General features: G+C 44.8%; 823 protein-coding genes, 30 tRNA genes, 1 other RNA gene, 6 pseudogenes and 5 riboswitches (2 of these 865 running past the window's edge). Of the genes and pseudogenes, 467 read left to right on the top strand and 393 right to left on the bottom strand.

Annotated elements, in window-relative coordinates; genetic code table 11:
- The 13 genes from ftsW to CTT30_RS12195 form a co-directional block, all read left to right on the top strand.
- A protein-coding gene (gene ftsW, locus CTT30_RS12255) for a cell division protein FtsW (protein WP_239865120.1) crosses the window boundary here: on the top strand, positions 1-471 show its 3' portion. It extends 729 nt beyond the left edge of the window; the window shows 471 of its 1200 coding nt (coding positions 730-1200); its start codon lies beyond the left edge, outside the window; the stop codon is at positions 469-471.
- Entirely contained in the window at positions 458-1519 is a 1062-nt protein-coding gene (murG, locus tag CTT30_RS12250; protein WP_252035274.1) for an undecaprenyldiphospho-muramoylpentapeptide beta-N-acetylglucosaminyltransferase, read from the top strand. The genes ftsW and murG overlap by 14 nt, the downstream gene beginning before the upstream one ends.
- Before the next feature lie 12 nt (positions 1520-1531).
- Complete coding sequence (murC, locus tag CTT30_RS12245; RefSeq protein WP_239865117.1) at positions 1532-2992, top strand: UDP-N-acetylmuramate--L-alanine ligase; 1461 nt, start codon at positions 1532-1534, stop codon at positions 2990-2992.
- Between the two features lie 182 nt (positions 2993-3174).
- Positions 3175-3957 (top strand): cell division protein FtsQ/DivIB, encoded by a 783-nt coding sequence (locus CTT30_RS12240; RefSeq protein ID WP_252035273.1) that lies wholly within the window; start codon positions 3175-3177, stop codon positions 3955-3957.
- The gene (gene ftsA, locus CTT30_RS12235; protein WP_239837707.1) at positions 3950-5212 is read left to right on the top strand and encodes a cell division protein FtsA; all 1263 of its coding nucleotides are present in this window, start codon (positions 3950-3952) and stop codon (positions 5210-5212) included. Before CTT30_RS12240 ends, ftsA begins: the two co-directional genes overlap by 8 nt.
- Positions 5213-5242: 30 nt before the next feature.
- Complete coding sequence (ftsZ, locus tag CTT30_RS12230) at positions 5243-6478, top strand: cell division protein FtsZ (RefSeq protein WP_239837706.1); 1236 nt, start codon at positions 5243-5245, stop codon at positions 6476-6478.
- Between the two features lie 100 nt (positions 6479-6578).
- Positions 6579-7496 carry a UDP-3-O-acyl-N-acetylglucosamine deacetylase gene (gene lpxC, locus CTT30_RS12225; RefSeq protein WP_239837705.1) on the top strand — a complete coding sequence of 306 codons (918 nt, stop codon included), beginning with the start codon at positions 6579-6581 and terminating at the stop codon, positions 7494-7496.
- Between the two features lie 385 nt (positions 7497-7881).
- The gene (gene secA / locus CTT30_RS12220; protein ID WP_239865111.1) at positions 7882-10608 is read left to right on the top strand and encodes a preprotein translocase subunit SecA; all 2727 of its coding nucleotides are present in this window, start codon (positions 7882-7884) and stop codon (positions 10606-10608) included.
- 61 nt (positions 10609-10669) lie between these two features.
- A complete protein-coding gene (mutT, locus tag CTT30_RS12215; protein WP_239865108.1) occupies positions 10670-11068 on the top strand; it encodes an 8-oxo-dGTP diphosphatase MutT in 399 nt (132 codons plus the stop codon).
- 128 nt (positions 11069-11196) lie between these two features.
- Complete coding sequence (gene dapB, locus CTT30_RS12210; protein WP_252035272.1) at positions 11197-12006, top strand: 4-hydroxy-tetrahydrodipicolinate reductase; 810 nt, start codon at positions 11197-11199, stop codon at positions 12004-12006.
- A 532-nt stretch (positions 12007-12538) separates the two neighbouring features.
- Positions 12539-13678, top strand: a complete 1140-nt coding sequence (gene carA / locus CTT30_RS12205; protein ID WP_239837701.1) for a glutamine-hydrolyzing carbamoyl-phosphate synthase small subunit — start codon at positions 12539-12541, stop codon at positions 13676-13678.
- Between the two features lie 16 nt (positions 13679-13694).
- Positions 13695-16925, top strand: coding sequence for a carbamoyl-phosphate synthase large subunit (gene carB / locus CTT30_RS12200; RefSeq protein WP_252035271.1), 3231 nt, complete (start codon positions 13695-13697; stop codon positions 16923-16925).
- A 182-nt stretch (positions 16926-17107) separates the two neighbouring features.
- Complete coding sequence (locus tag CTT30_RS12195) at positions 17108-17890, top strand: TSUP family transporter (protein ID WP_252035270.1); 783 nt, start codon at positions 17108-17110, stop codon at positions 17888-17890.
- A gap of 6 nt (positions 17891-17896) precedes the next feature.
- Here CTT30_RS12195 and CTT30_RS12190 read toward each other — a convergent pair whose 3' ends face one another.
- Entirely contained in the window at positions 17897-18748 is an 852-nt protein-coding gene (locus CTT30_RS12190) for a LysR family transcriptional regulator (protein WP_252035269.1), read from the bottom strand.
- Positions 18749-18846: 98 nt separating this feature from the next.
- Entirely contained in the window at positions 18847-19224 is a 378-nt protein-coding gene (gene grcA / locus CTT30_RS12185) for an autonomous glycyl radical cofactor GrcA (protein ID WP_006957983.1), read from the bottom strand.
- A gap of 320 nt (positions 19225-19544) precedes the next feature.
- On the opposite strand from grcA, the gene nfo reads away from it, so the two are divergent.
- The 3 genes from nfo (at position 19545) to CTT30_RS12170 (ending at position 22010) form a co-directional block, all read left to right on the top strand.
- A complete protein-coding gene (gene nfo / locus CTT30_RS12180; protein ID WP_239865100.1) occupies positions 19545-20429 on the top strand; it encodes a deoxyribonuclease IV in 885 nt (294 codons plus the stop codon).
- A 243-nt stretch (positions 20430-20672) separates the two neighbouring features.
- Positions 20673-21359, top strand: a complete 687-nt coding sequence (gene ung / locus CTT30_RS12175) for a uracil-DNA glycosylase (protein WP_239837695.1) — start codon at positions 20673-20675, stop codon at positions 21357-21359.
- A gap of 99 nt (positions 21360-21458) precedes the next feature.
- The gene (locus CTT30_RS12170) at positions 21459-22010 is read left to right on the top strand and encodes a hemerythrin domain-containing protein (RefSeq protein ID WP_239837694.1); all 552 of its coding nucleotides are present in this window, start codon (positions 21459-21461) and stop codon (positions 22008-22010) included.
- 56 nt (positions 22011-22066) lie between these two features.
- Here CTT30_RS12170 and CTT30_RS12165 read toward each other — a convergent pair whose 3' ends face one another.
- Positions 22067-22249 carry a DUF3545 family protein gene (locus CTT30_RS12165; protein WP_239837693.1) on the bottom strand — a complete coding sequence of 61 codons (183 nt, stop codon included), beginning with the start codon at positions 22247-22249 and terminating at the stop codon, positions 22067-22069.
- A 705-nt stretch (positions 22250-22954) separates the two neighbouring features.
- Here CTT30_RS12165 and CTT30_RS12160 point away from each other — a divergent pair.
- From CTT30_RS12160 to deoD, 10 genes are all read left to right on the top strand, one after another.
- Complete coding sequence (locus tag CTT30_RS12160) at positions 22955-24385, top strand: alanine/glycine:cation symporter family protein (protein WP_252035268.1); 1431 nt, start codon at positions 22955-22957, stop codon at positions 24383-24385.
- A 104-nt stretch (positions 24386-24489) separates the two neighbouring features.
- Positions 24490-25263 carry a peroxide stress protein YaaA gene (yaaA, locus tag CTT30_RS12155; protein ID WP_252035267.1) on the top strand — a complete coding sequence of 258 codons (774 nt, stop codon included), beginning with the start codon at positions 24490-24492 and terminating at the stop codon, positions 25261-25263.
- 12 nt (positions 25264-25275) lie between these two features.
- Positions 25276-25425, top strand: coding sequence for a DUF5363 family protein (locus CTT30_RS12150; protein WP_252035266.1), 150 nt, complete (start codon positions 25276-25278; stop codon positions 25423-25425).
- The gene (locus tag CTT30_RS12145; RefSeq protein WP_252035265.1) at positions 25425-26198 is read left to right on the top strand and encodes a TatD family hydrolase; all 774 of its coding nucleotides are present in this window, start codon (positions 25425-25427) and stop codon (positions 26196-26198) included. Before CTT30_RS12150 ends, CTT30_RS12145 begins: the two co-directional genes overlap by 1 nt.
- Before the next feature lie 204 nt (positions 26199-26402).
- Positions 26403-27665, top strand: coding sequence for a NupC/NupG family nucleoside CNT transporter (locus tag CTT30_RS12140; RefSeq protein WP_252035264.1), 1263 nt, complete (start codon positions 26403-26405; stop codon positions 27663-27665).
- A gap of 352 nt (positions 27666-28017) precedes the next feature.
- On the top strand, positions 28018-28188 hold the full coding sequence (locus CTT30_RS12135) for a XapX domain-containing protein (protein ID WP_239865089.1): 171 nt from the start codon (positions 28018-28020) through the stop codon (positions 28186-28188).
- A gap of 264 nt (positions 28189-28452) precedes the next feature.
- Positions 28453-29229, top strand: coding sequence for a deoxyribose-phosphate aldolase (gene deoC / locus CTT30_RS12130; RefSeq protein ID WP_239875206.1), 777 nt, complete (start codon positions 28453-28455; stop codon positions 29227-29229).
- A gap of 82 nt (positions 29230-29311) precedes the next feature.
- Complete coding sequence (gene deoA, locus CTT30_RS12125) at positions 29312-30640, top strand: thymidine phosphorylase (RefSeq protein WP_252035263.1); 1329 nt, start codon at positions 29312-29314, stop codon at positions 30638-30640.
- Positions 30641-30698: 58 nt separating this feature from the next.
- Positions 30699-31919, top strand: a complete 1221-nt coding sequence (locus CTT30_RS12120) for a phosphopentomutase (protein ID WP_252035262.1) — start codon at positions 30699-30701, stop codon at positions 31917-31919.
- Positions 31920-31986: 67 nt separating this feature from the next.
- Positions 31987-32706, top strand: coding sequence for a purine-nucleoside phosphorylase (gene deoD / locus CTT30_RS12115; protein ID WP_252035261.1), 720 nt, complete (start codon positions 31987-31989; stop codon positions 32704-32706).
- Between the two features lie 67 nt (positions 32707-32773).
- Here deoD and CTT30_RS12110 read toward each other — a convergent pair whose 3' ends face one another.
- Positions 32774-33379 (bottom strand): YtjB family periplasmic protein, encoded by a 606-nt coding sequence (locus CTT30_RS12110; RefSeq protein WP_252035260.1) that lies wholly within the window; start codon positions 33377-33379, stop codon positions 32774-32776.
- A gap of 103 nt (positions 33380-33482) precedes the next feature.
- On the opposite strand from CTT30_RS12110, the gene serB reads away from it, so the two are divergent.
- On the top strand, positions 33483-34463 hold the full coding sequence (gene serB, locus CTT30_RS12105; protein WP_252035259.1) for a phosphoserine phosphatase: 981 nt from the start codon (positions 33483-33485) through the stop codon (positions 34461-34463).
- A gap of 43 nt (positions 34464-34506) precedes the next feature.
- Here the strand turns inward: serB and CTT30_RS12100 are convergent, their stop codons facing one another.
- On the bottom strand, positions 34507-36852 hold the full coding sequence (locus CTT30_RS12100) for a PilZ domain-containing protein (RefSeq protein ID WP_252035258.1): 2346 nt from the start codon (positions 36850-36852) through the stop codon (positions 34507-34509).
- A 134-nt stretch (positions 36853-36986) separates the two neighbouring features.
- On the opposite strand from CTT30_RS12100, the gene radA reads away from it, so the two are divergent.
- Complete coding sequence (gene radA, locus CTT30_RS12095; RefSeq protein WP_239865412.1) at positions 36987-38366, top strand: DNA repair protein RadA; 1380 nt, start codon at positions 36987-36989, stop codon at positions 38364-38366.
- Positions 38367-38443: 77 nt separating this feature from the next.
- On the opposite strand, the gene csdA is transcribed toward radA, so the two are convergent.
- The 4 genes from csdA to CTT30_RS12075 all read right to left on the bottom strand — a co-directional run bounded on the left by csdA (position 38444) and on the right by CTT30_RS12075 (position 42077).
- Complete coding sequence (gene csdA, locus CTT30_RS12090; RefSeq protein ID WP_252035257.1) at positions 38444-39655, bottom strand: cysteine desulfurase CsdA; 1212 nt, start codon at positions 39653-39655, stop codon at positions 38444-38446.
- A complete protein-coding gene (locus CTT30_RS12085) occupies positions 39649-40257 on the bottom strand; it encodes a DJ-1 family glyoxalase III (RefSeq protein ID WP_252035256.1) in 609 nt (202 codons plus the stop codon). The genes csdA and CTT30_RS12085 overlap by 7 nt, the downstream gene beginning before the upstream one ends.
- Complete coding sequence (gene panE / locus CTT30_RS12080) at positions 40257-41144, bottom strand: 2-dehydropantoate 2-reductase (protein WP_252035255.1); 888 nt, start codon at positions 41142-41144, stop codon at positions 40257-40259. The genes CTT30_RS12085 and panE overlap by 1 nt, the downstream gene beginning before the upstream one ends.
- A 114-nt stretch (positions 41145-41258) precedes the next feature.
- Positions 41259-42077 carry a nucleoside-specific channel-forming Tsx family protein gene (locus CTT30_RS12075; protein ID WP_239865062.1) on the bottom strand — a complete coding sequence of 273 codons (819 nt, stop codon included), beginning with the start codon at positions 42075-42077 and terminating at the stop codon, positions 41259-41261.
- Positions 42078-42421: 344 nt separating this feature from the next.
- Between CTT30_RS12075 and CTT30_RS12070 the strand changes: the two genes are divergently transcribed.
- The 3 genes from CTT30_RS12070 to CTT30_RS12060 all read left to right on the top strand — a co-directional run bounded on the left by CTT30_RS12070 (position 42422) and on the right by CTT30_RS12060 (position 44302).
- Positions 42422-42991, top strand: a complete 570-nt coding sequence (locus CTT30_RS12070; RefSeq protein WP_239875432.1) for an LON peptidase substrate-binding domain-containing protein — start codon at positions 42422-42424, stop codon at positions 42989-42991.
- A 67-nt stretch (positions 42992-43058) separates the two neighbouring features.
- A complete protein-coding gene (locus tag CTT30_RS12065) occupies positions 43059-43643 on the top strand; it encodes an RNA polymerase sigma factor (RefSeq protein WP_239837670.1) in 585 nt (194 codons plus the stop codon).
- On the top strand, positions 43640-44302 hold the full coding sequence (locus CTT30_RS12060; protein WP_239865058.1) for a ChrR family anti-sigma-E factor: 663 nt from the start codon (positions 43640-43642) through the stop codon (positions 44300-44302). Before CTT30_RS12065 ends, CTT30_RS12060 begins: the two co-directional genes overlap by 4 nt.
- A gap of 59 nt (positions 44303-44361) precedes the next feature.
- On the opposite strand, the pseudogene CTT30_RS12055 reads toward CTT30_RS12060, so the two are convergent.
- The 5 genes and pseudogenes from CTT30_RS12055 to CTT30_RS12035 all read right to left on the bottom strand — a co-directional run.
- Positions 44362-45381: pseudogene (locus CTT30_RS12055) on the bottom strand (MFS transporter); the annotation flags it as partial.
- 486 nt (positions 45382-45867) lie between these two features.
- Positions 45868-46215, bottom strand: a pseudogene (locus CTT30_RS12050) (AmpG family muropeptide MFS transporter); the annotation flags it as partial.
- 95 nt (positions 46216-46310) lie between these two features.
- Positions 46311-46856: a peptidylprolyl isomerase gene (locus tag CTT30_RS12045; protein WP_252035254.1), complete on the bottom strand. Its 546-nt coding sequence runs from the start codon at positions 46854-46856 to the stop codon at positions 46311-46313.
- Positions 46856-47425 carry a YajG family lipoprotein gene (locus CTT30_RS12040; protein ID WP_239865054.1) on the bottom strand — a complete coding sequence of 190 codons (570 nt, stop codon included), beginning with the start codon at positions 47423-47425 and terminating at the stop codon, positions 46856-46858. Before CTT30_RS12040 ends, CTT30_RS12045 begins: the two co-directional genes overlap by 1 nt.
- Before the next feature lie 51 nt (positions 47426-47476).
- Positions 47477-48607, bottom strand: coding sequence for a methyltransferase (locus tag CTT30_RS12035; RefSeq protein WP_252035253.1), 1131 nt, complete (start codon positions 48605-48607; stop codon positions 47477-47479).
- A gap of 138 nt (positions 48608-48745) precedes the next feature.
- Between CTT30_RS12035 and bolA the strand changes: the two genes are divergently transcribed.
- The 9 genes from bolA (at position 48746) to nqrM (ending at position 56758) form a co-directional block, all read left to right on the top strand.
- Positions 48746-49054: a transcriptional regulator BolA gene (bolA, locus tag CTT30_RS12030; protein ID WP_252035252.1), complete on the top strand. Its 309-nt coding sequence runs from the start codon at positions 48746-48748 to the stop codon at positions 49052-49054.
- 435 nt (positions 49055-49489) lie between these two features.
- Complete coding sequence (locus tag CTT30_RS12025; RefSeq protein WP_239865050.1) at positions 49490-50830, top strand: Na(+)-translocating NADH-quinone reductase subunit A; 1341 nt, start codon at positions 49490-49492, stop codon at positions 50828-50830.
- Between the two features lie 5 nt (positions 50831-50835).
- The gene (locus CTT30_RS12020; protein WP_239865048.1) at positions 50836-52080 is read left to right on the top strand and encodes an NADH:ubiquinone reductase (Na(+)-transporting) subunit B; all 1245 of its coding nucleotides are present in this window, start codon (positions 50836-50838) and stop codon (positions 52078-52080) included.
- Complete coding sequence (locus CTT30_RS12015) at positions 52070-52840, top strand: Na(+)-translocating NADH-quinone reductase subunit C (protein WP_239865046.1); 771 nt, start codon at positions 52070-52072, stop codon at positions 52838-52840. The genes CTT30_RS12020 and CTT30_RS12015 overlap by 11 nt, the downstream gene beginning before the upstream one ends.
- On the top strand, positions 52840-53472 hold the full coding sequence (locus tag CTT30_RS12010; RefSeq protein ID WP_239837660.1) for an NADH:ubiquinone reductase (Na(+)-transporting) subunit D: 633 nt from the start codon (positions 52840-52842) through the stop codon (positions 53470-53472). The genes CTT30_RS12015 and CTT30_RS12010 overlap by 1 nt, the downstream gene beginning before the upstream one ends.
- Before the next feature lie 7 nt (positions 53473-53479).
- Positions 53480-54076 carry an NADH:ubiquinone reductase (Na(+)-transporting) subunit E gene (nqrE, locus tag CTT30_RS12005; protein WP_239837659.1) on the top strand — a complete coding sequence of 199 codons (597 nt, stop codon included), beginning with the start codon at positions 53480-53482 and terminating at the stop codon, positions 54074-54076.
- 33 nt (positions 54077-54109) lie between these two features.
- Positions 54110-55333 (top strand): NADH:ubiquinone reductase (Na(+)-transporting) subunit F, encoded by a 1224-nt coding sequence (gene nqrF, locus CTT30_RS12000; RefSeq protein WP_239865044.1) that lies wholly within the window; start codon positions 54110-54112, stop codon positions 55331-55333.
- Positions 55334-55478: 145 nt separating this feature from the next.
- The gene (locus CTT30_RS11995; RefSeq protein WP_239875221.1) at positions 55479-56483 is read left to right on the top strand and encodes an FAD:protein FMN transferase; all 1005 of its coding nucleotides are present in this window, start codon (positions 55479-55481) and stop codon (positions 56481-56483) included.
- Positions 56484-56503: 20 nt separating this feature from the next.
- Positions 56504-56758 carry a (Na+)-NQR maturation NqrM gene (gene nqrM / locus CTT30_RS11990; RefSeq protein WP_239837656.1) on the top strand — a complete coding sequence of 85 codons (255 nt, stop codon included), beginning with the start codon at positions 56504-56506 and terminating at the stop codon, positions 56756-56758.
- A 33-nt stretch (positions 56759-56791) separates the two neighbouring features.
- Here the strand turns inward: nqrM and CTT30_RS11985 are convergent, their stop codons facing one another.
- Positions 56792-58009 carry a GGDEF domain-containing response regulator gene (locus CTT30_RS11985; RefSeq protein WP_252035251.1) on the bottom strand — a complete coding sequence of 406 codons (1218 nt, stop codon included), beginning with the start codon at positions 58007-58009 and terminating at the stop codon, positions 56792-56794.
- Between the two features lie 156 nt (positions 58010-58165).
- On the opposite strand from CTT30_RS11985, the gene dinB reads away from it, so the two are divergent.
- On the top strand, positions 58166-59233 hold the full coding sequence (gene dinB / locus CTT30_RS11980; protein WP_252035250.1) for a DNA polymerase IV: 1068 nt from the start codon (positions 58166-58168) through the stop codon (positions 59231-59233).
- 3 nt (positions 59234-59236) lie between these two features.
- Here the strand turns inward: dinB and CTT30_RS11975 are convergent, their stop codons facing one another.
- On the bottom strand, positions 59237-61174 hold the full coding sequence (locus CTT30_RS11975; protein WP_252035249.1) for a RecQ family ATP-dependent DNA helicase: 1938 nt from the start codon (positions 61172-61174) through the stop codon (positions 59237-59239).
- Between the two features lie 77 nt (positions 61175-61251).
- On the opposite strand from CTT30_RS11975, the gene CTT30_RS11970 reads away from it, so the two are divergent.
- Together CTT30_RS11970 and CTT30_RS11965 are read left to right on the top strand one after the other, a co-directional pair.
- Complete coding sequence (locus tag CTT30_RS11970; RefSeq protein WP_252035248.1) at positions 61252-61728, top strand: GreA/GreB family elongation factor; 477 nt, start codon at positions 61252-61254, stop codon at positions 61726-61728.
- 56 nt (positions 61729-61784) lie between these two features.
- On the top strand, positions 61785-62528 hold the full coding sequence (locus CTT30_RS11965; protein WP_252035247.1) for a YggN family protein: 744 nt from the start codon (positions 61785-61787) through the stop codon (positions 62526-62528).
- 40 nt (positions 62529-62568) lie between these two features.
- On the opposite strand, the gene CTT30_RS11960 is transcribed toward CTT30_RS11965, so the two are convergent.
- Positions 62569-65112, bottom strand: a complete 2544-nt coding sequence (locus CTT30_RS11960; protein WP_252035246.1) for an Ig-like domain-containing protein — start codon at positions 65110-65112, stop codon at positions 62569-62571.
- A gap of 332 nt (positions 65113-65444) precedes the next feature.
- On the opposite strand from CTT30_RS11960, the gene CTT30_RS11955 reads away from it, so the two are divergent.
- On the top strand, positions 65445-66809 hold the full coding sequence (locus CTT30_RS11955) for a sodium-dependent transporter (protein WP_252035245.1): 1365 nt from the start codon (positions 65445-65447) through the stop codon (positions 66807-66809).
- A 67-nt stretch (positions 66810-66876) separates the two neighbouring features.
- On the opposite strand, the gene CTT30_RS11950 is transcribed toward CTT30_RS11955, so the two are convergent.
- The 4 genes from CTT30_RS11950 to CTT30_RS11935 all read right to left on the bottom strand — a co-directional run bounded on the left by CTT30_RS11950 (position 66877) and on the right by CTT30_RS11935 (position 71016).
- Entirely contained in the window at positions 66877-67941 is a 1065-nt protein-coding gene (locus tag CTT30_RS11950) for a succinylglutamate desuccinylase/aspartoacylase family protein (protein WP_370689704.1), read from the bottom strand.
- On the bottom strand, positions 67928-68833 hold the full coding sequence (gene rimK / locus CTT30_RS11945; RefSeq protein WP_239838425.1) for a 30S ribosomal protein S6--L-glutamate ligase: 906 nt from the start codon (positions 68831-68833) through the stop codon (positions 67928-67930). The genes CTT30_RS11950 and rimK overlap by 14 nt, the downstream gene beginning before the upstream one ends.
- The gene (locus CTT30_RS11940) at positions 68830-69273 is read right to left on the bottom strand and encodes an ATP-dependent zinc protease family protein (protein WP_239838424.1); all 444 of its coding nucleotides are present in this window, start codon (positions 69271-69273) and stop codon (positions 68830-68832) included. The genes rimK and CTT30_RS11940 overlap by 4 nt, the downstream gene beginning before the upstream one ends.
- A gap of 270 nt (positions 69274-69543) precedes the next feature.
- Positions 69544-71016 (bottom strand): aminoacyl-histidine dipeptidase, encoded by a 1473-nt coding sequence (locus CTT30_RS11935; RefSeq protein ID WP_252035244.1) that lies wholly within the window; start codon positions 71014-71016, stop codon positions 69544-69546.
- 464 nt (positions 71017-71480) lie between these two features.
- Here CTT30_RS11935 and vcdP point away from each other — a divergent pair, with 464 nt between their 5' ends.
- The 15 genes from vcdP (at position 71481) to pgpA (ending at position 84715) form a co-directional block, all read left to right on the top strand.
- Positions 71481-71567, top strand: coding sequence for a small protein VcdP (vcdP, locus tag CTT30_RS23475; RefSeq protein WP_503042215.1), 87 nt, complete (start codon positions 71481-71483; stop codon positions 71565-71567).
- 463 nt (positions 71568-72030) lie between these two features.
- Positions 72031-73320 carry an NCS2 family permease gene (locus tag CTT30_RS11930; protein WP_252035243.1) on the top strand — a complete coding sequence of 430 codons (1290 nt, stop codon included), beginning with the start codon at positions 72031-72033 and terminating at the stop codon, positions 73318-73320.
- Between the two features lie 79 nt (positions 73321-73399).
- A complete protein-coding gene (gpt, locus tag CTT30_RS11925) occupies positions 73400-73864 on the top strand; it encodes a xanthine phosphoribosyltransferase (protein ID WP_239838421.1) in 465 nt (154 codons plus the stop codon).
- Positions 73865-74070: 206 nt separating this feature from the next.
- Complete coding sequence (gene frsA / locus CTT30_RS11920; RefSeq protein WP_239838420.1) at positions 74071-75318, top strand: esterase FrsA; 1248 nt, start codon at positions 74071-74073, stop codon at positions 75316-75318.
- A gap of 121 nt (positions 75319-75439) precedes the next feature.
- Entirely contained in the window at positions 75440-75829 is a 390-nt protein-coding gene (gene crl, locus CTT30_RS11915) for a sigma factor-binding protein Crl (protein WP_239838419.1), read from the top strand.
- Between the two features lie 178 nt (positions 75830-76007).
- On the top strand, positions 76008-77141 hold the full coding sequence (gene proB / locus CTT30_RS11910) for a glutamate 5-kinase (protein WP_239875230.1): 1134 nt from the start codon (positions 76008-76010) through the stop codon (positions 77139-77141).
- A gap of 14 nt (positions 77142-77155) precedes the next feature.
- Positions 77156-78406 carry a glutamate-5-semialdehyde dehydrogenase gene (locus tag CTT30_RS11905; protein WP_252035242.1) on the top strand — a complete coding sequence of 417 codons (1251 nt, stop codon included), beginning with the start codon at positions 77156-77158 and terminating at the stop codon, positions 78404-78406.
- Positions 78407-78634: 228 nt separating this feature from the next.
- Positions 78635-79084, top strand: a complete 450-nt coding sequence (nrdR, locus tag CTT30_RS11900) for a transcriptional regulator NrdR (RefSeq protein ID WP_239838416.1) — start codon at positions 78635-78637, stop codon at positions 79082-79084.
- A 14-nt stretch (positions 79085-79098) separates the two neighbouring features.
- On the top strand, positions 79099-80205 hold the full coding sequence (ribD, locus tag CTT30_RS11895) for a bifunctional diaminohydroxyphosphoribosylaminopyrimidine deaminase/5-amino-6-(5-phosphoribosylamino)uracil reductase RibD (RefSeq protein WP_252035241.1): 1107 nt from the start codon (positions 79099-79101) through the stop codon (positions 80203-80205).
- Positions 80206-80207: 2 nt separating this feature from the next.
- Positions 80208-80858, top strand: a complete 651-nt coding sequence (locus CTT30_RS11890; RefSeq protein ID WP_239865016.1) for a riboflavin synthase — start codon at positions 80208-80210, stop codon at positions 80856-80858.
- 80 nt (positions 80859-80938) lie between these two features.
- On the top strand, positions 80939-82048 hold the full coding sequence (gene ribBA / locus CTT30_RS11885; RefSeq protein WP_252035240.1) for a bifunctional 3,4-dihydroxy-2-butanone-4-phosphate synthase/GTP cyclohydrolase II: 1110 nt from the start codon (positions 80939-80941) through the stop codon (positions 82046-82048).
- Between the two features lie 177 nt (positions 82049-82225).
- Positions 82226-82696: a 6,7-dimethyl-8-ribityllumazine synthase gene (gene ribH / locus CTT30_RS11880; protein ID WP_006957919.1), complete on the top strand. Its 471-nt coding sequence runs from the start codon at positions 82226-82228 to the stop codon at positions 82694-82696.
- A complete protein-coding gene (gene nusB / locus CTT30_RS11875) occupies positions 82696-83163 on the top strand; it encodes a transcription antitermination factor NusB (RefSeq protein ID WP_006957918.1) in 468 nt (155 codons plus the stop codon). Before ribH ends, nusB begins: the two co-directional genes overlap by 1 nt.
- 66 nt (positions 83164-83229) lie before the next feature.
- Positions 83230-84204 carry a thiamine-phosphate kinase gene (thiL, locus tag CTT30_RS11870; protein ID WP_252035239.1) on the top strand — a complete coding sequence of 325 codons (975 nt, stop codon included), beginning with the start codon at positions 83230-83232 and terminating at the stop codon, positions 84202-84204.
- A 4-nt stretch (positions 84205-84208) separates the two neighbouring features.
- Entirely contained in the window at positions 84209-84715 is a 507-nt protein-coding gene (pgpA, locus tag CTT30_RS11865; RefSeq protein ID WP_252035238.1) for a phosphatidylglycerophosphatase A, read from the top strand.
- 88 nt (positions 84716-84803) lie between these two features.
- Here the strand turns inward: pgpA and CTT30_RS11860 are convergent, their stop codons facing one another.
- From CTT30_RS11860 to map, 3 genes are all read right to left on the bottom strand, one after another.
- Positions 84804-85187 (bottom strand): DUF3461 family protein, encoded by a 384-nt coding sequence (locus CTT30_RS11860; protein WP_239865010.1) that lies wholly within the window; start codon positions 85185-85187, stop codon positions 84804-84806.
- Between the two features lie 146 nt (positions 85188-85333).
- Complete coding sequence (gene glnD, locus CTT30_RS11855) at positions 85334-87955, bottom strand: bifunctional uridylyltransferase/uridylyl-removing protein GlnD (protein ID WP_252035237.1); 2622 nt, start codon at positions 87953-87955, stop codon at positions 85334-85336.
- Positions 87956-88065: 110 nt separating this feature from the next.
- Entirely contained in the window at positions 88066-88944 is an 879-nt protein-coding gene (gene map, locus CTT30_RS11850) for a type I methionyl aminopeptidase (RefSeq protein ID WP_239838408.1), read from the bottom strand.
- Between the two features lie 362 nt (positions 88945-89306).
- On the opposite strand from map, the gene rpsB reads away from it, so the two are divergent.
- The 21 genes from rpsB (at position 89307) to CTT30_RS11745 (ending at position 111843) form a co-directional block, all read left to right on the top strand.
- Positions 89307-90035, top strand: coding sequence for a 30S ribosomal protein S2 (gene rpsB, locus CTT30_RS11845; RefSeq protein WP_006957912.1), 729 nt, complete (start codon positions 89307-89309; stop codon positions 90033-90035).
- A gap of 131 nt (positions 90036-90166) precedes the next feature.
- Positions 90167-91009: a translation elongation factor Ts gene (gene tsf / locus CTT30_RS11840; protein WP_239875235.1), complete on the top strand. Its 843-nt coding sequence runs from the start codon at positions 90167-90169 to the stop codon at positions 91007-91009.
- 176 nt (positions 91010-91185) lie between these two features.
- A complete protein-coding gene (gene pyrH / locus CTT30_RS11835) occupies positions 91186-91917 on the top strand; it encodes a UMP kinase (protein WP_239838406.1) in 732 nt (243 codons plus the stop codon).
- A 101-nt stretch (positions 91918-92018) separates the two neighbouring features.
- On the top strand, positions 92019-92576 hold the full coding sequence (gene frr, locus CTT30_RS11830) for a ribosome recycling factor (protein ID WP_239838405.1): 558 nt from the start codon (positions 92019-92021) through the stop codon (positions 92574-92576).
- Positions 92577-92672: 96 nt separating this feature from the next.
- Positions 92673-93428 (top strand): undecaprenyl pyrophosphate synthase, encoded by a 756-nt coding sequence (gene uppS, locus CTT30_RS11825; protein ID WP_239838404.1) that lies wholly within the window; start codon positions 92673-92675, stop codon positions 93426-93428.
- An 11-nt stretch (positions 93429-93439) separates the two neighbouring features.
- A complete protein-coding gene (locus tag CTT30_RS11820; protein ID WP_252035236.1) occupies positions 93440-94282 on the top strand; it encodes a phosphatidate cytidylyltransferase in 843 nt (280 codons plus the stop codon).
- A gap of 48 nt (positions 94283-94330) precedes the next feature.
- Entirely contained in the window at positions 94331-95539 is a 1209-nt protein-coding gene (gene ispC / locus CTT30_RS11815; RefSeq protein ID WP_252035235.1) for a 1-deoxy-D-xylulose-5-phosphate reductoisomerase, read from the top strand.
- Positions 95536-96894, top strand: a complete 1359-nt coding sequence (gene rseP, locus CTT30_RS11810; RefSeq protein WP_252035234.1) for a sigma E protease regulator RseP — start codon at positions 95536-95538, stop codon at positions 96892-96894. Before ispC ends, rseP begins: the two co-directional genes overlap by 4 nt.
- 38 nt (positions 96895-96932) lie before the next feature.
- The gene (bamA, locus tag CTT30_RS11805) at positions 96933-99335 is read left to right on the top strand and encodes an outer membrane protein assembly factor BamA (RefSeq protein ID WP_252035233.1); all 2403 of its coding nucleotides are present in this window, start codon (positions 96933-96935) and stop codon (positions 99333-99335) included.
- Between the two features lie 30 nt (positions 99336-99365).
- Positions 99366-99866 carry an OmpH family outer membrane protein gene (locus CTT30_RS11800; protein WP_239838454.1) on the top strand — a complete coding sequence of 167 codons (501 nt, stop codon included), beginning with the start codon at positions 99366-99368 and terminating at the stop codon, positions 99864-99866.
- Between the two features lie 6 nt (positions 99867-99872).
- Complete coding sequence (gene lpxD / locus CTT30_RS11795; protein WP_239864996.1) at positions 99873-100904, top strand: UDP-3-O-(3-hydroxymyristoyl)glucosamine N-acyltransferase; 1032 nt, start codon at positions 99873-99875, stop codon at positions 100902-100904.
- A gap of 158 nt (positions 100905-101062) precedes the next feature.
- Positions 101063-101515, top strand: a complete 453-nt coding sequence (fabZ, locus tag CTT30_RS11790) for a 3-hydroxyacyl-ACP dehydratase FabZ (RefSeq protein WP_239838398.1) — start codon at positions 101063-101065, stop codon at positions 101513-101515.
- A 1-nt stretch (position 101516) separates the two neighbouring features.
- Positions 101517-102305 carry an acyl-ACP--UDP-N-acetylglucosamine O-acyltransferase gene (gene lpxA / locus CTT30_RS11785; RefSeq protein WP_252035232.1) on the top strand — a complete coding sequence of 263 codons (789 nt, stop codon included), beginning with the start codon at positions 101517-101519 and terminating at the stop codon, positions 102303-102305.
- A gap of 70 nt (positions 102306-102375) precedes the next feature.
- Positions 102376-103521, top strand: coding sequence for a lipid-A-disaccharide synthase (gene lpxB, locus CTT30_RS11780; RefSeq protein ID WP_252035231.1), 1146 nt, complete (start codon positions 102376-102378; stop codon positions 103519-103521).
- A 5-nt stretch (positions 103522-103526) separates the two neighbouring features.
- Entirely contained in the window at positions 103527-104144 is a 618-nt protein-coding gene (gene rnhB / locus CTT30_RS11775; RefSeq protein WP_252035230.1) for a ribonuclease HII, read from the top strand.
- A 90-nt stretch (positions 104145-104234) separates the two neighbouring features.
- Complete coding sequence (gene dnaE / locus CTT30_RS11770; RefSeq protein ID WP_252035229.1) at positions 104235-107714, top strand: DNA polymerase III subunit alpha; 3480 nt, start codon at positions 104235-104237, stop codon at positions 107712-107714.
- Positions 107715-107752: 38 nt separating this feature from the next.
- Positions 107753-108712 (top strand): acetyl-CoA carboxylase carboxyl transferase subunit alpha, encoded by a 960-nt coding sequence (accA, locus tag CTT30_RS11765; RefSeq protein WP_239864987.1) that lies wholly within the window; start codon positions 107753-107755, stop codon positions 108710-108712.
- A 94-nt stretch (positions 108713-108806) separates the two neighbouring features.
- Complete coding sequence (gene tilS, locus CTT30_RS11760; RefSeq protein WP_252035228.1) at positions 108807-110141, top strand: tRNA lysidine(34) synthetase TilS; 1335 nt, start codon at positions 108807-108809, stop codon at positions 110139-110141.
- A 36-nt stretch (positions 110142-110177) separates the two neighbouring features.
- Complete coding sequence (locus tag CTT30_RS11755; protein WP_239864983.1) at positions 110178-110492, top strand: c-type cytochrome; 315 nt, start codon at positions 110178-110180, stop codon at positions 110490-110492.
- A gap of 103 nt (positions 110493-110595) precedes the next feature.
- Positions 110596-110934, top strand: coding sequence for a nitrogen regulatory protein P-II (glnB, locus tag CTT30_RS11750; RefSeq protein ID WP_239838390.1), 339 nt, complete (start codon positions 110596-110598; stop codon positions 110932-110934).
- Positions 110935-110985: 51 nt separating this feature from the next.
- Entirely contained in the window at positions 110986-111843 is an 858-nt protein-coding gene (locus CTT30_RS11745) for an endonuclease/exonuclease/phosphatase family protein (RefSeq protein WP_252035227.1), read from the top strand.
- On the opposite strand, the gene CTT30_RS11740 is transcribed toward CTT30_RS11745, so the two are convergent.
- From CTT30_RS11740 to gloB, 3 genes are all read right to left on the bottom strand, one after another.
- The gene (locus CTT30_RS11740) at positions 111823-112509 is read right to left on the bottom strand and encodes a YIP1 family protein (protein WP_239838388.1); all 687 of its coding nucleotides are present in this window, start codon (positions 112507-112509) and stop codon (positions 111823-111825) included. The genes CTT30_RS11745 and CTT30_RS11740 overlap by 21 nt on opposite strands.
- The gene (locus CTT30_RS11735) at positions 112506-114071 is read right to left on the bottom strand and encodes a lytic transglycosylase (protein ID WP_239864981.1); all 1566 of its coding nucleotides are present in this window, start codon (positions 114069-114071) and stop codon (positions 112506-112508) included. Before CTT30_RS11735 ends, CTT30_RS11740 begins: the two co-directional genes overlap by 4 nt.
- Positions 114072-114141: 70 nt before the next feature.
- Positions 114142-114900, bottom strand: a complete 759-nt coding sequence (gene gloB, locus CTT30_RS11730; RefSeq protein ID WP_239864980.1) for a hydroxyacylglutathione hydrolase — start codon at positions 114898-114900, stop codon at positions 114142-114144.
- Positions 114901-114939: 39 nt separating this feature from the next.
- Between gloB and CTT30_RS11725 the strand changes: the two genes are divergently transcribed.
- Entirely contained in the window at positions 114940-115680 is a 741-nt protein-coding gene (locus tag CTT30_RS11725) for a methyltransferase domain-containing protein (protein WP_239838385.1), read from the top strand.
- On the opposite strand, the gene rnhA is transcribed toward CTT30_RS11725, so the two are convergent.
- Complete coding sequence (gene rnhA / locus CTT30_RS11720) at positions 115677-116141, bottom strand: ribonuclease HI (protein WP_239838384.1); 465 nt, start codon at positions 116139-116141, stop codon at positions 115677-115679. The two genes, CTT30_RS11725 and rnhA, sit on opposite strands and share 4 nt — an antisense overlap.
- 56 nt (positions 116142-116197) lie before the next feature.
- Between rnhA and dnaQ the strand changes: the two genes are divergently transcribed.
- Both dnaQ and CTT30_RS11710 read left to right on the top strand, forming a co-directional pair.
- Complete coding sequence (gene dnaQ, locus CTT30_RS11715; RefSeq protein WP_239838383.1) at positions 116198-116938, top strand: DNA polymerase III subunit epsilon; 741 nt, start codon at positions 116198-116200, stop codon at positions 116936-116938.
- Positions 116939-116946: 8 nt separating this feature from the next.
- On the top strand, positions 116947-118194 hold the full coding sequence (locus tag CTT30_RS11710; RefSeq protein ID WP_252035226.1) for a TIGR03503 family protein: 1248 nt from the start codon (positions 116947-116949) through the stop codon (positions 118192-118194).
- A gap of 63 nt (positions 118195-118257) precedes the next feature.
- Here CTT30_RS11710 and fadE read toward each other — a convergent pair whose 3' ends face one another.
- Positions 118258-120708, bottom strand: coding sequence for an acyl-CoA dehydrogenase FadE (gene fadE / locus CTT30_RS11705; RefSeq protein WP_252035225.1), 2451 nt, complete (start codon positions 120706-120708; stop codon positions 118258-118260).
- 308 nt (positions 120709-121016) lie between these two features.
- Between fadE and lpcA the strand changes: the two genes are divergently transcribed.
- Positions 121017-121595 (top strand): D-sedoheptulose 7-phosphate isomerase, encoded by a 579-nt coding sequence (gene lpcA, locus CTT30_RS11700; protein ID WP_239838380.1) that lies wholly within the window; start codon positions 121017-121019, stop codon positions 121593-121595.
- A 69-nt stretch (positions 121596-121664) separates the two neighbouring features.
- Positions 121665-122510, top strand: coding sequence for a class II glutamine amidotransferase (locus CTT30_RS11695; protein ID WP_239838379.1), 846 nt, complete (start codon positions 121665-121667; stop codon positions 122508-122510).
- A gap of 80 nt (positions 122511-122590) precedes the next feature.
- Here the strand turns inward: CTT30_RS11695 and CTT30_RS11690 are convergent, their stop codons facing one another.
- Positions 122591-124306, bottom strand: a complete 1716-nt coding sequence (locus CTT30_RS11690; RefSeq protein WP_239864975.1) for a proline--tRNA ligase — start codon at positions 124304-124306, stop codon at positions 122591-122593.
- Positions 124307-124416: 110 nt separating this feature from the next.
- Positions 124417-125112 (bottom strand): tRNA (N6-threonylcarbamoyladenosine(37)-N6)-methyltransferase TrmO, encoded by a 696-nt coding sequence (gene tsaA, locus CTT30_RS11685; RefSeq protein WP_252035224.1) that lies wholly within the window; start codon positions 125110-125112, stop codon positions 124417-124419.
- A 116-nt stretch (positions 125113-125228) separates the two neighbouring features.
- On the opposite strand from tsaA, the gene CTT30_RS11680 reads away from it, so the two are divergent.
- The 3 genes from CTT30_RS11680 (at position 125229) to CTT30_RS11670 (ending at position 127429) form a co-directional block, all read left to right on the top strand.
- Complete coding sequence (locus CTT30_RS11680) at positions 125229-125489, top strand: type B 50S ribosomal protein L31 (protein ID WP_239864973.1); 261 nt, start codon at positions 125229-125231, stop codon at positions 125487-125489.
- Positions 125490-125615: a type B 50S ribosomal protein L36 gene (gene ykgO, locus CTT30_RS11675; protein WP_005380299.1), complete on the top strand. Its 126-nt coding sequence runs from the start codon at positions 125490-125492 to the stop codon at positions 125613-125615.
- A gap of 227 nt (positions 125616-125842) precedes the next feature.
- Positions 125843-127429: an AbgT family transporter gene (locus CTT30_RS11670; RefSeq protein ID WP_239864972.1), complete on the top strand. Its 1587-nt coding sequence runs from the start codon at positions 125843-125845 to the stop codon at positions 127427-127429.
- Positions 127430-127896: 467 nt separating this feature from the next.
- On the opposite strand, the gene metQ is transcribed toward CTT30_RS11670, so the two are convergent.
- The 3 genes from metQ to metN are packed head-to-tail and all read right to left on the bottom strand — an operon-like array spanning position 127897 to position 130440.
- Positions 127897-128706, bottom strand: a complete 810-nt coding sequence (metQ, locus tag CTT30_RS11665) for a MetQ/NlpA family lipoprotein (protein WP_239864971.1) — start codon at positions 128704-128706, stop codon at positions 127897-127899.
- A gap of 32 nt (positions 128707-128738) precedes the next feature.
- Positions 128739-129416 (bottom strand): methionine ABC transporter permease, encoded by a 678-nt coding sequence (locus CTT30_RS11660; protein WP_006957863.1) that lies wholly within the window; start codon positions 129414-129416, stop codon positions 128739-128741.
- Complete coding sequence (metN, locus tag CTT30_RS11655; RefSeq protein WP_239875251.1) at positions 129406-130440, bottom strand: methionine ABC transporter ATP-binding protein MetN; 1035 nt, start codon at positions 130438-130440, stop codon at positions 129406-129408. Before metN ends, CTT30_RS11660 begins: the two co-directional genes overlap by 11 nt.
- A 224-nt stretch (positions 130441-130664) precedes the next feature.
- On the opposite strand from metN, the gene gmhB reads away from it, so the two are divergent.
- The 5 genes from gmhB (at position 130665) to treC (ending at position 135992) form a co-directional block, all read left to right on the top strand.
- Positions 130665-131216 carry a D-glycero-beta-D-manno-heptose 1,7-bisphosphate 7-phosphatase gene (gene gmhB / locus CTT30_RS11650; protein ID WP_252035223.1) on the top strand — a complete coding sequence of 184 codons (552 nt, stop codon included), beginning with the start codon at positions 130665-130667 and terminating at the stop codon, positions 131214-131216.
- A gap of 58 nt (positions 131217-131274) precedes the next feature.
- Positions 131275-131613 (top strand): MliC family protein, encoded by a 339-nt coding sequence (locus tag CTT30_RS11645; RefSeq protein ID WP_370689717.1) that lies wholly within the window; start codon positions 131275-131277, stop codon positions 131611-131613.
- Between the two features lie 48 nt (positions 131614-131661).
- A complete protein-coding gene (gene treR / locus CTT30_RS11640; protein WP_064487924.1) occupies positions 131662-132609 on the top strand; it encodes a trehalose operon repressor TreR in 948 nt (315 codons plus the stop codon).
- Positions 132610-132802: 193 nt separating this feature from the next.
- The gene (treB, locus tag CTT30_RS11635; protein ID WP_252035222.1) at positions 132803-134227 is read left to right on the top strand and encodes a PTS trehalose transporter subunit IIBC; all 1425 of its coding nucleotides are present in this window, start codon (positions 132803-132805) and stop codon (positions 134225-134227) included.
- 85 nt (positions 134228-134312) lie between these two features.
- Positions 134313-135992, top strand: coding sequence for an alpha,alpha-phosphotrehalase (gene treC, locus CTT30_RS11630; protein WP_252035221.1), 1680 nt, complete (start codon positions 134313-134315; stop codon positions 135990-135992).
- A gap of 112 nt (positions 135993-136104) precedes the next feature.
- On the opposite strand, the gene CTT30_RS11625 is transcribed toward treC, so the two are convergent.
- From CTT30_RS11625 to CTT30_RS11610, 4 genes are all read right to left on the bottom strand, one after another.
- Positions 136105-136189: transfer RNA gene (locus CTT30_RS11625), tRNA-Tyr, on the bottom strand.
- Positions 136190-136245: 56 nt separating this feature from the next.
- A tRNA-Tyr gene (locus tag CTT30_RS11620) sits at positions 136246-136330 on the bottom strand.
- Positions 136331-136386: 56 nt separating this feature from the next.
- Positions 136387-136471, bottom strand: a tRNA-Tyr gene (locus CTT30_RS11615).
- A 55-nt stretch (positions 136472-136526) separates the two neighbouring features.
- Positions 136527-136611, bottom strand: a tRNA-Tyr gene (locus CTT30_RS11610).
- A gap of 269 nt (positions 136612-136880) precedes the next feature.
- On the opposite strand from CTT30_RS11610, the gene CTT30_RS11605 reads away from it, so the two are divergent.
- Positions 136881-137945 carry an efflux RND transporter periplasmic adaptor subunit gene (locus CTT30_RS11605; RefSeq protein WP_252035220.1) on the top strand — a complete coding sequence of 355 codons (1065 nt, stop codon included), beginning with the start codon at positions 136881-136883 and terminating at the stop codon, positions 137943-137945.
- Entirely contained in the window at positions 137945-141055 is a 3111-nt protein-coding gene (gene vexH, locus CTT30_RS11600) for a vibriobactin export RND transporter permease subunit VexH (protein ID WP_252035219.1), read from the top strand. Before CTT30_RS11605 ends, vexH begins: the two co-directional genes overlap by 1 nt.
- A 60-nt stretch (positions 141056-141115) precedes the next feature.
- Here vexH and CTT30_RS11595 read toward each other — a convergent pair whose 3' ends face one another.
- A complete protein-coding gene (locus CTT30_RS11595; RefSeq protein ID WP_252035218.1) occupies positions 141116-141715 on the bottom strand; it encodes a YitT family protein in 600 nt (199 codons plus the stop codon).
- A 366-nt stretch (positions 141716-142081) separates the two neighbouring features.
- Here CTT30_RS11595 and glyA point away from each other — a divergent pair, with 366 nt between their 5' ends.
- Entirely contained in the window at positions 142082-143332 is a 1251-nt protein-coding gene (gene glyA, locus CTT30_RS11590) for a serine hydroxymethyltransferase (RefSeq protein WP_252035217.1), read from the top strand.
- A 248-nt stretch (positions 143333-143580) separates the two neighbouring features.
- On the top strand, positions 143581-144147 hold the full coding sequence (locus CTT30_RS11585) for a hypothetical protein (protein ID WP_239864959.1): 567 nt from the start codon (positions 143581-143583) through the stop codon (positions 144145-144147).
- 73 nt (positions 144148-144220) lie between these two features.
- On the opposite strand, the gene CTT30_RS11580 is transcribed toward CTT30_RS11585, so the two are convergent.
- From CTT30_RS11580 to leuS, 13 genes are all read right to left on the bottom strand, one after another.
- On the bottom strand, positions 144221-144547 hold the full coding sequence (locus CTT30_RS11580) for a hypothetical protein (RefSeq protein ID WP_239838359.1): 327 nt from the start codon (positions 144545-144547) through the stop codon (positions 144221-144223).
- A 132-nt stretch (positions 144548-144679) separates the two neighbouring features.
- On the bottom strand, positions 144680-145645 hold the full coding sequence (lipA, locus tag CTT30_RS11575) for a lipoyl synthase (protein ID WP_239864957.1): 966 nt from the start codon (positions 145643-145645) through the stop codon (positions 144680-144682).
- Positions 145646-145669: 24 nt separating this feature from the next.
- Positions 145670-146323, bottom strand: coding sequence for a lipoyl(octanoyl) transferase LipB (lipB, locus tag CTT30_RS11570; RefSeq protein ID WP_239838357.1), 654 nt, complete (start codon positions 146321-146323; stop codon positions 145670-145672).
- Positions 146324-146501: 178 nt separating this feature from the next.
- Positions 146502-146780 carry a DUF493 family protein YbeD gene (gene ybeD / locus CTT30_RS11565; protein ID WP_114786547.1) on the bottom strand — a complete coding sequence of 93 codons (279 nt, stop codon included), beginning with the start codon at positions 146778-146780 and terminating at the stop codon, positions 146502-146504.
- Between the two features lie 141 nt (positions 146781-146921).
- Complete coding sequence (locus CTT30_RS11560) at positions 146922-148100, bottom strand: serine hydrolase (protein WP_239838356.1); 1179 nt, start codon at positions 148098-148100, stop codon at positions 146922-146924.
- Between the two features lie 89 nt (positions 148101-148189).
- Positions 148190-148972, bottom strand: coding sequence for a septal ring lytic transglycosylase RlpA family protein (locus CTT30_RS11555; protein ID WP_252035216.1), 783 nt, complete (start codon positions 148970-148972; stop codon positions 148190-148192).
- Entirely contained in the window at positions 148973-150094 is a 1122-nt protein-coding gene (gene rodA / locus CTT30_RS11550) for a rod shape-determining protein RodA (RefSeq protein WP_239864955.1), read from the bottom strand.
- Positions 150094-151977, bottom strand: coding sequence for a penicillin-binding protein 2 (mrdA, locus tag CTT30_RS11545; RefSeq protein ID WP_239864953.1), 1884 nt, complete (start codon positions 151975-151977; stop codon positions 150094-150096). Before mrdA ends, rodA begins: the two co-directional genes overlap by 1 nt.
- Positions 151978-151984: 7 nt before the next feature.
- Positions 151985-152455: a 23S rRNA (pseudouridine(1915)-N(3))-methyltransferase RlmH gene (gene rlmH, locus CTT30_RS11540; protein ID WP_239875258.1), complete on the bottom strand. Its 471-nt coding sequence runs from the start codon at positions 152453-152455 to the stop codon at positions 151985-151987.
- A 4-nt stretch (positions 152456-152459) separates the two neighbouring features.
- Positions 152460-152777 carry a ribosome silencing factor gene (gene rsfS / locus CTT30_RS11535; RefSeq protein ID WP_239838351.1) on the bottom strand — a complete coding sequence of 106 codons (318 nt, stop codon included), beginning with the start codon at positions 152775-152777 and terminating at the stop codon, positions 152460-152462.
- Positions 152778-152837: 60 nt separating this feature from the next.
- Entirely contained in the window at positions 152838-153851 is a 1014-nt protein-coding gene (gene holA, locus CTT30_RS11530) for a DNA polymerase III subunit delta (protein WP_252035215.1), read from the bottom strand.
- Positions 153852-153859: 8 nt separating this feature from the next.
- The gene (locus tag CTT30_RS11525) at positions 153860-154492 is read right to left on the bottom strand and encodes an LPS-assembly lipoprotein LptE (RefSeq protein WP_239864947.1); all 633 of its coding nucleotides are present in this window, start codon (positions 154490-154492) and stop codon (positions 153860-153862) included.
- Positions 154493-154626: 134 nt separating this feature from the next.
- Complete coding sequence (leuS, locus tag CTT30_RS11520; RefSeq protein WP_252035214.1) at positions 154627-157200, bottom strand: leucine--tRNA ligase; 2574 nt, start codon at positions 157198-157200, stop codon at positions 154627-154629.
- 139 nt (positions 157201-157339) lie between these two features.
- Between leuS and CTT30_RS11515 the strand changes: the two genes are divergently transcribed.
- Complete coding sequence (locus CTT30_RS11515) at positions 157340-157810, top strand: zinc ribbon-containing protein (RefSeq protein ID WP_239838347.1); 471 nt, start codon at positions 157340-157342, stop codon at positions 157808-157810.
- A 90-nt stretch (positions 157811-157900) separates the two neighbouring features.
- Here CTT30_RS11515 and lnt read toward each other — a convergent pair whose 3' ends face one another.
- From lnt to miaB, 5 genes are all read right to left on the bottom strand, one after another.
- A complete protein-coding gene (gene lnt, locus CTT30_RS11510; RefSeq protein ID WP_252035213.1) occupies positions 157901-159409 on the bottom strand; it encodes an apolipoprotein N-acyltransferase in 1509 nt (502 codons plus the stop codon).
- 40 nt (positions 159410-159449) lie between these two features.
- Complete coding sequence (corC, locus tag CTT30_RS11505) at positions 159450-160349, bottom strand: CNNM family magnesium/cobalt transport protein CorC (RefSeq protein ID WP_239838345.1); 900 nt, start codon at positions 160347-160349, stop codon at positions 159450-159452.
- 100 nt (positions 160350-160449) lie between these two features.
- On the bottom strand, positions 160450-160920 hold the full coding sequence (gene ybeY, locus CTT30_RS11500; RefSeq protein ID WP_252035212.1) for an rRNA maturation RNase YbeY: 471 nt from the start codon (positions 160918-160920) through the stop codon (positions 160450-160452).
- Positions 160917-162014 (bottom strand): PhoH family protein, encoded by a 1098-nt coding sequence (locus CTT30_RS11495; RefSeq protein WP_239864935.1) that lies wholly within the window; start codon positions 162012-162014, stop codon positions 160917-160919. Before CTT30_RS11495 ends, ybeY begins: the two co-directional genes overlap by 4 nt.
- Positions 162015-162133: 119 nt before the next feature.
- Positions 162134-163558 (bottom strand): tRNA (N6-isopentenyl adenosine(37)-C2)-methylthiotransferase MiaB, encoded by a 1425-nt coding sequence (gene miaB, locus CTT30_RS11490; RefSeq protein WP_239864932.1) that lies wholly within the window; start codon positions 163556-163558, stop codon positions 162134-162136.
- 289 nt (positions 163559-163847) lie between these two features.
- On the opposite strand from miaB, the gene CTT30_RS11485 reads away from it, so the two are divergent.
- Entirely contained in the window at positions 163848-165002 is a 1155-nt protein-coding gene (locus CTT30_RS11485; RefSeq protein ID WP_252035211.1) for a 2-octaprenyl-3-methyl-6-methoxy-1,4-benzoquinol hydroxylase, read from the top strand.
- Positions 165003-165067: 65 nt separating this feature from the next.
- Here CTT30_RS11485 and crr read toward each other — a convergent pair whose 3' ends face one another.
- From crr to cysZ, 5 genes are all read right to left on the bottom strand, one after another.
- A complete protein-coding gene (gene crr / locus CTT30_RS11480) occupies positions 165068-165577 on the bottom strand; it encodes a PTS glucose transporter subunit IIA (RefSeq protein WP_239838340.1) in 510 nt (169 codons plus the stop codon).
- Positions 165578-165682: 105 nt separating this feature from the next.
- Positions 165683-167407, bottom strand: coding sequence for a phosphoenolpyruvate-protein phosphotransferase PtsI (ptsI, locus tag CTT30_RS11475; protein WP_239864928.1), 1725 nt, complete (start codon positions 167405-167407; stop codon positions 165683-165685).
- 139 nt (positions 167408-167546) lie between these two features.
- The gene (locus tag CTT30_RS11470) at positions 167547-167804 is read right to left on the bottom strand and encodes an HPr family phosphocarrier protein (RefSeq protein ID WP_006957371.1); all 258 of its coding nucleotides are present in this window, start codon (positions 167802-167804) and stop codon (positions 167547-167549) included.
- Positions 167805-168104: 300 nt separating this feature from the next.
- Positions 168105-169073, bottom strand: coding sequence for a cysteine synthase A (cysK, locus tag CTT30_RS11465; RefSeq protein WP_252035210.1), 969 nt, complete (start codon positions 169071-169073; stop codon positions 168105-168107).
- 194 nt (positions 169074-169267) lie between these two features.
- Positions 169268-170005, bottom strand: a complete 738-nt coding sequence (gene cysZ, locus CTT30_RS11460) for a sulfate transporter CysZ (protein WP_239838337.1) — start codon at positions 170003-170005, stop codon at positions 169268-169270.
- A 209-nt stretch (positions 170006-170214) separates the two neighbouring features.
- Between cysZ and zipA the strand changes: the two genes are divergently transcribed.
- Both zipA and ligA read left to right on the top strand, forming a co-directional pair.
- Entirely contained in the window at positions 170215-171111 is an 897-nt protein-coding gene (gene zipA, locus CTT30_RS11455) for a cell division protein ZipA (RefSeq protein ID WP_252035209.1), read from the top strand.
- A gap of 156 nt (positions 171112-171267) precedes the next feature.
- Complete coding sequence (ligA, locus tag CTT30_RS11450; RefSeq protein ID WP_252035208.1) at positions 171268-173277, top strand: NAD-dependent DNA ligase LigA; 2010 nt, start codon at positions 171268-171270, stop codon at positions 173275-173277.
- An 87-nt stretch (positions 173278-173364) separates the two neighbouring features.
- On the opposite strand, the gene fldA is transcribed toward ligA, so the two are convergent.
- From fldA to CTT30_RS11435, 3 genes are all read right to left on the bottom strand, one after another.
- Positions 173365-173898 carry a flavodoxin FldA gene (gene fldA / locus CTT30_RS11445; RefSeq protein WP_239838334.1) on the bottom strand — a complete coding sequence of 178 codons (534 nt, stop codon included), beginning with the start codon at positions 173896-173898 and terminating at the stop codon, positions 173365-173367.
- Between the two features lie 45 nt (positions 173899-173943).
- On the bottom strand, positions 173944-174165 hold the full coding sequence (locus tag CTT30_RS11440) for a DUF2788 domain-containing protein (protein ID WP_239838333.1): 222 nt from the start codon (positions 174163-174165) through the stop codon (positions 173944-173946).
- A 94-nt stretch (positions 174166-174259) separates the two neighbouring features.
- Positions 174260-175024 (bottom strand): alpha/beta fold hydrolase, encoded by a 765-nt coding sequence (locus tag CTT30_RS11435; protein ID WP_239875270.1) that lies wholly within the window; start codon positions 175022-175024, stop codon positions 174260-174262.
- A 141-nt stretch (positions 175025-175165) separates the two neighbouring features.
- Between CTT30_RS11435 and seqA the strand changes: the two genes are divergently transcribed.
- Both seqA and pgm read left to right on the top strand, forming a co-directional pair.
- Positions 175166-175708, top strand: a complete 543-nt coding sequence (seqA, locus tag CTT30_RS11430; protein ID WP_252035207.1) for a replication initiation negative regulator SeqA — start codon at positions 175166-175168, stop codon at positions 175706-175708.
- A gap of 90 nt (positions 175709-175798) precedes the next feature.
- Complete coding sequence (gene pgm / locus CTT30_RS11425) at positions 175799-177445, top strand: phosphoglucomutase (alpha-D-glucose-1,6-bisphosphate-dependent) (protein ID WP_252035206.1); 1647 nt, start codon at positions 175799-175801, stop codon at positions 177443-177445.
- 90 nt (positions 177446-177535) lie between these two features.
- On the opposite strand, the gene CTT30_RS11420 is transcribed toward pgm, so the two are convergent.
- Positions 177536-178288: a DUF1853 family protein gene (locus CTT30_RS11420; protein ID WP_252035205.1), complete on the bottom strand. Its 753-nt coding sequence runs from the start codon at positions 178286-178288 to the stop codon at positions 177536-177538.
- Positions 178289-178402: 114 nt separating this feature from the next.
- Between CTT30_RS11420 and CTT30_RS11415 the strand changes: the two genes are divergently transcribed.
- Complete coding sequence (locus tag CTT30_RS11415) at positions 178403-179161, top strand: Nif3-like dinuclear metal center hexameric protein (RefSeq protein ID WP_252035204.1); 759 nt, start codon at positions 178403-178405, stop codon at positions 179159-179161.
- Between the two features lie 71 nt (positions 179162-179232).
- On the opposite strand, the gene CTT30_RS11410 is transcribed toward CTT30_RS11415, so the two are convergent.
- Complete coding sequence (locus CTT30_RS11410) at positions 179233-180522, bottom strand: citrate synthase (RefSeq protein WP_239838327.1); 1290 nt, start codon at positions 180520-180522, stop codon at positions 179233-179235.
- A 396-nt stretch (positions 180523-180918) separates the two neighbouring features.
- On the opposite strand from CTT30_RS11410, the gene sdhC reads away from it, so the two are divergent.
- The 8 genes from sdhC to sucD all read left to right on the top strand — a co-directional run bounded on the left by sdhC (position 180919) and on the right by sucD (position 190551).
- Positions 180919-181311: a succinate dehydrogenase cytochrome b556 subunit gene (gene sdhC, locus CTT30_RS11405; RefSeq protein WP_006959581.1), complete on the top strand. Its 393-nt coding sequence runs from the start codon at positions 180919-180921 to the stop codon at positions 181309-181311.
- Positions 181305-181649: a succinate dehydrogenase, hydrophobic membrane anchor protein gene (gene sdhD / locus CTT30_RS11400; protein WP_239838326.1), complete on the top strand. Its 345-nt coding sequence runs from the start codon at positions 181305-181307 to the stop codon at positions 181647-181649. The genes sdhC and sdhD overlap by 7 nt, the downstream gene beginning before the upstream one ends.
- Positions 181650-183416: a succinate dehydrogenase flavoprotein subunit gene (gene sdhA / locus CTT30_RS11395; RefSeq protein ID WP_239838325.1), complete on the top strand. Its 1767-nt coding sequence runs from the start codon at positions 181650-181652 to the stop codon at positions 183414-183416.
- Between the two features lie 14 nt (positions 183417-183430).
- Positions 183431-184141 (top strand): succinate dehydrogenase iron-sulfur subunit, encoded by a 711-nt coding sequence (locus CTT30_RS11390; RefSeq protein WP_239838324.1) that lies wholly within the window; start codon positions 183431-183433, stop codon positions 184139-184141.
- A 93-nt stretch (positions 184142-184234) separates the two neighbouring features.
- Complete coding sequence (sucA, locus tag CTT30_RS11385; protein WP_239864916.1) at positions 184235-187075, top strand: 2-oxoglutarate dehydrogenase E1 component; 2841 nt, start codon at positions 184235-184237, stop codon at positions 187073-187075.
- Between the two features lie 28 nt (positions 187076-187103).
- Positions 187104-188312, top strand: coding sequence for a 2-oxoglutarate dehydrogenase complex dihydrolipoyllysine-residue succinyltransferase (gene odhB / locus CTT30_RS11380; protein WP_239875611.1), 1209 nt, complete (start codon positions 187104-187106; stop codon positions 188310-188312).
- Positions 188313-188512: 200 nt separating this feature from the next.
- The gene (gene sucC / locus CTT30_RS11375; protein WP_252035203.1) at positions 188513-189679 is read left to right on the top strand and encodes an ADP-forming succinate--CoA ligase subunit beta; all 1167 of its coding nucleotides are present in this window, start codon (positions 188513-188515) and stop codon (positions 189677-189679) included.
- Positions 189679-190551: a succinate--CoA ligase subunit alpha gene (gene sucD / locus CTT30_RS11370; protein ID WP_006881309.1), complete on the top strand. Its 873-nt coding sequence runs from the start codon at positions 189679-189681 to the stop codon at positions 190549-190551. Before sucC ends, sucD begins: the two co-directional genes overlap by 1 nt.
- Before the next feature lie 75 nt (positions 190552-190626).
- Here the strand turns inward: sucD and CTT30_RS11365 are convergent, their stop codons facing one another.
- Positions 190627-190917, bottom strand: a complete 291-nt coding sequence (locus CTT30_RS11365; RefSeq protein ID WP_252035202.1) for a hypothetical protein — start codon at positions 190915-190917, stop codon at positions 190627-190629.
- Between the two features lie 554 nt (positions 190918-191471).
- On the opposite strand from CTT30_RS11365, the gene CTT30_RS11360 reads away from it, so the two are divergent.
- Positions 191472-191990, top strand: a complete 519-nt coding sequence (locus CTT30_RS11360; protein WP_239838320.1) for a GNAT family N-acetyltransferase — start codon at positions 191472-191474, stop codon at positions 191988-191990.
- On the opposite strand, the gene CTT30_RS11355 is transcribed toward CTT30_RS11360, so the two are convergent.
- Positions 191938-192237, bottom strand: a complete 300-nt coding sequence (locus tag CTT30_RS11355) for a DUF3301 domain-containing protein (protein ID WP_239838319.1) — start codon at positions 192235-192237, stop codon at positions 191938-191940. The genes CTT30_RS11360 and CTT30_RS11355 overlap by 53 nt on opposite strands.
- Positions 192238-192240: 3 nt before the next feature.
- Entirely contained in the window at positions 192241-193278 is a 1038-nt protein-coding gene (locus CTT30_RS11350) for a DUF3549 family protein (RefSeq protein ID WP_252035201.1), read from the bottom strand.
- 75 nt (positions 193279-193353) lie between these two features.
- Here CTT30_RS11350 and CTT30_RS11345 point away from each other — a divergent pair, with 75 nt between their 5' ends.
- Together CTT30_RS11345 and truC are read left to right on the top strand one after the other, a co-directional pair.
- Positions 193354-193668, top strand: a complete 315-nt coding sequence (locus CTT30_RS11345; protein WP_239838317.1) for a YqcC family protein — start codon at positions 193354-193356, stop codon at positions 193666-193668.
- Positions 193668-194390 carry a tRNA pseudouridine(65) synthase TruC gene (gene truC / locus CTT30_RS11340; RefSeq protein ID WP_252035200.1) on the top strand — a complete coding sequence of 241 codons (723 nt, stop codon included), beginning with the start codon at positions 193668-193670 and terminating at the stop codon, positions 194388-194390. Before CTT30_RS11345 ends, truC begins: the two co-directional genes overlap by 1 nt.
- A 76-nt stretch (positions 194391-194466) precedes the next feature.
- Here the strand turns inward: truC and dxs are convergent, their stop codons facing one another.
- The 3 genes from dxs to xseB are packed head-to-tail and all read right to left on the bottom strand — an operon-like array spanning position 194467 to position 197501.
- A complete protein-coding gene (dxs, locus tag CTT30_RS11335) occupies positions 194467-196332 on the bottom strand; it encodes a 1-deoxy-D-xylulose-5-phosphate synthase (protein WP_252035199.1) in 1866 nt (621 codons plus the stop codon).
- A gap of 19 nt (positions 196333-196351) precedes the next feature.
- Positions 196352-197236 carry a (2E,6E)-farnesyl diphosphate synthase gene (gene ispA / locus CTT30_RS11330; protein WP_252035198.1) on the bottom strand — a complete coding sequence of 295 codons (885 nt, stop codon included), beginning with the start codon at positions 197234-197236 and terminating at the stop codon, positions 196352-196354.
- A 22-nt stretch (positions 197237-197258) separates the two neighbouring features.
- A complete protein-coding gene (xseB, locus tag CTT30_RS11325) occupies positions 197259-197501 on the bottom strand; it encodes an exodeoxyribonuclease VII small subunit (RefSeq protein ID WP_239838313.1) in 243 nt (80 codons plus the stop codon).
- 262 nt (positions 197502-197763) lie between these two features.
- Here xseB and pomA point away from each other — a divergent pair, with 262 nt between their 5' ends.
- The 7 genes from pomA (at position 197764) to rlmM (ending at position 204481) form a co-directional block, all read left to right on the top strand.
- Positions 197764-198528: a flagellar motor protein PomA gene (pomA, locus tag CTT30_RS11320; protein ID WP_045974729.1), complete on the top strand. Its 765-nt coding sequence runs from the start codon at positions 197764-197766 to the stop codon at positions 198526-198528.
- A gap of 10 nt (positions 198529-198538) precedes the next feature.
- Positions 198539-199489 carry a flagellar motor protein MotB gene (locus tag CTT30_RS11315; protein WP_239838312.1) on the top strand — a complete coding sequence of 317 codons (951 nt, stop codon included), beginning with the start codon at positions 198539-198541 and terminating at the stop codon, positions 199487-199489.
- A gap of 146 nt (positions 199490-199635) precedes the next feature.
- Complete coding sequence (gene thiI, locus CTT30_RS11310; protein WP_252035197.1) at positions 199636-201084, top strand: tRNA uracil 4-sulfurtransferase ThiI; 1449 nt, start codon at positions 199636-199638, stop codon at positions 201082-201084.
- 396 nt (positions 201085-201480) lie between these two features.
- A complete protein-coding gene (gcvA, locus tag CTT30_RS11305; protein WP_239864907.1) occupies positions 201481-202389 on the top strand; it encodes a transcriptional regulator GcvA in 909 nt (302 codons plus the stop codon).
- Complete coding sequence (locus tag CTT30_RS11300) at positions 202382-203005, top strand: alpha/beta fold hydrolase (protein ID WP_252035196.1); 624 nt, start codon at positions 202382-202384, stop codon at positions 203003-203005. The genes gcvA and CTT30_RS11300 overlap by 8 nt, the downstream gene beginning before the upstream one ends.
- A complete protein-coding gene (locus tag CTT30_RS11295; RefSeq protein WP_239838453.1) occupies positions 202995-203393 on the top strand; it encodes a DUF423 domain-containing protein in 399 nt (132 codons plus the stop codon). The genes CTT30_RS11300 and CTT30_RS11295 overlap by 11 nt, the downstream gene beginning before the upstream one ends.
- Positions 203390-204481: a 23S rRNA (cytidine(2498)-2'-O)-methyltransferase RlmM gene (gene rlmM, locus CTT30_RS11290; protein ID WP_252035195.1), complete on the top strand. Its 1092-nt coding sequence runs from the start codon at positions 203390-203392 to the stop codon at positions 204479-204481. Before CTT30_RS11295 ends, rlmM begins: the two co-directional genes overlap by 4 nt.
- Before the next feature lie 142 nt (positions 204482-204623).
- Here the strand turns inward: rlmM and CTT30_RS11285 are convergent, their stop codons facing one another.
- Together CTT30_RS11285 and CTT30_RS11280 are read right to left on the bottom strand one after the other, a co-directional pair.
- Complete coding sequence (locus CTT30_RS11285; RefSeq protein ID WP_252035194.1) at positions 204624-205067, bottom strand: DUF411 domain-containing protein; 444 nt, start codon at positions 205065-205067, stop codon at positions 204624-204626.
- A gap of 8 nt (positions 205068-205075) precedes the next feature.
- Entirely contained in the window at positions 205076-207772 is a 2697-nt protein-coding gene (locus CTT30_RS11280; protein ID WP_252035193.1) for a cation transporter, read from the bottom strand.
- Positions 207773-208095: 323 nt separating this feature from the next.
- On the opposite strand from CTT30_RS11280, the gene gltX reads away from it, so the two are divergent.
- The 3 genes from gltX (at position 208096) to CTT30_RS11265 (ending at position 211999) form a co-directional block, all read left to right on the top strand.
- Positions 208096-209523 (top strand): glutamate--tRNA ligase, encoded by a 1428-nt coding sequence (gene gltX / locus CTT30_RS11275; RefSeq protein ID WP_252035192.1) that lies wholly within the window; start codon positions 208096-208098, stop codon positions 209521-209523.
- Positions 209524-209840: 317 nt separating this feature from the next.
- The gene (locus tag CTT30_RS11270; RefSeq protein ID WP_252035191.1) at positions 209841-210806 is read left to right on the top strand and encodes an OmpA family protein; all 966 of its coding nucleotides are present in this window, start codon (positions 209841-209843) and stop codon (positions 210804-210806) included.
- A gap of 230 nt (positions 210807-211036) precedes the next feature.
- On the top strand, positions 211037-211999 hold the full coding sequence (locus CTT30_RS11265) for an OmpA family protein (protein ID WP_252035190.1): 963 nt from the start codon (positions 211037-211039) through the stop codon (positions 211997-211999).
- A gap of 51 nt (positions 212000-212050) precedes the next feature.
- On the opposite strand, the gene CTT30_RS11260 is transcribed toward CTT30_RS11265, so the two are convergent.
- The gene (locus CTT30_RS11260) at positions 212051-212557 is read right to left on the bottom strand and encodes a Fe3+-citrate ABC transporter substrate-binding protein (RefSeq protein ID WP_239864897.1); all 507 of its coding nucleotides are present in this window, start codon (positions 212555-212557) and stop codon (positions 212051-212053) included.
- 284 nt (positions 212558-212841) lie between these two features.
- Between CTT30_RS11260 and CTT30_RS11255 the strand changes: the two genes are divergently transcribed.
- The gene (locus CTT30_RS11255; RefSeq protein ID WP_252035189.1) at positions 212842-213615 is read left to right on the top strand and encodes a class I SAM-dependent methyltransferase; all 774 of its coding nucleotides are present in this window, start codon (positions 212842-212844) and stop codon (positions 213613-213615) included.
- 216 nt (positions 213616-213831) lie between these two features.
- Here CTT30_RS11255 and CTT30_RS11250 read toward each other — a convergent pair.
- Together CTT30_RS11250 and flgT are read right to left on the bottom strand one after the other, a co-directional pair.
- Positions 213832-213908: transfer RNA gene (locus CTT30_RS11250), tRNA-Arg, on the bottom strand.
- Positions 213909-213960: 52 nt separating this feature from the next.
- A complete protein-coding gene (gene flgT / locus CTT30_RS11245) occupies positions 213961-215085 on the bottom strand; it encodes a flagellar assembly protein FlgT (RefSeq protein WP_370689716.1) in 1125 nt (374 codons plus the stop codon).
- Positions 215086-215258: 173 nt separating this feature from the next.
- On the opposite strand from flgT, the gene CTT30_RS11240 reads away from it, so the two are divergent.
- Positions 215259-215894 carry a FlgO family outer membrane protein gene (locus CTT30_RS11240; RefSeq protein WP_239838297.1) on the top strand — a complete coding sequence of 212 codons (636 nt, stop codon included), beginning with the start codon at positions 215259-215261 and terminating at the stop codon, positions 215892-215894.
- 9 nt (positions 215895-215903) lie between these two features.
- On the top strand, positions 215904-216335 hold the full coding sequence (gene flgP, locus CTT30_RS11235) for a flagellar assembly lipoprotein FlgP (RefSeq protein ID WP_239838296.1): 432 nt from the start codon (positions 215904-215906) through the stop codon (positions 216333-216335).
- A 62-nt stretch (positions 216336-216397) separates the two neighbouring features.
- Here the strand turns inward: flgP and CTT30_RS11230 are convergent, their stop codons facing one another.
- From CTT30_RS11230 to flgA (CTT30_RS11220), 3 genes are all read right to left on the bottom strand, one after another.
- Positions 216398-216823, bottom strand: a complete 426-nt coding sequence (locus tag CTT30_RS11230; protein ID WP_239864895.1) for a flagellar protein FlgN — start codon at positions 216821-216823, stop codon at positions 216398-216400.
- Between the two features lie 12 nt (positions 216824-216835).
- A complete protein-coding gene (flgM, locus tag CTT30_RS11225; RefSeq protein WP_239838294.1) occupies positions 216836-217153 on the bottom strand; it encodes a flagellar biosynthesis anti-sigma factor FlgM in 318 nt (105 codons plus the stop codon).
- Positions 217154-217235: 82 nt separating this feature from the next.
- The gene (flgA, locus tag CTT30_RS11220) at positions 217236-217982 is read right to left on the bottom strand and encodes a flagellar basal body P-ring formation chaperone FlgA (RefSeq protein WP_252035188.1); all 747 of its coding nucleotides are present in this window, start codon (positions 217980-217982) and stop codon (positions 217236-217238) included.
- A gap of 80 nt (positions 217983-218062) precedes the next feature.
- Between flgA (CTT30_RS11220) and CTT30_RS11215 the strand changes: the two genes are divergently transcribed.
- The 15 genes from CTT30_RS11215 (at position 218063) to CTT30_RS11145 (ending at position 234043) form a co-directional block, all read left to right on the top strand.
- Entirely contained in the window at positions 218063-218989 is a 927-nt protein-coding gene (locus CTT30_RS11215) for a chemotaxis protein CheV (RefSeq protein ID WP_239838292.1), read from the top strand.
- A gap of 10 nt (positions 218990-218999) precedes the next feature.
- Positions 219000-219827, top strand: a complete 828-nt coding sequence (locus CTT30_RS11210; RefSeq protein ID WP_006957416.1) for a protein-glutamate O-methyltransferase — start codon at positions 219000-219002, stop codon at positions 219825-219827.
- Positions 219828-220047: 220 nt separating this feature from the next.
- On the top strand, positions 220048-220446 hold the full coding sequence (flgB, locus tag CTT30_RS11205) for a flagellar basal body rod protein FlgB (RefSeq protein WP_252035187.1): 399 nt from the start codon (positions 220048-220050) through the stop codon (positions 220444-220446).
- Positions 220447-220863 carry a flagellar basal body rod protein FlgC gene (gene flgC / locus CTT30_RS11200; RefSeq protein ID WP_239864891.1) on the top strand — a complete coding sequence of 139 codons (417 nt, stop codon included), beginning with the start codon at positions 220447-220449 and terminating at the stop codon, positions 220861-220863.
- Positions 220864-220879: 16 nt separating this feature from the next.
- Complete coding sequence (gene flgD, locus CTT30_RS11195) at positions 220880-221593, top strand: flagellar hook assembly protein FlgD (protein WP_239838289.1); 714 nt, start codon at positions 220880-220882, stop codon at positions 221591-221593.
- Between the two features lie 27 nt (positions 221594-221620).
- Positions 221621-222925 carry a flagellar hook protein FlgE gene (gene flgE / locus CTT30_RS11190; RefSeq protein WP_252035186.1) on the top strand — a complete coding sequence of 435 codons (1305 nt, stop codon included), beginning with the start codon at positions 221621-221623 and terminating at the stop codon, positions 222923-222925.
- Positions 222926-223138: 213 nt separating this feature from the next.
- Positions 223139-223888, top strand: coding sequence for a flagellar basal-body rod protein FlgF (locus tag CTT30_RS11185; RefSeq protein ID WP_239838287.1), 750 nt, complete (start codon positions 223139-223141; stop codon positions 223886-223888).
- Between the two features lie 21 nt (positions 223889-223909).
- The gene (flgG, locus tag CTT30_RS11180) at positions 223910-224698 is read left to right on the top strand and encodes a flagellar basal-body rod protein FlgG (protein ID WP_239838286.1); all 789 of its coding nucleotides are present in this window, start codon (positions 223910-223912) and stop codon (positions 224696-224698) included.
- A gap of 23 nt (positions 224699-224721) precedes the next feature.
- The gene (flgH, locus tag CTT30_RS11175; RefSeq protein ID WP_252035185.1) at positions 224722-225501 is read left to right on the top strand and encodes a flagellar basal body L-ring protein FlgH; all 780 of its coding nucleotides are present in this window, start codon (positions 224722-224724) and stop codon (positions 225499-225501) included.
- A gap of 51 nt (positions 225502-225552) precedes the next feature.
- Positions 225553-226644, top strand: coding sequence for a flagellar basal body P-ring protein FlgI (locus CTT30_RS11170; RefSeq protein WP_239864889.1), 1092 nt, complete (start codon positions 225553-225555; stop codon positions 226642-226644).
- A 9-nt stretch (positions 226645-226653) separates the two neighbouring features.
- The gene (flgJ, locus tag CTT30_RS11165; protein ID WP_252035184.1) at positions 226654-227568 is read left to right on the top strand and encodes a flagellar assembly peptidoglycan hydrolase FlgJ; all 915 of its coding nucleotides are present in this window, start codon (positions 226654-226656) and stop codon (positions 227566-227568) included.
- Positions 227569-227835: 267 nt separating this feature from the next.
- Positions 227836-229710: a flagellar hook-associated protein FlgK gene (flgK, locus tag CTT30_RS11160; RefSeq protein ID WP_239864887.1), complete on the top strand. Its 1875-nt coding sequence runs from the start codon at positions 227836-227838 to the stop codon at positions 229708-229710.
- A gap of 12 nt (positions 229711-229722) precedes the next feature.
- Positions 229723-230916, top strand: coding sequence for a flagellar hook-associated protein FlgL (flgL, locus tag CTT30_RS11155; RefSeq protein ID WP_239864885.1), 1194 nt, complete (start codon positions 229723-229725; stop codon positions 230914-230916).
- 371 nt (positions 230917-231287) lie between these two features.
- Complete coding sequence (locus CTT30_RS11150) at positions 231288-232433, top strand: flagellin (protein ID WP_239838280.1); 1146 nt, start codon at positions 231288-231290, stop codon at positions 232431-232433.
- 476 nt (positions 232434-232909) lie between these two features.
- The gene (locus CTT30_RS11145; RefSeq protein ID WP_239838279.1) at positions 232910-234043 is read left to right on the top strand and encodes a flagellin; all 1134 of its coding nucleotides are present in this window, start codon (positions 232910-232912) and stop codon (positions 234041-234043) included.
- Between the two features lie 129 nt (positions 234044-234172).
- Here CTT30_RS11145 and CTT30_RS11140 read toward each other — a convergent pair.
- From CTT30_RS11140 to lolB, 25 genes are all read right to left on the bottom strand, one after another.
- Positions 234173-234257, bottom strand: a tRNA-Leu gene (locus CTT30_RS11140).
- Positions 234258-234311: 54 nt separating this feature from the next.
- Positions 234312-234388 (bottom strand) — tRNA-Met (locus tag CTT30_RS11135).
- 12 nt (positions 234389-234400) lie between these two features.
- Positions 234401-234485, bottom strand: a tRNA-Leu gene (locus tag CTT30_RS11130).
- Between the two features lie 53 nt (positions 234486-234538).
- Positions 234539-234613 (bottom strand) — tRNA-Gln (locus CTT30_RS11125).
- A gap of 33 nt (positions 234614-234646) precedes the next feature.
- A tRNA-Leu gene (locus CTT30_RS11120) sits at positions 234647-234731 on the bottom strand.
- Between the two features lie 54 nt (positions 234732-234785).
- Positions 234786-234862, bottom strand: a tRNA-Met gene (locus tag CTT30_RS11115).
- Between the two features lie 13 nt (positions 234863-234875).
- Positions 234876-234960 (bottom strand) — tRNA-Leu (locus tag CTT30_RS11110).
- A gap of 53 nt (positions 234961-235013) precedes the next feature.
- Positions 235014-235088 (bottom strand) — tRNA-Gln (locus tag CTT30_RS11105).
- 33 nt (positions 235089-235121) lie between these two features.
- Positions 235122-235206 (bottom strand) — tRNA-Leu (locus CTT30_RS11100).
- Between the two features lie 53 nt (positions 235207-235259).
- A tRNA-Gln gene (locus tag CTT30_RS11095) sits at positions 235260-235334 on the bottom strand.
- Between the two features lie 33 nt (positions 235335-235367).
- A tRNA-Leu gene (locus CTT30_RS11090) sits at positions 235368-235452 on the bottom strand.
- Positions 235453-235505: 53 nt separating this feature from the next.
- Positions 235506-235580: transfer RNA gene (locus tag CTT30_RS11085), tRNA-Gln, on the bottom strand.
- Positions 235581-235613: 33 nt separating this feature from the next.
- Positions 235614-235698, bottom strand: a tRNA-Leu gene (locus CTT30_RS11080).
- A gap of 53 nt (positions 235699-235751) precedes the next feature.
- Positions 235752-235826 (bottom strand) — tRNA-Gln (locus CTT30_RS11075).
- A gap of 30 nt (positions 235827-235856) precedes the next feature.
- Positions 235857-235941, bottom strand: a tRNA-Leu gene (locus CTT30_RS11070).
- A 30-nt stretch (positions 235942-235971) separates the two neighbouring features.
- A tRNA-Leu gene (locus CTT30_RS11065) sits at positions 235972-236056 on the bottom strand.
- Between the two features lie 48 nt (positions 236057-236104).
- Positions 236105-236181 (bottom strand) — tRNA-Met (locus CTT30_RS11060).
- A 78-nt stretch (positions 236182-236259) separates the two neighbouring features.
- A tRNA-Gln gene (locus tag CTT30_RS11055) sits at positions 236260-236334 on the bottom strand.
- A 30-nt stretch (positions 236335-236364) separates the two neighbouring features.
- Positions 236365-236449, bottom strand: a tRNA-Leu gene (locus tag CTT30_RS11050).
- A gap of 39 nt (positions 236450-236488) precedes the next feature.
- Positions 236489-236565, bottom strand: a tRNA-Met gene (locus tag CTT30_RS11045).
- Between the two features lie 269 nt (positions 236566-236834).
- Positions 236835-237926, bottom strand: coding sequence for a redox-regulated ATPase YchF (gene ychF, locus CTT30_RS11040; protein ID WP_239838085.1), 1092 nt, complete (start codon positions 237924-237926; stop codon positions 236835-236837).
- A 10-nt stretch (positions 237927-237936) separates the two neighbouring features.
- Positions 237937-238527 carry an aminoacyl-tRNA hydrolase gene (gene pth / locus CTT30_RS11035; RefSeq protein WP_239875592.1) on the bottom strand — a complete coding sequence of 197 codons (591 nt, stop codon included), beginning with the start codon at positions 238525-238527 and terminating at the stop codon, positions 237937-237939.
- 144 nt (positions 238528-238671) lie between these two features.
- Positions 238672-239616 (bottom strand): ribose-phosphate pyrophosphokinase, encoded by a 945-nt coding sequence (locus tag CTT30_RS11030; protein ID WP_239838087.1) that lies wholly within the window; start codon positions 239614-239616, stop codon positions 238672-238674.
- Between the two features lie 29 nt (positions 239617-239645).
- The gene (gene ispE / locus CTT30_RS11025) at positions 239646-240518 is read right to left on the bottom strand and encodes a 4-(cytidine 5'-diphospho)-2-C-methyl-D-erythritol kinase (protein ID WP_252035183.1); all 873 of its coding nucleotides are present in this window, start codon (positions 240516-240518) and stop codon (positions 239646-239648) included.
- Positions 240515-241132, bottom strand: a complete 618-nt coding sequence (gene lolB, locus CTT30_RS11020) for a lipoprotein insertase outer membrane protein LolB (protein WP_252035182.1) — start codon at positions 241130-241132, stop codon at positions 240515-240517. Before lolB ends, ispE begins: the two co-directional genes overlap by 4 nt.
- Before the next feature lie 162 nt (positions 241133-241294).
- On the opposite strand from lolB, the gene hemA reads away from it, so the two are divergent.
- From hemA to ybaK, 8 genes are all read left to right on the top strand, one after another.
- Positions 241295-242551 carry a glutamyl-tRNA reductase gene (gene hemA, locus CTT30_RS11015; protein ID WP_252035181.1) on the top strand — a complete coding sequence of 419 codons (1257 nt, stop codon included), beginning with the start codon at positions 241295-241297 and terminating at the stop codon, positions 242549-242551.
- Positions 242552-242604: 53 nt separating this feature from the next.
- A complete protein-coding gene (prfA, locus tag CTT30_RS11010) occupies positions 242605-243693 on the top strand; it encodes a peptide chain release factor 1 (protein WP_252035180.1) in 1089 nt (362 codons plus the stop codon).
- 3 nt (positions 243694-243696) lie between these two features.
- Positions 243697-244566, top strand: a complete 870-nt coding sequence (gene prmC / locus CTT30_RS11005) for a peptide chain release factor N(5)-glutamine methyltransferase (protein WP_252035179.1) — start codon at positions 243697-243699, stop codon at positions 244564-244566.
- Positions 244567-244568: 2 nt separating this feature from the next.
- Entirely contained in the window at positions 244569-244952 is a 384-nt protein-coding gene (locus CTT30_RS11000; protein WP_239864866.1) for a SirB2 family protein, read from the top strand.
- Positions 244953-244971: 19 nt separating this feature from the next.
- A complete protein-coding gene (locus CTT30_RS10995; RefSeq protein WP_239838094.1) occupies positions 244972-245781 on the top strand; it encodes a SirB1 family protein in 810 nt (269 codons plus the stop codon).
- A gap of 43 nt (positions 245782-245824) precedes the next feature.
- Positions 245825-246676 (top strand): 3-deoxy-8-phosphooctulonate synthase, encoded by an 852-nt coding sequence (gene kdsA / locus CTT30_RS10990; RefSeq protein ID WP_239864864.1) that lies wholly within the window; start codon positions 245825-245827, stop codon positions 246674-246676.
- Positions 246677-247076: 400 nt separating this feature from the next.
- Entirely contained in the window at positions 247077-248738 is a 1662-nt protein-coding gene (gene ushA, locus CTT30_RS10985) for a bifunctional UDP-sugar hydrolase/5'-nucleotidase UshA (protein ID WP_239864862.1), read from the top strand.
- Positions 248739-248824: 86 nt separating this feature from the next.
- Positions 248825-249298: a Cys-tRNA(Pro) deacylase gene (gene ybaK, locus CTT30_RS10980; protein ID WP_239838097.1), complete on the top strand. Its 474-nt coding sequence runs from the start codon at positions 248825-248827 to the stop codon at positions 249296-249298.
- Positions 249299-249359: 61 nt separating this feature from the next.
- Here the strand turns inward: ybaK and CTT30_RS10975 are convergent, their stop codons facing one another.
- Positions 249360-250607, bottom strand: coding sequence for a uracil-xanthine permease family protein (locus tag CTT30_RS10975; RefSeq protein WP_239838098.1), 1248 nt, complete (start codon positions 250605-250607; stop codon positions 249360-249362).
- A gap of 244 nt (positions 250608-250851) precedes the next feature.
- On the opposite strand from CTT30_RS10975, the gene CTT30_RS10970 reads away from it, so the two are divergent.
- Positions 250852-252075 (top strand): DUF2066 domain-containing protein, encoded by a 1224-nt coding sequence (locus tag CTT30_RS10970; RefSeq protein ID WP_252035178.1) that lies wholly within the window; start codon positions 250852-250854, stop codon positions 252073-252075.
- Positions 252076-252104: 29 nt separating this feature from the next.
- Here CTT30_RS10970 and CTT30_RS10965 read toward each other — a convergent pair whose 3' ends face one another.
- Genes CTT30_RS10965 through bepA form a run of 4 tightly spaced genes read right to left on the bottom strand, consistent with a single transcriptional unit; the run spans position 252105 to position 254943 of the window.
- Entirely contained in the window at positions 252105-252524 is a 420-nt protein-coding gene (locus tag CTT30_RS10965) for a DUF2069 domain-containing protein (protein WP_252035177.1), read from the bottom strand.
- 3 nt (positions 252525-252527) lie between these two features.
- A complete protein-coding gene (gene wrbA, locus CTT30_RS10960) occupies positions 252528-253097 on the bottom strand; it encodes an NAD(P)H:quinone oxidoreductase (RefSeq protein ID WP_252035176.1) in 570 nt (189 codons plus the stop codon).
- The gene (arsC, locus tag CTT30_RS10955) at positions 253094-253438 is read right to left on the bottom strand and encodes an arsenate reductase (glutaredoxin) (RefSeq protein WP_252035175.1); all 345 of its coding nucleotides are present in this window, start codon (positions 253436-253438) and stop codon (positions 253094-253096) included. Before arsC ends, wrbA begins: the two co-directional genes overlap by 4 nt.
- Positions 253439-253488: 50 nt before the next feature.
- Positions 253489-254943: a beta-barrel assembly-enhancing protease gene (gene bepA / locus CTT30_RS10950; RefSeq protein WP_252035174.1), complete on the bottom strand. Its 1455-nt coding sequence runs from the start codon at positions 254941-254943 to the stop codon at positions 253489-253491.
- Positions 254944-255245: 302 nt separating this feature from the next.
- On the opposite strand from bepA, the gene CTT30_RS10945 reads away from it, so the two are divergent.
- From CTT30_RS10945 to CTT30_RS10935, 3 genes are all read left to right on the top strand, one after another.
- Positions 255246-255482, top strand: coding sequence for a sulfurtransferase TusA family protein (locus CTT30_RS10945; protein WP_239838104.1), 237 nt, complete (start codon positions 255246-255248; stop codon positions 255480-255482).
- Entirely contained in the window at positions 255475-256548 is a 1074-nt protein-coding gene (locus CTT30_RS10940; RefSeq protein ID WP_239838105.1) for an AI-2E family transporter, read from the top strand. Before CTT30_RS10945 ends, CTT30_RS10940 begins: the two co-directional genes overlap by 8 nt.
- A gap of 206 nt (positions 256549-256754) precedes the next feature.
- Positions 256755-258626 (top strand): methyl-accepting chemotaxis protein, encoded by a 1872-nt coding sequence (locus tag CTT30_RS10935; RefSeq protein ID WP_252035173.1) that lies wholly within the window; start codon positions 256755-256757, stop codon positions 258624-258626.
- 51 nt (positions 258627-258677) lie between these two features.
- Here the strand turns inward: CTT30_RS10935 and bcp are convergent, their stop codons facing one another.
- Entirely contained in the window at positions 258678-259148 is a 471-nt protein-coding gene (bcp, locus tag CTT30_RS10930) for a thioredoxin-dependent thiol peroxidase (protein WP_239875578.1), read from the bottom strand.
- 12 nt (positions 259149-259160) lie between these two features.
- Positions 259161-259703 (bottom strand): glycine cleavage system transcriptional repressor, encoded by a 543-nt coding sequence (locus CTT30_RS10925; protein WP_239865453.1) that lies wholly within the window; start codon positions 259701-259703, stop codon positions 259161-259163.
- A gap of 300 nt (positions 259704-260003) precedes the next feature.
- Between CTT30_RS10925 and dapA the strand changes: the two genes are divergently transcribed.
- Positions 260004-260882 carry a 4-hydroxy-tetrahydrodipicolinate synthase gene (gene dapA, locus CTT30_RS10920; protein ID WP_239865454.1) on the top strand — a complete coding sequence of 293 codons (879 nt, stop codon included), beginning with the start codon at positions 260004-260006 and terminating at the stop codon, positions 260880-260882.
- A 55-nt stretch (positions 260883-260937) separates the two neighbouring features.
- A complete protein-coding gene (bamC, locus tag CTT30_RS10915; protein WP_252035172.1) occupies positions 260938-261963 on the top strand; it encodes an outer membrane protein assembly factor BamC in 1026 nt (341 codons plus the stop codon).
- Positions 261964-262042: 79 nt separating this feature from the next.
- Here bamC and CTT30_RS10910 read toward each other — a convergent pair whose 3' ends face one another.
- Positions 262043-263368: a Na+/H+ antiporter family protein gene (locus tag CTT30_RS10910; protein ID WP_252035171.1), complete on the bottom strand. Its 1326-nt coding sequence runs from the start codon at positions 263366-263368 to the stop codon at positions 262043-262045.
- A gap of 28 nt (positions 263369-263396) precedes the next feature.
- Complete coding sequence (gene rnt, locus CTT30_RS10905; protein WP_239838112.1) at positions 263397-264056, bottom strand: ribonuclease T; 660 nt, start codon at positions 264054-264056, stop codon at positions 263397-263399.
- 205 nt (positions 264057-264261) lie between these two features.
- Here rnt and motY point away from each other — a divergent pair, with 205 nt between their 5' ends.
- The gene (gene motY / locus CTT30_RS10900) at positions 264262-265143 is read left to right on the top strand and encodes a flagellar protein MotY (RefSeq protein ID WP_239865459.1); all 882 of its coding nucleotides are present in this window, start codon (positions 264262-264264) and stop codon (positions 265141-265143) included.
- On the opposite strand, the gene CTT30_RS10895 is transcribed toward motY, so the two are convergent.
- The 13 genes from CTT30_RS10895 to flgA (CTT30_RS10835) all read right to left on the bottom strand — a co-directional run bounded on the left by CTT30_RS10895 (position 265140) and on the right by flgA (CTT30_RS10835) (position 275428).
- Positions 265140-265577, bottom strand: coding sequence for a DUF2753 domain-containing protein (locus tag CTT30_RS10895; RefSeq protein WP_239865461.1), 438 nt, complete (start codon positions 265575-265577; stop codon positions 265140-265142). The genes motY and CTT30_RS10895 overlap by 4 nt on opposite strands.
- 117 nt (positions 265578-265694) lie before the next feature.
- Entirely contained in the window at positions 265695-266111 is a 417-nt protein-coding gene (gloA, locus tag CTT30_RS10890; protein WP_252035170.1) for a lactoylglutathione lyase, read from the bottom strand.
- A 12-nt stretch (positions 266112-266123) separates the two neighbouring features.
- On the bottom strand, positions 266124-266765 hold the full coding sequence (nth, locus tag CTT30_RS10885) for an endonuclease III (protein ID WP_239865463.1): 642 nt from the start codon (positions 266763-266765) through the stop codon (positions 266124-266126).
- A 33-nt stretch (positions 266766-266798) separates the two neighbouring features.
- Positions 266799-267491: an electron transport complex subunit E gene (gene rsxE, locus CTT30_RS10880; protein WP_239838116.1), complete on the bottom strand. Its 693-nt coding sequence runs from the start codon at positions 267489-267491 to the stop codon at positions 266799-266801.
- On the bottom strand, positions 267484-268119 hold the full coding sequence (rsxG, locus tag CTT30_RS10875; protein WP_252035169.1) for an electron transport complex subunit RsxG: 636 nt from the start codon (positions 268117-268119) through the stop codon (positions 267484-267486). The genes rsxE and rsxG overlap by 8 nt, the downstream gene beginning before the upstream one ends.
- 8 nt (positions 268120-268127) lie before the next feature.
- Positions 268128-269174, bottom strand: a complete 1047-nt coding sequence (rsxD, locus tag CTT30_RS10870; protein ID WP_252035168.1) for an electron transport complex subunit RsxD — start codon at positions 269172-269174, stop codon at positions 268128-268130.
- Complete coding sequence (gene rsxC, locus CTT30_RS10865; RefSeq protein ID WP_252035167.1) at positions 269174-271606, bottom strand: electron transport complex subunit RsxC; 2433 nt, start codon at positions 271604-271606, stop codon at positions 269174-269176. The genes rsxD and rsxC overlap by 1 nt, the downstream gene beginning before the upstream one ends.
- An 8-nt stretch (positions 271607-271614) precedes the next feature.
- Positions 271615-272199 carry an electron transport complex subunit RsxB gene (gene rsxB, locus CTT30_RS10860; protein WP_239865472.1) on the bottom strand — a complete coding sequence of 195 codons (585 nt, stop codon included), beginning with the start codon at positions 272197-272199 and terminating at the stop codon, positions 271615-271617.
- Complete coding sequence (rsxA, locus tag CTT30_RS10855; RefSeq protein WP_006963066.1) at positions 272199-272780, bottom strand: electron transport complex subunit RsxA; 582 nt, start codon at positions 272778-272780, stop codon at positions 272199-272201. The genes rsxB and rsxA overlap by 1 nt, the downstream gene beginning before the upstream one ends.
- Before the next feature lie 267 nt (positions 272781-273047).
- Complete coding sequence (locus tag CTT30_RS10850) at positions 273048-273740, bottom strand: lytic transglycosylase domain-containing protein (protein ID WP_252035166.1); 693 nt, start codon at positions 273738-273740, stop codon at positions 273048-273050.
- On the bottom strand, positions 273737-274180 hold the full coding sequence (flgN, locus tag CTT30_RS10845) for a flagellar protein FlgN (protein WP_252035165.1): 444 nt from the start codon (positions 274178-274180) through the stop codon (positions 273737-273739). The genes CTT30_RS10850 and flgN overlap by 4 nt, the downstream gene beginning before the upstream one ends.
- 18 nt (positions 274181-274198) lie before the next feature.
- Complete coding sequence (gene flgM / locus CTT30_RS10840; protein ID WP_252035164.1) at positions 274199-274480, bottom strand: flagellar biosynthesis anti-sigma factor FlgM; 282 nt, start codon at positions 274478-274480, stop codon at positions 274199-274201.
- 150 nt (positions 274481-274630) lie between these two features.
- On the bottom strand, positions 274631-275428 hold the full coding sequence (gene flgA / locus CTT30_RS10835) for a flagellar basal body P-ring formation chaperone FlgA (protein WP_252035163.1): 798 nt from the start codon (positions 275426-275428) through the stop codon (positions 274631-274633).
- 78 nt (positions 275429-275506) lie between these two features.
- Between flgA (CTT30_RS10835) and flgB (CTT30_RS10830) the strand changes: the two genes are divergently transcribed.
- From flgB (CTT30_RS10830) to CTT30_RS10775, 12 genes are all read left to right on the top strand, one after another.
- Entirely contained in the window at positions 275507-275869 is a 363-nt protein-coding gene (gene flgB, locus CTT30_RS10830; RefSeq protein ID WP_239838125.1) for a flagellar basal body rod protein FlgB, read from the top strand.
- 2 nt (positions 275870-275871) lie between these two features.
- Positions 275872-276306 carry a flagellar basal body rod protein FlgC gene (gene flgC / locus CTT30_RS10825; protein WP_239838126.1) on the top strand — a complete coding sequence of 145 codons (435 nt, stop codon included), beginning with the start codon at positions 275872-275874 and terminating at the stop codon, positions 276304-276306.
- Positions 276306-276986, top strand: coding sequence for a flagellar hook assembly protein FlgD (flgD, locus tag CTT30_RS10820; RefSeq protein WP_239865494.1), 681 nt, complete (start codon positions 276306-276308; stop codon positions 276984-276986). The genes flgC (CTT30_RS10825) and flgD (CTT30_RS10820) overlap by 1 nt, the downstream gene beginning before the upstream one ends.
- A 26-nt stretch (positions 276987-277012) precedes the next feature.
- Positions 277013-278209 carry a flagellar hook protein FlgE gene (flgE, locus tag CTT30_RS10815; RefSeq protein WP_252035162.1) on the top strand — a complete coding sequence of 399 codons (1197 nt, stop codon included), beginning with the start codon at positions 277013-277015 and terminating at the stop codon, positions 278207-278209.
- A gap of 11 nt (positions 278210-278220) precedes the next feature.
- Entirely contained in the window at positions 278221-278952 is a 732-nt protein-coding gene (locus CTT30_RS10810) for a flagellar basal-body rod protein FlgF (protein ID WP_252035161.1), read from the top strand.
- 21 nt (positions 278953-278973) lie between these two features.
- Positions 278974-279759 carry a flagellar basal-body rod protein FlgG gene (gene flgG / locus CTT30_RS10805; protein WP_252035160.1) on the top strand — a complete coding sequence of 262 codons (786 nt, stop codon included), beginning with the start codon at positions 278974-278976 and terminating at the stop codon, positions 279757-279759.
- 25 nt (positions 279760-279784) lie between these two features.
- Complete coding sequence (gene flgH / locus CTT30_RS10800) at positions 279785-280456, top strand: flagellar basal body L-ring protein FlgH (RefSeq protein ID WP_239838131.1); 672 nt, start codon at positions 279785-279787, stop codon at positions 280454-280456.
- Between the two features lie 104 nt (positions 280457-280560).
- A complete protein-coding gene (locus CTT30_RS10795) occupies positions 280561-281658 on the top strand; it encodes a flagellar basal body P-ring protein FlgI (RefSeq protein ID WP_275666164.1) in 1098 nt (365 codons plus the stop codon).
- Positions 281659-281667: 9 nt separating this feature from the next.
- Positions 281668-282213: a rod-binding protein gene (locus CTT30_RS10790; RefSeq protein WP_239865500.1), complete on the top strand. Its 546-nt coding sequence runs from the start codon at positions 281668-281670 to the stop codon at positions 282211-282213.
- The gene (gene flgK / locus CTT30_RS10785; protein ID WP_252035159.1) at positions 282214-283587 is read left to right on the top strand and encodes a flagellar hook-associated protein FlgK; all 1374 of its coding nucleotides are present in this window, start codon (positions 282214-282216) and stop codon (positions 283585-283587) included.
- 15 nt (positions 283588-283602) lie between these two features.
- Positions 283603-284499 (top strand): flagellar hook-associated protein FlgL, encoded by an 897-nt coding sequence (gene flgL / locus CTT30_RS10780; RefSeq protein WP_239865509.1) that lies wholly within the window; start codon positions 283603-283605, stop codon positions 284497-284499.
- A 17-nt stretch (positions 284500-284516) separates the two neighbouring features.
- Complete coding sequence (locus CTT30_RS10775; protein ID WP_252035158.1) at positions 284517-285560, top strand: flagellin; 1044 nt, start codon at positions 284517-284519, stop codon at positions 285558-285560.
- A gap of 95 nt (positions 285561-285655) precedes the next feature.
- Here the strand turns inward: CTT30_RS10775 and CTT30_RS10770 are convergent, their stop codons facing one another.
- The 18 genes from CTT30_RS10770 to CTT30_RS10685 form a co-directional block, all read right to left on the bottom strand.
- Positions 285656-285943 carry a hypothetical protein gene (locus tag CTT30_RS10770; RefSeq protein ID WP_239838136.1) on the bottom strand — a complete coding sequence of 96 codons (288 nt, stop codon included), beginning with the start codon at positions 285941-285943 and terminating at the stop codon, positions 285656-285658.
- Positions 285944-285991: 48 nt separating this feature from the next.
- On the bottom strand, positions 285992-286984 hold the full coding sequence (locus CTT30_RS10765) for a flagellar motor protein MotB (protein WP_239838137.1): 993 nt from the start codon (positions 286982-286984) through the stop codon (positions 285992-285994).
- On the bottom strand, positions 286984-287841 hold the full coding sequence (gene motA, locus CTT30_RS10760; RefSeq protein ID WP_239865511.1) for a flagellar motor stator protein MotA: 858 nt from the start codon (positions 287839-287841) through the stop codon (positions 286984-286986). The genes CTT30_RS10765 and motA overlap by 1 nt, the downstream gene beginning before the upstream one ends.
- A 9-nt stretch (positions 287842-287850) precedes the next feature.
- The gene (locus CTT30_RS10755; protein WP_239865512.1) at positions 287851-288579 is read right to left on the bottom strand and encodes a FliA/WhiG family RNA polymerase sigma factor; all 729 of its coding nucleotides are present in this window, start codon (positions 288577-288579) and stop codon (positions 287851-287853) included.
- A 12-nt stretch (positions 288580-288591) separates the two neighbouring features.
- A complete protein-coding gene (locus tag CTT30_RS10750) occupies positions 288592-289089 on the bottom strand; it encodes a flagellar basal body-associated FliL family protein (RefSeq protein ID WP_252035157.1) in 498 nt (165 codons plus the stop codon).
- A 14-nt stretch (positions 289090-289103) separates the two neighbouring features.
- A complete protein-coding gene (locus tag CTT30_RS10745) occupies positions 289104-290102 on the bottom strand; it encodes a flagellar hook-length control protein FliK (protein ID WP_252035156.1) in 999 nt (332 codons plus the stop codon).
- A 2-nt stretch (positions 290103-290104) separates the two neighbouring features.
- Positions 290105-290419, bottom strand: a complete 315-nt coding sequence (locus CTT30_RS10740; protein WP_239838142.1) for a LafD — start codon at positions 290417-290419, stop codon at positions 290105-290107.
- A complete protein-coding gene (gene fliS / locus CTT30_RS10735; protein WP_239838143.1) occupies positions 290403-290789 on the bottom strand; it encodes a flagellar export chaperone FliS in 387 nt (128 codons plus the stop codon). The genes CTT30_RS10740 and fliS overlap by 17 nt, the downstream gene beginning before the upstream one ends.
- Before the next feature lie 21 nt (positions 290790-290810).
- A complete protein-coding gene (gene fliD, locus CTT30_RS10730) occupies positions 290811-292148 on the bottom strand; it encodes a flagellar filament capping protein FliD (RefSeq protein ID WP_252035155.1) in 1338 nt (445 codons plus the stop codon).
- A 343-nt stretch (positions 292149-292491) separates the two neighbouring features.
- A complete protein-coding gene (gene lafA / locus CTT30_RS10725; RefSeq protein ID WP_239838145.1) occupies positions 292492-293319 on the bottom strand; it encodes a lateral flagellin LafA in 828 nt (275 codons plus the stop codon).
- A 192-nt stretch (positions 293320-293511) separates the two neighbouring features.
- On the bottom strand, positions 293512-294318 hold the full coding sequence (locus CTT30_RS10720; protein ID WP_252035154.1) for a diguanylate phosphodiesterase: 807 nt from the start codon (positions 294316-294318) through the stop codon (positions 293512-293514).
- The gene (gene flhA / locus CTT30_RS10715) at positions 294311-296401 is read right to left on the bottom strand and encodes a flagellar biosynthesis protein FlhA (RefSeq protein WP_252035153.1); all 2091 of its coding nucleotides are present in this window, start codon (positions 296399-296401) and stop codon (positions 294311-294313) included. Before flhA ends, CTT30_RS10720 begins: the two co-directional genes overlap by 8 nt.
- 30 nt (positions 296402-296431) lie before the next feature.
- Entirely contained in the window at positions 296432-297559 is a 1128-nt protein-coding gene (gene flhB, locus CTT30_RS10710) for a flagellar biosynthesis protein FlhB (RefSeq protein WP_252035152.1), read from the bottom strand.
- Positions 297556-298332 (bottom strand): flagellar biosynthetic protein FliR, encoded by a 777-nt coding sequence (gene fliR / locus CTT30_RS10705; protein WP_038156254.1) that lies wholly within the window; start codon positions 298330-298332, stop codon positions 297556-297558. The genes flhB and fliR overlap by 4 nt, the downstream gene beginning before the upstream one ends.
- Complete coding sequence (gene fliQ, locus CTT30_RS10700) at positions 298332-298601, bottom strand: flagellar biosynthesis protein FliQ (protein WP_006963035.1); 270 nt, start codon at positions 298599-298601, stop codon at positions 298332-298334. Before fliQ ends, fliR begins: the two co-directional genes overlap by 1 nt.
- Before the next feature lie 12 nt (positions 298602-298613).
- The gene (gene fliP, locus CTT30_RS10695; protein ID WP_239838150.1) at positions 298614-299372 is read right to left on the bottom strand and encodes a flagellar type III secretion system pore protein FliP; all 759 of its coding nucleotides are present in this window, start codon (positions 299370-299372) and stop codon (positions 298614-298616) included.
- Between the two features lie 14 nt (positions 299373-299386).
- The gene (gene fliN, locus CTT30_RS10690) at positions 299387-299755 is read right to left on the bottom strand and encodes a flagellar motor switch protein FliN (protein ID WP_239875547.1); all 369 of its coding nucleotides are present in this window, start codon (positions 299753-299755) and stop codon (positions 299387-299389) included.
- Positions 299755-300570 (bottom strand): FliM/FliN family flagellar motor switch protein, encoded by an 816-nt coding sequence (locus tag CTT30_RS10685; protein WP_252035151.1) that lies wholly within the window; start codon positions 300568-300570, stop codon positions 299755-299757. Before CTT30_RS10685 ends, fliN begins: the two co-directional genes overlap by 1 nt.
- Before the next feature lie 413 nt (positions 300571-300983).
- Between CTT30_RS10685 and CTT30_RS10680 the strand changes: the two genes are divergently transcribed.
- The 14 genes and pseudogenes from CTT30_RS10680 to CTT30_RS10615 all read left to right on the top strand — a co-directional run bounded on the left by CTT30_RS10680 (position 300984) and on the right by CTT30_RS10615 (position 315284).
- Positions 300984-301892 carry a MotY family protein gene (locus CTT30_RS10680; RefSeq protein ID WP_252035150.1) on the top strand — a complete coding sequence of 303 codons (909 nt, stop codon included), beginning with the start codon at positions 300984-300986 and terminating at the stop codon, positions 301890-301892.
- 2 nt (positions 301893-301894) lie between these two features.
- Positions 301895-303226: a sigma-54 dependent transcriptional regulator gene (locus CTT30_RS10675; RefSeq protein ID WP_239865543.1), complete on the top strand. Its 1332-nt coding sequence runs from the start codon at positions 301895-301897 to the stop codon at positions 303224-303226.
- Between the two features lie 12 nt (positions 303227-303238).
- On the top strand, positions 303239-303595 hold the full coding sequence (gene fliE / locus CTT30_RS10670; RefSeq protein ID WP_239838155.1) for a flagellar hook-basal body complex protein FliE: 357 nt from the start codon (positions 303239-303241) through the stop codon (positions 303593-303595).
- A 3-nt stretch (positions 303596-303598) separates the two neighbouring features.
- Positions 303599-305347, top strand: coding sequence for a flagellar basal-body MS-ring/collar protein FliF (gene fliF, locus CTT30_RS10665; protein ID WP_252035149.1), 1749 nt, complete (start codon positions 303599-303601; stop codon positions 305345-305347).
- Entirely contained in the window at positions 305310-306329 is a 1020-nt protein-coding gene (locus CTT30_RS10660) for a flagellar motor switch protein FliG (RefSeq protein ID WP_019275543.1), read from the top strand. The genes fliF and CTT30_RS10660 overlap by 38 nt, the downstream gene beginning before the upstream one ends.
- Positions 306330-306332: 3 nt before the next feature.
- On the top strand, positions 306333-307082 hold the full coding sequence (gene fliH, locus CTT30_RS10655) for a flagellar assembly protein FliH (RefSeq protein WP_019275542.1): 750 nt from the start codon (positions 306333-306335) through the stop codon (positions 307080-307082).
- The gene (locus CTT30_RS10650; protein ID WP_252035148.1) at positions 307075-308421 is read left to right on the top strand and encodes a FliI/YscN family ATPase; all 1347 of its coding nucleotides are present in this window, start codon (positions 307075-307077) and stop codon (positions 308419-308421) included. Before fliH ends, CTT30_RS10650 begins: the two co-directional genes overlap by 8 nt.
- A 10-nt stretch (positions 308422-308431) precedes the next feature.
- Positions 308432-308872, top strand: a complete 441-nt coding sequence (locus CTT30_RS10645; protein ID WP_252035147.1) for a flagellar export protein FliJ — start codon at positions 308432-308434, stop codon at positions 308870-308872.
- Positions 308873-308948: 76 nt separating this feature from the next.
- Positions 308949-310319, top strand: coding sequence for a response regulator (locus CTT30_RS10640; protein ID WP_039952584.1), 1371 nt, complete (start codon positions 308949-308951; stop codon positions 310317-310319).
- 179 nt (positions 310320-310498) lie between these two features.
- A complete protein-coding gene (locus CTT30_RS10635) occupies positions 310499-311467 on the top strand; it encodes a M23 family metallopeptidase (protein ID WP_021458195.1) in 969 nt (322 codons plus the stop codon).
- A complete protein-coding gene (locus CTT30_RS10630) occupies positions 311353-311793 on the top strand; it encodes a bactofilin family protein (RefSeq protein WP_252035146.1) in 441 nt (146 codons plus the stop codon). Before CTT30_RS10635 ends, CTT30_RS10630 begins: the two co-directional genes overlap by 115 nt.
- A gap of 163 nt (positions 311794-311956) precedes the next feature.
- Positions 311957-312289, top strand: a complete 333-nt coding sequence (locus CTT30_RS10625; RefSeq protein WP_239865565.1) for a YagK/YfjJ domain-containing protein — start codon at positions 311957-311959, stop codon at positions 312287-312289.
- Between the two features lie 281 nt (positions 312290-312570).
- Positions 312571-314954: pseudogene (locus tag CTT30_RS10620) on the top strand (LysM peptidoglycan-binding domain-containing protein).
- Between the two features lie 9 nt (positions 314955-314963).
- Positions 314964-315284 (top strand): hypothetical protein, encoded by a 321-nt coding sequence (locus tag CTT30_RS10615; RefSeq protein WP_255905716.1) that lies wholly within the window; start codon positions 314964-314966, stop codon positions 315282-315284.
- A 1037-nt stretch (positions 315285-316321) separates the two neighbouring features.
- On the opposite strand, the gene CTT30_RS10610 is transcribed toward CTT30_RS10615, so the two are convergent.
- A tRNA-Asn gene (locus tag CTT30_RS10610) sits at positions 316322-316397 on the bottom strand.
- Between the two features lie 551 nt (positions 316398-316948).
- Between CTT30_RS10610 and uvrB the strand changes: the two genes are divergently transcribed.
- From uvrB to luxU, 3 genes are all read left to right on the top strand, one after another.
- Positions 316949-318979 carry an excinuclease ABC subunit UvrB gene (gene uvrB / locus CTT30_RS10605; RefSeq protein ID WP_239838169.1) on the top strand — a complete coding sequence of 677 codons (2031 nt, stop codon included), beginning with the start codon at positions 316949-316951 and terminating at the stop codon, positions 318977-318979.
- A gap of 258 nt (positions 318980-319237) precedes the next feature.
- Entirely contained in the window at positions 319238-320632 is a 1395-nt protein-coding gene (gene luxO, locus CTT30_RS10600) for a quorum-sensing sigma-54 dependent transcriptional regulator LuxO (RefSeq protein WP_239838170.1), read from the top strand.
- 3 nt (positions 320633-320635) lie between these two features.
- Positions 320636-320980 (top strand): quorum-sensing phosphorelay protein LuxU, encoded by a 345-nt coding sequence (gene luxU / locus CTT30_RS10595; RefSeq protein ID WP_252036641.1) that lies wholly within the window; start codon positions 320636-320638, stop codon positions 320978-320980.
- Here luxU and yvcK read toward each other — a convergent pair.
- Positions 320966-321853: a uridine diphosphate-N-acetylglucosamine-binding protein YvcK gene (yvcK, locus tag CTT30_RS10590; RefSeq protein ID WP_252035145.1), complete on the bottom strand. Its 888-nt coding sequence runs from the start codon at positions 321851-321853 to the stop codon at positions 320966-320968. The genes luxU and yvcK overlap by 15 nt on opposite strands.
- Before the next feature lie 178 nt (positions 321854-322031).
- Positions 322032-322169: riboswitch (molybdenum cofactor riboswitch) on the top strand.
- Here yvcK and moaA point away from each other — a divergent pair.
- The 5 genes from moaA to moaE all read left to right on the top strand — a co-directional run bounded on the left by moaA (position 322158) and on the right by moaE (position 324933).
- Positions 322158-323147 carry a GTP 3',8-cyclase MoaA gene (gene moaA / locus CTT30_RS10585; protein WP_239838172.1) on the top strand — a complete coding sequence of 330 codons (990 nt, stop codon included), beginning with the start codon at positions 322158-322160 and terminating at the stop codon, positions 323145-323147. Its footprint overlaps the riboswitch before it by 12 nt.
- Positions 323148-323235: 88 nt before the next feature.
- On the top strand, positions 323236-323748 hold the full coding sequence (gene moaB / locus CTT30_RS10580) for a molybdenum cofactor biosynthesis protein B (protein ID WP_239865573.1): 513 nt from the start codon (positions 323236-323238) through the stop codon (positions 323746-323748).
- 11 nt (positions 323749-323759) lie between these two features.
- The gene (gene moaC / locus CTT30_RS10575) at positions 323760-324239 is read left to right on the top strand and encodes a cyclic pyranopterin monophosphate synthase MoaC (protein ID WP_252035144.1); all 480 of its coding nucleotides are present in this window, start codon (positions 323760-323762) and stop codon (positions 324237-324239) included.
- Positions 324236-324481 (top strand): molybdopterin synthase sulfur carrier subunit, encoded by a 246-nt coding sequence (gene moaD / locus CTT30_RS10570; protein WP_239838175.1) that lies wholly within the window; start codon positions 324236-324238, stop codon positions 324479-324481. Before moaC ends, moaD begins: the two co-directional genes overlap by 4 nt.
- Complete coding sequence (gene moaE / locus CTT30_RS10565; protein WP_252036640.1) at positions 324481-324933, top strand: molybdopterin synthase catalytic subunit MoaE; 453 nt, start codon at positions 324481-324483, stop codon at positions 324931-324933. Before moaD ends, moaE begins: the two co-directional genes overlap by 1 nt.
- Positions 324934-324990: 57 nt before the next feature.
- On the opposite strand, the gene CTT30_RS10560 is transcribed toward moaE, so the two are convergent.
- Entirely contained in the window at positions 324991-325944 is a 954-nt protein-coding gene (locus CTT30_RS10560; RefSeq protein WP_252035143.1) for a sensor domain-containing diguanylate cyclase, read from the bottom strand.
- Positions 325945-326029: 85 nt separating this feature from the next.
- On the opposite strand from CTT30_RS10560, the gene nrtS reads away from it, so the two are divergent.
- The 5 genes from nrtS to udp all read left to right on the top strand — a co-directional run bounded on the left by nrtS (position 326030) and on the right by udp (position 331708).
- Positions 326030-326239 (top strand): nitrate/nitrite transporter NrtS, encoded by a 210-nt coding sequence (gene nrtS / locus CTT30_RS10555; RefSeq protein ID WP_252036639.1) that lies wholly within the window; start codon positions 326030-326032, stop codon positions 326237-326239.
- A 114-nt stretch (positions 326240-326353) separates the two neighbouring features.
- Positions 326354-326770, top strand: a complete 417-nt coding sequence (locus tag CTT30_RS10550; RefSeq protein WP_239838177.1) for a CBS domain-containing protein — start codon at positions 326354-326356, stop codon at positions 326768-326770.
- A gap of 80 nt (positions 326771-326850) precedes the next feature.
- Positions 326851-328317: an MATE family efflux transporter gene (locus CTT30_RS10545; protein ID WP_252035142.1), complete on the top strand. Its 1467-nt coding sequence runs from the start codon at positions 326851-326853 to the stop codon at positions 328315-328317.
- Between the two features lie 57 nt (positions 328318-328374).
- Positions 328375-330681: a zinc/cadmium/mercury/lead-transporting ATPase gene (locus CTT30_RS10540; RefSeq protein ID WP_252035141.1), complete on the top strand. Its 2307-nt coding sequence runs from the start codon at positions 328375-328377 to the stop codon at positions 330679-330681.
- A gap of 268 nt (positions 330682-330949) precedes the next feature.
- Positions 330950-331708, top strand: a complete 759-nt coding sequence (gene udp, locus CTT30_RS10535; protein ID WP_239838180.1) for a uridine phosphorylase — start codon at positions 330950-330952, stop codon at positions 331706-331708.
- 80 nt (positions 331709-331788) lie between these two features.
- Here udp and CTT30_RS10530 read toward each other — a convergent pair whose 3' ends face one another.
- The 3 genes from CTT30_RS10530 to metG all read right to left on the bottom strand — a co-directional run bounded on the left by CTT30_RS10530 (position 331789) and on the right by metG (position 336384).
- Complete coding sequence (locus CTT30_RS10530; RefSeq protein ID WP_252035140.1) at positions 331789-332988, bottom strand: type III PLP-dependent enzyme; 1200 nt, start codon at positions 332986-332988, stop codon at positions 331789-331791.
- A gap of 315 nt (positions 332989-333303) precedes the next feature.
- Positions 333304-334116, bottom strand: coding sequence for a hypothetical protein (locus CTT30_RS10525; protein WP_252035139.1), 813 nt, complete (start codon positions 334114-334116; stop codon positions 333304-333306).
- Positions 334117-334323: 207 nt separating this feature from the next.
- Entirely contained in the window at positions 334324-336384 is a 2061-nt protein-coding gene (metG, locus tag CTT30_RS10520; RefSeq protein WP_252035137.1) for a methionine--tRNA ligase, read from the bottom strand.
- A gap of 157 nt (positions 336385-336541) precedes the next feature.
- On the opposite strand from metG, the gene apbC reads away from it, so the two are divergent.
- The 3 genes from apbC (at position 336542) to CTT30_RS10505 (ending at position 340804) form a co-directional block, all read left to right on the top strand.
- A complete protein-coding gene (apbC, locus tag CTT30_RS10515; protein WP_252035135.1) occupies positions 336542-337615 on the top strand; it encodes an iron-sulfur cluster carrier protein ApbC in 1074 nt (357 codons plus the stop codon).
- Between the two features lie 233 nt (positions 337616-337848).
- A complete protein-coding gene (gene udk / locus CTT30_RS10510; RefSeq protein ID WP_239838185.1) occupies positions 337849-338490 on the top strand; it encodes a uridine kinase in 642 nt (213 codons plus the stop codon).
- Positions 338491-338647: 157 nt separating this feature from the next.
- Positions 338648-340804: an AsmA family protein gene (locus CTT30_RS10505; protein ID WP_252035133.1), complete on the top strand. Its 2157-nt coding sequence runs from the start codon at positions 338648-338650 to the stop codon at positions 340802-340804.
- Positions 340805-340901: 97 nt separating this feature from the next.
- Here the strand turns inward: CTT30_RS10505 and CTT30_RS10500 are convergent, their stop codons facing one another.
- Both CTT30_RS10500 and CTT30_RS10495 read right to left on the bottom strand, forming a co-directional pair.
- Positions 340902-341816 (bottom strand): ROK family protein, encoded by a 915-nt coding sequence (locus tag CTT30_RS10500; RefSeq protein WP_252035131.1) that lies wholly within the window; start codon positions 341814-341816, stop codon positions 340902-340904.
- Positions 341817-341826: 10 nt separating this feature from the next.
- Positions 341827-342837 carry a hypothetical protein gene (locus CTT30_RS10495; protein WP_239865599.1) on the bottom strand — a complete coding sequence of 337 codons (1011 nt, stop codon included), beginning with the start codon at positions 342835-342837 and terminating at the stop codon, positions 341827-341829.
- A 476-nt stretch (positions 342838-343313) separates the two neighbouring features.
- Between CTT30_RS10495 and CTT30_RS10490 the strand changes: the two genes are divergently transcribed.
- The 9 genes from CTT30_RS10490 to CTT30_RS10450 all read left to right on the top strand — a co-directional run bounded on the left by CTT30_RS10490 (position 343314) and on the right by CTT30_RS10450 (position 355355).
- Positions 343314-344048: an N-acetylmannosamine-6-phosphate 2-epimerase gene (locus CTT30_RS10490; protein ID WP_252035130.1), complete on the top strand. Its 735-nt coding sequence runs from the start codon at positions 343314-343316 to the stop codon at positions 344046-344048.
- Positions 344048-344983 carry an ROK family protein gene (locus CTT30_RS10485; RefSeq protein ID WP_239865603.1) on the top strand — a complete coding sequence of 312 codons (936 nt, stop codon included), beginning with the start codon at positions 344048-344050 and terminating at the stop codon, positions 344981-344983. Before CTT30_RS10490 ends, CTT30_RS10485 begins: the two co-directional genes overlap by 1 nt.
- Before the next feature lie 29 nt (positions 344984-345012).
- Complete coding sequence (locus CTT30_RS10480) at positions 345013-347541, top strand: glycoside hydrolase family 38 N-terminal domain-containing protein (RefSeq protein WP_252035128.1); 2529 nt, start codon at positions 345013-345015, stop codon at positions 347539-347541.
- 76 nt (positions 347542-347617) lie between these two features.
- A complete protein-coding gene (locus CTT30_RS10475) occupies positions 347618-348988 on the top strand; it encodes a V-type ATP synthase subunit I domain-containing protein (protein WP_239865608.1) in 1371 nt (456 codons plus the stop codon).
- A gap of 57 nt (positions 348989-349045) precedes the next feature.
- Positions 349046-351172, top strand: coding sequence for a hydantoinase/oxoprolinase family protein (locus CTT30_RS10470; protein ID WP_239865610.1), 2127 nt, complete (start codon positions 349046-349048; stop codon positions 351170-351172).
- A 13-nt stretch (positions 351173-351185) separates the two neighbouring features.
- A complete protein-coding gene (locus CTT30_RS10465) occupies positions 351186-351770 on the top strand; it encodes a hypothetical protein (protein ID WP_239875522.1) in 585 nt (194 codons plus the stop codon).
- Positions 351757-353097: an FAD-dependent oxidoreductase gene (locus CTT30_RS10460; protein ID WP_239875521.1), complete on the top strand. Its 1341-nt coding sequence runs from the start codon at positions 351757-351759 to the stop codon at positions 353095-353097. Before CTT30_RS10465 ends, CTT30_RS10460 begins: the two co-directional genes overlap by 14 nt.
- 1 nt (position 353098) lies before the next feature.
- Entirely contained in the window at positions 353099-354613 is a 1515-nt protein-coding gene (locus tag CTT30_RS10455; RefSeq protein WP_252035127.1) for a DUF4127 family protein, read from the top strand.
- Positions 354606-355355, top strand: coding sequence for a MurR/RpiR family transcriptional regulator (locus tag CTT30_RS10450; protein WP_252035125.1), 750 nt, complete (start codon positions 354606-354608; stop codon positions 355353-355355). Before CTT30_RS10455 ends, CTT30_RS10450 begins: the two co-directional genes overlap by 8 nt.
- A gap of 88 nt (positions 355356-355443) precedes the next feature.
- Here the strand turns inward: CTT30_RS10450 and CTT30_RS10445 are convergent, their stop codons facing one another.
- Complete coding sequence (locus CTT30_RS10445; protein WP_252035123.1) at positions 355444-357471, bottom strand: family 10 glycosylhydrolase; 2028 nt, start codon at positions 357469-357471, stop codon at positions 355444-355446.
- Between the two features lie 312 nt (positions 357472-357783).
- The gene (cobO, locus tag CTT30_RS10440; RefSeq protein WP_252035121.1) at positions 357784-358389 is read right to left on the bottom strand and encodes a cob(I)yrinic acid a,c-diamide adenosyltransferase; all 606 of its coding nucleotides are present in this window, start codon (positions 358387-358389) and stop codon (positions 357784-357786) included.
- Between the two features lie 98 nt (positions 358390-358487).
- Between cobO and CTT30_RS10435 the strand changes: the two genes are divergently transcribed.
- On the top strand, positions 358488-358940 hold the full coding sequence (locus tag CTT30_RS10435; protein ID WP_252035119.1) for a low molecular weight protein-tyrosine-phosphatase: 453 nt from the start codon (positions 358488-358490) through the stop codon (positions 358938-358940).
- Between the two features lies 1 nt (position 358941).
- Here the strand turns inward: CTT30_RS10435 and CTT30_RS10430 are convergent, their stop codons facing one another.
- The 3 genes from CTT30_RS10430 to sodB form a co-directional block, all read right to left on the bottom strand.
- A complete protein-coding gene (locus CTT30_RS10430; RefSeq protein WP_252035117.1) occupies positions 358942-359604 on the bottom strand; it encodes an SDR family oxidoreductase in 663 nt (220 codons plus the stop codon).
- Positions 359605-359802: 198 nt separating this feature from the next.
- Positions 359803-360312 (bottom strand): VC2046/SO_2500 family protein, encoded by a 510-nt coding sequence (locus tag CTT30_RS10425; RefSeq protein ID WP_239865629.1) that lies wholly within the window; start codon positions 360310-360312, stop codon positions 359803-359805.
- A 131-nt stretch (positions 360313-360443) separates the two neighbouring features.
- The gene (gene sodB, locus CTT30_RS10420; protein WP_005439697.1) at positions 360444-361028 is read right to left on the bottom strand and encodes a superoxide dismutase [Fe]; all 585 of its coding nucleotides are present in this window, start codon (positions 361026-361028) and stop codon (positions 360444-360446) included.
- 268 nt (positions 361029-361296) lie between these two features.
- On the opposite strand from sodB, the gene CTT30_RS10415 reads away from it, so the two are divergent.
- Positions 361297-361632: a Grx4 family monothiol glutaredoxin gene (locus tag CTT30_RS10415; protein WP_045974984.1), complete on the top strand. Its 336-nt coding sequence runs from the start codon at positions 361297-361299 to the stop codon at positions 361630-361632.
- A 93-nt stretch (positions 361633-361725) separates the two neighbouring features.
- Complete coding sequence (locus CTT30_RS10410) at positions 361726-363690, top strand: DNA topoisomerase III (RefSeq protein WP_252035115.1); 1965 nt, start codon at positions 361726-361728, stop codon at positions 363688-363690.
- Here CTT30_RS10410 and CTT30_RS10405 read toward each other — a convergent pair.
- The 3 genes from CTT30_RS10405 to CTT30_RS10395 form a co-directional block, all read right to left on the bottom strand.
- A complete protein-coding gene (locus CTT30_RS10405; RefSeq protein WP_252035113.1) occupies positions 363687-364472 on the bottom strand; it encodes a helix-turn-helix transcriptional regulator in 786 nt (261 codons plus the stop codon). The two genes, CTT30_RS10410 and CTT30_RS10405, sit on opposite strands and share 4 nt — an antisense overlap.
- A gap of 14 nt (positions 364473-364486) precedes the next feature.
- On the bottom strand, positions 364487-365020 hold the full coding sequence (locus tag CTT30_RS10400) for a YbhB/YbcL family Raf kinase inhibitor-like protein (protein ID WP_252035111.1): 534 nt from the start codon (positions 365018-365020) through the stop codon (positions 364487-364489).
- A 121-nt stretch (positions 365021-365141) separates the two neighbouring features.
- The gene (locus tag CTT30_RS10395; protein WP_252035109.1) at positions 365142-365822 is read right to left on the bottom strand and encodes an SDR family oxidoreductase; all 681 of its coding nucleotides are present in this window, start codon (positions 365820-365822) and stop codon (positions 365142-365144) included.
- A gap of 149 nt (positions 365823-365971) precedes the next feature.
- On the opposite strand from CTT30_RS10395, the gene CTT30_RS10390 reads away from it, so the two are divergent.
- Together CTT30_RS10390 and CTT30_RS10385 are read left to right on the top strand one after the other, a co-directional pair.
- Positions 365972-366898 (top strand): histone deacetylase family protein, encoded by a 927-nt coding sequence (locus CTT30_RS10390; RefSeq protein WP_252035107.1) that lies wholly within the window; start codon positions 365972-365974, stop codon positions 366896-366898.
- Between the two features lie 8 nt (positions 366899-366906).
- Positions 366907-367389 (top strand): NUDIX domain-containing protein, encoded by a 483-nt coding sequence (locus tag CTT30_RS10385; RefSeq protein WP_252035105.1) that lies wholly within the window; start codon positions 366907-366909, stop codon positions 367387-367389.
- An 83-nt stretch (positions 367390-367472) separates the two neighbouring features.
- Here the strand turns inward: CTT30_RS10385 and CTT30_RS10380 are convergent.
- From CTT30_RS10380 to CTT30_RS10360, 5 genes are all read right to left on the bottom strand, one after another.
- Positions 367473-367563, bottom strand: a tRNA-Ser gene (locus CTT30_RS10380).
- Positions 367564-367721: 158 nt separating this feature from the next.
- Positions 367722-368471: a putative quinol monooxygenase gene (locus CTT30_RS10375; protein WP_252035104.1), complete on the bottom strand. Its 750-nt coding sequence runs from the start codon at positions 368469-368471 to the stop codon at positions 367722-367724.
- A gap of 199 nt (positions 368472-368670) precedes the next feature.
- A tRNA-Pro gene (locus CTT30_RS10370) sits at positions 368671-368747 on the bottom strand.
- A 53-nt stretch (positions 368748-368800) separates the two neighbouring features.
- Positions 368801-370609 (bottom strand): DUF3413 domain-containing protein, encoded by a 1809-nt coding sequence (locus CTT30_RS10365; RefSeq protein WP_252035102.1) that lies wholly within the window; start codon positions 370607-370609, stop codon positions 368801-368803.
- 38 nt (positions 370610-370647) lie between these two features.
- Positions 370648-370872, bottom strand: a complete 225-nt coding sequence (locus tag CTT30_RS10360) for a YejL family protein (protein WP_239838202.1) — start codon at positions 370870-370872, stop codon at positions 370648-370650.
- An 85-nt stretch (positions 370873-370957) separates the two neighbouring features.
- Between CTT30_RS10360 and yejK the strand changes: the two genes are divergently transcribed.
- Together yejK and CTT30_RS10350 are read left to right on the top strand one after the other, a co-directional pair.
- Positions 370958-371959 carry a nucleoid-associated protein YejK gene (gene yejK / locus CTT30_RS10355; RefSeq protein WP_252035100.1) on the top strand — a complete coding sequence of 334 codons (1002 nt, stop codon included), beginning with the start codon at positions 370958-370960 and terminating at the stop codon, positions 371957-371959.
- Between the two features lie 119 nt (positions 371960-372078).
- The gene (locus tag CTT30_RS10350) at positions 372079-373317 is read left to right on the top strand and encodes an Hpt domain-containing protein (protein ID WP_252035098.1); all 1239 of its coding nucleotides are present in this window, start codon (positions 372079-372081) and stop codon (positions 373315-373317) included.
- 172 nt (positions 373318-373489) lie between these two features.
- Here CTT30_RS10350 and CTT30_RS10345 read toward each other — a convergent pair whose 3' ends face one another.
- The 4 genes from CTT30_RS10345 to nhaC form a co-directional block, all read right to left on the bottom strand.
- Positions 373490-374944, bottom strand: coding sequence for a sucrose-6-phosphate hydrolase (locus CTT30_RS10345; RefSeq protein ID WP_252035097.1), 1455 nt, complete (start codon positions 374942-374944; stop codon positions 373490-373492).
- A gap of 68 nt (positions 374945-375012) precedes the next feature.
- Positions 375013-376392, bottom strand: a complete 1380-nt coding sequence (locus CTT30_RS10340; RefSeq protein ID WP_252035095.1) for a PTS transporter subunit EIIC — start codon at positions 376390-376392, stop codon at positions 375013-375015.
- Between the two features lie 207 nt (positions 376393-376599).
- Positions 376600-377328: a GntR family transcriptional regulator gene (locus CTT30_RS10335; protein ID WP_252035093.1), complete on the bottom strand. Its 729-nt coding sequence runs from the start codon at positions 377326-377328 to the stop codon at positions 376600-376602.
- 215 nt (positions 377329-377543) lie between these two features.
- Positions 377544-378977 carry a Na+/H+ antiporter NhaC gene (gene nhaC / locus CTT30_RS10330; protein ID WP_252035092.1) on the bottom strand — a complete coding sequence of 478 codons (1434 nt, stop codon included), beginning with the start codon at positions 378975-378977 and terminating at the stop codon, positions 377544-377546.
- A 446-nt stretch (positions 378978-379423) separates the two neighbouring features.
- Between nhaC and asd the strand changes: the two genes are divergently transcribed.
- Positions 379424-380539: an aspartate-semialdehyde dehydrogenase gene (gene asd / locus CTT30_RS10325; protein WP_239838207.1), complete on the top strand. Its 1116-nt coding sequence runs from the start codon at positions 379424-379426 to the stop codon at positions 380537-380539.
- Between the two features lie 93 nt (positions 380540-380632).
- On the opposite strand, the gene CTT30_RS10320 is transcribed toward asd, so the two are convergent.
- Positions 380633-381472 (bottom strand): ion transporter, encoded by an 840-nt coding sequence (locus CTT30_RS10320; protein WP_239865663.1) that lies wholly within the window; start codon positions 381470-381472, stop codon positions 380633-380635.
- Positions 381473-381522: 50 nt separating this feature from the next.
- Positions 381523-382161: a YchE family NAAT transporter gene (locus CTT30_RS10315; RefSeq protein WP_239838209.1), complete on the bottom strand. Its 639-nt coding sequence runs from the start codon at positions 382159-382161 to the stop codon at positions 381523-381525.
- A gap of 638 nt (positions 382162-382799) precedes the next feature.
- Here CTT30_RS10315 and adhE point away from each other — a divergent pair.
- Positions 382800-385502, top strand: coding sequence for a bifunctional acetaldehyde-CoA/alcohol dehydrogenase (gene adhE / locus CTT30_RS10310; protein WP_252035090.1), 2703 nt, complete (start codon positions 382800-382802; stop codon positions 385500-385502).
- A 228-nt stretch (positions 385503-385730) separates the two neighbouring features.
- On the opposite strand, the gene minE is transcribed toward adhE, so the two are convergent.
- The 3 genes from minE to minC are packed head-to-tail and all read right to left on the bottom strand — an operon-like array spanning position 385731 to position 387488.
- A complete protein-coding gene (minE, locus tag CTT30_RS10305; RefSeq protein ID WP_239838211.1) occupies positions 385731-385994 on the bottom strand; it encodes a cell division topological specificity factor MinE in 264 nt (87 codons plus the stop codon).
- Complete coding sequence (gene minD / locus CTT30_RS10300; RefSeq protein ID WP_239838212.1) at positions 385995-386807, bottom strand: septum site-determining protein MinD; 813 nt, start codon at positions 386805-386807, stop codon at positions 385995-385997.
- Positions 386808-386825: 18 nt separating this feature from the next.
- On the bottom strand, positions 386826-387488 hold the full coding sequence (gene minC, locus CTT30_RS10295; RefSeq protein WP_239875612.1) for a septum site-determining protein MinC: 663 nt from the start codon (positions 387486-387488) through the stop codon (positions 386826-386828).
- Positions 387489-387649: 161 nt separating this feature from the next.
- Between minC and CTT30_RS10290 the strand changes: the two genes are divergently transcribed.
- Both CTT30_RS10290 and CTT30_RS10285 read left to right on the top strand, forming a co-directional pair.
- Entirely contained in the window at positions 387650-387931 is a 282-nt protein-coding gene (locus tag CTT30_RS10290; RefSeq protein WP_239838213.1) for a YcgL domain-containing protein, read from the top strand.
- A 61-nt stretch (positions 387932-387992) separates the two neighbouring features.
- Entirely contained in the window at positions 387993-388964 is a 972-nt protein-coding gene (locus CTT30_RS10285) for a lytic murein transglycosylase (RefSeq protein WP_252035088.1), read from the top strand.
- Between the two features lie 76 nt (positions 388965-389040).
- Here the strand turns inward: CTT30_RS10285 and CTT30_RS10280 are convergent, their stop codons facing one another.
- Positions 389041-389289, bottom strand: a complete 249-nt coding sequence (locus CTT30_RS10280) for a YkgJ family cysteine cluster protein (protein WP_239865666.1) — start codon at positions 389287-389289, stop codon at positions 389041-389043.
- 289 nt (positions 389290-389578) lie between these two features.
- On the opposite strand from CTT30_RS10280, the gene CTT30_RS10275 reads away from it, so the two are divergent.
- Both CTT30_RS10275 and CTT30_RS10270 read left to right on the top strand, forming a co-directional pair.
- On the top strand, positions 389579-389986 hold the full coding sequence (locus tag CTT30_RS10275; protein WP_252035087.1) for a DUF2850 domain-containing protein: 408 nt from the start codon (positions 389579-389581) through the stop codon (positions 389984-389986).
- A 145-nt stretch (positions 389987-390131) separates the two neighbouring features.
- Entirely contained in the window at positions 390132-390581 is a 450-nt protein-coding gene (locus CTT30_RS10270) for a YcgN family cysteine cluster protein (protein ID WP_239838217.1), read from the top strand.
- A gap of 128 nt (positions 390582-390709) precedes the next feature.
- Here the strand turns inward: CTT30_RS10270 and CTT30_RS10265 are convergent, their stop codons facing one another.
- The 11 genes from CTT30_RS10265 to gap form a co-directional block, all read right to left on the bottom strand.
- Positions 390710-391390 (bottom strand): hypothetical protein, encoded by a 681-nt coding sequence (locus CTT30_RS10265; RefSeq protein WP_239865673.1) that lies wholly within the window; start codon positions 391388-391390, stop codon positions 390710-390712.
- Positions 391391-391398: 8 nt separating this feature from the next.
- Complete coding sequence (locus CTT30_RS10260; RefSeq protein ID WP_252035085.1) at positions 391399-392148, bottom strand: SDR family NAD(P)-dependent oxidoreductase; 750 nt, start codon at positions 392146-392148, stop codon at positions 391399-391401.
- A 1-nt stretch (position 392149) separates the two neighbouring features.
- Positions 392150-393307, bottom strand: a complete 1158-nt coding sequence (locus CTT30_RS10255; protein ID WP_252035083.1) for an MFS transporter — start codon at positions 393305-393307, stop codon at positions 392150-392152.
- A 54-nt stretch (positions 393308-393361) separates the two neighbouring features.
- Positions 393362-393580: a hypothetical protein gene (locus tag CTT30_RS10250; RefSeq protein WP_252035081.1), complete on the bottom strand. Its 219-nt coding sequence runs from the start codon at positions 393578-393580 to the stop codon at positions 393362-393364.
- Between the two features lie 414 nt (positions 393581-393994).
- Positions 393995-394657, bottom strand: a complete 663-nt coding sequence (locus tag CTT30_RS10245; RefSeq protein ID WP_252035079.1) for a helix-turn-helix transcriptional regulator — start codon at positions 394655-394657, stop codon at positions 393995-393997.
- Positions 394658-395154: 497 nt separating this feature from the next.
- Positions 395155-396732, bottom strand: coding sequence for an alkaline phosphatase (locus CTT30_RS10240; RefSeq protein WP_252035077.1), 1578 nt, complete (start codon positions 396730-396732; stop codon positions 395155-395157).
- Positions 396733-397165: 433 nt separating this feature from the next.
- Complete coding sequence (locus CTT30_RS10235; RefSeq protein WP_006962936.1) at positions 397166-397522, bottom strand: hypothetical protein; 357 nt, start codon at positions 397520-397522, stop codon at positions 397166-397168.
- 201 nt (positions 397523-397723) lie between these two features.
- Positions 397724-398650, bottom strand: coding sequence for a ChaN family lipoprotein (locus tag CTT30_RS10230; protein ID WP_252035075.1), 927 nt, complete (start codon positions 398648-398650; stop codon positions 397724-397726).
- Positions 398651-398721: 71 nt separating this feature from the next.
- A complete protein-coding gene (gene rlmA / locus CTT30_RS10225) occupies positions 398722-399552 on the bottom strand; it encodes a 23S rRNA (guanine(745)-N(1))-methyltransferase (protein ID WP_252035073.1) in 831 nt (276 codons plus the stop codon).
- A 116-nt stretch (positions 399553-399668) separates the two neighbouring features.
- On the bottom strand, positions 399669-400553 hold the full coding sequence (locus tag CTT30_RS10220) for a D-hexose-6-phosphate mutarotase (RefSeq protein ID WP_252035071.1): 885 nt from the start codon (positions 400551-400553) through the stop codon (positions 399669-399671).
- A gap of 156 nt (positions 400554-400709) precedes the next feature.
- Entirely contained in the window at positions 400710-401705 is a 996-nt protein-coding gene (gene gap / locus CTT30_RS10215) for a type I glyceraldehyde-3-phosphate dehydrogenase (protein ID WP_006962931.1), read from the bottom strand.
- Between the two features lie 335 nt (positions 401706-402040).
- Between gap and msrB the strand changes: the two genes are divergently transcribed.
- Positions 402041-402445: a peptide-methionine (R)-S-oxide reductase MsrB gene (gene msrB, locus CTT30_RS10210; protein WP_239875447.1), complete on the top strand. Its 405-nt coding sequence runs from the start codon at positions 402041-402043 to the stop codon at positions 402443-402445.
- Between the two features lie 54 nt (positions 402446-402499).
- On the opposite strand, the gene CTT30_RS10205 is transcribed toward msrB, so the two are convergent.
- A complete protein-coding gene (locus CTT30_RS10205; protein ID WP_252035069.1) occupies positions 402500-403321 on the bottom strand; it encodes a DUF2989 domain-containing protein in 822 nt (273 codons plus the stop codon).
- A gap of 107 nt (positions 403322-403428) precedes the next feature.
- On the opposite strand from CTT30_RS10205, the gene CTT30_RS10200 reads away from it, so the two are divergent.
- Entirely contained in the window at positions 403429-403716 is a 288-nt protein-coding gene (locus tag CTT30_RS10200) for a YeaC family protein (protein WP_239838228.1), read from the top strand.
- A 63-nt stretch (positions 403717-403779) separates the two neighbouring features.
- Here CTT30_RS10200 and CTT30_RS10195 read toward each other — a convergent pair whose 3' ends face one another.
- From CTT30_RS10195 to CTT30_RS10180, 4 genes are all read right to left on the bottom strand, one after another.
- A complete protein-coding gene (locus tag CTT30_RS10195) occupies positions 403780-404274 on the bottom strand; it encodes a YchJ family protein (protein ID WP_252035067.1) in 495 nt (164 codons plus the stop codon).
- Positions 404275-404292: 18 nt separating this feature from the next.
- Positions 404293-405510, bottom strand: a complete 1218-nt coding sequence (locus CTT30_RS10190; protein WP_252035065.1) for an EAL and HDOD domain-containing protein — start codon at positions 405508-405510, stop codon at positions 404293-404295.
- 64 nt (positions 405511-405574) lie between these two features.
- Positions 405575-406321, bottom strand: coding sequence for a UDP-2,3-diacylglucosamine diphosphatase (gene lpxH, locus CTT30_RS10185; protein ID WP_252035063.1), 747 nt, complete (start codon positions 406319-406321; stop codon positions 405575-405577).
- A 56-nt stretch (positions 406322-406377) separates the two neighbouring features.
- Positions 406378-406872, bottom strand: a complete 495-nt coding sequence (locus CTT30_RS10180; protein ID WP_006962924.1) for a peptidylprolyl isomerase — start codon at positions 406870-406872, stop codon at positions 406378-406380.
- A gap of 203 nt (positions 406873-407075) precedes the next feature.
- Here CTT30_RS10180 and cysS point away from each other — a divergent pair, with 203 nt between their 5' ends.
- Both cysS and CTT30_RS10170 read left to right on the top strand, forming a co-directional pair.
- Positions 407076-408458 (top strand): cysteine--tRNA ligase, encoded by a 1383-nt coding sequence (gene cysS / locus CTT30_RS10175; RefSeq protein ID WP_239838232.1) that lies wholly within the window; start codon positions 407076-407078, stop codon positions 408456-408458.
- Positions 408459-408526: 68 nt separating this feature from the next.
- The gene (locus tag CTT30_RS10170) at positions 408527-409105 is read left to right on the top strand and encodes a thymidine kinase (protein ID WP_239838233.1); all 579 of its coding nucleotides are present in this window, start codon (positions 408527-408529) and stop codon (positions 409103-409105) included.
- An 84-nt stretch (positions 409106-409189) separates the two neighbouring features.
- Here CTT30_RS10170 and infA read toward each other — a convergent pair whose 3' ends face one another.
- From infA to aat, 3 genes are all read right to left on the bottom strand, one after another.
- Positions 409190-409408, bottom strand: coding sequence for a translation initiation factor IF-1 (infA, locus tag CTT30_RS10165; RefSeq protein ID WP_001040192.1), 219 nt, complete (start codon positions 409406-409408; stop codon positions 409190-409192).
- A gap of 80 nt (positions 409409-409488) precedes the next feature.
- A complete protein-coding gene (locus CTT30_RS10160) occupies positions 409489-410187 on the bottom strand; it encodes an arginyltransferase (protein ID WP_239875444.1) in 699 nt (232 codons plus the stop codon).
- A complete protein-coding gene (aat, locus tag CTT30_RS10155) occupies positions 410184-410906 on the bottom strand; it encodes a leucyl/phenylalanyl-tRNA--protein transferase (RefSeq protein WP_252035061.1) in 723 nt (240 codons plus the stop codon). The genes CTT30_RS10160 and aat overlap by 4 nt, the downstream gene beginning before the upstream one ends.
- 17 nt (positions 410907-410923) lie before the next feature.
- Between aat and CTT30_RS10150 the strand changes: the two genes are divergently transcribed.
- Both CTT30_RS10150 and aroA read left to right on the top strand, forming a co-directional pair.
- Positions 410924-411379, top strand: coding sequence for an outer membrane lipoprotein (locus tag CTT30_RS10150; protein WP_239838277.1), 456 nt, complete (start codon positions 410924-410926; stop codon positions 411377-411379).
- A 159-nt stretch (positions 411380-411538) separates the two neighbouring features.
- Positions 411539-412819, top strand: a complete 1281-nt coding sequence (gene aroA, locus CTT30_RS10145; RefSeq protein WP_239865702.1) for a 3-phosphoshikimate 1-carboxyvinyltransferase — start codon at positions 411539-411541, stop codon at positions 412817-412819.
- Between the two features lie 39 nt (positions 412820-412858).
- Here aroA and CTT30_RS10140 read toward each other — a convergent pair whose 3' ends face one another.
- The gene (locus tag CTT30_RS10140; protein ID WP_239875441.1) at positions 412859-413107 is read right to left on the bottom strand and encodes a YciN family protein; all 249 of its coding nucleotides are present in this window, start codon (positions 413105-413107) and stop codon (positions 412859-412861) included.
- Positions 413108-413462: 355 nt separating this feature from the next.
- On the opposite strand from CTT30_RS10140, the gene topA reads away from it, so the two are divergent.
- The 4 genes from topA (at position 413463) to CTT30_RS10120 (ending at position 420232) form a co-directional block, all read left to right on the top strand.
- Positions 413463-416090 (top strand): type I DNA topoisomerase, encoded by a 2628-nt coding sequence (gene topA, locus CTT30_RS10135; RefSeq protein WP_252035060.1) that lies wholly within the window; start codon positions 413463-413465, stop codon positions 416088-416090.
- 508 nt (positions 416091-416598) lie between these two features.
- Positions 416599-417816, top strand: coding sequence for a glucose-1-phosphate adenylyltransferase (gene glgC / locus CTT30_RS10130; RefSeq protein WP_239865705.1), 1218 nt, complete (start codon positions 416599-416601; stop codon positions 417814-417816).
- Positions 417806-419263, top strand: a complete 1458-nt coding sequence (gene glgA, locus CTT30_RS10125) for a glycogen synthase GlgA (protein ID WP_239865706.1) — start codon at positions 417806-417808, stop codon at positions 419261-419263. Before glgC ends, glgA begins: the two co-directional genes overlap by 11 nt.
- Before the next feature lie 165 nt (positions 419264-419428).
- Positions 419429-420232, top strand: coding sequence for an alpha/beta fold hydrolase (locus tag CTT30_RS10120; protein WP_239865707.1), 804 nt, complete (start codon positions 419429-419431; stop codon positions 420230-420232).
- On the opposite strand, the gene CTT30_RS10115 is transcribed toward CTT30_RS10120, so the two are convergent.
- From CTT30_RS10115 to torD, 6 genes are all read right to left on the bottom strand, one after another.
- Positions 420229-420540: a putative signal transducing protein gene (locus CTT30_RS10115; RefSeq protein ID WP_252035058.1), complete on the bottom strand. Its 312-nt coding sequence runs from the start codon at positions 420538-420540 to the stop codon at positions 420229-420231. The two genes, CTT30_RS10120 and CTT30_RS10115, sit on opposite strands and share 4 nt — an antisense overlap.
- Positions 420537-421232 (bottom strand): TVP38/TMEM64 family protein, encoded by a 696-nt coding sequence (locus CTT30_RS10110; protein WP_239838243.1) that lies wholly within the window; start codon positions 421230-421232, stop codon positions 420537-420539. Before CTT30_RS10110 ends, CTT30_RS10115 begins: the two co-directional genes overlap by 4 nt.
- 136 nt (positions 421233-421368) lie before the next feature.
- Positions 421369-422691 (bottom strand): IS4 family transposase, encoded by a 1323-nt coding sequence (locus CTT30_RS10105; protein ID WP_252034657.1) that lies wholly within the window; start codon positions 422689-422691, stop codon positions 421369-421371.
- A gap of 114 nt (positions 422692-422805) precedes the next feature.
- Positions 422806-423399: a TfoX/Sxy family DNA transformation protein gene (locus tag CTT30_RS10100; protein ID WP_252035056.1), complete on the bottom strand. Its 594-nt coding sequence runs from the start codon at positions 423397-423399 to the stop codon at positions 422806-422808.
- A 184-nt stretch (positions 423400-423583) separates the two neighbouring features.
- A riboswitch (cyclic di-GMP riboswitch) is annotated at positions 423584-423670 on the bottom strand.
- A 145-nt stretch (positions 423671-423815) separates the two neighbouring features.
- Positions 423816-424823, bottom strand: a complete 1008-nt coding sequence (gene purR, locus CTT30_RS10095; RefSeq protein WP_239865720.1) for an HTH-type transcriptional repressor PurR — start codon at positions 424821-424823, stop codon at positions 423816-423818.
- Between the two features lie 216 nt (positions 424824-425039).
- A complete protein-coding gene (gene torD / locus CTT30_RS10090) occupies positions 425040-425687 on the bottom strand; it encodes a molecular chaperone TorD (protein WP_252035054.1) in 648 nt (215 codons plus the stop codon).
- Positions 425688-425924: 237 nt separating this feature from the next.
- On the opposite strand from torD, the gene torR reads away from it, so the two are divergent.
- Positions 425925-426638: a two-component system response regulator TorR gene (gene torR, locus CTT30_RS10085; protein ID WP_252035052.1), complete on the top strand. Its 714-nt coding sequence runs from the start codon at positions 425925-425927 to the stop codon at positions 426636-426638.
- Positions 426639-426692: 54 nt separating this feature from the next.
- On the opposite strand, the gene elyC is transcribed toward torR, so the two are convergent.
- The gene (elyC, locus tag CTT30_RS10080) at positions 426693-427496 is read right to left on the bottom strand and encodes an envelope biogenesis factor ElyC (protein ID WP_239838248.1); all 804 of its coding nucleotides are present in this window, start codon (positions 427494-427496) and stop codon (positions 426693-426695) included.
- Positions 427497-427610: 114 nt separating this feature from the next.
- Here elyC and cmoM point away from each other — a divergent pair, with 114 nt between their 5' ends.
- Genes cmoM through mukB form a run of 4 tightly spaced genes read left to right on the top strand, consistent with a single transcriptional unit; the run spans position 427611 to position 434908 of the window.
- A complete protein-coding gene (gene cmoM, locus CTT30_RS10075; RefSeq protein ID WP_252035051.1) occupies positions 427611-428402 on the top strand; it encodes a tRNA uridine 5-oxyacetic acid(34) methyltransferase CmoM in 792 nt (263 codons plus the stop codon).
- A 2-nt stretch (positions 428403-428404) separates the two neighbouring features.
- Positions 428405-429742 carry a chromosome partition protein MukF gene (gene mukF, locus CTT30_RS10070; protein ID WP_252035049.1) on the top strand — a complete coding sequence of 446 codons (1338 nt, stop codon included), beginning with the start codon at positions 428405-428407 and terminating at the stop codon, positions 429740-429742.
- A complete protein-coding gene (mukE, locus tag CTT30_RS10065) occupies positions 429723-430451 on the top strand; it encodes a chromosome partition protein MukE (RefSeq protein ID WP_006962903.1) in 729 nt (242 codons plus the stop codon). The genes mukF and mukE overlap by 20 nt, the downstream gene beginning before the upstream one ends.
- Positions 430448-434908, top strand: a complete 4461-nt coding sequence (mukB, locus tag CTT30_RS10060; protein ID WP_252035047.1) for a chromosome partition protein MukB — start codon at positions 430448-430450, stop codon at positions 434906-434908. Before mukE ends, mukB begins: the two co-directional genes overlap by 4 nt.
- A gap of 113 nt (positions 434909-435021) precedes the next feature.
- On the opposite strand, the gene CTT30_RS10055 is transcribed toward mukB, so the two are convergent.
- The 6 genes from CTT30_RS10055 to CTT30_RS10030 all read right to left on the bottom strand — a co-directional run bounded on the left by CTT30_RS10055 (position 435022) and on the right by CTT30_RS10030 (position 441229).
- On the bottom strand, positions 435022-436002 hold the full coding sequence (locus tag CTT30_RS10055; RefSeq protein ID WP_252035044.1) for an alpha-L-glutamate ligase-like protein: 981 nt from the start codon (positions 436000-436002) through the stop codon (positions 435022-435024).
- 4 nt (positions 436003-436006) lie between these two features.
- The gene (locus tag CTT30_RS10050) at positions 436007-437512 is read right to left on the bottom strand and encodes an inactive transglutaminase family protein (protein WP_252035042.1); all 1506 of its coding nucleotides are present in this window, start codon (positions 437510-437512) and stop codon (positions 436007-436009) included.
- An 8-nt stretch (positions 437513-437520) separates the two neighbouring features.
- A complete protein-coding gene (locus tag CTT30_RS10045) occupies positions 437521-438267 on the bottom strand; it encodes an ATP-dependent zinc protease family protein (RefSeq protein ID WP_252035040.1) in 747 nt (248 codons plus the stop codon).
- 225 nt (positions 438268-438492) lie between these two features.
- Positions 438493-439467 (bottom strand): tRNA 5-methoxyuridine(34)/uridine 5-oxyacetic acid(34) synthase CmoB, encoded by a 975-nt coding sequence (gene cmoB / locus CTT30_RS10040; RefSeq protein ID WP_239865728.1) that lies wholly within the window; start codon positions 439465-439467, stop codon positions 438493-438495.
- Between the two features lie 64 nt (positions 439468-439531).
- A complete protein-coding gene (gene cmoA, locus CTT30_RS10035; protein WP_239865730.1) occupies positions 439532-440269 on the bottom strand; it encodes a carboxy-S-adenosyl-L-methionine synthase CmoA in 738 nt (245 codons plus the stop codon).
- 93 nt (positions 440270-440362) lie between these two features.
- The gene (locus CTT30_RS10030; protein ID WP_038156034.1) at positions 440363-441229 is read right to left on the bottom strand and encodes a DUF72 domain-containing protein; all 867 of its coding nucleotides are present in this window, start codon (positions 441227-441229) and stop codon (positions 440363-440365) included.
- 276 nt (positions 441230-441505) lie between these two features.
- On the opposite strand from CTT30_RS10030, the gene aspS reads away from it, so the two are divergent.
- Positions 441506-443284 (top strand): aspartate--tRNA ligase, encoded by a 1779-nt coding sequence (gene aspS / locus CTT30_RS10025; protein ID WP_252035038.1) that lies wholly within the window; start codon positions 441506-441508, stop codon positions 443282-443284.
- An 80-nt stretch (positions 443285-443364) separates the two neighbouring features.
- Here aspS and CTT30_RS10020 read toward each other — a convergent pair whose 3' ends face one another.
- Entirely contained in the window at positions 443365-444057 is a 693-nt protein-coding gene (locus CTT30_RS10020) for a pseudouridine synthase (RefSeq protein WP_252035037.1), read from the bottom strand.
- Positions 444058-444364: 307 nt separating this feature from the next.
- Here CTT30_RS10020 and CTT30_RS10015 point away from each other — a divergent pair, with 307 nt between their 5' ends.
- A complete protein-coding gene (locus CTT30_RS10015; RefSeq protein WP_252035035.1) occupies positions 444365-446590 on the top strand; it encodes an NADP-dependent isocitrate dehydrogenase in 2226 nt (741 codons plus the stop codon).
- A gap of 94 nt (positions 446591-446684) precedes the next feature.
- Here the strand turns inward: CTT30_RS10015 and cspD are convergent, their stop codons facing one another.
- The gene (gene cspD, locus CTT30_RS10010) at positions 446685-446906 is read right to left on the bottom strand and encodes a cold shock domain-containing protein CspD (RefSeq protein WP_006962882.1); all 222 of its coding nucleotides are present in this window, start codon (positions 446904-446906) and stop codon (positions 446685-446687) included.
- Between the two features lie 465 nt (positions 446907-447371).
- Here cspD and clpS point away from each other — a divergent pair, with 465 nt between their 5' ends.
- Both clpS and clpA read left to right on the top strand, forming a co-directional pair.
- Positions 447372-447692 carry an ATP-dependent Clp protease adapter ClpS gene (gene clpS / locus CTT30_RS10005; protein WP_239838261.1) on the top strand — a complete coding sequence of 107 codons (321 nt, stop codon included), beginning with the start codon at positions 447372-447374 and terminating at the stop codon, positions 447690-447692.
- Between the two features lie 42 nt (positions 447693-447734).
- Positions 447735-450008, top strand: coding sequence for an ATP-dependent Clp protease ATP-binding subunit ClpA (gene clpA, locus CTT30_RS10000; RefSeq protein ID WP_239865740.1), 2274 nt, complete (start codon positions 447735-447737; stop codon positions 450006-450008).
- 49 nt (positions 450009-450057) lie between these two features.
- Here clpA and CTT30_RS09995 read toward each other — a convergent pair whose 3' ends face one another.
- Together CTT30_RS09995 and CTT30_RS09990 are read right to left on the bottom strand one after the other, a co-directional pair.
- Positions 450058-450690 carry a YdcF family protein gene (locus CTT30_RS09995; protein ID WP_252035033.1) on the bottom strand — a complete coding sequence of 211 codons (633 nt, stop codon included), beginning with the start codon at positions 450688-450690 and terminating at the stop codon, positions 450058-450060.
- Between the two features lie 14 nt (positions 450691-450704).
- Entirely contained in the window at positions 450705-451526 is an 822-nt protein-coding gene (locus CTT30_RS09990; protein WP_239876318.1) for an NAD(P)H-binding protein, read from the bottom strand.
- A 183-nt stretch (positions 451527-451709) separates the two neighbouring features.
- Here CTT30_RS09990 and CTT30_RS09985 point away from each other — a divergent pair, with 183 nt between their 5' ends.
- The gene (locus CTT30_RS09985) at positions 451710-452444 is read left to right on the top strand and encodes a substrate-binding periplasmic protein (protein ID WP_239876317.1); all 735 of its coding nucleotides are present in this window, start codon (positions 451710-451712) and stop codon (positions 452442-452444) included.
- A 40-nt stretch (positions 452445-452484) separates the two neighbouring features.
- Here CTT30_RS09985 and CTT30_RS09980 read toward each other — a convergent pair whose 3' ends face one another.
- Positions 452485-452718, bottom strand: coding sequence for a TIGR02647 family protein (locus tag CTT30_RS09980; protein ID WP_239838266.1), 234 nt, complete (start codon positions 452716-452718; stop codon positions 452485-452487).
- 454 nt (positions 452719-453172) lie between these two features.
- On the opposite strand from CTT30_RS09980, the gene focA reads away from it, so the two are divergent.
- A complete protein-coding gene (gene focA, locus CTT30_RS09975) occupies positions 453173-454015 on the top strand; it encodes a formate transporter FocA (RefSeq protein ID WP_239838278.1) in 843 nt (280 codons plus the stop codon).
- Between the two features lie 64 nt (positions 454016-454079).
- On the opposite strand, the gene CTT30_RS09970 is transcribed toward focA, so the two are convergent.
- Together CTT30_RS09970 and CTT30_RS09965 are read right to left on the bottom strand one after the other, a co-directional pair.
- A complete protein-coding gene (locus tag CTT30_RS09970; protein WP_239838267.1) occupies positions 454080-454220 on the bottom strand; it encodes a hypothetical protein in 141 nt (46 codons plus the stop codon).
- A 222-nt stretch (positions 454221-454442) separates the two neighbouring features.
- On the bottom strand, positions 454443-455234 hold the full coding sequence (locus CTT30_RS09965) for an ABC transporter permease (RefSeq protein WP_252035031.1): 792 nt from the start codon (positions 455232-455234) through the stop codon (positions 454443-454445).
- Positions 455235-455715: 481 nt separating this feature from the next.
- On the opposite strand from CTT30_RS09965, the gene torE reads away from it, so the two are divergent.
- The 4 genes from torE (at position 455716) to CTT30_RS09945 (ending at position 461853) form a co-directional block, all read left to right on the top strand.
- Positions 455716-455895 (top strand): trimethylamine N-oxide reductase system protein TorE, encoded by a 180-nt coding sequence (torE, locus tag CTT30_RS09960; protein ID WP_239865747.1) that lies wholly within the window; start codon positions 455716-455718, stop codon positions 455893-455895.
- A gap of 47 nt (positions 455896-455942) precedes the next feature.
- On the top strand, positions 455943-457127 hold the full coding sequence (gene torC / locus CTT30_RS09955; protein ID WP_252035029.1) for a pentaheme c-type cytochrome TorC: 1185 nt from the start codon (positions 455943-455945) through the stop codon (positions 457125-457127).
- A 24-nt stretch (positions 457128-457151) separates the two neighbouring features.
- Positions 457152-459614, top strand: a complete 2463-nt coding sequence (gene torA, locus CTT30_RS09950) for a trimethylamine-N-oxide reductase TorA (RefSeq protein ID WP_252035027.1) — start codon at positions 457152-457154, stop codon at positions 459612-459614.
- Positions 459615-459912: 298 nt separating this feature from the next.
- A complete protein-coding gene (locus CTT30_RS09945) occupies positions 459913-461853 on the top strand; it encodes a metallophosphoesterase family protein (protein ID WP_252035025.1) in 1941 nt (646 codons plus the stop codon).
- Between the two features lie 106 nt (positions 461854-461959).
- On the opposite strand, the gene CTT30_RS09940 is transcribed toward CTT30_RS09945, so the two are convergent.
- From CTT30_RS09940 to mlc, 3 genes are all read right to left on the bottom strand, one after another.
- Positions 461960-463663 (bottom strand): protein adenylyltransferase SelO family protein, encoded by a 1704-nt coding sequence (locus CTT30_RS09940; protein WP_252035022.1) that lies wholly within the window; start codon positions 463661-463663, stop codon positions 461960-461962.
- A gap of 237 nt (positions 463664-463900) precedes the next feature.
- Positions 463901-464848: a chemotaxis protein CheV gene (locus CTT30_RS09935; RefSeq protein WP_239837364.1), complete on the bottom strand. Its 948-nt coding sequence runs from the start codon at positions 464846-464848 to the stop codon at positions 463901-463903.
- A 124-nt stretch (positions 464849-464972) separates the two neighbouring features.
- The gene (gene mlc / locus CTT30_RS09930) at positions 464973-466190 is read right to left on the bottom strand and encodes a sugar metabolism global transcriptional regulator Mlc (protein WP_252035020.1); all 1218 of its coding nucleotides are present in this window, start codon (positions 466188-466190) and stop codon (positions 464973-464975) included.
- A 299-nt stretch (positions 466191-466489) separates the two neighbouring features.
- Between mlc and pyk the strand changes: the two genes are divergently transcribed.
- Complete coding sequence (pyk, locus tag CTT30_RS09925; protein ID WP_239837362.1) at positions 466490-467932, top strand: pyruvate kinase; 1443 nt, start codon at positions 466490-466492, stop codon at positions 467930-467932.
- Between the two features lie 79 nt (positions 467933-468011).
- On the opposite strand, the gene CTT30_RS09920 is transcribed toward pyk, so the two are convergent.
- The gene (locus CTT30_RS09920; protein ID WP_252035018.1) at positions 468012-468755 is read right to left on the bottom strand and encodes a YciK family oxidoreductase; all 744 of its coding nucleotides are present in this window, start codon (positions 468753-468755) and stop codon (positions 468012-468014) included.
- An 88-nt stretch (positions 468756-468843) separates the two neighbouring features.
- Here CTT30_RS09920 and sohB point away from each other — a divergent pair, with 88 nt between their 5' ends.
- Complete coding sequence (sohB, locus tag CTT30_RS09915; RefSeq protein WP_239865762.1) at positions 468844-469905, top strand: protease SohB; 1062 nt, start codon at positions 468844-468846, stop codon at positions 469903-469905.
- Positions 469906-470033: 128 nt separating this feature from the next.
- Complete coding sequence (locus tag CTT30_RS09910; RefSeq protein ID WP_252046601.1) at positions 470034-471371, top strand: IS4 family transposase; 1338 nt, start codon at positions 470034-470036, stop codon at positions 471369-471371.
- A 37-nt stretch (positions 471372-471408) separates the two neighbouring features.
- Here the strand turns inward: CTT30_RS09910 and CTT30_RS09905 are convergent, their stop codons facing one another.
- Both CTT30_RS09905 and rrtA read right to left on the bottom strand, forming a co-directional pair.
- Positions 471409-472860, bottom strand: coding sequence for a DEAD/DEAH box helicase (locus CTT30_RS09905; RefSeq protein WP_252035014.1), 1452 nt, complete (start codon positions 472858-472860; stop codon positions 471409-471411).
- 101 nt (positions 472861-472961) lie between these two features.
- Positions 472962-473528, bottom strand: a complete 567-nt coding sequence (gene rrtA / locus CTT30_RS09900; protein WP_252035012.1) for a rhombosortase — start codon at positions 473526-473528, stop codon at positions 472962-472964.
- Between the two features lie 3 nt (positions 473529-473531).
- On the opposite strand from rrtA, the gene CTT30_RS09895 reads away from it, so the two are divergent.
- Positions 473532-474137: a tRNA-uridine aminocarboxypropyltransferase gene (locus CTT30_RS09895; protein WP_252035010.1), complete on the top strand. Its 606-nt coding sequence runs from the start codon at positions 473532-473534 to the stop codon at positions 474135-474137.
- 104 nt (positions 474138-474241) lie between these two features.
- Positions 474242-474341, top strand: a riboswitch (purine riboswitch).
- Positions 474342-474423: 82 nt separating this feature from the next.
- Positions 474424-475434 (top strand): adenosine deaminase, encoded by a 1011-nt coding sequence (locus CTT30_RS09890; protein ID WP_252035008.1) that lies wholly within the window; start codon positions 474424-474426, stop codon positions 475432-475434.
- 30 nt (positions 475435-475464) lie between these two features.
- Here CTT30_RS09890 and CTT30_RS09885 read toward each other — a convergent pair whose 3' ends face one another.
- The 3 genes from CTT30_RS09885 to CTT30_RS09875 all read right to left on the bottom strand — a co-directional run bounded on the left by CTT30_RS09885 (position 475465) and on the right by CTT30_RS09875 (position 478717).
- A complete protein-coding gene (locus tag CTT30_RS09885; RefSeq protein ID WP_239876304.1) occupies positions 475465-476781 on the bottom strand; it encodes an anti-phage deoxyguanosine triphosphatase in 1317 nt (438 codons plus the stop codon).
- Positions 476782-476826: 45 nt separating this feature from the next.
- A complete protein-coding gene (yfbR, locus tag CTT30_RS09880) occupies positions 476827-477426 on the bottom strand; it encodes a 5'-deoxynucleotidase (protein WP_239865768.1) in 600 nt (199 codons plus the stop codon).
- A gap of 76 nt (positions 477427-477502) precedes the next feature.
- Positions 477503-478717, bottom strand: coding sequence for a pyridoxal phosphate-dependent aminotransferase (locus CTT30_RS09875; RefSeq protein WP_239837342.1), 1215 nt, complete (start codon positions 478715-478717; stop codon positions 477503-477505).
- A gap of 219 nt (positions 478718-478936) precedes the next feature.
- On the opposite strand from CTT30_RS09875, the gene CTT30_RS09870 reads away from it, so the two are divergent.
- From CTT30_RS09870 to CTT30_RS09840, 7 genes are all read left to right on the top strand, one after another.
- Complete coding sequence (locus CTT30_RS09870; RefSeq protein ID WP_252035006.1) at positions 478937-480244, top strand: isochorismate synthase; 1308 nt, start codon at positions 478937-478939, stop codon at positions 480242-480244.
- Positions 480245-481954, top strand: a complete 1710-nt coding sequence (menD, locus tag CTT30_RS09865) for a 2-succinyl-5-enolpyruvyl-6-hydroxy-3-cyclohexene-1-carboxylic-acid synthase (protein WP_252035004.1) — start codon at positions 480245-480247, stop codon at positions 481952-481954.
- Positions 481944-482729 carry a 2-succinyl-6-hydroxy-2,4-cyclohexadiene-1-carboxylate synthase gene (menH, locus tag CTT30_RS09860; protein ID WP_252035002.1) on the top strand — a complete coding sequence of 262 codons (786 nt, stop codon included), beginning with the start codon at positions 481944-481946 and terminating at the stop codon, positions 482727-482729. The genes menD and menH overlap by 11 nt, the downstream gene beginning before the upstream one ends.
- 29 nt (positions 482730-482758) lie before the next feature.
- Positions 482759-483625, top strand: coding sequence for a 1,4-dihydroxy-2-naphthoyl-CoA synthase (gene menB, locus CTT30_RS09855; RefSeq protein ID WP_252035001.1), 867 nt, complete (start codon positions 482759-482761; stop codon positions 483623-483625).
- A 124-nt stretch (positions 483626-483749) separates the two neighbouring features.
- Complete coding sequence (gene menC, locus CTT30_RS09850) at positions 483750-484736, top strand: o-succinylbenzoate synthase (protein ID WP_252034999.1); 987 nt, start codon at positions 483750-483752, stop codon at positions 484734-484736.
- A complete protein-coding gene (gene menE, locus CTT30_RS09845) occupies positions 484736-486109 on the top strand; it encodes an o-succinylbenzoate--CoA ligase (RefSeq protein ID WP_252034997.1) in 1374 nt (457 codons plus the stop codon). Before menC ends, menE begins: the two co-directional genes overlap by 1 nt.
- A 160-nt stretch (positions 486110-486269) precedes the next feature.
- Positions 486270-486443, top strand: a complete 174-nt coding sequence (locus CTT30_RS09840) for a hypothetical protein (RefSeq protein WP_006959233.1) — start codon at positions 486270-486272, stop codon at positions 486441-486443.
- On the opposite strand, the gene CTT30_RS09835 is transcribed toward CTT30_RS09840, so the two are convergent.
- From CTT30_RS09835 to CTT30_RS09825, 3 genes are all read right to left on the bottom strand, one after another.
- Complete coding sequence (locus CTT30_RS09835; RefSeq protein ID WP_252034995.1) at positions 486440-487363, bottom strand: YeiH family protein; 924 nt, start codon at positions 487361-487363, stop codon at positions 486440-486442. The two genes, CTT30_RS09840 and CTT30_RS09835, sit on opposite strands and share 4 nt — an antisense overlap.
- A 110-nt stretch (positions 487364-487473) precedes the next feature.
- On the bottom strand, positions 487474-489345 hold the full coding sequence (locus CTT30_RS09830; protein ID WP_252034993.1) for an MFS transporter: 1872 nt from the start codon (positions 489343-489345) through the stop codon (positions 487474-487476).
- A 27-nt stretch (positions 489346-489372) separates the two neighbouring features.
- On the bottom strand, positions 489373-489963 hold the full coding sequence (locus tag CTT30_RS09825; RefSeq protein ID WP_252034992.1) for a TetR/AcrR family transcriptional regulator: 591 nt from the start codon (positions 489961-489963) through the stop codon (positions 489373-489375).
- Positions 489964-490155: 192 nt separating this feature from the next.
- Between CTT30_RS09825 and CTT30_RS09820 the strand changes: the two genes are divergently transcribed.
- Together CTT30_RS09820 and CTT30_RS09815 are read left to right on the top strand one after the other, a co-directional pair.
- Positions 490156-491034: a Tim44 domain-containing protein gene (locus CTT30_RS09820; protein WP_252034990.1), complete on the top strand. Its 879-nt coding sequence runs from the start codon at positions 490156-490158 to the stop codon at positions 491032-491034.
- Between the two features lie 101 nt (positions 491035-491135).
- Positions 491136-491456: a DUF1244 domain-containing protein gene (locus CTT30_RS09815; RefSeq protein WP_239837330.1), complete on the top strand. Its 321-nt coding sequence runs from the start codon at positions 491136-491138 to the stop codon at positions 491454-491456.
- Between the two features lie 74 nt (positions 491457-491530).
- Here the strand turns inward: CTT30_RS09815 and CTT30_RS09810 are convergent, their stop codons facing one another.
- Positions 491531-492595 carry a PLP-dependent cysteine synthase family protein gene (locus CTT30_RS09810; RefSeq protein ID WP_252034988.1) on the bottom strand — a complete coding sequence of 355 codons (1065 nt, stop codon included), beginning with the start codon at positions 492593-492595 and terminating at the stop codon, positions 491531-491533.
- A 120-nt stretch (positions 492596-492715) separates the two neighbouring features.
- Here CTT30_RS09810 and CTT30_RS09805 point away from each other — a divergent pair, with 120 nt between their 5' ends.
- The gene (locus tag CTT30_RS09805; RefSeq protein ID WP_252034986.1) at positions 492716-493183 is read left to right on the top strand and encodes an Lrp/AsnC family transcriptional regulator; all 468 of its coding nucleotides are present in this window, start codon (positions 492716-492718) and stop codon (positions 493181-493183) included.
- A gap of 122 nt (positions 493184-493305) precedes the next feature.
- Here the strand turns inward: CTT30_RS09805 and tesB are convergent, their stop codons facing one another.
- Positions 493306-494166 carry an acyl-CoA thioesterase II gene (gene tesB, locus CTT30_RS09800; protein ID WP_239876293.1) on the bottom strand — a complete coding sequence of 287 codons (861 nt, stop codon included), beginning with the start codon at positions 494164-494166 and terminating at the stop codon, positions 493306-493308.
- Between the two features lie 191 nt (positions 494167-494357).
- On the opposite strand from tesB, the gene CTT30_RS09795 reads away from it, so the two are divergent.
- The gene (locus tag CTT30_RS09795) at positions 494358-494786 is read left to right on the top strand and encodes a YbaY family lipoprotein (RefSeq protein WP_239876292.1); all 429 of its coding nucleotides are present in this window, start codon (positions 494358-494360) and stop codon (positions 494784-494786) included.
- Here CTT30_RS09795 and CTT30_RS09790 read toward each other — a convergent pair.
- The gene (locus tag CTT30_RS09790) at positions 494766-495089 is read right to left on the bottom strand and encodes an MGMT family protein (RefSeq protein WP_252034984.1); all 324 of its coding nucleotides are present in this window, start codon (positions 495087-495089) and stop codon (positions 494766-494768) included. The two genes, CTT30_RS09795 and CTT30_RS09790, sit on opposite strands and share 21 nt — an antisense overlap.
- 50 nt (positions 495090-495139) lie before the next feature.
- Here CTT30_RS09790 and CTT30_RS09785 point away from each other — a divergent pair, with 50 nt between their 5' ends.
- From CTT30_RS09785 to ffs, 3 genes are all read left to right on the top strand, one after another.
- On the top strand, positions 495140-495880 hold the full coding sequence (locus CTT30_RS09785) for a VP0952 family biofilm-associated protein (RefSeq protein WP_252034982.1): 741 nt from the start codon (positions 495140-495142) through the stop codon (positions 495878-495880).
- A gap of 129 nt (positions 495881-496009) precedes the next feature.
- Positions 496010-498049, top strand: a complete 2040-nt coding sequence (locus CTT30_RS09780; protein WP_370689702.1) for a diguanylate cyclase — start codon at positions 496010-496012, stop codon at positions 498047-498049.
- Between the two features lie 120 nt (positions 498050-498169).
- Positions 498170-498266: signal recognition particle sRNA small type (gene ffs, locus CTT30_RS09775), an RNA gene on the top strand.
- Positions 498267-498344: 78 nt separating this feature from the next.
- Here the strand turns inward: ffs and CTT30_RS09770 are convergent.
- On the bottom strand, positions 498345-498764 hold the full coding sequence (locus tag CTT30_RS09770) for a VOC family protein (RefSeq protein ID WP_252034980.1): 420 nt from the start codon (positions 498762-498764) through the stop codon (positions 498345-498347).
- A 266-nt stretch (positions 498765-499030) separates the two neighbouring features.
- Here CTT30_RS09770 and CTT30_RS09765 point away from each other — a divergent pair, with 266 nt between their 5' ends.
- Positions 499031-499426: a DUF2391 family protein gene (locus CTT30_RS09765; protein ID WP_252034979.1), complete on the top strand. Its 396-nt coding sequence runs from the start codon at positions 499031-499033 to the stop codon at positions 499424-499426.
- Here CTT30_RS09765 and CTT30_RS09760 read toward each other — a convergent pair whose 3' ends face one another.
- The 14 genes from CTT30_RS09760 to CTT30_RS09695 all read right to left on the bottom strand — a co-directional run bounded on the left by CTT30_RS09760 (position 499427) and on the right by CTT30_RS09695 (position 514169).
- Positions 499427-499966 (bottom strand): mechanosensitive ion channel family protein, encoded by a 540-nt coding sequence (locus CTT30_RS09760; RefSeq protein ID WP_252034977.1) that lies wholly within the window; start codon positions 499964-499966, stop codon positions 499427-499429.
- Complete coding sequence (locus CTT30_RS09755) at positions 499966-500901, bottom strand: CorA family divalent cation transporter (RefSeq protein ID WP_252034976.1); 936 nt, start codon at positions 500899-500901, stop codon at positions 499966-499968. Before CTT30_RS09755 ends, CTT30_RS09760 begins: the two co-directional genes overlap by 1 nt.
- A gap of 234 nt (positions 500902-501135) precedes the next feature.
- Positions 501136-501492, bottom strand: a complete 357-nt coding sequence (locus CTT30_RS09750) for a hypothetical protein (RefSeq protein WP_252034975.1) — start codon at positions 501490-501492, stop codon at positions 501136-501138.
- On the bottom strand, positions 501489-502046 hold the full coding sequence (locus tag CTT30_RS09745; RefSeq protein WP_252034974.1) for an imm11 family protein: 558 nt from the start codon (positions 502044-502046) through the stop codon (positions 501489-501491). Before CTT30_RS09745 ends, CTT30_RS09750 begins: the two co-directional genes overlap by 4 nt.
- 769 nt (positions 502047-502815) lie before the next feature.
- Positions 502816-503307: a hypothetical protein gene (locus CTT30_RS09740; RefSeq protein ID WP_252034973.1), complete on the bottom strand. Its 492-nt coding sequence runs from the start codon at positions 503305-503307 to the stop codon at positions 502816-502818.
- A 9-nt stretch (positions 503308-503316) separates the two neighbouring features.
- Entirely contained in the window at positions 503317-503889 is a 573-nt protein-coding gene (locus tag CTT30_RS09735; RefSeq protein ID WP_252034972.1) for a hypothetical protein, read from the bottom strand.
- Positions 503890-504054: 165 nt separating this feature from the next.
- Positions 504055-504546 (bottom strand): hypothetical protein, encoded by a 492-nt coding sequence (locus CTT30_RS09730; protein ID WP_252034971.1) that lies wholly within the window; start codon positions 504544-504546, stop codon positions 504055-504057.
- A gap of 1 nt (position 504547) precedes the next feature.
- Entirely contained in the window at positions 504548-505156 is a 609-nt protein-coding gene (locus CTT30_RS09725; RefSeq protein WP_252034970.1) for an imm11 family protein, read from the bottom strand.
- Positions 505153-506040 carry an AHH domain-containing protein gene (locus CTT30_RS09720; RefSeq protein ID WP_252034969.1) on the bottom strand — a complete coding sequence of 296 codons (888 nt, stop codon included), beginning with the start codon at positions 506038-506040 and terminating at the stop codon, positions 505153-505155. The genes CTT30_RS09725 and CTT30_RS09720 overlap by 4 nt, the downstream gene beginning before the upstream one ends.
- The gene (locus CTT30_RS09715; protein WP_252034968.1) at positions 506037-507563 is read right to left on the bottom strand and encodes a PAAR-like domain-containing protein; all 1527 of its coding nucleotides are present in this window, start codon (positions 507561-507563) and stop codon (positions 506037-506039) included. The genes CTT30_RS09720 and CTT30_RS09715 overlap by 4 nt, the downstream gene beginning before the upstream one ends.
- A gap of 359 nt (positions 507564-507922) precedes the next feature.
- Complete coding sequence (locus tag CTT30_RS09710; protein ID WP_252034966.1) at positions 507923-508960, bottom strand: HlyD family secretion protein; 1038 nt, start codon at positions 508958-508960, stop codon at positions 507923-507925.
- Position 508961: 1 nt separating this feature from the next.
- Complete coding sequence (locus tag CTT30_RS09705; protein ID WP_252034964.1) at positions 508962-510278, bottom strand: glycosyltransferase family 2 protein; 1317 nt, start codon at positions 510276-510278, stop codon at positions 508962-508964.
- Positions 510268-511623: a TackOD1 domain-containing metal-binding protein gene (locus tag CTT30_RS09700; protein WP_252034962.1), complete on the bottom strand. Its 1356-nt coding sequence runs from the start codon at positions 511621-511623 to the stop codon at positions 510268-510270. The genes CTT30_RS09705 and CTT30_RS09700 overlap by 11 nt, the downstream gene beginning before the upstream one ends.
- A 587-nt stretch (positions 511624-512210) precedes the next feature.
- On the bottom strand, positions 512211-514169 hold the full coding sequence (locus tag CTT30_RS09695; protein ID WP_252034960.1) for a chitin-binding protein: 1959 nt from the start codon (positions 514167-514169) through the stop codon (positions 512211-512213).
- Between the two features lie 569 nt (positions 514170-514738).
- Here CTT30_RS09695 and CTT30_RS09690 point away from each other — a divergent pair.
- Positions 514739-516904 carry a S9 family peptidase gene (locus CTT30_RS09690; RefSeq protein WP_252034958.1) on the top strand — a complete coding sequence of 722 codons (2166 nt, stop codon included), beginning with the start codon at positions 514739-514741 and terminating at the stop codon, positions 516902-516904.
- 284 nt (positions 516905-517188) lie between these two features.
- Complete coding sequence (locus CTT30_RS09685; protein WP_252034956.1) at positions 517189-519003, top strand: ricin-type beta-trefoil lectin domain protein; 1815 nt, start codon at positions 517189-517191, stop codon at positions 519001-519003.
- Between the two features lie 66 nt (positions 519004-519069).
- On the opposite strand, the gene CTT30_RS09680 is transcribed toward CTT30_RS09685, so the two are convergent.
- Positions 519070-521073, bottom strand: a complete 2004-nt coding sequence (locus CTT30_RS09680; RefSeq protein ID WP_252034954.1) for a M4 family metallopeptidase — start codon at positions 521071-521073, stop codon at positions 519070-519072.
- A gap of 485 nt (positions 521074-521558) precedes the next feature.
- Between CTT30_RS09680 and CTT30_RS09675 the strand changes: the two genes are divergently transcribed.
- The 5 genes from CTT30_RS09675 to CTT30_RS09655 are packed head-to-tail and all read left to right on the top strand — an operon-like array spanning position 521559 to position 527184.
- Positions 521559-522692, top strand: coding sequence for an efflux RND transporter periplasmic adaptor subunit (locus CTT30_RS09675; protein ID WP_239876272.1), 1134 nt, complete (start codon positions 521559-521561; stop codon positions 522690-522692).
- The gene (locus CTT30_RS09670; RefSeq protein ID WP_252034952.1) at positions 522685-523956 is read left to right on the top strand and encodes a TolC family protein; all 1272 of its coding nucleotides are present in this window, start codon (positions 522685-522687) and stop codon (positions 523954-523956) included. The genes CTT30_RS09675 and CTT30_RS09670 overlap by 8 nt, the downstream gene beginning before the upstream one ends.
- Positions 523953-525167 (top strand): ABC transporter permease, encoded by a 1215-nt coding sequence (locus tag CTT30_RS09665; RefSeq protein WP_252034950.1) that lies wholly within the window; start codon positions 523953-523955, stop codon positions 525165-525167. Before CTT30_RS09670 ends, CTT30_RS09665 begins: the two co-directional genes overlap by 4 nt.
- Before the next feature lie 3 nt (positions 525168-525170).
- A complete protein-coding gene (locus CTT30_RS09660; RefSeq protein WP_252034948.1) occupies positions 525171-526454 on the top strand; it encodes an ABC transporter permease in 1284 nt (427 codons plus the stop codon).
- A 25-nt stretch (positions 526455-526479) separates the two neighbouring features.
- Positions 526480-527184, top strand: coding sequence for an ABC transporter ATP-binding protein (locus tag CTT30_RS09655; RefSeq protein WP_252034947.1), 705 nt, complete (start codon positions 526480-526482; stop codon positions 527182-527184).
- On the opposite strand, the gene CTT30_RS09650 is transcribed toward CTT30_RS09655, so the two are convergent.
- The 4 genes from CTT30_RS09650 to CTT30_RS09635 form a co-directional block, all read right to left on the bottom strand.
- On the bottom strand, positions 527185-527748 hold the full coding sequence (locus tag CTT30_RS09650; protein ID WP_252034945.1) for a hypothetical protein: 564 nt from the start codon (positions 527746-527748) through the stop codon (positions 527185-527187).
- Positions 527749-527824: 76 nt separating this feature from the next.
- Positions 527825-528058: a hypothetical protein gene (locus CTT30_RS09645; protein ID WP_252034942.1), complete on the bottom strand. Its 234-nt coding sequence runs from the start codon at positions 528056-528058 to the stop codon at positions 527825-527827.
- A gap of 10 nt (positions 528059-528068) precedes the next feature.
- Positions 528069-530111: an NHL repeat-containing protein gene (locus tag CTT30_RS09640; protein WP_252034940.1), complete on the bottom strand. Its 2043-nt coding sequence runs from the start codon at positions 530109-530111 to the stop codon at positions 528069-528071.
- Positions 530112-530355: 244 nt separating this feature from the next.
- A complete protein-coding gene (locus tag CTT30_RS09635; RefSeq protein WP_252034938.1) occupies positions 530356-531537 on the bottom strand; it encodes a lytic polysaccharide monooxygenase in 1182 nt (393 codons plus the stop codon).
- 436 nt (positions 531538-531973) lie between these two features.
- On the opposite strand from CTT30_RS09635, the gene CTT30_RS09630 reads away from it, so the two are divergent.
- The 5 genes from CTT30_RS09630 (at position 531974) to CTT30_RS09610 (ending at position 541081) form a co-directional block, all read left to right on the top strand.
- A complete protein-coding gene (locus CTT30_RS09630) occupies positions 531974-533857 on the top strand; it encodes a methyl-accepting chemotaxis protein (RefSeq protein ID WP_252034936.1) in 1884 nt (627 codons plus the stop codon).
- 177 nt (positions 533858-534034) lie between these two features.
- Positions 534035-535477 (top strand): serine protease, encoded by a 1443-nt coding sequence (locus tag CTT30_RS09625; protein ID WP_252034934.1) that lies wholly within the window; start codon positions 534035-534037, stop codon positions 535475-535477.
- 163 nt (positions 535478-535640) lie between these two features.
- Complete coding sequence (locus CTT30_RS09620) at positions 535641-537155, top strand: M28 family metallopeptidase (RefSeq protein ID WP_524900740.1); 1515 nt, start codon at positions 535641-535643, stop codon at positions 537153-537155.
- 330 nt (positions 537156-537485) lie between these two features.
- Positions 537486-539381, top strand: a complete 1896-nt coding sequence (locus CTT30_RS09615) for a methyl-accepting chemotaxis protein (RefSeq protein WP_252034933.1) — start codon at positions 537486-537488, stop codon at positions 539379-539381.
- A gap of 26 nt (positions 539382-539407) precedes the next feature.
- Positions 539408-541081, top strand: a complete 1674-nt coding sequence (locus CTT30_RS09610; protein WP_252034931.1) for a pyridoxal phosphate-dependent decarboxylase family protein — start codon at positions 539408-539410, stop codon at positions 541079-541081.
- A 68-nt stretch (positions 541082-541149) separates the two neighbouring features.
- Here the strand turns inward: CTT30_RS09610 and CTT30_RS09605 are convergent, their stop codons facing one another.
- Positions 541150-542346, bottom strand: coding sequence for an outer membrane protein transport protein (locus CTT30_RS09605; RefSeq protein ID WP_252034929.1), 1197 nt, complete (start codon positions 542344-542346; stop codon positions 541150-541152).
- A gap of 3 nt (positions 542347-542349) precedes the next feature.
- The gene (locus tag CTT30_RS09600) at positions 542350-544626 is read right to left on the bottom strand and encodes an Ig-like domain-containing protein (protein ID WP_239865846.1); all 2277 of its coding nucleotides are present in this window, start codon (positions 544624-544626) and stop codon (positions 542350-542352) included.
- A 626-nt stretch (positions 544627-545252) separates the two neighbouring features.
- Between CTT30_RS09600 and CTT30_RS09595 the strand changes: the two genes are divergently transcribed.
- From CTT30_RS09595 to CTT30_RS09570, 6 genes are all read left to right on the top strand, one after another.
- Entirely contained in the window at positions 545253-546884 is a 1632-nt protein-coding gene (locus CTT30_RS09595; protein WP_252034927.1) for an ABC transporter substrate-binding protein, read from the top strand.
- Between the two features lie 137 nt (positions 546885-547021).
- The gene (oppB, locus tag CTT30_RS09590; protein ID WP_239837289.1) at positions 547022-547942 is read left to right on the top strand and encodes an oligopeptide ABC transporter permease OppB; all 921 of its coding nucleotides are present in this window, start codon (positions 547022-547024) and stop codon (positions 547940-547942) included.
- A 14-nt stretch (positions 547943-547956) separates the two neighbouring features.
- Positions 547957-548859 (top strand): oligopeptide ABC transporter permease OppC, encoded by a 903-nt coding sequence (gene oppC, locus CTT30_RS09585; protein ID WP_239837288.1) that lies wholly within the window; start codon positions 547957-547959, stop codon positions 548857-548859.
- A 50-nt stretch (positions 548860-548909) separates the two neighbouring features.
- The gene (locus tag CTT30_RS09580; protein ID WP_239837381.1) at positions 548910-549881 is read left to right on the top strand and encodes an ABC transporter ATP-binding protein; all 972 of its coding nucleotides are present in this window, start codon (positions 548910-548912) and stop codon (positions 549879-549881) included.
- Positions 549878-550870, top strand: coding sequence for a murein tripeptide/oligopeptide ABC transporter ATP binding protein OppF (gene oppF, locus CTT30_RS09575; RefSeq protein ID WP_286037045.1), 993 nt, complete (start codon positions 549878-549880; stop codon positions 550868-550870). Before CTT30_RS09580 ends, oppF begins: the two co-directional genes overlap by 4 nt.
- A gap of 158 nt (positions 550871-551028) precedes the next feature.
- The gene (locus tag CTT30_RS09570; RefSeq protein ID WP_252034925.1) at positions 551029-551973 is read left to right on the top strand and encodes a glutathione S-transferase family protein; all 945 of its coding nucleotides are present in this window, start codon (positions 551029-551031) and stop codon (positions 551971-551973) included.
- 101 nt (positions 551974-552074) lie between these two features.
- On the opposite strand, the gene pta is transcribed toward CTT30_RS09570, so the two are convergent.
- Complete coding sequence (gene pta / locus CTT30_RS09565; protein WP_239865855.1) at positions 552075-554240, bottom strand: phosphate acetyltransferase; 2166 nt, start codon at positions 554238-554240, stop codon at positions 552075-552077.
- A gap of 118 nt (positions 554241-554358) precedes the next feature.
- Positions 554359-555555 (bottom strand): acetate kinase, encoded by a 1197-nt coding sequence (locus tag CTT30_RS09560; RefSeq protein WP_252034924.1) that lies wholly within the window; start codon positions 555553-555555, stop codon positions 554359-554361.
- Positions 555556-555900: 345 nt separating this feature from the next.
- On the opposite strand from CTT30_RS09560, the gene yfbV reads away from it, so the two are divergent.
- Positions 555901-556353 carry a terminus macrodomain insulation protein YfbV gene (gene yfbV / locus CTT30_RS09555; protein WP_239837284.1) on the top strand — a complete coding sequence of 151 codons (453 nt, stop codon included), beginning with the start codon at positions 555901-555903 and terminating at the stop codon, positions 556351-556353.
- 111 nt (positions 556354-556464) lie between these two features.
- On the opposite strand, the gene ald is transcribed toward yfbV, so the two are convergent.
- A complete protein-coding gene (ald, locus tag CTT30_RS09550; RefSeq protein ID WP_239837283.1) occupies positions 556465-557589 on the bottom strand; it encodes an alanine dehydrogenase in 1125 nt (374 codons plus the stop codon).
- 174 nt (positions 557590-557763) lie between these two features.
- On the opposite strand from ald, the gene lrp reads away from it, so the two are divergent.
- Both lrp and CTT30_RS09540 read left to right on the top strand, forming a co-directional pair.
- Complete coding sequence (gene lrp / locus CTT30_RS09545) at positions 557764-558258, top strand: leucine-responsive transcriptional regulator Lrp (RefSeq protein WP_006959094.1); 495 nt, start codon at positions 557764-557766, stop codon at positions 558256-558258.
- 196 nt (positions 558259-558454) lie between these two features.
- Complete coding sequence (locus CTT30_RS09540; protein ID WP_252036635.1) at positions 558455-561364, top strand: DNA translocase FtsK; 2910 nt, start codon at positions 558455-558457, stop codon at positions 561362-561364.
- Between the two features lie 147 nt (positions 561365-561511).
- Here the strand turns inward: CTT30_RS09540 and dsbB are convergent, their stop codons facing one another.
- Complete coding sequence (gene dsbB / locus CTT30_RS09535) at positions 561512-562033, bottom strand: disulfide bond formation protein DsbB (RefSeq protein WP_252034922.1); 522 nt, start codon at positions 562031-562033, stop codon at positions 561512-561514.
- Positions 562034-562125: 92 nt separating this feature from the next.
- Entirely contained in the window at positions 562126-563715 is a 1590-nt protein-coding gene (gene nhaB, locus CTT30_RS09530; RefSeq protein ID WP_252034920.1) for a Na(+)/H(+) antiporter NhaB, read from the bottom strand.
- A gap of 692 nt (positions 563716-564407) precedes the next feature.
- Between nhaB and fadR the strand changes: the two genes are divergently transcribed.
- Positions 564408-565247 (top strand): fatty acid metabolism transcriptional regulator FadR, encoded by an 840-nt coding sequence (gene fadR / locus CTT30_RS09525; protein ID WP_239865861.1) that lies wholly within the window; start codon positions 564408-564410, stop codon positions 565245-565247.
- A gap of 74 nt (positions 565248-565321) precedes the next feature.
- Here the strand turns inward: fadR and CTT30_RS09520 are convergent, their stop codons facing one another.
- Both CTT30_RS09520 and CTT30_RS09515 read right to left on the bottom strand, forming a co-directional pair.
- On the bottom strand, positions 565322-566491 hold the full coding sequence (locus CTT30_RS09520) for a DUF1887 family protein (RefSeq protein WP_239865863.1): 1170 nt from the start codon (positions 566489-566491) through the stop codon (positions 565322-565324).
- A gap of 147 nt (positions 566492-566638) precedes the next feature.
- On the bottom strand, positions 566639-568630 hold the full coding sequence (locus CTT30_RS09515) for a methyl-accepting chemotaxis protein (RefSeq protein ID WP_252034918.1): 1992 nt from the start codon (positions 568628-568630) through the stop codon (positions 566639-566641).
- Positions 568631-568855: 225 nt separating this feature from the next.
- Here CTT30_RS09515 and hinT point away from each other — a divergent pair, with 225 nt between their 5' ends.
- The 7 genes from hinT (at position 568856) to CTT30_RS09480 (ending at position 574975) form a co-directional block, all read left to right on the top strand.
- Positions 568856-569206, top strand: a complete 351-nt coding sequence (gene hinT, locus CTT30_RS09510) for a purine nucleoside phosphoramidase (protein WP_239837277.1) — start codon at positions 568856-568858, stop codon at positions 569204-569206.
- Between the two features lie 106 nt (positions 569207-569312).
- Positions 569313-570707, top strand: a complete 1395-nt coding sequence (locus CTT30_RS09505; protein WP_252034916.1) for a COG3014 family protein — start codon at positions 569313-569315, stop codon at positions 570705-570707.
- A complete protein-coding gene (locus tag CTT30_RS09500; protein WP_239837275.1) occupies positions 570704-571093 on the top strand; it encodes a YcfL family putative periplasmic lipoprotein in 390 nt (129 codons plus the stop codon). The genes CTT30_RS09505 and CTT30_RS09500 overlap by 4 nt, the downstream gene beginning before the upstream one ends.
- Positions 571094-571166: 73 nt before the next feature.
- A complete protein-coding gene (lpoB, locus tag CTT30_RS09495) occupies positions 571167-571757 on the top strand; it encodes a penicillin-binding protein activator LpoB (protein ID WP_239865869.1) in 591 nt (196 codons plus the stop codon).
- A gap of 18 nt (positions 571758-571775) precedes the next feature.
- Entirely contained in the window at positions 571776-572630 is an 855-nt protein-coding gene (locus tag CTT30_RS09490; protein WP_252034914.1) for a phosphotransferase, read from the top strand.
- A 99-nt stretch (positions 572631-572729) separates the two neighbouring features.
- Positions 572730-573272, top strand: a complete 543-nt coding sequence (gene ycfP, locus CTT30_RS09485; protein ID WP_239876249.1) for an alpha/beta hydrolase YcfP — start codon at positions 572730-572732, stop codon at positions 573270-573272.
- 413 nt (positions 573273-573685) lie between these two features.
- The gene (locus CTT30_RS09480; RefSeq protein WP_239865876.1) at positions 573686-574975 is read left to right on the top strand and encodes an NAD(P)/FAD-dependent oxidoreductase; all 1290 of its coding nucleotides are present in this window, start codon (positions 573686-573688) and stop codon (positions 574973-574975) included.
- Positions 574976-575073: 98 nt separating this feature from the next.
- Here CTT30_RS09480 and CTT30_RS09475 read toward each other — a convergent pair whose 3' ends face one another.
- From CTT30_RS09475 to CTT30_RS09460, 4 genes are all read right to left on the bottom strand, one after another.
- Positions 575074-575619 (bottom strand): GNAT family N-acetyltransferase, encoded by a 546-nt coding sequence (locus tag CTT30_RS09475; protein WP_239837270.1) that lies wholly within the window; start codon positions 575617-575619, stop codon positions 575074-575076.
- Between the two features lie 61 nt (positions 575620-575680).
- Positions 575681-576451, bottom strand: a complete 771-nt coding sequence (locus CTT30_RS09470; protein ID WP_239865878.1) for a peptidoglycan binding protein CsiV — start codon at positions 576449-576451, stop codon at positions 575681-575683.
- Between the two features lie 54 nt (positions 576452-576505).
- Positions 576506-579967, bottom strand: a complete 3462-nt coding sequence (mfd, locus tag CTT30_RS09465) for a transcription-repair coupling factor (protein ID WP_252034912.1) — start codon at positions 579965-579967, stop codon at positions 576506-576508.
- A 7-nt stretch (positions 579968-579974) separates the two neighbouring features.
- Positions 579975-580544, bottom strand: a complete 570-nt coding sequence (locus CTT30_RS09460) for a PilZ domain-containing protein (RefSeq protein ID WP_239876244.1) — start codon at positions 580542-580544, stop codon at positions 579975-579977.
- A 165-nt stretch (positions 580545-580709) separates the two neighbouring features.
- On the opposite strand from CTT30_RS09460, the gene lolC reads away from it, so the two are divergent.
- The 3 genes from lolC to lolE are packed head-to-tail and all read left to right on the top strand — an operon-like array spanning position 580710 to position 583843.
- The gene (lolC, locus tag CTT30_RS09455) at positions 580710-581918 is read left to right on the top strand and encodes a lipoprotein-releasing ABC transporter permease subunit LolC (protein ID WP_252034911.1); all 1209 of its coding nucleotides are present in this window, start codon (positions 580710-580712) and stop codon (positions 581916-581918) included.
- The gene (gene lolD / locus CTT30_RS09450; protein WP_239837265.1) at positions 581911-582597 is read left to right on the top strand and encodes a lipoprotein-releasing ABC transporter ATP-binding protein LolD; all 687 of its coding nucleotides are present in this window, start codon (positions 581911-581913) and stop codon (positions 582595-582597) included. Before lolC ends, lolD begins: the two co-directional genes overlap by 8 nt.
- A 1-nt stretch (position 582598) precedes the next feature.
- Positions 582599-583843: a lipoprotein-releasing ABC transporter permease subunit LolE gene (gene lolE, locus CTT30_RS09445; protein WP_239865887.1), complete on the top strand. Its 1245-nt coding sequence runs from the start codon at positions 582599-582601 to the stop codon at positions 583841-583843.
- Positions 583844-583946: 103 nt separating this feature from the next.
- Here the strand turns inward: lolE and CTT30_RS09440 are convergent, their stop codons facing one another.
- Positions 583947-584477 (bottom strand): DUF2062 domain-containing protein, encoded by a 531-nt coding sequence (locus CTT30_RS09440; protein ID WP_239837263.1) that lies wholly within the window; start codon positions 584475-584477, stop codon positions 583947-583949.
- Between the two features lie 8 nt (positions 584478-584485).
- Between CTT30_RS09440 and CTT30_RS09435 the strand changes: the two genes are divergently transcribed.
- The 5 genes from CTT30_RS09435 to kdsB are packed head-to-tail and all read left to right on the top strand — an operon-like array spanning position 584486 to position 590420.
- Positions 584486-586717 (top strand): DNA internalization-related competence protein ComEC/Rec2, encoded by a 2232-nt coding sequence (locus CTT30_RS09435; protein ID WP_252034909.1) that lies wholly within the window; start codon positions 584486-584488, stop codon positions 586715-586717.
- A gap of 31 nt (positions 586718-586748) precedes the next feature.
- Positions 586749-588497 (top strand): lipid A ABC transporter ATP-binding protein/permease MsbA, encoded by a 1749-nt coding sequence (msbA, locus tag CTT30_RS09430; RefSeq protein WP_239837261.1) that lies wholly within the window; start codon positions 586749-586751, stop codon positions 588495-588497.
- A 3-nt stretch (positions 588498-588500) separates the two neighbouring features.
- Positions 588501-589508, top strand: coding sequence for a tetraacyldisaccharide 4'-kinase (lpxK, locus tag CTT30_RS09425; RefSeq protein ID WP_252034907.1), 1008 nt, complete (start codon positions 588501-588503; stop codon positions 589506-589508).
- Positions 589489-589668, top strand: a complete 180-nt coding sequence (locus CTT30_RS09420) for a Trm112 family protein (protein WP_239837259.1) — start codon at positions 589489-589491, stop codon at positions 589666-589668. The genes lpxK and CTT30_RS09420 overlap by 20 nt, the downstream gene beginning before the upstream one ends.
- The gene (gene kdsB / locus CTT30_RS09415; protein ID WP_252034905.1) at positions 589668-590420 is read left to right on the top strand and encodes a 3-deoxy-manno-octulosonate cytidylyltransferase; all 753 of its coding nucleotides are present in this window, start codon (positions 589668-589670) and stop codon (positions 590418-590420) included. The genes CTT30_RS09420 and kdsB overlap by 1 nt, the downstream gene beginning before the upstream one ends.
- Before the next feature lie 30 nt (positions 590421-590450).
- Here the strand turns inward: kdsB and CTT30_RS09410 are convergent, their stop codons facing one another.
- The 6 genes from CTT30_RS09410 to pflA form a co-directional block, all read right to left on the bottom strand.
- Positions 590451-591989: a SpoVR family protein gene (locus CTT30_RS09410; RefSeq protein ID WP_252034903.1), complete on the bottom strand. Its 1539-nt coding sequence runs from the start codon at positions 591987-591989 to the stop codon at positions 590451-590453.
- 10 nt (positions 591990-591999) lie between these two features.
- Positions 592000-593271, bottom strand: a complete 1272-nt coding sequence (locus tag CTT30_RS09405; RefSeq protein WP_252034901.1) for a YeaH/YhbH family protein — start codon at positions 593269-593271, stop codon at positions 592000-592002.
- Positions 593272-593408: 137 nt separating this feature from the next.
- Positions 593409-595343: a PrkA family serine protein kinase gene (locus tag CTT30_RS09400; protein ID WP_239837255.1), complete on the bottom strand. Its 1935-nt coding sequence runs from the start codon at positions 595341-595343 to the stop codon at positions 593409-593411.
- A gap of 507 nt (positions 595344-595850) precedes the next feature.
- The gene (locus CTT30_RS09395; RefSeq protein ID WP_252034899.1) at positions 595851-596351 is read right to left on the bottom strand and encodes a YfbU family protein; all 501 of its coding nucleotides are present in this window, start codon (positions 596349-596351) and stop codon (positions 595851-595853) included.
- 124 nt (positions 596352-596475) lie between these two features.
- Positions 596476-597096 carry an energy-coupling factor ABC transporter permease gene (locus CTT30_RS09390; protein ID WP_370689715.1) on the bottom strand — a complete coding sequence of 207 codons (621 nt, stop codon included), beginning with the start codon at positions 597094-597096 and terminating at the stop codon, positions 596476-596478.
- Between the two features lie 109 nt (positions 597097-597205).
- Positions 597206-597946, bottom strand: a complete 741-nt coding sequence (pflA, locus tag CTT30_RS09385) for a pyruvate formate lyase 1-activating protein (protein ID WP_252034895.1) — start codon at positions 597944-597946, stop codon at positions 597206-597208.
- Between the two features lie 226 nt (positions 597947-598172).
- Between pflA and CTT30_RS09380 the strand changes: the two genes are divergently transcribed.
- Positions 598173-600053 carry a methyl-accepting chemotaxis protein gene (locus tag CTT30_RS09380; protein ID WP_239865897.1) on the top strand — a complete coding sequence of 627 codons (1881 nt, stop codon included), beginning with the start codon at positions 598173-598175 and terminating at the stop codon, positions 600051-600053.
- On the opposite strand, the gene CTT30_RS09375 is transcribed toward CTT30_RS09380, so the two are convergent.
- From CTT30_RS09375 to CTT30_RS09365, 3 genes are all read right to left on the bottom strand, one after another.
- On the bottom strand, positions 600050-601051 hold the full coding sequence (locus CTT30_RS09375; RefSeq protein WP_252034893.1) for a lipid A deacylase LpxR family protein: 1002 nt from the start codon (positions 601049-601051) through the stop codon (positions 600050-600052). The two genes, CTT30_RS09380 and CTT30_RS09375, sit on opposite strands and share 4 nt — an antisense overlap.
- A 173-nt stretch (positions 601052-601224) precedes the next feature.
- Positions 601225-603501: a formate C-acetyltransferase gene (gene pflB / locus CTT30_RS09370; protein ID WP_239865899.1), complete on the bottom strand. Its 2277-nt coding sequence runs from the start codon at positions 603499-603501 to the stop codon at positions 601225-601227.
- Positions 603502-603799: 298 nt separating this feature from the next.
- Positions 603800-605347: a DUF3360 family protein gene (locus CTT30_RS09365; protein ID WP_252034891.1), complete on the bottom strand. Its 1548-nt coding sequence runs from the start codon at positions 605345-605347 to the stop codon at positions 603800-603802.
- Between the two features lie 676 nt (positions 605348-606023).
- Between CTT30_RS09365 and CTT30_RS09360 the strand changes: the two genes are divergently transcribed.
- The 4 genes from CTT30_RS09360 to CTT30_RS09345 all read left to right on the top strand — a co-directional run bounded on the left by CTT30_RS09360 (position 606024) and on the right by CTT30_RS09345 (position 609177).
- Positions 606024-606794: an ABC transporter ATP-binding protein gene (locus CTT30_RS09360; protein ID WP_239865901.1), complete on the top strand. Its 771-nt coding sequence runs from the start codon at positions 606024-606026 to the stop codon at positions 606792-606794.
- A 69-nt stretch (positions 606795-606863) separates the two neighbouring features.
- The gene (gene aotJ, locus CTT30_RS09355) at positions 606864-607634 is read left to right on the top strand and encodes an L-arginine-binding protein AotJ (protein ID WP_239865902.1); all 771 of its coding nucleotides are present in this window, start codon (positions 606864-606866) and stop codon (positions 607632-607634) included.
- A gap of 121 nt (positions 607635-607755) precedes the next feature.
- Positions 607756-608496 carry an ABC transporter permease gene (locus tag CTT30_RS09350; RefSeq protein WP_045974540.1) on the top strand — a complete coding sequence of 247 codons (741 nt, stop codon included), beginning with the start codon at positions 607756-607758 and terminating at the stop codon, positions 608494-608496.
- A gap of 3 nt (positions 608497-608499) precedes the next feature.
- On the top strand, positions 608500-609177 hold the full coding sequence (locus CTT30_RS09345; protein ID WP_239865903.1) for an ABC transporter permease: 678 nt from the start codon (positions 608500-608502) through the stop codon (positions 609175-609177).
- A gap of 55 nt (positions 609178-609232) precedes the next feature.
- Here the strand turns inward: CTT30_RS09345 and CTT30_RS09340 are convergent, their stop codons facing one another.
- Together CTT30_RS09340 and CTT30_RS09335 are read right to left on the bottom strand one after the other, a co-directional pair.
- Positions 609233-610915, bottom strand: coding sequence for an aspartate:alanine antiporter (locus CTT30_RS09340; protein ID WP_239865904.1), 1683 nt, complete (start codon positions 610913-610915; stop codon positions 609233-609235).
- Between the two features lie 181 nt (positions 610916-611096).
- Positions 611097-611363 carry a GrxA family glutaredoxin gene (locus CTT30_RS09335; protein WP_006959039.1) on the bottom strand — a complete coding sequence of 89 codons (267 nt, stop codon included), beginning with the start codon at positions 611361-611363 and terminating at the stop codon, positions 611097-611099.
- 282 nt (positions 611364-611645) lie between these two features.
- On the opposite strand from CTT30_RS09335, the gene CTT30_RS09330 reads away from it, so the two are divergent.
- Entirely contained in the window at positions 611646-612899 is a 1254-nt protein-coding gene (locus CTT30_RS09330) for an iron-containing alcohol dehydrogenase (protein ID WP_252034889.1), read from the top strand.
- Between the two features lie 49 nt (positions 612900-612948).
- Here CTT30_RS09330 and CTT30_RS09325 read toward each other — a convergent pair whose 3' ends face one another.
- The 5 genes from CTT30_RS09325 to CTT30_RS09305 all read right to left on the bottom strand — a co-directional run bounded on the left by CTT30_RS09325 (position 612949) and on the right by CTT30_RS09305 (position 618351).
- Positions 612949-613803, bottom strand: a complete 855-nt coding sequence (locus CTT30_RS09325; protein WP_019276064.1) for a MurR/RpiR family transcriptional regulator — start codon at positions 613801-613803, stop codon at positions 612949-612951.
- 277 nt (positions 613804-614080) lie between these two features.
- Complete coding sequence (gene panP, locus CTT30_RS09320) at positions 614081-615727, bottom strand: pyridoxal-dependent aspartate 1-decarboxylase PanP (protein WP_252036634.1); 1647 nt, start codon at positions 615725-615727, stop codon at positions 614081-614083.
- Between the two features lie 140 nt (positions 615728-615867).
- Positions 615868-616383 carry a hypothetical protein gene (locus tag CTT30_RS09315; protein WP_239865909.1) on the bottom strand — a complete coding sequence of 172 codons (516 nt, stop codon included), beginning with the start codon at positions 616381-616383 and terminating at the stop codon, positions 615868-615870.
- Between the two features lie 111 nt (positions 616384-616494).
- A complete protein-coding gene (locus CTT30_RS09310; RefSeq protein WP_252034887.1) occupies positions 616495-617400 on the bottom strand; it encodes a LysO family transporter in 906 nt (301 codons plus the stop codon).
- A 30-nt stretch (positions 617401-617430) separates the two neighbouring features.
- Positions 617431-618351, bottom strand: a complete 921-nt coding sequence (locus tag CTT30_RS09305) for an HDOD domain-containing protein (protein ID WP_252034885.1) — start codon at positions 618349-618351, stop codon at positions 617431-617433.
- A gap of 346 nt (positions 618352-618697) precedes the next feature.
- Here CTT30_RS09305 and CTT30_RS09300 point away from each other — a divergent pair, with 346 nt between their 5' ends.
- Positions 618698-619285 (top strand): TfoX/Sxy family DNA transformation protein, encoded by a 588-nt coding sequence (locus CTT30_RS09300; RefSeq protein WP_239876232.1) that lies wholly within the window; start codon positions 618698-618700, stop codon positions 619283-619285.
- A gap of 77 nt (positions 619286-619362) precedes the next feature.
- On the opposite strand, the gene CTT30_RS09295 is transcribed toward CTT30_RS09300, so the two are convergent.
- The 3 genes from CTT30_RS09295 to CTT30_RS09285 all read right to left on the bottom strand — a co-directional run bounded on the left by CTT30_RS09295 (position 619363) and on the right by CTT30_RS09285 (position 622533).
- Positions 619363-619917 (bottom strand): hypothetical protein, encoded by a 555-nt coding sequence (locus tag CTT30_RS09295; protein ID WP_252034883.1) that lies wholly within the window; start codon positions 619915-619917, stop codon positions 619363-619365.
- 171 nt (positions 619918-620088) lie between these two features.
- A complete protein-coding gene (locus tag CTT30_RS09290) occupies positions 620089-620586 on the bottom strand; it encodes a response regulator (RefSeq protein ID WP_252034882.1) in 498 nt (165 codons plus the stop codon).
- 12 nt (positions 620587-620598) lie between these two features.
- Entirely contained in the window at positions 620599-622533 is a 1935-nt protein-coding gene (locus tag CTT30_RS09285) for an ATP-binding protein (protein ID WP_252034879.1), read from the bottom strand.
- 179 nt (positions 622534-622712) lie between these two features.
- Between CTT30_RS09285 and CTT30_RS09280 the strand changes: the two genes are divergently transcribed.
- A complete protein-coding gene (locus tag CTT30_RS09280) occupies positions 622713-623981 on the top strand; it encodes a DUF945 family protein (RefSeq protein ID WP_252034877.1) in 1269 nt (422 codons plus the stop codon).
- Between the two features lie 145 nt (positions 623982-624126).
- On the opposite strand, the gene CTT30_RS09275 is transcribed toward CTT30_RS09280, so the two are convergent.
- Positions 624127-625191, bottom strand: coding sequence for a PQQ-dependent sugar dehydrogenase (locus CTT30_RS09275; protein ID WP_239876321.1), 1065 nt, complete (start codon positions 625189-625191; stop codon positions 624127-624129).
- A 255-nt stretch (positions 625192-625446) separates the two neighbouring features.
- Between CTT30_RS09275 and CTT30_RS09270 the strand changes: the two genes are divergently transcribed.
- The 6 genes from CTT30_RS09270 (at position 625447) to pheT (ending at position 634588) form a co-directional block, all read left to right on the top strand.
- On the top strand, positions 625447-626235 hold the full coding sequence (locus CTT30_RS09270; protein ID WP_252034876.1) for a TetR/AcrR family transcriptional regulator: 789 nt from the start codon (positions 625447-625449) through the stop codon (positions 626233-626235).
- A gap of 179 nt (positions 626236-626414) precedes the next feature.
- Positions 626415-628805: an efflux RND transporter permease subunit gene (locus CTT30_RS09265; RefSeq protein ID WP_252034874.1), complete on the top strand. Its 2391-nt coding sequence runs from the start codon at positions 626415-626417 to the stop codon at positions 628803-628805.
- 11 nt (positions 628806-628816) lie between these two features.
- Complete coding sequence (locus tag CTT30_RS09260) at positions 628817-629617, top strand: outer membrane lipoprotein-sorting protein (protein ID WP_252034872.1); 801 nt, start codon at positions 628817-628819, stop codon at positions 629615-629617.
- Between the two features lie 8 nt (positions 629618-629625).
- Positions 629626-630807: a hypothetical protein gene (locus CTT30_RS09255; RefSeq protein WP_370689701.1), complete on the top strand. Its 1182-nt coding sequence runs from the start codon at positions 629626-629628 to the stop codon at positions 630805-630807.
- A 373-nt stretch (positions 630808-631180) separates the two neighbouring features.
- Positions 631181-632164: a phenylalanine--tRNA ligase subunit alpha gene (gene pheS, locus CTT30_RS09250; RefSeq protein ID WP_004413586.1), complete on the top strand. Its 984-nt coding sequence runs from the start codon at positions 631181-631183 to the stop codon at positions 632162-632164.
- An 18-nt stretch (positions 632165-632182) separates the two neighbouring features.
- Entirely contained in the window at positions 632183-634588 is a 2406-nt protein-coding gene (gene pheT / locus CTT30_RS09245; protein ID WP_252034871.1) for a phenylalanine--tRNA ligase subunit beta, read from the top strand.
- Positions 634589-634856: 268 nt separating this feature from the next.
- Here pheT and CTT30_RS09240 read toward each other — a convergent pair whose 3' ends face one another.
- From CTT30_RS09240 to cscK, 8 genes and pseudogenes are all read right to left on the bottom strand, one after another.
- Positions 634857-637022 carry a hypothetical protein gene (locus tag CTT30_RS09240; RefSeq protein ID WP_252034869.1) on the bottom strand — a complete coding sequence of 722 codons (2166 nt, stop codon included), beginning with the start codon at positions 637020-637022 and terminating at the stop codon, positions 634857-634859.
- A 423-nt stretch (positions 637023-637445) separates the two neighbouring features.
- Positions 637446-637851: pseudogene (locus CTT30_RS09235) on the bottom strand (DUF3360 family protein); the annotation flags it as partial.
- Positions 637852-637885: 34 nt separating this feature from the next.
- Positions 637886-638392, bottom strand: coding sequence for a DUF2165 family protein (locus tag CTT30_RS09230; RefSeq protein ID WP_019277034.1), 507 nt, complete (start codon positions 638390-638392; stop codon positions 637886-637888).
- Positions 638389-639117 (bottom strand): metallophosphoesterase family protein, encoded by a 729-nt coding sequence (locus CTT30_RS09225; RefSeq protein ID WP_252034867.1) that lies wholly within the window; start codon positions 639115-639117, stop codon positions 638389-638391. The genes CTT30_RS09230 and CTT30_RS09225 overlap by 4 nt, the downstream gene beginning before the upstream one ends.
- Positions 639095-639727 carry a VUT family protein gene (locus tag CTT30_RS09220; protein ID WP_252034865.1) on the bottom strand — a complete coding sequence of 211 codons (633 nt, stop codon included), beginning with the start codon at positions 639725-639727 and terminating at the stop codon, positions 639095-639097. Before CTT30_RS09220 ends, CTT30_RS09225 begins: the two co-directional genes overlap by 23 nt.
- Positions 639728-639730: 3 nt before the next feature.
- On the bottom strand, positions 639731-640051 hold the full coding sequence (locus CTT30_RS09215; protein ID WP_252034863.1) for a hypothetical protein: 321 nt from the start codon (positions 640049-640051) through the stop codon (positions 639731-639733).
- Entirely contained in the window at positions 640038-640544 is a 507-nt protein-coding gene (locus CTT30_RS09210; protein ID WP_239876094.1) for a helix-turn-helix domain-containing protein, read from the bottom strand. Before CTT30_RS09210 ends, CTT30_RS09215 begins: the two co-directional genes overlap by 14 nt.
- A gap of 594 nt (positions 640545-641138) precedes the next feature.
- A complete protein-coding gene (gene cscK / locus CTT30_RS09205) occupies positions 641139-642068 on the bottom strand; it encodes a fructokinase (protein ID WP_252034861.1) in 930 nt (309 codons plus the stop codon).
- A 194-nt stretch (positions 642069-642262) separates the two neighbouring features.
- Here cscK and CTT30_RS09200 point away from each other — a divergent pair, with 194 nt between their 5' ends.
- Entirely contained in the window at positions 642263-643261 is a 999-nt protein-coding gene (locus CTT30_RS09200) for a LacI family DNA-binding transcriptional regulator (protein ID WP_252034859.1), read from the top strand.
- Here CTT30_RS09200 and CTT30_RS09195 read toward each other — a convergent pair.
- The gene (locus CTT30_RS09195; protein ID WP_252034856.1) at positions 643258-643719 is read right to left on the bottom strand and encodes a hypothetical protein; all 462 of its coding nucleotides are present in this window, start codon (positions 643717-643719) and stop codon (positions 643258-643260) included. The two genes, CTT30_RS09200 and CTT30_RS09195, sit on opposite strands and share 4 nt — an antisense overlap.
- Positions 643720-643755: 36 nt before the next feature.
- Positions 643756-645096, bottom strand: a complete 1341-nt coding sequence (locus CTT30_RS09190) for an MATE family efflux transporter (RefSeq protein ID WP_252034855.1) — start codon at positions 645094-645096, stop codon at positions 643756-643758.
- Between the two features lie 104 nt (positions 645097-645200).
- Here CTT30_RS09190 and CTT30_RS09185 point away from each other — a divergent pair, with 104 nt between their 5' ends.
- Positions 645201-646157: a LysR family transcriptional regulator gene (locus CTT30_RS09185; RefSeq protein ID WP_252034852.1), complete on the top strand. Its 957-nt coding sequence runs from the start codon at positions 645201-645203 to the stop codon at positions 646155-646157.
- A gap of 88 nt (positions 646158-646245) precedes the next feature.
- On the opposite strand, the gene dld is transcribed toward CTT30_RS09185, so the two are convergent.
- Entirely contained in the window at positions 646246-647955 is a 1710-nt protein-coding gene (dld, locus tag CTT30_RS09180; protein ID WP_252034851.1) for a D-lactate dehydrogenase, read from the bottom strand.
- Between the two features lie 368 nt (positions 647956-648323).
- On the bottom strand, positions 648324-648524 hold the full coding sequence (locus CTT30_RS09175; RefSeq protein WP_239876083.1) for a hypothetical protein: 201 nt from the start codon (positions 648522-648524) through the stop codon (positions 648324-648326).
- Positions 648525-648636: 112 nt separating this feature from the next.
- Between CTT30_RS09175 and CTT30_RS09170 the strand changes: the two genes are divergently transcribed.
- Positions 648637-649176, top strand: coding sequence for a TetR/AcrR family transcriptional regulator (locus CTT30_RS09170; RefSeq protein WP_239865952.1), 540 nt, complete (start codon positions 648637-648639; stop codon positions 649174-649176).
- A 115-nt stretch (positions 649177-649291) separates the two neighbouring features.
- Positions 649292-649834 carry an outer membrane protein gene (locus CTT30_RS09165; RefSeq protein WP_239865954.1) on the top strand — a complete coding sequence of 181 codons (543 nt, stop codon included), beginning with the start codon at positions 649292-649294 and terminating at the stop codon, positions 649832-649834.
- A 68-nt stretch (positions 649835-649902) separates the two neighbouring features.
- Here CTT30_RS09165 and CTT30_RS09160 read toward each other — a convergent pair whose 3' ends face one another.
- Positions 649903-652263: an ATP-binding protein gene (locus CTT30_RS09160; RefSeq protein ID WP_239876081.1), complete on the bottom strand. Its 2361-nt coding sequence runs from the start codon at positions 652261-652263 to the stop codon at positions 649903-649905.
- A complete protein-coding gene (locus CTT30_RS09155) occupies positions 652256-653317 on the bottom strand; it encodes a cytochrome-c peroxidase (protein WP_252034848.1) in 1062 nt (353 codons plus the stop codon). The genes CTT30_RS09160 and CTT30_RS09155 overlap by 8 nt, the downstream gene beginning before the upstream one ends.
- 194 nt (positions 653318-653511) lie before the next feature.
- On the opposite strand from CTT30_RS09155, the pseudogene CTT30_RS23420 reads away from it, so the two are divergent.
- From CTT30_RS23420 to CTT30_RS09115, 9 genes and pseudogenes are all read left to right on the top strand, one after another.
- Positions 653512-654783, top strand: a pseudogene (locus CTT30_RS23420) (TolC family protein); the annotation flags it as partial.
- Positions 654784-654867: 84 nt separating this feature from the next.
- On the top strand, positions 654868-655782 hold the full coding sequence (locus tag CTT30_RS23415) for a sensor histidine kinase (RefSeq protein WP_353505749.1): 915 nt from the start codon (positions 654868-654870) through the stop codon (positions 655780-655782).
- A gap of 308 nt (positions 655783-656090) precedes the next feature.
- The gene (locus CTT30_RS09145) at positions 656091-656549 is read left to right on the top strand and encodes a hypothetical protein (RefSeq protein ID WP_239837193.1); all 459 of its coding nucleotides are present in this window, start codon (positions 656091-656093) and stop codon (positions 656547-656549) included.
- Positions 656550-656578: 29 nt separating this feature from the next.
- Positions 656579-659401, top strand: a complete 2823-nt coding sequence (locus CTT30_RS09140; RefSeq protein ID WP_252034844.1) for a PAAR-like domain-containing protein — start codon at positions 656579-656581, stop codon at positions 659399-659401.
- Between the two features lie 24 nt (positions 659402-659425).
- Positions 659426-660157 (top strand): AHH domain-containing protein, encoded by a 732-nt coding sequence (locus CTT30_RS09135; RefSeq protein ID WP_252034842.1) that lies wholly within the window; start codon positions 659426-659428, stop codon positions 660155-660157.
- On the top strand, positions 660154-660774 hold the full coding sequence (locus tag CTT30_RS09130) for an imm11 family protein (protein WP_252034841.1): 621 nt from the start codon (positions 660154-660156) through the stop codon (positions 660772-660774). Before CTT30_RS09135 ends, CTT30_RS09130 begins: the two co-directional genes overlap by 4 nt.
- Before the next feature lie 323 nt (positions 660775-661097).
- A complete protein-coding gene (gene cspE / locus CTT30_RS09125) occupies positions 661098-661310 on the top strand; it encodes a transcription antiterminator/RNA stability regulator CspE (RefSeq protein ID WP_239837186.1) in 213 nt (70 codons plus the stop codon).
- Between the two features lie 380 nt (positions 661311-661690).
- Positions 661691-661837, top strand: a complete 147-nt coding sequence (locus CTT30_RS09120; protein ID WP_239837185.1) for a hypothetical protein — start codon at positions 661691-661693, stop codon at positions 661835-661837.
- 1 nt (position 661838) lies between these two features.
- Complete coding sequence (locus tag CTT30_RS09115) at positions 661839-662003, top strand: hypothetical protein (RefSeq protein WP_370689700.1); 165 nt, start codon at positions 661839-661841, stop codon at positions 662001-662003.
- A gap of 173 nt (positions 662004-662176) precedes the next feature.
- Here the strand turns inward: CTT30_RS09115 and CTT30_RS09110 are convergent, their stop codons facing one another.
- From CTT30_RS09110 to CTT30_RS09070, 9 genes are all read right to left on the bottom strand, one after another.
- Complete coding sequence (locus CTT30_RS09110; protein WP_252034839.1) at positions 662177-663187, bottom strand: LacI family DNA-binding transcriptional regulator; 1011 nt, start codon at positions 663185-663187, stop codon at positions 662177-662179.
- 139 nt (positions 663188-663326) lie between these two features.
- Positions 663327-665066 carry a sodium:solute symporter family transporter gene (locus tag CTT30_RS09105; RefSeq protein WP_252034837.1) on the bottom strand — a complete coding sequence of 580 codons (1740 nt, stop codon included), beginning with the start codon at positions 665064-665066 and terminating at the stop codon, positions 663327-663329.
- Entirely contained in the window at positions 665059-666054 is a 996-nt protein-coding gene (locus CTT30_RS09100; RefSeq protein ID WP_252034835.1) for a nuclear transport factor 2 family protein, read from the bottom strand. The genes CTT30_RS09105 and CTT30_RS09100 overlap by 8 nt, the downstream gene beginning before the upstream one ends.
- Before the next feature lie 39 nt (positions 666055-666093).
- Positions 666094-667068, bottom strand: coding sequence for a nuclear transport factor 2 family protein (locus tag CTT30_RS09095; RefSeq protein WP_252034833.1), 975 nt, complete (start codon positions 667066-667068; stop codon positions 666094-666096).
- Between the two features lie 438 nt (positions 667069-667506).
- Complete coding sequence (locus CTT30_RS09090; RefSeq protein WP_252034831.1) at positions 667507-668787, bottom strand: TRAP transporter large permease; 1281 nt, start codon at positions 668785-668787, stop codon at positions 667507-667509.
- Complete coding sequence (locus CTT30_RS09085) at positions 668784-669347, bottom strand: TRAP transporter small permease (RefSeq protein ID WP_252034830.1); 564 nt, start codon at positions 669345-669347, stop codon at positions 668784-668786. Before CTT30_RS09085 ends, CTT30_RS09090 begins: the two co-directional genes overlap by 4 nt.
- Before the next feature lie 65 nt (positions 669348-669412).
- Positions 669413-670408, bottom strand: a complete 996-nt coding sequence (locus CTT30_RS09080) for a TRAP transporter substrate-binding protein (protein WP_252034829.1) — start codon at positions 670406-670408, stop codon at positions 669413-669415.
- Positions 670409-670659: 251 nt separating this feature from the next.
- The gene (locus tag CTT30_RS09075; RefSeq protein WP_239865995.1) at positions 670660-671619 is read right to left on the bottom strand and encodes a LacI family DNA-binding transcriptional regulator; all 960 of its coding nucleotides are present in this window, start codon (positions 671617-671619) and stop codon (positions 670660-670662) included.
- A 148-nt stretch (positions 671620-671767) separates the two neighbouring features.
- Positions 671768-672517 (bottom strand): HpcH/HpaI aldolase family protein, encoded by a 750-nt coding sequence (locus CTT30_RS09070; protein ID WP_252034827.1) that lies wholly within the window; start codon positions 672515-672517, stop codon positions 671768-671770.
- Between the two features lie 289 nt (positions 672518-672806).
- Between CTT30_RS09070 and hisD the strand changes: the two genes are divergently transcribed.
- The 4 genes from hisD to CTT30_RS09050 are packed head-to-tail and all read left to right on the top strand — an operon-like array spanning position 672807 to position 676612.
- Positions 672807-674099 (top strand): histidinol dehydrogenase, encoded by a 1293-nt coding sequence (gene hisD, locus CTT30_RS09065; protein ID WP_019277691.1) that lies wholly within the window; start codon positions 672807-672809, stop codon positions 674097-674099.
- Positions 674100-674101: 2 nt separating this feature from the next.
- Positions 674102-674836: an SDR family NAD(P)-dependent oxidoreductase gene (locus CTT30_RS09060; protein WP_252034826.1), complete on the top strand. Its 735-nt coding sequence runs from the start codon at positions 674102-674104 to the stop codon at positions 674834-674836.
- 47 nt (positions 674837-674883) lie between these two features.
- Entirely contained in the window at positions 674884-675879 is a 996-nt protein-coding gene (locus tag CTT30_RS09055) for a cupin domain-containing protein (RefSeq protein ID WP_239876063.1), read from the top strand.
- A gap of 10 nt (positions 675880-675889) precedes the next feature.
- Positions 675890-676612 (top strand): alpha/beta fold hydrolase, encoded by a 723-nt coding sequence (locus CTT30_RS09050; protein ID WP_252034824.1) that lies wholly within the window; start codon positions 675890-675892, stop codon positions 676610-676612.
- 47 nt (positions 676613-676659) lie between these two features.
- On the opposite strand, the gene CTT30_RS09045 is transcribed toward CTT30_RS09050, so the two are convergent.
- Positions 676660-677556: a LysR family transcriptional regulator gene (locus CTT30_RS09045; protein WP_252034822.1), complete on the bottom strand. Its 897-nt coding sequence runs from the start codon at positions 677554-677556 to the stop codon at positions 676660-676662.
- Positions 677557-677711: 155 nt separating this feature from the next.
- On the opposite strand from CTT30_RS09045, the gene CTT30_RS09040 reads away from it, so the two are divergent.
- The 7 genes from CTT30_RS09040 (at position 677712) to CTT30_RS09010 (ending at position 685749) form a co-directional block, all read left to right on the top strand.
- The gene (locus tag CTT30_RS09040; protein ID WP_021456840.1) at positions 677712-678110 is read left to right on the top strand and encodes a RidA family protein; all 399 of its coding nucleotides are present in this window, start codon (positions 677712-677714) and stop codon (positions 678108-678110) included.
- A 64-nt stretch (positions 678111-678174) separates the two neighbouring features.
- The gene (locus tag CTT30_RS09035; protein WP_252034819.1) at positions 678175-679635 is read left to right on the top strand and encodes an aldehyde dehydrogenase family protein; all 1461 of its coding nucleotides are present in this window, start codon (positions 678175-678177) and stop codon (positions 679633-679635) included.
- A 66-nt stretch (positions 679636-679701) separates the two neighbouring features.
- Positions 679702-680691, top strand: coding sequence for a membrane dipeptidase (locus tag CTT30_RS09030; protein ID WP_252034818.1), 990 nt, complete (start codon positions 679702-679704; stop codon positions 680689-680691).
- A 114-nt stretch (positions 680692-680805) separates the two neighbouring features.
- Positions 680806-682455, top strand: coding sequence for a BCCT family transporter (locus CTT30_RS09025; RefSeq protein ID WP_252034816.1), 1650 nt, complete (start codon positions 680806-680808; stop codon positions 682453-682455).
- 93 nt (positions 682456-682548) lie between these two features.
- Complete coding sequence (locus CTT30_RS09020; protein ID WP_252034814.1) at positions 682549-684285, top strand: hypothetical protein; 1737 nt, start codon at positions 682549-682551, stop codon at positions 684283-684285.
- A complete protein-coding gene (locus tag CTT30_RS09015; protein ID WP_252034812.1) occupies positions 684282-685013 on the top strand; it encodes a DUF3726 domain-containing protein in 732 nt (243 codons plus the stop codon). Before CTT30_RS09020 ends, CTT30_RS09015 begins: the two co-directional genes overlap by 4 nt.
- Positions 685014-685191: 178 nt before the next feature.
- Positions 685192-685749 (top strand): thiamine phosphate synthase, encoded by a 558-nt coding sequence (locus tag CTT30_RS09010; protein WP_252034809.1) that lies wholly within the window; start codon positions 685192-685194, stop codon positions 685747-685749.
- A gap of 30 nt (positions 685750-685779) precedes the next feature.
- On the opposite strand, the gene CTT30_RS09005 is transcribed toward CTT30_RS09010, so the two are convergent.
- Entirely contained in the window at positions 685780-687264 is a 1485-nt protein-coding gene (locus tag CTT30_RS09005; protein ID WP_252034807.1) for a carboxypeptidase M32, read from the bottom strand.
- A 266-nt stretch (positions 687265-687530) separates the two neighbouring features.
- On the opposite strand from CTT30_RS09005, the gene CTT30_RS09000 reads away from it, so the two are divergent.
- Positions 687531-688145, top strand: a complete 615-nt coding sequence (locus CTT30_RS09000; protein WP_252036632.1) for a LysE family translocator — start codon at positions 687531-687533, stop codon at positions 688143-688145.
- A 36-nt stretch (positions 688146-688181) separates the two neighbouring features.
- Here the strand turns inward: CTT30_RS09000 and CTT30_RS08995 are convergent, their stop codons facing one another.
- Complete coding sequence (locus CTT30_RS08995; protein WP_252034805.1) at positions 688182-689555, bottom strand: alanine/glycine:cation symporter family protein; 1374 nt, start codon at positions 689553-689555, stop codon at positions 688182-688184.
- Positions 689556-689664: 109 nt separating this feature from the next.
- Positions 689665-689769: riboswitch (glycine riboswitch) on the bottom strand.
- A gap of 293 nt (positions 689770-690062) precedes the next feature.
- Positions 690063-691616, bottom strand: coding sequence for a YncE family protein (locus tag CTT30_RS08990; RefSeq protein ID WP_252034804.1), 1554 nt, complete (start codon positions 691614-691616; stop codon positions 690063-690065).
- 449 nt (positions 691617-692065) lie between these two features.
- Here CTT30_RS08990 and CTT30_RS08985 point away from each other — a divergent pair, with 449 nt between their 5' ends.
- Entirely contained in the window at positions 692066-692308 is a 243-nt protein-coding gene (locus CTT30_RS08985; RefSeq protein ID WP_252034802.1) for a hypothetical protein, read from the top strand.
- 45 nt (positions 692309-692353) lie between these two features.
- Here CTT30_RS08985 and CTT30_RS08980 read toward each other — a convergent pair whose 3' ends face one another.
- Positions 692354-692692, bottom strand: coding sequence for a YggL 50S ribosome-binding family protein (locus CTT30_RS08980; protein WP_252034800.1), 339 nt, complete (start codon positions 692690-692692; stop codon positions 692354-692356).
- 282 nt (positions 692693-692974) lie between these two features.
- On the opposite strand from CTT30_RS08980, the gene CTT30_RS08975 reads away from it, so the two are divergent.
- The 4 genes from CTT30_RS08975 (at position 692975) to CTT30_RS08960 (ending at position 696228) form a co-directional block, all read left to right on the top strand.
- Positions 692975-693133, top strand: coding sequence for a hypothetical protein (locus CTT30_RS08975; RefSeq protein ID WP_171360678.1), 159 nt, complete (start codon positions 692975-692977; stop codon positions 693131-693133).
- Between the two features lie 18 nt (positions 693134-693151).
- Positions 693152-693883 carry a chromosome partitioning protein ParA gene (locus CTT30_RS08970; protein WP_239866023.1) on the top strand — a complete coding sequence of 244 codons (732 nt, stop codon included), beginning with the start codon at positions 693152-693154 and terminating at the stop codon, positions 693881-693883.
- 133 nt (positions 693884-694016) lie between these two features.
- On the top strand, positions 694017-695789 hold the full coding sequence (locus tag CTT30_RS08965; RefSeq protein ID WP_239876050.1) for a putative bifunctional diguanylate cyclase/phosphodiesterase: 1773 nt from the start codon (positions 694017-694019) through the stop codon (positions 695787-695789).
- A gap of 49 nt (positions 695790-695838) precedes the next feature.
- Entirely contained in the window at positions 695839-696228 is a 390-nt protein-coding gene (locus CTT30_RS08960) for a ribosome recycling factor family protein (protein WP_252034798.1), read from the top strand.
- Positions 696229-696233: 5 nt separating this feature from the next.
- On the opposite strand, the gene CTT30_RS08955 is transcribed toward CTT30_RS08960, so the two are convergent.
- A complete protein-coding gene (locus CTT30_RS08955) occupies positions 696234-697196 on the bottom strand; it encodes an integron integrase (RefSeq protein WP_252034796.1) in 963 nt (320 codons plus the stop codon).
- Positions 697197-697476: 280 nt separating this feature from the next.
- On the opposite strand from CTT30_RS08955, the gene CTT30_RS08950 reads away from it, so the two are divergent.
- The 12 genes and pseudogenes from CTT30_RS08950 to CTT30_RS08895 all read left to right on the top strand — a co-directional run bounded on the left by CTT30_RS08950 (position 697477) and on the right by CTT30_RS08895 (position 704849).
- Entirely contained in the window at positions 697477-697995 is a 519-nt protein-coding gene (locus CTT30_RS08950; RefSeq protein ID WP_239866027.1) for a hypothetical protein, read from the top strand.
- Between the two features lie 165 nt (positions 697996-698160).
- Positions 698161-698559 (top strand): VOC family protein, encoded by a 399-nt coding sequence (locus CTT30_RS08945; protein WP_252034794.1) that lies wholly within the window; start codon positions 698161-698163, stop codon positions 698557-698559.
- A 145-nt stretch (positions 698560-698704) separates the two neighbouring features.
- Positions 698705-699040, top strand: a complete 336-nt coding sequence (locus CTT30_RS08940) for a zinc ribbon domain-containing protein YjdM (protein WP_252034792.1) — start codon at positions 698705-698707, stop codon at positions 699038-699040.
- Between the two features lie 128 nt (positions 699041-699168).
- Positions 699169-699594: a hypothetical protein gene (locus tag CTT30_RS08935; protein WP_239866033.1), complete on the top strand. Its 426-nt coding sequence runs from the start codon at positions 699169-699171 to the stop codon at positions 699592-699594.
- A 99-nt stretch (positions 699595-699693) separates the two neighbouring features.
- Complete coding sequence (locus CTT30_RS08930) at positions 699694-700209, top strand: lipocalin family protein (protein WP_252036631.1); 516 nt, start codon at positions 699694-699696, stop codon at positions 700207-700209.
- 316 nt (positions 700210-700525) lie between these two features.
- Positions 700526-701728: a maltoporin LamB gene (locus CTT30_RS08925; RefSeq protein WP_252034790.1), complete on the top strand. Its 1203-nt coding sequence runs from the start codon at positions 700526-700528 to the stop codon at positions 701726-701728.
- 259 nt (positions 701729-701987) lie between these two features.
- Positions 701988-702361: pseudogene (locus tag CTT30_RS08920) on the top strand (MmcQ/YjbR family DNA-binding protein).
- A gap of 105 nt (positions 702362-702466) precedes the next feature.
- Positions 702467-702898: a GNAT family N-acetyltransferase gene (locus CTT30_RS08915; protein WP_021458371.1), complete on the top strand. Its 432-nt coding sequence runs from the start codon at positions 702467-702469 to the stop codon at positions 702896-702898.
- 148 nt (positions 702899-703046) lie between these two features.
- Positions 703047-703553, top strand: coding sequence for a peptide deformylase (gene def, locus CTT30_RS08910; RefSeq protein WP_006962566.1), 507 nt, complete (start codon positions 703047-703049; stop codon positions 703551-703553).
- A gap of 35 nt (positions 703554-703588) precedes the next feature.
- Positions 703589-703984, top strand: a complete 396-nt coding sequence (locus CTT30_RS08905; RefSeq protein WP_252034788.1) for an NUDIX domain-containing protein — start codon at positions 703589-703591, stop codon at positions 703982-703984.
- A gap of 144 nt (positions 703985-704128) precedes the next feature.
- Positions 704129-704512, top strand: a complete 384-nt coding sequence (locus tag CTT30_RS08900) for a DUF4345 domain-containing protein (RefSeq protein WP_252034786.1) — start codon at positions 704129-704131, stop codon at positions 704510-704512.
- Between the two features lies 1 nt (position 704513).
- Positions 704514-704849 carry a hypothetical protein gene (locus CTT30_RS08895; protein ID WP_252034784.1) on the top strand — a complete coding sequence of 112 codons (336 nt, stop codon included), beginning with the start codon at positions 704514-704516 and terminating at the stop codon, positions 704847-704849.
- 33 nt (positions 704850-704882) lie between these two features.
- Here CTT30_RS08895 and CTT30_RS08890 read toward each other — a convergent pair whose 3' ends face one another.
- Entirely contained in the window at positions 704883-706433 is a 1551-nt protein-coding gene (locus CTT30_RS08890) for a DHA2 family efflux MFS transporter permease subunit (RefSeq protein ID WP_252034782.1), read from the bottom strand.
- A gap of 3 nt (positions 706434-706436) precedes the next feature.
- Positions 706437-707492 (bottom strand): HlyD family secretion protein, encoded by a 1056-nt coding sequence (locus CTT30_RS08885; protein ID WP_171347752.1) that lies wholly within the window; start codon positions 707490-707492, stop codon positions 706437-706439.
- A 132-nt stretch (positions 707493-707624) separates the two neighbouring features.
- Between CTT30_RS08885 and CTT30_RS08880 the strand changes: the two genes are divergently transcribed.
- Positions 707625-708533, top strand: coding sequence for a LysR family transcriptional regulator (locus tag CTT30_RS08880; protein ID WP_252034780.1), 909 nt, complete (start codon positions 707625-707627; stop codon positions 708531-708533).
- A gap of 115 nt (positions 708534-708648) precedes the next feature.
- Entirely contained in the window at positions 708649-709368 is a 720-nt protein-coding gene (locus tag CTT30_RS08875; RefSeq protein ID WP_252034778.1) for a substrate-binding periplasmic protein, read from the top strand.
- A 35-nt stretch (positions 709369-709403) separates the two neighbouring features.
- Here CTT30_RS08875 and CTT30_RS08870 read toward each other — a convergent pair whose 3' ends face one another.
- The 3 genes from CTT30_RS08870 to ribB form a co-directional block, all read right to left on the bottom strand.
- Positions 709404-710369, bottom strand: coding sequence for a hypothetical protein (locus tag CTT30_RS08870; protein WP_252034776.1), 966 nt, complete (start codon positions 710367-710369; stop codon positions 709404-709406).
- 270 nt (positions 710370-710639) lie between these two features.
- Positions 710640-710789 carry a hypothetical protein gene (locus CTT30_RS08865; protein WP_239866047.1) on the bottom strand — a complete coding sequence of 50 codons (150 nt, stop codon included), beginning with the start codon at positions 710787-710789 and terminating at the stop codon, positions 710640-710642.
- Positions 710790-710807: 18 nt separating this feature from the next.
- Positions 710808-711467 (bottom strand): 3,4-dihydroxy-2-butanone-4-phosphate synthase, encoded by a 660-nt coding sequence (ribB, locus tag CTT30_RS08860; RefSeq protein ID WP_252034774.1) that lies wholly within the window; start codon positions 711465-711467, stop codon positions 710808-710810.
- 93 nt (positions 711468-711560) lie between these two features.
- Positions 711561-711703: riboswitch (FMN riboswitch) on the bottom strand.
- Positions 711704-711952: 249 nt separating this feature from the next.
- On the opposite strand from ribB, the gene CTT30_RS08855 reads away from it, so the two are divergent.
- Positions 711953-712351 (top strand): VOC family protein, encoded by a 399-nt coding sequence (locus tag CTT30_RS08855; protein ID WP_252034772.1) that lies wholly within the window; start codon positions 711953-711955, stop codon positions 712349-712351.
- Entirely contained in the window at positions 712351-712923 is a 573-nt protein-coding gene (locus tag CTT30_RS08850; RefSeq protein WP_252034770.1) for a flavodoxin family protein, read from the top strand. Before CTT30_RS08855 ends, CTT30_RS08850 begins: the two co-directional genes overlap by 1 nt.
- A 66-nt stretch (positions 712924-712989) precedes the next feature.
- Here the strand turns inward: CTT30_RS08850 and CTT30_RS08845 are convergent, their stop codons facing one another.
- From CTT30_RS08845 to rplY, 8 genes are all read right to left on the bottom strand, one after another.
- Positions 712990-713262, bottom strand: a complete 273-nt coding sequence (locus CTT30_RS08845) for a DNRLRE domain-containing protein (protein ID WP_252034768.1) — start codon at positions 713260-713262, stop codon at positions 712990-712992.
- Positions 713228-715351 (bottom strand): DNRLRE domain-containing protein, encoded by a 2124-nt coding sequence (locus CTT30_RS08840; RefSeq protein ID WP_252034766.1) that lies wholly within the window; start codon positions 715349-715351, stop codon positions 713228-713230. The genes CTT30_RS08845 and CTT30_RS08840 overlap by 35 nt, the downstream gene beginning before the upstream one ends.
- A gap of 56 nt (positions 715352-715407) precedes the next feature.
- The gene (locus CTT30_RS08835; protein ID WP_252034764.1) at positions 715408-716025 is read right to left on the bottom strand and encodes an Lcl C-terminal domain-containing protein; all 618 of its coding nucleotides are present in this window, start codon (positions 716023-716025) and stop codon (positions 715408-715410) included.
- The gene (locus CTT30_RS08830) at positions 716022-717581 is read right to left on the bottom strand and encodes an ethylbenzene dehydrogenase-related protein (protein ID WP_252034762.1); all 1560 of its coding nucleotides are present in this window, start codon (positions 717579-717581) and stop codon (positions 716022-716024) included. The genes CTT30_RS08835 and CTT30_RS08830 overlap by 4 nt, the downstream gene beginning before the upstream one ends.
- A gap of 365 nt (positions 717582-717946) precedes the next feature.
- On the bottom strand, positions 717947-718969 hold the full coding sequence (gene trpS / locus CTT30_RS08825) for a tryptophan--tRNA ligase (RefSeq protein WP_239837137.1): 1023 nt from the start codon (positions 718967-718969) through the stop codon (positions 717947-717949).
- A 421-nt stretch (positions 718970-719390) separates the two neighbouring features.
- Positions 719391-720650, bottom strand: coding sequence for a Y-family DNA polymerase (locus CTT30_RS08820; protein WP_252034761.1), 1260 nt, complete (start codon positions 720648-720650; stop codon positions 719391-719393).
- A 1-nt stretch (position 720651) separates the two neighbouring features.
- Entirely contained in the window at positions 720652-721053 is a 402-nt protein-coding gene (locus tag CTT30_RS08815; protein WP_239837135.1) for a LexA family protein, read from the bottom strand.
- Between the two features lie 404 nt (positions 721054-721457).
- Positions 721458-721736, bottom strand: a complete 279-nt coding sequence (rplY, locus tag CTT30_RS08810) for a 50S ribosomal protein L25 (RefSeq protein ID WP_239837134.1) — start codon at positions 721734-721736, stop codon at positions 721458-721460.
- Positions 721737-722075: 339 nt separating this feature from the next.
- On the opposite strand from rplY, the gene CTT30_RS08805 reads away from it, so the two are divergent.
- The 7 genes from CTT30_RS08805 to CTT30_RS08775 all read left to right on the top strand — a co-directional run bounded on the left by CTT30_RS08805 (position 722076) and on the right by CTT30_RS08775 (position 729728).
- The gene (locus tag CTT30_RS08805) at positions 722076-722804 is read left to right on the top strand and encodes a glycosyltransferase family 2 protein (RefSeq protein WP_252034759.1); all 729 of its coding nucleotides are present in this window, start codon (positions 722076-722078) and stop codon (positions 722802-722804) included.
- 191 nt (positions 722805-722995) lie between these two features.
- Entirely contained in the window at positions 722996-723655 is a 660-nt protein-coding gene (locus CTT30_RS08800) for a winged helix-turn-helix domain-containing protein (RefSeq protein WP_252034757.1), read from the top strand.
- The gene (locus tag CTT30_RS08795; protein ID WP_252034755.1) at positions 723648-724097 is read left to right on the top strand and encodes a hypothetical protein; all 450 of its coding nucleotides are present in this window, start codon (positions 723648-723650) and stop codon (positions 724095-724097) included. The genes CTT30_RS08800 and CTT30_RS08795 overlap by 8 nt, the downstream gene beginning before the upstream one ends.
- 190 nt (positions 724098-724287) lie before the next feature.
- A complete protein-coding gene (locus CTT30_RS08790) occupies positions 724288-725529 on the top strand; it encodes an efflux RND transporter periplasmic adaptor subunit (protein WP_239866155.1) in 1242 nt (413 codons plus the stop codon).
- Positions 725516-728587 carry an efflux RND transporter permease subunit gene (locus CTT30_RS08785; protein ID WP_252034753.1) on the top strand — a complete coding sequence of 1024 codons (3072 nt, stop codon included), beginning with the start codon at positions 725516-725518 and terminating at the stop codon, positions 728585-728587. The genes CTT30_RS08790 and CTT30_RS08785 overlap by 14 nt, the downstream gene beginning before the upstream one ends.
- A gap of 3 nt (positions 728588-728590) precedes the next feature.
- Positions 728591-729283, top strand: coding sequence for a winged helix-turn-helix domain-containing protein (locus CTT30_RS08780; protein ID WP_239866159.1), 693 nt, complete (start codon positions 728591-728593; stop codon positions 729281-729283).
- The gene (locus tag CTT30_RS08775; protein WP_252034751.1) at positions 729276-729728 is read left to right on the top strand and encodes a hypothetical protein; all 453 of its coding nucleotides are present in this window, start codon (positions 729276-729278) and stop codon (positions 729726-729728) included. The genes CTT30_RS08780 and CTT30_RS08775 overlap by 8 nt, the downstream gene beginning before the upstream one ends.
- A gap of 50 nt (positions 729729-729778) precedes the next feature.
- On the opposite strand, the gene CTT30_RS08770 is transcribed toward CTT30_RS08775, so the two are convergent.
- The 6 genes from CTT30_RS08770 to radD all read right to left on the bottom strand — a co-directional run bounded on the left by CTT30_RS08770 (position 729779) and on the right by radD (position 735862).
- A complete protein-coding gene (locus CTT30_RS08770; protein ID WP_239876008.1) occupies positions 729779-730582 on the bottom strand; it encodes an N-acetylmuramoyl-L-alanine amidase-like domain-containing protein in 804 nt (267 codons plus the stop codon).
- A 99-nt stretch (positions 730583-730681) separates the two neighbouring features.
- Complete coding sequence (locus tag CTT30_RS08765; protein WP_252034749.1) at positions 730682-731425, bottom strand: DUF481 domain-containing protein; 744 nt, start codon at positions 731423-731425, stop codon at positions 730682-730684.
- 218 nt (positions 731426-731643) lie between these two features.
- Positions 731644-732987: an ATP-binding protein gene (locus tag CTT30_RS08760; protein ID WP_252034747.1), complete on the bottom strand. Its 1344-nt coding sequence runs from the start codon at positions 732985-732987 to the stop codon at positions 731644-731646.
- On the bottom strand, positions 732977-733636 hold the full coding sequence (locus CTT30_RS08755) for a response regulator transcription factor (protein ID WP_239876003.1): 660 nt from the start codon (positions 733634-733636) through the stop codon (positions 732977-732979). The genes CTT30_RS08760 and CTT30_RS08755 overlap by 11 nt, the downstream gene beginning before the upstream one ends.
- A 12-nt stretch (positions 733637-733648) precedes the next feature.
- Positions 733649-734041 carry a PepSY domain-containing protein gene (locus tag CTT30_RS08750; protein ID WP_239837122.1) on the bottom strand — a complete coding sequence of 131 codons (393 nt, stop codon included), beginning with the start codon at positions 734039-734041 and terminating at the stop codon, positions 733649-733651.
- An 81-nt stretch (positions 734042-734122) separates the two neighbouring features.
- Positions 734123-735862 carry a DNA repair helicase RadD gene (radD, locus tag CTT30_RS08745; RefSeq protein WP_252034745.1) on the bottom strand — a complete coding sequence of 580 codons (1740 nt, stop codon included), beginning with the start codon at positions 735860-735862 and terminating at the stop codon, positions 734123-734125.
- A 73-nt stretch (positions 735863-735935) separates the two neighbouring features.
- Here radD and rsuA point away from each other — a divergent pair, with 73 nt between their 5' ends.
- The 3 genes from rsuA to CTT30_RS08730 all read left to right on the top strand — a co-directional run bounded on the left by rsuA (position 735936) and on the right by CTT30_RS08730 (position 738662).
- Positions 735936-736637, top strand: a complete 702-nt coding sequence (gene rsuA, locus CTT30_RS08740) for a 16S rRNA pseudouridine(516) synthase RsuA (RefSeq protein ID WP_252034743.1) — start codon at positions 735936-735938, stop codon at positions 736635-736637.
- A 160-nt stretch (positions 736638-736797) separates the two neighbouring features.
- Complete coding sequence (locus CTT30_RS08735; RefSeq protein WP_239866172.1) at positions 736798-738003, top strand: Bcr/CflA family multidrug efflux MFS transporter; 1206 nt, start codon at positions 736798-736800, stop codon at positions 738001-738003.
- Positions 738003-738662 (top strand): DUF2913 family protein, encoded by a 660-nt coding sequence (locus tag CTT30_RS08730; RefSeq protein ID WP_252034741.1) that lies wholly within the window; start codon positions 738003-738005, stop codon positions 738660-738662. The genes CTT30_RS08735 and CTT30_RS08730 overlap by 1 nt, the downstream gene beginning before the upstream one ends.
- Before the next feature lie 34 nt (positions 738663-738696).
- Here CTT30_RS08730 and CTT30_RS23455 read toward each other — a convergent pair whose 3' ends face one another.
- A complete protein-coding gene (locus CTT30_RS23455) occupies positions 738697-740130 on the bottom strand; it encodes a DUF2867 domain-containing protein (protein ID WP_252034739.1) in 1434 nt (477 codons plus the stop codon).
- Between the two features lie 102 nt (positions 740131-740232).
- On the opposite strand from CTT30_RS23455, the gene CTT30_RS08720 reads away from it, so the two are divergent.
- The 5 genes from CTT30_RS08720 to nhaA all read left to right on the top strand — a co-directional run bounded on the left by CTT30_RS08720 (position 740233) and on the right by nhaA (position 747395).
- Positions 740233-741609, top strand: a complete 1377-nt coding sequence (locus CTT30_RS08720) for an MATE family efflux transporter (protein WP_239837116.1) — start codon at positions 740233-740235, stop codon at positions 741607-741609.
- A gap of 123 nt (positions 741610-741732) precedes the next feature.
- Positions 741733-742404 carry an ABC transporter ATP-binding protein gene (locus CTT30_RS08715; RefSeq protein WP_239837115.1) on the top strand — a complete coding sequence of 224 codons (672 nt, stop codon included), beginning with the start codon at positions 741733-741735 and terminating at the stop codon, positions 742402-742404.
- On the top strand, positions 742385-744838 hold the full coding sequence (locus CTT30_RS08710; RefSeq protein WP_252034738.1) for an ABC transporter permease: 2454 nt from the start codon (positions 742385-742387) through the stop codon (positions 744836-744838). The genes CTT30_RS08715 and CTT30_RS08710 overlap by 20 nt, the downstream gene beginning before the upstream one ends.
- Entirely contained in the window at positions 744839-745960 is a 1122-nt protein-coding gene (locus CTT30_RS08705; RefSeq protein WP_370689699.1) for a lipocalin-like domain-containing protein, read from the top strand.
- Positions 745961-746213: 253 nt separating this feature from the next.
- Positions 746214-747395, top strand: coding sequence for a Na+/H+ antiporter NhaA (gene nhaA, locus CTT30_RS08700; protein ID WP_252034736.1), 1182 nt, complete (start codon positions 746214-746216; stop codon positions 747393-747395).
- 64 nt (positions 747396-747459) lie between these two features.
- Here the strand turns inward: nhaA and CTT30_RS08695 are convergent, their stop codons facing one another.
- On the bottom strand, positions 747460-748077 hold the full coding sequence (locus CTT30_RS08695) for an OmpA family protein (protein ID WP_252034734.1): 618 nt from the start codon (positions 748075-748077) through the stop codon (positions 747460-747462).
- Positions 748078-748079: 2 nt separating this feature from the next.
- Positions 748080-749372 carry a TolC family outer membrane protein gene (locus CTT30_RS08690; RefSeq protein ID WP_239876102.1) on the bottom strand — a complete coding sequence of 431 codons (1293 nt, stop codon included), beginning with the start codon at positions 749370-749372 and terminating at the stop codon, positions 748080-748082.
- A 749-nt stretch (positions 749373-750121) separates the two neighbouring features.
- On the opposite strand from CTT30_RS08690, the gene CTT30_RS08685 reads away from it, so the two are divergent.
- From CTT30_RS08685 to nspC, 3 genes are all read left to right on the top strand, one after another.
- Positions 750122-753019, top strand: a complete 2898-nt coding sequence (locus CTT30_RS08685) for a pyridoxal phosphate-dependent class III aminotransferase (protein ID WP_252034732.1) — start codon at positions 750122-750124, stop codon at positions 753017-753019.
- Positions 753020-753037: 18 nt separating this feature from the next.
- Positions 753038-754282 (top strand): carboxynorspermidine synthase, encoded by a 1245-nt coding sequence (locus CTT30_RS08680; protein WP_006962502.1) that lies wholly within the window; start codon positions 753038-753040, stop codon positions 754280-754282.
- 97 nt (positions 754283-754379) lie between these two features.
- Positions 754380-755513, top strand: a complete 1134-nt coding sequence (gene nspC / locus CTT30_RS08675; protein ID WP_252034730.1) for a carboxynorspermidine decarboxylase — start codon at positions 754380-754382, stop codon at positions 755511-755513.
- A 37-nt stretch (positions 755514-755550) separates the two neighbouring features.
- Here nspC and CTT30_RS08670 read toward each other — a convergent pair whose 3' ends face one another.
- The gene (locus CTT30_RS08670) at positions 755551-756063 is read right to left on the bottom strand and encodes a glycine cleavage system transcriptional repressor (protein WP_239837106.1); all 513 of its coding nucleotides are present in this window, start codon (positions 756061-756063) and stop codon (positions 755551-755553) included.
- A gap of 186 nt (positions 756064-756249) precedes the next feature.
- On the bottom strand, positions 756250-757146 hold the full coding sequence (locus CTT30_RS08665) for a DUF3943 domain-containing protein (RefSeq protein ID WP_239875987.1): 897 nt from the start codon (positions 757144-757146) through the stop codon (positions 756250-756252).
- A gap of 193 nt (positions 757147-757339) precedes the next feature.
- Here CTT30_RS08665 and CTT30_RS08660 point away from each other — a divergent pair, with 193 nt between their 5' ends.
- The gene (locus CTT30_RS08660; protein WP_252034728.1) at positions 757340-758581 is read left to right on the top strand and encodes a CinA family nicotinamide mononucleotide deamidase-related protein; all 1242 of its coding nucleotides are present in this window, start codon (positions 757340-757342) and stop codon (positions 758579-758581) included.
- 232 nt (positions 758582-758813) lie between these two features.
- Positions 758814-759065: a hypothetical protein gene (locus CTT30_RS08655; protein WP_045973853.1), complete on the top strand. Its 252-nt coding sequence runs from the start codon at positions 758814-758816 to the stop codon at positions 759063-759065.
- Positions 759066-759117: 52 nt separating this feature from the next.
- Here the strand turns inward: CTT30_RS08655 and yfaE are convergent, their stop codons facing one another.
- The 4 genes from yfaE to ubiG form a co-directional block, all read right to left on the bottom strand.
- A complete protein-coding gene (yfaE, locus tag CTT30_RS08650) occupies positions 759118-759396 on the bottom strand; it encodes a class I ribonucleotide reductase maintenance protein YfaE (protein ID WP_239837103.1) in 279 nt (92 codons plus the stop codon).
- Positions 759396-760529 (bottom strand): class Ia ribonucleoside-diphosphate reductase subunit beta, encoded by a 1134-nt coding sequence (gene nrdB / locus CTT30_RS08645; RefSeq protein ID WP_239875985.1) that lies wholly within the window; start codon positions 760527-760529, stop codon positions 759396-759398. Before nrdB ends, yfaE begins: the two co-directional genes overlap by 1 nt.
- Positions 760530-760610: 81 nt before the next feature.
- Positions 760611-762893 (bottom strand): class 1a ribonucleoside-diphosphate reductase subunit alpha, encoded by a 2283-nt coding sequence (gene nrdA, locus CTT30_RS08640; RefSeq protein WP_239866208.1) that lies wholly within the window; start codon positions 762891-762893, stop codon positions 760611-760613.
- Positions 762894-763360: 467 nt separating this feature from the next.
- A complete protein-coding gene (gene ubiG, locus CTT30_RS08635) occupies positions 763361-764068 on the bottom strand; it encodes a bifunctional 2-polyprenyl-6-hydroxyphenol methylase/3-demethylubiquinol 3-O-methyltransferase UbiG (RefSeq protein WP_239875984.1) in 708 nt (235 codons plus the stop codon).
- Positions 764069-764355: 287 nt separating this feature from the next.
- On the opposite strand from ubiG, the gene gyrA reads away from it, so the two are divergent.
- The 4 genes from gyrA (at position 764356) to CTT30_RS08615 (ending at position 771750) form a co-directional block, all read left to right on the top strand.
- Positions 764356-766986: a DNA topoisomerase (ATP-hydrolyzing) subunit A gene (gene gyrA, locus CTT30_RS08630; protein ID WP_239866211.1), complete on the top strand. Its 2631-nt coding sequence runs from the start codon at positions 764356-764358 to the stop codon at positions 766984-766986.
- Between the two features lie 308 nt (positions 766987-767294).
- On the top strand, positions 767295-769178 hold the full coding sequence (locus CTT30_RS08625; protein WP_252034726.1) for a methyl-accepting chemotaxis protein: 1884 nt from the start codon (positions 767295-767297) through the stop codon (positions 769176-769178).
- A gap of 151 nt (positions 769179-769329) precedes the next feature.
- A complete protein-coding gene (locus tag CTT30_RS08620; RefSeq protein ID WP_252034724.1) occupies positions 769330-770871 on the top strand; it encodes a YjjI family glycine radical enzyme in 1542 nt (513 codons plus the stop codon).
- Positions 770872-770880: 9 nt separating this feature from the next.
- A complete protein-coding gene (locus tag CTT30_RS08615) occupies positions 770881-771750 on the top strand; it encodes a YjjW family glycine radical enzyme activase (RefSeq protein WP_252034722.1) in 870 nt (289 codons plus the stop codon).
- Here CTT30_RS08615 and CTT30_RS08610 read toward each other — a convergent pair.
- The 3 genes from CTT30_RS08610 to CTT30_RS08600 form a co-directional block, all read right to left on the bottom strand.
- Entirely contained in the window at positions 771747-772658 is a 912-nt protein-coding gene (locus CTT30_RS08610; RefSeq protein ID WP_252034720.1) for a LysR family transcriptional regulator, read from the bottom strand. The two genes, CTT30_RS08615 and CTT30_RS08610, sit on opposite strands and share 4 nt — an antisense overlap.
- 186 nt (positions 772659-772844) lie before the next feature.
- A complete protein-coding gene (locus CTT30_RS08605) occupies positions 772845-773948 on the bottom strand; it encodes a phosphoribosylaminoimidazolesuccinocarboxamide synthase (protein WP_252034718.1) in 1104 nt (367 codons plus the stop codon).
- Positions 773949-774142: 194 nt separating this feature from the next.
- Complete coding sequence (locus CTT30_RS08600; RefSeq protein WP_252034716.1) at positions 774143-774538, bottom strand: ImuA family protein; 396 nt, start codon at positions 774536-774538, stop codon at positions 774143-774145.
- A 470-nt stretch (positions 774539-775008) separates the two neighbouring features.
- Here CTT30_RS08600 and CTT30_RS08595 point away from each other — a divergent pair, with 470 nt between their 5' ends.
- From CTT30_RS08595 to CTT30_RS08560, 8 genes are all read left to right on the top strand, one after another.
- Positions 775009-775881 carry a DMT family transporter gene (locus CTT30_RS08595; RefSeq protein ID WP_252036629.1) on the top strand — a complete coding sequence of 291 codons (873 nt, stop codon included), beginning with the start codon at positions 775009-775011 and terminating at the stop codon, positions 775879-775881.
- 114 nt (positions 775882-775995) lie between these two features.
- A complete protein-coding gene (locus CTT30_RS08590; RefSeq protein ID WP_252034714.1) occupies positions 775996-776772 on the top strand; it encodes an MBL fold metallo-hydrolase in 777 nt (258 codons plus the stop codon).
- Between the two features lie 162 nt (positions 776773-776934).
- Positions 776935-777699 carry a DUF3450 domain-containing protein gene (locus tag CTT30_RS08585; RefSeq protein ID WP_239866228.1) on the top strand — a complete coding sequence of 255 codons (765 nt, stop codon included), beginning with the start codon at positions 776935-776937 and terminating at the stop codon, positions 777697-777699.
- Positions 777700-779058, top strand: a complete 1359-nt coding sequence (locus tag CTT30_RS08580) for a MotA/TolQ/ExbB proton channel family protein (RefSeq protein ID WP_252034713.1) — start codon at positions 777700-777702, stop codon at positions 779056-779058.
- Entirely contained in the window at positions 779058-779615 is a 558-nt protein-coding gene (locus CTT30_RS08575; protein WP_252034711.1) for a MotA/TolQ/ExbB proton channel family protein, read from the top strand. The genes CTT30_RS08580 and CTT30_RS08575 overlap by 1 nt, the downstream gene beginning before the upstream one ends.
- The gene (locus tag CTT30_RS08570) at positions 779612-780016 is read left to right on the top strand and encodes an ExbD/TolR family protein (RefSeq protein ID WP_239875964.1); all 405 of its coding nucleotides are present in this window, start codon (positions 779612-779614) and stop codon (positions 780014-780016) included. The genes CTT30_RS08575 and CTT30_RS08570 overlap by 4 nt, the downstream gene beginning before the upstream one ends.
- A complete protein-coding gene (locus CTT30_RS08565) occupies positions 780016-780633 on the top strand; it encodes an energy transducer TonB (RefSeq protein ID WP_252034709.1) in 618 nt (205 codons plus the stop codon). Before CTT30_RS08570 ends, CTT30_RS08565 begins: the two co-directional genes overlap by 1 nt.
- On the top strand, positions 780630-781808 hold the full coding sequence (locus CTT30_RS08560) for a tetratricopeptide repeat protein (RefSeq protein ID WP_239866237.1): 1179 nt from the start codon (positions 780630-780632) through the stop codon (positions 781806-781808). Before CTT30_RS08565 ends, CTT30_RS08560 begins: the two co-directional genes overlap by 4 nt.
- A 50-nt stretch (positions 781809-781858) precedes the next feature.
- On the opposite strand, the gene CTT30_RS08555 is transcribed toward CTT30_RS08560, so the two are convergent.
- Positions 781859-782083 carry a hypothetical protein gene (locus CTT30_RS08555; RefSeq protein WP_239837083.1) on the bottom strand — a complete coding sequence of 75 codons (225 nt, stop codon included), beginning with the start codon at positions 782081-782083 and terminating at the stop codon, positions 781859-781861.
- Positions 782084-782429: 346 nt separating this feature from the next.
- Here CTT30_RS08555 and CTT30_RS08550 point away from each other — a divergent pair, with 346 nt between their 5' ends.
- From CTT30_RS08550 to CTT30_RS08530, 5 genes are all read left to right on the top strand, one after another.
- Positions 782430-784049 (top strand): ATP-binding protein, encoded by a 1620-nt coding sequence (locus CTT30_RS08550; RefSeq protein WP_252034707.1) that lies wholly within the window; start codon positions 782430-782432, stop codon positions 784047-784049.
- A complete protein-coding gene (locus CTT30_RS08545) occupies positions 784046-784732 on the top strand; it encodes a response regulator (protein ID WP_252034705.1) in 687 nt (228 codons plus the stop codon). The genes CTT30_RS08550 and CTT30_RS08545 overlap by 4 nt, the downstream gene beginning before the upstream one ends.
- A gap of 88 nt (positions 784733-784820) precedes the next feature.
- Complete coding sequence (locus CTT30_RS08540; protein WP_252034703.1) at positions 784821-785582, top strand: substrate-binding periplasmic protein; 762 nt, start codon at positions 784821-784823, stop codon at positions 785580-785582.
- A 36-nt stretch (positions 785583-785618) separates the two neighbouring features.
- Positions 785619-786425 carry a hypothetical protein gene (locus CTT30_RS08535; RefSeq protein WP_252034701.1) on the top strand — a complete coding sequence of 269 codons (807 nt, stop codon included), beginning with the start codon at positions 785619-785621 and terminating at the stop codon, positions 786423-786425.
- Between the two features lie 98 nt (positions 786426-786523).
- The gene (locus tag CTT30_RS08530; RefSeq protein WP_239866256.1) at positions 786524-787189 is read left to right on the top strand and encodes a DUF2726 domain-containing protein; all 666 of its coding nucleotides are present in this window, start codon (positions 786524-786526) and stop codon (positions 787187-787189) included.
- 99 nt (positions 787190-787288) lie between these two features.
- On the opposite strand, the gene CTT30_RS08525 is transcribed toward CTT30_RS08530, so the two are convergent.
- The gene (locus tag CTT30_RS08525) at positions 787289-787810 is read right to left on the bottom strand and encodes a DUF2058 domain-containing protein (protein ID WP_252034699.1); all 522 of its coding nucleotides are present in this window, start codon (positions 787808-787810) and stop codon (positions 787289-787291) included.
- Between the two features lie 173 nt (positions 787811-787983).
- Between CTT30_RS08525 and CTT30_RS08520 the strand changes: the two genes are divergently transcribed.
- The 13 genes from CTT30_RS08520 to CTT30_RS08460 all read left to right on the top strand — a co-directional run bounded on the left by CTT30_RS08520 (position 787984) and on the right by CTT30_RS08460 (position 795114).
- Positions 787984-788376 carry a nuclear transport factor 2 family protein gene (locus CTT30_RS08520; RefSeq protein WP_252036628.1) on the top strand — a complete coding sequence of 131 codons (393 nt, stop codon included), beginning with the start codon at positions 787984-787986 and terminating at the stop codon, positions 788374-788376.
- The gene (locus CTT30_RS08515; protein ID WP_252034697.1) at positions 788376-788870 is read left to right on the top strand and encodes a GNAT family N-acetyltransferase; all 495 of its coding nucleotides are present in this window, start codon (positions 788376-788378) and stop codon (positions 788868-788870) included. Before CTT30_RS08520 ends, CTT30_RS08515 begins: the two co-directional genes overlap by 1 nt.
- A 2-nt stretch (positions 788871-788872) precedes the next feature.
- Complete coding sequence (locus CTT30_RS08510; protein WP_252034695.1) at positions 788873-789355, top strand: GNAT family N-acetyltransferase; 483 nt, start codon at positions 788873-788875, stop codon at positions 789353-789355.
- A gap of 9 nt (positions 789356-789364) precedes the next feature.
- A complete protein-coding gene (locus CTT30_RS08505; RefSeq protein ID WP_252034693.1) occupies positions 789365-789841 on the top strand; it encodes a GNAT family N-acetyltransferase in 477 nt (158 codons plus the stop codon).
- Between the two features lie 14 nt (positions 789842-789855).
- On the top strand, positions 789856-790416 hold the full coding sequence (locus tag CTT30_RS08500; RefSeq protein WP_252034691.1) for a DUF6817 domain-containing protein: 561 nt from the start codon (positions 789856-789858) through the stop codon (positions 790414-790416).
- Between the two features lie 23 nt (positions 790417-790439).
- Positions 790440-790841: a putative signal transducing protein gene (locus tag CTT30_RS08495; RefSeq protein WP_252034689.1), complete on the top strand. Its 402-nt coding sequence runs from the start codon at positions 790440-790442 to the stop codon at positions 790839-790841.
- A 24-nt stretch (positions 790842-790865) separates the two neighbouring features.
- Positions 790866-791384, top strand: coding sequence for a flavodoxin family protein (locus tag CTT30_RS08490; protein ID WP_252034687.1), 519 nt, complete (start codon positions 790866-790868; stop codon positions 791382-791384).
- Between the two features lie 157 nt (positions 791385-791541).
- The gene (locus tag CTT30_RS08485) at positions 791542-791964 is read left to right on the top strand and encodes a DUF6232 family protein (RefSeq protein ID WP_006961989.1); all 423 of its coding nucleotides are present in this window, start codon (positions 791542-791544) and stop codon (positions 791962-791964) included.
- 72 nt (positions 791965-792036) lie between these two features.
- Positions 792037-792501 carry a GNAT family N-acetyltransferase gene (locus CTT30_RS08480; protein ID WP_252034685.1) on the top strand — a complete coding sequence of 155 codons (465 nt, stop codon included), beginning with the start codon at positions 792037-792039 and terminating at the stop codon, positions 792499-792501.
- A 9-nt stretch (positions 792502-792510) separates the two neighbouring features.
- Positions 792511-793065 (top strand): GNAT family N-acetyltransferase, encoded by a 555-nt coding sequence (locus CTT30_RS08475; RefSeq protein WP_252034683.1) that lies wholly within the window; start codon positions 792511-792513, stop codon positions 793063-793065.
- The gene (locus CTT30_RS08470) at positions 793058-793828 is read left to right on the top strand and encodes a nucleotidyltransferase domain-containing protein (protein ID WP_252034681.1); all 771 of its coding nucleotides are present in this window, start codon (positions 793058-793060) and stop codon (positions 793826-793828) included. Before CTT30_RS08475 ends, CTT30_RS08470 begins: the two co-directional genes overlap by 8 nt.
- 249 nt (positions 793829-794077) lie before the next feature.
- Entirely contained in the window at positions 794078-794587 is a 510-nt protein-coding gene (locus CTT30_RS08465) for a GNAT family N-acetyltransferase (RefSeq protein WP_252034679.1), read from the top strand.
- A 5-nt stretch (positions 794588-794592) separates the two neighbouring features.
- Complete coding sequence (locus CTT30_RS08460; protein WP_252034677.1) at positions 794593-795114, top strand: GNAT family N-acetyltransferase; 522 nt, start codon at positions 794593-794595, stop codon at positions 795112-795114.
- Between the two features lie 230 nt (positions 795115-795344).
- Here CTT30_RS08460 and CTT30_RS08455 read toward each other — a convergent pair whose 3' ends face one another.
- From CTT30_RS08455 to CTT30_RS08445, 3 genes are all read right to left on the bottom strand, one after another.
- On the bottom strand, positions 795345-795866 hold the full coding sequence (locus tag CTT30_RS08455) for a hypothetical protein (protein ID WP_252034675.1): 522 nt from the start codon (positions 795864-795866) through the stop codon (positions 795345-795347).
- Between the two features lie 197 nt (positions 795867-796063).
- Positions 796064-797170 (bottom strand): M20/M25/M40 family metallo-hydrolase, encoded by a 1107-nt coding sequence (locus CTT30_RS08450; RefSeq protein ID WP_252034673.1) that lies wholly within the window; start codon positions 797168-797170, stop codon positions 796064-796066.
- A 195-nt stretch (positions 797171-797365) separates the two neighbouring features.
- A complete protein-coding gene (locus CTT30_RS08445; RefSeq protein ID WP_252034671.1) occupies positions 797366-798409 on the bottom strand; it encodes a GGDEF domain-containing protein in 1044 nt (347 codons plus the stop codon).
- 673 nt (positions 798410-799082) lie between these two features.
- On the opposite strand from CTT30_RS08445, the gene nirB reads away from it, so the two are divergent.
- The 5 genes from nirB to CTT30_RS08420 all read left to right on the top strand — a co-directional run bounded on the left by nirB (position 799083) and on the right by CTT30_RS08420 (position 804395).
- Positions 799083-801638 carry a nitrite reductase large subunit NirB gene (gene nirB / locus CTT30_RS08440; RefSeq protein ID WP_252034669.1) on the top strand — a complete coding sequence of 852 codons (2556 nt, stop codon included), beginning with the start codon at positions 799083-799085 and terminating at the stop codon, positions 801636-801638.
- A 13-nt stretch (positions 801639-801651) separates the two neighbouring features.
- Positions 801652-801975, top strand: a complete 324-nt coding sequence (nirD, locus tag CTT30_RS08435) for a nitrite reductase small subunit NirD (RefSeq protein ID WP_252034667.1) — start codon at positions 801652-801654, stop codon at positions 801973-801975.
- A 118-nt stretch (positions 801976-802093) separates the two neighbouring features.
- A complete protein-coding gene (locus CTT30_RS08430; RefSeq protein ID WP_252034665.1) occupies positions 802094-802942 on the top strand; it encodes a formate/nitrite transporter family protein in 849 nt (282 codons plus the stop codon).
- A 114-nt stretch (positions 802943-803056) separates the two neighbouring features.
- Positions 803057-803815 (top strand): uroporphyrinogen-III C-methyltransferase, encoded by a 759-nt coding sequence (gene cobA / locus CTT30_RS08425; RefSeq protein WP_252034663.1) that lies wholly within the window; start codon positions 803057-803059, stop codon positions 803813-803815.
- A gap of 97 nt (positions 803816-803912) precedes the next feature.
- Positions 803913-804395 carry a LabA-like NYN domain-containing protein gene (locus tag CTT30_RS08420; RefSeq protein ID WP_006962420.1) on the top strand — a complete coding sequence of 161 codons (483 nt, stop codon included), beginning with the start codon at positions 803913-803915 and terminating at the stop codon, positions 804393-804395.
- Here CTT30_RS08420 and CTT30_RS08415 read toward each other — a convergent pair.
- Positions 804375-804572 (bottom strand): DUF2986 domain-containing protein, encoded by a 198-nt coding sequence (locus tag CTT30_RS08415; RefSeq protein ID WP_239866294.1) that lies wholly within the window; start codon positions 804570-804572, stop codon positions 804375-804377. The genes CTT30_RS08420 and CTT30_RS08415 overlap by 21 nt on opposite strands.
- Positions 804573-805170: 598 nt before the next feature.
- On the opposite strand from CTT30_RS08415, the gene CTT30_RS08410 reads away from it, so the two are divergent.
- The 3 genes from CTT30_RS08410 to ompV all read left to right on the top strand — a co-directional run bounded on the left by CTT30_RS08410 (position 805171) and on the right by ompV (position 808075).
- Positions 805171-805890: a response regulator gene (locus tag CTT30_RS08410; RefSeq protein ID WP_252034661.1), complete on the top strand. Its 720-nt coding sequence runs from the start codon at positions 805171-805173 to the stop codon at positions 805888-805890.
- Positions 805891-805908: 18 nt separating this feature from the next.
- Positions 805909-807216: an ATP-binding protein gene (locus tag CTT30_RS08405; protein WP_252034659.1), complete on the top strand. Its 1308-nt coding sequence runs from the start codon at positions 805909-805911 to the stop codon at positions 807214-807216.
- A gap of 82 nt (positions 807217-807298) precedes the next feature.
- The gene (gene ompV, locus CTT30_RS08400) at positions 807299-808075 is read left to right on the top strand and encodes an outer membrane protein OmpV (RefSeq protein ID WP_252036627.1); all 777 of its coding nucleotides are present in this window, start codon (positions 807299-807301) and stop codon (positions 808073-808075) included.
- A gap of 55 nt (positions 808076-808130) precedes the next feature.
- Here ompV and CTT30_RS08395 read toward each other — a convergent pair whose 3' ends face one another.
- Complete coding sequence (locus CTT30_RS08395) at positions 808131-809453, bottom strand: IS4 family transposase (RefSeq protein WP_252034657.1); 1323 nt, start codon at positions 809451-809453, stop codon at positions 808131-808133.
- 152 nt (positions 809454-809605) lie between these two features.
- Between CTT30_RS08395 and CTT30_RS08390 the strand changes: the two genes are divergently transcribed.
- The 4 genes from CTT30_RS08390 (at position 809606) to CTT30_RS08375 (ending at position 814119) form a co-directional block, all read left to right on the top strand.
- On the top strand, positions 809606-810514 hold the full coding sequence (locus CTT30_RS08390) for a VirK/YbjX family protein (RefSeq protein WP_370689714.1): 909 nt from the start codon (positions 809606-809608) through the stop codon (positions 810512-810514).
- 165 nt (positions 810515-810679) lie between these two features.
- A complete protein-coding gene (locus tag CTT30_RS08385; protein WP_252034651.1) occupies positions 810680-811612 on the top strand; it encodes a LysR family transcriptional regulator in 933 nt (310 codons plus the stop codon).
- 146 nt (positions 811613-811758) lie between these two features.
- On the top strand, positions 811759-812862 hold the full coding sequence (locus tag CTT30_RS08380; protein ID WP_239866306.1) for a sugar diacid recognition domain-containing protein: 1104 nt from the start codon (positions 811759-811761) through the stop codon (positions 812860-812862).
- A gap of 120 nt (positions 812863-812982) precedes the next feature.
- Entirely contained in the window at positions 812983-814119 is a 1137-nt protein-coding gene (locus tag CTT30_RS08375) for a glycerate kinase (RefSeq protein WP_252034649.1), read from the top strand.
- A 36-nt stretch (positions 814120-814155) separates the two neighbouring features.
- Here the strand turns inward: CTT30_RS08375 and CTT30_RS08370 are convergent, their stop codons facing one another.
- A complete protein-coding gene (locus tag CTT30_RS08370; protein ID WP_252034647.1) occupies positions 814156-814869 on the bottom strand; it encodes a 4'-phosphopantetheinyl transferase family protein in 714 nt (237 codons plus the stop codon).
- 177 nt (positions 814870-815046) lie between these two features.
- On the opposite strand from CTT30_RS08370, the gene CTT30_RS08365 reads away from it, so the two are divergent.
- The 13 genes from CTT30_RS08365 to CTT30_RS08305 all read left to right on the top strand — a co-directional run bounded on the left by CTT30_RS08365 (position 815047) and on the right by CTT30_RS08305 (position 843893).
- Positions 815047-815811: an ABC transporter ATP-binding protein gene (locus CTT30_RS08365; RefSeq protein ID WP_252034645.1), complete on the top strand. Its 765-nt coding sequence runs from the start codon at positions 815047-815049 to the stop codon at positions 815809-815811.
- Positions 815805-816686: an ABC transporter substrate-binding protein gene (locus tag CTT30_RS08360; protein ID WP_252034643.1), complete on the top strand. Its 882-nt coding sequence runs from the start codon at positions 815805-815807 to the stop codon at positions 816684-816686. Before CTT30_RS08365 ends, CTT30_RS08360 begins: the two co-directional genes overlap by 7 nt.
- A 41-nt stretch (positions 816687-816727) precedes the next feature.
- Positions 816728-818659: a Fe(3+)-hydroxamate ABC transporter permease FhuB gene (gene fhuB, locus CTT30_RS08355; protein WP_370689713.1), complete on the top strand. Its 1932-nt coding sequence runs from the start codon at positions 816728-816730 to the stop codon at positions 818657-818659.
- Between the two features lie 100 nt (positions 818660-818759).
- Positions 818760-820415: a multidrug ABC transporter permease/ATP-binding protein gene (locus CTT30_RS08350; RefSeq protein ID WP_252034639.1), complete on the top strand. Its 1656-nt coding sequence runs from the start codon at positions 818760-818762 to the stop codon at positions 820413-820415.
- 57 nt (positions 820416-820472) lie between these two features.
- Positions 820473-820676, top strand: coding sequence for an MbtH family protein (locus CTT30_RS08345; RefSeq protein WP_006962378.1), 204 nt, complete (start codon positions 820473-820475; stop codon positions 820674-820676).
- A 73-nt stretch (positions 820677-820749) separates the two neighbouring features.
- Entirely contained in the window at positions 820750-831630 is a 10881-nt protein-coding gene (locus CTT30_RS08340; RefSeq protein WP_252034637.1) for a non-ribosomal peptide synthetase, read from the top strand.
- Positions 831627-837047, top strand: a complete 5421-nt coding sequence (locus tag CTT30_RS08335) for a non-ribosomal peptide synthetase (RefSeq protein ID WP_252034635.1) — start codon at positions 831627-831629, stop codon at positions 837045-837047. The genes CTT30_RS08340 and CTT30_RS08335 overlap by 4 nt, the downstream gene beginning before the upstream one ends.
- 137 nt (positions 837048-837184) lie before the next feature.
- Positions 837185-839422 (top strand): TonB-dependent siderophore receptor, encoded by a 2238-nt coding sequence (locus tag CTT30_RS08330; RefSeq protein ID WP_252034633.1) that lies wholly within the window; start codon positions 837185-837187, stop codon positions 839420-839422.
- Positions 839412-840380, top strand: coding sequence for a GNAT family N-acetyltransferase (locus CTT30_RS08325; RefSeq protein WP_252034631.1), 969 nt, complete (start codon positions 839412-839414; stop codon positions 840378-840380). Before CTT30_RS08330 ends, CTT30_RS08325 begins: the two co-directional genes overlap by 11 nt.
- A 74-nt stretch (positions 840381-840454) precedes the next feature.
- Complete coding sequence (locus CTT30_RS08320) at positions 840455-841747, top strand: lysine N(6)-hydroxylase/L-ornithine N(5)-oxygenase family protein (protein ID WP_252034628.1); 1293 nt, start codon at positions 840455-840457, stop codon at positions 841745-841747.
- A 112-nt stretch (positions 841748-841859) separates the two neighbouring features.
- Complete coding sequence (locus CTT30_RS08315) at positions 841860-842063, top strand: DUF2127 domain-containing protein (RefSeq protein ID WP_252034625.1); 204 nt, start codon at positions 841860-841862, stop codon at positions 842061-842063.
- Positions 842064-842203: 140 nt separating this feature from the next.
- Complete coding sequence (locus CTT30_RS08310; protein ID WP_143696923.1) at positions 842204-842422, top strand: hypothetical protein; 219 nt, start codon at positions 842204-842206, stop codon at positions 842420-842422.
- A gap of 133 nt (positions 842423-842555) precedes the next feature.
- Entirely contained in the window at positions 842556-843893 is a 1338-nt protein-coding gene (locus CTT30_RS08305) for an IS4 family transposase (RefSeq protein WP_252046590.1), read from the top strand.
- A 121-nt stretch (positions 843894-844014) separates the two neighbouring features.
- On the opposite strand, the gene CTT30_RS08300 is transcribed toward CTT30_RS08305, so the two are convergent.
- Positions 844015-844776, bottom strand: coding sequence for an IS5 family transposase (locus tag CTT30_RS08300; protein ID WP_012126577.1), 762 nt, complete (start codon positions 844774-844776; stop codon positions 844015-844017).
- 401 nt (positions 844777-845177) lie between these two features.
- Between CTT30_RS08300 and CTT30_RS08295 the strand changes: the two genes are divergently transcribed.
- The 13 genes from CTT30_RS08295 (at position 845178) to CTT30_RS08235 (ending at position 871849) form a co-directional block, all read left to right on the top strand.
- Positions 845178-846953 carry a hypothetical protein gene (locus tag CTT30_RS08295; RefSeq protein ID WP_252034620.1) on the top strand — a complete coding sequence of 592 codons (1776 nt, stop codon included), beginning with the start codon at positions 845178-845180 and terminating at the stop codon, positions 846951-846953.
- A 2-nt stretch (positions 846954-846955) separates the two neighbouring features.
- A complete protein-coding gene (locus tag CTT30_RS08290) occupies positions 846956-847663 on the top strand; it encodes an OmpA/MotB family protein (protein ID WP_252034618.1) in 708 nt (235 codons plus the stop codon).
- Positions 847663-848799, top strand: coding sequence for an HNH endonuclease (locus CTT30_RS08285; RefSeq protein WP_252034616.1), 1137 nt, complete (start codon positions 847663-847665; stop codon positions 848797-848799). Before CTT30_RS08290 ends, CTT30_RS08285 begins: the two co-directional genes overlap by 1 nt.
- A gap of 3 nt (positions 848800-848802) precedes the next feature.
- Entirely contained in the window at positions 848803-849144 is a 342-nt protein-coding gene (locus tag CTT30_RS08280) for a hypothetical protein (RefSeq protein WP_252034615.1), read from the top strand.
- Between the two features lie 7 nt (positions 849145-849151).
- Positions 849152-851230 carry a chemotaxis protein gene (locus tag CTT30_RS08275; protein WP_252034614.1) on the top strand — a complete coding sequence of 693 codons (2079 nt, stop codon included), beginning with the start codon at positions 849152-849154 and terminating at the stop codon, positions 851228-851230.
- Entirely contained in the window at positions 851230-851886 is a 657-nt protein-coding gene (locus tag CTT30_RS08270; RefSeq protein WP_252034611.1) for an OmpA family protein, read from the top strand. Before CTT30_RS08275 ends, CTT30_RS08270 begins: the two co-directional genes overlap by 1 nt.
- Positions 851876-853924, top strand: a complete 2049-nt coding sequence (locus CTT30_RS08265) for an EH signature domain-containing protein (protein ID WP_252034609.1) — start codon at positions 851876-851878, stop codon at positions 853922-853924. Before CTT30_RS08270 ends, CTT30_RS08265 begins: the two co-directional genes overlap by 11 nt.
- A gap of 40 nt (positions 853925-853964) precedes the next feature.
- Entirely contained in the window at positions 853965-855086 is a 1122-nt protein-coding gene (csm6, locus tag CTT30_RS08260) for a CRISPR-associated ring nuclease Csm6 (RefSeq protein WP_252034607.1), read from the top strand.
- 35 nt (positions 855087-855121) lie between these two features.
- A complete protein-coding gene (hsdR, locus tag CTT30_RS08255) occupies positions 855122-858676 on the top strand; it encodes a type I restriction-modification system endonuclease (protein WP_252034605.1) in 3555 nt (1184 codons plus the stop codon).
- Positions 858677-858757: 81 nt separating this feature from the next.
- On the top strand, positions 858758-860344 hold the full coding sequence (locus CTT30_RS08250) for an N-6 DNA methylase (protein ID WP_252034603.1): 1587 nt from the start codon (positions 858758-858760) through the stop codon (positions 860342-860344).
- A complete protein-coding gene (locus tag CTT30_RS08245; RefSeq protein WP_252034602.1) occupies positions 860344-861744 on the top strand; it encodes a restriction endonuclease subunit S in 1401 nt (466 codons plus the stop codon). The genes CTT30_RS08250 and CTT30_RS08245 overlap by 1 nt, the downstream gene beginning before the upstream one ends.
- Positions 861745-862186: 442 nt before the next feature.
- The gene (locus tag CTT30_RS08240; protein WP_252034600.1) at positions 862187-865561 is read left to right on the top strand and encodes an STY4851/ECs_5259 family protein; all 3375 of its coding nucleotides are present in this window, start codon (positions 862187-862189) and stop codon (positions 865559-865561) included.
- A 9-nt stretch (positions 865562-865570) separates the two neighbouring features.
- On the top strand, positions 865571-871849 hold the full coding sequence (locus CTT30_RS08235; RefSeq protein WP_252034598.1) for a DEAD/DEAH box helicase: 6279 nt from the start codon (positions 865571-865573) through the stop codon (positions 871847-871849).
- Positions 871850-872097: 248 nt separating this feature from the next.
- Here the strand turns inward: CTT30_RS08235 and CTT30_RS08230 are convergent.
- From CTT30_RS08230 to CTT30_RS08135, 20 genes are all read right to left on the bottom strand, one after another.
- Positions 872098-872174 (bottom strand) — tRNA-Val (locus CTT30_RS08230).
- Positions 872175-872207: 33 nt separating this feature from the next.
- A tRNA-Val gene (locus CTT30_RS08225) sits at positions 872208-872284 on the bottom strand.
- A gap of 158 nt (positions 872285-872442) precedes the next feature.
- On the bottom strand, positions 872443-873081 hold the full coding sequence (locus tag CTT30_RS08220; protein WP_006962371.1) for a sugar transferase: 639 nt from the start codon (positions 873079-873081) through the stop codon (positions 872443-872445).
- Positions 873082-873094: 13 nt separating this feature from the next.
- Entirely contained in the window at positions 873095-874279 is a 1185-nt protein-coding gene (locus tag CTT30_RS08215) for a glycosyltransferase family 2 protein (RefSeq protein ID WP_252034596.1), read from the bottom strand.
- The gene (locus CTT30_RS08210) at positions 874276-875367 is read right to left on the bottom strand and encodes a glycosyltransferase (protein ID WP_252034594.1); all 1092 of its coding nucleotides are present in this window, start codon (positions 875365-875367) and stop codon (positions 874276-874278) included. Before CTT30_RS08210 ends, CTT30_RS08215 begins: the two co-directional genes overlap by 4 nt.
- A gap of 118 nt (positions 875368-875485) precedes the next feature.
- A complete protein-coding gene (locus CTT30_RS08205) occupies positions 875486-876922 on the bottom strand; it encodes a GumC family protein (protein WP_006962368.1) in 1437 nt (478 codons plus the stop codon).
- Positions 876919-878034, bottom strand: coding sequence for a glycosyltransferase (locus CTT30_RS08200; protein ID WP_252034592.1), 1116 nt, complete (start codon positions 878032-878034; stop codon positions 876919-876921). Before CTT30_RS08200 ends, CTT30_RS08205 begins: the two co-directional genes overlap by 4 nt.
- Positions 878034-878759: an acyltransferase gene (locus CTT30_RS08195; RefSeq protein ID WP_006962366.1), complete on the bottom strand. Its 726-nt coding sequence runs from the start codon at positions 878757-878759 to the stop codon at positions 878034-878036. The genes CTT30_RS08200 and CTT30_RS08195 overlap by 1 nt, the downstream gene beginning before the upstream one ends.
- Before the next feature lie 80 nt (positions 878760-878839).
- The gene (locus CTT30_RS08190) at positions 878840-880231 is read right to left on the bottom strand and encodes an O-antigen ligase family protein (RefSeq protein ID WP_252034590.1); all 1392 of its coding nucleotides are present in this window, start codon (positions 880229-880231) and stop codon (positions 878840-878842) included.
- Positions 880228-881679: a lipopolysaccharide biosynthesis protein gene (locus CTT30_RS08185; RefSeq protein ID WP_252034588.1), complete on the bottom strand. Its 1452-nt coding sequence runs from the start codon at positions 881677-881679 to the stop codon at positions 880228-880230. The genes CTT30_RS08190 and CTT30_RS08185 overlap by 4 nt, the downstream gene beginning before the upstream one ends.
- 10 nt (positions 881680-881689) lie before the next feature.
- Positions 881690-882886, bottom strand: coding sequence for a glycosyltransferase (locus CTT30_RS08180; protein WP_252034586.1), 1197 nt, complete (start codon positions 882884-882886; stop codon positions 881690-881692).
- Positions 882879-884081 carry a glycosyltransferase gene (locus tag CTT30_RS08175; RefSeq protein ID WP_252034584.1) on the bottom strand — a complete coding sequence of 401 codons (1203 nt, stop codon included), beginning with the start codon at positions 884079-884081 and terminating at the stop codon, positions 882879-882881. The genes CTT30_RS08180 and CTT30_RS08175 overlap by 8 nt, the downstream gene beginning before the upstream one ends.
- Positions 884082-884180: 99 nt before the next feature.
- Positions 884181-885248 (bottom strand): glycosyltransferase family 4 protein, encoded by a 1068-nt coding sequence (locus CTT30_RS08170; protein ID WP_252034582.1) that lies wholly within the window; start codon positions 885246-885248, stop codon positions 884181-884183.
- A complete protein-coding gene (locus CTT30_RS08165) occupies positions 885226-886713 on the bottom strand; it encodes a sigma-54-dependent transcriptional regulator (protein WP_252034580.1) in 1488 nt (495 codons plus the stop codon). The genes CTT30_RS08170 and CTT30_RS08165 overlap by 23 nt, the downstream gene beginning before the upstream one ends.
- 19 nt (positions 886714-886732) lie before the next feature.
- Positions 886733-889027 (bottom strand): response regulator, encoded by a 2295-nt coding sequence (locus CTT30_RS08160; protein ID WP_252034578.1) that lies wholly within the window; start codon positions 889025-889027, stop codon positions 886733-886735.
- 22 nt (positions 889028-889049) lie between these two features.
- On the bottom strand, positions 889050-889850 hold the full coding sequence (locus CTT30_RS08155) for a phosphate/phosphite/phosphonate ABC transporter substrate-binding protein (RefSeq protein WP_252034576.1): 801 nt from the start codon (positions 889848-889850) through the stop codon (positions 889050-889052).
- A gap of 9 nt (positions 889851-889859) precedes the next feature.
- Positions 889860-890555, bottom strand: a complete 696-nt coding sequence (locus CTT30_RS08150) for a P-loop NTPase family protein (RefSeq protein ID WP_252034574.1) — start codon at positions 890553-890555, stop codon at positions 889860-889862.
- Positions 890555-892645, bottom strand: coding sequence for an SLBB domain-containing protein (locus CTT30_RS08145; protein ID WP_370689698.1), 2091 nt, complete (start codon positions 892643-892645; stop codon positions 890555-890557). Before CTT30_RS08145 ends, CTT30_RS08150 begins: the two co-directional genes overlap by 1 nt.
- The gene (locus CTT30_RS08140; RefSeq protein ID WP_252034570.1) at positions 892635-893474 is read right to left on the bottom strand and encodes an OmpA family protein; all 840 of its coding nucleotides are present in this window, start codon (positions 893472-893474) and stop codon (positions 892635-892637) included. The genes CTT30_RS08145 and CTT30_RS08140 overlap by 11 nt, the downstream gene beginning before the upstream one ends.
- 41 nt (positions 893475-893515) lie before the next feature.
- The gene (locus tag CTT30_RS08135) at positions 893516-893833 is read right to left on the bottom strand and encodes an STAS domain-containing protein (RefSeq protein ID WP_239837009.1); all 318 of its coding nucleotides are present in this window, start codon (positions 893831-893833) and stop codon (positions 893516-893518) included.
- Positions 893834-894123: 290 nt separating this feature from the next.
- On the opposite strand from CTT30_RS08135, the gene CTT30_RS08130 reads away from it, so the two are divergent.
- A complete protein-coding gene (locus tag CTT30_RS08130; protein ID WP_252034568.1) occupies positions 894124-894984 on the top strand; it encodes a DNA ligase in 861 nt (286 codons plus the stop codon).
- Here the strand turns inward: CTT30_RS08130 and CTT30_RS08125 are convergent.
- Positions 894974-895969, bottom strand: coding sequence for a DUF3080 domain-containing protein (locus tag CTT30_RS08125; RefSeq protein WP_252034566.1), 996 nt, complete (start codon positions 895967-895969; stop codon positions 894974-894976). The two genes, CTT30_RS08130 and CTT30_RS08125, sit on opposite strands and share 11 nt — an antisense overlap.
- 88 nt (positions 895970-896057) lie before the next feature.
- A complete protein-coding gene (locus CTT30_RS08120) occupies positions 896058-897428 on the bottom strand; it encodes an MATE family efflux transporter (protein ID WP_252034564.1) in 1371 nt (456 codons plus the stop codon).
- Between the two features lie 178 nt (positions 897429-897606).
- On the opposite strand from CTT30_RS08120, the gene CTT30_RS08115 reads away from it, so the two are divergent.
- Positions 897607-898221, top strand: a complete 615-nt coding sequence (locus CTT30_RS08115) for a riboflavin synthase subunit alpha (protein ID WP_252034562.1) — start codon at positions 897607-897609, stop codon at positions 898219-898221.
- A 35-nt stretch (positions 898222-898256) separates the two neighbouring features.
- Here CTT30_RS08115 and CTT30_RS08110 read toward each other — a convergent pair whose 3' ends face one another.
- On the bottom strand, positions 898257-898460 hold the full coding sequence (locus tag CTT30_RS08110; RefSeq protein WP_019276122.1) for a CPXCG motif-containing cysteine-rich protein: 204 nt from the start codon (positions 898458-898460) through the stop codon (positions 898257-898259).
- Between the two features lie 280 nt (positions 898461-898740).
- Positions 898741-899607: a fructosamine kinase family protein gene (locus CTT30_RS08105; protein ID WP_239866368.1), complete on the bottom strand. Its 867-nt coding sequence runs from the start codon at positions 899605-899607 to the stop codon at positions 898741-898743.
- 353 nt (positions 899608-899960) lie between these two features.
- Between CTT30_RS08105 and CTT30_RS08100 the strand changes: the two genes are divergently transcribed.
- The gene (locus CTT30_RS08100) at positions 899961-900305 is read left to right on the top strand and encodes a DUF3802 family protein (RefSeq protein ID WP_239837000.1); all 345 of its coding nucleotides are present in this window, start codon (positions 899961-899963) and stop codon (positions 900303-900305) included.
- A 2-nt stretch (positions 900306-900307) separates the two neighbouring features.
- On the opposite strand, the gene CTT30_RS08095 is transcribed toward CTT30_RS08100, so the two are convergent.
- Positions 900308-900820: an NlpC/P60 family protein gene (locus CTT30_RS08095; protein ID WP_239866370.1), complete on the bottom strand. Its 513-nt coding sequence runs from the start codon at positions 900818-900820 to the stop codon at positions 900308-900310.
- A gap of 95 nt (positions 900821-900915) precedes the next feature.
- Here CTT30_RS08095 and CTT30_RS08090 point away from each other — a divergent pair, with 95 nt between their 5' ends.
- Positions 900916-902943, top strand: a complete 2028-nt coding sequence (locus CTT30_RS08090) for a methyl-accepting chemotaxis protein (RefSeq protein ID WP_252034560.1) — start codon at positions 900916-900918, stop codon at positions 902941-902943.
- Between the two features lie 22 nt (positions 902944-902965).
- Here the strand turns inward: CTT30_RS08090 and CTT30_RS08085 are convergent, their stop codons facing one another.
- Complete coding sequence (locus CTT30_RS08085; RefSeq protein WP_252034558.1) at positions 902966-903754, bottom strand: sterol desaturase family protein; 789 nt, start codon at positions 903752-903754, stop codon at positions 902966-902968.
- An 84-nt stretch (positions 903755-903838) separates the two neighbouring features.
- Between CTT30_RS08085 and CTT30_RS08080 the strand changes: the two genes are divergently transcribed.
- From CTT30_RS08080 to CTT30_RS08070, 3 genes are all read left to right on the top strand, one after another.
- The gene (locus CTT30_RS08080; protein WP_239875879.1) at positions 903839-904579 is read left to right on the top strand and encodes a tRNA-uridine aminocarboxypropyltransferase; all 741 of its coding nucleotides are present in this window, start codon (positions 903839-903841) and stop codon (positions 904577-904579) included.
- Between the two features lie 142 nt (positions 904580-904721).
- Positions 904722-905630: an N-acetylglucosamine kinase gene (gene nagK, locus CTT30_RS08075; protein ID WP_019276128.1), complete on the top strand. Its 909-nt coding sequence runs from the start codon at positions 904722-904724 to the stop codon at positions 905628-905630.
- A gap of 63 nt (positions 905631-905693) precedes the next feature.
- Complete coding sequence (locus CTT30_RS08070) at positions 905694-905834, top strand: hypothetical protein (RefSeq protein ID WP_252034556.1); 141 nt, start codon at positions 905694-905696, stop codon at positions 905832-905834.
- A gap of 83 nt (positions 905835-905917) precedes the next feature.
- On the opposite strand, the gene CTT30_RS08065 is transcribed toward CTT30_RS08070, so the two are convergent.
- The 6 genes from CTT30_RS08065 to mobA form a co-directional block, all read right to left on the bottom strand.
- The gene (locus CTT30_RS08065; RefSeq protein WP_252034554.1) at positions 905918-907309 is read right to left on the bottom strand and encodes a vWA domain-containing protein; all 1392 of its coding nucleotides are present in this window, start codon (positions 907307-907309) and stop codon (positions 905918-905920) included.
- Positions 907310-907319: 10 nt separating this feature from the next.
- Positions 907320-907868: a TadE/TadG family type IV pilus assembly protein gene (locus CTT30_RS08060; RefSeq protein WP_252034552.1), complete on the bottom strand. Its 549-nt coding sequence runs from the start codon at positions 907866-907868 to the stop codon at positions 907320-907322.
- A gap of 2 nt (positions 907869-907870) precedes the next feature.
- A complete protein-coding gene (locus CTT30_RS08055; protein WP_252034550.1) occupies positions 907871-908419 on the bottom strand; it encodes a TadE/TadG family type IV pilus assembly protein in 549 nt (182 codons plus the stop codon).
- A 409-nt stretch (positions 908420-908828) separates the two neighbouring features.
- A complete protein-coding gene (locus CTT30_RS08050; RefSeq protein WP_252034548.1) occupies positions 908829-909092 on the bottom strand; it encodes a DUF2960 domain-containing protein in 264 nt (87 codons plus the stop codon).
- Positions 909093-909142: 50 nt separating this feature from the next.
- Positions 909143-910624 carry a molybdopterin-guanine dinucleotide biosynthesis protein B gene (gene mobB, locus CTT30_RS08045; protein ID WP_252034547.1) on the bottom strand — a complete coding sequence of 494 codons (1482 nt, stop codon included), beginning with the start codon at positions 910622-910624 and terminating at the stop codon, positions 909143-909145.
- Positions 910621-911208: a molybdenum cofactor guanylyltransferase MobA gene (mobA, locus tag CTT30_RS08040; RefSeq protein ID WP_239836983.1), complete on the bottom strand. Its 588-nt coding sequence runs from the start codon at positions 911206-911208 to the stop codon at positions 910621-910623. Before mobA ends, mobB begins: the two co-directional genes overlap by 4 nt.
- A gap of 305 nt (positions 911209-911513) precedes the next feature.
- Here mobA and CTT30_RS08035 point away from each other — a divergent pair, with 305 nt between their 5' ends.
- The 5 genes from CTT30_RS08035 to CTT30_RS08015 all read left to right on the top strand — a co-directional run bounded on the left by CTT30_RS08035 (position 911514) and on the right by CTT30_RS08015 (position 916152).
- Complete coding sequence (locus CTT30_RS08035; RefSeq protein ID WP_252034546.1) at positions 911514-912311, top strand: substrate-binding domain-containing protein; 798 nt, start codon at positions 911514-911516, stop codon at positions 912309-912311.
- Positions 912312-912325: 14 nt separating this feature from the next.
- Positions 912326-913042, top strand: a complete 717-nt coding sequence (locus CTT30_RS08030) for a hypothetical protein (protein ID WP_252034545.1) — start codon at positions 912326-912328, stop codon at positions 913040-913042.
- 7 nt (positions 913043-913049) lie between these two features.
- Positions 913050-913571, top strand: coding sequence for an RNA polymerase sigma factor (locus CTT30_RS08025; RefSeq protein ID WP_239836977.1), 522 nt, complete (start codon positions 913050-913052; stop codon positions 913569-913571).
- Positions 913556-914308: a hypothetical protein gene (locus CTT30_RS08020; RefSeq protein WP_252034543.1), complete on the top strand. Its 753-nt coding sequence runs from the start codon at positions 913556-913558 to the stop codon at positions 914306-914308. Before CTT30_RS08025 ends, CTT30_RS08020 begins: the two co-directional genes overlap by 16 nt.
- Positions 914309-914559: 251 nt before the next feature.
- On the top strand, positions 914560-916152 hold the full coding sequence (locus CTT30_RS08015) for an ABC-F family ATPase (protein WP_252036626.1): 1593 nt from the start codon (positions 914560-914562) through the stop codon (positions 916150-916152).
- Between the two features lie 67 nt (positions 916153-916219).
- Here the strand turns inward: CTT30_RS08015 and CTT30_RS08010 are convergent, their stop codons facing one another.
- Together CTT30_RS08010 and CTT30_RS08005 are read right to left on the bottom strand one after the other, a co-directional pair.
- Positions 916220-916675 (bottom strand): hypothetical protein, encoded by a 456-nt coding sequence (locus CTT30_RS08010; protein ID WP_252034541.1) that lies wholly within the window; start codon positions 916673-916675, stop codon positions 916220-916222.
- Positions 916656-916994, bottom strand: coding sequence for a hypothetical protein (locus CTT30_RS08005; RefSeq protein WP_252034539.1), 339 nt, complete (start codon positions 916992-916994; stop codon positions 916656-916658). The genes CTT30_RS08010 and CTT30_RS08005 overlap by 20 nt, the downstream gene beginning before the upstream one ends.
- A 963-nt stretch (positions 916995-917957) precedes the next feature.
- On the opposite strand from CTT30_RS08005, the gene CTT30_RS08000 reads away from it, so the two are divergent.
- The 3 genes from CTT30_RS08000 (at position 917958) to CTT30_RS07990 (ending at position 920522) form a co-directional block, all read left to right on the top strand.
- Positions 917958-918089: a hypothetical protein gene (locus CTT30_RS08000; protein ID WP_255905706.1), complete on the top strand. Its 132-nt coding sequence runs from the start codon at positions 917958-917960 to the stop codon at positions 918087-918089.
- A 277-nt stretch (positions 918090-918366) separates the two neighbouring features.
- Positions 918367-919950, top strand: a complete 1584-nt coding sequence (locus CTT30_RS07995) for an FAD-binding oxidoreductase (protein ID WP_252034537.1) — start codon at positions 918367-918369, stop codon at positions 919948-919950.
- Positions 919947-920522: a hypothetical protein gene (locus tag CTT30_RS07990; protein ID WP_252034535.1), complete on the top strand. Its 576-nt coding sequence runs from the start codon at positions 919947-919949 to the stop codon at positions 920520-920522. Before CTT30_RS07995 ends, CTT30_RS07990 begins: the two co-directional genes overlap by 4 nt.
- A 47-nt stretch (positions 920523-920569) precedes the next feature.
- On the opposite strand, the gene CTT30_RS07985 is transcribed toward CTT30_RS07990, so the two are convergent.
- The 4 genes from CTT30_RS07985 to CTT30_RS07970 form a co-directional block, all read right to left on the bottom strand.
- Positions 920570-920878 (bottom strand): branched-chain amino acid transport AzlD family protein, encoded by a 309-nt coding sequence (locus CTT30_RS07985; protein ID WP_239836969.1) that lies wholly within the window; start codon positions 920876-920878, stop codon positions 920570-920572.
- The gene (locus CTT30_RS07980; RefSeq protein WP_239836967.1) at positions 920868-921581 is read right to left on the bottom strand and encodes an AzlC family ABC transporter permease; all 714 of its coding nucleotides are present in this window, start codon (positions 921579-921581) and stop codon (positions 920868-920870) included. The genes CTT30_RS07985 and CTT30_RS07980 overlap by 11 nt, the downstream gene beginning before the upstream one ends.
- A gap of 284 nt (positions 921582-921865) precedes the next feature.
- The gene (locus CTT30_RS07975) at positions 921866-922501 is read right to left on the bottom strand and encodes a DsbA family protein (RefSeq protein ID WP_252034533.1); all 636 of its coding nucleotides are present in this window, start codon (positions 922499-922501) and stop codon (positions 921866-921868) included.
- Positions 922495-922746 carry the 3' end of an MBL fold metallo-hydrolase gene (locus tag CTT30_RS07970; protein ID WP_252036625.1) on the bottom strand. 618 nt of this gene lie beyond the right edge of the window, so 252 of the gene's 870 nt are visible here — the last part of the coding sequence; the start codon falls outside the window, past its right edge — the gene reads right to left on this strand; its stop codon occupies positions 922495-922497. Before CTT30_RS07970 ends, CTT30_RS07975 begins: the two co-directional genes overlap by 7 nt.

Below are 922746 nucleotides of genomic sequence, written 5' to 3'. Positions count from 1 at the left end.
CTGACTCAGTCTTTAATGGCCTTTGGCCGAGGTGAGTGGTTTGGCCAAGGTTTAGGAAACTCTATTCAAAAATTAGAATATTTACCTGAAGCGCATACGGATTTTGTATTTGCAGTATTAGCTGAAGAGCTAGGCTTTATTGGTGTAGTTCTGGTGTTAATGTTGATTTTTAGTCTCGTTGTCAAAGCGATACTGATTGGTCGTAGAGCTTTCGATAGTGATTTATTGTTTGGTGGGTATCTCGCGTTCGGTATTGGGATCTGGTTTGCTTTTCAGACATTAGTTAATGTTGGGGCAGCAGCTGGTATGGTGCCAACGAAAGGGCTGACACTGCCTTTGATCAGTTATGGTGGTTCGAGCTTGATAGTTATGTCGACTGCGGTAGCAATATTACTTCGCATTGATCATGAATGTCGGCTTATTGCTTTGAATAGCGAGCCGAAACAGAAAGAAGAAAATGAAAAAGAATAAAAGATTGATGGTGATGGCTGGAGGCACTGGCGGTCATGTTTTTCCAGGTCTAGCGGTTGCCAAAAAACTACAGCTGCAAGGGTGGGAGATTCGTTGGCTCGGAACCTCTGATCGTATGGAAGCGGAATTGGTACCTAAGCACGGAATTGATATTGACTTTATTAAAGTCAAGGGGCTACGAGGTCAGGGACTGTCACGTATGATTAAAGCCCCTTTTCAAATCTTGAATGCCATACTGCAAGCCAAAAAACACATGCAACGCTGGCAGCCTGACGTTGTACTTGGTATGGGGGGGTATGTCAGTGGCCCAGGTGGTGTTGCTGCGAAGATGTTAGGTATTCCGGTCGTTTTACATGAGCAGAACGCTGTTGCTGGGTTAACTAACCAGTGGCTATCACGCATTGCGTCTAAAGTATTCCAAGCTTTTCCCGGAGCTTTCCCCAATGCCGAAGTTGTGGGTAACCCCGTTCGCCAAGACGTAGTGGCATTACCTAGCCCAGAGCATAGGATGTCAGAGCGAAGTGGTAAAATCCGGATTCTGGTTATGGGAGGCAGCCAAGGCGCGCAAATTCTCAATCGCACTATGCCTGAAGTGATGTCAAAACTTGGGGCTGAGTACGAAATTCGCCACCAAGCGGGTAAAAATAATCAGGTAGAAGTGGCAACGGCCTATGAGGCGCTTAACGTCACAGACGTACAAGCAACGGAGTTTATTGATGACGTTGCTGAAGCTTATGCATGGGCTGACTTGTTAGTATGTCGCTCTGGCGCTTTAACTGTCTCCGAAGTCTCGGCTGCTGGTGTTGGGGCTGTGTTTATTCCGTTTATGCACAAAGACAGGCAGCAAGCACTAAACGCTGATCATTTGGTTGAATGTGGTGCTGCAAAAATGATTGAGCAACCTGAACTTACCGTCGAGAAATTAACCGAACAGATCCAGCGATTGGATCGCCAACAACTGCTTGATATGGCCAAAAGTGCCCGAGAAGCTGCCAAGCTGGATGCAGATACCAAAGTGGCTGATGCCATTATTGCGCTAACGAATTAACGAGAAATATTCATGACAGTTCAACATACTCAAGATTTAGCGCAAATTCGCGCCATGGTGCCAGAAATGCGTCGTGTGAAATCTATCCACTTCATTGGTATTGGTGGAGCGGGAATGAGCGGCATTGCTGAAGTGTTGCTCAATGAAGGTTATCAGATCACGGGGTCAGACTTAGCTGAAAACCCAGTGACAGAGCGTTTGACCAATAAAGGCGCCAAGATCTTCATTGGCCATGCTGAAGAAAATGTTCAACAAGCCAGTGTGGTTGTCGTCTCTACGGCGATTAATGAAGAAAACCCAGAAATTAAAGCAGCACGTGCGGCAAGAATTCCGGTGGTACGCCGTGCTGAGATGCTAGCGGAGCTGATGCGTTTTCGCCATGGTATCGCAGTGGCAGGGACTCACGGAAAAACTACGACCACGGCTTTGGTAACCCAGATATACTCGGAAGCGGGTTTAGATCCGACATTTGTGAATGGTGGTTTGGTTAAGAGCGCCGGGACGAATGCTCGTCTTGGTTCTAGCCGTATTCTCATTGCGGAAGCTGATGAAAGTGATGCGTCCTTCCTTCATCTTCAGCCTATGGTGAGCATTGTCACGAATATCGAAGCAGATCACATGGATACTTACGGTGGAGACTTTGAAACCCTGAAGCAGACGTTCATTGATTTTCTCCACAACCTTCCTTTCTACGGGCAAGCGATTGTATGTATCGATGATCCAGTCGTGAGAGCATTGATTCCGAGGATCAGCCGCCAAGTGATCACCTACGGTTTTTCTGAAGATGCGGATGTACGTATTGAAAATTATCATCAGGAAGGCCAACAAGGTAAGTTTACTGTCGTGCGTCAGGGGCGTGCCAACCTAGATATTACATTGAACATTCCTGGTCGCCACAACGCACTCAACGCCTCTGCTGCGATTGCTGTGGCAACTGAAGATGATATTGACGATGAAGCCATCTTACGTGCCATGGCTGGAACGCAAGGCACAGGGCGTCGTTTTGATCACCTTGGTGAGTTTGATACTGGTAATGGTAGCGCAATGTTGGTCGATGATTATGGCCATCACCCGACGGAAGTCGATGTCACGATTCATGCGGCTCGTAATGGATGGAAAGAGAAGCGTTTGGTAATGATTTTCCAGCCACATCGCTACAGTCGTACTCGTGATTTATACGATGACTTTGCTAATGTCTTAGAACAAGTTGATGTGCTTTTGATGTTGGATGTTTACTCTGCTGGCGAGAAGCCAATTGCGGGCGCTGATGGGCGTGCTTTATGTCGAACGATTCGTAGTCGAGGAAAAATCGATCCGATTTTTGTTTCCGATAGTAATACCTTACCTGCTGTTTTAGCGAATGTTTTGCAAGATGGTGACCTGGTTCTAACGCAAGGTGCAGGAGATATTGGCAAAGTAGCGAAACAATTGGCGGCTTTTGAGTTAAATATCGATAAGATGCATATGGTGTGATTGGAAACATGAGATTTCGATTAATTCGACTAATTAATGCAATTAAAGTGCGATTTCTCAATTTCAGTATTTGATACTTTCAATGACGCCAGTATAATCCGGAAGTTAAAGTCATTGCTTTTGCCTTTTTAATAAATTGAGATAGGGGTTAAAGTTGCGAACTGATAGCAGGGACAGCGGTCTTGATTGAGAGCACTTTAGATGAAGGCCGTCGTTTTACTGATTCTCCACTAGTGAAAAAACATGCTTTTGGTAGCATATTTTTGCTAGTGGTTTTGCTATTGATAAGCTCTATCCTTTATTCCACGATATCTTGGATGTGGGATGATAAGCGTTTGCCTTTATCGAAAATAGTCTTGGAGGGAGATCTGAAATACGTTTCTTCCCTTGATGTGCAGCGTGCGTTTGCTACTTTGCAACATGTGGGTACCTTTATGTCTCAAGACGTGAAAGTACTCCAGAAGACTGTAGAGGCTATCCCTTGGGTTTCTCATGCATCGATTCGTAAACAATGGCCTGACACGGTCAAAGTTTTTCTGACTGAGTATGAAGCGGCTGCTATTTGGAATGGTAGTGAACTCCTTAATAGTCAAGGGCTTGTTTTTAATGGCGACATTGGCAAGCTAGAAGGAGAGCGTGTCAAGCTTTATGGTCCCGCAGGTACGAGCCAAGAAGTATTGGACGTATGGCGGCAAATTAACCCTAAGTTTGCAGTGCTGAATCTGAACATTTCCTCGTTATTACTGAATGATCGCCGTGCATGGCAGATTATCCTTGATAACGGTATCCGGCTTGAGCTGGGTAAAGAATCTTTAGAAGAGAGGGTGGAAAGATTCCTCTCTTTATACAAAAACTTAGGTAGCGACTCACAAAGAGTTAGCTATATTGACCTCAGGTATGATACGGGAGCCTCCGTCGGTTGGTTCCCTGAGCAAGAGTTAGAACAAGAGAGCACAGATGACTAAGACCGCTGATGACAACATTATTGTTGGTCTTGATATTGGTACTGCAACCGTATCAGCTCTGGTTGGAGAAGTACTGCCTGATGGTCAGATAAACATAATTGGCGCAGGAAGTAGTCCATCACGAGGCATGGATAAAGGTGGTGTCAACGACCTGGAATCTGTTGTCAAATCTGTTCAGAGAGCTGTTGACCAAGCTGAGCTAATGGCGGAATGTCAGATCAGTAATGTCTTTATTTCTATCTCTGGTAGACACATAGCTAGCCGAATAGAGAAAGGCATGGGGACCATTTCTGATGAAGAGGTTTCTCAGGAAGATATGGATCGTGCGATTCATACTGCCAAATCTATCAAAATAGGTGACGAACAACGCATTCTGCATGTAATTCCACAAGAATTTACGATTGATTACCAAGAAGGGATAAAAAATCCGCTAGGTTTATCAGGAGTAAGAATGGAAGTCAGCGTGCATTTAATCTCTTGTCACAATGATATGGCAAGAAACATTATTAAAGCCGTTGAGCGATGCGGTTTGAAGGTTGAGCACTTAGTTTACTCCGGTTTGGCTTCGAGTAATGCGGTGATCACTGAAGATGAACGTGAGCTCGGTGTTTGTGTTGTCGACATCGGTGCTGGCACTATGGATGTATCGATTTGGACTGGCGGAGCACTGAGACATACGGAAGTTTTTTCCTATGCAGGTAATGCGGTAACAAGTGATATTGCTTTCGCCTTTGGTACTCCAGTGAGTGATGCCGAAGAAATAAAAGTGAAATATGGCTGTGCTCTGAGTGAGCTAGTCAGCAAGGATGACACGGTTAACGTTCCTAGTGTAGGAGGTCGACCATCACGCAGTTTACAAAGACAAACTTTGTCTGAGGTGATTGAACCTCGTTATACTGAGTTAATGGGGCTGGTTAATCAAACTATCGATACTGTTCAGGAGAAGCTGCGCGAAGAAGGGATAAAACATCACCTTGCGGCTGGTGTAGTACTGACTGGTGGTGCTGCACAGATTGAAGGATTGGTAGAGTGTGCGGAACGTGTATTCCGCAATCAAGTACGAGTTGGTAAGCCACTAGAAGTGAGTGGGCTAACAGACTATGTAAAAGAGCCGTATCACTCGACGGCAGTGGGTTTACTTCATTATGCAAGAGATAGTCAAATTAACGACGATACAGAGTACAATGAGCCTAAGCGCCAATCTGTAACGACATTATTTGGGCGTTTGCGTAACTGGATACAAAAAGAATTTTAACCTGAGCAGCAGGATAAACGGAGATAACACATGTTTGAACCGATGATGGAAATGTCTGACGACGCAGTAATAAAAGTCGTTGGGGTTGGTGGCGGTGGTGGTAATGCCGTTGAACACATGGTACGTGAATCCATCGAAGGCGTGGAGTTCATTAGCATCAACACTGATGCGCAAGCGCTTCGTAAAACAAGCGTTAATAGCGTAATCCAGATTGGTGGTGACATTACCAAAGGTCTGGGTGCAGGCGCTAACCCTCAGGTTGGGCGTGATGCTGCTCTCGAAGATCGAGATAGAATTAAAGAAGAGCTCGATGGTGCCGATATGGTATTTATCGCAGCTGGCATGGGTGGTGGTACAGGTACAGGTGCTGCTCCAGTGATTGCAGAAGTCGCAAAAGAACTGGGCATACTTACTGTGGCTGTAGTAACTAAGCCATTTAGCTTTGAAGGCAAAAAGCGTTTAGCGTTTGCTGAGCAAGGAATTGAAGAGCTATCTAAACAGGTAGACTCATTAATTACGATTCCAAACGAAAAGCTACTAAAAGTACTGGGTCGTGGTATCACTCTACTTGAAGCTTTTGCTAGTGCGAATGACGTACTTAAGAATGCAGTACAAGGTATTGCAGAGCTTATTACTCGTCCTGGTATGATTAACGTCGACTTTGCGGATGTTCGTACCGTGATGTCGGAGATGGGTCATGCAATGATGGGTAGCGGCGTAGCCAAAGGTGAAGACCGTGCTGAAGAAGCGGCTGAGATGGCTATCTCAAGCCCACTTCTTGAAGATATCGATCTCGCAGGTGCTCGTGGTGTTCTGGTTAACATTACAGCTGGCCTTGATATGCGTCTGGATGAGTTTGAAACGGTGGGTAATACGGTTAAAGCATTTGCTTCAGATAATGCTACAGTTGTTATCGGTACTTCATTGGATCCTGATATGGCTGATGAAATCCGAGTGACCGTTGTTGCTACTGGTATCGGTACAGAGAAAAAACCTGATATCACTTTAGTTGCGGGCGGGAAGACGAAAGTAGCTTCTGTTTCTCAACCACAAACTCAGCCAGCGGCTCCAACTCAGCAGCCAGCTGTCAATAAAGTGGAAGAGAAACCGGCACCAAGTTTGCAAGAGAAACCTCAGGTGACTCCTCAGCCGACAAGTTCTGCTCCTTCAAGCTCAGGTGCTGGTCAACAAAGTGCTGCACCGAAAGCGGATAAGGACACTGGTTATCTTGATATACCAGCATTCTTGCGTCGTCAGGCTGACTAAAATTAAATCATAATTTGACACTGTTCAAAATTATGGTACGATTCGCGGTCAATATTGCTTATTGACCGTGTTTTGTAGCAATTAGTACTGAGGCAAGCAGATGATCAGACAACGTACTCTGAAAGAAATAGTGAAAACAACTGGTGTGGGTCTCCACTCTGGTCGTAAAGTCACACTTACTCTTCGCCCAGCGGCTGCAAATACAGGTATCATTTACCGCCGTACGGATGTAAATCCTCCTGTTGATTTTCCTGCAGACCCAGCTTCAGTTCGTGACACCATGCTTTGTACGGCATTGGTGAACGATGAAGGCGTGCGTATCTCAACCGTTGAGCACCTCAATGCAGCTCTTGCTGGTATGGGTATAGACAACATTGTGGTTGAGGTCGATGCTCCAGAAATTCCAATTATGGATGGCAGTGCTAGCCCTTTTGTATTCCTCCTTCAACAAGCTGGCATTGAAGAGCAAAACGTACCAAAACGCTTTATTCGTATTAAAAAGCCTGTTCGCTTTGAAGACGGTGATAAGTGGGCTGAATTTGTCCCTTTCAATGGCTTCCGTATGGACTTTGAAATCGAGTTCAACCATCCCGCGATTGAATCTGATGAACAGCATCTATTATTTGATTTTTCATCGCAAGGCTTTGTAAAAGATATCTCTCGTGCTCGAACTTTTGGTTTTATGCGAGATATCGAACATTTACAGTCTCAGAATCTATGTCTAGGTGGTAGCTTTGACTGTGCCATTGTACTGGATGAATATCGAATTCTAAACGAAGAAGGCCTTCGCTTTGATAATGAGTTTGTCACTCATAAAGTGTTGGATGCGATTGGCGATCTTTACATGTGTGGTCATCCAATCATTGGTGAGTTCCGTGCGTTTAAGTCGGGACATGGCTTAAACAACCAACTGCTGCGTTCTGTTCTAGCAGATCAAGAAGCGTGGGAGTGGGTAACGTTCGAAGAAGAAGCGACTTCTCCAGTTGCCTTCGCTGAGCCTAATGTGGTTGTTGCATAATAAATTTGAAGTTTTGAAAAGCCAGACGAAAGTCTGGCTTTTTTGTTTGCCGCACGGCAAAAATCTGCCTGCTGAGAAAGAAGAATCGCGTGGCCGACTTTAGAGTACGGTAAGCCGCGAAAATTGAAGAGAAGCCTTATCAACGTATAAACATCCATCATATAACCTCAAAAAATAAAGAATGCTTCAAACAAATAACCTTGTTATTGGTTGTTAGAGGCAAAATTCCTTAAACTAAGCGCCACTTAAGCCTTGAAATATATAGTTCTCATCGCAATATCTGGGTAAAGTGATTTATCTCAGTATTCTTAGTTCAAAACTGTTAGAGACTGAAGGCACAGAATGTAGATCGGGCCCGATCTAAGTAAAGAGAGATGCATAGCAAATGATAACTAAGCTACTGACAAAGGTAATTGGCAGTCGCAACGACCGCACGTTACGCCGCCTTAGAAAGATTGTAAAAGAAATTAATAATTATGAACCTACGTTTGAAGCGCTTTCTGACGAAGAGTTGAAAGCGAAAACAGTTGAATTCCGCCAGCGTCTTGAACAGGGTGAAACATTAGACAAACTTCTACCTGAAGCGTTTGCGACAGTTCGCGAAGCATCAAAGCGTGTATATGGTATGCGTCACTTCGACGTCCAGCTTATTGGCGGTATGGTGTTAAATGCTGGTCAGATTGCTGAGATGCGAACTGGTGAAGGTAAAACTCTGACAGCAACGCTACCTGCCTATTTGAATGCATTGAAAGGCGCTGTTCATGTTGTGACAGTCAATGACTACTTAGCAAAACGTGATGCTGAGACTAACCGTTCTCTGTTCGAGTTCCTTGGAATGACGGTTGGTGTCAACGTACCGAACATGCCTCCCCAAGAGAAAAAAGAGGCATATCAAACTGACATCTTGTATGGCACAAATAACGAGTTTGGCTTTGACTACCTGCGTGACAATATGGCCTTCCGCGCTGAAGATCGTGTTCAACGTGAGCGCTTCTTTGCGATTGTTGACGAAGTGGACTCTATCCTAATTGATGAAGCGCGTACGCCTCTGATTATTTCTGGCCCAGCAGAAGACAGCTCCGAGCTTTACACTCGTATTAATACTTTGATTCCTCACTTACAAAAGCAGGATCAAGAAGATTCGGAAGAGTATCGTGGTGATGGACATTACACGGTAGATGAAAAGTCGAAGCAAGTTCATCTGACAGAAACGGGTCAAGAGTTTGTAGAAGAGCTGATGATCAAAAATGGTCTGATGGAAGAGGGAGATACTCTGTATTCGCCTGCAAACATCAGTCTGCTACATCACGTAAATGCAGCACTGCGTGCGCATGTGTTGTTTGAAAAGAACGTTGATTACATCGTCAACGAAAATGGCGAAGTGGTTATTGTCGACGAGCATACCGGTCGTACTATGCCAGGTCGTCGTTGGTCTGAAGGTCTTCACCAAGCAGTTGAAGCGAAGGAAGGCGTTAAGATCCAAAACGAGAACCAAACCTTAGCTTCGATTACATTCCAGAACTATTTCCGCTTGTATGAAAAATTGTCAGGTATGACTGGTACTGCGGATACGGAAGCATTCGAATTCCAATCGATTTATGGCCTAGAAACGGTCGTTATTCCAACGAATAAACCTATGATTCGTAACGATATGCCAGATGTGGTTTATCGTACTGAGGCAGAAAAGTTTGCTGCCATCATTGAAGACATTAAAGAGCGAGTAGAGAAAGGCCAGCCTTCGCTAGTGGGTACGGTTTCTATTGAGAAGTCAGAGCTTCTATCTAATGCGCTTAAGAAAGCTAAGATTAAGCACAACGTACTTAATGCTAAATTCCATGAAAAAGAAGCTGAAATTGTTGCAGAAGCAGGGACACCGGGTGCTGTAACAATCGCAACCAACATGGCTGGTCGTGGTACGGATATTGTGCTAGGTGGTAGTTGGCAAGCTCAAGTTGAAAAACTAGACAATCCGACTCAAGAGCAAATAGACAAGATTAAAGCGGATTGGAAAGAAGTTCACGATAAAGTCCTGGAAGCGGGCGGCCTTCATATTATCGGTACCGAGCGTCATGAATCACGCCGTATTGATAACCAGTTACGTGGTCGTTCTGGTCGACAAGGTGATGCGGGTTCTTCACGTTTCTACCTATCTATGGAAGATTCACTGCTACGCATCTTTACTTCTGACCGTATGGCAAGTTTGATTCAAAGCGGTATGGAAGAAGGTGAAGCGATTGAATCTAAGATGTTGTCTCGTTCCATCGAAAAAGCACAACGTAAAGTGGAAGGGCGTAACTTCGATATCCGTAAACAGCTGCTTGAATACGATGACGTTGCTAACGACCAGCGTAAGGTTGTTTATGAACTTCGTGATGAGTTGATGGTTGTTGAAGACATCAGCGAGATGATCGAGCAAAACCGTGCTGATGTGCTCACTGCTGTGATCGATGAATACATTCCGCCGCAGTCTTTAGAAGATATGTGGGATGTTGAAGGTTTACAAGAACGTTTGAAAAACGACTTTGATCTCGATGCACCCGTCAAGCAATGGTTGGAAGAAGACGATAAGTTATACGAAGAAGCACTTCGTGAGAAGATCCTGGAAACAGCGGTTACTGTCTATAAAGAGAAAGAAGCGGTGGTTGGTGAGCAGGTTCTGCGCAACTTTGAAAAATCTGTCATGCTGCAAACACTGGATACACTTTGGAAAGAGCACTTGGCGGCAATGGATCATCTTCGTCAAGGTATTCACTTACGCGGCTATGCACAGAAGAACCCGAAACAAGAGTACAAGCGTGAGTCATTTGAACTGTTTGAGGGGCTATTAGATTCTCTGAAGTCAGATGTGATCACGATTCTGTCGAAAGTTCGCGTCCAGCAGCAAGAAGAAGTGGAGCGTATGGAAGCACAGCGTCGTGCGCAAGCGGAAGAAGCGGCTAGACGAGCTCAAGCACAGCACGCATCAGCTGAAAATCAGCTTGCTGATAGTGAAAAAGCCGAAGACATTCATCAACCAATGGTTCGTGAAGAACGTAAAGTTGGTCGAAATGAACCTTGCCCATGTGGTAGCGGTAAGAAATACAAACAGTGTCATGGTCAAATTAGCAGTTGATCCTGTTCTAAGGTAAATATAAAGAGTCGCTTAGGCGGCTCTTTTTTTGAGGAAAAATACAATGAAACGTACGCATATTGTTGCTGCCATTATCTTTAACCGAGATAAGTCAGAGGTTTTTATTACGAAACGACCAGATGAAAAGCATAAAGGTGGCTTTTGGGAGTTCCCAGGTGGAAAAGTCGAGTCTGGGGAGACGATCGAACAAGCCATTGTTCGTGAATTAGACGAAGAGGTAGGAATTCGAGCGACAGAGCTGAGTTTATTCGAACATCTCGAGTTCGATTATCCAGACAAGTCGCTTAAGTTCGATTTTATCTGTGTGATGGAATTTGAACACTCCCCTTACGGTAAAGAAGGGCAGCAAGGCGCTTGGGTTCCCGTTGCGGAATTAAGTCGTTACGCTTTTCCTGAAGCAAACATGCCAATCTTGCAGCGAGTCATGAAGGAATTTTCTTGATAGCCTATAGGTGGTTGATCATTTTTTAAAATTTAATCAGGAAAGATCAACACACTCTAGCCAGCTGCACTTAATGTTGGTAGTTTTAATCCACTACGCAAAAGTAATGAGAATAATGGAGAGGTGCAATGGTACGTATTGCAATTGCAGGAGCGGCTGGCCGTATGGGCCGAAACTTAGTTAAAGCGACTTATCTGAATCCACAGTCTCAGGTAGGGGCTGGCTCTGAGAGACCTGAGTCATCTTTAGTTGGTGTCGATATTGGTGAGTTATGTGGTGAAGGAAAGTTTGATGTCGTATTGACGGATGATCTGACAAAAGATATTGCTAACTTTGATGTCATCATTGATTTTACTGCGCCTTCGAGCACACTTGCTAATCTCGAATTATGTAAGCAGCATAATAAAAGTATTGTTATCGGAACGACCGGATTTACGGAGTTGGAACGTGAGCAAATAGATGAGTTCGCCAAGCATGTACCTATCGTAATGGCACCTAACTACTCAGTGGGCGTTAACCTAGTATTTAAGCTGTTGGAAAAAGCCGCCAAGGTAATGGGTGATTACTGCGATATCGAAATTGTTGAAGCGCATCACCGTCATAAGGTTGATGCACCGTCTGGCACAGCTATCGGCATGGGCGAAGCGATAGCTGACGCTATGGGCAACAAGCTCAATGACGTTGCTGTCTATGCTCGTGAAGGCATCACAGGTGAACGTACTAAAGATGAAATTGGTTTTGCGACCATTCGTGCTGGTGACATCATCGGTGAGCACACCGCTATGTTTGCTGATATTGGTGAACGTGTGGAGATTTCCCATAAAGCGACTGACCGTATGACTTTTGCTAATGGTGCTGTTAAAGCCGCCGTTTGGCTAGATGAGAAGCCTGTGGGCTTTTATACAATGACTGATGTACTAGGTCTGAATGAACTGTGAGTTTAATTACTTGTTTGTCTCTTAGATTTAAAATTAGCTAAATCACTTAAAATAAATAATTATGCGCTGGGCTTGCCCGGCGCTTTTTGTATTAAGCGAACGCAACCTAGTTCATCAACAAGTTACAGTGCTCTTTTTTAGTTATGTTTGTTGTTTGTTTTGTGTCTTATGTTATCTAATTGGCATTTAGGTCTTAAAAGTTGCATTCTTTTTTGTTTGTTCATCGTTTGCGCAGTTTTTAAGATAAAAACTGTGATCCATGATGATGGAAAAATAAGATGTTTCATAAAACCTTCATCTGTTAGCAGGTAAATAACAACTAAAGTGATGTTTTTGGGCATCTTGAAAGGTTTTTTCTTTTAAGCGCCCTAAATGTTTAATTTATTTTTATGTCTCTGTTGACACATTCATATCGCCTCATTAGAATACCGCCAATTTGTCTAAATAACCTAAAAACGCTTTTTTACAGCGTGAAGGAAGGCAGATTTGCAGTTTAATTTATTATTTTTGCATTTTTATTCTGGAGGTTGTCTTGAGTAAATCAGCACTGTTAGTCCTAGAAGATGGGACAGTGTTCCACGGTGTTTCCATTGGAGCAGATGGTTCGTCCGTTGGTGAAGTTGTTTTTAATACCTCGATGACGGGGTACCAAGAAATCCTCACTGATCCTTCCTATTCCCAACAAATCGTCACACTCACTTATCCTCACATAGGCAATACCGGAACCAATTCCGAAGACGAAGAATCCTCTTCCATTCATGCACAAGGCCTTGTGATTCGCGATCTCCCTCTAATCGCTTCTAACTTCCGCAGTGAACAATCCCTTTCTGATTACCTTAAATCGCAAAATATCGTCGGCATTGCTGATATCGATACTCGTAAGCTTACGCGCATTTTGCGAGAGAAAGGTGCGCAGAACGGTTGTATCGTTGCGGGTAACAATTTAGACGAGGCTCTAGCGCTAGCTAAAGCGAAAGAATTCCCTGGCCTAAAAGGTATGGACCTTGCGAAAGAAGTTACAACAAAAGAAGCGTATCAATGGAAACAAGGTTCGTGGACGCTCGAGGGTGGACTTCCTGAGGCGCAAGACGACAGTGAGTTGCCATATCACGTTGTTGCCTATGACTTCGGTGCAAAGCGAAACATCCTGCGTATGCTTGTTGACCGAGGCTGCCGCTTAACAGTCGTTCCAGCTGAAACCAGTGCAGAAGAAGTGTTGGCGCTAAACCCAGATGGCGTATTCCTATCGAATGGTCCTGGTGACCCAGAGCCATGTACTTACGCTATTGAAGCAACCAAAGTATTCCTAGAAAAAGGTCTACCAATTTTTGGTATCTGCTTAGGTCACCAAATACTAGCTTTGGCATCTGGTGCTAAGACAGTGAAGATGAAATTTGGTCACCATGGTGCTAACCACCCAGTTAAAGACCTAGATCGTAACGTTGTAATGATTACTTCTCAGAACCATGGTTTCGCTGCGGATGAAGCAACACTACCTGAGAATCTACGTGCAACTCACGTGTCACTATTTGATGGCTCTCTACAAGGTATCCACCGTACAGACAAGCCAGCATTTAGCTTCCAAGGCCACCCTGAGGCAAGCCCTGGTCCACACGACGCAGCACCACTATTTGACCACTTTATCGAACTAATCAAACAACACAGCGCTTAATTCGGAGTAGTAGAGAATGCCAAAACGTACTGACTTAAAAAGTATTCTAATTCTAGGTGCAGGCCCAATTGTTATCGGTCAGGCATGTGAGTTTGACTACTCTGGTGCTCAAGCATGTAAAGCACTGCGTGAAGAGGGTTACCGAGTTATCCTTGTAAACTCTAACCCTGCAACCATCATGACTGACCCAGACATGGCGGATGCAACTTACATTGAACCAATCCAGTGGGAAGTGGTTCGCAAGATCATCGAAAAAGAGCGCCCAGACGCAGTACTACCAACAATGGGTGGCCAAACGGCGCTTAACTGTGCACTAGACCTTGAGAAACACGGCGTACTTGCAGAGTTCGGCGTAGACATGATTGGTGCGACAGCTGACGCTATCGATAAAGCAGAAGACCGTTCTCGTTTCGATAAAGCGATGAAGTCTATTGGCCTTGAGTGTCCTCGTGCAGATACCGCGAAGAGTATGGAAGAAGCTTACCAAGTTCTCGATATGGTTGGCTTCCCATGTATTATTCGTCCTTCGTTCACTATGGGTGGTACTGGTGGTGGTATCGCTTATAACAAAGAAGAGTTCGAAGAGATTTGTCGTCGTGGTTTGGACCTGTCGCCAACTAATGAACTGTTAATCGATGAATCGCTGATCGGTTGGAAAGAGTATGAGATGGAAGTGGTTCGTGATAAAGCGGACAACTGTATCATCGTATGTTCTATCGAAAACTTTGACCCAATGGGTATCCACACAGGTGACTCAATCACGGTTGCACCGGCCCAGACTCTGACGGACAAAGAATATCAGTTGATGCGTAATGCATCTCTAGCAGTACTGCGCGAAATCGGTGTTGAGACTGGTGGTTCAAACGTACAGTTTGGTATCAACCCGAAAGATGGCCGTATGGTTATCATCGAGATGAACCCACGTGTATCTCGCTCTTCTGCTCTAGCATCGAAAGCGACTGGTTTCCCAATCGCTAAGATTGCAGCGAAACTGGCCGTTGGCTTTACTCTTGATGAGCTACAGAACGACATCACGGGGGGCGCGACTCCAGCGTCATTCGAACCAACAATCGACTACGTAGTAACTAAGATCCCTCGCTTTAACTTCGAGAAATTTGCAGGTGCTAACGACCGTCTGACCACTCAGATGAAGTCCGTTGGTGAGGTTATGGCTATCGGCCGTAACCAACAAGAATCTCTACAAAAAGCGCTTCGTGGCCTTGAAGTTGGTGTGAATGGCTTTGACGAGATGGTTGATCTCGATGCGCCTGACGCACTAACCACAATTCGTCATGAACTAAAAGAAGCTGGCGCAGAGCGTATTTGGTACATCGCGGATGCATTCCGTGCTGGTATGTCAGTAGATGGCGTGTTCAATCTAACGGCAATTGATCGTTGGTTCCTAGTTCAAATCGAAGAGCTGGTTAACTTAGAGAACCAAGTTAAAGCCGGCGGCTTTGCTGGCTTGACTGAAGATGTGCTTCGTAAGATGAAGCGTAAAGGCTTCTCTGATGCACGTCTATCTTCAATTCTTGGCGTGTCTGAAAGTGAGATTCGTCGACTACGTGACCAGTACGATATCCACCCTGTATACAAACGCGTGGATACTTGTGCGGCAGAGTTCTCTTCTGATACTGCTTACATGTACTCATCTTACGATGAAGAGTGTGAAGCTCAGCCTACAGATAAAGACAAGATCATGGTTTTGGGTGGTGGTCCAAACCGTATCGGTCAAGGTATCGAATTTGATTACTGTTGTGTACACGCTTCACTTGCTCTACGTGAAGATGGTTTTGAGACCATCATGGTTAACTGTAACCCTGAGACAGTATCTACCGACTACGACACTTCAGACCGTCTCTACTTCGAACCTGTCACACTTGAAGATGTACTCTCTATCGTACGTGTTGAAAAGCCAAAAGGCGTTATCGTTCAGTACGGTGGTCAAACACCACTGAAACTGGCTCGTGCACTAGAAGCTGCAGGTGTACCAATCATAGGTACTAGCCCTGACGCAATTGATCGTGCGGAAGACCGTGAGCGTTTCCAAGCAGCGGTTGACCGTCTGGGCCTTCTACAGCCTGAAAACGCGACAGTAACGACTATCGAGCAAGCGGTTGATAAGTCAAAAGAGATTGGCTTCCCACTGGTTGTACGCCCATCTTATGTACTTGGCGGTCGTGCGATGGAAATCGTATACGATGAGCAAGACCTACGCCGCTATTTCAACGAAGCGGTGAGCGTGTCGAATGAATCGCCAGTGCTTCTGGACCGTTTCCTAGATGACGCAACTGAAGTGGATATCGATGCTATCTGTGACGGTGAGCGTGTGGTGATCGGCGGTATCATGGAGCATATCGAGCAAGCGGGTGTTCACTCTGGTGACTCAGCATGTTCACTACCTGCTTACACGCTAAGTCAGGAAATTCAGGATAAGATGCGTGAGCAAGTAGAGAAGCTAGCATTTGAGCTTGGTGTACGTGGTCTGATGAACACCCAGTTTGCCGTGAAAGACAACGAAGTTTACCTAATCGAAGTGAACCCTCGTGCTGCACGTACTGTACCGTTTGTTTCTAAAGCAACAGGTGCGCCACTAGCGAAGATCGCTGCACGTGTCATGGCTGGTCAATCTCTAGAATCTCAGGGCTTTACCAAAGAGATCATCCCGCCTTACTACTCAGTGAAAGAGGTAGTACTACCGTTCAATAAGTTCCCAGGTGTTGACCCACTGTTAGGCCCAGAAATGCGTTCTACTGGTGAAGTTATGGGGGTGGGTGCGACCTTCGCAGAAGCTTACGCTAAAGCTGAACTAGGTTGTGGCAATGTTTACCCAGAAGGCGGCCGCGCATTACTGTCTGTTCGCGAAGGCGACAAGCAGCGCGTCGTTGACCTAGCATCTAAGCTAACCAAGCTTGGTTATCAGCTAGACGCAACACACGGTACAGCGGTAATCCTAGGTGAAGCGGGCATCAACCCTCGTCTTGTTAACAAGGTACACGAAGGTCGTCCACACATCCTAGACCGCATCAAGAACAACGAGTACACCTATATCGTGAATACGACTGCAGGCCGTCAGTCGATTGAAGATTCAAAAGTTCTTCGTCGCGGCGCACTGGCTGAGAAAGTGAACTACACAACCACACTTAACGCAGCGTTTGCCGTATGTATGGCTCACACAGCAGATGCAAAAACGTCGGTTACATCAGTTCAAGAGCTGCACGCTAAAGTGGCACAGAACGAAGCGTAATAACAATCAGTAGGCTCGCAACGGAGCCTATATGACAACCTCATTGCCCGCTCTTTTGAGCGGGCTTTTTTGTCTGTTTACTGTTGAAAAATAGGAATGAGTTAAAGTCTAATCTTTCTCTAAGAGAATTATTAACTTAGTGATATTTTGAGTGAAAGATATAGATAACCAATTGATAGACAATGGAACTCACACTCGAAATACTGACGATACTTTTCTTTGTAGCTACGGTTGCAGGCTTTATTGATGCTATGGCTGGTGGCGGTGGTTTGTTAACTCTACCAGCGCTTCTGGCCGCTGGTGTGTTGCCGACACAGGCGCTTGCGACCAATAAGCTGCAAAGCTCATTTGGCAGCTTTTCAGCCAGTTGGTATTTCGTTCGGAACGGCATCGTCAGTATTAAAGAGATGCGTCTTGCTATTGTCTGTACGTTTATTGGTTCGGCGGTTGGTGCTGAAGCTGTACAGTATATAGATACGGGTGTACTGACGAGTCTGATTCCGATTTTACTGGTCGCTATTTCGCTCTACTTTCTGCTGATGCCTAAAACCAAACAGCACTCCGGTGAAGCGAACATCTCAGAAGCCATGTTTGCTTTCAGTGTTGGAGGCGGAGTGGGCTTTTATGACGGTTTTTTTGGGCCGGGAACAGGCTCCATCTTTACGGTTTGCTTTGTTGCTTTAGGTCATTTTTCTCTGGTAGATGCCACTGCTCGTACTAAGGTTCTTAACTTCACGTCTAATATTGCCGCACTATTGTTCTTTATTTTTGCTGGACTGCCTATTTGGGAATTAGGTCTTGTGATGGCTATGGGAGGGTTTATTGGTGCTCAACTAGGGGCAAAAGTAGTGGTAGCGAAAGGACAGAAATGGATTCGCCCTTTAGTGATAACAATGTCGATGCTGATGGCTGCAAAGTTGTTGTGGCAAGAACACTCGGATTGGTTGTTCGCTTTATTGGCTTAAAACCGATTACTCTAGCGCCGATTTCGCAACGGAAGTCACGACATTATCGACTAAGTTTTTGATTCGTTGGTTCTTATAGGAAGAAGCTCGTAAGCAGACATGCAGAGGTCGATAGAGCGGCTGTAACTGAGCGAAATGATGGCAGTGACACTGGTCGATCTTAAGGGTTTTGATAACTGAGAGAGGAACCAAAGCAGGTGCAATCCCAGCAAGTGCCAGTTGAGCCGCCGCAGCATAGGAATCCATTTCCATCACAGGTGTCATATTCAGCCTTTTGAGAATCTTTAACTGATACGTATTGGCGGTATTAGCAAGATCATTAGTAATGATGGTGTTTGGTAATTGCTCTAGTGGACGATCAGAAACAATAAAGAAAGGTTCATCGAGAAGGTGAAATGTTTTTAATCCATGTTGAGGTGGAAGTAAGCCTGCACAAATACCGAGGTGAGCTTTACCGGACTGAACATGTTCCACGATTCTTGGTGTGTGATTGGTGGTGATGCGAATGTAAGGATCCGATTTAAAGTGCTGGCCAAGGATATCCGCAAGGTAACTGGCTACTAGAGTTTCAGAGCAATCAATGGTGATTAGGCTCTTTTCTGCCATCGATTGTTGCTCATAGATGCGTCCTCTCAGCTCATTGAACGTCGGGCCAATACTCTCGATAAGGTCGATCGCCTCTTGAGTAAGCTGAACATTCCTTCCATCCGGTACAATCAGTTTTTTCCCCAGCTTTTTCTCTAGGTTAGCAATGCGTTTACTGACGGCGGATTGGCTTATATAGAGCTGGCTTCCGGTTCGGCTCATTGTTTTTGCTTTACTTAGTGCTAACAGTGTTTCGATACCTTCCAGCAGCATTGAATTGTGTCCAAGAGAGTCTGAGAGAGGTACTGTACCTAATAAAAAAGCGGCGCTCAATGAACGCCGCTTTACAAATTAAATTCAAAATCTAAGAATTATAGAGACTCAGTAAATGTACGTGCGATGACATCGCGTTGCTGCTCAGTTGTCAGTGAGTTGAAACGAACTGCGTAGCCAGAAACACGGATAGTTAGCTGAGGGTACTTCTCAGGGTTAGCGACAGCGTCTTCTAGAGTTTCACGCTTAAGAACGTTCACGTTTAAGTGCTGGCCACCTTCGATGCGTGGTGCTTTCTCGATCGCAACTTCGCGGCTTTCGTATTCGCCAAGTTCGTTGATTGCTACAACTTGGTCAGTTTCAAAACCTGAGTTTGCAGCAACACATCGTGCTTCATTCTTTTCACTATCTAGTAGCCAGATAGAGTTTAATAGTGCGTCATTTGCCGCTTTAGTAATTTGAATACCTTGAATCATTACCATCTCCTATCCACATTTGTGGTGTTAATTTCCGAGTTTTATTGAGCTACGTATTGTATAGCTCAAAAGGAGTATTTTAGTTTTGATTTAAGTCAAATAACCACCAAAAACATTACTCTTAAAAAGGTTATTGTTTTGATGCGAGTCAATAATTTGTTTTATAATAATGACATTTTATTATATTTTAATGTTTAAAATAATTTTTAATCTTATATTTGTTGTAAATTTACTACATTTAAGTGTTTGGTATTGAGCGAATACCAATAAGTTGTTGTAATTCATGCAGCATAGTGAAAGTCAAAAGTGATAAAACAACAATGTTAGACAATTTGTACGGTAATAAGTTTATCGGGGCCCATGTTTCTGCCGCTGGTGGTGTTGATCAGGCTCCACTAAGAGCTAAAGAAATCGGAGCTAATGCCTTTGCTCTGTTTACAAAAAATCAACGTCAATGGGCGGCTAAGCCACTTGAAGAAAAAACGATTCACGCCTTTAAATCTAACTGCTTGAAGTTAGGGTTTAAGCCCGATCAAATCCTTCCTCATGATTCATACTTGATAAACTTAGGTGCTCCTGAAGAAGAAAAACTAGAGAAATCTCGAGCGGCGTTTATTGACGAGATGAAACGATGCCATCAATTAGGGCTAACTTTGCTTAATTTCCATCCTGGCAGTCATTTAAAGATGATTTCGGAACAAGAGTGCCTAGAAAGAATCGCTGACTCGATCAACCTCGCTCATCAAGCCGTCCCTGATGTTATAGCTGTGATTGAGAATACCGCAGGTCAAGGAACTAACCTTGGTTGGCAATTTGAGCACATTGCACAAATTATAGATAAGGTGAAAGATAAGCAGAGGGTTGGAGTTTGTATAGATACTTGCCACCTGTTTGCCGCCGGCTATGATCTTCGGAGTTATGAAGCGTGTGAGTCGACCTTTGCTGAGTTTGATCGAGTTGTTGGCATGCACTACCTCAGAGCAATGCACATTAATGACTCAAAGGCAGAGCATGCCAGCCGGGTCGATCGCCACCATGCTCTAGGTAAAGGAGAAATTGGATGGTCATGTTTTGAATACATAGCCAGAGATCCACGATTTGATCATATTCCTTTGATTTTAGAAACAATTGAGCCGGAACGTTGGCCTGAAGAAATCGAATTTATTCGTCAGCATCACTTAGCATGGCTCAAAGAAATCGCCTGACCTAACAAAAGTGGCATCAAATTTTCATAGTGAGTGTAGGTACTCAGACAAATAAGGATGCCACTATGCCTTACACTTCTTTCTATACCATCGCTCGCTCAACACGTCTTCCTACACCCAACCGCCATGTCACGGGTCAAGGGCATTACAGGATCCCACAAAAAACTAGCTGACTTTATCACTTTGTTCCTTCATAACTTTTTGCGACAATTATTGTAGCGCAAACAGTAGAAGGAACAGAGCATGACCCCGTCATTGACATGGCATGATGTCATTGGAGCAGAAAAGCAGCAGGATTATTTTCAGCAAACATTGAATTTTGTTGAGTCGGAAAGAGCGGCCGGCAAAGTCGTTTTCCCTCCCGCTAAAGACGTATTTAATGCGTTTCGGGCGACAGAGTTCAATGATGTGAAAGTGGTGATTCTAGGCCAGGACCCTTATCACGGTCCGAAACAAGCGCATGGTTTGTGTTTTTCGGTACTCCCTGGTGTCAAGACACCACCTTCATTGGTAAATATGTACAAAGAGTTGGTTCAGGATATTGATGGTTTTCAAATCCCATCTCATGGCTACCTTCAAAGTTGGGCTGAGCAAGGTGTTCTGTTACTCAATACTGTTCTAACGGTAGAGCAGGGTAAAGCGCACTCTCATTCTAAAACAGGATGGGAAATGTTTACCGATAAGGTCATTGAAGCGATCAATCAACATCAATCTGGTGTTGTGTTTCTATTGTGGGGCTCCCATGCGCAAAAGAAAGGACGCTTTATCGATCGTAATAAGCATCATGTATTAGCTGCGCCGCATCCTTCGCCATTATCCGCGCATCGAGGTTTCTTTGGTTGCCGTCATTTTTCTCAAGCAAATCAAATTCTTGAATCTCAAGGCAAACAAACCATAGATTGGCATCTTCCAATGCAAGTGAATGTATAGCCATTACATTGCCTAATTGCTTAACTTTCGAGCAATATCAATACTTGAACTGTGCTTCTCTTATACACTTACTAAAAATAGGTGTTAAGGAGAAGCACTATGATGATTGAAAGGATAAGGCGCGAACATGGTTACATGGTTCGGCTATTAGCAGTATTGAGGCAAAAAATTGCCTTGTTGAGACAAGAGCAGGCCATAAACTACAGTTTGGTTAAAGAAATTGTCGATTATTTGGCCCATCACTCTGAGCGTGTCCACCATCCTAAAGAAGATATCCTCTATCACTATTATTTGGAACATTATGGCCACCATCAAGATATTGAGAATCTAGAGATCGAGCACCAAACATTGTCGCTCAAGACGCATGCCTTTCTTGATACGGTAGATATGATTCTGCAGGATGCAGTAGTGCCTCAAGATATGTTTGTGCAGCAACTGGAAGGTTTTATATTGGATCAGAAGCGACATTTAGATCTAGAGGAGCAGTCAATACTGCCACTCATTAATCAGAGATTTACTTTGCACGATTGGCAAGCCGTCGAAAAGCTGTGGAGTATTAATGAAGATGACCCAGTATTTGGCGACACTATTGCAGAGCAATATCAGCAACTTGCCAGTCGTGTTAGGCAGGGTGATCAAGAGTGTATATAGTTAGCAGAGATATACCGTAATAAAAAGAGGCGCTACCAAGCGCCTCTTTTTAAATGTTAGTAATCTAGGTCTTCAATGTCATCAAAACCGATGTCCATATCTTTTAATTCACGCTGAAGCCTTTGCCTATCCTTAATTGCTTCAATTTCACGCCACTTACGCTTCGCAGGTTTGGAGCGTGTTGCCCGAGTTTTTGGAAAATCCATTTCCATGATTTCTTCAAAGTTTAAGCCTTCCATAAGCTACCTCTTTTTAATGATTACTCTTTGAAGGGGTACTGTTTAAATATCATTCTGTTTGGAGAGTAACTTTGATTCGTTTCTCATTTGTTACGATTCCATGAAGTTTTCATGCCATTTTAGACTTGGCTTCACAGAAATACGGCTTATGTCTGATGGTTTTTTGTTCGAACAACCGATAGAAAACGATTAAATTCTCAAAAAACGTATGTTAACGCAGTGTGTAAAAAAACAGCGTTTTTCCTTGGTATGCAATTGGGTGTATTTAGTACGGTTGAGTAATAGAATTTACAGATCGAATTGTTTCCTGAACTCTTCTCTGAGTCCTTGGTGATAAAGGAGTGTCAATTATTTGCGGCTATCGTATTTCGTATGGAGTTGTGTGTTCTTTATTGTTGTTAAATTTTAATGTTAATGTTCTGTTTTTGTGGTTTTTATGTTCTTTTTTGTGTTAATTATTGGTGATTTTATAGTGAAAAATAACACGAATAAGTGCTTGTTTGCATATTGATTTTTGATACCCTTGACTGCATTATCCGCCCGTCAAAAAATACGCTGATACGTAAAATGGAAGCATGAGGCGCGTTTTACATATCTAGGTTGCACAATAATTAAACCACAATACTGAGCAGAATTGACACTTGGTTTGCAACTGGATGGAAGGCAGGGAAGCAGGGATCAGCGAAAACTCACTACGAGGATCTTATGACAGATTTAATTAATTTGATGAATGACCTACTTTGGGGTTCTATTCTGGTTTATCTCCTAGTCGGTGTTGGTGTGTATTTCACTGTTAGATTGGGGTTTATCCAATTCCGCCATTTTGGTCACATGTTCTCAGTACTAAAGAACAGCCGTAAAGCGGATAAAGCTGGCATCTCATCATTCCAGGCATTGTGTACTAGCTTAGCGGCACGTGTTGGTACGGGTAATATGGCTGGTGTTGCTGTTGCGCTAACAGCTGGTGGTCCAGGTGCGATTTTCTGGATGTGGCTAATCGCTATGCTGGGTATGGCCACGTCGTTCGCTGAAAGCACCTTGGCGCAGTTATACAAAACCAAAGATGATGACGGTAACTACCGCGGTGGTCCGGCATACTACATGGAGAAAGGTTTGGGTATGCGCTGGATGGGCGTACTGTTCTCTATCTTCCTGATCATCGCTTTTGGTTTGGTATTTAACGCGGTTCAGGCGAACTCAATCGCAGGTGCAATGAACACAGCATTTGGTTGGGATGAAACCTATGTCGGCATTGCTGTCGTCCTGCTATCCGCTGTGGTCATCTTCGGTGGTATCAAGCGTATTGCTCGTGTAGCAGAAATGATTGTTCCAGCGATGGCATTGCTGTATCTACTGCTGGCGCTGTTTGTTATGTTTACAAACATCGATAAGTTGCCTGCTGTACTGAGCTTAATTTTCAAGAGTGCTTTCGGTCTACAAGAAGCCGCTGCAGGTGGTTTGGGCTACGCGATTGCACAAGCGATGATTAATGGCATCAAACGCGGTTTGTTCTCAAACGAAGCGGGTATGGGTTCTGCGCCAAACGCAGCAGCATCAGCAACACCTTATCCTCCGCATCCAGCCTCTCAAGGTTACGTTCAGATGCTTGGTGTTTTCATGGATACCATAGTGATCTGTTCAGCGACCGTGGCGATTATTCTGATGTCAGGTGAGTATGTACCGCATGGCGAGATCACGGGTATTGAACTGACTCAGGCTGCGTTGAGTTCTCAAGTGGGCTCGTGGGGTGGCATCTTTGTTGCCGTGGCGATTTTCTTCTTCGCTTTCACGTCTATCATTGCTAACTACTCATACGCGGAAACAAACCTTATTTTCCTTGAGCATAACCATAAAGCCGGCCTAGGTGTGTTCCGTCTGGTTGTATTGGCAATGGTGATGTTTGGTGCTGTAGCATCTCTACCTATCGTTTGGGCATTGGCAGATGTGTCAATGGGTATGATGGCGATTGTCAACCTAGTGGCGATCCTGCTTCTTTCAGGCATCGTGATTAAACTAGCAAAAGACTACAACCGCCAGTTAGGTGAAGGTAAAGTGCCGACATTTGATTCTAACGATTTTCCTGAGCTGAAATCTCAGTTGGAAGATGGTATCTGGGATCAGAGCAAAAAAGATTAATAGCCAATCTCTATTAAAACGATTCAAAAAGCCATGCAGACATTGCATGGCTTTTTTTGTAACCTATATCTAACCACATACAATTAAACAGATAGAGTAAAGTCATGTTAATCGTCGTTTCACCAGCGAAAACCTTAGATTACGAATCTCCACTGGCGACAAAGAAATTTACTCAGCCAGAACTGATCGAGTATTCAAAACAACTGATTGATGTGTGCCGCAAGCTAACGCCTGCCGATGTCGCGAGTTTGATGAAAGTTAGTGATAAGATCGCTGACTTGAACGTTGGCCGTTTTCAGGAGTGGAGTGAGACGTTTACCACAGAGAACTCACGCCAAGCGATTCTGGCTTTTAAAGGCGATGTATACACTGGTTTAGACGCGCAAAGCTTGTCAGACGATGACTTTGATTATGCCCAAAAGCACTTACGCATGCTATCTGGCTTATACGGTCTACTAAAGCCACTCGATCTGATGCAGCCTTACCGTCTGGAAATGGGGACGAAACTTGCCAATGAGAGAGGCAGTAACCTCTATCAATTCTGGGGTAATGTGATTACTGATAGGCTTAATCAAGCCATTACAGAACAAGGTGATAATGTTCTGATTAACCTTGCTTCAAACGAATATTTTAAAGCGGTAAAACCCAAAGCTCTAGATGCTCAGGTGATTACGCCAATTTTCAAAGATTGCAAAAACGGTCAGTACAAGGTGATCAGTTTCTATGCGAAGAAAGCGCGCGGCATGATGGCGCGGTACATTATTGAGAATCGCATTGAGAGCGTTGCGGATCTGACTAAGTTTGATACGGCAGGCTATTATTTTGTTGAGGATGAGTCTTCACCAACCGAATTGGTCTTTAAACGCGAAGAGCAATAAAGGATTCAACTGATGATGTCTTGGTTTAAACAATGGGTTGCGCAATACGACGCGTGGTGTCAGTCGATGGGGCTAACACCAGAGAATAAACGCAGTTGTGTTCCTTATCGTACAGACCCAGTTCACCAAACTTCAGAACCCAACAAAAAGGCGCAAGGATAATGCGCCTTTTTGATACTCATTGCCATTTAGACTTTAAGGTATTTGAGAACGATTTCGCTGAACATATTGAGTCAGCAAATCTAGCAGGCGTAGAACGCTTTGTCGTTCCCTCTATTGGCCCATCAAACTGGAATCGACTTGAGCAACTCGCAGCCCAATATCCATCGATATATTATGCGCTAGGCTTACACCCTTATTTTCTCGATACTGATAGCCACACCCTCCAAAATCAACTGGCGGAGCTGATCAGTCAACAACCTGACAAATGCATTGCTGTAGGTGAGTGTGGCTTGGATGCAGTAGTGGCTGTTGATAGACAGATTCAGGAACGCGTTTTGATGCAGCAGATTGAATTGGCGAAAACTTATAAGCTGCCACTTATCCTTCACTCCCGCAAAACACACAATCGCCTCCTACAACTGCTTAAGCAGTCTCGTTTTTCGTATGGAGGAGTTCTGCATGGTTTTTCTGGGAGTTATCAGCAAGCGATGCAGTTTGTTGAGTTAGGTTTTTACATAGGTGTGGGAGGGGTAATCACATACCCAAGAGCACAAAAAACGCGTAAAGCTGTTATTGATCTCCCGATTGACTGTCTTGTTCTCGAAACGGATGCGCCGGATATGCCGCTTTTAGGGCATCAGGGTAAGCCTAACCATCCAGCCATGTTAACTCAAACCTTGTCTTGTCTCGCAGAACTACGGAATGTCAGTAAGCAAACGGTTGCTGAAAACGTTTGGAAAAATAGCAATCAGGCGTTCGGTATTTGTGAATAGTTTCTAAATAAAATGTTCTTTTTATGATTTGTAGTTCGGTTAATGGTGATCTTGTTCACGTAATTAGGTGAATGAATGATGAATCTTATTAGAAACTGTGAAGACAGCATTACTTTATAGATGGACGGATGAGTATAATTGCCTCCGCTTTAGAGCTCCATTTTGTAACACGCCAACAAACAACATATAAGGAAGTCATAAACTATGAGCCTGTTTATGAGCCTAGTCGGTATGGCAGTATTGCTAGGAATTGCATTACTACTGTCTGATAACCGCAAAGCTATCAATCTAAGAACTGTGGGTGGCGCATTTGCTATCCAATTTATCATCGGTGGTTTCGTTCTTTACGTACCTTGGGGTCGTGACCTTCTAGCTGGCTTCTCTGCTGGTGTTCAGAATGTTATTGACTACGGTAAAGACGGTACTGGTTTTCTATTTGGCAGCCTAGTTAACTTCTCAGTTGACGGTATTGGCTTCATTTTCGCGTTCCAAGTACTTCCAACACTAATCTTCTTCTCTGCACTTATCTCTGTACTTTACTACATTGGTGTAATGCAATGGGTTATCAAGATTCTTGGTGGTGGTCTACAAAAGGCGCTTGGTACTTCACGTGCAGAATCAATGTCTGCAGCAGCGAACATTTTCGTTGGTCAAACTGAAGCACCTCTAGTGGTTCGTCCGTTTGTTCCTAAAATGACACAATCTGAACTATTCGCTGTAATGTGTGGTGGTCTAGCTTCTGTTGCTGGTGGTGTTCTAGCTGGTTACGCTTCTATGGGTGTTCCTCTAGAGTACCTAGTTGCTGCATCATTCATGGCTGCACCTGGTGGTCTACTATTCGCTAAGATCATCAAGCCAGAAACTGACGCTCCAGATGAAGAGCTAGGCGCTGACATCGACGGTGGTGACGACAAGCCTGCTAACGTTATCGACGCAGCGGCTGGTGGTGCTTCTGTTGGTCTACAGCTTGCTCTAAACGTTGGTGCAATGCTACTAGCGTTTATCGGTCTAATCGCACTTATCAACGGTATCCTAGGTGGCATCGGTGGTTGGGTTGGTTTCGAAGGCCTAACTCTTGAGTGGATCCTTGGTAAAGTATTCTCTCCACTAGCATTCATTATTGGTGTGCCATGGGCTGAAGCAGATATCGCTGGTTCATTCATCGGTCAGAAGATCGTAGTTAACGAATTCGTTGCCTACCTAAACTTCGTACCGTACGTTGGTGATGCTGCACAAGTGGTGCCAGCAACGGGTGAAGTAATGTCTACTAAGACTCAAGCAATTATCTCGTTCGCTCTATGTGGTTTCGCAAACCTTTCTTCTATCGCGATTCTACTAGGTGGTCTAGGTGGTCTAGCTCCAAACCGTCGTCACGACATCGCTCGTATGGGTGTTAAAGCGGTTGTTGCTGGTACTCTATCTAACCTGATGGCAGCGACAATTGCTGGCTTCTTCCTATCTTTCTAATTAAGTAAGCGAAAGATTATATAGACGCCGTTTTAAAAAGCCCCGTAGACACACACTGTGTGCTACGGGGCTTTTTTGTTTTTCTTTCCCTTATTATTGCTTCCTAAGCCTGTTAGTAGGCTCTTGTCAGGGAAAGACTCGAATACAAGCTTTATTGAGTGTTTGGCTTGATTCGAGATAAGTCTGGAGTGGATTCAGACAACTGGATTCATAGCGTTTGTTGGTCATGAAGATTGAACAAACGTTGAACAGAATCTTTTTTGAGATACAAACCGTTTGCGCTCTATGAGCCACTACAGTTCTGCGACGAATATCTATAATGTATGTAAATATAGAGAGTAGGGTAAAACTCATGAATGATGTTTTCCTCGCAGCCCTCGCGGGCTTTGTCGTTGGAGTCCTGTTTTCTGCCATTAAGTTGCCCATTCCTGCACCGCCTGCATTAGCTGGTGTAATGGGAATCGTTGGGGTTTATCTTGGTGGCGTGACTTATCAATGGATTATTGAGAAGTTTTTTAGCTAGCGCTTGTTAATACAAGGAGTATGATCGGCGCTGGTTGTAACTATGTCTGGGCATCAGACAAAGGTTACAGATACCGTTAGACACCGCAATCGTAGATTGTTGTGCCATAGACCAAACTGGTACTGTGCGGTGACAAGGATAGCAATTGGGGGCAAATTCGCTGTTTACCCCTAAGTCTTCAGGGAACCAAGTCCGTTCATTAATGACTGTAAAACTGACATGAGGTTGAGCAGACACTTTTATGAATATTGATCGGAGATAGAAATGAGCGATTTAAAAGCAGCAGCACTACGTGCACTTAAACTTATGGATCTTACAACGCTAAATGACGATGACACTGATGCTAAAGTGATTTCACTATGTCATGACGCAAAATCAGCGGTGGGTAATACCGCTGCGATCTGTATTTACCCTCGCTTTATTCCTATTGCTAAGAAGACACTTCGCGAGCAAGGCACACCAGACGTTCGTATTGCGACAGTCACGAACTTCCCACACGGTAATGACGATATTGATATCGCTGTTGCCGAAACGAAAGCGGCCGTTGCTTACGGTGCAGATGAAGTGGATGTGGTATTCCCATATCGTGCTCTTATGGCGGGTAACGAGGAAGTGGGTTTCGAGCTCGTTAAGCAATGTAAAGCAGCGTGTGGCGATATTCTTCTAAAAGTCATCATCGAAACGGGTGAGCTGAAAGAAGAAGCACTAATTAAGAAAGCCTCTGAAATTTCAATCAAAGCAGGCGCTGACTTCATTAAAACTTCAACGGGTAAAGTGCCAGTCAATGCCACACCTGAATATGCACGCATGATGCTAGAAGTTATTCGTGATATGGGTGTTGCAGAATCTGTTGGTTTCAAGCCAGCAGGTGGCGTGCGCACTGCTGAAGATGCGGCAGCATATCTAGCGATGGCTGATGAAATTTTGGGCGACAACTGGGTAGATGCTCGTCATTACCGTTTTGGTGCGTCAAGCCTGCTAACTAACCTACTGAATACATTAGAAGTAACAGACGAGACTGCAGACCCTGCAGCGTACTAATTAAAAGTCTGAATGTGGTGAGCGAAAGCTCACCACATTACCTTTTACTCTACTAACCACCTTATTTGTGTGGGAGGCCCTAATGTATTTACCTCAAGAAATCATTCGTAAAAAGCGTGATGGCGAAGCCCTGACTGCCGACGAAATTAATTTTTTCATCCAAGGTGTGGCGAAAAACACCGTCTCTGAAGGTCAAATCGCCGCCTTTGCGATGGCTATCTTTTTCAATGAAATGACAATGCCTGAGCGTATTGCACTGACTTGTGCGATGCGTGATTCCGGTATGGTTATCGACTGGAGCCATAAAGAATTTGGCGGCCCAATCGTTGATAAGCATTCAACAGGTGGTGTTGGTGACGTGACGTCATTGATGCTTGGCCCAATGGTCGCGGCATGTGGCGGTTTTGTTCCGATGATCTCTGGACGAGGTCTTGGGCATACTGGCGGTACGCTAGATAAGTTGGAGTCGATTCCTGGCTACAACATCACGCCAACCAATGAAGTGTTCGGTGATGTCACGAAAGACGCAGGTGTTGCCATCATTGGTCAAACCGGCGACTTAGCGCCAGCCGATAAGCGTGTTTACGCAACCCGCGATATTACCGCAACGGTGGACAACATTTCACTGATCACGGCTTCAATCCTGTCTAAGAAACTCGCTGCTGGCCTTGAGTCATTGGTTATGGATGTGAAAGTGGGTTCTGGCGCATTCATGCCAACCTATCAAGCATCTGAAGAGCTCGCTAAATCTATCGTAGCAGTCGCAAACGGTGCAGGCACGAAGACGACAGCTATCCTGACAGACATGAACCAAGTATTGGCGTCTTCAGCGGGTAATGCTGTTGAAGTACGTGAAGCGGTTCAGTTCCTGACTGGCGAATATCGTAACCCTCGTTTACTCGAAGTGACCATGGCATCGTGTGCGGAAATGTTGGTGCTTGGCAAGCTTGCTGAGAATACGGAAGAGGCACGCGCGAAGTTGATGGAAGTACTGGACAACGGTAAAGCGGCTCAGTGTTTTGGCAAGATGGTTGCGGGCTTAGGTGGCCCTGCTGATTTTGTTGAAAACTACGAAAACTATCTGGAAAAAGCAGAAATCATCAAACCAGTCTTTGCTGATGAAGACGGTATTGTATCGGCAATGGATACGCGTGCAATCGGTATGGCGGTTGTCTCCATGGGTGGCGGTCGCCGTGTTGCTACAGACGAAATTGACTACGCGGTCGGCTTTGACGGGTTTATCCGCCTTGGTGAAAAAGCATCGAGTGACAAACCACTAGCCGTGATTCATGCACGTAGTGAAGAGCAATGGCTTGAAGCGGCGGAAGCGCTTAAACAGGCTATTACTATCGGTGGTGACTATACGCCTACGCCTGAGGTTTATCGTCAGATCCGCGCAGAAGACGTTTAATCAAAAATTACACTAAGGCCTCCATATAAAAAGATTAACGGAGGCCTGAGGAAGAGCAATGAAAAGAGCATTTATTTTAGTACTGGATTCATTTGGAATTGGTGCGACAGCTGACGCTGAAAAATTTGGTGATGTTGGTTCAGATACGTTAGGCCATATCGCTGAGCAGTGTGAGAAAGGTCTAGCAGACAACGCTGATCGTCAAGGGCCACTGACGTTGCCTAATCTGTCAAAGCTTGGTTTAGCCATGGCTCACAAAGAGTCAAAAGGTCACTTTGCGCCTGGCTTAGATACAGAGGCGGACATTATTGGTGCTTACGGCCATGCTGCTGAGCTATCTTCAGGTAAAGACACACCGTCAGGCCACTGGGAAATTGCTGGTGTGCCAGTTCTGTTTGACTGGGGCTATTTTACCGACAAAACAAACAGTTTCCCGAAAGAACTCACCGATCGCATTCTTGAGCGTGCTGGTCTAGACGGTTTCCTTGGTAACTGCCATGCATCGGGCACTCAGGTTCTGGATGATCTTGGTGAAGAGCATATGAAGACAGGGCAACCTATCTTCTATACGTCGGCGGATTCGGTATTCCAGATTGCTTGCCATGAAAAAACTTTTGGTTTAGAGCGCTTGCTTGAGCTTTGTCAGATCGCACGTGAAGAGCTTGAAGACTACAACATCGGCCGTGTTATTGCTCGTCCATTCGTTGGACCGGGTAAAGGCCAGTTTGAGCGTACTGGTAATCGCCGTGATCTGTCTGTTGAACCACCTTCAGCGACGATTCTACAGAAACTTGTTGACGAGAAGGGCGGTGAAGTTCACTCGATTGGTAAGATTTCTGACATTTACGCTGGCTGTGGTATCACCAAGAAGACCAAAGCAACCGGCATTCCGGCACTTTTTGAAGCAACCAAAGAGGCTATCAAAGAAGCGGGTGATAATACTATCGTCTTCACCAACTTTGTTGATTTTGATTCTGCCTATGGTCACCGTCGTGACGTAGCTGGCTATGCTGCTGCGCTTGAGTACTTCGATGGTCGTATCCATGAAGTGATGGAGATGATGGAAGAGGACGATCTTCTGATCCTGACTGCCGACCACGGCTGTGACCCAACTTGGCCAGGTACTGACCACACGCGTGAGCACATTCCTGTGATTGTTTACGGCCAGAAAGTCCCAGCAGGTTCGTTAGGTTTACGCGATTCTTTTGCTGACATTGGCCAAACACTGGCGACGTATTTTGGTACATCACCAATGGATTACGGTAAGAACTTTTTATAATTTGAGATGGTTAGGGAGGTATCTTACCTCTCTAACAACGTTTAACTGAGTTAAGGAATTAACAGACATGGCAACTCCACATATTAATGCTGAAATGGGTGCATTCGCAGACGTTGTTCTTATGCCGGGTGACCCGCTACGCGCGAAGTACATTGCAGAAACATTCCTCGAAGATGTCGTTCAGGTCTGTGATGTGCGTAATATGTTCGGTTTCACTGGCACTTACAAAGGTCGTAAAGTATCAGTGATGGGCCACGGCATGGGTATCCCATCTTGTTCAATCTATGCGACTGAGCTAGTCAAAGATTACGGCGTGAAGAAAATCATCCGTGTCGGTAGCTGTGGTGCAGTAAGTGAAGATATCAAGGTACGTGATGTTGTGATTGGTATGGGCGCTTGTACTGACTCTAAAGTGAACCGCATTCGCTTTAAAGGTCATGACTTTGCTGCAATTGCTGATTATAAAATGGTTCGCGCAGCCGAAGAGGCAGCGAAAGCACGTGGTATTGAAGTGAAAGTCGGTAACCTGTTTTCCGCGGAATTGTTCTATACGCCAGATCCAGAGATGTTCGATGTGATGGACAAGTACGGTATTGTCGGTGTTGAGATGGAAGCGGCAGGCATCTACGGTGTTTGTGCTGAGTACGGTGCGAAAGCTTTGACTATCTGTACTGTGTCTGATCACATCAAAACGGGCGAGCAGACAACGTCAGATGAGCGTCAGACGACTTTCAATGACATGATGATTATTGCGCTAGATTCAGTTCTATTAGGTGATGAAGCGTAAACCTGACTTCGCCAGATGAAGAGTCAAAAGGGAGGACATGCTGTCACTCCCTTTTTTATGTTATTCGTTAACCCATCTCTTTGAGCAGTAGGTTTTCACTTTTACGTTTGGGCTTTCTTCGAATCACAATCGCTAGTAGCAACCCTGCAATAAAGCTCATTCCAACCATGGTGTACATATAACGATCACTTTTACGGTAGTAGTGATCAGAAAAGGCAGTTACTTTACCGGTTTCAAAAGTGATACGCACAAAACCAATCACAGCGCTATCATGCATGATTGGCTCAACAAGCTGCTGTTTGCCAATTCGAGCGGTTTCTAACGGTGTATCTAAGCCCAGAATCTCACGCACACTTTTCCCTTTGTCACTTGAGGCCAAACGAATGCCTTCAGCGTCATAAATGGTGGCATCAAATACGAGATTGTCTTTAGCCAGTTGGTTAGTTAACTTCAGTAGGCGCTCCTGATCTTGATTAACGATCATCTCACCTGCTGATAAAGAAGCCTGAGACACCAACACCTTTGTGAGTGTTTCCAATTGGTTTTTTTGGATTTGCTCGTTGCCTTTGGTAATTTTTACGCTGTTAACACCAATCACACCGACCATCGCAATCAAGGACAGGATAGCGAGCGCTCTTAAAGCCATGCGAAATGAGAACAGAGAGGATTCCATACTCACCTAATCTGAGGTTAATTTTGCTATAGAGCATATTGATACTTGCGCAGCTAAATTGCAATAGGTTAACGTGTGAGGAGGTTTTTTAGGAATGATTTACATGGAAACGTTTAAGACCCTTTCTATTCAAAAACATACTTCACTGTTTAACCGAATTCCAGAGGTGCGTTTATCCAGCCAATTTGATAAAGCGAAAGCCAATTGGATTGTTTTTGCGGAGTATTTGTCTCCTCAACACTTCGAAGATATCGATTTTTTTACCGGTAAATATAATGCTGTCGTGGATGTGTGGAAAGTTGGCCGCTATGAAGTCGCTTTAATGCAAGGTGAGTTGACCCCAGAACATGAAAAGATTTTGCAAGGGATTGAGCTCGATTATGCACCGCTGAATGAATTGCCTGATTTGTCAAAACCGGGCCTTATCGTAATGGATATGGACTCCACGGCTATTCAAATTGAGTGCATTGATGAGATAGCTAAACTGGCTGGAGTAGGTGAGGAAGTGGCGGAGGTCACTGAACGAGCCATGCAGGGTGAGCTGGATTTTGAACAGAGCTTACGTCAGCGTGTCGGAGCACTCACTGGGGCTGATGAGAGTATTTTGTCTAGCGTTAGAAGCGAACTCCCTTTGATGCCAGACCTTCCTGAATTGGTACATACCTTACGTCGATTTGGCTGGAAAACAGCGATTGCTTCTGGCGGCTTTACCTATTTTTCAGATTTTCTGAAAGACACGTTGAAATTAGATCATGCTCAGTCTAACCAGCTGGAAATTATTGATGGAAAGCTGACTGGTAAGGTGCTGGGTGATGTGGTTTCAGCCCAAACCAAAGCGGATATTCTCGAAGAGTTAGCGGAACAATATGACATAGAGACGCACAATACGATTGCTGTTGGTGATGGGGCTAATGATTTGGTGATGATGGCCGCTGCCGGCTTAGGTATCGCATTTCATGCTAAGCCAAAAGTGGAACAGCAAGCACAAACTGCAGTGCGTTATGTCGGGCTTGGAGGCGTGCTGTGTATTTTATCGGCGGCGTTGGCTAAGCAGAAAAAGATCAGTTTTAAGCCTGCTCCGTAATGCAAGTTGCGAGGGGGAACCCTCGCTTCTGTCTGCTCAGTGTTTATTGGCTCAATTCAAGGCGAATAAGCACTTCTTCTGTAATATCCGTTATTTCACTATAGCCGACGATACCATTAATCTCTTTTTCTAAGCTTCTGGCTTGATGCATACTGATCGGCGCAAGTTCTTTGATATCTTCTTGAAGAAGGGCACTCATGGGATCAAACACCGGCGCACTACAAACTCGAAGGGCGTAGAATTCACCGATTGCTTGAGCGTTTTTAATAAAAGAAATACGCTCTTTAACTGCGCTGAACTCGCTCACCAGTTTGGATTCATACGACTGAATTCGTGTACCAAACTGTGTGATAGACAAGTATATTTCTTGGAATTGTGGCTGCGCCCCATCAATATGTCGCATCGGTTGGGCAAGCAGAGTATTAGTATGACCTTTGTAGATAGGTTCGACGGAAAAGTTTTCTCCCTGCCCTAATTTTGCCAATACCACTAACGGCGGTGAAAGCGGGTAGTTAACACCAATGACACGAGGTTTAAGATTTCTCCCTCGTTTTTCTACGAAGATAGGCGTACTCACAACTTTGTCGAGTAAGATATCATGCAATCCTTCAAGTAGCTGGTTACTTGGCAAAAGCTCTTTTTTGGCGACGAGCTTATCTTGGTTATGCTCAATCAGCCGGCCAAAAAAAGCAATGGTGCGCATTGTGTTACTGTCTTCAAGCATGACGAGCTGGAGACGTTTTCCACCCGGCGAAATGCGAATAACTTTGTAAGGAACGCTGTCGAGGGGCAGCTTCTTGTCATAAAGGCTGAGTTCTTTAAAGTTAACAGAACATGTGTCCCCAGCTTTAAGTTTACTTGGAGTGGTCAAAGCCACACTGATACCGCGCTTCGAAATATCCAATGTTACGCCTGCATGCACCACACTTGTATCGCAAGTCATTTCTATTGGTGAGCGAAACTGAAAGCGAGGTTCCTTACGACGAGATTTTGCATCAAAATAAAGGCAAACCGGATTATTTTCTGGGTTACGCGCGTGGCAGAAGCGATTGAGGCTACTACTAGGGATTCTGGGTTTAGAAGTCAGCAAGTAATCCTGATGGGTGGACTGAGTGGAAAGCTCCTGAAGAATACCGCAATGAGTGAGCAAGTGAGTTTGGAAATCCAGCTCAGTAGAATGTTTAGAAAGTTCGGTACGCTCTTCATCAGACAGTTCGAAGACATGCAAGCGAAATGCTCTCCAGCTCTCTTTTTTTGCACCGACATGCCAGAATAATTGACGCACTTCTCGTGTTGCTTCAGGCATCATCATTGAGAAGAACAAAGTCTTACCTTGATGCTCATGAGTGAAGGAGTAAAACACGTTGTTACTGCCACGCATACCGGGCTTGGTTAACTGTTCAATGCGCTCTTTATTAAACAAGCTGGTTAATGTTTGTTGATTGCGCTCGTCTTGCCAGTATTGCCAAATAGGTTGATTGTTCTCTGTCATTAATGCCAGTTTGAGTTCGCTGCCACTAAAGAACACGGGTAAATTACAGGTATGCTTGAGAAATGTATGCTCATAGCCTCGAGAACGAGCACGAATGACTTTGTCTTGATTGTCATGCCGGCTGCGTTGGTTATCATTTTTTAGCTTATCTTCTATGACTTGCTCAACAACATTTGACTCATCAAGCTTCAACAGTCGTAGATACTTGACCGCATCATTTTCATATGAGTCATCAATACCGACAATCCGATAACTAATGGGGGTATCTAGCCCTTCGACTTCGCTGTCTTTTATCAATTCAACGAAACGAACAGCTATGACTTCGCCAAGTTTATAATTGAATGCAGAGGGAGCTTTAAACTTGGCTCCGGATGGAGAAATATCGACGGTTGTCGCGTGAACCAGTTGATCTCTGTTGATTTGAAACTCTATCTGTGTGGAAAGCTTGAGGCGATTTTCACGGCGTTTGAGATCATAGCCCAAGTTGATGGCTTCCACATCGTATGCCGTGCTCTTTTCAGAAAACTCGATACCTTGTGGTTTGCCTCGCTTTTGCATCACCCTAAAGTTGTTGTGAGTGTTGCATAACGCTTCCCAAACACCTTCGGTATAGCCACCAAACTTACGGGTATTTTTGTGGTAGGCATTGAAAGCGACATCATCGAGCCAATGCTTCACGCCGTCGAGTTCATATTCTCGACATTCCCCTTTTACCCGACCACGAAGGTCTACCGGTTTAGTGCAAGGGGCCATGACTCGATTAAGTTCCATCTTGACCAGAATTTTAACCGATGGGGGCTCTCCTTCAGTCATTTGCTCGAGAAGGTATTCAAAATCATCGGAATTGTAAGCAGGAATCAATCGTTCTGCTAAAGATAAAATCTCTGGCTGCTGCATATATTTTTGTTAGCTTGTCCCTTACGCTAAATATCGGCCTTGATATAAAGATCTTTAATGATATGTTACACCGAATCAAGGTGAATAGGTGACGAATGATAACGGCATTGTCACAAATACAGGTCAGAGGTGATATGGCGAAGGCAAAAAGAGCATACGTGTGTAATGACTGCGGTGCGGATTTCCCGCGTTGGCAGGGGCAGTGTAATGCTTGTGGTTCGTGGAATACGATTAGTGAAGTCCGATTGGCAGCATCACCAGCCGCAGCACGAAATGAGCGTTTAGCAGGCTATGCTGGAAACACTGGGGAAACACAAGTTCAAACCTTATCTGACATTGATTTGCAAGAAGTACCACGCTTTACCAGTGGCTTTAAAGAGTTTGACCGAGTGCTTGGTGGTGGCGTAGTTCCGGGGGCTGCGATTCTGATTGGTGGTAACCCAGGGGCGGGTAAATCTACGCTGCTTTTGCAGACGATGTGCTATCTCGCTTCGCAGATGCCTACATTATACGTGACGGGGGAAGAGTCGTTGCAGCAGGTTGCGATGCGAGCGTCACGATTGGGGTTACCTAAAGATAACCTCAAGATGCTTTCTGAGACTAATGTTGACCGGATCTGCCAGATTGCAGAAAAAGAGCAGCCAAAAATCATGGTTATCGACTCAATTCAGGTGATGCATGTGGCAGATGTGCAATCATCACCCGGTAGTGTGGCGCAAGTACGTGAGTCTGCAACGGCATTAACACGATATGCAAAACAGAACAATGTCTCGGTATTTATTGTTGGCCATGTAACGAAAGATGGCACCTTGGCTGGGCCGAAAGTCCTTGAGCATATTATTGACTGCTCAGTGTTACTGGACGGCGGTACCGATAACCGTTTCAGAACGATGCGCAGTCACAAAAACCGTTTTGGCGCTGTCAACGAGTTGGGGGTGTTTGCGATGACAGGGCAGGGGTTAAAAGAAGTCAGTAACCCGTCAGCGATTTTTCTCTCTCGTGGTGAGGAAGAAACGTCTGGTAGCTCAGTGATGGTGGTATGGGAAGGCACACGCCCTCTATTAGTCGAAATTCAGGCCTTGGTTGATTATTCTCAGTTGGCAAACCCAAGACGTGTTGCTGTCGGGCTGGAGCAGAACCGATTGTCGCTTTTACTGGCCGTTTTACACAAGCATGGTGGACTACAGATGGCGGATCAAGACGTCTTCGTTAATGTGGTCGGTGGCGTTAAGGTCACTGAAACCAGCGCGGATTTAGCTTTAGTGATGGCATTACTATCAAGCTTTCGTGATCGTGTTATGCCAAAAGATGTGGTTATTTTTGGTGAAGTTGGCCTAGCGGGAGAGATTCGCCCGGTACCTAGTGGACAGGAAAGACTCAATGAGGCTTTCAAGCATGGCTTTAAGAAGGCCATTGTACCTGCGGCTAATATGCCAAAAGGCGGCATTGCAGGTATGCAGATCCATGGTGTGAAGAAGTTGTCAGAGGCAATTGAGGCATTTGATGAGCTATAGATCTTAGGCTTGAGCTGTTAACGACGAAATTGAAAGCGAAGGGTTGGCATGTTATGTCAACCCTTCGTCCTTTGTATCTAAAGCATGTCCAGTGCTTTCTCGACGGCGCAGATCAATCGATCTACGTCTTGTTGGGTGTTGTAAATGGCAAAAGATACTCGAACTGTACCTTTTACGTTAAGAGCATCCATTAATGGGTGAGCACAATGGTGGCCAGCGCGAACAGCAATCCCTTGTTGGTCAAGTAATGTTGCAATATCTTGATGGTGGACACCCTCAATCACAAAAGACACTACAGATGCATTTGGTTGGTAACCAATGACTCTGACATCTTCAAGAGCAGAAAGCCTTCGGTATGTATCTTTTACTAAATGATGAATGTGTTGCTCGACCACACTATGTGTGAAGCTTTGGTACCAGTGGATCGCGGTAGCTAATGCAAGAGCTCCGGCTACGTTAGGGGTACCCGCTTCAAATTTACCGGGTAACTGGCTGAATGTGGTGCCAGAAAACGAGACTTTCTCGACCATTTTCCCGCCACCATGCCATGGAGGCATGGCCTCCAGTAGTGGCAGTTTGCCGTACAGAGCGCCTATTCCTGCGGGTGCATAAAGCTTGTGCCCAGAAAAAACGTAAAAATCGGCGTTTAAACGTTTTACATCGACTTTTTCGTGGACGATCCCCTGAGCTCCGTCAATGACCACTTTAGCGCCAACTTTATGCGCGTGAGCAATCACATCTTCAATTGGCAGGCGGCTACCTGTTACGTTAGTCATATGAGCGAGAGCGACGAGTCTGGTTTTATTGGATAACAAGTCTATAAAGGCGTTCATGTCCCATTGGCAACCTTCAGTCATTGGAACTTTCACAACTTTTGCCCCTGTTTGCTCAGCGACAATTTGCCACGGAACAATGTTCGCGTGGTGTTCCATTTCACCAACCAGAATTTCGTCATTCGGTTTAAGTGTACTTCTTGCGTAGGTTTGAGCAATGAGGTTCAATGCTTCGGTCGCGCCACGTGTCCAGATAATTTCCTTACTAGTCGCTGCGCCGATAAAATCTGCCACGGTCTGACGAGCTGATTCAAATTGGCTGGTGGCTTGTGCTGTGAGGCTGTGACTACCACGATGGACATTGGCGTTTTGCGAACGGTAGTAGTCAGTAATAGTGCTGATAACACACTCAGGTTTCTGAGTGGTCGCGGCACTATCAAGGTAGACCAGATCTTCACCGTTAATGCTCTGTTGAAGGGCAGGGAATTGTGACCTGATAGATTGGACATCTAGCATGATTCAAGACCACCTAGTTTGTGATATTGCAATGTGGGAATGGTTACCATCGGCTCTGCAACTGTCCATGCGTGCTCTTTCCCCGATAAGTTAATGATGATTTCCATGGCAAACTCAAGGGCAGTCCCTGGGCCTTGGCTGGTCAATAAGTTGTGATTGATGTCGTAAGTGACTCGTTTAACACGCCAGTTCTTTTCATTGATATAAGATTCAAAATGAGGGTGGCAAGTCATGAGAGCATCTGAATACAGCTTGTGATGAGCGAGCACTAAAGCTGGGGCTGCACATATCGCTGCGACTAACTTGCCTTCATACATTTGCTGTCGAACAATCTCAACCAGTACGGTGCTGTCACGGAAGTTTTCAGCGCCCTCTACACCGCCCGGTAAGATAACAGCATCAAACTCATCATCAGCGATATCGATTAGTTTACAATCAGCAGTGAGTGTCACCCCTCTAGAGGCTTTCATTGTGAGCTGACCTTCGAAATCTGCGCTAGCGACAGTCACGTCATACCCTGCGCGAACCATCATGTCGATAATCGTGACGGCTTCCATTTCTTCTGTGCCCGGTGCAATCGGGATCAGTACATTTTTGCTCATTAAGATTCCCAGCTTTGTTCAATATGTTTGATTTGCGTGTAGAGCGCTTGATTTTCAGGGGTTTGAATATTGTGAATTTTAGCCTGTTTCAGCAAGTAACCAGTAATAAAATCAATTTCACTTTTACGTTTATAGTAAATGTCTTGTTGCATGGAAGAAAAGTTTTCTGCTGTGGTATTGATGACTTGGTAAACCGTCGATTCTAGTATGGGTAGCTCGATGGGAATCGAGCTCGCTGACATGACTTGAAAGACTTCTTGGATGATAGCAGTGAGTTGGTTTTTATACTGCATAGCTGCCAAATCACCATTTCTGATATGTAAGGTGGCTGTTAGGGGGTTAATCGCACAGTTAATAGCCAGCTTGAGCCACAAAGCGTGTTCTATATTGTCACACCATGTAACTTCGGGAAGTGCATGCTGCATTACTTCTTGGAGGAAGTGACATTGTTTCCCTAAATGATTAATGCCGCCTATCTGAGTTATTCCTGCGCCTGTGTGTATGGCGCGGTGTTGGGTTGGCTTATAAGCACCGTGTGTGGTGGTAGCAAGGAGTAAAGGATTGTCAGGAAAAGTGCTGTGAAGCCATTCATCGGTCCCCATGCCATTATGCATGAGAGCGATCATGGTTTCAGGAGCAATATGCTTTTTTAATGGCGTCAGTGCTTGTTCAACCTGCCACGCCTTTACCGTGACTAATAGTAAATCTGCCAGTTTGAGAGAATCAATATTTTGATTATCAAATCGAATTGCCGATTGTTCACCAAGTTGTAGATTCAGGTGAGATTTATTTGAAGTCGACCAAACAGCAACATGATGGCCTGAAATGGAAAGTTTAGTCGCCCACAGCGTACCAATAGCACCGGGACCAATAATAACGATATTCACACTGATTTGCCGAACCGATAATTTCCCACAAGGATAATCACCGTTTAAGCGAAAGCCAATAAAAAATGGTACCCGAAGGTACCATTTTTAAGGCAGTGAACTTCAATTAGTGGCTTAGAACTTGTAAGTCACGGCTACGTAGTGCCCAACACCTGATGATTCTGGTTTGTGACCCCAAGGTAGTGCTTCACCATCTTTAAAGCCATAAACATCTTTATATAGTTTTAGACCGTAACCTACTGCAAATCGATCTGAGTGCCAGTAGATACCATTAAACATAGCACCACCGTTAGATGCTGTAGTGTTGAATTTGTTGCCTTCGGAATCGTCCATACCAAATTGGTAATCAATGTAACCTTGGTAAGAGATAAATGAGCCATTTTCGAAGAAGTAGAAAGGCTTAAACCAGTTTGTTGATAGCTGGAAGCCGTTCCAGTCTTTATTATTGCCATCGTAAGTTCCATATAGATTTAGACCAATTTTGCCTAACCACGGAACATTTACATCAGAACCTACACCTATCTTTTGAGAGTTAACATCAGATTTTCCTCCCCACTCCATAAGAGTGGCAACGTATAGTTCTTGAACGGGACCAAAAGATAAGTCTTTACCCGTTAGTGCGTCTAAAGACATACGTGGTGCGAATTTCATGAAAATTTTCTCGCCGCCAGCTTTGTCACTACCTGGATCTGAAGCTAGGTTAAATACATCAACGTATCCGTATAGGTCGAATAGACCTGAGCGACCACCAAATTCCATTTCTAGGTAATCGTGAGAAGACTCAGCATAGCCTTTCTCATCGAACGCACCCATTAGGTTGAACTGCATCCATTTGTAGTCGTTCTTGTGGATATCGCCGTCAGAATAATCGGCAGCCATTGCCGGTGCAGACATTGCAGCTACGACACCAAGAGCTAAAAGTGATTTACGCATAGTGGGACTCTCTATGTTTATTCAATATCAAAATCTATTCATATAGCCATCGTTGCACAATCTATGTTGTGCTTTTACTGGAGCGCATATTAACGATAAAAATCTCAATTAATAGTGATACGGAGTGTAAAAATACATAAAACTAGTGATTGAGATCTCATTAATGATTATTTTTTTAGGATGTAACGGGTGTGTAATTGTTTTGCACAAAAAGTGATATAGGTATCGTTTACGCAAGCGCTTGCGCTAATTTTAATGCCTGTCAAACAATCAACATATTTAGTGATTGATCCCTGTCTCATCTTTTTCGTAAGTACTGATAAAGTGATTAAGGATGATTAATGTTGTCAGAAATTATGCTGTTCCCTCTAGGCTCAATGCTTCTTCCTGAAGGAAAAATGAAGCTTCGTATTTTCGAACCTAGATACAAAAGATTAATCAAAGAGGCGAGTCAATCTGATGGTACCTTTGGCATTTGCTTAGTTGAACAAGATGAGCTTTCGGCATCATCCCGACTCTCATCGTTTGGGTCGTTGGCGAAAATTGTTGACTTTGAACTGCTCGAAGATGGGTTATTGGGGGTAACAGTGGTTGGCCTCAGATGCTTCGAAATCAAAAGGATCAGAATCGAGTTTGATGGCTTGCGTAAAGCACGCATCGAGTGGCGTACAAGCTGGGAGTTTTCTCAACTTTCTCAACAGCACGAATATCTGAGTGAACAACTTCGTAATGTGTATGAGCAATTCCCTCAGCTCGGTGATTTGTATGACCAATGTTTCTTTGACGATGCAAGTTGGGTCAGCCAGCGCTGGCTCGAGCTCCTTCCTGTACCTCAGAAGCAATTTGACTTTCTATTACGCCAAAAAGATTGCACCAAAGCGTTAGAGTTTCTCTCCCGCTCTATTGAAAGCTAAACTTATTGAGTGATCCACCCACTTCTTTCTGACGTAAAACAGTAAAAGTGCAGATAAGGACTTGAACATGGCAGTTAAGGACACTGAATCTTTCGTTAAAAAAGATTGGCTCCTCTGTATGGAGAGAGTGAAAGAAAAAGACAAAGCCTCATATGCGTTGGTCTTCAAGCACTTTGCGCCTAGGTTAAAACAATTTACTTACAAGCACATGGGCAATGAACAAGTGGCTGTCGAACTGGTTCAGGAGACGATGACAACCGTGTGGCAGAAAAGTCATCTATTTGATGGCTCTAAAAGCTCGTTATCAACGTGGATTTATACGATAGCGAGGAACCTTTGTTTCGATACACTGAGGAAACAACGAGGAAGAGATCTTCATATTCATTCAGAAGACATTTGGCCTAACGATTATTGCCCACCAGATATGGTGGAGCATTACACCCCAGAGCACGAGATGCTGAAAGAGCAAGTTGTGAAGTTCTTAGATATTCTTCCAGAAGCACAAAAAAAAGTCGTGCAAGCTGTGTATCTTGAAGAACTACCCCATCAGCAAGTTGCTGATATGTACGACATACCTGTCGGTACCGTCAAGTCTCGGTTAAGGCTCGCTGTAGAGAAATTACGTTATTCAATAGAGGTAGAAAGATTATGAGCTATCATCCGAATCAGCCTATGTTACAAGCTTATGTTGAAGGCAGTCTGGATGCAGTCGACGGGTTTACTGTCGCTACTCATTTGGAAAGCTGCCCCATTTGTCAGAAACAAGTCCAACAGCTAGAGAATCAACTTGGTGAAGCTTTAATGGATCTTAGCGGTTTTGACGATAACGGCTTTGATACTATGCTAAACGACATCCTAGAAAGTGACCCAGACTCAAACCTATCGAGGCCGATCAGGAAACCTTCTAGCATTGAAGTGAATGGCAAAACGTTCCAGCTACCTCTTTCTCTATCACGCTTCCGAGATAGGGTCGGGGAGTGGAAAAGCTATGGTGGCAAGGTTTTTAGTGCACCGATTGATATCGGTGACAGCGTGCGGGTCAATTTGATGTATATTGCGGAAGGCGTGAAGATACCTCAGCATACACATAAAGGTATTGAGTCTACCTTGGTTCTGCACGGCGGGTTTAGTGATGAAGATGGTCATTACGAAGCTGGAGATTATTTAGTCAAAGATGCTTCTATCAAGCACAGTCCATGTACAAAACAAGGCGAAGACTGTCTTTGTCTAACGGTGCTCACTGAGCCGATGATATTTACTCAAGGGGTCGCGCGGATATTTAATAGATTTGGAAAGGGCTTGTATCCGTAAAGGGAAGTGAAAGCGTAATCAAGGCAGGCTTGGGAGCATCCAAGCCTGCTTTTTTATCTTCACTCAACACTTGGTGATTTCGACGGCTGAATATCTCTTTTTTGTGCCTTATTTAACATATCTGTGAAATAGTGGCGCAATGAATAAAGCATGATCAAGCTCGGAATTACCATCAACGCGGTCAGGATAAAGAACATCGACCAATCGTTGAGATAATCAACCAACTCTCCAGAAAATGAGGCTAATGTTGTGCGGCCGAAGTTGCCCAATGAAGCCAGTAAGGCATACTGGGTTGCCGAAAATGCCTGACCAGTTACTACGGTCAAGAATGAGACAAAAGCAACGGTGGAAAAGGCAGAAGTAAAGTTATCGACAACTAACGTTGCGAGGAATAACTGTTCACTCGGGCCTACTTTGGCAATCCAAGCAAACATTAAGTTACTTGAAGCCATTGCGATTCCCCCAATCATCAGGCCACGCACAATGCCGAACTTTACGTTAACCATACTGCCAATTAAGGTGAAAAGAATGGTTAAGCCCCAACCGACAAGTTTCGAATAATGGCCAATTTGCTCATTACTGAAGCCGACCTCCTTATAAAAGGTAATTGACATACGACCTAAGAAGGCTTCACCGATTTTAAAGAGAAAAACAAACAGCAGTAGTGTTAGCGCAACTCTAAAGCCATTGCTTCTGAAAAAGTCGAGAAATGGCTCTGCCACGGTCACGGTAAACCATGCAACGATACGATTCTTGACTACCCTGCTATGCCGTTGCTCAGCTTGAGCTTGCAGCTCATCTCGCTGGGTTTTCGGTTCACCAACGAGTAAGGTGAAAATCATGAGTAGACCGACTACGGCCGCCATTCCGTAATAGACACCATTCCAACCTATTGAATCGGCGTTGATAAACGCTAAATAACCTGGCACTGAGTAGCCAGTCCACCAACCAATAACCGACATCGCCGAGGCTTGGGGGAGTTTAGAAGATTCAGACTTAGGAAAGGTATCGATACGAAAAGCATCGATGGCAATATCCTGAGTGGCCGATGCTATAGCGAGACCGAGGGCGATAAAGGAGAGTGTAAGAATAATAGAATTATTAACGTATATAGAAGCTGGAGTTTCTGTTTGTAGAAATGCTTTTTGCTTCTCAGTACTAGGGTTTGATAGATTTTTTTTAGTGATAGGTAAGTAAGTAGTTGTTTGTTCGTCTAAATGCTTTAAATGAATGTCTTTGATTTGTGTTTGACCAGAGCCGAGGAAAGTAAGTTGTATTGAGTCAATACTCGCACCAGCAATAGGCTGTAAGGGGAGTGTAATAGTTTGTCCTGATGGCTGTAGGTTAATCTGCTCTGTATATACTTCTTGAACACCATTCTTAAAAATTACGACAAGGCTTCTAAAGCTATTACTGTCAGTCGAAAGTGCTAAATATTTATAGTCTTCTAGACTGAATACTTTGCCTTCTGGTGCTGACCAAAAAATTGTTGCGTCTTGATGTTGCCAGTGTTCCCTGTTCGTTAATGAAATCGTAGAGTCTGATTTTGATGTGCTGTAGCTAACACTAGGTCCAACGATAGCCATTGCGATGGTAGAGAGCAACATTATTAGCTGCATAGATAAAATCCAACTGCGGCGCTGGCCTAGGGTAGCATGCAAAATAGGCAGCTTGACTCGGTCAACAAGCGGCGCCCATAAGAAGTTAATCGCGTAGACAACAAAGACACTACCGAAATAGCCAATAGCAGCGCGAGTTAAGCCTGCGTCTTTAAGCCAACCGGACATGTTAGAGCCGATCAAAACCCATGGAAAGCCGCTAGAGCAGCCTAACATAAACACCCAGAGTAGGCGTTTGTCAAAATAACTGCGAATGGTTGCTAGCCAAGACATAGAAGAGGAACTGGCAGACATAAACCTTTCCTTGTTTGTTTTATAGTGATTGCTAAGTTATGGAAAATGAGCGGAATTGAAAAGGCTCCAACCGGATATGTTGGAGCCTTTATAGATTATGGAAGCAAGGTTACATTGGTGACAATAATCGGCGTCGCGGGCACGTCACGGTAACGACCGACCGTTTTAGTCCGTTTTTTGGACATTTGCTTTACAACATCAAAGCCTTGCGTGACTTTACCAAAAACTGCATAGCCCGGTGGGCGTTGGTCGTAATCAAGAAAGCTGTTGTCGGCATAGTTAATGAAAAACTGACGTGTTGCGGAGTTCGGGTTATTTGTCCTTGCCATAGCAACAGTCGCGGTTTCATTCTTCAAACCGTTAGAGGCTTCATTTTTTATTGGAGCGTAAGTTGATAGCTGCTTCATGTCTTTATCAAAACCGCCACCTTGCGCCATGAAACCTGGGATCACGCGGTGAAACTGAGTGCCGACATAGCTGCCATCTTTAACATATTTGAGAAAGTTCTCTACAGTGAGTGGTGCTTTCTCTTGATTCAGTTCAATGGTGAACGCGCCAAGTGTGGTTTCGAATTCAACTTTAGGGCCTGCAAAAACCAGATTACTGACTAGAGCCAGAGAGGCTATCGCAACTTTCCACATTAGAAGCGCTCCTGCATGTAGTTTTTCAGTTCTTGGTCGCTTGCGATTTCTTTGAATACTAGGTTGATGACGTCGTTAAGTACAACTTCGATTTCTTCATTAGAAGCACTCAGCGCACCAGTGCGTTTAGCTGTACCTGTGTAGGTTTTCACTAATTTGCCTTGAGGGGTTTCGGCGGTGATCTCGAGTACGACTTTACCGTCCATCTCATTTTCCATCACAGAATGTTTGACAGAAACGAGAGCTTCTTGGACTTCTACTTTTATTGAGTTTTCGCTGTTAACCGTGCTACGGAAACCTTGAGATTGGAACTGCTCCAGCAGAGCATTCTCGATCGCAATACGTACATTTTGCTTAGAGTGAATTGGTTCAATGTTTGAACGACCACTGTCAATCAGTGCCACATATTGTGCTGAACGTACGTCTTTACTTGTCAGGGTGAAACTTGCGTCTTTTACGATGTCGCTATTGCTCAAAACTGGTTGAGGCATGAAGTTAAGCTGATCTTGTTGCGGGGCGGCACACGCAGTAAGTAAGGCCATTGACGCGGCTAGAACCAATTTTCTCATTGTAATTTCCTTTAATCGTAACTCTAAACGTATTAGAGACATGATAGTGAACTATTTAGTCGCTTGTAAAATAACAAATTTCTTATTTGAAGCGACGAGTTTTACGTTCTGTTTTCCAAATAGCTTAGATAGCTTCACATCGTAGCTGAGGTGGCGGTTGCCGATAACTAATAATTGCCCACCGTTGCTGAGAACATGCTTTGTGTCACAGAACATCTGCCATGCAATATGATCGGTAATCGCTTGTTGTTGATGGAAAGGAGGATTACACACCACCAAATCTGCGCTTGCAAACGCGAAACCGTCCAGACAGTTGTTTGTTAAGCATTGAAAATTGCGCTCTTTTCCTAGGGTATTGGATAAGTTTCTTCTTGCTGACTCTGTCGCCATAAAACTCTCATCAATACAGGTTATCTGGATCTGTGGATTCAATAATCCCATTTTTACGGACAACACACCGTTGCCACAACCGAGGTCGATGACCCTCTTATCGGATAAGTTTGTTGGGAGATGCTCAAGCATAAAGCGCGCTCCCTGATCGAGTTTTTCACCTGAGTACACATTCGGTAAGTTTTCTAACTCAAATCCATGCTGTTCGACACTCCAACAGGTTGATGGTTCGATAGGAACTGGGTGAAGGCTATTGGCTCGGGAGAAGACCAAGCGATGCTTTTTCCATGCTAACGAGGTGGTCGTGGTGCCGAGATATTTCTCAAATAACTTCAGTGTGGAAGTATGAATTTCTTTCGCTTTATTGACCGCAATGACAGGTACAGAGTTAGGGATGTATTGTCTTAATTGGCTGAGTAACCAGACTAGATGGCGATTGTTTCTCGGAATTTGCATCAAAACATAGTCAACGTCTGATGGAATTAACTCCATGGTGTTTTCTAACACAATATTCGGACAATGATTGTATTGAAGGTTTTGCTGTGTTGCTTGATGCGCAATATAGGAATCGCTCATCATAGTTACTTGGTGTTGTTCGGAAAACCAGCAGCTTAGCGCACCAAAATTATCATTGATAATGAGAATGTTCTTGCCAGTACCAATGTTTAATTCTTCCATATAATTAATGAGATACTCATCGCCAGCGTCCCACGCTTGGAGGGTTTCATTGTGTCGTTTTGGGAATCGATGAAGGGTTAAAGTACGCCCATGAAGCGCAAGTTCAGTTTTCATAGTTGAAACGCATGGTCAAATTCATAGTTTAAATTGTCGCAGAAGGTGAAGGTTGTGAAAACTAAAACCTTTAGCTTTGCTATTAAGAAGACTATTATCTTTCTTTTAATACTGTTCATATTTCAAGGGTGATGCGCAATGCTGCAAGAAGTGATAGAAACCAAGCTCCAAGACTACTTTGCACCCGTTCATCTTAATGTGCTGAATGAAAGTTATATGCACAACGTTCCTCCGGGTTCGGAAAGCCATTTTAAAGTGGTGATTGTCAGTGATAAATTTGACGGTCAGCGTTTGATTGGTCGTCATCGCCAAGTGAATCAGGTGCTTGCTGATGAGCTGGCGAACCATATTCATGCGTTATCTATTCATACTTACACGCAAGATGAATGGAAAGAGCAAAACGAATTAGCGCCGGATAGCCCGATGTGCTTGGGGGGCTCCAAGTAATTGAAAAGAAATGAGGTAGCATAGGCTGCCTTTTTTATCGCCTGCAATTAAGGTGAACGTTAACAATGTAGAAACAAATACACAGCTTAATTAGTTTTAATTAGAAATGATTTGTAATGTGAATATTGAAAGGCGTTGTTGATAATGTGGTTATTGATGTTTGTGCGATGGTTCAAACTTATGACCAATACTTCGCCTTTTAAACTTAAATCCTTCGAAATATCTATCTGATTCCCTTCATTGGTCATGGCATAGACTTCTAAAAAGATGATAGACTACCGCACCTGATAAATCTCGACTAAATTTGTAGCGAGGTTTTTAATAGGATGTTGCGATTTTGGTGTTTTAAACTGCGCCAAAACCGGACACTAGTGTCGTGTCTAAAAGTTACGCAATCAAAGAATCTTTTTCCCGATAAAAGTAGTGCAAGTGCGTATGATTACAATAAAGAAGGGTTTGGACCTTCCTATCGCAGGAACTCCTACCCAGGTGATTAATGATGGTAAGACCATCAAGAAAGTCGCCTTGCTTGGCGAAGAGTACGTCGGCATGCGTCCTACTATGCATGTTCGCGTAGGCGATGAAGTAAAGAAAGCCCAAGTTCTTTTTGAAGATAAAAAGAACCCTGGTGTCAAATTTACTTCACCAGCAAGCGGTAAAGTGATCGAGGTTAACCGTGGTGCCAAACGTGTCCTTCAATCTGTTGTGATTGAAGTGTCAGGTGAGGAACAGGTAACGTTCGATAAGTTTGAAGCCAGCCAACTAGCAAGTCTTGACCGTAATGCGGTTAAAACTCAACTGGTTGACTCTGGTCTTTGGACAGCTTTACGTACTCGTCCGTTTAGCAAGGTTCCAGCAATCGAGTCTTCTACACAGGCTATTTTTGTGACTGCAATGGATACGAATCCGTTGGCAGCCCAGCCTGAGCTGATCATCAATGAGCAGCAAGACGCTTTCGTTGCCGGTTTGGATGTGCTTTCAACTCTGACTGACGGTAAAGTTTTCGTTTGTAAAGCTGGTACCAGTCTTCCTCGTTCTTCTCAGTCAAATGTTGAAGAGCATGTTTTTGATGGCCCTCACCCAGCAGGTCTTGCTGGCACCCACATGCATTTCCTATACCCAGTAAATGCAGAAAACGTGGCGTGGAGCATCAACTATCAAGACGTTATTGCGTTTGGTAAGTTGTTCCTTACAGGTGAACTTTATACTGATCGTGTTGTTTCTCTGGCGGGTCCAGTGGTGAATAACCCTCGTTTGGTTCGTACAACTCAAGGTGCAAGTCTTGATGATTTAACTGACAGCGAGCTAATGCCAGGTGAAGTTCGTGTGATTTCTGGTTCTGTCCTTACTGGGACACATGCAACTGGACCTCATGCTTACCTAGGTCGTTACCACGTACAGGTTTCTGTATTACGTGAAGGCCGTGATAAAGAGCTGTTTGGCTGGGCGATGCCTGGTAAAAACAAGTTCTCTGTTACTCGCTCATTCCTTGGTCATATCTTTAAAGGTCAGTTGTTCAACATGACAACCACCACTAACGGTAGTGATCGTTCAATGGTTCCAATCGGCAACTACGAACGTGTAATGCCTCTAGATATGGAACCTACTCTGCTACTTCGTGACTTATGTGCTGGTGATACTGATAGTGCTCAAGCTCTTGGTGCTCTAGAACTAGACGAAGAAGACGTAGCATTGTGTACCTTTGTTTGTCCTGGTAAATACGAGTACGGTGAACTACTTCGTGAGTGCCTAGATAAGATCGAGAAGGAAGGGTAATTTTCATGGCTCTTAAAAAGTTTCTTGAAGACATCGAGCATCACTTTGAGCCTGGTGGCAAACATGAGAAATGGTTTGCTTTGTATGAAGCTGTAGCAACAGTTTTCTACACTCCAGGTCTTATTACAAAGAAAAGCTCACACGTTCGTGATAGCGTTGATTTAAAACGTATCATGATCATGGTTTGGTTCGCGGTATTCCCAGCAATGTTCTGGGGTATGTACAACGCGGGTGGCCAAGCGATTGCAGCACTTAACCATATGTATGCTGGTGATCAGCTAGCAGCAATAGTGGCAGGTAACTGGCATTATTGGCTGACAGAAATGTTAGGCGGCACTATTGCCCCTGATGCAGGTGTCGGCAGCAAAATGATCTTAGGTGCGACTTACTTCCTACCTATCTACGCAACAGTGTTCATTGTTGGTGGTTTCTGGGAAGTACTGTTCTGTATGGTGCGTAAGCACGAAGTTAATGAAGGTTTCTTTGTTACTTCTATCCTATTTGCACTGATTGTTCCACCAACCCTTCCTCTATGGCAAGCCGCACTAGGTATTACCTTTGGTGTTGTGGTTGCAAAAGAGATCTTCGGTGGTACAGGTCGTAACTTCCTTAACCCTGCACTGGCTGGCCGTGCTTTCCTATTCTTCGCTTACCCAGCGCAAATCTCGGGTGACGTGGTTTGGACAGCAGCTGACGGTTTCTCTGGTGCAACGGCGCTTAGCCAATGGGCACAAGGTGGTAACGGTGCACTAGTCAATACAGTGACAGGCGCTCCTATCACTTGGATGGATGCATTCATCGGTAACATCCCAGGATCAATTGGTGAAGTATCGACACTGGCTCTAATGATCGGTGCAGCGATGATCGTATATATGCGAATTGCATCGTGGCGCATCATTGCTGGTGTGATGATCGGTATGATTGCAACAGCAACGCTGTTCAACGTTATCGGTTCTGATACCAATCCAATGTTCAACATGCCATGGCATTGGCACTTAGTGTTAGGTGGTTTTGCATTCGGTATGTTCTTTATGGCGACAGACCCAGTATCTGCTTCATTTACTAATAAGGGTAAATGGTGGTACGGCGCGTTAATCGGCGTAATGTGTGTACTTATTCGTGTAGTGAACCCAGCGTACCCAGAAGGTATGATGCTGGCGATTCTATTCGCGAACCTGTTTGCACCTCTGTTCGACCACTTAGTTATCGAGAAGAACATCAAGCGGAGACAAGCACGCTATGGCAAGTAATAACGACAGCATTAAAAAGACGCTGGGTGTTGTTATCGGGTTGAGCCTTGTTTGTTCAATCATCGTATCAACAGCAGCTGTAGGTCTACGTGACAAACAAAAAGCGAACGCTGTACTAGATAAGCAAACCAAGATCGTTGAAGTAGCAGGTGTTGATGCTGCTGGTAAGAAAGTACCTGAGCTCTTTGCAGAGTACATTGAACCTCGCTTAGTCGACTTCAGCACTGGTGACTTTGTTGAGGGTGATGCAGCAACTTACGATCAGCGTAAAGCTGCGAAAGATCCAGCTGAGTCAATCAAGCTAACGGCTGAAGAAGACAAAGCAAAGATCATTCGTCGAGCTAACACAGGTGTTGTTTACCTAGTGAAAGAAGGCGATGCCGTTTCTAAGATCATCCTTCCAGTACACGGTACAGGTCTATGGTCTATGATGTACGCATTCGTTGCGGTTGAAACTGACGGCAACACAGTGTCAGGTATCACTTACTACGAGCAAGGTGAAACACCTGGACTGGGTGGTGAAGTTGAGAACCCATCATGGCGTGCTCAGTGGGTCGGCAAGAAACTGTTTGACGACAACCACAAGCCAGCAATTAAGATTGTTAAAGGTGGCGCTCCAGAAGGTTCAGAGCATGGTATCGATGGCCTTTCAGGTGCAACACTAACTGGTAACGGTGTTCAAGGTACATTCGACTTCTGGTTAGGCGATATGGGCTTTGGTCCGTTCCTAGCAAAAGTTCGTGACGGAGGTCTGAACTAATGTCTAGCGCACAAAACATTAAAAAGAGCATTTTAGCGCCGGTGTTGGATAACAACCCGATTGCGCTTCAGGTTCTTGGTGTCTGTTCTGCATTGGCAGTAACAACTAAACTAGAGACAGCATTTGTAATGACGCTGGCAGTAACATTCGTTACGGCCTTGTCTAACTTCTCTGTTTCTCTAATCCGTAACCACATTCCTAACAGTGTGCGTATCATCGTTCAGATGGCGATCATCGCATCTCTAGTAATTGTGGTAGACCAAGTGCTAAAAGCATACCTATACGATATCTCTAAGCAGTTATCGGTATTCGTAGGTCTGATCATTACGAACTGTATCGTAATGGGTCGTGCTGAAGCATTCGCTATGAAATCAGCGCCTATGCCGTCTCTTATTGATGGTATTGGTAACGGTCTTGGTTACGGTTTCGTTCTTATCACTGTGGGTTTCTTCCGCGAACTGTTTGGCTCCGGCAAACTGTTTGGCCTAGAAGTTCTACCTCTAGTGAGCAATGGTGGTTGGTATCAGCCTAACGGTTTGATGCTGCTTGCCCCATCTGCATTCTTCCTAATCGGCTTCCTAATCTGGGCAATCCGTATTCTGAAACCAGAGCAAGTAGAAGCGAAGGAGTAAGGACGTCATGGAACATTACATTAGTCTATTAGTTAAATCGATTTTCATCGAAAACATGGCTCTGTCTTTCTTCTTAGGTATGTGTACATTCCTTGCGGTATCTAAGAAAGTTAAGACGTCTTTCGGCCTTGGTGTTGCTGTTGTTGTGGTACTGACTATCGCAGTACCTGTGAACAACTTGGTATACAACCTGGTTCTGAGAGAAAACGCTTTGCTTGAAGGTGTTGATCTTAGCTTCCTAAACTTCATCACCTTTATCGGTGTCATTGCAGCACTTGTACAGATCCTAGAAATGGTCCTTGACCGCTTCTTCCCTCCTCTGTACAACGCGTTAGGTATCTTCCTACCGCTGATCACAGTAAACTGTGCGATCTTCGGTGGTGTATCTTTCATGGTGCAACGTGACTACAGCTTTGCTGAATCAGTCGTTTACGGCTTCGGCTCTGGCGTGGGCTGGATGCTGGCTATCGTTGCTCTTGCAGGTATCCGTGAGAAGATGAAGTACTCAGATGTGCCTCCGGGTCTACGTGGTCTTGGTATCACGTTCATCACTGTAGGTCTTATGGCGTTGGGCTTTATGTCTTTCTCTGGTGTTCAACTGTAAGTCGGGTAAACCGCAACAATTAAGGAATAGTCAATGGACATTATTCTTGGTGTAGTGATGTTTACTCTGATCGTACTTGCGCTAGTACTAGTGATTCTTTTCGCTAAGTCTAAGCTTGTACCAACAGGTGACATTACAATTTCTGTGAACGACGACCCTAATCTGGCGATCGTTACACAACCGGGCGGTAAGCTGCTGAGTGCTCTAGCTGGTGCTGGCGTATTCGTATCTTCTGCTTGTGGTGGCGGTGGCTCATGTGGCCAGTGTCGCGTAAAAGTTAAATCAGGTGGTGGTGACATTCTACCTACCGAGCTTGACCATATTACTAAAGGTGAAGCGCGTGAAGGTGAGCGTCTAGCGTGTCAGGTTGCGATGAAAACTGACATGGACATCGAGCTTCCTGAAGAAATCTTCGGCGTTAAAAAGTGGGAATGTACGGTTATCTCTAATGATAACAAGGCAACATTCATCAAAGAACTTAAGCTACAAATCCCAGATGGCGAATCAGTACCTTTCCGTGCTGGTGGCTACATCCAGATTGAAGCGCCAGTTCACCACGTGAAATACGCAGACTACGATATCCCTGAGGAATACCGTGAAGACTGGGACAAGTTCAACCTGTTCCGTTATGAGTCTAAGGTCAATGAAGAGACGATCCGTGCGTACTCAATGGCGAACTACCCGGAAGAAGAAGGCATTATCATGCTGAACGTCCGTATCGCTACGCCGCCGCCAAATAACCCAGACGTACCACCTGGTATTATGTCTTCGTACATTTGGTCTTTGAAAGAAGGTGATAAGTGTACGATTTCTGGTCCATTCGGTGAGTTCTTCGCGAAAGACACTGACAACGAAATGGTTTTCGTTGGTGGTGGTGCAGGTATGGCGCCGATGCGTTCTCATATCTTCGATCAGCTTAAGCGTCTGAAGTCTTCTCGTAAGATGTCTTTCTGGTACGGTGCTCGTTCTAAGCGTGAAATGTTCTATGTAGAAGATTTTGATATGCTTCAAGAAGAGAACGATAACTTCGTATGGCATTGTGCTCTATCGGATCCTATGCCAGAAGATAACTGGGATGGCTACACTGGTTTCATCCACAACGTATTGTATGAAAACTACCTGAAGGATCACGAAGCGCCTGAAGATTGTGAGTACTACATGTGTGGTCCACCGATGATGAACGCTGCTGTTATCGGCATGCTAAAAGATCTTGGTGTTGAGGATGAAAACATCCTACTCGATGACTTTGGTGGTTAACCCCCTAAGTGATTGAAATATATGGCTGGCTCGCAAGAGTCAGCCATTGTTTTTTCCTGCTAATAGTTTTTTAAATGGCCATAGTCGATGCGCTCTTAAACAGAGTCATGTGCTATTTCCGTTTCTCTTATAAGGAGTCAAACAAGTGAAGAAGTGGCTTGTTGTATTTGCTTCTCTTTTAGTGCTTGCTGGCTGTGAAAAGCCCGTTGAGCAAGTTCATCTCAGTGGTCCTACAATGGGCACGACTTACAATATTAAGTACATTTCAGAGGAAGGCGTGCCTTCACCGCAAGCACTGCAGACAGAGGTTGACCGTTTACTTGAGGAAGTGAACGAGCAAATGTCGACCTACCGGCCTGATTCTGAGTTGAGTCGTTTTAATCAAGATCGTACTTCAGAGCCATTTACAGTATCGCCTCAAACAGCCACGGTGGTGAAAGAAGCGATCCGTTTAAACGGTCTTACTTTAGGTGCGCTTGACGTCACTGTTGGTCCATTAGTCAACTTATGGGGATTTGGCCCCGAAGCTCGTCCTGAAGTGGTACCTACTGATGAAGAGTTGGCTGCGCGTAAAGCTAATACAGGGATTCAACATTTAACGGTTGAAGGGAATACTCTCACTAAAGATATTCCTGACTTGTACGTTGACCTATCAACCATTGCTAAAGGTTGGGGGGTTGATGTCGTTGCTGACTATATTCAATCACAGGGTATTCAAAATTATATGGTTGAAGTCGGTGGTGAAATGCGACTTAAAGGGGTAAATCGAGAAGGGGTGAAATGGCGCATTGCGATAGAAAAACCTTCTGCTGATGAGCGAGCGGTGCAAGAGATTATTGAACCAGGCGATATGGCGATTGCCACGTCAGGTGATTACCGTATCTATTTTGAGCGTGATGGTGTACGTTATTCGCATATCATCAACCCTAAAACGGGCAAACCTATCCGTCATAAAGTCGTCTCTGTGACTGTACTGGACGAATCTTCGATGACTGCTGATGGTTTGGCTACAGGCTTGATGGTTCTTGGTGAAGAGCAGGGAATGAAGATAGCCAACGAGAATAATATCCCTGTATTTATGATCGTGAAAACCAAAGATGGATTTAAAGAAATGGCATCGGAAGCGTATAAGCCATTTATGAACAAATAATACCGAGTGAGCATGTCATTATGAGTACATTTCTGATTACTTTCGGCATTTTCGTTGCCGTGATCGCAGCCATGTCTGTTGGCTATATTTTCCAGAAGAAAGTGGTGAAAGGCAGTTGTGGCGGTTTAGGTGCGGTTGGAGTCGATAAGGTGTGTAACTGTCCTGAACCCTGTGATGCGCGTAAAAAACGCGAAGCTCGTGAAGCCGTGAGAGCAGAAAAGCTCGCTGCTCGTGAGGAAAAGCTGGCAGCATGGGAAAAAGACCGTATTGCCTAGAGACGAGAAGCCCGGAGTGCGTTCCGGGTTTGATCATTCTGTGGCTATGATCTGATTTCGTCCTTGTCTTTTGGCGACATACAGACAGTCATCAGCGATCTTTATTTGCTGTTCTAGCGTTCCTTCTACACTGCATAGCCCGATACTGATAGTCAACGTAATGTCCTGTCCATTATGCTGAATGATGGACTGTTCAATGCTTTGGCGCATTTTTTCCAGCCGGGTTATAAACTCATCCAAAGTGGAATACGACTGAACGCAGAACTCTTCCCCACCAAATCGAACTACGACATCCTGTGGAAAATAAGCCTTTAGGGTGTGTGCAATGCTTTTCAAGGCGGCATCGCCACCATCGTGACCATAGGTATCATTAACCGCTTTGAAATGGTCAATGTCAATCATGGCTATATATCTAGCACTCCCTTCAGTACAGGATTGACTAAACAAAAAGCGTCTATTCCATAGACCCGTTAAAGTATCTTGATTCGCAAGCTTATACAGCTCATCAGTCGCTTCCTTCATATCCAGCAACTGGTTTACTCGGCAGAAGAATTCTTCCTGATTAAATGGCTTATGTAAAAAATCATTAGCTCCAGCTTTAAGAAACCTTGCGGTTAAGGTTCTATCTTCACTCCCAGATAAACCGAGAATCGCCAAGCTGTTTTTGTCGTACATTTGCCTGATCTCTCGCGTCATTACGATGCCGTCTTTACTGGGCATATCATGGTCAGTAATGATGAAAGTGATATCGGGTGTTTCTGCGAGCTTATGTAGCGCTTCTGATCCATTTTGTGCTTGAGTTGTGCGTATGTATTGATGCTCAAGTAGCTGTGTTACATGTCTTCGCACGGTGAGGGAGTCGTCCACGACTAACGCATGATGATGAATGTTATTCATTAGACGCTGAGCAAGTGGAAGAAGATAGGAAACCGACGCCATGCTGTCCTTTAGCAGGTAATCCATCACGCCTTTAGCGATAAAACGCTCACGAACACTCTCGTTAAAGGTGGCGGTTAATACGATAACCTTTTGCTGATTGTCTAGGACAAGATCGATTACTTCGCCATCTTGTGCGTCTGGTAAGCAGTAATCGAGTACGGCAAAATGAAAACTGCGATGTTCATTCAGTGCTTGCTGAGTCTCTGCGTAGGATTTACATCCGATGACATCACAACCTATGGCGCTCAACTGCTGGGTTAAATAGTTGCGATAAGCACGACTGTCTTCGACAACTAACACTTTATGGCTCACCTGTTTCCCTTTTTATCGCAGTGTATGAATTAATCATAACGGTATATATTGATACTTCTATTATAGAAAAGGAAAAGTGCTTCTTTCATTTTAGAGGTTGGTGATTGATCTAATAATTGTTTATACTGTTTTTATGTACAGTATTGGCGTTTTTCTATGGTCGCTGAAAAAGTAAGAAAGATCATCCATGTTGATATGGACTGCTTCTATGCCGCAGTGGAAATGCGTGATAACCCTAGCTATCAAGGGCATCCTTTAGCCGTGGGGGGGCATGAGAAACAACGTGGTGTTCTGAGTACTTGCAACTATGAAGCGAGAAAGTTTGGTGTACGCAGTGCCATGCCGACAGGGCAAGCATTAAAGCTGTGCCCGCATTTATTAGTTGTTCCGGGAAGGATGCAGGTATATAAACAGGCTTCTCAGCATATCCGAGAGATTTTCTCTCGCTATACCGAGATCATTGAGCCTTTGTCTTTGGATGAGGCGTTCTTGGATGTGACGGATTCAATGCAATGCCACGGGTCGGCGACTTTGATTGCAGAAGCCATTCGCCGCGATATCTTTAATGAGCTTCAGTTGACTGCGTCAGCAGGAGTGGCTCCGGTAAAATTTCTGGCCAAGGTGGCATCGGATATGAATAAACCTAATGGTCAGTATGTCATTCCACCGGATAAAGTTCAGCAGGAAGTTGACAAACTGCCGTTGGAAAAAATTCCCGGAGTAGGGAAGGTGAGTGTCGAGAAACTCCATCAAGCGGGTTTTTATACTTGTGAAGACATTAAAAACGGTGATTATCGAGAGCTTTTATTACGTTTTGGTCGCTTAGGGGCGTCTTTGTGGAAAAAGAGCCATGGTATTGATCAACGTGAGGTGGTGGTCGAGCGAGAGCGTAAATCCGTTGGTGTCGAGCGGACTTTTAGCGAAAATATCATTACTTACGACGAGTGTTGGCAAGTGATTGAAAATAAACTTTTTCCAGAGCTAGAAACACGATTGACCAAAGCCTCTCCCGAAAAGGCGATTATTAAGCAAGGGATTAAACTCAAATTTGCTGACTTTCAGCTGACCACGATTGAACATATTCATCCCGAGTTAGAGTTGAACTATTTCAAAGAGTTATTACGTGACATTCTTAAGCGCCAAAACGGTCGCGAGATTCGCTTACTGGGCTTAAACGTGATGCTTAAGCCCGAGGAACAGAGCAAACAGTTGAGTTTCTTCTGATGGTTATTTGTTATAGCTAGAGATTGCGTCCATGACCTGTTGATAAGGGTGAGAGGAAAGTTGGCCAAACCCTTCCATATTGCGAGCTTTGATTTTTGTAAACCAAGGTGTGGCGATACCACATAGAAATTTCGCTTTGAGGTTATCAGATAATGTGGACGATGATTTTTGTTGTAAAGGCTTTAACCAGTTGGTGATGTCCTGACTTTTGATCTTAGGTCTAATACTGGCTGGCCATTCTTGGTGCTCTTTTCTGCATACGCTGCAATGCCCACACTTATGTGGAGCTTGATTATCAGAGAAATAACTGGCTAAAGCGTGACTTAAACAGGATTCAGATTTAAATAAACTTAACAGGTTATGGATACGTTCAACGTCACTGGTTTCTTTTGCTTTAAACAAATTGAAAAGCTGTTCACTTATTTGTTCTAACGACTGTTCGAGCGAGTTGACACGATAAACTTCCGTCATCAATTTACTTTCAAGCTCAATCCATCCGTTTTGGTGAAAATAATCCAATGCGGCGACTGCACGAGCGCGTTCTCCATTGTAGCTTTGCCATAATGCCTCAAAGTCGACTTGGCACCAAGTTCTCGCTTGAATTGAACAGTTGAACAAAGCCTCGGTAAACTGGCGTCTCTCTCCCTCAAAACGAGCAATGATGTCTTGCTTGGTCATAATGAATTTAAAGCGATAGTCGGCAAAATAACTGTATTGTGCCGTGATGATGTTTGCCATTTCCATATACACCAGCAAGGTTTTTAGTGGTAGTTGGCGAATGTTGCTCTCTGAAGATAAGCGAGATATCACCACTTCCCAGTTCGGTGTGGACGAAATGGTTTGTTGGATGACGTTGTGGATCTCTGTGTGTTCTGGTGTGTCACCATAAACAAAGTTTTCCAGAGTCGACACGCCATCTTCATTGGCGAGGAGAATGCACTGTGAGGATTTACCGTCTCGTCCTGCTCGGCCGATTTCTTGTGCATAGTTCTCTATTGATTTGGGTAGATCAAAGTGAATAACGCGGCGGATATCAGATTTATCTACTCCCATTCCAAATGCAATTGTGGCGGCAATACACTCTGTGTGGCCGGCCATAAAGTCTTGCTGGATACGTTCTCTGCTATTACTGTCTAGCCCTGCATGGTACGCCATAGCCTTAATACCTTTCTCAGCGAGTAGGTTAGCAATACGCTCAGCACTGTTTTGTTGAGTCACGTAGACGATGGTGGGTAAAGATTGTGCTTCGCAGAAAATGGATAGTAATGTTTGATCTTTTTCTTCTTCACTACATGGGATAACAGAAATATCTAAGTTGGGGCGATAAAACCCTGTTACCGTAATATCCTCAGGCGCAATGTTGAATTTCTTACTCATGTCATCCAATACCGTTTGCGTTGCCGTCGCGGTTAAAAGGAGAACTTGAGGAATAGAAAGTTCTTGTTGAAATTGAGGAAGCTTTAGGTAGTCAGGGCGAAAGTTGTGGCCCCATTCTGAGATACAGTGCGCCTCATCGACAACCAATTGCGAGATACTAAGCTGAGACAAAAAGTGACGAAATCGTTCGTTTTTTAGTCGCTCGACTGACACCATAAGGATCTTAATCTCCCCATTTCGCACTTTTGTCATGATACTCTGCGTTTCTTCTCGGCTTTGGTTTGAGTTAAGAGACGCCGCCGAGATCCCCTTGTTATGCAAAAATTCGAGTTGATCTTTCATTAGCGCTAACAGTGGAGAAATGACCAAAGTCAGGTGAGGTAAGCACAAGGCAGACAGCTGATAGCATAATGACTTTCCTGAACCTGTTGGGAAAATAGCCGCGCAGGATCGACCACTAAGGACTTTGTCTATCACGGTATATTGCCCATCTCTGAGCTGTTCAAAACCAAATGTGGAACGTAGAGTCGAATCGATGATTTCTTGGTTGCCTGATGTCTGCATTTGCCTGTTACCAGTATGACGAGAATGTCTGACGTAGTATTCTAGAGGCATTAGACTGGAAGGAACATGATTTTAGTATGAATAAATCGGAGCTACTGCAAACCATACGGCTTGCCATGCAACAATCCCTTGAAGTTGCTCAAAGCTCAACCCAGCGAGCGATAGAGTCAGCGACCGATGAAGAAACTGTGCCCGAACATAAATACGATACGCTGGCATTAGAAGCGTCTTACCTCGCTCATGGACAGGCAATGCGTGTTCAGGAGTGTGAGCGAGAGTTGAGTGTGATGTCAGGTCTAAAGCTACCAGTACAGCCGGAATATGTCGGATTGGGGACGTTAGTTTGCCTTGTTGATCTAGATGATAACGGTCGTTGGTTCTTTGTTGTTCCATGCGCTGGGGGCTTGAAGGTAGAGCATCAACATCAGGAAGTCATGTTAGTGACTTTTGACTCTCCCCTCGGTCGAGCTCTAAAAGGAAAGTCGTTGGGCGATGATGTCGAGTATCAAGTGGGAAGTACCACTTTTTTCTATGAGATAGAAACAATAATTTGACGCAACTAGGGTGAGTTTTTGTTAGGGTAACCCAGAGTCAATACGGTGAGATTAAAATGAAATACGGACTATTTACTATCTCGTTACTGGTGGCGAGTCAGGCGTATGCTGCTCAATGTAATGTCGATTTGAAGAATGATATTCGTCTTAATGACAAAACATTGGAAATCCACCAGAAAGGCGGTGATACGGCGATTGTCGATGCCGAAAACACCCTAACCATTCATGGTGAAGAGATCCCTCTTGATGCTTCTCAGCAGCAAGCTATTGCCGACTATCGCAGTAATTTGAACGATTATCTACCACGAGCAAAACAAATAGCTCAAGATGGTTTAGCGCTGGCTAATGATATTATTGATGATGTTGGTCAAAGCTTCGACGCCCCCGAGGCGTTTGATAGCGTCAAAGCTTCTATGCAGCAGTTTTACGCTGATATTGAAGCTCGTTATTACCAGAATGGTGATTTAATTTTGCCCGCAGACAGTTTTGCTTCACTGCGCGAAACTTGGACGGAAGACTTTGAAAGTGCGAAGAAGCTCTTTAATGAAGAGTTTATCACCAGTGCATTTAATGCGATGTCTGAAAAGATGCAGGCGGAAGGTGGTCTGAACCTGACTGAGATGGCTGATACTATGAGTGAGCTGAAAGAGCGCATTGCGAAGAGACTGGAGGCGCACTCAGTGGATGTAGAGAAACAGAGCCAAGAGTTTTGTGATTCGCTTGACAGCATGGCTGAGCAAGAGAAGGAATTGCATAAGAAAATTCCACAGCTAAAAGATTATCAAGTCTTTACCATCTAACCCTCAGATAAGAGAAGAGCGCCAAATGGCGCTCTTGTCGTTACTGGCTATTATTCATCTGAGTGAGCTTATCTCCAACTGGGCCTGAGAAGATGTAACCATCGTGTTCATCCCAGTTGATAGACCAAGTCATCACGCCCGCAAAATTCGGATAATTAAAGGCAGGAATGACTGAGTCGCAGCTGGTGCCTTTAGTTAGGCAATCTAGCGCATCAAGAATATTTGGGGTTGGCGCTTGCCCAGAGTTTGCTGAGCTAGGACCTGATGGTAAACCAATCGCGACTTGATCATCTCGAAGCGGCGCAAACTGAGTGCCATTAGCTAACTCAAAGCCTTCAATTAGCATTTTGGATTGAGCCACCATCATATCAACGGAGCCTTCAGCGGCACTGCCTTGTGTGTAAGGATTTGGCAATCCGCCATTGTTATAGAGCTGAACGTGGAGCAGATCTAGTGTACTGCGTGTGTCATTAATGACCGGAATGTACGCGCCCCAAATACCACTGTAAGCGACGAATCCGCCTTGAACATAAGGATGCTCTGGCGCCATAGTCAGGTACATATCCCCACCTATATTTTGCTCAATTTGCAATAGTGCTCGGCCTAAACGAGCCTGAATTTGCGAGCCATGAACGAGATTTGAGCCACTCTCCAAGTCGACATCAAGACCATCGAAACCCCATTCCTTGATGATGTCAGTCAAGCTAGAGACAAAGTTGGCTTCATCCTGATCAGTATTTAGAGTAATCGTGCCCTCAGCTCCCCCAAGAGAGAGAACGAACTTTTTACCTTTGGCTTGCAGTGCTGCCATATCTTGCTTGAATTGAGTTGGATTAAGCGCGGCACAACTGCTGTGGATATCGCCTGAGTATAGGTTAAAGTGCACAGTACCATCGCTGTTACGATCATTATCAGCGAAGGCGATATCGATCACGTCCCAAGCATCAGACATATCTGCCAAACGCATAGGGCAACCTGCTCCGTTGACGAAATTATGCCAGTAACCTATCAGTTTATGTGTTTTCTCTGTTTGCTCTACGACAGTAATCGTTGCTGCGTCAGATGTGACCTCGCTATTGGCTGAGTCTGTGGCTTTGGCAGCAACGGTATAGCTACCTACCGCACCTGCGGTCCAGTTATAGCTGTATGGTGCAGTGATATCTGTACCGACAATCGATCCGTTCACTAAGAAATCGACCTGCGTCACGTTGGCAGACAGCGATGTTGCATCGGCGGCAAACTGGACCGATTTACCTAGCCCGACGGTTTGGCCCGCTGTTGGCGATGTCAATGCAACCACTAAATCTTGGTCACTGACTGTTACCGAAACCGTCGCTTCGCCCGTGTTGTTTTCATTGTCTGTCGCGATGGCTTTGAGGCTATTAAGGCCAACTTGAGTCGCTGTCCAACTCACCGTGTAAGGCGGCTGTGTCACTACACCGAGGCTGTTACTGCCTGCGAAGAATTCGACTTGGCTTACTGTCCCATCAGAATCCGAAGCGTCAGCAGTGAAACTGACGGTACTACCCGCAAGCAATATCTGATTGTCACTAGGGCTAGTGATGGTTACCGCTGGTGGAGCGGCACAAGCGCCTAACCCCGTCCAGGCTTCATCCCAATAGTCTCCTTGTCCTGGTTCGTAGGCCCAGGCGGAGCTTGAAGAGCACCAACCTGCAATGTCACAACGGTATTTTTGATTGTGGTTCTGTACCAACTGACCCGCACTGTAGCTGGTGCCTGCGGTATAGGTTGGTAGCCCAGCACAGCCACCTGTTGCGCTGCTGGCGACAACCAGTGATACCTCTTGGGTTGAAGTCGTCTGGTTGTCGTTGTCTGTCGCTTTGGCCTTGAAGTTATGAGTACCACTGACTGAGGTCCACGTGGTTTCATAAGGTGCGGAGGTGTCGCTGGCAATCAATTGTCCATCGACAAAAAACTCGACTTTATCAACACTGCCATCTGTGTCGGAGGCATTAGCACTTAATGTGAGAAGATCGCCTTCCGTCAATTGCTCGCTGCCTGAAGGGCTGGTTAAAGTGACAGAAGGAGGAATCGGTTCGCCAGCTAAGGTGACGCTGATTGCAATCTGCGTTTCTGATGTTGCGTTTTCATTGTCAGTGGCAATAACAGAAATGGTGGTTGTACCTGCGACCGCTGTCCAATCTGTTTGATAAGGTGCTTGTGTGACCGTCGCAATGTTCTGGTCATCAACCAGGAACGCCACTTGAGCGATGTTGCCATCGCTATCACTGGCGGAAGCCTGTATCGTGGTGACTGTGCCTTCGGGGATCTCGGCATTATTAACAGGAGAAGATATGGATACCTCTGGGTCTGCGTTACCACCGCCAGTGTCACATTGTCCAAGGTCTTTCCATGCTTCCCAATCACCGGAGTTGCTGACGGGGTCATTGCCCTGTGTCCAATGACTGGCTTGATAAGCATGGTTGGATGTCTGAACTAGATCTCCGGATGTGTAGACCGCAGTGCTATCCCAAACCGCCAAGCCAGCACAATCATAGGCGTGCGCTTGGTAGCTTAGCCCTAGCGCCGCGATGATGGCGCCTCTGAGCAGATTTGAACCCATTTTTCTCTCCTTAATGGATTTAGTAAACCAACTCATAACCAATAGCGAAAATGCTGAGCTTTGCTCGCTAACTTAATGATTATTTGGGGTTTATTCGTCGGATATCACGGTGGAAATTAGTTGGAATCTTTCATTACATTGGTTGTTCGGCGCACTTCACGCTTCAATTTTTGCTTACTGGTTGGTTAAAAATGCTTTGTATGAATTAATTTACAGCTTAATTTCCTATTTATTTGCCTTAATCTGGTTGCTTAATAACCTCATAGCTGGAGTGAATAAGAATTTTGTAATATTGTACTAGTTAACTAGTTTGTGGGTGCAAGTTAAGTGGTATGGCACAAGAAGACAATTTTCAAACACGTGAGCACTTTGGCTCTCGTTTAGGCTTTATTCTGGCGGCAGCTGGCGCTGCGGTTGGTTTAGGTAATATTTGGGGTTTCCCTACTCAAGCCGCCAGTAATGGTGGCGGGGCATTTTTGCTGGTTTATCTGGTGATGATTTTGGTGGTGGCGTTTCCAATGCTGGTGGTCGAAATGGCGATAGGTCGTCATGGTCAGGCTAACCCCGTGGATAGCATGCGCTCTCTCACCGTTCATCCTCTGGCGAAAAAAGTCGGTGGGCTTGTTGGATGGATAGGTTTAAGTGTGCCCAGCGCTGTGCTGGCGTTTTACAGCATTGTCGGTGGTTGGCTGATATGCTTTTTGCTTGGTGCTGTGACTGATGTGGTGGGCATGCAAGCTGCAAGTGCTTGGTTTAAGGGATTCAGTGTTGAGCGTAACCTGTTTGGTACAGTTGTTTTCTACGTGCTGACGATTCTCATTGTACAAGGTGGGGTGAAACAAGGCATCGAGAAATGGTCAACGCGCCTGATGCCTGCTTTGTTCGTTCTATTTGGCTTGTTGTTCGTCTATATCATGACTCAATCCGGTGCGATGGAAGGGCTTAAGCATTATCTTGTTCCAGATTTTGACAAGGTGATGGACCGAAAATTAATTCTTGCTGCTATGGGGCAGGGTTTCTTTTCTCTGACCATAGGTGGCTGTTCTATGCTGATCTATGGCTCATACCTCAGTAAGAAAGAGAACCTGCCTAAAATGGCGATGAACGTCACTCTGGTTGATACCGCGGTTGCTTTTATTGCTGGTTTAGTGGTTATGCCTGCGATGTTTGTGGCGATGCAAAAAGGCGTGCAGATCTACGCTGAGGATGGCTCTCTGCTCAGCTCAGATACCTTGGTTTTCACCGTATTGCCTTTGATGTTTGATAGCCTTGGTTTATTAGGCCAGCTATTTGCGATTGTGTTCTTCCTACTGCTGACGATTGCGGCACTGACTTCTTCCATCTCTATGCTGGAGTGTCCGGTCGCGCTAGTTGGTGAGCGATTTAACACTAAGCGCAGTACCACAAGCTGGGCTCTGGGCGGTTTGATCGCACTGTTTAGTATTGTGATTGTGTTTAACTTTGGTGCTTTATTTGGCATGGTCGCGACAGTCGCGACTCAGTATTTACAACCTGCAGCAGCGTTGCTCTTCTGCTTGTTTGGTGGTTGGATGTGGAGCCGTCACTCGAAAATCAAAGAACTCGAGCAAGGCTATCCTGAGTTTACTCAAGGATGGTTTGGAAAGCTTTGGCCTGTATACATAAAGTTTGTCTGTCCGGTATTGGTTGCCACAGTGATTTGGGCTTCATTCGGTTAACAGCCTGAACAAGACATTATTTGATGTAAAACCGCTGACCTCTTAAATGGGCAAGCGGTTTTTTGATTTATGCAGGAGAGTGGATTTGGCCTGTTGTGAGTGGCTCTAAATCCGAGTCGCTGATCTCTTCGATGAACTCTTCTACGACCTGTTCCACTTGCTGATCATCTTCGGCAAAATAAGCCAAATGAAACACGGCATCGCCTTCATTGACCAAGGGAAGTGTTTGCTGACCAATCACGATTCCCCCTTTATGGGCCTTGATTTCAATCTCACTGTGCCCCAGTGGTGCACTAATGAAGGCGAGAATTTGGCCCCTCACTACTTTTTCACCTAATGTCACAACGGTACGTAAAATGCCATCGCTTTCCGCTCTAATCCAACTGGTGGACTTGGCAATCACGGGCTCTGGCCGCTTTTTACGACTGGGCCTTAACATGCCAATGGCTTGCATCACACGTTTAACGCCAATGAATCCAGCATTAATACAAATGGGTTCAAATCGTAATGCCTCACCAGCCTCGTATGTCAACACTGGGATCCCGAGACGTTCGGCTTCACTGCGTAACGAACCATCCCGCAAAGGAGCGTCAACAATGACTGGCGTTGCAAAGGCTTGTGCAATACGCAACGTTTCTGGGTTACTTAGGTCTGCCCGAATCTGAGGTAAGTTAGTACGATGAATCGCCCCCGTATGTAAATCAAGAATGTAGTCACAGCGTTTCGCGATCTGATTGAAGAAAGCGCTTGCCATTCGCGAAGCGAGTGAGCCTTTTTCACTGCCCGGAAAACAGCGGTTTAGGTCGCGTCTATCGGGTAAATAGCGTGATTTATGAATAAATCCGAACACGTTGACGATAGGTACAGCGATGACTGTACCTTTCAGTTTTTGTGCGTCAATGGTGTTGATGAGTTGCCGAACAATTTCTACGCCATTGAGCTCGTCGCCATGAATAGCCGCATTAACCATAAGAGTCGGCCCTGCGTACTTCCCGTTGATCACTTCAATTGGGATCGATAAGCGAGAATGGGTGTAGAGTTTGGCTGACTTGAGATCGAGCACTTTTCGTTGTCCTGGCAAGACTTGCTCGCCGAGAATCTCAAACACGCGGTTGTTTTTAGCCTTTGCCACGAGTTCTGGTCCTTTTAGTCGGGGCATTCTTTTCGATAAACTCGACGATCATGCCTGCAATGTCTTTACCTGTCGCAGATTCAATGCCTTCTAGCCCTGGTGACGAGTTAACCTCCATCACTAAAGGTCCGCGTTCGGATCTTAGTAGATCGACACCCGCGACATTGAGCCCCATAATTTTGGCTGCGGCAATGGCGGTACGACGCTCTTCTGGCGTAATTTTTATCAGTGATGCACTGCCACCACGGTGCAGGTTAGAACGAAACTCACCTTCTGCACCTTGACGCTTCATTGCTGCGATCACCTTGTCGCCAATGACAAAGCAGCGAATGTCTGCCCCACCAGCTTCTTTGATGTATTCCTGAACCATGATGTTGGCTTTCAAGCCCATGAAAGCTTCGACAACACTTTCGGCGGCTTTACGTGTTTCAGCCAGTACCACCCCAATGCCTTGAGTACCTTCCAACAGTTTAATGACCACAGGAGCACCACCAACCATCTCGAGCAGGTCTTTAACATCATCGGGTTTGCTGGCAAAGCCCGTAATTGGCATACCTATCCCTTTACGTGACAACAACTGCATAGAGCGTAACTTGTCTCGTGAGCGAGTAATCGCAACAGACTCGTTGACTGGATAAACACCCATCATTTCAAATTGACGCAGTACGGCGGTGCCATAAAAGGTCACTGAAGCCCCAATACGTGGCACAATGGCATCAAATCCGGATAACTCTTCACCTTTAAAATGAATTTCAGGTTTATCGGAATTTATGTTCATATAGCAGCGCAGGGCGTCGATGACTTTGACTTGGTGCCCACGTTTCTGACACGCTTCAATCAAACGCTTAGTTGAGTACAAATTTGCGTTGCGAGACAGAATACCGATTTTCATTGTTGGTTTTCCTCGAAAGGGACTAAAAACGATTGAACAGGGTCGACAATCAAACGATGGTGCATTGCTGTTCGACCTAACAGCATGCGAAACGCCATATTTTCGCGATTGGTTAACGTTAACTCTGCTGGCCAGCTCTCCTGACCGAGTCGTATTTCCGATTCAATCACATAGCGTGTTTCTTCATGACCTCCGGAATCTCGAACAATTCGCTGGTCGATGACCTTAGCCTCGCACACTACTTCTTCAGTGGTATTACGCTGTTGTGGATGGATCCAAAACCTTACCCACAACTCTGTTCCTTTATTGAAGCTTTCAAGTTTAAAGGTATGCAGACAAGAAGTACGAGCACCGGTATCAATCTTGGCATTGATCTTCTCTATGCCTAACCCAGGAAGACTTAAGGTTTCTCGCCAGCCCACTAGCAGTTTTTCGTTCATGGCATTTCATTTATATTCAGAGAGTAATTAAGAGGCTCTGAGAACTGAGCATCTTGCGATATAACCAATAGCATGTATCGGTTACATAGGTTGAAGAGGGCAAGCTGGATTGCCTTAGGTGCTTCAACTGCGGCGACTGTATCAGCGAAGATGCGCTGGTGACTAACGAATAAATTTCACCGTAACGACAAAAATTAATTGTCGAACTAGGAAACAAAAAAGCCAGCAATGTCAGCTGGCTTTGGGGTATTTTTCGATGGGAAGAGCAGGTTAGGCTTTCTCTGGAATCGCTTCCAGTAGTGCCACCATTTGTTCCCAGAATAGTGCAACGGTATCGATTTTCACTTTCTCATCAGGCGAGTGTGGGAATTTGATCGTTGGGCCAAACGACACCATGTCCATATTCGGGTACGGCTCCTTAAACAAACCACATTCAAGGCCGGCATGGATAACCATAATGTTCGGCTTGTGGCCGTAAATGCCTTCATACATGTCACGGAAGATAGCCATGATCTCAGAGTCCGCATCCGGTTTCCAACCAGGGTAGGCGCCTGAAAAAGCAATCTTCGCCCCCGCCAGTTCTGCCACCGATGTTAGGGTGCTTTCTACTTGGTGGCGACCTGAGTCAATCAATGAGCGAACTAGGCACAGAACGTTTATCTTATCGCTCTCTGTGGTAACGACACCCACATTCAGGGATGTTTCTACTACTCCTTCGATCTCATCACTCATGCGGATCACGCCGTTAGGACAAGCATTGAGTGCCGCAATAAAACGTTGCTGATCAGCAATAGCTAGCGCTTGTTCGCTGGTTTCAATGGCTTCATTGAATGAAACGATGTCCGTTTCTACTTTGCCTAACTCTTGCTTCAACAAGTCTGTGTAGAAGTTAAACAGTTCTGCCAGTTTAGCTTCGTTTTCGGCAGGGATAGCGACTGTCACGAAGGCTTCACGCGGAATTGCATTACGCAGGCTACCGCCACGGAATTCAATTAGGCGTAGATCCAATTCTTGTGCATGACCGGCTAGGAAGCGAGCAACGAGTTTGTTTGCGTTACCTCTGCCCGTATGGATATCACAACCAGAGTGACCACCCTTTAGGCCTTTCAAAATCAGTTGGCGAGTGACGTAACCTGCTGGGATTGCTTCACGTTTAATGTCGAACGTCATTTCTCCATCAATACCGCCCGCACAGCCCATGTAGACTTCACCTTCTTGCTCAGAGTCGGTATTGAGTAGAATTTCACCTTCAAGCCAGCCAGCTTCAAGACCAAAGGCTCCTGTCATTCCAGCTTCTTCATCAATAGTCAGAAGTACTTCAAGTGGGCCGTGTTTGATGTCTGTGGAGGCCAGTACCGCTAAGCATGATGCCATCCCCATACCGTTATCAGCGCCTAGTGTGGTGCCTTTGGCTGTGACCCATTCACCGTCTATGTATGGTTGGATAGGATCTTTAGTGAAGTCATGCTCCGTGTCTTCATTTTTTTGCGGCACCATATCAATATGAGCTTGAAGAACTACGCCTTTCTTATTTTCCATGCCAGGGGTTGCTGGCTTTTTAATGAAAACATTGCCCGTTGGGTCTCGACGCACATCGAGGCCTTGCTCCGTTGCCCAATTTACAATGTACTGAGCTAATGCTTCTTCATGTTTAGAAGGGTGTGGGATAGAGCAGATCTTATCGAAAAACTGCCATAAAGGTGCAGGTGATAAGTTGCTGATTTCAGAATGGAATTCAGACACGGATGACTCCTTAATGATAATAACGCCAGATCTTATTAGGTGATGTTGCTAAATGAGTAGCACAAAAATCTGAATCTGGCCTATTGAGTAGAGAGGCACAGAATAGCACTACGTGACACAAGGTAGTAGTCAAAGCGGAAACGAAATGTTTCGTTGTCATCACATAACGTGGATTCTGTTATTTATGTTTGTGAGACTCTATTCTTATTGAGCGTAATAAAATTAAAGATATTGCTGATATTTGTGTAATTAAATTACATAACTGGCTTGATGTAAGTCATTTTTTGAATTTTATGTGATTTTAATCACTTTTATTGTTGTAATTAATTTTCTTTGGGGTATATTAGTAACCAGCTTCGAAAGTGAAGAGAAAATGCTCAAAGGATGAGTCCGATTTGTCGCCTCCATGGAACCGAGAAATCAATATTTGTTATCTGTTTTAATTGATTTAGAAGGTGATAGTTATGAAAGGTTTACCAAGTGCAACATTCTGGCTAAACAGCTCTGTTTATACTGGCAATTTTGCATACCCAACAAGCTTCGGTTACTAATCGAGTTTGTGACTCTCGAACAAGTTTGTTCACCCCTATATTGGAATTTTATTACAGCGCCTAATTTGCTGAGATGATTCAACCGCCACTCAAATTGAGTGGCGTTTTTTTATCGTGAGAAAGCACATGGCCAATACTTCCATTTCCTCAACTTTATCCCGACGGATAAAACTCATCCTTATAATTGCCTATTCAGCATCCAATTCTTAAGCCTTAGCTCTATGTAACTTTACGACATGGTAGAAAAATCACCGTTTACAATATCTGGCATTCATTCTTATTACTTATTGAACTTAAAGTATTTTTCACCGGTGTTAATAAAATTAATTCTTCTAAAGCTAAATTTTACAGATAGAAATGTTTATTAGAGCCGTAATTCTATCTGGAATTTGATATTTGGAGACTCTATAATCCCGCCAATCGATTACGCAACCGTTTACTATTACTCCTTTGGAATTCGATTATGTTCGAAAAAATATTCAAGCTCAGTGAACACGGAACGAATGTAAAAACTGAGATCATTGCAGGTATCACGACTTTTCTGACCATGGCTTACATTATTTTTGTAAACCCAGCTATCTTGGCAGATGCAGGCATGGATCGTGGTGCTGTCTTTGTTGCTACCTGTCTGGCAGCGGCTATCGGCTGTTTTATCATGGGCTTCGTGGCGAACTACCCAATTGCTCAGGCACCAGGAATGGGGCTCAACGCCTTTTTCACCTATGCTGTTGTGTTAGGTATGGGGTATACATGGCAAGTGGCTCTAGCGGCAGTATTTGTATCCGGTGTGCTATTCATTCTATTGAGTGTGTTTAAGATCCGAGAGTGGATCATAAACTCCATCCCCCTTTCTTTGCGCACGGGTATTTCGGCGGGTATTGGCTTGTTCTTGGCATTTATCGCGTTAAAGAATGCAGGTATTGTGGTTGATAACCCGGCGACGCTTGTTTCTCTTGGCTCGATTACTTCATTACCTGCAGTACTAGCTTCAATTGGCTTCTTCCTGACTATTGCACTGGTTCATCGTGGCGTAAAAGGCGCGGTGATGATCGCTATTTTGGCGGTTACTGGCTTAGGTTTGGCGTTTGGTGATGTGCAATGGGGTGGCATCATGTCAACACCACCAAGCATTGCACCAACCTTCATGCAGTTGGATTTTTCTGCAGTATTTGAGATCGGTATGATTTCAGTGGTTTTTGCTTTCCTTTTCGTCGACTTATTTGATACTGCTGGCACGCTAGTGGGTGTGTCTCAAAAAGCTGGTCTGATGGATAAAGATGGTAAAATTCCTCGCTTGAATAAAGCTCTTCTTGCTGACTCAACTGCTACTTCGGTAGGTGCTCTGTTGGGTACGTCAAACACGACTTCTTACATTGAGAGCGTATCCGGTGTTGCCGCTGGTGGTCGCACAGGTCTAACCGCTGTTGTAGTTGGTATTTTGTTCCTACTTGCTCTATTCTTCTCGCCATTGGCTGGTATGATCCCTGCGTATGCGACTGCGGGGGCGCTATTCTATGTGGCTATTCTGATGTTATCTGGTTTGGTTAGCATCGATTGGCGAGACTTAACCGAAGCTGCACCAGTGGTTGTGACTTGTTTGCTGATGCCGCTGACTTTCTCTATCGCAGAAGGGATCTCGTTGGGCTTCATTGCTTACGCAGCAATTAAATTATTCAGTGGTAAAGGTCGTGATGTTTCGCTCAGTGTATGGGTTATGTCAGCAATCTTTATCTTCAAGTACATTGTTGCTTAAAAACTTCAATAAGGGCTTGTGAGATCAACCAAGCGTTGGCTCCACAGGCCCTCAACTTTTTATAATTAGGTTTATTACAATGAGTAAGAAATTCGTTATTACTTGGGATCAAATGCACGCTTATTGTCGTGAGCTAGCTGAGCAGCAAATGCCTGCTGAGCAGTGGAAAGGTATCTGGGCAGTGAGCCGTGGTGGTCTTGTTCCAGGTGCAATTCTGGCTCGTGAATTAGGTATTCGTTACGTTGATACCATTTGTATTTCTAGCTACGATCACGATCATCAGCGTGATATGAGCGTGCTAAAAGCGCCAGAAGGTGATGGTGAAGGTTACCTGATCGTAGAGGATTTGGTAGATAGTGGTGATACTGCACGCAAACTTCGTGAACTTTACCCTAAAGCAAAACTGATTGCGGTATGTGCTAAGCCATCAGGTGCTGCGCTATTGGACGATTATGTTGTGGACATTGCTCAGGAAACTTGGATTGAGCAGCCATGGGATATGTCTATTCAGTACATTGAACCTATTAACCGCAAGCAAAAGTAATCTCTGTTTGTTGAGTTTAAAAATGACCCTTATGGGTCATTTTTTGTTTGTGCCTATTGATCCGCTTAACCTAGTTTACTTATGCTGGTTTTTTAATGACTTATTCGTCACTTTTTGCCAATTAATAGGTTGAACATTGATGAGTGCCTGCCTTTTGAGGCGACACGGGTATACAATATAGGAAATTATTTAAACTAGGCGTCATTATGTCTGAAGAAGTGAGCAAAAACCTGTCAGAAACACTGTTCACCAACCATAAGCAAGCGCGAGAAACGTCCTCATTAACTCAATACATGCCCAGTAGCCAAGAATTACTAGACAAGCGGCGTGAAGAAGAGGGCTTTAAGTGGTACCGAAATCTGCGTCGTATGCAGTGGGTATGGCAGGGATTAGATCCTATTGAAATCGAAGCTGTTCTGGCAAAAATCGCCTCTTCTAAACATTCAAGGACTCATGATGAGTGGCTGGATACCGTCATGGGCTATCACAGCGGTAACTGGACTTATGAGTGGACCAAGCTGGGGATGCTGCATAACAAGCGCTCTCATGAACTCAAGGGTGAAGAAGCCGCGGATGAGCTGTTCAATGCGTCCTTGTGTTTTAGTATTGCCGGTTACCCCCATTTGAAAAACGATAACTTAGCTATACAGGCTCAAGTACTGGCTAGCAATGCTTATACAGAAGCGGCAAAGAAAACAAAATATATCGTTAAGCAAATTGAAATTCCTTATCAGAACAAGCGCATTATTGCTCATCTTCATCTAACGAAAACGGATAAGCCTCAGCCTGTCGTAATCGTCAGCGCAGGGTTAGACAGCTTGCAAACTGACTTGTGGACGTTATTTCGCGATCACTTAGCCAAGAAAGACATCGCGATGTTGACTGTTGATATGCCCTCGATTGGCCATAACAGTCACTGGACGCTCACAGAAGATACTTCGTGTCTGCATCAAGCGGTACTTAATGAGCTGTTTAATATTCCATGGGTAGATCATCACAGGGTCGGTTTGATTGGTTTCCGTTTTGGTGGCAATGCCATGGTTAGACTTTCATTCATGGAACCGGATAAGTTAAAAGCTTGTGTGAGCTTGGGTGCGCCGATTCACGATGTATTAGCATCACCAAAGAAACTGAAAAAAATGCCGAAAATGTACCTCGATGTACTGGCTTCACGATTGGGCAAAAATGTTGTCGACGTCAACAGTTTGGCGGGTCAGTTGATGGCTTGGTCACTTAAGGTTCAAGGCATTTTATCTAACCGTAAAACTAAGGTCCCTATTCTGGCAATGAGTCTCGAAAACGATCCTGTTTCTCCTTACAGTGATAATCAGCTTGTTGCCTTGTTCAGCGACTATGGGAAAGCGAAGAAAATCAGTGCAAAAACAATTACACAAGGATATGAGCAATCCCTCGATTTGGCGATTAAGTGGTTGGAGGACGAGCTAATTAGATGACAAATCTAATAAATTAGGCAACACTCATATAAGGGCAATACCCAAACTATGCAGTCCTGTTTATTTGCTCGTCATAACTACAACGAATAATCACAACAGATTTTGAATATGGAGATTCATTATGTCTGAACAGCCAAAGAGTCCAACTCATTACCGTTTGTTGTCTACACTGAAGGCCATTGGCCCTTATCTGAGAGAGCCTCAATGTGAAGAAGGACGATACTTGTTCGATTGTCTTTCTGTGTGTGTGAATGACAAAAAGTCGCCGGAAGAAAGAGAGTTCTGGGGATGGTGGTTAGAACTTGAACAACAAGGGCAAACATTCGCAGCTCGTTACCGCACTGGCCTCTACGATGGAAAGGGTGATTGGGTAGACGAGAAATTGCCTAAAAAAGCCATTGAAGAAGTATTTCGCACCCAAGAAGGTTTTCACCAAAAACTGCAGGAAACTCTAAAGACTCAATTCGGTATGAATGTCGATTTGCACAAGGAATCGGTTGAATTCGTCTAATTCTTTCCTCTTTATCATTTTCTCAAATAAAAAGGCGCTTAACGGCGCCTTTTCTGCTTGTGAATTTATGTTTTGATTGTTAAAACATCATGTCTAATAGCTAATTTGTCTCAGATTCTTGCGGTTATGCAGTCTGATGAGTAATTGGTGAACTCTTTATTTTCATAGCAGAAAGACAATGAATCAAAAATGCGGACAAGCAACACAGCGTCAAACTGTGGTTGTGAAACTGGGTACCAGTGTATTAACTGGTGGCACTTTGGCATTAGACAGAGCTCATATGGTTGAGCTAGCCCGCCAGTGTGCAGAGCTGAAAAAACTGGGCCATTCTGTGGTCATGGTATCGTCTGGCGCAATTGCTGCTGGGCGTGAGCACCTAGGTTACCCCGCATTGCCCAATTCCATGGCCAATAAACAATTGCTGGCGGCTGTTGGTCAAAGCCAATTGATACAAACTTGGGAAGCTTTGTTTGGTATTTACGGCATTAAGATTGGCCAGATGTTGTTGACGCGGGCAGATATGGAAGACCGTGAACGGTTTTTGAATGCTCGGGACACCATTAATGCCTTAGTGGATAACAATATTATCCCTATTGTTAATGAAAATGACGCAGTCGCGACCAGTGAGATCAAAGTCGGTGATAATGACAACTTATCTGCGCTGGTTGGTATCTTGTGTGGCGCTGATAAATTGCTGTTACTGACCGATCAGAAAGGACTTTTCACGGCGGATCCACGCAAGGACCCAAGTGCTGAGCTGATAAAAGAAGTGAAAACCATTGATGATACATTGCGTAAGATCGCTGGCGGGAGTGGCACGACTTTAGGTACTGGTGGTATGGCCACTAAGTTACAAGCTGCGGATATTGCCCGCAGGGCAGGCATAGAAGTCATTATTGCCGCAGGCAGCGCTCCCAATGTGGTGTTTGATTCATTGGGTGATGAGCCTCAAGGTACTCGTTTCCTGCCAATTGAAGAAGCATTGGAAAGCCGTAAGCGATGGATTTTGGCTGGACCAGCGGCATCTGGCGATATTGTAATTGATGACGGTGCGGTGAAGGCTGTGATTGATAAAGGCAGCAGTTTATTAGCGAAAGGTGTAACTCAGGTGAGTGGCACATTTGCTCGCGGTGAAGTTGTAAGAGTGACAGACCAAACAGGCAGCTTAGTTGCACGTGGAATTTCCAGTTACTCTAGCCAAGACATGGCAAAGATCATCGGTAAGCACAGTAAAGATATTTTGGGAATTTTGGGTTATGACTATGGCAGCGAAGTGCTGCATCGTGACGATATGGTTGTGATTCAGGAGTAATTGAGGGAAAAATTGTGGAACTGATTTCGATGGGGAAAGCGGCGAAAGAGGCGGCTTTTCAACTAGCGACCGCGTCAACGGCGCAAAAAAACCATGCATTGGCTATCATTGCTGATGAGCTTGAAGCCAATGCTGAGACAATTCTGGCGGCGAATGCTAAAGATATTGAATTAGGCCGCAAAGCGGGGCTGACAGAGGCATTACTCGATCGCCTTTTGCTTAACGACGCTCGTTTAGCCGGGATCGCCAACGATGTACGAAACGTCATTGGCCTCAATGATCCTGTCGGCAGTGAAATAGACAGCAAAGTACTTGAAAATGGTATGTCTTTATCTCGTCGCCGAGTGCCTCTCGGTGTGGTCGGGGTCATTTATGAGGCGCGTCCAAATGTGACCATTGATATTGCTGCGTTGTGTCTGAAAACGGGGAACGCAAGCATTCTTCGTGGTGGTAAAGAAACCTTCTTCTCCAATATGGAACTGGTCAAGGTGATCCAATCGGCGCTTGCCAAAGCCGAATTGCCTGCGGCGGCAGTTCAATACATTGAAAAGCCAGACCGTGAACTGGTGTCTCAATTGCTAAAGCTGGATGACTACGTTGATATGATCATTCCACGAGGCGGGGCAGGGCTACACAAAATGTGTAAGGAAAACAGCACAATCCCTGTCATTATAGGTGGTTTCGGTATTAGCCATGTGTTTGTTGATGAAAGTGCTGATTTGGAAAAATCCCTTGAAGTGATAGAAAACGCAAAAGTGCAGCGTCCTTCTGCTTGTAATGCCTTAGACACCTTGCTAGTGCACCAAAATATTGCCTCAGAGTTTTTACCTATGCTCATCGCGAAAATGCAGGATAAGGTCACTTTTGTCGCAGAGCCTAAAGCAAAAGCATTGATGCAAGAAGCAAAAGACATTCGCGACAGTGCTGAGGGGGATTTCGATACCGAGTGGTTAAGTTACACATTGGGCGTCAAAGTGGTTGAAGATGTGAAACAGGCCATTGACCACATGCGGGTTCATAACGCGAGTCACTCCGATGCAATCATGACCAATAGCTTAGAAAACTCAGAGTTATTTATCAATTCTGCTGGTTCGGCAGCGGTTTATGTTAATGCTTCTACTCGTTTTACTGATGGTGCTCAGTTCGGCTTAGGAGCGGAAGTGGCGGTATCGACTCAGAAGCTACATGCCCGTGGACCGATGGGATTAGAAGAGCTCACCAGCTATAAATGGGTAGGGAAAGCAAACTATCTACCGCGTAGTTAACAAAACTCAGTAATCTTGAAATGAAAAGGGGCGATTTCGCCCCTTTTGCTTTTCTTCGCTTAAGCAAATCCGCTAAACTAGCAGCGATATACTCAAGTGACTTCGCTACGAGCTAACAGCTTATCCTGAAAGAGATTCTCATTCTTCTTGGTATTGAATTATGTGTTTTCATCCCCTGTAGTAATAAGATGAGGTAACGAGGTTTCTTGAGTATATGATGGAGGTGATATGCATTGTCCTTTTTGCTCTGAGAATGACACTAAAGTGATCGATTCTCGTCTGGTGGCTGACGGCCATCAGGTTCGCCGTCGCAGACAGTGTCTGGCCTGTAGCGAACGCTTTACTACATTTGAAACGGCTGAGTTAGTAATGCCTCGCGTAATTAAATCAAACGGAAACCGTGAGCCCTTCAATGAAGATAAGATGGTTGGTGGTTTGCAACGCGCCTTGGAAAAACGTCCAGTGAGTGCTGATTCTGTTGAACTGGCGATTAGTATGATTAAATCTCAGTTGCGCGCAACAGGTGAGCGTGAAGTACCAAGCGAAATGATTGGTAATTTGGTCATGGACCAGCTTAAAGAGTTAGACAAAGTAGCCTATATTCGTTTCGCATCTGTTTACCGCAGTTTCGAAGATATTCGTGAGTTTGGTGAAGAAATCGCCAAACTGGAAGATTAACGGTTAATTTGACCATGTCGGAATTCACTCCTCAAGATTACCAAATGATGTCGCGTGCTATTGAAATAGCCAAAGGCGGTATCTACACCACTGCACCTAATCCCAATGTTGGGTGTGTCATTACCCTTAATGGCCAGATTGTTGGTGAAGGCTTTCATTATCGGGCCGGAGAACCTCATGCTGAAGTGCATGCGCTGAGAATGGCGGGTGAACAGTCTGTTGGCGCGACAGCGTATGTCACGTTGGAGCCGTGTTCTCATTATGGGCGAACGCCTCCTTGTGCGGAAGGGTTGATTAAAGCCAAGGTGGCAAAAGTAATCTGTGCAATGGAAGACCCCAACCCTCAAGTTTCTGGACGTGGCATTAAAATGTTGCGAGAGGCGGGCATTGAGGTGCAGGTGGGGTTACTAGAAAGCGATGCGCACGCACTCAATCCTGCCTTCATTAAACGAATGCAAACTGGGATGCCATATGTACAGTTGAAAATGGCGGCGAGCTTAGATGGTCAAACGGCACTGAGTAATGGTCAGAGCCAGTGGATCACGTCTCCACAGGCAAGACAAGACGTGCAGAACTACCGTGCTCAAGCGGGAGCCATTTTATCGACCAGCAAAACCGTCATTGAGGATAATGCGTCATTGAATGTTCGTTGGTCTGAGTTGCCTGAATCTGTGCAAGTTAAGTTGCCCGAGAGTGAAGTCCGTCAACCCGTGAAAGTGATCATGGATCGTCAAAACCAACTAACTGCGGATCTTAAGTTGTACTCGACTGATGGCAAAAGAATTGTTGTGTCTCAACAAGGTGACTTGGCACCTTTACTCAATGAGGCTAATCAGATCGATTTAACATCCACATTTGAAAAGTTAGCTGCTCACCACAATATTAATCATCTCTGGGTTGAAGCGGGGGCGACTTTAGCTAGCAGCCTAATCAATGAAGACATAGTGGATGAACTTGTGCTCTACCTAGCACCTAAGATTATGGGTAGTGATGGCCGAGGTTTATTTGGTGAACTAGGGTTTGAGTCGATGGCGAAAGTCATTGATTTAGACATCCAAGATGTCAGGCAAGTCGGTGAGGATATCCGCATTGTCGCCCGCCCTAAAAAGAAAGAATCGTAATTATGTTTACTGGAATTATTGAAGCTGTTGGTACGCTGACAGCCATTACCCCTAAAGGTGAAGATATTAGTGTTACTGTTGATGTGGGTAAGCTGGATATGTCCGATGTTAAGTTGGGCGACAGTATCGCGACCAATGGTGTGTGTCTCACGGTCGTGGATTTTACCTCGACTAGCTATAGTGCAGATTTGTCGCTTGAAACGCTGAGTAAAACCGGATTTACCGATTATCAGGTCGGAGGTAAGGTCAACCTTGAGAAAGCCATGCTGCCGACCACTCGATTTGGCGGACACATCGTTTCTGGTCATGTGGATGGCGTTGGTGAGATTATTGAACGCAATCAAGTAGGTCGAGCGATTGAGTTCTGGGTCTCCATGCCTGAAGAACTGTCAAAGTATGTGGCAGAGAAAGGTTCAGTCACCGTTGATGGTATCAGTTTGACGGTGAATGATCTGCGCAAGAATGCTTTCAAACTGACTATAGTGCCGCATACGGGTGAAGAAACGACCATCGCAGATTTTCACGTTGGACGAAAAGTGAATTTGGAAGTGGACGTATTAGCTCGTTATATGGAGCGTTTACTGACCAGCCAAAAAGAGCAGCCAGAATCGCGTTTGACTATGGAGTTTCTCCAGCAAAACGGTTTTGCATAAATTAACCGACGCCCAGCCTAAAACGCTGGGCGTTGACACAGAATAAAGTCGCCAAGAGCCCAGATAACAGGAACAGAGAAATGCCAATTAGTACGCCTCAAGAAATCATCGAAGACATCCGCTTAGGTAAAATGGTCATCCTGATGGATGATGAAGATCGTGAAAATGAAGGCGATCTGATCATGGCTGCCGAACATGTCACGCCGGAAGCGATTAACTTTATGGCGACGCATGGTCGTGGCCTGATTTGTTTGACCATGACTAAAGAGCGCTGTGAGCGACTTGGCTTACCTCCTATGGTTCAGGATAACAATGCTCAGTACACTACAAACTTCACTGTGTCTATTGAAGCGGCAGAAGGGGTTACCACGGGCATTTCTGCCGCTGATCGTGCTCGTACTGTACAAGCAGCGGTGGCCAAAGACGCTAAGGCTGCTGACTTAGTCCAGCCTGGGCATATTTTCCCGCTTGCCGCGCAGGAAGGTGGAGTGTTGACTCGCGCAGGCCATACCGAAGCGGGGTGTGATTTGGCGCGTTTAGCTGGTCTTGAACCTTCAGGGGTGATTGTTGAAATCCTCAATGATGACGGCACCATGGCTCGACGCCCAGATTTAGAAATCTTTGCTGAAAAACATGGCATTAAGTTGGGGACGATTGCTGATTTAATTGAGTACCGCAACAACACTGAAACCACAATTGAGCGTGTTGCACAGTGCAAGCTGCCAACAGAATATGGTGAATTTGAGTTGGTCACATTCCGTGACACGATTGATAATCAGATTCACTATGCCCTTTGCAAAGGAGAGGTTAACGGTCAAGTCCCATTGGTGCGAGTGCATTTGCAAGACACCTTTACGGATCTACTGCGCAGTGATCGCAATGCAGAAAGAAGCTGGACGCTGGACAAAGCCATGAAACGCATTGGTGAAGAAGGTGGTGTTCTGGTGATCCTGGGGAATGAAGAGTCCACTGACTTGCTTATCCACCGCGTAAAAATGTTTGAAGCTCAGGATAAAGGCGACGCGCCGACTTTGGCTAAGAAGCAAGGAACATCACGACGTGTAGGCGTCGGTTCTCAGATCCTAGCTGATTTGGGTGTGCATGACATGCGCCTGCTTTCGTCAACCAATAAGAAATACCACGCACTGGGTGGTTTTGGTCTTAATGTGGTTGAATATGTTTGCGAATAAGCAGATAAAAAGTAACTAGATTGGATAAGAAGGCAAAGGGTGATGAACCAATTGCCTTCTTTGTTTTTAACGCCGTTCTGCTAATTGAGTAATGCTAAATTTCCATTAGATATTGCTCACAGATTTGTGCTAGAATCCGGCGATTCTCACTTGATGAACATAGTTAAAGGAAGGCTTATGAAAGTGATCGAGGGTGGCTTCCCAGCGCCAAACGCAAAAATTGCTATCGTTATTTCTCGTTTCAACAGTTTTATTAACGAAAGTCTATTGTCTGGTGCAATCGATACTTTAAAGCGTCATGGACAAATCAGCGAAGATAACATCACTGTTGTTCGTTGTCCGGGTGCGGTTGAACTTCCATTGGTCGCTCAGCGCGTAGCAAAAACAGGCAAGTTTGATGCGATTGTATCATTGGGCACTGTTATTCGTGGCGGCACACCTCATTTTGACTATGTTTGTAGTGAATGTAACAAAGGCCTTGCGCAAGTGTCTCTGGAATACAGTCTTCCAGTGGCGTTTGGTGTATTGACCGTTGATACAATTGACCAAGCTATCGAGCGCGCAGGAACCAAGGCTGGTAATAAAGGTGCAGAGGCTGCACTAAGCGCACTTGAAATGATTAACGTTTTATCAGAAATCGATTCCTAATGGGGGCCAGTGTGAAACCAGCCGCACGTCGTAATGCACGTCGATTCGCTCTACAAGCGATCTACTCATGGCAAATTACTAAAGAGAATGTTGCCACTATTGAAGAGCAGTTTTTATCTGGTGGTAAGTATGATGAAGAAGAACATCATGCGGCAGAACCAGCGCTTGTTGCACCAGATACTGACGTTGCATACTTCCGTGACCTGCTAACAGGTGTTGTGCTAAGTCACACAGAGCTAGACAGCAAGATTCGTCCTTATACGGCACGTCCAATGCAAGATTTGGATATGATGGAGCTGGCTTTGCTTCGTCTTGCAATGTATGAAATGACACGTCGTGAAGATGTGCCATACAAAGTGGTGATCAACGAAGCTATCGAGCTAGCGAAAGTGTTCGCTGCGGAAGAGAGCCACAAGTTTGTCAATGGTGTGCTGGATAAAGCCGCACCGCACGTTCGCAAAAAATAAGCCGAATTGATAGAAAAAGGTCAGCACACGCTGACCTTTTTTATGCCTAACGTTACATTGAGTACTATGTCTGGTGAATTTAATTTAATCGAAAAGTATTTTGTCGGCCGTCAGCCTTCGCGTAAAGATGTCCTATTAGCTGCTGGGGATGATTGTGCTTTAGTCAAAGTGCCGGAAGGGCTGTCCGTTGCGATCAGTACGGACACCTTAGTTTCGGGGACGCATTTTCTCGCTGATGCCAACCCGGCTTGGGTCGCGCACAAAGCACTGGCTTCCAATATTAGTGATTTAGCCGCAATGGGAGCCACACCAGCTTGGGTCTCGTTTGCATTGACGATGCCAGAAGCAGATGAAGCTTGGTTAGCCCCTTTCTGTGAGGCGTTCTTTGAACTCGCAAACTATTATGGGATTCAACTGATAGGCGGTGATACGACTAAAGGGCCGTTGAGCTTAACACTGACGGTGCAAGGTTTGGTTGATCCTGATAAAGCTTTACGTCGTGATGGTGCTCAGGTCGGAGATTGGATTTACGTAACGGGAGATTTAGGGGATAGTAAAGCTGGGCTGGATGTGATTCTTGATGCGACACAGCGCACAAAGCCATTTGCGGAGGAGCTCGAGCAGCGCCATTATCTGTCTACACCTCGTGTTTTGGCTGGCCAGGCTTTGCTTAATTTAGCAAGTTCAGCAATTGATATTTCCGATGGCCTTATTTCTGATTTAAAACATATTCTCAAATGCTCTTCTGTTGGAGCAAGCCTTGACGTTGCTTTGTTACCTGTCTCTAATGAGTTGATTCAATTTTCTGGTTCATTAACCACAGCTCAACAATATGCTTTGTCTAGTGGAGAAGAGTACGAATTGTGTTTTACTGTACCAGAGCAAAACAAAGGCTCAATTGACAGTGCGCTCGCCCACTGCGGAGCTAAAATCAGCTGTATCGGTCAGATTCGTCCGGAAGGGATGTTTGATCTGCATCATCAGGGACAGGTATTAGATTGGGCCCTACAAGGCTATGACCATTTCAACCACAATAAGTAATTTCATGACAAACCCACTATCATTTATTTCTCTTAAAAACCCTTGGCATCTGCTGGCAACAGGCTTTGGCAGTGGGTTATCCCCTATAATCCCTGGTACGATGGGGACTTTGGCTGCAATTCCATTTTACTTACTTTTGGTTCAGATTCCCTTGCCTATGTATATTGTGGCGGTAATCGCTGCTTGTTTTATAGGTATTAAGGTATGCCAAGTGACATCGGATGACATGGGGGTTCATGACCATGGGGCCATTGTGTGGGATGAGTTTGCGGGCTTTTGGATCACTATGTTGGTCGTACCGTTGTTTCAACAGTCAAGCACCGATTGGAAATGGCTATTAACAGGGTTTGTTCTGTTTCGTTGCTTCGATATGATTAAGCCATGGCCTATCAGTTGGTTGGACGCTCGAGTACATGGTGGTTTCGGCATTATGCTCGATGATATTGTGGCTGGTGTGATGGCGGGGATCGCGCTTTACTTGGTCGGTAAGTACGCCGGCTGGCTAGTTTAGGAGCTATTTCTCATCCAATCATGTTTTAACTATGAACATAAAAATTGAAAAGGGTTGGTATTTATACCAACCCTTTGAATCATTTAATCTACTTCAGCTTTTCTAGATCCGCTTCGATTTCTGTGATTTTGCTTGAGACCACTTTCTCTAAGTGGCGCAGGTCAGAAAGAATTTTCTGTTTTATATCCACTTCAGCCAGCTGCTCTGGTTTAGTCAGTTTATTCAGCTCATCAATTACCAAGGTTAGGTTACGATTGATTTCTGTCACTTCCTTGTATTTATGGCTGCCACCATCAACAAGAACGTTTTTAACCTGGCGAGGGTATTTGAACTTCACGCTCTTAGCGAACAGTTCCCCTTTTTGCTTGTGGAAATAGATCTTTAACACATCCTTGTGCGCTTCTTGGCGTAGTGAATAGCGCTCAATCTGTTTAGGATCTTGAATACCTAAACCAGTGAGGTGTGGAAACATAGGCTACCTCTTTGTGTTGATTCAAAATCACCCTGTGGACTTATGCTCAGGGTGTACAAATATTGTTAACATCAATAATGTAGCAGCCTAATCACGTTGTAGATAGCTGATTTTTAGAGCGCCTGTGCAACTTGTGGGCAAGATCGCTAAGGGGCGAGCTCTGCCACATTCGCGATTAGGCTTTCTCTCAGTTGGGCTTCTTGCTCTTCAGTCAGTTTTCCGCCTTGTTCACTGGTAATAATAAATAAGTCTTCCGCTCGTTCGCCGATAGTCGTGATTTTGGCAGCGTGGAGGTGAAGGGAGAGGTCAGCAAAGGTCGCTCCTACCGTGGCGAGCAATCCGGGGGTATCTAAGGCGACAAACTCCATTAATGTGCGTTTTTTGCTTTTTGTTGGCAGAAAATCTACGCACGTTTTTACCTTAAAGTGCTGTAAGTTCCTTGGTACGCGGCGGGTTTTTATCTTGGTTGGGCGCCCGTCTTGCAGTACGTGCATTAAGTGCTTAATGACTGCTTTGTGTCGGTTCTCATCAATTACTTGTCCATGTTGGTCCAAGACCATAAAGGTGTCCAGAACATAGCCATCTTTACTGGTCATTACCTGTGCATCGTGCACATTAAAATTTCTCCTATCTAGCTCAGCGACCACGGTTGCAAACAGAGCATGTTGATCACGGCTGTAGACAAACACTTCTGTTCCCCCACGAGTGGCTTTCTTGGAAATCAGTATTAGAGGTTTGGAGTGGTCGTCATGGCGAAGTAGATGAGTACAGTGCCAAGCAATTTGCTTGTGGGTATGACGAAGGAAGTAATCCGCTTTGAAGCGTTGCCATAGCACTTCTATTTCACGTGCGTTAAAGCCTTCTTTGCGTAGCAAAGCGGAGGCCAGTTGCTGGTTATGGCGGATTCGTTCCCGAACGTCGACAGGGTTCTCTAGGCCTCTGCGAAGTGCTCTTTGCGTCGAATAAAACAGCTCAGCTAAAAGCGTTCGTTTCCAACTGTTCCATAACTCTGGGTTAGTTGCGCAAATATCGGCTACTGTTAAGCAAACCAAGTACTCAAGATACTCTTCGTCACGCACCTTTTTGGCAAACTCAGTAATGACTTCTGGATCATAAATATCACGGCGCTGTGCTGTCACTGACATCAATAGGTGATGTCTCACTAGCCAAGCCACTAATTTGGCTTCTGGTTTGGACAGGCCGTGCTCGATGCAGAAATCGTACGCTTCGCTTTCGCCTATAACTGAATGGTCACCACCACGCCCTTTACCGATATCATGAAAAATGGCGGCGATGATCAGTAGTTCTTTCTTCTGAATACGTGGGTAGACTTCACAGCATATAGGGTGCTTATCGTAATTTTCCGGGTTGGCAAAAGTGCTGATGTGTTTTAGTAGCCTCACACTGTGTTCATCAACGGTGTATACATGAAACAAATCAAACTGCATTTGACCGACGATCTGGCTCCATTGCGGGAGATAAGCGGCAAGAACACCGAGCTTATGCATCAAGCTAAACGCTTTATGTAGCGCGTTTGGATGTCGACAAAGTTCAATAAAGGTTTCTCGTGCTTCTGGAATCGTATGGAGGAATTTATTGAGGCGTCGCCGTGCCGTACGCAATTGGCGAAGAGTCGGTGGAGCGACCCCTTCGATGCTTGAATCATTGGCAATGTGCAGGAACATATCAAGAATGGTTTCTGGGCGAGCTTGAAACAACGCGGGTTTGCGGGCTTCGATCAAGTGTCCACGACGTTGAAAGTCATCGCTGAGAATTTCGGGTTCACTTTCGATGCCATTGTTGAGAATCGCTTGATCAAATAGCTTGAGTAGCATTTTATTCAGTTCTGCCACACGCCTCAGTGTGCGGTAGAACTCTTTCATCATCATTTCGACCCCGCGGTTTCCTTCGCCTTCAAAGCCAAGGCATTCCGCGACCTGAGCCTGATGAGCAAAAGTCAGCCGGTTGTCATATCGTTTTAGCTGTAAATGGAGCGCAAAACGCACTCGCCATAAATAATCCTGACACTCGACGAGCTCTCGATATTCCGCATCGGTTAAAAAACCATATTTGCTCATTTCTAGCAAAGAGGTGGCACCGAAGTGGCGGCGTGCCACCCAGCTTAGTGTGTGAATATCTCTTAGCCCACCGGGTGTTGATTTGATATCCGGTTCAAGGTTATAAGTCGTGTCATGATATCGAGCATGGCGATCTCGCTGCTCTTGTACTTTGGCTTTATAGAATGTTTCGCTCGGCCAAAAGGAGTCAGAATGCATTTCCAGTTTCAGCTTTTGGAACGTCTCTTCACAGCCGCACAGCAGCCTTGCCTCCTGAAGGTTGGTCGCAACGGTGAGATCGTCTCGTCCAATGGCGGCACACTGCTCGACGGTTCGCACTGCGTGGCCGATTTCTAATTTTAAATCCCATAGTAGAGTAATAAACTCACTGACTTTACTGGCTAGAACGTCAGGCAGGGAGTGTCGAGACACGACTAAGATATCGATATCAGACAGAGGGTGAAGCTCTCCTCTTCCATAACCACCAACGGCAACCAAGCTGATATTGGGCATTTCAGAGAAACCAAAATGTTGCCAGAGTCGATTAAGGAGTAAGTCTATATAGTCAGAGCGACCTAAGACGAGATCCGTTACTGGATGGTGATTGAGAAACTCTTGTTTCTGATAGAAGTAAAATTGCTCAAGTTGAGACTTGAGTTCATTAATTGAAATCTGCTCATCAGCAAATGTCAAAGGAGATTGAAAGGGCATACTGCAAATCCGTGCGAAACATCCATTAGATACCAATCTAACAAAATGAGGCAGATAAAAAAATATCCCCAATGATGTGGGGATATTTTATCGAACTTAGCGGGTTAAACTTAAACGTTGTTCATCATACGTGGAATTGTGTCATCACTGCGCAGCGTCATCACTTCACAGCCAGTTTTAGTCACTAAAATGGTGTGCTCGTACTGGGCTGATTTTTTACCGTCTCCAGTGTACACAGTCCAGTCATCCTCCGCATCAACCGTCACGCCAAACTTACCAGCGTTGATCATAGGTTCGATGGTGAAACACATCCCTTCTTTTAGTACGCGGCGATCGTTGTTTTTGTAATGAACTATTTGTGGCTCTTCATGGAACTCACTGCCAATACCGTGACCGCAGAAGTCTTTGACGATCGAGAACTTATTCCGTGGGTTCTTTTTGTTGTTTTCTTTAATGTATTTCTCTATCGCTGTACCGATATCACCAACCGTAGCCCCTGGCTTCACCTTACGCATACCGACATAGAGTGCTTCCTGAGTCACCATACACAAGCGCTTATCCGCTGGAGACACATCACCAACGAAGAACATTTTAGAAGTGTCGCCGTGATAACCTTGTGGGCGTACGCTGAGGTCGGCATTATCATCATTAGGTATGATTACAGTGATATCGACGTTGATGATATCGCCATTTTTAAGCACAGCAGGTTTGGGCTGGCCATTACTGCCAATTTCATCTTGCGATGCAGGGATACCATGACACACAATATGGTTGATAGATGTGCAAATTGACTTTGGGAATCCATGATAATCAAGTGGTGCGGAATAGGCGCCTTTTTCAATCCCGTAGTCGTGACAAATTTGGTTGAGCTCATCCGTTGTAACCCCTTCTTTAATATGGGGTTCGATCATTTCAAGGATCTCTGCGGCTAACGCGCCTGCGATACGCATACGTTCGATTTCTTCAGCGGTTTTAATCTTGATTGACATCGGCTTTCTCTATTTCATTCGGTAGCACTCTTTGGTGCGAATGGGCGCATTCTATCAGGAACCACAACTAATGAGAATGATTCTTCATGAAGCTTTATACGCATATCGGGTAGTTTAGAGTTAGTCGTCATAAGTGATAATCGTTTTTTTACTAGTCACAGAGGGTGAAAATATGGTATAAAGCGCGCCGGAAATGTGGTCAGTTCTCTTCACTTCTTTTTGAAATCGGCGAAGCTGGTCAGTTCCACATAAACTTTTATCTTTAAATCACACACATTCCGTCACATATTCCGGGGTGCTGGGCAGAAGCCTAGTCGGAGTTATGGGGGATGTGGAGGCCTAACCCCATAGAGGATTTTAAAATGGCAACTGTATCAATGCGCGATATGCTTAAAGCTGGTGTTCACTTCGGTCACCAGACTCGTTACTGGAACCCAAAAATGAAGCCATTCATCTTTGGTGCTCGTAACAAAGTTCATATCATCAACCTAGAAAAAACGGTACCAATGTTCAACGACGCTCTAGCTGAGCTAGCTAAAGTTGGCGAAAAGAAAGGTAAAGTTCTATTTGTAGGTACTAAGCGCGCTGCATCTGAAGCTGTTAAAGAAGCTGCTGTTGCAAGCAACCAGTTCTACGTTAACAACCGCTGGTTAGGCGGTATGCTAACAAACTACAAAACTGTTCGTCAGTCTATCAAGCGTCTAAAAGACCTAGAAGCACAGTCTCAAGACGGTACTTTTGACAAACTAACTAAGAAAGAAGCTCTAATGCGTACTCGTGAAATGGAGAAGCTAGAGAAATCTCTTGGTGGTATCAAAGATATGGGCGGCCTACCAGACGCTCTATTCGTAATCGACGCTGATCACGAGCACATCGCAGTTAAAGAAGCAAACAACCTAGGTATCCCAGTTTACGCTGTAGTTGATACTAACTCTAACCCAGATGGCGTTGACTTCGTTATCCCTGGTAACGATGACGCAATCCGTGCGGTACAGCTATACCTAAACGCTGCTGCTTCTGCAGTAACTGAAGGTCGTAACAAAGACGTCGCTGCAGCTGCTGAAAAAGATGGTTTCGTAGAAGCTGAATAATAGCGGCTCCGAGTCACACTTAGATTATGTGCAATCTAGTTGCAGCATAAACTGAGTTATAGTTATCAGCAGGGGCCGAAAATGTAGGCCCCTGTTTTTTACCAAATCCAGATTAAACTGAGGAATAGAGAATGGCTGTTACTGCTGCTCTAGTTAAAGAACTGCGCGACCGTACTGGCGCAGGCATGATGGAATGTAAGAAAGCGCTTGTTGAAACTAACGGCGACATCGAACTAGCAATCGAAAACATGCGTAAATCAGGTGCTGCAAAGGCTGCTAAAAAAGCAGGTAACGTAGCGGCTGAAGGCGCAATCATCATCAAAGAAGACAACGGCGTTGCTGCTCTTCTTGAAGTTAACTGCCAAACTGACTTCGTTGCTAAAGATGCTAACTTCACTGCATTTGCAGAGAAAGTGGCAGCTGACGCTCTAGCTTCTAAAGCTTCTGTTGAAGAGCTAGTTGCTAAATTCGAAGAAGAGCGTGTTGCTCTAGTTGCTAAAATTGGTGAAAACATCAACATCCGTCGCGTTCAATACGTTGAAGGTGCTGCTATCGCTTCTTACCGTCACGGTGAGAAAATCGGTGTAGTTGTTGCTGGTGAAGGCGACGCTGAAACTCTTAAGCACGTTGCAATGCACGTAGCGGCTTCTCGTCCAGAGTACGTAAACCCAGAAGACGTACCAGCTGACGTAGTTGAAAAAGAGAAAGCGGTTCAAGTAGAAATCGCGATGAACGAAGGCAAACCAGCTGAAATCGCAGAGAAAATGGTTGTTGGCCGCATGAAGAAATTCACAGGCGAAATCTCTCTGACTGGTCAAGCATTCGTTATGGAACCTAAGAAATCTGTAGGTGAAATCCTAAAAGAACGCGGTGCTTCAGTTGCAACATTCGTTCGTCTAGAAGTCGGTGAAGGTATCGATAAAGGCGAAGAAATGAGCTTCGCTGACGAAGTAGCAGCAGCTCAAAAAGGTTAATCCTTAGAGAAGCGCACAAAGTTTAGACCGTAGCCAAGGCTGCGGTCTTTTTACGATTGGCGTCTAAATGATTAATCGTGATGAATGGGCAAGAGAACAGCGTTTTTCACAAAAATAGATGCTTGTCTATTCATGACTGTTAATCAACAACAACTCTCTTTTGGAAGGTAAACTCCATGACTACGAACCCTAAACCAGCGTATCAACGTATTCTGTTAAAACTGAGTGGTGAAGCACTTCAAGGCGAAGAAGGTTTTGGTATTGATCCAGCGATCTTGGATCGTATGGCTCAAGAAGTAAAAGAACTGGTTGAACTGGGTGTTCAGGTAGGTGTGGTTATCGGTGGTGGTAACCTATTCCGTGGTGCAGGACTGGCTGAAGCGGGTATGAACCGTGTTGTTGGTGACCACATGGGTATGTTAGCAACAGTAATGAATGGTTTAGCGATGCGTGATGCTTTGCACCGTGCATACGTAAATGCTCGTGTTATGTCCGCAATCCCACTGAAAGGTGTGTGTGACGATTACAACTGGGCAGATGCCATCCGCGAACTGCGCCAAGGCCGTGTTGTTATCTTCTCAGCAGGTACAGGTAACCCATTCTTCACGACAGATTCAGCTGCATGTCTACGCGGAATTGAAATTGAAGCTGACGTAGTTCTAAAAGCGACAAAAGTTGATGGTGTATTTACGGCTGACCCTGTAGCCAACCCTGACGCAGAGCTGTATGATAAGCTTTCTTACGCAGAAGTTCTTGATAAAGAACTAAAAGTGATGGATTTAGCAGCATTTACACTGGCTCGTGACCACAAAATGCCTATCCGCGTATTCAATATGAACAAACCAGGTGCACTGCGTCGCGTGGTGATGGGTGAAGCAGAAGGTACTCTGATTAGCACTGCTGAATAATTCATTCAACCGCAGCGTGACTAATTCATGCTGCGGTATTGCCTTTTGAAGAATCCTGATTAGGCTTTCTTCTGAAAGAATTGCACATTTAAGGTGATATTGTGATTAACGAAATCAAACAAGACGCTCAAGAGCGCATGGAAAAAAGCGTAGAAGCGCTTAAGAATAACCTTTCTAAAGTACGTACAGGTCGTGCTCACCCGAGTTTACTGTCTGGTATTTCGGTGGAGTACTATGGTGCACCAACGCCTCTGAATCAGGTCGCAAACGTCGTCGCTGAAGATGCTCGTACTTTGGCAATCACAGTATTTGATAAAGAGCTAACGCCTAAAGTGGAAAAAGCGATCATGATGTCTGACCTAGGCTTAAACCCTATGTCTGCCGGCACTATTATTCGCGTTCCTCTACCACCGTTAACGGAAGAGCGTCGTAAAGACCTTGTTAAAATCGTTCGTGGTGAAGCTGAAGGTGGCCGTGTTGCGATTCGCAATATCCGTCGTGATGCGAATGGTGAACTTAAAGCACTACTAAAAGATAAAGAGATTTCTGAAGACGAAGATCGTAAAGGTCAGGAGGAGATTCAGAAAATCACCGACGCAGCTGTTAAGCAAGTCGATGAAGTATTAGCGGCAAAAGAAAAAGAGTTGATGGAAGTTTAATTCCATCCAGACTCTGGATACAGAGAACGCTGTGCTCGCAGCACAGCGTTTTTTTATGCTACTCTTTGTCCCCTGCTGGTAATCATAAATCCTTGTATGCAAAACTCTCAACTCTCACCAGAATCACTTCCTAAACACATTGCAATCATCATGGACGGCAACGGCCGATGGGCAAAAGCTCAGGGTAAACCGCGTGTCTTTGGTCATAAAAATGGTGTTGCTGCGGTTAGAAAAACCATTTCAACGTCTGCTAAATTGGGTATCAAGGCTGTCACTCTCTTTGCTTTTAGTAGTGAAAATTGGCGTCGACCTGAAGAGGAGGTTGGTGTTTTGATGGAGCTGTTCATTACGGTTCTATCGACAGAAGTGAAAAAGCTGCACAAAAACAATTTACGTTTACGTGTGATTGGCGACAAGAGCCGCTTTAATGAACGCTTACAGAAGAAGATAGCTCAAGCGGAAGCACTCACTGCCGGTAATAGTGGTATGGTGATTAATATTGCTGCGAACTACGGTGGAAAGTGGGACATTGTAGAGGCAACGAAAGAGATTGCCGCTAAAGTAGCCAACGGTGAGATCAGTGCAAATGAGGTGAATGAAGAGTTGGTTACTCAGCATTTAACGATGTCAGATTTGCCAGAAGTTGATTTGTTGATTAGAACCAGCGGTGAATGCCGTATTAGTAATTTTATGTTGTGGCAAATGGCTTATGCTGAAATGTACTTCACGCCAATTTACTGGCCCGAGTTCGATGAAAACAGCTTGATTGAAGCAGTGACTTGGTTTGTTAATCGAGAAAGACGATTTGGTTGCACCGGTGAACAAATCAAGGCATTGATGGAAAGCGATTAAAGGAATCAAGTTTGAAACAAAGAATTATAACCGCGCTTATCCTTGCTCCTTTAGTGATACTCGGCATTTTTGAATTATCGCTACCACTATTCATGCTCGCGATTGCTGCAGTGACTGCCATTGGTTATTGGGAGTGGACTCAATTTGTCGAGTATAAAACACGTATAATGGCGTTAATTCCAAGCGTCGTAGTAAGTGTCGCCACTTTAATAGTGATTCCGTTTGATGCTCTAAGCTTAAATGCGGTAACGGAAAGCCACTTAACAGTGTTATTAATAGGCGGTTTATGGTGGGTTGCATCCAGCGGCTTAGCCATCACTTACCCAAATTCGGCCAAATTTTGGCAAAACTCGAACTTACTTCGCCATCTTTTTGGTATTTTGACACTACTGCCCTTTTTTTGGAGTGTATTGCTACTGCGTGCCGAAGGCATCCACCAAGATACGTACCATGGCGCTAAGTTGGTTCTATTTGTGTGTTTTATTGTCTGGGCAGCAGACAGCGGTGCTTATTTCGCAGGAAAGAGCTTCGGCAAACGTAAAATGGCGCCTCATGTCAGCCCGAACAAGACCATTGAAGGTTTGGTTGGCGGTGTTGTGACGGCTATTATTGTTGCCTGGGCGACGGCTAACTGGTTTGAGATTGAATTTAGTAGCCCCATTGCGATGGTTATGATCACCTTAGTGACAGTGGTGATATCTGTGCTGGGTGATTTAGTGGAAAGTATGTTCAAGCGTGTTTCTGGTATTAAAGACAGCAGTAATATTATTCCAGGACACGGTGGTGTATTGGATCGCATTGACAGTTTGACCGCGGCTTTCCCGGTCTTTGCTCTTCTTTATTTTGTTTTCTAATTTTAGGCAGATTGAGATCTGCCTCCTTACTTTCACTGGTTTCTTGCTATGCGTAAGCTGACAATTTTAGGTGCAACTGGCTCTATTGGTGACAGCACTTTTAAAGTTATTGAACAGAACCCCGAACAGTTTTCGATTGTTGCGCTTGCAGCAGGGAATAATGTCGAGAAGATGCGCCAACTTTGCCAAAAGTGGCAACCTAAATACGCTGTGATGGCGAGCGATAGTGCGGCCATGAAGCTTAAAGGCCAACTGCAAGAGCTTAAACTTTCAACTGAAGTGTTAGCGGGCCAAGAAGCGATGATGCACATTTCGTCGTTTGATGAAGTCGACACGGTTATGGCCGCGATTGTCGGTGCGGCCGGGCTATTACCGACTATGTCGGCAGTGAAAGCGGGCAAACGCGTATTACTCGCTAACAAAGAAGCTTTGGTCATGTCTGGGCAGTTGTTCATCGATGCTGTAAACACTCATGATGCTGAACTGATGCCAGTAGATAGTGAGCATAATGCGATTTTCCAGTGCCTCCCCGAGGCGATTCAAACAAATCTTGGCAGCTGTGATTTAGAAAAGCAGGGCATCCAGCACATTCTCTTGACTGGCTCTGGTGGTCCTTTTCGTTACAGTGATGTGAGTACCTTGTCATCTGTCACTCCAGAACAAGCTATCGCTCACCCTAATTGGTCAATGGGGCCAAAGATCTCCGTTGATTCTGCAACCATGATGAATAAAGGATTGGAGTATATTGAGGCGAAATGGCTGTTTAATGCCCGTCGTGAACAGCTCAAAGTGTTGATTCATCCGCAATCTGTGATTCACTCTATGGTGCAATACAAAGATGGCTCTTTATTAGCTCAGATGGGTGAACCCGATATGGCCACACCTATTGCACTCACGTTGTCTTACCCTGAAAGGGTTTCCTCGGGTGTCGCGCCTTTGGACTTCACAAAAATTGCTGAGCTGACGTTTCTTGAGCCCGACTTTAGTCGTTATCCTTGCCTTAAACTTGCGATTGATGCTTGCTATGAAGGTCAGCATGCTACAACGGCTCTCAATGCTGCAAATGAAATTGCGGTAGAAGCTTTCCTTTCACACCATCTTAAATTCACCGATATTGCAGTGGTGAATGAACGGGTAGCAAATCACGTGTGCTCTAAGAATCGCCAATCTGATTGTGATAACTTGGAAAGCATCTTAGAGCTGGATAAAATGGCGCGAGATTTGGCTATTGAAACCATTAAAGAGCGTACACTATGACTGGGATTTTGTGGAACTTCGCCTCGTTTATCATTGCATTAGGCATTTTAGTTGCCGTGCATGAATTCGGCCATTTCTGGGTTGCACGTCGCTGTGGCGTTAAAGTAGAAAAATTTTCTATTGGTTTCGGTAAGTCAATTTGGAGCAAGATTGGCAAAGACGGTATTGAGTATAGCATTTCAATTATTCCATTAGGCGGTTACGTCAAAATGCTTGATGGGCGAGTTGATGACGTGCCAGAAGGACAAAAAGAACAGGCGTTTGATACTCAGCCTTTGTGGAAGCGAACTTCTATCGTTGCTGCTGGACCAGCCTTTAACTTTTTCTTTGCCGTGTTCGCTTACTGGTTGGTTTTCATGATTGGTGTGCCGGCAGTTAAGCCTGTGGTTGGTCAGGTTGAGCCTCATTCCATCGCTGCCGAAGCGGGTTTAGAGTCTGGCATGGAACTAAAAGCCGTCTCTGGCGTCAAAACTCCGGATTGGGAATCGGTTAACATGGGATTAATTGCTCACATCGGTGATGAGCAATTAACGATGACAGTCACGCCAGCCGATGGCATTGGGGTTGAAGAAGTGCGGACCTTTGACCTATCTACTTGGAACTTTGATCCAGAAAACGAGTCTGCTATGTCAGCACTTGGTTTTAAGCCTTTTACTCCTGAAATCTCAACCACATTAGCGACGGTTTCTGAGGGGGGAGCAGGCGAAGTGGCAGGCTTACAAGCTGGAGATAAGTTGATTGCAGCTAACGGTAAACCAATCACCAGTTGGCAGCAAGTGGTTGATCTTATCCAAGGGCATCCGAATCAAGTGGTTGACTTACAAATTGAACGAGCAGGTGTGACACAAAACCTGACCCTTATTCCTGATAGCCGTGAGCTTGCAGATAAGCGAACGATAGGATTTGCAGGAATCGCTCCTGAAGTCGCAGAATGGCCTGAAAACTATCGCTTCGAACTTCAATTTGGTGTATTTGAGTCAATCGGCAAAGCGATTGAAAAAACCGGACAAATTATTGACCTAACAATCAGCATGTTGAAAAAACTGATTGTAGGGGATGTGGGATTAAACAACTTAAGTGGGCCGATCTCGATTGCAAAAGGCGCAGGAACTACAGCGGATTACGGTTTGGTGTATTTCCTTGGTTTCCTTGCGTTGATCAGTGTTAACTTAGGTATCATAAACCTTGTGCCATTACCTATGTTGGATGGTGGACATTTATTGTTTTTTGCTATTGAGGCAGTGATCAGACGCCCTGTACCTGAACGCATTCAGGAGATGGGGTACCGCGTAGGCGGGGCAATTATTTTCTCTCTAATGGCAGTGGCGATATTTAATGATTTTGCTCGTCTGTAGCTGGGCAAAGGTTGTAGTAAGGAATAACTAAAACAAACATGGCGATGAAAAAAATTCTATTTGCCACGCTACTGGCAACAAGCGTGAGTGCAAATGGTGCCGAAAACTTTGTTGTTGAAGACATTCAAATTGATGGGCTACAGCGTGTTGCACTGGGTGCGGCATTGCTTAAAATGCCAGTACGTATCGGTGATACGGTCGATAGTCAGGATGTGTCCGAAATTATTAAGGCTTTGTACGCTTCAGGTAACTTTGAAGACATCAAGGTTTTGCGTGATGGTAATCAGCTGTTGGTTCAAGTCAAAGAGCGACCAACGATTGCAAATATCTCGTTTTCTGGCAATAAGGCGATTAAAGAAGAGCAGTTACAGCAAAACCTCGATGCGTCAGGTGTTCGAGTGGGCGAAGCTCTGGATCGCACCACGCTTTCGAATATTGAGAAAGGCCTCGAAGATTTCTATTACAGCGTAGGTAAGTACAACGCAACGGTAAAGGCGGTTGTCACTCCTCTTCCTCGTAATCGTTCAGACTTAAAGTTTGTTTTCTCTGAAGGTGTCTCGGCGAAAATTCAACAAATTAACTTTATCGGTAACGATGTGTTTACGGATGAAGAGCTACTGAGTCGCTTTAATTTGAATGTCGATGTGGCTTGGTGGAATTTCCTGTCTGATGATAAATACCAGAAACAAGTCCTTGCTGGTGATATTGAGGCCCTCAAGTCCTATTATTTAGACCGTGGCTACCTTAAGTTCAAAGTTGATTCGACACAGGTTGCAATTTCTCCAGACAAGAAGGGTGTTTATATTACCTTAGCCGTTGATGAAGGCCTTCCATACACGGTTAAGGATGTAAAATTCCGCGGTGAATTGATTGGTAAAGAGGCTGAATTTGAGGCTTTAGTACCGTTTGAAAGTGGCGATGTTTATAACGGTTCTCAAGTGACGAGCTTAGAAGAAAGTGTGAAACGTGTGCTTGGTGAAGCCGGTTACGCCTATCCTCAAGTTCGTACTATCCCAGAATTCGATGATGAAACTCAGCAGGTTTCTTTAGTGGTTAATGTTGAGGCTGGCCAACGTATTTACGTCCGCGATATTCGCTTTGTCGGTAACAATGCGACTAAAGATGAAGTCTTACGTCGTGAAATGCGTCAAATGGAAGGCAGTTGGCTGAATTCAAAATCGATTGAAACGGGTAAGAATCGATTAAGTCGTCTTGGCTACTTTGAAACCGTCGATGTTCAGACTGTTCGTGTTCCAGGCAGTGAAGACCAAGTTGATCTTGTCTACAACGTTAAGGAAGCTAACTCAGGAAGTGTAAACTTCGGTATCGGATACGGTACTGAGTCTGGTGTGAGTTTCCAAGTTGGTTTGCAACAAGATAACTTCCTAGGCTCTGGCAACCGCGTTGGTATTAGCGCGATGATGAACGATTACCAAAAGAACGTCAGTCTGGATTATCGTGACCCATACTGGAACCTTGATGGTGTGAGCTTAGGCGGTAAGATTTTCTATAACACGTTTGAAGCTTCTGAAGCGGGGATCGTTGACTATACCAATGAAAGTTATGGTACTAGCCTGACGTGGGGTTTCCCGGTTGACGAGTTGAATAGCCTAGAGTTTGGTATTGGCTATACACACAATAAGATTGGTAATGTTCCAACTTATGATCAGGCCCAATTGTTTGCTCAGAGTATTGGCCAGCCAAATGGGGATATCATTACCAACGATTTTGATTTGAATGTTTCTTGGACACGCAATAATCTGAACCGTGGTTTCTTCCCAACGGCCGGTAACTATCAACGTGCATTTGCTAAAGCAACGATTCCAAGCTCTGATGCTCAGTACTTCAAAGTTCAGTATGACGTTCGTCAATATGTCCCCCTCACTAAAAAGCATGAGTTTACGTTATTGATGCGTGGACGTTTGGGCTACGGTAATGGTTATGGTCAAACGGATGGCAACGATAACCTATTCCCATTCTATGAAAACTACTATGCAGGGGGCTTCACCTCACTGCGTGGTTTCCGCTCTAATTCGGCGGGCCCAAAAGCGGTTTATACGAAGACTTCAGGATCTTGTGGTAACAATGGTTGTGTCGATGCAACAGATGACTCTGTTGGTGGTAATGCGGTTGCATTAGCCAGCATGGAGCTTATCGTTCCTACGCCATTTGCCTCAGATGAAGCTCGCAGCCAGATTCGAACTAGTTTGTTCGTTGATGCTGCAAGCGTGTGGGATACCGAGTTTGTTTATCGTGAAGGGGTTAATGATCCTTATTACAATGATTACTCAGATCCAACCAACTATCGAGCGTCATACGGTGCTGCTTTGCAGTGGATGTCGCCAATGGGGCCTTTGGTCTTCTCAATAGCTAAACCAATTAAAATCTATGAAGGTGATGACGAAGAATTCTTCACTTTCACTATCGGCAGAACCTTCTAAACATATACAGAGGAATATACAGTGAACAAAATGATTAAAGCGGCTGGATTGAGCCTTGTAGTGATGTCATCTTCTTTCTTCGCGAATGCAGCAGAAGCGGCACAAAAAATTGGCTACATTAATACAGCACAAGTGTTTCAGGCGCTTCCTCAACGTGAAGTAGTACTGCAAAAAATGCAGCAAGAGTTCAAAGATAAGGCTGATGAGCTAAAATCTATCCAAGCTGAAGCGAAAACGAAAATTGAAAAGCTACAGCGTGATGGTGAACTACTTGGCCAAGATGAAGTAGAAAAACTACGTGTTGAAGTTGCTCAGCTTGATAGTAAATACAAAATCAAAGCACAGGCGCTTGAAAAGGCATCAGCACGCCGTGAGAACGAAGAAAAACAGAAGCTATTCAAAGTGATTCAGGACGCAGTAAAGAAAGTGGCTGAAAAAGAAGGCTACGATATCGTTGTTGATATTCAAACCATGCAATATGGCAAACCTGAATATAATATTTCTGAGAAAGTAATTAACGCACTTAAGTAATTGACTATGGCAGCACTCACTTTAGCCGATTTGGCAAACATTACCGGGGGTGAACTGCATGGTGACGCACAAGCTGAGGTCACTATGGTCGCTCCGATGGATAAGGCTCAGAAAGGTCATGTCACTTTTTTGTCTAATCCTAAATACGCCAAGCACCTAGCTGATTGTATGGCTACGGTGGTAATGGTGAAAGAAGCTCAACGTGAGTTATGCTCGGGTAACGTTTTGGTTGTCGATGACCCATATGTTGCTTTTGCTAAAGTGACTCAAGCATTAGATGTTACTCCTGCACCCGCAGAGGGGATATCGCCTTCTGCAGTAATTGCTGATGATGCAGTAATTGGTGCGAATGTCTCTGTTGGTGCTAATGCTGTGATTGAAGCTGGTGTGCAGCTAGCCGATAACGTGGTGATTGGTGCCGGCTGTTTCATTGGTAAAAATGCCCAAATTGGTACCAATACTAAGCTTTGGTCAAATGTGAGTATCTATCATGAAGTTATTATTGGTTGTGATTGCTTAATTCAATCGAATACCGTGATTGGCTCTGATGGTTTTGGCTATGCCAACGAAAAAGGTGAATGGATCAAGATTCCACAACTTGGTACGGTGAGAATTGGTAATCGTGTTGAGATTGGCGCTTGTACTACTATCGATCGCGGAGCCTTGGATGATACCGTCATTGAAGATAATGTTATCATTGATAACCAAATGCAGATCGCTCACAACGTACACATCGGATATGGTTCAGCTATGGCTGGTGGTACAGTGGTTGCGGGCAGTACTAAGATTGGGAAATATTGCATTATTGGTGGAGCGACTGTCATCAATGGCCATATCGAGATTGCCGATGGTGTGACCATTACCGGAATGGGAATGGTGATGCGAAGCATTGAAGAAAAAGGCATGTATTCTTCAGGTATTCCGCTACAACCGAATAAAGAATGGCGTAAAACTGCCGCGCGTGTTCATCGAATTGATGAGATGAACAAACGCCTCAAAGCAATTGAAAAGCAGTTAGCGCAGGAAGACAACGAATAACCCAACTTTTATTAAAAAGACTCGCGATGTGCGGGTCTTTTTTTCTGACTCATTCCGTGGACTCAATAGAACAACGCCCGCGAGCGTGCTTAGCATATTGAGAGGACTTGGGTATAATGCCTGCCAGTTAATTTAGCATTCAATATAGGAATATGACTTTGACTACTGAAAACAAAACGATGAACATCACTGAAATCCAAGAGCTGTTACCGCATCGCTATCCATTTTTGTTGATTGATCGTGTGATTGATTTCCAAGAGGAAAAATACCTAACTGCGATCAAAAACGTTTCAGTGAATGAGCCTCAGTTTACAGGTCATTTCCCTCAACTTCCGGTATTCCCTGGTGTCTTGATCCTTGAGGCGATGGCACAAGCGACGGGGTTACTGGCGTTCAAATCGTTTGGTGCACCTTCTGAAAATGAACTGTATTACTTCGCGAGCGTGGATGGTGCAAAATTCCGCAAACCAGTGACACCAGGCGATCAACTCGTTATTGAAGTAGAATTCATTAAAGAGCGCCGTGGCATTGCTGCATTTAATGGTGTAGCAAAAGTAGACGGTGACGTTGTATGTTCAGCAGAACTTAAGTGTGCTCGTCGAGAGTTTTAATATGATTCATGAAACAGCTCAAGTCCATCCTTCCGCTGTCATTGAAGGTGATGTGCAAATCGCTGCCAACGTGACTGTGGGGCCGTTTACCTACATTTCTGGAAAGATTGAGATAGATGAAGGCACAGAGGTCATGTCGCATGTGGTGATCAAAGGTCATACTACGATTGGTAAAGACAACCGTATATTTCCTCACGCCGTAATTGGTGAAGAAAACCAAGATAAGAAATATGGCGGTGAAGACACCACTGTGGTGATAGGCGATCGCAATGTGATTCGTGAAGCGGTTCAGATCCATCGTGGTACGGTGCAAGATAAAGCCACCACTGTGATTGGCGATGATAATCTTCTGTGTGTGAATGCACACATTGCTCATGATGTGATAGTCGGCAACCATACCCATGTTGGTAACAACGCCATCTTGGGTGGTCACGTGACCGTGGAAGATCACGCGGGTGTCATGGCGCTTTCGGCTATCCATCCATTCTGTAAAGTCGGTGCTTATAGCTACATTGGTGGCTGTTCTGCAGTAGTCAAAGATGTTCCGCCTTACGTATTGGCACAAGGTAACCATGCGACACCATTTGGGTTGAATTTAGTGGGCTTGCAGCGTAATGGCTTCGAAAAAAGTGAATTGCGTGCTTTGCGTAACGCTTATAAAGAGTTTTATCGTGCGGGTAAAACTCAAGCTGAAGCGAAAGAAGTATTGTTGGAAATGGCACAGCAATGGCCCTCTATCCAGCACTTTATCGACTTTGTTGAAAGTTCAGAGCGTGGCGTTATTCGCTAAGTGTCACTGAATTCAGTTAAAAGATCGCAGCCTTTGGTTGCGGTCTTTTTGTGTTTTTGAGGTTAGGGATATGGACAATAATAAGCCACTTCGAGTCGGAATCATTGCAGGGGAGCTATCTGGAGATACGTTAGGCGAAGGCTTTATCAAAGCCGTTAAGCAGCAATATCCTGATGCAGAGTTTGTTGGTATTGGTGGGCCTAAGATGATCGCGCAAGGTTGTGAGTCTTTGTTCGATATGGAAGAGCTGGCGGTAATGGGGCTCGTGGAAGTCTTAGGTAGACTCCCTCGCTTATTAAAAGTCAAAGCTGAGTTGGTTCGTTATTTCACCGAAAACCCACCGGATGTGTTTATCGGTATTGATGCACCAGATTTCAATTTACGACTAGAACTTGACCTTAAAAATGCAGGCATTACAACCGTACATTATGTCAGCCCGTCAGTATGGGCTTGGCGTCAGAAACGCATTTTTAAGATTGAAGCGGCCACCAATTTGGTGTTGGCTTTTTTGCCATTTGAAAAAGCGTTTTATGATAAATACCAAGTGCCTTGTGAATTTATCGGTCACACTCTGGCTGACGCGATTCCATTAGAGTCTCCCCAAGTACCTGCGCGGGAGTTGCTTGGACTTGAACAAGATAAAAAGTGGTTGGCGGTGTTGCCGGGTAGCCGTGGTAGTGAACTGAATATGTTGGCTGAGCCTTTCATCAAAGCTTGCAAGCGGCTACATCTGAAGCACCCTGAGTTGGGCTTTGTCGTTGCTTTGGTCAATGAAAAGCGTCGAGAACAATTTGAACAAGCATGGCAGACTTTCGCTCCGGAGCTGGATTTTAGATTGGTCAATGATACCGCTCGTAACGTGATAACGGCCTCTGACGCAGTGATGCTAGCTTCAGGGACGGTTGCGCTTGAGTGTATGTTGATCAAACGTCCCATGGTGGTTGGTTACCGTGTCAATGCATTTACCGCTTTCTTAGCACGTAGAATGCTCAAAACTCAATATGTGTCGTTACCGAATATTCTTGCTGATGAGCTGTTAGTCAAAGAGCTGCTACAAGAAGAATGTACGCCGGAAAATCTAGCATCAGAAGTTGAAAAACTGCTAGGTAATCAAGGTGAGTGTATGATCGAGAAATTTACCGAGATGCATCATTGGATTCGTAAAGGTGCCGATGCACAAGCCGCTAGCGCCGTATTGAAACTAATAGGTAAGTAGTCCTAATGACAAAAGAAAAGAAAGAGTTACCGCCATTTGAGTGCCCTTCTGGGTATCGATTCATTGCAGGTGTAGATGAAGTTGGTCGTGGGCCTCTAGTGGGAGATGTCGTGACTGCCGCGGTTATCTTGGATCCTTTGAACCCGATTGAGGGATTGAATGATTCGAAAAAGTTGACGGAAAAAAAGCGCTTAGCTCTGTTACCCGAAATCAAAGAAAAAGCACTCGCTTGGGCGGTTGGGCGTTGCTCTCCAAGTGAAATCGATCAGCTCAATATTCTACAAGCGACTATGGTCGCAATGCAGAGAGCAATTGAAGGGCTGAATGTAACGCCTGACCTCGCTCTTATCGATGGTAACCGGGTGCCTAATTTGCCTATGGACGCGATTGCGGTGGTTAAAGGGGATATGCGTGTAGCTGAAATTAGCGCCGCTTCGATCATTGCCAAGGTGGTACGCGATCAGGAAATGGAAGACCTAGACAAATTGCATCCAGAATTTGGCTTCGCTAAGCATAAAGGTTATCCGACCAAAGCGCATTTTGAAGCGATTGAGCAACATGGTGTGATTGACCAGCATCGTAAAAGCTTTAAGCCAGTGAAAACGGCATTGGGTATAGATTAGAAACCCTTAGTGTCTGGGGTATATCTAAGTTTTTATATCACGTAAAATACCCCATTATCTCTCCAATTATCCACAATTGCGGAAGCATTCATGTCAGATCCTAAATTTATTCACTTAAAAGTTCACAGTGACTTTTCCATGGTTGACGGCCTATCTAAAGTGCCTCCTTTGGTTAAGAAAGTGGCGGAAATGGGAATGCCGGCCATGGCCCTGACCGATTTCACCAACTTATGTGGGCTAGTGAAGTTTTATGGTACTGCTCATAGTTGCGGAGTAAAGCCGATTATTGGTGCTGACTTCGCAATGCAATCTGCGGAATTTGGCGATGAGCTGACCAAGCTGACTGTCTTGGCTGCTGACAATGAAGGGTATAAAAACCTGACCTTGTTGATTTCTAAAGCTTACTTACGTGGTCATGTTCAGCATCAACCTGTGATTGATAAGCAATGGCTGGCCGAGCTATCCGCAGGGTTAATTGTTTTATCTGGGGGTAAAAATGGTGAGATAGGTAAAGCACTGCTGAAAGGTAACCAGACCATGGCTCATAGCTGTGCTAAGTTCTACCAGCAGCATTTTGCTGATCGCTTTTTCCTTGAACTGACGCGAACGGGGCGCGCAGATGAAGAGACCTATCTACATTTCGCTTTAGATTTTGCAGAACAAGCGCAGCTACCTGTCGTGGCCACCAATGATGTCGTGATTCTTGATGAATCGACCTTTGATGCGCATGAAATTCGAGTGGCGATTCATGATGGTTATACATTAGAAGATCCACGTAGGCCGAAAAACTACAGTGCTCAGCAATATCTTCGCAGTGAACAAGAAATGTGTGAATTATTCGCAGACATTCCTGAAGCACTCGAGAACAGTGTTGAAATTGCTAAGCGTTGTAATGTGACCGTTCGACTCGGTGAGTATTTCTTGCCAGCATTTCCGACAGAGGGAATGGAAGAAACCGAGTTTTTGGTCAAAAAGTCACAAGAGGGCCTTGAAGAACGTCTTGAGTTTTTATTTCCAGACCCACAAGTGAGAGCCGAACGTCGACCTGAGTACGATGAACGCCTTAAGGTTGAGCTGGAAGTCATCAATAATATGGGGTTCCCAGGTTACTTCCTGATCGTAATGGAGTTTATTCAGTGGTCTAAAGATAATGACATTCCTGTTGGTCCGGGGCGTGGTTCGGGTGCGGGTTCATTGGTTGCCTATGCTCTTAAGATCACCGATCTTGACCCTCTAGAATATGACCTTCTTTTCGAACGTTTTCTTAACCCAGAACGTGTTTCCATGCCCGATTTCGACGTCGACTTTTGTATGGATAAACGCGATCAGGTGATCGATCACGTCGCTGAAATGTATGGGCGTGATGCCGTTTCACAGATCATTACTTTTGGTACGATGGCGGCGAAAGCGGTTATTCGTGATGTTGGCCGAGTTCTCGGCCACCCGTTTGGTTTTGTTGACCGTATTTCAAAGCTGGTTCCACCTGATCCGGGAATGACATTAGAAAAGGCGTTTAAAGCTGAGCCAGCATTGGCGGAACTTTACGAAGCTGATGAAGAAGTCAAAGAGCTTATCGATATGTGTCGTATCCTTGAAGGATGTACACGTAATGCGGGTAAGCATGCAGGTGGCGTGGTTATCTCGCCAACTACTATCACCGACTTTGCGCCGATTTATGCCGATGCGGAAGGGCACTTTCCTGTCACCCAATTTGATAAAAACGACGTTGAAACTGCTGGTTTGGTTAAGTTTGACTTTCTTGGCCTTCGCACTCTTACCATCATCGACTGGGCTCTTGGCTTGATCAACCCGCGTCTTGAGAAACAAGGCCAAGCGCCTGTTCGGATTGAATCTATTCCTCTCGATGACGCTGCATCTTTCCGCCTTTTGCAAAACTCAGAGACCACTGCGGTGTTCCAGCTGGAATCTCGTGGGATGAAGGAACTTATCAAGCGCTTACAACCAGACTGTTTTGAAGACATCATCGCACTGGTGGCATTGTTCCGACCGGGGCCGCTTCAGTCGGGCATGGTTGATAACTTCATCGACCGTAAGCACGGCCGCGAGGCGATTTCTTACCCCGATGAAACTTGGCAACATGAATCCCTCAAGGATACGTTAGATCCCACCTACGGCATCATCTTGTATCAAGAACAGGTGATGCAGATTGCTCAGATCCTCGCTGGCTATACGCTAGGTGGTGCGGACATGCTGCGCCGAGCGATGGGTAAGAAAAAACCTGAAGAAATGGCCAAGCAGCGTGCTGTATTTAAAGAAGGTGCGGTGAATAACGGCGTCGATGGCGAATTGGCGATGAAAATCTTCGATTTGGTGGAGAAGTTTGCTGGTTACGGCTTTAACAAATCTCACTCAGCCGCTTACGCTTTGGTGTCATATCAAACATTATGGCTTAAGACCCATTATCCAGCGGAGTTTATGGCAGCCGTTATGACGGCTGATATGGACAACACCGAAAAAGTGGTCGGTTTGGTGGATGAATGTTTCCGCATGAAGCTGAAAGTGTTGCCTCCGGACATTAATGCGGGCCTTTATCGATTTAATGTCGATGAAAATGGCGCAATTGTTTACGGTATCGGGGCTATCAAAGGGGTTGGAGAAGGTCCAATTGAAGCGATTCTAGAAGCCCGTAACAAAGATGGTCACTTCAAAGACTTGTTTGATTTCTGTGCGCGAATTGATCTTAAAAAAGTCAACAAGCGTGTGATCGAAAAGTTGATTTACGCTGGCGCCCTTGATCGATTAGGCCCACATCGTGCAGCGATGATGGCATCTCTTGACGATGCCGTTAAAGCGGCCAGTCAATATCACCAAGCGGAGGCGTTTGGTCAAAGTGATTTGTTTGGTGTCTTGACGGAAGCGCCAGAAGAAGTTGAGCATAAATACACCAAGGTTCCCGCGTGGCCAGAAAAAGTTTGGCTGGAAGGAGAACGTGATACACTTGGCTTATATTTGACTGGACACCCAATAAATTCCTATATAAAGGAACTGGGTAAGTACACCAGTTGTCGATTAAAAGACGCGACACCGACAAGGCGCGATCAAAGTGTGACTATTGCTGGTCTGGTGATTGCTGCGCGAGTGATGACGACCAAGCGTGGAACGCGTATTGGTATCATGACACTCGACGATCGCAGCGGACGTATGGAAGTGATGTTGTTCTCTGACGCACTTGAAAGGTATGCTGAGCTGCTCGAACAAGACAAAATTTTGGTCGTTTCTGGACAGGTCAGCTTTGATGATTTCAATGGTGGTCTTAAAATGTCCGCGCGCGAGGTTATGGATCTCGGTACAGCACGTGAAAAATACGCACGTGGCTTATCAGTATCGATTGAAGAATCTCAAATCGACGAACAATTTTTTGAGCGCTTTAGTAAGATACTAGAGCCTTACAAAGCAGGAAGTGTTCCTGTCCACATATACTACCAGCGTAGTGATGCACGAGCGCGCTTAACGTTAGGTACGGAATGGCGTGTGACGCCTAGTGACGAATTAATAGACAATTTGAAACAGCTGCTTGGTAAGAGCCAAGTAGAACTCGAATTTAACTAAGTTCGGCAGTCGAATGCCGAATCACAAAGGATCTATAGATGAGCCTGAACTTTTTAGAATTTGAAAAGCCTATTGCAGAACTTGAAGCTAAGATCGAAGCACTTCGTGGCGTTTCTCGTCACGGTGGTGACTCTGGCGTTGATCTGGAGAAAGAGATCGAACAGCTAGAAAAGAAAAGCTTGGAACTGAAAAAGAAAACCTTCAGTGACTTAGGCGCATGGGAAACAGCTCAAATGGCTCGTCACCCTCTGCGTCCTTATACACTGGATTATGTAGAGCATGTTTTCACTGAGTTTGAAGAACTCGCGGGCGATCGTGCTTATGCTGATGATAAAGCGATTGTTGGGGGGATGGCTCGTCTTGATGGCCGTCCTGTGATGATCATTGGCCACCAAAAAGGCCGTGAAACCAAAGAAAAAGTAAAGCGCAATTTCGGAATGCCAAAACCTGAAGGTTACCGTAAAGCCCTACGCTTAATGGAAACGGCTGAGCGCTTCAACATGCCAATCATCACGTTTATCGATACTGCAGGTGCGTACCCAGGTGTTGGCGCTGAAGAACGTGGTCAGTCGGAAGCGATTGCGAAAAACCTTAAAGTAATGGCTGGTCTAAAAGTGCCTGTTATTTGTAACGTGGTAGGCGAAGGTGGTTCTGGTGGTGCACTAGCTATTGGCGTAGGCGACTACGTGAACATGCTGCAATACTCGACTTATTCTGTTATTTCTCCGGAAGGTTGTGCTTCCATCCTTTGGCGTGATTCAGACAAAGCGCCACAAGCGGCAGAAGCAATGGGTCTGATTGCTCCGCGACTAAAAGAACTTGAGTTGATTGATGAAATCATCGAGGAACCGCTAGGTGGTGCGCACCGTGACCACATCCAAATGGCGGCGAACATGAAAGCAACGCTCATTAAACAGTTGGATGAACTACAGCACTTTGATAATGATGCGCTACTTGAACGCCGTTATCAGCGTCTGATGAGTTACGGTTACTGCTAATTTTAGCAACCCAATAGAGAAAGGCTGAACTCAGGTTCAGCCTTTTTTATTTAGGATGATAGACTAACCTTATTCGCAGCGCTTTTCTTTGATTATGAATTTATATCAACACTTTTCTACGTTTATTGACCAATACCAGCATTCTAGAGGTAAGTTAGTGCTTGCTCTTAGTGGTGGCCTTGATTCGCGAGTCTTATTGGCACTAATGGCGAGGTATCGCCGTGAACATAACAAAACGTGCGTGGTTGTACATGTCCACCATGGTTTGAGTGCCAATGCGGATGAATGGGCGATGCGTTGTAAGCAATGGTGCTTAGAAGAAAAGATGCCTTTTTATATTGAGAAGGTAATACTGGAAAAGCAAGGGAAAAGCATAGAAGAAAGTGCGCGAGAAGCTCGATATCAGGCGTTAGGCAAGTACATAGGCCAAGGGGATATATTGCTTACGGGGCAACATCAAGATGATCAGCTTGAGACTTTTTTACTTGCCTTAAAACGTGGTAGTGGGCCGAGAGGACTCTCGGCAATGGCACAAGTGATGCCTTTTGCTGAGGGAGAACTTCTTCGTCCGCTCCTCTCTGTTCGCCGGTCCGAAATCGAGGCTTTTGCTACTGAGCATAAACTGAGTTGGGTTGAGGATGAGAGCAATCAGGATACTCGATTTGACCGCAATTTCATCCGTCATCAAGTCTCTCCAGTTATGACTGAACGATGGCCTCATTTTCCCCAATCTGTGCAACGCAGTGCTGAACTTTGCTCTGAGCAGGAGCAACTACTGGATGAATTACTTGGTGAGCGGGTTGAGTGTATTACCCATCAGGATGGGAGTTTATACATTCAAGCGTTATCTGAAATGAGCCCTCTAATGCGCAGTCGAATTGTTCGAATGTGGTTGTCTAAACATCAAGTGCGTATGCCGAGCCGAGAACAATTAAACAAAATCTGGTTAGAGGTAGCACTGTGCCGTCAAGATGCGAATCCAATTCTAGTGTTGAGCGATGGTCAGGTTCGTCGTTTTGAACAGAGGTTATATATTGTGAAGCAATGGCAAGAGCTATCTGGATGGCAGCAAGGCATTTCTCTCAATACATCTGTTTCTTTGCCCGATGATCTGGGAACGCTAATCTTATGTCCTAGTACGCGTGGTAAACTTTCTCTGAGTGCACTTCAAGACGAATCGTTGCAGATCACGTTTGAACCTCAAGGTTTGAATGCTCGTCCTGTTGGGCGTAACCACAGTCGAAAGTTGAAAAAGTTGTTTCAGGAGTATGGTATGCCTAGTTGGTTGAGGCGTCGCTTACCCATTATTATGAGTGGGGAGCATGTCGTCGCCGTCGCAGATTTGTTTGTTGATCATCGCTTTGCAGGTCAAGATTGTGAACTTGTCTGGGACAAGTCAACACCAGCTGTGTCAAAATTGTATACATAAAAACGCACAACTAAAGTGGAATTATAAGGAAGAGCAATGAAAAAAATCGCGACTGGAATAGCCATTGGAATGAGTTTACTGGCAGGGCAAGTGATGGCGGCCGGTGATGTCGCTGCTGGACAAGCAAAAGCGGCCGTGTGCGCAGCTTGCCATGGTGCTGATGGTATTGCTGTGATCCCTGGTTACCCAAACCTGAAAGGACAAAATGAACAGTATATCGTGTCCTCAATTAATGCGTATAAAAACAAAGAGAGAACTGGTGGACTGGCTGCAGTGATGCAAGCGCAAGCGTCCATGCTGAGCGATGCAGATATTGCTAACTTAGCCGCTTATTATGCAAGTTTGAAGTAATTGTAAATTCCAGATAAATAGCCCGAGCATCAAACGCTCGGGCTTTTTATTGCTTGTTTATCATGGGATAATAAGAAAAATTGCTGAAGTTTAAGGGATGAACATGAAAAAAATCGAAGCCATTATTAAGCCATTTAAGCTAGATGATGTACGTGAAGCGCTGGCGGAAGTAGGCATCACGGGTATGACAGTATCGGAAGTCAAAGGTTTTGGTCGTCAAAAAGGTCACACGGAGTTGTACCGTGGTGCAGAATATATGGTGGATTTCCTGCCAAAAGTGAAACTTGAGATTGTGGTGACTGATGACGTTGCCGAGCAATGTGTTGATACTATTGTTGATACGGCTCACACCGGGAAAATAGGTGATGGTAAAATCTTCATTACAGACATTGAGCGAATTGTTCGCATTCGGACTGGTGAAGAAGACGAAGACGCGATTTAATTTGTTTTATCGAAAGAGCCGTGAGGCTCTTTTTTATTTGTGGTGATGTAAATGAAAAAAAAGCTTGTATTGCTTAGCCCGTTCATTGTGTTAGCCATGGTTGTGTTCGGGTTTCAAATGGTGTTTTCCCTGCCGGATAAACCTCAGCTTTCTACTATTTCTTCACAAGATAACGCTCTTTCATTGCAATGCTTTAATAGCGCACATACCGATTACATTGATAAAGACCGTCAGTTAAAGGTGTTGGTGTGGAATATATACAAACAAAACCGCAGTCATTGGCGCCAAGAGCTCACTCAATACACGCAAGATAAACAGTTGGTATTGCTTCAAGAAGCCAGTATGAGCCCAGAGCTCAAAGGCTGGATACAAGAGTCAGGATGGTATGGTAATCAGGTTAATGCATTCAAAGCGTTTAAGTACAGCGCAGGGGTACTCAATCTCTCCGCTCACACGCCGCTAAAAGCATGTGCTTATACAGAGTTGGAGCCATGGCTTCGCTTACCTAAGTCGGCGATTTACGCCACCTACCCCTTGTCAAACGGACAGCTGCTCGCGGTAGTGAACATTCATGCTGTTAACTTTACCTATGGTACAAAAGAATATCAGAATCAGCTAGGAACATTGGTCACTGAGTTAACCCAGCATACTGGCCCCATTGTGATTGGCGGTGATTTCAATAGTTGGAGTGAGCAACGCTTGAAAGTGATGAAGCAAGTGCTGGATGCTCTCGAAATGGAAGAAGCCAGCTATGAGCCAGACAATCGCACCCAATTTATGACTGGTTTACCGCTGGACCATGTCTTTTATCGAGGTTTGACGCTAATAAAAGCAGAGGCGCCGGAATCCGACGCCTCTGACCATAATCCGATTGAAGTGACATTTCAGTTAACTGATGGCGATATATAGCGCCCAAATGAAATAGTATGCTACCCAAGGCAATGCTGAAATGACAAGTGCCTGACCGCGTTCAAATTCAGTCCAAGTCCCTACCGCAGCGTAACCTAAGGCAATGTACCATGGTAGAAGTAGTGGGAAGGAGCTAGCAAACTGAGACCATTGATTGGTTAGAGGCAGTTTTAACAAACCATTGAGGCTATTTAAATCTGCGGCGTAGACCATCACTTGACCGTGTTTGAGTAGCAAGCTCACATAACTTGCCAAATCACCAATAATAGCGGGAAAAACCACGACGGTACTCGCGGCAAACCAACGCCAGAATCCATGTTGGTGCTGGCTTGGTTTGGTTGCAAGATTGAACCAGAAGGCCAACATCACAATGGTCAGAGTTCGCCCTACAACGTCACTGATGATCTCACTGGCCATCAGGGTGTTGGCATCCAGTAACTCAAGTTGTTTTGGGTTTGTCTGAGCCAATTGAGCAGAGAGTCCCTGTTTTAGCCATTCGAAATCAACGATGTCGAAGTAAGCGCCCCAAAAAAGAAATGGGGTTAACATAAGAACAACGTATGTTTGCCAGCCCCAAGCGCCACGCTGATAAAGTGCAAGAAAACACGCGCTAGGTGAACGAAAGATATCCACCAGCATAATTAAAGGGTTCGAGGATGGCGTCATACACTCACCTTAGTGACATCGACATAGAGTTTGAGCTTTTGTCCCGGCTGCAGGTATTTCTTTTTGCTGAGCCCGTTCCATTTCACTATATCATTGGATTTAACTTTAAATTTGTTGGCAATACCGCTGATGGTGTCACCAGACTTCACACTATAAAAAACGGTGCGGATGATCGCGCCGTCTGAGCTGTTTTTCCAAATAACCAACTTTTGCCCAACGCGTAAAGTGTCTCTTGGTCCCATACCATTCCATTTAGCGAGAGACTGATGGGAAACTTTGTTTGCGCGCGCAATACTCCACAAGCTATCCCCCGATCGCACAGTATGAGTGAGCTTGTATTGACCGCGTGATTTAGCCTGAGTTTTAGCCAGCCGGTTGGTTGCACTGAGCGTATAGGCACGTTCATCTTTCGTAGAGGTCGGGATTATCAGGTGCTGTCCAACACGGATATTGTGCCCGTTAAGGTTATTCGCTTTTTGGATGACCTTAGTGGTAGTTTTGTATCGAGTGGCAAGTACACTCAAACTGTCGCCGGATTTCACTTTATAGCGAACGACCTTCATTCCTTTACCGCGGTTTTGAGCGACTTTAGTCTTAAAGGCAGCAATTTTTTCAATTGGTAGTAAGATCTGGTGTGGGCCGTCTGGTGCCGTTGCCCACTGGTTGTAGGCTGGATTGAGGCTTTGCAGTTGTTTGACAGTCATGCCTGCGTAGTTTGCTGCAATGGCCAGATCAAGTTGTTCTTTGGGGTCAACCAAGTCAACAACTGGTTTGTTGGCAATTGGCGGGATATCAATGCCGTACTTGTCCTGATTCGCGATGATATCTGCCAATGCAAGTAATTTGGGCACATAACCACTGGTTTCTTTCGGCAGATCAAGAGAGAAAAAATCCGTAGGCTTGCCTAGCCTAGTATTTTTTCTGATCGCACTGGAGACTCGTCCTCCTCCACTGTTGTAAGCCGCAATGGCATGGGTCCAGTCTCCTTTGAATCGCTTATTTAGTGCCACTAGATAATCGAGCGCAGCGTCAGTCGATGCAGCGACATCGCGGCGGCCGTCATACCAGAAGTTTTGTTTAAGTCCATAGTATTTACCCGTCCCCGGAACAAATTGCCATAAACCGGCTGCACTACCATGGGAGTAGGCAAAAGCATCAAAGGAACTTTCAACGATAGGCAAAAGCGCTAACTCTAAAGGCAGATCGCGTTGCTCAATTTTTTCGGTGATGAGATAGAGGAACGGCTGGGCACGCTCAGAAACGGTTTTGAGGTGGTTGGGGTGCTTTAGATACCAAGTGCGGTAATAATCGACCATTTTGTCATCAGGGATCGGAAACTCGAGCTGCATTGCGATACGCTGCCAGACGTCTTCCTGAGACTGGGGCGTCACGATGGGCTTAGAGGGGATAGCCGATTCTGAAGGTTGAGCAGCAGGTTTGCTTGACGCTACTGCTGGTGGGGTATTGGTCTCTGTAGAGGCGGATTTATCGCTCTCTGTCTGCTGGGTAAGCTGACATCCTGTTAGTAGTAGTGCTAATACCCAGCTGTGTTTTACTCGCATTGCACAGCCCTTTTTTTATTTGGCTGCTGATAATACTTGTCTAAATATGGAGGTGACAAGTTGCAAAACGTTAAAATTCGTTCTTCCACTCACGTAATGCCGTAAAAATGGCGAGTGAGTCCGTTTGTTGGGTCCGGTTGGCCACCGAGCGTATGATGCTTTGTTGATCTGTTCTTAGGAATGGGTTGATCCATTTCTCTTTGCGAATAGTGGTGGGTAAGGTCGGTTGATTTTGCGCTCTGAGGCGGTTCACTTCATCACGGTATTGCTGAAGTAGCTCGTTATCGGGCTCAACGGCTAAAGCAAAGGCGACGTTGCTAGCGGTGTACTCATGAGCACAGTAAACCTCGGTCTCTTCGGGTAGAGCAACCAGTTTATTGAGTGAGGCATGCATTTGCTCCATGGTACCTTCGAATACCCGACCACAGCCAGCTGAGAAAAGAACATCGCCGCAGAACAGTTTTCCATCACCGACATAGCCGATGTGTCCGCGGGTATGGCCTTCTAATCCTAAAACAAAAAAGATTTCACCAAATAGCTCAATTTGTTCACCGGCCTCGACAGCATGCGTCAAGGTTGGAACCGGTTCATTGGCTGGGCCCACTACGTCGATACCAGGAAATTGCCTGACCAACTCTGGGACACCACCGATATGATCATTATGGTGGTGAGTAATTAGGATCGCCTCTAAGCTTAACTCGTGCTGTTTAAGGTACTCAAGTACGGGAGTCGCGTCCCCAGGATCGACAACAGCACAACGCTGATCGCTATTTTGAATCAGCCAGATGTAATTATCATTAAATGCAGGTATGCTTTTGATATCTAACATAGTTGTCTCTCCGGTTACCAAGAGTGAAGCAGGTTAATTATGAAGCCAGCACGCAGTAATAAGAAGCTCGAAAAGCCTCATTCATGGTCTCAGCTTAAGAATGGCCTGTGGGTCAGTGAATCAATACAAACTCGTGTTGATGAATGGTGCCCAAAACTATTTGGCTATCATATGCTTAAGCTGGGAGGGCTGAGCTGCGAGTTAACCAGCTTTAATTGTAATATTCAACACCAAGTTAACCTTGATATCCAGAACCCTTTGCATAACGTGATTGCTGATGGCTACAACTTACCATTTCTTGAAAAAAGCTTTGACGTGATTGTGATGGCGCATCAGCTTGATTACTGCAATGACCCGCATCGAATGTTGAGAGAAGTCGATCGTGTGATGATCGATGATGGGTATTTGATCATTACTGGCTTTAATCCGATCAGCTTAACGGGCTTGTCGAGCTTGATGCCATGGCGCAAGAACAACTTGCCATGGAGTGGGCGCATGTTTACTCCAAATCGTATTCGTGACTGGCTGAGTGTTTTGAATTATCAGGTGATTGAGTGTGACAGCTATGCCCTGTTTCCAATGCAGAAATACCGCACCATGTGGACTTGGCTGGAGAACAGTTTAGGCGATTGGGCATCTCCTATGGGTAGCCTATATTTTATTGTTGCCCGCAAACGCACTTACCCGCTTAAACCGATCAAGCCACATTGGAAGCTAAAACGAAAATTGACGCCGATTGGCGTCAATTACAAGGTGTCGAGCAAAGTAAAGTCGCACTAGTTAGGTTGGTAACCTGTATCTTCTTCTGTTGGGTTTTCGGCAGCGGCTCTAGCTAATTCATCACACATTTCATTTTCTCTATGCCCTGCGTGACCTTTGACCCAGCGCCAGTCAATGGTGTGGCGTGCGGTTTCGGCATCAAGCGCTTTCCATAAATCGGCGTTTTTAACCGGCTTTTTATCAGCCGTCTTCCAATCACGTTTTTTCCAATTGTGAATCCACTGTGTAATACCTTGGCGAACGTACTGGCTGTCAGTGGTGAGTATGACTTCGCACGGTTCTTTCAGTGTTTGTAGTGCGACTATGGTTGCCATCATTTCCATGCGATTGTTGGTGGTTAGGGTGTAGCCTTTAGCCAGCGTTTTTTCGACCTGCTTATAGCGTAAAACGATACCGTAACCACCTGGCCCCGGATTACCTAAACAAGAACCATCTGTGAAAATTTCCACCTGTTTCGTCATGATTTGATACTATTGGGTTAAGCATATTATTGGCATAGTCTGACACACAATTTGTTATGAATACCAGCAACAATTCTAACCACAACCGTATCGTGGTACTCGATACCGAAACCACAGGTATGAACCGTGAAGGCGGTCCTCATTATCAGGGACACCGTATTATTGAAATCGGTGCTGTTGAAATTATCAACCGTAAATTAACGGGGCGTCACTTTCACGTTTACATCAAGCCTGATCGCGAAATTCAGCCGGACGCAGTGGAAGTCCATGGTATTACTGACGAGTTTCTGGTCGATAAACCTGAATATCAGGATGTACATAGCGAGTTTCTTGAGTTTATTAAAGGTGCCGAGCTTGTTGCCCACAACGCGCCCTTCGATACTGGCTTTATGGATCATGAGTTCAGTATGTTGGACCCAAGTATTGGCAAAACGGAAGACTACTGTAAGGTCACGGATACCCTTGCCATGGCGAAGAAGATCTTCCCTGGTAAACGTAACAACCTCGATGTGTTGTGTGACCGCTATGGTATAGATAACTCTCACCGTACGCTTCATGGAGCTTTGCTCGATGCGGAGATCTTGGCTGACGTCTATCTATTGATGACAGGTGGCCAGACCTCATTACAATTTAACCCTGGCAACGCAGAGGGCAATGTGGGAGGCGAGTCAATAAAACGTGTGGCTGGTGGACGAAAATCATTAAAGGTTATCCGTGCAACAGCCGATGAATTAGAAGCACATCAAAATAGACTGGACTTGGTGGAGAAAAGCGGAAGCTGTCTCTGGCGTCAGTAGGAGAAGGAATGTTGAGGATTTGGTTTGCCCTGTTGGGCTTGTTAGTCAGTACCTTAGGTTTTGCGGAAGAATCCTCAATGTCATTACTCGACAATCGTTTTCGAGTTGATCCCACCATCAAACAAATTACCTTTGTGATCTATCGCGCTGAACGCTCAAGGCCGGTAGTATTGGTTCGCCCTGACGGAAAAAAGTACTACGCTTGGCGTAGCCCAGATAACGTTCGTTGGTACCAAGAACCAACAATGGACATCATATCGATAGATAATCCCATGCCTGGCCCTTGGCAGGCTATCGGTAAAGTGACACCCAAGAACAAGATAATCCTTATTTCTCACCTTGAACTGTCCACCGAACAGATGCCAGCGCGCTTGTTCCAGAATGAACAGATAAAGTTTACAGCAAGGCTCACCTCTGATGGCAAACCTTTGGTATTGAGAGACTTTTTAGAGCGCGTCAATTTAATGGTGACCTTCACCAAATACGTTGAAAATGAAGAGGAATTGATTAAAGAGGCAAAACCGATCCCTTACACTATCGGTGAGTTTGCCGATGATGGCCGTGGTTTAGATGAAGTGGCAGGAGACGGTGTATTTACGGTATCACTGAATATTTCCCCAGAGCCGGGTAAATACCGTGTTCGTATTACGTCGGGCAATGGGGTCTTCCTCCGTGCGCAAGAACAAGAGGTTTTGGTATACCCAATGCCTATTCAAACGACCTTTATTCAAAGTCGCGAAGAAGGGGTGGAACACAAGGTCGTCGTCTCTGGTGAGCAAGGTATGATTGAACCGGGGAGTTTGGCGGCGCAAATTGTGCACAAATCACCAGATAATAGTGAAGTGACGGTGGCTGAAAGTGCAGCGGAAGCGTCAGAAAAAGTCGAACTAAAGATCCCATACAATGGCGAAATTGGTAACTATGCTTGGATGGGGCAAGTTTTTGCTACAGAAATGGGGTCGGGGCGCCCACTCGCTTTTCCGGTTCAAGAGCACACTTACAGTGTGTTGGAAGAAGTCGACTTTTCCGAAACTCGTCGTTTACAGGAAGAGGAACGCATGCAGCAGTTGAAATTGATGGAAGAAATGCGCTTGATCCAGATGAGAGAAGAGAAACGCATGCGCACCTACATCATCATCGGAGTGGGTAATATCGTGATGATTATTCTTGGCTTAGTTGTTTGGTTTGTGATGCGTAAGCTCAGAGCTAAGAAAGAAATGATGCCAGAGATGCAGTTAGAGATGCCCAAGAAGTAGCACGTTTAGGAAACTGAAAGCACAAAAAAGGGCTGCATTGCAGCCCTTTTGCGTTGATGTAGATTAAGCCACTTCATCCATCTGAGGGGTTAGCTCTAGTGGTTTGGCAGCTAAGTCCTTTGGGGCAAAATCATCCACATTAATCACGTACAGGCGATGTTCTTCTGCATTACGCAATAATTGTGCTTCGGCTGAGTCGATAATTCCCTTTTCCAAACCGATATCCGCGATTAAATCCAAACGAAGGAATGGACGGCGTTCGTTGATGGCTTTGCACACTTTAGTGAACACAGGCTCTGCTTCAAGAATAATGTGCAGCGCTTCTTCAATCTTACCGGCAGGATTAAATTCACTAGCTTGGAAATACTGGTTACGGCCTAAACGATCTCGGGTTGCAGACGGTGTCTGTAGGATCTGAGCAACTTGGCTGTCAATTTTGTCGTTTGGCGCTTTGCGTACACGACCAAATGGTAGAATCATGACACGTAAGGCTTTACCCAGCCATTTATTTGGGAAGTTCGCTAAGAACTCGTCAATCGCTTCTTCGGTCTGCTTCAAACTGTCTTGAAGTCCCCAGTGCACCAATGGAAGATCATCGGCAATACGACCATCATTCTCAAAGCGCTTCAAAGTTGCTGAGCTAAGGTAAAGTTGGCTTAAAATATCCCCTAAACGGGCTGATAAACGCTCTTTACGCTTCAATGAACCACCAAGAACAGCCATGGAGATATCTGATAAGAAAGCAATGTTTGCACTGTAGCGGTTGAGCTGCTGATAGTAGCGAGTGGTAGAGTCTTTTACTGGTGCTGAAGAGAATCGGCCGTCAGTTAGTCCAAGCCAGAAGCTGCGTACCAGGTTGCTCATGGTGAAGCTCACATGACCTGCAAGGGCTGAATCAAATTTCTCTAGGGCATCAGAAGAATCCGAGTAAGCGGCATTCATCTCTTCTAGAACATAAGGATGGCAGCGAATAGCGCCTTGACCGTAAATGATCATAGAACGAGTCAGGATGTTCGCACCCTCAACGGTTACCGCGATTGGTGCGCCTTGATAACCGCGAGCCAGGAAGTTAGAAGGCCCCAAGCAGATACCTTTACCACCGACGATATCCATTGCATCAATGATGCTTTGTTGGCCACGATGAGTACAGTGGTACTTTACGATTGCGGAGATAACCGAAGGCTTCTCACCCAAATCAATACCGGCGACAGTCAGGTTACTGGCTGCGTCCATCACGTAAGCGTTACCGCCTAGACGCGCTAATGGCTCTTCGACCCCTTCCATCTGGCCGATGGGTTGTTTGAACTGGCGACGAATACGTGCATAAGCCCCTGTGGCTAGTGCGGCAGTTTTAATGCCACCAGTAGAGTTAGAAGGCAGTGTGATACCACGCCCAACGGATAGGCATTCAACCAACATACGCCAGCCTTGACCTGCCATCTTCGGACCGCCGATGATAAAGTCGAGAGGTACAAATAGATCTTCACCACGAGTTGGACCATTCTGGAATGGTACGTTGAGTGGGAAATGACGGTTACCAATCTCAACACCTTTGAGGTGAGTTGGAATAAGAGCACAAGTAATACCTAAATCTTCTTGCTCTCCTAATAGACCTTCTGGGTCTCGCAGTTTAAAAGCTAAGCCTAGTACAGTCGCCACTGGAGCCAAGGTAATATAGCGTTTGTTCCAAGTCAGGCGCATACCAAGTACGTCTTTGCCTTCCCACTTACCTTTACATACCACGCCAAAGTCAGGGATAGAGCCCGCGTCAGAGCCAGCTTCTGGGCTAGTTAGAGCAAAACACGGAATTTCCTTACCTTCTGCAAGGCGCGGTAGGTAGTAGTCTTTTTGCTCAGTCGTACCATAATGCTGTAGAAGTTCACCTGGGCCCAGTGAGTTTGGGACGCCAACTGTAGAAGAAAGGACGCCAGAGACACCTGTCAACTTCTGAAGAACAAGAGACTGTGCATAGGCAGAAAACTCTAAGCCACCGTATTTTTTCTTGATGATCATGGCAAAGAATTTGTTGTCTTTGAGGTATTGCCAGACTTCTGGTGGTAGATCAGCCAGTTCATGCGTGACTTGGTAATCATTCACCATAGCGCACACTTCGTTAACAGGGCCATCTAAGAAAGCCTGTTCTTCAGCAGTTAATGTAGGTGATTGGATGTCATGCAGTTTTTTCCAGTCTGGCTTGCCTTTGAACAATTCAGCTTCCCACCATACGGTACCGGCATCGAGTGCTTCTTTTTCTGTTTGTGACATCGCAGGCAAGACTTTTTTGAACAAAGTCAGCGCCTTCTTACTGATCAAAGATTGACGTACTGAGGGAATAGCAACCACTGCTGTGGCGGCAATAAAAAGAATCCAGCTCAGTGAGCCCGCAGCACCGAAGGCAGAGAGTATGGCCAGAGTGACTGTCAACGCGGTTACCGATTTGGCTAGGGAGGTTCGATGGTAGAGACAGACCGCTAGAACCGCAGCAAATCCGAGTATAGAGAGCAAAATGTCCATAGTAATGTTCCTTGTTCGGCGTTTTTGAGCATTTTTACGCCGTTATTTATAAAGAGGTCCAACCAGTTAAAGTGTAATCAAAATATTAAAGAAATGTAAAACCTAAAATTGCCCAAAAAGTGATCTGAGTAGAGTGAAAATTCTAAAAATGAAGAGGCGGACGGTTTTTGAAGAGGTCGAAACCGAATAAAGACGCAAATGTTTGCGGGCAGCTATCGACAGTGAGAATTGTTTGAGTAAACTCTGACTATAACCATGGCGACGTTAGGCGTCAGCCATTTCAAAACCAAATAATTAGAGAAAAACCTATGTACCAGGATCTGATTAAAAAAGAACTTACCGAAGCTGCCGACGTACTTAATACATTTCTAAGCGATGAAAACAACATCGCGCAAATTGAAGCGGCTGCGAAGATGCTCGCTGACTCATTTAAACAAGGCGGTAAAGTTTTGTCTTGTGGTAACGGTGGCTCTCACTGTGATGCGATGCACTTTGCTGAAGAACTCACGGGGCGTTATCGTGAGAACCGCCCAGGTTTACCTGGTATCGCTATTTCAGACCCAAGTCATCTGTCTTGTGTGAGTAATGACTTTGGCTATGAGTACGTGTTCTCTCGCTATGTTGAAGCCGTCGGGGCTAAAGGGGATGTGCTATTCGGTCTATCCACGTCAGGGAACTCAGGCAATATTCTAAAAGCGATTGAAGCGGCTCAAGCCAAAGGAATGAAAACCATTGCTTTAACAGGTAAAGATGGCGGGAAGATGGCTGGTTTAGCGGATATTGAAATTCGAGTGCCTCACTTTGGCTATGCAGATCGTATCCAAGAAATCCATATTAAGATCATCCATATTGTGATTCAGTTGATCGAAAAAGAGATGGAAAAATAATTTCTGAGTGGTTTAAACAGTGCCAGTGTTTTGAACTGGTGCTGTTGTTTTAAGGGAGCTTCTTAAACCATGTGTGAATTGCTCGGAATGAGCGCTAATGTACCAACTGATATCTGTTTTAGCTTTACAGGGCTTATGCAGCGAGGGGGCAATACTGGTCCGCATCGTGATGGTTGGGGCATTACTTTTTATGAAGGTAAAGGCTTTCGTAACTTTAAAGATCCTACACCAAGTTGTGATTCTAAGATTGCTGAGCTGGTCCAAAATTATCCAATCAAAAGCTGCGCGGTAATTAGCCATATTCGTCAGGCGAATCGCGGAGCGGTGAATCTTGAAAACACACATCCGTTTACCCGAGAATTATGGGGGCGTTATTGGACCTTTGCTCACAATGGTCAGCTAACAGATTATCAAAGCTTAGTGACAGGAAGGCACCGCCCAGTTGGTCAAACCGATAGTGAGCTCTCTTTTTGTTGGCTATTAAAGCAAATGGAAGACACATTTCCTGAACCCCCGCAGGACATGGTCGGTGTATTCCGCTTTGTCGCTAAGTGTTGTGATAAGTTACGCGAAAAAGGGGTGTTTAACATGTTGCTGTCTGACGGTGAGTACGTCATGACCTATTGCACTAACCATTTGTATTGGATTACGCGCCGTGCGCCGTTTGGAAAAGCAGCTTTACTTGATGAAGATGTGGAAATTAACTTCCAAGAAGAGACCACACCAAACGATATTGTTTCGGTGATTGCGACTCAGCCTCTCACTGGTAATGAAACTTGGCACCGTATGAAGCCGGGGGAGTTTGGTATTTTTCATTTAGGCGAATTGGCGGATGGTAACGCTGCTGAGCTGGTGGATGTTCCTTTTGCACCGAAAAAGGTAGAAAGTCAGGCGCCAACCGAACCTCTAGAGTGATATTTGACTGATTGCTGACTGTCTGATAGATAAAAAGGCTGATGTTTTCACATCAGCCTTTTGCTCTCTAATGAGGTGATTTAAGCGATTTGCGCTTTAATATGCTCAACGATGTCTGCCATCGCGATAGCCGTTTTCTCACCAGAACGGCGGTTCTTGTACTCGAAGTTGCCTTCTTTCATTGAACGATCACCGATCACGATAGTGTGAGGAATACCGATAAGCTCCATGTCAGAGAACATGACACCCGGGCGCTCTTTACGGTCATCGAATAGAACTTCGATGCCCATAGCGGTCAGTTCAGCATACAGCTTCTCAGCCGCTTCTTTCACTTCTTCTGACTTGTGCATGTTCATTGGCACGATAGCCACTTGGAAAGGTGCAAGTGCGTCTGGCCAGATGATGCCGTATTTATCATGGTTCTGCTCAATGGCAGAAGCAACCACACGAGAAACACCGATACCGTAACAACCCATCTCTAAGATAACGTTTTTGCCATCAGGACCAAGAACACCACAGTTCATTGCTTGCGAGTAAACATTACCCAGTTGGAAAATGTGACCGACTTCGATACCACGCTTAAGCATAAGTGTCCCCTGACCACATGGGCTTGGGTCGCCTTCAACCACATTACGCAAGTCTTCAACTTGGCCTAGCTCAACATCACGACCCCAGTTGATACCGAAGTAGTGCTTGTCATCAACGTTAGCGCCTGCGCCAAAGTCACTCATGACAGCTACAGAGCGATCAACGATGAATGGCAGTTTTAGCCCTACTGGACCTAGCGAACCTGGGCCTGCACCCACATGTGCGCGAATTTCTTCTTCTGTTGCCATCTCTAGAGGAGCTGCGACTTGAGGAAGGTTTTCCGCTTTCACTTCGTTCAGCTCGTGGTCGCCACGGATGATCAGTGCGATCAGGTCCGCTTCAACTTCATCAGACGCTTTAACGAATAGTGTTTTAACTGTTTTCTCGATTGGTAATTCGAACTGCTCAACAAGCTCAGCGATCGTTTTCGCATTTGGGGTATCTACCAGCGTCATCTCTTGAGTTGGTTGAGCGCGTTCAATAGCTGGTGCCGCAGCTTCTGCTTTTTCGATGTTTGCTGCGTAGTCAGACTCAGTTGAGAAGGCGATAAGGTCTTCGCCGCTTTCAGCTAGGACGTGGAATTCTTGAGAGCCACTGCCGCCGATCGCGCCAGAATCAGCCAATACAGGGCGGTATTCAAGGCCCATCCGGTCGAAGGCTTTACAGTAAGCATCGTGCATTGCATCGTAAGACTTCTGTAGCCCCTCTTTGTCGATATCAAAGCTGTATGCATCCATCATGCAGAATTCACGTGCGCGCATTACGCCGAAACGTGGGCGTCGCTCATCACGGAATTTAGTCTGAATTTGGTACAGGTTTAGCGGTAGCTGTTTGTAAGAGCTCACTTCATTACGCACTAGGCTAGTGATCACTTCTTCAGCGGTAGGGCTGAGAACAAACGGACGAGTATGACGGTCAGTAAAGCGAAGCAGTTCAGGGCCCATCTTCTCGCTGCGGCCTGTTTCTTCCCAAAGTTCAAACGGCTGAACAACGGGCATCAAAGTTTCGACAGCACCTGCATTGTCGATTTCCTGACGAACGATGTTTTCGACTTTACGCAGTACACGTAGACCAGTAGGTAGCCAGGTGTATAAACCTGAAGCCAGCTTACGGATCATACCTGCACGTAGCATGAGCTGATGGCTCACTACTTCTGCGTCGTTTGGAGTCTCCTTCAGAGTTGAAAGAAGATAATTACTGGTACGCATTAAATTTATCCGTTTATTAAAGTTAGTGACTCAAGCCGGAATGGACATGAGTATAGAGTTTCCCAAAGGAAAAATAGTTAGCCGCTTATAATATCAGCCAATTGCCTTTGTCAAAAGTGTTCAATCGTTGTAACCGTTATTAAGTGATCACTGGCAACGAACTTAACATTCAAATCGAACAGATTTACCGCATATTCTTTGCTGTCTTGTCTGTTTTTCTTGTAAGCGGGGCGAGGATCTTGAGCCAGTACCTGCTCAATAATGGCTTTTTCATACTCAGCCTCTTTACGCTGATTAAGAAACTCTATTGCTGAAATCGAAAAGGTGACCAGTGACTTTTCCGGCTCTTGTTCTGCGTAGCTCCCTGTGGCTTCAGGAATTGAATCTGAGTAAGGGATGTAAGGTTTAATATCGACAACGGGAGTACCATCAACCAAGTCTACGTTACCAAGATCGAGATATATCTGTTCACCCTGTTTAGTCACTGCTTTGATTTCTACGGCAGACATGCCAATGCCATTGGGTCTAAAGGTCGATCGAGAAGCGAAGACGCCCACTCGTTCATTGCCACCCAATCGTGGGGGCCTTACTGTTGGTTTCCATCCGGCTGCCAAGTTTTGATCAAACAAAAATAGTAGCCAAGCGTGCGAGAATTGTTCAAGTCCTCTGACGGCTTCTGGACAGTTGGCTTCTCCGACCAATTTCACTCTGGCCCGAGCATTTGTGACTAACCTAGGCTGACGAGGGACTGCGAACTTCTCTTTATAAGGGGATTCAATGAAACCAATGGGCTCTAGGGAATACATTTGCTTTCTCTACAGATCGTAATGAAGGAAAAATATCACAAAAAGGGTAGCAAAACTTCTTGATAATAATTATCATTTATAATGTTATAACATAACAATTAAATATTGAGGTAATTATGCAACCTAATATTCACCCTGAATACAGAACCGTTGTTTTCCATGACACTAGTATCGATGAGTACTTTTTGATTGGTTCAACGCTACAAACTGAGCGCACCATCGAGTGGAAAGATGGCAAAACATATCCCTATTTCACTATTGAGGTGTCGTCGAAATCGCATCCTTTTTATACCGGTAAACAACGTGTGATCCATCAAGAAGGTCGCGTTGCGAACTTTAAGCGTCGATTTGGGCAATTCTCAAAGGGAGATAAGTAAGTGAAAGTCGTAAAGTCTCTTAAAAGTGCCAAAAGCCGTCACCCTGATTGCCAGATTGTAAAAAGAAGAGGGCGCTTGTACGTCATATGTAAAACTAATCCCAGATTCAAAGCTGTTCAAAAATGATAGTGGCATAAAAAATATCAATGGATTAATGTAATTTATAATTCTAATGATTGTTATATATGTGGATGAAACTGCTGGTTTTTTGTTTTTTTAGCGTTAAATATAATGATCTGGATAACACTTTATTACATTTCCGATTTCTAATTGACCTCTTTGTCGAGTAACCTGCGCGAGTTTTGTGACACCTTGTCACAGGACGCGCAGGAATAACTACAAGGAGGGAACAGATGAGTTCATCTGCTTCGATTAAACAAAACTCGCCTAAGAAGCCGATATTTACGCGCTTCTTAGATACAGTCGAATATTTGGGGAACTTGTTACCCCACCCGATCACACTTTTTGCCATCTTCTGTGTTGCGATTTTAGTCGCATCAGGTATTGCTGGTTACTTTGAAGTGGCGGTGGCAGATCCTCGTCCGGAGGGCGCACCAGGCCGTGCCGCGGATGGCATGATTCAGGTTGTTAGCTTATTAAACGCGGACGGACTGGAATTAATTGTTACCAATCTGGTTAAGAACTTTGTTGGCTTTGCTCCACTGGGTACTGTTCTCGTTGCGCTACTAGGTGTTGCGGTTGCAGAGTACTCAGGCCTACTATCAGCAGCAATGCGTGGTTTGGTGATGGGTGCTTCAAAGCGCATGGTGACTGTGACCGTTGTGTTTGCTGGTATCATTTCTAATACAGCGTCAGAGCTAGGTTATGTGGTCCTTATCCCACTGGCTGCGATGTTGTTCCACTCTTTAGGTCGTCACCCTCTTGCTGGCTTAGCCGCGGCATTTGCTGGTGTTTCGGGCGGCTATTCAGCAAACCTACTCATCGGTACCGTTGATCCTCTGCTTTCAGGTATTACTGAAACAGCAGCGCAAATGATCGACCCAACTTATACTGTGGGCCCTGAAGTAAACTGGTACTTCATGTTCGTTTCTACTTTCTTTATCGCAGGTATGGGTGCCTTCGTTACAGAGAAAATCGTTGAACCTAAACTGGGTAAGTACAACGAGGAAGAAGCGTCAGAGGACTTGTCTAACGATTCGATGGGCAAACTAACAGACGTTGAAAAGAAAGGCTTGAAGATGGCTGGCCTTGCCGTTGTAGCCGTTTCAGCTTTGCTTGCTTGGACAATTGTTCCTGCTGATGGCATCCTTCGTTCTGATGCAGGTACGGTCGCAGGTTCTCCATTCCTGAAAAGTATCGTTGCATTCATCTTTGTCTTCTTCGCTATTCCGGGCTTAGTTTACGGTAAAGTTGTTGGCACAATGAAGAACGATCGCGACGTGATCGATGCGATGTCTAAGTCAATGTCTTCAATGGGCATGTACATTGTACTGGTATTCTTTGCCGCTCAGTTTGTGGCTTTCTTTAAGTGGACTAACTTTGGGCAAGTCTTTGCAGTTGCAGGGGCTAACTTCTTACAAGATATTGGCTTAACTGGTCCAATGCTGTTCTTTGCCTTCATTTTGATGTGTGGTTTTATCAACTTGATGATCGGTTCTGCCTCAGCACAGTGGGCCGTTACAGCGCCAATTTTCGTCCCTATGTTAATGCTTGTGGGCTACGCACCTGAGACGATTCAAGCGGCTTACCGTATCGGTGATTCAACGACTAATATCATTACCCCAATGATGAGTTACTTCGGTCTGATCCTTGCTGTAGCAACACGCTACATGAAGAACCTAGGTATCGGTACGCTGATTGCGACCATGCTGCCTTACTCAATCTGCTTTATTGTCGGTTGGAGTGTGCTGTTCTACCTATGGGTATTCGTATTTGGCTTGCCAGTCGGTCCTGGTGCAGCGACGTACTACACACCATAACGTATTACCGAACGACAAAACCGGAGCCAAGTGCTCCGGTTTTTTTTGTTTTTGGTATTGTGAGTAGAGATGTGATTGTAAAATTCACGATATTTAGTGAGTACGGTTAAGAGATAACCCATGGAGGTGACAATTAGAGGAGTAAAAATCGAGGACACTGATGGCGTTCGTAGTGCATAAATCCAATCATTAAGCTTATTGATACTTGGTTTTTACTGGCCGAAGAGCAGGCTTTTATACGCCAGTTTCCTGAGCGAGGTGTCTTCAATGTTGCCGTATCCGAGAATCAACAGGTGCTAGGGTTTCAGAATGTAGAACCGTTCGCGTCCTATACTCAGGCCTCTGGCTATGTTGGAGTTATCGGACCCTATATGGATGAGCAGTTTCGAGGGGCGAAGAATCAAGAAGAGGAAAGAAAAGGGCTGACGCAATAACGCCAGCCCTTGTTTAATTCAGCAAGTAAGTGATTACCAGCCTTTTACTACGCCACCTTTGAAGATGTCAGAGGCTGCATTGTACACTTCTTCAGTTTGGTAAGCTTTGACGAAGTTTGTGACGTTTTCTGCTTGTGCGTTATCTTCACGCGCAACAATCAGGTTTACGTATGGAGACTCTTTGTCTTCAACAAATACACCATCTTTTTGTGGTGTCAGGTCAATTGAGCTTGCGTAAGTGGTGTTGATAATAGACAGAGCCACATCGTCAAGAGAGCGCGGAAGCTGGGCAGCATCTAGCTCAACAATGGTGATGTTTTTTGGGTTCTCTGCGATATCACGCACAGTTGCCAGTAGGCCAACGCCGTCACGTAGTTTAAGCAGGCCTTGTTGCTCAAGAAGCAGTAGAGAACGACCTAAGTTAGTTGGATCGTTTGGCACAGCGATACGTGCACCATCTTGAATTTCATCAACTGACTTCACTTGCTTAGAGTAACCCGCGATAGGGTAAACAAACGTATTACCCGCAATCGTTAGCTTGTAACCACGGTCTGTCACTTGCTGATCTAGGTATGGTTTGTGCTGGAACGCGTTGATGTCGATAGAGCCATCATCCAGAGCTGCGTTTGGCGTTACGTAATCTGTGAAAGTGACTAGCTCTACATCCAGACCATATTTTTCTTTGGCAACTTTAGCTGCGACTTCTGCTACCTGAGCTTCAGCACCTGCCATAACACCAACTTTAATTTTGCTGGTATCTGCTTGCTTTTCACCACAACCTGATAGGACAAGTGCTGATGCAGCTGCTGCGATGGTGAGTAGACCTTTTAATCCAAATTTCATGACTTTCTCCTTATTCTGACTCTGTAAATAGATTATCTGTGATCGACGCGGCGCACGATGGCATCGCCGATAGACTGAATGATTTGTACCAAAACGATAAGCATTACCACGGTTACTGCCATGATAACTACATCATAGCGATGGAAGCCGTAACGAATGGCGACATCACCTAAGCCGCCACCACCAACCGTTCCGGCCATGGCTGAATAGCTGACTAAAGTGACCAACGTGATGGTGACTGAGTTGACTATGGTTGGCATTGCTTCAGGAAGCAGAACCTTGTTGATGATTTGCATCGGAGTAGCGCCCATCGATTGAGCCGCTTCCACCAAGCCTGTTGGTACTTCCAACAAGGCACCTTCAATAAGGCGAGCAACAAACGGGATGGCGCCGATCGTCAAGGGTACGATCGCTGCTGTAGTACCAATAAAAGTGCCGACCAGAATTTTAGTGACTGGAATGATGGCAACCATTAATACTAGGAATGGCACTGAGCGGCCAACGTTGACGACAGCGCCGAGAATGCTATTAAGCTTGGTGTTCTCAAGTAGGCCACCTTTCTTCGTTGTATGAAGAATAACGCCCAGTGGAATACCAACAGCAAAGCCAACAATACCTGCCACTGCGACCATGTAGATGGTTTCCCAAGTCGCACCGATTAAAAGGTTACTGTTAAGGCTCAGCCACTCAGAAATTGTGTTAAAGGACATAACCCAGTACCTCTACTTTTACATTGTGTTCACGGAGGAATTCGATTGCCGCGTTGTCATCTTGCTCGTTACCAAATAGCTCTGCGACCATCATGCCGAATTTAACGCCACCGGCGTAATCAAGATCAGAGCTTAGAATGCTGACATCAATATTAAATTTACGCGCGATCTGACTGACGAGTGGCGCGTCTACAGTTGCACCAGTAAACTCAAGTCGAACTAATGGGTAACTGCCTTCAACGCGGGTCTCTTGCAGGCGTGCCTGATAATCATCAGGGATAGATAGATCAAGCGTAGAACGGATGAACTCATGTGCCAGTTCTGTTTTCGGGTGAGCAAAGATTTCACCTACCGTGCCTTTCTCAACCAGCTCCCCGCCACCAATAATTGCCACTTCATGACAGATACTCTTTACCACGTCCATTTCGTGGGTGATGAGCAGCATAGTGATATTCAGTTTACGGTTAATCTCTTTGAGCAGTTCGAGAATCGATTGTGTTGTCGCAGGATCCAAAGCGCTGGTTGCCTCGTCACACAGCAATACTTTTGGATCGGAAGCTAGAGCACGTGCGATAGCCACACGCTGCTTTTGACCACCACTCAGGTTAGAAGGGTAGCTTTCGTGTTTATCAGAAAGGCCTACCAGTTTGAGCAGCTCGGTGACTTTCTCATTGATTTGAGTCTTATCTTTGCCTGCGAGTTCTAGCGGTAGAGCAACATTATCGAATACAGTACGTGACGATAGCAGGTTAAAATGCTGGAAGATCATGCCGATGTTACGGCGTGTTTCACTCAGTTCAGATTTGGACTGCTTGGTAAGATCAATGCCGTCAACAATGATCGAGCCAGATGTCGGTGCTTCCAACATATTGACACATCGAATTAGCGTACTTTTCCCTGCTCCGGATGAGCCAATTACACCGAATATCGTCCCCTGAGGGATATGAAGGTTGATGTCCTTCAGAGCATGTATTTCTTTGCTTCCTTGAAGAAATACTTTGTTTACTTGATTAATTTCTATCATCGAGAAATCCGCTATCAGACTGCTTTGGGAAAAAGTAGATAATTTTGAACTACCTCTCATTTAGTAGAGGATGCTATGGTTTTGCATTAATTGTGTCAATAGATATTTTTACGGCTAGACGTCTAAACGTTCATTTCAATCAAACAGATTAGTAATTAGATAGTGATGAAAGAAATAAAGCGTGCAATAATTCCGGTAATAAATAGTAGACAGAGAAGCAAATTTTGGCGAAACCAGCAGTCTTTTTGGATCGTGATGGCGTAATCAACGTCGACCACGGCTATGTTCATGACGAGCACGACTTTGAATTTATTGATGGCGTGTTTGAAGCGACGAAAAAGCTCAAAGATATGGGCTATATGCTTGTATTGGTGACCAACCAGTCAGGGATTGCTCGTGGTAAATTCAGTGAAGATCGTTTCCTTTCACTAACGCAGTGGATGGATTGGAACTTTGTTGATCATGGTGTTGAATTTGATGGCTTCTACTATTGTCCACACCATGCGGAACATGGTCAGGGTAAGTACAAAGAAGATTGCAATTGCCGCAAACCTAAGCCTGGCATGTTCATTTCTGCTCGTGACTTTCTCAAAATCGATATGGCGAATTCTGTTATGGTCGGCGACAAGGCTGAGGATATGATGGCCGCAGAAGCCGCTGAAGTGGGTACGCGTATTTTAGTACGTACTGGCAAGCCTGTAACTGAAAAAGGTGAAGCGCTGGCAACGGCTGTGCTTGATAGTATCAAAGATGTGCCAGCCTACTTAACTAAGTAAAAGCCGAGAAAAGAGGTCGCTTGAGGCGGCCTTTTTCTATTGGAGAGTATGGATGAAAATGAATGCCTTGTTAGCGTTTCTGGCTGGAACGACACTATTTGGTTGCAGCCATTTAGCGATTGAGCGCGAAGCAGATGACACGCATCAATTCGTGACCTACCAGTGTGAATCAAACAAGCAGTTTGAGGTCGCCTATCTGATTGAAGAGCAAGCGGCGCTTTTACGTTTGCCTAAACATGACTACCGCCTCACTCAGGTCCCATCTGGTTCTGGTGCAAAATACATCCTAGATAATGGAACAAAGCCGATTCTTAATCCGGTAACTTTACACACCAAAGGTGATGATGCGCGGTTAGAGTTAGGCAGAGTTGTTTACAAAAACTGTAAAACCCAATAGCGCTAACTCTCTATTAATCCAGCTTAAATTGACTGAAACCACTGCATTATGAATAAAAAACTGACCATTCTTGATATTGCGAAATTGTCTGGCGTTGGTAAGTCTACGGTTTCCCGTGTGTTAACCAATGACCCTAAAGTCAAACCGGAAACTCGTGCCAAAGTTGAGCGTGTGATTGAAGAGTCTGGCTATGTGCCTTCTAAGTCGGCGCAAGCGATGCGTGGAGGCAGTCAGAAAGTGGTTGGGGTTATCATTTCGCGTCTTGATTCACCATCGGAAAACAAAGCCGTCAGCAGTATGCTGCAAGTTCTCTACAGTAACGGCTATGACGCGGTGATCATGGAAAGCCAATTTGACCGCAAGATGACCAATGAGCATCTCGATGTCCTGCGCAGACGTAATGTTGATGGCGTGATTGTGTTTGGCTTTAGCGATTTCGATATTGAACGTCTGTCTAGTTGGCAACATCGTTCACTGGTAATTGCCATGGATACCGACGCCACCTCATCGATCAACTACGATAATACAGGCGTTATTCGTTGTGCATTGGAACACCTTCAGCGCCAATCGGTGAGTGAGATTGCTTTTATTGGTGTTGACCCTTCAGACCGGACTACTGGGCAGATTCGTCTCAATGCATACTTAGATTGGTGTTCAGAGCAGCGATTATCCCCTAACTACCAAACAGGTCACCTTCATCACGAAAGTGCTTATCAACTGGTGGATAAAGTGTTGAATCAAACCACACAGGCGATTGTGTGCGCCAGTGATACTTTGGCACTTGGTGTAATTAAGCGTCTTCAGGAGTTGGATAGGGAAGACGTAATGGTGACTGGTGTCGGTGGGAATGAGCTGTTGTCTTTTCTATTTCCGAGAGTATTCAGTATTGACCCAGGTTATGCTCAGGCTGGAGAAAGAGCTGCCAAGCTATTGATTTCTCAGCTTAATGGAGAGTCTGAACTAGTGCACCTCACTCAGGAACCAATCCTGAGTTAAACCTTTCTTTTCTTTATGGTTTAAAATTATACTGTGATCTCATTCAATTAATGGGATTGTTCCCATTTATCTATTTCGATAGATTTGACAATATAATAAGCACAAATGGGAATGTTCCCAAGCTAATTATAACTAACCTTTTGATCAGAGAGTTCTGATCTGAACGAGAAACCAATTTAGGGTGGACAAGGATATGAGTAAGATTGCGAAACAAGAGGTTGAGCGTCTGATAGAACTGGTTGGCGGTCGCGATAACATCGCCAGTGTAAGCCACTGTCTGACACGTCTACGTTTTGTGTTAAATGACACCGATAAAGCCGATAGTAAAGCGCTAGAAGCTTTGCCACTAGTGAAAGGCTGTTTTACCAACGCAGGTCAGTTTCAAGTTGTTGTCGGTACTGAAGTTGATGAAGTGTATAAAGTTCTGATTGAACTGTCGGGTAAGTCTGAAGCGTCGAAAGATGAATCCAAACAGGCTGCACGTCAGAATATGAACATTTTGGAACGTGGTATCTCCCATCTTGCTGAAATCTTTGTACCACTGTTGCCAGCCATCATTACAGGTGGTTTGATCTTGGGCTTCCGCAACGTGATTGGCGACATCAAGATGTTTGATGGTCAATCATTGACGGAAATCAGCCAATTCTGGGCGACGGTTCACAGCTTCCTATGGCTAATTGGTGAAGCCATTTTCTTCTTCTTACCTGTTGGTGTGTGTTGGTCAACAGTGAAGAAACTCGGTGGTACACCGATCCTCGGCATTACGCTTGGTGTCACTTTAGTCTCTCCTCAACTGATGAATGCGTACCTGATTGGTAAGCAAGTGCCAGAAGTGTGGGACTTTGGCTTATTTGCTATCGAGAAGGTGGGCTATCAGGCCCAGGTAATTCCAGCCATGTTAGCGGGTATCGCGTTGGCGTTCATCGAAACTAACCTTAAGCGCATTGTTCCTTCTTACCTATATCTGGTTGTTGTTCCTTTCGTTTCGATCATCGTCTCTGTTGTATTGGCGCACTCTCTGATTGGCCCGTTCGGTCGCGTATTGGGTGATGGTGTGGCATTTGCCGCGAAAGCAGCAATGACGGGTGATTTCGCTGTGATTGGCTCAATGGTGTTTGGCTTCCTGTATGCACCTTTGGTGATTACCGGTATTCACCATACAACCAACGCTGTCGATCTACAGTTGATGCAAGACCTAGGTGGTACTCCAATTTGGCCTTTGATTGCACTGTCTAACATTGCTCAGGCATCAGCGGTTGTCGGTATTATCATCATCAGTAAGAAACACGGTGAACGCGACATCTCAGTACCTGCGGCTATCTCTGCTTATCTAGGTGTCACCGAGCCAGCGATGTACGGTATTAACCTTAAATACAAATTCCCAATGCTGAGTGCGATGATCGGTAGTGCTATTGCAGCAGCGATCTGTGGTAGTGCCGGTGTGATGGCTAATGGTATCGGGGTGGGCGGCCTGCCGGGTATTCTGTCTATCCAACCACAATTCTGGGGCATCTACGCGATTGCAATGCTGGTGGCGATTGCACTTCCAGCAGTGTTGACCCTGTTCTTCTACAAGCGTGCACAAATGAAGGGCGAGCTAGAGCCTGCAAGCGCTTAAGCGCAAACAAAAAGGAGCGATCGCAATTCGGCGATCGCTTCTGCTATTTTTTCGATTTTTTATTCTTTGGTAAGTGAGTTTAGCAATGACAACAATCACAAATGATGCGAACTGGTGGAAAACGGCTTCGATATATCAGATTTACCCGAAGAGCTTCTGTGATAGTGGCAGTAAGGGAACTGGAGATATCAAGGGCATCATTTCTAAGCTTGATTACTTAAAACTGCTCGGCATTGATGCTATTTGGCTGACACCAGTCTATCAGTCTCCGATGATTGATAATGGTTACGATATCTCAGACTACTACGCCATTAACCCTCAATTTGGCAGCATGGACGATTTTGAATGTCTGCTTAGTGAAGCGCACCAGCGTGGTATTCGCATCATCATGGACATTGTCGTTAACCACACTTCTACCGAGCACGCTTGGTTCCAATCTGCGCTGGGGGATAAGAGCAGCCCATATCGTGATTACTACATTTGGAAAGATCCGGTAGAAGGTGACGTTCCAAACAACTGGCAGTCCAAGTTTGGTGGCAGTGCATGGGAAATGGATGAGCAAACAGGCCAGTATTTTCTGCACCTCTTTGCCAAAGAGCAGGCGGATCTCAATTGGGAGAACCCGACAGTTCGTGAGGAAGTGAAAAAGGTCATCAGCTTCTGGGCAGAGAAAGGCGTGGATGGTTTCCGCCTTGATGTAATCAACCTGATTTCTAAGCAGCAAGACTTCCCGAATGATGATATCGGTGATGGTCGTCGCTTTTACACAGATGGCCCTCGTGTACATGAATACTTGCAGGAAATTAGCGAAGCTGTGTTCCAAAAATATGGCAGCGTTACGGTTGGCGAAATGTCGTCTACCACATTGGAACACTGCCAGCAGTATTCCTCTCTGGATAACAGAGAATTGTCGATGGTGTTTAATTTCCATCACCTCAAAGTGGATTATCCAAATGGTGAGAAGTGGACTAAAGCACCCTTTGATTTTTTACAGCTAAAGAAAATCTTTAACCACTGGCAAACAGGATTGAACGGTAAAGGTTGGGGAGCATTGTTCTGGTGTAATCATGATCAACCACGTGTCGTTAGCCGCTTAGGTGATGATAAAAACTATCGAGTGGAGTCTGCCAAGATGTTGGGAGCCTCTGTCCATATGATGCAAGGAACACCATACATTTATCAAGGGGAAGAGATTGGGATGACCAACCCCGGCTATACCTCGATAGAGCAATACCGTGATGTGGAAAGCACCAATATGTATGACATCATGGTCAACCAGCAAGGTGTGAGCAACGAAGAGATGATCGATATTCTGGCTCAGAAATCCCGTGACAACTCGCGGACGCCAATGCAATGGAATGACGAGCAGTATGCTGGCTTCTCTCAGGTAGAGCCTTGGTTGGCGGTGGCAGAAAATTATCCTCAAGTGAACGCAGCTAAAGCCGTTGATGACAGTGATTCGGTCTTTTACTTCTATCAGAAGTTAATTCAATTGCGCAAAGAGATTGAAGTGATCACGACAGGGGACTATCAAGATCTGTATCCGAATCATGAGCAGATCTTTGGCTATCAACGTAAGAGCGCCAAACAGACGCTGATTTGTCTCAACAACTATTACGGCGTGGAAGCGCAATGTACACTGCCGGACTCTTTCAAGGTGGATTGTGCTAAGTATGTATTAGGCAACTACGTTTTACCTGAAGCTGTTTCTCGAGATCAGACCCTACGTCCTTATGAGACACGCATTATTTTAATTGAAGAGTAATCACCCCCTATAGTGTTTTCTTCATTGCCTCGCTTGTGCGGGGCATTTTTTATGCGTAATTGGAAAGCAGAAACGAAAAAATCCAGCTCAATGAGCTGGATTTTCGCTGATATGGTGGAGGGGGACGGATTCGAACCATCGAAGGCAGTGCCAGCAGATTTACAGTCTGATCCCTTTGGCCACTCGGGAACCCCTCCAGGGTGTTTTTATCCTTAATTGATGTTTTCCCAACACAACAATCAAGCGTTTAATATGGTGGAGGGGGACGGATTCGAACCATCGAAGGCAGTGCCAGCAGATTTACAGTCTGATCCCTTTGGCCACTCGGGAACCCCTCCAGGGTATTTTTATCCTTAATTGATGTTTTCCCAACACAACAATCAAGCGTTCAATATGGTGGAGGGGGACGGATTCGAACCATCGAAGGCAGTGCCAGCAGATTTACAGTCTGATCCCTTTGGCCACTCGGGAACCCCTCCAGGGCTTTTTATCCTTAACTGACGTTTTCCCAACACATCAATCAAGCATTTAATATGGTGGAGGGGGACGGATTCGAACCATCGAAGGCAGTGCCAGCAGATTTACAGTCTGATCCCTTTGGCCACTCGGGAACCCCTCCAGGGTGTTTTTATACTTAAGAAATGATTTCCCAACCCATTACTCAAGTGCGGAGCGCATCATAGCAAACTCGCTAAACCTGTAAAGACTTTTCTTATGATTTTGAATTGAATGCTGGCTTTTTGGGCAAAGATGCCAGTAAGTAACCTAAAAGCTCAGGTAATCAAAGTCTAAACTTACAGTTTATTGCTCTCTCTTTACATTACTTGACGTTTCCCAAGTGGTTTAATGAGTACAATATGCCGAGTTTTTTGAGACAGAATTTCAATCATGAAAAATAAAATTATTCTGAGTATTTTTTCGTTGTCTATGATTGCGGCCACACCTACTGTTCAAGCTAAAAGGCAAGGGCCACAGACAGTAACTGTGGTGACAGAGCAGGTCCAGACACATCAAGTTTCACAGTCTTTATCTTTGGTAGGCAAAATTGAAGCAGAGCAATCGGTTGTGCTCTCCTCTGAAGTGACAGGTCGAGTCGATGTCATTGCATTTAAAGCCAATCAAGAAGTAAAGAAAGGCCAGTTGCTGATTCAGCTTAATGATGACAAGGCAAAAGCCAGCGTGGCCGAAGCGAAAGCCTACCTGAGAGATGAAAAGCGCAAGCTCAAAGAATTTGAACGCTTGGTCAAGCGTAATGCGATCACTCAGACTGAAATTGATGCGCAGAAAGCCAGCGTAGAAATTGCTCAAGCACGTCTTGACGCGGCCAATGCGAATCTCAGTGATTTAAATATTACTGCGCCTTTTTCTGGTACTGTCGGCTTCGTCGATTTTAGTTTAGGTAAGTTGGTGAGTACGGGGGATGAGTTGGTTGCACTGGATGACTTATCTGTCATGCAGTTGGATTTACAAGTGCCTGAGCGTTATTTGTCTCAAATATCGAAAGGTATGAAGGTCACCGCAACGACGGCTGCATGGGATGGATGGATGTTTGAGGGGCAAGTGGTCGGTATCGACTCACGCATCAATGAAGAAACGCTCAATCTACGAGTACGAATCCATTTTGAAAACCCGGATAAAAAGTTAAAGCCAGGGATGTTAGTCGCGGCGGATATGGATTTCCCGCCAGTGGAAGCGCCGATTATTCCTGTTCAAGCACTCGAATATTCTGGTACCAAACGTTATGTCTACGTAGTTGGAGGTGACAGCAAAGCGGTTCGCACTGAGGTCTTCTTAGGTGCTCGTATCGGCAACCAAGTTGTGATTGAAAAAGGCCTGGATATCGGCCAGAAAATCGTCGTTCAAGGTATTGTGAACATGCGCGATGGTGTCGCTGTGAGTGAACTGGGTAAAGATGGCAAACCACTGAGTACTGAGCAAGAAGGTAACAGCTAATGTGGTTATCTGATGCTTCTGTAAAACGCCCCGTTGCGGCGGTCGTTCTCAGCTTACTGCTGTGTGTATTTGGTATTGTCTCTTTCAGTAAACTAGCGGTACGCGAAATGCCAGATATTGAAAGTCCGGTCGTATCAATCAGTACCCGTTATGAAGGCGCTTCAGCGACCATTATTGAAAGCCAAATTACGTCTGCACTGGAAGACCAGCTTTCTGGTATCAGTGGTATTGATGAAATTGAATCGAAAACGCGTAATGGCAGTTCACGGATCACGATTACTTTTGAACTCGGTTATGATCTCAATACTGGCGTCAGTGACGTTCGGGATGCGGTTGCACGTGCGCAGCGTTCCTTGCCTGATGAGGCGGATGATCCGATTGTTTATAAGAATAATGGCTCCGGTGAAGCGTCTCTCTACATCAATCTGAGCTCTTCAGAAATGGATCGGACGCAGTTGACGGACTATGTCGACCGAGTTCTGCTCGACAGATTCAGTTTGATCTCGGGTGTAAGTTCGGTGGACGTGTCTGGCGGCTTGTATAAAGTCATGTACGTTAAGCTGAAGCCTGCACAGATGGCGGGGCGTGGAGTCACGACATCTGACATTACTGCGGCACTCAACAATGAGAATATTGAAAGTCCGGGCGGCGAGGTACGTAACGATCAGATCGTGATGTCGGTTCGTACCGCTCGCAGTTATAACGTCGCCGAAGATTTCGAGTACCTTGTCGTTAAACGTGCCAGTGATAACTCGCCCATCTATCTGAAAGATGTCGCGGATGTCTACATTGGTGCGGAGAACGAAAGCTCGACCTTTAAGAGTGATGGTGTCGTCAATGTCAGTATGGGGATTGTGCCTCAATCGGACGCCAATCCGCTGGAAGTTGCTGACTTAGTGCATGATGAAGTGGAAAAAATCCAGCAATTCCTTCCATCGGGAACTCGTCTTGCCATCGACTATGATTCAACCGTCTTTATTGAGCGTTCGATAGCGGAAGTGTATAGCACTCTGTTTATTACCGGTGGTCTGGTCATTCTCGTGCTGTACATATTCATTGGTCAGGTACGAGCCACGCTGATCCCAGCAGTAACGGTGCCTGTTTCTTTGATTTCATCCTTCATGGCCGCTTACTACTTCGGTTTTTCCATCAACCTTATCACGTTGATGGCGCTGATATTGTCGATTGGCTTGGTAGTCGATGATGCTATCGTGGTGGTGGAGAACATTTTCCATCATATCGAACGGGGTGAAAAACCGCTGTTGGCGGCATACAAAGGGACACGCGAAGTTGGCTTTGCCGTAGTGGCGACAACTCTGGTACTGGTCATGGTTTTCCTGCCCATCTCGTTTATGGATGGCATGGTCGGCCTGCTGTTTACCGAGTTCTCGGTATTGTTGGCGATGTCGGTGATTTTCTCGTCATTGATTGCACTGACTCTGACTCCAGTACTGGGCAGCCAACTATTAAAGGCTAACGTGAAACCAAACCGCTTTAACCGTTTCATCGATCGCATGTTTGGTCGTTTGGAAAGCGGTTACCGTAAAGTATTGCGTGGAGCCTTGAAATGGAAATGGGCCGCGCCTCTGATCATCTTGACCTGTATCGGCGGAAGTTGGGGCTTGATGAAACAAGTGCCTTCTCAGCTCACACCATCTGAAGACCGCGGAGTGATCTTTGCCTTTGTTCGTGGTGCGGATGCGACTAGTTACAACCGCATGGCTGCGAACATGGATATCGTCGAAGAGCGCTTATTGCCGCTACTGGGCGAAGGCTTCCTTAAGTCCTTCAGCATCCAATCGCCAGCCTTTGGTGGTAACGCCGGTGACCAGACGGGGTTCGTGATCATGATTCTGGATGACTGGAATGATCGTGAGGTAACGGCTCAACAGGCGTTAGGCGAGGTGAGAAAGGCGCTGGTGGGGATTCCAGATGTTCGTGTCTTCCCATTTATGCCAGGCTTCCGAGGCGGCTCCAGTGAGCCAGTCCAGTTCGTGTTAGGTGGTTCTGATTACCCAGAGCTGAAACAGTGGGCTGAAAAGTTAGAACAGTTAGCAGAAGAGTCTCCGATCATGGAGGGGGCGGACATTAACTACTCTGAGCGAACCCCTGAGCTGGTGGTGACGGTTGACAAACAACGTGCGGCAGAGTTGGGCATCAGCGTATCAGAGATTTCTGAGACCTTAGAAATTATGCTTGGCGGTAAGAGTGAAACGACTTTTGTCGAGCGTGGTGAAGAATATGACGTTTATCTGCGCGGTGATGAGAACAGCTTCAATAACGCGACGGATCTGAGCCAGATTTATCTGCGAACCAGTTCAGGCGAATTAGTGACACTGGATGCGGTCACCAAGATTGAAGAAGTGGCTTCGTCGATTCGTTTGTCACATTACAACAAACAGAAATCGATTACCGTAACGGCTAACTTGTCTGATGGGTATACCTTAGGTCAGGCTCTGGATTTCCTAGATCAACAAGCGGTGGAAATTCTGCCGGGCGATATCTCAGTCAGCTACTCTGGTGAATCGAAAGATTATAAAGAGAACCAATCCAGTATTCTGGTGGTATTTGGCTTGGCACTGTTGGTCGCGTACCTAGTGTTGGCAGCGCAGTTTGAAAGCTTCATTAACCCACTGGTGGTGATGTTCACTGTTCCTATGGGGGTATTCGGCGGCTTCTTGGGCTTGTTCTTTATGAGTCAAGGGCTGAATATCTACAGCCAGATTGGCATGATCATGTTGATTGGTATGGTGACCAAGAACGGTATCCTGATCGTTGAGTTTGCGAACCAACTGCGTGATCGCGGCTTCGAATTTGAGAAAGCAATAGCCGATGCTGCGGCACGTCGCCTGCGCCCAATCATGATGACGGCGTTCACTACGCTTGCAGGTGCCATTCCATTGATCCTATCGACAGGGGCAGGTTATGAAAGCCGAGTGGCGGTAGGTACGGTGATCTTCTTCGGTATGGGTTTCGCAACGCTGGTGACTTTGTTTGTTATCCCTGCGATGTACCGACTGATTTCAGCAAGTACGCAGTCACCGGGTCATGTGGAAGCTGAACTGAACAAAGAGCTAAGTCACGATGTGAAGGCCAGAACCTCACACTAATCGCAGCAACCAATAACGCAAAAAGCCCGCAATCGCGGGCTTCTCTTCATCTAGTGGTTCTCAACCATAGTTGACCGAATAACGGGTTGGCTTGTGGTTCATGGCTAACACGACATTGAGCAGGATAGCACCCAGAATGGATAACCCGATGACTTCAGGAGAGACAAAGAAGAATGATGCGAACAAGATGCAACAATCGATGGCTAGTTGGGACTTGCCCACTGAGATACCGAACTTATCCTGAATAAACAGGCAAAGTACGTTGAAACCTCCGAGACTTGAGCGATGCCGGAACAGGATAAGCATACCTAAGCCCATCAGTAATCCGCCGGCAACCGCGCAATACACAACGTTGACCGTTTCAAGGCTGACGACCAGATATAGGTGATCTGCAAACACAGAGACTAAGGCACCAGAAATAGCACTGTTAAAGGCAAATCGTGAGCCAAAACGCTTCCACGCGAGTAAATAAAAAGGACTATTGGCCAAAAAGTAAAGCGTACCGAAGGAAAGTGACACAAACTGGTTCATAAGCAACGCTAAACCAGTGGTGCCTCCGGTTAACAGATCTGCAGATTGGAGGAAGAAAACGCCCTGAGCGACCAGAAATGTTCCGGTTAAAATAGCAATCCAATCTTCTTTGCGTGAGTGTTTTTCCATCAATTTGAAACTTTTACAGTAGATAATGGCGCGCATACTATTTAAAAAATGAGGTTTTCGGTAGCTTGAGAAGCAAATTTAAGGTAAACCTATGTAATTATCGTTTTACGGGGTGTAAAGGGAAAAATTGACACTTTTCATATTTATACGATTTAGAAAGGTGACAATATGACAATCCTCGTAGAACCACATGAAGAATCTGCATGAGAAAAAGTAAAACTTTCTCTTTATGACCAAGATCAAATTATGTAGAATGCGCGCTATTAACGTGATGCAAACGTTTGCGCGAGTCAGTTTGCGTAGATTAATAGGGTCATTAGTAGGTTTTTTGCAAATTTCAGTTTAAATCTGAGTCAGGAGATACAGATGCTAAAGCGTGATATGAACATCGCAGATTACGATGCGGAACTGTTCGCAGCAATCCAAGAAGAAACTCTTCGCCAGGAAGAACACATTGAACTAATTGCTTCAGAAAACTACACCAGTCCACGTGTAATGGAAGCTCAAGGTTCTCAGTTAACAAACAAATACGCAGAAGGCTACCCTGGCAAGCGTTACTACGGTGGTTGTGAATACGTTGATAAAGCGGAAGCTTTGGCAATTGATCGTGCATGTCAGCTATTCGGCTGTGAGTACGCGAACGTTCAACCTCACTCTGGCTCACAAGCAAACAGCGCTGTTTACATGGCATTGCTAAACCCAGGTGATACTGTTCTAGGTATGAGCCTAGCGCATGGTGGTCACTTGACTCATGGCTCACCAGTAAACTTCTCTGGTAAACACTACAACGTGATTCCTTACGGTATCGACGAAGCGGGTCAAATTAACTACGACGAGATGGAGCAGCTTGCTCTAGAGCACAAGCCTAAGATGATCATCGGCGGCTTCTCGGCTTACTCTCAAATCGTTGACTGGGCTCGCATGCGTGAAATTGCAGACAAAGCCGGCGCGTACCTATTTGTCGACATGGCGCACGTTGCTGGTCTAATCGCAGCAGGCGAATACCCAACGCCAGTCCCTCACGCTCACGTAGTGACGACGACTACGCACAAGACACTAGCGGGCCCACGTGGTGGTCTAATCCTGTCTAATGCTGGCGAAGATATGTACAAGAAGTTGAACTCCGCGGTATTCCCTGGTGGTCAGGGTGGTCCTCTGATGCATGTTATCGCAGGTAAAGCGGTAGCGTTCAAAGAAGCAATGGAGCCGGAATTCAAAGCGTACCAAGCGCGCGTAGTGAAGAACGCTAAAGCGATGGTTGCCCAGTTCCAAGAGCGTGGTTACAAGATCGTTTCTAACGGTACAGAGAACCACCTGTTCCTAGTTGACCTCATCGACAAAGACATCACAGGTAAAGATGCAGATGCAGCACTTGGTGCAGCAAACATCACGGTAAACAAGAACTCAGTGCCAAACGATCCACGTAGCCCGTTCGTGACTTCTGGTATCCGTGTAGGTTCTCCAGCCATCACTCGTCGTGGTTTCACTGAAGAAGATGCTAAAGAACTAGCGAACTGGATGTGTGACGTTCTTGATAACATCGGCAGCGAAGAGGTTATCCAAGCAACGAAAGCGAAAGTGCTTGAAATCTGTAAGCGCCTACCGGTTTACGCTTAATCTCACTGCGCGAATCATTGCCACTTTTAAAACCTCCCGCTGGGAGGTTTTTTATTTTCTGATTCTTTCCCTAAGCAAACCAACTGGATAAACCAGTTACTCCTTCACTTCCCTTATCATGCTGGTCACTCAATGATTGATAATTAAAAACCGCAACATAATCACAATGTTTTATATCTGTGATTGATTGGTATTGAGTTTAAATCTATATACTTAGTTTTAATTGGCTATTCATAAGGAAGAGTTGAATGCGTCCAACGAAAGAAAACCTGACCGCTTTGGTCGGCAAAAATATTGAAATGGATATGCGTCTCACGTGTCAACCGGAAAACAGCGAGACTGGCTATTTGGAAAAGCAGTATGGTGTGACCTTAATTCAGCGTGATGGCAAAGTAGTTTTGACGCGAGATGATTCCTCCGTTGATGCTGGTGTTTGGGTACCATACGCTGAAACCAAAGCGGTGGTAGGGCGTTACACAGGCAGTGGCATAGGTTGGTTAGCGTCTGGGCCGTTTAGTGGTTGTGAAATGGCTGTTGGTGTAGATAAAGAGCAAAACCGAGTTTTTGCTGCACATATTGCAAAGCAAAGCGGTTCAACGGCACCAGCGGATTATCGAAAATTCCGCACCGATGCGAAAGCGAGTGAGTTTTATTGGAACCGGATTCCGATGCCTTTCGAAGATAAGTTTTCCTGTGCGTATGTTTTTGTTATCTGTTCAACAGACGGCATTATTTCGATGAACTCGTTAGAAGTCGAAGTGACCAGCATGGGGGGAAGCAATGGTAAGGTATTGTCGGTAAGAACGTTCAAATAGTGGAGCTCTTGCCGTTGAAATGAAAAAGGTTGATGAAAACAAATCATCAACCTTTTTTGATTCTAGCTTGAGCCTATTTTGAAATGCTCAGTAGCGTACCTGACTTACACTTGAATGAGTAGTACTTACGGCTTTCGCTGAACTTGCCAAGACCTTCACCATCACAGTAATCGATGTTGATATCACGCATAGTCTCAAGCGTTGCTTCGCTGGTTAGAGCAAACTTAGAGCCGTCAGCACATACGATACGTACGCGGCCATCGTCACTGACAGAGTAAAGTTCAACCTCTGTATTACACAGCTCAAAAGAAGCTTCGCGGAAATTGTCCTGCTGTGTGTTAGACGCACAACCTGCTGTTAGCGCGGCGAGAGCAACAGCAACAAAACCTAGTCTTTTCATAATAATTCCTTGGAGATGTACTTTTTTATGTCGTTAGAGCTAAGCCTATAGAAGAGTTGTGTCTCATTCAAGAAACGAAACAAAAAAGGGCTGACTTATTTTGCCAACCCTTACGACTAATTAAAGTGATATTTAGCTTACTTCGACACCTTGTGCTTGTAGGTCAGCATGGTATGAAGAGCGAACAAATGGGCCACATGCCGCGTGAGTGAAGCCCAGTTCCAGAGCAATTTCTTTTAACTCATCAAATTCTGAAGGCGGCACATAACGTTCAACGGGGAGATGGTGACGACTTGGTGCTAAGTACTGACCTAGAGTCAGCATAGTCACACCATGCTCGCGAAGATCTTTAAGAACTTCAACGATTTCTTCTTTAGTTTCACCTAGACCCATCATTAAGCCTGATTTAGTCGGTACATCCGGATGCTGTTCTTTGAATTTCTTAAGCAGCTGTAGCGACCATTTGTAATTGGCGCCTGGACGAGCTTTGCGGTACAGACGAGGTGCCGTTTCCAAGTTATGGTTGAAGACATCTGGTGGGTTGTCTTTCATTAATTCAAGTGCGACATCCATACGGCCGCGGAAATCTGGGACTAGAGTCTCGATACGGATGTTTGGATTTTTGGCACGTATCTCACGGTTACAATCAGCGAAGTGTTTTGCTCCACCGTCACGAAGATCATCACGGTCAACTGAGGTAATAACCACATATTTCAGCTTCATATCTGAAATGGTTTGCGCCAGTTTTTTCGGTTCATCGGCTTCAGGAGCAACTGGGCGTCCATGAGCGACATCACAGAAAGGGCAGCGACGAGTACAGATAGCACCAAGAATCATAAAAGTGGCCGTACCGTGGTTGAAGCACTCTGCTAAGTTAGGACAAGACGCTTCCTCACACACCGAGTGGAGGTTATTCTTACGCATAGCTGACTTAATATCTTGGATACGTTGGCTATCAGCAGGTAGCTTGATCTTCATCCAATCAGGCTTACGCAGGATTTCTTTTTGCTCAGTTGGCATGTTCTTAACTGGGATCAGTGCCATCTTGTCGGCGTCGCGGTATTTAACGCCTTTTTCCATTTGGATTGGTTTACTCATGCTATCTTTACTTCTCTTTGCTTCTCATCGCGTAGGAGAGGCTTCTGTGCTGAATTCAACTTGCTCGTAACCAAGCAAAGCTACAAGTTCATCGACTAATGTCGCTTCAACCTGGGTAAGATCATCCGGTCCACCAAGCTGGCTCATCTGAACCATCTCCATTCCGGCATAGCCACATGGATTGATACGTAAAAACGGTGATAAATCCATATTTACGTTTAATGCTAAACCATGAAATGAGCATCCTTTACGGATTCTCAGCCCCAAAGAGCAGATCTTTTTACCATCAACATAGACGCCTGGTGCATCTGGTCGTGCCGCCGACTCTATATTGTAATTTTTAAGGGTGTTGATCACGAGGTTCTCTATATGAGTTACAAGCTCTCTGACCCCGATCTTTTTACGACGTAAATTTATCAGGAAGTAAGCCACCAATTGACCGGGACCGTGATAGGTCACCTGACCCCCTCTATCGCTTTGGACAACAGGGATATCACCGGTATTGATCAAATGCTCTTCTTTACCTGCTTGCCCTTGTGTAAAGACAGGGTTGTGCTCGACTAGCCATACTTCATCACAGGTTTCCTCAGTACGGTGATCTGTGAAGTCGTGCATGGCTTGCCAGATAGGTTCGTAATCTTGCCTACCCAGACGCTTCACAACAAGCTGGTTTTGCATTCCTGATCCTATAGTCAGTAAATAAAGTCTTGGGATTATAAACTGGTTCTGGTCATTGAACTATATACCAGTTACACATTTTTAACCCTTGGAAATATGCAGGATTATTATCTATATGATATTTAAAAAGAAAGCAGCTTTCGCTGCTTTCAAATTAATTTTATTTTATCAAATAAAATTATAGAACCATGCGTACAATGTCGATTTCACCCAGCTCTTTATACAGCGTTTCGACTTGTTCAATTGACGTCGCTGTAATGGTAATAGATACCGAATGGTAGTTGCCTTTGGCACTTGGTTTCACGCTAGGGCTATAGTCACCTGGAGCGTGGCGCTGGATCACTTCAAGAACCTTCTCTGGCAGTTCAGGCTTGGCGTAGCCCATTACCTTGTAGGTAAACGAACAAGGGAACTCAAGCAGGTCTTTCAGTTTTGCATCTGAGTTGATAGTCAACATTTTGAAACTCCAAGTTGAATGTCATGTAAGCAGCGCGGAATAGTACTGCCATTGAATCTAAATCTCAACATTCTCGCGATTTGAGCTAGCGAGAATAAAAAAAGCCGCGTGAAGCGGCTTTTGATGAATATGTGTTCTGGATTATAGGAAGCTCTTAATCAGCATCACAATGTAATCCCACAGACGGCTGAATAGGCTACCTTCTTCTACGTCTTCAAGAGCAAGAAGTGGGTACTCAGCAACATCTTCGCCTTCTAGTTGATAGTATAGCTTACCAACTACGTCACCTTTTTTAATGGGGGCTTCAAGTTCTTTTTCAAGCACGAAGCTTGCTTGAAGATTCTTCGCTTCTCCGCGAGGAAGGGTAACATATGTGTCTTGGTCGAGGCCTAGCGCAACAGTGTCTTTGTCACCCATCCAGATTTTTTCTTCGACGAAGGTTTCACCGGCTTTGTGTGGGGCAACGGTTTCAAAGAATCGGAAACCGTAGCTTAGCAATTTCTTACTTTCAGATTTACGTGCATTGGCGCTTTTGGTTCCCATCACGACCGCAACAAGACGCATTTTACCTTCTGTCGCAGAGCTAACTAAGCTATATCCCGCATTACTTGTATGGCCGGTTTTTATACCATCAACGTTCATGCTCTTATCCCACAGTAAGCCATTACGGTTATATTGTGTGATACCGTTGTAAGTGTATTTCTTCTCGGAGTAGATACGGTACTCATCAGGCACGTCACGGATCAAAGCTTGACCTAACAGTGCCATGTCATAAGGCGTTGAGTATAGATTCGAGTTATCTAGGCCGTGGACGTTAGCAAAGTGCGTATCTTTCATACCTAGGGTATTAGCCCAAGCATTCATCAGATCTACGAAAGCGTCTTCTGAGCCAGCAATGTGCTCAGCCATCGCTACACAGGCGTCATTACCGGACTGAACAATGATACCTCGGTTGAGCTCTTCTACTTTAACTGTGGTGCCAACCTCAATAAACATTTTTGAAGAATCAGGGAAGTTCTTTGCCCATGCATTCTTACTGATCGTCACATCATCCTGAAGTGAAATATTACCGCGTTCCAATTCTTGACCAATGACATAACTGGTCATCATTTTGGTCAGACTGGCTGGAGACAATTTGGTGTTCATCTCTTTTTCAGCCAGGATCTTACCTGAATGATAATCCATCAAAACGTAGCCTTTTGCGGCGATTTGGGGGGCATCCGGTACAACAATCGGAGCGGCAAATGAAGTGGATGCGAAAGTTGCAGAAAGCGCAATAGAAGACGCAAAAACGGATTTAATTAGCGTTGTTTTTTTCATATTGACTACAGGTTTATATTAACTGTCCATATCTTAACAGAAACAATCGCTCAAACCAGTGTAAGGCTTGCCCCACACTGGATTGAGGACTACTGGGATTTTATAAAAGCACTTGAATAGCCCATCAGCTTGACTTGTTCTAATGCTTTTTGTGTCAGCATATAGTCATCAAATGGACCTAGAAACACTCGATGAATGTTTTTATCCGAATTGACATAACTTTTGACTGAAAGTGTTTGACTTAAATCTTGTGCTAAAGTTCGCACTCTGTCTTCGTGTTGTGATGAAGCCACCTGAACAACGAACTTAGGCAGTGCTTTTTGTTTGTGAGCTTCCGTGGGTTTACCTACTGAGATGACCTCGATGGCAACATTTGCGGTTCCCGTACGAATCACATCCAGCTTGGTCGCTGCGGCAAAACTGAGGTCTATGATTCGACCCTCATGAAAAGGTCCGCGATCATTGACGCGCACAATGGCCGTTTTACCATTGTCTTTGTTAGTGACTTTAACATAACTGGGAATAGGTAGGGTTTTGTGCGCCGCCGACATAGAATACATATCGTACACTTCGCCGTTAGACGTTAGGTGACCGTGAAATTTTTTGCCGTACCAAGATGCCATCCCTTCTTGGGTGAAGCCTTGAGGCTCTCTGATAATTTTGTATTTCTCTCCACGCAGTGTGTAGTCACTATTACCGCCCAAGCTATAAGGTTCGTACTGAGGATTAGCATCTTCTATGTGATCAACAGAAATCGGTGAATTTGGGGCGATGTCGTCATCGATCGTGTATCGCTGAGAAGGCGTTGATGAGCAACCCGCTAACAGGATTACAGCGCATAGTATGCTAAGCAAAGGAGTATTTAGGGTCATTTAGGTTGCCTTCGAGAATGCATTTCTGTGAGTGTGAATCGACATAAGTATGCCAAAGCCGGCCATAAGAGTAACCATTGATGTTCCACCATAACTAATGAGGGGGAGTGGAACACCAACAACAGGCAGAATGCCACTAACCATGCCGATATTAACAAAAACGTAGACAAAGAAGCTTAGAACAATACTGCCAGCCATCATTCTACCAAAAGCGGTTTGTGCTTTACTGGCTAACACTAACCCTCGACCAATAATAAACAGATACAGACTAAGTAAAATTAGGATACCAATTAATCCCCACTCTTCAGCGATCACAGCAAAAATAAAGTCAGTGTGGCGCTCTGGTAAAAACTCTAATTGGGATTGGGTACCTTGTAGCCAGCCTTTGCCTGATATGCCACCAGAGCCGATCGCTATTTTACTTTGAATAATGTGGTAACCAGCGCCAAGAGGATCTGACTCTGGGTTAAACAGCGTTCTTACTCTGACTTTCTGATACTCACGCATAAGGAAGAACCAGAGAATCGGTAAAAAAGCACCAAGGCCACACGCTGCGGCGAAGATGATTCTCCAGCTGATCCCTGCAAGAAAGATAACAAATATACCTGACGCTGCAATCAGAATCGAAGTGCCCAAATCTGGCTGTTTAGCAATGAGGATAGTGGGAACAAAGACCATGACTAAAGACAGTACGAGAGTCTGGAAGGTTGGTGGCAGTGAGCGTTTACCAATAAATCGGGCCACCATCAGAGGCACCGCGAGCTTAAGCAACTCGGAGGGTTGAAAGCGGACAAAGCCCAGATTGAGCCATCGCTGGGCACCTTTGGAAGCTTCACCAAAGAATAGTACGCCGAACAACAGTAAAACCCCGACCATAAACATAAGCGGTGCCAAAGTTTCGTATGTTCGAGGAGGAATTTGCGCAAGAATGACCATAACACCTAGGGATAAGCCCATTCGCATAGCTTGGCGGTCCATCATGGCCAGACTTTGACCACTCGCACTGTACATGACTACTAGGCCAAAGCCCATTAAGACAAGAATACCGAGTAACAGAGGCAAATCGATATGAAAGCGCTCAAACAGCGCTCGGTTTTGCCCCGTAGCTGGATCAAAATCCATTATTGTTCTGCCTCTTTATCTTTTACTAATACATGGTCGAAGATACGTCTTGCGACTGGGCCGCCTTGTGATGATCCACCGCCGGCATTTTCTAATACCAAGGTCACAATTAGTTTTGGATCGTCGAGTGGCGCAAAGCCAGTAAATAGCGCATGGTCACGTAAGTGCTCTGCGATTTCATCTGCGTTGTATTCCTCGTCCTCTGCAAGGCCGAATACTTGCGCTGTCCCAGATTTACCTCCACTTATATATTTGGTGTTGTAAAATGCTCGGCGTACGGTTCCTTTCTTACCGTGGTTGACCAGTCTCATCCCCTCAATGGAGAGATCCCAGAATTTTTCTTTCACCCCAGTGATAGGAGGGTATGTTTCAACCTCCGAGAGTACTTGTTTATCAAACTGCTGGCCATTTTCTATGGTTGAACGCAGTAAGTGAGGAGCGATAACTTTGCCTCGATTGACCAATACTGAAGTTGCCTTCGCTATTTGTATTGGTGTCGCGGTCCAATAGCCTTGTCCGATACCAACCGGAATCGTATCACCCTGATACCAAGGCTCACGGTGTCGAGCCATCTTCCATTCTCGAGTAGGCATGTTTGCTTTGCTTTCTTCGTATATATCGATTCCTGTCTTTTCACCAAAGCCAAACATCATCATCCAATTGGAGATGCGATCTATGCCCATATCGTAGGCTATTTGATAGAAGAAGGTATCCACTGACTCTTCGATGGACTTAACGATGTTCACACGACCGTGTCCCCAGCGTAGCCAATCTCGGAAAGGCCTAGTTTTTGAGTTAGGAATTTTCCAATAGCCTGGATCGTTGCGTGTTGTGTACGGTGTTATAACGCCTTCTTGTAGAGCAGCAACAGCCATAAATGGCTTAATTGTCGAGGCGGGTGGATAAATACCTAGTGTTGCGCGGTTAACTAAAGGGCGGTTTTTATCATTGAGCAGAGCGCTATAGGCTTTTCCTGAAATACCATGGACGAAGGCGTTGGGATCATAGCTTGGGCTCGATACCATGGCCAAAACACCATTGTCTTTTGGATCAAGAACGACGACACTACCACGGCGCTCAGCCAGTAATTCATGAATGTAAAGTTGTAGATCGATATCCAGGTTGAGAACGATATCTTTTCCCGGGACTGGCGGAATGTATTTTAGGGTACGGATTATCCGCCCGCGGCTGTTAACTTCAACTTCTTGATAGCCCGCAGTACCATGAAGAAGGTCTTCATAATAGCGTTCAATACCGAGCTTACCGATATCGCGAGTGGCTTGGTAGTTCGCGTCTTTTTCTTCTCTTATCAGGCGCTGCATATCACGATCGTTTATGCGCGAGACGTAACCGATGACATGAGTCAGAACTTCACCATAAGGGTAGTGACGTTTTAAACTGGCGTTCACTGCTACGCCAGGAAACTTGTGCTGATTGACGGAAAACTTGGCGACTTGCTCTTGTGTGAGCTGGGTCAACAGTGGGACTGATTTAAAACGGCGAGTTTGGCGTCGCTCTCGCTCAAAACGTTCTATTTGTTCGGGTGTGATCTCAATGTATTTTTGAAGGCGAGCAATAGTCCCTTCCATGTCTTCGATTTTTTCTGGTGTGATCTCCAAGTTGAAAACCGGGCGGTTCTCGGCAAGCAGGGTACCGTTTCTGTCGTAAATCAATCCGCGGTTTGGGGCGATTGGAACCACTTTAATCCGGTTGTCATTTGAACGAGTTTTATAGTCCTGATATTGGTTGATTTGGATGTTGTACAGGTTGGCGACTAATAGGCCAACCATAGCAACGATACCAATGAAAGCGACAATAGCACGACTTTTAAACAGCCGTGCCTCTTCTTGGTAATCCCTTATTCGGGTGCGCTTTCGTAACATGAATTGATTATTCTCGGTGGTATGGGTGGTTTGCAGTAATGCTCCAAGCTCGATACAGACTTTCTGCCATAACGATGCGAACCAGAGGATGTGGTAACGTTAAAGCGGACAGCGACCAACTTTGGTCAGCCGCTGCTTTACAGGCTGGGGCCAGTCCTTCCGGACCACCGATTAAGATCGAAACATCACGACCATCAAGTTTCCAGTTCTCTAGCTGCTGAGCCAATTGTGGGGTGTCCCACTTTTTGCCAGGAATATCTAGGGTAACAATTCGATTACCTTTTGGCACTGCAGCCAGCATAGCCTCGCCTTCTTTTTGCAAAATTCTTGCAATGTCGGCATTTTTTCCTCGTTTCCCGGCTGGAATTTCAACAAGCTCTAGTGGCATGTCATGAGGAAATCGGCGCTTGTATTCTTGGAAGCCTTCTTCCACCCACTTGGGCATTTTAGTGCCGACAGCGATCAACTGAAGCTTCATTAATTTAGCTCCAGAGTTTCTCTAGCTGATAAAGCTCACGTTGCTCTTCCTGCATAACATGAAGAATTGTTGTTCCCATGTCCAATACGACCCACTCACCTTCATCTTCGCCGTCAATGCCTAGAGGAACTATCCCAGCAAGCTTAGATTCTTTTGCCACATGTTCAGCAATTGACGCTACGTGACGTTTTGAAGTGCCTGTGCAGATTATCATGTAGTCCGTGATACTGGACTTGCCTTGAACATCAAGAGTTTTAATATCTTGTGCTTTCATATCATCGGCTTTATCTACTAGAAAATCGTTCAGTTCTTCAAGTTGCAAGGTTATCTCCTCATTATTCGTTTTAGGCGCAAATCAAAGCGGCGTAGTATATCACGCTTTTTACAGCTTCACTTGCGGCAAGCACATCTCAGTACTTAACTGGTGTAATAGTGGCCAGCTGGAAGCGTCATATTGAGTTTTAGAAATTATTTCCGCTTTGGCAATTAACTGAATCAACTGGGATAGCTTGGCTTGAGTTAGCCGATTCAACGCCGCTGAGTACAGTGGTTTTTTGGATTGCCAAATTCTAAAGCGCTCAAAAACTTGCCCGATTGATTGAGACTGAAGGGCTTGTTGCATCGCCAAGAGTTGCGTGAGTTCTTTTTGGATAGTTCTGATTAAAATAACAGCTTCAGTACCCTCTGCTTCTAATTGACGAAGTACGCGCTGAGCACGGTTTGCTTTACCTGCGAGTAAAGCATCAGCCCAGTGGAAGGCTGTGAAATGATTGTGTCGGCTTAGAGATTCTTCCAACCGAATTAGGTTTAACTGACCATCTGGGTAGAGTAGAGCCAGTTTCTCTAAGCTTTGAGTTAAAGCGAATAAATTGCCTTCATGCCACTGAGCCAACATCTGAACTGCTTCAGCATCTGGGTTTAGGTTCAGTGCTCTGCAGCGTGACTGAACAAACTGGGGCAGACGGTTGAGGTCTGGGGTGAGGCAGTTTACCCAACAGCCGCGAGAGGACAGGGCTTTAAACCATTTAGCATTTTCCTGAGCTTTAGTGAGTTTAGTGCCAATTACGACTAATATGATGTCGTTATGTAACATCTCTGAAATGCCTACTAGCTCTTTGGCAATCGCCGCGTTTACCCCCGATTCAGGAAGTTCTAGCTCAATCAATTGACGTGATGAAAATAGGCTTAATGCTTGGCAACTGTCATACACTAAGTTCCAATCAAAGCTATTGTCTACTGCGAACCGGTGTCGTTCTTCAAAGCCCTGAGTGTAAGCGGCTTTTTGAATGGACTGACGAGATTCTTGTAGTAGCAGAGGCTCATTACCAAATACAAGATAAGCTGGGTGGAGCTGCTTATTCAATTGCTCCACCAGTCGATCAGCGAAGATTCGCATTGGGTGCTCTACTGAAGGTTAGAGTTGTTGTCAGAAGGCGTTGCGAACTCATCTGAAAAGTAGGTCCTTACGCGGTATTGCTCTTCATCGGCCTTTAACTGAATGTCCTGTTCTTCCATTTCAAGCTCATTGGCTTCTATATCGGCTTTTAATCGGGCCATCTGACGAATAATTTGCGATGCGGCCAGTTTGCGCATTTCGTCTTCAATCATATCCCGTTCCACTGACTTTGCCAGAGCGGTGAGTGGGTTATCCAAGTAGCTGCGAGTGACGCTGGTAGAAAAGGTTTTTTCACCCAACTCTGGAATGGTTACACGGTAAGAAGCTCGAAATGTTAGCTCTTTCTCGGCTGCACGCGTGTTTTGGTAAAGTGATAAGGTGCGTTCACCAACGCCTTCACCGATTAAATGGAGGTTGGGAATATTATCTGCTGGTGGAACGACTTCAATTTCACTCATGCGCAACTGACCTTTCATCATTCGAGTAAAGTTGCTGTATTGGTCATAACTGGTTAGCGACATGGTCTCAAGTTCATCTGGGATAGAGTAATCACCACGAAGGTGGAAACCACAGGCAGAAAGTAGGCTCGCAGTAAGAACAACACTGGCTAGCTTTAAAGTAGATATTGAAAATAGGCGCATTAGTGGATGTTTCTCGATTATTGGGATACTTATCTCAGGCTACTCATTGAATACACTGAGGTAAATAAAGCAGGGTACTATAATGAATACCCTGCATAAGACTTATTTATTTGCGATTAGTTCGCAACACTTTCTTAGTTTGCAACAATGTTAAGCAGCTTACCTGGTACGTAGATAACTTTACGTACGGTTTTGCCTTCAGTGAACTTAGTCACGTTCTCATCGTTTAGACCAAGCGCTTCGATATCTTCTTTAGATATGTCCGCTGGTACTGTTAGTTTCGCACGTAGCTTACCGTTAACCTGAACGATGATTAGCTTCTCGTCTTCAACCAGTGCTTTTTCATCAAAAGTTGGCCATGCTGCGTTGTCGATATCTTCTTGACCCAGAGCTGCCCACATTTCGAATGAAATGTGCGGAGTGATTGGGTAAAGCATTACAACAACAGCTTGTAGTGCTTCATCAAGGATGGCGCGATCTTGAGCTGATTCTTGAGGCGCTTTCGCTAGCTTGTTCATCAGTTCCATGATAGCTGCGATTGCTGTGTTGAACGTTTGACGGCGAGCGATATCGTCAGTCACTTTAGCGATAGTCTTGTGTACGTCACGACGAAGTGCTTTCTGGTCGCTAGACAGTGCAGATGCATCAACAGCTTCTGCCGCGCCTTTCGATGCGTGTTCATTAACAAGTTTCCAAACACGTTTTAGGAAGCGGTTAGCACCTTCTACGCCAGACTCTTGCCACTCAAGCGTCATGTCTGCAGGTGATGCAAACATCATAAATAGACGTACTGTGTCAGCACCGTACTTGTCTACCATCTCTTGTGGGTCGATACCGTTGTTCTTCGACTTAGACATCTTGATCATGCCTGAGTGTGTTACGTCACGACCTTCGTTGTCTTTAGCAGAAGTGATGCGACCTTTACCGTCACGCTCTACAGCAACGTCAGTTGGAGCAACCCACTCTTTACCGCCTTTGTCGTTCTCGTGGTAGAACGCATCTGCTAGTACCATGCCTTGACATAGTAGTTGCTTGAACGGCTCGTCAGACGTTACGTAACCTGCGTCACGTAGTAGTTTGTGGAAGAAACGAGAGTACAATAGGTGCATACAAGCGTGCTCGATACCACCGATGTACTGGTCTACTGGTAGCCAATAGTTCGCTTTTTCTGGATCTAGAATATCGTCAGCTTGTGGTGAACAGTAACGTGCGTAGTACCAAGAAGACTCCATGAAGGTATCGAACGTATCTGTCTCACGTAGAGCAGGTTCGCTGTTAAAGGTAGTCTTTGCCCACTCTTTATCAGCTTTGATTGGGCTTGTTACGCCGTCCATTACTACGTCTTCAGGAAGAATCACTGGCAGTTGGTCAGCTGGTACTGGGTGAACTTCACCATCTTCAGTGGTTACCATTGGGATGGGCGCGCCCCAGTAACGTTGACGAGATACCCCCCAGTCACGTAGACGGAAGTTTACAGTCTTAGTACCTTTGCCTTCTGTTTCTAGCTTGGCCGCGATTGCATCGAATGCTGCTTGGAAATCAAGGCCATCGAACTCACCTGAATCGAATAGTACGCCTTTCTCAGTGTACGCTTCTTCAGAGATATTTAGCTCGCTGTCATCAGCAGGCTTGATCACAGGGATGATGTCTAGGCCGTACTTAGTTGCGAACTCGTAGTCACGTTGGTCGTGTGCAGGTACTGCCATTACAGCACCTGTACCGTAGTCCATCAGTACGAAGTTAGCCACGTAAATTGGTACTTCACGACCGTTCAATGGGTGAATAGCAGTAAGGCCAGTTGCCATACCTTTCTTCTCCATTGTCGCAAGCTCAGCTTCCGCTACTTTGTTGTTCTTACACTCTTCGATAAATGCAGCAAGCTCAGGGTTGTTCTCAGCTGCGATTGCAGCTAGAGGGTGACCTGCTGCGATACCTACGTAAGTCACACCCATTAGTGTGTCTGGACGCGTTGTGTAAACTTCTAGCTCTTGCTGACCCTTAACTTCAAACTTGAGTTCCACACCTTCAGAGCGACCGATCCAGTTACGCTGCATGGTCTTAACCATTTCAGGCCAACCTTCAAGTTTGTCTAGGTCGTCAAGCAGTTCTTGAGCGTACTCTGTGATCTTGATGAACCACTGAGGAATTTCTTTTTGCTCTACTGGTGTATCACAGCGCCAGCAGCAGCCGTCTTCAACCTGCTCGTTAGCAAGTACGGTTTGGTCGTTTGGACACCAGTTAACTGATGAAGTCTTCTTGTAAACTAGGCCTTTATTGTAGAGCTTAGTGAAGAATTCTTGTTCCCAACGGTAGTACTCAGGTGTACATGTTGCGAATTCACGGTTCCAGTCGTAACCAAAGCCAAGAAGCTTAAGCTGGTTTTTCATGTATTCGATGTTTTCGTACGTCCAAGGTGCGGGAGCTGTGTTGTTCTTAACAGCAGCGTTTTCTGCAGGTAGACCAAATGCATCCCAACCGATTGGTTGCATGACGTTTTTACCTTGTAGGCGCTGGAAACGAGAGACTACATCACCGATAGTATAGTTACGCACGTGACCCATGTGCAGTCGACCACTTGGATAAGGGAACATAGAGAGACAGTAGAATTTTTCTTTGTTTGGGTCTTCACTTACAACAAAGGTTTTGTTGTTATCCCAGTGCTTTTGAACTTTTCGTTCAATATCTTGCGGGTTATATTGCTCTTGCATCGATGATATCCGGTTATCTTGGAAATTGTGAGTTCAGTTCGAACAGACATAAATAGATCGTCATAGAATACCTAAAGGAGAGGAGCACAACAATAGTCTACAGAGCTCAATTCTTCTGAGCGGTTAGAAGGAGGTTACTATGCCAAAACGTAAAGCAGGTTATGAGGAAATGTTTGATGATGTGGTGGAAGCACTCAAACACAGTCCCGATGAGGTCAAGCACGTTTTTGAAACCTCAGAAAAGGTGGTAGAAGCGGCCAATGATTTGACCAAAGATGAACTGGCACTGGTGTCCGCCTACGTGAAATCAGATTTAAAGGAATTTGCGGATAGCTATGAAGAGTCTAAGAGCGGACCTTTTTATCTGATGGTCGCCGATTCTATTTGGCAAGGGTTATTGGAAATCACAGATCGTACTAAAGTTGAGTGGGTGGAGTTATTTGCTGATCTTGAGCATCAAGGACTTTATCAGGCTGGTGAAGTGATTGGTCTTGGCGTTCTAGTGTGTGACGATTGTGGGCATAAAACTCAATATAACCACCCGACGGTCATCATTCCTTGTACCAAATGTGGCAGCAAAGCATTTAGTCGCCAAGCTTTAAAACCCTAAGTCAGTGCTTAACAAAGCTATTATGAGTGGAATGGCTTATCGAATGGATTAAGGGCTGGTCAATATGACCAGCCCTTAACGTTTTCTTGTTTAATCTTTCAATCGCCAACCTATTATTAAACTGAGCATTACCCAGATATACAAAGGCCAAGTACCAAATACTCGGTAGGGTGTCTGACCATTTGTCGAGATAACCTCTGTACGCAGTACCTCAGTATTGAATTGGGGGACTTGTGCTGTGATTCTACCTTTGTAGTCGGTCACTGCGGTCACTCCGTTGTTTGTTGAACGAATGACAGGTTTACCCAATTCAAGTGCTCTCATTCGAGCAATTTCCATGTGCTGCAGAGGACCGATTGATCTACCAAACCATGCATCATTAGATAAGGTTAAAATAAAGTCAGTATCCTCAGTGACATTTTCACGCACCTGTTCATTGAAAATAATCTCGTAACAGAGGGCGGGAGCCATCTGTTTGCCATTAGCATCTATGTTTGGTTGGATGAAGTCTCCACGACTGAAAGAAGACATAGGTAAATTAAACAGCGGTGCTAATGGTCTGAGGATATCTTCAAAAGGTACAAACTCACCAAAAGGCAACAGGTGGTGCTTATGGTAGCGTTCAGTCATATCAAAGCTGTAGTCACCGTAAGGAGTTTGACCAACCGTGAGAATACTATTGTAAAACTGGCGGTCTTCTCCTTGGTTCACCACGCCTGTAATAACGGCACTGTTATTCATTCTGGCTGCTGAATCTAAGTTGCTCAGGTACGAAGAAATTTCGAACTCAAAAGCCGGAATAGCCGCTTCTGGCCAGATGATGATATCTGCGTCCCAGTTTTCACGAGTGAGATCCGTGTATTTCATGATGGTTGGCCAGCGTTCCTGCGGTAGCCATTTTTTCGCTTGATCTACATTGCCTTGTATCAGTGCGATCTTAGTGGTGCTATCTGGATTAAGGGTGACCCAGTTTGCCGACTTTAGTCCGTAACCAGTCGCAAAAATGACTGTAGGGATAAGTAGATGTAGCCATTGTTTGTGATGAGTAGCATACACGATGCTACCAGCACTAATGACTAAGAGTATTGTTAATAGTTCTACACCACCAATAGGAGCAAAGTTGGCTAATGGGCTTTCAATTTGACTGTAACCAAGCCAAAGCCATGGAAACCCTGTCATAACCCAGCCGCGCAGCCAGTCACAGATTAACCAAATCGCTGGGGCTGCGAGAAGAAATCGTGTTCGATTCGATTTGGGGAAAAATCGGTTCAGGCTCCAAGTAAACAGCCCAGAATAAATTGACAGGTAGCCAATCAGGAGTGCCATTAAGAAAACGCTGGCTATCTTAGGCATGCCACCAAAGTTATCAATACTGATATGAACCCAACTGATACCGGTGGAAAATTGGCCGATTCCCCAAGCATAACCGACCCAAAGAGCCCGCTTAGGTGATTGGTTATGAATTAAAGCTAATAATATTACAGGGCTTAGCAAGGCCAATGGCCACAATTGGTAAGGAGCAAAAGCCAAAGTGGTGAGAGCGCCAACAAAAACGGCCGCAAGCGGCCGTTTTAGGCGATGAAAAAGTGTTTTTATCATCGTAATACTTCTGAATACCCCGAACTTGGGGAAATTAGCGTTACTCTTCGGCTGGTTCCGGAAGAGGCTCTTCGTCAGGTATTGTCACTTGAAGTTGCAACACCCGGCGGTTATCCGCAGAGGTAACTTTAAAGCTATAGTTTTCGATCTCCACTACTTCACCACGTGAAGGGAGGTGGCCGAACGCTGTCATTACCATGCCGCCAACGGTATCCACTTCTTCATCACTGAAGGAGGTATGAAAGGTTTCGTTAAACTCTTCAATGGTTGTCAGGGCTTTTACTGCGTAGGTGTGTTTGCTGAGTTTACGGATATCGAGCTCTTCTTCGTCATCGAACTCATCTTCGATGTCTCCAACGATTTCTTCGAGAATATCTTCGATAGTCACAAGACCAGAAACACCACCGAACTCATCTACGACAATTGACATGTGATAACGTTCCTCACGGAACTCTTTTAGTAGACGATCTACTCGTTTACTTTCAGGAACTACAACCGCAGGGCGAATCACTTGTTCAATATCAAATGGAGCACTGTCTGAGCCTAAATATTTAAGTAAGTCCTTCGCTAACAGGATGCCTTCAACATGGTCTTTGTCTTCACTGATGACAGGGTAGCGCGAGTGTTGCGCGTCAGTAATCAGGTTAACCAGAGCGTCTAAGTCGTCGCTACGATCAACGGTAACCATTTGAGAGCGTGGGATCATAATATCGCGCACGCGCATTTCTGCGATTTCCATAACACCTTCAAGCATGTCTCGGGTATCATGGTCTATCAGGTCATTTTCTTCTGAGTCGCGGAATACTTCCACAAGCTCCTGGCGATCTTTAGGTTCGCCTTGAAATAGTTGACCTAGGCGTCCGAAGAAGGACTTTCTACTCGGACCTTCAGATTTTTCTTTTTTACCTTCTAGAGAAGAGGGCGAATTGTCTTCGTTCATTGTTTCTCAATTAAGTAACGCTATCAGAAGTGTGATAGCTCACGTTGAGGGCATGAGAGAGGTAAATAATGAACTCTCAAACCCTCACATGCGAGTGACCCTAAGGTGACTCTTTTTCAGCTATGTATGGGTCTTCAAACCCCATACCTAGCATGATTTCTGTTTCGAGGGACTCCATCTCTTCGGCTTCGTCATCCTCAATATGATCATAACCTAGCAGATGCAGGCTACCATGTACAACCATATGCGCCCAGTGTGCCATTAAGGGCTTAGATTGCTGAGCAGCTTCTTGCTCCACAACTTGTTTACAGATGATAAGGTCACCCAGTAAGTCCATCTCAATACCCGGAGGGGCTTCAAATGGAAAAGACAACACATTGGTTGGCTTATCTTTACCACGATAATCATGGTTTAACTGGTGGCTTTCTTGCTCATCGACAATACGAACGGTGACTTCGGCTTGAGGCTGAAACTTTGTCACAGTAGAGCTTAACCAGAGATGAACATCTTCAAAGCTTGGTAGGCCTTTTTCATCTTCGACTGCTAATTGAAGATCTAGTTCGATGCTCATGAAGGTTTCGTCTCCGGAGTGACAGTAGGCTGAGCCGTTGGCGCTTCCTGAAGTTTTGCTTCACGCTCTTCACGACGTCGCTTCTCATACTCTTTACGCTCTTTCTGATCTTGCGCTTCCCACTTCTCATAGGCATTGACGATACGTGCAACCACTGGGTGTCGAACGACATCGTCAGATTGGAAGAAATTAAAGCTTATTTCATCCACCTCGTTAAGCACTTCAATGGCGTGGCGAAGCCCGGATTTTGCCCCGCGAGGCAAGTCGATTTGAGTGACGTCACCCGTAATGACTGCGCGTGAATTAAAACCGATACGAGTCAGGAACATCTTCATCTGTTCAACAGTAGTGTTCTGACTTTCATCAAGAATAATGAAAGCATCATTCAACGTACGACCGCGCATATAAGCCAGTGGCGCTACTTCAATGACATTGCGTTCAATCAACTTCTCGACTTTTTCAAAGCCGAGCATTTCGAACAGCGCGTCATAGAGTGGGCGTAGATACGGATCGACTTTTTGGCTTAAGTCACCAGGTAGAAAACCCAGTTTTTCACCCGCTTCAACAGCAGGACGTGTTAGCAGAATACGACGAATCTCTTGACGCTCTAGAGCATCTACGGCTGCCGCAACCGCAAGATATGTCTTACCTGTACCGGCTGGGCCAATACCGAAAGAGATGTCATGCGTGACCATATTGACCAGATACTGAGCCTGGTTTGGTGTACGCGGTTTTATCACGCCTTTTTTGGTCTTGATAAAGACCTCTTTGCCATGCTCGATGTTAGATTCGGTATCTTGCTCGAGAACGCCAGTTTCTTTGATAGCCAGATGGATTTCTTCTGGCTCAATATCTGGAATATTACCGCGTATAGGTGCGGTGTTGACGTAAAGTGTCTTGATGATTTCAAGAGCAGCAGCAGCGGTATGAGGTTTACCTACAATGGTAAAGAAATTGCCTCGGTAGCTGATCTCAACACCTAAGCGGCGTTCTAAGTGCTTGATATTGTCATCGAAAGGACCGCAAAGGCTAGCAAGGCGGCGGTTGTCTGAAGGTTCTAGATCGATCTCTAGAGTCACAATTTTATTGCTCAAAGTTGCCTCTCATTGTTTGTCACTCTAAAAAAGCCCGATTTAGACCGGGCTTTTAGTGACTTTATATACCTTTCTCTAAGATGGTATCAGAGTTGGGTAAATTCAAGCTAATTTCAAACTTAAGGCGTAAAGGTTGCTACACCTAGCTCATCTTCGCGTTTGGTTTTCGCCATCATTTGAGTTGGAGAAATGACAGTTCGCAGGTCCATATCTTTCTCGGTGCGAACAATTTCACCACGCAGTGAGTTAGCAAAAACATCGGTAATTTTGACATCGACAAATTGCCCAATTAGGTCTGCGTTGCCTTCAAAGTTAACCACGCGGTTATTCTCTGTACGTGCTCGCAGCTCCATTAGGTTCTTTTTCGAAGGCCCTTCAACAAGAACGCGCTGCTCAGTACCTAGCATTAGACGAGAGTAACGCATTGCTTGTGCGTTGACTGTTTGTTGCAGCTCGTAAAGACGCTCTTTCTTGGTTTGCTCTGAAAGATCGCATGGGTAATCAGCTGCTGGTGTACCCGGGCGAGGAGAGAAGATAAAGCTAAAGCTCATGTCGAAATCGACGTCTTTGATGAGCTTCATCGTCGCTTGGTGATCCATGTCGGTTTCACCAGGGAAGCCAACAATAAAGTCCGAACTGATTTGGATATCTGGGCGCGCTTTACGAAGCTTGCGAATGATCGACTTGTATTCAATCGCGGTGTGTGGGCGCTTCATCATGGTTAGAATGCGGTCACTACCACTTTGTACTGGTAGGTGCAGGAAGCTTACCAGCTCTGGTGTATCTTCGTAGACGGCGATGATGTCGTCAGTGAACTCTAGTGGGTGACTAGTTGTGAAGCGAATACGATCGATGCCATCAATAGAGGCAACAAGACGTAGTAATTCTGCGAAAGAGCAAATATCGCCTTCATGTGTTGGGCCACGGTATGCGTTTACGTTCTGACCTAATAGGTTTACTTCACGTACGCCTTGATCAGCAAGCTGCGCGATTTCGAAGAGTACATCATCCATTGGGCGACTGACTTCTTCACCACGCGTGTAGGGTACAACACAATAGGTACAGTACTTAGAGCAGCCTTCCATGATAGATACAAACGCGGTTGCACCTTCGGCTTTTGGCTCTGGTAAGCGGTCAAACTTTTCTATTTCAGGAAAAGAAATGTCCATGACGGGCGCTTCGTTGCTTTGCGATTGTTTGATCATTTCTGGCAAACGGTGCAAGGTCTGAGGGCCAAAGATCACGTCAACGTATGGAGCACGTTCGCGAATGTGATCGCCTTCTTGAGTGGCGACACAGCCACCCACGCCTATCACAACGCCTTCTTTTTTGTCTTTCAGGGTTTTCCAACGACCTAGCTGGTGGAATACCTTCTCTTGCGCTTTTTCGCGGATAGAACAGGTATTCAGTAGTAGTACGTCTGCTTCTTCTGGTTCTTCTGTTAGCTCATAGCCGTTTGCCGCATTCAGTAGATCAGCCATCTTAGATGAATCGTATTCGTTCATCTGGCAGCCCCAGGTTTTAATTAGCAGTTTTTTACTCATGTTGTTCGCTCGATCGTTAGTTTAAATTAAGGGAGCAAATCGCCCAGTGTAACCATGCCAGCCACTCTTTAGCTTCAAGGTGGCTGACGATATTTTAGCCGCCCTCTCGGCGGTAAGCGGCGTATTGTACTGCTTTAAAAACTCACTGACTAGTGCTGTCACACATTCAGTTAAATCCTATGTTATGTAAGGGGTTTGACCTTATCTGTGCTGAGGTTTTTCGTTACATTTTGATAATGAAAAAGTACAATGAAAAACAGCCTGATAATCAAAGAATAAAGTACAAGTTATGACCAGATATGATGTAGCCATCATCGGTGGAGGTATGGTTGGCGCTGCGATAGCTGTCGGTTTTGCAAAACAAGGACGACAAGTTGTTGTAGTTGAAGGCCGTGCTCCTCAGCCATTTGAACCTGAACAGTCGATGGATATCAGAGTATCTGCAATTTCGGAGCATTCTGTATCGATATTAGAAGAACTGGGTGCATGGCAGGCAATAGCACAGATGCGAGTATGTCCTTATCGTAGGCTGGAGACTTGGGAGCATCCGGAATGCAGAACCCGTTTTCATGCTGATGCACTGAATATGGACCGACTTGGCTACATTGTCGAAAATCGTTTGATCCAGTTAGGCTTATGGGCTGAATTTGAACGGTACTCGAATATTACAGTTTGCTACCCTGACCGCTTAGATGACATTCAATTCGGTCAGCCTTGTTCGGTGAAACTCAGTTCTGGTCAGTGTTTTGAAGCCAATTTGGTCGTTGGAGCAGATGGAGCAAACTCTCAGGTTCGAACGCTTGCTGGTATTGGAGTGACCGCTTGGGACTATCGCCAGCACTGTATGTTGATTAATGTAGAAACAGAGCGGTCACAGCAAGACATTACTTGGCAGCAATTCACTCCTTCTGGGCCACGCTCATTTTTACCGTTGTGCGGTAATCAAGGTTCGCTAGTGTGGTATGACTCACCTAAACGCATCAAGCAGTTGTGCTCAATGAGTAACGAGCAATTGAGACAAGAGGTTTTAGCTCATTTCCCTGAGGAGTTAGGCGATATCAAAGTACTCCAGTTTGGTTCATTCCCTTTAACTCGACGACACGCACAATCCTACTCTTCGTTAGGTTGTGTGCTGGCAGGGGATGCGGCTCATACGATTAATCCTCTGGCAGGGCAGGGAGTTAACATAGGTTTTAAAGATGTAGAAGCTCTGCTTGAAGTCACTGCAGATAAAAAACACCTTTCTCATGACTTGCTAAAGTTATATGAACGTAAGCGTCGTCCAGATAATTTGCTGATGCAATCGGGAATGGACTTTTTTTATAAGAGCTTTAGTAATGATCTAGCGCCATTGAAGTTTGCGCGTAATGCCGCCTTGAAGTTGGCGGAAAATGCGGGACCACTGAAAAATCAGGTGCTGAAATATGCGCTTGGGCTTAAGTAAGTTATATCGGGGCAATAAAAAACGCAGCTGAAGAGCTGCGTTTTTTGTGTTTGGCTAAGTGGTTATTACTTAGTTACACGTAGAACGGGTGTTTCACCAACAGATACTGAACCAGACAGTTTGTTCAACTCTTTGATTTCGTCCATGTTAGAGATAACAACAGGAGTCAGAGTTGATTTTGCTTTTTCTTCAAGAAGTGCAAGATCAAACTCAATGATAGTGTCACCAGCTTTAACAGACTGACCTTCTTCAGCAATACGCTTGAAGCCTTCGCCTTTTAGCTCAACCGTGTCGATACCGAAGTGAACAAATAGCTCTACACCGTCATCAGACTCAATTGAGAATGCATGGTTAGTTTCGAAGATCTTACCGATTGTACCGTTTACAGGAGCTACCATTTTGCTGCCAGCTGGTTTGATAGCAATACCGTCACCAACGATTTTCTCAGCAAAAACGACATCTGGCACATCTTCGATGTTTACGATTTCACCAGAAAGAGGCGCGATGATTTCAATTGCACCTGCGTCAGCGCTGTCGTCAGATACTAGCTTCTTAAGTTTGTCAAACAGACCCATTGTGTCATGCTCCTAACGTTTTATTTAATTCTGTCGAATTATAGTATACCAATCTCACAAGATAGACGACTATTTTTAGCCGCCTATCTTATTGGTATCAGTTAATTATTGAGTTTTCTCTGCGATGAATTTTTCTACAACCGCTTCAATTTCAGCCGCAGTTGGTAGAGAAAGTGCTTCTTCAGCCATTGCTTTTACTTCTGCGAAGTTAGAGTTACGGATAACTTTCTTCACTTTCGGGATAGAGATGCCGCTCATAGAGAACTCATCAAGCCCCATGCCCAGAAGTAGGAGCGTGGCGCGTTCATCACCTGCTAGCTCGCCACACATACCTGTCCACTTACCTTCAGCGTGAGAAGCGTCAATCACTTGCTTGATGACTGTCAGCACAGCTGGTGATAGAGGGTTGTACAAGTGAGAAATCATCTCGTTACCACGGTCTACAGCTAGTGTGTACTGAGTAAGGTCGTTGGTACCGATAGAGAAGAATGCGACTTCTTTCGCTAGGTGGTGCGCGATTGCTGCAGCTGCTGGTGTTTCAACCATGACGCCGATTTCGATGTTCTCATCGAAGGCATGACCTTCAGCGCGGAGTTCTGCTTTGTACTCTTCAATGGCTGTCTTAAGCTCACGAATTTCTTCAACAGAGATGATCATTGGGAACATGATACGCAGCTTACCGTGCGCAGATGCACGTAGAATACCGCGTAGCTGGTCACGTAGAATTTCACGGCGATCCAAGCTGATACGTACAGCACGCCAACCTAGAAACGGGTTCATTTCTTGTGGCAGGTCCATATATGGAAGATCTTTGTCACCGCCGATATCCATAGTACGGATTATCACCGCTTGACCGTTCATAGCTTCTGCAACATCTTTGTATGCTTGGTACTGCTCTTCTTCCGTTGGTAGTGCGTCACGGTCCATAAATAGGAATTCAGTGCGGTACAGACCTACACCTTCACCACCATTGCGAATGATACCGTCACAGTCTTTAACGGTACCAATGTTACCGCACACTTCTACGCGGTGACCGTCAGTCGTTTCTGCGTGGAGGTCTTTCAGTTTTGCTAGCTCTTCTTTTTCGGCAATGAATGCGGCTTTAACCGCTTTCGCTTCTGCTAGCTCAGCTTCAGATGGGTTGATAACGACTTTGTTGTTCATTGCGTCAAGAATCAACATGTCGCCGTTCTTAACTTGCTTAGTGATATCGTTAGTACCAACGATAGCAGGAAGTTCTAGTGAACGAGCCATGATTGAAGTGTGAGAAGTACGACCGCCGATGTCACAAGCAAAACCAAGTACGTAATCAAGGTTGATTTGTGCTGTTTCAGATGGTGTTAGGTCGTAAGCGACTAGGATCACTTCCTCATCAATGTCGCTGAGCGAAACAATGTTAATGCCCAGTGCATTTTTCACAAAGCGCGTGCCGATATCACGGATATCTGTTGCACGTTCTTTTAAGTATTCGTCGTCTAGAGACTCAAGAGCGGTTGCCTGTTCTTCGATAACTGTGTGGATCGCGTTATCGGCATGCATCTTGTCATTTTTAATCAGTGCTAGGATTTCTTCTTCTAGCTCTTCATCTTCAAGAAGCATGATATGACCTTCGAAGATCGCTTCTTTCTCTTCACCGAAAGTTTCAAGCGCTTTTTGCTTGATGGTTTCAAGCTGAGCTGCTGATTTGTTACGCGCGTCAAAGAAACGTGCCACTTCAGCGTCGACTTGAGCGTCAGTAATCGAGTTAGTGTTTAGGACAATTTCATCTTCTTGAAGGAGTAGTGCTTTACCAATAGCAATACCTGGAGATGCTAGGATGCCTGAAATCATAGCCTTACCTTAAGTTGGTCAACTTTTAAAACGGGAGAAAATATGAGTGTGCTAACGATAATGTGTAGCTTATATCTTGGCCTATTTCCAACAAAGCCATTTTGCTTTCACAAAATGGCTTTAGAAATAGGAGACCGGATTAGTGTAGTTGATCCATTAGAGCAACTAGGTGGTCAACAGCTTGTTGAGCTTGAGGGCCCTCAGCTGAGATAGTAACTTGCGTACCTTTTACAAGGCCAAGAGTTTGCAGTTTGAATAGGCTCTTTGCGCTAGCGCTTTTACCGTTAGAAGTCACAGTGATGTCCGCATCAAAGCCTTTAGCTTCTTTAACGAACTGTGCAGCTGGACGAGTGTGAAGACCGTTTTCTGCAGTGATTTCTACTTGCTTCTCGTACATGTTATATACCCCAATTGATTTATATTTTGATAGTTTCTTAATCAGAATCAGCTTAACCCTTAACTCTGTAATGTGCCAAATACACACTATTCATTTCGTGTCATAACCGATACTGATTGCAAGTTTTCCGGTTATGATTCCAATCTGTGCCGGATATCATAACTGGAGTTAATTCTTACTTAGCTTTTATTTTGAAGCTAAAAATAAAACTGACCTGATTATTACCAAAGGTGAGGCAAGGATCAACAAAAAAGCCCCTGAAAGGGGCTTTTTTAGATGAAAAATTGATTTCGCTACGTATTATTGTTGGTTCTCTTTCTCGGTAAATATACCAGCAAACAACGCAGAACTGAGGTAACGTTCACCGGAGCTTGGTAGAACGGTTACGATAGTTTTTCCTTCAAATTCAGGTGGTTCCGCTAGTCTATTCGCAGCTACAACGGCTGCACCTGAAGAGATTCCAGCAAGAATTCCTTCCTCTTCCATTAGGCGGCGAGCCATTTCGATCGCTTCTTCAGAAGTGACGGACTCAACGCGGTCTAACAGTTCTAAATCTAGGTTGCCTGGGATGAAGCCCGCACCAATACCTTGGATTTTGTGTGGTGCTGGTTGAATTTCTTCCCCTGCTAGCGCTTGTGCAATCACTGGAGACTCAGCTGGCTCTACTGCCACAGAAACAATGTTCTTCCCTTTCTCTTCTTTGATGTATCGGCTTGTGCCTGTGATGGTACCACCCGTACCAACACCAGCAACGAAGACATCAATTTCACCATCAGTGGCTTCCCAAATTTCAGGGCCTGTGGTTTTTTCGTGGATTTGTGGGTTCGCTGGGTTGTTGAACTGTTGTAATAGTAGGTATTTGTCAGGGTTGCTTGCCACAATCTCTTCTGCTTTCGCGATTGCGCCTTTCATTCCTTTTGCAGCTTCTGTGAGCTCAAGGTTTGCACCTAATGCTTTAAGAAGCTTACGACGCTCAAGACTCATAGATTCTGGCATTGTCAGAGTAAGCTTGTAACCACGAGCGGCGGCAACGAAAGCCAGAGCAATACCTGTGTTACCACTGGTTGGCTCTACAAGCTCTACTCCCGGTTTTAGAGTACCTTCTTTTTCCGCTTCCCAGATCATGTTTGCGCCAATACGACATTTAACACTAAAGCTTGGGTTACGAGCTTCAACTTTTGCCAGTACTTTACCTTTACTGACTTTATTTAAACGTACTAGAGGAGTATTACCGATGGTAAGAGAGTTATCTTCGTAGATTTTGCTCATGTCGTGATCCTTCATCTGTTAAAAGCTTATCGACCATAGTATGAGGGCAATAGGCTGGTAATTTATTTGCTCAATATAGAGTGCGTGGGTAGAAGAGTAGGCTAGCTGAAAATAGTAGAGAAGGATTAAAAAGTTATAACTTATTAGAATGGGATGAAGTGCATGTTATTCAGCTAACATGCACTATTTACCTGTTAACGCTTGAACTCTGATACCCAAATCGCTGTCGCGCCACAAACAGCAACAGGCATAACAATCAGGTTTAAAATTGGGATTGTGGTAAAGATGGCGACTAAAGCACCGAAGCTGTACGCCTTACCTTGTTTTTGTTTCAAACTGTTACGCATCTCATTAAACGGGACCTTATGGTTATCAAACGGATAATCACAGTATTGAATGGCAAGCATCCACGCTGTGAACCCAAACCAAAGAACTGGGCCTAGTGTTTGTCCTAAGGCGGGAATCAGCAATAAAATAAACAGACCGATAGCCTTTGGTAGAACATAAAGCAGTTTTCTCCACTCTCTGGCTAGAATTCTTGGAGTGTCTTTAACCACTGCCAATACGCCATCTTCATTGACTTTACTTCCTGTTAGGTATTCTTCCACTTTTTCTGCCAGTAACCCATTAAATGGGGCCGCGACAAAATTTGCCAATGTGCTAAAGAAATAAGAAAACGTCGCTAAAATTGTCACGACCAATAAAGGCCACAACACATAGCTTAACCAAGAAAGAAACTCAGGTAGTTGTCCCATGAGCTGTTCAATCCAGATATCTAAATGAGAAAATAGGTAAAAAAGTGCCCCCCCAACAAGCAGAATATTGGCTAATAAAGGCAGTAGCACAAATTGACGAATACCGGGTTTGATCGCAAGCTCAAGGCCATAGAAGAAATAACCAAAACCGGAACGTTGATGTATTTTTGAATTCATAAGCACTGACTGAGTTATGGTGTAAAAACGAACGTATTTTATCTTAACAAGAAAAAAGCGTGTTCAAAATCACAACATTGCGTGAACTTCTCACATTAAGTTGTTCTAAAACAGGGGAGAGTTTTGGTAGAGTTAGTTATAGAAAGGTTTAACCAGATTCGATAAGTTGGTTTACGGGCTAGGTATATCGAATAATTTGAGAGCGAAAAATGCAGGAATTGCGATTTGTACTCATAATCGTCGGAGCTTTAGCAATAGCAGCGCTACTGTTTCACGGTTTATGGACAAGCAAAAAAGAAGGAAAAGCCAAGTTTGGCAGTAAGCCACTTCGCAAGTTAGACGTCGATAAAGAAGATGATTCTGAGCTCATGCCTGAGCGTGCGTTCGCGCCTGAGGATGATTTTGAAATTATTCGCAAAGAACGTAAAGAGCCGGATTTCACTGAAGGCAATATTACTGCAGATCCACTGATTGATGGTTATTCCGAGGTTGAGCCTCCACAAACCTTAGCAGAGCAGAACATAGTCGACGAACCTGAACTCGATATGCCTTCTATTTCTACTCAAGTTCCGGATGAGGTTGAGCCCTCTATCGAGCCAGTGGCAGCCGTCGATGACATTAGCACTGAGGTCGTTGAAGCGAATGACGAAGAGCTGATCGCCTCAGAAAGCGAAGAAGAACCCGAGATGCAGGTTATTGTTCTTAATGTCCACTGCGCGGGCCCTGAGCCATTTGTGGGTACAAAATTGTTCGATAGTATGCAGCAGAATGGTTTACTTTACGGTGAAATGGATATTTTCCATCGCCATGCAGACTTGTCGGGTACAGGTAAGGTTTTGTTTAGTGTGGCGAATATGATGCAACCAGGTACGCTTGAGCATACCGATCCGGCAGAATTTACCACTCAGGGTATTTCGTTCTTTATGACATTACCTTGTTATGGAGACCCTGAGCAGAATTTCAAACTGATGTTGAAAACCGCGCAGCAGATCGCGGATGACTTGGGAGCGAATGTTTTGGATGATGCTCGTAACCTGATGACGCCGAATCGTTTGGATGCGTATCGAGCTCAAATTCAGGATTTTAAAGCGGCGAAAAGCGCGTAATTCGCCAAGAACCTTATAGAGGCTCCGAATCCGGAGCCTTTATTTTTTGAGTATGGTTTGGTTAATAAGCCAATAAAGCCTACTCATCCCCCTGTCAATCCTTTGCTGATATCTCGATGATATTGGTGATTAGAATGTTTAAGTACAGAGTTAGTTATGCCACAAGAGATTCAAGAAAAACTCAATCAGTTACGTGAAACCCTTCATTACCACGGTGTGAAGTACTACGTTGAAGACAACCCTGAGGTTCCTGATGCGGAATATGACCGCTTGATGCGAGAATTGTTAGCACTTGAAGCGGAACACCCTGAGCTGATCACTCTTGACTCTCCAAGCCAGCGTGTCGGAGGTCAGCCGCTTAGTGGTTTCGAATCGGTAACGCATGAGATTCCGATGTTATCTTTGGATAATGCATTCGATGATAGCGAACTGGACAGTTTCCATAAACGCATGACAGTGCGTGCTCCCTCAGCTGATTTCAGTGCTTTTTGTTGCGAGCCGAAACTGGATGGCCTTGCGGTGAGCTTGTTGTATGAGAATGGAGTCTTAGTTCGGGCTGCCACTCGAGGTGATGGGGCTACGGGAGAAAATATTACCGAAAATGTACGCACCATCAAATCCATTCCTCTTAAACTTAGTGGTCAGGGTTGGCCGCAACGTATTGAAGTTCGCGGTGAAGTCTTTATGCCAAAGGCAGGTTTCGACAAGCTCAATCAACAGGCACTTAAAAAGGGCGAGAAAGTGTTTGTCAATCCACGTAATGCCGCTGCAGGCAGTCTGCGTCAGTTGGACTCCCGTATCACGGCGACTCGACCATTGAGCTTTTATGCGTACAGCGTTGGTGTGGTAGAAGGTGCCACATTGTCAAAGAGCCATTATGAGCGATTTTTGCAGTTAAAAGGTTGGGGAATGCCAATGTGTCCTGAGACTCGTCGAGTCTCCAATCTTGATGAAGTCAAAGCGTATTACCACGATATTTTAACGCGTCGAGATGCTCTTTCTTACGAGATTGATGGCGTGGTGATTAAAGTGGACGATATTGTACTGCAGGAACAACTGGGGTTTGTTGCGAGAGCTCCTCGATGGGCGATTGCCTACAAGTTTCCTGCACAAGAAGAGATTACCTTGCTTAATGGTGTTGAGTTTCAGGTAGGCCGAACAGGGGCGATTACTCCAGTGGCCAAGCTTGAACCGGTTTTTGTTGGTGGGGTTACTGTCAGCAACGCGACGTTGCACAATGCCGATGAGATTGAACGTTTGGGTGTCAAAGTGGGAGATAGTGTGATTGTCCGCCGTGCGGGGGACGTTATTCCACAAATCGTTTCAGTGATCAAAGAACGTAGGCCCGAATCTGCAAAAGATATTGTCTTTCCTGAACAGTGTCCGGTGTGTAGCTCGGATATTGAACGTGTTGAAGGCGAAGCGGTGGCTAGATGCTCTGGAGGTCTGGTTTGTCAGGCGCAACGTAAAGAAGCTCTCAAACATTTTGTCTCGCGTAAAGCTCTGGATGTTGATGGCTTAGGGGACAAAGTTATTGAACAATTGGTCGATCGTGAGATGGTCGAGACTCCGGCTGATTTGTTTAAACTGTCTGCTGGGGTAATAACGGTCCTAGATCGTATGGGTCCTAAATCAGCACAAAATATAGTGGATGCGCTCAATAAAGCGAAATCAACAACCTTACCGCGCTTTCTGTACTCTCTTGGTATTCGAGAGGTTGGTGAGGCGACCGCAGCGAATTTAGCTCAACATTTTAAAACCCTAGATGCGGTTAAAAAGGCCACTCATGAGCAGCTAATTGAGGTGTCCGATATAGGAAATATTGTTGCTAGTCATGTGATTGCTTTCTTTGGCCAAGAGAAAAATCAACAAGTGATTGATGATCTCATCGAACAAGGCATAGTGTGGCCGGCAATCGAAGAGAAAAGCCAAGATATCCCCCAACCTTTAGCTGGAAAGACGGTGGTACTGACGGGGTCGTTGTCTCAACTTTCTCGCAATGAAGCAAAAGCAGCCTTACAGGAATTAGGCGCAAAGGTGACCGGTAGTGTCAGTAAGAAAACGGATATCTTATTTGCTGGCGAAAATGCCGGTTCTAAACTGGCGAAGGCTCAAGAACTAGGGATAGAAATCAAAACAGAACAAGATCTCATCGATTTGATTTAAATTCGTTTTGCCTATAAAAAATACCCTCAAACATACATGCTTGAGGGTATTTTCAATCCATCAAAAGAGAACTTTCAAAGAACTTGGTTAGCCTTCTAACTCAGCTAAGCACATTTCTTCGTGAATTTGTTTACACCAGTTAGTTACGCGTTCATCAGTAAGTTCAGGCTGGCGATCTTCGTCAATGCATAGACCAACAAACTGGCTGTCATCACCTTCGACGAGTCCTTTAGAGGCTTCGAATTCGTAACCTTCCGTCGATGTGTAGCCTAGGATAGTTCCTCCTTTAGCTTCGACAATGTCACGCACAGTGCCCATCGCATCACAGAAGTACTCAGCGTAATCTTCTTGGTCACCACAGCCAAAGATAGCAACAAGCTTGGTAGAGAAGTCAATTTGCTCTAGCTCTGGGAAAAAATCATCCCAGTCACATTGCGCTTCACCATAGTACCAAGTTGGAATGCCGAGTAGCAGAAGATCGAAGTTATCGATATCCTCTTTGCTACTTTTCGCGATATCTTGAACGTGAATCAGTTGTTTACCTAGTTGCTTTTGAATCATCTTTGCAACAGCTTCAGTGTTACCTGTGTCGCTACCAAAGAAGATGCCTACACTTGCCATAGATTCGTTACCTTTACTAATTTCTGTTGTGGGTTCCGGTTGATATCAGCCGATACCGCCACCTTCCCAGCTAATCTGAATAATGCCTTTGGCGATAAATCCAGCACAACCAAGGAATAGGACTAACCATACAATGCGACGACCAAAAGGAGGAACATTCCCAGCCTTTAACACGTCTTTAATCGCCATACCAATCAGGAAAAAGATAGACGCGAAAAGAAGATCGAGACCAATGGACTCGAGCATGTTCATATAGTCGTAGAGCATGGGATCCCTTTATGCCAAATTACTTGCGCCGAACTATACCACTGTTAAAAGATAAAGTTAACGGGCTGGGCGCAACTGACCTCTCATTCTGTTTTTAAGCGATAAATTTGCGTATCGCACGCAAAACTTCTTGGGGTTTTTCTGCGTGTAACCAGTGACCAGTATTAGCAATAACATGCGCTTTTACGTTGGCGAATTGCTTTTGCACTTCACTTTGATGCTCAGTGGTGAGGTAGTCTGAGTCTCCACCTTTCACCATCAGAGTGGGAGTGGTGATTTTATCTATTGGATTCCAACCTAAAATCTGTGCGTAATTGTCCCAAAGGCTAGCAACATTGAAGCGCCATTCTAAATGCTCACCGTTATTGTATAGCGACTTGCCAAGAAACTGCCTGACGCCTTCCATCTCGATATGCTGAGCGAGAATATCGAGAGCTTGCTTACGTGAAGTTGGTTGCTGTTCCAGTACAGCTTTTAGGCCCGCAAAAACATTGTCGTGTCGACGTTGGCTGTAAGCAACCGGCGCCATATCTAAAACCAACAGCTTTTCAACTTGAGTTTGAGCAAGCCCTGCTAATTTCATTGCCACTTTACCGCCCATCGAGTGACCGATCAGTATGTAGCGTTCAAGCTCAAGGTGCTGCAGCGTATTTAATACATCTTCAGCCATCAACTCATAATTGTGCTGAGGGGATTGAAAAGACAAACCATGATTGCGCAGATCAATGCTGACCACCTGAAAATCTTGGCGTAAATCACGAGCGAGTAGACCCAGGTTATCTAGGTTGCCAAATAAGCCGTGGATCAAAACTATGGTGTGACCCTCACCTTCGATTTTATAGTTGAGCAGTTGTGACATTTTATTCTATTCGTGACTGGTTTAACGTAGCGCCTCATTCGGCCATGGATCTGCTTCAGATAGCAAATCTGGAACTCGCATATTGAGGGGACTTGGGTATATAATCCCACAGAGTTTAAACATAGAGATTGTGAAAAGCGAATGAAAACAATTGAGGTTGATGAGGATCTATACCGTTACATCGCAGGTCAAACCCAACACATCGGTGAAAGTGCATCAGACATTTTACGTCGCCTTCTCGCGGTTGATGAGCAGAATCAACCATCAGCACCAGTCGTGCAAGCTGCACAACCTAAAGGAATTGTGGTGAGTCGTGATGCTGCAAAAGCAGAGAAAGTAGATAGCGTAAAAGCAATGCGCTCATTGCTGATTTCTGATGAGTTTGCTGGTCTGAAAAAGGCCATTGATCGATTCATGCTGGTATTGTCGACTCTGAACCGCATTGACCCGCAGGGATTTTCAGAAGCAACTCAAGTCAAAGGTCGTAAGCGCGTGTATTTTGCTAACAATGAGCAAACGTTGCTAGAGAGCGGTAACACGACAAAACCAAAAGCGATTCCTGGCTCGCCTTTCTGGGTGATTACTAACAACAACACCAGTCGCAAGCGCCAAATGGTTGATCAGTTAATGGCGAGAATGAACTTCCCCGCTGATTTAATTGAGAAGGTCACGAACTCAATTTAAGAATTCTGATTTAAACCTCATAATGTTCAAATAGCTCTGAGTATTATGAGGTTTTTTTGTTTCTGATAATTTTTAAGAAAGGATGTCAAAATGGCTATGCACCCACGCGCGGGACAAAAAGCCCAACAGCAGGACCTGCATAATATTCCTGCACTTGTCGCGAACTATTTCCTACTTCAACCTGACTCTGCTAATCCACAACACAAGGTTGAGTTCGGTACTTCTGGACACCGCGGTACTGCGGACAAATCTACCTTCAACGAAAATCATATCTTGGCGATCGCCCAAGCGATAGCCGAAGTGCGTGCTGAGAAAAAAACGACTGGGCCTCTATTTGTAGGCAAAGATACGCATGCTTTGTCAGAGCCTGCTTTTTCCAGTGTTGTTGAAGTATTGATTGCAAACGGAGTTCAAGTCGTTGTTCAGCAAGACAATGGTTACACGCCGACGCCAGGGGTGTCACACGCGATTTTGACTCATAACCTTAAACATCAAGATAAAGCTGATGGCATTGTCATCACGCCATCACACAACCCTCCGCAAGATGGTGGTATCAAGTACAACCCAACGCACGGTGGTCCGGCAGAAGGTGAGCTCACTCAGGCGATCCAAGATCGAGCTAATATGCTGATTGCTGAAGGCTTACAAGGTGTGAAGCGTATGCCGCTAGCTGAGGCAAAAGCATCAGCACTTTTCACAGAGAAAGACTTAGTTAAACCATACGTTGACGATTTGGTAAATGTGATTGATATGGAGGCCATCCAAAAAGCAAACCTCAAGATCGGCGTTGACCCACTTGGCGGCAGTGGGATCGACTACTGGCGACAAATTGCAGCAGCGTATAACTTGGATCTTGCTCTAGTCAGTGAAGCTATCGATCCTTCTTTCCAGTTTATGTCTTTGGATAAAGACGGTGTAGTTCGCATGGATTGTTCGTCACCTTACGCTATGGCTGGATTACTGGCGCTAAAAGACGAGTATGATTTAGCTTTTGGTAATGATCCCGATTACGACCGCCATGGTATCGTGACGCCTAAAGGCTTGATGAACCCGAACCACTTCTTAGCTGTGTGCATTGATTACCTGTATCGCCATCGCCAAGATTGGGGAAGTGAAGTTGCAGTGGGTAAAACGCTAGTTTCTAGTGCATTGATTGATCGTGTGGTCGCAGATTTAGGTCGTGAGCTGTGTGAAGTACCAGTTGGTTTCAAGTGGTTCGTTGATGGTTTATATCAAGGACAGTTCGGCTTTGGTGGTGAAGAAAGTGCAGGAGCTTCGTTCTTGCGTAAAGATGGTACTCCATGGTCAACAGACAAAGACGGTATTATCTTGTGTCTGCTAGCTGCTGAAATCACAGCGGTAACGGGCAAGAATCCACAAGAATATTACGAAGAGTTGGCAGCTAAGCATGGTGAGTCTCAATATAATCGCATTCAAGCAGTAGCAAGTGGGCCTCAAAAAGAGGTGTTGAAAAAGCTGTCTGCAGAAATGGTCAAAGCAGAGACGCTAGCGGGGGATAAGATTACCGCTCGTTTGACTCACGCTCCTGGTAACGGCGCTGCGATTGGCGGCCTTAAAGTTACAACTGATAATGGTTGGTTTGCGGCGCGCCCATCAGGAACAGAAGATATTTATAAGATTTACTGTGAAAGCTTTAAAGGTGCAGAGCATTTAAAGCAGATTGAATCCGAAGCGCAAGAGATCGTGAATCAAGTGTTTGCCGACGCTGGTCTGTAAATTAAATACTTAAGCTAAAGAAAGGTTGACCTAGTGTCAGCCTTTTCTTTTTTAGGATCTTTTAATGTGTAGAGAATTGCGCTTCATTGACTATCCGTGAGGCCAGTTGTTTGGGACCACAAACCAAAATTGCCCTTGCTCAGTCTGAGCATGAGCAAATCGGCCATCAGGTTTGTCAATTGGCTGCTCAAAGTCTTGTCTGCCGGTTGCCCAGAAAGGTTTGTCTAGTAGGTATAGAGGCTCGTCAATGAGCTCCCACTGACTTTCATAACACCAAAAACCCGATATTTGGGTTGTGTCGATTTCATAGCCTAGGCAGTGTGTGGGAACGGTCTCGCTTGAAAATGGATTAATATAGAGCCGCCCCTGAAGCAGGAGATGCTCAGTTAAATTGTCTAATTCAGGGTACTGAGATGAAAATTGCGTTGAACTGCTCATTTTTAATTGATGAGAGAGCATACGATCAAGTTTCTTATCCAGCTGGTCGTGGGCGTTAGGGCCGTACCAAACACCTTGGTGCAATAAATAGAATTTAATTGCCACTTCCCAGTGCTCTAATTGATTCGAGCTTTCATTTTTCAAAATCAGATCGATGGCCCCGAGTGTCTGGCCGTTTTCCCTATGGAGTTGAACTTCTTCTAGCTCGATAGAATATTGGCCACTGTTGACGAGAACCTGGGTACATAAATGTTGGTATAGAAAACCGAGTCTAGGGTTGCCTTGGTAATGCAGGTCAGTTAGAGGGCTTTTTGGCAGAGTCAGCAGAGACTCGAATGGCGGAGTTAGTACGAATAGAGATGGTGAAGAGGCAATCCAGTTATAAAATCGTTGAAGTTGGTTCATCTCTGGTCCTTAAAAACAGAAGCTTAGCGCTATTGTAACCGCAACGGTTTGAAACTAGCATCCCTTATATAGTTACAATACACTTTGCACATAGTGAAGTTACTGGAAGTCAAAATGAAAAACATACAGTTGGAACAGATCCTCAATGACAAACTTTCTCCTCACTTGATTAAAGATTATGCGCCGAATGGGCTTCAAGTTGAGGGGAAATCAGAGATCAAGCGCATAATTACAGGCGTCACAGCATCCCAAGCGCTGATCAATAAAGCGATTGAGATGGAAGCCGATGCGGTGCTGGTTCATCATGGCTATTTTTGGAAAGGTGAACCTGAACCTATTCGAGGTATGAAAGGAAATCGTATTCGAAGCCTGATTAAAAATGACATTAACTTATTTGGCTATCATTTACCCTTGGACATTCACCCGGATTTAGGCAATAACGCAGAATTAGCTCGACTACTCGATATTGAAGTCGAAGGAGGATTAGAGGGACACCCTCAGTCTGTTGCTATGTTTGGGCGGCTTAAACAGGCCATTTCGGGTACTAAGTTTGCTAATAAGATAAATCAGGTTCTTGAACGTGTACCACTTCATATTGCACCAGAAAATACCGATAAAATGATCGAAACTGTAGGCTGGTGCACGGGAGGAGGGCAGGACTTTATCGAGTTGGCCGTTCAGCATGGTTTAGATGCATTTATATCAGGTGAAGTATCTGAACGAACGACTTATACAGCAAGAGAAATGGATATCCATTACTTTGCAGCTGGACATCATGCAACAGAACGTTACGGGATAAAAGCGCTGGGTGAGTGGTTAGCCAAAGAGCATGGTATGGATGTCGAGTTTATTGATATTGACAATCCAGTGTAACGCACAGTGAATTATCAATCTAAAACAAAAAGGGCTGACACATTGTCAGCCCTTTTGATTTTGAATCTACATTATTCACGCTCATGAAGAGGTGAGAATTCACGCTGTACTTCACCAGTGTAAAGCTGACGTGGACGACCGATACGGTTAAGTGGATCACTGTGCATTTCATTCCAGTGTGCAATCCAACCGATGGTACGTGAAAGTGCAAAGATTACCGTGAACATAGAAACCGGAATACCAATCGCTTTCAGAATGATACCTGAGTAAAAGTCTACATTCGGGTAGAGCTTCTTAGAGACGAAGTACTCATCAGACAGAGCAATACGCTCAAGTTCCATTGCAACATCCAGTAGTGGATCGTCAATGTTTAGTTCTTTCAGAACGTCATGACAGGTTTCACGCATCACGGTTGCGCGTGGGTCGTAGTTCTTGTAGACGCGGTGACCGAAGCCCATTAGGCGGAATGGGTCATCCTTGTCTTTAGCACGATCAATGTACTCAGGAATGTTGTCGACACTGCCAATTTCTTCCAGCATCTTCAGACATGCTTCATTAGCACCGCCGTGTGCAGGTCCCCATAGTGATGCGATACCCGCGGCAATACATGCGAATGGGTTAGCACCTGAAGAACCAGCTAGACGCACTGTTGATGTTGAAGCGTTTTGCTCGTGGTCTGCGTGAAGAGTAAAAATCTTGTCCATTGCACGTGCAACGACTGGGTTGACTTCATATTCTTCACATGGGTTAGCAAACATCATGTGCAAGAAGTTTTCAGCGTAGCTTAGGTCGTTACGTGGGTAGATAAATGGTTGACCGATAGAGTATTTATAACACATTGCCGCAAGAGTAGGCATCTTCGATAGAAGACGATAGGCCGTAATTTCACGGTGTGTGTCATTATTAATGTCTAGTGAGTCGTGGTAGAAGGCTGCGAGAGCGCCAACCACACCACACATAACTGCCATCGGGTGAGCATCTCGGCGGAAACCGTGGAAAAAGCTCGCGATTTGCTCATGTACCATAGTATGGCGCGTGACAGTGACTTTAAATTGCTCGTATTGTTCTCGTGTAGGGGCTTCACCATAAAGAAGGATGTAACATACTTCTAAGTAATCAGCGTTATTTGCTAGCTGATCAATAGGATAACCGCGGTGTAAAAGAATGCCTTTGCCACCGTCGATGTAGGTGATTTGAGATTCACAGGATGCAGTGGCAAGAAAACCTGGGTCAAAAGTGAAATATCCATTTGCTCCAAGCTTACGAACGTCAATTACAGGAGTACCAAGGGCACCTTCCATAATTGGCAGTTCGATAGGCGCTTGACCTTCAACATGAAGGGTCGCTTTCTTATCTGCCATAACAATCTCCTTTGTTTATTATTTAATCCGTCCAGGATGTTTGTGTGACATTTTTGTACGTGTGTTCGTTATCAAAGTCAATTTTTCTCCTCCGACTTGTGCACTTGTTTTGATTTTTTATACGTATAAGGTTAAAAATCTGTTCTGTGTAGCAAAAATTGTTACATCAATTGTGCTAAAATGTTTCCAGCCGTATAGTGGCGCCGTAAATTTTGGTGGAAACCTTATAAATTCAAGGCTTGAAACAAATGTGAGGTGACGTTTCAAATCTTGTTGTTAACAAATATTTTACAAATTTACTCTGGTTTTTTGCCTGCTTGTTGTTAAATAGATGTTAACTTTTGTAGGTTTGCAATCAAATTTCGTTCATAACAATAAATGCTTCAATGGAGCTGAGTGAGCAAGCCCGTGAAAGAAAGAAAGTCAAGACCTGTTAATTTAGATTTGCAGACTATCAACTTTCCGATCACAGCAATCGCATCTATCCTGCACCGAGTTTCAGGTGTAATTACGTTTGTCGCGATCGGGATACTTCTTTGGTTACTATCCATTTCCCTGTCTTCCCCCGTAGGTTACGCACAAGCTGTCGATATTGTTGACGGTTTCTTTGTGAAATTTATTTTGTGGGGCATTTTGACGGCTTTGGCCTACCATATCGCTGGTGGTATCCGTCATTTGCTGATGGACCTAGGTCATTTTGAAGAGCTGGAATCTGGCGCTATGAGCGCTAAGGTTGCATTCGCAGCAACGGCCGTTCTGTCTGTACTTGCGGGGATTCTGGTATGGTAAAACACATTTCATCTTTTGGTCGTAATGGTGTGCACGATTTCCTACTGATCCGTGCGACAGCAATCATTATGACGCTTTATACTATCTATCTGGTGAGCTTTTGCGCGTTCTCAGATATTTCTTACGTATCCTGGACTCAGTTCTTCGGTGGCACTTTTACTAAAGTGTTCACTATGCTTGCGTTGGTATCGGTTCTTATTCACGCTTGGATTGGTCTATGGCAAGTTCTTACGGACTACATCAAATGCACGAAATTACGCGGATTCCTGCAATTAGGCATTATCGCAGTGCTATTTGGTTACTTCTTCTCTGGTCTATTTATTCTGTGGGGTGCGTAAGTGTCTATTCCAGTTCGCGAATTTGATGCCGTTGTAATCGGCGCAGGTGGTGCAGGCATGCGTGCTGCGCTACAAATTTCTGAGCAAGGCCTGACTTGTGCTTTGCTATCTAAAGTATTTCCTACTCGTTCTCATACTGTGTCTGCCCAAGGTGGTATTACTGTCGCACTAGGCAACTCACACAAAGATAACTGGCAGTGGCACATGTACGACACTGTTAAAGGGTCGGACTACATTGGTGACCAAAATGCCATCGAGTATATGTGTAAGAACGGGCCTGAGTCTGTTATCGAACTGGAGAAAATGGGTTTGCCATTCTCTCGCTTTGATAATGGTACTATCTACCAGCGTCCTTTCGGTGGTCAGTCTAAAGAGTTTGGTGGTGAGCAAGCGGCTCGTACTGCTGCTGCTGCAGACCGTACCGGTCATGCACTGCTTCATACGCTTTACCAGCAAAACGTTAAACACAAAACGACCATTTTCTCTGAGTGGTACGCACTAGACTTGGTGAAAAACCAAGACGGCGCGATCATGGGTTGTACAGCGATCTGTATGGAAACCGGTGAGATTTGTTACTTCAAGTCTAAAGCAACCATCCTTGCTACTGGTGGAGCAGGTCGTATTTATGCCTCTACGACGAACGCTCACATTAACACTGGTGATGGCGTTGGTATGGCGCTTCGTGCTGGTGTTCCGATGCAAGATATGGAAATGTGGCAGTTCCACCCAACCGGTATCGCTGGCGCGGGTGTACTAGTTACCGAAGGTTGTCGTGGTGAAGGTGGTTATCTACTCAATAAAGACGGCGAGCGTTTCATGGAACGTTATGCACCTAACGCGAAAGACCTTGCTGGCCGTGACGTAGTTGCTCGTTCAATGATGATTGAGATCAGGGAAGGTCGCGGATGCGATGGTCCATGGGGTCCTCATATTAAGCTTAAATTGGACCACCTAGGTAAAGACGTTCTTGAGTCTCGTTTACCAGGTATCTGTGAGCTTTCGCGTACCTTTGCGCATGTTGACCCTGTGAAAGAACCAATCCCTGTTATTCCAACCTGTCACTACATGATGGGTGGTGTACCAACTCAAGTTTCTGGCCAAGCAATTAAGCAGTTGGCTGATGGCAGTGAAGCGGAAGTTCAAGGTCTATTTGCTTGTGGTGAGATTGCCTCAGTTTCTGTACACGGTGCGAACCGTTTAGGTGGCAACTCTCTACTTGATCTAGTGGTATTTGGCCGCGCGACAGGTCTACACCTTGGTGAAACTCTTGCTGCACAAGTAGAAGCTCGCCCTGCAACAGAGTCTGATATTGAAGAGTCACTGGCGCGCACTATGCGCTGGGAAAACAGCACTGGCGGTGAAGACCCAGTTCAAATCCGTAAGGACCTACAATCCTGCATGCAAAACAGCTTCTCGGTATTCCGTGAAGGTGACGCAATGGCAACGGGCCTTGAGGAACTTAAGGTCATTCGTGAGCGTCTGAAAGATGCGCACCTTGCAGATAAGTCATCTGAATTCAACACTCAGCGCATTGAATGTCTAGAGCTGGATAACCTGATGGAAACTGCTTTCTCAACGGCAGTGGCTGCAAACTACCGTACTGAAAGCCGTGGCGCTCATGCTCGCTTTGATTACCCTGAGCGTGATGACGAGAACTGGTTGTGCCACTCAATCTATAATCCGGAAACGGAAGCAATGACCAAGCGTGATGTCAACATGACGCCGGTTCATCGTGAAGCGTTCCCGCCAAAAGTACGTACATACTAAGGGAGGAATAAATTATGAAACTGAACTTCTCTTTGTATCGTTATAATCCTGATGTCGATAATAAGCCTTACATGAAGGACTACGTTCTTGAGGTTGATGAAGGCTCTGACATGATGGTATTGGATGCCTTGATTCTTTTGAAAGAGCAAGATCCAACAATTGCATTTCGTCGCTCTTGTCGTGAAGGTGTATGTGGTTCTGACGGCCTTAATATGAACGGTAAAAACGGTCTTGCATGTATTACCCCACTTTCTGCGTTAGCGGGTGACAAAATCGTTATTCGCCCGTTGCCTGGCTTACCCGTGGTTCGTGACTTAATTGTTGATATGACGCAGTTTTATGACAATTACGCGAAAGTGAAGCCATTCTTGATTGATGATGATGCTTTACCGCCATCGCGTGAAAACTTGCAGTCTCCAGATGAGCGAGCTCACCTTGATGGACTTTACGAATGTATCATGTGTGCATGCTGTACGACGTCATGCCCATCATTCTGGTGGAACCCTGATAAATTCATTGGTCCTGCTGGCTTGCTAGCTGCGTATCGCTGGCTAATCGATAGTCGTGATACAGCGACAGATGAACGTCTGTCAAATCTTGATGATGCATTTAGCGTTTTCCGTTGCCATGGCATCATGAATTGTGTAAGTGTTTGTCCTAAGGGACTAAACCCAACGAAAGCCATCGGTCATATCAAGACTATGCTGGTTAACCGTTCGGTTTAAATTTATAAAAAATTGCCGGCCACCTTGGTGGCCGGCTCTTAATAGCTCGGCGTAGACCGAAGCAAACGTGAAAACTACTGGTTAAGGGAAAATATGCACAACGGCGTGATGAAGGCATGGCTCGAGTCTTCACACTTGGCTGGCGCCAATGCAACTTATGTAGAAGATCTCTACGAACTGTATCTAAGTGATCCCGATCTGGTAAGTGAGGAGTGGAAACGTGTGTTTGATGGCTTGCCTAAGCCTTCAGAAGAGGTAGCTGAACAGCCTCATTCACGTGTCCGTGACTACTTCCGACGACTCGCTCAAGAAACAAAGCATTACAATGTCCAAGTTAGTGATCCAGATGTCGACGCTAAGCAAGTAAAAGTTCTTCAACTTATTAACGCATACCGCTTCCGCGGTCATGAAGCTGCAGAACTAGACCCACTTGGTTTATGGCAACGCCCAACCGTGGCGGAGCTAGACCCAGCATTCCACAATCTCACCGAAGACGACTTTGAAGAATCATTCAATGTAGGTTCTTTTGCAATTGGTCAAGACACCATGTTGCTGAAAGATATCTACGCGTCTCTGAATAAAATCTATTGTGGTTCCATCGGTGCAGAATACATGCACATGACAAACACTGAACAAAAACGTTGGATCCAGCAACGTTTAGAGTCAGTTGTAGGTCAGCCTTCTTTTACTAAAGAAGAAAAACAAGAGTTTTTAGAAGAGCTCACTGCTGCTGAAGGATTGGAACGTTACCTCGGGGCTAAATTCCCTGGTGCGAAACGTTTCTCGCTTGAAGGTGGTGATGCGCTTATTCCAATGACAAAAGAACTGATTCGCCATGCTGGTAAAAACGGTATGCGTGAAGTGGTCATTGGTATGGCACACCGTGGGCGCTTAAATATGCTGGTCAATGTTCTAGGTAAAAAACCTCAGGACTTGTTTGACGAGTTTGCAGGTAAACATGATGAAACATGGGGTACGGGAGACGTTAAGTACCACCAAGGTTTCTCTGCTGATTTTGCAACGCCAGGTGGCGATGTTCACCTTGCGCTAGCGTTTAACCCTTCACACCTTGAAATTGTCAATCCTGTTGTTATTGGTTCTGTCCGTGCTCGACAAGATCGCCTCGGTGATAATGAAGGCAATACGGTGTTACCTATCACGATTCATGGTGACTCAGCGGTAGCAGGTCAGGGTGTTGTTGCTGAAACCTTCAATATGTCCCAATCTCGAGGGTTCCGCGTTGGTGGTACAGTGCGCATTGTTGTCAACAACCAAGTAGGCTTCACGACTTCCAATCCGAATGATACTCGCTCGACCATGTACTGTACTGATATTGCAAAAATGGTACAGGCACCGATTTTCCACGTGAATGCAGACGATCCTGAAGCGGTGGCTTTCGTTACGCGTATTGCACTGGATTACCGAAATGAGTTCAAGAGCGATGTGGTCATTGACTTGGTTTGTTACCGTCGCCACGGTCATAACGAAGCGGATGAGCCAAATGCCACTCAGCCTTTGATGTATCAGAAGATCAAAAAGCATCCAACGCCTCGTAAGCTTTATGCTGACGTATTGATTGAGCGTGGTGATTTTGGCATTGATACTGCTACGCAGTTAGTTAACGAATACCGTGATGCATTAGATCGTGGTGAAGTGGTCGTTAAAGAATGGCGTCCAATGGCATTGCACTCTGTAGACTGGTCTCCGTATTTAGGTCATGACTGGGATGTTAATTGGGATAGTACCTTTGATAAAGGCCGATTGGTGGAGCTAGGGCAGCGAGTTTGTCAATATCCTGAAAGCCACAAACTACAAAGTCGCGTTAATAAGCTTTATAACGATCGTATGGCGATGGTTGCGGGTGAAAAAGCGATTGACTGGGGGATGGCTGAAACGTTGGCATATGCGACCTTGGTCGATGATGGTAAACGTATTCGTATTTCTGGTCAGGACTCCGGACGTGGTACTTTCTTCCATCGTCACTCCGTGCTTCATAACCAGACTGATGCCAGCACTTACGTTCCCTTAGCGAACATCCATGACAAACAAGGTCCTTTTGAAGTATACGACTCCGTATTGTCTGAAGAGGCTGTTCTGGCATTCGAATATGGTTATGCCACAGCAGAACCAAGTGGTTTGACTATTTGGGAAGCTCAGTTTGGTGATTTTGCTAACGGGGCTCAGGTAGTGATTGACCAGTTCATTTCCTCAGGTGAGCAAAAGTGGGCTCGTTTGTGTGGTTTGACTATGCTTCTTCCACATGGCTATGAAGGACAGGGCCCAGAGCACTCTTCTGCGCGTCTAGAACGTTACCTTCAGTTATGTGCTGAACAAAATATGCAGGTTGTTGTGCCATCGACTCCGGCTCAGGTGTACCACATGATTCGCCGTCAGGTTGTGCGACCTATGCGTCGACCTCTTATCGTTATGTCTCCTAAGTCATTACTTCGCCACCCTCTTTGCACTTCAACGCTTGAAGAGTTATCGGAAGGTACATTCCAGCCAGCGATTGCTGAGATTGACAAACTGGATCCTAAGAAGGTGAAACGAGTTGTTTTCTGTTCAGGTAAGGTTTACTTCGACCTACTGGAACAGCGTCGCAATAATGAGCAGGAAGACGTTGCGATTGTTCGTATTGAACAGCTTTACCCATTCCCATTGGATGAAGTTAAAGCGGCCATCGAACAATACACTAATGTAGAAGATTATGTCTGGTGTCAGGAAGAGCCTCAAAACCAAGGCGCTTGGTACTGTAGCCAACACAACTTCCGTGCTGCTATTCCGGCAGGTGCCGATCTTAAGTACGCTGGGCGCCCAGCATCGGCCTCACCTGCAGTCGGTTACATGTCAGTACATTTGAAACAACAGAAAGCGTTGGTCGAAGACGCCTTAACTGTTAATGAAAAGAACGTGAATACAAAAACTTCAGATTAAGAACTAGAAGTTAAAGGAAGAAACAGATATGACAATTGAAATTCTGGTTCCAGATTTACCTGAATCTGTTGCGGACGCGACAGTCGCAACATGGCACAAACAACCAGGTGACGCGGTCGAGCGTGATGAAGTTCTGGTTGACATTGAAACTGATAAGGTGGTTCTTGAAGTACCAGCTCCAGAGGCAGGCGTTTTAGAGGCCATCGTCGAAGAAGAAGGTGCAACAGTACTTTCAAAGCAACTCATCGCTAAGCTTAAGCCAGGTGCGGTTGCTGGAGAGCCAACGAAAGACACAACAGCAGAGTCTGAAGCCTCTCCTGATAAACGTCATAAGGCATCGCTGACAGAAGAAAGCAATGATGCACTTAGCCCAGCAGTTCGCCGTTTACTCGCTGAGCATGGTCTAGAAGCGAGCCAAGTGAAAGGCACTGGTGTTGGCGGTCGTATCACTCGTGAAGATATTGAAGCGCACCTTGCAAATGCAAAATCTGAGTCTAAAGCTGATGCACCTGCTGCAGTAGAAGTTCCAGCAGCGGCTCGTAGCCAGAAGCGTGTTCCAATGACACGTTTACGTAAAACAGTTGCAAACCGTCTTCTAGAAGCGAAGAACAACACGGCGATGCTGACGACGTTTAACGAAGTCAATATGAAGCCAATCATGGACCTTCGTAAGCAATACAAAGACCAATTCGAAGAGCGTCATGGCATTCGTCTAGGTTTCATGTCTTTCTACGTAAAAGCGGTAACTGAAGCGCTAAAACGTTACCCAGAAGTCAACGCTTCTATCGATGGCGATGACATTGTTTACCACAACTACTTCGACATCAGCATGGCGGTTTCTACGCCTCGTGGTCTAGTTACCCCAGTCCTCAAGGATTGCGATACGCTAGGTTTTGCTGATATCGAAAAAGGCATCAAAGAGTTAGCGATCAAAGGTCGTGACGGCAAGTTGACAGTAGACGAGCTAATGGGTGGTAACTTTACTATCACTAACGGTGGTGTGTTTGGTTCACTGATGTCTACGCCAATCATCAACCCGCCGCAATCAGCTATTCTTGGCATGCACAAGATCCAAGAGAGACCAATGGCTGTTGATGGCAAAGTAGAAATTCTACCTATGATGTATCTTGCACTTTCTTACGATCACCGTTTGATTGATGGTCGTGAGTCAGTTGGTTTCTTGGTTACCATCAAAGAGCTACTGGAAGATCCAGCACGTCTACTTCTTGACGTGTAATTAACTCAAGCACCGGATTGATTTTGGTAATCTGGTGCCTAAAGTTTCTTGGCTGAGCAAGCTCAACGTTCAGCCTTCATATGAAGCGTTAGTTGTATAACTAGCGATTTATTTGAGAAGACCCTACAGACGTTAGGTCGTTTCGACCAAAGCGTCATGGACATAATAATCCCTCAAGGGAAAACAAACGGAATATCAAAATGAATTTGCATGAATACCAAGCCAAACAGCTGTTTGCAGAATTCGGTTTGCCTGTACCGGAAGGCTATGCGTGTGATACCCCTCAAGCAGCTTTCGAAGCTGCGGGACGCATTAGCACAGAGAAAAAAGTTGTTAAATGTCAGGTTCACGCTGGTGGTCGCGGTAAAGCGGGCGGCGTTGAACTCCATGACACGAAAGATGGCGTAAAAGAGTTTGCGCAAAAATGGCTAGGTAAGAACCTGGTAACTTACCAAACAGATGCAAATGGTCAGCCTGTTACAAAAATCCTTGTAGAAGAAGCGTCTAACATAGCTAACGAACTTTACTTAGGTGCGGTTGTTGACCGTGCAAGCCGTAAGATCGTTTTCATGGCTTCAACGGAAGGCGGTGTTGAGATTGAGAAAGTTGCGGAAGAAACGCCGGAGCTAATCCACAAAGCTGCGATTGACCCATTGGTTGGTCCTCAAGCTTATCAAGGTCGTGAACTTGCGTTCAAACTGGGCCTAGCGGGTGATCAAATCAAACAGTTCGTTAAGATCTTCATGGGTCTTGGCACTATGTTCGCTCAGTACGATCTAGCACTACTAGAAATTAACCCACTAGTCGTTACTGGTGAAGGTAACCTGCTTTGTCTAGATGGCAAGATTAACATCGATTCAAACGCAATGTACCGTCAGCCTAAGCTGCGTGAAATGCACGATCCTTCACAAGAAGATGAGCGTGAGGCACATGCTGCTCAGTGGGAACTGAACTATGTCGCTCTAGATGGCAACGTTGGCTGTATGGTTAACGGTGCGGGTCTAGCAATGGGCACGATGGATATCGTAAACCTACACGGTGGCAAGCCAGCTAACTTCCTAGATGTAGGTGGCGGCGCGACTAAAGAACGTGTAGCAGAAGCATTTAAGATCATCTTATCTGATGACAATGTAAAAGCAGTACTAGTTAACATCTTCGGTGGTATCGTTCGCTGTGACATGATCGCTGAAGGTATTATCGGTGCCGTTAAAGAGGTAGGCGTAAGCGTACCAGTAGTTGTTCGTCTAGAAGGGACTAACGCAGACCTAGGTCGCGAAGTTCTTGCTAATTCTGATGTTGATATCATTGCTGCTGAGTCGCTAACTGACGCAGCTCAGAAAGTTGTTGCTGCTGCGGAGGGCAAATAATGTCTGTACTAATTAATAAAGACACCAAAGTAATCTGTCAGGGTTTCACTGGTGGTCAAGGTACTTTCCACTCTGAGCAAGCTATCGCATACGGTACACAGATGGTTGGTGGCGTATCTCCAGGTAAAGGTGGTCAAACTCACCTAGGTCTTCCTGTATTCAACACTGTACGTGAAGCAGTAGAGGCAACTGGCGCAACTGCAACCGTTATCTACGTTCCTGCACCTTTCTGTAAAGATGCAATCCTAGAAGCGATTGATGCGGGTATCGAGCTTATCGTAACCATCACTGAAGGTATCCCAACGACAGATATGATCGACGTGAAAGTGAAGCTAGAAGAAACTGGCGTTCGCATGATCGGTCCTAACTGTCCAGGTCTAATCACTCCTGATGAGTGTAAGATTGGTATCATGCCTGGTCATATCCACAAGAAAGGTAAAGTAGGTATTGTTTCTCGCTCTGGTACTCTAACGTATGAAGCGGTTAAGCAGACTACAGATGAAGGCTTCGGTCAGTCGACTTGTGTTGGTATCGGTGGTGACCCAATCCCAGGTTCAAACTTCATTGATATCTTAAAGCTATTCCAAGAAGATCCAGAAACTGAAGCTATCGTAATGATCGGTGAGATCGGTGGTACAGCAGAAGAAGAAGCTGCGGCGTTTATCAAAGAGAACGTGACTAAACCTGTTGTTTCTTACATCGCTGGCGTTACAGCGCCTCCAGGCAAACGTATGGGCCACGCTGGTGCTATTATCTCTGGTGGTAAAGGTACAGCGGAAGACAAGTTTGCAGCTCTAGAAGCAGCAGGCGTTAAGACAGTGAAGTCTCTAGCTGATATCGGTAAAGGTCTACGCGAAGTGACTGGCTGGTAATCCGGCACGTTATAGACTAAAAAGGCTTGGCGCAATGCCAAGCCTTTTGTTTTATTCTACTGTTATTTGCTTCAACTACTTCTGAGACTCAATTTTTGCTTCCAGTTTGATTAGCCTTTTGGTTAAATCTGCGACTTGTTTTTCCAGCTGCGCAATTCGATCACCTTCACCGTTTGCTTTGGAGGCAATTTCAACCTTCGGGACACGGTTAGCGCTTTTCCAGCTCTTAATTGTCGTTATCAGTGCTGGCATGGGAACGACAGTACTTAGGCGCGCTTTTACGAGAGCAACGGTAGGCTCTTTTCCCTCTTTTTGGAGCTGTTCTAAAACTTCCCTAAGCTCTTGGCTAACATCTTGAGTAAGCATACAAAACCTCCGTGAACTCACTTTATACAATCATACTCAACAGATGTATTGAATGCGAATGGAAAATACAGAGTACTAACGTGCGAGATCGCTTACATTGCATGTAGGAAAAAACATCTAAACTTACACTAAATAGGTGTTTTTTTATTTTATATATATGATTCTTATATAAAAATATTAAATAACTTAATTAAAAAACAGATGGATTGCTGTGTAGTAGATTGTATTCACATTGGAATCCGATAATTTATTTACTTGTCGGATGGAGCTGATACGGAACATGAATATTCATGGGGCTGAGAGCAAGAGAAGCATATCGTGGTAGAGTTGAATATAAAGTTCAAGGATTGATACAAATAAGACAGTAGCCTTGATTTCTGTAATGTCGAGGCATTTATTTAACCTTAGACACCGCTCACACTAACAACGTCAAAAATAGCAACTTAGATCAATAACTAAGCTTATCTGTTGGTATAACTTTTCGGCTTGTTTCCAACCAAGAAACAAAAGAATTTCCCCGTCATGAAAGGGGACGCTGTCTATAAGGATATGTTGTGACTATCGTAACTCGCCGAACATTACTGGTGCCATATAATGACACCCTGCAGTCTGACTTTCTGATGCTGAACTGCTGCGCTAAAAACAGAGCAGAAATGAACGGCCCTCATACTGTTTCGTCAGCTAAGCAACTCTTCCAGAAGGTGCTTCATGATCATACCATTCACGCTTTGGCTGTGTTAGATAGCCGCTCACGTGAATACATGGGTCATGTGTTTATCTATCATCTAGATACTTTGCCTGAACTTGGTTACCTATTTGATAAAGCCTATTGGGGGCAGGGCTTTGCTAGTGAGGCTTTGAAGGCTTTTTTCCCCAAAGTAGTGCGTGATCTTAACTTAGAGAGAGTGGCGGCAACGGCGAATACTGACCATATACCGTCGATCCGAATTCTAGAAAAGCTAGGTTTTGAGCTATGTGCGCAAAAAACAGATATGTTTGGGCCATATAATGAGTATGTGTTCACATCCGATGGGGTGGTAGATCGACCTTCATCAATTGAAAGCCTTGCATAATTAGCCTTCCCTGATAGCAGTCGTCACCGAGTGACGAGAATTCAAACTGATACACAGAATGCCAACGCCAACGTCCATCTGGCGTTTTGAGCTTGTGACCTTTGAGCGCTACACTGACTAGCTGCAGATCCAACTGTTTACATTTGTTAATAGCAATAGTCTTGGCGAGTTCTGCTTGCCTGCGTTGCTGCCAAAACAAAAAACAGCCGAAAGCAAGGGCCAGAATTGCGAAAAGGTCACCTAACATTTTTTAACCTTTCGTGGCTTGTTGAAGACGAACTAGCGCTTGGGCAAGCTCTGGCGATGGTGCTGAGTGCAGCAACGGCAGTAAGACCATTCGTAATTCAGGTAACATGACGAGATCAGCAAACAGCTGATTGAACAGTGCTTGATTACCTGTCTGAGCAAGACGAAGGAGAAATTGCTCTGCGTGTTTAGGTGTTGAAAGGAGATGCCAGCTCCGCCCAGCGACACCAATTAAAACTTCTTGATGGCTCAAGCGTGGTGAGGCTAGGATTTTCTCAAGTAAAGTAGTGGAGTATTGGGGGCGAGCACCTGATAAGGCTCGAGCCAGCGCACCGATGAGGAAAATGTCAGGATCGTTGCTTTCAATTTGTTCCATGGCCAATTCTTGTAAACGCTCAGCCAGCTTATCCGGTAGAGAAATATGTTCCAATGCGCCCAGTAAAGCGTAAAGAGGCTCACTTGGAAGGTGTTTCAGTGCTTTGCGCAGGTTCACGCCATTTTGATCTTGCCCTAGACGTGCACACATATCGGTCACGCCCTGTAAGCCCACTGTTTGCCATTTATCCCAGCCTAACCCTCCCGAGAAGTAGTGCTGAGCATGTTCATAGTATTGGCTACATGGTAAATCGAGTTGTGCTCTAATTTGGCTATGGAAAACGGCCATTTTATCTTCGGCAGGTTTGAAGGTATATGGGTTGTTGGACAGCTTTTGTTGCTGCTCTTCACTCATCTCTTGGCTAAGGTGAGTGCCCATAGCTTCAACCACATACTTGATGAAATTGCCGACATCTGCCTGCTTGAGAAGCCCTCGTTCATCGAGTTCGAAATTTAGAAACCATATCCACGGTTGATTGTGCTCGTTCCAGTAAGCAATCGCGAGATGTGCTTTACGCTGCAGAGGGTAAGGGTAGGGTTGCAGGCCTTTTTCGACATCCGCGAAAACGTGGCTGTCAATAAGCTTGATACGACGTCCGAGATCGTAAACCTGATATTGACATTGGCTATTAACGAGTAACTGGGTGAGAGTATGAATAGTGTCCATGACAGAATAGTCCTAACTTTCTTTCCTCTATAGATGGTACCCTTAAGCCCAATTTCAAGGTTTTCCTCTAGTTTTATGACCAAAGAACAGCAATTAGTGCCACTTTTGGAGCAGTTACCTACTCTGATGCAAGAACTCACATTGTGGCAAACCCAAATGCCGGATACTAAGGCGCTACAAAGCACGCAGCCCTTTGCGGTAGATACATTAAAACCCGAGCAATGGTTACAGTGGATATTTTTACCCAAAATGACGGTTTTGATTAAAGAGGGAGTGCCGTTACCTCAGGGATTTGCTATCGCTCCTTATTTTGAAGAGTCTTGGAAAGGAAGAAGAGAATATACCCCTTTGCTTGCTTTACTCAGAACGATCGATGAGGTTTGTGCTTGATGTTGGACATTGTTTTTAGAGATGAGTACTTTGTTGCTGTCAACAAACCCGCCGGGATGTTGGTTCACCGCAGTTGGTTAGATAAACACGAAACTCAGTTTGTGATGCAGACACTGCGTGATCAAATTGGTCAGCATGTTTTTCCACTGCATCGACTTGATCGGCCTACCTCTGGTGTGCTGATGTTTGCTCTGTCGAGTGAAGTGGCATCGCAAGTGATGCCTATGTTTGCCAACCACGAAATGGTCAAGACCTATCACGCCGTTGTGCGCGGTTGGATTGAAGAGGCGGGACGATTAGATTATGCCTTAAAAGTTGAGCTGGATAAGATAGCCGATAAGCATGCCAGCCAAGATAAGGAAGCCCAGGAGGCGATCACCGATTATCATCCATTGGCTAAAACAGAGATCCCTTACTCTGCAGGAAAGTTTCCCACGACTCGCTACTGTTTGATGGAATTAAAGCCACTAACAGGGCGTAAGCATCAGCTCAGACGCCATATGGCCCATCTTCGCCATCCTATCGTTGGTGATACGACTCATGGTGATGGTAAACACAATAAGCTGTTTAGAGAAGTGTATAAATCCCATCGTTTGCTTCTGCATGCATCAAACCTTGAGTTTGTGCATCCGTTTACTCATCAGACAGTCCTTATAAACGCCAAGGTTGATGATACATGGCAGAATATTTGTGATGAATTTGCTTGGCAGATGCCGGATTAGAATTGAAAAAGGCCCTCAATTTGATTGAGGGCCTTTTGTGAGTAGTAAAATGCACATTAATGAATGTAAAGGAACGCTATTTACTCATATAGCTGCGAATGGATTGCTCGATACCTTGCGCATCCAATCCTAATTCTTCATGCAGCTCGTCTTGCGTACCCTGAGCAATGAATTTATCTGGCAGGCCTAGATTCAACACTGGTTTGAGCAATTTCTCTTGCATCATAAATTCAATGACACCTGCGCCAGCACCACCTGCAATGGCATTCTCTTCTAGTGTGACAATGACATCATGCTCTTTGACGAGTTGTTTGAGGAGTTCTTCATCTAGCGGTTTGACAAAGCGCATGTCCGCGACAGTAGCATTAAGTTTTTCTGCCGCTTCGAGAGCATTACCTAAGAAAGTACCGAAGTTAAGAATCACCACCTTTTCACCTTTACGGACGACTCGGCCTTTACCTATTACTAATGCAGTAAAATCTTGCTCAATTTCTGTTCCCATACCGCTTCCACGAGGGTAACGTACAGCACTTGGCCCAGTGTGCTTGTGGCCGGTATAGAGCATTTGGCGGCATTCATTTTCGTCGCTAGGTGCCATAATAACCATGTTTGGTATACAGCGCATAAAGCTCAGGTCGAACGCCCCTTGATGGGTTTGACCATCGGCTCCCACTAATCCTGCACGATCTATAGCAAACATCACAGGTAGGTTCATTATCGCGACGTCATGAATAAGCTGATCATAGCCACGCTGTAGGAAAGTGGAATAAATTGCGACAATCGGATGGTTACCGGCAATTGCCATTCCAGTCGCCAGTGTTACGGCATGTTGCTCAGCGATTGCCACATCGAAGTACTGCTGCGGATACTCCTTAGAAAAGCGAACCATACCCGAGCCTTCACGCATGGCTGGTGTAATGGCCATTAACTTAGGATCCTGAGCCGCCATATCACACAAGAAATCACCAAAAACTTTGGAGAATGTTGGCTTGCTTCCGTTACTTTTTGGGAGAGAGGTATGAGCGGGATCGAATTTCGGCACACCGTGATAACCAATAGGATCTTTCTCTGCAGGCTCGTAGCCTTTGCCCTTTTTGGTCATAATATGAAGGAATTGTGGGCCTTTTAGCTCACGCATATTTTTCAGCGTTTTAACAAGCTCATTGACATCGTGACCGTCGACTGGGCCAATGTAGTTAAAACCAAGCTCCTCAAACAAAGTGCCTGGCACTACCATGCCTTTAAGGTGCTCTTCTGTACGACGAACCAGCTCTTTAATCGGAGGAACGCCAGATAAAACTTTCTTGCCCCCCTCACGAATTGAAGTGTAGAGGCTGCCGGAAAGGACCTGAGCTAAATGATTGTTCAGGGCGCCGACGTTCTCTGAGATGGACATCTCGTTATCGTTCAGCACTACCAGCATATCTGAGTGTACATCGCCAGCATGGTTCATCGCCTCAAACGCCATGCCAGCAGTGATTGCACCGTCACCAATGACGCTGACAATCTTGCGGTTCTCACCTTCTTTCTCTGCGCTTATCGCCATGCCGAGCGCAGCACTGATCGATGTTGAAGAATGCCCGACAGACAGCGTGTCGTACTCGCTCTCTTCTCGCCAAGGGAAAGGGTGAAGTCCGTCTTTCTGACGAATAGTAGGCAGTTGGTCACGGCGGCCAGTCAAAATTTTATGTGGGTACGCTTGGTGGCCGACATCCCAGACTAGTTGGTCAAAAGGGGTGTTGTAGACATAGTGAAGCGCCACAGTGAGTTCCACTGTGCCTAAACCTGATGCTAGGTGGCCACTAGACTGGCTAACCGAGTTCAACAGATAAGTACGTAATTCGTCACATAGCTTAGGTAGTGCTTCTTTAGGAAGACTACGCAATTCGTCTGGGGTATTTGCCAGAGCCAGTGTTGGATATTTTGAAATATCAAGAGTCATATAAATGCGCGCTTTTAGTTTAGTTCTTGCGCTCGATGACGTATCGGGCGAACTCTTCGAGTAATTCTGTATTGTATGGGATAGCTTCTAAAGCTTGAAGAGCTTCCGTTAACAGAGTGTGAGCTTTGTTAATAGCACCTTCTAATCCTAGCAGAGCTGGGTAGGTGCTTTTATCTAATTCCTGATCAGAGCCCTGAGGTTTACCTAAGGTTTCTGTATCACTGATAATATCTAAAATGTCGTCTTGAACCTGAAACGCTAGGCCAATGGCATCAGCATAAATATCAAGCTGGGGTAATATATCGCTCCCTTTTGGGCCTGCGGCTAGTGCCCCGAGCCTGATAGCACACTTCATTAGCGCCCCTGTTTTGTTGCGATGAATCGTTTCCAGATCCGACAATGACACTTTTTGCCCCTCAGCAGCTAAATCCAACGCTTGGCCAAGGCACATACCGTTTGCACCGGAAGCTTCCGCCAGTGCTTTTATCATTTTGATACGGTTAGTTTCAGCTTCAGGGTTCAATTTGCCATCTGCGAGAATGGTAAATGCCATCGTTTGTAGCGCATCTCCCGTCAGGATGGCCGTTGCTTCGTCAAATTTTATGTGACAGGTGGGTTGGCCGCGACGCAATTCATCATCATCCATCGCTGGCAGATCATCATGAATGAGTGAATAAGCATGAATGCACTCAATCGCGGAAGCTGGTGTATCGAGCTCTTCCAGTTTACAACCCAGCATTTGGCCTGTGATGTAAACAAGGAAAGGGCGCGCGCGTTTACCACCTAGTAACAGGCCATAACGCATAGCTTCAATCAGAGGCTGTTCCTGATGAGGAAGGTGGTTCAGCCAGCGCTCTAATTGCTGATTATTTCTTTGTTGTAGAGAGGTTAACGCCTCAAGCATAGGAGCGATTCTTCTGTGATAATTATTCTGGCTGAGACGTGAACTCGGACAGTGGAGTTTCGTCATCATTTTGAAGCAAAATGCTGACACGCTGCTCAGCGTCGTGCAGCTTACTCTGGCCTTCTCGGGCGAGTGCGATGCCGCGTTCAAACTTTTTTAGTGCGTCATCAAGAGCCAGATCACCGTTTTCAAGGTGTTCAACAATGGAATCGAGTTCTTCAATTGCTGCCTCAAAGGACATGTTTTCAGGTTTCTTGCTCGCCATAATATTTCTACATTTGAAAAGATGCACGAAAGTTACCTTAGCAGGTAATGATGGTCAAATTTAACCGAGGAAAATTGACAGAAAAATCGAGCTCGCGCGGTCAATATTCTCTTTCGAGGTCACGTCATGGCTTTAGTCTAGTTTACTCTGTCGTCATAACATCTATATTTGTGTGAGTGCGATACCAATAAAACACTAAAGATCTGAAGGTGTTGCCGATATAATTTACCAGAAGCTTAAAAGATAGCATGAGGAGTGCTTTGTGGATTTAGCAACGCTAATAGGGCTCATTGGCGGCTTTGCTTTTGTCATCATGGCGATGATTTTGGGCGGAAGCATAATGATGTTCATCGATGTGACCTCCATTCTTATCGTCGTTGGCGGCTCAACCTTTGTTGTCCTAATGAAATTTACTATGGGGCAGTTTTTCGGTGCGGCTAAGATTGCGGGCAAAGCTTTCATGTTTAAAGTCGATGAACCGGAAGATCTGATTGCTAAAGTGGTCGAAATGGCAGATGCGGCACGTAAAGGTGGGTTTCTGGCACTTGAAGAAATGGAAATTACCAATAACTTCATGCAGAAAGGCATTGACTTGTTGGTCGACGGTCACGATGCCGATGTTGTACGTGCAGCACTACAGAAAGATATTGTCCTGACGGATGAGCGCCATGACTTTGGCGCGAGTGTTTTCCGTGCGTTTGGTGACGTTGCTCCTGCTATGGGCATGATAGGGACATTGGTTGGCCTAGTTGCCATGTTGTCGAATATGGATGACCCGAAAGCCATCGGCCCAGCAATGGCCGTCGCACTTTTGACGACGCTCTACGGTGCGATCTTATCTAACATGGTGTTTTTTCCGATCGCAGATAAATTGTCACTGCGCCGTGATCAAGAAAAACTCAATCGCCGCTTAATCATGGATGGTGTACTGGCTATTCAGGATGGGCAAAACCCACGCGTTATCGACAGCTATCTGAAGAACTACCTCAATGAAGGTAAGCGCGCTCTTGACGTAGATAACGAGTAAGGTCGCAGGTATGGATGAAGAAGAACCAAAATGCCCGCCCCCCGGCTTACCGTTATGGATGGGAACATTTGCTGACTTAATGTCACTGTTGATGTGCTTCTTCGTACTTCTGTTGTCGTTTTCTGAGATGGACGTACTGAAGTTCAAGCAGATTGCGGGTTCAATGAAGTTCGCCTTTGGTGTCCAGAACCGATTGGAAGTCAAGGATATTCCTAAAGGGACCAGTATCATTGCTCAGGAATTTAGACCCGGGCGCCCTGAGCCTACGCCGATAGATGTCATCATGCAGCAAACCATTGATATCACACAGCAGACGTTAGAGTTTCACGAAGGGGAATCAGACCGTGCTGGTGGTACGCAGCGAGACAAAGGCAAGCAAACGGGTGGTAAATCGCCGGATACGTCTACCCAAGATAATCAGAACTCAGAGTCCGATCGTGAGCAGCAGCAATCTGCTGAGATGTCTGAAGAGCTCGAAACCTTAATGGAGAGCATTAAGAAAGCCTTGGAGCGAGAGATCGAGCAAGGTGCGATTGAAGTTGAGAATTTGGGGCAGCAGATCGATATTCGTATTCGTGAGAAAGGAGCATTTCCAGAAGGCTCAGCCTTTTTACAGCCTAAGTTCCGTCCTCTGGTTCGTCAGATCGCTGATCTAGTGAAGGATATTCCGGGCATCGTGAGAGTCTCAGGCCACACAGATAACCAGAGAATTGATTCTGAACTTTACCGCTCCAATTGGGACTTATCGGCTCAGCGTGCGGTGTCCGTAGCACAAGAGATGGAAAAGGTGCGTGGGTTCTCTCATCAACGCCTACAAGTACGTGGAATGGCGGATACCCAGCCGTTAGGACCGAACATTACCGAAGCTCAGCGTTCGCGCAATAGACGCGTTGAAATCAGTATTATGCAGGGTGAACCTCTCTATAGTGATGAAGTACCGTCTCTACCCAATGCTAACTAATGAAAAAGGCGAGCAAAATGCTCGCCTTTTTTATGGTCTTTCATTCATGTATAATCTTGCGCCCTTAGACTGCAGAGCTCGTCGAAAAGTACGAAGCCATCTGGAATAGCTCCAATCTGCGAAACTGTTAACTTGTGAAGTGACTTATGAAATTTATCGTCAAGCCCCATCCAGAAATTTTTGTGAAAAGTGAATCGGTACGTAAACGCTTCACCAAGATTCTTGAGTGTAACATTCGCAATATTATCCAGAGTCGTACCGAATCGGTTGCTGTGTTTAACCGTCGTGACCATATTGAAGTTACTTCTGAATCAGACACTTACTACAAAGAAACCGTCGAAGTGCTGACTCAAACACCGGGCATTCATCATGTGCTGGAAGTGCAGCAGTCAGAATTTAAAGATTTACACGATATCTTCGAGCAAGTGCTTGAATTGAATCGCCCTAACCTAGAAGGCAAAACCTTTGTCGTGCGAGCAAAGCGTCGTGGTAAGCATGATTTCACGTCGATCGAGTTAGAACGTTACGTGGGTGGTGGCCTAAATCAAGCGATTGAAACAGCGAGTGTCAAACTACGCAACCCAGATGTAAAGGTGAAAGTGGAAGTGGCAAATGACAAGCTAAACCAAGTGATCAAACGTCACAAAGGGCTTGGCGGCTTCCCTCTTGGTACACAAGAGGATGTATTGAGCCTGATTTCTGGTGGCTTCGACTCTGGTGTATCCAGTTATCTGCACATCAAACGTGGTTCAAAAGTTCATTACTGTTTCTTCAACTTGGGCGGCCCTGCGCATGAGATTGGTGTTAAGCAGGTTTCTCATTATTTGTGGAATAAGTACGGATCATCAGCAAAAGTACGCTTCATTTCTGTAGATTTTGAGCCGGTTGTGGCTGAAATTCTTGAGAAAGTAGATGATGGTCAGATGGGGGTGATCCTCAAGCGTATGTTTATGCGTGCTGCTGGGATGATAGCTGAGAAGTTTGGCATTCAGGCATTGGTGACGGGTGAAGCTTTAGGTCAGGTTTCAAGCCAGACTCTAACTAACCTGCGTCATATTGATAATGTGACGGATACTTTGATTCTGCGTCCACTGATTAACTGGGATAAAGAAGATATCATCAACCTTGCGCGAGATATTGGTACTGAAGACTTTGCGAAAACAATGCCGGAATATTGTGGTGTTATTTCTAAGAAGCCGACAGTGAAAGCGGTAAAAGCGAAGTTGGATGCTGAGGAAGAGAAGTTTGACTTTGATATTTTAGAGCAAGTGGTGCGTGATGCTCGTCAGATGGACATTCGTGATATTGCCAAAGAGTCTGAACAAGCCGCGCCAGAAGTTGAACAGGTTCAAGCTGTTCAACAGCACGCGATCGTATTGGATATCCGCAGCCCGGAAGAAGAGGAAGACAATCCACTTGAAATTGAAGGTGTGGATGTCAAACATATTCCTTTCTACAAACTAGGTACTCAGTTTGGCGATTTAGATCAGTCTAAAACGTATCTGCTCTATTGTGATCGTGGTGTGATGAGCCGATTACAGGCGCTGTACCTGCAAGAGCAAGGCTTTAATAACGTTAAAGTATATCGCCCTTAAAATAGGCAGAGAACATCATAAAAAGCGCAAACCGTTAATTCGTTTTGCGCTTTTTTGTATGGCTCGATGATGATCTGACATGTTCTCTGAATTCAGCAGATAAAAAAACACCGCCAAAAGGCGGTGCTAAACAATTTGACAGACAGGTCAAAATAAATACAGGAAGTATGTGTTCCGCTCTAGCTAGAGAGGCGAAACGTGGTAGAAACCTACCTAACTCGAAATACGAGTTTGCAAACACAACATCGCAACAATATGCCAATTGATTCTGATAAAGAATCAAGCCGTTCTGGCTCTTGCTGCGTGGTGAAATATAGAATTTCTCTGGTCGTCAGGCAATGGACATTTTATAATGTTTCAGATTAAAAAAACTAATCCAATTTATGGAAGGACACTATGTCTAGAAGATTGCCACCTTTGAACTCTCTGAAAGTGTTTGAAGCCGCAGCGCGTCATTTGAGTTTTACTAGAGCAGCTGAGGAGTTATTTGTGACTCAGGCTGCAGTTAGCCATCAAATCAAGGCGTTAGAGGAGTTTCTTGGCTTGAAACTCTTCAGGCGACGTAACCGTTCTCTGCTGCTGACTGAGGAAGGCCAGAGCTACTTTTTGGACATTAAAGATATTTTCACCTCTCTTGCTGAAGCGACAGACAAAGTATTGGAGCGCAGCGAGAAAGGGGCGTTGACCATCAGTCTGCCGCCAAGCTTTGCGATTCAATGGCTAGTTCCACGCTTGGCGGACTTCAATCAGCAGGAACCTGACATTGATGTGCGTATCAAAGCGGTGGATATGGATGAAGGCTCATTGACTGACGATGTGGATGTGGCAATTTACTATGGTCGAGGAAATTGGCCGGGTCTACGTGCAGATAAACTCTATCAGGAATTTCTTATTCCACTCTGCTCGCCATCTTTATTACTGAGCAATAAACCATTAGAAACTCTAAGTGATCTTAAGCAACATACGTTACTTCACGATACTTCGCGAAAAGACTGGAAGCAGTTTGCGAAAGAACACGGTATTGAAGGGATTAACGTCAATCACGGGCCTATATTCAGCCACTCGACGATGGTGTTACAAGCAGCGGCACACGGACAGGGAGTCGCGTTAGGTAACAATGTACTTGCTCAGCCAGAAATGGAAGCAGGTCGATTGATTGCGCCATTTGATGAAGTTCTCATCACTAAGAATGCTTTTTACGTGGTGTGCCATGATAAGCAGGCGGATATGGGGCGTATTGCCACATTCCGTGACTGGATGCTTGCCAAGGCACAAAGTGAGCAAGAGGAATTGTTGGATGACTGATTTCCTAATTGATGGTGAGCAAGGCAACCCTGTTTTTATTTTTGCTCACGGTGCGGGAGCCGGTATGGATCATGATTTTATGACGGCGGTAGCGAAAGGGTTAGCGAAGAAAGGGATTCAAGTTGTTCGTTTTAACTTCCCATATATGGTTAAACGTGCTGAAGATGGTAAACGCCGCCCGCCAGATCGAGCGCCTAAGCTTTTGGAAGCGTATCAGGCTGTGATTGCCAAGTTTTCTGATGTACCAATTGTTATTGGTGGGAAATCCATGGGCGGGCGCATGGCCAGCTTGCTTGCTGAAGACGGTAATGTGGCAGCGATTGCCTGTTTAGGCTTTCCTTTTCATCCACCGGGTAAACCAGAAAAGTACAAAGGTGAGCATCTGGCGACGCTCAATAAGCCATGTTTAATCCTTCAAGGGGAGAGGGATACTTTTGGTAAGCAAGATGAGTTTAAAGGTTTCGCTCTCTCAGATGACATCAAGGTGAAATTTATCCCTGATGGCGATCATAGTTTCAAACCTAGAAAGAGCTCAGGTCATACTGAAGCGGGCAATATCGCTCTGGCGGTTGAGTATTTAGCTGATTTTATATTGGAGAGCTATGGTGAAAAGTAAGCAGTTACTTACCGTTGGTGGATTATTTGCCGGAGTTGGCGTTGCACTCGGCGCTTTTGCCGCTCACGGGTTAAAGCAATCACTATCACCTTATTTACTGGATGTCTTTAATACAGGCGTTCAGTATCAATTTATTCATGCTCTAGCGATTTTACTTTGTGGAGTCTTACTCAGGATAGGCATGGCTGAGAAAGCGCAAAAATATTTCGCCCTTGCCGCAAATTGCTTTATCATCGGCATCTTTTGTTTTAGTGGCAGCCTCTACGCCCTTGCATTAACCGGAATCAAATGGTTTGGACCTATTACTCCATTTGGTGGTTTAACCTTTATGCTTGGCTGGGGACTGTTTGTTTTCGCAGCGTTACAGATTAAAGAGGTGAATCAGTGAAACACTTAATGCTCTACTGCCGAGCTGGTTTTGAAAAAGAGTGTGCTGGAGAGATTCAGGATCGCGCTACCCAACTTGAAGTGTTTGGCTTCCCTCGTGTAAAAAACAACACTGGTTACGTACTGTTTGAATGTTATCAGCCGGGTGATGCAGAACGTCTGGCGAAAGAACTCGACTTTAAGTCACTGATTTTCGCACGTCAGATGTTTGCGGTTGCGGTGGAGATTAAAGACCTTCCACGTGAAGATCGTATTTCTCCTATTTTAGAGGAGCTCAGCGAGGTTGAATCTTTCCCGCGTTGTGGCGATATCCGCATTGAAACACCGGATACCAATGAAGCGAAAGAGTTGCTTAAGTTTTGTCGTAAATTCACAGTTCCTATGCGCCAGGCCATGCGTGGCAAAGGCATTTTGCTGCCCAAAGATAGCCCGAAGAAGCCAGTGTTACACCTCTGTTTTGTTGCACCGGGGCATTGTTTTGTAGGCTACTCGTTGCCAAGCAATAACTCTCAGTTTTTTATGGGAATTCCTCGTCTAAAGTTCCCTGCGGATGCACCAAGCCGTTCGACACTTAAATTGGAAGAAGCTTTCCATGTTTTCATTCCGCGTGAGGAGTGGGATGAGCGCCTGGCTCCTGGTATGTGGGGAGTGGATCTGGGGGCGTGTCCTGGTGGATGGACATACCAACTAGTTAAGCGTTCTATGTTCGTTCATGCAGTCGATAACGGCATGATGGCCGATAGCCTGATGGAAACGGGGCAGGTTAAACATCATCAGGAAGACGGCTTTAAATTCGAGCCAGCACGTAAAAATGTCACTTGGCTTATCTGTGATATGGTCGAAAAACCATCACGCGTTGCGCAGTTGATGGGAGAGTGGATTATTAGTGGTTGGGCCAAAGAAGCCTTGTTCAATCTCAAACTGCCGATGAAGGGGCGTTATGACGAAGTATTAGAAGATATTGAAAATCTTAAGCTATTTCTGATTGAAAACAAAGTGAAGTTCAAACTGCAAGCTAAGCACCTTTATCACGATCGTGAAGAAATTACCGTCCACGTTCAGTGCTTATCAAACATTTCACCACGATAGAATACCCTGTAGTATCACGCCACTCGTTTAAAGAGTGGCGTTTCCAATCCCAAGGCGAATGAGATGTTCGATCGTATTCTTCGCTGCTCAATTCATCCTGTATAATTGAAAGGTACCGGATGACACTCCCCAAAACATGCTATTACTGATTTCCGGGGTAAGAGCGATACTCAAACACCTGCCCACTGCCGTTAAAGGCATATACCGAATAGGCATCTTTTTCATTGCCGTATTCCATACCTGGAGAGCCCATAGGCATCCCCGGGACGGCCAAGCCTTTTGCATTTTTAGGTGGGTTTTCTAAAAAGGCTTTGATGTCTTGTGCTGGAACGTGGCCTTCAAACACATAGCCGTTAATTTCCGCGGTATGGCAGGAGGCCAGTTGTGAGGTCACGCCCAGTTTCTGTTTTATGGGGTTCATATCATCGTGTAACTTTTCTTCAACGGTAAACCCTGCTTCCTGCATGTGTTTTGTCCATTCTGTGCAACAACCACAATATGGTGACTTATGGTTTAGCACGTCAGCGGCTAGCGCGTGACTAGATAAAAGAACAAGGGATGCAAAGGAGATAACTTTTGTTTTCATAAACACCTCTATGAGTGAAGAGAAGATTTAAAGAGTCTTAATCGGTTAGCATTGCTGACAACCGTGATTGATGACAGTGCCATAGCGGCGCCAGCCACGACTGGACTCAATAAGAACCCGAATGCGGGGTACAGTACCCCAGCCGCAACTGGAATACCTAAAGAGTTATAAATAAAGGCACCAAATAAATTCTGTTTCATGTTTTTAATGGTTGCTTTGGAAAGTTCAATCGCTTTTACAACCGCCAAAGGAGATGAATTGAGCAATGTCATTTGCGCACTCTCAATGGCCACGTCACTTCCACTGCCCATCGCAATGCCAATGTCTGCAAGAGCAAGTGCAGGAGCGTCATTGACGCCGTCACCTATCATCGCAACCCGTTTTCTGTTCGCTTGAAGCTGCGTTATGTGCCCAGCTTTTTCATCAGGCAATACTTGCGCGATAACCTTCTGAATACCTAACTGATTCGCAATTGCTTGAGCGACATGTTGGTTATCGCCCGTTAACATTACCGGTGTAATCTGCATCTTGATTAAGGCTTCAATGGCTTGCTTCGCGTCTTCTTTGACAGGGTCGGCGATGGCGATTAAACCTGTAGCTTTGCCTTGTTGAGTAACAATAACCGGTGTCCAAGCTTTGTTTACACACAGCTCAAGAGTCGCTTGTAATTTATCGAGATTTATCTGCTGCTCCTGAGCGTAAGGAAGTGAAATCACAGCTACATCTTCATCTCGTATTTTTCCAGTGACGCCTTTCCCGCGCATGTTGTGAAAACCTTCAACCTCAGTCAGCTTAAGCTGAAGATCTTGAGCTTGTTTTACAATGGCTTTTGCCAATGGGTGCTCTGAGTATTGCTCTATGCTAGCGGCGGTCATCAGCAAGCGATTCTCGTCTTGGTTGAGTGAGTAGACATGGTGTACTTCGGGCTTACCTTGTGTCAGGGTTCCCGTTTTATCAAATACAACGGTATCGATCTGGCTTGCCGATTGCAGCACATCGGCATCTTTGATCAATATGCCCATTTCAGCGGCTTTACCAATACCAACGGTCACTGAAAGCGGCGTTGCTAATCCGAGCGCGCAAGGGCATGCGATAATGAGAACTGTGGTTGTGACAACCAACATATAGCTGGCTTTCGGCTCAGGTCCGATCATGAACCATATCAGTGCGGAGAAAAGAGCAATTGTAACAACGACGGGAACAAACACCGCTGAGATTTGATCCGCTAGCTTGGCGAGGGCAGGCTTACTGCTTTGTGCCTCTCGGACCATGGTAATGATGCGCGATAGCATAGTATTGCTGCCGACACCGGTCGCTTCGATGACTAAACTACCATCTTGGTTTAATGTACCGGCAGAAATGGTATCGCCATTTTGTTTGTAAACGGGTATGGGCTCACCGGTCAGCATGGATTCATCTATGTACGACGTGCCGGACACGACTTGACCATCAATGGGGGCTTTTTCACCGGGTTTAATTCGGAGTTGCATACCTTCGGTGATCTGCTCGATGGCAATGATTTGATCCCCTGATTTTGTTATTAATGTGGCTTTATTTGGTTGAAGATTGATCAAAGCTTGCAATGAGCGAGTTGTCTTGGCTTTCGCTTTTGCTTCAATGTAATGACCTAGGGATATAAGGCCCACAATCATCGCACTGGCTTCAAAATAGACGTGCCTTGATGCAGCGGGAAACCACTGTGGAAATAGCACGACAAGCATTGAAAATAACCAAGCGGCTCCTGTGCCAAGCGCGACTAAGGTATCCATGGTCGCTCGTTTGTGCACTAATGCTTGCCAGGCATTAGTGAAAAAGCTCCGCCCAGCCGTCGCAAGTAGCCAGAAACAGAGCGCTCCGATCCCCCCCCAAGCCAGTTGATCCTGAGCGGTTCTAATCATCATGTTACCACCGAGTACCCCCCATAACATGAGTGGTACACCGAGCATAATGCCAGCCAAAGCACTTCTTCTATGGTGGGCCTGTAGCGCATTTTGCTGAGCTGCTTGCTTTTCTTGTTGAGTGCTTGGATCGTCGATGAGTTCCGCCTGATAACCCGCTTGTTGAACTGACTCGGCTAGTGCGCTGAACAGGGTACGACTTTTGTCCTCTGTAAAGACCAGAGCACTTTGCTCAGCAAGATTAACTTGAGCCTTTATGACCCCAGGAACTTGGGCGAGTGCTTTTTCTACGGAAGACACACAGCTGGCGCAGGTCATCCCTGCAATTAACAGATGAATTGTTTGTGTACCTTCTGGCGTGTTAGAGGGAGTAGAGCGAGTTTGGCTTGGAACGTGTTCAATCTCACTTTCTTCCTCTACACCAGTGTATTCACTGGCTTGGTAGCCGAGAGATTCAACCAATGCTTGTACCTGTTGTCGGGTTAAAAGCGTCGATACCGAAAGTTGAGTTTTTGCAACATCAAACTGACCGACTAATTCATGCGTTTCAAGAGCCGCTTTAACCTTTGCCACACATCGACCACAGTTCAGTCCGGATAAATGAAACGTATATTGGAACCCAGCTTGGTAACCAAGTGAGCGAATAGAGCTCTCTAATTCGGCAAAAGAACAATTGCTCTCTAGGGTGATGTGTTTTGGTGTTAAATCATGAATCGTAACTTGATACTGGGAGGTAAGCTCATGTTCAACTTTTCGGGCACACCCCATACAGCTTAACCCTGATAGTGGAATATCGAACTGACGCATAACATTACCCTCAACAAAGAACTGTTGCTGAGCATAAACCTTCCCTCAAGGGGAAGGTCAAGTGTCATTGATCGAGAAAGACTAAAACCTTAAATAGACGCTTTATTCAGGTTATGTGATTTAGTCTGTGAGAAATTCCAAATGTTTAGCTGGAAATTGGTCAAGCAAATAGACTTACTTTAAGTAAAACACCTCAGTGAATAATGAATTCTGTATAAGACGGATTGTAGATTTGCACATCAGTGCTAAAATACGCGCAATTTTGGCGCCATTCATCATCTCTATAGAGTGGTGCGGTCATTTCGACAATCAAGGTATTTTACATGACGGTTAAAACTCGTTTTGCTCCTAGCCCAACAGGCTACCTTCACGTGGGTGGTGCACGTACTGCACTTTACTCTTGGCTATACGCTAAAAACCAAGGCGGTGAATTCGTTCTGCGTATCGAAGATACTGACTTAGAACGTAACTCTCAAGAAGCAGTCGATGCCATCCTAGAAGGCATGCAGTGGATGGGGCTTGAGTGGAATGAAGGGCCTTACTTCCAGTCAAAGCGCTTCGATCGTTATAACGAGATGGTTGATAAACTCCTTGCGGAAGACAAAGCGTACAAATGTTATGCTTCTAAAGAGCTTCTCGATGAAATCCGTGCGGAGCAAGAAGCCGCTAAAGAGATGCCGCGTTATGATGCGAACCACCCAAAAATCGTTGCGGCTAACGAAGCAGCTAAAGAAGGTGACCCGTGCGTTGTCCGCTTTCGTAATCCGAAACAGGGCAGTGTCGTCTTTGAAGACCAAATTCGTGGCCGTATCGAGATTGCTAACGATCAACTCGATGACCTTATTATCCGTCGAACAGATGGGTCTCCTACGTACAACTTCGTTGTAGTCGTCGATGACTGGGATATGGGTATCACGCATGTCGTTCGTGGTGAAGATCATATCAACAATACGCCTCGTCAAATCAACATCTACGAAGCATTAGGTGCCCCAGTTCCGACGTTTGCACACTGTGCAATGATCCTAGGTGATGATGGTGCGAAACTGTCTAAGCGTCATGGCGCTGTATCAGTCATGCAATACCGTGATGAAGGTTACCTTCCAAATGCTCTAAACAACTACCTAGTGCGTCTTGGTTGGTCTCACGGTGACCAAGAGATTTTCTCTACTGAAGAGATGATCAATCTGTTCTCTCTAAATGCGGTTTCTAAGTCAGCGTCAGCATTCAATACTGAAAAGCTACTTTGGTTGAACAACCATTACATCAAGACATCGGCTCCTGAGTACGTAGCTGAGTACCTACAATGGCACTTAGACAACCAGAACCTAAACATTGAAAACGGCCCAGCAATCACTGAAGTGATCACACTTGTTGGCGAACGTTGTAACACTCTAGTAGAACTCGCTGAGCAGATCCGCTACTTCTACGAAGACTTCTCTGAATTTGAAGCCGGCGCAGCTAAGAAACACTTACGTGGCGTCGCTAAAGGCCCACTAGAGTTGGCTCTTACAAAAGCAGAAGCGCTAGAAGAATGGACAACGGCCAATATTAAAGAGAGCGTCATTGCGGCCGTATGTGAAGAGTTAGAGATTGGCATGGGTAAAATCGGCATGCCACTTCGCGTTGCGGTTACCGGTGGTGGTCAGTCTCCATCCGTTGATGCGGTTATGGATCTGGTGGGTAAAGAACGTGTGCTTGCTCGCATCAAGATGGCGATAGCGTTTATCGAAGAGCGTGAAGCTAACGCATAAAAAAATGTACTTATTGCATATTAACCGCAGCTTAATGCTGCGGTTTTTTTATATTTCTATTTTCTTAAGGATAAATAAATAGCGGTCAGTACTTTATTGGTCTGTGATTATGGTTCCAGTTTCTTATCTTAGTTGAACCCCAATAACGCAAAGTTATCTAATTAGATGAAATTAAATAAAAATTCACAAAGTTAATTGTCATTTATCTCGTTAAGGTGTAGTGTCCGCACAATTGTACGGTAACACTCTATGTGTTTGTTTTTATGTGGCTTGTCTATAGCGTCGCAAATCTAACGCGTATTAATAAGGTATGAAAAATGAAAAAATTAGCAGCGGTAGTTTCTGGCACACTTCTTCTTGCTTCAGCATCAGTGAATGCGCAATTTTATCTTGGCGCAAAAGCGGGAGCGAGTTGGGTAGATGATTTGTGCACAACAGGTGAATGTGATGATAACTCTTGGGCGCTTGGTTCATTTGTTGGCTATGAGTTCAATGACTATTTAGCCCTAGAAGCGGGCCTAGATACATTAGGTGAAACAACGGGCTCTGGTTATAAAGATGCTGGTTTGGTTTCTTATTCATTGGCGCCGCGCTTCAGCTTGCCATTAACAGAGAATGTTGATGCCTTTGCCAAAGCGGGTGGGGCTTATGTGGAGTATGGTAACAAGAGCGATAGCTCTTTCGTCGGTGGCGTTGGGCTAAGCTATAGTGTCCTGCCAAACATTGATATTCAAGTTGAGTATCAGCGCTTAACGGACATCGATATTGATACGCATGGTATTGCGGGTAATGCGGTGACACTAGGATTCACAACTAAATTTGGTGGTAGCGAACAACACACCGAGACACCCACACAAGAAGAAATGCAGGTGGAAGAAGTTGTCGAAGAAACGGTAGTGGTTCAGCCTATACTGCAAACGTTTGAATCGAAAGTCGTCTACTCGGTCAGCTTTAAATTTGATAGTGCAGAGCTGACTTCTGACAGTGAAATGGCGCTAAAAGAAGTGGCTGCTTTCATGAGCGAATATCCACAAGCAACCGTGGATGTGGTGGGTTATGCTGACTCAGTTGGCCCAGCAGCATACAACCAAACTCTGTCTGAGCAGCGTGCTCAATCTGTAGCGGATATTATTGCAGATTATGGGGTAAACCAGTCACGTATTCACGTAGAAGGAGCGGGGGAAGCCAAGCCTATCGCACAGAATGATACCCGAGAAGGGCGTATGCAGAACCGTCGTGCAGAAGTCACAATGAATGAGTTTGAATATCAAGTTCAGCCTTAAGCGCTCTGTTGATTGTAAAATTAAATCAAAGCCCTGTTTCGACAGGGCTTTGTCATATTTACGAGAAAGTAAGTCATTAGCATGCAAAAGGTGAAATTGGTCCATAAACCCATTTGTACATTTTATGAACTAAGGTGTACTGTTATTGCGACCATACTGTAACTTGATGATTGTTATTGTGTGGCGTGTTTGTTGTGGCACACAGTGCTGACAGTCATAAGGAAAAAACAATGAAAAAATTAGCAGCGGTAGTTTCCACCACATTTCTTCTCGCATCTACATCAGTAAGCGCTCAGTTTTATTTGGGTGCCAAAGCAGGAGCTTCTTGGCTCAATGAGTCATGTTCTACGGGGCCTTGTGATGATAATTCTTGGGCGTTGGGCTCCTTTGCCGGTTATGAGTTTAATGACATGATAAGCCTTGAGCTAGCACTGGATACATTAGGGGAGACCACTGGTTATGGCTATACAGATGCAGGATTAAGCTCCTATTCCCTTGCGCCCCGATTCACTATGCCTTTGTCAGAAAAATTTGATGCATTTGCCAAGTTAGGTGGTGCGTATGTTGAGTATGGCAATAAAGACGATAGTTCTTTACTTGGTGCTTTGGGTGTGACGTATGCCTTTATGCCGACTATCGATTTTCAGTTGGAGTACCAACGTTTAACCGACATTAACATTGATACTCATCGTTTTAAAGGCAATGCCCTAACACTAGGTTTCATTGCGAAGTTTGGAGGTAATGATGAACCAACCTCGTATCCAGCTGAAGAAGAAATGGTGGTTGAAGAAGTTATCGAAGAAGAGGTTGTGATTGAACCTATCGTCAAGACCTTTGAGACGAAAGTGGTTGACTCCAGTAGCTTTGCACTGAACAGTGCAGAATTGAAACCAGAGAGCAAAGCGATGCTGGCGGAATTAGTGACTTTTATGATGGAGTTTCCGCAGTCAACGGTCGAAGTGGTTGGTTACACGGACTCCAGCGGTGCAGCCTCGTACAACCAAGAATTATCTGAGAAGCGGGCTCAGTCCGTTGCTGAAGAGCTTGAAGAACAAGGTATCGATGCATCAAGAATCACAGCTCGTGGAGAGGGGGAGAGTAACCCGATCGCTTCTAATGAAACCAAAGAAGGACGAGCACAGAACCGACGGGTAGAAATTATGGTACCAGCTTTTGAGTATCAGGCTCAGTAAAAAAACACTTCCCTAGCGTCTAAGCACCTCGAATCTATGTTCGGGGTGCTTCTATTTGAGGTCGATACTATTGAGTCGCCCCATAAATTCGAGGATTTCTAGGTTATCTTTATTCGCTTCCAGCAAGGCTTTCTTTGTTTTTGTATAGGCAGCGAGCCGACCGTGCTTTTTGATTGAGCACACTACACTCTTATAAATCAATTTGCCGTTTTCATCATAATTCCGCCAAGCCGCAATATAGCACTCATCTTTGGCATCGGGTTCTGCTTTGGTTGGACGAGGTTTGAAAATAATTTTGGGTTCTAAGGAGTGAGGGAGTCGAGTCATAAGGTAGGGATCTTTGAGCAACTTGCGCCAGAATTTTCCCCACATTGCACTACCCAATTCATTACGAAGTTTGATGGCTTTTTTTAGCCCTTTCTTTTCACCAATTCTCACGTAGCCGACAGAGCGGTGAAGTACCGTATCATCGGGTGTATGAATGTGAATTTTAAATGCAGTTTTAGCTTTAGATATAAAGCGATGACCAGTGTTAGTAGTCAAGTTACTTTTCTTCATTAATTGCTTATGAATAGTTCTGTTAATAATCATTTTAGTTGAATGTCTTCAATTGTTGAAGCCTTGATTTACCGCTTGCGAATTGGTTTGGTGAGGTGTCGTGATTAGGTGTGACTCTTGATTGGCAGTGCAGCAGATGAACAGTTAAAGGAGAGGGGGGCTTACGAGTGAAGAGTTTGATGTCAACCATAGTATTAGCGGGATAACTCTGACGGTTTTAAGTATATGCATCTGTTATATGGTAAGTTTCTCCTTCTGTTGTCCTCAAAAGAGATCTCTATGCTATGAATTACAATAAAGAATACCATAGCAACGGCATAGTGCAGTTTGATGCTGCGAAAGAACTCATTCAGCTTTTACCAGACAAAGTGGATCGACTTCTTGATGTTGGCTGTGGTTCAGGAAAAGTCTCGCATTTAATACAGGAACACTCAGAACCGAAGACGATGGTGGCTATAGATGCATCTGCGGAAATGCTTGAGCAAGCGCATAGGCTTTACCCTGATAGCCGGATTCAATTCGAACACGCTGATATACGTCATTACACTACTGCTACAGGCTTTGATGTCATTACTTCAAACTCATCGTTTCAATGGTATCAAGATTATGATGCCGCACTTCAGGCAATCAGAAATGCGCTAAATGTGCACGGTACCTTTGCTTTGCAAACGCCTTACAAACAGGAATGGTGTCCACTGGTTTCTGAATTGATGACGGAGTTTTTTCGTGATTACTACCCACAACTTGGCCAGTGTTTTCGTATGCCGTGTATGCATTTAGAGAGTGCAGAACAATACAGAGAAATGTTTGAATCAAGAGGGTTCCGTGTACTTTCGATAAAACCTAGGGAGTTTGTGTACTCCTTTGCCGGTGAAGAGTTCAAAAAGTTCTTCATGTCAGGGGCGTATAAAGTTTATACCTTAGCTCAAAGCTACACGTTGCCGATTCCTTCAGCCTTTGCACGGGATTTGGAAAGTTTCATTGAAGAGGTCGCAAACAGCCGCTCGTGTTTCGATGTTAGTATCTTCAGGTTGTTAGCGTGCTTCGGACGGGCATAGTGAGTAGAGGTACTAACTATCCAGCAAGAAGCTCGGCCATTTGTGGTCGAGCTTCTTTCTTTTGGTGGGATTATCTATGCGTAGTTGGAACTTTCATCTAGTTCAGAAGGTTCATTTTGCAGAAAAGTAATCGAGATAATTGAGATATAAGTAGAGCAGAGTGAAAGATATGAAAAGACCAGATCTATTGGGTTTAGATCTGGCCTCAATATGATATGGCGCTCCCGACAGGATTCGAACCTGTGACCTATCCCTTAGGAGGGGATCGCGCTATCCAGCTGTGCCACGGGAGCTTATTGCCATCATACTTAATTAAATCAAGTTGTTAAACCTTAGCTCACGGATTTATAGCATCTTGTGCATAACATCGCCAATTTGAATACTGCCTGCGAGTTCGGGCTGGTCTACTGTTAATTCCGCTTCGTTTTCATACACTCTAGATACTGTCAAAGTAATGTTTGACTCAGTGACTTTGTTTCTTGGTAAGCCGCGTTGATCAATGAAAGAGCCTGTGTGCCAAAGTTTGAGCTTATCGCCGAGCTGGACACCATGAATGCGTCCGAGATCCATGGTGAGAATGTTGTCCCATTTTGAAATGATCTCCGGGAGCGTGATTTTGCATGACACTTCGGATTCTAGATCCAACATGATATTACGACTGACGCGCAGCATCATATCACCGTAGGTTGATGCCCAGAAGCGAGCACTCTTAGTATCGACTTGGCTGGTTTTTGGAAATGGCCAGCGAGCGACTTCACGATAATTTCGGTTATAAACCTCATTTCCCGTCTTGCCATCAAACACTGTCATTTCAAGAGCAAACTGACGATTGATGATGTCATCTTTCAATAATTTCTGTTCTATAGTGGCGGTTAAATCGGTAATAACACCACCGATGATGTATTGTGCACCAGTATCCTGTGCAATCATTTTAAGTCGTTCTGGATAACGTTTACTGATTTGATAATCGGTTGTCCCCACAGAAACAAAGTTGGCTGATTGCTGATCAAGCTGGCGATTGATCACTGTAGCGAAGTCATCACCGACGCTATAAATCTGGCCCATCACCGCTTGTTGAGGTGAAGCAACATCTATGTTGCCGACTAGGAAGGTCTTTTTATACTGGCTGACATGGCAAGCTGTTGCCGATGGGTAAATATCAATACGTGCTTTGACAAACATGACGCCATTACGCACCTTCTGCTCATCGACCACGATGTAGCGGACTTCCGTATTGCTGAACTGATACTCCTTGCGTTCGCTTTCTAGGAGTGGCCTCAAATTGGAGATGCTGCCGATATCTGCGCCAGAGAAGCTGATGGCCTTAAAAATGGCATCTTCCAAGGCATGAATACGTGCGACTTCTTCGGAGGAGACCACAGTAGCGGTACCCGTTACTTCATACCATCCGGCTGACACTATACTCGTGTACAGTGAGGCATAAATGGTTGAAATCATGATAAGAAGCATTTTTTTCATATTCATCTTCCAAGTTGGTTCATTTTTTGCTTTCTCTATCTTAGCTGGTTTAGGCATTGCCGTTCTGAATGGTTGCAGATTTAGAAAAGCAAAGAATGTTCCACTTTTTATGAGTGATAGAGAATGGGACAAATCAGTGCCTAATATATATCGGAGATTAGAGAATGAAAAAATGGCTAATGCTAGTGCCGGTGGTGTTTCTCACTGCTTGTGCCTATGCCCCAATATACAACGGTAAAGAACCGTATCCAGGTTCGCAGTTTATGCTGATGGAGAGTCCGCGTCATACTCTTGACTTCTTTATTGAAAGTATGACTGAAGAACTGGTGGTTTCGAACACCAGTGTGTCAGCGCGGACACCTATTGCCGTTACTTCTTTTGTTGATTTACAAAATATGGACGCAACGAATTGGTTAGGTAACTCTGTATCCGAAGGATTTATCCACCAATTCCAACGTCGCGGCTTTAAAGTCGTCGACTACAAAACGACGGGCTCTATTCAAGTCACTCAGCAAGGTGACTTTGCCTTCAGTCGCGATTGGAAAGATTTGTCGCAGGAGCAGGATATTCAATACGTCCTGACAGGAACCATGTTACGTCAGGAAGGCGGCGTCCTAGTCAATGCGCGAGTGGTTGGTATGCAGTCTCGTGTGGTTGTCGCGACAGCTCAAGGCTTCCTACCTGCTGATCGTATTGGTCGTGACTTAGACACACTTAACAGTATCCGAACTGAGGATGGTGTTTTGATTCGCTCTGACCCTACAATAAGACAACCGTATACGGTTATTCTGCGTCCATAGGGAGTTGAGATGAAGAAGTTACTTTTACTGGCTGTTGCACTAATCATGGTTGGCTGTCAGCCTTTGCAGACTATGCGCCCAGATGATTGGTTAACCGCGGTAGGCTATGCCAATATCAGTGAGCAAAAAGGTCGTACTGATGAAGAGCGTCAGGTTCGCGCGATGCGTGCTTCAAAAATAGATGCCTACCGTGAGCTTGCAGAGCAAGTGTATGGTATGCGAGTCAGTGGCCGTGCTGATCTTCAGGATCAACGTTTGGGGACAGAGTTGACATCAGGTGCTGTGGATGGGGTCATCCGAGGTGCCGAAGTGGTGCGTAGTTATAAAGTGGGTGACAGCTATGTGACTGAACTGCGATTGGACATCAAGAAGATGAACAAGCTGCGCGACTATGGTGAAGTTCAGGTCGTACCGGAAAAACGTCAGCAAACCCTTTTCTAATTCTTTCTAATCTTCGAGCAAAATAAAAGCGGCAATGTTTGCCGCTTTTTTAGATTCTGATACTAGGCTTTAATGTTTGTGCCGAGTGTTGTGACATTTTTGGTCTGCCCTTCAGCTGTGTAGGTCATGCCGAGTTTGCCTTGGCTTTGCTGCATTAGGTTATTGAGTTTATTAAAACTCAGCTGTGCTCTTTGCAGTGCTTCACCATTCACGGCATTAGCTTGTTGACAGTCATGAACGATAGTACGAATTTTATCAACCAGAGGGCTCAACTCTGGGTCGGTAGATAAAGTCGCAACATCTGGATGCTGGCTAATGCGCTGGTCGGTTTGCTGAAGTTGGTTAATCAGAGTCAGTTTTTCTTTAGCAACTTGCTCAATGTCTTTGGCGACTCGGCTGGTAATTGCCGCTTTTTCTTTCTCGAGCAACAGAGATAAGTCAGTGGCACTTTTAAGCTGAAATTCAATTAAGCTGCTTAGGGCTGCCATAATAGAAACTCGTTACTCGAAACCGCCAAGTTCTTTTTCGAACTTGATCATATTATCGGCTAGCTTTTGCGGATCTACGCTGTAGGAACCATTAGCAATAGCTTCTTTGATTGCAGCCACTTTTGCTTGATCAAAACTTGGCTGGCTAGCAAGTTGAGTGTGCATTTCACCGACTGCCTTACCTTGTTGGCTCAAGGATACTGAGTCTTTTGCCACATCTGACTTTTTTGCCGAGTCAGTGCTTGCCGAAGTGTTATTTTCATTACGCGCAGTGCTTCTTGTCGACGTGGTGAGCGACTGCCCAGAGCGTATGTTATCAATACCTGCCATGTGTGTGAGCCTTTCGTGTTTAGAATCTTATGTTGTCAATATCGACTAGAGTAGGGATTACTTTAGGCTTTTTTTGGATTGATCAGAAAACAACCGTTACTTCCGAGATCCCAGTGACTCTCCCTTCAATTATACGGTTGGATTTTGTATTTTTCACTCTTATCTGCTCACCATGTGACCCATCGGTCAGTGCTGTGCCTTTGGTTGTGATGGTCATACCAGCTTTTACCGCTTTGATTGTGACGGTTTCATTGCGGCAAACTACACATACATCATTGCTTTCAATGATTTCGCCAGCACGTAAGTTTTTCTTTGTTTTTGCTCCAATTACGTCATCAATGTTGGAAAAGCCTTGCCGCCTGAAGCGTTGCAAGTCTACCATATTAATAGTGACATCATTACGTGAGATGATTTGCCCCCGGCTTAGAGGACCTGTTAAGGTCACTTGAGGGCCCGTTCGGGTTAGTCTGACAGGAACATATAACTTCCAGTTATCTTCGCTACACTCTACTAACACGGTGATATTGCTGGCGTTAGGGTTGGTTGAAGATGAGGAGGTTTCAAGGTTACTTGGGCAGTCTGTGGCAAAGACACGGTTGTCAATATTTGCCGCTGTGGCATCTAAAGTGCCGTCTTCTGGCCATTGAATCGTCGAGAGAATGTACTCTTCTGCGGCTTGCTGGATAGCGATAATTTGCTCAGACGTGGCTGATGTTGCTGAAAAACTAAAGAAAAAGCATAAAAAGACGATAGACTTATAAAAGTTTTTATAGAAAGCTCTACAATTAGTTATGGAAAATGAGCATAAGTGTGATTTAAGGTATGTCATTCTTTTTCTCTAATAGTTTTACATGGCCGTTAGTAGACTACCATTTTTTTAGCATGAAAGTTTGAGATGGAGATGAGCTTATGACGGGTATTCTTGATTCGGTGAATCAGCGTACGCAACTCGTCGGTCAAAACCGACTAGAACTCCTAACATTTCGCCTAATGGGGCGACAGCGTTACGGTATTAACGTATTTAAGGTAAAAGAAGTTCTTCAGTGCCCTAAGCTTACTTCAATGCCAAACTTACACCATCTCGTTAAAGGTGTGGCTCATATCCGTGGCCATACTGTTTCCGTTATTGATTTAAGTCTGGCTGTTGGTGGCAGGCCGACTACTGATGTGGACAAAGCCTTTGTTGTTATTGCTGAGTTTAACAGAACCATTCAGGCCTTTTTGGTTACTTCCGTTGAGCGTATTATTAACATGCACTGGGAAGCGATTCTGCCACCGCCTGAAGGGGCTGGTAAATCCAACTATTTGACTGCCGTGACCAACATTGATAATGAACTGGTTGAAATTCTCGATGTAGAAAAAATCCTAGCAGAAATCGCGCCAGTCGATGAAACCATGGACTCAACCATTGGGGAAGAGATTGCCCAGGTTCAATCAGAGAAAGAGATTGTTCGTCGTATTTTGATTGCAGATGACTCAACGGTTGCCCGTAAGCAGGTTGAGCGTGCAATCACATCACTAGGTTTTGAAGCGGTGGCCGTAATTGATGGTAAGCAAGCGTATGAAAAACTTGTTGAAATGGCGGCAGAAGGGAGTATTTACGATCAGATTTCTTTGGTTATCTCTGATATCGAGATGCCTGAAATGGATGGCTATACATTAACTGCCGAAATTAGGCGCAACCCTGATCTTAAAGATCTTTATGTAATTCTCCATTCATCACTCAGTGGTGTATTTAACCAAGCAATGGTTGAACGCGTGGGAGCCAACTCCTTTATTGCTAAATTCAATCCAGATGAGCTTGGTAATGCAGTGAAGACTGCGCTTACTGAATAAAGAGAAGTAAATGACAGCGATAACTATAAGCGATCAAGAATATCGTGATTTCAGCCGTTTCTTAGAATCTCAATGTGGCATCGTACTAGGTGACAGCAAGCAGTATTTGGTGAGGAGTCGCTTAAGCCCTCTGGTGACAAAGTTTAAGCTCAGCTCTTTGTCTGATCTATTACGAGATGTTGTCACTGGCCGTAACCGTGAATTACGAGTTGCCGCTGTTGATGCCATGACCACCAATGAAACCTTGTGGTTTCGTGATACTTATCCGTTTGAAGTCCTTGCTAACAAACTGTTGCCGGAAGCAGCGGCAAATAAACGGCCAATTAAAATTTGGTCAGCGGCAAGTTCTTCAGGCCAAGAGCCGTATTCGATGGCAATGACTATCTTGGAAACTCAGCAACGCAAACCAGGAATGTTGCCGAGCGTATCGGTAACGGCAACGGATATTTCAGCCAGTATGTTAGACATGTGTCGTGCTGGTGTTTATGACAATTTGGCTTTAGGACGTGGCCTATCGCCTGAGCGTCGTCGCAATTTCTTTGAAGATGCTGGTGATGGTCGAATGAAAGTCAAAGACAATGTAAAGCGATTAGTTAATTTTCGTCCACAAAACTTGATGGATAGTTATGCTTTACTGGGTAAGTTTGACATCATTTTCTGTCGTAATGTGTTGATTTATTTCTCTCCAGATATGAAGTCACAGGTTTTAAATCAGATGGCCAACAGTTTAAATCCAGGTGGATACCTACTACTTGGTGCGTCTGAATCTTTAACTGGGTTAACAGATCGTTTCGAGATGGTCCGCTGTAATCCTGGTATTATCTATAAACTTAAATAAGACGAATACATTCCACTCAAAGCCCAGCTACACGCTGGGCTTTTTCGTATTGGGATTATTTCTCTATACTTACAGTGACATTCCATTGCTCCACGATTCCACTCTTTGGCGTGGTAATTGCTGAGAAGCAAAGAGCAAAGAAATTACGAGTTAACTAAAGTTGGTACGCTAATTGCTTTGTTATCTAGTAGTAACGGTCAGTTCTTGAGTAGAGGTTAACATGGCTATTTCTTTCGACAACGCATTAGGTATCCACCAATACACGGTGGGCGTTCGTGAACGCAATGCTGAGGTGATTTCCACCAACATTGCCCAAGCGAACACTCCTGGCTACAAATCGAAAGGCATGGACTTCCAAAAGGCATTGCAGGCGGCAACATCGGGGGAAAGCATTGGACTTAGCCGTACCGATAGTCGGCATATTCCTGCCTCTACTAGGGTGACTGGGGAAGTTATGTATCGTCTTCCAACACAACCCGACACGGGTGATGGCAACACGGTTGATGTCGATTTGGAGCGTAACTTATTTATGCAGAACCAAATCAGACATCAGGCATCACTTGACTTCTTAGGAAGTAAATTCAAGAACTTAACGAAAGCATTAAAGGGGAGTAACTAGATGAGCTTATTTAACGTTTTTAATGTAACTGGCTCTGCCATGAGCGCTGAATCTGTTCGTCTAAATACGACCTCAAGCAATCTGGCAAATGCTGATAGTGTCTCAAGCTCTGCAAAAGACACTTATAAAGCTCGTCACGCTGTGTTTGGTGCTGAGTTAAGTAAGGCTAAGTATGGTCGTGACCATTCGGTACCGGTACAAGTGTTAGGGATTGTTGAAAGTGATAAGCCGCTGGATGCGGAGTACAACCCAGATCATCCACTTGCAAATGATGATGGCTATATCTACAAGCCAAACGTCAATGTGATGGAAGAAATGGCCAATATGATATCTGCTTCTCGTTCGTATCAAACCAACGTACAAGTGGCAGATGCAAGCAAACAAATGCTGCTGCGTACGCTGCAGATGGGTCAATAAGGATAGGAGGTAACCTATGGCCGGAGGCATTAATAATAATGTTGGTCAAAGTGGCTTGTCCTATGTTGACCAGCTTAAACAGCTTCAGGACAAGAATAAGCCTGATGAAACAACAGGTAAGCAGGATCTTAAACAAGAAGACTTCTTATCTTTGCTCACCAAGCAGCTTGCTCAGCAAGATCCGTTTAAGCCGGTTAGCAATGACCAGATGATTGCTCAAATGGCGTCGTTCGCGACGGTGGATGGTATCGGCAAAATGAACAATCAGTTTGAAACACTGAATGCGTCGATGACTTCTAATCAAGCGCTTCAGGCTTCATCACTTGTTGGTCGAGACGTTTTAGTCCCGGGTGCTGCAGGGGTGAAAGCGGATGATGGCGCCATGGCTGCCATGGTCAAACTACCTCAATCTGTTGATAACCTGATGGTGCGAGTAGAAGACCAAATGGGGCAGCTTATCCGTACCTTCGATGTCGGTTCAAAACCTGCAGGTGATAGCCGTGTCGTGTGGGATGGTAAGGATCAAAACGGTAATCCATTGCCGGCTGGCAAATACAATGTGAAAGCATCGGGTTTGCTGGACGGGCAGTCGAAAGAGTTTGAAGTTTCGACTTACGCTAACGTTAATAGTGTTTTGCTTGGTAAAGGTGATGGTAACGTACTACTCAATCTGGCTGGCTTTGAGTCGCCAGTTCGACTTGCTGAAGTACTAGAAGTTGGCAAAGCGTAATCACGCTGGCTAGATAGGAGATTTGGAATGTCTTATGTTGCATTAAGCGGCTTGTCCGCAGCTCAGTTAGATCTGAACACAACCAGTAACAACATTGCGAACGCAAACACGTATGGCTTTAAAGAGTCTCGTGCCGAGTTTGGTGATGTTTATTCAAATTCATTGTTTACTCACGCTAAGACCACACCAGGTCAAGGTGTGCAGGCCGCTAAAGTGGCTCAGCAGTTCCATGAGGGGTCGAGTATTTATACCAATAACCCTATGGATTTACGCGTCTCGGGTACCGGTTTTTTTGCTGTAGCTAAAGATCGATTAACGCCTACCTCGAATGAGTTGACGCGAAATGGTGCTTTCCACTTGAATAAAGATAACTACATGACAACTGCAAATGATGAGTTTCTATTAGGTTATCAAGTGAATAAAGATACTGGTGATGTACTGTCTTATGAGCCTTCACCGATTAATATTCCTAAAGAGTTTGGTAAACCTAAGCAGACTTCAAATATTGATGTTGGTGTTAACTTGCCTGCTGGTGGAGAGTTGAAGGACCCGGCGTTATTTGACTTCACCGATCCAGAAACGTACAACCGCTCAACCTCTTCGACGATCTATGACTCTATGGGTCAATCGTATAAGTTGACCACGTACTACTTGAAGGATCAGAACCAAGCCAATACTTGGCAGACGTATTATACAGTCACTGACAGTGCCGGCGAGAAACCGATTAATATTGTAGGTGGTGATGCGACGGCACCGACTGGCCATGTTGGTCACACGATGCGATTCAATAATGATGGCACATTAGCGAGCTTGAATAACGGTCAGAATATTGTGTCTGAAGCGCTAGGTGCCGGAGCTAACCCTGTTGAGCTCAATGGTGCAGATGCTACCCAAGTTTTATCATTCGGTCTGCAAGATGCGACTCAGTTTGCGGCTCCATTCGAATTGACTAAGTTTGACGAAGACGGCGCAACGACGGGCTTCCTGACTAAAGTTGATTTCGATGAGAACGGCAGTGTGCTGGGTACTTACTCAAATGGTGAGAACATTATCTTAGGTCGTGTGGCACTGGTCCGAGTCGCGAATGAGCAAGGTCTAGATAAGAAAGGGGGAACCCAGTGGGATTCAACTCAATTCTCTGGTGATAAGATTTGGGGTGAATCAAACAAAGGTTCCTTTGGTACGATTTCGAGTGGTACGCTGGAACAGTCAAATATTGATATGACCCAAGAGCTGGTGGATCTTATTTCGGCTCAACGTAATTTCCAAGCGAACTCTCGTTCTCTTGAAGTTCACAATCAAACTCAGCAGAACATCCTGCAGATTCGTTAATTAATGTTCTGAGATTGAAGACATTCCGCAATCATCTGAATAGCAGGCTGGTGGCAACAACCAGCTTGCTATTGTTGCCACCTATGGCAATTCCCTTCGTATATCTCTTCCCTTTATCGTTTATTTTTTAATAAACATTTGATTTTTATTCATATTTTATTTTGGCACGTCATTTGCTTTAATTGATCTGAATTGTGATTATTGGAGCAAATTATGGATCGTGCACTGTTTCTCGCTATGAGTGGCGCAAAGCAGAATATGCAGGCTATGCAGCTTAGAGCGAACAACTTGGCAAACGTCAGTACCACGGGTTTCCGTGCTGATTTGGCGCAAGCCCGCTCAATGCAAGCCTATGGTGATGGTATGCCAAGCCGCGTATTCAGTATGACAGAACGCCCGGGCCATAATTTTCAACAGGGTAGTGTCATTACGACTGGGCGTGACTTAGACGTGACCATTCAAGATCAAGGTTGGATCTCTGTTCTCGATAAAACCGGTAAAGAAGGCCTGACACGCAACGGTAATATGAAGGTAGATGTTAATGGCCTGCTTACCACAGGTAACGGCAATTTGGTGTTAGGAGAAACTGGAGCGCCAATAACTATCCCTATCCCAGTCAGTAAAATTGAAGTTGGTACGGATGGTACCATTTCTGTTGTCCCTCAGGGGGCACCAGCTGATGCTATCGAAATTGTTGACCGCATCAAGCTGACCAGCACCAATAATCAATCACTATACAAAGATGTTAACGGGCTTTTCCGTTCCAAAGATCCTAATGCGGCATACGAAATGGATGCCGGTGTCAAACTGCTGACCGGTGCGCTGGAAGGCAGTAACGTCAATGCCATTGGCGAAATGACCAATCTGATTGACCTTCAGCGTCAGTTCGAGATGCAGGTCAAGATGATGAGTACAGCGGAAGAAATGGACAAAGCGTCTGATTCACTGCTTCGTATGAGCTAACCAGAATATTAGGAGAGAGATATGCATCCGGCATTATGGGTAAGTAAAACGGGTTTAGATGCCCAACAAACCAATATTTCTACGATTTCAAATAACCTGGCGAACGCTTCGACAGTGGGTTACAAAAAAAGCCGTGCTGTCTTCGAAGATTTGTTTTATCAAAATATTAATCAGCCAGGCGGCCAATCTTCACAAAATACCGAACTGCCAAGCGGATTGATGCTGGGAGCGGGTTCAAAAGTGGTGGCGACACAAAAAGTGCATACTCAGGGTAACACGCAGACCACCAACAATAGCCTCGACATGATGATCGAAGGTGATGGCTTCTTCCAGATTCTCATGCCTGACGGCAATATCGGCTATAGCCGTAACGGCCAATTTACGGTTAACGATGAAGGTGTCGTGGTGACTTCTGGTGCCGGTTATCCATTGGAGCCAGAAATCGCCATTCCTGAAGATGCAGTCAGTATTACGATCGGTACGGACGGCGAAGTGTCAGTAAGAGTGCGTGGTCAACAAGAGAACCAAGTGGTTGGTCAGATTGCGACGGTAGATTTTGTCAACCCTGGTGGCCTTGAGCCAGTCGGGCAGAACTTGTACTTACCGACAGGAGCAAGTGGAGACCCTCAGGAGGGCGTACCTGGTTTTGATGGCTTTGGTGATATTCGCCAGTCGATGTTGGAAACTTCGAACGTTAACGTTACAGAAGAGCTAGTGAATATGATTGAAGCTCAGCGCGTTTATGAGATGAACTCAAAAGTGATCTCGGCCGTTGATAAAATGATGAGCTTCGTTAACCAGCAGCTATAAGCTTGAGAAATTAAGGAACCATTATGAATCGCTTACTGACCATAATTGCTATCGCCTTATTATCGGGTTGTTCAATGTTGGAAGCCCCAATTGAAACGTCAGATGTTGTTCAGGGAACGACGACCGTTGATGCGGTTGAAGGTGATAAATCTCAAGATGAGAGTGCTGGTATCGTTGATACGCTTCGAGGCAGAGGCGATCCCGTTGCAGGTGATCCTGCTTGGGCGCCCATTCACCCCAAACATCAACCTGAGCATTATGCTGCTGAAACCGGCTCTTTGTTTAATACGGCGCAAGCAGCCAGCCTCTACGATGACTCCAAGCCACGTGGCGTTGGGGACATTATAACTGTGACCTTGGATGAAAACACCAAAGCCGCAAAAAGTTCAGATGCTGATCTATCGAAAAATAACGATGCCTCCATGGATCCTCTTGAAGTGGGGGGGCAGCAACTTAATATTGGCGACTATAACTTCTCGTATAATTTAAGTAATGATAACAACTTCAGTGGCAGTGCAGCTGCGAATCAGAGTAATAGTATTTCTGGATCAATCACTGTCGAAGTGATTGAAGTACTGGCAAATGGCAATTTGGTCATCCGAGGTGAAAAATGGCTAACGCTAAACACGGGTGATGAATATATTCGCCTAAGCGGCACTATTCGTCCCGAGGATATCTCCTATGAGAACACGATAGCGTCTAATCGTATTTCTAATGCCAGAATCCGCTATTCAGGCACGGGCACTCAACAAGATATGCAAGAACCTGGATTCTTGGCACGATTCTTTAATGTGGCTTTATAGGACTATTTTAAGTCGAAGTTTTGGCACTGAGTATTGAGTAAAGGTATCCCGATGAAGAAGCTAATTTTGTTACTGACCAGCCTAATTATCGTATCGACACACGCGTACGCGGCACGTATTAAAGACGTGTCACAAGTTGCTGGAGTTCGTAGCAACCAATTAGTTGGCTATGGTTTGGTTACTGGTTTACCGGGTACCGGGGAATCGACCCCTTTTACCGATCAAAGCTTTAATGCCATGCTCGAAAATTTCGGTATTCAGCTTCCACCAGGTACAAAGCCAAAGTCTAAGAATGTCGCAGCTGTTATCGTTACGGCAGACTTAGCGGCGTTTTCAAAGCAGGGTCAAACCATTGATGTCACAGTGTCGTCTATCGGATCTGCGAAAAGTTTACGTGGTGGCACACTCATGCAAACGATGCTGAAAGGTCTTGATGGGCAAATCTATGCCGTTGCTCAAGGAAATTTAGTGGTCAGTGGCTTTAGTGCGACTGGTGCAGACGGCTCTAAAATTGTTGGTAACAACCCAACGGCAGGGATGATTTCAAATGGGGCTATCGTTGAACGCGAAATTCCATCACCGTTTAGTCGTGGGGATTACATCACTTTTAACCTTCTAGAATCTGACTTTACCACTGCACAGCGCATGGCGGATGCGGTAAATAACTTCCTTGGCCCACAAATGGCTCAAGCTATCGATGCAACTTCAGTAAAAGTCCGTGCCCCGCGAGATATATCTCAACGAGTTTCATTCCTGTCTGCAATTGAAAACCTTGAATTTGATCCGGCAGAAGGCTCAGCGAAAATCATCGTCAACTCACGCACAGGGACGATTGTGGTAGGTAAGCATGTACGACTCAAACCTGCAGCTGTGACCCATGGTGGTATGACAGTCGCGATCAAAGAAGACTTTAATGTCAGCCAGCCAAACGCATTTGGTGGAGGTGAAACAGTCGTCACGCCTGAGAGTGATATCGAAGTGACAGAAGAGCAAGGGAAGATGTTTAAGTTCGAACCGGGATTGACGCTGGATGACCTTGTACGTGCGGTAAACGAAGTCGGTGCAGCACCGTCAGATTTAATGGCAATTCTTCAGGCCCTTAAGCAAGCCGGTGCGATTGAAGGTCAGTTGATCGTAATCTAGGGAGGCGGCATGATTAATAACGGTAAAGACATCGGTTTCATTCATGATATCGCTAACTTGGACAAACTACGTCAGAAAGCGGTGGATGGTGATGAGAACAGTGAAAAAGAAGCGCTGACCGCCGCAGCGAAACAGTTCGAAGCTATTTTTACTTCCATGCTGTTTAAGTCTATGCGTGATGCTAACTCGACGTTTGAATCTGGTTTGATGGATAGTCAGAACCAACAGTTTTACCGTCAGATGATGGATGAGCAAATGTCTAGCGAGCTGAGTGCATCAGGCTCTTTAGGATTGGCAGATATGATTGTCGCTCAACTGACCTCCGGTTCTGTCGAGAATCCGAACGCTGCTAGCCGTGAGGCGGACTTTGAAGCTCTAATGAAAAAAATTGATCATGTGCGTCAAACTCGCCAGCCAGATGTAGAGTCGGCTCCGGTTGTTGAGCCATCCTCAACGAAACAGTCATTTAGTTCCCCAGAAGCTTTTGTCGCTTCAATGAAACCCTATGCGGAAAAAGCAGCGCGCGCTTTAGGTGTCGATTCTTCATTGCTCCTCGCTCAAGCGGCTCTTGAGACAGGGTGGGGACAAAAGGTGGTGAGCAATAGTCGTGGCAGTAGTAACAACCTATTTAACATCAAAGCAGACAAGAGTTGGGCTGGTGATAAGGTAGCCACTCAGACATTGGAGTATCATCAAGGTGTACCTGTAAAAGAAAATGCTGCTTTCCGTTCATACACGAGCTTTGAAGATAGCTTCAATGATTATGTCCGTTTCTTGAATGATAATCCTCGTTATACAATGGCACTTCGTCATGAAGGTAGTAACGAACAGTTTATTCGAGGTATCCATCAGGCCGGCTACGCTACAGATCCACAGTACGCTAATAAAGTTCTGAGGGTAAAAGCACAAATAGATGAAATGTAAAATGACTCACCTTCGGGTGAGTTTTTTTATCAGCGAATGCACGTTATCTTCATAAACGGTGACCTTTGTGTTTTGCAAGATTCTAATCTGTTGACATTTGCTCCGCCTCAGAGAAAACATAATCCCGCACCCGCACCCGCACCCGCACCCGCACCCGCACCCGCACCCGCACCCGCACCCGCACCCCGATAACTTGGTATACATATTGCATTTTGATTAAGTAAGTTATTCAGTTCTACTGATTTTATTAGGTTTCTTGGGGGCGATATGGCGTCTGATCTTCTGAATCTTGGTTCGCAAAGCGTACTGACGGCTCAGAGACAACTAAACACCACGGGTCATAACATCTCTAATGTCAATACAGAGGGTTATAGCCGTCAGTCGGTGATACAAGGTGCAAACATGCCGCGCCAGTATGGCGGGGAGACTTATGGCATGGGCGTACATGTGGAAAAAGTTCGCCGCTCTTGGGATCAGTTTGCCGTTAACGAGATGAATATTTCTACGACCAACTACGCACATAAGGTCGATGATGAAGCCAATTTGGAAATGTTATCCAACATGCTGTCATCCGTTGCATCAAAGAAGATTCCAGAAAACCTTAACGAATGGTTTGACGCCGTCAAATCACTTGCGGACAGTCCGAATGATGTCGGCGCACGCAAAGTCGTACTTGAAAAAGCCGATCTTATCACTCAAAACCTCAATGACTTTCACGAAACGGTTCGTCGTCAATCAGATGTGACGAATAAAAAGCTCGACTTAGGTATTGAACGAGTAAACCAATTAGCACTTGAAATTAGAGACTTACATCGCCTGATGATGCGTACTCCAGGGCCTCATAACGATTTGATGGACCAACATGAAAAGCTCATCGCAGAGTTATCAGAATACACCAAGGTAACGGTCACGCCTCGTAAAAATGCTGAAGGTTTCAATGTTCACATCGGTAATGGCCATACCTTAGTGTCAGGAACAGAGGCCAGTCAGCTCAAAATGATTGATGGCTATCCTGATGTGCATCAACGACGCTTGGCAATGATTGAAGGCAAAGGGATTAAGGCCATTACTACGAAAGATATTGATGGCAAGATTGGCGCGATGCTGACCATGCGTGATGAGAAAATTCCTTACCTTATGGATGAACTGGGTAAAATGGCCACTGCGTTTTCTTATGATGTGAACAAGTTGCAATCACAAGGCCTAGATTTACGAGGTGATATTGGTGGGCTAATGTTTACCGATGTTAACTCGGAGTTGATAGCCAAGTCTCGAGTAGTGACATCATCGAATTCGACGGCTGAATTGGAAGTGTATATCGAAGATACCAGTCAGTTAGTGGGAGGGGAGTACTCGCTGCAATTTACGGGGGGAGACTACTACATCACCCGACCTAGCGGTGAACAGTCTATTGTACCTGTTGTGGGGGGGGCTATTTCTCTCGATGGTATCCGTATCGATATAAAAAATGGCCTTGAAGCCGGTGAACGAGTTTTAATTCGCCCGACACGAAGTGGGGCTGCGCAAATGAGGATGGCTACTAATGACCCTTCCGATATTGCAGCACAAAGTTACGAAGCGTCCACCACATTTGCTCAAGGAAGCGCAACATTTTCAATTGATACCGCGGGTGATTTACGCGAGTTCGAAGTCATTATATCACCGGATGGTAAGCAATTTGCTGTCACCGATACTAAAGGCAAGATTCTTCTTCAGCCTCAAGACTATCCACCCTCCGGACCTGTGACCGTTCAAGGCACAACATTTGAGTTATCTGCAGGGGCACTGGCAAACGACAAGTTCACGGCAAACCTTGTGCCATCGGAAGGTGATAATGGTAACTTACTGAAAATGCAGAATATTCAAACTAATAAACACCTCAATGACGGTGAATCTACGGTTTTGGATATTTACCACAACTTGAACACTGATGTCGGGCTGCAAATGTCGACTGCCTCTCGCTTGACCGATGTGTCGCGCTTAGAAAAAGAGGCGGCACAAGAACGCGTTGCGTCTATCTCTGGGGTTAACCTCGATGAAGAAGCCGCCAACATGATGAAGTTCCAGCAAGCTTATATGGCGTCATCACGCATTATGCAGGCGGCAAACGATACCTTTAACACTATATTGGCGTTGAGATAGGGAGGGGGATAAATGATGAATCGTATTTCCAGCTTCCATAACTATCAGTCAGTGCAGAATGATCTGCGTCGTCAGGAAGCGAAAGTTCACCACAATCAGGCGCAGCTGGCATCGGGTAAAAAGCTCATGCGTGCCAGTGATGATCCACTGGCTACTCACTACATTCAGAATATTGGACAACAGAAAGAGCAGCTACGTCAGTTTACGGACGCTATTGTTCTCAGTCGTAATCGCCTAGAGCACCACGAGGTGATTATTTCCAATGCAGAGCAGTATGCTGATGAAGCAAAGCGTACGGTAATGGAAATGATCAATGGTTCCTTATCACCGGAAGACCGAATAGCGAAACGTCGAGAGCTACAGGAAATTGCGAATAATTTTCTTAACTTGTCGAATGTTCAGGATGAATCTGGGAACTATATTTTTGCCGGAACCAAACCTAAGAATCAGCCTTTCTTCCGAGACAAAGATGGGGATGTGGTATACGCCGGAGACGATTATCAGCGCAAGATGAAGATCTCCAACAGCTTAGAAATGCCGATCAACGATCCTGGTAGTAAGTTGTTTATGGAAATTGACAACCCTTATGGTGATTTTGAGCCTCAATATGATCTTAAAGGCGTATCAGAGCTGTTGTTAGAGCGTGCGGTAAACACGAATCCAGATGACCAGTCAACTTACAAAGTCACGTTTGTTGATATGCCCGATGGTAACTACGGTTACCAGCTTGAACGTGATGGTTCGGTTGTCAAAGCGGACAACTTTGACCCAGCAGTTGGGATAAAGTTTGAAGATGTCACTATTCAGGTTAAAGGCCAAATCACTAAAGGTGATGCAATTACTCTGGAACCACGAAAAACGTACAGTATCTTCGATACCTTTAAACAGGCCATGAAGCTGGCTGAAGGATCTGTCTCGGACACTTCAAATACTGCCGAGTTGCATCAGATCACTCAAGAATTTCATGCGGCATTCATTCACCTTAATAAGGCGAGAACGGATGTTGGTGCTCGCTTGAATACTTTGGATATTCAGGAAGAGCAACATGATGACTTCAATATGACCTTAGCAAAATCTAAGAGTAATTTTGAGGATTTGGATTACGCAGAAGCGATTATTGAGTTCAATGAGAACTCCCGAGCCTTACAGGCTTCACAACAAGCATTTGGCAAGGCCAAAGATTTAACCTTATTTAATTACATCTAACTTCAATGCCATACGTGCTAAGCCGTATGTGCGAAGTGAGATATTGCCCAGTGGTTAAGAACATAGCCAATCTCGCTATGGCAACTAGGTGGCAAATGAGCGGCAAGGGTATTGCCGCCATAGTGTGGCGATAAAATGAACATTTGTGTGAAATGGCATCAATGATTTTAAGTTATTGAAATTAAATTAGAAAATTATTTGATTATTCACACATTGAAGTTGGCACACTAATTGTATTGATAACACTAAGAGTTTAACGAACTGGTTGAAGCAGGCACTTCCTGCTTAGCAAGTTATTACGGTCAGTGCTTCCAACTGAGATTAAGCTGGCCGCTTCGCAAGAACTTGCGAACTCATTAGGAGAGCAAACTATGACCATTACTGTAAATACTAACGTGTCGGCAATGACTGCCCAACGTTACCTGAATAAGGCCACGGGGGAACTCAATACCTCGATGGAACGATTGTCTTCAGGTCAGAAAATTAATAGTGCAAAAGACGATGCTGCGGGGCTTCAGATCTCTAACCGACTGACCGCTCAGTCTCGTGGTTTGGATGTGGCTATGCGCAATGCCAATGACGGTATTTCTATTGCGCAGACTGCGGAAGGGGCAATGAACGAGTCTACGTCAATTTTGCAACGTATTCGTGACTTGTCGCTACAATCGGCAAACGGCACAAACTCAGCATCAGAGCGTCAGGCACTGCATGAAGAAGTTGCAGCGTTGCAAGATGAGCTGAACCGTATTGCTGAAACCACGTCGTTTGGTGGTCGTAAGCTACTTAACGGTTCATTTGGTGAAGCCTCTTTCCAAATCGGTGCGAGCTCAGGTGAGGCCATTATCATGGGGCTTACCAGTATCCGAGCGGATGAACCACGCATGGGTGGGCAAAGTTTTGTTTCTTCTCTTGAAAAAGCAAAAGATAAAGATTGGGGTGTTCCCCCAACAGCGAAAGATATTAAATTTGAGTTTACGACCAAGGATGGCGAAGCCATCACCTTAGATATCATTGCTAAAGAAGGTGATGATATTGAGGAAGTGGCAACCTATATCAATGGTCAAACCCAAAAATTGAAAGCATCGGTAGACGAAGAAGGTCGATTGCAGATCTTTGCTGCTGAACCAAACCTTGAGGGTAACCTGAATATCTCTGGTGGCTTAGCGAGTGAACTTGGTCTCGAAGGTGGTCCGGGCGTGCAAACAACAGTACAAAATATTGATGTTCGCTCAGTGGGTGGCGCTCAAAATGCGGTAGGTATTATTGATGCCGCGCTAAGATATGTTGATTCACAGCGCGCAGATTTAGGTGCTAAGCAAAACCGACTCAGCCACAGTATTAATAACTTGGCAAATATCCAAGAAAACGTAGAGGCATCAAATAGTCGAATTCGCGATACTGATTTTGCGAAAGAGACTACTGCGATGACCAAAGCTCAAATTCTGCAACAGGCAGGTACTTCGATCCTTGCCCAAGCAAAACAGTTGCCAAACTCTGCAATGTCATTATTGCAGTAGTCATGAATATCTTCACTAACGTATACCCAGACGTGGGGTTAGTGAAGGTGTTTAGGCAAGCATAAGTGATAAGTTAACGAAGCTCTCTCACATTAGCTCTTGTTTGCTGGCACTTATGTACACGGCAGCCAGGCTGTGATCATTTCTCTCGATCTCCACAATGGCTACCACACTAGCCCCGGTTCTCTCAAAGGAAAAGGGGCTTTTTCTTTGCTCCTTTTCTGCTGAATTCCACTTGATTCTCCTCTTAAGCCCCCCGGCCGTTTCGACTAAATCTTTAACCATTGATTTCATATCTGCCGTAACGATCAATATATTTATGGTTAACCCTTTTTTTCTTAGGAATTTTTAAAATTGCTCTAAAGTTAATCATCTCTTCGTCGTTAATAAGGTTACTTTGAGAGAACTTGGTTTACCGAGACGTCGGAAACCTTTCGAAACTTCCGAACTACGGAAAATCAATAGGAGTAACCACTATGGCGGTTAATGTAAACACGAATGTTGCGGCAATGACTGCACAGCGCTACTTAAACAGCGCAACTAGTGCACAACAATCCTCAATGGAACGTTTATCTTCTGGTTTTAAGATCAATAGCGCGAAAGATGATGCTGCAGGTATGCAGATCTCTAACCGCTTGAATGTGCAAAGCCGAGGCTTAGATGTCGCTGTACGTAATGCAAATGATGGTATTTCGATGGCGCAGACAGCTGAAGGCGCGATGAATGAAACGACCAACATTCTGCAACGTATGCGTGATCTATCGCTACAATCGGCGAACGGCTCAAACTCTAAGTCTGAACGTGTGGCGATTCAAGAAGAGATTACGGCACTGAATGATGAGCTAAACCGTATTGCTGAGACGACTTCATTTGGTGGTAACAAACTACTTAATGGCACGTTCGCGACCAAATCATTCCAGATTGGTGCAGATAACGGCGAAGCCGTCATGTTAACGATGAACAATATGCGTAGTGACAACTCTATGATGGGTGGTAATAGCTATGTTGCAGCCAATGCGAAAGATAAAGATTGGGGAGTTCAAGCGGGTTCCAATGATCTGACTATTTCACTGACAGATGTATTTGGTGAGCAGCAAAATATCACTATCAACGCAAAAGAAGGTGATGATATTGAGGAGCTGGCAACTTACATTAATGGTCAGACTGACATGGTTAAAGCATCAGTTGGTGACGATGGCAACCTTCAAATCTTTACTGACAACAATCGAGTTTCTGGTGAAGCGACATTTGGTGGCGCCTTGGCTGGTGAGTTGAGCATGGGGCCTGCGCAAGCGGTAACCGTTGACACTATCGATGTGACTTCTGTTGCGGGCGCTCAGGAAGCGGTTGCGATTGTTGACTCTGCATTGAAGTTCGTTGATAGTCACCGTGCAGAATTAGGTGCATTCCAAAACCGATTCGGCCATGCAATCAGTAACTTAGATAACATTAATGAAAATGTGAATGCTTCTAAGAGCCGTATCAAAGATACTGATTTCGCTAAAGAAACTACTGCATTAACAAAAGCTCAGATTCTTTCCCAAGCATCGAGTTCTGTTCTTGCTCAAGCAAAGCAGGCGCCCAACTCAGCGTTGGGGCTTCTAGGCTAAGAAAGTGATTTCGAAGCAAAATAGACAGTCATGACTTAAGTAAAAATCCAGCCTAGGCTGGATTTTTTATATCTGAGAAATGCCTATGACTGATAAAAGAAAACCCAGCTAAAGCTGGGTTTTTTATCATGGTGCGGAAGGAGAGACTTGAACTCTCACACCTTGCGGCGCCAGAACCTAAATCTGGTGCGTCTACCAATTCCGCCACTTCCGCATCTTATTCTGTAGTTATCTCGGACATTGGTAAATCGAAGTAACTTTGTATTGATGGTGGCTACGACGGGATTCGAACCTGTGACCCCATCATTATGAGTGATGTGCTCTAACCAGCTGAGCTACGTAGCCATGTGATTAAGATGGTGCGGAAGGAGAGACTTGAACTCTCACACCTTGCGGCGCCAGAACCTAAATCTGGTGCGTCTACCAATTCCGCCACTTCCGCATCTTAATCTGTGGTTATCAAGACAATTGGTAAAGTCTCAATAACGTTGTGTATGGCAGGTCTACCTGGATTCGAACCAGGGAATGGCGGCATCAAAAGCCGCTGCCTTACCACTTGGCGATAGACCTGCAGTGTGACAACTCAACGAGTCATCTAGATAATGGTGCGGAAGGAGAGACTTGAACTCTCACACCTTGCGGCGCCAGAACCTAAATCTGGTGCGTCTACCAATTCCGCCACTTCCGCATCTTATTCTGTTGTTATCTCGATCATTGGTAAATCGAAGTAACCTTGTATTGATGGTGGCTACGACGGGATTCGAACCTGTGACCCCATCATTATGAGTGATGTGCTCTAACCAGCTGAGCTACGTAGCCATAGTGATTAAGATGGTGCGGAAGGAGAGACTTGAACTCTCACACCTTGCGGCGCCAGAACCTAAATCTGGTGCGTCTACCAATTCCGCCACTTCCGCATCTTAATCTGTAGTTATCAAGACAATTGGTAAAGTCTCAATAACGTTGTGTATGGCAGGTCTACCTGGATTCGAACCAGGGAATGGCGGCATCAAAAGCCGCTGCCTTACCACTTGGCGATAGACCTGCAGTGTGATAACTCATCGAGTTATCTAGATAATGGTGCGGAAGGAGAGACTTGAACTCTCACACCTTGCGGCGCCAGAACCTAAATCTGGTGCGTCTACCAATTCCGCCACTTCCGCATCTTAATCTGTAGTTATCAAGACAATTGGTAAAGTCTCAATAACGTTGTGTATGGCAGGTCTACCTGGATTCGAACCAGGGAATGGCGGCATCAAAAGCCGCTGCCTTACCACTTGGCGATAGACCTGCAGTGTGACAACTCATCGAGTTATCTAGATAATGGTGCGGAAGGAGAGACTTGAACTCTCACACCTTGCGGCGCCAGAACCTAAATCTGGTGCGTCTACCAATTCCGCCACTTCCGCATCTTAATCTGTAGTTATCAAGACAATTGGTAAAGTCTCAATAACGTTGTGTATGGCAGGTCTACCTGGATTCGAACCAGGGAATGGCGGCATCAAAAGCCGCTGCCTTACCACTTGGCGATAGACCTGCAGTGTGATAACTCATCGAGTTATCTAGATAATGGTGCGGAAGGAGAGACTTGAACTCTCACACCTTGCGGCGCCAGAACCTAAATCTGGTGCGTCTACCAATTCCGCCACTTCCGCATCTTAATCTGTGGTTATCAAGACAATTGGTAAAGTCTCAATAACGTTGTGTATGGCAGGTCTACCTGGATTCGAACCAGGGAATGGCGGCATCAAAAGCCGCTGCCTTACCGCTTGGCGATAGACCTGCAGGCATAGTCCTAAGACTATTCAATTTATGGTGCGGAAGGAGAGACTTGAACTCTCACACCTTGCGGCGCCAGAACCTAAATCTGGTGCGTCTACCAATTCCGCCACTTCCGCATAAATTGTTATTTGTAGAGTATATCAAGATGGTGCGGAAGGAGAGACTTGAACTCTCACACCTTGCGGCGCCAGAACCTAAATCTGGTGCGTCTACCAATTCCGCCACTTCCGCAACTTGAATCTACAGGACCGTTAGCCAAAAGCTAGCAGTCAAAATAAATGGTGGCTACGACGGGATTCGAACCTGTGACCCCATCATTATGAGTGATGTGCTCTAACCAGCTGAGCTACGTAGCCACTCGTGAGCGAGACAATATAAACTTTCACGCTCTCAGTGACAAGCCCTTTTTCCCAAAGGCTTACACTTTAAATAAATGGCAGGTCTACCTGGATTCGAACCAGGGAATGGCGGCATCAAAAGCCGCTGCCTTACCGCTTGGCGATAGACCTGCAGGCATAGCCCTAAGACTATTCAATTTATGGTGCGGAAGGAGAGACTTGAACTCTCACACCTTGCGGCGCCAGAACCTAAATCTGGTGCGTCTACCAATTCCGCCACTTCCGCATTGATTCCTAAAAACTCTTAAATAAGAGCGCTTAGGAATGGTGGCTACGACGGGATTCGAACCTGTGACCCCATCATTATGAGTGATGTGCTCTAACCAGCTGAGCTACGTAGCCATATCATGTTTTGTACCTTCAAATAAGTTAGCTTATTGTCGGGAACGGCGCGCATTATGCGAAGTTGAGGCAAAGCCGTCAATAGTTTTTTTGAAGAAATCAGGATAAATCAACTGTTCGGTTTCTTTTTAAACAAAGAGGCGTGTTAATGATCGAAAAGTGATAACAAAATGTCATGCATTTATCGATTTAATTTAGAGGATCTAGTCGGCATAAAAAATAAAGCCAGCACTAAGGCTGGCTTTGAAAGTCAATAACTTGCAAGGAAATTATACGTTGAAGCGGAAGTGAACAACGTCACCATCTTTAACGATATAATCTTTACCTTCTAAACGCCATTTACCTGCGTCTTTTGCACCACTTTCACCGTTGTATTCGATGAAGTCATCGTAGCCGACCACTTCGGCACGAATGAAGCCTTTTTCAAAGTCAGTGTGAATCTTACCAGCCGCCTGTGGTGCTGTAGCTCCTACAGGAATTGTCCATGCACGTACTTCTTTAACGCCAGCAGTGAAATAGGTATGAAGGGTTAGTAGTTCATAACCTGAACGGATCACTCGATTCAAACCAGGCTCTTCAATACCCATATCCGCTAGGAACTCTTCACGATCCTCGTCTTCAAGCTCTGAAAGCTCAGACTCAATTGCTGCGCACACAGGAACAACGACATTGTTCTCTTTCTCAGCAAATTCACGCACTGCATCTAGATAAGGGTTGTCTTCGAAACCATCTTCGTTAACGTTGGCAATGTACATTGTTGGTTTTAGAGTCAGGAAGTTGAGGTAACCAATAGCCGCAAGTTCTTCTTTACTCAGTTCAACAGTGCGGGCCATGCCGCCTTCAGTTAAAACGGGCAATAGCTTCTCTAGTACTGTCAGTTCGAACTTCGCGTCTTTGTCTCCACCTTTCGCTTTCTTGGCGTTACGCTGAATTGCGCGCTCACAAGAGTCTAAATCGGCCATAGCCAATTCAAGGTTGATGACTTCGATATCCTCAATCGGAGACACTTTACCAGCAACGTGAACGATGTTTTCATTTTCAAAACAACGGACAACGTGGCCAATCGCATCGGTTTCTCGGATGTTCGCTAGGAATTTGTTCCCTAAACCTTCACCTTTAGATGCACCTGCAACCAAGCCCGCAATGTCAACGAACTCCATTGTGGTTGGTAGAATTTTTTGTGGGTTAACAATTTTTGCCAGTGCATCAAGGCGTAGATCTGGCACAGGTACAACACCAGTGTTTGGTTCGATCGTACAAAACGGGAAGTTTGCTGCTTCGATACCTGCTTTAGTTAGTGCGTTGAACAGTGTTGATTTACCGACGTTTGGTAGACCAACGATGCCACATTTAAAACCCATGATAATAACCTTATTCTGCTTTGAACGTGTGTAGACGATTTTGTGCTTTTGACAAGCCATCCTTGAGTAGAATGTCTAAACAGCGAACAGACTCATCTGTTGCTGCCTCTAGCAGCTCTTGCTCTTTAGCGGGCGCTTTGCCCAGAACAAAACCGGCCACTTTATCTTTGTGCCCCGGATGCCCAATGCCAATCCGAAGACGATAAAAATCTTTGCAATTGCCTAGCTTACTGATGGTATCGCGCAGGCCATTATGACCACCATGTCCGCCCCCTTTCTTAAACTTAGCGACACCTGGAGGTAAATCCAGTTCATCGTGTGCCACCATAATTTCTTCAGGCTTAATTTGATAAAACTTCGCTACTGCGGCGATGGATTTACCTGAAAGGTTCATGAACGTAGTAGGGATGAGTAAGCGGAGATCCTGACCATTTATCATTATGCGTCCTGTAACCCCAAAAAACTTGGCTTCATTTTTTAGTGTGATGTTATGGACGCGAGCAAGCTCTTCTACTACCCAAGCACCAGCGTTATGACGAGTCCTAGCGTATTCAGGGCCGGGATTAGCAAGCCCTACGAGAAGTTTGATTTGTTGACTCAAGGTAAGGATCTCTCTTGGAATCTCAAAAAGCGCAGTATGATAGCACAGAATTATTATTGCGGGCGAGGTGTGCTTGAGCGTTTATTCTCTGGCATAAAAAAACACCCCGAAATGGGGTGTTTTGAGAAACTGACGAATTCGAAATTAATTAAACATCGCTGAAATCGATTCTTCGTTGCTGATACGACGAATTGCTTCTGCCAGCATGCGAGATAGGCTAAGTGTGGTGACTTTACCTGTTGCTTGCATTTCTTTTGACAGGGTAATGGAGTCCGTCACGATGACTTGATCCAGTACGGAGTTCTTAATGTTTTGTGCCGCGTTACCTGAGAAAACAGCATGTGTTGCATAGGCGAATACGCGCTTTGCCCCACGCTCTTTTAGAGCTTCTGCTGCTTTACATAGTGTGCCACCAGTGTCGATCATGTCATCAACGATTACACAGTCACGACCTTCAACATCACCGATAAGGTTCATTACTTCAGATACGTTAGCGCGTGGGCGACGCTTATCCACGATAGCAATATCGATATCACCTAGCGCTTTAGCGGTTGCACGAGCACGAACTACGCCACCCAAATCAGGGGAAACCACAACTGGGTTTTCTAGGCCACGCGCTTCCATGTCATCAAGAAGCACTGGAGTACCGAAGATGTTGTCTACTGGTACATCAAAGAAGCCTTGAATCTGCTCAGCGTGCAGGTCAATAGTTAGGACGCGATCAACGCCAACGTTAGAAAGGAAGTCAGCGACAACTTTTGCAGTGATTGGCACACGCGCTGAACGTACACGACGATCTTGGCGAGCATAACCAAAGTAAGGGATAACTGCTGTAATACGGCCCGCTGAAGCGCGGCGCATTGCGTCAATCATCACTACAAGTTCCATTAGGTTGTCGTTAGTTGGTGCGCAGGTAGATTGAATGATGAAAACATCACTACCACGTACGTTTTCGTTAATTTGTACAGCGACTTCGCCATCAGAAAAACGAGAAACACTTGCATCACCAAGAGAGATGTATAGACGATCAGCAATACGTTGGGCTAGTTCAGGTGTAGCGTTACCAGCAAATAGCTTCATATCAGGCACGGTGGAAACCTCGGGGTTGCGTCCAGTATTTAGATAGATATATTGTGGGCTAAGCGATACTTAGCAAGCGTCTCGTGTAAAGGAGAAATATTTTTTCCTTTCGCTATAAAAGCGGAGACGTTGTCAGGCACTTTTTCAAGAACCTCATTGGCCTCATTTTGGCTCGAAAACTCAGCAAAAACGCAGGATCCGGTTCCTGTCAGTCTAGACGGCGCGTATTGTAGCAGCCAAGAAAGTTGCTTATCAACCTCTGGGTACAGCATTCGAACAATTTTTTCGCAATCGTTTTCGTATGGGCTGTCAAGAAGTGTTGCCAAATCGCGCTTTGGTGTGTTTCGTGTCAGATCTGGATGGGTAAAAATATCCACTGTCGCAATCGCAACATTCGGTCTGACGACTAAATACCACTTTTCCTCGGGTTCTGCTTGGGTTAATTCTTCACCCACCCCTTCGGCAAATGCAGCGAAGCCTTGGACGAATACTGGGACATCTGCCCCAAGTTTTAGGCCAATGTCAGCTAATTCTTGCTCAGTTAAGTGAGTTTGCCATAGGTGATTCAGGGCAACTAAAACGGTTGCTGCGTTTGAAGAGCCGCCACCGATGCCACCCCCCATAGGCAAGCGTTTATTGAGGCTGATATCTGCGCCATATGCACAGCCGGTTTTGTTTTTCAAAGCCATCGCGGCTTTCCAGATGAGGTTGTCTTCAAGAGGAAGGCCCGGTAGCTCAGGTGTTAAAGTGATCGAGCCAGTCTCATTCGCTCTGATACTTATATCGTCACCAAAGTCAATGAACTGAAACAGCGTCTGCAGTTCGTGATAACCGTTTTCTCTTCGGCCCGTAATGTAAAGAAATAGATTGAGTTTTGCCGGTGATGGCCAATGGGTTGTTTCGCTGATCATTGTTCAAGATTCCATTTGGATATCACGATGTTAATTGATATATCGCCTTGTTTTAGCTTGAGCTTTTGTGGAAGAGGTAAAGCGCTACCTTGATATTGAATGTCTTGGTAATTGAGGTAATCAAGTTGCCAAACTTTATCGTTGATTTGTTTGGTCAATGAAGCGAGAGTGTGCGTCTCATTGAGTATATAACTGTCAGCCTCTGCAGGGCTGCCTAAGAACCAGCTATTGAGCTGTTCGATAGGGAGCGTCAAACCAGTCAGCCGATATATGAGAGACTGAGCGTCATGTGAAGTATAAGTTTCATCATCATAAGTCTCGACTAGTGCGCCGCTAGGTGTGATTTTTAGATTCAAAGCGGTCTGGCCGATAAAAGTCGTTAGGCGAAGTTGACTTAAATCTGGGCTGTATTTCCACTGAAAATTCAGAGATTGACGCTGTTTAGGGGAGATATAACCGAGTTTACCGTTGGACTGATATTGAGCAATACTGGCTAATCGTTGTTGATGCGTTTGCCACTCGACATTCGTTGTACTGGTGTTGAAAGTGGCACAACCCGACAGAATGAAACTAGAGAATAGAAAAATGAGTAAGGGACGAAAGTAAGTCGTCATTGGCGATTATTTATCCATTTAAGTCCTTGTCTTACGCCACACTATATCATTGAAATCACGAAGTCATGAAAACATATCCCGAATACCCTTTAATTAAATTGGGCCATCAAGTAAAATTCCGTCCTTGTTTGTTCATTCGCTGATTCAGAGAACCTCGATTACATGTCTTTGCTTGCTATAGGTATTAACCACAATACAGCTTCGGTAGAGTTGCGTGAGAAAGTCGCATTTGGGCCGGAGAAGTTACCTCAAGCACTGAAGCAATTAGGCGATAACCCTCTTGTCAACGGCAGCGTTATTGTCTCAACCTGTAACCGTACTGAAATCTACTGCGATGTTAAACCTTCTGGAAAAAGCAAAGTTATTGATTGGCTTGCGCAATTTCACCAAGTAAGCCCAGAAGATCTAAAACCCAGTCTCTATATTCATGAAGAGCAAGCTGCTATTCGCCATTTAATGCGAGTGTCTTGTGGTTTAGATTCCCTAGTGTTAGGCGAACCGCAAATTCTAGGGCAAGTTAAACAAGCTTATTCGGATTCTCGCGAGCACAAAGCGGTGGATACCGCGATGGACAAGCTCTTCCAGAAGACATTTTCTGTGGCAAAACGTGTCAGAACAGAAACCGATATTGGTGGTAATGCTGTCTCTGTAGCGTATGCCGCTTGTACCTTAGCGAAACACATCTTTGAATCGTTACAAGATTCGACAGTATTATTGGTGGGTGCGGGTGAGACGATAGAGCTGGTTGCTAAGCATCTGGCGAGCAACGGCTGTAGCAAGATGATCGTGGCTAACCGTACTCGTGAGCGTGCTATGCCACTTGCCGAGCAGTTTGGTGCCCAGATTATCGGCTTACCGGAAATACCAGAACATCTCCCTCGCGCTGATATTGTGATAAGCTCCACCGCCAGTCCATTGCCGATCATTGGTAAGGGAATGGTCGAAACCGCTTTAAAAACTCGTCGTCACCAGCCCATTTTATTGGTGGATATCGCTGTCCCGCGTGATATTGAGTCGCAAGTGGCAGAGCTCGATGATGCGTATCTCTACTCCGTGGATGACTTGCAGTCGATTGTTGAGAACAACATGGAGCAGCGAAAAGTGGAAGCGATTCAAGCGGAAGCGATTGTCAGTGAAGAGAGCGCCACCTTTATGTCTTGGCTACGCTCCCTGCAAGCGGTTGACAGTATCCGCGATTACCGTAAATCTGCCAATGACATACGAGAAGATTTACTGAGTAAAAGCCTCCAATCTTTGGCAGCCGGTGCGGATCCAGAAAAGGTTCTGCTTGAGCTAAGTAATAAGCTGACAAATAAATTGATTCATGCTCCAACCCGAGCGCTGCAAAGTGCAGCGGAGCAAGGCGAGCCAGCTAAGCTCGCCACGCTAAGACAAAGTTTGGGTCTGGAAGACTCCTAATTTCTTTGGTCGTGAAAGACGTCCAATTTATCGAACCCTGAGTTAAGAAAACTATGAAAGCCTCGATTCTAACTAAGCTAGAAACATTGGTTGAACGTTATGAAGAAGTTCAACATCTGCTTGGCGATCCTGATGTGATCGGTGACCAAGACAAATTCCGCGCATTGTCAAAAGAGTACTCTCAGTTAGAGGAAGTGACTAAGTGTTTCCAAGCCTACCAGCAAGCACAAGAAGATTTGGTCGCGGCTGAAGAAATGGCGAAGGAAGACGATGCAGAAATGCGTGAAATGGCTCAGGAAGAGGTCAAAGAAGCACAAGACACTATCGAGCGTTTGAGTGAAGAGTTGCAAATTCTGCTGCTGCCAAAAGATCCAAATGATGATCGCAACTGCTTCCTCGAAATCCGAGCTGGGGCTGGGGGAGATGAAGCGGGCATCTTTGCAGGTGACTTATTCCGTATGTACAGCAAGTTTGCAGAGAAGAAAGGCTGGCGTGTTGAAGTCATGTCTTCAAATGAAGCAGAGCACGGCGGCTATAAAGAAATGATCGCTAAGGTCACTGGGGAAGGGGCTTACGGGGTACTTAAGTTTGAGTCAGGGGGCCACCGCGTTCAGCGAGTTCCAGCGACCGAATCTCAGGGACGTGTGCATACTTCGGCATGTACTGTCGCTATCATGGCTGAAATTCCAGAAGCAGAAATCCCGGAAATCAAAGCGGCTGATCTGAAAATTGATACTTTCCGTGCCTCTGGTGCGGGTGGGCAGCACGTTAACACCACAGATTCCGCTATTCGTATCACTCACTTGCCTACAGGTACGGTAGTTGAATGTCAGGACGAACGCTCACAGCACAAGAACAAAGCGAAGGCCATGTCGGTTCTTGCGGCTCGAATCATTCAGGCAGAAGAAGCAAAACGCGCTGCGGAAGAGTCTGATACTCGACGAAATCTACTTGGTTCAGGGGATCGCAGTGATCGCATCCGTACCTATAACTACCCGCAAGGCCGTGTCTCTGATCACCGTATTAACTTGACTATCTACCGACTGAACGAAGTGATGGAAGGGGATCTAGCCAGCTTGGTGGACCCAGTGATGCAAGAGCATCAAGCTGATCAGCTTGCGGCACTTGCAGAGAACAACTAATCAATGGCAGCAGCACACAGTGTTGAAAACACACTAAAGAGTGCCGTCGAAAAGCTTCAGAAGAGTGGCAGCGATTCGCCTGCTCTTGATGCGGCGGTACTGCTTTGCCACACCCTCAATAAACCTCGCGCCTTTCTACTGACGTGGCCTGATAAAATTCTTGAGCCAGAGGAATTACTGGCTTTTGAAAAGACGTTGCAAAGGCGGCTCAGCGGTGAACCGGTCGCTTACATTACTGGTGAGCGCGAGTTTTGGTCCTTACCACTGAAAGTGGCACCCAGTACACTTATTCCCCGTCCAGATACAGAGCGTTTGGTTGAAGTTGCTTTAGAGAAAGCCATTGAAAATCAGGGTGATATTTTAGATTTAGGCACTGGGACCGGCGCAATTGCGCTCGCCATTGCTTCAGAGTTACCAAACCGGCAAGTATGGGGGATCGACCTCAAGCAAGAAGCTAAGTGGTTAGCAGAGTCCAATGCTGAGCTCTTGGGGATTCGTAACGCTAAATTTTTATCAGGCAGTTGGTTTGAACCACTAGGAGCTGGTACAAAGTTTGCTCTCATAGTGTCAAACCCTCCTTATATCGAAGCGCAAGACCCACATCTAAAACAAGGGGATGTTCGATTTGAGCCTTTGAGTGCGTTGGTTGCAAAAGATAATGGACTGGCAGATATCATACATATCGCCAAGCAATCGGTGACATTTTTGCTGCCTGATGGGTGGCTGATGTTTGAACATGGGTATGACCAAGGAGCTTCAGTGAGAGCTATTTTAGACTCACTGGGGTTCCAGAATATTACTACTTATAAAGACTACGGCGAGAATGACCGTGTGACCATAGGTCAGTTTTCTCCAGGGAAGCAAGAGAGATAATTATGTACGAAGGGTTGAAGCACTTTCATTTATTGACGATCGCTATCAGTGCCACTTTATTGTCTGTGCGTTATGCGATGATGATGGCAAATTCCGCTTTGGTAGAGAAGAAGTTTTTTAAGGTCTTCCCCCACATTAACGATACCTGCTTGTTGCTGTCTGGTATTGGTCTGATTTTTATCACTGGATTTATTCCTTTTACTCCAGCTGCACCTTGGCTGACAGAAAAGATCACTTGTGTATTGGCTTATATTGCATTGGGCTTTTTTGCACTTAAGTTAGGTAAAAATAAACTGCTACGTACGTTTTCCTTCTTTGGGGCACTGGGTTGGCTTGCAATGGCGGGTAAAGTGGCAGTAAGCAAAGCTCCAATATTTTTAGGTTAAGCGGGACTAGGAACTATTCATGCTTGAGTTGTTTGATGAAGATTTTGACGCTATTGAATTGGTAGAAGGAGCGCTCATATTAAATAAAGCGATTAATCCTGCTACCAATGTTCAATGGGCTGAGAGAGAACTGCATCGATTGCTGAAAGAAGCAGAACTCTGTCTCAGTCAAGAAGGAGATGAAAAGCAACGGTTTGACTCCTTATTGAGGCTTTTCTATCACGAGTGGGGGTTCGCTGGGGATCAGGAGGCTTACTACGACTCTTCGAATGCTTTTATCGACAAGGTCCTCGAGCGTCGAAAAGGCATCCCGGTCAGTTTAGGAGCGCTGTTACTTTACCTAGGGCGAAAGTTAGGCTTTCCTCTGACAGGTGTCACTTTTCCAAGCCAGTTTTTGTTAAAACTAGAATGGTATGGTGAGAGCCCGCAATTTATTAATCCATTTAGTGGGGAGTATGTCTCTAAACATGTATTAGGGGCATGGTTGATTGGTCATAGTGGGCCATTGGCGACTCTCGAAGCTAAACACCTTAAGTCTGTCGATAACCCAACCGTGATTGGCCGTTGGCTGGCACTGATTAAAAGCGCCTTACTGCGTGAGGAACGCTATACTTTGGCCCTGAGGTGTACTGACCTAGCACTGACTTTCGTGCCGGATGACCCGTATGAGATACGCGATCGTGGATTCATCTACCAGCAGCTCGACTGCCATCAGGTCGCATTGAGTGACTATCAATACTTTATTGAGCAGTGCCCTGATGACCCAGCAGCAGAGCTGTTAAAAAATCAAGTTAACGCCATGAGTGGGACTCAGGTGACACTCCATTAGTCCAGCTTCGGGTTGGCCTACACAGAGAAATAGAGAGAAAAAAATGGAACAGAAAATCGTTCATGTTGGTGACATTCCAGTGGCTAACGACAAGCCGTTTACTTTGTTTGCGGGTATGAATGTTCTTGAATCTCGTGATCTGGCTATGCAGATCTGTGAGCACTATGTCAAAGTGACCGAAAAGCTTGGCATCCCTTACGTGTTCAAAGCATCTTTTGATAAAGCGAACCGCAGCTCTGTTCATTCGTATCGCGGTCCAGGCCTAGAAGAAGGTATGAAAATCTTCCAAGAGCTGAAAGATACGTTCGGTGTAAAAATTATCACCGATGTACACACAGAAGCTCAGGCACAGCCCGTGGCTGACGTGGTTGACGTGATTCAGCTACCTGCGTTTTTGGCTCGCCAAACTGACCTTGTTGAAGCGATGGCGAAAACAGGCGCAGTGATTAATGTGAAAAAGCCTCAATTTATGAGCCCTGGTCAGGTGGGTAATATCGTAGAAAAATTCGCGGAATGTGGTAACGAAAACATTATTCTTTGTGAGCGAGGCTCTTGCCATGGCTATGATAACCTAGTGGTTGATATGCTGGGTTTTGGTGTGATGAAAAAAGCGTCAAAAGGTAGCCCAATTATCTTTGATGTGACCCATTCACTGCAAATGCGCGACCCTTCAGGTGCAGCTTCTGGCGGTCGCCGTGAGCAGACTGTTGAATTGGCAAAAGCAGGTTTAGCAACGGGTATTGCTGGTTTATTTATCGAAGCGCATCCGAACCCTGAAAAAGCAAGATGTGATGGCCCGTCAGCGTTGCCATTAGATAAGTTGGAACCTTTCCTAGCGCAAATGAAAGCGCTAGATGACTTGATTAAAGGTTTTGAGCATATTGACATCAAATAGTGAGCGGATGTTGAGAAAAGGTTAGCCATGTGGCTAACCTTTTTTGTTTCAGACGGCTTATAAATCGATGAAACTCTTGTTAAAGCCGGAGTTATGTTTTCGTTCTTTGTTGAGTAAACGCTCAACCTCACACTTGCCGTTTGGTGATGTTAACTCACAGTCAAACGTTTGCTTGTGACCGTTTGATAGAACAGGTGTAATTATGCTGCTTTGTTACACACTTAAATGTCAATTAGGGTGATCTAATCTACATAAATATGAAATCAAGATGCCACCCCAAATAGCTTAATTTAAACTAGTTCAAGTTTTACTGAGTTCTCAGCGACTGATTGCTGAGCATGTCTGTTCAATAGGCACAGTATCTAATGCAGTGGAAACCCAATAGTTCAAAGGTATGACAATGAAGCAACGCCTGATTGTAAAAACCGCTCTAAGCGCAGCAATTCTTGCCACTCTAGCAGGGTGTGCGACAGCACCTCAGCAAGAGTGGGAAGCGGATAAAACTTATAAGCTGACCGTTCTACACACGAATGACCATCACGGTCGTTTCTGGCAGAACAAATACGGCGAGTACGGCATGGCTGCTCGCAAAACATTGGTTGATGAGCTGCGTGCAGAAGTAGAAGCCGATGGTGGTAGTGTGCTGCTGCTTTCAGGTGGTGACATCAACACAGGTGTTCCAGAGTCTGACCTGCAAGATGCTGAGCCAGATTTTAAAGGCATGAACAAAATTGGTTACGATGCCATGGCTCTTGGTAACCATGAATTTGATAACCCACTTGAAGTGCTGTTTAAGCAGAAAGAGTGGGCAAACTTCCCGATGCTATCAGCAAACATCTATGACAAAAAAACGGGTGAGCGTATGTTCCAGGCTTACCAGATGTTTGATAAGCAGGGCATTAAGATTGCCGTTATTGGTCTAACCACTGAAGATACGGCGAAAATCGGTAATCCAGAGTTTATTGGTGGTATTGACTTCCGTGATCCTAAAGAAGAAGCGAAGAAGCTTATCGCTGAGATCGAAGAAACGGAAAAGCCCGATCTGATCTTTGCTGTGACTCACATGGGTCACTACGAAGACGGTAAGCGTGGTGTTAATGCTCCGGGTGACGTGGCTCTTGCTCGCTACCTAGACGAAGGCTCTTTGGATATGATCGTCGGTGGTCACTCTCAAGAGCCGGTATGTATGGAAGCGCCTAACGTCGTGAAGAAGAACTTCAAGCCTTCTGACGAATGTAAGCCAGATCTGCAAAACGGTACTTACATTGTTCAAGCTCACGAGTGGGGTAAATACGTAGGTCGAGCGGATTACGAATTCCGTAACGGTGAGCTAGAAATGGTGAGCTACGACCTGATCCCAGTTAACTTGAAGAAGAAGGTTAAGATCGACGGTAAGAAACAGCGTGTTCTTATTGAAGACGAAATCAAGCAGGACGAAGAGCTACTGGAGTTCCTACGTCCTTACCAAGAAAAAGGTAAAGCACAACTAGATGTTAAGATCGCAGAAACGAACGGTAAACTTGAAGGTGACCGTAATGTGGTTCGCTTCAAGCAGACTAACCTCGGCCGTCTTATCGCGACTGCACATATGGAACGTGCCAAAGCGGATTTTGCGGTAATGAACTCAGGTGGTGTTCGTGATTCCATTGAAGGTGGCGATGTAACGTACAAAGATGTGCTAACAGTACAACCATTCGCGAATATCCTGACTTACACTGACATGTCAGGTAAAGAAGTGCTGGATTACCTCAACGTAGTGGCAACTAAGCCTGTTGATTCTGGCGCTTACGCACAGTTTGCCGGTATCTCTATGACAGTGGCAGACGGTAAAGTATCTAATGTGTTCATTGGTGGTGAGCAACTTCGCCTTGATGAGACTTACCGTTTCACTATCCCAAGCTTTAACGCAGCGGGCGGTGATGGTTACCCTAAACTGACAGGTCACCCTGGTTATGTGAACACTGGTTTTGTCGATGCTGAGGTTCTAAAAGAGTACCTAGAAGCGAACAGCCCAGTTGATGTGAACAAGTACGCACCTGCTGGCGAGATTATTTACAAGTAAGTTGACTAAAATGTCGAAATCTCATTAACTTAAAAGCGCTGCACATTCTGCAGCGCTTTTTTTGTTATGTATCTAATGGAATCAGTATGACCCCAGCAATTAATCTCGCGAAGAAGAAAAAAGTGGCGCACACTATTCATCAATATGATCATGACCCTCGTGCAAATAGCTATGGTATGGAAGCGGTAGAGGCGCTGGGGCAAGATCCTGAACAAGTCTTTAAGACCTTACTGTTTAGCATAAACGGTGAACCTAAAAACTTAGCGGTTGCGGTGATACCAGTCGATCAAAAGCTGAACCTCAAGTTGGCTGCAAAAGCCGCGAAAGCAAAGAAAGCAGAGATGGCAAATCCAGAGATAGCTCAGAACACCACGGGATATATAGTGGGTGGCATTAGCCCACTTGGACAGAAAAAAGCACTACCAACATTTATACATCAGAGTGCCGAATACAGAGAGACGATCTGTGTCAGTGCAGGCAAGCGTGGGTTAGAGATTGAGCTTGCACCGAAAGATTTAGCCTCACTGACACGAGGTCAGTTTGCAGATTTATGCCTCTAGAGATTAAACGATAAGAGGGTTGATGCCATTACATCAACCCTCTTGCTATCCGCGCCTTATTTTACTTTGCTTCTTCTTCCATTTGCGCATTGTCGACAACATGATTTTCACCCAGGTCCTGTGGAAGTAACAGGTTGAGAAGGATTGCGACGATACCACACAAACTCACACCTTGTAGGCTAAATTCGCCAATACCAAAAGCCATACCGCCGATACCAAATACTAAGGTGATCGCAACGATAACTAGGTTGCGGGATTTGTGCAGGTCGACATTGTTCTTGATAAGGGTGTTTAGGCCAACCGTCGCAATTGAACCAAATAATAGGATCATAATGCCGCCCATAACCGGCATAGGAATGGTTTGCAGTGCTGCACCAAGTTTGCCAACTAAAGCTAATATAATGGCGGTCACCGCTGCCCAAGTCATGATTACGGGGTTGAAGGCTTTGGTCAGCATAACGGCACCTGTCACTTCAGAGTAAGTCGTATTAGGCGGTGCGCCAACCATAGATGCGGCAATCGTTGCTACGCCATCACCAGCAACGGTGCGATGTAGGCCTGGCTTTTTCAGGTAGTCTTTACCAGTGACATTGGAGATAGCCAACATATCACCGACGTGTTCGACGGCAGGGGCTATCGCGACAGGAATCATAAATAAGATTGCGTTAATGTTGAATTCTGGCGTCGTGAAATTAGGTAGTGACAGCCAAGCCGCCTGCGTGACTGGGCCAAAATCGACCACGCCATATACTAGGCTGGTTAAATAACCTGCGATAATCCCACCAAGAATTGGCATTAACTTGAGAAAGCCTTTAGCGAAAACGCTGATGATGATTGTTGTGAGTAAGGAAATACTTGAAATCACAAGCGAAGCATCAGCGTCGATGAGCTGCGTTCCATCACCACCTTTACCTAATGCCATGTTCACAGCAACGGGAGCAAGGCCCAGCCCTATCACCATGATTACCGGACCGACAACAACAGGAGGCAGCAGCTTATGAATGATTTCTACGCCGCGGAGTTTAATGACTGCACCCATAATGACGTAAACAAAACCCGCCGCCATTAGCCCCCCCATGGTGGCTGGAATGCCCCAAGTTTGGACACCGTAAAGAATCGGGGCAATAAAAGCAAAAGACGAAGCAAGGAAAATAGGTACAGTCCGTCGGGTCATAAATTGAAAGAGAAGGGTTCCAAGACCAGCACCAAACAATGCAACACTAGGGTCTAGCCCAGTCAACAGAGGTACCAACACGAGCGCACCGAATGCAACGAAAAGCATTTGAGCGCCTTGAATGGCATTTTTCATCTTTATTTCCTTTAGTAGCAACTAAGAGCAGCGATAGCAGAGCCTGCTAAACACAAAATTCGCGGGATCTTATCACCTTGGCAAACGATTGCAATCTGAGCCGGATCAAATAAACAGTAATTGACCAATAACTTAGCTTGATGACTTCAAGGGGCAAAACACATAAATTTGAGCTTTAGTTGCTCCAAATTAGATAGTTGCTTATCATCCGAAGTTGCAATAAAAAACTGACTTTAGGAAAGCTATGCGTCATTTAGTTTTGTTGGCTTTAGCGCTAGTAGGATTACCTGCAGCAGCATTGACCAATGTAGATTTATATCAAACAGAAATTGTGCTCGACCAAAGTGCTGACAATGCAGACGCACAAGCGCGTGTGGACGGGATGAAAGAGATCATCGTCCGAGCTTCCGGTGATCAGGATGCGGTGTCTAATCCTGTGGTAAAAAAGGCGCTAAAGCAAAATTCTCAGTACCTTACTCAAATCAGCTATGGGCAACAAAATGGTCAGCAAACACTACGATTAGGCTTTAGTGCGACGCATATTCGTTCTTTGTTGAGTCAGGCTCAACTCCCAATTTGGCCTGCAGCACGCGCCAACCTATTAGTGTGGTTAGTGGAAGAAACTCAGCATGATCGTAATATCAGTTGGGAGCACTCTGATTCACAGGTACTGAATCAGATGCGTATTGAAGCACAAAGACGTGGCTTACCATTGACTGTGCCTGTCGGTGATTTTGATGATATTACAGGTGTCGCTGTCTCTGATTTATGGGGAGGTTTTGCACGCCCAGTAGGTGAGGCAAGTCAACGTTATCCAGTAGATGCTGTATTGGTTGTCAGAGTGCAGGGCAACTCGTTGCGCTGGACTCTATATGATCAAAAACCCGCTACGATAGGCGTTACGCGTCAGGCACCTGTGTCTGGATCTAATGGTGGTGCAGAAGCAGCAATGAAAATGGTTAACCAAATCAGCGACTACTATGCGAAGAAGAGTGCTGTTGTTGTTGCAAGCGAATCTTCTGAAACCATCAAGGTGCGGTTTACTTCACTAGATAATGCTGTCGATTTCTTTACTGTAGAAAACCAGCTCAAGAAGCTAAGCTCTGTGGCATCGTTGGATATTCTGAAAATTCAGGGCAATCAAGTTACATTTAATATCCACTTATTAGCTTCTCAGGCAGAATTTGAACATGAAGTGACACGCATGGGAAAAGTGGTGCAACTAGAAAGTGCAACTGAGTCACAGCCGGTCGTTAAACAACAAGAGCAGAGCGAGCAGCCTGTTGATGCCGTAAATGATGATCTATCAACAGAGTCAAGTGACCTCACTGTTGATGTACCAGAGATTATCCCAGCAGAGCAAGTGCTGGTGTTTGAGTGGCAAGGTGCTCCCACGAGAGCCACCATTGACCATACAGAGTCCCCCGAGGGAAAAACTGACACAGCTCTTGATGAAGTCATTGAATAATAAAAAGGTCTGGCAAATGCCAGACCTTTTTATTCGAATCGTTCTTTTTCTTCTTTCTCTACTTTAGACAGCCGTTTGAGTTTGAGTCCTAACTCTTTACCTCTTGAACGTGCGTAGAGAATATTGCCGACAAAAGCGGCAGCTGTCAGTACCAGCTCAATGCTCGCTAACCAGCGTTCACCGCCATCCACATAGAGGATGGTAAAGGCATGTAAGAAGTACAACATGAGCACAAAGTTTGCCCACGCATGTGTGTAAGGCTTACCTGCGAGGATCCCGGGCAGGGGTAATAACAGAGGGATACTCCAAGCAATGGCAAGTGTGGTGCTGCTGATGTGAGGGTGGGGAGATAAACTGAGTTGCCACAGTGCGACCCAGGCAAGTAAACCTAGATTGCCAAACAGTGCAAGAAGTCGAAACAGTTTTGTATGAGATTGCATTGCCTGCATGTTTTATTTGTCCTTCACTTTTAAAGCGGTAGTAGCGAGGCGCCTGCCTAGCGTTTGTGCCAGCTCGTTCTCTTCTTTACTTAATGTGTTGCCATCATGGCTAACGGAGGTAGCTCCATAAGGCGTCCCGCCCGTTTGAGTGGTATGTAAGCTGGGCTCCGAGTAAGGGATCCCTAAAATCATCATGCCATGGTGGAGAAGAGGCAACATCATGGTTTGCAGCGTGGTCTCTTGGCCACCGTGTAAGCTAGAGGAAGAGCTAAATACACAGGCTGGTTTGTCAATCAAGTCACCAGAGACCCATAAAGACGTTGTCTGGTCCCAAAAGTGTTTCAAAGACGCTGACATATTGCCAAACCACACCGGGCTTCCCATAGCTAACCCGTCACAGTTTTGTAGTTCCTTCAAGGTCAATACAGGATCTTGAGGTGTAATCCTTTCATCAATATCAGCGACGGTTCTAATCAAGGCTTCACAATGAGGGATAGACTCTATCCCCCTAGCGATTTGTCGTGCTAATGCGCGAGTAGAACCGTGTCGACTGTAATAGAGGACAACGATTGAGCAACTCATAGAATATCGAGAACCTGCTCTGGTGGACGGCCATGCTTGGCTTGACCGTTATTGACCACAATTGGTCGTTCAATCAGTTTGGGGTTGTTTGTCATGGCTTCAAAAAGCTGCTCATCTGACGCTTGAGCGAGATTGAGCTCTTTATAGATATCTTCCTTAGTGCGCATCATGGCACGCACTTCAGTCAGGTTAAGCTGGGCGTAGAGTTCTTTCAATTCCGCAACACTAGGTGGGGTTTCTAAGTATTTTACGATTTCAGGTTGGATGTTTTTTTCTTCTAGTAGTGCCAATGTTTGTCGGCTTTTTGAGCAACGTGGATTGTGATAAATCACGACTGACATAATGTTAATCTCCGAATTATAAGTAAGCAGCACTGAGTGCTGCTTGGTCGTTATTGTAGAGCCATAAAACGATCTCGCTGAACCATCAGCTGATCAATACGCGCATCGTAACGTGCTTGCTTGAGACTGCCAAGCTCCGCGAGCTGACTTGCCTGAGTATAATACTGAATAGCCTTATTCCAATTGGCTTTGAGAGCTAAGACCTCGGCTCGTGCAGCAAGGTCTTCGTCACTGCGACCAAGATGAATATTCGCTTCTGAAAGCAGGTGCCAGCCGTTGACATCATTCGGGTTGTCGTGGGTATACCGTTGAAGGACTCTGATGGCTTCTTCATTCTTGTCTTGCTTCATTAACACATTCGCGTAATTGATCGTCAGTACTGAGTTCTTAGGTTTGTCCTTAAGTGCCGCTTGCAACATATTCTCAGCTTGTGATGCTTTTTCCTGCGCTATATACAGGTCAGACATGGCGTCGAGATAGAAGTTATTGTCAGGTTGCAATTTGATGAGTGATTGCAAAATCTCACTGGCTTCGTCCAGTTCATTGTTATCAAGATGAACCAGCGCCCGACCATATTGGAATGAAACTTTGAGATTTTCTGGTGCTTTCTTTTCTGTACGAGAAAACCAATCCATGGCTGATTTCGCACTGATGCCTGCATATCGAGCGACAATACGAGCACGGGCTAAGTTATAATTTAGTGAAGGATCGACACGACGGGCTGGGTAATTCTGCGCTCTTGCACGACTATCGGTAATGCGATCTTCCGGCAATGGGTGAGTCAGCAACATTGGCGGTGGCTTGCTAGCGTATCGATACTCATCGGCTAGGCGACTGAAGAAGCGTGGCATCGCATTAACGTCATATCCCGCTTTGGCTAAGGTATCGATGCCAAATCGGTCAGCTTCTTTTTCGTTACTGCGTGTGTAATTTATCTGGCCTTGAATGTTTCCCGCAGTAGTGGCGGTAATTGCGGCGATCCCCGCTTCTGGGGCCGCAATAGCCAGCAACAGAGAGCCTGCTAGTGCTGCCATGGTTGCCGGCGAACGTCGTGCTTGCTCTTCCATACTGCGAGCGAGATGGCGCTGAGTAACGTGGGCAATCTCGTGAGCAACGACCGAAGCCAACTCACTTTCGCTTTGGGCATGAAGAAACAGTCCGGTATGTAGAGCGACATACCCACCAAAGAATGCAAATGCATTGATATTGCGGTCACGGATCATAAAGAAGGTAAATGGTGTCTTAACGTCATTGGCGTTAGCGACCAATTGGTGACCTAAGCTATCAATGTACTCATTCAATACTGGATCATTGACGATGGGCTGATTATTACGCAGCATGCGCATATAGGCATCACCGTATTGCAGCTCCTGATCTATGGTCAGTGTACTACTGGCTGCGGTACCAATATCGGGTAGGTCAAGAGTATTGGCGTAGATAGGTGATGGTGCACCAAGAGAAGCCGCTACACATAAGCAGACAATCGAACGCGTATGTTTAAACATATTTTATCGGTGATACTCCGTGATCATTTGGTCTATCCACTCTGTCTGTACCATTTCGTTATACTTATGGCATCAGGACAAGAAGTATAGCTTTTGACACTCGTTAACTGAGATGGTTTCACAGTTGTGAGAAGGGGTAAAGCCTTTAATAAGTGATACCCTTGGCTTTCGTGCTGATGCAAAAGTGTTCCACTGAGACGAGTCATTTCAATGTGAAACTTTTCGGCATCGATGTATTTGCACTGACGCTTGGAAAAAAACACTATACAATATTCTTTCTATGATAAGTATCGGGCTGAAGAATGGAACTGAATCTTTTGGATTTGCGTCAAGAGCGTTGCCCAATGGCGCTACTGTTAGCCAAGCGCCACACTAAGGCGTTGAGTGAGGGGCAGCAAACCAGTATTTATGTCTCTGATTCCAGCTCTTTGTCCGATATAACCTCTTTCCTACTTAAGCAGTCATTTGAATTGGTGTGCGAAGAGTTGGATGGCTATTACTCTTTGCAAGTGACTAAAGGAACCTTGTCGAATGTTTGAAATGGTGAGTCGCTGGTATAAGCGACGCTTTTCTGATCCACACGCTGTAAGCCTAGTGGCAATCCTGCTCTTTGGTTTTATCACGATTTATTTTTTTGGCAATTTGATTGCGCCTTTGCTGGTGGCTATCGTGTTAGCTTACTTGCTTGAATGGCCTGTATCCCAGCTATCACGCCTTGGTATTCCCAGAACCTTGTCCGTTATCTTGGTGATCTTAGGTTTCACCAGTTTGATGCTGGTAGCGGTTTTTGGGTTGGTTCCTACTATCTGGCAGCAGGTCGGTAACCTGATTAATGATATTCCTTCAATGTACACCGGGCTGCAAAAAGTGATAGCTGAGCTTCCGCAGCGTTACCCCGAGCTGGATAATTTTCAGATTGTTGAATCTTTGGTGTCCAATGCAAAGAATCAAGTCATTGTGATGGGGGAAACGGTAGTAAAGGGATCACTCGCATCATTGGTGAGTATTGCGACTTTGGCGGTTTATCTAATTTTGGTGCCGCTATTAGTGTTTTTTCTATTAAAAGACAAACAAGAAATGATTGCGATGGCGAGTGGTGTTTTACCGCGTAACCGCAAGCTGGCGAACAAAGTATGGCATGAGATGAATGAGCAAATCTCGAATTACATTCGCGGTAAGGTGATGGAAATCTTGATTGTCGGTGGGGTGAGTTATGTAACATTTGCCATTTTAGATTTACGTTACTCGGTATTGCTAGCGGTTGCTGTCGGGCTCTCTGTGTTGATCCCTTATATTGGTGCAGCCGCAGTGACCGTGCCTGTTGCTATCGTAGGTTTGTTCCAGTGGGGACTAACGCCACAGTTTTACTGGTTGCTGATTGCCTATGGTATTATTCAAGCGCTGGACGGTAATGTTCTTGTTCCAGTTCTTTTCTCTGAAGCGGTAAATTTACATCCCGTTGCCATTATAGTTGCGGTGTTGGTTTTTGGTGGCTTATGGGGATTCTGGGGAGTCTTTTTCGCTATCCCGTTAGCGACGTTAGTCAAAGCAGTTTGGAATGCGCTACCCAGCAATGATGAGGAAGTGCATTCATATCCTAGTTGATATGTTTGTAAAACTTATAGCATATATAGCCCTAATGCATTTTGTGCATTAGGGCTTTTTATTTGCGCAAACGGTATATACTTTTTAAAAGATTGTTGTACAAAGTATGAATTTTGTAAGAAATTTCTTAAGTCTGCTGTGGTTAGGGCGATAATAACTAATGACAACATAACAATTACAAAACGAATTAATCTTTGAGGGACACTATGAGATTTAGTCAAAAAATCGTTGCTGCATCATCAGCATTGCTGTTGGTAACCGTGGTATTACTTTCGGTGCAACAACTGAGTACAGTAAAGGATGAAGTCGAGGACTTGGTTGATACCAGCCTCATTGAAATGGTGAAAGGGGTGAAAAATACCGTCACTTCTGAAATGGCAAGCAAGAAATCCCTTGCTCAATCCACCACCGAGGTGATTGAACTCGACCCTCAAAATAAAGCCCGTGTTAAAGATATTCTTGAAAAGCCCAATTTAAAAGGCAGCTTCTTGGCTGTTGGATATGGTTATGAAGTTGATGGTTTTGTTGTAGAAAATGACGACGGTTGGGAAGCAGGCCCTGATTATGATCCAAGAGTTCGACCTTGGTACAAAGATGCCAAAGCACAAGGCAAGCTCGTCGTAACGGCCCCCTATGTGGACGTGTCTTCAAAGAAAGTTATTATTTCTATTGGTACTCCTGTTCGAGATAATGGCCAGTTTACCGCAGCTATGTTCTACGATTTAGAGCTGACAGGTTTAGCCGATTTAGTGAATAGCGCTAACCTATTGGATGCTGGTTACTTGTTTATTATCACCGCTGATGGGACAACCATTGCTCACCCTGATGCCAAAAATAATGGCCAAAACCTTTCTACCTATTTGCCTGAAGCGAGTATCAAAGAAGGTAATCAACGTATAGAAAAAGAGGGCAAATCCTACCTCGTTCACTTTACGAAAGTGCCAAGTGAAAACTGGTATATCGGTGCGATTGTTGATGAAAGCATTGCATTTGCAGCAATAGACGATATGCGTAGTAGCTCGATCCTTTATGCTGTGATTAGTGTGGTGTTGAGTGTGGTGGTACTGAGCTTCCTGATTAAGTTCCTTATGAAGCCTCTAGGTACACTCAATGAAGCAATCAAGGATGTCGCTTCGGGGCAAGGTGATCTGACCAAACGTCTAGACACAAACACGGATAAAGAATTTGCGGAATTGGCTGAAGGCTTTAATACCTTTACCGAAACCTTGCAGAAGCAAATCCAACAGTCGAAAGCGATTGGTGCTGAAATTCTACGTGGTACGGAAATGACGGTTCAGGGCTCTCAAGAATCTGCTGAAGCGATGCGTAGCCAACTGCAAGAGCTGGAACAGCTAGCCACTGCAATGAATGAAATGGCTGTGACGGCAACCGAAGTGGCAAATAATGCTCAAGGCGCAGCCGGGGCTGCGAAGGAAGCCGATGAAGCAACTCAGCAAGGTTCTTCTGTGGTGAGCGAGACCACAGTATCAATTGATGCTCTATCTGCTCGCATCGATCAGGCTGTTGAAGAAGTTCAAGGGTTAGAATCTGCGACTGCGAATATTGAAACCATTCTTAAAGTCATCAATGATATTGCCGACCAAACGAATTTACTGGCTTTGAATGCGGCAATCGAAGCAGCGCGTGCTGGTGAGTCTGGTCGAGGCTTTGCGGTTGTTGCAGATGAGGTTCGAACTCTTGCGCAGCGTACCCAGGAATCCACGACAGAGATTCGCAGCATGATCGAGCAGTTGCAAGCCGGAGCAAGCTCCGTGTCTGCGGCTATGCACGAAAGTAAGAACACAGCAGTTGATGCGGTAGATAAAGCACAAGCTGCGGATGAATCTTTACACCGAATCCGTGATGCCATCCAGCGCATTACGGATATGAACATGCAGATAGCTTCTGCAGCAGAAGAGCAAAGCTTAGTGGCGGAAGAGATCAACAGCAACACTGTTAAGATTAAAGATCTCTCCACGCAAGTCGCAGACTCAGCCGAGAATGCCAATATTGCCATGCAAGTTCAGACTGAGAACGTGCGTGAGCAAGACGCCATTTTAAACAAATTTATTGTCTAGAATCCCAACAAAAAACGCCAGCGACTCGCTGGCGTTTTGTTATTAGCTGAATTATTTGTTTTCGTTTAGATAGTCCAGCACGACTTCATGGTGGTTTTTGGTCTTAAACTTATCAAAGACGTGCTCAATCACACCTTCTTCGTTGATAAGGAAGCTGATACGGTGTAGACCGTCGTAGACTTTTCCCATGAACTTTTTCTCGCCCCAAACACCGAACTGTTCTGCTACTGCATGATCTTCGTCAGAGAGCAGAGTGAAGTTGAGGTTATCACGTTCAATAAATTTACCCAGACGTTTTACTGGGTCGATACTGACACCTAATACAACCACATTGTGTGCATCCAGCTCAGCTTTAGTGTCACGCAGTCCCTGAGCCTGAACAGTACATCCTGGCGTCATGGCTTTCGGGTAGAAGTAGAAAAGAACTTTTTTGCCGGCAAAATCACCGAGTGAAACTGTGTTGCCGTCTTGATCCAGCAGGGAAAATGCCGGAGCTGGAGTGCCAGCTGTTAGCGTGTTCATTGATTTTCCTTTTTATTGACTGTTCTTTATGAAATTTAATGAGCCTTGCACGTCAAGGCTTGAGCATAGTGCTTCGAAATCTTCTTGGAGTTGCATCAAGTTACATTCTGCATCCACTGTCGCTGTCAGTGCGATGTGGAATTGGTTGTTCTCTGAATGAACTTTTGCTTTATCTATGGTCTGTGCACTGAGTGACGCAAGGCCAATATTTTTATCTGCGAAGAACTGAGTGAATTTTTCGGTTAACCCCAACTTATCATCAGACTCCACAAACACTTCAAGGCTGTAAGAATTGTCAGCGTATGCGTGTTGTGATGTACGTTTCATCATGGTGATGAGATCAAGTTCTTGGCCTAACAATGGTAAAGTGGTCTCTACACGTGTGATGGCGGCGTTATTGCCAGACAACAGCATAATCAAGGTGAACTCATTGCCGAAAAGCGCAATGCGACTGTCGACAATATTGCATCTAGACTGTGTGACCAAGTGAACCACTTGGTTGCAGACGCCTGGGCGGTCTGTCCCTACCGCTGTAATCACCAAATGTTGAGTCATAGTATCACTTTGAGCATTGTTATGATTATTAATGAGATAGCTTAGCACAGTTGTCGAAGAGAAAAATGCTCGCAATGGATAAAACTGGCGCAATTTTCGTCGCTTGCTTTTCTGCTCGTCGGAGAGCTTGATATTTCTAACTTCAGGCTGACAACAGGCCTTTAAAAAGGCGTAAGTTGCCAAAGTTCTAACATCTGATAAATATTCATTCAAATAGGTGATTTAAGCGGGTTTAATCGCTTGTCTTTTTCAATCGCCTTACAGTACCATGCAGAAAGTATCTAAATTAGGGAGAAAGACATGTTTTCAGGAAGTATCGTAGCGTTAATTACACCGTTTAATGATGATGGCGAAGTAGATTACGTAAGCCTGAAAAAACTTGTGGATTTTCACGTTGAGTCTGGCTCAGATGGAATTGTGGCCGTTGGCACTACTGGTGAGTCTGCAACGTTAACTGTGGAAGAGCATGTCAAAGTTGTAACCAAAACTGTAGAATTTGCCGATGGCCGTATTCCTGTCATTGCTGGTACAGGGGCAAATGCGACACATGAATCCGTGACTTTCAGCCGATTACTTAACAACTCAGGCATCTCTGGTTGTCTGAGTGTGACGCCGTATTACAACAAACCGACCCAAGAAGGTTTGTACCAGCATTACAAAGCGATAGCGGAAGAGAGTGATGTTCCACAAATCCTATATAACGTGCCAGGTCGTACTGCAGTGGATTTATTACCGGAAACCGTTGCTCGTCTTGCTGAAATCGATAATATCGTGGCGCTGAAAGACGCAACGGGCGATTTAAGCAGAATTGCAATTCATCGTGAACTTTGTGGCAAAGATTTTATCTTACTAAGTGGTGATGATTCGAGTGGCCTTGATTTTGTTAAGCAAGGTGGCCAAGGTGTGATTTCTGTAACGAATAACATTGCGGCAGCCGATATGGCGAAAATGATGAAACTTGCTCTTGAAGGCAAGTACGAAGAAGCCGAAATTATCAACCAACGCTTGATGCCGCTTCATAAGAATCTGTTTGTTGAGTCCAGCCCAATCCCAGTTAAGTGGGCGGCGCATAAGATGGGCTTGATTGCTCATGGTGACTTAAGATTACCGCTGACAGAACTGTCTGAAAATGCTCGCCCTATTGTGGCGCAGGCGATGACAGAAGCTTGTATTTACTAATTCAGAATGAATTGCCGAAGCACTGAGCTTCGGCATTTAATTATCAGGAGTTTCAATGAAATTGTCTCATCAGCTAGTTGTCAGTTCGCTAGCTGTTTTTGTTTTAAGTGCCTGCTCTGGGGACGCAACGCAACGTCGTCAAGCTAAGGACGATTTTGACTATCTCAATACCCCACCACTATCGGAATGGAAGAATATCGAAGGTGTTCAGCCACGTGTTTACACCAACTACCAAATCCCTCAGGGTGAGTTTGCTGGTGGAACTGGCCGTGACGTTGATATCCGCCCACCACAGCAAGTGCTTGAGCTGATTCCTGGCGCACGAGCTGAGCGTCAAAACGGTGAAGTGACTTTATGGCTGTTGCGTAAAGATGAGTTGGATAAAGTATGGCAGACAGCTCTGACTATGCTGAAAGAGCAGAATATTTCAATTCGTGAGCAGACAGATAACCGCATCGAAACCGATTGGGTTAGCTGGGTATCGGAAGATGAAGATGCCGAAATTGGTTCTCGCTACGAAATTACTAGCCTAGAAGCCAATAACCGTTATGGATTTAAGATTTCCTTAATTGACTGGCGTAAAGCGGGCAAACAAATACCAGTGTCAGCTACGAATAAAGAGCGTTATAACGCATTAATGACTAACTTAGTCACTGCGCGTTATGATCTCGATATTCGCCAAGAAGCCGCTCGTCGTGCAGAAGAACTGGTTAAACAGATCCCAATTTCAATGGGGACAGACAGAAGTGGCTTCCCGGTGATCATCGCCCGCACGCCTTACAATGTATTGTGGCCTCGTTTGCCTAAGCTTCTGCCAGAAATGGGGTTCACTATTGAAGAACGTAGTCAGTCGCAAGGTACAGTAAAAGCGAAATATGCGGCTCCAGATGATGAGTTTTGGACAGAAATTGGCGTTAAACCTATTGGTCTGTCTTCAGGGACTTATACTTTCCTATTTGGTGATTTAGGGAACCGCACTTCAATCAACGTTACCGACTCTTCTGGCAAGCCTGTAGAAGAAGAGTTGCTAAAAGATATGGTACCCGTTCTATCAGCAGTAGTGGATAAACACGCGAAGTGAAGTTACGCTAAATAAGCAATAAAAAAGCTGACTTTTAGAGTCAGCTTTTTTTATGTTTGTTGTTTTGCTTTGGGCTCGATTAGAGAACCATTGCCGCAATCCAACCAAACACAATCAATGGGATGTTGTAGTGCACGAAAGTCGGGACTACAGTTTCCCAAATGTGTTCATGTTGACCATCGGCATTGAGACCAGAAGTAGGGCCAAGTGTTGAATCAGAAGCTGGAGAACCCGCATCACCCAAGGCGGCAGCAGTACCAACTAGAGCGATCGTTGCCATTGGCGAGAAACCGAATGCGGCTGCCAGTGGAACATAAATAGTCGCTATGATTGGGATGGTCGAAAACGAAGAACCGATACCCATTGTGACTAACAGGCCAACGATGAGCATCAATAATGCCGCAAGCGGTTTGTTATCGCCAATGCTGGTAGACAAAGCTTCAACCAAAGATTCGACACCACCAGTCTGCTTCATTACGGCAGCGAAGCCTGCTGCAGCGATCATGATGAAACCAATCATCGCCATCATATGCACACCTTTGGTAAACACATCATGGGTTTCTTTCCATGCGATCACACCGCCAAAAGTGAAGACCATAAAGCCTGCGAGCGCACCAATGATCATTGACCCTGTTGTTAACTGAACAGAAAGAGCAGCCAAGATACCTGCACCTGCGATTAGGATGTTCTTTTTGTTAATAGAAGGCGTGTTTTCTTCAACATGCGTCAGCTCCGTTTCTTTATACTCACGAGGTTGACGGTAGCTAAAGCAAATAGCGGTCAGAAGGCCAAATATCATGCCGGCGGCCGGCAGTAGCATAGCCACTGGAACTTGGCTGGCGACAACGGATTCTAACCCGTTATCGTGGAGGTTTTTTAGCAGGATGTTGTTAAGGAAGATACCGCCAAAACCGACAGGAAGCACCATATAAGGGGTAACGAGGCCGAATGTCAGCACACAGGCAATCATACGACGGTCAAGCTTCAATTTTGCAAAAACGCCTAACAGAGGTGGGATAAGAATAGGGATGAAGGCGATATGTACAGGTACGACGTTTTGCGATGACATGGTCACTAAGATCAGTGCGATTAACACTGCGTACTTAAGACCTGTCGAAGCAGAGCCGTTTTCTTTACCGTGGATACGTTTGATAACGCTATTGGCTAGCAAATCGGTGATGCCAGATTTGGAGATAGCGACAGCAAATGTCCCAAGCATTGCGTAGCTGAGTGCAATCGTTGCACCTCCACCAAGGCCGCTTTCAAATGCCGCAACTGCATCATTGAGGCTCATGCCTGCAACGAGGCCCCCAACAATTGCACTGAATGTCAGAGCGACGACGACATTCACACGCATCAGGGCGAGAAGCAGCATGATGCATACTGAAATTACAACAGGATTCATAGTTTACTCGTTTGTTGTGTTTGCTTTTTTAGTTATTGTCTTCAACGTTTTCACCAGCAAGTGGCCAGCCACCCAGAGCTTTCCATTTGTTGACGATGCCGCAGAAGAGTTCTGCCGTTTTTTGTGTGTCATAAAGGGCAGAGTGGGCTTCTTTATTGTCAAATTCCATCCCAGCAGCTTTGCACGCTTTAGCTAACACAGTTTGGCCATAAGCCAGTCCGCTTAGTGTAGCAGTGTCAAAGGTAGCAAAGGGGTGGAAAGGGACTCGTTTTAGCTTGCTACGCTCACTGGCGGCCATCACAAAGTTATGATCGAAAGTTGCGTTATGAGCGACGATAATTGCACGGCTGCAATCGGCCGCTTTTTGTTCTTTGCGCACAAGCTTATAAATTTCTTTTAGGGCTTCGGATTCAGGTATTGCACCACGTAGTGGACTGAAAGGATCGCGAATGCCATTAAAATCCAGAGCTTCCTTCTCAAGGTTTGCTCCTTCAAAAGGCTCAACATGAAAATGTATGGTAGAAGCGGGCTGAAGATCGCCATTTTCGTCCATTTTCAGAGTGACGGCACAGATTTCTAACAGTGCATCCGTTTTAGCGTTAAAACCTGCTGTTTCTACATCAATAACGACAGGGAAATAGCCACGAAATCGTTTTTTGAGCGTCAATGCTTCGTTTTCTACAGTCATGTTGGCCTAGTATTATGTGACAAGGGCAGCATTATTGCAGATTCTCAAGGTAAGACAAACCGGATTGGCGAATTAATAATGCTCAATGCTTATTGATAGGTGTGAAAATATGCTTAGACTTTTTGGCGAGGTTTTTGCATTCCTAAGTGTTGTAGAAGTATTAGCGGCAACTTTGCGCCGTATTGAGTAAGAGAATCCGTACCCCATGAAGAGACTGTTAGCCACTAGCTTAACGTTACTATTTACCTCTATTGCCAGTTCAGTATCGGCAATGGATGTTCGCTATGTTGCTAAGCCTCAGCAATCGCAGTGGCAGATGATTGCAAACACGCCACTGGAGTGTCGAATGGTACATCCGATTCCAAATTATGGTGACGCAGTATTTTCGTCTCATGCTAGCAAAAAAATCAATCTTGATTTCGAATTGAAGATGAAACGTCCAATGGGTAAAACCCGTGATGTTTCGTTGGTATCCATGCCTCCTGTCTGGCGCCCTGGTGACAGCTCGGAGCGCATCACCAATATTCGCTTTTTTCAGCAATTTGATGGTTATGTCGGTGGACAAACAGCGTGGAGTATTCTGACTGAATTGGAGAAAGGGCGCTATCCCACTTTCAGTTACCAGGAATGGCAAAGCCGTGATCAGCGTATAGAAGTGGCATTATCTTCCGTGTTATTTCAGCGTTCCTACAATGCATTTAGCGATTGTATCGCCAACTTACTACCGTATAGCTTTGAAGATATTGCTTTTACTATTTTGCATTATGACCGTTCAAGTGTGCAGTTGAACAAAGCGTCACAAAAACGTTTGGCGCAGATTGCCGAATACATTCGTCATAACCAAGATATCGATTTAGTTTTGGTGTCGACTTACACTGCCAATGATGAAAGTAAAAGTGCTAGCCAAAACTTATCAGAGCAGCGTGCTGAAGTATTACGTGACTACTTTAAATCTTTAGGTTTACCAGAAGACCGAATTCAGGTTCAAGGCTATGGCCGTCGTCGCCCTGTCGATGACAATTCTTCACCAATAGGCAAAGATAAAAACCGTCGAGTTGTAATATCACTGGGGCGGACGCAGGTTTAATTTAGACGAAACCTTGCAATGAGATTACAGTTAGTGGCGGTGTCTATGTCCTGAACAAGTTTGGCTATTTTGGGGTTTGGGTGTCTTTTCATGAACTCAATCAATGCTTTTTTACAGCAACCCATAGAGTCGACAAAGGCATCACAATGGTGGTTTGGACATTGCGGTACTAGTGTCAGCACCTTTTCGGAAGCAAGTTGAAGATATTTCAGTTCATACTTGGTATCGCCCATCGTGCGCCAAAACGAAGCCATATTATGGCAGGAAATCACTGAAATCATCAGGCGCTCTTCAACGTCGATCTCACTTGAGTCACTAATTCGTTCGCTTAATGTTAACGCTTGTTGGTAGTGAAGAATGCTACGCAGATGATCAGCATCATTCATTGCGATATCAGCCAGTAACGTGTGTTTTTCCCACTCGGCGACGCCCATTGTTTTCTCACTCTCCAAGTTCACAATACCTGGAGGTTAAATGATAACCATTATCATGTAAAGTGAAAAATAATAGGGTAACAGAGTGTCACCCTATCGAGTCAGTACTGGAGGTGATCACCCTTCAAGGCCAGCAGATGCTTGTTTATTTTGGATTAGCTCGAGCATATAGCCGTCAGGGTCTTTGACGAAAGCAATGTGAGTCGTGCCTCCCTTGACAGGGCCTGGTTCGCGAGTCATATTGCCGCCAGCCGCTTTGATCGCATCACAAGTTTGGTAGATGTCTTCGACACCAATCGCGATATGGCCAAACGCACTGCCCAGATCGTACTCTGTGGTACCCCAGTTGTAAGTCAGTTCAATGACTGCCCCTTGAGATTCATCACCGTAACCCAAGAAAGCGAGAGTGTATTCATACTCTTTATTTTCATTGGTACGCAGCAACTGCATTCCCATTACTTCTGTGTAAAACTTGATCGACTTTTCTAAATCACCCACTCGTAGCATGGTGTGTAAAATACGCCCGTTTGACATTGCTTTGCTCTCCTAGTTTTCTGGGTAAACTTTCTCTTTAAACTCACACAAATCTTCAATGATACAGCTACCGCAGCGCGGCTTGCGTGCAACACAGGTGTAGCGCCCATGAAGAATCAACCAATGATGTACATCGAGTTTGAATTCTTTGGGTACGACTTTGAGTAACTTTTCTTCCACCTGATCGACATTTTTGCCCATCGCGAACTTAGTGCGGTTAGAGACACGGAAGATATGCGTGTCTACAGCAATAGTTGGCCAGCCGAAAGCGGTATTCAGTACCACATTGGCAGTCTTGCGACCGACGCCAGGTAGAGCTTCCAATGCGGCTCGATCTTCAGGGACTTCGCCATTGTGTTTATCCAGCAGAATACGGCAAGTCTTGATGACGTTTTCCGCTTTTGAGTTAAACAGACCAATGGTCTTTATGTATTCTTTGACGCCATCAACGCCCAAATCGAATATTCCTTGTGGTGTATTCGCAACCGGATAAAGCTTGTCGGTTGCTTTGTTAACACTCACATCTGTTGCCTGAGCGGATAAGAGCACGGCAATCAAGAGTTCGAAAGGGGTACTCCAGTTGAGCTCAGTCTGAGGGTTAGGGTTGTTTGCCCTTAGACGTTCCAGTATTTGTACTCGTTTTTCTTTATTCATTTTGAAGCGGCTTTCCAGTGTGTAGACCAGACATTACTGATTCGTGACGCGAGCGCGTTCAATGGTCGGTTTTTCTTGTTTTGGCTGACGAGCTTCTAGCTGTTTATCTATGATGTTTTTCAGTGCGATGAGTAACCCAACGCCAATAAAAGCTCCGGGTGGAAGAAGTGCCAGCAGAAAACTATTATCAAACTGGAATATTTCAATGCGCAGGGCACTTGCCCAGCTGCCAAGCAACAGGTCAGCGCCATCAAATAAGGTACCATTGCCGATCACTTCACGCATCGCACCTAAAACGACCAGAACACTAGTCATTCCGAGGCCCATCCAGAAACCATCCTGAGCCGAGGGTAATAAGGCATTTTTAGAGGCAAAAGCTTCAGCACGACCGATGATAATACAGTTGGTCACGATAAGAGGAATGAAAATGCCCAAAGAGAGATAGAGGCCGTAAGCGTATGCGTTCATCAGCAGTTGAACACAGGTCACCAGAGCGGCAATGATCATCACGAAGACGGGGATACGCACTTCTTTTGGCACATAGTCACGCACTAAAGATACAGTGACGTTGGACCCTACTAATACCAGCAAAGTGGCGATCCCCAAACCTAAAGCATTGGTTACGGTTGAAGAGACTGCCAACAATGGACAGAGGCCTAGTAGCTGAACCAGTGCGGGGTTGTTGTCCCACATACCATTTTTAATCAGTGTTTTGTGTTCACTCATTGTTGCCTCCACAATTAAGTGGTTGGTTCTGGATTTGTGCGCGATTGTCGTTTACAAATTGTACGGTATTTTTGACCGCTTTGACGACTGCTCTTGGGGTAATTGTCGCACCAGTAAATTGATCGAATTGGCCACCATCTTTGCGCACCTTCCAGTCAGCTTCATTTTCAGGTGTGAGTTTTTTACCAGCAAAACTCAGGATCCAATCAGTGACACGCAAGTCGATTTTATCGCCTAACCCCGGTGTTTCCTGATGAGCCAGTACCCGTGAACCTAGCACTGTACCGTCTTGTTTAATACCGACGATAATTTTGATCGCTCCGTTATAACCGTCCGGCGCAATGGCCTCGATAGCCAATGCGGTGGGTTCGTCATTCTTGCTCGCCATATAAACAGGCATTGGAGTATCCGTACCAAGGGCGGGATCTGTGACCATGGTGCAGGACTTATACAAGCTGTTGTCATGCATTTGTTGTGGAATCACTTGATTGAGCACAGACAACAACTGGGCTTGCTCCTGTTGACGGATCTGCTCTTTAGTTAAGTAGTGAGTGAGGGCGACGACACCTGTTGAAGCACAGGCGAAAATCGCGAGTATTACACCGTTCTTGCGAATCGCGTTTAACATATTGCTCCTTAGTGCCCGTACGTTCTAGGTTTGGTGTAGTAATCGATCAAAGGCACACACATGTTACCAAGCAGCACAGCAAAAGCGACGCCATCAGGGAAACCGCCCCAACTACGGATGATGAAAACCATTGCGCCAATAAAAGCTCCGAAAATTAGCCTACCTTTCACCGTGGTGGATGCAGAGACAGGATCGGTGGCAATAAAAAATGCACCCAGCATGGTAGCACCTGATAGCAAGTGGAGCAGTGGGGATGCTGTCTCTGCTGGAGTTACGATAGCAAATAGGCCGCTCATTACTGTCAAACCGACAAGGAAGCTAACAGGGATGTGCCAGTTAATGACTTTCAATTTGATCAGTACCAGTCCACCTGCGAGATAAGCCAGATTGACCCATTCCCAACCAATACCGGCTAAACCACTGAACTGAGGCTGGCGGAGAACTTCCGCAGCAGTGTTACCTGTACGCAATGCCGTTTTGAACGCGTCTAGTGGTGTGGCCATGGTGACACCATCAACACCTGTTCGGATCTGCTGGAGTGATAGGCCATCAAGGTTAAATCCTGCAAAAATCAGCGAAAAAGCATCACCGAAAGATACGGCTGTCGGTTGAAGTTCCATCGGTGAAATCCAACTGGTCATCTGTACTGGGAAAGAGATCAAGAGCACAACGTAAGCGACCATTGCTGGGTTAAACAGGTTCTGCCCAATACCGCCATAGAGGTGTTTAGCAATCAAAATAGCGAAAATTAAGCCAATAGTAATTAGCCACCAAGGGGATAGAGGAGGGATAGCCACAGCAAGCAGCCAAGCCGTAACAATTGCGCTATTATCCCGTAAAGCGGACATAGGATGACGCTTGCGAGCCAACATGACACCAGCTTCAAGCAAAAGCCCAAGAATGATGGCAAAGCCAAGTTGAATTAACGTTCCCCAACCAAAAAAGTAAGTTTGAGCAAATAATCCGGGTAAAGCACATAGTGCCACCCATTTCATTAAGTTGGGTGTGCTCCTGCGACTATGAGCGTGGGGTGAGCTGGCAATGAAAAAGGCCACTACTCGTTCTCCTCAAATTTATTGTTCTGTTCGCGTTCAGCCTTGCGTGCTTTGGCGCGTGCGATAGCGGCCGCGACGGCGGCTTTCTTTGGAGCCTCTTCGGAAGTTTGAGCGTTTTCCGGTTCAGCGGTGACGGGGTCCGGCTTACCTTCCTGCTGCGCTTTGCGTGCTTTAGCTCGAGCAATAGCAGCAGCCACCGCAGCTTTCTTAGGATCCTCTTCGGCTGCTTCGGTGTTTTTTGGCTCTGCCGTGACGGGTTCCGGTTTGCCTTCTTGCTGCGCTTTGCGTGCTTTAGCTCGAGCAATAGCGGCTGCCACCGCAGCTTTCTTTGGATCCTCTGCAGCTAATTCTGAGCTTTCTGGCTCGGCAGTGACGGATTCTGACTGACCTTCTTGCTGTGCTTTACGAGCTTTGGCACGCGCGATAGCGGCAGCCACGGCAGCTTTCTTCGGGTCTTCTGCGGCTGTTTCGGTGTTTTCAGGCTCTGCCGTGACGGGTTCCGGTTTGCCTTCTTGCTGCGCTTTGCGTGCTTTAGCTCGAGCAATAGCAGCAGCCACCGCAGCTTTCTTAGGATCCTCTTCGGCTGCTTCGGTGTTTTTTGGCTCTGCCGTGATGGGTTCCGGTTTGCCTTCTTGCTGCGCTTTACGTGCTTTAGCACGAGCAATAGCAGCTGCAACCGCATCTTTCTTATCATCGGATGAAGTGGCTGGCGTGGCATCTTGAGTCTTCTGAGCTTTTTTCTCTCTTGCCTGACGTTTGCGTTCTTCACGCAGTTTTGCCATTTCAGAGTTGTCTGGCTCCGTATCACCTGCTTGCATCGCAGCCGCTTGCTTGGCTTTTGCTTTAGCGATTGCGGCAGCTACTGCGGGTTTCACTGCAGGTTCATCCGACTTCGATTCAGATTTCTGCGCTTTTACACGCGCAATGGCAGCAGCAATAGCATCATCGCCACCGGTTTTCTTCATATCTTTGCGACGATCATCGGCCGCTTTCTTAAATCGATTTTCGCGTTCTGCTTTATCACGCTCAAGTCGCGCTTTTTTCTCTTCAAAGCGGATTTTAGCGCGTTCAGCGGCTTCGGACTCTTCTTTGCGAGTACGTATTTCGGCTTTGGCTTGGCGGTAGTATTGCACCAGTGGGATTTCACTTGGGCAAACAAAGGCACAGGCACCACATTCGATACAATCTTTAAGGTTGAGCTCTTCGCATTTGTCATATTCCTCTGCTTTCGCGTGCCATTGAAGCTGCTGAGGTAGTAGAGAAGCTGGGCAGGCCTCAGCACATTGGCCACAGCGAATACACGCCATTTCGTACTGATCTGGTGAGATCTCTCTACGAGTTGGGGCGAGAATACAGTTAGCCGTTTTGGTGATAGGCACGTTGGCATGCGGAAGCGTAAAGCCCATCATCGGACCGCCCATGATTAGGCGCGGTAGTTTTTTATCGGCTTTGTAGCCAAATTCATCAAGCAGCGATTGTACAGGGGTCCCGATCAATGCTTTGACATTACGTGGTTGCTTAAACGTGTTCCCCGTCAGGGTAACAATACGCTCTATCAGCGGTTCGCCGTCACACACAGCACGCTTGATGGCCTGCAGTGAACCGACATTTTGCACTAGTAGACCAATATCAGCAGGAATGTTATTCGCCGGTACTTCTTTGTTAGTCAGAATTTTTATCAGTTGCTTCTCACCACCTGATGGGTATTTAGTTGGAATGACGCGAATGATGATGTCTTTGTGCAGCGCGGCTTGCTCTAACGCTTTGATGGCTTGAGGTTTGTTATCCTCAATACCGATAATAGTCAGCTTAGGCTTTAAGATATGTTCAACAATCTCGATGCCCTTGATAATTTCATCAGCATTTTCTTGCATCAACATGTCATCAGCGGTGATGTAAGGTTCACATTCGGCCGCATTAACAATCAGGATTTCAGTACGAGCTAATCCAGCTTGGATCTTTTTCGCGGTTGGGAAGCCTGCGCCGCCCATACCTGAAACGCCAGCCTGACGAATAATCTCAATCAATTCGTCCGGTGTGGATTGGGTAAAGTCGTTCTGGGTTTTGCGTTCAATCCAGCGATCTTCGCCATCTGGAGAAATGACGATACAAGTTTCAGCTAGACCTGATGGATGCGCGGTGGTGCGAGGTTCAATCGCGGTGATTTTACCTGATGTTGGTGCATGAACCGGTAGCATGAAGCTAGTATCGTACTTAGTCAGCGGCTGACCTTTGAGTACCTGCTCGCCAACTTCTACGGTGATCGAGCCCGGTTTACCAATGTGCTGCTTTACGGGCAGAATGATTTCTTGTGGAATACTTGCCCTAGCAATCTGACTCTTGGTGGATTGTTTTTTGTTTTCCGCTGGGTGGACGCCCCCAGGAAAATCCCAAAGTGCGCCTGACTTAATTTGTTCGATGAGTGACAGCATACCAGTCCTTAATTCACGCCATTCTGCGGCTTGGCAGAATCGGTAATATCAACAACAGGAATGGCGTCCAGTTGCCACTTCCAGCTCGCTGTAGTGGTTTCTACAGGAATCATTTCAATACAGTCCGTTGGGCAAGGTGCGACACACAGGTCACAACCGGTGCATTCGTCTTTGATCACCGTATGAAGGGCTTTTGTACCGCCAACTATCGCATCAACCGGACAAGCCTGAATACACTTAGTGCAACCAATGCACATGTCCTCGTGAATAAATGCGACGGTTTTGACGTTATTGTCCAGATCGTGAGCCGAATCTGTTGCTTCAACGCCCATAAGGTCAGCCAGCTTTTCGATGGTGGCCTGACCGCCAGGAGGACACTTGTTGATCTCGTCGCCATTGGCAATTGCTTCTGCATAAGGGCGACACCCAGGGTAGCCACACTGGCCACACTGAGTCTGAGGTAAAATGTTATCAATCTGGTCAACAATCGGATCCGCTTCCACTTTAAAGCGGATCGAGGCAAAGCCTAATATGGCGCCAAATAGGGCAGCGAGTGCTGCTAGGGCCAATACAGCAATAAGAATCGCGCTCATTACAATTTCACCAGTCCAGTAAAGCCCATGAAGGCTAGCGACATCAGGCCGGCGGTGATCATTGCGATCGATGCCCCTTTGAATGGCGCAGGCACATCTGCCGCTGCGATACGCTCACGCATGGATGCAAAGAGGATTAGCACCAGTGAGAAACCGACCGCTGCACCAAATCCATAAATAATGGATTCGATGAAATTGTGGTTTTCGTTGATATTAAGTAGGGCGACCCCTAGTACTGCACAGTTGGTTGTGATCAGCGGTAGGAAAATCCCTAGCAGACGGTAGAGTGTTGGGCTGGTTTTATGCACCACCATTTCGGTGAACTGAACCACCACGGCGATTACCAAAATAAAGCTCATGGTACGCAAATATTCTAGCCCTAAAGGCTCTAGGATATAGCTTTCAACAAGATACGAGCACACTGAAGCTAAGGTCAGGACAAACGTAGTTGCCAACCCCATTCCGATTGCGGTTTCCAGTTTCTTGGAAACACCCATAAATGGACATAAGCCCAAAAACTTTACCAGTACAAAGTTGTTGACCAGCACTGTGCCGACCAGCAACAAAAGATATTCGGTCATAATTATATATTTAAGAGAATCCGATCCCGATATTATCCTGCTTTGCTGAGTCAATAACAACCAAGTAAAGCTAGGGTTTTGTATTGTTGAATGAAAATTATACGGGATATTCTCGATCTCGGAGTAAATTCGTGCTTAAACCTGTAAAAACCGTCATAAAGTAGGGGGATTTTTAGAGCTCTTGGATATTAAGGTTAGCCTGTTAATAGCTTGAGAGAATAAAAAAGCAGACGGATTTAATAAATTGTCAGATGAAACTCTGAGTGTTTACAAAGTGATGAGTGGTGGCAGAGGAGAAAGATCGATAAGCGGTGATTGGCTTAACTCTCCAAATAAAAACAGTGAATTAGACTGCTGGCCTAATAGTTTTTCTAGCGGAATCAAGCTGCGCAGGGCATAAAATCGATGTACATATTGCGTTGTTTCCAAAGGAAGAGCGAGTGTTGAGAATTGTCTGCTGCCAGCTTGTTTTATAGCCCTGGATACTCGGCCTTCGCCCGCATTGTAGGCGGCAAGGGTGAGTGCCAAATCATCAAACTTATTGTGCAAAAACGCCAAATATTCAATAGCTGCCTTCGTACTGGTTTGAATGTCAAATCGTTGATCTTGGCTGGCATCAACTTTAAGGCCGAAGCGTTGTGCTGTGGCTGGCATAAGTTGCCATAACCCTGCTGCATTGGCATGAGAGACAGCTTTAGGATCATAGGAGGACTCAAGCATGGGCAGCAATATGAGTTGTAGTGGCAAAGAGTGTGATGACAACTGCTGAGCGATATCCTGTATTAGAGGTCGATTAACCGTTAAACGTTGCTCGATGTGTTTTTTATAGGGAGTCAGAATTGCCAATTCTTGCTCAAATTCAGTAGGTAAAGGTGAGGCCTTGAGAGGGTATACAGTACAAAGATAAACCGACAAGAGCTTGCACAATGCCCCTTTCCAACCACTGCGAACATTGATCATCTCAACGATGGCTGCTCTTCATAGGTATCTTGGCTTGGCTGAGTGATATGGGACATCAGCTCATGGAAGCTGGCAGAGCTTTGACCATTCTCTTGATTGAGAGCATGACAGTGTTTCACCAGAGATTCTAGCTCACGCCATTGTGCATGAACTTTATTTGATAACGACGGCGGTAATACAGAAAAAAGTTTGCTAATACCGGCTTGATCGCTAGTCAGCCGTAAAGCTTTCATGGCCTGGCTACGTTCACTGGCATGTTGATCAAGCTTTTTAAGCAATGATTTTTGCTCGGCAAGATTTTGATTGAGCTTCGCTGCATCAAAAGACAGATACAGCGATTTTTGCTCTTGCAGCAGTGTCGCTAATTGGCGATACGACTTGATGTCATCGCCTATTGAGGTGAGAAAACGCTGAATCACGCGAGAGGTTTCAGATGCCATATTGAACTCCAGCCTGCGTTACTCGTGACCAGTATGGAATTGAAGCACTGCTTGAGATAGCGCTTTGGTATCCAGTACTAACTCGCCTTTTACCAGTGCATTACGGACTTGTTCCACCTTTTCCATATCTACGTTAGGCAGTGATTGCATTTCTGCCTGTGCTTTATCGATTGCAGCAGTATTGGTGTTGACCATGGCTTCTGAAATCGGTTGAGCAGTCGCAGATTCTGCGGGTTTCTTAGAAGCTTGGTTTAGGCTGGTTTGAGGTACGTGGCCGCCTGCAACTTTGTCGATTTTCATCAATGGGTTCCTTAGTCATCGTGGTTACAGGTTAAGTGCGACCATGATGCGCGAAACATTAAGTCAAAGTAATCACTTTTTTATATCTACCTGAAATGATTATCTCTTTACGAGTCATAAACAGCGAAAATGATAACCGGAGTCCAAAAATCAGAATTGGGTCTGTACCTGATTGAGTCCAGTGACCACCGCTTTAATGACTTTTCCTGAAGAACTGTTCTGAACATCAATTTGTTCACCACGCGTTCCTTGCTCAAGGGCGACACCTTTGGTGGATGCAGTAAATCCGTCTTTGGAGGCGGTTATCACCACTTGATTACCTTTCGCGACCAAAGGCGTGGACGCTAATTTTCTTGGATCTAATATCTGGCCTGAGCGTATGCGCCTAGAGGCAACCATGCCGGAGACTTGAGAGAGCTGGGTAAAGAAATCTTGCTCCCGACTCAGGGTTCTCTTTTCAAGCTTAAGGTTCATGGGTGAAATCGCTTGGTCTCGATTGATGCCTGTTTTGGTCACGACCATCTTGAGAGTCAGCGCTGATTTGATGGTGACATTGATTCGCCATTCCACGGAAGGTACATCGCAGCTAACAGACCGTTTTAGGTTACCGACAGGGAGTGTTTTGTTATCGATACCAGCAATACTTAGTGGTTTTGGGCACATAGGCAGGTGCTTGGCAGCATCAGGGACGCGAAGATCATAATCGAGTTGATAGTCTCCCCAGTTTCTGCTGTTGGCTTGAGCTTGGACCTGCTGTTTAAAGTTAGTTTCAACGGCCTGAATAATAGCCTGCTTGGCACTGGTATTTTCACGGCTTAATACGCCATGGCTGGATAGCATGGCACTGATCAATGCTGCCCAATATAGAGGGGAAAGAATTCGGTTCCTCTGGCTTTTTAATACTTCCGTAATGCGGAAATGACATTTCCTTTCTTTTTTGTAAGTCATTGATTTTGTTTTGTTATTTTTGTGGCATGCATCTTGTCTTATTCATCCTTATTCGAGTCGACTTTAAAGGAAAGAGACATGGCAATTTCATTTGAAAGTGCGTTAGGTGTTCACCCTGATGCGCTGAATTTTCGGGTTCAGCGTACCAAAGTCCTTGCCAGTAACCTAGCAAATGTTGATACCCCGGGTTACTTGGCGAAGGACCTGAGTTTTACCACGGTAATGAATCAGTTATCACCTCATGGAGTGAACAACTCCGTGCCGAAACTGCAGGTCTCTTCTATGTACTCGATCCCTTATCAAAACAGCAAAGACGGCAATACGGTCGAGCTGGGGGTTGAGCAAGGCAAATTCACACAAAACAACATGGACTTTCAGACCAGCCTGACCTTCTTGAATATGAAGTTTCAAGGGCTGGCGAAAGTGATAGAGGGACGATAATCATGTCATTTACCGATATTTACTCGATTGCTGGCTCAGCAATGAATGCTCAGACAGTACGTTTAAACACGGTGGCGAGTAACCTTGCTAACGCAGATGCCGTCTCTGCCAATCCAGATGACGCCTACAAGGCGCTAAAACCTGTGTTCGCCACGGTGTACAGCAAAACTCAGTTGTCAGCGAGTAAAGAAAGTTACCCAAATGCTGAGGTGAGAATTGTTGATGTTGTCCAAAGTGCAGCTCAGGCGGAAAAACGCTTTGAGCCGAGTAACCCGCTGGCTAACGACGAGGGGTATGTTTACTACCCAGATATCGATGTGGTGTCTGAGATGGCAGATATGATGTCAGCCACCCGTAGCTTCGAGACCAATGTTGAAGTGCTGAGCAATGTAAAAAGTATGCAGCAAGGCCTGCTTAGACTAGGGCAGGGCAGCTAATGAGCATCGCTTCTTACAACGCTTTATCTTCTGATACACCAGTTGCTTCAGGGACAAATGCATCATCGGTGACAGGCAATCCACAGGATGCCAATAGTGCCACGTCGCTGGAAAACGAATTCATCAGCTTGATGGTCGCGCAGATCCAAAACCAGGATCCTCTCAACCCACTTGATGGCACTGAGTATGTCAGTCAATTGGCACAGTTCTCTCAGGTACAAAGTACAGAGAACATGGCGTCAATGATGCAAAACAGCATGGTTTTGCTCGATAACATGCAAGTTCTGTCTACGGCCGGGCTGGTAGGTCAGACGGTTTATGTGTCTGGCAATGAATTCGAAATGGGTGACGCGGTTCAAGGCGGAAAAATTGAACTTCAACATCCTTCAAGCCAAGTCAATTTGGTTGTCACAGATGAGTTTGGGCAATCGCGTAAAGTGCCTTTAGGCGCTCATCCCGCGGGAGATGTTGAATTCAGTATCAATCCTGAAGAGCTTGAGCTTAAACCTGGCAAGTACAAGGTATCGGTTCAGGTGCAGGAGGGGCAATCAGCTCCAAACATTCTTTTAGCCGGTCAGGTTGAGCAAGTTCGTATTCCAAGCTCAGGCGGCGCAGCGTTCGTCAATATCGCAGGTGTTGGCAGCGTACCTTTCTATCAAATCACTCAGTTTGGTGCTTAACCAATAAGGAATAAAGAGGTTTAGTTATGAGTTTTAATATTGCCCTAAGTGGCCTTGATGCGACTAACCAAGAGCTGAATACCATCAGCCACAATATTGCCAACGCATCGACTTACGGATTCAAGGGGGCACGTACTGAGTTTGCAGCTGTTTACAACGGTATGCAGCCAGGTGGCGTGGAAGTCGCTTCTATCTCTCAAAACTTTGATAAAAATGGTTCGGTGAGTGGAACGGGCCGAGCAATGGATCTTGCCATCAATGGTAACGGCTTCTTTGTGACCAAAGATAGTGCAGGACAATTGCTTTACACCCGCTCAGGGGTATTTGGTACAGATAAAGACAATTACGTTATTGGCAACACGGGCGCTAAATTGCAAGGCTACAGCGTTGATGGAAACAACAACCTGCTTACGGGAGCCTCGGGCGATATTAAGATCTCGACGTCTTCATTGGCGGCTAAAGCGACTGACAAGATGGCGTTCATCGCCAACCTAGATGCAACCAATTCGATTGTTGACCAGACGGTGAACCCGTTTGACCCTAACAACACTGATTCATTCAACTCCTCTTACACGACAAAAGTTTACGACTCTCAAGGTAAGCCGCATACCGTTACCCAGTATTTCACCAAAACGGCGGATAACGCGTGGGAAGTGAATGTGCAGGTTGATAGCGGGGCAACGGCAGTGTCAACCGTTGCAATGACGTTCAACCCAGATGGCTCTATTGCGACGCCGACAGGCGCTTATAACGTTTCGTTCCCAGCGGCGGGTGCGAACCCAATGAGCATCGATATTGACCTGTCAGGCAGCACTCAATTTGGCACAGGCTTTGGTGTCAGTACTAACAACCCGAATGGTTACACATCGGGTGAACTCGCGGGTGTTCGCGTAGAAGACAACGGCATGGTTTACGCCACATACACTAACGGTCAGTCCCAATTACAGGGTCAAGTTGTGCTGGCGGATTTTGCTAACCCTCAAGGCCTCTCAAAAGTCAGCGGGACAGCCTGGACTCAAAGTTTCAGCTCAGGCGCGCCAGTAATGGGTGTTCCAGGTTCTGGCACTTTGGGTGATCTAACACCGGGAGCGCTAGAAGGTTCAAACGTCGATCTGACGAGCGAGTTGGTCAATCTGATGACAGCACAGCGCAACTATCAGGCGAATGCAAAAACCATTTCGACTAATGACAAACTGACTCAGGCGTTGTTTAACGCAATCTAACGGAGCCTGATATGGACAGTTTGCTATTCACTGCAACATCTGGCGCGAGTCGAGTACTCAAGGCTCAGCATGTTCGTTCAAACAACTTATCCAATGCGGATACCGCTGGTTTTCGTGCTGACATGGAGCGTGTCTCGAGTGTTCAGCTTCAGGGTTCAGGCTTTGATGGCCGTACTATGGTGGTGACCAACTCTGCGTCTACTCGTTTTGATGAAGGTGACATCGTCAAAACGGGGCGTGCATTGGATGTTGCCGTTATGGGGGAAGGCTATCTGACCGTTCAGACGGCTGATGGCCAGGAAGCGTATACCCGCGCAGGTAACATCAAAGTCGACCCGTTCGGCGCTTTATCTATCAATGGTTTCGCGGTTGTCGGTGAAGGTGGCCCTTTGGTTCTTCCAGACTATCAGAAAGTTGAAATCAGCGAACGTGGTCGTATTTCTGTCGTCCCTCCGGGTGGCGGTGCTGAGCTTGAAGTCGGCACGTTGAAGTTGGTGAAGCCGGAAACCACTCAACTGCAGAAAGAGAGCGATAGCTTGCTTCACAGCGTTGATGGCAACCCATTTGAAGTTGACCAAACCGTTCAACTTGCGCCAGAACATATCGAAGGCAGCAACGTATCAGCGATTGATGAGCTGCTGAATGTGATGTCGCTAACACGTAACTTTGAAATGCAGGTGCGGATGATGAAAACCGCAGAGACTTTGGCGCAAGCCGGTAACAAATTAATGTCGTCGCGCTAAGCGTGGCGCAAGGAGTAGAAAATGCACTCAGCATTATGGGTAAGTAAAACGGGCATGGCGGCTCAAGACACTAAAATGACGGCCATCTCTAACAACCTAGCAAACGTTAACACTGTTGGTTTTAAACGTGACCGAGTGGTGTTTGAAGACCTATTTTACAGCATTCAACGCCAGCCGGGAGCGCTGGTGGATCAGGTCAATGAGTTACCATCCGGCGTTCAGTTGGGTAGCGGTGTGCGAGTGGTAGGCACACAAAAGGTGTTCACTCAAGGCAATACGCAAAACACCAGTCAAGAATTGGATCTTGCTGTGATGGGGCAGGGTTTTTTCCAAATCGAAAACTCTGATGGGCAGATCATGTACACCCGTAATGGCCAGTTTCACGTCAATTCGGAAGGCCTAATGGTCAATAGCCAAGGTCTGCCTTTGGAACCGCAAATCCAGATACCCGAGAACGCATTATCGGTTTCCATTGGTGTGGATGGTACGGTGTCGGCTACTACAGCTGACAGCACTGCACCGCAAGAACTCGGTCAAATCACCTTAGCGAAATTCATCAACCCAGCCGGCCTTGAAGCTGTGGGCGGAAACTTATTCCGTGAAACGGAAGCCAGTGGTCAGGCGGATGAGCTGATCGCCGGAGAAGACGGTGTGGGCAGTATTAAACAAGGCTCTTTAGAAGGTTCAAACGTTCAAGTCGTGGAGGAAATGGTTGACATGATCACGACTCAGCGTGCTTACGAGATGAACGCCAAAGTCGTTTCGGCTGCGGATGACATGCTGAAGTTTGTCGCTCAGTCGGTGTAACGGTCAAGTAATAAAGGAACAGGGAATGAAGGCATTATTGAGAGTTTGGCCTCTGGTTGTCATTTTGCTTGCTGGGTGTGCGGGTCGACAGGAGTTTACCCCTCCTGAACCTGATGAAGAAAAATACGCACCGCCTACGCTGGACTATTCACTTCCAGCCGCGCAAAACGGCAGTCTTTATCGTCACCAATATTCCATGACCCTGTTTCAGGACAGGCGAGCGTATCGTGTCGGCGATATGCTCACAGTCGTCCTTTCCGAAGAAACGGAATCGAGCAAAAAAGCCGATACCAAGTATGGTAAAAACTCGAGCGTTGGTTTTGCTACGCCGAGTTTGGGTGGCAAAACCATCGATGAACTCGCCGCTAGTGTCGATGCTCAACGCGCTTTTGATGGTAGTGCATCCAGCTCACAGGGCAACAAATTAGAAGGGGCTATTACTGTGACGGTGCACGAAGTGTTACCTAATGGGGTATTGCGCATCAGTGGTGAAAAATGGATTCGCCTCAATCAGGGCGATGAGTTTATTCGCCTAACGGGTATTGTTCGTGTTGATGATATCAGTCGTAACAATCAGGTCTCTTCTGCACGTATCGGTGATGCGCGAATTACTTATTCAGGTCGAGGTACGCTGGCTGACAGTAATGCTGCTGGCTGGTTAAGCCAATTCTTCAACAGTCCTTGGATGCCGTTTTAATGAAACAGAAAATGACTATGTTTACCGCCGTTCTTAGCTCTCTTTCTCCCCGATTTAGCTCGGCGCATGAGAAGAGGGTTGCTAAGCAAAGAGATTCATTCTTGATGGGGATGTTGCTGGTGTTGTCACTAGGGACAGCGTTACCTGCTCAAGCTGAAGTTGAAATCCCTATCATGGACTTAGTTGATGTGCAGGGTATTCGTGAAAACCAATTGGTTGGTTATGGTCTAGTGGTTGGCCTAGACGGGCAGGGTGACCGCAATCAGGTCAAATTTACCGCGCAATCCATCACCAATATGTTGCGACAATTTGGTGTTCAAATCGACGACAGCACTAACCCAAAATTGCGCAATGTTGCTTCAGTGAGTGTGACTGCTACGGTTGAGCCGATGGCAGGTGCAGGGCAAACGCTGAATGTGGTGGTGTCTTCCATCGGTGATGCCAAGAGTTTGCGCGGCGGTACCCTGCTGCTGACACCACTGCGCGGTATCGATGGTGAGGTGTATGCCGTTGCTCAGGGCAACGTCGTCGTGGGCGGCGTGTCTGCTGAAGGAAAAAGTGGCTCTAAAATCGTCATTAATACCCCGACTTCTGGTCGGATTCCCGGTGGTGCCACGCTGGAACGAGAAGTCCCCAATGACTTTTCAGAGCAAGATAACGTGGTACTGAACCTGAGAAAACCAAGCTTTACGACCGCTAAGAATATTGCACGTGAGATCAATAACATCTTTGGGCCAAAAGTCGCGGTTGCCAAAAACAATGTGCGCATTAGCGTCAAAGCGCCAAAAGACAGCCAGCAGCGTGTGGTCATGATGTCGATGTTAGAAGACATCAGTGTGGTAGAAGGACGCAAACCAGCGCGCATCGTTTTCAACTCTCGTACCGGTACCGTTGTGATAGGTAAAAGTGTCAAGGTCAGTGAAGCGGCGGTAAGCCATGGCAACTTAACGGTCACCATTGCTGAATCGCAACAGGTGAGCCAGCCAAACGCGTTTGCTGACGGTGAAACCAAAGTGGTGGATCAGTCGCTATTGGACGTCAGCGAAGAGCAAGCGCAAATGGTGATCTGGCCTCCGGGTACGGAGCTCAACACAATCGTTAGTGCGGTCAACAGCTTAGGGGCGACACCAACGGATTTGATGTCGATTCTACAAGCCTTGCATGAAGCAGGGGCATTGAATGCAGAGCTGGTAGTGATTTAAGGAGTCTTTATGAAACTTGACGGACTGAACGAACAGTCTTCTATGAACTCGGTGCTTTATCACGATAACAGTGCTCTGATGAACATAAAGAATAGTAACGAACAGGGAGCCGCTCTGGAGACAGTGGCGGGTCAGTTTGAAGCGATGTTTTTACAGTTAGTACTGCGGCAGATGCGCAGTAGTAGTGATGTATTGGCCGACGATGACAGCCCATTCTCCAGCCAGCAACAGGGTGTTTTTCGCGATATGTACGATGGCCAGCTGGCGATTGAAATGTCTAAGAAACAGCATTCTGGTATTTCAGAAATGTTGATTAAACAGCTCAGCCCTTCAATTTCAGAAGTGGCATTTTCAGCCAGTGAGTCAACCTTGCCAGCGAATGACATTCTTAGTGAGGTGGAAGCAAGCTCACACGCTGAAACTTCCGTTGCGCCTAATTCTGCACCTGCACTTCATTCGAGCCAGGAGTCGGTCGCCTCAGTTAGACAAATGTTGGGCGAAGCAGGTGTGACAACGGCTTTCGCCCAACCATTGATTCGAAAAATGGAGCTGTAAATGAATCTCGTCAATATTGCCCTTTCTGGGCTTAACGCGAATCGCGTGGCCCTAGACGTCACAGCGCAAAATGTCTCCAACATTAATACACCGGGATACAGCCGGCAACAAGCTTTGATGGCATCGGTTGGTGGAACGAAACACGACAAGTTACACCCTGGGCTAGGGGTCGAAGTGACCAGTATTCGCCGAGTCACCGATGAGTATCTGGTGAAGCAAACTTGGGCGACAAACAGTCTTTCCGCTTACGCGACTCGCTACAGCAGCACGATGAGTCAACTGGAAAATACGCTCGGCGCTGACGGTTTTAGCCTTTCAGCTGGTTTGGATACGTTATTTTCAGCTCTGAATGATGCAACAGTAAAACCTGAATCGGTGCCTTATCGTCAGCAAATCATTAATGAATCCGAAGCCCTTGCGCGACGTTTTAACACCCTCACTGAATCGCTCTCGCACCAACATAAAGATGTTAACGACCAACGTAATGCGGCCATTGCTCATGCTAACAGTTTGATGACTAATATCGCGGACGTGAACAAACAGATCGTTGAGATGCAAGGTACAGGGGGAAACCCAGCTCAACTAATGGACACCCGCGACACATTAATTGGAGAGTTGTCCCAAGTGGTAGAAGTGAAAACGACATCACAGGCTGATGGTAGTTTGCAGGTGACGCTTTCTTCTGGGCAACCACTGGTTATGGGTGGAGATGCTGCTGTGCTTAAAGCCGTTCCTGACCCAAGTGATCCATACCTTGCTGCTTTGCATGTTGAGTTTGGTACTCAGAGCTTTGCGGTGACGGATACGCCAGGCGGGCAGGTTGGCGCACTGACGGATTATCAGACGGAGGTGTTAAAGCCATACCGTACCGCGATTGACGATATGGCTCAGGCATTAGCCGATGAATTCAATTCTGTACTGGTTACTGGTCAAGATCTCAATGGTCATACGGGTAAGCCTTTGTTCAGTTACGACCCTGCTAATCCTGCTGCAAGCCTGACGATTACTGATTTGAAACCAGAGGAGCTTGCTTTGTCTGGTGACGGTAATCCTGGCAATGCGGATGTACTGGACAGCTTAATTGCTGTCAGTAACAAAGCCGTGTCAATTAGTGGTTTTGGCTCAGTAACATTGAACGATGCATTTGCTGCAATGGTAGGTGAAACAGCAATCAAAGCACGTCAGGCTGATGCGGATTATCAGGCTAAGTTGGCAATGAGTGAACAGGCCGTTGCCGCTCGTGACAACGTCAGTGCCGTAAACAGTGATGAGGAAGCGGCCAATTTAATGACGTTTGCCAACGTTCACAACGCCAATATGAAAGTGATCAGTACAGCGAATCAGCTGTTTGATTCAGTACTTCAGTTATTCTAAATATAGGAAAGACAGATGAGAATTAGTGATACTCAATTCAGTCAGATGATGCTGCAAAGTTTGCAAATTAATAACGCTGGGCTTGGGCAAGTGATGCAGCAAATGTCTACCGGTGAACGTCTGACCAAACTGTCCGACGACCCAATGGCGTCTGTTCAATTACTAAATTTAGAGCGTGAAGGCTCGGCGATCACTCAGTACAAGACTAATATTTCCAATGTGAAGACCGCATTATCCAATCAGGAAGTGCAGCTCGACTCCGTGAATGAAAGTCTAAAGATGATGAATGAGCGTGTGCTATGGGGAGCGAACGGGACGTTAACAAGCAGTGAACGTATTGGCATCATCAGCGAATTGGAAAGTCTACGTTCTTCTGTCGTTTCCGCGTTCAATGCTCAGGATGAAGAAGGCCGTTACTTGTTCTCCGGAACTAAAACAGATACGGCGGCTTTGTCCAACGCGAGTGGTAGCTACGTAATCCAAGGCAATAGTGATAAGCGGGTTGTGACAGTAGCGAAAGGCGTGACGATGGAATCCAATATGACCGCACAGGAAATTCTGGATCTAGGTGGCAATAACGTTCTTAACGATCTTGATGCCTTGATTGCAGAGTTCCAGTCACCCACTCCAGCTTTTCGAACTACGGTTGAATCGACGCTCAGCTCTATCGAAGCAACATCCAGCAACGTGTTAGCTGCGATGACTGAAATGGGTGGTCGTCACAACAACCTAGATTTGATGGATAGTGCTCACGGTGAAAATAAATTGTTTGTTGATAAGGTCAGCAGCGACCTCTCCGCGCTAGATTACGGTGAAGCTTCAGTTCGTTTGAGTAACTACATGGCCGCATTGCAAGCGACTCAAGCTAGCTACGTTAAGATTAACGATCTCAACTTATTCGACCGCATTTGATAAGCAGGAATTGAAATATGGTAATGAGCACAGTTGAGGTTCGCCCACACAATGTCAGATTGACTGGGCACGATAGAGCTTCTATTTCTCCTCCTCGTTCTTCAGAGTCTCATGGTGATAACGGGCAGCGTAACCTAGCTGCCCAAAACCAAACACCAGCATCGTATTCGGTGTCTGGTGTTTTGCTTACTCAGGGGCAACAAAATGCCACCTCAGTTCAGATTGCGACACGCTCTTTACAAGCCATAGGCGGTGAGTTGGCCAAGATTAAGCAGGGCCTTACTCGAGCAATGAATCTTGGCGCGAGCAATGTGGCCGGTTTAAAAGAAGGCTTAACAGGAGCCAAAGCAAACATAGAGCGCATTCTAGACAACGCACGTTTTGACGGTAACAAGGTGATCGACAACGAGCTGACGCTCAAGCTCGACAAAGCGGATATGCGTCGTTTCTCAATTCCCGGGCTAAACATCCATCGTTTGAGTGATAAAGCGGAACAAATTCGCCTCGACTTCCCACAAGGAAACTCAGTGATGGTTGAGTTTGATGGCCTGTCAGAGGGCAAGCAAACCGTCAAGATGCTAGACCGAAGCCTGATTCCTCTTGGGCTCAGAGCCTCGTTGTCTGAGGATGGAACGATACTATTTGAATCCTCAGAGAAGGCTTATCAGCAGATGCAACAGAAGGTGATGGTCACGGGGCAGGGGCATCGTTTCCCTGCTGGGCAATCTAATGTGATGACGCTTAAAGCGGAACCAGAAGGTATTGCCGAGCTAAGCTTTGACTTGAGCTCACGCGACGGAATCAAACAGACCATCGCCAAGGTGAACCAGCTCTTCCGTCAAGTACAGGTTGGGTTAGAGCAGGCGAGCGCAGTGGGTTCTGAATTGACGATGCAAATGCAAACGCTTCATAAGCAGTCTTCGGTGATTTCTGCTCACCAAGTCGAAGACAAACTTAAACTCTTCGATGAGAATTCAGGTCAGTTTTCCACAGCCTTTATGGCTCTCAATGCTCAGGCGAACGTAAAGCGTCATTCTGTGGTGGCGTTGATGAGAAGCTAAGACGGAAGCCCAGCTAAAACAATTGACCGATTTCTATTGCTCGTTTGGCTCTTCATTAATTGAAGAGCATTTTTTTTGCCTAAAGGAAAGTCGCGTCAGACCAGAAAGAAGAAGTACAGGAAGCAGACGAAAGCCAGTAGCGTTGCTGATAACGTTGGGTAAATAATGTAAGAATCGCGCTTGTCAGTACGTTGAAAGCAGAGAAAAGTGAGTAGGACATTGTAGATAAGCAGTAGAGTGCTAATGGCCGTGCCTCCATTTAAAGTCAGGTTGTACAACTGGCTAAGGAATAGAGAAAGCAACACGTAGTCGATGACAATCAGCCACATAAAGGCTTTTTGTAATCCATCTTTTTTGGCGTGTCGGACCGTATATTGAGGCATGTGCTTTTACGCTTGAGTTAGTAGGCGCTGCAAGAGCGCCTGAGAGAGTTAAAGTTGTTGAAGCGCTGGCTTCGAAGGAGCTTGGGTGCCGGAAAAGTTAATCACTTCCTGGCGAATTACTGGCTGATTAAACTCTGCTTTCTGTTTTGCTTTTTGCAGTTCGCTGTCAGCTTGATTACCAAAGAAGGTTTCCAATACTTTGGCGGCTGGTGTGGTCAGTATAAACAACTCGATACGTCGGTTCTCACTGGATTCCGGCTCATCTCCATTGAGTAAAGCGCGATCCGACATACCGGTTACTTGCAATACTCGCTCGTCGGGCATCCCACCTGAAACGAGAGTCTGTCTGGCGATATTCGCGCGTGATGCTGATAACTCCCAATTCGAACGGCGTTCAACATGACCTTTGAACCGGGTAGAATCCGTATGACCGCTAATGATCAGTGGGTTCTCTACCCGCTTAAAGACAGGCGCCAACGCAAGGAGAAGATCTTCAAAGAATGGTGTTAGTTCTGACCCGCCACGACTGAACATATGCTGCTTATAATCGTCTTGCAGAACAATCCGTAAACCCTGTGGTGTCACTGTGACATTGACATTCCCCTGAGCGCTGATTTGGCGAACCGCTTCTTTTATTACCTTCGCCAATGCTGCCAGTCGCTCTTGAGTGTCGAATGTGCCCGGGATCAGAGAATCGGTTTCCGGACCATCACCATCGCCTTGAAAGAATGAACTGACAATATGTGTCGAATCATGCCGGCTCGGTACGGAAGAGTCGGCAGCCAAGTCAATAGGAGAGATACTTTGTGAGGTATCAAACGGGTTACCGTAACTCTTGTCAAAGACGCTTGCACTTTGAAGGTGAGCCACAATCGCCTTGCGCTCTTCCTTATCGACAATCTGCATCACCCATAAGACCAAAAATAGAGCCATTAGGGCGATCATGAAATCAGCGAAAGCGACTTTCCAAGCGCCTCCGTGGAAGTCATCATCAGCGACGGTCTTGGTTCGTTTGAACACCACCTGTTCTTGTCTTTGCATTACGCCTCCTGCTCAGAGAGCCACTTCTCCATCTGATTGAATGTCGGTTTAATGTCTAACTGGATGTGCTTACGGCCGGCATCGATGGCAAGTAACGTGGGTTTTTTCGCCACATAGGCCACCAGTGTTGCTCTAACACACTCGAATGCGGTCATGTTGCGCTTTACACGCTGCGCCATAGCATTGCTGAGCGGATCAAGGCAGCAGTAACAGCCAAAAATACCAACAAATGTTCCAACCAGAGCTGCAGCGACGTGGTAGCCCACTAGGGCGATTGAGCCATCAATAGCCTGCATCGTAATGATGATGCCACCCACAGCCGCTAGGATACCAAAGCCCGGCAGTGCTTCAGCCGTTCTCTGCATTGAGCGAGAAGGCAGCAGCATTTCGGTTTGAATGGCTTCGATTTCCTGTTCCAGTAAACCTTCTAACTCGTGAGGCGACATTTGACCCATGGCCATTAAACGCAAGTTGTCAGTAATGAAAGAAATCAGCCGATAATCTGAACCTACTTTCGGGTAGGCGAGAAAGATCGAACTCTGATCAGGGGCTTCAATATGAGAGTCGAGAAACTTAAAGCCTCGGCTACGTGCTGTTTCAAGCAGGTTATTAAGTAGAGCCATCAGCTCCATGTAGTACTCATACTCTTCGCGTGGGGCGGAAATGGTAGCACGGACTTGCTGACGCATTTCTTTTAGAACTTGTGGTGGGTTACCTATGATCAAAGAACCTGCAGCGGCACCAATGATGATCAGAAATTCAGCCGGTTGCCAGATAGCGCCAAGCTTACCGCCTGCCCACATATATCCGCCAAAGACACACAGTAAGACGGTGATGGCTCCAAAAAACTTTTGCATTTGTGACTCCTAGGAGGATAAGTAGTGGTTGAGTTGTTTGAGTGCTTGCTTGTGTAGCTGACAAATCCTTGGAGGCGTCAGATCAAGCACTAAAGCGATTTCGTGAAGGTTAAGTTCGTGTTGATAAAACAGCGTCAAAAGCAGTTGATCTCTTTTCGGCAATTTATCTAAAGCGACTTCGAGACTGCGACGAGTTTGCTCATGGGACATTCCGTCATAAACAGCGTCAGATTGTGCTTCGATACCGTTCTCAATCAATTGATCAAGACTCTGCATTTCTCCGGCCAGCGCCGCATTTTGTCGAGTAAGATAATCTTGTTCGTCTGTTCCCAATGCCTTGATGATTTCAGCATCGGTTGGTTGCCTGCCAAGAGAACGCATCAAATCGCGGGTTACATCATTAAGTTCATGAGCCTGCTGACGCGTTTTTCTTGACCGCCAATCCAGCCGTCGTAACTCGTCTAATATTGCTCCGCGGATGCGACACACGGCAAAGGCAGGGAAGTTGGGATCTTCGACATTTCCGTATCGACGGCCCGCTTCCAGTAAACCAATAAGGCCAATTTGCTGCATATCTTCGATGCTACAGTGCGGTGTCGCGTGAGCTCTGAGCTGATTGACGATACGGTTGACCAACACCTGATGTTTTTTGAGTAACTTGTTCTCATCAATAGGGATGGAAGGTGAACTGATTTCACCTTCTACGCCGTATTCTTCCTGAAAATTCATATCCAACATGGGCCGTGCTCCTTATTGCACGACGTATTTCGTCAGCAAGACATCATCGATGTCGCGAAGAATGTCGGTTTTTTCAAAGGCCAGCAGTACCGTTTGTTTGACCTGATTCTGCAGCAGGTTAACGGCGCCATCTTGATGAAGGTCTTCGTAGGTTTTGTCACTGAAAAGCTTAAGTAACGAATTCCGTACAACCGGCATGTAGTCATCGATATTCTGAATTCGTTCTGGACGGCGAGTTTCAATCGCGACTTCTAACATAACAAAGTGAGTCTGACGCTTACCTTTGACACTCAGAACAATTTTATCCAGTGAGTGGAAGCTAGGTGTCTGAGCTGGTTGACGTTCTTCGATGAGAAAAGCGAGAGGAGAACCTGAGAAAAATGATTCTGACTGGGGACTGTCTCCCGACTGCTTTATGAGCCAAATTCCGCCGATGACGGTTGCTGCTGAAACCAGAGCACTGGTGAGAATCATCGCTGCAAAGAGCGCGATCATTTGTTGTTTTGTCATAACCCTATTCCTAATTATGCGTGTGTGCTGAGCCAATGCTCTGATGGATCATTGGTATTGTCTGAATTGGCAAACTCGCGACTGTCGAATATGTGTGTTTGATGTTCACCTTGATGAGGTGACGGGTCGCGCTCGCTTTCTCCTGAGCCTACGTTGACGTCGACATGGACAAAGTTTTGGTCTTGCAACTCAGCACGTAGCCTGTCAGAAACCTGAAGCAAGGCTTCCCTAGTTGCGGCCGCATTGGCGTTGATTTGCACGTTGAGGCGATCGCCATCAACACGAACCAGCAAGTCCAGTTTCCCAAGCTCTGGCGGGTCAAGACGGATTTTGGCTTCTTGCATACTTTGTTGTGCTTGAAGCGAGACTCTATCATGCAGCACCTGGATCATTTGCTCGCCCCACTTAGCCGCACTCGTATCGACCTTAACTGCTGCCCACTCTGTCGTTTGTACAGATGTTGTTGTAGGTTGTTGATGAGAGACTTGAAGTTGTGTTTGTGTTGAGGCTAACGTTTGCAGAGCACTCTGTACTGATGGGCTTTGGTTGATAGGCGTGTCGATACTCAAAGGCCCGCCTGCTTGCTTGACCAATTGACTGCTGATTGTTTGTGACGTCATTTTGTCTGACGAATTTGTTGCTGAAACGGGGGCGGCATTGAACGCTTGAGAACCGTCCACTGCTCGTTTTTGTTTCAGTTGCAGCGATGCCAAAGTATTCATGGTCGCAGAGTGTTCTTTTAGTAGATGAGGGCTTTCAATCGATAGCGTAGTCGTATGATCTGAGCTATTTTCCTGCCCTAGCATTTCCTCGCTATCATCAGTGAAGGTTACGGCAGTTTGTTTAGCATTTGGCTGACTGCCAGTAAGCGTCGATGCTGGTTGCCCCATGAGAGTAAAGCCAGTGTTTTGTTCGGCAGGCTGACCGAATCCACGGGCTTTTTGGATCGTACCATCAGCGGATAACTGCTCTGGTCTTTGACTTGTCATGGTGTGCAGTGAAGGTGTATTCATTGCTAGTACTCCATGGTCATGGCAAGTTGGTAAGCTTTTGCTCGCTCATGTTGAGCGTCGACAACATTAATCTCGGCTTCCAGCTCGTTGATGGCTTTATCCAGTGCGTCAAAAGCCTGTTTGTGTACCGATTTAACTTCAGTAATGACAGGCGCAAGTCGGGGATCTTTGAGATAGGGCTGATGGCTTTCTAGCAGCTCTCTTAATTGAAGATCGTAGCGTTTTAGCCCTTGCCAATCTTGGGTTTTTGTTGCGATCTGAATCAGTTTGGCGAGATGGCGAAACCGTTCAGGGGACACTTTATGCTTGCTGACCAAAACTCATCCACCCTTCTCGTATATTGTTCATGACGTGTTCCACGCTCGTGAGTTTGTCTAGGTTGTTTTGTACGCTTGCTTGATAAAGCTCGACCTGACAGAAGTCGTAGAGTTGGTGGAGGTTTTCAGCGATTTCGCCGCCGTTTTCTGCATCAAGTGCGCTGTCTAAACCAACCAAAATGTTCATACATTTGTTGATGCCAGCCCCTTTCTCTGCAAGGCGGCCCGCGGCCATGTGACCGCGGACTCGTTCGATTTCGTTGAGTAACCCATCGATCAACATCACCACCAGTTGATGTGGGTTTGCCGAGGCTGCCTGAGCATCAAGATCGACCTGTTGATAAGAGTTGTAGCCTGAATCCATTAACATAAAATCGTCTCCTGGTGGCCGTTAACCAAACATCGACATGGTTTGGTTCATTTGGCGCATAATGGTGTTCATTTGAGTAAATTGCTTGAGGTAGCGGTCGTAAGCCATATCGTATTTACGGTCCAGCACGACCTGCTTGTCGCTGATGCGATCAATGTTCTGCTTTAGTGCGTCTTTACGAGATTTAAATAGGCCGGAGGAGAATTGCAGGTAAGGCTCAATGATGGTGTCGATGCTATCCAAGAGATTGCCGTCGCCATTAAACATCGCTTCAAGACCTGCACTATTATCGATTTGAGCCTGTTCAAACTTTTCAGAATCGATCTTCATTTTGCCGTTACGATCAATCTCAATACCGACTTGACTTAGGCGCAGGCCACCGAAATCTCCACGCACAACAGACTTCACCTGGCTTTCAATGGCTCGTAGGGTAGGGTCACTGGCTAGAACAGCCCGAGTGTTGTTTTCCGTATCTACCTTGGTGTATTCGTCAACGGTCGACATCAGCTTGTTATAGGCATCAACGAACTGAGTAACTTGCTCTTTAGTGGCGTCGTTGTCACCGCTGACACTGAGCGTTAACGGCGATTCGCCAGTTTCCTGGGCCTTGCTGACAGTGATGTCGAGGCCATCGATAGCATCACTAAAGGTATTGCTGCTGCCTTCGAGTTTAAGGCCTGAATCTTTGGCACCTAACCAGATAATGGCGTCTTTTGCTTCGCTAATCTGATTTAGGTTTGTGAAGGCATCTTCAAACCAACTTTGGCCGATTCCAGTTGCTGAGACTTCAATCTTGTTAGCGACCCCCGTTTCTTCACTGGAGAGCATAAAGTGGGTTTGTCCACCGGAGCGAACTAAGGTAGCGTTAACGCCCGGATTATCGGAGTCATTGTTGATTGCTGAAGTTAAGTCGGCCATAGTCGCTTTGCCGTCTCCATCACTGTCTAGAGTGGAGAGATCCAGCGTCATTGTCTCGCCGTTGATTTTAAATTCGAGCGTGCCCGTCAGCGGTATTTCAGTTGTCGGCTCCAGGTTTGCAGGCATACCCGTTGAGACTTGATGTGCTGTTGCGATCTGCTCAACAAAGATCTGGTAACTGCCTGTCAGTGCTTTGGAGTCTGCACTGGCAGTGAAGAACCCCTCACTCGACACGGTTGCGCTATTTTTGATGATCCCTGATGTGCTGTTGTTCATGTCATTCACAGCGGTACGGAATTCACGCAATGCAGATTCGACTTTGCCAAGTGCATCCAGTTGAGATTGGTACTGGGAGGCCTGATTGGTGTAGCGCTGTCTAAATGACTGGACGTCGAAGGTGGCGAGTTGCTGTGCCATCGTAGCTGGATCGATTGAACTCATCAGAGTACTCCCTTGTCTTTTGTGTATGACCGTTGTGGTTCATATCGCTATCATCATTCTGATTTGATTAGAAAAATAGCAAGATAAGTGCCATTCACTTAGCTTTTAAATATCAATAAGTTATGTTTTTTTTCTTGGTTTTGCGGAAGTGTGACTTCCCATGGCTGAGTTCCGCTGTTTCCTTGAATGAAGATCAGCTTTGCTCAATGTTTTAAGGCGACCAAATGGCAGGGGTTGTTAAATGAAAAAAGCGTTTGATGAGAGACTTTAAAACCAAAAAAAGCCTCCGCAAGGGAGGCTAAAATCACTGGAGTAAAATAAATAGAAGAGTGTCTATCGCTTATTAGCGAAGTAGAGACATTGCCATGCTTGGCATTTGGTTCGTTTGAGCAAGAACCGTAGTGCCTGCTTGCATTAGCATTTGGTTCTTCGTCATGTTTGAAGATTCAACCGCGAAATCAGCATCTGTGATTCGGCCTTTCGCAGCCGCCGTGTTTTCAGACACGTTTGCTAGGTTATTGATGGTGTGCTCGAGACGGTTAATGTTTGCACCTAGTGATGAACGAACAGTGTTGATTTTATCAAATAAGCCATCAACAACAGCGATTTGAGCGTTAGAGTTAGCATTAGTATCAAGGTCACCTGTTGTAGTGAAGTCTACGTCGCCTAGTGCAGTAGACACGTCAACAGTGAGCTTCTCTGCACCTGATGCGCCGATTTGAAAATCTACTGCTGCAGCAAGTTTACCACCAGTCAGTAGCTTTTGACCTGCACCGTATGTGGTTTCACCCATAATACGTACCGCTTCTTTCTCAAGCTCTTGATATTCTGAGTTTAGCGCTGAAAGCTCAGTGGTACCGTTTGTGCCGTTCGCACCTTGAGTAGCAAGGTCTTTCATGCGGTAAGCAATGTTAGTTAGCTCTTCTAGTGCGCCGTCTGCTGTTTGCAGCATTGAGATTGCATCTTGAGAGTTACGCATCGCAACTGACATGCCACGAGTTTGCGCTTCTAATTTGTTAGCGATAGTCAGACCTGCGGCATCATCCGCTGCAGAGTTGATACGCATACCAGTACTTAGGCGCTCCATAGCGGTTGTCAGTAGATCGTTTGTGCTGCTTAGTGTGTTCTGTGTAACGAGTGATGCGTAGTTAGTGTGCATTGATAAAGCCATTATGGTCTCCTTCGGTTTTCACAATACTCAGATTTTGGCTTCAGGGTTTCCCTGGTCACTAACAGGAGGCGGACGATAAATATCGAAGATTAATTAAAAAGTGTAAATAACGGGAATATTTAGGAATTTGGTGCTGATTTAGTGAAGCTGATTCCACTAATTGGCTCTTTTCGGTGCCAATTAGTGGATTGACTAGATGTCGTATTCGCTGGTAAACGTTTTAAAAGAGAGCGGGGTTGGGATGTCACTGAAGTAGCCAAAATAGTAACTGGCGCCGAGCAATTTATACTGGTTCAATTCTTTTTGACTTGCGACCCGGCTGGCGACCCACTTCAATTTGTGTTTTTTCAAAAAACGTACGATGGGCAACAAGGCCATTCGATCTTGTTTTTCTTCCAGTGACACTGAGAGTTTCAGCATCGCAGGTTGATAGCAAGCCAGTTGTTCAAGTAAAGGGTAGGGCGGAGTGACTTCAAACCACAATGCGTAAGCGTATTCTTCCACACACTCGATCAGGCTTTCTACCGACGAGTCCAACCCTAAAGAATGGCTGAGTTGCAGTGAAGGAATAACATGCGTGAATGCTTTCTTATGGCAGAGGATAACTTGCTCTAAAAAATATTCACCCGGTGGCCAGATGAGTGCCTCGACTTGAAGAGGTACCACAACATTGCTGATCAAATCTGGATGAAACGTTTCTAGCTGAAAGTGAGTTTGGCGTAGTGCTAGGTACAGGCTGAACAAGTCAAGACAGTATTTTACCTGTTGAGAGAGGTTGAATTGATACACACTTTGTTCGCCATCACCGCCAAACCTAAGGGTCAGGTGTTGAAATTCTACTTCACCAGAGTCCGCTGCGCGGATCGCTTGACATGCATGTCGGATGTCATTGTGAATCAGCGCTTGATGGATGAGTTGATCGTCTTCGGTTTCAAGGTGTTCTTCCATGAGTTTGGCGATGTAGCTATACATCGCCTGATGTGAGTTGAGGTTATCCAAGGTTACCTACCACGTTGATTTGTTTTGTTTCTGGTATTTCGTTATATGACAATACCGCCAATCCCTGAGAAAACGTACGAGCATAGCGGGCAATCAGCGGTCTAAGCTGCGGCATAACCAGAAGTATCGGTGCCAAGCCTTGTTGTTTTAGCTGTTGTTTTACCAAAGGTAAGTTTTGTTGGAATTGAGCCAGAATATTGGGCTCAACAGGGAAACTGTCTAGATTGACACTGCCACTTGCTTGCGCCTGCTGAAGAGAGGTTATCAGCATTTGTTCCAGTTCATCGGAGAGTGCATACACCTTCAGTTCCACCTTCTGCCCAGCGATCAAGCTCACGAGGGTTCGGCGCAACGCACAACGCACGTCAGCCGCGAGAAGTATCGGATCTTTGGTGTTTTCAGACGACTCAAGCATGGTGTTGGCAATGGTACGGATATCTTGTAGAGGTACCTGATCCAGTAGCAGTTGACGATACACTTTCAGCTGCTGTGCTGGGTTGAGTGCTGCGCCGAGCGCTTCCGCTAATTTCGGCGCTTGTTGGGTTAGCCTTTGCATCATGGCATCGACATCGTCGTGATTAAACAGTTCTGAAAGGTGGGTTTTGATCACTTTGCTGATATGGGTTGCGATGACAGTCGCATCATCTACCACCTGATAACCCATATTTAACGCTTTGGCTTTATCTGTATGCTCAATCCAGACCGCTGGCAACTGGTAGGCGGGATCACTGCCGAGGATACCATCGACTTCGCCATACGTTTCGCCAACCGCAATCGCCATCAATCGCTCTGGCTCAATAAAGCCTTGCTCTATCGTTTCGCCATTGAGTGAAATGGTGTACTGGTTGGGTTTTAGGCTCAGGTTGTCACGAATACGCACTTCTGGTAGCAAGAAGCCGACTTGCTCAGACAGGTTACGTCTTACACCACGAATGCGTTGGGTGAGTGGCGCGCCCTGTTCCTTATTGACCAGGTGAACCAGTCGGTAACCAAGAGCCAGCGACAGCGTGTGCACATGTGGAATGTCTTCCCAACTGAGTGGGGTTTCTTCCTGCTGCATGGCTTGAGTGAGTACTTCGACGTCTTCAATTTGAGCATCATGAGCCGGGTTCTTGCGCTGTCGCCAAGCTGCAAATCCGAGCACCGCGGCAAAAGTAAAGAAGGCGAGGTGAGGCATACCAGGCACCATGCCGATAATTAACATCACCGCAGCCACCGTAAACAGGGTCGCGGGTGAAGCCAATAACTGCTTTTGCATAGTTTCTGACATATCATTATCGCTGTCGTTGATACGAGTAACGATAATGGCCGCTGCGGTTGCCAAAAGTAGTGATGGTATTTGGGCGACTAAGCCGTCACCAATAGTGAGTAATGCGTAAGTTTTAAACGCTTCAGAAGTGGTGAGTCCGTGTTCAAACACACCGATGCTGATACCACCAGTGATGTTAATAAACAGGATCAGTAATCCGGCGATAGCATCCCCTCTAACAAACTTTGACGCACCGTCCATAGAACCGTGAAAATCGGCTTCATTAGCCACTTCACGCCTACGCTGACGGGCGGCTTCCTGATCGATCAAACCTGCATTGAGATCCGCATCGATTGCCATTTGCTTGCCAGGTAAAGCGTCAAGTGTGAAACGCGCTGATACTTCTGAAATACGTTCGCCACCTTTGGTGATTACTACGAAGTTGATGATCATCAGGATGACGAAAATCACCATACCGACCACATAGTTGCCGCCAATGACTACTTCACCAAAGGCCTGAATTACTTTACCTGCAGCATCGCCTCCGTTGTGACCTTCGAGCAGGACGACTCGAGTTGAGGCAACGTTGAGCGTCAGGCGTAATAGGGTTGCCACTAGCAAAATGGTGGGGAAAATGGAAAAGTCGAGGGGGCGCTTAGCGGTTGTACTGACCAACAGTACCAAAATAGCGAGTACGATATTAAAAGTGAACAAGGCATCCAGTAGCAGGGGTGGCAGCGGCAGGATGACCATTGCCAGCACCATAAGTAAGACTAGCGGAATACCGACAAAGCCTTTTGTAGAATCTTGTATCTGTTTTAACCGATTGAGCATAGGTGGGTGTCCTTGGGTAAATACGGATGATCAGTGTTGCAAATGCTTTGGAATAGCAAAATGGGGCAAAGGCATCGGCTTATCGCCATTGCCGGTACGGAATGCTTTGAGTTGCATGACATACGTCAGAATATGCGCCACCGCGATGTAGAGCTGGCTTGGTACAGCCTGTTCGATCGCCGTGGTGTAGTAAATAGAACGGGTCAGCGGTGGCGAGTTGATGATTTCAACCTGATTTTCACGGGCGATACGTTGAATATGCATCGCTGTTTCATCCACGCCTTTGGCGACCACAAATGGAGCGTCTGATAAATCAGGGTCATATTTCATCGCGACGGCGTAGTGGGTCGGGTTGGTGATGACCACATCGGCAGTCGGTACCATTTTATCGATTTTACGCCGAGCAAATTGTTGCTGAATCTGACGAATACGCTGCTTGACCTCAGGCCGTCCTTCATTATTTTTGTACTCTTCTTTGAGCTCCTGCTTGGTCATTTTGAGCTCTTTCATGTGCTCCCAACGTTGATAGGGGATGTCAATAACGCCGAACAGCAGTAAGGCAAACCCCATCATTAGCAGACCATCGAACAGGATTTGCATTACGGAAATGACACCTTGCTCCAGCGACAGTCTCTGCATACCGAGTAAGGGTTGCAGGTGATTATCAAGATAGCCATATAGCACGCCAAAAATGACCAGCACTTTGAGGGTCGATTTGAGGAGTTCAACCAGAGAGCGGGTTGAGAATATCCGTTTGATACCGCTGAGTGGATTAAGCTTACTCAGTTTAGGAAAAGCGTTCGTTAAACGAAACATCCAGCCACCCAGTACCATAGTGCTAGTAAGCGTTACCGCAATAATCACGATAAACATAGGTAGAAGCAGAGTAATGATCATGCCGAGGCTATGTCCGAGCTGCTCCACCATTTGCTTCGGGTTCGCTAAGTCTTGCTTCGTCAATGTCATGTTAAAACGAAAAATACCTGCAATACTGTCCCAAATCACTGGGAGCTGACTGGAGAAGTACACGGTGACTGCGAGAAAAATTGCGGCGGTCGTGAATTCTTTCGCTCTGGGTATCTGACCTTCCTGACGCGCTTTCTTGAGCTTCTGCGGTGAGGCTTTTTCTGTTTTGTCCTGAGAAGATTGCTCGCTCATCCGCCCCCCGCCATGAATTGATTCAGAAAACGTAGGGTGTCGTTGACCAGCACAGTATATCGGCTCGGCACACCAGACACAGAAATGAGCACGCTGAATAGCCCTAGTAGCATGGTCATTGGAAAGCCTAATGCATAGACATTCAGTGACGGTGCTGCTCGGTTCATCACACCAAAGCTGATGTTTGCTAACAACATGGAGACAATGGCTGGAAGGGCGAGTGCCAGTGCAGATGCAAACATCCAACTAAATAAATTAACGATGCCTTGCAGAGAGGCTGAAGTCAGACCGGAGCCGACTGGCCAAACAACAAAGCTTTGGATAAGGACATCAAGCACCACCAAATGACCTTCGAGAGATAAAAACAATAAGGTGCAGAAAATCAGAAAAATACGACCAAGAATTGCTACGGACATGCCGTTGACAGGGTCGTTCATCATTGCCATGCCTAAGCCCATCTGCATGGAGACAATCTGGCCCAGCGTCGTAAAAATGGTAAACAGCATATGCAAAATCAGGCCAAAGAACAGTCCCCAAATGGCTTGTTCAAAAGCGAGAAACAGAGAAGTCATCGAGAAAAACTCGACCGCTGGCATTGGCGGCATCAAAGGAGCGGAGATCATCACAATCGACAGTGCCAGTAAGCTACGCACCCAGACGGGTATCAATGAGTCACCAAAGAAAGGCATGGAGATAAATACCGCACCAATGCGGAAAAAAGGCCACCATAGCTGCCCAAGGAGGCGAGAGATTTCTGCGAAGGTAACCTCCATCAGCCAATCATTCCTGGAATATTGTGGAACAGGTAGTCGAACAGCTCCATGATTTTACGTAGCATCCAGTGCCCCGCAAAAATTACCATAAGTAACGTGACCAGAAGCCTTGGTAGAAAGCTCAGTGTTTGCTCATTGATTTGCGTGGCGGCCTGAAAAATTGCAATGCCAAGGCCGACAATCAGGCCTGGCACAACCAGTACTGCGACCATGGTGATGATCAGCCATACCGCATTGGAAAACAGGGTGACGGTCATTTCTGGTGTCATGCGAACTCCTGTTTACCCAAAGCTGGCGGATAATGTGCCGACCGTCATCGCCCAGCCATCGACTAGAACAAACACCACCAGTTTGAATGGAAGTGAGATGATCAGCGGTGATAGCATCATCATACCCATTGCCATCAGGACACTGGCGACGACAAGGTCAATGATTAGAAACGGAATAAACAGCATGAAGCCGATTTGAAAAGCGGTTTTGAGCTCACTGATGACAAAAGCGGGCAGTACCACTGCAAACGAGATGTCCTCCAACGCGGTATCGAGCGGCTCATTAGCAATGCGCAACATTTGTTCCAAGGATGTTTGCTGAGTTTGTGCCAACATGAAGTTTCGTACGGGCTTTTCTGCGACTGAAAACGCCTGCATTAAGGTAATTTCCCCTTTGTCGTATGGCTGGAAAGCATTTTGGTAAATATCTGTCCAGACAGGGCGCATGATCAGTAGGGAAAGCGCGAGTGCAATACCCACCAATACTCGGTTCGGTGGGCTTTGTTGGAGCCCTAAAGCCTGACGAAGGATTGCAAGAACCACAATAATGCGAGTAAAGCTGGTGGCCATCAGAATAAAAGCTGGGAGAAAACTCAGGGCTGTCATCAATAACAGAATCTGCAGTTTTACACTGTATTCTTGCTGAGTAGCTCCGTCACTGACAGACAAAATGGTTAAGCCTGACTCATTCGCAACAGAAGGGAAAGCGAAGAGCAGGCTAACCAAGCCGATTAGGATCCCCCATCCTTGCAAGGAAGGTGACTTAGTCATGTTTCTGTGAACCCTTATTCAACTGCGGAGGTCAGAGCCGAATCGACAATATCAATCAATCTCAGGCCATATTTTTCGTTCACAACCACCACTTCAGCATGGCCCATCAACGATCCGTTGACTTTAACATCGAGGGGCTCGCCATTGAGTTTATCAAGCTCAATAACACTGCCTTCGCCAGCTTTCATTAGATCGCCCAAAGCAATATCTTTACTGGCGACTTCCAGAGTGACGGTAACCGGAATATTTTTGAAAAAGCTCAGATCACGTTCTGGTGTTGGTACCGCGGCATCGAGAATATCGGTGTGTGAATCTTCCAGTTGAAAATCATCAAAGTTCAGCTCTTCGCCATTAAATGTGGCAGTTTCTGTTGTCTCGCTCATTAAAAAGAGTCCTTATCGTGATTAAGAATTAAAACTAGTTGCCCATCATTCTCTGCAACTCGACCAGAAAAAAGCTGTTCTTGACCAATGCTCACAGGAGCGGAAGACAATAACTCGATGGGTAATATATCGTTAGGTTGCAGTGAAATGACTTCACTGAGCGGCATGGTTTTTTTACTAAGTAAGACATTGAGTTTGACAGGCGTTGCTGCCAGAGATTGGCAGAATGGCTCGTACATGGACTCTTTGGGTTGCAAATCCAATTGTTCGGTTAAGGTGGCGACAAGCTGTTCATCTAGCTTAAGGTGGATGGTACCTTGGTGATTGTTGAGGTTGACTTCAATGGTGGCGTGAAGGCCTGTCCCTTGTGCTGGCTCAAATTCACAGTCAGACCACATTTCTTCGGGCGCCAACCAGTTAATAATCAGTCTGCCAATTTTTTCCTGAAGTCGTAAATCACTGTTATTGAGTGAACTATGGCTTCTTTCCATCCTTGCGTTGTAAAAGCTATCAGCTAATTTAATCAGTATCTGACTATCGGTATAGATAAATACTCGCCCACCCTCGTCATGCCTAAAAGTACTGATAAAAGACTTATCCATTTCACTTGGTGTAAAAGTATGCAGTGAAACTTGATTTATATTGACATCTGCGTGATGTGTTTTTAACCAGTTCTGCAGCTCATAAGTCAGGCCGTTACACGAGGTGGATATTAAATCATCCAATCTGTCTCGAATTACGTGAATAGGTTTCCCTAAAGATTCTATGCTTAGAGTCTGATAGTCTGGAATAGATATCTTGCTGCTACTTTCCATTTATATTTTACCATGTCTTGACAAAGCGATTTTTAAATTTTCTAACTCAATTGGCGCAAGTCTACATAGAAAAATTTGTTATAAATAACCCCGTTTTATAAAATTTGTGACTTTACTCCATATGTTGATTTTAAGTCGTAATATATATCTTCTCATAAAAAATAAAACAGGTTAGTTTTCGATGTATACAAATGACGAATGATGATTTCTAGTTGTTATCAGTTTGTTGTTCTGTTTTATCTTTTTGGTTTTTAATGATTTTATTGATTTGTTACATGTTAATTACATTGTGCCAGTGCCTGAGGGTGGTGGTCGAAATGTAGACAATTATAAATTCACGAATTCAATGATATATCTTATTTAATTCTAATTAGATGATTCTTCTTTTTATTTAATGGCGCTCATATAACATCATGAATACTAAAGCTCAGAAAATATATTTATTAGCTTTACTCTTTCATTGTTCTTCTTTTGCTGACACTGAAGTAGAAGTTCCTATGGATGAAGTAGATTGGGTTTATAAAGGGAGTAGCTTAGTGTGTAATTTGGAGTATGAAGACTCTTCCTATGGGAAGTTTTATTTCCGCTCTGAAGAAGTGGGAAACATATATTTCCATACACAAGTAGAGAAGAATAATAAAAACTGGAACAGTGGGAAGTTATATAGTTATCCAGCGCCATGGAGTAATGAAAATGAACTTCTACTCATCAGTCAGAATACGACTATTAATAATCAGTATTCTACTTTTAAGCATAATATGGCTGAATTGTTGAATAACATGGAAGCTGGACATTGGATAAAGTTTGCTTTTAGCGGAAGAAACGCTTCCGATTATAGAGCCTATATTCTCCCGACGATTCGAATTCAGACTGCTCTCACCCAATTTCGTCGCTGCCAATCCTCCTTACCAAGTATGTCCTATGCTCAAGCACGAAATATCACTCTCTCATTTGAGCTTGGCCAACGCCAACTAACCACCCAACAAACGAATACGCTTGATGCACTAAACACCTATCTTCGAGCCGATAACAATATCAGTAAAATTCTCATTGATGGTTATACCGACAACATTGGTTCCAAGGTGGCTAATTTAACCATCTCAAAGCAACGAGCCGAGTTGGTGGCTAAGGCACTTAAAAAATACGGTATAGAGGACGCAAGAATAGAAGTACGGTCTCATGGTTCTCGGTACCCCATCGCCAGTAATGCAACACCAGAAGGGCAAGCGAAGAATCGTCGTGTGACGTTAAGACTGGTACGCAATGATGAAGCAGTAATACCCACAAAAATTAGAAAAATTAACGAAATGGAAAAGGCTTAAAAATGACAGAGACAAATATCTTGTTAGTTGAGCCAAAGGATGAATTTGCTCAGCCAGTCATTAGAGTGTTAGAGGATTCAGGTTATCGAGTGACTCACGCTCGGACGGGGCGAAGTGCGCTGCTTGAAGGCGCGATGCCCATTACTTTGGTGAGTTCAAACCTGCCTGACATGTGTGTCAGAGAATTCGTCAGTTGTCATCAAAAGACATCGAGTAATGGAGTGGCTATAGCAATTGTTGAACAAGAGCAGGGAATCTTAGCCGCTGAAACCATGAAGGCTGGCGCGACGGATTATCTGCTTCGTCCTTTTGAAAATAGTCAGTTAGTCAACCTTTTACGCCGCGTTGAAGTGATTGGTAAACCAATGGCCAACATTGTTGCCGAGTCATGGCGGAGCAAACAGGTACTTCAGCTCGCTCACCGTGCAGCGTGTACGAATGCCAGTGTCTTGGTGACGGGAGAATCCGGCACCGGTAAAGAAGTGTTGGCGCGTTACGTCCACGAACATTCTCCACGCTCAAGTGGCCCATTCATCGCTGTAAACTGTGCCGCTATCCCCGAATCTATGCTTGAAGCTGTGTTGTTTGGTCATGTCAAAGGGGCTTTCACTGGGGCAACTCATTCTCAAAGCGGCAAGTTCGAAGAAGCGAATAATGGAACCATACTGCTGGATGAAATCGGTGAGATGACGCCTGCGGTTCAGGCCAAGCTTCTGCGTGTACTTCAAGAGCGCGAAGTAGAGCGAGTAGGCAGTCATAAGCCGATTCAACTTGATATTCGAGTGATTGCGGCGACAAACAAAGATCTGCGCGAAGAAGTGAAAAATGGCACGTTCCGCGAAGATCTTTACTACCGATTGGATGTATTACCCCTGCATTGGCCTCCTCTACGAGAGCGCAGTGAAGACATCTTACCTATCAGTCAGTTTTTTATTAACAAATATCAGGATGGCAGCCAATGTCATCTCTCCCAAGATGCCATGATGGCTCTTAGCCAGTATCACTGGCCTGGCAATATCCGAGAGCTGGAAAATGTTATCCAGCGTGCTTTGGTTATGCGACACGGTGACTACATTACCGCGCATGATCTGATGTTACCAGTTGAGCTCATCAGCCCAGTTGAAACAGCCACGCCTTCACAGAGCATGGGGCATGTTGAGGCTAAAAAACAGGCTGAATACCAGTACATTCTTGAACAACTCCGCCAGTATGGCGGCAATCGAACCAAGACGGCAAACGCACTTGGTGTCACAACGCGCGCTTTGCGCTACAAACTAGCGGCAATGCGCGAACAAGGTATTGATCTACAGTCGGCTCTAGGCTCGGCTGCTTAAGGAGGATAAGTTATGGCAAGTCAACCAATAAACAGTGCAATGACCGCAGAACAGCTAATGCTATCCAAAATGGATGCAATGCGTACTCAGATTCAACCCGAGTTCGCGGTTTCTGCCAATCCACTTGATGTGCAGCAGGTGAATCAGCCTCTCTCATTTTCCACCGCAATGACCAATGTGCTTGATACGGTTAATCAACACCAGTCGGCAGCCAGTCAAAAAATGACCGCAGTAGAGACAGGGAAAAGTGATGATTTAGTCGGAGCTATGATCGCTAGCCAGAAAGCCAGCCTGTCGTTCAATGCATTGATGCAGGTACGTAACAAGGTCGTGACCTCGTTTGAAGATATTATGAAGATGCCGGTGTAATCCATGTCAGACTTAACAACACAAGTTGCAGGTGGTGGAACATTTAGCACTGCCAGTACGCAAACTTCCTCGACTCGGGGAATGGAAGATTTTACTCATAAATTAAAACAGTTGTGGTCAAACAGTCAGAGAAATCTGGTTCTGTCTGCTGTGCTAGCTGCCATTGTAGCGGCCATCATTGTGGTGGCCCTTTGGAGCTCAACGCAGAGCTACCGTCCGTTGTACAGTCAACAAGAAAGATTTGATACTGGTGAAATTGTCTCTGTTCTTGAATCCGAAGGTATCAATTACCGACTTCAAGAGCAAAATGGCCAAGTATTAGTGCCCGAAGGTGAAGTGGCTAAGATCAGAATGTTGTTGGCGGCAAAGGGTGTGAAAGCCAAGCTACCAACAGGTTTGGACTCACTCAAAGAAGACAGCTCGCTTGGCACCAGTCAGTTTATGGAAACTGCGCGCTATCGCCATGGTTTGGAAGGTGAATTGGTACGTACCATCATGTCTCTCAATGCAGTTTCCAATGCTCGTGTTCACCTAGCCATACCGAGACAAACGCTCTTTGTGAGACAAAACAGCGAAGCGCCTTCAGCATCAGTCATGCTTGAACTTAAACCGGGTGAAGATTTGAAGCCGGAGCAGGTCGAAGCGATCATTAATCTGGTTGTTGGCAGTGTAACTGGAATGAAGCCTGAGCTAGTCTCTGTGATTGATCAATATGGTCGCTTGCTCAGTGCCGATGTCGCCTCTGCGGAAGCCGGTAAGGTCAATGCCAAATATCTTGAGTATCAGAAGAACGTTGAGAAACAAATTATTCAGCGCGCGTCCGATATGCTAACTCCGATTGTTGGGCCGAGTAACTTTCGCGTGCAAGTGGCGGCGGATCTGGACTTCAGCCAGGTGGAAGAAACTCAAGAAATCCTGGATAACACGCCGATCGTCCGGAATGAGCACACCATCTCCAACAATTCGGTTGATCAGATTGCGTTAGGTGTGCCGGGAACATTGAGTAATCAGCCCCCTGTAACCGGTGAAGTCCCGACCCAAGATAGCCAAAACACCAATGCTCGCTCTGAAGTCAATCGTCAGTATGCAGTGGGAAGTAGCGTGCGACGCACACACTATCAACAGGGCCAGATTGAAAAGCTCAGTGTCTCTGTCTTGCTCAATGAAGCCGCGGCGCCAAATGGTACAGCTTGGACTGCGGACGAAAAAGCTCAGATTTCTACTATGGTCACTGACGCTGTGGGTATTGCAGCTGACCGTGGTGACAGCCTCAGTTTGATGAGTTTTAGCTTTACACCGCTAGCGATTGAGGCACCACCGACTATTCCTTGGTGGCAGGACCCAACGATTCAGCAGCCGATGCGTTACGTGATAGGAGGCATGCTGGGTATGGCGATGATTTTCTTCGTGCTGCGCCCACTTATCATGCATCTGACGGGTGCAGACATGCGCTCTCAAGAATTGGAGTTCGCCGAACCTCAGGAAGAGCCTATTTTCGACAATCTGCAAACGCGTGAAGAACGTGAACGTGAAGAAGCACTGAATCGCAAGTTATCTGAAAAAGGCATTGCCGCTTCCTCTGGTCTGGACGTGGGGAATGACATGTTACCGCCAGCCGGATCGCCACTGGAGATTCAGTTGAAACACTTGCAGTTAATTGCTAACGAAGAACCTGAACGAGTCGCCGAAGTACTAAAACAATGGGTAAATGTGAATGAACACAGCAGAGTCAAAGCAGAAAGCAACGCTTAGTCACGTAGAGCAAACCGCTCTGGTTCTTCTCGGCATGGGTGAAGACGCCGCTGCCAAAGTGCTGCGTAACTTCACTCGAGATGAAACCCAGCGTGTGACAAAAGCCATGGCGAAATTGAGTGGGATAAAAAGTGATAGTGCCAACGGCGTTATCCAGCACTTTTTTGAAGACTTTCGTCAACACAGTGGCATCCGTGGAGCGTCAAAAGAGTATCTGTCGAACACACTGCGTAAAGCGCTGGGTAATGACTTAGCCAAAGGGCTGCTCAACAACCTATACGGTGATGAGATTCGGAATAATATGCAGCGCTTACAGTGGGTCGAAGCTGAGGTTTTAGCCCGATTCATATCTAATGAGCACCCGCAGATGCAGGCGATATTTCTAGCCTACCTGCCACCGGAAAGCTCATCAACAGTGCTCAAGCATTTACCTGAAGACTACCATGATGAACTCCTGTATCGGATTGCTCAGCTTCAGGATATTGACCATCAGGTTGCGAGCGATCTGAATGACCTGATTGAACGCTGTATTGAACAAGTATCGGTCAGTCAGAGTGCTCCGCTCTCTGGAGTTAAACAAGTGGCGGACATCATTAACCGATTTGAAGGTGACCGTGGTTCACTGATGGAAATGCTCAAGTTGCACGATGAAGAAGTGGTGAGTGAAATTGAGCAAAACATGTTCGACTTCATGGTGCTAGGTCGACAGAGAGAAGAAACAATGGATCGCTTGGTTCAGCAAGTTCCACTCGAACTTTGGGGTGTGGCTCTGAAAGGTGCAGAGATTCTTCTTCAGCAAACCATTAAAAGTGCAATGCCACAGCGCATGGTCAAAGCACTGGAAGACGACATGGAAATTCGCGGAGCGGTGCCACTAAGTCGAGTGGAGCGCGCCAGACAAGAAATCATGCAGATCGTACGTGAGCTGGATGAGGCGGGTGAAATCGAACTCGTGCTTTATGACGAACCTACAGTGGAGTAAAGCATGTCACTAGTGAAATCCAATTTACTGCAAGTTCCGGCATCAGGTTATCGCATTCATCGCTTTCCACCGCTGGCGCAGCCCATGGCAAGCGATGATGAATTTGCCATCGATGATTCCTGGCAGGAATCCCAGATAGACCTGCAACAAAAGCTTGAAGAAGGGTTCCAGACAGGTCTCGAACAGGGACATGAAGAAGGCCTTCGCCAAGGGTTGAGCCAGGGGAAACAGCAAGGCTTACTGGAAGGCCAGAAAGAAGGTTTCCAGAAAGGCTTCGTATCGGGTGAACAGTCCGGTAAGCAGACATTTCTTGAAGCGACTAAGCCAGTAAATGAGCTTTATCAAACCTTGTCACGTTGGCAGTCTGAGCGTGAGCAACAGCAGCGACACATTATTTGCGAACTAGTACAAAAGGTCGCACAACAGGTGATTCGAGCAGAGCTGACTTTGATGCCACAACAAATCCTAGCGCTCGTTGATGAAACTCTCGAAGCGATGCCCGGAAAAACAGAGAAGGTGACCGTTCACCTTAACCCTCAGGATCTTGACCGCATCACTCAAATCAATGCGGAATTGCCGAAAGAGTGGAAGCTGGTCGCCAATCCAGAACTGCCGACTGGCGGGTGTCATTTGGTGACCGATGATGCTGAGGCGGACGCCAGCTGTGACTCGCGCTTGCAAGCTTGCATGGACAACGTCAAAGAGCACTTGCTCGAAGAAGTGACACCGGTGGTTGAAGCTGACAATGAGTAATACGCTCGCATTTGATCTTCTGTCTGAACGAACCAGTGAAGCCATTGCTTCGCTGGATTCCATTCCCGTGGCTAGGGTCACGGGGCGACTGGTAAAAGTCACAGGACTGATGCTGCAAGCGGTAGGGTGTCGCTTTAAGCTTGAACAACGCTGCCTAGTTGAGACAGCGGAAGGTGACATGATTGAAGCGCAGGTTGTTGGCTTTGATCATACCATCGCTTATCTGATGCCAATTCGTCGTCTTGGCGGATTATTTGCGGGAGCGAAAGTGATTCCACTGGATGGAGACAGCACAGTTCAGCTCAGCGAAAACTGGATGGGACGCGTGGTGAATGGGCTAGGTGAAGCCCTTGATGATGGACCTGTCTTGCAAGGAGGTGATCGCGTTTCACTTGAGCCTAAACCAATCAACCCTCTAAAGCGTAGACCCGTTGATTCACCGCTCAATGTTGGGGTACGAGCGATCAATGGCCTGCTTACGGTAGGTAAAGGTCAGCGTATTGGGTTAATGGCGGGCAGTGGCGTAGGGAAAAGTGTTTTGATGGGAATGATTACCCAAAACACGGAAGCGGATGTCATTGTAGTAGGCCTGATTGGTGAGCGCGGTCGTGAAGTACGTGAATTCATTGAGTCTAACCTGACTCCTGAAGCACGTGACAAGGCGATTATCATTGCTGCGCCAGCAGACGAATCGCCGCTGATGCGTCTTAGAGCCATGCTGCTATGCCACCGAGTTGCAGAGTATTTTCGTGATAAGGGGAAAGATGTCTTGCTAATGGTGGACTCTTTGACTCGTTATGCGATGGCGCAGCGAGAAATTGCCCTTTCTCTAGGTGAACCGCCTGCCACTCGAGGCTATCCACCATCGGTATTTAATGCCTTGCCGCAGCTACTTGAACGTGCCGGAAACAGCGAAAACCCAAATGGTAGCCTGACTGCCATCTATACCATTCTTGCCGCAGGTGATGATCAGCAAGATCCAGTGGTTGATTCTGCGCGTGCCATTCTTGATGGTCATGTCGTTTTATCTCGCAAACTGGCAGAACAAGGGCATTATCCGGCGATTGACGTTAATGCCTCGGTGAGCCGCTGTATGACAGCTTGCTCACAGCCTGCCCACCTGACCTTGGCAAATGAGTTTCGCAAGACTTATTCGAATTACCTTCAAGTTAAAGATCTACTTCCACTGGGAGGTTACCAACCGGGGCAGGATACAGAACTGGATCGCTCGGTGGCTTTGTATCCACTGCTGACGGCATACCTTCAGCAAGCGGCAGACTGCTCTGTGGATTTTCCTCAAAGCCTGACAGAACTGGCGCAGCTCTTTCAATCAAATTAGGAATTAACGTATGGAAGCGAAATTGCGTGCTGTGGAGAAGTTTCAGAAAATTCAGCAAAAGCATCGAGATAGAATGTCAGCGCAGTTGGAATCGCTTCGTCAACAGCACACAGTAGCTCAGCAACGTTTGCAACAACTGATGGAACTGAAGCGCCAGACGCAACCAAAATCGAGTCATGTCATGGCTTTACATCGAGAGGCATTGCTCAATCGTAGCCGTGTGGACCAGATGCTTCATAAGCTGATTGTCCATCAGGAACATGAGCAGGAGGTGATGCAAGCGCAATGCACGTCGTTGCAAAAACAGCTTGAAAATAAGCACCTCAGAGTCAAAGGTCTGGAAAATACTCTCGAACGTTGGAAGGAAGAGCACAATTCTGACATTCGACACAAGGAAGAGCTCGCGTTAGAAGAGATTATCAATAGCCGATTCGCGCAAAAAGCTCAATAATTCGTCACCCGCAAGGCTTTGCGTCACCTTAAACTGCATCAAGCCTGATTTACCTAAGGAGGAGAGAAAGGTTGGTATGCTTAAGTTAAGAGATGCAAATGTCCTTATCATCAAAGAATTTCCGAATAAAAACATTAGCATATCTAGTCTTATGCTCTCTTTGGGAATCAAGCAACATAAGATTATTCATCTGAATTCTCCACATGAAGCGCTTAATCGGACGTTCCATGGCCGGTTTGATATTCTGATTTGTGATCAGAGCTTTCGCAAAAATACAGTTAAGTCACAGGATCTGATTCTTGAGTTGAGAAAGTCGAAGACTATAGATGAGCGCTCTACAATCATTATGGATTGCGCGGATAGCAGTATACGTGACAGCTCATATTACTTTGGTGATGTCCACCTCAAGCCGGAAGATAATCAGCGGGATATCAGTGTTCTTATTCGCAAGGTGTTTGAGAAGAAGAATAAGGTTTGGCCTCTGCTTCAGCGCAATGATATTGAGTGTGCTGACGAGATGGAAAAGCGCTACCAATTCTTTGAGCAGCACTACTTTGAATATCAGTATGATTTCAAACTCAATCGTGCCCACCACCACTTGGTAAAACGTGAGCTTAAACAAGCCACGGAGCTGTATGGTGCATTGATAAAAGAGGCGGGCAAGCGAGATTATTCTCTAGAGATCAGTCTGTTTCTCAATGCACTGGTATTAAATGCCCAGTCAGACGATGCGCTGGAGCTGTATAACAAGTTCAATTCTGCCAAGTTTCAACTCGGTCAGCCATTTGACGAGATAGGGACGTTGCTGATGCTGCAAAATGGCAGCATACAGGATGCTTATCGCCTGTTGACTCGTTCGGGCTCACGTTGGGGGCTTAGTTTGGCCCATCAGACATCGTTGGCTTTGATGAGCATTGCAGCCAGTCGATATGATGATGCTCTGGTTCACTTCTCCTCTGGTCTTAACACCGCCAAACTGATCAATCGAGACGTTGCCCAGCACACCCTGAATTATCTGTTCGCATTGCTAATGCTTTGGATGCGAAGTGAAGAGGGGAGTGGCTTGTATGAGAAGAAATTTGATCAGGTTGTTAAAGAAATGTCCCGTCACAAGCTCACGGAAAGTGAGAGTCAGCATCTGGCATTAATTCAGCTTCATGCTGAATTCCTCACGGGGGCACGACAAAGTGCGGAGTCTGTGCTGGATAGCTTTACCCGTAAGCTCGACAAAGTGAGCTGTGTGGCGAAAATCCATGCGCTATTTCTTTCTACGGGTTTGTCTAACAAGGACAACCTTACCCTCATTTTTGACAACCTTCTTCATCACGACAGTGTGTTTATGTTTGAACCACTTCCTCCTGTCTGTGCTGCGTTGGTTAAGCGCATTGATTTTAAGCAGTTTGCCAGTGACATGAAGCGTTTTAATCGCGAGAAAGTTGCTGAGTAGTTGTGACTCTGTATTCAGGGCCAAAATAGCCTAAGCGACCTGTTTTGAACCGCAATTAAATCCAATTTTTATCTCTGGGATAAGGTTTCCGAATTGGAAACCTGACTCTTCTCGCGTCATTTTGCCCTGATAGAATTCCTCTCACTTTAATGATTGTAAGAGTGTGTCATTGAGAAAGTATGGAATCTAATCACTTAACCGTTATGGTCACTGGCATTGAGGGAACGCGCTTTTTTAATCTATCGTTCCGGGCTATTACAGGGATTAAGTACTCGCTGTTATTTATTGCTGTGGTGTTCTTTACCTTGCTTGGACTTTTGTCGATTCTAGCGGGCGATGCTTCTGATTCCGAACGGGAAAAAAGTGAACTGTTGAGTAAAGCCTATTCTCTCGAAAAAGAGTTAATACGCTCACACGAATTTCAGAGTGACTTAGAAAGCCACCTGACGAGAAAGAAGCAAGATCTCGCTTACGTGACGGACAAACTGCGTGATATTGAGTCTGCGCTAGAGCTTTCCAACGAGTCCTTAGATTTAAGAGATAGAGTTGATAGCGCGGCGCTTAGTACTGCGGTTCGTCATCAGATGATGCAATTGATACCCAATGGACGACCAGTTAAAGCGGGTTATCTTTCTTCCCATTACGGTCGCAGGGTGCACCCAGTCACCAAAATGAAAGCCATGCATCATGGTATTGATTACGCGGTTAATGCTGGAACTCCAATTTACGCCCCGGCTGATGGCATTATCGAAGTGGCGAGAAAAAGTAATAAAGGCTCAGGCAATTTCTTAAAACTGGCGCACTCATTCGGTTTTACTTCTTCTTACTCTCACCTGAGTGCATTCAAGGTGAAGCGTGGAGATTACGTTAAGAAAGGTGATTTGATTGGTCTGTCGGGTAACTCTGGGTTATCGACTGGGTATCACCTGCATTATGAGGTTCGTTTGGTGGGGCGCTCTCTGGATCCATTGCCTTTCACCAAATGGGAAATGAATAACTTTGACTCGATTTTCGAATCGAATAAGGACGTAAAATGGGATTACTTGGTAAACAGAATCGAGAATCAAATAGCCACTGCTCTCAAACTGTCATCGCGGAAGGAGGCTATATTGAAGGACAACTCAAGCTTACTTGTAACATCCAGATAGATGGTCAAATAAAGGGCAGTATTGAAACCGATCGAAGTGTCACTATCAGTGCGACGGGCTCAGTGGATGGTTCAATTCGAGCCGAGCGTTTAATCGTTAATGGTCGCTTTCTTGGCAAGGTGTACACCAAAAGCTTGGAGATTCTTGAGCACGGTTACCTTGAAGGGGAGGTGTCTGCCACAGAGTTCACTATTCAGAAAGGCGGTGTCTTTCTTGGGAATTCAAAGAATGTCTCCACAGAAGAAGTTGTGAATCTAGACGCTGCGAAAAAGACATCAAAACCAAAGACGAAAACAGAACAAGGTAAAGTCGAGCAGTGCGCTTGAGTCGTTACTAGGCTCTTTAAAACGAAAAAAGACGTCCTAGGACGTCTTTTTTCTTGAATTTGGCTCCCCCTGCGGGGACTCGAACCCAAATAGAACGATACTATTTCCTGCTTGGTCTAATCCTGTGCTGAGACAGTTTAGGTGTAGGGCAAATGACCTATCTGTGCACCTAAAGTCAGTTGCTAGCTTTATTAACAATTACTTTATGCTGCTTAAAGAAAAGCTCGATACGGGTTCAGTGTTCTATGTATGGCGCAAGCGAGAGGACAAGGTGCCGTCACACAACTATCGCGTGATGTTGTTTACTGACTACAGCAAACATTTTGTCCTCACCATATGCTGGGACAAGCGCAACGAATTGGTTGAGCACCTCAAAGAGGCTTGGCAAGAAGCGATAGAGGAGCACTATAGCGGCAAAGCGCGCTCATTGGTATTACTTGACACACCCAACTTTGTACAGAAAGGAGCCATTAGTATATTGGCCAGCTTATTCTAATTCTGAGTTGGGCGTGTCTGTTAATCACTCGAAGTCACTGATAATAACACTTAGGTGTGATTCCATGATGCTGCGTGTGAGGCTGGGACGCAACGAGTGCAGCTACAAAGTTACCTATTTGAGTATCGATGCACGAAAGAGATAAATGCTATTGATGAGTGAATTACTAACGTGAGGGGCTGAAGGAACAACGGTCACACTCTAGCGCATTGCTGAGAACAAATAGAAGTTATCAGCCCTGCTCCCTCTATGGATTGAGTAGAATAGGCCTCATTAAAAAAATGGTAGTAGAATTAACAGTGAGTTACAGAGTAGTACGGCTAACGGAGCTGATGACGCATGAGTTCGGTCAAGTCGAAGGGGATATAGAAAGGTTAACGGAAAGGGCGCTGAGTTCTGCAATCCCTTATGGGATGAGTTTCTCTCGTTTTATGGACAAACTCGAAAGTGGTGAGTTGGCTCTGTTGACGGACACTCCATCTAAGCCAGTGATGCTCCGTGATGGAATGAGTAAATCGTGGAGCTTGTCTACTGAAGGGCAAGAGGTCTTATCGCCAGAGGCAAAAAACGCCTTTCTCTCTAGAGCGAAAATATCTCGTGGAGCGGTAAGTAGAGCAGCGTCAAGTCAAAGCCGTGCGGCATACGCTCCAAGCATCGAAGAGACCTATGTCCCTGAGCCCATTAAGCCTGATACTTCTGATGCACCACCCCAACTCAGTTATGAATATTGCTTTGAAATTGCGTGCTCTGAGGACACGTTCAAAAAAGCGTGGGCTGTGCGTTTCAACTGGGCAAGACCAAACAAGAATCCATGATTGGTCGCTGGCAAACTGAGCCCACGGAACACGGTACTAAGTACATTGCTCACACGGCCTTTGATGAGCCGAAAAAATTGTTTGCGAAAGTGGCGGACAGCTCAATGGGCATCAACGTACCTGACAGCGTGCAAGTGAAACCAATAGGCTCCGGTGTCGTGGAAGAAGCATTTATCCCAGTCGTCCCATCGGTGCAGCTAGGAGAGCGATTAGGACTGCCAACAGAAGGTTACTATTACCACTTTCATAACGACCGATTAGTGCAAGAGTACAAGCTGCTGGGTGAAGGCAAGTGGGCATTTTACGCTACATGTTCCACGCATGAGCAACTGAATGATGAGCAAGGCTACAACCGACTGCAAAGTGCTATCTTGGTGTACTGGAAACTGGCAGGCCAAGACGTTGAAAACCAGAGCCTTGTTTACCTTGAACAGCAAATCACCCGAGAAGAGCTTGATAATCTCAATGACGACTGGGTGGCTCAGCACGGTATCAAGCTTGATATCAATGAACTGCTTTCGGTGTCGAAAGAAGCTCACGTCGAACGACAGCCGGACTCAGCGCAGGATAAGCCTAGTGCTGAAATAAAGACATACAACAAGCTTGCCAATTCAATTTATGATTACTCAAGGCCTTACCTCCTTGGTTCCACTGCAAAAGCTGTTAATTCGGAAGGTGTGGTTCATGAAGATCTCGCCATCGTTAACTTAAAAGAGGTTGAAGAGCAGATAGAGTTCCAATTGGGCTTTGCGAGGGTGGAAGAGTCTCAGTCTCTCAGTGATTATTGGGAACAAGCGCTAAGTGGTGCCTCTTCGAAAACGAAATCCCTGATCCAAGAACACAACCAACATCTGAATGACCCCTTAATTCCTGGAGAAATGGTTATCTTCCTAACGAAGGCGCCGTCTTCAAAAGAGGAAAAAGCCAAGCTAACGTCATTAAAAGAGAATTCAGAGTTAGCCAGTGAAGAGCTGGGTAAGTTGAGTCCCGACCAAGTCGAATTGCATCAAGCTTACTTTGAAGTAATAGAAAATAAGCTGGTGGAGTATTGGAATGCGGGTAAGCCGTCGGACGTATTCGCATACATGGGAGCTACAGTTGGAACAGTCGCGCCTGCAATGCAGAAAAATCTGGAAAATGTATCTTCATCACTTAAAAAGATTGATCGTCTATACCTCGATCTCCTAGCGAAAAAAATCGATCGTTCAAGCTTTGCTCGACAAAGGTTAGGTCTGAAGAAAATCCTCGATAAGCAGCTGGATAAACTTACGCAACAGACTCTGAAGATACCAATCGACCAAGGGTTTAAGGAAAGTTTAGGGATAAATTCTACTAAGTCACTCATTCACAACGCCGATGAAATATTAAAGACAGGCTCGGTTCCTGAGCTGGGAGCCCGTGTAGCGAACACCGCTAAGTGGATAACCTACGCGGAGAAAGCAGGAAAACTATCGTTAGGACTTGGAGTTGCGAGTGGCGTATACAATGTTACGCAAAACTGTAAGTCGTTAGCTTCATGCACTCGTCAAGCCGCAATTGAAACGGGAGGTGTAGCTGGTGGATGGGCTGGAGGATTGTTAGGTGCTGGTATAGCCGGTCTGTTTGTTGTTGGTCTATCGATAAGTGCTGCACCAGTCGTGATGTTGCTTTATGCAGGGGGAGCTCTGGCAGGTGGGTTTATTGGTTCTGGCGCTGGCAAAGGGCTTGTTGAAGAAAAATATGACCTGTTAGGCCTTGATAGTTACCTTGATTCCGTTGAAAAAGAATTGGAAGAAGGTATCCCAGTAGAAGTGGAAACCTATATTAATTCAAATAGATATAGTAATTTTAACATGTCAAAAGCATTTTAAGAGTATATGATGACAGACGTTTTTATCCATATTCACAAGTTGGCTAGCCTTTGGGTATTTATCTGGATATTGCCATTTATGTTCTACTCTTATCGCTATTGCTTCGGTGATCAGCGATATATTGATGAGCTGATTGACAATTTGTCTAAAGAACCAGAGCAGTTTAAGGAAAAGTGGTATCTGAATACGTCAGGCCTAGGGGCCGGAGGATTGTTTGTGATGTATGCACTCTTCTATCCTTTAGTGCGTTATAGGGCTAAAAAGAGAACCATGAAATTTGATTTTTTTATGTGGGCTAACTTTGCTTTTTTGCTAAGCTTTCTCATTTAGCTTATTTACTTTGTTAGTATTCAATTGAATTAATGACTTGTAACTACGTTTTTCCAGTGGTGTTTAAATCTTTGATAGGGCTTGTGTTTTTTGCATGGGCTCTAGTCTATTTTTATCATCTTGTCGTCTATTCTTTAGGCGACAAAAAGCACATAAATCAATTAGTAGACAACTTGGCGAAAGAGCCTGAAAGCTTTAAGAGCAAAAACTACATTGCTATGAATAGTATGGGGGCGGGTGGTCTATTCTCATACTTCTGCTTGGTTTATCCTTTTGTAAGACATCGAAGAAGAGAAAAGAAGTGTTCTTCTGACGTTTTTATGTTTTTGAATTGGTTGTTTTTTATGGCCGTGTTTTACATCTTTTTTTTCGTATAAAGGCTTAATATCACAATCATTTTTGTTAGGGTTTCATGCTTTTTTACAGAGAACACCTTTCTTCAAATAGATTCGTTGAGACAAAAGTGGGGAGCGTAATTGCTCCCCATTGTCATTTTTTAGCTTTGGCTGGTGGCACTTTTGACTTCTAACCAGTTGTTTGTTACTTCAGCTAATGTAGATTCTAAACGCTGTTGCTCGGTTATTTGTTGGTTCTTGAGTTTAACTTGAGGATCAATGCCTTGCAGGAGCGTCTCCATCGCTCCAAGAGCTCTCTTTCTTGCATTAGTGAGTGGAAGGGCTAGGGTAGCTGCCAAACGTCATGTTAGCGCGTTTACCGCTGTGCGGGCGTGTATAGTTGAATAACTAGGTCTTTGTACCGTTTGGTTTTACACGTAGACGAAGGCCGTTACCATCAAAGAGTGTAAATTCTTTATCTTGTGGTTTAGTGTTGAGATTTGTTTATCTGTTAAAGATTTAGTAGTTCTTTCCATCATTGGTACACCGTAAATTGGAACATACGGACAATGTATTTATTTGTGTAACTAAACTTCTAAGCTAGTACGAGTCAGGAAAAGACGTTAAGAGAATACAATTCCTTGAAATAGCTAGGTTTAGATACAAAAAAAAGACGTCCTAGGACGTCTTTCTTCTTGAATTTGGCTCCCCCTGCGGGACTCGAACCTGCGACATACGGATTAACAGTCCGCCGTTCTACCACCTGAACTAAGGGGGAATTGTGTTTAAGCGCTGCGAATATTATCGATGAGACGAAATTCTGTCAACCTCAAAATTGCCTCATTTCTCTAAATTTTTTTGTTAAAAAATGCTTTACTTTTTTGTAGCCCTTGACGTGTATAGGCTAGGTTTACTTATCCACCAAAATTGTGGATAACTGTGTTAATGAATCTTGAGCAATGAATAAATCTAGCAATAATAGGGTTTTAGCTCTAAAAATAATCAATCAGGATCATGAGCTAACTTGTTGTATAATAAAGCATCAAAGCAGGCTTAGATCGTACTTTGTTCCGTCAATAAATTTTTGAACGATGTGGGTAAGTTTAAGTTTTATAGAAAAATGTGGGTAAGCTGTGGTTAGTTTTTGGAGTTTTCAAGAGAGGGATCTCGAGTAGGGCGAGAGATAATAGCAGGATTGAAGATAGCGATCTAGCATTAGCAGAGCAAATTTTTTAAAACAGAGGGTTATTTTCTCTTCAGCTATTGTATCTGTATATCTATACAGTCAAAATAGACCGGATGTCTTCTTCATTTTCGGGCGAGGTGCAAATGAGCAAAGTTTTTGATTTGGTGTCGGATTACCAACCATCAGGTGACCAGCCAACCGCGATTAGCCAGTTACTGGATGGGTTAGATTCGGGCCTCGCTCACCAAACTTTGTTGGGGGTGACTGGCTCAGGTAAGACGTTCACCCTTGCTAATGTCATTGCGCAGGCGCAGCGTCCGGCCATTTTATTGGCACCGAATAAAACGCTAGCAGCACAGCTTTATGGAGAGATGAAAGCGTTTTTCCCTAATAATGCGGTTGAGTACTTTGTGTCTTACTATGATTATTATCAACCTGAAGCCTATGTACCAACAACGGATACCTTTATAGAGAAAGATGCGTCTGTGAACGCGCATATCGAGCAAATGCGTCTCTCAGCAACCAAAGCCCTACTGGAACGGAAAGACGCCATCATCGTCGCTTCTGTGTCCGCGATTTATGGTCTGGGTGATCCGCAGTCCTATTTACAGATGATGCTGCATATCCGCCGTGGAGACGTGATGGACCAGCGTGATATCCTGCGCCGTTTGGCGGAGCTGCAGTATAGTCGCAATGATGTGGCTTTTGAACGAGGTCAATTTCGTGTACGTGGTGAAGTGATCGATGTTTTTCCTGCTGAATCGGATCAGGATGCTGTAAGAATCGAAATGTTTGATGATGAGATCGATTGCATTAGTATTTTCGATCCTCTCACAGGCGTTGTTAAACAGCGCGATTTACCTCGTTTTACCATCTATCCGAAAACGCACTATGTGACGCCCAGAGATAAAATCCTAGAGGCGATAGAGAACATTAAAGTTGAGCTGGAAAGTCGAAAGAAATACTTGCTGGACAACAACAAACTACTTGAAGAACAACGTATCTCCCAGCGAACCCAGTTCGATATTGAAATGATGACTGAACTTGGTTTCTGTTCGGGAATTGAAAACTACTCGCGCTATCTCAGTGGTCGCAGTGAAGGTGAGCCGCCACCGACTTTATTTGATTATTTGCCTCATGATGGCCTGCTAGTGATCGATGAATCGCATGTGACGGTGCCACAAATTGGTGCCATGTTTAAAGGCGATCGATCTCGCAAAGAAACATTGGTGGAATTTGGCTTCCGCTTGCCTTCAGCCTTGGATAATCGCCCGCTAAAGTTTGAAGAGTTCGAATCTCTTGCACCACAAACCATTTTTGTCTCTGCCACACCGGGTAACTATGAGCTGGAGAAGTCCGATGGTCAAATAGCCGATCAAGTCGTACGTCCAACGGGCTTACTCGACCCTGAGTTAGAAGTTCGCCCAGTCGCAACTCAGGTGGATGATTTGCTCTCTGAGATTCGGATTCGTTCTGCTAAAGACGAGCGTGTCCTTGTTACGACTCTGACAAAACGGATGGCAGAAGATCTGACCGAGTATCTAACAGAACATGATGTTCGTGTTCGTTATCTTCACTCTGATATCGATACGGTTGAGCGAGTCGAGATTATTCGTGATCTGAGGTTAGGTGAGTTTGATGTACTGGTTGGTATCAACCTGTTACGAGAAGGCTTAGATATGCCGGAGGTCTCGCTAGTAGCTATTCTGGACGCTGACAAGGAAGGTTTTTTACGCTCAGAACGTTCGCTCATTCAGACCATAGGCCGTGCGGCACGTAATATTAGTGGTAAGGCGATTCTTTATGCTGACACTGTCACGAAATCGATGCACAAGGCAATGGGAGAAACTAACCGTCGCAGAGAGAAACAGCAAGCATACAATGATAAGATGGGTATCAAGCCTCAGGCTCTGAAACGTAATATCAAAGATATTATGGAGCTTGGGGATATTGCTAAGAGCAAGAAGCCACGAGCAAATAAGCAGGTTCCGTTATCCAAAGTTGCAGAGCCCTCACAATCATACAATGCGATGACGCCTCAGCAACTTGAAAAAGAGATTAGCAAGCTGGAAGCCCAGATGTATCAGCACGCCCAAGATTTGGAGTTTGAAGCAGCGGCTGAGAAGCGAGATCAGATAGAGAAGTTACGTCAGCAGTTTATTGCCAACAGCTGATCCTATGCACCTCTGACTGACAGGTAAAAAAATAGCCAGTAGAAAGAATTCTATTGGCTGTAATTTGTGAATACTAAGTTCACTAACAACGTCAGTTGGCTAGGTGACCCATGAGGGTCAATTTGGTAGCAGCATTTAGCGTGCCAATTTTTTTACGCCAATTTTCGCGCATTTCTCGTTTTTTTAGTATTTAATTTGCAAAATGCAAAGCGCAATGCAATCATTTATACAAATTGCAAAGAAAAAATCGGCTAGGTTATGCAACACAATACGCAAACACAAAAGTCTAAATACCTTTTGATGGTGGAAGATACCGCATCGGTTGCGGCGTTGTATCGATCTTATCTCACCCCATTGGGTATCGACATCAATATTGTTGGTACTGGGCGCGATGCTATTGAAAGCCTCAACTTTCGCACTCCTGATTTAATTTTGTTGGATCTTCGCCTTCCCGACATGACGGGGATGGATGTTTTACATGCTGTAAAGCAGAAAATGCCGGATGTGCCGGTGATCTTCATGACGGCTCATGGATCGATTGATACTGCTGTAGAAGCCATGCGTCATGGTGCGCAAGACTTCTTGATTAAGCCATGTGAAGCAGATCGTCTTCGTGTCACGGTGAACAATGCTATTCGTAAAGCAACCAAGCTTAAAAATGAAGCAGATAATCCCGGCAACCAGAATTATCAGGGGTTTATAGGCAGTAGCCACACTATGCAGGCTGTCTATCGTACCATTGACTCGGCGGCATCCAGTAAAGCCAGTATTTTTATCACTGGGGAAAGCGGTACCGGTAAAGAGGTCTGTGCTGAGGCTATTCACGCCGCGAGTAAACGTGGTGATAAGCCGTTTATAGCGATCAACTGTGCGGCTATCCCCAAAGATCTGATTGAAAGTGAACTGTTTGGCCATGTGAAGGGAGCTTTCACCGGCGCAGCCACTGATCGACAAGGTGCGGCTGAGTTGGCTGATGGAGGCACGCTGTTCCTTGACGAGCTGTGTGAGATGGATCTGGATCTGCAAACTAAGCTACTACGCTTTATTCAGACGGGTACCTTCCAGAAAGTCGGCTCTTCGAAAATGAAAAGCGTCGATGTACGTTTCGTTTGTGCAACCAACCGAGACCCTTGGAAAGAGGTGCAGGAAGGCCGCTTCCGTGAAGATTTGTATTATCGTTTATACGTGATTCCATTACATCTACCCCCTTTGAGGGAACGTGGCGATGATGTCATAGAAATTGCTTATTCTCTGCTAGGCTTTATGTCTAAAGAGGAAGGAAAAGACTTTGTCCGATTAGCACCAGAAGTGGTGAGTCGATTCTCTCAATATGAGTGGCCTGGTAATGTTCGCCAGTTGCAGAATGTTCTGAGAAATGTAGTCGTGCTCAATAATGGCGAAAATATCTCCTTGGATATGCTGCCGCCACCGTTGAATCAACCTGTGGAAAATCAGATTAGGGTTGATCTGCAAGACAAGGACAGCTTTTCTGTGCATGACATTTTCCCTCTGTGGTTAACAGAGAAGAAAGCTATCGAGCAAGCGATTCAGGCGTGCGAAGGAAATATCCCTAAAGCCGCAGGTTATTTGGATGTGAGTCCATCGACTATCTATCGCAAGCTACAAAACTGGAATACAAAGGAAACACAGTAATCGATCATGGAAGTGTTGAATCAAACTAAAATAGACCGACTGGCGAATGAGATAGGCACCGATAACGTTCCTGTGCTGCTTAATATCTTTCTGGGTGAATTAGCTCAGTACATAGAAAAGCTGAGTACTGGTGAGGAGCTAGACAAAGATGCGTATCTGAAAGAGATTAGCCATGCGCTAAAAAGCAGCGCCGCCAGTTTTGGCGCGGAAGCTCTCTGTGCCTATGCGGTTGAGATTGATGCGAAAGCCAAGTCTGGTCAATCACTTGACCTTAATGACACTCAGCATCAGATGGTTACGTTGCTGAATGAAACCCAGCAACGCTATCAAGCTCTACTCGCGCAGTAACGACTCAATGGCAGATTGCAGCTTGGATCTGTCATGTCGCCAGTCTCGATTCGGTGAAGCGAGAGGTGTTGTTACGCAATTCCAGTCACTCAGTTCAGGATGAGGCTCTTCACCCAAAACCACATTAATTTTTCGACCGCGACAGGCACGTTCACACCATTCTAGTTTTTCTTTCAGAGTCATCTTACCCGCAGGGCCGTATTCTGGAGAGAGGTTCTCAACGAAAACAAGCTGGGCTTTTTGATTGTTCTCAATTGCTCGGCCAATTTCAGATAGCAGCAAAGGTGGCATAATACTGGTTAGAAAGCTGCCGGGGCCAAGAATGATGGCATCGGCTTGCTCTATCGCGAGTACCCCCTCGCTGGTAGCTGGGACTTCGGGTTCTAAATCGAGACGAACTAATTTTTCTGGCATCTCATCGACGCTGGTTTCTCCCGTTACCCACTGGCCGTTTGTCGCGAGTGCTTTTAGATCAGAAGGGTGCTCGGTCATTGGGATGATATTGACGTCCACTTTGAGCATGTTTCGGATCAGATTTGTTGCATCTAATGGACGAACAGAGAGGTTATCGAGAGCGGTTAGCATCAGGTTACCGAGGTTGTGTCCGTCGAGTTCACCAGAGCCTTTAAAACGGTATTCAAACATCATCGAGCTGATGGAAGGATCGGTAATTAACTGATTAATACAATTGCGAGTGTCACCCCAAGCAATCCCTCCCTGACAGTTTCGGATCCTGCCTGTCGAACCACCGTTATCGGTTGTGGCAACTATGCCTGTTGCGTTCTCACCAAAGTCTTTCAAAGCCGATAGCATACGCCCAAGGCCGTGACCACCACCAACAGCAACTACTTTTTTTGTACAGTACAGAGTCATTAATTTTGTTCTTATTTGATCATATTCATCTACAATCTAGAATAATCGAACGATGCAAAGTACTCAATACGAGGTATTTTGGGTTCTGGGTGTGATTTTTTTATCTTGAGGGTAGAAACACACACAATTATTAAGTATTTTATCGTCAGCTACTGTTTTTAAGCTTGGTCTTAACTGGCAGTTGCCATAACTCCGAGCTCATCGGGCTAAGTTCATAGTGAATAAGCGTGCTGAGCCAGTGACAAATTGTCACAAGGGCATAATTGGAAATGATTATCGCCTCCCGTGTTTGGAAAGGTGTTCCGTGGCGCAACAATTCGAAGATAGATTTCAGCGCAAGTTTTATTACTTGCGCCTCTCCGTTACAGATGTCTGTAACTTTAAATGCACATATTGCCTGCCTGATGGTTATAAACCATCGGGGCAGAAAAACTCGTCTTTTTTAACCCTTCCTGAGATTAAACGTGTGGTCAGAGCATTCGCCGACTGTGGTACGTCGAAAGTACGGATCACTGGAGGGGAACCGAGTCTACGCAAAGATTTCACAGATATTATTCATACGGTTGCTAACACTCAAGGTATTAGTAAAGTCGCGACGACCACCAATGGTTACCGGATGGCAAAGCAGGTAGCTGACTGGAAGCAGGCAGGACTGACGCATATTAATGTTAGCGTTGATAGCCTTGACCCACGCATGTTCTATCAAATCACCGGTGAGAATAAGTTTACAGAAGTCATGGCGGGCATCGATCGGGCGTTTGAAGTTGGCTATGAGCAGGTCAAGGTCAATGTGGTGCTAATGAAAGACCTTAACTCTCACGAATTGCCGGCATTCTTACATTGGATCAAAGATCGCCCCATTCAACTGCGCTTTATTGAGCTAATGCAAACTGGTGAAATGGATCAATTATTTCACAATCATCATGTGTCGGGTGTCGCGATTCGTAATCAACTGATTGCTAATGGCTGGCTACTTAAAGCTCGTGCAAACAATGATGGCCCAGCTCAAGTGTTTGTTCACCCTGATTATCAGGGTGAGATTGGTCTTATTATGCCTTATGAAAAAGACTTCTGTGAAAGCTGCAACCGCTTACGAGTCTCGGCTAAAGGTAAATTGCACCTTTGCCTGTTTGGTGAGCATGGCGTTGAGCTGCGTGACTTATTGCAGCAAGATGAGCAAGAGCAAGCACTTATTCAGCGCATTCAAGAACAGTTACAGACTAAATCAGTGAGCCACTTCCTCCACGACGGCAATGCAGGTATGACACCGCATCTCGCGTCAATTGGCGGCTAAACGCTGATATTCAATTTCAAATCATACTATGTTGGCTAAGTCTCAGGCTTAGCGTAACCAGAACAAATCGAAATAGGTAGGTGAACAAATGGGTCACGCAGAAAGCAAATTTCAACCAGCAAACATTGCCGTATTAACCGTCTCCGACACACGTACAGAAGAGAACGATACTTCTGGTGCGTATTTGGTTGAGAATGCGAAAGAAGCGGGTCACAACGTTGTTGATAAGCAGATCGTCATCGACGATATGTATAAGATCCGTGCCATTGTTTCTCAGTGGATTGCGGATGAAAACGTACAAGCTGTGATGATAACTGGTGGTACGGGTTTTACTTCTCGCGATAGCACTCCAGAAGCGCTGAAACCTTTGTTTGATAAAGAAGTGGAAGGTTTTGGTGAGTTGTTCCGCCAAGTCTCTTATGAAGAAATTGGCACGTCTACCATTCAGTCTCGAGCGATTGCAGGTTTTGCTAATCATACAGTGATTTTTGCCATGCCAGGTTCAACAGGTGCTTGTCGCACGGGGTGGACGAAAATCATCAAACAGCAATTGGACGCCAGCCATCGCCCATGTAACTTCATGCCACACCTTTCGGTATAAGTGGGGGCATTATGAGTCAATTCACTCACATCAATGCCTCCGGTGAAGCCAACATGGTCGATGTGTCGGCTAAAGACGACACGGTTCGTGAGGCACGAGCGGAAGCTTTCGTCCATATGGCTCCAGAAACGTTACAGTTGATTGTTTCGGGTCAACATCATAAAGGGGATGTATTCGCAACGGCTCGAATTGCAGGTATTCAGGCGGCGAAGAAAACTTGGGATCTGATCCCTCTTTGTCATCCACTTCTTCTTTCGAAAGTCGAAGTGCAGTTGGAAGCGATTGAATCTGAAAACATGGTTCGTATTGAGTCTGTGTGTAAACTAGCAGGTAAGACTGGGGTAGAGATGGAAGCGCTCACCGCAGCGTCAGTGGCTGCGTTGACCATCTACGATATGTGTAAAGCGGTACAGAAGGACATGGTGATTGGTCAGGTTCGTCTGCTGGAGAAAACCGGTGGCAAGTCTGGTCACTTTAAGGTGGATTCATGATTAAAGTTCTGTTTTTTGCTCAAACTCGTGAATTAGTCGATACCGATTCACTCGAACTAGAAGCTCGCTTTGATACTGTTGAGGCTCTACGCGCAGAGCTTGCAACGCGTGAAGGTAAATGGGACTTAGCGTTGGAACCCGGTAAATTATTGGCAGCGGTGAACCAGTCGATTGTACCGCTAGAACACCCTTTGAGTGATGGTGATGAAGTGGCGTTCTTCCCACCCGTCACAGGAGGTTGATAATGAAACGTGTGTCCGTTCAGTTCGAAGATTTCTCTGTTGGTACTGAGTACGAGGCTCTCGCACAGGGCACAGCCTCTGGCGCGGTTGTGACATTTGTTGGCAAAGTACGAGATATGAACCTTGGCGATAATGTTACAGGGCTCTCTCTGGAGCATTATCCAGGGATGACAGAAAAAGCACTCGGTGAGATTTGCCAACAGGCTGAGCAGCGCTGGCCTTTGCTTGATGTTCGCGTCATTCACCGTGTCGGTGATTTGGATATTGGTGCTCAAATCGTATTTGTTGGTGTATCCAGTGCACACCGCGGTGCTGCGTTTGAAGCTTGTGAATTCATTATGGATTATCTAAAGACTAAAGCACCATTCTGGAAAAAAGAACGCACAACGGAAGAGACTCGCTGGGTTGAATCCCGGGAGTCGGATGCGAAAGCCGCTGAACGTTGGAAATAATAAGGAAACAGGCCTTCTTGATGATGGGCCTGTTTTGTATTTGATTTACATTTACATTTACATTTTGTGGATGGTGCCTCGTTGGTGTTTTTTGGCAAAGAACAAGGCTTTGTCTGCAATTCCCACAAACTGTTCCGCGGTCATATCTGCGGGGATTGGATCGCAATGACGAATCCCAACAGTAATTGTTAGGTATTGAGAAACGTGTGATGTGTCGTGTTCAAGTGCGAGAGCAGCGATCGTGTCGAGGAGGTTCTGAGCATGCTGAATGCAGTTTTGCTCTGAAATGCCGGGCACAAACACCAGAAACTCATCTCCTCCATATCGAAAGCACAAGTCGCTATCGTGAGCCCATTGCTTGATAGCTTTTCCTAACGCTTTTAACGCTTCATCTCCTTTGATGTGTCCATAGTGATCATTGAACTCCTTGAAACAATCAATATCGATCATAAATACCGCCGCACCGAGGTTATTTTGCCTTGCGAGTGTTATCGCGTCGGGTAGCAACGCATCCATTGCGTAACGGTTATAGACTTGAGTGAGGTGCTCTCGGTAAGTGAGTCGTTCAAGCTCCAATTGTTGTTGGGCTAGTTTGTCGAGAGCTCGTTGATATTCGGAGATATTACGCACTGTCCATAACACGTATTCCGTGTTGGGCAATGGGATGACCAAGGCGCTGAAATGTTGAATTTCAATTGGTCCCTGAATCCCCTCAAAACATGTGAGATCTTTCGGGTTGAGTGAGTAACTGAGTTCAGCGGGCTTTTGTGTATTGATGACATCAACGATCACCTGACTGAACCAGGTTGCCTTGTCGGCAGGTAAAACTTGCTCTTGGTTAAGGCCGATCAAGGAGGCAGGGTTATGATGGCGTTTCGTGTCTGTGCCACCCCAAGCTTCAATATAGACCCCAGACTTGTTGAGTAAGAATGTCGGTTCTGGTAGTGATTCAAAGACAGCATGCATGAGATCTGGGTTATTGGCGACTGCCGCTGAAAATGTCGAGCTCACGAGTCTTATCCTTACGGTTCTTGTCTCCCTTAACTATAGTTTACCCATAGAATAAGTGACTTATAAAAATACAACTCTCAATAATATGATCGTAAACATGATAAAAAGAGCGCTAATTATTGCATTCGTGGTGGGGACTCTACTGAATTTAATCAACCAGTATGATGCAATCCTAGGTGAGGCGACTATCCATTGGACTAAAGTGCTTTTGACCTACTGCGTGCCTTTTTGTGTCTCACTGTTCAGCAGTTGGTTAGCAACACGTGATGCTCAGGCCCATTATTCCGATGATTAGTTTTGTGATAGGTAGCGCCTATTGGAAAAATTGTTGTTTTCCATTTAGTAAAATCAAGAAATTAGGCAACAATTACACTATGACAAACGTGATTTGCACGTTAAGGAGACACAAATGGAATCATTGAAAGTCAGAGATTACATGACACTGCAAGCAGTGACGTTCAAGCCTGAAATGTCGCTAAGTGCTGCGTTGGACAAAATGATGAAGTCGAGTTATCTCGGTGGACCGGTTATTAACGAGAAAGAAGAAGTCATAGGCTTTCTTTCAGGTCATGACTTACTCGATAAGCTGGTTAAGGTCAGTTATTACTGTCAGGATACTCACATTGTGTCAGATTGTATGCATCCCGAAGTTATTTCGGTGGGGCCGGATACTTCGATTATTGAGTTGGCAGATATGATGCAGGTAGGTAAGCCTAAAGTGTACCCTGTTATAGATAATGGGAAATTGGTTGGGATCATCACTCGCCGAGATGTGTTAAGGGCAGTAGCTAGGAACTTGGATGATTGCTTTAAGCATCCGGTATAGTTATCAAGCAAAAATGATAAAGAGAGGCGCAAATGAGCGCCTCTTACTTTTATTATCACCAATAAATATCGGGGAAGAGAATGCAAAGCCAGAGCGCAAAATTTGTTGAAGGCTCCACTATGCGCCATATTTTGGTGATGTCTGGGGCTGGCTCTGTTGGTTTGATGGCCCTATTTGTTGTTGACTTACTGGACATGCTGTTCATCAGCATGTTGGGGCAAGTCGAGCTAGCGGCTGCCGTTGGTTTTGCAGGCACTCTGGTATTTTTCTCCACCTCGATTTCAATTGGTACCTCAATTGCAATGGGCGCGTTGGTGTCCAAAGCGATTGGCGCTAAACAACGCGCTCATGCTAGGCACCTAAGCAGTAGTATTATTGCCACGGCGTTTGTTATCAGTAGCGTGGTTAGCGCTGTGATGTTTATTTGTATCCCCGAGTTGTTGCAGGCGATTGGTGCGAAAGGGTACGTGGCAGAGCGTGCAGAAGCTTATTTGAGAATACTGATCCCAAGCGGCCCTGTGATTGCTATTGCCATGTCCGCGGGAGCAGGTTTAAGGGCGGCTGGAGACGCAAAGCGCTCCATGTGGGCGACGCTTGCAGGCGGTATTGCTAATGCGATTCTTGATCCTATTTTTATCTTTGGTTTTGGTTGGAATGTTGAAGGGGTAGCGATTGCCACCGTCTTTGCCCGCTTTACCGTGTTGTTTTTTTCTATCTATCCGCTGATTCGCGTTCATCAACTAGTTGCACCGCTATCTTTGTCCGATTGGAGCCGTAATCTCAAAGCAATTTTGATGATTGCGATTCCAGCCATTATCACCAATATCGCGACCCCGATTGGCAACGCAATCGTAACAACGTCAATTGCACAATATGGCGAAGATTTTGTCGCAGGTTATGCGGTTATCGGGCGTCTGATCCCAGTGTGTTTTGCGGTGATATTTGCTCTGTCGGGGGCAGTCGGGCCAATCATAGGTCAAAATTTTGGAGCTGAGCGATTTGATCGTGTGCGTGATACGTTAAACAACTCACTCATCGTGACCACTACTTACACGATTCTGGTTTGCTTCATTCTCTACTTCGCACAATCGTTGGTGATTTCTGGGTTCAGCTTGAAAGGTGATGCCGCCGTTATCGTCTCTGCCTTTTGTACCTATGTGGCTGTGAGCTTTATTTTCAATGGGGCGCAATTTGTTGCCAATACCTCTTTCAATAACCTTGGTAAGCCGTTGTATTCGACAGCATTAAACTTAGGTAAAGCGACGTTGGGGACCTTGCCGTTTGTTTATTTAGGTTCGAGTTGGTTTGGGGCGCTAGGCGTGCTGTATGGTCAAGCGTTTGGGTCGATTGTATTTGGTATCCTAGCGACCTTTGTTTTACGTATGCACTTGGCCGATTTAATGAAAGGTGAAACCACAGAGCTGGTGGAGGAAGATCCCTCGATTACCAGTATCAACTCTCAGCCGTTTTGTACTCATGATGCTGTCTTGATTGATGAAGTGGCCAGTCAGAAAGACATCTTGCCTCAGGAAGTAAAAAATAGTTGACCTTGGAGTTGACTCCAAGGTTTATGATTAAGGTGTACATTCAATGGAGATAAACTTATGTGCACCAAACATCAAGCATGTCGTTCAGATAAAGTAGCGGTTAATCCCTCAAATACAGGCTCTTGTGCCAGCCCAAAAATTTCGACCATCAAGGTTGCAGGCGTTGAAATGGCAGATTCTGGCTGCTGTAGCTCAGACAACTGCACTAGTGGTACGGATCCAGCCGATGAGGAAAGTGACTCCGGCCGGTTACAAAAACCAAATGTGACGCAAAGCTGGAAAATCGGTGGTATGGATTGCCCATCCTGCGCGCGAAAAATTGAAACTGCCGTCAACAAAGTTGATGGTGTTGTTGAAGCAAAAGTTCTGTTTGCGACAGAAAAATTGGTTGTAAAAGTAGGCCACTCTGGTGTGGCACAACTGGTTGAACAAACTATTCTTGATACTGGCTTTAGCTTTGCCAGTCCCAACTCTTCTTCTAATCAAAAAACGGCTTCTGGCTGGAAACATATCTTCAAGCAAAACGCCCAGATTATTGCCATTGCATCGGCGATGGCGGTTGCGGCAGTGCTCAAACCGGCTCTTCCTCTAGTCAGCGAATGGATGTTTATTCTAACGTGTTTGGCTGGCCTATATCCCATCGGTAAGAAAGCCATTGTATTAGCCAAATCAGGTACGCCCTTTGCCATTGAAACACTAATGAGTGTGGCAGCACTGGGTGCTCTTTATTTGGGGGAGACTGTCGAAGCAGCCATGGTATTGCTGCTGTTCTTGATTGGTGAGCAGTTAGAGGCTTTTGCCGCTTCTCGAGCCCGAAGCGGCGTTCAAGCCTTGATGGAATTGGTGCCGGAAACCGCGACTAAAATTATTGACGGCCAGCGTGTTGAAGTCTCAGCCAGTGAGTTGCAACCTGGCGATATCATTGAGGTCTCGCCTGGAGCAAGATTGCCCGCAGATGGCAAATTAATCGGTGACGTAGCCAGTTTCGATGAAAGTGCACTCACCGGTGAATCCATCCCAGTCGAACGTTATCAAAATGAATCCGTCATGGCTGGTGCCGTTGTGGTGGACAAAGTGGTGCGCTTTACCATTACCTCTAAACAAGGTGAGAACGCCATTGATCGTATTCTTCATCTAATTGAAGAAGCAGAATCACGTAAAGCGCCTCTGGAACGTTTCTTAGATAAATTTAGCCGTTGGTACACGCCACTCATGATGCTGGTATCGCTGTTTGTGATTATCGTACCGCCAATGTTCTTTGCTCAGCCTTGGGAAACTTGGGTATACCGCGGCCTAGCGTTGCTGTTGATTGCATGCCCTTGTGCACTGGTGATCTCCACACCAGCAGCGATTACATCAGGGTTGGCGGCAGCAGCAAAACGTGGGGCTCTAATTAAAGGTGGAGCGGCGTTAGAACAACTTGGAAAGATTGAAACCATTGCCTTCGATAAGACGGGTACTTTGACTAAAGGTAAACCGGAAGTGACGGACATTATCACATTTGGTGATGTTAGAGAGTCCGAAGTACTCGAAAGTATCGCGGCTATTGAGGTGGGTTCAAGTCATCCTCTGGCAGTCTCGCTGGTGAACAAAGCCAAATCAACAGGTGTCCACTTACCGGAAGCTTTGGACAAACAGGCGTTGATCGGTAGTGGAGTCCGTGGTGTGGTGAATGGGGTTGTGTATCAGGCAATTGCACCAAGTAAGCTTGGGTTTGAGTTGAGCGGTAACATCGAATCTCGTATTCAGCAGATGGAAGAGCAAGGTAAGACGGTCGTAGTAGCTGTGCAGAATGAAGATACGGTGATGGGCTTGATTGCTTGGCAAGACACCTTGCGTGAAGACTCCGCCAAAGCCGTGAAGGCGCTGAAAGGCTTAGGCATTAATTCGATCATGTTAACGGGTGATAACCCTCGCAGCGCGCAAGCGATCAGCTCGATGATCGACATTGACTTTAAAGCCAGCCTGCTGCCTCAGGATAAAGTAACCTATGTTGAGGAGCTGTCCTCCAACGCGAATGTCGCTATGGTTGGCGACGGCATCAATGATGCTCCTGCGATGAAAGCATCAAGCATCGGGATCGCTATGGGCGGTGGTACGGACGTTGCTCTCGAAACCGCAGATGCTGCAATTACTCACAACCGATTGGTGGAGCTGGCAAGTATGATAGAGCTGTCACGTGCGACACTAAGCAATATTCGTCAGAATATCTTCTTAGCCCTGGGTCTGAAGGGAGTGTTCTTAGTGACCAGTTTATTGGGTATTACTGGCCTCTGGGTGGCAGTATTAGCAGATAGTGGGGCAACAGCGATTGTGACGTTGAATGCGCTTCGGCTATTGAAATTCAAGTCTCAGCAGGATTAGCCCATTCACAACATTTCTGATTAAACGCTCAGCCTCTGTATTTATGGTGCAGAGGCTGTTTTTTATGCAACACAAGAAGCCGATTTGTATAAAAATGTGATACCAACCGATTTTATGTGCAAGGTTAATTCTGTTTGCGCTCATCTATGTGAGTTTAATCACTCTTTGGTGAGGCTGAGTCAGATAAAGTATTCCTGTACCCAATGAAATTTAAAGAACGAAAAGATTCGGACGCTGAATCAAGTTTCGTCAAAACAAGGAGCCCCCTATGTCTCAAGCCGTATTTCACTTAGGTGTTACTGAAGCTGATCTTGCTGGTGCGACACTCGCGATTATTCCAGGTGACCCAGCTCGCGTTCAGAAAATCGCTGAAGAGATGGAAAATCCAGTATTTTTGGCTAGTCACCGTGAATACACCCTGTACCGTGCAGAGCTAGATGGCAAGCCAGTTGTGGTTTGTTCTACAGGTATCGGCGGCCCTTCAACTTCAATCGCGGTTGAAGAACTGGCGCAACTTGGTGTACGTACTTTCTTACGTGTTGGTACTACAGGTGCAATTCAGCCACACGTTAACGTTGGTGACATGATTGTATCAACAGGCTCGGTTCGCTTGGATGGTGCAAGTCTTCACTTTGCTCCAATGGAATTCCCAGCAGTGGCAGATTTTGAAGTGGCTACAGCAATGAAAGCGGCGGTTGAAGAGTCTGGTGCCACTGTTCATATGGGTGTAACAGCATCAAGCGATACGTTCTACCCAGGTCAAGAGCGTTATGATACGTTCTCTGGCCGTGTGGTTAAGCGCTTCCAAGGTTCTATGAAAGAATGGCAAGATATGGGTGTGCTGAACTTTGAAATGGAGTCTGCGACACTGCTAACCATGTGTGCTAGCTCAGGCTTGAAAGCTGGCTGTGTGGCAGGTGTTATCATCAACCGTACTCAGAAAGAGATCCCAGACCATTCAACGTTGAAAGAAACAGAAGCGCGTTCAATCAAAGTTGTGGTTGAAGCTGCACGCAAAATGCTTTAATTCTCCGTAGATAGTGAACCTGAAGCCTCACATTGGTATGTGAGGCTTTTTTGTTGTGGGTATCATTGAGAGCTGATGCGTTAGCCGATTAATCTCTCTTGGGCAACGCTTTGCTGGTTGACTAGCACCGTTTGTGCTCGCTTGAAGAAGTTAAAGTCTGTTGCAGTCGCACTGGTATAGGCTCCCATCATACGCCCAACCACTAAGTCACCGTTGTTCAACTTGGGTAGCATGATGTTTTCAGCAATCACGTCAATGCTGTCGCATGTTGGTCCTGCTAAAACGCTCGGTAAGCATTCACCCTCTTTATTTAAGGTTGTCAGTGGGTATTTAGCGTCATCGAACATTAACCCACTAAAGGAGCCATAGATACCGTCATCAAGGTAATACCAGATTTGTCCATCACGCTCTGCTTGCCCCATAACTGAAGCGACACTCGTCATAGCTTGAGCGACAATAAAACGCCCTGGCTCAGCGATAACTTGAACGGTTTCAGGTAGCTGACTCAATGCTTGATTTATCGGCTGGCAAAAGAGCTCAATAGGCATTACTTGTGAGTTGTAGCTGACAGGGAAGCCACCGCCAATATCCAATGTGCTCAAGGCTGGTAGATTTTGAACAACCACCTGTTCCATCACTTCGCAGCAAGTGTTGATCGCATCCACATACTTCTGTGGATTCATCGTCTGAGAACCGACATGAAATGACAAACCCTTGATGTGAATATTCCACTCTTGAGCTTGAGCAATTAACTCTAGCGCTTGTTTTGGAGTGCAACCAAACTTTTTCGACAGATCAGCGAAGGCCTCAGAGTTACGAAAACTTAAGCGAACCAACAACTCGACTTCATCTCGATAAGCAACAAACTTTTCCAGTTCATTGATGTTATCTACTACAAAGACTTTGCATCCATAAGCAAGAGCGTCACGAATGTCGCTATCGCGTTTGATTGGGTGAGTGTGAATAGTTCTTTCAGCAGGTACACCTTGTTGTGCGACCAACTCAACTTCTCCACTGGTGGCTAGGTCGAAACTGGCTCCTTCTGCTAACAGTGTTTGCACCACAGCAGGATGTGGCAAAGGCTTCAGTGCAAAGTGAAGAGTGACATTTGGTAATGCGCGACTCAAAGCTTGGTATTGCTGACGTACTACATCGCAGTCCAGTAACAAAAGTGGTGAGCCCAATTGATCTATAGACGATTGGATAAGTTGTGACTCTTGCGCAGATAGTGCGTTAGAAGTGTAAGACTGAAAATCAAGGACAGAATGAGCGATAGCCATGGTTAATCTCCAACAAAGTTAAGACACGTTCACTAAGTGATAGGTAGAACGTGGAGCGTCAAAAAATGCGCAATGCGCAGTCAAAGTCACTCTTGGATAGTTGCTCTATCGCCTTGCCACAAACTGCTGTGATGTACTCGGATTGGCTATCATCAAGAAGCGAGGTGATAGTAAAAGCATCAATCCTTTCGATCAATAGCGGAACCTAGAAAAGAAAATGAATAATTTTTGTCGTTACGATAAGAGATTATTGAGTCATTTCCGCGTAGTTAAAAATCGAGAGAGGCTAACACTGACAGTGTTAGCCTGTTGTTGCTAGCTGTATGCGATTTTAGGTAAAGGCTGGTATAGGCTTTCTGTCATGTCGGATAGCATCTGGTCGTAAACTTGTGAAATGATCAGTGAGATATCGGTGGTTAGTTGATAAAGCTCTTCTATTGATAGCAGCATCTCATCGGATGCACTGACTTCAGACAAGGTATGCATGGCTTTAGAGCTAAGTGGTGAAGCAATTGACATTGGGCAGATAAGCGACAGTTGATTGAGCTTACGTCTCGATTTATCGCAGTAGTACTTCACACGCAGCATTCCTTCTGGGTAATGGGCCTCTTGAATGGACACACGTAATTGAGTCAGCACCTCCATACTGTCTAGTACCTGCTGCCAATTGAGGTGGTACTCGTCACTAAGCTCTTCTCTGCCGGATTCAATCAGCCAAGCAATCGCAACTTCATCCATTAGAAACAGGCAATGGCGTATCGCATGACCATGAATGACTTGATTGCGCGCAACAGAACGTTGTGACCAGTCTTTATGTAACCCTTTTAGTTTGAGCTGCAGTATTCGATACATGGGTTTGTTCTCAAATTGTGCAACGGAGATAAGTTCACCGGATGTATCTATCATCTGATTATAGAGACGGTCTAACTCAAGATGTGTGTATGATGGACTTTGATTGAACAGCGCTTGATGAGTCAGAGACCTATGCTGTCGGCTGAGTAGTAACACCTTCCTAAGTAAGACCAGAATGTCGAACTTTCTTTGAAGTGTTGACTGACGGTGTTTTGAAAAGTGAAATAGTGCCAGCAAAATACTGAGTGATATAACGATAGAAATAAGCACAAACATAACCAACTCCTTGTTGCTTGATACCTCTTTATAGGTAGAGCAGGTTCGGTGCCAGAAATTTATCAATTATATTTCAATGGTTTATTTATATTAGGTGTACTGGTGTGCTCTTAGAAGGTGCACCAGCTCACCAAAAGTGTGAAATAGGGCACAAAAAAGCCCCGCTACACCAGAGGGCGGGGCTTGAATAACTAAAAGTCAGTTGACTTACATGACACGCATGCCTGGCTGGGCACCTTCGTGCGGCTCTAGGATCCAAAGATCACTGCCACCTGGGCCTGCTGCCAGTACCATGCCTTCAGACATACCAAACTTCATCTTACGTGGTTTAAGGTTTGCCACCATGACTGTGTGCTTACCAATCAGATCTTCAGGCTTGTAAGCGGACTTAATGCCTGCAAATACCTGACGCACTTCACCACCGATATCCAACTTCAATTTGAGAAGCTTGTTTGCTTTTGGTACTTCTTCACATTCAACGATCTTAGCAATACGAAGATCAACTTTCGCAAAGTCATCAAACTCGATTTCGTCCGCAATTGGCTCTTTATCAAGTTCAGTCTGGCTTGCTTGGTTCTTTGCTGCTTCTGCCGCTTCTTTTGCTGCAACTTCTGCTGCTGCATCTTCTTTTGAAGCTTCAACCATGGCTTCAACCTTCTTAGGATCGATGCGGTTGAATAGCGCTTTGAACTTAGTGATTTCGTGACCAGTTAGTGGTGCAGCGATACCTTCCCAAGTCAGTTCTTCGTTTAGGAAGCCTTCAGTTCGTGCAGCAAGCTCTGGCATAACTGGTTTCAGGTAAGTCATCAGAACGCGGAATAGGTTAATACCCACAGAACAGATGTCTTGCAGTTCTTGGTCTTTACCTTCTTCTTTCGCTACAACCCACGGTGCTTTTTCATCAACGTATTGGTTTGCTTTGTCTGCTAGCGCTGTGATTTCACGGATAGCACGGCCAAACTCACGAGTTTCAAAAAGCTCTGCGATACGATCAGCGGCTGCAACGAATTCGTTGTATAGCTCAGGCTCAGCGAAGTTGTCAGATAGCTTGCCTTCAAAACGCTTAGTGATAAAGCCTGCGTTGCGAGACGCTAGGTTAACGATCTTGTTGACCACGTCTGCGTTAACACGCTGAGTGAAGTCTTCAAGGTTAAGATCTAGATCATCTATACGGCTGTTTAGTTTAGCGGCGTAGTAGTAACGCAGACATTCTGGATCTAGGTGGTTTAAGTAAGTCGCGGCTTTTATGAACGTGCCTTTTGACTTGGACATCTTAGCGCCGTTTACCGTAACGTAGCCGTGGACGAATACGTTGTTTGGCTTACGGAAGCCAGAGCCTTCAAGCATTGCCGGCCAGAATAGCGAGTGGAAGTAAACGATGTCTTTACCGATGAAGTGGTAAAGCTCAGTTGTGCTGTCTTTATTCCAGTACTCATCGAAATCTAGGTCATCGCGCTTGTCACATAGGTTTTTGAATGAGCCCATGTAGCCGATAGGGGCATCGAGCCATACGTAGAAGAACTTGTCTTTCTCGCCTGGGATTTCAAAGCCGAAATACGGTGCATCACGAGAGATGTCCCACTGTTGAAGACCAGACTCAAACCACTCTTGCATCTTGTTCGCTGTTTCAGCTTGAAGTGAGCCAGAGCGTGTCCACTCTTGCAGCATGCTTTCAAACTGAGGTAGATCGAAGAAGAAATGCTCAGAGTCTTTCATTACTGGAGTTGCGCCAGATACTGCTGATTTAGGCTCAATCAGTTCAGTCGGGCTGTAAGTCTCACCACAGTTATCACAGTTATCACCGTATTGGTCTTCTGACTTACACTTAGGACAAGTCCCTTTTACGAAACGGTCCGGTAGGAACATCTCTTTTTCAGGGTCGAAAAGCTGAGAGATAGTGCGGCTAGAAATAAAGCCGTTCTTTTTCAGCTCAAGGTAGATGTGCGAAGCCAGCTCACGGTTCTCTTCAGAGTGCGTGCTGTGGTAGTTATCGAAGCTAATATCGAAGCCAGCGAAGTCTTTCTGGTGCTCTTCACTTACTGCAGCGATCATCTCTTCTGGCGTAATTCCCATCTGTTGTGCTTTTAGCATGATTGGCGTGCCGTGAGCATCGTCAGCACAGATGAAGTTTACAGTGTTGCCACGTAGGCGTTGGTAGCGAACCCAGATATCAGCTTGAATGTGCTCAAGCATATGACCTAGGTGAATCGAACCGTTAGCGTACGGAAGGGCACAAGTGACCAGTAGTTTTCTTGGATCGTTTGCCATACTTAATATTCGCTTCTTAAGGTGTATGAAAAAATAGAGAGTAATACTACCTTATCCCACCAGTGACTCCAAGGAGTCATCAGCGTGATTACCTTAGTTTTTTCGGGGTTCAGTCCAGCGCCGCTCAGTGCTACGATTAGATGCATAAGGAGGACCTATGCGTCAGTTCACTTCAAAGCAAGAATTTTGTGCTTGGTTAAACCAATTTGAGCACTCGAGTTTGGCTCCGCAATGGGCATCTGTGGCCAATATTGTCACGGTCGGAGCGAATGCTATCCAGATCGCGATTCCATTTGCGGCTAAAGCGCTCGTTAGCGAGTTGTCTGAATGGGTTCAGTCTCAGCAACAAGGTGGTGAGGTTGCCGCTTTTGAGTGTGAGGTTACCGTGGCACCTAAACCATTGGAAACTCATGTCGGCCATGAAGTAAAAGGGGTAAAAAATGTCATCGCAGTGACGTCTGCGAAAGGCGGTGTCGGTAAATCGACCACTTCAGTCAACTTAGCGCTTGCTATGGCGCAATCTGGTGCAAAAGTCGGGTTACTTGATGCGGATATTTATGGGCCGTCCGTACCAATGATGCTTGGCCAGCAAAATGCGACACCGGTTGTTCGTGATGACAAGTGGATGCAGCCAATAGCCGCGCATGGCATTTACACACATTCGATTGGTTATTTGGTATCGAAGGATGAAGCAGCAATTTGGCGCGGGCCGATGGCGTCTAAAGCACTGGCTCAACTGCTGAATGAGACGGAGTGGCCAGAGCTGGATTATTTGGTGATCGATATGCCGCCGGGTACGGGGGATATTCAGTTAACACTCGCGCAGCAAATTCCTGTGACCGGCGCTGTGATAGTGACCACGCCACAAGATCTCGCATTGGCCGACGCGCGCAAAGGTGCGGCTATGTTTGAGAAGGTACAAGTTCCAGTTGTGGGGCTAGTCGAGAACATGAGTTACCACATTTGCAGTCACTGTGGTGGTAAAGAGCACATCTTTGGGGCAGGTGGAGCGGAGAAGATGTCGAGTGAATATGGTCTCGATTTATTGGCTCAAATTCCTCTGCACATCTCTATGCGTGAAGACATCGATAACGGTTGCCCTACGGTGGCAGCGCGTCCAGATTCTGAACATGCGGCTCAGTATATTCAACTAGCAGAGTCTGTCTGTGCCCGAATGTACTGGCACGGCAAGGAAAAGCCGGCATCTATCCAATTTACAATGGTTGAGTAACGATGAAATGAGCGCTTTTTACGCGCTCATTTGTACATCTTATGGTTTGTAATCGTTTGCGCTGTTGTTATTTATTCCATTTGTAGCTTTGGGCTAAATCCTTACTAGCAACTACAGGCTGAACTCCCTATAATCAGGCGGTTTATCTATTACACACTAATACAATGTGTGCTTTTATGCACAATGCTAGTATTAGAACATGACACCAATTCAATTCATCGGGTGCAAGAATAATGTCTGATAATAATCAATGCGTCATCGTCGGTATTGCTGGCGCGTCTGCTTCTGGAAAAAGTTTAATCGCCAGCACTATCTATAATGAGCTTCGTGAGAAAGTGGGCGATCATCAAATTGGTGTGATTACGGAAGATTGCTATTACAACGATCAGGGCCACCTGAGCATGGAAGAGCGTGTTAAGACCAACTATGACCACCCGAGTGCGCTGGACCATGACCTTCTCTGTGAGCATCTTGAAATGCTAACTCGTGGTGATGCTGTCGAAGTTCCTGAGTACAGCTATACCGAACATACACGTACAGAGAATACGACCTCAATGACGCCTAAGAAGGTGATCATTCTGGAAGGTATTCTTCTTCTAACTGACCCACGCTTACGTGATTTGATGCATGCGACTGTCTTTATGGATACACCTCTCGACATCTGTTTACTACGTCGTGTGAAGCGCGATGTAGAAGAGCGTGGCCGGACGATGGAATCTGTATTGAAACAGTACCAAAAAACAGTGCGTCCAATGTTTATGCAATTTATCGAACCTTCAAAGCAGTATGCCGATATCATTGTTCCTCGTGGCGGTAAAAACCGTATTGCTATCGATGTACTCAAAGCTCACATTGCAAAACTTTTGAAAGCTTAAGCCCTTATCTCATTCAGGCGCTTTATTTTTTATGTAAGAAGTGGCACTTTAGGTGCCACTTTCTTTTTATGTCTCATAAAAGTTTTCCGACAAGACTTATACTTGGGATATTTGTCCACTCACGTCTGGCAATACCCGAATAGCAAGGATAATGCTGATGAAGAAACTGTTCCTATTTATAGCGATTCCTCTAGTAATCATTATCGGTGCTCTATTGGCACTGGTGCTTTTGGTTAACCCAAACCAATTCAAACCTCTTATTGTTGAGCAAGCGCAGAAACAAACTGGCCTTGAGCTAGTGATTGAAGGCGATATCAGCTGGCAATTCTTCCCATCTATCGGCTTTGAGCTTGGTAAAACGGAACTGCGTAACCCGCAGGGTTTTAGCCAGCCAAACTTGTTCAAAGTTGAAACGGTGGGCATTGATGTGTCCGTTATGCCTTTATTCAGCCAACAGCTTGAAATTGGCAACATCACTTTGGATGGCGCAGAGTTTTACTTAGAAACACTCAAAGATGGCCGCAAAAACATCGATGCTTTGACTCAGGCACAAACTACGCAAGCGGAATCAGCCGCAGCGGATACGCCAAAGAGTGAAGCGCCAGTTGAAACAACCTCGACAGAGCCAGATGCTGATCCAGCCTCTGCTTGGACGATCAATCTTGCCGGTGTGACAGTCTCTAATGCTGCGGTTGAAATCCAGGATAAGCTGGCTGGTTCGTACACTAAGCTCTACGATGTGTCGCTCAACTTGTCGGAGTTTGCAGTAGATACTTGGACCAAGGCCGATTTTGCCGCTAAAGGCGAAAACAACCAGCAAAAGTTCACGGCGCAAGGCAGTGCCGAGCTTAAGCTAGCAAAAGGTTTTGCTGAGTATGCGCTGCGTAATATTGATCTCAATGCGAGCTTTAGCGATCCGGCAACCAAGATGGATTCAATCAAGCTAGGGTTGGAAACGTTTGAGTTTGCTAAAGCCAATGCGTTGACTTACAGCATTGCAGGTCAAGCGTCTGGCCTAGACATTAATATGAAAGGCGCTGGTGCACTGACGGTAGACAAAGCGATTTCTAAAGTGATGATGAATCAACTGACTTTGGATGCAACATTCAAAGGTGACTCGCTGCCTCAATCACCAATGAAAGTGGATATGGCGTCTGATTTGACGTTTGATCTGACAAAAAGCCACTTGAGCTTTGTGCTAGAGAAGTTAACCGCCAACGCACTTGCTTTCGATGGTAAGGCGGATGTGACGCTAGGTGATATTCCAAAAGTGCGCTTTGCTCTGCACAGTCCAAATATTGATTTGGATGAGTTTCTTGGTCTCAATAAGCCAGCAGAGAATACTTCAACATCAGGTACGCAAAATACAGGCTCGACAAGTTCTAATAGCGCTTCTGCATCGACAAGTAAGCCACAGGCCGAAGTAGAACCGGATCTGTCAGCGTTGAAGACGTTGGATGTCAAAGGTGACATTACCATTGATAAGTTCAAAGCCAGCAACGCCAGAATGCAGAACGTTAAAGCGAGCTTCAACATCAATCGTGGTATCGCAGAGTTGACATCGTTCACGTCAGACTTGTACCAAGGTTCAATTTCAGCAACCGCTAAATTGGATGCACGTAAGAGCCCAGCCTCTTACACGGCGAAGAAACAAATCAAAGGGGTGAAAGTTCAGCCGTTACTGAAAGATGTGGTAAACAATGACAAGCTGGAAGGCACAGGTAATATTGATGTTGACGTTAAAGGCAGTAGCCTGACGCCAACGGGTATTCAGAAAAACTTAATCGGGACTGTTGGTATTAATTTCACCGATGGCGCGGTCAACGGCATTAATGTGGCACAGTTAATTCGTGAAAACTACGCCAAGATAAAAGGCCAGAAAGTCGAGTCGACCAACGAGCCCCAAAAGACGGATTTCAGTGCGATGAAGGCGACACTGAAACTGAACAAGGGCAATGTGTCGACCAAAGATTTAACCATGCAATCACCACTGCTGCGCATTCGTGGTAATGGTAGTGCCAATTACCTGAATCAAACCGTCGACTTCACGGTTAGCACTTCAATCGTTGGCACTCTGGAAGGTCAGGGCGGTAAAGACATTGATGAGTTGCGTGATGTAACGATTCCAATCAACATCTCTGGGTCTTGGCAGCAACCTAAGTTCAAGTTGGTTTTCGATGATGTTCTGAAGCAAAAAGCGCAGAAAGAAATTGATCGCGGCCTGAAGAAGCTCGATGAGAAACTGGGCGATAAGATTAAGGATGAGAAGACCAAAGAAGCAGTTAATGGCTTACTTAAAGGGCTGTTTAATTAACCCTTCCAAGTAAACTGGCTTGATGCGATGGACGCGAGTTGTACGGTGCATCCATCGCATCAAAGTTAGTTTAATAATAGAGTCAGAGGTTTCGTCGTTAAGCACTAACTCTATTGTGTGTATTTAGGAATGCAGCACCTCTCACACCACTATCATCCCCCAACTCAGCTTTTAGAATGGGAGTATTACAATATCCCCCGAAAACATACTTAGGGAGATAATTAGGTAAATGTCGGTAAATTGAAGCTATGTTTGACATCCCCCCGCCTAACACAATGGCAGCAGGGTCAAAAACATTAATGATTTGAGATAATGCGCGCGCTAATTGATCCAAATAGAGTTCGAAATGCTGCGAAGCCGTGTCACTTTTATCAACTAACTGCATGATTTCTTGGCTAGTAAAGTCAGTTTGGTTTGCACTGTTATAGCGTTTCGCAAATCCAGTTCCAGAAAGAAAAAGTTCGTTGCATGCACTGTTACCACAATAACAAGGTTCGGCTTCTTCATCTTTTTCTGGGGAATAGAATGCAAGCTGATTATGGCCCCATTCGCCAGCAACATTGTTTGGCCCTTTTACTAATTCCTTCTGATAGACTAGGCCACCGCCACACCCTGTACCGATTATGACACCAAATATTGAGTGATGGTTGTTACCAGCCCCAAACATCGCTTCACTTAGGGCAAAACAGTCCGCATCGTTGGCAATTTGTATAGGCCTATCAAAATGGTTTTCCAGATCCGACTTTAAGTTTTGTCCATTCGCGACCAATATATTAGAGTTCTTAATATTGTTAGAAACCGGACAAATCGCACCTGGTATTCCTACCCCTATATTCAGCTCATCAGTTGCTTTAGCCAATACTTGACTAATCACGTTGATCACGTGATCAAGAAAACTTGTATAGTCGTTTTTAACCGTTTTAGTACGCTCATAATGAAGTTGTTGACCAGCTTCATTAAATAGAGCTGCTGAGGTTTTGGTCCCACCTATATCTAGGCCTATATACTGCATGCTTTCTCCCTTATTTACCCAATGGAACGTTGATGGTTAGTGTTGCTATGGTTTCTCTTCGACCATATTCACCGCCTACGTACATGCTGTCGTTGTAGTGATAATCCCACAGGTCTTGGCCAATTAATCCCTTAATAGAGATACCGTTGTCGAGAGTCTTGGTGTAGCTAGTTTCTAGACGGGTATAGAACTCAACAAACTTGTCTCTCAGTACTTCTGTTGAGTCTTCCATACCAAGGTAAAACTCTAGTTTGTTGTGCCAAGTTACCTTGAAACCGCCTTCTTTATAGAGGTCTAGCCAAGTTTCGTTTTCAGAGCCGTAGTGATATTTAATGCCATCGCCAGCCATTGTATCTAGGTAGTTACGGAAGCTGAACATAGAAGAAAAACGGTCGTTCCATTTAGAAACGAGGAAGAAGTTCATTACCTGCTGACGATGACCTGTGTAATTACCGCCACTATGGAATTTACTCGATTCACCCAAAACTATGTATTCCGTTAATAGAGGACGGAAGTTGAGAGTATGCTGACCCTGGTCCCACGGAGTTAAACCATCGGGAAACGAAGTAAGAAAATCGAATTGTAAATAGTAGTCGTTGGAACTCCAGTTTAGGTCACCAGTGGTGTTTTTGAAGTTCCAATCACCTTCCCATGCTAAAGCGGGGCGGAACTTCCAGTCACGTCCAAGGAATTTGAACCCATCATAGTGAAATCTTAGGTGCGCTTCATGATCCCAGTGGTAACCATTTTTAAAGAAATCGTCACCTTCGTCTGTGAAATAGTCAATGCGGCGTAAGTCGAGCCATAGGTCACTTCCTTCCGTGAGCTGTAGCATACCTTGCAATAGTTTCTTATTCACTTCCACTTCATCACGAGTGAAAGGATCAGGAGCATTATTGTAGTCATAGCTGAAATGTCTAAGCTCGGTTTCATTTTGAATCCAACCACCGTCGGCTAAAGCATGAGTGGAGGCCACAGAACATAACGATAGGGTAAGTAGGGAAAGAGTTTTGTTTCTCATTGTTATCTGTTATCCGTGAAAGAATGTCGAGACGGATTGTTTATGAAAAAATGAGTAAGTTCGTTTTTCTGATTTGATTAATTTATAGAAAGAGATTTGTATCACTTAAAAGTCACATTTCAATTTGATGAATTGTGATTTTTATCACCTCGGAAAAGATGTGATGAAGGTTGCATTATTCTGTTTGTTTTCACTTTATTGATTATAAATCAATTGGTTATATTTTTTATTCTTAAAATAAAAAAGTTCCCTAAAATTTAAGAACAACCACTTAGCACTATAGTTTTCAGGGAGTGAAAATTATAGTGTGATCTAGATGGCTATATTTTCTAATAACCATGAAATTTATGAGACTTTGATCACCTTAGTGACAAAATTAGTCATTAGATGACGAATGACTGAAAAAAAAAATTAATCTGGCTTCAACGAAATTAAGAAACGCACGCTCCCGAATTGCCTTAAGTTATTGATATTAAATGGTTGATGGCGATTTGGTCGAGCTGAGGCTTATTGAGGTCAGTATGTTGATGTCCGTTAAAGGCGAGTTAATCGCTTCAGTACAAGCACTTCCACATGAACCACTGTTTGGTTCAGAAACCATGGTTAAAATGGCAAAAGCGGTCATTGAAGGTGGAGCAAAAGCTCTTAGAATTCAGTCGGTTGATGATATTAAAGCGGTCAAGCAAGCTTTTCCTAGTGTTCCTGTCATTGGTTTGATTAAACAGGATTACAGCGATTCCGAAATTTTTATTACTCCTACGTCAAAAGAGGTTCAGGCCATCATAGATGCGGGTGCCGATATGATTGCTCTGGATATGACAGGTAGAGATCGACCAAATGGTGAGTCCATCGAGAGCCTTATTCAACTTATCCGCGGTACTTCTTGCCTCATCATGGCCGATATTGCCACTTATGAACAAGGGGTTGAAGCTGAGAGATTGGGCGTAGATTGTGTGTCCACTACTTTATCTGGCTATACGCCCGATACGGCGCATTTTGGTGATGCTCCTGATTTTGTATTGATTCGTCGACTAAGCCAAACCCTAACGATTCCAGTCATTGCCGAAGGTCGCATCGGCACTCCTACCCATGTTTCTCAAGCTTTGGCTGCAGGTGCTTGGACTGTGGTTGTTGGCTCTGCAATTACTCGTCCTCAATTGATTACTAAGAAATTTGCGGACGCAATGCAAGCAGAGAAGGAGCTAATCTAATGACAGAACTCGCACTTGGCTTGGATTTGGGGGGAACGAAGATCCGTGCCGGTTTAATAGACAGTGAAGGAAAGCTCATTGTTGCGAACACCTCAGCGACAGATATTAGCCAAGGTCGTGAAGGCATATTGAACAGCATCATTGCCGCTATTGTCCCGCTTTTGACACGTGCTCGTCGTGAAAAGAAGCTCCTACTTGGTATTGGTGTTTCTGCCGCTGGTGTGATTAATGTGCGCTCTGGCTCAGTATTGGACGCGACCGATAGTTTGCCTAACTGGAAAGGAACCCGACTTGGCTATTTGCTCGAAGAAGAGTTTGGTATCCATGTGGGGACTGATAACGACGTGAACTGTGCACTGCTTGGTGAGCAATGGTTAGGTGGTGCAGAGAGCTACAACAGCGTAGTTATGTTGACTTTAGGCACCGGGCTTGGCGGTGCCATGCTAAACAACGGACAGATGTTACATGGCTCAAGCTATCTTGCGGGGCACTGGGGACGAATGGAGGTCCCACACCCTTATCGACCGCAGATGAATGTCCCTCTTGAGTCTTTGCTGTCTGGCACAGGATTAAGAGAAACCTTGTTGTTCCAACTTCCAGAGAGTGAGCATGATCGCTATCCCGATGGGTTGAGTGTGATTCAGGCGTACGCGGAGCGAGATCCAAAAGTGATCGCAACGGTTGAAGATTTCATGCGTTTGCTAGCCCGAACCATCAGTAATATTCGTTGGACGGTGGATCCTCAGTTAGTGCTTTTAGGTGGCGGCATGATCAACTCGCGCGAATATTGGTGGGATTTGATGAACCAATATCTAAAAGAGATGGGTGTCATGACGCCAGTTCGACCAGCCACTCTAGGTAATGACGCCGGCATGTATGGCGCTGCAAAAATGGTGTTTAACCATTTTGAAGAACTCAAACAGCAGCGCGATTAACGCTGAATCTCTATTTAAGGACTGAGATTATGTCAAAGAAAATCTGTTCGGTTGTATTCCAAACTCACTGGGATAGAGAGTGGTACCTTCCTTTCGAAACTTTTCGTGCTCGTCTGATTCGTGTGATGGAACGCGTTGTCGATGCTTTAGAAAACCATGAGCTAGAGAGTTTTCTTTTTGATGGCCAAGTGGTTGCAGCGGAAGACTTACTAGAAGCGTGTGAACCAGAACTGGCGGAAAAGCTACACCGATTGATGCAAGAAGGGCGTTTGATCTTGGGTCCATGGTATGTCATGGCGGATGAATTCTTGTGCAGTGGTGAAAGCTTGATCCGCAACCTAGAGATTGGACGCAAGCTGGCACACTCGTTGGGTAATTATCAAAAAGTAGGTTATTTACCGGATACCTTTGGCCATATAGGTCAAATGCCACAACTGCTTTCAGGCTTTAACATCAACAATACAGTGTTATGGCGCGGAATTGATGCTGACCAATCCGAGTTGCGTTGGAAAGGTGCTGATGGCAGCGAGATCTTTATTCTGTTTTTGACTGAAGGCTATTATCAGCATCCGCTGAACACTCAAGACTTTTCGCAAAACATTGACGTTTATCTGAACAAGATCACTGAGCGCGCAACAACAGATAAGCTACTGCTAACCCAGGGTGGTGACCACCTTCGTCCCGCCAATGGCAATATGGCTGAGCGTATTGAAGCTTTCAATGCTTCTCGTGATGACATTGAGCTTACACAGAGTAGCTTAGAGACGTATTTGAATGGGCTAGAAGTGGAAGTGTCGCAAGAGTTGCCAACCGTAGAAGGTGAGCTTCGCGGAAACGATCGTGCTTTTGTGTTGCCGGATGTGCTTTCTACTCGTCGTTACCTCAAGCAACTTAACCAAGAAGCGGAAGATACGTTAACACGTAAAGTGGAACCGCTACTGGCTATGGCACCAGTAGAGAACTATCCCGCTCGTTACCTTGAACAGAGTTGGAAGACTTTGCTGAGCCAACATGCTCATGACTCCATCTGTGGTTGCTCAGTGGATGAGGTTCACCGTGAAATGGTGACTCGATACGAGAAATTGGCTCAGCGCAGTCAAGCAATGATGGACATGGCGCTACTCTCTCTAGGTTGCACCAATGATGAGTTGAGTGCGCAAGATGCGGCGAACCCATTTGCCGATCACACTCAGTTCTCTATTTTCAATCCAAATCCGAAAGATTTCAGCGGTTGGGTAACCGAGCGCGTTTTCCTAAAAGGTGATGAAGCGTACGGTCTTGAGCTAACCACTCAAAGTGGTGAGCCAGTGACGCCAGTTATCACCAAAGCAGAACCAGGCTTTAGCTTTACTTCTCCTATCGATGACTTCCCAGACAGAGTCGAAGGTGTTTGGTATGACATTGCGTTTCAAACTGAGGTAAATGGTCTTTCTTATGAAGCGTTTGAAGTGAACAAATGTTTGACCGCAGAAGCAATTGAAACGACCAGCATGGCGTCAATTTGCAACGATTTCTATCAGATCGAGTGGTGTGAAGACGCCTCATTGAATGTGACTGATCTCAGAACGAATAAAGTATTTGATGGCTTGGGTCGCATCGAATCTTCTTTAGATTGCGGTGACAGTTATAACTATGCGCCAGCGCAAAATGATCAGATCACGGTCGCGCGTTTAGTGGGTGATGTACAAACCCGTCGCCACTCTGATTATTCAGAAATGAGTGCAGAGGTTGAATTGGTGCAACCTGCGGCCTTATCAAGTGATCGCCGGGGTGCGAGTAGTGATGTTGTTATTAGTTGTGGGCAGCTTAAGATCAAACTCTATCGTGATGCAGACTTCATCGATATGGATCTCAACTGGCATAACAAAGCGCAAGACCAACGTCTCTCTATACACTTCCCGACAGGCGAGGAGCTAACGGAGACCTTTGCAGATAGTGCTTTTGAAGTGGCCAGCCGTCCGGTGGTTTACCAAGACAATCAAAGAGTGCTACCAAATAAAGAAGCACGCGTTTCTGTAAACCCAAGTCAATCATTTGTATCTGGAGGTGAGCTGCAGCTCACTCATCTAGGCGTGCCTGAATACCGTGTCGTTAAGCGTGATAGCGATGAGTTGGCTTTAACACTGTTGCGCAGTGTGGGTTGGTTATCTCGACGAGACTTCTCGACTCGTGGCAATGGTGCTGGACCTGATCTGCCTACTCCTGAGGCACAATGTTTAGGCGAACATCACTATCGGTTGCGTCTTCATATCGGTAGTGCAAGCCCAGAGATATTGTGCCAGCGTGCAGAACTGCTTCGCTACTCACCCTTTATGGTGAAGGGCCACAGTACAAACTGGAATACTCCCGTTCGCCTGCTTAATCACGCACTGCAAGTTTCGTGTGTGCGACGCATAGGTGAGGAGCTGGAGGTTCGAGTTTGGAACCCGAGTGGTCAAGAGCAACCTCTCTCTCTCGATAAAGATTACCGCGTGGTGAACTTTATCGGTGAAGAGCAAGGGTTCCAATCCCACATTCAATCAAAACAGATTTTAACTTTGCGCTTTCCTGCGATGTAGAAGAGTTAGCGCACTTAAGAAATAGCGTGCCGGAGCAAGCTCCGGCCTCACACCCCTACACATAATGAGAATAACTATGACGAATTTAGAAATTTTTCGTTTACTGCTTATATCCTGCGTATTGATAGTTTTTGTTTACGCTATGATCACTAAGCGAATTTCCACTCTGATTGCTCTGCCTATTATGGGCGTGTTGACCGCAGTTATTGCTAGCGTTGGTGAAGTGCCTATGCTGGGTCTTTTTGCGCATGAAAATGCCAAAGGGGAAGAAGTTCAAGGCATTATGAACAGCGTTCTTGGCGACGGTGCTCGTATGATGGCTTCTACTATAGCGGCGACCATTTTTGGCGGGGCTTTTGCGGTGCTATTACGACGTGTAGGTGTCGCTGAAGCCATCATTAAAAAGGCAGCCGAGCTTGCCGGTGACCGAGTGCGTGTGATCGCATTTATTTTCTATGTGGCCACTATGATTATCTTCACTGCGATAGGAGGCCTAGGTGCGGTGATTCTTGTCGGCTCCGTTGCTCTGCCTATCATGATGACAGCAGGCATCTCTGGTGTAGTATCAGGCTCGATTATTCTTCTTGGTCTTACTACAGGTGGGGTTATGAACCCAGCAGGTTTTGCGTTCTTTGCAACGATTCTTGAACCTGTTATTGAAGGGGGTTATGAAGCGGCTTATGAAATTGTGGCGCGTATGGCTATCACTTTATTCATTATCTCTTTTATCGTTTCAGTGATTTATATCCTACTCAATGTTAAGAACAATCAGCGTAGTGCTTGGCATGCAAGAAAAACTCAATCCGCTTACGAGCTAAGCAATTGGGCCTTGCTTTCACCTATCGTTCCAGTTTTGCTAGTTTTAAGCTCAATTTATGTTATGCCACAAGTGGTGACTGCTGAGCTCGCCATTATTGCAGGTATTATCTACACCGTTTATGTGTGCAAAATTAAAGACAAGATCAATGCGATTGCTCAGTCTTTTGTCCAAGGTACGCAAGAAGTAGCCGGCGCTATTGTACTGCTTATTGGCTTGGGTATTCTCATTCGTGGTGTTCAGTTCTACACCGTAACACCAATAATCGCGCCGGCGATTGAAATGTTGGTGTCTATGCTGCAAAGCCCAATGACATATGTGATTGGCTTTACTCTAGCTACACCTTTAGTGCTTTATCGTGGCCCACTTAACTCTTGGGGTATCGGAGGTTCACTTCCAGCCATCTTTGCTACCGCAGGCTTCTCGCCAATCGCTGTGGTTTGGGTACTTCGTTCAACGGGAATGATGCAAGGCTTTGGTGACCCAACCAACTCACAAAATATCTGGATTGCAGACTTTGTTCAGGCCGATCCGAACGATATTACTAAGAGCTTGTTCTGGGTAGGCCTAGTGATCACCTTCATCGCTCTTGGCTATGCCATTTTAGTTGACCAAATCCCATTGATTTAACCACGGAGGGTGGGGCTACTCACCCCAATAAAGTAAGCGAAATAAAGGTACAAAGTTATGCGTAAAGTACGAATTGGTATTGATGTTGGCGGTACGTTCACTGATGCCGTGGTTATTGATAACACTAGTGGTGAAGTGATTGCCAAGGCGAAAAAACCAACCACACACCATCACAAAGATGGCGTAGCTCAAGGCATTGTTGAAATCATCAATGAAGTGCTAGACAACAATGGTATCTCACCAGAGCAAGTAGTTTTCATCGCTCATGGTACGACACAAGCAACCAACGCTCTTCTTGAAGGGGATGTTGCTAAAGTGGGCATCATTGGTATGGGTAAGAGTAAGGCTGCCCAAAATGAGCTGGATGTAAAAGATATTGAGCTTGCACCAGGTAAGTTTCTGCAAACGGAATCCATTTACTTTGATGTGGATGAGATCACCAAAGAGAAAGCTGACAAAGCTATCGATGAGCTCGTTAATAAAGGTTGTGAAGTGATTGTCGCGTCGGAAGCGTATGCGGTGGATGATCCTCATCTAGAAAAATTGGTGACCGATCTGGCGAAAGAGAAAGGTTTATTTGCCACCAGTGGTCATGAAATCTCTCAGCTTTACGGCCTGAGAATGCGAACCCGCACTGCGGTTGTGAATGCGTCATTGATTCCTAAGATGATTGAAACGGCAAACATGACTGAGCAGGTTGTCAAGAAGGTAGGTATTCCTTCAGAGCTAATGATCATGCGCGCCGATGGCGGTGTAATGTCGGTGAACGAAGTCCGTCAACGTCCTATCTTAACTATGCTTTCTGGTCTTGCAGCAGGGGTGGCTGGGGCTTTGATGTATGAAAAAATCTCAGACGGCGTGTTTTTTGAAGTCGGTGGTACTTCCATCGATATCTCGGTGATTAAAGATGGCAAGGTTATCGTCAATAATGCGCAAGTAGGTAAACATAAGACTTACCTAAAAGCATTGGATGTTCGTACTCTAGGTATCGCCGGTGGCTCAATGATTCGTATTGGCGATGGCAAGATTATAGATGTTGGCCCTCGCTCTGCACACCTTGCTGATAAGCACTATGAGTGCTTTGTTGATGAACCTGTGACTAACGCTAAGCTTCTGCAAATTACCCCAATGGAAGGTGACAACCCAGATCACGCCATTATCACTTCAGATCAAGGGGAATACGCTTATACCCTAGCGGGTGCAGCGAATATTCTTGGTTATGTCCCTGAAGATGATTATGCCTATGCCAACGTTGAAGCGGCGCGCGTGGCTTGGGAACCGCTCGCAGAATATTGCGGCAAGAGTGTTGAAGAAGTTGCTCGTGATGTGATGGATATCGCTTGTGAGAAGATCTGGAACATTGTTGAGCCAATGATCAAAGAGTACGAAGTGAACCCTGAGTACATCGAATTTGTTGGTGGCGGCGGCAGTGCAGCAATTACCACTTTTGCTTTGGGTGAAAAGTACGGCTTTAAAGCGAAAACCGCGAAGAATGCGCCATATATTTCCACTATCGGTGTGGCTATGGCCATGGTTCGTGAGCAGATTGAACGCTCTGTGGTGGACCCTTCCGCTTCTGATATCCAAAAAATTCGCTCGGATATTATGGATCAAATCATCGCCCAAGGTGCGAAAGAGGAGAGTGTTGAGATTGCCATCGAAGTCGATAAGCAGCGCAACATCTTAATTGCTACGGCCACAGGGGCTACTGAATTCAGTAATGACACGACTCAAGAGAAACTGACAGAGCAGGAGATCATATGCAAAGTGGGAGAGGTCTTCTCCGTTGAACAGAATGCAGTCGAAGCGAAAGACTCAGTTGGTGCTTTCCAAATCGTTAAGGCGCGTAAAGAGACCCGCCGTTGTTTCAACCTGCTTAAGAGAGAAGAAAATCACTTCGCGGTAGTGAAAAGCGATGGAATGATCCCGCTCAAGGTCAAGAATGCAAGACATATTAAGGTACCACGCAGCGGTTATAGCGACGCGATGAAAACCCTAGTTAGTGAGCTTTCGTCCTACTCTGATGCTGGTCAGTCTATCCCGAAAGTGTTCGCTTTTACTGGTTCGCGCATGTTTGATTACTCAGGCCTCTTTAGTTCAGAGCAGCTGACGTCCATGGTTGCTATGGATCTTGATCACCTAGATGCCCAGCAAGAAGTTTTGCTGGTCGCAGCGAAGAAATAAAAGCGAGGTCGTTATGAAGAGCGATATTGAATACGCGAAGATGCAGCTTAGCCTAGATAAGTACTTTGGCAAAATTCCGCCTGATATGCATTCAGGCATTATTGAGCAGGCACTGAATCTTGGCGAACGCGTGGCGAGTGAGTATCGCTCTATCGACCTCAGACAAGCTTTTTTTGATGCGGGCTATCGTATTGAATATACGCAAAATGCAAAGCAGATATTGACCCAAGGCCTGTTAATGAGAGCTGAGATCATCGAGGATAATCTCGGTAAGCGAGTGCTTATCTACCAGGACAGCGTTGAACAGGCGCTGTCAGACCTTGCTAAACAGGGCATTCAATCGACTAAAACTCAAATTGAACGCCTTTATCTGGCACATGAGTTCTTCCATCTATTAGAGATGGATGAACATATTTCTGATGATGTGCTTACTATGAAGGTGGAACGCCTCAAGATTTTAGGTAAGACTTTCTACGGTCGTTTACAGTCGCCTTCTGAGATCGCCTCTAACCGCTTTGCACAACGTGTATGTCAATGTGAATTTAACCCCTTATTGATTGACGAATTATTTATCGGAGATAGTGATGACTCCAACTAACACTTATTCTGGCTACGACGTAGTCGTGGTTGGCGGTGGTACATCGGGGGTGGCGGCAGCGCTCTCTGCAGCAAGGCAAGGCTTAAAAGTTGCCCTAATAGAAAAACGCATAGCGCTGACAGGGACTCAAGCTAACGCTATGGTAACGCCATTTATGCCCTCTCATGTGCATGGCTCCGAGACCGCAGACCTTTTGACTCAACGTTATCATCAGATGATGATGGGCAAAGGCAAGTTGACGCTGCCGGGTAAGATGGAGCTTTACTCACCGGAATCTTTTAAGCTTCTTAACGATCAAGTGCTAACCGAGTTTGGCGTGGAAATCTTCTATGACGCGACCCTAGTCAGTGCTCAAACGCAAGAGGGGAATATCAAATCAGTGACAGCGCTTATCTTTGATGATTTCTATGCGTTTGAAGCTAAGCAATTTATTGATGCATCGGGGGATGCTCTACTGTCTCGGTTTGCGGGTGCTAAGACTGAAAAAGGCGATAAAGATGGTACTCGTCAATCCGTTTCGTTTCGCTTTGAAGTGTCGAATATTGACTTTGGGCGTCTTCGTGAGTTTTTGAAAGCAGCGAATTACACCTTTTGCGATCCTAGCGACGAGAGCTTTATGGAGTTTGTTCATGTTCCTGGTGTCGCGGCGTGTGGCACTTTGCTGGACTTGTTCCAAACTGCCATCGAAAGCGGTGAGATCACGCCTGAGATAAGCCGATATATTCAGGGCTTCTCAATGCCAGGTAAGCCAAATACCTTGTCTTTTAATAACCCGCAAATGCCGAATTTAGGTAATATCGAAGATCCAAGAGTGCTCTCTGAATATGTTCGCTATGGGCGTAATATGCAGCACCAGTTACTGGCGTTTTTGAACAAGAGAATTCCAGGTTTTGAGCAAGCGTTTATCTCTCAAGAAGCGAACATGCTTGGGGTACGTGAGTCTAACCGTGTGGTTGGTAAATACGTGATGACGGGCAGTGACTACGCTTCAAGACGTAAGTTTGATGATGGTGTTGCTCGCGGTGACTGGTATATCGATATCCACAGTGACGATCTAGAGGTAGAAAACGACACCTTTAAGAAGAAGTATGATAAGGGCGAATTCTACGAAATTCCTTATCGCTCGTTAGTTTGCCATGAAGTGAATAACCTATTGTTTGTGGGTCGAATCATCTCTTGTGATTTCAAGATGCAGTCCAGTATTCGAATTCAACACACATGTCGTGATATGGGAGATGCGGCTGGCCGTGCCTGTGCATTGGCATTGAAACTGGATGTTGCTCTTAATGAGCTGGATGGCACCTTACTAAAAGGGGAGATTCATTAAGATGAAAACACTATTTATTCCGCTTGATGAGCGCCCATGTAACTATCTATATCCGCAATATATTGCGGAAACCGCGGATATTGAGCTTATTACTCCGGCTATGGGGTTTCTAAGCGATAAGAAGCGCGCAGCAGACACTAACGCCTTATGGCAGTTCATGTTTGAGCATATTGAGAATGTGAACAATGTAGTTCTTTCTATGGATATGATGATGTATGGCGGTTTGATCCCATCTCGTCTGCATTATTTGTCAGAAGCTGATGTGGTGTCCTTTGAGTCCAATCTTCGTAAGCTGAAGAGCATCAATCCATCGGCAAAAATCTACGCTTATAACTGCATCATGCGTTGCCCAAGTTACAGCAGCAGTGATGAAGAGCCTGATTATTATGATGAATATGGGGCTGAGATTTTCCGAGGCAAATATCTGCAAGATAAGTCTGAGCGTGAGTCTCTGTCTGAGCAAGAAGCGCAAGAGCTTTCGAACTTGAAAGGCGCCGTTCCAAATTCGGTTATCTCTGATTTTGAAACTCGCCGCGGCTTTAACTCTCAAGTCAACCTGCTGGTGGCCCAGTTGGTGAAAGAGAAAGTGGTGGATTTTCTTGTGATCCCACAAGATGATTCCAGTCCCTTTGGTTACACCGCGATTGATCAGCAAAAAGTGATTGCCTACATCGAGAAAGAGTCGCTCTCTTTTGATATTGCTATCTACCCTGGTGCTGATGAAGTCGGTGTCACCTTGCTTTCTCGCGCTTTTAACGAGTATAAAAATCGTAAACCTAAGATCTATCCGTTTTATGCTTCTACTTTAGGTCCGCAAATCGTGCCGCTTTATGAAGACCGCCCGATGAATGAATCGGTCAAGTCACATATTCGAGCGGCAGGCGGGGTTTGGTGTGATAACGGTCAAGATGCCGATTTTATTTTGGCAATCAATTCACCGGGTAAGTTTATGCAAGAAGCGGCAAAGCAGAATGAGAAAGATCTGACGTACAGCTCCGGTCGAAACCTTGCCGATTTTGCTCTAAGAATCAGCGAATACATCGAGTCTGGCAAACCTGTAATGGTGGCAGACAGCGCTTTCGCCAATGGTGGCGATATTGAACTGGTGAGCTTTTTGGATAAGCTGCAAGTGTTGGGCAAATTGACCTCTTACAAAGGCTGGAACACCAACTGTAATACTTTGGGGACAACCTTAGGTGCGGGTATGATTGCTGAACTCGATAATGCGGCGCGTGTGAAAAATATCTGCTTTCATGTGTTAGAAGATGTTTGCTACCAATCGGTAGTAAGAAACCAGCTTCTAAATCGCTATTTTAGTCAAGCCAGTTTTGGCCATACTAACTATGCGCCAGAGCAAATTGATGAAGCAATGCAGTTTGCTAAAGACGCTTTGCTTTCGCAATACAGTAAGATTACCGCCCGTTCTCTGCCACAAAACATCGAACTCGAGGCGTTTTCACCTTGGCAGCGTACATTTGAAATAGGCTTGAAATTAAAGGTATTACAGAATGCATGAGTCAGCGCCGCTCCTTGCTACGCTGCGATTGATAAAGCCGGGCTTAAGCCCGGCTTTAACGCAGTTGGCGGATTTTATAGAAGATCACTTATCTTCCATTTCGCGAATGACAGTGACGGAACTTGCTGAAGAAGCGGCTGTGAGCGTATCCAGTGTTAGCCGGTTAAGTCGTGAGCTCGGTTATCGCAGCTACGTTGATTTTAAAATGGCAGCACACTCTTCTATTTCTGTGCCAACTGCACCCAAAGGAGCCAATCACTGTGTGCTCGACGAAGCAGAGAAGTTTTTTGGTTTAACCAAAGAGTTACTCAATGAACTTAATCTGGATGAGCTGGGGGCTTATTTGCGTCGAAGCGAGTGTCTCTTTGTAGCAGGAGATGATGCGTTTCTCGTACAATCCTTTGTCGATGCCTGTTTGCAAAAGGGCAAACGGGCGATCCCTTTGACACAAGCAGCCTACTTCCAGACGATGCTTAGCAAGTTGAGCCGCAAAGATATCTTTGTCTACATTGGTAGTGAAACGCCGAGTGGGGTGTGGCTAGAGATACTTGAAGCTTTGGCTGAGAAGGATTGCGTGACCTTGGCTATTTCTCCGATTTTATCTGAACCTGCAAGAAATACCCATCTTGATTTCTGGGTGCCTATTATTTGTGAAGGAAGTGTCATTTTTAATAAAATCAATATATTGCTTACAATTGAGATATTGAGTAAGCAATTTAGTCATGGTGCGATAGTGAGTTGATATCACTATCGCATTGCAGGTATAAGTACGAAGGGTTGGAATCGTCTTCCAACCCTAGATTTATCCTAATGTGCAACGCAAGTATCACTCATCTTTCTTGATTGCTGCGAGCGTGGTTGTTCCAATAGGCTGCATTCTGTAGGCGGTTTTCTAATCGATGTGCCACCCCTGTATCCAATTCCCCATTGTCGGCTAATGCTCGAATGCTTGCAGTTAGGCGAATAAATTCACTGTTTGGGATCAGCTCGCCGTTGCTGGCCATATCTGCCAAGACTTGCAGCTCTGAGAGTAATGCTGTACCACTGTTTTCGCTTATTGCCTCTCTTGGAATATAGATACGAGTCAATTTATCTTGAATGTCTGTGAGCATCAAAACGACCCCCTCTAGTAAGTGTTCACCTGGGTTAAAAGCCACTTCGCGCCATGGCCCTTCTTTCAAGGCAGCTCGTGCTTCAGGTAGGTCTTTTCCTTGACCATAAGCGAACATGTTAACACCAGAAGTTTGGTAACGGCCTGCTAAGACATCTTTGACAGTGCCCATAGGGTCGATGTCATGGTAGAAAGAGTAAATGCCAGTGTAGTAGATGGTGCCTTTGGGCATCAGCTCTTTACTTGAATTGACATGTTCATGAATACTGTCGAAGTCATGTCCGTACGCTTGAGGGATCACACCATCGATGTCCTCTTTCCAATCTGCGATCATCGTCTCTTCTGGGCCAGGCTCTGGCGTAGCGGTGAACATAAAATCAGGATTCAGGCGTTTAGCTTGAATCGCCAGCTTTTTAACGAATACATTTTCTTCTTCACGTATCCAATGCTGGTATTTTTTGAACTCTATGATGTCAGTACGCAGAATCTCAGTGTTTTCTATGCCGGAATCTTGTTGGTATTCTTTGAGCGCTAGTTCGTTAAACGAGAAGGCTTCAGCGTGCTCGTAGTGTGGGTAGCGCATATAGTCAATATTTAGACCTGTAATGGCATAGTTCTCTTGCATTTCACGATAAATTTCTAACATGTACTTTTGGACATCGTCTTGAACAATATCGAGCCAAAAGTAGCCGGACTGATTGTCAGGAATCACTTCACTATCCACATTACTGTTTTGGATCGCTAGCCAATGAGGATTGACGGTCAATTGAGGGGGTAGTGGTTCAACAAGATCAGGTGAGCCGACCATAAAGCCGTTAGTCCAGCCTTGAACTGTCATCCCTAGCTTTTCTGCTTCACCGATATAGGCGGCAAGAATGTCATTACCGTATACCCCATAACTTTTGTCACTAAAGTGAGGGTGCTGACTGGTCATGCCGTATTTTTTCATCACTTCACTTGGGTAGATGGTGTAACCCCAGAAAGTGACTTCCAAATAGATGCTGTTAAAACCTGAGTCGTGCATGCCTTGTACCGTTTCGATCACTTGGTCGAGATTCTGTTCTTCAGGGCGATGCCAAATAGCGCGTTGTTCGACAACTTCGGACTCAATCGTGTGGTAATAAGCACTATCTGCTACTTTTGCGGCTTTAAGATAAAGTGCATAGGCGCTAATTTCACTGCTTTCGCGAATGGTGTCACCAGCGGCTAAATATTGGTTTGCTTGAGTAAGAAATTGCTCTGCTTCCTGTTTTGGGAAGTCGTAATAGCCTTCATAAGCGCTTTCTATACTGGTTTCGGCAGAGGTAATGGCGTGTTGTGCCTGATAACGATAACTGTCCAAATCTGTACGAAGAGTCATAACCTTATTGGCTTCATCTAACTCGACCTTAGTACCGATAACTGCGTAGTCAGTTAAAAATGTGGCGCCTTCCCCGTGCCCACTTAAGACTAAGCCATGCTCCGGAATGTCTGAATCAGCACCACCAAGATGGGTCACAATCCCATCTTCTGCCGTGACTTCGTAACCGTACTCGTTGGTTTGGGTTGAGTCACCAAAATCAGGGTCATAGACAATAAGTTCGTCGGTATCTCGGGGCTCATTGAGCAAATAGGTATGTTCGCCCACAGTGCCAATGCCTTTGCTATGAACTTGGCTATTCTCAGTGCTTTGACACACTACTGAGAAAGCTAACGTACCGAAAAATAATAGATTTCTAGCGGTAGGTAACCAGCGTTTTATTAACATGATTCATCCTCTAAGTGGATTTGAGCTTGAGTAAGCGGAACTTAAGTTGAGATTTGAATCTTGGCTGGAGAATATGGATAAATGAAAGAACAGAAAATCAACTCTCGTTCTATGCTCACGCGATCAGAGTTGATGGTAATTCGTTATTTCAAATTGCGGGTAAATTCTGAAACTATTATTCAGACAGTGAGGTGAGATCACTCTAATTGTGAATTTTGTGACAGTCGCACCCCGGTAGAGTCACATTACGGGGAAAGGTGTTTCTGGGCCAACAGCCACCAGAAGTGTAGACTTCTAGTGGCTAAAAGTAGATTACCAATCGACTCCTTTACGTGCTTTCACCCCAGATTCAAAAGCATGCTTGATGTTCTTCACTTCGGAGACAGTATCGGCCATTTCAATCAGAGTGCGATGTGCGCCACGACCAGTGATCACAACAGATTGCATCTTTGGTCGATTGTTTAATGCTTCGACGACTTCATCAAGATCAATGTAACCGTAACTGACCATGTAAGTTAATTCGTCAAACAGGATTACATCAATAGATTCGTCGCTCAGCATTCGCTTGCATTCTTGCCACACTTTTTGTGCGGCTTCGGTATCGGTGGCTTTATTCTGAGTTTCCCAAGTAAAACCAGTGGCCATGACTTGGAATTCGACTCCAAGTTTTTCTAGCAGATTACGCTCACCGTTATCCCATGTCCCTTTAATAAACTGGGCAACCGAGCATTTGAAACCATGGCCAACTGCGCGAGCGATAGTACCAAACCCTGAGGTGGACTTACCTTTACCGTTACCAGTGATGACAAGCAATAGGCCTTTTTCTTCCTGAGCAGCAGCAACTTTAGCGTCGATTTGCTCTTTAACTTTTTGCTGACGCGCTTTATGGCGTTCTTTTTTGTGGCTTTCAGAGGTCACGGTAAATCCTTTTTAATTTAGTCAAACTGTGCCTATCATAGCGTATCTAAGGCAGAGCAAAAAACCATTGGTTTTAAAGGGAAAGGCTAGGAAGAGGTATGGCAAAGAAACTATTAGTTGTCTGTATGGGAAACATTTGTCGTTCACCCACAGGAGAGGCGATCCTTCGTGCGAAAGCTGAGCAAATGGGTGTTGACGTAGAGGTGGATTCAGCCGGAACAATTGGTTATCACCAAGGCAACCCACCAGATCCTCGCTCGAAAGCTGCGGGTGAGCAGCGAGGTTACTCATTCAAAGGGATTCGCTCTCGCAAAGTTGTGGATAGCGACTTTGAGTACTTTGATCTGATTTTAGCGGCTGATAGAGATAACTTGGCCGACTTGCAAGCGCAATGCCCATCACAATATCAAGATAAGCTCAGGCTGTTTCTTAGCTTTGGAGAAGCGAGTGAAGAGGAAATCCCAGATCCTTATTACGGTGGTGATAAGGGGTTTGAGTTGGTGCTGGATTTGATCGAAGAAGCATCGGAAAAGCTTCTTCGATCTCTTTAGCTTAGGCGGCCATCACTCGGCCGCTGAAATAATCGTTTGAAACAATGTATTCCGTATTGCGGATCAACTCATCGTGGATTTTAGCCCAATGGGTGTCTTCTTGTTCGTAGCAAGGAACCACACCACCGACGCGAATGTTAAACGGCGTCAGCTCTTTGGCCCAACTTTGGGTGAAGCCAGCGACCATCGATGTTGCGTTTTCAAATCCGGACAAATCATGGTAATCCGCGTGAGCAATCACATTCACAATCACACCATTTTTCTTATCCTGACGCATTTTTTCCGCAGTCGCCTGACCAAAGCTAAATAATGTTGCGGCCATTAAAGATAAATGCTGGGTAAAGACATCACCAGCCCGATCATCAAAGAATTTGGGCATCGTTTGACTGGTTAGGGCATTGATCAAAACGTCTGGCGAATGATGAACCGATTGATCAATAAATTCAAAAAGTGAGTGGATAGAATCCATCGAGTGATCCGGCAATGCGTATTGATATATGTCTGATGAAATGGCTTTGCAACGGACAAACGTTTCGTTCAGTTGAGCCGCGCTTTTATCACAAAGAACGACGGTGGCACCCAGTGAAGCAAAGTGCGTAGCAAGTGTACTACCAAGCTGTGAGCCCGCCGAAGTGATTAAAATCACGGCACTTTTTATATTCATATAGTGAGCCTCCGTCCATGGCTGAAAAGGTTGTCCACATAGCATGGTAGATTGCTTGTTACTTAAGTGTGAATAAGCTCAAATAACGTGTGTATATCTTGTGCTTGCGGTGAATAATTTGCACTCATTCACATTAATAAGTGATTGATTGAGTATTAGAGGAAAGGACGAACAGGTTTATGTGATCTTGATTGATCTTCAAACTTGCGTTTGGATTTGGAAGGTTCGCTGGGCTTTGATCAATTGGTTATAGAGATCGATTGGCATCAGTTCTTTTGCTTCTTTTTCACCTAGTTTCCGGCGCTGATGACCCGATAAATTATTGTAAATCTCTTCAGGAAAGTCGTGTGTGTCTTCCGGGAGGTATGTCAGAACTTCAGGGTGAAGGTAGTGAGTGAGCTTGGCGCTCGGTAAACCTGAGCGATGAAACATATCGGCTTGCATCGCCGAGATAGGATAGGAGTCCTGATCAGAGCGGATTTTCTGGGGTGGTGGTAACTCGAAACGGCGTCTTAAAGCTTCCTCGGTTGCGTCCTGTTCATTTATTTTTTCGATAGGTGTGTTATCGCGAACGTCGTCAGAAAACATTGATAGAATCAAAGCGAAATCGGCACGACGCCCTTCGTGAACAGCATGGTTAATCCCCTTGCCGAACTGAAGTTCGTTAATAATGCCCGCTTTGTCTAAGGTGTGAATCTGAGTTTGCATGTTACCTCGCTTGATGCTTATGTAGCGGCAATATCGAGGTGAACTTTAGGGAAATGACTGACTCGAAAAGAAAAAAGCCAGCTAAGTGCTGACTTTTTAAGCGGCTAAATTTTAAATCCTATAGGGGAGGATTACTTAGCTAGGTTTTCTGCTACGAAGTCCCAGTTAACTAGCGCCCAGAAACCATTCATGTAGTCTGGACGAACGTTACGGTAATCGATGTAGTAAGCGTGTTCCCATAGGTCAACAGTAAGAAGTGGAGTTGTACCTTCTTCTGTTAGAGGTGTAGCTGCGTTAGAAGTGTTAACGATCTCTAGAGAACCGTCAGCTTTTTTAACTAGCCAAGTCCAAGAAGAACCGAAGTTGTTGATTGCAGAATCAGTGAACTTCGCTTTGAACTCTTCGAAAGAACCGAATGCAGCGTTGATTGCGTCTGCAACTGCGCCTGTTGGTTCACCGCCCGCGTTTGGAGCTAGACAGTGCCAGTAGAACGTGTGGTTCCAGATCTGTGCTGCGTTGTTGAACACGCCACCAGTTGAGGTTTTGATGATTTCTTCTAGCGTTTTGCCTTCAAACTCAGTACCTGGGATAAGACCGTTTAGCTTAACTACGTAAGTGTTGTGGTGCTTGCCGTGGTGGAAATCTAGAGTCTCTGCTGAGATATGTGGTTCTAGCGCGTCTTTCGCGTAAGGAAGAGCTGGTAGTTCAAATGCCATTACTCGATTCTCCATTGATATGAAAGAGTTAAACTCTCTCGATTGCTTCCAGTGTTATTAATTTATGATGGCTAGCTAAGTGCTAACCACGTCATTCTGCTGACTTGCGCTATAGTTTAGCAAGTTTTTACTTTATTAAAAGCATCACGACCAATTTCTATATGAAATTTCTTTATCATATAAAACCACAGACATTATAGGCTTTTTATTCTCAGACAATGGTTTAAAATATGTCAATAATTTGCAGTAACTCCATGAAGAGGAAGTAATGGAAACCATCGACAAAATCAAACAGCAAATCGAAGAGAACGCTATCCTTCTTTACATGAAAGGTTCTCCAAAGCTACCTAGCTGCGGCTTCTCATCTCAGGCTTCACAAGCACTTATGGCGTGTGGTGAAAAGTTCGCTTACGTGGATATTTTACAGAACCCTGATATTCGTGCTGAGCTACCAGCATACGCGCAGTGGCCGACATTCCCACAGCTTTGGGTTGAAGGTGAGCTGATTGGCGGCTGTGACATCATTATTGAGATGTTCCAGAAAGGTGAACTTCAGCCTCTAATTAAAGAAGCGGCTGAACGAGCAGGTACAGACGAAGAGTAATCAATAAACCACTGTTTAAATTTACAGTTTTTCTTGATTTTTAAGGGCCACATTCGATAATGTGGCCCTTATTGTATCTGCCCGATAAATTTTATGTCACGTCTGTTTATTGCTGAAAAACCAAGCTTAGGTCGAGCCATCGCTGCTGCGCTTCCTAACCCGCAAAAGAAAGAGCAAGGCTTTATTCGTTGTGGCAATGGTGACGTGGTGACCTGGTGTATTGGTCACTTGCTAGAGCAGGTAGAACCAGACGCCTATGATGACAGATACAAAAAATGGAATTTGGCTGATTTGCCAATCGTTCCTGAACACTGGCAACTGCGTCCTCGTAAGTCGGCGTCTAAACAGCTGACTGTGGTCAAGAAGTTACTCAAAGAAACATCTGAGATCATTCATGCTGGCGACCCGGATCGCGAAGGTCAGTTGTTGGTGGATGAGGTGTTGGATTACTGCAAAGTCAGTAAAACAAAAAAAGAAGCCACGCAACGCTTATTGATTAGCGACCTCAACTTACCAGCGGTCAAGCGCGCGCTAAATCAGATGCGCAGTAACCGCGAGTTTATTCCTCTTTCGGTTTCTGCTCTTGCTCGCTCCCGAGCTGATTGGCTGTATGGCATGAATATGTCCCGCGCTTATACGCTGCTAGGGCAAAAGGCTGGCTATCAAGGAGTGCTGTCTGTCGGTAGAGTTCAGACGCCCGTGCTTGGGCTGGTAGTCCGTCGTGATGAAGAGATCGAGAACTTCATCCCTCGTGACTATTTTACCTTACATGCCTTGATTCCTTATCAGGATGGCAATAGTGCGTTTGATATTCGCGCCCGCTGGAAACCGAGCGAAGCATGCAAGCCTTGGCAAGACGAAGAAGGGCGGGTTATCAATCGTAAACTGGTCGAGAACGTTGCCAATCGGATTACGAATCAACCGGCCAAGGTTGTTGAGTCGGAGCAAAAACAAACTAAGCAATCAGCTCCTTTACCTTATTCTCTCTCAGCTTTACAGATTGATGCAGCCAAACGCTTTGGTATGAGTGCTCAACAGGTGTTGGATACCTGCCAATCTTTGTATGAAAAGCACAAGCTCATCACTTACCCTAGGTCGGATTGCCGATACCTGCCGATGGAACATTATGGACAGGCCAAAAGTGTTTGCGATGCGATATCGAATAACTGTAACGAGTTAGGTCAGGCTGTTCATGGCGCTGATTTCAGTCTCAAATCCAAAGCATGGAATGATAAAAAAGTGGATGCACACCACGCGATCATTCCCACGCCTAAAAAGGCTTCCGTAAATGCGCTGTCAGGAAATGAGATGAAAATCTATCAGCAAATTTCTCGTCAGTATCTAATGCAGTTTTATCCAGCCGCAGTTTATGCAGAAGCGAAGCTGGTGTTTGACATCGCTGGCGGGACTTTTATTGCTAAAGGTCGCCAGCTAGTATCGGCCGGCTGGAAAGCGCTGATGGGAAAAGTGGATGATGACGACGCGGGCGTTGATGCGGTTCCCCCACTTGATGAAGGCACAGTGCTGACTTGTCGCGAAGGCGAGATCAAAGACCGTAAGACTGAGCCACCTAAACACTTTACTGAAGCAACTTTACTGCAAGCGATGACAGGCATCGCCCGTTTTGTTGAAGACAAAGAGCTGAAAAAGATCCTAAAAGAAACTGATGGGCTAGGTACCGAAGCGACTCGTGCAGGTATTTTGGATACGCTGTTTAAGCGTCAACTGCTGCAACGGCAGGGCAAAACAATCCTCAGTTCACCAGCGGGAAGAGGGCTAGTGCATGCGTTGCCTTCTGAATCGACTTATCCTGATATGACCGCGCATTGGGAGCATCAACTTCAGGGAATGGCTGAACGAAATCAAGCCTACGGACCGTTTATGCAAGCGCTGCAGACGCGGATTGATGATTTAATGCATCAAGTCAAAGGCGGCGAAGTACCTGAATCGCTTCGTCACCTACCCAAAGTTGAACGCCCAACCTTTAAACGTAAACGACGTAGCTCTGCGAAATCTACTGGTCAAAAACGCACTTCAACTAGGCACAAAACGGGTTAACTACGATGACCAATCGTGTGCTGATATTCTCTAGGCGTTAAACCAAACCTGTCCTTAAAACGCTGACGAAAGCGTTCTTCCGACTGATAACCACACATCTGTGCAAGTTGATAGCCATCGTATTCGCGCCTTTGCATCAATTGCAATGCATGGTTAAGGCGCACCTCTGCCAGCAAGTGACGATATTGAATGCCTTCCTGTTTTAGTTTGCGGATCAGTGTGGCTCGGCTCATACCAAAGTGATTGGCAACGCCTTCCAAGTTATGCTCGTTGGCTGGTGAGATAGAAAGGTATTGAGTAAGAGTCTGTGTCATTGACGTTTGAGAAGAGGGAAAAGCTTTATGCAGAGCACCTTGCTCTGCCAATTGCTGATAAAGCGGCATTAACCAGTATTGCTGAGTGTGGGTACTCATCGCTTTCAGGTTCACTTTTGCCAGAATATCAAGAGTGTCTCTGACGGACTTACTAACTAAGCAATAAGATGAATTTAAAGAAGAGTGGACTGACTCGCTCAGGCGAAGCATTTCTTGATCTGGCGAAGAGTGAAAACTGAATACTCTTGATAGAAATGGCCCTTTACCCGGTAGATTGGCAAAGTTCCATGAACTGGCAGCACTGCACAATATCAGCGAGTCAGGCGTTAGCGTGACAGATTCTTCCTGCCAGAACAATCTTTTGTTGCCCGATAAAATCTGGATGATACTCGGGGAGTGAATCGTCACATTTCTCAAAGCTTGTAAGTGCTGGGCACGAAACTCAGTGATCTGAAATTGGTGAGCCATCACTCCTCCTTCAATTAACGGGTGTAGGTCGCTGTCAGTGTCGTTTTCGCTAATGCGATGCTATTAAGGGTAAAGCCAACCACAGCCGCTGGCGTATCCTCACCCAGATCCAGCTTGGCTTTTGGTAGCGCCCAAACCGTGAATTGATAACGATGCATACCATCTCCCACGGGTGGACAAGCGCCACCAAAGCCTTTGGTGCTATAGTCTATGCGGGTTTCGAAGCCACCCAGCTTGCTGATATCTGCCCCTCTAGGTAGCTGACTGATGCCAGCAGGAATATCGAGTGCAATCCAATGCCAAAAGCCACTCTCGGTCGGCGCATCTGGGTCGTAAGCTGTAATGGCAAAACTCTTGGTTCCCTTTGGTGCGTTGTCCCAGCTTAACTGCGGCGACAAATTATCGCCTGAGCATCCCCAGCCAGCAAACTCGAAGGTCTTCTCCATTGGATGACCTTCCTGAATATCCTGACTCGTCAGATCAAAGGCGAATGTGTTGCCTGACAGCATCAGCCCAGCTGTCATTAGTGCTAATGTGGTGGTTTTCATGTTGAGCTCCTTGTGTCTGATTTAGTGTCAGTTTAACGAGCTCAATCTGTTTCTATGGATCTAAAAGTATCACATTCAATCTAATGTTAGTTAAAAGTGATACTTTTTGTTGATTTTGATATTACCAAGGAAGTGCGCTGCCATCATAGTTGATAAATTCACCAGAGCGGTTGATATCTGCACTCTCGATCACGTCAACAAGTCCCGCTGCGGATGTTTGCGTATCAATTAACGCATTTGGCCCACCCATTTCAGTTTGTACCCATCCAGGGTGGAGTGCCAAAATGGTGAATCCTTGACTGGTAAGGTCGTTACTCAGGCTTTTCACTACCGAGTTAAGTGCGGCTTTTGATGAACGATAAATATAACCGCCACCAGATGTGTTCTCTGTCATGCTACCCACTTTAGAAGAGAGGCAGGCAATCTTTTTAAGTTGGCCTTTTTGTAGATTGGGAAAGAGTGCTTCAACGAGTTTTAGTGGCGCGATGGTGTTAATTTCAAGTACTTTGCGCCACTCTTCGATATCAGTGTTACCAAAGCCGTTACCTTTTGGTCCGTAGTAGCCAGCATTATTGATCAGCAAATCAATGGCAGGCAGTGCATTGGCGAGCTCATTTAGCCCTTGATAATCAGTGACATCAAATGGATGACACGTCAGCTTGTCACCTTCCAGCTCAAGGAGATCTTGCGAGCTTTTCTCTGAGCGATAGGTTGCGTGAACCTGCCAGCCTTGAGCAAGGTAGTTTTTGACTAAGCTTAGCCCGATACCACGGTTAGCTCCGGTGATTAGAACAGTTGTCATAGTGGTCCCTAGTAAATTGTTGTAGCTATTTTGCTCAGTGGTTAATGTAAAATCAACCTGATAAATGATAATTATTACTATTTGTTGAGAGTTACAACCGTGATGCAACTTGTTACCATACTCAAAACACAAATATCGATAGTTAATCAATGATCCCGCTGATTTATCACTCAATCTATTCAGAGCTGCCGTTACCTCAAGGCCACCGATACCCGATTCATAAGTATCGTCTGTTATTCAATGAGATCGAGAAAGTGCGCTTTCGTGACGAGCAGTGGCAGGCGTTTTTCCACTACTGTAAACCTCAAGCTTTGACATTAGAGGAAGTGATGATGACGCACTGTAAGCAATATGTCTCTGAACTGTTTTCTGGTCGTTTGCCTGCGGCGCGGATGCGACGTATTGGTTTCCCGTGGAGTGAGTGCCTTATTGAACGCACGTTGACGTCAGCAGGTGGAACTTGTCTTACGGTTGAAAAAGCGATTGAACATGGTGTGGCTATCCACCTGAGTGGCGGATACCACCATGCACATTATGATTTTGGCAGTGGTTTTTGTTTGCTTAATGATTTGGTTTTGGCGGCAAAACGTGCACTAACTCATGAAGGCATCGAAAAAGTGCTGATTGTTGATAGTGATGTTCATCATGGTGATGGGACGGCAACGTTATGTGCTGATCAGGATGACATCGTGACGCTGTCCTTTCATTGCGATAAAAACTTTCCTGCGCGTAAGCCAGATTCGGATATGGATGTCGCTTTCCCACGTGAAACCAGTGATGAAGAATTTCTTAGCACATTTACTTCGGTTGTCGAGATGGCAATTAATCTGCATCAACCGGATTTGATTCTTTATGATGCGGGTGTCGATATTCATGAAGACGATGAGCTGGGCTACTTCAATGTCTCTACTCAGGCGATTTATCAAAGAGATGTTGCTATGTTTCAATTGGCAAAAACGAATGCATTACCGATAGGTTGTGTTGTTGGAGGGGGTTATCGCACTGATCATAGTGATTTGGTGCCAATCCACATGCAATTGCTGAATGCAGCTTTGCACGTTTACGGAAATCATTAAGGTGAACAATGGAACATAGAATTCGCGCGGCGGGCATACTTATCGATAATGACGCAATTTTGCTTTTGAAAGTTAAAGACTTTTCAGGAGAGTATTGGATCCCACCGGGTGGCGGCATGGAAGAGGGGGATAGAAGTTCAAAAGATTGTGTCGTGAGAGAGTTTAAAGAGGAAGCGGGGCTAGATATCGAAGTCGGAGAGCTGATTTGTGTTCGTGAGTTTTTTGAAACGCATAGAAATCGCTATCACTCAGAATTCTTTTATCGTGTTTCCCACTATGATGGTGAGCCTCATATTGAGAATCTGCTTGGGCTCAATGACGAAGATTACATTCAGTCTGTGGCGTGGGTGGCTTTGGGGGATGTGAGTGGTAAGCGTATATATCCGAAAGAGCTTAAAGATAAGGTATTGGAACTGATTGATACCGAGTGCTTTTCTACCCATTTAGGTAGTTATACACAAGGTGATAAGGAAGATCTTAATCGATTGTAGAATATAGGGATAGTGCTTAGCACGTGATTATTATAGGCGTCTAAAACAAGAAAACCCCAGCCTTAAGGCTAGGGTTCTTAAATTGGCGGAGAGATAGGGATTTGAACCCTAGATACGCTATTAACGTATGCCGGTTTTCAAGACCGGTGCTTTCAACCACTCAGCCATCTCTCCTTTGTTGACGCGAATGATATAGAGGTTGGTTTTTCTTGTAAACCCCTAATTTTACTGATTGCTTTAATTGTGAACACTTAGTGCAGAAAATGAGTTCAAGTGCGTACTTTTAGACCTAATACATCGCATAAAAGAGGTATTTTGTCGTAATGAGTTGATCAATGTTGTAAGAGCTCAATGACTTGATAGGTTTGAATGCCAGCAAGAACACCTTGCTCCCAACCTCCTTCAACTAGGGTCTCTGCCTTTAGCTTCAATGCGGCGGCCACGTCACCATTAAAGTGAGCATCCACTGCGGATTTATCCGAGAAGAAATCAACGATACCGAATTGATTACCACCGAAATGTACAGCAAACCAGTGGAGAGTACCGGGTTCTTGAGTCGATACTATCTCGGCGCCTTGTCTGAGTAATTCACTCAGTGTTTGCTCTTGTCCGTTCTTTGCGGTGAGAGGAATGTAAGTGGCGATTTTGACAGAGTTATTGGCATTTTCACTGACTTTAGAGGCAATAATGTCGGCATTATGAATGTTGGGTAGTACACCTTCAGTCCAGCCACCCTGTACGAGGGCCTTTGCATTCTCACTAAGCGCTTGAGGAACAAGTCCAGAGAAGTGGGTGTCCTGAGCAGCTTGAGAGCCGAAAGCATCAAATATGACAAAAGTGTTTTTATCCTTATTCTGAAGTGCCGACCAGAACAGAGTGTCGGGTTCGTTTTCTTGAACGAGTTGCGCGCCAATGGAAAGAAAATTGCTTAGCTCGGTGCTTTGGCCTTTCTGTGCTGTAATTTTAATCACACTGGCCCTCTTGAGAGCTTGCTCGGTTGGTTCTGCATTAGCGCCCATTGCGATAGCAAAAATAGAGAAAATGGAGCACACGCGCGAGATTGGGCTTATGATTTTTAACATCTTGTATACCTCTTCATATGAGTAGTTTGGTTTGAAGCAAAGTATACTTTTCTGATTTTTAGGATAAATAGCGCTTATTCGGACTTATAGTTCTATTTAATAGGACAAAAAAGGGGGCATGATTGCCTTTGTCTACCTTATTTAGGACGGGTGAGGGTGGAAACAAAAAGAGAGCCGAAGCTCTCTTTTCTAGGTGTAATGGTCGGACTGACTGGATTTGAACCAGCGACCCCCGACACCCCATGACGGTGCGCTACCAAGCTGCGCTACAGTCCGATACCTGTAATTTACCCATTATTTTCGATGGGGTCAATCACTAACGCTATGATTTAGTTACTTTTTACGTAAAAACGTTGCAGCTCAGTCAAACCTTGCATTAGGACTGGCAATGTCGGATTCTCATCTTGCAAGCGTTGGTAGTTACTGTCGTACAATTTGTAGTTACCAAACTTATCGATGACTGTCGTGTCTTTGTTGGTGATCAGTGCCAGTTCTCTTGTGTCCCCTGCTAGGATCCATTTTCTAGAACGCTCGTCAAACAAGTTTTGACCGCTACTAAAATCCGAAGGATTTGAGGACACACCAAGCAAATCTTGGAGTAGTGTCACTGATAAGTCTAAATGGCTGGTGCGATGATTGTACTTTCCTGCGACTTTTCCTGGCCAATGAATAACCATTGGCACTTGAAGCTGGTAGCGACTGTAGTTGCTATTTGAGCCCCAGCTGTTCGTTCTTGTCTCATTGAACTCGGTACCGTGATTAGATGTGATAACGATAATAGTTGATTCATCAATATCGAGCTCTTTAACCTTCTCAAACAATACACCCAGTTCTTGGTCGGCGTTGCTAACGGAAGTGTGATACCCCTGTTTCAGCGTTTCTAAGGTCGATTTTTGACTGCCAGAGTTTTCATTGTAAGCGTTGAAATTATCGACCGTGGTGAGTTCAATAAAGCTGAACCAAGGGGTTTTCTTCTGTTGAGCAACCCAATTCGCCCACGCGTTAATTGCCTGAGTATCGGGAGATGTGGTGTCATTAAATGCAATGCCTGTAAAGTTCAGACCACGGAATACGGTTTCACCGTACAAATTATCATCGAAGTTGTCACCGCTGAACAAACCAAAGCTATAGTCTTTGTCCAAGAGTGTATCAAGTAAGATAGGACGGGAGCCTTGAGTTTTGATACTGCTGACGTAGCTACTCGGTAGGCCATAAAATAAGCCAAATACACCGAAAGTATCATTACTAGAGCTATAGTGATCAGTAAAGTTAAGGTTCTCGGAAGCAAATTCTGCTGCGTTTGGCATCAAATCGGATGTTAGTACATCCCCCCTTAAGTTATTGACGCTCACGACCAAAACATTCAGCGGGTTTGCTCTTCGATGAAATTCAAGTTTCTCAAGAGGATAGCGAACTAAATCTGAGTTAGCTTCGCTTTCTTTCAGGCGTTGAAGGTACTCTTCTCTATCCAGTAAACCGTGACGTTCCATAAAGGATTTAGCTGTCATCGGGTAAGATAGAGGGAAATTGGCCTTCTGCGCGGTAATCGGATTGTAGAAATAAGCATCAGCCCAGACGTATATCAGGTGACTGGTTATAAAACTGACAAAGAAGAGGGCTGCTATAGGGCGACCAACGTGTTTATGCGACAGGCGACGTTGCTTGCGCCATACCCACTCAGATAATGCTAACTGTAAGAGGAAGATAAGTGGCAACACGACAAATAAGTGTTGCAAATCAATGCTGATGGAGCTGCCTTCTTCGCTAAATAAGACTTCCCAAACAACAGGAGTCAGATGAAGGTTAATCTTTTGATAGGCCTGAGTATCAATCAGAAGTACCGTCAAACCGACGGTAGCAAAGCAAACCGCCACCAAGCGAAACAGCTTGCGTGACGGTATCAAGAAAGTCAGCGGAAACAGAACTAATAGGTAGAGTGCAAAAACGAGAAAACCGAAATGCCCAACCCAAGAAACGGCCAGATAAAACTGCCCTAAAAGGGTATCGGGCCAAGGAGATTGAGTGATATAACGGGTACCAATTAACATGGCCGCTATGATGTTGAAAAAGGCAAACCAATGCCCCCAACCCACTAAACGCGATACGCGTTCGCCGTATGTATTTCCGTTATCTACCATGTACTGTTTTATTGTCCGTTTATTGTCCGTTTATTGTTCTAGTGAGTGTTTTCTTCAATAGAAGACAACAGTGCCTGAGCAAATTTTTCAGCAAGTGCTTTACGTTGTGAAGCATTAACGTTTTGATTTAAGACATTGGTAGCGATATTTCCCGCAATCATCAAAGATAATTCAGGACCCGCACCGTGCTTGTCTAGCACTGCTGCAACTTCTGACAGAATTGCTTCAATTTTGTCGTCGCTGTATTTAGATGTGATCGGCATAAAGACTCTAATGGTGATAGTAAAGCGGCTTATGATAACCTACAATGCCTCGCAACTGAAACCTACACGACGATAAAAATTCATCATGAGTCTTCATCTTTCAAACGTTATCTTACACCAGCTACGTAAAAACGATTCTGACGAACTTGTTGTTAACTTTCGAGCTAATTCTCTTGAGAATGACGCATCGACGGAAAACCTAGTTGCAGAGCTGCATCGTGTCTTTAATTCTAAAGCAGGTAAAGGATTTGGTTCTTTCAAGTCTGACAGTGAATTTCAAAACTGGTTGCATGAACTTCGTAAGGGTGAGAAAAACTTTTATGATTTCTCACAAGAAAGTGCAAATCGCCTGAAAGATGAGCTAAGTAAGTACCCATTTGCCGATGAAGGCATTCTGGTGATTGCCGAATATCAGTCTCTGGCGACAGATTATCTATTCGTTGCCATTATTCCTTCAAATCAAAGCCTAAAAGTAACAGAAGGTCTCGAAATTAGTGCCACGGACTATCTTGATCTGAGCAAAATGGATATTGCTGCACGTATTGACCTGACCAGTTATGAGACAGATAAAGAGTCTAAGCGCTACTTAGCTTACATCAAAGGACGTGTTGGGCGTAAGGTGGCAGATTTCTTCCTTGATTTCTTGCAAGCTGAAGTTGGGCTGGATACTAAGCAGCAAAACCAAGTTTTGATGCAGGCGGTTGAAGATTTCTGTGCAGATTCGAAATTAGAGAAAGACGAAGCCATCAGTTATAAAAAGCAAGTGGCTGACTATTGTAACGAACAAATCAAGAGCGGCGATGAAGTTCAGGTCCGTGAACTCTCTGGTGAGCTTCCTCCTTCTCAAGATGGCACCAGTTTTCTTGATTATACCCAAGAGCAGGGTTATGAATTGGAAGACAGTTTTCCTGGTGATAGAACGACAGTTCGCAAGCTGACGAAATACGTTGGTGCAGGTGGAGGTTTAAACATTAATTTTGATAGCCTGCTGCTCGGTGAGCGCGTTTTCTATGACCCTGAAACTGACACTCTAACCATTAAAGGAACACCACCGAATCTCCGTGATCAGCTGACCCGTAATCGTTAACCACTATATTATTTAATCTAGAGTTGGGCTAAGTCGAAGAAATATGCACTTAGCCCTACTATTCTTAAACTTTGCGTATATGCTTGTAATTATGGAATTTATTCAAACACGAGCATGACATGAAACGCAAAGCGCTTAAGCTGTGCTGGCTAGTTGTAATAGTCTGGGTGATAGGGATGACAATGTTCACTCTGAGTTATCGCTCCAACGTGATGACAATGAACCAGATCAGTGAGTTAAGTAATAGCATTGATGAGTTGAAATATTCGCTCTTTCAAGAACCCGCTTATCGCGCAGAACTGACCGATGGGCAGTCTCTCAACTTGCAATTGCTCTATGCTCTTCGCCTCCAAATTGAAGCAACATATCAACAAAATTGGCTGACACCTGATATCAATCAATTGCTATACACAATCGATCGGTTTATTGAGCAGACCAGAGTCTTCTTGGATAACGAGCTTGATTTGATTGCATTAGTTGATCAAATCCAATTTGTTCGAGCTAAATACCAGAGTTCCCCTGATCTGGAATTATACTATTATCATTTGGGTGCGACTGTTCTGGAAGCTTTATTTAGCTCCAACAAATCAAACCCTCAAGTTTTCCGAGAGCTGGATCAACTGTATGTCGAATCTGAATCTCTGCCTACCTTGCAAAAGAAAGATCTTCAGATGCTATTATCGCAAACGTCTTCTGTTTTAGGAGGATATGCGCAAGGCAGTTATGCCATTGAAAAAATGATTACACACTCTATCCATAATCAGATCAACCTAGTGGAAGCACAATATCAATCGCAGCAACATTACTTTATCATGGGTGGCGGTGTTTTTAGTGGGTTTTGCTTACTAGTAATGATGTCAATAGTTTATCGGTTTACAGGAGTTCAGCAAATGGTCGAACGTCCCGAAAAAGAAGCAGACAACTCTCCCGAAGAAGTTCAATCTATTGTTGAAACAACAGCAGAACCACAGCCGTCGCCTGTTACAGCTGCAAATACATGGTTAAATGATGGGCCAGAAATTGATTTGGATGGCATGCTTGATGCCTTGGGGAATGACTATGAATCTGTGTGTATGTTGCTGCAGGTTTTCGTTGATGATCATACCGGGGATGCAGAGCGAATCACACAACTGCTGAATGATTCTCCGGATGAAGCCTTACGTAAAGCACATAGTTTGAAGGGCGTTGGGGGAAATTTGGGGGCCTTAAAGCTTCGTGAATCAGCCGGTAAAGTCGAACAGGCAATTAAAGAGGATATTGATTCTGTTGCAGTTTTACTTGATGAGCTTAAAGTGCGCTTAGATAAAGCCATTCTTGAAGCTCAGACGTTTCTTAAACAACAGGAAGCTAGTGGTTAAGTATAAGGGTGAGTCTTTATGAAAAACTCACCCCAAAGTTTAAGATTGTAAGTATTCGCTACGTCTTTATCGACATATAGACTCAATACTCTTCAATGTTATTAACATCGAAAACCCTGTTCACCATCATTATTGATGTAAACCATTTACTTACTCACAAATGCTTTTGAAATTAGCCGTTGTCGCATCGGTCGGTTTGATTATAGATATGAATTGGAGACAAGTAGTGCAAGGTTGCGCTCGCTTGCTCAAGCTCCAGTCTGTTTAAATCGTCAATAAAGATGCGCGACGTGAATACGGTTTTGCCGTTGTCTGCAAAAATCTCAATCGCTGAGTTATCTACGAAGATGCGAATGCGTTGTGCCTGTTCTACACGCTGGGCGTAGCGAACCGTGCCAAAGGCTTGAGCATGAACATGAGATACATGCGTTCTGTCTAATGTGAACTCTTCGCGATTACCGCTAAACACCATGCGCTCACCTGCAGCGTTTGCAAAGCTAATAGAGAAGGTTTCGTTAACCTCTAGCTCCAGTTCGAAGGCTCGTGAGGTGAGTTCTGCGCAATCATTGACGGTTTCGGTGCTAGCACGCAGAGCTTCTAGCTCTTTCAACGGTGCTTGGATCAAGTAGTCACCGTCAATCGTTAGTTCACGAGGTAGTGTGAACATGTGTGCCCAGTTGTTTTTGTCTGTTGGATACCCACTCTTTGAGTTGCCTAACCAGCCAATGAGAATTCTGCGTCCTTGGTTATCTAGATAAGTTTGCGGAGCATAGAAGTCGAAGCCTTTATCAAGTTCGCGATAACCTTGGTTGTTGAACTCCTGAGTGTCGAAGTTGATGCGATCACCCACCATGTAAACCACAGAGAAAACGTTCTTAAGGTCGTACTTGTTATCTGAGCTCACACCTTGTGGAGAGAAGATGTAAACGCCGTTGTCATCTTGCTCGTAGTAGTTCGGGCACTCCCACATGAAGCCAAAGTCGCTCAAGCCGACATCGATATTGCCTACGTACTCGTAGTCATCAATCGCGTTGCCGCGGTAGTAGGCTAGCTTGCCTTTCTCATCATGGCCTTGTGCGCCAATGAGCATGTGGTATTCGCCGTCGCGGTCCACCAAGATTGGATCGCGAAACTCAGACGTGTAAGACTCAAAATTTACGTCAACCACGACGCCTTTCTTGTCTATCTTGCCTTCTTTGTCCATTACGGCCATGACTTGGGTTGGGAAGCGGTTTTGCTCTTCATCCAACAGGTTGGCTGTGTAGAACAGGTAAAGCTCGTCACCTTGAGGTACACCAACACCTGTGTAGCAGCCGTGGTGGTCGTACGCTTGGTCTGGGTACATGGCAATGCCGCGATCGGTGAAGTTCACAAAGTCTTTGGTTGAAACGTGATACCAGTGTTTTAGACCATGTACCGGACCGAGTGGGAACCACTGATAGAACAGGTGGTGCTCACCATTGAAGTAGCTCAGGCCATTTGGGTCATTCAATAAACCATGCTTAGGGGCAATGTGGTACGTTGGGTAAAATGGGTCGGTCTGTGTAGTACGCTCAATTTCCGCAAGGTACTCAGAACTGACTTCATCGATTCGTACAAAACGATTCTGACGGTTAGAAAAATCCATAGAGACTCCTAGGAGAGCGGGGCTCTCCCATCAAAAAACAGTATAAAAAGGAATGCGTTCGGTTCGGATTACTTGCTAGCTAGCGTTTCAGGCTCTTTGTAGAACAGCTTGGTTAAAGCGAATGCAGTGATTGCACCGACTAACATAACCACAATGTACATACCTAAACCGCCACCAAGATAAAGCAGGATGCCTGGAAGCATGGTTGCGCCTGTACCTGCAGAGCCGATGCCTGCGATAGCACCGATACAGCCACCGATAGCTCCGCCTAGACAGCCATATAGGAATGGCTTTACGCGTGGCAGTGTTACTGCGAACATCGCAGGTTCAGTGATGCCAAATAGTGCTGGCAGCGTGGCACCAAACATGCCTGAACGTTTAACCTTGTTGGTTTGCATGGTCATCACGGCCATTGCTGCGCCAAACTGACCTGCAATTGCTGCTGTACCTAGTGGGTTGATGAAGTCGAAACCTGTGTCTGTCACCATGGCAATCGTAATAGGCACGATAGTGTGGTGCATACCGGTTACCGCCATGAACTGGATCGCGCCGCCGTAAATTAGGCCACCAATACCGTATGGAATTTGTAGGAAGTAAAGCACCGCTTCTGTGATCAACTTTTCCGCGCCGAGTAGGATTGGACCAACAAATACTAAGCCCGCAATCAGCGATACAAGTAGCGTGATGAAAGGCGTAATAATCAGATCCAACACTTCTGGGATGTATTTGCGTGAGGTGCGCTCAACCATGGCCGCAAACCAACCCATAAATACTGCTGGAAGAATCGAGCTTTGTAGGCCTGTCACCGCAATGTCAAAGCCCATGAATGGAATCATTAATGCTTCAGCATTACCAAATGCAACGTCCCATTTGCTCGCAAGTTGCGGAGCAACGAGCATCAAACCGAGTACAATACCGAGAACAGGGTTACCGCCAAACACACGCATGGCAGACCAAGTCACCAAAACTGGGATGAAGATAAAGGCAGTGTCGGTCAGAACCTGCGATAGGATGTTTAGCTGAGGAGACAGCTCAACCCCAAAGCCATTGACCAATAGGCCACGCAAACCCATAAGTAAACCGGTGGCGACTAAAGCTGGGATAATTGCGACGAAAATATCAGAGAAGGTGCGCGTTACTGCTTGGAAAGCGCTGACTTTCTCTTTTTTCTCTTCAGACTCGATTGTCTCTTCAACTGAGTCGTTACCTTTCATGATAGCGAACACCTTACCGACAAAACCTGTACCCAAGATCACTTGGTGTTGACCGTTTTGAAAGAAGTAACCGTGTACACCTTCTGTTGCGCTGAGTCCTTCAGCGTCTACTTTCGAGTCGTCCTTGGCGACAACACGTAGACGTGTTGCACAATGATTTAGCTGAGCGATGTTCGCCTCTCCACCGAGTGAGGCCATAACGGTATTCGCTACAACGTTCGCATCTCGCGCCATAAGTTTTGTCTCCTAAGAGTGCAAAGAAATATCAACCTGTATTTAACTTGTATTTATAGTAATGCAGGTAGAATACAGGTTGTGTTTTTCCTTTCCATTTTTTGTTGCTCGTCACACTTGTCATTGACCTGGAATGCACAGGGTTGCTTATCTATTACCAAAACAAATAAAAAAATAGCCCACATTTGTGGGCTATTAACTGTTCAGTTAGACGCGTGCGGTGATTTCAAAATCGTATAAGCTCGACTTGTAATACACGATGGAATACTCGTAGATTTTCCGTTCTTCATAGAAGTTCTGCGATTGGTTAATCAATATAGGCTCTAGCTTATCGGCGGCTAATAACCGTTGTGCATCATTATCTGGTAGGGTGGGGATGAGCTTCTGTTGTGTCTTTACCATCTCAATGCCATGGCGGCTTAAGTATTCGAACTTGGACCCTTCTAAATCTTCTTTGGTGAGATCCGGTAGCAAAACACGAGGAATATAGAATTCTTCGTAGGATACCACCTGATCTTCGATTAAGCGCAAGCGGCGCGCGAAGTTCACTGGCTCTCCCTGTGCGATGTTGAGTTTTTGTGCAACTAATTCAGTCGCTGGGATTACTTGAAATTCGTCGACTATATTTTGTGCCTCTAACCCAGCCCCCGCTGCTTCTTGAGCAAAGCCTGACATGGATAAAAAGTCATGCTTAAGTTTGTTGGCTTTTACAAAGCTGCCTTTGCCTTTTTCGGAAAAAATGTAGCCAAGTCCGGTCAGTTGCTGCAGTGCTTTGCGCACAGTAACACGGCTGACTTCAAGCACTTCAACGAGTTGATTTTCCGAAGGCAGTTTACTGCCCGCCGGGTAGGTACCTTTGTCGATTTCTTGTTTAATCTTGTCCGCAACTTGAATGTATAAGGGTTGCAGTTTTTTTGGATCGAATAGCTCAGTCATAGTGGGATCGCAATAAAGGCTCCATTTAGAAGGAAGGCTTTGAAGATAAGCAGTGCGTTTGAATTGTACTTAAGTGGCTGAGATTCCGCCATCGATAGCTTATGACAGAGCAAGAAAAATGAAAGGGGGGAGTGAAAGGAATCAATGATAATAATGCAGACTCGTGCCTTCGAGGCACGAGTCTATAGAACCCGAGTTGGGTTGTAACTACGCACTTAAGCGGTTTGTTTGCTTAATTCTGGTGTCTCTTCTGCACTCGCTGGAGCTGTGGGTTCGCACTTATCGACAAACCAACCCATGTACGAGGTAATAATCGTTACCAAAATACACACAAAACTTAGCCACATAAATGGCGCATATGAAAGTGTGGCGACACCTAAGATGCTTGCCATATAGATACCGTTGTCACTCCACGGAACCATGCCAGATGTTAGCGTACCGCCGAATTCGGCATTTCGTGACAGGTTCTTACGCTTGTAGCCAAGGCGATCGTAGTTTTTCGCGCAGATCTTCGGAGTGAGGATCAGGGAAACATACATCGCAGAGCCAAACACGTTGCCTAGGAAAGCAGTACCAATAGTGCTGGTGGCCAGTGAACCTGGGCTTTGTACGCGGCGTTCAAATAGTTTAGCGATAGTTTCCAGTACACCAACTTTATCGAGCAGGCCACCAAAGCCTAAACCAAACACGATTACTGCGACTGAACCTAGCATAGAAGACATACCGCCACGGTTTAAGATCGAATCGATAAAGCCAACCCCTGACTCAATGTGGAATGGAGCCCATGCGGTGTTAAATGCTTGAAGGAAGTCGACATCTTGAATCATGACAGCCCAGATAATACCCAGTAATGATCCAAAACTGATCACTGGGAAGGAGGGCATACGCATCGCTAACAAACCAAGTACAATCATTACAGGGACAAACGAATAAGGTGTGATGTAGAACTGTTTCTCCATCGCATCAATAACTGATTGAACCTGCGTCATATCAACGTTGCCTGCATAGTGGAAACCGAATGCAGTAAACATAATGCCGGTGATGATGTAGCTGATCAGAGCAATCGGCAGCATTCCTTTAATGTGTTCAACCACTTCAACATTGGACATTGATGATGCCAGAATGACAGAGTCTGACAGTGGAGACATCTTGTCACCAAAGTAGCAGCCTGACAAAACAGCACCTGCTGTGATTGGTGCAGGTACGCCTAGCCCTTGACCTATGCCCATCATTGCAATACCCGCTGTACCTGCGGCACCCCATGAAGTTCCCGTTGCTAATGCTGTCAATGAACAGATGATCATTGTCGCAAGTAAGAAGATAGATGGGTGAATCGCTTTAAGACCGTAATAAATGATGGTTGGGACAATACCGCCTGAAATCCAAGTCCCCACGAGTGCACCAACAGCAAGAAGGATTAAAACAGCACCAAGACCATTAGAAATGCCGTTAAGTGCTGATTTTTCTAAGTCTTTGTATTGGTGACCAAGACGAATGCCAAGCACCATAATGACAAACCAGCCAATATATAGGGCTAGCTGAATGGGTAAGTCGAGCTGGGCGGTGAATGAAAAAGCCATTAGCAAAAATAAACCAAGCGCAACGATAACTTGCAGCAGGCTTGGTAAACGGGGGGTGAGTTGCGTCATGCAGAGCCTCTTATATGTGTTATAAGCCATATGCTCCAACAAGTATGGGGGTGGAACATATTGAGATAATTTACTCATTTGGGTACACAAAGCACTTTACATGACTCAGAATAATATTTCGAACAAATACAACTCCGATGTGATTTAAATCTATTGATGTATTTATTGCTAGTTAAATATATTAACAATGGTTAAAAGTAATGGTTTGAAATGATTGTTTTTGTAAATGGCTTGTAGCACGAAGATTTCTTCGTTGTGCGGTAAATTGAATGTATTGTTGTAAAAAGTCATGAATATGCAAACAAGAGATAAAAAGTCATTTGAGGCAGAAATTTAAAAAAAGGATGCAAAAGTGACAGAATAGGGGAATTTTTCCTTGAGATTTTGTTGGGAAAATTGAAAGATTGTGGAAGTCTTTTTTAAATAATGTACACGGAGAGTTGAGAATGAGAGTAGGTTTAGTCGGTTGGCGTGGCATGGTGGGTTCTGTTCTAATGCAACGCATGGTTGAAGAAAAAGACTTCGATCTTATTGAGCCGGTATTTTACAGCACTTCTCAGGTAGGTATCCCTGCTCCAAACTTAGGTAAAGATGCAGGCCTTCTGCAAGATGCTTTTGACATCGAAAGTTTAAAACAGCTTGATGCTGTTGTGACTTGTCAAGGCGGAAGTTATACAGAAAAGGTGTATCCAGCACTTCGTCAAGCGGGTTGGAAAGGCTACTGGATTGATGCTGCATCAACGCTACGCATGGCGCAAGACTCTATCATTACGTTAGATCCTGTCAATATGGCTCAGATCCAACAAGGCATCCATGGCGGAACCAATACGTTTGTTGGTGGTAACTGTACCGTGAGTTTGATGCTGATGGGTTTGGGTGGCCTGTTTGAAAAAGGCTTGGTTGAATGGACCAGTGCCATGACTTACCAAGCTGCTTCTGGTGCTGGGGCGCAAAACATGCGTGAGCTAATCTCGCAAATGGGTGTCATTAATGATTCCGTGAGTTCTGAACTGGCGAATCCTTCAAGTTCCATTCTTGAGATTGATCAGAAGGTGGCAGACACTATGCGCAGTGGTTCGTTCCCGACTGATAAGTTTGGTGTGCCACTAGCGGGCTCTTTGATTCCTTGGATCGATGTGAAACGCGACAATGGCCAGAGTAAAGAAGAATGGAAAGCGGGTGCAGAAGCAAACAAGATCCTTGGCTTCCAAGAGTCGCCGGTGCCTATTGATGGTACTTGTGTTCGTATTGGTGCGATGCGTTGTCATTCTCAAGCGTTGACCATCAAACTTAAACAAAATGTACCGATGGATGAAATCGAAGAGATGATCGCGACGCACAACGATTGGGTGAAAGTGATTCCTAATGATCGCGATATTACAGCAGAAGAGTTAACGCCAGCGAAGGTGACTGGAACTCTGTCGATTCCTGTAGGCCGCCTACGTAAAATGGCGATGGGGGATGATTTCCTTAATGCCTTCACTGTTGGTGACCAACTTCTTTGGGGGGCGGCAGAGCCACTTCGTCGAACGTTGCGAATCATCCTAGCTGAAAAAGCGTAATCATTAGTGCAAATGTGCCCTGCTTTTGGGTTTGGTTTGTAAAAATAGAAAGGATTGACGCTGAACGTCAATCCTTTCTCATTACTCTAACATCTAATCTTCAACGACTATCCTTCGGTCAGGGTCGGCCAACTTACTTCCACAGTGTTTGCAATGTATAGCATCTGAATCATGCCCTGAACGAGAGCAGTTTGGGCAGCGGACTAGGCTTTTATGAGCATTCATCTCTTGATGCAGTTCAGCAGTGATAATGCCGGTTGGTACTGCAATAATTGAGTAGCCCATTAGCATAGTGATGGAAGCGATCGCTTTACCGAGAATGGTTTGTGGGACCAAATCACCATAGCCAACGGTCGTGATAGTGACAATGGCCCAATAAATACTTAGGGGAATACTGGTAAAGCCATTTTTGGGGCCTTCGATAACATATATCAGCGCGCCAAAAATAATTACTAGGATTGCAACCGAACTGAAAAAGACGAAGATTTTTCTCCGTGCCATCAACAGAGAGCGTAGCAATATATTCGATTCTTGTAGATAGCGCACGAGTTTAAGTACGCGAAAAATCCGTAAGACCCGAATGGCGCGAATCACTCCCATAAATGAAGCAGAAGGGAAGAATAGAGTCAGGTATGTTGGCAGGATAGCCAGTAAATCGATGACACCATAAAAGCTCTTAGCGTAAGCCACTGGCTTTGGCGAGCAGTAGAGTCGCAGTAGATACTCTAAAGTAAATAAGCCGGTAAAGGTATATTCCAGATAGCGTAATTCTGTCGCCCACTTAGCATGAATGGTGGGTACTGACTCCAGAACCAGAACAATGAGCGAAGAGATAATGGCAATAATCAACGCGATGTCAAAGGCTTTTCCGGCCCGAGTATGGGTACCAAAAATAATGACATAAAGTTGATTTTTCAGTGATTCTTTGGACATGATAGAAAGACTTACGAAAAGATCTTTCTATCATAGCGAGTTATTTGTTATCAGGCTAATCCTGGAAACAGGTTACGCAGGCCATTGGCAATGAACTCGATACCGAGCGCACCCAAGATAAGCCCCATAATACGTGTGATGACGTTAATACCCGTTTGGCCTAAAAACCGTACAATCAGTGGTGCTGAGCGGAATAGAAACCAAGAACAAAGACAGAATAAGCTGACGGTTATAATAATACCGACAGTATCTAACATGGTTGGGTAGCGTGCGCCATAAACAATGGTTGAGCTGATGGCTCCTGGCCCAGCCATTAATGGCATCGCGAGGGGAACAACACCTATTTGTTCACGGCTGACATACTCAGATTTCTCTTGTTTGTTCTGTTTATCCTCACCTAATTTACCACTCATCATTGAGAAAGCGATACTAAGTAGTAGCAGACCACCTGCGACACGGAATGAATCCAGTGAAATGCTGAACATATCCAGCAGCATCTGACCGGCGAGTAAAGATACTATTAATATGATGGCAACAGCCAAATTAGCGGTGGTGGCCGTCTTATGTTTTTCTTCCAGCGTCATATGACCAGTGAGAGAAACAAAAACCGGCATGATGCCGACAGGGTTGACGGCGGCAACTAAGCCTAGAAAGAACTGTAAAAAAATCGCAATTTCGAACGTTTGCATTACGCATGCCTACACAAAGTAAAGACCAGAACAGGATCACAAGAGTGACAAGCGGAATATAGTCGAAAACTTGCTGAGTCACGAATGAAAAAATCTAAAGCTAATCTGAATTCATTACTGAGAAAATCTAATTTCTGACAGAAACGTAAACACAGATGACACACTTTGTTACGTACAATGTGTATAAGTTTCCATTTGACTTACACAAACGTTAACACTTACACATTTTTGATAAAAACAGAGAGGGATGATAGTGCCTCACTTTCTATAGGTTATAAGCTTAGTAGCACAATGTTAGTGGATCACATGTAAGTTCGTGGTCAATAAATGAAACTTTTTTACAGTTTGTGTTCGATTAGATATTTGAGATATACAAATGTTGGAAATTTTCTGAGTATTTTGTTTTTCCTTTATTTGTTTAATTTCAATTGCTTATGTGTAATCGTTGAAGTTTAATACCACTAAGTGGGTAAATAATTTTTCAGAACTGATCTGGGTCAATTTTTTTCACAACTTGAAATAATATAATCAGCTCTGAAAACAATTTACTAAGAAATACTGGTAATTTAGATAGCGATACGAGCACAGTTTTCTTACTAAAAAGTTTTTAATATTTTGTTAATTTTAGGAGAGTCCCTATGCCTGTAACTAATATGGCTGAACTAGATGCAATGATTGCTCGCGTTAAAAAAGCGCAAGAAGAGTTCGCTACTTTCTCTCAGGAGCAAGTAGATGCGATCTTCCGCGCTGCGTCTCTTGCAGCTAACCAAGCTCGTATCCCGCTAGCTCAGCAAGCGGTTGAAGAATCTGGTATGGGTATTGTTGAAGATAAAGTCATCAAGAACCATTTTGCGTCTGAGTTTATCTACAACAAATACAAAGATGAAAAAACCTGTGGCATCCTAGAAGAGGATGACAACCTAGGTACTATGACTATCGCAGAGCCTGTAGGTATCATCTGTGGTATCGTCCCAACGACTAACCCTACTTCTACTGCAATCTTCAAATCTCTTATCTCTCTGAAGACTCGTAACGGTATCATCTTCTCGCCACACCCACGTGCGAAGAACTCGACTAACGACGCAGCTAAACTTGTTCTAGATGCAGCAGTCGCAGCAGGTGCTCCAAAAGACATCATCGGTTGGATCGACCAGCCATCTGTAGAGCTGTCTAACGCTCTCATGAAGCACGACGATATCGCTCTTATCCTTGCAACTGGTGGTCCAGGCATGGTTAAAGCCGCTTACTCTTCTGGTAAGCCAGCAATCGGTGTAGGTGCAGGTAACGTTCCTGTCGTTATCGATGAAACCGCTGACATCAAACGTGCTGTCGCTTCTATCCTTATGTCTAAGACTTTCGATAACGGCGTAGTATGTGCTTCTGAGCAGGCTGCAATCGTAGTTGACGAAGTCTACGACGAAGTTAAAGAGCGTTTCGCTTCTCACAAAGCTTACGTACTAAGCAAAGCTGAAGCAGAGAAAGTTCGTAAAGTTCTTCTTATTGACGGTGCACTAAACGCGAAAATCGTTGGTCAGCCAGCGCCAGCAATTGCTGAAATGGCAGGCGTTAAGGTTCCAGCAGATACTAAAGTTCTAGTTGGTGAAGGTCTAGGTAAAGTATCTTACGACGACGCATTTGCTCACGAGAAACTATCTCCAACGCTAGGCCTATTCCGTGCTGACAACTTCGAAGACGCAGTGGCTCAGGCTGTAACTATGGTTGAGATCGGTGGTATCGGTCACACGTCTGGTCTATACACTAACCAAGACGTTAACGCAGACCGCATCCGTTACTTCGGTGACAAGATGAAGACAGCTCGTATCCTAATCAACATCCCGACGACTCACGGTGGTATCGGTGATCTGTACAACTTCAACGTTGCGCCTTCTCTAACTCTAGGTTGTGGCTCATGGGGTGGTAACTCTATCTCTGAGAACGTAGGTCCTAAACACCTAATCAACAAGAAAACTGTAGCGAAGCGAGCTGAAAACATGTTGTGGCACAAACTACCTAAGTCTATCTATTTCCGTCGTGGTAGCCTTCCTATCGCACTGAGCGACCTAGAAGGTAAGAAACGCGCATTCCTAGTAACTGACCGTTTCCTATTCAACAACGGTTACGCGGATGATGTAGTTAGCCTGCTTAAAGCTCAAGGCATGGAAGTTCAAACTTTCTTCGACGTAGAAGCGGATCCAACGCTATCTGTCGTAGAGAAAGGTGCTGAAGCAATGAAGAGCTTCCAACCAGACACTATCATCGCGCTAGGTGGTGGTTCTCCGATGGATGCTGCGAAAATCATGTGGGTTATGTACGAGCACCCAGACACGCACTTCGAAGAGCTTGCAATGCGCTTTATGGACATCCGTAAACGTATCTACAAGTTCCCTAAAATGGGTCAAAAAGCTGAGCTTGTATGTATCACTACTACTTCAGGTACTGGTTCAGAAGTTACACCATTCGCGGTTGTTACTGACGACAAAACTGGTGCTAAGTACCCACTAGCTGACTACGAAATCACGCCAAACATGGCTATCGTAGATGCTAACCTAGTGATGAACATGCCTAAGTCTCTAACAGCATTTGGTGGTTACGATGCCGTTACTCACGCTCTAGAAGCTTACGTATCTGTTCTTGCGAACGAATACTCAGATGGTCAAGCTCTACAAGCACTTAAGATGCTTAAAGAGTACCTACCATCAAGCTACGCGAACGGTGCAAACGACCCAATCGCTCGTGAGAAAGTACACAACGCAGCAACTATCGCTGGTGTTGCATTCGCGAACGCATTCCTAGGTGTTTGTCACTCTATGGCGCACAAGATTGGTGCCGAGTTCCACCTACCACACGGTCTGGCGAACGCACTACTAATCTCTAACGTAGTACGTTACAACGCGAACGATAACCCAACTAAGCAGACTGCATTCTCTCAGTACGACCGCCCACAAGCACGTCGTCGTTACGCTGAAGTTGCTGACCACCTAGGCCTAAGCCAAGAAGGTGACCGTACTGCTCAGAAGATTGAGCGTCTACTAGCATGGTTGGATGAACTAAAAGTTAACCTAGACATTCCAATGTCTATCCAAGCGGCAGGTGTTGCTGAAGCTGACTTTGTTGCTAAGCTTGATGAACTAGCGGTAGAAGCGTTTGATGATCAGTGTACAGGTGCGAACCCACGTTACCCTCTAATCACTGAGCTGAAAGAAGTATTACTAGCGTCTTACTATGGTAAAGCGTTCGTTGAAGGTGAAACTTTCGAAGGTACGACAGTCATCAAGAAGAAAGCTGATCAAGTTGCCGCGAAAGCTGCACCAAAGTCAAAAAAAGCAAAAGCTAACGCATAAGTAGGAGCGTTAGTTATGAGATAGGTTTTCGCTAGCACGAAACCTAACAATCGGGAAAAGATCAAGCCCCAATCGAAAGGTTGGGGCTTTTTTCGTTGTGATAGAGATGGAAAGAGGTTGATACTAGTTGGTTGGTCATAAAACTTGCTCGCATAAAAAAGCCAATGTAAAACATTGGCTTTTGAAACATGTCGTGTATACGTGCCTACGCATTGAAGTGAATGATAACTACTTCTCGTCGTCTGGAAGTTTGACATTCAGCTCTAGTACCGAAATGTCGTCGTCCTTATGCTCAAAAGAAAGATCAACCATCGATGGGTCTACGGCAACGTATTTACCGATCACTTTAAGGATATCTTCCTTTAGCTGTGGTAGGTAGGACGGTGATGGGTCACCCTGACTACGACGCTCTGCCACTATAATTTGCAGGCGCTCTTTGGCTAAATTTGCAGAGGTTTTTTTCTGCGGACGGAAAAACTCAAGTAATGACATTTAGCCTCCGAATAGTCGTTTGAAGATACCTTTCTTCTGCTCTGTTAAGAAGCGGAAATCCACTTGTGAACCTAACAGGCGCTCGACAGTGTCGTCATAAGCCATCCCCGCATCTGTGTCGTTATCGAAGATCACCGGTACACCTTTGTTTGAAGCGTTGAGTACTGCCTGACTTTCAGGGATAACACCAAGCAGTGAGATATGTAGGATCTCTTCGACATCTTCTACGCTCAGCATCTCACCTTGTGTCACACGTGTTGGGTTATAACGTGTGAGAAGTAGGTGCTGTCTTACTGGCTCAAGGCCTTCTTCTGCTCGGCGAGACTTAGAGTCCAAAATACCAAGAATACGGTCCGAGTCACGCACTGAAGATACTTCAGGGTTTGTGGTTACAATCGCTTCATCTGCAAAGTATAGCGCCATCAGCGCACCTTGCTCGATACCTGCCGGAGAATCACAGATGATGAAGTCAAAACCCATGTCATCTAATTCATCAAAGACGCGACGAACGCCTTCTTTGGTTAATGCATCTTTATCACGTGTTTGAGACGCTGGTAGGATAAATAGGTTATCCGTACGCTTATCTTTGATCATGGCTTGATTCAGCGTCGCTTCCCCGTTGATGACGTTAACAAAGTCATACACAACTCGGCGTTCACAGCCCATGATTAAATCGAGGTTACGCAGGCCAATATCAAAATCGATAACTGCGGTTTTCTTTCCTTTTAGTGCCAAGCCTGAAGCAATTGCGGCACTAGATGTAGTTTTACCTACACCACCTTTACCTGACGTGACAACAATAATGCGTGCCATTATGTGTTCCTTATAATCTTAAACGGTTAACAACTCGAACTTGAGCGAGTCATTGTCCAAACTGAACATAATTTTTTTCTGCCAGAATTCATCAGCAAACTGTTCGGTAAGCCAATAGTGTCCGGCAATCGACATTAATTCGGCATTGAGCTTATTGCAGATGATCACCGCACCTGTGTTTCCACTGGCACCAGCAATCGCGCGACCACGAAGTGTTCCGTGAATATGAATAGAACCATCTGCAATAACCTCGGCCCCTTCGCTGACATGGCTTAATACTACCAAATCACAATCTTTCGCATAAATCTGCTGCCCTGAACGGACAGGCGTGCGAATGATTTTAGTTGGAGCCAGTTTAGCCGGCGCCTGAGACGGCGATTTACTAGCGGACATGATGGCGAAACCAGCATCTGAAGCCATGTTCTGAGTTCGTTTATCACGACACCCTGTCACGCCAACAGGAATCATACCCGCCTGTGAAATTCCTTGTTTTAGTCTCGCAAAGTCAATATCACCATCAACTTTTGAAATATTGATGACAACAGGGGCTTGAGCAAAAAAAGCCGGTGCTTGTTCGACTTTTTCGCTGAGAAATTGAATGGTATTTTCAACATCGTTATTTGAAAGGTGTAAAACGGACAAAGTAAAACTACTACCTTTCAGGTCCGGTGAACTCGACATCTTTTTTGGAAACCTCGTAAGGACGTTGCCTGAGACTAGGGTTGTCATGTTATATTCCCACATTAAGCACAGCAAGTTATCTTGCACTCATTTGAGTGTTTTGCTCTCAAAAATAGCGAAACATTGACGTTCTCTGAATCTCAACAGACAAAAGGCTTCCCATGCTTTGTGCAATTTACAAAAGTTCTAAAAAAGAAGGCGCATACTTATACATCCCGAAAAAGGATGATTTTTCACAAGTTCCTGACACATTAATGCAAATGTTTGGCAAACCTACCATGGTAATGATGGTGAACTTGGATGGGCGCCAACTGGCTCAAGTCGACATTGAGAAAGTGAAACAATCAATGAAAGAGGAAGGTTTTTTCCTTCAGTTGCCGCCACCACCGAAGAATCTATTAGACGAATATAAAGAACAGAAAGCGCGCCAGCAATCAGAATAACTTCTCTCTTCTATAATAGGGAAGTTATTGGCGACTCATAATATTGCTCAAGGAGGGCAATGTGAAAAAAATATTGTCAGTCATACTAGGTGCAACGATTGCGAGCTCAGCTTTTGCCAATGAGCTGAGCTTTGAGCAATACGTTGAAGGATTAAAACAAGAAGCGCGAACCAAGGGCATTTCTGAGCGTACGATTTCAGCAGCCTTTGAGGATGTGACATATAAACCACGGGCCGTGAAAGCCGATCGTAACCAACCAGAAAAAAAACTCACACTGGATGAATACATTCCGCGAGCGGTGCCTGACTGGAAAGTCAAACAGGCTAAAGAGCTTTACACCAAGCATAAAAGTGAGCTTGATCGTATTGGTGAGGAATACGGCGTTCAACCTCGATTTATTGTCGCGCTTTGGGGCGTTGAGAGTAATTTTGGTAAATTTACCGGTAATTACAGCGTCATTGATGCCTTATCGACCATGGCTTATGACGGTCGCCGTGAAGCATTTTTCCGTAATGAAGCGATGGCGGCGTTAACTATCCTGGAAGAAGGCCATATCAAACCTGAAAACATGAAGGGGTCTTGGGCTGGGGCGATGGGGCAATGCCAGTTTATGCCGAGTTCTTTCCTAAATTATGCTGCGGATGGTAACGGTGATGGCAAGAAAGATATTTGGAACAACGAAAGTGATGTATTCGCTTCGGCGGCCAATTACTTAAGCCAGTCAGGTTGGACCGACTCTTATACTTGGGGGCGTCAGGTTAAACTGCCAAATGGTTTCGATACCAGTATTCAGGGGCGCAGTGAGGCAAAAGGAAAATACCTTCAGGAGTGGAGCAAGCTAGGCGTGTCGCGTTACGATGGGCGTCCACTTCCCAAACTGGATGAAGATATTAAAGCCTGGTTGATAGCCCCAGATGATGCGAATGGCCGTGTTTACCTAGTTTACAATAACTACAATGTATTGATGAAGTGGAACCGTTCGTACTATTTCGCTTTGGCTGTCAGCCATTTGGCCGATAGAATCGTATTGTAATTGTTCTGAACAGGAGCTCTTTGGAGCTCCTTTTTGTTTGTGATGCTTTGCCTGAATCTGCCAATAAGCTGTTAACTTATGTCAGTCTTTCAAGTTCGGTTATGTTGTCGAGCGCGTGTTGGTTGGTGTCACCACAAACGACAGGACAAGGCTTGAATTCATAACAAACTTTCGGCCTTTCAGGCTTACCAAATAACTTACACAAATTGTCTTCGTTGAGCTGAACACACCGTATTCCGGCAGGTTTGCCTTTTGGCATACCAGGAATTGGAGAAGAAATACTCGGTGCGATACAACATGCTCCACAACCCAATCTGCATTCCATACTTACGATCTCATTAAAAATAAGGGCGCGATAGTAGCAAAAAAGATCGCGTATAGCAGTATAAAATTTATGTGTTATTTCTATAGCAAATTCTATAGCCAATTTAATAACGCTGTGGATTTGGACGCCTGTATATTTTGTGTGAATAGTGGAAGAGAGCGAAAAATTGAATGGTTTGCTCTGATTTAACTATTTGTTGGTTTTGAACGTACTCCGCTAAGCTTAGAGGCTAGGGAGAGCGCTTTTTGGCGTTTTGGAATGAAAAATATAATTAGGAGTGTTGTGTTAAATGAGCACTAAAAGCTTTTGGGCAAAGCATTCCAGTAAAATACTCTCTGTTATTGGGTTTTGTGGATCGATTATGGTGGGTGTTGGCATCTACTTAATGGTTGATCATGAATACCAGTTGGCGCGCCAAGAATTACTGGGTGTCTGGGAAGAGTCGAACGTCGCAACTTATGCTGCAAACACACTTCACGTCGCAGAAGAGGGTATCTATTGGAACGAAGATTTAATTAGTACACACTTCTTGTTTGATGGTGAAACTCTGGCGTTTAATTTAGGTAATAGTGAACAGCGTTACCATTTAGATCGCTTAAGAGGTACTTTGGTACACCTTAATGGCACCTATAAAGCTAAATATCTCAAGCAACCTACAAAAGATTACGCTTTAGGTCATCCAATGAGAGGTCGCTAAATTCTTTGGATGATGGCTTATCAAGCCGTTTTCGAAAGTGCTAAAAATACTGTTATCATGGCTTCGTTCAGCATGAAAATTCCCCTTGAACTTTACTCGCCTAAACGGTATAAATCGCTCCCCTTGTCCGATACGAAGTAATGTTATGAGCCAGCCATTTTGGGAAAGTAAATCACTAGAACAAATGACCGAGCAAGAGTGGGAAGCCCTCTGTGACGGCTGTGGGAAATGTTGCCTACATAAGCTCATGGATGAAGATACGGATGAAATCTATTACACCAATGTGGCTTGCAGCTGGTTAAACAGTAAAACCTGTTCCTGCAAAGATTATCCCAATCGCTTCACATCAGGAGAGGAATGCACCAAACTCACCCGAGAAGACATCGATGATTTCACTTGGCTACCACACACTTGTGCTTATCGCTTATTAGCAGAGAAGCAACCTATTCCTGAATGGCATCCTCTAATCACAGGGTCTAAGTCGGCGATGCATGCAGCGGGTGAAAGCGTACGCAATAAAGTAGTGTATGAGATTGATGTGGTGGACTGGCAGGACCACATCCAAAACTTACCTGAATGGGCTAAAAAGAACTAGCGCACTTTTAAAAGTTGATCATGGTTTTTCAGTAAGTCTTACCTTTAACCTGTGGCCATGAAATTTAATAAATTTATTATTACCAATAATAATGAAGCCACAAGTTACCTTGTGGCTTCATTTATTAACTAAGAGAAAGCGTCACTAAAAATATTTTTCGGCACTGCATGGAGTTCTTTTGTTAAACGTTCACGCAAAATATGCGACGTATCAAATCTACCCGATATGTATACTTCCGAATGAGCTAGCGTTTTATATTCATGCTTTATCTCTTCAAACAGAAGGTCGATACCACGAGGCGATTTTTCAGTTTTTACGACTGTGGTCAACTTCAAGTTCTGATACCGTGCAACCAAATCGTTCAATTCCTCTAATGCGTATAGTTGCTTTTCTTCTCTAGCGACCCAATAAACATGTACATCTCGGTTTGGCGAAATTGCAAGGGAGCTCAGCAAGATTGAACGAACATAAGAAAAGCCTACACCACCTGCGACTAACAGTACTGGCGCACAAGAGTCTTTTCTCAGAACCGCTTTCCCCCCCAGCTTGACTAGCCTTGCTTGCTTGCTCTCAAGTAACTTCTCTAACCCGTTTTTGCTGGTATGGGTTGATGCAATGTGTAACTCAATCAGCTCGGACTCCATTTCTGGGGACGCGATTGAATAATAACGACAATTATCAGAACCCACAGCAAGTGCCATGTACTGCCCAGCTTGAAACTCGAGGGGAATGCTTGGCTTTAACATGACTTTCTGCACATGCTGATTCAGTGGTTCTGAAGATACGACCGACAATTCAATATTACTCATGCTTACTCCTAGTGACTAGCGCCACCATCGATGACGAAATCGTGGCCTACAAAAAAGCTGGCTTCATCCGAGCTGACCCAAACCACTGTATTCGCAACTTCCTCTAGCGTCGCTATGCGGCCAGCAGGGATCAGTGGCGCAAAGCGTTTATTTCGCTCTTCCCGTGATTCTCCGGGAAGCAGCGACATATCGGTGTCGAAAGCACCTGGGCTAACAGTATTAATTCGGACTCCTTGACCGATATATTCTTTTGCAAGTGAGCGAGAAAGAGCCTCAAGTCCGGCTTTGGAAGCGGCATAAGCGGAAAGGCCGGGAGCCGTTAGGTTTCTGCCTATCAGTGAAGATATATTGACAATGACCCCCTTGTTGCCCTTTGACATCAAAGCTAGCTCTGCATTTAAACAGCGCCATGTGCCAGTTAAGTTGATATTTATCAGTTGCTCAAACTCTCCTTCACTTAACTCCCCCGCAGCAAAACTACCCGCATTGTTAATGGCAATATCGATGTGATCGATCTTTTTAGAAATGCGATTAAACAAATCTTCGACACCGTGTTGGCTAGCCATGTCAAATGGAAAAGTATGATAAGCCCCCCCGAACTGCGCTAAGCTAGTGGCTAAATCATCCAGCTTCGCTTTATTTCTTGAGGCTAAGAGCAAGTTTGCTCCAAGCTGCGCATATGTACGAGCAAGCTGTGTACCAAGGCCACCAGCCGCTCCTGTAATCAATATATATTTGCCTTCAAATGACGTATTCATACTATTTTTCCATTTCCAACACTAACGAATTGTTTTTCAAATAAGGGAGTAGGCTAACTAAGCCAAGTAGTGCTAAGGCGACACCGAACCACAAAGGAGCACTCCAGCCGTATTTTGCTTGCACCAGCAGTCCGCTTAACCATGAACCTACGACAATGCCGAGATTAATCACAGACATGTGTAAAGAGTTAACCAATGCGCCATTGTTCGAAACACGCATGACACGAGTGACCATTGCTGGGTTCATCGGCAGTCCGACAAATCCGATAATTATTGCGCACGCTATTGCGATGGTTGCGTTAGTAATGTTTAACGCCATCAGCATTAAGGCTGTCGCGAGTATCAGCAAGCCGATAACCATGATTTGCATTGCGTACTTGTCAGCCCATCGACCGACAATGATGTTTCCTATAACCGTTGCAATACCATAACAAGCGAATAGAGCGGGTAACATGGATGGGTCGAGCCGCGTTGCTTGAGTGAATATTGGTGCAAAGAATGTAAAGGCAGAGAAGGTCGCGCCAATGATTAACCCACTGGTGCAATAGGCTGCCCATAGGTTCTTATTCTTCAAAGTGGCCAGTTCGGCTTTAATTGATACGTTCATTGGGCGGGGGGAGTTAGGCACAGAGAACATCACAATGACAGTACACGCTAACGTTAGTAATGCGACGAGCCAAAAACTGAATCGCCAACCAAAACTCTGATCGATTTGCGTCGCCATGGGTAAACCCACCACACTTGCTATCATTATTCCAGCTAAGACAATGGACGCCGCTCGGCCTTGCTTATCACTATCCACCATGCCAACTGCGATAGAAATAGCGACTCCAAAGAATGCAGATTCAGCTACGCCTCCAAGGACTCTAGACACAACCATCGTCGAATAGTTGTCTGCAACAGCACCAATAACCTGACTGACAAAAAACAGCAACATTAAAAATATCAGGGATGATTTTTGCTTGAACCTGAATAACAACAGGGTCAAAACCGGTCCACCAACAACAATGCTTGCTGCAAAAATAGAAACTAGGAAACTGGCCATTGGAACGCTAACGTTCAGAGCATCTGAAATAGAGGGCAACATACCCGCAACCATAAACTCAGAAGTGGTCATGGCAAAAATGCTGAGGCTTAATATGTATATAGATAAATGCATGTTTATTTTCCTATTGCATTAGTTTTTTAGAGTAGGTTGGAGGTGACTAGGACTTCACTGCCCAGAGGAATGGAAGGATCGAGAAAGCGTTAATACGTTCGTCATCACAGTTTGAATATCTTCTCGTTTATAATCATCCCAATCCAATTCATGTACGATGATATCTGGGGCCTCACTATCAACAATTAATGTAGAGTGTTGTTCATAAGCGACGTTGGGTGTTTTAATTTTGGTTTGTAGCGATTTACTTTCTAAGCCTTGATGTGTGTTCATTTCCTTCCTCTGTATCTTTCAATCAAAAGCCTAGAAAACATGCCTAGGCGAGAGGGAGTAATATAAAACGCAACAACTCAGTAAGGTACTATCCTTATAGATAGGTTAGTAAAAATATATCTAACGATGGTTTATATTCATAAATTGACAAAAAAGTCATTTTTAAAAGTAAGATGTTATTATTTTATTTGTCATTATAGGGTTTTACCAAATAGAGTTAGATGACAAAAAAATCAATATATTAAGTTTTCCTATTAGGCAAAGTCTGTACTAATTTAGGTATTGTCCCTAAATGAATTTTTGCCAGGGAAATAATAAATTATAGGTACTGTTATCGTTTAATAAGTCAATAAGGAGGGAGGTATAGAGTAGTTATGGAGCGAGAAGTTGAGCGATTGGGGCGCTCATTACCAGCTATATTAGGCCTAGCTCTGTGTATCTTCGAATGGCTTGTTTGATGTTATTGGCGTTTATCTTCTTACACAAGTTGGAGACATGATACTTTACGGTCACATGCTTGATACCAAGGATAATAGATATTTCTGAGTATGTTTTCCCCATACAAGCCCAATGCAATACTTCTCTTTCACGTTCAGTGAGGTGTATCGGTTTAAGATCTTTTTGAACTTGTTGTGATAGTAATGCTACGACTTGCTGATGGGTATCAATCAATACCATCTGTAATTTGTCCTCGCAAGCTTTAACTAAGTTATGAAATTCTGTCTCATGTTCGATATCACATACAGTCAATGCGGCAAAGTTGTTGAGGTGATCATGCAAAGTGAAAGTATACCCTGTCACCATGTCCTTTCTCTTGCTCGAATCAACCTCTACTCCTTTAATATCTTCAAATTTAGTGGAGTTCTCATCAAACCATGAAAAAGGTGCTATTGATTTTCGAGCATGCTTAATTATGGGATCTTCTTTATACAGTTTATCTTTCTTATATTTGGCTAACCAAAAATTTGGAAAGTTTGAAACCATTGCATGTGATGACATTTCTTTTTTAGAGTAAATTACATAAGAAAAGTAATGTATACCGAAGCAATTTAACTTTTTAGCAATGGTACTTAACATTTTCCTGCTTAGCAGCATTTCAAAGTCAGTATAATTCATTTTATACACTAATATATTTCGTTACATCCATATCTTCGTCAGTATAACTCTATGTGTCATATTGTTTAAGTTATTTTTAGATAAAATAAATGTATATTTAAATAGCTATGATTGAAAAAATACAATAGTGGTCGCTTTTATTAAATAAAATATGAGGTAAGGCTACACTTTTACTTTTATGGGGTGATAGACCGTATTTTTTAATCGTGTTCGTCGTATACACATTTTAAATGTATATAGTAGATAGGCAAAAAGACGAGTAAGGTATTTAATACTAACAAACCAGCATTAGCGAAAATGGCTAGTGGGCTTCTATGTTGAACAAACCCATGGAATTGAGAATTAGATGAGGAGGAATAGCTCTGATAGGTAATTATCTTTACTTTGACGGACTAAAGCCCGCTTAAGTCGTCTAGAACGCCTCTAGTTAGAGGCGTTTATCACAGGGCTAGTCTTGATTATTTTACCTGCGTCTTAATGTACTCGCCCAATTCTGAATGGTGCATGATTTTTGAGACAGGAATGATCGCTTCTGCTGGCCCCCAGGCAAACACGTTTACCGGTGTATGTGTGTGCGTACCAGTACCCCACACGATGTTTTGGCTGGTGGCTTGCTCACGTGCAAGCAGGTTACCGCGGTCGTTATATGGGAAGAAGGCATCGAAATCATTGATTGCTGGTACTTCCTCGGCGGCCAAGTACTTATGCCCTGCTAAACGATAGGGGTTGGGTTTGCTGGCCAGAACATTCGCTGCTTGACCGGAAGTGATTGGGAATTCGGTATTCTTGTTCACCAATTCAGCAAATTTAGCTGCAGTTTGTTGATTTTTTGTGAGTTTTTGGAATTCACTGACAATACCATAGTAACTTTTCTTTTGATTATAAAGGTTATCTAGGATCTGGAAAGAACCGAAATTAAAGTTAGGTGCATAGCTGCGCTCAGCAAACGCTTCTCCCTTTCGAGCTTCTGGCTTGGGTAGATCTTGAGATGAGTAGCTGAAACCAAATGACCCCGTTTCGTGATCAGCAGTGACAATCACAATGGTATCTTCACGGCCTTGTGCCCATTGGTAAACAGTATTGACGGCTTCATCAAATTTAAGCATTTCATGTAGCATAGTGCCGGCATCATTACTGTGTCCTGCCCAGTCAATTTGGCCGCCTTCAACCATGAGGAAGAAGCCGTCTTCGTCCTTAGAAAGGATATCCAGAGCTTTATCGGTCATCTCTTTAAGGCTTGGCTGCGTGCGGTCAGGGTCATCTTTGCTTACGCTGTAAGCAATTCCATCATTCATACCAGAGTATGAAAACAGGCCAAGTAGTTTGTTGCCTTGCACTTTAGACATCATTTCACGGTTAAACGCCAATTGATACCCGTCTTGCTGAGCTTCATTAAGAAGGTTACGTTCATCTTTACGTTTAGATTTAAGATAAACATCGCCCTGAGTCAGAGTCTTTAGTTGATTGTATGTTTCACCTTTTTCGTTGGTTGACTGTGGAATCCAGTGGCGAAGCCCGCCTGATAACATTACGTCAACGCCAGTATCTAACATGTCAGATGCGATGTCATTCTCTAACGAACGGTGAGGTTGATGTGCGGCAAAGGCGGCTGGAGTTGCATGGGTCAGACGTGTATCTGAAACCAAACCGGTGGCTTTGCCCATGCTTTTGGCTTTTTCCAGTACGGTCTGAACATGGTTGCCTTGAGAGTCAATACCGATCACTTCAGAGCCTGTATAAATACCCGTTGATAACATAGTTGCGGAGCAAGCTGAATCCACAACAATCGCATCTTCCGGGTGGGTCAGAGAGGAGCCAATCACGCCTTCCTGAGCAAGTTTAAATAATGCCGTTGGTTGGCCTTGATAAATAGAGTTGGGAGCTTTGTTCGCGTAGGTTTCAAGCAGGCCAACCTGCTGTGGGCCCATTCCGTCGCCAATCATTAGGATAACGTTTTTAATTTCTGCCGAAAGAGCGTTAAAAGAGAGCGCAGAAGTCGCGACTGCCGCGACAAGAGGTTTGGTTAAGTGCTTCATCGAATTGTCCTTATTTGTAAAAGCGTCCCGATTAAATCACTGTTACATTTCATATTTATTTCATCAATGATGTAATTTATAAAATAACTTTGGTCATTGTATTTTGTGCTTGATGACACAAAAACACCTCAGGGTAGAGGTAATCAAATGATAGGGAAGGCTAAGACGGTAGCGTCTACTATGAGTGCGGTGAACTCTACAACCTCTGTATGGTTAAAGTGTTGAATTCAGCTTTTACACAGGAGCTTGTTAAAAGACAAGAAGATACGGGGCAAACTAAAAAGGGAGCTCGTTATGAGTCAGGACGAGCCTCATTAGTCATTATAAATCAGTCGCCAAGTCGGGTAGGGGACCAGAAGCAGGGCAGAGAAATACAATGCTTGTTTTGACAAGCATTTGTCTTAATAGGAAGTCGCAATAGGTCGAAATAAATCTATATCAGCGCCAGAAGTATTCCGCCTACTGTTGCCGCAGCGGAAAGATATTGCCCCGCAGAATAAGCACCGTCATCTTCTTCTTTGATTTCGTCCGGCTTATCAATACCTAATGCTCCATGCGTGAAGGATTCAACTTTATCGCCGACCGTTTTATCTGCTTTTTCAGCGGCTTTGGCTTCTTTATCAATTTCCTGTAAAGCGGCAAGCAACGCTTTTCCTTCATCAGAAAGCGTGACTTTGTTTTGCTCCACTTTCAGTGGCGCTGGGCCATTATTTGGCTCACTTTGGTTCGCTTGAGGCTTGACCTGCTGGGCTGGTGTCAGCTTCGCTGGCTCCATTCCTACTGGTGTCATAGCGATCTCCTTACATCATCCTCATGGAATATATCGACCAATGAGTAAAAAACTTGTGCAAAATATGCCGATTTTGTATGAAATACATTCAAGCACAAAGTGTGCCTAATTTATTGGTTACCTACAAAAGCTGGTTATTAAGTGAAATTACATGATGTTAGCTCAATGCTTCTTGTGAAAGTGAGCAAAATAGAGGCCAATTCAGAGGCAAGATAAATCCTCATTCCGTTTTGCTAGGCTATGGTACGCTTTCATACGATTTTCCCTTTGAACATATCGTACTGGTGGGTTGAGCACTTGCAGTTGGTAATCTTCGCTGTCAGAAACAATTTCTCCAGTTGGAGTGATCACTATTACCTTGAGCTCAGGGCGTCTTGAAAGGATGGAAGCTTTTGTTCCCAGGCCTTGTTCTATATGAAACTTTCCGGCGATATGAAGGACTTGAGTGGCAGGGTTCTTATCTAGGTAGCGAGTGATACTTTCTGCCATGGTTTCATCCCATGTGATTTGAGCCGCAAATTGTTTTTCCGTTTGTTCTGGCTTACCGTGGTGCATAGAAGCCATGAATTTATCCTTGTATGGGCTTGAGCCAGTGTTGACTTGTCCAGCAACGTTAGAGCGTTGTTCTGGGGGGAGCTCGTCGAGGTAGTGAATACCGTGGCGCCCTATACAGCGTACAATGGGTTTCGGCGCATTAGCGGCAATGACATCGATTTGATTTGCTTTTGCCAGTTCAATTAAAGGGCGATAGTCGCTTTCATAATTTGGCCAAGCGTTGGTCTCTTTAATCAGAGTCTGTTCACCAATTTCGCCTGCGAGGTATTGATCAACAACATCTTGGTGATCACGCGAAAACTGCTCCATGGAGAGAGCAATATTCTGATCTTGCGATATCAGCATTTTTAACAGTTCTGTTTGAAAGCGGTGGATACCGGAGTGGGTATGCCACTCACCGATTAAGATGACATCGGCGTGCTTAATTTTATTGGGTAATTGCGTGAGAGAAATCGGCTTAGCATCAGGCGTAAAAAGCTGATAGTCGTAGAAACTGGATACCTCGTATTGAGGCGATGTTGAACAAGCCGATAATACCAAGCAAGTCAAAGGGATAGTGAGATGCCTATGCATGAAGTGCCTCCAAAATATGATGTGTGCATACTAATGGAGGCAGAGGGATAACTCAATCTAAATGAGAACTATTATCCTGAATGGGGTTGCTTGCGATAGATACGAATCATGAAGTCTGCCTCGCACTCGAATAAGGTAGACGATTTTAGTGAATCGCGCAGTTCCTGACTCGCTTTCCAAGCAAAAGGTGTCATTTGAAGTAAGTCGTACGCATCCCCCTCTTTGAGTGACATCATGTAATTGAGTTGGATTTCTTCTTCAAGACTGAAACCTTCTATGGTTTCTACTAGTTGATTGTGTAATCGGACATCAGTATAGATGCGTTCACGAAGTTGATAGAGGTGTCGGCCCGCTGGAGTTACCGTGATAACGATACCATTTTCATTAACCACTCTAGCTAATTCTTCAGCTTTACATGGCGCGTAAATACGCAGTACGGCATCTAAGCTCTTGTCAGCAAAAGGTAGACGAGTACTCGATGCCACACTGAATGAGCAGTTGGTGTAACGCTTGGAAGCATAACGGATAGCTACCTTGGAGATATCTAAACCATAAGTGACTGCACTCGGGTGTTGTGCAGAGAGTTGTACGGCCACTTCCGCTGTGTAATAGCCCTCACCACACCCAATATCAAGTAATTGATGCTGGGTGTCAGTGAGATACTTGGCACAAATCTGTGCGACATTTTCTTTTAATGGACGATAGTAATCTTTTTCTAAAAAGCGACGTCTTGCTTGCATCATCTCTTTGTTATCACCAGGATCTTTAGAACGCTTGTGTTGAACGGGCATGAGATTGATGTAGCCTTCTTTTGCTAAATCATAAGCATGGTTGTTATCACATCGATATGTGCGATCAGTCAGCGATAAGCTCTGATGACATAAAGGGCAGGTATAGGACATAAAGCTCTCTTGGTGATAAGAAGAACGCGAATTTTAACAGGAAGCAGGTTTTGAGACTAGCGTGAGAGCTGCGGCTTAAGGCTAAAAAGGCAGGATGACCTGCCTAAAGAAAAGAGTTATTGCGCAGAAATTACGGTGATGAGTTGATGTGCCTCGCCGGGGTAAAGGGTTTTTCCGAGATCAACACTTGGTGCATACAGAGTTGATTCAACACACATCATGGTTTGGTAGCCATTGTCAGGCATGTCAGCCATGCTTTGTGCGCCTTCTGCCCAAGGGTTCCACAACACTGCTGAATTATGACCTCGGTTCTCCACGCTTAGTGTCCGCTCCAATACAGGGTCTTGCACCAAAATTTGCGCTTCTGGCTGAGTGTAAACACGGTCAATGGTATCAGTGAGCTGAAGAATTTTACCACCTTGGCAGACTTCGCCTGCTTTCAGGCTGTCGATGTATTCAGGGCCCATACCTGTTGTTTGCGTTTGCTTGATGTCACCGACGTTTAGGTAAGTGTGCAGCGCGCCAGAGAAGGTCCACTCTTTGTCATCGATGTTCGTGACTTGCAATGTCACTTTCAACTCATCACTGATTTCAACGATAAGACGAGCATCGAACATGTGTGGCCAAATATCGTGAATCTCTTCAGTCGGGAACAATGCCAATTCAACGATCACACCCTTGTCATTTTCACGGTGCTCCACCAGCTCCCATTCTGCTGTGCGGGCAAAGCCATGAGCTGGAGCGGCAATACGACCAAACCAAGGCCAACAAACAGGAATACCACCGCGGAGTGCCGTTTTACCATCAAAGATAGCCTGCTCGCTCATCCAGATCAGATCGTGTTGATCTGCTGGGGTAAACGATACGACATGACCCCCATGGAGTGCGATGCCTGCCGTTGCTTTTTCATGAATGACGCGGACAATTTTCACCTGATCAACTTCGACGATGGTGACATTATCAGAGAGCACGGCTAGAGTTGGGAGAGTTTTTAAATCCATGTATTGTTTCCTATCGCTGGGAGAGAGCTTTTTCGATACGCTAGCACATAAAATGAGCGTCGAGCTTTCTTCCTCTCGAATATCAGATATTAAAAAGGCGACTCTAGAGTCGCCTTTTTCAACTTCTTCAACGAAATTCTTCGCTAAAAGCTTACATTACTTAGAAATGTGAGCGATTAGGTCTAGAACTTTGTTTGAGTAGCCGATTTCGTTGTCGTACCAAGATACAACTTTCACGAAGTTGTCAGTTAGTGCGATACCAGCTTTAGCATCGAATACTGAAGTCTGAACTTCGCCGATGAAGTCCTGAGAAACAACTTGATCTTCAGTGTAACCTAGAACACCTTTTAGCTCGCCTTCAGAAGCTTCTTTCATTGCTGCACAGATAGCTTCGTAAGATGCGCCTTCTTTAAGGTTAACAGTTAGGTCAACTACAGAAACGTTCGCAGTTGGTACGCGGAAAGCCATACCAGTCAGTTTGCCGTTTAGTTCTGGAAGCACAACGCCTACAGCTTTAGCTGCACCAGTTGAAGATGGGATGATGTTCTGAGAAGCACCACGGCCACCGCGCCAGTCTTTAGCAGAAGGACCATCTACAGTTTTTTGAGTTGCTGTAGTAGCGTGAACTGTAGTCATAAGACCAGATTCGATACCGAACTTGTCGTTAAGAACTTTAGCGATAGGCGCTAGACAGTTAGTTGTACAAGAAGCGTTAGAAACGATGTCTTGACCAGCGTAAGTGCTGTCGTTAACACCCATTACGAACATTGGAGTTGCGTCTTTTGAAGGACCAGTCAGAACAACTTTCTTAGCACCAGCAGTGATGTGCTGACGTGCAGTTTCGTCAGTTAGGAAGATACCAGTTGCTTCAGCAACAACGTCAACACCGATTTCGTCCCACTTAAGGTCAGTTGGGTTACGCTCAGCAGTAACACGTACAGTCTTACCGTTAACGATTAGGTTACCACCTTCAACTTCAACAGTACCGTTGAAACGGCCGTGAGTTGAGTCATACTTAAGCATGTATGCCATGTACTCTACATCGATAAGGTCGTTGATACCTACAACTTCGATGTCGCTACGCTCTTGTGCTGCACGGAATACGAAACGACCGATACGGCCAAAACCGTTAATACCTACTTTGATAGTCATTATAGTTGCTCCACAACTTAATTTCTGATTAAAGATAACTGGTAGTAAAATTACAGAATCCAGTCAAAATCTGCAACAGATAATCGGACTTAACTTGTTTAAAGTCAAAAAAAAGCGTCGCTTTTTTTCACAATCAGCCGTATTTGACTATCTTTTGAACGGATTACAGGTTTTTTGTCTAACCAGTTGACGTAAAATAGATCAGATGCTTTCAATCTTGATGAAAGTTTAACCATCCTTTTATGGTTTCAAAGTATGTGCTACAAACATTAAAGTACGCAAGTTTTTACAAAGAAAAGTCACAGTAATAGTGATAAAAGTGGAGAAAAAGAAAAGTGGAACAGGATATTAAAAAAGTTGTAAAACCAGATGAATACTGGCGTGAGCAGCTTTCTGATGAAGAATATAGAGTCTGCCGACTTCAGGGTACTGAAGCCCCGTTTAGTGGCAAATTACTCCATAACAAGGAGACGGGGGTTTACGCCTGTACTTGTTGTCAATCGCCACTGTTTCAATCTGAAAATAAATATGATTCTGGGTGTGGTTGGCCCAGTTTTGATGCTCCTATTAATGATCAAGCCATTCGATATTTAAAAGATCTAAGTCACGGAATGGTGAGGACTGAGATTCGATGTGCAGTATGTGACAGCCACCTTGGTCACGTTTTCCCTGATGGACCCAAGACAACTGGCGAAAGGTTTTGTGTAAATTCAGTGTCGTTAATTTTCAACAATTCATGAAAAAGCGGTGACGAAATCACCGCTTACTGTTTTATCCTTTCAGATTATTGCCACTCAGTTGAAGCTAGGGACCATATTCCTTTGAAAACTACCGCTCTCTAAAGCATTTTCAATAGTGTCGGCAATACCATCAAGCTGTTCATATTTTTCTTGGCTGAACCCGTAAAGGATCTGCATTTCTTGCTCTGAACCGATAATAGGGACATCGAATCGCTTGGCAACCATTGCCCAAACGTATGCCTGCTCTTTGCGATCAAGCTGATAGGTGATGCTGGCAAGTGTTTTGAAAATCTCAGTATTGAGGTTTTTTCCTTCGCTCAATTCGAGTGATTTATTGAGTAAGTCGACTGTTTTCTCCAGATCTCGACTGGTATAGAAAGTCGCGAGTGCATACTGCATTTCTGCCGTTTCTAAGGCTGGAGTGCCTTCTAATTGTAGAAAGCTTCGCTGAGCTTGGTCATCTCCGGTTTGGCTCCAAAGAAAATAGAGCGATTCAGGGGAGTTAGATTGACGGATCCGTTCGATTAACTTTTCTAAATCTTCACCTGAGTTCATTAAAGCATTAAACCGCCTTTCTTTAAGTCCAGCTTGCTCAATGGGCTGGATTTGAGAAGCGAGTTCAAGGCATTTTTTGTATCCAGCAAGGAAACGGTACTCCTCAATAATGTTGCTATCGGTGGGCTGTTTTAAAACTTCATAGCGGTGCCAAATCAAATCAGTTCGAGGTACTCGACATTGACCATCATTCATATTAAGTCGTTCGCATTGTAAACTCGGGTTATCTGCGCACAGCTTGTCAGTATTCTGACGATTTTCGAAGCACCCTATTAATGCTATGGGCATGCTAAAGATGAGTAGTGCTTTTATATGCTTCATATTTTGATTTGCTTGTGATCCGTTACACTTATTCTTTGGTGCAATCTTGACTCAGAATGCCAGCCAGTTATGTTCTTTCCATCTCAGTTACAACTTAAGGATAGACCATGGACGCAGAGCAGTTAATTAATGCCATTACACCAGAGGCATATGAGCGTCTATTATATGCTGTAGAAACGGGGAAGTGGCCTGAGGGTACATCACTTTCTCAGGAGCAGCGAGATTCATGTATGCAAGCTGTGATGTTGTATCAATCTAAACATAATTCGGAAGCTCAGCATATGACAGTGGCTCAAGGTGGAGAGATCAGTTTTAAATCTAAAGCAGAACTGAAAAAGCAATTCAAGCAAGATCAAAACGATATAATGAGAGTCAACCCGAATAAAGACTCTTAATCGCTGATGAAATGTAAAGAGCAGGGACACACTAGCCCTGCTTTTTCATTATTCAATACTATTTTATCCGCAGCATTTTTTAAACTTTTTACCACTGCCACAAATGCATGGATCATTGCGTCCTACTTTGAGATTTTTGACTGATTGAGTCAGCCTTGAATCGACCTCAGGTTTGGGAAATGTCCCATCAATATAGTACCAAAGCCCATTCTCTCTCACAAAGCGCGAACGTTCTTCCAAGCAGTGTTGTACACCTTCCTCGTTGAAATAGGCTCTGAATGACACAAAGCCTTCGTCTTTATTAGAGCCTGGTTCACAACTCGTGACTTCCAGTTTATACCAATCGCTTTCTACCGACTGTTCAATGCCCTCACGTTGCTCACTGGCTTGGCAAGTCGGATGGTATGTATTGATGACATAATCGACGAGACGCTTTACATGGGCGCTATAACGGGAACGCATTAATTGTTCTGGTGTGGTTGCTTTCGCGTGATCAAGATGAATAGGCTCACAGCATTCGCTGTATGCCTTGTTATTACCACAAGGGCAGTACTTCATGACGGCTCCGACGAAGTGTTATTTGGTTGAAACTGAGAGCAGATCGGCTGTCCACTTTAGTGATTCTTCATAGCAATCGCTTAGGTCTTGTGGCTTGAGTCCTAAAGACTCACAAAGATGCGATACCTCTTCCCAATCTGCCAGCTCGTACGCTTCAGTTAACATAAGAATTTTGCCTAGTATGCCTGCATTTTGTGTTAACGCTAGTTTTACTGACTTATCGATGGGGATTTCGTTCACAATTTGTTCTAAGGGCTTATCGAGTAGGCTATCAAGTAAGGAAAAGATTCCAGTGAGGAAGGCTTGGCCAGACTCAGGCTGGGTGGCCATTTTTGAGCCCAGTAGTTCACAGTATCGCGCTCTTTGTATCGATAAGCTGTAAAGGTAGTCAGGCTTATTGTCTTGAGTGGAAGCCAGAGAAACTAATGAAATAAACTTCCGTAGCTTCTCTTCGCCTAAATAAACCAGTGCTTGTTTAAAAGATTGAATTTGCGTCTGAACAATGGATGAAGAATTAACAAAAGACAGCAGTTTAAAGGAAAGGCTAACGTCTTTACTAATCAGGGACTCTATCTTTGTATAGTCCAGATCATCTTTGGCAATCTCTTGCATAAGCTGAATGACGGTAATGAAAGAGGCTTCTAGTGCTTTACGTGACAACACTTCGGGTTTACTAAAAAAATAGCCTTGAAAGTATTCAAAACCCGCTTTTTTGGCCTGTTCAAACTCTTCATAGGTTTCTACTTTTTCGGCCAAGAACAAAATATTAGAGCCTGCTAACTTCATTATAAATAAGCGGGCTTTCTCTATGGGCACTAATCTGATATCAAACTTGATGATAGAAACATAGGGTAAGAACGCTTTCCACTCTTTACTCGGGATAAAATCGTCCAGTGCGATTTTGTACCCCATTTTTGCCATCTCTCTGATTGCATCCAATAACTCTTGTGTGGGGGGGCAGTCTTCAAGCACTTCAACAACCATATTGTCCTTGGGAAACATGGTTGGGACTTTGTTAACGAGGCTTTGGTAGGGAAAATTAATGAACCCCAATTTGTCCCCGAGTGTTTCGTAATGCGTACTAAGAAAGTGGTCAGACAATAAACGACTGGTTGCGAGCTCAGGATCGATTTCAGGGAAGGTGTTTTTAGGACCGTCCCTGAATAGAAGTTCGTACCCTACAGTTTGTTTATCTCTGTTTAGTATGGGTTGTCTGGCTATGTAAGAGTTTTTCAAAACCTAATTCCAACGTCTTATTAGTCATAAAATCGGCCGAATTCCAACCAATAAGCAAGAGAGATTAGTTGGCTTGTTTTATTGAAGCCTTAAATGGCCTCGCTTCCAACTTGAAGCTATTTTTAGCATAGACCAGAACTGAGCCTTGAGTGTACCAATCCCCTAAAACAACACGAGTTTTTTCAGTATTTTGAACTGTGAACACATGAACATTAGGGCGATGAGTGTGACCATGAATCATCAAGTCTACCTGATGTTTTGCCATCACCGCTTCAACTTCTGACTGGGTGACGTCCATGATGTCGAGGGATTTGGTCTGCTTGTCAGAACGTATGTCAGATTGAACTTTAGCGACAATCTTCTTTTTGATGAACATTGGAATACGGTTAAATATCCATTGTAGCCATGGTTGATGCACTTTCTCTCGGTACTGTAGGTATTTGACATCCTCAGTACATAGCGTGTCTCCGTGCAACACGACGGTTTTTCTACCATACAAATCAATCACGGTTTCATCGCCTAACAAGGTCACGCCAGTTTGTTTAGCGAAGCGCTTTCCGACTAAAAAATCACGATTACCTTGGGTGAAATAACATGGAGTACCTGAAGAGGTAAGATGCCTAAACTCGTTACGAATTTGGTTAGCAAAATCAGAGCTATCATCATCGCCAATCCAGAACTCAAATAAGTCACCGAGTACGTACAGCGCATCTGCATGAATGGCTTCTTCACGCATAAAACGGATAAAGCAATCAGTAATGTCTGGTGTGGTTGGGGAGAGGTGGAGGTCTGCGATAAATAGTGTGGTCATATTTTCTGAGCCTGAAGACAGAAGGAGGGAGAGCAATGTGCTCTCCCTCACAATCATTATTCTTCGATTGTGGTGCCAGTGATCACAACGTCTTCAAGAGGTACGTCTTGGTGCATGCCTTGAGAGCCAGTGCTAACGCCTTTAATCTGGTTAACGATATCCATGCCTTCAACCACTTCAGCGAATACACAGTAACCCCAACCGTCTAGGCTTTCGCTACGGAAATCTAAGAAAGTGTTGTTGTTCACGTTGATGAAGAACTGTGAACTTGCTGAATGAGGTTCCATAGTACGCGCCATTGCCAGCGTACCTACTTTGTTGCTTAAGCCGTTGTTTGCTTCGTTTTTGATGGGAGCGCGAGTTGCTTTTTCACGCAGACCAGATTCCATGCCGCCACCTTGGATCATGAAACCGTCGATAACACGGTGGAATAATGTGTTGTCGTAGAAACCATCACGGCAGTACTGCAGGAAGTTCGCGCAGGTTTCTGGTGCTTTTTCTTCGTTTAGTTCAACTTTGATGTCACCAAAATTAGTGTGAAGGGTGATCATGATGATGTCCTTTATTTATGACTTTGACTTAAAGTCTGAATTCTATATGAACTTTTACCACTTTTATACGTGAAAAGTGTCTATCTAGGAGGGATTAATGAGTTTGTTGACGTCTTTTTAAACATTTCAGGGATGACCTAATGGCTTGCATATTGGTATACTGAACCACTACTTTGTTTCACCTAAATAATCAGATAGAGATCATGTTAAAGATATATAACACACTCACAAGACAGAAAGAGGAATTCAAACCAATCAATGCTGGCAAAGTCGGCATGTATGTCTGTGGAGTCACCATCTATGATCTCTGTCATATCGGTCATGGTCGTACATTCGTTTCTTTTGACGTAGTGTCTCGTTACCTGCGTTACCTAGGTTATGATCTTACCTTTGTCCGCAATATTACGGATATTGATGATAAAATCATCAAGCGCGCGAACGAGAATGGTGAAAGCTGTGACTCTTTAACAGAGCGCCTTATCGGTGAAATGCACGCTGATTTTGATGCTCTGAATATGAAGCGCCCGGATGTTGAGCCACGTGCGACGGAGTTTATTGCCGAAATTATCGAGCTGGTTGAAAAGCTGATCGAGCGCGGCTTTGCATACGTTGCTGACAACGGTGACGTCATGTTTGAAGTTGGTCAGTTTGATGAATACGGTAAGTTGTCAAAGCAAGATTTAGATCAGCTTCAGGCTGGGGCACGCGTCGATGTTGAAAGCGCGAAACGCAGTCCGTTAGACTTCGTGCTATGGAAAATGTCTAAGCCTGGCGAGCCTACGTGGGAATCTCCATGGGGCGCGGGTCGTCCAGGTTGGCATATTGAGTGTTCAGCAATGAACTCATCTATTTTAGGCAATCATTTCGATATTCATGGTGGTGGCTCGGATCTTCAATTCCCGCATCACGAGAATGAAATCGCTCAATCATGCTGTGCGCACGACACTCAGTATGTGAATACTTGGATGCACAGTGGCATGGTGATGGTCGATAAAGAGAAAATGTCGAAGTCACTGGGTAACTTCTTTACCATTCGCGATGTGCTTGGTCATTATGATGCAGAAACAGTTCGCTATTTCCTAATGTCAGGACATTACCGCAGCCAGTTGAACTACAGTGAAGAAAACCTGAATCAGGCTCGTGCATCTCTTGAACGTCTCTACACCTCGCTACGTGGCTTAGACCTAACAGTACCAGCTGCTGGTGGTGAAGAGTACGTTAAGCGCTTTACCGAGGCCATGAACGATGATTTCAACACACCAGAAGCATATTCTGTGTTGTTTGATATGGCTCGTGAGATCAATCGCATTAAGAATGATAACTTAGAGCAGGCGAGTGCAATGGGCTCATTAATGCGTGAATTGGCGGATGTGATTGGTATCCTTCATCAAGAGCCTGAAGCTTTCTTAAAAGGTGATGCAGGTAATGATGACGAAGTGGCTGAGATTGAAGCGCTTATCAAACTGCGTAACGATTCGCGTGCTTCTAAAGACTGGGCAAATGCTGATATGGCACGAGATAAGCTAAATGAGATGGGTATTGTTCTCGAAGACGGTCCAGAAGGAACCACTTGGCGTCGTAAATAACTGATCTTTTCGAGGGCTGTTAATTCAGCCCTTTTCTTTTTTATAACTTTTTATACGGGTAGCAACTAGTGGCTCAGATGTATTTCTATTACTCAGCAATGAATGCGGGTAAATCCACCACTCTTCTTCAATCCTCTTTTAACTACCAAGAACGTGGCATGACACCTGTGATTTTTACAGCCGCTTTGGACGACAGATACGGTGTGGGCAAAGTAAGTTCTCGTATTGGTCTTCAGTCAGATGCACACCTATTTCGTGCGGACTCTGATTTGTACCAAGAAATCGCCGCACTAAATGAAGTCGAAAAGCGTCACTGTATCTTGGTTGATGAGTGTCAGTTCTTGACCAAAGAGCAGGTCTATCAGTTAACTGAAGTGGTGGATAAGCTTCATATCCCGGTCTTGTGCTACGGCTTACGCACAGACTTCTTAGGTGAGTTGTTTGAAGGCAGCAAATACCTTCTGTCTTGGGCTGATAAACTGGTTGAACTGAAAACCATCTGCCATTGTGGACGAAAAGCAAACATGGTCATCCGCACAGATGAGCATGGTAATGCCATTGCTGAGGGCGATCAGGTTGCGATTGGGGGTAATGACCGCTATGTATCAGTGTGCCGCCAACACTACAAAGAAGCGCTTGGAAAATAAAGTGAACAGACAACAAAAAACGGAGCACTAGGCTCCGTTTTTTGTTGTATTCGACTAATTCGGATTGCGCAAAGCAATCAGAGATTAACGAGCACGGAAGACGATGCGACCTTTGGATAGATCGTATGGAGTCATCTCTACAGTTACTTTGTCACCAGTAAGAATACGGATGTAGTTCTTACGCATTTTACCAGAGATGTGAGCAGTAACTACGTGACCGTTTTCTAGCTCAACACGGAACATTGTGTTTGGAAGAGTATCAAGGACAGTGCCTTGCATCTCAATTACGTCTTCTTTAGCCATTTAATCCTCTTTTAAAAATGGATAATTTCTACCAGCTTAGCGTGCCGATAAAAATGAAATAAGTAAAGTTGGGGCGTATTCTACCCTTGCCAACGCTGATTTACTAGCCTTTGATGACGCTGAAAGCGGACTTTGTAATTCATTGCCGGGCATTCGTCAATCTGATAACCCAAATAGAGCCACTGTTTTCCTTGTTGGCGGCAGTATTCAAGCTGAAACATCACACCCAGAGTCCCGAGAGATAATTCGTAATCTGGGTCGAAAAAGGTGTAAAACGCGCTGGCGGAGTTGGAAAGAATGTCTGTGACGGCGATAGCAATCAAACGATCTTGGTCGTAAACATGTAGATACTGAGTGTTAAGCCAGTGGCATTGAGAAAATTTGGCAAACTCATTCTGCTTAGGAGGGTACATGGTTCCGTTACGATGGCGAACATTAATATAGTGAGAATACAGTTCAAACCAGCCAGGAATCATTTCATCTCGCAGTTCCCAAGTTAAATGCTGTGCTTTATTACGCAAGCGCTTTTGACTTTTGGAGAGCTCAATATCTGGGATAGAGACTCTGAGTGCTTGACAAGATTGGCAATGATCACAATGTGGCTTATAGATGGTATCTCCACTGCGTCGAAACCCGTTCGCCAGTAGCACTTCATAGCTTGAAGCGGTGTGCATGGCTGGATCGAGAGCGACAGCCACTCTCTCTTGCTTATCTTTGAGATAGCTACAAGGGTGACTGTCGGTCAATCCAATGCGGATTTGTTGCAGATCGGAACTCATTGATTCTCCTCTGATGCCAGCTTAAGCCACTGAGATTTAAAACTGTTGTCGAGCAGCTTTTCCTGTCTTAAGGATAGCAGGCTTTGCATAAACACTTCTCTCTCCAGAACTTGCGCTCCTAGAGACTTTAAATGAGGGTTCATGACCTGACAGTCGATCAGTTTGCCGTTCATTGAGGTGAAATATTCGCAGAAATACCATAACGCGATTTTGGATGCATTGGTTTCTCGGCTGAACATAGACTCTCCACAGAATACTTGGCCAATCGAAAGCCCATACAGGCCTCCAATTAATTCATCATGGTTCCACACCTCGACAGAATGGCAGTGGCCAAGAGAAGCCATTTGCTTATACGCGGAACGCATTTCCTCATTCAACCAAGTTTCATGTTCTGAGCGCATTGATGCACAGTGATCAATGACGGACTCTGTTGCTAGGTTGATACTGATCCGATATTGATGCTTTCTTTGAAACTTTTTAAGACTTTTAGCCGGTTTAAATGTCTTAGGATCAAATACAGCTCTCGGAGATGGGCTCCACCATAAAAGAGGCTCACCTGGCCCATACCACGGGAAAATCCCATTCTGGTAAGCGAGCAAGAGACGATCTGGAGAAAGGTCGCCACCGAATGCAAGCAACCCATTTGGATCATTCAGGGCTTCGGATGGAGGCGGAAACCAAAGTTTGTCTTCGTCGAGTTCAGTTAAATAAATCGCCATGACGCAGGAGAACTATGATGAAAAAATGGCTTTGGATCTTATTCATTTTTCCGCTCGTTGCCAATGCAGCATATGAGAGAAATCAGGCCAGACCTGTGAATCAAGTCGTGTTTGGTGAAGTTGATTCCGTTCGTTATCTCACTCAGCAAGATATTGTCAAAGCTGAATTATCTGGTTGGGAAACGCTGCTTGGCGCTGTCGTGGGCGGTGTTATCGGCAACCAGTTTGGCGGAGGAACTGGGAAGGAAGTTGCCACAGCAGTGGGCGCTGTGGCGGGGGCGGGCATTGCGCACAATCGAGCGAATCAAGAATATAAAATCGAGTACAGGTTGGTCGAACTGCTGATTAAAACAGAACAAGACAAGCTGATTGACGTTATTCAGGATGTCGACAACACCATGTTGTTTGAACGCGGTGACAAAGTACGGATACTGTATTTCGATAACGGTGTAAGGGTCGATAAAGAGTATTGATTCGCCCTATGTATTGCTATTGCATAAGCCGAATAAAAGATCGCGACTAATTGTGATTTTGGTCTAGTTTTAGGTGTCGATTTTAGATAGGCTGCAACTACGAAGAATTGTTCATCGCTTGCTTAGGAAGGCAAAGCGATCAAGGAATAACGAAATTTAATGGAAAGCCTTACGTTACAACCTATCAATAAAGTCAATGGTGAGGTCAACTTACCAGGTTCAAAGAGTGTTTCAAACCGTGCGCTACTGCTTGCAGCTTTAGCGAAAGGGACGACTCGTCTTACTAACCTACTCGATAGTGATGATATTCGTCATATGCTGAATGCATTGACAAAGCTTGGTGTGAATTACACATTGTCACAAGACAAAACGGTGTGTGAGGTTGAAGGTCTAGGTAAAGCGTTTGATGCGCCAGAAGCCTTAGAGCTCTTTTTAGGTAATGCGGGAACGGCAATGCGACCTCTCGCTGCTGCTTTATGTCTGGGTAGCGGAGAGTATGTGCTGACGGGCGAGCCTCGTATGAAAGAGCGCCCGATAGGTCACCTAGTTGATGCACTTCGTCAAGCTGGTGCTGATGTTGAGTACTTAGAAAATGAAGACTTTCCTCCACTGAAAATTAAAGGAACGGGCCTGAAGGGCGGTACGGTTGAAATTGATGGTTCGATCTCAAGTCAATTCCTGACGGCATTCTTGATGTCTGCGCCGCTGGCACAAGACGATGTAACCATTAGAATCGTTGGTGAGTTGGTGTCGAAGCCATACATCGATATTACTCTGCACATCATGTCGCAGTTCGGTGTTGAAGTAGAGAACAATGACTACCAGGAATTTGTCATCCGTAAAGGCCAGTCTTACGTTGCTCCGGGTGATTTTCTAGTCGAAGGTGACGCATCCTCTGCGTCCTATTTTCTCGCTGCTGCTGCGATTAAAGGTGGGGAAATTAAAGTAACGGGCATTGGTAAAAAGAGCATTCAAGGCGACATTCAATTTGCTGACGCATTGGAGAAGATGGGCACCGAAATTGAGTGGGGAGATGATTATGTGATCGCCCGTGTTGGTGAGCTTAATGCGGTTGATATGGACTTTAATCATATCCCTGACGCTGCAATGACCATTGCGACCACGGCCCTTTTTGCAAAAGGTACGACAGCGATTCGCAATGTCTATAACTGGCGTGTCAAAGAAACCGATCGCTTGTCTGCAATGGCAACGGAGTTGCGCAAAGTGGGGGCTGAAGTGGAAGAAGGTGAAGACTATATTGTTGTAACACCGCCAGAAAACCTGATCCATGCAGCTATAGATACCTATGATGACCACCGAATGGCGATGTGTTTTTCTTTGGTGGCATTGAGTGATACCCCTGTGACCATCAATGACCCGAAATGTACGTCAAAGACCTTCCCGGATTACTTTGACAAGCTGGCTTCTTTAAGTTGCTAGAAATAAAAGCCCTGACGTTGATTATCAGGGCTTTTATCTTCAGTCTTTTAAGGAAAACTCTGTCGAAAGGTGGTGCGCTAAGTACTTGAACATGTTGAACACTGCGGTGGTGTTTGCTGTCGGTAACCCTTCACTATCCAAGAAGTAATTCCCCTTAAACACTAAGACATCGTCCTTTTCTTCGACACTGTCTGCACGCATACCTTCAACATAATCTTCGTGTTCCTGAATGAGGTGGTTAGCAATCAACAGCAGTTCGAATTTGGAAATAGCTTTCTTGTCGGTCATGTTTTATTACTCGTTTATCAACGCATCTCTATAATAGAAGCAATTGTAAAAGGGTTGAAGCTCAAAGCCATTGCGACAGATCAATCCAGTGAACCTGACGGGATAACTTAGGTTTTGTGACCGGAGGCATAAATTCTTTCGTTGCAGTAGCAGAAGCAATGGAGCCGCGTTTAGTATGTGGCACTTTCGAAGCACCGAGACAATTGCCATTCGTCGATTTGTCGACCAGTCAATGTTGAATTTTAAAAAAGATATTGATCTTCTTGGTTTCTCGCTCAATAGTAAAAAAAGAAGCAATATTTTAAGTATGTCGTGCGTTAAATCTCGAAATCATATTAAGGACACTTGAGTCAATATGGGTAAGTCACTCGTTATTGTGGAGTCGCCTGCTAAGGCTAAAACCATCAATAAGTATTTAGGTAAGGACTTTATTGTTAAGTCCAGTGTGGGTCATGTACGCGATCTACCTACCGCCGGTCAGAGTACCGGCCAAAAATCAGCGGCTGTCTCAACGAAAGGTTTGAGTGTTGAAGAAAAAGCTCGAATCAAAAAAGAAAAAGACCGCAAAGCACTGATCAAAAAAATGGGTATTGACCCATTTAATGGTTGGGAAGCGAATTATCAGGTTTTGCCTGGTAAAGAAAAAGTGGTTGCGGAGCTACAGAAGCTCGCGAAAGACGCAGATAGCGTCTACCTCGCAACCGATTTGGATCGCGAGGGAGAAGCTATCGCTTGGCACCTTCGTGAGATCATCGGTGGCGATGAAGAGCGATACAAACGAGTTGTCTTTAACGAAATTACTAAGAACGCGATTCAACAAGCTTTCCAGAAACCGGGTGAGCTCAGTATGGATGGTGTTAACGCCCAACAGGCACGCCGCTTTATGGATCGTGTTGTGGGCTTTATGGTTTCACCACTGTTGTGGAAAAAGGTCGCGCGTGGCCTGTCTGCTGGCCGTGTTCAATCGGTTGCTGTAAAACTATTGGTTGAGCGCGAACGCGAAATCAAAGCGTTTGTTCCAGAAGAGTTTTGGGATATTCACGCGAATACCAAAACCGCTAATAAAACGGATTTCCGTCTTCAGGTTGCCCAGAAAGATGGTGTGGCGTTTAAGCCATCTAATGAAGCTGAAGCGCAGTCAGCGATTGCTGTTCTGGAAAAAGCAGCATACGAAGTTTGTAAACGTGAAGACCGCCCAACGTCGAGCAAGCCTTCTGCTCCGTTCATTACGTCAACGCTTCAGCAAGCCGCCAGTACTCGTTTAGGTTATGGTGTTAAGAAAACCATGATGTTAGCTCAGCGTCTGTATGAAGCGGGTTATATCACGTATATGCGTACCGACTCGACGAACTTGAGTGCAGAAGCAGTAGAAGCGGTTCGTGGGTTCATTGGTGATGAGTATGGTGACGCTTACCTTCCGGCTAAACCGAATGTCTATGGTAGCAAAGAAGGTGCTCAGGAAGCTCACGAAGCGATTCGACCTTCAGATGTGGCAGTGAAAGCTGATGATCTGAAAGGCATGGAAGCGGATGCGCATAAACTGTATTCACTTATCTGGAATCAGTTTGTCGCGTGTCAGATGACACCGGCGAAGTATGATTCTACGACAGTGAGCGTCAAAGCTGCTGAGTACACGCTTAAGGCCAAAGGCCGCATTCTTAAATTTGACGGTTGGACGCGCGTGCAGCGTCCATTGGGTAAGAATGAAGACCAGATACTGCCTGCCGTTCAGGTTGGTGACAAGGTTGATTTGATTCAATTAGATCCTAAACAGCACTTTACCAAACCACCTGCACGTTTCACTGAAGCGGCTTTGGTTAAAGAGCTTGAGAAGCGAGGTATTGGTCGTCCGTCAACGTATGCATCCATCATCTCGACCATTCAGGATCGTGGTTACGTTAAAGTTGAACAACGTCGCTTCTATGCTGAAAAAATGGGTGAAATCGTAACGGATCGCTTAGACGATAGCTTCCATGAGTTGATGAATTACGAGTTCACATCTCGCATGGAGGAGAAGCTTGACCAAATCGCGGAAGGTGAAGCGAACTGGAAGAAAGTGTTAGATAATTTCTTTGGTGACTTTACTAGTGATCTTGAAAAAGCAGAGCAGGACGAAGAGCAAGGGGGCATGAAGCCGAACCATATCGTTTACACTGATATCAAGTGTCCGACGTGTTCGCGTGAAATGGGGATTCGTACGGCCTCAACGGGCGTATTCCTTGGTTGTTCAGGTTATGCTCTTCCGCCAAAAGAACGTTGTAAGACCACCATCAATTTAGGTGATGAAGAAGGCATTATCAATGTTTTAGAAGAAGACGTTGAAACAGCAGCACTTCGTGCGAAAAAGCGTTGTCCGATCTGTGAAACCGCTATGGACGCTTACTTGATTGATGATAAGCGTAAACTACACGTGTGTGGTAACAACCCTAACTGTGATGGTTATGTTGTTGAACATGGCGAATACAAGGTGAAAGGGTACGATGGTCCAGTTGTCGAATGTGACAAGTGTGGCAGTGACATGGTTCTAAAGAACGGTCGCTTTGGTAAATACATGGACTGTACCAGCGAGACATGTAAGAACACGCGCAAGATCCTGAAAAATGGTGAGGTTGCACCGCCTAAAGAAGATCCAGTTCATCTTCCTGAGCTACCGTGTGAAAACTCAGATGCATACTTTGTATTACGTGATGGTGCTTCAGGTTTGTTCTTGGCAGCAAGCACTTTCCCTAAGTCACGTGAAACTCGTGCTCCTCTTGTGGAAGAGTTAGTTAGATTTAAAGATCGTATTTCTCCGAAATTCCATTATTTGACAACGGCTCCAGAAAAGGATCCTGATGGTCTTCCAATGGTGGTACGTTTCAGTAGAAAATCGAAAGAGAACTACGTTCGTTCAGAGATAGATGGAAAACCATCGGGCTATACTGCGCTGTACATTGATGGTAAATGGGAAATTACTGATAAACGTAAGAAAAGCGCAAAGTAGAGTAGTTCGTTTAAATTGAATGGGAAAAGCAGCCTAGCAGTAGGCTGCTTTTTTATTATTTGTAGGTTAGGTCGGAATGGGATTTATTGTTTGTTATAAGCCATGTCTTGAGTTCATTAAACTGCCATCTGTTTTTCATATAATTGTGACAACAAAACGCGAATTGCGATCTAAGTCATCACTTTGTAGGCGTTGTGTTAATGGTCTGTTTTATCTGAATATGATTGTGTGACTTACTTCAGAGCCATACAAAGCAAACTTTATCGCGTTCAAGGTATAACATCTTTTAAATTGTAAATTTAACGAAATACGGTAATTTATAGTAAACCCTGTGCACAGTGAAACTATCAATTTCAAATGAAACATAAAATGGATTTATGTGCGATTGACAGGCTAAAAATTCCATTTCGTATGTCTGCATGAGTTCAGGCTCGCAACGAGGAAGACAAAGATAAGTCCCCGATATACAAGCTTATCTGCAATTAAAAATTATTATGGAGAATAAATAATGGCTGGTGTTTTAGGAATGATCCTTGCTGGTGGAGAAGGCTCTCGCCTTCGTCCGTTAACAGAGTCCCGCAGTAAGCCTTCGGTTCCTTTTGGTGGTAGTTATCGTCTTATTGATTTTGCTCTCAACAATTTCGTCAATGCTGACTTAATGCGCATCTATGTACTGACTCAGTTCAAATCTCAATCCTTGTTCCATCACCTTAAGAAAGGGTGGAATATAAGCGGCATTACTGATCGGTTCATTGACCCTATCCCGGCACAAATGAGAACGGGTAAACGTTGGTATGAAGGTACTGCGGACGCCATTTACCAGAACCTTCGTTTTATGGAATTAGCTGAGCCGGATCAAGTCTGTATTTTCGGTTCTGATCATATTTATAAAATGGACATCAAGCAGATGTTAGATTTCCATAAAGAAAAGCAAGCATCTCTGACGGTTTCGGCATTGCGTATGCCGCTATCTGAAGCTTCTCAATTTGGTGTTATTGAAGTCGATAAAGAAGGGCGGATGGTTGGGTTCGAAGAAAAGCCGACACAGCCTAAGCCGATTCCTGGTGATCCTCAACATGCATTGGTTTCTATGGGCAACTATGTTTTTGAAGCTCAGCCTCTGTTTTCTGAACTGATTGAAGACGCGGACAATCCTGAATCATCCCATGATTTTGGTAAAGATATCATTCCCAAAATGTTCCCGCGCGGTGACGTGTTTGTTTATGACTTTAGCACTAACCGTATTACAGGTGAAAAAGAAGAAGTTTACTGGCGTGATGTAGGGACAATCGATGCTTACTGGGAAGCGCACATGGATTTGCTTGAAAAAGACGCCCCCTTCTCTCTATATAACCGTAAGTGGCCATTGCATACCTTCTACCCAGCACTTCCACCAGCAACGTTTACCGACTCTGATAACGGTCGTGTGCAGATCATTGACAGTTTAGTGTGTAATGGCAGTTATATTCGCGGGTCCCGAATTGAAAAGTCTGTATTAGGATTCCGCAGTAATATTGCATCTGCGTGTGATATTAGCGAAAGTATCCTCTTGGGTGACGTGAAAGTCGGTGAAGGCTGTATGTTACGTCGCGTTATCGTCGATAAAGATGTAGACATCGCACCAGGTACACAAATTGGTGTCAATTTAACGGAAGACAAAAAGCACTTTCACGTGTCTGACGATGGAATTGTTGTCATTCCTAAAGGAGCACGAGTTGGCTACTAAGAATTTATCTATTCTGTTTGTAGCATCGGAAGTTGAAGGGCTGATAAAAAGTGGTGGTTTGGCGGATGTAGCCAAAGCACTGCCTGAGGCTCTTTTCAAACTGAATCAAGATGTACGAGTAACATTACCGGCTTATCAAAACATTCCTCATATTGACTCAGCCCCGATTGTGTTGGAGACGAAGCTGGACTATTGGCCTCATACTGAATATAAAGTTCGGGAATTGGGCCTTGTTGGGCTGAAGGTATACGCCATTGATTGCCCGAAATATTTTCAGCGCCCAGAAATGTACGCAGAAAATAATCAGGCATATAGCGATAATGGTGAACGTTTTGCTTTTTTCAGTGCCGCCTGCTTGGACATGTTGGCCAAGCTAGGTTTTCAACCCAATATTATTCATGCTAACGACTGGCATACGGGCTTCGTACCTTATTTGCTAAAACACCGATACGTCCAAGCTGAGTTTTTCGCAGAAACCAAAAGTATCTTGTCAGTGCACAATGCGGTGTTCAAAGGGGTATTCAGTTATGAAGAGCTGCAATTTCTTCCTGAGATGCATACCCGATATGCACCTGACGCTGCCGTAAGTCCAACGCATGTCACTATGCTCAAAGCCGGAGTCATGAGCGCGGACAAAATCAATGCTGTTAGCCCGACTTATGCTGAAGAGCTAAAGACTGAGCTGGGAAGCCATGGTATGGCAGCGGAGTTTAAGCACAGAGAAGGTGATTTAGTTGGAATATTGAACGGTTGTGATTACTCGGCATGGAACCCTGAAACCGATCCGTATTTGCCTGTTAACTACAAGCCAAATCATCAAAGTATGGTGACAGGGAAGAAGGCCTGTAAAAAGGCATTGCAAGAAAGGCTCGGCTTGGTCGATAGCGATGTTGCAATGTACGGCATGGTTTGTCGGTTGACGAATCAAAAAGGGGTTCACTATCTCCTGCCGATTTTAAGTCAGTTTTTACGCCATGATGCCCAACTTGTCATAGTGGGGACAGGGGATCCTGTCCTTGCATCTAAGCTTAAAGATATCGAAGCTTTACACAGTGAGAAGTTCAAATTCGTAGAAGCGTACGATAATGAATTAGCTCACTTAGTTGAAGCAGGTTCTGACTTCTTCCTTATGCCGTCAGAATTCGAACCTTGTGGCTTAAATCAGATCTACAGTATGGCCTATGGCACATTACCGATAGTGCGTGGTGTGGGAGGGCTGAAGGATAGTGTAAGTGATTATGATGTTGACCCTGATACTGCCACTGGTTTTGTGTTTGACTTACCAGAACCAAAAGAATTGCTGCTCACTTTACAACGTTCTCTATTGTTATTTGTTCAGAACCCTAACGAATTACAACGTGTTCAGCTGCATGCGATGCAACAAGATTTTTGTTGGAGTAAAGCGGCCGATGAGTATCTGAATTTGTATCTGAGCGCATTCAAATAATACATTTTGCTATGAAAAAGGGCGCCTATTACGGCGCCTTTTTAGTAAAATTTAGGGTTAATTTGTGGTAATGATGAGTGCAAATCGCATAAGCTGACTTAAAATTGCATAAGTTTGTGATACTCTCCTGACACATCCCCTTTGACCTAATGAACTGAAGAATTTATGAGTGACCGTCTTCTTTTCCATAAGACATATTTGCATCCAACTAGCCAAGAGTGGGTGGTGTTTGTGCATGGTGCAGGGGGGAGTTCATCCATTTGGTTCAAGCAGATCAAAGCTTATCGCCAGCATTTCAATCTACTTCTGGTGGATCTGAGAGGACACGGAAAATCAAGCCCATTTCTAAAAGAACTCATATCCAATCGCTATACATTTAAGGCGGTGACAGCAGATATTCTTAAAGTTCTGGATCATCTGAAAATTTCTTCCGCTCACTTTGTGGGCATGTCGCTAGGCACTATTATTGTGAGAAATCTAGCCGAAATGTCGACAGGAAGAGTTAAATCGATGGTTTTAGGAGGCGCTGTAACACGCCTCAACACTCGATCTCAGGTTTTGGTTAGGTTAGGCAACATGTGCAAGCATATTGTGCCCTATATGTGGTTATATCGCTTGTTTGCTTATATTGTTATGCCACAACGAACTCAGAAAGAGTCTCGCCACCTGTTTGTTCGTGAGGCAAAGAAGCTATGCCAGAAAGAGTTCAAACGTTGGTTCATCCTCACGGCAGAGGTGAACCCCTTGATGCGTTACTTTAAGGAGCGTGAATTACCGATCCCAACTTTGTACTTAATGGGAGAGAGGGATTACATGTTCATCCGTCCTGTAAAGGAGATGGTGGCTGCGCATCGCAGAAGTACACTACTGGAGATTCCGGATTGTGGGCATGTTTGTAATGTTGAACGCCCTGAGGAATTTAATCAGTACTCGATTGCGTTTATCAAAAGTCAGAGCGCGCATGCTTAGACTGGGCTTGTTGCCCCACATTGCCAGCATACCCCAAACTGAGCTTCATTTGATTCACCACACTTTTCACAATGCCACTCGTTACCGAAGTCGGACTGTTTAAGATGCTGTTCGACCATCGTGCAGGCTTGTTCTGCCATTTGAGTATCTATTAGCCAAACATAAGGTTGTGAGCTTTCACCGAAGGGGACTTCTCCTTGCAAGCCAAAAATGCCTTCTCCTCTAACTTCACAATCGATATGGTTCGATTTAAGAAGCTCACAGATAATATGAGCTTCTGGTGGGGTATTTGCAGTGAATATCTTCAAGAAGAGCTTCCATCTTGAGCTTGAGGTACACCTTTAATCTTACCCATCACCCATTTAGTCACAACAGGGAAAAGCCCTAGTAGGGCGAAAGATGCTAATACAGATGGAGAAACAATGCCGGATAAGCTATCAATTTGCGCCAGTTGTGTCCCCGCATTCAGGTAAACGGCAGTACCCGGTAACATACCCAATTGACTGATTAAATAGAACCTAGCTGTTGAGATCGGTGTTAACCCCATCAGCAGATTGATGAGGAAAAATGGAAATACTGGGATAAGACGCAATGAAAATAAGTAAAATGCACCATCTCGCTCAACACCCTGGTTAATGGCCTTCAATTTGTCACCAAACTTACTTTGTACCCAGTCTCTGAGTAAGAAACGGCTGCTTAAAAATGCCAAGGTCGCACCTATGGTGCTGGCAAAGGAAACGAGCAGTAAGCTGGTCCAAAAGCCGAATAGCGCAGCGCCAAGTAAGGTAACCACGGCAGCTCCTGGAATTGAAAATGCGGTAATAGCGATATAAGCCAGAAAGTATGTAACGGCGGCCAATGTAAAGTTATTATTGATGTATTCGGATAGCGCCGCTTGCTGAGCTTTGGCGTTTTCTAATGTTAGATATTGTCCGAAATTGATTCCGAGAAAAGCAATCAGGCTAACCAGTAGGATACCTAACACAAGCTTCTTATTCATAACGACTTCCTCTGTTTTGAGCTTGAGGCAAACGCGCTCAATAAAATTGTTAACAAATAAGAACTGTTTAGCAAAGATTAAATTTCATCAGCGATGAAAAAGCCAACCTATTCGGTTAATGCCGTTCGGATAAGCATTAACGCTTATACCTAAATGGGTATTTGGGTGGGACAAAAAGGACTGAACGTGGATACGTTCGGTCCTTCCTTTTATCCGGTAAAATGAAGTGACTTATGTTCTCCCTCATTTGCTTGAGTTTGCTCGGTAGAGTTCCGTCAGGGCTAAGCGCTAGCCAACGTAGCTGGGTATCTATCAAATTTATTGCCGCTGTAAAGCTCACTCTAGTTGGCCTTACCTCAGCGTCTTTAGCAATATGAACCATCTCTAAGCGCACCAAATTGTACGCCAGCAATATTCCCCAGAGCTCTTGTCTAACACCAGCAGCAAAACGACTTCTCAAGGTGACTTCATTTTGTAACTGAGTTTGTTTTATCTCACCGTAACCTTCTTCTATTTCCCAGCGTTGCCAATAGACAGTCAATAAGTCTTCTAATGAGTATTTCTCAGGATCAACCAGTGAAGTTATAAAGCCTTCAATTTCACCTTTTGGGTCTTTGTAGAGGATGAGGCGTGCTTGCCAATGAGTCGGCAAATTAGGGTTATTGCGCTGAGCTTGCTGTGAAACAGGCATAGAGATAAGCATGTCGTTTTCAGCAAAACGCTCCAAAACTTCATATCTTACTTTGCGTTTCACAGGGGTTAGCCAGTGGCTATTGGAGGCAGCAGCATTCCACGATATCAATAGGTCGGCAGAAAAGTAGCAACGATCAAACAATGTGAGTGAGTTTGCTGGCACGTCTCCTAATAATCGGCGTGCCAGTGTTGTCTCACCGACCTGACAAGCATCGAATGCAGCCCCTACCATAAAACGTGTCTCGGTAGCCATCAGACCGACCAAGCGCAGTTGAGGATAAGGTTTATGTTTTTGAGAAATGAATCCAAACGCTTGCGCATTGTCTTCTGAATCTTGGCAACGAAAAGTGGTACCATCCACGGCCATAATGTTTAGCCCTAGCGCCTTATCCTTTACTAGCGCGTCGCTCTCCCATGCCGCCATAGAGGTTTTAAACAAAGCAGCGAGAGGAGCTTCGTCCAAACGTCGCCTAGAGTCAGTAAGTACGCTAGGTGCAACACGAGACCAAGAATCCTGAGGCTTAGGTTGGAGAGCTAGGTCAAGAGAACTGCATACTTCTTTGATTGATTTATTCCGTTGCAATCCCATCCAAATGACGAGCCAGACGGCTTGTTGCGCTGGTAAGCGTCGCCTTCTAATGCTTGCTTTAGACGTATCAAGCAAAGCTTGTTCTATCCATTCAAGCTGAATGGCATTAACTACAGACTCATAGTTTTTACCATCCTCGATAGTCTCATGTGCCAAAAGCAGCTCTTGAGCAAACATAAAAAATCCCCACTAACTTTGTTAGTGGGGATTATCATACGATCTCAGGATCGTTCAAGTCTCTAAAACGATCGGCATTAAACCTATTCGGTTGGCTTTTAAACAATTAGCGACTTAACTATTGAGTTTATTGACTAACTCCTGACGGCGCTCAGGAGGAATGACTGACCAATGTTTGCCATTGATAGCCCCTTCTAGAGCCCAGAGCAGTTCGAGTGAAACATCCGCTGAGTGGGTTGCCTGAATAGCTTTAAACGCTTCTACAGAGCCCGCTTCCTCTAGATTTTCCACGCTCTCGATTCCTGCTTTCTTGAGCATTCGCTCGGTTGCAAGGCGGAGGTTAGGTAAGTCCTTGAGGCGATTTGGTCGAGTCTTCGCTTGCGATGTTTTTTCTTTTTTGGCAATGGCCAACGCACTTTGTGCCAACGCAAGGGCACGAGTATGGCAAGAAGCTACATCATCCGTTAAAGCAAAATATTTGGTAACGACGGGAAAGCCTCGTTTTTTATAAACGTAGGGTTCTAAGCCTTCAGATTTGAATTGATTAGCCAGCTTGTCGTCGGCGCGGATATGGAGTTTATCGTTAACTACCAATGCGAACATTGTGTCGTCTGCGAAGATTCCGAATCCACCGAACATCGAACGTGACTTTATACGACCAAGCTGATCAAAAAGTCGCATCGAGTCTTTAAGTATTGGTTTATCCATGCTGTGTTATCTCGGTGTATATTATTATACGCCACCAAATTCAGGTCCGAGAGATTAGCAAAATAATGCAGATAAAGTGTCAGTAAGGTGTCATACCGAAATAAAATTCACTCGCTAATCCCTGAGTTCTAGAAAGATTATAGAGTGTTGTTTTAAACGATACGGATCGTTTGCATCTTTGCCCATCGGCAACCCCGCTACCTTTCAGTCTCCTGAGTCAGGCCGGAAGCTTTGCGTCCCACTCTTTCGAAGTGGTTTGCCCTGTTCGTGGCATTAGTCGAACATTTTAAGGATAAATAAAATTTGAGGTAAGTATCACATCTTGATTGATCAAATGTGATCTTGGTTCAAGTAAATTGCTTTAAAATGATATGTCCGACCAATAGATTGAGCTATCAGTCGGATGACAGCTAATGCTATTTGTTTAAGTTGTATACGGTATCGCGCACAACGATCTCAGGGTGCATTTCGAATACACGCTTCTCGTGTTCTTTGTCTTTGATGCGCTCAAGTAAAATTTCAAACGCATTTTTACCAACGCGACGTTTAGGTTGGTGGACTGTGGTTAGTGGTGGTGAGAAGTACTCGGCAAGTTCAATATTGTCGTATCCAATCACAGAAATATCTTCAGGAACACGAATACCTTTTTGCTGAAGTCGACTCATTAAACCTAATGCCATGGTATCGTTGAAACAAAATACGGCAGTTGGCTTGTTGTCCATAGCGACAATTTTATCGGCAGCCAATACAGCGGTATCACACTCGAAGTTACCTTCAAGAATCCAGTTTTCGTTGACAGAGAGGTTGGCTTCATCCATCGCTCGTCGGAAACCTTGGATGCGCTCTTGGCATGCAGCTTTTTCGAAGTGACCACTGAGACAAGCGATATCTTTGTGGCCATTGTCTATCAGATATTTAGTCGCTAGGTAGCCACCTTCTTCTGAATTGTCGATGATTTTATCGGCTTGAGAGCTTTCAGGTCCCCAATCCATGACCACTTTTGGAATATCCTTATGGCGGTCTAGCATCTCACTTAATTCTTCTGTGAGGTCAGAACACATAACGAGGATGCCATCTACGCGCTTTTCCGCTAGCATACGGATATAGTCACGCTGTTTCTCGTAAATGCCACCAGTATTACACAGGATCAATGTGTAGCCCTGACGGTAACAGTAGCTTTCTACGCCGTCGATGACTTCAGAAAAGAATAGGTTGGTCGATTGGGTAACAAGCATACCGATAGTTCGAGTGCTGTTACATTTTAAGCTTCGTGCGACCGCGCTTGGTGCATAATTCAATTCGGCAACGGCTTCCATGACTTTTTCTTGTGTTGCTTCAGCAACAAAGCGCGTCTTATTGATCACGTGAGAAACTGTTGTAGTTGACACGCCAGCTAGGCGTGCCACATCTTTAATAGTGGCCATAAGGTTCTGTCCTGTCGATGACTGCCAGGAAGTATATTCAGAGTGTAGAATAATTCGGCAGAAAGTATCAGAAACACAAAAACCGCTTTATTCAGCGGTTTGTCTCTAGTTCGTTCATTTTTATCGTTTGCGGTCACGATTCTAGACCGCAAACAGAAGAAGAGCAAATAAAAAACGAAGGTGTGATAAGTTTTAAATCACAGATCAACAATAAGGTTATTCACCTTTAAGATAGGTGCAATCAAGTTCAAGAAACGCAATCAGTAATGAAGCTGTTGCCGCGTAAAACCCAAATTCATCTAAAGCTTGGCACTTTCTAGTGAATTGTGGAAGCCAACTTAAAAGATGTTTATGAATAAACTGTTCCTGTTCGATAAAAGCATCTTCCATGTGGCGTTCTTGTTCTAACTCGTTGGAGCGGATAATCAAGTTTCCTAAAAAGTCGAGCTCAATCGCGAGGTGATCCGCAGGTTCATTCAGCGCTTTATCAACTTCAATGCCGTGTTTGGCCATTAGCTGTTCCATGTCTGTTGCAGGCTGATCATTGAGAAGCCCAGATTTGCCTATGTACACGGAAGCGTAGGGTAGCGCTGAGTCTTTGTCTGACTTTAGAAACAAATCGCAGAAGTCAGCGGCCAGTTCGAGCTGGGCATCTTCGCGATCGATAAGACGATTGAGTGCATCGACTAATTTGTTTATGGCTGACTTCAGATGAGGGTTTTCTCCCAGCCCAGTCAGAAAGGAACGGATTTCTTCTGAGTGATACTGCTGGAGGTTTTCCTCTGTTAACTCCTTGGCAAACAGGCTGGATAACCACCAGTAGATTTCAGCACGTTTTTCGTTGAATGCTTTGATTTCTTGCATTGGTTAAGACTCCTGGAAATTCTATTTATCAGTTTAACGAATAAAAATGAATAGCGGTAATGGCGGTTGTTTCAGATTGAGTGCAAAAATGGAAAGTTATTAATGGCCTAAGCGAGGTTTGTTTTGAATCAATAAAACATCGCCTTTCTGGTTTGAAAGCGGTCAAAAGCTAGAAATGTGACTGATTATGAATAGAATGAATGAGAGACAATTTCAAAATGTAATTAAGTGGTGTAAATGAGCTATCACGTATTAGTTGTAGAGGATGATGCCGCCACTCGCAGTAAACTGGTTGGTTACTTTCAGAATGAAGGTTACCAAGTGAGTGAAGCGGAAAGTGGAGAGCAAATGCGCGATACACTGCAAAATCATGCGGTTGATTTGGTGATGCTTGACATTAACCTACCTGGTGAAGATGGGCTAATGCTCACTCGTGAGCTTCGCAGTCAGTCTGATATTGGTATTATCCTCGTTACAGGACGTACGGATAGCATTGATAAAATTGTTGGTCTTGAGATGGGGGCCGATGATTACGTCACTAAACCGTTTGAACTTCGAGAGCTGCTTGTTCGGGTTAAAAATCTCCTTTGGCGTATATCGGCAGTACGAAGTGCTGATGAGCTGAGTGAGCAGAAAAAAGATGATGGCAATATTGTACGTTTTGCGGAGTGGACCTTTGATGTGCAGCGTCGAGCATTGAGTAAAAATGGTGAGCCAGTGAAGCTGACTAAAGCAGAATATGAATTGCTAGTTGCTTTGTCATCATACCCAAATCAAGTCCTGAGCCGAGAACGTATCTTGAATATGATTAGCCATCGAGTTGATGCGCCGAATGATCGCACCATTGATGTTCTAATAAGACGTATGCGCGCTAAGATGGAATTTGACCCCAAGAACCCGCAGATTTTTGTCACGGTACATGGCGAAGGGTACATGTTTGCAGGTGATTGACCTAAACAGATAAGCAAAAAAATACCGAGGCATGCCTCGGTATTTTTCATTTGATTAAACGTTACTGTCGGAAGCGTGTACTGCTTTCTCTTCGTAATCGGATGCCCAGTCACGTAACGATTGCCAGATGCGGCCCAGCGTTTCATGCCAATAGCGCTCAGTTTGCTCAAGATAGACAGCTTTCGGTGTGTACTTAGCCCACGCCTGAGTGACATTATCATGAGCCAAATAGTTGGTTGGCGCAGGGTAAGGCTTAAGACCGGCAGAATGGAATTCATTCAGTGCACGTTTCATGTGGCTGGCGGAAGTGACCACGACCAATTTTTTGCGCTTAACAAACGCAGCAGCTTGCCTTGCTTCTTCCCAAGTATCCTTCGCAGTTTCCAGCAGAATAATATCCGACTTTGAAACGCCTAATGCGAGCGCAACTTTGGCCATCATACGAGCATTACTGACTTCAGAACCGCCTGCGTAACCTGACAGAATCAGCTTAGACCCTGGGTAGATACGCATGATGCGTATCCCTTCCGTCAGGCGCATCAGGCCGGTGCGACTTAATTCAGACGTGGGAGGGATTCGGTCGTCCACAACATGGCCACTACCTAACACCATGACATAATCGATCGTCTCATCGACCGGAAAAAACGCAGAATACTGACGCTCAAGTGGCATCAGGAGACGAGAAGAAACTGGCTGGAATGCAATGAGAAAAATACCAATGAAAGAGAATAGAACAACAAAACAGCCTGTTTTTTGCTTCCTTGTAAACATAATCAGCATCAGGCCTAAAAAACCGATGATCAGCATTGCTGGCAAAGGCATTAAAAGGGATGACACCACTTTTTTCAGCTCAAACATACTTAAATAGTCCGAAAAAACACCAATTGATTTTAATTTAAGAGAATCCCTCTTTATATCTGCCTTTCTTATGACAGAATAGCAGCACGATTCGACATGATAACCTAAGCCGCCGTGACTGAAGACCGCAATTTCGACGATATTGCCCACAAATTTGTAAAAAACATCTACGGCTCCGATAAAGGAGAGATACGCCAAGTTATTGTTTGGGAAGAACTTGAACAACTACTATGTGCGGTTAATGGTAGCAGGAAAAGCCTCGATGTGCTGGATGCAGGTGGTGGATTAGCACAAATGTCGCAAAAGCTGGCTAAACTCGGACATCGAGTCGCTTTATGTGATCTATCTTTGGAAATGCTGCAACTAGCCAAGCAGGATATTGAAAAAAATGGCTTGCTTGAGCAGTATCGCTTGATTCATTCGCCAGTCCAGAACATTGCAGAGCATCTGGAACAGCCCGTTGATGTGGTCATGTTCCATGCGGTGATGGAGTGGTTGGCAGACCCTAAGCCCGCTTTAGAAACGGTGCTTAAGCAGGTGAAACCGGGGGGTGCAGCTTCCATCATGTTTTACAACCATCATGGTCTGGTCTACAAGAATGTCGTATGTGGCAATATTCCTCATGTATTAGAGGGCATGCCGCATCGAAAACGATTTAAGTTACAGCCGCAGAAAGGGCTTAAACCAGAAGAGGTCTATAAGTGGATTGAAGACGCTGGCTTTGAAATCTGTGGCAAAGCTGGTATTCGCTGTTTCAGTGACTATATCGGAAACAGAGAATACATGGGCGACTATAAGACAGAAGATGTGGTAGCACTTGAGCGACAGCTGTGTCGACAAGAGCCCTATCTCTCGCTAGGCCGATACATACATGTATGGGCCAAAAAGAAAGAAGAACAGGAATAATAATGAGTGAGATGATTCTCAACGCTGCTGAGCAACCCATTGATGAATTGGTTGGCTGGGTAAAGCAGCACGATTTCTCATTAAACCTGCCGACTGAACGTCTCGCATTTCTCATCGCTATTGCAGTCCTTAGCAATGAGAGGTTTGATGAAGAATTGGGTGAAGGTGAATTGCACGACGCATTTACTATCGTCACTCGATTATTTGAGGATACCGGAGAAGCGTCTGCTTTCCGGGCTAACAACGCAATTAATGAGATGGTAAAGCAGAGGCTGATTAGCCGTTTTACCAGTGAAGTGAACGATGGCGCGAGCATTTATCGCTTGTCGCCGCTCGCGATTGGGATTACGGACTATTATGTTCGCCATCGTGAGTTTTCTAAATTACGCCTCTCTATCCAATTGTCGATGGTGGCGGATGAAATGGCGAAAGCGATTGAATCTGCTCAGCAAGGCGGAACGCCGGGGCACTGGAAAAAGAATGTTTATGGCGTGCTCAAATATTCTGTGGGTGAGATATTCGATCAAATTGATCTCAACCAACGTGTTATGGATGAGCAGCAACAATCAGTCAAAGTGCAGATTGCTGAGCTGCTTAACAAAGATTGGCGTGAAGCGATCAATAACTGTGAAGAGTTGTTATCTGAAACGTCTAGTACGTTACGAGAACTGCAAGATACGTTACAAGCCGCTAGTGACGAGCTACAAACTCAAATCCTTGATATTCAGGAAATTGTTTACGGACAAGATGAACTGGAATTTATTGAGGAGGCCTTGTTTGGCTTACAGATGAAACTAGATCGCATCACCAGCTGGGGCCAACAAGCGATTGATTTATGGATTGGTTACGACAGACACGTGCATAAATTTATCCGCACCGCAATTGACATGGATAAGAACCGTGCCTTCAGCACGCGTTTGCGTCAGTCAGTCAAAGACTACTTCGACACACCTTGGTATCTCACTTATGCCGATGCAGAAAGGTTAGTCGATCTCCGTGATGAAGCACTGGTTCTTCGAGATGACGAAGTGACCGGACAAGTGCCTCTGGAAGTGGAGTATGAAGAATTCCAACAAGTGAATGATGAGCTTTCTGAGCGCATAGGTGACATGCTCAAAGTACATAAAGAGCAGGGTACAGCTATCCATCTTGGAGCCGTATTACGCGACTATCTAGCACAGCATCCGCGCACTCATCATTTCGATTTAGCTCGTATCGTCATTGATCAAGCCGTACGTCTGGGTTACTCCGAATCGGATTATCAAGCGATTCAGCCAGACTGGCAGGCAATTAACGAATACGGAGCAAAGGTACAAGCAAATGTCATCGACCGATACTAATGATTACATGTCAGAAAATCTGGCAAAAGCGATTTCAAATCCACTTTTCCCGGCGCTAGACAGCATGCTTCGTGCCGGACGTCATATTTCTACCGAAGATCTCGACAATCACGCGCTGCTGTCTGACTTTGAAGTTGAGCTGTCTTCATTTTACCAGCGTTACAACACTGAATTGGTGAAGGCACCGGAAGGTTTCTTCTACCTTCGCCCTCGCTCTACGTCCCTGATTAACCGCAGTGTGCTGTCTGAGCTCGACATGCTAGTGGGCAAGGTCTTGTGTTTCCTCTACCTAAGCCCAGAGCGTCTAGCTCACGAGGGAATCTTTACCAATCAGGAACTGTATGAAGAGCTGTTGGCTTTATCGGATGAGAAAAAGCTGATGAAGCTGGTCACCAACCGCGCGACTGGTTCAGATTTAGATAAAGAAAAACTGTTTGAAAAAGTCCGCACTTCTTTGCGCCGTTTACGCCGCCTAGGCATGATCATCAACATAGGTGAAACCGGTAAATTTAGTATCAGTGAGTCGGTATTCCGCTTTGGTGCTGATGTCCGTGTGGGCGACGACATGCGCGAAGCACAGTTACGCTTGATCCGTGATGGTGAAGCTGTAGTGCATACCAAAGAGCCAAGCCAAGGCAGCTTACTGGCAGAATCAGAACAAGGTGATGAGTCATCTCAATCAGAAAAATTAGAAGAAGGTGAAGCATGATTGAAAGAGGTAAATATCAATCGCTGACCATGGTTAACTGGAACGGCTTCTTTGCGCGAACCTTTGACATTGATGGCTTAGTTACTACGTTATCCGGGGGTAATGGTGCAGGTAAATCAACCACAATGGCGGCATTCATTACAGCCTTGATACCTGACCAGACGCTGCTGCATTTCCGAAATACGACCGAGGCGGGCAGTAGCCAGTCTTCACGTGACAAAGGCCTCTACGGTAAATTGCAGCCAGGCGCGTGTTATGCGGCACTGGATGTCGTGAACTCACGTAATCAACGCTTACTATTTGCAGTGAAGCTGCAGCAAGTCGCGGGTCGCGATAAGAAAGTGGATATCAAACCGTTCGTGATTCAAGGGCTGCCAAGCAGTGTGAAGCCGACGGATATTCTGATTGAAAGTGTTTCTGCGACTCAGGCGCGTGTTCGTCAGATCAACGAAATCAAAGAGTCAGTCGCGCAACACGAAGGTGTTCAGCTTAAGACTTTCAATTCCATCGTTGATTACCATGCACAAATGTTTGAATTTGGCGTGATTCCTAAGAAGTTGCGTAACTCTAGTGACCGTTCTAAGTTCTATCGCTTGATTGAGGCGTCGCTGTACGGTGGTATTTCGAGTGCGATTACCCGCTCATTACGCGATTACCTACTGCCTCAGAATGGTGGCGTAAAGAAAGCTTTCCAGGACATGGAATCGGCGCTGCGTGAAAACCGCATGACGCTTGAAGCGATTAAAACGACTCAAGCAGATCGAGACTTGTTTAAACACCTCATTACTGAATCGACGAATTACGTGGCGGCTGACTACATGCGCCATGCAAACGATCGTCGCAATAAGCTGGAGCAGACTCTCTCTCTACGCTCTGAACTGTTTGGCTCGCGTGAAACATTGGTTGAGCAAAACAGCTTACTTAATCGAGTTCAAGAAGAGCTGGAATTGCTGGTGGAGTCTGAATCGGCGTTAGAGCAAGACTACCAAGCGGCCTCCGACCACTTACAGCTTGTCCAGAATGCACTGCGTCAGCAGGAAAAGATCGAACGCTACCAAGAAGATCTTGAAGAGCTGAGTGAACGACTTGAAGAACAGATGATGGTCGTTGAAGAAGCGCAAGAGCGTGTTCTTATGATGGAAGAGCAAGCAACGGTTGCGGAAGAAGAGGTCGACAGCCTTAAGACTCAGTTAGCCGATTATCAGCAAGCGCTGGACGTTCAGCAAACCCGCGCGCTTCAATACCAGCAAGCAGTGCAAGCGCTTGAGAAAGCGAAAACCTTGCTGGGGGATGAGGACCTTACTGCTGAGCGCGCGCACTCGATGGTCTCTGAGCTGAAAAATCAGGAATCAGAGAGCACGGCAGCGTTGCTGTCGGTGAAACACAAACTGGATATGTCTTCAGCCGCCGTTGAGCAGTTTGAGACGGCGCTTACCTTGGTCCGTAAGATTGCTGGCGACTCAGTGGAGCGTAAAAATGCCGCTGAAGTTGCAAAGCAGTCGATTCGTCAAGCGCGAGATGCTGAGCAAATTGCACAAAATGAACAACAATGGCGTGCGCAGCATCGCGATCTTGAGCGAAACCTCAATCAACAGCGTCAGGCGCGTGAATTAGTCAGTGCTTATCAGAAACAACATAATGTGGAATTGGTTGATGAGCTGACCTTTGAGCAGGAGCGTGAACGTCATGCGATGCAGGTTGAATCTCTTGAGATGGCTCAAGAAGAGGTTCGCGAGCAGCGCAGTGAACAGCGCCGTCTCGAACAAGAGGCTGCGGCGGAAATAAAGAAATTAGAAGCCATCGCACCGACTTGGATTGCTGCTCATGATGCTCTGGAAGCGCTCAAGGAGCAGAGCGGGGCTGACTTGTATGACAGTCAGGCTGTCATGTCTCAAATGCAAATCGTACTTGAGCAAGAAAAGCAACAGTCATTGGCCAAAGAAAAGCTCGCAGAGCGCCGTACTCATTTAGAGAATGAAATTGAGCGGTTAGCGTCACCGGGGGGCTCCAATGATCCTCGTCTGAAAGGCTTAGCTGACACATTAGGTGGTGTGCTGCTTTCAGAGATCTATGACGATATCACCATTGGCGATGCGCCTTATTTCAGTGCGATGTACGGTCCATCTCGTCATGCGATTGTGGTGTCTGACTTAACGGGTATTGAAGAAAAGCTGGTTGAGCTGGACGATTGCCCTGAAGACCTTTACATCATTGAAGGCGATATCGATGCCTTTGATGACAGCTCATTTGATGCGGAAGAACTGGAAGGTGCAGTTTGTGTTCGCATGAACGATCGCCAGATGCGTTACTCACGTTTCCCAGAAATTCCTTTGTTTGGTCGTGCTGCGCGTGAACAACGTTTAGAGCAGCTACGTAATGAGCGCGAAGAAGTGGTAGAGCAGCATGCGAAAGCTGCGTTTGATTCGCAAAAACTTCAGCGTCTATATCAGGCATTCAACAACTTTGTTGCCAAGCACATCCAGGTTGCTTTTGAAGCGGATCCGGAGCAATCGCTGACAGTGGCTCGTGAGAAGCGCAATCAAGTGTCACGAGTGCTGGCAGATTTGGATGCTAAAGAGCAGCAGCAACGCTCTCAATTGTTAGCGAGTAAGCAGGCGTTGTCCTCGCTGGATAAATTAGCACCAATGATGGTGTTGATTGAAGATGATTCACTGACACTACGTTTTGAAGAGCTTGAAGAAAAAATCGCTCAGCTGTCTGAAGCGAAAGCATTTTTGAGCAGCCACGCGAAAACAGTCGCTGAACTGGAAAAAATTGCCTCAGCACTTGAAGCCGACCCTGAGCAATTCGATGCGCTGGAAGCCGAATATAAGGCCGCGGATGTTCAGTTACAGGAACTTAAGAAGCAGATCTTTGCATTGTCTGACTTGGTGGAGCGTCGCCACTACTTCGCCTATTCAGACTCCGTTGATCTGCTTAATAAGAGCAGTGAATTGAGTGAGCAACTCAAAACTAAACTTGTTGAAGCGGAGAGGCAGCGTACTCGCTCTCGTGATGAGCTGAAACAGGCGCAAGGGCAAATGAACCAATACAATCAGGTATTGGCCTCCTTGAAGAGTTCTCATCAGGCTAAGCAGGAAACGGTTCAAGAATTTAAGCAAGAGCTTCAAGAGTTTGGTGTTACTGCAGACGAAGGCGCACAAGAGCGCGCCATGCGTCGTCGAGACGAGTTGCAGGAACGTCTGCATACGTCACGCAGCCGTAAGAGTGAATACGAACGTACCATCACGTCGACTGAGCTGGAAATGAAAGGTCTGGCCAAACGTCTTAAGAAGGTTCAGAAAGAATACATTGAGCTGCGCACCTTTGTGGTTGCAGCGAAAGCAGGTTGGTGTTCCGTACTGCGCTTAGCACGTGAAAATGATGTTGAGCGTCGCTTGCACAAGCGTGAACTGGCGTATATGTCAGCGGATGAGTTGCGTTCGATGTCAGATAAATCGTTGGGTGCATTGCGTCTGGCGGTTGCCGACAACGAGGACTTACGTGATGCATTGCGTCTGTCTGAAGACAATGCACGACCTGAGCGCAAAGTGCTGTTCTATATCGCAGTATATCAGCATCTTCGTGAACGTATTCGTCAGGATATCATCCACACCAATGATCCCGTTGAGGCGATTGAAGAGATGGAAGTGGAGCTTGCTCGATTGACCGAGGAGCTGACGCAACGTGAAAATCGTCTGGCAATCAGTTCTGAATCTGTGGCTAGTATCATCAAGAAAACGATCCAGCGCGAGCAAAACCGTATCCGCATGCTTAACCAAGGATTATCGAATATTGCCTTTGGTCAAGTGAAAGGCGTTCGCTTGAATGTGAAGATACGTGAAAGTCACGAGATTTTGCTTCATGGTTTAGCTTCACAACAAGAGCAACACAAAGACTTGTTTGAGACCTCTCGCTATACATTTTCAGAGGCAATGGCGAAGTTGTTCCAGCGTGTTAACCCACATATCGATATGGGTCAACGTAGCCCGCAAGTTCTGGGTGAAGAACTGCTGGACTACCGTAACTACCTTGAGTTGAGTGTGGAAGTCTGCCGTGGTTCAGACGGCTGGTTACAAGCTGAATCAGGCGCTCTGTCGACGGGTGAAGCGATCGGTACCGGCCAGTCTATTCTTCTTATGGTCGTTCAGAGCTGGGAAGAAGAATCTCGCCGATTGCGTAGCAAAGATATTGTTCCTTGTCGTCTGTTGTTCTTGGATGAAGCTGCGCGCTTAGATGCCAAGTCGATTTCGACCTTATTTGAGTTGTGTGACCGTCTCGATATGCAACTTCTGATTGCCGCGCCAGAGAATATCAGCCCAGAAAAGGGCACCACTTATAAGCTTGTTCGTAAGGTATTTAAAGACCATGAGCATGTGCATGTGGTTGGTCTACGAGGTTTTGGACAAGCAGAGCAGAATAAGTCAGAAGCTCAGGAGCTGATTGAAGAGCTGTAATAGATACCCATAAAGGCGGCGGTAAAGTCGCCTTTCTTTTATCACTCCAACACATATCGTACATAAAAAGCCTGCTTGTGATGACAAGCAGGCTTTTTAATAACTGAACGTGATTAGAACTGAGTGGTAGAGCCAAATTGTTTGGCAGCGTAAGCCACGCGTTCTTCCGCACTAGGATACACCCTTGGAGCGCCAATGCTTTCGATATGGTGCAAACGTGGCAACAACCCTGCACCATTGGCAATTTGAATTGCTAAGCCAGGCCGGGCGTTGAGCTCTAAGACCATTGGGCCTTCTTCTTTATCCAACACCATGTCAGTCCCCATGTAGCCAAGCCCCGTCATCTCCCATGCGCTAGAGGCCAGCACTAAGAGTCGCTCCCAATGCGGGACTTGAAGAGTAGAGAGATCTTTATCAGTGTCAGGGTGATGAGTGATAGGTTGGTCAAACTGAACAGCACGGATCGCCTTACCGGTGGCGATATCGATACCGACACCCACGGCACCTTGGTGAAGGTTTGCTTTACCATCGGAAGCGGCAGTTGAACAGCGCATCATCGCCATCACTGGATAGCCTTTAAATACGATGATTCTCACATCAGGTACGCCCTCATAGCTAAAGCCATTGAAGCAGTCGTCGAACTTAATTAAGTTTTCTACGACGGCAACGTCATTTTTACCACCGAGAGAGAACAGACCTGCCAATGCATTACTGATATGACGCTCAACATCTTCTTTATTGATCGTTGAACCAGAAGGCTTAGTGTAAACCCCGTTTTCATGTGAGGTTACTACCAAAATGCCTTTTCCCCCGCTACCTTGAGCGGGTTTAATAACAAAGCCAGGCCAGTCTTTAACCATGTTGTGGATGGTTTTCACTTCCGCTTGATTGCGAATCACACCAATCAACTTAGGTACTGTAGCTCCTGCCGCTTCAGCAATGATTTTTGTTTTCAGTTTGTCATCCACCAGTGGATATTTAGAGCGATCATTGTAGCGACCAATGTAACTGTGGTTACGTTGGTTCATGCCCATAATCCCCTTATGACGAAGCTTATTTGGCGATGTAAACTGCGAAGTTAAACGTGTCAGCATCGTTTTAGTCCTCCGCTAGTGGTTTAAAACGACGTAGCTCTGTTAGGCGGTAGCCGGTGTAAGTACCAAGCAGTAGGATACCTGCTAACACAATAAGCTGAAGGCCGATAAAGTTGAAGGTTAGATGCTGAATGTACGTGTTGGTCATCGCGAGATAAACCAGAACTGCGGTAGCCAATGAACCACCACCTTGAAGCACCACCTCTTTCGCACCTTCTTCTTCCCATAGGATTGACATTCGCTCGATGGTCCACGAAAGGATGATCATTGGGAAGAAGGTAATCGATAGGCCTTCTGTTAAACCAATTTTAAACGCCACAACTGTGAACACGGAGATGATCATGATAACAGTGATAATTACAGCAGAAATTCTTGCGACCAGAAGCAAGTTAAGCCTTGAGAGATAACTGCGAATGACGAGACCAGTCCCCACAATTAATAAGAAACCCACAATACCAGTCACAAGCTGAGTTTGAACAAAAGCAACTGCAATCAAAACAGGCATGAAGGTACCAGAGGTTTTCAAGCCAATGATGACACGCAAAAAGACGACGATCAGAGCCCCAATCGGGATCAGCATGATGGTTTTAAACATCGCTTGCTCTTCAAGTGGCAGACTGTGAATAGAGAAGTTCAATAGCCCGTCCGCTTCAACTTTATCGAGAGTTGCCTGCTTTGGAGAAACCTCTTGGGCAATCATAGAGAAGTGGACTTGGCTATTTTGGCCACCAATGATGTCAAGTAGCGAGACGTTTGACTCATCCCATACAAGGATGTTCTCAGCGATGACCTGGTTCGCATTTTCGGGATTGAAGAGCTGCCATTCTTTACCATCCCATACTTGGTTCATTTGCTGGATTGTCTGACGTCGACGGCCATCTTCGAGTTCAATGACACCTACTGCTTTGCTTGGAACTTTGGCATAAGCGAGAATCTTATCGACCGCATCCACTTTAGACATGTTGTTTAGCAAAAGTGCAGCGTTTTGGTTGTCTGAATCGTTAAGGGTTTTAATCAGCTCACGGGTAAAGGTAATATCATCGGCGGAGCGCTTGTTAGCACGTTCAATGAGCGAAATGGCAGCGGCTTCTGTTGGGCCATCAAACGTTGGCGGGATGATGTCTTGATTGGGTTTGAGCGGTTCTACTTTTGCTTGTGGGTCAACAAGAAACTGGGCTTTGTAGTAGATTGTTTGAGCTCCCACTGCATGACGAATAGACCACTCCGCACGTCGACCTGTTTCGGTGTTGACATATGAAACGCCATAGCCAGGAGATGACGATGACTCACTAATGAGCGTGAATCCGTTTTGAGTATGAGGGGCGGCTAACGACGCCTTGACCGGTTTAGCTTGAGCATTGAACTCAATACGAGCTTCAATATCCCAAATTTGGCGGGTTTCTCCTGGGGTCCAGGGAACGCCGTAAGTCTGATGTCTGAACAGGCTTAAAGCGATGCCTGCAATAATCAGCAGGATGACCGATATGTAAAAGGGGACTTTAGACGTCATAAACTACCTTATTGTTTTTGTTCAATTTCCGTTTGGATGTACTTCTTGCTGACATCCACCACTGCAATATCTCGGATAAATTCACGACCCAATAACACAGGATGGGTCATTTGTGAACGATCTGCCAAAGTGAACTGTGTTTTTTCGTGAATCTTGCCCAATCTTACCCACAATTCGACCACAGCTCTGCGCTCCATCTCATCATTTGTGGCTTGGCGTATTTTTACGAAGCGAATAATCGGAGCTTCAATCCAGTTCGTATCATCCAATGGGGTCACACCATCAGATAGATGAAAACGCACCCAGTTTTTCCCATTGCGTTCAAATTGTTCGATATCGACTGCATTTAAAGAAGAGGTTTCAGCTCCGGTATCGATTCGGCTGTCAAAAGTCTGCTTAATTGAATCGATAGTGACTCGTTCGATTGCGCCTAGCAACAACTCTTGGGAAGGAGGCGGTGTAGCTTGAAGTGAGGTCGAAGTGATGACTGGGTCACGGCTTCTCTTCATTTCAGCCATAGTCTCTGTTTTAAATTTGAGCAGTTCTTTATCTAACGAATCGATCTTGGTTTGTAGGCTTTCAATGTGTTGGGCTTGAGTACTCACCTGTTGCTCTAGGTGAGTAAATTTTTGCGTGAGGCTTATTTCTGAAGATTGGATTGCTGCAAGGGTTTCTTGATGGTATTGCTCACCGTTAATAAGTGTGCAGCCTGAAAGTAACGCAATTGAAATGACCGGAGTCAACTTGGTAAACATTGAGAATCCTGCATGAGATGTAAGTTGTTTATAAAAAATTAGGAGTTTAGAACATTCCTAGCCCAGCTCACAAGGCACATTGCCAACGCAAGCCGGATCGAGTAACGATTAGTGATACACTGCAAAAAATAGGATGCAGTGAGCATCCTAAATTTTAGAGTCTTTTAAGTTTCAGATTAAGTATTTGCCCGACCTAAAAAGTTAGGAATCTGTCAAGAATTAGTCTTAATTAGGTTTTTTCGCGACTAGGATGGCTCGGCGTGGTGCAGGGTGACCTTCGACCGTTTTTCTTGGATCATTCTGGTCGAGATAGTCGGGTAGAGAATTGTGAGTCATCCAGTCTGTGGTACGCTGTTCATCAACGGATGTGATATTTTCATCGACGATACGTACGTCCTCGAACCCAACTTGCTCAAGCCATACTTTGAGTGCTTTGGCCGATGGGAAAAAGTACACATTTCGCATCTGAGCATATCTATCAACAGGTACTAAAACCGACGTTTCATCTCCCTCAATGACTAAGGTTTCTAAAACAAGCTCTCCCCCGGCGATAAGCTGATCTTTGAGTTGAATAAGGTGATCGAGCGGGGAGCGTCGATGATAAAGTACTCCCATGCTAAATACGGTATCGAACGCTTCTAGCTTTGGTAGCTGCTCAATACCTAATGGTAAAAGGTGCGCACGCTGATTGTTGCCCATTAATTTACGCACCGCTTCAAACTGGATCAGGAATAGGTGGGACGGGTCAATACCAACACACAAGCGGGCATCTTCGCCCAACATGCGCCACATGTGATAGCCATTACCACAGCCAACATCGAGAACACTGCGGTTCTTAAGTGGTGAGATATGCGGTAGGACTCGATCCCATTTCCAGTCACTGCGCCACTCTGTATCAATGTGAATACCGTGTAGATGATATGGGCCTTTACGCCAAGGGTGGAACGTACGAAGCAGACTTTCTAGCTTTTTCAGCTCACCATCGTGAAAGGGTGTATCGTTGGCAATGGTAACTGAGTTCTTCAAATCAACCTGATCTGGAGAGCCTTCGGGAATCTTGTTGAGTGCTTTTAGCCAGCGACTAAAATCACCATGTTCTGCGTTTTGCCAATCGGTTAGTTGCTGAGGTAAAACATTAAGCCATGGCTGGAGGCGCGTATCCGTGGCAATTAACTGATAAAAATTGGCAAAGTTAAACATAGTTTTTCACTGATAATAAATTAAACAATTTAGCTCAATATGCTGAGCAAACGACTCATTTTCGCTACTTTATAGCGAACATTGAACCAAAGTTGAAACACTGGAACCAGACATCGAAGCTACTGAAGCCGATTTCTGCAAAACGCTCTTTGTGTTCTTTTTTCGAATCAGGGCGCATGACATTTTCTATGGCACTACGCTTTTGACTGATCTCGAGTTCGCTGTACCCATTCGCACGTTTAAAGTCATGGTGAAGGTCAATTAGCAGCTCATTCGAGACTGGGTCTTCGAACACATATTTTTCCGAGAGAATCAATATCCCACCGGGGCGAAGGCCTGCGTAGATCTTCTCAAGTAAAGTATACCTATCCTGAGGCGACAGAAACTGCAGCGTGAAATTGAGTACCACGACAGAAGCGTTTTGGATTTCAATATTGCGAATGTCTGCTTCTACCACATCCACAGGTGTATCGCTGCGGTAAGCATTGATGTGTAGCTTGCAGCGCTCAACCATGGCAGACGAGTTATCGACTGCAATGATTTGGCAACCTTCCTGCTGAATATGGCGACGCATGGACAAGGTTGCGGCGCCGAGTGAACAGCCAAGATCGTAAATGTTTGAATGCGGTTTAACGAACCTTTCGGCCAGCATGCCAATGGCAGAGATGATATTGCTGTACCCAGGAACAGAACGCTGAATCATATCAGGAAAGACTTCTGCAACACGCTCATCAAACGTGAAGTCTCCTATTTTATCGATAGGAGCGGAAAACATCGTATCTGGATTGCTCTTAGGGTTCATAATCGATTCTCTGACAAGTTTCGCAGTGGCATCAAAAAAGGCGCGTATTTTATGAGAAAATCGCGCCCGTGTCATGTGTTGAGACAATTCTACTCAGAACATCTGTAACTGCGAATTGCCATCATTTGCCGGGAATGCTGATAAGTCAGGCAATTGAGTATTGTTTTGCAGCATTTTGTACAAATTACTCGCAAGTTCTGGCGCAATAATATTGTCGGCGGTATGGATCATTACATAAGGTTGCTTACCTTCGGCTATCCACTCTGGTAGCTTTTTCAGCCAAGGGGTGAAAAAAGCGTAGTTTTCAGACTCCGTTGGATGACCGATAAAGCGAATCATGGGGTGTGAGGCTGTGGCGATAGCGTGCACTGGGACTTTAGGTTTCTTTTGCTGTGCGTCGATGATGGCTTCATTGTCCGGTTTTGCTGCAAACACAGGCCGGCTATCCATGATGATCCGGTCGTAGCCTTTCTCGTGCAGCCACTGGTTCAATTGACGCTCTTCTTCACCTTTAGAGAAAAAAGAGGGGTGTCGAACTTCAACACCAATAGGGAAGTTTGGTGGGAATAAATCGCAGAATCTTTGCAGGTCGTTTAGATGTTCTGGGCCAAAAGCCGCTGGCAATTGGATGGTCCACTGGCCGATGCGGTCATGCAAAGGTGCCATTATTTGCATGAACTCATTGAGTGGCCCTTGACTGCCTCGTAGCATTTGTTGGTGAGTAATCGCTTTTGGCAGCTTAAAAGTGAATTTGAAATCATCATGCGTCGCAGCTCGCCAGTTCTGCACGGTTGAAACACTTGGTGTGGCGTAGAATGTCGTATTCCCTTCGACAGTATGGAAGACCTGAGCGTACTTTTCTAGCCTTTCGGCGGGCTTGGTGCCACTGCCGTAGAAGCTTTGTTGCCAGTTGTTGTGAGACCACATGGTCAAGCCAAGTCTTAGGGGTAATCCATCCATATTGAGCCATCTCTACCTTTAACGTTTAACCACTTTACGAGAGTTTTGAAGAGAACGGTACTTTCAAGCTATAATCAGCGCCAATTTTTTCTGATTGATGTGGTTTTGCTCTTTTATTGCGCTAAAAAGCATCAAAACCGGATAAATAGCAATAAATTGTATTCTGAGTAGTCGATTTTGAATGACTTTCAGCGTATAAATGGATCTTTGCGCTATCAGCTAGGAAAACGCTGATATCGAGTAATTAACAAATTTAAAGAGATTGGGAAATTCATTATGCGTACCCATTACTGTGGTCACCTGAACAAGTCCCTTGCAGGACAAACTGTAGAACTTTGCGGCTGGGTTAACCGTCGTCGTGATTTAGGCGGTCTTATTTTTATCGATATGCGAGATCGTGAAGGCGTCGTTCAGGTAGTTGTTGATCCAGATATGGCAGATGCGTATGAAGTAGCTAACACACTTCGTAATGAATTCTGTATCAAGCTAACTGGTGAAGTTCGTGTTCGCCCAGATAGCCAAGTAAACAAAGATATGGCAACGGGTGAAGTTGAGATCATCGCGAAAGGCCTTGAAATCATCAACCGTGCTGATGTTCTGCCACTAGACTTCAACCAAAAGAACTCTGAAGAGCAGCGCCTGAAGTACCGTTACCTAGATCTACGTCGTCCTGAAATGAGCGACCGCATTAAGCTACGTGCTAAAGCGTCTAGCTTTGTTCGTCGTTTCCTAGATGACAATGGTTTCCTAGACATTGAAACGCCAGTTCTAACTAAAGCGACGCCAGAAGGCGCACGTGACTACTTAGTACCAAGTCGTGTTCACAAAGGCAGCTTCTACGCGCTTCCTCAGTCTCCACAGCTATTCAAACAGCTGCTAATGATGTCTGGTTTTGACCGTTACTACCAAATCGTTAAGTGTTTCCGTGATGAAGACTTACGTGCTGACCGTCAACCAGAATTCACTCAGATCGATATCGAAACGTCTTTTATGACGGCTGATGAAGTTCGCGCAACGACCGAGAAAATGGTTCGTAATATGTGGCAAGAGCTACTCAACGTAGACCTAGGACAATTCCCTGTGATGCCTTTCTCTGAAGCGATTCGTCGTTTCGGTAGCGATAAGCCAGACCTACGTAATCCACTAGAGCTAGTAGATGTTGCTGACCTAGTAAAAGACGTTGAGTTCAAAGTATTCTCTGGTCCAGCAAACGATGAGAAAGGTCGCGTTGCAGTGATTCGTGTACCAGGTGGTGCTTCTCTAACTCGTAAGCAGATTGATGGTTACGGTGAGTTCGTTGGCATCTACGGTGCGAAAGGTCTGGCATGGATGAAGGTTAACGACCGTGCAGCTGGCATGGAAGGTATCCAATCTCCAGTGGCTAAATTCCTAAATGAAGATGTGATTAACGGTATTCTGGATCGCACTCAAGCTGAATCTGGCGACATCATTCTATTCGGTGCAGATAAAGCGAACACAGTTGCAGAAGCAATGGGTGCACTGCGTCTGAAACTGGGTAAAGACCTTGAACTAACAGACGAGAACGCATGGGCTCCGCTATGGGTTGTTGACTTCCCAATGTTCGAAGAAGACGATGAAGGCAACCTGCACGCAATGCACCACCCATTCACTTCTCCATTAGGTGTGAATGCTGAAGAATTGAAAGCAAACCCAGCAGCAGCGAACTCAAATGCTTACGATATGGTTATCAACGGCTACGAAGTTGGTGGTGGTTCTGTTCGTATTCACAACGCAGAAATGCAGGCAGCGGTGTTTGATATTCTTGGTATCGATGCAGAAGAACAGCAGCTTAAGTTTGGCTTCTTACTAGACGCTCTGAAATTTGGTACGCCTCCACATGCAGGTCTTGCATTCGGCCTAGATCGTCTGGTTATGCTGCTATGTGGTACAGAGAATATCCGTGATGTTATCGCGTTCCCTAAAACAACAGCCGCGGCGTGTCTACTTACCGATGCACCAAGTGTTGCAAACCCAGCTGCACTTGAAGAGCTTGCGATTGCTCTAGCAAGTGAAAGAAGAAATATAGATGAGTAGTGGTTAGCGGTATCATTTAGAGGAAACGGCGCTTGGATTGAAGCGCCGTTTTTGTATGTGCGGAGTCATCGTGCCCGCATTTAGATCATGATTTCTTTCCATTCACCTGGCTGCAATTCACCCAGCGTAATATCGCCCATTGAATATCGAATTAGACGTAGGGTTGGGAAGCCAATATTAGCCGTCATGCGGCGAACCTGACGGTTTCTTCCTTCAATAATGGTGATAGCCAGCCAAGTGGTCGGAATATTGGCCCTAAAGCGAACAGGCGGGGTGCGCTCCCATACACTGGGCTCTGCCATCACTTCAACTTTTGCTGGTAGAGTCATGCCATCTTTAAGCTCAACACCCTTCCTCAACTTATCGAGATCAGACTCTGACGGTGCCCCATCAACTTGCACCCAATACGTTTTCGGTGACTTAGACTTTGGTTGAGTCAATTTGGCTTGCAAGATACCATCATTAGTCAGCACCATTAGGCCTTCGCTATCTCTATCGAGTCTTCCTGCCGCATAAACCTCTTTGACTGGGATAAAGTCAGCGAGTGTTTTTCGGCCTTCGCCACCAGTAAATTGGCTCAAAGTATCGAAAGGTTTATTAAACACGATCACCTTGCGATCTTCAGGGGCTATTTTAGGCTTAGTACTCGCCGGCTTTTTACGGTTCTTTGATGAATGATGTTTGGTTTTATTGGTCGAAGCTGGGCGTTTAAAACCGGGCTTATGTGAACGTGAAGAGGGCGAGGAGGACTCACGGCGTGAGCGTGTTGACATGTTAACTACCTTGCAAAAATGTAAACGAAGTGTGGGCGAAAATTTTCAAAGCCACCCATTTTAGGCTATGATGTGCGCGCCCGAAAACAGGATTGGTGCACAAGATAATAGACTATTCCTCCGATTTTGTTTAATTATAAAAGTACAGTTCTCATGGATCTTACGCTTCAAACAAAAAACGTAAGGAAAAAACAAAAGAGACAATAAAATCGCAACAAGTGAGGGGATGACAAATCAAACTTGTTAGCGGACACACAACCCAAAGCCGTTCATCCGACGGACTTTGTAAGAACAATAGGGAAATTTCATGCCTACAGAAAAACCTACAATTATTTACACCATCACTGATGAAGCTCCTGCACTAGCAACGTATTCACTGCTACCAATCATTCAGTCTTTCACGGCTTCATCTGGTATTGATGTTGATACTCGTGATATCTCTCTAGCTGGGCGTATTATTGCAAACTTCCCAGAGCATTTGACTGAAGAACAACGCATTGGTGACGCTCTATCGGAGCTGGGTGAGCTGGCAAAGACGCCAGAGGCTAACATCATTAAATTGCCGAATATTTCTGCTTCTATCCCACAGCTTAAAGCAGCAATCAAAGAACTTCAGGACAAAGGCTACAATCTGCCTAACTACCCTGAAGAGCCAAGCACTTATGAAGAAGAAGCTATTAAAGCGACTTACGACAAAATTAAAGGCAGTGCAGTAAACCCTGTACTACGTGAAGGTAACTCAGATCGTCGTGCCCCTCAGTCAGTAAAGAATTACGCCAAGAAAAATCCACATTCAATGGGCGCATGGTCGAAAGACTCTAAGTCGCATGTATCAAGCATGTCAGATAGTGATTTCTTTGGTAGTGAAAAGTCTCACACGGTGGATGGTGCGACCGAAGTTAAAATCGAATTTGCTGCTGCTGATGGTTCTGTGAAAGAGCTGAAAGCACCATTTGCTCTGCAAGATCAGGAAATCATAGATTGCGCAGTAATGAAGAAAAAAGCGCTAGTTGATTTCTTTGAAAAAGAAATTGCTGACGCAAAAGAGAAAGACGTTCTTTTATCGCTGCACATGAAAGCAACGATGATGAAAGTGTCGGACCCAGTGATTTTTGGCCATGCTGTTAAGGTTTACTACAAAGACGTATTTGCTAAGTACGGTGACGTATTTGAACAATTGGGTGTTGATGTAAACAACGGTATTGGTGATGTTTACGCTAAGATCGCCTCTCTACCTGCAGCTCAAAAAGAAGAAATCGAAACGGCACTACAGGCTGTGTACGAAACTCAACCGCCACTAGCAATGGTTGACTCTGATCGTGGAATCACTAACCTTCATGTGCCTAGCGATATCATTGTTGATGCTTCTATGCCTGCTATGCTGCGTTCTTCAGGACAAATGTGGGGCCCAGATGGTAAGCAGAAAGACACCAAAGCGATGATCCCTGATCGTAGCTACGCAAGCATTTATCAAGCGGTGATTGATTTCTGTAAAGAACATGGAGCGTTTGATCCAACGACCATGGGTAGCGTGCCAAACGTAGGCCTAATGGCTCAAAAAGCGGAAGAATACGGTTCGCACGATAAGACTTTCATTCTTGACCAAGCGGGTACAGTTCGAGTGGTTGACACTGCTGGAGCAGTATTGCTTGAGCAAACTGTGGAAGAAGGCGATATCTTCCGTATGTGTCAGGTGAAAGACGCACCGATTCAAGACTGGGTTAAACTGGCGGTAACACGTGCTCGCGCAACGGGTGTTCCTGCAGTATTCTGGCTAGACGAAAATCGAGCACATGATGCTCAACTGATCAAGAAGGTGAAAGCTTACCTGCCTAACCACGATACATCAGGTCTAGAAATCAAGATCCTAGCACCACTCGATGCATGTAAGTTCTCTCTAGAGCGTATCAAAGAAGGTAAGGATACGATTTCTGTTACAGGTAACGTATTGCGTGACTACTTAACGGATTTATTCCCGATTCTAGAGCTTGGCACGTCAGCTAAAATGCTCTCAATCGTACCACTGATGAATGGTGGCGGTCTGTTTGAAACAGGAGCGGGTGGTTCTGCGCCTAAGCACGTTCAACAGGTTGAGAAAGAGAACCACCTACGTTGGGATTCTTTGGGCGAATTCCTAGCGCTAGCGGCGTCTCTAGAACACCTAAGCACTGTTACTGGTAATGCGAAAGCTCAAGTATTGGCAGATGCACTAGACAAGGCTACAGGTGAGTTCTTAGATAACAACAAGTCTCCTTCGCGTAAAGTAGGTGAGTTAGATAACCGCGGTAGTCATTACTACCTAGCGACCTACTGGGCGCAAGCTCTCGCATCACAAACAACAGATGCAGACTTGGCAGCAGAATTTGCTCCTATAGCCGAAGCATTGTCTTCTAACGAAGATACTATTGTCGCTGAGCTTAATGGGGCACAAGGTGTTGCTGGTGAACTGGGTGGTTACTATGCTCCTGAGTTTGAGAAAGCATCAACTCTGATGCGCCCAAGCGCAACACTAAATGCTATTATCAATCGCTAATTCGTTGATTAAAAATAAAAAAACCCGCCAATTGGCGGGTTTTTTGGTTGCGATCCACCGGTAGTTTACACCGATGAACGACATTGGCAGCGTGTTATTTAATGGCTTGAGCTTCTACGGGCACCACAGAGCTGGCGTGATACCCTTTAGGTCCTTCTTCTACTTCAAATGTGACTTGTTGACCTGCTTTCAGAGTACGATACCCGTCCATCTTAATGGTGGAGTAATGAGCAAAGACATCCCCGTCTTCACCTTCCGGACAGATAAAACCAAATCCTTTGGCATTGTTAAACCATTTTACTGTACCTGTAGCCATGCTATACATCCCTCATGCATATTGTTACTGAAGTTGTGTGATTACACGATGAATTCCGTGTGTAAACAGAAAGTGAATATCCATTCAGCCGCTGCCAAATTTTAAGTCACTATTTGACCAATGTAGCCAATGATTGAACTCAGTCAATAGGAAAAACGTATCACACTCAACATATTTGCAAACAAATCACCTTTGTGGTTTACATTTTTGCAAAGAATTTCAGGGTAATCCGGTCTGTTCTATTAATGGAGTGAATGGTTTTTGGTGTCTTTTTAATCAATTAGATAGAGAATGCAGTTTAATAGAAATCTTTTATTTGCAGCGATACAATTGCTGCATTAGTCTCTAAGTAAGGGCGTAAATTTGCTTGGCTCAAATTGTTCTTACTTATAAGAGCTAAATCGATAACTTCTGCGCAGTGAAGTGGTAAAATTACCTTAAGCAACTTTCTAAACACGATTAGTCATGAGCAAGCAATTTGAATGGGTCACTCCAGACTCTGATTTACTGGAGCTAGAAAAAACAAAAGTAAAGCCGCCGTCCATGTATAACGTTGTTTTGAATAACGATGATTACACGCCAATGGACTTTGTTATTGACATCCTAGAGCGTTTTTTCTCTATGGATATAGACAAGGCAACACAAGTGATGCTCAAAGTGCATTACGAAGGCAAAGCGATATGTGGCACATACACCGCGGAAGTCGCAGAAACCAAAGTAGCGCAAGTCACTATGTATTCTCAAGAAAATGAGCATCCTTTGCTTTGTACAATGGAGCAAGCGTAAAGCTGAATCAAGCAACATGAGTTGCTGCCAAAGGAGGTACTTATGCTGAATAAAGAGTTAGAGTCGAGTCTAAACGGCGCATTCTCTCGCGCTAGAGACAAACGACATGAGTTTATGACCGTCGAGCACCTCCTGCTAGCATTGTTGGAAAACGATGCAGCAAGGGAAGCCCTTCTTGCTTGTCAGGCAGATATTAATGCCCTTCGAAACGAGTTAGATATCTTCATAGATCAGACCACACCACTTATCCCTGAAAATGATGAAACTCGTGAAACCCAACCTACTTTGAGCTTTCAACGTGTCTTGCAGCGTGCGGTGTTCCACGTGCAATCGTCAGGGCGCAGTGAAGTCACTGGCGCTAACGTTTTAGTCGCAATCTTCAGTGAACAAGAGTCGCATGCGGCCTACCTTCTTAAAAAGAATGATATAAGTCGTCTAGATATTGTTAACTTTATTTCCCATGGTATCACTAAAGCTTCAAGCTCAAGTGATGATGCCTCTTCATCGGATTCTTTCAGTAGCAGTGATAATACCGAGGAAGCAGGCTCAGAAGAACGTTTGGAAAGCTTTGCTTCCAACTTGAACCAACTGGCTAAACAAGGTCAGATTGATCCTTTGATTGGCCGAGATAAAGAGCTAGAAAGAACCATTCAAGTATTGTGTCGCCGCCGCAAAAACAATCCACTTCTAGTGGGTGAAGCGGGTGTTGGTAAAACTGCGATTGCGGAAGGCTTAGCGTGGAGAATTGTTGAAGGACAAGTTCCTGAAATTATTAAAAACAGTGTAATTTATTCTTTGGATATCGGCTCGCTACTGGCTGGAACCAAATATCGTGGTGACTTTGAAAAACGTTTTAAAGCAATTTTGAAGCAGCTTGAAAAAGAAGATGATGCGATTCTTTTCATCGATGAAATTCATACCATTATTGGTGCTGGTGCGGCGTCTGGTGGTCAAGTTGATGCTGCTAACTTGATTAAGCCACTGTTGAGTAGCGGTAAATTACGTTGTATCGGTTCAACCACTTATCAGGAATACAGCAATATCTTCGAGAAGGAGCGTGCACTATCTCGCCGTTTCCAGAAGATCGATATTGTTGAGCCATCTCTAGATGATACCACCAAAATTTTGATGGGCCTGAAACCTAAATACGAAGCTCACCATGAGGTTCGTTACACCAACAAAGCATTACGTGCTGCCGTTGAACTTTCAGCCAAATACATCAACGAGCGTCACTTGCCAGATAAAGCCATTGACGTGATTGATGAGGCTGGTGCTCGCCATCGTCTAGCGCCTGCAAGTCGTCGCAAGAAAACCGTTGGTGTGGCCGATATTGAGGCCATGGTAGCGAAAATGGCACGTATTCCTGAAAAATCGGTGTCTTCTTCTGACAAAGAGATTTTGCAGAATCTTGATGAGAAGATGAAGATGCTAGTGTTTGGTCAAGATGATGCGATCGATGTACTAAGCGAAGCCATCAAGCTGACGCGAGCTGGCCTTGGTGCCGATAATAAACCTGTAGGTTCATTCCTATTTGCTGGTCCAACAGGGGTAGGTAAAACGGAAGTTACGGTTCAGTTGTCGAAATTGATGGGCATCGAACTGCTTCGCTTTGATATGTCCGAATATGGTGAACGCCACTCAGTGAGCCGTTTGATCGGTGCGCCTCCTGGTTATGTCGGTTACGATCAGGGTGGTTTGTTGACTGATGCAGTGATCAAGCATCCACACTCCGTGGTGCTGCTGGATGAAATTGAAAAAGCGCACCCAGATATCTTTAACCTACTGCTTCAGGTCATGGATAACGGCACACTGACAGACAACAATGGTCGTAAAGCCGATTTCCGTAATGTCATTCTGGTTATGACTACTAACGCAGGTGTTCAAGAGACCGTTAAGAAATCCATTGGTCTTATCCAGCAAGATCATAGTCATGATGCGATGTCGGAAATCAAGAAAGTCTTTACTCCTGAATTCCGCAACCGTCTGGATAACATCATTTGGTTTAATAGCCTTGATGAACATGTTATTCACCAGGTGGTCGATAAATTCATTGTTGAGCTGCAAGCGCAGTTGGATGCGCGAGGAGTGTCACTTGAGGTATCAGATGATGCTCGCCACTGGCTTGCTATAAAAGGTTACGACAAAGCGATGGGGGCTCGTCCTATGGGACGTGTTATCCAAGAACAGCTTAAGAAACCTTTGGCCAACGAATTGCTATTTGGTTCCTTGGTTGATGGCGGTACAGTAAAAGTGAACCTGAAGAAAGATGAACTCAAGTTTACTTACTTAAGCGAGAAAGAAGAAGCTATTCATTAAAGTAGCGTTATTCAAGAGAAAAGCCAGAGCATGCTCTGGCTTTTTTGTATCAGCTAAAGATGCCTTTTAAAGCAAGGTAGGAGGTTTCGATATGTGCAGGAATTTCTTGCTCAATCTGAAAGCCCTTTTTGGGATAAGCTTTGATTCTTTCAAAGTCTCCCAGCATGGCAGTTACCGTTAAATCTAAAGAAATATCCTCATTGAAGTAGTCAACAAACATCGTCTTGGGCGACGTTACACAGACGCTCTCAACGGTATTCGGCCATTGTTTTATAAATGTGGCGTATGCACGTCTTTCCATATAAGGCTTTTGCACTAAGATAAACGAGCGAAGGTCTAAATTGAGCTTATCTAAAACTTTAGCGGTATATAGTACATTTTCACCGGTATTGGTGGCCTTATCTTCGAGAATGATATCACTAGCTGGCACACCAAGATCTCTCGCGATAGCCGCAAATGTGTGTGCTTCTGATTGGTCAAATAGACCGTCTGTTAGACGCCCTTGACCACCTGAAAAGATGATTTTCTTTGCCCAGCCTTCCAGATATAGTTTCGCAGCGTACTCGGCAACGCGAACATCGTTACTGCCGAGTACAAACAAGCAGTCTGATTGTTGTAGAGGCTGGGAAAGTTGCATGTATTCCCATAGGATTTCAATGTGCTGAAACAACTTTGTTCTCATTGTCTTTCCCTAGATTAAACGAGTTCAAGCGTGTGTTGATAGTGAAAGCGATAGCCTAAGCTTATCAAGCGATCAGCCAATATCCGTTTGTCTGCACGTTGCACGATAGGGGGAAGTGATGCATCAGATTGAACACTGTCGAGGGCTGCTTGATAAAATTCTGCTTTGCTAACGGTATTTGGGGTGGTTGCATTGGCTACTACATTCTTACAGTTCAATGCTAGGAAGCTGGTGGCTCCAATGGCATCTGTTAGATGGAGCATATTAGCAGGGGCAAGGTCACTAACCTGCTTCAATTTGTTGACGAAGCGAGATGGGTGGCGATTTGGGCCAACTAATCCACTGCAGCGTACAATACCGTACTCTAGACCAGAATCAATCACATGTTGCTCTGCCTGAAGCATTACTCTTGCGTTGTCAGTAAACACATCGCTGTTAAGAGCATTCGATAAAGACGCATACTCTTCATCTAATGCTTGCACCAAATTTGGATAGACAGTGGTTGAACTGACCATGACGATTTTGGTGACGCGAGCAACTTGGCAGGCTTGAACAAGTGACAACCATTGAGCTGCGTATTGTGTGCCGTTGCCTTTACGAAACCCAGGGGGGAAACAGCCAATCACAATCTCCGCATGCGTTTTTTCTATGGTTTTAACAAGGCTGGTAGATTCGCTTTGTAAATTTATTGTCACCCCCGATAGTTGTTGTGACTCGAGTTCTCTAACTCCATTGTCTGTTGTGCGGCTTACAAACACTTTGTGGCCTATGGTTTCGAGGTAATGGGCGAGAGGTTTACCGAGCCAACCACCGCCAATAATCAATATTGTTTTCACACTAAGCCCTTGTTCGATACGTTTTTATTTAACTAACTATGTGGAAGACCTATGAAATAATCAACTGTTAGTTTTTCGAGTTTATGCTGTGTGCCTATTCGTGTTGAATGTTTACAGAATGGCGTTAATTGTGTCTATGATTAATAGTGAGTGAGTTATCCGATCCTAGTTTTAGGGGCATTCATGAAATGGTATTTGTGGTTATGGGCCGTTGTGTTTTCTTCAATGGTAACGGCTAATCAGAAGATCTATATGACGTCATTGGAGTGGCCGCCATATTCTGGTACGGATCTCCCTGAGAATGGCTACTCAGTAGCGGTGGCTAGAGAGGCATTTGCAGCTATGGGGTATGAGCTGGTTGTAGATTTTCAACCATGGGTTCGCGCTGTGGCGTTAGCCTCAAAATCCGACAAATATGTTGGGTATTTCCCAGAATATTATTTTGAAAACTCAGAGTTTATTTTCTCGGATCCTATCGGTAGTGGGCCATTAGGCTTAGTAGAAAACACTCGTTACCCAGTTCGGTGGGAGACGTTATCAGATTTGAAGCACTTTCGAATAGGTGTAGTGCAAGGGTATATCAATACAACAGAGTTCGACAATATGGTTAAAGCTGGTGAACTCCAAGTCGAGGCATCCGCTAACGATGCAAGGAACATTCACAAGGTGGCAAAAGGTCGATTGGATGTCGCGGTGATAGATCCAAATGTCTTAGAGTATCTGATTAGTATTGATGTAAGAGAAAGCTTGTTAAGGAAACGTTTACGAATGAATGCCAAGTTACTAGAAAATAAAATGCTATACATGGCATTTAAAAATCAGCCACAAGGGCAAAGCATTAACAAAATATTTAATCAAGGTTTAGAAAAAATTGATATCGAATCGATTGTCAGTCGGCTATCAAAGTCGACTGACTAAGAATCTCGTGGTTAGAGTCATACGCTCGTTTATGATAAGACTAACTAGATAAAACTCTGAGGATTTTGTCTGCATGTTCAGCGACTTCAATCCCTTCATCTGTTAGATAACCACCATCAGGCAGAGTACACAAGCCTTTATCAAAGAGCCTTTTCACGGCCGTCTGCATTTCTTCTGTTGCTTCGTGGTGAACTTTAATACCAGTTGCAGAACTGCTAATGTCAAATTGCAGTAGCAGGTTGAGTTCGGCCATCTTATCAGCGGTATATTTCATAATAAATCCTTAAAGAAAGTACTAAAACAACCATATTCCTCATATTGTTATTCAGCAATTATAGGGAGATAGAAATGTTACCTACCACTTAGTTTGGATAAAAATTCGCTTTTGTTTGATTGGATTATGACCAGTTGATGGTTTGCATTGATCAACCTCCCTAATGCTAAAACTGCATAAGGTAAGGGGTTGATATGTAAATTTGAACTAATGCTTGAGGTCAGGGGTATTTCTTTTAAGCTATCTTTCTTAATTGCTTGATAAGCATATATATTTATTTTTCCTTTTCTTGAGTTATGCGCATTTTTCTCCTTTCATGTTAGGCAGTTTTGATTGAGTAACCTGTGTTTAAATTGGGTCTCAGTTAAGTTTGGTAATTAAAGCTTGAATTTGATCACAATAAGAGTAATTATCCGCGCCCACAAATCCACATTATTTAGAATGTCTTTGCATGATGAATTTAAACCAGTTTGATTCTTTACTGCCGCCACAGATGGCGGAACGTGCCGCTGAAATTGGGGTTGGTAAGGCAACGAAAGACCCAATGAAGTCTTTCCTATTGGCGATTTCTGCCGGTATTCACATTGGTATTGCATTTGTTTTCTACACTATAGTGACCACTGGTGCAGGTGACTTACCTTGGGGCATCACGCGACTACTGGGTGGTTTGGCTTTCAGTTTAGGCTTGATTCTTGTCGTTGTCACAGGGGGAGAGCTTTTTACCAGCTCTGTGTTGACTCTTGTGGCGAGAGCTAGCGGCAAGATCACTTGGAAGATGTTAATGAAAAACTGGATCGTGGTGTACAGTGGCAATCTTATTGGCGCGCTATTATTAGTGATTTGTATGTTACTTACCAAGCAGTACATGTTTGATAGCGGGCAGGTTGGCTTAAATGCAATGGCGATTTCACAGCATAAACTGCACCATAGTTTTATCTCAGCGGTTGCGCTAGGCATTATGTGTAATGTCTTGGTGTGTATAGCGGTATGGATGACATTTAGCGGGCGCACACTCACGGATAAAATAGCCGTTATGATCTTACCCGTTGCTATGTTTGTCTCCGCAGGTTTTGAGCACTGTATCGCGAACATGTTTCAAGTACCTATGGCGGTTGGCATTAAGTTTTTTGCTCCCGATGAGTTTTGGCAGATGACAGGGGCTAATATCGCGGATTATGCCGATCTTAATCTTCTTAATTTTATTACCAATAACCTTATACCTGTGACCTTGGGTAATATCATTGGCGGCGGTGTTTTTGTCGGGGTGTGGTATTGGATGATCTACCTAAGAGATTAGTTTTGTTGGACTATATAAGATATAGGCTCGTTGAAAAACGAGCCTATTTTGATTCTTTTACTTCTCAGTGTATTTGACGCCAAGATTCTTCAATGATGTCATCCAAAGCCAGAATTTCTTCGGGCTGAGAAACAAGCCAATTTCGTGTTTCATTGTCTTCCCATTGAGAAGTCTCGGTTGGGTTAGAAGTAGCGCCAATTTGCATTATCTGTATCCTTACAAAAAGCTGACTACGGCAGTGTAAAGTTAGCATTTGACGTTTTTATGACGATAATTGGATTTGATTGGTAGGCATATGAATCTTATGTCCTTTTATTTTCTAGCTTATGGCGGTTATAGGATCAGGACTTATCCTGAAAGCGATGACATGGTTATCCACAGATTTTGTGGATAAAATCTTTCCTCCGTTTAAGGCATATCGCCTAGGCTAGGCTTTTCCTAAGCTCACTAAGATTTTCCCTTCCTTATTAATGCAATATCGGACCGTAAGCGACAGGGTCAGGCTGATTGAGATAGACAGCATGACAAAGATCGCAATCATGATCATTACTTGATATTTGATCGCGACGATAGGGCTCGCTCCTCCCAGTATTTGGCCTGTCATCATTCCAGGTAGTGTCACTAAGCCACTGGTTGTCATCGATGCTAAGGTCGGCGCAAGCGGCTTTTGGATTGACTCACTAACAAATGGCAAAGTTGCAAATTTAGGTGCTGCTCCCAACGCTATGGCAGCTTCATACTCGCTATGGCGCGTTTCCATAGCGGTGAAAATGTTCTGCAAAGCCACAATGTTACCACTGAGAGAGTTGCCTAGCAGCATACCGGCCAAGGGGATGAGGTATTGGGCATTGAATAGTGGTTGTGGCTGAATGATCAAAAAACAGATGATAAACAACAGCGGTAGTAAACCAATGAGTAAACCTGCGCTGACAGGGTATATCAACCTTCGTTTGGGTAACTTTACTTTACTGATGATGGAACTGGCACCAATGAGAGTCATGGCCATCAGCCAAATACCATTGATAGTTAAGCTGTTGAGCTCAAATAAGTATTGAAGATAAACACCGACCAGCAATAACTGGATGGTCATCCTTGCCACACTGATGAGTGTTTCTTTTTCAATATTGAGTCGATAGTGTCGGCTGATTAACAACGGAATCGCCAATGTACAGAAGAATAAGGCCAGCATTGGCCAGGAAATATTGACAGCACCGCTCATAAGCCCTCCTAAAACGCAATGTGTATTGTATCCCTAAAATCTTATGAAGAATGGATTTCAGTGAAAAACTGTTCTCCAAAGCCTCACCAGCACCATCTTTAAAGGCAAGAAATCCGCTTATTTTTACTCTCGATTTGAAACAAAGGTGTAACAAGTTTGAGGATTTTATGTGGAGTGTCGCTTGCTACAAGCCGGAATTTTTAGCCTGTTACTTCACTTGGTTGTTAATTGAGTGTTGCGTTTTAACGTTTTGTTTACTGTTAACAAACTTTCATAATTTCAAGCATGTTGACATATGAATTATTAATCGAACACATATCTGGATGAGCTCAAAAAAGTGCTGAATAACAAGCTTTGTAAGGACGGATTTAATTGAACCCTACAAATAGTATGGTCTAACATTTTTATCTAGAGATTATGAAAAAGGCAAGCTCAGCGATAAGAGCTATCCAATAACACTAAATACAAAATAGGCAAATGTATGAGTGATGTTAACAAAATTAAGAGTGGCGAAAAACGCTCGCTGGAGTGGAAATCTTTCCTCTTTATCGCGGTTGTTCTCTTCCCGGTTCTGAGTGTGGCTTTCGTAGGTGGCTACGGATTTATTGTTTGGATGCTACAGGTGTTCTTTTTTGGACCTCCTGGTGCACATGGCATGTAAAGCACTGAGCTCATTTCCACAGTTTGAAAAATTTAAGAGAGCAAACCATGAAATCATTGATTGTTAAATTGTGGCGCACTATGACGCGCCCAGCGGTTCATATCAGCCTCGGTGTGCTGACGATGGGCGGCTTTATTGCTGGTGTCATCTTCTGGGGTGGTTTCAACACAGCACTAGAAGCGACTAATACGGAAGAGTTCTGTATTAGCTGTCATACCATGCGTGACAACGTCTACGTTGAACTCCAAGAAACGGTTCACTGGAAAAACCATTCAGGTGTGCGAGCTACTTGCCCTGATTGTCACGTTCCTCATAACTGGACCGATAAAATTGCCCGTAAGATGCAAGCCTCTAAAGAAGTATTCGCCCAAGTGTTTGGTAACTACGACGAACCAGGTGTATTTGAAGAGCGCCGTATCGAACTCGCTAAACACGAATGGGATCGTTTCTCTGCGAACAAATCCTTGGAGTGCAAAAACTGCCACAACTATGAGTCAATGGACTTTGAACAAATGTCCCCAACGGCTCGCATCCAAATGAAGCAAGCGGCGGAAAAAGATCAGAGCTGTGTTGACTGCCATAAAGGTATTGCGCACAAGCTTCCAGCCGGTATGGACAGTATTGGTGGGATTGTTGGTGAGCTGGAGCAGCTGACTGCCAGCACAGATTACTCCGTGGGTAACGCCTTGGTGAGCGTTCGCCACCTACCTGTCTATTTTGATGAAACGGGGGCTGAAGAAGCAGGCCTGCTTAACCCAGCATCGACAGTTACAGTTCTAGAAGACAAGGGCGAAATGATGAAAGTTGAGATTGATGGCTGGCGAAAAGCAAAAGGCTTTGGCCGTGTCATCCAAGAAGACTTTGGTATGAACATCGCGGTGGGTTCATTGCTAAAAGAAGCGGCGACCAGCGATGAAATTGTCACTAAAGGCGAGAAGAAAGTCGATGAACTAACGGGTCTTCCCTGGGAGAAAGTGGCAGCTACAGTTTGGATGAGAAAAGAAGCAATGCTAAACGACGTGACGCCTATCTGGGAAAAAGCGAGTGAAGCCTATAAGACCAATTGTTCAGTTTGTCACACACAGCCTGATGAAGCGCACTTCGATGCGAACACTTGGCCCGGTATGTTCAACGGTATGTTGGCGTTTGTTAACTTCGACACAGATAGCGAAGCCCTAGTATTGAAGTACCTACAGAAGCACTCTTCAGATTTTGCTGAAGGTCATCACTAATAAGCGTCGGATGGAGTAATTGAAATGGCTATTACACGAAGAAGTTTTCTTAAAGGTGTAGCAACGACCAGTGCAGCATCAGTTATCGGTCCAAGTTTATTGGCATCGGCTTCTGCAAGTGCAGCAGAAACAACAGGAACATGGAAAGTATCGGGGTCTCATTGGGGCGCATTCCGTGCTCATATCTATGCGGGTAAAGTTCAAGAGATCAAGCCGCTAGAAACAGATACCAACCCAACTGATATGATCAACGGCATCAAGGGGGTGATTTACAACCCGTCTCGTGTCCGCTACCCAATGGTGCGCCTAGATTGGTTGAAAAAGCACAAGTACAGTGCCGAAACTCGCGGCGACAATCGCTTTGTTCGTGTCACTTGGGATGAAGCCTTAGATCTGTTTTACCGTGAGCTAGAACGCATTCAAAAAGATTATGGGCCTTGGGCATTACACGCAGGCCAAACCGGTTGGCGTCAAACTGGGCAGTTCCATAGCTGTACCAGTCATATGCAGCGTGCAGTGGGTATGCATGGTAACTTCATTACAAAAGTTGGTGATTACTCAACTGGCGCTGGCCAGACGATTCTGCCGTATGTATTGGGTTCGACAGAAGTTTACGCACAAGGTACATCGTGGTCTGAGATTCTGGAAAACTCAGATAACATCATCCTATGGGCTAATGATCCAGTGAAGAACCTTCAGGTTGGTTGGAACTGTGAAACTCACCAGTCATTCCCTTACTTGGAGCAATTGAAAGAGAAAGTCGCTAAAGGCAAAATCAACGTACTTTCTGTTGACCCAGTGAAGAACAAAACTCAGCGTTTCCTACAAAATGATCACTTGTACATTAACCCAATGACTGACGTTGCGTTTATGTTGGCGGTCGCTCATGTGTTGTACAACGAAAAACTTCACGATCAGAAGTTCATTGATACCTACTGCCTTGGTTTCGACGAGTTTATTAAGTACGTTCAAGGTGAGACGAAAGACAAACTTGAAAAAACACCGGAATGGGCGGCTGAGATCTGTGGCGTAAGCGCTGACAAGATCCGTGAATTTGCGCGCATGCTGGTTAATGGTCGCACACAGATCCTGATGGGATGGTGTATTCAGCGTCAGGAGCACGGTGAACAGCCTTATTGGGCGGCGGCAGTTGTGGCGGCAATGGTCGGTCAAATTGGTCTTCCGGGTGGCGGTATTTCTTATGGTCACCACTATTCTGGTATTGGCGTACCTTCAACCGGCTTCGCTGCACCGGGCGGTTTCCCACGTAACCTTGACCAAGGTATGAAGCCAAAATGGGACAACAATGACTACAACGGTTACAGCAAAACCATTCCTGTTGCCCGTTGGATTGACTGCTTACTGGAGCCGGGTAAAGAGATTCGTTACAACGGTAGCAAGGTGAAGTTACCGGGTTATAAAATGATGGTGATTTCGGGTAACAATCCATGGCACCACCACCAAGACCGCAATCGTATGAAGAAAGCGTTTAAGCAGCTTCAAACGGTTGTAACCATTGAATTTGCTTGGACGGCAACGTGTCGTTTCTCCGACATCGTTTTACCTGCTTGTACTCAGTTTGAACGTAATGATATCGATGTATACGGCTCATACTCTGGGAAAGGTCTGATTGCGATGCACCGTCTAGTGGATCCATTGTTCCAGTCTAAGACTGACTTTGAGATTTTCACTGAACTAACCCGTCGTTTCGGTCGCCACAACGAGTACACTCGTGGCATGGACGAGATGCAATGGGTTCGTTCACTTTACGATGATTGTCGTGCTGCGAATAAAGGCAAGTTTGACATGCCAGAATTTGATGAATTCTGGCAGCAGAGTGTGCTGGACTTTGGTGAGGGTAAACCTTGGGTTCGCCACGCTGATTTCCGTGAAGATCCAGAAATCAATGCTTTGGGCACACCATCGGGCTTTATCGAAATTACGTCTCGTAAGATCGGCCGTTACGGTTATGAGCATTGTCAGGAACACCCAATGTGGTTTGAAAAGACAGAACGCTCACATGGTGGACCGGGTTCAGACAAGTTCCCATTCTGGCTGCAATCGTGTCACCCGGATAAACGCCTGCACTCGCAAATGTGTGAGTCGGAAGAATTCCGTGCAACTTACGCGGTGCAAGGTCGTGAACCGGTTTACATAAACCCTCAGGATGCAAAAGAGAAAGGTATCAAAGACGGTGACTTGGTTCGCGTGTTTAACGACCGTGGTCAATTGCTGGCAGGGGCTGTGCTTATGGATAGCTATGCTCGTGGTGTTATCCGTATCGAAGAGGGCGCATGGTATGGCCCTCTGAACGAAAAAGAAGGTGCGATCTGTACTTACGGCGACCCGAATACGCTAACAATGGATATCGGTTCTTCGGAGCTTGCTCAGGCAACCTCTGCGAATACATGTATCGTTGATTTTGAGAAGTTCACAGGTAAGGTCCCCCCAGTGACGTCATTCGGTGGCCCAATCGAAGTCGCCTAAGTGTGAGTAAAGCGAGCCTGCTATATATGAATTAATATATAGCAGGCTTAGTATTGTTTTTAATATTTTTCAGTCTAAATAAAAACCACTTAATTTTATAAGTTTATATTAATTTTCCTTCGCATACATTTCGTTTATCAATTAAGTTTGACTTATATTGATATTTTTATTATTTTGAAATATTTAATGAAAAAATAATTAAACTTAATGTCATGAAATTAAAATCTCACTTAACCAATATCTATTGCTATTAATATTAATTAGTAGAGATTGTTTTGTGAAAAAGGAAATTTTGGCATTGTCAATAGTATTGACATTAATGGGTTGTCAGGAAGAGGATAATACTATCTCCCTAACGACAAATGGAAAAATTGATTTCATTATTCATCCATACCTTCAGATGCCTACTAGTAATAGTATGACGGTACGTTTTGAGGCCTTGGATGAACATACGCAAGTTTGGGCTAGGCCTAAGGAAAGCTCTGAGGAGTTTATTATTGTAGAGGCAGATTTGATCGATGAATCTATTTCTAACACTAAGACAGCCGTGCTCAATGACCTAAAACCATCAACTGTGTATGAGTATTATATCGTTGCTCTTAACTCACAGGATGAAGGAAAAATAAAATCCAAATCTCCTAAATACGCCTTTAAAACTTTACCAGAGCAAGGGAATAGCTCAGAACTTAATATTGTTGCGATAGGCGATACTCAAAATGGTGATACGATTGGTGTTTTGAGCGATGTCGTTAATAAAGGGATCATTTCTTACGCATGTGAAGGGAACGAAGCCACATGTGCAGATAATATATCAGCAATTACTATTGCGGGGGATGTCGTCTCTACAGGTAACGTTATGGAGCATTGGCGTCACGAGTTCTTTGAACAAATGAAGAATATTACTCCTTATGTCCCTTTAATTACGGTCCCAGGCAACCATGACTACTATGACGGTTCAAACTTAGGTATATACAAGCATTTCTTCGAAAAGCCGACCAATGGTGTTGAAGGGTACGAAGAGACTTGGTACTCGATTGATTTAGGGCGTTTACGCATTATAGGTTTAGACAGCTTCCCTATCTCTCATGATCATTCGAATTTTCAAAGAGACGTCATGAGAACCCAACGTCAATGGTTGAAAGACAAACTCAACACAACGCAGAATAATGAAGATATAAAGTATGTATTTTCTATGTTCCATCATCCGTGCTTGTCCGAGCTGTGGATCACAGGTGAGAGCTTAGGTTCCTGTGAGTTAGTCGCGGAAACAGAAAACTATTCAAAAGCGACGGGGCATATCTCTGGGCACTTTTTCGGTCATACTCATGCTTATTCCCGTGGGCAGTCGATGGACACCAATCACCTTTGGGTTAATGCATCAACCTCGCAAGGCTATCGAGAGCCGATTCATGACGCTCATATGCTATATGATGTACAGGATTACAATACATTTGCGATTAGCAGAAGTGAATTTGGCTTTAATATCCTGACCTTTAACGCCAATGGTAGTGAGAGTGTCAATATGAAGCGATACTCTGCAACGGTGGCAAGTAAAGTCGGTGGTTACGGCTCACTTCAAGACGGGTTTGAAATGACAGATGAAGTGACAGTGACACTAGGCAAGACAGTGCTTCCTGCTCCACAAATTGTCTCACCGCATGGAGAAGTGGACACCAAGGATATCATGCTTGAAATAAGCCATAGTGATCCTGATTCGATTTATGAAGTGCAGTGGCAGCTATCGAAAGACGCTGAGTTTGAAAGCGATGTCTATGATTTATGGGGCAACCATACACGTAAGCACAATGTGATGCCTCAGCCGAAAGAGGGGCAAGACCCAGGTGATGAAGTGGATCCAACGTGGCGTGAAGGCGATCTAGTGGATAGTCAAGAAGGAGTGGACCTTACAAAATTAGATCTGACTAATTTTATTAATAAGTTTTATATCGGTGGTGATGAAGCTTATAAATGGAGTGACCATATTTACACTCTAAAACATGAGATTATGAGCAAAACCGATTCTGATGAAGACACTTTAGTTGAAGCGGGTGATGTTCGTCGTGAAAAAGTGACTCATACCAGCGCATACGATCGATTCTTAGGTCAGGGCAACCAAGCGCCACAGTTCGACATTCAAGATGGTGATAGATGGCACTGGAAAGTACGTGTTCGCAGCGCCGATTTGAACTGGTCTGACTGGAGTGAAACTGGGACTTTTGAGGTCACCCTTCAGCCTTAACGTATTATTCAATCATACGGTGACATACTCATGAGTATGTCACCGTTACTTAGTTCACGCTGTTCATTTAACAGATAGACGTATCCAGTCAAGCTTCCACTTCGGATTATGAAGAGCAGCTATAATGAGAGATACCACCTGCTGAGAAATACTCTAACGGTCTTAGCTTGTAGTATTTCTCTTCGACCTCTTTGGATTGCTCACCATACGGATCCGCTAATATCTCTTGTAACTCATGGATAAGCGCAAAATTTCCCTGTCTAGCTTGCTCATAAGCGGGGACAATAAGCCACTCGCGCCAAGTGTATTTAGGGTTCACTTGCTTCATGTCATGAGAGATAACCTCGATACCTTTTTCAACATTGAGTAACTCACGCCATGATGTTAACCACTCACTCCACTCGTTTTCTAACGTCTCATCAGGCTCTGCGTAAAAGCTCTTGGCGATTTCAGAGACTTCTTGTGGAATTTTTGAAAGCTCACGGAAAAATATAGTGTAATCGACATGAGTCTTCATCATCAGAGTCATTAGGGAATGAAACAACTCAGCGTCAAACGTGTCGAGCCCTAATTTGTCTGCCCACATTTGAGTGATGTTGTCTTGCATCAGTGAAGAGAAATCTTGGCGAATCTCATCCAATTGATCGATGAGCTCTGGGGAAGATTTTAACAGAGGTTCTATTGCGCTACAGAAAGATTCAAAGTTTTTTTCCGCAGCTAATGGCTGGTTAAAGAAGGCAAAATGACGACCACCCCCTGTCCATGGTTGGAAGTAGGGCTCAAAGCGCTCGCAAAATCCGAAAGGACCATAGTCCAAGGTGAAGCCACCTATAGCGCAATTGTCACTATTGAAGTTACCTTGGCAATATCCCACACGTAGCCAGTGAGTGACTAGCAGACCCAGCCTGTCGCGAAATGCCAGTGCCAGTTTCAGTACTTTATCCATTAAAGGAAGCGTGGCATCGATCTGATCGTTATACTCTCGCTCGATCATATGTAAAACCATCATCTCCAGCTCTTTTAATGCATTCGGATGAGCTTGGCTTCGTGCTCTTCGTCCAAAGAGTTCAAGTTGGCCAACCCGTAAGAATGAAGGTGCAACACGTGTGGTAATCGCTACAGGGTTCGATACCATGATGTCGGGATCTTGTGAGCTGGAGCCTTCTCGGTACCAAGGGCGATCAACGGTATCAGACTGAGAGACAAATAAGCTTAAAGAGCGAGATGAGGCAACGCCGAGAGCATGCATATGCTCCTGAGCGAGAAACTCTCGGACACTGGATCGCAGCACGGCACGGCCATCTGCACCGCGGCAGTATGGAGTGGGCCCACCACCTTTTAACTGCATTTCCCAGCGTTGGTGGTTGAGCACACCTTCAAACACAGAAATCGCCCGTCCATCACCATAGCCATTGCCTGTTCGAAATGGGCACTGGTCGGTATATTCATTCCCGAAGATCGATAAAGCATAGCCTGTCGCCCAGCCGATATTGCGCATAGGAGCTGGGACACAGCTGACATCGCCAGAAAACAGGCGTTTAAACTCCTCGCTGTGGGCAAGAGTATCGTCTAATCCCAGTTGTTTAAAAAACGCTTGGCTATGACTAACGTAGACAGGGTCAGTAATGGGAGTTGGTTTTACGGGAACATAATGACCAGAAAAGACCTGCCTTGGAAAATGATCTTCGCCGTTTTCTGTTGCGTCAGGATCGGGAAGAAGCGTATCGAGTAAAGAGTAGTCCGAGGCTTGAGCAAAATGGCTTAGATTATCAATAGACGCAGGGCAGCCAGTCCTTTCTTGTTGACTCATGGTGTTTATCATCCCGAATGTAGGTGTCATCTACCACAATGATACGTTGGTTAAGACTAAAAGGCATCATTGTGCTGTAAGGGGGAATGAGCGGTAACATTTATTGTTTTTCAGGGGGAAGTGGTATACGCACTTGGATATAGGCCGGGTCAGGCTTGGAAACGCTAGTGATAACGCGATATTCAGGCCCATAGTATTAACTAATGAGCCAAATCTATAACTTAAATAGAGGGAGCGTTATCTGGTTAAAATGTCACGTAACCGATCTTGGGCGACTTCTACCAGCAAATCAGGCTGGAATTTAGAAATAAACCGGTCACAGCCTACTTTTTTCACCATTGCTTCATTGAAGCTACCACTTAGCGACGTATTGAGTGTGATGTACAGATCTTTCAATTTCGGATCACTGCGAATCTCGTGAGTCAGCTTATACCCATCCATTTCTGGCATTTCGGCATCCGTGATCATTAGCAGTAATTCACGAGGAACATCTTTACCCTCTTCACTCCACCCTTTAATTAAATGAAGAGCTTCAAGGCCGTCACGACATTCAAGAATATTCAGGCCAAGCTGAGATAAGGTTCCTTTGACTTGAGCTCGAGCGGTGGAGGAGTCGTCAACAATCAGAACATTACGACCGACCATCTGAGCGGCCAATTCTTCGTCCAATACGCCTTCAGAGATGGATACATCATAGTCGATAATTTCAGCCAACACTTTCTCTACATCAATGATCTCAACAATTTGGTGTTGGTCATTATCTTTGGTGTGAGTGATGGCGGTTAAATAATTCGCACGTCCTGCTGTTTTGGGTGGGGGCTGGATTTCCGTCCAAGCAGTGTTGACGATATTGCGCACCTGACCAACCAAGAAGCCTTGAACGGTACGGTTATACTCAGTAATGATCAGGTTCTGTTCTTGATCTTCTTGTCGAGATGGCGGGAAGCCAATCGCACTTCGTAAATCAATAACAGGAACTGAGACACCGCGTAGAGAAGCTACACCAGTAATGTTGTGATGTGATCCTGGCATTTTAGTGAGAGGTGGGACTTTGATCACCTCGCGAACTTTGAATACGTTGATCGCAAAGAGCTGACGGCTGTTAAGACTGAACAGCAACAATTCCAATCGGTTTTCACCAACAAGATTCGTTCGCTGATCAACGCTATTTAAAACTCCGGACATACGATCTCTCAACTACTTTGTAATATATCAAAAATAGCCTAAAGCCAGGCTAAACAAAAATAAACCCATACAACTTGAAGGTTATATGGGTTTACATAAAAGATAAAGCTTCTTAGCTAGGAGCTTAGCCTTCTATCACTTTCATCAATAATAATCCGTCGTAAAGTGCCTGCTTTATCAAGGCTGCACCGGGCATGGTTGCCTGCTTATAGAAACGAGATTCGACCACTTCAAGGTCCTGATGATACACAGGTAAGCTTTGTTCCTTGATGCAATTTTGAATGGCTGGGTAAAGGACAGCTTTCGCCTGGTTGATGGCTCCACCAATGAGGATTTTTTCAGGGTTAAACAAGTTAATGACAATGGCGATAGCAGAGCCTAAGTAACGGCCTAGTTTTTCAACTGCATCGACTGCAAGAGGGTCACCGTTGGCGGCGGCTTCACAAATGTCTTCAACGGTCAGTTCCTCGATTTCCGATAAAATTGACGTTTCGCCGTTGGCTAGTCGCTCTGATACCTCACTCCGGATAGCCTGAGAACTTGCGACCGTTTCCAGACAGCCACGATTACCACAATGACAAAGTTTACCATTCGGGTCGATTTGAATATGACCAAGTTCACCAATGTTACCGTGACGCCCTTGAAGCACACGGCCATCAAGGACAATACCGGCACCAAGACCATGGTGGATAGAAATCAGTACCGAGTTTTCGTTTTCCTGAGAATGACCAAACAGTTTCTCCGCCAATGCCCAAGCGCGAGTGTCATTGGCAATGAAAACAGGTAATCCCGTTGCTTTGTAAATTTCGGGGCCGAGAGAAAGGTTCTCAACATTATAATGCGGCATCTGTAAGACAATGCCTTTTTCTGAATTGACCAAGCCAGGTAAGGTGAGTGCAATACTGGTGACACGATCTAGTTGCTCAGAATAAGTCTGGAAAAACTCTTCTATTTCATGGAGTAAGCGAGCTAAGACGTCATCTTGATCAATTTCATGAATGTCGATTTTAGTGTCAATCAGAACATCACCACCCAACTCGTGCAATGCGATTGTCAAATAGCCGCGCCCAAGGCGCATCGAGAGAAACTGCCAACCCTCATTATTCACCTGTAAGCCAATAGCCGGGCGTCCACGGCTGGTCGCTTCCTGAACGGTGGTTTCATGGATAAGGTGAGCATCAATCAGCTCTCGAGTAATTTTGGTAATACTTGCAGGGGCAAGCTCACTCTCTTTTGACAAGTCAATCCGAGAAATAGGGCCTTTCTGATCAATGAGTTTATATACACGGCCAGCATTGACCTGCTTGATATGATCAATATGACCTGGTTGAGCCATGTACATAGGGTGCTCCGAATATCAACAACTGAGCAATTTTTTTACTTTGCGAAGTAATTGTGAAGAGCTTTGATAGATTGCCGTGACAAGCATCACGGATAAACATGATTCTTTGGGCGTTCAATCAAATTGCAAAACAGATATCACATTTAACTCTGCATTTTTTTGCATTAATAAATATGTCTTTCGAGCGAGATAAATTACCCCTAAATCTCTCATAAGTCAGTATTTTGCATATACTCAATTAGGGTCTCTATTTTTTCATTAATGACTTACGGATCCACGGTTTGATCAAGGAAATCATCATGACAGCTATACAAAGAAGAACAAAAATCGTCACTACGTTAGGTCCATCGACGGACAAAGAAGGGATTCTAGAAGCGATCATTCAGGCTGGCGCTAATGTTGTCAGAATGAATTTCTCACACGGTACTGCAGACGATCATATTCAGCGCGCCACCCGCGTACGTAATATCGCAGCTCAACTGGGGACTCATGTCGCTATTCTGGGCGATCTTCAAGGGCCCAAAATTCGGGTATCAACATTCAAAGACAATAAGATTCATTTGACTGTCGGTGATACCTTTATCCTCGATAGCGATCTCGCACAGGGGCAAGGTGATCAAAATGCGGTGGGGCTTGATTATAAGGAGCTACCACAAGATGTCTCAACAGGTGATATCTTACTTCTGGACGATGGTCGTGTGCAGCTACAAGTGACCAAGGTATCAGGTAATCAAGTCATTACGAAAGTCCTTATTGGCGGTTCACTTTCCAACAATAAAGGGATCAACAAGAAAGGGGGGGGCTTGTCAGCGGATGCCCTAACTGAGAAGGATAAAAATGACATCAAGATTGCTGCGCAAATTAAAGTGGATTACCTAGCCGTTTCATTTCCTCGCAATGGTGAAGATATGAAATACGCTCGCCGCTTGGCAAGAGATGCTGGGCTAGAAGCGAAACTCGTCGCGAAAGTAGAACGTGCAGAAACGGTTGAAAGCGAAGAGAACATCGACGATATCATATTGGCATCAGACGCTGTCATGGTTGCACGTGGTGACTTAGGGGTAGAAATTGGTGATCCAGAACTCATCGGTGTCCAAAAACAATTGATTCGCCGCGCGAGAAGTCTCAACCGTACCGTTATTACTGCCACTCAAATGATGGAGTCGATGATCGAAAACCCTATGCCTACTCGTGCAGAAGTCATGGATGTGGCGAATGCGGTTTTGGATGGTACTGATGCAGTAATGTTGTCTGGTGAGACGGCAGCAGGGAAATATCCACTCGAAACTGTGCGTTCAATGGCTGAAGTATGTTTGGGCGCTGAGAAAATGTCGGCAATTAACCGCTCTAGCTACCGTATGGACTCTGTATTTAAAGGGAGTGAAGAAACTATTGCGATGTCGACCATGTTTGCTGCAAACCACATGGAAGGCATCAAAGGTATTGTGACTCTGACGGAGTCAGGCCGGACGGCACTGATGATGTCTCGGCTCAGTTCAGGCTTGCCAATCTTTGCTCTATCACGCAATGAGAGTACCTTGAATCATACTGCACTGTATCGCGGGGTCACGCCTGTTTACTTTGACTCCAAAGGCGATTCTGGTTTACCCATGGCCGTATCAGCAGTCGGCTGTTTGAAAGCAAAAGGCCTGCTGCACGATGGTGATTTAGTGATCATCACTCAAGGGGATGTCATGGATGTGGTTGGTTCGACTAACTGCATGCGAATACTTTCTGTCTAAAATTGCAGACAGAGTGAATTGATGGGATAAAAAACGCCTTGTGTTTCCACAAGGCGTTTTTGTATTAGCGAATGATTATCTACTTCTTCGGCTGAGCATCAATACACTGACCACGCACGTCTTTGCTTTCGTTCGACATCAGGTGAAGATAAAGCGGCATGATATCCAGTGGCGTTTTCAGCAACTCAGCGTCTTCTGCTGGGTAAGCCTTCGCGCGCATGGAAGTGCGTGTACCACCTGGATTAATCGCATTGACACGAATGTGTGTATCGCTCAATTCATCTGCCAGAATCTGCATCATGCCTTCCGTTGCGAACTTAGATATTGCGTAAGTGCCCCAGAAAGCACGGCCAGCATGGCCAACCGTGGATGAAGTGAATATGACACTCGCATCTTGTGACTTGTGTAGCAGGGGCAAAATCGCCTGAGTCATTAGGAATTGTGCTTTAACATTAACCTGCATGATATCGTCGTAAGTGTCTTCATCAATCTGATCAAATGGGCTCAGTACACCCAGTTGACTGGCGTTGTGTAACACACCATCAAGCCGACCAAACTGACTACCAATGGTATCGGCCATATCAATATAGTTTTGCTTGCTTGCGCCTTTCATATCCAGAGGAATGATCGCTGGTTGAGGGTAGCCAGCAGCTTCAATTTCATCGTAGGTTTGCTCAAGCTTCTTCACTGTACGACCTAACAAAATGACCGTAGCACCGTGCTGAGCGTAAGAAAGAGCGGCTTGCTTACCGATGCCGTCACCGGCACCAGTGACGAGAATGACTTTGTCTTTTAAAGCGTCTGAGGAAACGGAATAATCCACGACATGCATCCTTATTGTAATGTTCTGCTTTATGAATCCGTAAGATGGTGGTTACAATACACTAATTCGCATATTAGGGGATATAACATTGGAATTTTTGTTGGACTACGGGCTGTTTTTAGCCAAGATTGTGACTGTTGTAGTCGCAGTGATTGCGATTCTTATTATTGCCAAAGCCGTAGGTGGAAAAAGTGGTGCTGCAAAGGGTGAGTTGGAGATCACCAATTTAACGGATCAGCATAAAAACACTGTTGAGCAGCTTGAGCATCACCTGCATGATTCAGCGTTTATTAAAGCGCGTGATAAAGCTGAGAAGAAGCAAGAAAAAGAAAAAACCAAGACACGTGAGAAAGAAATCAAGCAAGCCTCAAAAGACGGTGATTTGGACAGCAAGCGTGAGCCTCACCTATTTGTTCTGGATTTCAAAGGCAGCATTGACGCCAAAGAAGTCGCGTCACTACGCGAAGAAGTAACCGCAATTCTCGCGGTAGCTCGTGAAGGGGACGAAGTACTACTGCGCCTAGAGTCTGGCGGCGGTATGGTACATGGTTATGGTTTGGCATCGTCTCAACTGGATCGTATTAAGGCGGCTAAGCTGCCACTGACGATTGCGGTAGACAAAGTGGCTGCCAGTGGTGGTTACATGATGGCATGTATTGCTGACAAGATTGTTTCAGCACCATTTGCAATCGTAGGCTCCATCGGCGTGATTGCCCAGCTGCCTAACTTCAATAAAGTGCTTAAGAAGTACGATATCGAGTATGAACAGCTCACAGCGGGCGAATACAAGCGTACCTTGACCATGTTTGGCGAGAACACCGATAAAGCGCGTGAGAAGTTCAAACAAGAGCTCGAAGAAACACATGGTCTATTTAAAGACTTTATTCGTGAGCGTCGCCCTGAACTTGAATTAGATAAAGTGGCCACTGGTGAACACTGGTTTGGCACTCAGGCGCATTCACTGGGTCTGGTTGATGAAATCAAAACTTCTGATGATCTGGTTGTGGAAGCGTGCAAAGATAAAACAGTCTTAGCGATTCACTACGTAGAGAAGAAAAAGCTGACCTCAAAGCTTGCTGGATTAGCAGGTGAAGCGGCTGATAACGTACTGATGAAGCTGATTGATCGTGGTCAGCGTCCTATCGTGTAAGCTGACTTCTTTTGTTTAGTTAAATGAAAAGCCCCTCAACTGAGGCAATGTAGATCAGATAAGGATCGGTTGACCGATCCTTCTGATGAGAGACAATCGGAAATCTGTTTATAGGTTTCCGATTTTTTATGTCTATTCAACACTTCTTTGCCGACTTCCTTGAAGAAAACCCTGTTGATGTTGCCCAACTCACCACCTTTTCTGAACACATTCCCGATGCGTGGGTAGCTAAAGCAGCCTCACTGTCCGATAAAGCGACTATCCGTCGACGCCGATTACCGAGCGATATGGTGTTGTGGCTGATTGTGGGTATGGCTTTTTTCCGCAATGAACCCATTGCCGAAGTCGCTCGAAGAATGAACGTCTGTGCTGACGGTTTGGCTGATGAAGAGCTATTGGCAAAGAGCGCCTTAACCCAAGCAAGACAACGCTTAGGCAAAGCAGCACCCGAATGGCTGTTTAAGCAATGTGGGAAAACGTGGGGGCTTGAGCGATACCCTGATGATGCATGGCAAGGCTTACAAGTTTTTGCTGTCGATGGCGCTCTTTTTAGAACGGCTGACACACCAGAATTGAGGGAACATTTTGGCTCTGGAAATACGTCTAGCAACAGACAAACACCTCATCCAGTATTGAGAGTTGTGACTATGATGAATGTTCGCTCTCATGTCATCGTTGATGCGGCGATAAGCCCGTATCGCCGAGGTGAAATTCCTCTAGCGATGCCTTTCATCAACGCTCTACCAGACAACTCAGTGACGTTACTGGATAAAGGTTTTTATGGTGCAGATTTACTCCTTTCTCTGAAAAACAGTGGAATAAATAGACACTGGCTTCTCCCTGCAAAGAAAGGAGTCAAATATACTCTACTGGATGATAAAGAAAGCAGTGACATGCTTGTGGAGATGAAGGTCTCACCGCAAGCTCGTAAAAAGAATCCTCGTCTTCCAGAAAAATGGACAGTCAGAGCCGTCAGTTATGAGGTTCAAGGTAAATCCAAAACGGTGTTTACCTCGCTTCCTAGAGAGCAGTATGACGCCCAATCTGTGGCAGAGCTTTATCATGAAAGATGGGAAATCGAATTAGGTTATCGTGACATCAAGAGCTCAATGCAACACAACGCTTTAGTACTGAGAAGCAAAACAGTCGAACTCGTCTATCAAGAGCTGTGGGGGTTATTACTTGGTTATAACTTGGTGAGACGAGAGGCTAGTCAAGCTGCCGTTGAACACGGACGCTTACCTAATGAAATCAGCTTTAAGTACGCTTGCCAATTTATAGCCAGCCAGCTCAAAATGATGAGTAAAGCGGTGTCTTTAGGTAACACGCCGAAACGCTTAAAGAGCCTTCGAGGAGATTTATCTATCCTCTTTATAGACAAACGCCCTAAGCCAAATCGGCCTAGGGCGGTAAAAATATCAAAGACCCGATACCCTGTTAATCGCTACGCAGCTCCTCTTAAGTGAACTACGTTGCCTCAACTGAGGGGCTTTGTGTATTTGGTTACTGTGCTTTAGGTTGCGAATGGTTTGGCTTGCGGTGTGCTGGTCTATGATGTTTCTGTCCATTATTGCCAGCCTTGTTTGAGGCTTTGCTAGTACCAGAGCTGCCATCCTGACGTTTACCACCATTATGACTCTTGGAGCCATCACCATTGGGTTTGTTATGGCCAAAATGACGCTTGTTTTTTCCCGCAGGCTTATGGCCACGAGCATTGTCACCTGAGCGCTGACCATCGGCATGGTCGACTTTTGGCTTCTTGGGCTTTTTCGGTTTCTTAGGTTTGATTGGGCGAGTATCTAACTTAGACTCTGGCAGCACATTGACGGGCTTATAGCCTTCCAGCTCCAAACGAGGTAATACTTGCTGGATGAGTCGTTCAATACCAAATAGTTCACTGGCTTCCGCTGCTTCAACTAAAGAGATCGCTTTGCCGACTTCACCGGCACGGCCAGTACGGCCAATTCTGTGGACGTAGTCTTCTGCCACGTGAGGCAGCTCGAAGTTAACGACCTGAGGGAGTTGAGGAATGTCGATACCACGTGCGGCAATATCTGTAGCAACTAATACGCGCACTTCTCCGGATTTAAAATCAGCCAGTGCCTTGGTGCGCGCACCTTGGCTTTTGTTACCATGAATAGGCGCTGCCGTAATACCTTGATCATTAAGGTAATGAGAAAGTCGGTTCGCTCCGTGTTTGGTACGGCTGAAGACCAGAACTTGTCTCCAATCGCCGTCTTTGATGAGCTTCACCAGCATAGGTGCTTTTTTACGCTTATCCGCTGGGTAGATAGATTGTTCAATGGTGACCGCAGTGGAGTTCTCAGGGTTAACAGAGACTTCGACCGGATCATTGACTAGACCTTTGGCTAGTTCGCGAATCTCTGCAGAGAAGGTTGCAGAGAACAGTAGGTTTTGGCGCTTCTCTGGAAGCAGTGCGAGTATTTTACGAATATCGCGAATAAAGCCCATATCCAACATGCGATCTGCTTCATCCAGCACTAAAACTTCCAGCTGAGAGAAGTTAATTGCATTCTGCTGGTATAAATCGAGTAATCGACCCGGAGTTGCGACAAGCACGTCTGTGCCTTTACGCAGCTTCATCATTTGTGGATTAATTTTGACGCCGCCGAATACTACATTCGACGTCAGACGTTGATAGCGACTGTACTTAAATACGTTTTCCTGAACCTGAGCTGCCAATTCACGGGTCGGTGTCAGCACCAGTGCTCTCACATGGTTGCCTTTGACTCGGGTGCCATTATCTAATCGTTCTAGAATCGGTAATGTGAAGCCTGCGGTTTTACCCGTACCTGTCTGAGCCGCTGCCATGACATCTTTACCTGCTAACACTGCAGGAATGGCTTGCTCCTGAATTGGAGATGGTTTGTCATAACCCTGATCATCGATGGCTTTGAGGAGCGGGGCAGAAAGGCCTAAAGCGGTAAAACCCATAAATTGTTCTCTGTTTAAGGTGAGATAAGTGCTCTGGCGGCAATCGACCACCAGCAAAAGGGCGCCATTCTGAGCCCTTTGGTCAGGAACATCAATAGAAATTATCGCTGAGAGCGGTTAAGTGTTGTCTGAAAGTTTAGCTTAGTCGTGGCAAAAGCAAGCACGAGACCTGCCAATGCGCCAAACAGATGAGACTCCACGGCTACACGGGCATTGATTAACTCGCTGGTCGATTGCGAGGCTCCCATGGTCATTTCCCAGCCCACTTTAGCTAATACGCCAATGACAAGTAACCAGCTACCTTTACGACCTTGTAAGGATTCCAGAAGCGCATAATAGGCAAAAATGCCATGTAGCACACCAGAAAGACCAACATAGCTAGTCATGCTTGTTGTCAGGTTGAGCACACCCACGGATAAGCTAATCACGAACAATACACAGAGCAGAGAAGTCACTCTTGGTTTAAACAGGTAAGTGATAACCCACAAGCCAGCCAGATTCATGCCTAAATGAGCATAGTTGGTGTGGGTGAAATTTCCTGTTAGGATTCGCCACCACTGGCCTTCAGAAATAAGTTGATAATGCCAGTATGTCAGGCTGGCTAACGGCTCGAACTGCACGCCTAGGCAGACTAAGCTGATAGCAATTAACAGAAGAAGTAAACGCACGCTATGTCCCGATATTGTTCTCAATGTGGTAAGTCACTCAAAGCTTGTATTTGTGAGTGGATACAAAGCCTAACATCGAATGTTGAGTTGGTCATCTTACAGCATCCGACAGAAACAAACAGGCCCATGGGCACAGCGCGTATTCTCAGACTCTCGCTTGAGAATAGTTACCTGTTTGAAGGTGAAAATTTTACTCAGCATAATGAGCTGAATCAGCTGTTGGCTGAGGAAAGCTATCAACATTTTGTGCTTTATCCGGGAGAAGTGTCTGTCAGCCATGAAGAGGTGGCTAAAGCCGTCTTCAGAGAAGAAAAAGTACGGATTATTTTGCTCGATGGCACGTGGAAAAAAGCGTACAAAATGTGGCAATTGTCTGAAAATTTACAGGTATTACCTTTAGTACATTTGCCGGAGAACCTACAGGGAAATTATCGTATTCGTAAAGCGCCCAGTGACAATAGTTTATCTACCGTGGAGGCTGGCTACCATATCCTGACTTTGCTGCAACCAGAGCAAGACTTCACCCCATTACTTGATACGTTCAATCACATGATTGACTTTCAAATCAAGCAGATGCCACCCGGTGTGTTTGAAAAAAATTATCGGTAATAAACGCAAACTCGCCATTTGAGGTCTAAAATTATTTTCAAGCGCAGCGTTGTACAGTGAATCTTTGTCAGGATATGATTACGCGCAATCGTTTAGTTATGGCTGTTACGTCATAACCGATGCTTCGTATAATCCCACTGATAGGGTGTGGGAGTCTCTACCTGAAACCGCAAATTTCAGATTACGAAGAGTGAAGTGCATTGCGCTTTTCTCTTTGTATGTCTGATTATCTTCACAAGAGAAAAGCGTTTGTTGAATACCAATCGAATTGAATGGGGAGACAAGCGTGAACCAAACAGAATTTATTCGTCAGTTACCAAAAGTTGAGTTGCATCTGCATATTGAAGGTTCACTTGAGCCTGAGATGATGTTTGAACTCGCATTACGCAATCAAGTCGCGCTGCCATTTACCACGCCTGAAGAGGTCAAAGCCGCGTATGAGTTTACTAACCTTCAGTCATTCCTTGATATCTACTATCAAGGTGCCAACGTGTTGATTCATGAACAGGATTTTTACGATTTAACCTGGGCTTATTTGTTGCGCTGTAAGGCTGACAATGTCATCCACACCGAGATCTTCTTCGACCCACAAACTCATACTGAGCGTGGTATCGCGTTTGACACCGTGATCAACGGTATTCACCGCGCTTTGCAAGATGCGAAGACGCAATTGGGTATCAGTAGTCGAGTCATCATGTGTTTTTTACGTCATCTGGATGAAGATAGTGCCTTTGTCACCTTGGAACAAGCATTGGCACATAAAGATAAAATCATTGGTGTGGGTCTGGATTCATCGGAAGTGGGTCACCCGCCAGAGAAGTTTGCTCGTGTTTTTGCCAAAGCACTCGAGGCTGGTTTTCTCACGGTCGCCCATGCAGGAGAAGAGGGGCCTGTTGCCAACATTTATAACAGCCTTGAATTATTGAAAGTGTCGCGCATTGACCATGGCGTTCGCTGCGCCGATGATCCGAATCTGGTGGTGTCACTGGCTCAGTCGCGTATGCCGCTGACAGTTTGCCCACTGTCCAATACTAAGCTCAAAGTATTTGAGGAGATGAAGCAACACAATGTTGTCAATTTATTGAGGCAAGGGCTGTGTGTGACGATTAACTCAGATGACCCGGCCTATTTTGGTGGCTATATGACCGACAACTTTCTAGCTGTAGCAGACAGCCACATGTTGACGCAAGAAGAGTTGGCGCAATTTAGTCGCAATGCGATTGAAGCGAGTTTTATCAGTGACAGTGAGAAGCAACGTCTAATGAGCCGACTCGATGAATTTGTCGACAGGTGTTAGAAACAAGCGGAGCATAAACTCCGCTTTCTGTTAATGAGATGAGAACAACTGCTGGTGCAGTCTCTGAGCATGGCCGTCAGTCATCGATGAAATATAGTCCGCAATCACACGATAGCCTTCACTTTCACAGCTCATTTGTTGCCATTGATGGCGAATCGGTATTGGCAGTAATCGCTCAGGATCGGCACTGAGGGCTTCAAAGATATCCATAATGATCTGTTGCCCCTTGTACTCGACAACTTGAACATGAGGCACCTGAATCACATACTCACTGACAAAGCGCTTAAGTATCTCGAGTGCTTGTGCCATTTCAGGTTCTAAATAAGCATTAAATGCCAGCAGTTCACTTTCGAAAGGCGCGTCAACAGGCTTTATGGAAATACTGGTGAGTAATGCGTTCACCATGCCACCAATGGCGTCTTTACGCTGGTGGTGAGTACCGGAAAATAGCATCTCTGTAATGGAGTCGATATGGGCTTCAAACCAAGGCTCACCACTCTCCGAAAGCAAACTCGCCGCGCCTTCTATCCACTGGTGTCTTGTCACCATGCCAAGCACGACTGCATCTTCGAGATCATGCACTCCATAGGCAATGTCATCAGCCAGTTCCATAATGGAGCAATCAATGGATTTAAAGCGAGTTTTCTTGTGTTGATGCGGCATTACGTTTTCGTCACGCATCTGGCTGAACCGTTGCTTATCGGTTTCACTCAGCGGGGCAAGTACCCAGTCAAAGAGAGACTGGTCACAGTCATATAAACCCTTGGCGGGTGACCATTCCTTTGCTTTGAGTTGGCGTTGATGAGAGACGCTGTCTGGAGCGACATCTGCGTGCGTTTGACTGATAAGAGCGGGGTATTTGATCAAACCAAGTAATGTCCGCCGTACGAGATTCATGCCAAAATTCTCAGTATAAGGCTCGAGCTTGGTGACAATGCGGAATGTTTGTGCATTGCCTTCAAAGCCGCCGTGCTCTCGCATCATATAGTTGAGGGCGACTTCACCGCCATGCCCATATGGTGGGTGACCGATGTCGTGGGCTAAGCAAAGTGAGTCAATTAAGCTATCACTCGGCAAAAGGTCGCGAAATTTTGGCTGTTTCTTTTTTATCTGCGCAACGATTCCCGTTCCTAACTGGGCGGCTTCGAGAGAGTGAGTAAGCCGAGTGCGGTGAAAATCGTCGAAACTGTTACCATGAACCTGAGTTTTTGCCTGCAAACGTCTAAACGCTGCCGAATGAAGAATTCTCGCTCGGTCGCGTTGATAAGGACTGCGGTGATCGTCGCGACGGATCTTATGTTCGTCATCGTGGCGCTCATCCCATAAGGAGCTGATTTTGAACGTCATAATATGACCTTTGCTCTTATTACTTTACCAACCATTCTTTATTACCTAGCTAATCTCGTCCAGAGATAATTCAAAGCTTGGAGCGAATGTCGTGAGGAAGTAGTCCATTTCTGGGGTTCGTCTTTCCTGTAAAGTGACATCAAGGCGCTTCTTCGCCAGTGCATATTCGTGATTACCAGCGCTGAGCTCTTCAAGGCATTTCAGATAGGCACAGATAGTGTCGGCCTGCTTGACGATGATTTCGTCGTCGGGGTAGGCGGCTTGAGAGACCAAGTAAGGGGCAAAATCTTCTTGAAACTCTTCGGGTAACATCGACAGCAGTTTCTTTTCGGCGGCGGCTTCTATCTTCTTATATTCTTTTGCTATTTCTGGGTTGTAATATTTAACTGGGGTGGGAAGATCCCCAGTCAGCACCTCACTGGTATCATGGTACATCCCTAATAACGCAATCCGCTCGGGGTTGAGGTTACCACCAAATTTCTTATTTTTGATGAGTGCTAGAGCGTGAGCAACAAAGGCGACTTGAAGGCTATGCTCTGAGATATTCTCAGTCGATACTGAACGCATCAGAGGCCAGCGCTGTATCAGTTTCATTCGAGCAAGGTGGGCGAAGAAGTGACTTTCTTTGGTTTTACTTTCTGTCATATATCTCCCTCCAAAATAAAAAAAGAGCACTCATTGAGTGCTCATTAAGCATATGAAAAATCGAATCTAATTACTACTACTGACTATAAGTCGATAGGAATCGTTCAAAACGACCAATCGCCATCTCAAGATCTTCTACGTGCGGGAGAGTGACGATGCGGAAGTGATCGGGTTTCGGCCAGTTGAAGCCAGATCCCTGAACCAATAGAACTTTTTCCTGAATGAGGAAATCAAGAACCATTTTCTGATCGTCTTTAATGTTATACATCTTAGTGTCAATTTTTGGGAACAAGTACATTGCGCCTTTGGGTTTGACACAAGATACCCCTGGGATCTGATTGATCAGTTCAAAAGCGCGGTCACGCTGTTCCAATAAGCGGCCGCCAGGTAGGATAAGCTCATTAATACTCTGATAGCCACCCAGTGCGGTTTGAATAGCGTGCTGCATTGGAACATTGGCGCACAAGCGCATTGATGCCAGCATGTCTAGCCCATTGACGTAACCTTGCGCAAGGTGCTTTGGTCCGGTTAAAAACATCCAGCCACCGCGAAAACCACAGACGCGATAGGCTTTGGAAAGACCGTTAAAGGTAACGGTTAAGACATCATCAGAGAGTGTTGCGACAGAAGTATGCGTTGCCCCATCATAGAGTACTTTATCGTAGATCTCGTCAGCGAAGATGATCAACTTGTGCTGGCGCGCAATTTCGATCACTTCCAAGAGAAAATCACGGCTGTAAACAGCACCTGTTGGGTTATTGGGGTTAATTAAGACAATTCCCCTCGTCTTGGGTGTAATTTTTTTGCGAATGTCATCGAGATCGGGGTACCAGTCTGCTTGTTCATCACATAGGTAATGCACTGCTTTACCGCCAGACAGAGCAACGGACGCAGTCCAGAGAGGGTAATCCGGCGCTGGAACAAGCATTTCATCGCCATTATTTAGCAACGCCTGCATCGACATGACAATCAGCTCAGAAGCCCCGTTACCGATATAGACATCTTCAACATCTAAAGAGCGAATCCCTTTACGTTGATAGTGCTGAACAACGGCTTTGCGCGCGGAGTAGATGCCTTTTGAATCACAGTAGCCTTGTGATGTTGGTAGGTTACGAATGACATCAACTAAAATTTCATCTGGGGCATCAAAACCAAATGGGGCTGGATTACCGATATTGAGCTTCAGTATTTTATGCCCTTCTTCTTCCATACGCTTAGCATGTTTGAGCACAGGCCCTCTAATGTCATAGCAGACATTATCGAGTTTTGATGACATCCCGATATTTTGCATTGTATAAAACCTAGAAATGATTGTATTTCTTTATTAAAGTACATCAAAAAGCCCTTTGTTAGAATAAAAAACTGAGATATGGCGCGTTTTTGTATGCGCTTTGCTCGTTTGCAATCACAGGATCATGCAAAAGATGGGCTACAACCTTGATCTGAATAAGGTCTATTAATAGAGTAGCGAGATAAAATGAATAAGAATCCCTAGGCATACGAGGCTGATTTGTCACACTTTCATCAAGCCGTTACTGAACTGATTGAACGCGTAAAGGATGCAGAAGGCGGCGTAAACCGTCTGGTTCAAGTTCTTGAGGAAAAACCTGACTTTGCATTCATCGATTGGCTGGAAGCTCAGCCGATCTTCCCTAAGTTTTACTGGCAGTCTCGCGATACCCGTGAGGAAGTGGTAGCGCTGGGGCAGCTACATACCTTTGTCGACCCGGCACCCGCTTATACGATTTTAGCTGATGACCAGCGAGTATGGGGGGGGCGTTCTTTCGACGGTCAGACGGAAAAAAATCGTCGCTGTATGTCCTCTTTCTTTTTCCTACCACAAGTTGAGTTAATTCGTTTCGATGACCGTTGGTCATTGGCCGTTAATCTCACTGCGGAGAAGCACCGTACTCTTGCAGGGCTGAAGAAACTTCAGATTGATGTTGGTGCATTGCTTCCCGTTTCAGCGCAGATCAAAAGCATCAGCCACATACCGGAAAAGTCGCAATGGTCTGAACTGGTTGAGAAAGTTCTCACTGGTATAGAGAATGACGACTTTAAAAAGGTCGTGCTGGCCCGCAGAACTTCCGTACAGATGGACAGCACGGTAAGTGCTGCGCAGCTACTGAAATCAAGTTATCTGCAAAACCACCATAGCTTCCACTTTATGCTTTCGCTGGATAAAAGACATAGCTTTATAGGCTCTACACCGGAACGTTTGTATGCCAGACAAGGTCAGGAGCTCTATACTGAGGCTTTGGCTGGAACGATAGGCCGTGGGGACAATGCCAGCCACGACATGGAGCTGTCAAACTGGTTAGCGCAAGATAGAAAAAACCTCAATGAAAACCAATATGTGGTCGATGACATCATTGAGCGGCTGGCACCTCATTCAGAACACATTGAGGTTGAACAAGAAGCCCGCTTGGTTAGGCTGCGTAAAGTTCAGCACCTTAAGCGCAGTATTCACGCCCACCTCAAAACTGGAGTAAATGGGGTTCAGTTGCTGAGTGCGTTACAACCGACAGCAGCTGTTGCAGGACTGCCACGCAAAGAATCAATGAAATTTATTCGAGACAATGAGCCCTTTGCACGTGGCTGGTATGCGGGGTCGATGGGGGTCATCAGTCACCAGCGCGCCGAGTTTTGTGTTGCGATACGCAGTGCTCTTATTCTTGGTGAGGAGATCCAGTTATTCGCAGGTGCAGGTATAGTACCGGGGTCTATTGCCGACAATGAATGGCAAGAGTTGGATAAGAAAATGTCAACATTGCTATCTTTGATTGCTGATATACCCCCGTTGGGAGTGGCGTCATAAATGAGTCTGCACAATCAAGCCATTATGAACCGTATTTGGTCTCAGGTACTGCTTGAAGAGTTATCTCGCTTAGGTGTCAGTGAAGTGTGTATTGCACCGGGTTCGCGTTCGACGCCTTTAACGCTGGAAGCGCATCAGAATAACAAATTAAAACTGCATACGCATTTTGATGAGCGAGGTTTAGGTTTCTTAGCTCTCGGTTTAGCGAAGGCAAGCGATAAGCCAGTCGCATTGATTGTCACATCCGGAACCGCTGTCGCCAATCTGTTGCCCGCAATAGCAGAGGCAAAACTCACAGGTGAGAAACTGGTCGTGCTAACTGCAGATAGGCCCGTAGAATTGGTTGGCTGCGGAGCCAATCAGGCGATCAATCAAGTGGGGATATTCTCCTCTCATGTGAGTGCCACTCTTGAGTTACCCAGCCCTTCAGAGTCAGTAGCGCTTAAATGGTTGCTGACTTCCATAGATCAGAAAATGTCTGAACAGGCAGAGAAAGGTGGAGCTGTTCACATCAATTGCCCGTTTCCTGAGCCTTTGTATGGTTCTGAATCGAAAGGAATATTTCAGGCATATCTTGATGAAGTAAAATCTTGGTCTCACTCTGACAAGCCTTATAGCTGCAAGGCTCGAACTCAATCATTGCCCGCTCTTCACTACGCCGATGTAGCAGACAAGCCAGGAGTTATTGTCGTTGGTAGTGTCACCCTAGAGGAAGCACAGCAGGTGAAACTGCTGGCGGACAAATTGGGCTGGCCATGCTTGTGTGATTCGCAATCGGGAGTTTCGTCTCCCTTCACACATTATGATCTTTGGTTGCAGAACCCTTCTGCGAAAGAAGTGTTGAGTCAGGCTCACGTTATTGTGCAGTTTGGCTCTCGGATTGTATCGAAACGTCTCAATCAGTGGATATCTCAGCAAGTCGAATCGAGACAAGCGGATTACCATTATGTTTCTCCCCAAGTTGATCGCAACAACCAAAATCATTTACCACAAACTCATCACGTTGTCGGCATTGGGGTTTGGATAGAGAGTTGGCTGCGAGAACGTGTTGGCGGCAAGAATGTTCACTATGGCTGGGCAAAGGAGTTAGAGCATTATTCACAATGTGCAGTGGCACTATCTGAACAAAGCCACCAGTCATTCAATGAAATTGCTCTGGCTAAATCAGTCAAAGACTTACCACAACCAACGCAGGTCTTTTTGGGCAACAGTTTATTTGTTCGGCTGGTGGATATGTTTGGTTCGATGCCAAACCTTGAAACGTTTAGCAACCGAGGTGCATCAGGGATCGATGGGCTGATTGCGACTGCTGCGGGAGTTGTACGTGCAAATCCTCAACCCAGCGTATTGTTTATTGGTGATACCTCAGCGCTGTATGATCTCAACTCGCTCTCTTTACTGACCCACGAAAAAACGCCACTGGTGATTGTCGTAGTTAACAATGACGGAGGGGCTATCTTTGATTTGCTCCCTGTCCCCCAAGCACAAAAACAGCCTCTCTATCAGATGCCTCATGGTTACACTTTCGAGCATGCTGCGATGCAATTTGGCATTCGATACCAAAAACCGACCACTCTTGCCGCTTACAGTGAGTTAGTGAGTAATCATTTACAACAGGGTGAGGGCGCATTGCTTGTCGAAGTACAGACACCTCCTGAACAAGCCTCCTCACAACTGAAAGAGATAACTCAGCGACTTCATGCTCTATAGCTCCTTCCACAATACGGAGAGCCACGATAGTTCTCGACCTGTAATTGTTTATCTGCATGGCTTGCTGGGTAGCAGTGAAGATTGGAGTACCTGCAGGCAATTGCTCCCCGAATATTCATCGTTATGCATCGATCTGCCCGGTCATGGGATGAGCAAATTGATGCATTGTCGCGATTTTAAAACGTGCTGCGATCAAATATCTGACGTTTTACTCACTCAATTTCCTCACCATCCCCCTATAGTGTTAGTGGGTTATTCAATGGGGGCTCGAATTGCGATGGTAGGGCTCACTCAACAGTATTTTTCCGCACATAATATTCAAATGCTTATTTCTGAAGGTGGTCACTTTGGGTTGCATGATCGTGCGGAAAAAAATGCTCGATTAAACAATGACTCTCGTTGGGCTGAGCGATTTCAAAATGACCCCATTGAACAAGTGTTAAACGATTGGTATCAGCAGCCGGTATTTAGTTCACTAAATCATGAGCAAAGACAAACAATCATTGATAAGCGCAGTGCTAATCTAGGTCCATCCGTCGCAAAGATGCTGATGGCGACAACCTTGGCAAAACAAGATTACTTGCTTGAGTCATTGGCTGATTTAAGCATGCCGATACATTACATTTGTGGTGAAAAAGATATGAAGTTCAGTCAGCTGGCTGAACAGAGTGGTTTGTCTTTTAGCCAGGTAGCGCAAGCTGGGCATAATGTTCATGTGGAACAGCCCGAAGCATTCGCCGCGATTATTCAATCTCAAATTCGCGCTTTCTTCTAACAGCGCAATCTCAACAAACAGGAATCACCATGGCAAAAACAGTCGGTATTTCAGAAGAAGAACTCTATGCTCCAGTGCACTGGAACGATTGCACGGGCGAATATGAAGATATTCAGTACCATAAATCCGAAGATGGTATCGCAAAGATCACCATTGCTCGTCCTCAAGTCCGCAATGCGTTTCGCCCTCAAACTGTCAAAGAGATGATTAACGCACTGGCTGATGCTCGTTACGATGAAGGCGTGGGTGTGATCATTTTGACAGGCCTTGGTGAAAAGGCTTTCTGCTCGGGTGGTGACCAAAAGGTCCGTGGTGATTATGGTGGTTATCAAGATGATTCCGGCACTCACCACTTAAATGTATTGGACTTCCAGCGTCAAATTCGCACTTGCCCCAAACCCGTCATTGCGTCAGTAGCTGGCTGGGCAGTCGGCGGTGGTCATGTTTTACATATGATGTGTGACTTGACTATTGCCGCAGAAAACGCTCAGTTTGGTCAGACGGGGCCAAAAGTTGGTTCGTTTGATGGCGGCTGGGGTGCCTCATACATGGCTCGAATTGTTGGGCAGAAGAAAGCGCGCGAGATTTGGTTCCTATGCCGTTTCTATGATGCTCAGGAAGCTTTGGATATGGGGCTAGTGAATACGGTTGTGCCTCTTGAAGAGTTGGAAAGAGAAACGGTTCGTTGGTGTCGCGAAACTCTGCAGCACAGCCCGATGGCACTGCGTTGTCTCAAAGCCGCTCTGAATGCTGACTGTGATGGTCAGGCCGGTCTTCAAGAGTTGGCTGGTAATGCGACTATGATGTTCTATATGACTGAAGAAGGTCAGGAAGGGCGGAATGCGTTCAATGAAAAACGTCGGCCTGACTTTAATAAATTCCCTCGTAATCCTTGATGTGTTGTTTTGGGTAATACGTGAAGATAAAGGTGCTTAACTCAATACTTTTATCTGCCATTGAAGCCCAAAATAGTGAACAGCATAGATTGAAGATTACAAAATAATTAGAAGGGATATTGGTATGAGAACAGCCAAGCTGTATCGCTACAAGCTGCCGATGGACAGCGGTGTGATACTGAGAGAGCAAAGACTCATGGAACGAGAAGGCTTTGTGGTTGTACTAGAAAACAACGGGGAAATCGGTAGAGGTGAAATTGCACCTCTACCGGGGTTTAGTATTGAGAGTATGGATGAGGTTTCATCTCAACTAATAGAGCAACTAGCCATGTGGCAGAGTGGTAAACTCTTTGATGATAAGGAGTTGTACCCCTCTGTGGCTTTTGGGTTATCTATGGCTGAGCTGGAACTGAACAATGGCCTCCCTGACATGGGGTGCTATCAGGCTGCACCTTTGTGTTCAGGTGATCCGGATGAACTGCTGCCTAAGCTCCACAGTATGCAAGGTGAGAAAGTAGCCAAGATCAAAGTAGGGTTGTATGAACCTGTCCGCGATGGGCTCATCGTCAGCCTGTTTTTGGAGTCCATTCCAGACCTTACGCTAAGACTAGATGCCAATCGCGCTTGGACGGCCGAGAAAGCGCAACAATTTGCTAAAAAGATAGCGCCTTCATTGCGTCAAAGAATTGCGTTTGTTGAAGAGCCGTGCCAAGCACCGGGGGATAGCTTCTCTTTTGCGATTAATACGGGTATCGCGATTGCTTGGGATGAAACCCTTCAACACGCCATTCGCAAGGATGATTTTAAACTCGAGGACTTTAACGGTGCTAAAGCCATTGTGATTAAGCCTACCCTTATTGGCTCTGTCGAACGCTGTGTCGAGCTCATAGAAGAGGCTAAAAAGTTGGGGATCAAGCCGATTATCAGCTCCAGTATAGAATCGAGTTTAGGTCTGACTCAATTGGCTCGCTTTGCCCACTGGCAATTGCCAGAAGAAGTTCCAGGCTTAGATACGATAGGTCTGTTTGCACAGCAGCTAGAAGTTACTTGGCCTGGCTGTGATCTTCCGGTGACTTCTCTGTCAGATCAGTCACTAATCTGGCAATCTTAATGCACAACCAACTCTCTCCTTTGAAACAATGGGCTCAGTCGAGCCCATCTTCATTTGCTCTGGATCATCAAGATCAGCAATACTCTTGGGCTGAGTTGGCTGATCTTGTCGATGAAGTGGCGTCCAGCCTTTGTGAGCAGGGTCTAGTACAAGGTGATGTGTTTACCTGCATTAGTAAAAACAACTTAGATTTATTACTCGCGTACTTGGCTTGTATGGAAATTGGAGCAATATGCGCATTGGCCATGCCGCAAACACAAGCGGAGCTTGAAACCAAGCTAAAGTCACTTTACCCCTCTTGTATTGAGCCTAAAGTCTGGGTATCGAAATCTGATTCACTGCTATCTTCATTGTCGACATTTGATGTCGGACGTTCAAATTCTTATCACTATTGCTCAGGTTATCAGCCAGATAATATCGCCTCTATCGTGTTTACCTCAGGTTCAACGGGCAATCCCAAAGCGGTTGCACACACTAACGCGCAACATATTGCTTCTGCCTCAGGTCTATTGGAAGTGTTTTCTTTTAAACAGGACGATTGTTGGTTGCTAAGTTTGCCTATGTATCATGTGTCTGGGTTAGCCATCGTCTATCGTTGGTTGTATGTTGGGGCTACATTGAAACTAGGAAGCGGAGTTCTGATTGAAGATATTCGTCAAGTGACTCACGCATCGCTGGTGGCTACGCAATTACAACGTCTTTTGGAGAGTGGTTCGCCACTTGATTTAACCCATGTCTTACTCGGCGGGAGCCATGTCCCATTGTTCTTAAGCCAAAAAGCAGCACAGCAGGGGGTGGAAACCTGGTTGGGCTATGGGATGACTGAAGCAGCCTCAACCGTGACGGCAAAAAGAATCGACAATCGCGACTCAGCAGGCAAAACCTTACCTAAACGTCGAATCCGGCTTAAAGGGCAAAGAATCTACATTGGCGGTGAAACTCTGGCTTGTGGTTACTATCGATGTGGGGTTGTGGAGCCTATTACACGCGATGGATGGTTTGACAGTAAAGACTTAGGTGAGTGGGTTGAAGGCGAACTCAAAATTATTGGGCGAGCTGACAATTTATTTATCTCAGGTGGTGAAAATATTCATTGTGAAGAAATTGAAGCAGTGCTTAACCGACTTCCCTACATCGTGCAGTCAGTCGTGATCCCTGTGGAAGACAGCGAGTTTGGCCATCGCCCAGTTGCAGTGATTCAAGGACAGTACTCTCTAGACGTTGTGAACATTGAGCAGGAACTCAGTAAAGCTTTGACACGCTTCAAATGGCCAGTTGCTTACTATGAGATGCCAGAATCACTGTATCAGTCAGGAATTAAAGTTTCTCGGAAAGCGGTAAAAGATTGGCTTTTGAGTCAGCTAGAGCAGTAAAGTGATGCGCCAGTTGTAGCGCCACTTCAAATATTGTCGTTAATGGACAGGCAACTTAGTTGAAATGGATCTTTCATAGTCCAAATCTGAATTTATCAAACTTATAACTCTATCTCATAATACTTTCGGGAATATGAGGATATGGATATAAGAGGCGTTCATGAAAGCCGTCATTGTGTTGGCAATATTGATTCAGATTCTAGTCGCAGTCCAAAGTGAAGGCTTAGTGCGATCACTGGCTGAGTTATCTGCGTTTCTATTTATCGCCGCTTTGGTCTTAATATACCAACGACAAAAGCGCAGAAAGCTCAAAATAGAGCCTGAAGAACTTTAGCTAAGCGTTAACCATGCCAATGAGCTGGTCGATATGGCAACCCACAGCGTGACACCAAACAGCAATGGCTTAGGCCCAGCAGACTTGAGCTTTTCCACCGAAATTCCGCAGCCAATCAAAAACAAACACACCACTAAAGCCCGCTTAGCAATATCAAAGATTCCCTGATAGAGCACCTCAAACTGTGGCAACAGATCGCTGACTGCAATGGCGACGCAATAAAACAAGATGAAGTAGGGGATAGTGATTTTCTTCGAATCGCTGCGGAATAAAAAGGCACTGAACAACGCAACCGGAATAATCCAAAGAGCTCTTGCTAGTTTTAAGGTTGTCGCGGTGGTGAGTGCTTCCTCACCGTAGGCGGATGCCGCGCCAACGACGGACGAAGTGTCATGAATAGCAATCGCTGCCCATATGCCGAAAGTCTGTTGGTCGAGGCTTAATGCATGACCAATCACTGGGAAGATAAATAATGCGATGGAGTTTAGGACAAAAACCGTTGCTAGAGAAAGGCCGATTTGTTCATCATTTGCTTTGATGGCAGGGGAAACAGCCGCAATCGCACTACCGCCACAGATTGCTGTTCCAGAAGAAATCAGGTAACCCGTTTCTGCATTGAGGCCAATGGCTTTTGCTGCCCACCAGCCTATGAACAAAGTGCCGATAATAGTGGTAATGATAAGACCTATACCATCTGAGGTAACAGCAAGGGCAGCTTTGAATTGAATGCCGAAGCCCAAACCGACGATTGAATAAGCCAATAGTTTTTTGGTCACTTTTGCTAGATTAAAATCGTGTGGCACCATGCCCAATGAAGCCAACAGAAAACCAATCACCAATGCGGTTGGTGAGGTAATCCATGGTGTTAGGCATACGATTAAGGCTAACCAGAATGGCAGTGGCTTTTTCATCGTTGTCATTACAAAAAATAGCAGTCAAAGCAGTCGGTGAGTGTAACGAAATCCGGCCGATTAGTAGATTTGAATGAATTGAACATACGTTCAGATTTAATGAACGTATGTTCGCGGAATTATTTCCAATCACCTCGTAATTTAGCTACTTTGGCTTGCATCAGAGCTGTGTTAGCCGCGGATGGCTCGACGGGCTGACCTGCTTCGATCTCTAACTTAGACCAAAAGCGAGTAGGCAATCCACTGCAGGCTTTGCCTTTATAGCGGCTAAAGAAACTGCCCCACAACCCTTTAATTGCCATTGGGATCACAGGAACAGGGCTACGCTTGAGGATGATATCCATGCCGCGCATAAAGTCGTTCATCTCCCCATCGTCAGTTAAGCGGCCTTCTGGAAAAATACACACGAGGTGACCTTCGCTAAGCGCTTGTTCAATCTCACTGAAAGCTGTACGAATGGAACGGCGATTGGATGCGGAAATGGGGATAACACCTGCACGTTTGAGAAATCGACGCAGAGGTGGCAGGTTGGCGTAGTCTTCTTCCATGACAAAACGGATCAGTCTAGGGCAAACGGCACTCAATAGTAATGCATCCATATAACTCACGTGATTACAAACAATTAATGCCCCCCCTTGTTCTGGCAGGTGGTGTAGGTTTTTATGCTTCACCCGATACATGGTATGCGTGAGAATCCAGACGATGAATCGTACCGCAAAAATGGGGACGCGTAGGAATAAAGTCACCGCTACCACGAGATTCATTACTGCCAGTAGAAGAAATAGTTGGGGAATACTTATGCCAATGAGGGCAAGGCAGACAATGCCGAGGACCGCACTACCTACCATAAATAGAGAGTTATAGATGTTGAGCGCAGCAATGACCTGAGCTCGTTCCGTGACTTTGGCGCGCTGTTGCATCAATGCGTATAAAGGGACGATAAAAACGCCCCCAGATGCCCCAAGTAGCAGCAGTGATATAAATACTGGCCACAGAGGCTGATAAGCGACAAAGTCGGTGAAAGTCTCAAATTCAGGCAAGTTAGCAGGGACAGACATCGCCATTAAGACACCAAACGTGCTAATTCCTAAACTGCCAAGAGGGACGATTCCGATTTCAATTCTATGGTTAGACAATTTATCACAAGCGAGCGAGCCTGCAGCAATACCGACAGAGAAAAGAGCCAACAAAAACGAGACCGCACTTTCGCTACCATTGAGGTAAATTTTAGTGAAGTTAGGGAATTGAGTCAGATATGCGGCCCCTAAGAACCAGAACCAGCTAATTGCCATCAAAGCTTGGAAAACCGTCTTATCGGACTTGGCAATAGCGATGGTGTTACGGGTTTGCTTGATGGGCTGCCAGCGGAATTTCAAGTTTGGCGCACAGGCGGGGGCTTCGGGAATTGAGCGACTCGATAGGTAACCAAAGAACGCGAATACCACCACGCTTGCTGCGGCGATATATTTTGCACTCTCTGCAGAGGCGATAAGGCCTGCACCCAATGTGCCGAGAAGAATGGCGAGGAAGGTCCCTGTCTCAACCAAGGCATTACCCGGTACCAGCTCTTGTGGCTTAAGTTGCTGAGGTAATAACGCATATTTTACTGGGCCAAAAAATGCGGATTGTGTCCCCATTAAGAACAGCAAAATTAACAGGATGATGTAGCTTTCGGTAATAAAACCAATTGCCCCTAGGCACATGATGCCAATTTCAGCCAGTTTGACCTTCCGAATAAACCACGATTTCTCATATTTATCGGCTAATACTCCTGCGGAGGCAGAGAAAAGGAAGAAAGGCAAAATGAATAAGCCTGCCGCTAGGTTGATGAATAGATCACTGGAGATAGGTAAGGCTCCCGCACCCGCGAAAGCAACAAAGAGCAGTAATACGTTCTTGAAGATATTGTCGTTAAAAGCCCCAAAAAACTGGGTGATAAAGTAGGGCAGAAATCGTTTCTGCCCTAAAAGAGAGGTTTGGCTGTTTGGCATGATGATCCTTGTTCCTTTAGGATGCGATTACCAGTTCGCGATGTAATGAGAGAGTAAGTTGTCTATCAGCTCTTTGCCGTCAATAGGCTCAGCTGCGAAGAATTTATCGTCAACGCTTAGTAAGGTAATACCATGAACACCAGACCACAGCACACGGCTGGCTTGCAACACTTCCTTTTCGGAGCGATGAGGGGCAAGGATTTGCAAGAGTTGCTCGAGCATACCTGTCATATTATCAATGCGTTCAGCTTGCCATTCAGGTAGGGTTTCCCCATTCATGTTGTGCTCAAAGATCAGCTGCCAGCGGTGTGGGTGGCGCTGGGCAAAATCGTGATAGCAATAGGCGAGTTCATATAAGGCGGTTTTAGGGTTTTGGCTTTGTGCGACAACCACTTTTGCTTCATTGGCAAGTTCATCGAGAGTTTGTGCCACAGCGTGGAGTAGCAATAAATTATAGTTGCCAAAAACATTAACCAATGTGCTGGGAACGTAGCCGATCATATTCGCCACCTTTCGCAGACTTAACTCGTGATAGGAGTTTTCGCTCAGGAACTCTTTGACAGTATCTAAAGTGAGAGCGATAAGCTCTTCACGCGTATGATCGTTTCTACGGGCCATGACAAAATTTCAAAAATGAACAACGTTCAATATTCTAATAAGGCTGTGTGATAAGCGCAACTGACTATGTTCGAATTTGCAATACTTTGATACATGTATTCGTCTTTCGCATATTTCATTCTTTAGAGACAAAAGTTACTATTGCTCAATAAGTATAATTCTTACCTTATACAGGAAACCCTAAGGAAAAATATGAAACGACTTTTTTCCCTCGTTGCTTTGCTAATGGTGTCTGTTGCTATTACTCCTATCGCGGAAGCGAAGAAGTTTGGTGGCGGTAAGTCATTTGGTAAGAGCTTTAAAACAGCTCCTGCACCGAAGCAACAACAGCAAAACACAAATACGATTGGTAAAGATCAGGGCACCAAGACGCAAGGGGCCAGTAAAAAAGGATTAATGGGTGGCCTACTGGGTGGTCTTTTAGCGGGTGGCTTACTCGCAGCATTCTTTGGTGGAGCGTTTGAGGGTATTCAGTTCATGGATATTCTTATCATGGGCTTGATTGCTTTTGTTATCTTCAAATTGATGAGAGGGTTGCTTGGCTCCAAGCAAGGCAGCATGAATCAGCAGAGACAACAGCCTGCATTTGGTGGTTCAGCACCAAAGTTTGAACAACCGAACGTTCATAACTTTGAGCAGCAGCCTCAAACAGGTGGTCAAAGTGGATTCGGCTTTGGCTCACAAACGGATATTCCACACAACTACCCACCAGGTTTTGATCAGTCAGCATTTATTAATGGTGCGCGTGAGCATTACCGTATTCTGCAAGGTGCATGGAACCATAACCAACTTGAAACGATTGAAGAGTATGTCTCTCCGAGCTTGTTTGAAGACCTAAAAGCAGAACGTGCGAAACTAGATGGTGAACAACACACTGATGTGATGTACGTCGATGCAGAAATCGTTCGGGCTGACCATGATGCAAGCAAAGCGCAGCTTAGCTTACAGTTTAGCGGCCGCTACCGTGATGCAGTGGAAGATGTTGAAGAAAACATTGAAGACATCTGGCACCTTGAGCGTGATCTAACGGTACCTAACGCTCCATGGTTGATTGTCGGTATTCAAGGTTAAGCACAATTTGTAATAAACGCCCAAGCCAAATGCTTGGGCGTTTTTGTATTGGGCCAAGACTTGATAAGATAATCGATACAGAACAACAATAGGTAAGTAAAGTGGCTGAATTTAAATATAAAAACCTTTCACAAGAAGAGCAGGATAAACTGGATGCAGCGGTGTTTCGTCGTTTACTTTCTCATCTTGATGAAAATAAAGACGTGCAGAATATTGATCTGATGATCCTTGCAGGGTTCTGCCGTAACTGTTTCAGTAAGTGGTACAAAGCGGAAGCGGATACCCAGGGTTTTGAGCTGGATATTGATGATGCACGTGAACGTGTCTATGGCATGACTTACGATGAGTGGAAACAAAACCACCAGCCGAAAGCGACACCTGAACAACTTGCGGCTTTCGAAGCGCGCCAGAAAAAGAGCTGATTCGGGTATACCGATATGAAAGCGCCACTCAGATGAGTGGCGCTCGTATTTCCAACTGACGTTGTTATTGTTATCTAGATTTGGCCAGTTGCTTCAAACGTTTCTAATTTCGTGAGATAAGGTTGCAAATCGCCGATGTTTTGTTCAATCCACTGACTATTGTAGTACGTATCTAGGTATCGCTCCCCACTATCACATAGTAGCGTCACTATTGACCCTGTTTCACCACGCGATTTCATTTCGCTTGCCAGTTGAAGAACACCGTAAAGGTTCGTCCCTGTAGAGGCACCAACTTTGCGGCCAAGAATTTTTTCTAACCAGTGCGCAGTCGCAACGGAAGCAGCGTCTGGAATTGTACGCATTTCGTCAATCACACCCGGTATAAAACTTGGCTCAACACGCGGACGGCCAATTCCTTCAATCTTACTACCGCAATCGCCTTTTAGCTCAGAGTTGCCGGTTTTGAAGAACTCATGGAATACAGAGTTTTCTGGGTCGACAACACAAAGCTTGGTTGAGTGTTTCTGATAGCGGATAAAGCGGCCTATTGTTGCGGAAGTTCCTCCTGTACCTGGGCTCATCACAACCCAAGCTGGTACAGGGTTATCTTCAAGTTCCATCTGGCTAAAAATAGAATTTGCAATGTTGTTGTTACCGCGCCAGTCAGTTGCGCGTTCAGCGTAGGTGAACTGATCCATATAGTGACCGTTAAGCTCTTTGGCTAAACGATGTGACTCAGCGTAGATCTGATCGGAACGCTCCACTAGGTGAGCTTGGCCTCCGTAGAACTCAATCTGTTCAATTTTCTTCTTAGCGGTACATTTAGGCATGACGGCTATGAACGGCAATCCAAGTAAACGAGCAAAATACGCTTCTGATACAGCGGTACTGCCAGATGATGATTCAATGATAGTGGTTTCGGGACCGACCCAGCCATTACAAATGGCATAGAGAAAGAGCGAACGAGCCAGACGGTGTTTTAGGGAGCCTGTTGGGTGTGTGCTCTCATCTTTCAGGTAAATATCAATACCTTCCACGCTGGGTAAGTCGAGCTTGATCAAGTGAGTATCCGCTGAACGTTGGAAGTCGGCCTCAATTTTTCGAATCGCATTATTAATCCAGTTGTGGTCTGTACACATGAAACATCTCCTTAGCATCGTTATGCTAATAATTTATCTATATGACAGGAGAAATACTTTGCCTTATTGCCTTTAATTTGCTTTATTTGGAGAAAATTTTTCTATCATGAGGCGGTGGGCATGGAGCTGGATAAAGTGGACCGAAAGATCCTTGCGTTGTTACAACAAGATGGAACTTTGTCATTAAATGAACTGGCAGAAGCGGTGAATTTAACGACAACACCGTGTTGGAAACGGTTAAAAAAGCTAGAAGAATCGGGAGTGATTGAAAAGCGAGTGGCGTTGCTCAATCCAGAAAAACTGGATTTATCCTTTACTGCCTTTGTGTTGGTGAAAACCAGCGATCATTCTCATGAGTGGTACAGCCAGTTTGTGTCTACGGCCTCTGATTTTCCTGAGGTGATGGAGTTTTATCGAATGGCTGGAGAATACGACTACATGATGAAAGTTCAGGTCAAAGATATGCAGTGCTTTGATAACTTTTATAAAAAGTTAGTCAACTCCGTTGCTGGTATATCCAATGTGACCTCCACTTTTGCCATGGAACCTCTCAAATACACGACAGCGTTACCAATTGGAGATGCTTAAGAAAGAACGAGGTGGGTAAAGCTTAACAGGTCGTTGAGTAGTGAGCCCTGATGAGGTGCTCAAAGTAAACTTGATTTCTTTGAGCACTCAAGAGTTTGATATAGTGTCGCCTTGGGGAGGAGTTACTTGGTAAACCTCATCACCCCTTCCTGAACCGCAGAAGCTACTAGGTGGCCTTGACGGTTATAGATCTCCCCTCGAACTAAGCCGCGAGTGTTACTTGCGGTAGGGCTCTCGATGACATACAGCAGCCATTCATCCATCTTAAAGGGCCGATGAAACCATATCGAGTGGTCGATGGTTGCTACTTGAAAATGCGGTGTCATCAATGACACACCGTGTGGGTGAAGTGCTGTCACTAGAAAACCCCAGTCAGAGGCGTAGCCCAGTAAGTATTGATGGATTAATTGGTTATCTGGTATTTCTCCGTTGGCTTTAATCCACAGGTACTGTTTCGGATCTGTTTTATGTGGTTTGAGTGGATTCACAACGTTAACAGGGCGTGTTTCTATGGGCTTTTCACCGCAAAACGCCGTTTTAATCTTCTCTGGCAAAAATTCAGCAATTTTCTCTGCGAGCTCTGATTCAGATGCATAATTCTCGGGGCCTGGGATATCAGGCATCGTATTTTGATGCTCAAAGCCCGGAGCTTCACCATGGTAAGAAGCGGTGAGGTAAAAAATAGGGCGACCATTTTGAATCGCCTTGACGCGACGAGTACTAAAGCTTCGGCCATCTCTCAAGTTTTCAACATCATATACGATAGGCTTCTCAGGATCGCCAGGATAGAGAAAATAGCTGTGGAATGAATGCACCGTACGATCGTCTGCAACAGTGTATCTCGCGGCGGATAAAGCCTGACCAATCACTTGTCCCCCGTATACTTGAGGCAGTCCTAGGTTCTCACTTTGGCCTCTGAAAAGCCCTTCCTCCAGCTTTTCAAGTTGCAATAATTCCAGAAGTTCCTTGAGAGGCTTGCTCATTCAAACACCTTTAATAAATGAATCAATATAGGTTATTTTAAGCATAAATTGATAAGTTAAACAGTTGATTGAACAATAAGTTATAAAAATATTTTTAATGTCGGCTCTGCATAGTGATTAGGGTTAGCGTCATGACAAATCTGAGCTTGAAACTTATAATCTTCAGAGTTTGAATGGTTTAGATAGTCTCTATGAAAAAAGTATTAACGCTAATCATCTCTACTTTCCTTGGCTTGACCATGCTTGGTTGCCAGTCTCCTGAGAAGCCTGCAGAGGAAACCAAAGTGAGCTCGATTACAGGAACTATTTCATATCGTGAACGTATTGCTTTGCCTAAGCATGCACTGGTGACGGTGACCCTACAAGATGTGTCTTTGGCTGATGCTCCTGCTCAGGTTATTGCTAAGCATCGATTTGAGACGAGTGGCATTCAAGTGCCAGTTGAATTTGATTTAGCGTTTGACCCAAGAAAAATACAGGCTCGCCATACATATAGTGTGAGTGCTCGTATTGAGGTGGATGGACGACTTCGTTTCATCACTGACACTACTTACCCAGTGATTACTGAACCACACCAAACTAGCCATGTCGATATGATGTTAATTGGTGTAAGAAACTGAGTTTGGCTGCCATCGGTACTTTCGGAGGCTGATTTTTCCATCGTTTGTCACTTCAACATCCTCAGAAATCAACAACTCCCTTTGTCTCACCAAATCTTCACCTTTGAGCGATATCCTACCTTGACTATTAATGACTCGGAACCAAGGCAGTTTGGAATCATGAGGTAGTTTTCCGAGAGCTTTTCCTACGTGCCTTGCGTACCCAGGGTAGCCAGCCAGTTTGGCGACTTCTCCGTAAGTGGTTACTTTTCCACACGGAATTTGGTGAATCACCGCAAAGATTTGCATTAAAAACTGGTCCATAATGATTTTGTCCTAGTTCGATTTTTCCATGGAAGGGATAAGGAGAGGGCATGGTATTTTCTACTTTTCAGTTCTTAGTGACAACCTTGTTGGCTGTTGTTTGTGCTCGAGCTATCAGCCTTAGTGATGGAGACATTCCAGTCTTGGCATTGGTGATTCCAGCGTTGTGGGTATTTCCGCAAGGAGGCGTTGTCGGACTTATTTTGATGGCCGCTCTGACAACTTATGGCTTGACATTACCCTATCAGCCGATCGCGCTGTCGATCAGTCAATGGATATTATTTCCATTATTGATGGTCGTCTTTTCAAGGCGCAGTAGCATAGGCGTGTTGCTTATGGCTGCGTTGATAGTCGTGACGCTTCAAGTCGGTATCATGGTCACTCAAGCTGGGGGGAAGCTTGGCGGAGAGCCCATGATCACAGTAGTACAAACATTATCAGTGGTGGTGATTTGGTGGGCGGCAACGCACTGGCAATCTAACAATAAGCACAGTTGGTGGGCCTTGGGATTAATATTGCCACTTTGGATGGCAGACTTATCTTATGCTGCGTTAGTCGCACTTTGCATCACAGGCATCATCGCTGCAATGGAGAGCTTAGCGAAATTAGAGAGCTTTCGTTGGAGCAAACTATTGTGCTGGACATTACCTACAGTGGGGTTTGCAGCGTTAGTCGTCACACCTAGTGTAGATGTCCCTAATCCGGTCTTTGTGGTGTGGGTATGCCTTCTCGGGACGGCTTGGATGACTGATTATATTTTGCGCAGCTCCGATGAGGAAGCGGATCTATAGTATTTAACAATGCTTTGCATTTAAACTATGTGTTAGAGCGATTTTACTTATCTATGCCAGAGTTGCGCATATTTTGAATATTACTGATTGTGTCTGCACGATAGTAATCACTGCAGTGGTGAAGCCTTTTTGTTGTTTTCTATACCTAAAAAAAGAAATATTAATTGGGTAGTGGGTCTGTTTCTGGCTATCTGTTTTTTGCCAGCTCAAGCACAGACTCCACCTTATAAAGTTGCGGTAGAAGCCGACGATGTTGTTACTCGCGTTTTATTTGATGCTGTTGCGTCTGAGTTTCGACTTGATATCGAATATGTTTATTACCCAAGTTTTGACGCTATTCTCAAGTCTGTGAAAACAGGGAACAGTGATTTTGCAGCCAATGTTACCTATACCCCAGACAGGGCGCTCTATTTCGATTTTTCCGGCCCGACCAATATTGAGTATACCTACGTATACAGCCTAGATAATGCCACATTAGATAAGTTATACACTGTAGGTGTGCCTAAAGGAACGATTTACCGAGAGCTGATAGAAGCTGCTTTTCCGTCGATGACTTTGGTTGAGTATTCAGGACAAGAAGAAGCTATGCAGTTGCTGCAGTCCGGCACCGTCGATGGAGTCGTAGATGCGATTAACCAACTTAAACCTATGTTGCTAGCAGGGTTTGATGCCCAACTGCTTAATCATCAGATCTCCATTAAACCGGTTTCCATTGTTTCCACTAAAGGTCGTAATACTCAGCTGCTTAGGACGATTGAACATTATATTCATGGTGCTGAGGTTCAGAAGCTATTACGTGAATCCATCCGTCAATACCAGTTTGAAATACGGCAACAAGCATTGAGGCAGGCCGTACTTAATAGCGGTATCAACTTTAATCGGCCGCTTAGAGTTAAAATCGAAAACATTGGTCAGTATGCCACTTATCATAGTGATGGCTCGATGACAGGGATCACCGCTGATATTGTTCTTCAAGCATGCGATATTCTAATGTTGAACTGTCAGCTTGAAAGTACCGCAGATGAATCTTGGGAAAGTATGTATGGTGATTTGCTTGCTAAGCGAATTGATGTGCTTTCTCCGATTGCTATTTCAGAAGCTCGCAAAGACTTAGTGTACTACAGTGATCCATACTATCGGCCAGAAGCGATACTGGTTAAACGTGAAGGCTATAAAGACAATGTATACAGTAATGTCTCAGAATTAATCATCGAGCGTATTGGTGTAGTGAAGGACGATTATTATGAAGAGTTGCTGAGAGGGCTGCTCCCCAAGAAAGCGCTGCTGACGTACGACAGCAGTGAATCGCAGCTACAGGCACTGATCAATCATGAGGTCGACTACATTGCGATCAGTCGAGCGAACTTTAATATACTGTTGCGAGAGTCAAAAGACTTACTCCCTCTAACTGAAGATCCATTAATAGGGGGGTACTACACTTCTGATATTGCGATCGGATTTGCCAAAAATCAGGTTGGGGAATCATTAGCTCCCCTATTTAGTCGTGCATTAAAAATGATTGATACTGAGCGAATTGTAAAACGCTACGACTATCGACCTGATTGGAAAGCTACTCTTCAGGCGGAGCAACGTTTTTCGCGTCAGAGCAGGGCGCTATTTATGTTGGTGCTAGGTTTCTTAGCCATCGTCGCGATTTATTTACACAGTCAGTCTAATACTGACAACCTGACTCGACTTAATAATCGACGTGCCATGCATAGGCGCTTTCGTTCAGGTATTAATGCCAATTACACCTTGCTCTATCTAGATATTAATCGCTTTAAGTTCATTAATGACACCTATGGCCACGAAATTGGTGATCAAGTTCTTCGAGCGTTGGCGGGCAAGATTGAACTCTATTGGAAGGGGTACGGCTATCGAATTGGTGGCGATGAATTTATACTTGTTGGCCAGCTAGATTCAGTCACACTAAATTCACTGTTAGGAAAACTTTCTAAAATTCATTTTGTTTCTGAAGATCATCAAGTCTCGTTGGATATTTCCATCGCGATTGGGGTGTCCTATCCACGAGAGCGTTTTATGGCGTTGCAAGAAGTTCTTAATGAGGCTGACCAAGCCATGTACGATCACAAAAGGAAAAAACATCACAGTATGATAAATCACCAGTCTGATGAGCAAAATGTTGTTCCTTTAACTAAGGGTGGTTAACGACTAAGCACTTGACACGAAAACGGGGTTAATATTAAGAATTTCCCTTGAATTACCCTCAGTGATGACTGATAATCCCCTCACTCCTTAGCCGTGCTAAGGAAACAGAATCTATGGAGGCCCTGGTCCTCCCGCAACAATAGCTCGTGAACTCGGTCAGGTCCGGAAGGAAGCAGCCGCAGCGAGTGACTTGTGTGCCGGGATGTGGCTGGGGCTTCCACCCATTTGAAAGCCCGCAAAGTTATCTGCGGGCTTTTCTGTTTTACGCGAGTGATGATGGTGTGAGTTATGCGTTCTAGCTCGATAAGTTACGTTGTGTTGGGATATCTGTTAGGTATTCGACAAACTCAACCTCAAACCCTGCAGGGTCAATGAAGTAGACGTTCTTACGATATGGCTCTTCAGCACCTGGTTTTGCAATTGGGAATCCAGCTTTGACAAGCCGATCAATGACTTCGTCTATGTTATTAGTCACATAGGCAAAATGAGCAAGTCCAACTTGATGACCTTGCAGATCGCGGTTTGTGCCTTCACCATGATCGCTCATGGCGATATATTGGTAATCATCACCAAAGTGTAGCCAGTTTCTCTCCTTACCGTACCATTCTCCCGTACCTTCAGCTCGGATGTCCCAATGGGGAAAAGCGGTTTGATAAAACTTTAACATTTCAGGAATGTCCTTAACTACTAAGTTTATATGCTCTAGCTGGATCATGACTTTCTCCTTTATTCTCTTAGCCAACGAGATACAGCTTAAAACCTCAAGTTAAGTTTAGGTAAAGCGTTTTTTTCATTTTTTAACAGTGGCATTGAACAGAATTAAGTATGATTCTTTGCTTGTTATGACACATCACTTGATTGGGTTGTGCTGTTTGGATGGCTCAGGCAAGGGGCGTGAGCTAAAAAGTGTAGGTTGGTATCGGTGCGATGGAGCGCTATGATGTTGAGTATAGTGAATTTGTTTAGGAAGGTTCCTTTGATATGAAGTTGAGTTTTAATGCTCAAGATGCCAGCCAGATATTTGTGGGTGCCTTTGCTCTCGCTGTCCCCGTCGCTTTTTCTGAAGAAGCTTGGCGTTTAGGAGAAACGCTCCCTGGTGCCAAGCTATGGCTATTGTTCGGTCTCTCTGTGCTCTTTCTTGCCTTATATACCTATGAAAGTGTTTTTCAACGCACTATCTCGAAGCGAAAAATGGTGTTTGTGTTTCGAATCATCACCGCTTACCTTATGGCAGCGTGCGTTGTCGCTTTAGTCCTTTATTGCTTAGATAAGCTGCCTTTCTGGGAAGAACCTATGGTGGCTTTCAAACGGGTGGTTGTCATCACTATGCCCGCTTCTATGGGAGCTATTATTGTTGATAGTTTTGATAAAGAATAACTATTTTGAAGGCGGCAGAGGCTCTGCTTTGTCTACAATTTTGATGACTCCCTTTTGCAACAGCAACGTATTGGGGTAGGTGATGATGTTGCCATTTTCATGCCGTAATAAAACATGAAACATGGTGATATCTATTATGACCCCACTGATGTCTTCATCTTTTTCACAGACTTTAACTTGATCGCCAATACGATAAGGGAAGACGAAAAAAATCAACACGCTAGCCGATATGTTGCTAAGAATTGACCATTGAGCGACTAAAGCCACGCCTAAGACGGCGAAGATTGAGGAAAGAAATAGTGAAATATCGCCGTAACCAATGCCAAGAAGTAGAATGAACATGGCTGCAAATAAGCAGAATGTTGACACGTGGAACACTTTGACTACAAATTGTGTTCGTGCCAAGGTCACCTGTTTTTTCTCTGCGACGGTGATTAGAGCCCGCTTACCGATACGGCGTAAACTGATATAAACCAATATTAACAAAGCGCCCAAAATAAGCTGTTGCAATATTGGCTGAGTATGGAGCCATGTTGTCATTAAAGAAACCTCATTTTTCTTAATAGTATTACTTCTGCAACTATAACGATTAGTATACACGCACAAAGTATCGTAAATGCGATTGGGTTATCTGTCCCCGGGATCCCTCCGACATTGACGCCGAGCAGTCCAGTGAAGAAACCAGCAGGCAGAAAGATACCTGCAATGACAGAAAATAAATATGTATTTCTGTTCATTATCTGGGTCTGGACCTGATGAATATGGCTCAGAGCTTGATTAATCTGCTCTAGGTAAAAATCTATGGATTCGTTTAAACGAGCTACAGTATCGAGAGCGTTTTTTAAATGATGTTCTTGCTGTTGTAGTGAGGGAACGTTGGCCTGGAGTAAGTCATCAAGAGCATATCGTTGAGGCTTTAGATAGCGACGTAGACGGAGAAGGCGAGAGTACAGCGCGTTCAGCTCATCCAGATCTTTAACGTCAGGGGTATCAAACCTGATCAGTTGCTCCTCTACAGGGTGTAGGAAGGCAGCGATGGCGTCACTGATGCGGTTAATCATCGACACTAAAAGATCCGAGATATCACAAGGCCCAACTCCTTGCTGAAGAGCCTCAATTAACGTTGCAACAGCTTTAGATGGAAGTTTTCTTGTTGAGATCAAAGCACCTCGATACCAGAGAATTCTTATACTCAACATATCGTCAGGCTCGGCGCCTGCATTTAGATTGATCCCGCGTAAAATAAACAGAAAACAATCTTTACCGTATGATTCAAATCTAGGGCGAGTATCGTCTGCTAGCAAAGAATCAATTAAAGGCTCTGGAAGATCTTGAGTTTGCAGCCATTCGCGTAGACTAGCTGCATCTCGTTGGCAATGGTACCAGTGATCAGGCAATACGTTATCTGTGAGAGTTGCTAATGGCTCAGATTTCCCTTGAGAAAAACGCCAGCCTGAAATCAAGAAATCACTCATAGTGATCCTCCTTAGTTGCGAATTACCCCTATGGTAGACGCTTGTTTTTCATTTAATGGATTTAGGGGTTGCTGTCAACTCTGTTCTTGACTAAGAAGATTGAAAAGCAGAAGGGAAGGAGGCTTTCACACATTTACCTGGCCAGAATATTTCGTAAAGCTTAACGCTTTTTTAAGCTTACAAATGAGAAAGGTGCACTTATTTAGGTGCACCTTGTTGAAACTGTAAGTGAGACTAACCAGAGCGATGCTCTATAGGCCCTGTCACTTGATCCGCTAGGGCTTGAATTAATGCCGGCTCGAACTTTAGCCCATCTTTGCTATAGACGATGCCAGATTGATTTTTTCCTGCATCGTATTGACTTTGTAAAACCGCAGGCAAGAAAACGTACATTTCTTCAAAAGGTTCCCCGTCAGCTTCATAAAATACTGTTGCTTTAGTTTTGAATTCATCAGGTATAGTTAGTGTATTCCTTACAAACACACCTGGCGATGGGAAAAACACTAACACTAAATCAGCCATTCTAGGGAACAAAGGGTTTACCTCTGTCTCTGCTAATAAGCCGGGCTGCTGAAACTTTTGTTCGATCATGCAAACTCCATCGGTATAAATTCAATTCCAGTGACGTCCGCGGCTTCTAATGCATCTTTTACTCTCTCACTGACATAATATGGAATTTTATAGTTAGAGAGAGTAAAACAATCATATTGGATGTCAGTGTGGAAGAATTTTTCCTTGTCAATTAACTCTTTACGTACACGAGTATAACCACCCAATTTATTATTTAGCTTTTTTGCTTTCGATTTGATTGGTTCAAGTAGGTCGTATTGAGCCACTACATTCATAAAAGCATAACTATGGTTAAGTCCATCATTTTCTATTTCAACGGGCAAAAATTGAATTCCTGTGAAACCATTGTTAAAGAAAACTTCTTGGACTTTTAAGCTAGCTAAAGCGCCGACCCCTATTTTCAAGTAGTCCGAAACGCCACGTTCATCATAAACTTTATCTACAGTGACTTTTGGTAGGTTTTTGGTGAGTTTCATGTTGGGCTCATAATACTTTAAAGCAGAACGCCAAGGGTCAAGGACGCTATATGAGCCTTCTCCATCTTCAAACTTTCCAAAGAGTAAGTAGTAATTCATTTTTAATATCCTAGCTTCGAAATTCGTTTGCCTAAATAAGGGGTTCGCAGAGGCTGACCGCCTTTCGTTGTTCTGAAGTCATGATGATTATTTATATCTAGCTTAGATGCTGTACGATGACGACAAGCCGCTGAGTCAGTTTCTATATTAGAATGGTTTAGCTGATTACAACACCCTTTATTTCCCGAGTTATAGATGTCATGGAATGTGTTATTTAATGCCCCTTTTCTATCAAAATTCATGATTAATTCTTAAATGTATTGGCTAAGTTCCTTCATTTCATCTTGTATCTCTTTTGATGATTTAAAGCCAGAGTGGCTACAGTAATCCGAATCTTTGATACTTTCTTCTAGCTGTTGTAATTCTATTCTCTAAAGCGTTTTTAACCTTTTCATTTACATAGTAAGGAGTTTTATAGTTATATAAGGTAAAACAGTCGTGATCTACATTAGTAGATTTAAACTTTTCTTGGTCAATAAGCTCTTCGTAAACGTTCCTATATACGCCTAACTTTCGATTAAATCGGCTAGCTTCAGATGCGGTAGGATCTAGAAAGTCATAATGAGCTGTAACATTCATAAACGAATAACTCTCATGCAGGCCATTATTTTCTACTTCAACCGGTGTAAAGTGAATGCCTGTAAAGCCGCGAGCAAAAAATATTTGTTGGATTTTTTGCTTGCTAGCATACCCACACCAATTTTTAGAAAATCAGACATTCCTCGCTCTGTATAGCGTTCATCGATGGATGCGTATGGGTGCTTTTTAATCAAACATCTCTAACCCAAACGTCTTTGACATGTTTCTTCAGCAAATCGATCACACTTTGGTGGATGAAAATTAACCCAAAATCTTCTTCGAGTTTAAATATCAAACGTTCCTCTAGAGGGATATGTTCAAGTCTAGAGAAGTCAAAATCTGTCGAATTAACGTCTAGCCAGTTCAGTTTACCATATTGTTTTTCTTTGTCCGTCAGTCTATAAGTTTGATGGATATAAGGCATTCGATAGTCTTCATAAACCTTTATTTGATCATCTGAAGGTTGGCTTGGAGAACAGTCAACACGAGCATCTAACCAATCCACACCATGTTGCACTAGTTGCTCTACTTTTGAAGCAATATCACTGATAATAAACAGCTTTGGTGAAAAGGTCATCTCCAACAGCAAGTCAGGCTCTACTGGAACTATAGGCATCGGGGTTTGCTGAAAAGGAAAGTTATCTAATCTTTGCTTAGTGAGGATCACGTATTGTTCTTTCATATCAATTCTCTAGTACTTTGGTACTTCTTGGTCACAGTCTAACTTGAACATTCTTAAGTCTTCAAATAGTGAATTTTTTCTCGCAAGATCATAAATTTCTTCACAGAATATCGTCGCTGTTTCTGCACCTTTTACTCTGAACAATACTCTCTTATGAAATGGAGTATTAAGTAGCTTTTCCTCAGACAAATAGAGATCCATAATTAGTATTTTATTTCTTTTGGGGGATTTTCTAGTCCTTGATTTAGATTCATCAAGGACATCAATGACATTATTCAAAGCCAATAAATATCTATTCTTAAGCACCGCATCCAGCAATCTAAGCTCTGCGGGATAGCATTCAATTCCAAAAGGGTCAAAGCTCATAACTAGCTCGGCAAATTCCTTACTTACGCAAAGGTCGCCGTTGTCTGCTATGCTTCCCACACCTTTTATTGAGCCATCAGTAGCCTCCCAAACAATAGGGTCTGCTGAACTTGTTGGTTCGTAATCTGCTTTACTGTAAAGAGGTTCACTGTTGTCTACACATGTAAAACTTGTACTAGAAACTTGGTAATTTTCGCTAATAATCGAGAATTTCATAGTTTAAGTTTATCGGTTTTAGACTGATTTGGAGGCCTTTCTTAAATCTTGTTATCAATTTAAAGGTGATGAGTTTGAAAGCTATATACTCGTTCTACCAAAGTAGTGGTGCTTTCCAATATACGATAGAAAAGGATGCACCTACATAGTGCTCCCCTTTAGTCACTAAACATCTCTAACCCAAACGTCTTGGACATGTTTCTTCAGCAAATCGATCACACTTTGGTGGATGAAAATTAACCCAAAATCTTCTTCGAGTTTAAATATCAAACGTTCCTCTAGAGGGATGTGTTCAAGTCTAGAGAAGTCAAAATCTGTCGAATTAACGTCTAGCCAGTTCAGTTTACCATATTGTTTTTCTTTGTCCGTCAGTCTATAAGTTTGATGGATATACGGCATTCGATAATCTTCATAAACCTTTATCTGGTCATCTGAAGGTTGGCTTGGAGAACAGTCAACACGAGCATCTAACCATTCAACTCCATGCTGCACTAGTTGCTCTACTTTTGAGGCAATATCGCTGATAATAAACAGCTTTGGTGAAAAGGTCATCTCCAACAGCAAATCAGGTTCTACTGGAACTATAGGTGCTGGAGTTGCTTTGAGCGGAAAGTTCTTGAAGTTTTGAGTAGATAGTATTTGATATTCGTTATGCATTTTAAAACACCGGGGCTTCTTCATCAAAGTTAAACGGTTCTTGCACAAGGCCTATAGCTCCATTTTTCTCTGCAATATCCCATACATGATTAACTAATTCCGCAGAGAAGAAAATAGTATCATCAGAACCTTTTACTCTAAATATGTGCTTCTTGTGTTCAGGGATTAAATTATATTTATTCTCACAAATAAAAAGCTCGTCAACAATTAACTCAGGAGGAAGTCCATAATCAGAGTTATCTTCTATATAAGTATGGCTTTCCTCCTCATTCATTACATCGATTATGTTGTTTGTGGCCATAATATATCTATTTGAATATTTTTTATCTTCAGATTTTAGCGCTGCTGGCATAAAAATTATCCCATAGGGATCCCAAGACATGATAGCTTTCATTATCAACTCGGATACCATCCTGTCACCCTTGTCAATAATATCGGGAATTTCATCTAGATCATGGTCACCTGCTAGCCAAATGATTGGACTTAAGGCTGATACAGGAATATATGAATTATTTGAATAAAGATATTCTCTTGCATCATCTGGCTTAGCTATAATGTCGTTTGACAATAAGTTCTCACTAAATGTCGCTAGCATTTCAGTTTTTATCATTTACCTAGCTCCTTAACGTTTCTGAGACGACCTTTTTTTGAGTCAAAAATAATAATTTTAACTTCAGATTTATTTTTTACTTCTTTATAAATGTTTTCATAAACAGAGTTTTTATTTGAAGAGGCAAAATACTCTTTGTCATTCTTTTCGTATGTAGTATTTTCTACTATAGAACCATTATTTTTTTCTTTATAATACTGAGTCTCTTCTTTATCTAACTTCCTATTATAAAAAACAAACTCTTTTGAGCTATAGTGGCTATCTCTTGATACACACATGCCACAACCTGTATTGTTTTCTTTGAATCTAACTCCATCTGACTTTAGCAAAAGTTTAAACTTAGATATATATTTTAAGATCTTATTAGATACTTTATCTATTTCCTTAACATAGATTTTAAAGTCTGTGTCACAATCTAAGTTTTTTAATGTTAAAGCAAGCTTAATTGCAACCACTTTATGATACCCAGTAGTTGAGTCAATCGATTTCTTTAGGCTCTTATCTTTTACTTTAGCTGATTCGGCAGACATTTTAGCTTTTGAACTATAAAAAGAACCCTCTATATTGGGGTCAGTATGGCCTGAAGAATGTTGTGGGGTCTCATAATAGCAACATATTTCTTCATCTGAGGAAAGTAAAACTAGGTTACTCCCATGATTCATGGACCAACCTTTCCTTTGCATTTGTAAAGTTCGAAAACTTGCTAGACTGCCTACAACCATATCGCTAATAATATGATGAGCATCAAGTGTACCGGATTTTAAGTTTAGAGGGTGTGAAGAACGAAGTTCAGCGCTCGCTAGTTTATATGAGTCTGACTGTCGGACTACGTCACCTTCGAACTCTTTAACTGAACATTTGTTGTTTTCGTTTGTACTCGTCATGATTTAGCTTTCCCTCTGCTTCTAAGCGCATCAGAACATTGCCTTTCCCCTTTTCCTGCGGGCCTTTTGCAGATTTTACATCTAGGGCTATCTTTGTCTTTTTCTTCGTTCGCTTTATCGCGGCTTTTTCCCGATTGAGAAGACTTACCAGTATCATGCTTCACTTTTGCTGGATAAGCTCTTTCACTCTTACCTAAGATTCGTGCAAAAAGTTGATCAAATTCGCCCATTGCATCTTTCAGCTTATCTGGCACCATTTTATCAATCACTTTGACTTCGTCGGCTAGCTTTAAGAAATACGCACCAAGCTCATCCGCTCCCATTCTATTCGCGTAAGAGGCTAGCTCTGTTGCTACTTCGATACATGGTTTTAGGACATCAGAGATAATATTGCTTGCTTGTTTGGCGTAGTCCATCCAGTCCAGAGTTCTGAGGAATTTTTCTGGGTCTCCTTTCCCTAAGCCTCGTAGTACCGCAAGTAATGTGTCTTTAGATGTCCCTTTACCACCTTTGAGGGCTACTTTACAGGTACCTTTAACCGCGCTGCCGAAGGTTGGGATACAACCGATAAGAGTAAGGGAGAGTGCTAGCCAGTTTTCCGGCTTATCACGTTCAGCTTCATCAAGCAGTGTCATGACGTTAGCGGACAGATCTCGTACATCTGCTGCTTGGTCAACGACCGGAATCATAGTTAATGCTGTGTTGGCGATAATTTGTTCTACCGAGGCGTCATCATTGAAGTCCCCAAGGATAACTCCCCATATCCAGCTAGCTGCACCGGACATACGCTTCCAAGCATTTTCCCAAAAGCCGACTTCACCTTTTTTTGTTTTCTCTATAAGCAGTTGTGCATTAGCATTTGGATTAAAGTTGGGGTTGGTTTTTGTCGGAATATTCGGTGTAAAATCACGAGAGTCTTCCCCATATTCGATAACAAATTCCCCTGGTGCGACACCTCCTACCGATGCCTTACCTTTGTCATCCAGTGTGCCTTCAAAAACGCCGCCTTTTTGATCGGTCAGCTTGTAGGTCGCACCTTGAACAGGGTCACCATCTGAATAAGAAAGGAATAGATCAACAGTATAAGTCCCTTCAGCTTCTTCTGTGACAGTGACAGAAGGATTTTGAGCACCGCCAAGACACATAGTGTTGGCTTTGTTCATTGTCATTTGGTCTGACAAACGACAAACACCTTTTCCTTCCATTGAAACGGTTGGAGAGGCAGAGATGAACTCGGCTTCAGCTTCTATAGTGCCTGACGCGACACCTTTCTTATCGCCCCCCGCATCACCGGTACTTGCTGCGAATTTACTGCCTTTAATCGCAATACTATTGCCGCCATCCATGGATACGGTGGTCGTTCCATCTGCTAGATCAGCGGATTTTGCATTATTACCATATGGGATAGGTACAACGGCATTACCGATTGTGGTCAGACAAACGTCGGGCAATGTGGCATTGGCTTCACCGCCGGATCCCTTATGAACTACGCTGAGTCCATTTGCACAAACTGTTACACCCATGATGCACCTTGAGTCATTAAACAAATATTGATCAATGATATAAAATAAAGCGCACATCAATCTCACTAAATTCATAGTTATAGTGAATTTTCCGCACTTCTAATTCACCAAATCGATGGTTCTTGGCTGTATGTCTCACAAAATGGATGAAATTATGTTGTTGGTTTTTTTTGCGTGAACGATATTTTGATGGTATCCGGTTGGATTATTCTTGTTAATAACGTCGATGTATTTCTGTAGTGAAGTCACTTGTTACTAATCAATAGAAGTGCTGTGCTAACAGGATGGTCAGGGATTTGGTAAGTAAGCGCTCAATGTGAATATTCAAGGCTTGAGGGGAAAAGTCTCAAGCCTGTTTGCTAAAAGGATACTTCTACACTCACACCTTCAATCCAACGTTCTTCAGGGATAGGCTGATCGAAGCTCAAATTGACTTTTAGGTAGGCTGGTTGTCCTTCAAAAGGGCTTTGTAGCTCTTGCGGTAACTTGTTCACAACTTCAACTTGGCTTGATACTGTCGCTGTGTAGGTTTCTCCATCTGGATATTTCACTTTGGCATGAGTGCCAATGGTACTGAAGCGCAAATATTTTGGATCGAGAAATGCGGTGATCTCGGGCGTTGCATTTTTTGCGATCGTAATAAGAGGCGTGTTTTCGAAAACGCGCTCTCCTTCAAGGACATGAATGTCAATAACCCTTCCTGCAAATGGGGCCTTAATGGTTAAGCTTTCTTGAGTTGAACGCTTGACGATAAACGCTTTCATCAGAGAGCGGTATTCGGTGGCGATGGGGCCTGCCAGTTTGGTTTCAGTGTCGGCACGTTTTGACTCAGCGTAAGCAATTTTTTGACTGCTTAATTGAGTGTTAAGAGCGTTAGTGATGTTGACCATTGAGGCATAGTCGACCTCAGACACTTGGCCTTGTGAACGGTACGTATCGTAGTTTTGCTGGATTTCCTGAACTTTATCAAGGTTACGCTTTGTGTGGTTGATTGCCTCAGCATATAAGGCTTCAATGTTGAAATCTTGACCAGTCGGTAGTTTTAAAAGCTCACTCTTAATGAAGTTTAGCTCTTGATCTAAAGCAGGATCACTCAGTAGTAACAAGGTTTGCTCGTGGGACACTGTTTTTCCTACATCCGATGGTATTGGGCCGACAACACCTGGGTGAGTGGCGTTAATTGTCACTGGATGTGAGGTAATGATGGCTGGTGCCGTAACCAATACTTGTGTTTTAAACAGGTAGTAAGCCATCGCTATTAATGGGCTAATGACGATGGCTAGAATCAGGTACCAACGTAGGCGATAACCGCCACGCTTTGCCTGACCATAGACAACTTTAACGCCACCTTCAGATTGTGGGTTATTCTTTTTATCTAAATGAAAATTCACTTTCATATTAAAATCTCTTACCTTTCTTTAGTACCCACCAAGGCGCCATACTTGATTCTTCATGACTTCTTCTGACAACCTCATTCACCATTGAAAAAGCGGTTATGAGCCGCATGAAAAACTGGTAAATCGGGTAAAGAGGGAGCCATTTCATCTCTTTTATATCTTGTTTTTTTCGCTCAGACACTAAGCCCACATACACAATAAAAATGACAAGTGATAAGAAAAGATAAACACAATACAACATGAGCGTAAGTGCTAAAACGAAGGGGGTGGGGTAGCTGTAAAAAATAAACAAAGTGAAGAAAACAACCAAAAGTGGTAATAGTACGTTCTGAATTACCCCGTATGTGATGGTAAAGATGAAGTTTCCCCACCCCAGCAGAGAAGGGGACAAGCCATCTTTGTGCTTACGAAGAAAAAGGAACAACAAATCACCATCCCAACGTAGTCTTTGCAATGCCAAACCCTTTAAGGTGTCTGGTACGTCAGTATGGCCAATAGCATGTGTGGCGAAGGCGAGCTTGTTCGTTGGGTATCGGCGCTTATATTGTTTGAGGCGCATGGTTAAATCTAAGTCTTCCGCAGTATGAGTATCCCACCCGCCAACCTGTTTGAGAGTACTCTTTCTGAACGCGCCAAAGGCACCTGAAATATTGTTGAGGACACCCCAATTAGCCATGCCGGTTTTCCCCGCTTGCATCGAAAGCATGTACTCCAGAGACTGCATTTTAGTCAGGATATTCTGGCTGTGATTCCTCACTCGTAAAGCACCACCACTGGCAATGACATCTGCTGAAGAAAATGATGTCATCATTTTGCAGGCCATATCGTTATCAAAAGAGGTATCGCCGTCAACATTGATCACTATGTCACCGGAGGCAATAGATAATCCCGCATTCAAGGTAGAAACTCTTCCTCCTCGCTGCCATTTGGGAATAACACGCACTTTTCTATTCTTCACTTGGGCATGGCGTTTGACGCCTTCAACGGCGGCTTGATATGTGGCTTGGTTTTGTACTGCGCCATCAACCACGGCAAGGATCTCAATAGAACCCGGGTATATTTGCTCAACGAGCGTATCAATCGTAATACCGATGGCTTCCCCTTCTCCGTAGCATGTGATGACAAAGCTAATGGCAGGAAAGTGTTGCGGTTCCTTTACTTGCGCACGGTACGCCCAACGAAAAATGCCAGTGAGAACTAGCAGATAAAGCGGGAGTTCAATGATGATCATCAGGGGAAAAAGCAAAAACCACAGCTCTTGGTTGTGTAAGAGCATTCCCCTGAAATAATCAAATAACGTCAGGCTATCAGACAGCATAGATTTCTCTCAGTAAAGCTTCTAACCAAGACTCAGGCTCCCCGTTAAGTGCGTGGTCAGGTAGGCTTCTGGCAAACACATTTAGTTCGAAATCGTCTTCTTCAATGAGTTTGCTCAGAGCGGAAAGCTTATTCTGTATAGCTGACAAGCTAGAGTGGTGAGTTTTTGGCATGAGCACTAAAAGCACATCTTGCTTATACTGACAGCAGATATCGGTATCTCGAAACAAGCCGCTCAAACGGGTGGTAATTTGCTCGATCAAAGCGAAGAGTTTTGTATCCCCATGTTGTTGACCATAGTGGTCAATAGAGGGCAGATAAAGTGCAAGGATCAAATGGTTTTCATTATGCCTTAACGCGACTTTATTTAGCCAACTGATCAAATTAACAAAATAGCTAGCCTCGACTTTGCCTTTGATGGACAGTTCAGGAGCTTGGGTGGCTTTTCCATGTTGGTAGATGTATTGACCGGATTCACCCAGTTTGTATTGGTAGATCTTTCTTTCAATCAGTTCATGTACAGGAACTTTGGAATCGCAGCTCATACATTGAGTGATTGTCGACGCTTCGACAAACATATTTGAGCAAGTGTGGCACTTCTGGTTTTCCAACGGACGGTCATAATCTACCCCTATATGTCGAAGCTGGGTAAGGCATTTAGGGCAAGCTAATTTGCCTTTGCGAGTAAAGGCTTGTTGATCATCGACATGCCCACAGGTAAAACAGTGCAGCGAGCTTTGTGATTCGATGTCTATGCTTTGGCAGCTTGGACACACGTCGACATAGTTTAAGTGCCCACTGTTACACTGAGAGCAAATGCGAATTCGATCGATTAGGTGCTCTTTTTCTAAGATATTACGGCTCTGCTCAGACAAAGCATAGCGGTATGCGGAATCTAGCTCTGGATATAAAAATTCGATAAGAGGGTACTGATATATAGTCGGTTCGCTGACATTTTTGAGTGAAGTAATTCGGCGTTCACGATTAACTCCTAGCCAACCAATGATAGGGTCAAGAGCCTGAATATCTGATGCCGTTGATAGCTTTTTTTGCGTATTATGCCATAGATCGAACGCTGTATTTTCGTCAAACAAACCGTCGGTTAAGCAAGTTGTTAGCGTGTTTTCTTCCGTGCTAAAAAGGCACCAACTCCATCTCAGCTTTTGCTGATAGAATGCTTTTAGAGTTTCCTTTTGAGTGTCTTGATTTGAAAAGGCAATACAAGCCGCACCACCAAAACCTTCAGGCAGTTCCTGAACCGAGCGAACATAAATCACTTTGTCAGTAAGATGGCTAGAAGGTGGAGTATCACTGAGCCAGTAAAAGTTTTTAATGGGAGCGGGCATGGTTAGTCTCATTAGGTCACAATTCTGACAGTAGAGCCACTAGATATCGGAGACGAATCGAGGGCGTACCGTCGCAAGTTTAGTTAAACAATCGTCGTGCAATAGATACACAAACAACTTAAATTACAGGCCTTTCCCTTGTGTATAGAAGGGAGTCAGAGCCAAGTTATTTCTCGTCTAACTTCCACAGTGTTTATCCCTAACGAACTTTTTCTCATTTTGGCCCAAAATTAAGTTGAGGCTGATTAAACAATAGGTGGCTGTCTCATTTCTGAGAGTTGTCGAGTTTTAATTATGAGTCATAATTTTTTAGGTATTTATATAAATTTTTATAACATAATTTAATCCAATAAGTTTTTAAGTTATTGTTTTATAATTACTTTTGTTTTGATGAAACTTGTTGTGTCAGATTGCATTGATCATATGCGTATATCCGCATTTATTGAATTAAAGCTTAAAAGTGCATTTAATTATGAGGTTTGTTGAGTACATTTATTCAATGTCAGGTACACGACAAGCAGTCACATGTTTTCAAAAGAAAAGCTGGAGGGGGGGATCCTCCAGCCTTGTTTAATGTTCAGCTTGAACTAAGGAACCAGTTTCCACGCCATCTCCCAGTACAGTCCGACACCTGGTTCATACTGATTGGAAGATTCAGACCACTGCTTGCAGTAACCACTGGCTTGACCATCCAGGCATTGATATATGTTGCCATTCTTTTCTTGAAGCACCTGAGTACCAGCTTGATAGCTTTCTAAGCTTTTAGGAAAAACATAATCATAACGAGGCAGTGGATTGGTATTTGTCACAGATAATAACCAGTGTTTATAAGTCTCTGTCGCTTCGGGTTTAGTAATGAACACTAAGTGATCGCCATTCAGCTGCAGAGCGCCATTGCCGGAGCGATAGTCTGGCGCAGTTTCAAGAAAATCTCGTGGTTCAAGCACCTCTTCGAGCAGTGGTAGGTTAGCCAATTCCGCGATAGCTTCTCCAGTATAGGGAGGGACAAAACTGTCTTTCAGGCCATATAGCATGCCAATAGGAGTGACTTTTTCGTCTAGGTAACTGACTCCTTCACCTATCTCAAACTCAGTTTGCATGATTGACCAGAATAGCGACGCTTCGGATCCGGTTGCAGACTTTGGAACAATGCCTTGCCATGATACAGAATCTGATGTGTAGGTGACGGAATTAGTTAGAATACGGCCAAAGTTCGTCCCCGGTACTTGTAGGAAGCCACCGTTTAGCCCTTGACCGGCCGTCGTGGAGAGGAAGCCATGGCCTAAAATGGTGCCGAGTGATGTGCCAAGGAAAGTGATCTTACTTTTATCAAGGTCAGGCACGCCATCAGGAGAAGGTAAGAAGTCCAACTCCTGCAGTGAGGTATTAATGGCGTTGAGAAGGGTGTGCATATCTAGGTTACTCTGAACGGCACCACCTGGTAGGCTAGCGGCATTATCCGGTTTCATGATTGAGCCCACGTGATCAGAATCATCTTCTGCTCGCGAACCGTGCCATACCCAGTCAATGGCGATCACTGCATGACCATCTTCAAGAGCTGGTGCTGCAACGGATTTGGCATCAGACTGGTCGCCATTCAAACCGTGGGCGTATATGACAACAGGGGTTGAATGAGATAGCGACTCTTTAGGGAATAAAATGGTAAAGTCTAACCACACATTACTTGGCTTATTGGTGATGCGGCCTGTTTGTTTGTCTCTAAAGTCCATGGCCTGCATGCGACCTTTGAGTGAGTAAACCACTTCATTGCTGTCGTGTACATAGCCGGAGTTATCCCAGTCGAACTCGACTTTTGGTGTGGCCTTAAGCACCTTCTCTTTTAATGGCGCAAATTGCTTGGTTGCTTCTTCTTTTGTCACGGTTGTAAAGACGGTGAGCGATACAATCTCTTCTCTTGTGATCCCCTTAGATTCGAGGTATTGAATGTAAGGCTCATAGAAATTGGAGAGCTCGGAACCATCCTGGCTTAAAGCTTGTGTGACACCGTTAGAGGGACGAAAGTCATGGCCCTTGTCGCTTTTCAATGCATTAGTGACCACCGCGATATGTGTATTACCGTAGTTAAACCGGGCTCTTGGGTAGACTGACATTATGTGGCTACTATCGGCTTTAACCTCTGCAGGTTTGCTGGACAATGGTGCAACCGGTACCCTCTCATCAAGGCTGTAATCAAAAACCTGAACGCTATCTCCGCCATCACTTGGTAAACTTGATGGATCAAATGGCTGGTGGAATTCGAACAGCACTGGCGCTGCGACGGAGAATCCATTTTTGCCATTGATGATGTCTTCAGGGGTAAAACTTTTTGGTAACTCGTGAATGAAGTTGTTAGAAAAGATTGCGTTCTTTATGTTTAGGCGCAGGCCTGTGTCAGACTGACTATCCTTCTTTGTAAAAGCCTGATTACTTGGCCATGGTAACCCACATGAGTCGCTAGTCAGCGGATTGCAGTGTGTAGTATCTGTCGCTCCCCATGCGCTGCCTGTTAAAAATGCCATTCCCAATGCTAACTTGTTTAGTTTCATCGCTTTCTACTCGCCTTCTTATTGTCAACGTTTATTAGTTTTGTCTTCAGCGTGCCTTGCTGGTGGGGTAAAATTGCCCCTATGCATCCAGTTGCTTTTTTGACTATATGGCGAGGAGAAGGTAAATGGTTCAGAATGATCATTAATAGTTATTAATTTTTATTTGTTCATTATTTGAAATGATTATTAAGGCTGGCTCTGATAGTTTTGTTGTTTCAACTATCTGATATATAATTCTATTTTTTATATTTGTGGTTAATCCAAGATTCAATTTATTCTTCTGTTTTTATAAAGGCCGTATCAGATTAAGCTTTTTGTATCGACACTTGACTCCATGAAGTCTTAGAGTCGTCATGACAAACTTCCAAATCATACGTCTGTTGCTTATCTTCACGATCTCTTTCCTTGTCAGTGGTTACTTACTTTCGACATGGTATGGGTTTATATTATTTGAACGGTGAATGCATGTTTGATAGCGTAACTGGCTGTTAAGTATAAACATTAGTGGATTTTTACTGAGTGTTAAGATAGTAATGATTCATTGATTCTGCTGTTTTAAGGATCGATAGATGCGTTTTCCCCTAACTACATTAGCTGTATCTGTGGCGCTTATTGCTGGATGCAGCTCTCAAGGAGTTCAAACTGTGGCTCAACCATCCCAAATAGAACTCGCGGCTCAGCAAGTTCCGGCTCCAGTAGCCCAAAAGCAACCTTATGTCCTTAACAATCATGGTGATCGCCGCATAGATAACTACTACTGGATGCGTGATGATGAAAGAAAAGATCCTGAGATCTTGGCGCATTTAGAAAAAGAAAATCAATACACGGATGCGGTGTTAAAGCATACTGAACCGCTACAGGAAAAACTATTCCAAGAGATCAAAGGGCGTATTGCAAAAGATGACAGTTCAGTTCCTGTAAGAGAAGGGAGCTATTTCTATTCGAACGAAGTCTCTGGCGACAATGAGTACCCTATCTACCAGCGCGCCAAAGATTTTTCAGGGACGGATAAGACCGTTATCTTAGACGTCAATGAGCTGGCGAAAGAGCACGAATTTTTCAGTACGGGTGGCTTGTACGTTAGTCCAAATGAGAATTTGCTGGCGTACGGTGAAGATACCCTAAGCCGCCGAATTTACACCATTAGAGTCAAGGATATTACCACAGGCGAATACCTCAAAGATAAAATAGAAGGAGCGTCGAGTGGTGTCGCTTGGCAAAATGACAACCAAGCTTTTTATTACATCAAGAAAGATCCTCAAACCTTACTGGGCTATCAGGTCTATCGTCATGTGTTAGGAACGCCACAAAGCAGTGATGAGCTGATTTACCAAGAAGATGACAGCGCGTATTACATGTCTTTAGGCAAGAGTAAAGACGGCGAACAAGTTTACATCTTCCATTCAAGTACGGAGACAAGTGGTGTCTCTGTTATTGACGCTAATGATCCCCATGCTAAGGCTGAACCTTTCTACCCGAGAGAGGAAGGCATCCAATATAGCATCGCGAAACTTAACGACTGGTATTTTATCTACACCAACTATCAGGCTGTGAACTTTCGTTTAATGAAAGTACATAAGGACCAGATGCATGATAGGTCGAAATGGCAGGACGTGATTGCCGCGGATGATAAAACTCAACTGGTCGATTTTACGCTGTTTGAGGACCATTTAGTTTATGAGCAGCGTAAAGACGGCTTAACCACGGTTAAGGTGCGTCAGCTTTCGACGGGCAAGGAGTTTCCATTAACCTTTAACGACACAGCATTTGCGGCTTACATGACTGGCAACCGAGAGCTCGATAACTCAAAGGTTCGTATTTACTACAGTAGCCTGACGACGCCGGGGACGTATTACGATTTCGATCTAAAGTCAGGTGAATCTGAAATCATGAAGCAAACACCAGTACTTGGTGATTTTGATGCTGATAACTACCAATCTGAACGTATTATGATCACCGCTCGAGATGGACAGCAAGTGCCGGTGTCACTGGTTTACCGCAAGGATAAGTTCAAGAAAGACGGTACGAATCCTATTTATCAATACGGCTATGGCTCTTACGGCCACACCATTGATCCTACTTTCCGCTCAGCACGCTTGAGCCTGCTGGATCGTGGCTTCGTCTATGCAATTGCACATATCCGTGGTTCAGAAATGTTGGGAAGACCTTGGTATGAAGCGGGTAAAAAACTGACCAAACAGAATACGTTTAATGACTTTATTGATGTTACTAAAGGCTTAACGGAAGCTGGTTATGGGGCCAAAGATAAAGTGTTCGCCGTTGGTGGATCTGCGGGTGGTTTGTTAATGGGAGCCGTTATAAATCAAGCACCAGAGCTGTATCGAGGCATTGGTGCTCATGTCCCGTTTGTGGATGTAGTCACAACCATGCTGGATGAGTCCATTCCTCTGACAACCAATGAATACGACGAATGGGGTAATCCGAATGATAAGACATACTATGAGTACATGTTGAGTTACTCACCGTACGATAATGTCAAAGCGCAGAGTTATCCGAACATGTTAGTGACAACAGGCTTGCATGATTCTCAAGTTCAGTATTTCGAACCGATGAAGTGGGTCGCGAAATTACGTGATTTGAAAACGGACGATAATGTGCTGCTATTTAAAACAGACATGGAGGCGGGGCATGGTGGTGCCTCAGGTCGTTTTAAACGCTTGCGAGATAACGCGCTTGAATATGCCTTTTTCTTAGATTTGCTCAGCGAAGAGTAAAAGTTAACCAAGTCACTGATATGCCCGCCTGTGCGGGCATTTTTATAGACTAAATAAACTTAACAAAAATAGGGTATTTAAAATAACCTTTTCATATATAAATAGAAATCGCTCTAGATAAACCCTGAAGTACCCAGCTTGATTTTTGTAGTAACCATTCACGATTCTAATGTTTGTTCACTTTTTGCGATTGATTTGCGGAACAAAGATCACCACTCTACGTGCCGTCCAGAGCTGAATTATCACTCTGGTTTATATAAAAACTAACAACGTAGAGCTTTATAATGAAAAAAATCATCACCTTGTTGTCTATCTCGGTGCCTTTGACCGCTGTTGCGGACAATGCACGCATAGATGCATTTATGACGGCGTTTCACGCCAATCCGCAAAAAGTCATGGATGCGTTACCAGAGAAAGAAGGAGACGAATATCAAACCATGAGTGCTGAAGAGCTTGAGCGCTTCAGAGATCAAATGCGTGAAACAGTTATGGAAAGAGCAGAGCCAGTCATTGCTCCTCGATTCTCAGCAAACCTGAACAACGATAACCCAGCGCGTCTGGTTGATGTGGGTAACGCACTGATTCGCAATCTGGTTGAATTAGATAGTGCGGCACCAGATTCAAAGTATTTGGACGTTCAGCCATGGTCTGATACCTACTGGCCTTTGTACTCCGGTGCAGCCGCGTGGCGTTATTCTGACCGTGAACTTTACGCGTCAGACTGGCAGGAATACTACGATTTTTCACATACCATCAAACCGTTGGATAGCTACTCGAGCGAGCAGCGCCACTTACTTTCTCCGGCAGAGAAGTATGACTTATTGGTCGGGGATAAAAACTTCACGCTGACTAAGCGTTCGTGGGACTCGGGTAAAGGTTACTATGAATCTCAGGGTAAAGTAGAGCGTTGGATGGGACTTTGCCATGGCTGGGCTGCGGCGGCTTACATGCTTCCTCGTCCTGAAAAGTCGATTACAGTACCTGATGCCAATGGAGAGATGCTTAAGTTCTATCCGTCAGACGTTAAAGCTCTAGGCACACTGCTTTGGGCTGAAGCGCCGTTCAATACACGTTTTATTGGTGGTCGCTGTAATATTCAGAACCCTGAAAAAGACGAAAATGGTCGTGTTATCGAACCTGACTGTGTGGACAACAACCCAGCAAGTTGGCACTTATCTGTACTCAACCAGATCGGTATTACGGGTCGTAGTATGATTATGGATGCGACATATGATTACCAAGTCTGGAACCAGCCGATCCTTGGCTATCAGGTTAAGTACTTTAACCCAGAGACTAATCGTTCATCAGGCAATCCAGCCGATGTGACCATTGCGATGGCGGACTACAAAAAAGATAAGTTCACCCAGTATCGTGCATCACGTGCAGTCTCAGTTGTTGGTGTACAGATGGTTGTTGATTATATGGTAGAGACGAATCCAACTCATCGAAACTACGACAAGCCAAAGCTTGATGGCGTATCGCGAGTAACGTATTACTACGATTTGGAATTGGATGCGCAGGGCAATGTGATCGGAGGCGAGTGGTATCAGAATCGTCACCCTGATTTCCTTTGGACACCAACCCCTGAAGCGGTAGCGAAGTCCTACTACGATGGCAGTGGAGAATGGGATGTGACTCAGTCAGTTCCACAGAGCTGGCAAGATAGAGCGCCTAAAGCGTCTCGTTATACTCAACCTATGACTTCTGTTGTTTCAGCTTTGTTTAGTGCGGCTTCAGGCGATGAAAAACCAGCAGAGCAATGGAAACAAATTGCTACTCAAGGTAGCCAGTGTCTGGACGTTGAAGGAAGTTCTGCCACTCCGGGAGCTCGAGTATACGGCTGGAGTTGTCACAGCGGTGACAACCAACTTTGGCAACTAACGACTGAAGGTAAGATGATCAGCAAGGTAGCACCTGGTCTATGTCTGGATCAGCAAGGGTCAAGTATCACTATGGAAACTTGTAGCCAGCGCCCGAATCAGACGTGGCGAGTGGAAAATGGCCAGCTTAAAAATAGCCTAGATAACGCGTTAAAATGGAATTCCAACAGTTGGTTGGTCCAAGCTGACGTCAATGGCAGTCAGTGGTCTTGGAAATAAATCACTAAAACAATAACAATGCTCTCCTTATTAAAGAGCCCGCGTGCGGGCTCTTTTTTGAACCGATTATTGCAGGCAGCTGCCTTCAAATGACCAGTACCAGTAGTAACTGTAAGGATCGGCTCCCCAGTTAGTTTGGGTTGCGATAAAGCGGTTTCCGTAGGACTGCACCTCGGTTCCTTGTGGGTAATAGTAATAAGGAGACCACTCTTCCAGATTAGCACACAAGTCCTGTGGTTCTGGTGTCGGTTCTTCGAGATAGGCACTAACGCCAACATAAGCATCTGAGGAGCTACGCGCACCTGTGACCATCACATAAACATCGGCATCACCTACACCGCTGAAACCACAGTATTCGTTGTTATCGCGGTTGGTGGAAGCACAATCATGATCCGACAGTGAAGCAGGACGATTGATCGCGACATACATATCAACATTGCCATAGCCGTTATAGGTTTGTACCCAGATATCCTCAGCTGGTGCATTCTTCAACACAAAGTGTTGTTCGTCATTACCCGCTGATTCAATCGCACTTGGTGTATTGATTTGTAAGCTTACGATATCGGGGTTAGGTGTCGGCTCAGGATCTGGCTGTCCAGAAGCGCACTGTGTCACCTGAATACCCACCTGAGCGAACGCGTTGCTCACCGCGGAAGTGTCGTATCCCAGTTCGTGAGCCGCTTTACAAACACCTTCAGCGCCCTGTTGAAAATCTGAGTTTGGTCGCCAGTAAAGTTGGTTAGCGGTAGCATAGGCGATGAACGCTTTTTTGATGTCCCAGTTTGAGCTGGTCGCGAGATGGTAAAATGCCTTGTTGAACACACCGGAGCTGTGGTGGACGTCGATACCATTGTAATACTGGTTGATATGGTCAATGGAGACGCCATCTTTGCTTGGCTGAATGAAGTAACGCATAGCGTCAGAGTACTTCATGACATGCTCGCCCATTTTCCAGTTGAAGCTGCCGTGAACGTACTGGCTGAGTGCCGCCGCAGCAACATCAGAGAAGGACTCATTCATCCCACCTGACATACCACGGTATTCCAGACCAGAGTTCTGCTCTGTAAAGCCGTGGCTGACTTCATGCGCAATCACATCCCACGTGGCCAGTGGATACATTGACTGGTTACCATCACCAAAGGTCATCTGGCGACCATCCCAGAATGCATTGCCATAGTTAGAGCCATAGTGAACGCGCATGGTTAGCTTCTGCTGAATAGGTCGGGTGTTTAACCAATCCATGTACATATCGAAAACGCGTTGACCAAAATAGTGTGCGTCATTCATTGGAGCATAGGCCCCATTCACGCTGCGGTAGTTATTTACGTTACAGTCAAACTGATGAACTTGCCCGCCGTATTGCTGGTTGTTCATATTGAGTGTGACGACATTTGGGCTGTCCATTTGGCAATACTGGTTAACTTCAAATCCGCCGTATTGCGTTTTAGGGCCGAAGTAGTAGCGACCACTTTTGCGGTTACCACCTGGTCCTTCGGCTTCAATAAAAGTAATCCCTTCCCACCGATCAAGCACGTCACCGGACTTAGCATCGACTAGAGTAATTGGCCTTGAAGGTCCCATACCATTCATCTGAATAAAGTCGACTTTGTAGACCAAACGAGCGATCTGTTGCTCATCTTGCCAGATCATTAGTTCAGCATTAGGGTCGCGAATCGCTTGAGAAGCAAAGCCTTGGCTATTGCCTTTTGCCAGTTCTATTGCTTGCTTTGCGTTGAGCATAGGTAAGGTAGAGCCAATATCGGCATCAATGCCTGTTAAGACTTTTCCGTCAACAGGTGTCACTGTACCTTGGGCGGAAACTTGAGCGACTAAAGACTGGCCGTAAACCGGGACACCATAGTGTAACTGTTGCTTGCGAAGCAGTGTCTGTGGGCCAGCTTTAACACGACTTGCGTCCTGATAAGCCAGCGGCTGATTAGGTGCTGAAAATGCCCGTGTTGTCGGCGGATTAAGGACTTGGGAAAGGTCAACTTGAGAGTAGTCAACAACGTTGGCAGCTTGAGAAGCGAAAGCCATCGGAAACAGCATAAGTAAATTAACGTTACGCATACTTCACCTTTGTAGTTATTTTTCAATTGATTGGGGAAAAATTGCGTGTGTAGATTAGAGATATGATGTGGAAATCATAAGTGCAAATGGTTTTATATGATGCTTGGGTGCAAAACATTTCAACACCTCTCTAATAAATGAGAGGCTGAGTCGAAAAGTGGCTTTTTCCATTTCATGTTTGGTGCTTTATGGTCGCGCCTGACCAGGCATGATGGTGTGGTTCGTTGTGAGATGCCTAAAGTTAGCCAGCGCCTAAACCGGCAGCAAAGAGCCATTCATAACTTGTTAGAATAAATTTAGATTAATTTACTGTCCGGTGGGCCAGCTTAGGTGTATTAGTTAAGTCTTTTTCATTGTCTAAACAGGCCTACAAACTCATACAATCTGTGACTGTATTCATTACACAAGTGTGCTGTATGATTTTCGGAACTTAATAATCTTAGGGTAGTCAGATGGCTACATATCAATCTCATTGGAAGTAAAGCATGGCGAAACGTTGGCTCTTGTCTGCTGCGAGCATCGCATTGCTCGGTGGCAGCGCGTATTTTTATCTGCAATCCTCGTCTCAACCTGAGAGCTTGCCCACCTTGGTGGTGGAGAAAGGAACGATTGAGAAAGAAGCCGTAGCGGTAGGTAAAATTGTTCCAGCGCATTCAGTCTCCATTAAATCTCAAATCGACGGTATTGTCGGAGAGATTTATGCGCAAGTGGGAGAAAAGGTTAAACAAGGGCAGGCGCTTATTAAAGTGCGCCCGAACCCTACGCCACAAGCATTGACCGATGCCTCTACAGAGCTGATGAGCAGTGAAGCCACCCTTGAATCGGCTAAGCAAAAACTGGCGAACTTAGAGAGCTTAGTTAAGCAAGACATTATTCCAAGCAACTACGACGATTACGTTAGCGCGCGTTCGGAAGTTAAATCAGCACAAGCTGCAGTGCTGCAAAAACGCCAAAACCTTGAGCTAATTCAAAGCGGTGAGGCATCCATTGGTGATGCGCGTCTGACTTCGACCATTTATGCGCCGATTGATGGCACAGTGTTGAACCGGAAAGTGGAAGTGGGCGAACCGATCATTTCGACTGAATCGAGTCAGGCTGCGACAGAAATGATGTCTCTCGCAGACATGAACAGCCTGATTTTCAAAGGCAGCGTGAGTGAGCACGACGCAGCGCAATTAACACCGGGTATGCCAGTTCTGCTGACGGTCGCGCCATACCCTGATGTACAGATAGAAGGGGTTTTAACCAAGGTAGCGATTCAATCGGAGAACCTCAATTCACCTGAAGATACATCGACAATAAAGAGCTTCGATAATGGTTTTGAAGTGGAAGTTGGTGAACTAAAAATTCCACAAGACGTTACATTACGTTCGGGGTTTTCTTCCACGGCACAAATCACGCTCAAGAAATCGGAAAACGTGCTGACTTTGCCAGAGCGTGCACTGCAATTTGAAGGGGATACGCCAAATGTGCTGATCCCTGATAGTTCAGAGCAGGGTTTCCATAAGCAAAAGGTCAAGCTTGGTCTGTCGGACGGAATCAATGTTGAAGTATTAGAAGGTGTTGAGCTCGGTGAAGACATTATCGATAACAGTATGATGGGAGCTGCTCATGGCTAAACATCATCTCTCATATTTTGGATGCGTATTGCTGGCTGCAACCTTGAGTTTCCCCAGCTACGCCATTTCTATCGAACAAGCTTGGAAGCAAGCAAAACAAAGTGATCCCGATTACGAAAAAGCCAAGATTGGCGTCCAGATTGGTGAAACAGGTGTTGCCTCTAGTCGTAGCTCGTTGTTGCCATCTTTAAGTGGGACCGCATCAGCGAATTGGAATGAAGACAGTGACAATACTAATACTTACGGTGCAACGTTATCCCAAACAATATGGGACAGCAGCCTTTGGTCAGATTTAGATGAAGCACAAGCAAATTATCTTAGAACGGAGCTGGAGCTATCTCAGGCTCACAATGAATTAGCCCAGAAGCTATTGGCGACTTATCTTGATGTCGCCAGTGCTCAAGGCGATCTTCAACTGGCAAAAAGCAAGCTGGAGGAAGGTAATAAGCTACTGAAGATTATCGAAAAACGTTATCAGGCGGGTAAAGTCAAGTCGATTGATGTGGAGGAAATTCGTGCCACTCTAGTGACAGATAAAGCCGGTATTCTCAGTGCACAGGCTCAGTTGGAAGAGAAAAGAGCCGAGCTTGGGGCACTCATCAATCAGATGCCTAAGCGTGTTGACCAAATTCGCACCGACAACCTGATTCAGCCTCCGATGTTGGTTGAGTCCCAAGAACAATGGCTTAAGTTGGCGAAAGACAGTAGCCCAGAGCTGTTAGTAGCCGCGCAAAAGGTCAAAGCCAGCGAGTTTGCACGCCAATCAGCCAAAGGCGGCTATTACCCAACGGTAAAGGGTAATCTCGGCTACAGTGATGATGACAAATATTCTAACGGAGAGTTTAATGCCGGGCTCACCTTGAGTGTGCCGATTGATCTAAACGGTGCGACGCGCGCTAAGGTAGATGAAGCGTCTCTGAATATATTGAGTGCTAAACAGGACTTGCGCAGGGTTGAAATTGATATTCAGAAACGCATTGTCCAGCAGTTTACTCAGGTCGACATCAATTGGAATCAGGTCCTAATGGCCAATGAGGTGGTCGAGTCTCGTGCTAAAGTTTTGAGCAGTAAGGAGAAGCTCTACGATGCTGGACTTCTGGAAGCATCGGAAGTGATTGATGCTCATAACAACCTGTTTGATGCGAAGAACAGTTTGCAAAACAACCTTTATAACTACTGGCGTCAACGAGTTGGTTTGCTGCAAACGGCTGGCAAGCTTGACGACAATACCATGACCTTAATTTCTCAGGCTTTCCATTCATGAGCAATCTGCTTCAGCAAACTTGGCAGACGCTAATAGCACACAGAATGAAGAGTATGCTGGCGATCATAGCCATCGCTTGGGGTGTTATCTCTGTGGTGGTGCTGATTGCACTTGGGGAAGGATTCTACCGTCATCAAAGTCAGTCATTCTCATTTATGGTGAATAACGTGCAGGTGGTTTTCCCATCTCAAACCAGTAAGCTTTGGCAAGGATTAGCATCACGTCGTGAAATCGAGATCCCACAAGACAAAGTCGAGATGATTAAACAATCAGGGTTCGTCAAAGATATCGCTGCGGTTTATGCCAAATGGGATGCCAGCATTACAAATAGTAAAGGACAAAGCGTAGCCCGAGCAGTGAGTGGGATTGACCCTTCTTATTTCCATTTGGCCGAGAGCCAGCTCCAAGTAGGTTCTCGAAATATTTCACCGAGTGACATTGCGAGCCACACTCGCGTTGCAGTGCTGGGCGATCAGATTGCCAAAATGGGTGGTATCGGGATAGGTGAGGAGGTCAAAGTTAATGGCATTCCTTTCTTGGTTATTGGTGTACTCAGCGACGAAGACACCGGTATTTCTTTTGGTGATAGCCGCAGAGTTTTCATCCCGCAAACCACCTATCGCGATCTATGGAACGATAAACCTTGGATGTTGTTAATAAAACCGATTGATGGTATGGACTCTGCCTCGTTCCGAGAGAGTATTGTTCGCTTTTACGCTAAGCAGCTCCACTTTGACCCAAGTGATAAAGATGCGGTGCGTTTGCCTGACTTTAGTGAGGGAGCGGCTGTGATCAGCGGCATTCTTCGCGGGATTCAAATATTTCTGGGAGCCAGCGGTGCAATGACCATGGCGGTGGGGGCACTTGGTGTGGCGAATATTATGTTCCTTTCGGTCACTGAACGAACCCGAGAAATCGGTGTGCGATTGGCGATAGGGGCAACACAGGCGTCAATACTCGGCCAGTTTATTGTTGAAGGGTTGATACTCGTCGCGGTTGGAGCGGCCATTGGGTTAATGATCTCGTTTGCGCTGGTGGCACTACTGAGCACTGTAGCGTTACCAGAGTGGATTGGTTCGCCAGTGATTACACCTGATTCGATTGCACTTTCATTACTGGTCACCGTGGTATTAGCGTTAATGGCGTCTTACTTCCCTGCAAGACGAGCTTCGAGACTGACGCCGGTGTTAGCGCTGAGTGCGAGGGCTTAAACAATGTTGCTACCAATGAGACAGATTTTTCAGGAAATGGCAGCAGAAAAGCTGAGGTTAGGGCTGACAATATTGGCAGTTGCTTGGGCTACCTTATGTATTGCGGCCATGTTAGCTGTGGGAGAGGGCATTCGCCAGGGAGTGCTGAAAACCGCGCAAAATGGCAATGGCAATTTGATCTACCTGACAGGTGGGATGGCAACCGTAGATTATGGTGTGTTCCATCAGGGTAAGCCGCTGACGCTAAAAGTCGATGATGCCGATGTCGTCAGCGCGTTGCCGGAAGTCAAAGCTGTAGCGCCGACGGCACTATGGGATGAACGCATCACGGTTGGCGATCGCGGTACATGGCGAGAGCCACTTGCAGTCACCACTGACTTTCGAGCTATGACCAACCTTGCTCCGCTTTCGGGGGGGCGATGGCTCAACCCGCTTGATCAAAAAGAACAACGTAAAGTTGTTGTACTTGGCTACCTGTTAGCTGCTGATTTGTTTAACCCAGAAGATGACTTTAACTGGTTTGCGACTGTAACACTGAAAGTCAATCCGGTTGGGGAAAAGGTCAAAATCGGCAGTGAAGAATTTACAGTGGTTGGAGTACTGGAAAAAAACAGTGCCGATATTGAGCAGGGTGATCCCATTAATTACTCCAGCTTTGTCCCGCTCTCCACGTGGCAGCGCTTTCATACTAGTGGTGATATAGCTGGTATTAATGTTCAACCCAGAAGCGGTGTCGATCGAGTTAAGTTAGCGGATACGATTCGTCAAGTAATTGCGCGCAAGCATGGTGCCAGTGTTACTGATCAGCAGATTGTTCAAGTAGAAGATATGTTCTTGAAGCAAAAAAGCATGCAGCAGTTTCTGGTTGGCTTACAGAGCTTTCTTGGCATCATTGGTTTTGTCACACTCGCGGTAGCGGGAGTCGGTATTGCTAATGTCATGTACGCTACCGTGAAACGTTCAACGCGAGATATTGGTGTGCGAATGGCTGTTGGAGCGACACCGACGGCGATTCGGCTCCACTATCTGGTTCAGTCACTCATGACGATGGTGATGGGTGGCGCTCTCGGGCTTGCAGTCACTTACACATTGGTATCGGCGATTGGTTCTGTCAGTCTAGAAGGCAATGTTTTTTATGAACGTTTGGGTAAACCTGTCCCAGAGCTCTCTTGGGTTGTGGTGGCAATTGTGATTGCGACTCTGGTTGTCATCGGTGTGGCATCAGCGTGGTTGCCAGCGAATGGTGCCGCTAAGGTGACACCTATGGAGGCGTTACAAAGTGAATGATGTGGTCAAAAAATCAGGAGTCACTATGTCAGATAATGCATTGGTTCAACTGACGAATCTTTGTAAGTATTACTCAAGCGGTGAGGTGGAAGTTCGGGCACTAGATGGTGTAGAGCTGACGATTGAGCAGGGCGAGTTTCTCTCCATCTTGGGTCCTTCAGGCTCAGGTAAATCCACTCTGATGAATATGCTCGGTTGCCTAGATAAACCAACCGATGGTGACTATTTGCTTGATGGACAAAACGTGGCAGCACTGAGTGCCAATGAATTAGCGGGAATACGTAACCAGAAAATCGGGTTTGTTTTTCAAAGCTTTAACCTGCTTGAGTACGCAACGGCACTTGATAATGTCGCACTGCCTTTGGTGTATTCGGGAATTAAAGCCAAAGAGCGTCGTCAGCGTGCGGCCAAACTGCTTGAGCAGGTTGGACTGGGCGATCGTCTCGATCATAAGCCGAATCAGTTATCCGGTGGCCAAAAACAGCGTGTAGCGATTGCTCGAGCACTGGTTAACGATCCGCAGATTATTTTGGCAGATGAGCCGACCGGTGCTCTGGATTCCAAGTCAGGCGCTGAAATCGAAGCTTTGTTTAACCAGTTACATGCGGAAGGACGAACCTTAATTATTGTTACGCATGATAATGCGCTGGCTGAACGAACCAAGCGCATTATCACCATCAAGGACGGTAAGGTGATATCAGACAGGCTACCTTTTCATAAGGCAGTGTAGTTATGGTGAGGTGACACAAAGAGCAAGTGCTCTTTCGCTGGACCCATCAATGGCCGTTGCCCCTGCAACGTCTGCGGTCGCACCGCCTGACGAATCCAGTGTCACTTCGACCCAAGTACTGCCATTGAGTAATGTGAAATATACCGCAGAGACAGGCCAAGCATAGGAACCCGAGGTATCACCGAATTCCGCCACACTATTGGCATTGATGAATGAGGTATAGTCTGTTAACGGCGGAACGCCGCTGTATACCCCATTACAAAAGTTTAAAATTTCAGTGGCGTTCATTAAGGCGTAGGTAACGGTGCCTTCTGTGATTGATGAGCTGTATGTGTAACCAGCAGTTGTTACCTCATCCGTAGTGGGAGGGCAATAATATGTTTTAGTTACGGATGCACTTGTGCTGTCTAAGTGTGTCCCTTGATAGGAGGCGACATTACAGCCCATATGTGTGATGGTACCAGTACCAGTACCAGTACCAGTATCTGTGTCTGAATTAGAATTATCTAAGTTGAGTTCACCGTCATGATGACACGCCGATATGGCAAGCGCTGTGGCTAACATGAATGGTTTCCTTACCATATTTACACCTTATGTGAGCGATACCTATTAGGGAGTATAGATGAAAAATACAGCTTATTTAATTTTCATGTGGAGGAGATAAGTTGTGATTGATGGCATGAGCCTGATGAGCACTGTGCCACTCCTCAAGCTTTTTACGGGTTTCTTTTGAGGATGGCTGATTGAGGCAGTGTTCAGTGACGCACTGGTACTGCTGAATCAGCTTGTCACTGGCTTCAACCGATTGTTCAGAAATGTTAGTTGTTGCTTGCTTCAGACGTTTGGTCTTCGCTTTGTCGAATACTGATGTCATGACGCTCTCCTTAGCTGATTTTATATACGTTGACGCGATTCAAAGCGCAGTCAGGTAGGTAAAGGGTTCGATTGTGCGCATGAAGAAGGTAGGGCATCCATAGTTCGCCTTTGCTTGGATCAGCGCCAAATCCGCTAAAGCTATCAATAAACTCGCCTTGTTGATCGAAGATTTTAATCGCGCGGTTGACCAAATCCGATACAAACAATTTACCCTCATCAAAATCGATACTGGTCGGCAACAAGAAGTTGTCGTTGTCTGTGCCGTAACCTTGTTGGCCAAAGCTACCTATGTATTTGTCATGGCGGTCATAAATGACGACTCGGTTGTTGTTCTGATCAGTAATGTATTTGTGCCCGTCTGGCGTGATGGTGATGTCTGTTGGAGTAAAGAAATCTTGGTCACCGTAACCTTTTTGGCCGAATGTACTAACTAAGCCAGCTATCCCTTGAGCATTCAGTCGCCAGCGACAGATACGGTTATTACCAGAATCGGCAACGTATATATCTCGGCTGATTGGATCCACCGCGATTCCTTGAGGTTTAAACAATTGCCAGTCAGCGTGGCCTAAACCGCCAAAATAGCTAAAAGGCACCAATTCACCGATGAACTCGTCATATTGATAAATAGTGACAATACCGCTGATGTAGTTACTCACAACTAGTAACGGGAGTTCGGGGTTAAGCTGACCAATGAATGGCATGGCAGGCGTAAGAGAGCAGATACCCAAAGACCCAGGAAGCAGCGGTAAGCTGTTTGGCCTGGCAGTGTCTGGACGATTGTATTCAGTCGCTTGAAGCTGATAGTTACCTGCATCAACTAACCATAGCAGTTGACTAGAATCGTTAAACTGATCGCCAAGGAAGATGCGGACCCAAGTTTGCTGCCATCTTTGCGTCCATTCGAGCTGTGTGCTCAAAGCCATCGATACCCAAGACGGTGCATCAAGTTGGTGTATCGAGTTTAGCCACTTATCTTGTTGTTGGAAGTGCTGATCCCACCATGCATTGAGCAAAGGGTATTGGCAGGTGTATCCACTTTGAGCGGCGGGTGAAGTATTACCTGCCACTGAAGTGACGAAGTGAAGCTGGCCTTTTTGATCCCGCTCATCACTTAACTGGTCAACAACTATGGTTGTTGTCGGCAACTCAGGAGATAAATCAGCCCAATCAACTTTGTGAATTTGAACGGAAGCTAAGATAGGCTCAGTGATCAGTAATGTATCCTGATGCATTTTGGTGATCTGAATGGGGGAGAAGAATCCATTCAAGCTGCCTGAGAAATGCCCATCGATGTCATAGACCGATATGGAATATGGTTTCGCGCCGGGTATAAGAATACGGTTATCAATAATTGATACATCACGAGCGAGGTCAATGCCTTCTAGATAGGTTTTTCCGCTGGCAAAGGGGACTGGCTTGCCATCCCAGTCGCAGCGAACTATCGTGGCGAATCCGGTATTCGCAACATATAAGTGGCCATTATTATCGCAGCTTAGGCCTTGTGGCCAAAGAAAGTGCACCGGCTCCTGTGCATTAATAACATTAATGTCCTTTAGCCAGTTTCCATTTTCATCAAACACGACTAAACGACTCTCGTTGTCAAGCCCTTCGTAAAACTCATCAGCGACACATAGTTTCCCTTTATAAAACGCGAGCCCATTAGGCCCTTCGAGGTTAACGGGTTCACCCGCACCGAAGCGGTGAATGGATCGAATGTTTAGCGCTTGATTGTATTCAAGGATATGGATGCGTTTGTTGGCAATGTCGCTGACATAAATCCATGGTTTTTCTGGGTGAGGAAGAAGGCGAAAAGGCATATTAAACTGTTGGCTGCCACTTCCCACTGAACCAAAACTGGCGAGTAACTTTTTCATTTTTCCATCAAACACCAACAAACGATTGTGTGCGGTGTCTGCCAGCCAGATGCGGCCGAAGTGATCGATGCAATTGCCTACTGGCGTATTAAGAGAAACATTCCCTGCCGCGCGGCAGGGGAGGCTCGGCAATTGGGTGACCTGCTTGCCGATATAAGTATGATATGCAATTCCCATGGTTCTAGCCTTTTGACATAAGTTATATGTAACTCAATACATAACTTTAGCAGTCAAAAATGACAGTACCACGTCGCCACTAATATGAACGAACGCTGTTTATTTGGCCGCGTTTCAGTGTCACTTCAAGTTTTTCGTTTAAGATAGCGGAGTATGCTGACTTTTATGAGCCTGATTTATCAAAATCCAAATCCCCAAGAAATTGTGGGGATTTGGATTAGCGTGAGCAGATATTGAGTTTAGACTAGCGCCACACTCCCCAGTCTCCGGTAGTGCCCGGTTCTTCGCCCCGTGTCCACCATTGTGCTGTCCATAAACGGCCGTTATGAGTGACCACATCACCTTGCTCATAAGTGCTGTCGGCAGACCAAGCATTATCCGGTTGTGTTGGCGGTGGCGTGTCACCTTTCACCAAGGACAACTGATAGCTGAAGTTTGCGGCTGGAGCGTGAACTTGATTGGCATAGATGTTCGACGAGTCAAACATATAGTGGTTCATTTCGTCATGCCAGATGCCAATAAACCAAGCGCCCACTGTCAGGCTGTTAAATTGCCCAGCCAACTCCGCAGACCAGATTTCTTCACTGGTATTGTTAGCGGTGATCGCCAATGAGATATCGTGTTGCTCGCTGCCGCTCTGGTCAAAGGTGCGGAATCGAACGGTATCACCAGACTCCACTGGCCCAAACCCTTGCGGGACATAGTAACCAAGTACAGAGAGGTTATTGCCCGGATCGGTTGGATCCGTCGGGTCGGTAGGTGTGCTGCCATCCCCATTGAAGGTAATGTCACTACAGTTATAAAAGCCTTCACCGGCTGGATCTTCACGTTGCCAGCGGGTATATAGGATGGCATCACCTGTTCTGTTAGCAGGCAGTGTAACTGTCATTCTGTATTTTTTGTCCGAACCGACGGCAAGGTTACCTACAGTATCAATCAGCTCCAGATCAGACCATGTTAGTGGTTGGCTAGCGTCGTATTCCGGCTTACTAAGGTAAAATTGCCAGTAAGATGGGTTGTGTGGAGCGGTGGCGTTAAACACCAATTCAAACTGATTGTTGGAATCCAGTGATAATGCTGTTTTTTGCCAATGTGGTGAAGCAACATCTAGCCCTGCTTTTGCACTGTCACCAGCACTACACAGTGTGCCATCCCTAACGATAGCCTGTACATGCGCCATGTCTCGATAGTTTGCTACATTGGCTGCCACTTCGTTACGCTGTACAAAAGGGTAGGCACCGGACTCATCAAATGCTGTCTGACAGGCGGTGTTGGGAATTTGGTCGTCCCAAAATCCACCATCGAGGTAGCAGGTATTCTGGCGTGCACTTGGGAACTCAACCCAACCGTGGGCGTTAACATTAATGGAAGCTAGAGCTGTCAGGCAGCCCATGGTCGCTAAACTGACATTCAAACAAGATTTCATAATCGTTCCTTGTAATGGTTATTGATCATCTGGAAGCACTAGCGATGTGCTATCAGAGATCTCAACCTAGCAAGGATTTTATAAATTGATGTGTTAGGTGACTAATAACTCGTCGCATTGATGTCAATTTGCCACATTGTTCCCATCGATAAGTAATGTATTGCTGGCTGTTAATTTTCCCTTCGAGTCACTTCAAAAATTTTATTTACTCTTATTGGTATAGATTCATAAGTCATCATTAAGTTGATATTTACCAATAAAAATAGTTCGTATGACTGTTTTATTTTAAAGTGTGAAATAAATCCGTGATAACCATACAAAGAATGACTCTTTAAATGGGAGGCTCAAAGCGGGTACGTTATCTTTGCAATTGTGTAGGTGAGCAACTAAAGCTTAGTACTGCATGATGATAAAAATAATCAAACAAGGTTGTCCTATGTTTAAAAACTTGTCTTTAAAGAACAAACTGGCATTGTCAGCCAGTATTGCCATTATTGTTGGCGGTTTATTGGTAGAGCTATTGTCTTTTCGGGCTTCTTTACAGCGTTTAGATATTGAAGTGACTCAGCGACTAGAAAGCTCTACAGCTTCCTACAACCAATATGTGTCAGATTGGATCGAATCTAAAGAGCGAGCGCTGACGTCAATCGTGCCTGATGCCAATATGGATTCGATAGTCAGTAACCTCAAGCAAGTTAAGAACTCTGCAGGTTTAGATAATGTATTCCTTGCTTATCCCGACGGTTCTCAAGATAACGCTAATGGTGTCGTTTTACCGCCGGGTAATGACGATCCGCGTAAATGGGGGTGGTACATCAATGCGATGAAGAACCCATCCAAGGTTTTCATGGACAACCCAACGGTAGCGGCAGCGACAGGTGCAAATGTGGTCTCTTTAGGTAGCGTGGTCAGTCTAGGTGGCGAAAACGTTGTGTTGGGGGCGGATGTTGAAATTACCGACATTATCTCAGGGCTAGATAAAGTCATCCTTCCCGGTGAAGGTTACATGTTTATCGCCAACCAACAAGGTAACGTTTTCACACACCGAGATACAAAACTGCTTAATCAGCCTGTACAACAACTTGGACTAGACTTCGGTGTGATTCAGCAGGCGATGAGTTCAGGCAGTGTTGTTTATACGGATGTTAATGGCGAGCTAAGTGTCGTGTATGCAGCACCGATTCAAGGGACTCCGCTAATCACTGTTACTGTGTTGAATCGTGAATCCTTAGTGGCTCCTCTCTACAGTGCTGTGTGGGGGCAAATCGCTGTAACTATTCTTGTGGTGATTGTCTGTACTTTCTTGTTTAACATGTTGTGTGGCATTTTGTTCCGCCCATTGACCAATGTCTCCAATGCGCTAGAACAAATCGCACATGGTAGTGGTGATCTTACTCAGAGACTGGCAGTAGACAGCAACGATGAAGTGGGTCAGCTTGCCAATAACTTCAACACCTTTGTCGGTAGTATGCATCAGTTGATTGCTCATATACGAGAGCAGTCCCAGCAATTATCTCAGCAATCGGAAGTTAGTAACCAACGTGCAAACCGTAATGTGGATGAGATAAACCATCAGCAGCAGGAAATTACTATGGTGGCAACAGCGGTAACAGAGATGGCCTCTGCAACTGCTGAAATTGCTTCCCATGCTGAGCAAACCGCGCACTCTGCGCAAGGTTCGGCGAAAAACACCGAAAATGGTCGTGCTGTTGTTCTGGAAAACAAAAACTCCATTAACCGTCTCGCCAACGAGCTGCAAGAAGCAAGCAATGTTGTTGGAGAGTTAAACCGCCACTCTCAGGATATTTCAACCGTTCTGGCGACGATTCAAGGTATTGCTGAGCAAACCAACTTGCTGGCACTGAATGCAGCGATTGAGGCTGCGCGTGCAGGTGAACAAGGACGAGGCTTCGCGGTTGTTGCTGATGAAGTTCGAGTGCTTTCTCAGCGTACTCATGATTCAACTGAAGAAATAAAAGCGACGATCGATACGCTGCAAGTTACTACCGGTAATGCCGTTAAGTTGATGGAAAACAGCTCCGCTCTGGCGACGCATTCTGTGGAAGATGCGGACAAGGCGAGTGTGGCATTGGAAGAGATTAATACTGCCGTTCAAACCATTAGTGACATGGCGACACAAATCGCGACAGCGGCTGAAGAGCAAACCCATGTTACGAATGAGATTACGCAGAATATTACCTCGATCAAAGATGTCGCTGATCAGTTAGTTCATAGCGCTCAGGAAAGCTCGCAGGAAGCGGGCACAGTGAAGGGGCTTTCTGGCGAATTGATGGCCAAAGTTTCGACATTTAAACTCTGATATTTCAATAAATTATATCTTGATTAAGGCACTCTTTGAGTGCCTTTTTATTCACCTTAATAAAGCGACCTGTTCAAATTTCTTTACTCAAAACCAATATGCAATAAATTGCTTATTGGTTTTTTCTGCATATGTTTGTTTTTGGGACAACACAAATAAACCAAAAAGGAAAAAATAATGAAGACAAATTTATGCAACGTTGGGTTGGCTATTGCATGTTTTATCACTCCAGTCGCGATGGCAGATACAGCGTTGCCTGTCATTGCTGATGAAGTGAAATTCACACTATCAGATGCAGAATTAACCGGCATTTCTGGTCAACATCTGAGTCAGGTAGTGAAACATCAAGGGGCTGCGTTCATTAAGCTGCACTTCAAACAACTTTCACTGCCAAAAGGGGCTATTTTACGTGTTAAATCCGCCACGACGGATGAGGTGGTTGAGTACACCGACAGTCAGCTAGATTGGTTCGCACAATCTATCTCAGGCGATGCACTTGTTATCGAACTGATTGCGAATGCCAAAGGCCAGCAAGGACAGTTTGAGCTCGATTATTACATGGCAGGTAAAGATACGGCGGTTCAGGAGATGTCGACGCTTTCCACCTGTGGGGTAAATGAGCGAAAAGATGTGGCGTGTTGGGAAGATTCACATCCAGAGAAAGTCGCATGGACAACGCCAGTCGCGCGATTGCTGATCAATGGTCGCAGTCTATGTACCGCATGGCGCGTAGGCCCGGACAACCGCATGTTTACCAACAACCACTGTGTTGAGAGCGAAACCGAGCTGAAAAACACCGAAGTCTGGTTTAACTACCAACGCTCAACGTGTAACGGGTCAATGTCGACGACCGTCAAAGTGATGGGTGACCAAATGCTCAGCACAGATTATGAGCTGGACTACACGCTTTTTACTGTTGATGACTTCGCCAAAATCGCCTCGTTTGGTTATCTAGGTCTTGATGCGTCTGAGCCGACCTATGGCGATGGTATCTATATCCCACAACATGGATCGGGTAACCCGAAAGAGCTCGCGATTGAAAGCGATCAAAATGGCTCCGGACTGTGTCAAATTGATGTTGCCTCAGCCAATGGCCGTGGAGTGAACACCGATACAGGTTACTTCTGTGACACTATTGGCGGCTCTTCAGGTTCGCCAGTACTCAAAACCAGCAGCAACAAAGCCATTGCGCTGCATCATTTTGGTGGTTGTGAAAACCAAGGGGTGAAAATCAGTAAAATCTGGCCAAAAGTGGCGAGCCATTTTAACAACACTCTGCCGGACGGCATGGTGGAACAACCAGGAAGTGATATCACCGAGCTGAGTCTAGATACACCTTTGTCTGGTATTACGCTCACGAAAGGTGAACAGAAAATGTATGTCCTTCGCTCAGATAAACGCACCTCTGACGTCACGGTGTCTATTGCATCGGGATCGGGTGATGCTGATCTGTATGTTCGTTCAGGACTTCAACCAACCAGAAATGCCTACGACTGCAGACCATATCGCTCTGGTAATACGGAGTCGTGTGATGCAGTGGATGCGAGTGAAGATCTTTACATCATGCTCAATGCGTACAGCAATTTTTCAGGTGTTACCTTGTCTGTAACGACAAAATAGTCTGAGTCAAGCTTAGGGCACTTCGGTGCCCTTATTAACTATTCTTGTTATTGATATAAAAGTGACAACTTATTGTTACGGATTGATGTAAAACGAATAATTCTCAAAATGTAAATAAATATCCTAAGTTTTGGTGATTTTATAAAACTCCATGGAGGAGATAATGAACTACACTAAAACGCTTTTGGCTATGGCGCTTTCCACGGCTTTCATAAATGCACACGCAGAAGACAAAGTATGGATATCAATCGGTGCTGATGCATCCAAAACCGTAGCGAAATCAGGGGCACAAGCTGTGCTGCCGAATTCATTGGCTAGTAGTGGGAGTGTTTGGGTCGGCCAGGTTGATGAAACGGAACTGGCAGAATTGTCTCACAACATGCATGAAAAGCATCACCGTTGTGGTGGCTATATGGTCCACTCTTCCGCTCAGAGTGCAATGGCGGCGAGCGCTATGCCATTGTCCCTTAATAGTTTCTCAATCCCTGACATTTCCCAGCAAACAACAGTCAATGCTTGGTTACCGCAAGTTGATCCTGCGCAGATTACTGGCACAATCACTTCACTGACGAGCTTCAACAACCGTTTTTACACCACCACTTCTGGTGCTCAAGCGTCTGATTGGATAGCCAGCGAGTGGCGTTCCTTGGTTTCTGGCCTGTCTAATGCCAGTGTTGAGCAGTTTTCTCACTCAGGTTACAACCAGAAATCTGTGATCTTGACGATTCAGGGGTCAGAAAGCCCTGATGAATGGGTTGTGATTGGTGGTCATCTAGATTCCACTGTTGGCTCACGAACGGATGAACACACAATTGCCCCCGGTGCTGACGATGACGCGTCGGGCATCGCAAGTGTGACTGAGATAATTCGTATTCTGGCTGAGAACAACTTCGAGCCTAAACGCTCGATGGCCTTTATGGCTTATGCCGCCGAAGAAGTAGGGCTACGCGGCTCTCAGGATATTGCCAACTCCTACAAATCTCAGGGCAAAAATGTGGTGTCTGCCCTTCAGTTGGATATGACCAACTATCAAGGCTCTACACAAGATATCGTCTTCATCACCGATTACACCGACAGCAGCCTGACTCAGTTTTTAGCTAACCTGCTTGACGAATACCTACCAGCGTTGAGTTATGGTTATGATCGTTGTGGTTATGCGTGTTCTGACCACGCTTCTTGGCACAATGCTGGATATTCTGCTGCGATGCCTTTTGAGTCAAAGTTTAATGACTATAACCCTAAGATTCACACCTCTCAGGATACCTTAGAGAATTCGGACCCCACTGGTGCTCATGCAACCAAATTTACTAAGCTTGGTCTTGCTTACGCAGTGGAGATGGGGAATGCCTCTGGGGATACACCACCTGTTGATAATGTACTACAAGATAGTGTGCCAGTGACGGGAGTCTCTGGATCGGCAGGTATTGAGCTTGCCTACCGTTTTGAACTAACCTCTTCAAAAACACTTGAGGTTAAAACATCGGGTGGCTCAGGTGATGTGGATCTTTACGTTAAGTTCGGTTCGGAAGCCAGTAAGCAGAATTGGGACTGCCGACCATACCGTTATGGAAATAGCGAGACTTGTACATTCAGTAATGCCACACCGGGTACTTACCATGTTTTGCTAAACGGATACTCTTCGTTTAACGGTGTCACGCTTGAAGCTTCCACACGCTAAGAGCGAATTATTGATGGCTCTTTATAGGGCCATCTTACCTAGCTTTCATATTGTTTAAGCCGCTGAATTAAAGCATAAAGAATATAGACTTCCCCGATTTTCTCATCGCTTTTTCCTTTCTAAGGATAATAAATTTATATAATAATTGTTGCATATATTTGTGATATCAAGCTAAGGTAATTGTGTTGGCTGGGTGTATAGACGGTTTGATGTGGGCACAAGCTCACGATTTGCTGATAATTGTTCAGCAACCTATATACAAATTAAAATGCAGACCGGAATTCATCCTTACGTTCTTTTTATCGCTCGTTCATGAAGTGAGGAGGCGTAATGAATATAGGTTTTAAAACGCGTATCTATCTCGGTGTCGGTTTGCTGGTGACCATCTCTTTGATTGTTCTTGGCACGCTGAACATCCTATCTATGAAAGAAAAAATGGTCACGTCGTTGATAAATGAGACTCAAAACAAGCTGAGTTTTCATGTGACTGAACTTGAGCAGTTGATGCAGTTCCGTATCAATGCTATTGCCACCGGTGCAGAGCAATTCGACCCTAGCTTATCTGATGCTGATAATCAGAAAATGGTTAATCTACTTGCCAAAAGCGCAGGGATTTCTAATGTCATCATGACCTATGAAGATGGACGTAACTATATGTCTGTCGAGAGTAGCAATCAATTCGACTTCAGAACTCGTGATTGGTACAAAGCGGCAAAAGTAGCTTCCTCAGTGGCACTGACAGATATTTACCAAGACAAAGTCACTGGTGAAAAGGTGGTGAGTGCGACCATGCCTGTTAAACAAGGTGGCAGAGTTGTGGGGGTGTTACTGGGTGATATTCAGCTCGGCGAGATCATCCGAACAGTTAGTGATATGCGTTTTGCTGGTGGTGCCGCGACACTCACTGATCAAAATGCGGTGTTTTTTGCTAGTGATGACCCTAATGATATTGGTCGTACACCATCGCAGGTGAGCCCGAACTTTATTGAAATGGAGCGGATGTTTAGCTCAAGACAAGCGGGGCACTTGACCTTTCCATACCTTGGTATTCAATTTGATGGCTATTTTCAGCGGGTGAATCTCACTGACAATATGTACTGGACATTAATGGTGTTTGTTGATCAAGCCACCGCCTTGGCCCATGTTGACCAAGCGGAACAAGAAGCGATCATTACAGGCTTTTTGCTTTTCCTTGTCAGCTTTGGCGCCATCTTTGTCATTCTTCATTACGCTTATAAGCCGTTGCTAGGTTTAAAATCTGCAGTTCTAGACTTGTCACAAGGCAACGGGGATTTAACTCAACGCCTTGAAGTCAGCAGTAATGATGACTTAGGAGAAATCAGTCAAGGCTTTAATCAGTTTGTCGAAAACCTGCAGCAGATGATGTTGCAAATTTCACAAGCGAGTCAAAGCATTTCTTCCAGCCTTGTCCAACTCGGTCAAACCGCAAAAGAGAATGAATCGAAACTTTTGAACCATTCGAGCGAAACTGAGCAAGTGGTCACCGCGATTACTGAAATGAGTGAGAGCGCACGGACAGTGGCTGAAAATGTTCATCAATCCAATAGAATTACTGAAGCGGCGAGTGGTGAGGCGCAATCGTCACTAGGTATTGTTAATACCGCAGTATCGACCGTCAGTGCGTTGGTCACTGAAGTTGATGATATGTCTGGCCGAATTGTCAGTATGAAGCAAGACGCTAATCGCATCAGTGAGGTTCTGACCGTCATTGGTGAAATATCCGAGCAAACGAATTTGCTGGCGCTGAATGCTGCTATTGAGGCGGCACGTGCAGGTGAGCAAGGCCGGGGCTTTGCTGTCGTTGCAGATGAAGTCAGAGCGCTTGCTGCCAGAACACAAAACAGCACGACCGAAATCTCTGACATGTTGAGCCAACTTCTTGATGGCACTGAAAGTGTGGTTCGTGCGATGGAAGCGACGAAAGAGCAGTGCCAATCTACGGCAGAGAAAACGTCAGAAGTGTCAGAAAGTCTTGGCATGATGAGTGTTTCGGTGAAAGAAATTGACGATGTCAGCACTCAGATATCGGCGGCGACGGAAGAGCAAAGTACGGTTGCTGAAGAGTTGAGTCGCAACATGTTATCCATCAGAGAGATTGTTGAATCGTTAGTGAGCAGTGGTCAGCAAACCGTTGCTGCGACAGAATCTCTCAGTGAGTCCAACCATGAGTTAGAAAGGTTAGTCGCCAACTTCAAATTAAAATGACTCTTTTAAGCCACTAGGAGATGGGTATGAACCATACTGCAACACTCGAAAAAGATGGCTTAAAAGCGAATGCGTTATCCCCCCATTATGTGAAGAAATATAATGAGGTGATTCGCCGTTTTTTTAGTCGTGATAAGCGGTTATGGCCCCTATTTGCCTCCCCTGAGGTAAGTATGCTTGCCAGTAGAAAATCACCTTTTTCCACCCAAGATTATCGCCAATTGGAAAAAGCTCTGCGTGAGCGTGACGATATTCCAGAGCGGATGCATGCGCCTGCAGAGGCATTTGATCCATTAGCTTTGTTTGCTGCCCATCACAGCAAAGATTGGCAAGATCCAACGTCGGTTGAGAATGTTATCTCGACACCTTGTGACCCTGCAATTCATGGGGCGATGTTGGCGACATTGAAAAACCCAAACTTAGTCTACAGCGAGTATGCGGGTATGGCTGTAGAGCTAGAGAAAATGGTCGTACGTCAGATTGCCCGATTAGCTGGGTACGATCCGAAAATTGCTGGAGGCCTATTTACTCAGGGTGGCACCTTTTGCAATCTTTATGGCTACCTGTTTGGGTTACGTAAATCATTCCCAAAGTCGAAATCACAAGGAGTGGCGGGGCGACGATTTTGTATGGTCAACTCTGAATCGGGGCACTACTCAAATATGACCAACTTGTCCCTTTTAGGGCTTGACCTTGAAAGACAGGTTATTCGGGTACGTATTAATCGAAATAATCAGATTTGTCTTGATGATTTGGAGTGTCAATTAGAGACTTGTTTCAAGCAAGGGGTCGTCGTTCCAACCATAATGTTGACTTGCGGTACTACTGATACATTTGCGATTGATGATGTAAAACGAGTACGTGACTTGTCTGAGCGCTTGTCTCGCAAATACGAAATGACTCGCAAACCTCACATTCACGTCGATGCCGCGGTAGGCTGGAGCTTATTGTTTTTTCTGGATTACGACACTCAAGACAATCCACTCTCCATTAATAACGCCACTTTAACCAGCGTACGATACCTAAAGAAGATGATGGCTGGTCTGAAAGAGGCCGATTCATTTACCGTTGATTTTCAAAAGTGGGGCTACGCGCCTTATACCTCGAGCTTGTTAATGGTACGAGACAAGAAGGATTTTGAAGACTTAAGACAAGAGCCAAGCTACTTTTCTTATTTCGAATCTCAGCTTAAACAAAAGACGCATTTACAATCAACTATCGAGTGTTCGCGCGGTGCGGTCGGTGTGTTTTCTGCTTACTCTGCGTTGCAGTTCCTTGGTAAAGAAGGTTATCAGGTTGTGCTAGCACATGGGCTACAAAACGCTAATTATTTTCGCCTGAGACTGAGCGAAATACCCGGATGTAAGGCGGTGTGTGAAGGTAACCATGGTCCATCTGTCGCGTTTCGACTTTATCCTAAAGACACGGTTTCAGTGTTGCACCTATATGAAAAAGAACTGTCCATCAAGCAAGGTGACGCTACGGTCGATGATTTGGTAAAGAACACGTTTTATCATCGAAATCATTTTCTTAAGCGGCAAAGGCAGGGGCTTAACACTAATTGGGTCGAGTCCATCACTCATACCGACTACGACTTACTAGGGAATTGTTTGCCATTACCGGGAGAAAAAGCTGTGTTTTTGAACCCGTACACCAAGCGCTGTCATATTGATGAGTTTGCAGATTATTTGATTAGCTAGGGCGGTGCTGACTTTTAGTTCAGAAAAGCCAGCAGAGATGCTGGCTTTGATTGTTAACAACTCGCAATCTAGAACGAGTAGTTCAGTTGTGCGCCAAATAACCAAGCGCTGGCATTCACCGTTGCCTCGATGTTGTATTCGTCAACAATGGCTTGCGATTCATTGATTGCTGCTTGTTCGCCTGTCAGATAACCAATGGATAAGTCTAAGGTGAGTTGATCCGTTGCTGCGTATGAGCCACCAAAGGTAAACCAATGTCTGTCAGTATCAGGAATTGATAGCGAGCTGATTTGGTCAACAGGAGAAAGGTCGTACATATAACCTGCTCGTAGCTCTATATCTTTGTTTAGATAGTGTGTTACACCAACAGAAACATGACCTGCATTCTTCCATTCATAATCTTTAATCGATGTACTGTAGTTTTCCGAAGTCAGCTTATCAAACTCAGACCAAGCAACGTATTGTAGGCTGTAGTGTGCGGCCCACTTAGCATTGAGTTTGTGATAGCCGGAGAACTCAACGATATCTGGAAGAGGAATATCGACACTATCAGTCTTCCCTTGCTCCCAGGCATATACGTCGCCCTCGGCTGTCAGTTCAGGGCTGTATCGGTACGACAGTCCAAATCGGTTGTTTTCATCGACAACATAGGCAACACCTAGGTTGAAACCAAGTCCTACGCCGTCTGCATCAATCCGAAGTGGGTTAGCACTATTAGGTGTCCGAGATATCTCACCCTCACCGTAAATAATATCGATGCCACCACCAAGAGACCAAGCTTCATTTAACTGGTAGGCCGCAGAAAAGCCAGCATTGATGCTGCTAAGGTAAGTTTTTCCACCAAAGATCGGAGCTTCAAAGCTATCTTCAAATTCAACGTCGGTACCAAAGTTTGAGTGAACCGTCGCGCCTAGCGTCCACTTTGTTCCCTCAAGTGGGTATACAAGGTGAGCGTTAGGCACCAAGGTGCTGTTATCGAGTCCTGTATCGTCAATAACTTGGGTTGTTGAGCTTGGTGGCGTGTAGCGAATATTGCTGAAATCTACTTGGCTGGCGATATTCACTGCACCGACTGAAAACATTGGCTTGTCGATCAAGCTCATGGCTGCTGCGTTTTTTGATACAACAGAAGCGTTGTCGGCAATAATGGCATCGCCGGCATAGGCACGCCCTAAGCCAGTCGCTGACTGGGCGTTAAGCTGAAAGCCTGCTGCGTGGCTTTGTAGAGCAACGAGAGGTAATGTGTAGATTACGATCTTTTTCATGGATTAATTTACCTCTTCACTGTGGGCTATATCATCAAAGTCATTAGTATCAATAATGTTCTCATTATCAGTTGCGTCTAGAGTGATATCTTCACCTTTTGTCTGGATCATTTCCAAAACCGCATCTTGTTGGGTTTGACGAGAGGCTTCCACTGCACCCAGTTCAGAGATTGAAGGCAGTCCAGTTTCATCCATTGGCCCCTCATAAGGGAAGAGGTATGTGCCGTGCCCACCAACAGTTGCTCTGATTACTCCTCTAAGTCCATTTGGATCGTTTGCCGTCTCCAAAATAGGCTCCAATCCAAGAGCACGAATCAAAGGTTCTGTGCCGGTCATCGTATTATTGTCTGCTGAATTAGGTACCACAGTGTCAGGCATGTAGTCCCCTATCTCACAAGTACCTCGACAGGTGCCTTTTGCTTCAATCAGCAATGTTGGTTGTTTAGCTTCGCGTTGGCGAGAGACTTTACCCGCTGGATCCGAACTATCAATGGTCTGTTGAACACCCTGACGGAGGATTGGAATGACGGCAGCATAAATCTCGTCTTCTAACATAGTGATACTATCTGCTAGTGCATCAGAGTTTGCTTCAAGCGCTTCAATACATTCTTGGTTGCTGTTTTCAGGCTGACATAAATTAGGCAGCAAGGTTTCTGCAATGCCACGTTGCACATCCGGGGACTTCTTGACGGATTGTTCCATCTCTGGCCCTAGTGTTAATGAAGATAAAGTGACGTTAACTAAACCTTGACCAGGTACGGCGAAAGTGGACGTTTTTAATCCTAGGCCTTCGATGACCTCTGAAGGGGCAGTTGTCCCATCTGGACTAAAGGTGGCTTCAGTTGTCATCACTGACATAATACCGCCCAATGAGTGGCCGACGAGATGTACTTCTCGGTCTTGGTCTGGGTGACCAAAATTTAGGGCCCATCTCAGCCCAATAAAGTCACTGACGGCTTGATGTAAGTTCGCTCTTAACGCTAACGGTGAAGAAATATTAATAAAGTAAGACTTGTCTATTGCGGCGCTAATCGGGAGACCGTTTGAGTCATTTACAATTCGACTGCCATGGTAAGGCATATCGATAGCAGCAACGATATACCCGTTATCCGTGTACTTCTTCGCCATCAACTCTGCCGATGTTCTATCCGCGGTAATACCATGATTAAAGATAACTACAGGGTTAGTGAGATCTTCAATGAATGACGCAGCTTTGTCTGGGGTATTGGTATCGTCATTCTTCGGTAAGTAAAAGTCGACGTCAATTAAAGTTGAAGAGTCGTTGTAAACTTGGATTTTCGTATCGTTTTCTTCAAACCCTTTCTTGGTTAGTGCTTCCCCATTCTCACCGGTCATCCAGCGATACATAGAAGGGCAGCTTGCAATAGGGTCGAAGCGGTCTAAAGTACAGCCTTCACTATCTGCAATTTCTTGTGTGAAGGGTAAATAATTATTAGTGGTGAGTTTAGTGGAGACTATCACCCATCCCTTTTTTCTATCGATCTTGTGATCTTCGGTACTCAAACTCATATCAACCCTTGGAGCTGGGACACTTGTACGAGTTTGTTCCACTATGGTGTCAATAATGGCGTAACTATTTTGGGTCGTAAACTTAGCGGCATAAACGAGGCTGTGTGGGTTAGCAGTTGTGTGGTAAACATCGACAGCCTCTTGAGTGGTGCTTTGTAGCCATTGTTCGTGCTCATCTAATTCATTTGGAGATGTATTAAGTAGTTGAGTGAATCCGCTTGAAGGCTGTAATGGCGTGCCTTGAGTGGTTTTTACGCCATTTGTGACAGCAAGGTAGTAGGAAGTACCAGGTTGCAGGGCGGCACTACACTGGATAGTTAACTGGCGACCATCACTTGTCAGCTTGGTACCGTCAATTTCATTTCCTGAACTATCCAGTAGCAGTACGTTACCTACTAGCGACGATGGGTCTATAGCAGGTACTTGACCCGAATTTACGCTATCCAGTGGGATCTCGATAGGTTCCACACAGAGTCCCCAACCGTCAACTGCAGCAAAGCTGGTTTCAAAACTTTGGTAGTAGGCCTCGTACTCTTCGCGCGTTGAGTAATTTTGAATAGAGGAAGGTTCATTGGGTAGGGAGATAGTACCATCCTCATCGTAACCATAGCCATCGTTCGGCATTGGGATGCTGTTAGAGGAAAATGGAACTTGTACCGCAATGTTTTCTGTCGTGCTTTCTTCACCATCGCAGCCAGCGAGCATAAATGCGGCAGATAGTGAGATAGCTAGTATATTGAGCTTTCTCATAATAGAGGTGCCTATACAGTTGTGGGGGTAGCGGTATATGAATGCTCATACGGCTCTCTCACAAATGATTAAGCTTAAAAAAAGCTAATAAAAACCTAAAAATACTTATTTTTTATAAACTTAACCATTGTTATTGAGATGTTAAAAAAATGTATGGGTCGAGAAGAGTGTCTAAGTGTGGAGCGGAGCATATATCTTGTGCAACAGAGTGATTAACTTCACAGAATGCTATTTTGGTAAGACGAAAGTAGTTAAATGTTAGCTTGCTTACATAACTTTTGTTAAAACTTTTGCACAATCTTTAGAATAAGATGCTAAAAACAGGTGTCTTATTAGATTAATTGGCATTTCAATCTAAGTCTGAATAATTTCTTATTCTAATAAACTGGGAATCCTTTTTTCAGTAGTGTTTTTTACCAAAATGTTGCACTGGTCGGAGAATTAAACGATTTTTCGCTACATTTTTATGGCAAATTACACCGATGATTGATAATGTGTGCTGCAATCTTTATAGGGCTTTAGATTTTTGTGCTTAATTTTTGCACTAAACAGATCTAAATCACTGTCCGTTCTAGTGGCCTTATGAAGACGTCATGGATGCAAATGAAAAACTTGGAGTTTTACTCATGTATAAGAACAAAATCACTCAAGCCCTTCTTCTAGGTGCAGGTCTGGCTGTCGCCGCTACTTCTACCGCAACACTAGCTGCAGATGTTCCTGCAGGAACTCAGTTAGCTGAAAAACAAGAACTAGTTCGTGGTAACGGTACTGAGGTCGCGTCGATTGACCCTCATAAAACAGAAGGTGTACCTGAATCTCACGTTATTCGTGATTTGTTAGAAGGCTTAGTGAATCAAGACGCGGATGGTAATACTACTCCTGGTGTCGCAGAGTCTTGGGAAACTACGGATAACAAAACGTTTACTTTCCATCTACGCAAAGATGCGAAATGGTCAAATGGTGATCCTGTAACAGCTAATGATTTCGTTTATAGCTTTAAGCGAGTTGTTGACCCTGCGACTGCCTCACCTTACGCATGGTATCTAGAAATGACCACAATGGTTAATGCAGCTGATATCATCGCAGGGAAAAAAGACAAGGAATCTTTGGGTGTTAAAGCAGTGGATGCGCACACTCTAGTTGTTGAACTAGAAACACCAGTGCCTTACTTTGTGAAGATGATGGGTCATACAACAGTTAAGCCTGTACACCAAGCAACTGTTGAAAAATTTGGCGATAAGTGGACAAAACCAGAAAACTTTGTGGGTAATGGTGCGTTCGTTTTAGATAACTGGGTTGTCAATGAACGTATTGAACTTAAGCGCAATGAAAACTACTGGGATAATGAACACACGGTACTTGATAAGGTAACTTTCTTACCTATCGAAAACCAAGTAGCAGAAATGAACCGTTTCTTGTCTGGTGAAATTCAAATCACCAACGAACTTCCGATTGAACACTTTAAGCGTCTGAAGAAAGAACATCCTGAATTTGTCTCAGTGAAAGGCAACCTATGTTCTTACTACTACGGCTTTAATAACAAGAAAGCACCGTTTGATGACGTTCGCGTACGTAAGGCTCTTTCTTATGCTATAGATCGTAATGTGGTTGCCAATGCTATTCTTGGTCAAGGTCAGAAGCCAGCTTATTTCTTGACTCCTGAAATTACGGCAGGTTTCAATCCTGAATTGCCTCAATACGGCTCGCTTTCTCAAAAACAACGTATAGCCGAAGCAAAAGAGTTGTTGGCTGAAGCGGGCTTTGACAAGTCAAATCCACTGTCATTCACGCTGTTGTACAACACCTCCGAAAACCACAAGAAGATTGCGACTGCAATCCAGTCAATGTGGAAGAAATCTCTTGGTGTCAATGTTTCTCTAGAAAACCAAGAATGGAAGACGTATCTGGATACACGTCGTCAAGGTAACTTTGACGTGACGCGAGCAGGTTGGTGTGGTGATTACAACGAAGCATCGTCTTTCCTATCTTTGATGCAGTCTAATAACAGCTCGAATGATCCTAAGTATCATAGTAAAGAGTATGATGAAGTAATGGCAAAAGCGATGGCTGCGACTTCTGATGCAGAGCGAGAAGCGCTGTATGTAGAAGCTGAGAAGCTGCTTGCACGTGATATGCCTATTGCTCCTATCTACCAATATGTAACATCTCGTCTTGTTTCGACCAATGTTGGTGGATACCCATCAAATAACGCAGAAGATAAGATCTTCTCGAAAGACCTCTACATCAAAGCTCAATAATCTGAGCTGATAGAACTATAAAAATTTGGCACTACATGTGAGAACTCGCATGTAGCGCCTTATTTCAGTCCAAACTTATGGAATGGTTTGGATTGTTACCTTTTGTTTTAACCGTCACAGACTGAAAGAGTGAGTTTATGCTTAAATTCATCGCGAAAAGGATATTTGAAGCGATCCCAACTATGTTGGTATTGATCACAGTATCTTTCTTTCTTATGCGCTTCGCGCCTGGTAACCCATTCTCTAGTGAGCGTCCGCTTCCACCAGAGGTTATGGCTAATATCAACGCTAAATACGGCCTGGATAAGCCTGTATTCGAGCAATATACGACGTACCTAACAAATATCATTTCTGGTGATTTCGGGCCGTCATTCAAATATAAAGACTTTACAGTAAATGAGCTTATATCAGATGCTTTGCCCGTTTCTGCTAAAGTTGGCTTCGCTGCTTTTATCTTTACCGTCATACTGGGTGTATCAGTAGGAACTATAGCTGCACTACGGCAAAACACGTGGCTTGACTATTCTATAATGGCGACCGCGATGCTCGGGGTCGTGATGCCTTCCTTCGTGTTGGCGCCAGTACTCATCTATATTTTCTCGATTAACTTAGGTTGGTTCCCTGCTGGGGGCTGGCAAGATGGTTCGTTTAAATACATGGCATTACCGGTTGTCGGTATGTCGCTGTTATACGTTGCTACTTTTGCTCGTATCACTCGTGGTTCGATGATTGAAACCTTAAACAGTAACTTTATCCGTACAGCACGAGCTAAAGGTCTCAGTTATACATACATCGTAATTAAGCATGCTCTAAAGCCAGCTTTGTTGCCTGTCGTATCTTATATGGGACCTGCATTTGTGGGTATCATTACGGGTTCTGTCGTCATTGAAACTATTTTTGGCTTACCGGGAATCGGAAAGCTATTCGTTAACGCTGCATTTAACCGCGATTACTCTTTGGTTATGGGTGTAACCATTCTTATTGGTTTCTTATTCATCCTATTTAACGCAGTAGTCGATATTTTACTTGCGTATATTGATCCAAAAATTCGCTACTAAATTGGAGTCACATTATGTTAACGAAAAAAGAGAATTTAGAAGCGATCGAAAAGTTTTCAGAGAACTTAGAAATTGAAGGTCGCAGTTTATGGCAAGACGCTCGCATTCGCTTTATGCGTAATAAAGCAGCGATGGTGAGCTTGTTCGTTCTTCTACTCATCACTTTGGCGGTGATATTCCTGCCAATGCTAGCACCTTACACTTACGAAGATACTGATTGGTATGCAATGCACGCAGGCCCTTCGATGGAGCACTGGTTTGGTACCGACAGTTTAGGACGAGACCTTTATGTTCGTACCTTGGTGGGTGGCCGGATTTCATTGATGGTCGGTGTAATGGGTGCGTTAGTCGCGGTATTGATCGGTACGCTTTACGGTGCGGCTTCAGGATTTATTGGTGGTAAGACAGACCGAATTATGATGCGTATCTTGGAAATCCTTTACGCGATTCCATTTATGTTCCTCGTCATTGTACTGGTGACCTTCTTCGGTCGTAACATCATTCTTATCTTCGTTGCGATTGGTGCAATTGCTTGGTTAGATATGGCGCGTATTGTTCGTGGTCAAACTCTGAGCTTACGCAGCAAAGAGTTTATTGAAGCGGCACATGTGTGTGGTGTGAGTAAGTGGAAAATCATCACTCGCCATATTGTGCCAAATGTTTTGGGTATCGTAGCCGTCTATTCGACTTTGCTTGTCCCTAGCATGATTTTGACTGAATCATTCCTATCATTCCTTGGTCTTGGTGTTCAGGAGCCAATGACAAGTTGGGGCGCCCTTCTTCAAGAAGGTGCTCAGACAATGGAAGTAGCAATCTGGCAGCTTGCATTCCCTGCAGCATTCATGGTTGTGACTCTATTCTGCTTCAACTACGTTGGTGACGGTCTGCGCGATGCGCTGGATCCTAAGGACAGATAAAACTGAATAGCAAATAAAAACAAAAGCTATAAAAGATTAAGGAAGCAATGATGAGCTTATTAGATGTCAAAGATCTGCGTGTCGAATTTACTACTCAAGATGGTATTGTAACCGCAGTAAACGATTTGAATTTCTCTCTGAATCAAGGTGAGACCCTAGGTATTGTAGGGGAGTCTGGTTCAGGTAAATCACAGACTGTATTCGCTATTATGGGATTACTTGCTAAGAACGGCATTATCTCAGGTAGCGCGAAATTTGAAGGTAAAGAGATTCTTAACCTTCCAGAAAAAGCACTCAACAAAGTACGTGCCGAACAGATCGCGATGATCTTCCAAGACCCGATGACGTCTTTGAACCCATACATGAAAGTCAGCGATCAGTTGATGGAAGTACTGATGCTTCATAAAGGTATGGGCAAAGCTGAAGCATTCGAAGAATCAGTACGCATGCTTGAAGCCGTGAAGATTCCGGAAGCACGTAAGCGTATCACTATGTACCCGCATGAGTTTTCAGGCGGTATGCGTCAGCGTGTGATGATCGCGATGGCGCTATTGTGTCGTCCTAAACTGCTGATTGCCGACGAACCAACAACGGCACTCGATGTGACGGTTCAAGCGCAGATTATGGAGCTACTTAATGAACTCAAGCATGAGTTCAATACCGCTATCATTATGATCACTCACGATCTGGGTGTTGTTGCGGGTTCTTGTGACAAAGTATTGGTTATGTATGCGGGTCGTACAATGGAGTACGGTACTGTCGATGAAATTTTCTATAATCCTAGCCATCCTTATGCTGAAGGTCTGCTAAAAGCAATTCCTCGTCTGGATACAGAAGGTGAAATTCTACCTACAATTCCGGGTAACCCGCCTAACTTACTTCGTTTACCACAAGGCTGCCCTTACCAAGAGCGTTGTCATCGCGTGATGGATCATTGTAAGCGTGAAGCGCCAATCTTAACGCCATTTGGAGATGGTCGTCAGCGTGCATGTTTTTCAGAATGGGAGGCTTGGGAAAAATGAGTGCAGATAAAAAATTAATTCTGGATGTATCCGATCTTAAAGTTCACTTTAGCATCGCGTCTAAATCGGCATGGCCATGGTCTAAGCCTTCGAATCTGAAAGCCGTCGACGGTGTTAACGTACGCCTTTATGAAGGTGAGACACTAGGTGTCGTCGGTGAATCAGGCTGCGGTAAGTCGACATTTGCTCGAGCAATCATTGGTCTTGTTGAAGCAACGGATGGTGAAGTCGTTTGGCTAGGGCAAGACCTAACCAAGATGCAAGACGTTCAGCGACGTGAAACACGTAAAGATATCCAAATGATTTTCCAAGATCCTTTGGCATCGCTAAATCCGCGTATGACAGTGGGCGACATTATTGCTGAACCTCTTGAAACTTTTTACCCTGAGCTATCAAAGCAGGAAGTAAAAGATCGCGTTAAAGAGATGATGGCGAAAGTAGGCCTTCTGCCAAACGTGATCAACCGCTATCCGCATGAATTCTCTGGGGGGCAGTGTCAGCGTATTGGTATCGCTCGAGCGCTTATCTTGAGACCTAAGATGATTATTTGCGATGAACCGGTATCGGCACTTGATGTATCTATTCAAGCTCAGGTTGTAAACTTACTTAAAGAGTTACAGAAAGAACTAGGATTGTCATTGGTATTTATCGCGCATGATTTATCGGTAGTTAAACATATTTCGGACCGAGTGTTAGTGATGTACCTAGGTAATGCGGTTGAGCTTGGTGAAGCAGAAGCACTGTTTGCCCATCCAAAGCACCCGTACACTCGCGCGCTGATGTCTGCAGTACCAATTCCTGATCCAAAGCTTGAGCGCAACAAACATATTGAGATGTTAGAGGGAGATCTTCCATCACCAATCAGTCCTCCCTCGGGGTGTGTATTCCGTACTCGTTGCCCGCAAGCAACGGAAGCGTGCGCTAACACCAAACCGTCGATTCAGGGTAATGATGTACATGCCGTATCTTGCCTACATGTTAGTGTCTAATCGATTCAGCCTGTGACGGGCTTAAGCGCGGCATCCTTCGGGGGTCGCGCTTTTTTTACTTCAAATAATTCGAACAACAAAGCCAACTTATTCTGCTTTAGAGTACGTTGGCTTTTTCTATACTTAGCTCATAAATATGAACCAGTTGAGAGTGAGATATGGGTAAGTTAGTTGAAGGTAAATGGCATGATGTTTGGTACGATACGAAAACCAGCGGAGGTAAGTTTATTCGCGAAGATGCGGGTTTCCGAGATTGGGTAGAAAACAAAGCTAATGCGAAGTTTCAGCCTGAATCTGGCCGCTATCATTTGTATGTTTCTCTAGCTTGTCCATGGGCTCATCGCACCCTGATATTTAGAAAGTTGAAACAGCTAGAAGCGCATATTGATGTGACTGTGGTATGTCCAGATATGATGGGAGAGGGGTGGCAGATGGGTTTACCTGAACCTTTATTCGGTCATACGCGCATGCACCAAATTTACACCCAAGCAAAACCAAACTACACAGGCAGAGTGACGGTGCCTGTGCTGTGGGATAAGAAACATAATACTATCGTGAGTAATGAATCCTCAGAAATCATTCGCATGTTTAACTCTGAGTTTAACGAGCTTACTGGTAATTATGATGACTATTATCCAAGTGATTTGAGCGCTTTAATCGATGAGTGGAATAACTATATTTATCCTAATGTGAATAATGGCGTATATCGCTGTGGTTTTGCGACGACTCAAGATGCATATGAAGAAGCTTACGATAGCTTATTTGATGCGCTTGACCGTATTGATGCTCATCTTGCAACGCACCGATATCTTGCGGGTGGCCAGATAACGGAAGCCGATTGGCGATTGTTTACGACATTGATTCGGTTTGATGCCGTTTATGTTGGCCATTTTAAATGTAACAAACGGCGCATTTCGGACTACTCAAATCTGCATGGTTATATGAAAGAGCTGTATCAAGTTGAAGGCATCGCCGATACGACAGATTTCTATCATATTAAGCGCCATTATTACTTTAGCCACACAGGCATTAACCCAACACAGGTAGTCCCGAAAGGTCCTGAACTTGATCTAGAATCTGCTCATGGGCGTGAAAGCCTCTAGTGTCGGATTGAGGTGTAAGTAAGCAGAGTGTGTTTAAGAGAAATAATGAATCTAAAAAAGCCCTCTAAAAATTAGAGGGCTTGATTCGTTCAAAGGGATTATCAGTTAACCACTTTTTCTTCTGCTTGTGCGGCTTGATCGGCCTGAATCGCTGTGAGTGCGATGGTGTAAACAATATCGTCAACGAGTGCGCCACGAGACAAATCGTTTACAGGCTTACGCATGCCTTGCAGCATTGGACCGATAGATACAAGGTCGGCTGAGCGCTGTACCGCTTTGTATGTCGTGTTACCCGTGTTTAGGTCTGGGAATACGAATACCGTTGCCTTACCGGCTACTGGAGAGTTAGGTGCTTTAGAAGCAGCAACGTTTTCCATGATAGCCGCGTCATACTGTAGAGGACCGTCGATAACTAAGTCAGGACGCTTCTCTTGAGCAATTTTAGTCGCTTCACGTACTTTATCTACGTCTGCACCTTTACCTGATTCGCCAGTCGAGTATGAGATCATTGCCACACGTGGGTCGATACCGAATGCCGCCGCAGAGTCCGCAGATTGAATAGCGATTTCAGCTAGTTGTTCTGCTGTCGGATCTGGGTTGATCGCACAGTCACCGTAAACCAATACCTGATCAGGTAGTAGCATAAAGAAGACAGAAGACACGATAGACGCATCTGGTGCTGTCTTAATGATTTGGAACGGAGGAACAATCGTGTTTGCTGTGGTGTGAACTGCACCAGAAACAAGACCGTCTACTTCGTCGTTCTCAAGCATCATGGTACCAAGGAATACGGAGTCTTGTAGCTTCTCACGGGCAACAACTTCCGTCATACCTTTGTGACCACGTAGCTCAACCAGACGTGCTACGTAGTTCTCACGTACTTCATCAGAGTTGATAATGGTAACGCCAGTACCGAGTTCAACGCCTTGCTGCGCAGCAACGCGCTTGATTTCTTCTGGGTTGCCAAGAAGTACACACTCTGCAATGCCACGTTCAGCACAGATGGCTGCCGCTTTAACTGTACGTGGTTCATCACCTTCGGGAAGAACAATACGCTTACCTGCACGGCGTGCAAATTCAGTAAGCTGGTAGCGGAATGCTGGTGGGCTCAGACGGCGAGACTTTTGAGTGCCCTCCGTCATAGACTCAATCCAGTTGCCATCGATGTGGCCCGCAACGTGTTCGTTAATAAACTCGATACGCTCTTTATCGTCTGCAGGAACCTCAATAGAGAAGCTCTGTAGGTTTAGAGACGTCTGCCATGTGTTTCCTTGTGCCTTAAAGATAGGCAAGCCAGAATCGAATGCTGGCTGACATAGGCCAACGATCTCTTGTGGAATGTCATAACCGCCAGTGAGAAGAACTGCACCGATTTCAACGCCGTTCATTGCTGATAGCGCTGCAGCTACAATAACGTCTGGACGATCTGCGGAAGTGACAAGTAGTGAGCCCGGTCTAAAGTGCTCGATCATGTTTGGCAAAGAACGTGCGCAGAAAGTGATGCTCTTGATACGGCGAGTATTGATGTCGCCTTCATTGATGATTTCCGCATTCAGGTGCTTCGCCATGTCGATTGCACGAGTTGCAATCAAGTCGATGCTCCACGGCACACAGCCAAGAACACGAATTGGAGATGTGTTAAAGATCTCCATTACTTTCATTTCGTTCTGCTTCGCGCTATCCGCATCGTCAAAAATTTCAGATAGGTCAGGGCGAGTACGGCCTGCTTCATCAACAGGCGCATTAAGCTTGTTGATGATAACACCAGAGATATTTTTATTCTTAGTACCGCCGAAGTTAGAACAAGCGACTTCGATACGCTCTTTTAGCTGTGCTGGGTTATCTGTACCAGGTGTTGCGACAAGAACGATTTCTGCCCCAAGTGTTGCAGCAATTTCTGCATTCACTTGGTTAGCAAATGGGTGCTTGCGAGTTGGAACTAGACCTTCGATCAGCGTAACGTCTGCGTCTTTGTTGATCTGGTTATAACGTTCTACAACCGTTTCTAGCAGCTCATCCATGTTGTCGTTACCGATAAGGCTCTCAGCAACAGACATCGCCATTGGCTCACCGATCTTCACATCGCTATTATGGCCAACGATAGTGGAAGTGAGATCCGGTTGATCACCACCAGAGCGTGGTTGACAAATCGGCTTGTAGAAAGAAACTTTAACGCCTTTGCGCTCCATAGCGCGAAGAACACCCATGCTTACGCTAGTAAGACCAACACCAGCGCTGGCAGGGATAAGCATAATAGTACGAGACATTCGTAGAGTACCTTTAGCTATTTTAGATAAAGCCCAACTTCGTATTCCTAGAGTGGAATAGGAGTTACGCCCCTTAGTAAGAAAACCGGCTGACTTTTCAGTCAGCCGGTGAAGTCAATTAAAGACCTGCTAAACGTGCAGTGTCTTCCGCAATGACAAGCTCTTCGTTAGTTGAGATAACCATTGCTGGGATGCGGCTGTCGGCTGTAGTGATATTACCTTCGCCACCGAAACGTGCTTTCAGGTTAGCTTCACCATCTACTTCAATACCGAATACGCCTAGGCGATTTAGAACCATCTCGCGAATTGGGCCAGAGTTTTCACCAATACCGCCTGTGAATACGATCGCGTCTAGACGACCTTCTAGAGTCGCAGTGTAACCAGCCACGTATTTAGCTAGGCGGTGGCAGAATACGTCCATTGCACGAGTTGCTTCTTCTTTCTCACCGTAGTTGTCTTCAACGAAACGACAATCAGAAGTTACTTCGGTCAGACCTTGCAGGCCAGACTCTTTAGTTAGCATAGTGTTGATTTGCTCTACAGAGTAACCAAGTGCGTCGTGTAAGTGGAAGATGATCGCAGGGTCGATATCACCACAACGCGTACCCATTACTAGGCCTTCAAGTGGAGTTAGACCCATTGAAGTATCAACTGATTTACCGTTTTTGATTGCACAAACAGATGCACCATTACCTAGGTGACAGTTGATGATGTTTAGTTCATCTGCAGGCTTACCTAGACGCTCAGCTGCTTCGCGAGCGATGAATAGGTGAGAAGTACCGTGCATACCGTAGCGACGGATACCGTGCTCTTTGTACAGGTTGTATGGAAGTGCGTATAGGTACGCTTCTTCTGGCATAGACTGGTGGAAAGCCGTATCGAATACCGCTGACATTGGCAGGCTAGGGAATGCTTTTTGAGCGGCTTTGATACCGATGATAGCCGCTGGGTTATGCAGAGGTGCTAGCGTTGCACAGTCTTCGATACCTTTAAGAACGTCATCAGTGATAAGAGCAGATTGAGTGAATTTCTCACCGCCGTGTACAACACGGTGGCCCACTGCTTTAAGTTGCTCGGCAAGTTCTGGCTTAGAAGCAAGAATAGTTTCAACGATGAAAGAAAGCGCTTCATCGTGTGCTGCGCCTTCACCTAATTGTGCTTCGTGCTTACCGTCCAGTTTCCATTTGATACGTGCTTCAGGAAGGTGAAGACATTCAGCCAGACCTGTTAGGTGCTCGTTGCCGTTTTCTGCATCGACAATCGCGAATTTAAGAGAAGAACTACCGCAGTTTAAAACTAAAACTAGCTTTGACATGAGTGACTACCTGTAATAATCAGTTAGGATAAAAATTAATCACAAGAATAGACGAAGCGAGAAAGGCTGCGTACTAATCTTGGTCAAAAAAACGTCGAATTCCGTATAAAAGACAGCAGTGATTCCCGAACACTGCTCTTGCATCCGCTGCAGAAAGGTCCCGAGAGTTGCTTAAATTGTAAATAACGGCAACAATGAGATTGTGGGCCTGCAAAGGATAACGATAATAGCCAATAATAACAAAAAAATTTGAAAGAATATTAACTTTCATCAATTTTTTACGCTGAAAGTTGAATCTTTCAACTTAATTTTAGTTTGGGCCCAATACTGAAGTGAGAGAGTCCTATGAGTAATAAAGCCGGTTTAGTTAATAACCTACGTGACGGGCAGAAGTACATGGATACTTGGCCTATGCGTAAGGAACTCAATTTACTGTTTCCAGAACAGCGCATCATCAAAGCCACCAAGTTTGGGGTGAAAGTGATGCCCGCAATCGCAGCGATCAGTGTTCTCACTCAAATGGCCTTCAATAATTACTCGGCAATGCCACAGGCTGTCATTATGGCGTTGTTTGCTCTTAGTTTACCGGTTCAGGGGATGTGGTGGCTTGGTAGTCGTGCAAATACTCAGCTTCCTCCTGCGTTGGCAGGTTGGTATCGGGAAATTCATCAGAAGATAGTAGAGAGTGGTTTTGCGCTTGAACCAATGAAAAGCCGACCTCGTTATAAAGAACTCGCTCACATCTTAAATCGTGCCTTTCGACAGCTAGATAAAAATGCTTTGGAGCGTTGGTTCTAAATCAAAGCAGTACCACTACGTGAAAGTGATACACGGCCTAGCTAAATTTCTTATTTCAAACAAAAAAACGCTCACCTCGGTGAGCGTTTTTTTAGTTATTGCTATCCAATATTAGTTGAACATAGCGATAGCGTTAGCTGGTTCAACGTATTCTAGATCGAAGCTTTCTGCTACTTCTTTACACGTAACTTTACCGTGAATAACGTTTAGACCTTCTAGGAAGCCTTTGTCTTCAAGAAGTGCTTCACGGTAGCCTTTGTTCGCTAGCTTAACGATGTAAGGCAGAGTTGCGTTGTTTAGAGCGAAAGTTGAAGTACGAGCAACGGCACCTGGCATGTTCGCTACACAGTAGTGAACTACGTCATCAACAATGTAAGTCGGGTCTGCGTGTGTTGTCGCATGTGAAGTTTCGAAACAACCGCCTTGGTCGATTGCAACGTCAACAACTGCTGCACCTGGCTTCATCTTAGCGATGTGCTCTTTAGTCACTAGTTTAGGAGCAGCAGCGCCTGGAATTAGAACTGCGCCGATGACTAGGTCTGCTTCTAGAACATGCTTCTCAATAGCATCTTCTGTAGAGTAAACCACTTTTGCGCGACCTTGGAACTCTTCGTCAAGACGACGTAGGGTGTCTACGTTGCGGTCTAAGATTGTTACGTCTGCACGCAGGCCAACAGCCATACGAGCGGCGTTAGCACCAACGACACCGCCACCTACAACCACTACTTTCGCTGGCTCAACACCTGGAACACCACCTAGAAGAAGGCCGCGTCCACCGTGAGATTTCTCTAAAGTTTGTGCGCCTGCTTGAATAGACATGCGACCTGCTACCTCAGACATTGGAGCAAGTAGTGGCAAGCGACCCATATTATCTGTTACAGTCTCATAGGCTATACAGACAGCTTTGCTCTTGATTAGCTCTTCAGTTTGTGGAAAATCTGGTGCTAGGTGCAAATAAGTAAATAATATTTGCCCTTCACGAAGCATAGCTCGCTCAACAGCTTGAGGTTCTTTAACCTTTACAATCATTTCTGCTTTCGCGAAAACGTCAGCAGCGGTAGGAAGAATGGATGCGCCTACAGCGATGTAATCATCGTCTGAAAAACCGATGCCAGAACCGGCTTTGGTTTCTACAAAAACTTGGTGACCTTGAGAGACTAGCTCGCGAACGCTCGCTGGGATCATACCAACACGGTACTCGTGGTTTTTGATTTCCTTAGGTACGCCAATAATCATCCTGAATCCTCATTTTATTTTGGTTGTATAAACTATATTAGTTGCATTAACTGCATGTAGGGTAATTCTGTCGAATTAACAACTAGTATAGTTGGGTTACAATAAAATTTGATACTGAATATTAAAAAGTTGTAGTATATTTTTTTGCAAGGAAGTAATAAGGTGGAATAAAAAATGGCAGACAACAATAAGAAGCCGTCTAAGGATCTAGACCGTATCGATCGCAACATTCTAAACGAACTGCAGAAAGACGGTCGTATTTCAAACGTTGAACTGTCTAAACGAGTTGGCCTTTCGCCAACGCCATGTTTAGAGCGTGTTCGTCGTCTGGAGCGTCAAGGGTATATTACGGGCTATACAGCTTTGTTAAACCCGCAGTTCCTTGATGCATCACTTTTGGTTTTCGTCGAAATCACACTAAACCGTGGTGCACCAGATGTGTTTGAACAATTTAATGCAGCGGTGCAGAAGCTCGACGATATTCAGGAGTGTCACCTTGTATCAGGTGACTTTGACTATCTGTTGAAAACGCGAGTGTCGGACATGAGTGCATATCGCAAGCTCCTTGGCGATACGCTTTTACGTCTTCCTGGCGTTAACGACACACGTACGTATGTTGTGATGGAAGAAGTGAAGCAGACAAACCAGTTAGTTATCAAAACGCGCTAATCTTTATTAGAGCAGCAAATACCTTTCGATATTCTGACTTAAGGTAATTGGGTTTTAAGTCCCAATATGGTTAAATCGATAGTCCGAGTGGCATAGCTGCTCGGACTATTTTTTTCCTTACTGATTAGCTGGGTGGATGTTCCATCGTATGAACGTCTTGCTTGGAGTCAGTATCACGCAGTTGATTAAGTTGGTTATGTTCAAAGAGAACAAAAATAAAGTTGAAACAATAATCAAAACTGGAGAAGAGCCTCAGTCCTCTCGTCTTGATGGGCCTCAACGCCTTAAAGAGTGCAGTCTTATTGTGATTGTACTGTCTTCTATATTATTGTCTGTCGCATTATTCACCTTCAGCCCTGCTGATCCTTCTTGGTCGCAAACGGCTTGGGGAGGAGACATTAACAATGCAGGCGGCCTTGTCGGTGCATGGATTGCCGATACTCTGTTTTTCACGTTTGGCTCTCTTGCCTATCCCATCCCTGTGGTCATTACCGTTACAGCTTGGGTGATGCTCAGAAAGCGTGATGAAAATGAATCTATTGACTTGATGCTATGGGGCACACGTCTTCTAGGTTTAACGATACTTATCCTGACGAGCTGTGGTCTTGCAGATATTAACTTCGATGATATTTGGTATTTCTCGTCTGGCGGTGTTGTTGGTGATGTTTTAACTAGCCTTGCGCTGCCAACTCTCAATATTTTAGGTACAACACTAGTGTTCCTATTTTTATGGGGCGCGGGTTTTACTTTGTTAACTGGGATCTCTTGGCTCACTATTGTGGATCGAATTGGGGAAGTGGCAATCCAAGCGCTGACGAGTCTGGTTAATAGAGTTCGGGGTGAAAAGGAAGAAATTCTTGAGCCCCAGCTTGTGATGCCTCGAGAAGAAGCTCCTCAGGTGAATGATGCTATAGAGCAAGAAGACGTCTTGTTCACAAGGGAACCTGATAAAGCACCACGTCGATTCAATATCCACATGCCTGAAGTTCATAAGGAATCAGTAGTCAATGTTCCCATTGCCGATAGCGCAGTGGTTGAACCTCAAGCCTCAGAGCAAATTACTGAGCCGGAGCCTGAAGTTGCTCATCCAGAGCGAGCTGACTTTTATGATGAAGTGTCTCAAGAGGAACGTACTAAGCAATTGGGTTCTACAATCGAAGAGCTAGAAGCGGTTGCTCAAAGTGAGGATGACTTTGCCATTCAAGAGCAAGCCACCACCTTAGAAGCTACCCATGTCGTGGAAACTGAGGAAGTACCCGTTATGGCTGAAAAGCCAAAAACTGTTGATGGCTCCGTTAACGAGATGCCGTGGAATAGTGAAGAGGGTCATGAAGAGCATGAGATTGTTGAACCAGTTATTGATCCTACCGAGCTTGAGCGCATTTCAAGTCATGTTGAGCCCGGAAGCACCCAACAGGAACCAGTGATTTCGACATTTGATGTGGCAGATGATGAGGATAATGATACTTCGGATCCTGCATTAGCTGAAGAAGGCGAAGATGAAGATGTAGAGGCGTTCCAAAATATTGTCGCTGATGCTCAAGCGAAAGTCGCCGCGCAGCAGAATCCATTCCTCGTCCAGAAAGAAGCGAACCTACCAAAACCGAAAGAACCAATGCCGACATTGGAATTGCTTTATCACCCAGAGAAGCGCGAAAACTTCATCGATCGCGAAGCATTGGAAGAAATTGCTCGCTTAGTTGAATCTAAGCTTGCTGATTATAAGATCAAAGCCGAAGTCGTTGATATTTTCCCTGGACCGGTGATTACTCGATTCGAGCTAGATTTAGCGCCAGGCGTGAAGGTGAGCCGTATTTCCGGCCTTTCGATGGACTTGGCTCGTTCATTGTCAGCGATGGCTGTCCGAGTAGTGGAAGTGATACCTGGTAAACCCTATGTCGGCCTTGAGTTGCCGAATATGAGTCGTCAGACAGTCTATTTCTCAGATGTTGTTGGCAGCCAGCACTTTATTGAGGCTAAATCTCCGACAACCGTAGTACTAGGTCAGGATATTGCTGGCGAAGCAGTCGTCGCTGACTTGTCGAAGATGCCGCACGTTTTGGTCGCAGGTACTACGGGGTCAGGTAAATCGGTTGGTGTGAATGTCATGATTTTAAGTATGCTTTACAAAGCGACGCCTGAAGATGTTCGCTTTATCATGATTGACCCGAAAATGCTTGAGCTGTCGGTATACGAAGGTATTCCTCATTTACTTTCTGAAGTGGTGACGGATATGAAAGATGCATCGAACGCGCTGCGTTGGTGTGTCGGTGAAATGGAGCGTCGATACAAACTGATGTCCGCGTTGGGTGTTCGTAATATCAAAGGCTTTAATGACAAGCTTAAGATGGCAGCAGAAGCAGGGCATCCGATTCACGACCCACTGTGGCAACCGGGTGACAGTATGGATGAAACTCCGCCATTGCTGGAGAAATTGCCATACATAGTCGTCATTGTCGATGAGTTTGCCGATCTGATGATGGTGGTGGGTAAGAAAGTAGAGGAGCTGATTGCTCGACTTGCTCAAAAAGCACGAGCAGCAGGGATTCATTTGATACTGGCGACGCAACGACCTTCTGTCGATGTTATCACCGGTTTGATTAAAGCTAATATCCCAACTCGAGTGGCGTTTACGGTATCGACGAAAACCGACTCAAGAACCATTCTTGACCAAGGTGGCGCGGAATCACTATTAGGTATGGGTGACATGCTTTATCTACCTCCGGGTTCTAGTCATACGGTGCGTGTACACGGTGCGTTTGCATCGGATGATGACGTACATGCTGTGGTAAATAACTGGAAAGCGCGCGGTAAGCCAAACTATATTGATGAGATCACCAATGGTGATCAAGGGCCAGAGGCATTGTTACCGGGAGAAAAACCTGAAGGTGAGGAAGAAATGGATCCGTTGTTCGATCAAGTCGTAGAGCATGTCGTTCAGTCCCGTCGAGGGTCTGTATCAGGAGTTCAGCGACGATTTAAGATCGGTTACAACCGTGCTGCACGAATTGTTGAACAACTGGAAGCTCAAGGCATTGTGAGTGCACCGGGGCACAATGGTAACAGAGAAGTGTTAGCTCCAGCACCTGGTCGTGAGATGAACTAATGCCATCTGAATAATGGATGACAAACCAAAATGAAAGGGTTGACCATATGAGCCAACCCTTTTTTAATTTCTAGCTTCTAGCTTCTAGCTTCTAGCTTCTAGCTTCTAGCTTCTAGCTTCTAGCTTCTAGCTTCTAGCTTCTAGCTTCTAGCTTCTAGCTTTTGTAAACTGCGCAATAACGATAACAGCCAGTGCCGCTAAATTTGCTGCAAAGATGACAACTAGCCATTGTGGCATGGATAGTGACAGGAATTGCCAAACGACTTTGCTACAGTCTCCAAAGGCTTCAAACATCCAAGGTGCCCATTGGTTAAGAGGTGCCCAATCTGGGAAAGTGACGAATAAATCGCAGGTGGCAAAGGGAGACGGATTGAACTGATAGTTAACGTGCTCTAATGCCAACATTAAACCTTTATAAGCGCTGGCACCCCATGCCGCTAAACCAAACCAACGTATCGCTTTATTGTTCGGAGCGGCTAAACCAATCAGAGCCGCTACACCAACGCCCAGCATGGCAACTCGCTCATAGATACACATCACACAAGGTGCGAGTAACATAACATGTTGAAAATATAAGGCAGCTGCTTCAAAGAAAACGACAAAAGCAAGTAATAGCAGCCAAGATAGGCGTATTTGGGAAAAATGCTTGATGTTAGAAAGAATGTTCACAGAGTGGTCCTGTTATAAAAAAGCTCTGACTAATCAGAGCTTTTTATCTTGGAAAAGTTTCGACTTCAACTAAAAGTTTTGATTTTTAGTGATTAATGTCCACCGGATACTGCTTGGATAACTTCACCTGTATGCTGTGCAATCCAACCTGCGTCATAGAACCATGACGTCATTGGCTCTACAAGATAGATGATACCGGCTAAACCGACCAACGCTAAGACGACGGTATAAGGCAGAGCCATGATCACCATTCGCCCGTACGACAAGCGAATTAGAGGCGCTAATGCTGATGTTAGTAGGAATAGGAAAGCAGCTTGTCCGTTTGGTGTTGCCACTGAAGGTAGGTTAGTGCCTGTGTTGATAGCGACTGCAAGTAAGTCGAACTGGTCACGACTGATGATACCTTCGACTAAAGCCGTTTTGACTTCATTGATGTATACCGTACCAACGAAAACATTATCAGACACCATAGACAGTAAACCATTAGCAATGTAGAACAAAGCCAGCTGAGCACCTTTATCTTCGACATGAAGAACCGTATCGATAACAGGCTTAAACAGTTCTTGGTCGATAATAACAGCAACAACAGAGAAGAAAACAGCCAGTAGTGCGGTAAATGGCAGGGCTTCTTCAAATGCCTTACCCAAAGAGTGCTCTTCAATCACGCCCGTGAATGCGGTTGCTAAGATAATCACTGAAAGACCAATCAAACCAACGGCGGCTAGGTGAAGTGCCAGACCTACAATCAACCAGACTGCGATCGCACCTTGGATCCATAGCTTGGCGACATCTTGCTTGGTACGTGTCTTACGCTCTGCATTATCGAAGTCAACCAGAATCTGACGAACATTATCAGGAAGTTGAGCTCCGTAACCACAAATTTTCAGTTTTTCGACAAGAACACAGGTGATGAGGCCACAAGCAAAAACCGGAGCTGTCACTGGCAACATGCGGATAATGAATTCGCCAAACTGCCAACCTGCTTGATCGGCAATAATTAGGTTTTGTGGTTCACCCACCATGGTCATTACACCACCGAGTGCAGTACCGACACCTGCATGCATCAATAATGAGCGTAGAAATGCACGATAGTTTTCCAAGTCATCACGCGTGAGCTCTGAAAGATGATCGTCTTGAGTGTGGTCGTGTGAGGCGGTTGAGCCTTTTCCTGATGCAACTTTGTGATAAATAGCGTAGAAGCCCACTGCCACGCTAATAACAACTGCGATGACTGTCAGCGCATCTAAGAAGGCAGACAGGAAAGCCGCTGCGAAACAAAATGCTACTGAAAGTAGGCTCTTAGAGCGAATGCCGAGAAGAATTTTGGTAAAGATAAACAGCAAGAGCTGCTTCATGAAGTAGATACCGGCAACCATGAAGACCAGCAGTAAAAGAACCTCAATGTTGGCGACTAATTCGTGCTTTACTTGCTCGGGGCTAGTCATACCAATTGCTATCGCTTCAATAGCGAGAAGTCCACCAGGCTGTAGAGGATAGCATTTTAGGGCCATCGCAAGCGTAAAAATAAACTCTGCAACCAGTAGCCAACCAGCAACAAATGGGTCAACTAAGAAAAAGACAATGGGGTTGATAATGAGAAATGAAATGATGGCAACTTTATACCAATCTGGAGCTTTGCCTAAGAAGTTCTTAATGAAAGCATTCCCGAGTGACATCGGCATGATACTAATACTCTTAAATGTTGTAATGAATAGACACTGCGTGTGCTTGTATCTATATCTGCACAAAATTTGGTTTGAGCCACCGCAATTAAGTGAACACGTAGCGGACAAAACAAATGTTGAAACAGACCTGATTCAACAGTGACTTAGAAAAACAACATAGAGAAATATGTCATGTGGCCTTGCCAAGTCACTCCCTGAGAAAGACAAGCACTCCTTACTTCGGTCGCAACTGTACTCCTCAAGTTAATTTAGTCAATAATAATGTTTATCTTGATAAAATACTCAGTGGACTTTTGTTTAAAAACGCGATCCGAGTGGCGTTAAAGTGGGATGAGAGTTGTGAAAAAAAACAATTCATGGCAGCTCTGGGATGAAAAGGCTGAATAAGACAGATTATGTCATTATATTGAATGGAAATGAGCTAGTTACTTTGCAAATATAAAAAATTAGTTTTTGCATTAGAAGTCAATACCTATAAGGGCTAATAAGTATTAACTTTTTATTAAATCTAAAATAAATCAGCTTTGACTCAAAGACATAATAACGCAATCTATCAGCTTAAATTAGAGCTTTAACTCCATTGTTGGTTTGAGGCATGTTTGCTGTAGGTTTGTTTCCGATACGTGAGAACTAGTGGTATGATGAGTTCTATTCGACCCTATAAATAAAAATATTGGATAGTTAAGTTAATGGTCATTAAGGCAAAGAGCCCTGCAGGTTTTGCAGAAAAATACATCATTGAGAGTATTTGGAAAGGGCGCTTCCCTCCAGGCTCTATTCTTCCCGCTGAACGCGAGCTCTCTGAATTAATCGGGGTAACCAGAACGACACTGCGTGAAGTGCTTCAGCGCTTAGCTCGTGACGGTTGGTTAACCATTCAACATGGTAAACCGACTAAGGTGAACCAGTTTATGGAAACATCGGGGTTGCATATCCTCGATACTCTGATGACTCTTGATGCAGAGAACGCAACATCTATTGTTGAAGATTTGCTTGCGGCACGTACTAACATCAGCCCTATCTTTATGCGTTACGCGTTCAAAGCGAATAAAGAAAGTGCAGAGCGCACTATTAGCGGTGTCATTGAGTCTTGTGAAAGCCTGTTAGCTGCGGATTCTTGGGATACCTTTATGGCGTCTTCTCCGTACGCTGAAAAAATTCAGCAGCACATTAAAGATGATGGTGAGAAAGACGAAACGAAGCGTCAGGCTACTTTGATCGCTAAGACCTTTAACTATTACGACTATATGTTGTTCCAGCGTTTGGCTTTTCACTCAGGTAACCAAATCTACGGTTTGATCTTTAATGGTCTTAAGAAGCTCTATGATCGTGTAGGGAGTTACTATTTCTCTAACCCAGAAGCGCGCAATTTGGCTCTACAGTTTTACCGCGACTTGCTAGAAGTTTGTGAGACAGGTAACCGAGACAAAATCATCGTGGTGGTTCGCCACTACGGTATGGAAAGTGCGCAGATTTGGAATGAGATGAAAACGTCTTTACCGACGAATTTCACTGAAGACGATTGCTAATCGTTTAGTCTAAATGAAGAAACCCGCTAGCATGGCGGGTTTTTGTATTCTTAGAGTTATGGTTGAAGGCAACGTTAGCAGACATCACAGTCGTCGTAGCCACCGGCTTCTTTAAACCAGTTGGTAAGGTGTGTTTTGAGATCTTTGAGCTCATCAGGACCGATCAAAGCCAAGCCCAAATCTTCAGCCCGAGTGATATCGTTGTAGCGCAATGGTCGGAAGCTAACCAGCATAGCACGAGCCTGTAAACCGCCAAGCAAATCCCTTAGTGATTCCAGTTTGTACAAGGTGTCGTCACCATCGTCCCGCATTCCCTTCGTTTTACATTCAATGATATGAAGTTTGTTATTTGCCACAGAAGCCACGTCCAATTCATTGCGTACTTCGCGGTCTCCAAGCTGACGGTAGACTTGGACGTTGAGTGAATGATCTTGAATGGTAGGCATGTCTTTTTGGATTTGACGTACTGTGCTATGAACCAGAGTTTCTAACCATTCACCGTTAGAAAAACGTCGAGCATCTTCATCTGCGAAGGTTAAGATCCCATTCTCATAAGTGGCGATTTCAGCTTCTACTAGGTCACTGAGCAGCATGTTAAGCTCACGATAGCCTTGCTGCTTTTCAGACAGCGCCACATCGAGTTTTTGCTCTTTACGGCAGGTTGTGGCGAGGTAGTTAAGTGTAGCTAAACCAGGCCCTAGTTCAAGAGCGTTACTGGCCCAGCGTTCACCGAGTTCATAGAGTTTCTGATCAAGCTGCGGAGGGAGTTGTTGCTGATTGAATTCACCACGGGCACCAAATACAGTGAGGTAGTCGTCAATAGTAATACGATCTTCTACCTGAGTGTCTTCCTTTCCATCAGGGTATAGCCAACAAAGGCGATCACTGTTTGGCTCGACGACAAAAATAGGCCAATGGAAAGTACGAAATACTTCGTATACCGAGAGTAGGCGGTGACGTAGGCCACAACTTGCATTAAGTTTGACATCCTCCCCACGCACACTCAGGTCATCGGCAAGTATGCCGACGGCACGCTTTATTCGCGATGTATTGGCCACATTTGGAATCTCAAAAAACTCTGATGTGATGTTTCTTTTGGCCAGAACACTATGTAGACGATGGTACATATCTTTCTGGCTTTTAACGCCTATAAAAACAATGTGATCACTGACGGTTCGGTTATCCAATAATGGTGTGACTAAACGAATTGGGTCCTGATCAATGATGCCAACATGAACTGCCATAAACCTTCCTCATGATTGGCTTGCAAAAAATGTGAAGTGAGAAGTGGGCAAGCCTTAGTAACCATATAACGACAGCGCATATAAAAAACAAGGGCGATTAATAAAATTAACCGCCCGAGATGAATTATTTGCATTGTCTTTACAAAACTAGAGTTTAAAGCGATGTACTAATTCACCTTGCTGGTTAGCTAGCTGGGTTAAGTCGGTGCTGGTTTGCGCAATTTTCGCCATTGCTTGATAACTAGAATCAGCAATTTGATTGATCTCATCAATGTTGCGAGCAATTTCTCCAGTTGTTTCGCTTTGCTCTGCCGCAGCCTGAGAGATATGGCCACTCATTTGGCTAATTTCTATGATCAGTGCTTGAATTTCTTCCATGGCACTATTGGCATTGGAAGCCTGAGCCACCGATTGATCCATATCCTCCATACAACTTTGAATGACCTTGTTGGCAGAGGTGGAGCTATTTTGTAGGTTGCTGATCATGTTTTCGATTTCTGATGTGGACTCTGTCGTACGTTGCGCTAGGACTCGAACTTCGTCCGCGACGACCGCAAAGCCACGACCTTGCTCACCAGCTCGCGCAGCTTCGATGGCTGCATTTAATGCCAGCAAATTGGTTTGCTCGGCGATATTGCGAATCACATCTAAAATTGAGCCTATCTGACTGCTCATCGATTGGAGATCTTTGACGGCATCAACGGATTGAGTTAAGCGTGTTTCAAGTTGGTTAATCGTTGTAATGTTGTCGTTCATTATCTGGCGACCAGATTCTGAAGCGCTTTCAACTTGTTCGACCATCTGTTGAGAGCTTTGCGCACTTTGAGCAACCTCTTGAACAGAGTGAGCCATCTCAGTCATTGCCGTTGCAACATTCGCGGTTTGCTCGCGCTGTTGACTAAGTTGCGATTGTGCCTGAGAGGAGGTTTCTTGGTTAATACTGGCAGTATTGGTTAGGTTGTCTGACGCACTGTTTAACTTTTGCAAAATATCGTGGAGGTTATCCGCCAGAGAATTGATGTGTCCACTGACTCGGCTAAATTCGTTGTTGTAGCGTATCTCTATTCGTTGAGTCATATCACCTTGTGTCAAACTCTCTAGAGTTGAGAGGATACGAGTCAGAGGTGACCGTACGCTGTGGGCAATGTGATAGCCAATACCTATAGCAAGGGCTATGACGAGAGCACCCAGTGCGACAGAATTGATCACACCTTGATCATATACCTCACTGGCTTCTGCAAGAGAAGCGTGAAGGCTGTCCTGAGCTGCTTGACCAAAGGAAGTTAAGACTGCCATTGTATTATCGACTTCTAAGGTCAGGTTAGCAATGTTAGCGTAAAGGGCTGCTTTCGCTTGAAGGTAAGACGCATGCTGGTCGAGTACGCCGCCTTTTTTTCCGATATCAGTGGTGAACTGCTGAACAGACTCATCGAAAACTTGCTTGATCTCTGGCATCTGAGCGGTCAAACCGCGGTAGGCATAATTAAGGTGGGTGACCGCCTTTTTGTTTTTGGCTACGGCCTTGTTGACGAATTCTAGATCATTACTTGCCAGAGCATCAGAAGTAATGAGCTCAGCATCTTTTAGTTTGATAAAGTAACTTTTAGCCATCACTTTAACCGAAATACTACTTTGGTCATCGACATATTCTTTCATACCCACACTGAGCTCAGAATGTAGGCGTTGGAAGCGGCGAGATGATTTCTGTACTTCGGCTTGAGCAACAAACATGTCGCGATAGTTACTCATAGCGTCGTCGGCTTCGGTGAAGTATCGCTGCTCCATCTCTTTAAGCTGTTCGATACTGGTCAGTAGTTCGGTATTTCCATCACTCGCTTTGGCTAAATCCAGAAGCGCTTGACCATAGCGTTGTTTTGCTTGGTCAAATTGTCCGCGAATCTCCTCCATGCGACTTGAGCTCTGCGTTGTCAAAAAGTCCTTAAAAAGCTTGTCGGCAGAGAGTAGGTAAACGCTGGTCTGGTTAGATTGTGACACTAAAGGTAGAGCGGTGTTTGAAACACTGCCAAAGTTGGTGTGAATTTGTTGCATCCCTCGCATTGTCATAATAGTTGAAATAACAAACATTATGATGATCAATGCAAACCCAGCGTACATACGCTTGATCACTGAGCCTCTCATAGATCTCTCCCTAAAACTTACTTGTCTTAAAAAAATTAACAAAAAGAGAGGTATTGTATTGAGGGTGAGACGCGCATTTTATGACGCATCATACAAATTTAGCCATCTACTACTATCAGTACGGTGTATATGTTAAGTGAACACTGTTTTTTATTGTGATCTGGACAAGGTTAGCGCATACTCCATGGAAACGATCAACGATAGCAACGCTTAATGGAGTGCTTCATGGCTGAAGAAACCATTTTCAGTAAAATTATTCGCAAAGAAATCCCTGCCGACGTGGTTTACCAAGATGACCTCGTTACCGCATTTCGTGACATCAACCCTCGTGCGCCAAGTCACATTTTGATCATCCCTAATAAATTGATCCCAACAACGAATGATATTGAAGAGGCAGATGAAGCCGCGATGGGGCGCATGTTCACTGTCGCGCGTAAGCTTGCTAAAGAAGAGGGCATTGATGAGGACGGTTACCGTTTAATCGTGAACTGTAATTCTCATGGTGGGCAAGAGGTTTATCATATCCATATGCATTTGGTTGGCGGCCGTCCACTTGGGCCAATGTTAATGAGTTAAAGATATATTTCTTATAAGGATGGCGGCATTTATTCAAACTTTTTATCAATGCCGTTGTCCAATCGCGACGATGATGAAAATCTAATAACTAATTTCGGAGTACGAAGTGCGTAAACACATTCGACTCGCATTCGTGATATTCAGCTCTGCTGCACTTTCTGCCTGTGCCAATTTTTCTGCTGGGAACTTATTTAGTCATTACAGCGCACAAAATGATGAGGTCTATCAGTCAGTCAAAGCAGGTCAATATCAAAAGGCTGAAGAAGCTTTACCTGAAAATGTTGCTGGCGATATTCTGGATAACTTTGAGAGAGGCAGAGTTTACTTGCTTAATCAGCAGTACGCTGACAGTAAGTCCGCGTTTGAAGCGAGTGACCAAGCGGTTCGAGTTCAGCAGGATAAAGCAACAATATCTGTCACAGGGACGGCGACAAGTATTGGTGCTTTGGCTGTCAATGATAATCTGGACATATATACACCGGCTGATTACGAGCTAGGCTTTTTACACCTTTATTTGGGCTTGAATTACCTCAAGAACAACAGCCTTGAAGGTGCGTTGATTGAAATGCGCCGTGCAAATCAGGTTCAGGAGCAAGCTCGTAAGGACAGAGAAAGAGAGCTAGAGTCTGCCCAGCAGGACTTACAGGCTCAGGGATTAACATCGAACCTTGGTAGTATTTTATCGAGCTACCCAGATGCGGGTGAAACCCTACAGGCGGTACAAAATGGCTATCTGTTGTATTTATCGGCTTTGCTTTATGAAGCGGATAACTCCTTAAACGATGCCTATGTGGATTATCGGCGTGCATTAGCCGTGATGCCAGATAATGCTGAGATCATTGATGGCGCTAAGCGAGTTGCAAAGCGACTAGGCATGAATGAAGACCTCGTTCAGCTAGAGAAGTATTACGGCGAGGCCCGTTACTTAAGTGACGACGAAGCAAGAGTTATCGTCTTAGAAGAGCAAGGTATCGTCGAGGCGATGCGTGGCTGGAAGCAGTCTTTACCTCTTTACGATGGTCGTGGTAATGGGGCGTTGTACTCTATCGCATTACCTTATTACCCTCAGCCAGTTAGCCAGTCGTTTACTCCAGTACAGCTCAATAATAATAAGCTGCGTAGTGACTTGCTGACAGACGTTAACTTGATGGCGCAGAGAGACTTGTCTGAGCGAATGCCAATGATCATTATCCGTCAGGCATTACGGGTTTGGGCCAAGGATGAGCTGCGTAAGAGTGCAGCCCAAGATGATGAACTTGGTAATGCCTTGCTCAATATTTGGAATACATTGACAGAGCAACCGGATACACGCAGTTGGATTACATTACCTGGAGAAATTCGTAGTAGCAGTGCAGTCGTGAAGCCAGGCAAACAGGTGATTCATGTTGCGGGTCAGGAGTACCAGTTTGATATTGAAGCAGGTCGTACTGCTTTAGTTTGGGTCTCTCGTCAGGGAGGCAGTGCTACAATTTGGCATAAACAGTTAGGAAAAATTCGATGAAAAAATGGCTTATTGCAGTAATGGCTGCTTTGGTGATGGTTGGCTGTTCTAGTAACACAGCAGGGCTGCGGATTGATGGTCAGTCGCAAACCGTTTTATTTGGTGACAACGTCCTCGCAGGGCGTCTGCAAATCGAAGATATCTCAACAACGCAAGTTGATGGCCGTGCTCGGGGGATTGTCCGCTTAGCGAGTCAATACCAGGGTGATCAACATATTCAGTATCGCTTTTACTGGTATGACGATGAGGGTCTAGAAGTGAATAGCAAGTTAGGTCCTTGGCGTCAGGCTATCGTCCGTGGCATGGAAACCATTGCTATTTCTGAAGTTTCAGTGAATCCGAATGGTACTCAGTTCCGTGTTCAGATTCGCGAAAATGAACACTAAACCGAACTAAAGTTCATTAACTTTAGTCATACACTCATAACATAAGATTCTATAAAAGTTTGAGGAACCAAGAATGAAAAAAAGTGTTATTGCATTACTTGGCTTAGCTGTCATTTTAGGCGGCTGTTCTAATAAAGTGAGCTACGGTGATGCACAAGCGGTGGAAACCACGACAATCGATTTTGGCTCAACCGATTTGCAAAAGATTGCAGGTGAAATGGTCGATAGCATGATGGTGTCTGGCTCTGTTTCTGCGATCACTCGTGATTCTCGTCCTATTGTTTTTGTCGAACGCATCAAGAATAAAACAAGTGAACACATTGATACTGAATCTATTACCGATACTATCAGTACTAAGTTGTTGAACTCAGGTAAATTCCGCTTTGTTGATATGGACCGAGTTGAGTCAGTTCGTGATCAGCTTAATTTCCAGAACAACGACGAATTAGTTAACCAGAGTACAGCTATCCAGTTTGGTAAGATGGTAGGGGCTCAATACATGCTATACGGCAACCTGTCGAGTATTGCTAAAGCTGGTGGCAGCGATAAAGATGTCTATTACAAAATGACCATGCGTCTCATGGATCTTGAAACAGGTCTTATTGAGTGGGCCGATGAGACTGAAATTCGTAAGCAAGAGTCTAAGAGCTTCTTAGGGCTTTAATTGATAGAGGAGTGATTTATGGCCAGGATGTCATGGCATGAAGCATGTCAGCTAGACGATTCATTAAAGTCATTGGATCACTTCTTTTCTATTGCTCCGGATCATGCTCAAACGTTAACCGGAGGATTGACCAATCGCTGCTGGAAGGTGGTTACCCAAAGCGGCGATTGTTTTGTTTGGCGACCTAACACACCAATCACTAAAGCCTTTTCCATTTCCCGCTTTCAAGAATATCAAATTCTATCTGCTGTCGAAGAGTTTCAACTTGGGCCTAAAGCTATTCAGATTAATGAGCATGGGCTACTAGTCGAATGGATTGAAGGGGAGTCGTTGGCTGATGGCTTACCTTTTGATTCGTTACTCAAAACGATGATTAAGATCCACAGTTTGGACACCACAAGGATTCCGGTTGCTCCGTTTAATTTTACCGCTCGTGTTGACCATTACTGGATGCAACTACGAGAAGAGTTAAGATCTAACGACTATCTGGATATTTACCAGCAATGGCGCAGTTCACCAAGTCTGGCTGATGTTGGCTTAGCACTTTGTCACTTAGATTTAGCGGGCTATAACATGGTTAAACACTCAGAGGGTATTATGGTGATTGATTGGGAATATGCAGCGATTGCAGATCCTCGCTTGGATTTGACTCTCAGTATCGGTGTGGTAGGGGAAAAGCCACTAGAGTCAGTATATCGGTATTGCCAGCTAAGAAACATTGATGGAGTCGATGATTGGGTCGAGGGTGTCCTTGCTTGGCAACCCAGAGCAACCATGATGGCAATGCTTTGGTATTTATTGGCCTATCAACTTTGGGGAGATGAGCAGTATTTAACCCAAGCACAAGCTTTACGCGACACATTTTGTAGCTAAGATCACTGTTTGAACGTCTGACATACTTAATTGTTTACGCTGACTTTAAAACCTTTCTTTTCGTGGTAGATTTAATGGATAAGAATCGAGGGTGATAGAATGATTATTTACTTACATGGTTTTGATTCCACAAGTCCAGGAAACCACGAAAAAGTGCTTCAGTTGCAGTTCATTGATGAAGACGTCCGCTTTATTAACTACAGCACTTTGCATCCTAAGCATGATATGCAACACCTACTCAAAGAAGTTCATAAAGCGATTGAGCAGTCTGGGGATCGCGATGCAATTATTTGTGGTGTTGGATTAGGTGGCTACTGGTCTGAGCGAATAGGCTTTTTATGTGGTATCAAGCAGGTGATTTTCAATCCTAACCTGCACCCAGAAAAAACAATGCAGGGCCGCATTGACCGCCCTGAGGAGTACGAAGATATCGCCACCAAATGTGTTGAAGAATTTCGTACCAAGAATAAAGACCGTTGCCTCGTTATCCTATCCAAAGAGGATGAAGTACACGATAATCGAAAAACGGCTGATGAATTAGGTCTTTACTATCAAGTGATATGGGATGAAACGCAAAGCCACAAATTTAAGAAGATCTCCCAACACCTACAAACGATGAAAGCTTTTAAGTCTGCAAGTTAATCGTTTTCTTCAACTCAGATGACTAATAAGCGAAGTGTGTCTAGCACTTCGCTTTCTTACTTCCCATTCATTTCAACATCGCGACAAATTTAAGGGTAATTGATGTAATCTTTTGTTGCGTGGCATATTTTGCTCTATATAATGAATCTATTATAAATTTTTTGATAAATATCAAAAAAAATTGAGAGCGAGTGTAGAGCTTGCCCACAGAATGTTAATTATCTGAGCAGATTGGCTTTGATCTCAGAAATATATTTTCCAATTAACGTGTCCAACATTACAAACGAAACCTCTAATTGCCTTGACGTCGTAAGACTGAAACCTTTTTCAGCAGACCGGCATGAAATCACACAATTTTATCGAGACGAATCATCGGCTCGAAACCTATTTTTTATTTCTAGAGGATTGTTGCTGTGACTCGAATTATCGTAGTAGGTGGTGGTGCAGGCGGACTTGAGCTTGTTACTAAACTTGGCCGCACATTGGGTCGAAAAGGGCGAGCGAAAGTAACCCTTGTCGACCGGAAAGCAAGCCATTTATGGAAACCTCTTTTGCATGAGGTAGCTACAGGTTCATTAGACGAAGGGGTCGATGCTCTAAGCTATCGCGCACATGCAAAAAATCATCATTTTGATTTCCAAATGGGTAGCCTTGAGGATATCGATAGAGAGCGCAAAGTCATCAGGCTGGGCGAACTTAGAGATGAACATGATGAGCTTTTAATGCCAGAACGTGAACTTGAATATGACATTCTCGTCATGGCTCTTGGCTCTACTTCCAATGACTTTAATACTCCGGGTGTCCGTGAACATTGCATTTTCTTAGATAGCACTGAACAGGCACACAAGTTCAGAACTGAGATGAACAATGAGTTCCTCAAATTACACGCCAAGCATGGCCATGGCACTGTTGATATTGCAATTGTAGGTGCGGGTGCAACAGGCGTTGAATTGTCGGCAGAACTTCACAATGCCGTAAAAGAGCTTCGCACCTATGGCTTTGGTGATCTTGACTCCAGTAAGCTCAATGTCAACTTAATCGAAGCTGGTGAACGCATTCTTCCTGCTCTCCCACCACGAATTTCCAGTGCAGCGCATCATGAGCTGACCAAACTAGGTGTGAAGGTTCGTACTACGACCATGGTCACAGAAGTTGGTGATGATGGACTACTCACCAAAGATGGAGAAAAGATTCCTGCTCAAATTATGGTTTGGGCTGCTGGCATCAAAGCTCCGGACTTTGTCAAAGACATTGGTGGTCTTGAGACTAACCGTATTAATCAATTGGTGGTAAAAGATACGCTACAGACGACTCGTGATGACGATATTTTTGTTATCGGTGATTTGGCTCAGTGTACACAAGCAGATGGTTCTTTTGTTCCCCCACGAGCCCAAGCTGCGCATCAAATGGCAAGCTGCGCATTTTCTAACATCGTTGCGAAGTTGAATGGTCGAGATCTGAAAGCCTATGTCTATAAAGATAAAGGTTCTTTGGTGTCTTTGAGTCAGTTTTCGACCGTAGGGAGCTTGATGGGTAATCTAACCAAAGGTTCTATGATGGTGGAAGGTCGCATTGCCCGAGTCGTTTATATATCGCTTTATCGCTTACATCAAATGGCGTTACATGGCGTGTTCAAGACGGCTCTAATTATTTTGATGGGGCGGATCAACCGAGTCCTTCGTCCAAACCTCAAGCTACATTAATGCTGGAAACGACAAACAAAGAGCACTAACGAGTGCTCTTTTCGTATCCACTATCACAATATCCCACCGCTAAGCGTCTCGGGTTCAAGAGGAAGCTATCAGCGATTGTCTGGGAGGATTGAATAGACAAAACCTTGTCGAGGTTGACCGTTAAAGAGATAGCGGTTTGGAGCGCTGACTTCGTATTGAGCACCACACGATTCCGCTAACTTTTGACTCGGCTTATTCTCCGGATCGCACACCACCTCGATGCGAGTCACTTTTAGTTGAGAAAAGCAAAATTCAACTAATGAATCGAAGGCTTCTTTGGCATAGCCTTGTTTCTGATAAGCATCGCTTAGCCAGTAGCCGAGGCTTGCCATGTTGAAGGTATGGTAGAGTTCGTTAATGGCGACCATGCCAATCAGCGCATTATCACATCGGCGGTATACGCCAAATCCATAGGCTTCTGATTTCACCCAATTGAGGCGCGTAGCTAGAATGAATCTCTCTGCTTCTTTGGTTGAAAATTGGGCATGGCACCAGTCTATCCAGCGGTGTAGGCTCGGAGAGCTTGTGACGCAATCAGCCAACTTGGTAGCATCTTCTTGTGGAATGAGCTTTAAGACAAGCCGAGGGGTAATGATGTGGTAGTCTGGGCTCATATCAGTCCTTGATAGTAAAACAGCCCTATCTAGGGCTGCTTGTTATTTGGTTTTATTCTGCTTACTGAGCGACTCGACGTACTTGAATGATCATACCGAGTAGTGGGTGATCTAGGAAATGGGTTTCAGTACTTCGCATGCGTCGTTTTTGATCCATCCGGTAACTCTTTAAGAATTCCTCGGTATGAAGAGTTGGAGTAACGTCTTCCATTAAGCCAGCCTGAACTGGCTCATCTGTGAGTGTGTTTTCGGTCGTTGTTAAATCTACAGGCTTGGACTCGAAAGAGACTTCACGAACGCTCGGAGACTTCAAATCTAGTTTTAAGTCTGCATAAAGGTAGTGCTCGACGTAAACCTGAAGCTTACCATCTAACTCATAGAGTGGTTTAGCGATAGTTTCTTCTGTTACGCCATCAATAACTTCCGTACCTGCAGAGTATCTTTGTGAACCGTCAGCGTTAAACTGGCCGGAAAAATCGCGTCCAGCTTGAATGTGAAATGTAGGGGCAACGTGACGGTTACCATCTCCTTGACGCCAAGCGGTATGTAGTAAGACTTTGAAACCCGCATGATTTTTCAACTTCTGAACCTGAGAGTTCAGCTTATAAGACGAAGCTGGTAGAAGCTCTACTCCTTTTCGCGTGCGATAGTTGGCATCATTTAAGTTACCCACCTTGTTCATGGAAATCTCAGGGAGCGAGTTCGGCCAAGATTCAGCGGTTTGCTCAGGGTTAACCGCACGCTTAAAAATGATCACTTCTATATCAAATTGGCGCTGTGCCCATGACGGCATAGCAACAACAAGAAGTAGTAGCGGGATCAGCTTTTTCATTACAACTCCATAATCAGGTGAATACACCTTGGAAAATTAGTCAACCTGATTGAATCAGGCTTGTGGCAGTAGGTTCAGCTTGAACTCAGACAACATGTCACCGACAAATTGAATTCTCTTACGTCTGTCGACCAATGGTACCGTAAACTTGAACTTAGTTGGGCCTTCCATTGCGAATTTTTGTGGCTGAGATTGCAATAGTTTAACTAAATACGCTGGATTTATGTCAGCGTCAGGATAGAACTCGATGAATCCGCCTTTGTCATGCGCTTCTATTTTCTTGACTTTAATAGAGGCCGCTTCAAGTTTCATTTCTGATACTGAAAGTAAATTTTTAGTGGCATCCGGTAATAGCCCAAAGCGGTCTATTAACTCGATTTTGAGATCATCGAGTTCAGCTTTATCGGACACGCTGGCTATTTGCTTATACATCGAAAGGCGGGTGTTGATATCCGGTATGTAGTCATCTGGAAGCAGGGCAGGTAAACGCATTTCAACTTCCGTTTGCTCTCTGAGTAACTCATCCAGAGACGGTTCTTTGCCTTCTTTTAATGCTTCGACTGCTTGCTCAAGCATTTCCATGTACAAAGTAAAACCGACCGACTGTATCTGTCCGCTTTGCTCATCACCAAGGAGTTCTCCGGCACCACGAATTTCAAGGTCGTGAGTGGCAAGGGTAAAGCCCGCACCAAGATCCTCGAGTGAAGCGATGGCATCAAGGCGTTTGATAGCGTCTTTCGTCATTGCTTTAGGGTGAGGCGTAAGTAGGTAAGCGTAAGCTTGATGGTGCGAGCGCCCCACACGACCGCGAAGCTGGTGCAGTTGCGCAAGGCCCAGGTTGTCAGCTCTGTCCATAATAATAGTGTTAGCTGTTGGGACATCGATGCCTGTTTCAATGATAGTTGTACACACCAGTAGATTAAATCGCTGGTGGTAGAAGTCATTCATAATTCGCTCAAGTTCGCGCTCTCGCATTTGGCCGTGGGCGACGGTGACTCGGGCTTCTGGGACCAGTTTCTCCAAGTCAGCGGCCACTTTTTCGATGGTTTCTACCTGATTATGTAGGAAATACACCTGACCACCGCGCATGATTTCACGTAGCACGGCTTCTCTGACTACGGCATCGTCATTTTGGCGAACAAAGGTTTTTATTGCTAAGCGTCGAGCTGGAGGCGTGGCTATGATGGATAGATCACGCATGCCGCTCATTGCCATGTTCAAAGTCCGTGGAATTGGTGTTGCAGTGAGAGTCAGAATATCTACATCCGCGCGCATAGCCTTCATTTGTTCTTTCTGGCGTACGCCAAACCGGTGTTCTTCGTCGACAATTAACAGGCCGAGGTCTTTGAATTTGATGTCATTAGACAGCAGTTTGTGAGTGCCGACCACTAAGTCGACTTTGCCGTCTTCAATATCTTGTAAAACTTGCTTCTGTTCTTTGGCAGTTTTAAAACGTGACAGGACTTCAACGCGGATGGGTAAGTTGGCAAAACGATCTCTGAAGTTTTCGAAGTGTTGCTGGGCGAGTAACGTCGTTGGGACTAATACCGCTACTTGTTTGCCGTTATCTGTTGCAACGAAAGCAGCACGCATGGCAACTTCTGTTTTACCGAAGCCGACATCACCACACACCAATCGATCCATGGCTTTAGCTTGACACATGTCAGACATCACAGCGTTGATCGCCATGGATTGATCGTCGGTTTCTTCAAATGGGAAGCCTGCTTTGAACGTGGCGTATTGATCTCTGTCTAGGGCAAACTTGTATCCTGGCTTGAGCTCGCGCTTAGCGTATACATCCAAAAGCTCAGCCGCGACATCGCGTACTTTTTCCGCTGCTTTACGTCGCGCTTTTGCCCATGCCTCACCGCCTAACTTGTGTAGAGGAGCGGATTCTTCCGCGCCCCCCGAGTAGCGGCTGATTAAGTTCAGTGCAGATACAGGCACGTAAAGCTTGGCGTCATTTTGGTATTCAAGCGTAACGTATTCGGTTGTCATACCGCCGGCTTCAAGTGTTTGCAGGCCTATATAACGTCCAATGCCGTGGTCAATATGAACTACGGGCTGACCTGGTTTGAGCTCGGCGAGGTTACGAATAACCGCATCACTATTGGTTGCCTTTCGGTCTTTACGACGACGTTGAATGACTCGGTCGCCAAGTAAGTCGCTTTCGCATATCAAGGCAAGCTGATGCTCGCCAAATAAAAAACCATGTTCCGAAGCGCCGAGCACTAAGGCGAACTTATCTTTGCTCTCCATGGCAGCTGAAAAGCTATGATGCTCAACGGGACGAAGTTTTATTCGTTGTAAAAGTTCAAGAAGGGCCTCTCGACGGCCTTCTGACTCGACAGAAAAAATGATCTTACCAGTGAAACTTTCGCTGAACTGACGAAGTGCCGACATGGGTTCTTTGTTTTGGTGTTGAACCGCTAAGTCTGGTAGAGCCTGAATCGCTGGGTTAGTTCGACCTTGCTTTTCTACAACGGCATCACTTGAAAGCTGCACTTGTGGCAGAGATTTGAACTGGCTAAATAGCTCGTCTTTTTTCAGCCACAGCTCTTCAGGTGGCAATAAAGGTCGCAGAGGATCGATTTTGCGTTGATCGTAGCGATAGTCTACATCCGCAAGAAAATGATCCACAGCATCTTCTAAGTTGCCGACCGTAATCAGTTGGCTATCATCTGCGATGTAATCAAACAGTGTTTCAGTTTGTTCAAAAAAGAGCGGCTGCCAGTATTCTATGCCTGCAGGCCAAGTCCCTTTCGAGACTTGTATATAGACGGATTCGGGTTCGCGCCTAGCTTCAAACCTTTGGCGCCAGCGAATACGGAAGTCCTCAATTGCGCTTTCAGTGGTTGGAAATTCATGGGCTGGCAATAGACGAATTTCCTGAACGTCTTCAATAGAGCGCTGATTTTCTGGATCGAAAGTGCGGATAGTATCGATCTCATCATCGAAAAAGTCGATTCTAAATGGGTCATTAGCTCCCATAGGGAAGAGGTCGAGAATAGAACCACGACTGGCATATTCTCCAGGCCCAAAGACCTGTTCGACATGTCGGTAGCCAGATTTTTCTAACTGAATACGCAGCTTTTCAAGAGAGTAAAGGTCACCAACTTTGACCATCAGTGTGTGTTGCAACAAAAAGTCCCGAGGAGACTGCCTTTGCAACAAGGTACTCACCGGAACGATGGTAATACCACTGGTTTGAGTCGGTAATTGGTATAGACGCGCAATACGATCGGAAATGATTTCCTGATGTGGTGAAAAGTTATCGTATGGCAAGGTTTCCCAATCAGGGAACAGTGCGATCTCTTGGTCAGTAAACTGCTCAACTTCTTGCAACAGTTTCAATGCTGTTTGCGGATCGGCAACAGCCAATAATGTATGGCTGGAGTGTAGATTAGCAAGTTCAGCAATCGCAAGCGCCAGGCTGGCGCCCTGCAGGTTACCGACCTGTTTTTTATCTCCGGCGCCTGTCGGGCTAGCCAGATTGAAAAGCGATGTAATAGGCATAATAGAATTATTGTTTGTCGCGGTTTAGTGAACGTTGACGAAGTAATTTTTGTTGCTGATAGAGAGCGGCTTTGATCAGAAGGTCTTCATCCTGATCACGCAATAGGTCGTATTTTACCGTAATAATATACTGGTCGTCTTGTGCTTGACAGTTTTCAACGTGGCCGTAGCAATAGATGGCTGCGGATGGGTGTTCCATGAACATTTTGACGCGAGCTTTGGTATTTAATTCAAGCCTGTGATTTGTGGTGTAGCTGAATTTACTGGCGCCAAAAGACAAGGTCTGATGCCTGTATTGCTCATCATCTTGCTGAGAAAGCATAAAGGTTAACAGTAAATTTAGCTTTGCATTTTGAGTATCCAATAACTCAATCACATGCCTGAAATCATTATTCTTTAGTTCGGCACGAGCGTTGTCGTTTAGAAGGTCAAGGTGGCTGAACTCACTGGCGACTAAAAACGGTGCAGGAATTTCACTTTCAAACTGATCATAACTCGGAAATGCTCCGTCTTGAGCCAATGGCTCCACATTAACGGTCATTTTGTGGTGAACAGTGAAGTATTCTTGATCAGACATGTGAAAATTCCTTTAGGTTATCCTTTGATTATCGCTATAAGAAGCAACTAATCAAGGTATGTCATTGTTTATCACACATTTTGACGTCTAATTGGCATTTAGGGGCTACAACCTCTAGCTATAAATCGTTACAGTATCGCTTATCAAACGTTATTGGTTTTATATATGTTCCATCCGGTTTCCACCTTTATTGGCTTACGCTACTTACGCGGCCGCTCAGGTGATAGGTTCAGCCGTTTTGTTTCCTACATGTCTACCGCAGGTATCACGATTGGTGTGATGGCTCTCGTGACGGTGCTTTCAGTGATGAACGGCTTTGAAGCGCAGCTTAAAGGGCGCATTTTAGGTGTCTTGCCTCAGGCGATTGTGTCTGAAGTGGATGGCAAAACGCCTTATACTGAACAAGCTCCTGATTTCGCCAAGCAGTTATCGACAGCTGCGCATCCTGAGCCCATTGTACAAAGCGAAGCTGTGGTTCAAAGCTCTGACAATCTTTCCGCAGGCCTACTAATTGGCATTAAACCTAGTGATCGTGACCCTATTGAGTCGCATTTGGTTGCTGGTCGGTTGTCATCTTTGCAAGCAGGCAAATATCAGGTGTTCATTGGGCATACTTTAGCGAGAGCAATAGATGTTTCGCTTGGTGACAAGGTTCGTTTAATGGTCACAAGTGCCAGCCAGTTTACGCCACTTGGTCGAATTCCAAGTCAACGCATATTTACCGTTGCGGGTATTTATAACACGGGGTCAGATGTCGATGGTCAGTTAATGTTGACTCATATTGATGATGCGGCACGATTGTTACGTTTCAAAAAAGACACGATTACGGGCTGGCGATTGTTTTTTGATGATCCTTTTGTGGTTGGCGAGCTCAGTAAGATGCCTCTTCCTGACAGTTGGCAATGGCAGGATTGGAGAGATCAACGAGGTGAACTGTTTCAGGCGGTCCGAATGGAAAAGAATATGATGGGCTTAATGTTAGGTTTAATCATTGGCGTCGCTGCCTTCAACATTATTTCGGCTCTGATTATGGTTGTAATGGAAAAGCAGTCAGAAGTGGCGATTTTGAAAACTCAAGGAATGACAGATAGACAAATTCTGGCGATTTTTATGGTCCAGGGTGCGAGCAGTGGTGTCATTGGCTCGCTCATGGGCGGGACTTTGGGTGTTCTACTCGCCAACAACCTTAATACGTTACTTGATGGTGCAGGGGTTGCTTTGTTCGCAGTAGGCGGCCAGTTGCCGATCGTTATCAACCCTATTCAAATAGCTATCGTGGTTGTTCTTGCTATTGCACTCAGTCTACTGGCAACACTTTTTCCGTCTTTTCGTGCATCTTCCGTTAAACCAGCTGAGGCTTTGAGATATGAGTAACCTGCTTCAATGTCATAATATTTGTAAAACCTATCGCGAGGGTTCTCTGGATACTCAAGTACTTAAAGGGGTCAGTTTCGAACTGAAGAAAGGTGAGTTAGTCTCCATTATTGGCTCTTCAGGCTCAGGAAAAAGTACTTTGTTGCATATTTTAGGAGCGTTGGATGATACCACTCAGGGAGAAGTCACTTTTTTAGGGCAGAACTTGTCTCAGTTGAGTTCGAATAAACAAGCTAAGCTTCGCAACCAGCATCTTGGCTTTGTTTATCAGTTTCATCACCTGTTGGCGGACTTTAGTGCGCTGGAAAATGTTGCTATGCCACTGCTTATTGGTGGAACTAAAACAGCCAAGGCGAAAGAGGCGGCAAAAGCGCTGCTGGACAAAGTCGGTTTGAGTCATCGTATTGATCATCGTCCTTCAGAGCTTTCTGGTGGTGAACGGCAGCGTGTCGCTATTGCTCGAGCACTAGTCAATAATCCGGCCCTTGTTTTAGCAGATGAACCCACGGGTAACTTAGATCACAAAACAGCGCTCGCTATTTATGATCTGATGCGCGAATTGAATGAGCAATCCGGTACCGCTTTCTTGGTCGTGACTCATGATGGGGAGTTGGCTAGCAAGATGGACCGTCAATTACACATGCAAGATGGTTTGCTACTCAATGTGCAGGAGGCGTAATTTGTTCTCATCTCTTTCCCTGTTTATTGGTGGTCGCTTTAGCCGAGCAAAACAGCGCAACAAAATGGTGTCGTTTATTTCCTTGTCTTCCACGATTGGTATTGCGGTTGGTGTGGCAGTGATCATCATTGGTTTGTCGGCAATGAATGGGTTTGAGCGCGAGTTAAAAAATCGCGTGTTATCGGTGATCGCTCATGGTGAGTTTGAAGGAGTTCGCGGGCCGATAGAGGGATGGCTGTCTGTGGTTGAGCAAGCGGAGAAACACCCTAAAGTAGAAGCAGCAGCGCCCTACGTAAAGATCACAGCTTTGGCGGAAAAAGGTCAACAGCTTAAAGCGCTTGAAGTCAGAGGTATCGATCCCGAACAAGAGTCAGCGGTTTCTAATATGAGCCAATACATCGATGCTCAAGTGTGGAAGCAGTTTAGAGCTGGAGATAAGCAAGTCATTCTGGGTCAAGGGGTAGCAAAGCTATTAGGTGTTTCTCAAGGCGATTATATTACGCTTATGATCCCGACATCGGGTTCGACTACCAAGGTTCAGGCTCCTAAACGCGTTCGTGTCAGAGTGGTGGGATTACTTAAACTTAATGGGCAGATTGATCATAATTTAGCATTGGTTCCTCTGAAAGATGCTCAGCAGTACGCTAAGTTGGGTGAGGCCGTTACGGGGGTCTCTTTAAGAGTCTCTGATGTCTTGAATGCAACGCAAATTGTCCGAGAGGCAGGGAATACACTGAACGTCTATGTTTATTTGCGTAGCTGGCAACAGACGTACGGTTTTCTGTATCGTGACATCCAGCTTGTACGAACAATTATGTATGTAGTTATGGTACTCGTCATTGGCGTCGCAAGTTTTAATATTGTCTCTACACTAATGATGGCGGTGAAAGATCGCGCTTCAGAGATTGCAATATTACGAACCATGGGAGGAAGTGATGGTCTCATCAAGCGTATTTTTGTCTGGCAAGGAGTCTTCTCTGGAGTGCTCGGTAGTCTAGTCGGAAGTGTCTGTGGCGTTTTAGTGGCAGCGAATTTAACTGAACTGATCAAAGGTCTCGAGGGGTTAGTTGGACACCAGTTCTTATCTGGTGATATCTATTTTGTTGATTTTCTTCCTTCTCAAATCAACTTATCAGATGTGGGGTTGGTTTCAGGAACGGCAATCGTTTTAAGTCTACTCGCGACTTGGTACCCAGCATCGCGTGCCAGCAAACTCAACCCCGCTGCTGTATTAAGCGCAAAATAGAAGTGCTAACGAAAAAAGGACCTAAGTGGTCCTTTTTCATTTTTAGTCGACATAACCGTTTCATGTTCTACTAAGTTTGGTCGAATTCTGGTCATATCAACTTCTACTTCTTAAGCAACCCGCCTAATCTAATCTTTCGTTGTTGCCAGCTACGCACAACAGAGTATCGCCACAGAGCTGTAATACCAAAGTAGCCAGCAATTGCAGAGGCGATACCGCAAATAATGCAGCCAAGTAGGAAAGGGGGGCCGATAGTGCTCATCTGATGCAAGATAAACTCCCACGATAACTCAAAGTGAAAAGCCTGTGGAGGAGTGTGCATCACCCAAGCGCCCACTTTGTACGCAAAATAAAACAGCACTGGCATGGTAATGGGGTTACTTACCCAAACTAAAGCCACGGATAAAGGAAGATTAACGCCACAAAGAATGGCCAAGCCAGCGGACATGATCATCTGGCTAGGGAGAGGAACGAAAGCCATAAATAGGCCAACAGCAAATGCCCCAGACGCAGAGCGCCGGTTTAGACACCATAGGTTTGGGTTGTACAGCACGTTGCCAAAAATTTTGAGTGCTTTCTGACGCTTTATTACTTCGTGGTCAGGCATAAAGCGTTTGATGAATTTTCTTGGCATAGGGAAATATGACTCTCTACTTTAATTACTGGACGCTTATTTCGTTCTCTTTCCTTATATCAACCGCTCAATTTTGGTGGTACATGCCATCATGGGAGTGGTTGTTTCCCTGTCTCTTGACCCTGATGCTCAGCATAAGCTCAAAATCGCTGAGGTGGTGTGCTGGTTTTGTATTCGCATGCTTGATACTCGTGGTACACAGTAACCTTTTACGTCACCAGCAAGCAATCCTTTTCCAAGCTGGTCAGGATATTACCATAAATGCGAAGGTTGACAGCTTTTTTAAGCAAATAAGTCACGGTTTTCAAGGGGAAGCTGTGGTGAGATCAATTAACGGTAAAGACTTACACATTTTATTGAGGCCTAGAATATGGCTTGCCTCACCTGACATGCTTACCCCAGGTGATGAGATCACCGCGAGAGTTAAGCTTAAGCCTATTGCCGGTTTACTCAATGAGGTTGGTTTCGATCGCGAAACGTATGCGTTACAAAAGCGTATTGTGGGTAAAGCTACCGTCAAAGTGAAAGCGAATTATTGGGTTCGACAGTTAAGTACTATTCGCTATAGCTTGTATCAGCAAGTTGCGGACTCTATAGATCTCCTGCCAAGCCGTGGGATAATTTTGGCCCTGACGTTTGGCGTTCGTGATGCTCTGACCGCTGAGTTAAAAGAACACTTAAAAGCCAGTGGGCTCAGTCATCTCATCGCTATTTCGGGGTTACATATTGGCATTGTTTTTTATGTCGGTTGGTTGTTAGGAAAGTGGGTTTTAAGAGCTTTGCCTAAAGCAGTACATGCTCCCTTTGTCATTGCGATTGCATTAGCAAGTACATACGCATGGTTAGCCGGGTTTTCCATTCCCACTCAAAGAGCACTTTGGGCATGTTGCTTAATGGTACTCTTGCAAGTCTCCTTTAAGCGTCTTCCTGCTAGCTACAAGTGGCTGATGATTCTATCTTGGTTGCTGATGCTTGACCCATTTTCATCGACGTCTTCTAGCCTCTGGTTATCCATGTGGGCCGTCGCGATTATTCTTATTTTTGTTTCATTACATCCACGCGCAAGTTGGATAAATGCACTACGACTACAACTGGTATTAGTGGTCGGAATGACTCCGCTTGTTGCGGCTTCTTTTTATGGTCTTAGTTTAAGTAGCTTTTTATACAATTTAGTCTTTGTTCCTTGGTTCAGTTTCATTGTGGTCCCAATGACATTGTTGGCGTTGATGATGGAGTGCCTGTTGAACGCATCTTTTATGTGGGGATGGGTCGATGTAGTTTTAAAGCCAGTATTGTTTGTAATTCCCCTTGCTGAGAATGGTTGGGTGACTCTTAGCCAACACCAAATAACTTTATTATTTCTGGGATTTTTCTTCTTGGTGCTGACTCACTGGCTAAGCCGTCTAGGCATGGCAGCTATAGTGATTTGCTTGTTTATCCATACTATCAACTGGAGGACTCCCCCAGTATGGCAAGTCTTTGTTTTAGATGTTGGTCACGGCTTAGCCATTGTAGTGAAGCAAGGTTCTCACGCCATTGTTTATGACACAGGTATGGCTTGGAGCGGAAGTAGTATCGCAGAGCAAGTGATCACTCCTTTTCTCCACTACCATGGAGTCGATGAGATTGATATGTTGATTATATCTCATTCGGATAAGGACCATTCAGGAGGAATGGAACATCTCATTCAATATTGGCAACCAAAAAAACTGATTGCAAGTCAGCAAATAACGGGTGCTCAAGCCTGCCTTAGAGAGAGTCATTTACAGTGGGGAAACCTAGAGTTGGAGTTTTTGTGGCCATCCAATGCGGTCAAGCGAGCATACAACCCGCATTCTTGCGTTGTACGACTTTTTCATCCTGAGCTCCAGCAATCCGTTTTGTTATCTGGCGATGTGGATGCCATTGTTGAGTGGCTGCTGGTAAGAGAGGCTGAGTTACTTGACAGTGACATTCTCATTGCTCCTCATCATGGCAGCCGAACTTCATCAACTCCCCGTTTTATAGAATCAGTTAGTCCAGAATTAGCCATAGGCTCAACGGCAAAAGCAGGGAAGTGGTTATTGCCTCATCCAAGTGTTGTAAAAAGATACCAAAACTTAGGGGTTCAATGGCTCGACACTGGCAGTGCTGGACAAATTAGCATCAGCTTTTATCCACTAGAGTGGAAAGTGGAGGCAATCAGAGCAAGGAAAGGTCGGGCTTGGTATAGGCAGACGCTACGTAAGGGGGTAGAATAGCGCGAATATTGTAAGAAAAATAAGCAGTTCTATGTCTCTTAATCAAGATGAAACGACCCTGCAGACTTTTAAGCGTCTCTGGACCTATATTCGCCTGTACAAAGCGGGTCTCGCTGTCGCGGTCGTTGCTCTCATTATCAATGCGGTTGCGGATACTTACATGGTATCGCTACTAAAACCTCTACTGGATGAAGGTTTTGGGGATACCGAATCTAATTTTCTTCGCACGCTGCCTTTCATTGTTTTTGGCATGATGGTTCTTCGAGGACTGAGTGGATTTGTTTCTGCCTACTGTTTGAGTTGGGTATCAGGCAACGTCGTTATGTTAATGCGTCGGCGGATCTTTAGTCAGTTTATGCATATGCCAGTGTCTTATTTTGATAAAGAATCCACAGGTGGGTTGCTGTCTCGCATTACTTATGACTCAGAGCAGGTAGCAGGTGCCACCAGTCGAGCCCTAGTCAGTATTGTTCGTGAAGGTGCAAGTATTATCGGTTTACTGGTACTGATGTTTTGGAATAGCTGGCAACTGTCACTGGTACTTTTCATTGTCGCACCACTTGTCGCTTGGGCCATTGGTATTGTTTCAAAGCGGTTCCGTAAGATATCTAAGAGTATGCAAGACACTATGGGGCATGTGACTGCATCTGCGGAACAGATGTTAAAAGGGCATAAGGTCGTACTAAGTTATGGAGGCCAGGGGGTTGAACGAGAGCGCTTTGATACTGTGAGCAACCAAATGCGCCAGCAGTCGATGAAGCTGGTTGCTGCACAAGCCATTGCCAACCCTGTGATTCAGATCATTGCTTCTATCGCCTTGGTTGTGGTGCTTTTCTTAGCGAGTGTGGATTCGATTAAAGAACAGCTGACACCCGGTACCTTCACGGTCGTCTTTTCCGCTATGTTTGGACTATTACGTCCACTGAAAGCTCTCACCAATGTGACTTCAGAGTTTCAGCGAGGTATGGCGGCGAGCCAAACCTTGTTTGCCTTAATGGACTTGGAAACAGAGCAAGACAACGGTCAGTATGAGACTGACAAAGCTCGTGGCGAAGTGACTGTAAAAAATGTGACGTTTACTTATGAAGGGAAAGAAGCTCCAGCACTGAGAAATGTGAGCTTTAGTATACCAAAAGGCAAAACAGTCGCCCTTGTTGGTCGTTCTGGTTCGGGTAAGAGTACCATTGCTAACCTCTTTACCCGTTTTTATGACGTTGATTCAGGCAGCATCGAATTAGATGGTCATGATATTCGGGATTACAAGCTGACCAACCTCCGTAGTCATTTTGCGCTGGTTTCGCAAAATGTGCATTTATTTAACGACACCATTGCCAATAACATCGCTTATGCTGCCACTGAGGATTACAGCCGTGAGCAGATTGAAGAAGCTGCTCGCTTAGCTTATGCGATGGACTTTATCGATAATATGGATGATGGGCTGGATACCATTATTGGTGAAAACGGGACAAGCCTTTCCGGCGGTCAGCGTCAGCGTATCGCCATTGCCCGCGCTTTATTGCGTGATGCACCAGTTTTGATTCTCGATGAAGCGACCTCTGCACTTGATACCGAGTCAGAAAAGGCTATTCAGTCAGCATTAGATGAGCTTCAGAAGAACAAAACGGTGCTTGTGATTGCGCATAGATTATCTACGATTGAAAAGGCCGATGAGATTCTGGTCGTTGACGAAGGTGAGATCGTTGAGCGTGGTGATCATGCCACCTTGATAGAGAAAGACGGCGCGTATGCGCAACTGCATCGAATTCAGTTTGGTGCTTAAACGGTGATTGAAAAAATCTGGTTTGAAAACCATCCTATTCGCTATGTTCTGTGGCCCTTGTTGTGGCCACTTAGCCGAGTTTTTTGGATGATAAGCCGAGCTCGGCGTCAAGCATTTCAATCGGGTAAAAAAGACAGCTATAAAGCGCCTATACCTGTTGTAGTCGTGGGTAATATTACCGCTGGTGGTAATGGTAAAACACCTGTTGTGATTTGGCTGGTGGAGAAACTCCAAGCAATGGGATATTCACCAGGGGTCGTTTCTCGCGGTTATGGCGCTAAAGCGCCGTGCTATCCTCTGCTAGTGGAAGAGCAAACATCGACCAAGCATTGTGGTGATGAGCCTAAACTTATTTTCAAGCGCACCGGAGTGCCTGTTGCAGTATCTCCTGTGCGCAGTGATGCCGTGAAAACTTTGCTTCCTCTTGACGTAGATATTGTCATTACTGATGATGGTTTACAGCACTACGCACTACAAAGAGATGTTGAGATTGTGGTGGTAGATGGCCATCGTCGATTTGGCTGTGAACAGCTCATACCTCTTGGCCCTCTACGTGAACCAACAGAGCGGTTAGCCTCGGTTGACTTCATTATCACCAATGGTGGTCAGGCAAGAGAGAATGAAGCTGCCATGACATTGACACCTAAGCTTGCTGTTAACCTGAAAACAGGAGAAACAGTGCCTGTAAGCCATTTAGACCTGCTCGTTGCGATAGCTGGCATTGGGCATCCTCCTAGGTTTTTTAACACGTTGGAGGCTCTTGGCGCGTCTCCTGTTGTAACCCAAGGTTTTGCCGACCACAAAGATTTTGAACCGTCAGAGTTGAGAGCCTTGGCAAGTCAAGGCCAACATTTGATTATGACAGAGAAAGATGCAGTAAAATGCGCGAGCTATGCAGAGCTAAACTGGTGGTATCTTCCGGTCACTGCTAGTTTTAGTGCTCTAGATGAGACGCGTATTTTGAGTAAGATTAAAGAGGTTAAGGAAAAGTATGGATCACCGTCTGCTTGAGATTGTTGCTTGCCCAGTGTGTAAAGGCAAACTAACGTTTGATAAAGATAAACAAGAACTGATCTGCAAGTTAGATCGCCTTGCTTACCCTATCAAAGAAGGTATTCCTGTTTTGTTGGAACCAGAAGCGCGCGAGATGAGCATGGAAGAGGGGCGATAATGTCGTTTACCGTTGTCATACCCGCGCGATACGAGTCCACTCGTCTGCCCGGTAAACCATTAGCTGATATTAGTGGGAAGCCAATGGTTCAGTGGGTTTATGAGCAGTCTTTACAAGCCGGTGCAGAAAAAGTCATTGTGGCAACAGATGATGTGCGAGTTGAGAATGCTGTTAAAGCATTTGGTGGTGAGGTTTGTATGACATCTGCAGAACATGAATCAGGAACTGAGCGTTTAGCTGAAGTCGTTAAGGTCATGAAGATTCCAGATGATCATGTGATCGTGAATGTTCAGGGGGATGAACCGCTGATCCCGCCTACCATTATTACGCAGGTGGCTAATAACCTTGCTGCAAGCCAAGCTCCAATGGCGACCCTAGCGGTAGAAATCTCACATGAAGACGAAGTTTTTAACCCGAATGCTGTGAAAGTTCTAACGGATAAAGATGGTTATGCGATGTATTTTAGTCGTGCAACTATACCTTGGGATCGAGATAATTTTGCCAATGGTGGAAAAACGGTTGCTCAACCTCTGATGCGTCACATAGGAATATATGCCTATCGTGCTGGTTTCATTAATACCTATATCAACTGGGAACCAACCACTCTAGAGAAAATCGAAAGCTTAGAGCAACTTCGTGTACTTTGGTATGGTGAGAAAATTCATGTTGAAGTGGCGAAAGAAGCGCCTCCAGCAGGAGTGGACACACCAGAAGACTTAGAGGTAGTGAGAAAACTCATTGCTAACAAATAATGAAAGGCCCCAGCGGGGCCTTTTTTATGGTTAGATTTTACCATCGTAGTCGTTGCGTTTAGGGCAAGTACCGAGAATCTCTCTTCTACCTGACTCTTTGACCTCTTCAAGAATGACATCAAACCCCCAAAGGCGATATAAATGCTTCAAGACTTCATCATAGCTATCGTCAAGTGGAATACGGTCATGTGGCACATACTGTAGTGTGAGTGAACGATCGCCTCTAACATCGACATTGAAGACCTGAATATTCGGCTCAAGGCTGCTTAAGTTGTATTGGCCTGCCAATTTTTCACGAATGTCCCGATAACCAAGGTCATTGTGGATAGCCGTGACTTCGACGTAGTTCTTCCTATCATCATCGGTAATGGCAAAAAGCTTAAAATCACGCATTAGTTTAGGAGAGAGATATTGACTGATGAAGCTTTCGTCTTTGAAGTTTTTCATTGCAAAGTGAACGGCCTCGAGCCAATCCGTTCCCGCGAGCTCTGGGAACCATTCTTTATCTTCGTCAGTAGGTTCTTCACAGATTCTGCGAATATCACGGAACATAGCGAAGCCTAAAGCGTAAGGGTTAATGCCGCTGAAGTAAGGGCTGTTATAGGCAGGTTGAGCCACCACACTGGTATGACTGTGAAGGAACTCTAAAATGAAACGTTCAGTCACTAGCCCTTCGTCATACATGTGATTGAGTATGGTGTAATGCCAGAAGGTTGCCCACCCTTCGTTCATCACTTGAGTTTGTTTCTGAGGGTAGAAGTATTGGCTGATTTTTCGCACTATACGAACGATTTCTCGTTGCCAAGGTTCAAGTAGTGGTGCGTGTTTTTCAATAAAGTAGAGAATATTCTCTTGTGGCTCGGATGGGAATCGGATTTTCGATTCTTCTTGTTCTACTTTCCCTTTGGGCACGGTACGCCATAAGTCATTGACCTGAGATTGTAGATAAGCTTCTCGCTCTTCCTGACGCATTTTTTCTTCTGCAATAGAGATTTTTTCGGGGCGTTTATAACGGTCAACACCAAAATTCATCAGAGCGTGGCATGAATCCAATAAGTCTTCTACCTCTTGTACACCATATTTTTGTTCACATTCCGCAATGTAGTTTTTGGCAAACAGTAAGTAATCGATAATGGAGCTCGCATCTGTCCACGTTTGAAACAGGTAATTACCTTTAAAGAAGGAGTTGTGACCATAACATGCGTGCGCCATAACTAGTGCTTGCATAGTCACTGTGTTTTCTTCCATTAAGTAGGCGATACAAGGATCTGAATTGATAACAATTTCATACGCAAGTCCCATTTGACCATGTTTATAGCCTTGCTCCGTCTGGATGAATTTTTTGCCAAATGACCAGTGATTGTAGTTGATGGGCATACCGATACTTGAGTAAGCGTCCATCATCTGCTCTGACGTGATGACTTCGATCTGGTTAGGGTAGGTATCCAGACGATAGTGATCGGCGACACGTTTTATTTCTACGTGGTAGCGTTCAAGAAGGTCAAATGTCCAATCTGGGCCATCTGGCAGTGTCTTTTTCTTCGTTGCCTTTTTCGTTTTCGTTGTCATAGCGGCCTCCCTAAGCGGTTTCTTTTTTGAATAGCTCTCGGAATACTGGGAATATGTCTTCGACACTGCGAATGTTTTTCATTGCAAAATTATCAAAGGCACCTTCCAGTTTCTCGTACTCATGCCATAGGGTCTGATGAGAGCGGCGCGTGATTTCGATGTAAGAGTAATATTGACAGGTAGGTAGTAGATTCTTTGTTAATAGCTCACGGCAACGTGGTGAATCATCTGCCCAGTTATCGCCATCAGAAGCTTGTGCAGCGTAAATGTTCCAATCTCCCACTGGGTATCGTTCTGCGACAATTTCTTTCATTAACTTCAGAGCACTTGATACAATGGTGCCGCCTGTTTCCTGAGAATAAAAGAATTCATGTTCGTCCACTTCTTTTGCTTGCGTGTGATGGCGGATAAAAACGACATCCACGTTTTCGTAAGTCCGGGTTAAGAACAAGTACAATAAAACGTAAAAACGCTTGGCAATATCTTTGGTTGCTTGATCCATGGATCCTGAAACATCCATTAAGCAGAACATTACCGCTTGGCTTGATGGGATAGGGCGTCTTTCATAGTTTTTGAATCTAAGGTCAAAGGTATCGATGAAAGGAACTGTGTCGATTTTCCTTCTTAGGTCTTTAATTTCTTTTTTAAGTCTTTTTTCTTCAAGTAGCTGAGCAGGTTCACTCATTTTTACCTGATCAAGTTCCTGCTCAAGTGCTCTTAACATCCGCTTTTTACCTGCTGTCATTGCTGTTCGACGTGCAAGAGACTGCTGAAGAGATTTAACAATAGCAATGTTGGCAGGAACACCGGCAGTTTGGTAACCCGCTCGGTGTGTTTTCCATTCGGTGATTTTATGGATCTGATTTTTTTCCAGATTGGGAAGCTCTAGATCTTCAAACAGAATGTCTAGGTATTCATCTTTTGAAATTTGGAATACGAATTCGTCTTGCCCTTCACCGTCGGGGCTGGCATCACCCTCACCAGAACCTCCGCCTTGACCACCCCCTTTAGGGCGCTCAATTTTATCACCAGTAATAAATTGGTCATTACCCGGGTGGACCCGTTCTTTTACACCGCCTTTGCCTTGGTGAAAAATAGGCTCTTTTATATCTTTATGAGGTATCGCGACATCTTCGCCTGTTTCGGTATTCGTGATTGAACGGCGATTGACTGCGTCTGCGACAGATTCTTTGATTTGTTCTTTATGACGACGTAAAAAGCGTTGGCGGTTTACCGCGCTCTTATTTTTTCCGTTCAGTCGTCGGTCAATAAATTGCGCCATGAGTCACCCCTCTTTTGGTACATGCCTTTGTGACAGGGCATGCATCTTGTTCGCGTCCAATAACCTGCCAGAGTCTGAATCTGGCAGGTACTTCATTGGCTTTCCTCTTCTAGCTCCGAGGAAGGTTATCTCAGCTATTAAGATGATTTACGCACGCGTAAATACCATTCCGATAGCAAGCGAACTTGCTTCTCTGTATAGCCTTTCTCCATCATACGAGCGACGAAGTCGTCATGTTTCTTCTGATCTTCAGAAGAGGTTTTCGCATTGAAGGAGATAACGGGTAATAGTTCTTCCGTATTTGAGAACATTTTCTTCTCAATAACAGTGCGGAGTTTCTCGTAGCTTGTCCAAACAGGGTTTTGTCCGTTGTTATTCGCACGTGCACGAAGAACAAAATTCACTATTTCGTTACGGAAATCTTTAGGGTTACTAATACCTGCCGTTTTCTCTATTTTCTCTAGCTCATTGTTCAGTGCAGAACGGTCGAAGAGCTGGCCTGTTTCTGGGTCACGATACTCTTGGTCCTGAATCCAGAAGTCCGCGTAGGTGACATAGCGGTCAAAAATGTTTTGACCGTATTCAGAATAAGATTCTAGATAGGCGGTCTGAATTTCTTTACCAATAAACTCAACGTAGCGAGGCACAAGATACCCTTTGAGAAACTCAAGATATTTCTCTGCGGTTTCTTGAGGGAACTGCTCACGTTCAATTTGTTGCTCAATTACGTAGAAAAGGTGTACTGGGTTTGCAGCGACTTCAGTCTGGTCGAAATTAAACACTCTTGACAAGATCTTGAATGCGAAACGCGTTGATAAACCTGACATGCCTTCGTCAACGCCCGCAAAATCACGGTACTCCTGATAGCTCTTCGCTTTTGGATCGGTATCTTTTAATGTTTCACCGTCGTAGACGCGCATCTTAGAGAAAATTGATGAGTTCTCGGGATCTTTTAGTCGAGAGAGGATGCTAAATTGAGACAGTAATTCCAGTGTACTTGGTGAACAGGGTGCTTTGGCAAGCTCTGAGTGATCAAGCAGTTTCTGATAGATTTTGACTTCTTCGGAAACACGTAAACAGTACGGAACCTTGACGATGTATACACGATCGAGGAACGCTTCGTTGTTTTTGTTGTTACGGAAAGTCTGCCACTCGGATTCGTTTGAGTGGGCAAGTATCATGCCATCAAATGGAAGGGCAGACAGACCTTCGGTACCGTTGTAGTTGCCTTCCTGGGTGGCTGTTAGTAAAGGGTGAAGCACTTTGATTGGTGCTTTGAACATCTCGACGAACTCCATCAAGCCTTGGTTAGCTCGGCACAAAGCGCCTGAGTAACTGTAAGCATCTGGGTCGTCCTGAGAGTAATGTTCTAACTGGCGAATATCCACCTTACCGACAAGTGAAGAAATGTCTTGGTTGTTTTCATCACCAGGCTCAGTTTTGGCAATTGCAACTTGATCCAAGATGGAAGGTCGTACTTTTACCACTTTGAACTTAGTAATATCACCACCAAATTCGTGTAGGCGTTTTGCTGCCCATGGGGACATGATCGATCGCAGATAGCGTTTTTCGATGCCATATTCGCGTTTTAGTAGCTCCCCATCTTCGCCTACATCGAATAAACAGAATGGATGGTCGTTGACTGGGCTGCGCTCTCCATCAGCGGATAATACGTAAATTGGTACTTGCTGCATGAGCGCTTTCAGTTTCTCTGCCAAGGAGGATTTACCGCCGCCAACAGGGCCGAGCAAGTAAAGAATCTGCTTACGTTCTTCCAAGCCTTGAGCTGCATGTTTCAAGTAAGAAACGATTTGTTCAATCGCTTCTTCCATTCCATAAAAATCTTTGAAGGTTTCGTAACGGGAAATGACCCGATTCGAAAAAATTCGGCTTAAGCATGGATCTTGCGCTGTATCGATTAGCTCTGGTTCGCCGATTGCCATTAGTAGACGCTCTGCGGCATTGGCGTAAGCACTTTTGTCATCTTTACATAGCGTCAAGAATTCCTGTAAAGATAATTCTTCATCCTTGGCAGCTTCGTAGCGCGCTTGGTAATGGTCGAAAATACTCATAATGAATTCCCCTCTGAACCTGTCTTTGTAGACAATCAACCCGCATAGAAAAAACAAATCCTTTCCTATTAAAGACTAGTCGCTTTTTAGAATTTTGCTTAAAAAATATGTGTTTATTTGCAAATTGTGACATTTGACCACTTGTTAAATATCAACAAAAAATTAGAGGTATCGAATGCAAAGTGGTTGATATTTACTGTGTGAATAAATATGACCAATGGATATCATTTTTGCCAACTAAAACAGAGGATTGCTTATTGATAATGAGTGCTTTTATGGAGTTTTGTTCTGTATTGAGTGCTTAGATGCCCATTTCTATTAGGAAGTAGGCCCTTATAGTGGAGAATAGCAGCATTAAATTGGCTGTTTGACTTGCTTTTCATAACACCCCAAATTCAAGACAGCTGGTTGTCGACCAGTTTTTGGTTTGGCGTACGTTTTTTTAGAGATTGTTTCTGAAAACAAAAAGGGCTGCCAAATGACAGCCCTTTTCATTGAAACGATAGGTCAAGCATTAAAAATTTGTTTAAGTTCATTGCTGCATAGATGATATTGGCGAGGGCAGTTGCGCCAAGTTATCAGCATTCGTCGGTATTTTTCCAGCATTGGCATTTGTGCATTGAAATGATGTTCGCCTTTATCAAACTGAGAATATAAGCCTTCAGAATCGACAAGAAATCTCACGTAGTGAACTTGCTGTGCCTCAGTCGAAATGTCGAAACCGAGGAAAGCCAAACGGCGTTGATCGATATCACGCTGCTCTGTTTCAGACAGCATTTTGGCTGACTCTTGCATAGCATGAAACATTTCCATGATATCAATGATTTCTCGGCATTCTGCTTCTTTCAAGCAACCGAATTCTTTGTCCAGTTCTCGCATCTGAAGTTCGTAGCCGCGTTCAACTATCGTTTGTAAACGGCTGTATTTCGCGGCGTTCTCTGGATTCAACTGAGACATGAGGTAATACTGGTTAGATAGGATCAATCGTTGAGCGTTAGTCATTTCCATGGTGGCCTCACTAAATAATCTAGTACATCTTTAATGTGCTTAGGTTATCGTTTCATTCCACCATGAAACATGATCTCAAACCATGTTTATTATGAAAAATGTAAAGAAATTTCAGTTTTGATGGTTACTTTTTATGGTAGTGGTTATAGATGTAATCGCGGTCGGAGAAAACCCGTAGCCATTCAGGCTTGAACACCGCAAACATCGCCATCGTCATGCCGTTCAACAGCCCTTCAGGAAAAGCAAGTAATGGGACAAATACCATGTAGTTGTCGACTACGGTTTCCCAGTCGTATGATCCCTGTATCACATGATAAGCAGAGTTGATGAGCAGATGTGCGCTTCCTGTTAACGCGCCATTGAAAAAACCGGCTACGAATATAAAGACAAATATGTTTCTAGGTAAGTACCGGTAGCTTGTGAGAAAGATAAAATAGCTAATGGCGATTGGGAGTAGGCAGGAAAGAAGAAGATACTCTGGCAGTTCAGTGAAACTGCGTTGGCCAAATAAGGCTAATAACAAAGAGATGATGATGGATAAGCCATAGGCACTGCGCCAACCATACATTAGAGTCAAAGAGGTCAGCGCTAGAAAATGAATCGACAGCCCTTCTTTGACACCTGCTTGTGCAGACCAAAGAGCAAATAAGGCCAAGATGACAGCGAAAGTTAGGTGTTGAAAGCCTCGCTCTGTGCTGAGCTTAGGCCAGAAAGTGTAGTAGACATCTTTCCAGATAAAATTAATTGAAAGCAGGACGATAACGAGCGCGAATAGTTCGGATAGCAACAAAGTGACCTCAAAAATACCAGCCTGATAGGGCTGGTATTTTTTACGAAATAGTCACTAGATGGTATCAATATTTTACGTTTGAGTGATACTGCTCAAGGATTGAAACAATATTATCCATAGTTTCTTTTGAAGGTGGATTGGTCCCTTCTAATGGGTATTCAATGCCTAGCGCTTCCCATTTATGTGCGCCCAATTTGTGATATGGAAGCAACTCCACTTTTTCAATGTTATCCATGTCTTTAATGAAGTCCCCCAGCATGTGTGCGGATTCCTCATCATCAGTATAGCCAGGGACCACGACATAACGGATCCACGTTTTTTGGCCAATGCTATGCAGATAACGTGCAAAGTCTAGGGTTCGCTTATTAGATACCCCGATAAAGTCATGATGAATTTCGTCTTTCATATGTTTAAGATCGAGCATGACAAGGTCAGTCGCTTCCAATACTTGATCAATCACTTCAGTATGTTTGCGAATATACCCATTCGTGTCCAAGCAAGTATGAATACCCTCTGCTTTTGCTGCTTGGAAGAAATCTCGTACGAACTCAGGCTGAAGCATAGCTTCGCCACCTGAACAAGTTACGCCACCACCTGAAGCATTCATGAAGTGACGATAACTTTTCGCTTCACTGATGATCTCATCAACCGTGACTTCCTTGCCTCCATGTGTGTCCCACGTGTCTCGATTATGGCAGTACATACATCGCATTAAACACCCTTGCATAAAGACAATAAAGCGAATACCTGGTCCATCAACTGTTCCACAGGACTCGAAAGAATGGATACGGCCGGTTGTTGACATGTGTACATCTCTAATTAGTGATTTGTTCGTTATTTTATTACAAAAAGTAGGGTTTAAATAGCACTTCAGGGTTTTATCGCTAAGTTTTTGCTGACTAATAAAAAAAGCGCACATAGACTAAAATGTATGTTATAAAAATGTTGCCATTAGTGATTTTTATAATAATTGGTATACATTAGGCTAGGCAAGTTATTGGCTACATCCGTCTGATGTTAAAGGATTTTCTATGAATATGCTTGCGCTTTCACAGAAACAAAAAGTGACTCTGTTTTTAGTTGTACTGACAATAGGGTTTGTCACTCTCGCTGTTTTTACTTCTTCAAGGCTGACTCATATGAGTGAGCAGTATCACCATAGCGGTGATATTTCATCTGGTTCGATTTCAATCTATCAAACTCAAAGTAAGATACTAACGCTGAGTAGCGAATTAGATAATTTGGCAGGCTCACAAGTCGCACAAGCGAAGCAGGATATAGCTGATATAGTTGAGGCTGTTAATAACGATGTTTCCTTTTTAAATACGCTTAATCTTAAGCGTTATGGAGGAGAACTAGAGCAGAGTATTAATAATTTTCAAACCACAGCAATACCATGGCTAGAGCTAAAACAGGAACTCGGTTTTAATATTGATGAAGGAAAGTTGGGCGAGCTGAAGAAGCTAGCCAGTATTATTGAACAGAAAATTGCTGAAACGGGCATGGTGACGCTTAACTCTGACTTCCAAGCTATGGTTAAGTCCCAACAAAACTACTTACTCCAGCCGAATGAACAAAACCTCAAGCTATTCAACAGGGCGATGGGGGCGTTTGAAAGCATGTCTAACGTCTACGCTATGTTGGAATTGTATGAGAAAGAGATAGAGCAATACAAAGCGACATTTGTTCGTGTCAGTGAACTTTCTCAGCAACTTGGCAGCGTTGAGCAGCAACTTATTTCAAATAAAATTCAACTGACGCAATTGATTGCTTCTATTACCAGTGAATTAAGCGGCATCAGTTCTGAGTATCAAATGTCAGCTGAGAAGTCATCAGAGCAGACTCTTTGGTCTATTCTCGTTGCCTGTATTATTTTGGCTGTTTTCACTATTGCTATTTTCATCATGCAAAGCACTTCATTGTCGCGCTCTTTAACTAAGACCAGAGAAATACTTCATAACGTTTCAGCAGGCGATCTTTCTAAGCGTATGGTGTTAACAAAGAACCCTAATGATGAGTTTAATCAACTGGCAATTAGCATTAATGAAAGTTGTGAGAACCTTGGTGAGTTGGTTTCTGGGGTACAAGAGAGTGGTCAAGCGCTATCGGGCAACGCGGCTGAGCTTAATCAGGGGTTGGATAAGCTGGCGCATCACCAATCAGAAGTGCTTGGGCAGACCCAATTGCTAGCCTCAGCTACCGAAGAAGTCAGTGTGACAACACAAGAAGTGTCGAATTCATTGGAATTTGTCTCTGAAATCAGTCGTTCTTCAACTGAGTCGGCGGAAAAAGGTGCGCAAATCATCGGAGCTGCAATTGGCTCTCTGGAAGAAGTGGGCTCGATTTTGACATCTGCCGCAGGACATATTCAGCAGTTGGAAGAAGCGTCTTCCAAAGTTGACTCAGTGATGGAAATCATTAACGGTATTGCCGAACAAACTAACCTTCTTGCTCTAAATGCGGCCATTGAAGCTGCGAGAGCTGGCGAGCAAGGCCGAGGCTTCGCTGTCGTTGCTGATGAAGTTCGTAGTCTTGCTGTAAGAACGGTTGATGCAGTGGCGGAAATTTCGGAAACGATCGATACCATGAAGAAAGAGAGCGCTGAAGTGATTCAATACATTGGTCAATCCGAAACATCGATGCGAACAGGTCAGGAAAAAGGCCATGAGGCCATGCAGGCACTGCGAACCATTACGGAAAAGGCGGATGAAGCCTCTCATCAAACGGATGTAATTTTTGCATCAATTAAAGAGCTAGCAACAACCAGTCAGTCAATGGCCGATAATATGACTCAGATTTCCAGCGCAATGAAAGAGCTAGAAGAGAATAATGAACAGTTGCGTTCCGTCAGCCAAGTTGTTGAGCAAAGAGCTGGCAGCCTCAATAGTGACTGCCAGAGGTTCACGATTTAAAAGAAGGCGTATAACGCGAGGCCACCTGTTCCGTACATTGAGTCTTTCGCTTCTTTGTAGTCAGGTGTTTTGGCTGTCGCTGTCACCGCAGCGCCAAAGTGTTCATTATACCAAGCAAAGCCAGCCACTGCGCTGGCTTGTTTTTCTTCTAGTGTTACATCATAGATACTTGGGTTTTCACCGTTGCTATTAGCGTAGTCGACCACACCTGAGCGGTCACCTTCGATGGTAATATCGTTAAAGCGGTAGCGAGCTTCAATGCCACCGAATACAAACCAACCGCCTTTAGAAGCACCTAGCATTCCTGCACGGAATGGGTTTTCGTTATCAATGTTGGCAGCGCCCATGCTACCGGCTAAATCTGTTCCCCAGCGGAACATAAAGCCTGTTGATACATCACTGCGGAAATTACCAGCGTTCACTTCTGAAACGTTCGAAATTTCCCAGTCTGTATTTGCCATTGCACGATCACGCCAAAGGTTAAAATGACTGAGGTACCCAAGGCTACCAACAAATTCATCATCGACTTGATAGGCCCAGCCACGAGGTTCATCAGAGCCGGTAATACCGTGGACGATATCTTGTGCCTGGTCAGCTAATGAGCTTTCACCTGTTGTACCCAAAGTTAAATTGAAACGCTGGGCTTGCTGAGGATGAAGACTGATGTAATTAAATTCAGCATGAAGGTAGCCTGCGTAAGGGCGTTCATTGGGCATAGGAGTTGTCGCTTCAATATCTGAAGGGGTATACATTTTATGGCCAAGTGTGAATTCATATTTATCTAAAGACGTACCACCCCAAAATGATAAGCTCATTGGGTTGGTTAACCAATTGGGAGTGACAGCGTCAGAGGTATAGGTGAGAAACAGTCCGTTGGTATAATCCTGATCGACACCGAATACGCCATCATTATCGATAGAAAACGATACAGTTGAACGTTCTGAAGCGACGGCGCTTGAAGCCAACAATATCAAGGGAAGAGTGCGTAATAGGTTCATTTCAATACATCATTTCTGAATGGAGCCTAGATATTACTCCATATCGTATTCATCAGAGAGGAAAGAAAGAAAATTGAAATATAAATGTGGCTTGAGTCTAACTTTTGATTTGCTTCGCAATAAAAAAGCCCCGCTTAATTATGAAGCGGGGCTTTAAAGTCAATCAACCAAACTTATAGTGATTCGGTGAAAGTACGTGCGATAACATCTTGCTGCTGTTCTGCAGTCAGAGAGTTAAAACGTACTGCGTAACCAGAAACACGAATAGTTAGCTGTGGGTATTTTTCAGGGTGCTTAACAGCGTCTTCTAGAGTATCGCGGTTAAGTACGTTCACGTTTAGGTGCTGACCACCTTCGATACCTGCTTCGTGGTGGAAGTAACCATCCATCAGACCAGCAAGGTTAGCACGCTGTGAAGTCTCTTCTTTACCCAGTGCGTTTGGCACGATAGAGAAGGTGTAAGAGATACCATCTTTCGCGTGAGCAAACGGCAGTTTACCAACAGACGTTAGAGAGGCTACCGCGCCTTTTTCATCACGGCCGTGCATCGGGTTTGCACCTGGAGCAAACGGAGCGCCTGCGCGACGACCGTCTGGCGTGTTACCAGTTTTCTTACCGTATACAACGTTAGATGTAATAGTAAGGATAGACTGAGTAGGAACAGCATCGCGGTAAGTCTTAAGCTTACGGATCTTGTTCATGAACACTTCTACTAGTTCACAAGCGATGTCATCTACGCGAGCATCGTTGTTACCAAATTTAGGGTAATCGCCCTCGATTTCGAAGTCGATTGCAATACCATCTTCGTCACGGATTGGTTTCACTTTCGCATGTTTAATTGCAGATAGTGAGTCAGCTGCGATAGATAGACCTGCAATGCCACAAGCCATAGTACGGTAAACGTCACGATCATGTAGCGCCATCAGTGCAGACTCGTAAGAGTACTTGTCGTGCATGAAGTGGATGCTGTTTAGTGCAGCAACGTACTGCTTAGCTAACCAATCCATGAAGTGGTCTAGGTTATTCCACACTTCGTCGAAGTCTAGTACTTCGGAAGTGATCTTAGGCATTTCTGGACCAACTTGCATCTTCAGCTTCTCATCAACACCACCGTTGATTGCGTAAAGCATAGTTTTCGCAAGGTTAGCACGAGCACCGAAGAACTGCATTTGCTTACCAACAACCATTGGAGATACACAACAAGCGATTGCGTAGTCGTCTGACTCCATGTCTGGGCGCATTAGGTCATCATTTTCGTACTGGATAGAAGACGTATCGATAGATACCTTCGCACAGAACTTCTTGAAGCCGTCAGGTAGCTGCTCAGACCAAAGTACAGTAATGTTTGGCTCTGGAGAAGGCCCCATTGTGTATAGAGAGTTTAGGAAGCGGAAGTTAGTACGTGTAACTAGTGTACGGCCGTCAAGACCCATACCACCCATAGATTCTGTTGCCCAGATTGGGTCGCCAGAGAATAGATCATCGTACTCAGGAGTACGTAGGAAACGAACCATACGTAGTTTCATCACGAAGTGGTCAATCATTTCCTGAGCTTGTACTTCAGTGATCTTACCAGCAGCGATATCGCGCTCGATGTAGATATCTAGGAACGTCGAAGTACGGCCTAGAGACATAGCCGCGCCGTTTTGAGATTTAACCGCTGCTAGGTAACCGAAGTAAGTCCACTGGATTGCTTCTTGTGCAGTTTCAGCAGGACGAGAGATGTCACAACCGTATTTCTCAGCCATAACTTTCATTTGGCCAAGTGCACGGTGCTGCTCAGCGATTTCTTCGCGCAGCTGCATAGTCATTTGAAGATCTTCGCCATTCTCAAATTTCTCTTGTAGAGAAGCGAATTGAGCTAGCTTGTCTTTAATTAGGAAGTCGATACCGTAGAGCGCAACGCGACGGTAGTCACCGATGATACGACCACGGCCGTATGCGTCTGGAAGACCAGTTAGAACACCAGATTTACGACATTTTAGGATATCAGGAGTGTAGATATCGAAAACACCCGCGTTGTGTGTTTTACGGTAATCTGTGTAGATTTCTTTGATTTTAGGATCCAGTTCACGACCGTAAACTTTACAAGAACCTTCAACCATGCGGATACCACCGTTAGGGATGATAGCGCGCTTAAGAGGAGCATCAGTTTGAAGACCAACGATAGTCTCTAGATCTTTTTCGATGTAGCCTGCATCGTGAGCAGTGATGGTAGAGATAACGTCAGTATCGAAGTCAACAGGTGCGTGAGTTGAGTTCTCAATTTTGATACCTTCCATTACCTTAGCCCAAAGCTTGTTAGTAGCTTCAGTACCTTCAGAAACTAGGAAAGATTCGTCGCCTTCATACGGTGCGTAGTTCTTCTGAATGAAATCACGAACGTTTACTTCGTTTTGCCAATCACCTTCAGCAAAACCTTCCCAAGCTTTAGCAAATTGCTCTGCCATGACATACCTACCTTTTTAGTAGAAAAAACACGTACCTGTCTGATCCGTTGAGCGAGTCAGGTTCCCATCGCTGGGGCGGTACACTCTTTATGAATAACAATATGTATAGTTTCTAATTGTGATTACTGAAAGCACTACAAACTATAAATATTGTTACTTTCTGATACGGTTTCTTATTAACTTGGTTTCAAGGTTAAACTAAAAAAAAATTGCAAACCTTAAACTAAATCAATAAATCCTCAAAAAACTCGATAAAAATAGGGTGGCAAAGCTTGCCACCCACAAAATAATTGAATTGTTATAACCAAGCTTGGATGCCGTACTGGCCTTCAAGCATGCCAACCGCCAGCATAGCGACGAGACAGATAACGAGTACGCCAACTGGGATCACTATCTTGTCGACAAATGACAGGCGAGCAGCACGTTCTTTATCACCAATCAGGCCATTATTATCGAGTAGCATAGTCAGAGCCCAAGCAAGTACAGGGTTGACGACAGCAGAACTAAAGATACAGATACCTGCTGCTTGCGAATCTTTCGAGTCTTTCACCATCTGCATACCCGCTTCGAGTAGAGGAAGTGAGACACCAACAAGAAGAGCTACACGCATGACTGGAGGCCATACTGCGATATCCATTGGGAAACCAAGGATTGCAATAATCATTACTAGAAGACCTAGAAGGATAGCTCCGCCAGGGATAGGGCGTTTTGCGATCGCTGCTGGGATCATGTAAGTACCCCAAGATGAAGTGATGTTACCACCACCCACAGCTGTACCCACCATCTGACGAACAGAACACATTGTCATGGTGTCATCAACGTCCATCAGTACTTTTTCAGTCTTTTTAGGGTAGTTCAGTTCTTGGAAGATACGGTGACCTAGGAAGTCAGGAGACCACATAGCGACTGCTAGGATTGCAAACGGTAGTGATGCAATGAAGTGTTCCATATTAGGAAGACCTAGCATCCAACCTTCTTCGGTGCTGCCCCACCAGTACACTGGGTTTAGGTTAGGAAGACCTGTTTCCGTGACGAATTTAATGTCGAAACCTGCGCCAAGTACGAGTGCAATCGCTAAGCCTGTAAATGCACAGACGGGAATCGCAAGCCAACGTTTGTTTACTTTGGCCAAGAACGCATATAGAGCAATGGTTACGGCTAGGACAATCAGGCCAACGTAGCCCATGCTGCCAGCAGCTACTGTGTCCGATTGAAGACCTACAGCCCAAGCTTGGATTGAGTTAATTTGGCTCATGGTTCCAGTTAGGCCGAGGAAGATCAACAAGCCGCCAGCAGTACCTTGTGAGGTCAAATTAACGAGCTTAGACCCGCCTTTGAGGAAACTCAGTAGCAGGCCGAAGATACCGATAAGAATCGCCAATGCAAGAGGGTGCGCGCCGGCTAAAGCGATGGTACCGATTAGAGGGATCATTGGACCGTGGTTACCAGCTAGGTTTGCTTTCGGGTTAATAAAGCCGGAAGCCAGTACACAGAAGAGCAATGCAGGAATTAACATTTCTACACGAGCAACTTCGATAGCAAAGTCTTTACCTAGGTTGATGTGATCCCATGCTGCGGTCAGACCTTCAGCCCATGACATCATTACGGCGGAATACATTGCAATAATGCCGATGGTCCCTGCTAATGCGGGGACTAAATCTTCGAGCTCAAAGTGGAAGTCACGACCAGGTAAGTTTAAACCGAAGCGACGAGGCTTCATGATTTGTAGTTCATGATCTAGATAATCTGAACGGCTTTCAAACTCGGAAGCTGGGCGGTGCAGCTCACGATAGCTCTTCTCTTCGATATCCGAATCAGAGTGCGGTTTATTGACTGCGTCTGACATAGATTCCTCATATTCTAAAAAGTTAATAATTCTTCAAAGAGTCGCCCGTAATTATTGTAGGTAGACGATCTTATTAAAAACCTGACTCAGCTTCCTGCATTTGGGTCCTTGAACTATTGTCTGTGCGGTGTGTTTAACGTGCTTAAGCATAGACGATAGAAAAGACAAAAATTGGCTTATTGAGGCTTTTATCTTTGTGGCGAGTGTAACGTGCTAACCCTAAAGAGTGATTGATTTAGATCACTTTATGAAAGAATGTGAAAGAAAACTACAGGGTGATTGAGATGATAATGAGTTATTGAAATTCAAAGTGAAAATAAATTTCACAATGTGATTTTTTCGACTTTTGAAACAACATCAATATTACACTCTTTATCACTATTGAGAGAATTGTTGAGATAGATCTGGTTTTTATAAAAATGTTAATTCATCGGTTCGGTAGATAATGTGTTTATAAAAATGATTTATGCGCATTATGGAGATAATTGCACTATAAATTGAATGTTTAATCGTATAAAGTGGTTATATATCTCAAAAATGAAGGTTAATAATTTGTTGCATGTTGCTCTGGGGAGTGCTAGTTTGTAGCGAAATATGGGTGGAACCCAGCAGTTAACCAACCACAAGAGCCGTATAAAGGGTTGGTAAAATAATAAAAGACAGGGAGTATTAGCGCATGAATGATGTACCAGCGCTGGACATAAAGGAACTGCACAAAACATTCGGGCAAAATGAAGTCCTTAAAGGTATCTCGCTTGAGGCACACAAAGGGGATGTTATCTCCATTATCGGTTCATCAGGTTCTGGTAAAAGTACCTTTCTAAGATGTATCAACCTTCTTGAAACGCCTACCGAAGGTGAAATTTGGGTAAACGGTGAGTTGATCCAAATGAAAAATAATCGCCAAGGTGAGGCTATTCCAGCCAACGAAAAGCAAGTACAGCGCATCCGTTCTAGGCTTGCCATGGTATTTCAAGGGTTCAATCTTTGGTCGCACATGACCGTTCTTGAAAATGTTATTGAAGCGCCAGTACACGTGTTAGGCGTACCTAAAGCTCAGGCGTTGGAGAATGCCGAGCTGCTACTCAAAAAAGTTGGCCTGTACGAGCGTAAAGATTATTACCCTGGCCACCTCTCTGGTGGACAACAGCAACGTGCGGCTATTGCACGAGCATTGGCTGTTGATCCTGAAGTGATGCTATTTGACGAGCCTACCTCTGCACTTGACCCAGAGTTGGTAGGTGAAGTGTTGGGTGTAATGCGAGATTTGGCTGAAGAAGGCCGAACCATGTTGGTTGTAACGCATGAAATGGCATTTGCACGCGATGTTTCTAACCATGTCATGTTCTTACACCAAGGTTTAGTGGAAGAGCAGGGAGACCCTGCTAAGCTCTTCACTAACCCAGACTCAGAACGTCTACAGCAGTTCATCTCATCAATTTACTAAGCTTGCATTTGCAGCAGGCTAATGACAGACACAATATAAGATAAAAATCACAATCACAGGAGTATGGAAATGAAAAAGTGGTTAGTAGTTGCAGCTTTGGCTGCTACGGCAGCAACAGGTGTGGCTCAAGCGAAAGATTGGAAGACAGTTCGCTTTGGTATTGAAGGTGCGTATCCTCCATTTAGCTGGACAGAAGCGGATGGCTCTCTTAAAGGCTTCGACGTAGACATGGCAAATGCTCTATGTAAGGAAATGCAGGTTCAATGTAAGATCGTTGCGCAAGACTGGGATGGCATTATTCCTTCTCTACTAGCGCGTAAATACGATGCAATCATTGCTGCGATGTCCATCACTGAAGAGCGTAAGAAGAAAGTCGATTTCACAGGTAAATATGCTCAGATTCCTAACAAGTTCATTGCGAAGAAGGGCGCAGGTCTTGATTTTGACAACCTAGATGGTCAAAAAATCGCGGTTCAACGTGCTACAACTCACGATAAGTATCTAACTGATAACTACGGTGACAAAGTAGAGATCGTACGTTACGGCTCTTTTGACGAAGCGTATCTTGATCTAGCGAATGGTCGTGTGGCTGCGGTTCTTGGTGATGCATCAGCTCTAGAAGAAGGTGTTCTAAACAAAGAGGGTGGTGAAAACTACGAGTTTGTTGGCCCTGCACTGACTGATGCTAAATGGTTTGGTGAAGGTATGGGTATTGCTGTTCGCAAACAAGACAAAGACCTTACTAAGAAGCTAGATGCTGCAATCTTATCTCTACGTGAGAAAGGTGTTTACCAAGAAATTGCGGCTAAGTACTTCAAATACGACGTTTACGGTCAGTAATCATCGAAAAGCGACCGCTGGTTCTAGTTCCTAGAAGTAGCCAGCGGTCGAATTATATCTATAGCTTGTTGATGGTTATATAAGTCAGTAAGCTTTGAGTCTAGGGATCAGGAACTCACCTATGCTGGATTTACAAGGATACGAAGCCTCTATATTTAAAGGGGCCATTGTGACCATAGAAGTAGCGCTACTTTCGCTGCTGCTTGCGATGGTTTTAGGCATGCTGGGCGCATTGGCAAAAATGGCGCCATACCGCTGGGCACGCGCAATTGCAACACTTTACACCACAGTTATCCGTGGTATTCCCGATTTAGTTTTAATGATGCTGATTTTCTTCGGCGGACAAATTCTGCTTAACAATAGCTTGTATGCCATTAATGAATCATTGAATGAGTGGTTTGCTTCTAGTGACCCAAATCATGAATGGACGTCATACCTGCCGGATTACATTGATGTCAGTCCATTTATCGCCGGTGTGCTTACGATTGGCTTTATTTTTGGTGCTTACATGGCGGAAACTTTCCGTGGCGCAATCATGGCTGTGGATAAGGGCGAATTAGAAGCGGCAAAAGCTTACGGGATGAGTCCAGTCTTGGCCTTTCGACGCATCCTTTTACCTCAAATGATCCGTCACGCGTTGCCTGGATTTGGTAATAACTGGTTAGTATTACTAAAGACAACAGCGTTGGTTTCCATTATCGGTTTGGAAGATATGGTCCGTATGAGCTCACTCGCTGCGGGTTCTACTAAAATGCCGTTTACCTTTTACATGGCTGTTGCGATCATTTTCCTTTTCTTCACCAGTGTATCGACGGGCTTGCTCAAGCTTGTAGAGCGCAAATTCAGTATTCATGCGAGGTAAGAAATGGATTTCTCACTGATTATCGAAAGTTTACCTATTTATCTCGAAGGGTTGTGGACGACTGTGTGGCTGGTGGGGCTCGCGCTGATTATTGGCTTAGTTGTGGCTATCCCACTGGGCGTGGCGCGTAACAGTACTAACTATTTAATCAATGGGCCAAGTTGGGCATTTATCTACTTTTTTCGAGGTACACCGCTGCTCGTACAGCTTTATTTGATTTATTACGGAATGGATCAGTTCTTCCCAGTGAAAGACACTCTGTGGGAAAACGCTTGGTTTTGTGCTCTTGTTGCTTTTGTGCTCAACACATCAGCATACACGGCTGAAATTATCCGCGGTGCTATTAATGGTTTACCTAAAGGTGAAGTTGAAGCGGCTAAAGCTTACGGAATGGGGACGTTTATGACATACCGTAGGATCATTTTGCCAAGCGCTTTGCGTCGAGCATTACCTGCTTATAGCAACGAAGTGATCTTTATGCTTCACGGTAGTGCGGTGGCAGGTATCGTCACGATTGTGGACCTCACAGGTGCGGCACGATTGGTTAACTCTCGCTACTATGCGCCATTCGAATCTTTCTTAACGGCTGGTCTATTCTATATGATGTTGACGTTTATTATTCTTTGGTGTTTCAAATACGCAGAGAAACGTTTCTTGGCATATTTGAGACCGTTAAGCTGATTGGTTTAGAATTAGAAAAGGCTTCCATCTGGAAGCCTTTTTTAGGTTTATGTAATCAGCTAAGAATGATCAAAATTGTACCCGCTAAGGTCATTAAAATGTTGGCAATGGCATAGGTGCCAGCGTATCCAAGTGCTGGAATGGTCGATTTAGCATAGTCGTTCACAATGTCCATTGCCGGAGCGCAGGTTCTAGCACCAATAATGGCACCAAAAAGCAGTGCTCGGTTCATTTTGAGGATATAAGCTCCAACCAAATAGGCAAGAGCGACTGGAACGACACTAACTAAGAAGGATAAACCGATCACCTGTGGGCCAACTTGCGCTAAATGCTCAAACATTTTACCACCGGCACTTAAGCCAATGCCAACCATGAAGAACATTAAGCCTAGATCCTTAACCATGTTTAGTGCGCCTTGCGGTACATAGCCAAACGTGGGGTGATTGGCTCGTAAGAACCCCAAGGTAATACCTGATAGCAACAGGCCGACGGCATTACCTAAGCCAAACGAAACTTGACCAAAAGTCATAGTAATGAGGCCGAACAGGATGCCGAGTATGAAAAAACTACAAAAAGCGAGCAAATCTGCCATTTGGCTGTGAATTGAGATGAAACCGATTTTTTCCGCTAAGCCACGAACACGGCTCTTTTCACCACTGACCTGCAGCACGTCCCCTTTCGCCAGAACAATGTCCAAATCCATGGGCATTTCGATTTGTGCTCGTACTACGCGGTTCAAAAAACAGCCGTATTCGGATAGATTCAAGTCTGACAGACGCTTACCGGCGATAGAGTCACTTTTTACGACGATTTCTTCTTCAACGATGCGTAGATCTAAAAGATTTCGATCGAAGACTTCTTTCCCGTTTCGAAAGCTAGGATCCAGCCGAGCATGGCTGTCTGGAAAACCAACCAGTGCGATTTCGTCGCCTTGTTGCAAAATAGCGTCACCATCAGGATGGGCGAGTATGCCATTTCGACGAATACGCTCAATATAGCAGCCAGTTTGTCGATAGATACCGAGTTCCCTCAGGTTTCTACCATCAATCCAATCGATCAGCTCCTGACCGACACGATAAGCACGAATAATGGGCAAGTAGACCTTACGTTGTCCTGTGTTTCCTAACCCACGCTCTTGAGCGATTTGCTGAGCAGAATCTGATAGGTTCTGCTTTTGCAACTTGGGTAGCAATTTAGCGAACATAATCATGCTGATCAAACCAATCAGATAGGCCATGGCATAACCAACAGACAGGTTTTCAATCACTTGTGAAAAGTCCATCCCGCGAGGGGTTGTGGCTAGTCCAGAGTTCAGTGCATCTTGAGCCCCTACAAGTACTGGTGTCGCGGTTAAAGCTCCCGCCATCATGCCAGCCGAAAGACCGAAATCAAGCCCTAAGCCGTGGCTGGAAAAATAGGTAATACATACAGCGGTTGAAAGCACGACCATACTGAGAATGAAGTAGTGTTTGCCATCCCTAAAGAAAATACCAAAGAAGTTTGGACCTGCCTCAATACCTACGCAGTAAATAAAGAGCATAAAGCCAATCGTCAGCGCATCAGCATTAAACGTAAAGCCTAAATGCCCCATAATCAGCGAAGTCAGGAGTACTCCTATGGAGTTGCCAAGTTGAAGATTTCCAAAGCGAATTTTTCCGATTGCCAGGCCGATGGCAAGGACCACAAAAATGAGAAGGATAGGATTTTGCTCAAGCAAATTTACAACATCGATGTTCACTGGGCAGCTCTTGTTTCAGTGCCATAGGGTAAGTGTGCGAATTGTATCTGAATATTGCAAAATGATAAGTGAAAAATTTGATAATTTACTATTAGCTGACTTGAGTAACGAATTCACAATATTGATTTAATTCAAAATGAAAAGAAGCCGCTTAATAAGCGGCTTCTTTAATTCGTGATAATTACTCGTCAAAAAGACCTAGATGCTCTTTTGCATACGCTTCAAAGTCATCACAACCACCAATGTGCTCTTGATCGACAAAGATTTGTGGAACCGTTTCAACTGGTTTACCTACTGTTTTTTCTAGGTCAGCTTTTGAGATACCTTCTGCATGAATATCAACGTAACGGTAGTTGAAGTCGTCGCGCTTAGCTTTAAGCGTTTCAGCATGTTCTTTTGCGCGAACACAGTAAGGGCATGCTGGGCGACCAAAGATAACTACGAACATAATGTCTTTCTCCTTTATTTTGTTACGTGCAACTATGCCCGAATAAAAGTAGGAAATAAAGATGCAATTACCTGTTGATTTGATAGGTAAAAGCTATTGACGTCTTTTTGTACGTTATCCGTACAAGTTTACCAAATGTATGTGATAGTTAACTTGAGGGCTTGCTCGCGAAAGTCTTATTTTTTATAGGGTTAATGGATGCAAGTTGCACTGAATCAATTTAATTTCTATCGCTTCAAGGCACTCTATTCGTTATATGTATCAAGCAGGGAGTGTTTGGGTATGTTCCAATTCATGACTTCCACCCGAATTATTTTTGGTGAAGGTTCGCTGCAGTCATCGCTTTCTATTCTCAACCAATACGGTTATAGCGTGTTACTTGTTTCGGGTCAGAGCCTAGATAGGGCAAAAGTTGTAGTCGATTATCTAGAATCTCAATCAATGCGTTATCAACATGTGTCGGTGTCTGGTGAGCCAAATATTACAATGGCGGAAGAAACAGCGTTAATTGGGAGAAAGTTTAAACCTAATATGGTCGTTGCGATTGGTGGGGGCAGTGTTCTGGATATGGGCAAAGCGTTGGCAGCGATCATTCCCAATCAGGGAGATGTGTATGATTATGTTGAAGTGGTTGGGCGTAGTGTTCCCTTAAAAGCCAAGCCTATTCCTTTCATTGCCATTCCTACAACGGCAAGTACGGGTTCTGAAGTCACACGTAATGCAGTTTTACGCTCTGGACAAGATCAAGTCAAAGTCAGCCTACGTAGCCCTGATATGTTAGCGGATGTAGCCATCGTTGACCCAACGTTGACCTATGGTACAGACTTTTATACATCGGGCAGAGGAGCGATGGACGCTTTCACACATTTGATGGAAGCTTATGTTTGCGGAGATCCGAACCCATTGACCGATATGATTTGTGAAGAAGGGCTTCGGCGATTGAGTACTTCAATTCTCTCTGGATGCCTTGACGATAACCCAAAAGCACGTTCTGACCTATCCTTCGCCGCTATGTTGGGAGGGATGGCGAGCAATAATGCTAAGCTGGGTGCTGCTCATGGTTTGGCGTCTGCTTTAGGCGGTAAGTTAGAAGCTCCGCACAGTGTAATTAGTGCTCGTTTAGCACCATATGTGATGTTGGAAAACATTAAAGCGGCTAAAATAGTGGGTCGGCATGACGTCCTTAAGCGTTATAAAAATATTGCAAGGATTTTGACAAGACGAACAAATGCTAGACGAGAGGATGCAATACTTTGGGTAAACATGATGCTAGATAAATTATATCTCCCAAAGCTGGATCAATTCGGTATCTGTAGCACTTCGTTTGATTTGGTTGCTGCTGACGCACTCAAATCTGTCGCTATTAAAGGTAATCCTCTTCCACTCACCCAAGAGCGGTTAGTTTATATTCTTAGACAGGTATGCAATTGCCATGGCGAAAATGGTAGGCAAAAAAATATGGCTGAGTTACAAGCAACTGCTCGTGTCTTAGGTGGTGAGCTTAAAAGTAGAGAAGTTAAGACACAGAACTCTTAGCCAAGATTTAGATGGAGGGTAGAGAAAAGGAGCGACAAGCGCTCCTTTTTTAAAACTGTGACAGTTTATCGTATCGAGAATCTTTAAGTGCATCTTTTACACGTTTTAAGTTCTCTCTGAAACCGGAACCACGGCGCAGCGTAAAGCCTGTTGCCAGCACATCGATGACCGTCATTTGTACAACACGACTTGCCATTGGCATGTAGACATCGGTGTCTTCAGGAACATCCAATGAGATTGATAGCGAGCTTGCTTTATCCAGCGGAGAATCTTTAGCGGTAATAGCGATAACCGTTGCGCCATTTTCGCGTGCTAGGTTGGCAATTTCTACCTGACTCTTAGTACGGCCTGTATGGGAAATTAAAACAATGACATCGTTATCAGTACAATTGATGCAGCTCATACGTTGCATCACAATGTCTTCAAAGCAGGTAATTGGGATGTTAAAGCGAATAAACTTATTCTGAGCGTCTCGAGCCACAGCCGAAGAAGCACCAAGGCCAAAAAATGATATGCGCTTTGCCTGAGTAAGCAAATCCACAGCCCGGTTAATTTGCATTGAGTCTAGGCTGTTCTTCGCAACATCTAAACAAGCCATTGTAGATTCAAAAATCTTATGGGTGTAAGCATCCGGTCCATCGTCTTCCTCTACGTTACGGTTCACATAAGGTGTTCCGTTTGCGAGGCTTTGCGCTAGATGAAGTTTAAAGTCGGGGAAGCCTTTGGTGTCCAAGCGGCGGCAAAAGCGGTTAACAGTTGGCTCACTTACGTCTGCCATTTTGGCCAGTGTCGCAATACTAGAGTGAATTGCTGTCTGAGGAGAAGCCATAATAACTTCAGCCACTTTACGTTCAGACTTGCTAAAATTCTCTAGATTTTTCTGAATTTTTTCTAATGTATTCATAGTGTTCACGAGGGTATAGAGAACAACTCACTGGATATACCTGTTCATTAAAAGGTTACAAGTCGTCACCTAAAGGCAATAACTATCCAGCGCCATGGGTCCAGTATAAACCTAAGCAACAGATTTACAGTAATTTTTATACAGTTCAATTAGTGAGAATATGACAAGCCTCAAACTAAACTTTGCCAAAACTACACAAATTATCGTTATATGCAAAAGTTTTCGCGATTTGAGGCCATCGATGTTTGGCAAGTTACAGCTTTTTAGAAAGAAATTTTCAGTTTTCTTTGATTTTTTGAGCAGCTGATTGGATTCTTGCCATTAGTTTTGGCGCTTGTTGAGCAATTTCCCTTTGCTCATCCAACACCATACCCAAAATATCTCTTCCTGTCAGTGGGTTAGCTAACACAACTCGAAAAACTATCGTATTTAGCCTATCCCACTGCTCAGGATTTAAGCGAGTACGCGAAACAAACGATTTGCCCGTTTCTCGCTGTCGTTTCTGGATAAATTGAGTTAGTTCATTCAGTAGCTCATTGAGCTCAGACTTTTGCTGGTTGTTTGCTTTCTCAAGAGCGCGACGAATGTCGGAAGGAAGATAGCGATAGGTGAGTAGGCAAAGTTCTGGTTCCGATACCAATTCGAAGTCGTCTTGTCGTTTGATCAATTCGGCAAAGTACTTGGCTTTCTCAATACTTTGGTCGATCAAGAGCTCATAGCCAGGCCGACTAATAATATGCATCGCAGCATAGACTAACATGGCCATCCCAGAGCGAGAGCCTTCAAGTGTATGGCTGCCAAGATCTTTAGAACCTTTCCGCAAGATATATTGTGCGTGGTGCTCGATGGACTTCATCGCTTCCGGATCTTTGAATAGCACCATACCGGCGCCCATTGGAATATACAGTTGTTTATGGGCATCAATGGTAATTGAGTCTGCAAGCTCTACACCATTGAGAAGATGACGATAATTGTTCGACATCAAGGTTGCTCCACCCCAAGCTGCATCAATGTGGAAATGGCAGTTTTCATTGCGACAAATTTCTGCAATATCAGCAATGGGATCGATTGAGCCTGTTTCCGTTGTTCCTGCGACACCGACCACAGCAAAGGGCTTGATGTTTTGTTGCTTAAGCTGAGAAATGCTTTCTCGTAGTGCTTCAGGACAGATACGATTGTTAGCGTCGGTTTTTACCGCGACTAGGCCTTCCTGACCAATTCCAAGTACATCTGCAGCCTTCTTTAGTGAGTAATGTCCACGCTCTGATACAAGTACCGCTAATCCTTCGTAGCCGTAATGTTTCATCGCTTTGAAAAGGCCTTCTTTTTCTACGCCTTTAAAGTGACCTTGAGCTTTTAAAGCGTTGTTGCGCGCAACCCAAAGGGCGGTAATGTTGGCAATGGTACCACCAGAGCAGAACGCACCTAGTGAGTGATTCGCACTGTGCATCCATTGGGCGTAAAACTCATCGTTTTGATTGTAAATAAGGCGGTGCAGCATGCCGAGCACTTGGCGCTCTAAGGGGGTAAATGCTTTAGAAGTCTCGATTTTTACTAAATTTTGGTTTAGCGCAATCATGATCTTTGACAGCGGCATCAAGAAATAGGGTAGTGCCGAGGTCATATGACCAATAAAACTTGGTGCAGAGGTGTGCACAGAGTGGGAAACCAAGGTATCAAGCAAGTGCTGGGTATGTTCGGAAACAAACTCGGGCTGTTCTGGAAGCGTAGCGTTAGAGAAATCTTTCTCAATTTCCTTAAGTGGCTTTTCTTCCGCGACAATATGTTCTCGCAAAAACTGGTTTAGATTTTGCGATAGCTTCTCTTCAATTTTAGTTAGTGTTGAGTCTGGCCCTTCAGGGACTGTGAAGATTCGGAGTAAACTCTCGAAACTCACGTCAGCCGTTTTGTGTTCCGATACCATACAGCTCATTGCTCTTATCTTTTTTGTTGCAGCGCGACAATCTAAACGAAAACGGGCGCAAAGTCCCGTCTTAATTATTTGAAATTCTTTTCTGCAATAAGAAGTTTGCCACCAGCAAACTGGCTTGGTGGCAAAGCGTATTACGTGTCACAGGCAATGGTTTCTAACTCTTTAATTGCCTGATTGTAGCGCTTAAGTGCGTCGTCTATTTTAGTGGGGTGACTTAAGAGATCGGCAAACGCAGAGCGAAGGTCGTAGTTCTTCTCATGTGGCTTAGACTGACGATCGCTAAAGGTTACCTGAGCTAACCTGCCCAATTCGTCGCTGCGTGAAGACAAGGTTTTGATGTCTTTTTGCTCTAGTTGAAGCCATGCTTCGACCGGTTGACTGGTTGCTATTTTGGATGGGTCGTTTTCAAGGTAGTAGTGAACCGCTGCACGGTTTAACTCAAAATGGTTTTTTCGACCTTCCAAAAACCACTCACTGACCTCTTTAAGATCAGGATATTGCTCAGAAGTTAGCTTTGCTAGATCTTCGTACCAATGTAGAGAAGCATCAACATAAGCGTCGTATTTCTTGGACAAACATGCATTGTCAGCAGCGGCAACCATAGTAGAGGTCGCGCCTAACAGCAATGCAATCAGTAGACGTGTCATAATGTTTCCTTTTGAAGAATAGTTATTATAAAACCACTAAATTAGCAATCGCTAAATTATTGTGTGTGGTCGAGCCTTAATATAGTGAATCTAAAGATAAAATCATGCGATCTAGCCTGCAAGAGAGACAAAGAAAAGCATCAATACGGGCACTAAAAGGCTTAATATAAATCCACTCACTATCGCAATGGGTACACATCGGACACCTCCTGTAGTTTGGATGACAGGCAATGTGAAGTCCATCGCCGTTGCACCTGCATAGCCAATTGCTGTGCAAGGCCGAGAGCGTATCGCGAGGGGAATCAATACTAAGGCAATCAGTTCTCGAAGGAGTTCAATCATAAATGATGCACCTCCATAAACGGGGCCAAAAGCGTCACCCATCAAAATACCCGCTAGAGAATACCAGCCAAAGCCAGAGGCCATTGCCAAGCCACGGTAAATATCAATATCTAATAGGACGGCTGCCACAATACCCCCAATCATAGAGGTTGCGATGATCACTAAGGCGATGATCATACCGTGTTTGTTGAGTAATATTTGGCGAAGCGTCAGGCCACTATTGCGCAGTTGGATGCCGATGAAAAATAGTAAGACAAACAGAATCCATTCGCTAGCTGTGTCTACCCAACTCAAATCGATCGGCAACATTAATCCTGCGAACAAACCACCTCCGACAACAGCAATGAGTTTGACGGACTCCATGGCCATGCTTGAGAGAGGGATCTTAGTTTGTTTGGCATCGGTTTCTATAGGCAAAAGCTTATCGAGGATGGGCAGAGCAGCCAAATTACTCAGGCTAAGACAAGTAAAGAATACGGCAACGTATTTGAGGATGAGCTGTAGATTTTGCCCGAGGTTGTCCAGCGCAGCAAGACTTAAGCCCATTAGTGCTAAGATGACATAAATCAGGTTTGCAGTGGTTGCGTTGATTTTATCAAGAATGGACGACGTGGAAATCGATATTAAATACCCCACAACAAGTGGGGCAAAGATGAATATCATCCCTGAGAACATGTGGCTTCCTGTGTACTGGTACGTTAAGCGCTAAAGTCCACTAGCGCTGATTAACTCATTGATCTGTGTATTGAACTCAATATCACTTAAATTACTGAGCTTGTACAGTATATCTGCACCAGTTAGGTCAAATTCAACCGTGTGCTCGTCGATTTCTTCATCTTGTCGACGGAACATCAGAATATGATTGGCAATACGGGCTATATCTAGGTAACTCACATCAACACTTTGTCTTTGATGCAGTTGATTGGTTGCGACTTCCAAGAAATCACTGTCAAAACCCCAATGCTTTAACACCAGTCGGCTCGCATTGGAACACTGGTTATTGAAAATCTGAAAAGCGATATCTTCATCAAGATAATTACCTTGTTCAAGATACATGTGGTATTCATTTACGATACAAAATAAGCCGATATCAGCGAGTAAACCAGTGAGGAGGGCTTTATCTGTTTCGAGGTTACTATACCTAGGAGCGTTAGCTTCTTTAAAACCTTTCACAACCATCACCATGGTGGCTGCTAACTCGCGTGAGTTATGAGCGCTATTCACTAATACTTCATTACAGCCGCGACTCAAATTAACGGAGTGTTTCAACTGCTCTATAGCCTGCGCTGTTACGATATCGCGTACGCGTAGAATACCCAAGCGAGATACCGCAGTGACTAAATCGGTGCAGGTTATGTTACGGCGATTAAATATGACAGAATTAGCCACGCGAATGACAATAGCGGCAAGGCCAGGATCTTCAAGCAGGCGGTCTGCAATATCCAACACTGTGGTTGAATCTTGGGTACATAATTTTTGAATGTTTAAAACAACATCGGAAATCGGCGGCAGTGTAATTTTGCCCGAGTTAATGGCGTGTTCAACTAACGTTGAGAATTCAGACTCGATGCCTTTGACTAAAAGCTCATTGTTTTCCGGAAGCCAATAAAAGGATAGGTGGTTCATGCATGATCAGCTAAAGATTGTACTTGTTACAGTTTAACTTCCATATCTAATGTTATGCAAATTATTGATAAGTTAAATGAGAGTTTTTGTCCGGTGTATTTTAGCCAGTGAAGTCTGTAAACCCTACTTGTGTGATATTAGTCTCGATTTTATATGAATTTAGTTTTATTGGTGTGAGCTGTGCACAGACTTATTTTTCATCGTTAACTATCATTTATTGTACTTGCAGTCAGTATGCTAATAACAACATAAACCATAGCTTTGCTGGCTGATTTATCTTTTTCGCTTAAAGCTGCTGCTATCTGGTGATCGAAAATAATCGGGGTTTTCTAGATTAGAAGGATCAATGGATATGACAGAGCAACAATTTATTAATTATGTTAACAAGTTTGGTAGTTTCCAAAAGCGTTCAATGTTTGGTGGAACGGGGCTCTTCAAGCAAGACGCTATGTTCGCATTAATCAGCGCTGATAAGGTGTTTATTCGAGGTGGAGAATATCTAGACGACAAATTGGCTACACTGGGCTGCATTAAGTACCGTCACGTGAAGAAGCAAACAACGGCAACGGTCAATTACTACGACATTACTCAGCTATTTAATAATCAAAGTGAGGTGTTGGATGAGATTGTTGAGAACTCAATTAAGTTTTCAGTATCTCAGCGTCACTATAAGAAATCATCCGCGAGTCGACGTTTACGTGATTTACCCAACATGCAGTTGACTCTTGAACGCATGGTAAAAAAAGCAGGCGTTGGTGATGTTGATACGTTCTTGCAGCTAGGTGCGCCAGAAGTATTTTCCAAGGTCAAAGCGACTTACGGTAATGATGTTGATGTCAAATTACTGTGGAAATTTGCAGGTGCGATTGATGGCGTTCATTGGAAATTAATTCAAGAGCCACGTAAACGCCAGTTATTGGCGAGCTGCGCATAGTCAGTGTGAGGAAATACCATACTGGAAAAGAAAAGCCGAGGTCTGAGTACCTCGGCTTTTTTGCATCTTGTTCTTGATTAGAACTTGAAGCGAGTGGTGAACATGAGCTGATCACCATAGAAATCATTAATGCGAGCTTCAGCACCAAGAGAGAACAGCTCTGTTGAGTGAAAACGAACATACGCTGAACCAATCCAGTCGTCATTGTCTTCGATGGAGACGTAACCGGCTTTACCACCAACTTCAAGCTGTGGCCCTAACCATTGGCGTACGCCAAGATTGAGCTCCATGCCTGTGTCTGTGCCTTTCCCTGCTTTGCCACCGAAATCCACTAAACGAAATAGCATTTCACCAGTGAAATCGGCCCAGTTGTTGATTGGGGCGTGAAAGCCAAAACCAGCGGCTGCGTCGTAGTCGCCTTCGAATTCTGAATCAACTCGACCAATAACGTGAGCATTCGGGTGGATAGATTTGCTTGCAGCCGCACCAAAGGTTACAGGGCTTGCACCAATGCGAGCTTCCAGATAATCGTAGCTGAAGTTACTCATTACGGTTGGGCTGTTTGGGTCGGTCTCTGCAAAAGCTTGACCAGATGCTAGCACTAAGGCTGCAGCTAAGATTGTTTTACGCATACAAAAGAAAACCTATTCTTGTTAATTTCCTTGGTCAGGTGCAACGGAGTGCTGCCATATCGCGACATGATAATGCATTGTCACAGTCCGACACTACAAAAAATGTCATTGTTCTGTCGTCATTTACATGTTTAAGCAATCAATATGCCAAAAAGTATAAGAAATAGTGACTTATTCACCAAAACTCATTCTGTTTTTTGCGACGGCATTTAAAATTTGTTCGGTATCGAGCACTGCAGACCAGGACATTAAATCGTGACTGTTCTCGATCATATATTGGGTTAGTTGATTTTTAATGACATCACGTAACTCTTCGCCGCGCCAAGGCTTAGCAATGTAAAAGTGCAGGCTCGAATGATTGACCGCTTCCACAGTGTCTTCTAGGCCTGCTTGACCAGTTAGCATGACTTTCCGCGCGTTTTTTGTGGAAGGGTTATCGCTTAGCTCAATCAAAAAACTGATCCCAGTTTGCTCTGGCATAATGTGATCACACAGGATCAGTGCCAGGTGTCCGTCTTCTTTTTCTACATCTTCAATAATAGATTTAGCTTCCGATACTGACTCGGCTGCTTCGAGAACGAAATACTCTTCGAAGCATTCTAAGTCTTGAATGACACTATCTAAGACTTCACGCTCATCATCGACACATAAGATTAAGTATTTTGGCATATTAATTCCTTACTATGACTTGTGCGTTTTGAAAGGTAACCAAACGGACATACGGGTAAAGCTTCCCGCTTCGGATTGCACTTCAATCTTACCGCCATGCTGATTCACAATTTGTTGGCAGACCGATAGCCCAATACCTAACCCGAAATTCCCTTCTTTCTTGGTCGTAAAATTAAGGGCAAAAATTTGACGCTGTAAATATTGAGGTATTCCTGAACCATTATCTTCAAAAGATATCACCACCCATTTCTGATTTTGCGCGTGATGAATTTCAGAGCGGATAGAAAGCTTCCCTTGTTTAGGTAAAGCATCAATGGCATTCGAAACTAGGTTGGTCCAAACTTGCTGAAGAGCAATGGGCATACATTGTATTGGGGGTAAGTCGCAATATTCTTTCTCAACAGTATGCATCTTGAGTTTGTTTTCAAAGATAACTAAAGTATCCTCGATGCCCTCATGGATATCGGCTAGGCGAAAGGTCTCATCGTCAGGACGAGCATAGCCTTTCAGACTCTTAACCATATCGGCAATACGCTGAGCACAAACATTGATTGATCTTAAAGTTGAACCAACCAAATGATAACGTTCTAGTGTATCTAGCTCATCAAATATTGTAGTACTGGCTTGCTCAGCATTGTTCAGCCAGGTTTGGTTTTCCTCTAGTCCAAGCTTTACTAATTTTTTTGCAATACGTCGATCACCCATTTGAGACTCAATCTTTTTCGCTAACAGACGCTCTTCAGAGGTAGATCTTGGTTTGGACACAAGCGAATTAGATAAAATATCAGCCCCTAGTACCGCCAATGGCTCATCCCTATTATCACTCACCAGTTTACCAATGTTGGTTGTAATGGTCTCTGTACCACGCAAAATAGCAGCGATAGGGTTGTTGAGTTCGTGGGCAACTCCCGCGACTAACTGGCCGAGCATGGCCATCTTTTCTCGTTCTATCAATTGTTGGTGTGCTGACTCTAAGGATTCTAGAGTCTTTTGCAGTTCAAGTTTGGTATTGATGCTACGCTGCAATCGACGATTAAAATGCCGTAAGAGAAGGTTGGTAAAGAGGGGGAGCAATGCTGTGTTTGAGTGCATGACTTTGGCGAACACGTCTCTATCCAGCTTTATGACCTCGGTCTTTTTTAATGTGAGTGCCGTAGAGAAAGAGGGCTCGCCAGTAACAAACGACATTCCTCCAACAATGTTCCCTTTTGTGTGGCGGACGACTTCTCTTTGTACTCCTTGGTCATCTTTTTTATAGAGAGCGACTTCCCCTTCGGTAATAAACCAAAGAAATCGATTCTCTTCACCTTCTTTCGTCAGTAAGTGTTGTGAGGAGTAAGTACGGCATGCACGTGTGTCGTCGGTATCTGAGAAAAAATCATGAAGAGCGGAGATGACCTGTTCTGCCAGTTCTTGATCTGAGAGTTTGTGATGGTCGGTGATGAACCCTTCTCGGTAGCTGCGCATCTTCAACTCAATATGTGAGCGAAGCAACCGCTGCTGATCAAGTATCTGACTATAAGAGAGAAGGTTATCCTTATCGTTTTCTAGTACGAAGGTGGTCAACTCTTTCTTAACCGTTTTGTATACGAGGTTATCTTGGAGAGGCTTGGTTAGGCAGTGGTCTAGTCGCCCTTCGTTGACAGCAGACAAGATGGCTTGGATATCTTGTCCGCAGCTGATTAAAATTTTACGCGCACTTTGAGTGTGAGCGCTTTTGTCGAGTTGGATTAAAAAATCAGCCCCATTAAAGTTTTCATGATGACTGGCAAGGACGAGGGCGACGGATTGTTGGTTTTCCTGACAAAAGGAGAGTGCGGCATGAGCGTCGTCGAGCGTATCTGCAGTGTGGATATCGAACCTTGCAGCGAATTGACTCAGCTCTCGTCGCAGTTGCTCTACACTAATGGGATTGTTGTCTAAACAAAGTAAGGCATACTGATTCACGATTCTCGTTCGTCTCTTTCTGAACTCACCAATCTGGTTTTACTCTAACAAGGATTGAACAAAGGGACTGAGACACAGGTTTTAGATTCCTTGACGATTTGTGAAGAATGCCAATACTCTGATTTAACTCAATGTTTTTTGGTGTAAACTGCAATAAATACTTAAGTGAAGATAAATACATGCATCAGTTGAAAAAATACGGCGCTATTGGTGGCGCTATCTCTTTGGCTTTGTGTTGGCCGTTAGCGGTTGGGCAGATAGGGCAGAATGTTATTCATGACGGGATTGCCCATTTGAGCAATGACTCCCTGAAAGCGGAAATTGTTTCTTACGATCGCGGTTATCTGTCTTCTGAAGTTCAAACTCGCTATACCATCGTCGACCAAGAGCTTGCCAGCCAACTTGGCATGGATGGTCTACCAAGTGAATTTGTCGTAAACAGCCATGTGTCTCACGGTTTGCTGAGTTTGAAAGCAACGTCAACGCTGAACGATGTCGAACAGTTTCCTCTGACATTGACCACGGTCACACAGCTAAATGGCAATACGGATTACGTTTTGGATCTTGATAACTGGCATCAATCGACGGAGGGTGAAGGTGGAGCTATGGTGTCTGTGACGCCTTCTTCGCTCAAAGGGCACGTTACCGTCCTAGGTGAGATGAGCTACGATCTCGATATTCCGTCAGTGGAGATAGATTTCAATAGCGGCGAGAAAATGTTGCTTACAAATATCAAAGGTTCAGGTCAGGGCAGAAAGCAAAATAGCTTTTGGTTAGGTGACCAAGAAATCAATATCGCCGATATCTCCGTACTTGATTCGAGCCAAGCGCGACTTTTCTCAATGAAAAGTGGCCAGTATCAATTCTCTTCTTCCCTTGATGATGTTTCTCAACGTGTGAATAGTCAACATATTGTCAGTGCAAGTAAACTTCTGATGTCTGAGGGTGAAGCGGATAACTTAGTTTTGGATCTAGAGTTTGGTGATTTAGACAGTGACTCGTTTGAACACTTAGTCAGTATGTATCAGAACAATCCTGTACTGACTACTGATGATATTCAAAACGCGATTCCTTATGTTGAGACGTTATTCTCAAAAGGTTTCTATCTCTCGATGAACAAGATGGCGCTGACTTTGGGGGATGATGGTGAGTTTGAGAGTACATGGAAAATTACAGTGCCTGAAGGAACCAGTAACGTTACACAAAATCCCGCTATGATTCTTCCTTCTTTGACCGGTAACCTTGACACCTTTTTCTCAAAGGGATTAGTCGAACAGTATCCATTTATCAAGCAAGGTATCGATGAAGCGATTGTTATGGAGTTTGTCAGCCAAAATGAGCAAGGCTATCAAATTCAAGCAGAGCTTAAAGATGGTAATCTTGTATTTGAAAATGGTAAGCAAATTCCACTTATCGGTATCTTATTACCTGCAATGATGCAGCAATAAATAATAGTGTTTGTTGCTTACAGGGTAAGATTCCTTCATCCATCGATGGGCCTGCTTTGACTGTTGAGGTTCATCTTTTTTATGCAGGTAGGTCGCCAATACGACCTACCTTTGAGCTGAGGTTGCTCCATGGGCTGTAGTTGTCTCAAGGATGGTTTGGAGTAAGGCGGTATATATTACCTCGGTCAGTACTAAAGAAGAGTTCATCTTTGGGGCTGACAGTAATATGTCGGATACGCTCATTGAGCTTCTCTAGAATACGAGTTTCACCAACGGCTCGATTATTGTCATCAAGAGTGACCACATTTATATGAGTAAGCTTCAGCGATGGGGCAAGCAGTTTTCCATCCAAGTCTGGGTAGTTCTTGCCTCGATACAATAGTAGGCTTGATGGCGCAATAGAGGGTACGTAAACCTTAACCGGAGGCTCTATACCTTCTTTTTCCTCAGACTCTCCAACATTGATAGGGCCCCAGTACTCTTTTCCGTGAGAAGTAATAGGCCAACCGTAGTTTCTTCCTTTCTTGATCCGATTAATCTCATCCCCACCTCTTGGCCCATGTTCGATAGACCAAAGTGTTTTGGACTGGGGATCGTAATACAGACCTTGCGGGTTTCGATGACCATAACTCCATATCTCCTTTGCCGCCCCTTTTTGTTTGGCGAAAGGGTTGCCGTTAGCAGCTGAACCGTCTGGCAATAAACGAAGGATAGAACCAGCGTGGGTATTGCGGTCTTGACCGTTATCTCTTTCCCCCCGATCACCCACACTCATGTATAAGAACTGCTCATCAAACGTAATGCGGCTGCCATAGTGGCGGTTGGTAGATGAGTAGGAAGTGGAGGTGAAAATATTCTTCCAGTGAGATAATTTGCCTTCAGAGAACTGAAACGTGGCAAGTGCGGTGTCCGAACCATTAGTAGTACGTTTGCTGTAGGTCACATAAACTTGGTTGGCATCAAATGGTGACATTGCAATGTCAAGTAATCCACCTTGACCGTTTGCGTATAACCCTGCTGGGTTGCCCATCAATCTTGTGCTTTCCCCTGTCGTGATATCCACTGACAATATGTGTCCATTACGCTCTGTGACAAGCAAAGTATTGTCATCTGCGAATGTCATTCCCCAGGGAACCAATAAGCCAGATGCCACTTTTTCTACCGCGTAGTCCATTGCCAATGCCTGATTTAACCAGCATATGAGAGTCATTAAGGGTAGGGCTAAGTATTTGATCACGTTAGGTTGTCTCCCTAGCTCAGATAGTTCATAGAGTGTAGCACGATAATAAATCATCGTTTTTATGTATATATTTCACATTACCCCTTTTGTTTGGCTAATGTTTGGTCTATTATGACGAAGTGTCAAAAATGACGATTCGTCATGAATGGTGTTTATCACGTATTTAGTATTCGTGTTACAATTGGAGAGTTGAGGTGCAACGAACGGGTACGGATCGAAATAATCATGTTTGGGTTTAACTGCAAAAAAAGTGATAAGAAAGACAATGCAGGTTGTGGCTTTGGGTTAACCAAAAAACAACAAGCGATTGCCGATAGAGAAGTGGAACTGATATTGCTCGCGAAAAAGCTAGTTCAAAAGGAAGGGTGGAGCAACCTGACCATGGACAAGCTAACGGCGGCCAGCCCTTACTCGAAAGGTACAATTTACAATCACTTCAGCAGTAAAGAAGACGCGATTGTTGCGCTATGTATTCATTCTTTGAAAAGCGAAGCGGTGTTATTTGCCCGTGCTGAAGAATTTGAAGGCAAGACTCGGGAAAAGATCATGGCTATGCATGTAGGCTATCGTATCTATGCTCGCATGGAGCCGATTTTGTCGATGTGCGCTTTGATGGCAAAAAACCCGTGGGTGCTTGAAAAAGCATCGCCTCAACGGGTTCGAGAGCTAAATGAATTGGAAGAGCAAGTCATTGAAAGTGCAGATCAGCTAGTCAACTATGCAGTGGAAACGGGAGACTTGAAGTTTTCTCCGGGAATAAGCTCAGATGCAATTGTGTTTGCTAACTGGTCAATTGCCTTCGGCTCAAATGCTCTGACGCAAAACGCGTCTAATAGCCGCTGTATCAATCGCTTACAGGACCCATTCTCCGTGTTACATAATGCCAATATGTTGTTGGATGGACTGAATTGGAAACCGCTTTCAAGTGAGTGGGATTACAAAAAAACTTGGCGCCGGGTCGAACAAGAACTTTTTAGCGAAGAGCTAGAATACCTAGAATCGGTCGGACGCTAATACCATTCAGTTCAAATAAAGCCCGTTATGGGTTTTATTTATCACTCTAAGTGACGAATCGTCAAAAAAGGCACTCAGTAGCGCTTGAATTTTCAAGCGTGAGCTTTGTTACTTAAGCACCAGCATCTGCTGGTTTTTAAATAACAACTTTTGACGAAACGTCACAAACGGAGAGTGTGATGACATCTGCCAACTCTAATACTCATCAGCCGCATTCGTGGCTCACGTTACCCACACGATTCAGTGTATGGGTGTTCCTATTGACCTTAGCACTGGTCATTGCTGCGACTTTAGGGGGAAAGAATCTCTATTTTCGCGGAGACTACAACATTTTCTTTGATGGAAAAAACAAGCAATTATTAGCGTACGAGGAGATACAAACTACCTTTGCAAAATCCGATAATCTTGCGATTATCATTTCCCCACAAAGTGGTAACGTCTTTGAGCCGAAAACGCTTGAATTGATACAAAAACTCACCCGTGATGCTTGGCAAGTTCCTTATTCAAGCCGAGTTGACTCCATTGCTAATTATCAGCACACCGAAGCCATTGAAGATGATCTGATAGTCGAGGACCTTCTGTTGGAAGATTATCCTCTGACCGCCGAACGAATCGAGAAAGTGAGAGCAATAGCCTTATCCGAACCTGTGATAAAACATGCGCTTATCTCTGAAAAAGGAGATGTGACCGTGGTGAATGTGACTGTCCAATTACCGGAAGTCGATGAGACTACGGAAGTTCTTGAAGTGGTTGCTGGGGTCGATCAACTGTTGAGCAAATACGGTGAGTTATACCCGCACGTTGAGTTTCACAAAGCAGGGATCATTGCGATGAACCATGCCTTTATGGTGGCTGCTCAAGATGATACTTCGACCTTAGTACCAGCCATGTTGTTAGTGATACTGGTGTTCCTAACGATCATGCTGCGCTCTTTTCTCAGTGTGATTGCTACATTAGTGGTGATCATTGGTTCAGTGGCAGCAACCATGGGCCTATCAGGTTGGGCCGGTATGTTCCTGAGCACAGCGACCGTCAATATTCCCACGTTAGTGATGACTTTGGCCGTCGCAGACTGTGTTCATGTTATTGCGACAATGCGTCAAAGCATGCAGAAAGGTCATTCAAAACAGTATGCTATTGATCAAAGTGTCTCGATAAACTTCATACCTATTGTCATCACTTCGGTGACGACTGCACTGGGCTTTCTGATGATGAATATGTCCGATTCTCCAGTATTGAGGGATTTTGGCAATCTGTCGGCACTCGGTGTCATGTTAGCGTGCTTCCTTTCTGTCACTTTGTTGCCAGCGCTTCTCAAACTGTTACCCATCAAGGTGAAGGAGAAAGCGTTAGATTCTGGTGAGACTTACGATTCCATGGACAAACTGGGGGATTGGGTTGTCAGCAATCGAAAAGTGTTGTTGCCTCTGTCTGTCATTGTGATTACTGTCTCTGCTGCTCTGATACCTTTGAATAAAGTTAACGATGAGTCAGTGAAATATTTTGACTCGCGCAATGAATTTCGACGCGCGGCTGACTTTATGGAAGAGCGTATCAGCGGCATGACAACCATCAGCATTGCAGTGAAAACACACGAATCTCAGGGGATAGCCGATCCTGAATTCCTCACAACCATCAGTGAGTTTACTGATTGGCTGCGTACCCAGCCGGAAACCGATCACGTGGCAACACTCTCCGATGTGTATAAGCGCCTTAATAAAAACATGCACGGTGATGATGACAGTTATTACACATTGCCATTACAACGGGAATTAGCCGCACAATATCTTCTGTTGTATGAGATGTCTCTACCGTATGGATTGGATCTCAATAATCAGATTAATGTAGATAAATCATCCGTTAAGCTTGTCTTGACCGTTGATAATTTAGGCAGCGTTGAACTGGTTGCCTTAGAAAACAGGATTTATGACTGGTTCAAGGAAAATGGTCAACAGTACGAAGTTGTTGCCTCAAGCCCATCTTTGATGTTCGCACATATCGGTGAAACCAACATGACGAGCATGTTGTCGACGTTGCCTATCACTCTGATACTGATCTCTGGACTGATGATATTTGCACTACGCTCTGTGCGCCTTGGGATGATCAGCATCGTGCCTAACATGGCACCTGCAATTATTGGTTTTGGTTTGTGGGCTTTGTTATCGGGGGAGATCAACCTTGGCTTATCTGTCGTTGTCACACTCACCTTGGGTATTGTGGTTGATGATGCTGTTCACTTCCTCTCTAAATACCAGCGCGCGCGTAAACAAGGACAAAGTGCTGAAGAGGCTGTGCGTTATGCATTCCATACAGTCGGTCGAGCTCTATGGATTACTACTATTGTTTTGGTCGCAGGTTTCACCGTTCTAGCTATGTCCACTTTCAGACTTAATGCAGATATGGGCCAATTGAGTGCCATGGTTATCTTTATCGCTTTGGTGGTGGACTTTGTTTTCTTACCTGCACTGTTAATGCGATTTGATACAGCAAGTTATGCGCAGGAAAACCAATCGCAGCCATCAGCGGCCACGCCAACTCAGCCATCAGCGGCTCCTCAGACACAAAGTTAAAGGAATACACTATGAAACGTTCAAATTACTCATTGTTCACATCGATTGCATTGTCTTCACTTCTTATGCTTGGTGGTCAGCCCGTGGCGCTTGCCAACGTAGAAAAAGGGCTTGAAATTGCCACTGAACGTAAAGCACGTGATGAAGGTTGGGGAGACTCAGTCGCAACTATGCAGATGATCCTCAAGAATGCTCAGGGGGAAAGTAGTACTCGTGAAATGCGCCTTAAGTCATTAGAAGTAGCGGATGATGGCGATAAAGGTTTGACGATTTTCGATCAGCCGAGAGACGTCAAAGGTACAGCATTCCTTAATCACTCGCATACTACAGAAGCTGATGACCAGTGGTTGTATCTCCCCGCTCTAAAACGGGTTAAGCGCATTTCCTCACGGAATAAGTCTGGCCCGTTTATGGGTAGTGAATTTGCCTACGAAGACCTAAGTTCGTTTGAGTTAGAGAAGTATACTTTCCACTATTTGCGTGATGAGCGAGTGAATGGCAGTGACACGTTCGTATTAAAGCAGATACCGACTGATAAGAATTCGGGTTACACCAAGCAGCAGGTCTGGCTGGATAAAGAACATTATCGACCAATCCAAATTGAGTTCTATGACCGAAAAGGCTCATTGCTGAAAACGCTCAAGTTTGATGATTATCAACTTTACCTAGATAAATATTGGCGTGCTCACAAAATGGCAATGACGAACCACCAAACGGGGAAAAGTACGTTACTCACCACCAGTAATCTTCAATTCCAGACGGGTTTGAGTGAGCGGGATTTTGAGAAGAATATTCTTAAAAGGGTGAAATAAGGGGCGTTATGAACAAAGTATGGAGTAGAGCAGGTCGCGTGGCGGCCTGTATTTCACTGACAATGCTTGCGATGCATTGTTATGGCTTTGAGCTCTCAGGTCAGATGAACCTAGAACATCGGCAGTTCTTTTCGGATGGATTGCAAGGGCAAGATAAAGGTCAAAGTTCTATCGTCCTGCAGCCTGAATTCTATTGGGAGATCAACGATAGCTCTGATTTTACCTTCACGCCATTTTATCGCCTAGATAGCGAAGATGATGAGCGAAGTCACGGTGATATACGAGAAGCGCTGTATTTAACCTACTGGGATGACTATGAATTACGTGCTGGAGTGGGAAAAGTTTTCTGGGGTGTCACTGAGTCTGCACATTTGGTCGATGTCGTAAATCAAACGGACTCGATTGAGGCGGTAGACGGTGAAGACAAATTAGGACAACCCATGCTACATCTGACCTCAGTCAAAGATTGGGGAGTGCTTGATACCATGGTTTTGCCTTACTTCCGCGAACGTACTTTTGCAGGGCAGGATGGCCGTTTAAGACCGGCATTGCCAGTATCAGAGGATGTGATTTATGAGTCGTCGCGAGAAGAGCAACATGTCGATTTTGCGGCGAGATATTCTCAAATGCTGGGTGACTGGGATCTAGGGCTGAGCTATTTTCAAGGCACCAACCGAGAGCCGTATTTCCGGCTTCAGGGGACAGACTTGAAGCCTTATTATGCACAGGCGAAGCAAATCGGTGTTGATGTTCAGGGGATTGCTGGTGATTGGTTATGGAAACTCGAGAGTATCTATCGTGAAAGCTTTGATCATCACATTGGATTGGTTTCAGGATTTGAATATACCATTGTCGGCGCATTAGGCAGTGTTTGGGATGTTGGTCTTATTACTGAGTACCTTTATGACAGTCGTGGCAATAATGCTCAAAATTCAGGTCAAAATGATGTGTTCGTTGGCTCACGATTTGCACTTAATGATGAAGATGGTAGCGAAATATTACTGGGATTCACTCAGGATCTGGATAACAGCGATGTGTTCAGTGCTAAGTTGGAAGCCTCAAGTCGGTTAACCAATCACCTAAAATGGCGTCTTGATGGGTGGTGGTTTGAGAATGATACACCGGATGACTTATTGTACTTCGCTCGTAAGGACGATTTCATTGAAGTGTCGTTAGAATATTACTTCTAAGTCGTTAGCCAATAATGCTTATTAGTTGTGTATTTTTTTCCTAAAACAGGGAGCTCAATTTGCTCCCTTTTTTTGCTTTTAAACATTTAGCATATTCTGTAATGGCTGAGCCACACAATATTCTGCTACGTATGTGCTATACCTAAAGGGCTTACTTTCCTCTACCCAGTTCCCTCAACGATTAAGCTCCAAATTGCCGAGCTTATTGAACTCGAACAATCATTAAGCTGATTTTTTACTCAAAGAGCAGTCGAATCCCGATTTCAGATTGGATTTAGACCTCGCTTTCGTTACTATGTAAAACTATTTAAAAATACCAAAAATCCCTTGCGGGAACCCTTATGGACACTACCAAAAGGTAGATGAGGAAACGATGCAACATCTAGAAGAGATCATTGCTAACGCGAACGCAGCTATTGAAGCAGCAGATTCGTTAGTCGCACTTGATGAAGTGCGTGTTCAGTATCTAGGTAAGAAAGGTGAGCTAACCGCTCAACTTCAAAGCCTAGGTAAACTACCACCAGAAGAGCGCCGTGAAGCTGGTCAAGAGATCAACAAAGCGAAGGGCGTTGTTCAACAAGCTATTGCTGCTCGCAAAGATGCACTTCAACGTGCTGAACTTGAAGCGAAGCTAGCTGCGGAAACCATCGACGTAACTCTACCAGGCCGTCGTATCGAGAACGGTGGTCTTCACCCAGTTACTCGTACCGTTGAGCGTATTGAACAGTTCTTTGGTGAGTTAGGCTTTAACACTGAGTCTGGTCCTGAGATTGAAGATGCATTCCACAACTTTGATGCACTAAATATCGCAGAAGATCACCCAGCGCGTACTGACCACGATACTTTCTTCTTTAATCCAGATCTAATGCTGCGTACGCACACATCTGGTGTTCAGATCCGCACGATGGAAAATGGTAAACCACCATTCCGATTCATCGCACCAGGCCGTGTTTACCGTAACGACTACGACCAAACGCACACGCCAATGTTCCACCAGGTGGAAGGCATGCTAGTCGACGAGAACGTAAACTTTGCTCAGCTAAAAGGCATCCTACACGACTTCCTATGTAACTTCTTTGAAGAAGAAGTTGAAGTTCGTTTCCGTCCTTCTTACTTCCCGTTCACTGAGCCTTCAGCTGAAGTAGATGTAAAAGGTAAAAACGGTAAATGGCTTGAAGTTCTAGGCTGTGGCATGGTTCACCCTAACGTACTTCGCAGTGTTGGCATCGACCCTGAGAAATACTCTGGTTTCGCATTCGGTATGGGTGTTGAGCGTCTGACTATGCTTCGTTACGGCGTAAACGACCTACGTGCGTTCTTCGAGAACGATCTTCGTTTCCTAAAACAGTTCAAGTAATCCAGGGGATACATCACTATGAAATTCAGCGAATCTTGGCTTCGTGAGTGGGTAAACCCTGCGGTATCGACTGACGAACTAACGCACCAAATCACTATGGCGGGTCTAGAAGTAGACGACGTACTACCTGTAGCTGGTTCTTTCACTGGCGTAAAAGTAGGTAAAGTGGTTGAGTGTGGTCAACACCCTGACGCAGACAAACTACGTGTAACTAAAGTAGATGTTGGCGCAGAAGAACTTCTAGACATCGTTTGTGGCGCATCTAACTGCCGCCTAGGTATCAAAGTTGCGGTTGCGACGGTGGGGGCTGTACTACCAGGCGATTTCAAAATCAAAAAAGCAAAACTACGTGGTCAACCATCACACGGCATGCTTTGTTCATTCTCTGAACTAGGTATCGACGTAGAATCTGATGGCATCATGGAGCTGGCAGAAGACGCTGTAATCGGTACTGATTTCCGCGAATTCCTGGGTCTGGACGACGTAACAGTCGACGTTGACCTAACGGCTAACCGTGCTGACTGTTTCAGCATCCGTGGTATGGCTCGTGAAGTGGGCGTACTAAACCGTGCTGACGTGACTGAGCCAGCGGTTAATCCGGTTGCTCCGGCTATCGATGATCAAGTATCTATCGAAGTGAAAGCAACGGCTGCATGTCCACGTTACCTTGGCCGTGTGGTTAGGAACGTAAACGTTCAAGCTGAAACTCCACTATGGATGCAAGAGAAACTGCGTCGCTGTGGTATCCGTTCTATCGATCCAGTCGTCGATATCACTAACTATGTTCTTCTAGAACAAGGTCAACCAATGCACGCGTTTGACCTAGCAAAAATTGAAGGTGGTATTGTCGTTCGCATGGCGGAGCAGGGCGAGAAGCTGACTCTTCTCGATGGTAACGAAGCAGAGCTAAACGCAGATACTCTAGTGGTAGCAGACCATAGTAAAGCACTGGCTATAGCTGGTATTTTCGGTGGTGAAGAGTCGGGTGTAACGGCTGAGACCAAAGACGTACTGCTTGAGTGTGCATTCTTTGCCCCTGATCATATCCGTGGTCGGGCTCGCAGTTACGGTCTTCATACGGATTCTTCAATGCGTTTCGAGCGTGGTGTGGATTATGCACTACAAACGAGTGCTATGGAGCGCGCCACAGAGCTGCTTGTTGACATCTGTGGTGGTGAAGTTGCGCCTGTTGTAGCTGTTGAATCAGAAGTTGACCTTCCGGTTCCTAACACTGTGGCACTACGTCGTACTAAGCTAGACAACCTTCTTGGCCATCATATTGCAGACAGCGATGTGGTTGAAATCTTAGAGCGTCTTGGTTTAACTGTTGAAGCTACAGAAACGGGTTGGACTGCGACCGCACCGACTTGGCGTTTTGACATAGCTATCGAGCAAGACCTAATTGAAGAAGTAGGTCGTATCTACGGTTACGATAATATCCCTAACCAAAATCCAGCAGCAGCACTTAAGATGCACGACCACGTTGAAGCGAACATTCCGCTAAAACGTGTCCGTAACCTGCTTGTTGACCGTGGTTACCAAGAAGCAATCACTTACAGCTTTGTTGAGCCAGAGCAGCAAAAGCTTGTTGTTCCAGGTGTTGAGCCGCTAATTCTGCCATTCCCAATCTCTGCGGATATGTCAGCAATGCGCCTAGGCCTAATTCAAGGTCTACTAAACACTGTGGTTCACAACCAGAAACGTCAACAGCCACGTGTTCGTCTATTCGAGTACGGCCTACGTTTCATCCCATGTGAGTCTGCTGAAAACGGTATGCGCCAAGAGCCAATGCTTGCGGGTGTTATCGCAGGTACTCGTAGCGAAGAGCACTGGGACATCGAAACCAACACAGTTGATTTCTTTGACCTGAAAGGTGACCTAGAAGCGGTTCTTGAGCTAACAGCTAACGAAGCAGCTTACTCTTTCGCAGCGCTTTCTGCTGAAGACAAAGCAGCGAACCCAGCACTTCACCCAGGCCAATCTGCAGCTATCATCGTTGATGGTAAGCAAGTAGGTGTGATTGGTACAGTTCACCCAGAGCTTGAGCGTAAGTTTGGTCTAAACGGCCGTACTATCGTATTCGAAGTAGAATGGTGTGCAATCAACACTAAAGTGATCCCTGAAGCAGTACAGCTTTCTAAGTTCCCATCTAACCGTCGTGACATCGCGGTAGTTGTTGATGAAGCAGTAGCTTCTGGCGACATCGTTGCAGCATGTCTAGAACAAGGTGGCGAGTTCCTGAAAGACGCGAAACTATTCGACGTTTACGTTGGTAAAGGCGTTGAAGAAGGTAAGAAGAGCTTAGCAATCGCGCTAACACTACAATCTGTAGAGCGCACGCTAGAAGATGCAGATATCGCTGGCGCGGTTGACGCTATCGTAGCTCACGTATCTGAGAAGTTTGGTGCGTCACTACGTGACTAATCACTTCTGATTAGATAGAAAACCAAAGGAAAGGTCTCGCAATCGCGAGGCCTTTTTGTTAGATCAGGAAACGGATGCTAACTCATTATTGGACAAAAACTTCTTAGAGTAATCACTTAAATTAGAGAAATACGGATAACTTTTAGTATTAGAAAGTCGCTTCGTGATGTGTCCAGTATGGTTGGTGCAGATCAGATCTGCCTTACGATGATCTACCCGTCAGCACGAAGCTGTGTAAACATCCCCTTAAATGATTAATTAGTTACTATTAAGTTGCCTGCTTTGTGATTAGAGTATCGATGGCGAACTGGATAGAACCACTTACATCTTTTGTTAAGTGATATAAACAATAACTTTCAACATCAGAACGAACGGGCATCAAGCGACGTGATTTGAGTCCCCCAAGATATCTAAGACGAACCAATATATTCTCGTCTACTGGCACTGAAAAACTGTGTGCTGAGTTTATTAGTTCTTGTTCGTAGTATTGCACTAGATCAAGTTTATTTGCCAATATAGCACCTACAGCAATGCACTTTGCCAGCTCCATATGATTTTTTGTACGACTATATTGCTTAACCCCAAACTTTATAAGACGTGAAATGTATAATTTAACAATGCTTGGTTTTTCAGCTAAATTCATGAGCACAAGGAATATCTCATCAATATGGTGAAACGTACTTACTTTACGAAATACTGCTTCATCGTCCATAAGAGAAAGAAGCAAGTTCAGTTCTTTCTCAATTGATGCGTAGCAATCATCTTTTAGCCTGTTATCTTCTAGATTTTGTGCCAAATTAGTTAGTAGCTTGATCATTTCGATACTCCATCCAGTTAAGGCTTGGAATGTCGGACATCCGTTCTGCTGATCATATTCAAATTGCTCAAGCCTATTTCGATACGAAGTATCAAGCCAATCGAGAATATTTGATGTGAGTCTCAGTTTGATTTTCTGGTGTTCAGCGTTGCTTATGTCAAGCCCGTTTACTTGCTCAAACAAAAGCCCCATCAATGATGTTGGGTTGCAACCGTAGTAGCCAGACAGAAAACCCTGATCTAACCATTGAAATTTTTTAATAACTGAATTTAGTTTGCCCAGTTCCTTAATGTTGTTGGTAATTCTTTCACAAATCATTTTGGTGTCAGATTCTGAAAAGAGAAGAAATAACGTTAATCGACTGTATTGATCCATTACCGCCCCAATCACAGCGGGATCTTGTTTTACCAAACTGTGCTGCCCATAGTTGAACAACAATGTGTCTACTATCTCTAGATTTGCAGTAGATTTAGATTTGATTAAGTTCAATCCTAGTTCACCAATCACTTTAGCATCATTGAACATCAAGTCTGTATTGTTTAGTTGCATGGATAATTCAATATGGCTTTTAAGGTATTGGATGGCTAGCGAGGTTTGATGCTGAAGTTGGAAGTTACGAATGTGGTTGAATTGTGCAAACAATGTAGCCAATCCAGCAAAGGTTTCGGTTATGAAACCAATGAGCTGTTCATTTTTAGATGCTATAGCAATCGCTGATAATTGTCTGAGCTGCTCAAACGTATTATTGAACACAAGTTCCGAACTCATATCAGTAGCAACAAAGGGGCCTGTATCTATAAACGTGTTTTTTCTAAATTCGATGTACTGACGAGTAATCTGAATAATGCTGTTCAACGAGGTCTTTGTGATATTGATGTCATTAAGATTAGCGTAATTTTTAGCCATCACACATAAACTGTCGACGGCATTAATTGGTATCTGTTTTTGTTCTGGATAGGCTGACACATGTGCGTATCGCAAACCATCAAAGTCACTTTGCTCTTGTAATGGTGCGGATTTCGAAAGCCTGTTATTGACAACCAAAGCTCGTTGAATCGCTTTATCCCATTTATTATGCTGCTTTGAGCTGTACCTTAAAATGAGATTGATTTGCTCAATTGGGTTAACAAGAATGAGTGCCCTTTTGTAAGATTGGTAGAGTAAAACTATGAACAACAAAATCAGCCAAACAACAATAACTAGAGTTTGTCCCGATATGTTCTGGTTTTTAACCAAAGAAGAACCCGCAATAGCTATTGCTATTAAAAAACAGGATAACAACTGAGTAAAAATTTTTTTGTCTGTACTAAATTTATGAAAGTCTAAGTATCTTAGTCTTTGAATATTGGTTTGAAGTGAAAATAACAACAGTGAAAACACAATAGCTGTAAAACCAATCAATGCGCCACCGATGGTTAGTAGCAGCGAACTGACCTGCTCAGTGTCGATCAAAGGGTTGAACTGATATGAGTTAGCAACAGAAATTTGCAAGCTGATACAAACGGCTATTAAGGCCAATATCGACTTTCTATCTGATACCCACCACCTGAACTTAAACCAGTTTACTTGAACCACTTCTGCTATTGAGAATAAAAGATTTGAAACTGTTTTTTTCACGTAGTCGATACATGGAGCGAGGCTTAAGCGAAAAACACCCACGAGCAACCATCACCATATTGTTAAGTAGATTGGTATTTTACCTTAAATCGACGAAATGTTTCGTGTTATTAGATTAACCTTTATGTTTTTTTTTGGAGAAAACTAGCGTGATGGCTGGTGTAAATCTTACAAACTCTATTGACTCAAGAGAGTTCAAGTTCCTTCCATATGTTGAATTCTTGCTTACCATCCATAAATAAATCTATGGTAAATCTGAGTTGATAAGGTATGAATGAGCCATGAGTCTAAGTGACTTTGGGGCAAAAATGAGTTGGCTGGTCATCACCTCAGAAACCAAAGGCCTCGCAATTGCGAGGCCTTAGTTTTTACAAGTATAACCGAGAGGCTAAATAGCCATTGGTTTCACCCCGTACTTAGCGGTTAGCGAAAGCTTGGGATAATCGCAGGTATCCCTGGTAGAAGCCCAACCAACGCCATCACACTGGTTAGCACCACAAACATAATGCCCGGCAACACCCAGCGGCTCATCTTGCTCAATTCACCGCTACGTTCTTTACAACCGACTAAGCCTAAGTTGTCTAACAGCATAGTAAGCGACCAACCAAATGCAGGGTTTACCAGCGCTGATGAAAATACAACGATTGCAGCGGATTGAGTGGTTTTCCCTTCGCGCGTCATTTCCATGCCAGCTTCTAGTAATGAGACGAATACACCAACGATTAGTGCAACACAAAGCCACAGGTTGCCAGATAGCTAAATCCATTGGGTAGCCCCAAATTGCGGCGATGATGCAAAACAGAGCCGTTAGCAAAGCGCCAGCAGGAATCGCAATGTAGATCTTTATTACTATTGGTAATGAACTAGTCGTTATTTGGTCTCGGCATCAGGACATAAATCAACGTCAGAATGATAAACATAGCGAAGGTGTATGCCTTCATCTGGCCATTCCATGAGTTTGCCCACATCGAGAACCACTCAGCGCCAACCACGCCAAAACCGAAATACCAAACACCTAAAGCGACGGTGACACCGGCTACATAGAAAGCCTGACCTTTGGAGAATCCGGCTGCTTCACGTTTGAAGAACATAATCACCGCGCCGATAACGCACAAAGCGCCCGCAAGGAACTCAAGTGCGATGATCAGATTGTAAAACACAGTGTGAAGTGTCGGAGAAGTGATCGCACGTCCATACAGGTTATCGCCTGTAAAAAATGCCTTCATTTGGTCCATAGCCAATACGTGTTGAACAAATTGGAAGTTTGTATTGTAATCAATCACATTGTTATAGCTGACCAGTACGCAGAACACCCCCACATACATCGCGACAACGGCTTTCGAAATATCGAGAACCAAGCTTAATCTCATAGCACAACCTCATTTACAGTTATTGTTTGTTTTGAAATCGTAAATTTATTCATTCCGATACGTTCACTTCGATTGTATTCAGGAATGGAGTGATCAAATCCATAAGCGGTTGCTGGCGCCATGTACTGCGTCACACCTTCTTTGGTGCAGGTAATATGATCATGACCATGACCACAAATAACTTCTCTGACGCCTGATTGCTTAAGGATGTTGAATATCTGTTGGTCGTTCTCAAGGCAAATGGCTTTCATCCACTCTGAGCCAACACGTATCACTGGGTGATGTACGACCACAATAGGGTCTTTTTTCTTACGGATTTGCTTTCTCAGATGAGCGATACCGCGATTGTCTATTCTACCTGAGCCGAGAGGATGTTGAGCATCAATAGGCTTCTGACTTGAGTCGAGGAAGATGAAATCGCGCCCTGCAATCTCACATTGATCCACCACCTGAATCAAAGAGCCCTTCAGCTCATCTTTCATCAAAACGATATCATCATGGTTGCCTGCAATGGCATAAACCTGTTTTTTGCTATCAACGTGCTGGGAAACGAAACTCAGCAGCTTTGCATAATCGCCTGATTTAGGGCCACAGCAGATATCACCGGTCAGCAGAATTGTGTCGCAATCACTATCAGCATTTGCAACATTCAGCGCCTTCTTAAGGTTTTGAAAGCTCGACTCATCGCTCAAATGGCAATCGCTAATTTGAAACACAGTACTCATGTTTATTCCTGATCAGATTAATAAGTAATAGGGTTGGTCCTAGCAGAATCAGCTGCGCAACCAGCTTTTTAATGCTCGCCCAGAACATAATGTTCATTAGTAAGCTGCTTTCTTTGACACCTGAGAAAGCTAGGATGAGGAAAAGGTTAACGTCAGCGAGAGCAACGATCAGTGTTGCCAGCACAATTCTGATGCCAATGCTTTCAATTTTCAATGAGTTAAATAGCACTCCAAACAGGAACATTGAGACGAAGTAGGCACACAATGAGGATAAGTAAATTCGGTAATTACTGAGATTGTAGATTAGGTCAAAACTCTTGTTGTAAGTCGACTCGGCGTTGACGCCGGGCAGAATCGCTGCGATGTACATCAGGCTGATAAACGACAGATAACCGAAATAGGCAAAGGTTATACATTTGAAGTACACGTCTGGAGAACGCGTCGCCATGATGATGGAAGAGAAGAGGTAAACAAATGGGTAGGTGAAGAATCCCGCCGTAAGATGGATACCGAAGAATTCAACAGCTTTTGCTGCGGCCATGTTTGAAGCAGTTAGGAAACAGAACAGCCCTAGAGTCGCGAGTATGGTTGACTTTTCTAGTACGTTCATTAGTTATTGTTCCATTTGGTGATAGATAGCAACAAAGTTTTCATTACTTATATTGAGTTTTTTCCTGATTGAAGGGGTAAGTAAGCTTTTCATCGTTACGGTTACCGGAATATCGGAGATTTCCATTTCGACAGTTTTTTCTTTTACATTGATCGCACGAATTCGTTTATCGGTAATGGAATACTGTTCTTTGTGAAGGTTAACATCGTGCTTATCGATATAAGCGTGCCTAAACATCTCCTTGTCAATAAATCCCACCAATCCATCGATGGAATAGAGTCGAGAGCGTTTTTTCCTTATTTTGAAGAAGTTATATTTTGACATTCTTTAGTTGCATTATTGGATAATCATTCTTATGAATTATTCTATTTGAAGAGATAAATAGAAATTTATTATCTTCTTCAATGGCTTTTCTCAAGACAATTTCACCAGTTTCTGTGAGACAAATATAATGATTTTTGTTTTTCAAAGGGGGAGTGAACTTTTCAAAAATCAACTGGCTACTTTTGGGTAAACTGTCAATAAGGTGGTTGTTTTTAATAAAAACATCGACACCTTCATGTTGAGATAGTCTAACAATTTCAGATTGCAACGAGTCAAAGTGATGAGATGAAGTCACTTCATCTGAAAGGTCAGAAAAGGTGATGTTGTAGTAATCACAGATCTTTCCGACTGTATCAATGGTTGGGTTACTGTTTTTTCCTGAATACAGGCTGTATAGAGTGCTGTATTTTATGCCCATTTCCTGAGCGAGGAATTTTACACCGCCTGTATCATGCTTACTCTCTGTAATAAGCTTTATTATCTTGTTTATCATTTAATAGCCAGCCAAACGTGATTTTATTCATGCTTGTAATTCATTAAGATAAATTATTTTGATTTATTTTAATGAAATATGTAATTTTTATTTGTTTTCCGTGAATCTAAATGTTTTTAGGCTATTAATCCAGAGTTAATTATCAGTTAATTGCTCTGGTTGAAGTCGCAACCTGTTTAATCGGGAAATAATTATATTATTGCCAATTGTATTCTTATTGTTTGGAATCACAGCCTGCCTTTTGGTGGGCTTTTTTCATTTTCTGGTTCTAAAATGTGAGTTAGCAGTACCCCGATTTTAGTAGTGGCTACTCCATGATGAAGCTAAACGAATATGAAACGTGTTAGTCTTATTAGGAATAACCTTAAAGTTTCTAACCTATGAAAGCTAGCCTTGAGTCATGTACATAGATGGCTCAGTGGTCCCATTAACTGGTATTCGAGTGGGGAGCACCAAAAAGTAAAATACCCCGCCTGAGGCGGGGTAGGAGTGAGCCAAAACCATGTTTTAGCTACGGGGGACTGCTTTCAGCTATGTTGTTGCAGCGTTACCTGACTTTTGGCAGGAGCGAGCGCCGTTTTTACTATTCTGAACTTACCTCTGAATATATTCCTCAAGAGCCTGATAGGAAGGCAGAGCAGTCATAGCGCCTTTCTGCGTAGTAGCAAGTGCGCCACAGCCATTAGCCCATTTTACCGCAGACTTAATGACCTCAAGCTGCTGCCAGTCATTATATTGAGACAACTTAGCGAGCAAGCCTCCGACAAAAGCATCGCCTGCACCTGTAGTATCAACGGGTGATACTGCTTGGCTGGCAATAAGCTGTTGTGTTTTTTCAAACAGGACTAACGCACCTTTCGCCCCCTGAGTGATTAAGACTAGTGTATTTTTAAACGGTTTTAATGCTTCCACGCCTTGTTCAAGGGTATCGCTGCCTGTCAAAAACAGCAGCTCATCATCCGAAAACTTGACGACATCGGCCAGGGCAATTGCTTCACGTACGACAGGTTTGAGTTCTTCTGGATTTGCCCACACCTCTTCTCTTAAGTTAGGGTCAAAACTTACATATCCACCTGCGGCTTTAATCTGACGCATCGCTTCCAGTGTGCTGCTGCGACTTGGCTCGTTCGCTAGTGCAATTGAGCATACGTGCAGCCACTGATCCTGGGTGAAGGTCGGTAGGTCACTGCTTTCAAGGAATTGGTCTGCACTAGGCTTGACCATAAAGGTAAAGCTTCGCTCGCCAGAATCATCAAGGTCAACAATAACGGTTGAAGTGCGCTGTGCTTCGTCGAGTATCATCATCTGCGTATCGACTTGCTCTTGCTTGAGTGTCTGTTGCATAAAACGGCCGAGGGGATCTTGCCCGACGCGACCAATAAAAGCAGCATCACCGCCCAATCTGGCGATGGCGACTGCCACATTAGCAGGCGCGCCACCTGGGCATTTCAAATAGCTGGACTCGCTATCTGGAATCAGGTCTACAACCGCATCTCCTGTTACCCAAACTCTGTTTTTCATCATTGCATCTCTTACTTAACTAAATTAAGCTGATTGTATAGCTAAAACGGTTTAGCGATCTAGGTTTGCAGAGATCATTTATCACGATAAAGATCAAATTGTGATCATTGTCAGAGTCTAAACATGAGAGCGCAGTGGCGTTGATCGAGCTAGCAGCAAGGCAGGCTGATAAAGACACCGAGTAGGAAAAGAGAATAATGGCAGGTAAAAAACTGAAATTGGCAGACATTGCAGCATTAGCGGGTGTCTCCAAGTCAACAGTGAGTTTTGTGCTCAATGGACACGCAAAAAAGCACCGTATTCATGAAGACACGGTGGAGAAAGTACAGGCTATTGCTGAACAGTATCATTACAAGCCGAGTATCTACGCCAGAGCGCTCAAGTCTAAGCAGACCTATACCGTAGGCTTAGTCATTCCAGATTTAGCGAACATGGGCTTTGCGAACATTGCTAAACGGTTGGAAATACTGTATCGGAATAATGGTTATCAGCTACTTATCGCCTCGTCCGACGATGATCATGTACAGGAACAACAGGCAGTAAAGAGCTTGATTGAACGGCAGGTGGATGTCCTGTTAGTGGCAACTTGCATGATGGATGACACCTTCTATCAACCTATCAGCCCAAGCACTCCAGTAATTTTCTTTGACCGTATATTAGAAGATAGCCATTTCATCAATATCAAAACCAATGCTGAGCAAGCGACGAAGGAAGTGGTGGCTCAATTAGCCTTAAGTGGTGAAGAGTGCGTGTATATCGGTGGTCAGCTTAACTTGTCTACGAGCCGAGATCGTTTTAAGGGCTATCAGCTCGGGCTTAAGGATGCAGGTGTGCGTTTTGATGATCGCTTCGTGTATACCAAGGATTATCAACCTGAGTCAGGCTACGAGCTCATGGCACTGGCTGTAGAAGATCTAGGGCGTCTACCTAAAGCCGTATATACTGCCTCGTATTCGTTGTTGGAAGGGGTTTTGCGTTTTTTGACCGAGAAGAACATGCTGGGTGAAGATATTCGCTTGGCGACCTTCGATAACTACGACATTCTGGATTGCTTACCTGTGAAAATTGACTCGGTTGAACAGGACTGCGAGCTGATTGCTCAGACACTATTTGATTACGGACAAGCCATTCTAAAGCAGCCGGAGATGAAAACAGGAGTTACGGTGTTGCCCGCCAGAATTCATCGTAGGCGCTAATCTCTTGATTGGTCTTGCATCTCGATATTTGCGGCTGCGAACCTTGATATCGGTGATTTGTCTTTGGATTGATACCAAAAGGCTGGCATTGCGTTGAGAAGGCCTGCTTGTTTTAAGACGTTCTTTTCTGCTTTGGTAATGGTCGCGTAATACAGAAGGCTGTCGAGAATACGGCGTAATGCTCTTGGTGTGAGTAAACCATCACGCCAGTAACGTTTGATTTCTCCGGTGATCACTTCGTGCGGAACCAGCGGCTCAAGCTCAGCGTGCTTAATAATAGTGAGAGAGCGGGAACGAGGGCACTGCTGGCGGGCGAGTTCCCAATCTGGCTTGCCTTTTTTGGTGAGGTAATTTTCCCGGAAGCAAAAGTAGCTGAAATAGAATCGTTCGATGCTGTGCCAGCGTTCGGCTTTTACTTCCAGAAAAATATGTTCAAATTCAATATCGAGGTCTGTCATCGCTTCTCTCACTCATGGTCGAAGCGATACTACCGACTAACCCATGGCTACGGCAAGAGAATCTGTATTGCGTTGTTTCTTAATCGCCAGCAGAAGCTGAACAAGTAGCAACACACCTGTGACGCCTAGACCAATACCGATACCGCCCCAGATGCCACCTAAACCAAAGTCTGGCAGTAGCAGCCATGCAGCAGGCAGACCAAACAGCCAGTAGCCGACAGCCGTCACTACAGTCGGGCCAACAACGATCTTCATGCCGCGAAGCAGGTTAATCGCCAGTAGTTGCCATGCATCAACAATGAAAGAGAGCGCAACTACCCATAGAACGGCGACGAGCAGTGTTGAAAGCTCAGCATCCAGGTTGAAAATGGAGCCGATCAGCTCAGGCCATAACATGAACACACCTGCTAGTACTACGCTGATCACTGTCGTCAGGCCAAAGCTACGCAGGGCTGTGCGCTTAATACCATCATAGTCTTCCGCACCGTAGTCCTGACCGACCAAAATTGCTGCGGCTTGCGAGAAACCAAAGTTGATGTTCCAGGTGAAGCTCAGGCATTGCAGCAAAATTTGGTGCAATGCGAGCGCGGCGATACTGATGGTGCCTGCCATCAAAGTGCCACCGTAAATCAGGCCGTGTTCAAGCAGCGCAGCCAGTGCAATAGGCAAGCCCATCGTCAGTAAAGGTTTAAGCAATGATAGCGAGTATTCTTCCGTATTTTTCCACGGCGCAAACGGCTTGTATTCAGGGCGCTTAAACACCCAGTAGCCGTAGCCCAGCATCACAATGAACGCTGCCAAAGCGGTACCCGCGCCAAGTCCTGCCAAGCCAAGCTCTAGCTGGAAAGCAAGCAAATAGCTGATAGGTACGTTGAGCGCAACGGTCAGTAATGACATCACCATGATCGAGCGAACATTACCAAGCGCACTGCTTAAGCCGCGTAGTACTAGTAACATCAGAGACGGCAGCATAGCCCATTTTAATGCGCCTAGGTATTCCATAGCTGGGCCAGCGAGCTCTTGAGGCTGCTTCGCCAGTGCCAGTAGTTGCGGTGCATATGCAAAACACAAGGTTAAGATCGCAGACAGGATCACCGTCAGTAGTACAGCCCCTTTTACTGCTAAGCGGATTTGCTGATTGCCGTATTCCGGCCTCGCAATACGTTGACCATAAGCAATCGCAATTAAATTCGCCACACAACCCACGGTGCTGCTCGCCACAATAAAGACGAAACTGTAGATGGACGCACCCAATCCTCCAGCTGCTAGCGCAGACACACTGAGTCGCGACATCATCCAGACATCAGTCAGAACCAGTGCCATTGCGATGAGCTGCGAAATTATCAGTGGAAATGCCAGAGAGAGAATTTTTTTCATTGTTTGCCTCGTGATCGTTATCACAATAAGGTACGAGTTTATTGGCTGGCCTTCAAATGACATTTATGCCACTCTTACATGAGTTCAGATCATGCGAGTGAATTATGTCCCCTTATAACCGTCTCCCTTATTCACACAACGGATTGAAAGTCTTTGAATCTGTGGCGCGCCTTATGAGCTTTACCAAAGCGGCTGATGAGCTTAATGTTACCCAAAGTGCAGTCAGCCGTCAGATAAAACAACTTGAAGATGAGCTAAAAGCATCTCTAGTGATCCGAAAACATCGAGCGATTGAGTTAACAACGCAAGGGAAAGATCTCTATGAAGTGCTGCGCAAAAACTACGTTGCGCTAGACAGCTTGATTGCTCAGTGGGCGGTGCCGAATAAGAAGCGTATTGTGATCAAAAGTGCGCTCAGTTACGCCACGCGTATTCTGATGCCTAAGGTTGCGATGCTCAACGAGCGATACCCTGAGCACGAGATTGTTATCATCCCATCGATTGAAGAAGATCCACCTCTCGATTCTGAAGACTGCGATCTGCTGATTGTGAACACGCGAAAGCGTGAGCGATACCAGAATCGCTCAGATGTGACCTTTCTTCGTGATGAGTTTATGGCGCCGGTTTACGCTGAATCCCTCTCTAAGCAGCATATTCAGTTAAGTGACGTTCTGACGTTGCCACATCTGCATGCCACTCTTGATCATCAGGATTGGAAAAACTGGTTAAGCAACGCTGATCTGAAAGGGGCGAAAAAGGGCAGGGATACCGTGTTCTTCAGCTTGGATTTAGCGCTAAGTGCCTGCCTATCCGGCCAGGGAGTGACAGTGACGGATCTGTTGTTGGTATTACCTGAACTCAAGCGTGAGTTTCTCAAATGCCCTGAACAGCTTTCACTTCAACATAGCGACTGGCAGTACTACTGTTATCAACGTAATCATTCTCCCATGATCAGTGAAATCCTTAACTGGTTGGTTGAACAGACTCAAAATGAGCTGAACCAACTCAAAGTGCTGTGTGACAAATTTGGCTGGAGCCAGAATAATGTAGCTTTGGGGTAATGTAGCAGAGTGAGCGTGAGAAGGCCTCTGAGCTCTTTGAGTTAAGAACTGAAAAAGCTCAGAGTGGGTCTGATTTTAAATAAGCCTGTTAACCGCCACAGCAGCTGCAGTTACGTTTGTACTTGCTCATTTTACCGATACCCGGGTTAAAGGTATTAGTAGGATCCAATGAGTGGTAGAACTCCTGAAGCTGCTTTTCGGCTTCATAGAGGTGGCCTACGTTATGCTCTGCTGGGTATTTGGCGCCTTTCTGAGTTAAAAGCTCAAGCATTTTCTGTTTGATCTTCTTCGTATCCGCGCCTTTTCTGAAGATGTAATCCTGATGGAAAACATGACACATAAAGTGACCGTAGTAGAGACCCATAACCAAGTCTTTGGTGATCTCTTCTGGTAGCTGTTCTACCCAGTCAATGTCGTTTCGGCGCAGAGCAATATCCAACGCCAGAATGTCTTCCACTTCATTGGAGTGAATGGTTTCATAGCGAATCGCAGCACCCGCAGCCGCAAAGCGATGAAGCAGAGCTTTCTTGCCTTCATCAGCATCACAAACAAAGTACTCACACTCGTCCTGCTTAGACCAGACGTTCTCCAGATACTCTTTCGCTTCATCGATACCACCATCACTCATTTTTAGGATCAGATGGTGCTCGTACTTATCTCTAAATTCCAGCATGCGCTTAGGAAGGTGCTGTGGGAACAGCTTGGTGAGCCAGTAAAGCGTAATATCGGGCAAATCTTTTGACACAAACGGAATGCGTTTCAGGATCGACTCAACTTTTGCTTTTAGCGCAAAGAACTTAGGCAATTTGTCAGTGCCTAGGTGATGAATCGACAGGAAGACATCTTTACCGTAAGTTTCCGCCAGATTGAAAATGTCGCGGTGCATGTATTCGCCCATTTCTGGCAAATGTTTAAAGCCACTGAGCATGTCACGGCGCAGCATCGTCATCTTCGCTGGATCGCTACAGCCGATGTAGAAAAGCTGCTCTTTTTCAGCGACAGGGTTAGTATCGACACGGACTGCAAACACTGCCAGCTTACCTGCACAGCCGCTGGCTTCAAACAGGCGTCTGGAATCAGCATTAAAACGGGAAGGGGTTTCTGCATCAACGTCACGAACGCGAGCTTCGTACTCTTTGTCTGATGCCATTGCATCACTGTGGATGATCTTAGAAGGGTCAAAGTTGCCTTGTTCAACATTGGTCAGGATTTCTTCTGGCGTTTCACCAAGGCCTTCGATACCTAAATGATTCACAAGTTCTAGTTTGCCTTCTTTGGTGACCTGGCCAAACAGCGCTAATTCCGTGTACGCAGGGCCGCGTTTGACTAAAGCACCACCGGAGTTGTTGGCAATGCCACCAACAACTGTTGCGCCAATTGAAGAAGAGCCAATCACGGAATGAGGCGCACGGTTAACGGATTTAAGCTTCTTCTCAAGTTGGTGAAGGCTCACACCCGGTAAACTGATGATCTGTTTGCCGTTTTCAATCAAATGCAGCGAGTTAATACGCATGATGTTGATCACCACAACTTCACGGTCGTAATCGTCACCACTTGGTGCAGACCCTTCAGTCAGACCGGTTTTGGCGGCCTGCATGATCACAATGCAGTTCGCTTCTACCGCGGCCTGAAGCAGACGCCACTGTTCAACTAATGAACCGGGAAACAAAACGGCCAGTGCTTTGCCTTTACCCGAGCGGAAGCCTGAGCGGTAATATTCGGTTTTTTTGTTATCGGTTAACACATGGTCTTGGCCGACAATGTCGATGAATGTCTGAATTAGCGCTTGATTACTCATGGCGTCCCTTTGCTTCCTTTGTGACGTGCTTGTTATTTTCTGGTTTTGCATATTTTAAATTCGAAACTCAATTCGAACCAGAAGCAGAAATTCACACTTGTGTGTTTTCTCGGTCAATAAAACACGCTTTGGAAGCTGAATTACCAAATATCAATCACTTAAGGTAGTATTATTCTTCGATTATTGGAAGAAGTATCATTGTCTTTTTCCAAAATTGACATAATAAGTGAGGAGCTAGAGGCGTTGAATTGTAAAAAATAAGTGATCAAACCCTCACTTGGCCCAATGATTTGACCTTGGCAGGTATAAAGAAGAAATAAGCGGCAGTGAACCATCAATGCCACTTTTTATAGCAAATCGAGGACCCACTAGGGTAAAGACGACAATAGCATTTTTTTCATTGTTTTTCTTACCTCTGAACCTCCAATGATAGCAAGAAACAAAAGGCCGCCTGGTATCAATATTGCCATCAGTATCGGCCTTAATATGTAAGAGAAACAAAATAAGCTTGGGATAAATACTGTCCATCTGCATAGCAGAGTCATGACTTCTTTGAGGGATTCTTTCATTACGATTTCCAAAAATAATTGAGCACGCTCAATTATTAAGTGAGCGCGCTCAATTTGTCAACTCGTTTGGGTATAGGTATGATCTCACAGCGATATTTGGGATGAAAAAAGCATGGGTAAGAGAGAACAAACAAAAGAGCGGATTCTTAGCGCTGCATGGGAATTGTTTGAAACGCAGGGGTATCAGGAAACATCTACTCGCCAGATAGCAAGGCAAGCAGGCGTTGCTGATGGTACAGTCTTTAGTCATTTTGAAAACAAGTTAGCGATCTTACGTGAAGGGATGCTCAATCAGCTTACTCTACTTGCTGAACAAGGGCAGTCCAGGCCAGTTAATGGCATGTTGGAAGCGGGGATGCAGTTTGCGGCAACCTATTATGGTTATTATTTTTCCAATATAAACCTAAGTCGAGCTCTGCTTAAAGAGGTGATTTGGGATATGGACTATTACCAGTCTTACAATGATGCAGTGTTCGCATACTCAAACTTATCTGCCAATCCAGCAGAGAAAATACCCCTATTTTTAGACTGCTATTTTATGACTTTGATTACTCACCTGAGTAAACCAGAGCCAAGTATAGAAGCTGCCTTGAAAGAGCTAGAGTGTAAATATCGCTCTATATTAAATAACACAGCGTCAGAGGACATGTAGGCTGCTGTGAACCGAAGACAATATTATGACAAAGTCATATAAAAAGAATATCCAACATGTTGAGTTGTTGTGTTATTTTCCGCTCCTGTTTCGTGTCTATGATTAATAATCAGTTATGAAAAAAGCGCTTTTATTATTGCCATTATTACTGTCTTCAACGGCATTTGCAGGGAATCACCAAATTGGATTTGGGATTGGAGGAGGTGGTACGGACGGTCCTAACGATTGGAGTGACTCAGGTTTTGCGGGCAAGATTGATTACGCGTATCAATTCCACCCGAACTTTGCTGCGGAGTTTGGTTACGCTGCGGTTGAGGGAATGACCAGTAACATCGTTACTACCGTGTTGGGGACAACCAAGCAAGAAGTGACATACTCCACGGGGTTTGCAGGTTTGAAAGCGGGTGTGTCTCCTATCTCTTTCCTTAACCTCTATGCGGTTGGAGGCGTGAATTATTCCGATGTTGAGAAAACTTATACGCCTTCCGGTGGGACGGAAAGAACGGATTCTCACACCGGATTGCACCCATACTATGGAGTGGGTACTGAGCTGATATTTTTTAGTACCCTTGGTCTAAACCTAGAGTATAGGAAGTTTGTGTTGGCTGATGATTTTGAGTCCGATGTCGTCTTTGCTGGTATGAATATTAAGTTCTGATTTTAGTGCAAGTTTATAGAGATAATGAACGGGAGGAGCATGAAAATGCAACTCCCGTTTTTGGTCACCTAGCCAGTCTTGTTATGTGGACGTAACCTAGCAATCAATCGACTGGCTTCATGGCGGTTTACCATGAGTCGGTTGACGAGTTTTTGCAACAGTTCGAGCTCTGGTATTTCTCCTTGCCTCGCCATATCTTCTGCCTGTTTTGTCAGGACTAATACCTCACCCATAGAGAATTCAAGTGCGATACCTTTAATGGCATGAAGAATGGCATGAAGTTCTGTTGGTGTGGCATTGGAGTGAGTATCGATGAGTGAATCTGTTTTGGTATCCAGTTCAAATATCAAGGATTCAAGTAGCTCGATTTTTTCTATATCTTGCAGTTCAAGCTGGTTGAATAAAGGGCTTTGAGAGACTTCTTCTTCCGTAAGTGGCAGTTTGTCAACTGAGGTACGAACCAGCGTCGACACTTTATGGCTGGTATCTTGTGGAAGATGCTTCAGGGCGTCCGCCACTTCACGATGCGAGATAAAGTCTTGCAAAAATTGATGGATAGCGTTTTGCAAGCTGCTTTTTTGCAATGGTTTCGTCAGGACAAAGTTTGCCCCACGACGAATAAACTCGTCGTGGGCTTCCTTAAATACATCGGCGGTACAGGCAAAAATGACGGTGTTGAGTTTGAGTTTGGTGCGTATATGTTCAATCGCATCAAGGCCGTTCATATTTGGCATGTGGTTGTCCATGATGATCAAATCATAGTGGGAATGTTTAAGGCGGCTAATCGCTTCTAACCCATCATTGGCATGATCGACGAGTAACCCCATAGATTCACAGAATTTTTTTGCTACCATTGCATTCACTCGGTTATCTTCAACCAGCAGGATGGTGAAGTTGTCTAACCGGATATCGTTACTGGGAGCGGGCGCTTCTTCCTCGTTGATTTCAAGCTCTTTGACCTCAAAAGGGATAACTAAGCTGAACTGAGTACCTACGTTGACTTGACTGGAGACCGAGACTTCTCCTCCCATCATTTCCACCAACCGCTTCACAATTGAAAGGCCTAAACCTGTGCCACCAAACTGGCGTGTTGTTGAAAGCTCAGCTTGCTCGAACGGAGTGAAAATGGCGTCGAGTTTATCATCTTCAATACCAATGCCGCTGTCTGTAACTCGAATACAAACATTGGCAGGCGTCTCGTTATCGAGTGAGAATTCGATTTCAACTTTACCAGTATGAGTGAACTTTATTGCGTTGCCGACCAAGTTAAAGAGTATTTGCCGAGTTCGAGAGAGGTCGCCGTGAAGTTCGATATTAGGTGGAATCTGATTACGAATGACAAACTGCAAACCTTTATTTATTGCTTGAGAACCTAAGGTTTTCTCAAGGCTAAGAATCAGCTCGCCAATAGAGAATGGATGGATTTCCAACTCAAGTTTGCCTTGTTCAACTTTTGAGAAGTCCAAAATATCATTAAGAATAGTTAGCAGGTGCTGCCCCGAGTCGATGAGTATTTGAGCCTGCTTCTTTGTCTCAAGTTCTTGAGATTCGTCTTTGATGATCTGAGCAATACCTAAAACCCCGTTCATTGGCGTACGCAATTCATGGCTCATCGTCGCAAGAAAAATCGATTTGGCTTCATTGGCTTTTTCGGCATTCTCGGTGGCCACTTGATAAGCGAGGTTATTACGGTTGAGTTCAGCAATACGTGCGATAAACCCAAGAGTAGCTAGTGCTGAAAACAGTAAGGCAATACCGATTAAAACTTGTGATATCGTGTTTCTAAGCTGCGTTGAAGTGGTTGTTAACCCAAACTCTGTCTGTTCAAGAAATTTGATACTGTCGTGTGACAAGAGTTTTGAGAGTAAGTTTTCTCTTTGGGTGTTGAGTTGGATAAAGGTTCGGGTAAAACGTGCGACCTCTTCATCGGCAGCGATGACGTTTTCATCCAATAAATAGGTGAGAAGCTGATCTAGTGGTTGGTTGTTGGTATCGAACTCACCTTCATTAGCTAACTTATTTTTTAACGAATGTAATACAAACTCCCTAGCCACAATTAAACCTATGGTTTGATCGAGCATTTTTATCAGGCTGGTGGCTGAAGTGTGGAAATCATTGAGAAGAGCTTCCGTCGGTAAGTGTTTAAACCAAGTAGAATGTAGAGCGGTGGCTTGGTGTTGTTGATGAAATTGCTGCAGTTCTCGTTCTAGGTTAACCAGTTGGTTTGTGACTTGGTAGGGCTCAGAGATACCTTGGATGGAGGCACTGATGATTTCATCTCTCAACTCGATGACTTCATGGCCCATAATTCGTACTCGTTTATCATATTGAGCCAGCTTATTGAGTTCGACATAGGCCAGATAAACATATGTGCACGACCCAATAAAGATAAGGGTTGCAAACGCAAAAAGGAGTTTGATTTTATTCATTTTCAAACTCCTGCAAAATACTTGGCCTGTCGCCAGTTAAGGCATGGAGAAAATCTTCTATGTGGTGAACAGTCTGGTCATCGAATGTTTTACCCAATTGACTTTTACCCATAATTTTTATCGCTTCTGATAAGTGCTGTGTTTTACCATCGTGAAAATAGGGTGGAGTCAGAGCGACATTTCTCAGGCTGGCCACACGGAAGAGATAGAGATCATTTGAGTCTTTAGTGCTATTGAAACGCCCTTTGTCTGCAATACGGCCTTTGCCGATGGTATCTTGTCCAAAATAGCCAAAGCGCATGACCATGCCGCCACCTACATTTTGCCCTTGGTGACAACGTATGCAACCTTCAGTTTGAAAGGCTTCCCAGCCGAGTTTCGCGTCTGCGCTTAGTGCACTCTCATTGCCTTTCAAGTACTGGTCAAAGGCGGAATTTGGTGTGTTCAAAGCGCGTATGAATTCCACCAGAACTGTCTTGATACTGTATTCGTTGATTTCCAAATCCGCTTTGGTGAAATATTGTTGGTAAACCGGAGATTGCCTGACATATGCGATAATATCAGGCCAGTTTGAATCCATTTCAACGACATCATGTATAGGGCCATCAAGCTGATCATGCAAGCTGTTGACTCGTCCATCCCAGAAAAATCGATAGTTGAACCTGGAGTTGAATACAGTTAAAGAGTTGCGGGTACCTTGCCCGTTCACGCCTGTCGAAACTGCTGTCAGTTCTGCGCCATTGGTTCGCAAATTGTGACAGGACTCGCAGCTGACTTTATTGTTGGAAGAGAGATTGGCATCGCGAAACAGCACCCAGCCAATTTTGGCTTTCTCCCGATTGAATTCGACATCTTGGGGGATTGGAGTAATCAAACCATAGTCTACCGCCTCTTCTTTAGGTTCATCAGCATCATGGCTGTCTGGCTGAGAAGAGTGAGTATGAGCTTCACCGAGATCAGAGTGAGTTGAGTAGGAACGCACATTTCCCAGCAGTAGTAAACCGATTGCTGCTGAGACAGATAAGCCTAACCATAGTAATGTCCGTTTTTTCATTTTATGTTCCGCTGTACTAGATCTAAGCTTCGTCCTGTAAGCCTTACTCAAAGTCTAGTTGCATACTATTTTTGAAGTAATATCAAGCCAGTAAAAAGTATAGATTACTACTTTAGTAGTGGTGGCCCTATCTTAACCCTACCTTAACCCCTTCGTTTGTTACCTTGCTTGCAGATTAGCGGGAGATAACAACGATGACATTGCGATATTCTATTCTTGCACTGACGCTAGTAGGCGTTATGGGTTGTGTGTCGGGAACTAGTGCAGACTTTGTCAGACAGGCTGAGCAGAATAGAGCCCAGTCTGTAGAGCAACTGCTGGGGCAGGTGGTAGCCGAGCGACAACTTTCACTTGAGGCTGACGAAATTAGCCCTCCGACTCAACTAACCGACTTAGTCCAACTGCCTGAGTTAGAGAAATACCTTGATGCGGCTTTCGAAAATAGCCCCAGTCTGCAGCAGAGCGTGATCGCGTTAAAAATTGCTTATGCCCAGCAAGGAGTTACGGTGGCAGACCAGCTGCCTACGGCGAATGCCAGCTTTACAGGTCAATCGAAAGAAGATAGCGACGACAGCTACACTGGTGAGGTGACCGTGAGCTGGGAGCTGGATCTATGGCAAAAACTGGCAGATAGCAGCGAGGCAGCACGAAAAGATGTTGCGGCCTCTCAGGCAAGCCTGCAATCAGCAAAAGATTTGTTGGCGGCCAATATCATGCGTAATTGGTTGGAAATCAGCGTCAACCAGCAACTACTTGATATTGAGCTGAGAAGGTTGGATGTGTTGGAAAATAACGAGGTGTTGGTACTAGAGCGCTATCAAGTGGGACTAGGCAGTCTGGAAGACTTAGATAGCGCGAAAACCAGCACGGCGTCGACGCGCTCAACTGTCGCTGAGTATCAAGAAAATCTAGAACAGAGCAGACGCAGCCTCCAACTGTTAACCGGGCAATGGCAATCCGAGTTGCAGCAACCAGAGGTAGCGATGACGTTTCCACAAGTCGTCAACCCTCTCGATTCTCTTGCCCAGCAGAATATGGCAGGCCGGCCAGATCTACAACAAGCTTTCTACAATATCGAAGCTGAAGCCCTTCGTACCGACGCTGCTTACAAAGCTATGCTGCCATCGTTCAGCTTGACGGCAAGTTTAACGGATATTGCCCAGTCACCCAGCGAAGCCTTGCTAACAGATCCACTGTGGAGCTTACTCGGAAAACTATCGGCGCCACTATTTCAGGGTGGAAAGCTTAAATCTCAGGCCGAAATTGCTCAACTTACCACGGAGCAAAGCTATTGGGCTTATCAGGAAACCTTGCTCACAGCGATCAATGAAGTGGAAAACGCTGTTGGGCAGGAGTATTCGCTTGAACAGCAGCAATTGCATCTTAATCAAGCCTTCACAAGTTCGAAGCGTAGCTTTGTCAGTTACGAAGAGAAATATCGAAAAGGTCTGGTCGACATCTTGAATCCAAACGAACTGGTTCTCAATGAAGTACTTAAAAAAGTTGTCGGAGTCCCTCTAATTGAATCGCCTAAAGCGGGCTATTTCGCAATGAAAATGGAGTACAAAGGAGACGTCAGGTACGCGTCGGTGTTGTTTCTTGATAATGAATTTTCTCCGGGTGAAATGCCCCAGTTTATCTACATCGTGTTTGTTGCCATCGCTGCAATCTTGGCGTTTTCTTTGATACTTATTGCTTTTATTCGTAGTGTCTCGACTCCTGTTGAAGAACTTAAAGATTGGGCAAAATCTCTGGACAAAGAAAAGCTCAGCCAGCCAATTCCGGGGTTTGACTACAGTGAGCTCAACACACTAGCAGAAATTATTAAATCCAGTCTCAGCTCTGTACAGGAAGGCCTTGAACGAGAGCAGCGCTTTTTGGGTTATGCTAGTCATGAACTAAGAACGCCGATAGCTGTTACTCGTACCAATTCAGAGCTACTGAAAAAGATGATTCTCAAGAAGTTGGATGAGGACAAGCAGCTTGAAGTGTTGGAACGCATTGAGCGTGCAGGGTACACAATGACAGATTTGACTGAAACGCTATTGTGGCTCAACCGACCAGAAGACAAGACATTGCCATTCAGTGCTCTCGTGATTGGTGACCTCATTACTCAGATCGATCATGAACTCGAATACTTACTGCAAGGAAAAGAGGTCAAAGTGAGTATCAAAGTAGACGCCACGCAGCATTCATTACCGCACGGGCTGTGTCGAATCATCATAACTAATTTGGTTCGCAATGCGTTTCAGCATACCTATCAAGGCGAAGTGTCTATTGAACAAGCCGAAAGTCGTCTGGTTATCACGAACCGCAATCTTTCCCATGGTGAAAGAGAAGAAGAGTTGGGTTTCGGCTTGGGGTTAGAATTGACCGAACGGCTGATCAGCCAATACGGGTGGTACTATGAGAATAGTGCCATCGAGTATGGCCGACGTGTTGAAGTACACTTCACATCTCTCTGATGTCAACCGCCCCTTTGAATCCGTACCAACATGTGCACTGGTAACGATTCATCGTCTGGTGTGTCTGAGTAAGTATGACTCGACAAAAATAATGAGATTTATATCACATAATTTGGTTCGTCTTTAAAGACTAGGATTGGTCAAAATGACGGTCTTAACTTTCTTTATGGTGGTTTCGGTAGGTGTTATGAGTGGTTTGTGTTGTCATTTTCCTTGCATATAAATAAAAGTCTTTCTTTTTTGACATTACGTGATCGAATCTCGTATCGGTAGAATAATAGGCTCTAATATAATCATGCGATCTTTCAATGATGCTGGAACCTTTTACTGATTCTTCAACGTTAAAGCAGGATGCTCGTATTGGCTGGGTAAAAGAAGTACACCCAGAAAGCCACCGAGTCAAAATCGACTTCTTTGGGAATAATTACGGGCAGCCTGTTTGGGCGGCTTTGGGCAGAGGCTTTACGCGCTCAGAGATTCATTTGGCAATCGATAATCAACTTGATTGTCGGATTGAATTTGTTGGCGATGACCTTGATGTCCCCATCCTGACGGATATTTATCTCTCATTAGCAGAGCGAAAAGAGCTGGTGATCAAAGCCGAACGTGTAGTTCTAGAAGGCACAGAAGAAGTCACGATTGGATCTGGTAACGTCACAACGAAGTTCAGTGGTAATGATGGTCGTATTACGACTAAGGCGACATACATTTCGAGTCATGCTGAAAAAGTTCATAAGATTAAAGGCTCAAAAGTCACGTTGAACTGACTGTAGATAAGAGATAACTAGGAGTAGATATGTCAGTCACTATCAATGCGAATGGGCTCAGTATCGTCCATAAAGGCTCGGGTGGGGAGGCTAACGCCACTTTGCCTGATGTGTGCCTTACAACTGTAGGCCCTTCAGTTGTGCCTATTCCATATGGTAACAACGCTAAGTCAGCGGATTTAGTCGAAGGTACCACGACAGTCACAGCGGACGGTGGTAACAGCATTGCTTTAAAGGGCAGTAAATTTGCTAAAAGTACGGGTGATGCCGGAGGGGACAAAAAAGGTGTGGCATCGGGTACGATAGAATCCGAGGCGGAATTCATATCCGCATCACCGAATGTGGTCATCGAAGGGAAAGGTGTCGCAAGACTTTCTGACCAAATGACGATGAACAAGGCTAACACTATGTGCCTTGGTGGAGTGCAAAACCCATCGGTTACTGTGAGTGAAGATGAAGAAGGGACTTATACCGTCTACGTTAAGGCAAGGTACCCGGATGGAACGCTACTGAAAAATGCAGACTTTGACATTACCGATGTTTCTGGTGGCGCTCTGTCTCCCGGTCATTTTGATGACTCTGGTAAGAGCAAAGTATCAGGCTTAAAGCCCGGTCAAATCAAAATTCTTGCCAAAGAGAGTACCGATGAATTTGTCACAACTCCTGTTCGTATCACCAACCCGCACTACTTGCCGGATTACAATGACTATGACTTTTTTGATAGGTCTGCTCAGGGACAGCAAACTTTCTGGCACCCGAACCGTATTGCCCCGCCAGTAGAAGGCTGGGGAACCATGGGGCCTAGCCTCACCGCTGACCGGTATTTTGCCGATATTGTAAAAGCCGAAACGAAAGCCCACTTCGAATTTAGACACCCTGATTTTCAGTTCAGCGTATTGGCAGAATCGCTAATCGCGGGAATTGATAGTCTCTCCGATACCAGTTTTGACAGTGTACTGGCGAACGGCTTACCAATGGTGATGGAAGAAGGGGAAATACTCTCTGTCTTATTTCGTTTACCCAAGCATGAAACCGCTGACCGTATGCTGGCTTACATGCGCGCTCGTGGCAAAGGTAACCCGCAGGTTTTTATCAACAACTACTCTTGGGATAAGGCGAAGAAGACACTTAACTCTGAGCTTGAAGGTCTGCTTAGTAAGATAAAGGGGCGTGTTGAATCCCTGAAGTCCGAAGCCAGTCGGTTGAATTATGTTTACTTGTCTTCTGATATCTATGAGAAGCATGTTAGTACCATTGATACCTATGCTAAAAAGCTGTCCGATAACCTCGGTCAAGCTTTCAAGCGTATGGAGAAGAAAGCTAACCAACTTATGAGTGATGTGTCGGCTGTCTCGGTCATTCAAGCGCCTGACCATGTTTATTCTGCTGAAGCAGGGACTATTGAAGTGGTGGTGAATGCTATCCCCAAGATAGATCTTGAGGAACAGAAGTGGATTAAGATCCGTGCCGTTCACGATGACCTGTGGGGAACGCCTGTTTACGCCAAAAACCTCAAAGTGATAGCCAATGGCTCCGTTCCCCATAAAGACAAGTTAGAGCTCAACCCATCGCCACAAAGAAGTACAGTATCAGAAACGATGGATCTGGCGTTGGAGACTCAGAAGACAGAAGGAGGAGTGTTGGTGGTCGACGACCTCAAGCCTAACACTGGCTCTGTCACTATCGAGTATGAAGGTGAACCAGGGATTGAAGATAAGATAGCAAAACAGCAGGAAGCTATAGAAACCTATTTGGATGGCCTTTTAAACACTGTTGCTCAGGATATGTCAGGTTTCCAGAAACAATGGGACGAAGAAGGCGTACTCTGTTTGGGTGATGGTGTGCTTGAAGGGGCTAAAGCTTGGGGAGCTGATGTGGTGGAACTTTTCTCTCCCGAAGTCTGGGGCGATATGGGCCATACCCTAGCCGATGCTACCACCGATGGTTTTGATAAGCTCTATATTTACGCCAATCAAAAATACAATGCATTGGAAAAGTACACCGCTGATGCGATGAAAGGAACGGAAGCTCAGTTAGCTCAAAGCGATTTACCAAGCTGGGTAAAACAGGCGGCCTATATTTCCAGTATTGCGCCTAACTTACTCTTTGCAGCCAGTGTGGATGCGTACGAAAGCATTGATGAGGCCATCGATGAAGTGCAGCTATGGTGGAATGAAGGCTCAGATGATATTGCTCGTAAGATTAAGTGTATTGCAAGACACAGAGAAGCGATTTGGAACTTGCCTACGCTCTTTACCAACAACGATGTGAAAGGAGTAGAACAGTTCGTTGATACTGTCGTGATGGAGTTTGACCCTGAGTGGGCAATGGAAATCAAGGAGAGTGAGTTTTTCCCTAAAGCCTTGGCGTTGATTAATGATGACAACAGCATCTTGCCTTTCTTTACATACTTGAACCTTATTATTGAAGCTATCCCGCCTAACTTCTATTTCTACTACGTAGGTAAAGCGGCAGCGTACATTGCCATTGAAGTGGTGTTAACCATAGTGATTGGCTTGCTAACGGGGCCAGCAGGGGCAGCCGCCAGAATTGCCACGGTCACAGCGAAATTTACCTTGGGTGTCAAAAAGGTTGGGGCAGTCTCTCACGCCGCACAAGCACTAAAAACCTTTACTAGTACTATGGATGGCTTAGTCGATATCTTACCAGATTACGACAAGTTAGCGGGCCATTTGGCATTGCGCCGCAAATCAGCCATACCAGACAAACGGGTTAATGATACTGCTCAAGTGGAAGAGGAACATGAGCCTAGAAACGGTAAATGTCGACTGTGTAAGAGTGAAGAACATAACACACCTCGGCTGTACCGGGGTGAAATTGACTACGTATAGGATGAATTATCTATGGGCACACTGATGAGTCAGGAAGCGGCCGAGTCCGATTTTGTTAATGGCACAATTGAAAAAAAAGGCTATCGTAAGCGTTGGGTAACTAACGTAAAGAAGTTGCCTAGTCACCCTTACAACAATGGTATCCATATGGATACCCATCACCTTATTTCTGCAGAAGCGGTGAAGATAAGCAAGTTGGGGAAAAACCTAGTGAATAAAGGCTATGATATCAACCAATTATCAAACTTAGTTGGACTTCCAGCTACACTGCCAGGAGCATGCCAGCTTCATTGTCAGTTGCATAGAGGAGATCATACGTTTAGTCGGCCTAGGGAAGAACCGTATCATGATTATGTTTCTGGAGAGCTAACAGATCCTGAGATAAGGAAAAAGATCAAAGAATGCTACGGAAAAACTAAGAAAACAGAAACAGAATCAGATATTCATAAACTCCTAGACCCGATTAGTGAAGACATTCTTGATGACATAAATCTAGTTGTTGATGGTAAGTTCTATTCATTACCATTAACTAAAATCTCTCACTATTTTATTTCAGGAGGACCTGGCTGTGCTTGCCAGTTTGATGTTAATACTGCTGAGGAAAATTCTGAGACATACTGCACTAGCGATAGGCTTCACTATAAAGGGAATGGCAGAGATGGCAAAGACAAGCGCTATCAAACTAGTAATTCCCCGTGGAACACTAAAACGATTACGTACCAAAGCAACAGATGGACACCCAAGGTAGGACAATGAGCAAATATAACGATCAATACTATATAGTTTTTAAAAGTTATGATGAAAACACTTTATACCTAACTACGCATGACCGTTCGGACCATCGTGATTATGAGTACACCAAGTTGACTGGAAGTGAACCAATGTTTTTTGTCAACGCCTATCGCGAAGAAGATTTGGCGAGAGGGCTATTTCGGCCAATTAAGCAAGCGCATATGAGCATCGCTTATCCAGTATTTTCTGATGAAATTAAACAATCCCTTGGCAATATAGACAATGCATGTTGTCAGGTTTACCCCGGTGTGATTGTAGATGATAACGGTAACAGTCATGACGACTACTGGGTGTTTAACGTATTTGAAAAAATGGATGTGTTGGATATGGATAGGTGTGCTATTAGGAAAAGAAACCCTAATAGAGAGGGGCAGAAAATTCAAAAATACTGTTTGAGTGATGAAAAGTTAGAGGAAGTGCCAGAAAAAGAGCGTTTGATCTTTATGCCTAAATTCAGTAGTTACCCTCATATTATGATGCATGAGAAAGTAGTGAAAGTGTTTAAGAAACACAACGTCGATACGCTTAACTTTGTCAAAGTGTCTGATTGGGTGATGGGGCTACAGTTTGTAGAGTCTTGATAAGTGTGCATCTCGGCCGCCATGCAACAGTGGTCGAGATGCAGACCTGAGTCGATAGAAGTTATCATCGTTTTAAGTAGATTGTGCTTATTTTTAACTTGTTGATTTGTAAAGATATTAAAAATAATCAAATAAATAGGTATCTATTGTGCTCATACAGTGTATAGTGGCTACCAGCTCAAAACAGTGAGCTATTGATAACTTATTTAGTTCAAGATCTTCTCAGTTTTTTTCGATTTGACTCGTCATATCTATCCTGCGATACCTTTTTCTTCATTCCTTATTTAGTAGCTCTATTTTCAACTCAATCTATCGAGATATACATGTCAAATAAAACAACTGGCGCAGTAAAATGGTTTAACGAAACAAAAGGCTTCGGATTTATCACACCTGATAATGGAAGTGCTGATCTATTTGTTCACTTTAGATCTATTGCTAGTGATGGCTTTAAAACTTTAGCTGAAGGCCAAAAAGTATCTTTTAACGTAGAGCAGGGCGGCAAAGGCCCACAAGCAGCTAACGTTACAGTACTGTAAGAATTTTGGTGAGATCTTGCTAGCTTCCTAGTTATGGCGAGATCTCTCCCTTTAATCACTTATTAAGGAGTGAAATGAATAGAAGAAGTAATCGAAAAACATATTGGTATTACGTATTGCGTGAGCAGAGAATACCTAAAGAGAAAAGCTAATTGTACCAAATTAAATATTACCTTAATCACAATAAAGACTCTTGGTCATCGACCATAAACCAACTCAATAGCGACGTTTTAAGGCGTCATATCCTCCCGAGAGTACATACTCACTGCCTTGACTTGAATTTCACATTCTGTGAATTCGAAAATACTGGGGAAATAAAAAGTTCACAAGGTATGGTCTTGGGACACTTTTATCTTTCATCAGGCAAAGGAGATTAGGCTTTGAAAAAAGCAAGTGGTCGTAAATCGAAAACAGAAAATTTAGAAAGCGATGCCAATGGTGATCGTAAAGAAAATATTCACACAGTTAGAAAAAAGATTGAGAATATTTTATTAGAACGAGAACAAAAAAAGCTATGGGAACTGTGAGATGAAAATGAAAAAACCTTTAAAAAAATCAAGTAAGAAACTTCGCAAAAGTAACTTCGAAGAGCGATTTTCTCTCATGGTAGCCGAATATAATAAAGCGAAAGAAGTGCTTGATTCTATGGCCGAAGGCAGCCCTGAGCATATTAAACAGAAAAAAAAAGTGTGAGACTTTGTTCGCAAGTGCTGAACGTTTCATCAACGCAAATTAGAAGCTTCTTAATCGCTTAATATCCCTCATAATGTAGGTATCTTATTTGGTAAAGGTACCACTTCAGTTACCCAACCTCAGCTTTACCCATTTAGCATTCAGAATCATTCTAGAAAAGCATGAGCCGCGACTCACTCACGGCTGGTCGTGCGTCGTTCAATCCGTTTAACTGGCACCATCATTTTGACCATGCTGGTGTTTTGCTCGTTGATTTGATCTACCACAATTTTGACGCTTTCTCTGGCTAGGCGTTTGAAGTCCTGCCTGAATGTTGTGAGTTGGTAACTCAGCCACTCGGTTTGAGGGATATTATCAAAACCGATCACCTGTAAATCTTCAGGAATACGTAAGCCAAATTCATAGCGAGCGACGTCCATTAACGCCATCGCCAGATTGTCCGTCGCGCAGAACACTGCATCAGGGCGCTTTGTTCTTTTTAGCAGCTGACGAATATCGTCAAGCGCGGCGGTATAGTCGTAGTTTGCTTCAACAACTTTAGGAAGCGTACTTGTCAAATCTTCAAACTCACTACAGAAGCCTTTTTGGCGTTCATCATTGGTGAAAGTTGGTACTTCGCCTGTTAGATAGACGGGATGTTTCGCGCCGCACTCAACTAATAATTGTGCGGCTTGTTGGCCTGCTTCATAGTTATCGCTGATCACGTAGCTACTTTTGGTTCCCTCGACGACACGCGCGTATTGAACAATGGGAATATTGAACTCTTCACACTCTTCATAGAGGCTTTTGTTGAACGTGGCCGAAGCGGCAATCACGCCATCCACGCGGTACTGGAATATATTAGGAATAGAATGATTTTCTTTGTCATCAACCTGCCACGGAATCAAAACTGCTGAGTAACCCAGTTTTTGCAGTTCTGACGAAATGAGCTGAAGGGTTTTCATATGAATCGGATAATCGGCGTCAGGAAAAACCAAACCGATAAGTTTGGACTCGTTGGTTGTTAGACTACGAGCAAACGCATTGGGACGGTAATTCAACGCTTTAGCAGCTTCATAAACTTTTTGTTTTGTTTTCTCTGACACTGAGCTGCCAGGAACGAAAACACGAGAAACGGTTGATTGAGAAACACCGGCGAGTTTTGCGACATCTTTTGACGTGATTGTCTGCTTAGTGGAGTTCATGGGCTATCGTTCATCTAGTGACAAAAACACAGCAAGCCTAACATAAATAGGTACGTAGTCATAAAGAGAAAAAAGCCTTACTTAAGTTAAAATAAGGCTTTTGGTTTATTAGACTACTTTGATTGGGTACAACCCAGAGCTATTCCACCGTTTCAACCTGCTCCGGTTTGACCGTTTTAGAACCTCGTAGTGAATATAGAGCGTAGGCAACAACACTGATGGCAACGACAATCGAGCAGCCACGAACAAAGTTGATGAGCATTGGTGCGTTATCGGTGAAGGTGTTGATTCCCCACAGTAGAACTAGTGAGAAGACGAACATGACCAACAAGCCGTAGCATGGCGCGTCTATTTTTCCAGGGATAACGTACCAGCCATCCTCTTTAACTGGTTTGTTCAGACGAGCGTATTCCGCCTGTTGCCCTTTGATGGTGTATAGGTGCATCTCTTGCTGCTTTCCTGTCAGAAGCAAGCTTGCAACATAAGCAACAACAGCGTTGACGACGACACCAATCACGCAGTACCAAGGCCACGCGATATCGGTCGCCACCGCGACATACCAGATGGCAATAAAGCTTGCGACGACGCCAATAAGCAAGCCCTTTTCAGTGATGTGCTTTGAGTAGAAACCCAATACAAACATACAAAAGCTCGCACCCACGAAGTAAGAGCCGGCTTTACTCAACACTTCTAGCACTGAGCCTGTGCTGGTTGCGAACATCAGAGCGGGAATGATGACCAGAATCGCCCATGCAACCGTGAAGACGCGAGATGCTTTCAGGTAGTGCTCTTCTGACTCGTTTTTCTTATAAAAGCGCTTGTAAAAATCAGCGACAGACACCGTTGCCATCGAGTTAAATGCCGAGTCAAGGCTCGACATGCTTGCTGCCAGAATCGCTGCTGCAATGATACCCATCAGTCCCGGCATTCCGTACTCAGTGGCGTAATGAAGAATGATGGTATTGCCATTCTCGAATTCTTTACCGTCGTAATACGCGTTAAACAAAACGCCAAGCAAAATGAACACGAAGTAGATAAAGAAGGCGACGTAACCCATCATTAGCATGGCTTTCTTCGCATCCCCCATGCTTTTGGCTGCCATACAGCGCTGAACCATCATCTGGCTACCACCGTAGACCGTTGTGTGGAACATCGTCATAGCGATTACCCCAGCCCAGATAGTCGTCACTTGGCTTAAATCCATACTGGTTTGCAGAGCGTCTGTCATGCCTTTCGCTTTTAATCCAGCCATGACTTCGGTCATCGGCTGTGGCATGCCGTTCCAGACGGCTTCGATAATGATGAAGGCGCCGATGAACAGAATCACAGCTTGAATTACATCGGTCCAGATAACGGCGGCGATGCCACCCATGACGGTATAAATCAGCGCAATGGCAGTAACGATCATGATGCAGTACACCACGTCTATACCTGTGATGAACTCCAGTATCATCGCTGTCGCGTACAATACCGCAGCGGAGCTTAACGCCTGCTTAATCAGGAAAATAAACGATAAAGTCACACGTGATGCTTTGCCGAAACGTCTTTCCTGATATTCGTAGATAGAAGTCAGCCCGTTGTTGTAAAAGAATGGCATAAATACAGCAACGATAAAGAAGATCACCAATGGGTAGTTAAGGTGAATCGCGATAACCGACAAGCCTTCTTTGTATGACCATGCAGGACCGCCCAAGAACGACATCGCACTGACATAGGTACAGACAACAGAAATACCTATTGCCCACCATGGGATATTTTTATCACCAAGCGCGAACTGATTCGCCGAAGTCACTTTCTTGCCGACCACAGCGCCCAGTACTAAGGTTAGGGCGATGTAACCGCCAAGAATGGTCCAGTTCAGTACACCAAACTCATGCATAATTAGGTCCTTCTAATTGTTCTTTCATTTGGCCGAAGACGTCATAACCAAGTTGAAGCAGAATATGGATGATATCAATCCCTACCCAGTTTTCTTTCAGCAAGTTACCTTCTCGTCGCCAGATATCCATGACGCGAAGTTCGATGTTTTTTCCTGTTGGAGCAAGGCCTAACCAGCCACTGTGACCCGTATGAGTACCATGCATGTGAGGCCAGCCTCCAGTGGATACGTAGTCATTTTTGGCCAAAAAATTGAGCTCTATATCAACACTTCGATCGGGGAAGGCGAAGACAAAAGGGGCTTGGTGGTGGTTGCGGAAGCCTTTGATGCCGCGTGTGGTTCCAATACCTGCTGGGCCATACCACATAAAGTCTTTATGCCAGTAGTTTTCCAGATCCATAGAGTAGAGATCTTTGCCGTCAAAACGACCAAGACATGCCAGCATATCATTGACTAGTTGACCACTTTTGTCACTGGCCTCGTCACACACTTCGGAGCTTTGTATGCCGTCAGCAGTAGCGGGAGAAGGAATCAATCCATCGTGACCTAGACTTTTACGCAGAGGATTAGCATTAGACTGGTTCATGACATCGATAAAATCTGGGATCATGTAAGATTCAGTGATCTGGTTATTTTCGATACACACCATTTCCGTATATCTGAGATACAGGGTTTTTCCTGTTGCCGGAATACCGAACAGTGGTTGTTCAAAAGTACCGACAAAGTAACCGGTTGAGTTGTACCAAGTACGACCTTCAAACTCACCGTTCATCACGATCATTGGGCGTCGCTCAACATCAGGCATTGCCGTGACCAAAGGTGATAGAAACGAAGTGTGTGCAGCATCTGGGCCGTTCAGGTCATTGACTGGGTGAGCGACACACCATTTTACATCAGGGTTCAGCGCTTGCTGAGCGACGATTGCTTGCTCGTTAGGGCTGGCTTTGAAGTATCGTTGATAAAAGTGTTCAATGATATTGAGTGACATTTTGCTTCCTTACTGAATGTGGGTTTATGACTGAGCGGCTTAGCCTTGCTGAATCAGAATCTGCTTCCAGATCGCGGTTTCGTCGATCAGCGTAAACTCGCGACGCAGTCCCCAAGGGCCAAACTCAGCGTGGCTGATACCCATGATGTAAACGTCTTTACCTGTCGGCTTACCAAATGCGCCATAACCTTCGTGCTTACCATGTAGAGACCAGCGAATGGCGGCGCGTGGAGACATCATTGGATCTTCTCGACCAATGCGATGGTGAACTTTGAACTCGGCATTTGGGAATGAAGAGCGTAGTGAAATCCAGAAATGATCAATTTCGCTGTGTGATAGAGCGGTACGGCCGCCGCTGTACTCACCGATACAAGCTCGGTCGTATTCACGTGGGATGGCGGAAAACTCAGCCTTCATGATGCTGTTTAGAATGGCTTCGTATTGCTGACCATATTGATTGTCATTGCCAACGCCAGTGTATGGGCCCTGCATATCGACATCTGGAGTAAAAGGGAAGGAGGCTTTTTCTACGCCACCTTCAAAATCAATTTGTTTTCGGGCGAACTCTTCGGACGTCATGCCGAGCTGTTTTGCGATGTCTGCTTGGTCGCGTACTAGCCACTCATCATTAATCTGATTGCTGATGGCATGGCAGTCAGCGATGATGCGAAAACGTAACTTGCTGTTCGTTGCTTTGCCATAGAAACCATCGCTGCTGTGTGTGGCAGTCGAAATGATACGGTGAGAGGACAACATGCCTTGCTCTGGCGAGCCAGACCAGATGACATCTTCTCCGTAAAGCGTACGGTCAGGGAACTCGGCCAGTGTGGCCATGGTTGCGCTGATAACATCGTCGTTACCTTGCACAATAGACAAAGGTGTACGCACAACAATATCGGGTGAGTAATAGTGCTCAAGGGTATTTAGGCCGCGATCCTCCCAAATCTCTTTTGTAATCCCCAAAATATAATCGGGAAAATCACGCCATTTTTCATCAAAGCCAACCATGGCCATACCTCACCTCCTAAACTGGTTATTTGTTTTGGTTACGTATCCAAAATGAATGTTTGGGGTATTATTGTCAACGAGTTGTTAATCTAATGTTTTAATATCGTGCTAAAGATCGGGTTTTTAACATTTGTTCGAAGTTTGTTCAGGTTAATTACTCTAATACGCACCAATGTATCGAGTCTCGGTAGAGGTAATAACTGACTTTAAATGATATATGAGGATGATAATCAGAGAGTTACTGTTTATCTTGTTGATGGCTAAGGAAACTAGAAATGGGTATTTGAGGATTTGTGTTCAGAAGAAAAAGTGGATGCTAGAGCCCCATAGGGTGGCAATAATCGTACATGTTTCTAACCTAACTCAATAAGATTTTCATTGCATACGAATTCTTTGTAGCACCACCTAGTGATTTGCACTAGGTGGTGAAATCTGTTCGGAGAGTTACGAGAGCATTTCCGGCAAGGACAGAGAAATAGCCGGTATAAAAGTAATCAACATAAGTGCGACAATCATGGCACCTATCCAGCCTATGATGGCTTTAGATAGTGACTCAATTGGTACCTTGCCAACTTGACTTGCCATAAATAGATTGGCTCCAAGTGGTGGGGTAACAAAACCAATCGCTAGGTTCACAATCATTACAATACCAAAATGAACAGGGTCCATGCCCAACGCGGAGGTGATCGGCAGGAGAATAGGAGTCAGAATTACGATCGCAGCTAAGGTCTCCATGAAAGTTCCAACAAGTAGTAACAAGATATTGATACACAGCAAGATCAACAGTTTGTTCTCAGTAATGGTTAGAATGAATTGAGCGATTTCAGTCGGTAGGCGTTCGAGGGTCAAAATTCGACCAAAGGTGACGGAAGCGCCGACAATAACCAAAACGGCACCGACCAAAAGTGAGGACTCTAAGATGATCTTGACAACTTGCTTGGCCTTCAGTTCTTTGTAAACAAACATGCCGAAGAACAAGCCATAGAGGACACCAATGGCGGCTGATTCGGTTGGAGTGAAAATACCTGAGTAGATCCCCCCTAAAATGATCACTGGCAGTAACATGGCCCAACTTGCGTCTTTGAGCGCAGACAGACGTTCGCCCCAACTGGCTTTGTGATCATTTCCAGCATAGCCGCGAATTTTGGAAACTATCAAACAGTAGCCGATCAATACCAGACCAACTACCAGACCTGGGATGATTCCCGCCATGAACATCTTAGTGACAGAAACTTCCGCGGTAATCGCGTAAACAATCATGACTACAGAAGGAGGGATAATCACACCGATACCACCTGATGAAGCAATCAGAGCACCTGCGAAGCTGCGGTCATATCCTTTTTTTACCATTGATGGAATCATTGTGAGGCCGATGGCGGCAACGGTGGCTGATCCTGTACCTGAAATGGATGCGAAGAACATACAGGCAACAATAGCGACAATACCCAGCCCTCCGGTGAAGTGGCCGAAAAAGACTTCTGCCACATGAAGGAGGCGCTTGGATATACCTCCTTGACTCATCAGGTTACCTGCCAGAGTGAATAGCACAACAGCTAGTAGGGGGAAAGAGTCTAGCCCCGTCACTAAACCTTGAACTAAGAACTCTACGTTAAGGAAAGGTAGACTCATGATGGCTATCATACTGGCGGTTGCCAGCGCGATGCCAACTGGTACACCGATCAGTAGTAGCAGACCGAAACTGCCGAATAAGAGTGCGGATGTCATGCGTTTAGCTCCTGCAGTCGATTAGATGCTTTGTATTTCTCTTGTAACTGACGATACCTATCACTGCAAAATCGCGTTGGCTGAGAGGGAGCTGACAGCCTACTGATGCGCTGATAGATACTGATGATTAGACGCAGGATACTCAGAATCGCACACACTAGTACTGAGGCATACAAGCAGGCCACAGGGATTTCCATCGCAGGTGCAATTTGACCGAGCTGAAGGCTACGGCTGATAACCTTAAAACCAAACCAGGCAACGACACTGCTGAAGATCAAATAGATGATGTCTGAAATGATCAGGCTGATTTTGGGTAAAACACCAGGCAACTTGTCGACAAATACTCGGATTCGGATATGTCGGTCATGTTTGATGCAATAGCTGATACTGAGGTACATCGCCCACACAAACAAATAACGAGATAATTCTTCAGCCCATGCAATAGTGGCGTCGAACAGACGTAAAGCAATTTGCAGGCAAAGAAGGCCTGTCATGGTGGAAATAGCAATGACAATCAAGCTAGGTTCAAAATATTTATCCAGTAAGCGAAACCACTTCATGTTCAGCTCCCAAAGCAAAATCATTGGCCTCCGAAACTATGTCCTCGGAAGCCACAGAGTGAAAATTACAGGCGGTCAATTTCAGCGATAACGCTGTCAAACAGCTGTTCGCCTGTCTTACTTCGCAAGTCTTGGTAAACGGCAGCATTCATTTTGTTCTTCATTTGCTCGCGTACAGCCTCTGGCACCTCATTAACCGTCATGCCTTTCGCTTTCAAATCTTCAATCACGTCCTGATTTTGTTGTGCTGCCCACGTTCTTTGTTTTGTGATGGCTTCTTTTGTTATTTCAGTGATAAGAGCTTGTTGGTCAGCCGGTAGGGAATCCCAGAATGCTTTGTTCATGAACAACACATAGTTGCTATATATATGGTTGGTTAGTGACAGGTAGTTCTGTGCTTCGTAAAAACGCTCGGCATAAATAGAGTAGATAGAACTTTCCTGAGCATTGATCAGACCCTGTTGTAGCGAGGTGAAAATCTCACCCCAAGACAGTGGTGTTGGTGCTGAACCGATGGATTTCCAAGCATTGATTTGACTTGGGTTCGGCGCCGAACGAATTTTCAACCCTTCAAGATCTTCTACGGTGTTAATCGGCTTCTTGTTGTTGGTGACATTACGGAAGCCTAGCTCCATAAAGCCTAAGCCGTGAAAACCTTTTGACTCCATTGCTTTCAGCAGAGGCTGCCCGATTTTATCGCTATCTAGCGCTCGGTGTGCCTGCTCTTCACTGTCAAACAGGTAGAAGGTATCAAGAACATTGAATTCTGGTACATAAGGCGCGAGGAGAACTGAGGCTCCGAACGTCATCTGCAGATTACCTTGCTGAACCAATTCCGTTGTTTCACGCACATCACCAAGTTGGCGCGCGGGGTAAATTTCTACTTCCAATTCACCGTTTGAACGCGACTCCAGCTCTTGTTCGAAGTAGAGCATAGCCTTGTGTACTGGTGATGTTTCCTGACTATCGTGGCCAAGACGAATTACATTACTTGCAAACGTATTCATACTACTAATAGTTAATCCAAAAACAGTTAATGACGTAATGATGGTTTTTTTCATGGTTCTTCCTTGTTTCTGGTATGACCTTTGAGCATTCATTTAAAGATCACACACGCTTTTTTGCTTTATCAGTGTTTTTAGCAATTCATATCCATTTGCATACGAATCCAAAAATAAAACATGAAATTAACAAGTCAATAACAAAGTGGAAAACTTGATATGAGATTCAGTAATAAATAAAGAAAATACAGTAAGGATCACATAAAAAAAGCCTCGTCATAGAGACGAGGCTATAAGATGTGATGAATTTATTATCGGGTGGTACTGCTACGTTCAATTAGCCTGCCTTGCTCCAGAAGATACTCACCCGAAGCATCGGCATTGTCATTGATACGCGCCATCAAATCTTCGACTGCGCGACGTACTATTTTATCGACAGGCTGAGCGACGGTGGTTAAGTCGTAAGCGGGCCAGCCAGCCATAGGGATGTTATCGACGCCCATCACCGCATAATCTTCCGGTATTGAAGCGCCTGCTTTTCTTAGTCCATCCATCAACCCAAGAGCGATGATGTCATTGGCACAGAAGATCGCTTCCGGTTTCACCGTATGTGCCTGAATCTCTGCTGCGGCCTCCATCCCTGCATCAAAGCAGTATTTTGCTTGAATAAATACAGGGGTTGGAACACCTAACTCTTTGAGCTTTGATGAGAAGCCAAGCCAGCGCTCTTCGCTGGTCATTGAACCTGAATCGCCACTGACATACGCCAGTTGTTTGTAGCCTTTTTTCACCAGATACTCGGCTGCATCTTGGCCTGCCTGGCGGTTATCGACACCGGCACAGTTAGCATTGATGCCATTGGTATAACGGTTGATAAGACTCAGGTGAACACCAAATTTTTCGCACTGGGCAAAAGCGCGTGAAGTCAGACGGCTGGTGGCGATGATCAGGCCATCAACCTGATACTCAATCGCACGGGAAATCGCCAGATCAAGGTCGTCTTTGTCAATTGGACACAGAACCACCTGGCCGCCACGTTTCTGGATTTCCATCGCTAGTGCACGTGATTGCAGGTCATACATCGGGTTTGACTCACTGTCTAACGCAATAGCGACAAGGCCAGAACGATTTGAGATCAGGCTACGAGCAATGGCGTTGGGTGTATAACCGAGCTTAGCGGCGGCATCCATCACCATCTTACGTTTCTTCTCGCTGATGCTAGCGGTCGGGCTGAACGCTCGTGATACGGTCGACTGAGAGACGCCGAGCATTTTCGCGACGTCTATCGAAGTTACTTTCGCTTTAATGGTGATACTCCTTTCCGTGGGTTTGCTGACCCTTTATCTGACAGAGTGTATGGGGTAGGGGATTTCCCTGTCTAGCGTTGAGCATTGATAGAGATTAAATATCGGATAAAACTCAGGAATTCATCACACTTCTTTCTTGCCTGAAGCCATCGATGATCATTTTGTGCTCTGACCCGACGCCAAAGAAATTAACACCAAGCTCGCTCCAGTCTTTTGCTTGCTGCGCTGTGGCAACGAACATACCGACGGGTTTGCCACAGGCTTTGGCGGCTTCAATAATTTTGATGCTTGCTTGTCGCACCTGATCGTCATTTACGCTTTTAGCGCCATACGCCACGGTGAGGTCGACCTGACCAATAAACAGGGCATCAATACCATCAACTTGAGCGATGGCTTCCACATTGTCGACACCTTCGGGATCTTCTATCTGAGCCACGACCACAGTATTCGCTTTACTGTCAGCTAGGTGTTGAGCCATAGGTTTGGTTGCGTAGCTTGCAGCGCGGCTGGAGCCCGCATAGCCGCGTCCCCCTTTACCGTAGTGGCATGTCTTAACGATTTTCTCTGCCTGTTCTGCATTGCAGACATGTGGGATCTGAACACCTGTCGCACCACAATCCAAAGCATTAAGAATGGTGGCCGGCTGGCTGTTTTGAACCCGAACCAGACAGGGTAATTGATTGGCACGAGCAGCAAGGACACACAGGTCGAGAGACTGACGGTCAAACGGAGCGTGTTCGGCATCGAGAATGATGAAGGACAATTCAGACAGTGCCAGCACTTCAATAATGTGGGGGTGAGGGGTTTTAACAAAGGTTCCGAGTAAGGCAGGCTGGGCCAGCATATATTTGAAATTAGTCATAGAAAAACTCCATTGCAAAGGTATGCAAAAGTTAGCACGAACAAATGTAAATGATCAGTGAATTTTATGTGATTTAAATAACGTTTTTGATTATTGAATCATCGATTGAGTGTGTCCATGACGCTTTGTACTGTCCTTTAATCTTATTAAAACAAGTAATTAGAGAGTTTTTTGGGCTTGCGTACGATTATCTTGAAAGTTGTTAAAATTGTGTTTAATCTAATATTGCATTCGTATCCAAAATTACAAATAAGCAATTGTCAGTCTAAACCCTCAAGGAGAAAATCGCATGGCACGCATTTTAAAGAACGGAATCACTGAAGAAGCATCAGCATCAAACGACGCGAAAGTGCGTCAGATCGTAGAGAACATTCTTGCTGATATTGAATCGAAAGGTGACAGCGCCGTACGCGAGCTTTCAGAAAAATTTGATAACTGGTCACCAGAGCAGTTTCGTTTAACACCAGATCAGATTCAGGCATGTGTTGATGCGTTAGATGAGTCAACTCGCCACGATATTGAATTCGCTCAGGAGCAAGTACGTAACTTTGCTCAAATTCAGCGTGATTCAATGAAAGATGTTGAAGTTGAAACCATGCCGGGGGTGGTTCTAGGTCATAAGAATATTCCGGTTAATAGCGTAGGTTGTTACATCCCAGGCGGTAAGTACCCGCTAGTTGCGTCTGCTCACATGAGTGTACTCACTGCAAAAGTGGCAGGCGTAAAACGAGTGATTGCTTGTGCCCCGCCATTTAATGGCCAACCAAATGTGGCCATCGTCGCGGCGATGGCGATGGCTGGCGCTGATGAGATTTACTGTTTTGGTGGCGTTCAGGCGGTAGGTGCAATGGCGTTGGGTACTGAAACCATTGCCCCTGTCGATATGATTGTTGGCCCAGGTAACGCGTTTGTTGCTGAAGCCAAGCGTCAGTTGTTTGGTCGCGTGGGTATCGATTTGTTTGCTGGTCCAACGGAAACGCTGGTTATTGCTGATGAAAAGGGCTGTGACCCAGAACTGGCAGCAGCAGACTTATTGGGTCAGGCTGAGCATGGCTACAACTCTCCGGCTGTTCTTCTAACAAACAGCGAGACGTTTGCCGAGGAAACGATCAAAGAGATTGAGCGTCAGCTGACAATCCTGCCGACGGCGGAAGTTGCGGGTAAAGCGTGGGCAGATTACGGTCAGGTGATCGTGTGTGACAGCTATGAAGAAATGGTTGAAGTTGCAGATGACATCGCCTCAGAACACGTTCAGGTGATGACGGAAGATCCAAAGTATTTCCTCGACAACATGTCTAACTATGGTGCGCTGTTCTTAGGTCGTGAGACCAACGTTTCTTACGGTGACAAATGTATTGGTACTAACCATACGCTTCCGACAAAGAAAGCAGCTCGCTACACCGGTGGTCTGTGGGTAGGTAAATTCATCAAAACTTGTACGTATCAACGTGTCACTGAAGCGGCATCTTTGAAGGTGGGCGAATACTGTTCTCGCTTGTGTGCACTGGAAGGTTTTGCTGGGCACAAAGAACAGGCGGATATTCGTGTACGCCGTTACAAAGGCAAAGTAGAAGAGGCCTAATTATGTCGAAACTTGCCTTAGTTACAGGCGGCAGTGGCGGTCTAGGGGCCGCCATATGTCACAAGCTGGCCGATTCCGGCTACCGAGTTGTCTTAACGTACAACAGCAATCAACAGTCGGCGCACAAAGTACTGTCTGATTTATCCGGTGATGGCCATTTAGCTTTTCAGCTCAATGTGTCGGATTCGCAAGCGATAGATTCGTTAGCCAGTCAGGTCGATGAAATTAACGGTCAACTGGATTTACTGGTTAATTGCGCTGGTATGACAAAGTTTGTTGCGCATTCAGATTTGAGTGGTTTGAACGACGAGCTGTTTGACCAAATTTTCCAAGTCAATGTTCGCGCGCCGTTTGCCATGGTTCGCGCCTGTGAATCTTTACTGCGTGAGGCCAAAGGTTGCGTGGTGAACATTACTTCCATCGCCGCGCAAACCGCGATGGGTAGCAATATTGCTTACTGTGCGAGTAAATCCGCCGCAGAGAATATGACTCGCTCATTGGCAAGAGCACTTTCACCGGATATTCGCGTCCTTGCAGTTGCTCCGGGGCTGGTGGATACCGAGTTTGTTAAAGGGCTCGATGATAGCTGGCGCAATCAGCAGGAGCAGTCGACACCACTGAAACGTCTTGCCAGTGATGAAGAGGTGGCGAGTGCAGTCTACGCCGCCGCGGAAGTACTGACGTTCTCAACGGGCAATACAATTGCTGTCGATGGTGGCAGACCTCTTGGTGCCTGATTGCGGTGATTTGATACCCAAGAAAAGAACAACTACTAGGATTATCTATGACTCTACAAAATCGAATTAACGACAATCTTGTTCGTTACATGGAGCTGATACCGGGAACCAGTGCATTTATCGATGCACGTACTCCGGGCAGTGACCTAAAAGACAACTTCTGCATCATAGGTGCAGGCGTCGCTGAAAGCAGCCGTCAGCATGTCCACATCCGCGAAACGGCGGGCTTCAATATTGGTGCAGCGGGCCAGCCTCCGGGTATTAAGAATTCGCTTCATTCTCATCGAACCGCTGAGCTGTTCGTTGTATTCAAGGGACAATTCCGCTTCTATTGGGGAAATGAGGGTGAACATGAAGCGGTACTGTCTTATGGTGATGTGATTTCAATTCCGACCAATCTTTTCCGTGGTTTTGAAGTTGTCGGTCGTGATTATGGTTTCATGTATTCCGTACTGGGTGGTGATGATTCAGGCGGTGGTGTGGTTTGGCATCCTAATGTGATCAAAGACAGCCAGGGCTATGGCTTGTATTTAAAAGCGGATGGCACATTAGTTGATACTGTTGACGGTGACCCTGTCCCGCAAGAATCAGAGTTGATGCCGTTGCTGACTAAAGAGGAAATGGCTTCCTTTGATAACTACACCGCTGAGCAGATGAAACCATTTGTGGCGCTAAAGAAAGACTACCGCCCGATTGAGAATGATTTTTCCGCGCCGAACGTCAAACAATACGCGCTAACTGGTCATCCGCTGGCTGATTACGATTTTCAGGTGAAAAGTGAAGATGAGGTTAGCATCATGGCGTATGAACTCACAGAGGGGGGCTCCATTCCTCAGCATAGCCGTGATGAAAAGCAAGTATTGATTAACTTTGATGGTGACACCGAAGTGGTTGTGAACCATCAAGGCGAACAAGCCAGCCTTATCCTTACTCGAGGTGATGTTTTTAGTGTACCGGAAGGTGCCTCATACTCACTGATGAACTTGCGTGGTAACAGCTTCACATACTGTGTACTTGGCTCTGACAAGCCAGCTAAACTTTAAGGAGTGCAACATGACACAACCACTACCTTTGATCTGGTTACCCGGATTACTGTGTGATGGTGCACTGTTTGAAGATGTGAATCAGGCACTGCCTCAATGGGTAGCGCCTGAGTGCGTTTCACTGGGTGCCTTGCCTACCATGGAACAACTAGCGGCTGATGTGTTGGCTAAAGCCCCACAAGAGTTTGTGCTTGGTGGCTTATCTATGGGAGGTGTTTTAGCCTTTGAGGTATATCGTCAGGCGCCGGAGCGAGTCAAAGGTTTGATTCTGATGGATACCAACTCGGCGGATGAAAAACCGGAAGTTTCAGAGAAACGCTATGTACTGGTTAACAGGGCGTTAAATGGTGAGTTCGACCAGATTACGCCTGAGGTGTTGATGTCGGTGTTGATCCATCCAAGTCGTGTTAACGAGGTGGAGCTGACGGCGAGAATTGAGCAAATGGCGCTCAATGTTGGCCTTGAAGCTTTTCAAGCACATGCTGATGCGTTGGCGACAAGGCCTGATGCTCGGCCACTTCTAGCAGGCATCTCGGTTCCAACCCTCGTCATTACCGGCAAAGATGATTTGCTGTGTCCTATCGACAATCACTTACTGATGGCTAAGCACATCCCAGATGTGACGTTGCACGTATTACCAAGCTGCGGTCACCTCTCCAGCATGGAGCAGCCAGACGCCGTAGCACGGCGCATATCCGACTGGCTGACACTCAATCAGCCACAATGGCTTTAGTCATGACCCCGCTCATTTTGGCGGGGTTGTTTTTATCGACCAAACAATCAATCCTGACTGTCCTCATCCTGATAGCTTAAGTACTCCACACATAAATCGTGAAACGCTTGTGCCTGCGGAGAAATGGTTCGGTCGCTGAGCGTGAAGATACCGATTTGTCTTTCCAATGGCGGGTCGATAAGCGGTATCCACACCAATCGGGTTTCATTGGTAGGGAAGGCCAATTTCGGCAGGGTTGTGACACCGATGCCTAGTTCTAATACGGAAAACAGCGAGGTAATGTTCTCTACCGAGTAAAGGGCTTGCTGACTTAGAGCGCGAGCAGGCGTTGGATCGAGCAAAGTGCAGGTCCCGTTACGAATAAACGGCTGCTTGAGCAGTGTTTGCCACTCAATACCTTCTCGGCTAGTCGCAATCGGATTATCACTCAAACACACCACACCAATCGGGTCCGACAATAAAGGCGTGAACGTCATGTTGTTATCATCGAGATGAGACGGGTTTCCCAGTGCTAAATCAACCTCGCCAGAGAGTAATCTCGCTTCGACCCCTGCGGCATTGTCATCAATCAAACTGACTTCTACGTTTGGGTGTTGCTCGCAGAATGCCCCTAAAACGCTCGGAATGAGTTTAGCGGCAACAGAAGGCACACTGGCGATTTTTACCCGCCCTTGCTGGCCGGCTGCGGCAGCACGCAAATCATTGTCTAGTGCTGTGTAGATATTGAGAAACTGAATGATCTTCGGCAAACAGATTTCGCCAAATGGGGTTAATTTGGCTTTATTACCCGCTTCGAATAATGCTTGTCCCAATATCTTTTCCAGCTCTTTTATTGATGTGGATAATGCGGCCTGAGAACGGTTGGCGCGATGTGACGCCGCGCGAAAACCGCCTTCTTCGACCACCATCACAAAATGCTTTAATTGTTGAAATTTGATGCTCAACTCGGACTCCTTGCCATCCCTTTATTCACCATAGTCTCAGTAAGGTGATAAGTTTTTTTTATCGAATGTAAGAAATTTACCGTTAGATTTATCGTCTGTCAAAGTGCAAGATTTAACCATTACGAAACAATTTGTTTACAAAAGGTTGAAAACACGTGAATACTCAAACTCAAAAACACCCAGTCAAAACATCACTGTTCGCCTCAAAGGCTCCTCTCGAATGGGCGATTGTTAACAATGGCACTCTCTACACCGCGCAAATCCCGATTGATGCCACTGGTGCTGTCGTGGAAGGGGGTATTGAAGCGCAAACCCGTCAGACATTTAACAACTTAGTGCACACCCTAGAATGCGCAGGCGAGTCACTGGACTCTGTTCTGCAAGTGCTGATTTACGTGACTGACCGTGAATACCTCAAAACGGTTAACCAAGTTTACGCCGAGTACTTTGACGCGCCGTACCCAAATCGCGCTGCCATGGTCGTTGCTGGCCTAGCAAGAGAAGAGATGTTGGTGGAGTTTGTCGTTTACGCTTCTGCGAACCAAGCCCAGTAACCCCTTATTACGAATAACAGCCTGATGGCGAGTAAAGCCGTCAGCAAGAACAAAGGAAGCAATCATGACATCATTAAACAAGGTTCAGGCCGAAAAATCGCTCTACATTGGCGGCGAATGGCAGCCAGGCATCAATACCGTTGCCAACATTAACCCATCCGACATCAGCGAGAATCTGGGTGATTTTGCTCAGGCAAGCGAAGCTCAGGTTCAACAAGCTATTCAGGCGGCCAAGCAGGCTCAACCTGAGTGGGAAAAAACACCCATCGAGCGCAAACAGGCGGTACTGCAAGCGATTGGTGATGAACTGATTGCCCGTTGTGATGAGCTAGGAAAGTTACTATCTAGTGAAGAAGGCAAGCCGTTTGCTGAAGGTCGCGGTGAAATCTACCGTGCAGGCCAGTTTTTCCAATATTTCGCTGCTGAAGTGTTGCGTCAGATTGGCGATAACGCTGCCTCCGTCCGTCCTGGGGTCTCTGTTGAAGTGACTCGCGAAGCCGTAGGTGTTATCGCCATTATTTCTCCTTGGAACTTCCCGACTGCAACCGCTGCTTGGAAGATAGCGCCAGCGCTGGCATTTGGTAACAGCGTTGTTTGGAAACCTGCCAACTTGACGCCAGCCAGTGCCGTGGCACTGACTGAAATTATTCATCGCCAAGGGCTGCCGGCAGGCACATTTAACTTGGTATTGGGTAGCGGCTCTCAAGTCGGTAACACACTGATTAATTCGACAGACGTGAATGGCGTGAGCTTTACTGGCTCCGTCGATACAGGGCGCAAAGTGGCAGCGGCAACAGCACCAAACTTTGTTCGCTGCCAGCTTGAAATGGGCAGCAAAAACGCCCTAGTGGTTGCCGATGATGCAGACATTCAAATTGCAGTCGAAGCAACCATCGCGGGTTCATTCTCCGGCGCGGGTCAGAAGTGTACAGCGTCTTCACGTTTAGTGGTGATGGACGGGATCCATGACGCTTACGTAGAAGCGCTGATCAAACGCATGAGCGAACTTAAGGTAGGCCATGCGTTGGAAGAGGGCATCTTTATGGGCCCTGTCGTCGATGGCAATCAGCTAGAGGCAAACTTCGAGTGGATTGAGAAAGCACGTCAAAGCGGTGCTGAGCTAGCGTTTGGTGGCGAGCGTTTGAACCTCAAACACGATGGCTACTACATGTCGCCAACCTTATTCCTCAACACGCAAAACAGCTGGGAAGTGAATCAGGAAGAAGTGTTTGCGCCAATGGCGAGCGTGATTCGAGTTGCTGACTTGGATGAAGCGATTGCCGTCACCAACGATACTCGCTTTGGTCTGACTGGCGGGATCGTGACGCAAAGCCTGCGCACGAGTGCCATCTTCAAACAACAAGCTCAAACCGGCTGTGTGATGGTTAACCTACCAACCGCAGGGACCGACTACCACGTTCCATTTGGTGGCCGTAAAGAGTCTAGCTTTGGTCCTCGTGAGCAGGGTCAATACGCCAAAGAGTTCTACACCGTAGTGAAAACGGCTTATCAACGCCCGTACTAAGTCTGCATTGGGCAGCCGCTGCGCTGCCCGACATAGAGCGGTTCTAAGAATTATTGAGGAATGGTTATGTACCAACAACGAATCATCATTGATGGACTTCAGTACTGCAACTGGGACAGAGAGTATTTCCAAACTCTCAAGACCAGTGGAATCACCGCAGTACATGCGACCATTGTTTATCACGAAAATGCACGTGAAACCCTGAGCCGATTTGCTGAGTGGAATTTACGTTTTGAGCAAAACTCCGATCTCATCATGCCTATTTACTCAATGGCCGATGTGGAAACCGCTAAGCAACAAGGCAAGGTCGGCATCTTCTTTGGTGCGCAAAACTGCTCGCCAATTGACGATGAGATTGGTCTGATTGAGGTGATGCGCCGCCAAGGTCTGCTGATTATGCAGCTAACCTACAACAACCAAAGCTTGCTTGCGACCGGGTGTTACGAGGCGAACGATACGGGCATTACTCGCTTTGGTAAGCAAGCCATCGCGGAAATGAACCGAGTGGGGATGATCATCGATATGTCCCATAGCGCAGAACGTTCGACGCTGGAAGCGATTGACCTTTCTTCTCGCCCGATTTGCATTAGCCATGCGAATCCGAGCTTTGCTCACGATGCGCTTCGTAACAAATCCAACACGGTGATTAAAGCGCTGACGGAGCGTGGTGGCCTAATTGGCTTCAGTCTCTACCCATTTCACTTGCCAAACGGCAGCCAATGTTCACTAGAAGACTTCTGCGAGATGGTGGCTAAGACGGCTGAACTGTTTGGTGTTGAACACCTTGGCATTGGTAGCGATCTATGCCTTAACCAACCACAACAAGTGTTGGAGTGGATGCGCAATGGACGCTGGTCTAAAGCGATGGATTATGGCGAAGGTTCCGCAAGCAATTCGGGCTGGCCAGATGCGTTGCCGTGGTTTAGTGGAAGCAAAGGGATGGAGAACATCTACAACGGATTAATTCGCCATGGATTCAGTGAGTCGGAGGCGGGACAAATACTGGGTGATAACTGGTTTAACTTCTTGAAAGAAGGACTTGAGCCTATTTCATAAACCTTAACCCAAACATGGAGCAGCCCACCACAACAACTAAAACAAGGTGGGTCGTTGAATACACTCGTGTAGCTGGCCTGATGGCCACTACCGAAAAACTTCTGGAGTCAGCATATGTCTGATTTAACCAATAGCATGAAAGCTGCCGCAATGAACATGGCATCTGACAAATCACAAGCTAAGCACAATACGTCTGCCAATGAAAATTCGCCTGACAAGCTTGGGCTGAGCAATCCCGCTTTCTGGTATAGCGGTGGGTTCATCGCTCTGTTTGTTGCTTTAGCGCTCTATGATGGCGAACTGCTGTCTAATCTGGTCAATGCAGGATTTGGCTGGTCAGTGAAAGTGTTTGGTCCATACTGGCAGTTGCTACTGCTTCTCACCTTTCTTATTGGCCTTGGGCTCGCTGCAGGGCGAACAGGTAAGGTGATACTCGGTGGCACAACCAAACCCGAAATGGATACTTTCCGCTGGACTGCGATCATCTTCTGTACCTTACTCGCTGGTGGTGGTGTGTTCTGGACTGCGATCATCTTCTGTACCTTACTCGCTGGTGGTGGTGTGTTCTGGGCTGCGGCAGAGCCAATCGCCCATTACGTTAGCCCACCACCACTCTACGGCCCACAAGATAACCCTCAACAGTTAGCCGTTAACTCACTGTCGCAATCCTTTATGCACTGGGGATTCCTTGCATGGGCCATTGTTGGCAGCCTGACAGCTATTGTGGTGATGCATCTTCATTACGATAAAGGTCTGCCGCTGAAACCTCGTATTCTTCTCTATCCGGTTCTTGGTGAACGTGCATTAAAAGGTCATACGGGTGCGATCATTGATGCGTGTTGCATCATCGCGGTTGCTGCAGGGACGATAGGTCCCATTGGCTTTCTAGGTCTACAGGTTAGCTACGCGTTAAACGCATTGTTTGATATTCCCGACGGCTTTACCACTCAACTGATCATTATTCTGTTTGCCATCGCATTTTATACTTTGTCCGCTCTGAGTGGTTTGAATCGTGGAATGCAGATGCTTAGCCGTTACAACGTAATTTTGGCTATCGCTCTGATGATCTACATTCTTCTATTTGGCCCAACGAACTTTATCTTCAACGGCTACATTCAGGGTGTGGGCAGCATGCTCGATAACTTCATCCCAATGGCGACTTATCGTGGGGATGAAGGCTGGCTTAGCTGGTGGACGGTCTTTTTCTGGGGATGGTTCCTTGGCTATGGACCTATGATGGCGATCTTTATTGCGCGCATTTCTCGCGGTCGCAGTATCCGCCAGTTAATCTCGACCATTAGCATTGTGGCACCACTGGCGACTTGTTTCTGGTTCACTATTGTTGGTGGTTCTGGTCTGGCATTTGAAATTGCCGAGCCGGGCAGTGTCAGTAAAGCCTTCGAAGGTTTCAACCTGCCAGGTGCGCTATTGGCGGTTACTCAACAACTACCGTTACCTATGGTGGTGTCGGTGCTGTTCCTTATCCTCACGACGATCTTCATCGTTACAACCGGTGACTCTATGACGTACACCATCAGCGTGGTGATCAGTGGAGAAACTGAGCCTAATGCCATCGTGCGTACATTCTGGGGTGTCGCCATGGGTGTGACGGCGCTGATTCTGATTTCACTGGGCTCTGGTGGAATTTCCGCATTGCAGTCTTTTATCGTCATCACTGCGGTTCCGGTATCATTGATATTGCTGCCATCACTTTGGAATGCGCCACAAATCGCAATCAAGATGGCGAAGGCACAAGGGTACTAGTGACTACTTATTAACGACTAATAACGTGAACAGTGTGCGGACGCTATCCGCACACTCCAACCATTCTTACAATAACAACAGGTGGTGAGCAAAATGGATGCACATCGTTCTACTTACACTGAAACATCGCTGCGCAATGCAGGGGTGGTCATGGCGCCAGAAAGGCTAGGAGCTATGCACCAAAATCGAATCAGTTTTGTACGCAGTCTGATTCGCAAAATGGCTAGACAACAATGGCAGGTGAGCCGTCATGATTGGCAACTTTGTCCGCAAGGGTTTGGCCATGTCATTTATCGACTTAACACCCCACACCATGTTTATCATCTCGTGGTGTTTTGTGATCAGATTGCAGACGAAGAGCGCAATGACAGAGTCATCGCGGAAAGGTGGGATGTCACATTTGCCTTGGTTTACGGTGATGTTGATGTGAGTTTGCTTGAGCAGTTGCGTGCCAATGTTCCGCTTCAGGAAGCAGGTCGCAATCCAAACAATGTGCTGGTGTTGGCAAGAGCAAATAAAAGTGTACGAGTGTTCGAACATATTGTCTCGGCGCTGGCTAAAGGCCTTCAACCACAAGGCGAAGAGCTGGCACAGGTGGGTTATATCCTCAGAACAACAGCCGTGTATGGCAACGGTAAGTTTGGGATTGCGGACTTCAAGCTACTGGAGAACAATCCGGACTTCAGTCTGTCCTTCAGTGCACAGATGTGTGCTGTGTACCTGCTACGTGAGTTCAGTCTCGATTGGGTGCATTACCTTGCACGTCAGCAAGGTGGCAATAATGCAGTTGAGCTAGACCGAGGACTGCAACGCTATCTTGGTGTTGGTAATGCCACTGGGCTGGGAATGGCGCCTTATTTGATTAATCACCCATGCATCGTTGATCAATGGATGACAGCACGTGAAAGTGCTTTAGCGAAGGTTTTAGCAAAGCCATGCGATTCAGAGATGCATGGGCCTTTGAGTCAGTTATTGAATAAAGCCATCAAACATTTAGAGCAGGTCGTGACCATCAATGCGCATCAGGATGCGTTGAATCAACAGGCGATTGCTGAGCTGACTCTTATTCATAAAGAGCTGGCGAACATCACCTCACAGCAGCCCAACTGGCAGGGTGTGATGGAGGGTTTGACGACCTACAGTTTGGAAACTCAAGAGATTGTCACTTCTTGTTTGATCGAACTTTATCCCGAACTGGTTAACCGTTTTGAAGATCAGATGAACACCGATGAAACTTTGTCTGTTGCTAGTGGGAAAAGTGTTGGTGATTTGCTTGATGTGTTAAACGATAAATATCGCTGGGCGATTGACGCCGATTACTCGTTGGCAGAGAACAACTATTGGTTCTGGTATCGCTCTGAGGATAAAGAAGAACCGAGACTTGGGGTTCGTGGAGAGGAATCCGGTGAAGACCGAGAGCTGCCGCTTGATATCGGTCGTCAGGTCAACCGCCTGTTTAACGCAGCCTCTCAGCAGCCGAGTGAGATGTCACTGGCTCAGTTTCTATTACAATACCCTCAGTATCGCTCAATTGCGCGTCGAGTCTGGACCTTGGGCCATCGGCAGATGGGTGATATTCAGATGAATGTGTTACGCCAAGATGCACTGCCTATGCACTTACTGCGCTGTAAGTTGGCTTTCTTTGGTGCGACGAAATTTGATCCTCGCTCAGACCGCTGGGTACGAGTGACCTTCTTTCAAGGTGCGCCTTTGTTAGATGAAATCGGCTCAGAAGAGTACAACGACAATTGGATTTTCCCTTTAATGCCAACCGAAAGTGAGATCCAGAGTCGTCAGTCGAACAAGGTTCAAGGGGGAAACGCATTATGATCGTGTCACACAATGAGCTGGTAGCAGCAGTCAATAAAGCGTTCTTAGGCACACGTCGTTTGTGTGGTGAAGCGGATGTTATTGCCAATATGGTGGCTGATTTACAAATGGCCGGATTGCATGGTGTCCGTCACTTTAATAACGCCAGTCGTTTTCTTGGCTTAGACTCTGACTGCGCGGTGTTGATTTCGCAACGTTCTGATGAGAGTCTAGAGGTGGATTTGCACAATAGCAGTGTGGCTTGTCACTTACCTGCCGTGTTGGATTTTGCGCTGGAGAAAATGGTCCAATCTAAAACCATTACAATTGAGCTCAAGCAGTGCCATAACCGTTGGTTGGCGTACAGCGAGTTAGTGAAGCTGGCAGCCAAAGGTATCGCGTGTCGTGCCCGCTGGACTAACGGCACCAGCCCCAAAAATGTATTGTACGTCTTGAATCAAGGCAATATTGCACCGGAACTGTATTTCTCAGAAGAGAGCCGTGGTTCGATAGAAAGTTATCACTCGATGACGATTGAATTGGCGGTAAGTGATTTTGATGTCAGTGCTAGTTCGCAAGGCTACAAGGTGTATGTTGATGCTAAGGAGCTCGTCGATGCACAGCAGTCCTCATGGCGAGAGGGCATTTTCGTTGAAGACGAAGAATGGGAATTACTAAAGCAGACCGCGACAGTGTTTCTGGTCGAGAATAGCGAACGTTCAAGGCAAGGTGCCGGAGAGCTTGCCTAATACTAAAAAAGCCAAGGTCAAGACCTTGGCTTCCAAAGCAGTGAACTATAGGGCTAGTAAAATAGCGATGCTGTGCGTCGCTATTTTTGCTCAGATGACGATGGTAGTGAAAATCTCGCGCTCAAGTAGTAACATTTCGGCTGTTTCGCAGAATTTGTCGAAGAGAAAAGAGGCGCTAATGTTTTTACCTGCAAAGTACGCCATCACAAGCGATGCTAAAAGCCTAGATAAGTTGGCGCAATTACTTGCTTTGCAAAGCGTTGACAGTTTGTGCCAACTGAGAGCCAAGTCGTACAGTTTATCGTCTCTAAAGCAAGTAATTGGTCCCTATGTGAAAGGGATTGTTTTGGTCAATTCTGCTTCCTACGATGGCACGGACTTAGCTCCTTTTCATGGCGTGCACCTTACCTCGAAAGACCTCTCAGATAAGGCTTTGATTCAGTCGATTCGTCACAGCGGCGCGCAATTTTTGGCGGCATCGTGTCACAATGAGCAGGAGATTGAGCTGGCGAATCAAGCAGGGTGTGACTTCATTACTATTTCGCCAGTGGAAGCGACGAACTCTCATCCTGATGCCACTCCGATTGGTTGGCAGCACTTTGCGGAGCTATCCAAACTGGCGAACATGCCAACCTTTGCCCTCGGTGGGCAAAGTACCCATAACGTAGAACATGCACAAAGCTACGGTGCGCACGGCGTTGCTGGGGTTTCAGACTTTTGGCAGGTTGAGAAATAAAAAAGCTGGTGAATTCACCAGCCTTCGCGTTTAGCCTAAGTAGCGATTCTTGAGATGATCTTTAAAGAATTGCGCGTTGAGAGTGTCGCCTGTTGCTTGCTTCACTAACTCATCTGTTGTGAGTAAGCTTCCCTTGCTCCAGATATTGTCTGATAGCCAGCTAAAGATTGGCGTTAAATCGCCAGCTTGAATGGCCGCATCGACATCAACTGTTTGCTTCATTGCCGCCATAAACTGCGCGGCATACATTGCCCCTAATGTGTAAGATGGGAAGTAGCCGAATGCGCCGTCGGTCCAGTGGATGTCTTGCATACAACCGTTCTTAAAGTTGTCTTTGGTCGACAGTCCAAGGTAAGCCTGCATTTTTTCATTCCACAGTTCAGGAACGTCAGTGTGTTTGATCTTACCGTTAATCAGATCGCGCTCAATCTCGTAGCGCAGAATAACGTGAGCAGGATAGGTAAGCTCGTCGGCATCAACACGAATGAAGTCTTTTTTCACGCGAGTGTAGAGCTTGTGGAAATTTTCCTGCGAGAATAGCGCTGGGTTATGGCCATCGAAATGCTTGGCCGCAAAACCTGCCAGATGAGCGATAAAGGCGTCGCTGCGCCCGACCTGCATTTCAAAAAATAGCGATTGTGACTCGTGAATACCCATAGAGCGAGCCTCACCAGAAGGTAATCCAGCAAGAGATTTTGGTAGTCCCTGTTCATAACGAGCGTGACCCGTTTCGTGCACAATCCCCATCAGCGACTGAACAAACTCGTTTTCATCGTAGCGAGTTGTAATTCGTACATCCGATGGCACACCGCCACAGAATGGGTGTACACTCTCATCCAAACGACCATGTTCAAAGTCGAACTGCAGTAGCTTCATCACTTCGAGACCGAGTGCTTTCTGCTTATCTGTCGCGAATTTACCTTTTGGTTGAATAAACTGCTCAGAAGACTGCTTTTCAATCACTTCATCGATAAGTTCTGGCAACCAACTTTTCACATTGCTAAACAAGGTGTCTAGGGAAGCGGAGCTGGTGCCGGGCTCGTAGATATCCAACATGGCATCGTATGGAGTGAGTCCGTTTGCTTCTGCTCGGATTTGCGCTTCTTCCTGAGAAAGTTTCACTACCTCAGCCCAGTTCTTCTCGAACCCAACCCAGTCATTGTCACCACGCTGTGTACGCCATGCATGTTCACATTTGGAACCTGCAAGGGATTTAGCTTGCACCAATTCTTCTGGGAGAAGATTGGCTTGCTGCCACTGGCGTTTCAACTCGCGAAGTGTCGCCTTGTCATCTGTATTGAGTGATTCACCTTCGGCTTCTGCAAACCAGTCTGCCAGTTGAGGTTGAGTATGAAGGCCGTGAATATGAACCGAGAGTTCCGCCATGGCTTCAGAGCGAGCTTGGTTACCGCCGCTAGGCATAACCGCGGCTTGGTCCCAACCACAAATAGAAGCAAGGTGGTTGAAATGAGAGATTTTTTTAGAATGTGCTTTGAGTTTTTCGAATGCGCTCATGGGTCGCCTTCCGTGACTATTTAGGAGAAGGAAAGTGTATCAACCTCGCTTAGTCAGACCAAGTACTATCCGGTTGTATCCTTTGAATGGGGTCTCAGTTAAATCACACTATTTCTAGCATTTAGTGATTTAAATGTTATTGGCGTGTCGGAAAAGAATTCCGTTTCGTTGTTTATTCACTGACGTTTTGATGATAGAAGAGGGTTATCAAATGACCTCGATGAATTCGAGAAGAGGCATAGAAAGGAGTAGATGTGATTAACAATATGGAAGCGTTTCTGATCGCCATTACCATTTTAACGCTAACACCGGGTCTGGACACTGTGCTGGTGCTACGCAATTCTTCCCGAGGTGGAGTGAAAGATGGCGTTGCCACCAGTCTAGGTATTTGTTTAGGTCTGTTTGTCCACGCGACGTTTTCTGCAATTGGTATCTCCGCCATTTTGGCTCAGTCGGCAGAACTGTTTAATGCAGTAAAGATGGTTGGTGCCGCTTATCTTATATGGCTGGGGGCGACTACTTTAAGAGAGGTCTGGAGAGGTGATGTGGCTCTGTCGAATATGGAGTCTCATACGCATAATCTGGATATGAAACGCTCTCTCCGAGAAGGCTTTCTGTCAAATATTCTCAACCCGAAAACAGCAGTTTTCTATCTCGCGTTCTTGCCGCAGTTTATAAATCCTGAGGGCTCGGCATTTTTGCAATCCAGTATGATGGCGGCTATCCACTTTGTGATTGCCATGATTTGGCAATGTGGCTTGGCAGGTACTTTAAACTCAGCGAAGAACTTGCTGAAAAGTCCTAAGTTTATGCGCCGGATGGAAGCAACAACGGGAGTGGTTCTCGTGGGTCTAGGTGTTAAACTTATAGTGGAAGAATAAAAAAACAGCGGCTTAAGCCGCTGTTTTTTTTATTGGTTAGCTCTGCATCTGAGGTTGCTTTAAGTTATCGACAGCGGCTGAGAAATACGCTTTTGTCTCTTCAATCACGACATGGCGGAGCAAGATCAAACCGATCAGGTTAGGCACCGCCATCAAGCCGTTAACGATATCAGCGATAATCCAAATCATATCTAGGTGTAGGAAAGCGCCTGATGCCACCAAAGCAAGGAAGATAACCTTGTATGGCAGAACGGCTTTGGTACCGAACAAGAATACGACACAGCGCTCACCATAGTAGTTCCAACCCAGAATGGTTGTGAAGGCGAAGAAGATCAAGCCAACAGAGACCAGAATAGGGCCAAGCGTTTCGGCATTCAGGCCAACAGCAAAAGCGTGAGTCGTCATCGCTGCACCGGCAAAGTCACTTTGCCAGGCTCCAGTCAGGATCAGTGCAAGGCCTGTCATCGTACAAATGATGATGGTATCGAAAAAGGTACCTGTCATCGAAATCAGACCTTGTCTCACACACGAATCGGTTTTCGCAGCCGCTGCTGCCATGGGAGCACTACCAAGACCAGATTCGTTAGAGAAGACACCACGAGCAATACCCGATTGGATGGCTAGCATGATGCTCGCACCAAGGAAGCCACCTGTTGCCGCCGTTTGTGTGAAAGCAGACACCAGAACCAGCTCGATAGCATTGAACAGTTGATCGCTGTTGATGACAATCACGCTCAAACAAGCCAATACGTAGAACAGCGCCATCGTTGGAACGACTTTGCCTGCAACTTTAGCAATTGACTGAATACCACCCAGCGTGACAAACGCCACTAGTAACGTTAGTACCACAGCGGATGCTTCGCGCGGCACGCCAAAAGAGATCTGGCTGGCGTCTAGAATTGCGTTTACCTGAGGGAAAGTACCAATACCGAAGCAGGCAACACCCAAAGCGAAGAAGGCGAATAGTGAAGCGAGCGTACGTGAACCCACTCCATATTGGAGGTAGTACATTGGTCCGCCAACCATCTGGCCTTTGTCATCTACCTTGCGGTATTTAACGGCTAATAAGCATTCTGCGTATTTGGTCGCCATTCCGAACAGAGCAGCAAGCCACATCCAGAATAGTGCACCCGGACCACCAAGTTTTATTGCGGTTGCAACACCAACAATATTACCTGTACCAATGGTGGCAGAAAGCGCGGTACAAAGAGCGGCGAAGCTTGAAACATCACCTGGTTTTTTAGAATCATCTTTGCTGAAAACCATTTTCAGTGCAGTCGGTAGGTGTCGAAACTGAAGTAAGCCTAAGCGAAAAGTAAAGTAGACACCGGTCCCCACTAACAGGATAAGCAGTGGTGGGCCCCAGACAAAGCCGTCGATAGTTTTAAGTAAAGATTGAAGGTTATCCATGATTTCCCCTTAATTGATAAAGCATTACTAAGGAGAAGAGTGAAAGGGTAGAGACGACAAGTCTCAACAAACGCTACAGGCAGAAAAGCGATCATAGCTAGGTTGTTCTTTTCACTCCTCTGTCCTTTTGCCTGAGAGTTTCACTACACACATTGATAGTATGAAGCTTGCTCCTTCGGCGACCGATTTAACGGTTCTCTCCAGAGGTTCCTCCAACTACAGTCCTCGCTGTTTTCACAGCACCTGAAAGATTTACTTCTTCGGTAGGTTATTTTGTCCAAATGTTAAAACTTGGTAAATAACCACTCTCCTGCAGTCTTCATTGGAACGATTGCTCGTAAATTAAGCAAAAGTTGGTTGATAGCACTGGTTGCTGTCAACGTGTGAACTCTATCATTATTTTTGTGTAATTCAATAATTATTTTGCATGTTCTACAAGGTGGGGAAACGATTGGAAATGTGAGGTATGGAAGAGCCTCTAATAAATTTAGAGGCTCAGTTAAAGGATTATTCTTTGTGTCGTGCATTGACGCTATATCTTGCATTGTCATCCACGAAGTCATACTCAATTTGCGCGGGAGTAACGTCACAGATTTCAGAGACAGGCGTTAAAGTGCCGCTCGTACCATAGCGAAGATCAAATTGAATAAATCGACTAGAGACATTATCTTGATCTCCTCTAGGAATTTCCTCTATGTACATTTCAGTATCGCGGCAGCGTCCCGAGATGTAAATGGTGGTAGAAAACATAATCGGCTCTGAAATAGTAAAGTCTTCGAGTGTGACATCTTGATATGTGCGACTGAGATCAATGGTTTGACTGGTGTAAGTCATCCTCCCAGCAAATTTTTCCGCGTAAAGGCTGCCACTCCAACCTCTTGGTACAGGTAAAGTGTATGCGCCATTAGCATCTGTTTTAGCGATGGAGAAGTAACCCCTTACGTCTGCGTTTTGAACGGGGATACCATCCTGAGAATACACATATCCTTCAATGTTCACTTTTGAAGTAGGGCGCGTAAATAGGTGCGAATTACTAATATCACCAATCAATAAAGTGCCCGATTCAAATCCAAAACTGGAGCCATATCGACTGCTTCCGTTCCCAGTCTGAAAGATGTCAGCTAGTTGCCAAGATAACTCTTTACCTTTTTGGATATCGAAACGATAAACTTTACCTAGTGCGTCATCACCGATCATGAAGGTGGTACGATCTAGCTCCACATCATGGCCGAAATAACCTGTTTCGGTATCGATATCCGCTTGCTTGATCGTTTGCTGTAGGCTCCAAGACTCGTACGGGTGACGTCTCATGAAGACATGCACGTACGATGTTGTGTAGCTACTTACGACTAAAAAGTGTTTATTCACGTCAAAGGCGAAACCAAACTCACTGGATCGAGTTGGGGTTTTATCTGGTGACTCAATGATATCATCTAGGTGCCAGGTATTAAGATCTCTACTTCGGAAAATAAAGATACGCTCTGCCGAAGATTCACTGATGTACAACTCATTTGCATAACGGCGAACAGTAAAGCCTAAAGAACGAAGAGAAGGGTCGGGTAAGCTATTGACGTCTAGTTTATCGACCAGTTGCCATTCCCCAGAGTTTCTGAGGTATACGTAAATGCTCCCTTGCGTGGGATCGGAAATTGTGAGTAGCTGGTCATCGAGGTAAACAGACTCACCAAATTGAGAAAGTTGTGGATCAACGTCGTCCGGCAATTCAATTGTGCTAGATAGCGTCCAGTTCGGTTTGAATGCGTTCTCGCGCTCGTACAGCCAAATTTTTTGCTCAGAGCTGGAACCGATAGCAATAAAGCGGTCTGTGTTGTAGACGTACTTATCGGTACTCCCACTGCCGGTAACCGGAAGCTTTGGACCAAACTTCCAAACGCCAAAATCTTTAAAAATAATTTGGTTTCCGATGACGCCGACGTTACGCGAAAGTGATGTTGTTCCTGCTACTTTGTCGATTTTTTGATAATCGGATAAATCAGGAAAATTGGGTGATGCATTTGTAATTAATGAAAATAAGGCAGCGAATAAAGCTAAATATCGCATGGAGGTCTCTCCTCACTAATGAAGTAGGAATTCATGGCGGAATGAGACTTACAACAAGTTGACTGCGGACTAACTTAAGCTCTCGATGAATATCAAAGCATGAGAAAAGTTAGATCTCGTTGCTCTGAAGAAGCCATACTACATATAAATTAATTGGCATATCAATAGCATTTCGAGTATTTATACTAATTGATATATATGAAATTTTAACTAATTAAAATTATTGAGTTTTATTTGATTGAAAAACTATTGGATGGAGTGTGTTGAGGGTTTTAAATTGAGTTTAAATGAAATGACTATTTAGTGTCTTTTTGACTTTGTTATTGTTGTGTCTTATTGACTCCTATTAACTTGATGGCATTTTTATTTTATTGATTATATAGGATTTTTAAAGTTGGCAGGAAGAATGCTATGTAGAGAGAAAAACAAAATAATCTAGTGAGGTCCCTATGTTTGCTCAACCAACTCGCACCGCATTTAAAACACTTTTGACTGTTTCAAATATTGGACTGGTTGTCACTTTTCTCGCACTGGTGGTCAGCGTGATGATTTCTTATCCATACGCTAACGCCTTCAGCCTGAATGCTCAAATTGCGGCGCATATCAGTACCATCGTAATAGCTGCGTTTTTGAAAGTGAGTTATGTCACCCGATGCTTGGCGCAATACAATCTAGGTTTGGAAGTGAAATAGATATGACATAGTAATAGCGCCCTGAGTAGGGCGCTACTGCAAAGCTTAGAAGTAGTTCGCGTCAACCAGCTCGCTCACCTGCACTGATTTCACATCAGCTCGCGCATCAAGCCATGCAGCAACTTTGGCTTGCTGCTCTTCTGTTACGCTTTGATATCTTTCTGAGTGACAAATAAAGCCTTCAAACAACTCTAGGCCACCTCCACCAAAACTCAATCCAAGTGCATCGATGTAATCAATGAACTCGTCAACAAACGCGTCGTAGCTATCAAAGTCAGTGATCGTTGTTTCACAGCTGATTTCAAAGCCAAGCATCGCGAACTCACCCAAAAATAGCTTCTTCTGGATACGGCGTTTCTTATTTTCTAACTTATATGGTTTCATTATTTTGCCTCAAACTTTCGAGATAGTTCGTTATACCTTATATTTGATGCAGGCCCAAATTTAATTCTGTTAAAGCCTAGTCTTAGCCGTTTAGACTGAAAAGGTTGTGTTTTGTTACGATTAGCTTGATATCACATAACGAAACTGGAATGGGAATGTATATAATTGAATCAAATGGGTGTAAAACAAACTGAACTCTGACCCAACGCTCTTAAAAAATGGTATAAATGAATGAGTTAACAGGCTATTGAGGTTCTCGCAGAGTCTGGCTAAGGAGAGGGTATGACAAGATTGATTGCTATAGTTTTTTTGGTGGCGTTAGCGTTTGTGCTGATACGATATAGAACCAATGAAAAACTGCAAAAATACGTCGTCATAACACTGGTCTCTGGCTTTTTAGTTTATACCACGACATTAGTGGTTACGGAACTCATGCGCTAAATCTGTAGGAGCAAAGAATTGAACAACGAGTCTGAAGTTGAGAATGATGATGTTGTGGTCATCGAAGAACGGGACAAGCGCAGCTATTTGTATATTGTCATTGCAGGTGTCATAGGGCTAGCGTTAGGCGGCCTTGCCGGAGCCGTTGTTACGGCTGATAAATGGCAAAAAGCATATGATGGGCTGGAAGAAAAGTATCAGTCACTGGTTGAAGATAAGAAACAACTCGTGAACCAAGTCGAAGTTAAGGTTGCGAAAGTCGATGATGAAATTGCCGTTAAACTTCAGCAAGCCATTGATGAGCAGCAACAAGAGCATGAAGCGGCTCTGGCAGCGCTACGTTCTGAAGTGTCGGAGCTTGAGAAAGTCAATTTATCTCTTGAAGAGCAACTCAATCAGCAGAAGCAGAAGATTGCTGAAGCGAACCGAGAGAATAATCAACTGAATCGACAGGCTGATATGCAAGCCACGATGTTTGAGCGGTCACGAGAGTTATTCCAACAAGAGCTCAAAGTTAAGCAGGAACTGGAAGCATTAGAAAAAGAGCGGGAAGAGCTGGAGCCTAAAATCAAGCAACTCAAAAAAGACTGTGATTTGTATCTGGCGGGAACTTCTTGGGAAGCAAAATCTGACTCATGTGACAAGCAAGATGAAGCCAACTCTCGTTTAAGTCAGGTCAATCAGATGATCAGGGTACATCAAATGGATCTCAAGCAGATGAAAGCGTTGACTGACGAGCTAGGCTTATAGTCAAGTCTAACGAACTTGATATGAAACCTCTCTTATGAGAGGTTTTTTTACGCCTAAAGTGGGCAAGAAAACATTTTATTACTAATTTTAAGAGGTGAGGTAGTTAACGTTGCTAATGCAGTAAGGAAGCGGTGTGCATAAGAATAACAGTACAGAGTGGTTTCAAATTATTGCCAACCTTGCTTTTCTTTGTGCTGTAGGGGTTGTGTCTTATAGCCTAGTCAATCAGGATCACACTTGGTCGAGGATCTTCTTCTTATTCCCGATACTAATGATACTGTCTTTAATCTCGTCTGATTTAACACTTCGACATTTATTTTCATTCTCTGGTGTGGCTATGTTCTTAGTCGGCGGTCTGATTGAACCGTTTGATGTAGCTTCCATCCGAGATAGTTTAATGCTCATTCCTTTGTGCTACATCGTATTGTTCCCAGGTTCTTTGTGGCCGATCGCGGTGGGAGCGGCGCTCATCAATGGATATCTTTACCAATTAACGACCACTGACTTCGAGTTATTCGTCGAAGTGGCTACCGAAGTCAGTGCTATTACCATTGCATTGACCGTGATGTCATATTTCTATGTTAAAGCACGAGAACAAGCACTTACCTACAAGAAAGAGAGTGTCACTGACTATCTAACTAAACTGCCAAACTTGCACGCTTTTTACAGTGATATTAAACAAGTCAATGCCAGCAATGCTGACCATTTTGGCTTGCTGCATATTGGTCTTGAAGGGTTTAAGAATGTGAATGACCGTTTGGGGTATCGTCATGGTGATGTGTTGTTGGTGGCGTTTGCTAATCATATTAAGCAATTAGTTGGTGGCTATGGAAAACTGTATCGGTTGGGGGGAGATGAGTTTGTTCTTATGGTTGAGTCCACTGGGGTGGAACTGGTGCTTGATGAAGTAGTCGAGATTCTTGTGAGGCACAAAAAAACCTTATTTAACATAGATAATACCAGTCATAGGCTTGGGTTTTGCATTGGCGTCGCTTTTGCGAGAGACGCCTCTGAAAGTACCGATGTTTGGATTAAAAATGCCGATTTTGCATTGTACAAAGCGCGCTCGGAAGGAGCGGGTACAGTGTGCTGGTTTGATGAAGCCTTGCTGAATGAGACGATTCGCCAGCATCAGATAGAAACAGAAATTAAAGAAGCGTTAGCCAAAGATCAATTTGTGCTTTGTTATCAGCCGAAAGTTTCTACGACCACGTCGGAAGTGGTTGGTGCGGAAGCTCTGATTCGATGGAAACACCCACAGTTAGGGGCGATAACGCCAGCGGAATTTATTCCGGTTGCTGAGAAAACAGCGCAGATAGTTCCCTTAGGGCACTGGATTTTACGTGAAGCCTGTAAGCAAATTAAAGCTTGGCATGATGAGGGGATTGATATCTGTGTGTCGGTAAATGTGTCCAATGTACAGTTTGCTCACACCGATTTGTTTAAAGTGATCTGTGAAATTCTTAGAGAAGTGCAACTGCCTTCCCACTTATTGCAGATTGAGATCACGGAGTCCACATTGATGAAAGATCCTGAGAGTGTGACGGATATTTGTGGACAACTGCGAGCGTTGGGGATCTCAATTGCGATTGATGATTTCGGTGTGGAATACTCGTGCTTGAAGTATCTGAAGCAACTTCCGGTTGATGTATTAAAAATTGATAAGTGTTTTGTTGATGATTGTGCAATTCACGATTCCGACAGAATGTTGCTGAGAACGATAGTGCAGATGGGGCACAGTTTAAACATTAAAGTGGTCGCAGAAGGAATAGAGGATGAAGATCAACTGGAGGTTCTTCGTCAGGAGCGATGTGATGAATATCAAGGTTATCTGTTTTCTCAACCCCTGTCTGGTAAAGAATTTTTCTCTTTGTTTAATGTGAGTGCTAATAAAGCCTCGGCATAAATATCAGAGTAGGTTACAGTGCCCCAGTGTTATCCAATTGAGATACTAGATGCCTACCGATAAGCTGATTATTCCCCTCCCTTCGCTGATTCGTCGGATTGGTAGTGAACAGAACAAACAGTTACGTGTCATCGCCAAACAACATCACTGTGAGCTAAAGCGCATTCGTCGGTCTAGAGATTGGCAACTGATTGGCGAACCTGAAGCATTACGTGATCTGGTCAATTTTTTATATCAGCATGCATCGAATTTAGAGTTTGTGTTGAACAAACTAGAAGCGTTTATTGATTTCCATGCACCGCCTTGTGAGTCTCTTGCTGCACAGCTTGAGTACTTATTGCGTTCTAACTCTGCTATCACCTTAAATGAATTGATGGAGCAAACCGGATGCTCTCTGTCGGAAGCACGTAGCGCTCGGTTTGCTCTAAACGTATTATGAGCGAACTAGTTGAGGTGATCTAATGGGCTTATTGTGCCCGCGTAGTGCTGGCCTATCACATGGGTGTAGATCTGTGTCGTCTTAACGTCGTTATGACCCAACAGCTCTTGAACACTGCGAATGTCTCTGCCAGCCTGCAGTAGGTGTGTCGCAAAGCTATGGCGAAATGTGTGGCATGATACCTTTTTGTTGATATCGGCTTTAGCTACAGCTCGACTCAAGGTTTTTCTAACGACACTGCTGTGAAGGTGGTGCCTAGAAGGGCGGTGATTGTGTGGGTTGTGAGAAATAGAAGGTGAGGGGAAGATAAACATCCAGCCGAGTTGTTGAAACGCGTTAGGATACTTTCTATGCAGTGCATTTGGTAAAGATGGGCCAATACCATGCTGGTTGTCAGCTAGCTGTAACTTTTTAGCTGCATCTATTTGTTGGTGTAACTGACTAACACACTGATGGCTGAGTAATGTCTGACGGTCTTTCTTGCCTTTTCCATCCCTCACGGTAATAGACAAGTTGTTTAAATCGATATCTTGTACCCGAAGCCTTAGACACTCTGAGATTCTTAACCCACTTCCATAAAGTAATTCAATAATCAGTTTTTCTTTTCCATCTAGATAAGAAAGGATTTGCTTAATTTCACTCGGCGTCAATACAATCGGTAACTGTCTCTGCTTACTGGCTAAGCTAAACCCCAAATCCCCTAAATCAATTTTTAAATAGCTCTGATAGAGGAAAACCAGCGCGTTAAGTGCCACCTTTTGTGTATTTATGGCCACATTACGAGAGTTCGCGAGGTAGGATAGGAATTGAGTTACTTCATACGCGCCCATATCTTGAGGGTGTCGTTTATCGTGAAAGAAAATAAACGAACGAATCCAGTACAGATACGACTTCTCAGTACGAATACTGTAGCCACTTAACCTCATATACTCACATACCTCTCTAAGAAACGGGCTTTTCTCAGGCATTGAATCATCCTCGGTTCGTTTAGACCTGTACCTTTATAGCGACTTCCGTGAACAGAAAAGTGTGATTTTTGGCTTATTGTGAAGGTTAAAAATGTTGTACTTGAAGTGACGTTTACATGTAGAGCTGTTCATGAAGAAATGAAGTGGTTGGATACTGGTTATCTATGTATATCCTCTTTATGTTACCAATTGAGTAATAACCTTTGATTCCAAGTGTAATCATTCTATATAATTCTTTTTATTTTTCAGATACTCAGTACCTAGTTTTAAGCTAATTATCATGCCTTTTTTTATTCTTATTACGCTCCTTTTTGTTTTATTAACCCTCTTTGCCTTGTACTTCTATTTTGAAGCTAAACGGAAAAAGGAAGCACAAGATGCGAAAAAAGCACTGACCGTGCGTGTCGAAAAAATGAAAAAGCGATTCAAGTCAGAAGCTCAGCAATGGATGTTTTCTGGAGCCTTGTCCAAGCAGGATGAGAGCACGATGATTCGATTGCCGAACTATTTTTTTGTTTTTCAGCCGATAACGCCTGAAAATGTAGAACATTACGAACAGTCATTAGAAAGCGTGTTATTGACGGTTAATGAAAAGGTGTTGCTCGTCCCTAATAATAGTGATGACGTCACTGTGACATGCGAGCCATTGTGTCAGTTTGTTCAGTCTCTACCATCTGCTGCTCAAGGCTACAATGCCAGCTTTTATCGTAATGATCTGCCTGTGCTCATTCAAAAGCTAAGAGATGCTGAGATTGAGCCAGTAGATGAGCGGAACCAAGAAGAGACAGAAGTTGCCTAAGGGCTTTTCACTTAAATGGAGAGCGCCTGTTGGCGCTCTTTTTACTAGCTAGCGTTTATTTCTTTGTTCGAAAATATTGAATGACTTGATTTAAATATGTGTGTTGTTGCAAATTTTTGTTGTTTTATGATTTCTCATCAATAACTTACATAATAAGGAAATGAAATGGCAGCATTAACAAAAGGTATACATCACGTAGGATTAACCGTATCTGACTTAGAAGCCAGTGCTCAGTTTTTTATTGAGCACTTAGGTTGGAATGAAGTAAAGAGGAACCCCGATTATCCAGCCATATTTGTTAGTGATGGCAATATCATGCTGACGCTATGGTCCTCCCAGGTTGCTAACCCTACTCCGTTTGACCGAAAAACGAATGTCGGCTTACATCATTTAGCCTTGCTTGTTGAAAGTGAAGGGCAATTAGAACAATTACGAGAGCAGTTCCTCAAATCAGGGATTGAGGTTGAGTTTGGTCCTGAGCTTGTTAAATCCGGCCCTGCCAAACATCTTATGTGTTACGACCCAAGTGGTATTAGAGTAGAGCTATTCTGGCCTGGCTTGTAAAATAAGCATCTCAGAGACTATCAATGTGTTAAGTCTCCCCTTTTTGGGTGCTTAAAAAGCCTTTTCGTTGTTAAAGGTAATGGCTCGCTTAGAGCTAAAACTCGCAGTATCATATTGAAAAATAATTGTAGAGAAGTCTTTTAATATGTCATTTCCCCCATGTCCTAATTGCCAATCTGAGTATGTTTATCAAGACCAAGATCATCTGATTTGTCCTGAGTGTGCTTATGAGTGGAATCCAGCCGAAGTATTGGAAGATGAAACTTTGAATGTGAAAGATGCCAATGGAACACTCCTTGCTGAAGGGGATAAGGTGACATTAGCGAAAGACCTTAAGGTGAAGGGAAGCTCACTGGTCTTAAAAATTGGTACGAAAGCAGTGATTCGACGTATTGTCGATGGCAAGGATCATCAACTGGACTGTAAAGTCGATGGAGCAGGGGAAATGATGGTAACGGCGCAATTTGTTAAGAAGGCTTAATCCGACCATGGATTAAACGCATTACTTGGAGAAAAGCTCATCAACAATCCGTTACCTTATTCCTGTTTGCTCGAGATTCATGTTGTTTTAAGATTGTCTAACAACATACAAGGCTAAAAAGGTTATTCATGAAGAAAACAGTGAGCTTAATTGTGATGCTAGGGGCTCTAATTGGTTGTGATGATGCAACGAAAGCCATCGATCAAGCGCAAGAAGCCGCCAATAAAGCGGTGGATGATATTCAGCAGCAAGTGGAGTCAATTGACTTGGATAAGTTAAACCTTGATCAGCTTGGCGCTGCAACTGAGTCTGCTAAAGAAATGGCGACATCTATAGAGGAGGCCATCAGCGTTGATTTTGATAATCCAGAAGCTTTGACCCAAGCTAAGGAGCATATTGCAAATGCATACAGCTGTTTGGTTGAAACTTCCTCTGAAACCACCGCTTCTGAACTAGTAGATCAATTGTTGTCGTCTGTGAATAGTGAAGATGCTATCGCTTTGATTGAGAATGGGGTTGAACAAGCCAAATTGTCACAAGAATGTATCATGTGAACTTTTTAATCCTATTCCCTTTCATATCTAAGTGATCCTTTATTGGCACTAAAAGGTTTGTGATTTTTACAACAAGGTTATAAACGACTGCGAGATATGATGAACAGAGTAATTTTTTTGCTAGCGGTACTTTTTATCAGCGGCTGTTTAGGAATGCCGAAAGATGTGAAACCTGTCCAAGGCTTTAATATCGATAGGTATTTGGGAAAATGGTATGAGATTGCAAGGCTCGATCATTCTTTCGAGAAAGGGCTTAGCCAAGTTACCGCAGAGTATCGCTTAAAGCATGATGGGGGTATTAAAGTGATTAACCGCGGTTTTTCCGAAGAGCTTAGCGAATGGAAAGAAGCGGAAGGCAAGGCGTATTTTGTTCGAAGCGCAGCTCAAGGCTATCTAAAAGTGTCATTCTTTGGGCCATTTTATGGCTCATACATTGTTTTTGAGCTTGAGAAAGAAAATTACGATTACGCCTTTGTGTCTGGGCCTAATAATAATTACCTATGGTTGTTAGCTCGCACCGCTTCAGTAGAGCAAGATGTCATCAACAAGTTTGTTGCTATGGCCAAAGAGAAAGGGTTTGACACGAACCGGCTTATTTTTGTTGAGCACAAATAGTATTCACTTGCTTTAAACTTTTCTATTTAAAATCAATGCTTAATTGGTTTTTCTACTTGTTTTCTCCATTGTCCTCTATTTCTCTTTGAATGAAATTGAGCGGTTTTCTTATTCAGCCGCTCTATTGTCAAACCGATAACTAGCTCACTTATTAATAAGACTAATAGTTATGCCGATCACAATAATCGTGCTGATTGCTTTCCTTGATTAAATTATCACTCCAGGATGGGATCGGTCCCATGGGATTGTTCCCATAAATCATAAAATATACAAACTTGAGTGAATCAATTGAGCTTTACGCTACAAGGAAAGAATTATGAAACTATTACCTATTGCCAGTGCACTTTCTGTTGCCATTCTATCAACCAGCACATTAGCCGCCACTTCTCCCGTCGAATTTTACGGCTACATGCGTGGTGGAGTCGGGCTAAGTAATGAGGGCGGTTCTAACAGCAAATGGGAAGTGAACAAGGTCGGTCGTCTTGGTAACGAAGATGATCTGTATGGTGAGTTTGGCCTGAAAAAAGAAGTCTATGCAGAAGACGAAGTCTCCTTTGTGGTTGACTCGATGCTTAAATACTGGGAAGGGCAAGATGAAAACTCCAAAGATCGCAGTGTTGAGTTAGCACAGTTGAACGTTCAGGCAACAGGTTTATTTGAAGATAAAGACATTACTATCTGGGCGGGTGAGCGTTACTACCAACGTCACGACGTTCATATCGTAGATAACTACTACTGGGACGTCAGCGGTATCGGTGGTGGTGTTGAACACATTAATATGGGGCCGGGTAAGCTGTCCGTTGCGCTTCTACAAGATACTGTGGCTGGTGACTTAGATGATGGTCAGGAAACGACGGCTGTTATTGCCGATGTTCGATACGCTGGTATCCCAATGTGGGAAAATGCAGATCTGGAAGTGGGCTTGGATTATCACGCGGGTAACGAACGTAGTGGTCAATCACTGGATGCCGACAACAGCCTGATGTTTACGGCAAGCCTTCAACAATCACTGGACAATGGTTTCAACAAAACAATCCTACAGTTAGCGAACTCTGGTTACGCGGAGCAAATGACGACATTTGGTCATGGTAATGGTCTGGTGCGTGACGCTGCAAACAACGATGCGAAAGGTTACCGCCTGATCAACTGGGGTGTTATTTCTGTTGGAGACAAAATTGAATTTGGTCACTCTATCCGTTATGCCGCAGCCACAGATGTGGATGGTACTGCGACGGATGATTCCACACTCAGCGTGGTAGTTCGTCCGCTATACAAATGGACAGATAGAATGCGTACCATTCTAGAAATTGGTGGTTTCTCAGAAAAGATTAATAACATAGATAGTGCAGGTAGTAAGTTTACTGTTGCACAGGCTTGGGTACCTAAAGCGGGTTTTTGGTCTCGACCTGAGATTCGCGTATTTGCTACTTATCTGAATGATGCAGAAAATGATAATGCTTTTGGTACAGGTAAGGACACAGAAATCAGTGTCGGTATGCAGGTAGAAGCTTGGTGGTAAGCGCTTCGTAATCGACTGATTTTTCTTGCTGGGCGGGATAGAATTATCCCGCCTAAACTCTTCAAGGTAGCTCTTCTCAAATCTCACTTCTTTCTTAATATCACATCATTGCTGTACCATTAGTTTTTCGCTAAGTCTCAATTGTTTGGCTACACCTTAACGGAAGTACCGACAGGTAGCGTTGAGCAACGATCACGATTTGTTCTTGATGCGCTAAGCTCTCGTTAACCTCAATCTATAAGTGACTGAAGAGATAAGTATGACTTACGAGCAGTTTAATCAGTTTTGTTCTGAGCTTCCCGCGACTACCCATATCGTGCAATGGGGGGATTCTCATGTTTGGAAGGTGGGAGGAAAGGTATTTGCCGTAGGCGGTTGGGGCAAATCGGACAAACCCGCCTTTACGTTTAAAACCTCCCCGCTAAATTTTGATTTTCTCAGCGAGCATGACGGGTATATTCCTGCGCCTTATTTTGCGAACGAGGAATGAAATGGATTCAGCAAGTAGAAACGTCGGGTGAACTCGATGAAGAACTAGAGTACTACTTGCGCGAGTCTTATCGGTTGGTGGCGTCAGGTTTGAGTAAACGTAAGCAAAGTGAACTTGGGTTGAACTTGGAAGCGAATCGTTAGCATCCTGTTATTTCTTTTCTTCAATCTATACATTGTTCCTTTCGGTTGCTAGGATCCGCATTCGCGGCTGCACATGGATAAAACTTACGAATTAAGTGACTCATTATGAATGTAGAAAATGTGCTTCCTGAAAATTTCGCAGAGATGCTGGATGTTTGGGAAAACTCAGTCCGAGCGACTCATGACTTCATAACAGAAGAAGATATTGAGTTTTTTAAACCTATTATCATTGAACAAGCTTTTCCGGCCGTCACACTGAAGTGTATAAAAAACGAAACCGGCAATATTCTCGGCTTTGTGGGTGTTCATGAAGCAAAAGTAGAAATGCTATTTGTGTTAGACGCCGCGAGAGGCAAGGGAATAGGGAAAGCATTATTGCAATATGCCATTGAACATCTCGGTGTAAACAAAGTAGATGTGAATGAGCAAAACCCAATGGCGGTCGACTTTTATAAACACATGGGGTTCCATGTTGAGTCGCGCTCGCCTGTTGATGATATGGGAAAACCATTTCCAATTTTGCATATGACGCTCTAAGTCTCGGTTTGTCGTCACTCAATCTGTTAGAAGAAACGCTCAAAGCTAATAACTTTGAGCGTTTCCGTATATATTCATTATTTACAGTGACTTATATAGCCTAAGTGATAGGTTATTTACGCAATTTAATTTTCATATAAGGAACCTAATGGCTGTTTTAAAGATTCTTACCGCACCAGACCCAAAGCTAAAGATAAAAGCTGAAAAAGTATCGGACATTCAATCCGTTCAGACCCTAATCGATGACATGCTGGAAACGCTCTACGCGACAAGTAATGGAATTGGTTTGGCGGCAACTCAAGTGGGCCACCGTGAGGCTATCGTGATTATTGATCTGTCGGAGAGCCGAGATCAGCCACTGATATTAGTGAATCCAGAAGTAGTAGAGGGTAAGAATCGAGCGATGGGACAAGAAGGGTGTTTATCCGTCCCGGATTATTATGCTGATGTTGAGCGTTACACATCCGTTGTCGTTGAAGCTCTAGATAGACACGGCGAACCTGTGAGGATTGAAAGTGATGATTTTCTTGCGATTGTCATGCAGCATGAAATCGATCACTTGGCAGGTAATCTGTTTATCGACTATCTTTCTCCATTAAAGCAGCGTATGGCATTGAAAAAAGTAAAAAAACACATCAAAACAATGGCAAGCTAAACATGACAAAATGATAAATACAGGGAGTGTAATTAATGCAGCCTTTTGAATGTGTGTCATTTCTTTTAGTAGATAACAACCAGATACTTCTTGAAAAGAGATCGATACATAAAGCGAGTGACCCTGGCTTGACCTGTATTCCCGGTGGACATATAGAAGATGGCGAAACTCAGCCACATGCCCTGTGCCGTGAGCTAAAAGAAGAATTGGATCTTACCGCCAATAAGTATCATTACTTGTGTTCTCTTTACCATCCCACCTCTGAGTTACAGCTTTTGCATTATTACGTAGTTAGTGAGTGGCAAGGTGAGATTAAAGCATTGGAAGCAGAGAGCGTAAGTTGGGAAAAGCTTGAATCAGATTCAGTTTCGATTGAGGCAGATAAGCGAGCGATAGAAGAATTCAAACGAGTGAATCATCATCTTTGTTAGCGACTTGAGAGGGGGAACTATGAATCAAGCTAAGGCTTTGTTACCTCTTCCATCATCGAATACAAAAACGGTGAGCTACACTCATATCTCAAGCTCGCTCAGGTTAAGCCAAACTAGTGATCTACAGGTAGAGGAATCTTCCCAATGTCAAAAGGCCTTATTCTACTGACTTCTGTCGTATTCTTTTTCTATGGTCTGGCGTTCGCTATTGCTCCGAACAGTATGCTTAGCCATGCGACTGGTGGATATGCGACTTCTGCATCCATGCTGGTTGATATGCGGGCAACCTATGGGGGTATGTCTGTCGGTGTCGCACTTGTCCTATTCCTACTTTCACAAAAAACGTCAACACACAGTACAGGCTTGTTGGCCGTGATTTTTGTCAATGGGAGTATGGCGACAGGGAGAATCATCGGCTTGGTAAGCGATGGTGAAACAAACAGTACAATGCATTTCTATCTCATGTTAGAGGTGGGAGTGTCGCTGCTTGCCCTATATCTGTTTAAATCGGAAAAAACAGGGGACTGATATGCCAATAGCACACTGTACAATCTCGTCGGATTTGGTTTGCAAAGCAGAGACCGGTGAAGTTATTGAGCGCTGGGGCAGTTTGTCTGAGCAGCCTACCACAGATATGACCATTAATTTTGTTCGGGCTGAGTGGCAAGAGGGGAAGTCGTACTCAATCATTGCGAATCTTTGTTTGCCGTCAGTCTGGTCAGAAAAGTCAGTGAGCGCGCTACAGCTGGGGTTGGCAAAAGCCTTATCAGAAAGTTTTTCTGTCGAGCCCAAAAACGTATTGGTTATGACAACGATTCTAAGTTCAGGCTTCGTGGTGGAAAATGGGCGTGAAGTGACTTGGTAACGTCGTGCCCAGATTTGTACCTTCGCTATGAATTTAGTTCTTCATATTAAGAATGAGTACCGCTGCTAACGCCAGAAAAGCGGTCATCATCAAGAAGACATCGTTGTAGGCCATGATCGCGGCGTCGCGTTGCATGGTACTGAGTAAACTGGCTTCAGCTTGCATCATGGCTGTTGCGGCGTCACTTCCAGATTGCATAAAGAAGGCTTGCTGCTGGTGCAGCGTGTCCCAACCTAATGTACTCACCGACGGCAGAGATTCTTTAATATGTGCGAGGTGTTCACGGGTCTTGTTGTCGAGCAAGGTCGCAATGATAGCAATACTAAAAGCACCGCCAAGGTTACGCATAACATTGGTCAGTGTTGAGGCATCTGGAGTGTCTAGCTTGCTGATGTTTTTCATCGCGACCAGAGATAACGGCACCATAATGAACGGGCTGCCAATAGCACGTAGAATCATCGACAGAATCAACTGGTGACCACCAAAATCTATCGTCATGTGAGTATTAACATAGCAACTCAAGCCGAACATCGCGAAGCCAAAGGTAACTAAGTACTTAGGTTTGATGATTTGAGTCAGCTTCGGAACCAGCGGAAAGATCAAGAGCTGAGGAAAGCCCATCCACATCAGGACTTCACCAATCTCCATCGCGTTGTATTGCTGGATCTGAGTTAGGTACAGAGGCAGCACATAGATTGAACCTAGCAAAGCCATACCCAAAATCAGATAAGCAATACACGACATGGCAAACTGCCCGTCACGCAGCAATCTCAAGTTCACTAGCGGTTTCTTATGCTGCAACTCATTGATAACGAAGTACACTAAACTCACGGCAGAGATAATGCTTAGCGTAATGATAAAGCTGGAGCTGAACCACTCTTCACGGTTTCCTTCTTCCAATACTACTTCGAGACAACCCAAGCCTAACGCCATAGTCGCAATGCCGAACCAATCGGCTTTTTTGAGGGTATTTAGATTTAGCTTCTCGTCATCCAAACCATAGCGAATCATTGTAATCACCAGAAGCGCTGGTGGAATGTTGATATAAAAGATGTAATGCCAGGAAAGATTTTCTGTCAGCCAGCCACCAAACGTTGGGCCGATGGACGGAGCAAACGTAGCGGTAACACCGAACAACGCCATACCGACGGCTCGCTTGTTAATCGGCAGTAGCTGAATAACCAGAGAGAAGGCGAGAGGAATTAATGCACCGCCACTAAACCCTTGCATTGCACGGAATACGATCATCGAGGTCATGTTCCATGAAAAAGAGCAAAGCAGTGATGACAGTGTGAAGATTGCTGTTGTCCAAGTCAGGTAACGACGCTTGCCTAGGGCTTTAGACAACCAGCCACTGAGTGGGATAGCAGTCATCTCCGCGACTAAATAGGATGTCGAAATCCATGAGCTCTCATCCAGAGTCGCAGACAACGCACCTTGTATGTCTTTCAGCGATGAGTTGGTGATCTGAATGTCGAGAATAGCCATGAAGGCGCCGATCAAGCCACCAAATAAAGCGATCCAGTGGCGTGTTGACACTTCATTCTCTTGAACGGCAGGTGAGTTTAAGGTTGCTTCCGACATGGATTAACCTCTGGTATCAATGGTTGCCACAACTGATAACCCCGGTAGTAATCGGCCTTTCAATGCTTGTTGGTCGGGGATGGTGATTTTAACTGGTACGCGCTGAACAATCTTGGTGAAGTTACCTGTCGCGTTCTCCGGAGGCAATAGCGCAAATTTAGCGCCAGTGGCAGGTGAAAAGCTGTCTACGACACCTTCTAATGGTTGGCCTGGAAAGGCATCCAGCTCGATCTCAACTTTTTGTCCCTGATGAATGCCGCTCAACTGAGTCTCTTTGAAGTTAGCTTCTATCCAGACGTCACTCGTCGGCACCAAGCTCATTAATGGTGTACCAGCTTGAACCAACAGACCTTCACGCACACTGCGCTTGCCCACGATACCATCTACCGGCGCATAGATTTTGGTGTAGTCGAGGTTGAGCTGAGCTTGCTCGACGGCTGTTTGAGACTCAACAATGGATGCCTGAGCTTGTTTAATGTCACTATCGATGACCGTGAGCTGATCGTGAGCAGCAACCAGACTCGCTTTCGCTTCATCCAGCTCGGCCTGAGTGACTTTTTGTTGAGCCAGCATGTTGTCGACTTCATCTTGCGAAGCGTAGTTGCGTTTAAGAAGGCTGCGTGAACGTTGTACTTGCTGAACAGCGCGATCATATTCCGCTTTTGCTGAATCGACGCGGCTTTCTGCTTGATGGATTTGGCTTTGTTGCAAGGTTTGCTGTGCTTTTAAATTCTCTACGCTGGACTGTGTGACGGTGAGGTGTGCTTTCGCTTGTTCGAGAGCAGTGCGGTAGTCACGGTCGTCAATTTGGACTAACAGATCGCCTTTTTTGACTTTTTGGTTGTCATTGACAAAAGAGTGTTCAATGTAGCCAGCCACTTTAGGGCTAATCGTGGTGATCTCTCCCTGAAGGTAGGCGTTGTCGGTGGATTCGAAGTACTGACCGTATCCAAACCAGTACCCACCGCCCAGTAATCCTAGTGACAGCATAATGGCTGTCGCTATAAGAGGGGCTTTTCTGGATTTTGCTGGCTTAGTCTCGGTATGTGTATTCGTCATTATTTTTCTCGTATTCATTTTTCGTCTTCGGCGGATGTTACAAATTGTAAATGATTTAGATTGATTGATAAGATAGGAAAAAAGAGAAACACTGTTGCAAAAATTTAACTAATGAAGGCGTGAGGTGATGAGATGGATTTGAATGCGATTGCTGTTTTCGCACAAGTTGTTGATTGTGGGAGTTTTACTCATGCAGCGGATGCACTGAATATGACCAAGTCAACTGTGAGCCGAAAGTTAGTTGAGCTGGAAAAGCATCTAGGTGTGCGCTTGATCACGCGTTCAACGAGAAGTTTAGTGTTAACACCGGAAGGTGAGCGGTTTTATCAATCCAGCCTGCAAATGCTGGAGATTATGAATCAGGCTGAGCTTGAAGTGTCTGCCAATCAGGATTTGATTCGCGGACCATTAAATGTGGTGTTACCAGTTGAGCTGGGTCATCAAATCATGGGCTCATACATCAACGCTTTTCTCAAAGAATACCCCAGCGTCACCATTAACCTCGAACTGTCGAATCGAGAAGTGGACATCATCGCTGAAGGCATTGATTTGTACGCGCAAATTGGTGAATTAGAAGACTCTGCTTTGGTTTCTCGTCCACTGACGAAATCACAGCGTGTATTGGTTGCCAGCCCAGAGTACCTTGAGGAGCACGGAGGAATTGAGTCTCATCGTGACTTAATTCCACCGCATCAAATGGTTGAGGTATTTAACCGCGCGGTGAGGTTGCCTAAGTGGCATCTGATTCCAGAAGACGGAGACTCCTTGCAAATTGACCTGCCACACCGATTACGAGTCAACACCATTACCGCCTGTCTGAAAGCCTGTCTGGACGGGCTTGGCATCGCAGTATTACCTGAATTCATTTGCCGGGAGCACTTTGCCAGCGGGCGACTTATTCAACTGCTTCCTGAATATAAAATGCCAGAAGTGCTTGTGAGTTTGGTCTACGCAGATAGGCAACTCATGCCGAAGCGTAAAAAGGTCTTTATCGACTTTTTATTAGAGGCATTCAGCAAAGACCTTGCTGCACGCGGGTGAGCCAAATTCGCAAGCCTCTGTTATATCTGCTGGACTAGACTCTATTTAAAAGGATTGATAAAGGTAAGGTCTGCGAATGAGGTTGAAGTCTTGGCTTGTTAGTGTGGTACTACTGATGGTTACTTCAGTTTCCTACGCCAGTGATAGTAAACGAATTAAAATAGTTAGTCAGGAATGGCTTGGATACACCAATAGCGACGGCACAGGCCTTTACTGGGAGATCGTTAAAGCCGTTTTCCAACCTTTGAATGTTTCCCTTACCCTAGAAGTATTGCCATGGAAACGAGCCAAGCATCTTGTCCGAAAACAGGAAGCCAGCGCTTATTTGGGCGATTACTTTTATCCAAACGCGGATGCGTTTCTATATCCACAATGGCACCTTAGTGTGGAAGAGGATGTAATTGTTGTATTTGCTCGAGGCTCGCTTGATTGGGAAGAGCAGCAGCTTTCATCACTGGTAAATAAGAAGATCGCTTGGGTTCGGGGTTATGGTTTTGAGAAGGGCTTTCTTAAAGATATTCCGCTTGAATTGGTAGAGGTAGACAGCGCCGAGCAAGGGATGAAACTTCTAAAAAAGGGCAGAGTGAGCGCTCTAATAGATTATCCATCAAGCATGGCTAGTTCAGAATTGTTAGCGACAGACGCGTTTGTTACTGAAGTTGCCAAGAAAGGGGAGAAACTTTACGTCGTATTTTCTAACACCGAGTCATCAAACACACTCATTGAGATGTTTGATACCCATATGCCACAACTTATCCAGTCTGGTGAACTAAAACAAATTTATCTTACTCATGGTCAAGATTATGAGGCTTACATGTCATCGATTGGGGAGTGATCTGTCAATTTAGAACTGACAGATCACTGGTATCATTATTCGCACTCTGGAAAATGTTCCCTTAAATCTTCCAGATCGGTTAGCACTGCAAGGTAAGTCGAAGCTTTGGAGTTGTTTGCTGGACCTACGACAGTACCTGTTTTATGTAGCATTCCCATGCTAGAAATTGTACTGGCGGACTTTAATGAAAGTTCTAAAGCGAGCAACTCTTTCGAAAACCCTTTTAAATCTTGCGCAATTTCTTTGGCATCCAACGTCGCGGCAAGTTCTGATATTTTTGATTGGGTGTTGATGAAAGAAATAGAATCAGCGGCAATGGTTTTAGTGACGACTTTCAAATGATCCGATTTGCTTGCAGTAATCGCTTTGCTGTTGATACATGAGATCTTGAGTTCATTGATGCTGTAACCATTAACGATAGTGATCCCCTGAGTAGCGGATTCTCCTGAAGCTTTTAGGCTTTCCGAACCGCTGTCGGCGGAATGCTTGCTAGTATCACTCCAGTTGTAGACTCTTACGTTTGTTCTATTCAATTCTTTCTGAAGAGTATTGGCGGCTTTATTGATGCTCTTACTACTTGAAGTGAGCGCTTTTTGGCATTCTTCTTCGTTACATGTGGCTAAATTTAATGTAGCGTTTGTGAGGGCCTGGTTGAGGTTAAAGGCGAGGGTTGAAATCGCGATTGGATCTTCGCTATCCGATTTATACTCATGTTGAATTACCGTTGCGTTGACTGGGTTACTACCTGATGATTGGTTAAAACAGTTTGAAGTCATTGGCGAGCGGTTTCTGTCTGAATAGCACAAATCTCCAATCTGATAAGTGAGCTGGCCATCTAGGCTTATTTGAGTCGTTTGCAGAGGATAAAAACGTATCGGGTCGTTAATCCCTCCTTCGTTTTTGGCGGTGTAGGTTAGTCCGTCAAAAACAGTCAGTTGGTTTGAGCTACTGCACGCGGATAGGCTGGCAAGGCAAGCTGCGACTATGATTCCCTTATTCATTTGAATCCTTCCTTGGTGTTATATGAATTGAGATTAATATTGAAAGCTAATTATTATAGAAAACTCAATATTCATAAGTGATCTGTATCATAGTGTCTGATTTCTAGACTTCACCTTTGTCTAAATAGATTGTCTCCTCCAATGTTGTGCCTTTTCTTGCAGGTTATGATCTACTGCTAAAGAGTGGTGTAACTTAAAAGAGCAGGGTAAGACTCTTGATAAATCAGTAATAATGCCGCGCCGTTGCTAAGCGATGACGCGGCATAAAGCTTAAGGTCGTTGCAGAGGACGTGCTGTTGTATGAGTCAGAGCATTGAGACTGCTGCCTTGCGCAGCGAGAAACTGCTCAAAGGTTCGAATTCCTCCGCGATCGTCAATCCGTTGGATCGTCGCGATGGAGGAGACAATTCCTGTAAACATAGGCGTTACTCCTTACGATCAACTGGCTAAAGCGCTGGTGTTTTGTAGTCGATAGGCGACGATGTCTTCGATCGTTAATACCGGCATCCCATGCTCTCGTGCGAACTCAACAATCTGTGGAGCGCGAGCCATGGTGCCATCAGGGTTTGTTACTTCACATAGAACGCCAGAAGGAGCTAAGCCCGCTAGAGTCATTAAGTCGACCGTTCCTTCTGTGTGGCCGCGGCGACTTAAAACGCCACCAGAGCGTGCACGTAAGGGAAATACATGCCCAGGGCGCGCCAAATCCTGCGGCTTTGCATCTGGCGCAATAGCGGTCTGGATAGTGGTGACGCGGTCATGGGCTGAGACGCCGGTGGTAACGCCTTTTTTAGCTTCAATTGAAACTGTGAATGCCGTCTGATTCGCACTGTCGTTACGGCTAACCATAGGCGGTAAATCGAGTTGAGTGGCTTTGTCATCCGTTAAGCACAGGCAGACAATCCCGCTGCATTCTCGAATCATTAGTGCCATTTGCTGGGGTGTGAGATGTTCAGCAGAGTAAATTAAGTCACCTTCATTTTCTCTGTTTTCATCATCAAGTAATAAAACGCCTTGTCCGTGCTTTAGAGCATCAAGAGCCGCGTTGACGCGGTCGATAGGAGTGCCAAATTCGGCAAGTAAAGATGTCTGATTCATGGTGTTTCCTTATTGTTTACCAGAATCAGGGCAATATGTGATAGAAGACAACGCAAAATGCACCAGCGTTTCGTAATGAAACATCTGGTGTGCATCAATTCTCTCTCATCCGGACTATAACCGTCGGCTCTGGCATCTCACCAGATCTGCTGACCTCGACGAATCGAGCGCTCGCGGGCTCATCTTGTTAAAGATATACCGCCGGTGGGGAATTTCGCCCCGCCCTGAGAATAAATATATGTATTAAGTACCCATTGTTATGGGCGGCCTTAGCATAGTGCATTTCGGGATTGCAGGGAATGGAAAAGTGACACAGAGCCTTTAGAGGCCGAGTGAGCAATTTGGACTCTTTCGTAAACAAGGTGCATCTAAGAAATTGGTTCTTGATCTCAAGTTAGGTTGAGGTTTTATCCTGCGTTTTCTTAGTTTAAAGGAGGCCCAGAGATGGGTCATCGCTGAGCACAGGATTTTGATAAGGAGCAACTATGATCCCAAGGAACTCAACATTGCGTGTCGCTCGACCAACGAACGAATTAGATACTCTCACCAATATGTATATCAACGGCTTAGGCTTTGAATTGCTGAGCAGCTTTACCGACCATGAAGGTTTTAGCGGAACCATCATCGGTCATCCAGCTCATCCCTATCATTTAGAATTTACACACCACTACGGCAGCCATGTTGCGCCTGCACCAAGTCAAGATAACTTACTGGTGTTTTACGTACCTGACGAAAGTGATTGGAAGCGTTGCTGTCAGAATATGCTCGGTGCGGGTTTTCAGAAAGTGATCTCATTCAATCCTTATTGGGAAAACGTTGGATGTACTTTTGAAGACATCGATGGTTACCGCGTTGTATTGCAGCGTCAGGTTTGGGAGGCGTAATGGGCAATTTAGAGCATGTAAAATTAGATCGAGATATGCGAATCGCGATTGTACTTGGCTCGTCAAAGGCAGATGGCAATACACATCAATTCGCTGAAGCTGTTGCTGCGGTTTCTGGGGGTCGTGTGTTTGACTTGTCAGATTATGACATCACATATTACGACTACAAACATCAGAACGAATCCGATGATTTTCTTGAGTTGATGCGTACATTGGTGGATGCAGACCATATAGTTTGGGCGTCCCCTGTGTACTGGTATTCGATGTCAGCTCAGATGAAAGTGGTTTTTGACAGGTTGTCGGACTTGACGGAGAACGACAAGCTTTTAGGTCGGCGATGGGCAGGAAAAAGCATGTCGGTCATTTCTACGGGCTATCAATCTACGTGTCCATCGTGTTTTATTGAACCATTTGTGATGACCGCTCGGTATTTTGATTTAGATTTCAGAGGCCACCAATATCTCTCTATTCAAACGGAAGCTGATCTTACGCATATAGAATCGGCTGCTAGAAAAGCGGCAGCGCATATCAACAGCCAGCAAATTCGTGAGAAAGACGTCAGCGTACAATAACTGTGAAAGCGTTCAATCTGGGCGTTGAAACTTTTGCCCAGATTGAAACCGAGCTATTCGTAGTCGCTAATGATAAGTGACTGTTAAAACGGGGCCCATTCCCAGTTCGCGGGAGCTGATATCAAGACCATTCAGGCTCTTGGGTACAATGATAAGCCCAGTGTTTTCTCCGTTAAGCCAAGATTGAAGTAAGCCCGAGTTGGTCAAATCGATACGGTAAACACCAGTCTCTTTTGGTGAGAAGGTGGTTAGGTAGTCGCCAGAACCGCCATTATCGTAAATCGATTGCCAGGTCGCCGTCTGCTCATTCCAATTTTGATTGACGCGATACAATTCCAAAATTGCCAGTCGAAGCATTGGTCACGTGTAATGCCAATATCACTGAATCGAATTCAACGCCTTCAGGTAATGCAGAGACATCAAACTTCATCAGCGCATTGGTTTTTCCATATTTGGTATCAAGCAAGTCAGCAAGTAAGCCGTCTGCATGATTGTTGAAGTTTTCAGAAGCTTTGCTGGAGGCGATAAAGGTATCGTCGATGGTTGGTAACGATAATGAGTTAACAGGTGTCTCACAGTCTTTGCGTTCGTTGTAGCTCACGACTAGTGCTGGTGGTGTACCTGTTTCGCTTGAATCAAAGTCAAGGCCATCTGTCGTACCGGCTGACGCGATGACTAGGCCAAAATTGCCATCATGATCCCATAAGTCGAGTAGGTGGCTGTCGGTTAGATCAACATCGACCGTTCCCGTTGATGATGGTATGAAGTGGGTCAGTGTTCTTCCGGCGATTTGTTCACCATCCACTGAATTCCAGGTCGCCGATGAGTCTTTCCACTCCTCTGCAGCGACATGAACGCCATACTCTCCATAAGATTTGTTGGTGACTTGCAATTCAAGCTTAACACCGGCTATATCGACACAAGTTGGAATGGATGAAACGTCAAAGGCCATTAGGCTCATAGTTCGGCCGTAGGTAGAATCAGATGCATCGGCGAGCAAGCCATCTTCGTGTCCGTCAAAATTAGTCTCTGGCTGTGATTGTGCGACAAAAACATCTTGTGTAGCGGGTAAGCGAATGAACGAAGGGGAGGTATCAGGATCTTGATTTTTAAGTATCGAGAGACGATCCGCGGATTGAACCAATTCCATCGTTTCTCCGACTTCGTTGAGTGACCACCAATTCACGTTCTCTGGTAAACGGAGGCTATCCGCTTCTCTCTCCTCTCTTGTCAGCGTTGAAGCTGAAGCATCAAACTGCGCAGTTCGGACGGTCATGGAGTCTTTCAACACTTGAATGACTTTTACTTGCTGAATACTTGCTGCATCTAGCGTCCAGCTTTTAGGGTCATTAGCAGAGCGGGCTGCTGCCCCCCAACTGCCTTCACCGATGTACACTGTTCCTCCGGTTGGCGAACTAACAAAGTTGTTACCGTCCGGTTTTAGTTCTCGGGTCGCTTTGGTTAAGTGACTATCTGATTCGACAACGAGATTCATACTGTGCTGGTAAAACAACTCTGCCCACCAGCTAAACAGATCTGGGCTATCAGACTTGGATGAAACGTGAGGAAACATTGGTCTGTGGTATTGTGCCACGCGCCAGATGTTCTCTTCGCCATGAGTGGCCAAATCTTGTTCTAGCCATTCGTTCATTTGGGAGGCATAGCTTGACCAGCCACTTTTGCGAAATTGGCTGTTCAGCGTGTAGACGCGAAGTAATGGCGAAATGTTAACAACGTTGTAGGTATCGAAAGGATTACACTCGCCATTACCGTCAGCATCGACTCCAAACACTTTACACAGCGTTGAGTAATCGTAATCTTCGTGGTTGCCGTGGGTTGGAATGAATGGGTAGGTACGTTTGTACGCTTTGCCATCTATCTGGTCACTGGAAAAGGTCAATGCCCAATCTTCTAAGTACTGAGCCATTTGCGACGCGCTGTTTTGGCTGGTGTAATCGCCGCCGTGAAGAATGAATAAGGGGCGAACCTTCGCTACTAGCTGATTCCCCATTCTTCGGTTGGTCCACCCTGTGCGAGTATCGCCCCCAGCGATCATGACAAACTCACTATTGTCTATAGGAGCGGTGCGGAACCAAAAGCGCTCACCACAACCTTGTTGGTCACAGACACGATAGTAAACGGGGGAATCCGGCGTCAGGTTATCCAATCGGACAAAATAGCTGAGTAAGTCGCCAGCAAATACATGATCGTAGCTAGGTTGTTTGGTTAGCCATGTGGCTTCATCGGTTGACGTTCCATATTGCACATAGGGTTGTTCACTCTCGCCGTTAGGAGAGAATCCAATGACCGCTTCTCGCGCAGGGTCACCGTCCCAGACTACTCGATGATATTGTGTCGCGGCTCCCGCATTCAGGCCGGTGAGCCCGGCTACGGCTAAAAGTGACAGTGTTGCAATCCTTCGAATCATTATAAAGTCCATAGTTTATGGGTTAGAGTCGGTCTAAACTGACCATGAAAATTCGACTATTGGGCTTGAGTGACCAAGATTAAAAAGGCGGCATTTCGATAGGGAAGGGTTTTCACTTGCCCATCACGAAAGTCAACGGCGTTTGCCCCTTCGCCCAATCGAGAGTAAAAGCCGCTTAAAGGAATTGAATGGTCTGCTGTCCAGTAATCACCTTTGCGCACCCTAGGAAAAAATCCGCCACTGATTTTGGCCTGCCCATTTGGAACCGAGAGGTTAATCAGTGTGGAGAGCTCGTCCGTTGTGGGGACTCGCCAATCACTGCGGCCACACAAGGATTCGGCGTTGGTTCGAGTGACATGGTCGAAACTGTCGCAGCGACCATCGTCAAAGAAACAATCGCCGCGATCTGGGACACCTCGCGTGCCATCAAACCATGAGTACGACCAATACGAATCATGGATGTTTTCAGAGTCTGTTTTCACTTCCCAGAGTAATCCCGTTTTCTTATCCAACACGCAGCTCCAAGGCCCACTCCAGATATCGATGGGTTGACCTCCCATAGTTATCTTTTGCCATCGTGATGGTTGTGGTTCTTCTTGCTCAATAGGGTTGAAGTAAGCGATGACTACTAAGCTTGCAATCAAAGTAGCGAGTATCGACAGTCGTTTAATCATTGTGTTACCTCAAGTGCTAAACGTATGCCTTGAGCATGTCGCGTGTGTGCTATTTGGGAATGGTCAAAAGCGGCAACCCAAAGACATACACCATCACGTATTGCAATATCCTGCGCTGATCCTGTATCTAATTTTCGAGCGATTTCGAGTGACCATGCTCCGTTGTTCCACTGCCCAAATGCACGGACATCACCTCGGTCACCTTCAAACTGATTGGAGTTGTGTAATACCGAAGGAAGGGACGTCTTGAGGGGAGATTGGTCAATGTTATGTGAGTAAACCTTAGTGTCGTGCCAGCTCAGGTAAGGACCGTGATTCGTAGATTGGTTGATAGACGAAAAAGAGCCGGTTAGGTCTGTATTAGGCAGTCGTTTCGGGGTGACGCCATTAGGTGAATACCACTGCCAATTCATGACGTAAGCCCCAGACTCTTTGCCGTCAGTGATATAGCCAGCGGTATAGCGCCTCTTAGCTGGGTCAACTTGCTGAGGAGTGGTGAACGAATTGTCATCCGCCTGATACATGCCATTGGTTCGTACAGCCTTCCAATGCCATAAATCACGAAGGCTGTTATCTGGCGAATAGTGATAACCTTTGCCGTGCCAATTGGCAGGTTTGCCCTCTAGAGGCTTAGGCCCAAGGTGAGCGGTTCCATCGGCGCCTAGGTTGCATGTATTGGAGATCATGATTGCAAGTTTGTCTTCATAGAATCGCTTTTCGTCGAAGCGATAAAAGCCGTCTTCTTGGACTTGCCAACCTTTGTCTGTTTTAACCAGAGGGAGGTGATCCAGACTTTCGGTTGGATCATCCCAAGTGATGTGGAAGAAAATATCCTGCTGGTTGTGGATTGCTTTGATGCTGATGCGAGTATGGCCATTTTCAAACCCTTCTCCACCATAGGTTTCTACATAGGTCGATGGTGTATTTTGCCAAATGGGCTCTTCGGCGATGCCATCAATGTTGATAACTTGCTCTGAAGAAAGGGGGGCGGCCGTCAGTACTAAAGAGGAAGTCAGAAAGATGCCCGCCCAAGGGAGAAGGGTAAGCGTTAATACTGCTAATATTTGCAATATTTCATGCTTGGTTATTCGAGTTGAAAAGATAGTGAGAAATGCCGCCACACCATATTGGAGAAAGTAACCGCCAGCGTGCAGAAATACGTAAAGTAGTGCCCCGTGTGCAAGATAAAAGTGAAGCTTGCTTGCATCACCTGCGTAACCGCTAAGTAGCAGCCACCCAGTCACAATTAATGCAGGGAAGAGCACGTAGCTCACTTTAATGAAGCGTTTGTTAAATGCGTTTATCCCTCGAAGCTGGCTCGATTTAACACTCGGCCCGAGCCTCCAACGATAAATACAATATGAGAGCGCCAAAGCACTTAACGCAATACCGGAATAGATGTGGATGGAATGCAATTGCCCTTGAGGAAGCCACACTGAGAAGAAAAGCCATTGCGGATGGCTTACTGTTGCAATGCGAAAGCCTGTTAAAAGATTCATCAGAACACACAGCATGGCAAAGCCATGCAGCACGACCCAAGGTAGTGTCCGTTTCATTAAGCAAATTGAGTGAGTTGACAAAGGTGAGCCAACTTTAAAGTAAATGATTTAAAAGGATAGGATATGAATCACATATGAATTATGTTTAATATTAATTTCTTGTCACTGTAACAATTAGGGCGATGCGGAGACATCTATTCTATCAACTTAATAAACAAGGGTATTAGCCTTTAGCCCATATCACTCGTGGATTACATTACTGGCGAAGCTACTTTAGTGCTGATTTATAGCAAAATGGTTCTTTAGAACAATGATGAATGGCGAGTAAAACTATGTGAAAAGGAAATGGCTCAGATCTAATCTGACAGGAACGAGTCGAAAAGGGAGTAACTGTCAGATCAGGTCTGAATTAATACATCAGTTCAGAAAATATTTAGTCCAAAGCTCCCTTTAATATCAAAAAGAACGGTCTCTGTTTTCTCTCTAGATGTTTGGCTTCCTTTCCTCAAAACATCAATTAATTGGGCGCGATCATTAAGAAACATCTGTCTTCTTTCTCTGATGGGCTTAAGTAGCTCTTGTAAGCATTCTTCTAGTATTTTTTTTGTTGTGCCATCACCCAGCCCGCCGCGTTGATAATGTTCTTTGAGTTGGCTGATATAATCCTTATCTGGATGGAAAGCATCAAGGTAGGTAAACACGACATTGCCTTCGATGGACCCTGGCTCTTCTATTCTCAGGTGATTGGAGTCGGTATACATGGATTTGACCGCTACAGAGATTTCTTTTTCACTGGCACCGAGATTAATGGTATTGCCCATCGTCTTAGACATCTTATTTTTACCATCTGTACTAGGTAAACGGGGAACGTTACTGAGTAAAGGACGGCATTCATTTAAGACATCTTTTCCAGCTAATGAGTTTATTTTCCTCACTATCTCATTGGTTTGTTCTAGCATGGGTATCTGGTCATCGCCAACGGGAACTAGAGAGGCATTAAAAGCTGTGATATCAGCAGCTTGAGATATAGGGTAGGTCAGAAAACCTGCTGGAATAGAACGTTCAAATCCTTTGTTTTGAATTTCACTTTTGACCGTTGGGTTCCGCTCTAGCCGGCTGATAGTAACGAGATTACTGTAATACATAGTTAATTCGGCAAGAGCTGGTAGTTGTGACTGTAGACAAATGGTCGTTTTAGACGGGTCTATACCGACTGCTAAGTAATCTGCAACTACATTTAGGATATTCGAAGATACCTTTTTCGGGTTATGAGCGTTATCAGTAAGGCCTTGTATATCCGCAACAAGAATGGTTTGCTCATGAGTGTTCTGTAGGTCGACACGTTGTTTTAAAGACCCGACATAATGTCCGAGGTGCAATGGGCCGGTCGCTCTATCTCCGGTTAAGATAACTTCTCGTATTTCAGTTGATTGCTTTTTCAGCATGATTTTATCTCCTAGTTAAATAGGTTGCTACTGGAGATAAAAGAAGTGACATACTTAGCTACCTTCCAGCAGCTAAAGAATGTAAGAATTCAGTGCCGCTCTAATTAGAGCGCCACCAGAAGAAAGATGAAGTGAGTGCAGAAATATTGTTCATTCGAACAAGCTACCAATAAACATCCATAAAAACAAATCGTTGAACCCCCACTTTCAATAGAAAGTTCATGTCAGCAAGGGGGGACGCGTAACGAAAAGTTCCCCTTTAAGTTGTAAGGGCACATACGTACTTTGAGCGTTCTGATATGCATAATGTGGGTTGAGCTCGTCACGTATAGGCTCATTTCTGGACAACAATGATGTAAGTGAATGCGTGAGTTAAGTCATGGCTATCTTGTAGGATAGACGTTCTACAACATATAGAGTATTACTTACACGCAATAATAGGTATGTGTTGCCAGTTCGTTGTGTATTGTCTAGTGAGCAAATCTCGACGCATCGCCCATTTTTTCTGTATTCCCTGAGCGCCAAGAAAAACAGTATCTCTTCCGTATCGGTCATTGATGTTATCAAACACAGACATAAGCTTATCGTTATTTGGTTCAGGGTTGAAAAGGTCAGGTTGAGTATATCTACCATCAACCAAATCAAGCAAACCCACCCCAATTTTATAGTAAGGCACACCAGGCTTATAGATTTCTTTAGCCATGGCAACACAAGCTTTAGTTATCTGATTCACGTCAGAAGTCGGGTAAGCGAAGCGGTGTATGGCTCTATATGAAAATGTTTTTTCATCATAAGAGCTACTTGCAGCGAAACAAAGCACCACTTTACAAAGTGACTTTTGGTTACGTGCTTTACGGGAAGCGATGTTTGCATGTTGGCTTAGTGCCTGAGTCAATTCATCAAGTGTCTTGATTCGTTCACCCACAGAGCGAGTTGAGTAAATCTGTTTTTTATCTTGCTGAACGTTATCCCATACTTTACAGCTTTCACCATTTAATTCTCTCACTGTTCGTTCGACTTCAACGTTAAAATTTTTACGAGCAAGACCAACAGGGTAATTCTTTAACTGCAGGGCAGTAGTAATGCCTAAGTGTTTAAAGTGAGTAGTTAAGCGCCTGCCAATACCCCAGACGTCAGAAACTTCGAATAAAGACAGAACCTTGTCTATATCTTGCTGATTTCCCAACACGCACACTCCCTGATGATCACGAATGTTTTTAGCGCAGTGGTTCGCGATTTTTGAAAGGGTGAGGGTAGGTGCAATACCAACGCAAACAGGTAAACGGCACTCTTTCCAAACAGCTTTACGCAGTTTTAAGCCATGCTCTTTTAAGTCAGGAATTGCAGGGTAAACACGCTCAAATGAAAGGAACGACTCATCGATTGAGTAAACATACTGTTGAGGTGCAAAGCGTCCTATTACGTCCATCATCTTTGATGATAAATCAGCGTAAAGCTCATAATTAGATGAGCAAACAATGACCCCTTTTTGCTCACAAAGGTTTTTAACTTTGAAATAGGGCGTAAATTTAGGAATACCTGCTATTTTTGCTTGTCGGTTTGCCGCCACAATCACACCATCATTGTTTGATAGAACAACGACAGGTTTTCCTCTCCATTCTGGCCGAAACACTTGCTCTGCAGAGCAATAGAAGCTATTAGAGTCAACGAGAGCAAACATATTAGTCCAACAAGTAACAAGGCCTAAAGCAGCGAATGGAGCGTATAACGACGCCTTCTATCGAAAATGTGTCATATTCCATAATCGGAACAGGACGATACTTTGGATTGGCAGAAAGTAGTAATCGCTTGGTTAAGTCGAATTGCTTGCATACAAACTCACCATTTATGTTTGCAACGATTATGTCTAGATGTTGAGCGGTAGGGTAGCGGTCTACAATCAAAATATCATTATCAAAAATACCAACCCCCTGCATCGAATCGCCTTTAGCTTGACCGATAAAAGTTGAGCTTGGGTGATCTATAAGGAATTCATTCAGGTCACAACCAAGTTGAGCGTATTCAGCGGCAGGTGACTCAAAACCTGATACACCTGCGCTTGCGTAGATTGGGATTACATGCATACAACTAAGTACTGTTTAAATACACAGTGCTTAGTTTGAGCCAAAGAGAGGCACAGTTCAAGCCGAAAGTGTAGGAAAGGGAGTCTATTGGCCAAAAAGACAGGTGCAGATTACCTAACAATACACAGCTCATGAAAATGTCAGATGCGTTGCGATCGTGAACCGTGACAGGTGACAAGAGAGCTGCGAGGTGTTTTTTAATCGTAGTGCACCAACATCCACACAAAACAAAAGTAATCATAGAATTATGATTATGAGTAAATATTGTTTTTGGGGCACTAAAACGGTGAAACCCCGATGTTGGTAGCATCGGGGTTTCGAATTTTTAGAAGTCTCGGTTGGTAAGGCCGATATTCTTTATGCAAAAGGCTGGATGTAATCCTATTTAATTCCTTGGTAGGGAATTAAATGCGGATGAAGTCCATGTGCTCAACTTTTGGCTTGAAAGCGTGACGTTGAACGTCTTGTGGCTTAACTTTTACTTCAGCGCCATCGATCACTAGAACGATACCTTCGTAGAATTCAGGCTTGTCCATTTGGTTAACAACGTCGTCGTGGTTAAGAACGATAGATACTGGCGCAGCCTCACCACCGTAAACGATAGCAGGGAATTGACCAGCGTGACGTAGGCGGCGGCTCGCACCTTTACCTAGTTCAGTACGTACTACTGCTTCAAATTTCATAGTATTTACTCTCAAATATGAAAAAATAACGTCACATTCTGCGATGCGACCTCGCGTGAATGTGGTAAGCGCTTTCGAGTAATTGGTAGTAACTCTTCAAGCGAGCGCGGATACTATCACTCTCTGGTTTTTCTCGCAATAGAAAACCCGCTTAACAAGGTATCTTTTGAGTAAATATTTTCAGTCGCTTACTGTCGATTGGACCAAATGCAAGATAGCCAATTGTCATCTCCAAACAAGTATTCAAATGAACCGAATCTGAATGTCTTTCTCACGCGTGATTAAGTCTCACCACAGTATTGTTCATATCGTAAATGATAGATCGACTGAGGAGTCTTTATGAGTCCAGTAAGTATTGTGGTTATCGCGTTGAATGAAGAGAAGAGAATTGGCCGCCTAATGGAAGATTTGAGCAAGCAGACACATCGCGATTTTGAAGTGATTCTTGTCGATTCAGACAGTGAAGACGCGACAAGAGAAGTGGCGAGCGCGTATGAGGCTTCTTTACCTGTATTGACCGTGCATAAGATGGATACACGCGGTGTGAGTCTAGGGCGTAATATGGGCGCATCTATGGCAAAGCATGAGCGTTTGTTATTTCTCGATGCCGATGTGCGACTAGCGCCAAACTTTTTAGCTAACGCCGTCAGCCAGTTAGAAGAAAAGCAGCTTGAGGTTGCGGGTGTGTATATGGGCGCCAAAGCTCTGCCTGTGGTACACAAGCTGGGTTATGGTTTGTTTAATTTAGGTCTGTTTACGACCCAGTATATTTTTCCCACAGCGGTCGGGGCGTGTATTTTCTCGACCAAACGTGTTCACGAGCAGTTGAATGGTTTTGATAAGCAAATCGTTTTGTGTGAAGGCTGTGATTACGTGAAGCGTGCTAGCAAAACATGGCGCTTCCGCTTCTTGAATCTGACGTTCGGCTTTGATCCTCACCGCTTAGAACAAGAGGGTATTTTCAAAGTGGGCATGACTTACTTCAAAGCCAATGTGCGCCGATTCTTTTTCGGTGAAATGCGTAATAAAGAGATGGGAAATAAGTTTGGCCATTATAAAGAGCAGTAAGACTCAGGGTATAGCCACGTTTAAAGTGGCGCGTAATGAAGGGGAGGTGGAGTACCTCTCTACGCGATTAGACTGGAATCTCGCTAGCAAAATCTCTAATAAAACTCAGCTTCAATTAGCTGAGTTTTTCTTTTTTATAATTTTTAAGATATGGTTAAGGTATATAAATTACCTATATTCAGTCTATTACGATGCTGATAATTAATAATAATCATATTCTCAACTTGCTTGCGGGCTCAGTGGAAGATGCTGAATCCGGACAAAAAACTATGCTTGGCGGTAATGAAGTTGCGTTGCTTCAATACATGATCGAACACCCTCATAAACCTTTATCTAAGTCAGAACTTCTGGAACAGGTCTGGCACAAGAAAGGGGTTATTGTCGAAGAAAGTAGCTTGCTTCATTGTGTGTCAAGCTGCCGAAAAGCGCTTCAAGACAGAAACAGTGAAATTATCAGCACCATACGTGGTGTTGGTTATCAATTTAATGGTGATGTCAGAGATTATGAGCCTGAGGAAAACAGTGATGAGTCAGCTCAATCTACATCATTGAACGTTTCTGGAGAGGCGGACGTAGCGTCATCAGTATTGAGGAAGCAGAATGCACGCTATTTAGTGGTGTTTAGTTTGAGTGCTCTGGTGGGCTATCTTCTTATCTCAGCTATTCGCTCACCTTGGGTAGAAGCTGAGTATATAGAAACGCGTTACTTAGGGTGCACCGTACAGACGGATGAGCCGATTACTTTAGCTAACGTACGTGCCTTTCAAACAGGAAATCAGGTGATACTGGTGGATCAGGATGGGACGTCGGTCAGCTACCTTCCGGAAGAAGTGGAGGTGGTGTGTGAATAAGAAAATAACCCTTTTCAGCGTGATAGCAGGCCTACTCATTGGTGGACTGGCGGCATACGCCAATTCACCTACAATGAATCAGAACTTTGATAGTCATACGCAAATTGTGGTGCCTGTTCGAGAAGGGAGTGAGCTTGTTAAGATGCGTGCCTCACTGAATTTAAAGCGCTCTGGCCAATACGAGTTGTACTTCTTAACAGATAACATGATTGGATTTAATACGACGGGTCAGTACGATTTTAACTCTTATGGTTTATCGCTGATGCCCACTTCTGCAGAACGAGTGATCCCTGAAGGAAAAACACTGAACTTAATGGAAACGATGTTTAGTCAACGAGGAATGCATTCAATGGAAGAGCTAAAAGTGATCCGGATTGGTAAAGAGCAAACGATCTTGGTGGCGCCGAGATATTCTTACCTGTTTGTAACCGCTGAAAAATAATGTACAAAAACAGTGCAAAGCCAGCATCTTGATGCTGGCTTTTTTTATGCTATTTTTCCTTTTAAAACATGACTTTGAGGTTTTTTTATAATGGTTCATGATTAAATATCATTCACCTGACAAAGCCCTAACTTAGCAAGAAAAATCTTAGGTATAACAAGCGGCAAGTTTCATCAATTAGAGACAAATCATGAAAAATTACAAGGCGTTGCCACTGTCTATTTTATGTACTGCTAGCTCCGTGTTTGCCGTGAACGTGACAGCAGAAGAGCAAGCTCCAGCCACTCCGGTGACCGTAGAGATTGTTGCTGAACAATCCAGTACGGCTTCAATTAATGAAGTCGGGAAAATTAAAGCTACAGACTCAGCCGCGCTGACTTTCAGTGCAGGTGAAAAGCTGAAAGCATTGAACTTCAGTGATGGTGATGTTGTTAAGGAAGGTGAGTTGATTGCTCAGCTTGATGATGATCAAGCAAAAGCTGAACTGGATAAAGCAGAGAGCTCGTTGGCACTCGCCGAGTCTAAATTGAATCGTGTTTTGGCCCTCTTAAAGAAGCAGCCTGACTCCATGTCTGCGCAGGATGTTGAAGAATTAAAGCAGGAGGCCAACCTAGCGCGTGCTGATTTTCGCCAAAAGAAAACCGATATGCAAAATTATCAGTTGATTGCGCCCTTTGATGGCCAGTTAACGAACTTTACCCATTCTGTCGGTAGCCGTGTAGAAGCAGCAACAGCACTGGTTAGCCTTATTAAACTTGATCCGGTTGAAGTGCATTACTCCATCAGCCAATCAGAAGTTGGTAAAGCTAAGCTAGGTCAAACAGTGTCATTAACCGTGGATGCTTACCAAGACCAGACTTTCACTGGTACCGTTAATTACATCGCACCACTTGTAGACGAAAGCTCGGGTCGTGTCGAAATTCACGCGCATCTGGACAACCCTGATAATGCGTTGGTCCCTGGCATGTTTGCTAAGGTCTCCCAGACCGTTAGTGAGGAACATGCAGAAGTGGTCGTTTCTCAAACGGCAATTGAGACAGACGGTGATGAGCGCTTTGTTTGGGTTGTTGAAAATGAGAAGGCCATCAAGCGTCCTATCACACTCGGTGAAAATACCAACAATGGCTATGTTGTGATCGAGTCTGGCTTGAATCTAGGCGAAACAGTGGTTGTTACGGGGCGTCAAAACCTAACTTCAGGCTCTCGCGTAGCGGTTAAGCAGACCAAGTCACAGCTCACACTGCCTTCTCGGACTCTACCAGCCCAACCTGAAAAACAAGTGGAGGAAGAAAAAACAGTAGCGGAAAATGAGACGCCGGTAAGTTCTGAAACTCCAGAAACAGAGGCCGCTGAAGTTAAGACAGAAGAATCACAAGCGGTCGTGGAACCAACGGATACCAAAACTGAAGAGGTGACGGATGAAGCTTCCTGAGATATGTATTAAACACCCAGTATTTGCATCTGTTTTAAGTATAGCGATCGTTTTATTGGGTATTGTTTCTTATCAGAAACTGGCTATTCAATATTTTCCTGAACGTCAAACTGCTTCTGCGTCAGTAAGTGCTTCGATTACGGGAGCAAGTGCTGAGTTTATGTCGCAAAATGTGGCAGAAGAATTAATCACTGCTGTCACTGGTCTGGATAAGATTAAAACCATGACCACAGATTGCCAAGAGGGCAGCTGTTCTCTCAAAATCCAATTTGAAGATGGGATCAGTGATGTTGAGTACGCAAGTTTGATGAATAACTTGCGAAGCAAAGTGGATGGTATCTCTGATTTCCCTCCAGCGATGACTGACAAGCCAACGGTTACCGATGACTCTTCTGAGACATCGATGCCAAGTAATATCATTACCTTTGTCAATCGCAGTAGCTCGATGGACAAACAAGAAATGTTTGATTACATCAGCCAACAGCTTGCGCCTCAATTTAAGAACGTACTTGGTGTGGGTGGTGTATGGGGTCCATATGGTGGCTCTAATCGAGCAATTCGCGTCTGGCTGCAGCCTGAGCGTATGGCGGCGTTGAATGTTAGTGCGTCAGATGTGGTTGGGACATTGAGTACTTATAATGCCACATTTACTGCTGGTACGATTAAAGGCGAAGTTCGTGATTTCTCAATCAACCCTGTCAATCAGGTCACGTCTATCGAAGATGTTCGTGACTTAGTGATTCGTGTCGATAATGGCAACATCATTCGCGTTAACGATGTGGCTGATATTCAGATGGGAGAAGAGAGTTTAGAGCCTAGTATGCTGCACGTTGACGGCGATGTGGCTATGTCTTTGCAGGTTCTTCCTTTGAAGACTGAAAACCCAGTGACAGTGGCGAATCGCGTAAAAGATGCAATGGCAAGGATGGAAATGCCAGAAGGCATTGAGATGAAGATGGTTTACAACCAAGCGGACTTCATCGAAGAGGCTATCGACCAAGGGTTTATGACTTTGGTCGAAGCAATTGTCCTTGTATCTGCGATAGTGGTGCTGTTTTTAGGCTCGTTACGCGTCGCAGCGATCCCTCTGATCACTATTCCAGTTTGTGTCATTGGCGTATTTGCAGTGATGGCTTTACTAGGGTTTAGCATTAATGTACTGACCATTCTTGCCATTATTCTCGCCATCGGCTTGGTGGTCGATGATGCTATCGTTGTTGTTGAAAACTGTTACCGTCATATTGAAGAAGGGCTGTCTCCTTTCCAAGCGGCGCTTAAAAGCTGTAAAGAGATCGTTTTCCCCGTTATTGCGATGACTTTAACATTGGCAGTGGTTTACCTTCCAATTGGCTTAATGTCTGGTTTGACAGCGGATTTATTTAGACAGTTTGCCTTTACGCTGGCAGCGGCCGTCATTATTTCAGGATTTGTCGCTTTAACCTTATCTCCGATGATGAGTGCGTACATGTTACGATCTGTTACGGTGTCACCTAAATGGTTCCAGTGGGTTGAAGTTAAGCTCAATGCAATGACAGATAAGTATATGGCTTATTTGAATGCTTGGTTTAAACGTCCACGTATGGTGATGTCAGGTACGGCTGCTTTGATTGCTTTGTCCATTGTCGCGGTCTGGTTCATGCCTAAAGTCCTTCTGCCAACAGAAGATACTGGCTTTATAGAAGTCACCTCTCATGGACCTGCTGGCGCTGGTCGTCTATATGACCTTGAAAATGCTGGTCAAATCAATGAAGTCTTTGGAGGAAATGATGCGATTGAAGCCAACCTTGCTTATATCGAAACCGCTCCAACTAACCATGTATTGTTGAAGCCTTGGGAAGAGCGCGATAAGAGTGCAGATGAAGTCATTGCAGAGATGAGTGCTAGAGCGAGTGAGATTATCTCCGCTTACACGACCTCTTTTTCAGTACGTTCTGCAGATAACCTTGATGTTGCGGACAATCTGATTCTGCAGATCACAACAGTCAACCGTGATCTGGATGAACTGTCTAATACTGCAGAAAAAGTGGTGAAGCTGCTTGAAGACTATGAAGGCCTATCGAACGTTGATAACTCAACGCATCGTGACCAGTTAAGGTTCGATTTGTCAATTGACCGTAATGCGATTGTATTATCCGGTGTTGACTACGCTAACGTTACTAATGCGATTTCAACTTTCTTAGGTTCAGTGAAAGCCGCGGATTTACAAGCCGATGATGGTTTTACTTACCCAATTCAGGTTCAGGTTAACCGTAAAGCGCTAGGGGACTTTAAAGTCTTAGATAAGCTTTATGTGAGCTCTGAATCGGGTCAGAGGTTGCCATTGTCTCAGTTTGTCTCAATCAAACCAGTAACTGCAGAATCGAACATCAAAACATATGGTGGTAAGGATGCTGCGGAAATTACGGCGGACTTAGTCCCTGGTTACAGCGCAGATGATGTTCAAGCCTTCATTGATGCTCAGTTGCCAGAGTTGCTAAAAGCGGGGCAGAGCTATGAATATGACGGTGTCATTAAAGAGCTTAATGAGTCCTCTGCGGGTATGCAGATGCTATTTGGTCTGGCATTGATCTTTATCTTCCTGATCCTTGCTGCACAGTTTGAAAGCTTCGTTGACCCACTGGTTATTCTGATCACCGTTCCTCTATGTCTAGTTGGTGCGATATTAACGCTCAGTGTATTTGGGCAGAGCTTGAACCTATACTCCAAGATTGGTTTGCTGACTTTGGTAGGCCTAGTAACCAAACACGGTATTTTGATGGTAGAGTTTGCCAACCTTAAGCGTAAAGAAGGGATGGAAGTTATGGAGGCGGCATTGATGAGTGCGCGTTCTCGTCTTCGTCCTATCTTGATGACGTCTCTGACGATGATTATTGGCTCTCTGCCTCTTGCTTTAGCTGAAGGCCCCGGTTCATTAGGTCGAGTGAATATTGGCCTTGTTCTGGTGGGTGGTTTGACAATTGGTACTTTCTTCTCCTTGTTCTTTGTGCCTATGACTTATGTCGCTGTTGCTAAAATCCGCGAAAAAAGCTTGGCGCGTAAGCAGCTTGTGGAGGGCTAAGACGTGTTAATCATTAATGAAAGTCATATTCTTGATATTGAACAGGGGTATATCCATAGTCAGGGAAGCAATGTCCGCCATCCAATTGGAATCAATGAAATTGCGTTGTTGACTTACATGATTGATCATGTCGGAGAAACGTTAACCAAACATGAACTGATGCATGAGGTTTGGTTGAAGCGAGGTATTGTGGTTGAGAGCAGTAGCCTGCTGCACTGTATCTCAAACTGCCGACGAGCCTTGGAAGATCGTGCGGGTGAAATCATCCGCACGGTTCGTGGAACAGGTTATGAGTTTGTTGGTCGTGTTGAAAAGTATCAACCGGAGTCTAATCCAGAACCTGCTGAGGCCGCAGCCCCTGAGGTTGTCGAGGTGCCCGCTTCTTTGGCGCCAGCTAAAGAGACGTTAGGCAGTCGAATTGCGCAGTACCGTACCCAATTAATGGCCGTCGGTTTGTTTGCTTTCGGTGCTGTATCGAGTTACTTGATCGTCGAACACTCGCATTCGCCATTAGCGTACACGTCTTTCGAACAGCAAGAGTTTGCTTCTTGCTGGTTCACGCCCGAAAACAACGGAGCGAAAGTGAGCTACCAGAACGCGACGCTATATGATTTTGGTGAACTCACCTTGTTAGTGGATAGCAAAGGTCGATCTTTGAGTTTCAGTGCAGAGAGTGGAGTTGTGAGTTGTGAATAAGTTATTGACCATCATTCCTCTTATCGCTGGTGCGGTTGTCGGAGCAGCGGTGTCTTACAGTGACGATAACCAACTGAATCGTCATATGATAAGCCACACGGTGGCACATGTGACTTCAAGTGATCCAGATGATAGTTTCTCTGACACGTTGCCATTGCGTCTTGAGCTTACCTTAAAAGAGAACAGCCGTTACGACGTGTACGCGGTTTTACCGAAAAGCCGCGTGGGTTACACAGGTTCGGGTCGTTATGAACTTGATAGTGATGGTGTGTTCTTTGCTGTAGAAGAGCATGAACCGTTGGATATTGAACCTTTACGTCAAGGCATGGTTGAACAATTGTTTGTCAGGCCTGGTTCTTTTGACGGCCATATGAAAGTGGCTAAGTTGGGTGAAAATAGTGCTGCTCTGGTGGGGCACAAAGTCGTTTTGCATATGACTTATTAATCACGGGCTTTAATGGGCACAAAACGGCAACTTTTCGTTGCCGTTTTTTTTTAGCTTGAGGCTGTATCTGGAGAGAATCGATAAACAATAATACCTGGTTTATTGCCTAAATATTCCAGCATCGGACTATCAACGACTTTCCCTTCCTTAGATGAAGCATGTCTCAAAAGAGGAGTGTCTCCATTTTCTATGAAAATGCCGGTATGGGATACGTCTAATCCTCGCTTATGACTATAAATGCCGATCAGGTCGCCACTTTTTAGTTCTCTAATCAAAGCGTCATCGACAAATTCACGCGGAATAAAACTGATATCTTTGTACTTTATGGGTACAGAAGGGATCCAACGTTCACCCTCTGGGGTCTTTTGGTTGATTTGCTTGACCGTCGTAACGGCTCTAGCATCTAGCTGACGGGTGACATCCTGGACATGAAATGCACTGTCGTCTAACCAGTCAGAAAAGAAATGGCGACGTGTAATGAAATCAACGTTGCCGTAGAGATAACGTGCCAGCTTAAGGTTTTGGTCGAACTGGTTGAAGGAGTCCGAGAAGGCGAGGGAAGTCACGTAATCAAGTAGGGTAAAACAATCGACATGATTAAAGTTTTTAACCAACTCCTCCTTCTCTGAGTTGATAGAAGTGAGAGTGTTGGTTTCATAGTCGACTCCGATAAACAGCTCCGAAGTCTGAACGATACGCTCAGGTGTTGTGAGCTGATTGTCATTCTGAATCGCGGTTAGCACGTCCTGTTCGTCTATGCGTTTATCTTGAGTCACGCGTAGGTAGCTGGTGACAAGACTGCCACCAACTATAGTGATGCCGGTAATAGTTAATACCAATAGGGCTTTATTCATTCGATCATCCTTGTCTCGCCTCTTGTTTTTATCAGTTTTGATGTTGTTTCATAACTCAAACCTAACGGAGCGTTAATCTAATTAATAAATGAAATAACCTTAAAAATCGTAACTGAGGCTCATGGTTGAGTAGATTTCATCGTTAGATTGGTCGTCTGCCACTGTGGTGTTGTAGATATATTCCACATCGAAAACCAACGCCAAACTGCCCATGAGAATATTCTTCATATAGGCTTTGGTGTTGTAATGGGTATTTTCTTCACCGTGCGCGACGTCAACGGCGGCCCCTACAGAAAAGGTTTCTGAAAACGATACTGAGCCATCAATATTCGAGGTTGCGATCACTTCGTAGTTGCGTAAAGAAGGGAATTCACTGTCGTTTGGCTGACGTTCAGATATTCGATAACCCGGACCGAGTGATACAGACAGTTTGGCTGTCTCTGTGTTATGCAGATAGAAACCGAGACCACTCATTAAAACCCATTGCTTGCGATATGTTCCGTATAGGTCATTCTCAAATCGTGTGGCAGCTTTTAAGAAGCTCGTCTTGGTATAATCGTAGGTTGAGCCTGCGTTGATCGTATAGCGATTGGCACCATCATCGTCGTTGTCAGCGTCTGTATAGTAACTTTCAAATCCACCTTTATGTTCCCATTGGTTCTCACTGTATTTTAAATTCAACGCAGTATTGTAAGACAAGGAGGAGCTGGTGTTTTCAGTGTAGATAAAGCCCAGTTTTGTTTGAGCTGTAAAAGGGTCTTTAGGAAGTGTCTCTTCAACCTCCGCATTAACTGTACTCGTACTTAGAGTGGTAACAAGAGCAATAATTAACTTTGTTTTCATGAGAATAAAATAGTTCTTGAACAATATTTGCTCATTATGTTTGCCCACCTGAAAATGTTAACTGAATCATCATGAATAATGATTTGTCTCAGTGCTGTTGTTCTCAAATGATGTAAATGAAAGGCGCCGTTCAGAGCGAACGTACATAAAGATGTGGCGGCTGAAATCGGTTCAGATATGAAAAAGAGCAGGAGCCTGCTCTTGAGTTTTTAGTCGTTTTAGTGGGTGATTTTTAGCGATAATATGGCTTTCAGCCCTCCCATGGAACTTCGATCTAGTGTTAATTTACCGCGATAACTGTGGGCCATTTCACTGACAATGTTCAAGCCTAACCCTGTACCTGGAGTCGTTTCATCTAAACGAACTCCGCGTTTGGTGACTTGTTCGAGTTTTTCATCAGGGATGCCTTTACCATCATCTTCAACAATGATGTCGATGGTTTCTGCATTGTGGTGATTTTGAGCGGAGTGAACGCGAATGATACTGTTAGACCACTTGTAAGCATTTTCCAAAATATTACCTATCATTTCATCCAAGTCGGTTTTATCTACGGCGGTAACTAACTCTGAGTCCAGTTCGTTGATCAAAGTAATATCACGCTCTGCATAGACTTTGTCGAAAGCCATTGAGATCGCATCCACACGTTTAGAAGGGTAGGATTTAACAGATAAAATGTTCTTAGAGCCCGCCATTCGAGCTCGGCCTAAGTGATAGTCAATCTGGTTTTGAATTTGATCGAGCGAAGGTTGAAGCTGTTGCTTTGTGTGTTCGTCTTTGTTGGCGACCTCATTTTTAAGGACAGAAAGTGGAGTCTTCAGTGCATGGGATAAATTCCCCGCATGGTGACGAGCCCGCTCTAACAACTCTTGATAGTGGAAAACCAAGGCATTTAAATCCGAAACGACAGGAGCGACTTCACGTGGATAATCTTCTTCAAGCTGGGTCTTTTTACCTGAACGCAGTTGAGAGAGCTCTTTGTGCATCTTGGTGAGTGGGCTCAGAGACCACTGCACTTGAATAATGATAAGGGTCAGGATGCCAAGATAAAGTAGGGCGAGTATAACCCAAAGTTGGCCCATCAGACTGCGTACCGTGTCTTCTATCGGTTGTTCATCAATACCGATAGTGACTTCAATTGGGCCATCATAATCTGGGTAGTACAGTGTGGACTCAATGTAAATGAGCTTTTCACCTCGTGCACCCAGCAAATCATGCTTGCCTTTTGGGGTTAGCACTTTATCCCATAGGGAGCGAGAGCGCAGTAAGTCTTTATCTGTTTTGGCGGACCAGTAAAGTCCACTGTATGGGCGGTTGAACCTTGGGTCCGAGAGAGGAGTGGTGATGGTTACATTGCCTTCCTCATCCGCCTCAATCGTAGCCGCGATCTCATCCATGTAAGTAGCAAGCTGAATTTTAGCGTCATCTTCCATGTAGACGTAAACTTGAGAAGGTACTGTAACACCTGCCGCGATGATCATGGCTGTTAGCCAGACAACAGCGGCCAGCACTAGACGGCTCTTTAGACTGAGCCGTTTGAGTAAATGCGTTTTTTTATTCGGCATTAAGCTGATACCCCAGTCCTCGTACTGTTTTGATGACTTTAGGGGCTATTTTTTTGCGAATGCGGCCAATAAACACTTCGATGGTATTTGAATCGCGGTCAAAGTCTTGTTTATAGATGTGCTCTACCAACTCGGTACGAGAAATAACCTTCTCAGGGTTATGCATAAAGTAAGCAACAACTTTGTATTCGAGTGCGGTTAGATCAACGGCTTGGCCTTGCCACATGACTTTAGATGAGCGTGTATCTAAGCTGAGGTTGCCGACTTGCATAACCGGTGAGGCATTACCCGAGGCTCGGCGAAGCTGGGCGCGAATGCGAGCGATCAGTTCAACCATTTCGAACGGCTTAGTCTGGTAGTCGTCGGCTCCCGCATTAAGACCTTCAACGCGCTGAGTTAGGGTATCACGCGCACTCAGAATAATGACGGGTGTGTTGATGTTTTCATCTCGAATACCTTTTAGGACGGTCAAACCATCAAGCTTTGGCAGGCCAAGGTCAAGTACAATCGCATCCCATTCTTCGGACGTCGCACGATAGAGTGCATCAATGCCATCTGCTGACAGTTCAGGTACCCAACCGTTCTGTTCAAGGGCTTCTATGATTTGTTCCCCAAGGCGAGGTTCATCTTCCACTACAAGTATTTTCATGGTGTTCTTCTTTTAGTTCTTAAGAGCTTGTTTGAAATTGCGGCCTTTGATGAGCATCATCTCGAGCGTTTTCGCGTTGTACTCAACTTTGATGATGTTGTTGTTGTAATTTAACTTTAGTTCGTAAATCCAGATGTCATCATCTTCTTCAAGTTCGACTTTGATAATGCGTCCGCGAAGGTCTTGTTCTACTGCAGCATAAAGATCGGAAAAGGGACGAATATAACCTTTACGAACAGCGTCATAAACTTCATCTTGATCTTCTTCGAATTCAATTTCTGTCCCGGCTTTATGGACATCTTGCACGAGAGCGTGCCCATCATGGTGCTTGTCCGCATAGGAGGGATAAGCAAGCACAACACAAAATGTGACGGCAAGGGCGCAGACTAACTGCTTATGATACATAGTGTTACCTTCTCGGAAATTCTATGGCTGAGTATAATAAATCTTTTCTGAATACAAAGTGAATAATATTGACAGAGCCGCTTAGTTGGTCAGCTCATCCTCAAAGATTTTATCGCGCATTTTCCAAAACCGGCCAGCTTTACGCGCGATCACAAACTGGGGTGGGCGGAAACGATGTTGATTATTGACCACTTTGGCCGGAGAAGTCTCATCAAAAGGACGATGTTTGTCCGCTAGGTGAGGGCGAACAAACATATTTTTGAATGTCTGCTTCTGTTTCTTGGTCGTTAAAGACCAGAATTCATGCACTTGAGCTTGGTTTTCTCCCACATAGGAAACCTTGAGGCTACTTTTGCCTTTATCATCCTTGTGAACACTCAAATCCATCGACAAGCACTCGAATACTAAGGCGTCTTTTAAATTTAACGCCTCTTTAAGCTTCTTGTCTGGATCGACTAAGGTGGCGTCGCATTCGTGACAAATTCGCGCAGCAATGTCATTGTCTGCGCCGCATTCCCCGCAGTATTTGGCGCGGAAACGATAGTTACAGTGTTCTCGTTCACCTGTCTCTTCGTCTTCGAAAAAGCCCTGACATTTTCGGCCATAATGTTCAACTAAGAAGCCATTGTTATCCAGTTTTCCCCAGAAATTGTTGTTAAAGCCACAAGCCGGGCAGGGGATGGTAATGATTTCGCTCTCGGAGTCAGGTTTGGCATCGCCCACTTCAGGCTGATAGAGATCGTAGCTGTTGCCTGCATAATCCAATACCAGACACTCTTTTTTGCCCGGAGAAAGACGCAGCCCTCGTCCAACGATTTGTTGATACAAGCTGATTGACTCTGTTGGGCGCAGAATTGCTATCAGGTCGACATGAGGAGCATCAAATCCTGTGGTCAATACGGATACATTCACCAAGTACTTAATTTTACGGTCTTTAAAATCTTGGATGATGGTGTCGCGCTCAGGTGTTGGGGTGTCGCCAATCACAAGAGCAGTTTGGCCCTCAGGAAGCAAACCATAGATTTCTTGAGCATGTCTAACCGTTGCCGCGAAAACCATGATGCCTTGTTTGTCTTTCGAGAGGTGAATGATTTGCTCGACAATCTGAGGGGTCGCCCGCTTGGCTTTGTCGATCACCATGTCCAGCTCCGCTTCTTTGTAGCGGCCTGTCGTCGCTGGTTTAAGCTGTGAGAAGTCATAGCTCAGTACGGGGGCGTCCATCATGCGAGCAGGGGTGAGGAACTTTTCATCAAGCAAATAACGAATAGGCAGCTCGAAAATGCAGTCTCGAAAGAACCTTGGTTCCTCTGTTCTGACCAGGCCGCGCGTGTGATATTGGTAAATCCAACCCATACCAAGCCGATAAGGCGTAGCAGTTAAACCGAGCACTTTGATGCCTGGATTCAGCTCACGCAGGTGAGAAATCACTTTCTGGTAGCTGGTGTTTTTGTTATCAGGGACGCGGTGGCACTCGTCAATCACCAGTAGCGAGAATTGGTTTTTGAAGTCATCAAGGTTTCTGACCACAGACTGCACTGATGCAAACACCACTTGTTGGTCAGTCTCTTTACGGCCTAAACCGGCAGAATAGATTGACCCTTTGAGATCGTACCCCTCGTACTTAGCGTGGTTTTGTTCCACCAGCTCTTTGACGTGCGCCATGACCAATACTCGACCTTTAGCCAATCTGGCGAGTTCAGCAATAACCAGACTTTTTCCTGCTCCTGTTGGTAGCACAAGGACGGCTGGGCTGGAGTGCTTGCGGAAATAGTGGATAACGGCTTTCACCGAGTCGGCTTGGTATGGGCGGAGTGTATACATAAATTGTGTGAAATAGCTCAACTATTTAGTCTAGTGGCTCTATAATACCTCACCTGATTAAGATGAGGTATTCATGCGTTTAGATAAATACTTGTGTGATGCACTGGGTGCGACACGTAAAGAAGCAACAAAAATCATTAAAAGTGGTGACGTCACCGTCAACGATATCGTGCAGAAAAGTGGTGCAGTGAAAGTGACGGACGACTGTATTGTCGAATGGCAAGGACGTGAGATTCAGAAACCGGGTCCTCGTTACATCATGTTGTTTAAACCCGATGGTTTTGTCTGTTCGCATGAAGATGGATTTAATCAAACAGCCTTTATGTTACTCGACGAAGTGAAGATGGAAGATCTTCATTTTGCAGGGCGCTTAGATGTAGATACAACAGGTCTAGTGTTGATCACCGATGATGGTCAGTGGTCACACCGTATTACTTCGCCGAAACACAAGTGTGAAAAAACTTATCGCGTTTGGCTGGTTGACCCGGTTGGGGCTGATTATGTGGCACAGTTTGAGCAGGGTATTGAACTTCGCAATGAAAAGGCGGCCACTTTGCCAGCGAAACTGGAAATTGTTGATGAAGAAGAAAAAGAAGTACTGCTGACCATCACCGAAGGGAAATACCATCAGGTAAAACGCATGTTTGCGGCATTGGGTAATAAAGTAGAGCACCTACACCGTGAACGTATCGGCAATATCATTCTGGATGACGAGTTGGAACCTGGTGAATATCGCTACTTGACGCAAGAAGAAATTGAATCAGTCTGGAACTAATCATCTAAGTTGGAAATAGTTTAGTTCCTACTAGGAACTAGTCTTTTATAGAGATATCGCTCAGTATAGATCGGCTACAAGACTCGTGGATGCGAGTCTCTCTTTTCTGTTTGGTTGCAGCACGGAAGCTGCATATCTAACGCAACCGAGTAGGAGATTTATGTCTGATACTGCATTAGAGCAAACCAAAGCACCCCAAATCACTTTTCTTCTTTTTCTTGTTCTGGGTGCCATCGGCGCATTGACGCCACTCGCCATCGACATGTACTTGCCCGCGATGCCGACCATCGCCCGTGACCTAGGCGTGGCAGACGGGGCAGTGCAAATTACCTTAACCGCGTATACCGCAGGTTTTGCCATTGGTCAGTTGATTCATGGTCCACTCGCTGACAGTTATGGCCGTAGGCCCGTTCTGATCTTAGGTGTTTTGTTTTTTGGACTTGCATCTGTAGTGAGTGCCACCACAACGGGCATAGAAGCCCTGACTTGGGTACGTACAGCACAAGGCTTTGCGGGCGCAGCGGCGGCTGTCATCATTCAGGCTGTGGTTCGCGATATGTTTGATCGCGAGGATTTTTCTCGTGCTATGTCGTTTGTGACCTTAGTTATTACCATTGCCCCTTTGATAGCCCCTATGATTGGGGGGTATGTGGCGGTTTGGTTTGGCTGGCGTGCGATTTTCTGGATTCTGGCTGCATTTGCTGCGGTAGTGATTGCATTAGTCCTTTGGAAAATCCCAGAAACGTTAAGCAAAGAGAATAAGCAACCGTTTCGATTTGCTACCACAATGCGTAACTATGTCCGCTTATGTCGAAACCCGATTGCCATGGGATTAATTCTGTCTGGTTCATTTTCGTTTGCAGGTATGTTTGCGTTTCTCACCGCAGGTTCGTTTGTCTATATCGATATTTATGGCGTGCAACCTAATCATTTCGGCTATTTGTTTGCACTGAACATCGTGGCGATGATCATTATGACAACGATTAATGGCCGTCTGGTTAAGAAGGTCGGCTCCCATGCCATGCTCAGATTTGCTCTTTTGGTACAACTTATCGCCGGATTGGGACTATTTTTGGGTTGGATGCTTGACCTAGGGCTGTGGGGCACTGTACCTTTCGTGGTCCTTTTCATTGGTACCTTGTCGACCATTGGTAGTAATACCATGGGCTTATTACTCAGTGGATACCCAGCTATGGCAGGTACGGCTTCTTCACTAGCAGGAACGCTTCGCTTTGGCACAGGTTCTATTATTGGGGTTGTGGTTGCTGTGTTGCCAGATGGCGTCACTTGGCCAATGATTACTGTTATGACGGCGTGTTCAATTCTGTCCGCCGCATTTTACTGGATATTTGGAACAAAGGCGTAATGTCTCAGTACACTGTTGAAATACAAAACTTGGTCAATACCGCTCTAGAAGAATTGGCCGCTGATCATAAATCAGGTAAGGCTGTAGATGCGCCTGTGGCGAACAATCATTATCTGGTGCGTTGGGTGACCCGTGCTCTCAAATCACAACGCTTCCATCGCTGCGTGGTTGATGATCTCACTCGCTGGCAAAAAGCGGGGCGCTCAAAAGGTAACGAAGCTGGGCTGATGTTTACCTTCCAGCGTATTTCTAAGTTTTATGCTGACTTTTTCCCTCAAGGGGAAGCAGAGCGAGTGATTAAGGACAGTGAAATCAACACATTTCTTGATCAGATGGAAGAAGATGGTTGGGAAGTGTCAACGTCAGAGCCGCTTCTTAACTGCGGTAAAGTTCAGATTTTTACTGAAGGTCCAAACTCTTTCGCGTTGTGCACTAACCAGTGTGACGACTGCTTTGACGGCGAAACACTGATCAAACCAATGAGTTGGTTTGTTCGTGGTAACCACGCGCAGTTTGTTGAAAAAGCATCAGCCGCAGGGTTCATGCTACACAAGATTACCGACTACAAATCAAACGTTAAGTACCATGGCGAGTATCTGGTTTATCCAGGTAACCAAGGAAATCATTTGGCTGAGATTCCAATCGGCTATCAAGTTTAGCTTGCTGTGCTTTTGGATTAGAAAAGAGCTTCCGTTAAGGAAGCTCTTTTGCTTTTCGAACAATGGCTTTCACCATGCCTTTAAATATAAACAGATGTGCAGGCATCATGGCAAACCAGTAAAGTAAGCCTCTTAAACCTTGCGGGTGCCACCACGCTTTGACCGTCAGTTTGCGTTTGCTGCCCAAGTCTTCCAATGAAAACTCCAAGCGCCCTAGGCCGGGGCCTTTCATACCAAACAGCAGGGACAGAAATTGCTCTTTTTCGCAGCGAATCACTTTCCAAGAGTCTATATAATCACCCACTTGCAGCTCTGGCCCGAGAGGAGAGCGCCGCTTAGGTCGCCCTCCGCCAAAAAATAGATCGAGCCATTCCCTTGTACGCCACATTGGGTTGGCAAAAAAGTAACCCTCTTTCCTGCTGCCAATTTGTTTGACTATTTCCCACAGTTGTTCTGAACTTAAATCCGTTTCTATACTGGCACCTGTTTGTTTTGGGTAATAGCCATAGCCAGCTTGCCAGCGCTTTAGAGCTGCAGGGTCGAACCCCCAAACTTCGCTGCGAACAAAATGACCTTCTTCGTCGATGCTTTTTCTGACCATTTGTTCGTAGCTGACAAGTGCTTGAGGGTAGCGTTGGCGAATGTCGTCGGAGTTGGCAATAAAATCGTGCTCTAAGCCAGATAGCAGAGCAGCCCCAATACTGGAAGGAACAGAAGTAACAATACCCAGCCAGCGCGATGCGAGTTGAGGCGTCAGTAATGATGTTGACCAGAGCTTGATGGGCTTTCGAATTACAGCGCTGATGGTTTCGAATTGCTCACGATAACTGAGAGTATCCGCTCCTCCCACTTCGTATAGCGCATGACTGGTAGGGGATTCCTCAATAAGCGACAACAAATAGTGGTTGAGGTTTTCCAGCGCGATAGGGTTGGCTTTCGAGTCTACCCATTTTGGAGTGATAAGTAGAGGCATGTTGTAGACGAAGTCTCTCATGATCTCAAAAGCCGCTGAGCCGGGGCCTATGATGACCCCCGCTCGTAGCTCAGTGACGGGTATTCCCGCTTTGCGAATAATGTCACCCGTCATTCGGCGTGCTTTGAGATGCTCGGAATTACCTGTCTGAGGTTGAATTGCGCTGAGATAGATAACGTGTTTGATATGGCTGTTTTTTAAGGCCAGTTTGAAGTTTTCAGCGAGGGAGAGTTCGTATTCAAGGAAGTCATGGCCGTGTGCCATCCCATGCACCAAGAAATACACGATCTCAAACTCTGGTACAGTACGAAGTGTTGCTTCTTGATCAGCGAGATCAAGATAAATGAGTTCAAGGTTGGGGTGGGGAGTAACTCGTGCTTTCAAATACTCAATTTGCCGAGCCGCTGCTGTTACATGATAGCCTTTGTTACATAATTGAAGCAGCAATTGCGAACCCACGTAGCCGGATGCGCCCAGTACTAGCACTTTTTTCATCTCGACCCCTTATTAATAATATGGTTTATGAGCAAGGCTGATCATATAATAAACGGTATATTTTTCCCTTTCTATCATAGTGTTGTCGTTTGAGGTGAGTAATTGAGCACGGTCTCACAGATTCTATTCCATACACGCGGTGAGTTTTTGCGACGAATGATCGCTATCGCCTTACCCATTACGCTTCAAAGCATCATGTTCTCCAGTCGTGGCCTAGTGGACGTATTAATGCTTGGCCAATTAGGCGAAGCCGAGATAGCTGCGGTCGGCGTAGCAGCCAGAGCTACGTTTGTTACTACTATCATGCTAGTAGGAGTAACGACTGGTGGGGCTTTGCTTACGGCTCAATACTGGGGGGCGGCTGATCGGCAAGGCGTCAAAGAAAGTACTGCTCTAACTTGGCTGGTAGCAATGATTTTTGCTGCGTTTACTGTGGTGATTTTCATCCTGTTCCCGAGCGAAATTATGTCTTTGACCACCGAATCTCAGGAAGTGAATCAGTTAGGTAGTCAGTACTTGGTGATCACAGCAGTGACCATGTTTGCAGTAGCTTGTGTGGCCAGTATGTCTGTCGGTCTGCGTTCGATGCACAAACCCGGTATCAGTACCTTTTTCAGTGGTATTGGTATTGTGTCCAATATTTTTCTTAACTGGGTGTTGATCTTCGGTAAGTTGGGCTTCCCTGCAATGGGAATCAAAGGTGCCGCCATAGCAACTGTGATGAGCGGAGCGATTGAAGTAGCCACGTTGTTTGGTTATATCTACGCGAAAAAGCATCTTCTAGCGTTTGGAATTCAAGACCTCAAAGCAGTAGTGGAGTGGTCGCGAGTTGTACGTTTTCTAAAACTTTCTCTGCCCACCACGTTTAATTTCCTTGCTTGGGCGGGGGGGCTGTTTGCCTATCACGCCATTATGGGTCAGTCCGGTGTTCAAGGTCTTGCTGCGTTGTCTGTGATGTCTCCCGTTGAGTCCATTGCTTTGGCATTACTGATCGGCATGTCCAATGCAGCAGCGGTCTTGGTCGGTAACCAAATCGGAGCAAAGCACTATGAAGCGGTTTACTATCAGGCGATTGGCATGACCATACTGAGTTTGATGGTTGGCATTGTCGTTGCCTTGATCTTGTACTTATGTCAAGGCGTGGTGCTCGATGCTTTTAGTGCATTGACTGATGAGACTCGTGAACTGGCCGAGAAGTTTATGGTGATTCTCTGTTTTGGCATCATTTTACGTTCAGTCCCGATGATGGTGATCGTTGGTGTGCTCAGAGCGGGGGGAGATGTAAAGTTCTGCCTCTATCAAGACTTGATTGCTCAATGGCTAATTGGCATACCCCTAGCAGCATTTGCGGCCATTGGCTTAGGTTGGGAGCCTGAGTGGGTTTTCCTACTCTTTTTAACAGAAGAAGCCATTAAATGGGGCGGCTCTTTGTACAGAATGAAAACCCAACGCTGGATGAAGAATTTGATCGAAAATTAGACATGAATCGTTCATCTGATGTGTTTTGATGCATATCTTGTGATCCAGTATCCAAAATACTTCCTCCCAGCGTGGTTTTAGTGTAGATTCACAGTCCAATTTTGAACGATTAAGAGACTTTTAATGCTTCAGCTAACAGACCTATGTAAAGGCTATGTCGATGGTGGTGAGTTTCACCCTGTCTTACAAGGTGCTGAGTTGACATTAGAACAAGGTGATCAAGTCGCTTTGATGGGCGAAAGTGGCTCTGGCAAGAGTACGCTACTGAATTTGATCGCGGGCTTGGATACGGTCGATTCAGGAGAAATATGGTTTCCTAACTTCTCCATGCATGAAATCGCTGAAACGAAACGTACGGCCTATCGACGAAATAATATTGGTCTTATCTTTCAGCAGTTTAACCTGCTTCCCACCCTTAATGTCGCTGACAATATTCGCTTCTGTCGACAGCTTAAAGGGCTTCCTGAGGACAAAGGGCTATGGCGCCAGATCCTCTCTGCTCTCGATTTAATGCCATTACTTGGGCGTTACCCTGAAGAAGTTTCAGGTGGCCAGCAGCAACGAGCCGCTATTGCTCGTGCGCTTTATATGGAACCCAAAATCTTGTTGGCTGATGAACCAACGGGAAGCCTTGACGAGCGTAATGCTGAAGCGGTTATGCGCCTTCTTACCACACTGACTCGCCAGTTGGAATGTACATTATTGCTCGTGACACACAGTGAGCGTGTTGCCGAACATATGGAAGGGAGAATTCGTCTTCAAGGAGGGCAGCTTCATGTTATGGCCCGTAGTTAAAGCACTGCTTGGGCACTACAGACGCTATCCTTTTCAAATTCTTCTTGTCTGGCTTGGTCTTACGTTGGGTGTGTCGCTGTTAGTGGGAGTAACCTCTATCAACGAACACGCTAGACAAAGTTATGAGCACGGTGAAAAACTTTTCTCTAATCCTCTTCCTTATCGTATACGCCCTAAACATGTGACCAATAAAATCCCACAGGGCTTTTATGTTCAGCTTCGCCGTGATGGATTCAACCAATGTGCTCCCTTTGAAAGTCTGCGCGTGAGCATGGCCAATGGTACAGACCTTATGTTAGTGGGAGTGGATCCAGTTGCGATGCTGCAGTTCCATCCGGCGACCAGCATAAATGACTTCTCTTCTCTTAAGTTAATGAACAGCCCATATCCAATTATGGTGAGTTCAGATCTTGCGGCACATATGAAATGGCAAGATAACGATTTTATCGTCTTGAGTGATGGCAGCAAATTAGGCCCTATCGTTGTTGACACGCAAGAGCGATTAAATGGTACTCGAATTATTGCTGATATTTCTTTACTACGTATGCTAGAAAGAAGTTCAGGTATTTCTGTCATTGCATGCGGAGAGATGCCCCCTGAAAAGCTTGCTCGTTTGAAAGAGTACCTGCCTAATGGCATGAGTATCATGCGTAATTCTCGTGCAGAGTTGGAGTCGCTGACGAAGGCTTTCCACATGAATTTAAGCGCAATGGGGATGTTGGCGTTTTTAGTTGGTCTTTTTATCTTCTATCAAGCGATGTCATTATCTCTGACTCAAAGACAGCCTTTGGTCGGTGCGATGCGCCAGACTGGGGTCTCGGGGTGGCAGTTGGCGAAAGCTTTGTGTATGGAGCTTTTGGTTCTCATTCTGGTTAGTTGGCTTTGTGGAAGTGTCCTTGGCATTTTACTTGCCAACCAGTTGATTCCATCGGTATCAGCCAGCTTGGGTGATCTTTATGATGCCAACGTTGGGTTACTCATCGCGTGGAGTTGGAAGTCGAGCATTTACAGTCTATATATGACAGTGATTGGTGCTTTTGTTGCCTGTGCCTGGCCGCTGGTACGCTTGTTACGAGCGCAGCCAATTCGATTAACTGCTCGTCTATCATTGGTTCGTTTTGCAGGCATTGAGTTTGCCATTCAGGCTTTATTAGCGTGCGCATTATGTGTTGCTGCAATTGCGATTTATCAAGCTCCTCAAACTCAGGAGTCTGGCTTGGCAATCATTGGGTTAATGCTATTGAGTGTCGCCTTGTTTACGCCGTATCTGATATGGAAAGTTTTCGATGGTCTTTCTTATTCTCTTAAATGGGTGAAGATTCGTTGGTTCTTTGCCGATGCTGCCGCTAGCATGAGCTATCGTGGGGTGGCAACCATGGCATTTATGTTAGCAATGGCTGCTAATATCGGCGTTGAAACCATGGTGGGGAGTTTTCGTGACACCACTGATAAATGGTTAAGCCAACGTCTAGCTGCTGATTTATATATCTACCCCAATAATAGTGCGGCTGCACGCATGAGTGGCTGGCTGTCTAAACAACCGGAAGTGGATTCTGTTTGGTGGCGCTGGGAGAAAGAAGTCAACTCCAACAAAGGTGTACTTCAAGTAGTCAGCACTGGCGCTTCAGAAGGCGAGTTGGATTCTCTTACGGTCAAGCTGGGTATTCCTAATTACTGGTATCATCTCCATCATTCTAAAGGCGTGATGATCAGTGAATCGATGGCGTTAAAGCTTGGTATCCGTCCGGGTGATTACATTGATTTATCGGGCAAGTTGGGACAAGGCTGGCAAGTGGTTGGCGTCTATTACGACTACGGTAACCCGTATAACCAAGTACTGCTTTCCCACCGAAATTGGTTGTATGCGTTTGCAGGAAATGGGACGGTAGCACTTGGCGCTGTTCTCAAGGATGGTGTTAACTCTATCGGTCTTAAACGGCGTATGGAATCTGTATTCCGTTTGAATTCAGAGCGTATTTTCGATAATGGTCATATCCATAAGCAGGCAATGAGAGTATTTGACCGAACCTTCTCCATTGCGGATACACTCGGCAATATTACATTGATTATTGCTGTGTTTGGTATTTTCTTTGCGACCGTAGCTGGCGAAGTATCGAGGCAAAGGCATGTGTCCTTACTGCGTTGTTTAGGCATGTCTGGTAAGGAGCTAGTTGTAATGGGAGGGCTGCAGTTGTTTGTCTTCGGTGCCATATCTATATTAATCGCATTGCCGCTCGGACTTGCTTTGGCCAACTTGGTTGTGGATATTGTTATAAAGCAATCTTTCGGCTGGACACTTGAACTGCAAATGATTCCTGAAGAGTATTTCCAGACCAGTTTAATGGCGATGGGCTCATTGATGTTGGCTGGAGCGCTACCTGTGTTGAGGATGATTCGAAATACGCCAATGAAATCGCTAAGGGATGCGTTATAAATGCGAAAATCAGTCCAAGCCAAAGTGATTGGCGTATTGATGCTGCTTATTTTTGCAGGTGTGATTGCTGGAGGAGTGTACCTTTGGTTCTATCTTGCCCCTCCGGTTACTCAGCAGGGCTCTGTTGAGAATGTGATGCAATCTAAATCGACCCAGGTGTTTGAGCCCGTATTACCAAATATCCCAGTTAAAATACCCCAAGACTTTCACTTTCATGATGAGTATCAGCATGAATGGTGGCACTTTTTCGCTAATGTTGAAGATATCAATGGCAAACGGTACGGCATTCAATGGAGCTACTTCAGAGTGGCGATGGATGATAGAGAAGGAATGGGTTGGCAAAACCCTCAACTTTATGTATCCCACGTTGTTGTATCGGATAAAGATAAAGTATGGAAAGAGCAAAGGCTCGCTCGTGGCGGTATTGGTCAAGCGGGTATGGCTAATCGGCCTTTTCGTCTCTGGATTGATAACTGGTCTTGGCGCTCGCTAGGGCAAACTCCGTTCCCGGGACAGTTGAGTGCCGCGAGCGATAGTTTCAATGTTCAGCTAAAAGCCGTGGCTCATGGGCCTTATGTATTACCGGGTGATAAAGGCTACGTTGAAAAACACGATCTTCTGCCGATTGCGTCTTACAATCTCACCAGCCCATTTATCAAAGTAAAGGGTGCTCTTCAATTAGATTCAGGTCTGTTGGTACCTGTTGAGGGTAGCGCTTGGATGAGCAAGGAATGGGGTAGTGGTCTCATTGTTGAGGGGCAAAAAGGCTGGGATTGGTTTGTCTTTCATCTTGATGATGAAACGACGTTATCAATTAGTCGTTATCGCCATGCCCAGCAATTACCTTATTTATTTGGCACACTGTCTCGCAATGATGGAAAGGTGATTAATCTATCAGCAGAAGATATAACTATCGAACCTCATGAATCGACTCTATTTGGCAACGGAAAACGCATCCCGCTACAATGGGATATTCATATCCCTCGATATAATATTAACCTGACAACTCAGGTGCTTAACCAACAGCTCTGGCTACCGTTCGTTGTTCCTTATTGGGAGGGGCCAATTCAAACGACGGGCACTCATAAGGCGAAAGGTTTTATGCAGTTGACAGGATACTAAGTAAAAACGAACGACTAAGTGACTAAAACGCAGTTTCTCACTATTTGAGGAACTGCGTTTTTTGTTGGTGTTGGTAATTTTTTGAATTTACCTATAATTACTTAAGGAATAAGCGTTGCATTAGAGTGTTTATATCGAAAATTCCGAAGTTAAACATCCAAACAAGCGATTTTTCCTGAAGAATCGATATCTATAAACTCAGCTCTATTCTTTGTTCATCGTTTATTAACATAATAAATAAAAGGACGATATCATGAGTGATATTATTCGCGATTTCTTCAAAATGGAGTCAGCAGGGGGAATCCTTCTCGTTATCGCTGCTGCAATCGCAATGACTATAGCTAACACGCCACTTAACGATACTTATCAAACAGTGTTGCATTCTTATGTGTTTGGCATGTCGGTTTCACACTGGATTAATGATGGCCTGATGGCCGTATTCTTCCTTCTTATTGGTCTGGAGGTTAAGCGTGAGCTTCTTGAAGGGGCTTTGAAATCTCGTGAGACCGCGATTTTCCCGGCGATCGCTGCTGTAGGCGGTATGCTCGCACCAGCCCTTGTCTATGTTGCTTTTAACTACAGTAATGCTGAAGCCATTCAAGGTTGGGCTATTCCTGCTGCAACCGATATTGCTTTTGCGTTAGGTATTATGGCATTGCTGGGTAAGCGTGTCCCAGTCAGCCTGAAGGTATTCTTACTGGCACTGGCTATCATTGACGACCTTGGTGTTGTTGTCATTATCGCGCTTTTCTACACAGGTGACTTATCAACTTCTGCGCTTGCAGTTGGTTTTGCTATGACCGCAGCGTTGTTTATGCTCAACTCGAAGAAGGTCACTAAGTTAACACCGTATATGATCGTCGGGGCAATACTCTGGTTTGCTGTGCTCAAGTCTGGTGTGCATGCGACGTTAGCGGGTGTAGTCATAGGTTTTGCGATTCCTCTTAAAGGAAATCAAGGTGAGAGGTCTCCACTCAAACATATGGAGCACGCACTCCACCCATACGTAGCCTTTGGTATCCTTCCAGTATTCGCTTTCGCTAATGCAGGTATTTCTCTTGAAGGGATTTCTGTCGAAGGGCTGACTTCAATGCTACCTCTAGGGATTGCTCTTGGTCTGCTGCTCGGTAAGCCTTTGGGTATCTTTAGCTTTAGTTGGATTGCCGTTAAGGCCGGCGTGGCGAAGTTGCCAGAGGGGATCACTTTCAGACATATCTTTGCGGTCTCTGTGCTGTGTGGTATTGGATTTACGATGTCGATTTTTATCTCATCACTGGCATTTGGCCCAGTTAACGCAGAGTTTGATACTTATGCGAGGCTCGGGATATTGATGGGCTCAACGACGGCCGCGATAATAGGCTACGTACTACTGCACATCTCTTTACCAAAAAAGACAGCGCTGGCAGATAAGCCAGCGACTGAAGCTAATCACTAGACCTATTTACTAGTATAAAAAGGCCCCGTTGTGAAAACATCGGGGCTTTTACTTATGAATCTTTCTAGCGTTCTATTGTTGAAAATATGGTCCACTCTTCAACCACTTTTTCTGTTAGTCCCACAACAGTGGCTGTAACTCGTCTGTTCAGTGCATGATCTAATTCTTCTTGACCATCAGACTCTAAATGAGTTGAGCCGAAACCAACGATAGTCACCCTCTCTGGTTTGATTCCATAAGAAAGCAATTGTTGTTCTACCGCGAAAGCTCGTTTTTTAGATAGCTGCAAATTATAGTCAGGGTTGCCAGTCTTACTAGCATAGCCTTGGATTTCAATAGAAGCCGAACGATATTTCTCCATAAAATCTGCCATCGCACGGATTTGATCTGAAAAAACTGGGCTTACATCATAGGAATCATTGGCAAATAAAATCCTTAGTTGCCGCTCTTCCTCTTTAAGGACTTCCAAGCTACAGCCATCATTGTCGATTTGAGCACCTATTGGTGTGTCCGGACAGAGATCTCGTGCATTGACGACACCATCACGATCATCATCGGTTAAATCAGATGTCTGTTCGGCATTTGGTGTTTGAATGTATTCATACTGATCATCATAAGCGAGAATGTGAAAAGACAATGAGGCGCCTAAAAATGGCAATGAATAAAGAATGGTGCGTTTCATAATCAGTACTCCACTTTTTCAGTCCACTCTATAGGGATATCAACAAGTAAAGCGTTGAGTAAATTTCCTGTCGCATTCATGACTCTATATTTGGCGTACTGTTCCGAATAATGGGCGTCTAGATAATCTTTACGAGCTTCGAATAGTTCATTCTCTGTGTTGAGGAGATCGAGCAATGTTCTCTGACCGATACGATACTGCTTTTCGTAAGCAATGACTGTCGCAGAGGCCGAGTCAACGTGATCGGCTAAAAATTTCTTTTGCTGTAACGTTAAATCAAGTGCGCTCCATGATAAGCGTAAACTCTCTTCCACTTGGCGGTAGGAATTGTCTCTCAGGTCTTTAGCTTTATTGAGCTGGTATGCTGCTCTCTCTGACAAGTCACTATCGGAGCCTCCATTGAATAAGTTGTACCTCAACCTCAGCATAGCGAGAGATTCATTACTACTTCCAACATCACCACCCGCATCATCTCTCCAAGTTTGACTCGCTTCTACAGATAAAGTGGGGTAGTGGTTACCTTTCGATTGTTTGTATTGATACCTTGCGGAATCTACATCTGCTTTTGATACTTGAATTACAGGGTGTTGTTCAAAAGCCACTTTGATTGCTTCATCTAAAGAGAGTGGAATCTTTGATTCATCCGCTCTTGGGTAAATAAGGCTAAGAGGGGCCTGTCCAACAAGGCGTCTAAACTGTGTGTGGGTGTCGATGAGGTTGTTTTGTGCGGCGAGTAGATTACCATGGGCTTTGGCGAGTCTTGCTTCAACTTGGAAGACGTCAGCGGTGGAACCTATTCCAGATTCTGCTCGCCTTTTGATATCTTTATAGATGTCTTTGTGTACCGCGAGGTTTTTTTCAGATAGTTTTAATACTTCAGTGGCTTTAATTGACTCTAAGTAAATGTCAGTGACTCTTAATGCTATGTCTGAAGCATCTGCTAGTAACTGAAGCCTTATCGACTCAGCATCAGCTGCTGTTCTATTTATATCGTTGATGGTGGAACTGCCGTCCCATAACAATTGAGTCAAGCTTAAGGTTGCTTCCTTTCGAGTCAAATCCGTATCATTCTGACCTGTTGAATCGGCGGGATCTATTCCTTCATAGCCTATACCAGCATCTAAATCTATTGAGGGTAGATAAGCGCCACTGGATGCATCTGCTTGCTTTATAGCGCTTTGATACTCATTGAAAGCACTTTTTATTTCGGGATTGCTAGCTAATGTAATAGCGACGGCTTGCTCGAGGGTTTGACCGAAAGTGAAACTGTGATAAATGGCAAATAGAGCAACGATTGGTGCAAACTTGTTTGTAGACACATCGTCCTCCTTATTGAAAGGCAGTTATGTATTTAGTGGTAAGTTATTAAAATCGTAGTACATAAATGTCTAAAAAAGGAGAAATTATCATGAAGAAATTGGCACTATATGGCGAGCCTTCAAATTGCAAGCTTCACTTATTGTGATTAGTCGATGAACTAATATTCTTAATAGAAGATTGAGAAAGGGTTCGAGTTTTCAATGGTAGAGGTACTTCGTCAAGTATGCAGAATAGCGAAGGAAATGTACTTTAGTTTTACACAAGTTGGTATTTGATAAGTTCCAACTCAAAAAATGTTGCGAACTGTTTTCATTTTGTGATAACTTCGCGCGCAATCTCGGAGGTGAGTCGCAAAAAAAGACATTCTGGGGGATACGCGTGGCGAGCATTCAGGCTGAGTGAGCGTTACGTAGGGTAGGTATCGGCAAGCCCTTTTGCCGATAGACGGGATACTGTTGTCGCTGTAGCGGCATGTTTATGGGAAACCCAACATTGAACTCACATAACAAACAACCATTAATCAGCTTAGTTCTTCCTAAATGCCCTGTTTTGCAAAACAGCAGCATTACTGAACCTTGATTTACCGATTGAACATGTAGTCCATCGAAATGATGGAGCGATTTCGTGTACGCGCTATTTGGGTTGCTAACACGAAATGGATAACTGTACCTGCTATTCGCATTTCACCTATGGCAGGAGAATTACATTTCAAAGGGATTAAATCATGAGCACAGCCTTTGAAGTCGATAATCCAGTGAACGTCACTGTTATCGCAACACCACTTTCCACCCAGATTCCTGCTGTAGAAGGCGTTTATGATCTGACACCTGATCGGGTTTTACAAGATCAGGCCGAGCACGAATCAGCGGTACGTTCTTATCCTCGCCGCCTTCCTATTGCGATTAAGCAAGCTTATGGCGCACTGGTTGAAGACACTCGCGGTCAAGTATTTTTAGATTGTCTTGCCGGTGCGGGTACGTTGGCTCTTGGGTACAACCACCCAGAAATCAATCAGGCACTCAAAGATCAGCTCGACTCTGGTCTTCCTTATCAGACACTGGATATCGCAACAGAAGCAAAAACGAATTTCATTCGCTCGGTGAAGAATTTTCTTCCTCAAGAGCTGAGTGATAACTGTGTACTCCAGTTCTGTGGCCCTTCAGGTGCGGATGCTGTGGAAGCTGCAATCAAACTTGCGAAGCAAACCACAGGTCGCAATACCATGTTTGCTTTCCGTGGTGCTTATCACGGCATGACAAATGGCACGATGGGCATGATGGGCAATCTAGGGACAAAAGCACGTCGCACAGGCCTAATGTCAGACGTACATTTTATGCCTTTCCCATACAGTCTGCGCTGCCCATTTGGTTTAGGTGGTGATGAAGGTGCAAGAGCCGGTATCCGTTACATTGAGCGTCTACTCAATGATGATGAAGCTGGAATCATGAAACCAGCCGCTATAGTTGTTGAGCCTGTGCAGGGCGAGGGCGGTGTTGTACCTGCGCCTGCGTTTTGGTTGAAAGAACTACGTCGTATCTGCGATGAGCACGGTATTTTACTGATCTTTGATGAGATTCAGTGTGGTGTAGGTAAATCAGGCTACAACTTTGCGTTTGAAGAAGCGGGCATTGTGCCAGACATTCTTTGCCTATCGAAAGCGATTGGTGGCGGTATGCCAATGTCGCTCCTGGTCATCAATAAGAAACATGATACTTGGCTGCCAGGTGAGCACACGGGCACATTCCGTGGTAATCAGTTGGCGATGGTCTCTGGGGCGAAAGCTCTGGAAATCATCGAGCGAGACAATCTTGTTGAGCACGCGAACGTTGCTGGTCAGTACTTGCGTTTGGGGCTTGAGTCGATTCAAAAACGAGTCAACTGTATTGCTGAAGTCCGTGGCAAGGGCTTAATGCTTGGTGTGGAAATCCGTAAACCCGGTACAGAGCGCAATAAATTTGGTGAGCCAGTCGCTGATGGTGAATTGACCTTGGCGATTCAGAGAGCAGCCCTTGAACGCGGGCTGATGGTTGAAAAAGGCGGGCGTGACGGTTCGGTGATTCGATTCCTGCCACCATTGATCATCACCTTTGAGCAGATCGACTTCGCACTTCGAGTGCTGGAAGAGGCGATTCTGGTCGCTGGTGGCAGCCATGTTGAGCCACAAGACACCAATCAACAATGGAAACAGCATTTCATTCATACCGGTGAGTCTGGCAGTGATGAGTTCAGCAAAGTCATGAACCACACAACAGCGGCAATGAAACAGGTCTTTGAACAAGTCGATGCGCCTTATTCAGGGCTTGACCCAAAGCAGTTAGAACAGGCGATTAATGCCGTTGATCTAAACAACAAAAATGTCAGCCTGACGGATGTGATCACGGATACCGCTGAACTAGTAGCAAAGAATGCTATTTTCACTCAGCATCCTGACTGTATCGCTCACCTTCATACCCCGCCGTTAATGTCTGCAGTGGCAGCAGAAGCGATGATTGCCTCTCTAAACCAGTCAATGGACTCCTGGGATCAAGCCTCTTCTGCGACTTATGTTGAGCAGAAAGTGGTGGATTGGTTATGTGAGAAATACGAGCTTGGCAAACAGGCTGATGGCATATTTACCAGTGGTGGTACCCAAAGTAATCAAATGGGTTTAATGCTGGCTCGTGACTGCATTGCAGACAAGCTGTCAGGGCACTCTATTCAGAAATTTGGATTGCCGGATTACGCCGACAAACTGCGTATTATTTGCTCGAAGAAATCTCATTTCACGGTTCAGAAATCTGCATCTTGGATGGGGTTAGGCGAGAAAGCGGTGCTAACCGTTGATGCTCATAGCAACGGCACGATGGATGTCGCTCATCTTGATGAAGTGATTAGCGAGGCGAAATCTCAAGGGTTGATTCCATTTGCCATCGTTGGGACGGCAGGAACCACTGACCATGGTGCAATTGATGATTTGAATGTGATTGCCGATGCAGCGCAAAAACACCAGATGTGGATGCATGTTGATGGTGCTTACGGTGGTGCACTGATTTTAAGCCGCCACAAAGAACGTCTAGCGGGTATTGAGCGCGCAGACTCAGTCAGCGTTGACTTCCACAAGCTGTTCTACCAAACGATCAGTTGTGGGGCTTTGTTACTTAAACAAAAACACAACTTCAAGTATCTGCTGCATCATGCGGATTACCTCAACCGTGAGCATGATGAGTTGCCTAACTTGGTAGATAAGTCGATTGCGACGACGAAGCGATTCGACGCATTGAAAGTCTTTATGACGATGCAGAATGTTGGTCCAGATACATTGGGTGCAATGTATGACCATCTTCTCGAACAAACTCAGCAAGTGGCGGAGCTCGTTCGTAGCGACGACAACTTAGAATTGTTGGCTGAGCCATCATTGTCGACCGTGTTATTCCGCGTAGCAAATGCTCAAGTAGCGGATCTGGACGAGCTGAACAAAGTCGTAAGACTAGAAGCGTTGACTCGTGGCGTTGCGGTATTAGGTGAAACCATTGTTGATGGTAAAACCGCATTGAAATTTACGATTCTTAATCCGTGCCTGACGATGGCTGATTTTGAATCTTTACTAATTAAAATCAATAAGCTAGCTGCTGAGCTGGCGTAATTAAGGTAACGGAAAACTATGGCAATTCTACAGATTGGTGCAGGCGGCGTTGGCTGGGTAGTTGCACATAAAGCTGCGCAAAACAACGAAGTACTGGGTGACATCACCATTGCATCGCGTACCGTGAGCAAGTGTGAAAAAATCATCGAATCTATTCAGAAGAAAAACAACCTGAAAGATCCATCGAAGAAACTGGAAGCGCGTGCTGTTGATGCGGATGACGTTGATGCATTAGTTGCTCTTATTAAAGAAGTTCAGCCTGACCTTGTTATTAACGCAGGCCCTCCTTGGGTTAACATGACGATCATGGAAGCATGTTACCAAGCAAAAGTGAACTACCTAGATACCTCTGTTGCTGTTGATCTATGTTCTGAAGGCCAGCAAGTTCCTCAAGCTTACGATTGGCAGTGGGGTTACCGTGAGAAGTTCGCTGAAGCGGGCATCACAGGTATTTTGGGTGCTGGTTTCGATCCGGGCGTGGTTTCGGTATTTGCAGCTTACGCAGTGAAGCATCTGTTTGATGAAATCGACACCATTGACGTAATGGATGTAAATGCAGGTGATCACGGTAAGAAGTTCGCGACCAACTTCGACCCAGAAACCAATATGCTTGAAATCCAAGGGGACTCTTTCTACTGGGAAAATGAAGAGTGGAAACAGGTTCCGTGTCATTCGCGCATGCTTGAGTTTGAATTCCCGCTAGTGGGCAAGCACAAAGTGTACTCTATGGCGCACGATGAAGTTCGTTCTATGCAAGAGTTCATTCCAGCTAAACGTATCGAGTTCTGGATGGGCTTTGGTGACAAATACCTGAACTACTTCAACTGCATGCGTGACATCGGCTTACTAAGCCCAGATCCGCTAACGCTTCACGATGGTACGGTTGTACAGCCTCTACATGTACTTAAAGCACTGCTGCCAGACCCAACTTCTCTTGCTCCGGGTTATACAGGTAAAACTTGTATCGGTACTTGGGTTCAGGGTACGAAAGATGGCAAGCAGCGTAGCGTATTTATCTACAATAACGCTGATCATGAAGTCGCGTACGAAGACGTTGAGCATCAAGCAATTTCTTACACCACAGGTGTACCAGCGATCACCGCTGCACTTCAGTTCTTCCGTGGTGAGTGGGCGGATAAAGGTGTGTTCAATATGGAACAGCTCAATCCAGACCCATTCCTTGAGACTATGCCAAGCATTGGTCTTGATTGGCATGTTCAGGAACTAGAGCCGGGTCAACCTGTTATCCACAAACTAAAGTAAGCACTTATGGTTCTTAATTTGGATTTATAAGATTAAGCCGATGCACTAGTGTCGGCTTTGTTCGATTTTTACGGTATTAATTGGGTAAGAATATAAAATGCAAAAAAACGAACTGAAAACACCATACTTTATGATCAATGAAGATAAGTTGGTCGAAAATCTAGAAAAAGCCAAGCAACTCAAAGAAATCTCGGGTGTGAAGCTGGTATTGGCGTTGAAGTGTTTTTCTACATGGGGTGTTTTCGACATCATCAAGCCTTACTTGGATGGCACAACGAGCTCAGGCCCGTTCGAGGTCAAACTGGGGCATGAAACTTTTGGTGGTGAAACTCACGCGTACAGTGTCGGATACAGTGAGGATGATGTACGTGATGTGGCTGATATTTGCGACAAAATGATTTTTAACTCACAAAATCAATTGGCTGCATATAGACACATTGTAGAAGGAAAGGCTTCGCTGGGTTTACGTCTTAACCCAGGTGTGAGTTATGCCGGGCAAGATTTAGCGAATCCAGCGCGTCAGTTTTCTCGTCTTGGTGTGCAAGCGGACCATATTGATCCAGAAGTCTTTGAAGATATTGACGGTGTGATGTTCCACATGAATTGTGAGAACAAAGACGTCGACGCGTTTATCGGTCTGCTTGGCTCCATCTCAGAGCAATTTGGTCAGTACTTGGATAAGCTTGACTGGGTGAGTATGGGCGGAGGTGTGTTTTTTACCTGGCCGGGCTACGACATCGAAAAACTTGGCTTAGCGCTTAAAGCCTTTTCTGAGAAGCACGGTGTTCAAATGTACCTTGAACCGGGTGAAGCTATCATCACCAAGACAACAGACTTGGTTGTGACCGTGGTGGATATCGTTGAGAACGTTAAAAAAACAGCGATTGTTGATTCTGCAACTGAAGCTCATCGCTTGGATACGCTAATTTACAATGAACCCGCTTCTATTCTAGAAGCTTCGGATAAAGGTGAGCATGGGTATGTGATTGGCTCTTGTTCATGTTTGGCGGGTGATCAGTTCTGTGAAGCTAGCTTTGATAAACCATTGGAAATAGGTCAGCGTCTTCATATCTTAGATAGTGCGGGCTATACAATGGTGAAGCTTAACTGGTTTAACGGCTTAAGAATGCCTTCTGTGTACTGTGAACGCTCAGGCGGTGAAATTCAGAAGCTAAATGAATTCGATTATTCAGATTTCAAACGCTCGCTCTCACAGTGGAGTGTCGAATAACCTAAAAGAGCAGCCTAATCGCTGCTCTTTGTGTTTATTATGCTTCCACCATGACTCGAATATCTTCGCTTAAGGCTTCAAGCTCTTTAGCTACATCGTCTATCTGAACTTCGGTCGGTAACTTCAATGCGATATTCGCCGTGAACAAGCTAGAGCTAACGCCTCCACCACCCGCGATAAACACACGCTGGCAGTCCATATCTAGAATATTAATGCCTTGATTGTCCAGAACATGGGTGATCTCATTAACAATACCCGCTCGGTCATTGGAGTCTAAGCGGACCTGATAGATGGCATCGGCATTGTGCGTATTACTTTCAGAGTCGACTATCTGGACCAATAACTCATCGTTGCTGCGAAAGGCCGCTTTAACTGCATCCGCTGACTCCTCAGGGAGTTCCACTTTGATGACTGCAGCGACCTGATTCTCAATAAAGTTCACTTTACTGATTAACCATTTACCTCCATTCTCGTGAGTGACCGCCGCCAACTGCTTGATCGTGGCAGGGGTTGCTTTACCAACAAAGTTGACGATAAATGTGCAATTCATAATGTGCCTCCTGAATGCAAGCATTTCTTTTTATAGAACTAAATTGAGTGTAGGAGTCGCAGAAAAGTTAGGTTTGATTTAGGTCAAACTTTAGCCTTGTCTCCTAGGTTATGGGGATAATGTTGTGCAGCAGGCATAAAAAAGCGGCAACTGAGTGCCGCTTTTTCAATGACTGTTGAGTTCAGGTTAAAAGCTGATTTTCATTTCTACGCCATAGAAGACGCTGTCGTAGCTGGCACCAGCATCCATTGCAAATTTCGCGGCATCCTGATTACCAAACCAAGGTTTACTATTATATTGAAATTCAGCGCTGCCGCCCCAAGCATTGCTTACCCAGCCGTGGATGTGCCCAACAGGGTTAAGGAAGAACAAGGTTACGTCACCCATGGTTTGAGAGCCCCAAACTTCACCGCCAGTCGCGACGATGTCTTGTTCTGCCTCAAACATCATCTCACCAACAACGGCACCAAAGAAGGGCGTTATGAAGAGATCTTGCCATGATGGGACTTCAGCAAAAGCCTCAACACCATATTCCCAGAAGAAGGTCGACAGAGTGGCAGAGTATAAAAAAGATTCAAATTCATTGAACCCAGCGTGACGGGCTGCTGTATAGTAAACACCACCAAAATAAGGATGCATGACATAGTTTAAGAAATGGTCATCTCGGTCCCAAACCGGTCCTGAGGTTACATTATCTTTCCATTTTGTACCTAAACCACTCAAATCACGATCTTCTTCATCCCATTTTGTTATGGATTCCGGCAGTAGTGTCATCAAGCCAACTGTCGCAACACTAAGACCTAAAATGGTGTAAGTTTGGCCTTTGAGGTAATCCCAATCTTTCTCACTTTGTACAGTGAGATATCTAGGGAGTTCTGGCTCTTCAAGTTTTAATTCACTTTCTGTTAAACCTAAGGCATAACTATTGCTAGGCTTATAGGAATAAGAGTTGCTGAAAAGACTGTAGTTTTCGGTGTTATCTACGGTATAAGAGAACTCAATATGTTGAGGAGAATCGTAGATATTGGCATTGGCGCAAGCAGAAGCCAACAACATCAAAGCGGTGATGTGTTTTTTGTACACGGATAAACTCCACAGTCTATATCTTATTATGATCAGGCTCACAATTATCCATTAAAGCAAGAGGAATGGAAACCGGAAATTGTCTTAATTAAGAAACTTAGTTTCTTAATTACACTCAAACAATGAAAACATGCAGTTTGATTGTCTTTGTTTGTGACACAAAACCAAAGGCTTCCTGAAAGGAAAAATAATTATGTTGAAAATAGCGATGTTAAGTACCGGTGAAGAAGTCCTTCACGGCGATATCGTTGATACTAATGCGGCTTGGTTGTCAGAAAAATTCTTTCAACAAGGCTTTTCCCTATCGAAACGCTCAACGGTTGGTGATAGCCAGTCAGCGCTGGTTGAAGAGCTGATGATGTTGAGCTTTAACTGTGATGTTGTCATTGTAAATGGTGGATTAGGCCCAACCACGGATGATCTTAGTGCAGAAGCAGCAGCGCAAGCCTCGGATAAGGAGTTAGAACTTTATCCTGAATGGCTAGAGAAGTTGGAGCAGTTTTTTAGTGCTCGCGGTGTTGCAATGCCAGAGAGTAATCGTAAGCAAGCTATGTTGCCACAAGGGTCGGTAATTCTGGATAATCCAATCGGTACTGCTTGCGGTTTCTTGTTGAACTTTAACGATTGTGATTTTTACTTTACTCCTGGCGTACCAAGCGAATTTAAGTTGATGACAGAGTCCCAGATTTTGCCACACCTGAAACAGAAGTATGCTGATGTTACTGGTTATGAATGTAGCAAACTTCATACTTTTGGGACCTCAGAGTCCGCGTTGTCAGATAAACTTGATAAAGTGCAGCTACCCGAAGGTTATTTCTTAGGTTACCGTTCCTATCTGCCTTATATTGAAGTCAAATTATTTGGCCCTAAAGGTGATTTAGATAACCGCGTTAAGTTACTTCAGCTGGTTTTCAACTTGATAGAAAGTAACGTGGTGAGCGTTGATGAATCAATGCAAGAGAATGTCGGTCATTTGATTCTCGAGAAAAAGCTGTCGATTTCGACTGCGGAGCAATCGACTCACGGTAGTTTGTCGCAATGGCTTCACTCAAACGAAGAAGCGGCTAATTACTGCGGCCATGGGTGGGTACTCGGTAATAAAGTGGATGTCGGGAACAGTGATAACGATGAACTTGCTGCTGCGTTTGCACTTGCAGGTGCGACTAAAGATAAATGTGCGACCGATATAGCCATCGCTACAGGTAAAGTAACAGAAAGAACTTTTTCAGTGGCTATGTCGGCAAGAGAAGGGGAGTGGGGGCAGACACTCACCTTTAACCGAACGTTTTCCAGAACTGACCAAACGACCATTATCACGACAGTCGCAGCGGACATGTTGAGACGCTATCTCTCAGGAAAAACCATGTTCCCTAATTACAGTTCGCTGACCAGGGAAAAAGAAATGTATGTCCCTCATAGTGTTATTGCTGGCTAGAACAAGCTTAAAAAACTGTCAAACTCCTACCGAGCAGCATGCAGTAATAAGTGAATGAATATGTTTCTTATTACTCGCATGCTTTCATAAATATTTCTTAGAAGAAAATCATCTATCACTTAAATTGATGATTTTAAATAGATGCCAACTTTGTCGCTTATTTGCAACGTGCATTTGCTTCAATTGTGCTTAAAATGATAGTTCGTCGCGGGTTTTGCTCAGGGAGGTAAGCATGTTCCATCATTCAAAAATAATGGTTTGGTATCAGGTGGCGAGTCAGAAAGTTGTTTTAGGAGAGGCACTTAGCGATGATAATCAGGACGTTATTTCTATGTGGCTCCATGCTCCGGAAGAAAAAAATCAAGAAAATTCATTAGGCTACCGCCTGTCTTTATTCGATGATGACGGACGAGAGATTGCCGACAAAGCAGTGTCCATGTTGACCGCCGATGAGTTCTTATCCGGTATTCAGATTCGTGCCTAAATAATAAAATAAAACCCGGCATAACAGGCCGGGCTTTTTATAATTTGCATAGTTATGCGCGTTTTTCTTTTAACGCATAATTTACGCTTTCAATTTCAATGTCGGATTTAGCCTTGCAAATACAAGGTAATATCTCATCACTTTGCGTATATGCCATTGCAAAACCAACGTATTCCACTGCACCTTTGACTAGCTTGCAGCGGCAAGCGCCACAATGCCCGTCTCGGCAGTTGTATTCAGGTTCAATTCCTGCCTTTTCCATTGTTTCGAGAATGGTGTTAGAAGGATTAGATTGAATCGCAGTGATCCCATTGATTTTTATGTTGGGCATTACAGCTCGAAATCCTTAAAGTCGTCTGCGCGCACATCACTATCAATCTGACCGACTAGGTAAGAGGAGATCTCTGCTTCTTGTGGAGCAACCTGTACGTTATCGGAAGATAACCACGCATTAATCCATGGGATAGGGTTGGAGGTCGCTTCTGGATATGCGGCATCTAGGCCTACTGCTTGCATACGGATATTGGTGATGTACTCAACGTACTGACAAAGAATGTCCTTGTTTAGACCAATCATAGAGCCATCTTTGAAAAGGTACTCTGCCCATTCCTTCTCTTGCTCTGCGGCTGCTTTAAATAGATCAAAACATTCCTGCTTACATTCTTCAGCAATTTGCATGAAGGAAAAATCATCCTGACCGTTACGCAGCAAGTTAATCATGTGCTGTGTACCCGTTAGGTGAAGGGCTTCATCGCGAGCAATTAGCTTAATGATCTTCGCGTTACCTTCCATTAGCTCACGCTCAGCAAAGGCAAATGAACAAGCAAAGCTTACATAGAAACGAATCGCTTCTAATGCGTTGACAGACATCAGGCATACGTAAAGCTTTTTCTTCAGCTCATGAAGTGACACCTTCACTTCCTCACCATTGATGTTATGCGTCCCCTCACCGTAGCGATGGTAGTCATTCGTCATTTGGATCAGGTCGTCGTAGTATTGCGAAATGTCTTCAGCACGCTTTAGGATGTGCTCGTTTTCGACGATATCATCAAATACTAAGCCTGGGTCGTTTACGATATTACGTATGATGTGTGTGTAAGAACGCGAGTGGATTGTTTCAGAGAACGACCAAGTTTCGATCCACGTCTCTACTTCAGGTAGTGAGACTAATGGAAGTAGCGCGACGTTTGGACTACGGCCTTGGATAGAATCCAGAAGAGTTTGGTACTTCAAGTTTGAGATGAAGATATGCTTCTCATGCTCTGGAAGTTTGTTGTAGTCGATACGATCGCTTGATACGTCAACTTCTTCTGGGCGCCAGAAGAAAGACAGCTGCTTTTCGATCAGCTTTTCGAAGATTTCGAATTTTTGCTGGTCATAACGAGCTACGTTTACGGATTGACCTAAGAACATTGGCTCTTTTAGCTGGTCATTTTTGTTTCGGTTAAAAGTACTGTAAGCCATGATGCCTCAATTCCTTTTAAGCCCCTCTCAGAGGGGCAAATAATCTGTTAAGCCTTGCTAATCCAATCGTTGGATTAGTGATTAGATCTTACAACCGCCGCCTGCACAATCGTCATCTTGTGGTTGTACTGCGTCTTTCTGGTCATCACTCGCTCCATCACGAGTGTTATGGTAGTAAAGTGTCTTCACACCATATTTATACGCAGTCAAAAGATCTTGTAGCAGTTTCTTCATTGGCACTTTGCCACTTTCAAAACGGCTAGGGTCATAGTTAGTGTTAGCTGAAATTGCCTGATCGACAAACTTTTGCATGATACCAACCAGATGTAGATAACCATCGTTAGAACCAATGTTCCAAAGAAGCTCGTAGTTATCTTTGTATTCAGTGAATTCAGGCACAACCTGTTTCAAAATACCGTCTTTTGATGCTTTAACTGACACGTAGCCGCGTGGTGGCTCGATGCCGTTTGTTGCGTTCGAGATCTGAGAAGACGTTTCAGAAGGCATCAAAGCAGTCAGTGTTGAGTTACGTAGACCATGAGTCATGATCTCTTCTCGCAAACCGTCCCAATCGTAATGAAGAGGTTCGTCACAAACTAGGTCAACATCTTTTTTGTACGTATCAATTGGAAGCAAGCCTTTCGCGTAGTTGGTCTCGTGGAAAGAAGGGCATTTACCTTGTTCTTTCGCCAGAGCAACAGATGCTTTGAGCAGGTAGTATTGCATCGCTTCAAAAGTACGGTGTGTTAGGCCGTTTGCACTGCCGTCAGAGTACTTCACGCCATTCTTAGCTAGGTAGTAAGCGTAGTTAATCACACCTACACCCAGAGTTCGGCGGTTCATCGTTGATTTGTATGCCGCTGGAAGTGGGTAGTCTTGATAATCCAGCAGAGCATCAAGTGCTCGAACAACCAACTCAGACAGCTCTTCGAAATCATCAAGAGACTTGATGGCCCCCAAGTTGAACGCTGAAAGCGTACATAGAGCAATTTCACCAGAGTCATCTTCTACGTTAGTCAGTGGCTTGGTTGGAAGAGCAATTTCCAAACATAGATTCGACTGACGAACAGGCGCCACCTCTGAATCAAATGGGCTGTGCGTATTACAGTGGTCTACGTTTTGAATGTAGATACGACCAGTTGAAGCGCGCTCTTGCATCAAGATAGAGAACATCTCGATAGCTTTAACGGTTTCTTTCTTGATTGACGGATCGTTTTCGTACTTAACGTACAGACGTTCAAACTCGTCTTGATTCTCAAAGAACGCATCGTATAGGCCCGGCACGTCTGACGGAGAGAATAGGGTAATATTTCCGCCTTCAACCAAACGCTGATACATCAGGCGGTTTAGCTGCACACCGTAATCCATATGACGAACACGGTTCTCTTCTACACCACGGTTATTCTTAAGCACCATCAATGCCTGAGATTCACCATGCCATAGAGGGTAGAATACGGTTGCTGCGCCACCACGAACACCACCTTGAGAGCAACATTTTACTGCTGTTTGGAAGTACTTGTAGAAAGGGATACAGCCTGTATGGAAAGCTTCACCGTTACGTATCTCTGAGCCTAGCGCACGAATACGACCAGCGTTGATACCAATACCTGCACGTTGTGAAACGTAGCGCACAATAGAACTTGCTGTCGCATTGATGGAATCTAGGCTGTCTCCACACTCAATCAAGACACACGAACTGAATTGGCGGGTTGGAGTACGTACACCAGACATGATCGGTGTCGGTAGGGAAATCTTGAACGTTGACGTTGCATCATAGAAACGCTTGATGTAATCAAGACGAGTTTCTTTTGGATACTTAGCAAACAGACAGGCAGCTACAAGGATATACAGGAACTGAGCGCTTTCGTAGATTTCGCCTGATACACGGTTCTGGACGAAGTACTTACCTTCCAGCTGTTTCACCGCAGCGTATGAGAAGTCTAGGTCACGTTTATGATCTATGTACGCATCGAGTTCATCCAGCTCAGCTTTTGTATAGTCTTCCAAAATGTGCTGATCGTATTTGCCTTTATCGACGAGCTTCGCCACATGGTCATAAAGCGTTGGTGGCTCGTACTGGCCGTATGCTTTTTTACGCAGGTGGAAAACGGCCAGTCGAGCCGCTAGATATTGGTAGTCTGGCGTTTCTTCAGAGATCAAATCGGCCGCTGATTTGATGATAGTCTCATGGATATCTGTTGTTGTGATTCCATCGTAGAACTGAATGTGAGCGCGAAGTTCTACTTGAGAGACAGACACATTATCTAGACCTTCCGCAGCCCAAGTAATGACTCTGTGGATCTTTTCTAGATCAATATTTTCTTTGCGGCCGTCACGTTTGGTAACGGTTAGTTGTTGGTTCATTCTGCTTAATTTCCCTAACAAAACTGATAAAAGCCGTGTTTTCGTGTAATTCTTGTAAAAATTGTTCCGGCTTTGTGATCAAAGTCTATCTATATATTGTAGTCCAAACACAACATATAGGGGTGCATTGCTGTGCGAGTTACAAGATAGTGCTATCTATGGTGCTTTTCAAGTTACAGATCTTGGATGACTTGTGGATAACTAACAAAATTGAAAATTTCAGTAAGTGGATACTAACCGATGGGATTAGAGTCTAATTGATTGTATAAAATTACCGTTTTAGGATCGGTTTATAAGTAACCACAAACAAAAAAAAATTCCTTGATCTTTCAGTCATTCTGAGCGTGATTTTGAGTCTGTATATTTTGGAATCAGAGCCCCAAAAATGGGCGAAAAACAACAAAAAAAGCGGGGTATATATACCACCGCTCTCTATAGGTTAGTCACATGAATAGTATGTCTAAATATTAAAACTTTTGCGTATGAACGATATAGTTGACGTCAACTTTGTTACCGAGTTTATAGGTATCCGTGATGGGATTATAGTGTAATCCAGTAATTCCCATTTCGGTTAGGTCGGTATGGTCAATCATTTTTATCAACTCCGCTGGGCGGATAAACTTCTCATGATCGTGGGTACCTTCTGGAACAATACGCAATAGCTTTTCTGCGCCAACGATAGCGAATAGGTACGATTTAAAATTGCGATTCAATGTTGAGAAAAAGACATGGCCGCCGGGTTTAACCAAAGCTGCACATGCGCTGATGACTGACTGAGGGTTTGGAACGTGCTCCAGCATTTCCATACAAGTCACGACATCATATTTTTCTGGGTGTGCATCAGCGTGATCTTCAATTGTACTCTGAATATAAGTCAGCTCAGTACCGGTTTCCAGTGCATGCAATCGAGCCACCTCTAGCGGCTCTTTACCCATATCAAGTCCAGTCACTGTTGCGCCTTCTTTCGCCATACTCTCAGCAAGAATACCTCCACCACAGCCAACATCGAGGACGGTTTTGCCAAATAAACCATCGGCATTATCCAGAACGTAATTGAGACGTAGCGGGTTAATTTGATGGAGTGGCTTGAATTCTCCCTCCAAATCCCACCATCGAGAGGCCATTTCTTCAAACTTCTTAATTTCGTTTGGATCGACATTTTGTGACTGGGTCATAACTACTCTACTTAGCAACCGGCTTCCTTGAAACTGGAAGGCATTATAACTCCTAACTCTCAACACTCCATAGACAGGATCACTTTTCTCTTGAGGTGGTGAAAATATAACCATTAATCAGCAAGATAAAACTAGAGTGTGCAATTTCTCAGCATTTGATTCACAACCAAGCTCACAACCTGATAAAAGGAGAGGGAAAGTAATGCCGAACTGTTGATTTGTGTGTTATATTTTTGCACCTTAAACGTATTGTACATACGATCTATAAATAGAGGGATATTGGCTCTATGAGCGATCTAGCTAAAGAGATCACGCCCGTAAACATTGAAGATGAGCTTCGTGGTTCGTACCTTGACTATGCGATGTCCGTTATCGTTGGTCGTGCTCTTCCTGATGTGCGTGATGGCCTAAAGCCTGTACACCGCCGCGTTTTGTTCGCGATGAATGTGCTAGGTAATGACTGGAATAAACCATACAAAAAATCTGCCCGTGTTGTTGGCGACGTAATCGGTAAATATCACCCGCACGGTGATAGCGCTGTGTACGATACTATCGTACGTATGGCTCAGCCGTTCTCATTACGTTATATGCTTGTTGATGGCCAAGGTAACTTTGGTTCCATTGATGGTGACTCAGCGGCGGCAATGCGTTATACCGAAGTTCGCATGGCGAAGATCGCCCATGAGCTTCTGGCTGACCTAGATAAAGAAACCGTTGATTATGTACCTAACTATGACGGTACAGAGCAAATCCCAGCGGTTCTTCCGACAAAAATTCCTAACCTGCTGGTTAACGGTGCTTCTGGTATCGCAGTAGGTATGGCAACCAACATTCCGCCTCACAATTTAACTGAGGTGATTGATGGTTGCCTTGCATACATCAATAATGAAGATATCACTATTGATGAGCTTATGGACTACATTCCGGGTCCTGACTTCCCGACTGCGGCGCTTATCAGTGGCCGTAAAGGCATCGTAGACGCGTACAAGACTGGTCGCGGTAAAATTTACATGCGATCTAAAGCGGAAGTTGAAGCAGACAAGAATGGCAAAGAGACCATTATTGTTACCGAGATTCCATATCAAGTGAACAAAGCTCGTTTGATTGAGAAGATCGCAGAGCTTGTAAAAGATAAGAAAGTTGAAGGCATCAGCGCACTACGTGACGAGTCTGATAAAGACGGTATGCGAATTGTTATCGAGTGTAAGCGTGATGCGGTAGGTGAAGTGGTTCTAAACAACCTATACGCTAACACTCAATTACAAACGACTTTCGGCATCAACATGGTTGCGCTGAACAATGGTCAGCCGCAGCTATTCAATCTGAAAGACATGTTGAAGTGCTTCGTTGATCACCGCCGTGAAGTGGTGACTCGTCGTACTATCTATGAATTGCGTAAAGCACGTGAGCGTGCACACATCCTTGAAGGTCTTGCTTTAGCACTGGCCAACATTGATGAGATCATTGACCTTATCCGTAAAGCGCCAACACCGGCAGAAGCGAAGGCTGGCCTTGTTGCTCGTGGATGGGATTTGGGTAATGTTGCAGCAATGCTTGAACGAGCAGGTACCGATGCAGCTCGCCCTGAATGGCTAGAAGACCAATATGGTATTCGTGATGGTCAGTACTTCTTAACTGAGCAGCAAGCGCAAGCAATTCTTGACCTACGTCTACACAAATTGACCGGTCTTGAGCACGAGAAGATTCTTGATGAGTACAAAGCGCTACTAGATGAAATTGCAGAGCTAATGCACATTCTTGCAAGCACCGAGCGTTTGATGGAAGTCATCCGTGAAGAGCTAGAAGCCGTTCGTGACAGTTTTGGTGATGCACGCCGTACTGAAATTACAGCAGCAAGCCATGACATTGACATGGAAGAGCTGATTGCGCGCGAAGATGTGGTTGTGACCCTTTCGAACGCAGGTTACGTTAAGTACCAAATCCTAAGCGATTATGAGGCTCAGCGTCGTGGTGGTAAAGGTAAGAGTGCAACTAAGATGAAAGACGAAGATTATATCGAACGTCTTCTCGTTGCGAATACTCACGACAACATCTTATGTTTCTCGACTCGCGGTAAAACTTACCGTCTGAAAGTCTACCAATTACCGTTAGCAAGTCGTACTGCGCGTGGTAAGCCAATCGTCAATATTCTTCCTCTTGAAGAAGGCGAACGTATTACCGCGATTCTACCTGTTTCAGAATTTAGCCCAGAGAAGTTCATCTTCATGGCCACCGGTGATGGAACGGTTAAGAAGACGTCTTTAGATCAGTTTGCGAACGTACGTTCTAATGGTCTGATTGCGGTCAACCTACGTGAAGATGATTCACTCATTGGTGTTGATATCACCAACGGTGATAGTGACATCATGTTGTTCTCTCAAGCAGGTAAAGTGGTTCGCTTTAGCGAAGACAAAGTCCGTGCTATGGGTCGTACCGCTGCCGGTGTTCGTGGTATGAAGCTTGCCGAAGATGATCAGGTGGTTTCACTGATTGTTCCTTCGAACGAAGGTGATATTCTGACTGTGACACAAAACGGTTACGGTAAACGTACAGAACTTGCAGAATACCCAACGAAGGGCCGCGCGACTCAAGGTGTTGTGTCCATCAAAGTATCTGAGCGTAATGGTCCTGTAGTCGGAGCGGTACAAGTAGAAGAAGGCGATGAGATGATGATGATCACCGACGCTGGTACTCTGGTTCGTACACGTGTTGCGGAAGTGAGCCAAGTAGGTCGTAATACGCAAGGTGTCACTCTTATCCGAACTGCCGAAGACGAGAACGTTGTAGGTCTGCAGCGTATCGATGAAGTTGAAGAAGTGGACTTACCAGAAGGTGAGGAAATGGAAGGTCAGGAAGGGGAAACGGCCCAAGCTGCACCAGAATCAACCTCAGAGACGGATACAGACGAACAAGAATAATCGTTGACATTATCTTCAAAGCCGGGCAGCGACCCGGCTTTTTTATATCCAGAGTTTTAGTTAAGTAACCAATAGTAAAGGTGAAATGGACCTCTCATTATTTAAAATATACAGCCAAACTTAGAGAGCAAATAGGCTTTTTATAAATTATTGGTAACACTATTAGTGACAAAGGTATGACGCCAAAAAAATAGCGTTAATACAGTCAGTTACAGCTAAATAATATTTCAATAATATTACGTGCATGAATGATAAATAGTCTATAAAATTCGCAGTCTCTGTCTGTTCCACAAATATTATTAACTATTATGAAACTGTCACTGAAACAAAAACTCATCGGTGCCAGCTTATTAGCCGTTGTGCTAATGGCGAGTGCACTTACTTGGCTTTCTGCCGACCAACTTTTTCAACAAACTCGTAACGGCGTTAATGCCCGAGCAGAGAGTCTAGCGACTGCTGCTTCGGAAGGAATTTCTGACTGGATTGCCATTCGTAAAGATATTGCCAAAGCGTTCAATGATTACAGTCAAGAGCAAGAGGTTGTGCCTTTTCTTCAACAAGCTCGTAAAGCGGGCGGATTTGACGATATTTTCCTAGGTACGCCACAAGGTGAGATGTTCCGCTCTCACCCTGAGCGTAACCGTGCCGACTACGATCCGCGAGTTCGCCCTTGGTATAAAGATGCGAATGCATCTGGTCGCCAGATCATAACTACAGCGTATAAAGATGCGATTACCAATGCACTCTTAGTGACCATTGCCGAGCCCGTTCGTCGTAATGGCCAATTGGTGGGTGTTGTTGGTGCGGATGTATTGATTGACCAGCTGATCGACGACGTTATCAACTTAGATGCCGGTGAAAATGCCTATGCGATGTTGATTGACACGCAAAACGGTACATTCCTCGCGCACCCGAACAAAGATCTTTCCCTGAAGCCGGTGAATACGCTATCTAAAAAGCTAACCATGAATGCTATCGAGCAAGCGGCGAATTCTGGTGTCATGGAAATCATTGAACGTAAAGGGCAAGAAAAGTTCTACTTCTTCAAAAAGGTTCCGGGCACACAGTGGATTTTTGCTATTGAAATGGACCGTCAAACAGAAGAAGCAGCGCACACCGCATTACTGAAAAACTTACTGCTGACGGCAACGATTATCACAATCGTTGTTATCGCTGTTGTGTCTTGGCTAGTGAGTTTCTTGTTCCGCGATCTTGGACGTGTCTCTCAAGCACTTGAAGAAATTGCCTCTGGTGAAGGGGATCTCACACAGCGCCTTGAGCCACGCAGCGATGATGAAGTCGGCCAGCTAGCGACGAACTTCAACACCTTTGTTGGCAATATGCATGTCATGGTCTCTAAGCTAAGTCATGTATCAGCGTCACTGTCTGAACAAGCTAAGCAGACGGCAGAGCACGCCGAAGAGCGCAGCGCACGTATTCGTCTCCAGCAAGATGAAATTAACATGGTTGCGACTGCGATTAATGAAATGGCCGCTGCAACCCAAGAAATCGCAGGCAATGCAGACAATACCGCACAAAACTCAACGGAGGCGGTGACGGCGTGTGTTCATGGTGGCAAGCAGGTTGTGCAGACTCAGTCTTCAATTCAGAATCTGGCACAAGAAGTTCAAGTTGCAACGGATGTGATCCAAGAGTTGGAAGCTCACGGTAACAGCATCAGTACGATTCTTTCGACCATCCAAGATATCGCTGAGCAAACGAACCTGCTTGCTCTGAATGCGGCGATTGAGGCGGCGCGTGCTGGTGAACAAGGTCGTGGTTTCGCAGTCGTTGCTGATGAAGTTCGAGTTCTAAGCCAGCGCACACATGCCTCGACGCAAGAAATTCAACAGATGATTGAAACACTCCAAAATACCACTGGCAAAGCGGTAAGCATTATGGGTGATAGCCGCCAGCTTGCAGACACCAGTGTGACTGACGCGGATTCAGCAGCGGTCAGCTTAACTCAAATTCAATCAGCGGTTGAGCAAATCAGCGATATGGCCACACAGATTGCGTCTGCAGCAGAAGAGCAAGCATCGGTAACGTCTGAAATTACACGTAACACAGTGGGTATCCGAGACGTATCAAATGAGCTTGCGGATGAAGCTCATGATGCTGCAGCTCAAGCCGCTCAGCTTTCAGAGCTTTCGTACGAGCTTGAACAAGAAATTGGTCGATTTAAGCTTTAAGTGCCTAATTAAAAAACAAAAGACTCGGTTGCTACTGAGTCTTTTTTTATTTGCTTTGATTTCCAAAATGGAAAAGAAGGTTGAAAGATATTTCAATTGTCGACATGGAGAGTAGACGTTTAAAATCCTTAAAAACAATAAGGAATAGACAATGTCTGAAGCTCTCAACTCTTTCCAACAACGTGTACAAGAAATTGTCACTGATGCCAAATTAAACCCTAAACAGAAGAATCAATTCTTAGCCTTAGAAGCAGAGGCAAGCCTCCCTTATATGCCTGTCTCAGAGCCTGTCCGTCTTGCAATGGAAGAAGGCATTGTTTGCGACATGTTTGAAGGTCACGCACCATTTAAACCGCGCTATGTCTTGCCTGATTATGCCAAGTTTCTTCAGCAAGGCTCTGAGTATTTAGAGCTTGAACCTGCGAGTGATTTTGACGATGCAATCAACTTGCTGACCATCATTTATCATCATGTGCCGTCAGTGACCAATATCCCGGTATATCTAGGCCAGCTTGATGATGTACTGTTACCTTACGTGGGTGAATTAAGTGAGCAGGCGATTTATCAGAAGCTCAAACGATTTTGGATCATGCTAGATCGAACTCTGCCTGATGCTTTTATGCACGTTAATATTGGCCCCTCGGATAATATTATTTGTCGGACGATCTTGAAGATAGACGCTGAGCTCAAGCAAATCGCGCCAAATCTGACCTTTATGTATGACCCGAACGTGACACCAGATGACTTGTTACGTCAGGCAACCAGTAACATTTGTGAGTGCAGTAAACCTCATATTGCGAACTATCCAATGCACGCGAGTAGCTACGGCGAGAAGCGATTTGGTATTGTGAGTTGTTACAATTCTCTGCCTTTGGCTGGTGGGTCGAACACTCTAGTCAGAATGAACCTTAAGCTGTTGGCGAACCTAGCATCAGACACTGAAGACTTTCTCAATCAACTGCTGCCTTATTACAGTGAATTAATGGTTGAGCTGATGGACTCACGAAGTTCACATTTGCATGAGAAGTCAAATTTCTTTAAAGGCTTCTTAACCAAAGAAGGTTTGATTGACGAAGCGCGTTTTGCGCCAATGTTTGGCATCTACGGTATGGCTGAAGCGGTTAATCTTCTTATGGAGAAGTCGGGAGAAAAGGGTTGCTATGGGCACGATTTAGAAGCGAACGAGCTAGGCCACCTAATTTCTGAGAAACTGGCTGAAATCGTGCAAGGTTCAGAGGTGAAATACGGCCTTGAAGGCAAGGCGCTTCTACATGCTCAAGGGGGAATAAGCCTTGATGAAGGAGTGACTCCGGGGGTTCGCATTCCATATGGCACCGAGCCAGACCCTGTCGCTTATGTGCAAGCGACCGCAAAGCACCATCAGCATTACATCTCTGGTATAAGTGACATTCTGACAATAGACGAAACGGTGAAATCAAACCCAGAAGCCATGTTTAATCTGTGTAAGGGAGCATTGAATCTAGGGTTTAGGGAATTTACGGCTAATGTTGCTTCGAATGATTTGGTGCGAGTTACTGGCTATATGATCAAACTGTCAGATATAGAGAAGTTCTCAGATCAGGGGTCGCGCAAGAATACGACTTTCCTTGGCGCAGAAGCCGCCAACAATACTGGGATCCTAGATCGGGCTCCACGAGTAGTGAGTATGGAAAGTCAGCCTGTTTACAAATAGGGTAAGCATATGAGCGAAAGGCAGGCCATCGTTAGCCGTATCCTCAAGTTCTCGTGCGTGGATGGGCCAGGTAACCGACTGGTCCTTTTCCTACAGGGGTGCAATTTTAACTGCATTAACTGCCATAATCCCCATACGATTAATTATTGTAATCACTGTGGGGATTGTGTCGAAGGGTGTCCGGAAAATGCTCTGTCGTTCGACACGAACCAGAAAGTTGTATGGGATGAGAGTAAATGTACGCATTGCGATCAGTGCATTGATGTGTGCACACATCGTTCTAGCCCTAAAGTAAGTCACTACTCGGTATCAGAAATCATTGAGCTGATAAATGAGCAAAAATGGTTTATCAGCGGCATCACGATCTCGGGTGGCGAAGCAACAATGCAGTTACCTTTCATCATAGAATTATTCAAATGCATCAAAGCCGATTCGGAACTTAGCCATCTTACGTGCTTTATAGACAGTAATGGGTACTTAAGTCAGTCGGGCTGGGATCGAGTGCTTCCTTATCTTGATGGCGCAATGATTGACTTGAAGTCATGGCAGGAAGAGACACATCACTGGTTGGTTGGCCGTGATAATCACAAGGTGGTTCAATCAATACGTTATTTGGCTGAGAAGCAGAAATTGCACGAGCTTCGCTTACTCCATATCCCGAACCGAAGCGATCTGGACAAAGAAGTCACAGAAGTAGCACGTCTTATTAATACGTTGCCTGATAGCGTTAATGTGCGGCTTAATGCGTTTCAGCATCATGGAGTAATGGGTAAAGCGTTAGAGTGGCCGAAATGCACTGAATCGCAAATGTTGCAGTTTCATGATGCTTTACGGCCACTGATTCACCAAAACATTCAGCTACCTAGCGTGTATGTCTAAATAGGTTTAATCAGTTGAGAATGCAGCCATTTTAGGGCCGGGTCATTCGAGCTGGCTTGATTCCAGACCAAGCTATAAGCCACTTTCCCATAGGAAAACGGCAGAGGCTTTTGGATCAGAGACTGTGCCTGCAATGACTTCTCAGCCCACATTTTTGAACAGGTAAGTAAGAACTCAGTCTGATGGCAGATGACTGCAGCAGAACCAAAATCAGCGACGGAGATGGCGATGTTTCTCGACGAGTATTGCTGAGTAAGGTTTTGTTCAAAGTACGGCGTAGAGAGGTCTTTATCTAAAATACCAATGTGCTGGTAAGCGAGATATTCTTCAGTGTTCAGCGATTGGTTAGCCAAAGGATGCTGTGGACTCATCAGGCAGACCATTTCATCGTCTTGAATCTGTTCCCAGACAAGGTCTCGGCTTCTCGTTGGTGGTTGGCTGATATCGTGAGGTAAAATCATAAAATCAACTTGTCCACGCAGCAGGGCATCAAAGCTAAGTTGCTCCTTGGCGAAAATCTGGATGTTAGCTGACGTTAACTGAGCGTTGATCTCAGTAATTCTCCCAGAAAATAGCTCGAAGGTGCTCTCACGCATCGAAAGCGCTATTGTTCCGATAAAATTCTTAGGCTCGAATTCACCTTGGTGGAGGATCCCGTTCATACAAGCAAGTATTTTATGTACGTCTGTGGCAATAGATAATGCAAACGGTGTGGGAACTAACGAAGTTTTCTCTCGATAAAACAGTTCATCCTTAAGCTGTGTTCGCAGTTGAGTGAGCGTTTTACTTACGCTGGAAGGGGTTACACATAAAATTTGGGCGGTACTACTGACACTGTGTGTGCTCAATAATACTTGTAATACCGTCAGGTGCTTTAAGCTAATTCGAGAAAGGGCAAGGTAATCCATGAAAAGGCCAAATAAACAAGATGGAGTAGTTATACCTTTGATGGCCCCAATTAGATACGAGCTTGATCAAAACTTCTTCTTGAACCTAGGTAATGACACAGGAGATAAAGATGAATAAGTGCCAGATTTAATCGGAACTCAAACCTTTGAGAAATACGCCCAAGCTTATGTTTGGGCGTATTCCATTTAGTCGATCAAGCCGTATTCTTCACTCAGTACCTTGATGATTTCTTGTTTGGGGTTATTGCCCATTCTGACTGGTTTTCCTGTGATTTTTTCTGCAATCTCGGTATAAGTCGTGGAAATATCCATAAGAGCTTCTAGTGGAAGCTCATTATCGCGAGCTAATGCTTCACGTTCATCCATACGCTCTTTGTTAAGGAGAATGTCAGGGTCAGGAAAATGATTAAGCAAAAACTGACGGAAACCTTCTTTTGAGTTTTCAACGATCCTTCCAGCATCATACTCGCGTTCGTCCCAAATGCGTGAAGAATCTGGTGTGCCTACTTCATCCATATAGATGAGCTTTTCATTTCCAGCCGCATCATGTACGTAGCCAAATTCAAATTTAGTGTCGACGAAGATTTGCTCTATTTCGGCTAGAGCATTACTAATTACCACAAAACCTTCACGGAGTAGCTTTTCATATTGGGCAATATCATCCGCTTTAGAAAAATTGAATGCAGCGAAGTTATCAACAATGTCTTGGCGAGTGATATTGACGTCATCTGCTTCAGGAACGCCGGGAATACCTTTTAAGATCCCCTTGGTAGACGGGGTCATTAGCAATTGAGGGAGGGCCTTATCTTTTTCGAGTCCTTCTGGTAACTCAATACCACAGAACTCGCGTTCACCTTTCTCATAAGCGCGCCACATTGAGCCTGTGATGTACTGTCGGCAAATGGCCTCAATCATGATAGGTTTGGCTTTTTGCACAATCCACACTAAGGGGTGAGGGATATCTAAGATATGGCTGTCAGCTAGGCCATTCTCTTTGAAGAGTTTAAACCAGTGGTTGGAGATCGCGTTGAGTGCAGCGCCTTTACCGGGAACACCTTTCAGTCCCCCCTGTCCGTGCCAGATGCAGTCGAATGCAGAAATACGATCGCTGATGACCATGATGGCGAGCGGCGCATCTTCAGCAACATCGTAGCCTTTTTCTTTGATTAGGCGTTTACTGTCTTCCTCTGTTAACCAGTATACAGAGCGTACTTTGCCACTGTGAACTGGCTTGTTGGTACGAATGGGAAGATCATCATTAACAGCAAGAACTTGATCAGCAAGACTCATTTAGACATTCCTATCTTTGTCAAAAATGGGGGATTGCGCGTGAGAGGCAATCAATTTGCAAGGCATGATACCAGAACTAGATGAACCTTCCAGAGAAAAAGCAAACGTTTGCTTTTAAATCTTATCGGAAACTTAAAAATAGCGTAAAACAAAAAGCCTCTCAATGAAGAGAGGCAGAAGGCAGTGCAATGTAATTAGTGAAATCGAGAGAGTTTACTTGCAACAAAGAAGACTTCGCAGCGGTGCTGAACAGCTAAATCGCGGAGCATAGATTGTTCTACGGGTTCAATGTTATCTGATGCGACAACAGCGCTAGCGTTACCGGATTTGATTGCTTTCATTACGATCTCAAATTCGGATTGGGTCTGTGAAGGCTTCATCTGAATGATTTTTTTACAGCTGACATTGTATGAAGAAAACTGATCATAGTCTGGTCGAGGACACTCAGCGGTGAACAGTATCCATTGCTTCTTGTTAGACAGCCCTGCTAAACGGCTGAGTGTCGAGTCTGCAATGTTCATTGGCTGAGTAGGTTGAGCCAAAACATTGAATTTAGAAACTGAGCGATTTGTTCTGTGTATCTGAAACATAGTTACTGTCCTTACATACATGCTGTATGTGTATACAGTAGTTTGGTTGGGTGAACTGATCAAGCAATATTTGCTGTGTTTTTGTACGTTAACAACGTTGTTCTTTTGATTGGATTGTTTTATATGCCTGTTTTATAAGAGTATTTTTTGTTTTTGGTCTGGAGTCCAGATGTAAGGGAAGGATGAGAAAGTGTGATCTGAAACATCATTTTCTATACAGTGTTATACAGTGTTATACAGTGTTTTTCTAAATGTCAGGTCGTCTGCTTGCGGTGCTGCAATGGTGAAAATACACGTTAATTCTGCCTAACATTAGTCTCATAGACGGTTCTGATAGGTATTATGAATAGTTTAAAGATGCATGTTATTGACTGAAAAAATGTAATAAGACTTTTCTTGGTAATTGTTGAATAAATCTGAGACTATCGGAAATTCATGAATTAACAGAATAATAATTAAGAGAATTTATGTTGAACTCAGAAAGCAAAGCTGCTTGGATTCTTGTTGTTACCACTGCACTGGCCGGTTTGGGCTGGATTTTTTCGAAAGAAACGATTCAGGGGCTACCACCATTTGGCTTTGTCGGCTTACGCTTTTTGGTTGCTTCTGTGTGTTTACTCCCGTTCTGTTTTAAATCATTCAAACAACTTAATCTCAGACTACTTGCTCAAGCAATGGGTGGTGGCTGTATTCTTGCCTTGGCTCTTTTGGCTTGGGTACACGCTATTGCCGTTAGTGAAACCCTTGGGGAAGGCGCATTTATCGTTAGTCTATCTATGATCATTGTGCCAATTGTTGCTTGGGCTTTGTATAAAGAACGCCCAAAGCGTGCTTTTTGGATTGCGATGCCGATTGCGGTATCAGGCTTGGCATTTTTGTCACTCAAAGGGGAATGGAACAGTTCCGCTGGGCAATTGTGGTTTTTGGCTAATGCGTGCTTGCTCGCGCTACATTTCAATGTAAATAGTCGCTTAGCGCAAAGTATGCCGGTGCTGATGCTGACTTGTCTCCAACTCTTTGCCACTGGAATTATTGCTTTGGTTGCTTCGGCAATATTTGAAACTGTTCCAGTTAGTGTTAATTCGAGTATTTGGGCATGGTTTGCGGCTAGCGCTATTTTGGCGACGAGTCTGCGTTACGTGATGCAGACGCTGGGTCAAAAGCACAGTAATCCGGGCAATGCCGCGTTGATCATGTTACTTGAGCCTATATGGACTGTTATCTTGAGTATCCTTTGGTATGGTGAGCAGCTATCTTCTAATAAGTTATTAGGGTGCTGTCTTATTTTGCTTGCTCTGCTCTTCTATCGGACAGACGGTCGTCTTTTCAGGCTAAAACGCTAATCCGTATAACTCAGTAACTGGTCCGACTTCACACCTATAAGCGCTCACTCTGTTTATTCTTAGGCTTGTTGCTACATTGGCAGATGTAAATACATTGTTAAGAGTGGCAGTGAAATGAAGCTACATACTATTGATGGTTATATTCAGAAAATGTATCTCGCTGAATATCCGGATAAGTTAATGTTACTGGACGGAGCGAGTAGGGCAGACATCCCTTATTTAGAGCGTTACATCACCGAAACGATTGGGCAGCCTTTTCATACATTGAAAGTTGTTGTTGTGACTCATATGCACCCAGATCATGCGGGTGCGGCGCATAAACTAAGGAAGCTGACGGGATGTAAAATCGTTTCTGCTAAGAAGGAAGCGCAGTGGTATGCTGGATTGGATGGCGTATTAATGCACTGGACGGATCTTGCGTTAGCTGGTTGGGTTGCGGGAAGAATGAAACGCCCTAAGCGTAAATTATGGTATTCGAGGCACCTGCACCCAGATATCATGCTTACTGACGGGCAAGCTATTCCCAGTTTTGAAGACTGGATAGTACTGGAAACACCAGGTCATACTGATCGCGATTTATCCCTTCACCATGAGCAGCAAGATATTCTTTATGTCGCGGACTTAATGGTAGAAGTTAAAAAACGTTTGATTGCTCCATTCCCGATCTTTCATCCTAATAAATACCGTGAATCTTTACATCGTGTATACCAGATGGCGCCTCAAACCTTGTTACTCGCCCATGGTGGGCAAGTCCAATTTGACCAAAACGCTTATGATCACCTACTCAAGGTGGCTCCACGCACCCCTGCAACTCATTGGAGAGCGACCAAAGTTAAATTACGGGGACTGTTGGGGGCGATTTGGGCGTTTGGATTGAAGAAAAAGCGTTGAGTATCCCCTGTATAGTACTTAGTGCAGAAGGCTCAACTTACCTCTAAATGCATATTGAGCATATGGTTTATTGAAATTTTATCTAATCGCGTTACTATGTCGGTCGAGTGAAAATGAGATTGCTTCTCACTAATCTGTTTGACATCATTGAAAAATACCCTTATGAATCTATTTAAAACCAGTTTGGCGTTGATGGTTACGGCTGTAGGCTTCAGTGCAGCGGCCTCGAGCCTTGACCGTGCTCAATCTATTCAAAGTAAAACCCACTCTTCATCCGCAGCGAGCCAGAAGCGCATTGATGTCAGTGCTGAAAATACGCTTAGCCTTCAAGCTGAAATCGAGCAACTTCAGGAAGAAGTCAAGAATCTTGATGTTTATCGATCTCACTTAACTGCATTGGTAGAAAGCCAGCAGCAAGAAGCAAATCGTCTTGAAAGTCAGATAGATGAGATCAAAACAACTCGTCAGGGAGTCGTCCCATTGATGTATCAAATGCTATCGGGTTTACAAGCTTTAATCGCTGATGATGTGCCGATCAAACAAGCACAACGTCAGGAGCGTGTCGCCAAGTTAGAAAAAATGATGACCCGTGCGGATGTTAGTGACGCAGAGAAGTATCGTCGTATTTTAGAGGCGTATCAGATAGAACTTGATTACGGTACTAAGCTTGGCTTGTATCAAGACCAGATTGCAGTGAATGATGGCGAGCGTGAGGTCGATATTCTTCATCTGGGTCGAGTTTCACTGGTTGCACGCAGTTTAAATGGCACGAAATTTTGGTCATGGAATCAATCAGAAAAGCAATGGCAGAGCGTTGACAGTTCAATGAAGTCAGAGCTAGACAAGGCTTTTAACGTTGCGGCGAAACAAGTGGCACCAAGCCTGATTACGCTTCCGGTTTCTCTTAACGTTGCGGAGGCGAAATAAATGAAACGTACATTAATTGCTACCTTGATTGCGTTATCTGGATTAGCGTTCAATGCACAAGCCTCGTCTGAGTTAGTCAATAAAGCACAAGCAGAGAACAAGCAGCAAGCGCAGCACAACATCGAAAGAGAGTCCGGTTTTAAACAAACGGAACAAGAGCTCAAAGCCCTGAAAGCACAGTTAATCAAACAGCGCGACGATTTACAAAAGCAAAATGACAAGCTAGCTGCCACATTCAGTGACAATGAGAACACTCTAGCTCGGTTGGAAGAAAAACTTCGCTTAGAAACAGGCAGCTTAGGGGAAGTGTTTGGTGTTGTTCGTCAGAACGCGAAAGAGCTTGAATCTGAGTTGCAATACTCAGTCACGTCAGTCGATGCACAGACTCATTCTGACGTTGTTAAAGAGATTGTCGCAGCCACAACATTGCCCTCTATGGTTCAGTTAAATGGTTTTTGGAAAGCGATGGAAGAGCAAATCACTGCTAGTGGTGAAGTGGCTCTCACGAAAGTTCGTTTTGTGAATGGTGATGGTATTGCCCAGACTGAATCTGCACTTCGACTCGGTTCTATCGGTTTGGTTGGAGAGCAAGGGTATCTGAACTGGAATGCGCTAAAAGGTGAAGCGCAGGCTTATATCAAGCAACCTGAAAAAGCGCCGACGATTTCCGCTTTATCTTCTCTCATAAATGGTAAGGTTGAGACTGTGGTTCTTGACCCATCTCGTGGTGTCATGCTTGAACAACTTGCTCACAACCCAAGCCTTGTGGATAGACTGCAAGCAGGCGGTGTCGTGGGTAAAATCATTCTTGGGTTGCTCGCGATTGGTTTGATCATTGCCGTTGTTCGCGGTGTAAGCCTATCTATTGCACGCCAGAAAATTCGTGCCCAGCTTAAATCACCGCAAAACCCAGGTAATAATCCACTCGGACGTGTTTTATCTGTTTACTGCAAAGAGAAAAACCGCAGCGTTGAAGCGTTGGAGTTGCGTCTACTTGAAGCGGTCGTTGATGAACAAGCAACGCTAGAAAAAGGCTTGTCCATGCTTAAGCTACTCGCGGCTTTGGCACCGATGTTAGGCCTTCTTGGCACTGTGACAGGCATGATTGAAACATTCCAAGTGATCACTCAATTTGGTAACGGTGATCCGAAAGTGATGGCGGGTGGTATCTCAATGGCGCTCGTGACCACTGTACTTGGCTTGATTGCAGCGATGCCATTGCTGCTAGCTCACAATATTCTGAGCTCGCAAGCAGAAGCGATTCGCAACATTCTTGAGAAGCAGGGGATCTCACTTGTGGCTGAACAAGCAGAGAAAGATCTGAAACCGACTCAGGATGCGTTGGGGAATGTTGCGTAATGGATGCACTATTCGCATTGTTACCTGAATCCTTGGCTAGTAGTGACTGGCTACTCACACTGCAAAATTTTATGCAGAAGGGTGGTCAGGTGCTGTGGTGGTTGTTGGGTGTGGTTACCTTGTGTTGGTTATTGATTCTGGAGCGTATCCTTTATCTGCTTGTTGAGTTTCCAAAGCAGAGAGTGAGTTGGATTGAAGCTTGGCGCGAGAGGAGTGACCAAACCTCTTGGTATGCTCGTTCTATCCGCGAGGGCTGGCTTTCACAAGCACGCAGTCAGCTTTATCAAAACCTGAACATCATTAAGGTTCTAGTTGCGATATGTCCAATGCTGGGCTTACTCGGTACGGTAACGGGGATGATCTCTGTTTTTGATGTGATGGCTAACCAAGGTAGCAGCAATCCTAAATTGATGGCTTCAGGTATCTCACTCGCTACCTTACCCACAATGGCAGGTATGGTTGCAGCGTTGACTGGAATGTTTTTCCATGCGCGGTTGATCAAAGCCTGTCAATTGAGAGAAATTAAACTAGAAAAATCTTTAAGGAGTCAGCGATGAGACTCGGTCGACGCCACCATAAACAAGATGAAGCTCAGGTCGATCTGACTTCTATGCTTGATATCGTTTTTATCATGTTGATCTTCTTCATCGTCACCAGTTCGTTCGTTCGTGAATCTGGTGTGGAAGTTAATCGTCCTCAGGCATCGAATGTGGTTAGCCAAAAAGATGCTGGCATCTTTGTCGCGGTCACTTCGGCAAACGATATTTATATTGATAAGCGCAATGTTGATATTGAACGTGTACAAGCCACACTTGAGCACTTGTTACTTGATAAGCCAGACGCGTCCCTTGTTATCCAGGCCGATGAGCATGCTTATAGTGGCACAGTGGTGAAAGTGATGGATGCGGCAAAAGGTGCGGGCGTTAAGAACATTGCATTAGCTGCGGAGAAAAGGTAGTGGGACGTTTGTTCATTGCTACGCCTTTTGCTATCACTTGTGCTTTAGCTATCTTCAGTTTTATGGCTTGGATGGTTGATAGCGAACACCGCAAAATAAATGAGTCTAATGAGTCGTTGAGTTTCAATATGGTGATGGTGGAAAACGAGCAAGATGTTCAGCGTCGTCAGCGCACGGTACCTGAGCAACCTAAAGCACCAGAAGTCCCTGAGCAGATGCCTACATCGCAAGCCAAAACAGAGCTGTCGAAAATCTCGCCTATCGCTCAGCCATCTCTTGGCTTAAATACGAGCATAGAAGGTGTGGCTATCAGTGCGCCAACGTTTGGTGATTTTGGCGTGAATCAGGAGGCGATGCCTCTATACCGTGTTGAGCCAAAGTATCCGACGAAAGCTATGAAGCGCCAAGCGGAAGGGTACGTAGTGCTGAAATTTACCATCGATCCTACAGGTCGTCCGACAGATATTGAGGTTGTGGAAGCCAGCCCGAAGCGCATGTTTGAACGCAATGCGATTCAAGCGCTTAAGAAGTGGAAATATCAACCTAAAGTAGTTGATGGAGCGGCCGTTTCTCAACCGAATAAAACGGCTAGAGTGGAGTTTAAGTTAGACAAATGATGAAACGATTCGTCCTTACTGTTTTGCTTCTTGCTTCGCCAATGCTTTTGGCACAGGAGTTGACTCAATACACTGCTGTTCGTGTTCAAAAAGCAAATGAATTGGCGCAGCAAGAACAATTGAAAGAGGCGATTGCTGTGCTTAAAGACATCGAGACCTCACGTGATTATGACAAAGCATTCGTCGCTCGTATGCTGGCAGTTTTTTATTGGCAGGATGGAAATACCAAGCAAGCGATTTCCAAAATGGAGTATGCCGTTGAAAGTGGTTTGCTTCGAGATGAGCAAGCGTGGGTAAGCCAGCGTATGTTGGCAGACCTTTATCTAAATGATCAAAAGTTTGCCAAAGCGCTTAAGCACTATTACCCATTGGTTAAGTCGGTACCGGAAACTCAAAAAGCGCAGGACTTATGGCTGCGAATCGCGCAATCTCATTATCAGTTGTCGCAATGGGAGAAAGTTGTCTCTGCTGCTGACCAGTACATGAAAGTGGAAAAGAAAAGGCTCCTTCAGTCTTTATCTCTCAAGCTGGGGGCTCAGTTGGAACTGAAACGCTGGAGTGCAGCCATTCCAACGCTGGAACAAATGATTACCATTCAGCCCGATAAGCTAAGCTGGTGGCGTCAGCTGGTTGGTTTGCAAATGCGCATTGGTAAAGACAAAGAGGCACTGGACACATTAGCACTAGCAAAGCTTAATGATTTGCCTTTAAGTCAAAGTGACAGGCGCATGTTGGCTCAGATGTACGCTAAACGTGGCATCCCCGAAAAAGCGGCGATAGAGATTAGCGAATTGGATGAGGCAGATACGGATGTACAGCTATTGTCAGAGCAAGCGACTTACTGGCAATTGGCAAAAGAGTGGGATAAGTCTTTATCTATTTGGAAGTTGGCGGCTAAGAAAGATGCTAAGTATCACTGGAGCGTCGCTCAACTGATGGTTCAGCAAGGCTATTACAAAGATTCATTATCAGTGTTGGACAAAGTGAAAGGCCGCGATGCAGATGTCGCACTGGCAAAAACGAGAGCGCTGTATAAACTGAACCAGTTGGATAAAGCGTTGGTTCAAGCAAAACGAGCAAACAATATTGAACCTTCAAGCCAAGCGAAAAGTTGGATTAAATACCTCTCTCAATTAAGGGAAGTCAGTCAACAACAGCAGCAGACTACAGGCTGAGCCATTAAAAAAGGGAAGCGATTTGCTTCCCTTTGATTTTGTCTAGCCTATTACTTTTGGCTTAAGCAGACATACTCAGCTCGCCACAGTAACCGCTTGGAAGACTTAATGGTCGTGAGCAGCTCTTGCCCTGATAGTTGTGGAAAGGCGTGCATCACTTTCACTTCGTTATCATGACTGGACTGCTCGTAAGCCCTTACATGAGTAAAGGTGCTGGACAAGTTGTGTGACAGCATAGATTTTGACAGGCAGATGCCAAACATATCCCGTTTCATTGTCTTTCCTTCTGACATTATATCGCAGACAGTGGGTTATAATTTTTTTAGTCTGTTGCCTACTGTCTACATCTAGTGTTCCTACACGTTCATGCTCAATAATTATACAGTTAAATTGAGCTGTCAGTACAAAAAATGTTCTAAATCTCTTGTGATCAAAATCACTTATTCTACTGGTTTTATATGAATGGACATTTGAACTCTCAACTCACGCTTGTAGTGAATGGGTAAATGCCGGCTATCCACTCCAACTATGCTTTGCTTTGTAGGCCTCACAAAATACAGCTCATTAACTCGTATAAATGTTAATTGGGTGTTAGCCTCGTTGGTCGATAAGGGAGAGTTTATGCAATGGAGCAGTATCAGCTTTCGTAAAAGAATGCTGATTATCATGACACTTTCTGGCTTGATAGAGTTATTGCTGCTGACAGCGGCTGGCTTCTTTTACGTCAAGCAGGCACAGGAAGAGGAAGTAGGAATGAAAGCCTTAGGAGTGGCTTCATTTCTAGCTAAGTCTCCCTTTGTGGTCAATATGATCGAAGAGGGCGGAGGCTCAGAATATCAACACCGTTATCGTAATCTTACCGAGTTAATTGGTGCCGCTTTTATCGTCATAGGTGATAAAGAGGGTATCCGAATCATCCACCCTATCGACGATCGCATTGGTAAACCAATGAAAGGGGGCGATAACAATCGTGCTCTGGTTGAAGGAAAGGAATACATCTCTTTTGCTCAAGGCTCATTAGGCTATTCCGTTCGAGGAAAAGCGGCAGTTTTTGATTCAAACGGAAATATTATTGGTGTGGTTTCTGTCGGCTATTTGATTGATCGCCTTCAGGATCGTATTGAACCATTTCTTGCTTTTTTGATAGTGATGGCGTTATTGGTTGTGGCCGCCAACGCTATCATATCGAGTTATGCTTCTCGTCGCTTCCAGAAAGCCATTCTTGGTTTCGAGCCTGAAGAAATAGGCCGACTATATGTCGAGTTAGATGTGACAATGGAGACTCTTAAAGAGGGGATCTTGAGTATCGATCAATCTGGCCGACTACGTTCGATCAACAAGAGTGCTTGCCAAATTCTTGGCCTCGACAAGAATCAATGCTTGAATAAGCCGCTGAACGATGTGCTGCCAGAGAGTGATTTGCATAGTGTTCTGATGAGTGCTAGGACTGATCACGATATAAATCTTTATCTGAATAAGCAAAGGCTGATCGCGAATCGAAGCCCAATTATTGTCGATGGTAAAGTGGTAGGTGCAGTGTCGAGTTTTCGATTAAGGGATGAGTTGAATGAACTCTCAGAGCAACTGGCAAAAACGAAAGAGTACGCAGAAATGCTTCGCTCCCAGACCCACGAGCATCGTAATAAGTTAAATACCATCAGTGGAATGGTACAGATGGGGGAACTCGATGCGGTGCAGCATCTTATTGGCCAGGAAACGGCTCATTATCAATCTTTGATTGAATTCTTGCGAGAAACGATTAAGGAACCATTAATCGCAGGCATGTTGTTAGGAAAAACAGAAAGAGCGCGAGAGCTAGGACTTGAGTTAGTGGTTGAAGATGGTTCTCGGCTTGAGCCATTACCTGAGCGCATCAACGCAGAGGATGTAGTGACGATATTAGGTAATCTCATTGATAACGCTTTTGACGCCACGCGCAGTGCCGTCACAACTGACCCTGTTTTTTCTCCTACTCGACGCCAGATAGAGGTGTCCATCAGTGACTTTGGTAATGAAGTGATTTTAGAAGTTACCGACCAGGGCTGTGGGCTGCCTTCTCAACTCTCTTCAGAACAATTAGTCGAGCGTGGCGTCTCTACCAAAGATGAAAGCACCCGTGGAGTAGGCTTACATCTTGTGAATGAATTCGCCATGCGTTATCACGGCGCTTTAGAAATCACAAATAACGCTCCCTATGGAGCTAGAATGACGGTATATCTACCAAAGGAAGAACAGATATGACATCCGTAACACGAGTGATGATCATTGAAGATGATCTCAATATCGCTCAGTTGCATCAGCGATATTTGGAACAAATAGATGGCTACGATGTTATTGGTATTGCCACAACCAAAGTGGAAGCAGAAATTCAGCTAGACGTACTTAGCCCAGATCTATTGCTGCTTGATGTGTATCTTCCCGATGGTACAGGATTAGAGCTTCTCCAGGCGCTTCGATCTCGAAATCAGAGCTGTGACGTCATTCTTATCACAGCAGCTCGTGATGTTGATACTTTACAACAGGCGATGCGTGGTGGAGTGGTTGACTATTTATTAAAGCCGGTAGTTTTCCCTCGACTTGAGGCTGCTTTGAAAAAGTATGTAGCTCAAAAGCATCAGCTAACGTGTGCACTAGATTTGGATCAAAACTTAGTGGATAAGATGATGCAAACTGCTTCACCCGCTGACACAAATGTGCAGAGGCTGCCAAAAGGTATTGACGGCGTGACGCTAGACAAAATACGCGCATTGTTTTCTGGCTGTGAGAGTATGACAGCAGATGAAGCTGGAGAGCGTATCGGCGCTAGTCGGACTACCGCGAGACGCTACCTTGAGTACCTGATCAGTGCTGGAGAGTTGGTGGCAGATCTTAACTATGGGACTGTCGGAAGGCCAGAACGTTGCTATAAACGTGCATCACGATAACTTTCTTCTCCTAACTGCCTAGACGGATGTACTATCCGCCTCTACAGTTTTATTGATAGATGAAATATTAAAACTGCTAGAGGCGGCTATGAAATATATACTCAGCCTGTCTTTATCGCTCTTTGTTTTCTCACTACCGATTGGAGCGGTAGAGCTCGATGAACTTGTTTTTTTGACCGAAGAGTACCCCCCATATAACTTTACTCAAGATGGTGAAGCAAAAGGCATCTCGATTGACTTGCTGATAGCGGCTGCACAATCTCAAGGGGTTGAAATCAATAAAGAAGAGATCAAGGTTCAGCCATGGGCGCGAGCATATAGAACGGCTTTGATTAAGCCTAATGCCGTGCTTTTTGCCACTACCCGCACTCGGCTTCGTGAACACTTATTTCAATGGGTTGGCCCTTTGAGTACCACACGAATTGTGGTTATGGCCAAGAAGTCCCGAAATATTAGTATTGAGAATGCGATGGACTTTGCTCAATATCGTATTGGTGTCATTCGCGATGATGTCGGTGAACAGTTAATGTTGGAACTTGGCGTTCCAAGAGATTCTATGCAAGAAAACTCTGTCGCTGAAACACTGGCCAAACAATTAGCGAAAGGGCGTATTGATTTATGGGCATATGAAGAAAATGTTGCTAAATGGTGGTTAAAGAAAATTGGCCAAGATACGGACGATTATGAACCTGTCTTTGTGCTCAGCGAAGGTGAACTCTACTATGCTTTTAATTTAGCGGTTGATGAAAAATTGACTGAGAAACTGCAGCGCGGTATCGATCAAATGAAGAAAACGATCAATGAGGCCAGTATATCAAGGTATCAGGAGATTGTTGAAATCTATCGCTGATTTGGAATAGTTACAGTAGTATCAGGACAAGTATAGATGCGTCTAATCGGTTTTTTTCTATTCATATTTTGCCAGGGTGCATTCGCTCATCAAGCAGTGCAACTTGTATTGCCGTCTCAAGTTGATGGGGGGCACGTCTTCTATCATGAACTTTTGCATAAATCTTTATCTGAACTTGGTTACAGTGTCACAATTGAGGTGCCTCAAGAGCATATTCCTCAAAAAAGGTCGACAAAAATGGTGGCAAGAAATCAGTTATCTCTAACTTGGTTGATTGCCACTGAAGAGAGAAATAAAAAATACATCCCTGTTCGAGTGCCGTTAACGAATGGATTGATCGGTAAAAGAGTGCTCCTTATTCCCCCTCAGCTACAAAATAAATTCGATACAATTAATACGCTACAAGATCTAAAAGAGTCAGGGCTAGTCGCTGGTTTAGGGATGCAATGGTACGATGTTGAGGTCTGGAAAGCCAATCAATTGCCAGTCTATACGGAAGACGGTGAATGGCGCTCTTTGTATTCCAAACTAACCCCTGAAGGGAGCGTCAATTATTTTCCGAGAGGAATGACCGAAATCCTTAGAGAGGCGTCTCAGAATACCCATTTAGCGATAGAACAACGTTTACTATTAACATACGAAAACGACTTCTATTTCTACCTTTCTGATGATGCAGCACATTACCAACCCATTTTGGAAGAGGCTTTAACTCGGGCAAGAGAGAGTGGCCTTATGGATCGCTTGTTAGAGAAATACTGGCGATTGACGTTTGAGCAGATTAAGCCTGAAAATCGAGTTGTGATTAATTTGAGCTTACCTGAGGCTGGATCCCACAAACAGTAACCTATTCCTATATAAAAACTGACAGATACTTTAAGTTAGCGTATAAATTCTTTAAGAGTTTCATACGTTTTCTCACCAGTGGGAGTAGTTAAAGCGAAATGGAAAGTGTTTTCATCGTTGTCGTCTTGTTGGTTTTATTTTTTGTTTTTGTTCAAAAGCGTTATCTAAAACAGGACGAGCTGAAAGACAGTGCTTATAAGAAAAAAGGGCCATTAATGAATATGCAGGAATCGGCGTTTTACAACGCTTTGATTACTGCAGTTGGCCAGCATGGTGTGGTGATGTCAAAGGTGAATATGGCTAATGTTGTGACACCGTTGGCTACGGATAAAAAACAATGGTTTATCGCCAATAATCGGATTGCTAAAAGCTATTTCGATTATGTTGTTTGTGATCCACGCACATTGCAAGTTCGTGTCGCTATTGAACTCGATGATGGTCGGGCATTGGACAAAGGCAAAATAGAGCGCCAGAAGCTTTTAATGCATGTCTGTAAATCGTCAGGGATTCCTTTGATTGGTACATCCGTTAAGCATAGCTATCAAGTGGGGAAACTTAGACGTCTTTTGGCCTCTCATATTGATCTTATCGAACCTGATAAAGAGGTGCGTTTCTGCAAACGTTGTGGTAGCCCAATGGTGATTAAAACCGCATCGCAAGGAGAGTTTAAAGGTCGACGCTTCTTTACTTGTAGTCGTCAGCCACAGTGTACTTATACAGAAAACTACAACGTTATATTTGATGAAGAAGACATGAGCGAGTAACTAGGTATATATAGCTGATACTAAAGGGAAAACTCTCCAACCACCTAGTTAACTGACTTTAAAATAAAAAGCCATTCGATACTCGAATGGCTTTCATCATTACCACATCAGATCGTCTGGGACTACATAGTCTGCATAAGGATCGTCTTCGGCTGGCACGTCTGATTCTGGCTCTTTGAGCTCAATGATCACCTGGTCATCACGCTGTGCAATTTTGTTTGCAACAACCCCGGGGATCACCGCATAACCATCTTCATGACGGGCAATAGCAAGGATACCTTTGATAAGTTGTTCGCGGATAATCGATTCAACGTAAAGGGATTTGATGAGTGTTCCATCGGTGAAGTTGTATTTAATATCACCATCTTTCTGATCGATTTTGTTCATCTCAATCAACTGTTTGATTTGCGACTGAATTTCTTTGTTCAGACGCTGCTCGTTTTGTTGGTTGCTTAGCTCTTTATCACGCTCTTGCTGTTGACGTTTTTGTTCTTCGACCGCGGCTTTTACTTCACGAGCTTGTACGCGTGATTTTTTTGAACCTTTTTTGGCCTTCTTTAGTTTTTTTTCATTCACTAAACCAGCTTTCAGCATTTGTTCTTGCAGAGTAAGTTTTGCCATGGGGTATCCGTGTTGATAAATGTTTTGCGTATTTTATAGGGACGGGGCCTGCAAATAAAGATATGTGAAGAATGTGCGTTAAGTTTTCTTTATCAATTGACGTGTTTCATATGGCAGTCGGGAGTGATAATCTTCAGTCTATTGAAAGGCATGTAATGACAGGTACTACACGGATGAAATTCCTCATTGAACAAGAAGTCTTGCTTCAACAATATGAAACCCGCCAGAACGAACATGAGGTTATGCGTTTACTTCACCCTGATTTCGTTGAAGTGGGGCGCTCAGGCAGAAGCTTTGATCTGCAATCGATGTTAGAGCTGATGAAGAATGAGGAGCCTTCAACAGGCAAGATATATTCACAATCATTTGAATGTATTGCGCTTGAACCGTCTGTTCAATTGCTGCTGTATAAATCTGCTTGGGTAGATTCTAAGGGAAGCGCAAGTTTGTATACCAAACGTTCCTCAGTTTGGGTGTTTACGGGCGAAAAATGGCAGTTGAAGTATCATCAAGGCACGCCTTGTGAGCCGTTTGAGATTGAAGCACAGTCTACGGAGATTCAGTAATGAAGATTAGAACTGCACTTCACAGCGATGTTCGGTCAATCACCGATATCTTCAACTATTACATTGCCAATACCAATGCTCGCTTCGAAGAAAGACCTTTGACATTGGAAAGCCGTTTAAATTGGTTTGAACAATTTTCACCAAACACTAAGCATCAATTATTGGTAGCCGAGCATCAGGGAAACATTGTTGGATTTGTCTGTTCGCAACCATACCGACCATCTGAGGCGTTTGCAGACACGGTAGAAGTGACGATATATCTTTCATCTGAAGTAAAAGGAAATGGTACCGGCTCTGCATTATATCAAGCACTTATGGAGGAGTTAAAGCTGCAGGGTGTTCATCGTGCGCTATCTGGTATTGCTCTACCAAACGAGGCCTCAATTGCTTTACATAAGAAGTTTGGGTTCCGAGAAGTGGGTGTTTTTGATTCCTATGCAAAGAAAAATGGACTCTATATAAGCTCCGTTTGGCTGGAAAAATTATTTGGATAATTATGATTTCTATAGAAAAGTACAGTGCTGAAAAAGCACACCTTATACATGCATTAAGCGTTACACCTGAACAAGCTCAGTTTACCGTTGATAACATTGGTGAAATGATCCCCGAACTGAAAGAAAGTGAACACCCCTACGTGATTATGAAAGGTGATCAGCCCGTCGGCTTCTTTCTTCTTGATATAGGCTATGCTGAGAAATTCAGTTTCTGCCCGGAAGACGGTATTGGAATCAGAGCATTGTTGATTGATCGTAATCTACAGGGGCAAGGTATTGCACGTGATGCACTTAAATTGCTTCCCCAGTATGTTGGTGAAGTCTATCCACAAGTCAACTCGCTTTATCTCACAGTAAACTGTCGAAACGAGCCCGCCTATCGATGCTATCTACGTAGTGGTTTTACCGATACTGAAGAACTCTATTTGGGGGGGCCTGTTGGCCCTCAACATATCATGATGACATCAGTTTGTGGTCGAGGTTAGAAGATAAGTATGGTTAAGCTAAGAGAAATGCGAACGCAAGAGTTTGCGGATTTTTATCACTATGCGGCCGAGGCCTATGCGCAGGATATTGCAGAGAATCAAGGCCACGCTGCTGAAAAATCTCTTGAACTCTCTCATCAGGCTTTGAAGCGTTGTTTTCCCGATGGTGTTGAATCGAAGGGGCAGTCTCTGATGTGTATTGATGCTGAAGAAGATGGCGAATCAATACTGGCAGGTTACTTGTGGCATTGCGTTAATCAAAAAGAAGGGTCGACATTTATCTACGACTTTTACGTTATGGAAGCCTTTCGAGGGCAAGGTTTGGGTAGTAAGGCTATCGAGCTTTTGCAAGCGAAAATGAAAGATGTCGGTATTAAACAGATTAAATTGCGTGTTGCCTTCAACAATGAGCGGGCTCGGAAGCTATATGAAGAGTTGGGGTTTGTGGTCACTGGTTACAACATGTCTAAGGTCATTCCCGACTAAAAAAGAAATCAATTATGAACACACACTTTGAACGCTTGAAATCTCTAGGAGCAGGTGACTTTCAGCACTTAAACGGTTCTCTTGAATCCCACTTGATTGGAACAGAGTCCTTGCTGGCAAAATGGCAGGCGAGTGATACGGTCAGGAGCGCTGGCCACTTCCATGCTGCATACGGAACCGCTGGATTTGATGAAAGCATGGTCTCACTGGAAATGCGAAGCGAAATCGCCGCGGTTATTGGTCGAGAAGCAGAAGCTCTGGTTTATCTCTATTGCTCTTGCGACAGAGACTATGTGTTTCCTCAGTTTGATTCTAAACCGTTCATCCAGTTTCGTGACCGATTTACGGGCTCGGTATTCGAGATGACGGAAGATCAATTACACCAGTTCTGTGAGTTGACTGTTGCCAATGAACTTGAGTTGGTGTTAGCAAGCGAAGAGTTTAAGTTGAAATATGGCCAAGAGCTATGGAACCTATTTGAAGGTATGGCGGTCTATTTGAGTGAAAGTGCCAGAGCAGAGTACAAGTTGGCGTTAGCTGACTGTGACACGTCCAAAATGGCATGCGAAGAGTGATGTTTTAGCGCAGGAGAGGTTGTATGGTAGTTGTAGCTCGTTTTTCTTTCCCTCATGAGGCTCATATTGCGAAAGTGAGCTTGGAAGCCGCTGGAATTGAAAGCAATATTGCTGACGAACATACCGTTAACACCCAGTGGCTCTATTCAAATGCGATTGGCGGAGTTCGTTTAATGGTTCAGGAAGAGGATGCCGAGCAAGCGACCATTATCCTTAATACCGACTATTCTGATGCTTTATGCTCTGAAGAAAGTTCCACTTCACAAGATCATTGCCCTAACTGTGGTAGCCTAAAACTAGAGCCGTTTACCAAAGGTAAGCGACCCGCTTTTTTAGTCTTTATTCTTTTAGGCTTTCCGCTGTTTTTCTATAAACACGGTTATAAATGTAGCGATTGCGGACATTTCACCGAAAAAATGGCTTAGCTTACTAAACTAGAGGGAATTCTAATGAAGGTAGCCGTGGTCTTGGGGACGTCAAAAACAGATGGTAATACGCGTTATTTAGTGAATAAATTTGTTGAGATGACAAATGCTCCGGTGTTTGATTTAGCGGATTACCAACTCTCTTACTATGACTATCTACACGAAAATCGCAGCGATGATTTTATTCCTTTGATTCGCATGCTTACCACCTATGATCACATTGTGTTCGCTTCGCCCGTCTATTGGTATTCCATGTCGGCACAACTGAAAGTGTTCTTCGATCGCTTGTCAGATCTGTTGACCATAGAAAAGCCACTTGGACGCCAGCTGAAAGGTAAGGAAATATCTGTTATCTCGACTGGCTACAATCATGAATTACCAGATTGTTTTATTGAACCTTTTAAGCTTACTGCTCGCTACATGCAGCTTGAGTTTAGAGGCTTTGCTTATCTTCCTGTTAGCGAAGAAGGAGACCTTGGGCGAGCTCGTGCCATTGCTGAATGGTTTAGTGAGAGTATTTGTCGAGAGCCCTCTAAGGTCTGATGTAGCTAACTCTTTGTAACATAGGACTTATCTTTAGCAGATTCGCACAATTATTCTTGCCTTTTGTATTTTCTTGATTTATAAATCTCTCTGTACTCATAAGTAACTCCATGTATGTCGTAGTTTTTGTACATTTTTCATAACATGGAGAAAAGTGATGAGTAAAATCACTCATAGTAACAAGCTAGTGGATTTGTTTCGTTTTCGCAGAACGGTAAGCGAGCAAGACTTCATGCTTACTTCTAACGAGTTAGTGGTTAAGTCTGACGCTTATAAGTTGAGCAAAATCAAGCGTTTTGAAGTTCGTCGATTAGGTATCAAAGAAAATATTGTTCGAGTGTTATCTTTGGCATTGGTGTTGTCTGCAGCTACATGGGCATTTGTTCCTCAGTTCGGACTGTATACTTTAGCGTTAACCCTCGTTATGGCCTTTGTTACGTGGCGTAAGTATGAATTGCGTGCGGAGTTTAAAGGAACTGATGAAACGGGTGATCACTGGGTGTCGATTGTTCGTGGCTGTGATAAAGAAGAATACCAAATTTTAAAACAGGTTGAAGAAAAGCTACAGGCTGCTATTTAAAGGTAAAGCTCGCTAATGATTAGCGAGCTTTTTTTATGTTATAACAAAGACCTGCAATCTAAGGGGAGCGTTATGATCACTATTCGTCAATATCAGTCAGAAGATGCTAAAGCGCTTTGGGAAGTGTTTTTCCATACAGTCCGGAATGTAAATCGCCAGCATTACAGTCAGGATCAGGTTGAAGCATGGGCGCCAGAAGGATGGGACATTGAAACATGGAAAAAAACAATGTCCCAAATTAACCCTTACATCGCTGAAATGAACGGTCAAGTCGCGGGGTATACCGATTTGCAAGATTCCGGATTAGTTGATCATTTCTTTTGTCATCACGCTTTTCAGGGTAAGGGCGTTGGTCGGGCGCTTATGGAGCATGTGCTAAAGGTTGCGAACGACAAGGGTATCAGCCGCCTCTACTCGGAGGTGAGCATTACTGCTCGTCCTTTCTATGAGCGGATGGGGTTTAAAGTAGTGAAAGAGCAACAGGTTGAGATGCGTGGTCAGGTACTGACCAATTTTGTTATGGAAAAGCACCTTTAGGGAAAGCAATTGTTTAGGCTAGAAACACCAAGACTTGTTATCAGAGACATGTCGCTAGAAGATGAAGCCGCGTTTGTGGCGATATCTCAAGACGTAAAGTATCAACGTTTCTATGACGAAGCGGACAGCAAAGCAGAAAAATACCGTCAATTGACCAAATTGTTTATTCAACAGGCTGCCGAAATACCAAGAAGAAGTTACCAACTTGCAATAGAACATAAACAGCAAGGCATCTTTATTGGTACGGTATGCTTGAGATTGGAAGATGAGCATAATGCATCAATGGGATGTGGAATAGCACGTTCATTTCAGGGAAGTGGTTTGATTTATGAAGCTGCGACGGCTTTGGCAAATTATGGGTTTCGTGAGCTTAATATGCATCGGATATACGCCGAAACGATTAAGGAAAACCGCGCGGCTCTTAAGCTTTGCTCTGACTTGGGTATGCGCAGGGAAGCGGTGTTCAAAGAGAACCGGTATTTTAAAGGGCGCTGGTGGGACACGGTAGTTATGGCAATATTACAACATGAGTGGCGTGACAAACTTGATGAAACCAATGAATAACGGGTTGGACGAGCAAGGTTACATTCTCAATCATTGTTCAGTCGCCTATATTCAGCCCGCGTTTAGGCAGTCAGTTGATCGTGTGGTTAGCTGTTTATGTGACACTTTTTCAGGAAAAATTCATAGCCTTTATCTATACGGGAGTGTAGCTAGGGGAACTGCGGTTGAGTTTGAGTCAGATTTAGACTTATCTATTGTTTTTGCAAAGCCTTTAGATCTTGAAACCGAACGAAAACTTGAGGTCACCAAATCAGAATTAGAGCAAGAGCTAACTATTTTCAGCAAGATAGACTTCGATCCTGGCCATCTAGAAGCAATCCTTTCTCCAAATGAAATTTATCACTGGCAGTTTTGGTTAAAGCACTGCTGTTGTTGTGTGTCAGGTGATGATTTGTCCCAGAAAATCCATCTGTTGAAACCAAACCGAAAAATCGGTTTTGCTCTCAACGGTGATCTCTTATCTTTCATTACTCAAGCATGTGATGAGCTTAATGAGTCTAACCATAAGTATATTGGTAAAATGTTGGCTAAGAAGATCCTCCGTAGCGCTTACACCTTGATCGCAGAAAAGGACAACAGTTGGCATGTGGAGATAAAGTGGTGTGCAAAAGCCGTATTACGCCATTATCCAAAAGAGTCACAGAGTGTTGAACTTGCGCTACGCATGATTGAAGGTCAACCCTATGGTATTGAGGATATTCGGCAATTGGCAAACGGGTGGGGTAGACGAGTCGCTTACCAGTTTGAAGTCGAGGAGTACTAATATGGGATCTGACCTAGGTTTTTCCTTTGAAGAGAATCGGACTGAACTGAGGATTTTGCGTAACGGTAAGATTGTTACCATATTGCGTGGAAAACAGGCATCTGATTTCGTTTCGAAGGTCAGTGCGCTCTCAAATCATGACCAACAGCAACTGATGGCAAGAGTAACTGGCAACTATAAACGGGGCAACGAAAGGCTAGCTAAAAAGCACCATAAACACAGATGAGTTTAATAGTAAGGGAGGTTCCGGTGGAAGCATATCGTACAAACAGGTTAACCATAAAGCAGTTTAAAGATGGTGACCGCAATGCTCATTTTCTATCTGAAATTCAAGCAACCTTGACAGAAAAGGTTGTTGAGAATTTACCACCGTACTTTCACCAAGTCAGGTCTAATGAATCAGCAGATAGCTGGTTAAGCAAAATGAATGATGAAAGCATGCTTTACGTAGTGAGAGTTAACGATGGTGCGTTAGCAGGGTTCGTATTTGTCTATCAAGACAGCGGTAGTGCTCATATCGGCTATTTACTCGCAGAAGAGTATTGGGCGCAAGGGCTGGCTAGTGAGCTGCTCACTGGGTTTATTGATTCTATTGCGAACAAAAGTGGCTGGAGAGAGCTCGTCGCTGGTGTTGATGAGTCAAACATTGTATCGTTGAAACTTTTAGAAAAGCTTGGCTTTGTAAAACAGTCCACGAATGAACATCGAGTGGTTTTCTATCAATATGATCTAAAAAATAATTCTGAGAGTGAGGAATAGAATTGATGAGATTAATCCCCCCTTCATTGCAATTCAAAGAGGCATTTTCTCGATTCTACCAAGATTTCAAGCACAATGATCCTGAGAACGCAGATTACTATGAGGAAGGTGAGAGTGATATCGAACGCTATGTAAGTCGACTTTCCAATGAATCCTTGGGTATCGATTTAAAACCGGGTTACGTCTCTTGTAGTCATTTCTGGTTGATTGATGAAAATAAGAGCATTCGAGGAGCTATTCGGGTTCGTCATCATATTGAAAATGAATTCCTTTCTTTTGAGGCCGGTCATATCGGGTATGACATCGCCCCTAGTTTCCGAGGTCAAGGTAACGGTAAGCTGATGCTGAAGTTAGCCTTGGTGGAAGCCCGCAAGCTGGGGATATCCGACGCACTTGTGATTGCAGATGATGATAATTGGCCATCCCGAAAAGTGATTGAAGCGAATGGTGGTCAATTAGAAAACATTGTTATGGGTAAAGTGTTTCCCAACCTTTTGGCAAGGTACTGGATACCGTGTAGGGAGTAAATGGCTGGCTGTAGAGAATAAATTGATTGTTTTGTCAATATTTTCGGGTGCATATTGTTTATCAGGCTATTCGTTACACGGTTATTTTCCAGTTTTTAATTTTCTAATCTATCAATTAATTTTTGAGTAATTACTGGTAGAGAATAGACTATTTTAAATATCCATTAGTGAGCTTATATTACTTTTTTAACTTTAACATAAGCTCATTAATAAATTTTTGAATATAGATATTAGATAAAAGTTCCCATTATTAAGAGTTCTTCTAGGTTATCAATATTAATTTTTAATACGTGTTCTTTACCTAACACGTCGAGCTTTACGAACATTACCTTACGAGATTTTAAACTCGCGAACAGCTTGGCATCTCTTTCTTTACTTAGACGAGTTAGCGTGGGCCTAATGTAGTGACGATTGGTGGTCAGATCATAGACGTCTGGGTCTTGGCTAAAACGAATCTGAATCTTGCCTGATATAGGCCTAGTAACGTAATGACTTTTGTTTAAGTTAGTCGCGTATATCCGCACTAAATCGGACTTTTCGTTTTTCTGAAATACCACGGTTTTATCGGAACCTTGATCTTTCAAAACAAGTTCAAAAGTTCTGTTATTGGGTGAGAAAGCATCATAGCTTTCAGATAAGTAATTGCTCCCAGAGTGATAGATTTGCTCAGTTATTCCTTTTTCTGAGGATTCTGCGAATGACAACGGAGAAAAAGCACAAATGACGGTGAGTAATGCAGTTCTTATAAACATTATTATGCATGTATTGTTATTAAGACGATGCAGTTTAACAAGCTATATTTATGCTATCAATATTATTGACTATAAAATATCTGAGAAATAGTGGAGAGAAAGTAATCAGATATTAATGGCTACTTTACTGAGTGATATTTAATCAAGAAAGGTGTGTTAAGAGCCAGTAATATAAGCTGGCTCTAATTTAGTGATATTTAATGAGTAAGATAGTGTTTGACAAATTGAGATATCTTTACCATATCATCAACTGCGATATATTCTTCAGTAGTATGCACTTTTGCCATACCTGTTGAAACGTTGATTGTTGTTAACCCTTTCGCGTTAAAGTTATTTGCATCACTGCCACCGCCTGTGCCTTTGGTGTAAGGTGTGGCGCCGATGGCTTCGAATGATGCTTTAACGGACTCAATATGCGGATGATCGTCTGCAATAACAAATGCATTGTATGCGCGAGTGGATTTAATCTCTACGTCAGCACCGTGTTGCTGACAGGCTTGCTCAAATGTTTCAATCATATGAGAAACTTGCTGCGTCAACTTATCATCATTAAGTGAACGTGCTTCAGCTAAAATTTTGAGTTCTGGCATAACGATGTTAGTCGCATTTCCTCCTTCTACAATGCCAATGTTTGCAGTTGTTTCATTGTCAATGCGGAGTAATTTCATATTGTTGATGGCTTCTGCTGCAACTTGGATAGCACTTATCCCTTCTTCTGGGGCTAATCCAGCATGAGCAGGCTTGCCTTTGATTGTCGCGATTATCTTCTGTTGACCTGGTGCGGCATTGACAATTGTGCCGATAGGGCCTCCTGTGTCCAGCACAATGGCTTTATCTGAAGTAATGAATGACATATCAAAATGTTGGGAGCCAAATAGCCCACCTTCTTCATGGACAGTAAATGCAAGCTCAATGGTTTTGTGGGCTGAACCAGAAGATTGGATACAGCGTACAGCCTCCATAATGGCAGCGATGCCAGATTTGTCATCCCCGCCAAGAATAGTATCGCCTTTGGATCGAATAATGCCGTCTTGAATAACAGGCTCGACACCTATACCAGGTGTGACTGTATCCATATGACTGCTCAAAACAACACTGTCCTCTATGCTGCCATCGAGTCGGGCATAGAGGTTAAAACCATTCGACACCTCATCGGGGACCGGTAGTTTATGTACAGTAAACCCCATATTACCCAGTTGTTCTGAAAGTGCTTCAGCTATTTGTTTTTCGTTACGTGATTCACTGTCGATTTTGATGAGTTGGCAAAAATGCTCAATCAGACGTTCGCGGTTAATTTCACTCATTATTGTATGACCTTTTCGGGAACAGAGGTCGTTACCATATCTTTGCCATATGGCATGGTTCTCTGAGTTAAATCAATAAATGCAAGGCTTATGACGTAAAATGCTGTTTTGTTTAGGGTAGGATTTTCTTGGGTTATGATTCTGTTATTTACAGATTCACTTTGCCGATGAACCTAGGCTTTATTATGATCGATATTAAGAGTAAGTCGCGACGGTTTGATTTTTTTGATTACAGACCATAACTTGATTGCGCCCGTTCTTTTTGGCTTTATACAATTCTTTATCCGCTTCTTTAAGCACGCTTTCTAGGTCGTTGTACAGATCACACTGATAAATTCCAATGCTTGCTGTAAGGGAGATAGGTTGGTCATTGCTGTTAAATCGATAGCGTTCAATCGCCATTCTGATCTGTTCAGCTTTGATCATCGCATGTTGGATATTCGTGTTGTGTAGAGCAATGCAGAATTCTTCACCGCCAATACGATAGACCAAATGTTCGTCAGTTAACCCATCGATCAAGGCGGCTGTTTGTACTAAGACCTTGTCGCCAATATCGTGACCAAACTGATCATTCACCTGCTTAAAATAATCCAAATCGAGAACCAATAGTGACAAAGGCAATATTTCACTTTCTTGGCGATATCGATCGAAGTTGTGGATGAGGGCATGGCGGTTGTACACACTAGTTAGCGCATCACGAGAAGCGAGTTGGCCAAGAGAGGCTTCCGATGTTTTTCTTTTGACCTCTAGAATGTGGCTTGCTAACCAGACGCTAAGGTAGGCGAGGGCAAAGTTGATGATTAGTTCATAGTGAGCGGTCACATGGCCAGAGATGGATTTATCCGCGACCAAAAACAGCTGGCTGATAAAGCCTGCTAAGGTGGCTAGGAATCCATAGCGTTTACCTAAAATGAGATAAAACAGAACGGGATAAAGAAAGCTCCAAACAAACAAGCCGTGCTCAATGGGATACACCAGTGTGGTGAAATAAATCAAACCGATAATACAGTAAACATAACAGTTAGAGAGCAAGAGAGATGCAGAACTCCGATAACTGTTAAATGCGATATAAAGAGAAAAGCTACAAAAAAGACTCTGAACGATAGCAAGAAGGTGATAAATGCCAAAAAACACATTTATAGTGGCAATAATCAGTGATATTAGGGCTAGAAGCATACTCAGCCAGAACAAGACTGCACGACGTAACTGTCTGGAAGGGTTAAATATGTCTAGCTCCATTCTGAGTAGCCTTGTCTAGGAATATGCCCAAGTATGAATATCAAACAATAGTATGCTTTTCACATGTGGAATCAAGCATAATGTTGAACAAAGATCACACTTTTAAGACTGTAGATGACACTGTTTATTAAAACTATGCGAGTACAATGTGTGCAAGTAAATGTATTGCCTGTAAAATAATCAGTTTTCATCTTTATTTTCCCATTCTAAACTCAATCAAGAAATTGTTAAATAGTGGAACTAATATCACTGTTGTTAATGGTTTTATTTTCTTACTGAAGTCACAAAAATGCGACAAAGTGTGAATAAATACTAATTGTGAGCTAGATTGAGGCGAAGTCTGTATCATTAATAAGATTTATAGGCCGAATAGACTAGTTTTTCGTGATTTCTTTGTCGTTAACTCCTGGTAATAAAGAGTAACAAGTCTATTCATTGCTTTTGATAGGCAATCAGCGGGTGGCAAAGCTGTATTAGCAGAAAGAGATATTACTTGATTTTCTATGGGTGTATTAATTCATTAATGTAATTTATATACAGATTTTTATGGGTTTAGTCTTTAATCTACCCCTTTAGGGTAGTTTGATTTTGTAATTGATTTACATCATGTATTAATTTTCTTTCACATTTAACAATGCACATAGTGATAAAAACCTAACCCTTAGGAAGTACTATGAGCAAGTTGAAGCTGGTCATTATAGGTAACGGCATGGTCGGGCACCGTTACATAGAAGACCTTGTTGAGAAGACGGATGTTTCTCAATATGAAATATCTGTCTTCTGTGAAGAACCTCGCGTCGCTTACGACCGTGTCCATCTCTCTTCTTACTTTTCCCATCATACTGCTGATGAGCTTTCTCTTGTAAAAGAAGGCTTTTACGAAAAGCATAATATCAACATGTTGATTGGTGAGCGTGCCATCAATATTAACCGAGAAAAGCAGACGGTTTATTCAAGCACTGGGCGTGAAATTCAGTATGACAAACTTGTCATGGCCACAGGGTCGTTTCCTTTCGTTCCACCAATTAAAGGCCACGAAAGCAAAGACTGTTTTGTCTACCGTACAATCGAAGATCTCAAAGCGATCGAAGCATGTGCCAAGAACAGCAAAGTTGGTGTCGTTATAGGTGGCGGTTTACTTGGCCTTGAAGCCGCAGGTGCACTGAAAGCACTAGGTGTGCAAACCCATGTGGTGGAGTTTGCTCCGAAATTGATGGCTGAACAGTTAGATCAGGCTGGTGGTGATCAATTACGTCAGAAAATTGAACGTATGGGCGTAACGGTGCACGTTAGCAAAAACACCCTAGAGATTGCACCAGAAGGCAAAACAGCAAGAAACGTCATGCGATTCGCTGATGGTAGCGAGTTGGAGACGGACTTTATTGTGTTTTCTGCCGGCATTCGCCCCCAAGATAAACTTGCTCGCCAAATGGGGTTAGGTATAGCACCACGTGGCGGTGTTGAGATTAATGATTTCTGTCAGACAACTGACGAAAATGTCTACGCTATTGGTGAATGTGCATCTTGGAATCGCACGTTTTACGGCCTTGTCGCTCCAGGTTATAAGATGGCGACAGTCGCCGTTGATCACCTATTAGGAAACGACAGCAAGTTTGAAGGCGCAGATATGTCTGCGAAACTCAAACTGCTTGGTGTGAAAGTTGGCTCAATTGGTGATGCAAATGGGCGTACACCGGGATGCAAGAGCTACGTCTATCAAAACGAAGAGCAGGAAGTGTACAAGCGAATTATCGTTTCCGAAGATGGTAAAAAGCTGCTTGGCGCTGTTATGGTAGGGGACACGTCAGATTACGGCGATTTGCTGCAACTTAAACTCAATGAAATCGAGCTTCCAGAGCATCCTGATACGTTAATTCTTCCGGCTCACGCTGGGGCAGAAAAGCCAACGTTAGGCGCTGATGCGCTTCCAGAATCTGCGGTTATCTGTTCTTGCTTTGATGTGACAAAAGGCAAGATTGCTGAAGCCGTGGCACAAGGTCATCACACTATTGGCGATATCAAAGCGGTAACTGGTGCAGGCACGGGTTGTGGTGGTTGTATTCCACTGGTGACTTCTGTACTCAACGCTGAATTAGCCAAAGCGGGTGTCGAAGTAAAAAATGATGTGTGTGAGCACTTTGCTTATTCTCGTCAGGAGTTGTTCCACCTTATCCGTATTGAAGAAATCAAAACGTTTGATGAGCTGTTGGAAAAATATGGCAAGGGCTACGGCTGTGAAGTGTGCAAGCCACTAGCAGGCTCAATCCTCGCATCTTGCTGGGGTGAGCACATTCTAAAACCTGAATTGGTCAAACTCCACGATACCAACGACAACTTCCTCGGCAACATGCAGAAAGACGGTACTTACTCTGTGATCCCTCGTATGGCGGGTGGTGAAGTGACGCCTGAGGCACTTAAGGTATTGGCTGAAGTTGCCGCCGAGTACAACCTTTACACCAAAGTTACTGGTGCTCAGCGTATTGGTCTATTTGGCGCTCAGAAAGACGACCTACCTGCAATTTGGAAGAAGCTGATCGCTGCAGGCTATGAAACAGGGCAGGCCTATGCCAAAGCGCTTCGCATGGCAAAGACCTGTGTAGGCTCAACTTGGTGTCGTTATGGCGTTCAAGATTCTGTTGGTCTTGGTGTGATGATCGAAAACCGCTACAAGGGCATTCGTACTCCGCACAAGATGAAGTTCGGTGTATCGGGTTGTACGCGTGAATGTGCAGAAGCTCAAGGTAAAGACTTAGGTATCATCGCGACAGACGCCGGCTGGAACATGTACGTGTGTGGTAATGGCGGAATGAAGCCAAGACACGCTGACCTTCTAGCGAGTGACCTTGATAAGGACACCCTCATCAAATACATCGACCGTTTCATGATGTTCTACATTCGTACGGCAGCGCCACTGCAACGCACTTCTGTGTGGATGGAAAATCTGGAAGGTGGTGTTGATTACTTGAGAGAAGTCATCGTCAATGACAAACTCGGTATCAATGCTCAACTGGAAGCTGATGTTGCCAAGCTAGTAGAAGAGTTCCGTTGCGAATGGACTGATACCATCAACGATGAAGCCCAGCTAAAACGCTTCGCACATTTCATTAACAGTGATGAGCGCGATGACAACGTTGTCTTTGTCCAAGAGCGTGAACAGCACCGTCCGGCGACGTACACAGAAAAACATCCAGAAGAGAAGGGTGACATCCTTCATGTCGAGTTAGTCTAAGGGAGACGACATCATGGCATTTACAAAAGTATGCAGTATTGAAGATATCATCCCGGGCACTGGCGTGTGTGCGTTGGTTTCTGGGGAGCAGATTGCCATTTTTCGCCCTTCCCATGCTGAAGAAGTGATGGCAATTAGCAACACCGATCCGTTCTATCAGTCGAATGTGCTTTCCCGTGGATTGATCGTCGAGCACAACCAAGAGTTGTGGGTCGCTAGCCCACTGAAAAAGCAGCGCTTCAATCTATCGACAGGGTTATGCATGGAAGATGAACAGTTCAGTGTTAAAGCATACAAAACACGTGTTGTTAAAGGGCAGGTTGAAGTGTCGGCTTAGTAAGGCATTAAGCGAGATTTAATAGCTTAAAGGTTTGTTGCTTTCCTTTTGGGAACAGGTAAAGCAACGAACCTTTCACTATTCAATTTTAACTTTCAATTTTAATAAGGACGCAGCTATGTCTTCTGCATTAAAACCTGCCGAATTCGTACAAACGATGATCGATGTTGGCGAAGCGAAAACTAAAACCAGTACACGTGATTTGGTTTTACGCGGCACAATGGCGGGTATCATCTTATCTTTGGCCGTTGTGGTTGCCATCACAACTATTGTACAGACAGGTATTGGTATTGTCGGTGCGCTAGTGTTTCCAGTTGGCTTCTGTATTCTCAGCCTGATGGGCTACGATTTGGTCACTGGTGTTTTTGGCCTCGCACCTCTTGCCAAGTTTGACAGCCGACCAGGTATCACTTGGCACCGCGTTTTCCGTTGTTGGGGCTGGGTTGGCCTAGGTAATTTGATCGGCTCTCTGATTGTCGCTTATCTGGTTGCTATCTCTCTAACAGGCAACTTCACGTTGGACCCGAATGCAGTAGTTAAGAAATTTATCGCGGTATCAACAGCACGTACCGTTGGCTTTGAAAATATGGGAATGGACGGATGGATTACCTGTTTTGTGCGTGGCATTTTCTGTAACCTGATGGTTTGCCTTGGTGTGATTGGTAATATGACGGCTCGCAGTGTGGCTGGCAAGATCGCAGCCATGTGGTTACCGATTTTCATCTTCTTTGCCTTGGTGTTTGAGCATACTGTTGTGAACATGTTCTTGTTCCCACTGGGTATGATTCTTGGGGCCGATTTTGGTATTGCAACTTGGCTGAACTTCAACCTTATTCCAACGATTCTGGGTAACATTGTCGGTGGCTTGTTGTTCACTTGTATTCCTCTTTACCTGACTCATGCGAAAACTGTCCCTGCCATTGATTCTGAGCAGGAAGTTAAAACTAAGCCAGTAATGGCGAAATAAGTTGATATGGCCCCATGACATACCGTGGGGCTATTGTGAGTTTGGCAATAAAAAGTCGCGATTGATGATTGAGCGCTACTTCTTATATCCAAATTTGAATCAACAGGCCCAGCTATGACTACTCATCCCAATTCTTCTCCAAAATGCGGTTTTGTTTCTCTTGTGGGCGCAGGCCCTGGAGACCCAGATTTACTGACCGTGAAAGGCTATCGAGTAATACAGCAAGCAGAAGTGATTGTTTATGATCGCCTTGTCTCTAAAGAAATATTGGCGTTAGCCAATCCTCAAGCTGAGATGGTTTATGTCGGCAAGAAGCTGGATTTTCATTGCGTGCCTCAGGATCAAATCAACCAGATTTTGGTGGAAAAAGCACTGGCAGGAAAACGTGTTGTTCGGCTCAAGGGTGGGGACTCATTTATTTTTGGTCGTGGTGGTGAAGAGCTGGAAGAGTTGGCTATCCATGGAATTCACTTTGAAGTGGTACCGGGAATAACAGCGGCAGCTGGCGCGACTGCTTACGCTGGCATTCCGTTGACACACCGTGACCACGCTCAGAGCGTTCAGTTTATTACGGGGCATGTGCAAAAAGATGGTCGAGAAATTGAATGGCAATCACTGGCCCAATCTAACAACACACTGGTATTTTATATGGGTCTAAAGCAGAGCCAGCGAATTACCACCAAGCTTATCGAAAATGGTCTGGATGAACAGATATCTTGCGCCATTATTGAAAACGGAACACGCAGCGAACAGTGTGTATTCACTGGGCCACTAAAAGACTTACCCAAGCTGGCAGAGGGAGCAGTCAGCCCTGCACTTATTGTTGTTGGTAGCGTGACCTCGCTGCACGATAAGCTGAAATGGTTTAATTAAAGAGTCTTTGCCTTTCGCATCAGAATCCATAGAAAACCAACAGCTTGAGTTCAATAACTGTTACTATGCCTGCGTTATTGATTAAACAGGATTCCTGATGGAAAAAGTCGCCATTTTCGTTGATGTCCAGAACATCTACTACACAACACGAGAAAAGTACCGTGCAAACTTTGACTACAATGAGTTTTGGTACGTTGCAACGGAAGGTCGAGACGTCACTGAGGCTCATGCGTATGCGATTGCTTCACATGACCCGAAACAAAGACAGTTTCATCATATCCTGCGCGGTATTGGCTTTAACGTTAAACTGAAGCCATTTATTCAACGACAAGATGGCAGCGCCAAAGGCGATTGGGATGTGGGTATTGCTCTGGATGTGTACGAAGCTGCCAGCAAGGTTGACCGAGTCATTCTGTTATCTGGAGATGGTGACTTTGACGTGTTAGTCAAACGAGTCCAGGAAAGGTTTGGTACCAAAGTGGATGTGTTTGGTGTGCCGGGCCTTAGCGCACAGTCACTAATCGACGTGTGCGATAAGTTCATCCCGATTGAAGAAGAATTATTGCTCAGACGAACCTGAGTCTGCGCTTTGTTCATTTTCCGCTTGTGCAGCGGCTTGCTGCTCTTTTTCTTCTGCTTCAAGCTTCGCTCGTTCCGCTTTAGAAATGTAGCGAGGTTTGTTGCTTTTATGTAGCTTCGCGTTTTGCTTCTTCTGTTTCGATTTTAGGATCTGGTTAATTTTCTTCTTACGGTTCATCACTGTCGCCCAGTATTCAGAGGGGCGCGCATAGTAACAGACTTTGTTTGACTCTTCATCTTTCCTATTTGGATACGTGGCCCCACTGGTTCATCTGATCTGTTTTGGCATGGGGGTTATTAAAATAGGTGGGGAAAGGGAATGAAAGCTCAAAAAAACGGGGGCGAGAAGGGCCCCCAAAAAACACACAGCTAATCACGTCTTAATGTCCAAGCTAGCTCTGTAGGGAATGAAGTAACAACAAACTACAGGACGCCGTAAGTGAGCAATTTACTGTTACTTCGCACAATTCACCCTACCGATTTGTTGCGATGAATATTAGTCATTAAGGATGATTTATGCTTTTTAGAAAATTAGCGCTTTAAAATTAAACTCAAAGTAGCGCTGTTTAGAAGGAAAATTAGCCTTCATTTAAGCTTCCACTAACCTAATTTCAAACGTATGGCTTATGTTGTATCTGTCTATATGAATCAAGGCCTGTCTCATAATTGAACTGTGTTCAAAATAAGTTTGTTAAGCGCACTTTTGATAAGGCAACTTTGATAGCCTTGCGCTAATATTATCTCACCTCAAATTTCAGAATTCTGGTAAATGGTTGATGAGCTCTTTGCAATCCCTATTTATAGTTGAAGACGATGTAAAGCTACGTTCTATGTTGGAAGAATACTTCGTTAAACAAGATTTTGATGTCACGACTTTTGAAGATGGAAGTAGCGCTATTGATGCAATTGTCGAGCGACAACCTGATTTATTATTGCTTGATCTGATGCTGCCGGGAATGGACGGCCTGACAATTTGTAGACAGATTCGAGCGAAATACTCCGGTAAAGTCTTAATGTTGACTGCAAGTGATGATGATTTTGACCATGTTGCGGCGCTTGAAATCGGTGCGGATGACTTTGTGAGTAAACCAATCAAGCCACGTGTCTTACTTGCCCGAATGCGTATGTTACTGCGACGAGCCCCTGTTGGAGAATCAACAACAGAGAATGAGTCAAAACTGGCGAATACCTTGACTTATGGTCAGTTAAGCCTGAATCATGCGCGTAAGATCTGCACATTAGCAGGCAGCCAAGTCAGTATGTCTGACAGTGATTTTGATCTGTTGTGGATATTGGCCAGCTCACCAGACGAAGTGCTATCACGTGATGTCCTGACTCAGAGATTACGTGGTATTGAGTATGATGGTTTAGATCGTACGGTTGACAACAAAGTGGTGAGTTTAAGAAAAAAACTCGGTGATAACTCTGCCACACCGAAACGCATCATCACTGTTAGAGGCAAAGGTTACTTGTTCGTACCAGATAGCTGGTCATAAATTTGAGGGTAAGGGTGTATGCGCCGAATTTACATTGAGACATTTTTCGGATTATTGGTGCTGTTCACCCTAAGTTTGTTTGCGTATGAAATCATCATCTATCAATTGAACACAGATTATGACTTTGTTTTAGAAGACCTAGAAGGAGCTGCATTTAGAGAGGTGTTGATGACGATTTCAGACCATCAGGGCAAGGAGAATGCCTTGGCCGTTTTGAAAGAATTCATCGATAATACCGCAAAAACTTTGACTGTTTTCCCTAGCTCTGATGTGCCTGACGAAGTAAAAAACTACTTTGACAATGATCGTATTCACCCATTCACTTTCTACGATGGTGAGCGTGACTTTTGGTTCATGCTGTCGTCTCCTGATGTTATTTATAGAGTTCAACCTGATGTGGAGTCCGATCTTCGTAAAGCCATTGAATTTGACGATGACATTCTCTGGGGGTTTATTTTAGGCGGCTTTTTTATCTACACCTCTGGATTGATCTGGTTCCTAAGCCGGCGAGTCCGTACTCTTGAGGAGGCGACGATGAAGTTCGCACAAGGGGACTTTAACTCAAGAGCGCCAACGGGCAGTAGACATCGTGTAGGCTCTCTCAATGATAGTTTCAACTATATGGCCGATAAGATTTCCGATCTTATTACCAGTAACCGCTCACTTACCAACTCCGTCGCCCACGATTTAAGAACCCCCGTTTTCCGTATTCAATGGCAGGCAGAAATGCTCCAGGACGAGAGCTTAACTAAGGAGCAGCACGATAAAATCGCCAGCATCATTGAAGATACGGAAGAGATGGAACAAATGGTCGATGAGCTTCTCTACTTCGCTAAAGTTGAGCGTCCGGACTCAGTGCTTAACATTGAAGCAATTGATCTCAACCAATTTATGCATGCGCTGACCAATAAACTGCCCGATGTAAAAGCTGAGATGGTTAAAGTAGAAGTTGAGCACAGCTTATTCATTGAAGGCGATAGTGCGTTGCTTAAGCGTGCTATTAATAACCTGTTGTCTAATGCGCTGCGCTATGCCGAACAGAAGATACGCCTTTCCGCCATGTTAGAGAACGATGCCGTTTTGATCATTGTCGAAGATGACGGTCCAGGTATTCCTACTGATCATTGGAATTTCATCTTTGATCCATTTTATAGTGCGGACCCTTCTCGAAATAAGACCAATACAGGGTTTGGCTTGGGGTTAGCGATCGTAAAATTGATCACTGAACGCCATGGTGGACACGCAGAAGTGGGGGCTAGTATGTTAGGTGGAGCCAAGTTTGTATTACGTTTACCTCGTTTGTCAGAGGAATCTGACAAACGATGACAAACGAGTGACAAAGTCAATATATTGTCAGTTTGAATTGTTTTGTACAGTGTTCATAACAAGTTAACACAAGGACAAAATGATGAAAAAATTGACCATTCTAATCTCTACGCTTGTTGCTGCGACTGCGGCACATGCAGCAGGCGATACTTACATTCGCAACGGTAATATCTATACCAAGGAAAATAGTTGGATTGCTGAGTTAGGTGTTGCTGGCGTTAGTGACCTTTACAAGGACCAAAAACATAATGCGACGCTTCTTGGTAACTTTGGTTACCAAGGTGAAGACTTCAATGCGAGCCTGCAAGGGGTCAACTACCGATTCCTTGGGAATACCGGTGACATGTTCAATATGAGTGGTTACTTGGGTACTTCTGGCTTGATGTATGACCATGACACCTCTGACTTCCTAAAGGGGATGGATAAGCGCAAAGCGAGTTTGGATTTGGGTATTAATGCTGATTTCCACTTATCTCAAGGTACCATCTCTACTTACGCTCAGCATGACGTGACGGATACTTATGATGGTTACCTTGCAGGTGTCACTTACTTCTTACCTATGAGTGTAGGACGCATGGACCTTGTTCCATTTGCGGGCTTAACTTATCAGAGCAAAGACTACGTCGATTACTATTTTGGTGTTAAAGATAAAGAAGCGACTCAAACACGTAAGGCGTATAAAGGAAGTGGCGATGTCTCTTATAACCTAGGTTATAAACTGATCATGCCAATTAATGACAGTTGGGAAGTTACCCAAACGACAGCTTACACTCGCCTAGGTGACAATATCTCAGACTCTCCGATTGTTGATAGTGCTAATCAATGGATGGTGGGTGCAACCGTCGCTTATCACTTCTAATCAAAAGTTCCGCTCGAAGCCTGACTGTATTAGTCTAATGCCGTTCGGATAAGCATTAACGCTTATACCTAAATGGGTATTTGGGTGGGACAAAAAGGACTGAACGTGGATACGTTCGGTCCTTCCTTTTATCCGGTAAAATGAAGTGACTTATGTTCTCCCTCATTTGCTTGAGTTTGCTCGGTAGAGTTCCGTCAGGGCTAAGCGCTAGCCAACGTAGCTGGGTATCTATCAAATTTATTGCCGCTGTAAAGCTCACTCTAGTTGGCCTTACCTCAGCGTCTTTAGCAATATGAACCATCTCTAAGCGCACCAAATTGTACGCCAGCAATATTCCCCAGAGCTCTTGTCTAACACCAGCAGCAAAACGACTTCTCAAGGTGACTTCATTTTGTAACTGAGTTTGTTTTATCTCACCGTAACCTTCTTCTATTTCCCAGCGTTGCCAATAGACAGTCAATAAGTCTTCTAATGAGTATTTCTCAGGATCAACCAGTGAAGTTATAAAGCCTTCAATTTCACCTTTTGGGTCTTTGTAGAGGATGAGGCGTGCTTGCCAATGAGTCGGCAAATTAGGGTTATTGCGCTGAGCTTGCTGTGAAACAGGCATAGAGATAAGCATGTCGTTTTCAGCAAAACGCTCCAAAACTTCATATCTTACTTTGCGTTTCACAGGGGTTAGCCAGTGGCTATTGGAGGCAGCAGCATTCCACGATATCAATAGGTCGGCAGAAAAGTAGCAACGATCAAACAATGTGAGTGAGTTTGCTGGCACGTCTCCTAATAATCGGCGTGCCAGTGTTGTCTCACCGACCTGACAAGCATCGAATGCAGCCCCTACCATAAAACGTGTCTCGGTAGCCATCAGACCGACCAAGCGCAGTTGAGGATAAGGTTTATGTTTTTGAGAAATGAATCCAAACGCTTGCGCATTGTCTTCTGAATCTTGGCAACGAAAAGTGGTACCATCCACGGCCATAATGTTTAGCCCTAGCGCCTTATCCTTTACTAGCGCGTCGCTCTCCCATGCCGCCATAGAGGTTTTAAACAAAGCAGCGAGAGGAGCTTCGTCCAAACGTCGCCTAGAGTCAGTAAGTACGCTAGGTGCAACACGAGACCAAGAATCCTGAGGCTTAGGTTGGAGAGCTAGGTCAAGAGAACTGCATACTTCTTTGATTGATTTATTCCGTTGCAATCCCATCCAAATGACGAGCCAGACGGCTTGTTGCGCTGGTAAGCGTCGCCTTCTAATGCTTGCTTTAGACGTATCAAGCAAAGCTTGTTCTATCCATTCAAGCTGAATGGCATTAACTACAGACTCATAGTTTTTACCATCCTCGATAGTCTCATGTGCCAAAAGCAGCTCTTGAGCAAACATAAAAAATCCCCACTAACTTTGTTAGTGGGGATTATCATACGATCTCAGGATCGTTCAAGTCTCTAAAACGATCGGCATTAGACTGTATTAGTCAGGCTTACATACCTTCGTTCTTCAAGTTCCACACCATTTTGAATTTAAGTGAAACCATGCTGTCCGATTATTTTACTTTTATACGATCTCTGCCGCTTGTCGCACAGAGGGTTTATCCTGAAATCCATGGTTTAAAGAAAGTCCGATATAACGTTCGTTTCTGTTTGTGGTCAATGTTAAAACCCAATGCGCTTAAACAAATGCAGCGGTTATTTGAACACCCTGACTTTCGTCCAATTACAGAGACAAATCCAAGGATGTTTGAAAAGCCTCTAAAGCCATTTGTTTGTCTACAGTGGCGCCCTAAGCAACGTGCCATAAAAATATATGAGCATTTTCAGACGCTACACCAAATGTACGGACGCGCATTCCTCGATTTTTACTCTGAAGCAGGGTGGTTGTTGTTGGGTGTTCAGGATTGCAGTCTTATACTGTGTGCGGGTCCAGAAAGGGAAGGGTCTTTGGCTTTGAAGTTGGTCGATGAAAATAAACAGGATTTATTTACTTTAGCCTTCAATATCTCTTCGTCACCAAAACGCGAAATCCACATTGGAGCCTTGCAAGGCCCAGGCGATCATATCACTGGTCGTGGTGAAATTATTAAAAGCCTGACGCGCGGAATGCACGGGCTTCGCCCCAAAGCGCTTATGCTAGAGGTACTTCTGATACTTGCACGTGAGTGGGGTGTTGAATCGGTTTATGGTATTACCAACAAAGGCCATGTCTACCAAGCACTAAGGTATACGGGCTCTAAGCGCTCAAGCATCACGTATAACTATTCTGAATTGTGGGCAGAATATGGTGGTGTAGAGGTATCAAAATATTTGTATCAAATACCTCTTTGTCCTGCTCGTAAAGATCCAAGCTCATTGAAAAAAGCCAAGCGACGCCTTTACACAAAACGTTACACTTGGCTTGAAGAGATGCAAAAAACAATTCGAATACGCCTAGATGAATTGTTGGGCTGAACATCGATATAGAAAGTGTTTTCACGTGGCTTAAGAGGTTGGCCATCATTCGTTTTTTCACTTTATCGGGCGATGAGTGCATTTTATTTGTTTGCTATTAATTGATAATTGAGTGAAAGTAAAATTTATAATTTAGCTATCCCGAACAATGGTGTGAAAAGGTATATGGATAAATTAGCGGATATGGAATTGTTCACTCTGATTGTCAAACATCAAGGGTTGGCAAGTGCCGGCAGAGAGCTTGGATTATCACCTGCCACTGTAACAGCAAGGTTACAAGGGCTTGAAGAACGACACGGCGTTAAACTCCTCAATCGCAATACGCGACATATCGCGCTGACAGATTCTGGCCTCAATTATTATGAGTCCTGTCTGCAGATTTTAGAAAGCGTCCGTGAAGCAGAAGCGAAATTGCAGAACACCGCTGTTCAAATAGAGGGGCAAATACGAATTTCAGCACCTAAAGATATTGGGAAGCAGTTCGTTATGCCTGCTATCGATACCTTTCAGCGGCTATATCCCAAAGTTGTGCCTCATCTATTACTGCATGATAATTTATCTAGCTTGTCGGAAAGTAACCTTGATCTTCAGATACGTTATGGTTCTCCTCCCGACAGTGGCATGATTGCCAGAAAACTAGCAGTGAGTGAACGTGTTTTGGTCGCGTCACCCGCTTATATTGACTGCCATGGTCGGCCCAATTCTCCTGAACAACTCCAAACACACCAGTGCTTATCTCTGCTGAGAAATGAGCAAGAGATGAAGCTTTGGTACTTTCAGCACAGAGAGTCTAAGAGTAATTCATCCCAGCAAGTGTGGAGTTTTCGCTGTTCAGATGATGGTGAGGTAATACGTCATTGGGCTAGGGAAGGAGTGGGAATTGCGCTTAAATCAAGGTTAGATGTTGAGACTGATATAAAAATGGGTGCATTGCAGGTGTTATTACCAGATTTTCGCGTCGACTTTAAGCCCATTTCTTCAATGAATGACTCTGAGCTTTATGCCGTCTACCGTGACCGTAAATATCAACCTAAACGCCTCAAACTGTTTTTGGAGCACTTGATCGCTGCTTTTTCTGCTGAAGTGGAAACTTCATGAGCCATTGGTTAAATTGATGCCACTGGCATATGTGTCATTTTCTTCTATTGTCACTTTTATGCAAAACAATGAAAATCTTGTAGGAGCAGGAGTAGAGATCTGTCAGACTCTCTAAAGTTTAAAAATCAAAGAGTTCAGGGAAGATCATGTTAGATGCTCAGCTTGCTCAACGAATTGTTGATCGCACAATGCCGATTATTGGTCACAACATTAACGTAATGAACAATGCTGGTATGGTCGTCGCGAGTGGAGAGAAATCACGCATTGGCCAGACCCATGACGGGGCATTGCTAGCGTTAAACCGAAAAGCGTCAGTTGAAGTCACTTCAGAAGACTGCAAACTCTTATCTGGGGTTAAACCCGGTGTTAACCTGTTATTAAAGCATAAGAATGCGATCCTTGGTGTGGTGGGGATTACAGGGGAGCCTAGTGAGATTCGTGGTGTAGCTGAACTTGTGGCAATGACGGCTGAGCTGATTATTGATCAAGCTGACCTGCTGGAAAAAGTTCAACGTGACAGGCGATATAAAGATGAATTTATCCTAGCCTGTTTAACAGGGCGTTTGACCCCATCGGAAATGCGTGATGGTGCTGAACAAATCTCAGTGAATCCGAGTGATTCATGGGAGCTACTGCTGGTCGAGATGCCAAATCAAGATAGTTCAACCACAACTCTTACGGAGCATCTGTACCAAAAGTCGGGACATCATCTCTGCGCTCACTTGTCTGCTCGCCATTTAGTTATATTTGTTCCAACTGAACAGCCTTTGAGCGTAGGCAAAGTGAACGAGTGGCTTCATTGGTTAGAGCAAATACCATGTCGAAATCTAAAGATCTCAACGGGAAAGTTTGCCCACAGTCTAGATGAATGGCAAACCGCGTACCACTCAGCGCTTCAGGTAATGAAAATAGGCAAAGCGGCGCGCCCTAAGAATGCGGTTTATCTTCTTGAAGAGTATCAGTTGCCAGTTTTATTAGCACCGTTGCATGGTACTTGGCAGGGAGAGCAACTGTCACAAATGATAGCCACCTTGACCGAGCATGATAAATCAGGCCAGCTAGTCGCGACCTTGGAGGCCTACTTTGATGCTAATGGCAGCGCAAATGATACGGCTTCCAAATTGTTTATTCATCGAAATACTCTAAAATACCGTTTGGACAAGATCACAGAAATCACCGGATTTGAGACAACAGATTTCTCTCATATGGCGCAGCTTTATCTGGCTATTCAGCTTGGTAAGCTTAGTTAAATTGTGCAAATATACAATAATTAAGTTTAATTATGATTTTATTTTGTTAGTTTGCACAGTGTTGTGGCTCTTGTTTTGTTCCATAATGTCTACAGTAACGGTGGAAAGGAATAGGCCAATATGAAGATTGTTATCGCTCCAGACTCATTTAAAGAAAGTTTATCCGCAATAGAAGTAGCTCAGTCAATCCAGACAGGCTTGGAAAAAGTATGGCCTAATGCTGAGTTTGTCAAAGTGCCAGTTGCCGATGGTGGGGAAGGGACGGTTCAGTCTTTAATTGATGCTAGTGCTGGGAAGAAAGTCTTCACTGAGGTAACAGGACCATTAGGTCAACCAGTGCAAGCTTTCTATGGTGTTTTGGGTGACAGCAAAACCGCTGTGATCGAAATGGCTGAAGCAAGTGGTTTACACCTTGTCCCAGCAGAAAAACGAGACCCTAAGATCACAACCAGCTTCGGAACTGGTGAGCTGATTAAGCACGCGTTAAATCAAGGTGTAACAAAGCTAATTGTCGGATTGGGTGGCAGCGCGACTAATGACGCTGGCGCTGGGATGCTTGCCGCATTAGGTGTTACTTTCTTAGATAAAACAGGCGAAGAGTTTGTGCCTGTTGGCGGTGCAAGCCTAGCAAACCTAGAAAGTGTTGATACTTCCAATCTGGATCCGCGACTACGACAATGTGAAGTGGTCGTCGCATGTGATGTAGATAACCCTCTTTGTGGTGATAAAGGTGCATCTGCTGTCTTTGGACCACAAAAAGGGGCAAATGAGCAAGATGTGGCCTTGCTCGATCAATCTTTAGAGATTTTTGGTCAAGTAACGGAAAAAAGTGCTGGTGTTGCTGTGCTTACTGCGGCTGGTGCTGGTGCGGCTGGTGGAATGGGCGCGGCTTTACTTGGCTACGCTAATGCAGTATTAAAGCCGGGTATAGAGATTGTTCTGGACACGGTTGAGTTAGAGTCAAAACTGATGGGTGCGAATTTAGTGATCACTGGTGAAGGTAAAATTGATGACCAAACGGTTCATGGTAAAACTCCCGTAGGGGTATCAAAGCTAGCTAAGCAATTTGATCTTCCTGTCATAGCGATTGCAGGTTGTACTGGGAATAATTTTCAAGCGGTCTATGAGCACGGTATTGATGCTGTCTATGCCTGTTTACCTAGGCCAATGTCGCTGCAAGAAGCATTTGATGAAGCCGCTACTAACCTAGCAAATGTTGCAGAAAACGTAGCTCGGACTTATCAGATAAGTCATTAGGTTCAGCGAATACGGTAGTGGATAGCACTGCCGTATTTATACTGCCACTTTAGAGAGACAAATCACACACTGTTGAAACCATGCATAGTGACTCTCCAAAGTCCTAGAAATTCCCTTCGAAATCAGATATTGGTTCGATTCGAACCTTAAACTATTTTCACTACTTTTCACTAAACGAACGACATCGAACTCAAGGATCTCCTGAACTTGAGGGTAGATAGCTTTGTAGAGTGACTCTTTCGCTGAAAACAATAATGTGACCGCTTCATTTCGACTTAGACCTGTTTGAACAAGCAAGTCTATTTCCTCTTCTCTCGCAATAAAAGCCTGAGTATCTTGTACTTCCTGATCTGAAAGAACACGTTGGATATCCACGCCTAGGTGATGATCCGCTAGTTTTGTCTTCCTCTCTACGACGGCAAGCGCGTAGTTTTCACAGTGAGAAATTGAGCCAGTCAAGTGAGATGGGAAATTGGGAGAGCGATCTAAATTTATGCCTATCTTGTGCGACTCACCAAGAAGTGCCATGGCGTTTTCAGCTGCAGTGCGGCCTGCGACAAATTCAGCCTGACGTGAAAAATGTGCCTTTCGTATTGAATTGGGCAGAACACGAATTGAATAAAGTGATTTGGTAAACAGAGACTTATCGTATGAAACCATGCAAACAACCAGTTCCATTTGATTAACAGTAAATGGCAGGTGTGGAAGACTTTGAAGCCAATTTTGTTCGCTTTTAATCAGAGTGTTCATTTCTTAAATCTTTAAGCTTAACCCTTATGAAACAGGGTGGCACCATATCATCTGTAAATAGTATTGCAAATGAAAATGGTTTGCATTTATCTATTTGCTGTTATATAAATTCCACCTTGTTAATTGATAGTTTTTATTGATTAACCCTATGTAAAAAGAGAGTTTAAGGGAAATAATATGCTCGAAGCTAGAAAACTAGCATTTAGCGTTGGCAACAGAAACTTGTTGTCAGATTTTGATATGAATTTTGAGCCTGGCAAGATTTATGCGCTTGTCGGTCACAACGGCTCAGGTAAATCAACGTTACTTAAACTTCTCGCACAGCAGCAAAATGCCACCAGCGGAGATGTCTTGCTACAAGGCAAATCAGTTTCCGATTGGTCAGATAAGAAATTCGCTCAGCAAATTGCCTATCTTCCTCAGCATTTACCATCGACCGATAGCCTTTCAGGAAAAGACCTAGTGAGTTTTGGTCGCTACCCGTGGCACGGCTTACTTGGACGTTTAGGTGCGAAAGATAAAGAGTTCATTCAACAAGCGATGCAGATGACAGATACAGAAAAGTATGCAGACCGCTTGGTTGATACTTTGTCAGGTGGTGAACGTCAGCGAGTGTGGTTAGCCATGCTTCTGGCTCAGAGAACTCAATATCTGCTTTTGGATGAGCCCTTGTCTGCTCTGGATATCGCTCACCAAGTAGAAATGCTTGAACTAATAAAGAAACTGTCCACTGAACTCGAATTAGGCGTTCTTATCGTGATACACGATATCAACATGGCCGCTCGTTTTTGCGACCACATAGTGGCACTTCATAGCGGGAAAATGATCGCTCAGGGCTCTGTTTCTGAAGTGTTTAACGAACAGCAGCTAAACGATATATATGGTATCGAAATGCAGATCACCGACCACGCTGCAGGTTACCCGGTTGCAATGCCATGCTAAACATCAAACGAATGACAATCGCTTGTCTTACTACGTTGACCGCAGTAATGCCTGCCATGGCTGGATCAGAGGTTTCACAAGATAAACTGCGAGTGATGTCCATTGACTGGTCTCAGACTGAAACCATGATCGCTCTTGGCGTTACGCCTGTGGCATCGGCTCAACAATCGGATTACAACGACTGGGTCAGAAGTCCGAAAATACCGGATGAGACTGTGGACGTTGGTCTGCGCACTCAGCCTAACCAAGAAAGGTTATCTGAGCTAAACCTCGACACCATTTTCCTTTCTCCTCGTTTTGCTTCGCTGGAGACTCAGTTATCTCGTATTGCACCCGTAAAAATCCTTGGTCTGTATAAAGTGGGTGAGGTTAACTGGGAAGCCGTCACTGATTTCACACGCCGCATGGCAAAAGAGGTTAACGCTGATAAGCAAGCTGAACAGCTTATAGCCAATAGTGAAGCTGAATTGAATGACCTAAAAGCAACACTGCCTGACAACATAGCTCCAGTGCTTTTAGTACAGTTTATGGATACCAAACATGTTCGAGTATTTGGTGAGAACAGCATCTATAAAGTGGCATTGGATCAGTTGGGCATTCAGAATGCTTGGGACAAAGCGACTAACGCGTGGGGCTTTGCTCTCACAGGTGTTGATAAGTTACAGGGTATCGATGCGCAATTTGTCGTTATAGAACCTCTTCCTGTTGGCGTAAAGGAACATTTAGCGCAAGACCAATATTGGCAATATTTGATTGAGCAAACGGGTCGTCCGGTAATCACCGTAAAACCAACATGGAGTTTTGGTGGTTTACCCTCAGCGATGCGTTTCGCTAATTTGGTCACCTCTGCTCTGGCTGAGGAGGTAACCCAATGAAAACCTTATCTCTTAGTCTTGTCGCGATACTTGCGGCATTTATGCTGACCATTGCAGGCTTTCAGTTGAATGCCTCTGGCAATTTCTCAGCAGGCGTGAATAGCCTTTTCCAAGCCGATTGGATGTCGCCAGAGTCGGTTAGATTACATCTAACTTGGTGGCCTAGATTTTTCACGACACTGATTGCAGGTGCGGCTTTGGCTGCTGCTGGTGTACTGATGCAGCAAGTATTGCGCAACCCTTTGGCGTCACCATCCACTTTGGGTGTGGCAAGTGGTGCTAGTTTTGCTTTGATGATGGCAACCTTGTATGCCCCTTGGTTACTGACGTTTTCTAAATCACTGATTGCTTTGCTTGGTGGCTTGGGAACAATGGCACTGGTATTTGCACTGTCATGGCGTCGTGCACTTTCACCGACAGTTGTGGTGGTGTCGGGTCTGGTGATTAACCTTTATTTCGGTGCTGTCAGCACAGTTCTGTTGATGATGAATCAAGATAAGCTAGCAGGCTTAATGATTTGGGGGGCGGGCTCTCTCGTTCAGACAGGGTGGTCTGATATTGCTTATCTCGCCCCAAGACTCGGGTTAGCGATTGGTATTTCATTTCTATTCGTTAAGCCGCTAACCTTGTTGGAATTATCTGAAGAAGGTGCGAAGAGCCTTGGCGTGTCTCTGGCGAAGTTGCGCGTAATATGTCTTGGTCTTGCAGTGTTACTGACATCTTGGGTGGTTGCTAAAGTTGGCGTGATTGGCTTCGTAGGCCTCGCTGCCCCAGCGATTGCTCGCGCAACTGGTGTGCATCGTCTTGTGCCTAAGTTAATCGTCTCCATGCTGTTAGGTGGCTTACTACTAACGCTTACGGATCTGCTTATCCAGCAGCTCCCAGGTATTGCCGCTATGATTGTGCCAACGGGCGCTGCAACTGCTGCATTAGGTGCTCCTCTTTTATTGTGGTTACTGCCAAGGTTGTCGATGCGCAGTCAAACCCAGACGCAAACGGTCATGACACGCCATAGTGAGCAGGTGAAGAGCCTGAATCGTCATGCCATTGTATTGGTTGCACTCGTTATTCCAGTTGCTTTATTTATCTTTAGTACCATTTCAATCCAAAGCTCTGGTTGGCAGTGGCTAGTGTTCTCAGGTGAGTGGAACCTGCTTGAGTGGCGTTGGCCTAGGCTTGTTGCTGCCGCCCTGGCTGGTGTGATGTTGGCTACCGCAGGTACTGTGATCCAGCGTTTAAGTGGTAACCCGATGGCGAGCCCTGAAGTGATCGGCATCAGCTCTGGTACCGCTTTGGGTTTGATCATTGCCATGTTCTCTGGCATTGGCGTTAGTCTCGTTGGTTTGTATTTAGGTGGGCTTGTGGGCTCGATGGCGTCGCTCTCCGTGATTGTTCTTTTGAACCGTAAGTCTGGGTTCCAACCTGAACGTGTGCTGCTGACCGGTGTCGCTATCACAGCTCTGATGAACGCAGTACAAAGTTTCGTATTGGCGGGTGGTGACCCTAGGAGCTACCAAGTCCTAGCTTGGCTTTCTGGCTCCACTTACTTTGTTACACAGGCGACCTTGCTTCCTTTAACTGTTGCGACTTTAGTGCTTGTAGGGGGCAGTTTTTTAACGGTGCGCTGGCTGGACATACTACCGTTGGGAGAGGCCAGTTCACGAGCACTTGGAGTCAAAGTCGGGCAGGCGAGAGGTTTGCTATTACTGCTGGTGGCATTGCTGACAGTGAGCGCCACTCTCGTTGTTGGCCCATTGAGTTTTATCGGTTTGATGGCGCCGCATCTCGCTCGTTTGTTTGGTTTTAGTCGAGCTAGAGAGCACCTGATTTGTTCAGCGCTTGTCGGTATGGGACTAATGCTTTTCGCTGATTGGCTAGGGCGCCAAATGTTGTACCCACAAGAAATCCCAGCTGGTTTGGTGGCGTCTTTGATTGGCGGTATGTACCTGATGTGGGGACTTCGCAGACTTTAATTTTTTAGTCATGAGGGAGGCAATGCTCAGCTTTCCTCAATTCTGTTTTAAAATTTGTTGATAATGATAATCACAATAATAATTAATACATGGATTTGAGATGAAATTACTTTTTCAGTTGGCCCATAAACAACATAAAGCGCTCGCTTTGGTTATTTTGTTGAGTGTGGCAAGTGCCTTTCTCAGCATTGGCGTGATTGCTTTTATTCAATATGAACTATTGAGTCAGACAACCAGTGTTCATAGTGCTATCTGGCAATTTGCTGGTTTACTGGTACTTTTGTTGATCACCGCAACCGTTGCGCAGGTGTCACTGCACAAGTTAGGTCACCAGTTCGTTTATTCGAAGCGCTGTCAATTGGTTAAGCAATTGATCAACACGGATATTGAACAAATAGAAGATGTCGGGAGTGCCGGGGTTCTGGCATCACTGAACACTGACATTCGTAACATTACTATTGCCTTCGTTACTTTGCCGGAAATGATTTATGGCTTGGTACTTACCGTAGTGGCATTATCCTATCTCGCGTTCCTCTCACTACCATTATTTGGTGTAAGCCTGCTGATGTTAGGCGCGACTGGTATTATTGGTTATGGACTGGTGACTCGAATCACTTTCCATGTACGTCAAGTTCGTGACTTTGAAGACAAGCTTTATCACGATTATCAGGCATTGATTGACGGTCGCAAAGAGCTATCACTTAACCCAAATCGCGCTCGTCGTTATTTCGAGGATGAGTTCAGCCCAAATGCTAAGGGTTATAGAGACGAAGTCACAAGAGCGGACATCTACAATGGTTTTGCAGCCAACATGGCTAACACGATTGTACTGGCACTGATTGGTCTCAACTTTTATCTGGCGTTGGGATTAGGATGGGCTGGTTTTGACGTCGCTTCTACCTTTGCTCTGGTCATCTTATTTATGCGCATGCCACTTATGGCGGCAGTCGGTGCGTTGCCGGGGCTGATTAGCGCCAATATTTCTATGCGTAAGCTTGAATCGCTCGATTTAAGTGACAATGAAAACCTTGTTGAGGCTAATGAACAACCAGAAGTCTTTGAAGGCATCGATCTCCAGCAAGTGACGTATGAATACCGCGCGGATGGCGATGACCGTCCGTTTAAAGTTGGCCCGATCAATTTTAAAGCTTCGAAAGGTGAGATGATCTTCATCATTGGTGGTAATGGCAGCGGAAAATCAACGTTTGCTCGTTTACTGACCGGCCTTTATCGCCCGCATACAGGTAATGTTTTCTTGAACGGTCAACCTATGACTGAGCTCAACTGGCCTCACTATCGCCAGCAGTTTTCTACGGTGTTCAGTGACTTCTACTTGTTCCATCAGATAACCGATGGACAAGGCCAAGATGTTCCACAGGCCGATATCAACGAGTGGATGGAGCGTCTGGAAATGAGCCACAAAGTGACTCAAGAGAATGGTCGCTTGTCGGATGTTCGTTATTCACAGGGGCAGCGTAAGCGTCTTGCGCTACTGATGGCCGTTGCCGAACAGCGAGGTTGCATGCTTCTCGACGAATGGGCGGCAGATCAGGACCCTCGCTTTAGAAAAGTCTTTTACCAACAGTTACTGCCCCTGCTTAAGGAGCGTGGCGTGACTGTAATCGCTATTACCCACGATGACCGTTACTTCGATGCGGCAGATCGCATTTTCAAAATGGACAGTGGGCAACTGACAGAACTGGATACTGCGGATAAATCACAAGCTCAACAAGCAGTAGAAAGTGTCGTCGCTTAACGAAACAACAATCCAGAAAATCAAAACAATAACAACAACGATCTAGTTGAGGATATTATGAGTATTGACAGCCCAAACACAGAATTTACCGTCGTTATCAACCCACAAGAACAGTACAGCATTTGGCCTACTTATCATCCAATTCCAAATGGATGGAAAGCCGTTGGTGTTACTGGCAATAAAGAAACTTGCCTTGCCCACATAAATGAAGTGTGGACTGACATGCGTCCGAAAAGCCTGCGAGAAGCTTTAGCAGAGTAACATCACTCGCTTTTGCTTAATTTTGGTACCTGCTGTTTAGGTACCTGACATTTAACAGTTTTTAGGTATATGTATGTCAGTGGATGATATCACGATGACTCCGGCCAATGGTGGTTGGAGTCCACTTTCTCATTCTCAGCAACGTCTATGGTTGTTCCATCAACTCATGCCAGAAAGTATTGCGTATAACTTAGGCGGTGTTGCATGGTTATCGGGTGAGGGGATCACTAAAGAAAAAGTCCTAGGCGCACTTTCTAAAATATTAGAAATGCACCCAGTCTTTCGTATTAAGATCGAACAAAGGGATGGACAACCTCAGCAGTCTGCGCATTATGACCGAGTCCCAGTGGCTTTTGTCGATTTGACCGATGAAGCTGACGCTGCTGACATTGTAAAGCGAGAAGCCAAAGCTAAGACTTACCAGACGTATGACTTAGGAAATGAGCTACTGTGTAGATTCCACCTATACCAGCTAGCTGAAGATAAATTTGCTTTGAGCATTGCTGCGCATCATTTAATTACCGATGCTTGGTCATTACAGTTGTTTGTAAGCTCCATTGTTCAATTTGTATCAGGAAAGCCACCCAAAAGCCCAAAAGGGGTCAGTTACTTTGATTTTTCTGAAAGTCAAAATGACTTCGATCCTGTAAAAGAGAAGGCGGACTGGGAAGCTCTGAAGTTAGTGGGCGAGGAGCCCTGTATTCTTCAAGGCAAGACGACTCAGGAGCAGAGCGCTTATACCGCCGGGCATATAGAAGAGTCATTGGGCATTGATGAATCAATCTTGGTCGAACAGACTGCCAAACATTTTGGTGTGACCAAATTTGAGGTGTTGTCTTGTGCATTGCTGTTAACTCTATCTTCATATGCCAACAATTCTCATCCGTCGATCACCGTACCAGCATTGAATCGAGACTCTGCGAATAGAAGGAATATCGGTTTTTACGTTAATAATGTGGTCTTGGGTGTACAGGCAAATCCAGAGTTGAACTTGAGAGAAGTTGTGCAGCAGGTGAAAAGCAATCTGCGCGACTCATTGAAGTTCTCTCATTTACCTATAGAGAAGCTTTTAGGTCAGACGCCGCTTCCTACTGTTGCATTCAATTATCGTAGTCACGGGCATAAGCTCGCTGTGAAAAGCACGGGCGAGGATGGCAACACAATTAAAGGTTTTTTTGAAGAATTCCCGGTGACCGAAACACCCTTTGAACTTGTCCTTGATGCGATTGCAGGAGAGCAGCTATCGCTGCGACTTGTTTATGCACAAGAGAAGTTCACTCAAGCTCAAATTGACAGCATTTTAAGCACGTACAAAAACATTCTGAATCAGATCTGCCAATCTCCTCAACAGTCTCTAGCACAGACTAACGCGCTTTCTACGTCAGATACAGTGGCCTTGGAAGCGCACTCAGCGGTACAACAAACATGGAATCCAGTGACCTTTATGGCGCTGGTGGATGAGCAAGCAAAACAGCGTCCTGAAAAAGTTGCCTTAAAACATGGCGATAAAACGCTGACTTACGCTGAGTTAGATGCTCAATCGAATGTAGTCGCACACTCATTGCGTCAAAGAAAGGCTCAATCAGAAAGTGTTGTCGGTGTGATGATGGAGCGTGGCACCGATATGCTGGTTGCCATGCTAGGCATCATCAAAGCAGGCTGCGCATTCCTGCCAATTGATCCGGATTACCCTGCTGAACGCATCAGCTTTATGCTTGAAGACAGCGAAACTCAGCAGTTACTGACTCAGCAACACTTGATGGCGAAGGCTCAAGACCTTTTCATCCGATCTGAAAGTGCTCAAGAGTGCACTGCTATTGAATCTTTGTTAGCAACTGAGGTTGCAGTATGTGAGCCTGTTGAGTGTTCATATCAAGATATCCACCTAGACCAGCTGGCGTATTTGATTTACACCTCTGGCTCAACAGGTAAGCCTAAAGGCGTGGCAGTCAGTCATCGCGGACTGACAATGCATGTCCAGACGATTGGCGAGCAGTATGGCATGACGCCTGAAGATACAGAGCTGCATTTTGCTTCTATCAGTTTTGATGGTGCAGTGGAACGTTGGACTGTGCCACTGGCGTTTGGCTCAACACTTATCATTCGTGACCAACAGTTGTGGACACCAGAAAAAACGACTCAAGTATTGGTAGACGAGAAAGTCACCATCGCTTGTTTCCCGCCAAGTTATGCAGGACCTTGGCTAGATTGGGTTGAACAAACTCTGTCAGACCTGTCTTTGCGCTCATTGACACTGGGTGGTGAGGCATTTACCCGAGATACGTTTGAACGAATTCAACGGGTGGTCAATCCACCTCGCATCGTCAATGGTTACGGCCCGACAGAAACGGTCGTTACTCCGATGATCTGGCGTGCTTATCCAGAAGATAAACTGGAAAGCTCGTACGCGCCGATTGGTCAGCCTGTAGGTGACCGTAAGTTGTATGTGCTGGACGAGAACCTTAAGCAGGTACCATTTGGAACGATTGGAGAACTGTACATTGGTATGGAGTCGGGCCTTGCTCGTGGTTACTTGAAACGACCTGACTTGACTGCTGAACGTTTTATTCCGGATCCATTTGCCGCTAACGGCGAGCGTATGTATCGCACTGGTGATTTGGTTCGATTTAGACAAGATGGTGTTGTTGAATACCTTGGCCGTGCCGATCAACAAGTTAAAATTCGTGGCTTCCGTATTGAGCTCGGAGAGATTGAATCTCGCCTACAGACGCTTGCTAATGCTGAGTTTTGTGCGGTTGTCGCACACCAGTCGCCGACAGGAAAGCGCCTAGTCGGTTATGTTCAATTGAGTGAAACAGAGCAAAAATCTGAATCTCAATGGCGTATAGAGTTAGCCACCCAGTTGCCAGATTATATGGTGCCGTCACGTATCATTGTTAGCCAGACACTCCCTCTGACACCTGCTGGTAAGGTGGATCGCAAGCAACTTGCCGTACCGGATTGGGATGAAGAACAGAAAGTGGGAGCACCGCTGGAAGGGGGCATTCAACATCAGCTGGCTGAAATATGGCGCGAGCTCCTAAAAGTAGAGTCTATTGGCTCTGACAGCCATTTCTTTGCACTTGGTGGAGATTCAATTACTGCGCTACAAATGGTAGGTAAGCTTCGTCAACGAGGTTTGTTGCTGACACCAAAGCAAGTGTTTGACCACCCTGTGCTTGGTGAAATGGCGTTATGTGTTCTCGATAGCCAAATCAAACCAGCTGAACAAGGTGAGCTGAATGGCAAAGTATCCTTGCTGCCAATGCAGAAGCGATTCACTGAGAACTATCTAGATAAGAATGGCCAGCTAGAACTGTGTAACCAGTACGCAAAACTCAACTTGCCAGCTCCGGTTAATGCAGACGCGATTGTTCTAGCACTCAAGCAAGTGGTGCAACATCATGATAGTTTGCGCCTTTCTTTCGAGGCTCCTAATACCACAACACCTAATGCAGCAGAGTATCTAGCTGAATATGTGACTACCGCAGATTTTGCATTCCACCTTTATGCCGAGCAGATAGACATCGATGCTGTGCAGAGTGCGATTAACCCGTCTGTTGGTAAGCAATTGTCCGTTGGCCTGAATACTGAGACGGGCGAAATGCTGGTTGCCGTTCACCACCTTGTCATTGATGCGCTTTCTTGGCCTGTGCTAATTCAAGATTTGCTGGGAAGTTACCAGCAAGAAATGGGTGTTGACTCTTATGCGTTTGCCTCTAAAACTCACAATCAGGCTGATTGGTATGAGGCATTAGAGAATCTACATATCAGTCATAAACAGTCCGAATTCTGGAATGCTCAGCGAGCTGAGCCAGCTTTCCATGGAAGTACTGATAAAGAAAGTAATGGAATTCATAAGCGCAGTTACCATATAACCAAAGAACTCGCCGAACCACTGCTTACATCGACTCAAGCCTTTGCCAGAATGAGCAAGGAGCAGACTTTGATGGCATTGTCTGCGCTTGCAGTAAAACAAATAACCTCTGCAAACGAGATTGTCATTCATCGCGAAAGCCATGGTCGATTCAGTGAGTCGTTCGGATTAGATCTTTCACGCAGTGTTAACTGGCATACCGCACTGTTCCCGCAAAAAGTTGTGTTAAGTGACAGCATTAGTGGACTGTTAGCGAGTGTAAAAGATGGCTCACATGCAATCACAGATGGTGGTTTGAGTTATTCCGCGGGTGTTGTTCAGCAGCAATGGCAGTATCAAGACAATGTTGATGTGCTATTTAACTTCCTAGGCCGAGCGGCGCAGGCTGATGTTAAAGGGGCTGAACTGGGTGAGTTTGGCTTATGGCGACCAGAAAATGCCAAAGCGGATGCCGCAATTGTATTGAATATCAGCGAAACTGATGATGGCTTTGATGTCGAATTGGAGTTTTCACTTTCTGCTTTGTCGGAATCTGAGTGTGATACGTATGTTCGTCACTTAGAGTCGGCAATCAAAGTGATGACAGAACATTGCACGTCTAACTCAGCCGTTTTGACACAAGCTGATGCGCCAAATACTCATCTGAGTCTTGCTGCGCTAAGCCATGTAAGTGGTAACGCTCATCAACTTCCGAATCAAATTCTACCACTGTCTACGCTACAGCAAGGTTTGTACTTCCACGCTCAGCTATCGCAAGACACAAGCACCTACGTCAACCAAATTACCTTACCAATATCTGGCGCTGATGCTGGCCAGTTAGAAGAGGGTTGGAAAGCCTTGATGAAGCGTCATTCGATTCTACGTAGTACGCTGCATCAAGTCGAAGGTCAGGCGCATCTGTATGTATGGGATGACCTTCCTATCACGAGCAGAGTCTTTGATGGGCGAGAGGAAGAAGGCTTTGAACTGGAGTCCTATAAACGTTCACTCATTGAACAAGGTTTCGAACTGGAACAAGATGCGAGCGCACAGCAGCCAAAACCTTTGTGGCGAGTAGATCTAGTGACAACGGGCGACAATGAGATCGCTTGTATCTTCACGATTCACCACATTCTGATGGATGGTTGGAGCACCGGTGTTTTGCTCAGCGAACTGTTTGCCCACTATCAAAACATGAGCCTGCCTGTCGTCAGTCATGATTTTGCTGACTATTTAGAATGGGTTGTACAGCAAGAACCAGAAAGTGCTCAAGAGTACTGGCGTGGTTATCTGAATGGTGTTGAAGCGCCAACAATGTTGGTGGAACAATACGGTTCGAACACAGATAAACTAGGGCATGTGCGCCACAACGTGGACTTCAGTGCTGAGGTACTAAGTGGTTGGCAGTCTCAACTGAAGTCATCTGGTATCACGCTAAACACTCTCATTCAGGGCGCATGGCTACTGACGCTTCAACGTTACACGGGTCAGTCTCAGCCTGTTTTTGGCAATACGGTTGCGGGCCGACCATCGTCACTGGCAAACAGTGAAGCCATGGTTGGGCTCTTTATTAATACCTTGCCTGTTACATCGATGGTCGACTGGCAGGCGAAAACCGGTGAATGGCTTGCCGATATACAAGAGCAGGCGAGCGCGCAGCGTGAATTCAGCCATGTCTCCCTGTCAGAGGTACAGGCACAATCTCCACTGGCTGGTGAGAATCTGTTTGATTCGTTGGTGGTGTTTGAAAACTACCCATTGGATGAGAGCCTGTTTAGTGAAACTGGCCTTAAAATTGGCGAGCCTGACAGTTATGAGTTTACGCATTACCCGCTAACGCTGGCGGTATTGCCAGGTGAATCATTACGTATTGTTTTTGCGTACGACTCAGCGAAATTCTCACAGTCAGATATTGATGCGTTGTCAGCAACGACGTCTCATTATCTTGAGCAGCTTGTCGATAAGCTGACTCATAACCTGAGTGATATTGATGTATTGGACACCGAGCAACAGTCTCGCTTGTCTGGTCATGTAAAAGCGTCTGAACCTTGGACTTACAAACCTTTCACTGAACTGTTAAAAGAGCAGGTGCTTGCTCAACCAGATAGTGAAGCTCTTGTGGCGAATCCTCTTGGGGGAACGGCCTTATCAAATAATGGCTCGGAGCGGCTTGCTTTGTCATACCAACAGCTAGATGACTTCAGTGATGGTGTGGCCGCTGAGCTAATCGCACGCGGCATTCAACGAGACCAGCGGGTTGGTGTGATGTTTGCTCGTGGCGCAGACATGCTGGTGGCAATGATCGGTGTCTTGAAAGCCGGAGCTGCATTCCTACCTTTAGATCCTTCATACCCTCAAGACCGACTGGCCTACATGGTTGAAGATAGCGATGCACAGTGGTTAATTTCAGACGATAGTTCGCAACAATTGGCACGTGAGATTTGTCAGCCAGATAATATCATTGCGTATTCTGAAATCGACCTTCAGCAACCTCTTTTAAATCGTCCTGAAATTTTAGAAGAGCAGCTGGCGTATGTGATCTATACCTCCGGCTCAACGGGTAAACCTAAAGGTGTGTGTGTTTCTCATTCAGGTCTGAGTATGCACGTTCAAACTATTGGCCAACGATATGGCATGACACCAAAAGACATCGAGCTGCACTTTGCTTCAATCAGTTTTGATGGTGCAGTAGAGAGATGGACTGTGCCTCTGGCCTTTGGTTCAAAGCTGGTGATTCGAGACCAGCAGCTTTGGAGTGCACAAGAGACATGTGAAGTGCTTGAGCGTGAAGCCGTGACCATCGCGTGCTTCCCGCCAAGCTATGTTGGACCACTGCTAGAGTGGATTGAGGTTGAACAGCCAACATTAGCCGTACGTTCTTGGACTCTGGGTGGTGAAGCCTTTACACGAGAGACCTATTTCAAGCTTCAGCAGGTACTGAATCCGAAGCGCATTATCAACGGATACGGCCCGACGGAAACAGTCGTGACGCCAATGATCTGGCAGGCTTATCCTGAAACATCGCTAGAAAGTGCTTATGCCCCTATCGGTACTGCTGTCGGTGCACGTAGTCTGTATGTATTGGACAGCGACCTTCGTCCGGTTCCGTCTGGTGTCAGTGGCGAATTGTACATTGGTGAAGAAGTTGGCTTAGCTCGCGGCTATCTTGATCGTCCAGACTTAACAGCCGAGCGTTTTGTTCCAGACCCATTTGCGAATAATGGAGAGCGTATGTATCGCACTGGCGACTTAGTTCGCTGGCGCGAAGATGGCGTAATGGAGTATCTGGGTCGGGCAGATGACCAAATAAAAATTCGAGGCTTCCGTGTCGAATTAGGTGAAATCGAGTCACGATTACAGAGTATCAGTGGCAGTAAATTGAGTGCTGTTACCGCCTTTGAAGGTTCAGCTGGAAAGTACTTGGTCGGTTACATAGAAGGTCAGGCTGACCTAATAAACAGCGATGATATTCTCGCTCAAATGGCGAAAGTACTGCCTGACTATATGGTGCCTTCACAGCTTGTAGTCATGGAGTCAATGCCGTTGACGCCAGCAAGTAAAGTCGACAAGAAAAAACTGCCGCAGCCTGATAACCATGTTCAGCACAAAGCCTATGAAGCGCCAGAAGGTGAGATTGAGCAGCTTCTTGCACAAGAATGGCAAGCCCTGTTTGGACTGGAGAAAGTCAGTCGTCATGATGATTTCTTCGCTCTGGGTGGTCAGTCATTGCTCGCTACACAGCTCGTTGGACGTTTGCAGCAAAAACACCAGATTCGTCTTTTACTTCAGAGTGTCTTTGATTCTCCAAGACTAGATGTGATGGCAACTCAGTGCACTTCACTCAAAGAACCCGCAGTCACGATCAAAGCAGTGCCGCGCATGGAATACATGCCAGTGAGCGCTTCACAGAAGCGTTTATGGTTTGTTCAACAGCTGATGCCGGAAAGCTCTGCGTATCACATGCCGCTTGGACTTAAGTTAAAAGGCGCAGTGAATAGAGAGTGGCTAGAGCAGTCGTTGCGCACTGTGATAGGCCGCCATGAAGCTCTGCGTACCAGCTTCATGCAGGTAGATGGCGAGCTGATGCAGTCTATCCATTCTGATGACGATGTAAGTCAATTTGCATTAGAAGAATACTCAGCTGATGAGTTCTCTAGCATAGAGGATCAGCGCCTTAACTGGATCGGTGAAACCTTTGATTTGTCATCGCCTTCATTATTGAGAGCATACTTAATCAAGCATTCAGAACAGGAATTTGAGTTACTTCTGGTTGTTCATCACATCGTCTCTGATGGCATTTCGATTCAAAACCTAATGCGAGAGCTGTCGGCGGTTTATTCGTCGTACAGTCATTCTGGACACTTTGAGTCAAGCGTAGAGACTGTCGCGCTGGATTACGCCGATTACGCTAGCTGGCAGCAAGAGTGGTTAAAGTCAGATAATGCCAAAGAATCACTGTCATGGTGGAAAGCGGCGTTAGCGAAAGATATTGAGCCGCTTGTTCTCCATAGCGATGTCGCGAGAGATCAGCTCGAAACCACCGGTCAGCGTCATCACTTTACTCTGACCAAGCAGCAGGTCAAAGCGATTGAGACTCTTGCTGCACAAAGCGCAACGACTCCGTTTAACGTTATGTTAAGCCTGTGGCACTTATTGCTTCACAAGTATTCTGGGCGTGATGAAATTCGAGTTGGTATCCCTGTCGCAGGCAGAACACAGCCAGACACTCAGCAGATGCAAGGCTGCTTCATTAACAACTTGGTGATCCCTGCGCAGTTAGACGCGGCAATGAGTTACGACAATCTGCTCCAAGACACAAAACGTTTTACTGAGCAGGCGTTGACGCATCAGGATGTGCCATTTGAGGTATTGGTAGAGTCACTTGGTGTGACGGGTAATTTGCAGCACCATCCGTTGTACCAGACGAGTTTCAACTTCCAACGTATTGAGCGCTCAATTCTCGCTGAATGGGGAGGATTACAAGCAGAAGCGTTTGATCCGGGCGTGGTCGCGGCTCAGTTAGAGTTGAGCTTAGATGTTCAGGCCTATGATGACGGCGAATGGAGTGGTTTTGTTAACTATGCAGCACCAGTATTCGATCAAACGTTTGTCGAAGCGTTACTTGGTCACTGGCTCAAGCTGCTTGAACAAGTTGCATTGAATCCTAACGCAATGCTGTCTGAACTCAAGTTGGTTGATTCTGACGAGTTTGAACAAATTGAAGCATTCAACGCGACGAAGAAATCATGGGGTGAAATGCTTCCTCCACCAGTCGCTGTTGAAGCTCAAGCACAGCGCACCCCTGAGGCGATTGCTTTGTCCATGGGGCAGCAGTCAATGACTTACGCTGAATTCGACCGCAGAGTGAATCAGTTGGCTCAGTGGCTACGTCAACAAGGTGTGGGCGAAGAAACCAGAGTTGGCCTTGGTTTACCACGTTCGTTTGAACTAGTGATTGGCTTACATGCGATTACTCGTGCTGGTGGTGCTTATGTGCCATTGGATCCAAGTTATCCAGCAGAACGTTTGAATTACATTCTTGAGTCTGCGGACGTATCCATTTTACTGACCGATAGTGAGACCTTGCCACAATGGCCGGAAAACCCTCAATGTCAGTATGTGGCGCTAAATCAGGCTGAGATCTTACAGCAAGTCAACGAGCAGAGCACTGAGGCTCCAGTGGTAAATTGGCAGGCTGACCAGTCGCTGTATGTCATCTTTACTTCCGGTTCTACAGGACTACCAAAAGGCGTGGTAAATACCCAGTCGGCACTGCACAACCGTTTGGCTTGGATGCAGAACGAGTATCAGTTAGATGCCAGTGACTGTGTCCTCCAGAAAACACCGTTTAGCTTTGATGTCTCTGTATGGGAGTTCTTCTGGCCGCTTATGTATGGTGCAAGACTAGCGATTGCTGAGCCAGATCATCACCGACAACCTGAGTTATTGCATAACACCATTCGCGAGCAGGGCGTAACGACGATCCATTTCGTTCCTTCGATGCTTCATGCTTTTGAAAGTGAAACGGATATTGGAGAGTGCAGCAGCCTGCGCCGCATTATTTGTAGCGGTGAAGCTTTACCTGCTGAGTTGGCTGAAAAAGTGTTGACGGGCGCGCCAGGTTGCCAGCTGCATAACCTTTATGGTCCGACTGAAGCGGCTATTGACGTGACTTACTGGCAATGTGATTTACCTGTCGGTAAGCGCATCCCGATTGGTCATGCGATTAGCAACACTCAGCTTCATGTATTGGATGATTGTTGGAATCCAGTCCCAGTCGGTGTGCCTGGTGAGCTATACCTTGCGGGGGATGGCCTCGCGCGTGAGTACCTATCCAGACCGGATTTGACCGCCGATCGCTTTGTGCCAAACCCTTTTGCGTGCGAGCAAGATGGAAACATCGGTTCTCGTATGTACCGCACCGGTGACCAAGTGGTCCGCATGCCAGATGGCAGACTTGAATATCTGGGCCGATTAGATCATCAGGTAAAAATTCGTGGGCTTCGTATTGAGCTGGAAGAAATTGAGAATGTTCTCAACCAATACGATGACGTCGATGAATCGGCAGTCATTGCTTATGAACATCAAACAGGTACGCAGCTTGTCGCTTACGTGGTTTGCGGTGAGTGGAATTCAGAAAAAGAAACCGCTGCTAAAGCGCACTTGAATGATCACCTTCCCGACTACATGGTTCCTGCCATCTACGTTGCACTGGATGAAATGCCTCTTTCACCAAATGGCAAGCGTGATCGCAAAGCGTTGCCTTCTCCAGAGTGGAGTAAGGTGGAATATCGCGCCCCAGAGAGTGAATTGGAAATTTGGTTTGCCAATACATGGCAGCAAGTCCTTGGCTCAGAAAAAGTCGGCTTAGACGATAACTTCTTTGCGCTCGGAGGCCATTCTCTGTTGGCTACACGTATCGTCGCTCAAGCACAAAAAGAGCTCGACTTAGCGATCTCATTAAAAGACTTCTTTGCCGCTGGGACGCTACAGGCGCTAACGGATGCACTTCAGTCTCAGTATCAGGCAAACAATGAACAAGAACAGGATGAACTCGACGCCATGGCAGCACTAATGGACGAGTTGGAATTGTTATGACCCAAGAATCAAATTCAAAAGCACAACAAAAACCAAAAATAGACAAATTTGCATTAGCAAAACGTTTTCTAAACCTTGGCGAGCAAGAGCAGGCGAAATTTATCGCTCTGCTTGATGCCAAAGGAATGAGCTTTGAAAAGCTACCGATTGTCTCAGCAGAAGAGGTGCGTGATGTGCCTCTTTCTCCGGCGCAGAAACGACTTTGGGACATCTACCAGCTTGATGCTGGTAATAGTGCTTACCATATCAGTGGTGGTTTTGAGCTCACTGGTGATCTCTCTACCGACAAAATGGAACTGGCGCTTGCTGAAGTCATGAGCAAGCACCACGCCTTGAGAACACGCTTTGTTGTTTCAGGCCAAGGCGAGCCGAAGCAATATGTTGACCAGCACTGTATTGCTCACGTTGAGCTTAAAGATGCTAGGCACTTAACGGAAAGTCAGCTGGGCGAATGGACTGCGGAATTTATCGCTAAGCCGTTTGATTTGCTTCATGAGATGCCAGTGCGAATGGCGTGTATTCGTGCATCTGAAGACAAAAACCATGTGATCATCGTGATGCACCATATTGTGTCTGACGGCTGGTCTATCGGATTATTTATGCGGGATCTGGTCACCGCCTATCAGGGTGAGTCTCTAGAGCCATTGAGTATCCAGTACAGTGATTTTTCTGTCTGGCAGGATGCACTACTAAAAGCGGGCAAAGGGGACGAGGATCTTCAATTCTGGCAGCAAGAGCTGGGTGAGAAGCAGCCGCAAAAATTGTTTGAGTGGACGGGCGATATTGCACCTAATCAGCGTCGAGAAGCACAGCAGGTAAGCCTAAAATTTGACGGTAATGTTTCTGAACGCATTGCACGCCTTGCAAGGCAAAATAACGTCACCACTTCGAGTTTTTGGCTAGCCATTTGGCAGGCAGCGCTGTTCAAGTTGACAGGACGTAACGATATCAATATTGGTATGCCAATGGCTAACCGCACCCGACCAGAGGTATCTGACGTTATTGGCTTTTTCGTAAACACTAATGTGGTTGCGCAAGACATACAACCTGAGCAGAGCTTTGGTCAAATCATGACTAGAGCTCACAACAAAGTGCTGGAGATTCAGGAACACCAGCTATTGCCGTTTGATCGTGTGGTTTCTTCATTGTTGGCGGAAAGGTTGGTTGGCGAAACACCTTACTTTCAAGTGTTGTTTAATCATCAGGTCAATCAAACCGAGTCGGTCGAGTTTGCTCCGGGTGTGGCAGCAAAGCCTCTGGCACTTAAAGGCAACTTCGCATTGTTTGATGTAGCTTTGGATGTGTTGGAATCTTCGAGTGGTACTCAGGTAACGCTGACTTACGCAAAAGATCGTATCGACCCCGAGATGATGGCTTCGCTTACTAGCACTCTGAACCTGTTGGTCTCGCAAGCAGAACAAAACCTGAATACACCATTGGCTGCGCTTAACTCACTGGATCAGGCTCAACTCGCCAGATTATCGCAACTGTCGCAGCCAGAAGGTGAATGGCGTTATCTACCCGTCACTGAGTTGTTCGATCTTCAGGGTATTGAGCAACCGTCAGCCATTGCATTAAAACATGGTCAGCAAAGTGTCTCGTTTAAACAGCTGGAAGAAAAATCGAACCAGCTAGCGAATCAGTTAGTGGAACAGGGTGTCGTTCGCGATCAAGCTGTGGGCGTTCTTTTTGAGCGCGGCAACGATATGATCATAGCGATGATCGCCATTATGAAGGCTGGTGGGGCGTTTCTACCACTTGACCCTGATTATCCGACCGACCGATTGGCTTACATGATCGAGGATTCTGCTGCGAGCTTGGTCATCAGCGATAAATCATTGCGCTCACGTTGGGAAGAGATTGATTCACACGTCCTCTCACATGCGGATCCGGCGGCTTCGGTTTCACCGCTTTATATGGATGCGCTAGATTGGCAAGGCCTATCAAAAGCCAAGCCAGAAGTAGAACTCTTGCCAGAGCAGTTGGCTTACATCATCTATACATCAGGGTCGACGGGTAAACCTAAAGGTGTGGCGATTGCCCATGATGGCCTGAGTATGCATGTCCAGACGATTGGTACTCAATATGGGATGACGCAAGATGACGTTGAACTTCACTTTGCTTCAATCAGTTTTGATGGGGCGGTAGAGCGCTGGACAGTGCCTTTGGCGTTTGGTTCTCGCTTGGTGATTCGCGATCAGCAACTGTGGAGTGCAGAGAAGACCTGTGAAGTCCTCAAGCAAGAAGGGATTACGATAGCCTGTTTCCCTCCAAGTTATGTCGGTCCTTTATTGGACTGGATTGAGACGACTCAGCCTAAGTTGAATGTACGCTCTTGGACTTTGGGTGGTGAAGCCTTTACCCGTGAAACCTATGACCGCCTTCAGTCAGTCGTAAATCCACCACGTATTATCAACGGCTATGGGCCAACAGAAACTGTGGTGACACCAATGATTTGGCGTGCTTACCCACACGATAAGCTGACCAGTGCCTATGCACCTATCGGTCAACCTGTTGGGGCTCGTAGACTTTATGTGTTAGATGGTTTGCTTAACCAAGTTGCCGAAGGCGCAGTCGGGGAGTTGTACATTGGTGAAGAAGTCGGCTTGGCACGCGGGTATCTGGGCAAGCCGGATATGACCTCAGAAAGGTTTATTCCGGATCCATTTACCAATAATGGCGAGCGTATGTATCGCACTGGTGATTTAGTTCGTTGGCGGGAAGACGGTGTCATGGAGTATTTTGGCCGTGTTGACCAACAGATAAAAATCCGTGGATTCAGAATTGAGCTGGGTGAGATCGAATCAAGGCTTCAGCAAATATCCGGTGTCGAGACTTGCGTGGTTGCGGCGCATCGTCATGGCTCTATGACCCATCTTGTGGGGTACCTGCATGGCGCTGATGCAAACAAGGCTGATAGCGTTTCGATATTGTCTGAGCTTGCAGAGCATCTGCCTGAGTATATGGTACCAGCACATCTCGTGGTGCTAGATGATTTGCCGTTAACTCCAGCAGGTAAGGTGGATAGAAAAGCGCTGCCGGAACCAGAATTCAAATCTGAGTTGTCGCAAGGTTTGCCACCGGAAGGTGAGAAAGAAACTCTCCTTGCTGAGATTTGGCAAGAGCTACTGGGTATTAATTCTGTCAGCCGAGAAGATAGCTTCTTTGCGTTAGGTGGGGACTCCATATTGAGCCTTCAGCTAGTGAGCAAATTGAAACTGGCAGGTCTCAACGTATCTCCAAAGCAAGTATTCCAAGCGCCAGTGCTGAGCGAGTTAGCACAAGTACTTGAAGCAGCGGTTGAGCAAGAGCAAAGAGAGTTGCCAAAAGAACCATTTGGTCTTATGCCAATTCAGGCTCATTTCATGGCGCAAAACTTTGCTCAGCCAAATAACTGGAACCAGCATGTGTGTGTTGAGTTGAAGCAGGATATGGATATTCAGGCACTGGGGACTGCGCTTAAAGGGTTAGTAGAGCACCATCCTGCGTTGAGATTGTCGTTTTCTCAAAATGAGGGTAAATGGCAGCAGCAATACGTAGAGAATGTCTCCCATGATCTTCTATGGAAAACTCAGCTAAACAGCTTAGAAGCATTCGAAGTGTTTGCTCACGAGTTGCAAACAAGCCTTGATATAGAAGCAGGCCGACTGATTCAGGCAGGCTACGCTCAAATCGAGGGGCAGAAATCTCGCTTTATGATAGTAATTCATCACCTAGCTGTAGATGGCGTCTCATGGCGAGTCCTTATGGATGACTTATGGCGTGCTTATCAGCAAACACTTTCTAGTGACGAAAACTCAACGAAAACAGTTGAGCTACCACCTGTTTACACCTCTCTGGATATGGCAGTGGATAGCCTCAACACATGGGCATTAACAGAAAAAGGCAAAGCTAGGAAAGCCGTTTGGAACGAACAAGCTTTCCACGCAGAAAATACACACGCTAAAGCAACTTATGGCAACAAGCGCTCACTAAAAGTTGAGCTAAGCCGTGAGGTGACGTCGGATTTACTAAGCTGTGAAAACATCACAGTTGAACTTGTTTCTGCTTTAACAGCAATTGTGGGAAGCAACGAAGATGGTCAAAGCGTGTATCTAGAAAGTCATGGTCGTGACGAGTCTGTCTTTGAAGGGCTAGATCTTAGCCGCATGGTGGGCTGGATGACGAGCCTATATCCGATGACTTTGAATACCTCAGATTCTCGAGACGATATCGCCGAGCGCATGGCGCTATTGAACCAAGATTCAGGCATTGGCTATGGACTGCGCTACTTAGAGGATGAGCCTCAAGAACAAACTGCGGAGCTTACATTCAATTACTTGGGGCAGTATCAAGGCAATAGTTTTGCTCATTGGTGCCAACCAGTGTCGTCAAACTCGCGTGATCAAGCAGATGATAATACTATGTTGACGCCTTTGGTCATCAATGCCCAAGTTGTGGATGGTGTATTGAGCGCTGATTTTGAATATGCAACGAGTCATTATTCGCAATCAGATATCGAGACCAAAGCCAATGCATGGAAAGAAAAACTTGAATTAACACACTCGGCATCTAAATCGCAAAAAGGTGAGGCGATAGCAGCCAAAGCTGACCTCAAATTGATCGAAAAGCTTAATACCGATGTTGACGGGATTGCACCTGTATTCTGCATTCACCCAGTGACAGGCAGAACAGTTGGCTATCAGAAACTGGCTCAAGCATTAGCGGGCATACGCACCGTTTATGGTGTTCAGTCTCAAAGTTTCGTCTATCCAAATCGCTTTGACATTTCGTTTAGCGCAATGGCTGATACTTATTGCGCGACTATTCGTCAAATACAGCCATCAGGACCTTACACATTGATTGGTTGGTCGCTCGGCGGCGCGCTCTGTCAGGAAGTCGCAGCTCGCCTTGAAGCAGCCGGCGAAAGTGTCGCTTTCCTCGGGTTATTGGACTGCTATGTGCCGGGCACTGAAATTGCCGAAGATCAATGGGAATCACCGAAAGCAAAAGCCAAGCTGATTGAACATCTAGAATTGCTCTTGGGTAAGTTGTCGGAAGGGCAAAAGCAAACATGCCTTGCAGGATTTGATCAATCATCCCCCGATCAATGGCCAAACGTATTCTCATCTTGGTTGGCTGAACAAAACTTCGATCACTATCTATCTGAAAGTGCACAGCAAATGCTGTATAGCTGGGCGGTAGAGCAGCACATGAGAGCGCTGTGTCATGAGTATCAGTTACCAGAAATTAATACCAAACCAACCGCATATTGGGCTGGGCAACCTGAAGGCCGACACAATCTGTTGAGTTCGGAGCTGTCAAAAGTTAACACCCAGCTAAGCAGCGAAGTGTTGGATACAGATCATTTAGGGATAGTGCAAGACAGTGTCCTGATAGATAAATTACGTCACTTATTAATAATCAATACATTATAGATCTATAACGACTAATTTATAGATTCCATTTTTCTATAAAACTCGTTAAACTCCATTTGCATTCGAAATGCTAATGATAATGGTTATCATAATTATTAATATAATATTCGGTAAAACCGAAAGTTAAGGAGAGAGACATGAATCGGCAGTTTTTGCTGAGCCCAGCTTGTTTGGCAGTCGCGTTCGCTCTATCTGCTGGTGCAGTAAACGCAGCAGAAGACGAAACAGTAGTGGTAATCGGTCAAGAGCACGACAGTGCTGTAGGCCCAGATTTTAGTTACCTAGGCCAAAAAAGTCGTACAGCGACTAAAACAGATTTAGCAATCCATGAAACACCACGGGCGGTTTCAGTGGTTACTCGCGAGCAGATGGATGACCGCGCGTCAATCAGCATCTCAGACGCACTTCAGTATACGCCAGGTATTCAAGCTAATTTTTATGGTGAGGATAACAAACAAGATTGGTTTGTTATTCGTGGTTTCACGCAAGCAAATAATGGGCTTTACCAAGATGGCACACGTCTATATTCAGCAGGTTTCTACAGTTGGCAAATTGACCCGTTTGCTCTAGAGCGAGTTGAAATTCTTCGTGGTCCTGCATCTGTTCTGTACGGACAAAACCCACCGGGTGGTTTGATCAATACCGTCAGCAAACGCCCTCAATTTGATGGCGGCTCAGGTCAAGTTGCGGTTGAGTATGGTTCGTATGATAGAACTCAGATTAGCTTGGATGTTAACCGTGAACTCAATGAAGATGTTGCTTTCCGTCTTGTCGCTATGGGCCGAAAGAATGGTACCAAAGTCGACAATGTCGATGCCGAACGTATTTTAATAGCGCCGTCTCTAGCGTGGAACATTAACGACAGCAGTAGCATTACCTTCCTAACTAGCTATCAAAAAGATGATTCTGATCCGTATCTACAGTTTTTACCAATGGAAGGGACCTTAACGAGTAACCCTAATGGCACAATCTCAGATGATGTTGCAGTAGGAAACCCTGACTGGGAAAAGTTTGAACGAGAACAGCTTTCTTTGGGTTACGAGTTTGAGCATCAGTTCAATAGCGCTTTGAGCTTTGGTCAATCTGCTCGTTATAGCCGTATGGATATCGACTTGCGTCAGATTTATGCAAATGGCTACGCTGCTGATTCTGATCTTGGTGCATTTCTAGATCCAACAAATTCAAGACAGACAATTGTTCGAGGCGTTACAACTGAACAAGGTCACTCAGATGCATTTAATATTGATAATCGCGTTGTTTATAGCTTCAACACCGGAAAGCTGTCTCATACACTTCTAGCGGGTGCTGATTATCAAAGTATAAAAATAGATAGCAAAGATTTTGCGGGTAAGGATCCTATCGTTGCGGATGGTAATGGAACTGTGAATATCCCTGCCTATGGCATTGGTGACATTGCGGATCCATCGTTCAACATCTTTAATCCAAGCTATACAAACAATGTGGTGCTGCTCGACAGTAACTCAATTCCTTTTCCTGAATTGAATGAATCAGATATGCAGACCACAATCACTAAAAACAGTCAGCTCGGCCTATATATACAAGATCAGATCAGATATCAAAATTGGGTATTACAAGCTGGTGTAAGATATGATGACACGTCAAATGAACAGAGTAATCAATCTACAGGAAATACTTATAAAGCAGACTATAAAGAATGGACATCAAGCGCTGCTGTTGCTTATGTGATGAGCCATGGATTTACTCCTTACTTCAGTTATTCTCAATCATTTGAACCTGTAATTAAAACAGTTAACGACCAAGCTGCAAATCCTGAGCGTGGTGAAGCTTTTGAAGCGGGTGTTAAGTATCAACCGAGAAGCTTTGATGGTTACTTTAACCTTTCTGTCTATGAAGCAACTAAAAAGGATGTTGTCCAATCGGTTAATTCGGAAATCAAGCAAATCGGGGAAATCCGTAACCGAGGAATGGAATTGGGTGCGGTCGCCAATGTTACTCAAGCTTTGACATTAATTGGTAACTTGTCCTACGTTGATTCTGAAATCAAAGATGATACAAACTCGGCCATAATAGGTAATCAGCCCCAGCAAGTGGCGGATACTACAGCTTCGGCTTGGGCTAAATACCAATTCTTTGGTGGTACCTTTGACGGTCTCAGTATAGGTGGTGGTGTACGTTATACAAGTGATAGCTATGCTGGAAATGATAATGCAAATACTGTCCCTTCTTATACACTTTACGATGCAACGGTTAGCTACCGAATTGATGACTATAAATTCCAAGTTGCCGCGAAGAACATCTTTGACAAAAAATACATAGCAACTTGTACGGGTAATACTTGGTGTTACTACGGTGACAGCCGCAATGTTATCGCGAGTCTGAGCTATGACTGGTAACCGTGATACCCACAATACTCTGCCCTTTGGGCAGAGTATTCAGCAACAAGGGGATACATGTTGCGTTGAGATGCCAAGTGGTCAGTTAACACTTAGCAAGGAAAGTGGCGGTTATTGGCGTGTGACCAGCAGTGCCATCAATGATAAGGAAGTGGTTCAAGCTTTTGTCCTTATGCTTGAACACCGAACGGATATACGTTGTATTGACCTTGGCGAGTTTACTTTCTCATCGTTAAACGACATCACTCATGTCACAGGTGAAGGTATTTGTCTGGTATGGCGAGAAACTTTACTGCAGTTGCCAGAACTGTGGCTAAAACAGCAGCGTCGCGCTATTCCACATAAGCAAATTCTCGCTTCCAATGGCTACCATCCTCTTCGCCCAAGACCTCAAAAAGGTGAGCTATACAGCCGCTATATTCCAGAATTAGAGCAGACGCTGTCTCTGGTTGGGCTTGATGTAGAGCAACACGCAGAGCTGTTTTCCAAATGGCAAAACAGTGAACGAGTGGCCGCGTTTTGGGAGCAGACAGGTACTTTAGAAGAGCATAAAGCTTATCTAGAGGAGCAGTTGGTCAATGATAAAAACCAGCTATTGATTGTATGCCTTAATAACGAACCCTTTGCCTACATTGAAGCCTATTGGACAAAAGAAGATCGCATCGCGCCGTATTATGCAGCAGGCGATTACGACCGCGGTATTCATATGCTTGTTGGTGAAGAGCATCACCGTGGCAGTCATAAGGTGGCCGCTTGGCTTCCTTCAGTATGCCACTTCCTTTACCTGTCCGATCCTAGGACAGAGAAAATCGTTAGCGAACCAAGAGCAGATAACGCCAAGATGATTGGTTATCTGCAGAAATTCGGTTTCGCCAAATTAAAAGAATTCGACTTCCCTCATAAGAGGGCAGCTCTAATGTGTCAGTTGAGAGATACCTTCTTTAGCGATTGCTTTTAGTATCGCAACCCAGTTTTAGGGTGTCTCGGGGATAGAGAGCCAAAGAGCTCAACGGAAAACATGAGGTTACAAAAATGACAGACCAGATTAAGGAATACGATGTGCTTGGCGTGGGCTTTGGCCCTGCTAACTTATCAATTGCGATTGCGTTAGAAGAAACGGCGCAGAACCAAGAATTAAGCTACTGCTTCCTAGAGCAGAAATCTCATTTCGAATGGCATGGTGGCATGTTGCTAGATGGCACTCGAATGCAGATTTCTTGTTTGAAAGATTTGGTGACGCTGCGCAATCCAACCAGCCCTTATTCCTTTGTGAACTACCTACATTCACATGACCGCTTAAGTTCATTCATCAACTTGGGCTCTTTGCACCCTTCACGCGTCGAATTCAATGACTACCTGACTTGGGTTGCAAACCAGTTTGATTCTGTCGTGACTTATGGACAACGCGTTATCGACATCGAACCGATTGAAGTTGATGGCGAAATTACCAAAGTTCGCGTTATTTCAACGGATATCAATGGCAACCAAACAGTACGTATTGCGAAAAACCTATTGATTGGTATGGGTGGTATGCCGAAACTTCCAGACCTGTTTAGCGGCCTGAATGACGAGAAGGTGATCCACTCATCGAAATACAAGGTGTGGCGTGAGCAGTTTAATGCTGGTACGGAAACGACTAAGATTGCGGTTGTCGGTGCAGGTCAAAGTGCTGCCGAGATCTTCGTTGACCTGACAAACCGTTATGAAGAAGGTGAAGTTCACTTAGTTAACCGTAATTTTGCTCTACACCCAGCGGATGACAGCGCATTCGTAAACGAGATCTTTGACCCTGAATTTACGGACCACGTATATAAGAGCACTGATGAAGAGCGTAAAACCATCCTTTCTCGCTTCAATGGCACAAACTATTCAGTAGTCGATACAGAAGAGCTTAGCGCGATTTATGAGCGTCTATACCTTCAGCGCGTGACTGGCGAAGGCAAGCACCAACATCTACGTTGTCACGATATTCAAGAAGTAGGGCAGAAAGAAGGTAAGATTGCGCTTCGTTATAATGATCGCATTCATAGCGAGCAAAACTGGCACGACTACGATGCGGTTGTCCTTGCTACTGGCTATCGTTACGACCAGTTCAACCAAATGTTGAACAAACTAGAACCACTAATGTCGGATAAGCAGGTTGAGCGTCATTATCGTCTACCAATGCAGGAATCTTGCAAAGTGAACGTATTCCTTCAAGGTTGCTGTGAATCATCACATGGTCTGAGCGATACTTTGCTTTCTGTTCTGGCAGTACGTTCGAAAGAGATTGTTGACTCGCTATTCGCCAACTTTGAAACAGAAAAAGTCGCAGAAGAAGCTTAAAGCATCAAACAGACTATAAGGGCCGTAACATAAAGTGTTACGGCCTTTTTGTTTTTTTGGGATTTATTTGTCCAAGGGCTTATGCTGGGGCGTTGGCATACACGATTACTCGATGAGCTTAGGCTTATGGAAAGGGCTTCGTTGGACGGAGTGGCTAGCACTGATCGGCTGTGTCATCCACGTGCCTTTCGAAGTGTATGGCCTGATTCATCATCCGGGTATAATTGGAGCTGTGATACTTATCGTTAATCTCTTGATCATTGCCTATATTGCAAGAACGTTACAAGCCAAGCCTGAATTAGTTATACAAAGTTAGCTTGTGCTGAAAATCATATTTGTTATGCAAACCTGAACATGGGTACAGCAAATACTGTAATAGAGTGTAAAAAGCTGAAAACCTGAGAGCAGTATCGCTGGTTTCGAAGCGGAAAAAGGCTAGAGTGACTAGTGCAGGGTATGAACCTGTATGTACAAGGCAGACAACGTCAGGAGGTTGCCATGGATAGATATTGCCCGAACTGTGGAATAGAGATGATCGATAAGAATCATGTTTCCATATGTCCGCGAAACGATATTGGAGAGTGTTCATATGATGGATATCAGAACACGCTAGAGCAGGCTAGCCAAGAGTACACGATACTCGGTAATGAAAAACGGCTAGAGGAAGCGCATTAGACATAGATGGTTTAATGAAAACTCCAAAACAACAAAGCCCGCTATAAGCGCAATGTAGATCAGATAAGGATCGGTTGACCGATCCTTCTGATGAGAGACAATCGGAAATCTGTTTATAGGTTTCCGATTTTTTATGTCTATTCAACACTTCTTTGCCGACTTCCTTGAAGAAAACCCTGTTGATGTTGCCCAACTCACCACCTTTTCTGAACACATTCCCGATGCGTGGGTAGCTAAAGCAGCCTCACTGTCCGATAAAGCGACTATCCGTCGACGCCGATTACCGAGCGATATGGTGTTGTGGCTGATTGTGGGTATGGCTTTTTTCCGCAATGAACCCATTGCCGAAGTCGCTCGAAGAATGAACGTCTGTGCTGACGGTTTGGCTGATGAAGAGTTATTGGCAAAGAGCGCCTTAACCCAAGCAAGACAACGCTTAGGCAAAGCAGCACCCGAATGGCTGTTTAAGCAATGTGGGAAAACGTGGGGACTTGAGCGATACCCTGATGATACATGGCAAGGCTTACAAGTTTTTGCTGTCGATGGCGCTCTTTTTAGAACGGCTGACACACCAGAATTGAGGGAACATTTTGGCTCTGGAAATACATCTAGCAACAGACAAACACCTCATCCAGTATTGAGAGTTGTGACTATGATGAATGTTCGCTCTCATGTCATCGTTGATGCGGCGATAAGCCCGTATCGCCGAGGTGAAATTCCTCTAGCGATGCCTTTCATTAACGCTCTACCAGACAACTCAGTGACGTTACTGGATAAAGGTTTTTATGGTGCAGATTTACTCCTTTCTCTGCAAAACAGTGGAATAAATAGACACTGGCTTCTCCCTGCAAAGAAAGGAGTCAAATATACTCTACTGGATGATAAAGAAAGCAGTGACATGCTTGTGGAGATGAAGGTCTCACCGCAAGCTCGTAAAAAGAATCCTCGTCTTCCAGAAAAATGGACAGTCAGAGCCGTCAGTTATGAGGTTCAAGGTAAATCCAAAACGGTGTTTACCTCGCTTCCTAGAGAGCAGTATGACGCTCAATCTGTGGCAGAGCTTTATCATGAAAGATGGGAAATCGAATTAGGTTATCGTGACATCAAGAGCTCAATGCAACACAACGCTTTAGTGTTGAGAAGCAAAACAGTCGAACTCGTCTATCAAGAGCTGTGGGGGTTATTACTTGGTTATAACTTGGTGAGACGAGAGGCTAGTCAAGCTGCCGTTGAACACGGACGCTTACCTAATGAAATCAGCTTTAAGTACGCTTGCCAATTTATAGCCAGCCAGCTCAAAATGATGAGTAAAGCGGTGTCTTTAGGTCACACGCCGAAACGCTTAAAGAGCCTTCGAGGAGATTTATCTATCCTCTTTATAGACAAACGCCCTAAGCCAAATCGGCCTAGGGCGGTAAAAATATCAAAGACCCGATACCCTGTTAATCGCAACGCAGCACCGCTTAAGTGAACTACGTTGCGCTATAAGCGGGCTTTGTTTTGTTACGTGTTTAACAAGGAAGTAGATAAAGCTAATTAATAATGAGGCACTATTAACTAGGGCGTGTTGATCTTTGCTGTACATTTCGTATTCAGCAATACATCGGTAACCACATTAACATGAATGCCAGCGATAACATGCTGGCATAATTCCTTTCTAACTTGTCATATCTACTTGAAATAGCTCGATAATGCTTAATTCTCGCAAAGGCATTTTCAACCAGATGACGATACTTGTATAGACACCAATCCATACTGGTTTTGTCTATATCTTGCCCATAATTGCGTTTAGCAATTACCGTTTCTCCGCCATGTTCCTTAACAAAAGTACGGAAAGCTTCGCTGTCATATCCTTTATCACAAACGATGGTATTAACTTCATCGAGTTGTTCAACTAAGCTTTTGGCATGCAATATATCGTGGCGTTGACCTTCTGATAAATCAAAGCAAATCGGTAAGCCACCACTATCCACAGCTAAGTGAATTTTGGTTGAGTTGCCCCCGCAACTTTTTCCTATTTGCTCTGAGCTTTCAGTAGCTGCGCCTGTACTATGCTGGTGCGCTCGAACTATAGAGCCGTCAAGAAAGACCCATTCAAAATCAGCCATGCTAGATAAGCTTCTGAAAAGCTTATCTAAAACCCCTTTCTTTGACCAAAGATTAAATCGTCTGTAAACGGTACTCCACTCTCCGAACTCAGAGGGTAGATCTCGCCAAGGAATACCTGTTCTCATTCGATAAAGTATTCCTTCAAATGTCATTCGATGTTCAGTTTTATCGTAAATACGACCTGTACTTTTCATAATTTGAAGTAGCAGTTCCCATCGAATATCAGTTAGCATTGTTCTTGGCATGGTATTGGTTATGGTTTTACTTTTGGCGAAGCAAATTATAACTCTTTACCATGTTGTTCAAAAAATACTCACGAAAGATCAACACACCCTAGTGAAAAATAACTAAATTTTAGATTTTAACCCTGTTCATTTGTATGTTTGTTAGTCAAAATGCGCCGTCGCTGGCTTGGCGTTTAATAAGCTTATGATCTTTAAAGTTCGATTAATTTAGATAGACAATAGGTAGAAGTAGAAAGAACTCGCTCTATCTCATGAACGCATGGTTGATAGTTCATAGTAACCATTAAGGCGGACACATTCTTTTATGAGAGTGTTATGAGCTGATATCTATACGTCCATTTTAGATACCCACACTTGTTCTATTAATCGTATTGCTTCCAAATAAAATTACACTGACTCCTATGACTAATATACTTGCTTCATTTATTGCCTCATTTACAGCTGAATCGGTATCAAACTTCTTTATCTGTCTCATCCTTGGTCTACTTGTGGTTTCGGTACTAGCCGCTTACTTGGGAAAAGCTCCTCGGTTTACAGTAGCTGCCGCAAATACTCTTACCTCACTCGGAATCTTAGGGACTTTTGCTGGCATTGTTGTTGGCCTAATGGAGTTTGACCCAACAAATATCGATGGAAGTATTGAATCACTACTAGCGGGATTAAAAACAGCCTTTCTTACTAGCTTAGTTGGTATGGCAGCTTCAATCCTCTATAAAGCAATCTTGGGGCTTTTACCAAAAAAGGATAACTCAGAGGAAGAGGAGGTCGGGCCTGAAGAAATATTTTCAGTCATGTCACAGCAGCTAAAGACTTCAACGGATCAACTGAATGCTTCAAATGAACTCATTGCCGCTATTAAAGGTGATGAAGATTCTTCACTGACATCCCAAATTAAGAACCTTCGTACTGACATCAATGACGGTCAGCGCGCATTGAACGAGCAGTTCAAACAAGTTAATGACAATCACAATGAGTTTAAAGAGACGCTATGGGCCAAGATGGATGAGTTTGGAGACTTATTGTCTAAGTCTGCAACTGAGCAGGTTATTAACGCCCTAAAAGAGGTGATTGTTGAGTTCAACGATAAGTTGACTGAGCAATTTGGCGAAAACTTCAAGCGATTAGATGAGTCGGTAAAAAAGCTGGTGGATTGGCAAGAAAATTATCGAATTCAGCTGGAAGATATGGCGACCAAATATCAGCTTGGTGTGGATGCAATCTCTTCAACGGAAAAATCGGTAGCGAACATTAATGAGAGAGCTGAATCTATCCCTGTAACAATGGAGAAACTGCACCAAGTTATGGAACTAGGTCATGGCCAAGTAACCGAGCTAGAACACAGGCTTGAGGCATTTAAGGACCTAAGAGATAAAGCTGTAGAAGCTATGCCTCAAATTAAGGAACAGATGGATAGTACAATGTCAGTCATAGGAGACTCAGTAAAAGCAGCCTCAACGCACTACGAGTCTATGTTGGTTGAATCTCAAAAGATCATTGATAATTTCAGTACGACAGCGAACCAGAGTGTTGAATCAATGCGAACAAATCTTGAGGAAGGCGCGACTAAGGTTTCACATGAGCTAGAGAACCGAGCGGTAGAAATTGGTGGCCGCTTAGCTGAAGCATCCAACGATATTACAGACAACGTTACAACAGCCTCGGGGGCACTTCAGAACAGTGCAACCTATCTCACGGACAATGCAGAGCAAATTAAGCAGCAGCTTGAAGACTCTATTGTTGAGCTTAATAGTCAGCTTCGTGTTTTAGTCGCAGAGATCAAAGATGATGCGAAAGATACTGGAACAGTATTAAAAGAAGCGAACCAAGAGCTGATCAATAGCACGAAAGAAATTCAGCAGGAAACAACAAACGCTATTTCTAAGCTTCATGAGCGTTTAGAAACAACGCTAGAAGATATCTTCCAAGTACAAGCTCAAGCAGTACGTAGAACCTTTGATAGTTTAGAAGACCAAATTACAGATTCTGTCGGTAAGACAGGTAGCTCGGTAGAGAAGCAAGTTGAAGTGCTGGACCTTCAAATGCAGCAAGAGATTAACCGAACCATGAGTGAAATGGGTGAAGCTCTAGCGACGATCACTCAGCAGTTTACTCGTGATTACCAAAAGCTTGTTCATGAAATGAACAACGTTGTTACGACTAGGAAAATGGCAGTGTAATCATGGATAAGATTTTCGGAAGTTCGAAAAAGCACAGCGACAGTGGTGAGCATTGGATGTCAGTATCAGACTTAATGGCAGGTTTGATGATGGTATTCCTTTTCATCTCGGTTGCTCTGATGCGAGATGCAATGGTTGAGCGCGACAAAATTAAAGAAGTTGCTGAAACTTACCAGCAAACCCAACAAGCAATATATATTGCTTTACTAGAAGAATTTTCAAAAGATCTTGAAAAATGGGGGGCGGAAATTGAGAGAGACACGCTAAGTGTAAATTTTACAGCCCCAGAAGTGTTATTTGCTAATGGCCGTGCAAACTTAACTAAAGAGTTTGAATTAATTCTTGAAGACTTTTTTCCACGTTATCTAGATACGCTAGAAACCTTTAAACCGATTATACAAGAGATAAAAATAGAAGGTCATACTTCAAGCCGATGGAATCATGATTCGACAGCATACGAAGCCTACTTCAATAACATGCGCTTATCCCAGTCTCGTACACGGGCAGTGCTGGGTTATGTAATGATCTTATCTCCGGTTAGATCTGAACACTACGATTGGGTACAGGGTAACGTTGCGGCCGTTGGGTATTCGTCGTCCAAAGTAGTTATGGATGAATCGGGTATTGAAGATGAAAGCCGATCACGTCGAGTTTCGTTCAGAATCGTTACTAATGCCGAAGAGCAAATAATAAAAATTTTGGGTGAATAATGAAGCTCAGCGTTAACTTTAATATGTTGAAGAGAGCCGTTAATTTAATGGAACCTGAGGTAGAAGGTGAATTTCACCTTGAACTTGAGGAAACAACAATCAATAAAATTGATACTGAGTTGGCGCAAGGAAAGGATGTTGAGCTTAAAGATGTCGACATAGATTCAGGCCTTCTTAGTTATCAAGGTCGACAAGTCCTTTTGTATATTAAGGACCACGGCAACAATGTTCAAAACGTGATTCATAACCCTGAAATGGGGAATCGGTTCCATGTTACGGATTGTTCTAAGTTGAAGTCGATGCGTTCAGAGGGGCGCTTTGAAAGGTATGTGGTGATCAACGACACGTCTGGTGAATTTCCCATTTCAGGTCAAAACTACCACTCCCGTCAACTTGATGAAGGAAAGGCGAAACTTAAGGTCTGTAAGTTTTGTTTGGGACAACTTAACTATCAAGGCTACTCAAGTGGTGGAAATCGTAACTCCATATTTGATGGTTTTGATATGAGCGAGTTCTTTCAGACTTATAGCTCCTTCTTTCCTCACATGCCGGCCCGTGCCGCTGAAACAGCACAAACAGGTTACACCGACGATTGGTCAAAAGTATCTTCTCGATACCGTGTGGAAAATAATTTTGAGTGTAAAGAGTGCGGTGTGAATTTACGCTCTAACCGCCCATTACTGCATGTACACCACATGAATGGGGTCAAGTCTGATAATCGACCAGATAATCTAAAAGCTCTTTGTATTGATTGCCACAGTAAACAACCGCTTCACAGCCACATGGTATTGAGTCATTCAGAAAGGCAGCAGATCAATGACCTTCGAAATAAGCAAGGGTTGTTAGAGGGTCTTGGCCACTGGAAAGCTGTGTTTGATTATTCAGACCCTGGCGTACATGGTGTTCTACATGCGTGCCGAAAACAGTCATATATGCTACCGGAAGTTGCTCATTACATTCGAGATGATTTTGATGAGCCAATCGCAAGGCTAGAGCTTGCTTGGCCAAAGCATAAGTTTGGAGTGGCCATCGCAAACATTGATATTGAAGAGGCTCAAGGGCTTGGATGGCAAATCGTAAGCGCCCATGAGTTTTTGGAAAACTACCGTTCACATGGCAACATTTTGAGGAGTTAGTTTGTGATTGTTAATCGAGCTGATGCATTGCTTGAAAAAATTATTGCCATTAACCATGCGTGGAAGTTATCGCGTGAGAGGTTTGGTAATGATTTTTGCGCGACCAAATCATTGCGATGGAGTAAATCTTCATTCCAAGCAACATTATTGAGAGATTTCCCTGGAGACGCTCACTTAAAGTTGGCAACAGATAATGAGCAACATGAAGGGACAATGTATAGCGTAAGGCTAACTAGGCCAATTGTCGTCAACAACGTTGTTCGCCGTGATGCTGAACATCTACCTGGCTTTATTGCAGAGCAACTATTTACACCCGAAGAACTTAAGCAGTTATTGAATCGTTGAGAACCCTATGTCGTATATTTTATTGTTGATCACCGAAGCCATTGAATACATCAGTGCAGAGCTCATCATCGTTACTATTACAGTAATGTTCTCTTATTTCATTTTGGCTAGTATCAGTACTGTTAGGAGGACGTCGGCAACTCTGTCTTCATTACGGAAGATTGCTGCTTTACATTCCAATGGAAAAATAGAGCAATCAAAGCTAACTCCACAACAGCAATCATGGGTAGCCCGCCATCTGGTGATTAACAGTAGCCGTGATGGTTATTATGAGCTGGAAATGCGAGGGGCTGCCATCGCCGCCAAACATGCCATTTCTACATTGGCTCCAGCAACGGATCTTAACAAATACAAGCCAATACCAGCAATATTAACAAGTTTGGGTATTACCGGGACATTCATTGGTATTACGGTAGGCCTAAGTGGCTTTTCAATGGTAGGGGACTCAACTGAACTGTTAACAACAGCAATGAAGCTTTTAGAAGGTATGAATACGGCATTTTATACCTCACTAGTGGGCTTAATGAGTTCGGCAATTTTCATGATTTGGATGAAAGTTTGTGCTCATCAAGTCGCTGGTAACCTAAATAAGTTTAATAAGCACCTTTCAAAGCACTATGTAGAAGTGAGTGCGGTTGATTATCTTAAAAACCTTTCGGGTGAGAGCCAGAACGAAGTTATTGATGCTCAACGTCGTTCTGCACTTGCGATGGAGGCTTTAGGTGACAATATGTCTCAAATAATGGTTGAGCTTCAATCATTGGTGAAAGGATTCAACTCTTCGGAGGTTGCAGATGCTGTATCGGGTGCTGTGTCGCAGTCTATCGAACATCAATTGACTCCTGTCATGCATGAAATTCGTAGTGAACTCGCCCAACTTAAAGAAATTAAAGAGCAGAATCAGAAAGAGCTGGTCCAAGAGTTAATTAATGAAATGAAGCTAGAGCTCATTACGCCTGTTGTCTCTGAGCTTGAAAAAACGTCAGAAGCTCTGACGACAAGTAACCATGTATCAGAAGAATTAAATAAGAATGTTGAAAAGGTAATTACTAGCACAGCGGAAACAGTAAATACCATCAACGGATTTCAAGAAGAAACGATGGTTAAACTCCAAGCGTTTGCAGAGTCATTGAAAGAGATCCTTGCAAGTTTTAAAGATGACACCCAAGGAGCAATGACGACGATAGCTATAGAAGTTAAATCCATGCTTGATGGTGCTAGTGCGGGATTAACGCAGCAAAAAGAAGCCTTTGAGTTAAGTGCTCAGAAAGCAGCGACGTCGTTTGAAGGTATTAAGTCCTCCATGGAACTCGCACTTGATGAACGTCAAGATAAAGAAGCAGCTCTATTTGATGGTGTTGAACAACGAATTGATAACTTGATAAATGGTTCAAGTGAGGCATTCAAAGCACAAACGGATGTTTTAGAAAGCGTTGGTCAACAGGCCTCTACGTTGATGACATCCGCAAAAGAGGAGTTGGAAGCAGGGCTTGGCGATATCGATACGAAAGTCAAATCAATGTCTACAACTGTACAAGCTGAATTGGAGGCGTTCCGTCAGCAATACCAAGAGAATTTGAGTGCTTACTTTGAAAAACAAAATGAGCTATTGGAATCAAACTTAGGCAAACAAAGAGATGGCTTAAACAGTGTGGTCGATAACTTCCGTACGGTTTTTGAGCAAGAGTATCAAACGCGTCATAATCTTCTTGCAAAGCTAACGGTTCAACACGAGCACTTGCAAAAATCTGCGGAAACTATCGAAAAAGTAGCAGAAGCCGTTGGGCTTAACTCGACATCTAAAATGGCAGAGCTTCAAGACGCGGCGCATACGATGAGTGCAGAGATTGCTAAGTTGAAGAGAGAGTATGTTAACGCATCTAAAGCATTCAGTAATGTAGCTAATGATATGCCTAAAGCGATGGAAAGTTACTTTAAACGTGCGAATGAAAGCTTTGAAGTTTTCTTTAAAGATTTTGACGATTCGGCTAGTAAGATTCACAACAAACTTTCTCAAGCAGCAGGCTATTTGATCAATGCGCAAGTTCAACGGCGTGAATTTGAAGCTGATGAGGTAAATAGCTAATGTTGGAGCTCAACTCTCAGCCTCAGGACCAAGAGACCGACGATTCGGGTGTGTGGCTATCCGTTGGGGATCTTATGTCAGTTGTGCTGATGATATTTGCACTACTGCTTATCAGTGCGTTAGTGCAAATATCAGAAGCACACGAAGAAACACAGAACACCCGTATTGTGATAATCAAGGACATCAATGATGCGCTGGAGAGTGCGGGTATTGAAGTACATGCAGATCCAAGTACGGGCGACATCTCCATTATGGATTCCATACTATTCGATGTGAATGATTATCGTTTGAAACCATCGGGTAAAGAGTTTCTGGATAATTTTGTGCCTATTTATACCAAGGTGATTTTCAAAGATGAGGCAACGGCCAAGGAGATTTCACGCATCGTCATTGAAGGACACTCAAGTTCAGAGGGTATGTTTGAACGGAACATGTCGCTAAGTGTGATGCGTGCGAACAGCGTGTCAGCATATATTAGCAGTATGAGCTTTAATAATAAGCCAGAGTTTTTTAATAAGGTCGCTATCTCTGGTCGTGGTTCGATAGAAGCGAATCAAGATCAAGCTGTCCCAACTGACCGGAAAGTAAAATTCCGTTTTCAATTTAAGGATGATGAATTCTTGGGGTATTTTTCAGAGGTAAAACGTGTCGAGTAACTTATTCAATTTTGAATTACCACGTCTACCAGAGATGAACAGCGTTGAGTCTCTATCGTTTGATGAATATTTCCACGGGTCTTTAAAAGACCAAGTCCTGCCCAACTTTCCGCCTAGAACATTGGCTCAGTTAGTTGCATTAGTAGATGAAGGGAAGAGCGACACGATATCTGTACTCGAATGGCTGGAGGTTATTGAAAATGAGAGCTACTGGGGGGGCCTTACTCCAAGTCAAGAGTTAGAGGCCTGTAGGGCAGTTTGGATGATCATTTGTACATCCTCTACGTTAGGTGGTATCGCGTATTTTAAAGCAGCGTTGGCTGCACAAGGACAACCTTCAAGTATGGTCCAGCCCCTTTTAGCTAGCATGACTATCGTGCGTGGAGTACAAGGTTTACATCAAATTTGTGTACAGAAAATAGATTGGATTACAGCAATTCAAAACAAGGATTACGCTGCATTGGCTCAGGCTTGTTACCAAGCGAATGTGGCCCCTCGAAAACGTATCAGGCAGTTAATGTTGCCCAATGCTAACAAATACGGTGAACGAATTATCCCTCATTTAGCTGATTGCACCTCAATGGCGCCAACCGAGAGTGACCAAGTATGGTTAGGTTCTTGTTTTCAAGAGCTTAAAACGACCAGCCACAGGGTAGCATTCTGCGATAAAATACTACTTAACTACGGAGCACGGTTGAAACAAGGTGTACTCTTGTCATTACTTGAGGAGCTGTGCCTGCCTAATAGTGAATACAGCCTTTGGTATCAGTTGAGCGATAACGCACTACAAAAGCTGAAATCATTGTTCAATTTGACTAGCTTTTCTGAGCTGCAGGCTATCACGAACAAGCTCTTGGGGCGCGATATGGCGCAAAACCTGTCAATACCAGAAGAACAGCAGAATCAGCTTCGTGGTCGTACCCTGTTTTGGTCAAACTACAGCGAAAAATTTGACCGTTTGAGGGTAATTCTTCCAAGAGGGACTAAAGACTTGCTAGAGTATAGCGGACTTAGGTTCTCTGAACAGGTGTCAGTATTCAAACAGCAGAAAGCAAATAATGTCGAAGTATTTATATTTGGATTAGGAAAACTGATTGTAGTTGAAGTACTGCGAGGGCCGATTAGTGAGTCTCGTTTCTACAAGAACAACAAATGGAACGCAGAACGTTTGTTTAATAGCGAGTTCAACTCATTGGATGAACTGCGTGAGCTGGCACAAGTTGAAGTCCATGATCATGTGTTTTTATGGCAATACTACTGCGAAAAGCTATTACGCACTCAGTTTAAAGTTACTCCCAATGAGTCACTTTCAAATTTTGCCGGTTTAAGTCGTCATAAATCACGTTATTCGCACAGCAGTGGTTTAGCCAAGCCCACATTAGACAGGATAAATGAGCGCAAGGAGATGCTCGAAATATGGTTAGAAAAGTTTTGGACATGTGAGTTTGCGACCACCAAATATGGTAAAGAAGACCCGAAACAGAACGAAGGCACATTATCGCTTATAAAAGCACAAGTTTATAAGCAACTCGGTGACAGTGAAAAAGAACATCATTACTTAAAGCAAGCTTCAGATTCAGGTAACACCGAGGCGAAGTATCGTTATGGTACTTCACTTATCAAAGGGGATGCGCAAGCTCGCAAAGAAGGCGAGCGACATATGTTAGAGAGCGCTAAAAAAGGCCACAAGTCTGCAGAAGAGTTTATCAAGAAATTTGGAATATCTGAGTATGCAGAGAAGCGTTCAATTTTTAAGAAGCACCTTATTAGCCTAAACAAGGCTAGTAAAATTTGGATTGGTTTTCACCACGAGAAAGGCTGGGTAGAGTTAGATCGAAACCTTATTGAAAACAGGCCGGAATCAAAGGGTGAGATGATATTCATAAATATGAGTAAAGGTGAAATGTTCTTCGAAGAAAAACGTAACTGGAAAGAACCACTCTTTATCTTTGCTCCAACGTATATTGACTTCGCATCTGATAAACAGCTGCAAGAGCTCGAAACAATTTTTACTCGATACAATATAAAGATAAAATAGCCGTTATGCTTTATATAATCAGTGGCTTAATTAATATCTTATGAAAAATATCCTTCTTGCGATAACAGGTGCTAGTCCTCAGGTATTAACGGAAACGCTGTTTGCGATTCATCAAAGTGGCAGACCGTTTCCTGATGAAATTTATGTCATCACAACGAAAAGCGGTAAGCCTCCTCTGGTCAATGGTCTGTTCCGAGATGGACATCTTCAAACCATGTTCAATGAATATTCAATGCCAGCGGTAACTTTTGATGAAAGCCATATCTGGATAATTGAAGATGGCCAGGGTAATCAGATTAATGATGCCAAGTCCATTGAAGACCAAACCTATATGGCAGACTACATCACTCGCAGAGTGCATGAACTTACCCAGCGAGAGGACACTGCGATTCACGCATCTTTAGCTGGTGGTCGAAAAACCATGGCATTTTACTTTGGTTATGCCATGTCGTTGTTTGGGCGAGAGCAGGATACCTTAAGTCATGTGTTTGTTGAAGACGAATTCGAATTTGTCCGTGATTTCTGGTATCCGACCAAGCAGCCTAAATGGGTTACCGGCAAGAACGGGCAGGGTGAGGTAGATGTAAGCAAAGCAACAGTTACCTTAGCTGAGATTCCCTTTGTTAGACAGAGAAACTCGATTGATGAGAGTTTAGTCTTATCAATGGCTACACACTCATTCAGTCAAACAGTCGGTATGCTCAATGCTTGCCACAACGAAGATTTTTCTGTGACGGTTAATACCAAAGCGAAGTTCGTCACAGTGGTAGGTGTAGACATTAAATTCACTGCAAAAGAATTGGCCTTTTATCTATGGCTACTAGAGTTTGGGGAAGCTGGTTTACTGGTCGATAGAGGTTTCGAACAGAACATCCAATACAGTGAATCATATCTGAAGCAATACGGCGAGCTCGCAAGAGATCCCCGCGTGTTTGCTACCTTTAATACCACTCCCGAAGATTATCTAGACGGTGATTTCTCCCAATTGAAAGGAATGGAAAAAGAATTCCTACAACCTTTGTGTTCCACCATCAATCGCAAGCTTAAAAACGCATTACCTAATGACCTTGCGAATATACTTGAAATAAAGTCGTTATCAGAAGCTCATAATCAGCGTTATTTTATTACGTTAGGTAAGAATAATTGTATTATTAGTCAATGATATAAGTTACTACTGAAATAAAAATGGAGATCGTGATGGCTAAATCGAACTTCGAATTTCTCAAAGGAGTGAATGATTTCCTATTCGCGATTGCTCGCGCTGCTGAGAAAAACTACCCAGACGATCCAAACACTACTTTAGTTAAGCTGCGTATATTTGGTGAGGCTACTGCTAAACACCTCGCCAAACTGCTTGATATCGATGTTCCGGAAAACCAAAACGAGTTATTGAGAGAATTGGGTAAAATCCCCTTTGTCGATGATTCCATTCTCAGAGTGTTTCACAAACTTCGTAGAATAGGTAACCAAGCAGTACACGAATACCATAACGACCTAGACGATGCAGCAATGTGTCTGCGTTTAGCCTTCCGTTTAGCGGTTTGGTATTACCGTTTGGTCACTAAAAACTATGGTTTTGCTGTTCCTGAGTTTGCTCTACCAACTTCGCAAAGCGGTCAGCAGTTTGAGCAAGAAATTCTGTCGCTAAAGCAACAGCTTGAATTAGCCAAACAGTCAAAAACACAGACCAAAGCTGAAGTGGAAGCCCAAAAGGCCAAGCTTACTGCACTTAATGGCTACATCTCCGTCTTAGAAAGTAAGCAAGAAGAAACGCAAGAGCAGTCAGATGCTCGCATTGCAGCCTTGAGCGCTAAGCTTAAAGAGAAAGAGGTTGAGCTTTCAACTAAGACAGAGGTAGAACGTAAAGCCTACCGTAAGCAAATTGCCAATGAAGCTAGCAAGCGTTCTCTAAATTTAGATGAAGCAGAAACGCGCTATTTAATTGATGCTCAGCTTCGTAAAGCAGGCTGGGATGCCGACACCAACAACCTAAAGTTCTCAAAGGGTACTAGACCAGAAGTCGGTCGCAACATGGCGATTGCGGAATGGCCAACGGGTGTTGATGAGGCGGGCAAAACTGGTTTCGCTGATTATGTACTGTTCGTTGGGTTAAAACCCGTTGCCGTGGTAGAGGCCAAGCAGCAAAACAAAGATGTGGCAGCAAAACTCACCGAAGCCTACCGTTACAGCAAATATTTTGAGCACGACTTTTTACGCAGTGAATTAGAAGCCCTCGCGAGTGACCAAGAACAACTAGATAAAGTTGCCGAAGCCATTCCCAAGTATATCCACACTTGGAATGGCAGCGCTGCGGGCGAAACGTATAAAGTTCCTTTCTGCTTCTCGGCCAACGGTCGTGACTACCGTGCGGCGGTAAAAACCAAGAGTGGCATTTGGTATCGCGATGTACGTCATGCCACCAATATGCCTAAGGCGCTGCCAGAATGGCACAGTCCTGAAGAGCTGCTCGCTAAGCTTGAAGACGATGTTCATTACCAAAACAGCTGGTTTAGCAAGAACGCAGATATGAGCGACCTTGGCTTGCGCTATTACCAGGAAGAAGCCGTGCAAGCGGTAGAAAAAGCCATAGTTTCTGGCCAGCAAGACATCTTACTTGCCATGGCGACAGGTACGGGTAAAACGCGCACCGCTATTGCGCTTATGTATCGCTTAATTCAGTCACAGCGTTTTAAGCGTGTGCTGTTCTTAGTTGATAGAACCTCACTGGGTAAACAGGCGCTAGACTCGTTTGAAGATACCAACATCAAAGGCGATACCTTTAACGCTATCTTCAACATTAAAGGGCTAACTGACCGTTTCCCTGAGGACAGCACCAAAATCCATGTTGCCACGGTGCAATCACTGGTTAAGCGCACGTTACAGAGTGATGAAGTGATGCCTGTAGGCCGTTACGACTGCATCATTGTTGATGAAGCGCACCGTGGATACATACTCGATAAAGAGCAAACCGAAGGTGAAGAGAAGTTCCGTAATCAGCAAGACTTTATCTCTTCTTACCGTCGTATTATTGATCATTTTGATGCGGTAAAAGTGGCACTGACCGCAACGCCAGCGTTGCACACCATTGATATCTTCGGTGGAGAGCAGCAAAAGCCCGTTTACCGTTACAGCTATCGTAAAGCGGTGATTGATGGCTACCTGTGCGACCAAGAACCACCGATTAAGATCATGACCAAACTTAGCAAAGACGGGCTCTATCTATCACAAGGTACCGAAGTTCAGCGTTTATCCAATCAAGGTGAACTGCTCAATGATCAGCTTGAAGACGAGCAAGGCTTTGAAGTTGCCGACTTTAACCGTACCTTAATCGCCTCGAATTTTAATAAAGTGGTGTGTGAAGAGCTGACCAATCATATCGATCCTGTTAACCATGTAGATCCTACCAATCCGCAAAAAACCTTAGTATTTTGTGTGAATAACACTCATGCGGATATGGTGGTGGAAGAGCTGCGCAGTGCGTTTAAGGCTAAGTATCCTGAGCTTGAGCATGACGCCATCATTAAAATCACCGGTGATTCCGATAAAGATTCCACCAAAGTGCAATCCATGATCACTCGCTTTAATAAAGAGCGTTTGCCAAACATCGTGGTTACCGTGGATTTGCTCACCACTGGTATCGATATTCCAAGCATTTGTAATTTGGTTTTCATGCGCAAGGTTCGCAGCCGAATTCTCTATGAACAGATGAAAGGCCGTGCGACTCGCTTATGCCCACAAGCGGGTAAAACCTCATTCCGTATTTTTGATGCGGTCGATCTCTATTCTACGCTGCAAAGTGTCGATACCATGCGCCCTGTGGTGGTGTGCCCTCAAGTGGAATTGCAAACACTGGTTAACGAAATTACTGACTCAGAAACTTATAAAACCATCGAAGCCGATGGCCGCAGTTTTGCCGAGCATAGCCACGAGCAACTGGTGTCTAAGCTGCAACGCATCGTTAGCCATGCACAGTTTAACCGCAATAAATCCAAACAAGTGGATGAGCACATTAAACGCATTGATGAAGTGTGTTTAAACAGTGCAGGGTGTGATTTTGCCAGCTTACCGAAAACCCTTAAAGACAAAGGGCCAAAATGGTCGGCAGAAGTGTTTAACAAAGTGACTAACCTAGTTAGCCGACTCGAGAGCTTAAAGAGTGATATTAACGCCCTGCGTGATATGCCTATTTTTACCGACGTGCATGATGAAATTGTCGAAGTGAAACAAACGTATGGCGAGTTCGATAATGCGGAAGACTTCTTGGAAGCGTTTGATAAATTGGTCGGGGCTTCAAGCAACCAGCAAGAAGCGCTAGACATTATCATCAATCAACCACGGGATTTGACCCGCAAAGGATTGATTGAGCTGCAAGAGTGGTTCGATAACCAAAACTTCAACGATTCGACTCTGCGCAGCGCATGGAAAACCGCCAAAAACCAAGACATAGCGGCTAAGCTCATTGGGCATATTCGCCGAGCCTCCATTGGCGATGCGCTAATGCCGTTTGAACAACGGGTTGATTTAGCTTTGGAACGCATTAAGGCCGCTAACGATTGGAACGATGAGCAGTTGAGCTGGTTAGATAGATTAGCCGCTTCTATCAAGGATAAAGTCATACTCGATGATGACACCTTTAAAACGGGTAACTACAAGCGAAAAGGTGGTAAACGTAAGCTTATGAACGTCTTCAATGACGAATTAGACAGCATACTCACCCAATTCAATGAATATATGTGGGATGAACCCGCCTAAAATCATACAATCACCCCAGAAAAATATTGAGCTGACGGTTGGTTCGAAGAGCCGTCAGCCACAACCAATTAGAGAACAAACATGAACAACAATGATCTAGTCGCCAAACTGTGGAAACTGTGTGACAACCTGCGTGATGGCGGTGTGTCTTACCAAAACTACGTAAATGAATTAGCGTCGCTACTGTTTCTTAAAATGTGCGAACAAACTGGTCAAGAAGAAGATCTGCTACCGAAAGGTTATCGTTGGGGCGATCTAAAAGCCAAAATTGGTCAAGAGCAGCACCAATTCTATCGTAACATGCTAGTTCAGCTTGGCGCCGATGAGCATGCGATTGTTCGTGCGATTTTCCAAAACGTAAATACCACCATTACCCAGCCTGCTCAGCTAACGGAACTGGTCAACAATATGGACAGTTTAGATTGGTATGAGAGCGGAGAAGGTAAAAGCCGTGATGACTTCGGCGATATGTACGAAGGCTTACTGCAAAAGAACGCGAACGAAACTAAATCCGGCGCAGGTCAGTACTTTACGCCACGTTCACTTATCAGCACCATCATCAAAGTCATGCAGCCACAGCCGCGTGAAGTGATTCAAGATCCAGCAGCAGGCACAGCAGGTTTCTTGATTGAGGCGGATAAATACATCAAATCACAAACCAACGATTTAGATGATCTAGACGATGATGATCAAGAGTTTCAAATGACCAAAGCCTTTGTTGGTTTGGAATTGGTACCAGAAACGCGCCGTCTAGCACTAATGAACTGCCTACTGCACGATATTGAAGGTGATCAAGATGAAGGCGCGATTCGTTTAGGTAACACCCTGGGTAGCGCAGGCGAAAATCTGCCAAGTGCCAATGTGATTTTAACCAACCCTCCGTTTGGTAGCGCAGCAAGTACCAATATTACCCGCACCTTTGTTCACCCAACTGGTAACAAGCAGCTCTGTTTTATGCAGCATATCTATGATGCGCTAGAGCCAGGCGGCCGTGCAGCGGTGGTAATTCCAGATAACGTGCTATTCGAAGGCGGTAAGGGTACAGAGATTCGCCGAGACCTGATGGACAAGTGTAACCTGCACACCATCTTGCGTTTGCCAACAGGTATCTTCTACGCTCAGGGCGTGAAGACCAACGTACTCTTCTTTCAAAAAGGCACGCCAGAGAACAAGAATCAAGACAAAGGTTGTACCAAAGAAACATGGGTATTTGATATGCGTACCAACATGAACACCTTTGGTAAACGCCGTCCACTAACCGAAAAGCATTTTGAGGCGTTTGTGAACGCTTATGGCGCAGATAAAAACGGTCAGTCTCATCGTGAAGAGGGTGTTTACGAGACTTTGGGCAACATTTTTGCTGAAGGTCAGGACAGTGTTGAACATATCATCGAAAACGCGCGCTTCCGCAAGTTCAGTCGTGACTACATTCGCGATCAAAAAGGCGATAGCTTAGATATTTCATGGCTTAAAGATTTAGAAGCCACCAGCGCAGAAAACTTGCCAGAGCCAGAAGTGCTCGCCGGTGAAGCAATGGCAGAGCTAACAGAAGCTATGTCTGAAATTTACCAATTGATGCAAGCACTTGGCGCGAGTGATGAAGCGGAAGGGCAAAAGCAGTTACTTGAAGAAGCATTTGGCTTGGCAGAAAAGCCGGAGGCAGAGTAATGAGTAATTTGCCGAAGGGTTGGAGAGCTATTCTCTTAAATGAGGTAGTAGACAAGATTGTAGGAGGAGGGACACCGAGTAAATCAGTTCCTTCCTACTATGAAGGTGATATCCCTTGGATGACAGTGAAGGATATGAATAAGTCGTATCTTACTGACACCATTGATCATATTACCCAAGAAGCGATTGATAACAGTAGTACCAATGTTATTCCTGCTGGAACGCCGATTATTGCCACTCGTATGAGTTTAGGAAAAATAGTCCGTGCAAGTTTTGATTCTGCGATTAACCAAGACTTGAAGGCCTTGTTCGTCAATAGAGAAGTCGATGATTACTACTTCGAATATTGGTACCGTTCTCAAGGATTGAAAATTGAGTCATTGGGTACAGGTACTACAGTTAAAGGGGTTAGGCTTGAAGTCATCAATGCTTTAGAATTTCCTCTAGCCCCACTAGCCGAACAAAAACGCATCGTTGAAAAACTCGATGAGGTATTGGCACAGGTCGACACCATCAAAGCCCGCCTAGATGGCATTCCAGACTTGCTAAAACGCTTCCGCCAATCGATACTCGCTTCTGCGGTGTCGGGCAAGTTGACGGAAGAGTATGGGTTTGAAAGATCTGAGCAATTCGAATGTAAACTAAAAGAAGTATTAGATATCACTTCTGGAATAGCATTTAAAAAATCTCAGTACTCAGAAGAAGGTAGTCGTTTACTTCAAATCGCAAATGTTGGATATGGAAAAGCGAAGTGGGACAAGGAATCATTTGTATCGCTAGATCTTGCTCAGGAATATAAAGACTTTTGTTTAAGTGACTGCGATTTGGTGATGGCGTTAAATCGACCAATTACAAACGGTACGTTAAAGATCGCTAAAATTGAAAGTAATGACCTACCAGCAACTTTATATCAACGAGTAGCAAGGTTACGAGTGAAAGAAGCTGTAGTTGGGACTCTATCTTTAGATTACTTGTTCTTATGTTTACGAAGCTCGGAGTTTAGAAAGCAAGTAGAAGCTAACCTTAAAGGATCAGATCAGCCATATTTAAATACATCGACCCTAGGTGAGCTTGTTATTGATACTTATTCTCTTGATGAGCAAAAAGAAATCGTTCGTCTAGTCGACCAATACTTTGCGTTCGCTGACACCATCGAAGCGCAAGTGAAAAAAGCGCAGGCGAGGGTAGATAACCTAACCCAAAGCATTTTGGCAAAAGCCTTCCGTGGTGAACTGGTGGAGCAAGATCCAAACGACGAGCCAGCCAACAAACTACTAGAGCGTATCGCCGCGGCTCGCAAAGAGGCCGAAGCCCTAGCCAAGGCAGCCAAAAAAGCCGAAGCGGCAAAGAAAAGAGCAGTCAAAGCAAGTGGTGTTAGCAAGGCTGCAGAAAACTCTTAATTTATAAAAACACAAGCACGCTGAAAGGCGTGCTTTTTTGTATATGGCGATATATAACGGCGTTTTCATAGTAGGCTATATTCCATAAATTCTCACATACTCCTAAATTTGTGAAGGGTGCTTCGCCATGGAAGACAAACACCAAAGAGGCCTCTTGCATAACCGTTTAAAGTTGAGTAGAGCGAGCCTAATGGTGACCGCTGAATCACCTGTTCATAAGCTTATGAAGAAAAGAGCGCCGGTCGAGTGAGTTATGTTGTTACATGAATTTAGTTCGAGAAGTCGTGTGAGGGTGAGCCTGCACTCAAGGTAAGAATACAAACTCTCCAAGATAGCGATACGCTATTGGCATATTTACTTTTGCAAGGTTGGGACTGGCAGTTAAAAATAACTAATTAATTTCAGCCAATTAACAACATCAGCTAACATGATAGGTTGTTTTATGACTATTCAAACAGATTCAAGTGGTTTATCGAACCGTAGTACGCTCTCTCTTAATCGGAACCAATCAATCAGTCATTGGCTAGATGACTTTATCAACAAACGCAAAGATAAGAGCATTAGTGTTAACGAGGGTTTGTTCCAGTATCAGATGACGCGACAAGAGTATAAGTCATTAAGAAAAACTCTGGCTAACGGCGCAAGTTTATCGGTAAAAAGTCATTTTTCCGATAAATGGTGTGCGGCGTTTGTTTTGTATGGAGCGGAATGGTTTCGTCGTGAATACAGTCGAGACTGGAGTTGGCAACCTATTTTTCAAAGCTTAGATTTAGAACTAACTCACCCGCAAATAAGTGACATTGTCTCGAAAGGGTTGACAAGGTATTGGAAGAAACCATTGGCCAAGTTTAGTAATGGCCACAATGATTATATTGGCTCGGTGTTTAGTGAGGGAGGGTTGCCCTCCAACCTTTTGTCGACAGATGCTAGTTTGCAGCAATCTAATCACTATCAGGATACCTTTTATGCAATTTTCGAACGTTATCAAGACGCTAAGGCTTTGGGTAGTCATGCCATTGAGGCACTGATTAGCTCTCGCATCACTGCATTCCCTGAAACTTTGCAAACCGATCGTACCGTAAGGCTCATTACCAGAATGATAGACAGACTAGATAGCTTGGTTTATCAGTTCGGTCTCGAAACACAAACGAATCCTGCGCAGTATCTGGACAAGCAGTTTCCTAGTTGGCGCGATAGTTTTCCTTTGCCCTTGGAAAATGAAACCGGGTCTGCCTTTCTAAGCCAATTGTTATCTACAGCCTCTAAAGAGGTGAATAAAGCGCGAACAGTAAGGAAGCGTTTGCAATGCCGCCACTCAATATCGTTCGGTCAGCAGGCGATCTATTCGTTAGTTTCGTTACCTCATCAGTGTGTTTTTGAATTATCTTTGAGTGCGTTAACCTCAAGTCGGTTGGAGTTAGCGGTATTTGAAGGTGCAGAGCAAATTGCATCGTTAGGTACGGGTTTTGCGCAATCAAGTGAGGGTGGAATATCGGTAAGGATGCGAAACCCTACCGTTGAAGTTCGCAGGAAAAAGCCAAGTAGTGAGCTTTATGTCGTTGCTATGCAATCCGGTCGTAAACTGGCTGATATCACACTTCCCAATAGTTCGTTAGATATTGGGGAATCGCCACTGACGCTATCTAGTGACGGTGACAAGTGGGAAGTCATGAGTCAGTCCACGTTTTCAACCCGTAGATCCAAGGTTGCCCTTTTATTGCCTGCGAACGCCATCGTACAGTCGGTTTATGGTGAGCTAGAGTTAGCGAATATTCAATTTAATGATTTACCCATTTATCTTCTAAATGGTCAATGTGAGATTAAAATTGGCTCGGATGAGAGGTACATTGTCACTTCGGGCTCTGATGACTTCACGACACAGGGCTACGTGTTAAAAGGTGAGCAAGTTCAATATCCGACGCAACCAGCAATGGTATTCAGAGGCATACCAAAGGTAGTTGACGAACTTTCGCAATCGCCATTATCTGTTGAAGAAGAGTTGGTCATCTACCTTGAGAATACGCCGCTAAGCTCTCTTAGCGCGAGTGAGTTTAATGGTAGGCAATTGTTGACAGTCAAAGATGAGCATGGGCTTGTAAAACTGAAGAAAAAAGTTGGTATTTTACCTAAAGACTTTGACGTTGAGTTTGAAAATGGTGGTCAGCCTAAACTAGGGGTGATTCGTTTCTTAACAAAATCGCCTTGTACTTGGAAACTAATCAGCGATTCGGTAAGCGTTGAATCTTTTGCCAATGCAGAAGGTGTGAAAGAAGTTCGCTTGATAGCTAATGATAAGCCGCCAGCCTCGGTACGCTTTGCAATTCAAGCAAATATTTTAGCTGCACCAATCACAATAGATGTTCCTTTCCCTGCACGCGGAGCCGTGGCCTACGACAAAGCTGGACGACCACTTTCACAGCGACTTTCGGTAGAGGATTTGTTAGGCAGTCGCTTGTTCTTGTTCTCGACTCGCGGCATACCAGCGACGTTTCAGCTTGAGGCTGAATTACGAGCAAAAGCGCACTCACAGTTCCATGTACCACCTTACTTTCGCTGGCAATACAAGGTTACAGATAAACCAGTGGAGATCAGTTTATATGGCTTGAAAGGGCAAATATTAGAACTGCTGTCTTTATCAGAAATGCTTGATAGTGAGGTCGAACTACGCCTCACTGGTCCAGGGCGTACCTTGACCTTCATAGTTAGCCACTATTCCACCATGCTAGAGCATGACAGACAGAATAACACTGTATCAGTGCGTTCATCGGCTGTTTCCGAAGCGAGCAAAACACAACCTGTATTAATGTCATTGGCCAATCCAGAGCAACCTTCGTTCGTATTGCAACCGAACCATAGCGAGAGAGAGACCAATGGTGAGTACGAACTGCCTGATATGGTTCATCGTGACGGTCCTTGGCTAGTCATCCCTGCAAAAGGCTCTGATGTGTTTTTTCGAGCTAAGTTTTTCCCTGGGGAGGCTCACGAGCGTAACGGCGAAGTAAAAACACTGCAAAAGGCCTCACAGTTGTTTCATCCTCAATTTGAGCCAGATGTGATTGCCGATGTTATTGATCAAATGGCCGAGGATTGGTCGCACAGTGGTTGGGAGTACCTGAAGCAGACTTACTTGAATTATGGTCACTTACCTTTACCGACGTTTGAAGTTTGGCGTCATTTAGTGCGAAATGAGCGTGCTCTCGCAGTGGCTATATTCCGTTTAGAGTTTGACGATAAATGCTTGTCTCAAATGGATGCAGAACTGCCATTACTATGGGAAACAATTGAGATATCTCATTGGCAGCATGCAATATCGTTGTTGACTCAAACACTCCAAGCAATAGGGCTTGAGGCTGCCATAGTAACAAGTATGGTTGAGCAGCAAGTATCAAAGCTGGGGCTTGCCATCCCAATCTTGAATGACACAGAGATTAAATCGATCTTGCTTCAGCAAAGTTCCTGTCAAATACCACTTCCTATGATGCAGATGATGATGAATGGTTGGTATCAAGACTTACTCCATACACACAGTGAAGATGATGATTGGCCAACAGAGATGGGGAGTGAGCTGAAACATTGGTGTCAGCGTCTAAATCTTTTGCCGTTTGAGTTTCCTGTGAACGGGGCGTTTCAATCAGGTGTGATCTATTGGCCTATTTTTGCTGCGGCGCTTGCCAGCAATAGAGTTCCCAGTGAGATCTCGAACGCCTTTCTCTCAGGGACTATTTTCCATTTACGCAAATTACGCGACTTCGACCATGATTGGTTCGAGCCAGTGTATCGCTTGTTTGTCAATTACTTTGCCAACGAAGCACAATAAGGAACTGTTATGACCCGTTATTTTTCTGATTTAGTTGAGCAGTCTATTTCGCGTAGCAAAGAGTCAACGTTAAGTGTTCTTGGTATAACAGACCCTAATTTACGCAATCACTTGAGTGACATTATGTCTGTTGATTGTGGTCAAGAGGATGCGTTCCTTGCTCCGCCATTGTTCGAGCATACTTTCGGTTGGGAGTACGCTGAACTCAAGGTTGCTGAACTGGAGGGAAATCTACTCTCTAAAGCGGTGATTGATGCTCTTGATGACAAAAGCAATGGTCGATACCGATTTGAGGCTAAGTTCAATCCATTTCGACACCAGCTTGAGGCGTGGGGTACTCTTCTTGAAGATACTCCAAAGTCTGTAGTTGTCACATCTGGTACAGGTTCGGGTAAAACAGAATGCTTTATGGTCCCGGTATTGGAAGACCTTTACCGCGAGTACCACCAGAAACAATCGCCATTAGTGGGAGTAAGAGCTCTTTTCCTATACCCATTAAATGCGTTGATTAATTCGCAGCAAGAACGTTTAGATGCTTGGACTAAGCACTTTGGAGAGGGCATTCGATACTGCTTGTACAACGGTAATACTGAAAACAGTGAGAACAAAGTTCGTAAACTGCAGCAAGAGCATCGTAATGAAGTTCATTCTCGCGAGTTAATGCGTAAAGAACCAGCACCAATCCTCGTGACCAACGGCACCATGCTTGAATATATGCTGGTAAGACAAATTGATGCGCCAATAATCGAACAGTCGAGAGCAGAAAAGTCTCTACGTTGGATTGTTCTTGATGAAGCCCATACTTATGTGGGCTCACAAGCCGCTGAACTGTCATTGCAACTACGTAGAGTGCTACATGCTTTTGGTGTAGAGGCTAAAAATGTTCGTTTTGTCGCCACCTCAGCAACCATTGCCGATGCCAATGCAACGGAACAACTGACCGACTATCTATCCAAACTAGCGGATGTGCCCAAAGATCAAATCAAAGTGATCGGTGGACGTCGTGTTATTCCGGAACTGGACTTTGTAGAAAGCGTTGAGCTCTCTCTAGACGATTTAGAGGGTATAGAGCCAGGCGGTGAACCTAGCAAAAAGCCAAATCCTGAAATATCAAAGGAGCGATTCGTTGCGCTTCAAGCTTCTTCCTATGCACATATCTTGAGAAAAGTAATTGTCGAAAGTGATGCGCCACTGACGCTCAGTGAGATCAATGAGAAGTCGAGCGTTTTATCCAATCAACCACAGTTAAGCCAGCAAGAATTGTTACGCTGGTTAGATCTATTGACCGGAACGAAACGAGATAAATATTCGGAAGCGTTTTTAAAGCTGCGAGCTCATTTTTTTCAACGAATGACGATTGGTTTGTGGGCATGTATCAATAGAAACTGTTCTTGTAAACAAGGAACACAGCTTGAACAAGAGTGGCCATTTGGTAATGTTTATGCGGTGCAAAGGCAAACTTGTGATTGCGGCGCACCCGTTTTAGAACTCAGTTTCTGTTTAGAGTGTAATGAGCCTCATTTGATGGGGCTAGATAAAAAAGGCAAGCTACTTCAGTGGAACGGCAGTGCAGGAGATGAATTCTCACTGCAACAAGAAAGGCTTGATGAAGAAGATCAAGACGTTCAGCAGTTAGATGATACCGATCGTTACCCTGAAATGTTTGGTGCTAAGCAAGATGAGCACGAGCATTATGCAGCTATCAATATTGGTAAAGATGGCATCATTGGTTCAGTAAAGCCAGGGTATGAACTCATGATGGATACTGCGAAAAAACAAACCTGCTGTTCCTGTAATTTTGAGGGATACAACGATGGTTCTCCGTTCCGCCGGGCTATTTTAGGCGCACCATTTTATATTGCCAATGTTGTTCCGACATTATTAGAGTTTTGCCCTGATATTGTTGCTGATGGTCCCGAGGGGCCTCAATCTTTACCCGCACGTGGTAGACGATTAATTACCTTCACCGATAGCCGTCAAGGTACAGCTCGCTTGTCCGTAAGAATGCAGCAAGAAGCTGAGCGGTCCAAGCTACGTGGTGCTGTGGTTGAAGTATTGCGAGAAAAACAGCTTTCTCAGCCTCATAACGCTGATAGGCCTTCAGAGGGAGTATCAGCACAAGACCTTCTTGCTAAAGCTGAAGAGCTAAGAGCAATGGGGATGAATGGTCCAGCTGAGATGCTGGAAGTTCAAGCGAGCGCAATTGACAGTGGTGGCTCCGAGTTAACTCTGGCTACGCTGAGCTGGAACGAAATGGTGACAGAACTTGCTAAAAAGAGTGATTTAAATGGTGCAATGCTTCAGTACAACCAATATTTGTCGCCAGAAATATTCAAGCAATTTGACGGTAGTGCAAAGCTCGCTGACATGCTGTTGTTTCGAGAGTTTGCACGTCGCCCTAAACGACAAAATAGTTCAGAAACCCAAGGCTTGGTCAAGGTTGGTTATGCCGGGCTCGATAAAATCAAAACCTGTCCCGCTTATTGGGAGGAATATGGTTACGAACTCGATGATTGGTTAGATTTCATAAAGGTATCTCTCGACTTTTATATTCGTGAAAATAATTTCTTACGTCTCGAAGATGCTGGCTGGTTGAAATGGGTTGGTAGCCGTTTTGCTTCGAAATCGTTGCGTAACCCTGACTCTGAAGAAGCCAATGAAGGACGAGTAAAAAAGTGGCCACAAATTCGCAGTGGCAATCACAATCGCCTTGTCAAACTGTTAGCAGCAACCTCAAACATAAACGCTGACTCTTCCATCGGTAAGGATATCATCAATAGTTGGCTATCTAGTGCATGGCGTGAACTTACTGTAAACACTCGGATTTTATCGCCCGATAACAATCGCTTTGCTCTAGACCGTAATAAGATAACTTTCTCCTTCGTTGATAAAGTGCACATTTGCAAAGTCACTAATAAGCTTATTGACACTACCTTTAGGGGCATTTCACCTTATCTCCCGCGTAAGGTGGAAGATATTAGTCAATACAAATGCGTTGAAGTGGAATTTCCGTGTGTTTGGCAGGTTGAAGCAACTCAACATGACTATCAGAAAGGGCTGAAACACATACGCGAGGTAGTTGGTAAAGACTCTAAGGTATCATATTTAAGAGAGCACAATCTGTGGACGGATATCAACGATCGTGCTGTCGAAGGGGGACTTTACTACCGCACAGCGGAGCACTCTGCACAACAAAGCTCTGATCGCCTAAATGAATATGAAGATCTGTTCAAAAAAGGAAAAATCAATGTTCTTAACTGTTCAACCACAATGGAAATGGGTGTTGATATTGGCGGTATCAGTGCGGTTGTAATGAACAATGTACCACCACACCCAGCAAACTATTTGCAGCGAGCGGGTCGGGCTGGGCGAAGTAAAGAGTCTCGTGCTATTTCATATACACTATGCAAAGGAAACCCTCACGATCAGCAAGTGTTCCAACAACCAAAGTGGCCATTTGTAACAAAAATTCCAGCACCGTATATCGCGTTTAACTCTCAGAGGTTGATTCAGCGACATTTGAATTCGTTGTTGCTTTCAATCTTTTTGAAGACACAGATTGGCTCAACTAACAAAGAAAAAACCTCTTTGAACTTGGAATGGTTTTATTTACCTGAAGGCAATGCCGTTTGTGACAGCTTCCTCAATTGGCTTGAGAGCGATGCAAGAGACTGGGACTCTGATGTGACTGCATTGGTTCGTGGAACTGGGCTAGCAGGTAGCCAACCTTATACATTGCGTGCTTTCGCATCTAACGTTATCCAGCAACTCAAAAGTAAATGGTTTAATGAGTACAACTATTTAGAGCAGGAGTTAGTCGTAGCTGATGTCGAGAGTCCTTACGCATATCGCCTTAGACTTGAAAAGAGCAGGCTGGTACAAGAGTATTTGCTGAGAGAGCTTGCATCCAAAGCATTCTTACCTGGTTACGGTTTTCCTACCGATGTCGTCAATTTTGACAACAACAATATTGAAGACTTTATCCGTGAGAAACAAGGTAAAGAAAAGAAGTCTAATGAACGAGAGGACAATGTCTCGCGCTTTAGAGGACTTCCAAGTCGCAACCTAGCGATTGCAATAAGAGAGTACTCTCCGGGTTCTGAGGTGGTTCTTGATGGACGAGTGTTTCGCTCTGGTGGGGTTACATTGCATTGGCACAATGTATCTGACTCTGGGGTTAATGAAGCTCAAAAATTCGACTTAGCTTGGCGCTGCGATAGTTGTGGACAAACAGGATATGAAGAGTCTGTTTCTGCATCATCACTAAACATGAATTGTACTAACTCAGCGTGTGGAGCTCCTATCAAAGGGCAACACATTAGACAAGTATTACAACCTACAGGCTTTGCTACAGACTTTTATCATGCTCCCTCAAATGACATATCGACACAAAAGTTCATTCCAGTGGAAGATGCCTGGGTTTCAACAGGAAAGGCTCCTTACATAGATCTTCCGAACACAGCGATGGGGTTCATGGTTTCAACGGCAGAAGGTACTGTCTTTAACCACAGCTCAGGAGAATATGGCAAAGGATATGCCTTGTGTATGTCTTGTGGTCGCGCAGAGTCGTTGGACAAAAACGGAGACTATCCAGCCGCGCTAAACCCTAGTACACCTCATAAACCGTTAAAAGCGGTTAAGAAAGACAAATCAGGTGAAGGAAATGTCACCTGTGATGGTTCGGCTACCTTGATGAAAGGGGTTCATCTTGGGTGCCACTCGAAAACGGATGTGTTTGAGTTAGTACTAAGTCATCCAGTTAGGCATGAGTATATTAGCTGTGACAACGATGGTCGTACCGTCGCAATGACATTAGCAGTCTCGCTTCGCGCGGCACTTGCAAAACAGCTAGGCATATCGACATCTGAAATGGGGTATGCGATTAGACCTACTATCATCGAGGGAACAACATCAGCGATGGTGATTCAGTTGTATGATGTTATTTCTGGTGGAGCTGGCTTCTCAAGTTCAGCAAGTCAATATATTCAGACAATTTTGGCGGATATGATTTCTGGGCTTACTTGCCCTAACTGCGTCTCTGGTTGTAGTGATTGTTTGTTAGAATCAGACACTCGTCATGATATAGATGAGATTGACACTGCGCTTGCAAGGGATTGGGTAGGGAATGACTTCAATCACTTTAACCGCCTTCCCGAGGCATTAGCCGAATATAGCCAAGGTGAGTACCAGCCCTATTCAGTTCTTGGAACAATTCGTAAGCAGATAAACTTAGGCGCTAAATCGTTAACTCTATTTCTGAATCCTGACTGTGATGAATGGGATCTGACTCACCCAGACTTCAAGCGAACTATTGCTGGATACCTCTTGAGTGATGAGATAGGTGTGGCCTTAGTCTTGACCTCCACCAAGTTAAGCCAGGAGTTTGAAGAGGAGCTGTGGACCTTCCAGAAGTTGGGTGTTCAGATTTCAAGAGCAGATGAGGTATCACCTCTCTTAATGGCACAATTAAGCGATGGAAATAAAGTATCAACGATTGCCAACACTGTAGCTGAAAACACGATCCCTGGAAAATTCTGGTTACAGCAAGGTGGTATATCGATTTGCTGCGAAGGCACTAAACTTCACCCAATAAGCCCTTTTGAACTGTCAATCAGTAAGAAGGGGGAAGCTCCACAGATAGAGTCAATAGAGTTGGTTGAAGAGCTGAATGGCTCATTGAGTATGTTCGGAAAAGCATTCTGGATTACCATGTTCAAAACCAACCCTAACCTTGCTGAGTTATTAAAGAGCGAAAGCATCTTTGAAGTTGAATATAGTGATCGATATATACAAAGCCCATCTTCAATGTTGATGATTTGTGAGCTGCTTGGCTACATATGCCGAGGCTTTGATAGCATTAGAACAGTCACGATTAATACGCTTTATCACGAAAAGCAAACAGTAGGTCACTATCTTCATCATGATTGGCAAGATAAGGGAGAGTTTATCGAGGCTTATGAGGTTTGGGGTGAGTTGAAGTTAGGTGTGAAACCTAGTGTGAAATGTCACGAAAAGCGCAGCTCTATCGCCCACCGAAGATTGCTAACTCTTAAACTAGAGTCTGGCAGAGAGCTAGTCTTCAAGTTTGATCAGGGGGTAGGGTACTGGCGTATTTCAGATACGACTTCGAGATTCGATACAGTGAAATACAGTTTTCACTCAGACTTAGGCCCACAACTGCGAGACTTAAGAAATAAAGAGTCAAACCTAGTTGTGAGCAATAGTGAGTCTTGGTCGACTGATGTGATGTTGCAAGTCAGAAAATCGTTTGTATCAACAGAACAATGAATTAAGTCAAGTTGAGGCACCTAGCTACAGGTGTCTCTAAATCTACAAACACCAGGTCGGCCTGGTGATTGGATTGTATTTAACATTGTCAATACACACGCGATTAGGCAGTATTAGCTGTATGTGTTTGAGGGTGTCAGTTTTGACACGTGTCAATATGATATTGTCGTTGTTGCTGACATGCTTTGGTAGAACAGATTTGCTTATATACAACAAAGCCCGCTTATAGCGGGCTTTGTTGTAAAATTTGGTGGGTCCGGGCGAACTCGAATCGCCGACCCCTACCATGTCAAGGTAGTACTCTAACCAACTGAGCTACGGACCCAAATTTTTGTTCTTAGTGCATTTAAGCAAGGAGTGGTGGGTCCGGGCGAACTCGAATCGCCGACCCCTACCATGTCAAGGTAGTACTCTAACCAACTGAGCTACGGACCCATTCCTTAAGAACGAGATGGATATTACCGAGACTTTTTGGGTCGTGCAAGAGCAAATTATTGGTTTTTAAACTGTTTGCTTCACAACTAATCGAATTGGCGTTTTTTTATACCAAAATAGAAAAGGAGAGCGGGATTGCTCTCCTCTAAGTGCTTAATTTATCGTCCTCGCCCGTCGACCATGACGATGAGTGTTTTGGTAATGATGCTGATATCCATCAGAATCCAAGATTTTAGCGAACGCAGTGATAAGGCATAACTATGGTCAAAGCCGACTTTTCTGCGAACGTCATCGATACAGGTGTCATAGCCTTGATTAACCTGCGCTAACCCTGTGATGCCTGGCATTACTCCATAGGTACGGTCAGCAAAGTAAGGGATGGCCGTTTCTAGCTTATTATAAAAGCTAGGGCGTTCAGGGCGTGGGCCAATCAATGACATATCGCCTCGGATGACATTAAACAACTGCGGGATCTCATCTAGGCGTGTCTTTCTCAAGAAACGACCAACTGGAGTAATTCTTGGGTCGTTCTCTGTCGCCCAGACTGCACCTGTACGCGTTTCTGCATCGACATACATGGTACGAAACTTAATGATTTCAAAGAACATCATTTGTTCTGGTGTCGATTTGCCCACACGCAGCTGCTTATAGAAAATAGGTCCTTTGGAGTCGAGTTTTATGGCTAAGGCAATCGCGGGCAAGATGGGTGAAAGCATCAAAAGCCCGATTACAGCGCATAGAAAATCGAAGATACGTTTTGCTAACCAGATTGAATATAAAGAAGATACGTTGCTCATAAGATGCTCCTTATCATTGAATTCTTGTCCAACGAGTGGCTTCGAAACCGAACAAATAGCGTAAGCCACCAATTAGGTTGGCAAAGTGTCCTGCTACTATGTATGTGATTAATTGACAGTATTTATGGCTAAATATGTGTGGGAACACATGCCCCAGAATTGCAACTGAGTAAACAGCGAGCTGTACAATGGTCCCGATAAAAAATATTGGATGGTGAATAAGTACGACAGAAAGCGCCAGACACAGAATCATGAGGTATGGTGTAATCAGTCTTAAACCTTTGCCTGAAAAGAAAGCAAAAGCGACGCCTTTGTATCGTGGTAAAAACAATTCTGCCAATTGCAGGGCTTGCTGCATGTTGCCAGCAGAAATTCTGAGTCGACGTTTAAAGTCGTTGTCGGTGTTGGTTGCTTCAAGCTCTAATGCGATCATGTCCTTGTCGTAGTCCACTCGATATCCTTTACGAATAATCTCCATTGGAATGATGAAATCGTCGTTGATAACGTTTTGCTTGAGCGGTTCAAACAAGTGAGTTCTGAACAAATAGAAAGCCCCATGAGCGCCAAGTGTGCTACCCAAACTCGCCTCATGCAGTTTCATTCTGCTTTGGTATTGCCAGTATTTGCTTTCACCTTCACTGCCACTAGAAAGTAATTGGTAATGTCCGTTAACAGCACCTACAGTTTTATCTTTGAAGTGCTGGTTGGCGACCAGCAGGGCATCGACAGAAATCAGAGCTGACACATCGCTCAATGCTGTAATGTCACTTGATATCGTTAGCATCTGCTCATTCACTAGTGCAACCTTTCCGCGGTTCTCTTCAAATACCCGAATTTCAAAATGTGTATCACAGCAAATGGCTTCTTGAATCGTGTTCTGAGCCACTTGAGCAGTATTGTCGGTACAACCATCACAAGCGACGATGACGTTATAATGTTCTTTCGGGTAATCCAGACAGGCTAAGTTGCGAATTTTGTCTGCGATCCACTGTTCTTCGTTATATGCAGGGATAAGAATGGTGATGTCAGCACATTGTCTATCTGAACGAGCGATCTTGTAACCACGTTCAATTGGCTTTACTTTTTCCACTGGGTGGCGCTTAGAATACCAAGCAAGCACAAGAGGGTAGCCGACATGGTGATAGACGATGAGCCCAGCACAGATTGTGAAGAAAATTCCAATGGTCAGATCAATCATGCGTATTCCTCCTGTGTTATTGCGCTATAGGCATCCACCATTTTTCGAATGTCGTTATTGTTGACAACAAACTGGCGTGGTGAGGATTGAGGGGACTCAAGCAACATTTGGGATAGCTTCAAAGCAAGCTCACTACTATTTTCTGCTTCCGCGAGCTGACTTGTTATAGGACATAACGTTTCATTGGTGCCACCAACGTTTGTCGCGACTGTAGGAACGCCACACGCTTGCGCTTCCAGTGGAGCAAGGGGGAAACCCTCGCATCTTGATGGCATGCAAAATACATCGAGAGCACGATAAAAGGTTGGCATGTCCTCAACTAAATCGAGAAATCGTACTTGATGAGAGATAGATAAGTCTTCAGCCAGTCGTGCTAATGCGTCCTTTTGGCTTCCTATGCCTGCAATAGCGAGAGTCACATTGCTATTAATGAGAGGGAGTGCCATGAGAAGGATATCGTGACCTTTTACTTTTTCGAGGCGTCCAGCGGAACCTATGATTTTTCCATGCGCAGGTAGGCCAAGCTCACAGCGTGCCTGTGCCTGAGATCCCGGCTTGAATCTTTCACAGTCTATGCCGTTTTTTATTACAGTGATATTGGCATAGTTGAGTTTCTCATCTAATTGCTCTTTTACTAGCCCAGCATCTGCCACCAGATTGGGACGGGATAGTTTCAAGGCAAGGCTTTGCAACAGAAGATGTTTTTGGTTGTTAAGATGCCAAGCGTCGTGTTCTGTGTGGACTATGTGTTGAACACCTGCCAGTTTAGCTGCAGTCGCTCCATAAATCAGAGGCCCAATGTGGTGAGTGTGAACGACTCTAGGTTTAATTTGTTTGAATAGTTTACGCAGTTTAGATATCGCCTCAAAATCAAAACCGGGCTTCTTGGTTAGAAAGATAAGTTTATCTTCAACGTTCTTTAAGCTTGGCCAGTTTGCCAATGTTTCGCAGCGACTTCCTTCGAGACTGATAAGGAAAACGTTCTCGTCTGGTTTAGCAAACTTGAGCATGTTGATGGCTAATGTTTCTAATCCACCTGGTGCCAAATGCTGAACAACATGTATGGTTGTTTTCGGTTGACTGGTCATGCGGTTTCCTTGGTGTTCGATGGTTTAAATTAGAAATTGCATAACCTGTGCCAAAAAAAAGTCCCTATATAACAGTGCCTTAAGTTTCCATGTGTGAGGTGTTTTATTTTGAGATTCTTTATGATTGAAACGGTTTTATTTTAGGAATTGCAGTGATCACCTGTTTGCCTGTTAGAGATTGCAACTCACTCGCGCTTCGAACCGAAGTATCAAAAAGCTCAATGAGCGTAGCGATACCACAGCCTAGGCCAATGCCTGCGACGAACCCTGCGATAATAAATATGACTATGGGTAGGTTAGCTGGTGAACTTGGCGTATAAGGTAAATCAATGATCTTGACTCGCTTGTTTTGCTCAAAGATACCTAATGAGCCTGTAAGTTGAGCCATCTCATACCTTTGAATCAACTCATCGTAGAGTTGTCTTTTGATTTGAACATCCCTCTGCAACTGGAACATGTCTTTTGCGTTGTCGCCGAAGCGGTTCGCTTGTTGCTCAAGATCTTCAATCATTTTACGCAAGCTTTTGGTTTCTTCACTCAGGGATTCAAATCTTCCCCGCACTAGCTGAAGGCTGTGTAACTGGGTAACGAGCAAAGGTTGAATTTGGCTGATGTCAGACAAAGTGTTGCTACTCGCGATATCCCAAAGCTGGTCGCTGCTAATATTTGGCTGCTCAACTTTAAGAAGTTCCGAACGTTCGTTTTCAAGTCGACGAAGTTCCCGCTGTTTGCCGAGTACAGCGCTATGACTATCAGTATATTTAGCTCTTAGTAAAGTTAGCTCACTGCGAATTTCAATGATTTGATCTTCAATTTTACCTACGACGGGGTTGGTTTTAGACAGTTGCTGATCGAGTGAGCCCAGACTCCGCTCAACCCCAGCAAGTTCCGCCTCTTTCTCGGCTAAGTTTTGCTTCAGGCTAGCAAGCCTCGCAAGACTCTGACTTTGCATTTCAGGTGTAACGGAGGCGTTTTTGTTCTTAAAATCAGCAAGCGCTGTTTCTGCTAAGTCGAGATCTTCTCTTCGCTTATCAATATGCATGGTGAGAAACTCACTTGAATCTTTGATTGAAGAGCGTTCTGGGGCCAGCATTTGCTCTATAAAGTGCTCGCTGACAGATTCTAATAGTTCTTTCATGCCTTGAGGTTGAGTAGAAGAAAGCTGGATTTTAAGGAAATCCTTTCCAGGCTGGGTAACCGTTAAGCTTGCTGCGAGCTCTGCGATGACTTGATCCACTTGAAAAGGGGACATTGAATCGTCAATCAGTCCACGCTCTTTGGCAACGGATCTTAAAATATGTCGACTCTTGAGCAATGTACTCAGAGCTGCCAAACGCTCCTTGAGCATGGTTGAAACTGCGATATCTTCCAGAAACGGGTTCATTTTTGCCGTTTCCTGAATCAGCATACTGGTATGGGAAACGTATTTCTCCGGAGCCATTTTCCCGACGAAGTATCCAGCAAAAGGCATGATCAGCATTGGTAGAACAATTACGTACCTCTGTCTCCAAGCTGCATTAAGGATAATGATAAAGCGCAGTTTCAGTTCATTCATAGTGACTCCAGAAGCTGATTGACAACTCGACTTCGAGCATCCCAGCTGTCGCGACGAACAATCTCGGTATCAGTGTTTCCTATACTGAGAACCTGATTAAGTGATTGGCTAAACTGTTTCGCATCGTTGGCAATACTGACGTGTGATCGATAAGGAGCAAGTGCTGGAAACGGCGTTGTAACTACAGGTGTTCCGGCTGCTAGGTACTCCATCAGTTTTAAAGGGCTACAGGCTTGAATCTGATCATTGAACAAGAAAGGCAGCATGCTCGCATCCCAGTGCTGACTGTATCGAGGCAACTCTCGGTGTGGTTTTGGGCCCAAGTAAAATACATTTGGAAAGTTCGGCAGAGGATTATGATCTAGCTCCAATGGCCCGATAAAAACGAAGTTCCAGTGAGGATTATCTAAACAGACTTGAGCTATCAATTTATAGTCCAGCCATTGGGATATGCTGCCGTAAAAACCAGCAATGGGCTTACCGTCTAAGGGAAGGTCTCGAGCACGGCTTACAGATGTGTTAAATAATTCATAGTCTACGCCATGAGGGATGTGCGCGGTTTTTAATCCGTCAAACTTTTTGCAGATTTCCTCGCTTGCACCCAAGATAAGGTGAGCTTTCTCAGCCAGCCTTCTCTCATGATTACTCACTGTTTCATGATCAACACCAGCAAGTGAGTTGAAATCGTCTCCACAGTAATAAACAACCGCAGCTTCATCTAGGCTGCCACATAAGTCCGCTGCAGTCGGAAGAGAAGTCCACAAAATCGGTTTTTTTAGCCCCAGTTTTTCGATGATGGGCTTGAGTTGAGCTAGTAGCATAGACTTTGCTATTTCCCTTGCCCACGAAGATTTTGGAGCAGGGATAGTTTTTAAGTTTACGACAGTGATATTTGTACTCAGTTGCTCATTTTTCGACGAGTAGCCTTTTTTGCTTTGGCCTAGTAGCTTAGCGAAAGCTCGAGCAAAATCTTTTTTATTAAGCTTAGGCTGACGTAGGCCGATTGAGTTAACCCAAAGCACTTTTCTATTCGCAGCTAGTCGAGAAACGATGTGTTGTGTACTTGAAGGTAAGCCTCCAAAGTCTTCGCCAAATACGATGAGATCACGCATTATTCCATCTCCTTACTCGTTAGTTTACGAACCACTTTGGCGGGGTTGCCAGCTGCAACAACATAGGAAGGAAGGCTTTTCGTTACGACACTGCCAGCCCCTACAATGGTACCTTGACCAATAGTAACGTTCGGGCAGACGGTAACATTTGTACCTAACCAAACGTCTCTTTCTAAGGTGATGTTGCCAATGTCTCTTTCACTATCGCCAGCCCCCAAGGCTCTTTTCCCCGCGTGTAAAGAATGGCCAGAATAACCAAAGAGAAACGCTCTACCAGCCATTCTTACGTTGTCGCCAATAACAATGCGTTTACCAACCGCTATTGTAGTTTGCCATCCGATGTCGACGTTATTGCCAACGATAAGCTCTGTTTCTAATGATTGGGTGCGACCGCTGAATGTGCTTTGTCCTGAGATCCTGCAGTCGTCTCCCAAATAAATTTTAAGGGGGCCGGTTACGAGTGGAACACCACCAAATAGATAAAGTCGTTTGCCAAATTGAGTGAGGCGGCCTTTAAAGGCTGGCGTGTGAATCAGAATTCTAACCATATTGGCAAAGAGGGCTTTGCTTCCGTTGTAGAGAAAAGCAGTTGTTTTATTGAAGATGCTTGGAGTTGGAAGGTCGCAAGCGCGAATGTTTTTCAAAATGACAAACAATTTGCGATAAACAGGGTTCGGGTTCTCTTTTAGCCAAATTTTGACCTCGTTAATGTGTGTAGCCAGCATAAGCGCCTCCGCATTTTTATATTTCAATAGGAGGTGTTACACGTAACGTGCCAAAAATTAAACTTATTAAAAACAATTGGTTATATATGAATCTTGTCGTCCTTCTGCGTATTCTCATTTTGAGAATGGTTTTGAACAATACGATTCAGGGCGATGCATAGAGCGGCAAGGATATAAATAGGCCAGGTAAAGCCTTGAGTGAGGAATGTGCCCGATACGATTGTCCCCATAATGCCAGCGTATACTGCCGCGGCTGTTGCGTGAAGGTAAGGAGAGTAGTTATCTGGCACTGCATCTAGAAGTGACAGCGTTTGTTTGCTGGTTTTGACTAGTGAGTAGATACACCCAATGAATACTATCAGGCCAAGGAAACCTGTTTCTGCTAGCACACCAAACCAGGTCGAATGTACGGCATGGTTTAGTCCATCCCAGTGAGGGCTATAGAAAAAGTAATTAGCGTAGAAGTTGTTCAGTCCAACGCCTGTTAAAGGATTGGCCACAGCCATACCAAAAGCCGCTTCCCAAGCATAGAGTCGACCCATCGCCGAAGCATCAATGCCTTCTTCCGCGGCGCCTCCTGACTGTCTGTCAGAAATCCCCGCTGCTGCAAACAGAACAAGTAAACCAATAGTTCCAATCAACGCGAGTAGAAACTTGGAACGTATAATACGCAAGCCGAATATTCCGAATACCGCGATTGAACCGAGTAATCCACCTCGGCTTTGGGTTGCGATAACAGCACTCAACGCCAATATCGTAGCGACTAAACCTAGAATTCGAACGCTGCCAAGGTTTTTTGTGGTCATCAAACTGATGGCAAAGGCAAGGGGGAACATAAGTACTAGTGACAAATCATTTGGGTCACCTAAAACTGAACCAAGTTGACGGCCAATGGTGACTCGTGTTCCTTCTACCAGGCCAATGCCATTAATGGAATTGGATAAGGCTACAAATGCAATCAAGCTTCCTGCTAATACGATTAGAATACTAATGCGTTTGACATTTTGAACGCTATTTACGAGCCATGCGATTGCCAGAGTCATGACGATGATCTTCCAATAGATCGACTTGAAGTAGGTAATAGCTAAACCGGGATTGGATGATAATACGGCTCCAACGAGCACCAACAGCCAAAACACTGCGAACCAAGTCAGGCTTTGATGCCAGAACATCTGAAGATTTTTGCTGATTAAACTGTGCCACAACAGAGCACTTAATGCTCCGACTGAAAGTAACAAAGGGATTTTTAGCGAGTAAAGAGCAGGGATGGCTTCGTGAATTCTGAAAAATGAAAACAAGACAAATAAGCTGACCAACCAAAAAGTTTGGTTTAGCACGAAAAGTATCCCAAGAGGCATCATGCTAAGCACAACGGCAACAGCAGGATGAGGGACGAGCTTCCAAACCAGTGCAATGAAGATACACACTCCAGAGGTAATGACGGCCGGATAAAGCTTATCTGCATGCATCATAGCGTACGCTCCACATGATTATGACGATGAGTTTTTTGGACAGAACTTGCAGAAAGTGAAATAAATCTTAGTTTGTGCAGCAATGCGATTAGCGCCATAGGTTGCAATACAAGCATTACCCCAGCCGTTTCTAATGAATGATTGAACCACCCACTGATCGTGAATATTGAACTAATAAGGACAAACGCCAACAATGCGCCATACCGATAGGGAATATGGCATAGTGACTGGCTTAGGCGGTATATCAAAGTAAGGCGAATAAACTGGCCCATACACAGGCTGAGTAGGATAGCTGTAACGCCTGTTTCTTTAGTCAGCCAAGCACTGACGAGTGCCACTGCTGTCGCAACAATATTGATAATAAAAAGCTTGCTTGTTTGCTTTGCATACAACACACCGATATTGAGCATTTCTACCATTTCTTTGAGCAACATTATTACGATACACAGAACAACAAGCTGACCAGCAGATTGGTAGTCCGTGGGTAGCGCAAGGCTGATAAAACATTGGCTCATCCACATAACAATGACACCCAGGAAGCACAAAGCGATAATGCCGTGTTGAGTGTTAAGCGCGACTTTTTCTTTGCCGAGAGTTTCAAGTACTTCGAAGCGCTTTGGCATCCACCACATATGGAAGGGTTGAATCAGAATCCCCAACGCAAGGGCAAATTTGACGGCCACTGCGTATATACCTAAGGTTTCTAATGTGTGCGCTTCGGCAATGATCCATCGCTCGGCACCAGAAAGTCCAAATGCGACTGCGGCTGATAACATCAAAGGGAACGAGTATTGGATGTAGCGTTTGTAGTGAACAAGGGTAGGCAGTTTGAAAGAAAGCTTGTTGTGGAAATGGAGATAAGTTACCTGAAGTACGGCACACAGAACGCCAACGCTAAATAATAAAGTAACGTCTGGATTGTTGGTGAGTATCAAAATGACCAGAGAGACCTGAATGAGCAAAGTAACAAAACTGATTTTGAAAAAAGTCACCGCCTTGTTGTTTAGTCTTAACCAAGCTAAGCAAATTGCGAGAGGTGCCTCAACTATTACTACGATCGTTATCAGTGTCATTTGTTCAGTGTTGATGGTTAACGCTGCATGAGACACGGCAAAATAACCTGCGAATAATACCCCTGCGAGTAGCAAGGATGTCGAAAAAGAACTGGAGTACAATTCGCATACTCGAGCAAAGCGAGTTGATGCATCCTTTATCGTACCAATGAAGCGATAAAGATTTTCGTGCATTGCTAAACCGACCATCAGGCTGAAAAAAACAGTGGTGATAGAAAGTAATTCAAGGTGGCCAAACTGTGATGGTGTTAAGTAACTTGCCATGAAGGGGAGCATGAGTAGTGATGTCCCTTTCATCATAAGCAGGCTCAGAGCATAGAGCGCCATACTGGTGACGTTGTCTTGTTTAAACCACTGCAATATTCTATGTCGCATAACATGTTCCTTAGTGGCTCTGAGGTTTAGGCTCACGAGATAGCTTTAGGTACGGATTAGGGTCTATGGTTTTAACAAAGTCTAAGTAGCGCTGTTCTGCTCTATACTCTTCAGCAATCATCATTCCATTATCAATACAGCGTTTGAAGTTGGTGCGATCTTTAACGGCATATAACAGGGCATCACACAACGAGTTAGCATCATCAGGTAAATATTTGATGCAGTTGATATTGTGTGTCAGGCGTTTATCCCAGTAAGAACCATCTTGAGGGATAACAACACACATCCCCGCAGCTAAGGCTTCTAAAATGGACAAACCAAACGGTTCTTTGTGGCTGGTGGAAACAAAGATGTTGGATTGGCTTCTAATCGTGTCTAATTCTTGCGGGTCTTGGTACCAATTCGTGTATTTAATTACAACGGGCGCGGTACTTGTCGGAATGGCTGTATCAACGGGCCTGATGTAACAGATGTTAGATGCGATTGGTTTGATATGTGCAGCATGTTTAAGTGCCTCGACAAACAAGTCCAGTCCTTTCCATTTTAATAAAGATGCAGCCCAAAAGCAGACGGGGAAATCAGTTTGGCAGCGTGTTGGCCATCTGTCCTCGGGTAAACCGTTAACGAAGGTATGGTATTTGCGAGACGTCAAATACATCTCCACAAGGGAACCTGAGTCTTCTATGGACGTTTTGCGCTCTAGATATGTTCTCAGCGCGACAGAAATACTTGGTCTGCAGGAGGGCAGATAAAACACTTTGTCAGCAACGGTTAAGCAGTAACCGATAGACCTTGAGTTTCCAACGTGCCCATGAATAAACTGAACTAATTCAATGTTTTTTAATAACTTTACAATGTAAAGTGGCATGTCCATACCGGGCCCAGATGCACCGATAGCTCTGTCTATGTTCTTGTACTTGATCAAGAAAAATAGAAGGCATAAGGCGGTATAACACTGGCTTAGCCAATATAGGAGGCCGTAATGCTGCTTAGCCAATGGTTTAATAAGAGGCAATGCAACTATATCGACTGAGTGTGATGCTGTAAGTTTACAGCTCTTCCAGAATTCCACATCAGCTGTGGCGATAACAAAGTGGTTGATATCTGCCCGACACAAACTTAACGCTTCGACAGTGGCGATTTTTGATCCGCCTTTGAATGTTATTGGATCGAAGACCAGTGTTTTTGTCACGTTTGAATTAACCATACTGACCTCCCATAGCAATGCGCTTTGCCAAATAGGTTTTTAGCGGGATAAATGTACGCCATAAAGAGACGGAGGGTTGGTGGGATACCATAATTTTCTTGTAAACACCGATGATACGATGGCTTGATAGCGAAACATTGAATTTGCTACCGATGTGTTCACTGGCATTACTGGCGAGTTGTCGCCCAAAGTCAGGGTTTTCGACTAATACTTTCATAGCCTTGCTTAATGGACCTACCCCCCTGTTGGGGTAGAGAATACCGGTCTCACCATGTTGAACAAACTCTGGGATACCACCTTCAAAAGGTGCTACAACTGGAATCTTAGCGACAGCGGCTTCAGCAATAACGAGTCCAAAAGCTTCGCTTCTAGCACCGCTTACAAAGGCATCACAGCCTTTCAACCAACCTACTGCATTGTTTTGTTCACCGACAAAGTGAACCCTGTTTTCCAAATACAACTTCTTGGCGTGTTTTTCTAGCTCGTTTCTGAGTGGACCGTCGCCAATGACTAAAAGGTGTGTGTTCGGATATTCAAAGTTCAAATGTCTTAACGCTACGATAAGCCGATCGATACCCTTGCGGTGAATTAGAGAGCCGACTGTCGCATAAAGGAAGTCGTCGTCGTTAAGTCCGAGTACTTTTTTCGTTTCGACAGTTTGTTGCGCGTCGAGTTTAGAAACATGCAATCCGTTATGAATGACTGACAAATGCTCACGTGGGTACCCCTCAGATTTGAGCTGGCTGGCAACATATTCACTGACAGAGATGATGTGTGGGGACAAATGCAGGCCTAGTGTTAATCGGTCTCTGGCAGGATAGGAGCTGTGTAGCTGAGTCACCATTGGAACCTGTTTGATTCGGGCTGCGAGTACCATCCATTGACATGGAGCTCCACTGTTGACATGAACGACGTCAATGCTTTCTCTTTGGAGGATTTTACAAGCTTTACGGACCAGGTAGCCCCAACCTAGAAAATCGAATCTGGGGGCGAGCCAGCCAAGTAGGAGAGGGAATGCGTCAGCTTCGGATGAGATGTTGTTGCGCAAGGCGTAACGGTGCAAAGAAGAATTATTGGTCCATAGATGTACAGAGAACCCTTGGTTAGAGCACTGTTCCATTAGGTCAATGAGGCACTGCTCGCTTCCGCGAATCCAGTCATTTCCGTAGTGAACAAACAGTATTTTTTTCTTCATTGTTATTCCCCTTTGCCATTTATACGAGGAACAACGCAATTGAGATGCCAAGATTTAAGTTTGACTAACTTTATGAAAAATATATAAAAAAAATTTTAACTATTTTATGAGAGTGTTTTTCTCAATATGAGAAGCAGATTGACGACCAGATTTTTTGTAGAGTTGTAGCAATTTAGGAATGATTGCAGAAGAGGAAAATTGTTCTCGAACTGTGCCAATCGCTTGCTGAGATATCTTTTGTCTTTCGTCGTCCGTTAACTGTTCTAGAGTTCGTAAAACATCAGCAATCTGAGCAGCCGTATCGACCAAATATCCATTCTGACCACTGGTAATCAGTTTAGGAAGATCTCCGACCCTTAACGCGATGACAATACACCCTCTGGACATGGCTTCAAGCGCCGCCATAGGCAAACCTTCAAATCGAGAGCAAATGATAAGTACGCCTATGTGTTTCCAAACCACATCCATGTTGCTTTGATGACCGTGGAGTTGAACATTTTGCGGCGCTAATTGAGAAATCTCTGCTTCTAACGGACCTGAGCCATAGATGTGAAAGGATAAATCTGGGCGGCTTTTAGCGCATCGAATAAACCTGTCTGGTCCTTTTTCATGGCTTAGGCGACCAACAAAGGCGATCTGTTCTCCTGTGCTTACACTGGCTTTTGAATCATCAATGAAATTATTCAACCTAAGGGTAGTCGCTGGGATCTTTTGGCTCACTTTATCACTGACGGCAAGTGAGAGCGTAGAAATAAACGCCGTGTAGCGGTCAACAAAATCATAAGCCCAGACTTTACCTGTTGGTGTTTCGCCAGCGTGATAGGTTGTTATTTGTTTTACTCCGGTCAAAACTCGTGCACATTTAGACAGCAGACTCGCTTTGTACCCATGAGCATGGATAAGAGCCGTTGGTGAATGTTTAATTTTTTGGATCAGTGCGAACAAAGGTTGAGAGGCCAGGTCAGATAAGTACTGGTAAGGGACAGCTTCTTTTTCCAGTTTTTCTACGAGGGGGGAACGCTGTTGATACCGTTTTACCAGCAACACCTCAACACTTATGTCATGATGCTTGAGCCCTTTAGCGAGCTCAAGCACGTAGGTTTCAATACCGCCAAACGTCAGGCTATCGATGACTAGCCAAACATCAATCCGCGTATTGCTGCTCATCTTCTTCGGCTTCCCAAGCCTGTTTTTTACGATAAACGGTTGATGGACTCAACTCGAGTAATACTGCTGCGTTGAGGACATTACCATCGCAAAAATCAATGGCTTGTTGAATGGTTTCTCTTTCAACCTGCCACATCGGGCGTATCGTAGCTGGTATAGTATTTTGTGGACTCTCACTCTCAATCATTCGACCGGTCTCTTGTGCTGGTATTTCGACTGGCGTGATGGGGTCTGTTTGAGCTGATACTTCATGGTTGACTGTCGATTGTGTGACTTTAGGCCTTGAAGGTTTACTATTTTTTGAAATTTGTTCGGGTAGGTGAGACACAGAAAGTTTGGGTTCATCATTAAGAACGACAATGTTACGAATGACATTCTGCAGTTGTCTTACGTTCCCCGGCCATGAGTAACGCTTGAGCAACGATTCGGCATCTCGGTTGATGCCATTAAATTTCTTCCTATCTTCTTTAGCGAACAGCTTAAGGAAATGAGTCGCTAGCGTTGTGATGTCATTTCCGCGTTCTCTTAGAGGCGGCATTTCAATCGGCACAACATGAACGCGGTAGTACAAGTCTTCTCGGAATCGGCCTTCTTCAACTTCTAGCAATGGGTCACGGTTGGTCGCGCAGATTATTCTCACATCGACCTTCATTTCTTTCGAACCCCCGAGTGGGGTGAAAGTCCCTGTCTGTAGGAAACGTAGCAGTTTTTTCTGCATTTCCAGCTCCATCTCACATAACTCGTCAAGGAAAAGGGTTCCTCCATGAGCTAAAGATGCCGCGCCTTTTCTGTCCGTAGTCGCACCCGTGAATGCACCTTTCACATGGCCAAAAATTTCGCTTTCCATAAGATCTTTGGGAATAGCACCACAGTTGATAGCTATGAAAGGCTTGTCGCTTCGTTTACTTTCTTTATGGATTGCTTCAGCGCACACTTCTTTACCTGTGCCGCTTTCTCCGATAATGAAAACGCTCGCGGTAGTCGGAGCAACAGAGTCAATGATCTTGTAAACGCCCTGCATAGGCAGGCACGAGCCGATGAATCCGTGGAAGCGATTTCTGTCGAATTTCGCTTCGATATCTTCGACTAAATGTTCGAGTTTAGCTTGCTGTAAGTGGAGATTTATCGATGTTTTGAGTCGGTCTGCCTGAATTGGCTTTTCGAGAAAGTCTTTAGCTCCTTTTTGCAACAAGCTGACTGCAACATCCACTGAACCATGGGCGGTCGCGACGACCACGGAGGTAGGTACTTGGTTCTCGTTGAGCCAGTCTAAGATATCTTCACCGTTCATGTCCGGAAGCTTGAGATCTAAAATCACAAGCTGTGGCACATTGCGCTCTATGAATGCTTTGGCATCGCGACCTGTTTCTACATGAAACAGATCAAACGCTTCATCTTTTACATACTGTTTGTAAAGGACTGCAAGAGAAGTGGAGTCTTCAATCAGTAGTACTTTTGCTCTCATGTGACGTCATCCTTGTTATCTAGCCTGCTGGTTCGATGAAGCCCAGCGTTTTTCTATATTCAAGAGCAGCAAGTGACTTCTCAGCCAGTTCTTTTAGTTCTTCAGAAAGTTCAAAGGCTTGCTGTTCATGATTTTCTAAGCACATGCGCTCAATCTTTCTCGCAAGGTTGGATAACACTCTATTTCCTAAAGCCAGAGAGGAGCTGCCTAACGTGTGGCTTTCAAACTCAAGCGTTTCTTTGTCTCGGTCTTCCATGGCTTGATAAATCTTACTCAAGCGCTCATTGGATTCTTCGATGTAATGATCAATTAGCATAGGAAGAACATCAGCACTGGTGTCTTCTATCATTTGCTCTAGCACTTGTTCGTCGACGAGTTCTAAATCCACTTGTATGTCCTGACTTATAGAATGGTTGTTAATACCCTGCGTATGCGATTCAATCTTTAAATTATCAGATTTTTCAGCAGAGTTGTTCGCATCACCACTTAAGAATAGATTAATTTTTTCAATTAGTTGTGACAAGCGAATCGGTTTTGACAAATAGTCGTTCATCCCTGCATCGAGGAACTGCTCCTTATCACCTGACAATGAGTGGGCGGTCAATGCAACGATAGGGATTTGCCGAGCCGTTTCATCCGTCATCGAGCGAATAGCTTTGCAGGTTTCCATACCATCAAGTTCTGGCATAGAGATATCCATAAAGATAAGGTCGTAATGGTATTGCTCAACCATTTCTAAAGCACGGCGGCCATTTTCAGCGATGTCCATTGCAATCCCCATGCGCTTAAACATCTCGCTTATGACCAGCTGATTGGCTTTGTTGTCCTCAGCCACTAATATGCTGACATCCGATACCCGTAACTCATTATTGTTCGTGTTCTGATGGGATGCACTGATCAACTGGTCTGCGAGTTCCAATTTGATTGAGAAGGAGAAGGTACTACCAATAGAAGGTGTACTTTCCACCTCAATGTTACCGTCCATCAACTCACATAAGCGTTTGCATATTGCGAGACCCAGCCCAGAGCCTTCCTGGCTTCTTGAATAGGTCTGGTCAACCATAGTGAATTCATCAAACAGATATTCCACTGCGTTGTGGTTAATGCCGACACCCGTATCTATGACACTGCAAACGATCTTGGCTTTATGACCTTCATCAATCTCAGCTACCACCTGAATAGTTACGCTGCCTTCTTTGGTGAATTTCATCGCATTACCGAGCAAGTTATGCAGGATTTGCTTAACGCGGTTTTCATCGCCCTGAACATTGGTGGGAACAGAACCATCAATGAGGCAGTTCAAATCAAGAGAACGTACTTTCGCTGATGGTTGAAAGGTCTCAACGACATTTTCAATGCAATGACGCAAATTGAATGGTTTATGCTCAAGTCGCAGCGTGTTGGATTCCATTCTGGTGAAATCCAGAATGTCATTGATAATGCTGAGTAGAAATTGTCCTGACTCGGTGGCGGTATTGACCAATTTTTTCTGCTCGCGAGTGAGTTTTGACTCTTCAAGAATATTTAAAATACCCAAAACGCCGTTCATTGGTGTGCGGATTTCGTGTGACATCGAGGCTAAAAAGCGGCTTTTTGAGTCATTTGCTTGTTCGGCTTCGAAACGCGCGTGTTTCAGATCTTGATAGCTTTTTTCGAGTTTAATCGACATGTCGTCAAACGCTCTGGCTACCTCTCCCAGCTCGCCTTTGGAGTGATCGTTGAGCTGAAATCCCGGGCCGTGTTGACTGACCGTATTGGCTGCCTCTATGAGTTTTACTAAGCTTTTGGTCAAGTAGGTTCCGAGGAAAAAAGAGAATATAGCGACCAGAACGACCTCAATGGAAGCTATTCCTATTATTGTTTTTTGAGCACTGGTAAGCATAGAGTTGATATCAGATACTTCGAAACCTATGTCTATAGTGCCGTAACTTACATTGCCACTTTTGACTTGTACCTGAGTGTCGAAAATCCCATCATTGACAGAATTTAAGTCGTCATCAATCGACATAGTACGTTGCAATAATGCTTTATCTCCATCGCATGACAGCTCTTTTTCATCGCGCATTACCCTGATATAAGCAATATCTTCAATGGTCATGAACTCTTTGACCAAATCATCTAAAGTCGCAATGTCGGTGGTGATCATTGCGTCCTTAGCAGCGTGCGCGAACATGGAAGCCGTCGAGTTTGCGCGCTGGATGAGTTGCTTTTCATTTGAGTTGGAGAGAAAACTCATTGCACTCAATGTAAGCGCTACGAGCATAACGATCTCAATAAAGGCGATCCCAAGTATGGTTTTCATTCTAAATGACATAGCATGGCACTCCCGTTGCTGATTATTCCAATACTGTAATCTTGAGTGCTCGAACGTCGTTCCAGTCACTATCTTGGGCTGTAATAAAACCTTTGAGCTTGAGTTTATCTAGGTGCGCTAGTCCTTCTGGGGAAAGGTCAAACTCGATAAGCGCTTGCTGAACTTTATTTTTTAACTTCCCATCAAGTTCGGGATGAACTGCGATTGCATGAGGGGTATATCCTTTGGTGGTCCATATTGGCGTTAGTTGTTGACGTATCTCATCCGATAGAGACAGGTACGTTCTTAATATGCCGCCTCCCGCAGGGAAAAAACCCTTGGCGACAGATAGGTAAACGGAGTCATGAGACGACACATAGGATGGTTGAAAGTTAACCTCATTTTGTTTTAGATAGGTTTGAGTGAGTACGGTGGCGGCAAAGGCTGCAGGTGAAGGAAAAGCTATTTCTGCATTGTTGAGTTGCTTAGGCGCCGAAAAGCCACTGTCCTTGCGTACGACAATAATGCCTTTAAGTCGATTGTTTCTGGCTTTTGCAATAGCATCATAACCGGGTGATACGCTGAAGATCGTGTAGTGATAGGGGTTCATATAAGCGAGATCGTATTCTCCATTCCTTAAACGCTGTTCAAACATGGGGATGTCAGGCGCTGTACTGAATACGATCTTTTGCCCTGTTTTCTCTGAGAGATACTCAATGATAGGAGCCCATTGTTCAGCAAGCTTGCTCGCTGAATGTTGAGGAACGATGCCAAAAGTCAGTGACTCAGCATACAAGGGCAGCGAAAGGAGTGTCAGCATAGTGAGTAAGGTAAAGCTTTTCATAATGGCTCCTTAGGCTGAGTGAGAGAGAAACTCGTTGGTGAGGAGTTTTTGTGCCCATTTCTCCCTCCACGACTGGGGAATAAATCTCAACCTCTGGATCTCTCGAGCCATTTCCTGTCCTAACGTTGCCTGGTTCTTTAAGTTCAAAATCGAGCCTAGTAGTGAGATTTTCGGGCTTTGGAGAAGCTCTTGCGATTTTTGGATTTGACCGGTTGATGTTTTCCCTCCCATGACCACTAATACTGTTTGGTCACATGCGCTGGCGACGACCTGAGCGGGGATATTCCCTCGGTTTACATGCAGCAAAGGCGAGGTATCGCAGATGACTCTATCGTAGTGCTGTAACCATTTATCTACTGAGTTGCTCAAAACACTTGGATCTTTATAGGCTAGGAGAGTCGAGGTCTGCTCTGGCACAGGTAAACCTGTGAAAAGCTGTCGGGATGATTTATGTTCCAGTAGCACTCCAATATCCTCACTTTGAACTGCATTGCCAAGAGCGGGCTCAAACGCAGGATGGAATAAGTTTAGGTCCACCAGAAGAGTTTTGTGCCCACCGAGTAAGTAACGCTCCGCTAACGCAGAAGCAATTGACGTGACGCCGTCACCTGAATTGCAGCCCGTTAGGCAGATTGAACGTGCCTCGGCCAATTCAGCGGCTAGATAGATATGTTCTACCTCGGTTAACGTAGCAGGAATCATCATTACAGTGCTCCTATCAATACAATGGTGGTCGTCAAGCGTAGGATGTCTTCAAGGCCTACTCGTGCTTTTTCAAAAAAGCTCTCACTGCGATCTGGAATGTAAATCGTATCGCCTGCGCGTAGCACTGGAAGCTTGTAAATATTGGCGGTTTTACTGAAGTCGATTAAGTCAAAAGTACGTGCCTGTCCTTGGCAGCAAGACATATTGACGATGGAGATTTTCTCTAAATAGGCTCTGTCAGAGGGGCCGCCTGCCTCCGCCAGAATGTCTAGGATTGTCATGTTGTCGTCAAATACATAGCGACCCGGGCTATTGACAGCACCCAACACTCGTACTGTTGACTCTTTGCTTGTGTCCAGCCAGATCTTGTCTTTTTCTGGGATATAAATCGTGTCACCCATAGTGACTTTGGGCAGCAGGCTTTCATCGCCAGTTTCGAAATACAGTGACAAGTTAAGCTTGCTAACCTTTGAATACGTTTTGTCTCTGTGGGTAATTTTGATGTTATGAATGTCGGCATCTTTGGTTGGGCCATCTGCCGCAGACAAGATATCCAGAAAATGCATCTCTTTGGTAAAGCGGTAGCGACCCGGAGCATTGACTTGGCCGAAGACATATATAGATGCATCTGAGCTCTGACGTACCCATTGGGATTTATTGTCAGATGGATCTTGGGGTAAGTCATGAACGCGAATGATGGTACCAGCGCTGATGACAGGCAGCTCAGCCATTTGCGCGCCATTCAAGATAAACTCGTCAAGGTTGAACGTTTTCATTTTTCCGTTAGGTGTCACTACTTCTATTTTGGACGTGTCTGCTCGAAGAGTCGGTCCACCAACGTGCGCAAGTAGGTGCATCATATCCATTTCATCTGACCATTCGATACGTCCGGGGCGAACTACTTCACCAATGACATTAACAGCACGATCTGGCGAGATTTTGAGCCATGACTTCTCGTTCATATCGGTCTTTTCGGGGACAAAAATCGCATCGCCAGCATGGATCTGAGGAGGTGTTTGAGTCGTTAAACCTTCGGTATAGGCGGTTAGATCAAACTTGATGACCTGCCCATTTGCCTTAATAAGACGAATCTGGCGAGATTCTGCATAACGAGTTGGACCGCCTGCATTAGCCAGAATGTCCATGAAAGAAGCGCCTTTCTTACCTTCGTAAGCACCTGGGTGTTTGACTTCTCCCATGATGTAAATAACGTTTGAGCCTGCACGAATTTCTTCTTCTTGTTTAGGGACGAAAATCGTAGTGCCTGGCTGAAGGTTAGGAAGAAGAGAGGTATCTCCGCTATCTAAATACTCTTTCAGGTTGAAAATTTGAGGCTTGTTGTTGCTGATAACACGAATCTGTTCCACAGAAGCGTACCGGGTCACACCACCAGCGCGCATCAGGATATCGACTAAGTCGGCAGTATTCTTGAATGTGAAGGAGCCGGGGGCATTGACTTCACCAAACACTTTAATCGCGGTTCTGTTGTCTGCACTATCACCGGAGTTCGCCAACTTACTGGCATCAAACTGTTGCTCAATGTTGCCAACCAAGGGTGAGGCAGGAACGAATATAGTGTCCAAAGACTTAAGCTTAGGTAGCAGGGACTCATCGCCCGTATCCAAAAACCGTTTGTAGTTAAACGGAAACTTGTCCTTTCCACGCTTGAGAAGCAGGTTGTTCAACTGTGCACCCGAGCGAAGTCCGCCAGCAGCATGGAGCGCCATTTGAACATCTGCGCTTTTCGACAAAGTATACTCACCGGGGGAGTTTACGTAACCCTGGATAGAGATAAGCACTTGTTGCTCTGAAATGTAAACCGATGCAGTAGAAAGATCTCGATAGACTTTGCTTAACGCGTTGAGCACGGATTGCTGCAACTGGCTTTCAGTGTATCCAGCGACGTAGAATGCGCCAACTTCTGGTAGGCTAATTCGGCCTCGCTTGTCGACTTGGAATCCTTTATTTAGTGTTTCTTCGCCTGGCAGGTTAACCTGAATCATATCACCAACCTGCACGCGTTCTATTTCGGCATTAACAGAGGCTGCGAACAAACAAGCTAGGGTGATTAAGATAAATTTATTCCACATGAGAGTAGCCTCCATTCAATTTGTTCTCTGCAAGCTCGTTGGTTTCAACAACCTCGATGCTGACTCTGCGATTAGTGAGTCGAACGCCATCTGATTCACCTTCAAAAAGCGGGAGGGATTCGCCGAGGGATTTCGTTTCTATTCTTTTCGGCTCTAGGCCAAAAATGGTTAGATAACGTTTCACTTGTTTTGCTCTACCCATTGCAAGCTGCTGATTCTCTAGCTCGTCTCCGACCGAGTCGGCATGGCCGGTAACGGTCAAATGTAGCGATTTATGCTCTCGTAAAATGTTGGCTGCTTGCGCAAGGTGACCCATGTATTTCGGGTTAACTTCTGTTGAGTTGAAGGCAAATTGGTTATCAACGTTTAACAGATTGTAGAGTTTGTCGATGATGGCCAATTGTTGTTGGAATGAGAATTCATCATGCGGTGGAACGCATTTAGATTGAGATGTGACGTAATCTAGCTGTCGCTCTAGTTCGTCTAATCGTCTGCGTTGAATGACGATATCGTTGGCTGCATCTAGCAACAAACCACCTTCTAATTCTCTAGCGATTCTGTTCTGTTTTTCGATAGCTTGAACGACGGCGGCGGGGAAGCACCAACGAGCCCCCTCGCGGACGAGTGCATCGAGATGAAGTTTTGCCAGCTGCCAGTCAAAGCGCAAGCCATGCTCTGGGCCGAGTGGTTCGTCTGGCATAACAGGAGTGAAGTTTGATTGGATGTATTGCTCAGCAATGCCTCCACGTCCGGCTTCAGGGTAGCTGCTACAGCCAATCACGCTTACGATGGGTACAATTAGGGCTATGTGCTTTATGTAGTTCATCATGCCAACTTCCTTAGTTAGTGGGTGAGATCTCAATTGTTGTTTTAGTGAGTTTGAGAGTTCACTGGGATAGCTTTGTCGATACGAAGTAGGTTGATAATTTCCAGTGGCTGGCCAGTGACATTCTCGATGCGCATCTGGCGCTCGCGCTCTACTAAGCGTTTGTAAAGGTAAACCAGAGCGCCGACACCGGAAGAATCAAGAAAGCGAACATTACGAAAATCAATTTCAACCTCGCCATGCTGATCGGCGATAATCTCATCAATGTGCTTTTGTGCGTATCGGCTGCCTTCAGCATCTAAGTTGCCATCAATTTGAAGGGTAAGAGTTTCATTAGTGAGTTCAATTTTACGTAGTTCCATGACGATATCTCCTCAGTCAGTTTTCTTAAGAAGAGCACGTAATGTGCCAAAAAATATCTCCAATAAAATCAATGATATATGATGTGGCTTGTTATGATTCTCAATTTGAGAAATACGTTTTCTCAGACTGAGAATCATGCCTGTAAGTAAAAATGGTTTACTGGATGTTGTAACTGACACATTTATAGGTCTAAGTAACTTTTGAGGTCGCTCGTAATGTCAGTTGGCATTGATTGAACTTATGTCCCAAGCCCTGAGAATCACTTTGAATGGAGATTTTGGAGGTAAGGATGCAAATAAAATTGACCCGTATTGCGATAGGAGTGGCGCTTTCTTTTAATGCTCTGGCGGATGCTCACTACTCACACGGCTTTATTCCTGTCACTCAAGCCAATGCTTATGAATATGGTACTAATGTCGAAGATTATTGGAAAAGTGAAAAACTAGATGGCATCAGAGCAATCTGGAATGGCACTCAGCTTACGACTCGAAATGGGAAGATTATTCATGCGCCTGACTGGTTCATCAAGCCACTACCGGATTATGCAGTAGAAGGCGAGCTTTGGGCTGGGCGAGGGAATTTTCATATTGTTCAAAAAACGGTATTAGATGAACAGCCGTCAGATGTATCTTGGCAGAAGATTGATTTCATGCTGTTCGATATGCCTTATGCTGCTGGTGACTATCAAAAGCGTTACTACAATATTCGCCATTTAGTCCATACGCTGAAGACTTCACACATTAAACTCATTGAACATACTCCAATTCACTCAGAGCAAGAGCTGTTTCACTTTCTCGACAATGTCAGTGAACAAAAGGGTGAAGGGCTAATGTTAAGGAAAATCACTAGTCGTTATCAAGCCGGCCGCAGCAGTGATTTACTCAAAATGAAGAAGCATCAGGATGCCGAAGGCATTGTCGTGGGTTATAAGGTGGGTAAGGGGAAGTACAGCGGTAAGATGGGTGCCTTACTCATTCAATTGAACTCAGGCGTGGAATTTTATATCGGCAGTGGCTTTACTGATGAGCAGCGCCGCCATCCACCAAAACTCGGTTCAACCATTACATTTAGGTACAACGGTTATACACAAAATGGTATTCCAAAGTTTGCTCGCTATATGAGAGAGAGGCCTGATTACGTCAGCGAGTAGGTGGCGCTCCACAACGTTTGAATAAGCCTTGCCAATATTGAACATGCTCTTTAGTCGCGCGCCTGAACGTTTGGTGATATTGCCTAATAGGGTATTGATAATTGGGATGGCCGCTTTCGACAAAATCAAGCATAGGGTTGAGTTCGTTATACATACTGTCAATTTTGGCAAGATATGGCTGTATTTCACCAATATAGAATTGATTAAATACATTTCTTAAATAACGAAATTTCGTAGTGTTTCTTCCTCGGCTACAGAGAATGGTCCCGTCGTGATTTTTAAGCTGTTGAGTGACAATATTAAGTTTATTACTGGCGTTAAGCATTGAATAACTGAGTGGGCCGAGAACAGGATGTTTCTCTAACGCTTCTTGATAAGGTGTGAGTGCGTTTAGGGTGTCACCGTCACTTAAAGCTTTACTGGCAGTATGACCCCAATCAATCTGATTAATGGCTTGCATTATTTGAGTGCTACTCCTGCCATGTTCAATCGAAAGCCATTCCGTCGCTTCCAGTTGATGACGCATTGCTTCGCTAGTAAAGGCTAAGTTTGCAAAATGTTCGGGCAATTGATCGAGTTTTTGCTGTTTGATTGGGGTTAATTGTGCTTTCAGTGCTTGTGAAATATCAGTGCTCATCAAGCAACGTTCTATACCGTAGCTGAGTTTGATTTGATAATCGAAGTTACGAAATTGGTCTTGTACCTTACCAAGAACTGAATTTTTCTCCGCGACCAGATTAAATAGCCCACATTTGCGCAGTTCATAACTGTCTAGTAAGCCAATGCTGATACTGGGTATCGTAATGAGTAACTCTCGCTTTTCAGGGAGCAGAATATTGATGTTGGCTGGCATTGAGGGCGCGTCGCGGTTTTGGATATTCGCAATACGCTCTAGGTAGGTGTCTAGACTTACCTCTATTGGATCTTTTAGCCAATCACATGCTGTCAGGGATAGAGTTAATATAAAAACAAATAAGAAACGCATACGTTGGTTGTGTAATAAAAATAATCAAGATCTGCTATTAGTCTACGTGTAAAATGCAAAAAAGGTCAGCATGGCTGACCTTTCACTGTTATTTGGAGGCAAACTCCAACTGAATGTTATTAGGTTGCCGATGCATCCACCGAAGGCGAAGACCGAGCATAAGTGCAGCGGAAGATAGGCCAATGATGAAACCTATCCAAAAGCCATGCGCGCCCATAGGTTGAACAATCCAATCTGTCATAGCTAAGATGTAACCAATAGGTAAGCCCAAGATCCAGTAAGCGATAAAAGTACGATTGAATATAGCAGACATGTCTTTGTAACCGCGCAATGCACCAGCCGCGACAACTTGAACGGCATCTGTGACCTGATAAATTGCAGCAAACAATAACAATTGCAAAGCAATATCAATGACCGCTCGGTTGTCAGTATAAAGTAACGCAACTTGTTCTCGGAACAGCACGGTTAAGAGCGCGGTAGAAAGAGCCAAAGCGACCGACACAATGATGCCAACGCGAGACGCAATCGCTGCCCCTTCAACATTGTTTTCCCCAAGGCTGTGGCCGACACGAATACTGGTTGCTGCGCCAATACTCATTGGCAACATAAACACTAATGAAGAGAAATTAATGGCGACTTGGTGTGCTGCAACAACCAATGATCCAAGCGGAGCAACCAGTAGGGCAACGACAGCGAATAGGGTAACTTCAAAAAAGAGCGCAGCAGCCACTGGAAAGCCGAGTTTGAACAAGCGAGTAAGGGGTTTCAGTTGAGGTTTGTGGAACTGTCCGAAAAGATTAATGTGTGCAACGCGTTTTGATGTAATGACATAAAACAACAGCATAAAGAACATCAGCCAGTAAACGATGGCTGTCGCAACACCACAGCCTACACCGCCAAGTGCTGGTGCGCCAAATTTACCGTAAACAAAGATCCAGTTAAGTGGAATGTTAAACAGTAGACCAATGAATCCGATAACCATTGCGGGCTTGGTCAGCGACATACCGTCTGTAAAGCTTCGCAGTGTTTGGAACAAGAGAAAGGCAGGTACGGCGTACATAACTGCATGCATGTAGCCATTGGTCTTTTCTGCCATAAGCTGTTCGACATCCATCAAACCCATGATGGCTTTGGTTTGAAATAACACGCCAATGATTGGAATCGAGATGAGTAGAGCCATCGCGATACCTTGTTGTATTTCGAATGGAATTTTAATCTGGCGACCAGAGCCATTGAGCTGGGCGACGACCGGAACCAACGCCATCAATAAGCCTACACCAAAAAGTATAGAAGGTAGCCAGATGCTTGAAGCAATGGATACGGCAGCCATATCTATGGCACTGACGCCACCAGCCATGACGGTATCAACAAAGCTCATGCCCGTTTGGGCGACAGAGGCGATCAATACCGGTGTTGCCAGTTTGACCAAGGTATTCGCTTCTTGTTTGTATCGATGCACGTAAAAACTCCAATGAAAGCAAAAGTGTTTTGATTTCTGCAGAATCAAACTATGGAATCAACTCGAAAATCAAAGAGGAGAGCACCAGGTTATTATCGATAATTTATACATGGTGCTGTTGTGCTAAATGATAATTAAATGTCACACTAACCTCCACGAAAAACTGCTGGAATTTGCAATGTTTACTGGAATTGTTCAGGGAATGGCAGAAGTGATTGCCATTGAAAAGAAAGAGTCGTTTCAAACTCATGTTATTCGATTAGATTCTTCAATGAGCCAAGGCTTATCTATTGGTGCTTCGGTTGCTCATAATGGCTGTTGCCTGACAGTGACGAAAATCGAAGGCGAAAATGTGTCTTTTGATTTGATTCAGTCGACTCTGAGGTTAACTAACCTAGGTGAATTAGAAGTTGGTCATGCTGTCAATATCGAACGTGCGGCGAGGTTTGGTGATGAAATTGGTGGCCACACTATGTCTGGGCATATTGCTTTAGCTGCTGAAGTGTCAGATGTGATCGATACACCAAATAACCGTACCGTGTGGTTTGAACTTCCTGAAGAAAACATGCGATATATTTTACCTAAAGGGTTTATTGGGCTTGATGGTTGCTCGTTAACGATTGGTGAAGTGGAAGGGAATCGCTTTTCAGTTCACTTGATACCAGAAACTTTGCAAAGAACGCTATTTGGTCAGCGCCAAAAGGGCGATAAAGTGAATGTTGAGTTTGACCCGCAAACACAGGCTATTGTGGATTCGGTAGAACGTGTTCTAGCGGCTAAGAAATTCCTTTAGTTGAGATGTACAAAAGCGCCTAACGGCGCTTTTTTTTAAAAAATTTGCTCGTCGTCAGCGTCAATTGAGAGTTCTATTTCGTCCAACTGTTCGTTAACCATCATGCTGAGATGAATGGCATTACAGCAAGCAGGGCAGTCATCATAAAAGTTTTGACTCCCGTTGGTCGCATCTAAAGTGATACCAATCGAGTGCCCACAGTGAGGGCAGGTAACTCTTTTTTCAGTGTATTTTCGCATAGCTCTCTTCCTTACGTCTTTGATGAGATCAATGCCCAAGCCATCCATACCCGTGGGTGGAATATTGGTGTTTGTCGATGTTGTTGGGGTATGGCAATCCATTCTTTGTGGCTCCGACACATTAATCTTAAGTCGTTAAGTTAGTTATAGACGTAAATTAAGTGCAAAGTTTGAGGTGGCTAATAAAAAACACCAAGATAGAGCTCGGTGTTGGAATAAGTATTAACAGCTTCGCTAATGGATGTATGTAACTGATTGTTAAATAAGAAAACTATCATGATTAATAAGTCAGTATTTTATTGATTGTCCTTTCACACTGGTCCAGATAATGTCCACCAAACTGATTGTAGTGGTTGAGTAGGTGATACAAATTGTATATATCTTTGCGTTCGTTATAGGCTAAATCCAATGGCAGGACGCTCTCATAACCTTGGTAGAATTCGGGTTGAAAACCTTCAAATAGTTCCGTCATTGCGATATCGCATTCTCTATCTCCCCAATAACAAGCTGGGTCATAACAAATAGGTCCAAAAACTGAGTTTGCAACGTTACCGTGCCAAAGATCGCCATGCAGTAGGGAAGGACGGGGATGATGATTGCATAACCTATCTTGAACAAGGCGAGTGAAATCGCCAATATCGACTAAAGTAACGCCTTTTTCTTTCATAAGTTGGAGTTGCCAGCCAATCCGTTGCTCAGCAAAAAAACGCCCCCATTTTCTATCCCATTTGTTGGGCTGCAAGGTTGATCCAATGAAATTATCTTGGTCAAAACCGTACTCTCTTTGCTCACCCCATTGATGAAGTTTGGCAAGTTGTTGACCGAACTTGAAGCTGTTACTGCTATCGTCGAGCGGTTTAGTCGGTAAATAATTTAAGATAATAAAGGCATGTTCTTTACACTTACCTGTGAGTATATGCTCAGGAACGAAAACGCTGGAGCTTTCTCTTAATATGCGGATATTTTCGGCTTCTATTTCGAATTTAGGGTAAAAGTCTCTTTGATTGATCTTAACGAAATAGCGCTGCTCACCATCGCTAATCATGTAACAGTCACTGATATCACCGCCACTGAGACGGTTTTTTTCGACAATATCAAAAGAAAACAAGAGTGTTTCAGACAGTTGTTTAGTGATGGCTTGCCACATATCTCGATCCGTTTTCGCAGTTGAGTATTAACATTGTAGAATAAGGCGCTGGTTAATTCTGATTCAGACTGCAAAAAATTCAATCATTTAGTTGAGGTTTTCATTAAGCTTATTAATTTGTGAGCTTGGTCATATCCATATGGTGAGGGTTAGTGAGTAAAATGGTTTCGCTCGATAAAACTTGATCCTAGTTCAAAGCCATCAGTCGCGAATTAAGTCAAATCCGTGAACTGAGGTATAACCAACGTTCGAATTTTATGAGTATCCGAGTCGAGTTGAGTTGTGAAAACTCATTGATATGTCTTAGTATTAGAAAGTGACTCGCAAAACAGAATAACGAATGGAGAACGACAGTGGTTGTTGAAACCGATGGCTACCTAGCACTTATTGAGCATCTGGCATTTAATCTTGATGTCTTCTCATCTGAAGATGGAGACGTAGGTGCTGAAAGTGTCGAAGATGTGGTTACCGATATGGTAGCAAGTAACATCATGGCCATTTTTGAGCAAAACCCAGAGCTACACTCAAGCGTTCGCTTCCAACTGCTTAAAGAGGCCGATTCGGTGGTTGAAGATTTGAGCGAAGTGTTAGCTGGTGTATGGGCTAAACCTGCAACAAACGAGCAGATTGCTTTCCTTGACGAGTATATCGCTCTGGTGAAAAACTTATTTGACTCCGCAGTCGCTAAATACGACTAATTTCAATCAATTGCAGACGGCGTGGCAACCCGTCTGAAATGCCAAAACTTTGATGCCCAATAAGGGTTATCCAATCTTGAAATAATGACACCTTTCGAAGTCGAAGCATGCATAAACTGCTTGTTGCCTATGTAAACACCGACATGACGAACTTTGCTTGAAGTTTTAAAGAAAGCCAAATCTCCCACCTTGACTTGCTCGTAATTCAGCTCATTACCAATATTGACTTGGGCTAATGTTGTCCGTGGTAAATGAATGTTAAGTGCTTCTTTGTAAGCGATTTGAACAAAGGCTGAACAGTCAATGCCGTTGTAGCTATTTCCACCTAACCGGTAAGGGACACCTTTCCAACCGCGATAGACATCAAGAAATTCTTGTTGAACATTTTTTTCGTAAGAGCTGAGTACTTGAGTCGCTCCTAAGTCATTAAAACTTTCAGAGGGTGGTGGGCTTGAGCAACCCGATAAGAGGACAATTAAAAAAGCCTTCAAAAATTGCGAAGCAACTCTATTCATGGTGCTTATTCCATTTGTTGATGACATTTGCTTGTCATATTGTCTACATAAAATCGCACACTGATTAAACTTTTGTATGATGTTGGTTCAAATTTATGCCCAAACAAAAGACGAGTTACTCACTCATTCAAACTATCAGTGTCGTTTTTTTAACGATTACCTTACTGGTCATTAGTTTATCTGTCACTAGCTTAAGAGGCATTGAGAGAGTCGGTGCCCAATTTAACACTCTTTCAGATCAAGCCCTGCCTTTAGCCATGACAAACGCAAAGCTGACACAGAGTATTTTGGAGCAGGTCAAACAGTTAGGTTATGGTTCTCAAGCCAGTGACATTGAAGAGCTCAACGCGATAAAGGCTAAAGCCGAAAGCAGCGTAGATGAAACCTTGGGGCTCGCAGAGCAAGTATTTGAAATATCGTCAAATTTTAACCAAGCGATATCACCACAGCAGGAGTTGGCTCTGAGAGGAAATGTTGACGCGTTGTCTAAATTAACCAGCAATATATTGATGACACAGTCGTCGCTACTCACAATGCAGTCAAGTATTGATGCTCAAGTGACAGAGTTTCGATACGGGCTCAGTTCGATTGGCCCAGAAATGAATCGTATTAGCTCATTTCTTGCCGTGGATAACCCTGAGTCATCGGATGCGGCGAATCGGTTCATTGCCAGTGCGAGCTCAATGGAGAGCACATTTTTAGTGCTTATGATGCAAACAGACTTAAACAAAGCGATGTCTGAATACAAAGAAATGCGAAGTCGAATTGCAGGGATCAATCTGGCGTTTGATGACTTTGCGGAGTGGCATCCGGATGTTAAAGAGTTTGCGAGCTTAATTGCCCCCTACGATATGGTTCAAGCTGGTTTTTCTGAATCCGGGGTACTGAAAAAAATATTAACCAAGTTAGAGTTGGTAAAAAAACAAAGAGCTCAAATTGCTCAAGCCGCAATCTTAGCAAATGAGACGATTACATTGCTTAACAATATTTCTCATACTGCAGAAGACTTAATTGATGACAGTAAAGCTGTTGTTAATGGCACTATTTCTTCAATGACGACAATACTTATTGTGAGTGGTTTGGTTCTGGTTTGCATCATTGTAGTGTCGTGGGCCTCTTTACGCACTTGGATAAATCGCGGTCTTAATAATATTAAAGAAAGCTTGAATAAGCTGACAGAACACGATTTAACGAGTGCAGTGCAATTGATCGGACCTTTCGAAATGAAGGAAGTTGCCCGAAAACTTAATCAGGTTATTGAGTCAACTCGAGATTCTATATCGACAGTTACTCGAAATTGCGAAACGCTTTATCAGACCGCTGAAATTAGCCATGATGCGGCCGAACAATCAAACCTGAGCTTAGCTCGACAAAATGAATCTTTAGCCAGTATGGTGGCGACTGTTACTCAACTTGAAGCATCGATCAAAGAAATAGCGACTGTAACGAATGAGTCTTACACCGAATCTCAGCAAGCTGCTGCACTGTCGAGTAATGGTGTCAGCGTCATTGAACAGAACCAGAGTAGGCTGCAATCTTTAGAAGGGACACTCAATGTCAATGAAGACTCTATGGTGGAATTGGATAGCCGAGTTAAACAGATTCGTGAAATGGTTGATATGATTTCTGGTATTGCTGAAAACACCAACTTATTGGCGTTAAATGCCGCTATTGAAGCCGCCAGAGCTGGTGAACAGGGTAGAGGGTTTGCGGTTGTCGCTGATGAAGTACGTAAACTGGCCAGCGATACTTCCCAGCAAACATCAAACATCCGCGACCGCATGAGCGAATTGGTTGCTGCTGCCGAGAAATCGCGTAGTGCAGTTTCAGCTAGCCGTGAGGAAATGACTTTCGCTCTTGAGTCCAGTGAACAAGTAAAAAGTACTTTTGAAAACATTGAGAAAGCGGTTAATCAGATACGTCTTCGAGTGGAGCAAATTACTGTAGCGACAGAAGAGCAGGAGAGGGCAACTGCGGATGTAAGCCAGTCCATCACTCATGTATCGGATCAGGGAGAGCAAACCAAGCTTCAGCTCGAATCTATGGTCGAAAACTCAGAGCAAGTGGCAGACATTGCTGGGCATCAACAGTCAATGCTTCATAAATATAAAATTCTTCATTAATTATAAGATAGCTATTAGTTTATCACTCTTCTCTAAAAGGCTGGGTTAACATCTTATCCAGCCTTTGTTCGTTTGGCGTCTGGAAAAGTGGAATGCCAATCTTTACCTTATTGTGGCCATGCTCTGGTTGGGCGATATAAGTACCGAAGCAGCGATCCCAGATAGAGAGAAAAAAACCAAAGTTAGAATGGGTTTCTCGCGGTATTACTGAGTGGTGCACGCGATGCATGTCTGGTGTGACAATGACTTTGCGTAGAACAGCATCCACCTTGAATGGCAACTTGGCGTTACTGTGATTAAACATCGCGCTTGCATTGAGAACGATTTCAAACACGATGATTGCAACAGGAGAAACCCCCAGTGCTACCACAAGTCCAATTTTAATCCACATCGACAACACGATCTCAATTGGGTGGAAGCGGCTGCCTGTCGTGACATCGATATCCTGGTCCGCATGATGCATTCTGTGTAATCGCCATAGCCAAGAGACTTTATGAAAAACCAAATGTTGGAGGTAGATAGCCAGATCGAGAAGGATGACACACATGACGAGTTCCGCTAATAAGGGGAAATCTAGGTGATTGAGTAAGCCCCATTGTTGTTTGAGAGCAACGTTTGCGGCTTCGAATGCCAATACTGGCATAAATAGGCTAAGAAAAAGCGAGTTAAAGCCGACCAAGCCAAGGTTGTTGATCCAGCGATAGAGCTTATTCTGGGTCAGCTTTTTTCGTGGAGTTAGCCACTCCCACAATCCACACAGTATTAGCACAGAAAGAAAAAAGCTTAAGCGAATAAGATCTGGATTCTGCATACGATGTTTTTCTCCCACATGGAACTTGCAACGGATTTGTCTCAAGGTAAACTCTGCACCCTTTATCATTATCCATCAACTTACATGAGAATCCACGCTTTTCACCGTCTCTATCAACATCGCCTAGAGCACTCGACTAAGCCGTTCAATGCAAGAGGCTGTAAAGTACAGCGTTGTCAGTACTGTCAGGTAGCTGAACACTTTTGTATCTGTGCATATCAGCCAGATGTCTCCAGTTCAGTGGCGGTGATGCTGCTAGTGTCTGAAAACGAAGTCTTCAAGCCAAGCAACACTGGGCGGCTTATCCTTGATACGGTAAAAGAAGGTTATGTGTATCAATGGAGTCGCACAGAGCCTGATCAGGCGATGCTGTCGTTGCTCAATCATCAAGATTACCAGCCCATCGTCGTGTTTCCTGATGAATATGTTGAAGATAAGTCTCGTTTGCTTGGAGAACATCCTCGCCAGCAGTGCGGTGGTAAAAAACCATTACTCATCTTTCTTGATGGAAGCTGGAGAGAAGCTAGGCGCATTTTTCGAAAGTCGCCATATCTGAATGCGCTTCCTGTTTTGTCAGTGTCGCCAGAATCAATTTCTCAGTATGTTATGAGGCGTTCCGACAATGAACAACACCTTGCTACGGCAGAAGTCGCCACATTGGTACTTGAGCAATTAGGTGAAGAACAGACAGCGCAGACGCTTAAACTGTGGTTTGATGTATTTAAAGAAAGCTACCTGTTAAGTAAGACCCGAATTAAGCCAAATTTCGACCGGCCACAGCTGCAACATTATCTTCAGAAGGTGAAAAACGAGAATTCAGTCTGAAAATAATCGGCTTGTTGGCGATAGTCTGCACAGTTAAGTCTAGGTAGTGGTTAAATTCGTTCCACGTCACGGATTGTAGGCGTGCCAATGTGGATAATGAACCGATTTTGACTTTTTTATATTTGTTTCTGGGAGAGATACGATGTACTACGGCTTTGACGTTGGAGGCACTAAGATTGAATTTGGTGCGTTTAATGAACAATTAGAGCGTGTTGCCACAGAGCGCGTACCAACGCCAACAGAAGACTATTCTTTATTAGTGAGCACGATTGCTGAACTGGTGAATAAGTATGACAAACAGTTCGGCTGCGAAGGAAAGATCGGTCTAGGTCTACCTGGAATGGAAGACGCCGATGATGCCACCGTTCTGACGGTCAATGTGCCTGCGGCCAAAGGTAAGCCACTTCGCGCTGACCTTGAAGCCAAAATAGGCCGTAGCGTTAAAATTGAAAACGATGCGAACTGCTTTGCACTTTCTGAAGCGTGGGATGAAGAGCTTAAAGATGAGCCTTCGGTTATGGGGCTGATTCTTGGCACTGGCTTTGGTGGTGGATTGATTTACGACGGCAAAGTATTTTCCGGTCGTAACCACGTGGCGGGTGAGCTTGGCCATATGCGCTTACCGATAGATGCTTGGTTCCATCTGGGAGACAACGCGCCACTACTAGGTTGTGGCTGTGGTAAAAAAGGCTGCTTGGACAGCTACTTATCGGGTCGTGGTTTCGAGTTAATATACGAGCACTATTACGGCGAAGCGAAGAAAGCGATTGATATCATCAATGCTTATAAGGAAGGCGAAGCTAAAGCTGCTGAGCATGTTGAGCGCTTTATGGAGTTGTTGGCAATTTGCTTTGCTAATATCTTTACTGCTAATGACCCACATGTTGTTGCACTAGGTGGTGGGTTGTCTAATTTCGAACTCATTTACGAAGAGATGCCAAAGCGTGTGCCTAAGTATCTGCTATCTGTTGCTAAGTGTCCGAAGATTATCAAAGCAAAACATGGCGATTCTGGTGGTGTGCGTGGGGCAGCCTTCCTCAACATCAAATAATCTTGATCTGATTGCATAAATTTGAGAGCTTGCTTAGGCAGGCTCTTTTTTATGGTAATCACAATGACTTTGTACGCCTTTCAACAAGAACACTATAAGCAACTTATCGACTGGATCGATTCCGCTGAGCTTAACTACCTGTGGGGTGGACCTGCGTATCAGTATCCATTAACGGTTGAAAGCGTCGATGCCCATTACTCATAGGCTGAGGTTAAGCCATATCTGTGCGCTCATCAGGGCCAAGCTGCTGGTTTCGTTGAGCAATATCATTCGAATCAAAGTTAGATCTATAGGGTCAGCCGAATAATGACGTCTAGCATTTCGTCAAAACATGGGCCCAATGCTTCTTCATCGACTGCATGGCAGTAGACTCCCTGCAATTGATCCGCTCTAAAGTCAGCAGCTAAGTCTGTATCATCGAGCATCTTTGGGTCATTAGCCATTCGCATTAGAAGATCTTCACCTTGTTCGTTATCCGGTCCGGTTGAGGAGGTGAGGGAAGAGCCCAATCCCAGTGTAAAGACATAAATATCTTCATCGCGAGCGGCTGTCGCAATATCTTCAAGCAAATTCCGAGCGATGCGATTAACTCGAATGTATAAGTCGTTTGCAGAATGTGTATTCGGATTGTACTGACTGACGGGACGATCTGGGTGGCTTGGATTGAGCACCATAAATTCAGTCGCACTAGAGCTGTGAGCTGTGTAATAGTCAGGTAGCTCGGCTATGTAGTCATCAATATCACTGCCTTCATATCCTGAGCCTGGTAATTGTGTGGCTATTGCATCGTGATACCATAACCCTCTGGGTGTTCCGCTAGCTCCATCACTGGAGCGAATAGAGCCAGTATAATTTGTACTGGTACCAACAAAATCAAATTCCGAGGCAAAGGTGTTGGGAGCGCCATCAGTAAAGAATACGATGACTTTTAAGTTCGCTGGGTCAGTAACATTTCTAAGGGCATCGAGCGCTAAGTAAATACCTTCAGATGAGTTAGTGTATTGCAAGCTAGAGAGGCTACCAAAATCGAATGCGTCTATCTCTGTCGAGATGTCACTTCGGCTATGACCTCGGGAACTTTGAAAAGAAACAGGTATCTCCGCGCCGTAGGCATATTTGACCAACGCGATACGGTCAAAACTCTCATTAAAATTAGTAATGAATTCCTTGGAACGAGCAATTACATCATCGGTGACGTCACCAATAGAGCCAAGCATTAAAGATGTGGTGTTATCTACGACTAGTACTAAGTCAACAGGTCGACGAACCACTTGGGCACTGGCACTAACATCAAGAGTATTGTACCCAAACACCCCCAAAAAAGTTGTATCGACCTGTGCCGATGCAGATAAATCGATAGAAATGTTTCCAAATGAATCGTAACCGTAGGTGATATTCGGGCTTGTCGCTGTACTGCCATGATAGTCAGCAGGAAGGTTAGCACTAAAGAATTTATTTGCTGCACTGGATGCTGAGCTTTCGCCTTCTGCAACGGCTCTTGCAGCAGCTATTGCCGCTGCATCCACAGCTGCAAATAGTTTCGCTTTGACCAAAAAGGCTCGTCCACTATCTATTGCTAAACCAAGAGTCAAAATAAGGAATGGGGCAGCAATAACAGAAATTAATGCCACCAAACCCCTTGATCTTCGCATGCTGTCGAATTGTTGTTTGAAAGGCATGACTTTTCCCTCATAGATAAGTGAAGTCACTCATTACAAATGCACTGTTATACAAATAGTTAGTGAGCGGTGTGTATTGATAATGGATTTCGACTACATAAACCGATTCGTTGTCACTTAGTGAAATAGGAAAACTTGATAATTCAGGTAAGGGGTCAGGTAACTCACATTGATTAGCATTCCATGAAGTACATTGATCCCAAATAGAACTACCGTGGGTTAATCCTGAGTTACTCCACACATATTGTTCACTGACATAAGGATCACTCGAATCTTGTCCAACGATCAGGGTGACGTACATCACACCATCACTGCTCATATCTAATGGGGCAGAGGTCGTTGAGACTAATGTCATTATTTCATCCGGCGTATATGTACTTGTTCTGGAAATGAGATTTGCAGCTTCGCGGCTCATTCCTATCATTACACTATTAGATTGCAGTAACTGTGTGACTTCAATAATTCCACCAATCATAACCAGCATAAAAGGAGTAATTAAAACCATTTCCACAGCTGAATACCCACGCTGTTTTTTCGAGCTTGAGGAAAAGTTATTCATAGTTAGAACGCCTCATTTCTCATCGCTGAGCTCACTGTAAACTGATACTTTCCTCCCTCGACAAAAGGGGAAGTAAATGGGCTTGTGGCTGGCCACTCACAGTCAAGGTGAATAGCAATAATGTCACCAGCGCCACCAAATGAAGCAACAGGGTTCCCATCTATATCTTCGACGCGAATATCATCAACATTCATCACTTGCTCTAAGTAGCCATTAGAAGCGTTAGATATCATTTGGATAATGGCAGCTTCGCGATCACCACTACCATCTGGATCGAGGTCAGAACGTCCTGTGACAGCGTAGCGAGCCCCTTCACGCACCGCATTTTGCATTGTTAACTTGACGTAGCCATATACCGAAAGATCTAGAATGGTCATAAAAATGGCAAAGAAAAAGCTCGCAGTCAGAGCAAATTCGACTATCGAGCCCCCGAATTGCTTTTGTGAGCGTTTGATGCGACAGGGGAGAACTGGCTTGCATTCAGGCGTATCAAGGTTGCCATTTACTTTGTGCAACGGCGTATTTTTTGAGCTATGGATGTATAATCTCATACTCACACCTAATTTCGCTAAACAGTCAATTCATCCTATCTATCGGATGTGTTAATGATAATAATGTTATTATAGTAGTTATAGCTTGAATTCACTCAATTACCAGTTAGTAAATCTAAGCCTAAAATAATGTTCTCTCAGAGTTGGGAAATAAAAAATCACACTAATAATAAAATTGAAATTAAATATCGATAACTCAATATGTTAAAGGTGCGTTACAAACCCAACATCGTCTTACAATGTTGTTTCATATGAGCTAGGTAAATGCCTTAGTATTAGAAAGCCTCATAAGGGGAGGTGAATAGTGAAAGAAATGAGGGGCTGTGAAGAAGAGTAGAGTTTCAGAAATAAACACTCGTTTGTCACAAACTAAATAGAGCCCAATCTAGGGCTCTGAAAGGGAGTTCTTTTATTTTTTCTGACCGACGCCTAAGTTCTCTTTCTGTTTGAGAGTGATTTTCTCAAATCCCAATTTTCTGAAATGGTTGTCGCGATAATTGCGCATTGCCTTAGTATCTGACACGGCTTCAATTTGCTGTTCCATCTTTAGGAACTCGGAAATATCGATACCTTCAGCTTCGGCTACGGCTTCATGAATATTACGATGTTGCTGATACGAAAAAGTTAGCGTTTTGTCTTCACCCTTATAGGTATACAGGATTGTGCGAGCCATATGTATTTCTCTTAAGATAAATGAGGCCAGCTGAGCTGGCCTTGGATGCACTAGATTCTGCCTTGAAGCGGAATGATTGTCACGCTTTCTCCGATCTTGACAGTATCAACGGCTGGGGAAATCTCGATCAAGCAGTTGGCTTCGTTAATGGGTTGCAGGTCTCCAGAGCTTTGCTTGCGTGTGCCACTCACCCTGAGCTGCCCATTAGAATCTATTTCATAGCTGCCAAGGCGAAATTCAGTTTGACCTTGTCGCGAATGCAAATTCTCCTGTGTAACAGCGCTAACTTTGAGGGGCAGCCAGCCTTTTTCACCCTGTATTTTCCGCAGTGACGGCTCCACAACATTGATGAATGAGACCATAACAGCAATAGGGTGACTCGCAAGACCAAAGAAAGGCTTATCGTTGACTTGTCCATAGGCGCATCGGTGTTCTGGTCTCATGCCGAAGTCAATCTTACCTAACTTGTCGCAATCAAGCTGGACTGGACTAGTATCACCCATGGAAATACTGCCAATACTAATAATCACATCGGCTTTTTCAGAAGCAGACAGTAGAGCAGGTGTTATGCTTTTCTCATTACCTTCGAGAAAGCCAAGCTCAAGAGTCTCACAACCAAGCTTTTCAAGTAATGCCAATAACATAAAGCGATTGGATTGGTGCATTGAGTTAGACGTTTGCTTGGTCTCTGGCCCTTTTGTCTCATCACTAGGGAAGAACATGGCTACTTTTAACCGTCGATAAACCTCACATTGTGTCAAGCCAAGGGAAGCCAGCATACCCATTTCCGGTGATGCGAGCCTTTGACCTTGAGAGAGGGCTGCACCATTTGCTGTAACTGGCGAGAGTTCGTCTCGAGCGAGAACACGTCCTTGGCTAAGTTCAATGGAGCATGACTCTAGCAGATCAATAGGTTTGAGCGAAGAGAGGACATTTTCTAAACCCTGTTCAACGGAATGAAAAGCAGGAGAAAGAGTGTCACCGCTGGTTGCTGACGTATTGTTTTGAGGCTGATGTTCGCGCTTGACGTAGTCATAGACAAAGCGAGCGATCATATCGATATCATTAATGCTCATTTGAGGCAGTAGCACGTTATCCACAGTAGTATCTGCAGCGATAGCGATAATGTTGTCATCGTTAGGATAAAGCCAAGGCTTTCCGACCTCTTCTCTGTGAAGTTCAACTTTTGGAAAAGCAATGTTTTTACAGCCTTCGACAAGGATGACATCAAGCGAGTTGATATCAAAGCGGCTCAGAAGGTAGTCGAATTCAGATTCTGCTTCTGGTGTTTCTGTCATCAAAGCATATCGATTGCGGGAAGCAATCAACATTTGAGACGCTCCAGCTTTACGTAATCGAAAGCTATCTTTACCTTCTTTATCGACATCGAAGTCATGATGGGCATGCTTAAGCATGCCAATGCGCAACCCTGCTTGAGTTAATTTAGGCAACAATGCTTCCAACAAGGTTGTCTTGCCTGTGCCGGAGTAAGCGGCAAAACCCAGAATGGGGATAGGGAGCGAGTGTGTCATTGGTTTACCGTTCCAAATTGTGCCAACTCTATAGGAGTGTTTAGGTTAACGAAACACTCATTGGCATCGCTAAAATCGACGTTACGTGTTTTGCACTCTTTATAGAGTAAAGTGATTTTTCTATCGCCACGCTCGAGAAATGCCGTCAGTTTTGGCAACACACGTTTGTGATAGAGAGTGAAGACGGGTTGCTGAAAGTCCCCGTCGTGCGCAACGAGTATGTCATAGTCATCTTGGGCGGCGGCACAGAATCGCTCAACCAAATTCATGCTGATCTGCGGGCTATCACAAGGTACGAAGCCAACCCAGTCCTTGTTTGCCGCTGACAATCCTGCGTGGATTCCGCCCATTGGCCCTGGAAAATCTTTGATTTCATCACCAATGACCGTGGCGTATTTGGAGTAGATCTCCTGATTTCGGTTGGCATTAATCATAATGTCTGAAACTTGCTTGGACAGTCTTTCAAAAACATGTTGAATCAGAGGTTTATTATCGAGTTCGATAAGACCTTTGTCTTTTCCGCCCATGCGTCTGGCTTGACCGCCAGCTAAAATAACCCAACTCGTTTGCGTTGGAAGAAGCATAAATGTTCTCTTGCTTTGTATCTGTAATGACTTGTAGCGGCGTGTCTTGAATCCATCATGGCTTTTCGCTAACGAAGAATCTTCACCCGCTTAACTAGCCAAGCTTACCACGTGTAACGTGATAATTCCTTGAGCTCGCTTAGCTTTGAGTGAGTCTCTTTGTATCTGATGCGATTTGTCTTGTGGGGTAGGATGAGTTGGCTGGTTCGCACATCAAACATTTAAAAAAAATTCCAATTCTCCTGCATCCAAACCATAAGTCTGCACGTCTCTTGTCTGAATTTTTATTATTTCAAGGAGAAAACATGAAGCGTCATCTGATTTTGACCAGCTTAGCTATGGTGTTTGCAAGTACGTCCCCATTCGCATCACCAAAACTTGCCCCGAATATTGTTCACCAGCCTCGAGATGGTGTGATTAATGTTTATGGCCCTGGGGGACCAGACACCGCACTGCGTCATGCTGCAGAGGCGTTTACGAAAAAAAGTGGCGTAAAGGTTAATGTCATCGCTGGGCCTGAATCTAAATGGACTTTAGGTGCACAAAAAAATGCAGATTTGATCTTTGGGTCTTCTGAACAATCTATGAGTGCTTTTGTTGAAACTTACCCCTTTATTAGCCACCAAGATGTTGAACCTGTCTATCTACGTAGAGCGGTTATTGCAGTCCAGAAAGGTAATCCGAAAAACATTACTGGCATAAAAGACTTATTAGATAAGCCATCGCGTATTGTGGTGACTGAAGGTCTCGGTGTCTATAACACATCAGGTACAGGTGTCTGGGAAGATGTTGCAGGTCGAACGGGTTCGCTAGCTGATGTTCAAAATTTCCGCGAGAAGATCATTGCGTACGCCAAGGGCAGTGGTGCGAGTTTTAAAGCATTTCAGCAACAAAATGCGGATGCTTGGATTACCTGGATACATTGGCCATTAAATCACAAAGATAAGGTGGATTTTGTTGAAATTGAGCCAGAACGCCGGATTTATCGTGATCTTACCTTAGCCAAAACCAAAGGAGCAGAGCCTCAAACTCAGGCATTCATTGATTTTGTTAAAAGTAGCGAAGGTAACCTCTTTTTCGCCCGTGAAGGTTGGACTCGATAGCAAGGATAAAGACAATGAAAACATTTTTAATTTCAGCGATGATCTTACTACCAAGTAGTTACGCAATGGCTTCAACGCAGATAAGCGATACTGACTTCGGTAAGGTATACACCGATAGCGTAGGTAAATCCCTTTACACTTTTGCTAAAGATCCAGTGGGAAAATCCGTATGTGTAGATGACTGTGAGAAATTATGGCCCCCATTATTGGCAGAAGGAGAGGATAGTACGCAATTTTCTGGACTTAGCGCGTTTAGTAAAATTACTCGTGCTGATGGGACCAGCCAATGGGCCATTCAAGGAAAACCACTATACCGATGGTTTAAAGATACTCAAACGGGTGACATAACAGGTGCAGGCGTCAAAGGTGTATGGCCACTTGCTCGTGCCGATGATGTGACAGTGAAGCTCTTTAATGATGGTCAACGGCGCTATTTGGTCGACAGCAGTAACCAAGCGCTCTATACCTTCGATAAAGATAAAATGAATCAGTCAACTTGCTATGGGGATTGCGAAGTGAAATGGCCTCCGGCGTATGTTGATTCTAAGCTAACTAAAAAAGGGGTTGAAAACCTCAAGTTATCAGGTGGGTTCGGTATCGCTAAGAGAGATGACCAATCGCATCAGTGGACATTTCAGGGTAAACCGCTTTATCGTTGGTTTAAAGATAAAGCCCCCGGTGAAACCAGTGGTGACGGGGTCAAAAACGTCTGGCACCTAGTAATCCAATGAGGAAAGTGTGAGTACAGATAAACATCAAATAGGTTTACTGCTTTCCAGAGTAGCGCTTCGAGACAAACAGGCGTTCGAAGCGCTCTATCGGTTAACCAGTTCAAGATTGTACAGCCTAATCCGTGGGGTTGTAAAAGACGACCAAGTTGCAGCCGACCTTCTTCAAGAAGGGTTCGTTAAACTTTGGTATAACGATGGAAGGTATCCTGTGGATTACCCTTGGGCTTGGCTTTGCCAGAGTATGAGGAATCTTGCTATTGATGAAGTCAGAAAACGCACCAGGAGAGGGGAGGAGCCTTTGCCCTTGTCGCTAGAGGAAGTGGAAATGAGCCACGTAACGACACCAGATACTGTGCTAAATCGATGCTTAGCCGCGCTCAGTGAAGACAAGAGAAATGTGATTGTTCTTGCGTATCGACATGGAATGAGTCATCAGGAGATAGTTCACCACGTAGAAACCCCTTTAGGTACCGTCAAGTCTTGGATACGCCGTGGTTTACAGGAGTTGAAACGATGTCTGACAGATTGATAAGCAGGCGTTATCAAAACTCTGAGTTAAGAGATAAGCTAGCGAGTGAATATGTGCTGGGAACTCAAACACCTCGAGTAAGAAGAAGACTGGAAGCACTCATGCTTTCTGACCCAACTTGGTGGGAGCATGTAGAATTTTGGCAGCAGCAATTGTCTGGTCTGAGCCCTTCGACAGTGTCTGGTGCCTCAGAGCATGAGTTCAAACCGCCACCTAAACGTGTTTGGAAACGCATCGCTTCTCATACCGTTGGTGCTCGCAGTGAGACTAAACGTATACGCTGGTGGTGGCTTCCAACTGGAATGGCGTTGTCTCTGTTAGTTGGTGTTTGGCTTCAACCAGTTTTACAGCACAGTTCTGCTCCCACTGAAGTTGCTCAAGTTCGCCCAGTTAGCTACTTGGCTATGATGTCATCTGAAACGGAGAAGAATCATTTTGCGTTGGTGGCATACCAAGGCGATAAACCGGGTCAATCGAGCCTTCGCATGCAACGTAATCTAGGTATGGATGAAGTGCCGATGGGCCAAGCAATGGTCTGGATGAGAAAGGGAGAAACGGGCAAACTTATATTGATTGATAGCCTGAAAAATGTAGAAGATGTTCGTTATATGTCGCCAGCAGAATGGAAGACGTTAAAGAGCAGTTCTGAATTGATAGTGACTGCAAGTCGTGATCCCCAGAGTGATGTTTTGTATCGAGGACGATGTGTTGAATTGAGTGGTTGGGAATCAATTTAGTCCTTTGTCCTTTAGGAATGGGTTGTTGAAAGGTGCCTTTAGTGATTTTCTAAAGGCACCTTTTTATTGTGCTAGAGGTTGGGAGCTACATCAGTGGTGGTTATAAAATCAGCCTGAAAGAGTAATTGACCCCAACAATTGATGTAGTTCACAGTTCCAAGCTGTTATACTCTGCTCGATTTTTTATCTGTTTCAAAAAAATATTTTTCTATCTTTATGAATAGTATAGAGAAATGTAGGGGGATACTCTCATCATAAGTACGAATAACATCACGCAGCAATTTGGGGCGAAACCACTGTTCGAAAACATTTCAGTGAAATTTGGCGAAGGAAATCGTTATGGTCTAATTGGGGCTAATGGTTGTGGTAAGTCAACGTTCATGAAAATTTTGAGTGGTGAACTAGACCCGACAGGGGGTAACGTTAGTTACGATCCAAACGAGCGTGTTGCTAAGCTGAATCAGGATCAGTTCGCTTATGAAGAGTTTACGGTGATTGATACCGTTATCATGGGCTATAAAGAGCTGTGGAAAGTAAAACAAGAACGTGATCGTATCTATTCTTTGCCTGAAATGACCGAAGAAGATGGTATTAAAGTCGCTGAACTTGAAGTTGAGTTTGCAGAAATGGATGGCTACATGGCCGATGCAAAAGCCGGTGAGCTTCTTCTAGCTGTTGGTATACCAGAAGAACAGCATTACGGTTTGATGAGCGAAGTGGCACCTGGCTGGAAACTTCGTGTGCTTTTGGCTCAGGTACTGTTCGCTGACCCGCATATTATGCTCCTTGACGAACCAACCAACAACTTGGATATGGATACTATCCGTTGGTTGGAAGAAACGCTTAACCAGCGTAACTGTACCATGATTATTATCTCGCACGATCGTCACTTCTTAAACTCGGTATGTACACATATGGCCGACCTAGATTACGGCGAGTTGCGTCTATTTTCTGGTAACTATGATGAGTACATGGTTGCAGCTACTCAGGCTCGTGAACGTTTACTGGCTGATAACGCAAAGAAGAAAGCTCAAATCGCAGAGTTAAATACATTCGTTGCGCGCTTCTCTGCTAATGCCTCGAAGGCTAAGCAGGCGACTTCACGTGCCAAGCAAATTGACAAAATACAGTTAGAAGAAGTTAAACCGTCTAGTCGCCAGAACCCGTTTATTCGTTTTGAACAATCTAAAGAACTGTTCCGTAATGCGCTTATCATTGAAAATCTATCTCAAGGCTATGATGAAGATTTATTCTCAGACTTCAATGCAATCTTTGAGGTGGGTGAGCGTGTAGCAATTATTGGTGAGAACGGTGTCGGTAAAACTACGCTTTTGAACACTCTCGCGGGTGTACTAGAACCGCGCGCTGGTGAATTTAAATGGTCAGAAAACGCTAACATTGGTTACTACGCTCAAGACCATGCACATGACTTTGCTGAAGACATGAACTTAATGGATTGGATGGGGCAATGGCGTCAAGAAGGTGACGACGAGCAAGTAATTCGTGGATTCTTAGGGCGTATGTTGTTTGGTCAAGACGACATTAAAAAATCTGTAAAAGTGCTTTCCGGTGGTGAGCAAGGACGCATGCTCCTTGGTAAAATCATGATGCATAAGCCAAACATGCTGCTAATGGATGAACCAACTAACCACATGGACATGGAGTCTATTGAATCATTGAATACGGCGCTTGAGCAATACAAAGGAACTTTGTTCTTCGTATCGCATGACCGAGTGTTTGTGGACTCTTTGGCTACTCGTATTCTGGAAATTAAAGACGGTAAGATTAACGATTTCCGGGGAACTTACTCCGAATTCCTAAAGTCGAAAGGAATTGATGGTTAACGATTTATAATCAAAGAAAACCGCCTAACAGGGCGGTTTTTCGTTATATAGAGTAAAGCGTAAGTGGTTAGCGGTTGGTTTGTTTCTTGAATTCTTCATAAGCTTGCAAGGTATCAAAGTTAACCGAGAATACGCTCAACTTGGCAAGGCGGTCTGCATTTTCTATAAACTCAGAGTCTATGATCTGTTTTTGGCTCTTTAATAGATCATTCTCTCTTAATGAAAGATATAGATCTAACGGCTCACGGTTCCCAGTATTGATATAAACAAGGAAAGCTTGATACAAGTACTCTTTGTCAGCTTCTGCTACGCACAGTTGAAAAGCACGATGTTTCAGTGTTAACAACATTGTTTTAATCACTGCTTCAGACTGACTCTCAAGCCACTTATCACGCATATTTCCATTTATTGGCTGAACTGTCGAACACTCAGAAAACTTAGTATTTAAGTTGTCATATGCCGTCTGTACGTCTGCTAATGCGCTTGAGGACAACAGGATCAGGCTACTTACGAGTCGCATCATATACGCACTTCCAGAAGGTTTGTTCTTTACCGCTTGAGGTTAATCGCGCACTATCAGCGATACGGTTAACCAGTTCTTTAGTTACAAAATGACTACTTGCCATTGCTTGACCGAACTTTTCCCAGTCGTGCTCATAAATGGTTTTCAACCTTTTTCCCGCACTCATACGGCCAGAGAAAATTTGTATGAATTGTGAGGATGCAACCGAGGTCGCTAACAGATTACCAAGCGCCACTTTTGATTCGATTTCGTTTAAGTGGTTTTGCATATTGCGGCTGATAACCATGTCATCAATTTTGCAATAAGAGAGAACGCCCATAGTTTTTCCCATGATTAAAATAGAGCATTGTATTGTATAGAAACGTTAGCGGATTAGGAGCAGCACTTTTCAGATTTAAGATAAGAATCATATTGCGTAACTCTATTAATGATATTTCTATTTAATTACATTATTAATTACCGCTCTAGGTCTTAGGCTGGAAAACTTTAGAACACAGCTAATATAGGTTTGTCAATAAACAGCTTGGATGTGGATATTATCCGGACATAGCTTCAATTCCCAGCCTAAGATATTGCTTTGATGAGAGTCAACACCATGACAATAAAGACAAGAAGAACAATAAATATATTCAAATAATATGTGTTCCTTATTGAATCTACGTCACCTGGGTCTTCCTCGGTCAATGTGCCGAACTTCACCATTGGCTTTCCTTTGAAGTAATTCCTCATGTGGAGTTCAGATGCAATAAAGGACATCCCCCAAAGCCCAGCAGCTATTCCAGCGGCCTTTGGTTCGTAAAAGAAACAGACTATCACGATGCAGATTTTGAAAGCTGTTAATGCGTTGAAGAGCTTGAGTACGTTATCGTTAGTTAGCTTCATTTAAAGTAGTTGAAAATGACTGTACCGACAGAGAGCATATTGCATAAAACTATGGTCGCTAGATGCATTTGGTACGAACTCTGGGCTTTCTCTTCATCGGCTGTGGTGGAAGTTGAGCACCCAAATATAACCATTTTTTTCCCGCTAAAAAGTTTTTTATATGGTTTTCTGAGTGAAGATATGCAGCTGTGGCTATTGCAGCTAGAACGGTAGGCTGTGTCGGACTAAATTTAGTGTTGGCTAAAATTGCTGACCATTGCAAAAAGTGCCCCTGAATTAAGAATCTTATTATTTAGGCTGGGCTTGGGTTCATTAAAAAGAACTCCTGTGATGAAGCTAGTCAAGTTTTCAACCTATCTTGAGTGATTTTCTTGAGCCTTCAATTGTTAGGTAAGCGATTGTGCTCATTGTATTTCTTCCTTGGTTTTCTTTGAGCAAATCGTACCAGTTTTTAACGGTGGGTGCATCGTTGCATAATGACTACTACGTTGGAGAAATTATCGGCTTAGAAGGTGGTGTTTCTGTAATGTGATAGCGTTAAATCGAAACTTGGTAAACTTCAGGGTTTATAACTATACGTCCAAACTGTTTAAAGTTCTGAAATAATCGATAGGCACCTTACTTTTTATTCGTGAAGTCAATGTGAATGTTGTTATCTACTTGTTTTTGCTGAATGCATTCACCCCGCAGATATGTGTATTGTTTGATATTTCAGCTACTGAGATAATCCTGCACCCAATGAGAACAGCAGAAGAAGCTATTGATTGAGAATTCAATAGTTTTGTTATTCACCGGTAAAGGAGCTACACGTGCCATCTGTTGTGGAACAGGTTGATTTACCTCAGCCAATAGAACTTCGCAGTGGCCTTGGTCACCATTCGCGTACTGTCCCCCAAATTCTCCATCCTGAGAACGATGTGGAATTACAACAAACCATCAAGCAGGCTTACGTAAAAAAGCTATCTGTCTATCCTATCGGTAGAGGTAATAACTGGGGGTATGGTTATAAATCGCCTGCCACTGATGGCTGTACACTACTCGACCTAAGTGGCATGAATCGTATCCTGAGCTTTGATGAAGAACTGGGAGTCATCGAAATAGAACCAGGTGTCACACAAGGTCAGGTGTCATCTTATCTTAAGCACACTCCATGGATGCTGGATTGTACCGGAGCAGGGCCAGATACAAGTGTAATGGGAAATGTACTGGAAAGAGGGTTTGGTCATGGTCCTGTGGGTAACCGAAGTCAACACTTTACCATCAGCGAGTTAATATTAGCCAATGGCGAAGTGATGAAGCTTAATCAGAGCGTGCGATACTGTGGTCGAGCGGGACTTGCTGCTAACCTTCACGAATTGTTCACCCAGAATAATATTGCGGTGATCAGCAAAATGAAGTTTGAACTGATGCTCAAACCTGAGTCCAGCTTACGTTGCCTCGTTCGTCTAAAGTCAGCCAATGATTTGCCTGCTTACATCGAAATAATGCGTCGCTTGAAATCAGAAGGTAGTATTGATGGGCTACCGCACTTGGGTAACACCTATCGAATGTTAACCATGATGGAACGATTCAATTTCGCCAAGTGGAGCACTGATGAAGGTGCTAACCTAGGGGATATTGAGTCACTGTGTAAGCAGTACAAGCTGACTCCTTGGTCGGGAGCTTTTGTTATTACCGGTACACATAAAATTGCCAAAGCAAAAGCCGCGCGTGTAAAAGCACTACTCAAATCGGTTGCACAGGTGAATGTAGTTAGCCTATCCACATTGAAGCAGATGAATCAAATTGCTATTAGTGCCAACCGATTTTTGGGCCGTTTGCCTGTCTATCGGCGTCTACAGAATAGCCTTAATGAGTTTACTGAGATGATGGATATGTTAGAGGGGAACCCAAAAGATTTGGCTTTAAAAGGTTGTTATTGGCGTTACCGTGGCAACGTACCGGAAAAAATGAACCCCGTGGAAGACGGAGCGGGTTTTTACTGGGTTGCGCCAACGTTACCTATGCTTGGTGAAGAAGTAGAAAAGTGTATGCGTATTTCAAAACAGGCTTTTGATAAAGCAGGTTTTGAGTTTGGTGTAACTTTGACTGCCGTTAACGCATATATGTGTCAGGCAATAATCAGCATTTATTATGATGCAGGCAATCCAGACGAAGTGAGTCGAGCGACAGACCTAGTAAAAAAACTTCGAACCCTCTATCAGCATTATCAATGGCCTTGCTATCGACGTGCTGTCGATGAGATGCCATTCCGTCGCGATCACGAACTTGAAAAAGATGCATTAACGCTGCGTAGCAGAATCAAAGCCGCATTTGATCCTGACAACATTGTTTCTCCTGGTCGTTACCAAATGGATGTGTCTTATCCATTTACGATGGAGGATCAATCATGATCTTAAGGAGCAGACGTATCTCCAGTGATGAGGACTTTCAGGCGTTTGCCAAGCACTATCAATCGATATCAGGTAATAAAACTAGGGTCGAACATCTACAAAGTCGAACATGTGTGCGTGCATTTTTTGATTCAAAAGGAGAGATGTGTGCAGGGTATTCAGTGAACTGCGGTAACCCTTTGGTCTATATGGCTGACTTACCAGTAGATATGAAGGAGCATCCCCTTCAATATGCAACGGAAAATATTGTTGAAGGTGGGGGGCTTTGGGTTGAACGAGCGCTTTCTGACTTTGAGCGTGGGTTTGTCTTTATTTATGCTAGCTGGGAAGCATATCGCATGAAGAAACGCTATTTCATGTCAGGTGCTCGTAACCCTAAAGTTGCCGAGAGGCAGAAGTACATTTACCCTCATGTCCTATTTGAAGGCCCAACTGAGAAGTTTGATTATGTCTGTATGCTATACTGCCGGCGTCAGTATATTCTCTTTCAGATTGGGCTCTTCATTTCACGATACTGGATTGTTCAGCCGATTAAAAAATGGTTTAGAAGTCTGAAAGCAGTGACTACCTAAGTGGAATTTATCAAGAGCCTGTACAAGGCTCTTTTCAGCTAGGTACGCTACAAGGACCGTGTTAGCGCTGCCAACAAAATCCCAAATGTGATTGATAAAAGTGGCCTTTTCAAAACTAGCGTGCCAATGGCGGTCACTAGCAAAGCAACTTTAGCTCCTATGTCTCCAGTAATAAATAATGGCGCAATAATCGCTACTAGCACTGAGCCCGACATGGCGGCTATAAATTGTTGTACTCGCTGACTAATTGGAATGTAGGACATCACGTATATACCACCCCAACGTGTAATGATGGTTACCACAGTCATGATGGCAATAATCGCCAAAGTGCCAAATTCTGTTGTCTCAATGTTCATTGTTTTTATCTCCTACCAGCACTCCAGCAATACCCCCAGTCAGTGCTCCTACAATCACGTGGGCATTCTCTGGTAGGTACAAATACGCGATAATCGATGAGAATGCAGCAGATACCCAGATAATGTAGATGCCATGGTCTTTATTTCCCTCAAGTACCATAGTCAGTAGAAAGCAGCCCATTACCATATCAATACCATAAGCTGCTGGGTTTTGAATTGCGTTACCAAAATAAACACCAACCCAAGTACCAATAATCCAGAAAATCCAAAGCGCTAGACCTCCACCAAACAAAATTCCTAGTCCTTTTGAGTGGTCATTATTAGCAAACGCTTTCATGGACATCGCCCAGTTAGCATCTGAAGCAAATAGCATTACGCTGTAACGTGGTAAAGCTTTCATTGTTCTGATATGAGGGTATAGCGTTGCCCCGATCAGAAGATGGCGAGCATTAATCGCAAATACCGTGATAGCCAAAGGAATAATAGGGACTTGCACGCCCCAAAGGTCTAACGCACCAAACTGAGAAGCGCCTGCAAATACCAGAGTGCTCATCCACAAAGCTGAGGATTCACTTAGACCGACTTGAACAGCAGCTAGACCAAAAGCTGTACCAAAGACCACAACAAATATTGAGATCGGTAGCAAGCTAATAAAGCCTTGTTGTACTGATTGATACTCTAGTTTTAGTTCTTTTTCGAGCATGTAATTAGCCATCTTTTGAGTAATAAGAATTGAAATAAACAGTAAACTGAAATGATGCAATCGAAAAGCGAATAATTCAGAATTCACTCATTTCAAAATCGAATAATGATCGTTTGACGCCATAAATTAACAGCTAACAACAGACTTGCGTTTGTGTTCTTGACTCTGTGTGGTGTGTCTGAAACGTTGAGGAGAGAGTGTGAATGGAAGCCATTGTTCATCGCAAACACTGACTTCCAAAGGTTTAAGAGCTTATACGTGTTGTTAAGATAGTGAAGGTGACCTCAGCTCGTTCCATTAAGCAGTTTATGCTCTAAATGTTGCAGCCACAGTGCTGGGTTCCCGTAGTAGTCACTGTGTTGCAGGCTTATATACTGTCCGTCTGATTCAGCGACAAAAGTCGGGTAGCTGGTTACATTTAACGCCTTCATAAGCTGCTTTGAGGCTTTAATTTTAGCTATTTCTGGCTGCTCTTGATTTGCGAGTGCCTGATGCCATTCTACTAAATTTCCTCCTAGATTCTGCATGACCTTAGCAAGTATTGCTGGCTGAGTTATATCGCTGCCATCGAAATAATGTGCCCGTTGAATCTCCTTCAAACTCTTCAAAGATGAGATCCCAAGGGATTCTGCAAGCAAGATAGCTCTTGTTGGTAAGAAAGAATCAAGAATGAACTCTTTGTTACTGGCTACCTTGCTTAGGTATGATTCACCGAACTTGGCGTCTGTCCGCTCTGAGATATGTTTGTCGCTGTGTAAAATATGTTGTCGAAAATCAGGTTTGACAGAGCGATATGACACCATACCACCAGGGTGCAAGCAAAGGTCAAAATGTGCATGATTTTCAATCATTTCCATTAGTGGGGTAGCGCCGTAGCACCAACCACACATTGGGTCGTAAAAAACGTGAACTTTTACCACTCCATTTCTCCTTTGTGAACTTTTGCGCCAATACTTAGAGCCACGGGTAACGCCGCTTCAGCGTATTTTTCATTCATTTTTTCAATCAGCTGCTCGCTGTTTTCAGTGGTTTGCTTTGCTTGCTTAAAGTCTTTTAGATACTGCTGAGAGTATTGAATAGAATTCACATCTAACTTTGTACCCGATAGCATATGTCCTGGGACAACAATTTCAGGTTTTAGTGACTGTATTTCATTCAATTGTTT

Source organism: Vibrio coralliilyticus, from assembly GCF_024449095.1.
Taxonomy (GTDB): Bacteria; Pseudomonadota; Gammaproteobacteria; order Enterobacterales; family Vibrionaceae; genus Vibrio; species Vibrio coralliilyticus_A.
This window is presented reverse-complemented; position numbering and strand designations above follow the sequence as displayed.

Coding starts and splice junctions, on each gene's coding strand:
- CTT30_RS08870 (WP_252034776.1), bottom strand. CDS start 710,369: ATGAATAAGGGAATCATAGTCGCAGCTTGCCTTGCCAGCCTATCCGCG.
- CTT30_RS09615 (WP_252034933.1), top strand. CDS start 537,486: ATGAATATAGGTTTTAAAACGCGTATCTATCTCGGTGTCGGTTTGCTG.
- map (WP_239838408.1), bottom strand. CDS start 88,944: ATGTCAATCAAGATTAAAACCGCTGAAGAAATCGAACGTATGCGTATC.
- frsA (WP_239838420.1), top strand. CDS start 74,071: ATGTCTGAAGAAGTGAGCAAAAACCTGTCAGAAACACTGTTCACCAAC.
- CTT30_RS11725 (WP_239838385.1), top strand. CDS start 114,940: ATGAAGCCAGCACGCAGTAATAAGAAGCTCGAAAAGCCTCATTCATGG.
- CTT30_RS08895 (WP_252034784.1), top strand. CDS start 704,514: ATGCCAATAGCACACTGTACAATCTCGTCGGATTTGGTTTGCAAAGCA.
- CTT30_RS08760 (WP_252034747.1), bottom strand. CDS start 732,987: ATGCCGAATAAAAAAACGCATTTACTCAAACGGCTCAGTCTAAAGAGC.
- CTT30_RS11215 (WP_239838292.1), top strand. CDS start 218,063: ATGACGGGTATTCTTGATTCGGTGAATCAGCGTACGCAACTCGTCGGT.
- CTT30_RS12170 (WP_239837694.1), top strand. CDS start 21,459: ATGATGATTGAAAGGATAAGGCGCGAACATGGTTACATGGTTCGGCTA.
- CTT30_RS09985 (WP_239876317.1), top strand. CDS start 451,710: ATGAAATGGTATTTGTGGTTATGGGCCGTTGTGTTTTCTTCAATGGTA.
- rnhB (WP_252035230.1), top strand. CDS start 103,527: ATGACAAAAGAAAAGAAAGAGTTACCGCCATTTGAGTGCCCTTCTGGG.
- CTT30_RS10500 (WP_252035131.1), bottom strand. CDS start 341,816: ATGCAGTATATAGGCCTAGATATAGGTGGGACCAAAACCTCAGCAGCT.
- lipB (WP_239838357.1), bottom strand. CDS start 146,323: ATGCAAAACCAGCTTGTTGTGAAGCGTCTGGGTAGGCAAGATTACGAA.
- CTT30_RS11860 (WP_239865010.1), bottom strand. CDS start 85,187: ATGTTTCCACACCTCACTGGTTTAGGTATTCAAGATCCTAAACAGATT.
- CTT30_RS09080 (WP_252034829.1), bottom strand. CDS start 670,408: ATGAAAAAAACCATCATTACGTCATTAACTGTTTTTGGATTAACTATT.
- CTT30_RS10635 (WP_021458195.1), top strand. CDS start 310,499: ATGGAATCTAATCACTTAACCGTTATGGTCACTGGCATTGAGGGAACG.
- CTT30_RS09030 (WP_252034818.1), top strand. CDS start 679,702: ATGTACCAACAACGAATCATCATTGATGGACTTCAGTACTGCAACTGG.
- CTT30_RS11605 (WP_252035220.1), top strand. CDS start 136,881: ATGAAAAATAAAATTATTCTGAGTATTTTTTCGTTGTCTATGATTGCG.
- CTT30_RS08345 (WP_006962378.1), top strand. CDS start 820,473: ATGAGTATTGACAGCCCAAACACAGAATTTACCGTCGTTATCAACCCA.
- oppF (WP_286037045.1), top strand. CDS start 549,878: ATGAGTGCAGATAAAAAATTAATTCTGGATGTATCCGATCTTAAAGTT.
- lolB (WP_252035182.1), bottom strand. CDS start 241,132: ATGACGACTTACTTTCGTCCCTTACTCATTTTTCTATTCTCTAGTTTC.
- CTT30_RS08460 (WP_252034677.1), top strand. CDS start 794,593: ATGAGATTAATCCCCCCTTCATTGCAATTCAAAGAGGCATTTTCTCGA.
- CTT30_RS10425 (WP_239865629.1), bottom strand. CDS start 360,312: ATGCAAACTCAGATTCACACCTTAGACAAAGCGGGCATTATTAACGAA.
- CTT30_RS08395 (WP_252034657.1), bottom strand. CDS start 809,453: ATGTTTGCTCAAGAGCTGCTTTTGGCACATGAGACTATCGAGGATGGT.
- flgH (WP_252035185.1), top strand. CDS start 224,722: ATGAATCGCTTACTGACCATAATTGCTATCGCCTTATTATCGGGTTGT.
- CTT30_RS09490 (WP_252034914.1), top strand. CDS start 571,776: ATGGCCAGGATGTCATGGCATGAAGCATGTCAGCTAGACGATTCATTA.
- yaaA (WP_252035267.1), top strand. CDS start 24,490: ATGTTAATCGTCGTTTCACCAGCGAAAACCTTAGATTACGAATCTCCA.
- luxO (WP_239838170.1), top strand. CDS start 319,238: ATGCAACACAATACGCAAACACAAAAGTCTAAATACCTTTTGATGGTG.
- CTT30_RS09020 (WP_252034814.1), top strand. CDS start 682,549: ATGGATGCACATCGTTCTACTTACACTGAAACATCGCTGCGCAATGCA.
- csdA (WP_252035257.1), bottom strand. CDS start 39,655: ATGCTAGATGTCCAATCTATCAGGTCACAATTCCCTGCCCTTCAACAG.
- cysK (WP_252035210.1), bottom strand. CDS start 169,073: ATGAGCAAAATCTACGAAGATAACTCTCTTACCATCGGTAATACTCCT.
- fliS (WP_239838143.1), bottom strand. CDS start 290,789: ATGTTAATGGATTCAGGCTACAACTCTTATCAACAGGTCGATCTTGAT.
- CTT30_RS08830 (WP_252034762.1), bottom strand. CDS start 717,581: ATGAAACGGACACTACCTTGGGTCGTGCTGCATGGCTTTGCCATGCTG.
- CTT30_RS10935 (WP_252035173.1), top strand. CDS start 256,755: ATGAGATTTAGTCAAAAAATCGTTGCTGCATCATCAGCATTGCTGTTG.
- CTT30_RS08385 (WP_252034651.1), top strand. CDS start 810,680: ATGGATAAATTAGCGGATATGGAATTGTTCACTCTGATTGTCAAACAT.
- CTT30_RS09595 (WP_252034927.1), top strand. CDS start 545,253: ATGTATAAGAACAAAATCACTCAAGCCCTTCTTCTAGGTGCAGGTCTG.
- CTT30_RS09095 (WP_252034833.1), bottom strand. CDS start 667,068: ATGGCCATGGTTGGCTTTGATGAAAAATGGCGTGATTTTCCCGATTAT.
- rplY (WP_239837134.1), bottom strand. CDS start 721,736: ATGAAATTTGAAGCAGTAGTACGTACTGAACTAGGTAAAGGTGCGAGC.
- gcvA (WP_239864907.1), top strand. CDS start 201,481: ATGTCTAGAAGATTGCCACCTTTGAACTCTCTGAAAGTGTTTGAAGCC.
- CTT30_RS09160 (WP_239876081.1), bottom strand. CDS start 652,263: ATGAATAAAATCAAACTCCTTTTTGCGTTTGCAACCCTTATCTTTATT.
- CTT30_RS09195 (WP_252034856.1), bottom strand. CDS start 643,719: ATGACAGACCTCGATATTGAATTTGAACATATTTTTCTGGAAGTAAAA.
- ybeY (WP_252035212.1), bottom strand. CDS start 160,920: ATGAGCATCGAACTAGATCTTCAATTAGCAGTCGAAGATGAAAAAGGC.
- hsdR (WP_252034605.1), top strand. CDS start 855,122: ATGGCTAAATCGAACTTCGAATTTCTCAAAGGAGTGAATGATTTCCTA.
- infA (WP_001040192.1), bottom strand. CDS start 409,408: ATGGCTAAAGAAGACGTAATTGAGATGCAAGGCACTGTCCTTGATACT.
- CTT30_RS07990 (WP_252034535.1), top strand. CDS start 919,947: ATGATCTTAAGGAGCAGACGTATCTCCAGTGATGAGGACTTTCAGGCG.
- CTT30_RS09625 (WP_252034934.1), top strand. CDS start 534,035: ATGAAGACAAATTTATGCAACGTTGGGTTGGCTATTGCATGTTTTATC.
- CTT30_RS09085 (WP_252034830.1), bottom strand. CDS start 669,347: ATGAAGTGGTTTCGCTTACTGGATAAATATTTTGAACCTAGCTTGATT.
- CTT30_RS08930 (WP_252036631.1), top strand. CDS start 699,694: ATGAACAGAGTAATTTTTTTGCTAGCGGTACTTTTTATCAGCGGCTGT.
- CTT30_RS09630 (WP_252034936.1), top strand. CDS start 531,974: ATGTTTAAAAACTTGTCTTTAAAGAACAAACTGGCATTGTCAGCCAGT.
- CTT30_RS09475 (WP_239837270.1), bottom strand. CDS start 575,619: ATGAGCCCAGACTACCACATCATTACCCCTCGGCTTGTCTTAAAGCTC.
- CTT30_RS11365 (WP_252035202.1), bottom strand. CDS start 190,917: ATGCTTACTCAAGATGTTAGCCAAGAGCTTAGGGAAGTTTTAGAACAG.
- CTT30_RS10450 (WP_252035125.1), top strand. CDS start 354,606: ATGCATGAGTCAGCGCCGCTCCTTGCTACGCTGCGATTGATAAAGCCG.
- uppS (WP_239838404.1), top strand. CDS start 92,673: ATGCAAAACTCTCAACTCTCACCAGAATCACTTCCTAAACACATTGCA.
- CTT30_RS11735 (WP_239864981.1), bottom strand. CDS start 114,071: ATGCGAGTAAAACACAGCTGGGTATTAGCACTACTACTAACAGGATGT.
- CTT30_RS08680 (WP_006962502.1), top strand. CDS start 753,038: ATGGCAATTCTACAGATTGGTGCAGGCGGCGTTGGCTGGGTAGTTGCA.
- CTT30_RS10400 (WP_252035111.1), bottom strand. CDS start 365,020: ATGAAAACCACCACATTAGCACTAATGACAGCTGGGCTGATGCTGTCA.
- CTT30_RS09295 (WP_252034883.1), bottom strand. CDS start 619,917: ATGCGTAAAACAATCTTAGCTGCAGCCTTAGTGCTAGCATCTGGTCAA.
- CTT30_RS08835 (WP_252034764.1), bottom strand. CDS start 716,025: ATGATTAAACGACTGTCGATACTCGCTACTTTGATTGCAAGCTTAGTA.
- CTT30_RS11740 (WP_239838388.1), bottom strand. CDS start 112,509: ATGACGCCATCCTCGAACCCTTTAATTATGCTGGTGGATATCTTTCGT.
- CTT30_RS08800 (WP_252034757.1), top strand. CDS start 722,996: ATGCTGATAATTAATAATAATCATATTCTCAACTTGCTTGCGGGCTCA.
- CTT30_RS08935 (WP_239866033.1), top strand. CDS start 699,169: ATGAAGAAAACAGTGAGCTTAATTGTGATGCTAGGGGCTCTAATTGGT.
- CTT30_RS08555 (WP_239837083.1), bottom strand. CDS start 782,083: ATGAAACGGGATATGTTTGGCATCTGCCTGTCAAAATCTATGCTGTCA.
- CTT30_RS10995 (WP_239838094.1), top strand. CDS start 244,972: ATGCTTGAGTTGTTTGATGAAGATTTTGACGCTATTGAATTGGTAGAA.
- CTT30_RS09310 (WP_252034887.1), bottom strand. CDS start 617,400: ATGTTCTCAGGGATGATATTCATCTTTGCCCCACTTGTTGTGGGGTAT.
- odhB (WP_239875611.1), top strand. CDS start 187,104: ATGACAATTGAAATTCTGGTTCCAGATTTACCTGAATCTGTTGCGGAC.
- CTT30_RS09710 (WP_252034966.1), bottom strand. CDS start 508,960: ATGAAAGTGAATTTTCATTTAGATAAAAAGAATAACCCACAATCTGAA.
- CTT30_RS09580 (WP_239837381.1), top strand. CDS start 548,910: ATGAGCTTATTAGATGTCAAAGATCTGCGTGTCGAATTTACTACTCAA.
- pflB (WP_239865899.1), bottom strand. CDS start 603,501: ATGGCAGAGCAATTTGCTAAAGCTTGGGAAGGTTTTGCTGAAGGTGAT.
- CTT30_RS08365 (WP_252034645.1), top strand. CDS start 815,047: ATGCTCGAAGCTAGAAAACTAGCATTTAGCGTTGGCAACAGAAACTTG.
- fliN (WP_239875547.1), bottom strand. CDS start 299,755: ATGAGCGAGACAACAGAAACTGCCACATTTAATGGCGAAGAGCTGAAC.
- CTT30_RS09940 (WP_252035022.1), bottom strand. CDS start 463,663: ATGAGTCAACAAGAAAGGACTGGCTGCCCTGCGTCTATTGATAATCTA.
- torR (WP_252035052.1), top strand. CDS start 425,925: ATGAGCTATCACGTATTAGTTGTAGAGGATGATGCCGCCACTCGCAGT.
- CTT30_RS11940 (WP_239838424.1), bottom strand. CDS start 69,273: ATGAACGAAAAACTGCTAGTGGGCTGGCGAGAAACCTTAAGTCTTCCT.
- CTT30_RS12065 (WP_239837670.1), top strand. CDS start 43,059: ATGGCAGTTAAGGACACTGAATCTTTCGTTAAAAAAGATTGGCTCCTC.
- CTT30_RS10910 (WP_252035171.1), bottom strand. CDS start 263,368: ATGAATCCTGTTGTAATTTCAGTATGCATCATGCTGCTTCTCGCCCTG.
- CTT30_RS08955 (WP_252034796.1), bottom strand. CDS start 697,196: ATGCCTGAGAAAAGCCCGTTTCTTAGAGAGGTATGTGAGTATATGAGG.
- CTT30_RS08170 (WP_252034582.1), bottom strand. CDS start 885,248: ATGAGCAGCAATACGCGGATTGATGTTTGGCTAGTCATCGATAGCCTG.
- CTT30_RS11435 (WP_239875270.1), bottom strand. CDS start 175,024: ATGTCACAACTGCTCAACTATAAAATCGAAGGTGAGGGTCACACCATA.
- CTT30_RS10680 (WP_252035150.1), top strand. CDS start 300,984: ATGAATACTAAAGCTCAGAAAATATATTTATTAGCTTTACTCTTTCAT.
- nirD (WP_252034667.1), top strand. CDS start 801,652: ATGGCATTTACAAAAGTATGCAGTATTGAAGATATCATCCCGGGCACT.
- oppC (WP_239837288.1), top strand. CDS start 547,957: ATGTTAACGAAAAAAGAGAATTTAGAAGCGATCGAAAAGTTTTCAGAG.
- CTT30_RS09185 (WP_252034852.1), top strand. CDS start 645,201: ATGTCCCCTTATAACCGTCTCCCTTATTCACACAACGGATTGAAAGTC.
- CTT30_RS09600 (WP_239865846.1), bottom strand. CDS start 544,626: ATGAGAAAGCTCAATATACTAGCTATCTCACTATCTGCCGCATTTATG.
- crl (WP_239838419.1), top strand. CDS start 75,440: ATGTCTGAACAGCCAAAGAGTCCAACTCATTACCGTTTGTTGTCTACA.
- CTT30_RS08615 (WP_252034722.1), top strand. CDS start 770,881: ATGAGCGAAAGGCAGGCCATCGTTAGCCGTATCCTCAAGTTCTCGTGC.
- CTT30_RS09690 (WP_252034958.1), top strand. CDS start 514,739: ATGCGTTTTCCCCTAACTACATTAGCTGTATCTGTGGCGCTTATTGCT.
- CTT30_RS10455 (WP_252035127.1), top strand. CDS start 353,099: ATGAAAACACTATTTATTCCGCTTGATGAGCGCCCATGTAACTATCTA.
- CTT30_RS08055 (WP_252034550.1), bottom strand. CDS start 908,419: ATGAGATTATACATCCATAGCTCAAAAAATACGCCGTTGCACAAAGTA.
- CTT30_RS09405 (WP_252034901.1), bottom strand. CDS start 593,271: ATGGCGCAATTTATTGACCGACGACTGAACGGAAAAAATAAGAGCGCG.
- gloB (WP_239864980.1), bottom strand. CDS start 114,900: ATGTTAGATATCAAAAGCATACCTGCATTTAATGATAATTACATCTGG.
- CTT30_RS09560 (WP_252034924.1), bottom strand. CDS start 555,555: ATGTCAAAGCTAGTTTTAGTTTTAAACTGCGGTAGTTCTTCTCTTAAA.
- CTT30_RS08585 (WP_239866228.1), top strand. CDS start 776,935: ATGAATCTATTTAAAACCAGTTTGGCGTTGATGGTTACGGCTGTAGGC.
- CTT30_RS12160 (WP_252035268.1), top strand. CDS start 22,955: ATGACAGATTTAATTAATTTGATGAATGACCTACTTTGGGGTTCTATT.
- CTT30_RS09705 (WP_252034964.1), bottom strand. CDS start 510,278: ATGCTGTCTGATAGCCTGACGTTATTTGATTATTTCAGGGGAATGCTC.
- bcp (WP_239875578.1), bottom strand. CDS start 259,148: ATGAACACGCTAACAGCTGGCACTCCAGCTCCGGCATTTTCCCTGCTG.
- treC (WP_252035221.1), top strand. CDS start 134,313: ATGACAACAATCACAAATGATGCGAACTGGTGGAAAACGGCTTCGATA.
- flgA (WP_252035163.1), bottom strand. CDS start 275,428: ATGACTTACAAAAAAGAAAGGAAATGTCATTTCCGCATTACGGAAGTA.
- CTT30_RS08035 (WP_252034546.1), top strand. CDS start 911,514: ATGAAGCGTCATCTGATTTTGACCAGCTTAGCTATGGTGTTTGCAAGT.
- CTT30_RS10385 (WP_252035105.1), top strand. CDS start 366,907: ATGGAACATAGAATTCGCGCGGCGGGCATACTTATCGATAATGACGCA.
- CTT30_RS10250 (WP_252035081.1), bottom strand. CDS start 393,580: ATGAACACACATCAAGGCTTAGAAAGTAAATCGCTACAAACCAAAATT.
- CTT30_RS09350 (WP_045974540.1), top strand. CDS start 607,756: ATGCTGGATTTACAAGGATACGAAGCCTCTATATTTAAAGGGGCCATT.
- deoD (WP_252035261.1), top strand. CDS start 31,987: ATGGCAACTCCACATATTAATGCTGAAATGGGTGCATTCGCAGACGTT.
- CTT30_RS09810 (WP_252034988.1), bottom strand. CDS start 492,595: ATGTGTACAGACCACAACTGGATTAATAATGCGATTCGAAAAATTGAG.
- xseB (WP_239838313.1), bottom strand. CDS start 197,501: ATGGCGAGCAAGAAACCTGAAAACATGTCCTTTGAGGCAGCAATTGAA.
- CTT30_RS08625 (WP_252034726.1), top strand. CDS start 767,295: ATGAAACTGTCACTGAAACAAAAACTCATCGGTGCCAGCTTATTAGCC.
- CTT30_RS08360 (WP_252034643.1), top strand. CDS start 815,805: ATGCTAAACATCAAACGAATGACAATCGCTTGTCTTACTACGTTGACC.
- deoA (WP_252035263.1), top strand. CDS start 29,312: ATGTATTTACCTCAAGAAATCATTCGTAAAAAGCGTGATGGCGAAGCC.
- CTT30_RS10945 (WP_239838104.1), top strand. CDS start 255,246: ATGGAACTGAATCTTTTGGATTTGCGTCAAGAGCGTTGCCCAATGGCG.
- CTT30_RS09460 (WP_239876244.1), bottom strand. CDS start 580,544: ATGTCTGATCAAGAATACTTCACTGTTCACCACAAAATGACCGTTAAT.
- CTT30_RS09760 (WP_252034977.1), bottom strand. CDS start 499,966: ATGACAACATGGCTCCATACTCAGCCAATATTGCAACAGCTTATTTTG.
- motY (WP_239865459.1), top strand. CDS start 264,262: ATGAAGAGACTGTTAGCCACTAGCTTAACGTTACTATTTACCTCTATT.
- flhA (WP_252035153.1), bottom strand. CDS start 296,401: ATGCTCAATCGGTTAAAACAGATACAAGATTCTACAAAAGGCTTTGTC.
- CTT30_RS09145 (WP_239837193.1), top strand. CDS start 656,091: ATGATGCTGGAACCTTTTACTGATTCTTCAACGTTAAAGCAGGATGCT.
- CTT30_RS09805 (WP_252034986.1), top strand. CDS start 492,716: ATGGAGCTGGATAAAGTGGACCGAAAGATCCTTGCGTTGTTACAACAA.
- CTT30_RS08110 (WP_019276122.1), bottom strand. CDS start 898,460: ATGCGAAAATACACTGAAAAAAGAGTTACCTGCCCTCACTGTGGGCAC.
- tsf (WP_239875235.1), top strand. CDS start 90,167: ATGGCTGTTACTGCTGCTCTAGTTAAAGAACTGCGCGACCGTACTGGC.
- kdsA (WP_239864864.1), top strand. CDS start 245,825: ATGGAACAGAAAATCGTTCATGTTGGTGACATTCCAGTGGCTAACGAC.
- CTT30_RS09730 (WP_252034971.1), bottom strand. CDS start 504,546: ATGCATAACGAATATCAAATACTATCTACTCAAAACTTCAAGAACTTT.
- hisD (WP_019277691.1), top strand. CDS start 672,807: ATGGCACGCATTTTAAAGAACGGAATCACTGAAGAAGCATCAGCATCA.
- CTT30_RS09515 (WP_252034918.1), bottom strand. CDS start 568,630: ATGAGAGGCTCAGTGATCAAGCGTATGTACGCTGGGTTTGCATTGATC.
- CTT30_RS09895 (WP_252035010.1), top strand. CDS start 473,532: ATGTCCCGATATTGTTCTCAATGTGGTAAGTCACTCAAAGCTTGTATT.
- CTT30_RS11930 (WP_252035243.1), top strand. CDS start 72,031: ATGTTCGAAAAAATATTCAAGCTCAGTGAACACGGAACGAATGTAAAA.
- CTT30_RS08765 (WP_252034749.1), bottom strand. CDS start 731,425: ATGAAAACAAAGTTAATTATTGCTCTTGTTACCACTCTAAGTACGAGT.
- CTT30_RS08900 (WP_252034786.1), top strand. CDS start 704,129: ATGTCAAAAGGCCTTATTCTACTGACTTCTGTCGTATTCTTTTTCTAT.
- CTT30_RS11410 (WP_239838327.1), bottom strand. CDS start 180,522: ATGGCAGATAAGAAAGCGACCCTTCATGTTGAAGGTCAAGCGCCTATC.
- radD (WP_252034745.1), bottom strand. CDS start 735,862: ATGTATACACTCCGCCCATACCAAGCCGACTCGGTGAAAGCCGTTATC.
- CTT30_RS10660 (WP_019275543.1), top strand. CDS start 305,310: ATGAACACAGCAGAGTCAAAGCAGAAAGCAACGCTTAGTCACGTAGAG.
- torE (WP_239865747.1), top strand. CDS start 455,716: ATGAGTGATGTTAACAAAATTAAGAGTGGCGAAAAACGCTCGCTGGAG.
- CTT30_RS09640 (WP_252034940.1), bottom strand. CDS start 530,111: ATGGGAATTGCATATCATACTTATATCGGCAAGCAGGTCACCCAATTG.
- CTT30_RS09840 (WP_006959233.1), top strand. CDS start 486,270: ATGAAAGCCGTCATTGTGTTGGCAATATTGATTCAGATTCTAGTCGCA.
- CTT30_RS11955 (WP_252035245.1), top strand. CDS start 65,445: ATGGCACAAGAAGACAATTTTCAAACACGTGAGCACTTTGGCTCTCGT.
- flgM (WP_239838294.1), bottom strand. CDS start 217,153: ATGGCAGGTATTGATAACATACGCTCTGGGCAGTCGCTCACCACGTCG.
- CTT30_RS10360 (WP_239838202.1), bottom strand. CDS start 370,872: ATGCCGATCACATCTAAATACAGCGACGACAAAATTGAAGCAATTCTG.
- carB (WP_252035271.1), top strand. CDS start 13,695: ATGCCAAAACGTACTGACTTAAAAAGTATTCTAATTCTAGGTGCAGGC.
- CTT30_RS10965 (WP_252035177.1), bottom strand. CDS start 252,524: ATGCAGGCAATGCAATCTCATACAAAACTGTTTCGACTTCTTGCACTG.
- cysS (WP_239838232.1), top strand. CDS start 407,076: ATGTTAAAGATATATAACACACTCACAAGACAGAAAGAGGAATTCAAA.
- CTT30_RS08030 (WP_252034545.1), top strand. CDS start 912,326: ATGAAAACATTTTTAATTTCAGCGATGATCTTACTACCAAGTAGTTAC.
- CTT30_RS10405 (WP_252035113.1), bottom strand. CDS start 364,472: ATGGCTCACCAATTTCAGATCACTGAGTTTCGTGCCCAGCACTTACAA.
- fliD (WP_252035155.1), bottom strand. CDS start 292,148: ATGAGTTCAATCGATCCAGCTACGATGGCACAGCAACTCGCCACCTTC.
- moaB (WP_239865573.1), top strand. CDS start 323,236: ATGGGTCACGCAGAAAGCAAATTTCAACCAGCAAACATTGCCGTATTA.
- CTT30_RS08155 (WP_252034576.1), bottom strand. CDS start 889,850: ATGAAAAGCTTTACCTTACTCACTATGCTGACACTCCTTTCGCTGCCC.
- CTT30_RS11560 (WP_239838356.1), bottom strand. CDS start 148,100: ATGAAAAAAACAACGCTAATTAAATCCGTTTTTGCGTCTTCTATTGCG.
- minD (WP_239838212.1), bottom strand. CDS start 386,807: ATGGCACGCATTATTGTTGTCACGTCAGGTAAAGGTGGTGTAGGTAAA.
- CTT30_RS23455 (WP_252034739.1), bottom strand. CDS start 740,130: ATGAAAAAAGTGCTAGTACTGGGCGCATCCGGCTACGTGGGTTCGCAA.
- CTT30_RS11270 (WP_252035191.1), top strand. CDS start 209,841: ATGAAAAAATTAGCAGCGGTAGTTTCTGGCACACTTCTTCTTGCTTCA.
- gloA (WP_252035170.1), bottom strand. CDS start 266,111: ATGTCAAACGGGCGTATTTTACACACCATGCTACGAGTGGGTGATTTA.
- CTT30_RS09300 (WP_239876232.1), top strand. CDS start 618,698: ATGGATATGACAGAGCAACAATTTATTAATTATGTTAACAAGTTTGGT.
- CTT30_RS08705 (WP_370689699.1), top strand. CDS start 744,839: ATGCGAAAATCAGTCCAAGCCAAAGTGATTGGCGTATTGATGCTGCTT.
- rnt (WP_239838112.1), bottom strand. CDS start 264,056: ATGACTGTAGAAAACGAAGCATTGACGCTCAAAAAACGATTTCGTGGC.
- fadR (WP_239865861.1), top strand. CDS start 564,408: ATGGTCATTAAGGCAAAGAGCCCTGCAGGTTTTGCAGAAAAATACATC.
- cspE (WP_239837186.1), top strand. CDS start 661,098: ATGTCAAATAAAACAACTGGCGCAGTAAAATGGTTTAACGAAACAAAA.
- CTT30_RS09050 (WP_252034824.1), top strand. CDS start 675,890: ATGACACAACCACTACCTTTGATCTGGTTACCCGGATTACTGTGTGAT.
- CTT30_RS09605 (WP_252034929.1), bottom strand. CDS start 542,346: ATGAAAAAGATCGTAATCTACACATTACCTCTCGTTGCTCTACAAAGC.
- CTT30_RS11315 (WP_239838312.1), top strand. CDS start 198,539: ATGGATGAAGAAGAACCAAAATGCCCGCCCCCCGGCTTACCGTTATGG.
- CTT30_RS12085 (WP_252035256.1), bottom strand. CDS start 40,257: ATGAGCAAAAATGTACTGATCCCGATTGCACCGGGCACAGAAGAAATG.
- CTT30_RS12035 (WP_252035253.1), bottom strand. CDS start 48,607: ATGAAAACTGAACTTGCGCTTCATGGGCGTACTTTAACCCTTCATCGA.
- purR (WP_239865720.1), bottom strand. CDS start 424,823: ATGGCCACTATTAAAGATGTGGCACGCCTAGCTGGCGTGTCAACTACA.
- fhuB (WP_370689713.1), top strand. CDS start 816,728: ATGCTGACCATTGCAGGCTTTCAGTTGAATGCCTCTGGCAATTTCTCA.
- yfbV (WP_239837284.1), top strand. CDS start 555,901: ATGAGTAATAAAGCCGGTTTAGTTAATAACCTACGTGACGGGCAGAAG.
- nhaA (WP_252034736.1), top strand. CDS start 746,214: ATGAGTGATATTATTCGCGATTTCTTCAAAATGGAGTCAGCAGGGGGA.
- CTT30_RS08010 (WP_252034541.1), bottom strand. CDS start 916,675: ATGATGCGACTCGTAAGTAGCCTGATCCTGTTGTCCTCAAGCGCATTA.
- gltX (WP_252035192.1), top strand. CDS start 208,096: ATGACGGTTAAAACTCGTTTTGCTCCTAGCCCAACAGGCTACCTTCAC.
- fliP (WP_239838150.1), bottom strand. CDS start 299,372: ATGACTAAGTCACCTTCCTTGCAAGGATGGGGGATCCTAATCGGCTTG.
- CTT30_RS08445 (WP_252034671.1), bottom strand. CDS start 798,409: ATGGAGCTAGACATATTTAACCCTTCCAGACAGTTACGTCGTGCAGTC.
- CTT30_RS12025 (WP_239865050.1), top strand. CDS start 49,490: ATGATTACAATAAAGAAGGGTTTGGACCTTCCTATCGCAGGAACTCCT.
- CTT30_RS10445 (WP_252035123.1), bottom strand. CDS start 357,471: ATGTTAATAAAACGCTGGTTACCTACCGCTAGAAATCTATTATTTTTC.
- nqrF (WP_239865044.1), top strand. CDS start 54,110: ATGGACATTATTCTTGGTGTAGTGATGTTTACTCTGATCGTACTTGCG.
- CTT30_RS08220 (WP_006962371.1), bottom strand. CDS start 873,081: ATGAGCAACGTATCTTCTTTATATTCAATCTGGTTAGCAAAACGTATC.
- CTT30_RS09220 (WP_252034865.1), bottom strand. CDS start 639,727: ATGAACGTACTAGAAAAGTCAACCATACTCGCGACTCTAGGGCTGTTC.
- CTT30_RS09055 (WP_239876063.1), top strand. CDS start 674,884: ATGACTCTACAAAATCGAATTAACGACAATCTTGTTCGTTACATGGAG.
- gyrA (WP_239866211.1), top strand. CDS start 764,356: ATGAGCGATCTAGCTAAAGAGATCACGCCCGTAAACATTGAAGATGAG.
- trpS (WP_239837137.1), bottom strand. CDS start 718,969: ATGCTGAAAAAGCAATCAACTGAAATACGAGAAGTTATCTTAACCGGA.
- CTT30_RS09470 (WP_239865878.1), bottom strand. CDS start 576,451: ATGAAAAAGCTGATCCCGCTACTACTTCTTGTTGTTGCTATGCCGTCA.
- CTT30_RS09255 (WP_370689701.1), top strand. CDS start 629,626: ATGAACAAAGTATGGAGTAGAGCAGGTCGCGTGGCGGCCTGTATTTCA.
- gap (WP_006962931.1), bottom strand. CDS start 401,705: ATGACTATCAAAGTAGGTATTAACGGTTTTGGCCGTATCGGTCGTTTC.
- pheS (WP_004413586.1), top strand. CDS start 631,181: ATGCAACATCTAGAAGAGATCATTGCTAACGCGAACGCAGCTATTGAA.
- CTT30_RS08350 (WP_252034639.1), top strand. CDS start 818,760: ATGAAATTACTTTTTCAGTTGGCCCATAAACAACATAAAGCGCTCGCT.
- CTT30_RS08790 (WP_239866155.1), top strand. CDS start 724,288: ATGAAAAATTACAAGGCGTTGCCACTGTCTATTTTATGTACTGCTAGC.
- CTT30_RS08730 (WP_252034741.1), top strand. CDS start 738,003: ATGTCTCAGTACACTGTTGAAATACAAAACTTGGTCAATACCGCTCTA.
- dinB (WP_252035250.1), top strand. CDS start 58,166: ATGGTCGCTGAAAAAGTAAGAAAGATCATCCATGTTGATATGGACTGC.
- menD (WP_252035004.1), top strand. CDS start 480,245: ATGAGTCTGCACAATCAAGCCATTATGAACCGTATTTGGTCTCAGGTA.
- CTT30_RS08980 (WP_252034800.1), bottom strand. CDS start 692,692: ATGAAACCATATAAGTTAGAAAATAAGAAACGCCGTATCCAGAAGAAG.
- CTT30_RS08455 (WP_252034675.1), bottom strand. CDS start 795,866: ATGTTTATAAGAACTGCATTACTCACCGTCATTTGTGCTTTTTCTCCG.
- lafA (WP_239838145.1), bottom strand. CDS start 293,319: ATGGCTTTATCAATGCACACTAACTACGCATCACTCGTTACACAGAAC.
- CTT30_RS08685 (WP_252034732.1), top strand. CDS start 750,122: ATGAGCACAGCCTTTGAAGTCGATAATCCAGTGAACGTCACTGTTATC.
- lpxB (WP_252035231.1), top strand. CDS start 102,376: ATGGACAATAATAAGCCACTTCGAGTCGGAATCATTGCAGGGGAGCTA.
- sdhD (WP_239838326.1), top strand. CDS start 181,305: ATGGTAAAACACATTTCATCTTTTGGTCGTAATGGTGTGCACGATTTC.
- murG (WP_252035274.1), top strand. CDS start 458: ATGAAAAAGAATAAAAGATTGATGGTGATGGCTGGAGGCACTGGCGGT.
- CTT30_RS09980 (WP_239838266.1), bottom strand. CDS start 452,718: ATGAAATATACCGCTGATAAGATGGCCGAACTCAACCTGCTACTGCAA.
- CTT30_RS10775 (WP_252035158.1), top strand. CDS start 284,517: ATGGTAATGAGCACAGTTGAGGTTCGCCCACACAATGTCAGATTGACT.
- secA (WP_239865111.1), top strand. CDS start 7,882: ATGATAACTAAGCTACTGACAAAGGTAATTGGCAGTCGCAACGACCGC.
- serB (WP_252035259.1), top strand. CDS start 33,483: ATGGAAACGTTTAAGACCCTTTCTATTCAAAAACATACTTCACTGTTT.
- lipA (WP_239864957.1), bottom strand. CDS start 145,645: ATGAGTAAACCAATCCAAATGGAAAAAGGCGTTAAATACCGCGACGCC.
- CTT30_RS09365 (WP_252034891.1), bottom strand. CDS start 605,347: ATGTCAGACGCAGTCAATAAACCGCACTCTGATTCGGATATCGAAGAG.
- lrp (WP_006959094.1), top strand. CDS start 557,764: ATGGCAGACAACAATAAGAAGCCGTCTAAGGATCTAGACCGTATCGAT.
- CTT30_RS12145 (WP_252035265.1), top strand. CDS start 25,425: ATGCGCCTTTTTGATACTCATTGCCATTTAGACTTTAAGGTATTTGAG.
- CTT30_RS09755 (WP_252034976.1), bottom strand. CDS start 500,901: ATGAGTGATTTCTTGATTTCAGGCTGGCGTTTTTCTCAAGGGAAATCT.
- nrdA (WP_239866208.1), bottom strand. CDS start 762,893: ATGAACCAACAACTAACCGTTACCAAACGTGACGGCCGCAAAGAAAAT.
- CTT30_RS10810 (WP_252035161.1), top strand. CDS start 278,221: ATGGACAGTTTGCTATTCACTGCAACATCTGGCGCGAGTCGAGTACTC.
- CTT30_RS10645 (WP_252035147.1), top strand. CDS start 308,432: ATGGAAGCGAAATTGCGTGCTGTGGAGAAGTTTCAGAAAATTCAGCAA.
- fliR (WP_038156254.1), bottom strand. CDS start 298,332: ATGGAGGTTACCTTCGCAGAAATCTCTCGCCTCCTTGGGCAGCTATGG.
- CTT30_RS08915 (WP_021458371.1), top strand. CDS start 702,467: ATGAATGTAGAAAATGTGCTTCCTGAAAATTTCGCAGAGATGCTGGAT.
- flgE (WP_252035162.1), top strand. CDS start 277,013: ATGAGTTTTAATATTGCCCTAAGTGGCCTTGATGCGACTAACCAAGAG.
- CTT30_RS09275 (WP_239876321.1), bottom strand. CDS start 625,191: ATGACTCTCATATGCTGGTTAAATCAGGCATTGGCAATGGACTACGCG.
- CTT30_RS08150 (WP_252034574.1), bottom strand. CDS start 890,555: ATGATGATTCCTGCTACGTTAACCGAGGTAGAACATATCTATCTAGCC.
- CTT30_RS08235 (WP_252034598.1), top strand. CDS start 865,571: ATGACCCGTTATTTTTCTGATTTAGTTGAGCAGTCTATTTCGCGTAGC.
- nth (WP_239865463.1), bottom strand. CDS start 266,765: ATGAATAAAGAAAAACGAGTACAAATACTGGAACGTCTAAGGGCAAAC.
- CTT30_RS10850 (WP_252035166.1), bottom strand. CDS start 273,740: ATGATCAATGTTCGCAGTGGTTGGAAAGGGGCATTGTGCAAGCTCTTG.
- CTT30_RS09735 (WP_252034972.1), bottom strand. CDS start 503,889: ATGAAATTCTCGATTATTAGCGAAAATTACCAAGTTTCTAGTACAAGT.
- CTT30_RS08200 (WP_252034592.1), bottom strand. CDS start 878,034: ATGCGTGATCTCATCGTATTTGGCGAAGACTTTGGAGGCTTACCTTCA.
- glnB (WP_239838390.1), top strand. CDS start 110,596: ATGAAAAAAATCGAAGCCATTATTAAGCCATTTAAGCTAGATGATGTA.
- CTT30_RS09170 (WP_239865952.1), top strand. CDS start 648,637: ATGGGTAAGAGAGAACAAACAAAAGAGCGGATTCTTAGCGCTGCATGG.
- CTT30_RS12010 (WP_239837660.1), top strand. CDS start 52,840: ATGTCTAGCGCACAAAACATTAAAAAGAGCATTTTAGCGCCGGTGTTG.
- CTT30_RS10525 (WP_252035139.1), bottom strand. CDS start 334,116: ATGTTTGTGCTTATTTCTATCGTTATATCACTCAGTATTTTGCTGGCA.
- def (WP_006962566.1), top strand. CDS start 703,047: ATGGCTGTTTTAAAGATTCTTACCGCACCAGACCCAAAGCTAAAGATA.
- CTT30_RS10345 (WP_252035097.1), bottom strand. CDS start 374,944: ATGGATTTTTCTAACCGTCAGAATCGTTTTGTACGAATCGATGAAGTC.
- CTT30_RS10015 (WP_252035035.1), top strand. CDS start 444,365: ATGCCTACAGAAAAACCTACAATTATTTACACCATCACTGATGAAGCT.
- CTT30_RS10485 (WP_239865603.1), top strand. CDS start 344,048: ATGACAGAACTCGCACTTGGCTTGGATTTGGGGGGAACGAAGATCCGT.
- CTT30_RS10745 (WP_252035156.1), bottom strand. CDS start 290,102: ATGAATACACCTTCACTGCACACCATGACAAGTCAAAGACCAGAGCAG.
- CTT30_RS09270 (WP_252034876.1), top strand. CDS start 625,447: ATGTTTGGGTTTAACTGCAAAAAAAGTGATAAGAAAGACAATGCAGGT.
- cysZ (WP_239838337.1), bottom strand. CDS start 170,005: ATGAATTCAAAAATACATCAACGTTCCGGTTTTGGTTATTTCTTCTAT.
- CTT30_RS10375 (WP_252035104.1), bottom strand. CDS start 368,471: ATGTTAAAAATCATAAGCCCAATCTCGCGCGTGTGCTCCATTTTCTCT.
- flgP (WP_239838296.1), top strand. CDS start 215,904: ATGAAGAAGTTACTTTTACTGGCTGTTGCACTAATCATGGTTGGCTGT.
- CTT30_RS08290 (WP_252034618.1), top strand. CDS start 846,956: ATGGATAAGATTTTCGGAAGTTCGAAAAAGCACAGCGACAGTGGTGAG.
- udp (WP_239838180.1), top strand. CDS start 330,950: ATGTCTCAAGCCGTATTTCACTTAGGTGTTACTGAAGCTGATCTTGCT.
- oppB (WP_239837289.1), top strand. CDS start 547,022: ATGCTTAAATTCATCGCGAAAAGGATATTTGAAGCGATCCCAACTATG.
- ptsI (WP_239864928.1), bottom strand. CDS start 167,407: ATGATTTCAGGCATCCTAGCATCTCCAGGTATTGCTATTGGTAAAGCA.
- pgm (WP_252035206.1), top strand. CDS start 175,799: ATGGCTATGCACCCACGCGCGGGACAAAAAGCCCAACAGCAGGACCTG.
- CTT30_RS10750 (WP_252035157.1), bottom strand. CDS start 289,089: ATGACAAAACAACAAATGATCGCGCTCTTTGCAGCGATGATTCTCACC.
- CTT30_RS08580 (WP_252034713.1), top strand. CDS start 777,700: ATGAAACGTACATTAATTGCTACCTTGATTGCGTTATCTGGATTAGCG.
- CTT30_RS09200 (WP_252034859.1), top strand. CDS start 642,263: ATGGCAGGTAAAAAACTGAAATTGGCAGACATTGCAGCATTAGCGGGT.
- CTT30_RS10475 (WP_239865608.1), top strand. CDS start 347,618: ATGACGAATTTAGAAATTTTTCGTTTACTGCTTATATCCTGCGTATTG.
- CTT30_RS12045 (WP_252035254.1), bottom strand. CDS start 46,856: ATGTGGAAAGTTGCGATAGCCTCTCTGGCTCTAGTCAGTAATCTGGTT.
- CTT30_RS09715 (WP_252034968.1), bottom strand. CDS start 507,563: ATGGGTGTAACAGTTTGTGCAAATGGACTCAGCGTAGTTCATAAGGGA.
- CTT30_RS08485 (WP_006961989.1), top strand. CDS start 791,542: ATGAGTAAAATCACTCATAGTAACAAGCTAGTGGATTTGTTTCGTTTT.
- CTT30_RS08050 (WP_252034548.1), bottom strand. CDS start 909,092: ATGGCTCGCACAATCCTGTATACCTATAAGGGTGAAGACAAAACGCTA.
- CTT30_RS09035 (WP_252034819.1), top strand. CDS start 678,175: ATGACATCATTAAACAAGGTTCAGGCCGAAAAATCGCTCTACATTGGC.
- CTT30_RS10280 (WP_239865666.1), bottom strand. CDS start 389,289: ATGGAATGCAGATTGGGTTGTGGAGCATGTTGTATCGCACCGAGTATT.
- CTT30_RS08095 (WP_239866370.1), bottom strand. CDS start 900,820: ATGAATAGAGTTGCTTCGCAATTTTTGAAGGCTTTTTTAATTGTCCTC.
- CTT30_RS11150 (WP_239838280.1), top strand. CDS start 231,288: ATGACCATTACTGTAAATACTAACGTGTCGGCAATGACTGCCCAACGT.
- ftsA (WP_239837707.1), top strand. CDS start 3,950: ATGACTAAGACCGCTGATGACAACATTATTGTTGGTCTTGATATTGGT.
- CTT30_RS11285 (WP_252035194.1), bottom strand. CDS start 205,067: ATGAAAACAAAAGTTATCTCCTTTGCATCCCTTGTTCTTTTATCTAGT.
- CTT30_RS10335 (WP_252035093.1), bottom strand. CDS start 377,328: ATGACTGAGCTATTCGATCCAAAAAAACTGCAACCCTTATACATTCAA.
- flgJ (WP_252035184.1), top strand. CDS start 226,654: ATGATTAATAACGGTAAAGACATCGGTTTCATTCATGATATCGCTAAC.
- ribBA (WP_252035240.1), top strand. CDS start 80,939: ATGCCAATTAGTACGCCTCAAGAAATCATCGAAGACATCCGCTTAGGT.
- CTT30_RS12140 (WP_252035264.1), top strand. CDS start 26,403: ATGAGCCTGTTTATGAGCCTAGTCGGTATGGCAGTATTGCTAGGAATT.
- CTT30_RS11595 (WP_252035218.1), bottom strand. CDS start 141,715: ATGGAAAAACACTCACGCAAAGAAGATTGGATTGCTATTTTAACCGGA.
- CTT30_RS10550 (WP_239838177.1), top strand. CDS start 326,354: ATGGAATCATTGAAAGTCAGAGATTACATGACACTGCAAGCAGTGACG.
- CTT30_RS08325 (WP_252034631.1), top strand. CDS start 839,412: ATGACTGGTAACCGTGATACCCACAATACTCTGCCCTTTGGGCAGAGT.
- CTT30_RS08770 (WP_239876008.1), bottom strand. CDS start 730,582: ATGAATAAAGCCCTATTGGTATTAACTATTACCGGCATCACTATAGTT.
- CTT30_RS08245 (WP_252034602.1), top strand. CDS start 860,344: ATGAGTAATTTGCCGAAGGGTTGGAGAGCTATTCTCTTAAATGAGGTA.
- CTT30_RS11585 (WP_239864959.1), top strand. CDS start 143,581: ATGCGTCCAACGAAAGAAAACCTGACCGCTTTGGTCGGCAAAAATATT.
- CTT30_RS09795 (WP_239876292.1), top strand. CDS start 494,358: ATGAAAAAAGTATTAACGCTAATCATCTCTACTTTCCTTGGCTTGACC.
- CTT30_RS08215 (WP_252034596.1), bottom strand. CDS start 874,279: ATGATTGATCTGACCATTGGAATTTTCTTCACAATCTGTGCTGGGCTC.
- ribD (WP_252035241.1), top strand. CDS start 79,099: ATGTCGGAATTCACTCCTCAAGATTACCAAATGATGTCGCGTGCTATT.
- csm6 (WP_252034607.1), top strand. CDS start 853,965: ATGAAAAATATCCTTCTTGCGATAACAGGTGCTAGTCCTCAGGTATTA.
- moaC (WP_252035144.1), top strand. CDS start 323,760: ATGAGTCAATTCACTCACATCAATGCCTCCGGTGAAGCCAACATGGTC.
- CTT30_RS08310 (WP_143696923.1), top strand. CDS start 842,204: ATGAACCTGTATGTACAAGGCAGACAACGTCAGGAGGTTGCCATGGAT.
- CTT30_RS10100 (WP_252035056.1), bottom strand. CDS start 423,399: ATGGATAAACCAATACTTAAAGACTCGATGCGACTTTTTGATCAGCTT.
- topA (WP_252035060.1), top strand. CDS start 413,463: ATGGGTAAGTCACTCGTTATTGTGGAGTCGCCTGCTAAGGCTAAAACC.
- CTT30_RS11580 (WP_239838359.1), bottom strand. CDS start 144,547: ATGAAAAGACTAGGTTTTGTTGCTGTTGCTCTCGCCGCGCTAACAGCA.
- CTT30_RS08375 (WP_252034649.1), top strand. CDS start 812,983: ATGAAGATTGTTATCGCTCCAGACTCATTTAAAGAAAGTTTATCCGCA.
- dxs (WP_252035199.1), bottom strand. CDS start 196,332: ATGACTCTTGATATTTCAAAATATCCAACACTGGCTCTGGCAAATACC.
- CTT30_RS08140 (WP_252034570.1), bottom strand. CDS start 893,474: ATGATGAACTACATAAAGCACATAGCCCTAATTGTACCCATCGTAAGC.
- aotJ (WP_239865902.1), top strand. CDS start 606,864: ATGAAAAAGTGGTTAGTAGTTGCAGCTTTGGCTGCTACGGCAGCAACA.
- ispE (WP_252035183.1), bottom strand. CDS start 240,518: ATGATCAGCGAAACAACCCATTGGCCATCACCGGCAAAACTCAATCTA.
- CTT30_RS10765 (WP_239838137.1), bottom strand. CDS start 286,984: ATGCAAAGACAAGAACAGGTGGTGTTCAAACGAACCAAGACCGTCGCT.
- CTT30_RS08330 (WP_252034633.1), top strand. CDS start 837,185: ATGAATCGGCAGTTTTTGCTGAGCCCAGCTTGTTTGGCAGTCGCGTTC.
- CTT30_RS12135 (WP_239865089.1), top strand. CDS start 28,018: ATGAATGATGTTTTCCTCGCAGCCCTCGCGGGCTTTGTCGTTGGAGTC.
- nhaB (WP_252034920.1), bottom strand. CDS start 563,715: ATGCCGATGTCACTCGGGAATGCTTTCATTAAGAACTTCTTAGGCAAA.
- nrdR (WP_239838416.1), top strand. CDS start 78,635: ATGCATTGTCCTTTTTGCTCTGAGAATGACACTAAAGTGATCGATTCT.
- CTT30_RS10470 (WP_239865610.1), top strand. CDS start 349,046: ATGCGTAAAGTACGAATTGGTATTGATGTTGGCGGTACGTTCACTGAT.
- rlmH (WP_239875258.1), bottom strand. CDS start 152,455: ATGAAGCTTCAGTTGATCGCTGTCGGCACTAAAATGCCCAAGTGGGTG.
- CTT30_RS08940 (WP_252034792.1), top strand. CDS start 698,705: ATGTCATTTCCCCCATGTCCTAATTGCCAATCTGAGTATGTTTATCAA.
- ribH (WP_006957919.1), top strand. CDS start 82,226: ATGAAAGTGATCGAGGGTGGCTTCCCAGCGCCAAACGCAAAAATTGCT.
- CTT30_RS10350 (WP_252035098.1), top strand. CDS start 372,079: ATGAAACGCAAAGCGCTTAAGCTGTGCTGGCTAGTTGTAATAGTCTGG.
- CTT30_RS08175 (WP_252034584.1), bottom strand. CDS start 884,081: ATGAAGAAAAAAATACTGTTTGTTCACTACGGAAATGACTGGATTCGC.
- CTT30_RS08070 (WP_252034556.1), top strand. CDS start 905,694: ATGACTTTGTACGCCTTTCAACAAGAACACTATAAGCAACTTATCGAC.
- CTT30_RS09740 (WP_252034973.1), bottom strand. CDS start 503,307: ATGAAAGAACAATACGTGATCCTCACTAAGCAAAGATTAGATAACTTT.
- flgN (WP_252035165.1), bottom strand. CDS start 274,180: ATGGCATCTGAAACCTCTCGCGTGATTCAGCGTTTTCTCACCTCAATA.
- CTT30_RS09345 (WP_239865903.1), top strand. CDS start 608,500: ATGGATTTCTCACTGATTATCGAAAGTTTACCTATTTATCTCGAAGGG.
- CTT30_RS10315 (WP_239838209.1), bottom strand. CDS start 382,161: ATGCAAACGTTCGAAATTGCGATTTTTTTACAGTTCTTTCTAGGCTTA.
- CTT30_RS11660 (WP_006957863.1), bottom strand. CDS start 129,416: ATGTCCTTTAACACAATTTCTGAGTGGCTGAGCCTTAACAGTAACCTT.
- CTT30_RS09395 (WP_252034899.1), bottom strand. CDS start 596,351: ATGGAAATGACTAACGCTCAACGATTGATCCTATCTAACCAGTATTAC.
- CTT30_RS10615 (WP_255905716.1), top strand. CDS start 314,964: ATGACAGACGTTTTTATCCATATTCACAAGTTGGCTAGCCTTTGGGTA.
- CTT30_RS08450 (WP_252034673.1), bottom strand. CDS start 797,170: ATGAGTGAAATTAACCGCGAACGTCTGATTGAGCATTTTTGCCAACTC.
- CTT30_RS08710 (WP_252034738.1), top strand. CDS start 742,385: ATGTTATGGCCCGTAGTTAAAGCACTGCTTGGGCACTACAGACGCTAT.
- CTT30_RS09325 (WP_019276064.1), bottom strand. CDS start 613,803: ATGAATACATTAGAAAAAATTCAGAAAAATCTAGAGAATTTTAGCAAG.
- uvrB (WP_239838169.1), top strand. CDS start 316,949: ATGAGCAAAGTTTTTGATTTGGTGTCGGATTACCAACCATCAGGTGAC.
- torD (WP_252035054.1), bottom strand. CDS start 425,687: ATGCAAGAAATCAAAGCATTCAACGAAAAACGTGCTGAAATCTACTGG.
- rpsB (WP_006957912.1), top strand. CDS start 89,307: ATGGCAACTGTATCAATGCGCGATATGCTTAAAGCTGGTGTTCACTTC.
- CTT30_RS10545 (WP_252035142.1), top strand. CDS start 326,851: ATGCAAAGCCAGAGCGCAAAATTTGTTGAAGGCTCCACTATGCGCCAT.
- CTT30_RS09610 (WP_252034931.1), top strand. CDS start 539,408: ATGAACCATACTGCAACACTCGAAAAAGATGGCTTAAAAGCGAATGCG.
- CTT30_RS11525 (WP_239864947.1), bottom strand. CDS start 154,492: ATGCGCCTATTTTCAATATCTACTTTAAAGCTAGCCAGTGTTGTTCTT.
- CTT30_RS08525 (WP_252034699.1), bottom strand. CDS start 787,810: ATGGCAAAACTTACTCTGCAAGAACAAATGCTGAAAGCTGGTTTAGTG.
- CTT30_RS08715 (WP_239837115.1), top strand. CDS start 741,733: ATGCTTCAGCTAACAGACCTATGTAAAGGCTATGTCGATGGTGGTGAG.
- nfo (WP_239865100.1), top strand. CDS start 19,545: ATGTTAGACAATTTGTACGGTAATAAGTTTATCGGGGCCCATGTTTCT.
- CTT30_RS08655 (WP_045973853.1), top strand. CDS start 758,814: ATGTTCCATCATTCAAAAATAATGGTTTGGTATCAGGTGGCGAGTCAG.
- CTT30_RS09215 (WP_252034863.1), bottom strand. CDS start 640,051: ATGTCAAAATATAACTTCTTCAAAATAAGGAAAAAACGCTCTCGACTC.
- kdsB (WP_252034905.1), top strand. CDS start 589,668: ATGTCGTTTACCGTTGTCATACCCGCGCGATACGAGTCCACTCGTCTG.
- CTT30_RS08160 (WP_252034578.1), bottom strand. CDS start 889,027: ATGTCATTTAGAATGAAAACCATACTTGGGATCGCCTTTATTGAGATC.
- pflA (WP_252034895.1), bottom strand. CDS start 597,946: ATGTCAACAACCGGCCGTATCCATTCTTTCGAGTCCTGTGGAACAGTT.
- sucC (WP_252035203.1), top strand. CDS start 188,513: ATGAATTTGCATGAATACCAAGCCAAACAGCTGTTTGCAGAATTCGGT.
- CTT30_RS08850 (WP_252034770.1), top strand. CDS start 712,351: ATGGGCAATTTAGAGCATGTAAAATTAGATCGAGATATGCGAATCGCG.
- pgpA (WP_252035238.1), top strand. CDS start 84,209: ATGACAAACCCACTATCATTTATTTCTCTTAAAAACCCTTGGCATCTG.
- bepA (WP_252035174.1), bottom strand. CDS start 254,943: ATGTTTAAACATACGCGTTCGATTGTCTGCTTATGTGTAGCGGCTTCT.
- CTT30_RS09770 (WP_252034980.1), bottom strand. CDS start 498,764: ATGATCCAGCTAGAGCATATAAACTTAGTAGTTAAGGACATTCCTGAA.
- CTT30_RS11355 (WP_239838319.1), bottom strand. CDS start 192,237: ATGTTAGGTGACCTTTTCGCAATTCTGGCCCTTGCTTTCGGCTGTTTT.
- CTT30_RS08820 (WP_252034761.1), bottom strand. CDS start 720,650: ATGTTTGCTCTCGTTGACTCTAATAGCTTCTATTGCTCTGCAGAGCAA.
- nusB (WP_006957918.1), top strand. CDS start 82,696: ATGGGGGCCAGTGTGAAACCAGCCGCACGTCGTAATGCACGTCGATTC.
- CTT30_RS10540 (WP_252035141.1), top strand. CDS start 328,375: ATGTGCACCAAACATCAAGCATGTCGTTCAGATAAAGTAGCGGTTAAT.
- corC (WP_239838345.1), bottom strand. CDS start 160,349: ATGAACGAAGACAATTCGCCCTCTTCTCTAGAAGGTAAAAAAGAAAAA.
- aat (WP_252035061.1), bottom strand. CDS start 410,906: ATGGCGATTTATTTAACTGAACTCGACGAAGACAAACTTTGGTTTCCG.
- CTT30_RS08960 (WP_252034798.1), top strand. CDS start 695,839: ATGCCTACCGATAAGCTGATTATTCCCCTCCCTTCGCTGATTCGTCGG.
- CTT30_RS12150 (WP_252035266.1), top strand. CDS start 25,276: ATGATGTCTTGGTTTAAACAATGGGTTGCGCAATACGACGCGTGGTGT.
- CTT30_RS08600 (WP_252034716.1), bottom strand. CDS start 774,538: ATGTTTCAGATACACAGAACAAATCGCTCAGTTTCTAAATTCAATGTT.
- metQ (WP_239864971.1), bottom strand. CDS start 128,706: ATGAAATTTGGATTAAAAGGTCTACTCACCATCGCAGCAGCTGCATCA.
- CTT30_RS08995 (WP_252034805.1), bottom strand. CDS start 689,555: ATGGATAACCTTCAATCTTTACTTAAAACTATCGACGGCTTTGTCTGG.
- CTT30_RS10110 (WP_239838243.1), bottom strand. CDS start 421,232: ATGAATAAGAAGCTTGTGTTAGGTATCCTACTGGTTAGCCTGATTGCT.
- flgE (WP_252035186.1), top strand. CDS start 221,621: ATGTCTTATGTTGCATTAAGCGGCTTGTCCGCAGCTCAGTTAGATCTG.
- CTT30_RS08545 (WP_252034705.1), top strand. CDS start 784,046: ATGACATCCGTAACACGAGTGATGATCATTGAAGATGATCTCAATATC.
- CTT30_RS09820 (WP_252034990.1), top strand. CDS start 490,156: ATGAAACGACTTTTTTCCCTCGTTGCTTTGCTAATGGTGTCTGTTGCT.
- fliQ (WP_006963035.1), bottom strand. CDS start 298,601: ATGACACCAGAAATGACCGTCACCCTGTTTTCCAATGCGGTATGGCTG.
- CTT30_RS08880 (WP_252034780.1), top strand. CDS start 707,625: ATGGATTTGAATGCGATTGCTGTTTTCGCACAAGTTGTTGATTGTGGG.
- CTT30_RS10235 (WP_006962936.1), bottom strand. CDS start 397,522: ATGACACCAGTAGGAATGGAGCCAGCGAAGCTGACACCAGCCCAGCAG.
- mutT (WP_239865108.1), top strand. CDS start 10,670: ATGAAACGTACGCATATTGTTGCTGCCATTATCTTTAACCGAGATAAG.
- CTT30_RS08165 (WP_252034580.1), bottom strand. CDS start 886,713: ATGAGAGCAAAAGTACTACTGATTGAAGACTCCACTTCTCTTGCAGTC.
- CTT30_RS08610 (WP_252034720.1), bottom strand. CDS start 772,658: ATGGATTACCTTGCCCTTTCTCGAATTAGCTTAAAGCACCTGACGGTA.
- pheT (WP_252034871.1), top strand. CDS start 632,183: ATGAAATTCAGCGAATCTTGGCTTCGTGAGTGGGTAAACCCTGCGGTA.
- CTT30_RS12075 (WP_239865062.1), bottom strand. CDS start 42,077: ATGCGTAAATCACTTTTAGCTCTTGGTGTCGTAGCTGCAATGTCTGCA.
- CTT30_RS09660 (WP_252034948.1), top strand. CDS start 525,171: ATGTTGCTACCAATGAGACAGATTTTTCAGGAAATGGCAGCAGAAAAG.
- CTT30_RS08560 (WP_239866237.1), top strand. CDS start 780,630: ATGATGAAACGATTCGTCCTTACTGTTTTGCTTCTTGCTTCGCCAATG.
- torC (WP_252035029.1), top strand. CDS start 455,943: ATGAAATCATTGATTGTTAAATTGTGGCGCACTATGACGCGCCCAGCG.
- CTT30_RS10415 (WP_045974984.1), top strand. CDS start 361,297: ATGGAAACCATCGACAAAATCAAACAGCAAATCGAAGAGAACGCTATC.
- CTT30_RS11710 (WP_252035226.1), top strand. CDS start 116,947: ATGTTGAGGATTTGGTTTGCCCTGTTGGGCTTGTTAGTCAGTACCTTA.
- dapB (WP_252035272.1), top strand. CDS start 11,197: ATGGTACGTATTGCAATTGCAGGAGCGGCTGGCCGTATGGGCCGAAAC.
- CTT30_RS09540 (WP_252036635.1), top strand. CDS start 558,455: ATGTTCAAAGAGAACAAAAATAAAGTTGAAACAATAATCAAAACTGGA.
- CTT30_RS09315 (WP_239865909.1), bottom strand. CDS start 616,383: ATGACACGTCTACTGATTGCATTGCTGTTAGGCGCGACCTCTACTATG.
- CTT30_RS08875 (WP_252034778.1), top strand. CDS start 708,649: ATGGTTACTTCAGTTTCCTACGCCAGTGATAGTAAACGAATTAAAATA.
- CTT30_RS09265 (WP_252034874.1), top strand. CDS start 626,415: ATGACATCTGCCAACTCTAATACTCATCAGCCGCATTCGTGGCTCACG.
- CTT30_RS09290 (WP_252034882.1), bottom strand. CDS start 620,586: ATGCCAAAATACTTAATCTTATGTGTCGATGATGAGCGTGAAGTCTTA.
- CTT30_RS08115 (WP_252034562.1), top strand. CDS start 897,607: ATGTTTACTGGAATTGTTCAGGGAATGGCAGAAGTGATTGCCATTGAA.
- flgB (WP_239838125.1), top strand. CDS start 275,507: ATGGCAATTTCATTTGAAAGTGCGTTAGGTGTTCACCCTGATGCGCTG.
- udk (WP_239838185.1), top strand. CDS start 337,849: ATGTCTGATAATAATCAATGCGTCATCGTCGGTATTGCTGGCGCGTCT.
- CTT30_RS11960 (WP_252035246.1), bottom strand. CDS start 65,112: ATGGGTTCAAATCTGCTCAGAGGCGCCATCATCGCGGCGCTAGGGCTA.
- CTT30_RS09905 (WP_252035014.1), bottom strand. CDS start 472,860: ATGGGTTTTACCGCTTTAGGCCTTTCTGCCCCGCTCCTCAAAGCCATC.
- CTT30_RS10640 (WP_039952584.1), top strand. CDS start 308,949: ATGCTTAAGTTAAGAGATGCAAATGTCCTTATCATCAAAGAATTTCCG.
- CTT30_RS09025 (WP_252034816.1), top strand. CDS start 680,806: ATGTCTGATTTAACCAATAGCATGAAAGCTGCCGCAATGAACATGGCA.
- CTT30_RS09875 (WP_239837342.1), bottom strand. CDS start 478,717: ATGCAAAATATCGGGATGTCATCAAAACTCGATAATGTCTGCTATGAC.
- CTT30_RS09655 (WP_252034947.1), top strand. CDS start 526,480: ATGTCAGATAATGCATTGGTTCAACTGACGAATCTTTGTAAGTATTAC.
- flhB (WP_252035152.1), bottom strand. CDS start 297,559: ATGAGCGAGCAATCTTCTCAGGACAAAACAGAAAAAGCCTCACCGCAG.
- CTT30_RS09015 (WP_252034812.1), top strand. CDS start 684,282: ATGATCGTGTCACACAATGAGCTGGTAGCAGCAGTCAATAAAGCGTTC.
- CTT30_RS10205 (WP_252035069.1), bottom strand. CDS start 403,321: ATGAAGCATATAAAAGCACTACTCATCTTTAGCATGCCCATAGCATTA.
- CTT30_RS10030 (WP_038156034.1), bottom strand. CDS start 441,229: ATGGATGGATTACCCCTAAGACTTGGCTTGACCATGTGGTCTCACAAC.
- gpt (WP_239838421.1), top strand. CDS start 73,400: ATGAGTAAGAAATTCGTTATTACTTGGGATCAAATGCACGCTTATTGT.
- CTT30_RS10270 (WP_239838217.1), top strand. CDS start 390,132: ATGAGCCAGCCATTTTGGGAAAGTAAATCACTAGAACAAATGACCGAG.
- ychF (WP_239838085.1), bottom strand. CDS start 237,926: ATGGGTTTTAAATGTGGCATCGTTGGTCTACCAAACGTCGGTAAATCA.
- CTT30_RS08575 (WP_252034711.1), top strand. CDS start 779,058: ATGGATGCACTATTCGCATTGTTACCTGAATCCTTGGCTAGTAGTGAC.
- flgK (WP_252035159.1), top strand. CDS start 282,214: ATGAATCTCGTCAATATTGCCCTTTCTGGGCTTAACGCGAATCGCGTG.
- CTT30_RS09620 (WP_524900740.1), top strand. CDS start 535,641: ATGAACTACACTAAAACGCTTTTGGCTATGGCGCTTTCCACGGCTTTC.
- ribB (WP_252034774.1), bottom strand. CDS start 711,467: ATGAATCAGACATCTTTACTTGCCGAATTTGGCACTCCTATCGACCGC.
- vexH (WP_252035219.1), top strand. CDS start 137,945: ATGTGGTTATCTGATGCTTCTGTAAAACGCCCCGTTGCGGCGGTCGTT.
- CTT30_RS11690 (WP_239864975.1), bottom strand. CDS start 124,306: ATGCGTACCAGTAATTATCTTCTTTCAACTCTGAAGGAGACTCCAAAC.
- CTT30_RS10220 (WP_252035071.1), bottom strand. CDS start 400,553: ATGGATTTAAAAACTCTCCCAACTCTAGCCGTGCTCTCTGATAATGTC.
- thiL (WP_252035239.1), top strand. CDS start 83,230: ATGTCTGGTGAATTTAATTTAATCGAAAAGTATTTTGTCGGCCGTCAG.
- mukF (WP_252035049.1), top strand. CDS start 428,405: ATGAGTGAGATGATTCTCAACGCTGCTGAGCAACCCATTGATGAATTG.
- CTT30_RS09675 (WP_239876272.1), top strand. CDS start 521,559: ATGGCGAAACGTTGGCTCTTGTCTGCTGCGAGCATCGCATTGCTCGGT.
- dld (WP_252034851.1), bottom strand. CDS start 647,955: ATGAGTAATCAAGCGCTAATTCAGACATTCATCGACATTGTCGGCCAA.
- CTT30_RS09100 (WP_252034835.1), bottom strand. CDS start 666,054: ATGTCACTCAATATCATTGAACACTTTTATCAACGATACTTCAAAGCC.
- CTT30_RS11695 (WP_239838379.1), top strand. CDS start 121,665: ATGTGTGAATTGCTCGGAATGAGCGCTAATGTACCAACTGATATCTGT.
- CTT30_RS08805 (WP_252034759.1), top strand. CDS start 722,076: ATGAGTCCAGTAAGTATTGTGGTTATCGCGTTGAATGAAGAGAAGAGA.
- CTT30_RS08060 (WP_252034552.1), bottom strand. CDS start 907,868: ATGAATAACTTTTCCTCAAGCTCGAAAAAACAGCGTGGGTATTCAGCT.
- metG (WP_252035137.1), bottom strand. CDS start 336,384: ATGGCAAACGATCCAAGAAAACTACTGGTCACTTGTGCCCTTCCGTAC.
- CTT30_RS10140 (WP_239875441.1), bottom strand. CDS start 413,107: ATGACCGACAAGAAAGCTATTTCCAAATTCGAACTGCTGTTGATTGCT.
- CTT30_RS08885 (WP_171347752.1), bottom strand. CDS start 707,492: ATGACGAATACACATACCGAGACTAAGCCAGCAAAATCCAGAAAAGCC.
- CTT30_RS10180 (WP_006962924.1), bottom strand. CDS start 406,872: ATGATCACCCTTCACACTAATTTTGGTGACATCAAAGTTGAACTAAAC.
- CTT30_RS08815 (WP_239837135.1), bottom strand. CDS start 721,053: ATGCATGTAATCCCAATCTACGCAAGCGCAGGTGTATCAGGTTTTGAG.
- menB (WP_252035001.1), top strand. CDS start 482,759: ATGGCAAAAACAGTCGGTATTTCAGAAGAAGAACTCTATGCTCCAGTG.
- CTT30_RS10395 (WP_252035109.1), bottom strand. CDS start 365,822: ATGACAACTGTTCTAATCACCGGAGCTAACCGTGGTATCGGGCTAAGC.
- aspS (WP_252035038.1), top strand. CDS start 441,506: ATGCGTACCCATTACTGTGGTCACCTGAACAAGTCCCTTGCAGGACAA.
- cobA (WP_252034663.1), top strand. CDS start 803,057: ATGACTACTCATCCCAATTCTTCTCCAAAATGCGGTTTTGTTTCTCTT.
- CTT30_RS08085 (WP_252034558.1), bottom strand. CDS start 903,754: ATGCAGAATCCAGATCTTATTCGCTTAAGCTTTTTTCTTTCTGTGCTA.
- CTT30_RS08750 (WP_239837122.1), bottom strand. CDS start 734,041: ATGTATCATAAGCAGTTAGTCTGCGCCCTTGCCGTCACATTTTGTGTT.
- CTT30_RS10245 (WP_252035079.1), bottom strand. CDS start 394,657: ATGTTAAGTACCATTGCTAAAAAGTTAAATTGCTTCGGTATACATTAC.
- rsxA (WP_006963066.1), bottom strand. CDS start 272,780: ATGACCGAATATCTTTTGTTGCTGGTCGGCACAGTGCTGGTCAACAAC.
- aroA (WP_239865702.1), top strand. CDS start 411,539: ATGGAAAGCCTTACGTTACAACCTATCAATAAAGTCAATGGTGAGGTC.
- CTT30_RS08190 (WP_252034590.1), bottom strand. CDS start 880,231: ATGATGCATGCAGATAAGCTTTATCCGGCCGTCATTACCTCTGGAGTG.
- dapA (WP_239865454.1), top strand. CDS start 260,004: ATGTTTTCAGGAAGTATCGTAGCGTTAATTACACCGTTTAATGATGAT.
- cscK (WP_252034861.1), bottom strand. CDS start 642,068: ATGATGAAAAACAGAGTTTGGGTAACAGGAGATGCGGTTGTAGACCTG.
- CTT30_RS08145 (WP_370689698.1), bottom strand. CDS start 892,645: ATGTGGAATAAATTTATCTTAATCACCCTAGCTTGTTTGTTCGCAGCC.
- CTT30_RS08320 (WP_252034628.1), top strand. CDS start 840,455: ATGACAGACCAGATTAAGGAATACGATGTGCTTGGCGTGGGCTTTGGC.
- flgC (WP_239864891.1), top strand. CDS start 220,447: ATGAGCTTATTTAACGTTTTTAATGTAACTGGCTCTGCCATGAGCGCT.
- sucD (WP_006881309.1), top strand. CDS start 189,679: ATGTCTGTACTAATTAATAAAGACACCAAAGTAATCTGTCAGGGTTTC.
- ushA (WP_239864862.1), top strand. CDS start 247,077: ATGAAGCAACGCCTGATTGTAAAAACCGCTCTAAGCGCAGCAATTCTT.
- treR (WP_064487924.1), top strand. CDS start 131,662: ATGAATAAAAAACTGACCATTCTTGATATTGCGAAATTGTCTGGCGTT.
- CTT30_RS09190 (WP_252034855.1), bottom strand. CDS start 645,096: ATGAAAAAAATTCTCTCTCTGGCATTTCCACTGATAATTTCGCAGCTC.
- CTT30_RS10020 (WP_252035037.1), bottom strand. CDS start 444,057: ATGTCAACACGCTCACGCCGTGAGTCCTCCTCGCCCTCTTCACGTTCA.
- radA (WP_239865412.1), top strand. CDS start 36,987: ATGGCGAAGGCAAAAAGAGCATACGTGTGTAATGACTGCGGTGCGGAT.
- CTT30_RS11145 (WP_239838279.1), top strand. CDS start 232,910: ATGGCGGTTAATGTAAACACGAATGTTGCGGCAATGACTGCACAGCGC.
- seqA (WP_252035207.1), top strand. CDS start 175,166: ATGAAAACAATTGAGGTTGATGAGGATCTATACCGTTACATCGCAGGT.
- CTT30_RS08945 (WP_252034794.1), top strand. CDS start 698,161: ATGGCAGCATTAACAAAAGGTATACATCACGTAGGATTAACCGTATCT.
- CTT30_RS10290 (WP_239838213.1), top strand. CDS start 387,650: ATGCTTTGTGCAATTTACAAAAGTTCTAAAAAAGAAGGCGCATACTTA.
- flgA (WP_252035188.1), bottom strand. CDS start 217,982: ATGACATACCTTAAATCACACTTATGCTCATTTTCCATAACTAATTGT.
- CTT30_RS10105 (WP_252034657.1), bottom strand. CDS start 422,691: ATGTTTGCTCAAGAGCTGCTTTTGGCACATGAGACTATCGAGGATGGT.
- CTT30_RS11470 (WP_006957371.1), bottom strand. CDS start 167,804: ATGTACGAGAAGCAAGTAGAAATCACTGCAGAAAACGGTCTTCACACT.
- flgG (WP_252035160.1), top strand. CDS start 278,974: ATGCACTCAGCATTATGGGTAAGTAAAACGGGCATGGCGGCTCAAGAC.
- msbA (WP_239837261.1), top strand. CDS start 586,749: ATGTCTCTTAATCAAGATGAAACGACCCTGCAGACTTTTAAGCGTCTC.
- tsaA (WP_252035224.1), bottom strand. CDS start 125,112: ATGTATTCCCTAGAGCCCATTGGTTTCATTGAATCCCCTTATAAAGAG.
- CTT30_RS10045 (WP_252035040.1), bottom strand. CDS start 438,267: ATGTTTACCAAGTTGACTCCGGTCATTTCAATTGCGTTACTTTCAGGC.
- CTT30_RS09570 (WP_252034925.1), top strand. CDS start 551,029: ATGGGTAAGTTAGTTGAAGGTAAATGGCATGATGTTTGGTACGATACG.
- zipA (WP_252035209.1), top strand. CDS start 170,215: ATGCAGGAATTGCGATTTGTACTCATAATCGTCGGAGCTTTAGCAATA.
- CTT30_RS09935 (WP_239837364.1), bottom strand. CDS start 464,848: ATGTCCGGAGTTTTAAATAGCGTTGATCAGCGAACGAATCTTGTTGGT.
- CTT30_RS09910 (WP_252046601.1), top strand. CDS start 470,034: ATGTCTATTCAACACTTCTTTGCCGACTTCCTTGAAGAAAACCCTGTT.
- CTT30_RS08470 (WP_252034681.1), top strand. CDS start 793,058: ATGAATAACGGGTTGGACGAGCAAGGTTACATTCTCAATCATTGTTCA.
- CTT30_RS10490 (WP_252035130.1), top strand. CDS start 343,314: ATGGTTGATGGCGATTTGGTCGAGCTGAGGCTTATTGAGGTCAGTATG.
- nqrM (WP_239837656.1), top strand. CDS start 56,504: ATGAGTACATTTCTGATTACTTTCGGCATTTTCGTTGCCGTGATCGCA.
- CTT30_RS09830 (WP_252034993.1), bottom strand. CDS start 489,345: ATGCCAAACAGCCAAACCTCTCTTTTAGGGCAGAAACGATTTCTGCCC.
- prfA (WP_252035180.1), top strand. CDS start 242,605: ATGAAAGCCTCGATTCTAACTAAGCTAGAAACATTGGTTGAACGTTAT.
- CTT30_RS09165 (WP_239865954.1), top strand. CDS start 649,292: ATGAAAAAAGCGCTTTTATTATTGCCATTATTACTGTCTTCAACGGCA.
- CTT30_RS09140 (WP_252034844.1), top strand. CDS start 656,579: ATGTCAGTCACTATCAATGCGAATGGGCTCAGTATCGTCCATAAAGGC.
- dnaQ (WP_239838383.1), top strand. CDS start 116,198: ATGAATACCAGCAACAATTCTAACCACAACCGTATCGTGGTACTCGAT.
- lnt (WP_252035213.1), bottom strand. CDS start 159,409: ATGATAAAAACACTTTTTCATCGCCTAAAACGGCCGCTTGCGGCCGTT.
- CTT30_RS10430 (WP_252035117.1), bottom strand. CDS start 359,604: ATGAATATAAAAAGTGCCGTGATTTTAATCACTTCGGCGGGCTCACAG.
- ald (WP_239837283.1), bottom strand. CDS start 557,589: ATGATTATTGGCGTACCTAAGGAAATCAAAAACCACGAGTACCGTGTT.
- CTT30_RS09090 (WP_252034831.1), bottom strand. CDS start 668,787: ATGACATCCGCACTCTTATTCGGCAGTTTCGGTCTGCTACTACTGATC.
- truC (WP_252035200.1), top strand. CDS start 193,668: ATGTTGGACATTGTTTTTAGAGATGAGTACTTTGTTGCTGTCAACAAA.
- CTT30_RS11745 (WP_252035227.1), top strand. CDS start 110,986: ATGAAAAAAAAGCTTGTATTGCTTAGCCCGTTCATTGTGTTAGCCATG.
- CTT30_RS08975 (WP_171360678.1), top strand. CDS start 692,975: ATGACAAGATTGATTGCTATAGTTTTTTTGGTGGCGTTAGCGTTTGTG.
- CTT30_RS11645 (WP_370689717.1), top strand. CDS start 131,275: ATGAATGCCTTGTTAGCGTTTCTGGCTGGAACGACACTATTTGGTTGC.
- CTT30_RS08090 (WP_252034560.1), top strand. CDS start 900,916: ATGCCCAAACAAAAGACGAGTTACTCACTCATTCAAACTATCAGTGTC.
- CTT30_RS09965 (WP_252035031.1), bottom strand. CDS start 455,234: ATGAGCGGTGCTGTCAATATTTCCTGGCCAATGCTGGCCTTATTCTTC.
- pyk (WP_239837362.1), top strand. CDS start 466,490: ATGACAGCTATACAAAGAAGAACAAAAATCGTCACTACGTTAGGTCCA.
- glgC (WP_239865705.1), top strand. CDS start 416,599: ATGGCTGGTGTTTTAGGAATGATCCTTGCTGGTGGAGAAGGCTCTCGC.
- adhE (WP_252035090.1), top strand. CDS start 382,800: ATGCCTGTAACTAATATGGCTGAACTAGATGCAATGATTGCTCGCGTT.
- CTT30_RS10495 (WP_239865599.1), bottom strand. CDS start 342,837: ATGAGAAACAAAACTCTTTCCCTACTTACCCTATCGTTATGTTCTGTG.
- CTT30_RS09695 (WP_252034960.1), bottom strand. CDS start 514,169: ATGAAACTAAACAAGTTAGCATTGGGAATGGCATTTTTAACAGGCAGC.
- glyA (WP_252035217.1), top strand. CDS start 142,082: ATGCTAAAGCGTGATATGAACATCGCAGATTACGATGCGGAACTGTTC.
- CTT30_RS08340 (WP_252034637.1), top strand. CDS start 820,750: ATGTCAGTGGATGATATCACGATGACTCCGGCCAATGGTGGTTGGAGT.
- CTT30_RS08405 (WP_252034659.1), top strand. CDS start 805,909: ATGCGCCGAATTTACATTGAGACATTTTTCGGATTATTGGTGCTGTTC.
- CTT30_RS09155 (WP_252034848.1), bottom strand. CDS start 653,317: ATGAAAAAACGGACATTACTATGGTTAGGCTTATCTGTCTCAGCAGCA.
- ung (WP_239837695.1), top strand. CDS start 20,673: ATGACCCCGTCATTGACATGGCATGATGTCATTGGAGCAGAAAAGCAG.
- CTT30_RS08755 (WP_239876003.1), bottom strand. CDS start 733,636: ATGAAAATACTTGTAGTGGAAGATGAACCTCGCCTTGGGGAACAAATC.
- CTT30_RS09130 (WP_252034841.1), top strand. CDS start 660,154: ATGAGCAAATATAACGATCAATACTATATAGTTTTTAAAAGTTATGAT.
- ycfP (WP_239876249.1), top strand. CDS start 572,730: ATGATTATTTACTTACATGGTTTTGATTCCACAAGTCCAGGAAACCAC.
- CTT30_RS11680 (WP_239864973.1), top strand. CDS start 125,229: ATGCAACCTAATATTCACCCTGAATACAGAACCGTTGTTTTCCATGAC.
- ispA (WP_252035198.1), bottom strand. CDS start 197,236: ATGCTTGAGGCGTTAACCTCTCTACAACAAAGAAATAATCAGCAATTA.
- ispC (WP_252035235.1), top strand. CDS start 94,331: ATGCGTAAGCTGACAATTTTAGGTGCAACTGGCTCTATTGGTGACAGC.
- CTT30_RS09670 (WP_252034952.1), top strand. CDS start 522,685: ATGGCTAAACATCATCTCTCATATTTTGGATGCGTATTGCTGGCTGCA.
- CTT30_RS10480 (WP_252035128.1), top strand. CDS start 345,013: ATGTCAAAGAAAATCTGTTCGGTTGTATTCCAAACTCACTGGGATAGA.
- CTT30_RS09330 (WP_252034889.1), top strand. CDS start 611,646: ATGTTCCAATTCATGACTTCCACCCGAATTATTTTTGGTGAAGGTTCG.
- CTT30_RS08020 (WP_252034543.1), top strand. CDS start 913,556: ATGTCTGACAGATTGATAAGCAGGCGTTATCAAAACTCTGAGTTAAGA.
- CTT30_RS10340 (WP_252035095.1), bottom strand. CDS start 376,392: ATGGCGCGAGATGCGAACGTTGTAGCGAATACCGTTATGGCCTCACTC.
- CTT30_RS09885 (WP_239876304.1), bottom strand. CDS start 476,781: ATGACGTTCAAAATCAGCTCCTTATGGGATGAGCGCCACGATGACGAA.
- tilS (WP_252035228.1), top strand. CDS start 108,807: ATGAATTTATATCAACACTTTTCTACGTTTATTGACCAATACCAGCAT.
- CTT30_RS08535 (WP_252034701.1), top strand. CDS start 785,619: ATGCGTCTAATCGGTTTTTTTCTATTCATATTTTGCCAGGGTGCATTC.
- hemA (WP_252035181.1), top strand. CDS start 241,295: ATGTCTTTGCTTGCTATAGGTATTAACCACAATACAGCTTCGGTAGAG.
- lpxC (WP_239837705.1), top strand. CDS start 6,579: ATGATCAGACAACGTACTCTGAAAGAAATAGTGAAAACAACTGGTGTG.
- flgH (WP_239838131.1), top strand. CDS start 279,785: ATGAAGGCATTATTGAGAGTTTGGCCTCTGGTTGTCATTTTGCTTGCT.
- CTT30_RS11420 (WP_252035205.1), bottom strand. CDS start 178,288: ATGAACCAACTTCAACGATTTTATAACTGGATTGCCTCTTCACCATCT.
- CTT30_RS10260 (WP_252035085.1), bottom strand. CDS start 392,148: ATGAATACGTCATTTGAAGGCAAATATATATTGATTACAGGAGCGGCT.
- CTT30_RS07985 (WP_239836969.1), bottom strand. CDS start 920,878: ATGAACATTGAGACAACAGAATTTGGCACTTTGGCGATTATTGCCATC.
- CTT30_RS08605 (WP_252034718.1), bottom strand. CDS start 773,948: ATGAGTCTTGCTGATCAAGTTCTTGCTGTTAATGATGATCTTCCCATT.
- flgT (WP_370689716.1), bottom strand. CDS start 215,085: ATGCTTCTTATCATGATTTCAACCATTTATGCCTCACTGTACACGAGT.
- CTT30_RS09000 (WP_252036632.1), top strand. CDS start 687,531: ATGGAAGCGTTTCTGATCGCCATTACCATTTTAACGCTAACACCGGGT.
- crr (WP_239838340.1), bottom strand. CDS start 165,577: ATGGGTCTGTTTGACAAACTTAAGAAGCTAGTATCTGACGACAGCGCT.
- CTT30_RS09175 (WP_239876083.1), bottom strand. CDS start 648,524: ATGAAAGAATCCCTCAAAGAAGTCATGACTCTGCTATGCAGATGGACA.
- CTT30_RS09260 (WP_252034872.1), top strand. CDS start 628,817: ATGAAACGTTCAAATTACTCATTGTTCACATCGATTGCATTGTCTTCA.
- CTT30_RS09075 (WP_239865995.1), bottom strand. CDS start 671,619: ATGCTCGGCGTCTCTCAGTCGACCGTATCACGAGCGTTCAGCCCGACC.
- CTT30_RS08620 (WP_252034724.1), top strand. CDS start 769,330: ATGTCTGAAGCTCTCAACTCTTTCCAACAACGTGTACAAGAAATTGTC.
- nqrE (WP_239837659.1), top strand. CDS start 53,480: ATGGAACATTACATTAGTCTATTAGTTAAATCGATTTTCATCGAAAAC.
- sodB (WP_005439697.1), bottom strand. CDS start 361,028: ATGGCATTTGAACTACCAGCTCTTCCTTACGCGAAAGACGCGCTAGAA.
- fadE (WP_252035225.1), bottom strand. CDS start 120,708: ATGGACATTTTGCTCTCTATACTCGGATTTGCTGCGGTTCTAGCGGTC.
- ftsZ (WP_239837706.1), top strand. CDS start 5,243: ATGTTTGAACCGATGATGGAAATGTCTGACGACGCAGTAATAAAAGTC.
- CTT30_RS11255 (WP_252035189.1), top strand. CDS start 212,842: ATGAATTACAATAAAGAATACCATAGCAACGGCATAGTGCAGTTTGAT.
- CTT30_RS10410 (WP_252035115.1), top strand. CDS start 361,726: ATGTCACGTCTGTTTATTGCTGAAAAACCAAGCTTAGGTCGAGCCATC.
- CTT30_RS08005 (WP_252034539.1), bottom strand. CDS start 916,994: ATGGGCGTTCTCTCTTATTGCAAAATTGATGACATGGTTATCAGCCGC.
- clpS (WP_239838261.1), top strand. CDS start 447,372: ATGAGCAAGCAATTTGAATGGGTCACTCCAGACTCTGATTTACTGGAG.
- CTT30_RS09230 (WP_019277034.1), bottom strand. CDS start 638,392: ATGAGATTAAGCTTGGTTCTCGATATTTCGAAAGCCGTTGTCGCGATG.
- CTT30_RS08195 (WP_006962366.1), bottom strand. CDS start 878,759: ATGCTGGCTACACACATTAACGAGGTCAAAATTTGGCTAAAAGAGAAC.
- CTT30_RS12040 (WP_239865054.1), bottom strand. CDS start 47,425: ATGAGAAAATTGGTTCTAGCCGCGTCAATGGCCTTACTTACTGCGTGT.
- CTT30_RS08735 (WP_239866172.1), top strand. CDS start 736,798: ATGTCTGATACTGCATTAGAGCAAACCAAAGCACCCCAAATCACTTTT.
- CTT30_RS11965 (WP_252035247.1), top strand. CDS start 61,785: ATGAAATACGGACTATTTACTATCTCGTTACTGGTGGCGAGTCAGGCG.
- CTT30_RS09835 (WP_252034995.1), bottom strand. CDS start 487,363: ATGACAACGATGAAAAAGCCACTGCCATTCTGGTTAGCCTTAATCGTA.
- fldA (WP_239838334.1), bottom strand. CDS start 173,898: ATGGCAAGTGTAGGCATCTTCTTTGGTAGCGACACAGGTAACACTGAA.
- CTT30_RS11440 (WP_239838333.1), bottom strand. CDS start 174,165: ATGCTCTACGACTATATGAACATGCTCGAGTCCATTGGTCTCGATCTT.
- pyrH (WP_239838406.1), top strand. CDS start 91,186: ATGACTACGAACCCTAAACCAGCGTATCAACGTATTCTGTTAAAACTG.
- CTT30_RS10895 (WP_239865461.1), bottom strand. CDS start 265,577: ATGGGCGTCGCCGAGTGGGAAAAACACACGTTACTGGCTGATATCGCA.
- murC (WP_239865117.1), top strand. CDS start 1,532: ATGACAGTTCAACATACTCAAGATTTAGCGCAAATTCGCGCCATGGTG.
- CTT30_RS11185 (WP_239838287.1), top strand. CDS start 223,139: ATGGATCGTGCACTGTTTCTCGCTATGAGTGGCGCAAAGCAGAATATG.
- CTT30_RS08380 (WP_239866306.1), top strand. CDS start 811,759: ATGTTAGATGCTCAGCTTGCTCAACGAATTGTTGATCGCACAATGCCG.
- CTT30_RS11265 (WP_252035190.1), top strand. CDS start 211,037: ATGAAAAAATTAGCAGCGGTAGTTTCCACCACATTTCTTCTCGCATCT.
- CTT30_RS10975 (WP_239838098.1), bottom strand. CDS start 250,607: ATGAAAAATGCCATTCAAGGCGCTCAAATGCTTTTCGTTGCATTCGGT.
- CTT30_RS10940 (WP_239838105.1), top strand. CDS start 255,475: ATGTTTGAAATGGTGAGTCGCTGGTATAAGCGACGCTTTTCTGATCCA.
- CTT30_RS12165 (WP_239837693.1), bottom strand. CDS start 22,249: ATGGAAGGCTTAAACTTTGAAGAAATCATGGAAATGGATTTTCCAAAA.
- flgG (WP_239838286.1), top strand. CDS start 223,910: ATGCATCCGGCATTATGGGTAAGTAAAACGGGTTTAGATGCCCAACAA.
- CTT30_RS08295 (WP_252034620.1), top strand. CDS start 845,178: ATGACTAATATACTTGCTTCATTTATTGCCTCATTTACAGCTGAATCG.
- CTT30_RS09995 (WP_252035033.1), bottom strand. CDS start 450,690: ATGAGAACAAAGTTGTTTCAGCACATTGAAATCCTATGGGAATACATG.
- focA (WP_239838278.1), top strand. CDS start 453,173: ATGAATTTAAACCAGTTTGATTCTTTACTGCCGCCACAGATGGCGGAA.
- lpxH (WP_252035063.1), bottom strand. CDS start 406,321: ATGACCACACTATTTATCGCAGACCTCCACCTCTCCCCAACCACACCA.
- CTT30_RS10530 (WP_252035140.1), bottom strand. CDS start 332,988: ATGGCTATCGCTCATTCTGTCCTTGATTTTCAGTCTTACACTTCTAAC.
- flgK (WP_239864887.1), top strand. CDS start 227,836: ATGGCGTCTGATCTTCTGAATCTTGGTTCGCAAAGCGTACTGACGGCT.
- CTT30_RS08285 (WP_252034616.1), top strand. CDS start 847,663: ATGAAGCTCAGCGTTAACTTTAATATGTTGAAGAGAGCCGTTAATTTA.
- CTT30_RS10265 (WP_239865673.1), bottom strand. CDS start 391,390: ATGAGTAATATTGAATTGTCGGTCGTATCTTCAGAACCACTGAATCAG.
- ligA (WP_252035208.1), top strand. CDS start 171,268: ATGCCACAAGAGATTCAAGAAAAACTCAATCAGTTACGTGAAACCCTT.
- fliE (WP_239838155.1), top strand. CDS start 303,239: ATGGCAAGTCAACCAATAAACAGTGCAATGACCGCAGAACAGCTAATG.
- CTT30_RS10970 (WP_252035178.1), top strand. CDS start 250,852: ATGCGTCATTTAGTTTTGTTGGCTTTAGCGCTAGTAGGATTACCTGCA.
- holA (WP_252035215.1), bottom strand. CDS start 153,851: ATGCGAATCTTCGCTGATCGACTGGTGGAGCAATTGAATAAGCAGCTC.
- CTT30_RS10160 (WP_239875444.1), bottom strand. CDS start 410,187: ATGAGTTCCGATCTGCAACAAATCCGCATTGGATTGACCGACAGTCAC.
- moaD (WP_239838175.1), top strand. CDS start 324,236: ATGATTAAAGTTCTGTTTTTTGCTCAAACTCGTGAATTAGTCGATACC.
- CTT30_RS08985 (WP_252034802.1), top strand. CDS start 692,066: ATGTTTGCTCAACCAACTCGCACCGCATTTAAAACACTTTTGACTGTT.
- CTT30_RS08480 (WP_252034685.1), top strand. CDS start 792,037: ATGATCACTATTCGTCAATATCAGTCAGAAGATGCTAAAGCGCTTTGG.
- thiI (WP_252035197.1), top strand. CDS start 199,636: ATGAAATTTATCGTCAAGCCCCATCCAGAAATTTTTGTGAAAAGTGAA.
- CTT30_RS10770 (WP_239838136.1), bottom strand. CDS start 285,943: ATGCCTCAATATACGGTCCGACACGCCAAAAAAGATGGATTACAAAAA.
- cmoA (WP_239865730.1), bottom strand. CDS start 440,269: ATGAACCCTAAGAGCAATCCAGATACGATGTTTTCCGCTCCTATCGAT.
- CTT30_RS12110 (WP_252035260.1), bottom strand. CDS start 33,379: ATGGAATCCTCTCTGTTCTCATTTCGCATGGCTTTAAGAGCGCTCGCT.
- CTT30_RS10390 (WP_252035107.1), top strand. CDS start 365,972: ATGATCCCGCTGATTTATCACTCAATCTATTCAGAGCTGCCGTTACCT.
- CTT30_RS08300 (WP_012126577.1), bottom strand. CDS start 844,776: ATGCCAAGAACAATGCTAACTGATATTCGATGGGAACTGCTACTTCAA.
- CTT30_RS09750 (WP_252034975.1), bottom strand. CDS start 501,492: ATGATCGAACAAAAGTTTCAGCAGCCCGGCTTATTAGCAGAGACAGAG.
- CTT30_RS10505 (WP_252035133.1), top strand. CDS start 338,648: ATGAAGAAACTGTTCCTATTTATAGCGATTCCTCTAGTAATCATTATC.
- CTT30_RS11350 (WP_252035201.1), bottom strand. CDS start 193,278: ATGGACACTATTCATACTCTCACCCAGTTACTCGTTAATAGCCAATGT.
- CTT30_RS11970 (WP_252035248.1), top strand. CDS start 61,252: ATGAATAAATCGGAGCTACTGCAAACCATACGGCTTGCCATGCAACAA.
- CTT30_RS08905 (WP_252034788.1), top strand. CDS start 703,589: ATGCAGCCTTTTGAATGTGTGTCATTTCTTTTAGTAGATAACAACCAG.
- CTT30_RS08990 (WP_252034804.1), bottom strand. CDS start 691,616: ATGCGATATTTAGCTTTATTCGCTGCCTTATTTTCATTAATTACAAAT.
- CTT30_RS08135 (WP_239837009.1), bottom strand. CDS start 893,833: ATGGAACTACGTAAAATTGAACTCACTAATGAAACTCTTACCCTTCAA.
- CTT30_RS09825 (WP_252034992.1), bottom strand. CDS start 489,963: ATGGCCCGTAGAAACGATCATACGCGTGAAGAGCTTATCGCTCTCACT.
- tesB (WP_239876293.1), bottom strand. CDS start 494,166: ATGAGCAAGCCTCTCAAGGAACTTCTGGAATTATTGCAACTTGAAAAG.
- nspC (WP_252034730.1), top strand. CDS start 754,380: ATGCAAAAAAACGAACTGAAAACACCATACTTTATGATCAATGAAGAT.
- CTT30_RS10630 (WP_252035146.1), top strand. CDS start 311,353: ATGGGATTACTTGGTAAACAGAATCGAGAATCAAATAGCCACTGCTCT.
- arsC (WP_252035175.1), bottom strand. CDS start 253,438: ATGTCAGTCGTGATTTATCACAATCCACGTTGCTCAAAAAGCCGACAA.
- glnD (WP_252035237.1), bottom strand. CDS start 87,955: ATGCCCTTTCAATCTCCTTTGACATTTGCTGATGAGCAGATTTCAATT.
- CTT30_RS09420 (WP_239837259.1), top strand. CDS start 589,489: ATGGATCACCGTCTGCTTGAGATTGTTGCTTGCCCAGTGTGTAAAGGC.
- CTT30_RS11415 (WP_252035204.1), top strand. CDS start 178,403: ATGAAAAACATACAGTTGGAACAGATCCTCAATGACAAACTTTCTCCT.
- deoC (WP_239875206.1), top strand. CDS start 28,453: ATGAGCGATTTAAAAGCAGCAGCACTACGTGCACTTAAACTTATGGAT.
- rsxG (WP_252035169.1), bottom strand. CDS start 268,119: ATGTTAAACGCGATTCGCAAGAACGGTGTAATACTCGCGATTTTCGCC.
- CTT30_RS08315 (WP_252034625.1), top strand. CDS start 841,860: ATGAGCTTAGGCTTATGGAAAGGGCTTCGTTGGACGGAGTGGCTAGCA.
- rodA (WP_239864955.1), bottom strand. CDS start 150,094: ATGGATTTTGATCCAGCTACGGGGCAAAACCGAGCGCTGTTTGAGCGC.
- CTT30_RS09400 (WP_239837255.1), bottom strand. CDS start 595,343: ATGAGTATTTTCGACCATTACCAAGCGCGCTACGAAGCTGCCAAGGAT.
- asd (WP_239838207.1), top strand. CDS start 379,424: ATGAGAGTAGGTTTAGTCGGTTGGCGTGGCATGGTGGGTTCTGTTCTA.
- CTT30_RS08430 (WP_252034665.1), top strand. CDS start 802,094: ATGTCTTCTGCATTAAAACCTGCCGAATTCGTACAAACGATGATCGAT.
- motA (WP_239865511.1), bottom strand. CDS start 287,841: ATGCAAAAGTTTTTTGGAGCCATCACCGTCTTACTGTGTGTCTTTGGC.
- CTT30_RS08515 (WP_252034697.1), top strand. CDS start 788,376: ATGAAGATTAGAACTGCACTTCACAGCGATGTTCGGTCAATCACCGAT.
- CTT30_RS08185 (WP_252034588.1), bottom strand. CDS start 881,679: ATGCGACATAGAATATTGCAGTGGTTTAAACAAGACAACGTCACCAGT.
- CTT30_RS08305 (WP_252046590.1), top strand. CDS start 842,556: ATGTCTATTCAACACTTCTTTGCCGACTTCCTTGAAGAAAACCCTGTT.
- CTT30_RS10120 (WP_239865707.1), top strand. CDS start 419,429: ATGAGTGACCGTCTTCTTTTCCATAAGACATATTTGCATCCAACTAGC.
- bolA (WP_252035252.1), top strand. CDS start 48,746: ATGCTGCAAGAAGTGATAGAAACCAAGCTCCAAGACTACTTTGCACCC.
- CTT30_RS09520 (WP_239865863.1), bottom strand. CDS start 566,491: ATGGCAGTTCATGTTGGCATCATTGATCAGGACCCAATTCGTTTAGTC.
- CTT30_RS23415 (WP_353505749.1), top strand. CDS start 654,868: ATGAAAATGGAGTACAAAGGAGACGTCAGGTACGCGTCGGTGTTGTTT.
- cspD (WP_006962882.1), bottom strand. CDS start 446,906: ATGGCTACAGGTACAGTAAAATGGTTTAACAATGCCAAAGGATTTGGT.
- CTT30_RS08570 (WP_239875964.1), top strand. CDS start 779,612: ATGAGACTCGGTCGACGCCACCATAAACAAGATGAAGCTCAGGTCGAT.
- CTT30_RS09685 (WP_252034956.1), top strand. CDS start 517,189: ATGAAAAAAATCATCACCTTGTTGTCTATCTCGGTGCCTTTGACCGCT.
- CTT30_RS12100 (WP_252035258.1), bottom strand. CDS start 36,852: ATGCAGCAGCCAGAGATTTTATCTTTAGCAGAACGATTGATTCCTGCT.
- flgD (WP_239865494.1), top strand. CDS start 276,306: ATGAGCATCGCTTCTTACAACGCTTTATCTTCTGATACACCAGTTGCT.
- CTT30_RS08855 (WP_252034772.1), top strand. CDS start 711,953: ATGATCCCAAGGAACTCAACATTGCGTGTCGCTCGACCAACGAACGAA.
- yfbR (WP_239865768.1), bottom strand. CDS start 477,426: ATGACAGAAAGTAAAACCAAAGAAAGTCACTTCTTCGCCCACCTTGCT.
- CTT30_RS09970 (WP_239838267.1), bottom strand. CDS start 454,220: ATGCAAATTGGCGCTACTTCTAACCCAACCGAGACTTCTCAATGGGAA.
- wrbA (WP_252035176.1), bottom strand. CDS start 253,097: ATGAGTTGCTCAATCGTTGTCCTCTATTACAGTCGACACGGTTCTACT.
- CTT30_RS11240 (WP_239838297.1), top strand. CDS start 215,259: ATGAAAAAATGGCTAATGCTAGTGCCGGTGGTGTTTCTCACTGCTTGT.
- CTT30_RS08865 (WP_239866047.1), bottom strand. CDS start 710,789: ATGTTTACAGGAATTGTCTCCTCCATCGCGACGATCCAACGGATTGAC.
- CTT30_RS08205 (WP_006962368.1), bottom strand. CDS start 876,922: ATGAATGAACTGAAACTGCGCTTTATCATTATCCTTAATGCAGCTTGG.
- miaB (WP_239864932.1), bottom strand. CDS start 163,558: ATGAGTAAAAAACTGCTAATTAAAACCTGGGGCTGCCAGATGAACGAA.
- CTT30_RS11300 (WP_252035196.1), top strand. CDS start 202,382: ATGACTGATTTCCTAATTGATGGTGAGCAAGGCAACCCTGTTTTTATT.
- rsuA (WP_252034743.1), top strand. CDS start 735,936: ATGCGTTTAGATAAATACTTGTGTGATGCACTGGGTGCGACACGTAAA.
- CTT30_RS08510 (WP_252034695.1), top strand. CDS start 788,873: ATGATTTCTATAGAAAAGTACAGTGCTGAAAAAGCACACCTTATACAT.
- CTT30_RS08520 (WP_252036628.1), top strand. CDS start 787,984: ATGAAATTCCTCATTGAACAAGAAGTCTTGCTTCAACAATATGAAACC.
- CTT30_RS08420 (WP_006962420.1), top strand. CDS start 803,913: ATGGAAAAAGTCGCCATTTTCGTTGATGTCCAGAACATCTACTACACA.
- CTT30_RS10240 (WP_252035077.1), bottom strand. CDS start 396,732: ATGAAGCACTTAACCAAACCTCTTGTCGCGGCAGTCGCGACTTCTGCG.
- treB (WP_252035222.1), top strand. CDS start 132,803: ATGAGTAAGATTGCGAAACAAGAGGTTGAGCGTCTGATAGAACTGGTT.
- mukB (WP_252035047.1), top strand. CDS start 430,448: ATGATTGAAAGAGGTAAATATCAATCGCTGACCATGGTTAACTGGAAC.
- CTT30_RS10435 (WP_252035119.1), top strand. CDS start 358,488: ATGGCAAAGAAACTATTAGTTGTCTGTATGGGAAACATTTGTCGTTCA.
- flgL (WP_239865509.1), top strand. CDS start 283,603: ATGAGAATTAGTGATACTCAATTCAGTCAGATGATGCTGCAAAGTTTG.
- CTT30_RS09105 (WP_252034837.1), bottom strand. CDS start 665,066: ATGCATGAGTTTGGTGTACTGAACTGGACCATTCTTGGCGGTTACATC.
- CTT30_RS09790 (WP_252034984.1), bottom strand. CDS start 495,089: ATGGACCAGTTTTTAATGCAAATCTTTGCGGTGATTCACCAAATTCCG.
- mobA (WP_239836983.1), bottom strand. CDS start 911,208: ATGCTTCTTCCAACGCAAACGAGTTGGGTTATTTTAGCTGGCGGTCAA.
- CTT30_RS08590 (WP_252034714.1), top strand. CDS start 775,996: ATGAAGCTACATACTATTGATGGTTATATTCAGAAAATGTATCTCGCT.
- CTT30_RS11515 (WP_239838347.1), top strand. CDS start 157,340: ATGCCAAAACGTAAAGCAGGTTATGAGGAAATGTTTGATGATGTGGTG.
- fliF (WP_252035149.1), top strand. CDS start 303,599: ATGTCAGACTTAACAACACAAGTTGCAGGTGGTGGAACATTTAGCACT.
- CTT30_RS09500 (WP_239837275.1), top strand. CDS start 570,704: ATGAAAAAATGGCTTATTGCAGTAATGGCTGCTTTGGTGATGGTTGGC.
- nagK (WP_019276128.1), top strand. CDS start 904,722: ATGTACTACGGCTTTGACGTTGGAGGCACTAAGATTGAATTTGGTGCG.
- CTT30_RS08500 (WP_252034691.1), top strand. CDS start 789,856: ATGAACACACACTTTGAACGCTTGAAATCTCTAGGAGCAGGTGACTTT.
- CTT30_RS12195 (WP_252035270.1), top strand. CDS start 17,108: ATGGAACTCACACTCGAAATACTGACGATACTTTTCTTTGTAGCTACG.
- torA (WP_252035027.1), top strand. CDS start 457,152: ATGGCTATTACACGAAGAAGTTTTCTTAAAGGTGTAGCAACGACCAGT.
- CTT30_RS10050 (WP_252035042.1), bottom strand. CDS start 437,512: ATGACGTCTAAAGTCCCCTTTTACATATCGGTCATCCTGCTGATTATT.
- CTT30_RS11390 (WP_239838324.1), top strand. CDS start 183,431: ATGAAACTGAACTTCTCTTTGTATCGTTATAATCCTGATGTCGATAAT.
- CTT30_RS10790 (WP_239865500.1), top strand. CDS start 281,668: ATGAAACTTGACGGACTGAACGAACAGTCTTCTATGAACTCGGTGCTT.
- nhaC (WP_252035092.1), bottom strand. CDS start 378,977: ATGACGCAACTCACCCCCCGTTTACCAAGCCTGCTGCAAGTTATCGTT.
- CTT30_RS08125 (WP_252034566.1), bottom strand. CDS start 895,969: ATGCGTTTCTTATTTGTTTTTATATTAACTCTATCCCTGACAGCATGT.
- CTT30_RS09005 (WP_252034807.1), bottom strand. CDS start 687,264: ATGAGCGCATTCGAAAAACTCAAAGCACATTCTAAAAAAATCTCTCAT.
- panP (WP_252036634.1), bottom strand. CDS start 615,727: ATGGTATCGGAACACAAAACGGCTGACGTGAGTTTCGAGAGTTTACTC.
- bamC (WP_252035172.1), top strand. CDS start 260,938: ATGAAATTGTCTCATCAGCTAGTTGTCAGTTCGCTAGCTGTTTTTGTT.
- CTT30_RS10150 (WP_239838277.1), top strand. CDS start 410,924: ATGAAAAAATGGCTTTGGATCTTATTCATTTTTCCGCTCGTTGCCAAT.
- CTT30_RS08415 (WP_239866294.1), bottom strand. CDS start 804,572: ATGAACCGTAAGAAGAAAATTAACCAGATCCTAAAATCGAAACAGAAG.
- CTT30_RS08065 (WP_252034554.1), bottom strand. CDS start 907,309: ATGCCTTTCAAACAACAATTCGACAGCATGCGAAGATCAAGGGGTTTG.
- CTT30_RS11210 (WP_006957416.1), top strand. CDS start 219,000: ATGACAGCGATAACTATAAGCGATCAAGAATATCGTGATTTCAGCCGT.
- yvcK (WP_252035145.1), bottom strand. CDS start 321,853: ATGACTCTGTACTGTACAAAAAAAGTAGTTGCTGTTGGTGGTGGTCAC.
- rsxC (WP_252035167.1), bottom strand. CDS start 271,606: ATGCTGTCACTCATCGAACAAATTAAGTCAGGCGCACTTTGGGATTTT.
- dnaE (WP_252035229.1), top strand. CDS start 104,235: ATGTCAGATCCTAAATTTATTCACTTAAAAGTTCACAGTGACTTTTCC.
- CTT30_RS08105 (WP_239866368.1), bottom strand. CDS start 899,607: ATGTGGCAAGCCATCACTAAACAACTGTCTGAAACACTCTTGTTTTCT.
- minE (WP_239838211.1), bottom strand. CDS start 385,994: ATGTCATTACTTGAGTTTTTCCGTCCGCAGAAAAAAACCTCTGCAAAT.
- CTT30_RS09375 (WP_252034893.1), bottom strand. CDS start 601,051: ATGAACCTATTACGCACTCTTCCCTTGATATTGTTGGCTTCAAGCGCC.
- CTT30_RS10460 (WP_239875521.1), top strand. CDS start 351,757: ATGACTCCAACTAACACTTATTCTGGCTACGACGTAGTCGTGGTTGGC.
- mrdA (WP_239864953.1), bottom strand. CDS start 151,977: ATGTTACGAAAGCGCACCCGAATAAGGGATTACCAAGAAGAGGCACGG.
- rsxE (WP_239838116.1), bottom strand. CDS start 267,491: ATGAGTGAACACAAAACACTGATTAAAAATGGTATGTGGGACAACAAC.
- CTT30_RS11670 (WP_239864972.1), top strand. CDS start 125,843: ATGAGTTCATCTGCTTCGATTAAACAAAACTCGCCTAAGAAGCCGATA.
- nirB (WP_252034669.1), top strand. CDS start 799,083: ATGAGCAAGTTGAAGCTGGTCATTATAGGTAACGGCATGGTCGGGCAC.
- CTT30_RS09720 (WP_252034969.1), bottom strand. CDS start 506,040: ATGACGAGTACAAACGAAAACAACAAATGTTCAGTTAAAGAGTTCGAA.
- CTT30_RS10195 (WP_252035067.1), bottom strand. CDS start 404,274: ATGAAGTACTGCCCTTGTGGTAATAACAAGGCATACAGCGAATGCTGT.
- CTT30_RS09635 (WP_252034938.1), bottom strand. CDS start 531,537: ATGAAATCTTGTTTGAATGTCAGTTTAGCGACCATGGGCTGCCTGACA.
- flgB (WP_252035187.1), top strand. CDS start 220,048: ATGGCTATTTCTTTCGACAACGCATTAGGTATCCACCAATACACGGTG.
- CTT30_RS09650 (WP_252034945.1), bottom strand. CDS start 527,748: ATGTTAGCCACAGCGCTTGCCATATCGGCGTGTCATCATGACGGTGAA.
- mobB (WP_252034547.1), bottom strand. CDS start 910,624: ATGACACACTCGCTCCCTATCCCCATTCTGGGTTTTGCCGCTTACTCC.
- ybaK (WP_239838097.1), top strand. CDS start 248,825: ATGACCCCAGCAATTAATCTCGCGAAGAAGAAAAAAGTGGCGCACACT.
- CTT30_RS09305 (WP_252034885.1), bottom strand. CDS start 618,351: ATGAACCACCTATCCTTTTATTGGCTTCCGGAAAACAATGAGCTTTTA.
- CTT30_RS08785 (WP_252034753.1), top strand. CDS start 725,516: ATGAAGCTTCCTGAGATATGTATTAAACACCCAGTATTTGCATCTGTT.
- CTT30_RS09210 (WP_239876094.1), bottom strand. CDS start 640,544: ATGATAAACAAGATAATAAAGCTTATTACAGAGAGTAAGCATGATACA.
- CTT30_RS09435 (WP_252034909.1), top strand. CDS start 584,486: ATGACTCTCTACTTTAATTACTGGACGCTTATTTCGTTCTCTTTCCTT.
- CTT30_RS08505 (WP_252034693.1), top strand. CDS start 789,365: ATGGTTAAGCTAAGAGAAATGCGAACGCAAGAGTTTGCGGATTTTTAT.
- CTT30_RS09665 (WP_252034950.1), top strand. CDS start 523,953: ATGAGCAATCTGCTTCAGCAAACTTGGCAGACGCTAATAGCACACAGA.
- CTT30_RS07980 (WP_239836967.1), bottom strand. CDS start 921,581: ATGCTCGAAAAAGAACTAAAACTAGAGTATCAATCAGTACAACAAGGC.
- CTT30_RS08840 (WP_252034766.1), bottom strand. CDS start 715,351: ATGATTCGAAGGATTGCAACACTGTCACTTTTAGCCGTAGCCGGGCTC.
- CTT30_RS11280 (WP_252035193.1), bottom strand. CDS start 207,772: ATGCGTCAGTTCGATATTCCACTATCAGGGTTAAGCTGTATGGGGTGT.
- CTT30_RS08530 (WP_239866256.1), top strand. CDS start 786,524: ATGGAAAGTGTTTTCATCGTTGTCGTCTTGTTGGTTTTATTTTTTGTT.
- vcdP (WP_503042215.1), top strand. CDS start 71,481: ATGAAAGGTTTACCAAGTGCAACATTCTGGCTAAACAGCTCTGTTTAT.
- CTT30_RS10925 (WP_239865453.1), bottom strand. CDS start 259,703: ATGACTCAACATTTGGTGATTACAGCGGTAGGGACAGACCGCCCAGGC.
- CTT30_RS09440 (WP_239837263.1), bottom strand. CDS start 584,477: ATGCCAAGAAAATTCATCAAACGCTTTATGCCTGACCACGAAGTAATA.
- CTT30_RS09765 (WP_252034979.1), top strand. CDS start 499,031: ATGAAGTTGAGTTTTAATGCTCAAGATGCCAGCCAGATATTTGTGGGT.
- CTT30_RS08550 (WP_252034707.1), top strand. CDS start 782,430: ATGCAATGGAGCAGTATCAGCTTTCGTAAAAGAATGCTGATTATCATG.
- bamA (WP_252035233.1), top strand. CDS start 96,933: ATGGCGATGAAAAAAATTCTATTTGCCACGCTACTGGCAACAAGCGTG.
- apbC (WP_252035135.1), top strand. CDS start 336,542: ATGCGTCAGTTCACTTCAAAGCAAGAATTTTGTGCTTGGTTAAACCAA.
- CTT30_RS12120 (WP_252035262.1), top strand. CDS start 30,699: ATGAAAAGAGCATTTATTTTAGTACTGGATTCATTTGGAATTGGTGCG.
- CTT30_RS11260 (WP_239864897.1), bottom strand. CDS start 212,557: ATGAAGAAAAGTAACTTGACTACTAACACTGGTCATCGCTTTATATCT.
- CTT30_RS09785 (WP_252034982.1), top strand. CDS start 495,140: ATGGTATTTTCTACTTTTCAGTTCTTAGTGACAACCTTGTTGGCTGTT.
- rsxB (WP_239865472.1), bottom strand. CDS start 272,199: ATGAGCGCGATTCTTATTGCTGTATTGGCCCTAGCAGCACTCGCTGCC.
- CTT30_RS09110 (WP_252034839.1), bottom strand. CDS start 663,187: ATGAACTCCACTAAGCAGACAATCACGTCAAAAGATGTCGCAAAACTC.
- minC (WP_239875612.1), bottom strand. CDS start 387,488: ATGTCGAGTTCACCGGACCTGAAAGGTAGTAGTTTTACTTTGTCCGTT.
- CTT30_RS11230 (WP_239864895.1), bottom strand. CDS start 216,823: ATGGCAGCCCTAAGCAGCTTAATTGAATTTCAGCTTAAAAGTGCCACT.
- CTT30_RS09380 (WP_239865897.1), top strand. CDS start 598,173: ATGAATATGCTTGCGCTTTCACAGAAACAAAAAGTGACTCTGTTTTTA.
- rimK (WP_239838425.1), bottom strand. CDS start 68,833: ATGAAAATCGGTATTCTGTCTCGCAACGCAAATTTGTACTCAACTAAG.
- CTT30_RS08695 (WP_252034734.1), bottom strand. CDS start 748,077: ATGAAACGCACCATTCTTTATTCATTGCCATTTTTAGGCGCCTCATTG.
- lpxA (WP_252035232.1), top strand. CDS start 101,517: ATGATTCATGAAACAGCTCAAGTCCATCCTTCCGCTGTCATTGAAGGT.
- cmoB (WP_239865728.1), bottom strand. CDS start 439,467: ATGTTTAACTTTGCCAATTTTTATCAGTTAATTGCCACGGATACGCGC.
- proB (WP_239875230.1), top strand. CDS start 76,008: ATGAATCAAAAATGCGGACAAGCAACACAGCGTCAAACTGTGGTTGTG.
- fliH (WP_019275542.1), top strand. CDS start 306,333: ATGTCACTAGTGAAATCCAATTTACTGCAAGTTCCGGCATCAGGTTAT.
- CTT30_RS08670 (WP_239837106.1), bottom strand. CDS start 756,063: ATGAATTGCACATTTATCGTCAACTTTGTTGGTAAAGCAACCCCTGCC.
- CTT30_RS08210 (WP_252034594.1), bottom strand. CDS start 875,367: ATGACCAGTCAACCGAAAACAACCATACATGTTGTTCAGCATTTGGCA.
- CTT30_RS11890 (WP_239865016.1), top strand. CDS start 80,208: ATGTTTACTGGAATTATTGAAGCTGTTGGTACGCTGACAGCCATTACC.
- CTT30_RS08540 (WP_252034703.1), top strand. CDS start 784,821: ATGAAATATATACTCAGCCTGTCTTTATCGCTCTTTGTTTTCTCACTA.
- CTT30_RS08275 (WP_252034614.1), top strand. CDS start 849,152: ATGTCGTATATTTTATTGTTGATCACCGAAGCCATTGAATACATCAGT.
- rlmA (WP_252035073.1), bottom strand. CDS start 399,552: ATGTCCTATACCTGCCCTTTATGTCATCAGAGCTTATCGCTGACTGAT.
- ompV (WP_252036627.1), top strand. CDS start 807,299: ATGAAAAAATTGACCATTCTAATCTCTACGCTTGTTGCTGCGACTGCG.
- lpcA (WP_239838380.1), top strand. CDS start 121,017: ATGTACCAGGATCTGATTAAAAAAGAACTTACCGAAGCTGCCGACGTA.
- hinT (WP_239837277.1), top strand. CDS start 568,856: ATGGCTGAAGAAACCATTTTCAGTAAAATTATTCGCAAAGAAATCCCT.
- accA (WP_239864987.1), top strand. CDS start 107,753: ATGAGCCTGAACTTTTTAGAATTTGAAAAGCCTATTGCAGAACTTGAA.
- flgC (WP_239838126.1), top strand. CDS start 275,872: ATGTCATTTACCGATATTTACTCGATTGCTGGCTCAGCAATGAATGCT.
- menC (WP_252034999.1), top strand. CDS start 483,750: ATGAGAACAGCCAAGCTGTATCGCTACAAGCTGCCGATGGACAGCGGT.
- CTT30_RS09225 (WP_252034867.1), bottom strand. CDS start 639,117: ATGAGTACTGTGTTTCAAATTAGCGATTGCCATTTGAGCGATGAGTCG.
- CTT30_RS10255 (WP_252035083.1), bottom strand. CDS start 393,307: ATGCATTTATCTATATACATATTAAGCCTCAGCATTTTTGCCATGACC.
- CTT30_RS11975 (WP_252035249.1), bottom strand. CDS start 61,174: ATGCAGACATCAGGCAACCAAGAAATCATCGATTCGACTCTACGTTCC.
- CTT30_RS10200 (WP_239838228.1), top strand. CDS start 403,429: ATGGACGCAGAGCAGTTAATTAATGCCATTACACCAGAGGCATATGAG.
- CTT30_RS09335 (WP_006959039.1), bottom strand. CDS start 611,363: ATGTTCGTAGTTATCTTTGGTCGCCCAGCATGCCCTTACTGTGTTCGC.
- CTT30_RS09645 (WP_252034942.1), bottom strand. CDS start 528,058: ATGACATCAGTATTCGACAAAGCGAAGACCAAACGTCTGAAGCAAGCA.
- CTT30_RS11755 (WP_239864983.1), top strand. CDS start 110,178: ATGAAAAAAATCGCGACTGGAATAGCCATTGGAATGAGTTTACTGGCA.
- lpoB (WP_239865869.1), top strand. CDS start 571,167: ATGAAAAAAAGTGTTATTGCATTACTTGGCTTAGCTGTCATTTTAGGC.
- lolC (WP_252034911.1), top strand. CDS start 580,710: ATGTTCCATCCGGTTTCCACCTTTATTGGCTTACGCTACTTACGCGGC.
- CTT30_RS08410 (WP_252034661.1), top strand. CDS start 805,171: ATGAGCTCTTTGCAATCCCTATTTATAGTTGAAGACGATGTAAAGCTA.
- CTT30_RS09680 (WP_252034954.1), bottom strand. CDS start 521,073: ATGCGTAACGTTAATTTACTTATGCTGTTTCCGATGGCTTTCGCTTCT.
- CTT30_RS12190 (WP_252035269.1), bottom strand. CDS start 18,748: ATGCTGCTGGAAGGTATCGAAACACTGTTAGCACTAAGTAAAGCAAAA.
- CTT30_RS08925 (WP_252034790.1), top strand. CDS start 700,526: ATGAAACTATTACCTATTGCCAGTGCACTTTCTGTTGCCATTCTATCA.
- CTT30_RS09700 (WP_252034962.1), bottom strand. CDS start 511,623: ATGCCCGCTCCCATTAAAAACTTTTACTGGCTCAGTGATACTCCACCT.
- yejK (WP_252035100.1), top strand. CDS start 370,958: ATGAGTCTTCATCTTTCAAACGTTATCTTACACCAGCTACGTAAAAAC.
- lpxD (WP_239864996.1), top strand. CDS start 99,873: ATGGCAGCACTCACTTTAGCCGATTTGGCAAACATTACCGGGGGTGAA.
- metN (WP_239875251.1), bottom strand. CDS start 130,440: ATGATAGAAATTAATCAAGTAAACAAAGTATTTCTTCAAGGAAGCAAA.
- CTT30_RS09070 (WP_252034827.1), bottom strand. CDS start 672,517: ATGACTAATTTCAAATATATGCTGGCCCAGCCTGCCTTACTCGGAACC.
- CTT30_RS09745 (WP_252034974.1), bottom strand. CDS start 502,046: ATGAATTACTACTTACTCTTTGGAAAGTTTGAAGATGGAGAAGGCTCA.
- CTT30_RS12015 (WP_239865046.1), top strand. CDS start 52,070: ATGGCAAGTAATAACGACAGCATTAAAAAGACGCTGGGTGTTGTTATC.
- CTT30_RS08080 (WP_239875879.1), top strand. CDS start 903,839: ATGAGAATCCACGCTTTTCACCGTCTCTATCAACATCGCCTAGAGCAC.
- CTT30_RS11555 (WP_252035216.1), bottom strand. CDS start 148,972: ATGACCCTAAATACTCCTTTGCTTAGCATACTATGCGCTGTAATCCTG.
- CTT30_RS12020 (WP_239865048.1), top strand. CDS start 50,836: ATGGCTCTTAAAAAGTTTCTTGAAGACATCGAGCATCACTTTGAGCCT.
- menE (WP_252034997.1), top strand. CDS start 484,736: ATGCACAACCAACTCTCTCCTTTGAAACAATGGGCTCAGTCGAGCCCA.
- lolD (WP_239837265.1), top strand. CDS start 581,911: ATGAGTAACCTGCTTCAATGTCATAATATTTGTAAAACCTATCGCGAG.
- CTT30_RS08660 (WP_252034728.1), top strand. CDS start 757,340: ATGTTGAAAATAGCGATGTTAAGTACCGGTGAAGAAGTCCTTCACGGC.
- ybeD (WP_114786547.1), bottom strand. CDS start 146,780: ATGTTGACTATCAACTCAGATGCAAAACTGAAAGACCTGCTTGAGTTC.
- CTT30_RS08890 (WP_252034782.1), bottom strand. CDS start 706,433: ATGTCGGAAGCAACCTTAAACTCACCTGCCGTTCAAGAGAATGAAGTG.
- CTT30_RS11800 (WP_239838454.1), top strand. CDS start 99,366: ATGATTAAAGCGGCTGGATTGAGCCTTGTAGTGATGTCATCTTCTTTC.
- prmC (WP_252035179.1), top strand. CDS start 243,697: ATGGCAGCAGCACACAGTGTTGAAAACACACTAAAGAGTGCCGTCGAA.
- yfaE (WP_239837103.1), bottom strand. CDS start 759,396: ATGCCCAACATAAAAATCAATGGGATCACTGCGATTCAATCTAATCCT.
- CTT30_RS09010 (WP_252034809.1), top strand. CDS start 685,192: ATGTTTTTACCTGCAAAGTACGCCATCACAAGCGATGCTAAAAGCCTA.
- CTT30_RS11345 (WP_239838317.1), top strand. CDS start 193,354: ATGACCAAAGAACAGCAATTAGTGCCACTTTTGGAGCAGTTACCTACT.
- menH (WP_252035002.1), top strand. CDS start 481,944: ATGCTCTATAGCTCCTTCCACAATACGGAGAGCCACGATAGTTCTCGA.
- rnhA (WP_239838384.1), bottom strand. CDS start 116,141: ATGACGAAACAGGTGGAAATTTTCACAGATGGTTCTTGTTTAGGTAAT.
- CTT30_RS09115 (WP_370689700.1), top strand. CDS start 661,839: ATGAAAATGAAAAAACCTTTAAAAAAATCAAGTAAGAAACTTCGCAAA.
- CTT30_RS09725 (WP_252034970.1), bottom strand. CDS start 505,156: ATGATAAAAACTGAAATGCTAGCGACATTTAGTGAGAACTTATTGTCA.
- flgL (WP_239864885.1), top strand. CDS start 229,723: ATGATGAATCGTATTTCCAGCTTCCATAACTATCAGTCAGTGCAGAAT.
- CTT30_RS08490 (WP_252034687.1), top strand. CDS start 790,866: ATGAAGGTAGCCGTGGTCTTGGGGACGTCAAAAACAGATGGTAATACG.
- CTT30_RS10275 (WP_252035087.1), top strand. CDS start 389,579: ATGAGCACTAAAAGCTTTTGGGCAAAGCATTCCAGTAAAATACTCTCT.
- CTT30_RS10685 (WP_252035151.1), bottom strand. CDS start 300,570: ATGGAAAGTAGCAGCAAGATATCTATTCCAGACTATCAGACTCTAAGC.
- CTT30_RS09410 (WP_252034903.1), bottom strand. CDS start 591,989: ATGACAACGAAAACGAAAAAGGCAACGAAGAAAAAGACACTGCCAGAT.
- CTT30_RS08495 (WP_252034689.1), top strand. CDS start 790,440: ATGGTAGTTGTAGCTCGTTTTTCTTTCCCTCATGAGGCTCATATTGCG.
- mlc (WP_252035020.1), bottom strand. CDS start 466,190: ATGTACATGGCTCAACCAGGTCATATTGATCATATCAAGCAGGTCAAT.
- CTT30_RS10230 (WP_252035075.1), bottom strand. CDS start 398,650: ATGCATAGGCATCTCACTATCCCTTTGACTTGCTTGGTATTATCGGCT.
- CTT30_RS08370 (WP_252034647.1), bottom strand. CDS start 814,869: ATGAACACTCTGATTAAAAGCGAACAAAATTGGCTTCAAAGTCTTCCA.
- CTT30_RS09135 (WP_252034842.1), top strand. CDS start 659,426: ATGAGTCAGGAAGCGGCCGAGTCCGATTTTGTTAATGGCACAATTGAA.
- CTT30_RS08180 (WP_252034586.1), bottom strand. CDS start 882,886: ATGGTTAATTCAAACGTGACAAAAACACTGGTCTTCGATCCAATAACA.
- sucA (WP_239864916.1), top strand. CDS start 184,235: ATGCACAACGGCGTGATGAAGGCATGGCTCGAGTCTTCACACTTGGCT.
- pta (WP_239865855.1), bottom strand. CDS start 554,240: ATGTCTCGTACTATTATGCTTATCCCTGCCAGCGCTGGTGTTGGTCTT.
- flgM (WP_252035164.1), bottom strand. CDS start 274,480: ATGAAAATCGACAAAGTTGCAGGCGGCCACGTACCTCAAACCAGCCTA.
- mukE (WP_006962903.1), top strand. CDS start 429,723: ATGTCATCGACCGATACTAATGATTACATGTCAGAAAATCTGGCAAAA.
- nrdB (WP_239875985.1), bottom strand. CDS start 760,529: ATGGCTTACAGTACTTTTAACCGAAACAAAAATGACCAGCTAAAAGAG.
- CTT30_RS08250 (WP_252034603.1), top strand. CDS start 858,758: ATGAACAACAATGATCTAGTCGCCAAACTGTGGAAACTGTGTGACAAC.
- CTT30_RS10755 (WP_239865512.1), bottom strand. CDS start 288,579: ATGTTGGATATGAATTTTCAGGAAGAATACGGCGTAGAAGGTGAAATC.
- CTT30_RS10365 (WP_252035102.1), bottom strand. CDS start 370,609: ATGGTAGATAACGGAAATACATACGGCGAACGCGTATCGCGTTTAGTG.
- CTT30_RS11170 (WP_239864889.1), top strand. CDS start 225,553: ATGAAGAAGCTAATTTTGTTACTGACCAGCCTAATTATCGTATCGACA.
- ubiG (WP_239875984.1), bottom strand. CDS start 764,068: ATGACCCAGTCACAAAATGTCGATCCAAACGAAATTAAGAAGTTTGAA.
- CTT30_RS10320 (WP_239865663.1), bottom strand. CDS start 381,472: ATGTCCAAAGAATCACTGAAAAATCAACTTTATGTCATTATTTTTGGT.
- CTT30_RS09060 (WP_252034826.1), top strand. CDS start 674,102: ATGTCGAAACTTGCCTTAGTTACAGGCGGCAGTGGCGGTCTAGGGGCC.
- CTT30_RS09280 (WP_252034877.1), top strand. CDS start 622,713: ATGCATCAGTTGAAAAAATACGGCGCTATTGGTGGCGCTATCTCTTTG.
- flgD (WP_239838289.1), top strand. CDS start 220,880: ATGGCCGGAGGCATTAATAATAATGTTGGTCAAAGTGGCTTGTCCTAT.
- grcA (WP_006957983.1), bottom strand. CDS start 19,224: ATGATTCAAGGTATTCAAATTACTAAAGCGGCAAATGACGCACTATTA.
- CTT30_RS08240 (WP_252034600.1), top strand. CDS start 862,187: ATGACTATTCAAACAGATTCAAGTGGTTTATCGAACCGTAGTACGCTC.
- rseP (WP_252035234.1), top strand. CDS start 95,536: ATGACTGGGATTTTGTGGAACTTCGCCTCGTTTATCATTGCATTAGGC.
- CTT30_RS08130 (WP_252034568.1), top strand. CDS start 894,124: ATGCAAATAAAATTGACCCGTATTGCGATAGGAGTGGCGCTTTCTTTT.
- CTT30_RS10055 (WP_252035044.1), bottom strand. CDS start 436,002: ATGCTGACACGTTTAACTTCGCAGTTTACATCGCCAAATAAGCTTCGT.
- CTT30_RS11000 (WP_239864866.1), top strand. CDS start 244,569: ATGTACGAAGGGTTGAAGCACTTTCATTTATTGACGATCGCTATCAGT.
- CTT30_RS09360 (WP_239865901.1), top strand. CDS start 606,024: ATGAATGATGTACCAGCGCTGGACATAAAGGAACTGCACAAAACATTC.
- CTT30_RS10650 (WP_252035148.1), top strand. CDS start 307,075: ATGAGTAATACGCTCGCATTTGATCTTCTGTCTGAACGAACCAGTGAA.
- CTT30_RS10675 (WP_239865543.1), top strand. CDS start 301,895: ATGACAGAGACAAATATCTTGTTAGTTGAGCCAAAGGATGAATTTGCT.
- leuS (WP_252035214.1), bottom strand. CDS start 157,200: ATGCAAGAGCAATATAACCCGCAAGATATTGAACGAAAAGTTCAAAAG.
- nrtS (WP_252036639.1), top strand. CDS start 326,030: ATGATCGTAAACATGATAAAAAGAGCGCTAATTATTGCATTCGTGGTG.
- CTT30_RS08950 (WP_239866027.1), top strand. CDS start 697,477: ATGCCTTTTTTTATTCTTATTACGCTCCTTTTTGTTTTATTAACCCTC.
- CTT30_RS08270 (WP_252034611.1), top strand. CDS start 851,230: ATGTTGGAGCTCAACTCTCAGCCTCAGGACCAAGAGACCGACGATTCG.
- clpA (WP_239865740.1), top strand. CDS start 447,735: ATGCTGAATAAAGAGTTAGAGTCGAGTCTAAACGGCGCATTCTCTCGC.
- CTT30_RS10465 (WP_239875522.1), top strand. CDS start 351,186: ATGAAGAGCGATATTGAATACGCGAAGATGCAGCTTAGCCTAGATAAG.
- elyC (WP_239838248.1), bottom strand. CDS start 427,496: ATGTTTGAGCTGAAAAAAGTGGTGTCATCCCTTTTAATGCCTTTGCCA.
- CTT30_RS08335 (WP_252034635.1), top strand. CDS start 831,627: ATGACCCAAGAATCAAATTCAAAAGCACAACAAAAACCAAAAATAGAC.
- CTT30_RS10795 (WP_275666164.1), top strand. CDS start 280,561: ATGGGGATGTTGCTGGTGTTGTCACTAGGGACAGCGTTACCTGCTCAA.
- mfd (WP_252034912.1), bottom strand. CDS start 579,967: ATGCCTATTACATCGCTTTTCAATCTGGCTAGCCCGACAGGCGCCGGA.
- CTT30_RS12060 (WP_239865058.1), top strand. CDS start 43,640: ATGAGCTATCATCCGAATCAGCCTATGTTACAAGCTTATGTTGAAGGC.
- CTT30_RS11485 (WP_252035211.1), top strand. CDS start 163,848: ATGACCAGATATGATGTAGCCATCATCGGTGGAGGTATGGTTGGCGCT.